The organism is Paenibacillus sp. 1011MAR3C5 (genome assembly GCF_003591485.1).
In the GTDB taxonomy this organism is placed as follows: Bacteria; Bacillota; Bacilli; order Paenibacillales; family Paenibacillaceae; genus Pristimantibacillus.
In genome coordinates this window covers 1-922,746 of sequence record NZ_QZCF01000001.1, presented here as the reverse complement: position 1 = coordinate 922,746, position 922,746 = coordinate 1, and the positions used below count along the sequence as shown (strand labels likewise).

Annotated in this window: 837 protein-coding genes, 11 tRNA genes, 7 pseudogenes, 2 riboswitches and 2 other annotated features (1 of these 859 only partly in view); of the genes and pseudogenes, 647 read left to right on the top strand and 208 right to left on the bottom strand. The window is 50.8% G+C overall.

The genetic code is table 11. From position 1 onward, the window contains the following. The 4 genes in view from D3P07_RS04220 to D3P07_RS04205 are tightly spaced (at most 42 nt apart) and all read left to right on the top strand, a layout consistent with a single transcriptional unit that may run on beyond the window. On the top strand, nucleotides 1-612 hold the end of the coding sequence (locus D3P07_RS04220; protein ID WP_119798808.1) for a hypothetical protein. Its footprint begins 1,608 nt before the window's first position; the window shows 612 of its 2,220 coding nt (coding positions 1,609-2,220); its start codon lies beyond the left edge, outside the window; the stop codon is at nucleotides 610-612. After that, the gene (locus D3P07_RS04215; RefSeq protein WP_147384475.1) at nucleotides 578-1,564 is read left to right on the top strand and encodes a TadE/TadG family type IV pilus assembly protein; all 987 of its coding nucleotides are present in this window, start codon (nucleotides 578-580) and stop codon (nucleotides 1,562-1,564) included. The genes D3P07_RS04220 and D3P07_RS04215 overlap by 35 nt, the downstream gene beginning before the upstream one ends. Before the next feature lie 42 nt (nucleotides 1,565-1,606). Beyond that, nucleotides 1,607-2,113: an A24 family peptidase gene (locus D3P07_RS04210; protein WP_119798806.1), complete on the top strand. Its 507-nt coding sequence runs from the start codon at nucleotides 1,607-1,609 to the stop codon at nucleotides 2,111-2,113. Between the two features lie 27 nt (nucleotides 2,114-2,140). Beyond that, entirely contained in the window at nucleotides 2,141-3,784 is a 1,644-nt protein-coding gene (locus D3P07_RS04205) for a DUF6382 domain-containing protein (RefSeq protein WP_182914170.1), read from the top strand. Here D3P07_RS04205 and D3P07_RS04200 read toward each other — a convergent pair whose 3' ends face one another. The 3 genes from D3P07_RS04200 to D3P07_RS04190 form a co-directional block, all read right to left on the bottom strand. Then, complete coding sequence (locus D3P07_RS04200; RefSeq protein WP_119798804.1) at nucleotides 3,785-4,687, bottom strand: TIGR01777 family oxidoreductase; 903 nt, start codon at nucleotides 4,685-4,687, stop codon at nucleotides 3,785-3,787. 21 nt (nucleotides 4,688-4,708) lie between these two features. Next, the gene (locus tag D3P07_RS04195) at nucleotides 4,709-5,191 is read right to left on the bottom strand and encodes a hypothetical protein (protein WP_119798803.1); all 483 of its coding nucleotides are present in this window, start codon (nucleotides 5,189-5,191) and stop codon (nucleotides 4,709-4,711) included. Nucleotides 5,192-5,279: 88 nt separating this feature from the next. Continuing rightward, nucleotides 5,280-5,717, bottom strand: coding sequence for a DUF2621 domain-containing protein (locus D3P07_RS04190; protein ID WP_119798802.1), 438 nt, complete (start codon nucleotides 5,715-5,717; stop codon nucleotides 5,280-5,282). A 100-nt stretch (nucleotides 5,718-5,817) separates the two neighbouring features. On the opposite strand from D3P07_RS04190, the gene D3P07_RS04185 reads away from it, so the two are divergent. From D3P07_RS04185 to fur, 19 genes are all read left to right on the top strand, one after another. Beyond that, entirely contained in the window at nucleotides 5,818-6,948 is a 1,131-nt protein-coding gene (locus tag D3P07_RS04185) for a deoxyribonuclease IV (RefSeq protein ID WP_119798801.1), read from the top strand. A 48-nt stretch (nucleotides 6,949-6,996) separates the two neighbouring features. Then, nucleotides 6,997-7,899 carry a formyltetrahydrofolate deformylase gene (gene purU, locus D3P07_RS04180; protein ID WP_119798800.1) on the top strand — a complete coding sequence of 301 codons (903 nt, stop codon included), beginning with the start codon at nucleotides 6,997-6,999 and terminating at the stop codon, nucleotides 7,897-7,899. 154 nt (nucleotides 7,900-8,053) lie between these two features. Continuing rightward, the gene (gene tkt / locus D3P07_RS04175) at nucleotides 8,054-10,072 is read left to right on the top strand and encodes a transketolase (RefSeq protein WP_119798799.1); all 2,019 of its coding nucleotides are present in this window, start codon (nucleotides 8,054-8,056) and stop codon (nucleotides 10,070-10,072) included. A 51-nt stretch (nucleotides 10,073-10,123) separates the two neighbouring features. After that, nucleotides 10,124-10,441, top strand: a complete 318-nt coding sequence (gene ppnP / locus D3P07_RS04170; RefSeq protein ID WP_119798798.1) for a pyrimidine/purine nucleoside phosphorylase — start codon at nucleotides 10,124-10,126, stop codon at nucleotides 10,439-10,441. 194 nt (nucleotides 10,442-10,635) lie between these two features. Continuing rightward, nucleotides 10,636-11,157 carry a DUF420 domain-containing protein gene (locus D3P07_RS04165; protein ID WP_119798797.1) on the top strand — a complete coding sequence of 174 codons (522 nt, stop codon included), beginning with the start codon at nucleotides 10,636-10,638 and terminating at the stop codon, nucleotides 11,155-11,157. Between the two features lie 146 nt (nucleotides 11,158-11,303). Next, complete coding sequence (locus D3P07_RS04160; protein ID WP_119798796.1) at nucleotides 11,304-12,653, top strand: glucose-6-phosphate isomerase; 1,350 nt, start codon at nucleotides 11,304-11,306, stop codon at nucleotides 12,651-12,653. A gap of 26 nt (nucleotides 12,654-12,679) precedes the next feature. Then, nucleotides 12,680-13,312 (top strand): YigZ family protein, encoded by a 633-nt coding sequence (locus D3P07_RS04155; RefSeq protein WP_119798795.1) that lies wholly within the window; start codon nucleotides 12,680-12,682, stop codon nucleotides 13,310-13,312. 491 nt (nucleotides 13,313-13,803) lie between these two features. Further along, the gene (locus D3P07_RS04150) at nucleotides 13,804-14,778 is read left to right on the top strand and encodes an MraY family glycosyltransferase (protein ID WP_182914182.1); all 975 of its coding nucleotides are present in this window, start codon (nucleotides 13,804-13,806) and stop codon (nucleotides 14,776-14,778) included. Between the two features lie 159 nt (nucleotides 14,779-14,937). After that, the gene (locus D3P07_RS04145; RefSeq protein ID WP_119798794.1) at nucleotides 14,938-16,707 is read left to right on the top strand and encodes a sensor histidine kinase; all 1,770 of its coding nucleotides are present in this window, start codon (nucleotides 14,938-14,940) and stop codon (nucleotides 16,705-16,707) included. After that, on the top strand, nucleotides 16,688-17,743 hold the full coding sequence (locus D3P07_RS04140) for a response regulator transcription factor (RefSeq protein ID WP_119798793.1): 1,056 nt from the start codon (nucleotides 16,688-16,690) through the stop codon (nucleotides 17,741-17,743). The genes D3P07_RS04145 and D3P07_RS04140 overlap by 20 nt, the downstream gene beginning before the upstream one ends. A gap of 199 nt (nucleotides 17,744-17,942) precedes the next feature. Continuing rightward, entirely contained in the window at nucleotides 17,943-19,340 is a 1,398-nt protein-coding gene (locus tag D3P07_RS04135) for an ABC transporter substrate-binding protein (protein WP_119798792.1), read from the top strand. Nucleotides 19,341-19,408: 68 nt separating this feature from the next. Beyond that, the gene (locus D3P07_RS04130) at nucleotides 19,409-20,293 is read left to right on the top strand and encodes a carbohydrate ABC transporter permease (RefSeq protein WP_119798791.1); all 885 of its coding nucleotides are present in this window, start codon (nucleotides 19,409-19,411) and stop codon (nucleotides 20,291-20,293) included. Then, nucleotides 20,290-21,114 carry a carbohydrate ABC transporter permease gene (locus D3P07_RS04125; RefSeq protein ID WP_119798790.1) on the top strand — a complete coding sequence of 275 codons (825 nt, stop codon included), beginning with the start codon at nucleotides 20,290-20,292 and terminating at the stop codon, nucleotides 21,112-21,114. The genes D3P07_RS04130 and D3P07_RS04125 overlap by 4 nt, the downstream gene beginning before the upstream one ends. A gap of 51 nt (nucleotides 21,115-21,165) precedes the next feature. Then, nucleotides 21,166-22,200 (top strand): Gfo/Idh/MocA family protein, encoded by a 1,035-nt coding sequence (locus D3P07_RS04120; RefSeq protein ID WP_220482010.1) that lies wholly within the window; start codon nucleotides 21,166-21,168, stop codon nucleotides 22,198-22,200. A 234-nt stretch (nucleotides 22,201-22,434) separates the two neighbouring features. Further along, a complete protein-coding gene (cysT, locus tag D3P07_RS04115) occupies nucleotides 22,435-23,241 on the top strand; it encodes a sulfate ABC transporter permease subunit CysT (RefSeq protein ID WP_119798987.1) in 807 nt (268 codons plus the stop codon). A 2-nt stretch (nucleotides 23,242-23,243) separates the two neighbouring features. After that, on the top strand, nucleotides 23,244-24,041 hold the full coding sequence (locus D3P07_RS04110; protein ID WP_119798986.1) for a sulfate ABC transporter permease subunit: 798 nt from the start codon (nucleotides 23,244-23,246) through the stop codon (nucleotides 24,039-24,041). 3 nt (nucleotides 24,042-24,044) lie between these two features. Beyond that, on the top strand, nucleotides 24,045-25,109 hold the full coding sequence (locus D3P07_RS04105) for a sulfate/molybdate ABC transporter ATP-binding protein (protein ID WP_119798788.1): 1,065 nt from the start codon (nucleotides 24,045-24,047) through the stop codon (nucleotides 25,107-25,109). 32 nt (nucleotides 25,110-25,141) lie between these two features. Further along, entirely contained in the window at nucleotides 25,142-26,203 is a 1,062-nt protein-coding gene (locus tag D3P07_RS04100; protein WP_119798787.1) for a sulfate ABC transporter substrate-binding protein, read from the top strand. A gap of 250 nt (nucleotides 26,204-26,453) precedes the next feature. Further along, nucleotides 26,454-26,930: a ferric iron uptake transcriptional regulator gene (gene fur / locus D3P07_RS04095; RefSeq protein WP_119798786.1), complete on the top strand. Its 477-nt coding sequence runs from the start codon at nucleotides 26,454-26,456 to the stop codon at nucleotides 26,928-26,930. Nucleotides 26,931-27,041: 111 nt separating this feature from the next. Here the strand turns inward: fur and D3P07_RS04090 are convergent, their stop codons facing one another. Both D3P07_RS04090 and D3P07_RS04085 read right to left on the bottom strand, forming a co-directional pair. Continuing rightward, the gene (locus tag D3P07_RS04090; protein ID WP_259391331.1) at nucleotides 27,042-27,239 is read right to left on the bottom strand and encodes a cysteine-rich CWC family protein; all 198 of its coding nucleotides are present in this window, start codon (nucleotides 27,237-27,239) and stop codon (nucleotides 27,042-27,044) included. Between the two features lie 62 nt (nucleotides 27,240-27,301). Continuing rightward, nucleotides 27,302-28,099, bottom strand: coding sequence for a Cof-type HAD-IIB family hydrolase (locus D3P07_RS04085; protein ID WP_119798784.1), 798 nt, complete (start codon nucleotides 28,097-28,099; stop codon nucleotides 27,302-27,304). Between the two features lie 91 nt (nucleotides 28,100-28,190). Between D3P07_RS04085 and D3P07_RS04080 the strand changes: the two genes are divergently transcribed. The 6 genes from D3P07_RS04080 (at nucleotide 28,191) to D3P07_RS04050 (ending at nucleotide 35,174) form a co-directional block, all read left to right on the top strand. Beyond that, nucleotides 28,191-29,618, top strand: a complete 1,428-nt coding sequence (locus D3P07_RS04080; protein WP_119798783.1) for a S41 family peptidase — start codon at nucleotides 28,191-28,193, stop codon at nucleotides 29,616-29,618. Nucleotides 29,619-29,917: 299 nt separating this feature from the next. Continuing rightward, nucleotides 29,918-30,139 carry a DUF1450 domain-containing protein gene (locus D3P07_RS04075; protein WP_119798782.1) on the top strand — a complete coding sequence of 74 codons (222 nt, stop codon included), beginning with the start codon at nucleotides 29,918-29,920 and terminating at the stop codon, nucleotides 30,137-30,139. A 94-nt stretch (nucleotides 30,140-30,233) separates the two neighbouring features. Then, complete coding sequence (locus D3P07_RS04070) at nucleotides 30,234-30,737, top strand: ferritin (RefSeq protein WP_119798781.1); 504 nt, start codon at nucleotides 30,234-30,236, stop codon at nucleotides 30,735-30,737. A gap of 229 nt (nucleotides 30,738-30,966) precedes the next feature. Further along, nucleotides 30,967-31,527: a GNAT family N-acetyltransferase gene (locus D3P07_RS04060; RefSeq protein WP_119798779.1), complete on the top strand. Its 561-nt coding sequence runs from the start codon at nucleotides 30,967-30,969 to the stop codon at nucleotides 31,525-31,527. A gap of 127 nt (nucleotides 31,528-31,654) precedes the next feature. Continuing rightward, entirely contained in the window at nucleotides 31,655-33,199 is a 1,545-nt protein-coding gene (locus D3P07_RS04055; protein ID WP_119798778.1) for a trypsin-like peptidase domain-containing protein, read from the top strand. Nucleotides 33,200-33,347: 148 nt separating this feature from the next. Continuing rightward, entirely contained in the window at nucleotides 33,348-35,174 is a 1,827-nt protein-coding gene (locus D3P07_RS04050) for a B12-binding domain-containing radical SAM protein (RefSeq protein ID WP_119798777.1), read from the top strand. 101 nt (nucleotides 35,175-35,275) lie between these two features. Here the strand turns inward: D3P07_RS04050 and D3P07_RS04045 are convergent, their stop codons facing one another. Genes D3P07_RS04045 through mnmL form a run of 4 tightly spaced genes read right to left on the bottom strand, consistent with a single transcriptional unit; the run spans nucleotide 35,276 to nucleotide 38,271 of the window. After that, the gene (locus tag D3P07_RS04045) at nucleotides 35,276-36,253 is read right to left on the bottom strand and encodes a type I phosphomannose isomerase catalytic subunit (protein WP_119798776.1); all 978 of its coding nucleotides are present in this window, start codon (nucleotides 36,251-36,253) and stop codon (nucleotides 35,276-35,278) included. A 37-nt stretch (nucleotides 36,254-36,290) separates the two neighbouring features. Then, nucleotides 36,291-36,686 (bottom strand): VOC family protein, encoded by a 396-nt coding sequence (locus tag D3P07_RS04040; protein ID WP_119798775.1) that lies wholly within the window; start codon nucleotides 36,684-36,686, stop codon nucleotides 36,291-36,293. A 43-nt stretch (nucleotides 36,687-36,729) separates the two neighbouring features. Next, nucleotides 36,730-37,308, bottom strand: coding sequence for a tRNA 5-(aminomethyl)-2-thiouridylate-methyltransferase MnmM (mnmM, locus tag D3P07_RS04035; RefSeq protein WP_119798774.1), 579 nt, complete (start codon nucleotides 37,306-37,308; stop codon nucleotides 36,730-36,732). A gap of 3 nt (nucleotides 37,309-37,311) precedes the next feature. Continuing rightward, nucleotides 37,312-38,271, bottom strand: coding sequence for a tRNA modification radical SAM protein MnmL/YtqA (gene mnmL / locus D3P07_RS04030; protein ID WP_259391330.1), 960 nt, complete (start codon nucleotides 38,269-38,271; stop codon nucleotides 37,312-37,314). 280 nt (nucleotides 38,272-38,551) lie between these two features. On the opposite strand from mnmL, the gene D3P07_RS04025 reads away from it, so the two are divergent. Together D3P07_RS04025 and trmB are read left to right on the top strand one after the other, a co-directional pair. Further along, complete coding sequence (locus D3P07_RS04025; protein WP_119798773.1) at nucleotides 38,552-38,758, top strand: hypothetical protein; 207 nt, start codon at nucleotides 38,552-38,554, stop codon at nucleotides 38,756-38,758. A 214-nt stretch (nucleotides 38,759-38,972) separates the two neighbouring features. Continuing rightward, entirely contained in the window at nucleotides 38,973-39,731 is a 759-nt protein-coding gene (gene trmB, locus D3P07_RS04020; RefSeq protein ID WP_119798772.1) for a tRNA (guanosine(46)-N7)-methyltransferase TrmB, read from the top strand. Nucleotides 39,732-39,740: 9 nt separating this feature from the next. Here trmB and D3P07_RS04015 read toward each other — a convergent pair whose 3' ends face one another. Then, on the bottom strand, nucleotides 39,741-40,310 hold the full coding sequence (locus tag D3P07_RS04015; RefSeq protein ID WP_119798984.1) for a phosphatase PAP2 family protein: 570 nt from the start codon (nucleotides 40,308-40,310) through the stop codon (nucleotides 39,741-39,743). 216 nt (nucleotides 40,311-40,526) lie between these two features. Here D3P07_RS04015 and D3P07_RS27770 point away from each other — a divergent pair, with 216 nt between their 5' ends. The 7 genes from D3P07_RS27770 to D3P07_RS03985 all read left to right on the top strand — a co-directional run bounded on the left by D3P07_RS27770 (nucleotide 40,527) and on the right by D3P07_RS03985 (nucleotide 45,209). Continuing rightward, nucleotides 40,527-41,111 carry a glycosyltransferase gene (locus D3P07_RS27770; RefSeq protein ID WP_310732519.1) on the top strand — a complete coding sequence of 195 codons (585 nt, stop codon included), beginning with the start codon at nucleotides 40,527-40,529 and terminating at the stop codon, nucleotides 41,109-41,111. A gap of 12 nt (nucleotides 41,112-41,123) precedes the next feature. Further along, nucleotides 41,124-41,717 (top strand): glycosyltransferase, encoded by a 594-nt coding sequence (locus D3P07_RS27765; protein WP_310732526.1) that lies wholly within the window; start codon nucleotides 41,124-41,126, stop codon nucleotides 41,715-41,717. A 310-nt stretch (nucleotides 41,718-42,027) separates the two neighbouring features. Then, nucleotides 42,028-43,263: a glycosyltransferase family 2 protein gene (locus D3P07_RS04005; RefSeq protein WP_397334522.1), complete on the top strand. Its 1,236-nt coding sequence runs from the start codon at nucleotides 42,028-42,030 to the stop codon at nucleotides 43,261-43,263. 281 nt (nucleotides 43,264-43,544) lie between these two features. Then, complete coding sequence (gene infC / locus D3P07_RS04000; RefSeq protein ID WP_119798771.1) at nucleotides 43,545-44,042, top strand: translation initiation factor IF-3; 498 nt, start codon at nucleotides 43,545-43,547, stop codon at nucleotides 44,040-44,042. A gap of 33 nt (nucleotides 44,043-44,075) precedes the next feature. Beyond that, entirely contained in the window at nucleotides 44,076-44,276 is a 201-nt protein-coding gene (gene rpmI, locus D3P07_RS03995) for a 50S ribosomal protein L35 (RefSeq protein ID WP_068682086.1), read from the top strand. A gap of 44 nt (nucleotides 44,277-44,320) precedes the next feature. After that, the gene (gene rplT, locus D3P07_RS03990) at nucleotides 44,321-44,680 is read left to right on the top strand and encodes a 50S ribosomal protein L20 (protein ID WP_119798770.1); all 360 of its coding nucleotides are present in this window, start codon (nucleotides 44,321-44,323) and stop codon (nucleotides 44,678-44,680) included. Between the two features lie 145 nt (nucleotides 44,681-44,825). Further along, the gene (locus D3P07_RS03985; protein ID WP_119798769.1) at nucleotides 44,826-45,209 is read left to right on the top strand and encodes a hypothetical protein; all 384 of its coding nucleotides are present in this window, start codon (nucleotides 44,826-44,828) and stop codon (nucleotides 45,207-45,209) included. 10 nt (nucleotides 45,210-45,219) lie between these two features. On the opposite strand, the gene D3P07_RS03980 is transcribed toward D3P07_RS03985, so the two are convergent. Next, nucleotides 45,220-45,678, bottom strand: a complete 459-nt coding sequence (locus D3P07_RS03980) for a GNAT family N-acetyltransferase (RefSeq protein WP_182914169.1) — start codon at nucleotides 45,676-45,678, stop codon at nucleotides 45,220-45,222. Nucleotides 45,679-46,204: 526 nt separating this feature from the next. Between D3P07_RS03980 and ilvB the strand changes: the two genes are divergently transcribed. From ilvB to D3P07_RS03960, 4 genes are all read left to right on the top strand, one after another. After that, a complete protein-coding gene (gene ilvB, locus D3P07_RS03975) occupies nucleotides 46,205-47,950 on the top strand; it encodes a biosynthetic-type acetolactate synthase large subunit (RefSeq protein WP_119798767.1) in 1,746 nt (581 codons plus the stop codon). Further along, nucleotides 47,947-48,435: an acetolactate synthase small subunit gene (gene ilvN / locus D3P07_RS03970; protein ID WP_119798766.1), complete on the top strand. Its 489-nt coding sequence runs from the start codon at nucleotides 47,947-47,949 to the stop codon at nucleotides 48,433-48,435. Before ilvB ends, ilvN begins: the two co-directional genes overlap by 4 nt. 155 nt (nucleotides 48,436-48,590) lie before the next feature. Continuing rightward, nucleotides 48,591-49,583 carry a ketol-acid reductoisomerase gene (gene ilvC, locus D3P07_RS03965; protein WP_119798765.1) on the top strand — a complete coding sequence of 331 codons (993 nt, stop codon included), beginning with the start codon at nucleotides 48,591-48,593 and terminating at the stop codon, nucleotides 49,581-49,583. 144 nt (nucleotides 49,584-49,727) lie between these two features. Further along, complete coding sequence (locus D3P07_RS03960) at nucleotides 49,728-51,272, top strand: 2-isopropylmalate synthase (protein WP_119798982.1); 1,545 nt, start codon at nucleotides 49,728-49,730, stop codon at nucleotides 51,270-51,272. 128 nt (nucleotides 51,273-51,400) lie between these two features. Here the strand turns inward: D3P07_RS03960 and D3P07_RS03955 are convergent, their stop codons facing one another. After that, complete coding sequence (locus tag D3P07_RS03955) at nucleotides 51,401-51,709, bottom strand: hypothetical protein (RefSeq protein WP_119798764.1); 309 nt, start codon at nucleotides 51,707-51,709, stop codon at nucleotides 51,401-51,403. Beyond that, nucleotides 51,702-52,346, bottom strand: a complete 645-nt coding sequence (locus D3P07_RS03950; protein ID WP_259391329.1) for a DUF1361 domain-containing protein — start codon at nucleotides 52,344-52,346, stop codon at nucleotides 51,702-51,704. The genes D3P07_RS03955 and D3P07_RS03950 overlap by 8 nt, the downstream gene beginning before the upstream one ends. A gap of 224 nt (nucleotides 52,347-52,570) precedes the next feature. Here D3P07_RS03950 and leuB point away from each other — a divergent pair, with 224 nt between their 5' ends. The 11 genes from leuB (at nucleotide 52,571) to D3P07_RS03895 (ending at nucleotide 68,170) form a co-directional block, all read left to right on the top strand. After that, nucleotides 52,571-53,650, top strand: a complete 1,080-nt coding sequence (leuB, locus tag D3P07_RS03945) for a 3-isopropylmalate dehydrogenase (RefSeq protein ID WP_119798763.1) — start codon at nucleotides 52,571-52,573, stop codon at nucleotides 53,648-53,650. A 742-nt stretch (nucleotides 53,651-54,392) separates the two neighbouring features. Next, entirely contained in the window at nucleotides 54,393-54,809 is a 417-nt protein-coding gene (locus tag D3P07_RS03940; protein WP_119798762.1) for a hypothetical protein, read from the top strand. Nucleotides 54,810-54,937: 128 nt separating this feature from the next. Further along, nucleotides 54,938-55,762 (top strand): RNA polymerase sigma factor SigI, encoded by an 825-nt coding sequence (gene sigI / locus D3P07_RS03935; protein ID WP_310732518.1) that lies wholly within the window; start codon nucleotides 54,938-54,940, stop codon nucleotides 55,760-55,762. After that, entirely contained in the window at nucleotides 55,759-57,300 is a 1,542-nt protein-coding gene (locus tag D3P07_RS03930) for an anti-sigma factor domain-containing protein (protein WP_119798760.1), read from the top strand. The genes sigI and D3P07_RS03930 overlap by 4 nt, the downstream gene beginning before the upstream one ends. Before the next feature lie 217 nt (nucleotides 57,301-57,517). Next, entirely contained in the window at nucleotides 57,518-58,912 is a 1,395-nt protein-coding gene (locus tag D3P07_RS03925; RefSeq protein ID WP_119798759.1) for an ATP-binding protein, read from the top strand. Nucleotides 58,913-58,981: 69 nt separating this feature from the next. Beyond that, entirely contained in the window at nucleotides 58,982-60,502 is a 1,521-nt protein-coding gene (locus tag D3P07_RS03920) for a leucyl aminopeptidase (RefSeq protein WP_119798758.1), read from the top strand. A gap of 23 nt (nucleotides 60,503-60,525) precedes the next feature. Continuing rightward, nucleotides 60,526-61,233: a DNA alkylation repair protein gene (locus D3P07_RS03915; RefSeq protein WP_119798757.1), complete on the top strand. Its 708-nt coding sequence runs from the start codon at nucleotides 60,526-60,528 to the stop codon at nucleotides 61,231-61,233. A gap of 249 nt (nucleotides 61,234-61,482) precedes the next feature. Further along, complete coding sequence (locus D3P07_RS03910) at nucleotides 61,483-64,395, top strand: 2-oxoglutarate dehydrogenase E1 component (protein WP_119798756.1); 2,913 nt, start codon at nucleotides 61,483-61,485, stop codon at nucleotides 64,393-64,395. Nucleotides 64,396-64,401: 6 nt separating this feature from the next. Continuing rightward, nucleotides 64,402-65,658, top strand: coding sequence for a 2-oxoglutarate dehydrogenase complex dihydrolipoyllysine-residue succinyltransferase (gene odhB / locus D3P07_RS03905; protein ID WP_119798755.1), 1,257 nt, complete (start codon nucleotides 64,402-64,404; stop codon nucleotides 65,656-65,658). Nucleotides 65,659-65,820: 162 nt separating this feature from the next. After that, complete coding sequence (locus tag D3P07_RS03900) at nucleotides 65,821-67,644, top strand: PAS domain S-box protein (protein ID WP_182914168.1); 1,824 nt, start codon at nucleotides 65,821-65,823, stop codon at nucleotides 67,642-67,644. A 61-nt stretch (nucleotides 67,645-67,705) separates the two neighbouring features. Then, nucleotides 67,706-68,170, top strand: coding sequence for a VOC family protein (locus tag D3P07_RS03895; RefSeq protein ID WP_119798753.1), 465 nt, complete (start codon nucleotides 67,706-67,708; stop codon nucleotides 68,168-68,170). 195 nt (nucleotides 68,171-68,365) lie between these two features. Here the strand turns inward: D3P07_RS03895 and D3P07_RS03890 are convergent, their stop codons facing one another. From D3P07_RS03890 to D3P07_RS03875, 5 genes are all read right to left on the bottom strand, one after another. Continuing rightward, nucleotides 68,366-68,584 carry a hypothetical protein gene (locus D3P07_RS03890; RefSeq protein ID WP_119798752.1) on the bottom strand — a complete coding sequence of 73 codons (219 nt, stop codon included), beginning with the start codon at nucleotides 68,582-68,584 and terminating at the stop codon, nucleotides 68,366-68,368. Between the two features lie 77 nt (nucleotides 68,585-68,661). Then, the gene (locus D3P07_RS03885) at nucleotides 68,662-69,891 is read right to left on the bottom strand and encodes an aspartate aminotransferase family protein (protein ID WP_259391328.1); all 1,230 of its coding nucleotides are present in this window, start codon (nucleotides 69,889-69,891) and stop codon (nucleotides 68,662-68,664) included. Nucleotides 69,892-70,108: 217 nt separating this feature from the next. Beyond that, nucleotides 70,109-71,146 (bottom strand): tyrosine-type recombinase/integrase, encoded by a 1,038-nt coding sequence (locus D3P07_RS03880; protein ID WP_259391362.1) that lies wholly within the window; start codon nucleotides 71,144-71,146, stop codon nucleotides 70,109-70,111. A 34-nt stretch (nucleotides 71,147-71,180) separates the two neighbouring features. Then, entirely contained in the window at nucleotides 71,181-71,321 is a 141-nt protein-coding gene (locus tag D3P07_RS27285) for an Arm DNA-binding domain-containing protein (RefSeq protein WP_220482009.1), read from the bottom strand. Nucleotides 71,322-71,440: 119 nt separating this feature from the next. Next, the gene (locus tag D3P07_RS03875; RefSeq protein WP_119798751.1) at nucleotides 71,441-72,022 is read right to left on the bottom strand and encodes a hypothetical protein; all 582 of its coding nucleotides are present in this window, start codon (nucleotides 72,020-72,022) and stop codon (nucleotides 71,441-71,443) included. 487 nt (nucleotides 72,023-72,509) lie between these two features. Between D3P07_RS03875 and D3P07_RS03870 the strand changes: the two genes are divergently transcribed. From D3P07_RS03870 to D3P07_RS03860, 3 genes are read left to right on the top strand one after another with little or no spacing between them, the layout of a single operon-like run. Then, the gene (locus tag D3P07_RS03870; protein WP_119798750.1) at nucleotides 72,510-73,166 is read left to right on the top strand and encodes a hypothetical protein; all 657 of its coding nucleotides are present in this window, start codon (nucleotides 72,510-72,512) and stop codon (nucleotides 73,164-73,166) included. Between the two features lie 36 nt (nucleotides 73,167-73,202). After that, nucleotides 73,203-73,754 (top strand): HNH endonuclease, encoded by a 552-nt coding sequence (locus D3P07_RS03865; protein ID WP_119798749.1) that lies wholly within the window; start codon nucleotides 73,203-73,205, stop codon nucleotides 73,752-73,754. A gap of 54 nt (nucleotides 73,755-73,808) precedes the next feature. Next, entirely contained in the window at nucleotides 73,809-74,684 is an 876-nt protein-coding gene (locus D3P07_RS03860; RefSeq protein ID WP_119798748.1) for a hypothetical protein, read from the top strand. Between the two features lie 131 nt (nucleotides 74,685-74,815). Here the strand turns inward: D3P07_RS03860 and D3P07_RS03855 are convergent, their stop codons facing one another. Both D3P07_RS03855 and D3P07_RS03850 read right to left on the bottom strand, forming a co-directional pair. Next, nucleotides 74,816-75,388: a hypothetical protein gene (locus D3P07_RS03855; protein WP_119798747.1), complete on the bottom strand. Its 573-nt coding sequence runs from the start codon at nucleotides 75,386-75,388 to the stop codon at nucleotides 74,816-74,818. 174 nt (nucleotides 75,389-75,562) lie between these two features. Beyond that, nucleotides 75,563-76,327 carry an OLD family protein gene (locus D3P07_RS03850; protein ID WP_147384473.1) on the bottom strand — a complete coding sequence of 255 codons (765 nt, stop codon included), beginning with the start codon at nucleotides 76,325-76,327 and terminating at the stop codon, nucleotides 75,563-75,565. Between the two features lie 230 nt (nucleotides 76,328-76,557). Here D3P07_RS03850 and D3P07_RS03845 point away from each other — a divergent pair, with 230 nt between their 5' ends. The 4 genes from D3P07_RS03845 (at nucleotide 76,558) to D3P07_RS03830 (ending at nucleotide 79,750) form a co-directional block, all read left to right on the top strand. Beyond that, nucleotides 76,558-77,553 carry an ABC transporter ATP-binding protein gene (locus tag D3P07_RS03845; RefSeq protein ID WP_119798745.1) on the top strand — a complete coding sequence of 332 codons (996 nt, stop codon included), beginning with the start codon at nucleotides 76,558-76,560 and terminating at the stop codon, nucleotides 77,551-77,553. Then, a complete protein-coding gene (locus D3P07_RS03840; protein ID WP_119798744.1) occupies nucleotides 77,550-78,353 on the top strand; it encodes an ABC transporter permease in 804 nt (267 codons plus the stop codon). The genes D3P07_RS03845 and D3P07_RS03840 overlap by 4 nt, the downstream gene beginning before the upstream one ends. Nucleotides 78,354-78,359: 6 nt before the next feature. Continuing rightward, the gene (locus tag D3P07_RS03835; protein WP_119798743.1) at nucleotides 78,360-79,142 is read left to right on the top strand and encodes an ABC transporter permease; all 783 of its coding nucleotides are present in this window, start codon (nucleotides 78,360-78,362) and stop codon (nucleotides 79,140-79,142) included. A 191-nt stretch (nucleotides 79,143-79,333) separates the two neighbouring features. Then, nucleotides 79,334-79,750, top strand: coding sequence for a hypothetical protein (locus D3P07_RS03830; RefSeq protein WP_147384472.1), 417 nt, complete (start codon nucleotides 79,334-79,336; stop codon nucleotides 79,748-79,750). Nucleotides 79,751-79,816: 66 nt separating this feature from the next. Here the strand turns inward: D3P07_RS03830 and D3P07_RS03825 are convergent, their stop codons facing one another. Beyond that, nucleotides 79,817-80,257 carry a 5-formyltetrahydrofolate cyclo-ligase gene (locus tag D3P07_RS03825; RefSeq protein ID WP_119798741.1) on the bottom strand — a complete coding sequence of 147 codons (441 nt, stop codon included), beginning with the start codon at nucleotides 80,255-80,257 and terminating at the stop codon, nucleotides 79,817-79,819. Nucleotides 80,258-80,261: 4 nt separating this feature from the next. Beyond that, nucleotides 80,262-80,442, bottom strand: a riboswitch (cyclic di-AMP (ydaO/yuaA leader). A 167-nt stretch (nucleotides 80,443-80,609) separates the two neighbouring features. On the opposite strand from D3P07_RS03825, the gene D3P07_RS03820 reads away from it, so the two are divergent. Next, entirely contained in the window at nucleotides 80,610-81,566 is a 957-nt protein-coding gene (locus D3P07_RS03820) for an aldolase catalytic domain-containing protein (protein ID WP_119798740.1), read from the top strand. A 126-nt stretch (nucleotides 81,567-81,692) separates the two neighbouring features. Here D3P07_RS03820 and D3P07_RS03815 read toward each other — a convergent pair whose 3' ends face one another. Both D3P07_RS03815 and D3P07_RS03810 read right to left on the bottom strand, forming a co-directional pair. Next, nucleotides 81,693-82,004 (bottom strand): hypothetical protein, encoded by a 312-nt coding sequence (locus D3P07_RS03815; RefSeq protein ID WP_119798739.1) that lies wholly within the window; start codon nucleotides 82,002-82,004, stop codon nucleotides 81,693-81,695. Between the two features lie 120 nt (nucleotides 82,005-82,124). Further along, nucleotides 82,125-83,504, bottom strand: coding sequence for a Glu/Leu/Phe/Val family dehydrogenase (locus tag D3P07_RS03810; protein ID WP_119798738.1), 1,380 nt, complete (start codon nucleotides 83,502-83,504; stop codon nucleotides 82,125-82,127). A 146-nt stretch (nucleotides 83,505-83,650) separates the two neighbouring features. On the opposite strand from D3P07_RS03810, the gene D3P07_RS03805 reads away from it, so the two are divergent. Then, the gene (locus D3P07_RS03805) at nucleotides 83,651-84,067 is read left to right on the top strand and encodes a gamma-glutamylcyclotransferase family protein (protein ID WP_259391327.1); all 417 of its coding nucleotides are present in this window, start codon (nucleotides 83,651-83,653) and stop codon (nucleotides 84,065-84,067) included. A gap of 90 nt (nucleotides 84,068-84,157) precedes the next feature. On the opposite strand, the gene D3P07_RS26855 is transcribed toward D3P07_RS03805, so the two are convergent. Continuing rightward, entirely contained in the window at nucleotides 84,158-84,313 is a 156-nt protein-coding gene (locus D3P07_RS26855) for a hypothetical protein (protein ID WP_182914167.1), read from the bottom strand. 160 nt (nucleotides 84,314-84,473) lie between these two features. On the opposite strand from D3P07_RS26855, the gene D3P07_RS03800 reads away from it, so the two are divergent. From D3P07_RS03800 to zapA, 7 genes are all read left to right on the top strand, one after another. Then, nucleotides 84,474-85,877, top strand: a complete 1,404-nt coding sequence (locus D3P07_RS03800; RefSeq protein WP_119798737.1) for a copper resistance D family protein — start codon at nucleotides 84,474-84,476, stop codon at nucleotides 85,875-85,877. Between the two features lie 20 nt (nucleotides 85,878-85,897). Further along, nucleotides 85,898-86,755 carry a sensor histidine kinase gene (locus D3P07_RS03795; protein WP_119798736.1) on the top strand — a complete coding sequence of 286 codons (858 nt, stop codon included), beginning with the start codon at nucleotides 85,898-85,900 and terminating at the stop codon, nucleotides 86,753-86,755. Beyond that, entirely contained in the window at nucleotides 86,752-87,450 is a 699-nt protein-coding gene (locus D3P07_RS03790; RefSeq protein WP_119798735.1) for a response regulator, read from the top strand. The genes D3P07_RS03795 and D3P07_RS03790 overlap by 4 nt, the downstream gene beginning before the upstream one ends. Before the next feature lie 91 nt (nucleotides 87,451-87,541). Further along, a complete protein-coding gene (locus D3P07_RS26850) occupies nucleotides 87,542-87,703 on the top strand; it encodes a hypothetical protein (RefSeq protein WP_182914166.1) in 162 nt (53 codons plus the stop codon). 73 nt (nucleotides 87,704-87,776) lie between these two features. Then, nucleotides 87,777-88,026: a binding site (T-box leader), on the top strand. Between the two features lie 70 nt (nucleotides 88,027-88,096). Beyond that, complete coding sequence (gene pheS / locus D3P07_RS03785) at nucleotides 88,097-89,131, top strand: phenylalanine--tRNA ligase subunit alpha (protein ID WP_119798978.1); 1,035 nt, start codon at nucleotides 88,097-88,099, stop codon at nucleotides 89,129-89,131. A 26-nt stretch (nucleotides 89,132-89,157) separates the two neighbouring features. Beyond that, on the top strand, nucleotides 89,158-91,599 hold the full coding sequence (gene pheT, locus D3P07_RS03780; RefSeq protein ID WP_119798734.1) for a phenylalanine--tRNA ligase subunit beta: 2,442 nt from the start codon (nucleotides 89,158-89,160) through the stop codon (nucleotides 91,597-91,599). A 145-nt stretch (nucleotides 91,600-91,744) separates the two neighbouring features. Next, complete coding sequence (gene zapA, locus D3P07_RS03775; protein WP_182914165.1) at nucleotides 91,745-94,681, top strand: cell division protein ZapA; 2,937 nt, start codon at nucleotides 91,745-91,747, stop codon at nucleotides 94,679-94,681. A 114-nt stretch (nucleotides 94,682-94,795) separates the two neighbouring features. On the opposite strand, the gene D3P07_RS03770 is transcribed toward zapA, so the two are convergent. From D3P07_RS03770 to D3P07_RS03760, 3 genes are all read right to left on the bottom strand, one after another. Next, on the bottom strand, nucleotides 94,796-95,476 hold the full coding sequence (locus D3P07_RS03770; RefSeq protein ID WP_119798732.1) for an SDR family NAD(P)-dependent oxidoreductase: 681 nt from the start codon (nucleotides 95,474-95,476) through the stop codon (nucleotides 94,796-94,798). 182 nt (nucleotides 95,477-95,658) lie between these two features. After that, the gene (locus D3P07_RS03765; RefSeq protein ID WP_119798731.1) at nucleotides 95,659-96,057 is read right to left on the bottom strand and encodes a cupredoxin domain-containing protein; all 399 of its coding nucleotides are present in this window, start codon (nucleotides 96,055-96,057) and stop codon (nucleotides 95,659-95,661) included. A 211-nt stretch (nucleotides 96,058-96,268) separates the two neighbouring features. Further along, nucleotides 96,269-96,625 (bottom strand): phage holin family protein, encoded by a 357-nt coding sequence (locus D3P07_RS03760; protein WP_119798730.1) that lies wholly within the window; start codon nucleotides 96,623-96,625, stop codon nucleotides 96,269-96,271. A 188-nt stretch (nucleotides 96,626-96,813) separates the two neighbouring features. On the opposite strand from D3P07_RS03760, the gene D3P07_RS03755 reads away from it, so the two are divergent. The 39 genes from D3P07_RS03755 to D3P07_RS03565 all read left to right on the top strand — a co-directional run bounded on the left by D3P07_RS03755 (nucleotide 96,814) and on the right by D3P07_RS03565 (nucleotide 137,459). Beyond that, the gene (locus D3P07_RS03755) at nucleotides 96,814-99,177 is read left to right on the top strand and encodes an endonuclease MutS2 (RefSeq protein ID WP_119798729.1); all 2,364 of its coding nucleotides are present in this window, start codon (nucleotides 96,814-96,816) and stop codon (nucleotides 99,175-99,177) included. A gap of 11 nt (nucleotides 99,178-99,188) precedes the next feature. Next, on the top strand, nucleotides 99,189-99,611 hold the full coding sequence (locus D3P07_RS03750) for a DUF350 domain-containing protein (protein WP_119798728.1): 423 nt from the start codon (nucleotides 99,189-99,191) through the stop codon (nucleotides 99,609-99,611). A 112-nt stretch (nucleotides 99,612-99,723) separates the two neighbouring features. Continuing rightward, a complete protein-coding gene (locus D3P07_RS03745) occupies nucleotides 99,724-100,260 on the top strand; it encodes a hypothetical protein (RefSeq protein ID WP_119798727.1) in 537 nt (178 codons plus the stop codon). A gap of 99 nt (nucleotides 100,261-100,359) precedes the next feature. After that, the gene (locus D3P07_RS03740) at nucleotides 100,360-101,580 is read left to right on the top strand and encodes an MFS transporter (protein WP_397334521.1); all 1,221 of its coding nucleotides are present in this window, start codon (nucleotides 100,360-100,362) and stop codon (nucleotides 101,578-101,580) included. Nucleotides 101,581-101,610: 30 nt separating this feature from the next. Continuing rightward, nucleotides 101,611-102,528: a cysteine synthase A gene (cysK, locus tag D3P07_RS03735; protein ID WP_119798725.1), complete on the top strand. Its 918-nt coding sequence runs from the start codon at nucleotides 101,611-101,613 to the stop codon at nucleotides 102,526-102,528. 99 nt (nucleotides 102,529-102,627) lie between these two features. Further along, nucleotides 102,628-103,713 carry a GerAB/ArcD/ProY family transporter gene (locus tag D3P07_RS03730; RefSeq protein WP_119798724.1) on the top strand — a complete coding sequence of 362 codons (1,086 nt, stop codon included), beginning with the start codon at nucleotides 102,628-102,630 and terminating at the stop codon, nucleotides 103,711-103,713. Beyond that, nucleotides 103,710-105,182 (top strand): spore germination protein, encoded by a 1,473-nt coding sequence (locus D3P07_RS03725; protein ID WP_259391326.1) that lies wholly within the window; start codon nucleotides 103,710-103,712, stop codon nucleotides 105,180-105,182. Before D3P07_RS03730 ends, D3P07_RS03725 begins: the two co-directional genes overlap by 4 nt. Next, nucleotides 105,179-106,357: a Ger(x)C family spore germination protein gene (locus D3P07_RS03720; RefSeq protein WP_119798723.1), complete on the top strand. Its 1,179-nt coding sequence runs from the start codon at nucleotides 105,179-105,181 to the stop codon at nucleotides 106,355-106,357. Before D3P07_RS03725 ends, D3P07_RS03720 begins: the two co-directional genes overlap by 4 nt. Nucleotides 106,358-106,418: 61 nt before the next feature. Next, nucleotides 106,419-106,640, top strand: a complete 222-nt coding sequence (locus tag D3P07_RS03715) for a hypothetical protein (protein ID WP_119798722.1) — start codon at nucleotides 106,419-106,421, stop codon at nucleotides 106,638-106,640. A 36-nt stretch (nucleotides 106,641-106,676) separates the two neighbouring features. Beyond that, nucleotides 106,677-107,063 carry a spore coat protein gene (locus D3P07_RS03710; protein WP_119798721.1) on the top strand — a complete coding sequence of 129 codons (387 nt, stop codon included), beginning with the start codon at nucleotides 106,677-106,679 and terminating at the stop codon, nucleotides 107,061-107,063. Nucleotides 107,064-107,282: 219 nt separating this feature from the next. Next, nucleotides 107,283-107,774: an Lrp/AsnC family transcriptional regulator gene (locus tag D3P07_RS03705; RefSeq protein ID WP_119798720.1), complete on the top strand. Its 492-nt coding sequence runs from the start codon at nucleotides 107,283-107,285 to the stop codon at nucleotides 107,772-107,774. A 17-nt stretch (nucleotides 107,775-107,791) separates the two neighbouring features. Further along, on the top strand, nucleotides 107,792-109,009 hold the full coding sequence (locus D3P07_RS03700) for an aminotransferase class I/II-fold pyridoxal phosphate-dependent enzyme (protein ID WP_119798719.1): 1,218 nt from the start codon (nucleotides 107,792-107,794) through the stop codon (nucleotides 109,007-109,009). A 112-nt stretch (nucleotides 109,010-109,121) separates the two neighbouring features. After that, nucleotides 109,122-109,724, top strand: coding sequence for a cob(I)yrinic acid a,c-diamide adenosyltransferase (locus tag D3P07_RS03695; RefSeq protein WP_119798718.1), 603 nt, complete (start codon nucleotides 109,122-109,124; stop codon nucleotides 109,722-109,724). Nucleotides 109,725-109,731: 7 nt separating this feature from the next. Then, a complete protein-coding gene (locus D3P07_RS03690; RefSeq protein WP_119798717.1) occupies nucleotides 109,732-110,694 on the top strand; it encodes an RluA family pseudouridine synthase in 963 nt (320 codons plus the stop codon). A gap of 42 nt (nucleotides 110,695-110,736) precedes the next feature. Continuing rightward, complete coding sequence (locus tag D3P07_RS03685; RefSeq protein WP_119798716.1) at nucleotides 110,737-111,108, top strand: arsenate reductase family protein; 372 nt, start codon at nucleotides 110,737-110,739, stop codon at nucleotides 111,106-111,108. After that, nucleotides 111,105-112,337: an aminotransferase class I/II-fold pyridoxal phosphate-dependent enzyme gene (locus D3P07_RS03680; protein ID WP_119798976.1), complete on the top strand. Its 1,233-nt coding sequence runs from the start codon at nucleotides 111,105-111,107 to the stop codon at nucleotides 112,335-112,337. Before D3P07_RS03685 ends, D3P07_RS03680 begins: the two co-directional genes overlap by 4 nt. Nucleotides 112,338-112,394: 57 nt before the next feature. Continuing rightward, nucleotides 112,395-113,261 carry a 5'-3' exonuclease gene (locus tag D3P07_RS03675; RefSeq protein ID WP_259391325.1) on the top strand — a complete coding sequence of 289 codons (867 nt, stop codon included), beginning with the start codon at nucleotides 112,395-112,397 and terminating at the stop codon, nucleotides 113,259-113,261. Nucleotides 113,262-113,958: 697 nt separating this feature from the next. Then, nucleotides 113,959-114,927 (top strand): ABC transporter permease, encoded by a 969-nt coding sequence (locus D3P07_RS03670; protein ID WP_119798715.1) that lies wholly within the window; start codon nucleotides 113,959-113,961, stop codon nucleotides 114,925-114,927. A gap of 14 nt (nucleotides 114,928-114,941) precedes the next feature. Beyond that, nucleotides 114,942-115,817, top strand: a complete 876-nt coding sequence (locus D3P07_RS03665) for a carbohydrate ABC transporter permease (RefSeq protein ID WP_119798714.1) — start codon at nucleotides 114,942-114,944, stop codon at nucleotides 115,815-115,817. A gap of 77 nt (nucleotides 115,818-115,894) precedes the next feature. After that, entirely contained in the window at nucleotides 115,895-117,520 is a 1,626-nt protein-coding gene (locus D3P07_RS03660; RefSeq protein ID WP_119798713.1) for an extracellular solute-binding protein, read from the top strand. Nucleotides 117,521-117,668: 148 nt separating this feature from the next. Beyond that, nucleotides 117,669-119,531 carry a sensor histidine kinase gene (locus D3P07_RS03655; RefSeq protein ID WP_182914164.1) on the top strand — a complete coding sequence of 621 codons (1,863 nt, stop codon included), beginning with the start codon at nucleotides 117,669-117,671 and terminating at the stop codon, nucleotides 119,529-119,531. Further along, nucleotides 119,506-121,095 carry a response regulator gene (locus D3P07_RS03650; RefSeq protein ID WP_182914163.1) on the top strand — a complete coding sequence of 530 codons (1,590 nt, stop codon included), beginning with the start codon at nucleotides 119,506-119,508 and terminating at the stop codon, nucleotides 121,093-121,095. Before D3P07_RS03655 ends, D3P07_RS03650 begins: the two co-directional genes overlap by 26 nt. Before the next feature lie 80 nt (nucleotides 121,096-121,175). Beyond that, on the top strand, nucleotides 121,176-121,823 hold the full coding sequence (locus D3P07_RS03645) for a ThuA domain-containing protein (RefSeq protein WP_119798710.1): 648 nt from the start codon (nucleotides 121,176-121,178) through the stop codon (nucleotides 121,821-121,823). A 24-nt stretch (nucleotides 121,824-121,847) separates the two neighbouring features. Then, nucleotides 121,848-122,642, top strand: a complete 795-nt coding sequence (locus D3P07_RS03640) for a sugar phosphate isomerase/epimerase family protein (protein ID WP_119798709.1) — start codon at nucleotides 121,848-121,850, stop codon at nucleotides 122,640-122,642. A 55-nt stretch (nucleotides 122,643-122,697) separates the two neighbouring features. Then, on the top strand, nucleotides 122,698-123,684 hold the full coding sequence (locus tag D3P07_RS03635) for a zinc-binding dehydrogenase (protein ID WP_182914162.1): 987 nt from the start codon (nucleotides 122,698-122,700) through the stop codon (nucleotides 123,682-123,684). Nucleotides 123,685-123,710: 26 nt separating this feature from the next. Next, nucleotides 123,711-124,118, top strand: a complete 408-nt coding sequence (locus D3P07_RS03630; RefSeq protein ID WP_182914161.1) for a VOC family protein — start codon at nucleotides 123,711-123,713, stop codon at nucleotides 124,116-124,118. A 543-nt stretch (nucleotides 124,119-124,661) separates the two neighbouring features. Further along, the gene (locus D3P07_RS03625; protein WP_119798706.1) at nucleotides 124,662-125,075 is read left to right on the top strand and encodes a helix-turn-helix domain-containing protein; all 414 of its coding nucleotides are present in this window, start codon (nucleotides 124,662-124,664) and stop codon (nucleotides 125,073-125,075) included. Nucleotides 125,076-125,179: 104 nt separating this feature from the next. Then, nucleotides 125,180-125,911 (top strand): YveK family protein, encoded by a 732-nt coding sequence (locus D3P07_RS03620; RefSeq protein ID WP_119798705.1) that lies wholly within the window; start codon nucleotides 125,180-125,182, stop codon nucleotides 125,909-125,911. Further along, complete coding sequence (locus D3P07_RS03615) at nucleotides 125,901-126,569, top strand: CpsD/CapB family tyrosine-protein kinase (RefSeq protein ID WP_182914160.1); 669 nt, start codon at nucleotides 125,901-125,903, stop codon at nucleotides 126,567-126,569. The genes D3P07_RS03620 and D3P07_RS03615 overlap by 11 nt, the downstream gene beginning before the upstream one ends. A gap of 95 nt (nucleotides 126,570-126,664) precedes the next feature. Beyond that, nucleotides 126,665-128,491: a polysaccharide biosynthesis protein gene (locus D3P07_RS03610; RefSeq protein WP_119798703.1), complete on the top strand. Its 1,827-nt coding sequence runs from the start codon at nucleotides 126,665-126,667 to the stop codon at nucleotides 128,489-128,491. 50 nt (nucleotides 128,492-128,541) lie between these two features. Continuing rightward, the gene (galU, locus tag D3P07_RS03605; protein WP_119798974.1) at nucleotides 128,542-129,429 is read left to right on the top strand and encodes a UTP--glucose-1-phosphate uridylyltransferase GalU; all 888 of its coding nucleotides are present in this window, start codon (nucleotides 128,542-128,544) and stop codon (nucleotides 129,427-129,429) included. Beyond that, a complete protein-coding gene (locus D3P07_RS03600) occupies nucleotides 129,419-130,582 on the top strand; it encodes a glycosyltransferase family 4 protein (protein WP_119798702.1) in 1,164 nt (387 codons plus the stop codon). Before galU ends, D3P07_RS03600 begins: the two co-directional genes overlap by 11 nt. Continuing rightward, complete coding sequence (locus tag D3P07_RS03595; RefSeq protein ID WP_119798701.1) at nucleotides 130,545-131,714, top strand: glycosyltransferase family 2 protein; 1,170 nt, start codon at nucleotides 130,545-130,547, stop codon at nucleotides 131,712-131,714. The genes D3P07_RS03600 and D3P07_RS03595 overlap by 38 nt, the downstream gene beginning before the upstream one ends. After that, a complete protein-coding gene (locus D3P07_RS03590; protein ID WP_119798700.1) occupies nucleotides 131,623-132,750 on the top strand; it encodes a glycosyltransferase family 1 protein in 1,128 nt (375 codons plus the stop codon). The genes D3P07_RS03595 and D3P07_RS03590 overlap by 92 nt, the downstream gene beginning before the upstream one ends. 18 nt (nucleotides 132,751-132,768) lie before the next feature. Continuing rightward, nucleotides 132,769-133,671 carry a glycosyltransferase family 2 protein gene (locus D3P07_RS03585; protein WP_119798699.1) on the top strand — a complete coding sequence of 301 codons (903 nt, stop codon included), beginning with the start codon at nucleotides 132,769-132,771 and terminating at the stop codon, nucleotides 133,669-133,671. Between the two features lie 34 nt (nucleotides 133,672-133,705). Continuing rightward, nucleotides 133,706-134,779, top strand: coding sequence for an EpsG family protein (locus D3P07_RS03580; RefSeq protein WP_119798698.1), 1,074 nt, complete (start codon nucleotides 133,706-133,708; stop codon nucleotides 134,777-134,779). Nucleotides 134,780-134,880: 101 nt separating this feature from the next. Beyond that, nucleotides 134,881-135,621, top strand: coding sequence for a glycosyltransferase family 32 protein (locus D3P07_RS03575; protein WP_119798697.1), 741 nt, complete (start codon nucleotides 134,881-134,883; stop codon nucleotides 135,619-135,621). A gap of 36 nt (nucleotides 135,622-135,657) precedes the next feature. Next, nucleotides 135,658-136,263, top strand: coding sequence for a sugar transferase (locus D3P07_RS03570; RefSeq protein WP_310732525.1), 606 nt, complete (start codon nucleotides 135,658-135,660; stop codon nucleotides 136,261-136,263). A gap of 53 nt (nucleotides 136,264-136,316) precedes the next feature. Further along, a complete protein-coding gene (locus D3P07_RS03565; protein WP_259391360.1) occupies nucleotides 136,317-137,459 on the top strand; it encodes a DegT/DnrJ/EryC1/StrS family aminotransferase in 1,143 nt (380 codons plus the stop codon). On the opposite strand, the gene D3P07_RS03560 is transcribed toward D3P07_RS03565, so the two are convergent. Beyond that, the gene (locus tag D3P07_RS03560) at nucleotides 137,456-138,115 is read right to left on the bottom strand and encodes an acetyltransferase (RefSeq protein ID WP_119798694.1); all 660 of its coding nucleotides are present in this window, start codon (nucleotides 138,113-138,115) and stop codon (nucleotides 137,456-137,458) included. The genes D3P07_RS03565 and D3P07_RS03560 overlap by 4 nt on opposite strands. Before the next feature lie 381 nt (nucleotides 138,116-138,496). Between D3P07_RS03560 and D3P07_RS03555 the strand changes: the two genes are divergently transcribed. From D3P07_RS03555 to D3P07_RS03515, 9 genes are read left to right on the top strand one after another with little or no spacing between them, the layout of a single operon-like run. After that, entirely contained in the window at nucleotides 138,497-139,696 is a 1,200-nt protein-coding gene (locus D3P07_RS03555; protein ID WP_119798693.1) for a nucleotidyltransferase domain-containing protein, read from the top strand. Between the two features lie 30 nt (nucleotides 139,697-139,726). Further along, on the top strand, nucleotides 139,727-140,365 hold the full coding sequence (locus D3P07_RS03550; RefSeq protein ID WP_259391324.1) for an acyltransferase: 639 nt from the start codon (nucleotides 139,727-139,729) through the stop codon (nucleotides 140,363-140,365). Beyond that, on the top strand, nucleotides 140,362-141,627 hold the full coding sequence (locus D3P07_RS03545) for a glycosyltransferase (RefSeq protein ID WP_119798692.1): 1,266 nt from the start codon (nucleotides 140,362-140,364) through the stop codon (nucleotides 141,625-141,627). Before D3P07_RS03550 ends, D3P07_RS03545 begins: the two co-directional genes overlap by 4 nt. Then, nucleotides 141,587-142,639: a glycosyltransferase family 2 protein gene (locus tag D3P07_RS03540; protein WP_182914159.1), complete on the top strand. Its 1,053-nt coding sequence runs from the start codon at nucleotides 141,587-141,589 to the stop codon at nucleotides 142,637-142,639. The genes D3P07_RS03545 and D3P07_RS03540 overlap by 41 nt, the downstream gene beginning before the upstream one ends. Before the next feature lie 16 nt (nucleotides 142,640-142,655). After that, a complete protein-coding gene (locus tag D3P07_RS03535; protein ID WP_119798690.1) occupies nucleotides 142,656-143,813 on the top strand; it encodes a polysaccharide pyruvyl transferase family protein in 1,158 nt (385 codons plus the stop codon). Between the two features lie 7 nt (nucleotides 143,814-143,820). Beyond that, nucleotides 143,821-145,017: a glycosyltransferase gene (locus tag D3P07_RS03530; protein ID WP_119798689.1), complete on the top strand. Its 1,197-nt coding sequence runs from the start codon at nucleotides 143,821-143,823 to the stop codon at nucleotides 145,015-145,017. 3 nt (nucleotides 145,018-145,020) lie between these two features. Further along, nucleotides 145,021-146,235, top strand: coding sequence for a glycosyltransferase (locus tag D3P07_RS03525; RefSeq protein ID WP_119798688.1), 1,215 nt, complete (start codon nucleotides 145,021-145,023; stop codon nucleotides 146,233-146,235). Between the two features lie 4 nt (nucleotides 146,236-146,239). Next, the gene (locus D3P07_RS03520; protein ID WP_119798687.1) at nucleotides 146,240-147,478 is read left to right on the top strand and encodes a glycoside hydrolase family 88 protein; all 1,239 of its coding nucleotides are present in this window, start codon (nucleotides 146,240-146,242) and stop codon (nucleotides 147,476-147,478) included. After that, on the top strand, nucleotides 147,475-149,037 hold the full coding sequence (locus D3P07_RS03515; RefSeq protein WP_119798972.1) for a lipopolysaccharide biosynthesis protein: 1,563 nt from the start codon (nucleotides 147,475-147,477) through the stop codon (nucleotides 149,035-149,037). Before D3P07_RS03520 ends, D3P07_RS03515 begins: the two co-directional genes overlap by 4 nt. Nucleotides 149,038-149,078: 41 nt before the next feature. On the opposite strand, the gene D3P07_RS27760 is transcribed toward D3P07_RS03515, so the two are convergent. Beyond that, nucleotides 149,079-151,952 (bottom strand): right-handed parallel beta-helix repeat-containing protein, encoded by a 2,874-nt coding sequence (locus D3P07_RS27760; RefSeq protein ID WP_119798686.1) that lies wholly within the window; start codon nucleotides 151,950-151,952, stop codon nucleotides 149,079-149,081. A gap of 233 nt (nucleotides 151,953-152,185) precedes the next feature. On the opposite strand from D3P07_RS27760, the gene galE reads away from it, so the two are divergent. From galE to D3P07_RS26845, 3 genes are all read left to right on the top strand, one after another. Further along, complete coding sequence (gene galE / locus D3P07_RS03505) at nucleotides 152,186-153,223, top strand: UDP-glucose 4-epimerase GalE (RefSeq protein WP_119798685.1); 1,038 nt, start codon at nucleotides 152,186-152,188, stop codon at nucleotides 153,221-153,223. Between the two features lie 64 nt (nucleotides 153,224-153,287). Further along, nucleotides 153,288-154,346, top strand: coding sequence for a glycosyltransferase family 2 protein (locus D3P07_RS03500; RefSeq protein WP_182914158.1), 1,059 nt, complete (start codon nucleotides 153,288-153,290; stop codon nucleotides 154,344-154,346). Between the two features lie 100 nt (nucleotides 154,347-154,446). Next, a riboswitch (cyclic di-GMP riboswitch) is annotated at nucleotides 154,447-154,530 on the top strand. A gap of 15 nt (nucleotides 154,531-154,545) precedes the next feature. Continuing rightward, nucleotides 154,546-154,707: a hypothetical protein gene (locus D3P07_RS26845; RefSeq protein ID WP_182914157.1), complete on the top strand. Its 162-nt coding sequence runs from the start codon at nucleotides 154,546-154,548 to the stop codon at nucleotides 154,705-154,707. Nucleotides 154,708-154,719: 12 nt separating this feature from the next. Here the strand turns inward: D3P07_RS26845 and D3P07_RS03495 are convergent, their stop codons facing one another. Beyond that, nucleotides 154,720-155,046 (bottom strand): helix-turn-helix domain-containing protein, encoded by a 327-nt coding sequence (locus D3P07_RS03495; protein WP_119798683.1) that lies wholly within the window; start codon nucleotides 155,044-155,046, stop codon nucleotides 154,720-154,722. Nucleotides 155,047-155,401: 355 nt separating this feature from the next. Between D3P07_RS03495 and D3P07_RS03490 the strand changes: the two genes are divergently transcribed. The 7 genes from D3P07_RS03490 to D3P07_RS03460 all read left to right on the top strand — a co-directional run bounded on the left by D3P07_RS03490 (nucleotide 155,402) and on the right by D3P07_RS03460 (nucleotide 161,979). Then, nucleotides 155,402-157,342, top strand: coding sequence for an asparagine synthase-related protein (locus D3P07_RS03490; RefSeq protein ID WP_119798682.1), 1,941 nt, complete (start codon nucleotides 155,402-155,404; stop codon nucleotides 157,340-157,342). 13 nt (nucleotides 157,343-157,355) lie between these two features. Beyond that, on the top strand, nucleotides 157,356-157,502 hold the full coding sequence (locus tag D3P07_RS03485; RefSeq protein WP_259391323.1) for a paeninodin family lasso peptide: 147 nt from the start codon (nucleotides 157,356-157,358) through the stop codon (nucleotides 157,500-157,502). 90 nt (nucleotides 157,503-157,592) lie between these two features. Next, nucleotides 157,593-158,525, top strand: coding sequence for an aldolase (locus D3P07_RS03480; protein ID WP_259391358.1), 933 nt, complete (start codon nucleotides 157,593-157,595; stop codon nucleotides 158,523-158,525). After that, entirely contained in the window at nucleotides 158,515-158,835 is a 321-nt protein-coding gene (locus D3P07_RS03475) for a lasso peptide biosynthesis PqqD family chaperone (protein WP_119798680.1), read from the top strand. Before D3P07_RS03480 ends, D3P07_RS03475 begins: the two co-directional genes overlap by 11 nt. A gap of 13 nt (nucleotides 158,836-158,848) precedes the next feature. Next, nucleotides 158,849-159,331 carry a lasso peptide biosynthesis B2 protein gene (locus D3P07_RS03470; protein ID WP_119798679.1) on the top strand — a complete coding sequence of 161 codons (483 nt, stop codon included), beginning with the start codon at nucleotides 158,849-158,851 and terminating at the stop codon, nucleotides 159,329-159,331. Next, the gene (locus D3P07_RS03465) at nucleotides 159,328-161,142 is read left to right on the top strand and encodes an ABC transporter ATP-binding protein (protein ID WP_119798678.1); all 1,815 of its coding nucleotides are present in this window, start codon (nucleotides 159,328-159,330) and stop codon (nucleotides 161,140-161,142) included. Before D3P07_RS03470 ends, D3P07_RS03465 begins: the two co-directional genes overlap by 4 nt. Nucleotides 161,143-161,196: 54 nt before the next feature. Beyond that, nucleotides 161,197-161,979, top strand: coding sequence for a metallophosphoesterase (locus tag D3P07_RS03460; RefSeq protein ID WP_259391322.1), 783 nt, complete (start codon nucleotides 161,197-161,199; stop codon nucleotides 161,977-161,979). A gap of 55 nt (nucleotides 161,980-162,034) precedes the next feature. Here the strand turns inward: D3P07_RS03460 and D3P07_RS03455 are convergent, their stop codons facing one another. Beyond that, the gene (locus D3P07_RS03455) at nucleotides 162,035-162,310 is read right to left on the bottom strand and encodes a hypothetical protein (protein WP_119798677.1); all 276 of its coding nucleotides are present in this window, start codon (nucleotides 162,308-162,310) and stop codon (nucleotides 162,035-162,037) included. Between the two features lie 50 nt (nucleotides 162,311-162,360). Then, nucleotides 162,361-162,657 (bottom strand): DUF3055 domain-containing protein, encoded by a 297-nt coding sequence (locus tag D3P07_RS03450; RefSeq protein WP_182914156.1) that lies wholly within the window; start codon nucleotides 162,655-162,657, stop codon nucleotides 162,361-162,363. Nucleotides 162,658-163,098: 441 nt separating this feature from the next. On the opposite strand from D3P07_RS03450, the gene D3P07_RS03445 reads away from it, so the two are divergent. The 7 genes from D3P07_RS03445 to D3P07_RS03415 all read left to right on the top strand — a co-directional run bounded on the left by D3P07_RS03445 (nucleotide 163,099) and on the right by D3P07_RS03415 (nucleotide 170,705). Next, nucleotides 163,099-163,926 carry an HRDC domain-containing protein gene (locus D3P07_RS03445; protein ID WP_259391321.1) on the top strand — a complete coding sequence of 276 codons (828 nt, stop codon included), beginning with the start codon at nucleotides 163,099-163,101 and terminating at the stop codon, nucleotides 163,924-163,926. 140 nt (nucleotides 163,927-164,066) lie between these two features. Continuing rightward, the gene (locus D3P07_RS03440; RefSeq protein ID WP_119798676.1) at nucleotides 164,067-164,528 is read left to right on the top strand and encodes a chemotaxis protein CheX; all 462 of its coding nucleotides are present in this window, start codon (nucleotides 164,067-164,069) and stop codon (nucleotides 164,526-164,528) included. A gap of 80 nt (nucleotides 164,529-164,608) precedes the next feature. Next, nucleotides 164,609-165,382, top strand: a complete 774-nt coding sequence (locus D3P07_RS03435) for an SDR family NAD(P)-dependent oxidoreductase (protein WP_119798675.1) — start codon at nucleotides 164,609-164,611, stop codon at nucleotides 165,380-165,382. Between the two features lie 39 nt (nucleotides 165,383-165,421). After that, a complete protein-coding gene (locus D3P07_RS03430) occupies nucleotides 165,422-166,918 on the top strand; it encodes a DEAD/DEAH box helicase (RefSeq protein ID WP_119798674.1) in 1,497 nt (498 codons plus the stop codon). Nucleotides 166,919-167,032: 114 nt separating this feature from the next. Further along, entirely contained in the window at nucleotides 167,033-168,298 is a 1,266-nt protein-coding gene (locus D3P07_RS03425; RefSeq protein ID WP_119798673.1) for an S-layer homology domain-containing protein, read from the top strand. 407 nt (nucleotides 168,299-168,705) lie between these two features. Next, nucleotides 168,706-169,455, top strand: a complete 750-nt coding sequence (locus tag D3P07_RS03420; RefSeq protein ID WP_119798672.1) for an ABC transporter ATP-binding protein — start codon at nucleotides 168,706-168,708, stop codon at nucleotides 169,453-169,455. Then, nucleotides 169,455-170,705, top strand: a complete 1,251-nt coding sequence (locus tag D3P07_RS03415) for an ABC transporter permease (RefSeq protein WP_119798671.1) — start codon at nucleotides 169,455-169,457, stop codon at nucleotides 170,703-170,705. The genes D3P07_RS03420 and D3P07_RS03415 overlap by 1 nt, the downstream gene beginning before the upstream one ends. 80 nt (nucleotides 170,706-170,785) lie before the next feature. Here D3P07_RS03415 and D3P07_RS03410 read toward each other — a convergent pair whose 3' ends face one another. Further along, on the bottom strand, nucleotides 170,786-172,084 hold the full coding sequence (locus tag D3P07_RS03410; RefSeq protein ID WP_119798670.1) for an aminotransferase class I/II-fold pyridoxal phosphate-dependent enzyme: 1,299 nt from the start codon (nucleotides 172,082-172,084) through the stop codon (nucleotides 170,786-170,788). A gap of 236 nt (nucleotides 172,085-172,320) precedes the next feature. On the opposite strand from D3P07_RS03410, the gene D3P07_RS03405 reads away from it, so the two are divergent. Beyond that, the gene (locus tag D3P07_RS03405; protein ID WP_119798669.1) at nucleotides 172,321-173,112 is read left to right on the top strand and encodes a helix-turn-helix domain-containing protein; all 792 of its coding nucleotides are present in this window, start codon (nucleotides 172,321-172,323) and stop codon (nucleotides 173,110-173,112) included. A 90-nt stretch (nucleotides 173,113-173,202) separates the two neighbouring features. Here D3P07_RS03405 and asd read toward each other — a convergent pair whose 3' ends face one another. Continuing rightward, nucleotides 173,203-173,988, bottom strand: a complete 786-nt coding sequence (gene asd / locus D3P07_RS03400; RefSeq protein WP_119798968.1) for an archaetidylserine decarboxylase — start codon at nucleotides 173,986-173,988, stop codon at nucleotides 173,203-173,205. A 120-nt stretch (nucleotides 173,989-174,108) separates the two neighbouring features. On the opposite strand from asd, the gene D3P07_RS03395 reads away from it, so the two are divergent. The 3 genes from D3P07_RS03395 to D3P07_RS03385 all read left to right on the top strand — a co-directional run bounded on the left by D3P07_RS03395 (nucleotide 174,109) and on the right by D3P07_RS03385 (nucleotide 176,689). Next, nucleotides 174,109-174,399 carry a hypothetical protein gene (locus D3P07_RS03395; RefSeq protein WP_119798668.1) on the top strand — a complete coding sequence of 97 codons (291 nt, stop codon included), beginning with the start codon at nucleotides 174,109-174,111 and terminating at the stop codon, nucleotides 174,397-174,399. A gap of 70 nt (nucleotides 174,400-174,469) precedes the next feature. Then, nucleotides 174,470-175,153: an HAD family hydrolase gene (locus D3P07_RS03390; RefSeq protein WP_119798667.1), complete on the top strand. Its 684-nt coding sequence runs from the start codon at nucleotides 174,470-174,472 to the stop codon at nucleotides 175,151-175,153. Nucleotides 175,154-175,450: 297 nt separating this feature from the next. Continuing rightward, on the top strand, nucleotides 175,451-176,689 hold the full coding sequence (locus tag D3P07_RS03385) for a chitinase (protein WP_119798666.1): 1,239 nt from the start codon (nucleotides 175,451-175,453) through the stop codon (nucleotides 176,687-176,689). Between the two features lie 371 nt (nucleotides 176,690-177,060). Here the strand turns inward: D3P07_RS03385 and D3P07_RS03380 are convergent, their stop codons facing one another. Genes D3P07_RS03380 through D3P07_RS03355 form a run of 6 tightly spaced genes read right to left on the bottom strand, consistent with a single transcriptional unit; the run spans nucleotide 177,061 to nucleotide 183,793 of the window. Then, nucleotides 177,061-178,188, bottom strand: coding sequence for a YheC/YheD family endospore coat-associated protein (locus D3P07_RS03380; RefSeq protein ID WP_119798665.1), 1,128 nt, complete (start codon nucleotides 178,186-178,188; stop codon nucleotides 177,061-177,063). After that, nucleotides 178,145-178,642, bottom strand: a complete 498-nt coding sequence (locus D3P07_RS03375; protein WP_119798664.1) for a GNAT family protein — start codon at nucleotides 178,640-178,642, stop codon at nucleotides 178,145-178,147. Before D3P07_RS03375 ends, D3P07_RS03380 begins: the two co-directional genes overlap by 44 nt. Nucleotide 178,643: 1 nt before the next feature. Continuing rightward, complete coding sequence (locus D3P07_RS03370; protein ID WP_119798663.1) at nucleotides 178,644-179,804, bottom strand: YheC/YheD family endospore coat-associated protein; 1,161 nt, start codon at nucleotides 179,802-179,804, stop codon at nucleotides 178,644-178,646. Further along, a complete protein-coding gene (locus D3P07_RS03365; protein WP_119798662.1) occupies nucleotides 179,801-181,177 on the bottom strand; it encodes a YheC/YheD family endospore coat-associated protein in 1,377 nt (458 codons plus the stop codon). Before D3P07_RS03365 ends, D3P07_RS03370 begins: the two co-directional genes overlap by 4 nt. A 52-nt stretch (nucleotides 181,178-181,229) precedes the next feature. Continuing rightward, a complete protein-coding gene (locus tag D3P07_RS03360) occupies nucleotides 181,230-182,399 on the bottom strand; it encodes a YheC/YheD family endospore coat-associated protein (RefSeq protein ID WP_119798661.1) in 1,170 nt (389 codons plus the stop codon). 11 nt (nucleotides 182,400-182,410) lie between these two features. After that, nucleotides 182,411-183,793 carry a YheC/YheD family endospore coat-associated protein gene (locus tag D3P07_RS03355; RefSeq protein WP_119798660.1) on the bottom strand — a complete coding sequence of 461 codons (1,383 nt, stop codon included), beginning with the start codon at nucleotides 183,791-183,793 and terminating at the stop codon, nucleotides 182,411-182,413. A gap of 229 nt (nucleotides 183,794-184,022) precedes the next feature. Here D3P07_RS03355 and D3P07_RS03350 point away from each other — a divergent pair, with 229 nt between their 5' ends. After that, nucleotides 184,023-184,340 (top strand): hypothetical protein, encoded by a 318-nt coding sequence (locus D3P07_RS03350; RefSeq protein ID WP_119798659.1) that lies wholly within the window; start codon nucleotides 184,023-184,025, stop codon nucleotides 184,338-184,340. A gap of 81 nt (nucleotides 184,341-184,421) precedes the next feature. Here the strand turns inward: D3P07_RS03350 and D3P07_RS03345 are convergent, their stop codons facing one another. Beyond that, a complete protein-coding gene (locus D3P07_RS03345; protein WP_119798658.1) occupies nucleotides 184,422-184,775 on the bottom strand; it encodes a helix-turn-helix domain-containing protein in 354 nt (117 codons plus the stop codon). 156 nt (nucleotides 184,776-184,931) lie between these two features. On the opposite strand from D3P07_RS03345, the gene D3P07_RS03340 reads away from it, so the two are divergent. Continuing rightward, nucleotides 184,932-185,426: a hypothetical protein gene (locus D3P07_RS03340; RefSeq protein WP_119798657.1), complete on the top strand. Its 495-nt coding sequence runs from the start codon at nucleotides 184,932-184,934 to the stop codon at nucleotides 185,424-185,426. Nucleotides 185,427-185,514: 88 nt separating this feature from the next. After that, on the top strand, nucleotides 185,515-186,870 hold the full coding sequence (locus D3P07_RS03335; protein WP_259391320.1) for a DRTGG domain-containing protein: 1,356 nt from the start codon (nucleotides 185,515-185,517) through the stop codon (nucleotides 186,868-186,870). Here the strand turns inward: D3P07_RS03335 and D3P07_RS03330 are convergent. The 3 genes from D3P07_RS03330 to D3P07_RS03320 all read right to left on the bottom strand — a co-directional run bounded on the left by D3P07_RS03330 (nucleotide 186,867) and on the right by D3P07_RS03320 (nucleotide 188,241). Then, on the bottom strand, nucleotides 186,867-187,181 hold the full coding sequence (locus D3P07_RS03330) for a YtpI family protein (protein WP_119798655.1): 315 nt from the start codon (nucleotides 187,179-187,181) through the stop codon (nucleotides 186,867-186,869). The genes D3P07_RS03335 and D3P07_RS03330 overlap by 4 nt on opposite strands. Nucleotides 187,182-187,401: 220 nt before the next feature. Next, entirely contained in the window at nucleotides 187,402-187,911 is a 510-nt protein-coding gene (locus D3P07_RS03325) for a sporulation membrane protein YtrI (RefSeq protein WP_119798654.1), read from the bottom strand. Nucleotides 187,912-187,914: 3 nt separating this feature from the next. Beyond that, complete coding sequence (locus tag D3P07_RS03320; RefSeq protein WP_119798653.1) at nucleotides 187,915-188,241, bottom strand: YtrH family sporulation protein; 327 nt, start codon at nucleotides 188,239-188,241, stop codon at nucleotides 187,915-187,917. Between the two features lie 127 nt (nucleotides 188,242-188,368). On the opposite strand from D3P07_RS03320, the gene D3P07_RS03315 reads away from it, so the two are divergent. The 9 genes from D3P07_RS03315 to ppk1 all read left to right on the top strand — a co-directional run bounded on the left by D3P07_RS03315 (nucleotide 188,369) and on the right by ppk1 (nucleotide 200,356). Beyond that, nucleotides 188,369-192,139, top strand: coding sequence for a DNA polymerase III subunit alpha (locus D3P07_RS03315; RefSeq protein ID WP_119798652.1), 3,771 nt, complete (start codon nucleotides 188,369-188,371; stop codon nucleotides 192,137-192,139). 97 nt (nucleotides 192,140-192,236) lie between these two features. After that, nucleotides 192,237-192,734 (top strand): phosphatidylglycerophosphatase A family protein, encoded by a 498-nt coding sequence (locus D3P07_RS03310; RefSeq protein ID WP_119798651.1) that lies wholly within the window; start codon nucleotides 192,237-192,239, stop codon nucleotides 192,732-192,734. 129 nt (nucleotides 192,735-192,863) lie between these two features. Beyond that, nucleotides 192,864-193,052, top strand: a complete 189-nt coding sequence (locus tag D3P07_RS03305) for a glutamate decarboxylase (RefSeq protein WP_116042381.1) — start codon at nucleotides 192,864-192,866, stop codon at nucleotides 193,050-193,052. A 39-nt stretch (nucleotides 193,053-193,091) separates the two neighbouring features. Beyond that, entirely contained in the window at nucleotides 193,092-193,961 is an 870-nt protein-coding gene (gene accD, locus D3P07_RS03300) for an acetyl-CoA carboxylase, carboxyltransferase subunit beta (protein ID WP_119798650.1), read from the top strand. Then, nucleotides 193,951-195,024, top strand: a complete 1,074-nt coding sequence (locus tag D3P07_RS03295) for an acetyl-CoA carboxylase carboxyltransferase subunit alpha (protein ID WP_119798649.1) — start codon at nucleotides 193,951-193,953, stop codon at nucleotides 195,022-195,024. The genes accD and D3P07_RS03295 overlap by 11 nt, the downstream gene beginning before the upstream one ends. Before the next feature lie 95 nt (nucleotides 195,025-195,119). Further along, nucleotides 195,120-196,874 (top strand): pyruvate kinase, encoded by a 1,755-nt coding sequence (gene pyk, locus D3P07_RS03290; protein ID WP_119798648.1) that lies wholly within the window; start codon nucleotides 195,120-195,122, stop codon nucleotides 196,872-196,874. A gap of 325 nt (nucleotides 196,875-197,199) precedes the next feature. Beyond that, nucleotides 197,200-197,604, top strand: coding sequence for an acyl-CoA thioesterase (locus D3P07_RS03285; protein WP_119798967.1), 405 nt, complete (start codon nucleotides 197,200-197,202; stop codon nucleotides 197,602-197,604). Nucleotides 197,605-197,771: 167 nt separating this feature from the next. Beyond that, entirely contained in the window at nucleotides 197,772-198,167 is a 396-nt protein-coding gene (locus D3P07_RS03280; RefSeq protein ID WP_310732516.1) for an FxsA family protein, read from the top strand. Nucleotides 198,168-198,253: 86 nt separating this feature from the next. Further along, complete coding sequence (gene ppk1 / locus D3P07_RS03275) at nucleotides 198,254-200,356, top strand: polyphosphate kinase 1 (RefSeq protein WP_259391357.1); 2,103 nt, start codon at nucleotides 198,254-198,256, stop codon at nucleotides 200,354-200,356. On the opposite strand, the gene D3P07_RS03270 is transcribed toward ppk1, so the two are convergent. Beyond that, complete coding sequence (locus D3P07_RS03270) at nucleotides 200,353-201,891, bottom strand: Ppx/GppA phosphatase family protein (RefSeq protein WP_119798645.1); 1,539 nt, start codon at nucleotides 201,889-201,891, stop codon at nucleotides 200,353-200,355. The two genes, ppk1 and D3P07_RS03270, sit on opposite strands and share 4 nt — an antisense overlap. Nucleotides 201,892-202,200: 309 nt before the next feature. Between D3P07_RS03270 and citZ the strand changes: the two genes are divergently transcribed. The 15 genes from citZ (at nucleotide 202,201) to D3P07_RS03200 (ending at nucleotide 218,972) form a co-directional block, all read left to right on the top strand. Then, nucleotides 202,201-203,313: a citrate synthase gene (gene citZ / locus D3P07_RS03265; protein WP_119798644.1), complete on the top strand. Its 1,113-nt coding sequence runs from the start codon at nucleotides 202,201-202,203 to the stop codon at nucleotides 203,311-203,313. A gap of 310 nt (nucleotides 203,314-203,623) precedes the next feature. Beyond that, the gene (icd, locus tag D3P07_RS03260; protein WP_119798643.1) at nucleotides 203,624-204,919 is read left to right on the top strand and encodes an NADP-dependent isocitrate dehydrogenase; all 1,296 of its coding nucleotides are present in this window, start codon (nucleotides 203,624-203,626) and stop codon (nucleotides 204,917-204,919) included. Between the two features lie 451 nt (nucleotides 204,920-205,370). Then, the gene (locus D3P07_RS27405) at nucleotides 205,371-205,499 is read left to right on the top strand and encodes a hypothetical protein (protein ID WP_259391318.1); all 129 of its coding nucleotides are present in this window, start codon (nucleotides 205,371-205,373) and stop codon (nucleotides 205,497-205,499) included. 113 nt (nucleotides 205,500-205,612) lie between these two features. Beyond that, entirely contained in the window at nucleotides 205,613-206,557 is a 945-nt protein-coding gene (gene mdh, locus D3P07_RS03255) for a malate dehydrogenase (RefSeq protein ID WP_119798642.1), read from the top strand. A gap of 176 nt (nucleotides 206,558-206,733) precedes the next feature. Continuing rightward, nucleotides 206,734-208,893, top strand: a complete 2,160-nt coding sequence (recQ, locus tag D3P07_RS03250) for a DNA helicase RecQ (protein WP_119798641.1) — start codon at nucleotides 206,734-206,736, stop codon at nucleotides 208,891-208,893. 192 nt (nucleotides 208,894-209,085) lie between these two features. Continuing rightward, the gene (locus tag D3P07_RS03245) at nucleotides 209,086-209,994 is read left to right on the top strand and encodes a helix-turn-helix transcriptional regulator (RefSeq protein ID WP_119798640.1); all 909 of its coding nucleotides are present in this window, start codon (nucleotides 209,086-209,088) and stop codon (nucleotides 209,992-209,994) included. A gap of 3 nt (nucleotides 209,995-209,997) precedes the next feature. Further along, a complete protein-coding gene (locus tag D3P07_RS03240; RefSeq protein ID WP_119798639.1) occupies nucleotides 209,998-210,819 on the top strand; it encodes an SDR family NAD(P)-dependent oxidoreductase in 822 nt (273 codons plus the stop codon). Nucleotides 210,820-210,911: 92 nt separating this feature from the next. Further along, entirely contained in the window at nucleotides 210,912-211,865 is a 954-nt protein-coding gene (locus tag D3P07_RS03235) for an ATP-binding cassette domain-containing protein (RefSeq protein WP_119798966.1), read from the top strand. Further along, nucleotides 211,862-212,698 carry an ABC transporter permease gene (locus tag D3P07_RS03230; protein WP_119798638.1) on the top strand — a complete coding sequence of 279 codons (837 nt, stop codon included), beginning with the start codon at nucleotides 211,862-211,864 and terminating at the stop codon, nucleotides 212,696-212,698. Before D3P07_RS03235 ends, D3P07_RS03230 begins: the two co-directional genes overlap by 4 nt. A 424-nt stretch (nucleotides 212,699-213,122) precedes the next feature. Beyond that, nucleotides 213,123-214,871: an ABC transporter ATP-binding protein gene (locus tag D3P07_RS03225; protein WP_119798637.1), complete on the top strand. Its 1,749-nt coding sequence runs from the start codon at nucleotides 213,123-213,125 to the stop codon at nucleotides 214,869-214,871. Nucleotides 214,872-214,892: 21 nt separating this feature from the next. Continuing rightward, nucleotides 214,893-215,567: a response regulator transcription factor gene (locus D3P07_RS03220; RefSeq protein WP_119798636.1), complete on the top strand. Its 675-nt coding sequence runs from the start codon at nucleotides 214,893-214,895 to the stop codon at nucleotides 215,565-215,567. Beyond that, complete coding sequence (locus D3P07_RS03215; protein WP_119798635.1) at nucleotides 215,564-216,637, top strand: HAMP domain-containing sensor histidine kinase; 1,074 nt, start codon at nucleotides 215,564-215,566, stop codon at nucleotides 216,635-216,637. The genes D3P07_RS03220 and D3P07_RS03215 overlap by 4 nt, the downstream gene beginning before the upstream one ends. Before the next feature lie 122 nt (nucleotides 216,638-216,759). After that, nucleotides 216,760-217,191, top strand: coding sequence for a hypothetical protein (locus D3P07_RS03210; protein WP_119798634.1), 432 nt, complete (start codon nucleotides 216,760-216,762; stop codon nucleotides 217,189-217,191). A 33-nt stretch (nucleotides 217,192-217,224) separates the two neighbouring features. Beyond that, entirely contained in the window at nucleotides 217,225-218,187 is a 963-nt protein-coding gene (locus tag D3P07_RS03205) for a sugar kinase (protein WP_119798632.1), read from the top strand. Between the two features lie 2 nt (nucleotides 218,188-218,189). Beyond that, a complete protein-coding gene (locus tag D3P07_RS03200; RefSeq protein WP_119798965.1) occupies nucleotides 218,190-218,972 on the top strand; it encodes a DeoR/GlpR family DNA-binding transcription regulator in 783 nt (260 codons plus the stop codon). A 58-nt stretch (nucleotides 218,973-219,030) separates the two neighbouring features. Here D3P07_RS03200 and nagA read toward each other — a convergent pair whose 3' ends face one another. Then, the gene (gene nagA, locus D3P07_RS03195) at nucleotides 219,031-220,215 is read right to left on the bottom strand and encodes an N-acetylglucosamine-6-phosphate deacetylase (RefSeq protein WP_119798630.1); all 1,185 of its coding nucleotides are present in this window, start codon (nucleotides 220,213-220,215) and stop codon (nucleotides 219,031-219,033) included. Next, complete coding sequence (nagB, locus tag D3P07_RS03190; RefSeq protein WP_119798628.1) at nucleotides 220,216-220,941, bottom strand: glucosamine-6-phosphate deaminase; 726 nt, start codon at nucleotides 220,939-220,941, stop codon at nucleotides 220,216-220,218. It lies immediately after the preceding gene. A 359-nt stretch (nucleotides 220,942-221,300) separates the two neighbouring features. Between nagB and fni the strand changes: the two genes are divergently transcribed. Then, a complete protein-coding gene (fni, locus tag D3P07_RS03185; RefSeq protein ID WP_119798627.1) occupies nucleotides 221,301-222,386 on the top strand; it encodes a type 2 isopentenyl-diphosphate Delta-isomerase in 1,086 nt (361 codons plus the stop codon). A 39-nt stretch (nucleotides 222,387-222,425) separates the two neighbouring features. On the opposite strand, the gene D3P07_RS03180 is transcribed toward fni, so the two are convergent. Genes D3P07_RS03180 through D3P07_RS03170 form a run of 3 tightly spaced genes read right to left on the bottom strand, consistent with a single transcriptional unit; the run spans nucleotide 222,426 to nucleotide 225,948 of the window. Then, nucleotides 222,426-223,517 (bottom strand): Ger(x)C family spore germination protein, encoded by a 1,092-nt coding sequence (locus D3P07_RS03180; RefSeq protein WP_119798625.1) that lies wholly within the window; start codon nucleotides 223,515-223,517, stop codon nucleotides 222,426-222,428. Next, on the bottom strand, nucleotides 223,514-224,614 hold the full coding sequence (locus D3P07_RS03175) for a GerAB/ArcD/ProY family transporter (protein WP_119798623.1): 1,101 nt from the start codon (nucleotides 224,612-224,614) through the stop codon (nucleotides 223,514-223,516). Before D3P07_RS03175 ends, D3P07_RS03180 begins: the two co-directional genes overlap by 4 nt. Then, nucleotides 224,611-225,948: a spore germination protein gene (locus D3P07_RS03170; protein WP_119798621.1), complete on the bottom strand. Its 1,338-nt coding sequence runs from the start codon at nucleotides 225,946-225,948 to the stop codon at nucleotides 224,611-224,613. Before D3P07_RS03170 ends, D3P07_RS03175 begins: the two co-directional genes overlap by 4 nt. 309 nt (nucleotides 225,949-226,257) lie before the next feature. On the opposite strand from D3P07_RS03170, the gene D3P07_RS03165 reads away from it, so the two are divergent. Both D3P07_RS03165 and glpX read left to right on the top strand, forming a co-directional pair. After that, on the top strand, nucleotides 226,258-227,244 hold the full coding sequence (locus D3P07_RS03165; RefSeq protein WP_259391315.1) for an MBL fold metallo-hydrolase: 987 nt from the start codon (nucleotides 226,258-226,260) through the stop codon (nucleotides 227,242-227,244). Nucleotides 227,245-227,561: 317 nt separating this feature from the next. Beyond that, nucleotides 227,562-228,530 carry a class II fructose-bisphosphatase gene (glpX, locus tag D3P07_RS03160; RefSeq protein WP_119798618.1) on the top strand — a complete coding sequence of 323 codons (969 nt, stop codon included), beginning with the start codon at nucleotides 227,562-227,564 and terminating at the stop codon, nucleotides 228,528-228,530. 78 nt (nucleotides 228,531-228,608) lie between these two features. Here glpX and D3P07_RS03155 read toward each other — a convergent pair whose 3' ends face one another. After that, the gene (locus tag D3P07_RS03155) at nucleotides 228,609-229,151 is read right to left on the bottom strand and encodes a phosphatidylglycerophosphatase A family protein (RefSeq protein ID WP_119798617.1); all 543 of its coding nucleotides are present in this window, start codon (nucleotides 229,149-229,151) and stop codon (nucleotides 228,609-228,611) included. 129 nt (nucleotides 229,152-229,280) lie between these two features. On the opposite strand from D3P07_RS03155, the gene D3P07_RS03150 reads away from it, so the two are divergent. The 3 genes from D3P07_RS03150 (at nucleotide 229,281) to D3P07_RS03140 (ending at nucleotide 232,224) form a co-directional block, all read left to right on the top strand. Continuing rightward, on the top strand, nucleotides 229,281-230,348 hold the full coding sequence (locus D3P07_RS03150; protein ID WP_119798616.1) for a GerMN domain-containing protein: 1,068 nt from the start codon (nucleotides 229,281-229,283) through the stop codon (nucleotides 230,346-230,348). A gap of 474 nt (nucleotides 230,349-230,822) precedes the next feature. Beyond that, a complete protein-coding gene (gene rph, locus D3P07_RS03145; protein ID WP_119798614.1) occupies nucleotides 230,823-231,560 on the top strand; it encodes a ribonuclease PH in 738 nt (245 codons plus the stop codon). Nucleotides 231,561-231,564: 4 nt separating this feature from the next. Beyond that, nucleotides 231,565-232,224: an XTP/dITP diphosphatase gene (locus tag D3P07_RS03140; protein ID WP_119798612.1), complete on the top strand. Its 660-nt coding sequence runs from the start codon at nucleotides 231,565-231,567 to the stop codon at nucleotides 232,222-232,224. 69 nt (nucleotides 232,225-232,293) lie between these two features. Here the strand turns inward: D3P07_RS03140 and D3P07_RS03135 are convergent, their stop codons facing one another. Together D3P07_RS03135 and asnB are read right to left on the bottom strand one after the other, a co-directional pair. Continuing rightward, a complete protein-coding gene (locus tag D3P07_RS03135; RefSeq protein ID WP_119798610.1) occupies nucleotides 232,294-232,833 on the bottom strand; it encodes a hypothetical protein in 540 nt (179 codons plus the stop codon). A gap of 96 nt (nucleotides 232,834-232,929) precedes the next feature. Beyond that, nucleotides 232,930-234,774 (bottom strand): asparagine synthase (glutamine-hydrolyzing), encoded by a 1,845-nt coding sequence (asnB, locus tag D3P07_RS03130; protein ID WP_119798608.1) that lies wholly within the window; start codon nucleotides 234,772-234,774, stop codon nucleotides 232,930-232,932. 154 nt (nucleotides 234,775-234,928) lie between these two features. On the opposite strand from asnB, the gene D3P07_RS03125 reads away from it, so the two are divergent. Genes D3P07_RS03125 through D3P07_RS03115 form a run of 3 tightly spaced genes read left to right on the top strand, consistent with a single transcriptional unit; the run spans nucleotide 234,929 to nucleotide 236,267 of the window. Further along, nucleotides 234,929-235,267 carry a hypothetical protein gene (locus D3P07_RS03125; RefSeq protein ID WP_119798964.1) on the top strand — a complete coding sequence of 113 codons (339 nt, stop codon included), beginning with the start codon at nucleotides 234,929-234,931 and terminating at the stop codon, nucleotides 235,265-235,267. A gap of 28 nt (nucleotides 235,268-235,295) precedes the next feature. Next, complete coding sequence (locus D3P07_RS03120) at nucleotides 235,296-235,625, top strand: hypothetical protein (protein ID WP_119798606.1); 330 nt, start codon at nucleotides 235,296-235,298, stop codon at nucleotides 235,623-235,625. A 51-nt stretch (nucleotides 235,626-235,676) separates the two neighbouring features. Continuing rightward, a complete protein-coding gene (locus D3P07_RS03115; RefSeq protein WP_119798604.1) occupies nucleotides 235,677-236,267 on the top strand; it encodes a P-loop nucleotide/nucleoside kinase family protein in 591 nt (196 codons plus the stop codon). Between the two features lie 1,169 nt (nucleotides 236,268-237,436). On the opposite strand, the gene D3P07_RS03105 is transcribed toward D3P07_RS03115, so the two are convergent. Then, a tRNA-Arg gene (locus tag D3P07_RS03105) sits at nucleotides 237,437-237,513 on the bottom strand. A 229-nt stretch (nucleotides 237,514-237,742) separates the two neighbouring features. On the opposite strand from D3P07_RS03105, the gene D3P07_RS03100 reads away from it, so the two are divergent. The 5 genes from D3P07_RS03100 (at nucleotide 237,743) to ispG (ending at nucleotide 243,423) form a co-directional block, all read left to right on the top strand. Further along, nucleotides 237,743-238,618, top strand: a complete 876-nt coding sequence (locus D3P07_RS03100; protein ID WP_119798601.1) for a hypothetical protein — start codon at nucleotides 237,743-237,745, stop codon at nucleotides 238,616-238,618. A 94-nt stretch (nucleotides 238,619-238,712) separates the two neighbouring features. Continuing rightward, nucleotides 238,713-240,002, top strand: coding sequence for a trigger factor (gene tig, locus D3P07_RS03095; RefSeq protein ID WP_119798599.1), 1,290 nt, complete (start codon nucleotides 238,713-238,715; stop codon nucleotides 240,000-240,002). 239 nt (nucleotides 240,003-240,241) lie between these two features. Next, nucleotides 240,242-240,832, top strand: a complete 591-nt coding sequence (clpP, locus tag D3P07_RS03090; RefSeq protein ID WP_119798598.1) for an ATP-dependent Clp endopeptidase proteolytic subunit ClpP — start codon at nucleotides 240,242-240,244, stop codon at nucleotides 240,830-240,832. A gap of 31 nt (nucleotides 240,833-240,863) precedes the next feature. Beyond that, nucleotides 240,864-242,120 carry an ATP-dependent protease ATP-binding subunit ClpX gene (gene clpX / locus D3P07_RS03085; protein ID WP_119798596.1) on the top strand — a complete coding sequence of 419 codons (1,257 nt, stop codon included), beginning with the start codon at nucleotides 240,864-240,866 and terminating at the stop codon, nucleotides 242,118-242,120. Nucleotides 242,121-242,313: 193 nt separating this feature from the next. After that, on the top strand, nucleotides 242,314-243,423 hold the full coding sequence (gene ispG, locus D3P07_RS03080; RefSeq protein ID WP_119798595.1) for a flavodoxin-dependent (E)-4-hydroxy-3-methylbut-2-enyl-diphosphate synthase: 1,110 nt from the start codon (nucleotides 242,314-242,316) through the stop codon (nucleotides 243,421-243,423). A gap of 69 nt (nucleotides 243,424-243,492) precedes the next feature. Here ispG and D3P07_RS03075 read toward each other — a convergent pair whose 3' ends face one another. The 4 genes from D3P07_RS03075 to D3P07_RS03065 form a co-directional block, all read right to left on the bottom strand. Beyond that, nucleotides 243,493-243,705, bottom strand: a complete 213-nt coding sequence (locus tag D3P07_RS03075) for a hypothetical protein (RefSeq protein WP_119798594.1) — start codon at nucleotides 243,703-243,705, stop codon at nucleotides 243,493-243,495. 15 nt (nucleotides 243,706-243,720) lie between these two features. Next, complete coding sequence (locus tag D3P07_RS03070; RefSeq protein ID WP_119798593.1) at nucleotides 243,721-244,086, bottom strand: hypothetical protein; 366 nt, start codon at nucleotides 244,084-244,086, stop codon at nucleotides 243,721-243,723. Continuing rightward, nucleotides 244,083-244,220: a hypothetical protein gene (locus tag D3P07_RS26840; RefSeq protein ID WP_182914155.1), complete on the bottom strand. Its 138-nt coding sequence runs from the start codon at nucleotides 244,218-244,220 to the stop codon at nucleotides 244,083-244,085. The genes D3P07_RS03070 and D3P07_RS26840 overlap by 4 nt, the downstream gene beginning before the upstream one ends. 168 nt (nucleotides 244,221-244,388) lie before the next feature. Further along, entirely contained in the window at nucleotides 244,389-244,715 is a 327-nt protein-coding gene (locus tag D3P07_RS03065) for a hypothetical protein (protein ID WP_119798591.1), read from the bottom strand. Nucleotides 244,716-244,988: 273 nt separating this feature from the next. Here D3P07_RS03065 and lonB point away from each other — a divergent pair, with 273 nt between their 5' ends. The 48 genes from lonB to yajC all read left to right on the top strand — a co-directional run bounded on the left by lonB (nucleotide 244,989) and on the right by yajC (nucleotide 298,207). After that, on the top strand, nucleotides 244,989-246,692 hold the full coding sequence (gene lonB / locus D3P07_RS03060) for an ATP-dependent protease LonB (protein WP_119798590.1): 1,704 nt from the start codon (nucleotides 244,989-244,991) through the stop codon (nucleotides 246,690-246,692). 37 nt (nucleotides 246,693-246,729) lie between these two features. Beyond that, nucleotides 246,730-249,099 (top strand): endopeptidase La, encoded by a 2,370-nt coding sequence (gene lon / locus D3P07_RS03055; protein ID WP_119798589.1) that lies wholly within the window; start codon nucleotides 246,730-246,732, stop codon nucleotides 249,097-249,099. Continuing rightward, nucleotides 249,096-249,683 (top strand): ribosome biogenesis GTP-binding protein YihA/YsxC, encoded by a 588-nt coding sequence (gene yihA / locus D3P07_RS03050; protein WP_119798588.1) that lies wholly within the window; start codon nucleotides 249,096-249,098, stop codon nucleotides 249,681-249,683. Before lon ends, yihA begins: the two co-directional genes overlap by 4 nt. 219 nt (nucleotides 249,684-249,902) lie before the next feature. Next, nucleotides 249,903-250,493, top strand: a complete 591-nt coding sequence (locus D3P07_RS03045; protein WP_119798587.1) for a non-ribosomal peptide synthetase module — start codon at nucleotides 249,903-249,905, stop codon at nucleotides 250,491-250,493. Nucleotides 250,494-250,834: 341 nt separating this feature from the next. Then, nucleotides 250,835-251,233 (top strand): adenosylmethionine decarboxylase, encoded by a 399-nt coding sequence (gene speD / locus D3P07_RS03040; RefSeq protein WP_119798586.1) that lies wholly within the window; start codon nucleotides 250,835-250,837, stop codon nucleotides 251,231-251,233. A 195-nt stretch (nucleotides 251,234-251,428) separates the two neighbouring features. Beyond that, nucleotides 251,429-252,805, top strand: a complete 1,377-nt coding sequence (gene hemA, locus D3P07_RS03035) for a glutamyl-tRNA reductase (RefSeq protein WP_119798584.1) — start codon at nucleotides 251,429-251,431, stop codon at nucleotides 252,803-252,805. A 68-nt stretch (nucleotides 252,806-252,873) separates the two neighbouring features. Next, nucleotides 252,874-253,683 carry a cytochrome c biogenesis protein CcsA gene (gene ccsA, locus D3P07_RS03030; protein WP_119798583.1) on the top strand — a complete coding sequence of 270 codons (810 nt, stop codon included), beginning with the start codon at nucleotides 252,874-252,876 and terminating at the stop codon, nucleotides 253,681-253,683. A gap of 27 nt (nucleotides 253,684-253,710) precedes the next feature. Then, nucleotides 253,711-254,373: a precorrin-2 dehydrogenase/sirohydrochlorin ferrochelatase family protein gene (locus D3P07_RS03025; protein ID WP_119798582.1), complete on the top strand. Its 663-nt coding sequence runs from the start codon at nucleotides 253,711-253,713 to the stop codon at nucleotides 254,371-254,373. Next, on the top strand, nucleotides 254,370-255,332 hold the full coding sequence (hemC, locus tag D3P07_RS03020) for a hydroxymethylbilane synthase (RefSeq protein ID WP_397334517.1): 963 nt from the start codon (nucleotides 254,370-254,372) through the stop codon (nucleotides 255,330-255,332). Before D3P07_RS03025 ends, hemC begins: the two co-directional genes overlap by 4 nt. A 4-nt stretch (nucleotides 255,333-255,336) precedes the next feature. After that, a complete protein-coding gene (cobA, locus tag D3P07_RS03015) occupies nucleotides 255,337-256,887 on the top strand; it encodes a uroporphyrinogen-III C-methyltransferase (protein WP_119798580.1) in 1,551 nt (516 codons plus the stop codon). Continuing rightward, entirely contained in the window at nucleotides 256,887-257,882 is a 996-nt protein-coding gene (gene hemB, locus D3P07_RS03010) for a porphobilinogen synthase (protein WP_119798578.1), read from the top strand. Before cobA ends, hemB begins: the two co-directional genes overlap by 1 nt. Nucleotides 257,883-257,887: 5 nt before the next feature. Then, entirely contained in the window at nucleotides 257,888-259,189 is a 1,302-nt protein-coding gene (gene hemL / locus D3P07_RS03005; protein WP_119798577.1) for a glutamate-1-semialdehyde 2,1-aminomutase, read from the top strand. A gap of 23 nt (nucleotides 259,190-259,212) precedes the next feature. After that, entirely contained in the window at nucleotides 259,213-260,196 is a 984-nt protein-coding gene (locus tag D3P07_RS03000) for an RluA family pseudouridine synthase (RefSeq protein ID WP_119798576.1), read from the top strand. A gap of 96 nt (nucleotides 260,197-260,292) precedes the next feature. Beyond that, nucleotides 260,293-261,663 (top strand): LysM peptidoglycan-binding domain-containing protein, encoded by a 1,371-nt coding sequence (locus tag D3P07_RS02995; protein WP_119798575.1) that lies wholly within the window; start codon nucleotides 260,293-260,295, stop codon nucleotides 261,661-261,663. A 748-nt stretch (nucleotides 261,664-262,411) separates the two neighbouring features. Next, the gene (locus tag D3P07_RS02990) at nucleotides 262,412-265,054 is read left to right on the top strand and encodes a valine--tRNA ligase (protein ID WP_119798574.1); all 2,643 of its coding nucleotides are present in this window, start codon (nucleotides 262,412-262,414) and stop codon (nucleotides 265,052-265,054) included. Between the two features lie 25 nt (nucleotides 265,055-265,079). Beyond that, a complete protein-coding gene (locus tag D3P07_RS02985; protein WP_182914154.1) occupies nucleotides 265,080-266,468 on the top strand; it encodes a bifunctional folylpolyglutamate synthase/dihydrofolate synthase in 1,389 nt (462 codons plus the stop codon). A gap of 7 nt (nucleotides 266,469-266,475) precedes the next feature. After that, the gene (gene murC / locus D3P07_RS02980) at nucleotides 266,476-267,876 is read left to right on the top strand and encodes a UDP-N-acetylmuramate--L-alanine ligase (protein ID WP_119798573.1); all 1,401 of its coding nucleotides are present in this window, start codon (nucleotides 266,476-266,478) and stop codon (nucleotides 267,874-267,876) included. Nucleotides 267,877-268,016: 140 nt separating this feature from the next. Beyond that, on the top strand, nucleotides 268,017-269,390 hold the full coding sequence (locus D3P07_RS02975) for a hypothetical protein (protein WP_119798572.1): 1,374 nt from the start codon (nucleotides 268,017-268,019) through the stop codon (nucleotides 269,388-269,390). A 61-nt stretch (nucleotides 269,391-269,451) separates the two neighbouring features. Then, the gene (locus D3P07_RS02970) at nucleotides 269,452-269,694 is read left to right on the top strand and encodes a DUF4321 domain-containing protein (protein WP_119798571.1); all 243 of its coding nucleotides are present in this window, start codon (nucleotides 269,452-269,454) and stop codon (nucleotides 269,692-269,694) included. A gap of 63 nt (nucleotides 269,695-269,757) precedes the next feature. Further along, nucleotides 269,758-270,396 (top strand): Maf family protein, encoded by a 639-nt coding sequence (locus D3P07_RS02965; protein WP_119798570.1) that lies wholly within the window; start codon nucleotides 269,758-269,760, stop codon nucleotides 270,394-270,396. A gap of 69 nt (nucleotides 270,397-270,465) precedes the next feature. After that, nucleotides 270,466-271,155, top strand: a complete 690-nt coding sequence (gene radC, locus D3P07_RS02960; RefSeq protein ID WP_119798569.1) for a RadC family protein — start codon at nucleotides 270,466-270,468, stop codon at nucleotides 271,153-271,155. Between the two features lie 41 nt (nucleotides 271,156-271,196). Continuing rightward, the gene (locus tag D3P07_RS02955; protein ID WP_119798568.1) at nucleotides 271,197-272,228 is read left to right on the top strand and encodes a rod shape-determining protein; all 1,032 of its coding nucleotides are present in this window, start codon (nucleotides 271,197-271,199) and stop codon (nucleotides 272,226-272,228) included. A gap of 61 nt (nucleotides 272,229-272,289) precedes the next feature. After that, complete coding sequence (gene mreC / locus D3P07_RS02950) at nucleotides 272,290-273,153, top strand: rod shape-determining protein MreC (RefSeq protein ID WP_182914153.1); 864 nt, start codon at nucleotides 272,290-272,292, stop codon at nucleotides 273,151-273,153. Further along, entirely contained in the window at nucleotides 273,150-273,674 is a 525-nt protein-coding gene (gene mreD, locus D3P07_RS02945; protein ID WP_119798567.1) for a rod shape-determining protein MreD, read from the top strand. Before mreC ends, mreD begins: the two co-directional genes overlap by 4 nt. A gap of 87 nt (nucleotides 273,675-273,761) precedes the next feature. Then, nucleotides 273,762-274,406, top strand: coding sequence for a septum site-determining protein MinC (locus D3P07_RS02940; protein ID WP_259391356.1), 645 nt, complete (start codon nucleotides 273,762-273,764; stop codon nucleotides 274,404-274,406). A 3-nt stretch (nucleotides 274,407-274,409) separates the two neighbouring features. Continuing rightward, the gene (gene minD / locus D3P07_RS02935) at nucleotides 274,410-275,201 is read left to right on the top strand and encodes a septum site-determining protein MinD (RefSeq protein WP_119798566.1); all 792 of its coding nucleotides are present in this window, start codon (nucleotides 274,410-274,412) and stop codon (nucleotides 275,199-275,201) included. A 7-nt stretch (nucleotides 275,202-275,208) separates the two neighbouring features. Continuing rightward, nucleotides 275,209-276,360, top strand: a complete 1,152-nt coding sequence (locus tag D3P07_RS02930; protein ID WP_119798565.1) for an FtsW/RodA/SpoVE family cell cycle protein — start codon at nucleotides 275,209-275,211, stop codon at nucleotides 276,358-276,360. 164 nt (nucleotides 276,361-276,524) lie between these two features. After that, entirely contained in the window at nucleotides 276,525-277,514 is a 990-nt protein-coding gene (locus D3P07_RS02925) for a M23 family metallopeptidase (protein WP_119798564.1), read from the top strand. Beyond that, entirely contained in the window at nucleotides 277,507-278,385 is an 879-nt protein-coding gene (locus tag D3P07_RS02920) for a M50 family metallopeptidase (RefSeq protein ID WP_119798563.1), read from the top strand. The genes D3P07_RS02925 and D3P07_RS02920 overlap by 8 nt, the downstream gene beginning before the upstream one ends. A 35-nt stretch (nucleotides 278,386-278,420) precedes the next feature. Further along, nucleotides 278,421-279,650, top strand: a complete 1,230-nt coding sequence (locus tag D3P07_RS02915) for an Rne/Rng family ribonuclease (protein WP_259391314.1) — start codon at nucleotides 278,421-278,423, stop codon at nucleotides 279,648-279,650. A gap of 201 nt (nucleotides 279,651-279,851) precedes the next feature. Beyond that, nucleotides 279,852-280,163: a 50S ribosomal protein L21 gene (gene rplU / locus D3P07_RS02910; RefSeq protein WP_119798562.1), complete on the top strand. Its 312-nt coding sequence runs from the start codon at nucleotides 279,852-279,854 to the stop codon at nucleotides 280,161-280,163. Between the two features lie 12 nt (nucleotides 280,164-280,175). Further along, nucleotides 280,176-280,511, top strand: coding sequence for a ribosomal-processing cysteine protease Prp (locus D3P07_RS02905; protein ID WP_119798561.1), 336 nt, complete (start codon nucleotides 280,176-280,178; stop codon nucleotides 280,509-280,511). Between the two features lie 46 nt (nucleotides 280,512-280,557). Then, nucleotides 280,558-280,869, top strand: coding sequence for a 50S ribosomal protein L27 (gene rpmA, locus D3P07_RS02900; RefSeq protein WP_119798560.1), 312 nt, complete (start codon nucleotides 280,558-280,560; stop codon nucleotides 280,867-280,869). Nucleotides 280,870-281,096: 227 nt separating this feature from the next. Then, the gene (locus tag D3P07_RS02895) at nucleotides 281,097-281,834 is read left to right on the top strand and encodes a Spo0B domain-containing protein (RefSeq protein ID WP_119798559.1); all 738 of its coding nucleotides are present in this window, start codon (nucleotides 281,097-281,099) and stop codon (nucleotides 281,832-281,834) included. 13 nt (nucleotides 281,835-281,847) lie between these two features. Next, on the top strand, nucleotides 281,848-283,173 hold the full coding sequence (gene obgE / locus D3P07_RS02890; RefSeq protein ID WP_119798558.1) for a GTPase ObgE: 1,326 nt from the start codon (nucleotides 281,848-281,850) through the stop codon (nucleotides 283,171-283,173). A gap of 113 nt (nucleotides 283,174-283,286) precedes the next feature. Further along, nucleotides 283,287-283,724 (top strand): ACT domain-containing protein, encoded by a 438-nt coding sequence (locus tag D3P07_RS02885; RefSeq protein WP_119798557.1) that lies wholly within the window; start codon nucleotides 283,287-283,289, stop codon nucleotides 283,722-283,724. A gap of 23 nt (nucleotides 283,725-283,747) precedes the next feature. After that, nucleotides 283,748-285,034, top strand: a complete 1,287-nt coding sequence (locus D3P07_RS02880; protein WP_119798556.1) for a homoserine dehydrogenase — start codon at nucleotides 283,748-283,750, stop codon at nucleotides 285,032-285,034. A gap of 4 nt (nucleotides 285,035-285,038) precedes the next feature. Then, nucleotides 285,039-286,040, top strand: a complete 1,002-nt coding sequence (gene thrB, locus D3P07_RS02875; RefSeq protein WP_119798555.1) for a homoserine kinase — start codon at nucleotides 285,039-285,041, stop codon at nucleotides 286,038-286,040. After that, on the top strand, nucleotides 286,037-286,912 hold the full coding sequence (pheA, locus tag D3P07_RS02870) for a prephenate dehydratase (RefSeq protein WP_119798554.1): 876 nt from the start codon (nucleotides 286,037-286,039) through the stop codon (nucleotides 286,910-286,912). The genes thrB and pheA overlap by 4 nt, the downstream gene beginning before the upstream one ends. Before the next feature lie 679 nt (nucleotides 286,913-287,591). Beyond that, entirely contained in the window at nucleotides 287,592-290,252 is a 2,661-nt protein-coding gene (locus D3P07_RS02865; protein ID WP_119798553.1) for a LysM peptidoglycan-binding domain-containing protein, read from the top strand. 172 nt (nucleotides 290,253-290,424) lie between these two features. Next, nucleotides 290,425-291,108 (top strand): BofC C-terminal domain-containing protein, encoded by a 684-nt coding sequence (locus D3P07_RS02860; RefSeq protein WP_119798552.1) that lies wholly within the window; start codon nucleotides 290,425-290,427, stop codon nucleotides 291,106-291,108. 215 nt (nucleotides 291,109-291,323) lie between these two features. Next, nucleotides 291,324-291,827: a crossover junction endodeoxyribonuclease RuvC gene (gene ruvC, locus D3P07_RS02855; RefSeq protein WP_119798551.1), complete on the top strand. Its 504-nt coding sequence runs from the start codon at nucleotides 291,324-291,326 to the stop codon at nucleotides 291,825-291,827. Further along, nucleotides 291,824-292,456, top strand: a complete 633-nt coding sequence (ruvA, locus tag D3P07_RS02850) for a Holliday junction branch migration protein RuvA (RefSeq protein ID WP_119798550.1) — start codon at nucleotides 291,824-291,826, stop codon at nucleotides 292,454-292,456. The genes ruvC and ruvA overlap by 4 nt, the downstream gene beginning before the upstream one ends. 25 nt (nucleotides 292,457-292,481) lie before the next feature. Next, nucleotides 292,482-293,486: a Holliday junction branch migration DNA helicase RuvB gene (gene ruvB / locus D3P07_RS02845; RefSeq protein ID WP_119798549.1), complete on the top strand. Its 1,005-nt coding sequence runs from the start codon at nucleotides 292,482-292,484 to the stop codon at nucleotides 293,484-293,486. 60 nt (nucleotides 293,487-293,546) lie between these two features. Then, nucleotides 293,547-295,664, top strand: coding sequence for a SpoIID/LytB domain-containing protein (locus D3P07_RS02840; protein ID WP_119798548.1), 2,118 nt, complete (start codon nucleotides 293,547-293,549; stop codon nucleotides 295,662-295,664). Between the two features lie 10 nt (nucleotides 295,665-295,674). Next, nucleotides 295,675-296,721: a tRNA preQ1(34) S-adenosylmethionine ribosyltransferase-isomerase QueA gene (gene queA, locus D3P07_RS02835; protein ID WP_119798547.1), complete on the top strand. Its 1,047-nt coding sequence runs from the start codon at nucleotides 295,675-295,677 to the stop codon at nucleotides 296,719-296,721. A gap of 25 nt (nucleotides 296,722-296,746) precedes the next feature. Then, entirely contained in the window at nucleotides 296,747-297,880 is a 1,134-nt protein-coding gene (gene tgt / locus D3P07_RS02830) for a tRNA guanosine(34) transglycosylase Tgt (protein ID WP_259391313.1), read from the top strand. Between the two features lie 15 nt (nucleotides 297,881-297,895). Beyond that, on the top strand, nucleotides 297,896-298,207 hold the full coding sequence (gene yajC, locus D3P07_RS02825; RefSeq protein WP_119798545.1) for a preprotein translocase subunit YajC: 312 nt from the start codon (nucleotides 297,896-297,898) through the stop codon (nucleotides 298,205-298,207). 52 nt (nucleotides 298,208-298,259) lie between these two features. Here the strand turns inward: yajC and D3P07_RS02820 are convergent, their stop codons facing one another. Beyond that, nucleotides 298,260-298,652, bottom strand: a complete 393-nt coding sequence (locus D3P07_RS02820) for a TIGR04086 family membrane protein (protein ID WP_119798544.1) — start codon at nucleotides 298,650-298,652, stop codon at nucleotides 298,260-298,262. 220 nt (nucleotides 298,653-298,872) lie between these two features. Here D3P07_RS02820 and D3P07_RS02815 point away from each other — a divergent pair, with 220 nt between their 5' ends. Continuing rightward, entirely contained in the window at nucleotides 298,873-299,634 is a 762-nt protein-coding gene (locus D3P07_RS02815; protein WP_259391312.1) for a YetF domain-containing protein, read from the top strand. Here the strand turns inward: D3P07_RS02815 and spoVB are convergent. Beyond that, on the bottom strand, nucleotides 299,627-301,186 hold the full coding sequence (gene spoVB, locus D3P07_RS02810) for a stage V sporulation protein B (protein WP_119798542.1): 1,560 nt from the start codon (nucleotides 301,184-301,186) through the stop codon (nucleotides 299,627-299,629). The two genes, D3P07_RS02815 and spoVB, sit on opposite strands and share 8 nt — an antisense overlap. Before the next feature lie 195 nt (nucleotides 301,187-301,381). Here spoVB and D3P07_RS02805 point away from each other — a divergent pair, with 195 nt between their 5' ends. The 15 genes from D3P07_RS02805 to D3P07_RS02740 all read left to right on the top strand — a co-directional run bounded on the left by D3P07_RS02805 (nucleotide 301,382) and on the right by D3P07_RS02740 (nucleotide 316,805). Further along, complete coding sequence (locus D3P07_RS02805; protein ID WP_119798541.1) at nucleotides 301,382-301,621, top strand: post-transcriptional regulator; 240 nt, start codon at nucleotides 301,382-301,384, stop codon at nucleotides 301,619-301,621. An 82-nt stretch (nucleotides 301,622-301,703) separates the two neighbouring features. Next, the gene (gene secD / locus D3P07_RS02800) at nucleotides 301,704-302,942 is read left to right on the top strand and encodes a protein translocase subunit SecD (protein WP_119798540.1); all 1,239 of its coding nucleotides are present in this window, start codon (nucleotides 301,704-301,706) and stop codon (nucleotides 302,940-302,942) included. Further along, a complete protein-coding gene (gene secF, locus D3P07_RS02795; protein WP_119798539.1) occupies nucleotides 302,932-303,852 on the top strand; it encodes a protein translocase subunit SecF in 921 nt (306 codons plus the stop codon). Before secD ends, secF begins: the two co-directional genes overlap by 11 nt. 168 nt (nucleotides 303,853-304,020) lie before the next feature. Further along, nucleotides 304,021-304,437 (top strand): cation transporter dimerization domain-containing protein, encoded by a 417-nt coding sequence (locus D3P07_RS02790; protein ID WP_119798538.1) that lies wholly within the window; start codon nucleotides 304,021-304,023, stop codon nucleotides 304,435-304,437. A 34-nt stretch (nucleotides 304,438-304,471) separates the two neighbouring features. Further along, entirely contained in the window at nucleotides 304,472-306,487 is a 2,016-nt protein-coding gene (gene recJ, locus D3P07_RS02785) for a single-stranded-DNA-specific exonuclease RecJ (RefSeq protein WP_119798537.1), read from the top strand. A gap of 54 nt (nucleotides 306,488-306,541) precedes the next feature. Then, complete coding sequence (locus D3P07_RS02780) at nucleotides 306,542-307,072, top strand: adenine phosphoribosyltransferase (protein WP_119798536.1); 531 nt, start codon at nucleotides 306,542-306,544, stop codon at nucleotides 307,070-307,072. A 269-nt stretch (nucleotides 307,073-307,341) separates the two neighbouring features. After that, the gene (locus D3P07_RS02775) at nucleotides 307,342-309,522 is read left to right on the top strand and encodes a RelA/SpoT family protein (protein WP_119798535.1); all 2,181 of its coding nucleotides are present in this window, start codon (nucleotides 307,342-307,344) and stop codon (nucleotides 309,520-309,522) included. Nucleotides 309,523-309,535: 13 nt separating this feature from the next. After that, a complete protein-coding gene (gene dtd, locus D3P07_RS02770) occupies nucleotides 309,536-309,979 on the top strand; it encodes a D-aminoacyl-tRNA deacylase (protein WP_119798534.1) in 444 nt (147 codons plus the stop codon). A 98-nt stretch (nucleotides 309,980-310,077) separates the two neighbouring features. Beyond that, complete coding sequence (locus D3P07_RS26835) at nucleotides 310,078-310,245, top strand: hypothetical protein (RefSeq protein ID WP_182914152.1); 168 nt, start codon at nucleotides 310,078-310,080, stop codon at nucleotides 310,243-310,245. Nucleotides 310,246-310,831: 586 nt separating this feature from the next. Beyond that, complete coding sequence (gene hisS / locus D3P07_RS02765; RefSeq protein WP_119798959.1) at nucleotides 310,832-312,079, top strand: histidine--tRNA ligase; 1,248 nt, start codon at nucleotides 310,832-310,834, stop codon at nucleotides 312,077-312,079. A gap of 67 nt (nucleotides 312,080-312,146) precedes the next feature. Beyond that, nucleotides 312,147-313,964, top strand: a complete 1,818-nt coding sequence (gene aspS, locus D3P07_RS02760; RefSeq protein WP_119798958.1) for an aspartate--tRNA ligase — start codon at nucleotides 312,147-312,149, stop codon at nucleotides 313,962-313,964. A 26-nt stretch (nucleotides 313,965-313,990) separates the two neighbouring features. After that, nucleotides 313,991-314,746 (top strand): tRNA threonylcarbamoyladenosine dehydratase, encoded by a 756-nt coding sequence (locus D3P07_RS02755; RefSeq protein WP_119798533.1) that lies wholly within the window; start codon nucleotides 313,991-313,993, stop codon nucleotides 314,744-314,746. Next, the gene (locus D3P07_RS02750; RefSeq protein ID WP_119798532.1) at nucleotides 314,743-315,411 is read left to right on the top strand and encodes a YdeI/OmpD-associated family protein; all 669 of its coding nucleotides are present in this window, start codon (nucleotides 314,743-314,745) and stop codon (nucleotides 315,409-315,411) included. The genes D3P07_RS02755 and D3P07_RS02750 overlap by 4 nt, the downstream gene beginning before the upstream one ends. A 225-nt stretch (nucleotides 315,412-315,636) precedes the next feature. Beyond that, a complete protein-coding gene (locus tag D3P07_RS02745; protein WP_119798531.1) occupies nucleotides 315,637-316,023 on the top strand; it encodes a VOC family protein in 387 nt (128 codons plus the stop codon). A 26-nt stretch (nucleotides 316,024-316,049) separates the two neighbouring features. Continuing rightward, a complete protein-coding gene (locus tag D3P07_RS02740; protein WP_119798530.1) occupies nucleotides 316,050-316,805 on the top strand; it encodes a class I SAM-dependent methyltransferase in 756 nt (251 codons plus the stop codon). Nucleotides 316,806-316,958: 153 nt separating this feature from the next. Here the strand turns inward: D3P07_RS02740 and D3P07_RS02735 are convergent, their stop codons facing one another. Next, the gene (locus tag D3P07_RS02735; protein ID WP_119798529.1) at nucleotides 316,959-317,447 is read right to left on the bottom strand and encodes an SRPBCC family protein; all 489 of its coding nucleotides are present in this window, start codon (nucleotides 317,445-317,447) and stop codon (nucleotides 316,959-316,961) included. Nucleotides 317,448-318,157: 710 nt separating this feature from the next. Between D3P07_RS02735 and D3P07_RS02725 the strand changes: the two genes are divergently transcribed. Then, nucleotides 318,158-319,462 carry a replication-associated recombination protein A gene (locus D3P07_RS02725; RefSeq protein ID WP_119798528.1) on the top strand — a complete coding sequence of 435 codons (1,305 nt, stop codon included), beginning with the start codon at nucleotides 318,158-318,160 and terminating at the stop codon, nucleotides 319,460-319,462. 30 nt (nucleotides 319,463-319,492) lie between these two features. Here D3P07_RS02725 and D3P07_RS02720 read toward each other — a convergent pair whose 3' ends face one another. Then, nucleotides 319,493-319,963: a DinB family protein gene (locus D3P07_RS02720; RefSeq protein ID WP_119798527.1), complete on the bottom strand. Its 471-nt coding sequence runs from the start codon at nucleotides 319,961-319,963 to the stop codon at nucleotides 319,493-319,495. A 95-nt stretch (nucleotides 319,964-320,058) separates the two neighbouring features. Here D3P07_RS02720 and D3P07_RS02715 point away from each other — a divergent pair, with 95 nt between their 5' ends. Next, nucleotides 320,059-320,337 carry a hypothetical protein gene (locus D3P07_RS02715; RefSeq protein ID WP_147384471.1) on the top strand — a complete coding sequence of 93 codons (279 nt, stop codon included), beginning with the start codon at nucleotides 320,059-320,061 and terminating at the stop codon, nucleotides 320,335-320,337. 97 nt (nucleotides 320,338-320,434) lie between these two features. Here D3P07_RS02715 and D3P07_RS02710 read toward each other — a convergent pair whose 3' ends face one another. Together D3P07_RS02710 and D3P07_RS02705 are read right to left on the bottom strand one after the other, a co-directional pair. Continuing rightward, nucleotides 320,435-321,523 carry a copper resistance D family protein gene (locus D3P07_RS02710; RefSeq protein ID WP_119798525.1) on the bottom strand — a complete coding sequence of 363 codons (1,089 nt, stop codon included), beginning with the start codon at nucleotides 321,521-321,523 and terminating at the stop codon, nucleotides 320,435-320,437. Then, nucleotides 321,520-322,107, bottom strand: coding sequence for a copper resistance protein CopC (locus D3P07_RS02705; protein WP_119798524.1), 588 nt, complete (start codon nucleotides 322,105-322,107; stop codon nucleotides 321,520-321,522). Before D3P07_RS02705 ends, D3P07_RS02710 begins: the two co-directional genes overlap by 4 nt. Before the next feature lie 231 nt (nucleotides 322,108-322,338). On the opposite strand from D3P07_RS02705, the gene D3P07_RS02700 reads away from it, so the two are divergent. Continuing rightward, complete coding sequence (locus tag D3P07_RS02700) at nucleotides 322,339-322,917, top strand: hypothetical protein (RefSeq protein WP_119798523.1); 579 nt, start codon at nucleotides 322,339-322,341, stop codon at nucleotides 322,915-322,917. 40 nt (nucleotides 322,918-322,957) lie between these two features. Continuing rightward, the gene (locus D3P07_RS02695) at nucleotides 322,958-324,367 is read left to right on the top strand and encodes a hemolysin family protein (RefSeq protein WP_119798522.1); all 1,410 of its coding nucleotides are present in this window, start codon (nucleotides 322,958-322,960) and stop codon (nucleotides 324,365-324,367) included. A 28-nt stretch (nucleotides 324,368-324,395) separates the two neighbouring features. Here D3P07_RS02695 and mnmA read toward each other — a convergent pair whose 3' ends face one another. Continuing rightward, nucleotides 324,396-325,523, bottom strand: a complete 1,128-nt coding sequence (gene mnmA, locus D3P07_RS02690) for a tRNA 2-thiouridine(34) synthase MnmA (RefSeq protein ID WP_119798521.1) — start codon at nucleotides 325,521-325,523, stop codon at nucleotides 324,396-324,398. A gap of 153 nt (nucleotides 325,524-325,676) precedes the next feature. Between mnmA and cymR the strand changes: the two genes are divergently transcribed. Next, nucleotides 325,677-326,096, top strand: coding sequence for a cysteine metabolism transcriptional regulator CymR (gene cymR / locus D3P07_RS02685; RefSeq protein ID WP_119798520.1), 420 nt, complete (start codon nucleotides 325,677-325,679; stop codon nucleotides 326,094-326,096). Between the two features lie 55 nt (nucleotides 326,097-326,151). On the opposite strand, the gene D3P07_RS02680 is transcribed toward cymR, so the two are convergent. Then, nucleotides 326,152-327,213, bottom strand: a complete 1,062-nt coding sequence (locus D3P07_RS02680) for a hypothetical protein (RefSeq protein ID WP_119798519.1) — start codon at nucleotides 327,211-327,213, stop codon at nucleotides 326,152-326,154. A 189-nt stretch (nucleotides 327,214-327,402) separates the two neighbouring features. On the opposite strand from D3P07_RS02680, the gene D3P07_RS02675 reads away from it, so the two are divergent. From D3P07_RS02675 to D3P07_RS02600, 16 genes are all read left to right on the top strand, one after another. Continuing rightward, on the top strand, nucleotides 327,403-328,554 hold the full coding sequence (locus tag D3P07_RS02675) for a cysteine desulfurase family protein (protein WP_119798518.1): 1,152 nt from the start codon (nucleotides 327,403-327,405) through the stop codon (nucleotides 328,552-328,554). Between the two features lie 21 nt (nucleotides 328,555-328,575). Further along, on the top strand, nucleotides 328,576-329,112 hold the full coding sequence (locus D3P07_RS02670) for a PRC-barrel domain-containing protein (protein WP_119798517.1): 537 nt from the start codon (nucleotides 328,576-328,578) through the stop codon (nucleotides 329,110-329,112). Between the two features lie 21 nt (nucleotides 329,113-329,133). Next, entirely contained in the window at nucleotides 329,134-329,337 is a 204-nt protein-coding gene (locus D3P07_RS02665) for a hypothetical protein (RefSeq protein ID WP_119798957.1), read from the top strand. Nucleotides 329,338-329,504: 167 nt separating this feature from the next. Continuing rightward, on the top strand, nucleotides 329,505-330,575 hold the full coding sequence (locus tag D3P07_RS02660; protein ID WP_119798956.1) for an AI-2E family transporter: 1,071 nt from the start codon (nucleotides 329,505-329,507) through the stop codon (nucleotides 330,573-330,575). A gap of 334 nt (nucleotides 330,576-330,909) precedes the next feature. After that, a complete protein-coding gene (gene alaS / locus D3P07_RS02655; RefSeq protein WP_119798516.1) occupies nucleotides 330,910-333,543 on the top strand; it encodes an alanine--tRNA ligase in 2,634 nt (877 codons plus the stop codon). 52 nt (nucleotides 333,544-333,595) lie between these two features. Further along, nucleotides 333,596-333,859, top strand: coding sequence for an IreB family regulatory phosphoprotein (locus tag D3P07_RS02650; RefSeq protein ID WP_116045679.1), 264 nt, complete (start codon nucleotides 333,596-333,598; stop codon nucleotides 333,857-333,859). A gap of 19 nt (nucleotides 333,860-333,878) precedes the next feature. Beyond that, a complete protein-coding gene (gene ruvX / locus D3P07_RS02645) occupies nucleotides 333,879-334,295 on the top strand; it encodes a Holliday junction resolvase RuvX (RefSeq protein WP_119798515.1) in 417 nt (138 codons plus the stop codon). 8 nt (nucleotides 334,296-334,303) lie between these two features. Then, nucleotides 334,304-334,600 carry a DUF1292 domain-containing protein gene (locus tag D3P07_RS02640; protein ID WP_119798514.1) on the top strand — a complete coding sequence of 99 codons (297 nt, stop codon included), beginning with the start codon at nucleotides 334,304-334,306 and terminating at the stop codon, nucleotides 334,598-334,600. Further along, nucleotides 334,600-334,911, top strand: a complete 312-nt coding sequence (locus tag D3P07_RS02635) for a DUF1292 domain-containing protein (RefSeq protein ID WP_119798513.1) — start codon at nucleotides 334,600-334,602, stop codon at nucleotides 334,909-334,911. Before D3P07_RS02640 ends, D3P07_RS02635 begins: the two co-directional genes overlap by 1 nt. Before the next feature lie 117 nt (nucleotides 334,912-335,028). Beyond that, on the top strand, nucleotides 335,029-336,144 hold the full coding sequence (gene mltG, locus D3P07_RS02630) for an endolytic transglycosylase MltG (RefSeq protein ID WP_119798955.1): 1,116 nt from the start codon (nucleotides 335,029-335,031) through the stop codon (nucleotides 336,142-336,144). A 65-nt stretch (nucleotides 336,145-336,209) separates the two neighbouring features. Next, nucleotides 336,210-337,142, top strand: coding sequence for a peptidase U32 family protein (locus tag D3P07_RS02625; protein ID WP_119798512.1), 933 nt, complete (start codon nucleotides 336,210-336,212; stop codon nucleotides 337,140-337,142). Between the two features lie 29 nt (nucleotides 337,143-337,171). After that, nucleotides 337,172-338,431: a peptidase U32 family protein gene (locus D3P07_RS02620; RefSeq protein ID WP_397334531.1), complete on the top strand. Its 1,260-nt coding sequence runs from the start codon at nucleotides 337,172-337,174 to the stop codon at nucleotides 338,429-338,431. Nucleotides 338,432-338,742: 311 nt separating this feature from the next. Next, nucleotides 338,743-340,809 carry a methyl-accepting chemotaxis protein gene (locus D3P07_RS02615; protein ID WP_259391311.1) on the top strand — a complete coding sequence of 689 codons (2,067 nt, stop codon included), beginning with the start codon at nucleotides 338,743-338,745 and terminating at the stop codon, nucleotides 340,807-340,809. 170 nt (nucleotides 340,810-340,979) lie between these two features. Next, on the top strand, nucleotides 340,980-343,163 hold the full coding sequence (locus D3P07_RS02610) for a methyl-accepting chemotaxis protein (protein ID WP_259391310.1): 2,184 nt from the start codon (nucleotides 340,980-340,982) through the stop codon (nucleotides 343,161-343,163). 187 nt (nucleotides 343,164-343,350) lie between these two features. Further along, entirely contained in the window at nucleotides 343,351-345,534 is a 2,184-nt protein-coding gene (locus D3P07_RS02605) for a methyl-accepting chemotaxis protein (RefSeq protein ID WP_259391309.1), read from the top strand. 210 nt (nucleotides 345,535-345,744) lie between these two features. After that, nucleotides 345,745-347,586 carry a peptidoglycan D,D-transpeptidase FtsI family protein gene (locus D3P07_RS02600; protein WP_259391308.1) on the top strand — a complete coding sequence of 614 codons (1,842 nt, stop codon included), beginning with the start codon at nucleotides 345,745-345,747 and terminating at the stop codon, nucleotides 347,584-347,586. A 211-nt stretch (nucleotides 347,587-347,797) separates the two neighbouring features. Here the strand turns inward: D3P07_RS02600 and ytvI are convergent, their stop codons facing one another. Continuing rightward, the gene (gene ytvI / locus D3P07_RS02595; protein WP_119798510.1) at nucleotides 347,798-348,964 is read right to left on the bottom strand and encodes a sporulation integral membrane protein YtvI; all 1,167 of its coding nucleotides are present in this window, start codon (nucleotides 348,962-348,964) and stop codon (nucleotides 347,798-347,800) included. Nucleotides 348,965-349,145: 181 nt separating this feature from the next. On the opposite strand from ytvI, the gene D3P07_RS02590 reads away from it, so the two are divergent. Continuing rightward, nucleotides 349,146-350,558, top strand: a complete 1,413-nt coding sequence (locus D3P07_RS02590; protein ID WP_119798509.1) for a polysaccharide deacetylase family protein — start codon at nucleotides 349,146-349,148, stop codon at nucleotides 350,556-350,558. Between the two features lie 86 nt (nucleotides 350,559-350,644). Here D3P07_RS02590 and D3P07_RS02585 read toward each other — a convergent pair whose 3' ends face one another. Further along, nucleotides 350,645-351,829, bottom strand: coding sequence for an ROK family transcriptional regulator (locus tag D3P07_RS02585; protein ID WP_259391307.1), 1,185 nt, complete (start codon nucleotides 351,827-351,829; stop codon nucleotides 350,645-350,647). A 250-nt stretch (nucleotides 351,830-352,079) separates the two neighbouring features. On the opposite strand from D3P07_RS02585, the gene D3P07_RS02580 reads away from it, so the two are divergent. The 8 genes from D3P07_RS02580 to D3P07_RS02545 all read left to right on the top strand — a co-directional run bounded on the left by D3P07_RS02580 (nucleotide 352,080) and on the right by D3P07_RS02545 (nucleotide 365,265). Next, entirely contained in the window at nucleotides 352,080-352,667 is a 588-nt protein-coding gene (locus D3P07_RS02580; protein WP_119798507.1) for a YdcF family protein, read from the top strand. A gap of 192 nt (nucleotides 352,668-352,859) precedes the next feature. After that, a complete protein-coding gene (locus D3P07_RS02575) occupies nucleotides 352,860-354,326 on the top strand; it encodes an ABC transporter substrate-binding protein (protein WP_119798506.1) in 1,467 nt (488 codons plus the stop codon). 160 nt (nucleotides 354,327-354,486) lie between these two features. Continuing rightward, nucleotides 354,487-355,422, top strand: coding sequence for a carbohydrate ABC transporter permease (locus D3P07_RS02570; protein WP_119798505.1), 936 nt, complete (start codon nucleotides 354,487-354,489; stop codon nucleotides 355,420-355,422). Between the two features lie 29 nt (nucleotides 355,423-355,451). Continuing rightward, nucleotides 355,452-356,288, top strand: coding sequence for a carbohydrate ABC transporter permease (locus D3P07_RS02565; protein ID WP_119798504.1), 837 nt, complete (start codon nucleotides 355,452-355,454; stop codon nucleotides 356,286-356,288). After that, nucleotides 356,285-357,049: a Cof-type HAD-IIB family hydrolase gene (locus D3P07_RS02560; protein WP_119798503.1), complete on the top strand. Its 765-nt coding sequence runs from the start codon at nucleotides 356,285-356,287 to the stop codon at nucleotides 357,047-357,049. Before D3P07_RS02565 ends, D3P07_RS02560 begins: the two co-directional genes overlap by 4 nt. Before the next feature lie 44 nt (nucleotides 357,050-357,093). Further along, nucleotides 357,094-358,200, top strand: a complete 1,107-nt coding sequence (locus D3P07_RS02555) for an SGNH/GDSL hydrolase family protein (RefSeq protein WP_119798502.1) — start codon at nucleotides 357,094-357,096, stop codon at nucleotides 358,198-358,200. A gap of 111 nt (nucleotides 358,201-358,311) precedes the next feature. Then, nucleotides 358,312-364,497: a CehA/McbA family metallohydrolase gene (locus tag D3P07_RS02550; protein ID WP_259391306.1), complete on the top strand. Its 6,186-nt coding sequence runs from the start codon at nucleotides 358,312-358,314 to the stop codon at nucleotides 364,495-364,497. Between the two features lie 36 nt (nucleotides 364,498-364,533). Continuing rightward, entirely contained in the window at nucleotides 364,534-365,265 is a 732-nt protein-coding gene (locus D3P07_RS02545) for a glycerophosphodiester phosphodiesterase (RefSeq protein ID WP_119798501.1), read from the top strand. 63 nt (nucleotides 365,266-365,328) lie between these two features. Here D3P07_RS02545 and ilvD read toward each other — a convergent pair whose 3' ends face one another. Next, a complete protein-coding gene (gene ilvD, locus D3P07_RS02540; protein WP_119798500.1) occupies nucleotides 365,329-367,014 on the bottom strand; it encodes a dihydroxy-acid dehydratase in 1,686 nt (561 codons plus the stop codon). 256 nt (nucleotides 367,015-367,270) lie between these two features. Between ilvD and D3P07_RS02535 the strand changes: the two genes are divergently transcribed. From D3P07_RS02535 to D3P07_RS02485, 11 genes are all read left to right on the top strand, one after another. Continuing rightward, nucleotides 367,271-367,981 carry a response regulator transcription factor gene (locus D3P07_RS02535; protein WP_259391305.1) on the top strand — a complete coding sequence of 237 codons (711 nt, stop codon included), beginning with the start codon at nucleotides 367,271-367,273 and terminating at the stop codon, nucleotides 367,979-367,981. After that, on the top strand, nucleotides 367,959-369,074 hold the full coding sequence (locus tag D3P07_RS02530; RefSeq protein WP_259391304.1) for a sensor histidine kinase: 1,116 nt from the start codon (nucleotides 367,959-367,961) through the stop codon (nucleotides 369,072-369,074). The genes D3P07_RS02535 and D3P07_RS02530 overlap by 23 nt, the downstream gene beginning before the upstream one ends. Nucleotides 369,075-369,270: 196 nt before the next feature. Continuing rightward, nucleotides 369,271-370,212: a D-alanyl-D-alanine carboxypeptidase family protein gene (locus D3P07_RS02525; protein ID WP_259391355.1), complete on the top strand. Its 942-nt coding sequence runs from the start codon at nucleotides 369,271-369,273 to the stop codon at nucleotides 370,210-370,212. A gap of 174 nt (nucleotides 370,213-370,386) precedes the next feature. Then, nucleotides 370,387-370,692, top strand: a complete 306-nt coding sequence (gene ureA, locus D3P07_RS02520; protein WP_119798496.1) for an urease subunit gamma — start codon at nucleotides 370,387-370,389, stop codon at nucleotides 370,690-370,692. Between the two features lie 144 nt (nucleotides 370,693-370,836). Continuing rightward, on the top strand, nucleotides 370,837-371,283 hold the full coding sequence (locus tag D3P07_RS02515; RefSeq protein WP_119798495.1) for a MarR family winged helix-turn-helix transcriptional regulator: 447 nt from the start codon (nucleotides 370,837-370,839) through the stop codon (nucleotides 371,281-371,283). A 176-nt stretch (nucleotides 371,284-371,459) separates the two neighbouring features. Continuing rightward, nucleotides 371,460-372,509: a BMP family lipoprotein gene (locus tag D3P07_RS02510; protein ID WP_119798494.1), complete on the top strand. Its 1,050-nt coding sequence runs from the start codon at nucleotides 371,460-371,462 to the stop codon at nucleotides 372,507-372,509. Nucleotides 372,510-372,581: 72 nt separating this feature from the next. Then, on the top strand, nucleotides 372,582-374,081 hold the full coding sequence (locus tag D3P07_RS02505) for an ABC transporter ATP-binding protein (RefSeq protein ID WP_119798493.1): 1,500 nt from the start codon (nucleotides 372,582-372,584) through the stop codon (nucleotides 374,079-374,081). Further along, entirely contained in the window at nucleotides 374,074-375,141 is a 1,068-nt protein-coding gene (locus tag D3P07_RS02500; RefSeq protein ID WP_119798492.1) for an ABC transporter permease, read from the top strand. The genes D3P07_RS02505 and D3P07_RS02500 overlap by 8 nt, the downstream gene beginning before the upstream one ends. Further along, the gene (locus D3P07_RS02495) at nucleotides 375,125-376,048 is read left to right on the top strand and encodes an ABC transporter permease (protein WP_119798491.1); all 924 of its coding nucleotides are present in this window, start codon (nucleotides 375,125-375,127) and stop codon (nucleotides 376,046-376,048) included. The genes D3P07_RS02500 and D3P07_RS02495 overlap by 17 nt, the downstream gene beginning before the upstream one ends. Nucleotides 376,049-376,331: 283 nt before the next feature. Further along, nucleotides 376,332-377,003, top strand: coding sequence for a sulfite oxidase-like oxidoreductase (locus D3P07_RS02490; protein WP_119798490.1), 672 nt, complete (start codon nucleotides 376,332-376,334; stop codon nucleotides 377,001-377,003). 1 nt (nucleotide 377,004) lies between these two features. Next, nucleotides 377,005-377,730: a nucleoside phosphorylase gene (locus D3P07_RS02485; protein ID WP_119798489.1), complete on the top strand. Its 726-nt coding sequence runs from the start codon at nucleotides 377,005-377,007 to the stop codon at nucleotides 377,728-377,730. A 219-nt stretch (nucleotides 377,731-377,949) separates the two neighbouring features. Here the strand turns inward: D3P07_RS02485 and D3P07_RS02480 are convergent, their stop codons facing one another. The 3 genes from D3P07_RS02480 to D3P07_RS02470 are packed head-to-tail and all read right to left on the bottom strand — an operon-like array spanning nucleotide 377,950 to nucleotide 381,608. After that, nucleotides 377,950-379,131 (bottom strand): MFS transporter, encoded by a 1,182-nt coding sequence (locus D3P07_RS02480; protein WP_119798488.1) that lies wholly within the window; start codon nucleotides 379,129-379,131, stop codon nucleotides 377,950-377,952. A gap of 4 nt (nucleotides 379,132-379,135) precedes the next feature. Continuing rightward, nucleotides 379,136-380,416, bottom strand: a complete 1,281-nt coding sequence (locus D3P07_RS02475) for a glycoside hydrolase family protein (RefSeq protein ID WP_119798487.1) — start codon at nucleotides 380,414-380,416, stop codon at nucleotides 379,136-379,138. A 19-nt stretch (nucleotides 380,417-380,435) separates the two neighbouring features. After that, a complete protein-coding gene (locus D3P07_RS02470; protein WP_119798486.1) occupies nucleotides 380,436-381,608 on the bottom strand; it encodes an ROK family transcriptional regulator in 1,173 nt (390 codons plus the stop codon). 721 nt (nucleotides 381,609-382,329) lie between these two features. On the opposite strand from D3P07_RS02470, the gene D3P07_RS02460 reads away from it, so the two are divergent. The 5 genes from D3P07_RS02460 to D3P07_RS02440 all read left to right on the top strand — a co-directional run bounded on the left by D3P07_RS02460 (nucleotide 382,330) and on the right by D3P07_RS02440 (nucleotide 388,865). Next, nucleotides 382,330-383,361 carry an extracellular solute-binding protein gene (locus D3P07_RS02460; protein WP_119798485.1) on the top strand — a complete coding sequence of 344 codons (1,032 nt, stop codon included), beginning with the start codon at nucleotides 382,330-382,332 and terminating at the stop codon, nucleotides 383,359-383,361. Nucleotides 383,362-383,440: 79 nt separating this feature from the next. Beyond that, entirely contained in the window at nucleotides 383,441-384,550 is a 1,110-nt protein-coding gene (locus tag D3P07_RS02455) for an ABC transporter ATP-binding protein (RefSeq protein ID WP_119798484.1), read from the top strand. Then, a complete protein-coding gene (locus D3P07_RS02450; RefSeq protein WP_119798483.1) occupies nucleotides 384,537-386,198 on the top strand; it encodes an ABC transporter permease in 1,662 nt (553 codons plus the stop codon). The genes D3P07_RS02455 and D3P07_RS02450 overlap by 14 nt, the downstream gene beginning before the upstream one ends. Before the next feature lie 233 nt (nucleotides 386,199-386,431). Next, on the top strand, nucleotides 386,432-388,102 hold the full coding sequence (locus D3P07_RS02445) for a sensor histidine kinase (protein WP_119798482.1): 1,671 nt from the start codon (nucleotides 386,432-386,434) through the stop codon (nucleotides 388,100-388,102). Between the two features lie 4 nt (nucleotides 388,103-388,106). Continuing rightward, nucleotides 388,107-388,865 (top strand): response regulator transcription factor, encoded by a 759-nt coding sequence (locus D3P07_RS02440; RefSeq protein WP_119798481.1) that lies wholly within the window; start codon nucleotides 388,107-388,109, stop codon nucleotides 388,863-388,865. 120 nt (nucleotides 388,866-388,985) lie between these two features. Here D3P07_RS02440 and D3P07_RS02435 read toward each other — a convergent pair whose 3' ends face one another. Further along, nucleotides 388,986-389,618, bottom strand: coding sequence for a 3'-5' exonuclease (locus D3P07_RS02435; protein ID WP_119798480.1), 633 nt, complete (start codon nucleotides 389,616-389,618; stop codon nucleotides 388,986-388,988). A gap of 406 nt (nucleotides 389,619-390,024) precedes the next feature. Between D3P07_RS02435 and D3P07_RS02430 the strand changes: the two genes are divergently transcribed. Next, nucleotides 390,025-391,293: an MFS transporter gene (locus D3P07_RS02430; protein ID WP_119798479.1), complete on the top strand. Its 1,269-nt coding sequence runs from the start codon at nucleotides 390,025-390,027 to the stop codon at nucleotides 391,291-391,293. Between the two features lie 71 nt (nucleotides 391,294-391,364). Here the strand turns inward: D3P07_RS02430 and D3P07_RS02425 are convergent, their stop codons facing one another. The 3 genes from D3P07_RS02425 to D3P07_RS02415 are packed head-to-tail and all read right to left on the bottom strand — an operon-like array spanning nucleotide 391,365 to nucleotide 394,868. Next, nucleotides 391,365-393,437 (bottom strand): CotH kinase family protein, encoded by a 2,073-nt coding sequence (locus tag D3P07_RS02425; protein WP_119798478.1) that lies wholly within the window; start codon nucleotides 393,435-393,437, stop codon nucleotides 391,365-391,367. 20 nt (nucleotides 393,438-393,457) lie between these two features. Beyond that, entirely contained in the window at nucleotides 393,458-394,153 is a 696-nt protein-coding gene (locus D3P07_RS02420; protein ID WP_119798477.1) for a DUF4956 domain-containing protein, read from the bottom strand. A 1-nt stretch (nucleotide 394,154) separates the two neighbouring features. After that, on the bottom strand, nucleotides 394,155-394,868 hold the full coding sequence (locus D3P07_RS02415; RefSeq protein WP_119798476.1) for a polyphosphate polymerase domain-containing protein: 714 nt from the start codon (nucleotides 394,866-394,868) through the stop codon (nucleotides 394,155-394,157). Between the two features lie 126 nt (nucleotides 394,869-394,994). Here D3P07_RS02415 and D3P07_RS02410 point away from each other — a divergent pair, with 126 nt between their 5' ends. Beyond that, complete coding sequence (locus D3P07_RS02410; protein ID WP_259391303.1) at nucleotides 394,995-396,278, top strand: purple acid phosphatase family protein; 1,284 nt, start codon at nucleotides 394,995-394,997, stop codon at nucleotides 396,276-396,278. Nucleotides 396,279-396,291: 13 nt separating this feature from the next. On the opposite strand, the gene D3P07_RS02405 is transcribed toward D3P07_RS02410, so the two are convergent. After that, nucleotides 396,292-397,800 (bottom strand): sensor histidine kinase, encoded by a 1,509-nt coding sequence (locus D3P07_RS02405; RefSeq protein WP_119798475.1) that lies wholly within the window; start codon nucleotides 397,798-397,800, stop codon nucleotides 396,292-396,294. After that, entirely contained in the window at nucleotides 397,797-398,483 is a 687-nt protein-coding gene (locus D3P07_RS02400; protein ID WP_119798474.1) for a response regulator transcription factor, read from the bottom strand. Before D3P07_RS02400 ends, D3P07_RS02405 begins: the two co-directional genes overlap by 4 nt. A 208-nt stretch (nucleotides 398,484-398,691) precedes the next feature. Here D3P07_RS02400 and D3P07_RS02395 point away from each other — a divergent pair, with 208 nt between their 5' ends. The 5 genes from D3P07_RS02395 to D3P07_RS02375 all read left to right on the top strand — a co-directional run bounded on the left by D3P07_RS02395 (nucleotide 398,692) and on the right by D3P07_RS02375 (nucleotide 405,161). Beyond that, a complete protein-coding gene (locus D3P07_RS02395; RefSeq protein ID WP_119798473.1) occupies nucleotides 398,692-399,690 on the top strand; it encodes a peptidoglycan-binding domain-containing protein in 999 nt (332 codons plus the stop codon). Between the two features lie 159 nt (nucleotides 399,691-399,849). After that, a complete protein-coding gene (locus D3P07_RS02390) occupies nucleotides 399,850-401,139 on the top strand; it encodes a DUF445 domain-containing protein (protein ID WP_119798472.1) in 1,290 nt (429 codons plus the stop codon). 1 nt (nucleotide 401,140) lies between these two features. Continuing rightward, the gene (locus tag D3P07_RS02385; RefSeq protein ID WP_119798471.1) at nucleotides 401,141-402,484 is read left to right on the top strand and encodes a DUF445 domain-containing protein; all 1,344 of its coding nucleotides are present in this window, start codon (nucleotides 401,141-401,143) and stop codon (nucleotides 402,482-402,484) included. Nucleotides 402,485-402,623: 139 nt separating this feature from the next. Beyond that, nucleotides 402,624-403,487, top strand: a complete 864-nt coding sequence (locus tag D3P07_RS02380; protein ID WP_259391302.1) for a DegV family protein — start codon at nucleotides 402,624-402,626, stop codon at nucleotides 403,485-403,487. Nucleotides 403,488-404,087: 600 nt separating this feature from the next. Continuing rightward, nucleotides 404,088-405,161, top strand: a complete 1,074-nt coding sequence (locus D3P07_RS02375) for a cysteine peptidase family C39 domain-containing protein (RefSeq protein ID WP_119798470.1) — start codon at nucleotides 404,088-404,090, stop codon at nucleotides 405,159-405,161. 82 nt (nucleotides 405,162-405,243) lie between these two features. On the opposite strand, the gene D3P07_RS02370 is transcribed toward D3P07_RS02375, so the two are convergent. Further along, nucleotides 405,244-408,984, bottom strand: a complete 3,741-nt coding sequence (locus D3P07_RS02370; RefSeq protein WP_119798469.1) for a non-ribosomal peptide synthetase — start codon at nucleotides 408,982-408,984, stop codon at nucleotides 405,244-405,246. Nucleotides 408,985-409,542: 558 nt separating this feature from the next. On the opposite strand from D3P07_RS02370, the gene D3P07_RS02365 reads away from it, so the two are divergent. From D3P07_RS02365 to serA, 3 genes are all read left to right on the top strand, one after another. After that, the gene (locus D3P07_RS02365) at nucleotides 409,543-410,385 is read left to right on the top strand and encodes an alpha/beta fold hydrolase (RefSeq protein WP_119798468.1); all 843 of its coding nucleotides are present in this window, start codon (nucleotides 409,543-409,545) and stop codon (nucleotides 410,383-410,385) included. After that, entirely contained in the window at nucleotides 410,382-410,870 is a 489-nt protein-coding gene (locus D3P07_RS02360; RefSeq protein ID WP_182914151.1) for a GbsR/MarR family transcriptional regulator, read from the top strand. Before D3P07_RS02365 ends, D3P07_RS02360 begins: the two co-directional genes overlap by 4 nt. A gap of 1,188 nt (nucleotides 410,871-412,058) precedes the next feature. Next, nucleotides 412,059-413,651 (top strand): phosphoglycerate dehydrogenase, encoded by a 1,593-nt coding sequence (serA, locus tag D3P07_RS02350; protein ID WP_119798466.1) that lies wholly within the window; start codon nucleotides 412,059-412,061, stop codon nucleotides 413,649-413,651. Nucleotides 413,652-413,777: 126 nt separating this feature from the next. Here serA and D3P07_RS02345 read toward each other — a convergent pair whose 3' ends face one another. The 3 genes from D3P07_RS02345 to D3P07_RS02335 all read right to left on the bottom strand — a co-directional run bounded on the left by D3P07_RS02345 (nucleotide 413,778) and on the right by D3P07_RS02335 (nucleotide 416,552). Beyond that, nucleotides 413,778-414,200, bottom strand: a complete 423-nt coding sequence (locus D3P07_RS02345; protein ID WP_119798465.1) for a hypothetical protein — start codon at nucleotides 414,198-414,200, stop codon at nucleotides 413,778-413,780. Between the two features lie 258 nt (nucleotides 414,201-414,458). Then, on the bottom strand, nucleotides 414,459-415,886 hold the full coding sequence (gene pdxR / locus D3P07_RS02340) for a MocR-like pyridoxine biosynthesis transcription factor PdxR (protein WP_119798464.1): 1,428 nt from the start codon (nucleotides 415,884-415,886) through the stop codon (nucleotides 414,459-414,461). Between the two features lie 111 nt (nucleotides 415,887-415,997). Beyond that, on the bottom strand, nucleotides 415,998-416,552 hold the full coding sequence (locus D3P07_RS02335; protein ID WP_119798463.1) for a pyridoxamine 5'-phosphate oxidase family protein: 555 nt from the start codon (nucleotides 416,550-416,552) through the stop codon (nucleotides 415,998-416,000). 248 nt (nucleotides 416,553-416,800) lie between these two features. On the opposite strand from D3P07_RS02335, the gene D3P07_RS26830 reads away from it, so the two are divergent. From D3P07_RS26830 to D3P07_RS02325, 3 genes are read left to right on the top strand one after another with little or no spacing between them, the layout of a single operon-like run. Continuing rightward, nucleotides 416,801-417,214, top strand: coding sequence for an HAD family hydrolase (locus D3P07_RS26830; protein ID WP_182914150.1), 414 nt, complete (start codon nucleotides 416,801-416,803; stop codon nucleotides 417,212-417,214). Next, on the top strand, nucleotides 417,144-417,536 hold the full coding sequence (locus D3P07_RS26825) for an HAD family hydrolase (RefSeq protein ID WP_182914149.1): 393 nt from the start codon (nucleotides 417,144-417,146) through the stop codon (nucleotides 417,534-417,536). The genes D3P07_RS26830 and D3P07_RS26825 overlap by 71 nt, the downstream gene beginning before the upstream one ends. A 4-nt stretch (nucleotides 417,537-417,540) precedes the next feature. Next, nucleotides 417,541-417,990, top strand: a complete 450-nt coding sequence (locus D3P07_RS02325) for a hypothetical protein (protein WP_119798461.1) — start codon at nucleotides 417,541-417,543, stop codon at nucleotides 417,988-417,990. Nucleotides 417,991-418,089: 99 nt separating this feature from the next. Here the strand turns inward: D3P07_RS02325 and D3P07_RS02320 are convergent, their stop codons facing one another. Both D3P07_RS02320 and D3P07_RS02315 read right to left on the bottom strand, forming a co-directional pair. Then, a complete protein-coding gene (locus D3P07_RS02320) occupies nucleotides 418,090-419,292 on the bottom strand; it encodes an MFS transporter (protein WP_119798460.1) in 1,203 nt (400 codons plus the stop codon). A gap of 25 nt (nucleotides 419,293-419,317) precedes the next feature. Continuing rightward, entirely contained in the window at nucleotides 419,318-419,899 is a 582-nt protein-coding gene (locus D3P07_RS02315; RefSeq protein WP_119798459.1) for a TetR/AcrR family transcriptional regulator, read from the bottom strand. Between the two features lie 242 nt (nucleotides 419,900-420,141). Between D3P07_RS02315 and D3P07_RS02310 the strand changes: the two genes are divergently transcribed. The 8 genes from D3P07_RS02310 (at nucleotide 420,142) to D3P07_RS27395 (ending at nucleotide 426,602) form a co-directional block, all read left to right on the top strand. Beyond that, a complete protein-coding gene (locus tag D3P07_RS02310; protein WP_182914148.1) occupies nucleotides 420,142-420,783 on the top strand; it encodes a DUF3885 domain-containing protein in 642 nt (213 codons plus the stop codon). 17 nt (nucleotides 420,784-420,800) lie between these two features. Then, nucleotides 420,801-421,142, top strand: coding sequence for a hypothetical protein (locus tag D3P07_RS02305; protein ID WP_119798457.1), 342 nt, complete (start codon nucleotides 420,801-420,803; stop codon nucleotides 421,140-421,142). Nucleotides 421,143-421,167: 25 nt separating this feature from the next. Next, the gene (locus tag D3P07_RS02300; RefSeq protein ID WP_119798456.1) at nucleotides 421,168-421,764 is read left to right on the top strand and encodes a hypothetical protein; all 597 of its coding nucleotides are present in this window, start codon (nucleotides 421,168-421,170) and stop codon (nucleotides 421,762-421,764) included. Between the two features lie 365 nt (nucleotides 421,765-422,129). After that, the gene (locus D3P07_RS02290; protein ID WP_119798454.1) at nucleotides 422,130-422,363 is read left to right on the top strand and encodes a hypothetical protein; all 234 of its coding nucleotides are present in this window, start codon (nucleotides 422,130-422,132) and stop codon (nucleotides 422,361-422,363) included. 164 nt (nucleotides 422,364-422,527) lie between these two features. Continuing rightward, nucleotides 422,528-424,816, top strand: coding sequence for a right-handed parallel beta-helix repeat-containing protein (locus D3P07_RS02285; protein WP_119798453.1), 2,289 nt, complete (start codon nucleotides 422,528-422,530; stop codon nucleotides 424,814-424,816). 60 nt (nucleotides 424,817-424,876) lie between these two features. Further along, nucleotides 424,877-425,230: a hypothetical protein gene (locus D3P07_RS02280; RefSeq protein ID WP_119798948.1), complete on the top strand. Its 354-nt coding sequence runs from the start codon at nucleotides 424,877-424,879 to the stop codon at nucleotides 425,228-425,230. Between the two features lie 144 nt (nucleotides 425,231-425,374). Further along, nucleotides 425,375-426,304: a VanW family protein gene (locus tag D3P07_RS02275; protein WP_119798452.1), complete on the top strand. Its 930-nt coding sequence runs from the start codon at nucleotides 425,375-425,377 to the stop codon at nucleotides 426,302-426,304. Nucleotides 426,305-426,467: 163 nt separating this feature from the next. Then, nucleotides 426,468-426,602 (top strand): hypothetical protein, encoded by a 135-nt coding sequence (locus D3P07_RS27395; protein WP_259391301.1) that lies wholly within the window; start codon nucleotides 426,468-426,470, stop codon nucleotides 426,600-426,602. A 123-nt stretch (nucleotides 426,603-426,725) separates the two neighbouring features. Here the strand turns inward: D3P07_RS27395 and D3P07_RS02270 are convergent, their stop codons facing one another. After that, complete coding sequence (locus D3P07_RS02270; RefSeq protein ID WP_182914147.1) at nucleotides 426,726-432,365, bottom strand: glycerophosphodiester phosphodiesterase family protein; 5,640 nt, start codon at nucleotides 432,363-432,365, stop codon at nucleotides 426,726-426,728. 354 nt (nucleotides 432,366-432,719) lie between these two features. Here D3P07_RS02270 and D3P07_RS02265 point away from each other — a divergent pair, with 354 nt between their 5' ends. Beyond that, nucleotides 432,720-433,292 carry a hypothetical protein gene (locus tag D3P07_RS02265; RefSeq protein ID WP_119798450.1) on the top strand — a complete coding sequence of 191 codons (573 nt, stop codon included), beginning with the start codon at nucleotides 432,720-432,722 and terminating at the stop codon, nucleotides 433,290-433,292. A gap of 135 nt (nucleotides 433,293-433,427) precedes the next feature. Here the strand turns inward: D3P07_RS02265 and D3P07_RS02260 are convergent, their stop codons facing one another. The 5 genes from D3P07_RS02260 to garR all read right to left on the bottom strand — a co-directional run bounded on the left by D3P07_RS02260 (nucleotide 433,428) and on the right by garR (nucleotide 438,798). Further along, nucleotides 433,428-433,967 carry a histidine phosphatase family protein gene (locus D3P07_RS02260; RefSeq protein WP_119798449.1) on the bottom strand — a complete coding sequence of 180 codons (540 nt, stop codon included), beginning with the start codon at nucleotides 433,965-433,967 and terminating at the stop codon, nucleotides 433,428-433,430. 148 nt (nucleotides 433,968-434,115) lie between these two features. Further along, nucleotides 434,116-434,967: a class II fructose-bisphosphate aldolase gene (locus D3P07_RS02255; protein WP_119798448.1), complete on the bottom strand. Its 852-nt coding sequence runs from the start codon at nucleotides 434,965-434,967 to the stop codon at nucleotides 434,116-434,118. An 87-nt stretch (nucleotides 434,968-435,054) separates the two neighbouring features. After that, nucleotides 435,055-436,491 carry a four-carbon acid sugar kinase family protein gene (locus D3P07_RS02250; RefSeq protein WP_119798447.1) on the bottom strand — a complete coding sequence of 479 codons (1,437 nt, stop codon included), beginning with the start codon at nucleotides 436,489-436,491 and terminating at the stop codon, nucleotides 435,055-435,057. A gap of 36 nt (nucleotides 436,492-436,527) precedes the next feature. Next, the gene (locus tag D3P07_RS02245; RefSeq protein ID WP_119798446.1) at nucleotides 436,528-437,871 is read right to left on the bottom strand and encodes a GntP family permease; all 1,344 of its coding nucleotides are present in this window, start codon (nucleotides 437,869-437,871) and stop codon (nucleotides 436,528-436,530) included. 33 nt (nucleotides 437,872-437,904) lie between these two features. Continuing rightward, complete coding sequence (garR, locus tag D3P07_RS02240; RefSeq protein WP_119798445.1) at nucleotides 437,905-438,798, bottom strand: 2-hydroxy-3-oxopropionate reductase; 894 nt, start codon at nucleotides 438,796-438,798, stop codon at nucleotides 437,905-437,907. A 200-nt stretch (nucleotides 438,799-438,998) separates the two neighbouring features. Here garR and D3P07_RS02235 point away from each other — a divergent pair, with 200 nt between their 5' ends. Further along, nucleotides 438,999-439,622: a GntR family transcriptional regulator gene (locus D3P07_RS02235; RefSeq protein ID WP_119798444.1), complete on the top strand. Its 624-nt coding sequence runs from the start codon at nucleotides 438,999-439,001 to the stop codon at nucleotides 439,620-439,622. Between the two features lie 115 nt (nucleotides 439,623-439,737). Here the strand turns inward: D3P07_RS02235 and D3P07_RS02230 are convergent, their stop codons facing one another. Next, complete coding sequence (locus D3P07_RS02230) at nucleotides 439,738-439,953, bottom strand: aspartyl-phosphate phosphatase Spo0E family protein (protein WP_182914146.1); 216 nt, start codon at nucleotides 439,951-439,953, stop codon at nucleotides 439,738-439,740. A gap of 278 nt (nucleotides 439,954-440,231) precedes the next feature. Continuing rightward, nucleotides 440,232-441,050 carry a YHYH domain-containing protein gene (locus D3P07_RS27845; RefSeq protein WP_397334508.1) on the bottom strand — a complete coding sequence of 273 codons (819 nt, stop codon included), beginning with the start codon at nucleotides 441,048-441,050 and terminating at the stop codon, nucleotides 440,232-440,234. Nucleotides 441,051-441,368: 318 nt separating this feature from the next. Here D3P07_RS27845 and D3P07_RS02220 point away from each other — a divergent pair, with 318 nt between their 5' ends. The 21 genes from D3P07_RS02220 to D3P07_RS27385 all read left to right on the top strand — a co-directional run bounded on the left by D3P07_RS02220 (nucleotide 441,369) and on the right by D3P07_RS27385 (nucleotide 463,654). Continuing rightward, nucleotides 441,369-442,694, top strand: coding sequence for an ABC transporter substrate-binding protein (locus D3P07_RS02220; RefSeq protein ID WP_119798442.1), 1,326 nt, complete (start codon nucleotides 441,369-441,371; stop codon nucleotides 442,692-442,694). A gap of 78 nt (nucleotides 442,695-442,772) precedes the next feature. Continuing rightward, nucleotides 442,773-443,654 carry a carbohydrate ABC transporter permease gene (locus D3P07_RS02215; protein ID WP_119798441.1) on the top strand — a complete coding sequence of 294 codons (882 nt, stop codon included), beginning with the start codon at nucleotides 442,773-442,775 and terminating at the stop codon, nucleotides 443,652-443,654. Next, nucleotides 443,651-444,469 carry a carbohydrate ABC transporter permease gene (locus tag D3P07_RS02210; RefSeq protein WP_119798440.1) on the top strand — a complete coding sequence of 273 codons (819 nt, stop codon included), beginning with the start codon at nucleotides 443,651-443,653 and terminating at the stop codon, nucleotides 444,467-444,469. The genes D3P07_RS02215 and D3P07_RS02210 overlap by 4 nt, the downstream gene beginning before the upstream one ends. Before the next feature lie 50 nt (nucleotides 444,470-444,519). Beyond that, complete coding sequence (locus tag D3P07_RS02205) at nucleotides 444,520-446,277, top strand: sensor histidine kinase (protein WP_119798439.1); 1,758 nt, start codon at nucleotides 444,520-444,522, stop codon at nucleotides 446,275-446,277. Then, nucleotides 446,252-447,862 (top strand): response regulator, encoded by a 1,611-nt coding sequence (locus D3P07_RS02200; RefSeq protein ID WP_119798438.1) that lies wholly within the window; start codon nucleotides 446,252-446,254, stop codon nucleotides 447,860-447,862. The genes D3P07_RS02205 and D3P07_RS02200 overlap by 26 nt, the downstream gene beginning before the upstream one ends. An 82-nt stretch (nucleotides 447,863-447,944) precedes the next feature. Next, on the top strand, nucleotides 447,945-449,072 hold the full coding sequence (locus D3P07_RS02195) for an alanine racemase (RefSeq protein WP_119798437.1): 1,128 nt from the start codon (nucleotides 447,945-447,947) through the stop codon (nucleotides 449,070-449,072). Between the two features lie 167 nt (nucleotides 449,073-449,239). After that, a complete protein-coding gene (locus tag D3P07_RS02190; RefSeq protein ID WP_119798436.1) occupies nucleotides 449,240-450,406 on the top strand; it encodes a M20 family metallopeptidase in 1,167 nt (388 codons plus the stop codon). Nucleotides 450,407-451,007: 601 nt separating this feature from the next. Further along, nucleotides 451,008-452,009, top strand: coding sequence for a LacI family DNA-binding transcriptional regulator (locus D3P07_RS02185; RefSeq protein WP_259391300.1), 1,002 nt, complete (start codon nucleotides 451,008-451,010; stop codon nucleotides 452,007-452,009). Nucleotides 452,010-452,037: 28 nt separating this feature from the next. Further along, a complete protein-coding gene (locus D3P07_RS02180; protein WP_119798435.1) occupies nucleotides 452,038-453,369 on the top strand; it encodes an extracellular solute-binding protein in 1,332 nt (443 codons plus the stop codon). A 70-nt stretch (nucleotides 453,370-453,439) separates the two neighbouring features. After that, nucleotides 453,440-454,363 carry a carbohydrate ABC transporter permease gene (locus D3P07_RS02175; RefSeq protein WP_119798434.1) on the top strand — a complete coding sequence of 308 codons (924 nt, stop codon included), beginning with the start codon at nucleotides 453,440-453,442 and terminating at the stop codon, nucleotides 454,361-454,363. Beyond that, nucleotides 454,360-455,187, top strand: a complete 828-nt coding sequence (locus D3P07_RS02170; RefSeq protein ID WP_119798433.1) for a carbohydrate ABC transporter permease — start codon at nucleotides 454,360-454,362, stop codon at nucleotides 455,185-455,187. The genes D3P07_RS02175 and D3P07_RS02170 overlap by 4 nt, the downstream gene beginning before the upstream one ends. A 21-nt stretch (nucleotides 455,188-455,208) precedes the next feature. Then, entirely contained in the window at nucleotides 455,209-456,474 is a 1,266-nt protein-coding gene (locus D3P07_RS02165) for an AGE family epimerase/isomerase (protein WP_259391299.1), read from the top strand. A 38-nt stretch (nucleotides 456,475-456,512) separates the two neighbouring features. Continuing rightward, nucleotides 456,513-457,883 carry a neutral/alkaline non-lysosomal ceramidase N-terminal domain-containing protein gene (locus D3P07_RS02160; RefSeq protein WP_119798431.1) on the top strand — a complete coding sequence of 457 codons (1,371 nt, stop codon included), beginning with the start codon at nucleotides 456,513-456,515 and terminating at the stop codon, nucleotides 457,881-457,883. Further along, nucleotides 457,849-458,607: a sugar isomerase domain-containing protein gene (locus tag D3P07_RS02155; protein ID WP_119798430.1), complete on the top strand. Its 759-nt coding sequence runs from the start codon at nucleotides 457,849-457,851 to the stop codon at nucleotides 458,605-458,607. Before D3P07_RS02160 ends, D3P07_RS02155 begins: the two co-directional genes overlap by 35 nt. A gap of 50 nt (nucleotides 458,608-458,657) precedes the next feature. Then, nucleotides 458,658-459,425: an SDR family oxidoreductase gene (locus tag D3P07_RS02150; RefSeq protein WP_119798946.1), complete on the top strand. Its 768-nt coding sequence runs from the start codon at nucleotides 458,658-458,660 to the stop codon at nucleotides 459,423-459,425. Between the two features lie 28 nt (nucleotides 459,426-459,453). After that, nucleotides 459,454-460,512, top strand: coding sequence for a mannonate dehydratase (uxuA, locus tag D3P07_RS02145; RefSeq protein ID WP_119798429.1), 1,059 nt, complete (start codon nucleotides 459,454-459,456; stop codon nucleotides 460,510-460,512). Nucleotides 460,513-460,536: 24 nt separating this feature from the next. After that, on the top strand, nucleotides 460,537-461,313 hold the full coding sequence (locus D3P07_RS02140; protein ID WP_310732513.1) for a glucosamine-6-phosphate deaminase: 777 nt from the start codon (nucleotides 460,537-460,539) through the stop codon (nucleotides 461,311-461,313). Further along, on the top strand, nucleotides 461,310-462,476 hold the full coding sequence (locus D3P07_RS02135) for an N-acetylglucosamine-6-phosphate deacetylase (RefSeq protein WP_259391298.1): 1,167 nt from the start codon (nucleotides 461,310-461,312) through the stop codon (nucleotides 462,474-462,476). Before D3P07_RS02140 ends, D3P07_RS02135 begins: the two co-directional genes overlap by 4 nt. Nucleotides 462,477-462,647: 171 nt before the next feature. Next, nucleotides 462,648-462,932 (top strand): hypothetical protein, encoded by a 285-nt coding sequence (locus tag D3P07_RS28010; RefSeq protein ID WP_220482007.1) that lies wholly within the window; start codon nucleotides 462,648-462,650, stop codon nucleotides 462,930-462,932. Between the two features lie 179 nt (nucleotides 462,933-463,111). Then, entirely contained in the window at nucleotides 463,112-463,228 is a 117-nt protein-coding gene (locus D3P07_RS27390; protein ID WP_310732512.1) for a helix-turn-helix domain-containing protein, read from the top strand. 111 nt (nucleotides 463,229-463,339) lie between these two features. Continuing rightward, nucleotides 463,340-463,654, top strand: a complete 315-nt coding sequence (locus tag D3P07_RS27385) for an acyl-CoA-like ligand-binding transcription factor (RefSeq protein WP_259391353.1) — start codon at nucleotides 463,340-463,342, stop codon at nucleotides 463,652-463,654. 376 nt (nucleotides 463,655-464,030) lie between these two features. On the opposite strand, the gene D3P07_RS02120 is transcribed toward D3P07_RS27385, so the two are convergent. Continuing rightward, nucleotides 464,031-464,471, bottom strand: coding sequence for a hypothetical protein (locus D3P07_RS02120; protein ID WP_119798426.1), 441 nt, complete (start codon nucleotides 464,469-464,471; stop codon nucleotides 464,031-464,033). Nucleotides 464,472-464,955: 484 nt separating this feature from the next. On the opposite strand from D3P07_RS02120, the gene sigK (D3P07_RS02110) reads away from it, so the two are divergent. After that, entirely contained in the window at nucleotides 464,956-465,654 is a 699-nt protein-coding gene (sigK, locus tag D3P07_RS02110) for an RNA polymerase sporulation sigma factor SigK (protein ID WP_119798424.1), read from the top strand. A gap of 149 nt (nucleotides 465,655-465,803) precedes the next feature. Here the strand turns inward: sigK (D3P07_RS02110) and D3P07_RS02105 are convergent, their stop codons facing one another. Continuing rightward, a complete protein-coding gene (locus tag D3P07_RS02105) occupies nucleotides 465,804-466,988 on the bottom strand; it encodes a patatin-like phospholipase family protein (RefSeq protein WP_119798423.1) in 1,185 nt (394 codons plus the stop codon). Between the two features lie 251 nt (nucleotides 466,989-467,239). On the opposite strand from D3P07_RS02105, the pseudogene sigK (D3P07_RS02100) reads away from it, so the two are divergent. The 7 genes and pseudogenes from sigK (D3P07_RS02100) (at nucleotide 467,240) to D3P07_RS02070 (ending at nucleotide 475,508) form a co-directional block, all read left to right on the top strand. After that, nucleotides 467,240-467,772, top strand: a pseudogene (gene sigK, locus D3P07_RS02100) (RNA polymerase sporulation sigma factor SigK). Nucleotides 467,773-468,089: 317 nt separating this feature from the next. Next, nucleotides 468,090-468,890, top strand: a complete 801-nt coding sequence (locus tag D3P07_RS02095) for a hypothetical protein (protein ID WP_119798422.1) — start codon at nucleotides 468,090-468,092, stop codon at nucleotides 468,888-468,890. A gap of 735 nt (nucleotides 468,891-469,625) precedes the next feature. After that, nucleotides 469,626-471,779: an ATP-dependent nuclease gene (locus D3P07_RS02090; RefSeq protein ID WP_119798421.1), complete on the top strand. Its 2,154-nt coding sequence runs from the start codon at nucleotides 469,626-469,628 to the stop codon at nucleotides 471,777-471,779. Next, nucleotides 471,769-473,568, top strand: a complete 1,800-nt coding sequence (locus tag D3P07_RS02085) for a UvrD-helicase domain-containing protein (protein WP_119798420.1) — start codon at nucleotides 471,769-471,771, stop codon at nucleotides 473,566-473,568. The genes D3P07_RS02090 and D3P07_RS02085 overlap by 11 nt, the downstream gene beginning before the upstream one ends. 130 nt (nucleotides 473,569-473,698) lie before the next feature. Further along, nucleotides 473,699-474,104, top strand: a pseudogene (locus D3P07_RS27380) (sigma-70 family RNA polymerase sigma factor); the annotation flags it as partial. 177 nt (nucleotides 474,105-474,281) lie between these two features. After that, nucleotides 474,282-474,605: an ArsR/SmtB family transcription factor gene (locus D3P07_RS02075; RefSeq protein ID WP_119798944.1), complete on the top strand. Its 324-nt coding sequence runs from the start codon at nucleotides 474,282-474,284 to the stop codon at nucleotides 474,603-474,605. Between the two features lie 39 nt (nucleotides 474,606-474,644). Next, entirely contained in the window at nucleotides 474,645-475,508 is an 864-nt protein-coding gene (locus D3P07_RS02070; RefSeq protein ID WP_119798419.1) for an aldo/keto reductase, read from the top strand. A 114-nt stretch (nucleotides 475,509-475,622) separates the two neighbouring features. On the opposite strand, the gene D3P07_RS02065 is transcribed toward D3P07_RS02070, so the two are convergent. Next, on the bottom strand, nucleotides 475,623-476,537 hold the full coding sequence (locus D3P07_RS02065) for an EamA family transporter (protein ID WP_119798418.1): 915 nt from the start codon (nucleotides 476,535-476,537) through the stop codon (nucleotides 475,623-475,625). Between the two features lie 454 nt (nucleotides 476,538-476,991). On the opposite strand from D3P07_RS02065, the gene D3P07_RS02060 reads away from it, so the two are divergent. Then, on the top strand, nucleotides 476,992-477,363 hold the full coding sequence (locus tag D3P07_RS02060; RefSeq protein ID WP_119798943.1) for an iron chaperone: 372 nt from the start codon (nucleotides 476,992-476,994) through the stop codon (nucleotides 477,361-477,363). Between the two features lie 199 nt (nucleotides 477,364-477,562). Here D3P07_RS02060 and D3P07_RS02055 read toward each other — a convergent pair whose 3' ends face one another. Next, on the bottom strand, nucleotides 477,563-478,351 hold the full coding sequence (locus D3P07_RS02055; RefSeq protein WP_119798417.1) for a hypothetical protein: 789 nt from the start codon (nucleotides 478,349-478,351) through the stop codon (nucleotides 477,563-477,565). A gap of 248 nt (nucleotides 478,352-478,599) precedes the next feature. Here D3P07_RS02055 and D3P07_RS02050 point away from each other — a divergent pair, with 248 nt between their 5' ends. The 4 genes from D3P07_RS02050 to D3P07_RS02035 all read left to right on the top strand — a co-directional run bounded on the left by D3P07_RS02050 (nucleotide 478,600) and on the right by D3P07_RS02035 (nucleotide 481,304). Beyond that, nucleotides 478,600-478,992, top strand: a complete 393-nt coding sequence (locus D3P07_RS02050) for a rhodanese-like domain-containing protein (protein ID WP_119798416.1) — start codon at nucleotides 478,600-478,602, stop codon at nucleotides 478,990-478,992. Between the two features lie 196 nt (nucleotides 478,993-479,188). Beyond that, the gene (locus D3P07_RS02045; protein ID WP_119798415.1) at nucleotides 479,189-480,070 is read left to right on the top strand and encodes a hypothetical protein; all 882 of its coding nucleotides are present in this window, start codon (nucleotides 479,189-479,191) and stop codon (nucleotides 480,068-480,070) included. 192 nt (nucleotides 480,071-480,262) lie between these two features. Next, nucleotides 480,263-480,631 (top strand): CidA/LrgA family protein, encoded by a 369-nt coding sequence (locus D3P07_RS02040; protein WP_119798414.1) that lies wholly within the window; start codon nucleotides 480,263-480,265, stop codon nucleotides 480,629-480,631. Beyond that, a complete protein-coding gene (locus D3P07_RS02035; protein ID WP_259391297.1) occupies nucleotides 480,603-481,304 on the top strand; it encodes an LrgB family protein in 702 nt (233 codons plus the stop codon). Before D3P07_RS02040 ends, D3P07_RS02035 begins: the two co-directional genes overlap by 29 nt. 75 nt (nucleotides 481,305-481,379) lie before the next feature. Here the strand turns inward: D3P07_RS02035 and D3P07_RS02030 are convergent, their stop codons facing one another. Continuing rightward, entirely contained in the window at nucleotides 481,380-482,669 is a 1,290-nt protein-coding gene (locus D3P07_RS02030; RefSeq protein ID WP_182914145.1) for an ABC transporter substrate-binding protein, read from the bottom strand. Between the two features lie 156 nt (nucleotides 482,670-482,825). Then, nucleotides 482,826-484,103, bottom strand: coding sequence for an ABC transporter substrate-binding protein (locus tag D3P07_RS02025; RefSeq protein ID WP_119798412.1), 1,278 nt, complete (start codon nucleotides 484,101-484,103; stop codon nucleotides 482,826-482,828). A gap of 414 nt (nucleotides 484,104-484,517) precedes the next feature. Here D3P07_RS02025 and D3P07_RS27375 point away from each other — a divergent pair, with 414 nt between their 5' ends. Beyond that, nucleotides 484,518-484,823, top strand: a complete 306-nt coding sequence (locus tag D3P07_RS27375) for a WGxxGxxG family protein (RefSeq protein ID WP_259391296.1) — start codon at nucleotides 484,518-484,520, stop codon at nucleotides 484,821-484,823. Between the two features lie 102 nt (nucleotides 484,824-484,925). On the opposite strand, the gene D3P07_RS02015 is transcribed toward D3P07_RS27375, so the two are convergent. The 4 genes from D3P07_RS02015 to D3P07_RS02000 form a co-directional block, all read right to left on the bottom strand. After that, nucleotides 484,926-487,295: an FtsX-like permease family protein gene (locus D3P07_RS02015; RefSeq protein ID WP_182914144.1), complete on the bottom strand. Its 2,370-nt coding sequence runs from the start codon at nucleotides 487,293-487,295 to the stop codon at nucleotides 484,926-484,928. Between the two features lie 4 nt (nucleotides 487,296-487,299). Further along, complete coding sequence (locus D3P07_RS02010) at nucleotides 487,300-488,055, bottom strand: ABC transporter ATP-binding protein (protein ID WP_119798410.1); 756 nt, start codon at nucleotides 488,053-488,055, stop codon at nucleotides 487,300-487,302. Nucleotides 488,056-488,135: 80 nt separating this feature from the next. Further along, a complete protein-coding gene (locus tag D3P07_RS02005; protein WP_119798409.1) occupies nucleotides 488,136-489,566 on the bottom strand; it encodes a sensor histidine kinase in 1,431 nt (476 codons plus the stop codon). Nucleotides 489,567-489,580: 14 nt separating this feature from the next. Then, nucleotides 489,581-490,294, bottom strand: a complete 714-nt coding sequence (locus tag D3P07_RS02000) for a response regulator transcription factor (protein WP_119798408.1) — start codon at nucleotides 490,292-490,294, stop codon at nucleotides 489,581-489,583. Nucleotides 490,295-490,556: 262 nt separating this feature from the next. Between D3P07_RS02000 and D3P07_RS01995 the strand changes: the two genes are divergently transcribed. The 6 genes from D3P07_RS01995 to D3P07_RS01970 all read left to right on the top strand — a co-directional run bounded on the left by D3P07_RS01995 (nucleotide 490,557) and on the right by D3P07_RS01970 (nucleotide 495,315). Continuing rightward, complete coding sequence (locus D3P07_RS01995) at nucleotides 490,557-491,519, top strand: ABC transporter ATP-binding protein (protein ID WP_119798407.1); 963 nt, start codon at nucleotides 490,557-490,559, stop codon at nucleotides 491,517-491,519. Further along, nucleotides 491,512-492,273 (top strand): ABC transporter permease, encoded by a 762-nt coding sequence (locus D3P07_RS01990; protein ID WP_119798406.1) that lies wholly within the window; start codon nucleotides 491,512-491,514, stop codon nucleotides 492,271-492,273. Before D3P07_RS01995 ends, D3P07_RS01990 begins: the two co-directional genes overlap by 8 nt. 40 nt (nucleotides 492,274-492,313) lie before the next feature. After that, nucleotides 492,314-492,700, top strand: a complete 387-nt coding sequence (locus D3P07_RS01985; RefSeq protein WP_119798405.1) for a GntR family transcriptional regulator — start codon at nucleotides 492,314-492,316, stop codon at nucleotides 492,698-492,700. A gap of 1 nt (nucleotide 492,701) precedes the next feature. Further along, entirely contained in the window at nucleotides 492,702-493,397 is a 696-nt protein-coding gene (locus D3P07_RS01980) for an ABC transporter ATP-binding protein (protein WP_119798404.1), read from the top strand. Next, the gene (locus D3P07_RS01975) at nucleotides 493,397-494,149 is read left to right on the top strand and encodes a hypothetical protein (protein ID WP_119798403.1); all 753 of its coding nucleotides are present in this window, start codon (nucleotides 493,397-493,399) and stop codon (nucleotides 494,147-494,149) included. Before D3P07_RS01980 ends, D3P07_RS01975 begins: the two co-directional genes overlap by 1 nt. Before the next feature lie 80 nt (nucleotides 494,150-494,229). Beyond that, entirely contained in the window at nucleotides 494,230-495,315 is a 1,086-nt protein-coding gene (locus tag D3P07_RS01970; RefSeq protein ID WP_119798402.1) for a polysaccharide deacetylase family protein, read from the top strand. Between the two features lie 245 nt (nucleotides 495,316-495,560). On the opposite strand, the gene D3P07_RS01965 is transcribed toward D3P07_RS01970, so the two are convergent. After that, on the bottom strand, nucleotides 495,561-496,439 hold the full coding sequence (locus D3P07_RS01965) for an AraC family transcriptional regulator (RefSeq protein ID WP_119798401.1): 879 nt from the start codon (nucleotides 496,437-496,439) through the stop codon (nucleotides 495,561-495,563). 141 nt (nucleotides 496,440-496,580) lie between these two features. On the opposite strand from D3P07_RS01965, the gene D3P07_RS01960 reads away from it, so the two are divergent. From D3P07_RS01960 to D3P07_RS01875, 18 genes are all read left to right on the top strand, one after another. Continuing rightward, on the top strand, nucleotides 496,581-497,663 hold the full coding sequence (locus D3P07_RS01960) for a Gfo/Idh/MocA family protein (protein ID WP_119798400.1): 1,083 nt from the start codon (nucleotides 496,581-496,583) through the stop codon (nucleotides 497,661-497,663). Nucleotides 497,664-497,691: 28 nt separating this feature from the next. After that, nucleotides 497,692-498,534, top strand: coding sequence for a sugar phosphate isomerase/epimerase family protein (locus D3P07_RS01955; RefSeq protein WP_119798399.1), 843 nt, complete (start codon nucleotides 497,692-497,694; stop codon nucleotides 498,532-498,534). 273 nt (nucleotides 498,535-498,807) lie between these two features. Beyond that, the gene (gene spoVAC / locus D3P07_RS01950; protein WP_119798940.1) at nucleotides 498,808-499,260 is read left to right on the top strand and encodes a stage V sporulation protein AC; all 453 of its coding nucleotides are present in this window, start codon (nucleotides 498,808-498,810) and stop codon (nucleotides 499,258-499,260) included. 1 nt (nucleotide 499,261) lies between these two features. Next, a complete protein-coding gene (gene spoVAD / locus D3P07_RS01945) occupies nucleotides 499,262-500,284 on the top strand; it encodes a stage V sporulation protein AD (RefSeq protein WP_119798398.1) in 1,023 nt (340 codons plus the stop codon). After that, nucleotides 500,281-500,631 (top strand): stage V sporulation protein AE, encoded by a 351-nt coding sequence (gene spoVAE / locus D3P07_RS01940; RefSeq protein WP_119798397.1) that lies wholly within the window; start codon nucleotides 500,281-500,283, stop codon nucleotides 500,629-500,631. Before spoVAD ends, spoVAE begins: the two co-directional genes overlap by 4 nt. 145 nt (nucleotides 500,632-500,776) lie before the next feature. After that, on the top strand, nucleotides 500,777-502,072 hold the full coding sequence (locus D3P07_RS01935) for a hypothetical protein (protein ID WP_119798396.1): 1,296 nt from the start codon (nucleotides 500,777-500,779) through the stop codon (nucleotides 502,070-502,072). A gap of 199 nt (nucleotides 502,073-502,271) precedes the next feature. Then, the gene (locus D3P07_RS01930) at nucleotides 502,272-503,228 is read left to right on the top strand and encodes an AAA family ATPase (protein WP_119798395.1); all 957 of its coding nucleotides are present in this window, start codon (nucleotides 502,272-502,274) and stop codon (nucleotides 503,226-503,228) included. A gap of 4 nt (nucleotides 503,229-503,232) precedes the next feature. Then, nucleotides 503,233-504,483: a DUF58 domain-containing protein gene (locus D3P07_RS01925; protein WP_119798394.1), complete on the top strand. Its 1,251-nt coding sequence runs from the start codon at nucleotides 503,233-503,235 to the stop codon at nucleotides 504,481-504,483. Further along, the gene (locus D3P07_RS01920) at nucleotides 504,480-506,711 is read left to right on the top strand and encodes a transglutaminase TgpA family protein (RefSeq protein ID WP_119798393.1); all 2,232 of its coding nucleotides are present in this window, start codon (nucleotides 504,480-504,482) and stop codon (nucleotides 506,709-506,711) included. The genes D3P07_RS01925 and D3P07_RS01920 overlap by 4 nt, the downstream gene beginning before the upstream one ends. Nucleotides 506,712-506,844: 133 nt before the next feature. After that, a complete protein-coding gene (locus D3P07_RS01915; RefSeq protein WP_119798392.1) occupies nucleotides 506,845-507,369 on the top strand; it encodes a YqeG family HAD IIIA-type phosphatase in 525 nt (174 codons plus the stop codon). Beyond that, nucleotides 507,369-508,496, top strand: coding sequence for a ribosome biogenesis GTPase YqeH (gene yqeH, locus D3P07_RS01910; protein WP_119798391.1), 1,128 nt, complete (start codon nucleotides 507,369-507,371; stop codon nucleotides 508,494-508,496). Before D3P07_RS01915 ends, yqeH begins: the two co-directional genes overlap by 1 nt. Nucleotides 508,497-508,523: 27 nt before the next feature. Continuing rightward, nucleotides 508,524-509,393 (top strand): shikimate dehydrogenase, encoded by an 870-nt coding sequence (gene aroE, locus D3P07_RS01905; protein WP_119798390.1) that lies wholly within the window; start codon nucleotides 508,524-508,526, stop codon nucleotides 509,391-509,393. Between the two features lie 75 nt (nucleotides 509,394-509,468). Next, a complete protein-coding gene (yhbY, locus tag D3P07_RS01900; RefSeq protein WP_119798389.1) occupies nucleotides 509,469-509,765 on the top strand; it encodes a ribosome assembly RNA-binding protein YhbY in 297 nt (98 codons plus the stop codon). Nucleotides 509,766-509,833: 68 nt separating this feature from the next. Beyond that, nucleotides 509,834-510,451, top strand: coding sequence for a nicotinate-nucleotide adenylyltransferase (gene nadD, locus D3P07_RS01895; protein WP_119798388.1), 618 nt, complete (start codon nucleotides 509,834-509,836; stop codon nucleotides 510,449-510,451). Beyond that, nucleotides 510,414-510,980 (top strand): bis(5'-nucleosyl)-tetraphosphatase (symmetrical) YqeK, encoded by a 567-nt coding sequence (yqeK, locus tag D3P07_RS01890; RefSeq protein ID WP_119798387.1) that lies wholly within the window; start codon nucleotides 510,414-510,416, stop codon nucleotides 510,978-510,980. The genes nadD and yqeK overlap by 38 nt, the downstream gene beginning before the upstream one ends. A 19-nt stretch (nucleotides 510,981-510,999) precedes the next feature. Then, the gene (gene rsfS, locus D3P07_RS01885) at nucleotides 511,000-511,347 is read left to right on the top strand and encodes a ribosome silencing factor (RefSeq protein WP_119798386.1); all 348 of its coding nucleotides are present in this window, start codon (nucleotides 511,000-511,002) and stop codon (nucleotides 511,345-511,347) included. Next, a complete protein-coding gene (locus D3P07_RS01880) occupies nucleotides 511,344-512,264 on the top strand; it encodes a CvfB family protein (RefSeq protein ID WP_119798385.1) in 921 nt (306 codons plus the stop codon). Before rsfS ends, D3P07_RS01880 begins: the two co-directional genes overlap by 4 nt. 41 nt (nucleotides 512,265-512,305) lie before the next feature. After that, nucleotides 512,306-513,028, top strand: a complete 723-nt coding sequence (locus D3P07_RS01875) for a class I SAM-dependent DNA methyltransferase (protein ID WP_119798939.1) — start codon at nucleotides 512,306-512,308, stop codon at nucleotides 513,026-513,028. 360 nt (nucleotides 513,029-513,388) lie between these two features. Here the strand turns inward: D3P07_RS01875 and D3P07_RS01870 are convergent, their stop codons facing one another. Next, entirely contained in the window at nucleotides 513,389-513,610 is a 222-nt protein-coding gene (locus tag D3P07_RS01870) for a hypothetical protein (RefSeq protein ID WP_119798384.1), read from the bottom strand. Between the two features lie 287 nt (nucleotides 513,611-513,897). On the opposite strand from D3P07_RS01870, the gene nrdI reads away from it, so the two are divergent. The 7 genes from nrdI to D3P07_RS01835 all read left to right on the top strand — a co-directional run bounded on the left by nrdI (nucleotide 513,898) and on the right by D3P07_RS01835 (nucleotide 520,653). Continuing rightward, nucleotides 513,898-514,257 (top strand): class Ib ribonucleoside-diphosphate reductase assembly flavoprotein NrdI, encoded by a 360-nt coding sequence (nrdI, locus tag D3P07_RS01865; protein ID WP_119798383.1) that lies wholly within the window; start codon nucleotides 513,898-513,900, stop codon nucleotides 514,255-514,257. After that, entirely contained in the window at nucleotides 514,244-516,328 is a 2,085-nt protein-coding gene (gene nrdE, locus D3P07_RS01860; protein WP_119798382.1) for a class 1b ribonucleoside-diphosphate reductase subunit alpha, read from the top strand. The genes nrdI and nrdE overlap by 14 nt, the downstream gene beginning before the upstream one ends. A gap of 52 nt (nucleotides 516,329-516,380) precedes the next feature. After that, a complete protein-coding gene (gene nrdF, locus D3P07_RS01855; protein ID WP_119798381.1) occupies nucleotides 516,381-517,337 on the top strand; it encodes a class 1b ribonucleoside-diphosphate reductase subunit beta in 957 nt (318 codons plus the stop codon). Nucleotides 517,338-517,536: 199 nt separating this feature from the next. Continuing rightward, nucleotides 517,537-518,445: an HPr(Ser) kinase/phosphatase gene (gene hprK, locus D3P07_RS01850; RefSeq protein ID WP_119798380.1), complete on the top strand. Its 909-nt coding sequence runs from the start codon at nucleotides 517,537-517,539 to the stop codon at nucleotides 518,443-518,445. 221 nt (nucleotides 518,446-518,666) lie between these two features. Further along, a complete protein-coding gene (locus tag D3P07_RS01845; protein ID WP_119798938.1) occupies nucleotides 518,667-519,119 on the top strand; it encodes a GyrI-like domain-containing protein in 453 nt (150 codons plus the stop codon). Between the two features lie 85 nt (nucleotides 519,120-519,204). Further along, nucleotides 519,205-520,008: a PhzF family phenazine biosynthesis protein gene (locus D3P07_RS01840; protein WP_119798379.1), complete on the top strand. Its 804-nt coding sequence runs from the start codon at nucleotides 519,205-519,207 to the stop codon at nucleotides 520,006-520,008. Between the two features lie 39 nt (nucleotides 520,009-520,047). Continuing rightward, the gene (locus tag D3P07_RS01835; protein ID WP_119798378.1) at nucleotides 520,048-520,653 is read left to right on the top strand and encodes a hypothetical protein; all 606 of its coding nucleotides are present in this window, start codon (nucleotides 520,048-520,050) and stop codon (nucleotides 520,651-520,653) included. Here D3P07_RS01835 and D3P07_RS01830 read toward each other — a convergent pair. Beyond that, nucleotides 520,650-521,981 (bottom strand): ABC transporter substrate-binding protein, encoded by a 1,332-nt coding sequence (locus D3P07_RS01830; RefSeq protein ID WP_119798377.1) that lies wholly within the window; start codon nucleotides 521,979-521,981, stop codon nucleotides 520,650-520,652. The two genes, D3P07_RS01835 and D3P07_RS01830, sit on opposite strands and share 4 nt — an antisense overlap. A 368-nt stretch (nucleotides 521,982-522,349) precedes the next feature. After that, nucleotides 522,350-523,522, bottom strand: coding sequence for a GGDEF domain-containing protein (locus D3P07_RS01825; protein WP_119798376.1), 1,173 nt, complete (start codon nucleotides 523,520-523,522; stop codon nucleotides 522,350-522,352). 146 nt (nucleotides 523,523-523,668) lie between these two features. Here D3P07_RS01825 and D3P07_RS01820 point away from each other — a divergent pair, with 146 nt between their 5' ends. The 3 genes from D3P07_RS01820 to D3P07_RS01810 all read left to right on the top strand — a co-directional run bounded on the left by D3P07_RS01820 (nucleotide 523,669) and on the right by D3P07_RS01810 (nucleotide 529,472). Continuing rightward, nucleotides 523,669-524,808 (top strand): glycosyltransferase family 4 protein, encoded by a 1,140-nt coding sequence (locus tag D3P07_RS01820; protein ID WP_119798375.1) that lies wholly within the window; start codon nucleotides 523,669-523,671, stop codon nucleotides 524,806-524,808. Between the two features lie 83 nt (nucleotides 524,809-524,891). Then, nucleotides 524,892-526,193 carry a metallophosphoesterase family protein gene (locus tag D3P07_RS01815; RefSeq protein ID WP_119798374.1) on the top strand — a complete coding sequence of 434 codons (1,302 nt, stop codon included), beginning with the start codon at nucleotides 524,892-524,894 and terminating at the stop codon, nucleotides 526,191-526,193. 45 nt (nucleotides 526,194-526,238) lie between these two features. Next, nucleotides 526,239-529,472 (top strand): AAA family ATPase, encoded by a 3,234-nt coding sequence (locus D3P07_RS01810; protein WP_119798373.1) that lies wholly within the window; start codon nucleotides 526,239-526,241, stop codon nucleotides 529,470-529,472. A gap of 16 nt (nucleotides 529,473-529,488) precedes the next feature. Here D3P07_RS01810 and D3P07_RS01805 read toward each other — a convergent pair whose 3' ends face one another. Together D3P07_RS01805 and D3P07_RS01800 are read right to left on the bottom strand one after the other, a co-directional pair. After that, nucleotides 529,489-530,535 carry a YkvI family membrane protein gene (locus D3P07_RS01805; protein ID WP_119798372.1) on the bottom strand — a complete coding sequence of 349 codons (1,047 nt, stop codon included), beginning with the start codon at nucleotides 530,533-530,535 and terminating at the stop codon, nucleotides 529,489-529,491. Between the two features lie 113 nt (nucleotides 530,536-530,648). Then, nucleotides 530,649-531,314 carry a hypothetical protein gene (locus tag D3P07_RS01800; protein WP_119798371.1) on the bottom strand — a complete coding sequence of 222 codons (666 nt, stop codon included), beginning with the start codon at nucleotides 531,312-531,314 and terminating at the stop codon, nucleotides 530,649-530,651. A gap of 209 nt (nucleotides 531,315-531,523) precedes the next feature. On the opposite strand from D3P07_RS01800, the gene D3P07_RS01795 reads away from it, so the two are divergent. The 6 genes and pseudogenes from D3P07_RS01795 (at nucleotide 531,524) to D3P07_RS01770 (ending at nucleotide 534,938) form a co-directional block, all read left to right on the top strand. Further along, entirely contained in the window at nucleotides 531,524-532,093 is a 570-nt protein-coding gene (locus D3P07_RS01795; RefSeq protein ID WP_119798370.1) for a xanthine phosphoribosyltransferase, read from the top strand. A gap of 82 nt (nucleotides 532,094-532,175) precedes the next feature. After that, nucleotides 532,176-532,490 (top strand): hypothetical protein, encoded by a 315-nt coding sequence (locus tag D3P07_RS01790; RefSeq protein ID WP_119798369.1) that lies wholly within the window; start codon nucleotides 532,176-532,178, stop codon nucleotides 532,488-532,490. A 131-nt stretch (nucleotides 532,491-532,621) separates the two neighbouring features. Beyond that, nucleotides 532,622-532,840, top strand: a complete 219-nt coding sequence (locus tag D3P07_RS01785) for a hypothetical protein (RefSeq protein WP_119798368.1) — start codon at nucleotides 532,622-532,624, stop codon at nucleotides 532,838-532,840. A 32-nt stretch (nucleotides 532,841-532,872) separates the two neighbouring features. After that, nucleotides 532,873-533,025 (top strand): annotated as a pseudogene (locus D3P07_RS28005) (TFIIB-type zinc ribbon-containing protein); the annotation flags it as partial. 462 nt (nucleotides 533,026-533,487) lie between these two features. Beyond that, entirely contained in the window at nucleotides 533,488-533,976 is a 489-nt protein-coding gene (locus D3P07_RS01775; RefSeq protein WP_119798366.1) for an RNA polymerase sigma factor, read from the top strand. Next, entirely contained in the window at nucleotides 533,973-534,938 is a 966-nt protein-coding gene (locus tag D3P07_RS01770) for a hypothetical protein (RefSeq protein ID WP_259391295.1), read from the top strand. The genes D3P07_RS01775 and D3P07_RS01770 overlap by 4 nt, the downstream gene beginning before the upstream one ends. 56 nt (nucleotides 534,939-534,994) lie before the next feature. On the opposite strand, the gene D3P07_RS01765 is transcribed toward D3P07_RS01770, so the two are convergent. Continuing rightward, nucleotides 534,995-536,485, bottom strand: coding sequence for an MDR family MFS transporter (locus tag D3P07_RS01765; protein ID WP_220482005.1), 1,491 nt, complete (start codon nucleotides 536,483-536,485; stop codon nucleotides 534,995-534,997). A 426-nt stretch (nucleotides 536,486-536,911) separates the two neighbouring features. Then, nucleotides 536,912-536,998 (bottom strand) — tRNA-Leu (locus D3P07_RS01760). 284 nt (nucleotides 536,999-537,282) lie between these two features. Here D3P07_RS01760 and D3P07_RS01755 point away from each other — a divergent pair. From D3P07_RS01755 to D3P07_RS01740, 4 genes are read left to right on the top strand one after another with little or no spacing between them, the layout of a single operon-like run. Next, the gene (locus D3P07_RS01755; RefSeq protein ID WP_119798365.1) at nucleotides 537,283-538,245 is read left to right on the top strand and encodes an ABC transporter substrate-binding protein; all 963 of its coding nucleotides are present in this window, start codon (nucleotides 537,283-537,285) and stop codon (nucleotides 538,243-538,245) included. 26 nt (nucleotides 538,246-538,271) lie between these two features. Further along, the gene (locus D3P07_RS01750) at nucleotides 538,272-538,646 is read left to right on the top strand and encodes an iron chelate uptake ABC transporter family permease subunit (protein ID WP_119798364.1); all 375 of its coding nucleotides are present in this window, start codon (nucleotides 538,272-538,274) and stop codon (nucleotides 538,644-538,646) included. After that, the gene (locus D3P07_RS01745) at nucleotides 538,630-539,301 is read left to right on the top strand and encodes a FecCD family ABC transporter permease (RefSeq protein WP_119798363.1); all 672 of its coding nucleotides are present in this window, start codon (nucleotides 538,630-538,632) and stop codon (nucleotides 539,299-539,301) included. The genes D3P07_RS01750 and D3P07_RS01745 overlap by 17 nt, the downstream gene beginning before the upstream one ends. Then, nucleotides 539,298-540,272 carry a FecCD family ABC transporter permease gene (locus tag D3P07_RS01740; protein ID WP_182914143.1) on the top strand — a complete coding sequence of 325 codons (975 nt, stop codon included), beginning with the start codon at nucleotides 539,298-539,300 and terminating at the stop codon, nucleotides 540,270-540,272. Before D3P07_RS01745 ends, D3P07_RS01740 begins: the two co-directional genes overlap by 4 nt. Before the next feature lie 54 nt (nucleotides 540,273-540,326). On the opposite strand, the gene pdxR (D3P07_RS01735) is transcribed toward D3P07_RS01740, so the two are convergent. Then, entirely contained in the window at nucleotides 540,327-541,760 is a 1,434-nt protein-coding gene (gene pdxR / locus D3P07_RS01735) for a MocR-like pyridoxine biosynthesis transcription factor PdxR (protein ID WP_119798361.1), read from the bottom strand. 262 nt (nucleotides 541,761-542,022) lie between these two features. Here pdxR (D3P07_RS01735) and D3P07_RS01730 point away from each other — a divergent pair, with 262 nt between their 5' ends. The 11 genes from D3P07_RS01730 (at nucleotide 542,023) to D3P07_RS01680 (ending at nucleotide 573,478) form a co-directional block, all read left to right on the top strand. Continuing rightward, nucleotides 542,023-543,084: a glycosyltransferase family 2 protein gene (locus tag D3P07_RS01730; protein ID WP_119798360.1), complete on the top strand. Its 1,062-nt coding sequence runs from the start codon at nucleotides 542,023-542,025 to the stop codon at nucleotides 543,082-543,084. Between the two features lie 559 nt (nucleotides 543,085-543,643). Further along, nucleotides 543,644-544,027 carry an aspartate 1-decarboxylase gene (panD, locus tag D3P07_RS01725; RefSeq protein WP_119798359.1) on the top strand — a complete coding sequence of 128 codons (384 nt, stop codon included), beginning with the start codon at nucleotides 543,644-543,646 and terminating at the stop codon, nucleotides 544,025-544,027. A gap of 28 nt (nucleotides 544,028-544,055) precedes the next feature. Further along, on the top strand, nucleotides 544,056-556,241 hold the full coding sequence (locus D3P07_RS01720) for a non-ribosomal peptide synthetase (RefSeq protein WP_119798358.1): 12,186 nt from the start codon (nucleotides 544,056-544,058) through the stop codon (nucleotides 556,239-556,241). Between the two features lie 71 nt (nucleotides 556,242-556,312). Further along, the gene (locus tag D3P07_RS01715; RefSeq protein WP_119798357.1) at nucleotides 556,313-557,179 is read left to right on the top strand and encodes a CPBP family intramembrane glutamic endopeptidase; all 867 of its coding nucleotides are present in this window, start codon (nucleotides 556,313-556,315) and stop codon (nucleotides 557,177-557,179) included. Nucleotides 557,180-557,183: 4 nt separating this feature from the next. After that, nucleotides 557,184-557,993: a CPBP family intramembrane glutamic endopeptidase gene (locus D3P07_RS01710; protein WP_119798356.1), complete on the top strand. Its 810-nt coding sequence runs from the start codon at nucleotides 557,184-557,186 to the stop codon at nucleotides 557,991-557,993. Beyond that, the gene (locus D3P07_RS01705; RefSeq protein ID WP_119798355.1) at nucleotides 557,990-558,793 is read left to right on the top strand and encodes a CPBP family intramembrane glutamic endopeptidase; all 804 of its coding nucleotides are present in this window, start codon (nucleotides 557,990-557,992) and stop codon (nucleotides 558,791-558,793) included. Before D3P07_RS01710 ends, D3P07_RS01705 begins: the two co-directional genes overlap by 4 nt. Nucleotides 558,794-558,807: 14 nt before the next feature. Beyond that, entirely contained in the window at nucleotides 558,808-569,031 is a 10,224-nt protein-coding gene (locus D3P07_RS01700) for a non-ribosomal peptide synthetase (protein WP_119798354.1), read from the top strand. A gap of 33 nt (nucleotides 569,032-569,064) precedes the next feature. Then, a complete protein-coding gene (locus tag D3P07_RS01695) occupies nucleotides 569,065-570,036 on the top strand; it encodes a hypothetical protein (RefSeq protein WP_119798353.1) in 972 nt (323 codons plus the stop codon). A 39-nt stretch (nucleotides 570,037-570,075) separates the two neighbouring features. Continuing rightward, on the top strand, nucleotides 570,076-570,792 hold the full coding sequence (locus tag D3P07_RS01690) for a thioesterase II family protein (protein ID WP_259391294.1): 717 nt from the start codon (nucleotides 570,076-570,078) through the stop codon (nucleotides 570,790-570,792). Nucleotides 570,793-570,812: 20 nt separating this feature from the next. Beyond that, nucleotides 570,813-572,096, top strand: coding sequence for an ACP S-malonyltransferase (fabD, locus tag D3P07_RS01685; RefSeq protein WP_259391293.1), 1,284 nt, complete (start codon nucleotides 570,813-570,815; stop codon nucleotides 572,094-572,096). Nucleotides 572,097-572,113: 17 nt separating this feature from the next. Then, entirely contained in the window at nucleotides 572,114-573,478 is a 1,365-nt protein-coding gene (locus D3P07_RS01680) for a M20/M25/M40 family metallo-hydrolase (protein ID WP_119798352.1), read from the top strand. Nucleotides 573,479-573,984: 506 nt separating this feature from the next. Here the strand turns inward: D3P07_RS01680 and D3P07_RS01675 are convergent. From D3P07_RS01675 to D3P07_RS01665, 3 genes are all read right to left on the bottom strand, one after another. Continuing rightward, nucleotides 573,985-574,071 (bottom strand) — tRNA-Leu (locus D3P07_RS01675). A 134-nt stretch (nucleotides 574,072-574,205) separates the two neighbouring features. Continuing rightward, the gene (locus D3P07_RS01670; protein WP_119798351.1) at nucleotides 574,206-574,544 is read right to left on the bottom strand and encodes a hypothetical protein; all 339 of its coding nucleotides are present in this window, start codon (nucleotides 574,542-574,544) and stop codon (nucleotides 574,206-574,208) included. 261 nt (nucleotides 574,545-574,805) lie between these two features. Beyond that, nucleotides 574,806-574,892: transfer RNA gene (locus D3P07_RS01665), tRNA-Leu, on the bottom strand. A gap of 195 nt (nucleotides 574,893-575,087) precedes the next feature. On the opposite strand from D3P07_RS01665, the gene D3P07_RS01660 reads away from it, so the two are divergent. Beyond that, on the top strand, nucleotides 575,088-575,954 hold the full coding sequence (locus D3P07_RS01660; RefSeq protein ID WP_397334530.1) for a divergent polysaccharide deacetylase family protein: 867 nt from the start codon (nucleotides 575,088-575,090) through the stop codon (nucleotides 575,952-575,954). On the opposite strand, the gene D3P07_RS01655 is transcribed toward D3P07_RS01660, so the two are convergent. After that, the gene (locus tag D3P07_RS01655; protein ID WP_119798350.1) at nucleotides 575,919-576,626 is read right to left on the bottom strand and encodes an N-acetylmuramoyl-L-alanine amidase family protein; all 708 of its coding nucleotides are present in this window, start codon (nucleotides 576,624-576,626) and stop codon (nucleotides 575,919-575,921) included. The two genes, D3P07_RS01660 and D3P07_RS01655, sit on opposite strands and share 36 nt — an antisense overlap. A 159-nt stretch (nucleotides 576,627-576,785) precedes the next feature. Here D3P07_RS01655 and D3P07_RS01650 point away from each other — a divergent pair, with 159 nt between their 5' ends. Continuing rightward, nucleotides 576,786-576,986 (top strand): YqzE family protein, encoded by a 201-nt coding sequence (locus D3P07_RS01650; protein WP_119798349.1) that lies wholly within the window; start codon nucleotides 576,786-576,788, stop codon nucleotides 576,984-576,986. Here D3P07_RS01650 and D3P07_RS01645 read toward each other — a convergent pair. The 3 genes from D3P07_RS01645 to D3P07_RS01635 form a co-directional block, all read right to left on the bottom strand. Continuing rightward, nucleotides 576,983-577,882, bottom strand: a complete 900-nt coding sequence (locus D3P07_RS01645; protein WP_119798348.1) for a hypothetical protein — start codon at nucleotides 577,880-577,882, stop codon at nucleotides 576,983-576,985. The genes D3P07_RS01650 and D3P07_RS01645 overlap by 4 nt on opposite strands. 124 nt (nucleotides 577,883-578,006) lie before the next feature. Continuing rightward, nucleotides 578,007-578,951: a YqhG family protein gene (locus D3P07_RS01640; RefSeq protein WP_119798347.1), complete on the bottom strand. Its 945-nt coding sequence runs from the start codon at nucleotides 578,949-578,951 to the stop codon at nucleotides 578,007-578,009. Next, on the bottom strand, nucleotides 578,948-580,768 hold the full coding sequence (locus D3P07_RS01635) for a DEAD/DEAH box helicase (protein ID WP_119798346.1): 1,821 nt from the start codon (nucleotides 580,766-580,768) through the stop codon (nucleotides 578,948-578,950). Before D3P07_RS01635 ends, D3P07_RS01640 begins: the two co-directional genes overlap by 4 nt. Before the next feature lie 180 nt (nucleotides 580,769-580,948). Between D3P07_RS01635 and D3P07_RS01630 the strand changes: the two genes are divergently transcribed. The 10 genes from D3P07_RS01630 to D3P07_RS01585 all read left to right on the top strand — a co-directional run bounded on the left by D3P07_RS01630 (nucleotide 580,949) and on the right by D3P07_RS01585 (nucleotide 594,369). Then, nucleotides 580,949-583,633: an adenosylcobalamin-dependent ribonucleoside-diphosphate reductase gene (locus D3P07_RS01630; RefSeq protein ID WP_119798345.1), complete on the top strand. Its 2,685-nt coding sequence runs from the start codon at nucleotides 580,949-580,951 to the stop codon at nucleotides 583,631-583,633. 322 nt (nucleotides 583,634-583,955) lie between these two features. Then, on the top strand, nucleotides 583,956-585,881 hold the full coding sequence (locus D3P07_RS01625; RefSeq protein ID WP_182914142.1) for an AAA family ATPase: 1,926 nt from the start codon (nucleotides 583,956-583,958) through the stop codon (nucleotides 585,879-585,881). Next, the gene (locus D3P07_RS01620) at nucleotides 585,874-586,803 is read left to right on the top strand and encodes a hypothetical protein (protein ID WP_119798343.1); all 930 of its coding nucleotides are present in this window, start codon (nucleotides 585,874-585,876) and stop codon (nucleotides 586,801-586,803) included. Before D3P07_RS01625 ends, D3P07_RS01620 begins: the two co-directional genes overlap by 8 nt. A 219-nt stretch (nucleotides 586,804-587,022) precedes the next feature. Beyond that, the gene (locus tag D3P07_RS01615; protein WP_310732511.1) at nucleotides 587,023-587,415 is read left to right on the top strand and encodes an ArsR/SmtB family transcription factor; all 393 of its coding nucleotides are present in this window, start codon (nucleotides 587,023-587,025) and stop codon (nucleotides 587,413-587,415) included. Nucleotides 587,416-587,427: 12 nt separating this feature from the next. After that, complete coding sequence (locus D3P07_RS01610; protein WP_119798341.1) at nucleotides 587,428-587,928, top strand: SRPBCC family protein; 501 nt, start codon at nucleotides 587,428-587,430, stop codon at nucleotides 587,926-587,928. Between the two features lie 138 nt (nucleotides 587,929-588,066). After that, a complete protein-coding gene (locus tag D3P07_RS01605; protein ID WP_119798340.1) occupies nucleotides 588,067-588,642 on the top strand; it encodes a dihydrofolate reductase family protein in 576 nt (191 codons plus the stop codon). 637 nt (nucleotides 588,643-589,279) lie between these two features. Further along, nucleotides 589,280-590,533, top strand: a complete 1,254-nt coding sequence (locus tag D3P07_RS01600) for an ABC transporter substrate-binding protein (RefSeq protein ID WP_119798339.1) — start codon at nucleotides 589,280-589,282, stop codon at nucleotides 590,531-590,533. Nucleotides 590,534-590,746: 213 nt separating this feature from the next. Then, nucleotides 590,747-592,237 carry an aminotransferase-like domain-containing protein gene (locus tag D3P07_RS01595; protein WP_119798338.1) on the top strand — a complete coding sequence of 497 codons (1,491 nt, stop codon included), beginning with the start codon at nucleotides 590,747-590,749 and terminating at the stop codon, nucleotides 592,235-592,237. A 16-nt stretch (nucleotides 592,238-592,253) separates the two neighbouring features. After that, complete coding sequence (locus D3P07_RS01590) at nucleotides 592,254-593,192, top strand: D-alanine--D-alanine ligase (protein ID WP_119798337.1); 939 nt, start codon at nucleotides 592,254-592,256, stop codon at nucleotides 593,190-593,192. Further along, a complete protein-coding gene (locus tag D3P07_RS01585) occupies nucleotides 593,185-594,369 on the top strand; it encodes an aminotransferase class I/II-fold pyridoxal phosphate-dependent enzyme (RefSeq protein WP_119798336.1) in 1,185 nt (394 codons plus the stop codon). The genes D3P07_RS01590 and D3P07_RS01585 overlap by 8 nt, the downstream gene beginning before the upstream one ends. A gap of 105 nt (nucleotides 594,370-594,474) precedes the next feature. Here the strand turns inward: D3P07_RS01585 and D3P07_RS01580 are convergent, their stop codons facing one another. Further along, nucleotides 594,475-594,744 (bottom strand): DUF3977 family protein, encoded by a 270-nt coding sequence (locus tag D3P07_RS01580; RefSeq protein WP_119798335.1) that lies wholly within the window; start codon nucleotides 594,742-594,744, stop codon nucleotides 594,475-594,477. Nucleotides 594,745-594,946: 202 nt separating this feature from the next. Between D3P07_RS01580 and wecB the strand changes: the two genes are divergently transcribed. From wecB to map, 3 genes and pseudogenes are all read left to right on the top strand, one after another. After that, nucleotides 594,947-596,086: a non-hydrolyzing UDP-N-acetylglucosamine 2-epimerase gene (gene wecB / locus D3P07_RS01575; protein ID WP_182914141.1), complete on the top strand. Its 1,140-nt coding sequence runs from the start codon at nucleotides 594,947-594,949 to the stop codon at nucleotides 596,084-596,086. Nucleotides 596,087-596,423: 337 nt separating this feature from the next. Then, nucleotides 596,424-597,656, top strand: coding sequence for a MerR family transcriptional regulator (locus tag D3P07_RS01570; protein WP_182914140.1), 1,233 nt, complete (start codon nucleotides 596,424-596,426; stop codon nucleotides 597,654-597,656). 266 nt (nucleotides 597,657-597,922) lie between these two features. Further along, nucleotides 597,923-598,669, top strand: a pseudogene (gene map, locus D3P07_RS01565) (type I methionyl aminopeptidase). Nucleotides 598,670-598,813: 144 nt separating this feature from the next. Here the strand turns inward: map and D3P07_RS01560 are convergent. Both D3P07_RS01560 and D3P07_RS26715 read right to left on the bottom strand, forming a co-directional pair. Further along, nucleotides 598,814-599,788, bottom strand: coding sequence for a hypothetical protein (locus D3P07_RS01560; protein ID WP_119798333.1), 975 nt, complete (start codon nucleotides 599,786-599,788; stop codon nucleotides 598,814-598,816). 27 nt (nucleotides 599,789-599,815) lie between these two features. Continuing rightward, entirely contained in the window at nucleotides 599,816-599,959 is a 144-nt protein-coding gene (locus tag D3P07_RS26715) for a hypothetical protein (RefSeq protein ID WP_182914139.1), read from the bottom strand. Between the two features lie 619 nt (nucleotides 599,960-600,578). Between D3P07_RS26715 and D3P07_RS27280 the strand changes: the two genes are divergently transcribed. Continuing rightward, on the top strand, nucleotides 600,579-603,119 hold the full coding sequence (locus tag D3P07_RS27280) for a fibronectin type III domain-containing protein (protein WP_259391291.1): 2,541 nt from the start codon (nucleotides 600,579-600,581) through the stop codon (nucleotides 603,117-603,119). A 15-nt stretch (nucleotides 603,120-603,134) separates the two neighbouring features. Beyond that, nucleotides 603,135-605,432, top strand: a complete 2,298-nt coding sequence (locus D3P07_RS27275; RefSeq protein WP_259391290.1) for a fibronectin type III domain-containing protein — start codon at nucleotides 603,135-603,137, stop codon at nucleotides 605,430-605,432. Nucleotides 605,433-605,538: 106 nt separating this feature from the next. Here D3P07_RS27275 and D3P07_RS01540 read toward each other — a convergent pair whose 3' ends face one another. Further along, nucleotides 605,539-605,748, bottom strand: coding sequence for a DUF2536 family protein (locus D3P07_RS01540; protein ID WP_119798332.1), 210 nt, complete (start codon nucleotides 605,746-605,748; stop codon nucleotides 605,539-605,541). A 152-nt stretch (nucleotides 605,749-605,900) separates the two neighbouring features. Here D3P07_RS01540 and D3P07_RS27365 point away from each other — a divergent pair, with 152 nt between their 5' ends. Then, nucleotides 605,901-606,023 (top strand): hypothetical protein, encoded by a 123-nt coding sequence (locus D3P07_RS27365; RefSeq protein WP_259391289.1) that lies wholly within the window; start codon nucleotides 605,901-605,903, stop codon nucleotides 606,021-606,023. A 160-nt stretch (nucleotides 606,024-606,183) separates the two neighbouring features. Here D3P07_RS27365 and D3P07_RS01535 read toward each other — a convergent pair. The 3 genes from D3P07_RS01535 to pdxR (D3P07_RS01525) form a co-directional block, all read right to left on the bottom strand. Further along, nucleotides 606,184-606,260, bottom strand: a tRNA-Pro gene (locus tag D3P07_RS01535). Nucleotides 606,261-606,266: 6 nt separating this feature from the next. Next, nucleotides 606,267-606,342: transfer RNA gene (locus tag D3P07_RS01530), tRNA-Thr, on the bottom strand. A gap of 79 nt (nucleotides 606,343-606,421) precedes the next feature. Further along, nucleotides 606,422-607,855 carry a MocR-like pyridoxine biosynthesis transcription factor PdxR gene (gene pdxR / locus D3P07_RS01525; RefSeq protein WP_259391288.1) on the bottom strand — a complete coding sequence of 478 codons (1,434 nt, stop codon included), beginning with the start codon at nucleotides 607,853-607,855 and terminating at the stop codon, nucleotides 606,422-606,424. A 112-nt stretch (nucleotides 607,856-607,967) separates the two neighbouring features. On the opposite strand from pdxR (D3P07_RS01525), the gene D3P07_RS01520 reads away from it, so the two are divergent. Continuing rightward, on the top strand, nucleotides 607,968-608,474 hold the full coding sequence (locus D3P07_RS01520) for a pyridoxamine 5'-phosphate oxidase family protein (protein ID WP_119798331.1): 507 nt from the start codon (nucleotides 607,968-607,970) through the stop codon (nucleotides 608,472-608,474). Between the two features lie 83 nt (nucleotides 608,475-608,557). Next, nucleotides 608,558-609,247 (top strand): aspartate/glutamate racemase family protein, encoded by a 690-nt coding sequence (locus tag D3P07_RS01515; RefSeq protein ID WP_119798330.1) that lies wholly within the window; start codon nucleotides 608,558-608,560, stop codon nucleotides 609,245-609,247. Nucleotides 609,248-609,328: 81 nt separating this feature from the next. Here the strand turns inward: D3P07_RS01515 and D3P07_RS01510 are convergent, their stop codons facing one another. Continuing rightward, nucleotides 609,329-610,648 (bottom strand): hemolysin family protein, encoded by a 1,320-nt coding sequence (locus D3P07_RS01510; protein WP_119798329.1) that lies wholly within the window; start codon nucleotides 610,646-610,648, stop codon nucleotides 609,329-609,331. A gap of 238 nt (nucleotides 610,649-610,886) precedes the next feature. Between D3P07_RS01510 and D3P07_RS01505 the strand changes: the two genes are divergently transcribed. From D3P07_RS01505 to thiI, 10 genes are all read left to right on the top strand, one after another. Then, on the top strand, nucleotides 610,887-611,633 hold the full coding sequence (locus D3P07_RS01505; RefSeq protein WP_119798328.1) for a DUF1836 domain-containing protein: 747 nt from the start codon (nucleotides 610,887-610,889) through the stop codon (nucleotides 611,631-611,633). A 46-nt stretch (nucleotides 611,634-611,679) separates the two neighbouring features. Next, the gene (locus D3P07_RS01500; protein WP_119798327.1) at nucleotides 611,680-612,594 is read left to right on the top strand and encodes a prenyltransferase; all 915 of its coding nucleotides are present in this window, start codon (nucleotides 611,680-611,682) and stop codon (nucleotides 612,592-612,594) included. Nucleotides 612,595-612,631: 37 nt separating this feature from the next. After that, nucleotides 612,632-613,363, top strand: coding sequence for a DUF6081 family protein (locus D3P07_RS01495; protein WP_119798326.1), 732 nt, complete (start codon nucleotides 612,632-612,634; stop codon nucleotides 613,361-613,363). A gap of 25 nt (nucleotides 613,364-613,388) precedes the next feature. Beyond that, on the top strand, nucleotides 613,389-614,780 hold the full coding sequence (locus tag D3P07_RS01490) for a sensor histidine kinase (protein ID WP_119798325.1): 1,392 nt from the start codon (nucleotides 613,389-613,391) through the stop codon (nucleotides 614,778-614,780). Next, the gene (locus D3P07_RS01485) at nucleotides 614,777-615,460 is read left to right on the top strand and encodes a response regulator transcription factor (RefSeq protein ID WP_119798324.1); all 684 of its coding nucleotides are present in this window, start codon (nucleotides 614,777-614,779) and stop codon (nucleotides 615,458-615,460) included. Before D3P07_RS01490 ends, D3P07_RS01485 begins: the two co-directional genes overlap by 4 nt. A 101-nt stretch (nucleotides 615,461-615,561) precedes the next feature. Then, nucleotides 615,562-616,257, top strand: a complete 696-nt coding sequence (locus D3P07_RS01480) for a YwaF family protein (protein ID WP_119798323.1) — start codon at nucleotides 615,562-615,564, stop codon at nucleotides 616,255-616,257. Next, nucleotides 616,254-617,849 carry a DUF2339 domain-containing protein gene (locus D3P07_RS01475; protein WP_182914138.1) on the top strand — a complete coding sequence of 532 codons (1,596 nt, stop codon included), beginning with the start codon at nucleotides 616,254-616,256 and terminating at the stop codon, nucleotides 617,847-617,849. The genes D3P07_RS01480 and D3P07_RS01475 overlap by 4 nt, the downstream gene beginning before the upstream one ends. 159 nt (nucleotides 617,850-618,008) lie before the next feature. After that, a complete protein-coding gene (locus D3P07_RS27750) occupies nucleotides 618,009-618,701 on the top strand; it encodes a lytic transglycosylase domain-containing protein (RefSeq protein ID WP_119798321.1) in 693 nt (230 codons plus the stop codon). Nucleotides 618,702-618,784: 83 nt separating this feature from the next. Continuing rightward, nucleotides 618,785-619,936, top strand: a complete 1,152-nt coding sequence (locus D3P07_RS01465) for a cysteine desulfurase family protein (RefSeq protein ID WP_119798320.1) — start codon at nucleotides 618,785-618,787, stop codon at nucleotides 619,934-619,936. Further along, nucleotides 619,933-621,153 (top strand): tRNA uracil 4-sulfurtransferase ThiI, encoded by a 1,221-nt coding sequence (gene thiI / locus D3P07_RS01460; RefSeq protein WP_119798319.1) that lies wholly within the window; start codon nucleotides 619,933-619,935, stop codon nucleotides 621,151-621,153. Before D3P07_RS01465 ends, thiI begins: the two co-directional genes overlap by 4 nt. A 52-nt stretch (nucleotides 621,154-621,205) precedes the next feature. Here the strand turns inward: thiI and D3P07_RS01455 are convergent, their stop codons facing one another. After that, the gene (locus tag D3P07_RS01455) at nucleotides 621,206-621,922 is read right to left on the bottom strand and encodes a TerC family protein (RefSeq protein WP_119798318.1); all 717 of its coding nucleotides are present in this window, start codon (nucleotides 621,920-621,922) and stop codon (nucleotides 621,206-621,208) included. A 134-nt stretch (nucleotides 621,923-622,056) separates the two neighbouring features. Here D3P07_RS01455 and D3P07_RS01450 point away from each other — a divergent pair, with 134 nt between their 5' ends. From D3P07_RS01450 to D3P07_RS26815, 7 genes are all read left to right on the top strand, one after another. After that, a complete protein-coding gene (locus D3P07_RS01450) occupies nucleotides 622,057-622,722 on the top strand; it encodes a TerC family protein (protein WP_119798317.1) in 666 nt (221 codons plus the stop codon). A gap of 187 nt (nucleotides 622,723-622,909) precedes the next feature. Further along, entirely contained in the window at nucleotides 622,910-623,395 is a 486-nt protein-coding gene (locus tag D3P07_RS01445) for a hypothetical protein (protein WP_119798316.1), read from the top strand. 49 nt (nucleotides 623,396-623,444) lie between these two features. Next, the gene (typA, locus tag D3P07_RS01440) at nucleotides 623,445-625,286 is read left to right on the top strand and encodes a translational GTPase TypA (protein WP_119798315.1); all 1,842 of its coding nucleotides are present in this window, start codon (nucleotides 623,445-623,447) and stop codon (nucleotides 625,284-625,286) included. A gap of 58 nt (nucleotides 625,287-625,344) precedes the next feature. Further along, a complete protein-coding gene (locus D3P07_RS01435; RefSeq protein WP_119798314.1) occupies nucleotides 625,345-625,656 on the top strand; it encodes a YlaH-like family protein in 312 nt (103 codons plus the stop codon). Then, the gene (locus D3P07_RS01430; RefSeq protein WP_119798313.1) at nucleotides 625,653-625,931 is read left to right on the top strand and encodes a hypothetical protein; all 279 of its coding nucleotides are present in this window, start codon (nucleotides 625,653-625,655) and stop codon (nucleotides 625,929-625,931) included. The genes D3P07_RS01435 and D3P07_RS01430 overlap by 4 nt, the downstream gene beginning before the upstream one ends. Before the next feature lie 10 nt (nucleotides 625,932-625,941). Beyond that, nucleotides 625,942-626,997, top strand: a complete 1,056-nt coding sequence (locus D3P07_RS01425) for an LCP family protein (RefSeq protein WP_119798312.1) — start codon at nucleotides 625,942-625,944, stop codon at nucleotides 626,995-626,997. An 87-nt stretch (nucleotides 626,998-627,084) separates the two neighbouring features. After that, a complete protein-coding gene (locus D3P07_RS26815; RefSeq protein WP_182914137.1) occupies nucleotides 627,085-627,231 on the top strand; it encodes a hypothetical protein in 147 nt (48 codons plus the stop codon). A gap of 49 nt (nucleotides 627,232-627,280) precedes the next feature. Here D3P07_RS26815 and D3P07_RS01420 read toward each other — a convergent pair whose 3' ends face one another. Beyond that, complete coding sequence (locus D3P07_RS01420) at nucleotides 627,281-627,904, bottom strand: YhcN/YlaJ family sporulation lipoprotein (protein ID WP_119798311.1); 624 nt, start codon at nucleotides 627,902-627,904, stop codon at nucleotides 627,281-627,283. Nucleotides 627,905-628,017: 113 nt separating this feature from the next. On the opposite strand from D3P07_RS01420, the gene D3P07_RS01415 reads away from it, so the two are divergent. Both D3P07_RS01415 and D3P07_RS01410 read left to right on the top strand, forming a co-directional pair. Continuing rightward, nucleotides 628,018-629,349: a PhoH family protein gene (locus D3P07_RS01415; RefSeq protein WP_119798310.1), complete on the top strand. Its 1,332-nt coding sequence runs from the start codon at nucleotides 628,018-628,020 to the stop codon at nucleotides 629,347-629,349. Between the two features lie 220 nt (nucleotides 629,350-629,569). Then, nucleotides 629,570-630,889, top strand: a complete 1,320-nt coding sequence (locus tag D3P07_RS01410; RefSeq protein WP_119798309.1) for an ABC transporter substrate-binding protein — start codon at nucleotides 629,570-629,572, stop codon at nucleotides 630,887-630,889. Nucleotides 630,890-631,571: 682 nt separating this feature from the next. Here the strand turns inward: D3P07_RS01410 and D3P07_RS01405 are convergent. After that, complete coding sequence (locus tag D3P07_RS01405) at nucleotides 631,572-632,672, bottom strand: coiled-coil domain-containing protein (RefSeq protein WP_147384466.1); 1,101 nt, start codon at nucleotides 632,670-632,672, stop codon at nucleotides 631,572-631,574. A 237-nt stretch (nucleotides 632,673-632,909) separates the two neighbouring features. Here D3P07_RS01405 and D3P07_RS01400 point away from each other — a divergent pair, with 237 nt between their 5' ends. Then, on the top strand, nucleotides 632,910-634,079 hold the full coding sequence (locus D3P07_RS01400) for a class I SAM-dependent methyltransferase (RefSeq protein WP_119798307.1): 1,170 nt from the start codon (nucleotides 632,910-632,912) through the stop codon (nucleotides 634,077-634,079). A gap of 62 nt (nucleotides 634,080-634,141) precedes the next feature. Here the strand turns inward: D3P07_RS01400 and D3P07_RS01395 are convergent, their stop codons facing one another. Then, complete coding sequence (locus D3P07_RS01395) at nucleotides 634,142-634,378, bottom strand: DUF2626 domain-containing protein (protein ID WP_119798306.1); 237 nt, start codon at nucleotides 634,376-634,378, stop codon at nucleotides 634,142-634,144. A 265-nt stretch (nucleotides 634,379-634,643) separates the two neighbouring features. Here D3P07_RS01395 and D3P07_RS01390 point away from each other — a divergent pair, with 265 nt between their 5' ends. The 21 genes from D3P07_RS01390 to ftsZ all read left to right on the top strand — a co-directional run bounded on the left by D3P07_RS01390 (nucleotide 634,644) and on the right by ftsZ (nucleotide 660,029). Beyond that, complete coding sequence (locus D3P07_RS01390) at nucleotides 634,644-635,294, top strand: RsfA family transcriptional regulator (RefSeq protein WP_119798305.1); 651 nt, start codon at nucleotides 634,644-634,646, stop codon at nucleotides 635,292-635,294. 111 nt (nucleotides 635,295-635,405) lie between these two features. Further along, nucleotides 635,406-636,371: a ketopantoate reductase family protein gene (locus D3P07_RS01385; RefSeq protein ID WP_182914136.1), complete on the top strand. Its 966-nt coding sequence runs from the start codon at nucleotides 635,406-635,408 to the stop codon at nucleotides 636,369-636,371. Between the two features lie 15 nt (nucleotides 636,372-636,386). Next, nucleotides 636,387-636,785, top strand: a complete 399-nt coding sequence (locus D3P07_RS01380; protein ID WP_119798303.1) for a DUF3397 domain-containing protein — start codon at nucleotides 636,387-636,389, stop codon at nucleotides 636,783-636,785. Nucleotides 636,786-636,949: 164 nt separating this feature from the next. Further along, a complete protein-coding gene (gene bshC, locus D3P07_RS01375) occupies nucleotides 636,950-638,593 on the top strand; it encodes a bacillithiol biosynthesis cysteine-adding enzyme BshC (RefSeq protein ID WP_259391287.1) in 1,644 nt (547 codons plus the stop codon). A gap of 29 nt (nucleotides 638,594-638,622) precedes the next feature. Continuing rightward, entirely contained in the window at nucleotides 638,623-639,885 is a 1,263-nt protein-coding gene (locus D3P07_RS01370; RefSeq protein ID WP_119798302.1) for an adenosylhomocysteinase, read from the top strand. A 226-nt stretch (nucleotides 639,886-640,111) separates the two neighbouring features. Then, complete coding sequence (gene mraZ / locus D3P07_RS01365; RefSeq protein WP_119798301.1) at nucleotides 640,112-640,549, top strand: division/cell wall cluster transcriptional repressor MraZ; 438 nt, start codon at nucleotides 640,112-640,114, stop codon at nucleotides 640,547-640,549. Between the two features lie 48 nt (nucleotides 640,550-640,597). Further along, on the top strand, nucleotides 640,598-641,551 hold the full coding sequence (gene rsmH, locus D3P07_RS01360; protein WP_119798300.1) for a 16S rRNA (cytosine(1402)-N(4))-methyltransferase RsmH: 954 nt from the start codon (nucleotides 640,598-640,600) through the stop codon (nucleotides 641,549-641,551). Nucleotides 641,552-641,570: 19 nt separating this feature from the next. After that, entirely contained in the window at nucleotides 641,571-641,975 is a 405-nt protein-coding gene (ftsL, locus tag D3P07_RS01355) for a cell division protein FtsL (protein WP_119798299.1), read from the top strand. Between the two features lie 13 nt (nucleotides 641,976-641,988). Next, nucleotides 641,989-644,355, top strand: coding sequence for a penicillin-binding transpeptidase domain-containing protein (locus D3P07_RS01350; RefSeq protein WP_119798298.1), 2,367 nt, complete (start codon nucleotides 641,989-641,991; stop codon nucleotides 644,353-644,355). Nucleotides 644,356-644,459: 104 nt separating this feature from the next. Next, nucleotides 644,460-646,400: a stage V sporulation protein D gene (locus D3P07_RS01345; protein WP_119798297.1), complete on the top strand. Its 1,941-nt coding sequence runs from the start codon at nucleotides 644,460-644,462 to the stop codon at nucleotides 646,398-646,400. Between the two features lie 77 nt (nucleotides 646,401-646,477). Next, nucleotides 646,478-647,965, top strand: coding sequence for a UDP-N-acetylmuramoyl-L-alanyl-D-glutamate--2,6-diaminopimelate ligase (locus D3P07_RS01340; RefSeq protein ID WP_119798296.1), 1,488 nt, complete (start codon nucleotides 646,478-646,480; stop codon nucleotides 647,963-647,965). Continuing rightward, nucleotides 647,962-649,377, top strand: a complete 1,416-nt coding sequence (locus tag D3P07_RS01335; protein ID WP_119798295.1) for a UDP-N-acetylmuramoyl-tripeptide--D-alanyl-D-alanine ligase — start codon at nucleotides 647,962-647,964, stop codon at nucleotides 649,375-649,377. The genes D3P07_RS01340 and D3P07_RS01335 overlap by 4 nt, the downstream gene beginning before the upstream one ends. A 4-nt stretch (nucleotides 649,378-649,381) precedes the next feature. Continuing rightward, on the top strand, nucleotides 649,382-650,338 hold the full coding sequence (gene mraY / locus D3P07_RS01330; protein WP_119798294.1) for a phospho-N-acetylmuramoyl-pentapeptide-transferase: 957 nt from the start codon (nucleotides 649,382-649,384) through the stop codon (nucleotides 650,336-650,338). 76 nt (nucleotides 650,339-650,414) lie between these two features. Next, entirely contained in the window at nucleotides 650,415-651,848 is a 1,434-nt protein-coding gene (gene murD / locus D3P07_RS01325; protein ID WP_119798293.1) for a UDP-N-acetylmuramoyl-L-alanine--D-glutamate ligase, read from the top strand. Between the two features lie 44 nt (nucleotides 651,849-651,892). Then, nucleotides 651,893-652,990 (top strand): stage V sporulation protein E, encoded by a 1,098-nt coding sequence (gene spoVE / locus D3P07_RS01320; RefSeq protein WP_119798292.1) that lies wholly within the window; start codon nucleotides 651,893-651,895, stop codon nucleotides 652,988-652,990. Between the two features lie 5 nt (nucleotides 652,991-652,995). Further along, nucleotides 652,996-654,108, top strand: coding sequence for an undecaprenyldiphospho-muramoylpentapeptide beta-N-acetylglucosaminyltransferase (murG, locus tag D3P07_RS01315; RefSeq protein ID WP_119798291.1), 1,113 nt, complete (start codon nucleotides 652,996-652,998; stop codon nucleotides 654,106-654,108). A 156-nt stretch (nucleotides 654,109-654,264) separates the two neighbouring features. Then, nucleotides 654,265-655,170 carry a UDP-N-acetylmuramate dehydrogenase gene (murB, locus tag D3P07_RS01310; protein WP_119798290.1) on the top strand — a complete coding sequence of 302 codons (906 nt, stop codon included), beginning with the start codon at nucleotides 654,265-654,267 and terminating at the stop codon, nucleotides 655,168-655,170. Nucleotides 655,171-655,185: 15 nt separating this feature from the next. After that, entirely contained in the window at nucleotides 655,186-656,463 is a 1,278-nt protein-coding gene (murA, locus tag D3P07_RS01305; RefSeq protein ID WP_119798289.1) for a UDP-N-acetylglucosamine 1-carboxyvinyltransferase, read from the top strand. A gap of 105 nt (nucleotides 656,464-656,568) precedes the next feature. Further along, nucleotides 656,569-657,339, top strand: coding sequence for a cell division protein FtsQ/DivIB (locus tag D3P07_RS01300; RefSeq protein WP_119798288.1), 771 nt, complete (start codon nucleotides 656,569-656,571; stop codon nucleotides 657,337-657,339). Between the two features lie 299 nt (nucleotides 657,340-657,638). Continuing rightward, nucleotides 657,639-658,886, top strand: coding sequence for a cell division protein FtsA (gene ftsA, locus D3P07_RS01295; RefSeq protein WP_119798287.1), 1,248 nt, complete (start codon nucleotides 657,639-657,641; stop codon nucleotides 658,884-658,886). Nucleotides 658,887-658,904: 18 nt separating this feature from the next. Next, nucleotides 658,905-660,029 (top strand): cell division protein FtsZ, encoded by a 1,125-nt coding sequence (ftsZ, locus tag D3P07_RS01290; protein ID WP_119798286.1) that lies wholly within the window; start codon nucleotides 658,905-658,907, stop codon nucleotides 660,027-660,029. A 72-nt stretch (nucleotides 660,030-660,101) separates the two neighbouring features. Here ftsZ and D3P07_RS26810 read toward each other — a convergent pair whose 3' ends face one another. Both D3P07_RS26810 and D3P07_RS01285 read right to left on the bottom strand, forming a co-directional pair. Beyond that, complete coding sequence (locus D3P07_RS26810) at nucleotides 660,102-660,278, bottom strand: hypothetical protein (RefSeq protein WP_182914135.1); 177 nt, start codon at nucleotides 660,276-660,278, stop codon at nucleotides 660,102-660,104. Continuing rightward, the gene (locus D3P07_RS01285; protein WP_119798285.1) at nucleotides 660,268-660,570 is read right to left on the bottom strand and encodes a nucleotidyltransferase domain-containing protein; all 303 of its coding nucleotides are present in this window, start codon (nucleotides 660,568-660,570) and stop codon (nucleotides 660,268-660,270) included. Before D3P07_RS01285 ends, D3P07_RS26810 begins: the two co-directional genes overlap by 11 nt. 524 nt (nucleotides 660,571-661,094) lie before the next feature. On the opposite strand from D3P07_RS01285, the gene spoIIGA reads away from it, so the two are divergent. From spoIIGA to sigG, 3 genes are all read left to right on the top strand, one after another. Next, a complete protein-coding gene (gene spoIIGA / locus D3P07_RS01280) occupies nucleotides 661,095-662,015 on the top strand; it encodes a sigma-E processing peptidase SpoIIGA (protein WP_119798284.1) in 921 nt (306 codons plus the stop codon). Between the two features lie 38 nt (nucleotides 662,016-662,053). Continuing rightward, nucleotides 662,054-662,776 (top strand): RNA polymerase sporulation sigma factor SigE, encoded by a 723-nt coding sequence (sigE, locus tag D3P07_RS01275; RefSeq protein WP_119798283.1) that lies wholly within the window; start codon nucleotides 662,054-662,056, stop codon nucleotides 662,774-662,776. A 114-nt stretch (nucleotides 662,777-662,890) separates the two neighbouring features. Continuing rightward, entirely contained in the window at nucleotides 662,891-663,673 is a 783-nt protein-coding gene (sigG, locus tag D3P07_RS01270) for an RNA polymerase sporulation sigma factor SigG (RefSeq protein WP_116045726.1), read from the top strand. A 51-nt stretch (nucleotides 663,674-663,724) separates the two neighbouring features. Here sigG and D3P07_RS01265 read toward each other — a convergent pair whose 3' ends face one another. Beyond that, nucleotides 663,725-664,150 (bottom strand): DUF3995 domain-containing protein, encoded by a 426-nt coding sequence (locus D3P07_RS01265; protein WP_182914134.1) that lies wholly within the window; start codon nucleotides 664,148-664,150, stop codon nucleotides 663,725-663,727. Continuing rightward, complete coding sequence (locus D3P07_RS01260; protein ID WP_119798281.1) at nucleotides 664,150-664,719, bottom strand: TetR/AcrR family transcriptional regulator; 570 nt, start codon at nucleotides 664,717-664,719, stop codon at nucleotides 664,150-664,152. Before D3P07_RS01260 ends, D3P07_RS01265 begins: the two co-directional genes overlap by 1 nt. 149 nt (nucleotides 664,720-664,868) lie before the next feature. Here D3P07_RS01260 and D3P07_RS01255 point away from each other — a divergent pair, with 149 nt between their 5' ends. The 9 genes from D3P07_RS01255 (at nucleotide 664,869) to D3P07_RS01215 (ending at nucleotide 673,033) form a co-directional block, all read left to right on the top strand. After that, a complete protein-coding gene (locus D3P07_RS01255) occupies nucleotides 664,869-665,150 on the top strand; it encodes a YlmC/YmxH family sporulation protein (protein ID WP_119798280.1) in 282 nt (93 codons plus the stop codon). 72 nt (nucleotides 665,151-665,222) lie between these two features. Further along, entirely contained in the window at nucleotides 665,223-666,083 is an 861-nt protein-coding gene (gene pgeF, locus D3P07_RS01250; RefSeq protein ID WP_119798279.1) for a peptidoglycan editing factor PgeF, read from the top strand. 7 nt (nucleotides 666,084-666,090) lie between these two features. Beyond that, the gene (locus D3P07_RS01245) at nucleotides 666,091-666,804 is read left to right on the top strand and encodes a YggS family pyridoxal phosphate-dependent enzyme (RefSeq protein WP_119798278.1); all 714 of its coding nucleotides are present in this window, start codon (nucleotides 666,091-666,093) and stop codon (nucleotides 666,802-666,804) included. Nucleotides 666,805-666,807: 3 nt separating this feature from the next. Next, entirely contained in the window at nucleotides 666,808-667,293 is a 486-nt protein-coding gene (locus D3P07_RS01240; protein ID WP_119798277.1) for a cell division protein SepF, read from the top strand. A 7-nt stretch (nucleotides 667,294-667,300) separates the two neighbouring features. Beyond that, on the top strand, nucleotides 667,301-667,573 hold the full coding sequence (locus D3P07_RS01235) for a YggT family protein (protein WP_119798276.1): 273 nt from the start codon (nucleotides 667,301-667,303) through the stop codon (nucleotides 667,571-667,573). A gap of 11 nt (nucleotides 667,574-667,584) precedes the next feature. Further along, nucleotides 667,585-668,367 (top strand): YlmH family RNA-binding protein, encoded by a 783-nt coding sequence (locus D3P07_RS01230; protein WP_119798275.1) that lies wholly within the window; start codon nucleotides 667,585-667,587, stop codon nucleotides 668,365-668,367. Nucleotides 668,368-668,489: 122 nt separating this feature from the next. Then, entirely contained in the window at nucleotides 668,490-668,993 is a 504-nt protein-coding gene (locus tag D3P07_RS01225) for a DivIVA domain-containing protein (protein ID WP_119798274.1), read from the top strand. Between the two features lie 69 nt (nucleotides 668,994-669,062). Next, nucleotides 669,063-669,362 (top strand) — a binding site (T-box leader). 53 nt (nucleotides 669,363-669,415) lie between these two features. After that, nucleotides 669,416-672,508, top strand: coding sequence for an isoleucine--tRNA ligase (gene ileS / locus D3P07_RS01220; RefSeq protein ID WP_119798273.1), 3,093 nt, complete (start codon nucleotides 669,416-669,418; stop codon nucleotides 672,506-672,508). A 225-nt stretch (nucleotides 672,509-672,733) separates the two neighbouring features. Further along, entirely contained in the window at nucleotides 672,734-673,033 is a 300-nt protein-coding gene (locus tag D3P07_RS01215) for a DUF5665 domain-containing protein (RefSeq protein WP_119798928.1), read from the top strand. 3 nt (nucleotides 673,034-673,036) lie between these two features. On the opposite strand, the gene D3P07_RS01210 is transcribed toward D3P07_RS01215, so the two are convergent. Further along, nucleotides 673,037-673,765: a TraR/DksA C4-type zinc finger protein gene (locus tag D3P07_RS01210; RefSeq protein ID WP_119798927.1), complete on the bottom strand. Its 729-nt coding sequence runs from the start codon at nucleotides 673,763-673,765 to the stop codon at nucleotides 673,037-673,039. Between the two features lie 222 nt (nucleotides 673,766-673,987). Here D3P07_RS01210 and lspA point away from each other — a divergent pair, with 222 nt between their 5' ends. From lspA to D3P07_RS01130, 16 genes are all read left to right on the top strand, one after another. Continuing rightward, a complete protein-coding gene (lspA, locus tag D3P07_RS01205) occupies nucleotides 673,988-674,515 on the top strand; it encodes a signal peptidase II (RefSeq protein WP_119798272.1) in 528 nt (175 codons plus the stop codon). Then, nucleotides 674,490-675,437, top strand: coding sequence for an RluA family pseudouridine synthase (locus D3P07_RS01200; RefSeq protein ID WP_119798271.1), 948 nt, complete (start codon nucleotides 674,490-674,492; stop codon nucleotides 675,435-675,437). The genes lspA and D3P07_RS01200 overlap by 26 nt, the downstream gene beginning before the upstream one ends. Nucleotides 675,438-675,620: 183 nt before the next feature. Further along, nucleotides 675,621-676,856 (top strand): LL-diaminopimelate aminotransferase, encoded by a 1,236-nt coding sequence (locus tag D3P07_RS01195; protein WP_119798270.1) that lies wholly within the window; start codon nucleotides 675,621-675,623, stop codon nucleotides 676,854-676,856. Between the two features lie 361 nt (nucleotides 676,857-677,217). Continuing rightward, the gene (gene pyrR / locus D3P07_RS01190; RefSeq protein WP_119798269.1) at nucleotides 677,218-677,784 is read left to right on the top strand and encodes a bifunctional pyr operon transcriptional regulator/uracil phosphoribosyltransferase PyrR; all 567 of its coding nucleotides are present in this window, start codon (nucleotides 677,218-677,220) and stop codon (nucleotides 677,782-677,784) included. 5 nt (nucleotides 677,785-677,789) lie between these two features. Next, complete coding sequence (locus D3P07_RS01185) at nucleotides 677,790-678,689, top strand: aspartate carbamoyltransferase catalytic subunit (protein WP_119798268.1); 900 nt, start codon at nucleotides 677,790-677,792, stop codon at nucleotides 678,687-678,689. Between the two features lie 71 nt (nucleotides 678,690-678,760). Continuing rightward, entirely contained in the window at nucleotides 678,761-680,044 is a 1,284-nt protein-coding gene (locus tag D3P07_RS01180; RefSeq protein WP_119798267.1) for a dihydroorotase, read from the top strand. 57 nt (nucleotides 680,045-680,101) lie between these two features. Then, the gene (locus tag D3P07_RS01175; protein ID WP_119798266.1) at nucleotides 680,102-681,247 is read left to right on the top strand and encodes a carbamoyl phosphate synthase small subunit; all 1,146 of its coding nucleotides are present in this window, start codon (nucleotides 680,102-680,104) and stop codon (nucleotides 681,245-681,247) included. Then, nucleotides 681,234-684,452, top strand: coding sequence for a carbamoyl-phosphate synthase large subunit (carB, locus tag D3P07_RS01170; protein WP_119798265.1), 3,219 nt, complete (start codon nucleotides 681,234-681,236; stop codon nucleotides 684,450-684,452). The genes D3P07_RS01175 and carB overlap by 14 nt, the downstream gene beginning before the upstream one ends. 72 nt (nucleotides 684,453-684,524) lie before the next feature. After that, nucleotides 684,525-685,259, top strand: a complete 735-nt coding sequence (gene pyrF, locus D3P07_RS01165; protein ID WP_259391286.1) for an orotidine-5'-phosphate decarboxylase — start codon at nucleotides 684,525-684,527, stop codon at nucleotides 685,257-685,259. Further along, a complete protein-coding gene (gene pyrE / locus D3P07_RS01160; protein ID WP_119798263.1) occupies nucleotides 685,252-685,899 on the top strand; it encodes an orotate phosphoribosyltransferase in 648 nt (215 codons plus the stop codon). Before pyrF ends, pyrE begins: the two co-directional genes overlap by 8 nt. 204 nt (nucleotides 685,900-686,103) lie before the next feature. Continuing rightward, nucleotides 686,104-687,834, top strand: a complete 1,731-nt coding sequence (locus D3P07_RS01155) for a methyl-accepting chemotaxis protein (RefSeq protein WP_119798262.1) — start codon at nucleotides 686,104-686,106, stop codon at nucleotides 687,832-687,834. A gap of 191 nt (nucleotides 687,835-688,025) precedes the next feature. Continuing rightward, nucleotides 688,026-688,799 carry an ABC transporter ATP-binding protein gene (locus D3P07_RS01150; protein WP_119798261.1) on the top strand — a complete coding sequence of 258 codons (774 nt, stop codon included), beginning with the start codon at nucleotides 688,026-688,028 and terminating at the stop codon, nucleotides 688,797-688,799. Then, nucleotides 688,765-689,844 carry an efflux RND transporter periplasmic adaptor subunit gene (locus D3P07_RS01145; protein WP_119798260.1) on the top strand — a complete coding sequence of 360 codons (1,080 nt, stop codon included), beginning with the start codon at nucleotides 688,765-688,767 and terminating at the stop codon, nucleotides 689,842-689,844. The genes D3P07_RS01150 and D3P07_RS01145 overlap by 35 nt, the downstream gene beginning before the upstream one ends. Nucleotides 689,845-689,847: 3 nt before the next feature. After that, a complete protein-coding gene (locus D3P07_RS01140; protein WP_119798259.1) occupies nucleotides 689,848-692,757 on the top strand; it encodes an ABC transporter permease in 2,910 nt (969 codons plus the stop codon). A 6-nt stretch (nucleotides 692,758-692,763) separates the two neighbouring features. After that, nucleotides 692,764-693,660 carry an ABC transporter ATP-binding protein gene (locus D3P07_RS01135; protein ID WP_119798258.1) on the top strand — a complete coding sequence of 299 codons (897 nt, stop codon included), beginning with the start codon at nucleotides 692,764-692,766 and terminating at the stop codon, nucleotides 693,658-693,660. Continuing rightward, entirely contained in the window at nucleotides 693,653-695,254 is a 1,602-nt protein-coding gene (locus D3P07_RS01130) for an ABC transporter substrate-binding protein (RefSeq protein WP_259391285.1), read from the top strand. Before D3P07_RS01135 ends, D3P07_RS01130 begins: the two co-directional genes overlap by 8 nt. A 74-nt stretch (nucleotides 695,255-695,328) precedes the next feature. Here D3P07_RS01130 and D3P07_RS01125 read toward each other — a convergent pair whose 3' ends face one another. Continuing rightward, a complete protein-coding gene (locus tag D3P07_RS01125) occupies nucleotides 695,329-695,841 on the bottom strand; it encodes a 2'-5' RNA ligase family protein (RefSeq protein ID WP_119798257.1) in 513 nt (170 codons plus the stop codon). 403 nt (nucleotides 695,842-696,244) lie between these two features. Here D3P07_RS01125 and D3P07_RS01120 point away from each other — a divergent pair. From D3P07_RS01120 to D3P07_RS01090, 7 genes are all read left to right on the top strand, one after another. Beyond that, nucleotides 696,245-696,321, top strand: a tRNA-Met gene (locus D3P07_RS01120). Nucleotides 696,322-696,360: 39 nt separating this feature from the next. Next, nucleotides 696,361-696,437: transfer RNA gene (locus D3P07_RS01115), tRNA-Ile, on the top strand. Nucleotides 696,438-696,456: 19 nt separating this feature from the next. Beyond that, nucleotides 696,457-696,545 (top strand) — tRNA-Leu (locus D3P07_RS01110). Nucleotides 696,546-696,720: 175 nt separating this feature from the next. Then, entirely contained in the window at nucleotides 696,721-697,671 is a 951-nt protein-coding gene (locus tag D3P07_RS01105) for a site-specific integrase (RefSeq protein WP_220482003.1), read from the top strand. Between the two features lie 119 nt (nucleotides 697,672-697,790). Then, the gene (locus D3P07_RS01100; protein ID WP_259391284.1) at nucleotides 697,791-698,153 is read left to right on the top strand and encodes a hypothetical protein; all 363 of its coding nucleotides are present in this window, start codon (nucleotides 697,791-697,793) and stop codon (nucleotides 698,151-698,153) included. 102 nt (nucleotides 698,154-698,255) lie between these two features. Further along, nucleotides 698,256-698,654 (top strand): YkvA family protein, encoded by a 399-nt coding sequence (locus D3P07_RS01095; RefSeq protein WP_119798255.1) that lies wholly within the window; start codon nucleotides 698,256-698,258, stop codon nucleotides 698,652-698,654. 88 nt (nucleotides 698,655-698,742) lie between these two features. After that, nucleotides 698,743-699,807 (top strand): PD-(D/E)XK nuclease family protein, encoded by a 1,065-nt coding sequence (locus D3P07_RS01090; RefSeq protein ID WP_182914133.1) that lies wholly within the window; start codon nucleotides 698,743-698,745, stop codon nucleotides 699,805-699,807. Nucleotides 699,808-699,902: 95 nt separating this feature from the next. Here the strand turns inward: D3P07_RS01090 and D3P07_RS01085 are convergent, their stop codons facing one another. Then, entirely contained in the window at nucleotides 699,903-700,460 is a 558-nt protein-coding gene (locus D3P07_RS01085; protein ID WP_119798253.1) for a helix-turn-helix domain-containing protein, read from the bottom strand. A gap of 250 nt (nucleotides 700,461-700,710) precedes the next feature. Between D3P07_RS01085 and D3P07_RS01080 the strand changes: the two genes are divergently transcribed. Beyond that, complete coding sequence (locus tag D3P07_RS01080) at nucleotides 700,711-701,826, top strand: hypothetical protein (protein WP_119798252.1); 1,116 nt, start codon at nucleotides 700,711-700,713, stop codon at nucleotides 701,824-701,826. A gap of 28 nt (nucleotides 701,827-701,854) precedes the next feature. Here D3P07_RS01080 and D3P07_RS01075 read toward each other — a convergent pair whose 3' ends face one another. Together D3P07_RS01075 and D3P07_RS01070 are read right to left on the bottom strand one after the other, a co-directional pair. Next, nucleotides 701,855-702,802, bottom strand: coding sequence for a hypothetical protein (locus D3P07_RS01075; protein ID WP_119798251.1), 948 nt, complete (start codon nucleotides 702,800-702,802; stop codon nucleotides 701,855-701,857). Between the two features lie 12 nt (nucleotides 702,803-702,814). Next, nucleotides 702,815-703,444: a hypothetical protein gene (locus D3P07_RS01070; RefSeq protein ID WP_119798250.1), complete on the bottom strand. Its 630-nt coding sequence runs from the start codon at nucleotides 703,442-703,444 to the stop codon at nucleotides 702,815-702,817. Between the two features lie 150 nt (nucleotides 703,445-703,594). On the opposite strand from D3P07_RS01070, the gene D3P07_RS01065 reads away from it, so the two are divergent. From D3P07_RS01065 to D3P07_RS01055, 3 genes are all read left to right on the top strand, one after another. Beyond that, nucleotides 703,595-704,188 (top strand): hypothetical protein, encoded by a 594-nt coding sequence (locus D3P07_RS01065; protein WP_119798249.1) that lies wholly within the window; start codon nucleotides 703,595-703,597, stop codon nucleotides 704,186-704,188. A 136-nt stretch (nucleotides 704,189-704,324) separates the two neighbouring features. Then, nucleotides 704,325-704,891 carry an MORN repeat-containing protein gene (locus D3P07_RS01060; RefSeq protein WP_182914132.1) on the top strand — a complete coding sequence of 189 codons (567 nt, stop codon included), beginning with the start codon at nucleotides 704,325-704,327 and terminating at the stop codon, nucleotides 704,889-704,891. Nucleotides 704,892-704,903: 12 nt separating this feature from the next. Beyond that, nucleotides 704,904-705,614, top strand: a complete 711-nt coding sequence (locus D3P07_RS01055; RefSeq protein ID WP_119798247.1) for an MORN repeat-containing protein — start codon at nucleotides 704,904-704,906, stop codon at nucleotides 705,612-705,614. A gap of 404 nt (nucleotides 705,615-706,018) precedes the next feature. Here D3P07_RS01055 and D3P07_RS01050 read toward each other — a convergent pair whose 3' ends face one another. Continuing rightward, nucleotides 706,019-706,345 carry a hypothetical protein gene (locus D3P07_RS01050; RefSeq protein WP_119798246.1) on the bottom strand — a complete coding sequence of 109 codons (327 nt, stop codon included), beginning with the start codon at nucleotides 706,343-706,345 and terminating at the stop codon, nucleotides 706,019-706,021. Between the two features lie 431 nt (nucleotides 706,346-706,776). Between D3P07_RS01050 and D3P07_RS01045 the strand changes: the two genes are divergently transcribed. After that, complete coding sequence (locus tag D3P07_RS01045; RefSeq protein ID WP_182914131.1) at nucleotides 706,777-707,211, top strand: helix-turn-helix domain-containing protein; 435 nt, start codon at nucleotides 706,777-706,779, stop codon at nucleotides 707,209-707,211. Nucleotides 707,212-707,646: 435 nt separating this feature from the next. Here D3P07_RS01045 and D3P07_RS26805 read toward each other — a convergent pair whose 3' ends face one another. The 8 genes from D3P07_RS26805 to D3P07_RS01010 form a co-directional block, all read right to left on the bottom strand. Next, a complete protein-coding gene (locus tag D3P07_RS26805; RefSeq protein ID WP_182914130.1) occupies nucleotides 707,647-707,823 on the bottom strand; it encodes a hypothetical protein in 177 nt (58 codons plus the stop codon). Between the two features lie 84 nt (nucleotides 707,824-707,907). Further along, the gene (locus D3P07_RS26800; protein WP_182914129.1) at nucleotides 707,908-708,066 is read right to left on the bottom strand and encodes a hypothetical protein; all 159 of its coding nucleotides are present in this window, start codon (nucleotides 708,064-708,066) and stop codon (nucleotides 707,908-707,910) included. 154 nt (nucleotides 708,067-708,220) lie between these two features. Further along, the gene (locus D3P07_RS01035; RefSeq protein WP_119798243.1) at nucleotides 708,221-708,820 is read right to left on the bottom strand and encodes a JAB domain-containing protein; all 600 of its coding nucleotides are present in this window, start codon (nucleotides 708,818-708,820) and stop codon (nucleotides 708,221-708,223) included. A gap of 100 nt (nucleotides 708,821-708,920) precedes the next feature. Next, nucleotides 708,921-709,112, bottom strand: a complete 192-nt coding sequence (locus D3P07_RS01030; RefSeq protein ID WP_119798242.1) for a hypothetical protein — start codon at nucleotides 709,110-709,112, stop codon at nucleotides 708,921-708,923. 212 nt (nucleotides 709,113-709,324) lie between these two features. Further along, on the bottom strand, nucleotides 709,325-709,543 hold the full coding sequence (locus tag D3P07_RS01025) for a hypothetical protein (protein ID WP_119798241.1): 219 nt from the start codon (nucleotides 709,541-709,543) through the stop codon (nucleotides 709,325-709,327). 107 nt (nucleotides 709,544-709,650) lie between these two features. Then, complete coding sequence (locus D3P07_RS01020) at nucleotides 709,651-710,037, bottom strand: hypothetical protein (protein WP_147384465.1); 387 nt, start codon at nucleotides 710,035-710,037, stop codon at nucleotides 709,651-709,653. A 14-nt stretch (nucleotides 710,038-710,051) separates the two neighbouring features. Then, complete coding sequence (gene sda / locus D3P07_RS01015) at nucleotides 710,052-710,192, bottom strand: sporulation histidine kinase inhibitor Sda (RefSeq protein WP_119798239.1); 141 nt, start codon at nucleotides 710,190-710,192, stop codon at nucleotides 710,052-710,054. Between the two features lie 134 nt (nucleotides 710,193-710,326). Continuing rightward, nucleotides 710,327-710,677, bottom strand: coding sequence for a helix-turn-helix domain-containing protein (locus tag D3P07_RS01010; RefSeq protein ID WP_182914128.1), 351 nt, complete (start codon nucleotides 710,675-710,677; stop codon nucleotides 710,327-710,329). 273 nt (nucleotides 710,678-710,950) lie between these two features. On the opposite strand from D3P07_RS01010, the gene D3P07_RS01005 reads away from it, so the two are divergent. From D3P07_RS01005 to D3P07_RS00980, 6 genes are all read left to right on the top strand, one after another. Further along, nucleotides 710,951-711,325 carry a hypothetical protein gene (locus D3P07_RS01005; RefSeq protein ID WP_119798237.1) on the top strand — a complete coding sequence of 125 codons (375 nt, stop codon included), beginning with the start codon at nucleotides 710,951-710,953 and terminating at the stop codon, nucleotides 711,323-711,325. A gap of 19 nt (nucleotides 711,326-711,344) precedes the next feature. Further along, nucleotides 711,345-712,859 (top strand): outer membrane protein assembly factor BamB family protein, encoded by a 1,515-nt coding sequence (locus D3P07_RS01000; RefSeq protein ID WP_182914127.1) that lies wholly within the window; start codon nucleotides 711,345-711,347, stop codon nucleotides 712,857-712,859. A 143-nt stretch (nucleotides 712,860-713,002) separates the two neighbouring features. Beyond that, the gene (locus tag D3P07_RS00995; protein ID WP_119798235.1) at nucleotides 713,003-713,410 is read left to right on the top strand and encodes an AsnC family transcriptional regulator; all 408 of its coding nucleotides are present in this window, start codon (nucleotides 713,003-713,005) and stop codon (nucleotides 713,408-713,410) included. Nucleotides 713,411-713,581: 171 nt separating this feature from the next. After that, nucleotides 713,582-714,883 (top strand): SIR2 family protein, encoded by a 1,302-nt coding sequence (locus D3P07_RS00990; RefSeq protein ID WP_119798234.1) that lies wholly within the window; start codon nucleotides 713,582-713,584, stop codon nucleotides 714,881-714,883. After that, nucleotides 714,880-716,991: an ATP-binding protein gene (locus D3P07_RS00985; protein WP_119798233.1), complete on the top strand. Its 2,112-nt coding sequence runs from the start codon at nucleotides 714,880-714,882 to the stop codon at nucleotides 716,989-716,991. Before D3P07_RS00990 ends, D3P07_RS00985 begins: the two co-directional genes overlap by 4 nt. 33 nt (nucleotides 716,992-717,024) lie before the next feature. Next, nucleotides 717,025-717,222 carry a hypothetical protein gene (locus tag D3P07_RS00980; protein WP_119798232.1) on the top strand — a complete coding sequence of 66 codons (198 nt, stop codon included), beginning with the start codon at nucleotides 717,025-717,027 and terminating at the stop codon, nucleotides 717,220-717,222. 265 nt (nucleotides 717,223-717,487) lie between these two features. Here the strand turns inward: D3P07_RS00980 and D3P07_RS00975 are convergent, their stop codons facing one another. Further along, nucleotides 717,488-718,147 carry a ribbon-helix-helix domain-containing protein gene (locus D3P07_RS00975; protein ID WP_119798924.1) on the bottom strand — a complete coding sequence of 220 codons (660 nt, stop codon included), beginning with the start codon at nucleotides 718,145-718,147 and terminating at the stop codon, nucleotides 717,488-717,490. A gap of 318 nt (nucleotides 718,148-718,465) precedes the next feature. Between D3P07_RS00975 and D3P07_RS00970 the strand changes: the two genes are divergently transcribed. The 5 genes from D3P07_RS00970 to D3P07_RS00945 all read left to right on the top strand — a co-directional run bounded on the left by D3P07_RS00970 (nucleotide 718,466) and on the right by D3P07_RS00945 (nucleotide 729,762). Continuing rightward, a complete protein-coding gene (locus D3P07_RS00970; protein ID WP_119798231.1) occupies nucleotides 718,466-721,990 on the top strand; it encodes a helicase-related protein in 3,525 nt (1,174 codons plus the stop codon). Nucleotides 721,991-721,994: 4 nt separating this feature from the next. Further along, entirely contained in the window at nucleotides 721,995-724,862 is a 2,868-nt protein-coding gene (locus D3P07_RS00965; protein ID WP_119798230.1) for a DUF1156 domain-containing protein, read from the top strand. Nucleotides 724,863-724,892: 30 nt separating this feature from the next. Then, complete coding sequence (locus D3P07_RS00960) at nucleotides 724,893-727,751, top strand: ATP-binding protein (RefSeq protein ID WP_119798229.1); 2,859 nt, start codon at nucleotides 724,893-724,895, stop codon at nucleotides 727,749-727,751. 87 nt (nucleotides 727,752-727,838) lie between these two features. Then, nucleotides 727,839-728,507 (top strand): hypothetical protein, encoded by a 669-nt coding sequence (locus D3P07_RS27270; RefSeq protein WP_220482002.1) that lies wholly within the window; start codon nucleotides 727,839-727,841, stop codon nucleotides 728,505-728,507. Between the two features lie 508 nt (nucleotides 728,508-729,015). Continuing rightward, complete coding sequence (locus tag D3P07_RS00945; RefSeq protein WP_119798228.1) at nucleotides 729,016-729,762, top strand: tyrosine-type recombinase/integrase; 747 nt, start codon at nucleotides 729,016-729,018, stop codon at nucleotides 729,760-729,762. Between the two features lie 102 nt (nucleotides 729,763-729,864). Here the strand turns inward: D3P07_RS00945 and D3P07_RS00940 are convergent, their stop codons facing one another. Continuing rightward, entirely contained in the window at nucleotides 729,865-730,206 is a 342-nt protein-coding gene (locus tag D3P07_RS00940) for a hypothetical protein (protein ID WP_119798227.1), read from the bottom strand. A gap of 920 nt (nucleotides 730,207-731,126) precedes the next feature. Here D3P07_RS00940 and D3P07_RS00935 point away from each other — a divergent pair. From D3P07_RS00935 to D3P07_RS00905, 9 genes are all read left to right on the top strand, one after another. After that, nucleotides 731,127-731,555, top strand: coding sequence for a hypothetical protein (locus tag D3P07_RS00935; RefSeq protein ID WP_119798226.1), 429 nt, complete (start codon nucleotides 731,127-731,129; stop codon nucleotides 731,553-731,555). Further along, a complete protein-coding gene (locus D3P07_RS00930; RefSeq protein ID WP_119798225.1) occupies nucleotides 731,555-731,932 on the top strand; it encodes a hypothetical protein in 378 nt (125 codons plus the stop codon). Before D3P07_RS00935 ends, D3P07_RS00930 begins: the two co-directional genes overlap by 1 nt. After that, nucleotides 731,929-732,255: a hypothetical protein gene (locus tag D3P07_RS00925; RefSeq protein ID WP_119798224.1), complete on the top strand. Its 327-nt coding sequence runs from the start codon at nucleotides 731,929-731,931 to the stop codon at nucleotides 732,253-732,255. The genes D3P07_RS00930 and D3P07_RS00925 overlap by 4 nt, the downstream gene beginning before the upstream one ends. Further along, nucleotides 732,242-732,616 carry a hypothetical protein gene (locus D3P07_RS00920; RefSeq protein WP_119798223.1) on the top strand — a complete coding sequence of 125 codons (375 nt, stop codon included), beginning with the start codon at nucleotides 732,242-732,244 and terminating at the stop codon, nucleotides 732,614-732,616. The genes D3P07_RS00925 and D3P07_RS00920 overlap by 14 nt, the downstream gene beginning before the upstream one ends. Then, complete coding sequence (locus D3P07_RS00915) at nucleotides 732,606-733,154, top strand: hypothetical protein (protein ID WP_119798222.1); 549 nt, start codon at nucleotides 732,606-732,608, stop codon at nucleotides 733,152-733,154. Before D3P07_RS00920 ends, D3P07_RS00915 begins: the two co-directional genes overlap by 11 nt. 513 nt (nucleotides 733,155-733,667) lie before the next feature. After that, nucleotides 733,668-734,297: a phage terminase large subunit family protein gene (locus D3P07_RS00910; RefSeq protein WP_147384464.1), complete on the top strand. Its 630-nt coding sequence runs from the start codon at nucleotides 733,668-733,670 to the stop codon at nucleotides 734,295-734,297. A gap of 59 nt (nucleotides 734,298-734,356) precedes the next feature. Further along, complete coding sequence (locus D3P07_RS26795) at nucleotides 734,357-734,497, top strand: hypothetical protein (RefSeq protein WP_182914126.1); 141 nt, start codon at nucleotides 734,357-734,359, stop codon at nucleotides 734,495-734,497. A gap of 204 nt (nucleotides 734,498-734,701) precedes the next feature. After that, entirely contained in the window at nucleotides 734,702-734,872 is a 171-nt protein-coding gene (locus D3P07_RS26790; protein ID WP_182914125.1) for a hypothetical protein, read from the top strand. 30 nt (nucleotides 734,873-734,902) lie between these two features. Further along, nucleotides 734,903-735,553 carry a polysaccharide deacetylase family protein gene (locus tag D3P07_RS00905; protein WP_119798220.1) on the top strand — a complete coding sequence of 217 codons (651 nt, stop codon included), beginning with the start codon at nucleotides 734,903-734,905 and terminating at the stop codon, nucleotides 735,551-735,553. Between the two features lie 937 nt (nucleotides 735,554-736,490). Here the strand turns inward: D3P07_RS00905 and D3P07_RS00900 are convergent. Next, the gene (locus D3P07_RS00900; RefSeq protein WP_182914124.1) at nucleotides 736,491-737,243 is read right to left on the bottom strand and encodes an O-antigen ligase family protein; all 753 of its coding nucleotides are present in this window, start codon (nucleotides 737,241-737,243) and stop codon (nucleotides 736,491-736,493) included. 543 nt (nucleotides 737,244-737,786) lie between these two features. Here D3P07_RS00900 and D3P07_RS27835 point away from each other — a divergent pair. From D3P07_RS27835 to D3P07_RS00865, 8 genes and pseudogenes are all read left to right on the top strand, one after another. Beyond that, nucleotides 737,787-738,113, top strand: coding sequence for a hypothetical protein (locus tag D3P07_RS27835; RefSeq protein ID WP_220482001.1), 327 nt, complete (start codon nucleotides 737,787-737,789; stop codon nucleotides 738,111-738,113). Continuing rightward, nucleotides 738,097-739,374: a phage tail protein gene (locus D3P07_RS00895; protein WP_182914123.1), complete on the top strand. Its 1,278-nt coding sequence runs from the start codon at nucleotides 738,097-738,099 to the stop codon at nucleotides 739,372-739,374. Before D3P07_RS27835 ends, D3P07_RS00895 begins: the two co-directional genes overlap by 17 nt. A 437-nt stretch (nucleotides 739,375-739,811) precedes the next feature. After that, nucleotides 739,812-740,057: a hypothetical protein gene (locus D3P07_RS00890; protein WP_119798217.1), complete on the top strand. Its 246-nt coding sequence runs from the start codon at nucleotides 739,812-739,814 to the stop codon at nucleotides 740,055-740,057. Between the two features lie 74 nt (nucleotides 740,058-740,131). Beyond that, nucleotides 740,132-741,265: pseudogene (locus D3P07_RS00885) on the top strand (IS3 family transposase). 210 nt (nucleotides 741,266-741,475) lie between these two features. Then, nucleotides 741,476-741,661: a hypothetical protein gene (locus D3P07_RS00880; protein WP_119798216.1), complete on the top strand. Its 186-nt coding sequence runs from the start codon at nucleotides 741,476-741,478 to the stop codon at nucleotides 741,659-741,661. A gap of 22 nt (nucleotides 741,662-741,683) precedes the next feature. Continuing rightward, nucleotides 741,684-742,069: pseudogene (locus tag D3P07_RS27830) on the top strand (phage holin family protein). After that, the gene (locus D3P07_RS00870) at nucleotides 742,069-742,782 is read left to right on the top strand and encodes an N-acetylmuramoyl-L-alanine amidase (protein WP_259391283.1); all 714 of its coding nucleotides are present in this window, start codon (nucleotides 742,069-742,071) and stop codon (nucleotides 742,780-742,782) included. Before D3P07_RS27830 ends, D3P07_RS00870 begins: the two are co-directional and overlap by 1 nt. 13 nt (nucleotides 742,783-742,795) lie before the next feature. After that, a complete protein-coding gene (locus tag D3P07_RS00865) occupies nucleotides 742,796-742,939 on the top strand; it encodes a BC1881 family protein (RefSeq protein WP_259391282.1) in 144 nt (47 codons plus the stop codon). Here D3P07_RS00865 and D3P07_RS00860 read toward each other — a convergent pair. Together D3P07_RS00860 and D3P07_RS00855 are read right to left on the bottom strand one after the other, a co-directional pair. Then, nucleotides 742,901-743,143 (bottom strand): KTSC domain-containing protein, encoded by a 243-nt coding sequence (locus D3P07_RS00860; RefSeq protein WP_259391347.1) that lies wholly within the window; start codon nucleotides 743,141-743,143, stop codon nucleotides 742,901-742,903. The two genes, D3P07_RS00865 and D3P07_RS00860, sit on opposite strands and share 39 nt — an antisense overlap. 143 nt (nucleotides 743,144-743,286) lie before the next feature. Then, complete coding sequence (locus D3P07_RS00855) at nucleotides 743,287-743,757, bottom strand: hypothetical protein (RefSeq protein ID WP_119798213.1); 471 nt, start codon at nucleotides 743,755-743,757, stop codon at nucleotides 743,287-743,289. A gap of 258 nt (nucleotides 743,758-744,015) precedes the next feature. On the opposite strand from D3P07_RS00855, the gene D3P07_RS00850 reads away from it, so the two are divergent. The 4 genes from D3P07_RS00850 (at nucleotide 744,016) to D3P07_RS00840 (ending at nucleotide 746,998) form a co-directional block, all read left to right on the top strand. Next, complete coding sequence (locus tag D3P07_RS00850; protein WP_119798212.1) at nucleotides 744,016-744,291, top strand: hypothetical protein; 276 nt, start codon at nucleotides 744,016-744,018, stop codon at nucleotides 744,289-744,291. Nucleotides 744,292-744,469: 178 nt separating this feature from the next. Beyond that, nucleotides 744,470-744,566, top strand: a tRNA-Leu gene (locus tag D3P07_RS26785). A 399-nt stretch (nucleotides 744,567-744,965) separates the two neighbouring features. Then, entirely contained in the window at nucleotides 744,966-745,460 is a 495-nt protein-coding gene (locus D3P07_RS00845; RefSeq protein WP_119798211.1) for a hypothetical protein, read from the top strand. A gap of 272 nt (nucleotides 745,461-745,732) precedes the next feature. Continuing rightward, complete coding sequence (locus tag D3P07_RS00840; RefSeq protein WP_119798210.1) at nucleotides 745,733-746,998, top strand: IS110 family RNA-guided transposase; 1,266 nt, start codon at nucleotides 745,733-745,735, stop codon at nucleotides 746,996-746,998. A 491-nt stretch (nucleotides 746,999-747,489) separates the two neighbouring features. Here the strand turns inward: D3P07_RS00840 and D3P07_RS00835 are convergent, their stop codons facing one another. Then, nucleotides 747,490-747,687 carry a hypothetical protein gene (locus D3P07_RS00835; RefSeq protein WP_119798209.1) on the bottom strand — a complete coding sequence of 66 codons (198 nt, stop codon included), beginning with the start codon at nucleotides 747,685-747,687 and terminating at the stop codon, nucleotides 747,490-747,492. A gap of 214 nt (nucleotides 747,688-747,901) precedes the next feature. Between D3P07_RS00835 and D3P07_RS00830 the strand changes: the two genes are divergently transcribed. From D3P07_RS00830 to D3P07_RS00745, 16 genes are all read left to right on the top strand, one after another. Then, nucleotides 747,902-754,798 carry an S-layer homology domain-containing protein gene (locus tag D3P07_RS00830; RefSeq protein ID WP_119798208.1) on the top strand — a complete coding sequence of 2,299 codons (6,897 nt, stop codon included), beginning with the start codon at nucleotides 747,902-747,904 and terminating at the stop codon, nucleotides 754,796-754,798. Nucleotides 754,799-755,506: 708 nt separating this feature from the next. Further along, nucleotides 755,507-755,890, top strand: a complete 384-nt coding sequence (locus D3P07_RS00820; protein WP_259391281.1) for a sigma factor-like helix-turn-helix DNA-binding protein — start codon at nucleotides 755,507-755,509, stop codon at nucleotides 755,888-755,890. Next, nucleotides 755,887-756,282: a hypothetical protein gene (locus D3P07_RS00815; RefSeq protein ID WP_119798205.1), complete on the top strand. Its 396-nt coding sequence runs from the start codon at nucleotides 755,887-755,889 to the stop codon at nucleotides 756,280-756,282. The genes D3P07_RS00820 and D3P07_RS00815 overlap by 4 nt, the downstream gene beginning before the upstream one ends. Before the next feature lie 178 nt (nucleotides 756,283-756,460). After that, complete coding sequence (locus tag D3P07_RS00810; protein WP_119798204.1) at nucleotides 756,461-757,777, top strand: portal protein; 1,317 nt, start codon at nucleotides 756,461-756,463, stop codon at nucleotides 757,775-757,777. Nucleotides 757,778-757,853: 76 nt separating this feature from the next. Continuing rightward, nucleotides 757,854-758,351 carry a hypothetical protein gene (locus D3P07_RS00805; RefSeq protein ID WP_119798203.1) on the top strand — a complete coding sequence of 166 codons (498 nt, stop codon included), beginning with the start codon at nucleotides 757,854-757,856 and terminating at the stop codon, nucleotides 758,349-758,351. 27 nt (nucleotides 758,352-758,378) lie between these two features. After that, nucleotides 758,379-758,768 (top strand): hypothetical protein, encoded by a 390-nt coding sequence (locus D3P07_RS00800; RefSeq protein ID WP_119798202.1) that lies wholly within the window; start codon nucleotides 758,379-758,381, stop codon nucleotides 758,766-758,768. Beyond that, on the top strand, nucleotides 758,769-759,089 hold the full coding sequence (locus D3P07_RS00795) for a hypothetical protein (protein ID WP_147384463.1): 321 nt from the start codon (nucleotides 758,769-758,771) through the stop codon (nucleotides 759,087-759,089). Nucleotides 759,090-759,193: 104 nt separating this feature from the next. Beyond that, nucleotides 759,194-759,487: a hypothetical protein gene (locus tag D3P07_RS00790; protein ID WP_147384462.1), complete on the top strand. Its 294-nt coding sequence runs from the start codon at nucleotides 759,194-759,196 to the stop codon at nucleotides 759,485-759,487. A gap of 3 nt (nucleotides 759,488-759,490) precedes the next feature. After that, nucleotides 759,491-759,868: a minor capsid protein gene (locus tag D3P07_RS00785; RefSeq protein WP_119798199.1), complete on the top strand. Its 378-nt coding sequence runs from the start codon at nucleotides 759,491-759,493 to the stop codon at nucleotides 759,866-759,868. Nucleotides 759,869-759,917: 49 nt separating this feature from the next. Continuing rightward, entirely contained in the window at nucleotides 759,918-760,457 is a 540-nt protein-coding gene (locus D3P07_RS00780) for a hypothetical protein (protein ID WP_119798198.1), read from the top strand. A 63-nt stretch (nucleotides 760,458-760,520) separates the two neighbouring features. Further along, entirely contained in the window at nucleotides 760,521-760,931 is a 411-nt protein-coding gene (locus D3P07_RS00775) for a hypothetical protein (RefSeq protein ID WP_119798197.1), read from the top strand. Nucleotides 760,932-761,241: 310 nt separating this feature from the next. Further along, complete coding sequence (locus D3P07_RS00765; RefSeq protein ID WP_119798195.1) at nucleotides 761,242-764,757, top strand: phage tail tape measure protein; 3,516 nt, start codon at nucleotides 761,242-761,244, stop codon at nucleotides 764,755-764,757. Next, a complete protein-coding gene (locus D3P07_RS00760; RefSeq protein ID WP_119798194.1) occupies nucleotides 764,754-765,575 on the top strand; it encodes a distal tail protein Dit in 822 nt (273 codons plus the stop codon). The genes D3P07_RS00765 and D3P07_RS00760 overlap by 4 nt, the downstream gene beginning before the upstream one ends. 20 nt (nucleotides 765,576-765,595) lie before the next feature. Next, complete coding sequence (locus D3P07_RS00755) at nucleotides 765,596-768,124, top strand: hypothetical protein (protein WP_119798193.1); 2,529 nt, start codon at nucleotides 765,596-765,598, stop codon at nucleotides 768,122-768,124. Nucleotide 768,125: 1 nt separating this feature from the next. Next, nucleotides 768,126-768,311, top strand: a complete 186-nt coding sequence (locus D3P07_RS00750; protein ID WP_119798192.1) for a hypothetical protein — start codon at nucleotides 768,126-768,128, stop codon at nucleotides 768,309-768,311. A 138-nt stretch (nucleotides 768,312-768,449) separates the two neighbouring features. After that, nucleotides 768,450-771,083, top strand: coding sequence for a phage tail spike protein (locus D3P07_RS00745; protein WP_119798191.1), 2,634 nt, complete (start codon nucleotides 768,450-768,452; stop codon nucleotides 771,081-771,083). Nucleotides 771,084-771,149: 66 nt separating this feature from the next. Here D3P07_RS00745 and D3P07_RS27345 read toward each other — a convergent pair whose 3' ends face one another. Then, the gene (locus D3P07_RS27345) at nucleotides 771,150-771,278 is read right to left on the bottom strand and encodes an excalibur calcium-binding domain-containing protein (protein WP_259391346.1); all 129 of its coding nucleotides are present in this window, start codon (nucleotides 771,276-771,278) and stop codon (nucleotides 771,150-771,152) included. A gap of 102 nt (nucleotides 771,279-771,380) precedes the next feature. Then, a pseudogene (locus D3P07_RS27340) lies at nucleotides 771,381-771,758 on the bottom strand (excalibur calcium-binding domain-containing protein); the annotation flags it as partial. A gap of 245 nt (nucleotides 771,759-772,003) precedes the next feature. On the opposite strand from D3P07_RS27340, the gene D3P07_RS00735 reads away from it, so the two are divergent. Together D3P07_RS00735 and D3P07_RS00730 are read left to right on the top strand one after the other, a co-directional pair. Continuing rightward, nucleotides 772,004-774,610, top strand: coding sequence for an RCC1 domain-containing protein (locus tag D3P07_RS00735; RefSeq protein ID WP_182914122.1), 2,607 nt, complete (start codon nucleotides 772,004-772,006; stop codon nucleotides 774,608-774,610). Between the two features lie 36 nt (nucleotides 774,611-774,646). Beyond that, nucleotides 774,647-775,324 carry a uracil-DNA glycosylase gene (locus tag D3P07_RS00730; protein WP_397334502.1) on the top strand — a complete coding sequence of 226 codons (678 nt, stop codon included), beginning with the start codon at nucleotides 774,647-774,649 and terminating at the stop codon, nucleotides 775,322-775,324. A gap of 55 nt (nucleotides 775,325-775,379) precedes the next feature. On the opposite strand, the gene D3P07_RS00725 is transcribed toward D3P07_RS00730, so the two are convergent. Both D3P07_RS00725 and D3P07_RS00720 read right to left on the bottom strand, forming a co-directional pair. Next, the gene (locus tag D3P07_RS00725; protein ID WP_119798189.1) at nucleotides 775,380-776,333 is read right to left on the bottom strand and encodes an S-layer homology domain-containing protein; all 954 of its coding nucleotides are present in this window, start codon (nucleotides 776,331-776,333) and stop codon (nucleotides 775,380-775,382) included. A gap of 339 nt (nucleotides 776,334-776,672) precedes the next feature. Next, nucleotides 776,673-776,747, bottom strand: a tRNA-Val gene (locus D3P07_RS00720). Between the two features lie 96 nt (nucleotides 776,748-776,843). Here D3P07_RS00720 and D3P07_RS00715 point away from each other — a divergent pair. Next, complete coding sequence (locus D3P07_RS00715) at nucleotides 776,844-777,221, top strand: recombinase zinc ribbon domain-containing protein (RefSeq protein ID WP_119798188.1); 378 nt, start codon at nucleotides 776,844-776,846, stop codon at nucleotides 777,219-777,221. A gap of 222 nt (nucleotides 777,222-777,443) precedes the next feature. On the opposite strand, the gene D3P07_RS00710 is transcribed toward D3P07_RS00715, so the two are convergent. From D3P07_RS00710 to D3P07_RS00585, 26 genes are all read right to left on the bottom strand, one after another. After that, complete coding sequence (locus tag D3P07_RS00710) at nucleotides 777,444-778,283, bottom strand: peptidoglycan recognition protein family protein (RefSeq protein ID WP_119798187.1); 840 nt, start codon at nucleotides 778,281-778,283, stop codon at nucleotides 777,444-777,446. 42 nt (nucleotides 778,284-778,325) lie between these two features. Beyond that, nucleotides 778,326-778,775, bottom strand: coding sequence for a phage holin family protein (locus D3P07_RS00705; protein WP_182914121.1), 450 nt, complete (start codon nucleotides 778,773-778,775; stop codon nucleotides 778,326-778,328). Nucleotides 778,776-778,859: 84 nt separating this feature from the next. After that, a complete protein-coding gene (locus D3P07_RS00700) occupies nucleotides 778,860-779,201 on the bottom strand; it encodes a hypothetical protein (protein ID WP_119798185.1) in 342 nt (113 codons plus the stop codon). Between the two features lie 127 nt (nucleotides 779,202-779,328). Next, a complete protein-coding gene (locus D3P07_RS00695) occupies nucleotides 779,329-781,044 on the bottom strand; it encodes a DNRLRE domain-containing protein (protein WP_119798184.1) in 1,716 nt (571 codons plus the stop codon). A gap of 32 nt (nucleotides 781,045-781,076) precedes the next feature. Beyond that, entirely contained in the window at nucleotides 781,077-783,200 is a 2,124-nt protein-coding gene (locus tag D3P07_RS00690) for an SPRY domain-containing protein (protein ID WP_119798183.1), read from the bottom strand. A gap of 34 nt (nucleotides 783,201-783,234) precedes the next feature. Continuing rightward, a complete protein-coding gene (locus D3P07_RS00685) occupies nucleotides 783,235-784,347 on the bottom strand; it encodes a hypothetical protein (RefSeq protein ID WP_147384461.1) in 1,113 nt (370 codons plus the stop codon). Nucleotides 784,348-784,385: 38 nt separating this feature from the next. Next, nucleotides 784,386-785,528 carry a discoidin/SUN/FTP domain-containing protein gene (locus D3P07_RS00680; RefSeq protein ID WP_147384460.1) on the bottom strand — a complete coding sequence of 381 codons (1,143 nt, stop codon included), beginning with the start codon at nucleotides 785,526-785,528 and terminating at the stop codon, nucleotides 784,386-784,388. A gap of 51 nt (nucleotides 785,529-785,579) precedes the next feature. Further along, complete coding sequence (locus D3P07_RS00675; RefSeq protein ID WP_119798180.1) at nucleotides 785,580-787,403, bottom strand: hypothetical protein; 1,824 nt, start codon at nucleotides 787,401-787,403, stop codon at nucleotides 785,580-785,582. Between the two features lie 18 nt (nucleotides 787,404-787,421). Next, a complete protein-coding gene (locus D3P07_RS00670) occupies nucleotides 787,422-788,102 on the bottom strand; it encodes a hypothetical protein (RefSeq protein WP_119798179.1) in 681 nt (226 codons plus the stop codon). A gap of 17 nt (nucleotides 788,103-788,119) precedes the next feature. After that, a complete protein-coding gene (locus D3P07_RS00665) occupies nucleotides 788,120-788,698 on the bottom strand; it encodes a hypothetical protein (RefSeq protein WP_119798178.1) in 579 nt (192 codons plus the stop codon). A 12-nt stretch (nucleotides 788,699-788,710) separates the two neighbouring features. After that, a complete protein-coding gene (locus D3P07_RS00660; RefSeq protein WP_119798177.1) occupies nucleotides 788,711-789,328 on the bottom strand; it encodes a hypothetical protein in 618 nt (205 codons plus the stop codon). Between the two features lie 113 nt (nucleotides 789,329-789,441). After that, complete coding sequence (locus D3P07_RS00655) at nucleotides 789,442-790,170, bottom strand: hypothetical protein (protein WP_119798176.1); 729 nt, start codon at nucleotides 790,168-790,170, stop codon at nucleotides 789,442-789,444. A gap of 19 nt (nucleotides 790,171-790,189) precedes the next feature. Beyond that, nucleotides 790,190-791,359: a hypothetical protein gene (locus D3P07_RS00650; RefSeq protein WP_119798175.1), complete on the bottom strand. Its 1,170-nt coding sequence runs from the start codon at nucleotides 791,357-791,359 to the stop codon at nucleotides 790,190-790,192. A gap of 16 nt (nucleotides 791,360-791,375) precedes the next feature. Then, complete coding sequence (locus tag D3P07_RS00645) at nucleotides 791,376-791,879, bottom strand: hypothetical protein (protein WP_119798174.1); 504 nt, start codon at nucleotides 791,877-791,879, stop codon at nucleotides 791,376-791,378. A 35-nt stretch (nucleotides 791,880-791,914) separates the two neighbouring features. Then, nucleotides 791,915-795,838, bottom strand: a complete 3,924-nt coding sequence (locus D3P07_RS00640; RefSeq protein WP_119798173.1) for a phage tail spike protein — start codon at nucleotides 795,836-795,838, stop codon at nucleotides 791,915-791,917. Nucleotides 795,839-795,858: 20 nt separating this feature from the next. Beyond that, nucleotides 795,859-796,497 (bottom strand): phage tail family protein, encoded by a 639-nt coding sequence (locus D3P07_RS00635; protein WP_119798172.1) that lies wholly within the window; start codon nucleotides 796,495-796,497, stop codon nucleotides 795,859-795,861. 8 nt (nucleotides 796,498-796,505) lie between these two features. Further along, nucleotides 796,506-797,141: a hypothetical protein gene (locus tag D3P07_RS00630; protein ID WP_147384459.1), complete on the bottom strand. Its 636-nt coding sequence runs from the start codon at nucleotides 797,139-797,141 to the stop codon at nucleotides 796,506-796,508. 24 nt (nucleotides 797,142-797,165) lie between these two features. Next, nucleotides 797,166-797,765, bottom strand: a complete 600-nt coding sequence (locus D3P07_RS00625) for a distal tail protein Dit (protein WP_119798170.1) — start codon at nucleotides 797,763-797,765, stop codon at nucleotides 797,166-797,168. Nucleotides 797,766-797,806: 41 nt separating this feature from the next. Next, a complete protein-coding gene (locus D3P07_RS00620; protein ID WP_119798169.1) occupies nucleotides 797,807-803,059 on the bottom strand; it encodes a phage tail tape measure protein in 5,253 nt (1,750 codons plus the stop codon). An 84-nt stretch (nucleotides 803,060-803,143) separates the two neighbouring features. Continuing rightward, nucleotides 803,144-803,596, bottom strand: a complete 453-nt coding sequence (locus tag D3P07_RS00615; RefSeq protein WP_119798168.1) for a hypothetical protein — start codon at nucleotides 803,594-803,596, stop codon at nucleotides 803,144-803,146. A gap of 10 nt (nucleotides 803,597-803,606) precedes the next feature. Beyond that, nucleotides 803,607-804,146, bottom strand: a complete 540-nt coding sequence (locus tag D3P07_RS00610; RefSeq protein WP_119798167.1) for a hypothetical protein — start codon at nucleotides 804,144-804,146, stop codon at nucleotides 803,607-803,609. A 91-nt stretch (nucleotides 804,147-804,237) separates the two neighbouring features. Beyond that, a complete protein-coding gene (locus D3P07_RS00605) occupies nucleotides 804,238-804,990 on the bottom strand; it encodes a hypothetical protein (RefSeq protein WP_119798166.1) in 753 nt (250 codons plus the stop codon). A gap of 21 nt (nucleotides 804,991-805,011) precedes the next feature. Next, nucleotides 805,012-805,740 carry a hypothetical protein gene (locus tag D3P07_RS00600; protein ID WP_119798165.1) on the bottom strand — a complete coding sequence of 243 codons (729 nt, stop codon included), beginning with the start codon at nucleotides 805,738-805,740 and terminating at the stop codon, nucleotides 805,012-805,014. A gap of 278 nt (nucleotides 805,741-806,018) precedes the next feature. Then, nucleotides 806,019-808,529 carry a hypothetical protein gene (locus tag D3P07_RS00595; RefSeq protein ID WP_259391280.1) on the bottom strand — a complete coding sequence of 837 codons (2,511 nt, stop codon included), beginning with the start codon at nucleotides 808,527-808,529 and terminating at the stop codon, nucleotides 806,019-806,021. Nucleotides 808,530-808,613: 84 nt separating this feature from the next. Next, nucleotides 808,614-808,808: a hypothetical protein gene (locus D3P07_RS00590; RefSeq protein ID WP_119798163.1), complete on the bottom strand. Its 195-nt coding sequence runs from the start codon at nucleotides 808,806-808,808 to the stop codon at nucleotides 808,614-808,616. A gap of 171 nt (nucleotides 808,809-808,979) precedes the next feature. Then, nucleotides 808,980-809,210, bottom strand: a complete 231-nt coding sequence (locus D3P07_RS00585; protein WP_119798162.1) for a hypothetical protein — start codon at nucleotides 809,208-809,210, stop codon at nucleotides 808,980-808,982. A gap of 203 nt (nucleotides 809,211-809,413) precedes the next feature. Between D3P07_RS00585 and D3P07_RS00580 the strand changes: the two genes are divergently transcribed. The 10 genes from D3P07_RS00580 to D3P07_RS00535 all read left to right on the top strand — a co-directional run bounded on the left by D3P07_RS00580 (nucleotide 809,414) and on the right by D3P07_RS00535 (nucleotide 815,750). Beyond that, nucleotides 809,414-810,742 (top strand): DNA sulfur modification protein DndB, encoded by a 1,329-nt coding sequence (locus D3P07_RS00580; RefSeq protein ID WP_119798161.1) that lies wholly within the window; start codon nucleotides 809,414-809,416, stop codon nucleotides 810,740-810,742. Nucleotides 810,743-810,758: 16 nt separating this feature from the next. Continuing rightward, nucleotides 810,759-811,724: a phage lytic cycle repressor MrpR family protein gene (locus D3P07_RS00575; RefSeq protein WP_147384457.1), complete on the top strand. Its 966-nt coding sequence runs from the start codon at nucleotides 810,759-810,761 to the stop codon at nucleotides 811,722-811,724. A 281-nt stretch (nucleotides 811,725-812,005) separates the two neighbouring features. Further along, on the top strand, nucleotides 812,006-812,485 hold the full coding sequence (locus D3P07_RS00570) for a LytTR family DNA-binding domain-containing protein (protein WP_119798159.1): 480 nt from the start codon (nucleotides 812,006-812,008) through the stop codon (nucleotides 812,483-812,485). 119 nt (nucleotides 812,486-812,604) lie between these two features. Next, nucleotides 812,605-812,838 carry a hypothetical protein gene (locus tag D3P07_RS00565; RefSeq protein ID WP_119798158.1) on the top strand — a complete coding sequence of 78 codons (234 nt, stop codon included), beginning with the start codon at nucleotides 812,605-812,607 and terminating at the stop codon, nucleotides 812,836-812,838. Between the two features lie 76 nt (nucleotides 812,839-812,914). Beyond that, nucleotides 812,915-813,115: a hypothetical protein gene (locus D3P07_RS00560; RefSeq protein ID WP_119798157.1), complete on the top strand. Its 201-nt coding sequence runs from the start codon at nucleotides 812,915-812,917 to the stop codon at nucleotides 813,113-813,115. A 414-nt stretch (nucleotides 813,116-813,529) separates the two neighbouring features. Beyond that, entirely contained in the window at nucleotides 813,530-813,745 is a 216-nt protein-coding gene (locus tag D3P07_RS00555) for a hypothetical protein (protein WP_119798156.1), read from the top strand. Nucleotides 813,746-814,068: 323 nt separating this feature from the next. Beyond that, nucleotides 814,069-814,689, top strand: coding sequence for a hypothetical protein (locus tag D3P07_RS00550; protein WP_119798155.1), 621 nt, complete (start codon nucleotides 814,069-814,071; stop codon nucleotides 814,687-814,689). A 23-nt stretch (nucleotides 814,690-814,712) separates the two neighbouring features. Then, nucleotides 814,713-815,222, top strand: a complete 510-nt coding sequence (locus tag D3P07_RS00545) for an accessory gene regulator B family protein (RefSeq protein ID WP_119798154.1) — start codon at nucleotides 814,713-814,715, stop codon at nucleotides 815,220-815,222. Then, nucleotides 815,215-815,346 (top strand): cyclic lactone autoinducer peptide, encoded by a 132-nt coding sequence (locus D3P07_RS00540; protein WP_119798153.1) that lies wholly within the window; start codon nucleotides 815,215-815,217, stop codon nucleotides 815,344-815,346. The genes D3P07_RS00545 and D3P07_RS00540 overlap by 8 nt, the downstream gene beginning before the upstream one ends. 17 nt (nucleotides 815,347-815,363) lie before the next feature. Next, entirely contained in the window at nucleotides 815,364-815,750 is a 387-nt protein-coding gene (locus D3P07_RS00535) for a LytTR family DNA-binding domain-containing protein (RefSeq protein ID WP_182914120.1), read from the top strand. Nucleotides 815,751-816,030: 280 nt separating this feature from the next. Here the strand turns inward: D3P07_RS00535 and D3P07_RS00530 are convergent, their stop codons facing one another. After that, nucleotides 816,031-816,405 carry a helix-turn-helix domain-containing protein gene (locus D3P07_RS00530; RefSeq protein WP_119798151.1) on the bottom strand — a complete coding sequence of 125 codons (375 nt, stop codon included), beginning with the start codon at nucleotides 816,403-816,405 and terminating at the stop codon, nucleotides 816,031-816,033. Nucleotides 816,406-816,606: 201 nt separating this feature from the next. Here D3P07_RS00530 and D3P07_RS00525 point away from each other — a divergent pair, with 201 nt between their 5' ends. Together D3P07_RS00525 and D3P07_RS00520 are read left to right on the top strand one after the other, a co-directional pair. After that, nucleotides 816,607-817,188, top strand: coding sequence for a histidine phosphatase family protein (locus D3P07_RS00525; RefSeq protein WP_119798150.1), 582 nt, complete (start codon nucleotides 816,607-816,609; stop codon nucleotides 817,186-817,188). Nucleotides 817,189-817,291: 103 nt separating this feature from the next. After that, complete coding sequence (locus D3P07_RS00520; protein ID WP_119798149.1) at nucleotides 817,292-817,480, top strand: hypothetical protein; 189 nt, start codon at nucleotides 817,292-817,294, stop codon at nucleotides 817,478-817,480. Nucleotides 817,481-817,594: 114 nt separating this feature from the next. On the opposite strand, the gene D3P07_RS00515 is transcribed toward D3P07_RS00520, so the two are convergent. Both D3P07_RS00515 and D3P07_RS26780 read right to left on the bottom strand, forming a co-directional pair. Beyond that, nucleotides 817,595-817,753, bottom strand: a complete 159-nt coding sequence (locus tag D3P07_RS00515) for an asparagine synthase (RefSeq protein WP_119798148.1) — start codon at nucleotides 817,751-817,753, stop codon at nucleotides 817,595-817,597. 198 nt (nucleotides 817,754-817,951) lie between these two features. Continuing rightward, nucleotides 817,952-818,104, bottom strand: a complete 153-nt coding sequence (locus D3P07_RS26780; RefSeq protein WP_182914119.1) for a hypothetical protein — start codon at nucleotides 818,102-818,104, stop codon at nucleotides 817,952-817,954. 127 nt (nucleotides 818,105-818,231) lie between these two features. Here D3P07_RS26780 and D3P07_RS00510 point away from each other — a divergent pair, with 127 nt between their 5' ends. Beyond that, nucleotides 818,232-818,951 carry an alpha/beta fold hydrolase gene (locus D3P07_RS00510; RefSeq protein WP_182914118.1) on the top strand — a complete coding sequence of 240 codons (720 nt, stop codon included), beginning with the start codon at nucleotides 818,232-818,234 and terminating at the stop codon, nucleotides 818,949-818,951. A 42-nt stretch (nucleotides 818,952-818,993) separates the two neighbouring features. Here D3P07_RS00510 and D3P07_RS00505 read toward each other — a convergent pair whose 3' ends face one another. Further along, the gene (locus tag D3P07_RS00505; RefSeq protein ID WP_119798146.1) at nucleotides 818,994-819,254 is read right to left on the bottom strand and encodes a hypothetical protein; all 261 of its coding nucleotides are present in this window, start codon (nucleotides 819,252-819,254) and stop codon (nucleotides 818,994-818,996) included. Nucleotides 819,255-819,403: 149 nt separating this feature from the next. On the opposite strand from D3P07_RS00505, the gene D3P07_RS00500 reads away from it, so the two are divergent. From D3P07_RS00500 to D3P07_RS00490, 4 genes are all read left to right on the top strand, one after another. Further along, nucleotides 819,404-819,847: a hypothetical protein gene (locus D3P07_RS00500; protein ID WP_119798145.1), complete on the top strand. Its 444-nt coding sequence runs from the start codon at nucleotides 819,404-819,406 to the stop codon at nucleotides 819,845-819,847. Between the two features lie 228 nt (nucleotides 819,848-820,075). Then, nucleotides 820,076-820,282 (top strand): hypothetical protein, encoded by a 207-nt coding sequence (locus D3P07_RS00495; RefSeq protein ID WP_119798144.1) that lies wholly within the window; start codon nucleotides 820,076-820,078, stop codon nucleotides 820,280-820,282. A 57-nt stretch (nucleotides 820,283-820,339) separates the two neighbouring features. Then, the gene (locus D3P07_RS26775) at nucleotides 820,340-820,489 is read left to right on the top strand and encodes a hypothetical protein (RefSeq protein WP_182914117.1); all 150 of its coding nucleotides are present in this window, start codon (nucleotides 820,340-820,342) and stop codon (nucleotides 820,487-820,489) included. Nucleotides 820,490-820,547: 58 nt separating this feature from the next. Then, nucleotides 820,548-820,802: a DUF3892 domain-containing protein gene (locus tag D3P07_RS00490; protein WP_119798143.1), complete on the top strand. Its 255-nt coding sequence runs from the start codon at nucleotides 820,548-820,550 to the stop codon at nucleotides 820,800-820,802. Between the two features lie 119 nt (nucleotides 820,803-820,921). On the opposite strand, the gene D3P07_RS00485 is transcribed toward D3P07_RS00490, so the two are convergent. Next, entirely contained in the window at nucleotides 820,922-821,647 is a 726-nt protein-coding gene (locus D3P07_RS00485; protein WP_119798142.1) for an MBL fold metallo-hydrolase, read from the bottom strand. A 139-nt stretch (nucleotides 821,648-821,786) separates the two neighbouring features. Between D3P07_RS00485 and D3P07_RS00480 the strand changes: the two genes are divergently transcribed. The 3 genes from D3P07_RS00480 to D3P07_RS00470 all read left to right on the top strand — a co-directional run bounded on the left by D3P07_RS00480 (nucleotide 821,787) and on the right by D3P07_RS00470 (nucleotide 823,150). Beyond that, complete coding sequence (locus tag D3P07_RS00480) at nucleotides 821,787-821,990, top strand: hypothetical protein (RefSeq protein WP_119798141.1); 204 nt, start codon at nucleotides 821,787-821,789, stop codon at nucleotides 821,988-821,990. A 163-nt stretch (nucleotides 821,991-822,153) separates the two neighbouring features. Further along, nucleotides 822,154-822,726, top strand: a complete 573-nt coding sequence (locus D3P07_RS00475; protein ID WP_119798140.1) for a stalk domain-containing protein — start codon at nucleotides 822,154-822,156, stop codon at nucleotides 822,724-822,726. 103 nt (nucleotides 822,727-822,829) lie between these two features. Further along, nucleotides 822,830-823,150 carry a DUF1292 domain-containing protein gene (locus tag D3P07_RS00470; protein WP_119798139.1) on the top strand — a complete coding sequence of 107 codons (321 nt, stop codon included), beginning with the start codon at nucleotides 822,830-822,832 and terminating at the stop codon, nucleotides 823,148-823,150. A 100-nt stretch (nucleotides 823,151-823,250) separates the two neighbouring features. Here the strand turns inward: D3P07_RS00470 and D3P07_RS00465 are convergent, their stop codons facing one another. Together D3P07_RS00465 and D3P07_RS00460 are read right to left on the bottom strand one after the other, a co-directional pair. Beyond that, nucleotides 823,251-823,667, bottom strand: a complete 417-nt coding sequence (locus D3P07_RS00465; RefSeq protein ID WP_119798138.1) for a DUF1885 family protein — start codon at nucleotides 823,665-823,667, stop codon at nucleotides 823,251-823,253. 61 nt (nucleotides 823,668-823,728) lie between these two features. Continuing rightward, on the bottom strand, nucleotides 823,729-825,198 hold the full coding sequence (locus D3P07_RS00460; RefSeq protein WP_119798920.1) for an aminotransferase class I/II-fold pyridoxal phosphate-dependent enzyme: 1,470 nt from the start codon (nucleotides 825,196-825,198) through the stop codon (nucleotides 823,729-823,731). 190 nt (nucleotides 825,199-825,388) lie between these two features. Here D3P07_RS00460 and D3P07_RS00455 point away from each other — a divergent pair, with 190 nt between their 5' ends. Both D3P07_RS00455 and D3P07_RS00450 read left to right on the top strand, forming a co-directional pair. Beyond that, a complete protein-coding gene (locus tag D3P07_RS00455; RefSeq protein WP_119798137.1) occupies nucleotides 825,389-826,576 on the top strand; it encodes an MFS transporter in 1,188 nt (395 codons plus the stop codon). A 289-nt stretch (nucleotides 826,577-826,865) separates the two neighbouring features. Continuing rightward, entirely contained in the window at nucleotides 826,866-829,901 is a 3,036-nt protein-coding gene (locus D3P07_RS00450) for an efflux RND transporter permease subunit (RefSeq protein ID WP_310732506.1), read from the top strand. A gap of 87 nt (nucleotides 829,902-829,988) precedes the next feature. Here D3P07_RS00450 and D3P07_RS00445 read toward each other — a convergent pair whose 3' ends face one another. After that, nucleotides 829,989-830,645 carry a DUF1054 domain-containing protein gene (locus tag D3P07_RS00445; protein WP_119798136.1) on the bottom strand — a complete coding sequence of 219 codons (657 nt, stop codon included), beginning with the start codon at nucleotides 830,643-830,645 and terminating at the stop codon, nucleotides 829,989-829,991. Between the two features lie 261 nt (nucleotides 830,646-830,906). Here D3P07_RS00445 and D3P07_RS00440 point away from each other — a divergent pair, with 261 nt between their 5' ends. Both D3P07_RS00440 and gndA read left to right on the top strand, forming a co-directional pair. Next, nucleotides 830,907-831,503 (top strand): hypothetical protein, encoded by a 597-nt coding sequence (locus D3P07_RS00440; protein ID WP_119798135.1) that lies wholly within the window; start codon nucleotides 830,907-830,909, stop codon nucleotides 831,501-831,503. A gap of 239 nt (nucleotides 831,504-831,742) precedes the next feature. Next, nucleotides 831,743-833,155: an NADP-dependent phosphogluconate dehydrogenase gene (gene gndA, locus D3P07_RS00435; protein WP_119798134.1), complete on the top strand. Its 1,413-nt coding sequence runs from the start codon at nucleotides 831,743-831,745 to the stop codon at nucleotides 833,153-833,155. Here the strand turns inward: gndA and D3P07_RS00430 are convergent. Further along, nucleotides 833,152-833,463 (bottom strand): hypothetical protein, encoded by a 312-nt coding sequence (locus D3P07_RS00430; protein WP_119798133.1) that lies wholly within the window; start codon nucleotides 833,461-833,463, stop codon nucleotides 833,152-833,154. The genes gndA and D3P07_RS00430 overlap by 4 nt on opposite strands. A 149-nt stretch (nucleotides 833,464-833,612) precedes the next feature. Here D3P07_RS00430 and D3P07_RS00425 point away from each other — a divergent pair, with 149 nt between their 5' ends. The 6 genes from D3P07_RS00425 (at nucleotide 833,613) to ptsP (ending at nucleotide 840,454) form a co-directional block, all read left to right on the top strand. After that, nucleotides 833,613-834,146, top strand: a complete 534-nt coding sequence (locus D3P07_RS00425; RefSeq protein WP_310732505.1) for a shikimate kinase — start codon at nucleotides 833,613-833,615, stop codon at nucleotides 834,144-834,146. A 29-nt stretch (nucleotides 834,147-834,175) separates the two neighbouring features. Continuing rightward, entirely contained in the window at nucleotides 834,176-835,477 is a 1,302-nt protein-coding gene (gene aroA / locus D3P07_RS00420) for a 3-phosphoshikimate 1-carboxyvinyltransferase (RefSeq protein WP_119798132.1), read from the top strand. 27 nt (nucleotides 835,478-835,504) lie between these two features. Further along, nucleotides 835,505-835,939: a CoA-binding protein gene (locus tag D3P07_RS00415; RefSeq protein ID WP_119798131.1), complete on the top strand. Its 435-nt coding sequence runs from the start codon at nucleotides 835,505-835,507 to the stop codon at nucleotides 835,937-835,939. Between the two features lie 124 nt (nucleotides 835,940-836,063). Beyond that, complete coding sequence (locus D3P07_RS00410; RefSeq protein WP_119798130.1) at nucleotides 836,064-836,672, top strand: hypothetical protein; 609 nt, start codon at nucleotides 836,064-836,066, stop codon at nucleotides 836,670-836,672. A gap of 156 nt (nucleotides 836,673-836,828) precedes the next feature. Continuing rightward, complete coding sequence (locus tag D3P07_RS00405) at nucleotides 836,829-838,715, top strand: glucose PTS transporter subunit IIA (RefSeq protein WP_119798129.1); 1,887 nt, start codon at nucleotides 836,829-836,831, stop codon at nucleotides 838,713-838,715. Continuing rightward, nucleotides 838,712-840,454, top strand: a complete 1,743-nt coding sequence (ptsP, locus tag D3P07_RS00400; RefSeq protein WP_119798128.1) for a phosphoenolpyruvate--protein phosphotransferase — start codon at nucleotides 838,712-838,714, stop codon at nucleotides 840,452-840,454. Before D3P07_RS00405 ends, ptsP begins: the two co-directional genes overlap by 4 nt. Here the strand turns inward: ptsP and D3P07_RS00395 are convergent. Then, nucleotides 840,451-840,981, bottom strand: a complete 531-nt coding sequence (locus D3P07_RS00395) for a type 1 glutamine amidotransferase domain-containing protein (protein WP_119798127.1) — start codon at nucleotides 840,979-840,981, stop codon at nucleotides 840,451-840,453. The two genes, ptsP and D3P07_RS00395, sit on opposite strands and share 4 nt — an antisense overlap. A 66-nt stretch (nucleotides 840,982-841,047) precedes the next feature. On the opposite strand from D3P07_RS00395, the gene D3P07_RS00390 reads away from it, so the two are divergent. The 4 genes from D3P07_RS00390 to D3P07_RS00375 all read left to right on the top strand — a co-directional run bounded on the left by D3P07_RS00390 (nucleotide 841,048) and on the right by D3P07_RS00375 (nucleotide 843,979). Further along, nucleotides 841,048-841,476, top strand: coding sequence for a VanZ family protein (locus tag D3P07_RS00390; protein ID WP_119798917.1), 429 nt, complete (start codon nucleotides 841,048-841,050; stop codon nucleotides 841,474-841,476). A 148-nt stretch (nucleotides 841,477-841,624) separates the two neighbouring features. Beyond that, entirely contained in the window at nucleotides 841,625-842,038 is a 414-nt protein-coding gene (locus D3P07_RS00385) for a hypothetical protein (RefSeq protein ID WP_119798126.1), read from the top strand. A 231-nt stretch (nucleotides 842,039-842,269) separates the two neighbouring features. Next, a complete protein-coding gene (gene ccpA, locus D3P07_RS00380) occupies nucleotides 842,270-843,274 on the top strand; it encodes a catabolite control protein A (RefSeq protein WP_119798125.1) in 1,005 nt (334 codons plus the stop codon). Between the two features lie 6 nt (nucleotides 843,275-843,280). Further along, nucleotides 843,281-843,979: a 5'-methylthioadenosine/adenosylhomocysteine nucleosidase gene (locus tag D3P07_RS00375; RefSeq protein ID WP_119798124.1), complete on the top strand. Its 699-nt coding sequence runs from the start codon at nucleotides 843,281-843,283 to the stop codon at nucleotides 843,977-843,979. Nucleotides 843,980-844,375: 396 nt separating this feature from the next. On the opposite strand, the gene D3P07_RS00370 is transcribed toward D3P07_RS00375, so the two are convergent. Both D3P07_RS00370 and D3P07_RS00365 read right to left on the bottom strand, forming a co-directional pair. Further along, nucleotides 844,376-845,554 (bottom strand): acetoin utilization protein AcuC, encoded by a 1,179-nt coding sequence (locus D3P07_RS00370; RefSeq protein ID WP_119798123.1) that lies wholly within the window; start codon nucleotides 845,552-845,554, stop codon nucleotides 844,376-844,378. A 36-nt stretch (nucleotides 845,555-845,590) separates the two neighbouring features. Further along, entirely contained in the window at nucleotides 845,591-846,226 is a 636-nt protein-coding gene (locus D3P07_RS00365) for a GNAT family N-acetyltransferase (RefSeq protein WP_119798122.1), read from the bottom strand. 206 nt (nucleotides 846,227-846,432) lie between these two features. Between D3P07_RS00365 and acsA the strand changes: the two genes are divergently transcribed. Next, nucleotides 846,433-848,157 (top strand): acetate--CoA ligase, encoded by a 1,725-nt coding sequence (acsA, locus tag D3P07_RS00360; protein ID WP_119798121.1) that lies wholly within the window; start codon nucleotides 846,433-846,435, stop codon nucleotides 848,155-848,157. A 229-nt stretch (nucleotides 848,158-848,386) separates the two neighbouring features. Here the strand turns inward: acsA and D3P07_RS00355 are convergent, their stop codons facing one another. After that, nucleotides 848,387-851,503 (bottom strand): transglycosylase domain-containing protein, encoded by a 3,117-nt coding sequence (locus D3P07_RS00355; protein ID WP_119798120.1) that lies wholly within the window; start codon nucleotides 851,501-851,503, stop codon nucleotides 848,387-848,389. A gap of 517 nt (nucleotides 851,504-852,020) precedes the next feature. Between D3P07_RS00355 and D3P07_RS00350 the strand changes: the two genes are divergently transcribed. Together D3P07_RS00350 and D3P07_RS00345 are read left to right on the top strand one after the other, a co-directional pair. After that, entirely contained in the window at nucleotides 852,021-852,554 is a 534-nt protein-coding gene (locus tag D3P07_RS00350; protein ID WP_119798119.1) for an NfeD family membrane protein, read from the top strand. 27 nt (nucleotides 852,555-852,581) lie between these two features. Further along, on the top strand, nucleotides 852,582-854,132 hold the full coding sequence (locus tag D3P07_RS00345) for a flotillin lipid rafts scaffold protein FloT (protein WP_119798118.1): 1,551 nt from the start codon (nucleotides 852,582-852,584) through the stop codon (nucleotides 854,130-854,132). A gap of 107 nt (nucleotides 854,133-854,239) precedes the next feature. Here the strand turns inward: D3P07_RS00345 and D3P07_RS00340 are convergent, their stop codons facing one another. Next, nucleotides 854,240-856,579, bottom strand: a complete 2,340-nt coding sequence (locus D3P07_RS00340; protein ID WP_119798117.1) for a helix-turn-helix domain-containing protein — start codon at nucleotides 856,577-856,579, stop codon at nucleotides 854,240-854,242. 378 nt (nucleotides 856,580-856,957) lie between these two features. Between D3P07_RS00340 and D3P07_RS00335 the strand changes: the two genes are divergently transcribed. The 8 genes from D3P07_RS00335 to D3P07_RS00300 all read left to right on the top strand — a co-directional run bounded on the left by D3P07_RS00335 (nucleotide 856,958) and on the right by D3P07_RS00300 (nucleotide 865,835). Next, nucleotides 856,958-857,917 (top strand): ABC transporter permease, encoded by a 960-nt coding sequence (locus D3P07_RS00335; protein WP_119798116.1) that lies wholly within the window; start codon nucleotides 856,958-856,960, stop codon nucleotides 857,915-857,917. 11 nt (nucleotides 857,918-857,928) lie between these two features. After that, nucleotides 857,929-858,810, top strand: coding sequence for a carbohydrate ABC transporter permease (locus D3P07_RS00330; protein ID WP_119798115.1), 882 nt, complete (start codon nucleotides 857,929-857,931; stop codon nucleotides 858,808-858,810). 50 nt (nucleotides 858,811-858,860) lie between these two features. Further along, a complete protein-coding gene (locus D3P07_RS00325; RefSeq protein WP_119798114.1) occupies nucleotides 858,861-860,399 on the top strand; it encodes an extracellular solute-binding protein in 1,539 nt (512 codons plus the stop codon). Nucleotides 860,400-860,485: 86 nt separating this feature from the next. After that, nucleotides 860,486-861,304, top strand: a complete 819-nt coding sequence (locus tag D3P07_RS00320; RefSeq protein ID WP_119798113.1) for a PIG-L deacetylase family protein — start codon at nucleotides 860,486-860,488, stop codon at nucleotides 861,302-861,304. Nucleotides 861,305-861,372: 68 nt separating this feature from the next. Continuing rightward, nucleotides 861,373-862,410, top strand: a complete 1,038-nt coding sequence (locus D3P07_RS00315; RefSeq protein WP_119798112.1) for a sugar phosphate isomerase/epimerase family protein — start codon at nucleotides 861,373-861,375, stop codon at nucleotides 862,408-862,410. Beyond that, complete coding sequence (locus D3P07_RS00310) at nucleotides 862,407-863,882, top strand: chlorohydrolase family protein (RefSeq protein ID WP_182914116.1); 1,476 nt, start codon at nucleotides 862,407-862,409, stop codon at nucleotides 863,880-863,882. Before D3P07_RS00315 ends, D3P07_RS00310 begins: the two co-directional genes overlap by 4 nt. Before the next feature lie 31 nt (nucleotides 863,883-863,913). Next, complete coding sequence (locus tag D3P07_RS00305; protein ID WP_119798110.1) at nucleotides 863,914-864,831, top strand: EamA family transporter; 918 nt, start codon at nucleotides 863,914-863,916, stop codon at nucleotides 864,829-864,831. Between the two features lie 20 nt (nucleotides 864,832-864,851). Next, nucleotides 864,852-865,835 (top strand): Gfo/Idh/MocA family protein, encoded by a 984-nt coding sequence (locus tag D3P07_RS00300; protein WP_119798109.1) that lies wholly within the window; start codon nucleotides 864,852-864,854, stop codon nucleotides 865,833-865,835. A 196-nt stretch (nucleotides 865,836-866,031) separates the two neighbouring features. Here D3P07_RS00300 and rpsD read toward each other — a convergent pair whose 3' ends face one another. Then, nucleotides 866,032-866,631, bottom strand: a complete 600-nt coding sequence (rpsD, locus tag D3P07_RS00295; protein ID WP_119798108.1) for a 30S ribosomal protein S4 — start codon at nucleotides 866,629-866,631, stop codon at nucleotides 866,032-866,034. 359 nt (nucleotides 866,632-866,990) lie between these two features. Between rpsD and D3P07_RS00290 the strand changes: the two genes are divergently transcribed. From D3P07_RS00290 to D3P07_RS00265, 6 genes are all read left to right on the top strand, one after another. Further along, the gene (locus tag D3P07_RS00290) at nucleotides 866,991-868,895 is read left to right on the top strand and encodes a sensor domain-containing diguanylate cyclase (RefSeq protein WP_119798107.1); all 1,905 of its coding nucleotides are present in this window, start codon (nucleotides 866,991-866,993) and stop codon (nucleotides 868,893-868,895) included. A gap of 231 nt (nucleotides 868,896-869,126) precedes the next feature. Continuing rightward, complete coding sequence (locus D3P07_RS00285; RefSeq protein ID WP_119798106.1) at nucleotides 869,127-869,843, top strand: hypothetical protein; 717 nt, start codon at nucleotides 869,127-869,129, stop codon at nucleotides 869,841-869,843. A gap of 94 nt (nucleotides 869,844-869,937) precedes the next feature. Next, complete coding sequence (locus tag D3P07_RS00280) at nucleotides 869,938-871,053, top strand: aminopeptidase (RefSeq protein ID WP_119798105.1); 1,116 nt, start codon at nucleotides 869,938-869,940, stop codon at nucleotides 871,051-871,053. Between the two features lie 102 nt (nucleotides 871,054-871,155). Continuing rightward, complete coding sequence (locus D3P07_RS00275; RefSeq protein WP_119798104.1) at nucleotides 871,156-871,398, top strand: HPr family phosphocarrier protein; 243 nt, start codon at nucleotides 871,156-871,158, stop codon at nucleotides 871,396-871,398. 141 nt (nucleotides 871,399-871,539) lie between these two features. After that, nucleotides 871,540-871,833: an Fpa/YlaN family protein gene (locus D3P07_RS00270; protein ID WP_119798103.1), complete on the top strand. Its 294-nt coding sequence runs from the start codon at nucleotides 871,540-871,542 to the stop codon at nucleotides 871,831-871,833. Nucleotides 871,834-871,966: 133 nt separating this feature from the next. Continuing rightward, complete coding sequence (locus D3P07_RS00265) at nucleotides 871,967-872,347, top strand: Asp23/Gls24 family envelope stress response protein (protein WP_116043270.1); 381 nt, start codon at nucleotides 871,967-871,969, stop codon at nucleotides 872,345-872,347. A 56-nt stretch (nucleotides 872,348-872,403) separates the two neighbouring features. Here D3P07_RS00265 and ftsW read toward each other — a convergent pair whose 3' ends face one another. Continuing rightward, on the bottom strand, nucleotides 872,404-873,564 hold the full coding sequence (ftsW, locus tag D3P07_RS00260; protein WP_119798102.1) for a putative lipid II flippase FtsW: 1,161 nt from the start codon (nucleotides 873,562-873,564) through the stop codon (nucleotides 872,404-872,406). A 10-nt stretch (nucleotides 873,565-873,574) separates the two neighbouring features. Beyond that, on the bottom strand, nucleotides 873,575-873,919 hold the full coding sequence (locus tag D3P07_RS00255) for a YugN family protein (RefSeq protein ID WP_119798101.1): 345 nt from the start codon (nucleotides 873,917-873,919) through the stop codon (nucleotides 873,575-873,577). A 238-nt stretch (nucleotides 873,920-874,157) separates the two neighbouring features. On the opposite strand from D3P07_RS00255, the gene D3P07_RS00250 reads away from it, so the two are divergent. After that, nucleotides 874,158-875,354: an amidohydrolase gene (locus D3P07_RS00250; protein WP_397334500.1), complete on the top strand. Its 1,197-nt coding sequence runs from the start codon at nucleotides 874,158-874,160 to the stop codon at nucleotides 875,352-875,354. Nucleotides 875,355-875,380: 26 nt separating this feature from the next. On the opposite strand, the gene D3P07_RS00245 is transcribed toward D3P07_RS00250, so the two are convergent. Next, entirely contained in the window at nucleotides 875,381-876,232 is an 852-nt protein-coding gene (locus D3P07_RS00245; protein WP_182914115.1) for a thermonuclease family protein, read from the bottom strand. Nucleotides 876,233-876,403: 171 nt separating this feature from the next. Here D3P07_RS00245 and D3P07_RS00240 point away from each other — a divergent pair, with 171 nt between their 5' ends. The 8 genes from D3P07_RS00240 (at nucleotide 876,404) to D3P07_RS00205 (ending at nucleotide 884,019) form a co-directional block, all read left to right on the top strand. After that, nucleotides 876,404-878,104 (top strand): DNA repair helicase XPB, encoded by a 1,701-nt coding sequence (locus D3P07_RS00240; RefSeq protein ID WP_259391279.1) that lies wholly within the window; start codon nucleotides 876,404-876,406, stop codon nucleotides 878,102-878,104. Then, on the top strand, nucleotides 878,101-880,116 hold the full coding sequence (locus tag D3P07_RS00235) for a helicase-associated domain-containing protein (protein WP_119798098.1): 2,016 nt from the start codon (nucleotides 878,101-878,103) through the stop codon (nucleotides 880,114-880,116). Before D3P07_RS00240 ends, D3P07_RS00235 begins: the two co-directional genes overlap by 4 nt. Before the next feature lie 73 nt (nucleotides 880,117-880,189). After that, nucleotides 880,190-880,678: a YlbF/YmcA family competence regulator gene (locus tag D3P07_RS00230; protein ID WP_259391278.1), complete on the top strand. Its 489-nt coding sequence runs from the start codon at nucleotides 880,190-880,192 to the stop codon at nucleotides 880,676-880,678. Between the two features lie 45 nt (nucleotides 880,679-880,723). Then, nucleotides 880,724-880,987, top strand: coding sequence for a YlbG family protein (locus D3P07_RS00225; RefSeq protein ID WP_119798097.1), 264 nt, complete (start codon nucleotides 880,724-880,726; stop codon nucleotides 880,985-880,987). Nucleotides 880,988-881,184: 197 nt separating this feature from the next. After that, nucleotides 881,185-881,622 (top strand): hypothetical protein, encoded by a 438-nt coding sequence (locus D3P07_RS00220; RefSeq protein WP_119798096.1) that lies wholly within the window; start codon nucleotides 881,185-881,187, stop codon nucleotides 881,620-881,622. A 152-nt stretch (nucleotides 881,623-881,774) separates the two neighbouring features. Beyond that, complete coding sequence (locus D3P07_RS00215; RefSeq protein WP_119798095.1) at nucleotides 881,775-882,686, top strand: selenium metabolism-associated LysR family transcriptional regulator; 912 nt, start codon at nucleotides 881,775-881,777, stop codon at nucleotides 882,684-882,686. Then, nucleotides 882,677-883,534: a PHP domain-containing protein gene (locus tag D3P07_RS00210; protein ID WP_119798094.1), complete on the top strand. Its 858-nt coding sequence runs from the start codon at nucleotides 882,677-882,679 to the stop codon at nucleotides 883,532-883,534. Before D3P07_RS00215 ends, D3P07_RS00210 begins: the two co-directional genes overlap by 10 nt. A 161-nt stretch (nucleotides 883,535-883,695) precedes the next feature. Continuing rightward, entirely contained in the window at nucleotides 883,696-884,019 is a 324-nt protein-coding gene (locus D3P07_RS00205; RefSeq protein WP_119798093.1) for a DeoR family transcriptional regulator, read from the top strand. 106 nt (nucleotides 884,020-884,125) lie between these two features. Here D3P07_RS00205 and D3P07_RS00200 read toward each other — a convergent pair whose 3' ends face one another. Beyond that, a complete protein-coding gene (locus tag D3P07_RS00200) occupies nucleotides 884,126-885,877 on the bottom strand; it encodes an Rqc2 family fibronectin-binding protein (protein ID WP_119798092.1) in 1,752 nt (583 codons plus the stop codon). Between the two features lie 155 nt (nucleotides 885,878-886,032). On the opposite strand from D3P07_RS00200, the gene D3P07_RS00195 reads away from it, so the two are divergent. The 22 genes from D3P07_RS00195 to spoVM all read left to right on the top strand — a co-directional run bounded on the left by D3P07_RS00195 (nucleotide 886,033) and on the right by spoVM (nucleotide 907,768). Next, nucleotides 886,033-888,816: a calcium-translocating P-type ATPase, SERCA-type gene (locus D3P07_RS00195; protein ID WP_119798091.1), complete on the top strand. Its 2,784-nt coding sequence runs from the start codon at nucleotides 886,033-886,035 to the stop codon at nucleotides 888,814-888,816. Nucleotides 888,817-888,933: 117 nt separating this feature from the next. Then, entirely contained in the window at nucleotides 888,934-889,764 is an 831-nt protein-coding gene (gene dapF / locus D3P07_RS00190; RefSeq protein ID WP_119798090.1) for a diaminopimelate epimerase, read from the top strand. A 9-nt stretch (nucleotides 889,765-889,773) separates the two neighbouring features. Continuing rightward, nucleotides 889,774-891,654: a bifunctional homocysteine S-methyltransferase/methylenetetrahydrofolate reductase gene (locus D3P07_RS00185; protein ID WP_119798914.1), complete on the top strand. Its 1,881-nt coding sequence runs from the start codon at nucleotides 889,774-889,776 to the stop codon at nucleotides 891,652-891,654. A gap of 212 nt (nucleotides 891,655-891,866) precedes the next feature. Next, nucleotides 891,867-892,127 (top strand): extracellular matrix/biofilm regulator RemA, encoded by a 261-nt coding sequence (gene remA, locus D3P07_RS00180; protein ID WP_005548256.1) that lies wholly within the window; start codon nucleotides 891,867-891,869, stop codon nucleotides 892,125-892,127. 19 nt (nucleotides 892,128-892,146) lie between these two features. Next, a complete protein-coding gene (gmk, locus tag D3P07_RS00175) occupies nucleotides 892,147-892,758 on the top strand; it encodes a guanylate kinase (protein ID WP_397334497.1) in 612 nt (203 codons plus the stop codon). 16 nt (nucleotides 892,759-892,774) lie between these two features. Beyond that, entirely contained in the window at nucleotides 892,775-892,984 is a 210-nt protein-coding gene (gene rpoZ, locus D3P07_RS00170; RefSeq protein WP_119798088.1) for a DNA-directed RNA polymerase subunit omega, read from the top strand. A gap of 129 nt (nucleotides 892,985-893,113) precedes the next feature. Then, nucleotides 893,114-893,299: a hypothetical protein gene (locus D3P07_RS00165; RefSeq protein ID WP_147384455.1), complete on the top strand. Its 186-nt coding sequence runs from the start codon at nucleotides 893,114-893,116 to the stop codon at nucleotides 893,297-893,299. 47 nt (nucleotides 893,300-893,346) lie between these two features. Then, a complete protein-coding gene (locus D3P07_RS00160; RefSeq protein ID WP_119798086.1) occupies nucleotides 893,347-893,784 on the top strand; it encodes a DUF6157 family protein in 438 nt (145 codons plus the stop codon). A 152-nt stretch (nucleotides 893,785-893,936) separates the two neighbouring features. Continuing rightward, on the top strand, nucleotides 893,937-894,122 hold the full coding sequence (locus D3P07_RS00155) for a hypothetical protein (RefSeq protein WP_119798085.1): 186 nt from the start codon (nucleotides 893,937-893,939) through the stop codon (nucleotides 894,120-894,122). A 313-nt stretch (nucleotides 894,123-894,435) separates the two neighbouring features. Then, nucleotides 894,436-894,960, top strand: a complete 525-nt coding sequence (locus D3P07_RS00150) for a YfiT family bacillithiol transferase (protein WP_119798084.1) — start codon at nucleotides 894,436-894,438, stop codon at nucleotides 894,958-894,960. 51 nt (nucleotides 894,961-895,011) lie between these two features. Further along, nucleotides 895,012-896,226 carry a bifunctional phosphopantothenoylcysteine decarboxylase/phosphopantothenate--cysteine ligase CoaBC gene (gene coaBC, locus D3P07_RS00145; protein ID WP_119798083.1) on the top strand — a complete coding sequence of 405 codons (1,215 nt, stop codon included), beginning with the start codon at nucleotides 895,012-895,014 and terminating at the stop codon, nucleotides 896,224-896,226. Further along, entirely contained in the window at nucleotides 896,223-898,709 is a 2,487-nt protein-coding gene (gene priA, locus D3P07_RS00140; RefSeq protein WP_119798082.1) for a primosomal protein N', read from the top strand. Before coaBC ends, priA begins: the two co-directional genes overlap by 4 nt. 36 nt (nucleotides 898,710-898,745) lie before the next feature. Beyond that, entirely contained in the window at nucleotides 898,746-899,231 is a 486-nt protein-coding gene (gene def / locus D3P07_RS00135) for a peptide deformylase (RefSeq protein ID WP_119798081.1), read from the top strand. Between the two features lie 3 nt (nucleotides 899,232-899,234). After that, on the top strand, nucleotides 899,235-900,182 hold the full coding sequence (gene fmt / locus D3P07_RS00130) for a methionyl-tRNA formyltransferase (RefSeq protein WP_119798913.1): 948 nt from the start codon (nucleotides 899,235-899,237) through the stop codon (nucleotides 900,180-900,182). Further along, entirely contained in the window at nucleotides 900,179-901,678 is a 1,500-nt protein-coding gene (gene rsmB / locus D3P07_RS00125) for a 16S rRNA (cytosine(967)-C(5))-methyltransferase RsmB (RefSeq protein WP_119798080.1), read from the top strand. The genes fmt and rsmB overlap by 4 nt, the downstream gene beginning before the upstream one ends. Before the next feature lie 114 nt (nucleotides 901,679-901,792). Further along, nucleotides 901,793-902,839: a dual-specificity RNA methyltransferase RlmN gene (gene rlmN, locus D3P07_RS00120; protein WP_119798079.1), complete on the top strand. Its 1,047-nt coding sequence runs from the start codon at nucleotides 901,793-901,795 to the stop codon at nucleotides 902,837-902,839. A gap of 7 nt (nucleotides 902,840-902,846) precedes the next feature. Then, nucleotides 902,847-903,617 carry a Stp1/IreP family PP2C-type Ser/Thr phosphatase gene (locus tag D3P07_RS00115; protein WP_119798078.1) on the top strand — a complete coding sequence of 257 codons (771 nt, stop codon included), beginning with the start codon at nucleotides 902,847-902,849 and terminating at the stop codon, nucleotides 903,615-903,617. After that, nucleotides 903,614-905,707, top strand: coding sequence for a Stk1 family PASTA domain-containing Ser/Thr kinase (gene pknB / locus D3P07_RS00110; protein ID WP_119798077.1), 2,094 nt, complete (start codon nucleotides 903,614-903,616; stop codon nucleotides 905,705-905,707). The genes D3P07_RS00115 and pknB overlap by 4 nt, the downstream gene beginning before the upstream one ends. Further along, nucleotides 905,682-906,626: a ribosome small subunit-dependent GTPase A gene (rsgA, locus tag D3P07_RS00105; RefSeq protein WP_119798076.1), complete on the top strand. Its 945-nt coding sequence runs from the start codon at nucleotides 905,682-905,684 to the stop codon at nucleotides 906,624-906,626. Before pknB ends, rsgA begins: the two co-directional genes overlap by 26 nt. Nucleotides 906,627-906,631: 5 nt before the next feature. Then, nucleotides 906,632-907,291 carry a ribulose-phosphate 3-epimerase gene (rpe, locus tag D3P07_RS00100; RefSeq protein WP_119798075.1) on the top strand — a complete coding sequence of 220 codons (660 nt, stop codon included), beginning with the start codon at nucleotides 906,632-906,634 and terminating at the stop codon, nucleotides 907,289-907,291. Next, nucleotides 907,288-907,557: a hypothetical protein gene (locus D3P07_RS00095; RefSeq protein WP_119798074.1), complete on the top strand. Its 270-nt coding sequence runs from the start codon at nucleotides 907,288-907,290 to the stop codon at nucleotides 907,555-907,557. Before rpe ends, D3P07_RS00095 begins: the two co-directional genes overlap by 4 nt. Nucleotides 907,558-907,687: 130 nt before the next feature. Continuing rightward, nucleotides 907,688-907,768 carry a stage V sporulation protein SpoVM gene (spoVM, locus tag D3P07_RS00090; protein WP_010345573.1) on the top strand — a complete coding sequence of 27 codons (81 nt, stop codon included), beginning with the start codon at nucleotides 907,688-907,690 and terminating at the stop codon, nucleotides 907,766-907,768. 95 nt (nucleotides 907,769-907,863) lie between these two features. Here the strand turns inward: spoVM and rpmB are convergent, their stop codons facing one another. After that, nucleotides 907,864-908,052: a 50S ribosomal protein L28 gene (gene rpmB, locus D3P07_RS00085; protein WP_068683988.1), complete on the bottom strand. Its 189-nt coding sequence runs from the start codon at nucleotides 908,050-908,052 to the stop codon at nucleotides 907,864-907,866. A gap of 252 nt (nucleotides 908,053-908,304) precedes the next feature. Between rpmB and D3P07_RS00080 the strand changes: the two genes are divergently transcribed. From D3P07_RS00080 to D3P07_RS00050, 7 genes are all read left to right on the top strand, one after another. Next, nucleotides 908,305-908,664, top strand: coding sequence for an Asp23/Gls24 family envelope stress response protein (locus D3P07_RS00080; protein ID WP_116043323.1), 360 nt, complete (start codon nucleotides 908,305-908,307; stop codon nucleotides 908,662-908,664). A gap of 57 nt (nucleotides 908,665-908,721) precedes the next feature. Continuing rightward, nucleotides 908,722-910,452, top strand: coding sequence for a DAK2 domain-containing protein (locus D3P07_RS00075; protein ID WP_119798912.1), 1,731 nt, complete (start codon nucleotides 908,722-908,724; stop codon nucleotides 910,450-910,452). Between the two features lie 33 nt (nucleotides 910,453-910,485). Next, on the top strand, nucleotides 910,486-911,340 hold the full coding sequence (locus D3P07_RS00070; protein WP_119798073.1) for a DegV family protein: 855 nt from the start codon (nucleotides 910,486-910,488) through the stop codon (nucleotides 911,338-911,340). A 7-nt stretch (nucleotides 911,341-911,347) separates the two neighbouring features. Further along, nucleotides 911,348-913,402: an ATP-dependent DNA helicase RecG gene (recG, locus tag D3P07_RS00065; RefSeq protein ID WP_119798072.1), complete on the top strand. Its 2,055-nt coding sequence runs from the start codon at nucleotides 911,348-911,350 to the stop codon at nucleotides 913,400-913,402. A gap of 82 nt (nucleotides 913,403-913,484) precedes the next feature. Next, nucleotides 913,485-913,772, top strand: a complete 288-nt coding sequence (locus D3P07_RS00060; RefSeq protein WP_119798071.1) for a stage VI sporulation protein F — start codon at nucleotides 913,485-913,487, stop codon at nucleotides 913,770-913,772. A gap of 77 nt (nucleotides 913,773-913,849) precedes the next feature. Continuing rightward, nucleotides 913,850-914,632 (top strand): SDR family NAD(P)-dependent oxidoreductase, encoded by a 783-nt coding sequence (locus D3P07_RS00055; protein WP_119798070.1) that lies wholly within the window; start codon nucleotides 913,850-913,852, stop codon nucleotides 914,630-914,632. 37 nt (nucleotides 914,633-914,669) lie between these two features. After that, complete coding sequence (locus D3P07_RS00050; RefSeq protein WP_119798069.1) at nucleotides 914,670-915,101, top strand: DUF3841 domain-containing protein; 432 nt, start codon at nucleotides 914,670-914,672, stop codon at nucleotides 915,099-915,101. A 357-nt stretch (nucleotides 915,102-915,458) separates the two neighbouring features. Here D3P07_RS00050 and D3P07_RS00045 read toward each other — a convergent pair whose 3' ends face one another. Continuing rightward, complete coding sequence (locus D3P07_RS00045) at nucleotides 915,459-916,052, bottom strand: TetR/AcrR family transcriptional regulator (RefSeq protein ID WP_119798068.1); 594 nt, start codon at nucleotides 916,050-916,052, stop codon at nucleotides 915,459-915,461. A 267-nt stretch (nucleotides 916,053-916,319) separates the two neighbouring features. Here D3P07_RS00045 and D3P07_RS00040 point away from each other — a divergent pair, with 267 nt between their 5' ends. The 3 genes from D3P07_RS00040 (at nucleotide 916,320) to D3P07_RS00030 (ending at nucleotide 918,735) form a co-directional block, all read left to right on the top strand. Beyond that, nucleotides 916,320-917,549: an MFS transporter gene (locus tag D3P07_RS00040; protein ID WP_119798067.1), complete on the top strand. Its 1,230-nt coding sequence runs from the start codon at nucleotides 916,320-916,322 to the stop codon at nucleotides 917,547-917,549. Nucleotides 917,550-917,749: 200 nt separating this feature from the next. Further along, nucleotides 917,750-918,154, top strand: a complete 405-nt coding sequence (locus tag D3P07_RS00035) for a CBS domain-containing protein (protein ID WP_119798066.1) — start codon at nucleotides 917,750-917,752, stop codon at nucleotides 918,152-918,154. A 185-nt stretch (nucleotides 918,155-918,339) separates the two neighbouring features. Further along, complete coding sequence (locus D3P07_RS00030) at nucleotides 918,340-918,735, top strand: MerR family DNA-binding protein (protein WP_259391343.1); 396 nt, start codon at nucleotides 918,340-918,342, stop codon at nucleotides 918,733-918,735. 212 nt (nucleotides 918,736-918,947) lie between these two features. Here D3P07_RS00030 and D3P07_RS00025 read toward each other — a convergent pair whose 3' ends face one another. Further along, nucleotides 918,948-919,643 carry an SOS response-associated peptidase gene (locus D3P07_RS00025; RefSeq protein WP_119798064.1) on the bottom strand — a complete coding sequence of 232 codons (696 nt, stop codon included), beginning with the start codon at nucleotides 919,641-919,643 and terminating at the stop codon, nucleotides 918,948-918,950. A gap of 179 nt (nucleotides 919,644-919,822) precedes the next feature. Between D3P07_RS00025 and D3P07_RS00020 the strand changes: the two genes are divergently transcribed. Next, nucleotides 919,823-921,214 (top strand): DUF2515 domain-containing protein, encoded by a 1,392-nt coding sequence (locus D3P07_RS00020; RefSeq protein WP_119798063.1) that lies wholly within the window; start codon nucleotides 919,823-919,825, stop codon nucleotides 921,212-921,214. A gap of 242 nt (nucleotides 921,215-921,456) precedes the next feature. Here the strand turns inward: D3P07_RS00020 and D3P07_RS00015 are convergent, their stop codons facing one another. Both D3P07_RS00015 and D3P07_RS00005 read right to left on the bottom strand, forming a co-directional pair. After that, on the bottom strand, nucleotides 921,457-921,741 hold the full coding sequence (locus D3P07_RS00015) for a DUF4183 domain-containing protein (RefSeq protein ID WP_119798062.1): 285 nt from the start codon (nucleotides 921,739-921,741) through the stop codon (nucleotides 921,457-921,459). 87 nt (nucleotides 921,742-921,828) lie between these two features. Next, a partial coding sequence (locus D3P07_RS00005) for a DUF4183 domain-containing protein (RefSeq protein ID WP_147384454.1) occupies nucleotides 921,829-922,746 on the bottom strand: 918 nt, incomplete at its 5' end.

Below are 922,746 nucleotides of genomic sequence, written 5' to 3'. Positions count from 1 at the left end.
GGCCGCTTTTCCTATTTCGCCCCCCAGCAGCTGCGCAAGCTGCTGGAGAGCGGCGATACAGACGGGCTGTCGCAGATGGCTTCTTTCGACAACCAGGAGCTGGAATATGTGCTGTACGGATTTCATGATCCAATGGGCAATCTGATCGCTGCATACGGGGAGTTGTTTTCTGTACGGCTTGCCATCCGGACGATGGAAGGTCTGGTCGCCAGCCGTTCATTGGGCCATCCGTTGCTCATATTGTCAGCTGCCATCATATACGGGCTGGAGAAAACGATGGAGGATATGATTTCGTTCGCTACGAAAGGGACTGCGCCTATATCCAAATACATAAAGGCAGAGCTTTCTTATCTGGATTACTTGAGGATATTTATGCTGCTTCACGGCGGTGACCAAGAGAAGAGGCTTGGCCGCATGATTGCGGTTATTGAACACAATACCGGGCTTACGCTTGCCCAGGTTCCGTCAGGCGTTACGGGAGAAGCGAGGGTGTCGATGAAGCTCTGGTTTCTTCCCGGCGTGATGGGGATGCTGGGGCGCCTTGATTTGCTTCAGGGAAAGGTTGTGGGCAACCGCTATGAAACGACGCAAACCGTGGGCTGGTCCTATTAATCCAACCGGCAAACGGTTGCCAAAGCGATGGTTACATGGACAGAGAGGTTCGATTATTCTCGAAGCCGCGCTCGTGATGCCGTTTATCTTGTTTCTGCTGGTCATTCTTTCCCTATTTATTTCCATGTGCGCTGCACAGATGGCCTTGCATATGACGGCTTCGCAAAGCGTGCGTCAAATTGCCGCCCACATTTATCCCATTGAACTCGCTAGAGCGCAATGGGATAAAGGGGCAGCCTCCGAAGCACCTTCGGAGCGGCAGCCTTTGCCCGAGTGGAACGAGACTGCCGCAGAGATGGCGGAATGGCTCCCTGACCCGGCTGGCAAGCTGGTGTCGTCCGCCTTGCGGGGAGACTGGCGTCCGATGCAAAATGTAGCCGCGACTGAGCTTGGCCGAGCAGTTATTGAACCATTTGTACGGCAATATGCCCATCCTTATTTGCTTAGAGCAGACAAGATTTCATTGGATTATATAGCCCTGCCGGATCTTAAAGAAAAAGAAGAGCCTTATATCGCCATTGCTCTCAAGTACGAATATCCGGTCAGGCTGCCGTTCTACAGCAAGCCGATCATCTTAAAGGAGCAAGCCTATGAACGGGTGTGGATAAGCGATGCGGCAGCCGCGACGTACGGAATGGAAGATGCTGATGAGGATACGCTTCCATTGCATATTATCTCGATTGAGCCGTCTCCGATTCGGCCCGGCAATAAGGCGACCGTCATCGTGAAGACGGAGCCGGGAGCGGTGGTGTCGCTTAGCGTGAACTACAAGAGCGGAGCGAGCAAGGCGAAGCATTTGGGGGAAGCGACTGCGGATGAAAGCGGCTATGTGGAATGGACCTGGCATGTATCGGGCAATACGACACCGGGCATTTGGGAGCTGGCAGTTGAAGGGGTTAGCAAGCCTGGTAGTGTCGCCAAGCATTTCTCCGTTGAGAAAAAACAGAAGTAACCGAAAGCCGTCAGCACGGCCCGGGGAAGGAGAAGAACTGAAATGACGATTGTTCTTTGGGCTGCGGCCGTACAATTATTAATTGCGTTCATAACAGATATGAGGCATCAAACTATATCAAATTGGCTGACTGGAACATCTTTTGTGCTTGGCATGCTTTATCACGGATTGGCCGCCGGCATGGAGGCACAGGGATGGCTTTATGCAGCAGCCGGAGCGGCAGCGGGTTTTATACCCTTGCTTATTCTGTATGCCTTCGGAGGAATTGGAGCGGGGGATGTTAAGCTGTTCGGCGCTCTGGGGGCTTGGGTCGGCGCTGCCATGATTGCGCAGCTAATGATGTATGCGATTTTATATGCGGGAGCGTTCGGTGTGCTGCTCCTGGCCTTTAATCGCGCGTTTGCCAAACGGATGGCTGCCCTGATGGTCATCGCGTATCCCGGCGCAGCCCGAACGATCAATTGGTTCGATTGGGCCAAGTCAGGCAAGAGCTTTCCGTTTATGTTAGCCGTGGCGCCAGCGGCGGTTACGGTGTGGGTGATGGGTTAAGCGCAGATCATGAAAGGAGGACTTGAAATGCGAAGGCTACGAATGGATTTTGCCATGAACCGGGGACATGAGATGACGATTGACAGGGAGGACGGCATCAGCAGAAGCGAACTGGATGAATTGGAGCTGCAGATGCTTCGCTCGCAGCGCATTCCGTATTTGCTTCCGCTCGACTGGTATGAGATAGACGGAACCATTACGTTTCGTTACGAATTGACGGGCAGCAAAATGATGATTCACCGGCTTCAGCAGGACATGCTGACCATGGAGCAGTATTACTCGCTGATTCTCGCTTTGACAGATGCTCTCTTAGAGTGCAAAGAGTATATGCTCAGACCCGAAGGCTGCCTGCTGAATGAGCAGTTTATGTTTATGGGCGATAGATTCGGCGATTTGAAGCTGATATATGTACCGCTGAAGGACAGGGGCGAGGAACGCCAATACGGGGAGGAGCTGTTGTCGCTTGCCGTTCGGTGGACCTCGTACGTAGAGCCTCTCGACGGAGCGGGATTAAAGCGGATTTTGCAGTTGCTTCAGCATAACCGCGCTTCTCTGACAGAGCTCCGGGATACACTGCTGGATCTGATCGCAAAGGAGTCGCCGGTCATTCATAGACCGGCGGTTGATTATGCCCAGACGCCAAAGTATTCAGCAGAACGGAGTATAGGGTCGAAGCCTTATTCGACTAATGATGATGCGGCACATTCTTCCAAGCTGCAGATGAGGCAGCAATTTGCGGAAGAGTCCACGCCTCAATCAATCCCGCTCTTATCAGCACCACACATTTCGACAATGCAGCAGCAAGAGTCCCATTCCAGACAACATTCGAATCTGGATGATGGTTTACCATCCCGGTATAAGCATCAAGAAGAGCCTTCATGGTCTTATGAGGGGGATGAGGACAATGAAAACGACGATAACAAGGGAAGGGCGAAGTGGATTGCGGGAGCCGCTTTTTTACTCGTGACCGCTTGTATCTGGCGATTCCTGTATATGGATCAGCCAACGCAGCAAAACCTGCTAATCAGCTCCGGGTTGACGTTGTTTGCCTTGGCAGGATTCATCATGATAAGAAAAAGAGGGAGCGCTTTGCTAATGACGAAGAGGGATCAGCCCGATATGGAAGAGGATTTCGAACCGCATTCCAGCGTGCTTCCGCCGCGCTTTGCTTGGAGTAAGCCTCCGGCAGCCGAAGCACTCGAACCGTTGCCGGCTACGACCGAATCCATGGGCAGCTATTCCGTGCCTAATCCCAAGTTGGCCGCTAACACGGAAGCGAGGGTTGCTCTTCCGCCAACGATACAGCTGAGCGCTAATGATGAAGACTCGTCGCATAAGACGGTCATGCTGGGGACGGGCGCACGCAGCGCTTGGCTTGCGCGGACATGGAACGGCAAGGAAGAGCAAATCGCGCTTTCGGAGGATCATTTCAAAATCGGAAGATCTGGCACTGGGGTAGGCTATGCAGATGATGCCGACGGCATCTCTCGCCTTCATCTGGAAATTGAGCGAATTGACGGTACTCATCATGCCAAGGATCTCGGCTCCAGAAACGGAAGCCTGTTAAACGGCAAATTAATGGTCCCTTACAAATCCTACAAGCTGGAGTTCGGAGACCGAATCCATCTTGCGGGCGATAAGGGACCCTTATACGAATTGAAAACAGGTTAATTAGCGGCTTGCCAGCTGACGCATGGCGCTGTCGACCGTCGGATAGCGGAACGAGTAACCGGTTTGGAGTGCCCGTTTGGGCTTGGCGAACTGGCCATCCAATAGCAAGGTTGACATCTCTCCGAATAGAAGCCGCATCATTGGCGCAGGTACGGGAAACCAATGAGGCCGACCGAATGCCCGGGCGACGGCTCTGCCGAACTCGTCGTTTGTAACGGGATCAGGAGCCGATGCATTTACAGGTCCTTGGACTGTATCATTGTCCAGGCAATGCAGGATCAGGCCTACCATATCTTCGATATGTATCCAGGATAAGCCTTGCTTGCCGCTTCCCACCCTTCCTCCAGCGAATAGCCGGTAGGGAAGGACCATAAGCGGAAAAGCGCCGCCTTGGCGATCCAGGACGACGCCGATCCGCAGCTTCACAAGCCGCTTCGCCGGAATGGCATCTGCGGCCACTTCCCATTCGCGTACAACTTCGGAAAGAAAGTCGGTGACGGCTGTCGGACTGTCTTCATCAAAGATTTCTGTAGCAGAAATACCGTATGCGGATATGCCGGAAGCATTAATGACAACCGCGGGCTTGCGTTCAAGTGCATTTACCAGCTCTGTGACCCGAGCCGCTGCCCATTGTCTGGAGCGGAGAACACGAGCCTTGGCGGCAGCATTCCACCTTTGATTGATGCTCTCGCCGGCCAGATTTACGATCGCATCGATCCCCTCCAGCTTGCCCGGCTCTCGTTGTAGCTGGTCCCAGGCTACGGTTGTGACCTGCGGCCCAAGATCAGATGCTCCAGCGCGGTTGCCTCTTGTGATGATCCATACTTCATCTCCCCGCTCCATCAGAGCATTGGTCAGAGCCTTTCCGATAAATCCACTGCCTCCGGCAATCGCTATCCGCATTCCGCACTCTCCTTGTCAGGATTATTGCACAGCTTCAATCTTTGTCAGCCACAGCTGCTTGACGTCTGTATCGCCTTCTATTGCTTTTTCGGTATATTCGAATTTCACCTTGGCATCGGCAGGCAGTTCGTCGACGACGGAGCGAAGCTCCTCCGGAATGCGGTAAGCGCCTGCTCCGCTGTCGGTTGTGATTTCCAGCGAGTTGGAATCAATCAGGCCAGTATAGGTGCCCTCCGCGCTAATTGGCGCAGATTCGCCAATGCCATTATTATCGGTTGAGGAATTATTGTCATTGTCGTCGTCATTGGATGGAGCGCCTGGCTCCTGTACGCCATTGTTGTCCGGGAGCTGGTCGACTGGGGAACCTGATTCGCTGTTGTTGGGGTTCCCGCTGCTGCTCGGGTTGTTGGCATTCGCTCCGCATGCAGACATCGTCAGCATGACAGCCAGCAGCAGCGCTCCGGCAGTTGCCGCTTTCTTGCGTTTCTTGTTTGTTAAGTTCATAGTTGAAGCACCTCCTGTATACTAAACGAAAAAAAGCCTCTCGAGGTTGCATAAATGTCAGACAGAGCTGCCACCTTGGCAGCTCTGTCTATTTGTTCAGCAAGTGCTGATATGGCGCGTAGTCGATGCCTTTTTTGTCCAAAAAGTGCACGAGGCTGCGGTAATCCCGCTTCGGTGTGGCTCTTATGTACCCTTCGATGCAATGCTCTTTTGTAACGGTTTTGGCGCCTTGCTCAATCGCGACTTGACCGATCTTCGCGGCAATGGAATGTTTGGCGATATCCCGGAATGCTTGAGGTACGGGAGATACCAGCTCATCGAGAAACTGCTTGGCTTCCTCGCCCCACATGCTGCGGCTGCGTTCAACCCAATAGTTCTGCCAATCCAGCTTGGACTTCCCGTCTCTCATGGGAAGAACCTTCAGAAATTTGCGGAACATGAAAAAACCGCCTATGGACATGGCAATAACCATGACAACGGCCCAGAAAACGATGAAATAAATGAACCAATTCGGCGTTGTGCCCATTGTAACTGTCACCTCAATAATGAATTATAGCGTATTCCTAGATTTATTTCGACATTCCTTGTAAAATAAGGTTTGATCAACCGAAAGGGGCGAAAGTAACATGTTGAAAATAGGTTCCCACGTATCATTTTCGGACAAGGGTCTTCAGACTGCTGCGAAGGAAGCCATGACTTACGGCTCCAGCACATTCATGATCTATACCGGAGCACCGCAGAATACACGGCGCAAACCGATTGAATCGCTATATATCGAAGAGGGCAAGGCGCTTATGAACAAAGCCGGCATCGAAGAGATCGTTGTCCATGCGCCTTATATCATTAACTTAGGCTCCTACAAGGAAGACACGTTCGAGCTGGCTGTCAATTTCCTGCAAGAGGAGATTCGCCGTACGGATCATATCGGCGTCCGCAACATCGTCTTGCATCCTGGCGCATATACCGATAAGGATGCGGAGTTCGGCATCGCAAGAATTGCGGAAGGCTTGAACGAAGTGCTGGCGGGCACGAGCAACACCAATGTGAACATAGCGCTGGAGACGATGGCAGGCAAAGGTACGGAGATTGGCCGCAGCTTCGACGAAATCGCAGCCATCATGGACAAAGTGACATATAACGAGCGCCTGACGGTCTGCATGGATACTTGCCATATGCATGACGCCGGGTATGACTTGATTAACGATCTGGACGGCGTATTGGAGCAATTCGACCGCACAGTCGGATTGGATCGTGTCGCGGTTGTTCATATCAATGACAGCAAAAACCCAAGAGGAGCGGGCAAAGACCGTCATGCGCCGATCGGTGCGGGCTGGCTTGGACAATCCGCGATTAAGAATATCGTTCATCACGAAGCGCTGAAGGGCAGACCGTTCATCCTGGAGACACCGTGGATCGGCAAAGAGGACAAAACAGTACGTCCGATGTACGAGGTTGAGATTGCGCTTCTGCGCGGTGAAGTGAGAAATCGCTTCGGTGAAGAATTCCTGGAGGATGTGGAACGTCTGCATCATTTCTTCGGGAAGCAAGAGATTGATTCGCGTGAATATATCATTGATGTGTGGACGCTGCTGAAAAATGATGCCAAGGCGAAAAAAGCCGACCCGCGCGAGCCGATGGAACGTCTGTACGATATGATTATTGCCGATGGCGTCTTGTCAAGGGATCTTGCCGAGGAGCAGGTGAACCAGCGTTTGACGGCATGGTTCGCGGGCAAAGCCTTTCTGGCAGAAGCATAGCACATCCAGGCTATTACAAAAATTATTATAGAAAAGGAAGATTATCGTATGTCATCTCCATCCAATCAAGTGCAGCGTACGAACGGAGCGCAAGATAAGAACGGACGCGCACGCATGCTGATTTCTTGTCCGGACCGTCCCGGCATTGTAGCCGCTGTTTCTCATTTTCTCTATGAGCATGGCGCGAATATTGTGCAATCCGACCAATATACCATGGACCCGGAGGGCGGTATGTTCTTCATTCGTTTTGAGTTCGATCTGAACGATTTGGATAAGGAGCTGCCGGTTCTTGTAGAAGATTTTGCGCGTGTTGCTGACCGCTTCGAGATGAAGTGGCACACGTTCCGCGCAAGCCGCAAGAAGCGTCTGGCGATTCTGGTATCCAAGGAAGACCATTGCTTGCTGGAGCTGCTGTGGCAGTGGCAGGCGGGCGATCTGGACGCCGATATCGCCATGGTCATTAGCAACCATCCGGATATGCGCGGTCTTGTCGAATCATTCGGCATTCCGTTCCATCACGTACCGGTTACGCCGGACACGAAAGCGGAAGCGGAGCGCAAGCAGATGGAGCTGGTTGCGGACAAAGCGGACATTATCGTGCTGGCCCGCTATATGCAGATCGTATCGCCGAAATTTATCGAGCATTTCCCGAACCGTATTATCAATATTCATCACTCCTTCCTGCCTGCATTCGTAGGCGGCAAGCCTTATGCCCAAGCTTATAACCGCGGCGTAAAAATCATCGGAGCGACTGCCCACTACGTGACGGAGGAGTTGGACGGCGGTCCGATCATCGAGCAGGACGTACAGCGCGTCAGCCACCGCGACAATGTCGAGGATCTGAAGCGGATCGGCCGCACGATCGAGCGTGTCGTTCTCGCACGCGCCGTCAAGTGGCATATTGAAGACCGTGTTCTGGTTCACCAGAACAAGACGGTTGTATTCAATTAATCGCGAGTGATACAATATTCAAAACTTTTAACCTGATTGACCAATAGATTAGCCAGACTACAGTGTGGCTTACGAAGCAAGTTTTGCTTCACAAAACATAAGCCTATGCTTACGAAGCAAGTTTTGCTTCACAAAACTTTTAGGAGGATTCAATATGACCGTTACTCAGAAATCAATCGACCAACTCTCTATCGATACAATCCGCACGCTTGCAATTGACGCAATCGAAAAGGCTAACTCCGGACATCCGGGCATGCCGATGGGCGCAGCTCCGATGGGCTACCAATTGTTCGCGAAAAATATGAGGCATAACCCATCGAACCCGACTTGGGTGAACCGCGACCGTTTCGTCCTGTCCGCAGGACACGGCTCCATGCTGCTCTACAGCTTGCTTCACCTCTCCGGCTATGACCTGCCAATGGATGAGCTGAAAAACTTCCGTCAATGGGGCTCCCTGACTCCGGGCCACCCTGAATTCGGCCACACTGCAGGCGTAGACGCGACGACTGGCCCGCTGGGACAAGGCGTAGCGATGGCGGTAGGCATGGCGATGGCAGAAGCGCATCTGGCTGCTGTCTACAACAAAGAAGGATTCAATCTTATCAATCACTTTACTTATTCTATCTGCGGCGACGGCGACCTGATGGAAGGCATTTCGCATGAAGCGGCTTCCATGGCGGGCCACTTGCAGCTGGGCAAGCTTGTCGTGATGTATGATTCCAACGATATCTCCCTGGACGGCGCCCTGAACCTGTCTTACTCCGAGTCGGTTCAGAAGCGTTTTGAAGGCTACGGCTGGCAAGTGCTTCGCGTAGAGGACGGCAATGATCTGAATGCACTGTCCGCTGCAGTTGCAGAAGCGCAAGGCGAGCTTTCCAAGCCAACGCTGATCGAAGTGAAGACGATGATCGGATACGGCAGCCCGAACAAAGGCGGCAAAGGCGGTCATGGAGGAACTCACGGCTCGCCGCTTGGTGCGGACGAGACGAAGCTGACGAAGCAGTTCTATGGCTGGTCCGAAGACCATCAGTTCCATGTGCCGGACGAAGTGCGCGCTCACTTCGCAGAAGTGAAGAGCGCAGGCGAGCAAGCCAACTCCGAGTGGAACGCGCTGCTTGCTTCGTACAAAGAAGCTCATCCTGAGCTTGCGAAGCAGTTCGAACTGGCGATCTCCGGTGAGTTGCCAGAAGGCTGGGATGCTGAGCTTCCAACTTACACGACGGAGGACAAGCCTGTGTCCACACGTGTTGCTTCCGGCAATGCGCTGAACGCTCTGGCGAAACGCGTACCGAATCTGGCAGGCGGCTCCGCTGACCTGGAGAGCTCCACCATGACTCATCTGAAGGGCATCGAGCAGTTCAAGCCAGGCAGCTACGACGGCCGCAATATCTACTACGGCGTTCGTGAATTCGGTATGGCTGCGGCAATGAACGGTATCAGCCTGCATAGCGGTATCAAAGTGTTCGGCGGTACGTTCTTCGTGTTCACAGACTACCTGCGTCCTGCTATCCGCCTTGCTGCTCTGATGAACCAGCCGGTTGTGTACGTGCTGACGCATGATAGCATCGCAGTTGGCGAAGACGGTCCGACGCATGAGCCGATCGAGCAATTGGCTTCGATCCGCATCATTCCAGGCCTTACCGTTATCCGCCCAGGAGATGCGAACGAAACATCCGCAGCATGGGCATACGCAATTGAGAACCAATCGAATCCGGTCGCGCTTGTACTGACTCGTCAAAACCTGCCGATCCTGGAAGGAACAGTTAGCGGAGCTCGCGATAACGTGCGTAAAGGCGCTTATGTCGTGTCTGATGCGGCAGGCGGAAAGCCTCAAGCTCAAATTCTGGCGACAGGCTCCGAGGTTCAACTGGCTGTAGCTGCTCAAAAAGCGCTGGCTGAAGAAGGCATTCAAGTTCGCGTCATCAGCATGCCGAGCTGGGATTTGTTCGAGAAGCAGCCGAAGGCGTACCGCGATTCCGTTATTTTGCCGGACGTGAAAGCTCGCCTAGCTATCGAGATGGCGCATCCGTTCGGATGGGAACGTTACACAGGCGATCAAGGCGATATTCTTGCCATCGACCGTTTCGGCGCATCCGCTCCTGGCGACCGCGTAATCAAGGAATACGGTTTTACGGTCGAGAACGTCGTGAGCAAAGTGAAAGCCTTGCTGTAATCTGCGACCTTCTTGGATCTTGATTCTATATCATAAAGGAGCATCTTCATTATGTCGCAATTCGAAAATGTAACAGTCGTCAAGAAAGCCAATGTTTACTTTGACGGCAAAGTCACAAGCCGCGCGGTTCTATTCGCCGACGGCACTAAGAAAACGCTGGGCATTATGCTGCCGGGCGACTATGAGTTCGGTACGGATTGCGTGGAGATCATGGAAATCCTCGCAGGCGATCTGAAAGTGCTGCTGCCAGGCGAGACAGAATGGCGCCATATTCAAGGCGAAGGTGAGTTCACTGTACCGGCCAACACGAAATTTAAGCTTCAAGTTGCCGAAGTATCGGACTACTGCTGCTCGTATATTTACGAATAAGCCGGAATCGGAACAGGGCCGTGTCGCATGAGCGATGCGGCCTTCTCCATTTTATGAGCAGCTGTTGCCGGAAAGAGTCGTTTTTTTGTGACATTCGGGGCTGTAATCGCGTTGTGCCGCATGAGTCAAATGGGCTAAAGTAGTAGCATGCACATTAGTCTCTCGTGTACCCATGAAGGAGGATTACATCCACAATGAAAGAAAGAAACTATACCCCGATTGTCGCTGTGCTTACGGTCGTCATTGTCGCGCTAGTGGCCATTCTGTTCTTCCTGCCAGCGTATCACGGCGAAGTGGGCTTCGACGTGAAGATTCTGCCTCTGCTGAACGCGATATTTAATAGCTTTACGTTCCTGGCGCTGGTAGTTGCTTTGATCGCGATTTTGAAAAAAAACGTACGCATGCACCGCACGTTTATCGGACTGGCCTTCGGGACGACGACACTGTTTCTCGTGTCCTATGTCACGTATCATTACTTGACGGAATCGACATCTTACGGCGGCGAGGGCATTCTGAAGACGATCTATCTGTTCATTCTGCTGACGCATATTGTACTGGCGATTGTTGTAGTGCCGCTTGCGCTGCTCTCGCTGGCGAGAGGAATTTCGGGACAGGTGGAGAAACACCGCAAGATAGCACGTTGGACGATGCCGATCTGGCTCTATGTCAGCTTGACGGGCGTTATCGTTTACTTGATGATATCCCCGTACTATTAAACTCTTGGAAATGCGCGTCTTCATCTAGATTTCACGTACGATAAGCTTGTTTTTGGGATGAATATTCGCTATTCTTAATGAAAAGTTGAACGCTGCGTTCCGTATGGGCGCGGCAGCTTCGTACATTTTGGGAGGTAGTTATAACGATGAGCAATACGGTGAAGTTCGATTACAGCAAAGCGTTGTCCTTCGTTGGACAGCATGAAATCGATTATTTAACGGATCAAGTTCGCGTGGCACATGACCAGCTTCATAACGGTACGGGCGCAGGCTCGGATTACCTGGGCTGGATTGACTTGCCTACGAATTACGATAAAGAAGAGTTCGCGCGCATTAAGAAGGCGTCGGAGAAAATTCAAAGCGATTCCGAAGTGCTGATCGTCATTGGCATTGGCGGCTCATACCTGGGCGCGCGCGCGGCGATCGAGATGCTGTCGCATTCGTTCTACAATGTGCTGCCGAAGGAACAGCGCAAGACGCCACAAGTACTGTTCGCGGGCAACAATATCAGCTCTACATATGTGACGCATTTGCTGCAGCTTCTTAAAGGCAGAGACTGGTCGATTAACGTTATCTCCAAATCCGGCACAACGACGGAGCCTGCGATCGCATTCCGTATTTTCCGCGCTGAGCTGGAGAAGAAATACGGCAAGGAAGAAGCGCGCAAGCGCATCTACGCGACAACGGACAAAGAAAAGGGCGCTTTGAAAAAGCTTTCGAGCGAAGAAGGCTATGAGTCTTTTATTATTCCGGATGACGTTGGCGGACGTTATTCCGTTCTGACGGCTGTTGGCTTGCTGCCAATCGCAGTAGCGGGCATCGATATCGACGCTATGATGAAGGGCGCGGCTGACGCTTCCGAAGTGTATGCCAACCCGAACCTGGCTGAGAATGAGGCTTACCAATACGCAGCTGTACGCAACGCCTTGTACCGCAAGGGCAAAGCGACGGAAATCCTCGTGAACTACGAGCCTGCCCTGCACTTCGTATCGGAGTGGTGGAAGCAGCTCTACGGCGAGAGTGAAGGTAAGGACTACAAGGGCATCTACCCGGCGTCCGTCGACTTCTCGACCGATCTGCATTCCATGGGTCAATTCATTCAAGAGGGCAACCGCAACATCTTCGAAACCGTTATTCAAGTGGGTGAAGTAGCAGAGCACATTGCGATCCAGCATGACGCGGACGATTTGGACGGACTGAACTTCCTGACGGGCAAAACGATGGATTTCGTCAACAAAAAAGCGTTCGAAGGTACGCTTCTTGCACATACAGATGGTCAAGTTCCGAACCTGATCGTGAACATTGCCGACATGACGCCATACACATTCGGCTACCTGGTCTACTTCTTCGAGAAGGCTTGCGGCATCAGCGGCTACCTGCTGGGTGTGAATCCGTTCGATCAGCCGGGCGTTGAAGCTTACAAGAAGAACATGTTCGCTTTGCTTGGCAAGCCTGGCTTCGAGAAGGAAAAAGCCGAGCTTGAAGCGCGCCTGTAATCGGCGCCAGCCGGAGTATTGAGTGTATGCTGAACAAATACAGGACGGTAAGAGCGGAAGCAAATGCGGAGGTCGTCATCAAAAGATCCCGTTTTATCGGCCATGCGAAGCCAGTGGAGACGGAGGAGGAGGCAGTCGCTTTTATCGATGAGATCAAGCGGCTGCACCGCACCGCCACTCATAACTGCTCCGCTTATATGGTCGGCGAGCGCGACCAGCACCAGAAGGCGTCCGATGACGGGGAGCCAAGCGGCACGGCGGGCAAGCCTATTCTTGAGGTGATCAAGAACAAAGGCTTGAAGAACGTCGCAGTTGTCGTCACCCGTTACTTCGGCGGCATTATGCTTGGCGCTGGCGGCCTCGTCCGTGCCTATACGGATGGAGCGGTAGCGGGCATCGAGGCGGCAGGTGAGATCGAGCTTGTCTTGCACCTGGAAGTGTTCGTCGAGGTTGACTATACGTGGTATGGGAAGCTCGAGAACGAGCTTCACGGCCGCGGTACGCGACTTGGCGGGACGGAGTTCACCGACAAGGTCATCGTCCTATGCTTGCCAGTGGTGCCGGAAGCGGACGCCTTTATCGCGTGGATGACCGATCTCACGCAAGGCCAGGCTGTCATTCGCACGGGTGAGGAACGGTATTATATTGACGGCGAGTAAGCAGCGTTCTTTTCTTTTGTTAAAAAGATATGTGCATACAAGAGGTTGTCCGTTCAATCGAACAATTCTCCTATGGTGGCAGTAGTAGCGTTAAGCTATTCTGTTGAAGGGGATTGTTTAAATGGGGGGACAGCCCTTCTTTTATGTGGAGATGGTTGGAGAATCGCCGAAATAACGTTGCCAGAAACGCTTAATCGAGTCTGATCGCCGAAAAATCCAAATTAGTGTTGCCAGAAACGCTTAATCCGCCTCAATCGCCGAATCTCCTAATATAGCGTTGCTAGATTCGCATAATTCGGCCAAGCTTCGCAATTCCTGAAGCAGCGCTTCAAACCCGTATAATCCCTCTATAACTCACCTCAACTCCTGCTATCACCCGAGTTCTCCCCATTGCTTAGAAAATATTAATCTCCCACCCCCTTCATTCGACTCTACCAAAAGTCGACATTTTACTAGAGGGGTTGTATAATTATCGTGATCTATATCGATTAATGGTGGTGACTTGTATTTTTTACGCACTTGCTTTAGTTATGTCGTTTCTTATCGTATATGTGTTGATACCGCCGTTCAGCCGGCTGGCGTTCAAGCTTGATTTTGTGGACAAGCCCCGGAAGAACGTAGAGCGCAAGCTGCACCGTGAGCCTATTCCGCTAACAGCCAGCTATGCCATTTTCATTGGCTTTTTCATTACCTATATCGCGATTGCGAGAGAGATAAATTGGGAGACCGGCGCTTTGTTTCTGGGCGGCGTTCTGCTGCTTACGATCGGAACGATTGATGACTGGTACAAGACGAAGGGCAAGGACTTCCCCGCGCTTCCGAAAATGCTGGTGCAAGTGTCGGCAGCCGTATTGGTCTACCTGTCGGGCAACGTATTTACCGGCTTCTTCAATCCTTTCTCCGGTGAATATGTGGTGCTTCCGGTTATTCTGCAGTTTGTGCTGACGATTCTATGGATCTTCGGCGTAACGACGGTCATCAACTTCTCTGACGGTCTGGACGGTCTCGCCGGCGGCTTGTCCGCAATCTCCGGCATGACACTGTTTGTTGTGGCGCTGGCGATGGGACAGTCGAACTCCGCGATGATGGCGATCATTCTCGTTGGGGTTACGCTCGCGTATCTGCGCTTCAATAAGCCGCCTGCCAAAGTGTTTATGGGCGACGCGGGTGCAACGTTCCTGGGCTTCCTGCTGGCGGTTATCGCGCTGGATGGGGCGTTCAAGCAGGCAACGATATTGTCGCTGTTCATTCCGATTCTGGCGATCGGCGTGCCGATCTTCGACAACATCTTTGTTGTCATTAAGCGGTTCCTGCAGGGCAAAGCAATCTATGAAGCCGACGCTAGCCAGGTTCATTACCGGCTGCTGCGCGCAGGTCTGAACAATAAGCAAGCGCTGATGGTGCTATGCCTGGTAAGTACATGCTTCGGGCTATCCTCGATTATTCTGATGCTGGTGCAAATTTAAGCAAACTCAATCCCTGTAGGGCTGTTCTGAGGTCGATTCGATCGACCTCGGAACAGCCCTTTTTGCATTCAAGCTCGACATTTCCCCCGAGGAACATGCTATAATACTGCATTATCGCTCCGACAGCTTGTCATCTACCTCAGAATTGGAGGGGCTTACATGAAGCGGCTAGTGCAGATGCTTGTGAAAAGACTGATGGACCGCAGGTTTTTTACGAAAATATTCATCTCCATCTCGATCGTTTCGTTTATTGGCGTGTTCAGCCTGGTCTATATTTATCAGCAATATTATCAGGGCATGATTACGGACAACGAGCTGGACCGGACGCAGCGGTCGATTAATCAGGCTGGGTATAACCTCGACAACCAGCTGCGCCGTGTCGTACAGAACGTTCAATATTTCTTTTACTATTCGGAGAATAGCATAGAGATCGATGAAGCGTCAGACCGAGAGCGTCTGCAGCACAAGCTGGAGGCGTTCCGAACGCAATATTCGAGCGAGCTGGAGTCGGTTTTCCTGTTCATTAAGGAGAATGGAGAGGACGGACAAGAGACGATCATCCATGATACAGGCCTTGACCGGGTGCCCGATATTCGTTACCGCAATCAGACATGGTACAGGCATTTTCTCGCCCAAGAGGCGGATATTTGGTCAAAGCCGACGAAGGAGCATCTCTTCTACCAGGACCGATCCTACAACTCGATTTATCTCATGATGGGCAAATACGATATGGACGGGCGCGACGGCATGCTGGTCGTCAGATTGAACGGCAAGATGTTCAGCGATGCCTTCCGGTTGCTGGCAACCAATGACTTGATGCTTGAACTGAAGGATGCGAAGGGCCATATCGTTTATTCGTCCTTCCCCGACGGCTCGGGTGCGGGCGACGCGATGTACCTGAAGACGGAATCAAAGCTGAGCTACAGCGGCTTCGAGGTACAGGCATATACGAACAAGAAGGCGATCCTGGACAAGGTTAGGCAAATCCAGATCGTCCATCCGCTAGTCATTATCGTTATCCTGCTCATTACGCTCGTGATGTCGTTCCTGCTCACCTGGATGCTGACGCAACCGATCAAGAAGCTGCTCCAGCTCATGAAGAAGGTCGAGATTGGCGACCTCGACGTCCGCTTCACCAGCAAATATACGGATGAGATCGGCCTGCTTGGCCGGAACTTCAACAAGATGCTTGCCAATCTGTCCGAGATGATCGACAGAGTGTATGTGGTGGAGATGGAGAAGATCAATGCGGAGATGAAGCAGAAGGATGCCATGCTGCTTGCGATGCAGAATCAGATCAATCCGCATTTTCTGTACAATACGCTAGAGGTGATCAATTGCCAGGCGATTCTTCATGAAGCGCCGCCGATCAGCCGGATGAGCCGGGCGATGGCGGATTTCTTCCGCTACACGATCGATAATCCCAAGGCGGAGGTGGAGCTGCTCACGGAGATTGAGCATGTGAGAACATACCTGGATATCCAGAGGGAGCGCTATCCGGATATCGAGATCGATATGGACGGCTTGGAGCCATTCGGCAGCTATCCGATAGTGAAGCTGACGCTGCAGCCGATTGTAGAGAACGCTTTCCTGTATGCGTTCGCCGGGGAACGGGATTACTATCTGAAAATCTATGCAGAGGACTGCGGCGGCCAGACCTATGCGCTCTACATCGAGGACAACGGACAGGGGATGGACGAGCAGGCGATGGAAGCGATGAACCGTCTTTTCGATAGCGAGGCGGAAGAGGTGCCGGAGCAGGATGACAGCAGGAGACGGGGCATCGGGCTATTGAATGTGCAGCAGAGAATCAGATTGCGTTACGGCAAAGGCTATGGGCTGCTGCTGGAGGAATCCATGACGGGCGGTGTAACCGTGCGCATCAAGCTGCCGAAGGAGGGCAAGGACGATGAAAATCTTAATCGTTGACGATGAGGTCGTCATTCGGAGGGGCATTATCAAGCTGCTGGAGCAGTCCGGCGGCAGCATGATCGAGATTGACGAGGCGCGCAATGGCGAAGAGGCTTTGATGTGTATTGGCCTCAGCAAGCCCGACATGATCTTGACCGATATCCAGATGCCTGTCATGGACGGGCTGCAGTTGATTGCCAGAGTGCGGGAGCGGCATCCGGACATGGCAATCGTGGTGCTGAGCGGATATGCGGAATTTCAATATGTGCAGCAGGCGCTGCGGCATCAAGTGTCCGACTACTTGCTCAAGCCGGTAACGGCGGAGATGCTGCAGGAGGTTATCTCGCGCGTCCTGCTGAATGATCCCTCGAAGTGGATGGCAAGCATGGACGCGGCCAGCATCCGCATGATGAAGGACACAATAGCGATGCTAGTCAAAAGCGTCATGGCCGAAAATAGGGCGGAATGCGACGCGTTGATTGACGCCTGGGGCGTACATCTGCAAGAAGGCGATTATTCGCTGCTGGAGATGAAGCGGATTATGGGACACTTCGGGCTGGCCTTCCGGGCGGAGCTGCTGCTCGTGCATAAGCGTTCGGCCGGAGAAGACAGCAACCCCGCATCCAGACCTGCTGCTGCGATGGAAGACTTGCTGCGGAACTGGAAGGACTACATCTCCGAGATCATCAGCGTCGTAGCGGACAGCCGGGCGCCGCGCAACAAGCGCGTCGTGGAGGACGCGATCGCAATGATCGGCCGCCAGTACGGCGATGCCTCCTTGAATTTGTCCATGCTCGCGGAGCATGGCGGTTTAAGCACGGCCTATTTGAGCAAAATATTCCGTGAGGTCATGAAAAAACCTATTACCCAATATATAAGTGAGTTTCGCTTGGAGAAGGCCAGGGAATTGCTGCTGCGGGAAGAAACGGCCAAAATCAATCTGATCGCGGAGCAATGCGGCTTCAACGACTACCCCTATTTCTCGAAAATCTTCAAAAAATATTATGGCGTATCGCCGCTGGAATATAAAGAAAAAAATAGCAGCCAAGTGTAACGAACCTTCACATGAAGGTTTGTTTTTTGTTTAAAAAGCATAGTTTAGTTTTCTGAAGACAAGAGTAGACGTTCCAATACATTGTTGAAACCGCTTTATCGGTCTATTATTTGTACTATCCCTACCAGGAACAAAGAAAAATACGGTAGGAAAGCGTCAAGTTAGCTTACACAAATCAAAGGCAGAGGAGTGTCAGGTAATGTTGAGAAGATGGACACAAATCGTGGCGGTAGTCTTGTTAGTCGCGATGATCTCCGCATGCGGAGCAGGCAATGGGGGCAATGGAACAAGTAAGGGGAACGGCAATGAAGGCAGCGGGAACGGAGGTGCGCCAAGCGGCGCGACGGATACGCTGGAAGCTTGGGGCGAGACCATCAAGAGCCAATACGGCGGGGACACGTTGAATCTTGCATTTGCGAGCCATCCGTCTACCGACTCCTTCCAGAAGCTGACCAGTGACTTCGAGAAGCTGACCGGCATCAAAGTGAAGTGGGAAGTGATGGAGGAGACCTATCTGAAGAACAAGCAGCTGCTTGACTACACAGGCAAAACCGGCAGCTACGATGTCCTGATGGTCGATGGTTTCTGGATGAGCGAATACGGCGCGAAGAAGGTAGTCGAGCCGCTCGACGCTTACCTATCTGATGAGAACAAGACGCCGGCATGGTTCGACTATGAGGATATCGTACCGGCTTACCGCAATGGCATCAGCAAGTACGACGGCAGCGTATACGGCATCCCGACGGCTGGCGAGACGCGGTTCATCGCGTACCGGAAGGACTTGTTCGAGAAGTACGGCAAGCAGCCGCCGGCAACGATGGATGAGTTCCTGGAGCTCGCACAATTCTTCAACGGCAAGGAAGACGGCCTGTATGGCGTGTCCATGAGAGCGCAGCGCGGCGTTCACGCTGCATCGGGCTTGATGACGGTCATGTACAACTTCGGCGGCGGCTTCCTGAACCAGCAGTCAGGTGATGTGACGATGACCGATCCGAAGACGGTTGAAGCGCTTCAGTTCTACGTGGACCTGCTGAAGAACGCGCCGAAGGACGTTGTATCTTACACACATGAAGAAGCATTATCGGCTTTCATGACAGGCAGAACGGCCATGTGGCTGGATGCAACTGCGCTGGCGAAGCGGATTCTGGACCCGGCAAGCTCGCAAGTGTACGACAAGGTTGGCTTTGCGCCTACGCCGGAAGGTCCTGAAGGCAAGGCAAGCGCGCTTGCTGGCTGGAACATGTCAATCTCGTCGCAATCGAAAAACAAAGATGCGGCTTGGGCATTCATCGTGTATATGAACAGCAAGGAAAATGCAAAAGCCTATGTAGATGGCGGCGGTGTGCCTGTCAGAACGTCGATCTATGAAAACGAAGAGCTTGTAGCGGCTGATCCGTCTTATCCGGTACAGCTGGCAGCATTAAACGATGCGAACGTGCTTGTTGAAAAGGGCATCTCCTGGATTCCGCCGCATGAGAAGCTGGGTCAAATTTTGGACCGTGTCGGCTACTATGTCAGCGCGGCGATGTTCGGCGAGCTGACCGTACAGGATGCGGCGGCGAAAGCACAAACAGAGCTTGAAGATATAACGCAATAACGGAACTGGCGGCCGGGCCGCGCTAGTCAAGCGGTCCGGCCAGTTCATCAGCAAGGAAGGTGGCATCTATGATTCGCTCTTATTTTGAGAAACGGCCTCATTTGATCTACATTATGCCCGCCATCATTATTCTTGGCGCGTTGACGATTATCCCGACCGTATTCCTATACGGGCTAAGCGTGACCAATTACGAGCTTGGCTATCCGACCTTCGATTTCGTCGGTCTTGAAAATTATATCCGGCTGTTCACCGGCAAGGATGCCGAATTCTGGTATTCGGTCGGCATCAGCCTCGGCTTTATGCTTCTGGCAACTGTGATCCAGCTGGCACTCGGATTCTGGCTGGCGGTGCTGCTGGACCGGGAGTTCAAGCTGAAATTTCTTGTTTTCGCCTGCATGATCGTGCCGGTGGCGATGACGCCAAGTATTACCGGACAGGTGTGGAAGCTGATGATGAATGCGGAGTATGGCGTGCTCAACTACTTCCTGCAGTTTTTTGGCGGCAAAGTGATATGGCTCTCGGGGGAAAATGCATTCTGGTCGACGCTGTTTGTCGACATCTGGCAGAATACACCGTTTGTAGCGCTTATCATCTATGCGGGCATGCGTTCGCTGCCCACGGATCCGTACGAGGCTGCCGCGATTGATGGCGCGAGCAAGCTGCAGACGTTCCGCAATATTACGCTGCCGCTTCTATGGCCGATGATTTTGCTGGCGGTTATTTTCCGGGCGATCGACTCGCTCAAGATGTTCGATATCCCGTATTCGCTCACCCAGGGCGGACCGGGCAGCTCTACAGAGTTCCTGAGCCTCCATATCTACAGGCTCGGCTTTGCGGGAACGGGCTGGATCGGACGTTCGGCTGCCGTATCGGTCGTACTGCTTATCTTGACGACTGTGATCAGCATGATTCTGATCAGGCTCTATCGGAAAGGAGTGGAGAATAAAGGATGAATCCGCTAGGGAATAAAAAACTGACGGTGGTGACGGCCGTTCTTCTCCTTATCGTATCCGTTGTCTGCATTTTTCCGTTCATCTGGATGCTCATTATCAGCTTGAAGACGGGGACGCAGACGTATGATCCAAGCATATGGTTTTTTTCGCCGACCTTTGAGAACTACAAAAACATATTTGAAAACCGGCATGCGCTCGATTATTTGAAAAACAGCTCGATCGTGGTGCTGCTGACGACGTTCATCTCGATCTTTATCGGCGGGATGGCGGCATATGGCTTCGCAAGATTTGAATTCAAGAAGAAGGAGAACCGCGCGTTCTGGGTGCTGAGCCTTCGTATGCTGCCTCCTATGGCTTCGGTTATTCCAATCTTCGTCATGGCGAGCCTGCTGGGCATTCTGGATACGCATCTGGTGCTCATCATTTGCTATATGCTGTTCAACATTCCGTTCACGATCTGGATGATGCGAAGCTTCTTCGAGGAAATTCCGGTTGCGCTGGAGGAAGCGGCTTTCGTCGATGGAGCCTCCAGGTTCCAGGTATTCATTCGCATCATTTTGCCGCTGGCAACACCGGGGCTGATTGCAACGTCGATTTTCTGCATCATCAACTCCTGGAATGAGTTTGTATTTGCGCTCTTCCTGACGAGCTCCGATGCAAGCACGCTGCCGACGACAGTGACCTTGTTCCTGTCCGTGAGCGGTGTCGTATGGGGCGAGATGTCCGCCATCGGCATCGTGACGATCTTGCCGGTATTGCTCTTTGCGATGATTGTGCAAAAATATATGATCCGCGGCCTTACCTTCGGCGGCGTGAAATAATAGCTTCTAATTATCTAGCGAAACAACAGACGATGAAAGGCGATGACGTTGATGAAAAAAGTCAAAATGGGTATTGTTGGAGCAGGAACCTGGGGAGAGACGCATGCTTACATTTACAATGATCATCCGGTAGCCGAAGTGGCGGCGATCTGCGATATGAACAGCGAGCGGGCGGCAGCGCTGGCGGCGAAGTTCAACATCCCTGCATCCGGCATCTTCACCGACCACAGAGAGATGCTGGAGCGGGCCGATATCGACGCTGTAGCCATTGTAACGCCGGATTTCGCCCATACCCGCATCGCTGTGGATTGCGCCAATGCCGGCAAGCACTTCATTATCGAGAAGCCGCTGACAACGACGCGTGAGGAAGCGCTGGAGATTGTGGAGGCGGTCGAGCGCAATGGGGTACGCATGATGGTAGACCTTCATAGCCGGTGGAGCCCGCTGTTTGCGATTCCGAAGCAATCGATTGTGGACGGCGAGATCGGCGAACCATACAGCGCTTATTACCGTCTGAACGATATCAAGTGGGTTGCTACCGATTTGCTGCCTTGGGCAGCGAAGTCCTCCATCCTTTGGTTCCTCGGCTATCATAGCGTAGATGTATTGCGCTGGCTGTTCAATGACGAGGTGGAGCGGGTATATGCTGTTTCCAGAGAAGGCGTGCTGAAGCAGGAGGGCGTTGATACAGTCGATATCTACCAGACGATTCTGGAATTCCGCGGCGGCGGCATCGTCACGATGGAGAATGGCTGGATTACACCGAATACGAATCCGAACGTCAACGATATGAAGCTGAACATTACCGGTACAAAAGGCATGTTCAATATTGATCCGACGCACAGCCAGATGCTGGAGCGATTCACCGAGACGAAAGCAGATCGGCCGGATATGCTGGTTCGCCACTTTATTCACGGCAAGCCGAAAGGCTTCGCTTATGAGAGCATTCGCCACTTCATCGATCAGCTGATTACGGACGAGCCGTTCTTCGTTACGATGGAAGATGCGTTCAATACAACGATGGTCATTCTGGCGATTATGGAATCGGCCAAAACAAGAACGCCTGTGAATGTACAATATATGTAAGACAAAATGAGGAGAGAGCCATGACCGCAGCGGTCATGGCTCTCTTTGGCTTGCATATATTGGTATAAAGAAAGGCTATCGAATTTATCATTTTTTCTTAAATAACCATTGACTTCCTTCTTCGGTGAGTGCTACATTAATAATACCTAGTAAGTTAATAGGAATTGTGTAATTAGGCGGTTTAACACCTGCGGCTCGAGCCGATGGTCTGGAGGTTTAGTTATCGTGAATGCCATGTTTCGTGGAAGAGGATGGAGCTTTGGGTTTCGAACGGCCATTATTCTTTATTTCTTCTGTCTCATTGTATTGCCCATCTTCGGCATATATACGCAGTCCTTCTCGCTCGGCTGGACACCGTTTTGGGACAGTGTCTCCGATCCGCTTGCATGGAAGGCCGTTCTGCTCACGGTGAAGCTGGCTGTCATCGCCACATTGATCAATATGGCTCTAGGCACGATGATCGGCTGGGTGCTCATTCGTTATCGTTTTCCTGGAAGAAGCTTTCTGAACAGCCTGGTCGATTTGCCTTTTGCATTGCCTACCGCTGTAGGCGGATTGCTTATCCTGCTGCTTCTTGGACCCAATAGTCTGGTCGGTTCGCTTGCAGCATCGGTTGGCATTGAGATTGTATTCCACGAACCGGCTATCGTCATTGCGATGCTCTTCGTCACGTTTCCATTCGTGATCCGCGCGATTCAGCCACTGCTGGAGGAGCTTGACAAGTCCGAGGAGGAGGCTTCCTATACGCTCGGCGCTTCGAAGGCGAAGACATTCTTCAGCGTCATTCTGCCAACCATGCTGCCCGGCATCCTAAGCGGAGCCATGCTGGCATTCTCCAGAGGATTAGCCGAATTCGGCGCTGTCGTGCTTGTCGCAGGCAACATCCCGGGGAAGACGCTTGTGGCGTCGGTCTATATATTCGGAGAAATTGAAAGCAACAATCCGCAAGGCGCTGCAGCCGTTTCAGTAATGCTGTTGACACTATCGTTCCTCATTCTATGGCTGGTCAACCTTCTGCAAGCTAGGAGGACCGGCGCATGACGATAAGAAGAACCTGGATTTGGCTTACGTATAGCGTATTTGCCTTGCTGCTCATCGCTCCTTTGGTCAAGATTGTGCTCGGCGCATGGGAGAATGGCTTGCAAGGATTGCTCGACGGACTCATGCGACCCGAAGCGCTGCATGCGCTGATGATGACGGGAATTATTGTTGTTGTAGTTACGGTTATCAACACAGGCTTCGGCGTTATGCTCGCCCTGTATCTGGTGCGGGCACAGTGGATCGGACCAAGAATGAAGCGGCTGCTCAACAGCATCGTTGACTTGCCGTTTGCCGTATCGCCGGTTATCGGCGGATTAATGATTGTGTTATTGCTGGGTCCTCAGACCGTCATCGGCGCATTATTCGAGGATGCCGGCTTCAAGATCGTATATGCGCTGCCCGGTATGATTCTGGCTACGTTATTCGTGACGTTCCCGATCATGGTGCGGGAGGTTATGCCGGTGCTGCAGGAGATCGGCGCTCAGCAGGAAGAAGCCGCGTCGACGCTTGGCGCTTATTCCTGGTATACATTCTGGAAAGTAACATGGCCGTCCATTCGCTGGGGCGTTATCTACGGCGTTGTGCTGACAGTGGCAAGGTCGCTGGGCGAGTTCGGAGCCGTGCTCGTCGTCTCGGGCAACATCATGAACAAGACGCAGACCGCTACGACGCTCGTCTATCAGGACGTCGAGAATTTCAACGTAGTGGCCGCCAACGGAATTGCGCTTGTGCTTGCAGCTTTCTCCGTAGGTTTGCTGCTTCTGATGGAATGGGCCAAAAAACGAAAGGAAGTGCATTAGGAGATGCATATCGAGGTTCGCAACTTAAACAAAAGCTTTGGCGATTTCCATGCGGTCAAGGATGTAAGCTTCGATATTGAGAAAGGCAAGCTGATCGGCCTGCTCGGTCCGAGCGGCGGCGGCAAGACGTCGATCTTGCGCATGCTTGCGGGACTTGAGACGCCGACCTCCGGCGATATCGTGTTCCACGGACAGCGGGTCAACGACCTGCCTCCGCAGGAGCGGGGCATCGGCTTCGTCTTTCAGAACTATGCGCTTTTCAAACATATGACGGTTTATGACAACGTCGCCTTCGGACTCAAGGTCAAAAAGCAGACCAAGGAACAAATTCGCGAGCGAGTGATGTATCTGGTAGAGCTGACGGGACTGAAAGGCTTCGAGCACCGTTATCCTCACCAGCTCTCCGGCGGCCAGCGCCAGCGTGTGGCTTTCGCAAGGGCGCTTGCTCCTGAGCCGCAGCTGCTGCTGCTCGATGAGCCGTTTGCGGCGATCGACGCTAAGATCCGTACAGAGCTGCGAACATGGCTGAAGGAGATGATCGAGCGCGTAGGCATTACCTCGATCTTCGTCACACATGACCAGGATGAGGCAATTGAAGTCGCCGACGAGATTATGATTATTAGCAAAGGCCGCCTGGAGCAGAAGGGCAGTCCATGGGATATCTACAAAAATCCGGAGACGCCGTTCGTCGCCAGCTTTATCGGAGAATCGTCCATTGTCGAGGATCTGTCTGAGCTTCGGGGCTTCGAGGACGCCTCGAATGTACCAGGCACGAAGGCGCTGATCCGTCCTGAGTATATCGAGCTTGGCAAGGCAGGGGAAATCAAGCTTGCTTCGGCTTCGATGCCGGCTGTCGTGAAGCATCTTCACTTCCGCGGCAGTGAATGGATGGTCGAGCTTGCGGTTGGCGATACGAAGCTGATTACTTACCGGTCGCTGGAGAAGGAAGTGCTTCATCCCGGCGAAGAGGTGAACGTGCTCGTACACCGCGCCTATCTCTTCCATGATCAAGCGAGCTGGATCCTGGAAAATCCACTCAAAGTCGATCCAATGCCGATTCATATCTAATCAAGCCTAGTTGCGGAAAGAGTGTTGCCCTTATGATACGTAATCCGATTCCCGTGAAGAACCTGTTGCTTGCGCTGCTGGCTTCTATAACCTTGATCGCGGCTGCCGGGTGTGCTGAGAACGATGCACCCGCAGCCGGCCAGCCTGCGCCTGAGAGCGATGTCACACTCGTAATAGGAGCCTATTCGGTCGTGAAGGATGCCTTCGCAGAGCTGCTGCCGGAGTTCCAGAAGCAATGGGAGCAGAAGACGGGCCAGCGTGTGACGTTCCAGGAATCGTATGAGGCGTCCGGCACGCAGGCCAGAGCGATTGCCGGCGGATTTGAAGCCGATATAGCCGTGCTTGCGATGGAGGGCGATCTGGATAAAATATCGGCTGCTGGGCTTCTGACACATGATTGGCGTGAAAATAGCAATGGGGGAATGATAACCCGCTCCATCGTCGTGCTTGGCACGCGTCCGGGCAATCCGCTAGGCATTCGGGATTGGTCGGATCTCGCCCGCGATGGAGTGAAGGTGCTCTACCCGAATCCGAAAACCTCAGGCGGCGCCCAGTGGGATATAAATGCCATCTATGGGGCCGGACTGAAGCGTGCGGAAGCGGAGACGGGCGAGAAATCTGCGGATTACGCCAAGGCGTTCCTGAAGGCGGTTCATCGCAATGTGGAGTCGCTGGACAAGAGCGGAAGAGCCTCCATGGCTGCCTTCGAGTATGGCGTCGGCGATGTCATTGTGACGTACGAGAACGAGCTGATCGCCCGCATTCAAAAGGGCGTCTCCTATGATATCGTAATTCCGAAGGATACGATCCTGATCGAGAATCCTGCAGCGGTCGTAGATCGCAACGTGGATCGCCACGGCACACGCGAGGTAGCGGAGGCGTTCGTCGATTATCTGCATAGCGAGGAGGCGCAGCGCCTGTTCGTCAGACACGGCTTCCGTCCAAGCCATGAAGCTGTAGCCGAGGAAGCGAAGGAGAGGTTCGTGACGCCTGAGGGCTTGTTCGATATTGGTTATTTGGGCGGTTGGAGCGAGGTGCGCGAGCTGCTGTATTCCAAAAAAGGCGTCTGGTATCAAGTGCTGGCTGATATTTGATGCTTAAATCTATAGGGAAGCATGTTGCCATTCAGGCAGCTGCTTCTTTTTTTCTGGCGAAAGAAGGGGATTTGATCGCTAAACTCGAATAATAGGAGAGCGAATGACAAGAGGCTATTAATCGGTTATTGCATTCTTGCACAAAATCGAATACCATTAGATTAGAATAATTCTAAATATCTGACGCCTGCCGTATTGCGGCGGGCCTTCTATAGATCGCTTGCGATACCATCATTGGAGGTGCGAATAGATGAACGTTTCGGCTGAGATAGATAAAATCAAACGAAGCTTAATGGAAAACGGATATAAGCTGACGACCCAGCGTGAAATTATAGTGCGGGTTCTTCTGGAGAATGAGCAGGAGCATCTGAGCGCGGAAGATGTCTATATGCTTGTAAAGGAGAAATTCCCGGAGATCGGACTAGCAACGGTTTATCGTACGCTGGAGTTGCTTGCAGAGCTGCAGATTGTGGCGAAGATGAACTTTGGCGACGGAGTTGCCCGCTTCGACCTGCGCGGCGAAGACCATGAGCATATGCACCATCACCTGATTTGCCAGAAGTGCGGCGCGCTTGAGGAAATCAAGGAAGATTGGCTGACGGATCTGGAGGAACGGCTGGAGCGCGAATACGGCTTCAAAGTATTGGATCACCGGCTTGACTTTACGGGCAATTACAAGGAATGTCAGGGTGGCGAGTGTAAGCGCGATTGCAAGGCTGTATCATAGGAATTATTGATCAGAAGAACGAGAGGACTTCCGGCAGGATTCACCTGCTGATGGAAGTCCTTTTTGTTCGGGCGTACGCCGGCCTTCAAGCGGACAAGAAGAAGCAATAGATCACATCCTTGCTTCTTCAATCCGATAAGCGCGGACACAGCTTTCGCATACGCAAGACCTGCCTCGCGCTTCTTCTGGAATACGGGCAAGCAGCTCCTTCGGGATAGCGGCATGAAAGCACCAGCAATCGCGGGGATTCTCTTCCAGCAGCGCCGCGCAGGAGTTGCCGCCTGCGCAGAGCGGACATATAGCGCTCATCATCATCCCTCCTTGCACAATTAGCCCTGCGGTATCGACCGCAGGGCTAATTGTGATGCTGGTCAGCGGTTTAATATAAATTTCTCGATGACATGCTTGACGCCATCTTCATTGTTGGACAACGTCACATAATCAGCGATTTCCTTCAGCATGGGAACGGCGTTGCCCATCGCGACGCCAAGACCGGCAGCCTGGATCATCTCGCGGTCGTTCCAAGCGTCGCCGATTGCAATGGTCTCCTCCAGCGTGCAGCCGATATGTTCGGCCATGTGCTTCAGCGCATGGCCTTTCGTGCCCTCTTTGTGCATGAACTCCAGATAGTGGGCTTTCGACTTCGTAATATGAACCCGGTCGCCGATCAACGCCTGCAGCTCAATTGCAATTTCATCCAGACGAACGGGATCGTCAATCATCAGCATCTTGTTGGTCGGCTGATCGATCAGTTTGTTAAAGTCAGGCTCGATCAGATAAGGAATATTGGATAGTTTGGAGTAGGCTTTGATACGATCATTGTCCTCCGTACCATACAACTCGTCGTTTACATAGGACTGAAGATGAAGGCCATTTTCCTTGCAGTAGTCATACAGTTCCTTCGCCGCATCCGCAGGCACGGAACGCTCGTACAACACTTGTCCGTCCAGCAGCGTTTTGACGAGAGCACCTTGATACGTAATAATAGGTACATTAAGATTAATGCCTTTCGCAATCTTCTGGGCGGACGCGAACATGCGGCCGGTAGCCAAGGTTACCGTCACGCCCATCTCGATTGCAGAGGCCATCGCCTGGCGAGTGCCTTCCGATACGGTTAAATTATCGCTTAACAGCGTGTCGTCCACATCAATAGCAATCAGCTTATACATCCTAGCGGTAGCTCCTCTCTGTTGCCGTAACATCTTTTACAATAAAGTTGATTGTAGCGAAAATTCAGCTTACATACAAGGAGATAATCGAATGGATCATTACAGCGAAACGCCTGCCAAAAAGAAATCGGGATTCCTATACGTCATCGGCGTATTTGCACTGCTTATTATCGGCTATATCTTTGGGTCGATGTCGGTATCGATGCGTTACCCGATTTTGAAGGAGCCTACATTTAAGCAATTTAATGCTTCCTATACGAAAATATTGAACGATTATTTGGAAGGAGCGGAGCCCGAGAATCTGATCAACGGCGCAGCCCGCGGCATGCTGGCTTCCTTGGAGGACCCGTATTCGCAGTATTTGGTCGGAGAACAAGGAGAGGCGTACACGCAGTCTTATGAAGGCGAGTTCTATGGCATTGGCGCCAACATGAGAAAAGAAGAAGAGCTGTTCGTCATCACTTCCGTTATCAAGGATACGCCTGCAGAGCGCGGAGGCTTGCTGGCCGAAGATGTGATCCTCGCAGTTGATGGCAAAGACATTAACGGCATGTCATTCCAGGAACTGCTCGGAGTCGTGCGCGGCGAAGAAGGAAGCTCCGTAACACTCAAGCTTCAGCGCGCGGGCGAGAAGGAGCCGCTGGAGATCACGCTTAAGCGTGCGCCGATCCCGGTGCATACTGTGTCGGCGGAGCGATTGGAGGACGGCATCGGTCATATAACGATCAGCCGGTTCGCAGAGAACACGGCGAAGGAGTTCAAAGAGGAGATTGCCAAGCTGGAAGCGGAAGGACCGTTGAAGGGGCTAATGTTGGATATGCGCTCCAATCCGGGCGGGCTGCTGACGTCTACAATCGAGATTGCCAGCGTCCTCATCCCGAAGGACAAGAAAATATTGGATGTTGTATACAAAAACGAACGTCAAACGGTCAGCTTCCTGTCTCATCAGGAGGAGGAGTGGAAGGTTCCAACAGTTGTGCTGGTGAACGGCCAATCTGCCAGCGCCAGCGAGGTGATGGCGGCAGCCTTGAAGGAATCTGCCGGGGCGCAGGTTATCGGCGAGACCACATATGGCAAAGGCGTCGTGCAAGGCTTCAGGCAGTTCCCGGACGGCTCGGTACTCAGTCTGACAGAGGCACAATGGAAGACGCCGGGCGGCACATGGATTAACAAGGAGGGCGTAGCGCCGGACTATCAGGTATCGCTTCCGGAGTATGCGAATGTCAGGCCTCTCGCTACAGGCTCGAAGATGCAGCGTGGAAGCTACGGAGACAACGTCATTACGCTCCAAATTATGCTGCGCGAGCTTGGCTACGGTCCTCTGGATAAGGAAGGCGTCTTCGACGAGCAAACCGAAGCAGCGCTGAAGGCGTTCCAAAGTGCCGAGAAGCTGGAGCCTACGGGTGTGTTCAACGACAAGACAGGTTACCGTCTTGTCGAGCTGCTGCGCGAGAAGCTGGCTAAAGAAGACACGCAGCTGGAGAAGGGCATCGAGGTGCTGCAGAACCTTGTCAAGTAATGACTGTCCGAATATAGGGGCAAGAATGCTCGGGAGCATAAGAAGGTCCAAAGTCCGAACTCGGCGCTCAACGCCGGGTTCGGACTTTGCTATTGTTGGGATGAAGAATTGCGGCGATAGCAGGATGAATGAACAGAGGCGAAGGAGAACAACTTAATGACGAAGCGTTCACGTAGAGGCTCTTGCCCGACGATTAGGTGTAGTGCCTCCGGGTCTCGTTTCTTGACAATAAAACTGATAATGATTATCATAACTATGAGAACGATGATCAGTGAGAATGATGCGGTGCGGGGTGACACATGAAGAAGATTAAGTATTGCAGGCGTAATTTGAAAAACGGCTCCAAATCTCTCTATAAAGCGATGAAGGAGAACTACCCTGACATTAAGCGCAAGAAAAGCGATTGTCTTGGCAATTGCAAGACCTGCAAGATGGAATGCTTCGTGGTGGTTAAATCCAAGTGCATAAGCGCGCCATCTCCGGATTTGCTCTATAAACGATTGAAAAAAATGATTGGTTAGACTTATTATTGGTGGATATAGGAAGGGCGGCCATATGCCGCCTGTTTCTTTTATGTTAGAATAAATATAAATAAGACAAGTGAGGTGCACATTCATGAATGATGCTCTAGCCAAAGCGCTTAACGAACAAATGAACTTCGAGTTCTACTCCGCTCATGTGTATCTTGCCATGGCAGCTTATTGCTCCGGCGATAGCCTGGATGGTTTTGCTAATTTCTTTATTGTACAAGCCGAGGAAGAACGATTCCACGCCATGAAAATATATAAGTTCCTGAATGACCGGGGACGCCGCGCCACGCTGGACGCGCTGCCTGAGCCGAACAACGAATACAATTCCGTGCTCCACGCCTTCGAGCAAGGCTACAAGCACGAGCAACAAAATACAGAGCGCTTCTATCACTTGTCCGACCTTGCGATGAACGATCGTGAGCATGCGACGATCAACTTCCTGAAGTGGTTTATCGACGAGCAGGTGGAAGAGGAAGCGTTGTTCGACAGTATCATTAACAAGCTCAAGCGGATCGATAAGGACAGCAACGCGTTTTATATGCTGGATACGGAATTCGCGGGCCGCTCGTTTACGCCGCCAGCTGAATAAGAGGAATAAGCTTGGAGACGGAAGTCGTCTCTGAGCTTTTTTTTACCGCCAATAGCTTTTATAACATTTCGAGAGTAACGGATTTGCAAATTCGATTTGGCGATAAAACGTGGCCTCATGCTTACGAGGTGGATTTGCTATGCAAACCTGTAGGCCGCTTATCTTCGAGAGGCTTCGATAGAGGTTTTCTCATTTTGGGCAACCTATGCCAGATGAAAGGGGTTATAACATGATTGATCAAGCAAAGCCGCAGGATGCGGATACAATTATGCCATTAATGCTGTCTGCCATCGATTCCATTGCGTACACGCTGTCGGGTACGCGTGAGGACGAGGAGACATGGCGCATATTAGCCGATGCGATCCGGCAAGAGGACAATCGGCTGAGCTATCGCAATATAATTGTAGACCGGCGCGACGGTACTATAGCGGGCATGCTGATTTGTTACGCGGGAGATGAGGCTGAGCGGCTGGATTATCCGATTAGGGAGCGTCTTGCGCGCGACCATGGTCCAGAAGCGGCGCGGGCGCTCGTGCCGGAATGCCGTCCGGGCGACTTCTATCTTGATGCTGTCGCTGTAGACGAGTGCTATCAGGGACAGGGCATTGCGAAAGCTTTGATCCGCGCATTCGAACAAAGGGGTGTTGAAGCCGGTTGTGCCCGACTGTCCCTGATTGTCGAGCAATACAATGATCGTGCCCGTTCGTTGTACGAGAAGCTAGGCTATGAAGAGGACGGATTATTGGACGTCGGCGGCAGTTCATATACCCGTATGATCAAAGGTAATTAGTGCCGAGACGCTCTCCGGTTGTTTCTCTATGAACCCTATTATCATTTCATAGACACGTGCCGATCAACATGATAGGATGATCTGGTATATGTTTCTATGGTGAATATGGGAGGACGTGGGGAATTAGATGAAGAAGCTAGGATATAAGGCTGTAGCCAGCTCTCTGCTGGTTGCAGGCTTGCTGTTTGCGCCCGTTTCCGCTGTAACGACGGACATTGCGGCAGCTGCCAGCTCCGCTCAGGAGATGACGGCAACAATCCAACTATGGGTGGATGGGAAACAGCTTAAGCTGTCGGCGCCTATCTATAAGGAAAACGGCGTAGCGCTTGCCCCCGTGACAGATTTGCTGAATGCGCTAGAGGCTTCCTCCGTCTACGAGAAGAAGTCACAAACGGTTATTATCCGCAACAGCACGCTCACCATAACACTGGCGATCGGGCAAAAGGAAGCGATTGTGAACGGCAAGACGGTGAAGATGGATGCCGCTGCGGCAACCCAAAATAATGTCGTCTATGTACCGATCCGCTTTATCGCTGAGAAGCTGGAAGCTAAGGTGGAGTGGGATAAGGCTGCCAACGCGATTAAGGTGAAAAGCTGGTACTATCAGCAATTGGAGAAGTATGAGGAAGAAGAAACGGAAGCGGTCTACCGCGAAGAAGACAAGCTGTCGTCCACAGAGATGGTCGAATATTTCGACGAGAGCGTCGTGATGATTATGACGAACCGAGGGCTAGGCAGCGGCGTAGTGATTGGTGAAGACCTCATCCTTACGAATTATCATGTGATCTTCGATGCAACCTCCGCCATTGCGAATTCGATCTACGATGACGAGTTCAAGGTGAAGGGCGTTGTGGCCTATGACGAAGGTGCTGACCTGGCGATCGTGCGTACGGAGAAGCCTATGGATTTGGTTCCGGTTGGACTGAGCTACGACTATCTTGCTCGCAAAGGCGACCGCGTATATGCAATCGGAAGCCCTCAAGGCCTGATGAATACGGTCTCTACGGGCCTGATCAGCAATTATCATTTCGAGAACGGCATATCGTATCTTCAGACGAACGCTCAGTTGGACCATGGCAGCTCCGGCGGCGCCTTGTTCAATGAATACGGCGAGCTCGTAGGAATTACGTCTGCCGGTATGGACAACTCCCTAGCGGATATCGGCATTGCGGTATCAGCCTTCCATGCCGCTGAGCTGGCAGAGTCGGTGACGGAGGATATGGTGGCCAAGGCCCAATTCCTCACGCCTCCGCTTCCGGACACGCTGAAGGGTGTATCGTATGAAGATATTCAAAAGCTGATGAAAAAGGAATTTTCCGTTGTGCAGACGCTGGAAGGAAATGCTGAGTTTACGAACTGGCAAGTGCACCGCGACGCAGACGGCTGGCTCGTATTTACGGCTAATATCGATCCCGTCTTCTATCTGTATTATGGATCGGCGACAGCAGGCGAGCTGAACCTGTGGTCGGTGAATCTGGCTCATGAGCTTCATCGTATGCTGCCGGACGAGCAGATTCAGGTGACGATTTCGTTCCAGCGCGATTACAGCTTCCAGCCGAGAGGCCTCACTACCGACGAAGTGACACCGCTGGGCGAAGGCAAGTGGCGCGTGCGTTATCCTGTCATCGACATGCAGTTGAAAGACCAGCTTTATATGGAAACCAGATTTTAGTTCAAGAGAGGACGTCCCGGCCGCATGCGGCGAATGGGACGCCTCTTCTTTTTTGGCTTGAAGTTCGGTACAATAGAAGGCAGCTTGCCGCTATCCGCATGGACAGCGAATAAGCACACTGACTAAAGTTAGAGAGGTTTTTCCCCATATGAAAGTCGTGCTATCCACCCTTAACGCCAAGTTTATCCATACCTCGCTCGCTCTGCGCTGCTTGAAGGCATACAGCGAGCATCAATTCGATATTGATATTGCGGAGTATACCATTAAGGACCCAGCGATGAACATCGTGTCCGATCTGTTCTCCAGAAATCCGGATGTGGTCGGCTTCTCCTGCTACATCTGGAATATTGAAGAGACGATTACCGTCGTCAATATGCTGCGCAAGATCAAGCCGGACATCCGCATTATCTTGGGCGGACCGGAAGTAAGCTATGATACCGAGCAATGGATGGAGCGCCTGCAGGACGTCGACTTCATCGTGATGGGCGAAGGAGAAGAGACCTTCCATCACCTGCTGACGGAGATCGAGGGTGACGGGAAGTTCCATATGGTATTTGGTCTTGCTTATCGCAAGAAGAGAGAGGACCGATCCGAAATTGTCATTACACCCGGCCGTCCCAAGCTGAATCTGAATGAACTTCCTTCCCCCCACCGGTTCAAGGAAGACATTCCTCATCTCGCCAGTCGCGTAGTTTATTTCGAGACTAGCAGAGGCTGTCCGTTCAGCTGCCAATTTTGCTTGTCGAGCATTGAGGTGGGCGTGCGGTACTTTGATATGGACCGGACGAAATCCGATATTCTGTATCTGATCGAGAACGGCGCCAAGCTGATCAAGTTCGTAGACCGGACGTTCAATATTAAGCGGGATTATGCGCTTGAGATGTTCAAGTTCCTTATTGAGAACCATCAGGGCTGTGTGTTCCAATTCGAGATAACGGCCGATATCATGCGGCCGGAGGTGCTCGATTATTTGGCCGAGCATGCGCCTCCCGGCATCTTCCGCTTCGAGATCGGCGTTCAGTCGACCAATGATCCAACCAACCTTGCGGTACAGCGCCGTCAGAATTGGTCCAAGCTGGTCCGCACGGTTACGAAGGTGAAGGATTCCGGCAAGATCGACCAGCACTTGGATCTGATTGCCGGATTGCCGCTTGAGAACTACGATACGTTCAGAGGAACGTTCAATGATGTATTTGAGCTGCGTCCCGAGGAGCTGCAGCTCGGCTTCCTGAAGATGCTGCGCGGAACAGGCTTGCGTCTGGATGCCGAGAAGTGGGGCTATATCTATATGGATAGAGCGCCATACGAGATGCTGGGCAACGATCTGATGCCGTTCGGGGACATTGTCCGCATTAAGCGAGTAGAAGATGTGCTGGAGAAATATTGGAACGCGCACCGGATGGATCATACGCTGCTTTATCTGGTCGATCGCGTCTTCCCGTCTCCATTCGATTTCTTCCAGCTGTTCGGCGATTATTGGGAGCAGCGCGGATGGCAGAAGATCGGCCACCAGCTGGAGGATCTGTTCTCGCGGCTATGGTCCTTCCTTACAGCCATCGGCAAGGGGGATGCGGCCGTACTTGCGGATGAGTACAAGGATAAGCTGGACTTGGATGCCGTACTTGGGCTCATGAAATACGATTATTTCCTGAACCATAACTATAAGCCGCGCAAAATCTGGTGGGACTTCACGATGGATAAGCGGGAATGGACCGGCTGGATGAAGAAGCTGGGCGAATCGCCGGAGATCGTCTCGACATCCTTCGCAGCATTGGGGCTTCAGGAAAGGGAGCTTCATAAGCATGCTGTTCTGGAGCAAATCCCATTCGATCTGGCGGCTTTTCTGGAGACAGGCGAGCTGCGAAGGGATCGGCATACGCTTCTCGTAATGATATATGCACTGGGTCAAGAAGGAAGCAAGCCTAAGCCGCGTCCGTTCATGGTGGCGCTGGAACCGGCTGCCGTACAACCGTAACGACAACAACTGGCATAAAAAAGATCAAAATAAGGACCATTCCGGCAGACGGATCTGCCAGGATGGTCCTTTCTCTTCGACAGGTGCTGCTGCAGCTTGGCTTAAGAAGCGGGGACGCTGCTTCGCAGTACCGTCAATGACCCGGACAATTCATAACGTCCCAGTGTTGCCGGAAGCAAGAAGCATTCACCTGCCCGTACAGATAGCTCGCCATCCTCCCAGCGCAGAAGACCCTCGCCTTCCGCGATCATCAGGATGACGAAGCTTTCTTCAGAAGTGCCAGCTGCCTCGCTGTCTTCAATCAAGCCTTTCTCGACGTGAAAATAAGGCGATTCAGCAATCGTCAGCCAATGGCCTGGACGGATACCGCTGGTGTCCATCCGGCTGGCTCCGGCTCCGTGATAAGCAATTACCCGAAGCGAATCTTCGATATGAAGCTCCCGCAGCTTGCCGTCCAGCCCTGGACGGTCGTAATCGTATAGGCGATAGGTGGTGTCGGAGTTTTGTTGAATTTCGGCCACCACGACGCCGGAGCAGAGCGCATGTACTGTACCGGCAGGGATGTAGAAGGCGTCTCCGGCTTTGACGGGTACTTCATGAAGCGTATCCATAATGCGGCCTGCCTCAATAGCTGCGGCCATGGTCTGCGCATCGATGCTTTCTTTCAGCCCGTAGATGATTTTGGCTCCGGGCTTGGCATCGAGGATATACCACATTTCCGTCTTCCCCGATTCGCCCACAGGCAAGCCATTGTAAGCATCGGTCGGGTGAACCTGTATGGATAGATCGTCGTTGCAGTCCAGCAGCTTGATCAATAATGGGAATCTCCCGTTGCTTGCAGATGAGCCGTGTGTACCAAACCATTCGCTGCCATACTTCTCCCGAATCTGATCCAAGCCGAGACCCTTAAGAGGGCCGTTCTCGACGCGGGTAACGCCGTTCGGGTGGTCGCTGATCATCCAGGCTTCGCCAATGGATCCCAGGGGCAGTTCAATTCCGAAGCTCTCCAAGGCGCGGCCGCCCCATATCCGTTCTTTCATTTCCGCTTTGAATTGAAGGGGGTAGGCTTTCATGCTCATAGGGCATAGCCTCCTGTGAGTGTGTAATAACAAGTAGTTATAGCGATTGACCTGGCTGGAACAATTCCAGAATCTCGCCGTCCGGACCGTAGAAGAAGAAGTATCTCGCGCCATTCGGCAGCGTCGTAATCTCGGTGTCGCGCAGCTTCACAGGCAATCCTTTAATGCGCTCGACCTCTGCGTCAAGATCGTCTACGGTCAAGGCAATGTGGTGGACCTTTCCATTAGCGGGCAACGAATCGTTATACCCTTCGATCAACTCGATCTCGGTCTCATCGTGATCTGGGAATGCAAGAAAAGCTAGACGAATCACACCGTTCGTATGCATCATCGTATATTTATGGACGAGACCCAGTACTTCCGTATAAAAGGCCACGGATGCTTCAATATTTTTGACCATAATGCCAATATGCTCGATCTTTTTGACTGCCATTCCGACATTCTCCTCTCTCAAATCCGGACGCTGAATTGCAACATTAGCCGTTTTTCCGTTTTTCTACCGCAATCAGATAGGGCGCGGCGCTTCGCTGCGGCTGGCGGTACAGCACGGCTTGTCCAACAAGCTGCGGCAGGGCGGAGGCCCATGCCTCCACAGCCGCCGCCTCGAGGTCGCCGCCGGGATGGCCGGGATAGAGCACGCACGTCAGAATGCCGCCGGGACGAAGCAGGCCCATCGTGGCCTGCAGCGCCCCAATCGTAGACTCCGGCTGGGTTACGATGCTTTGATCGCTTCCAGGCAGATAGCCTAGGTTGAACATAATGGCGGCTACTTGGCCGCCAAGCTCCGGTGCGATCGCCTCCGCCATACCCGCATGATCCTGCAGCAGAAGCTGCACCTGCGGATGTCCTCCCGCCGCTTCGAGGCGCTCGCGGGTCCGATCAAGAGCGGACTGCTGGATATCGAAGGCATAGACGATCCCTTTGGGGCCGACCAGCTCAGCAAGCGCCAGCGTATCGACGCCGCCGCCTGCTGTCGCGTCGATAACGGCATCTCCGCTGCCTGCGCGCTCCGCTATCCATTTATGGGCCATGCTTAGCACGGACAAGAATCCCACCGCTTACACCTCCGGCTGCCATAGCCGGCCCTGCCACGTATTACGGCGGCGCAGCTCGGCGTCGATGCCGTTCAGCACTTCCCATTTCTTCAGGCTCCACATCGGGCCGATCAGCAGATCTCTTGGCGCGTCGCCCGTCAGGCGATGAACGATCATCTCCGGCGGCAGCAGCTCCAGCGAATCCACAATCAGTTTCGTATATTCGTCCTGCTCCAGAAATTGCAGCAGACCTGCTTCGTATTGCTTCACCATCGGCGTCTTGCGCATCAAGTGGAGCAGGTGGATCTTGATTCCTTGTACGTCCATGCTTGCGACGGCGCGGCAGGTGTTCATCATCATCTCATGGGTTTCCTGCGGCAAGCCGTAAATAATATGCGCGCAAACCCGAATGCCCCGCTCGCGAAGTCGTCGTACGGCGTCGAGGTAGCACGCCGTATCGTGGGCGCGGTTGATGAGCTCGGATGTCGATTCATGTACGGTTTGCAGTCCCATCTCGACCCACAGGTAAGTGCGTTCATTCAGCTCGGCCAAATAATCGACGACATCGTCAGGCAGACAGTCCGGACGCGTCGCAATGGACAATCCGACTACGCCGGGCTGCTGCAGGATGACTTCGTAATACTCGCGAAGCTCCTCTACCGGCGCATAGGTGTTGGTATAAGCCTGGAAGTAGCCGATATAGTTCGCTTCCGGCCACTTCTGATGCTGCCGGTCCCGAATCGTATTGAATTGCGTCACCAGATCGTCGCGCCGTCTGCCCGCGAAGTCTCCGGAGCCGCGAGCGCTGCAGAATGTGCAGCCGCCTTTGGCGATGCTGCCGTCCCGGTTGGGACAAGTGAAACCGGCGTCCAGCATCACCTTGAACACTTTGCCGCCGAATTGTTCCCTCATTTCGTAATTCCACGTATGAAATCTTTTATCATCCCAGAGCATCGGTTGTCCGGGCGTCATTATATCAATCATGAATTTCCCCTTCTTTCACAACGTTCACCCTTCATTTTAACGAAAAACGGACCGAAAAGCCATGCTTGCACTACACCAAAAGAATAATCGTTCGGATATCGGGAAAAATGGAAACGAACGAAAGAAAACCGTAATTTAGGCTTGAAAAACCTAACATGATGTGTTATATTAAAAATGCGACAAATCAATGAAAATACCTGACACAGACAAAATGTAACCGCACACATGAAAAGTCGATTAATTGGAAATGAAATCATATAAATCGATGAGGTGATGTGAGATGAATTTGACAAAAATTCCGAATGGCGATGAGAAAGTAACAGTTGAACTGACGGTGAAGGAACTGATGGCCCTGGCTGGTGTACACTTCCACTCTAACCACGACGTGAAGGTATCGGCGCGACGGAAGCTGAATATGGTATTAGAAGACGCGTGGGAGAAGGACGGCAAGGACAATGCGCCAATCTCTTATCAATTCCTGAACTAATCGCTGGAGATACATGATGTTTGAATCGCAAGAGGCGTTTCTCGCGAGGGACCCATAATGGGTTCCGAGGAGACGCCTTTTTTTGTGCAGCATTTTCCTGTTCGGAGTAATGGGAGAAAAACGCTTTACAAACAGGGGCCGAGTTGGGCACAATAAGGACTGACCGTTATCATGTACGTTACGTGATTAGCCTACAAAAGAGGAGAATAAACATATGCGTTTAAGAGGAAGAAAAGGCATCCGGGAGAGTCTGGAGGGACAGCCGGAGCTGGTAGTGCTGGATGCAACGCCGCATCGCGGCAAGTGGCGTGAGTTTTTTGGCAACGACAATCCGATCTATGTAGAGCTTGGTATGGGCAAGGGACGTTTCATCAGCCAGATGAGCGTGCGCAATCCGCATATCAACTTTGTCGGGGTGGACATGTATGACGAGCTCCTTAGAAGAGCGAGCGAGAAGGCACGTATCGCTTGGGAAGAGAAGGGGGAGGAGACGCCTCCGAATCTTGCGTTGCTGCGCGCCAATATTGAAGGCATTGAGTCGATGTTTGCTCCGGGCGAGCTGGAGCGTGTCTATCTGAATTTCAGCGACCCGTGGCCGAAAAGCAAGCATGCGCGCCGTAGATTGACGCATCAGCGTTTTGTATCCAAGTATATCGAGATTCTTAACGATCGCGGCGAAATTCATTTCAAGACAGATTCTCAGTCGCTGTTCGAATTCTCGCTCAACAGCTTCGCCGACATGGAACTGGTCATGCGGAACATCTCGCTGCATCTTCATAAGGACGAGCCGCGCGAGGATCTCGTATTTACCGAATACGAGATGAAGTTTATGGAGAAGGGCCAGCCGATCCATCGCGTAGAGGTGGTCATCGGTTCGGAGGTGCTTCGCGAGCATCGCGAGAATAAACAAAAGAGCCTGCGGGACGAAGCGGCCGCAAGCTCTGAATCCAATGAAGACGATACGGAAGAATAATAGCTATGGCTATACCATTGCCGCCGGATAGATCCAGAAGTAATGAACGGTGTAAGCCGTGATCGTGCCGATGATCGCACCGGCGGCGACGTCCGAAGGATAGTGCAGGCCCAGATGCATCCGGGACCAGGCGACAGACAGTGCGATAATCATCGCCGCCGGCGTGAACGCCAGCGTCCAGATTCCTCCGGCCAACAGCAGCGGCACAATCCAGGCGAAGATGGCCGTTGTATGTCCGGACGGGAATGAGGAGTCTTGCAGCGGCTTCGGGCAGGTCTGCACCTCAGGCATCGCCTGGTATGGACGAAGCCTCTTGAATTTACGTTTCACAATGGCAACCGGTAGATGGCTGATGGCAACCGCCGCAAGGCATTGCCATCCTGCCGTGTTCCAGGGAGCGGGCGCAAGCAAAGCAAGCAGCAGGGCGGAGACGAGCGTGAACGTAGCGCCGCCCATATGCGTGACCGTGCTCAGCCATCTGTCGACCGCTTGGTACATCCTGCCGCCGGAAGGCCTCCGATTCGCCCACATCAGCATTCTCCGCTCTCTCGCTCTCATCCAACCTATCATTCTCTGCATCGCTGTCATCCTCTCTCCCGTAGGCTGGTTGAACTCCATCACTTGTTTCTATTGTAACAAAAGATTATTGCCGGAGCGTTAACGAAATAATAATTCTGAATTAACTCTGCCTTCATCCCCTCTTAATCCGTTTCATACATACGCGCTCTATCCTTATTATTAAGTACGCCCGCGAGCAGCTGGAGGTTGCGGGACAACAAGGAGGAGAGGCCAAAAATGAAAATCGCGATATTTACGGATACGTATGATCCCGATGTGAATGGCGTTGCCCGTACGCTGAGAAGGTGGACCTGTTACCTGGAGACGAAGGGAGTGCGCACCAAAGTATTTGCCCCGGAGCCCGCAGCGTCCCTTCAGCAGAATGCCCCGACTCATTCCGTCGAACGGTTCGTCAGCTTGCCGTTTTTCCTCTACCCCGAATGCAGGCTTGCCCTCCCTAATCCCGCTCATATCCGAAGAGAGATCGCCCATTTCGAGCCCGACCTGATTCATGTCGCCACCCCGTTTAATCTTGGCCTGTTCGGCATTCATTACGCCCGCAAATACAACATTCCGCTCATCGCTTCCTATCACACCAACTTCGATCAATATTTATCGTTTTACAATTTGCAATGGATGGAAAAGCTGTTATGGAGGTATAAGGAATGGTTTCATCGGGACTGCAAGGCGATTTTTGTCCCTTCCGAGACGACCCGGCTGGACTTGATCGGTCGGGGCTGGGAACCTTCCAAGCTGAAGCTGTGGAGCAGGGGAGTGAATCACGGAACGTTCCATCCTATGGTAAACATGCGCGAGCATTGAGAGAGGAACGGCATCGGGGAGAAGGCCTTCTTAGCCTTCTATGCCGGGAGATTAGCGCCGGAGAAGGCGATCGAGACCGCGATCGACGCCTTTGCCTTGTTCCAGCGAAGGGCGGCTCCGGATGCAGTGTTCGTTATAGCGGGTGACGGTCCTTCCGCCGCAGTCTTGAGGGACAGATGCGTAAGCGCAGGTGTGAATGTTCTCTTCATCGGCTTCGCCGGTGAAAAGGAACTGCAGCGCTGGTACGCATCCGCCGATGTGCTGCTTTTTCCTTCTCCAACCGAAACCTTCGGCAATGTTGTCCTTGAAGCGATGGCTTGCGGCACGCCGGTCATCGCGGCGAATGCAGGCGGTGTCCGCGACACCGTCTGTGACGGGGAAAATGGCCTGCTCAGGCATCCAGGCGAAGCCGAAAGCTTCGCCGAAGCGCTGGAGATTCTGCATGCCAATGTTGAGCTCAGGGAAAAGTTGGGGCGGAATGCTCATATCTACAGCCTGTCGCAATCCTGGGACGCGATATTCGACAGCCTTCTTGCGAGCTGTATGACAATTGCCGCGGCATCCTGGTGCGAGATTCCTCCTGTTCGGGAAAGGCAGATTAATTAATTTTAATAAGATGGAAACAATTAAGGACATTTGTGCTAAAAACGAAGCATTTGGTTGAGAATAAGACGGAAGCGAAGAAAAGCGAGGGGAATAGTCTCCCCCGATTGAATGCAAGCGTTTTTCTGACGGAATTAAGCGTAAATAAGGCAAATTCCCATTTTGACAAAGTGGGAGGTTTCCGTGGAAAATCAGGAAGTCAAAAGAAAGTTAAAAATTCACATCGGCTGACTGAAAACAAAAAGAAAGCCCGACTCGTATAGAGATAAGGAGCGGGCACACACAAAATGGGGTTTTAAGGGGGCAATACCGTATGATTTTTACCGTAGTGTTTATTATCTTTCAGGTTGTACTGGCCTGTATCGCGGTGTACCAATTCTCGCTCTCCCTGTTCGGATTCATGAAGAATAAGAGCAGGAAGCGCCATGCGCCAAGCAAATCGTTCGCCGTGCTCGTAGCCGCGCACAACGAAGAAAAGGTAGTTGGCGCCCTAATCGAAAATTTGAAAAAGCTTGATTATCCGGAAGAATTGTTCGACATCTTCGTCATCTGCGACAACTGCACAGACGGCACAGCCGATATTGCCAGAAGCATGGGCGTGCACGCCTGCGAGCGGACGAACTACCATCTGCGGGGCAAAGGCTACGCGATCGAATGGATGCTCAAGGAGCTATGGGCGATGCCGCGCCAATATGACGCAGTCGTCATGTTTGACGCCGACAACCTGGTCAACCGCGACTTCCTGCAGCTGATGAACGACGATCTGTGCGAGGGCCATCAAGTCATTCAAGGCTACCTCGACACCAAAAATCCGGGCGACTCCTGGATTACGGCAGCTTACGCCATTACTTACTGGTACTGCAACCGCTTGTGGCAGCTGTCGAGAACCAACTTGAAAATGAGCAACTTCCTTGGCGGAACGGGCATGTGCTTCGAATCCAAACTGCTGAAGGAAATGGGATGGGGCGCAACGAGCCTTGTCGAGGATCTGGAGTTCTCCATGCGCTGCGTGAAGCGCAATATCTATCCGGTTCTGAACTACGACGCCAAGGTGTATGACGAGAAGCCGGTATCGTTCCGGGCTTCTGCGAGACAGCGCCTGCGCTGGATGCAAGGTCACTTCAACGTGGCCCGCAATTACTTCTTTCCGCTGCTGTGGGCGAGCATCAAGGAGCGCAACCTGGTTAAGTTCGACGCTGCGATCTATACGGTCTCCGTCTACAATACGCTGCTCGGCTTCCTGCTGACGGCTATCATGTGGATTGACATGGCGCTTCCTGCTCCTAATGTCATCCATTCGCTCTATGGCTACCTGCCATGGTGGCTGATTGGAGTAGTCATTGCTGCTACGGTGCTTCAATTCCCTGCGGCGATGATGATGGAAAAGGTGAGAAGCTGGAAGATGTACGTGCACTTGCTGACGCTGCCGTTCTTCCTGATCTCCTGGTGGCCGATTACGTTCTACGCGTTCTTCACTCAGAACAACAAGACGTGGAGCCATACGCAGCATACGCGCGTTGTCCGTATTGAAGAAGTGCAGAGCAAATAAAGCAGTCGCCGCTGTTGACATGCAATAGGCGATATGCTATAGTAATTCAGTATTGTGTAATGACATATTCGCACAAGCAGAAGCGCCCGCTTCTCACCTTTCAGCCCGGCTGACTGGTTCGCGATAATCGGATGGGTATGCTGACGTTCCTTCGGGGCGGCACTAGCAGAATCAATGAACGGTTATGAGATGCGGGTTCTAGCGAATCCGCATTTTTTTATTTGGATTAACAAGATCGTATACCATTTTGGAGGTGGCACGCTATTAGCAGAGAACATCAAATCAATGATGAAATCCGGGCCAGAGAAGTTCGTTTGGTAGGAGCGGATGGAGAGCAGATCGGCATTAAATCGATTCGCGACGCGTTGCAGCTTGCTGCTGACGCTAGTCTGGATCTGGTGAACGTTGCGCCGACGGCCAAGCCGCCGGTATGCCGCATCATGGACTACGGCAAATTCCGTTACGAGCAGCAGAAGAAAGAAAAAGAAGCGCGCAAGAATCAGAAGATTGTTGACGTGAAGGAAGTATGGTTCCGCGCCAACATCGAGGAACATGACTACCAAGTGAAATTCCGCAACGTTGTCAAGTTCCTGAACGAAGGCGACAAGGTGAAGGCTTCCGTCCGCTTCCGCGGCCGTGAGATCACGCATGCGTCGATCGGCCAGAAGATTCTGGAACGTCTGTCCAAAGAGGTTGCCGAAATATGCAATGTCGAGCGCGCTCCCAAGCTGGAAGGCCGGAGCATGATTATGATTTTGGCACCAAAAACCAACAGCTAACGGCTGGACCAACATTAAGGAGGATAAACTGACATGCCTAAGATGAAAACGCACAGCAGTCTGAAGGACCGCTTCAAAATTACCGGTACTGGTAAAGTGAAACGTTACAAAGCTTACAGAAACCACTTGCTTTCGCACAAATCGGGACGTCAAAAACGCGTTCTTGCGGGTCAACCGCTTATGGCCGCAGGCGACGTTCGCCGTTTGCAGCAAGGTCTTTCCAACTTGAAATAATGATCGTATAAGATACAAATTCAACCTACAGGAGGTTTCCACTCATGGCAAGAGTTAAAGGCGGCTTTGTCCGCGCTCGTCGTCGTAAAAGAATTCTAAAGCTGGCTAAAGGTTACTTCGGTTCGAAACACCGTCTGTTTAAAACAGCGAAGGAGCAAGTAGGCAAGTCCCTTATGTATGCTTACCGCGACCGTCGCAACAAAAAACGCGACATCCGCAGACTGTGGATCGTTCGTATCAACGCAGCTGCACGTGTGAACGGCCTGTCCTACAGCAAGTTCATGCACGGCCTGAAGCTTGCGGGCGTAGAAGTTAACCGCAAGATGCTTGCTGACCTGGCAGTGAACGATATCTCTTCGTTCAACTCCCTGGCTGGCGTTGCCAAACAAAAAATCAACGCTTAGTGAACCTGAGCGTATCAAGAGGCCTCGCTACCTTCACAACCGTGACGGCGGCGGGGCCTCTTTGCGCTTGCCTGCGGACAAACATACAGTCATGCCGCCGCCTCCCCGAATACATTGAAGAATAACGGGAAAGGAGGGATTTGGCATGCGTAATAATGTTTCCAGGGCACAAGTGCGGAAACTGGTCGGCAAATCCATCTATGCAATGCGCAAGGACGGTTCCGTTGTTTCGGGCAAGCTGGTTGCGCTTCGAGGCAACCGATTGATGATGTCTTCGGGCAAAGGAAGAGGCTCGAAGGGAAAGAAAGTGAAAACAAAGGCATTTTTCTTATGGCCGTTGCTTCTGTTTGATTTGCTAGCCATCGGAACACTACCGTTCTGGGGCGGTGGCTTCGGCTATGGCGGCGGTTATGGCGGATACGGCGGCGGGTACGGCGGATGTGGCTGCGGCGTACCGTCTTGCGGCGGCTGCGGTTATGGCGGCGGTGGCGGAGGTTATCCCGGCGGCGGATATTTCAACGGGTACTGATAAGAGTTAGCTACAAGGATGGCGAGGCCAGCGGTTTAAGCAGTTCATAACATTGAAGCTCCGGAACATACCGGACGGTGTGATAGCCGAGCTTGTTGTAGAAGTGATGGGCTCTGCCATTGATCCGGTCGACGAACAGTCGGGCCACATGGCAATGACGCGCTTTGCCGAAGGCCTCGGCATGCGCCATCAAAGCAGTGCCGTAATGCCGTCCGCGATGCTCCGGGTGCGTTACGAGCATGTCGACGATGAGCTGATTTTGATGCACATAGAAATGAACGAAGGCGACCGGGGGGCCGAATTTGGACCTTGTTGCAACATAAGTATTGCCTTTGCGGAAGCGCTTCGGCAGCTCGCGTATCATACGGGCATCAAGCGGTCTCGCAGTATGGGACATCGGAATCAGCTCTGTCCGGATGAGCCGGACAAGCTCGGCATCATCGGTTCTTGCTTTGCGTGCGCGAATCATGGCATCCTTCCATTCTACGCTGCGCCTTTGCATGGCGCAGTTGCATGGGATTGCCTCTCTGGGGCTACACTAGTATATGAGCATTTGTGCAAGGTTGTGTGCAAGCGCGCAGGAACGCGGCAAAATAACGGGAGCCTTGTTCTTGACGAACTGTCAGAATCGGCATATAATAATGAAAAGTCATATCAATCGGCAATGATGAGGACGAAGTGTTAAGGGCTCTTTTGCTCAGAGAGCGATCGGATCAGCTGCAACCGACGCCAAAACCCCTTTTCTACGAGCTCACCTCGGAGCTATCCTCCTGAAAAGCAACCCAGGTTGCGTATTAGGGAGCATCGCAGGGCAAGCGTTACAGTGCCAATGGTAGAACGTCGATATGTGCACAGCGTTCTTACCTATGGAGGTTATATATCGGGAGATATATAACGAATTTGGGTGGTACCACGGAAGATCAACCTTTCGTCCCTTCAGCTTTAAGGCTGAGGACGAAAGGTTTTTTTGTTTTTTCTTGAGAGGAGGAAGACTGATGGCAACGCAAGGTGCAACATTAAAGTCGAAAGAGGAATTAATCGAGAAGCTCTCTAAGCCTGAAGTGATCTCGGGTTCGGAAATTCTGCTTCGGAGTCTTCTGCTGGAAGGCGTGGATTGCGTATTTGGTTATCCGGGCGGAGCGGTTCTCTACATCTATGACGCGATGCACGGAAATCCCGACTTCAATCACTTGCTCACCAGACATGAGCAAGGCGCGATCCACGCTGCGGACGGCTACGCCCGGGCCAGCGGCAAAGTAGGCGTATGTATCGCTACTTCGGGACCGGGGGCGACGAACCTCGTGACCGGTATCGCAACAGCTTACATGGATTCTGTACCGCTTGTCGTCATTACGGGCAACGTCATGTCGACCTTGATCGGCACAGACGCCTTCCAGGAAGCGGACATTACCGGCATTACGATGCCGATTACCAAGCATAGCTACCTTGTTCGCAAGGTTGAAGATCTGCCGCGCACGATCCATGAGGCATTCCATATTGCCAACACAGGACGCAAAGGCCCGGTACTGATCGATATTCCGAAGGATGTATCGGCAGCGAAGACGCTGTTCCAGCCGGTGAATGAAGTCAGCATTCGCGGATACAATCCGACAATCTCACCGAACAAGCTGCAAGTGGACAAAATGATTAAAGCGATTCAGGAAGCGAAAAAACCGCTTATTCTGGCTGGCGGCGGCGTAGTCTACTCCGGAGCGCATGAGGAATTGCTGGAATTCGTAACGAAGACGGACATTCCGATTACTACAACTCTGCTAGGCCTTGGCGGATTCCCGAGCGGCAACGATCTTTGGATCGGGATGCCGGGCATGCACGGCACATATACAGCGAATATGTCGATTCAATCGGCGGATCTGCTCATTAATATCGGAGCTCGCTTCGATGACCGGGTAACTGGGAAGCTTGCCGGCTTCGCGCCAAATGCGAAGATCGTCCACATCGATATCGATCCGGCAGAGATCGGAAAGAACGTTCCGACGGACATTCCGATCGTAGGCGACGTCAAGACGGTACTGGCACAGGCTAACAAGCTGGCCGTTCGCGCTGACCAGGCTGACGCATGGAGAGCGGACATTCAGGCTTCGAAGAAGCAATACCCGTTCCGCTATATCGATTCCGATACGGAATTGAAGCCGCAATGGGTCGTGGAGATGATTCATGAGACGACGAACGGTGATGCGATCGTTACGACGGACGTAGGCCAGCATCAGATGTGGGCCGCGCAATATTATCCGTTCAACAAGCCGCGTTCCTGGGTAACTTCCGGCGGTCTCGGCACGATGGGCTTCGGCTTCCCGTCGGCGATCGGCGCGCAGATGGCCAATCCCGACCGCGTAGTCGTATCCATCAACGGCGACGGCGGCATGCAGATGTGCGCACAGGAGCTTGCGATCTGCGCAATCAACAATATTCCGGTTAAGGTCGTTATTCTGAACAATCAGGTTCTAGGCATGGTTAGACAGTGGCAGGAGCTGATCCATGAGAACCGGTTCAGCCACATTGATCTGGCAGGCAGCCCTGACTTCGTCAAGCTGGCTGAGGCATATGGCGTAAAAGGCTTCCGCGCTTCGAACAAAGAAGAAGCACGCACGGCATGGGAGGAAGCGATGCGTCATCCGGGTCCGGCCGTTGTCGAGTTCGTCGTACGCAGAGACGAGAACGTGTATCCGATGGTAGCCCAAGGAAGCACCATCGATCAAATGATCATGGGGGATTCGGAATGAAGAAGCATACGATTGCAGTCATCGTCAATGACCAGCCCGGCGTCCTGCAGCGCGTATCCGGCTTGTTCGGACGCCGCGGCTTCAATATCGAGAGCATCACGGTAGGCACGAGCGAGGAGCAAGGCCTCTCGCGTATGGTCATCGTTACCTCGGGCGACGATCATACGCTTGAGCAAATTACGAAGCAGCTGTACAAGCTGATTGATGTGATCAAAGTTATTGATCTCAGCGCGAACGCAATGGTAGCGCGCGAGCTGGCGCTGATCAAGGTGCATGCAGAGCCGGCATCCCGCCCGGAAATTCTGGGCGTCGTCGAGACATTCCGCGCCGCAGTCGTCGATATCGGCACGCACTCTCTGATGGTGCAGGTGGTAGGCGATACCGAAAAGATAGATGCCATGATCGAGCTGATGAAGCCTTATGGCATCCGCGAGCTTTCACGCACTGGTGTTACTGCGCTTAACCGCGGTAACGTGAAGCAATAATATTTTCAGGCATGTAATAGCTAGAACTTACTCGATACTGTGAACATCCCGTTTTGAGCGGGAGTTTAAGAGGGGAAGCACGGAGACCTTGGTTTCTCGGCTCTCCGCTTAAACACCCGCTCAAAAGGGTTAAATTAAAGGAGGCAATTATTCTCATGGCAGTTACATTGTATTATGAAAAAGACGCCGATCAAGGCGTACTGCAAGGTAAAACAATCGCAGTTATCGGTTACGGAAGCCAAGGCCACGCACAAGCACAAAACCTTCGCGACAGCGGCTTGAAAGTTGTTATCGGTCTTCGTCCGGGCAAATCCGCAGACGTAGCAAAGAAAGACGGCTTTGAAGTACTGACAGTTGCAGAAGCGACTAAAGTGGCTGACGTTGTTCAAATCTTGCTTCCGGATGAGACGCAAGCGAAAGTATACAAGGAAGAAATCGAACCGAACCTGAAGCAAGGCGCGGCTCTGATGTTCTCCCACGGCTTCAACATCCACTACGGACAAATCGTGCCAAGCGCGGACAAGGACGTATTCCTGGTTGCTCCTAAATCGCCTGGTCACATGGTTCGCCGTACGTACCAAGAAGGCTTCGGCGTTCCAGGTCTGATCGCGATCCATCAAGATGCTACCGGCAATGCAAAGGCAATTGGCTTGGCTTATGCAAAAGGCATCGGCTGTACGCGTGCCGGCGTTATCGAAACTTCGTTCAAAGAAGAGACAGAAACAGATCTGTTCGGCGAGCAAGCTGTACTTTGCGGCGGCGCTTCCGCGCTTGTTAAAGCAGGCTTCGAAACACTGGTTGAAGCAGGCTACGCTCCTGAGATGGCTTACTTCGAGTGCTTGCACGAGCTGAAGCTGATCGTTGACCTGATGTATGAAGGCGGTCTGGCTACTATGCGCGACTCCATCTCCAACACAGCTGAATACGGCGACTACGTTACAGGTCCTCGTATCGTGACGGAAGAGACGAAGAAAGAGATGAAACGCGTTCTGGAAGATATCCAATCCGGCCGTTTCGCTCGCGACTTCATCTTGGAGAACCAATCCGGCCGCGCTATGCTGACGGCTACTCGCCGTAACGAAGCTGCTCATCCAATCGAGCAAACAGGCGCGCAACTTCGCGAACTGATGCACTGGATCAAGAAATAATTAAGCATTAAGTCATATACTTGATGTAATAGGATCAACAAATCCCGGTTCACCGGAGCGCATGCCAGGTCCGTTATTCACTGCCTTGCAATGTCCGCTCCGCGTGCGATCGGGATCATTCTGTTCATGGAGGTAGAAGACATAATGCGGAAAATATATATTTTCGATACAACGCTTCGTGACGGTGAGCAATCTCCTGGCGTCAACCTGAATACGAAGGAGAAGGTGGAGATCGCCCTGCAGCTGGAGAAGCTGGGTGTCGATCGTATGGAAGCTGGATTTCCTGCGGCATCCCCGGGCGACCTGGCAGCCGTTAACGCGGTTGCGCGCGCGGTGAAGAACGCTACCGTTATTGGCTTGTCCCGCTCGCGGGAGCAGGATATTGATGCCGTACGCGAAGCGCTGAAGGGCGCGCAGGATCCGTGCATTCATTTGTTCCTCGCGACAAGCCCGATCCACCGGAAGCATAAGCTGCGGATGGAGAAGGAGCAGGTGCTGGAAGCGGCGGACCGCGCTATTCGGTATGCAAAGCAATACTTTGACAAAGTTGAGTTTTCTCCGGAAGACGCGGGCCGTACGGAGCTTGATTTCCTCTGCCAGGTAACGGATATGGCGATCAAGGCTGGCGCGACTGTCGTCAACATTCCGGATACGGTCGGTTATTTGAATCCTTTGGAATTCGGCAACATCTTCAAGACGCTCAAGGAGCAGGTGCCGAATATCGAGAAGATTCAGCTAAGCGCTCATTGCCATGACGATCTCGGTATGGCGACAGCGAACTCGCTGGCAGCGATTATGAACGGAGCGGACCAAATCGAAGGCACCATTAACGGCATCGGCGAGCGCGCGGGCAACACAGCGCTTGAAGAAGTGGCTATGGCGCTGGCGACTCGTCCAGACTTCTTCGGAGCCCAGACGACGCTGAACCTGAAGGAAATTGCGAAGACCAGCCGTCTTGTCAGCAAGCTGACAGGGATGCCTGTTCCGGGCAACAAGGCGATCGTCGGCGCCAACGCCTTCGCGCATGAGTCCGGCATTCATCAGGACGGCATGCTGAAGGAGAAGACGACGTACGAGATTATCTCCCCGGATGCAATCGGTCTGAAGGAATCCAAGCTCGTGCTTGGCAAGCATTCCGGCCGCCACGCCTTCCGCGAGAAGCTGATCGACCTTGGCTACGAGCTGGAGGATGAAGCAGTGAATGCGGCGTTCGCCAAGTTCAAGGATTTGGCCGACCGCAAGAAGGCTGTTAATGACGAGGATATTCGCGCTCTTCTCGAAGAGAAGCTGACGGATACGCCAGAAGTATTCACGCTGGAGACCATCCAGGTTCACTATGGCAATCAATCTACGCCAAATGCGACTGTACGCGTCCGTACAGCTGAAGGCGAAGTGCGTGAAGAAACTGCTGAAGGCAACGGCTCCGTCGACGCGATCTACAATGCAATTGACGCTGCGACGAAGGAAGCGGTCGAACTGGAGGACTACTCCATCAAGTCCGTATCCCAAGGCAAGGACGCATTAGGCGAAGTGCATGTCGTGCTGAAGCAGGACGATGTGTCGGCGCAAGGACGCGGACTTAGCACGGATATTCTGGAAGCGAGCGCACGGGCGTACCTGGATGCGGTCAATCGTCTGATTGACAAGCGCAAGTCGCCGGGCCGCCGCGACAAGATGAGCCTTATTTAAAAGGAACGGCAGTGGCGGATCGGCCGCCGCATCATTAAAAACACGACGGAAAGCAAGTTGAACGCCTGCATGGGCTCACTTGTGCCGTCGTGTTTTTTGTTCCCAGTAAAGCTTGAATATTGTGAAGGTCAGCTTGGAGACAAAAACCAGCCTACAAAAGCGAACAGCGCCATGTATTGGAGCAGCAGCATCAGATATATTCTGCGCCATAGCTTGCGCTGCCGGGGAATAAGCCGTTCAAAGCGCGGGCCTGCCGTTTGATCCAGCTTCAAGGCTTGATAGAGCAGCACGTTGCAGCCGAAGGGGATGAGCAGTCCGGTGAGAGCCCAGAGCAAGGAACGCTCCAAGCGGTACAGTACGATAGATAGATAGATTTGAAATAGCCCCATGATCACGACCATGCCGAATAGCGCTTCATTTGTGTTCCATTCAATCATTGCGTTTCTCCTTCAACGGATGTGCGAACATCCATAAGATCATAAGCTGCAAAATCGAAATCCAGCCAATAAACAATATCGCGTCTCGGCTTAAAGAATCTATAAACTGGCGCAGCAGCGCAAGCGGTTCGGTGAACAGATGGACGGAGTGAAAGCGCAGAAACCGCCCGATAAAAATACCAACGCTCTCCAATAAGACAAATATGAGCAAAGCAAGCGCGCCCAAGCGTTTTCCGGCAAACAGTCCTCGCACTTGTTCAACCATGATGACGTAGAAAAACAGAGCAAGCAGCACGCCGGCAACCAGCAGAAAGAAATGCCACCATTCCCGGAAGGCAAGCCCGGCCGTATAACGGAACGGGAAAGCGTTCAAATGAATGAGATCGGTCACAATATAGAAGACATTGGGCGACATTAGCAGGAACAGCAAATAAACGAACAACCCTGCCGGCAGCTCCGCTTTGGAGCGAGGGCGAAACAACGGCAGCAAATAGGAAATTTCCAACGCGGCGAAGGCAAGGAACGAATTGAAAATCATAAAGGAAAACGAGTTTTCCGTTACAATCAGTAAGGCCAGATAGGCGAAATAGAGCAATCTTGCTTTGTTTCGTACAGTCATGTGTTCATTCATTAGCATGGAACAACCTCATCTCGCAATTTTGATCCGGGCAAACAACTCTATGAACCCTGACGAAAAGAAGCCGCCCCGGGTTGCACATTCGGGTAAAAGACATAGCAAGACATTCATAGCCTTATAGCTAATGACTATAAAGCTCATAGATTTTATATCTTTGTCTTAAACTCTCTTTTGTGGTACAAATGATAATAGACTGAGAAAGATATAGAGGAGTGTTCGTGAAAATGGCAGACGTTAAAAAAATTGCGGTTCTAGGCGGCGACGGCATCGGCCCTGAGGTCGTTGGCGAAGCGTTGAAAGTATTGAAAAAAACAGAGGAATTGTTCGGCTACCAATTCGAGACGGAGGATGCTTTGTTCGGCGGCATCGCGATCGATGAGAAAGGAACTCCGCTTCCGCAGGAGACGCTTGAGCTTTGCCAGAAGGCAGACGCGGTTCTGCTTGGTGCGGTAGGCGGTCCGAAATGGGACAACAACTCCAAGGAGCTGCGTCCGGAGACTGGTCTGCTTGGTATCCGCAAGGCGCTTGGTCTGTTCTCCAACATTCGTCCTGCGACGGTATTCGATTGCTTGAAGGATGCGTCTACGCTGAAGCCTGAAGTGCTGGAAGGCACAGATCTGATCGTCGTGCGCGAGCTGACGGGCGGCATCTACTTCGGCGAGAAGTTCCGCCGTGAAGGCGCGAACGGTGAAGAAGCAGTCGACACTTGCGTATACAACGTACAAGAGGTTGAGCGTATCGTACGCCAGGCCTTTGATATCGCTATGACTCGCGGCAAGCGTCTGGCTTCTGTCGACAAGGCAAACGTACTTGAGACATCCCGCCTGTGGCGTGAAGTTGTTAACCGGGTTGCGGTTGAATACCCTGAGGTTGAGCTAGAGCATGTACTGGTCGACAACTGTGCAATGCAATTGCTTCGCCGTCCGTCGAGCTTTGACGTTATCGTAACAGAGAACATGTTCGGCGACATCCTGAGCGACGAAGCAGCTATGCTGACGGGTTCCATCGGCATGTTGTCCTCTGCTTCCCTGGGCGAAGGCAGCTTCGGCTTGTACGAGCCGGTACACGGCTCTGCTCCTGACATCGCTGGCCAAGGCATCTCGAACCCGATCGCAACGATTCTGTCCGTTGCGCTCATGTTCCGTCTGACGTTCGGCTACCACGATGCGGCGAAGTCGATCGAGGACGCGGTTAAGAACGTACTTGACGCCGGCCATCGCACAGGCGACATTGCGGTAGACAAGAGCCAAGCGATTGGCACAACGGCAATGGGCGATCTGATCGTTGCTGCAATGGCGAAGTAATAGTTCTCCCGATATAACAAGCTAAAACAGATATGGCGGTGCCAAGGAGGCGACTCCTGGCATCGCTATTTTTGTTTCGTTGTACGCAATTATCCGTAACGATTGCAACAATCCGTTACGTATTCTCGTTCTTAGAAGATATAGCAGCTGGAGCAAACGGAGCAAGAAATATTCTGGAGAAGCGATAGCGTTCGCCTTTGTATCCGGATTCCAGACATTGCGGCCTCGTTCAAGGAATCTGGATACAACAGCGATCGTAAGAAGGTTTCTTGCGCAGTGGCGGTTACGAGCTATGGGTCGCAAGCTTTTATAACGCTGGTCGTGAATGACAGCCAAGAAATATTAATGTTTCAGTAACAGTAATTATGTTTATAGACATATAGCTGAGAGAGCAAACGGAGCAAGAAATATTCTGGAGAAGCGATAGCGTTCGCCTTTGTATCCGGATTCCAGCCATTACGGCATAGTTCAAGGAATCTGGATACAACAGCGATCGTAAGAATGTTTCTTGCGCAGTGGCGGTTACGAGCTACGATTGGGTCATGTAAGGATATCGTGTAGCGTGTGCAAGCCATGATCGGCGGGAGTTTGAAACGTTGCACATGATGAGGAATTCCTAATGAATGCCTCGCGGGCAGGAATTTCGACGCCGTATAGCGAATACATAATATCTTAAGCGACCTAAGCATCGTCGCCTTCTATCATCCATATACGCAGTCCATAAAGTAAGGAGCGTGGCGAGATGAGCTTTTGCTGTGGAGCCAGCATGATTGGAACCAAAGGAACACTAAAGCATTTTCATACGCATATTCATAATGTGCCGATTACGTTTTGTCCAGTATGTCGTCGCGTAGACGTTCATTATTTGGCTCAGCAGGAGTTTGACATATTAGCCGAATATGCGCATGGCGACGGCAGTGCGGAAGTAGACTTCGACGACTATGTCGACCGTGACGAACGCGCATTGCTGGAGAATTGCGTCAACCACGAAAGTGAAGAACCAATTGATATTGTACGAAGCCAGATTGATATGTCGCTTGACTTGCTCAGCTTTGCCAAGGCTATCGACGATAAGACGTGGCAGATGGAGCTCAAGAAGCGTTTGATCGTGCTGAACAGCAGACGCAACCGTCTGCTGAAGCGCCAATCTTCGGTATAGGATACGGGAAATATTCAGATGCCTCCCTTGCGGAGGCATCTCTCTTTTTGAAACGGGAAATAAATTAACTTTTTTTAATGATACCCCCGCAAAGCGCGGTGACTGTCACGAAATGATGTAGTAGCGAGGTGGAGCGGTTGTTGCTGATCCTGTTCAAGCGCTTTTTGCGCAAATCGGTTCCCTCCCAGGCTGTAACATCCGAGCTGAAGCTGGGACCGGAGCAGTACGTAGAGAAAATCCGACAAGGTAATGAAGGGCTTAGAGATCAATTCATTGCTGAGTATTATCCATATATAGCAAAACTAACAAGCAGATTCTGCAAACGGTATGTTGATCCGAATAGAGATGATGAGTTCAGCGTGGCATTGCTTGCATTCAATGAAGCGATCAATCAGTATGATGCTGAAGCGGGAGCCTCGTTCCTCGGATTTGCAAAAACCGTCATACAACGTCGGCTTATTGACCATGCGCGGAAAGAGCAAAGGCATTTGCGAGCTATTCCTTACAGTACATATGATTCGGAAGGCGACGACGGAGCCGTATACAACGTGCTTGACACGAAGCAGGCGCTGGACGAACATGAGAATAATAGAGATATTAAGGAGAGACGCGAGGAAATCGAGGAGCTTAACCAGGAGCTTGAGCTGTTCGGCATTACGTTCCCTGAGCTCGTCGAGATATCGCCCAAGCATGCCGATTCGCGGCAGATGCTCATAGGCATCGCTGCCATGCTGGCTCAAAACGGACCGCTCATGGCGACTCTGAGGCTGACTCAGCGCATGCCGATCAAGGAATTGATGGAACAAAGCGGCGTTTCTCGTAAAACACTGGAGCGCAATCGCAAATATATCATCGCAATCGCGATTATTATGTCAGGATCTTACCCATATATGAATGACTATTTGGACATACGAATCAATCACACAACAGCAGGCAAGGAGGTGAGCAGATGAAGCGCGGGATCGTAATGAGCGTGCATGCTAAACATGCTGTTGTCATGACTGCCGAAGGCCAGTTTCTCCGCGCTCCTCTGCAAGGCTCGCCTCAGATTGGCGAAGAAATTGTTTTCGAGGAAGAGCAATCGGAACCTAGGCGTGTGAAGTGGAACCGGGTATCCATGCGCTACGCAGCGCTGGCGGCGACGCTTGGCATTATGCTGATAGCCGGGCTGGCCTATGCTTTTTCCGCGACGCATCCCGTCGTCGCATATTTGACAATGGATATCAATCCGAGCGTGGAAATCGGAGTTGACGGTGACGAGAAGGTTCGCAGGCTTCGCGCGTTGAACAAAGACGGTGAACAGATTATTGCGGGCATAGCCTACAAGGGCGTAGATGTAGAGACGGTTGCGGCTGCTATTCTGGAGCAGGCCAGCAAAGCGCATTATTTGGACGCGCCGCATAAGGATATCTTGATTACAAGCGTCCTGCTGAATGGAAAGAAGCAGCCGGGCTTGGAGTTCGAGTCCTTGCTTACGAGCAGGCTGGACGAGAAACTGCAGAAGTGGCTGGGCGAGCATACGGCTGCGAATCAAGCGGTGACGATTACAACCTTGTCCGTGCCTGAATCGCTGCGCGTGGAAGCAGATGCCAACGGCATCTCATCCGGCAAGATGGCGGTCTATCTAATGGCGAAATATGAAGGGCATCAGGTAGAGCTCAGCAAGCTGAAGGAAGAGTCGATCGATTCCTGGTCGGAGCCAATTGGCGGCATGAAGAGCATCGTGGATACGAAAGACGATGCCGCGACCAAAGAGAAGCTGGAGAAGCTTCTGGCCAAGGAGAAGAAGGAGCAGAAGGAGCAGAAGGCGCAAAGCGGGTCTGGCAGCGGGAAAGGATTGAAGCCAGCCCCAACTGCCTCTTCTAAGCCTTCGGCCAAGCCGTCCGTCAAGCCGACAGCCAGACCGTCCGTCAAGCCATCTGAAACCGGGAAGCCGAATCGGCATGGCTGGTGGCATGACCGGGACAAGGATGATCGCGATGATGACGACGAGGATGATGATGATGATTCTCGTACATCCTCCAGCAAATGGAACAACAGGGAAAACTACAAAAAATGGGAAAATGAAAATGGGTATAAGGGCCAGTATAACGGCTGGTCCAATTCGAATAATCAGAGTAACAAGAACAACAAAGACAATAAGAATGGCAAGGATAATAAGAGCGATAAAGATCATAAAAACAACAACAATTCCGGAAAAAACGGCAATTACGTGAATGGCTGGACTAAATACGGGAACGAAAATAAGGGAGAAAGCGACAAAAACAGCAATAAAAACGATCAAAAAGGAAATAAAAATAACGACCGTGACAAAGACTCCACTAAAAAAGGCAGCCGGAATGAGAAAGACAGTGATGATGACGAGGATGACCGGAGCGATAGAAACCGCGGCGGTTCCGACCGTGACCGCGACAGCGACAAGAAGCGCAGCGACGGAGATAATCAAAAGAGTTCATCTCGCGACAGCCGCCAGCATAGCGGTCGCGACTAACCGAATGCCCGCAAGCGGACAGCCTGTTGCTTGAGCACTAAGTCACAGCGGAAGGCAGTATCGCCTTGTTTTGCATCTAACAAAAAACGAGTCTTTACGACTATAAACCTTCCTGGTTTCGACAGGATTTCCGATTGACAGCCTTTGTAAAGTAAACCTATGATTAGTGGTAAGTTCATTCGTCCAAATTCATAGCTTTGCCGGGGAGGAGTAGTAGATGCAAGCCATTCGAAAGCGTTATTTCCCGGCGCTTGCCGAGTATATCCGGGGTGGTAAGGAAGCATCGCTTCATCATGCATACGAGCTGGGCAAACAACTTCAGGAGTTCAATCAGGAAGAGATAATAGCCGTACATGAAGAATGCATACAAGAACTCGCAGCCAACGTGGAATCCAAAGATGCCGTTCAGCTTTATCATCGTTCCTTTGTGTTTCTAATGGAGCTGATGGTAGCATGCCGATTTAAGATGGAAGTCAGCGCCGACGGCGAATTGCACGAGCCGTCATCCGCTCAGAAATTTATGGACATGAGGGCGCTCATGCTTCATTCGGACCGTTCGTTCGAGAGGGTTAAAAATAAATACGAAAACGTGCTGCAGCATATGGACAGCGGTATTGCGCTATTTGACAGCGACGGTATCCTGTCTTTTATCAACGTCCAAATGGCCAAGCTGCTGGATATTCCCAGAAAGACGCTGGTCGGCTGCAACATAAGAGAGATTCTGCTGCATCCGAAGCTTGCGATTACCTCCAAACGGACGATCCTTCGGCTATACCGGGAGATGTTCATGAAGCGAAGCCGCTATTATGAGTTCCAGCATAAGGACGGCAAGCATCTGCTTGCAACCGTCACTTACGGAGACCAGTTGGACGGGGATTTCCTGTTCAGCGTAAAGGATGTATCGGAATACAAGCAAATCGAACAAAGCGCGCTGCAGAACGACAAGCTTGCCATGTTAGGCAAGATTGCAGCAGCCATCGCCCATGAAATCCGCAATCCGTTAACGAGCATAAGAGGATTCATCCAGTTGCTTCGGCCTTACTTGCTAGAGGTGGGAAAGGAAGAATACGCGCGTATTATTTTGACGGAAATCGACCGCGCCAATGACATCATCTATGAATTTCTAAATTCCTCCAAGCCCTCCGCTCCTATGAAACAAGCCGCATCGATCGATCATCTCATCCGTGAAGTTGTTATGCTGACTGAAAGCGAATCCTTACTTCGAAATTGTGAAATTACCGTAGAATCCTATCATGTCGAAGCATACGTTTCGATTGATATCAAGCAAGTGAAGCAAGTGATTCTGAACATTGTGAAGAACGCGCTTGATGCAGTGGAAGAAATGCAAGCGGAGCGCAGAGGGAAGATCGACATTTTTCTTAGCAGCGACGGACAGTATGTGAAGATATTAATCAGAGATAACGGCAAAGGAATGGACAAAGCTACAATGAACAGGCTGTTCGATCCTTTTTTTACAACCAAACAAGCGGGGACCGGACTTGGCCTCTCCGTCAGCTATCGGATCATTCGCAATCATGGCGGCACGATCCGGGTAGACAGTCAAGTCGGAAGCGGGACAGAATTTATCGTCTATTTGCCATTGGCGGAATAAAGGTTTAGAATCGAATCGGGGTTTCATACCCCGATTTTTTGCTATATTCGAGAAACGAGGGATGGAATAATGGCGATTTCAATTAGAGCAGGAAACAGACAGGCGGGCGATGCGGCGCCTGATGCTCTCGTGCGTCTTATCATAGAAGAAGAATTAAAAGGAACTTCGGGGCTTGTACATCCTCAAATTGACGGACAGCTTCGCGGCGGTTATGCGAAGGGACTGTTCCAGGCGAAGCCGGAGCAAGTTGAATCTATGCCTTCACTTGGATTAGTAGAGCCGTCATATATTCTATTTATCGGTTATGAGCCAGGCTCCGGAGCAGACGGCTTGCGCCATGCCGGCGCTGCGGCGGCCAAAGCGCTGAAGAAAGTCCGTGCTGCCAGCGCAGAATTTCTTCTCGCGCCGTCTGCCCTGGAACAAGATCTTGGCGCTATCGGCGCGGAAGCGGCAGCACAGGCGTTGACGGAAGGGATTCTGCTGGCTCTGCATGACAGACAGCCGCTGAAGAAAGAAGAGCAAGTCCGCTTTGGTCTAGGAGAGATTGCTTATTGCTTCGAAAACGGCTTTGCCGGGTCTCAGGCTGACAACGGTCTATGGAAGCGGGGAGCAGACAAAGGCCAGATACTGGCAAGCAGCGTAGCATATGCCCGCGATCTTACGAATCTTCCGGGCAATGACTTAACGCCGGAGCGCCTGGCTTTCCACGCTGAGGAGCTTGCTTCGCAGTACGGTCTGGAGATCGAGGTCATCGACGAGTGGACGGCAGCCGAGCAAGGGATGGGCGGCTTGCTGGGAGTCGGTCAAGGCAGTGTCAATCCGCCAAGAATGATCGTCATCCACTACAAAGGAGCGCCGAATTCCTCTGAGGTATGGGGCTTGATCGGCAAAGGCATTACGTTCGATACAGGCGGCATTTCCCTCAAGAAGGCTGCGGGTATGGAGGAGATGATCTCGGATATGGGAGGCGCTGCGGCAGTGCTTGGTGCGCTTCGGGCATTGGCGGAGCAGAAGGCGGAAGTGAATGCGCTCGTGGTTGTTCCGACAGCCGAAAACATGCCTTCCGATCGCGCCTTGAAGCCGGGTGATGTGATTCGGATGATGAGCGGACATACGGTGGAGGTCGTGAATACAGATGCGGAAGGCAGGCTAGTGCTGGCCGACGCTCTCACCACGGCAATTCGCCGAGGCGCTACCAAGCTTGTTGACGTTGCGACGCTTACGGGGGCCGTTATGGTCACATTGGGTTATGAGGCGACAGGGGCTGTAACGAACAACGACGCGTTAATGACGGATGTGCTTCGCGCTTCGGAGCGTGCGGGAGAGCGAGTATGGCAGCTGCCTGCGTATCCGGAATTTTTGAAGGGATTGAAGAGCGACGCGGCCGACTTGAAAAACAGCGGTTCCCAGTATGGCGGAGCAAGCAAAGGCGGCATGTTCATCGGCTACTTTGCGGAAGGGCTGCCTTGGGTTCATCTGGACATTGGCGGCACCGCATGGCTGGAAGCTGCTAGAGGCTGGGAGCCAAAGGGCGGTACCGGAGTGATGGTGCGTACGCTTGTGGAATTGACGGCAGGAAAGCAAGCATAAGGCATACTTGAATCGGAGGCTCTATGACATACGAGGAATTGATGCTGCAACTGGAGAAGCTGGGCAGCGAGCAGACAAAAAGAACCTTTCTCAGGCACGGAGCCATGGAGCCGTTCTTTGGCGTCAAGGTCGGTGATTTGAAGAAGCTGGTTAAGTACGTGAAGAAGGACCAGAAACTTGCGGAGCAATTGTACGCTTCAGGCATTTCGGATGCGATGTATCTCGCAGGGTTATCCATTGATCCTAAGCAGGTATCAAAGGAATTGCTGCAGCAATGGGCGAACGAAGCCTATTGGTCCATGCTGTCGGAATATACAGTTGCCGGAGTTGCCGCGGAAAGCGCATATGCCAGGGAGCTTGCGCTGGAGTGGATGGATTCGCCGGAAGAGATGAAGGCGGCTTGCGGGTGGAACACCTATGCAGGATATGTGTCTATTACGCCTGACAGCGAGCTTCCGATCGGAGAAATCCGTGAACTGCTGGCTAGAGTGCGCAGAGATATTCACAGCGAGAAGAATAGAGCGCGTTATACAATGAACGGCTTCGTGATCGCTGTCGGTACATATGTCAGGGAGCTTCATGAAGAAGCGATCGACATAGGCAAGGCCATTGGGGAGGTTCATGTCGATGTTGGCAATACCGCTTGCAAAGTGCCTTTAGCCGAGGAATATATCGCCAAATCATCCAGTAAGGGCAAGATTGGCGTGAAGAAAAAAACCTGCATTTGCTAATCGTTCGCGCCTTATGATGCAAGGACTTGCCATTGATGCTTTAAATGCATGAAACCGATGCCAATATGGTTATGGAAGGCAAGCGGTTATTGTACTAAAATATGAAGAGGCCACAAAACTGCAAGTGATGCAGCGGGTAGGCTTCTCTTCCTATGTCTCGGCATGGAAGGGGCAGGCGGCCATGTATGGAATGGTACGCCATAGAAAATAATAGGATGGTTATGAATAGAGAGGGTGGAATTTTCTGCAATGAGCATCCATGATGAGCGCAACTCTTCGCCTTGGAAAAGCTACTATGGTCCCAATCTTGGTTATGTTCAGGAGCAATACGAACTGTTCCTGGCCGATCCGAATGCTGTTGAAGCATCGGTTCGCGAAATGTTTCTCGTATGGGGGGCGCCGCCTTCCACAGCAGCTGCGTTTTCGTCGGCTGCGCCGGTTTCCACTACTGGAACCGTACAGTCGGGAGCACCGCTAGCTGGCGGTCCGCTTGACAGCAATATGCTCAAGAAGGTCGTTGCCGCGCATCAGCTAATGCTGAATATTCGCAGGTACGGCCATTTAGGTGCGGATATCAACCCGCTGGGCATTAGCCAATCGGCTGACACGAAGCTGCTAGACCCTGAGACCTTCGGATTGACGAAAGAGGATCTGCTATCCATTCCAGCGTCCCTGATCTGGGACAACGCGCCGGAGTCCATTGGCAATGGTTGGGATGCCATCGTGCGGCTCAGAGAAATTTACACCCGTTCGGCTGCGTATGAATTTACACACATCCACGATGAGACGGAACGTTCCTGGCTTCACAAGCAAGCGGAGTCCGGTTCATTCCCTGCTCCTTTGTCTACAAGGGAGAAGGAAGCGCTGCTTGAGCGCCTCATGCAAGTGGAGCAATTCGAAAGCTTCATCCACAAAACGTTCGTCGGCCAGAAGCGCTTCTCTATCGAGGGCGTCGACATGCTTGTTCCTGTGCTGGACGAAATCGTCCGCGCTACTGCGCATGACGGTGCTCAGCATATCCTAATCGGCATGGCGCATCGCGGCCGTCTGAACGTGCTGACGCATGTGCTTGGGAAGCCGTATGAGAAGATCTTCTCCGAGTTCCATCACTCCCCTAACAAGGAGCTGGTTCCGTCCGAGGGATCGATGGGCATTAACTACGGATGGTCCGGCGACGTGAAATATCATTTGGGTGCAGACCGTGCCTTCACAGAAGGCGAGACGGTTCGCGCCAAAGTGACGCTTGCGAACAACCCGAGCCACTTGGAATTCGTTAACCCTGTTGTAGAGGGCTACACGCGTGCTGCACAGGAAGACCGCAGCAAGCCAGGCTTCCCTGAACAGGATCTGCATAGCGCTGTAACGGTATGCGTACACGGCGACGCAGCGTTCATCGGCGAGGGCATCGTAGCCGAGACACTTAACTTTAACAATCTTCAAGGCTACCGCAATGGCGGTACGCTTCACATTATTGCAAATAACCGTCTGGGCTTTACGACAAACAGCGTGGACTCCCGTTCCACTTATTATGCAAGCGACCTTGCGAAAGGCTTCGATCTGCCGATCATTCACGTGAACGCGGACGATCCTGAGGCATGTCTTGCGGCTGTGCGTCTGGCATGCGAATATCGCCTGCGCTTCCAGAAAGGCTTCGTGATCGACTTGATCGGCTACCGCCGCTTCGGCCATAACGAGATGGACGATCCAGAAGCAACTCAACCGCTGGTTTACTCCAAGGTTCGCAATCATCCGACAGTAGCAACGCTGTATGCAGAATTGCTGAAATCGGAGAAAACCGTTTCCGAAGAGCTGGCGGCTCAGCTTCGCGAGAAGACGCTCAGCGCCCTTCAAGCCGGTTATGACGCCATGAAAGCGAATGAAGGCAAGGCGCATGTTCAAGTCACGCAAGAAAACGGCGTAGTTGTATCTGAGGACGTTCGTACCGCTGTACCGATGGACACGCTTAAGGAAATCAACCTGGAGCTGCTGAACCGTCCGGAAGGCTTCACGGAGTATTCCAAGCTGCAGCGTATTCTGCAACGCCGCGCAAATAGCCTGAATGATGGCGAGAAGCTGGATTGGGCGCATGCCGAAGCATTGGCGTTCGCTACAATTCTGGCTGATGGTACGCCAATCCGTCTGAGCGGTCAGGATTCCGAGCGAGGAACGTTCGCTCATCGTCATATCATGCTGAACGACAATGCAACGGCTCAGAAGTTCACACCGCTGCATATGTTCCCGCAGGCGAAAGCTTCGTTCGCAGTTCATAACAGCCCGCTCTCCGAGACGGCTGTACTGGCATTCGAATATGGCTACAACGTATTTGCACCGGAATCATTCGTTATCTGGGAAGCACAATTCGGCGACTTCGCGAACGTTGCCCAAGTCATATTCGACCAATTCATGTCTGCCGGCCGTGCGAAGTGGTCGCAGAAATCCGGTATTGCTATATTGCTGCCGCATGGTTATGAAGGCCAGGGTCCAGAGCATTCCAGTGCACGTCTGGAGCGCTTCCTGCAATTGTCTGCTGACAATAACTGGACCGTTGCGAACCTGACCACTTCGGCGCAATACTTCCACCTGCTGCGCAGGCAAGCAGCGATGCTGGGCAGCGACAATGTGCGCCCGCTCGTATTGATGGCACCGAAGAGCCTGTTGCGTAACCCGCGTGTTGCGTCGCATGGCGTTGAATTTAGCGAAGGCTCCTTCAAGCCGGTGCTTCCGCAGTTCAGCCTGACGGAAACAAAAGCGGCAAAAGATAAAGTGAAGCGCCTGATTCTCGGAACGGGCAAAGTGATGGTCGATCTGGAGGAAGCAATGTGCTCCGGCAGCGAAGGCGAATATGCTTGGCTGCGCGTAGCTCGCGTCGAACAGCTGTATCCATTGCCGCAAGCCGAGCTTGAGCGCATCTTTGGTCAATTCAGCAAGCTTGAAGAGATCGTATGGGTTCAAGAGGAGCCTAAGAACCAAGGTTCCTGGTCTTACATGGAGCCTCGCCTTCGCGAGCTGGCGCCAGGCAAGGTGCAGGTCCGCTATATCGGACGTCCGGATCGCGCAAGTACAGCAACCGGTCACCAGGAAATTCACGTTGCAGAACAGAATATGATTATTTCTTCCGCTTTGAATGGCCAACCATTCGAATCGAGTTTGGTAAGGGGGTAGCAACAAATGGCAGATATTATTGTACCTGAACTGGGAGAATCGATTTCCGAAGGAACGATTACAAAATGGTTCGTGAAGGAAGGAGACAACGTCAATCAAGGCGATGTCCTTCTGGAACTTGAGACGGATAAAGTCAACATTGAGATTAGTGCGGACAGCAGCGGTGTCGTATCTAGCATTGGGAAAAAAGACGGCGATGTTGTACTGGTAGGCGAGGCGATCGGTTCGATCGGCGCGTCCGCCGGCGCACCGGCTGCTGCACCTGCACCAGAGGCTCCAAAAGCGGCAGAAGCGCCAGCTCCAGCGGCTTCGGCAGCACCAGCAGCCGCACCTGCGGCAACAGCTGTATCGACAGCCGCGTCGGTGAATGCGACGCCTGCAGCTCGCAAGCTGGCTCGCGAACAAGGCGTCGACCTGACGCAAGTGCAAGGCAAAGACAGCATCGGCCGTATCTATCCGGATGATGTTCGCTCGCATAACGGACAAGCTCCTGCACCTGCAGCGGCTCCTGCGCCGGCAGCTCCGGCTCCAGCGCCAGCTGCGGCAGCAACTGCCGGCGGCAAGCCTGTAGAGCGCAAGCGCATGTCCCGCCGCCGCGCGACGATTGCGAATCGTCTCGTGGAAGCACAACGCACTGCAGCTATGCTGACGACATTCAACGAAGTGGATATGACGGCGATCCTGGATCTTCGCAAGCGCCGCAAGCAATCCTTCTTCGATAAGAACGAAGTTAACCTGGGCTTCATGTCCTTCTTCACGAAGGCGGTTGTCGGCGCGCTGAAGCAGTTCCCGCTGCTTAACGCGGAGATTGACGGCGAAGATATCGTCGTGAAGAAATTCTACGATATCGGTATTGCCGTATCGGCCAAAGAAGGTCTTGTCGTTCCTGTCGTACGCGATGCGGATCGTCTGGGCTTCGCTGAAATCGAAAGAAACATCGTTGAACTGGCTAAGAAAGCACGCACAAATACACTATCCATTGGCGATCTGCAAGGCGGAAGCTTTACGATCACGAATGGCGGCGTATTCGGCTCCTTGCTGTCGACGCCAATCTTGAACACGCCTCAGGTGGGTATCCTGGGCATGCACAAAATTCAAATTCGTCCGGTTGCTATCGACAATGAGCGTATGGAAAACCGTCCGATGATGTATATCGCACTTTCCTATGACCACCGTATCGTTGACGGCAGCGAAGCTGTGCGCTTCCTCGTAGCGGTGAAGGAAATGCTGGAAGATCCGGAGCAGCTTCTGCTTCTAGGTTAAGCTATTACGATCTCTATAACGAAGCTATTGGTTGTCGTTCGACGATAACCAATAGCTTTTTTTGTCATTTTATTGACGGTGAAGCAGGAAGGAAGCGGGGGTTCGTGGAACATAAACTACCATGGATGAGATCGGATGATTCCTTCAAGGGGTGTAACGGACATGACGAAGAGAAGCAACGAATATATGCTGCGTGAAAGCAGAGAAAGATATGATGCTCTCGTTCAATATTTGCCGGATGGGATCCTTGTCCATTCCGATTGCCGAATTGTATTCGCGAATGAAGCCGCTATAAGGCTGTTAGGCGCAACCGCTGTTGATGAGCTTTTGGGACAACCGATTTTCCCGTTCATTCATCCCGAATATGCGCATCAGTTAGAGGAGAAGATTGAACAATTTCTGAAGGCAGGACGCCCTCATCGATCTGCATTCAGAAAGTTCGTGCGCTTGGATGGCGGTATCGTTAAGACTGAGGTTCATGCTGTGCCCATTACTTTCGATGGCAAGCCGGCTGTTCAGCTTATTATACGGGATATGTCCGAGTGGATTCGGATGGAGGAGACGCTGCATGAGAAGGATGATCTGTACAAAACGCTGGTGGAGCATGTGGTCGCTGGCGTCTTTGTTGAGCAGAACGGCGAATTTGTTTATCTGAATCCGTATTTGGTTAAGATGCTGGGCTACCAAGCCGAGGAGATGCTCGGCCGCAAGATTGAGGAGATCGTAGACGAGGATGAACTTCATACGCTCAGAGACAGCCATTTTTTTGTCCATGATCACGGGCAGAAGCAATTTCCATTTCGGGTCAAAGGCAAGCATAAGGACGGCAGCACGATCTACTTGGAGGGCAATAGCTCCATTATTACCTTTGACGGTCAGGAGGCTCTGCTTGGCACGGTCCAGGATGTCACGATGAAGTATGAGCGGGAGCAGTTGCTCTTGCAAAACGCTAAGCTGTATCAACGTATTATGATGTGCATGCCGGAACCGATCGTTATTACGCATAACGAGAGAGTGCTCTATGTGAACCGCCATGCCATGGAGCTGGTCGGCGTCACGGATGATTCTTGTATTGTTGGCCGGAATCTATTTGATTATATCCACGAGAATGATCGGGAGCATGTGAGGGGGAAGCTGTCATGGACGATCTCAATGGATGAGCCGACCTCGTTCTCGGAGGCTAGGATTGTGTTGTCCGGCGGACGTGTGCTGGAGGTAGAGGCCTCCAATATCAGCATCGATAATTACATGGGCAAGAGGGTCGTGCTGAGCGTCATCCGCGATTTGACTGAGCGCAAGCGGTCGGAGGAGCGAATGCTTCGCTCCGAGAAGTTGTCTGTCATCGGACAACTCGCGGCAGGCGTAGCCCATGAGATTCGCAATCCGTTAACCGCGCTGAAGGGCTTCACTCAGCTGCTGCGGACCAAATATCGGGATGAAACGACGTACTTTCAGATCATGGAAGGCGAATTGGACCGTATTAATTTGATCGTAAACGAGTTTATGACGCTGGCGAAGCCCCATCTTTCTCCCTTCCAGCCAGGCAATATGGATGCTATTCTCCAGAGCGTCGTCTCGATTCTGGATACACAGGCCATTCTGATGAATGTAGAGATTATCTATCGGCTGCAAGGGGAGCTGCCCCTTACGAACTGCAATGAGAACCAATTAAAGCAAGTATTCGTCAATGTCATCAAAAACGCGGTAGAAGCGATGCCAGATGGCGGCAAGGTGATGATTACGGCCCAGACCATGGAGACGCTTAACGGATCCAGCATACATATTCAAGTGAAAGATGAGGGACAAGGGATACCGCAGGAGCTGATCAGGCGGCTGGGAGAGCCCTTTGTCACGACCAAGGAAAAAGGAACGGGCCTTGGCCTAATGGTGAGCACCCGCATATTAGAAGCGCATCATGGCACGATGCATATCCAGAGCGCTCCGAATGAAGGAACGACCGTGGATATTTCGCTGCCTGTTCTTTGATCCCATATAAAGACCGATTATCATAATAGGGTAAAAAAAGGACAGAGGAGCGTGAAAGAGGATGACGACGCAAAAGGGAAAACTGGGGACAAGCACGATTACGCAGATTGGTCTGCTGGTGCATGATATCGAAGCAACATCACAAGCTTATGCCCATTTCTTCGGCCTGGAGAAACCGGAATGGTTTTGGACGGACACGGTGGATAAAGCGCAGACGGCATACAAGGGAGAGTCAAGCGAGGCGCGGGCTAAGCTGGCCTTTTTCGATATGGGTTCTCTGCAGCTGGAATTGATTGAGCCGGATCGCCATCCCAGCACATGGCGCGAGCATCTTGATGCGCACGGCGAAGGCGTCCATCACATCGCGTTGATCATCGAAGGGATGAAGGAGAAGATTACCGTCATGGAAGGACAGGGAATGAAGCTGGTCCAAAAGGGTGAATATACGGGCGGACGGTATGCGTATATGGATACGTTTCATGAGCTTAAGGTTATGCTGGAGCTGCTGGAAAATGACCCTTCATAACATGAGAATGGTATGACAGGCCGAGGCTGATTGTGTGTGGCTTTATAGCTAAAGTTTTAATATAAGAAAACGCCATTCCAGGATCAATCGGTCATTGTGAATGGCGTTTTTCATATTGAAGGTTGTGCATTGCGCATGTGTAGAGTTTCCGGCATGCGGTGGTGACGGCATGTCAAGGCTCTGGGCGTCCGATCACTATGATATGCGCAACGCCGCATACGTATTTTTCAGCATTTGAGGGCCTGCCATGTTAGCTGCTACGGAGAACCACTCGGAATGCGTCAAGATTTTGCCTATTAGATAAAAAGCAATTCCCCCGATCAATTCAAAGGCAATGAATTCCTTCCACTTCCATGCAGGTACAACATAGACAATAAAAACGTCCTTATTTCCTGTTCCCAAGCGTCCCTTCAACCGTAAGCCCTCCTGCCGCAACCCTACAGAGTTCCATACTCAATAGCGTATGCGCGGCGGCTTTTCCAACATTCGCATTAACTAGCCTGCAGAACGTCCTGCAAGATGTCCAGCATCGTATCGATATGGGATTTTTGGACGATAAGCGCCGGCATCAGGCGAATGGTATGGGCATTCGGCGCATTCACGAGAAGCCCTTTCTCTCTGCACTTCTCTACCAGGGAAGGAGCATCCGGCACATCAAAGGCGAGCAGAAGGCCGAGGCCCCGTACATTCGCAATCGGCAAGGAAGCGGACAAGCGCTTCAGTCCTTCCGTCAAATAGTGGCCCTGCTTCTGTGCTTGATCGGCAAGATCAAGACGGAGCAGCTCGCGCACCACCGCCAGGCCTGCTGCCATTGCAAGAGGCTGGCCGATATAGGTGCCGCCTTGGTCGCCGGGCTGGAACAGGTCGTATTGCTCTTTCGTCAGCATAGCCGACAACGGGAAGCCGCCGCCGATTCCTTTGCCCAGCGTAAGAATATCCGGCCCAATGCCGTAGTGCTGGTAGGCGAACATTTTGCCTGTACGGCCAAGGCCAGTCTGGATTTCATCGAAAATAAGCAGAATGCCATACATGTCGCAAATTTTGCGTAGACCGTACAGATATGCTTCACTGACGGCATGGACGCCGCCTTCTCCTTGCACAAGCTCTACCATAATGGCACAGGTCTGGTTCGAAACCGCGGCGAAGCAAGCGTCGAGGTCATTGATCGGCACATGCACGAATCCGTCCACCTTCGGTGCGAAAAGCGGCTTCCATTGCGGTTTGCCCGTTGCAGACATCATCGCCAGCGTGCGTCCGTGAAAGCTGTTCGTAAGCGTGATGACCTCATAAGCGCCATTGAGGTTCAATGCTCCATGCTTGCGGGCAAGCTTAATCGCGCTTTCGTTCGCTTCCGCCCCTGTGCTGGTGAAAAACACTTTATCCATGCCGCTGACGCTGGTCAGCAGCTCGGCGAACTGGATCTGTGGTTCATTGTAAAAGGCGGGGCTGGCATGGACCAGCTTGGAAGCCTGCTCAGCAAGTGCTTGCTGAAGGACAACAGGCGAGTGGCCAAGGCTATTGACCGCCCAGCCGCCGATAAAGTCCAGATAGCTGTTCCCCTCCGTATCGTATAGCATCATGCCTTCGCCCCGGGCCATGACGATATCCGGTCGAATGGCAGTATGCAGCACATGCTTTTTGGCAAGGTCAATAGGTGTTGGTATATGGGTAACGGTATGTGTGTCTTTTTCCATAGATGAAACTTGCATGAGATTGGACATGAAATCCCTCCGTTCAAAACTTAATACTGTATAAATATACATCATAACGAATTAATATTCAATACGCGAATGAACGATTTGTTATTTCGGCATCGCCCATTGTTTTGAAAAATAAAGCTATACTTTTCTGGGAATATAGGGTATTATCTTTATACCATAAAAGGGCGCTTAAACTCCTTATATATCAAGGGTTCAGCGCTCTTTTTATCTTCAATGGTCACATTTTGATCACGAAATTCTGATTTTCCACAGTTTTTAGCAAATCCCCAAACTTTTTCGAGGTGTCTTTTTTCACTGTTCTGGTCACATGTAAGTAGACCGATTTTGTTGTTGAATCATCAACATGACCTAGACGATCCATAATGTCGTGTAGATTTGCGCCGGCCTCCGCCAGGAGACTTGTATGAGTATGTCTTAGCGAATGAGGGGTTAGGTTTTCATTCAGGCCAGCGATTTTTAACAGTCGTTTCATTCTTGTCTGATAATGCAGGAGTGTCATTGGATAACCTGGATGTTTGTGCTTGTTGGCCATTATGTAACCCTTACTGTAGTAACGGTCACGATGAAGCATCATAAATTCTTTGTTCTTATGAATGTAACTTTTTAATACTGTAGTGATCATAGGATCTACATCAATCACACGAACAGAAGTTTTAGTTTTAGGGGTATGCAGTTCATACTTTAACATGTTGTTATTGGGACTGTAATAAGTCTTGGTAATGCTAATGATGTTTTCGGCGAAATCTATGTCAGATTCTCTTAAAGGAATAAATTCCCCGATTCTCATTCCCGTGTATGCCAAGGTCAAGAATGTCTCATAATCTCCGTCAAGACCATGTTTGAGGGCGGTATTCAGAAATAGAGCTAATTCTTCCTTTTCTAAATATCCCGGAAGTTCAACCTTGTTTTCAAGATCATCTACAGTCAACACCTCTTTAGGGACTGAGGCGAATTCGGTTGGATCAGTTTTAATGACTTCCAATTCAATGGCACGTCTAAATATCATTTGTGCGACACTGTGTGTTGAAATAATCGTATTATCTGCGTTTTCTTCTTGTTCTTTCATATTAATTAAAGCCTCTTGATACATGAATGTCGTGATATTATTAATCTGAATAGCATCAAAGTATTTTTTTAACCTCTTTATCGCCTTTCTCCTCGAATCGACAGTGCTACCCTTTACACCTGATACTTTTGCATAGTGTCCTAGCCAAACGTCACAGAATTCCCCAAAACTGACTTTACTATTAACAATGAATGTTCCTGTGGTTAGCTGATGGTAAAGCGCGTTAGCCGCCGTCTGAGCCTCTTTCTTGTTCTTGTATCCCCCTACGCCTAGCCTGTTTACGTTTGCCCGTTACAGGGTCACGTGGGAGGTCTAGCACGAAGTAATAGGTTCCCGTCTTGTCGTCTTTCTTGATTGATGCCATAGTATACCTCCTACTATGATCTAGTACATCCCATTATGACGGTACAAGGAGAAATAGAAAAGCCCCCATGTGGGGGGCCTGTAAGCAATTATGACCTCATGGACTGTTAGGGCATCTTGTTATTTTACAGTCATTTTCTTAATCTCTTCTATTTCACTATAATAGCTGGTCAGAAATGTTCTTGCCAACGAACTATTTAACCGAAGTACAGACTTCGAATCCATTTTCTCATAGAGACTTTCCATAGATTGTATTAGTAAACTGTGTAATTCACTGATTCCTTTGTTATGCCCATACTGGTTCGACAACAATTTTGCATCATTTATATACTCCTCAAGTTTTCCTTTACCCAGAACAAAATTAACAGGGGGAAGTTTTGTTCTATCGATTTCGTAATCCACAAATTCCTTATATATAACTTCATACTCTGCTAGAAGAATTTTTATATCTTCTTGATATTTCTCAAGTTCTCGAGCAGCCTCAACCTTTTTCAGGCCGTCTTGCGATTGATTTAATAATATTTTTGCATTTTCTTCTTGTGGTGATTCGATTAATGCTATCTCAAACATTCTAACAGCTTCTTCGTAGTTCTTTGCTATTAACGCATCTTTTCCTTTCCGCATACTATTTTCAAATGGGTCTGGTTTACTACATGCCGAAAGTAAGATTGATAATATGATAAGGGTCTTCAGAATTTTCATAATATGGATTCGCTCCGATTTAAAATTATATATTTCGGTGGGGACATAGTTCTCAATTCTCAACAAGGTAGACTATAATGCCAATACAAGTTTTAGATTCAATTAATAATTATTTGAAGTGAGGAAATATTTATCATCCACAAATAGTATAAGACAAGAAAGATCATAGTAAAAGCAGAATCTGATGAATTTCCTCTTTTTTAGTCATTTATAGAATATATTAACCACCAAGTAGTACATGCTTTATTTGCTAATTTCCTGTACAGAGTCGCTTGAGAGGTCTATCACGAAATATTAAGTCCACATTTAATTGTCTTTTTAAACGAAAGTCAAAAGCCCTCTCCGGATTATTTGGTTAGCTCTATTATGATATGGGTGGGAAATAGGGATGTTAGTTCGCAAAGAAAAAGTTGAAAATTGTAAGTTTTGGATGATAGATATGGTAATATAGTCCCATGGAATAAATGAGAATAAACATAAGGAGTGTATGATTCTGGCTTACAAATTGTTAGACATTTATAAAAGAGAGCTAAGCTTAAGGGTAGTATTCTTTAAGCATTTTAATTGGAAACAAGTTGCGTTTCATCTTACCTGTATCTTTATTCTTATTGTGCTATCATTTACTATTTCATGGCTTTCAGGCAACCCAGTTTCCCTATCAATCATGCTATTATCAGTACTAGTTATGCCAAATTTATTTAAAAGAACTGAGGAAGAAAGAACAAGAATTTATAACCAATTTCATTATGGACTTAATTACTATGAGTTACGAATGAGAAGACTAAGGAAATTTCTAAAGGATGAGGGGATTGATTTTTCAAAAGAAAAAATAGCAGCACTGATAACTTTGATTGATAAGCAAGCTGATGAACATAAAATACCGTTTCTAGTAGGTCGAGGGGTTTTAGCTGCCATACTCATTCCTATTTGGGTACAAGGAATCTCATGGGTTTTAAATAAACAAATTACTAGAATTGAAGAGGCTGTAGTTTTTATTGTAATTCTCCTAGCTATAATTTTTTTAATTTGGATGGTTATAACCGCATGGAAGAAGATCATTTACGATGAAATAATTAATAGTGACTATAATAGGCTAAAGTTGATGTCAAGTGATCTACGGGAATTAGTGTTTAAAATGCAGTAAAGAATTAAATCTAAAATAGTAGAGGAGAGATAAACCATGGCTACACCTTCAAAATCTAAGGTGTTTGAGGATTGGATGGAGTGGCTAAATCGTAGGGGATTGGATTGGGGAGAACCCTGTTGTTGGGCATGTGGTCGTCACTGGGGTGAAAAGTACTGTATAGATAACCCCCAGGCCAGCAGGGAGGAAATCATAGATAATTGGAACAATGTTCCCCTTCAAATATGCCACATCATTCCTCGACAGTTTGGCGGTGAAGATGATCCGATTAATTTATTTCTAATGTGTAGTGACTGCCACGATAAAGCTCCGAACACAAGGTCCAGAGAAGCTTTTTTAGAGTGGGTTGAGAAACAGGATTACTATGCTGATTTGGGTGAAAGGCTCGAAAGAGAGTTGAAGAACTTTGGGCTGGATGCACGTCTGGAGGAAGTAAATGCAATCATGGTGGATGAGCAACTCAAGAAAGAACTATTGCGTAGTGTAGGATTGCATATGAATCAGGCTAGGGGCGGTTCACAAATAACTCTATCTAGTATAGTGGCGGTATTAGCAGAGAAACTAAATAGTAAATTGACTGAATACTAAAATTAATGGTATATAAACTGATTAACCTTGATTTTAATAAAAGGGGATGGAAAAGTGGAATACATTTCAGATCTAGATAAAAAATTAAAGAATATACCTAAACCACGCATTATTCCAGCAATATGTAGCTGGTCAGATTTGTTGGGATTTGGAAGTAACTTTACAGATAATAACTGGAATCTCAATCATAAGCAGTGGAAAGATATAATTCAAAGGCTAGTACTTATACAATCAATTTTAGCGCGCAATTTATGGCCTTCTCAAGAATTTGCTCTAGTACTTAATGACGGCATTGCTAGATCATTTCTATTGGATCATGGTGTAGGTCACATTCAATATTTGAGTTTATGGTTACGTAGTTGTATCTATTTTCATAATGAGGTAATTCAGAACGAGAGAAAACGAGGATTGCCTGGTCTTAGAACAGTTATTGCTGCTGGGGAAAGAGCTGTGCATAATTGGGAGGAAGTGAAAGCTAGCGACTTTGTTTTCAACTATACTAAATCAGATCCAAGTGGTTTGTCTTCCTATGAAATTTCGGGCGATAACCCGACAATACTTACTAATCCAGGACCATTACAAATGAATACCGCTTTTTCAAAAGCTTTTATTATTGATGAGGCTGGATCAAGGTTTGGTGTAGGTGGAGCAAATTTTTATATCGATGAATCCTTTCTGGATTTATTGAAGGAGCTATCAGTTACTTCTAGTTTCTGTGAAGGGTATATTTGGGAGGAAAGGGATGACAGTTTCATTTTTGCCATACCAAAACAAAGTGATAGGGACTATTTTCATTTAGGATTTGAATTAGAAGCGCCATTAATAGATTTAAAGACAAAAGCGTTTAGTTCACAGGTTTATAAAGTTAAAGCGTTTTTTCCTCATGATGAAGACCCAAGAGAATTCAGCATTCCTATTGAATCTATTTAAATTCGTTATGTGTTGTTCTCATAATAAGAATGAGAAGTAGCTCAACTCACATGTGCTACTTCGTATTTTCTTGAGCCTTATTTGCCAGCTATAAATCTGATGCTGCGTTATTACCCCTTCGATAGTGTAAATTATAGCGGAATAAATAATTCTATTTTTTCATCGGTTAGTTCAAATGAATCAACTAAAATGCAGTACTTTATTGCAATAGATTGTAAGGAAAGATAGAAAGCTATCTTTTCCTTATAGCTTAGGTCATGAACAATCATGACAATAAAATAGTTGAAGATAGTTTCAAGTTTTCCAAGATTTTTGATAGTGCTGGCCATCTTTCCATCAAATTTGTTTGCATTTATTACTCTGCTCTGATCAAACCAGTCAATAAAGAGATTCTCAATAGATTTATGCAGGTTAATACGGTTAGAATCATTCATGATATTCTCGAATAGCCGAGTAATATGTCCAACAATTTTTTGTTCTTTGTCAAGTTCCTGATTTCTATAATCGGGAACGAAAGACGTTACGAATTTGTAATAGTCTTCATTTAAAGCCCAGGCTACTACAATCAATGTTTCTTTGAAGTGCTTGGGATGAAACTCTTTTGTCATTTTTTCTAAAGTGCTTTTGTCTAACCGAGTCTTATCTGCCATTGCGTTAAGTCCAAACTTCAATATACTATTCTTGTAATACTGGCTATTTTGCACGATTCATTTCCACACTCTCCCATGATTAGATATAAGTATGTAATCGGCAGGTACATGGAAAATGTAAAGAACTAATGAATCATGTCTTATTACTCCAATTACTTTCCCCCACAATTGGGGAAAACCTCAAAAAAAGAATCGGTAGCCAAGAATGATCTGAGCTGCCGATTCCAGTTATTGTTGAGCCTGTAGGATGAACGCTACGAGCTGATTCATTTTCTCATCAAGATCTAGTTCTGAGAAATGAAAATCATTCCATAAGCCAGTAACTTCTCGGGCTACCTTGACCTTATCCACGTCCGATACGCTTCTTACAACTGCATCAGCATATTCGATTGTATCAGTTGGTCTGGTGTAAAGTCCGGCGAAAAATTGGTCGAAGGAGTCATTTGGCCCAAAAGTTTGATCGTTTAAAGAAGCAGGGTCGGGATTTGGGAGTTTGACGCGCTTACCCTCATAATTAATATACTGCCGGACAATAAGTTTTGTGAAAACCTCAACCATCAAGTCATGGGGCACATAGTTCTCTATTTCACGTCCCTCGGATATCCAGAGCGATACATAGCGTGAAAGCTCTGGTATTTGTTCGAGACGTTCCTTAATTCTAAGTACACGTGGTTTCAACGTCACTCGCTTTCCACCAAGGTCGCTGTCACACACTATAACGGAGTAACGACTTGTCCTCAGAATATCAATAAAGCTGTCAATATGGTCATCCTGATTTTCGTCATCTTCCGAGAGCAACCGGTAGTGATCGAGTAAAGCGCCACCATAATACACGAAACTGTAATCTTTGCCTTCTATAAAACGAATGTTGTTTTGAGAGGCTTTTAATTCCAGCCACTTCTTGATATAAATTTTGTCGCTCGGCCCTTCCACCCATATGACTACGTTGGATTGGAGTAGTTGAGATGGCTTCATTCCCAATTCATCCAGCACATAGCTTAGATCACCTAGTGGTCACAAACTTAGTCATACAGATCGGAAGCATTATACAAAATACTAATAATTTTTATTAGTCATGGACGTATTGAAACTATTTGATGCATAAAATTCACAGTTGTGTTATTATCTTTATCCCGCTGTTTGAAGCGGGACAGGAGAGGGAACGGGATTGGCTCTCCGTCCGAAGCGGATTCGGCGCAATACAAACAGGAGGATATGTGAGCATGAATCGGAATGAGGCATGGATTCGGCTGAACGGCATTGAGAAGAGCTTTAAAGTCGCGACAAGGACGGCAGGGTTGAAGGAAGCGACCAAAGCCTTGTTCGCGCGGAAGCACACCGTCGTTGAGGCACTGAAGGACATTACCTTCACCATCGGTGAAGGAGAGATCGTAGGTTATATCGGACCGAACGGAGCGGGCAAGTCAACCACGATCAAAGTGATGAGCGGCATTCTGGTGCCGGATGAAGGGCAATGCTCCATTATGGGCTATACGCCTTGGAAGGACCGGACGGAATACGTTAAGCATATCGGCGTCGTGTTCGGACAACGGTCACAGCTCTGGTGGGACGTTCCGGTTATAGATTCGTTCGAGCTGCTAAGGGACATTTATTCAATAACTGACGGGATGTACCGCGATAATCTGGCGATGCTGACCGAGATGCTTGATCTGGAGGCGATCCTCAAGATGCCGGTCAGACAGCTTAGTCTGGGGCAGCGAATGCGCTGCGAGATCGCGGCATCGTTGCTGCACAGTCCCAAGCTGCTGTTCCTGGACGAGCCTACGATCGGACTGGACGCGGTCAGCAAGCTGGCGGTGCGCAACTTTATTAAACGATTGAATCGGGAGCATGGCGTAACGGTGATTCTGACCACACACGATATGAGCGATATTGAAGCGCTGGCCAATCGGATTCTGATGATCGGCAAAGGAACCCTTCTCTACGATGGCACGCTCGACGAGCTGAAGGAGCGGTTCGGTACGGGGAAGACGGTAACGGTCGATTACAGGGGACGCTCCGGACCGGTTGCCGTTGATGGGGCAACGCTGATCGAATGGACGGCTGAGCGGGCTGTATACGGCTTTGATTCGGAGAAGGTAACGCTAGCGGACATGGTTACCCGCTTGTCGGAGTCGGTCGAGGTGGTCGATCTTTCGGTTTCGGCCAAGGACATTGACGAGATTATCGTCCAGCTCTATGAGGAGCACAAGATATGAAGGCTTATACTTCGATTTGGCGCCTTCGATTTATTAACGGGATGCAATACCGCTCGGCAGCACTTGCCGGTATGGCCACCCAGCTTTTCTTCGGATTCGTCTTCATCATGATCTTCGCCGCATTCTACAGCAACAGCACGGGCACACAGCCTATCTCCCTGGAAGATTTGATTACGTATGTTTGGCTCCAGCAGATCTTTTTGTCATTTATCATGTTATGGTTTCGCGATCAGGAATTATTCGATTTAATTACGAACGGCAACATTGCCTATGAGCTTTGTAGACCGATGGCTCTGTATCCGCATTGGTATTCGAAGCTTCTGGCTCAACGATTTGCCAGCGCCACGCTGCGTTGTTTTCCGCTTCTGGCTATCGTGTTTGTCATCCCTGAGCCTTATCGGATGGGGCTCCCGCCGACTTGGGGATCATTTTTGCTGTTCCTGGTTGCGCTGGCGCTGGGCTTGCTTGTTGTCGTGGCCATCTCAATGCTGATCTACATATCAGTGTTCTGGACGATGTCGCCGGTCGGTTCCATTCTGATGATTGCGGTTGCGGGCGAATTTTTGGCGGGCATGGTTATTCCGGTACCGCTTATGCCTTCTTGGCTTCAGCCGATTGTGTACATCTTGCCGTTCCGCTGGACAACCGACTTTCCGTTTCGCGTCTATTCCGGACATATTCCGATAGCCGAAGCGGCATGGGGACTCCTGATTCAGCTTGCGTGGCTGGCGGTGCTAGTCCTAGCGGGAAAAGCATTAATGAAAAAGGCGCTGCGAGCCGTCGTCGTGCAAGGAGGGTAGAAGAATATGCGACTTTATTTCAAATATTTAAGCATTCAACTCAAATCTCAGATGGAATACCGGACATCCTTTTTACTCATGAGCGTGGGCCAGTTTTTTATCCCCTTTATGGTATTCGGGGGCTTGTACTTTATGTTCCAGCGTTTCGGAGAGCTGCAGGGATGGAGTTTTTTTGAGGTAGCTCTTTGTTTCTCGGTCATTCACTTGGCGTTTTCACTTAGCGAATGTTTTGCGAGGGGATTTGATTCGTTTTCGTCGCTGGTTGGCAGGGGGGACTTCGACCGGCTGCTGGTCAGACCCAGAAGCACGGCCCTGCAGGTGCTGGGTTCGAAGTTTGAATTTACGAGAATCGGACGGCTGCTGCAAAGTGTGATCGTACTGATCTGGTCGGTGTCCAATTTGCCGCAGGTTTGGAGCTTTCCGAAGCTGTTGACCCTTCTGCTGATGATCGCGAATGGCACAATGATTTTTACGGGCATCTTTATCCTGGCTGCGACGTTTTGCTTCTGGACAATCCAGGCGATAGAAGTAGCCAATGTGTTTACAGACGGAGGGCGCGAGATGGCGCAGTATCCGCTCAATATTTATGAGAAGTGGGTGACCCGGTTCTTTACGTTCATCATTCCGTTCGGCTGCGTCAGCTACTTGCCGCTCATGTACGTGCTCGACAAGCGGGAGGGCAGCATGTTCCTGCCTATGCTGATCACATTCGGCGGCGTTCTGTTCCTCATCCCTTGTCTCTTAATCTGGCGCTTTGGCGTGCGGCATTACCGCTCGACGGGGTCGTAGGAGACAGGTACGAGTGTGCACACTCTATGGCATTTTTTGCAGGGCAAGGATGAGATTTAACTGATAAATGATTTGCTGAACAATTCTGGAGGTGTTGAAGTCGAAAGGTTGCGCATATGCAAAAACGAGGTGCCTTTACCATTGAAATCTGATGGTGGAGGCATCTTTTTATTTACCTTTAGATGGAGAGTGTGCTGCAAACCGCGAAACTCGACTTAGAGAGCGGAAAGCCGCCGCCGAACGGGCTGCAAGCCGAGAAACTCGGCTTAGAGAGCGGAAAGCCGCCGCCGAGCGATCTGCAAGCCGCGAAAATCGGCTTAGAGAGCAGAAAGACGCCGTCGAGCGATCTGCAAGCCGAGAAACTCGGCTTAGAGATCGGAAAGCCGCCGCCGAGCGATCTGCAATCCGCGAAACTCGGCTTAGAGAGCGGAAAGCCGCCGCCGAACGGGCTGCAAGCCGAGAAACTCGGCTTAGAGAGCGGAAAGCCGCCGCCGAGCGATCTGCAATCCGCGAAACTCGGCTTGCATGCCCTGCCCGAGCGCCTCCTAGCCGCTCGCCTAAAATGCAAACAAGCCCGGGCATTCCGGGTGGGAAGGCTACGGGCTTGATGCTGGTTGCGGCTTGCCTTGGCAGGCTGGCCGACATAGGATATCCCCATATCCAAGCGTATGCTGCTAATCTACGGATAAATAAGCGACGGCGCGCTGTTGAAGAACGGATTCTTCAGCAGGCTCAGTCGATGAAATCGGGCGTCCGGAGCCCGGATTCTGCAACTGTGAAATGGCGGCGGAAAATAGACGATAAGCCCGGTTATCGGGATTAAGGGTATGCGCGATACGATCGGTGAGCCGTTCGGTCAAGGAAACGATCGAGAAGCGGCCGATGAAGCTGCGGAAGAGCGGGCCCCAACGGTCGAGTTGCAGACTTGGCTCGCTGTCGCTGACGAATTGCTCGTTCCAGCCGTAGCCGAGGTCGCTGCTAATGCGGAGACAAACGCGATACCCTGTCGAGTCGATAGCTAGCGCCGGAATGACGAATACTTCCACGCGGGTAATGCTGAGCTGCAGGGGTTGTTCCGAAGGGAATGGGGAATCTTGCAAAGATAAAGAAAGCATAAGACATCTCTCCTTTGTCCGCTTACGAGGTTAGCTGTCGGATTCGGGCTAGAGAGTAGACCCTACCGGGGGTACAAATCCCCGGACTCACCCCTTGCAAGGCCGCGGCCGGCTTTCGGCCCGCGTCGCGCTTACGTTGGTTCCCCCGCTTTTTCCAGATCGGAAAAATTAAGCGTTGATGTTTACATAATATTTTAACTTTAAAATATCAATTTGTAAATGATATCTTATCGGGACAACCAAACGTCCAAAATATCCAAAAACCGACATAATTACTTTGCGTTCCCGTCAGATTTCAAGTATGATGGTAGATAAAAAGTGAACTCATGTTCAAATCAAAGGAGCAGCAAGCATGCATTCGAAAACTAGTCATTGCAAAATTGTCGATTGTACAATTCGTGACGGCGGACTCGTCAATAACTGGGATTTCAGCGTCGAGTTTGTACAGCACCTTTATAATAGCTTAAACGAAGCTGGCGTCGATTATATGGAGATCGGCTACAAAAACTCGCCGAAGCTGTTGAAGGGTGCAGATAGCGCAGGTCCTTGGCGCTTCCTAAACGACGATTTCCTTCGCAAAGTCATTCCGAACAAAGGGAACACAAAGCTGTCCGCGCTAGTTGATATCGGCCGCGTTGACGAGAATGATATTTTGCCGCGCAGCGAGAGCCTGCTCGATCTGATTCGCGTCGCTTGCTACATCCAAGATGTAGACAAGGCTCTTGAGCTGGTGCAAATTTTCCACGACCGCGGATACGAGACAACGCTAAACATTATGGCGCTCTCCAATGTTATGGAGAACCAGCTGGTTGAAGCGTTCAAGCAAATCAACGACAGCGTTGTTGACGTTGTATACATCGTAGATTCCTATGGCAGCCTGAAGCCGGATGATGTGGGCTACCTGGTGGATAAGTTCCAGCAGCATCTGCCGAACAAGCGTCTGGGCGTTCACGCGCACAACAACCTGCAACTTGCATTCGCCAATACGCTGATCGCGGCGAATAAAGGCGTAGAGCTTCTTGATGCATCCGTATACGGCATGGGACGCGCGGCAGGCAACTGCAACACGGAACTGCTTGTATCGGAATTGCAAAATACGAAATACAATGTTCGCCCAGTTCTCGACATGATCGAGAAATACATGGTTCCGCTTCGTGAGAAGGAAGAGTGGGGCTACATCATCCCTTACATGATCACAGGTATTCTGGATGAGCATCCAAGATCTGCAATGGCGCTTCGCTCATCCGAGAACAAGGATAAGGCTGTTGATTTCTACGATCAACTGACCACTCCGGAAATCTCCAAGTAACGCCGAATCTGATGAACGCTCGATCGTTTTTACCAACAAAGGCGCTTGCCGATTACGCATTCTTATGCGTACGGCAAGCGCCTTTTTATGGTTGGACGAGCCTTATATGCCCTGTTCCTCTAACGTTTAAACCTTCATGCGGCACAGCTCGCCATCACCGCGAATCGCCGCGGCGGAGCTTGGCTCGTTGGGGTGAAAGTAGGCGGTGCCTTGATATTCTTCGCCTGTTATGGCCTTAGCCGTAAGCTGAACACGGATGTCCTCGTTTTGGCCGAACCAGGAGAGGAGTGCCTTGTCGGTTACTCCATCCGCATCAATGTACCATAGCTTGTCTCCGTAATCGGTGACAATAACAAGCATCGCCTTCGAAAAGGCGACTTTGTAGGATGAATGCTGCGCGTAACCGATGGTCAATGCTATCAGTTCGATTGTTTCCATATTCCATGCCTCTTCCTGTTGCTTCATCATGAATTGAACTACTGGGGCGCAGCCTTCAATCAAGCACAGCTACTGGCGAGCAGGCCGGGCAAGCTGACAAGGAAGACGCCTGTGATTGCATTAATACAGTTTGCCTTGCCGGTACAAGACGGAGGAGAGCTTGGTAACGGCATGGACAAAGCAATTTTGCCGCAGCGAGAGCGGGTCGCCGAAGTAAGCAGGCAGTATACTGTTCATCGTCTTCTGCATCTTGGCGAACAGCTGGCTGTACACTTCCGCTTCCGAATAGAATTGCGTCTCCCTGCCTTGCAGCCATTCGAAGTAAGAGACGATAACGCCCCCGGCGTTCGCCAAAATATCCGGCACGATAATTGCGCCCTGCGAGGTAAGGATTTCGTCCGCTTCACCCGTAATCGGAGCATTGGCTCCTTCTACAATAATATGGGCCTTCACATCATTTACGTTGCCTCTGTGGATCTGATCCTCAAGCGCTGCGAGGAACAGGACATCTACATTCAAATACAGCACCGCTTCGCGGTCCAGCAATTCTCCAGCGATGCCGCTTTCCTTCAAAGCGTCTTCAGTCGCCGGGAGATCGCCCCGGTTCGCCGCTGCGTACTCCGCGAGCGCGGGAATATCGAGGCCGTTCTCATTATACAACGTCACGTTGCGATCGCTGACAGCGACGACTTTGCCACGGATATCGGAGCATTTGTAAGCTTCCATCGCCGTCACGGAGCCGACATTGCCGAAGCCCTGTACAGCAATGGACATCGGCTTGTTCGCGTAGGCAAGCGCAGTCTTGGCGAATGGGTTCGAGCTGCCAGCGAGCCAGCCGATATTGTCGCGGATGAAGTCGTGCATCATATAACGGAATGTGAAGTATACGCCTTTGCCCGTCGCTTCTCTGCGGCCGAGCGAGCCGCCGCTGATCAGGCTTTTGCCGGTGAAGCTGCCCAGGTAAGGGGAACCGGGATGAATGCTTTTGTATTCCGCCATCATCCAGTCCATTTCCCGCTCGCCCGTACCCATATCCGGCGCCGGAATATCTTTATCAGGCCCCAGTATATCGCTGAAATACTGGACGTACTTTTTACAGATCTGATACAGCTCCTTCTCGGAGAAGCTGCGCGGATTGATCACAATGCCGCCTTTGCCTCCGCCGAACGGAACTTCATGTAGCGCGTTTTTGAGTGTCATAAGCGCCGCTAGATTCGTTACCTCGTCTTCATTGACGGATTCATGGAACCGAATGCCGCCTTTGTAAGGACCAAGCGCATCATTGTGCTGAATACGGAAGGCAGGAATGCGCACGACATTGCCGTCTTCCAGCGCAATGCGCAGGAACGCCTTATGTACTTTGTTAGGTGTCGACAGAATTGCCGCCAACGATTGAAAGGCTTGCTCCCGTCGTTGTCCTTGCACGAGGGGTAGGAAAGAAGAATCTCCCATTAACGCGTTCAGGGATTGTTGTACAATGGCTCCAGTCTGACTTGCCATAGGGATACGACCTCCTTGTAGTAAGCATATGATGTGTGCTCTGCCTGATTGTACCATATATTGCGCATGTGAATAAAATGCGGCATAATGTTAGAAAATCTGACGTGAAACATCAGTCCATTTTTAACAGAAAGCAGGCGATCTCGGTGTCCGTTATTCGCGTTTTTATTTACGGTTCTTTGCTGCCGGGTCAAAGCAATCATCATGTAGTATCCAATTATGTAAGAAGCTATATGCCGGGCGTCGTTGCGGGGAGGCTCGTAGATGTCGGACCTTATCCAGCCGCCGTTCGCGACCATGCGGCGAAGGATGGACAAGCTTCGATACGGGGGCAGTGGATAACGGTGGACCGGCAAGGTCTGGCGGCCATGGATATGCTGGAGGACTTTTACGGCATCGAGGAGAGCAATGAATACGACCGCATATGGGTATCCGACCTGGAGTCCCGCGGTCTGGCGGGATGGGTATATGTATGGGATACCGATCGGGGCTGCCCAGCCATACCCGATAGGTACTGGCCGGATTATGCGGGCGTAAGAGCGGATAAGCACAGAAACATATAAAAGGCATCCAGGCCAGCGAGAAGCATGCATACGCGGCCGGGATGCCTTTTTGCCGAAAGCAACCGAATGTACGGGCATTGCCTTGCAGGATCAGTCCTTGGTATGTTGATCTTCTTCAGATGCAAACGCAACTAGCGCGATGTCTTCCCCGCTTTGGTCGCTTAGCTGTTCCTCCAATTGTCTGATTGCGTTAAGCGCATCAGGAAGATTGTCCAATTGGGCCACATGGAAGTTTCGATCCATCATCAATGTTCACATCCTTTTCACAGGTCTACTTTTAACAGAATGAGCGAAGAAGCCTGTCCTTATACGCTTTTTCCCGTTTTCTAGCGCGGCGGAGATCAATTGTTCTTTTGTCCCTTGTCTAGTAAACTGGAGTCGAAAGAGGAAAGAAGGATGTGGAAGCATGTCGTTGACGCCAAATTCATCTCATACCCGAAAAGACGTTCATACCTGGATGACAGGAATAGCAGCAAAAACGGGAGCCTGTGCATTGCTCCTGCTTGTATGGCTAGGTTGCTTGGCATTGTACGCGAGTCCTTCCGCACATGCGGAGGGGCCAGGCTTGTTGATCGCCGCGCATGAGCATGCGCAGCAGGGCACTGCCGGATCGGATAGCGCGTTGTTGAAAGAGAACATAGAAGCTGGCGTGATGTACGCGGTAAGAATCGTTTATTATATGGCACTGTTGTTCGCCGCTGGAATGATGCTGCTTAGACTCATGATCCCGCAGGGCGACAGGGGCGCCGTACAGCGGAGATGGCTGGATAAGTGGAGCGGGACGGCGGTGAAGACGCTGCTGGCAGTCTCAATCCTCTACGTCTTTATGCAGGCTGCCCGGGTCGTTCGAGAGCTTGGCGGCGGAGGAGACCTCTGGCTGCGGGTCTTTACAGAGACAGCTTCCGGCCAGTTATGGCTGGCGTTGATCGTGTTATCGCTTCTTGGTACTGCGGCTGTCAAGCTTCCCGATGTCGGCAAGGCGGCATGGGCGCTACTGCTGCTTGCGACTGAGAGCTTCGGCGGACATGCAGCCGCCTCCGAGCAGGCAACGCTCTCTATTCTGTCCGACTTCGTTCATCTTGCATGTGCGGCACTTTGGGCAGGGGGGGTTATACTGCTGCTGCTATTCTGGAGGGTGGATCGGAAAGAAGCGGGAAGATTTGCGGAGCGCTTCTCCTCCGTGGCATGGCTCGCGATCGTCATTCTTACGTTAAGCGGAGTAGTGATGACATGGACACTGATTCCAAGCTGGCTCTACTTGCTCTATACCGATTGGGGCTTATGGCTGCTCGCGAAAACCAGTCTGGTCATTGGCGTCGCCGCTGTGGGAGCGGTACTGAGATACCGCGCCAAGCGGCGCGAGCTGCCGCGCGGGGTATGGCTTAAGCTGGATGGGCTGCTGATGGCCTTGATCATCGGGATTGCAGCTATCTTTACAGCTATCAGCCCCATGCCGGACGGGAAGCCGCTTAATCATCACCAGATGGGCGAGAATCTGCATTATACGCTGAAAGTATCGCCGAATGCACCGGGACCGAACGACGCTTCACTCACCGTATGGCTGCCGGAGGATGCCGGGGAGCCCCAAACGGTGGCTTTGTCCCTTCGTTATGAGAATAAGCCAGCCATTGAGGTGACGCTAGAGCGGTCCGAAACGGAAGGCGGCATCGCTTTCCCGGGGTTCAACGAATACCGCTTCAGAGCGGAAGGGGTTGTCCTGCCGAGACCGGGGAATTGGACGGCTGTCATTACCATTACGCAAGCCTCCGGGGAGACGCTGGAGAGAGAGTTCCCTTTTGCCACCCATTAATGTGAAGAGGAGGAGCAGCGTTGTCCTACAGATGGTTGAAATGGCTCATTCTATGGATCCCTACCGTTGTGATCGGGTTATGGGAATATGTCCGTCACGCTTTTCTCCTGCCGTACGTTTCGATGGAATTAGGAAACTGGCTGGCTCCAATCTTCGTCTTCCTCATTACGCTGACGCTCGTCCGCCGCTTGTTCGCCAAGCTGGAGGCGATGCAGGATTCGCTGAAACGGCAGCAAGTGGTAAAAGCCGCGTTCGAAGAACGGGAGCAGCTCGCCAGGGAACTGCATGACGGCATCTCGCAGTCCCTGTTCATGCTGTCGGTGAAGCTGGACAAGCTTGATCGCGCCCAGTCGGAGGCGGATGCCTCGAAAGCGATGGAGGGCGTGCGTCATACGGTCCGCCATGTGTACGAGGATGTCAGGCAGTCGATATCCAATCTGCAAAATGCGCCGCAGCCGGCGGATTCTACCTGGCTGCAAGGCATTCATCAGCTGGCCTCAGAGCTGGAGCAAGGGCAAGGCATTGCCGTGACGGTGGATTCCAAGCTGTACGACGGGCTGCTTACGAACAGGCAGAAGGTGGAGCTGCTGGCCATTCTTCGGGAAGCGCTGATGAATGTGCAGAAGCACGCGGGGGCTACGGTTGTCAGCATTCAAGCTGAGCATCACGGCGCGCTTAATGTGCCCGTACCGGCATTCAGCTGCGTAATTGAGGATAATGGCAAAGGCGCATCCGATGATGAGCTGCAGGAGTTGGGCAAATACGGCATTAGAATGATGCGGGAGCGGGCAAAGGCAATGGGCTGGAAGCTGGGAATAGGCTCAAGCGGGCTTGGCGGCATACGAATTGAAATAACGGGAGGAGGCGCAAAATCATGAACGGAAGATCGGGAAAAGTCAAGGTGCTGATCGTGGACGACCACCCCCATGGCAGGGAAGGCATTCGCGAAATATTGTTAGGCGATGACTTGTTCGAAGCGGTGGGCGAGGCGTCCAGCGGAGAAGAGGCGATTGCGCTTGCCTCTGATTTGAAGCCTGATCTTGTGCTGATGGATATACGGATGCCGGGCATGGGCGGACTGGAGGCGACCTATAGGCTCAAGCTGCTGCTGCCATCGATCAAGATTATTATGGTTACGGTATCTGACGATATTACACATCTGTTCGAAGCAATTAAGCGAGGGGCGCAAGGCTATTTGCTCAAAAATCTGGATCCGTCGGCATGGCTGCAATATTTGCGCGAGATCGCGGTGGACGAAGCCCCGATGTCGAAGGAGCTGGCGTTTCGTCTTCTTCAGGAGTTCTCGGCGGGAGCTTCCGTCGGAATGGCAGGCAATGAAACTGCCGAATATCAACATAGCAGCGCATTCCCGCTCACCCCGTTATCCGGGCGCGAGCACGAAGTCCTGCAGCGGGTGGCGACAGGCGCTTCTAACAGAGAGATCGCTGCTGCGCTGAGTTTGTCGGAGCATACGGTCAAAAACCATCTGAAAAACATTTTGCAGAAGCTGCATCTGGAGAACCGGGTTCAACTGACGAGATATGCCATGGAGCAAGGCTTGCTGCGGGGGTAGCTCCATCTCCTGAGGATTTACACGTTATGGATTTGGTTATAAAATCTGTATGAAGGGCGACGACGGTCAATTAGGAGAAGGAGAGGATCGCATGGAAACGTTCGGGCGGGGATGCCTGTATATCATTGTCGGGATTATCGTACTCTTCGTGCTTGCGTTTATATTTGGGGGCACGATTCGCATTCCTTGGTTCATTTTGATTCCGCTTGTCATATTCGCCTTTTGGATTGCCTCGAAGAAAAGCAATAAATAATCAAGAACGCTCAAGAACATCGGTTGCATCGGACGCTAACTTTGAATATAATAAACAGTAATGTTTTGCATACGAACAAGCGATGACGGAGAAAAGTAAGCAGTGCCTTCGTACAGGGAGAGAACGCCGAAGATTGAGAGCGTTCTTGCGAAATCCAGGCTGCTGAAGTTCGCTCCTGAGCATGCGTCTGAACCGGACCAGGCCTTTGCCGCATCCCAAGTAGGAACGCACGGGTCCCGCCGTTACAGGGTCTAGAGGAATAGCGCGCCAGTCTGGCTGCGCCGTTCGAATTAGGGTGGTACCACGGTTCTTCCGTCCCTTCGGGGAGGAAGGGCCTTTTTTTATGGGCTCCGGCAGCGAGTGGCCGGGCGACACTATTAGGGGGCGATGAATGTGAAGGCAAGACTGGAGGAGCTGCGCGCCGAGGCGCTGCAGGAGCTGCAGGGCGTTGAGACGCCGGCGGCGCTGAATGACCTGAGGGTCAAATATTTGGGCAAAAAAGGCGCATTGACAGAAATATTGCGCGGCATGGGCGGACTTAGCGCAGAGGAGCGTCCCGTTATCGGACAAGTGGCGAACGACGTGCGCTCGGCAATCGAGAGCGTGATTGAAGAGAAGGCTGCCGCTTTCCAGGAAGCGGAGACGAACAACCGCCTGATGGCGGAGACGATCGATGTGACGCTTCCGGGAAAGCCGCTGCCAACAGGCTCGGTTCATCCGCTGAACAAGGTGGCGCAGGAGATCGAGGACATCTTCATTGGTCTGGGCTACTCCGTAGCAGAGGGACCGGAAGTGGAGATGGACTACTACAACTTCGAGGCGCTTAATCTGCCGAAGAACCATCCAGCCCGCGATATGCAGGACTCCTTCTATATTACGGATGACATTCTGATGCGCACGCAGACATCTCCTGTACAGATCCGGGCGATGGAAGCGAAGGAAGGCATGACACCGGTTAAGGTCATTTGCCCGGGCAAAGTATATCGCAGAGACGATGACGACGCGACGCATTCGTTCCAATTCAATCAAGTGGAAGGCCTTGTCGTCGGCAAAGGCGTGCGCATGAGCGATCTGAAAGGCACGCTGCTGCAATTCGTTCAGCAGATGTTCGGACCTCAGGTCCAGATTCGTCTGCGTCCTAGCTTCTTTCCGTTCACAGAGCCAAGTGCCGAGGTGGACGTGACCTGCGTGCAATGCGGAGGCCATGGCTGCCGGATGTGCAAAGGCACAGGCTGGCTGGAGATATTGGGCTGCGGCATGGTTCACCCTTATGTTCTGGAGAAGGGCGGATATGATCCGGAGGAAGTGACAGGCTTCGCGTTCGGAATGGGCATTGAGCGTATCGCGCTATTGAAATACGGCATTGACGATATTCGCCATTTCTACACGAACGATCTGCGATTCCTTGGCCAGTTCGCCAGAATGTGACGATAGAATAGAAGGGACGAGAGAAGATGAATGTATCCTACCAATGGTTGAATGAATATATCGAGCTTGACGGATTGACAGCGGAGGAGCTTGCGGAGCGCATGACGCGCGGCGGCATTGAGATCGACGTTGTGGAATCACGCAACAAAGGCGTATCCGGCGTCGTAGTCGGCTATGTCAAATCGAAGGAGAAGCATCCCGATGCCGACAAGCTGAACGTCTGCAAGGTGGATGTCGGCACAGGCGAGGAGCTGCAAATCGTATGCGGCGCCAAAAATGTGGATGCGGGACAAAAAGTTCCAGTAGCGGTCATCGGCGCCGTGCTGCCTGGCGACTTCAAGATCAAGCGCGCGAAGCTGCGTGGCGTCGAGTCGCAAGGCATGATCTGCTCCGCCAAGGAGCTGGGTCTGAACGACAAGCTATTGCCGAAGGATCAGCAGGAAGGCATTCTTGTGCTGCCTGCCGCTACGTCGATCGGAACGCCGATCAGCGCTGTGCTTGGCATTGACGATGAGGTGCTTGAGCTGGACCTGACGCCGAACCGCTCCGATTGCCTCAGCATGCTTGGCGTAGCTTACGAAGTAGGCGCACTGACTGGACGTGAGGTGAAGCTGCCTAGCGGGTCGGTGCACGACGCTTCCCTGAAGACGGAAGGTCTTGTGAGCGTTGAAGTGACCGCAACGGAGCAATGCCCTCATTATTCTGCGCGCTATATTAAGGACGTAAAGATTGGTCCGTCTCCGCAATGGCTGCAAAATCGCCTGATGGCGGCAGGCATTCGCCCGATCAGCAACGTCGTTGACGTAACCAACTTTGTGATGCTTGAGTACGGCCAGCCGCTACACGCATTCGACGCTGACCGCGTTTCGGGCGGCCGTATTGTGGTCCGCATGGCGAAAGACGGCGAGACGATGCTTACGCTGGATGATCAGGAGCGCCGCCTGGAGCCGCATATGCTGGTCATTACAGACGGCAACGAGCCGATTGCTCTTGCCGGCGTAATGGGCGGCGCGAACTCCGAAGTAACAGAGAGCACGGTCAATATTATCCTGGAATCCGCACGTTTCGACGGCGGCACAGTGCGCAAGACGTCACGTCAGCTTGGCCTTCGTTCGGAATCAAGCGTCCGCTTTGAGAAGGAAGTGGACCCGTCGCGCGTCATTCCTGCACTTAACCGCGCGGCTGCGCTAATTGCCGAGCTGGCCGACGGTCTGGTGACCGACGGCATTGTAGAGTCCGTCTCCCAGCCTGTCGAGCCGAGCAAAATATCCGTTTCGCTTCAAAAGATCAACGGTTACTTGGGTACGGAGCTGTCGAGCCTTGAGGTTCGCACCATATTCGGACGCCTCCAATTTCCTTATGAGGTGGGCGCACAGGATGAATTCCATGTCGAAGTGCCTACCCGCCGCGCCGAAATTACACGTGATGTGGACTTGATCGAAGAAGTAGCCCGTCTGCACGGCTATGACAATATTCCGACTACGCTTATTCATGGAGACGTCATTCAAGGCTCCTTGACGAAGCCGCAGGCAATCCGCCGCGAGCTGCGCAAGCGCTTGACGGATTCCGGCTTGCATGAAGTGATCAATTATTCCTTCACAAGTCCGGCAAGAACAGAGCTGTTCCCGTCGCTGACGGAGGAAGCAAAGCCAGTGCGCTTGGCTATGCCGATGAGCGAGGAGCGCAGCGTGCTTCGCACAGCGCTGCTAGCCCAACTGGCAGAGACAGCGGTCTATAACCGCAATCGCAAAAACGAGTCTGCTGCCCTGTTCGAGATCGGCAGCGTCTTCCATACGGATGAAGAACACCTTACAAGATTGCCGCAGGAGAAGCACCGCTTTGCGGCGCTGCTGACCGGCAACCGTACGTCTTCCGCCTGGAACAGCAAGGCGCTCGCCTATGACTTCTATGATGCGAAGGGCATCGTCGAGACTATCGCAGGGGTGCTTGGTCTGACGGATAAGATCAGCTATGCTCCCGCGCAGCCTCCTCACTTCCATCCGGGCAGAACGGCTTCCATTACACTGGAGACGCCGGCAGGACCATCCGTGATCGGCTATGTCGGTCAGCTGCATCCCGCGCTGCAAGTCGAGTGGGAGCTGGCGGATACGTATCTGATCGAGCTTGGGCTGGATGTGCTTTATGAAGAAGCGAGCTTCGAGATTGAATACAAGACGCTGCCGAAGTATCCGGCGATCGAGCGGGATATTGCCGTAGTTGTGGATACCGAAGTAGCGGCAGGCAGCTTGACAGCCAAGGCATGGCGTACGGCCGGCGAGCTGCTGGAATCCGTCCGCGTATTCGACGTCTATACGGGCGAGCGGCTCGGAGCAGGCAAGAAGAGCGTTGCGTTGTCGCTGGTTTACCGCCATGCGGAACGTACATTGACAGATGAAGAAGTGACTTCGCTGCATAGTCAGGTCGTCCAGAATTTGGAACAATCTTTTGGAGCAGAATTACGTAAGTAGGCAGGAAACATCCAAAGCCGCATCGAATTAGTTCCTAGTGAACGTCGATGCGGCTTTTTATACCGGCAGAGGTGGAATCCGGAGGTTTTTAATCGGCAATCGACGTGGCAACAACGTGATTTGGATGATAGGGGGATATGACTTCATGGATGGTGAACAAACTGTTGTAACCGTTGACATATATGGTATTCAATACAAAATCAAGGGTCATTCCAATATCGAATATATGAAAAGAGTAGCCAGTTCTATCGATGAGAACATGAAGAAGCTGGCGAAGACGAACCCTCGGCTCGACATGCAAAAGCTCGCGGTATTGGTCGCGATGCAGACAACGGAGGACGTATTCCGGCTCCGTCGCGATAATGCTCGCTTGCAGGAGGAGGAAAACCGTGCGATCGAAACCCGGCAGCAGCTGGAGTGGGAGAAGCATCGCAACGGGGAATTGGAAGCAACGCTCGAGAGAAGCAAGCAGGCGAATGAAGAGCTGATCCGCAAGCTGAAGGCGGATTCAGAGAAGCAGCTCGAAGAGTTGCTGGCTTTGGCCGAAGAGCAGAAGCTGGCGGCACAGGCGTCAGCTGACGAGTTGATTAAAGCTGGCGAAGAGCGGTTGATCCGGTTGATGCGGGAGCATGAGGATGAGATCGAGCGGATCAAGGAAGCGCTCGCGATGGAGAAGAAGACAGAGCTGGTGCTGCTAAAGGGCAAGCTGGAGACAGAGCTAGCCAAGCTTGGTCAAGAGAAGGAGCGCGTAGTCGCAGAGCTGACCGGCGAACGCGACCGTCTGCTGGAAGCCGGCGCGGCGGAGCGGGAAGCGCTGCTTGCGGCGCATAAGTCTGAACAGGAGAAACTGCGTGAGGAACTCCAGTCGGAGAACGCCAAGCTTCTTAATGACTATCGGATCGAGAAGGAGCTGCTGCAAGAAGAGCTGCAGACCTTGAAGGCTAAGCTGGATGAGCTTCAGTCAGAGAGAGCGAAGCTGCAAGCGGAATATGAAGCGTCTAAGAAGCAGCTCCAGGATGGATTCGAGAAGGACAAGCAGCAGCTGGCAGCGGCTCAGCGCACGGAGAAGGAGAAGCTTGCCGCGGGGCATACAGCGGAGAAGGATGGCCTGCTGGCCTTCCATCAGGCGGAGCTCTCGAAGCAGGAGCAAGCTGCGAAGGAAGATCTGGAGCGCCGCAGAACCGGCTGGCTGGAGGAGCGCAGCAGGCTGCAGGCTCAATTGGCGGAATTGCAGCAGGTTCTAGAAGCGGAGAAAGCGGCTTACGAGAACCGGATCGCGATCGCGGACGAACAGCTCTCGCAAGCGATGGAGCAAGAGGAAGCGCTGCGGTCCACGATGGCTCAGTTGGAGCAGGAGCAGCTGGCATACACCGAACAATTGGACGAAGCAGCGGACCAAGCAAGCGAATTCGCGGAAGAACGCAAACGGTGGGCTGCAAGCCAGGAAGAGCTGAAGCAGCAGCTGGCGAATGATTATCAGGCACGCGCAGGAGAGCTTGAGCAGCAGTTGGACGGACTCCGCAAGCGTGTAGCGACCGCCGAGGAAGCGGAGCGGGCTTTACGGGAGCAATTGGATAAACTGGGCTACAGAGAGCTGGAGCTTGCCGAGCAGCTGGAGCAATATCGGACGTCCGAGCAGGAATGGGAAGCGAAGCTGGCTAGCAGCGAGGCGGCTGAGCGCGAATGGCAAGCAAAATGGACACAGTGGCAAGCTGTTGAAGCCGAGCTTCAAAGCGAGTTGGAAGCTAATCGAGGCGAGGCACAGACGCTGGCGTCCAAGCTGGAGCAGCAGCGGAAGGAAACCGAGGAGTTCACCGTTTTGCTGGAGCTGGGGCAGATTGAAGCGCAGGAACTGAAGTCCAGGCTGGATTTGGCGCAGCAGGAGGCGCAGGAACTGGCATCAAAACTGGACGCCTCACATAAGGAAGCAAAGGAGCTAGCATCGAAGCTGAATTCGACGCAGCAGGAATCGCAGGAGCTGGCATCGCAGCTGGATTCGGCGAAGAAGGAAGCGAAAGAACTGGCAGAGCAGTTAAAAGCGGAGCGGGATGAATCGCAACTGCTTGCCGCTATGCTGGAGGAGCGCGAAGCTTCGGAAGGCAAGCTGAAGAGACAGCTTGAGCTTCAGCAGCGGGAACAGGATGAAATGAACGAGAAGCTGGAGACGCAGCATCAAGCTGTTATTCGCGAGATGCAAGAGCAGCTGGAGCTGCTTCAACTGCTCGAGGATGAATTGTCCGCCAAGCTGTCCGAGAAGGAAAGCGCGGCTAAAGAGCTGTCCGCCAAGCTCGTGGAGAAGGAGAAGGCGGAAGCCGAGTTGACCGTTAAGCTTGCTCGGCAGAAGGAGCAAACGGATGAACTGTCCTCACGGGATGAGGAGCAGAAAAAGCGGGCAAGCGAACTGACTGCGAAGCTTGAGGATCGGGAGAACACAGTCAGCGAGCTGTCGGCCAAGCTTCAGGCGCAGGAAGCGGCTGTACATGAGCAAGCTGCTAAGGCCGAGCGGCTGGAGGCTGCGGAGCAAGAGCTGCTGAGACAGCTTGAGCAGCACAGGCAAACCGAGGCATCGCTTAAAGCGAAGCAGGAAGCGGATCAGCTCTCAGCCCTGCAGAAGCTGCAGGAGAAGCTGGACGACCAGCTTGCCACAGAGCAGGAACTGCTTCAGCAGCTGGAGTTTACGGCAGCTCGCGAGCGTATCGCCTCCAGCCAGTTGGAATCGTCGATCGAACGGCAGGAGCAGCTCAGCCGTCAACTGGAGGAGCAGCAGGAGCGAGTGGATGAGCTCGAAAGAGAAGTCAAGCAAGCCCAACGCTTGAAAGAAGAGCTGGAGCTGAAGGAAGAGAGCTTGCGTGAGCAGATGGAGCTGGCTATTCGTGAGGCGGCTTCCGCATCGAGCAGCCAGGATCAGTGGGAGGATCAAATCGCCGATTTGCAGGATGAGCGGGATGAAGCGGCGAGACAGACATCACAGACCGCCAAGGAATATGAGGCGCTCAAGAATGAGCATCATAAGCTGAAGATTGAATACTCCAAGCTTCAGACGGAGTTTAATGAATGGATCGAGCTGATCGAACAGAGCTAGCAAGCGTAACCGGCTTAATCAAATTCCCAATGAACGGGGCTTGCCGCCCTATGCATACAGAAGCCTCCGGTTCCTCAAACAATGAGGGCCCGGAGGCTTGTTGTATCTTGACCACTATCCGTAAGAATGTATCGTACCGGTAGGTCCGCCAAAGGACAGGCTGGCCAGCCGCACGATATCCGGCGTGACAAGAGCCGGATCTTTGCCTGTAGCGTGCATCTCGGTGCGAAGTGTGCCAGGGTTGTATAGATTGACGAGGATGCCATGCTCATGCTCTTCGTCCGCTACCGTGCGGGTCAGCGATTCCAGACCTGCTTTGGCCGCGCTGTAGGCAGCGAAGCCTCCCGCACCATTACGAGACAGGCTGGATGTAATATTAATGATTCGACCATATTGCTGTTTCCTCATGGCAGGCAGCACAGCCTTGGTCAGCAGGAAGGGACCGGTCAAGTTGGTGGCAATTTGGTTTTGCCATTCCTCGGAGGTCAGCTCAAGGACGGAGCCCTGCTCCAGCACTGCGGCATTATTAACCAGCACATCGATGCGCTCCCATCGCTGCAGGACAGCATCTACCGCTTCTTCGAGCTGCTTCTCATCAGTGACGTCGGCGCCAAGGACCAGCGCAGGCGTCCCAGTCCGCTCGGCCAGAACCGAGGAGGTCTCTTCCAGCTTGTCAACTCGCCTGCCCAGAAGAACAACTCTCGCTCCAGCGTCAGCGAAAGCAATCGCGGACGCCCGGCCGAGGCCGCTGCCGGCACCGCTTATAATGGCGACACGTTCTTCCAATACTCCCATTTGCATTCCTCCATTCGCGAGGTGTTGTGCATTTATCTTATCAGAGCAGGCTTGCCATTGGAAGGGCTCCTTCAGGTGCGTTTGATTGGAAAAAGGAGTGAGCCAAAATCGCATTCTGCTATCAAAAAAAGGCCCGCGATCTGTTCGTATGAACAGATCGCGGGCTTCCTGAGGCTTCCATGCTACTCTACAATAAGCTTGGCTTTCATCTGGCCATGTCCGCCACCGCAAGGAACGTTGCAGATCATATCGTAGGTGCCTGGAGCGTCAAATTTAACAGCTACCGTCTTTTTGTTACCGATATTGTAATCGGTTTTTAGGATGCTCACGCCATGTACGCCGCCAGCCGATTTGAGTGTAAGATCAACGGTCTCGCCTGCTTTGATACGGTATTCTTTCTGGTCGAACTCCCAGTCCTTGGCGGTAATGACCACTTCGGAATCGGAGGCCGAAGCTTCATTGCCGGAGTCATTGCTAACTGAGCCTGTTGTTTCTTTGCTATTATCGGAGTTGGCGCCGCAAGCCGCAATAACGAGTGCGAGTGCGAGCATAGATGCGAATACAAGCCATTTTTTCATCATTAAGTTCCCCTTCCAACGTCTTTATCAGGTTTTGTTAGTATCAGATTCTCCTTCATTTTAACCTAAATGTTGGGCGTTTAAAGCCGCTGTAGTGACAACACTATGACAAAGTGATGAACTTGTGTTGAACAAAGTATGATTTCATGAAAAAAAGCCCCTGCCTGCTGACGCAACAGGCGGGGGCTTGCCTATGGAGAAGCGGATTGTTAGATTAATCGTGCCGTTTACCCGCCTCATACGGAGTGCTGACAGGAATGAACAGGTCGATAATCCCGATGACCAGTGCAGCCAGGATGGCTCCAAGCCAAGTTACGGTTACGCCTCCGACAACGAACTGAGCGATCCAGATGACCGCTGCGCTGGCCAGGAAGCCGACGATGCCGCGTCCGAACGGCGTCACTTTTTTGCCGAATATGCCTTCAATGATCCAACCTAGAGCAGCGATAACCAGAGCCAGGAAGAATGCGCTCCAGAATCCGCCGACGCTGAATTGCGGCACGATAAAGCCGACCACCATCAAGACGAGCGCCGAGACGATAAAACGGACCACATGTCCAAGAAAGGTCATATCTAATTCCTCCTAATCAAATGTGTGTGGGAAGCTGGAATAGCCGATAATGGTTCTTGTGGGTTCAATCTATAGTGTTGCCAAGGGTGCAAGGATTATGTATGGTACGAATTAATCTAAACCATCCTCTCCTCGTGCATCGGCAAACAGCTTCGGCTATAATATAAGGGCGAGAGGAGTGTTAAAAGTTGGACGCCAAAATATTGACCACATTGGAATATCCAAAAATTATAAATAGATTGACCGCTCATGCCAGCACCTCGCTGGGGAAAACGGTAACAGCACGTCTTCAGCCCGTGACAGAGCTGGAGGATGTGAAGCTGCTGCTGCAGGCGACTGACGAAGCCTATGCTGCAGACCGTTTGAAGGGCAGCGCTCCGTTCGGCGGTGTAGCCGACATTAGCGCTCCGCTTCACCGTGCGCGTATCGGCGGCACATTGAATCCGCAGGAGCTGCTTGACATTGCCTCCACTTCGCGCGGCGGGCGCAGGGTGAAGAAGCATATTGAGATGATCCATGAGGAGCATCCGATTCCGATGCTGAAGGCGTTGTCAGAGGGCGTCAGCGAGCACAAGTCGCTGGAGGATGCCATATTCGCCTGTATCGACGAGCAAGCGGAAGTGCTGGACAGCGCCAGCTCGGAGCTTGCTTCCATTCGCCGGGAGCTCCGAACGGGAGAATCCCGCATCCGTGAGAAGCTGGAAGGGATGATCCGCTCTTCCTCGGTGCAGAAGATGCTTCAGGATGCCATTATTACCCTGCGCAACGACCGGTATGTTATTCCGGTGAAGCAAGAGTACCGCTCCAGCTTTGGCGGCTTGGTCCATGACCAGTCAGGCTCTGGCGCAACCTTGTTCATCGAGCCGGAAGCGATTGTGGCGATGAACAACCGACTTCGCGAGATGAAGGCTGCGGAGCAGCGCGAGATTGAGAAGATCCTGCAGAAGCTGACGGCGCATGCCGCGGAATATGTGGAGGATCTGCTCGTGAATCTCGATTTGCTTGGACAGCTCGACTTCGCCTTTGCCAAAGCTCGGCTTGCCCATGAGATGAAGGCGTCACAGCCTCGCATGAATGACCGCGGCTTCCTGAAGCTGAAGCGGGGTCGGCATCCGCTGATAGATCGCGGCAAAGTCGTTCCGCTGGATGTGGAGCTGGGCAATCAATTTACCGCTATTATCGTAACGGGGCCGAATACGGGGGGCAAGACCGTCTCGCTGAAGACGATCGGCCTGCTCAGCCTTATGGCGATGTCGGGACTGTTCGTCCCGGCGGAGGAAGGCAGCCAGCTGTGCGTATTCGATGCGATCTATGCCGATATTGGTGACGAGCAGAGCATCGAGCAGAGCCTTAGTACATTCTCCAGCCATCTGACTAATATTATTCGCATTCTGAACGCGATGACGTCCAAGAGCCTGGTGCTGCTTGACGAGCTTGGAGCAGGTACGGACCCTGCAGAAGGTTCTGCGCTTGCAATTGCGATATTGGAGCATGTACACGCACTCGGAAGCCGTATTGTGGCGACGACACATTACAGCGAGCTGAAGGCGTACGCATACAACCGCAAAGGCGTCATTAACGCCAGTATGGAATTCGATATCGCATCGCTCAGCCCGACTTACCGGCTGCTTGTCGGCGTGCCGGGCCGAAGCAACGCCTTTGCGATTGCGGAGCGGCTGGGACTTCAGCGCTCCATAATTGACCATGCGCGGGGTGAGGTGAGCGAGGAGGACCTGCGGGTCGAAAATATGATCGCATCGCTCGAAGAGAACCGCCTTAGCGCTGAATCGGAGCGTCAAACGGCGGAATCGCTGCGCTTGCAGATGGAGAAGCTGCGCTCGAAGCATGAAGAAGATCGCCAGCGGTTTGAGGAACAGAAGGAGAAGCTGCTTCTGAAAGCCAAGGAGGAAGCGCGGGAAGCTGTCGCCAAAGCGAAGCGGGAAGCGGAGGAGATCATTGCCGAGCTTCGCAAGCTGGCGATGGAGGAAGGCGCATCCGTCAAGGAGCATAAGCTCATTGAAGCGCGCCGCAAGCTGGACGAAGCGATGCCGGAGCAGCCTAGCGCGAAGCGCAAGGGCAATGCAGCGGGCAAGCCTCAAAAAATCGAAGCCGGCGACGAGGTTATGGTCTACAGCCTGAATCAGAAAGGGCTTGTGGTCGATATACATGGTACAGACGCTACCGTTCAGCTTGGCATTATGAAGATGAAAGTAGCTTTGGACGATATGGAGCTTGTGAAGACGAAGGCGCCGGAGAAGACGGTGCAGCCGAAAGCTGCAGCGAGCCTGAAGCGCACAAGAGACGATAATGTCCGCATGGAGCTGGACCTCAGAGGCGAGAATTTGGAGGAGGCTATTATGGAAGTGGACCGATTCCTCGATGAGTCCTTCCTTTCGGGCTTCGGACAAGTTTATATTATTCATGGGAAGGGCACAGGCGTGCTTCGAACGGGCATTCAGCAATATTTGCGCAGGCATTCGCATGTGAAGAGCTTCCGCAACGGTAATTACGGCGAAGGCGGCATTGGCGTGACCGTTGCTGAATTGAAATAGGGGGGACGTTCATGGGAACAGAGATCGATAAGCTGCTTGATAACCCGTATGCGGCAACGCTCGCCTTTGTATCGGTTACGGTTCTATCGCTTATTGTGTTTTTATCATGCTTTGAGCTGGTGACCAAATACAAGTGCTGGGGAGAGATCAAGAAGGGGAACATGGCGGTGGCTATGGCAACCGGAGGCAAAATATTTGGTATTTGCAACATCTTCCGCTTCTCAATCGAATCCAATGATTCTATCTATCATTCCTTGCTGTGGGGCGCATTCGGCTTCATCATCTTGCTGGTCGCCTACTTTTTATTTGAATTTTTGACGCCCGTATTCCGTATTGATGAGGAAATTCAGAAAGACAATCGTGCAGTTGGTTTTATCGCTATGATTATTTCCGTATCGCTTTCCTATGTAATCGGGGCGACGATTATCGTGTAGAGCTGGAGGCCTTAAGCATGAAGTATTTGTGGGTAACACTGCTGGTCGTATCCATTCTGTTTTTTATCGTAGGCATTATATATTGGATTAACATTTAGAGAGGATGTACCTTATGCAAGAGAAGCAAAGCCAGGTGTGCCAATGGTGCCTGTCGGAAATTATTTGGGATGAAGAGGTTGGCCCGGAGACGCATTGTCCGCATTGCGAAAATGAACTTAGCGCCTACCGCTCCGTGCAGGTCGGACTTGCGCGCGGCGAAGAGCAAGAGAATAGCCGGGATGACAGCGAGGAAGAGGATTGGCAGGAAGAAGAGGAAGGGCCGGACACAAGCTGGATGAATGATGAGAATGGATTCCGCGGAGGCAATCGCAGCTTGCTGGCAGCCGAAGGTGTCATTCAGCGTATTATCGACAACCAGCTTGAAGTGCCGGAATGCCCGGCATGCCGGGAGTATATGATCGAGACGGGCACGCAGATTGTAGGCGGAGACCGCTATCAGCCGTCTGAGCCTCAGGCTATCGGCATATCGGTATTGCCTAATCCGTATACGATTCATCTATATGTCTGTCCGTCGTGCTACCATACAGCATCCTTCTTAAGCCCTCGCGACCGCGAAGAGATGGTGAGCCGACTGGAAGCCCACTCTTAGATCCATTGCCAATATTGGACGGGCATGGGTGCTCCGGCAACAGGGCATGTTACAAAACGAATATCTAAGCACGGCTTATCGTGTTCTGGAGGTGTCGTTTTGGCGAAAGCATTGGAGAAGCAAGCCATTCTGCTTCTTGTCGTTCAAGCTCTGTACGGATTTTCAAGTGCCCTGTCTGGTACGTTCGTCCCAGTATATCTATGGAAATCAAGCGGCTCCTATATGATTATAGGCTGGTTCACGTTCGCTCAATACGCGCTGGGAGGCTTGACCTTCTGGCTTGCGGGCAAATGGGTGAAGGAGTACAACAAGATGCACAGCCTGCGGACGGGCATTGCCTTGTCCGGCATTTTTTATTGCGTCGTTCTTTTCCTGGGCGATGGGGCCAAGGACTGGGCAGTCCCGCTCGGTGTGCTGAGCGGGATTGCCATGGGACTGTTCTGGCTTGCCTTTAATGTCATCTACTTCGAAGTGACGGATCCAGATACGCGAAACCGCTATAACGGCTGGGCGGGTCTGCTCGGCTCCGCTGCCGGCATAGTAGCCCCTTGGATATCGGGCTTGATCATAACATCCATGCAGGGCGAGAAGGGCTACCGCATTATCTTTATGCTGTCGCTGGCTATATTCGGACTAGGCGTCGTGCTCAGCTTCTGGCTCAAGAAACGGCATGGGGAAGGCCGGTATGAATGGACGCTTGGCCTCAAGCAATTGAAGGAGAAAGGGAATCCGTGGCGCCGGCTGTTCCCGGCGATTGCGGCGCAAGGCGTCAGGGAAGGTGTCTTCATGTTTCTTGTCGGCTTGACCGTCTATATCGCGACGCGTACCGAGAGCAAATTGGGCCTCTATTCACTTATCACCTCGCTGGTTGCGCTGATCAGCTTCGGCATCGCAGGCAAGTGGACGGGCAAGCTGAGGCTGACATGGTCGATGCTCGCCGGCGTTGTGATGATCGCGGTTGTGATTTTGCCGTTGTTCTGGGAAGTATCGTATGGGACTTTGCTGGTGTTCGGCATCGGCACATCCCTGTTCCTTCCCTTCTATATGATCCCAATGACAACCAAAGTTTTCGATGTGATCGGCCGCAATCAAGAGAGCGCCGACCATCGCGAAGAATTGATCGTATTGCGGGAGATGGCGCTTACGGCAGGGCGTTTGCTGGGGCTGACAGCTTATCTTATTGTCATACCGAATTATGATTCGCCAAGGGCGATTACATGGCTTATGCTTGCGGTCGGTCTCGTGCCGATTGCAGGTTGGTGGTGCATGAGGCCTTTTTTGCAACAGGGGGTTACTCGGCGGCAGCCGGCCGCAGATTGAATAGGAAGATGAACGGAGGCAGGATGACTATTGGCTAGAGCAGTAACGGATGTAACCCAATTAATCGGCCTTACGCCGATTGTACAATTAAACCGGATGGCGGAAGAAGGAAGCGCTGATGTGTGCGTGAAGCTGGAGCGCTTTAATCCAAGCGGCAGCGTCAAGGACCGAGCCGCTTTCTCGCTGATTCAGGCTGCGGAGCGAGAGGGGCTGATCAAGCCGGGCGATACCGTGATTGAGCCTACTAGCGGCAATACGGGCATTGGTCTGGCAATGACAGCCGCCGCAAAGGGCTATAACATGATTCTGATCATGCCGGACAATATGTCGGCGGAGCGAATCAAGCTGCTGAAGGCTTATGGCGCGGATGTTGTGTTGACACCGGCAGCCGAACGGATGCCGGGCGCAATTCGCAAGGCGGAAGAGCTTCGGGCGGGCATTCCCGGCAGCTTTATTCCGAATCAATTCGAGAACCGGGCTAATCCGGATATTCACCGATCGACAACTGCGCTGGAGATTATGGATCAATGCGAAGGGCGTCTGGATGCCTTCGTCGCAACCGCCGGCACCGGTGGTACGATCACAGGAACCGGAGAGACGCTAAAATCATTGATTCCGGGACTTCACGTAGCGGTCGTCGAGCCGATGGGCTCACCCGTCCTGTCGGGTGGCCAGCCGGGTCCGCACAAGCTGGTAGGCACAAGCCCAGGCTTCGTGCCAGCTATTCTTAACACATCGGTCTATGATGAAATTATTCAAGCTTCTGACGAGGATGCCTTAAGCACCATGCGCGATCTTGCCCGCAAGGAAGGCATACTGGTAGGTCCGTCCTCCGGCGCTTCCGTATGGGCGGCCATGCAGGTGGCGAAGAGGCTGGGAACGGGCAAACGCGTGATTTGCATTGCGCCTGATACAGGCGAGCGTTATTTGAGCATGGACATATTTTAATCTCTCCGATTGATCCCCTTAGCTATCATTTTTTACCTCTCCATATGCATTTTGGCATTCGCTTCTGGGCAACCTTTTGGTTGTGAGGAAGTGAATGCCATGAAAGTCAAACCCTTCGGAATAATTCCGTCTATCGCTATAATCATTTTAACGGTCGGCCTGGTCAACCATGTGCTAATCGTCCCCATTCTGCTGAGCGATGCCAAGCGCGATGCATGGATGGCTGTTATTTTTGCTTTTATCGTGATTTTGCCCTGGACAGCCATCCCTTTTTTCAACCTGCTCAAAAAACTCAATCATCAAAGGTTCGACAAATGGCTGAAGGATCGTATACATCCTGTCCTTGCCTGGATCATTATCGGTTATTTTCTGCTTGTGCTGTTCCTGGTCGGTTCGGAGACTTTGATCGTTACATCGTCATGGACGGGCACCACCTATCTGCCCAACACGCCTACGTATGTCGTTGCATTCGTTTTTCTTGCTCTTTGTTTATACGCTGCCTGCATGGGGCTGAGAACGATTGCCTTCATGAGCTGTTTGCTTGTGCCTTTGGTCGTCTTGCTTGGCGATTTCGTCATGTCTACGAACATGCCTCATAAGGATTACCGTTATTTGCTGCCGATGCTGGAATTTGGATTCTCGCCTGTTGTAAGGGCTTCTATCAATTGCATGACGGCTTTCAGCGAGCTGTTTATGCTTTTGTTCATGCAGCATCATTTGAAGAAAAGCTTTAAACGGTGGCATTTGATGCTTCTTATCGTATTTTTGGGGGTACTGGCCATCGGTCCGCTGACCGGGGCTATATCCGAATTCGGGCCGCTTGAAGCGGAGAAGATGCGATATCCTGCATTCGCGCAGTGGAGACTGGTGTCGATCGGCCGTTACTTCGAGCATGTCGATTTCTTCGCGATCTTTCAGTGGCTCTCCGGGGCTCTTATTCGGGTGTCGCTGACCATTTATCTCATATTAGAGTTCAATCCTCTGAGCCGATTGAGACATAAATGGATCGTTCCCGCTCTCCTTGCCGTCTTGTTTGGGGGCATGGCGGCTTACTGGACGAACCACATGATCGAGTATCGGCTGATTATCGGTTTTGGATTCCGATATTTTGGGGTTGCTACGATGAGTCTGATCGTCGCGATTTATGCCATCAGCTTTCTGAAGAAAAGGCGGGTGAGATCATGAGCGGAAATATGCATAAGGAAGAACCGACAGGAGATAACCTGCGGCATAAAGAACGGCTTATCTTGGCGAAGTTCCAGGAGCGAATCAAGCCATGCAACGATGTAATGGAGCAGACCGTCCATATCGGAGGGAGCCGGGAGCATCTGGCCTATATTTATTATTGCGACGGACTTATTGACAGCCAAATGTATCATCTGGGCCTGCTGCCAACGCTGGAGAAGTGGAAGCATGATAACGAGGCGCCGCTGTCGCCGGAGAGATCGGAGGAAAGCCGTCCCAGCCGGATCTTCGTTCCGCTTGACCCTGATGATCCGGATCACATCTATGCGCGCTTGTTCGCCGGAAGCGTCATTGTGGTCTTCTCGGACGAGGAAGGCTTCTACGAATACAACATTGCGAATCAGCCTGCGCGGACGCCAGAGGAATCCTCGATGGAGCTGTCGCTAAAAGGGCCAAGGGACGGCTTTGTCGAGCAGCTGTCGGTTAATATCGCGCTTGTGCGCAAGAGACTCCGCACCCCTAATCTGCATATCGAATATCACAAAATCGGTGCCGACACCCAGACGGAGATCGCAATCATGCATATGGCTGATCAGGCGCCTCCCGAACTGTTGGATGAAGTCAGGCGAAGAGTCCGTTCTCTTCATCTTCCATCGCTGAACGGTGCAGGCGAGCTGGAGGAGCGGCTGTCCGACCGTCCGCTTGCGCTCTTCCCGCTGCTGGACTACGTAGGCAGGCCGGATTATGTCGTTCAATCCTTAATGAAGGGCAGATTCGCGATTCTGGTCGACGGCTCTCCGGCTGCATTGATCGGACCGGGCAATCTCCTGCTGTTGATCAAATCGCCTGAAGATACGCATCTGCCGTTTTACTTTGTATCGCTGGAGAGGCTGCTTCGCATTCTGGGTTTGCTGTTGTCTCTCTTCCTGCCCGGCTTCTGGGTTGCATTGTCGTCCTACAATACGGATCAGGTTCCCTTTACGCTGCTGGCGACGGTTACCATCTCCCGCATCGGCTTGCCGCTGTCGGCGACGATGGAGATGTTCCTGATGCTGACGCTGTTCGAGGTGTTCCGGGAAGCCGGTGTCAGGTTGCCAAGGCCGGTCGGCCAGACTGTCTCCGTCGTCGGCGGACTCATTATCGGGGATGCGGCTATCCGGGCTGGCATGACTTCGCCTACGATGCTAGTTGTGGCAGCGGTATCGGCTGTCTCTACGTTCACGCTCGTGAATCAGTCGCTGGCGGGCTCAGTCAGCCTCTTCAGGGTCGTCATCCTGATCTTATCTTCTATACTCGGCATGTTTGGTTTTTTTGTAGGCATGTTCGGGCTGCTTCTATATATGTGCTCGCTGGAATCATTCGGACAGCCCTACATGCAGCCGATTGCGCCGCTCCACATCAAGGATGCCATCTCATCGCTTGTGCAGAAGCCTTGGATGCTGAATTCCAACCGGAGGAAACGCCCATGAGCAGCCGGAGGGTCTGGGGATGTATGGCATGGAGACGAAGGCTGTCCGCAGCCGCTGCCCTCGTGCTGGCTTGTCTTCTGCTAGCCGGCTGTTGGGACGAGGTGAATTTGCAGGATGTAAGCTATATATCCGCTCTTGGGGTCGATTATAAGGATGGTCAATACAACATCTATACTCAGATGATCAATTTTGCGGCCGTAGCCAAGACCGAGTCTCCGCAGCCGCAAGCGCAGAAGATATGGATTGGCCAAGGCAAGGGCGATTCCGTACTGCTCGCCTTCTATAATTTGAGCCGAGGCGGCTATACAACGCTTAATCTGGAGCATCTCAAAACGATTGTTGTGCAAGAGCGGGCGCTTGGCAAAATAGCGGATGTGCTGGACGGGCTGAATCGGCAGCGCGCTTCGCGTTATACGTCGCTGCTTTATGGCACAAACGAGCCGATCGAAAATATTTTTACAACGGAGAATTTCTTTGATCAGTCGCCCTTGAACAGCATTCTGTACATGCCGGGACCGCATGACGTGCAGTACACGTTCACAAGGCCGCTTAAGATGCAGAATGTGGTGCAGCAGCTTAGAGAGCCGTCCATGACGACGTTGTTGCCGGCCCTGAATACGACGAAGACGTATTGGCGCCACGACAGCAAGAAGATGAACACCCAGCTCATCGACGGCGTATTTGTGTTCAAAAATTTCAAGTATCAGGGCTATGTGCTGGAGAAGGAATTGCCTGGAATCCGCTGGCTGGATGAATCATTCGATAAGGTGTTCGCGAAGGCAGGGGGCGACGAGAATGAGGCAACGGTCTCGGTGACAGCCTCAGACCACCGGTTCCGTATCGATTCGTCGATTCCGGATAAGGCGGTTTTTCGCTTGAATGTGCAGTTGAAGGGGCATGTGGTGGAATTGGACGGACAGATGACTGAACGCGAAATTGTCGATTCCATCGAGAAGAGGGTCAAGGAAGAGATCGAGTCTACCTATCGCTTCGGCCTTCAGAAGGGGATGGACGTTTACCATCTGGAGCATTATCTGTACCGCCATCATCACAGTTATTGGAAGCGCTATGTCAAAGGCCGGGACTGGATGCCGCAGCGGGACCAGCTGGCAGAAATCGAAGTGAACCTGAATCTGACGGATACGGGCAAATTCCAATTGATGAGCGGCACATAAAAAAAGGAAACTGGCTCATAATACGGAAGTCAATATATCAAGCGCAAAGGAGGGATTTACGATGCTGCAGCCTATGACAGCCAAGGAGCTGGAGTATATTGCGGATTCCATGTCCAATGAGGACCTTCTTATGAAGCAATGCGCAGCGGTTGTCTCGGTCGCGACTACACCAGCAATCAAGAACTGCTGCTCCCAGATGATCCAGATGCATCAACAGCATTACGATTCGCTTATGCACGCGATTGAGCACCATCAGCAGATGGCGCCTACCCAGCCGCAATAACACTATGAAATTCTATACCGTTTTGGAGGGAATAAGATGAATCAGCAATCGCAATCCATATTGACGGAGGAAGATCTGGCTTCGACCGTCCTGTCGGATCTGAAGCGCGTCGTACGTGAATACGCGACAGCGGCGACGGAATCGACTTGTCCGGATATTCGCCAGTTGTTCACTAAGCTGCTCGACAATACACTAAAGGCGCAGGGACAGCTGTTCCAGGCCTTGCAGCAGAGCAATATGTACAATACAGCATCACCGGCGCTTAGACAAGAGCTGGACAAGCAGGCGCAGCAATACAAGCAGACGGCGCAAAAGACGAAGCAGCAGCTTCAGCAAGCGCTGGGCGGAGCGCAGCAAGGAACATACTTCAATCCGATCCACCAGGAGCAGTCCGGCCAACAGCAGCAGCCGTATTATAGCTAAGACCCTTCGGGGTCTTTTTTTATTAAATAGAATTGATAAGTTATCCGGGGATAGCGGATTTATTCATTCAATTTGGCGATAAACCCTACCTCTCAATGCGGTCGCTCATCTTGAAAGGCCTCGATAGAGGTTTTCTCATTACACTTTTTCTTTGCAGGAAAAGGGGATTAGGTGTAATATATTTTTTATAACCGCAGGCGAGCTGGAAGGAGCTTTGGCATGAACGAATTACAATTAAAAGTATTGGAACTGCTGAAGGAAGACGCCCGCAGGGACGCGGAGCTGATCGCGACCATGCTGGATCATCCGGTAGCGGAAGTGAAGGAAGCCATTGCCGCGATGGAGCAAGAGCATATTATCGTCAAATACGCGACGGTCGTGAACTGGAGCAAGGTAGATGATGAGAAGGTAACAGCCTTGATCGAGGTTCAGATTACGCCTGAACGCGGGCGCGGATTCGAGGGCATTGCCGAGCGAATCTATCTGTATCCGGAAGTGAAATCGGTTTACCTGATGTCAGGAGCCTATGATTTGCTGGTAGAGGTTGAAGGGAAGACGCTGAAGGAAGTTGCTTCGTTCGTGTCCAACAAGCTGTCGCCGATTGATGCGGTGCTTTCGACCAAGACCTTTTTCATATTGAAAAAATATAAACAGGACGGCATCATCTTCGAGGAGAACGAAGGTGACCATCGGTTGATGGTATCGCCGTAACATAAAGGGTGATGGTGATGATTAAAGACCAATCGCAAGGAACCTCCATCCCTGTGCAGCGCCAATCGATGGCTGACTATTTGTCTCCTCTCGTTCGAGACATCAAACCGTCGGGAATCCGCCGGTTTTTTGATTTGGTCAGCACGCGCAAGGATATCATAACGCTTGGCGTCGGCGAACCGGACTTCGTTACGCCATGGCATGTTCGGGAGGCAGCAGTATACTCGCTGGAGTCTGGCAAGACCCAGTATACATCGAATGCGGGAATGCCTGCGCTTCGGGAGGCGATCGGGCATTACTTGAATGACTCGTTCTCGGTCGAATATGATCCAGCGAGCGAGGTTATTGTGACGGTAGGGGGCAGCGAGGCGATCGATCTGGCGCTCCGCGCGCTCATTACGCCGGGCGATGAGATTCTGATTCCTGAGCCTTGCTATATTTCTTATTCACCGATAACGGCTCTGAGCGGCGGCAAGCCGGTGGGCATCGAGACGTTCGCAGCAGATAACTTCAAGCTGCGGGCGGAACAGCTGCAAGCTGTTATTACGCCTCGCTCCAAAGTACTTATCTTATGTTATCCGAGCAATCCGACCGGCGGCATCATGACCTACGAGGACTGGCTGCCGATCGCGAAGGTCGTGGAAGAGAACGACTTGATCGTCATCTCGGACGAAATCTATGCCGAGCTGACGTACGGCTCCAAGCATGTAAGCTTCGCGGCAATGCCGGGGATGAAGGACCGGACCATTCTGGTTAGCGGCTTCTCCAAGGCGTTCGCGATGACGGGCTGGCGGATGGGCTATGCTTGCGGGCACTCCGACATCATTGCCGCAATGCTTAAGATTCATCAATATACCGTTATGTGTGCTCCGATTATGGCGCAATATGCGGCGCTCGAGGCGCTCCAGCATGGCCTGGAGGAAAAGGACCGCATGATCGAATCTTATAACCAGCGGCGCAGGCTTGTCGTAAAGGGATTCCGGGAAATCGGGCTGGAATGCCATGAGCCGCAAGGCGCGTTCTATGCCTTCCCTTCGATCGCTTCTACCGGCTTGTCGAGCGAGACATTCGCTCAGCGGCTATTGGAAGAAGCAGGCGTCGCGGCGGTGCCGGGCGACGTATTCGGCTTAGGCGGCGAGGGGCATCTAAGATGCTCGTATGCGACATCTGTTACACAGTTGACCGAAGCGCTTGACCGCATCGGAAATTTCGTACATCAATTAAAGCAAGGCTAGCCGATCAGCAGGCAGGAGTCCATCCGGCCTGCTGTTGCTATAAGCGGAGCTATAAGGATAACGGGCTGAGCTTTGGCTGTGTGCGCCCGTTGGAAGAACTTGGAGGGATCGAATGAGGTTATATACGAAGACCGGAGACAAGGGCCAGACGTCGCTGATTGGCGGCAGAGTCGGCAAAGACGATATCCGCGTAGAGGCATACGGCACAATTGATGAGCTGAACAGCTTCGTAGGCTTGGCGCAAGCCGAAGCGGCGAAGCATGAGTCGCTTCAGGAGATGGCAGGCTGCTTGCTCGACATTCAGCATGAACTCTTCGATTGCGGCTCGGATTTGGCGTATGCCAAAGTAGGCGTTCCGTATAAGATGAATGGCGAGCCGGCTGTTCGGATGGAGGAGTGGATCGACCGTTACATCGTGGAAGCGCCAGAGCTTACGCGGTTTATTCTGCCTGGCGGCAGCGCGTTGTCATCCATGCTTCATGTGTGCAGAACGGTGTGCCGCAGAGCGGAGCGCCGGGTCGTTACTCTATCAGGCGAGCATGTAATTAATCAAGATGTACTAATCTACTTGAATAGGCTGTCCGATTATTTCTTCGCAGCGGCCCGCGTAGCCAATTACAATCTCGGCGTGCCGGATACGGAATATGTCAGAAGTGCGGAAGTATTCCGCAAAGGTAAAGCCAAGACCAAGGGTACATCCGAGGAGAAAGGCTGAAGCGGCAATGGAACAATGGAACGGGCGCTACTACGCTCCGCTTGTCGTCGAGGTGACGGATTCGGATGACGGCAAACAGGTTCGGACGATATTGGAACGCAGGCTTGGCGTCTCCCGTAAGCTGCTCTCCCAGGTGAAGCTGACCGAGCACGGGCTTACGCTGAACGAGGAGCGGGTCTATACGACAGCGACTGCGAAGTCGGGCGATATCATTCGCCTTCGAATGCAGCAGGAAGAGTCCGAAGACATCTTACCCCAGCCCATCCCGATCGAAGTGGTATATGAAGACGATGACTTGCTTATTGTGAACAAGCCTGCAGGCATGATCGTTCATCCGACTCACGGCCATTATACGAACACGCTTGCCAACGGTGTCGTCCATCATTGGAAGGAGAAGGGCGAGCGGGTTCGTTTCCGCCCCATTCACCGGCTGGACGAGGAGACGTCGGGGCTGGTCGCCATTGCAAAAACAAGCTATGTGCACCAGCAGCTGTCGGAGCAGTTGCAAGCGGGAAGCGTCATGAAGCTGTACCGCGCTTATGTGTATGGCGTGCCCGAGCCGACTGCAGGCACCATCGATGAGCCGATTGACCGGGACGACGAGCAGCCGCATCTGCGTGTGGTGAGGCCGGACGGCTACCCGTCCGTCACGCATTATGAGGTAATCGCTTCCTATCTTGGGTCGGGGGGAACAGTGGCCGCTTCTGTCCGGCTCAAGCTGGAGACGGGGCGGACCCATCAAATTCGGGTGCATATGCGCTATATCGGATGTCCGCTGATTGGGGACAAGTTCTATGGACCGGAGCATGGCCGCGTGGGAGAGTGGGAGCTTGCCGCAGGACGTCATGCCCTCCATGCGGAGATCCTGGGGTTCGTGCATCCGATCAAGAAAGTGCCAATGGAATGGCAAGCGCCTCTGCCTGCGGAGCTGGTGAGGCTGGAGAAGCTGCTAGGAGCGGATGAAAACTAGCAGTCCCACTATTACATATCGGAAGGAGAACATGGAGGAGTCATGTCAGTACGTAAAGTAACGATTATCGAATATCCGAAATGCAGTACATGCAAAGCGGCGATCAAATCGCTGAAAGCCAAAGGAAACGAGGTCACGACCCGCCATATTGTAGAGGATACGCCTACAGCCAAGGAGCTGAAGGAATTGCTCCAGGTAGGCGGTTTGGACATTAAGAAATTGTTCAATACTTCTGGAGAGGTGTATCGCGAGCTTGGGCTGAAGGACAAGCTGGCGGACATGACGGAGGATGAAAAGCTGGAGCTGCTCGCTTCGCATGGCATGCTGATCAAGCGTCCTATCGTGACGGACGGCAAGCAGGTAACCGTAGGCTACAAGGAAGACCAATACGAGCAGGCATGGGGCCGGGCATGAAGAACACAGGGAATGGCGGCAAAACATGGCGCTCGGATCGGCTGTCGGCACTCGGCTCTTCGATCTTTTCGGAAGTAGCGGTATGGAAGGCGGCAGCGGCTAAGGATGGAAGGGATATCATTGACCTTGGCATCGGCAGCCCAGACCAGCCTCCGGCCGAGTCGGTCAGGCGCGCTCTTGCGGAAGCCGCACTTCAGAGCGACAATTACGCGTATCCGGCAACCAAGGACGGCATGCCCTTCAAGGAAGCGGCTGCAGCTTGGATGAAGCATCGTTTCGGCGTTACTGTGGATCCTGCAAGCGAAATGGTCACACTGCTAGGCTCACAGGACGGGCTGGCCCATTTGGCGATGTCGATCTGCGATCCTGGTGATGCGGCCTTGCTGCCCAATCCGGGTTATCCCATCTATGCAGGCTCGCTGGCGCTGGCCGGGGTCGAGACGATCTTGATGCCGCTGCGGGAGGAGAACGGTTATTTGCCCGATCTGGATGCGATCTCTGAGGAAGAGTGGCGGCGTGCCAAATTCATTCTGCTTAACTATCCGAACAACCCGGTTTCGGCCGTAGCCGATCTTTCGTTTTTCGAGAAGGTGCTGGCGAAGGCCAAGATCTATGGGGTGCTGGTCGTTCATGATTTGGCTTATTCCGAGATGGGTTTCGACGGGAATGAGCCTCCGAGTATTCTGCAGCTGCCCGGCGCGGCCGAGCAAGCGGTGGAGTTCCATTCGATGTCGAAGAGCTTCAATATGGCGGGCTGCCGAATCGGCTTCCTGACGGGAAATCGGGAAGCGGTCGGGGCGCTGCGCGAGCTGAAGGCGAATATCGATTATGGCGCCTTCTATCCGGTCCAGCAGGCGGCAGCCGTTGCGCTACATGAAGCGATGGCTTCGCCTGACCAGCCGAAGGCAGGCAAGCTGTACGAGCGCAGGCGGGATCTGTTCCTGGATGCACTGCGTGCGGAAGGATGGGACATGAAGCCGCCTAAAGCGACAATGTTCGTCTGGGCACCGCTGCCGAAGATGGCTTGGGATCGGGGAGAGGCATGGACCTCCAGAACCATTTCCCAGGAAATGCTGAAGGCGACAGGTGTAGTCGTAGTGCCCGGTGAGGCTTTTGGCACAGAGGGAGAGGGTTATGTCCGTATCGCGCTTGTCGAAGACGAAAGCAGGCTGCTGGAAGCTGCGGCACGAATTGGACGATTTATCCGTGGAGAGCTTGTGATAAAATGATCGTAATGAAGTATTTGCAGAAGCGAATGCTTATGACGAAGTTAGGGGTTGAATGGTTTGGGTGAACAAAGACTTCTGCTTGTGGACGGGATGGCGATCCTATTCAGAGCTTATTTTGCAACATCGTTTACGGGCAGCATTAGACGGACAAGCTCCGGCTTGCCTGTTAATGCCGTACACGGTTTCGTCCGTTATTTCATGGATGCGGTGAATAAATTCGATCCTACCCATGTGATCTGCTGCTGGGATATGGGGAGCAAGACGTTCCGCACGGAGCAATATGACGGCTACAAGTCCAATCGGCCCGACGCGCCGGAGGACCTGATTCCGCAATTTGACTTGGTGAAGGAAGTTGTGGCGAGCTTTAATGTGCCGAATGTCGGTATTGTAGGTTACGAGGCGGACGATTGTATCGGTACGCTGGCGAATCGCTTCAAGCATGAAGCTGACGTCTTCGTCGTAACGGGTGACCATGATATGCTTCAGCTTGTGGATGATCGTGTATCCATTGCCATTATGAAGAAGGGCATCGGCAATTACATGGTATATACACCAGCGACATTGCTGGAGGAGAGACAGCTCACACCGCAGCAAATCATCGATATGAAGGGGCTTATGGGCGATACGAGCGATAATTATCCGGGCGTTCGCGGCATTGGCGAGAAGACGGCGCATAAGCTTATTTTGGAGCATGGATCGATCGATGGCTTGCTTGCCAATCTGGATGCGGTGTCGAAGACGGTCCGTGCGAAGATCGAAGCCGATCTCGACATGCTGCATCTGTCGCGCCAGCTTGCGACGATTCATTGCAACGCGCCGCTTGATACCGATATGAGTGTATGCGGCTGGAGCTACGACCGGAATATGGTGCTGAGCAAGTTCGAAGAGCTTGAGTTCAAGAGTCTGGTCGCCTTGATCAGCTAATCGGGTACGATGATGAGATGGAAAGTAGAATAGCTGTCCACTTGTTGAACCGAAACATATAGCATGCACAAAGAAACCGTTCCTTTATGATGGAACGGTTTCTTTTTGTTTTGTCTTTCTCCATGGCCGTAAAAAATGAAGAACTCGGAGAATTATGTGTCCTTTCCGGTCTGTTTTCCTCCCTTAACCCCTCCATGGCTGAGAGCAAGCGGAGCAAGAAAATGTTCTGGAGAAGCGTAAGCGTTCGCCTTTGTATCCGGATATCAACCATACCAAACCGTTCAAGGAAATCCGGATACAACAGCGATCAGAAGAATATTTCTTGCGCAGTGGGCGCTTTCAGCTATAAGTCACACTATCTGAAATTTTGCAGCCGAAAATGATTAGTTACGATTTTTTCGGGTTGTTTTCCTCCCTTACCCCCTCTATGGCTGAGAGCAAACGGAGCAAGAAAATGTTCTGGAGAAGCGGAGCGTTCGCCTTTGTATTCGGATTCCAACCATAACATATTGTTCAAGGAATCTGGATACAACAGCGATCGGAAGAATATTTTCTTGCGTAGTGCGCGCTCAGCCATCCCCCCTCACCTGAAAAATTGCAACCATAAACGAAATCTCCCTCCTTATGAGGCCCCTTACGCCTGTTCTATACTTGGATTACCAAATAGAGATATGAACAGATACGGAGGAATGCCGCGATGGACTCACAGGTTACCATCCCAGAGAAACACGGCAATGAAGCAACCCGCGTACACAAGGCGGCTCTCTTCTTCAAGAAACTGAAAAGGCAAAAGATCCTGCAGCTTATGGCGCTATCCGGTATGGTGTGGCTGGTTATTTTTCACTACATTCCCATATACGGCATCATTATCGCCTTCAAGGAATACAACATCGTTCATTCCATCAGCTCCGCGCCTTGGGTCGGGCTTTATCACTTCAAGGAGTTTTTCGAAGACGACAGCCTCGGCTATGTCATTACAAATACTTTCGGAATGAGCTTGCTGAAGCTGTTAATCGGCTTCCCGATGCCGATCCTGTTCGCGCTAATGCTGAACGAGCTCAGATCGGTCCGTTTCAAGAAGGCGGTTCAGACCATCTCATACCTGCCTCATTTCTTATCCTGGGTCATTCTGGGCGGCATCCTGACCACCTGGCTAGCTGATGTGGGCATCATAAATAAAGTATTGCTGGCGCTAGGCTTCATCCATGAGCCGATCAGCTACTTGGCTGAACCTAGTTACTTCTGGACGATTATCGTCAGCTCGGATATATGGAAGGAGCTAGGCTGGTCCGCCATCATTTACTTGGCAGCGATTACAGGGGTTTCACCGGAGCTGTACGAGGCAGCCACCATTGACGGAGCGGGACGCTTCCAGAAGATGTACTATATTACGCTTCCGATGATTAAAGGTACGATCACGATCCTATTCATCCTGGCAGTCAGCGGCATCTTGAATTCGAACTTCGATCAGATCTTCGTGCTCAAAAATCAGCTGAACGAAGTAGCCAGCAACGTCATCGACACCTATGTCTACCAGATCGGCATCTCGCAAGGCCGTTACTCTTATGCTACAGCCGTAGGGCTCGTCAAGTCAGTCATTGCATTCATACTGCTGCTCACGGCGAACAGCATCACCAAAAGACTCAATAACACATCATTATTTTAAAGGGTGGACGGACTATGCAAACACGCTTACGATCAGAAAAATTTTTCGACTGGTTTAATACGCTGGTCATGTTATTGATCTGCTTCGCAACGCTTTATCCGGTCTGGTATGTGCTTATCAATTCGTTGAATGAAGGAACGGACGCCATGCGCGGCGGCATCTACTGGCTGCCCCGGGTGTTCAGTCTGGAGAGTTATACGACTGTGTTCAAAAACGACGGGTTAATGACCGCATTTGGCATCACGGTAGCGAAGACGGTGCTCGGCACCTTCATCCATGTGTTCTTCACGGCGATGGTCGCATATGCCATTTCGCAGAGAGAGCTGGTAGGCCGGAAGCTGTATCTCATTGTCGGTACGATCACGATGTTTTTCAGCGGCGGCCTTATTCCGCAATATTTGCTGCTTCGCGATCTGGGGTTACTTGATACGTTCTGGGTCTATATTTTCCCTGCGATGTTCAGCTTCTTCGATCTCATTATCTTTATGACCTTCTTCCGAGAGATTCCTTACGGCCTGGAGGAAGCAGCCAAGATGGACGGCGCCAACGACTTCAGCATCTTCGTCCGGGTCATCATTCCGGTCTCCATGCCGGTCGTCGCCACCATCGCGTTATTCCACGGCGTGTATCAATGGAATGATTATTTTGCCGGCGTTATCTATGTGAATGATCCGAATTTGCAGCCGATCCAAACCTTCCTATACCGGATTGTGGCGCTGTCGGGCTCCAATCAGATTGTATCGACCGTAACGGGTGTGACCAAGACAGTCACATCGCAATCGGTTAAGCTCGCTACGATGGTTGTGGCGACGCTGCCTATCGTTTTCGTGTATCCTTTCCTGCAAAAATATTTTGTGAAAGGTTTTATGATTGGCTCCATGAAAGAATAACGTCGGCTTTCACAGCAATGCTATTGGCCAGGCAAAGCTGAGAGCATATATAATCATCATAGAGAGGGGTATCAAGCATGGCAGTTATGCGTAAATTCATTACCGCAGTTACATTAATCAGCTTACTGTTGACCGCGGCGGGCTGCGCCTCGAATGGCGGCGACAAAAGCAGCGAGACGCCTAAGCCGTCTGCGGAGCAAACGGCGGTTAATCCAGATGCGCCGGGCTGGAAAAACAATACCGATCCAATTACGTTCGACTGGTATTTGAATTACTCCTGGTTCCAAAAAAAATGGGGTTCCGATCCGACATCCCAGTATATTACGAAAAAAACAGGCGTTAACCTGAATCTAATCGTTCCGGCGGGCAACGAAAACGAAAAAATCAACACGATGATCGCCTCTGGCAAGATGCCAGACTTTATTACGCTGGATGCTAATGACGACGCGGTGAAGCGATTGATCGAAGGCAAGATGGTATTGCCGCTGAACGAGCTGGCTGACCAGTATGACCCTTACTTCTACAAAGTAATCGACCCGTCCAAGGCTTCCTGGTTCGCTGAGCCGGACGGCAACTTCTACGGCTATCCGAACAACTCGTCATCTCCAAGAGATTATGAGGCGAACGAAACGATGTTTACCTCCACGCAAACCTTTATGGTACGCAAGGATATGTATGAAGCGCTGGGCAAGCCGGATATGAGAACGCCGGAAGGGTTCATCAACGCGTTGAAGCTTGCGAAGGAGAAGTTCCCGGAAGTGGACGGCCAGCCGCTCATTCCGCTTGGTCTGCATGAATTTACCGACACGGGCAACTATGCGCTGGAAAACTACTTGCAGAACTTCCTTGCGATTCCGCAAGAGGTGGACGGCAAGCTGAATGACCGCACGACAGACCCTGAATATATCAGTTGGCTGAAAACGTTCCGTCAAGCCAATAGCGAAGGACTGCTGTCCAAGGACATCTTCATCGACAAGAGACCGCAGATGGAAGAGAAGATTGCACAAGGGCGCTACTTCGCGATGCTGTTTCAATGGAAGGACATGAGCTCGCAGCAAAATATCATATACCAGAAGGATCCTAACCGAATCTATATGTCGATCGACGGACCGTCGAATTCGAAGCTGGAAGATCCTACGCTAAGCGGACCGGAAATCGGCGGCTGGGGCCTCACTCTGATCTCCAAGGATGTGAAGGATAAGAAAAGAGCGATCGAGTTCTTGACTTACATGATCAGCGAGGATGGGCAGAAGGACTTTGCCCTTGGTGAAAAAGGGGTAACGTATGATACGATTGACGGGAAAGACCAGCTGTATCAAAAGGTTATTGACGAGACGGAGTTCGACTACGGCACGCAATACAGCTACTTCATGATGACCGATTACAGCATGTGGCTGAGATGGGCTCCGCCTACGAAGGAGCAATATACAATTCTGGAAGATTGGACAAGAGGCAAGACGCATAACTTCTCTGCGTTCAGTAATCTGAATCCGCAAGGCACCACCGAGGAAGGCATCATCTCGCAGAAGATTCGCCAGCAGTGGGGCAAGGCGCTGCCGAAGATGATTTTGTCCAAGTCGGATGAGGATTTTGATGTAATCTTCAATGATTTCCTGCAGGATCGCGAGAAGCTTGGTTTCGACAAAGTGGTGGCGTATCAGCAGAAGAAATATGAAGAGAACGCGGCTAAACTAACTAAATAATAACAGTGTGTATTAAAGCAGCAAGCAGCAAGGCCCATCTGGATATGGGCTTTGCTGTATTGTTGCTTACTCTACTTTATGGATGTGACGATCTGTGGGACAACGGCTGCGATGGAGCAGGCTAGCACATTATATTGGAAATATGCGATTGCAGACGAAGATGGTTGTCTCATATATCCTGATTATATTGATCCCGATTTTAATCTTTTCAAGCTACATGTCCAACAACTTCTACAACAATACGATCCATGATACGATTCAGTCCAATCAATATTTGCTCGATGTGGAGTATAACAAAATCACCAACAATATCGATCTGATGGAACGCACGGCGCAATTGATGCTGCTGGACAACAAGGTGCTGGATTATCTCGTTCTGAAGCAAGAATTGGATACGCTCTCATTAATGGATTTCTCCCGAAACGTATTGCCGGATCTGGTGCGGCTGCAATTCAATAATCCCAATATTGCGCATATCCGCATGTACTTCAATAATCCCTATACGAAAGAGCTGTGGCCGATCTTCCTGGACGAGAAGCGGATCGCGAATGTTCCCTGGATGCAAGAGCTGAAGGATCGCAACGGGATGGAGCTGTGGGAGTTCGATACGGAGGACCGCAACGTGATGAGTCTGCCGACCAGCGAGTCGTTCCAGAAGGAGAAGTCCAAGGTGTCGCTGCTTCGGCAGATTAGCTACGGGACGGATAAGCATGCGGGAATCGTGCAGATTGACATGTATCTGGACGATTTCTTCTCCAGGGTGGAGCATGACGAGCAGGACCGCCAATCGAAGCTGCTGCTGCTGGATCGGAAGTCGCAATTTTTTTATCATGACAATACTTCCTTTGTGGCCAATATTCCGCTGGATGATCTGGAGCAGCGCATCAAGTCTGCCGCAGCTACGGAAGCGTCTCATTTTGAAGTGACCTATAACGGCGTGCCTTATATTATGATTTTCAAAAAAATCGATCTGCTGGACGCCTATATTATAAGCGCCGTGTCCCTGGAGGAGCCTCTTCAGGCGATTCGCGATACGGTGCAGAATTTGATTATGGTCAGCGTTGTACTGATCCTCATTTTATCGCTGATTACGTATTTGTTGAGCCGAATTATTTTTAAGAGGCTGCGGATGCTGCAGAACTCTATGAATCGAGTGCGCAACGGGGATTTGCAGGTCAACATCGATGTGAGTGGCGGCGGTGAGATTGGCGAGATCGCGCTTCACTTCAAGATGCTGATGAAAAAAATCAACTCGCTGATCGTGGATGCGGTCAATAAGCAAGCGGCTGCCAAGGAAGCGGAGCTGAATGCGATGAAGAATCAGATCGACTCGCATTTTATGTACAATACACTGGAAAATTTGAAGATGCTAGCGGAGGTAGAGGGGCAATATGTACTGTCGGATGCCTTGACCTCTCTTGGCCGCATGATGCGCTACAATCTGCAATGGACGAGCAATTACGTCCGTCTGCGCGACGAGATTCATCATATACAGAATTACATCGCGATTATGAATATCCGGTACGACGATAGAATTTCGCTCCAGTTGTTTGTGCCGCCGGCTTATATGGAGCATGAGATATTGAAGATGTCGCTGCAGCCTGTGGTGGAGAACGCCATCAAGCACGGCTTGTATACCAATGAGCGAGGCGAGGAGCTGCCGCTGGTTCTGTCGATTCGGGTGCATGAAGCAAATGATCATATGCTGATTGAGATGATGGATAACGGCAAAGGGATGGACGCCGAAGGGGTGAACCGGATTAACTATATGATCCGTCTGAACGATGCGGATTTCCGCCAGGTTCAAGGTGCGGTCAAGTCCGGGGAAGAGAAGGGCAACGGCATTGGCCTTCGTAACGTCAATCAGCGGGTGAAGATGAACTATGGCAATGATTACGGGATTCAAGTGCAAAGCGTAGAGGGGCAATATACGACTGTCAGCATCAAGCTGCCGACACTACTTTTCTCCGAGGGAGATGCGGGACATGCGGAAACTTCTGATCGTGGATGATGAAAAAAATATAAGAATCGGCCTGAAAGCGATGATTGAGCGGGAATTGCCGGGTCGCTATGCCATAACGTTCGCCGTGAACGGGGCGGATGCGCTTGAGAGATTGAAGGAGCAGGCTATCGATCTGCTTATTACCGATATTCGCATGCCTGTCATGGACGGCATCGAGCTAATCAATCAGCTGCAGGAGATGGAAGGCAAGCCGGAAGTGATGATCTTAAGCGGGCATGATGACTTCCAATATGCCAGAGAAGCGATGCGTTGCGAGGTACGCATGTATCTGCTTAAACCGATCGTTCGCGAGGAGCTTGTTGAAGCGCTGACGATGCTGGAGGAGACGCTGGTCAAGAAGGAGACGATCTCTCATCAGTTCAAGCAAATATCCGAGCAGATGAAGGAGCATATAGAGACGCAGTTCAATTATGTCTTCCTGCGCTCTGATCTGGAGGCAGGAGAGATCGAGGAGCGGCTTGGCAAGCTGGAGCTGCCGGATCTTGACGGAGGGTACCAGCTTGCCCTGCTCAAATGGCCCGATGCGGATCAGCGCAGCAGAGATCAAGGACAGAAGCTTGCTTTCCTTGACCTTGTCTTGAAGCGTCTGGGGAATCAGGCGGAGGCGCTGACCTTGCGCTTCATGAACCGTCACGGCCATCTTATTGTGCTGACGGGTGATCCTGAGCTGTTCTCGGCCATTGAGGAGCTGATCCAACAGCAGGTAGAGATGCGCGTGAAGATGGGGGCCAGCAAATGGATGGACCGACTGGCACAGGTGAATGAGGCTTACGAACAAGCGGAGAGGGCGCTCAAGTATACGCTGTTCTACAAGCATTCTGTTTCTCTTGGGTACGAGGGACTGGAAGGAAGGGAATCCCATTACGAGCTTCCGATCGCATCGATCAAGAAGATATCGAATATGCTAGGCACCGATAGAGAGGCTGATGTGATGGGGTTGTTCAAGGAAGTGGTCGATTTGCGTATCGTGATGAAATACGATATTTCCTATATGGAAGGCATCAGCCGCGCGTTCAATGACCTTGTCTTCGATCAGGTATTCAATGTATACGGCGAGGAATCGGTCGAAATATTGAAGCTGTACAAGTCTGTCGCCGATCTATATAGCTTCTGGGATTTTCAGGACTATTACCATCATGTCGAGACCCTGATAAAGAAGCTGGATTTATACGTGGGCAATATGAAAAACATTCACAACGATAATCGCGAGATGAATAAAGCGATTCAATATATTCACGAGAATTATTATAACGAGCTGAATATGGCGATGGTGTCCAATTACATCTCGATGAACTACTCCTATTTCAGCCAAGCCTTCAAAGAGTATACGAACGAGAGCTTCGTCAATTATTTGAAAAAAATCCGGATCGGCAAGGCGAAGGAGCTGCTCGCCAGCACGAATCTGAAGGTGCATGAGATCGGGGAGCGGGCCGGCTTCGAGAACGCCAAGCATTTTCACCGCGTATTCCGAGAACTGGAGGGCGTTTCCCCTAATGAGTTCAGGCAAAAGGAGCAATCCGCCGCCGACCTGAAAAATCGGCACCATATATGAAATCTGAAGCCTTATTCATGCGGCAAGGCTCTTCTATAATGTAGGCAAGGCAGCAGAAGCATACAGATGGAGGAGAGCCAATGTCGAAGAAAACGGTATATATTATCCGCGATGACGTGAACCATCCCAAAGAAGTGATAGATCCCGTGATGGAGCGGGTTTTTGATGCGGAACGCTGGAATGTCGTGTTGACGGACCGTGCGCGCGATCTGGTGGAACATGTCGCAGAGGCGGATTTGGCGATGTGGTTTACGAATGGGCGTCCCGAAGGCGAGACGAATCTGAGCGTGGAGGAGCAGGGAATCATTGTGGAGCGGGTGAAGGCCGGCATGGGCATGTTGTTCGTTCATGCGGGCCTTGTTTTGATTGAAGAGGACAGTCCATTCTATGCGGAGCTGAATTCGGGCCGCTTTATCGAGCATTCCCCGCATCATGTGCCTGTAACCAATGTGCCGGTGCGCAGCTTCGACCATCCCATTACCCGGGGCATCGAGCCGTTCACGGCAACCGACGAGCATTATTACTGCCAAGTAGATACATCGAGAACAGATGTCTTGCTGCTGAGCACCTCGAAGCATGTGACAGCGGCTGGCGGCTGGGCTCACAGCGTAGGACAAGGTCGTGTTGTAGCGCTCACGCCGGGCCATACGACAGATGCGCTGGACGATCCGCAAATGGTGCAATTAATGAGGAACGGTTCCGATTGGGCGATTGGCCTGATTTCATAACACGGGGACAGGAGGTGTGTACGCATGAGCAATGTATCGATTGCGCTGGGCCTCTATTCCGTCTATAGAGATTTGCAGCAGGATTTGGAGTCTACGCTGCGCCGCGTGAAGAAGCTGGGCTACGAAGGTGTGGAGTTCTACGGCGAATTTACGCATGAGCCGGAGTTGATCAAAGGGCTGCTGGAGGAGCTTGCGCTTACTAATTGCGGCTGGCATACAGAGTGGAAGCTGCTTCAGCCAGATACAATTGAAGCGACCTTGGACTACCATCGGCGTGCGGGCACAAGGAATATTGTGATCCCGGCCTTGGGCGGTCCTTGGGAAATCGGACATAAACAGCATGAAGACCGTGCAGAGGTTTGGATTCGCCATGCAGTGCGGATGAATGAGATTGCGCAGCAGGTTGCAGCTCAGGGCTTCCGTCTCGGCTATCATACGCATGCCCATGAGTTCGACACGGACTTCGGCGGCGTTACGCCGTGGGATTTGTTATGCCAGCATACCGATTCCAGCATTCTGCTGGAGCTGGATACAGGCAATTGCATTGAAGCGGGAGCGGACCCGGCGGAAGTCATAGCAGCAGTACCGGGCAGACCGCTGCTGGTGCATGGCAAGCCGTATTCGCGTACGGACGGTCATGAAACCTTCATCGGCGACATCAAGGATGAGAACAACTGGAGCCAAATTATAACGCAATGCGAGCGCGCGGGAACCGAATGGCTGATCGTGGAGCATGAATCGGAGGCGGCTTATCCCGGCTTTATCGGTGTCGAGCGTTGTTTGGAAGGATTGCGAGCTGTATTGGCAGAGAGACAGTAAGGGCGGATCGCAAGCGATAGAGACGTTCATAGATAGGAAGGCAGGAGTGATAGCGATGACAGAGAAGCAATATGCCATTCAATTTATAGAGAAGCGGAAAGCGGCGTTGATAGAGGGCGAGATGGATCGATCGCCGCTAAAGCCGGATGAGATAGCAGGCCGTACAATCGTGTCGCTTATCTCGACAGGTTCAGAGCGCGGGGCATATATGGACTACTTCGGTGGTACAGTCTACCCGGTTTCGACCGGTTACGCTGCCGTGATGGAAGTACTGGAGATCGGGAGTGCGGTGAAGAACGTCAATGTCGGTGACCGTGTGCTTGCTCTCGCTCCCCATCAATTGTACAACCGGGTGAAGAGCGATGAGATCAGCCTTGTTCCTGAAGGGATGAACCCGGAGCATGCGGTAATGGGCCGGTTCCCGGCAGTCTCGATGACGTCCATGATTCATACTTCTATCAAGCCGACGGAGCTTGTCCTGGTGACGGGGCTTGGCGTTGTTGGTCTCATGTGCGCCCAGATGATGCGTCACTGCGGCTACGAGGTCTATGCTTTCGATCCGAACGAGAATCGCAGAGAGACAGCCAGAGCCTGCGGGATTCGTCATGTCTACGCTTCGCTGGACGAAGTGCCGGAAGTGAAAGGCGTGGCCGGATTGGCCATGGAGTGCTCGGGCCGCGAGGAAGGCACCTACTCGCTGGCGGCCAACTTGAGAAGAGGCGGGGAGCTGTATCTGATTGGCGTGCCATGGTATCGTTCAACGGATACGTTCGCCCATGAGCTGCTCAAGAATGTCTTCTACGGTTTCATCCAATTGCGCTCGGGCTTCGAATGGTCGTTGCCGCGTCATTCCAGAGATTTTATGCCGAACAGCAATTTCTCGAATATTGCAAAGTCGATGGAGTGGATTCGGGACGGTCATATCAAGGTTGAAGGCATCTACGAGGTGACGGCGCCGGAGCGCTGCGACGACATCTACAGCAGCATGGCAGACGGAACGATGGAGAAGACCTGTGCCATCTTCGATTGGAGCTGCATCTAAACTATAGCTTAAGGAGGCGCTGCCTCGTGTATAGAACGAATAAGAAAGTCGGCATTCATCACGTCTGTTTGAAAACCAATGACATTAAGCAGTCCGTCCAATTCTATATGGAAGGTCTGGGCGCCCGTTTTGTCGTGGAGTGGGGCAAGGATGGTGCGGAGGATCATGCCGTGCTGGTCGACCTCGCTGACGGTGATTTCCTGGAAATTTTCGAGACGAAGCAATTATTCGGAGAGGGCAAGTGGCAGCATCTTGCCGTACGCACCCCGGATGTAGACGATTCGGTCAGACGCGCGGTAGCAGCGGGAGCAAGACAGCTCGGCGAGCCTCGTAATTCTGATATCCCGGCCCGTTCAGGCGAGACGGTCCGATTAAGATTCTGCTATGTGGAAGCACCGGGCGGAGAATTGGTCGAGTTCATTCAAGATCGGTAGGATGCTGCGTTAGTCCGTACCTAAATGATAGAATGGCGATGTTAGGGATAACAATCCTGGCATCGCTTTTTCATGTTTTCATTATGAAATGGTCAAGGCGGGGAACAACCGGAGCAAGAAATATTCTGGAGAAGCGGCAGCGTTCGCCTTTGTATCCGGATTCCAACCGTTAAGGTTTAGTTGAGGGAATCTGGATACAACAGCGATCGGAAGAATACTTCTTGCGCAGGTTGTGTGTTTAGCCATGAAATGTTGTTAGTCAGGAGGCTGTTCATTCTTTTTTATGTTTTTACTGAAAGCCTCTTTTTCTATGTTTTTACATCAGCAATGGTCTCCAAAGTAGACTGGAAATAAATTGGAAAATGAACGACAATGTTCGCTATAGTGAATAAAATGAGTGATTTTTTATGCGGGACAGCGCTGTAAAGGTATTGACCTGTTCTTTTTAAAGAACTAAAATATAGTTATTGTCCGTTATAAGAAACCCGATAAGCTTCGCGTACAAATAAAAGCACGGATCTAATCTGACTGAAGGAGAATATTATGATTGGGGAACGGATCAAATCACTTAGAGAACAAAAAGGCTACTCCATAACGAAACTAGCCGATCTAGCCGGAGTTTCGAAATCTTATCTAAGCTATATTGAACGTAACGTGCAAAATAATCCCTCGCTTCAGGTTTTGGCCAAGATCGCGTTTCATTTGGACACGAACATTGAGTATTTGCTAGGTGAGGAGCTCGCTCCGAAGGTATGGGTGGACGATGTGCTGGATGAAGAGTGGCATGACATCATTCGGGACGCTGTGGACGAAGGCATGAGCAAAGGGGATTTTCGCGCACTGAAGGAGCTGGTTCGCTCGAACAAGTGGCGGGAAGAGCATGGGCAGCGCAGGGATTACAGGGATATCGACAGTAAAAAGAAGTCCAATATTATTATTTTGCATATTGACCATTAGCCGCCTTTACGAAAAATAAACCATTTTACTGTTGACATGTTCTATATAAAGAACTAAACTTGTGTTAGTGTTCATTATAACTAACACAATAAGCGGGTGTATGAATGGAAACGAATCGTGTGAAAGAACGTTTTGTGCCGGCAAGCGGCAAAGAAATCGACTTGCGCAAGCTCTTCAGTACGATCAAGAACAAGCTATTGCTAATCGTGCTGCTGACTGGCGCCATCACAGTCCTTGGAATAATGTATAATTCCCAGTCGGAGCCTAACGTCTACTCTTCGTCCTCGCGGGTCATGATTGCGGCGACCAATGATATGATGTCTACGGTCAGGGCGCTTGTACGCGAACCGATTGTGCTGGATCAGGTCATTGAGGATTTGGGATTGAATGCCACAGCCGGGCAGCTGCGGAGCCAAATCCGGGTAGACAGCGTGGAGCAATCGCTCATTACGGTTATATCCGTAGCGGATACCAATCCGGATCGGGCGGCTGATATCGCGAACGCCGTTGTGACGGTGTATCGAAGCGTAGCCGCGGAGACACTCGGCATTAGCAGCATCCGTCTGCTGACATCGGCGGTGCCGGAGCCGTCCCCTATTAACGAGAAGAGCAACACGATCGTTTATGTGGCGTTTGTCGTCGGACTGATCTTAAGCTTGAGCCTAGCGTTCTTGCTGGAATCGCTGGACGATTCGATCCGGACGGAGCATGATATCGAAAGCACCCTTGGCATCAATATGCTGGGTCAGATATCCAAAATCAAGAGCGGTCATGCGCGTATACATACAAAAAAGACAAAGCAAGCGATAATTAGGAGTGAGACGATTGGTTCGTGAACGGGCAAAAATAGCTAAAAGAGTTGTAAACCGCAGTTTGATCGCTTATTTGAATCCCTCCCACAGAATAGCGGAGCAATACCGGACGATCCGCAACAACATTCAATACGCGGCAGAGGGAGCGCAGATTCGAACGCTGCTTGTAACATCGCCTGAGGAGGGAGACGGCAAGTCGACGGCAGCCATCAACCTGGCGGTCAGCATGGCGCAGCGGGGGGAGCGTGTGCTGCTCATCGACGTGAACTTCCGCAATCCGGTCCTTCATAAAATATTTAATACGCAAATATCGCCGGGCCTCTCAAGCGTGCTGGCTCAGCAGCTCGCATTCGACGAAGCTGTGCAAGAGACGGAAGTCGAAGGCATGGACCTGCTGACAAGCGGATTGTCGCAAGGTAATTCTGCAGATTTGCTGGATTCACACCGCATGAAGGAATTAATGGAGAAAGCCGTCCAGCATTATGACCGCATTGTATTCGATTGTCCGCCGGTATTGTCGGCACCCGATACGAATGCGCTGGTCAACAAGTGCGACGGGGTCGTATTGCTGCTGCATTGCGGCAAGACGACACATGGCAAGGCCCTTGAAGCGAAACAATCTCTATCCTTTGCAGGAGCGAATATTATAGGGGCGATTTTAAACAAAAAGAACGTTAGATGATGACTCATCGGATAACGTCTTTTTTTCGGCCAAAATGTTCTTTATAAAGCACAAAAAACGTTCGTTACCATGCAAGGAGAAAGGATGAGCATGTCATGACTTATCGAAGTAGGCTTTCGCTTCTTGTGCTGCTTGATTCAGGAATCGTAATTACGGCACTGGCCGTTAGCCGCTGGCTTCTGGAGCCGAATTCCGCCGCAGGCACCAGCATCTATTTCCTGACGGGCACTCTTCTCGTGCTGCATCATGGATTTTTCCTGTATTTCAAGCTTTACAAGAAGGCTTGGGAGTATGCCAGTGTGGGCGAACTGGTGATCATGGCCAAGGCGGTGGGCTTATCCTTCCTGTTGACTGCTGTTGCGCAAGCTGTCGTATACGGAACGCTACAGCTGAAGTGGCTCGCCGTAGCCTGGATGATTCATATTCTGCTCATCGGCGGCTCCAGACTCGGATGGCGGATGATTCGGGGTGGCTTCAATAAGCAAAGCGGCAAGCGCAAGCGGACCTTAATCGTCGGCGCGGGCTCCGCCGGGACGATGCTGGCGCGCCAGCTGATGAACAATCCGGATACCGAGCTGCTTCCCGTTGCATTCGTTGACGATGACGCCAAGAAGCAGATGCTCGATATTATGGGCCTTCCGGTAGCCGGCAACATCGCGGATATCGTAAGCGTCGCGAAGAAGCTGGAGATCGACAATATCGTTCTTGCGATTCCTTCAATGCATAAAAAGGAGCTCTATCACATCTATACGGAGTGCGCCAAGACGAGCGCCAAGACGCAAATGATCCCAATGCTGGAGGATCTTGCGACGGGCCGAATCTCCGTGACCCAATTCCGCGACGTGCAGGTGGAGGATTTGCTGGGACGCGAGCCTGTGGAGCTGGATATCGAGAGTATATCGGAATATGTGACTCAGAGGGTTGTGCTCGTCACTGGAGCGGGCGGATCGATCGGCTCGGAGGTATGCCGCCAAATCTCGCGGTTTCTGCCGGAGAAGCTGGTGCTGCTCGGACACGGGGAGAACAGCATCTATGCGATTGAGATGGAGCTGAAGGAAACGTTCAAGGATACGAGCATCAAATTTTATACTGAAATTGCGGATCTTCAGGATGCCGAAAAGATGATGGCGGTCATGATGGCTCATCGGCCTCATGTCGTCTATCATGCGGCAGCCCATAAGCATGTACCGCTAATGGAACGGAACCCCGAGGAAGCGTTCAAAAACAATGTGTTAGGCACGCTGAATACGGCAAAAGCCGCAAGCAAAAGCCGCGTCGAGACATTTGTTATGATCTCGACGGACAAAGCCGTAAACCCGACCAGCGTCATGGGCTCAACGAAACGGGTGGCCGAGATGATTATTCAGCATATGGACCGGATCAGCTATACGAAGTTTGTAGCCGTCCGGTTCGGCAACGTGCTGGGCAGCAGAGGCAGTGTCATTCCGCTCTTCAAGAAGCAGATTGCCAAAGGCGGACCGGTGACCGTTACTCATCCCGATATGGTGCGTTACTTTATGACGATTCCGGAAGCGTCGCGACTGGTTATTCAAGCGGGAGCTCTGGCAAAGGGCGGCGAAATCTTCGTGCTCGACATGGGCGAGCCGGTGAACATTACGCAGCTGGCCGCAAACGTCATCCGTATGTCGGGCTTTTCGGTCGACGAGATTGGCATTGAATATACCGGCATTCGGCCGGGGGAGAAGCTGTTCGAGGAGATGCTGAAGGACGATGAGGTGATGGAGCAGCAGGTGCATCCCAAAATTTACATCGGCAAAGCTTCCGCTATTTTATATGAAGAAATTGAGCAGCTCATTGCGGACTTCCCTGCTATGAATCAGGCAGAGCTGAAGACGCGGCTGCTGGATATGGCCAATCCTGCATTGGTAGACGTCAAGAAGCTGGCGACGGTATCCGGGTAAGGGAAGGAACGAGAGGTTTCATTAATTTGGTAGAGAAGCGGGGAATAGCGATGAAGGTAAGAAAAGCAATTATACCGGCTGCAGGACTGGGCACGAGATTTCTCCCGGCGACCAAAGCGATGCCGAAGGAAATGCTTCCGATCGTCGATAAGCCGACGATTCAATACATCGTGGAAGAAGCGATCGAGTCCGGCATTGAAGACATTATTATCGTGACGGGCAAAGGCAAGAGAGCCATTGAGGACCACTTTGACAATTCCATGGAGCTTGAGCAGATCTTGACCGCCAAAAGCAAATTTGAGCTCTTGCAGGAAGTGCGCAAGTCCTCCGACATGGTCGACATTCACTACATCCGTCAAAAGGAACCGAGGGGTCTCGGCCACGCCATCTGGTGCGCCCGCAAATTCATTGGCGACGAGCCGTTCGCCGTCTTGCTGGGCGATGACATCATATCGGCAGAGAAGCCGTGTTTGAAGCAAATGATCGAAAAATACGAGCAATACGGCTCTTCCGTTATCGGTGTGCAGCGGGTACCTGAGGAAGCGGTATCCCGGTATGGCATAGTAGACGGCATGGTCATGGAGCCATCCTTTCACCGCATTAACCATCTCGTTGAGAAGCCGGCGCGCGATGAGGCGCCTTCCGATATGGCGATTATGGGCAGATATATTCTAACGCCTGAAATCTTCGATATCTTAGGCCGCCAGGAACCTGGCTCAGGCGGCGAGATTCAACTGACGGATGCGATTGGGACGCTTAACCGTTCAAGGGCGGTATTCGCCTATGAATTTGAAGGCAAGCGTTACGATGTCGGCGAGAAGATGGGCTTCATCCAGACGACCATCGAATTTGCCCTGCAGAGAGACGATCTTCGCTATGACTTGCTCGACTATTTGACGCGTACGCTGCAGCGGGAAACGGCGCCGTATGAGTCCTAAAATCCTGTTTTGCGCGACGGTGGACTATCATTTCAAAGCCTTTCATCTGCCGGTTTTGGAATGGTTTCGCAAGATGGGCTGGGAGGTTCATATTGCGGCTCGCGGAGAGCTGGACATTCCGCATGTGGACCGCAAGTTCAATATACCGATCCATCGCGCCCCTATGAAAGCTGAGAACGTGAAGGCGTACCGGGAATTGAAACACATCATCGACACGGAAGGGTATGACATCATTCATTCCCATACGCCGGTCGGAGGGGCTTTGGCCCGGATTGCTGCGCGGGGCGCCCGGAAGCGGGGCGCCAAAATCATCTACACCGCACATGGCTTTCACTTTCATAAGGGAGCTCCGCTATCGAGCTGGCTTCTCTATTATCCGGTCGAGAAGCTGCTTGCGGCTATGACAGACAGTCTTATTACGATTAATCATGAAGATTACCGGCGCGCCATCGACAGCCGCTTCCGCGCGGGACGTGTTCACCATGTGCACGGGGTCGGTGTGCATACGGGGCGATTCGCTCCGCTTCCGCCGGAGGAGAAGCGAGCGATGAGGGACCGCTTTAACTATACGCCGCATCACTTCCTGATGATCTATGCTGCGGAATTCAATACCAACAAAAATCATGAGCTGCTGCTGCGCGCCATGTCGAAGATGAAGGACAGTGTGCCCAGCGCGCGGCTGCTGCTGGCCGGTGAGGGACCCATGCTTGACGAATGCCGTTCGCTTGCCGTTCAGTTGGGCATCGCGCCCCAGGTTGATTTTCTCGGCTATCGGAACGATCTGAGCCAGCTCCTTCCCATGTGCGACGTAGCCGTCGCCTCCAGTCTTCGGGAAGGGCTGCCTGTCAATATTATGGAAGCGATGGCCTGCGGTTTGCCCGTCGTCGCCACACGGAATCGCGGTCATGGGGAATTGGTGATGGAGGGCAAAAGCGGATTTATCGTAGAGCCGAATGAGCCGGACGAATTCGCAAGCCGACTGCTCCTACTGTTCCGATTCCGCGATACGCGTCTTCGCATGGGCGAGCACGGCCGGGCGCGGGTGAAGGCTTATTCGCTTGAGCGTGTGCTGGAGGAGCTGAAGGAGCTCTATAAGCCAATGATGGAGGCCAAAGATGAAGCCCATTATCAGTATCGTCGTTCCTATATATAACATGGAGGCTTACCTCCCCAGATGTCTGGACAGTCTGCTGGCACAGACGTATCCGCTCTTCGAGATTATTACGGTTAACGACGGATCGACGGACGGCAGTCTGGCCGTACTGAAGCGTTACGCTGCGGCCGATACGCGAGTTCAAATTATCGATTCCGTGAATAGAGGAGTGGCTGCCGCCCGCAATCTGGGATTGGCGTCTTGCCGCGGCGAATATATTGGCTTTGTCGATCCGGACGATTGGGTGGATCGCGAGATGTACGGCGAGATGCATGCCGCTGCACTGGAGCATAATGCGGATATCGTCATGTGCGCCTATACGCGGGAATTCGGTACGCACGCCAATCCCAAGCCGTTCCCGCTGCCGGATATGACGTTCCTTCGGGGTGATGAGGTACAGTCGGGCATGACCCGCCGGCTCATTGGGCCGATCGGAGCGGAGACGGCGTCGCCGGAGCATCTGGATGCCTGGGGGACGGTATGGTCGAAGCTGTACCGGTCGGAGCTGCTGAAGGAGAGCGGGATCGCATTCGAGGACTTATCCGTAATCGGGAGCAACGAAGATACGCTGTTCAACGTGGCGGCATTCCGCAAGGCCAGCTCCTTCCTCTTCTTGAACCGGCCTTATTACCATTATTGGCGAGCGAACGAGGACTCCATTACGACCCGCCACAAGCCAGATCACTTGAAGCGGTTTCTCGTGCAATACGAGAAGCTGGAGGAAGCCTTCGGCGACTGCCCAAATGACGCTGAATACCGCAAGGCGTTGAGCAATCGGGTTGCGCTGAATGTAATGGGACTGGGCCTGAATATTATTAGCCACTCCAACCCGGCGTCCTTGAAGGGAAAGCTGGATCAGATTAAGGGGCTGCTGTCGCAGCCGAGGATGAAGGCGGCGCTGGCTGAATTCGATGCGTCGGCCTCACCGCTTGTATGGAAGTTGTTTTTCACTGCAGCGAGGCTGAGGCTAGCTTTGCCGCTGTACTTCATGCTGAACGGCATTGAGCTGTTACGAACGAAAAAGAAAGGGAGGAACATCCGTGGAGCCGATTCGCATCCTGCAGGTCGTGACCATCATGAACCGGGGCGGACTGGAAACGATGCTCATGAACTATTACCGGCAAATGAGTAAAAACGGCATTCAGTTTGATTTCCTCGTACACCGGACGGAGGAAGGCCATTACGACAAGGAAATTATCTCGCTCGGCGGCAGCATTTTCCGCATGCCCCCGATCAAGCCGGGCAATTACCGCCGCTACTTCAAGGAGCTGGACGCCTTCTTCGCTCGGCACAAGGAATATAAGGTTGTCCATGCCCACATGAATGAGAATAGCGGCTTCGCTATACGCGCGGCCAAAAAAGCCGGTGTGCCGTGCCGCATCATTCATAGCCACTTGAGCGACCTGGCGCTGGATTACAAATATCCGTTCCGTCTCTATGCGAGAGCGGCGATCAGAGGCAATCCGAGCCACTATTTTGCTTGTTCGGCCAGAGCAGGCGAATGGCTTTATGGCAAGAAGCCGACCGGCGGGCAAGCGGTAACGGTGTTGAACAACGCCGTTAATACGGAGGACTTCCGCTTCGACGAGGGGACGAGAGCGGAAGTCAGAGCCGAGTTGAATGCGGGTGACTCGCTTGTCATCGGGCATATCGGACGATTCAACGAACAGAAGAATCACAAGTTTCTGCTCGATATATTTGAATCGCTCCATCGGCGCAGAAAGGACGCGCTGCTGGTGCTTGCGGGAGACGGATACCTGCGTCCCGCTATCGAGCGGGAAGCCGAGCGAAGGGGCTTGTCGCAGTCCATCCGGTTTCTGGGCGTACGCGAGGATGTTGCACGGCTGCTGCAAGGGATGGACCTGTTCCTGTTCCCTTCCTTATTCGAAGGACTGCCCGTCGTCCTGGTAGAGGCGCAGGCTGCGGGACTTACCTGCATCGTATCCGACCGCATTACGAAGGAGACGGATGTGACGAACAGGGTAACATTCCTCTCGCTGGACCAGTCTCCTGACGAGTGGAGCAGCGCCATTCTGAGCGCATCGTATGAGCATGCCGATACGAGGGCCATGCTCAGGGAGCGCGGCTATGACGCAGCGGCCATGGCAGAATGGCTGGGTGCCTTCTACCGGCAGCAGCTTGAGACCGCTGCGGCATCATCGCAATAAGAAGGAGCGGAATTACGGATGGAACCTTTAATAACTGTTTTTACACCCACTTTCAATCGCGCCTATACGCTGCATCTTTGCTACGAAAGCCTGCTGCGCCAGACCAGCAAGGATTTTATATGGCTCATCATCGATGACGGGTCGACCGACGGCACCGCCGGGTTGGTGGAGGGCTGGCAGCGGGAAGCGGATTTCCCCATTGCATATATCTACCAAGAGAATCAGGGCATGCATGGCGCCCACAATACGGCATACGAGCATATCCGGACGGAGCTGAACGTCTGCATCGATTCGGACGACTATATGACCGATCATGCGATCGAGGCCATCTTGTCGTTCTGGAAGCGGCACGGGAGCGAACGATACGCCGGCATCGCGGCCCTCGACGCCTCGCCGGACGGAGCGGTTATCGGCACTAGGCTGCCCGCCGGCCTTCAGAGCGCCACCCAGTCGGAGCTGTATGCCAGGCATGGGGTGAAGGGAGACAAGAAGCTCATTTATCGCTCGGCACTGACAAGCGGCTGCCCTCCTTATCCGGTATTCGAAGGCGAGAAGTATTGTCCGCTGTCCTACAAGTATATTTTGATCGATCAGCAGCAGCCCCTTCTCTTGATGAATGAGGTTGTCTGCATCGTCGAATACCGGACAGACGGCTCCAGCATGAACATTCTGAAGCAATATTTGCGCAATCCGCGCGGCTTCTCTTTCTTCCGCAAAACCGCCATGCAATATGCTGTGACGTATAAGGACCGATTTCGGGAAGCCGTTCATTATGTATCCAGCAATCTCATTCTGCGCAACCGTCGGTTTCTGTCCGAATCGCCGCGGCGATGGACGACGCTGCTTGCCGTGCCGCTCGGTGTAGCGCTGTATGTCTATTTGAACCGGACGAAACGAAGCACAGTCATGAAGAACGGATGACGCTTATCGCATAAGCCTGGAGGGAACAAAGCAAATGGAAATGATATGGTTCACGCTTACGGCTGTGTTTTTGTGCGCGTTTATGGGCAGGTTTCTGTCCCTGGAGACTGGGAGGACGCCCGTGACGATACGGCCGAATAGAGGATATATCGTTCTGGCAGCGCTTTGCTTAATTCTGGTAGCGGGCTTGCGCAACAACATAGGCGATACATACCTCTACATGCACGGCTATCAAGTGACTGACTTTACATGGGAATCCGTTTTGCAATCGGAGGATATCGGCTTCAATCTATTTCAAATGCTGCTGCAGCAATTGACACCCGATCCGCAGCTGATGATTTTCCTGACGGCGTTCGTGACGAATCTGTTGATCGTTATCGTCTTCTATCGCTACTCAAGGCTAGTAGAGTTCAGTCTGTTCGCCTATATTACGACCGGCGCATTCATCGTATCAATGAACGGCATTCGCCAATACCTGGCGGCTGCGATCGTATTTGCGGCGATTAAGTCATTGCTGGACGGGAAGTGGAAGATCTACTTTCCGGTGGTTTTGTTCGCTTCGTTCTTTCACCAAAGCGCATTAATTATGGTGCCGATTTATTTCCTGGTGCGAAGAAGAGCCTGGACGCTGACAACGAGCTTGCTGCTCGGGGTAGCGATTCTCATCGTTGTCGGCTTCAACTACTTCTCCACAATGCTCTTCAGCGTAATCGAGAATACAAAATATTCGGAGTACGAGAACTTTCAGGAGGGCGGAGCGAATTTCATCCGGGTTATCATCTACGCGATTCCGCTCATCATCGCATATCTGGGAAGAGATAAGCTGAAGGCGATATTTCCGCAAAGCGACGTGATCGTCAACCTGTCCCTGGTGGGGGCTGTCATTATGCTGATCTCGACCCAAAACTGGATTTTTGCCCGGCTCGGCATTTACTTCACCTTGTATCAGCTCATTCTGATGGGGTGGATGATCAAGCTGTTTCGGGAGAAGGATCAGCGCTTCGTGTACTTGACGTTTATCTGCTTTTATTTCCTGTATTTCTTCTATGAAAATGTCATTATTCTCGATATTCGCTACACCAGCGATTATATCAAGTGGCCGTTTTGAGGAAGCGAATAGCTTACGAAGTAAAGTTTTGCTGCGCAAAACCTAAGTGCATGCTTACGAAGTAAAGTTTTGCTGCGCAAAACTTTTTAGGAGGATCCGTTATGGAAGGTTCAGAACAGATCCCGCGTATCATCCATTACTGCTGGTTCGGGCGCGGGGAGAAATCGAAGAAGATCAAAAAATGCATGAAAAGCTGGGAAAAGCATCTGAGCGGGTACCGCTTCATAGAGTGGAACGAGGATCTGTTCGACATCGGGCAGAGCCGCTACACGAAGGAAGCGTATGACGCCCGCAAGTTCGCGTTCGTCAGCGATTATGTAAGGCTGCATGCGCTCCACCAGTATGGCGGCATCTATCTGGATACCGATGTGGAAGTGGTGAAGCCGCTGGATGACTTGCTGGTCCATGAAGCCTTTACCGGATTCGAGGACGAGACGTATTTGCAGTCAGGCACTATGGGGGCGACCGCAGGACATCCGTGGATCAAGGCGCTGCTGGATGAATATGAGGGAAGAGCGTTCCTGCTGCCGGACGGCACCTACGATATGCTGACGAATACCGCCGTCATCTCCGAGCATTGCAAGCGGGACGGACTGAAGCTGAATGGCCAGCATCAGGTATTGGACAATAGGGTGGTCTTCTATCCGAGAACTTACTTTAGTCCATACGATTACATCAACGGAGGCAGCTATCTGACAGCGGACAGCTACACGATCCACCACTTTGCCCAATCCTGGTTGCCGGCGCATGTTCGGTTGAAGAGCGGGATTAAACGGGTTGCGGGAAGGGTGGTAGGTCCCAAAGTCATCTCCAAGATGAGAAAGTGGCTCGTCCAGTCCTAATGTTATCCATAGAGAAAGAGGAGAAACCATACGATGATAAAACGAAGCTTTGATCTTTTTGTCGCCTCTGTTCTGCTTCTCCTGCTGTCGCCCGTTCTCGCTGTAGTCGCAGTCTTGGTCGGCACGAGGCTGGGAAGGCCGGTCTTGTTCCGGCAGACTAGGCCGGGAATGCATGGTAGGCCGTTCCAGCTGTACAAGTTTCGCACGATGACGGACGGAAGAGATGCGGAGGGGGAGCCGCTGTCGGATCATTTGCGGCTGACGCCGCTTGGCCAGACACTGCGGAAGCTCAGTCTGGATGAGCTGCCCCAGCTGCTGAACGTCGTGAAGGGCGAGCTGAGCCTGGTTGGCCCGCGTCCGCTGCTGATGGAGTATTTGCCCCTCTATACGGCGGAGCAGGCGAAGCGGCATCTCGTCAGGCCGGGCATTACCGGGTGGGCGCAGGTGAACGGGCGCAACGCAGTGACCTGGGAGGAACGTTTCATCAAGGATATCTGGTATGTGGAGAACAGAAGCTTTTGGCTGGATTTGAAAATACTGCTGTTAACGGTAAAACGGGTGGCGAAGTCCGATGGCATCAGCAATGGCAATCATGTGACCATGCCCCTTTTCGAAGGCAATGCAAGCAATCAGAAAGGATGAGATGCCCTTTGTCCGCATCTGCAAATGCCAGAATTTATTTATCGCCGCCGCATATGAGCGGCCAGGAACAAGCCTTTATCGGGGAGGCGTTCATGAATAATTGGATCGCGCCACTTGGTCCCCATATTAATGCATTCGAAAGTGAAATATCGGGCTATGTCGGCTCAGGCGGCGCGGCGGCCGTCAGCTCCGGAACGGCGGCGATCCATCTGGCGCTGCGCCTGCTCGGCGTAGGCGAGGGAGATCGCGTATGCTGCCCGAGCTTCACGTTTATAGCAAGCGCCAATCCAATCCGGTATTTGGGTGCGGAGCCCGTCTTCATTGATTCCGAGCCTGAATCATGGAATATGTCGCCCGCTGCTCTGGAGCGAGCCTTGGCGCTTGGCGCAAGATTCGGACAGCTCCCCAAGGCGGTTATTGTTGTTCACCTTTACGGGGGTATGGCCAATATGAACGCCATCATGAGCATTTGTGAGCGCTATGGGGTACCCATCGTGGAGGATGCGGCGGAGTCTCTTGGCAGCACTTATGAAGGCCGGCAAAGCGGAACGTTCGGACGGTTCGGTATTTTCTCCTTCAACGGCAATAAGATTATTACGACTTCGGGCGGAGGCATGCTTGTATCGGACGACATTCTTGCGCTGGAGAAGGCGCGTTTTCTGGCAACCCAGGCCAGAGATGAAGCGCCGCATTACCAGCATAGCCAGATGGGCTACAACTACCGGATGAGCAATGTGCTTGCTGGAATAGGCAGAGCTCAGCTCGGCGTACTCAATGATCGTGTCGAGGCCAGAAGGAATGTCTACCATATTTATGAGGAAGCGCTGAAGCCTTGGGAAGAGATTCGCTTTATGCCGGAGCTGCCGGGCACGCGCTCCAATCGCTGGCTGACTGCGCTGACGATTGACAGTCCGCATGCTGAATATATCATTCAGCAGATTATGGCAGCTATGATCAGAGCCAACATCGAAGTGCGGCCGCTGTGGAAGCCGCTGCACATGCAGCCACTATTCAGTAACAGTGCCTTCTACTCGCATTCGGCGGCAGGCACGGCCGTCTGCGAGGATTTGTTCCTTAGAGGGCTATGCCTGCCTTCCGGTTCCAGCCTGGCCCTGGAGGATCAGGGAAGGGTGATCGATGTGGTGGAAGATGTGATGCATCAATTGACCGGACTAACCGCAAAAGCGGTCAATTAAAGGTAACGGTCGCCTGCGGCTCTGGATCGAACGGCCCGGGCAGGCGTGCCGTAAGCTACCGTATGCGGCGGCACATCCGAGACAACTGTCGCGCCTGCACCGATGACGCAATGCTCGCCGATGGTACGGCCGTGAATAAGAACGGCGCCGATGGCGACGGCTGTATAATCGCCGACGCAGACATTGCCCCCAGTGGCGCATCTAGGCGCAAAGCTGACAAAGCTCCCGATCCGGGAATCATGATCAATGGATGTATTGGGATAGAGCACGCTATGTTCGCCTATAATCGCGTCGCTGTTCACGACAGCGCCCGCCATGATGACCGAGCCTGCGCCAATGCGGGCTCCTCTTGCTATTTGGGCAGAGGGATGAACGGTTGTTGCGAATGGCAGAGCGGGGAACCTGCGCTTCAGGCTTTGGACGACGAGACCGCGCGTCCAGTTGTCGCCAATGGCGACAATAACGCCGTCGATCGTATCGGCATGCAACTCCAGCCAATCATCATTCCCCAGCACTGTGCATCCGTATACCTGCTCCCCGGCAGGGAGGCGCTGATCCAGCAGGCCGGCAATTTCGTAGACGCCTTCTTTCTCTGCCGTATCCACGACCGTTTTCGCGTGGCCTCCGGCTCCGAATATAATGATACGCTTCGACATCAGACATTCCTCCGAACAGTTTACAATAGAAGACATTTGAAGTTGAACGACAGCAGAACAACCGGATTAACCCGCAGTTGTGGATAACGAAATGTTCGTCTTTGCAGCCGGAAGGTTATCCAGACTCATCGAGTCCGGGCCTTCCGGCTGCAGCAGCGATCGGAAATGCAAGGGGTCTTGCAGCGTTCTGCTGGATCGGATTCAACTCATTCCGACTCCCTATTATTCTAGCATATTGGCATCTTTCCATAAAATTTTGCTGTAATAGCAAGCAATAATTGACAGATTGGAAGCCGAATGATAATCTGTTATTGTGTTCGTTTTATAGAACAAAAGTAGGATTTTGTTCGTTATTTGCGAATGATTGTGAAGGGGAGACTTATGAGAAACGATCATACCGGAGAATTCTCCCAGGAGCTGAAGCTGCTGCTCGCGCTGCTGGAGATGGAGGAAGGGACGGCGCTGACGTTCGAGCATTGGGAGCTGATGCAGGACGCCGATTGGCATGAGTTTATCGCACTTGCCAGACATCATCGGGTGTTCCCGACGATAAACCGCAAGCTCCAGGAGCTAAGGCCGATTCGGGTACCGGCATTCGTCATAGGCATGTTCCAGCGGGATTACTATCGGAATACGATTCAGATGCTGGCGCTAAGCGGAGAGATGGAGCTGCTGGCCAGCCAATTTTTGAATAAAGAGATTCGCGTTCTATTCCTGAAGGGACCCGTCATCGCTGCCGATCTCTATGGCGACGTATCGCTTCGCACTTCCTGCGATCTCGATATTCTGGTGCCGATGGACCGGCTTGAGGCGGCGGAGGCGCATCTGCTTTCTCTCGGTTATGTGAAGGATGAATATATTACAAGCGTGCTGAACGACTGGAAATGGCGGCATCACCATATGACCTTTATGCATCCCCAGAAAGGGATCAAGGTCGAAGTGCATTGGCGGCTGAATCCGGCTCCATCGAAGGAGCCCGGTTTCGAGGATCTCTGGAGCAGAAGGCGGCAGAGCGCGCTGATCAGCCGGCCGATCTATTATTTGGGACGCGAGGACCTGTTCCTGTTTCTCGTATCGCATGGAGCGAGGCATGGTTGGTCCAGGCTGCGCTGGCTGCTCGATATTAAGCAGCTTATGAATCAGAAGCTGGATTGGCCGAAGCTCATCCAACTGCTGCGCAAGCATCAGCTTCTGCATATCGGCGGGCAGGCCATTTGTCTGGCTGCCAAGCTGCTTGCCGCGCCTCTGAGAGAGGAGATGCGGCCGATTCTGGCGTCTCGCAAAGCGGAGTGGCTGGCGGAGGATACGCTGTTCTACGTCCAAAGAACGGTTAATCTGCATAGTCCGCCTGTGCCGAAAGACGTTGAACGTTATCACAGGCAGTATTTGCTGGCGCTGATGACAACCAGACAGAAGCTGCTGTTTTTCGCCAGCATTCTGCATCCGCTGGCCGAGGATGCCAAGACGCTGCCTTTGCCGGCTAAGCTGCATTTTTTATATTTTCCGCTGCGTCCCATTCTGTGGGCATCCAGGAAAATATGGAACCGCTCCTCGGAGAAGAAGCGGGAAGCAAGCGCCTAGAGGCCAGGCGCGCTTGAAAGGAGCACACGTATGGGGACATTAGTCAAAGCGCTGCAAACGATAGGCACGCAATATCGGTCCAGAGGCATAGCCAGCTTCCTGGCGATGAATAAAGTGCAATTTTTCGCATGGCTGAGAGGGCTGCTGGCACGGTTGTTCAGCTTCGGCAAAATCAAAGGCTCGATCTTCTTCATGCAGGCGAACAGCACGATCGAGCTGCTCGGGAAGCGTTCGCGGATGAGCATCGGCAAATATGTGTTCATTCGAAAAAATGCCAGCATCCGCGTCGATCATGAAGGCAGGCTGGAGCTAGGCGATTACGTATTCATTAACGATAATTGCAATATGAATTGCGTCAACCGGGTATCCATCGGCGCTTATACGAAGATCGCTCCCAATGTATGCATCAACGACCATGACCATAATTACAGACACACGGGGGATGAGCATTTGCTGATCGGCCAGGTCTCGATCGGGCAGCATGTGTGGATCGGATCGAATGTGGTCATTCTGCGGGACACCACGATTGGGGATCATGCGGTTATTGCGGCGGGAAGCGTCGTGAAGGGCCATGTGCCCGCACATACTTTATTTGCGAACAAGCGGGAGAAACGATTGATTCCGATCGATTCCGAATCGTCTTCGCTTGCTGCCAAGGAGTCACTATGAAGAAACGAATTCTCATCTCCGTGTACGACATGGAAATCGGCGGTATCGAGCGAAGCCTCATTACGATGTTGGAGCACTTCGATTACGAGCGGTATGAGGTAGACTTGCTTGTGTTCTCCCACCAAGGCGATCTTTTGGGGCAATTGCCCCCCTCGGTCAATCTCCTTCCGGAGAGAGGCAGCTATACCGTGTTCCGCAAGCCCATGAAGCAATGCTTGAAGGAAGGGCGAATTGCCAGCGTAGCCGTTCGCTTGCTGGTGAAGCTGATCGCAGATGCAAAGGCCAGAAGCCTGAAGCTGTCGGAAGGCTCGGGTTACATCCAGCTGCAGCTGGTGTCGAACTATATGTCCTCGCTGCTGCCTTCAATCGACAAGCGCTATGATGCAGTGATCAGCTACGCCTGGCCCCACGACTTTATGCTGAAGCGGGTAAAGGCAGACAAGAGGCTGGCCTGGATTCATACGGACTACACGAAACTCCAGATCGATCATACGGTCGATGAAGCGATGTGGGCCTCGTATGACGGCATAGCCTCGATCTCGGAAGCCTGTACGGAAGCCTTCCTTAGCCGGTATCCGGCTTTGTCCGGCAGGTTGTTTATCGTTGAGAATATTGCCTCGCCAGCCTACATTCGCAGCAAGGCGCTCGAGGATGAGGCGGAGGGCATGGATAACGGCAGCTTCAATCTCGTATCTGTAGGCCGGCTGTCTTATGTAAAAGGCTTTGATATGGCGATTGAAGCAATCCGGCTGCTGGAAGCCAAGGGTCTTCATAAAGTGAAGTGGCATATCGTCGGCTTCGGTGGAACCGAGGGTGAGCTGAGAGCGAAGATTGTGGAGTATGGACTTGAGGAGAGGGTCATTTTGCATGGGAAGAAGCAAAATCCTTATCCCTATATGAAGGCCTGCGACCTGTATGTGCAGCCTTCCCGCTATGAGGGCAAAGCCGTGACGGTGACGGAGGCGCAAATTGTAGGCAAGCCCGTCCTTATTACCAATTACCCGACCTCGGGCAGCCAGGTGCGCGACGGCGTGGATGGTCTCATCTGTGAAACGAATGCGGAGGCGATCGCCGGAGCAATCGAGCGGCTTTATCGGGACGACTCGTTAAGAGAGCGGTTGATCACAGCGGTTAAAGGGATGGATTACGGAAATGCCGGCGAGCTTGCCAAGCTGTACGGCTGGATCGAAGGCGTATCGGCCGAGCGGGAGGAGGAGAATCATGCATACAAGCAGCGTGTCGGCAGGGCGGCCCAAGGTTAGCGTCGTTATTCCCGTCTATAATACGGAAGCCTATCTGCCGGCTTGCATCGATTCGCTTCTGGGACAGACGCTTGCCGATTGCGAATTTATATTTGTCAATGACGGCTCCCGCGACGGATGCGCTGAAGTATTGGAGCGCTATCGCGTGCGGGATCAGCGAATAAGCGTCATTCATCAGGCCAACAGCGGAGTAAGCGCAGCGCGCAACGCGGGACTGGCGGCAGCAAGAGGCGAGTTCGTCGGCTTCGTCGATGCCGATGATTGGGCGGCACCCGAGCTATTCGGCACGCTGTATGCCGCCGCAGCGGATTGCGATATCGTCTATTCCGGCTACATGAGATCGGCGGGCGGCCAGATGGCAGTCATTCACGGCCCGTTCTTGACCGGCGTCCGTATGGACCACGCCTACCTGCGGGAATGGGTATTGCCGGTATTCGTAGAATCGGACAGCTGCAATTCCGTATGCAACAAGCTGTACCGGAAGGAAATCATTGATGCCAACGGCTTGTCGTTCCCGCAGTCTGTGGCGCTGGGCGAAGACGGCCTGTTCAACATGCGGTTTCTCTGCTATGCCCGGGGAGGCATCTGCCTGGATTATGCCGGCTACTATTACCGGGAGACAGAGGGCAGCGCTACGAGGCGAGCGGAGTCGGTCGATTATTTTGCCCGCTCGCTCGAGGTGTATCAATCCCGGCTGCCGGACGAGGTGACGGCTGCGCTCGACAAGGAGAAGCTGGAGCCGCTGAAGCTGAACAAGTTCGTCAGGTCGGCGATCTCCATTATTCATTCTTATTATTCCGCGTCGACGCCGTTCAGCTTTAGCCAAAAATACCGCTATGTCCGCGCGCTGCTGGGTCAATGGCTGCTGCGCGAGGCGTTGGAGCGTTACAAGCAGCTGAACGAGGATCGGATGGGGAGATATGAGCGGGTGCTAATCCGGCTCATGCTGCTCCGGTCGCCGCTTGGCTTATATTGCGTCACCGCTTATAGCAACGCCCGAAATAAAGGATAAAGGAAGGTACGCCAACATGAAGATTATGATGTACGGCCATGGAGGAAGCATGAATCGCGGCTGCGAAGCGATCGTCCGCTCATCGGCTTCGATTATTAAAGAAGGCATTGGCGGAGCGCAGGTGTATCTGCTGTCCGATAATCCGCATACCGATCAATCTATTACGAAGCTGGACGATGTGTACGACGGCTCGCCATCTCCGCTGCGCAAGTACTCCTATGACTGGCTGGTTTCTTCCGTCAGGAACAAGCTGTTCCAGGATGAATCCTATGCGCTAGGGAAGATTCACGACAATATTATCAGGCATATCGACCATATGGATGTCTGTCTATCGATCGGAGGAGACAATTATTGCTACGGCGAGCAGCCGGGCTGGTATGAGGTGAACCGCAGGGTAAAGCGCCAAGGGAAGAAGCTTGTCCTCTGGGGCTGCTCGATCGGCGAGGAGGACATGTCGCCGGCGAAGCTTCAGGATCTCGCCGGTTATGACTTGATTCTCGCCCGGGAGACGCTGACGTACGAGATGCTGAAGGCAAAAGGGCTGACGAATGTCAGACTGGTTGCGGACCCGGCATTCACGATGGAGAAGGAAGAGCTTGCGCTGCCGGAGGGATGGCAGGAAGGCAATACGGTGGGGCTGAACTTCAGTCCGCTTGTCTGGAAGAGGAACGAGCAATCCAAAGCGGCCGTCCATGAGCTGATCCGGCATATGTTGGATACGACAGATATGGCGATCTCCTTGACGCCTCATGTGATGCAGGAGGGCAACAATGACTACGAGGTGCTGCAGACGTATTACGAGGAATACAAGCATACTGGCCGAGTGCTGCTGCTGCCGGATCATTTGAACGCGATTCAGTACAAAGGATATATTGCGAGAATGCGTTTTTTTATCGGAGCGCGGACCCATGCGACCATCGCAGCGTATTCTAACGCCGTTCCAACGCTAGTGTTAGGCTACAGCGTCAAGTCCAAAGGCATCGCCAAGGACTTGTTTGGCGAGGAGAAGCTGGTACTGGGCATTCAGGACATATCGAGCGGCGCTAAGCTGAAAGGCGCATTCGACGAGATGGTGCGGGATGAGGCGGTACTGAGAGAGGCGCTGAGAGGATCCGTTCCCCGGCTTCAACAGCTGTCGCATCGGGCTGTTCAATACTTGGCCGAATTGGCGTGAGGTGACTATGAAGAAGAAGCTGCTGTTTGTAATGCCCAGCCTTGCTGCAGGCGGCGGGGAGAAGAGCCTTGTCACCATGCTTTCGCATATCGATTTTGATCGGTATGAGGTCGACCTGTTTCTATTCAACCGGGAAGGCATCTTTCTCGATGCGCTGCCGAAGGAAGTGAGGCTGCTTGATTCGCAGTCGTTGTTCGACGCGTTTATGCTGCCGCTCTTCCGGTCGGTGAGGACGCTATGGGCATCCGGCCATATTGGGCTGGCCTATAGCCGTCTCCGTTATACGCTGCGGAACAGATACCGCAGCGGCAGCTCCGTTACCGAGCAGCATAGCTGGAAGTACATGTCACGCGCGATGGATACGCTGGAGCAGAAATATGATGTGGCGATCGGTTTCCTTGAGAAGTCTTCGACCTACTTCTGTGTGGATAAGGTGAGGGCCGACAAACGGATCGGCTGGATTCATATCGATTACGACAAGCTGGAGATGGACCCCAAGTTTGATAAGCCGTACTTCGGTAAGCTGGATCACATCATAACGGTGTCCGAGGAGTGCGAAGACATCCTGAAGCGCCGATTCCCGGAGTATGACCGGAAGATCAGCACGATCTACAATATCGTGTCGCCGACAATTATCAATCGATTGGGCGAGCAGCAAGCCGGCGATGTATACGGACGGCAGGCGGGCGAGACCATTCTGCTGACAATCGGGAGACTTCATGCGCAGAAGGGCTTGCCGCTCGCGGTAGAAGCTTGCGCAACGCTCGTGGCGAACGGATATAACATCCGCTGGTTCATCATCGGAGAAGGGGAAGAGCGGGAAGCATTGCAAGAGCTTATTCGGAAGCATGGCATGGAAGAACGGTTCATCCTGCTTGGTCTTCGAGCCAATCCGTATCCTTATACCCGGCAATGCGATATCTACGTCCAGCCGTCCCGGTTCGAAGGCAAGTCCATCGCGATTGATGAGGCCAAAATAATGCATAAGCCGATCGTCGTCACGAATTTCTCGACAGCGAAGGATCAGATTCGCGACGGAGCCAACGGATTGATCGCCTCTATGGACTCCGAAGGCGTCGCTACGGCGATTGCTCGGCTGATCGACGAGCCTGCGCTTGCGGGACGTCTCGCGAAGGAGCTGTCGGAGGAGAAGCTCGGAACAGAAGAAGAGATTCATAAGCTCTATAAGCTGGTAGGAGGCTGATTGATGAAGCCGAGATTGCTGTTTGTCATGAATCACTTGGACTGCGGCGGCGCGGAGAAGGCGCTCGTCTCGCTCCTGCAAGTGATTGACTATGATCAGTATGAGGTGGACCTGCTTTTGTTCAAGCGCGAAGGCATGTTTTTAAAGCATGTCCCGAAGCAGGTGAAGCTTCTGCAGCCGCCAGCGGATTTTCATTATTATGATATGCCGATTCGCTCTGCCATTGCGAAGTGCATTCGGAAGGGCTCCTTCCGTTCGGTGCTGCCCCGCTTATATCTGGGCCTCGTCATGCGTACGGAGGACAATGCGGCCAGAAGAGAACAGCTGGCTTGGCGGCATATCGTCCGGACGTTCAAGCAACTGGACGGGCAATATGACGCCGCGATCGGTTTTTTGGAGAAGACGCCGATCTATTATGTGATCGACAAGGTGAAGGCAAGACGCAAAATCGGCTGGATCCATACCAATTACGCAAATATGGGGATGGACCGGCGGCTGGACGAACCGTACTTCAACCGGCTGGATCATATTGTGACGGTGTCAGAGGAGTGCGGCTATTCGGTAAAGGATACATTCGAGGAGTTTAAGGCCAAGGTCAAGGTCATTCATAACGTCGTGTCTCCTGCGATTATTCGCAGGCTTGCCCAAGACGAGCTTCCCGCTGAACGGAGCAGCGCTGTGCGTCTGCTGACGATTGCCAGGTTGCATCATGTAAAAGGGATTGATCTTGCCATTGAAGCGGCCAGGCTGCTGCGGGAAATGGGCGTGGATGTGGATTGGACGGTTCTCGGCGAGGGGAGCAAGGAAGAGCGTGAATCGCTGACATCGCTGATCGAGCGCTATGGGCTTCAGCAGCATATGCGGCTAATTGGGGCTGTCGACAACCCCTACCCTTACCTGAAGCTGGCTGATATTGTCGTCCAGCCGTCACGGTATGAAGGGAAGTCAATCGCCATCGACGAGGCGAAAATTATGGGCAAGCCGATTGTCGCTACCGCCTTCACGACGGTAGCGGATCAGATTGAGCATGGCAAAAGCGGACTTGTGGTGGAGATTCAGCCTCAAGCGATAGCGGGCGGAATTAAGCTGCTCATTGAGCATCCGGAGCTGCGGGAAGCCTTTGCCGCCAGATTGGCGGAAGAGGCGTTGGGGACGGAGAATGAAGTACGCAAGCTGTATGAGCTCGTACATGATGGAGAATGGTTGGAGGCGAACTGAACGAATGGAGCTTTTATCGGCAGGTTGGATCATTGCACTGGTACTGATTATCATCATAGCGGCCCTGTCGCTTCACGACCTGGTTCCGCTGCTGAACACTTGGCTGAGACGCATTCATATCGGAAGGCATGATCAGCATGAGCTCTGGCATTCGGCTGTTGCAGCCAGAGGGGCCAAATGGCTGAACCGGACGCCTGTTGCGAAGGTGACCGATCAGACAAGACTGACGGTGATCGAGCGGTTCAACGGACGATATTCGGCTTCTGCGCTGCAGGATTGGCAGCGTGCTTCGTTGTTGCTCGGACTCTCGGAGCTGCCGGAGGAAAGCGGAGTGAAGCGAGACATTGAGCGCTTTCTCTCCGCCACCTTCACCAACAAGGGAGATTGGCGGAATGCGCCTCGCCATGTTGACTCCGCGATCCTCGCATATGCCGTCATGAAGGTTCCCGGCATACAGGCGGGGCGTTATCGCCCGGCGCTTGATGCGATAAGGCGTCTCATTGAAGAGCATGTGGGCGAGGATGGAACGGTGCGCTACCGAAATGCGATGCGCGACTACCGTTATGTGGATACGATCGGCTTCATATGCCCGTTTCTTATCGCCTACGGGATGAAGTTCGGGGATACGTCCAGCCTTGAGCTTGCGATGAAGCAATTGCGGGCGTATGTGCAGCACGGCTTTCATGAAGGAGTGGGTATTCCCGCACATGCCTATGATATCGGAAGCCAGGCGCCGCTCGGGCTAATCGGATGGGGACGCGGGCTTGGCTGGTTTGCGATCGGTCTCATCGATATGTGGAGTGAATTGCCGAGCAATCATGTTTATAAGCGCGAGCTGAGACATGTCATGAAGGCATTCGCTGAAGCTGTCATGAAGCTCCAGCAGCCAGGCGGCAGCTGGAGCTGGACCGTCACGCGGAGGGAAAGCCGTCCGGACTCCTCCGCCACAGTGACGCTCGCCTGGTTCCTCATGAAGGCGGCGGAGCTGGAGGAGCTCTCCGCTCCTGCCATGAAATGCGTGGGGAAGGCGATGCATTATTTGCGGAGCGTGACGCGGAGGGACGGAGCCGTAGAGTTCTCCCAGGGCGATACGAAGGATATCGGGGTTTATTCCACATTGTTCGGCATTTTGCCGTTCACGCAAGGCTTTGCGATTCGGCTTGGCCAGCGGTACGGGCAGTCCATAGATGGAGGGTCGGAGCTGCGCATGGCTGTTGGGCAGCGAGAGTGGAGCAAGCCATGAGAGTTAAAAGCAGTTTCTTGAACATTTCGGCAGGCTTGCTCAATCAGCTCATTATTACGATCTTGAGCTTCGTGTCGAGAACAGTCTTTATTAACAGCCTCGGCATCGAATATTTGGGCGTCAATGCACTCTTTACGAGCGTGCTGGCCATGCTTTCTCTTGCGGAAGCGGGCATAGGCTCCAGCATTATCTACAACCTGTACAAACCGGTGGCGGAGCGAAACAGGCTTAAGGTGCTGGCGCTTATGAAGCTCTACCGCAATACGTACCGAGTCATCGCGGTCATCGTGCTGCTGCTGGGACTTAGCATCATGCCTTTCCTGGACGTGATCGTACAGGATGCCGATGTCAAGCATCTGGAATGGGTCTATTTGATCTTCCTGCTGAATACGGCCGTGCCTTATCTGTTCGTATACAAGCATTCGTACTTGAATGTGAATCAGAAAAATTACATTGTCACGATCGTGTTTTCGATATCGGCCATTGTGTCGACCAGCATCCGCATCGCTATATTGTACTACACGGAGAACTATTTGCTGTATCTGGCAGTGGACAGCATCATTACCATTGCAACGTCAATCGTCCTGGCGCGTATCGTGGACAAAAAATATCCGTTCCTCCGCTTCGGCAAAGCCGATATTCTGGACCCGGAGACGCGAGCGAACTTCATGAAAAACATGAAGGCGATTTTCATTCAAAATGTAGGGAATTATTTTATTTTCGGCATCGAAAGCATCCTGATCTCCACCTTTGTCAGCATTATTGCAGTCGGCATCTATGCCAATTACAAAATGCTGATCGACATTAGCCGGACCTTCCTGAATCAAGTGTTCGCCGGCATGAACCACAGCGTCGGCAATATGGTGGCCGTCGAATCCGCCGCCAAAATCTTCGATGTCTACAAAGTGATGCTGCTGCTCAGCTTCTGGCTTTATTCGCTGGTGTCGATAGGCATGTATTTGCTCGTTCAGCCGCTTATCATGATATGGCTTGGCCCGGACTTCGGCATGAGCGGGCTCATCTTGGCGCTGCTCGTCATCATGTTCTATGAACGCGGCATGCGCAATACGATTACCTCGGTGAAGACGACGGCCGGGATCTTCCACGAGGACCGGTTTGCTCCACTCATTCAGGCTGTCATCAATTTGGGGCTGTCCTTGTGGCTCGTTCAACAGATCGGAATCGTCGGCGTATTCGCAGGCGGACTGATCAGCGCGCTGCTCGTGCCCTTCTGGACCACGCCTTACTTGGTATACAAAAAAGTGTTCAAGCGCTCCATCTTTCATTATTACAGAACGTATCTGCTGTATACGCTGCTGGGCATGGTCGCGCTCGGGGCTTCGCACGCTGCAAGCAGTCTGCTTCCGGTACATTCGCTGCTGGCGCTTGTCGCCAAAGGCGTGATCGTGCTCGTAGTGGTCAATGTGATCTACCTGCTTGTGTTTTTCAAAACGCCGGAGTTCGCTTATCTGGCCCGCATCGGGGCATCGTTCGCGACCAAGTTTAATCCGTTCAAGCGCCTCGTTCCATCACGGCTGCTGCGTACGGACGAGAAATAAAGGCCATTCGTTAGGGGGCTCCCGTCGAATGGCCTTTTTGATTATGGGGCAATTAAGCCGTAAGGCTTGAACACGGCAAGCGGACTGACCCTTTGCCAAGTGACGCTTCCATCCGCGACGGTAGCCCCTATAGCGGACGGCCATACCGGCGCCGCTGCGCCGGTTGTACCGGTGGTGAGTGCCTCGTACACATAGCCCCCCGATTGAATGCGGTCGCCTTTGGTCTTAGCTGCAGCCGCGGACCAGGCTGAGCTCGCGGCATAACCCTCTGTGATGCATATCCAGCCGGCGTAACCGCCGGGGACGGGAGCGGCATTGCCATACAGATCGCCGCGGAACCAGTATCCGTGTCCGGGCGGGCTGACCCCTTCGATGTCGGGATCGTAATTTAGATAAATCGCGCCTTCCGGCAGCGGCAGATTGATTTGCGAATAGACGTTGCGGATGTTGCCGAAGGTTCTGACCGCCTTTTTGTTCGCTGGATTGTAATATTGCAGGTTCAGCCGTCCTGCGCCAGTATAGCTAACGGTTGAGCGCTTCAGATAAACGCTTGTGGTGCCGGTCACATTAAAGTTGTTTGTCAGAAAATAAGCGAAGCCGCTGTTGGCGATTCTAATCCGGGAGTCGGTTACTTCGATCCAGCCGTAGCCGGTATTGAATTCGCTTTGGAAGAGATAAGCGGCCGTACGGACGATAAAGTCGCAATGCTCAAGCTGCATAATCGGGGATTCGCCAGGCGTATTAATGTTGCCGATTTTGACGATAGAATCTGTCAGCTTGCAGTACCGGAAACGCACTGTCCGCTGCTTCATGCCGAATAAATGGTTGTTCAGCAGGGTGTTTCTGAATGTGCAATCCCGGAACAGCACATTCTCTGCAATCGTCGTCTGATAACGCGTCTCGATGCGGACATTGACATTGGTCATAATCGTCCCCATGACCTCGTAGGCGCGCAGGTATAATTCCCGCTGGACCGTTACGCCCTCGAAGGAGCAGCTCTCGATCCGGTTCGCGACAACAAACGGCGTGCCGGAGAAGTTTTCGGTCCATATAAAGTGATTCTCGCGGCAGATGAACCGGTCATCGTCCGGCAAGGAAAAGTTGGCGGAATCAATCAGCGTGTTGTTGCGGAAGTTGACGTCGTAGCCCGTGCCCGCCATGCCCGTGTTGGCGATGCTCACCATCGTGTTGTTTTCAATATTGACATGCGCGTTGGGAAGGTGAGCGGTCATCAGGCCGATGCCGGACTGGCAGCGATGCAGGAAGTTCTCCCGAACGTTGGCTACCTGCAGCGAATACAGGTTGATGCCGATGCCGGACAGATTGTACAGATGATTGTTGTGGACCTCAACCGACCAGCATCCGACCAGAATGCCGTGGTACAGGTTGTAGAACACATTATTGCGGATGACGCAATTTTCCCCGTAGGAATCCTCTTGATTAATGCCGTAGCGGGTCGGATCGTTGAAGACGGGCTTGCGGTCGAGCATCCCCGTTCCTTCGCGAATGATATTGTTTTGAATGGTATTGTAATTGCCGCCGAGCGTAATGCCGCCTCGATGCGTATTGTAGACTTCGTTGTATTCGATCAGGTTGTGATGGGGAGTAAGTCCGAACTTCAGCGTAATTTGCATGTTTTTGGATGTGGAAGTCTCGTTGTTGAAGATGAAACGGAAGGTTCGGGCGCCGGGGGGGATGGAGATGGGCGTGTAGATTTTTTTGGCGTCATAGCGTCCAAGGTAGGTATTGTTGGCACCGTAGTAGGCGACATCAACTTCCTTCGTATTCAAGGCGGTCTGGCGGGTATAGCCGGCTCCGGCAACGAGGAAGCTGTCATAGCCAGCCGGAAGATTGATAGGCTGCGATACAAGCGTCTTGCCGTTCGCCTGGATAAGAGCGCCGGTCTGACGATGCACTTCATTGACGGTAAGCCCCAAGGCAAATTCGGCATAATCGTAGAAGGACACGCTGTCGATGGAGATGCCGTCCCCCATATAGCTGCTGATGACGCTGTTGCGGACGGAGCAGAAGGAGGAGCCTTTCGTAATATGAATGCCGTAGGTGCCCTCGTGAGCAGCTTCGGCGGCATTCGCGAAGCTGCGGTCCGCTTTGTCGCCGATGAGAATCAGGTTTTTGATATGGGAATCGGTGACCCCCGGGAGCTGAATGCTCATGCCGCTTTGAATGGGAAATTGATAGTAAGCTGTCGTTCCCGTGCGCGTATCGAACGGCGATTTGCGGTCGGAATCGTAGAGCACCTTGAGGGTCGAGCCTTCGAAGTCGATCGTCATATGGCTCTGGGCAACCGTTATGCTTTTAGGGAAACAAATCGCGTATTCATTTTTGGGGACAAATACGTAACGGTACCCGTTGTCGTACGCCCATGCGATAGCGTTATTGAAGCCGTCGATGTTTTTGTCGGCCATGAGGTAATGCTGGTCGGTATACGGCTTCGACGGCAGGCCGGGCGTTATGCCCCATCTCGCAAGCTCGATCAGATAGGACGCGGCTTCGCCTCCTCCCGCTCCCGAGCCGGGCGGCCCCTGCGGTCCCGCAGGACCAGTATCTCCCTTTGGTCCGGCAGCGCCAGCGGGACCGGCGAGTCCTTGCGGACCGACCGGTCCTTGTGGTCCTGCTTGACCCGCTGGCCCTGCCGGACCTTGCGGCCCGGTTGCGCCTGTAGTTCCTTGCAGTCCCGCTGGCCCTTGAGCGCCCGTCACGCCCTGTATTCCTGCCGGACCTTGCGGTCCCGTAGGTCCGGGCGTCTGTCCGATGCTGTCCGGGATGGCGGACGGCCGGATCTGGCCTGTATTAGAGTCGATAATCGAATCCAGCCTGGATTGGATAGCGGAATCATCGTAAATCAGAAAGGACTGTCCGTTCACATCGATGTAACCGTTATTATTTGAGGCCATACAATCTACTCTCCTCTCTCATAATGAGTAAAGACGGTTCACTGATATTCATATGATAGACTGGTAGGAATGGCGTGTGCGTTTTATAGAATGTGCATCTACCCTGATTCCCGGTTCTGGACAGAAATCACAATCTTTTGTTCGTTATTAGAGACAAAAAAGCAATGTTCTGCTACAATGTTCTTTATAAAGAACGAAATGTTCTCATTAGAATATTGTGGAGGAGATGGAACATGGCTATTCTCGTTACGGGCGGAGCCGGATATATCGGCAGTCATACTTGCGTGGAACTGCTTAACGCCGGTTATGACATCGTGGTTGTCGATAATTTGTCTAACAGTCATCCGGAGGCGCTGAAGAGAGTATCGGAGATAACGAACCAAACATTCCCTTCCTACTTTATCGATCTGCTAGACCGCGATTCGCTGGATCATGTGTTCAAAGAACACGGCATTGAAGCGGTTATTCATTTTGCCGGTCTGAAGGCGGTAGGCGAGTCCGTTCAGCAGCCGCTCAGGTATTACCATTCCAATCTGATGAGCACGACAACGCTGTGCGAGGTCATGGAGTCCAACGGGGTGCAAAAGCTTATATTCAGCTCCTCGGCTACGGTCTACGGCGTCCCAGAGCATGTGCCGATCGACGAGCAAGCTCCTATTGGTGCCATTAACCCGTACGGACGGACAAAGCAGATGATCGAGCAGATGCTTGTCGACCTGGCACAGTCGAATCCGAACTGGAGCGTGGCGATCTTGCGCTACTTCAATCCTGTTGGCGCGCATGAGAGCGGCCGGATCGGGGAGGACCCCAGCGGGATTCCGAACAATCTAATGCCCTATATTGCCCAGGTAGCGGTAGGCAGGCTGTCTGAGGTATCCGTCTATGGAAGCGACTATGAGACGGTAGACGGTACGGGCGTCCGGGATTATATACATGTCGTGGATTTGGCGATTGGCCATCTGAAGGCGCTGGGCAAGATCGAGCGATCCGCAGGCGCTCATACGTACAATCTTGGCACAGGCAGAGGGTATAGTGTGCTGGAGATGATCGCAGCATTCAACCGAGCCTCGGGGCAAGCGATTCCGTATCGGATCTCAGCCAGAAGGCCCGGCGATATCGGGATCTGCTATGCGGAAGCGTCCAAGGCAGGCAGGGAGCTAGGCTGGGAAGCCGCCAGAGGCATCGATGAGATGTGCCGGGACGCCTGGCGCTGGCAATCGATGAACCCGAGAGGCTATCGGGCACCGGAGCCTGTCGCTCAGCGGCTGTAGAGCATCCGGCACTTGATGCCAGTCATCTCAACATTCATAATCTATCTTCGGCGAGGTGCTGCTAGTGAGCAAGGTCGATATTGTGGTGCCCGTCTATAACGCCGGTCTGAAGCTGCATGCCTGCATCCGGTCGATCCGGCAGCAGTCCTATCCGAATTGGAGACTGCTGCTGGTTGATGACGGGTCGAGCGATGGCAGCGATGCCTTATGCAAGCAATATGCGGAAGGCGACAGCCGAATCGTATATAACAGACAGCCGCACTCCGGCAGCGTATCCGCCCGCAGGCGGGGGCTGGAACTGTCCGAAGCTCCATATATTCTGTATATGGATGCGGATGATTGGGCTGACAAGCGGCTGCTGGAGATGCTGATGGGGGCAGCCCTTGCCTATGGCGCGGACATTACGGTATGCAATATGTACAGAGTCATGAATGATACGGCTTGGCCCAGAAGGAGCAACGGCAGCCGGTACTTCAAGCAAAAAAAGCTGTATGAGGCAGATGAGATCCGCAGCGACCTCGTCCCCGCCTTCCTGCACGGCCACCCTTTTCCGCCGCAGCTTCACGGCAAGCTGTACAGACGGGAGCTTCTGCTCTCCAGCGGCCATTATGTGTCGCGTATCCGTTTTTTTGGCGATGACCTTTTTTTGAATTTGGAGCTGTTCTTGAAGGCGCAGACGGTCCAGATTATCCCCGACGTCCTTTATTATTACCGTGCGGGAGGAGCTACCAGCCGCTATATGCCGTATCTGTTCCACGATATGGTGAACGGGTTTCTCATTCAGAAGGAGGTGGTGGAGTCCCATTATCGGCATCAGTCCCATTCCCATTACTTTGGAATCAGAGTGATGCTGCTTAACACGCTTCGCACTTGTCTGCGCAATCTGTCCTCGGGACGCTTGAAGGAGCGGGAGCGGCTGTCCGCGATCAGTGAGTATTGCGCTCATCCAGCCGTTCTGGAGTGCGCCGGGGACGAGAAGGCCGCGGCTTATTTCCCTATCCGTTACATCCGTGCGATCCGAAATGGAGACGCGCAATACTTGTCCAAATTGGGGAAAAGGGACTATCAGAAGAGCCTGCCAAAGAAATTTGTTATGTATGCGATTGCAAAAATATCATTCTAACAAATTCGACAAATTGAGAAACAATCTCTCAAAATATGGAGACATGAACCGACAGCATGTGCAATTGAGGTGGGATAATATACATCTTGTGGAATGAATACGGAATAAGGGCGACGTTGAAATGCGTTTAGTATCTGGGCACCTTAAGCGCATGGAGTCAGTGGTGCAACCGGCCCCGACGAGATGGGGGATATTTAGGATGAGACGAGTAATATCGGACAACCAGCAGGAACTGGATGCGGAGTGGGTAGAGCTCATGTTATGCGCGCGCGCGAAAGGGCTCACGACGGATGAAGTGAGCAAGGTTCTGCGTATCCTTCAGGAGGAAGGGCAATCCAATATACAGGAAAGCGCTGTATGACGATATACAGCGCTATTCACGGCCCGATTTCCATTTATTAAATTCAAGAAACTCTTTAAATTGTTCTTTGCTTACCCCGGAATTCATAGCTTCTCTTACTAAAGCCTCCCAATCCCGATCGAGCCCGGCTGGTCGCTCCGATTGGTCGTTGTTCACAAATTCCTCGACCGGCACGTTTAATACCTCGCCTATTTTTTCAAGAAATTGTATGGAAGGGTTTTGCTGAAGACCACGTTCAATGGAGCTCAAATACGATTTTGCGACCCCTGCGCGCTGTGAGAGCTCTGTTAACGAAAGGCCCTTCCGTTTGCGAAGCATCTGAATGCGTTGTCCGATCATAGCAAACTCCTCCGTTAATGCTTATATGCATTTTTTTTTATTATATCGAAATATAGTGAATTACGAAAGTGATTATGTTCCATTTGCCGTACATAAATGATGTTGCATAACAGAATAAGAGGAGTTCATTCAATATTTTCCATTGAAGTGAAAGCTTTCTATTGTTTTTAATAACGAACAAAAAGAGAGAGAAATCGTCCAAAAAAGGGCGAAAAATACGGTTGACACCCGATTGATTTGAGGATAATATGAAATTGTGTTCTTAATAAAGAACTTTGTTTTGTCGGAAGACAGGGATGAAATTTAGTAAATTTGTTCGTTAAAATGAACGAAACTAGCCGATTCGGGGGCAGACATGAGCGCGATTGCGGGAGTACAGGGAGATATCGGGAGGATTCGGCTGAGAGAGCAGGGCAGCCGCATGCTGCAGGCATGGGCCGATCAGCCTGCGGATGTTGTCTTGGCTTGGGAAGGCCAGCTTACTTATATGGGCGCACACAATCAATGGATTACGCCGGAATCGGTCGGCGTACCTAATCCGTACTATGACCAGGAGCGCGGACTGACGGTGGTTGCCGACGCGATAATCGACAATCGCGAGGAACTGTTCGACAATCTTGGTGTACATCGGCGGGACAGAGCTTCGATAAGCGATCAGGAACTCATCCTTTTGGCTTACGACAGGTGGGGTATTGGGACTGCAGCCCGTCTGATAGGTGACTTTGCATTTGTGATCCGGGATGAACGCAACGGCAGATTGTATGGGGCAAGGGATTTCTCCGGCGGGAGAATGCTCTACTACAGCTGGGACGGCGCTCAGTTCCGCTTTTGTTCCATGATAGAGCCGATGCTGGGACTGCCTGCGGTAACCCGAGCGATTAACGAGCGGTGGCTTGCGCAATACTTGGCCATCTCGACCGTAGTAGATGCCGCCAGTACAGACCAGACGGTATACGAGGACATTCGACAAATCCCGCCGGCCCATTACTTTGTGCTCGAGAATGATAAGCTGGGCTTGTCACGTTACTGCATGCTGGAATCATCCGGTGCGCTGAAGCTGAGTTCCGATAACGAATATGTAGAGGCCTTCCAAGAAGTATTCCAGCAGGCGATAGATGCGAGAGTCCGGACGAAGCATGGAGTAGGCGCTCAGCTCAGCGGCGGACTGGATTCCGGCGCTGTCGTAAGCTTTGCCGCCAGACGGCTACGCGAAGAGAATCGGACGCTCCAGACGTTCAGTTATGTGCCGGTCCACGACTTTATCGACTACACGTCCAAGTGGTATATGCCAAATGAGAGACCCTATATCGAGAAGACGGTCACGCATATAGGAGGTATTCAGTCCCATTGCCTCGACTTTGAGGGTCTGGACCCTTATTCAGATATGGACGACATGTTGAATGTAATGGAAATGCCATATAAATTTTATAGCAATTCGTTTTGGTTAAAGGGCATCTTCAAGGAAGCGAGCGACCGTAACATCGGAGTGCTTCTTAATGGAGGAAGAGGGAACCTGTCCATCTCATGGGGGGATGCGATCCCTTATTATGCCCGGCTGCTTAAGCGAATGAAGTGGATCAAGCTAATGGGCGAGCTGCGGTCTCGGAGCTATGCGATTGGCTCGGGACGGGGGCATCTCTTGTCGCTCGTCAGCAAAGAAGCATTCCCCTTCCTGAGAGGAAAGAACAGAGAGCTTGCTGACAACCCGTATCATGCGCTCATCAATCCCGCATTCGCCGCTAGGACACAGGTGTATAAGCAATTGCGCGAATACGGAATCGGCGACTCCGGATGGCTGGCCTCTGGTGATACATACAAGGACAAGGAGAACCACTTCCGTGAGTTGTTCCACTGGAACGCCAGCAATACGCTTGCAGCCAAGCTCTCTCATCGCTATAAGCTGTGGAAGCGCGATCCCACCAATGATCTGCGGGTCATTCGCTTCTGCCTGTCTTTGCCGGAGGATCAATATGTCAAGCAAGGAATGTCGCGTGCGTTAGTCAGGCGGGCGACGGAGAAGCTGCTGCCCGATTCGATACGGCTGAACGAGACCGTACGCGGTGTACAGGGAGCGGATTGGCTTCACCGCATATTGCCTAATTGGTCATCATTCTATCAGGAGCTTCAGCAGATCGGCCGCAATGACCGTATGCTTGAGATCGTGGATGGACGAGTCGTAGAGGGTGTGCTTGCCCGTCTGAGGAATGGAGTCCAATCCGCAGATGCTTACGGACGGGATGTCAACGCTGCCATGTACTTAATGATACTGTACCGGTTTCTTCAGAAATCGGCTTGAAAGGAGGTGACGAATGATGATGGCAAAAAAAGAATGGAATAAGCCGGAATTGGAAGTTCTTCAAGTTCAAATGACGGAGGCTTCGACGCACAACGGTCCTTTTACTGATGAAGCTTATACGCCTGGCAACAACAGTGAGTTCCCGAGGTTTACAAGCTAACGTCGGCAATGGCGACTGGGCAAGTCCTTATACAGAGATTGTATAAGGACTTGCCGATTCCATTTGTGGGGTGAACAAAACGTGTTGGATATGAAAGTAAAGCTGCAATACAGAGCCTTCGGCTTATCCGTTCACAGCGACATGGTGCTGCCTGAGCTTTCGGAGTTGGATAGCGGCAGCTCTTTCGCGGATGTCGTGGTTAAGGTAGATTCGTTCCTGAAAAACGGGTTTGATGCGAAACCCTATCATTTTGTGGCCGAGGACCATACGGTAACGGTCAAAATGCCTGATGCCGGCGTCTTCCGCGTGCAGGATGGCGACAAGATCATTGTCTCGCCCTATGCGGGTGCGGATGAGGATTTAATTCGCCTATATGTGCTTGGCACTTGCTTCGGTATCGTGCTGCTGCAGCGGGGCATCTATCCGCTTCATGGCAGCGCGCTTGCCATCCATGGAAAGGCGTATGCCATCGTCGGCCAGTCCGGCGCCGGCAAATCGACGCTCGCTTCCGCGCTGATTGCAAAGGGCTGCCGTCTGCTGAGCGATGATGTCATTGCCGTGTCGATCGATCCGCTTACGGGACAGCCGACTGTAGCGCCGTCTTATCCCCAGCAGAAGCTGTGGCAGAACAGTCTGGAGGCGATGGGGCAGAGCTATGAAGCGCTGCGCTCGATTTTCGGCAGGGAAACCAAATATTGCGTTCCGCTGACGGATAGCTTCCAATCCACTTCATTGCCGCTCGGCGGTGTCTTTGAACTGACGAAGAATGCGGAACATAGCGGAATCGCGTTGGAGCCCGTCGGCAAGCTGGAGAGGCTGCCTCTGCTGTTCCAGCATACGTACCGGTATCAGCTAATCGAGCGCATGAATGTGATGAAGTGGCACTTTGAGCAGTCAGCGGCGCTGGCCTCAAGGCTGAATATATACCGGCTGCGCCGTGGCGAATCCGCGTTCACCGCACCCGAATTAGCTGATCTTGTCTTGAATACGATATCGACGGAGGGAACAGTCCATGGTTTATAAAGGGGAATTAATCAGCCAGCCGGAATATCAGACCTTCTCGCTGGATCTGCTCGCTGTGCAGAACAAAAACAACATCGCCAGCGACATGAACGGGGAGAAGGTGCTTTTGAGCATCGACAACGGCAAGTATTACAATTTGGGTGCCATCGGCGGCCGTATCTGGGATATGATGGCGTATCCGGAGACGATCGGCTCCATCGTCAATACACTGATGGATGAATATGAGATTGACCGGACGACCTGCGAGGAGCAAGTATTTTCGTTCCTGACGCATCTTTCTGAGGAACGGCTCGTCCAGTTCGGCATTTAAGGCTGGTGCAACCATGTCAATCTCAAGGAAGCTGAAGCTGCTGTTGTCCTATGATATTCGCACCATTGCGCTGCTTGTCGAAGCGACCTGTTATATGGGCTGGGCCCGTTATCAGCTGCTGTACCGCCCATTCTCGGGTTTGGCCGCCCGGCTGGGAGAGCCTATGAAGGAAACGGGTTATGACGAGACGGAAGCGCATCGCAAGGATCTGGCTCGTGTCCGGCATGCGCTAAGCTTGATGAGCGAGCATACCTTCTGGGAGAGCAAGTGTCTCGTCCGTGCGGTTGCCGGGATGAAAATGCTGGAGAGGCGAGGGATCGAAAGCACCTTGTATCTGGGGACCGCCAAGAACGAAACGGGCGGCATGATTGCGCATGCCTGGCTTCGCAGCGGCCCATGGTATATTACCGGAGCGGAAGAGATGAAGCTATTTACCGTCACAGGCAAGTTTGCCCGAACGATGGCATTCGAGAGCCAGAAAGCGATGAATGTATGAAGCAGCTCATGTACTTTGCAGGCCAGCTCCACAGGTATGCGGGGAAAATCCTTTATTTGAATCTCATTGGGATGTTGTTGATCGGATTGCTGGACGGCGCGGCAGTCCTATTGCTGTTGCCGCTGATCGGCATTATTGGCATTGTCCCGTCAAGTACGGCAACGATTCCGGGCATAGGCTTTCTGTCCTTCCTGCAAGAGATGCCGGTTACCCGGTCGCTGGCGATTATTTTAGGTTTCTATATTGCGTTGGTGGCGGCCCAGAGTCTGCTCCAACGAAATTTATCATTACGGGAAGTACGTATACATACAGGCTTTATCAATCATGTGCGGCTGGAGACATACCGGCTGCTGCTGCAGGCGAATTGGACTTTTTTTGTACGGAAACGAAAATCGGATTTGATCAATGCGCTGACAGGCGAGCTGGGAAGGGTAACGAATGGCGCCTTCTTGTTCCTGCAGATGATCGCCTCTGTTGCGTTCACACTCATACAGATTGGGCTGGCCTTGTGGCTGTCCTGGCCATTAACACTGTTCATATTAAGCTGCGGCCTATTGATCGGATGGCTGTCCCGGCGCTATATTCGCAAATCGAAACAGTTGGGAGCCGTCTCTGTGGACTTGGCTCAAAGCTATCTGGCGGGCATATCCGATCACTTCAACGGCATGAAAGAAATTAAAAGCAACTCGCTCGAGCAATCCCGCTATCGCTGGCTGCAAGACTGGTCGTCGAAGATCGAGCGTGAACGATACGAATTCACCAAGGTGCGAAACAATTCGCAGCTGTTCTATAAATGGGCTTCGGCCGTCTTGATCGCAGTATTCATCTTTGCGGCGGTGACGCTATTCGATACGCAGGGCGGGCAGATGCTGCTGATTACGCTGCTGTTCGCAAGACTATGGCCCAGATTTACCGGCATTCAATCCAATCTGGAGCAGCTGGCTTCCTCGATCCCTGCATTTAGAGCTTTAATGGAGCTTCAACTGGAATGCAAGGCGGAGAGAGAGCGGGGCGGACAATCAGTAGAAGCGTCCGGGGAGAAGCTGCTTCCGCTGCCGATGCACGAAGCGCTGGAGCTGAAGGAGATTTTCTTCCGCTACGACCGCAGCAACCCGGATTATACACTGCATAATGTAAGCCTGCGCATTCCGGTGAACGGAATGACGGCGATTGTCGGCAAGTCCGGTGCAGGCAAAAGCACGATCGTTGATATGCTGCTCGGATTGATCCAGCCGGAGCGGGGAATCGTGGCTGTAGACGGCAAGCCGCTTCAGCCGGAAGGGGTAATGAGGCTTCGTCGCTCGATCAGTTACGTTCCGCAGGATTCCTTCCTCTATCATGCCAGCATACGCGACAATTTGCTGTCGATTGATCCGGAAGCGACAGAGGATGCGATGTGGGAGGCGATGGAATTTTCATCGGCGATCGAATTTGTACGCGGGCTGCCCCAGGGACTGGATACGATTATCGGCGACCGGGGCGTTCTGCTCTCCGGCGGGGAGCGGCAGCGGCTGGTGCTCGCGCGTGCGATTTTGCGCAAGCCTTCCATCCTCATCCTTGATGAAGCGACGAGCGCGCTGGACAGCTTGAACGAATCCAAAATCCAGCAAGCGCTGCAGCGGCTGAGAGGAAAGCTGACGATTATCGTGATCGCCCACCGGTATACGACGATTCAGGATGCCGATCATGTCATCGTGGTCGATGATGGCCGGGTTATACAGGCGGGCGATTTCCAGACGCTGGCGGAGGAGCAAGGCGGGATGTTCCGCAGTCTGCTTGGCAGCAAGCAGCCAGTGGCAATACAGGCTTAATTTCTCTATACTGAATCTTATATTCCTATAAGATGAGGGAGAGGAGCGCCGCCATTGGACCTGCTGCTGGAATTGCTCGTAACTGCTGCGGCTGCGGCCGCTTTGCTCTATTTACTATTGATTGTCCCTACCCGCTGGCTCAAAACGGAGCAGGTGAGGCACCCGCTTGGCATCGGCGCCCGCATCTTGCAAATCAGTGATTTGCATGTGGATATGCTTCGGGTATCGCCCGGGAAGCTGCAGGAGGCGATCCTGAAGGCCAAGCCGGACTATATCTTTTTGACGGGGGACTACACGTATAAGGAAAGCTGCTTGTCCGTGCTGGACCGCTATATCGGAATGATCGCGGAGGCGGGCGTGCCCGTCTATGCGGTGCTTGGCAATCACGATTATAACTTTCCTGGTGTGCAGAGAATCATCGGTGTAATGGAGCGTTATGGCGTAACTGTGCTGCGCAACGAATCGGTGGAGCTTCCGGAATTCACGCTGGTGGGCATCGACAATTACGGAACCGGCCATAGCCGGATACAAGAAGCGTACCGGAATGTAGGCGGCAGCAGCTTGAAGCCTGTCATCGTCCTGACCCATGATCCCAATATCGTGCCCGTCCTGCGAAGACCCTTCGATTACCTGATGTCCGGCCATCTGCACGGGAAGCAGATGAATATTCCGTTTTTCTTTTCTTTTGTACCGAAGGGGCCGCTGCCGGCCAAAGGCATCTACAAGGGACTTCATCAAAGCCCGAGCGGGACCTATTATATTTCCAAAGGAATCGGGCAAGCGGGAATAAACGCGCGGTTTATGGTCAGAAGCGAGATTACGCTTCATGAAATATGAACAACGCCCCTGTCAGCCAATTGGCTGACAGGGGCGTTGTTTGTATCGTTAGAGCTTATGGTTCGTCCTGCGCTTCCGGAATCATAGCGTTGTCGTCTTCTCCTGGGTATTGGCGGGGAAGTCCGTCGTGAAGCTCACGGTTCTCGTATCCGAATCGCGGCGAGGACCGCTGATCCGCGCTCCAAGGCGTGCTTTTGCCCAGTGACTCGCTGATCAGATCCGAGCCGTAAGGCCCCTCTGGAAATTCCTCAAGAGCCAGGTCATTTTGATGGGATTCGACTGTAGCCAGATCCTCGTATGCGTCGCGCTGTTTCGAATCAAATTGATCCAATGGCAAGCCCTCCTGTCCAGCAGTTGTCTGCCATTCTAGGGTTGCCGAGATCAGTCGGTAAAATTCACCGTGCCGACGACGAAGTAGAGAAATTGGGCCAGCTCGCCGGCTTCTTCTTCCGTCAGCTTGAACGTATGCTCCAGATAGCCTTCCTGTTCCAAATCATCCGGTCCGATGATAGCCGTCTTGCCGGACTGCAGATCCGTAATGAGCTTCTTGCCGTAGAAGCGGTTCGTCGTCGTCACAGCCAGATCGAAGCGCTTCATGCCTGGCGTAATAAAGGTTGTAAATCTCGTAGTCGTATCTTCTGTCGTATCGGACATAAAATCGTAATGAGGCAGTTCCATAGCCATAATCCTCCGCATCGGTTTTGAGAACATTATACCTGAATACGGAGCAAAAGATAAGGAAGCGCATATGCGAATATAAAGGATAGGCTTGCCTAATGTACCGTATTATGTTAGCATATTGGCAATCGAATCATGGACGTGTGAGGAAGCACCTCTTCTGCCTTTGCGGAAAGAGGTGCTTTTTTTGTTGGCATGTCTGAAGTCGAGGCGTTCGTTCTTGCATTCGCCAATATCCATGACGAAAGGTGAGAGGCAGCTATGCAAATCGTATTTCTGAACACGTTTGAGAAGCCGGTGGAGGGAGGCCGAATCGAGTCCGCCCAACTGTCTATCGGCGAGGAGTGAGGTCGTTATTCGGTTCTCTGGCTGGAAGCCGGTGCCGATGAGGACGGCGAGAAGGAGCCGCTTCGCTGGTTCGAGGGCACTTCCTGGGAGGAGATGCTGACAGCCTTCCGCTATGGCGTAGCCAGAATGATGGGGGCGGGCTACGAGCCAATTCTGGATGGCATGCTGGACAGCGGGCGTGCCTCTGTCGGCAGCCTGCCATCCATGCTGCAATGCTACGGGGAACTGAACGCCGACGAAGCGCTGTTCCAGGCACTGAGAGAATGGAGGCGCAAGACCGCCGCAGCAGAGAAGCGCTCAGCCTATTTGATAGCTTCGAATCGGATGTTATGGATGATCAGCACATATGTGCCGCAAAGCCTGGAGGAGCTGAAGCAAATACCGGGCTGGGGCAAGAGCAAGCAGGAGGCCTACGGGGAATCGATCATCGGTCTTACTGCAGGGATGGAGCGAGCCACTTCTTTTCCGCTGGATTGGGTGCAGGAGAGGCTGGATGCGGAGCAATACACGGCCTGGTTGTATAAGCAAAAGGAAAACAAATATAAGGGCATCATGGACCGTCAGCAAGAGAAGCGGAGAATACTGGCCGTGCTGCAGCAGTCGGGCGGACTGGACCAATTGCAGACTGAGCTGAAGCTGCCGCGCCGGGAGCTGCTCTTGCGGATCGAGCTGCTGGAGCAGGAAGGATATGATGTGGAAGCATTGATCCAGCGGGAGCTAAGCGCAGTTCCAGAGGAGGAGCAGGAGCAGATTCTGGAGGCAATGTCCTCGATCGGGGATCAGTACCTAAAGCCTGTCCTTCATCAAGTATATGGGGAAGCTGCCGCCTCACAGCCCGGCAAACCGGTCGAGATGCTATACGAAAGGCTTAGGCTGATGAGAATGCATTTCCGGAAAAAGAGTCAAGACAAAGCCGTTTAGACTAGAAAGAGATGCAATTTTTTTGTAGGTCTAAAGATCGATATGCGTTTCAACTAGTATACTTGTCCTATTATTTCAAGTATAATAGTGGCAAAATAGACAAATTGCGAATTTTGTCGAAAAAGGAGCGCATCCTCTTTATGAAGGCAGAATATATAAACCCGTTTCTTGAGTCAGCAAAAATCGTAATTGAGCAGCTTGTTCAGATTAAGCCTGCTACAGGACAGCTTGGAGTCAAGGACATTAAGTTCGTGGAAAACTATATTTGGATTCAAATAGGCCTCAACGGACAAATGAACGGTGATATCGTATTCGGACTAAGTGAACAGGTAGCTCTCAAGATGGTATCGGCTATGATGGGCGGATACGCGATTTCTGAGATCGATGAGATGGGACGCAGCGCCATCTCCGAGCTCGGCAATATGATCAGTGGCAATGCCAGCACCATCTTGTACAATCAGGGCGTAAGAGTGGATATTACGCCGCCGAAGCTGATTCAATCAGCCCAGTCGGCAGGGTTCAATGCTACACAAGCGCTGACGATTCCTCTAATCATGGACGGAATCGGCGAATTGGACATTCAAGTGCTTATCGCATCTTAATGCAAAAGAAGCTCCTTTTTGGAGCTTTTTTTTGCTTAAAGGGCTTGGTATGGAGTACACTGAGGGATGGGTGATGCTGCATGTTGAAAGGGAAGATCGTACTCATCTCGGGCGCTTCCAGCGGGATAGGCGCCATTACCGCTTCGATGCTCGCAGAGCGGGGAGCGATACCGGTATTAACCGGCCGAAATGTCGAGCGGCTGAAGAAACAGACAGCCTCTATTCAAGGCGAATGCTCCTATTACGTCATGGACGTGACGAAGACGGAAGACGTAGAGAGCACGGTCGATGCGGTCATCGCAAAGTACGGTAAAATCGATATTTTGTTGAACAATGCCGGTTACGGCCAATTCGAGACGATCACGAGCATGCCGGTCGAGCAGTTCGAGGCGATGATGGATACCAACTATATGGGGATTGTACGCTGCGTCAAGGCGGTGCTGCCTCATATGCAGGAACGCGGCGAGGGACATATTGTCAACGTGGCTTCGATGGCGGGCAAGATCGGCTCCTCCAAGTCGACCAGCTATTCGGCAACGAAGCACGCCGTTCTTGGCTTTACGAATTCGCTTAGGATGGAGCTCAGGCCGCAAGGCATTCATGTATCGGCCATCAATCCGGGACCGATTGACACGGCGTTTTTTGCACTGGCGGACCCATCAGGCTCCTATGTGAAAAACGTAAGCTGGTTCATGATGAAGCCGGAATACGTCTCCCGCGCCATCGTGCGTGTCATGGAGAAGCGGACTGCCGAGCTGGATCTGCCGCGTACGGCGTCTATTGGCATTAAGCTCTATGGATTGTTCCCGCGGATGGCGGATGTGCTGTTCGGCGGACTGTTCAACAAGAAATAAGATAACGATAGGGTTAAAGAAGATAAGCGAGGTATAACCATGAGCGGAATAACCTGGAATGATCTAGGGATTCAAGAAGTACTGATTGAAGAATTGGTCAAAAACGGCATCAAGGAGCCGACGTCTGTACAAGCGGAGACGATTCCCGCCATGCTGGCTGGCCATGATGTCTCAGCGAGATCGCAGACCGGCACAGGCAAGACGCTTGCCTTTCTGCTGCCGCTGCTGCAGCAGATCAACACGGAGTCTGGAGCGATTCAGGCTGTTATTCTGTCTCCGACGCAGGAGCTTGCCATGCAGATTGTCCGCGTTGCGCAGACTTATGCGGAGCCGCTTGGCGTCCGCGTGCAGCAGCTGATCGGCGGAGCCGCTATGAAGCGACAGGTCGAGAAGCTGAAGCTCCGCCCGCAGCTGGTGATTGGTACGCCGGGACGGATTCATGAATTGCTGAAAAACCGCAAGCTGAAGCTTAGCGATGTGCGTCATGTCGTCATCGATGAGGCAGACCAGGTGTTCCAGCTCGGCTCGACGAAGGAAGTGGAGGCCGTATTGTTCGGCATGGGCAAGGAGCGGCAGACGGCATTTTTCTCCGCGACGTACCCGGACATTATGGCGCGGTTCGAAGGACGCTGGATGAGAGGCACGCAGCGCATTCAGCTGACCCCGGAGCACCGGGTATCGCAGACGATAGACAACTATTACGTCATCAGCGACAAGCGGGACAAGACGGATACGGCAAGAAGGCTTATCCGATTATTGAACCCATCCTCAGCGCTGTTATTCCTGAATGAGACGAATGAAATTGCGAATTGGGAATCCAAGCTGAGCTATGAAGGCTTCACTGTGGAGATGCTCTACGGCGATTCCGACAAGCAGCGCAGAGCAGCGACGCTTGAGCGGTTCAGGGACGGCCGCTGCCAGCTGCTGCTGGCTACTGACGTGGCGGCGCGCGGCCTGGATATCGAAGGACTTCCGCTCGTTCTTCAGCTTGACCCTGCCGTCGATGCGGATCATTATGTCCATCGTGCGGGCCGGACTGGCAGAATGGGACGCAGCGGCACGGTCATTACGATTGTTACGCCGCACGAGCTCTTCATCATGGAGAAATTCCGCAAGCAGCTCGGCGTTGATCTGCAGGAGAGGGCCATGTACCGCGGTGAGCTGCTGTCCGAGGAGGAGCTGCGCGAAGCGACGAGACCGAAGATGGAGCGGCTGGCCAAGGAGAGCGCACGTGCGGGCAATCGTCCCAAACCATCCGCTGAGCGGCCAGGCAAACCAGCGGGCGAGCGAGACGTCAAGCCGGCGCAAGCATCCGTCTCTGCCAAGCAGGCAGATCCGGCAAGAGGCGAGCAATCGGCTCCGCGCACTCGATCGAGCAGCAGCGCAAGCCATGCGCCGAAGAAGCCGTCGCGAGCGAAGGACAAGCCTGAAGTGAAGCCTGCGAAGAGCAAGGCGATCAGGAAACGGGAAGCCAAAGACAAGGGCGCTCCGAAGTGGTTGAAGGAGAAGCGCCAGTCGTCTTCGAAGCCGGAATAAAATATTTTTTAGAAAGCCACCCCCTTTAAACGAACGAGTGCCCCCGAAAGGTATGGGCGAGGGTAAAAAGCGGTATTTCCCGCAATCGTTCAAAAAAAAGGAGAGTGGCTTTTTATGTCTAAAATGAAAATGTTGAAAAAAACTGCGCTGTCAGCTACGGCGCTAGTGATGTTGGCAACAGGAGCAACCACCGCCTTTGCTGACGGGAAACATAGCAACAACGGAAACGGCAAGTGGAAATCGGAATACGAGCAAAACAAGAACAAAGGTAAGGATAAAGACGATAAGCATGACAGAGATGATGACGATAAAAAAGAGAAAAAAATAACATGGCAATTCGAGGACGAGGCTGATCTCCAGTGGGCGCTGGAATACATCATGCGTCTGGCCTCCAAAGGCGTATTCACCGGCTATGAGGACGGTACGTTCAAGCCGAAGCAAAAAATTTCACGCATTGAGACGCTTACAGCTGCCGTGCGACTGATGGGCCTCCGCGACCAAGCGGAATCCTCGACAGAGATGAATACAGAGCTTCACTTCAAGGATGCGGACAAGCTGAAGAAAAAATATCCTTGGGCGGTCGGTTACGTTGCTGTAGCGCTGGAGAACGACTTGTTCTTCGAGACAGATACAGAAATCAAGCCGGAGCAAAATGCGTCAAGACTGTGGTCGACGATTCTGTTGATCAAAGCGCTCAAGCTGGAGAACGAAGCAAAAGCGCTGAACAATACGAAGCTGGACTTCAAGGATGCGCATGAGATTCCAGCTGGCTCCGTCGGTTATGTCGCGCTTGCGCTGCAGAAGGGCATCATTACCGGCTACGAAGACAAGCATGGCAACAAAACGTTCCGTCCGAATCAGCCGGTTACACGCGCCGAGCTTGCTGCGCTGCTTGACCGTACAGACGGCGAGATGCCGGACCACGACGCGCAAGCGATCTCCGGCCAACTGAAGGCAGCGCCGGCCAATGGCAAGCTTACGCTGGTGAAGCCGGACAAGACGGAATTGACGCTGGCGATCGATCCGACGGTCTTTATCTTCCGCGACGACAAGAAGTCGCCGATCAGCGCTCTGCAAGCGGGAGATAAGTTGTTCCTGCGTACTTACCAGAACAAAGTGGTCTTTATCGAAGTGACAGAAAACGGCCAGGCAAGCACAGCCTTCACACAGCTTGGCGTAGTCAGCACACTGGGCTTCAATTCCCAGGCTAAGCTGTCGACGATCGCGATTAACCCGGCTGACAGCACTCAAAATTCCGTTCTTATTTATAATGTCGATCCTAACGTCACCATTGTCGGCGACGCTACCAAGCTGAAGAACGGCCAGCTCGTTCAAGTGAAGGGCGACAAAAACGTCGTTAAAACGATTGAAATAAAGTAATCGGCAATTGAAAAGAAAGTTCAAACACTTGACGGAAGCTCTTCTAGATTAAAATAGGTTACAATATGTGAAAATGGCGGTGTTCAGGAGGTTACTCCTGGCATCGCTATTTTTATGTTAGTCCAATTTTAGAGATTTTGAATCGGATTTTCGTAAGTTGTACTGTATGGCCGAAGCAAACGGAGCAAGATATGTTCTGGAGAAGCGATAGCGTTCGCCTTTGTGTCCGGAATCCAACCTTTAACCATTGTTCAAGGAATCTGGATACAACAGCGATCGTAAGAATATATCTTGCGCAGTTTGTGATCTCAGCCACAGAGTTGAATAGCCTTTTTTTGATATTAGGCTCCGGATTCGGTATGCTAGCTAATAGGAAGGCGATTATTGGAAGGCAGAAGGTGACTGATATGGAATCCATATTAAAGGTCGAGCAATTGACCGGCGGGTATAGCCCGCGCAGACCGGTGCTCCATGACCTGAACTTCGAGTTGAAGGCCGGCGAGATGGTCGGGCTGATCGGCTTGAACGGCGCGGGGAAAAGCACCACGATCAAACATATTTTGGGGCTGATGAGTCCCCATCAGGGCGGGATCAAGGTAGCGGGCGTCACACTGAACGAATCGCCGCAGCAATACCGTTCGGCCTTCGCTTATGTGCCGGAGACGCCTGTACTCTTCGATGAACTGACAGTAGAAGAGCATCTGCGGCTGAGCGGCATGGCATACAACGTTCCGGGTAGTGATTACGAGGAGCAGGCGTCGAAGCTGCTGGAGCAGTATCAGATGGTGCCAAAGCGGAAGGCATTCGCTTCGCACCTGTCCAAGGGCATGAAGCAGAAAGTCATGATTATGAGTGCTCTGCTGGCTTCACCGCCTTTGTACATTATTGACGAGCCATTCCTGGGACTCGACCCGCTTGGCATTCGCTCGCTGCTCGATCAGTTGGTAGAAGTGAAGCGCGGAGGCGCGGCTATATTGATGAGCTCGCATATTTTATCAACAGTAGAAGCGTATTGCGATCGTTATATCGTCATGCATCATGGAAGAATTGCCGCGCAAGGCAATCTGGATGACGTCAGGCGCGCAGCGGGGATGGATGCCGGAAGCGGAACGCTGGAGGATGCTTTCTACAAGCTGGTAGCTGGAGGAGTAGACTGATGCTGCCCGCCAGTCATGATCCGGCAGCGCTGTGGCGCACCAGGGCCAAAGACTTCCGGAATGAGATCAAGCCATATATCCGCTACATGGCGATGAGCGGTTTTCCTTCCTTTTTGTCACTGGTGTTCATTGCGTCGGCTATCGGATATTTTACTCTTGTGCGGGATGTGCCTGCAGACTTTCCCATTGTGCAGGTCGGGGTGCTCGTTATGACGCCCGTATTAAGCTGGAGTCCAATGCGCACTTATCTGGCGGGCGCGGACGTCGTCTATCTCATGCCGCGAGAGCACGAGATGGGGCCTTATCTTCGATCCTCCTTTCAGCGAACCATCGTGAAGAGCGTTTTTCTTGCAGCTGCAGTTATTCTGTTGTACCTGCCGATCTATCGGCAAGTAGGCACTGGTAGCGATCTGGTGTGGATTGTATTCGCCGCGCTTGTTCTGAAAGCCGCCAATGCTGCCGGAGGATGGCAGGAGCGCAAGCTGGCCTGGAACAGCATGAGATTGCTGCTGCGTTCGGCGCGGTGGCTGCTTACGGGTCTTGCGGTTGCGGCTTGGCTTTTAACGTCTCCGTGGCAAGCCTTGTTGTTTACCGCTTTATGTGCGGTGCTGGCTTTCGTGTGCTACCGGCTGCCGCAGCGGCATCGGTTGCCTTGGGAGAGGCTGATTGCGGAGGAAGCGGTGACGCGGAGGCGTTATTATGCGTTCTTTGGTCTGTTCATTGATGTGCCGGTGCTCCCGTCCAGCATCAAGCGCAGAGCGTATCTGTCCTGGATATTGCCGCGTATTCCGTTCGCGCACCGGTATACGTTCAACTATTTGTTCAGCGCCACGCTGTTTCGCTCCGAGATCGGCGGCATACTGATTCGCATCCTGCTGCTTGGCGCGCTCGTGAATTATATGACGGCGGATGCAGCTTCCTTGTCGGGCTGGGTTGCCGCCTTTGTCTATGCCTTGTTCGGCATCGTATTCAGTCTGCAGCTTGGCGGGCTTCGCAGCGTACATCGCTATTCGGTATGGAAGCATGTCTATCCGCTTCCTGATGACAAGCAGACCGATCAGCTGATTCAGGTGGATCGAGTTGCGCTGGCGGCAGGATTGCTGCTGCTTTGGCTGCCCGCAGCGTTGCCGCTGCTGCTAACCGGCATCGTAACACCGCCTGTTGTCATGCTAATTGGCGCCCTGGCGTATCTGGCGGTCAGACCGATGCGGCTGCGTCGCAAGATCAGATCGGATGCCGACGAAGACTAAAAAAACATAAGCAAAGCAAACCGCCCGAGGCAGATGCCCCGGGCGGTTTGCTGTCTATAAACGCATGTATAAAGATCAGTTTATCTCGCGGCCACTTCAGTTACCGCTTTGTGGATCGTGTCGAACAGCTCCTCCAGGTACTCCTCCTCGATGCAGGAGAATGCGACGCGAAGATCGGTTTGACCCAGAGCGATTGTACCGATGCCGTATTCGTTAAGCAGATGCTGGCGGACGTCCTCAGCAGTTACAGTCGTCAGCTTGAGACACATGAAATATCCGGAGTTGAACGGATAGTATTCCCAGGTATCGCCGTAACGGCCGCTGTCCAGCAGTGACTTGACACGATTGGCGCGTCCCTTCATGATGTCGAACTTCTCGGCTTTCTGTGCTTCAAACTCCGGTGATTGCAGCGCGTGAAGGACGAAGGTCTGCGACGGATGCGGACCGCTGGAGATCGTGGAGCGGATAATCCCTAGCGTCTTCTGCTCCAGCGCAGCCAGAGTTGCCTGCGATTCGGAAGCGAATGTGATGAATCCGACGCGGAAGCCCCATACGTATTCTTCCTTTGTAGCGCCGTCAACCTTCACGGCAAGGACGCGCGGGTGCAGCGCAGCCAGCTTCGAGAACAGCGACTCTTGTACGGAGTCCTCGAAGAACAGGCCGAAGTAGGCGTCGTCGGTTACGGCTACGACATGAATACCGGCTTCCGCGGCATCGTGAATGGCAGCTACGATTTCCTCGCATTCCCGAACGCCAGGCGTATAACCGGTCGGATTGTTCGGGAAGTTCAGCAGGACGATTGCTTTGCCTTTGCCCTTCTGAGCGAGCAGCGCATCGCGCAGAGCAGCGCTGTTGAATTGCATGCTTTCGTTATAAAGCGGATATTCCACGATCTCGGCGCCGCGGCGAATGCCGAAGGTGAGCTCGTAGTTTTCCCAGTTTTTATTCGGAATGACGACAGCGTCTCCTTCGTCTGCGAACAGATCCGCTACGATACTCAGTCCGTGGGTGAGCGCGTTCGTTACGATTGGATTGCCGAAGCTCACGCCTTCAAGCGACGGGTTGTCCTTGAACATTTTAGCGCGCCAAGCGCTCCGCAGCTCAGGTTTGCCGGCAGGTGGTGCATATTCATATATATCCTTCGGATTATAGGCGCTTAGCGTATCTTGAATGAGCTTGAGATGCATAGGCTTTCCGCCCTCGGTTGCAATACCGATGGTGGCATTGAACTTGGTTGCCTTCGTCTTCGCTTCAGCGGATTGGCTGAGAATGCCTTCTTTTGGGAAATAGATCGCTTTGCCTAGGTTTGACAACATGGCGTAGACGTTCGGGCTCTCCTTCTGCAACGTCTCATTTAATTGCTGTGCCAGTGGGTTCATGGATTTCATTCCATCCTTCCGAATTCAATCGTTATTGTACTACTAATGTTCGTGATATTATACCATTTTTGTTCGCCGCAAACCATTCAGGATTGTGAATAATTTTGGGCTAATCGTTGCTAGCGCTTGCAGTCCTTCTATTGATTGATAGCGTTAATCCACTATAATAAAAGAAGGAAGCGTTGTGGCATCGCCTTCGCGATAAAAGCAGCGCATGATGCGAGGGAGGATCACTTATGCTTCATATATCGCCCGATTCGCTAGGACTGCAGCCAGCCTTCGCCAAAATCTCCTGTGAGCCCGGATGGAGATGGGCCAGACGCGAGAAGCCGATGGCGAATTATGATTTGTTCTATGTCTGGAGCGGAGAAGGAGAGGTTGAAGTGAACGGCGCCCACTACAAGGTGGGGCCGGGTAGCTGCTTCCTGTTCCGGCCTGGGGACTACACGAGCGCAACGCATAACCCGCAGAGGCCTCTTGTGCTTACATATATTCATTTCTCGGTCAACGGTGCGGTAGAGCAAGTCCCGGAACGGTATCGCGTGCTGGACGAAACGGTCGACTTCGAATATATGCTGTCCAGATACGTCAGGCTGTTCCTGGTACAGACCTATGCCGCGGAGGAAGAAGCTAAGATCGTGCTGAAGGCGCTTCTGATCCAACTGCTCAGGGCCGACAATCATAATCATGTCCCGATCGAGAAAAAGGCGAGCAATCAATTGACCGAAGCTATACATGAAATTGCGAATTATATACGGCAGCATCCGGGTATTCCGCACCGGGTAGAGGATCTGGCTACGAGAGCCCAGCTATCACCCCGTTATTTCTCGATGAAGTTCAAAGAGATGGTCGGCATGTCCGTCCAGACCTATATGATCCGTACCCGAATCGAACGTGCACAGCATCTGCTTATGCATGCAGGCATGAATGTGACGGAGGTGGCCGATGCGCTTGGCTATCGGGATATCTTCTTCTTCAGCCGCCAATTCAAGCAATATACAGGTCGAAGTCCGTCTGAAATTCGTTGAATGAAAAGCTGCGACATAGCTGCCTATAATAAAAGACTGTCAACCTCGTCATTAGATGAGCGCAGACAGTCTTTTTATTATGGCTACAGCTTATAGATTCAATTGGCCTAGTGATTCGCCCATTCGCACTTTCGTGCCAAGCTTCAAGTCCGGACGCGGGGTGAAGGAGTCCTCTTCAAGAAGCAGGACAACGGTCGAGCCAAATTCGAAATAGGCAAGCTCGGCGCCCTTCTCTACCGACTTCGGCAGCGGAGCGGCGTATTTGATGCTGCTTACGTTCATCGCTCCGACCTTGACGACAGCGGCCTCTCCGCCCTGATGGCGAATGTAGGTGATCATACGTTCGTTCCGGCTCAGCACCCGCTTCATGTGCTTCAAGCCGAAATCATTGACGGGATAAACCTTCCCCGGAATATGTACATTCTCTGTGACGGCACCCGATACGGGGACGTGAATGCGGTGATAATCGGTCGGGCTTAGATAGAGAACCATATAGTAACCGTGATAATAGCTCTTCGCTTTTGGTGAACCGTCCAGCAGTTCATCCACGGTATAGTCTTGACCTTTAATATTCATCATCGTACCCGCGTGAATTGGGCCAAGTCCGGTGATGACCGCATCGACCGGGCTTGCCAGCGCAGCGGGTCCGGAATCGATTATTCTCATGCCTGGCTTTAATCTGCGGGTAAAAAATTCGTTCAACGTGCGATATTCACGAAGCTCTTTCTCGGCTTCTTCCACTGCGATACCATACAGCTTGGCGAATCGGGGAATCATAAGACGGCTTGCCGCGGATTGGGCGAATTTGCCGGTCAGGCGAGAAATCCATTTGCGGGAGCTAAGCTCCGTCATGGCGCGAAGCAGCCATTTGGTCATAACGGCACCGTCACGTCCTTTCCTTGCGTAATGCGTTGTTTTGGCCGGAAGCCTTTGGTCCAACACACAGTTTGACATAATCGGTTCATTTTATCAATAGCGAAGGAAGGAGGGGATCAAATGTACATCATGATTGCCGCGGGGCTGGCTATCGTATCGGTTGCGCTTGCGGCAGCCGGGGGGAAATACGAGAAGGCAAAAAGGGGACTTGACGGTTTGGCTTGCCTCGCGGCTTTTGTTTTTTTCGTTGCGGTATCGGGTGCAGTCTTGAAGACGCTGCTTGACGATACGGTATTCATGACGGAGGTTCACAGCGTGCTCTTAAATCCTGCATTCCTGATCAGCGGCGCATACCTGGGTCCATATGGCGTCTCGAGATTAGCGCTGCTCGCAGCATGGCGCGGGAAGTAGAGCGAGGGTTGCGGGAACGGTTGGCATCCGCTATGATAGGTACAATTTGGTTGAAAGGATGACGCATTTCATGACGATTGGGCAACAAGGGCGGCCGGATGCCGTCATTTTTGATATGGACGGAACATTGTTTGAGACGGATAAGCTGCTGATTCCGGTGCATGAGCGCGTATTCCGGACGCTTCGCGAAGAGGGGCTGTATGTGGAGGAGGCGCCGCCCGCCGAGCGCTTGCTGGGATGTCTCGGCATGCTGCTGGATGATATATGGCGCGAAATTATGCCGGGCAGCACGGAAGCGGCCCGCAGCCGGGCGGATGTGCTGCTGCTGCAATATGAGCTGGAGGGACTGGCAGAAGGCGAAGGCGCTTTGTATCCTCATGTTGAGGAGACGCTGCGGCAGTTGAAGGAGAATGGCGCCCAATTGTTTGTCGCGAGCAACGGTCTTGAATGGTATGTAAAAGGTGTTGCGCAGCATAAGGGCATAGCCTCGCTGTTTGATGGCATTTACAGTGCGGGAGAATACGAAACGGCGAGCAAGGTTGATCTGGTGGCAAGGCTGCTTCACGATCATAAGCTGAGCGCACAGCATTCGGTGTGGATGGTGGGTGACCGCTCTTCGGATGTGGAAGCGGGACGAGGCAACGGCTTGAAGACGGTCGGATGCGCGTATGCGCGCTATGGCCGCGCTTCGGAACTTGCGGATGCCGATGTACGGATTTCCGATTTTCGGGAGCTGCTGCAGCTTCAGCTGTAATATCTGGGCAACAATGAACTGTCGAATTCATTTCGACAGTTATTTTTTTTTGCATACAGGCTCGCCCGGATTACGATCCCTCCCTTAGTTCCTTCGCAACATGGGATAATATACCATTTTGTCTAATTCGACAGCGAAGGCAAGAAGTCGTTCCCGTACACCCTCCATGCCAGGGAAGAAACGGATCGGAAATCGGCATATCCGCCTTTCTATGCAGGATTCAGGCTCTATATACAAGTGCGGTCTCCATGCTTATCTTTTAGTAGTAAACTAATTTTTCGTAAAGGAGACTTGTACATGCTACAACGCAATGAATCGCGTTCCCGCAACATGCTCTACCGTACAGCCTGCCTATCTCTTGGCGCCGCCCTGCTGCTGACGCCGCTTTCCGCATCTGCCGCACCGGGGCCTCAGCCAGTCATAAGCACAACCAAGCACGAAGCCGTCTCGGTGTATGAAGGCAGCGTGCTGGCCGTTGGAGAGAACCGCTTCCTGACGCGCCAGGATATTCGCAGGGAATGGGATGGCATTGACCCGGACTACAAGCCGGACCAGGCTGTTCAGGCGGTAAGGGCGCTGCTGACCAAGCAAGATTTCGAGGAGCTGTTCCCGTACCGGCTCGGATCGAAGGCTTGGAAGGAAGTGGCGGAGGGCAAGGAGTATTATAAAGAAAACCAGACCGATTATTTCTCTTACGAAAACCTGATCAGCGCCGTCACAGAGGTAGCAAACATTAAGCTGAAAATCAGCACGCGCAAAGATGCTCCGGGCGTACAGGAAATTTATCGTCTGGATAAGGATGCCCGGATCGAGACGCTTGTCAGCCGCTCGGCCGATTTCAATTCATCGAAAAACAAGAAGAAGGAAATTGAAACCGTTATCATTGATTTCGGCACCTTCCTGAAGGAAGGCTTCAAGAAGGATCGGAAGCGTGAGCTCGCGGCCTTCCTTGCGAACCTGTCCCATGAGACGGGAGGCGGCTGGGCGACGGCTCCTGGCGGCGAGCTGAAGTGGGGCCTCTTCTGGAATGAGAACATTGCGGGAAGGACAGGGGCGAACATGTCCGACTTCGTCGATCCGAACAGCGCCGAGCTGTATCCGGGCGCAGAGGGCAAACGTTATTACGGGCGCGGTCCGATTATGATGAGCTGGAACTTCAACTACGGGTTGTTCAGCTCTATCATTTATGGGGACAAAAACGTGCTGCTGAACAAGCCGGAGATTCTGGCGCAGGATGGCAAGGTCGGCTATATGACCGCTATCCTATACTGGATGACGCCACAAGATCCGAAGCCATCCGCACATGATGTGATCATTAACAAATGGAAGCCGACGCAGGAGCAGATCGACAAAGGGCTCGGCGACCGCGGCTTTGGCGTCACCATCATGGTGTTGAACGGCCTGGAAGCAAATCTCGGCGAGACGGACGGCAGTCCGGTCAAGCGCCGTGCAGGCCACTACCGAGATATTACGAAGCAGATGGGCGTTGATATTACGGGCGAGAAAGTAGATACGCTGGGCATGCAGCCATTCTGACGGATTTGCGTTTGTAGCTGAAGGGGCTGTCCCTGGAAGCAAGTGAACTCGATTGGCGAGAAAGCTCATTTGATCAAAAAACAGCAAAGAAATGGCGATGCTAAGGAGACCCCTGCATCGCCATTTCTTGCTTTTGGCCGATTGCCGCTTTGATGTAATGCGGCTGGTCCGGCTTAACTTTCCTCTACCGAATGACTTTAATTCGGCCTTACCGATTTATTTCCCTCAACCGAGACGAGCAGACGCCTTATAAGTCGGTCTTACCGACTTGTTTCCCGCTGCCGAGGCGAGCAGATGCTATGAAGTCGGTCTTGCCGGCTTATTCGAACTGCTGCGTTGAATACCGCTCTTATTACAGTCTCGTTTCATCGCTATTCGTTATTTTCGTCGCCGCTGTCTCTAGTCTTCATCGTCCGGTACTTCCAGAGGGCGTATTCCAGCGGCCTGACGATGGCGCTGCGATAGACGTCGGATTCACCTGCCCGTATGAACACTTCTCTTGCGGGCTTCGGATTGACCTCGATCATCCAGACACGTCCCTTGCGATCGATGGCAATATCGACGGCGAGCTCGCAGAGCGCATCGTAGCAGAGCTCCAAATATTGAGCGACGGATACGCCGAAACGCTCGACATCCCCTTTGATCTTCGCGATTCTGGCTTCATCCTCGATCCATGACCGAAGCAAAGCATCCATCTTGACGGCCCGGCCTCCGCCATGCAGATTGGCGGTAATACTGCCAGCCGCTCCGACCCGGCCTGCGCAGCCCGTCACTTGCCATTGCCCGCTGCCGTCCTTCTGTACGAGCAGACGGTAATCATGGACGCGTCCGTTCTTCAGCTTTAATTGAAGACCTTGCTGCACGATATACCGGGAGTCCCTCACTTTCCAGCTTGCCAGGAAATCACCCAGTTGACCGGCATCCATCCGCTTCGGCTGGATGATGCGCCTGGAGTGGTTTCGGCCTTGGATAAGCAGCTGTCCGCCGCGCTCCTTCTCGATTCGGAGAATGCCCCGCCCGCCGGTGCCATTAATCGGCTTCAGGTACAGCTGGTCGTAAGTTCTAAGCATGTCTTTTACGTCCTGGACGCTTTCGTAATAGCGTGTAGCCGGTAAGTACGGACTGAATCGAGCGTCCTTGGCCAATAGGGAATGAATCGTCCACTTATTGCGAAGCGGGCGATTGAGGAAGGTTTCGCCATGATAACGCGCTCTGAACTTCAGCAGCTGCTCGAACCTGTGGGAACGCTGAATCCGGCAGCGATCGAAGATCAGATCAGGAAAATCCGTCCATTTTCGGTGCCAGGTGCGCGTATCAGGCTGATAGTATTGGGCTCGTATCCGGTTCCGCTTATAATGCACATCCTCCGGTGTAAAGACGAATACATCAATGCCAAGTCGCCGGCCCTCCTCCGTCATCTTCCGGTAGTAATCCCGCTCCTCCAGGGCGCCAGCGTCATTGAGATATAGCGTCAATATGCCCAGGACGGGCTGCGTCATACTGAATTCCCCCCTCGAAACGGAGCGTCGACTTGCCGGTAGGCCCTTTGTGGATCGAGACGGCTTTCATGCCGAGAGAGAAGCAAAGAGCCATGCTGGGGATGTTATCGGCTGCGACATGACAAGCCAGACGGCCAAGCGCATGCATCATGCACTGCATAACCGCGCTGCCCGTACCGGTCCGGCGGGCGCTTGGATGGACGACGATGAGGCAGCCTCCTTCGCCGCCGTCGGCGGCGAAGCCGAGGCCGGTGATTCGGCCGCCCGACCTCGATATCACCACCGCCGCTTTGCTGTAGCCGCTCTCATCCGTCATGAGCCAAGCAGGCTCCAGGCTTCGAAGCGCGTGAAGCGACGCAACTGTAATGCGTTTTTCCCCGAATCGAATAATAAAGCCAAGCAGCTTTCTCTTTTCTTTTATCCACATTTCAGGTGTCATCAGCAGCAGCTCCACGTTACGCGCCTCCCGCTTGTTTTGATTTTTTCTTCCGTGCCAGATAAGCCCCGTAATGGAATATGCGTTCAAGCGATTTTTGCCTAATATGAGGTTCATCGAATTTCATCGGCTTGGAGTTTGCTTCAAAAAACCACAGGTTGCCGTTGCTGTCGACGCCAAGATCCATCGACATCTCGCCAAGGCGCTGCCCGGATGCGTGCTCGATCTGTTTGGCAATCGTAAGGGCAGCGAGTTTGGCTTTTTGCAATAGCTTATGAGCCTGCTCCGAGTTGAATGAATACGTCAGCAGCTTCTCTGGATCCTCGATCCGCCCGCCTCTCGGCACATGCGTCGTAATGCTGGTCGCACCTGCCAGACGGGCGCCCATGCCTGTCAGCTCCCAGTAGCCTCTGCGATTTTTTTGAACAAGCGCCCTCAGGTCGAACCTGCGGTCGTTGACGGATGCCAGTTGGATGCCCTGCTGCGCAATATAGGCTTCGCCCCCGCTTTGCTTCTGGATTCGCGTCCAGAGCTTCTGCAGGGAAGAGCAGCTGTAGGTGGAGCTGGTTTTGTTCTCCTGAATCTTAAGGCGGTAGGGGAGGCTTTTCTCCCCGTGCACCTTGACGGTCATAATGCCTTTGCCCGCTTTGCCGCTTTCCGGCTTCAGATAGAGATAGCTGTGCTTGCGCATCAGCCTGCCCAGCCCGTTTACGGACATAAGCCGCCTGGTCGTGGGGATGAACGGCCGAGTCGACTTCGATCGGCTCAGCCATTCGAACAAATCCCATTTGTTGAAGAAGGAGGGATTAAACAGAATGACGCGTGAATGCTTGCGGCACGCATTGATTTTTTGGCGGACAGCAGGTTGAACCTCGTTCTCGCGCAGCGGGATGCGGTTATAGATAATGTCGGGGAAGGGGACGAGCTGCTTATGCCAACCTCCTGCTTCTTTGTTATACATGTATCCGCGCAGCATTTTTCGATGCAGATGCAAGTGTTTGACGGTCAGCACATAGACTAAGAAGCCTAATGATTGCCCAGTACGTATCAGATCGGCGAAGTTGGCGCGGTTGCCGCGAAAGTCGCCTGCGGGATCGTCTACCGTCAAGATCGCCAGCACGTGGGCGGAAGGGCGTGAATGCTCCTTCATATACCGTTCATCCTGGATTAAGCTGTTCATAGGCTGGTACCTCCTTTGAAGCGGCTCAAATACAGGCAATGATCAAAGATGTAAGAAATGGACGCTTTTCCTTCCGAGCGCAGCGATGGATGCTTGAAGATGGAGCGTCCCGGCTTGGCATTGGCCTCGAACATCCATACGCTGCCGGATTTGTCGATGCCAATATCGAGGCCGAGCTCGCCCAGCCGGTGCGGATAATTCCGCTCGATTGCCTCGGACAGCTTGACGGCGACTTGCTTTGCCTTCTCCAACACTGCACCGGCTTCACTGCCGAAGGTACGGCTTAGCGCCTGCTCGGGCGTCATGAGCGATCCGCCGCTCTTGACATGAGTCGTGACGCTGCCGCGCCCGGCCTTCTTGGCGCCGATTCCTGCGGCAATCCATTGATTGCTGCCATTTTTGTGCATATGAAAACGGAAGTCCAACTGGCATCTGTCGATCTCGATTAGGCGGATGCCTTGCTGGGCTACATATTGGCTAAGTCGGCTGCCGTGCCGGGACTGAAGCATCTTCATCATGCTTTGGAAGCTGCTGTAGCGGGCCAGCACATTTTGGCTTCCTTTCCGGTAACGGACGAAATAACCCCGCTTTGGATGGTAGGTCAGCCTGTAGATGCCGATTCCGAGGCTGCCGCCTCCCGGCTTGTAATAGATAAATTGGTGCTGGTCCAACATTTCTTTCATTTTGGCCGGGGTCGGATTGGATACGGATTCGGGCAAGTGCGCCAGCCCCTCTGGATCATTGTCCAGCAGTTTGTAGACATCCGCTTTATTGAGGAAGCTCCAGTTGAAGATCGGAATTTGCTTCTTCACGAATCTCTCCCGCACCGAGCTGATATAAGGGGAAATTTCCGCTTTGCGGTTAGGCAGGCGGTTGTATACGACATCGGGCAAGGGCACGATTTTGCGGTACCAATTGCCTTGGCCGTTCAGGAAATAGCCGTTGACCGTCTCCTGCTGCCAATTGATATCGCTGGGCGTAAAGCCGAACATATAAGCCTTGCGGTCGCCCGTGCGAATAATTTGCTTGATAAAGCCGGAGCGCGAGCCGAAGGGATAACTTTCTGCCGGATGAATCGTATCGGTCAAGATGCCGACCAGCGGTCCAAGTTGCAATTCATTCTCCCCGTTGCTCAGCAGGTAGACGTTGCCCGACTTCGGCACCCTGATAGAATTGCGGACCCCGGCGGACAGATAGAGATGGTTGCCGGCGCGCCTCAATTGCTTGACGGCGGCGGTAATGACTTCATTGCCCAGCTTGAGATGGATCGACCTATTGCCGGTTAGATTGAGCTGCCTGTAGAGCGGTCTGGACAAATAGACGATTTTATCGGACTGCTGTGAGAAGTGTACGTTGCAAGTTGTCAAACTCATCGATGAACCTCCTGAACGTGTAAAGACCTCAGCCTGCCAAAAAATGGGCCATCTAACGTTGCGGCTGAAAAAGGTCATATGCAGACTCGGATGCGGTAAAGGTCGGCGATAATCGGTCCTTCAAGTATCTGGCATAACGAATCGGTCGTTCGATGGACATGGCGTAGACGGTATTCGGACCGGTCTGGCGGAAGGCTTCGCGGCCAGGCTTCGAATTGACTTCCAGCAGCCATATGGAGCCGTCCGGCTCAATCCCGAAATCCATGGCAAGCTCGCCAAATCTTCCGAAGCTATGCTCCAGCCGGTTTGCTGTATGCCCACTTATAGTATGGATTTCATGGAGTAAACGTTCGGCCATGGGCTTGCCAAAATTGGCAGACAGCTGGGTGAAGGAGTCCATCACTTCTCCGCCCCCGTGCAGGTTGGATGTCAAGGAGCCGCTGCGGCCGATTCGCGCAGCCGTGCCGGTTATTCTCCACTTGCCATCCCCGTCCTTCTGGATCAGCGCGCGTATATCGTAAGGCCGTCCCTCGCTATCGCGCAGGTGAAGATAGGGCTGGATTAGAAAGGGGGAATCCCCCATAAATCGAGAGAGCCGCGCCGACAGCTCTGTCAAGTTCGGCAATATGCGCTCGAATGGGCGGTTGCCGCGAGTTCTGCCCTTGACGGTCAGCATATCGTCCCACAGTGCTTGCCGAATCAGAATGACGCCTCTTCCTTGCATGCCGGCGGCAGGCTTGATGATGGCGCTCCCGCCATGCGAGGCGAGGAACGGTTCCAGCCTCTCGGGAGCGTAGCGAACAGTTGGCGGGGTGTGGCGCACAAGCCTCGTGTCCTCGGCAAGCCGATCGTAGACGACCGGCTTCGAAGGCAAGCTTCCGTTCATGCGGCGATGCGCTTTGCGGGCATGGATGGCCGATAGCGCCGCTTCACATCGGAGCCGGTCTCGTTTGGCCTGGAAGAAGGTTCTGTCGTACACGATATCCGGCAGCGGCACAGGCCGCCGTATCCATTCGCCATTCTGCCAGCGCCAGCCGTGCAGCGTGCCAGCAGCATGGTCGTAGTCCTCGGCGGTGAAGAGATACGCATGCACGGACAACCGATCGGAGGCCTCGGTCAGATCCCGGCATAGGCGCGGCTCCGGCGGAGTTGTTCGCCCTTCATAATCAGGCGATAGAAACGGCGCAGCCAGTATGCCCAGGTACAATATCGTGTGCTCCATAACAGCCTCCGTCAGAAACCCGCGAGGAAGCGGGCGTATTGGATCATCATGCGAACGGAAGGCCTGATCTTGCCTTCGTTCAGCGGCGTATTGTCGTTCTTGGATGGCTTGGAGTTGACCTCGAGCAGCCACACCTTGCCGCTTGTATCGAGTGCAAGGTCGATGCCAAGCTCCCCGAAGTGGGCGGGAATATGCGTGTCGATGCCCTTAGCGATCTGCAGCGCCGCATTGCGGAGCCGTCCGGTCGCATCCAGCCGGTTAATGCTGCTGTTCATGTTGCACTTGGACACGGCGGCAGTAACGGTGCTCAGCGTCCCTCCGCGCGCCAGATTGGACACAAAATGCTGATTGCTGGCCGTCCGGGCGACAATGGAGGTGATCATCCATTTGCCGGTTGCGTTCTTCTGGACGAGTGCCCGGAAGTCGACCGGCCTCTTCTGGATCTCAATCAGATGCAAGCCCTGCTGGATTTGGTAGCGGACCGATTTCATCTTGGCGGAGATCGAGGCGTACAGCCGTGTCAGATTGGGATATACCTGCTTGCGCGAGCCTGCAGGTGTGGCATGCAGCGCCTGGTAGCTTTCGCCCTCCAAATGGGAGACGCGAATGATGCCTTTGCCCAGGCTGCCTCGTACCGGCTTGAGAAACACATTGCTGTATTTGCCGCACATGCTCCGCAGCGTGGCATAACTGCGCAGCGGATGCGATTCCGGCAAGTAACGGACGAGCGATTCGTCCTTCTGAAGCGCTTCGAACACCTCGGTCTTATCCAGAAACTTTTCGTTGAAGAAGATGGTCGAGTGATAGAGCTTGGTCTCTTTCATAAAACGCTGGACCTCATGGCTGTTCTCCAGCTTTCGCGTCGTCAGGCGATTGTTTACGATATCGGGCGCAGGGAAGCGGCTTTGCTTCCATCCGTCTGAATACGTCCAACCGTCGACTTCATCCGCGCTCTCTCCGATATGGTTGGGCGTGAAGAAGTAGACATACGCGCCTTGTGCCTTGCATGCTTCCACCAGCTCGCGGCAGAACATCGTAATGGTGCCGAACGGCTTATCCGGCGTCTGAGGGCAGTCGCGGCTTACCAGCACGCCGATGAGCGGACCAAGCGACAGCATGCCGGTGGCCGGCTTGTAATGCATACGCAGATGGATACGGGCGGGAGAACCAGGCGGCCAGCCCATTTTGGCTGCGAGCGACTGGCTGATGCGCATGCCGTCGAGTTTCGCAGCCGGTATGACTTTCAGATGCCGGCGGAAAGCGCCGAACTTGAGCTCTACATGCTGTCCTCTAGGGATCTTCCAATGCTTGATGTAGCCTTCGCCAAGCACGATTGTATCTTCGGGCAGCTGATTTGCAGCGATGACTTGTATGGCGACTTTCGTTCTAAGCATTTCTAATCTCCTTCCAAGCCAGAAGGTCATGCGATGATTGGATATGGAGGCCTGTAGGTCTTTTACACGAATTAATTCATCATATGAGTTCGCCTAACGGATGGTGATTGCGTGTTCGGGGCGAAGCGCTTCCCGCAGTCATAGAGTCGGAATCCGGATCATAGAATAGAAGCACAAGGGACAAGGCTGATGTTGTCCGCATCGGGGTGAATAAGGAGGAGAGTTGGATATGGACCGCAAACGGAAATTGCCGGGCAAGGGCCGCCATGTATGTTATCTTATAGCTGCTTCGGGCATGCTTTTTTATGCGTTGACTCAATTGGGGCAAAGCGGGGAAGGCGGTGCTGCTCATTTGTTCTGGTACGTATGGCTCGGCTTTACCGCGGTCATCATAGCGGCTAATGTGAATATGCTGCTCATGAGTGAAGGGAAGCGCAGGGAGATGGCTCGCATCAAGTGCGCAAAGGCGCAGCGGTGGGAGCGTGCTCTGGAGAAGCGGATTGCGAAGCGGTCGGAGGTTGTGCAGCGCACCAGAGGCAGAGGATAAAGGAAGACAAGCCGGAATGAGCTTGTACAATAAAAGGCCTCCTTAGGGGGCCTTTTTGGTGTGCGGCAATAGATGCTGGTATTATTCCAAATCTTTGAACTGGACTAATTGCTTGACTAGTTTATAGACGGCTTCCTGTTCCTTGACGCTTAGACCCGACAGCTGGCTCGCGATCTTGTCTGCGTATCGCACGGCCTCGCTGCTTTCCTCGGGAGGCTGCTCCGCCTGGATGTTCACAACTGTCTCCAGCGACGTATGCAGCGCGGCGGCAATCCTGCTCAGTACGTCGATCGTCGGGTTTTTGTCACCGCGTTCGACTTGTCCCATATAAGAAGCGTTGATGTCCGCGCGCAGCGCCAATTGCTCCTGGCTAAGCCCTTTGGCTTTGCGCAGTGCACGTATGTTCTCGCCGACCAAACGTCCGATATCGCTCATAAAGTCACCTCAGCCTAACGATAAAAGGTTAAACGCAGTGCCTCAACGTTATATAGGATGTATATTAATTCATGACTATAGTCATTGACTTGGTGGTGGATGATTTATTATAATTAACATAAATATGACAAATGTGTTAGAATGGTGGGATAATAGTTGAAGGAGCAGGGTGAAGAAGGGATGATGGTAGAGGAATTTGAATTTTATAGAAAGGTTCGGGCTTTTTATTGCAATGTGTCGTTTTCGTTGTCCTTCATCTACCGCTTCTCGCATCGGGTTAACAAGTCCGCGACAGCAAAGGGAACTTTCAGTTGCGGAGTGAATGCGCACACGCAGACTGTGGAGTACTTGATGCAATTGAAATCGGAATCGATAGAAAGGCCCTATAGCGAAAGCGGGTCATTTCTGTTTTCCAACATCTATGAAGCCATCCCGGAACAGGTTATCGATTATATGAATTATCCGATTCACAAGCTTCGCTACCGTGTGCCGATCGATTATGACTGGCAGCAATTTATCGTAGAAGGTGCAGAGAGCGCGATTAATGTGAACACCATGAACGGATTGTTTAAGAAATGGAAGCTGCTGGGGACGAGCGGCCAGCCGGTCGACGCCCATTTAAAGGTGACAAAGGTAGAGTTGAAATGGTAGATTAGGCCGCCAAGATCCAGACAAGCCTTCCGAATTTCCGATTCTTGTTTCCATGTCCTATAATGGAGCTATCGAGGAGGGAATGAACGTGAGCACGATCCATGAGCCAGGCAATGATACGACGACCAAGCATGAGCAAATTCTTCAACATATACAGGGACTTAAGATCGGCACGAAAATATCGGTTAGAGCCATTGCGAAAGCGCTGAGCGTAAGCGAAGGTACGGTATACAAGGCATTCAAGGAGGCGGAAGCGTCCGGCCTCGTCAGCACGAAGGAGCGGATCGGCACCGTGCGGATCGACCGCAAGCGGCGTGACGCGCTGGACCAATTGACATTCGGCGAGGTTGCGCAAATTGTGGAAGGCCGGTTGTTCGGCGGCGGCGAGGGGCTGGACAAAACGCTGCATAAATTCGTCATTGGCGCGATGGAGCTGGAAGCGATGCTTCGATATATCGACAGAGGCAGCTTGCTTATTGTGGGCAACCGTGTGAACGTCCACCGTCAGGCGCTGGAGCAGGGTGCAGGCGTATTGATTACAGGAGGGTTCGAGCCAAGCGAAGAGGTAATCGCGCTTGCGGACGAGCTCTCTTTGCCGATTCTGTCGTCCAGACACGACACGTATACGGTTGCTTCCATGATTAACAGGGCGATGTATGACAGGCTTATCAAGCGTAAAATCATGCTGATTGAGGATATCGTTACGTTCAGCCGTCCGGCGGACGTGCTTCGCACCGGCGCTACCGTATCCGACTACAGCAGGCTGTCCAAGGAAACGGGATATTCGCGTTTTCCGGTCGTTGATGATCGGGGCAGGGTCATCGGAATGATGACGGCGAAGGATGCGGTGGGCTCCAAGGAAGATATCGCGGTGGACAAGGTCATGACCAGGCAGCCCATTACGGCAGCTCCCAATATTACGGTCACGTCTGCAGCGCATACGATGGCGGCGGAGGGCATCGATCTGCTGCCGATCGTCGATCGGCATCGCAAGCTGCTGGGCGTCGTGACGCGGCAAGAGGTGCTGGATGCAATGCGATTCGCGGGCAAACAGCCGGAATCGGGACAGACCTTTGAGGATTTAATGTGGGCGGGCTTTATCCAGACGGAGGAGAGCAGCCTGGACGACGCGGGCATCAGCTACAAAGGGGCGATTACGCCGCAAATGTCAGGCGCGCTAGGCATGGCCTCAGAGGGTCTTCTGACTACGCTTATGGCGCAAGCCGCCAGAAGAATGATCAGGGATACGGGCAAGCGGGATTTCCTGCTGGAGAGCATGACATCCTATTATGTCAGACCCGTGCAAATCGATAGTGAAATTACGATAAAGCCGCGGCCGCTTGAGCTAAGCCGCAAATTCTCCAAACTGGAGATCGAGGTGCTGGACCGGCAGGGGTTAGCCGCGAAGGCGATGCTGACGGCCCAGATGATCGACCCGTATTAACGGTGTGTCTGCTCGCTTGGAGCCATCGAACGGTAGATGCTCAAGTTGCGGATGCCCGCGAACAGGTTGAACAGTCCGATGACGATAAAGATTGCGCCAATGACGATGCGAAGCGTAGATTCGGCGGACAGGAATAGCTGGACAGCGGCGATAAATAGCAGCATGCCGCCCATGCTTATGTTCATTCTAGCGGCTTGTATGCCCCTCGTTCTGGCATCCGCAGCGCGCCGCGACTTGAAACTGAATACGGTCGAAAGCGCCAGCGTAATAAGGATGCCCGGGAATAGCAGCCATTGCAGCAGTTGATCCATGTTACCTATACAGCTCCTTTAATTCGAAAAATAGAGGCCTGAGCCGATAATTGGCGTTCACGGCCTGCCAATCGTTTTCTATTGTATCAGATTGTGTATGTGTTTGCTTCAAGTGCGAGTTCAAAAAGTCCGGTTTTCAGCACATGAGCTTATGCTTCCGATGATGCGTTTTTTCAAAACGCTGCAGAAGATGGGATGAAGCTAGAAAATGACAAACCTATCAAGAAGCGGGAGCTTTGGCATGAGGCAGCGCAATCATCCAAATTTGAAGTACATTGTCTGCAAGCAGCACCGTTTGCAGCTCAACCACATAATCTTTGCCGTTAATGTCCTCATAGACTTTCCTCTCCAGAATTTTGCGGGCGAATTTGGCGTCGGAGTCGACCTCATAGATGCTTTGCCCAAGGAAGATGGAGAGGTCCTCCTTCACGCGCTTGATCAGCTCGGCTTCGGTCACTTTATCCAGGTGGGTCCGCTTGCCATTATTTTCGGCAAGCCTCAGCTGAATGCTTTTAATGACTGTGTGCTGGTTTTTATATTGGTTTAACCCCCGAATGTCTTGCTCGTATTGCTCCAGCTTGGACTCCAATTCATTCTTCGTATGATATAAAGCTTCAAACTGCGCTACGAACAGGGAATTTAGGAGGACAGCTCCGGCCAGCATGCCCAGAATAAAGACGCCTGCAAGCTGCATGCCCCTTATATATCGTTCGAATGGAGGCAGTCTCATCGACTACAGCGCTCCTTTGCATATTAATCGAACCAGTTCGGTAGCCATATGCGCACCAAGGAAGGCGAACAGAATAAAACAAATCTGTTGCGCGACCGGCGACAGCTGGCCTAGAGAGATATTGCTTTCAATGACTCTGACGGGATCGATCGAGCCTCCTATTGCGGCTACGATAGCCCATATTTTCAGCCGGAGCGCAGTGTCCAGCATAACGGTGGCAGGCGGCATCAGCATAAAGACGGAGCCGACGCCCGCCAGCGTGGCTCCTCCGATCACGACGCCAAAGGCGATGAAAAAATCCATACCCGCTTTTGATAAAAAATAGGTCATGCCCGTTGCCCCCAATCCATGATCCCAACGCTTTATACCATTCTATGGGCGTGTCCAACCCGATTATGATAAAATAGCGATAACTTTAAAATGAGAACAGAGGTTTGCTAGGAAAGGTGGTCATACCATGGGCGAAAGTGCCGGACAAGGAAAGGCATTTGTACATCTTCATGCGCATAGCGAATATAGCCTGCTTGACGGCGCCGCCCGCATACGGGATCTGGCTTCCCGGGCTGCCGAGCTTGGCATGCGAGCGCTTGCCTTGACGGACCACGGCGTCATGTACGGGGCGATTCCGTTCTACCGCGCTTGCCGCGCAAACGGAGTCAAGCCGATTATCGGATGCGAGCTGTATTTGACGGCAGGCTCGCGATTCGAGAAAGGCTCCCGCAAGGATAATCCGACCTATCATCTGATCGTGCTGGCGAAGGATGAGACGGGCTACCGCAATTTAATGAAGCTCAGCTCGATCGCCCATCTGGAGGGCTTCCATTATAAACCCAGAGTGGATATGGAGACGCTGGCGAAGCATGCCGACGGGTTGGTCTGCCTGAGCTCCTGCCTGAAGGGAGAGGTATCCCAGCATCTGCTCTATGACCGCATGGACGAGGCGAGGGAAGCCGCGCTTCGCTACCGGACGATATTCGGAGACGACTTCTACCTGGAGCTTCAGGACCATGGGATGCTAGAGCAGAAGAAAGTGGCGTCGGCCATGATCGAACTTGCCCGGGAGACGGGGATCAAGCTGGTGGCGACTAATGACGTGCATTATTTGCGGCCGGAAGACGCCGGCGTGCAAGATGTGCTCATCTGCATTGGTACGGGCAAGACGGTCGAGGATGAGGACCGCATGCGCATGGCGACGGACCAGCTGTATATGAAGAGCGGAGAAGAGATGGCGGCTTTATTCCGCCATGTGCCGGAAGCCATCGACCATACGGCGGAAATTGCGGACAAATGCAACCTGGAGCTGACGTTCGGCAGAGCGGCATTGCCGGTGTTCCGGCCTGTTCCCGCCGGAGCATCCTCCGCTCACTATTTGGCGGAGCTATGCCAGAACGGTCTCGTGTCGCGATATGCTGGATTGCCGGAGTGGACGGACGGCTCGGATTTCCGCGCGAAGGCGGAAGAGCGGCTGTCTTATGAGCTGTCGGTTATTGAAAATATGGGATTCAGCGATTACTTCCTGATTGTGTGGGACTTCATCCGCTTCGCTCATGAACGCGGCATACGCACCGGCCCTGGCCGGGGCTCCTCCGCAGGCAGTCTCGTCGCCTACGCGCTGCGGATAACCGATGTCGATCCGCTGAAATACAAGCTCCTCTTCGAGCGCTTCCTGAACCCGGAGCGGATATCGATGCCGGATATCGATATCGACTTCAACGACGAGCGCCGTGATGAAGTCATTGCCTATGTGTCCGCCAAGTATGGCGAGGAGCATGTTGCGCAAATCATTACGTTCGGCACCATGGCGGCGAAGGCTGCGGTCCGGGATGTGGGCAGAGCGCTGAACGTGCCTTTCCAGGAGGTGGACCGGGCCGCGAAGCTGATCCCGAACCAGCTCGGCATTACGCTGGAGGAGGCGCTGCGCCAGAGCGAGGAGCTGCGATCCGCCTGCGAGCGGCAGCCAAAGACGGACGCGCTGCTGAAGATGGCGATCAAGGTGGAGGGAATGCCCCGTCATGCCTCGACTCACGCCGCAGGTGTCATTATCTCGAAGGAGCCGCTTACAGACTACGTCCCGCTGCAGGGCGGGAGCGAATCGATACCGCTGACGCAATATTCGATGGAGCATCTCGAAGCGATCGGCCTGCTCAAGATGGACTTTCTCGGCCTTCGGACGTTGTCGATTCTGGAGCGGACTCTCGACTGGGTGCAAGAGCTGTTCAAGAAGGAGATCGATTTCCGTACGATAGACGATTCCGATCCCGATACGTACAAGATGCTCGGTCGAGGCGATACGACGGGCATCTTCCAGCTGGAGTCGACTGGCGTGCGGCGAGTGCTGCGAGAGATGAAGCCCTCGACCTTCGAAGATATTATCTCGGTAGTAGCCTTGTACCGTCCGGGTCCGATGGAGTTTATTCCGAAGTATATCGGGGGCAAGCACGGTGTGCTGGATATTGCCTATCCTCACCCGAACCTTGAGCCTATCCTGAAGGATACGTACGGGATCATCGTCTATCAGGAGCAAATTATGCAGATTGCATCCCTCATGGCGGGATTTTCGCTGGGTGAAGCCGACTTGCTGCGCCGGGCGGTATCCAAGAAGAAGCGCGAGGTGCTTGATGAGGAGCGCGCCCACTTCGTAAAGGGCAGCCTGGGACAAGGCTATAGCGAAGAGGAGGCCAACCGGGTCTACGACATGATCGTCCGTTTCGCCGATTATGGCTTCCCGCGGGCGCATGCGGCCGCATATGGCGTGCTTGCATTCCAGACCGCCTGGCTTAAGGCGCATTATCCTGTACCTTTCATGGCCTCTATGATGGCATCGGTTACGGGCAATATGCGCAAGACCGCGGAATACGCCGATGAATGCCGCCGGATGGATATAGAGGTGCTGCCCCCGGATCTGAACGAAAGCAGCGTGTCATTTACGCCTGTGGAATCCGCGATCAGGTTTGGACTGGCTTCCATTAAGAATGTCGGCACTCAGGCGATCGACGCCATTCTTCGGGAGCGGGAGAACGGCCCGTTCGCCAGTTTTCTCGATCTGTGCAAGCGGGTTGATCTGCGCGTCGTCAACAAGCGCGTCCTGGAATCGCTGATTCAGGCAGGCGCGCTGGACTCCTTGCCGGGCCATCGAGCCCAACTGCTTGCTTCGCTGGAGGAGACGGTGGAGACGGCGGTGAAGTGGCGGAAGGAGAAGGAAGAGCTGCAGATCGAGATGTTCGGCTTCGAGGAAGTACAGAATTGGGATGTGGAGCTGCCGGACATCAGGCCGTTTACGACTTCTCAAATGCTGGACTTTGAACGTGAGCTCCTGGGCATGTATTTGTCGGGCCATCCGCTGGATGCAGTAGCAGAGCGGCTTGATCAGCTGGAGCTTGACCGTCTGGTGGATTTGAACGATGCGGCGGACGGAACGATAGCCGTGGTCGGTGTGATGGTTGCGGGCCTCAAGCCTTTCACCAATAAGAAAGGCAATGCGATGGGATTTATGGAAGTAGAGGACCGCATCATGCGAGTGGAAGCCGTCGTATTCCCCGCTGTATGGAAGCGGGTTGGCGCCAAGCTAGCCAAAGACGGGCTTGTCATCGTACAAGCGAAGGTCCAGCATGAGGACGAGGATTTCAAGCTGCTGGTCGATGATGTTGTACCCATTGAGGGGACCGACGATTATATGGCTGCGCAGGTCAGACGACTGCGCAACGCAGCGCGCAGCCGTTCGGCCAGAATGGACAGTAGTCGTCCTCCGGCAACGGCTGGCAGGCCGCAGCAGCAAGCGGCCGAATCGAAATCGCAGCCATTCCGGCCGGCTGCTGGCGCAGATTCATCTTCCCGGACAGCATCTGGAAGAAGGGACCGTTCCTCGCCAGGGGAGGCAACGCAACGCCGTGCCTCTACTGAGCGACCAACCCGTCCGAATGCAGACGGCGATCGGCAGCAGCCTGCCGTCCCGAACATAACTGTGCGTTCTGCTGCCGGCAGCGAGACAAGAGAAGGCAAGCGGCAGCTCCTCTACATCAAAATTACGGAGAGCAGCGAACGAGCGGATGTGCTGAATGCCTTGAAGGAATTGCTGCTGTCCCATCCGGGTACGATCGATTGCGCATTGTTTTATGAACGGGAAGGCAAAGCCATCGCCCTTAGCGCTAGCCATCGCGTGAAGCCTGGGCCTGAGCTGATGGGGGCAATCGAGCAACTGCTGGGCGCAGGTACAGCCGTGATCAAATAAGAGCAGGGCGCTCTTCTTATCGGATTTTGTATTTCTATGCACATTATGGCTTGTCCACGCATATGCATAGAGATACAAGCAGGCCCCGAGAGGAAGGATGTCCGTGAACGCAATCGAAAAATGGCTGGAGACACGCGGCGTAACTGTTGAGGATGTTGCGGAAATCGTATATACACTGCAATCGCCGTACAATTCGGACCTTCGCATGGAGGAGTGCCGGGATAGCGTGCGAGCGGTGCTGGAGAAGAGAGAAGTGCAATATGTACTATATACCGGGATCGCCCTGGATGAGCTTGCCGAGCGCAAGCTTCTGCCTGAGCCGCTTCAATCCATTATGGAGCGCGACGAATCGCTGTATGGCGTTGATGAGACCCTTGCCCTTGGCATTACGAATGTGTACGGCATGATCGGGCTTACAAGCTTCGGATATTTGGACAAAATGAAGCCAGGCATCATTCGCAAATTGAATGTAAAAGGCGAAAAAATCCATGTCTTTCTGGACGATTTGGTAGCCGGACTGGCGGCTGCGGCATCAGCCCGCATCGCTCACGGCGATCCGAAAGCCATCCAATATCATTTGCCCGATTCGCCATAACTATGTTATCATTATGGCATCATATGGCCTTTTGGCGGGATTAGTTTGGTTTTACTAGACAGGACGGCGACAGTCGTGAACGTTCGACAGGTTAACTTTGCTAACGCGGGGTTATCAGGAGGTACCAAGATGTGGACGGTTATCTATATCGCACCAACAGCAAAAATGGCAGAAAACATCAAGAAGCGGCTCACGGAAGAAGGTTTTTTGATAAAGGTCCGGCCCGTCAATCTGTCTAAACAGCAATATGAGATATTGGTTCCGTCAGGCGAGCTTGAGGAAGTGCAGGAAGTATTCAATTCCTTGTTTCGCTCTTGATGGCTAATTCAACATTATTGCGCCTTGAGAGGTGTAACAGTGCAAATTAAGGACTTATTTTCGAAAAAAAAATATGCGACGATCCCTTCGGAGCGTCCCAAGCGTGATATTCCAGAAGGCTTGATGAATAAGTGCTCCAAGTGCGGCACGATTCAATACAGCAAAGAGCTGGAGAAAAACTTGAAGGTGTGCTCGTCTTGCGGGCATCATTACCGGCTGAATGCTTGGGAGAGGATCGGCATGACGCTGGACGACGGCAAACTGACGGAATACGATGCCGCTATGGAATCGGTCGATCCGTTGTCCTTCCCGGGTTATGCCAATAAGCTTGAGCAGCAGAAAGCCAAGTCGAACCTTCGCGATTCCGTCGTAACGGGCGAAGGCAAGATTGGCGGCTTTCCTGTTGTCGTAGCCGTGATGAGCTTCGACTTCTTTACGGGAAGCATGGGCTCCGTAGCTGGCGAGAAAATCACAAGAGCAATCGAAGCGGCTCATGAGAAGAAGCTTCCTCTTATCATTTTCTCGACATCGAGCGGCGCTCGTATGCAGGAGAGTATCCTGAGCCTGATGCAGATGGCCAAGACAAGCGCTGCGCTGGCGAAGTTCCAAGGGGCGGGCGGATTGTACATTTCCGTCTTCACGGACCCGACGACAGGCGGCGTATCCGCCAGCTTCGCGAGCCTTGGCGACTATAATTTGGCCGAGCCCGGCGCTTTAATTGGTTTTGCCGGACGCATCGTCATCGAGCAGACGATTCGTCAGAAGCTTCCGGACAACTTCCAGACGGCTGAGTTCAATTTGCAGCATGGCCAGCTGGATAAAGTTGTGCACCGCAAGGATATGAAGGCGACGCTTACGAAGCTGCTGGACATGCACTGCGTGAAGGAGGAATCGTTCCATGGCGAATGAACTGCCCTTTGAGAAGCCCATTGTGGAATTGCGTCAAAAAATTAAAGAACTGAAAAGCTTGAGCGTCGGCAAAGGCATTGATTTCTCGGAAGAGATTCTTCGGCTGGAGGAGCGCTGCAAGCAGTTGGAAGAAGAGCTGTACAGCGAGCTGACGGCGGCGCAGAAGATGCATCTGGCGCGTCATCATCAACGCCCGACATCGCTCGATTTCATCGGTGAGGTCTTTACCGATTTCATGGAGCTGCACGGCGATCGGCTATTCGCCGACGATCTGGCGATCGTAGGCGGCCTGGCCAAGCTGAATGGCGTGCCGGTAACGGTTATTGGCCATCAGCGGGGCAAGGATACGCGCGATAATATCGCACGCTTCTTCGGCAGCCCCCATCCGGAAGGCTTCCGCAAAGCGCTGCGGCTCATGCAGCAGGCGAACAAGTTCAATCGCCCGATCATTACCTTTATCGATACGAAGGGCGCCTACCCGGGCAATACGGCAGAGGAACGCGGACAATCGGAAGCGATTGCGCGCAATCTGCGAGAGATGGCCGGCTTCGGTGTGCCTATCATCTGTGTCGTTATCGGCGAGGGAGGCAGCGGCGGTGCGCTGGCGCTTGGCGTTGGCAATCGCGTGCTGATGCTGGAGAATGCCATCTATTCGGCGATTTCGCCTAACGGCGCGGCATCGATTCTCTGGAAGGACGCTTCGAGAGCCGACCAGGCAGCAGAAGCCATGAAGATTACGGCCAAGGATCTGCTGGAATTCGGTATTATTGAGCAGATTATCGAGGAGCCGCAAGGCGGCGCCCATCGTGATTTGGAGTACCAGTCGGAGCGCATTAAGGAAGGGCTTTGGTCTCATCTTCAAGAACTGCTGGCAATGAGTGCCGACGAGCTGATTGAGGATCGTTACAACAAGTTCCGTAAAATCGGATATTTCCAGATGGCCGAGCTTGAAGCGGCTGAGGAAGACCGGGAACCGTCCGCATCTGCAGAGCAAGGGAACGGACTGGGCGGACCAGCAGCCAGCAATTCCGAGGGACAGGAAGCTGCCCCGACCCTTAACTAACGTATACAATCGCTATTACGCGGGGGACAAGCCCGTGAATGCGTGTATTTATATTCAATAATGACATTTCAGGCACTAAACGGAGGAAACATAACATGCGCAAAACTAAAATCGTCTGTACAATCGGACCTTCCAGCGAATCACTGGAAAACACAAAAAAACTGATCCAAGCCGGGATGAACGTAGCTCGCCTCAACTTCTCACACGGTGACTTCGAGGAACATGGCAACCGGATCAAAAATGTAGGATTGGCTAATGCCGAGATGGGCACGTCGGTAGCTATCTTGCTGGATACGAAAGGTCCTGAGATTCGTCTGGGCAAGCTGAAGGAAGAGCCGATTGAGTTGGTGCAAGGCGATGCGATTACGCTGACTACGGAAGAAATTCTGGGTGACCGCACGCGTATCCCGGTAACATACAATAATCTTCCGAATGACCTGTCTATCGGCTCGACTGTCCTGATTGACGACGGCCTGATTGGTTTGACGGTAGAATCCATCGAAGGCACAGAGATTCACTGCCGCATCGTGAACAACGGTCCGATCAAGAGCAAAAAAGGCGTCAACGTTCCTGGCGTAAAAATCTCGTTGCCAGGCATCACGGAAAAAGATGCGAATGATATCATCTTCGGTATCGAGCAAGGCGTCGACTTTATCGCAGCTTCCTTCGTGCGCAAAGCAAGCGACGTTCTTGAAATCCGCGAATTGCTGGAGAAGCACAATGCTAGCCATATCCAGATCATCTCCAAAATCGAGAACCAGGAAGGCGTAGACAACCTGGACGAAATTCTGGAAGTATCCGACGGCCTGATGGTTGCCCGTGGCGACCTTGGCGTTGAGATTCCGGCGGAGGAAGTGCCGCTGGTGCAAAAAATGATGATCAAGAAGTGTAACCGTGCAGGCAAGCCTGTCATTACGGCGACACAAATGCTGGATTCCATGCAGCGCAATCCTCGTCCGACTCGCGCAGAGGCGAGTGACGTAGCGAACGCGATCTTCGACGGCACAGATGCCATCATGCTCTCCGGCGAGACGGCTGCGGGCAAATATCCGGTGGAGTCGGTTCAAACGATGTCCCGCATTGCAGAGCGCGCGGAGAATGCGCTTGAATACCGTGAGATCTTCACGAAGCAAGCGAACGCTCAGCAAACTTCCGTGACGGAAGCAATCAGCCAAGCAGTAGCCAACTCCGCTTTGGATTTGAATGCAAAAGCGATCATCACTTCCACACAAAGCGGCTTTACGGCTCGCATGGTATCCAAATACCGTCCGAAAGCGCCGATCATTGCTGTTACAACGGATGCGAAAGTGATGAAGCGTCTGGCGCTTGGCTGGGGCGTAATCCCGGTTAAAGGTGCTGACGCGGATACGACTGACGAAATGTTCGACAACGCGGTCAAAGGCGCAATGGGCACAGGCCTGCTGTCGCTGGGCGACACGGTTGTCATTACGGCAGGTGTACCGGTAGGATTCGCAGGTACAACAAACCTGATGAAAATCCACCACATCGGCGAGCTTCTGGCAAAAGGCCAAGGCATCGGCAGCCAGACCGTTACGGGCAAGCTGGTTGTAGCCCGTACGCCGCAAGAAGCAAATGAGAAGGTACAGCAAGGCGACATTCTGGTTGCTGTTTCGACCGACAAAGAATATATGCCTGCATTCGAGAAAGCGGGAGCGGTTATTACAGAGCAAGGCGGCATTACGAGCCATGCGGCAGTATGCGGTCTTAACCTGAGCGTTCCGGTTATTCTAGGTGTGACAGGTGCTACGGATACGCTGAAGGATGGCATGGAAGTTACCGTTTATGCGGAAACGGGCTTCATCTACTCCGGCCAATCCAAAGTGCTGTAACTTTAACTTTATAAATCGATAGAAAGCGATGGTGCGATCACCGTCGCTTTTTATTCAACTATTGGACTAACCTCTATTGCGGCCGTTTTCTTAAGACGGGCCACGCTAGAGGTTTTTTCTAACCACAAACCTACCTTATGCTTACGAGGCGGGTTTGCTTTGCAAACCTGTAGCCGCTCATCTTGAAAGGCCTCGATAGAGGATTTCTCACCATAAGCTTATGGCACGCTACAATCGCGAACAATAGAACGGGGGATGAAAGTTGGAGACGGAAGGCGCATGGAGATTATATCCCATTCGGGTTAGATATCAGGAAACGGATCAGATGGGTGTTGTTTTTCACGGCAATTATGTAACCTGGTTCGAAGTTGGACGTACGGAATGGATAAGGTCGGCTGGATACGACTATAAGACGATTGAAAGCAAAGGACTGCTGCTGCCGGTTGTGGATCTGCAGTGCACATATGTTGCGCCTGCCAAATACGACGATCTCGTTGTCGTGTGCACTCGTATTGCCGGCAGTTCGCCGCTGCGAGTGGAGTTCCAATCACAGGTTCGCAGAGTGACGGAGGCGGACTTCAGGGCAGACTTGGTGGCGTATAGCAGCGCGCTCCCGGGAGAATTATTAGTTGAGGGCGGCACCAAGCATGTCTGGGTGAATGAACAGTGGCAGCCGGCACGGCTAAACCGGGTGCTACCAGAGTTGTATGCGCTCATTAGCGGCAGGTAAGTGACTGCCTATGCTGTGTGGGGGCTGGTACGCATGATTTAAGTCGATCCTATCGACTTAATCTTGCTCGCAGGTCCGGTGCGCAACATTTAAGTCGACCACATCGACTTATTACCGCTTGCTGGTCCGGAAATAATGATGTGCATGCTACAAGCGAAAGGTGGAATATGATGTATAGATGGATATTGGCGGCGATAATAGTGGTTCCAATCATCGAAATTTGGGGCATTCTCCGAATGGGCGATTGGATTGGCGGCTGGAACACATTCCTGCTCATTCTCGTATTAAGCGCAGCAGGCGCGTTTGTTGCTCAGTTCGAGGGCAGGAAAGTATGGATTGAGGCTCAAAGACAAATGCAATCCGGGCAAATCCCTGGCCGGGCCATGATAGACGGGATATGTGTGCTGCTTGGCGGGCTATTGTTGTTGATTCCTGGATTTTTCAGTGATTTGGTCGGTATCATCATGCTTCTGCCGTTCACCAGACCCCTCTTCCGCAATATGATATTGCAGTGGCTGGAGAAACGAATGAGGAATGGAGACTTTACGATTAGGCGCTTCTAATCTTTACATGAAGTTAACAAATCGATAATGTGCCAAAAATAGTCATCTATCATAATGGTATCGATAGCATATGCTTTGGTTTGCTTTTGCAAGCCACATCGAAAGCGAGGAAATGGATCACCATGACGAAGCAGTTGTCCCCATACGTCAATCGGGATTTAAGCTGGATCGAATTCAATCGAAGAGTGCTCGAGGAAGCGCAGGACACGCGTAATCCCTTGCTGGAGAGAGCGAAGTTTCTGTCTATCGTGTCCAGTAATCTGGATGAATTCATGAGCGTACGAGTGGCTGGTATTCAGGATCAGATGAGAGCGGGATTGACGAAGACGGATTTTACGGGGTATACGCCTGCAGGCCTATGGAAGCGGCTGATCAAACGCGCTACCAGTATGATGTTCGAACAATACCGCACGTATCGTGAAGTGACACGCTGCCTCGCCAAGGAAGGGATATGTATTCGATCGCTGGATGAGCTGAATGCGAACCAGCAGAAGTCCGTATCCGACTACTTCCATGAAATCGTATTTCCGGTCCTTACGCCGATGGCCGTCGATCAGAGCAGACCGTTTCCTCTCGTACATACGAAGGAACTGTATTTGGCGGTACTGCTGAAGCGCGAAGGGGCAGAGGAAGAAGAAGAACCGTTATTTGCCATAGTACAGGTGCCGTCGATCTTATCGAGATTCGTAACTGTACCGGGAAGAATCAATAGCAAAAAGCAAGAGTTTGTGCTGCTTGAAGATTTGATAGAGCAATTTATTCATACGTTGTTCAACGGCTACGAACCATTTTCCGTCCATCCGTTCCGGTTGACCCGCAATGCAGATCTGACGCTGAATGAAGAAGGGGCGGAGGATTTGCTGGAGGAAATTGAGAAGGAGCTGCGCAGGCGCAGATGGGGCATTCCTGTCCGTCTTGAAGTGGCGAAGGGCATGCATCCGTATGCGCTGCAAACGCTCAGGGATGAACTGGAGATTGAAGACAATCTGTTCGAGATCGAAGGGCCTCTTGATCTCAGCTTCCTGTTGCGGTTCGCCGGCAACTTAGTGGGCTATGATAATTTGCGATATGAGAAGCTGGAGCCGGTCTATCCTCGTGAATTCGATGAGTCGGCTGATATGTTTGATGTGATTCGGCAGCGGGACGTGCTGGTCTATCATCCGTATGAGTCGTTCGAGCCGGTCAATGATTTTGTGCTGCAGGCTGCTTATGATCCAGACGTGCTTGCGCTCAAAATGACGCTTTATCGCGTCAGCGGACAATCGGCGCTTGTGCAGGCGCTTGCGAAGGCGGCGGAATCAGGCAAGCAGGTCACAGTCGTCGTCGAGCTGAAAGCCAGGTTTGACGAGGAGCGCAATATCGCTTGGGCCAGACAGCTGGAGAAGGCAGGCTGCCATGTCGTCTATGGTCTTGTCGGGCTAAAAACCCATGCCAAAATATTACTGGTCGTCAGACGCGAGCAAGGGACGCTTCGGCGCTATGTGCATGTCGGCACTGGGAATTACAATGATAATACGGCAACGCTGTATACGGATATCGGCTTGTTCACTTCGCATCCCGTCATTGGCGGAGACGCATCGGCACTGTTCAATGAGGTTACGGGTTATTCCTCCCCTTATAACTGGAAGGCATTTGGTGTGGCGCCTACCGATTTGAGAGAGAAGCTCTTCCGGCTGATCGACCGCGAGAAGTCCAACGCACTCGCAGGGCGAAAAGCGTATATCATCGCCAAGATGAATTCGTTATCCAATCAGGATATTATTGATAAATTGTATGAAGCGTCTCAGGCTGGTGTGAAAATCGACTTAATTGTACGGGGCGTGTGCTGCTTAAGGCCGGGCGTGGCAGGGCGCAGTGAAAATATTAAAGTAATCAGCATCGTGGACCGTTATTTGGAGCATGCCAGAGTGATGTATTTCTACAATAACGGGGAAGAAGAAGTATATCTCTCCAGCGCAGATTGGATGACGCGCAATCTCATGAAGCGAATCGAGCTGATGTGCCCTGTATTCGATCCTGAGCTGCGCGCCATCTTGATCAATATGCTGAGGCTGAATCTGGACGATAACGTCAAGGCCAGAGAATTAAAGCCAAGCGGACTCTATGAGCCGGTTGTCAGCAAGAGCGACAGGCCGTTCCGCAGCCAATTTGAAGCCAAAGTGATTCCACTGTGGAAAGGTGAGGTCTAGTGCTGCATCCGGTAATGGTCGAGCGCAGGCGTGAGATGCCAGTGCTTCTTGAAATCTGAAGCCAGCTCTTCGACCTCCCGCCGCTCTACCGCCAGCGAACCGCGTGGATGAAGCGGCCGCAGAAGCAGCTGCGACTCGGTTTGGCGGATGGCGATCTGTCCGATCGCTTGTGTCTCGCTTCGATCTAACGCCGCGGCCAACTGAAGGATTAAGCCCAATCTGCATATGTGATCGATATCCTGTTCGTGAATCAGCGTGCGATAAGGCGCGGTTTGGGTTTTGATGCGTCCTTTGCTTTTGAACGATGCGATTGCCGCTGTCATAATAATCTCTCTGTGAGAGAGACCATTCAGATGCGAATGGATAATCAAATAGAAGGAATGCCTCGCATAATCGTAATAGTCGATAGATGCGCCTATTCGGTGAAGCTGCGAGGCGGCATCAAGGAGCAGTCTGGAGCGAGCGTCGCCTCCTGCGGGCATATCGCGATGCAGCTCGTCGTATAGCTCCATGGATAAACGGTTCACTTGCATCACATGCTGTCTTGGCGCTTCAGTGTGCAAGGCGTTCAAGTTCTGCAAACTGTAGGCTAATGGATCCTTCAGCTTAGGCTGTGCGGGGAAGCGTGCCGCATGGAATAATCCGTCTCGAAGGCCTGCTCCGCAAATTTGATAATGCGATGCTCTCACTAATCGGAACAATGTACGCAGCACGGCAATGCCCGGCACGATGACATCTGCCCTGTCCTTGGACAAGCCGGGCAGCTTGCGTCTGCGCTCCAGCGGCTGGTTCCTCATGGTCTGGAACAGCTCATCAACGCCTGCGCCTGATAGTTCATAGTTATGCGTCTGTGCGAATGCGTAATGGTGTACGGCCTGGTGCACCTTTCCCAGCGCACGAACCGTGCCCCCCACGCCAACGAGCGGAAGTCCCGGTGCTTCGCGTATCCATTCATGCTTCATTGCGGCCTCGGTCACTATCGCTTCAATCGCCTTCAGCGACTCATCCGACAGCTCTTCTTTGGCGTCGAAGGACTTGTTCAAGCTGACGCAGCCGAACGGAAAGGACACCGAATGAATCAGCTCCCGGTTACGGAATAACGAAAGCTCTGTGCTGCCGCCTCCGATATCGATCAGATAGCCGTCCCTCACGCTAAGCGAGTTGATCATGCCGAGAAAGCCGAAAGAGGCTTCCATTTCGCCAGTCAGCAACTCGATGGTCAAAGAGGTATCGGCTTTAATCCGCTCAAGGACATAGCTCCGGTTCGTCGCGTTGCGGATAGCCGCTGTCGCAACGGCTCGAATATGCCCGATACCATGATGCGAGCAGATGCGCATGAAATGTCGGAGCGTCTCAACAAGCTCAATGACCGCTTCTTCGGTTAATGCGCCTTCTTCATCTATTTTTCCGCTTAGTCTGGCGGATCGTTTGCTGGCATCTACGACTCGGTGGGCACCGCCTGCCGTTCTCTCGTACACGACGAGCCTGACGGAGTTGGAGCCGATGTCGATGATGCCGATACGTTGTCCAGTCATGGTAAACCTCCGTTCCGGCATAGTAACTTGCCGTCTGTAATGGGGACATTCTATCACATCGACCCGGTTTTTTCGAAGTATATTGGCATTTGGATTGTGGAATAATGAGCTGTCGGGAACCTGTTCAAGCACAGACAGCACGTACCGGACGTACATAGCCGATTCAAATAATCAATGATGCCGATAAAGCATTTTTATGTCTCATTTTGTTGGCTTCATTGGAAAAATCATTTATGATTGAAGATAGTGCATCAATAACGTTACCATTCCTAGAATGAGAACTATATCGAGTATAAAGGAGAGAGAACGATGACAGCAACTAAAGGTCTGGAAGGAATCGTCGCAGCAGCGTCTTCCATCAGTTCGATCATTGATGGAGTCCTCACTTATCGCGGCATCGATATTGACGATCTTGCAGAAAACGCTTCCTTTGAAGAAGTAGCTTATCTGCTCTGGTACGGCAAACTCCCTAATCGTTCCGAGCTTGACGGTCTGCAAAAGCAGCTTGACGAATATTCGGAGGTGCCTGGCGCAGTAATCGATCAGATCAAACTGTATCCGAAAGATACAAACTCCATGGCGGCTCTTCGTACGGCAGTATCCAGCCTTGCGCTGTATGATGCTTCGGCGAACGACATGACTCCTGAGGCTAACCAGCTGAAAGCGATTAAATTGCAGGCGCAGCTGCCTACAGTTATCGCTGCTTTCTCGCGTATTCGCGAAGGCAAGGAACCGGTTGCACCGAAGAAAGGCGTATCGATCGCGTACAACTTCCTCTATATGCTCACTGGCAATGAGCCGGCTGAAGTGGCAGTGAAGGCTTTGGATCAAGCGCTTGTCCTGCATGCCGACCACGAGCTGAATGCTTCCACGTTCGCTGCTCGCGTAACGGTAGCGACGCTTTCCGACATCTACTCCGGCGTAACTTCCGCAATCGGCGCTCTGAAAGGCCCTCTGCATGGCGGCGCGAACGAAGCCGTTATGGTTATGCTTGAAGAGATCGGCACATTTGCGAACGTTGAAGGCTACATCGGCAACGCTCTTGCGAACAAGCAAAAAATTATGGGCTTTGGTCACCGCGTATACAAAAACGGCGACCCGCGCGCCAAGCATTTGCAAAAAATGTCCCGTGAGCTGGGCAAGCTGACTGGCAACATGGAGCTATACGAAATGTCGGTTAAAATCGAAGAGCTCGTAACAGGTCAAAAGGGTCTGAAGCCGAACGTTGACTTCTACTCGGCATCGGTATACACAGCGCTTGAAATTCCGCGCGACTTGTTCACGCCAATCTTCGCAATCAGCCGCGTATCCGGCTGGTGCGCACATATCTTGGAGCAATACCAAGACAACCGTCTAATCCGTCCTCGCGCGGACTATGTCGGTCCTGTCAATGCAAAATACATTCCGATCGAGCAACGCTAATTTCGTTCACAAACATTCCGCATAAAGCGAGGGCAAGCGGCAAGCTTGTTCTCCTTCCCGTGCGGGCTGGTTATCGTGGCTGAAGATCGCTATACTTAAGGTTGATGCTAACGATGTAAGTTTTGCTCCAATCAGCTAATCGTTGATTACCATGACAAAACTTAGGTCTATGCTTACGAAGTAAGTTTTGCTCCAATCAGCTAATCGCTGATTACCATCACAAAACTTAGGTCTATGCTTACGAAGTAAGTTTTGCTCCAATCAGCTAATCGCTGATTACCATCACAAAACTTTTTAGGAGGAATTATTCATGGCTAAGTTCGAAAAATACGCTCTTCCAACTGAAGGCGAGCAAATTTCTATTGACAATGGCGTGCTTCAAGTGCCAAACAACCCGATCATCCCGTTCATCGAGGGCGACGGAACAGGCCGCGACATCTGGCGCGCTTCGAAACGCGTTCTTGACGCTGCTGTAGAAAAAGCTTACAGCGGCTCCAAAAAAATCGCTTGGTACGAAGTTTTTGCCGGCGAAAAAGCATTCAACGAATACGGCGAGTGGCTGCCTGCTGATACACTGACAGCTATCCGTGAATACATCGTAGCAATCAAAGGTCCTCTGACTACGCCTATCGGCGGCGGCATCCGTTCCCTGAACGTTGCGCTTCGCCAAGAGCTTGACCTGTACACTTGCCTGCGTCCAGTTCGCTACTTCGACGGCGTACCTTCCCCGGTTAAACGCCCTGAGCTGGTTAACATGGTTATCTTCCGCGAGAATACTGAAGATATCTACGCTGGTATCGAGTACGCTGAAGGTTCCCCAGAAGTGAAAAAAGTAATCGAGTTCCTGCAAAAAGAAATGGGCGCTAACAAAATCCGTTTCCCTGAAACTTCCGGTATCGGCATCAAGCCAGTATCTGCTGAAGGTTCGAAACGTCTGGCTCGTGCTGCAATCGAATATGCGATCAAGCACGGCAGAAAATCGGTTACGCTGGTACACAAAGGCAACATCATGAAGTTCACAGAAGGCGCGTTCAAAAACTGGGGCTATGAAGTGGCTGAGCAAGAGTTCGCTGAGCAAACCTTCACTTGGGGCCAATACGACCGCATCAAAGACGCTGAAGGCGTTGACGCTGCGAACAAAGCACAAGCAGAAGCTGAAGCTGCTGGCAAACTGATCGTGAAGGACGCTATTGCGGACATCGCGCTTCAACAAGTATTGACTCGTCCAACTGACTTCGACGTAATCGCTACTTTGAACTTGAACGGCGACTACCTGTCCGACGCTCTGGCTGCACAAGTAGGCGGCATCGGTATCGCACCGGGCGCGAACATCAACTACCTGACTGGACATGCTATTTTCGAAGCAACTCACGGTACTGCTCCTAAATACGCGGACAAAGACGTCGTGAACCCAGGTTCCGTCATTCTGTCCGGCGTTATGATGCTTGAGCACCTGGGCTGGCAAGAAGCGGCTGACCTGATCTATAAAGGCATGGAAACTTCCATCAACAACAAAACAGTAACATATGACTTCGCGCGCCTGATGGAAGGCGCAACAGAAGTGAAATGCTCGGCATTTGCTGACGAAATCATCAAAAACATGTAGTTTAGGTTTCCCGTTCGCTGGCGGCTATCAAGCCGCTCGAGGGATCGCCTGATTGAAGCTACTTTAACTCTCCCATAGGGGGAGCCATGGCGATGCGCCTCTGAATTCCCGCTCGAAGCACGAGGGAGTACAGGGGCGCATAGGCATTGTTGGGCTTAAATGATCGTTGTAAGCCGAGAAACTCGGCTTAGAGAGTGCACAGCGAGCTGTTGGAGCACTGCAAGCCGAGAAACTCGGCTTAGAGAGTGCACAGCGAGCTGTTGGAGCGCTGCAAGCCGAGAAACTCGGCTTAGAGAGTGCAGAGCGAGCCGTTGGAGCGCTGCAAGCCGAGAAACTCGGCTTAGAGAGTGTACAGCGAGCTGTTGGAGCACTGCAAGCCGAGAAACTCGGCTTAGAGAGTGCAGAGCGAGCCGTTAGAGCGCTGCAAGCCGAGAAACTCGGCTTAGAGAGCATGAAGCGAGCCGTTGGAGCGCTGCAAGCCGAGAAACTCGGCTTAGAGAGCATGAAGCGAGCCGTTGGAGCACTGCAAGCCGAGAAACTCGGCTACAGTACCGCGCGATCCACCTACATACCCGGTTAGCAGGCAGGCAGTGTGGCGGTAGACGTATCTTTTGATGTAGATATGTGTATAAAAGGGTATAGATGCATGATCATGTGATTGCGTGAGATATGAAAATAGGGAGGTCATTGATTATGGCTATTCAACGTAAGAAAATTACGGTTGTAGGTGCAGGTTTCACGGGCGCAACGACGGCGCTTATGTTGGCGCAAAAGGAACTTGGCGATATCGTGCTGGTCGATATCGCGCCTCTGGAGAACCCTACGAAGGGCAAAGCGCTCGATATGCTGGAGGCTACTCCGGTTATCGGCGTCGATGCGAACATTATCGGTACATCGAACTATGAGGATACCAAGGATTCTGATGTTGTGATCATTACGGCTGGCGTAGCGCGCAAGCCTGGCATGAGCCGCGATGATCTCGTGAACACCAATGCCGGCATCGTCAAATCTGTCTGCGAAAGCGTAAAGGCGACAAGTCCCAACGCTTACGTAATCATCCTGAGCAATCCGGTAGACGCGATGACATACGTTGCCTACCAGTCGCTTGGCTTCCCTAAAAATCGCGTAATCGGCCAGTCCGGTGTCCTGGATACTGCCCGTTATTGCACCTTCATCGCGCAAGAGCTGAATGTGTCGGTTGAAGATGTTCGCGGGTTTGTGCTTGGCGGGCACGGCGATGACATGGTGCCGCTTGTGCGTTACTCCAACGTAGCAGGCATTCCGATCGAGAAGCTTATTCCGGCTGACCGCATCGAAGCCATCGTCAAGCGTGCGCGCGTCGGCGGCGGCGAAATCGTCAATCTGCTTGGCAATGGCAGTGCGTATTATGCACCTGCTGCTTCCCTCGTCCAAATGACGGAAGCTGTGTTGAAAGACAAAAAACGGATCATCCCGGTTATCGCGTACCTTGAAGGTGAATACGGATACGAGAATCTGTTTATGGGCGTGCCTGCTGTCATCGGCGGCGACGGCATTGAGAAAGTAATCGAGCTTGAGCTGACGGCTGAAGAGAAAGCGGCACTTGATCAATCCGCACAATCCGTACGCAATGTGATCCAAATCGTAAATGCTGGTTAATTCATACAATAAACGGGATGAATAGGGATATACAGTCGTTATGCCGCACAGTAATGGCAGTAGCATTGGCTCGTTTGTCTCATCCCCATATATCTTTGACTTAAAGTACGGGAGGACCCTGACAGAACGCTGCCAGGGTTCTTTCCGTTTTGGAAGAGAGGAGGCCGCAGTAAGAGATGGAGAAAGCATTGCAATTGCTTAAGGAAATATACGGTTATGATTCATTCCGAAAAGGCCAGGAAGACATTATTGCGGGCATAGTGGATGGCCACGATACGCTGGCCATACTGCCGACGGGCGGCGGAAAATCGATTTGTTATCAAATTCCGGCCCTGCTGCTGCCGGGTACAACGTTGGTTATATCGCCGTTAATCTCGCTCATGAAGGATCAAGTCGACAGCCTGCATCGTGTAGGCGTAGCGGCTGCTTTCCTTAATAGCTCGCTTGGTGCGGCAGAGTACCGGGAAGTGCTCCGAAAGGCGATGCAAGGGGAATACAAGCTATTGTATGTAGCACCGGAAAGATTGGACGCCCCGATGTTCCAGACACTGTCGGAGCAGCTGCACATTCCGCTAATCGCGATTGACGAGGCGCATTGCGTCTCCCAGTGGGGGCATGACTTCCGTCCAAGCTACCGCCAGCTTGCCGGATGGATCGGCCGAATGCCGAATCGTCCGCTTGTGGCCGCATTTACGGCGACAGCTACAGCAGAGGTAGCTGATGATATTGCACATATGCTCAGGTTGAATGATCCGCGCCGGTATGTGACGGGTTTTGCTCGTCCCAATTTGTCTTTGTCCGTCGTGAGCGGCGTGGATAAGAAACGGTTCCTGAAAGACTTTCTAAAGCAAAGAGAGGATCAATCCGGCATTATCTATACGGCTACGAGAAAAGAAGCAGAGGAGGTAGGCGGTATCGTTCGGCAATTCGGTCTTAAGTCGGGCATTTATCATGGCGGATTGTCAGATACCGAGCGGGCAGCGACGCAAGAGAACTTTCGATTCGATCAGGTCCGCGTCATGGTGGCGACGAACGCGTTCGGCATGGGTATCGACAAGCCCAACGTCCGGTATGTCCTGCATTGGCAGATGCCAGGCGACCTGGAGTCGTATTACCAGGAAGCGGGCAGAGCCGGCAGGGATGGGGAAGAAAGTGACTGTATCCTGCTCTTCGAACCGGCTGATATGCAGGTTCAGCGCTTCCTGATCGAGCAAGGGACGGGGGATGCGGACCGGAAGTCCGTTCAGATGTCCAAGCTTCATTTGATAATGAACTACAGCCGGACGCAGCGCTGCCTGCAGCAGTTTATCGTTGACTACTTTGGAGAAAGCGACGTGCAGCAATGCGGAAAATGCAGCAGCTGTCTGGACAAGAGTGAAGCAGTCGATCGTACGGAGGACGCAAAGATGGCGCTCTCCTGCGTAGGCAGAATGAAGGGACGCTTTGGTGTGACGATGGCGGCGAAAGTGCTGAAGGGCTCCCGCGACAAGCGGCTGCTGGAATTTGGCCTGGACCGGTTAACGACATACGGGCTCATGCGTCATTTGCCGGAGAAGGAAGTTGCGGACTGGCTTTATTGGCTTGTAGCCGAAGGGTATATGCGGCTTAGCGAAGGTCAATATCCGACCGTCTCGCTTACGGCGAATGCGCTGCCTGTTCTGGAAGGCAAGGAGAGGATAACGCAGCGAGTGCGGGCGTCTGTAAGACAGGCAGCAACGGCAACATCGGCCTCTTCTCCGTTATTCGATGCGCTTAAGGAGTGGCGCAGAGACACTGCGGCGAAGGAAGGCGTGCCTCCATTTATGATTTTCTTCGACGCTACCCTTAGAGAGATTGCGAATGCTCGTCCGGCATCGATTGACGAGCTGCTTGATGTGAAAGGGATCGGGTCGGCTAAGGGAAACAAATACGGGGAGAGTATTATCCGTATCGTTGCCGAGTTCCCGCAAACCCCTGGCGATTCCGCATCGGAGTCCTACTCTCGAACAAGCAGGCAAGCACCAGCTGCCAGAAGATCGGATCAGGGAGAGCAGCCTAGTCATCTGCAGTCGCTGGAGCTATTCAACTCGGGCATGTCTCCAGCCGAGATTGCAAAGGAGCGAGGATTCAGCCAAGTGACAGTGGAGGGACATATCATTCGCGGTGCAGACGAAGGCCATGAGGTGGACTGGGATCGGATCATTCCTCCTCACCAAGAAGAGAATATATTAAAGGCAATAGAGCTTGTAGGCTCAGAACGGCTGAAGCCGATTAAGGACGAGCTTCCTTCCGACGTGGCTTATTTCGCGATTCATGGCGTGATGTGCAAGCATGGCATACCTAGCGGCTCGAAGTGAAACCGAATAAATGGAATACATGAAGCGGTATCAGGCCCAAGGCTTGATGCCGTTTTTTCTTTATTAATGGCCGATATAATGACAAATAAAAGAAATACCGGCTTTAAACACTGACATACATGATGTCATATTTACTGCGTTATGATCCTTGTAGCGGATCGGAGTTTAGCATCCTGGAAGAGGGGGAACGGTGTGAAGCTGGAACGTTTGCTCGGTATTACGATAGAGCTGATGACAAAAAAACGGGTTACAGCGGCGGAGCTGGCCGCCCGCTTCGAAGTGTCCATTCGTACGATCTACCGTGACCTGGATTTGATTAATGAAGCCGGAATACCTGTTGTGTCCTTCTCCGGCGTGGTTGGAGGCTTCGAGCTGATGGACGGTTATTACTTGTCCAAGCAGCATTTCTCCATCGATGACTTGTCTGTCATCTTTCATTTGCTGAAAGGGATGGAAGAAGCGGTCGGGAACAAAATCACGTCGATCGTCCATAAGCTGGGCAGTTTGCAGCCCGCCCTGCTGAATGGAGGCAGTCCGAACCCGATTATTATCGACGCAAGCGCTTCGGTATTGGAGAAGGATGCGATCAAGCCGCTGTATGAAGCGATCGGACTGCAGCGTATCGTAACGTTCTGGTACACGGACTCGGCGGGGAACGTGTCGGAGAGAAGCATGGAGCCAGCCCGGTTGTATTGGGACCGGGGCTGGTGGTATGTGGAGGGGCACTGCCTGTTGAAGCAGGCTCAGCGCTGCTTCAAGGTATCCCGCATAAATCATCTGCAGGTGACGGAGGACCAATTCCACCCAAAGCTCGAGATGGCATCATGGATGTCGGAGGAGAGTGTTCAAGCCATTGAGGTTCATCTCCGCTTTCAAGCCACCAACCAGCCGCGTATTTTCGAGCAGTTTCAGGGCCAGTGCACACACCGGGGCACACATATCGATGTGCATACGCTGTTTTTTTCGCCAGCTTATGCGTTATCCGTCATCCTCAGCTTCGGTCCGATTGTCGAGATTATTTCTCCAGAAGACCTAAGGCAGCAATTGTTGAACCAGCTTGAAGCCATTCGCGCAAACTATGAAAACCAAAGGAGGCCATAACAGATGACGATTCTGGTAACTGGCGCAACAGGAACGATTGGAAGACATGTAGTGGAGCAGCTAGTGAATAAAGGGATGCGGGTAAGGGCGGTTACTCGTAATCCGGAGAAGGCGCAATTGCCGGAAGGTGCAGAGGCGGTAGCGGGCGATTTGACAAAGGCGGATACGCTGCGGGAGGCGCTGATTGGCGTTACCGGCATTCATTTGATCGCTTCCAGCTATGATTCGTATATGCCGTGGAATACCGATCCAGCCCTTATCCGGCTTGCGGAGGAGGCGGGCGTACAGCGGGTATCCCTGCTGATGTCTTATGAGGAAGGGCCGCTCGAAGAGGCGCTTAAAGCAAGCTCGCTGGAATGGACCATTCTTATGCCTGTGGAGTTCATGTCCAATGCGCTAATCGACTGGCAGCCGTCTATTCAAGCGGAGGGAGTCGTCCGAGAGCCATTCGGCTCCGTGCGCAGCGCCCGAATACACGAAGGAGATATCGCAGCGGTATCTGTTGCGGCGCTTGTCAATGGCGGTCATCATGGCCAAAGCTATTACTTGACAGGGCCGGAGGCATTGTCGCGGGTCGAGGCGGTCAACGTCATCGCGGAAGCGACAGGCAAGGATATCCGCTTCGAGGAGCTGTCGGAGGAGGAAGCCAGACAAAGATGGAGCGAGCAGGGCTATGACGAGGAATCCATCGCATTTTTTGTCCAGATGGGCAAAAACCCGCCTGAAATCGGGTATACGGTGCTGCCGACGGTGGAGCAGGTTACCAGCAAGCCGGCCAGAACGTTCGCCGAGTGGGTGCTAGAGCATAAGGATCGGTTTACTTAAAATCGTTCTATATTTAAAAGAACCACTACGGTATACAGCTGGAGATTCGGCAAATTCAAGCATTTGCTTTTTCGTAGGAGAGGAGAATGGCGATGTCGTTAGCCATTGAAGTGAATCAGCTTCGAAAGTCATACCGCAATAGGGAAGTCGTGAAAGGAGTTGATCTTGCGATTCGCCAAGGAGAGCTGTTCGCCCTGTTAGGCCCGAATGGCGCGGGCAAAACCACGGTCGTCGAGATGCTGTCCACATTGATCTTGCCGGATGGCGGTACGGCGCAGATCGGGGGGTGCGATGTCGTGAAGGAGGCGGCGGCTGTCCGGGGCAAAATCAGCTTGACAGGACAGTTTGCTGCACTGGATGAAGGCTTGTCCGGCTTTGAGAACTTGGCGATGTTCGCCAAGCTCTACGGTTACTCTTGGAAGGAAGCGAGAGGATTAGCCGACGAGTTGCTGGCCGCTTTTGGACTTGAGGAGGCGAAGTATCGCCTTGTGGAGCAATACTCGGGCGGCATGCGGAGGCGTCTGGATATTGCGGCAAGCGTATTGGCCCAGCCGGAAGTTATCTTCCTGGACGAGCCGACGACGGGGCTAGATCCCCAGAGCCGCCTGCAAGTATGGGAGGTGGTGCGCTCCTTGCTGAAGCAGGGCACGACGGTATTGCTGACGACCCAGTATCTGGAGGAGGCGGATCGGCTGGCGGACCGGATCGCGGTCCTGGATGAGGGGCGTATTATAGCTGAAGGAACACCAAGGGAGCTGAAGGCTGCCGTCGGGGGGAAGACGTTGACGATCCGGTTGAAGGAACAAGTCGCACTTGAACCTTATATCCGGCTGCTCGCTGACGATTACGGACTGCATATTACGCGGGATGAGGAGGATCCGCTATTGATTAGAGTTCCTTCACCGGATGAGCGGCTGGCAAGTCGGGCTATTCAGACACTGATGGACCATCAATGTCCAGTTGTGGAATTCGCTCTCTCCGAGCCAAGCCTTGATGAGGTATTCCTCTCGTTAACCGATGCGCGCAACAAGGAGGCTGTGTCATGAACAAAACTCATGCTGCGGATTCATCGGGCCAACCGGCCTGGATCATCCGGCGTGCCGTTCCGCGGAGACCGGGACGTATTGCTGCAACAGGCGTATTTATGAGAAGAACCTTCCTTGGCGTCAAAAACAACCCGTTTGGCTTTATCGTGGATTGTCTGGCATCGCCCGTACTGATGCTGCTTATCTTCACGTTTTTGTTCGGCGGCGCTATTGCGGGATCGACTTCCGAATACATTCAATTTCTGCTCCCCGGCGCCATGGTTCTCATTGTAGCTCCCATGACCGTCTATAGCGGGACCACCTTTTGCCAGGATATTGCGAAAGGCGTGCACAACCGGTTCCGGACGATGTCAGTCTGGCCGCCGGCGAGCGTGCTGGGACCGATTATGACCGATTCCTTGCGTTATGTTGTTGCATCGATTGTCACGATCGGCATCGGTCTTCTGCTCGGCTTTCGTCCGGAAGGCGGAGCGGGGGGCGTGCTGATGGCTCTTGCATATGCCGTTTTCATTGCCTTCAGCTTTAGCTGGATATTTGCGATGATGGGCATCTTGGTGAAGAAGCCGGAGACCGTCTCCGGTACAAGCATGGTCATGATTTATCCGCTGCTATTTGCAAGCAGCATATTTGTGGACTCGGCTACGATGCCGGGCTGGCTGGGGGAAATAGTGGACTTTAACCCGATCAGCCTTGCGGCATCCGCTCTCAGAGGGCTTATGCATGGAACGGCTACTACAGCCGATCTTGCGTGGGGCATTGGGATGGGAACATTGTTGATCGTCGTATTCGCCCCGCTTACGTTCTACTTTTTCCGAAAGCATAACACACGATAAGCAAACAAAGAGCGGATTAAGATACGAGCTCGCTTTCGCGCTCTAAGCCGAGAAACTCGGCTTAGAGATTGTCTCGCCTGAAAGATAGTTTACTTAGATCTGCCGCTGCTTTCTGTAATTATAAGCTGATACTTTTGAATGACAAAAGAAGCCTCCTTTGAAATGGTTGCTCCACCCTTCCATTTTACAAGGGCGGGCTTCTTTTTTTGAGTGGAGAGGCGGTAGCGTTCACCTTGGTATCGGATCGGAAAATCGTTGTTGTGCAGATGGTTTGTACAGCCATGCACAGGCATCTATAAGTTCGGTCATGTACTCATGCCAAGTTTTTTGGGACGACTCATTTTGTATCGTAGTTGTTTACATTCCGTTTAAACAGGGAAGGTACAGTAAGAATATAGAACAGATAGAGATAGGATGTGGAGAGATGGAAAAAGAGAAAAAGAAGGGCGCGATCAAACGATTTGCGAAGCTTATTATGGAGACAAATCCTCCTAAGCTGCTGCTGGGGCTGGCTGTGCTGTTAAGTGTCGTCACGACGCTGGTCGGGCTTACAATTCCGTTGTTTACAAAAGAACTGGTAAACGGCTTTTCATTCGGATCGCTTGGTCCGGGACAGATTATCGGCATCGCTGTTGCGTTTATCGCTCAGGTTGTGGCAGGAGGGCTGTCAGTCTATTGGCTCCATTACAGCGGCAATAAGATCGTATCTTCCATTCGCGAACGGCTGTGGAGCAAGCTGCTGCGCCTGCCTGTGCCGTATTACGATAACAAGTCGTCGGGGGAGACGATCAGCAGGCTAACAAATGATACGGCTATTCTGAAAAGCTTGATCACCGAGCATATTACAGGCTTCTTCACCGGCATCTTGTCTGTGATCGGTGCACTGGCTATCTTGTTCTACATGAACTGGCAGATGACGTTCGTGATGCTGGTCGTCTTCCCGGTAGCGGCGCTTATTATGGGGCCGATCGGATCGCGCATGTACAAGATATCCAAGGAAACGCAGGAAGAAAACGCAAAGTTTACGTCTGTCATTAACCGCGTCGTATCCGAAATCAGGCTGGTGAAAGCATCAGGCTCCGAGCCAAGGGAGTATGAGCAGGGCCGCGCCGGCATTATGAATTTGTTCCGCTTCGGCCTGAAGGAAGCCAAGATGCAGGCATTGATTGCGCCAGTGATTTCCTTTATTATATTGCTGCTGCTGGTTGGCTTGATCGGCTTTGGCGGCGTTCAAGTATCGTCAGGCGCGATGACAGCCGGCGAGCTGGTTGCTTTTATCATGTATTTGTTTCAAATCATGCTGCCGATTACACAAATCTCGCAGTTTTTCACACAGTTCCAGAAGGCTATGGGAGCGACCGACAGCATTATCGCTATTATGGGCGCGGAGGAAGAGAATCAAGATGGCGGCAGTGAGGTCGTGAATATCCGCAAGTCGGTATCCCTGGAGCGGGTTTCGTTCGCCTATAAGCCGGAAGAGCCGATTCTGCAGGATGTCAGCATGACGATTGAGGCGGGCAAGGTCACAGCGATTGTAGGTCCTAGCGGAAGCGGCAAGACGACCTTGTTCTCGTTGTTGGAGCGCTTCTACTCGCCGACCTCGGGCAAGATCCGCATCGGGGATCAAAACCTGTCGGACGTGATGCTGCGTTCGTGGCGGTCCAAAATCGGTTACGTTTCACAGGAGAGTCCGATTATTGCCGGGTCGATCCGCGATAATTTGAGCTACGGGCTGGACCGGGCGGTCAGCGACGAAGAGATGGAGAACGCTGCACGCATGGCTTATGCCGACGGTTTTATCCGTGAGCTGCCAGCCGGCTATGATACGGAAGTGGGCGAGCGGGGCATTAAGCTGTCCGGCGGACAGCGGCAGCGGATTGCCATTGCGAGAGCGCTGCTTCGCGACCCGGAGCTGCTTATGCTGGATGAAGCGACATCCAATCTGGACAGCAAGTCGGAGGAAGTCGTGCAGGATGCGCTCAAAAACTTGATGGCAGGCCGTACGACGGTTGTCATCGCTCATCGCTTGTCGACTGTAGTGGATGCGGATACGATTGTGTTTTTGGAGAAGGGGCGTATTACAGGCAAAGGAACGCATGAGCAATTGTACCGGTCACATGCCCTGTACCGGGAATTTGCGGACGGACAATTGAAGATGAATATATCCGCCTGATGAAGCGAGGAGGGATAGTATATGAGTTATGTGCTAATTGTGGATGACGATCCTCATATTCGAGAGCTTGTGAGTGTCATATTGGCGAAGGAAGGCTATCAGGTGCAGCAGGCATCAGATGGCGCAGAAGCGATGGACGCCATGGATGCTTCTCCTGCGGATATGGTCATTCTGGATATTATGATGCCGAATATGGATGGCTGGGAATTGTGCCGCAATCTGCGCGAGCAATATGATATACCGATATTGATGGTGACAGCCAAAGGCGAATTGCAGGATAAAGTGAAGGGTTTCCACATCGGTACGGACGACTATATTGTAAAGCCGTTTGATCCGCCGGAATTGGTTGTCCGCGTAAGGGCCTTGATGAAACGCTATCGGATCGCGACTTCTCAGCAAGTATCGGCTGGCGGACTGATAATGGACCGCTCTACCTATCAGATGAGCGTGAATGGAGAGCCCGTGACCCTGCCGCCGAAGGAATTCGAGCTGCTCTTCGTCCTTATAGGCAACAAGGGACGAACGCTTGCGAGGGGCTCGCTGATCGAATCAATATGGGGCTATGATTTCGATGGCAACGAGCGAACGCTCGATGTCCATGTGAACCGGCTGCGCGAACGCTTCGCGGGCTGGGGCGTATCCGCCAGGATAACGACGGTTCGGGGACTCGGCTATCGGATGGAGGCTGCGGAATGAACCGGAAAATCTCCAAAACCGAGATGGCGGTGAAAGGCGCGGGCGCACTGACCCTGATGTTCCTGCTATGCTGCGTCGCGTTTACGGCGGCGTATTTCCTGACCAGATGGTTTTATGAGACGCATCCGGTATCCTTGAGCGATTTTATCGTCCAACTGGTGAACTGGGGCCTGGGCCTGTTCATTCTGATCTTATTGGGATTTATAGTCAGCATCGTGACGCGGCCCAAGCAAATCGTGGTCTGGAACGAGTTGATGGCCGCTCTTCGCCGCATCGCCAAAGGCGACTTCAATGTCGTCATCGATCAGGAAGGGAAGTATCGGGGCCAGATGGGCGAATTTGTCGACTCCATCAATGAGATGACGCAGGAGCTGCGACAAGTGGAGCGGCTGCGCCAGCAGTTCATCTCAGATGTATCGCATGAAATCCAGTCGCCGCTCACCTCGATACGCGGGTTCGCGAACACGCTTCAGCGCGAGGATCTCTCCCGGGAGGAGCAGCGGCGTTATCTCTCTATTATCGAAAAAGAGACCGTCCGTCTGTCGCGGCTAAGCGATAATCTGATGAAGCTGACTTCGCTGGAGTCGGATCATGTGGAATGGGAGAAGCAGCGTTACCGGCTGGATACGCAGCTTGAGCATGTTGTCCTCTCTTGCGAGCCGCAATGGCTGGACAAGGAGCTGGATATTGAGCTGGATACGGAGCCCTGCCCTATTCGTGCCAACGAGGAGCTCCTCAGTCAAATATGGCTGAATCTGCTGCATAACGCGATTAAGTTCACGCCGCATAGCGGCAGCATTCGAATCTCACTGAAGAAGGTGGGGGGCGAGGCGCGAGTAGAAGTGTCCGACACGGGCATCGGTATCTCGCAGGAGGACCAGCAGCGGATCTTCGAGCGCTTCTACAAGGGCGACAAGCAGCGGACCAGGACCGCCGAAGGCAGTGGTCTGGGCCTATCGATCGTCCACAAGATTACAGAGCTTCATGGCGGCGCAGTCCGGGTTAAGAGCACGCCAGGCGAAGGGACGGTCTTTGAGGTCGTATTGCCGCTAGGTGATTCTGTGCAATAAAGGGGCCAACTGCTACGGTAATCGCACTTACCGTGGCAGTTTTTGCTTTTTGTTCATTTGAAAAATGTTCGGTTTCTGATAAACTACTTATTATAGGTAAAACAAAACAGGAGGAATTGAGAATGTCTGGAGCAATGATGTTACTGCACGTTCTGGGCGCTGTCGGTATGGGATTCTATATCGTGCTGCCTATTATGCTGGGAGGAGCTTCGAAGCTTGCGGGATCGGGACAAGGCGGTCTTGCCTCCGGTTTGCTGTCGGCGAACCGTATCGCTCAATATTTCCTTGTGCTGCAATTATTGACAGGCGGATACTTGATGTCGCAAGGCGACTATGCCGTCATCTGGATGGTTATTGTTACCGTTTTATTTTTGGCTATTGCCGCAATCGGAGGCATTATCTCCAAGCCGCTTAAGCTGGTCGTAAGTCAAATTCAAGCCGGTCAAAGCGCTTCTGCGCCAATCAACAAAGCAAAAGTAATGAGTCTAATTATTTTGGTATTGTACGTTGCCATGATTTATTTCATGGTAGAGCCTATCTACAAAGAACTCTAGGACAAGTGATAAAGAACGGATTATTAGGGGGATATGGTTGTGCGTGAAAGTTCACCTCAGATCGTAACGTTCGGAGAGTCCATGGCGCTATTTATGCCGGAAGAGCATAAATCGATCGAGCGCGCGGCAACGCTTGAGCAAAGCTTCGGCGGCGCGGAAAGCAATGTTGCAATCGGCCTTGCCAGACTCGGTGCTTCCGTGGGCTGGTTCGGAGCGCTCGGCGACGATCCGTTCGGAAAGCTGATCATGAAGACATTGCGCGGGGAAGGCGTTGACATCTCCCGCGTGAAATTTAACGGCGATGCGCCGACTGGCATGATGTTTCGCGAGCATGTAGCGGGCAGATTGGCCGTTCACTATTTCCGTAAGGGATCGGCCGCAAGCCGAATGACGCCTGAGGATCTGGACGAGGATTACATTCGCAGCGCCAAGCTGCTGCATGTTACCGGGATTACTTGCGCCTTAAGCGAGGATTGCCGCAGAACGGTCCGCCGGGCGGTCGATATCGCCAAGGAAGCGGGCGTGCTGGTCAGCTTCGATCCTAATTTGCGTCTCAAGCTGTGGTCGATCGAAGAGGCGAGGAAGACGCTGCTGCCGCTTGCTGCGGATGCCGACTACTTCTTGCCTGGCTGGGACGAGCTTAAGCTGCTGTATGACACAGATGATTATGCTGGCATTATGGAGCGTCTGAATGCTCTGAAGGGCATTAGTGTCATTAAAGGCATGGGAGATGCGACAATCGTGCTCGATAAAGGCGTCGAGACCGCTATTCCGTTCTATCCGGCGGAGCAGGTGGTCGATACGGTAGGAGCCGGCGACGGATTCTGCGCAGGCTTCCTTGCAGGCATTATGAAAGGACTGACGCCAATCGAGTCGGTCCGGCTTGCCAGCATTAATGGATCTCTGGTCGTACAGATGCGCGGAGATTGGGAAGCGCTGCCGGAGTGGGAAGTCGTAGAGCAACGCATGTCGGCGAAAGCATGGGTGGAGCGCTAATGATGATCGAAGGGAACGGTTCGAAGGGACAGCGCCGCCGTGAGGCGATTCTGCAGCTGCTTAAGCAGCAGGGCCGCATCACGATCGTTGAGATGGTCGAGCGCTTCGGCTGCTCGGAAGCGACAGCCAGACGGGACTTGGAGCAGATGGAAGGGGTTTATCCCGTAATACGTACGATTGGCGGTGCCATGTACGACGGGATGGGCACCATGAGAGAGCTTCACTTCGCCGAGAAGGAAGGCTTGTCGATCCTGGAGAAGGAGAAGATCGCCCAGACGGCAGCCAAGCATATCGTCGAGGGCGATGTGATCGGCCTGTCCGGCGGAACAACCAACTTCCTGCTGGCGAAGCTGCTCAAGTCCCGCAAAGGGATTACAGTCGTCACCAATGCAGTCAACATCGCCATGGAGCTGGCAGGCAGCCCGATACAAGTTGTCGTGACCGGCGGTATTATGCGGCATAACAGCTTCGAGCTGTGCGGTCCGCTTGGCGAAGGGATGATCGCCCAACTGCATATCGGCAAGATGTTCATCGGTATTGACGGCATCTCCGCGGCGGGAGGAATCTCCAGCTACTCCGAGCAAGAGGCGCAAAGCGCCAAAGCGCTTATCAAGCGTTCACAGGAAACGTATGCGGTATTCGACCATACGAAGACCAATCGGACGTCGCTCTTCTCCGTAGCCGCGATCTCGGAGCTGAAGGCGGTTATTACCGACTCACCGCTTACGGGCGAGCTGGCTGAGGAATTGAAGCGCCATCATGTATCCATTCACCTTACGGATTAATCAAAAAGCCGCGCATTCCGATATACCGGAATGCGCGGCTTTATTGTGCTGCAATGTCTTATTCGGATTTATGAAATATAGTGCGGCCCTGCACCCAGGTGCGTTCTACGTTAAACTCGGCGTCTGCCAGCACGAGATCGGCTTGTTTGCCTTCGGCAATAGAGCCGGTGCGTTCGAAGATGCCAAGCTCTCGTGCAGGGTTGCCGCTAGCCAGCTGGCTCACTTCGAGAATGCCGAGCTTCGTGTTGTTCAACATGTAGCGGAATGCGCGAATCATCGTCAAGCTGCTTCCAGCCAGTGCATTGCCTTCGCGCAGGCGTGCTGTTCCGTTCTTCACGATAACGGCCAGTCCGCCCAGCTCGTACGTGCCGTCAGGCATGCCCGCAGCTTCAATCGCGTCGGTCACGATAATCATTCTGTCGAGCGGCTTGGCAGCCAGCATAAGCGCGATAGCGGCAGGATGCACATGCTCACCGTCGGCGATAATTTCCGCGTAGATGCGGTCATCGGTCAATACGGCGCCAAGCGTGCCCGGCTCGCGGTGATGCAGGCCGCGCATGGCGTTGTACGTATGCACAGCATGCGTTAGTCCGGCATCGGCCGCAGCTTTGATCTCCTCATAGACGGCATCCGTATGGCCGGCTGCCGCGATGATGCCATTCTCTGACATCCAAGCGATCGCTTCTTTGGAGTTTTTTTTCTCCGGAGCGAGGGTCAGCAGCTTCACCATGCCGGGATGCTTCTCGTTCCATTCCTTCAGCCAATCCAGCTGAGGATCGCGAATGTAGGATGGGTTTTGGGCTCCAGGCCACTTCTCGCTAATGAAAGGTCCTTCCAGATGAACGCCCAGCAGCGGGGCGTATTGATTGCCGGATTGCTGATACTCCGCAACGGCATCCAGTACGGCATCAATCGCTTCCTTCGAAGCCGTCATTGTCGTAGCTAGCATGCCCGTCGTTCCTTGCGATGCATGGAACTTCGTAATCCGGTCATAGCTTTCGCTGTTGGCGTACATGAAGTCGCCTCCGAATCCGCCGTGCACGTGGACGTCGATGAAGCCCGGCAGCAGCCAGCCGCCTTTGCCGTCCACACTTTCTGCATCAGCAGGCAGCTCCCCGGAGGATTCCTCCGACACGATCGCGGCAATACGACCGTTCGAGACATGCACGCTACCTCTTACAACACGATCTTCCAACACGATATGAACGTTATGAATGTTCCAAGTCAGGGAGCTCATTGTCATTTACCCCAGCATCCTTCCTGCTTCACGATCAAGCAGAACCGTTACTCGCGGATGTGTCTGCAGCAAGGAAGCAGGCACTTGAGTCGTAATCGGACCGGTCAGCGCTTCCTTCACAATATGCGCCTTGTCGGAACCGCGAACGACCAGCAAGATGGTGTTCGCCTTCAATATGGAGCCGATGCCCATCGTATACGCTTCCTTCGGCACATCGTCAATGGATGCGAAGAAGCGGGCGTTAGCTTCGAGAGTCTCTTCCTTCAGCTTCACGACATGCGTGCCTGCGGACAGTTGCTCGTCAGGCTCGTTGAACGCGATATGGCCATTGTGGCCAAGACCGAGCAATTGGATGTCGGCAGGGCATGCGTTAATCATAGCTTCATAGCGGACGCATTCCTCTTGCGGGTCTTCAGCCATACCGTCTGGCAGATGTGTCTGAATAGCCGGAATGTCGACATGCGAGAAGAGGTTCTTATTCATATAGTAGGCGTAGCTTTGATCGTTATCCGGCGTCAGCCCGACATACTCGTCGAGATTATACGTTGTAACGCCGCTGAAGCTCACTTTTTTGTTTGTATAGTCTTCTACCATTTTGGCATAAATGCCGACAGGTGTCGATCCGGTCGCAAGTCCCAGAACCGCATTCGGTTTTTCGTTAATCAGTTTGCGGAAGATCTCCGCTGCGTACAGATCAAGCTCTTCAGATGTTTCAAAAATACGGATGTCCATGGTAATGCCTCCTGATTGTTTGAATTCAACAACGGCTTAAAAAGCCGCCGCTGTATACCGTTTGTTGTATGTCTTAAGTGTATATGAAAGAGCTGCAATACACAATGATTTTGATCGGCAAATTCAAATAATTGATTGAAATAATCATAGGGTAATGAAGGGTTAGTTGGATTATTAAGGAAACCAATAGTCATTTCCGTTCTACGAGTATGCGTGATCTCAGCCTCTTCCTATTCGATCGTCCCATTCCGTCATTGGGAACCCCCGGCGGGAGCGCGAACATCAAAAATATGCTATGCTAATCGATAAAGCAATCTTGCAGAGCACGTCCCTGACAGATGTAAACCGGAGGTGCGGGCATGCAACCAGGAGGTCAATCTTTGAAGTCAACTAGCGAGGGCCATATCGAAAAGCGCAAAGGCGAGCATATTCGAATCTGTCTGCAGGAGGAAGTAGCCGGTGTCGGCATCCGAACGGGGTTTGACGACTATCATTTCAAGCATAATGCGCTCCCCGAGCTGTCATTCGAGCGTATTCGGCTGGATACAGAGTGGTTCGGATTGTCGCTGCGCGCGCCGCTGCTTGTCAGTTCGATGACGGGCGGCACGAATGAGGCGGGGGCCATTAATAAGCGGCTCGCAATGGCCGCTGAGGAGAGAGGCTGGGCAATCGGGTTAGGCTCCATGCGCGCGGCACTGGAGAAGGAAGAGCTTGCCTCGACCTTCAAGATACGTGCCTTTGCGCCCCGTATTCCGATTATCGCCAACATAGGGGCTGTCCAATTGAATTACGGGATGGGGCCGGAGGCATGCCAACACGCGGTCGATCTGGCCGAAGCGAATGCGCTTGTCCTGCATCTTAATGCCTTGCAGGAGGTATTCCAGCCGGAAGGAGACACGGACTTCAGCGGTCTGCTTTCCCGGATAGAAGAAGTATGCCGCCACGTAGCGGTTCCTGTAGGCGTGAAGGAAGTAGGCTGGGGGATTGACGGACAGACAGCAGCCCGGTTGAGTGATGCAGGCGTCGCCTTTATCGACGCAGCGGGAGCAGGCGGCACATCATGGAGTCAGGTCGAGAAGTTTCGGGTTCATGATCCGGTACGCCGCCAGGCAGCCGAAGCGTTCGCCGGATGGGGAATTCCGACCGCAGAGAGTGTGTCGGAAGTACGAGCCGCGCTGCCCTCGATGCCGATCGTTGCCAGCGGCGGGCTGCATAACGGCGTGGATGCCGCCAAAGCGATTGCGCTTGGAGCGAATATGGCGGGCTTTGGACGTTCCCTTCTCCCGCAAGCGGCAGGAGAGAATAGCGCCTTGTCAGTCGAGAAGCTGATTGATCAGTTCGAACGGATCGAATTTGAGCTTAGAGCGACTATGTTCGGTATCGGAGCGGCAACTCTTTCGGAGCTTGGCGGCACAGACAGGCTCGTAAGAATCTCTTCGACATAGCAACAATACGAACGGCAAGCCTGCTCTTCAGGCTTGCCGTTATCTGATTAACCCTGTACCTTCGATTTTGACCATCGCCTCTATGTTGAACTTGGCATCCGGGTAGAGCTGGGTCCAGTTCTTCCAGGAATCCGCTCCGGGTTGAATCGCCCGGTAACGAAGACCGAATCCGTAGGGATCAATGCCATGGCGCTTAATCTTATTAAGCAGCGCCATTCCTGCCTTCTCATACTCGGATGCCAGAGCATCCTCAATTTTCCGCCACGAGCTATCGAATAGATCGGTCGGCGCTTCCTCGAACACGACATCCATTTTAATTTTCATGCTGATGAGCAGCGGATCGGTATTCCGCTGGATGCGGAAGCTGGAGTTCAGATGATTGATGGCAATGACCAAAGGCGTACCCTTGAACATGCCATGCATGGAAGCTTTCGTGAAGTGATCCGACATTTGATTGAACAGCTGGGTTTCGGCAGGAGTTAAAATCAATTTGATCTTTTCCTTGTCGAATAAAGCGACCTGATTAATGACGTAGCTTTCCATGCCGTCATTCGTAATGATCGCAAGCACCGGATCCATCCCCTTCTCCGTCACTCTCCGTGACAGCCCCGATAACGTCTCGGCATAATTGTACGATGACTCCGTGCCATCAGCACCGAAGGACAGCAGCAGCGCGTTGCCTGGGTATCGTTCGGATGCCGGCTGCACATGCAGTACTTTCTCTGCCGTAGGCCTTCCCACGGCAAGTGTAGCAACGCTTTGAATGTCCCGTCTGCGCAGCATCCAATCGATGGAATGATTAATGTCCCGCTTGGCCAGCTCCTCGCCGATAATCATCATCTTGCAATGGCCGAAGTCCAGCTCCTTGTCTACATAGGCCTTCAGCATGCGCACCCCTTCTGCAATAGTAGGCGCGTCTATCGTCTCATACTGGATTTTGGATGCGCCAGGCTCGATCTTGGGTGATGGAATGGCGAGCTGGAGTGTAATCCGGTACGGCTTGCTTGCGTTGCCAGACCAGTCGATGCCGGTTCCAACCACAAAAAATCGTTTGTCGATATCCTTGAAGCCGCAGCCGCTAAGTGTAAGCAATGCCAGGAATAAAGAGAATACAGCCGCATAGCGTTTCATTCCGGTTTCAGACTCCTTCTGCTAAGGATGAACACCCAGAGAACACCTACCACCTCTGTGAACATTCGAAGCACCAGCCAATAGGAGGTGATGAGATAGTTGATCTTCTCATTTGTGAAGATGAGATACAGCACAGTTGCCGTTGCGAATACTCCAAGAATGATATAGTTGGATTTTGGAGCTTGGGGACTGTCGATCTCCGGCTTGCTGCCTTTGAAGCAGCTCTTGATATATTCCATTCCCAGATGCCAGCCGGACATCGTATAGACGAGCGTCAGGTTCAGAAACACAATCAAGAACAGGAACATGACGCGCTCAATAAAACCGTACTGCATGCTCAGAGAGTCAGAGGTTACCGCCCAAAGATAAATATAGCGATCCACCCCTTCCGTTCCGTGAAAGCCGATCGGAACGAAAAACGTAATGAGCAAAATAATAAATCCCAGAATGGGATAGATATAGAGATGCTTAAACCGGAAATTAGGCGGGAACAGCCTGTTGAACAGCGCCAAGTGAATATAGCCGGTAAAAATAAGCGTGGATGCGGCTAACGTGATAACGGTTGGCATCTCCATGACGTGATTGGCGACAACCCGGATCGAATCGAAATTAAGCTGCGGGCTCCGTACCATTTTGAACAGGACAAACAAGATAATCGGAGCGTTCACAATGATTCCGATTTCAATGATAAAAGCTACCGTCAGCGTGGAACGGGATGCGGCATAAGCGGCAGCTATGACCATCATAATGAGTATGACTGTAGTATTGGCGTCCGGGTTGAAAAAACGGTTAATGAGCACTGCATAAGCGACCACGACGATCGTGGAGGAGAACCACCACATGACCGCGAAATAAATGGACGTTAGCGCTACCAGCCATCTGGGATAATGCAGCTTCATAATTTCCGGAAAGCCGAGTCCGGGGTAACGCGCCATTGCGTTCGTGAACATATAAATGAGGATAGCCCCGATGACAGGCGCAACGAGCAGGGAAGATACGGCGCCTGAATAACGGTTTTTCACCAAAATATGAGGCACGAACAGCATCAGATTCATAAGGCTGACGAGCATGAAGTTGTAGAAGAAATATCGGTTCATTTGGTTCTCACCTGCCCAACGTCGCCCTCTGCCGGATTGATCTTGCCATGCAAACGGAAATAGGGTTTGCCGAAGCTCCTAAGATTGCATAGGTAACATACATAAAGAAACAATCCGACTGCCACACCGGAGATGCCAAAAAAGATAGAGGCGGCAATTAAGGGGTATTTCAGAAACCGTACGGAAAATGACAGCGAGTTGATCGGGATGACGAAGTTGGATATCGCCACTACCGACGTTACAATGATCATAATGCTGCTGACCAGTCCCGCTTGTTGCGCGGCTTGGCCCAGGATCAGACCGCCGACCGTTGTCGCTGTTGAACCGATATACCGGGGCAGGCGGATACTGGCTTCGATCAGCGTCTCAATCATGAACAACATAATAAACACTTCAATATAAGACGGATAGGGCACGGCGGACCGGCTTGCTGCAATCGAGAAGGCAAGCTGCACCCGGAACAGCTCCGGATTGTACGAAACAATGGCGATATAGAGCGCCGGTAGCGTAATCGTCAAGACGATCGACATATACCGAATCAAGATGAGTGCCCTGGTCATCCAATAAGCCTCGTAATTATCTTCGATGGCATGCATGAAGTCGAAGAAGGAGACGGGCATGATCAGGGCGAACATGCTGCCTTTGATCAGCACGATCACTTTTCCTTTGCTCAGTGACTTAGCAATCCGATCCGGGCGCTCCGTAATGAGGACGGTCGGGAAGAGATGGCGACGCTTGCCGATAAGCAGCTTCTCCAGCTCTCCGGCGGCATGCACCATATCCACGCTGATGCTGCTCAGCTTTGAGCGGACATTGTCCAATACGGAGGGATCGACATGCCTCTGATCGAATACAACAAGCAAAGGCGTCTTCGAGATATACCCTACGGAATATTCCTCAATGCCAAGCTCGGGCACGGGATACATTGTCCGGATCAGATTAATCGATTTGTTCAAGTCCTCGCTCAGGGCAATTTGCGGCCCTTGGATGGCGCTCTCAACTTGTGTCTGCGGGCTTTCATTGCAGATGACGTTTCCGGTGAAGAGGGAATAGATTTCCCCGGTCTCTTTATCCTTAATCAAGATATTGCCGCGCAGTAAAAGGTCCTGCCATCGGGCAGGGTCCTCGACCTTCAAGTATTCCGGTATCGTCTGGAGCTGCTTGCGATAAGGGATCTCCTCCTTGGTAAAGGGGACGGTAATAAAGTCGCTTACCATCTTCTCGTCACATAGAGGAGCGATATACGCGATATCGATGCTCATGGCGTTGTTGTTGAGCGTATAGGTTTTCAGATCCGCCGCTTCGGCGAATAATAAGCGGATACGTTCGTTCATGGCGCTCGCCTCCCTGGCATCGATTGGCCGCCCACGTGTGGCGCGGCAAGCTTCCATAGTTTGCGCCGCGTGGCAAAACTTATGCTAAGATAAGGTATGATCATGGCCGTTTCTCATTCGGCAGATGAAAGGAAGCAGACTTTGAGCAATGAAACCGTGGTATGCAAAGCTGTGGCAAGGACTATATCATCCTTTATCGTTACACGATCTCCGAGGATGGGAACAGAAGGAAATAACAATCTGTGATTCGCTTAACTTGAATCCTTATGATAAGGAAGAATCGCCGAGAATGATTAAGGCAGGGAGTGCATGATGAATACGAACATATCCACATTAGAACACGGCTGGCTGCAGGTGAAGGTTCCACTGCCCTTTTCGCTGAGATGGGTCAACAGCTATATCATCCCGGAGCGGGAAGGCGTCACTGTCATTGATCCTGGTCTGGGCACACCCGAAGCCAAGAAGCTATGGTCGGCTGTGATGGCGGAAGCGGGATTTGGATGGAAGGACATTAAGCGGATTGTTCTTACCCATCAGCATCCCGACCATTACGGGTTGGCCGGATATATGCAGGAACGAGCTGAAGCGCCCGTTTATATGACAGAGAGGTCGCATGCTTATGCATTGCGGCTGTGGGGAAAAGAAAGCCGCTTTCCAGAGGCAATTCGCGAGTTGTATATCCGCCACGGCATGCCGCAGGAAATCATGGATCGCATTGAACATAATCTGAATGGATTCATTGAGCTTGTATCTCCACAGCCGCAAGTGCAGTACCTGTCGGCAGGCCAGCGGCTTGCGCTGGGCGAATGGGAGTGGGAGTTGATCGACGCGCCGGGACATGCGTATGGCGCATTATGCTTCTATCAACCGGATATACGCTGGATGATATGCGGGGATCAGGTGCTGCCTCATATTACGCCCAATGTCAGCGTTGTGCCGGGGGAGGAGCAGGACCCGCTGGAAGCTTTTCTCGGCAGTCTAACCGATTTGAAGTCTTACGATGTCGCATTCGCTTTGCCAGGTCATCGCGATCCCTTTACCGACTTTGGAGGCCGAATCGATGAGCTAATCGGGCATCATGGGAGAAGGCTTGACAAGATGGCAGAGCTGCTCACGCAGGAGCCGTGTACGGCCTTTGCGCTATGCGAGACGCTGTTCGGCGCTCGGCTGCGGGATAATCCCCATAACTTGAGATTTGCCATGTCGGAGACACTGGCACATCTCTATTATTTGGAGCGGGAAGGCCGAATTCGGAGCCGGAAAGCCGCTGCTGCACTAATTTATGAGTCGCTTTGACCGTGATACAGAGATACAAGGCCCGGGTTGCCAGAAGCTGCTTGACTGGAAAAGCGCCAAGTGAAAAGAAAACCCTGAAATTATGAAATAGTTATGGAATCCCCAATCCTTTCGAATTTGCTGGGAAGCCGTCGTTGAACGGCTTCATGCCGCAAGTGAGAAGGGATTTTTTTAGGCATGGGATTCTTCCTGCGCGGGGATAACGAAGTTTTATATATTGCGTATTAATGAATTATATGTTACACATTATATATAATTAATACGTCATATATAATTCCGTTCTGTTGGCGTGAATGGGACTAAAGGGGAGAATGGGCATGGAGAGAGAACTGGCACTGGAGATCGTACGCGTAACGGAGCTTGCAGCACTCGCTTCCGCACCATGGATGGGGAGGGGAGACAAGAACAGCGCCGATGATGCTGCTACAACAGCGATGCGGACGATGTTCGATTCCGTATCCATCCGGGGAACCGTCGTGATCGGAGAAGGCGAGATGGATGAAGCCCCGATGCTCTACATTGGCGAGGAAGTAGGGAGTCTGCAAGGCCCCGAATTGGATGTCGCGGTCGATCCGCTCGAAGGTACTGAGATTGTAGCCAAAGGGCTGAATAATGCGCTGTCCGTCATCGCGGTAGCAGACAAGGGCCAACTGCTTCATGCGCCGGACATGTACATGGAGAAGCTGGCATACGGACCTGCTCTTGTTGGCAAGCTGAGCATTAGCGACCCGATGGAGACGACCTTATACAAAGCAGCGGATGCGCTGAACAAAAAGGTATCCGATCTAACGGTCATGATTCTGGATCGGGCGCGTCATGAATCGATCGTCAAGGTGCTTCGAAAGGTAGGTGTCCGCATTAAGTTTCTGTCGGACGGCGATGTCGCGGGCGCAATGGCTCCCGCATTCCCGGAAGCGGGCATAGACCTGTATGTGGGTTCGGGAGGGGCGCCGGAGGGAGTGCTGGCGGCCGCAGCCTTGAAGTGTATGGGAGGCGAGCTGCAGGCCCGTCTCATGCCGGCGGACGCATTCGAATACGAGCGCTGTGTCCAGATGGGCATCGAGGAGCCGTACCGCGTACTGACGATGGAAGACATGGTCGGGACGGAGGATGTGATATTCGCGGCGACGGGGGTTACGCCCGGAGAGTTTTTGGGCGGCGTACGCTATTTTCCCGACGAGCGTGCAGAGACGCACTCCATTGTGATGCGAGCGAAGACGAAGACGGTTCGCTTTATCCGCTCCATTCATTATTTGCCCAATAAGCCGCTGTTGCAGCCATCCTAATGAGGACATAAGAATAGCGTATAAAGAGGCCGTTCCGGCAGGTATGCAACCTTCGGAACGGCCTCTGTTTCATGGAGATTAGTCAAGCGGCGGCGTTGTGACGCCTTCACGCTCGGCTTGCTTGCGGTGGGCAATGCGGCTGGCAGCGGAAGCGGCAATCGCGCCAACGATATCGTCGAGGAAGGTATGTATCTCGCCGTCTGTTTTGCTGTTCAGGCGAACAAGAATGCCCGGCTTTACCTTATCGACATAGCCGAAGTTCGTAAATCCGATGCTTCCGTATACGTTCACGATCGACAGAGCCAATATTTCATCGCAGCCATATAAGCTCTCATCATGCTTGATCATGTCTTGAAGCGGAGGCAGCAGCTTGCCTTCCTCGGCAAGCATGTCGAGCTGAATGCCGGTCAATACGGCGTTCTGCACTTCACGCTTGGACAATACGGCATCCACATGCTCCAGGCAATCCTCCGTGGTCAGGCTTGGAAAATAATCCTTCTGCAAGAAGAGCACAAGCTCGGCGATGTCCTGCTTGGTCACTCCACGCTTGGCGAGCCATTCATCCGTTGCGGCAGCTACTTTCGAGCTGTTCAGGCTGTAGATCTTCGCATTCTCTTTCAATATGGTTCCCCCTCATGATTTTATGGACAAAACTGGTCTAAAACAGGGAAGGGCTCGTATACATATTACTACAAATGAGGAGTTGTACAAAGCCGACAGGCAAAAATCAATTGGGGAGGAATTTTCTACATGATTCAGAAAAAATGGATTCGCCGCACCGCATTCGTTGCCCTTCTGGCACTGCCCGTTCTGACCGCAGGCTGCGGATTGTTCTCACAGCAAACCAGCAAGTCGATTGATCCGCCGCAGCAGCAGGTGGAGCAAACCGACGGCATCGAGGGTGAAAATGAACCTACCGGACAGGCTCCTGCAGAGGGCGTAACGGCCTCCACGCTGACCGTTTATTTGCAGGACGGCAACGGCTATCTGGCTCCGGTGACGGTGCCGGCAGCTTTGACCGCAAAGGAATCGGCACCGCAGAAGGCGCTGGAGATTATGGTGGACAGCGGCGCGTACGCTTCACTTCTGCCGGAGGACTTCCGTGCGCTGATCCCTCAAGGCACGCAGGTGCTATCCTATGAATACGATCAAGAGCACAAAATCGCAAAAATCAATTTGTCTGAGTCATTCACCAATTATCCGGAGCAGGACGAGCGCGCTATCGTCGAAGCGATTACCTGGACATTGACAGCTATGAGCGGTATCGAAGGCGTAGAGCTTCAAGTCGAGGGTGAGCGGCTTGAGGCGATGCCGGTAGCGGGCTTCCCGATTCAAGGCGAGCTGACGCGCACGATCGGGATCAATATCGAGCAGGCCGACGGCGTAAGCGTCGCCAGCTCCTATCCGGTCACGCTGTACTTCTCCTCCGAGACGCTGCATGAGGAGGAATACTATGTTCCAGTCACAAGGCTGATTGAACGCTCCGATTCGACGGCGCACGCTGCGCTTGAGCAATTAATCGCGGGACCGCTGGATAAGAAAAAGCTGACAAGCGTCATTTTGCCTGATGTGGAAGTGACCAACATCGAAGAGAAGGATGGTGTCCTTGTCGTTGACCTGCAAGACGATTCTTATGTAACAGGCCTGCCCATCCCATCCGAGATGCTGCAAGCCGTGGTACTGTCGCTGACGGAGAGCACAGAGGCGAGTCAGGTTCAAATCCGGATTAACGGAGAGACGAACCTGGTGGACGACAGCAACAACTCCTACAGCCAGCCGGTCGGCAGACCGCATCATGTCAATGCGCTGAAATCTTAATAGATTGCTTTCGGATAAGAGGCTGACCCGGCGGGAGCTGTTGCTGCTATGGTCAGTCTTTTATTTTCGTAATGGACTGTGTTTTAGTTGCAGCAATAATTTTCTACTTGCCTTTCTGCAGGGAAGGTGGTCATGATCGGAATTCGTCGAGGGGAGTACGCGTTATTCCTGCGGGCGGCCAAGGCAGATAGGATGCGTCCACTCCCATGTTCGTTGCCGATACAGTTATAAACCGCTACTGCGTTGTGGACCGGGAAGGCAATCGAACGGTCTTTGATCGAGGTAACGCGAACCCCGTGCGGCGAACGTTTCGAGTTGAAAGGTACTGCTCCTTTATGCAACTCATGGATTCGGCAGAAATAAGGTTTGCATAAGGGCGCGAATCGTAATTTGCGCCTTAAGATGCATTCCATCCTTGACTTTGATAAAATAGGAAGGGTTAAAAATGGATGAATGATTCAGGAGGCTTATCAAATGAGAAATGACAACCGGGAGCCGAACCAGCTTCGGCCGGTATCGATTACAACGAATGTAAATAAACACGCGGAAGGGTCGGTCTTGATCGAGGTTGGCGATACGAAGGTCATCTGTACAGCAAGCATCGAGGAGAGGGTGCCTCCTTTTATGAAGGGGCAAGGCAAAGGCTGGATTACGGCCGAGTATTCGATGCTGCCGCGTGCGACCCATTCGCGCAACCAACGCGAGTCGGCCAGAGGCAAGCTCACAGGACGCACCATGGAGATTCAGCGCCTCATTGGCAGAGCGCTAAGGTCTGTCGTCGATCTGAGCGCACTAGGCGAACGCACCATTACGCTGGATTGCGATGTAATCCAGGCCGACGGCGGCACGCGCACTACGTCCATTACGGGCGCATTCGTGGCATTGGCTCTTGCGGTACATCATGTTTCCAAGACGGTCTCCTTCAATAAATATCCGATTCGCGACTTTCTGGCTTCCGTCAGCGTAGGCGTGATTCAGGAAAGAACGCTGCTTGATCTGAATTACGAGGAAGATTCCAAGGCTAAGGTTGACATGAACGTCGTGATGACCGGTCAAGGCAAATTCGTCGAGGTGCAAGGCACGGGCGAGGATGCGCCGTTCTCCCGCGAGGAACTGAACGAGCTGCTGGCCCTTGGCGAGGCGGGCATCGCAGAGCTGATCGAGAAGCAGCGCGAGGTGCTGGGCGAGATTGCCGCTCGCATTGGGGGTTAGCGGAATGACGAGAAACTGGCTGGAAGGTCACGACACGGTTGTCGTCGCTACCAAAAACGCCGGCAAAGTGAAGGAATTCGCCCATGCGCTTCAAAAGCTGGGAAAAGCGGTCGTCAGCCTGCACGACTATCCATCCATTCCCGATATCGTGGAGGATGGCGATACGTTCGCTGCCAACGCAAGGCTGAAGGCGAAGGCAACCGGAGACGCGCTTGGCGTGCCGGCGCTTGCAGACGACTCCGGCTTATGCGTAGAAGCGCTGGATGGAAGACCAGGCGTCTATTCCGCACGATATGCGGGAGAAGGAGCGGCTGATTCCGCTAATAACGCGAAGCTGCTTCAGGAGCTGGGACAGATTGGCGCCGAGCTTCCGGGGGACACGCTGAGCAATGGCTCCAAAGCGCTCAGCCGCGCTCAATTCGTATGTGCGCTTGCGCTGTACGATCCAGCCACGGGCGAGTTCATCGAAGCAGAAGGTACGGTGGATGGCATCATTACGGACCGTCCGCATGGCGACGGCGGCTTTGGCTACGACCCGCTATTCTGGCTGCCGCAGCTTGGCAGAGGGATGGCGGAGCTGTCCAAAGAGGAGAAAGGCGCGATCAGCCATCGGGGCGAGGCGCTGAAGGTTCTGATGAAGAAGCTGGGCATTGCTGCCGGCTAAGCTTATGAGAAGAGCAAGAACCCGGAAGACATTCCTGTTAGGGATGCTGCTTCCGGGTTCTTTGTTTCGTTATTTGGAGAATGAGCTGCTGATGCTTGCGGCAGTTTCAAAGTCATTCGCAGGACCGGCGATATGGTGCATCATTCCTGCTTTCTCGCCCATGTCCAACATCGGATTACGGCTTATGTACAAGTGCTCGAAATTATTGGCTTGCTCTATGTATCCGAACAAGATGAGGTCAGGAGAGCCATCCTTGCTGACTGCCGTGTACACAAGGAGAGTTTGATTATCATTCAGACCTTTGAACTTCATGTCTACGATGTCATGCGTTTTTGTAAAGTCATAATGCTCGATGACCAGCCTGCCGTTGAATTTGTGCTTGCGGAACAACGGTTTGCTTAACGTTCCTTTTATCGTTATGAATGTCTTGGCAGCCGAAGAAGGGTCGCCCTCCAAATATTCAATAGCAGGGAAAGCTTTATCAATGGTTACAGGTAGATGTTGATAAACTGTGTAGATAGCCCAAACGACGACTATTACCGCAACAGTTGCGGCTAATCTTTTCTTAACGGGATGGATGCGAGTCACCTCCTTGTCCAATTTGAACATATACCCAGTTACCTGTCTATCTGGAAATGGATGACTATATCAAATAGGGCTGCCGCAAGTCGCGATGACTTGATGGCAGCCCTGCTCTGTCGTATGCTAACGGACCGAAACGTTGTATTGCTTCAGCCAAACATTGACTTGATAGAGATAAGCGAACAGCTGAGGCCCGGACATCAGCTGACCGAACCATGGGAGGTTCGAGCTGGCCGTATCGGACTCCGCAAGCTCCCTGACCTTTTTCACATTGATTAAGGGAAGCAGGGGGGAGGAAGGATCGTTTAATACATCCAGCAGCAAGCCTTTGACAGCTGTAAGATAATTCGGGTTATGCGTCTTCGGGTACGGGCTTTTCTTTCTCCACAGGACGTCGTCGGGAAGAACGCCTTGCAGCGATTGGCGCAGAATTCCCTTTTCCCGGTCACCCGCCGACTTAATCTCCCACGGAATATTCCACACGTATTCCACCAGGCGATGGTCGCAGAAGGGGACGCGGACTTCGAGCCCGGCAGCCATGCTCATCCGGTCCTTCCGATCCAGCAGAGTGGGCATAAATCGCGTTATGTTCAAATAAGACATGCGCCGCATCCGTCTGCGGGTCTCGTCTTCGCCATCCAGCTGCGGAACCTCCGCTATCGCGTCGGCGTACCGGTCGCCGATGTATTCCTGCGGCCTGATCCAGGCAGCAATGTCGGGCGAGAGCAGGTCTGCGCGCATCGTTGTGGCCAGCGACCACGGGAAGGTATCGGCCTGCAGCGCATCCTCCCGATGGAACCATGGATAGCCGCCGAAGATTTCGTCTGCAGCTTCTCCCGAGATGGCAACCGTAGCCCCCTTCTTAATTTCATGGCAAAAGAGCAGCAAGGAAGCATCCACATCGGCCATGCCCGGCAAGTCGCGGGCGAGCGTCGCATTGTGCAGCGCTGTAACCAGCTCCGGTGTATCGAACTGGATCGAGTGATGGACTGTGCCCAGATGAGAGGTCATCCGCTCAATCCAGGGCGCATCGCTATTGGGCTGGAAGGCATGCGCCTGAAAATGCTTGTCGTTGTCGCGATAATCGACGGAATATGTGTGGACGTTGCCTTGCCCGTTCTTGGCATAATAGTTGACCGCCAGCGTCGTCAGCGCGCTTGAATCCAGTCCGCCTGACAGCAGCGTGCACACGGGCACATCAGAAATAAGCTGGCGGATGACCGTATCCTCCAGCAGCTCTCTGACATGCTCCGCCGTTTGCTGCACGTCATGCTCATGCGGGGTGCTTCGAAGCTGCCAGTAGGTGATTGTCTTCACGCCGACACGGTTCACGACCATGCATTGTCCGGGTCTTAGCTCGCTTAATCCTTTATACACACCGTGACCCGGCGTTCGCGCCGGACCGATGACGAAAATTTCGGCCAGACCTTCTGCTCCGACTTCCGCCTTGACGGATGAGTGCTCTAGAATACTTTTTGGCTCTGAGCCAAAAATAAACAAGCCGTCCCGCTGGCTGAAAAACAGAGGTTTGACACCTAGCCGGTCTCTTGCGAGAAATAGCTCCTGGGCTGTCACATCCCATATGGCAAAGGCGAATATGCCATTGAAACGTTCTACGCAAGCTCTTCCCCACTCCATAAATGCGACAAGCAGCACTTCCGTGTCGCAGGTAGTCGTAAAGGAGCGCCCGCGGCTCTCCAGCTCCCTCTTCAGCTCTGGAGCGTTATATAACTCTCCGTTATAGACGACTACATATTGATCGTCTCCGGTATACCGAATCATGGGCTGGGCGCCATTCTCCGGGTCCATGACGGAGAGACGGCGATGTCCAAGCGCGCAATGGGTCGTAATCCAGGTTCCCGCCGCATCAGGGCCGCGCGGAGCGAGCGTATCCGTCATGCGTTCCAGATTGTCGCTTTCTCTGGTCAAGTCACTGCTCCAATCAATCCAGCCGGTTATTCCGCACATCCTTCTCATTCCTCTCTATGCTGGACTCCAGTTGCGATAATAACAGTTATATGCTGAAAAAAGGGATAAAATGTCTGTCCGACGGGGGAAGCTAAGAGGGGCAGCATGACGCTGAAGAGGCAAAATGAAAACAGAAGGAATGAGGTATGCAATCATGGATGAGCATCGGCATGAAGAGAGATTTGAAGGCAGCAAAACCTTTTATGTATCCGTACAAGCCGGACAACTATTAGAGGAACAAGGGGCAGCGGCTTATGAGCTGGAGATTCATGCGAACGCCGAACAGGTCAATCTGCTCAGGGAGCTGTTTGAAGAGCTGTCATCGATGGATGAAGCGCAAACGTTTCAATTTGCAGGCAGCCCCTTCTCGCCGAACAGCGACGAAGCTTTGAATAGCGCATACGACGATATTATTAGCAGAATCTATCGGCAGCTGCATGAATGCGGCACAAGCGAAACGAAGAGTCACATTGAATCGATGGGACTATTTTAACAGGTGAGAGGAGAGGGAGATACTGAACGTGACAGGCGCTCGAGTAAGAGGTATCGTGAACCGCGGCGGAGAACCATGCGCTGAGGTCGAGGTGGATACGGATTCTGAATCCGCTCCGGTTGTGCTCGCTTATTTTGCTAATGAGGGAGGAAAAGCCGTCTTGCGGACGGTGCTGAGCAATGATGCGGAAAGGGAGACGGACTGGTTCGACAATAATCTGCATCAAGCATTTGAAGACATCACCGCAGAGGCTTCGTATGCAGACAATGAGAAAGGCAGGCATTCATTTCAGGAGAGCGTACTGGCTGCGGCTCATATTCGTCAAGAAGTGGAGGCGACTCTCGCAGATACTCTTTGAACGGCATCCATGGTATAATTTGTCCTAAAATATTTTTTGGGGGCGGACAGGATGCAAAAGCTGGTGTTTTTTGTAGGAGTAGCAGGAACGGGAAAGACGACGGTTGCGCTGAAGCTAAGCCGGTATATGCCGGCGGCGTTTCTAGACCGGGACACGATCGGGGGGCGCTTTGTAGAAGCGATTCTGGAGATGCAGGGACTGGACCCGAAGGATCGTGATTCCGATTTCTATAAAAAGAACTTGCGCGATTTGGAATACAATACCGCCAAGGATGTATGTATCGAGAACTTGGCTGCAGGGCAAAACGTCTTTATGATTTCACCGTTTACAGCGGAGCTGAAAAATCGGGAGTGGATTGAGGACGTCCTTGCTGCTGCAGGGCTTACCAAAGCGCAGGTGGATGTAAAGGTGATTGTTGTTGCTTTGCAGGACATGGAGCTGCAGCACAGTCGAATTGTCGGCAGAGGAACGGAACGGGATACGTGGAAGCTGGAGAATTGGGGCGACTTCCAGAAGCGGGTAGATTTTGTGCCTGCGATTAACTGGGACATCCCTGAGAGCAGCATCCTGATCTTCGACAACAGCGGCGAGCTGACAGAGGAGAAGGTAGAAAAGCTGCGCAAGTTTGCGTTTGGCGAGTAGAGCGAAGAGAAGGCAGCGCAGTTGAATGGATTGTGAGTAAAGTGAAGAGAAGTTAGGGCGACTGCACAGATAGTGAGTAGACCGAAGAGAAAGTACGGCAACTGCATGGATGGCTTGCAGACAAAAGTAATGGTAGAGCAGTTGCTCGTCGGCGAGTAGATGGAACCGAGGAACAACTTTCAGAAGCGGGCGGAATATGTACCGACCATTAACTGGGACATCTTGGAGAACAGCAGCCTGATCTTGGACAACAGCTGCTAGCTGACACAGGGAGAAGGTAGGACTGCCGCACAAGTTTGTGCTTGTCGAGTAGAAGCGGTGTGTATGTTTGTCTCTTCGGTAAGCTATCTTTAATCGTGCGTATGTCCCTGTAACTAGCTTGCAATTAGTTCAGGTGAACTATATGAGTGTGCCGACGGCTGTATAGGCGGTGCTTTGGCATTCGGTAGTATGCAGGCCGATATTGGACAGGAATTTCGTCAATTTGGCTGCAGGGCTACAAACAGCGCAATGCGGATAAGGCTAGTATTTGAATAAATATCCTAACAGCTTTATTCTGGTGACCGGATTTATTCGAGCTCCCCGCAAGATTCGAGCGGGGAGCTTTTCGTTTCTGATTCATTCGAAGGTAAACGGGTATGTAGGATATGGTTTAGGCAAGAGGCAGGAACCTGCAACGCGCCCTAGCCCGGCTGGGAGCAGCTGCAAGCCGCGCTAGCCCAGCAGAAAGCATCCTGCAAGCCGAGAAAATCGGCTTACAGCGTCCTAGCCCAGCTGGAAACATCCTGCAAGCCGAGAAAATCGGCTTACAGATCCCTAGCCCAGCTGGAAGCATCCTGCAAGCCGAGAAAATCGGCTTACAGCATCCTAGCCCGGCTGGAAGCAGCATGCAAGCCGAGAAAATCGGCTTACAGCGTCCTAGCCCAGCTGGAAACAGCCTGCAAGCCGAGAAAATCGGCTTACAGATCCCTAGCCCAGCTGGAAGCATCCTGCAAGCCGAGAAAATCGGCTTACAGGTCCCTGGCCCAGCAGAAAGATTCTGCAAGCCGAGAAAATCGGCTTACAGCGTCCTAGCCCAGCTGGCACAACGAAGCGAATCGTCAAAAAACAAAAAAGCCGCTCCCAAAGCCGGATATCGGCTTCATTGAGCAGCTGTGTGTGCGATGCAATGGCGTCCCAGGAGGGATTCGAACCCCCGACAACTCGCTTAGAAGGCGAGTGCTCTATCCAACTGAGCTACTGGGACGCGTGAGTAATAATATAGCATGTGAGTAAAAGGTTTTGCAAGCCATTTTTTTGATATTCACAAAAAAACTTCGACATTTTTTTCTTGCTACTCTCCGTGTTATAATCGTACCCAAGATTACTGGCTGATTCCTTAAGCAAAACGGGAGTTACTCGAAGGCGGTGTTATCATTACAACTCCTCAAGACCCTCATACAGAGGGTAAAGACAATGTTTATTTATTTCCCAGCATGCTGGATCAATATCAGATTCAATTGACCCGGATGCTGGAGGCGGAGCAATATCGCGAAGCCAAAGAGCTGTTAACTTTTCTTCTGCAGTGCCAAGGCCAGGAGAAACGGCATTACGAGGAATGGGACAGCCTGCTTGGCTGGCTGGAGATGGCATTCCCCGACGATGCGGAGAGAGGCGCTGGCCTCGAAACGGTCGATGCCGAGAATGAAGAAGCCACGCTTCGGGAGCAATTGCTGAAGCCGCCTGTGCAGGATGAAGCTTACATCCATCAAGTGATGTATATTATGCAGCATCATCCCATGATGGATCAGCAAATGCTGGCGCTGGAGAGAGCGGCATACATAGATGACAGTCAAGTAACCGAGACAATATTGGAATGGCTTCGAAGCGATACGATTCATCCGCTCCTGCAATTCAAAGCGCTGCAATGCTTGCGCAAGCGCGGAGCATCGGGCAGGCTGGCGCTTCAACGGCTGGACGAGCACGTGGAGCTGGAAATCGAAGCGACGCCGCTAACATTGGACGAATTCCCGCAGCCGATCGGACGCATTTTGGAGCGAACGGCGACGGTCGCCGAGACGGATGATCCGACGCTTCCTCATTTTGCCAGAGAGCTGTGGAAGGAAAGTCTGGAATATTTGTACGGCACATCCGCTTACCGATGGATGCTGCACGACAATGACGAGACAGTCGATTGCTACGCGGCGGCGCTGCATTTGACGCTTAATCTGACGGTCTACGGATCGGCAAATGACGACGATATACGCGATACATACGGGATTACGGACAGCCTCAGATTCCGCTATGAGCAGGCGTGTAGAACGCTTCGCGGAGTGGCCATGCTGCTCCAAACAGGCGGCGAGGAAGGCTAGCCTTGAAATGCTTGTCTATCTTGATTATAATGGAATGGTTTATGTAACGTGAAAACTTGTGATGCATGCGCATTTTTGGAGGGGAAGGCATAAAATGAAAGCAACTTGGGAAAAAATAGACAAGAACCTCGTCTCGATCGACGTCGAGGTAGACGCTGAGAAAGTAACGGTCGCACTCGACCAAGCCTTTAAGAAAGTGGTAGCAAAGGTAAACGTTCCTGGCTTCCGCAAAGGCAAAGTACCGCGGGGCATTTTTGAATCCCGTTTTGGCGTGGAAAGCTTGTATCAGGATGCAATCGATATCCTGCTGCCTGAAGTGTACACAGCTGTCGTGAAAGAAAACGATCTTCAGCCGGTTGACCGTCCGGAGATTGACGTAACGCAATTCGCGAAGGGCCAATCCTTCAAATTCAACGCAAAAGTAACCGTTAAGCCTGAAGTTCAGCTTGGCGAGTACAAAGGTCTTGAAGTTGAAGCGGTTCAAGCGGAAGTGACGGAAGAAGAAATCGCAGCTGAGCTGGAGCGTCTGCAAGGACGTCATGCCGAGCTGACGGTTGTAGAGGAAGGTCCTGCTCAAAACGGCGACATCTCCGTTATCGACTTCGACGGATACGTTGACGGCGAGCAATTCGAGGGCGGCTTCAGCGAGCGCTACTCCCTTGAGCTGGGTTCCGGATCTTTCATCCCAGGCTTCGAAGAGCAGGTTGTGGGCATGGAGCTTGGCGACTTCAAGGACGTTGAAGTAACGTTCCCTGAGAGCTACCACGCTGAGCACCTGGCAGGCAAGCAAGCGATCTTCAAAGTGAAGCTGCATGAGCTGAAGCGCAAATCTTTGCCGGCACTTGATGATGAGTTCGCCAAAGACGTCAGCGAATTCGACACGCTTGAAGAGTTCAAGCAAGATCTCGTAAGCAAGTTGAAAGAGAACAAGGAAAAAGAAGCCGAGCAAGCTCGCGAAGTAGCTGTCGTGGACAAAGCGACTGCAGCAGCTGAAGTGGAAATTCCTGAAGCGATGATCGATACTGAAACGGACTACATGGTGAAGGATTTCGAAAACCGCCTGCGCATGCAAGGCATGAACCTTGACCTGTACTACCAGTTCTCCGGCCAAAGCGAAGAAGTGCTGCGCGGCCAAATGCGTTCCGACGCGGAGAAGCGCGTTCGCAACAACCTGGTGCTGGAAGCGATCGCGAAGGCTGAAGGCTTCGAAGCGACTGACGCTGATTTGACAGAAGAGCTGGAGAAGCTGTCCAAGCAATATAACCGTCCTGCCGAAGAACTGCGCGACATCTTCGAGAAGAATGGCAACATCAGCAACCTGGAAGAAGATATCCTGCTTCGCAAAACGATTCAGTTCCTTCTTGAGAACAGCAAAACGGCTTAAGACATCCCCGGCTTTGGCTGGTATAGAAGAATAGGAAATACCCCAAGATAAGGCGCGTGTATAATACGTGCCTTATTTTCACCCTACATATTGGTATTTAGCTTTGCATTTGCGGGTAATCCGCGTACATATCGATTGACCGTTGCCGTATACTGTAGTATTGGAAAAATGACATGAAAACAAGTACGTGATACAATGAGGTAGCAACATACACTCCAAAACGAAAAGAGGTTGGTCGCATGAATCTGGTACCGATCGTAGTTGAACAGACGAATCGTGGAGAACGATCCTATGATATCTACTCCCGGTTGCTGAAGGATCGCATTATTTTTCTCGGAAGCGCGATTGATGATGACGTCGCGAACTCTGTTATCGCCCAGCTGCTTTTCCTGGCGGCCGACGATCCGGAGAAAGACATTCATCTATACATTAACTCCCCTGGCGGTTCTGTAACGTCGGGCATGGCGATATTCGATACGATGCAATACATCAAGCCGGATGTATCCACGATCTGTATGGGCATGGCGGCAAGTATGGGTTCGCTCCTGCTGACGGCGGGCGCCAAAGGCAAGCGCTTCGCGCTGCCTAATGCCGAAGTTATGATTCACCAGCCGCTTGGCGGCGTGCGTGGGCAAGCGACTGATATTAAGATTCACGCAGACTGGATTCTGAAAACGAAGCAGAAGCTGAATCAAATCTATGTTGATCGTACCGGACAGCCGTACGAGAAAATTGACCGCGATACCGACCGCGACTATTTCATGAGCGCGGATGAAGCTTTGGCCTATGGTTTGATCGACAAGGTCATTACTTCGCCGGGCCTTGTTTAATTGACGAAGACTTATAAGAAGGGGTGAGTGCATGTTTAAGTTCAATGACGAGAAAGGCCAATTGAAATGCTCGTTCTGCGGAAAATCCCAGGATCAGGTGCGCAAGCTGGTAGCCGGTCCTGGCGTATATATATGCGATGAATGCATCGAGCTGTGTACAGAGATCGTAGAAGAGGAGCTCGGCAACGAAGAAGAGCTCGATCTGAAGGACATTCCGAAACCGAAGGATATCCGGGCCATTCTGGATTCCTATGTAATCGGTCAGGAGTCTGCGAAAAAATCACTGTCTGTAGCGGTATACAACCACTACAAGCGGATTAATTCGGGCAGCAAGATTGAAGATGTCGAGCTTCAGAAGAGCAATATCTTGCTTTTGGGACCAACTGGCTCAGGCAAGACCTTGCTGGCACAGACGATGGCTAAAATTTTGAACGTGCCATTCGCAATCGCGGACGCCACTTCGCTTACAGAAGCAGGTTATGTCGGGGAGGATGTCGAGAACATCCTGCTGAAGCTTATTCAAGCAGCGGATTACGACGTAGAGAAAGCCGAGCGCGGCATTATCTATATCGACGAAATCGATAAGGTAGCTCGCAAGTCGGAGAACCCGTCCATTACGCGCGACGTATCCGGTGAAGGCGTGCAGCAAGCCCTTCTGAAAATCTTGGAAGGCACGGTTGCATCCGTACCGCCGCAAGGCGGACGCAAGCATCCTCATCAAGAATTCATCCAGATCGACACGACGAACATCCTGTTCATCTGCGGCGGCGCATTCGACGGTCTGGAGCAGCTGATCAAGCGCCGTATCGGCAAAAAAGTAATTGGGTTCAATTCTTCCGGCGAAATGCAAAAGGATTTGAAGCCGGGCGAATACCTGTCTATGGTTTTGCCGGAAGACCTGCTTAAATTCGGTCTCATTCCGGAATTCGTAGGACGTCTTCCGGTCATCTCCACCTTGGAGCCGCTTGACGAGGATGCACTCGTTCGGATTCTGTCCGAGCCGAAGAATGCGCTTGTGAAGCAGTACCAGAAGCTGCTGGAGATGGACAATGTGAAGCTCGACTTCGAACCGGCGGCACTTGATGCCATTGCGAAGGAAGCGATCAAGCGCAATACAGGCGCACGCGGACTTCGGGCGATTATCGAGGGCATTATGCTTGAGGTTATGTATGAAGTGCCATCGCGCGACGATGTCAGCACTTGTCTCATTACCGAGAAATCGGTACAGGACAAAATCATGCCTGAGCTCTCCGCCAAAAAAGGCAAAAAGAAAGAAGAAAGTGCTTAACCTTTATACTGCATGACAAGATCCACCCCATGGCATCTGTGCGTTCGCGCCCGCCATGGGGTGGACTTTCGTGTTTTAATGTAAGATAATATAAATGATTCATTATTCCATTCATTTACCAAATCGGTACGAATGTATGGGCATTTATAACCGAGGCTTTTGGGTCTTATACGTTTGATGGGAGAGATCACTTATGTATTTGCGTCAGGACACAGTTGCGGTGAAGGTTGGAGATCTGACGATCGGCGGCAGCAATGAAGTTATCATTCAAAGCATGTGCACAACCAAGACGGCCGACGTGGAAGCAACCGTCGCGGAGATTTTGCGACTGGAGGAAGCGGGCTGCCAGATCGTACGCGTAACCGTAAACAACAAGGAAGCCGCGGATGCTATTAAAGAAATAAAGAAACGCATTCATATTCCGTTAGTTGCGGATATTCATTTCGATTACAGGCTCGCACTTGCCGCCATCGAAAATGGTATTGATAAAGTCAGAATCAATCCGGGCAACATCGGTCGTCGCGAGAAAGTGGAAGCCGTTGTTAAAGCCTGCAAAGAAAAAGGCATTCCGATTCGCATTGGCGTCAATGCGGGTTCGCTTGAGAACCATTTGCTGGAGAAATACGGTTATCCGACACCGGAGGCTATGGTAGAGAGCGCCTTGTTCCATATCGGTATTCTGGAGGAGCTTGATTTCCATGATATAATCGTGTCGCTTAAGGCTTCCGATGTGCCGATGGCGATTGCGGCATATAGCATGGCGGCCGAAAAAATCAAATATCCGCTCCATCTGGGCATCACGGAAGCGGGTACGCTTCATACCGGTACAATCAAGAGCTCTGCAGGCATTGGCGCTCTGCTGGCGATGGGTATCGGCAATACAGTGCGTATCAGCTTAAGCGCAGACCCTGTTGAGGAAGTGAAGGTTGCCAGAGAGCTGCTGAAGACGTTCGGCCTCATTACGAATGCGGCAACGCTTGTCTCTTGTCCGACTTGCGGACGCCTCGATATCGACTTGTTCTCGATTGCCAACGAGGTGGAAGAGTATATTTCCAAGATAAAAGTGCCGATCAAAGTATCTGTGCTCGGCTGTGCGGTGAACGGTCCCGGCGAAGCGCGCGAAGCGGATATCGGCATTGCAGGCGCTCGCGGTGAAGGGATGCTGTTCCGTTACGGAGAAATGATTCGCAAAGTGCCGGAAGCGGAGCTTCTTAACGAATTGAAGAAGGAAATTGATGAGATCGTGCGCGTTTTTGAGGCGACTGGCGAAATTCCGGGCCGCAAGAACCACGCTCACGCTTAACTGCGGAATGACGAAGAGGACTCTACCCTATTGCAGGGCAGAGTCCTCTTGGTTCTTATTCTGCTGCCATCAGGATGAGGTTGGCGGTTGCTGGGAGGATGGCTGCAGTAATTGCTTCAGCTTTTCGATGAGCAGTAGAAAATCTTCTTTGGATAGCTCGGCCTGTCCAATGGCTGCCTCCAGCTTCTCCAAGGTTGCATACTGATCGTTCAAGACGATCTTGACTTGATCGACAGCTGAAATCGTGGCTGATAGAAGCCTTTTGATATCATCGACGCGCATAATTAGACACCGCCTTTACTCGTGACTTGATTTCTTGATGGCTTTAATGGCATCCAGCAAAGCTTTTCGCTGTTCCTTTTGCTGTTCCAGAACGGTTTCGAATACGGATTCGATTGAGCTGAATGTAATCGTCGAATCCATATTGTTCGCATTCAGCATTTGGATCAGCGGATATAGGATCATCAGAAGTGCGAAGTTGTCCACATACGTAATATTGAGTGCTTGTCCCCCAACGCCGCCTTGGCCTCCCAAGCCTCCTTGTCCACCATAAGCGGCAGCTTCCGCTTTTGCCATCGCCAACTCTTCGGCTTGCTGCGGCGTGTGTTCCTCCAGGATGGCGTCGAACCCCGGCACAGCGCCTTCAAGGGGCTGATTGTTCATAGGATGACCTCCTTCCTGCAAAGGCGATTAGACTGCGCCTGCAGCGCCAGCGCCGCCTGAATCGGCACCGGCATTGCGGCTTGCAACACTTGCGCCGCCAGCACCGCCAGTGCCACTTCCTCCAAGGCCATCATTACCACCGTAGACTGGCGCGCCTGTTATGGCTCCCGTCGCTGCTGCACCGCCCCAGTTGCTGTTACCTGCAACAACCAGATCGCCATCGGCAATTAAATCAATGTCTTGCTCGAACTATTGACTCGCCTTATTTCAAGTTTTGCCAAACTCAACTATTACGTTTGCTTTCACGACTTGTTCTTCTTCTTGTTCTTGTACGATGTGATCATTTCGTCAAGCAGCCTTGCCAAACCATTGGGCCAGTCTAGTCCTGCGACATAGAAGGCAAGCGCATCCTGGTCTCCGAATTTTGGTGAATCGTCTTTGCCTTTAGTGCCATCTGCTCCATTCACGCCGTCATCTCCGTGTCCCGGAGCGTCCTGCACCACTTTACCCGTTACAGTCCCTTGGGTGTGAAATGCTTGTCCGTCTGTGCCTGTAGTACTGCTGGCGCCGTCACTGCCCGTCTTCCCGTCTTGACCTGTTACATGCGCCTCATTGCTTGTCTCACTCAATAGATCCCCCCCCCTTCCTGTTGATATTGTTAGGATATGCGGGAAGGACAAGAAAGGTCAGGGGGTGCAGTCCGTAGGCGCTTACCTTTTTCTCTCGGTGGATAGTGAGGAGTCGATTGAAATTGCTATTTTCCGTACGGCATGGCGATTATTCCGAATGGCAAGAGGCAATACTGACTTAATACGGATAATTTTGACGGACGAACATCAGCAATCGGGAAGTGCGCCAGTAACCGCCGTCTTACGTTTGCGCTTGAAAGGAGCGGGTGAGAAATGAATCTAAGTCTTGTATTAATGTTGGTTCAAGTGTTTTTTGCGGTTGTCATTGGTCTGTATTTCTGGAATTTGCTTCGGAATCAGAAGACGAACCGCTCAGCGGTAGATCGCGAATCGAAGAAGGAAATGGATAAGCTCAGGAAGCTGAGATCGGTGTCTCTTACCAAGCCGCTGGCTGAAAAAACGAGACCGCAGACGATGGGTGATATCATTGGTCAAGTAGACGGCCTCAGAGCTCTTAAGGCGGCGCTGTGCAGCGCCAATCCTCAGCATGTCATCATTTATGGACCGCCGGGCGTAGGCAAGACGGCGGCTGCCCGTGTCGTGCTGGAGGAGGCTAAGAAAAATCCCTCGTCTCCGTTTTTGCCGGAAGCGAAGTTTACAGAGATTGATGCGACAACAGCCCGCTTTGACGAGAGAGGCATCGCGGATCCGCTCATCGGCTCGGTCCACGATCCTATCTATCAGGGTGCGGGGGCCATGGGAGTGGCAGGGATTCCCCAGCCGAAGCCGGGCGCTGTTACGAAAGCGCATGGGGGTATTCTGTTCATTGACGAGATTGGCGAATTGCATCCCGTTCAGATGAATAAGCTGTTAAAAGTGCTGGAAGACCGGAAGGTATTTTTGGAGAGTGCTTATTACAATTCGGAAGACGCGAATATTCCGCTCTACATCCATGATATCTTCCAGAACGGCTTGCCTGCAGACTTCCGTCTGGTAGGAGCGACAACACGTTCACCGCAGGAGATTCCGCCAGCTATCCGGTCGCGTTGTATGGAAGTCTACTTCCGCCCGTTGCTTGCCGATGAGATCGCCTTGGTAGCGGAGAACGCCGTGAAAAAAATCGGGTTCGGCCCTTGTCCGGAAGCAATTGATGTCGTCAAACGATACGCGACGAACGGAAGGGAAGCGGTTAATGTCATTCAATTGGCGGCGGGCGTGGCCTTATCGGAGAAGCGGGATCAAATATCGGCATCCGATATTGAATGGGTGGTCAACAGCAGCCAGATTCCTCCGCGTCCGGACCGTAAGGTGCCAAGCGAGCCTCAGATTGGCTTTGTGAACGGTCTTGCTGTATACGGACCGAACATGGGCACACTGCTAGAGATCGAAGTAAGCGCCATAGAAGCGAAGAAAGGTAAAGGACAGTTCACCATTACGGGCGTTGTGGATGAAGAGGAGCTAGGCGGAGGGTCTCGCACGCTGCGCAGGAAGAGCATGGCAAAGGGTTCTGTAGAGAACGTTTTGACCGTGCTCAGACGGATCGGGCTTCGTCCGCAGGACTACGATTTGCACATCAACTTCCCGGGCGGCACACCGATCGACGGCCCTTCAGCTGGCATTGCCATGGCAACCGCAATCGCGTCCGCCATTACAGGCGTGCCTATCGACAATAAGTTGGCGATGACGGGCGAGGTCGGCATACACGGCAACGTGAAGCCTGTTGGCGGCGTGCTGGCCAAAGTCGAAGCCGCATTCCAGGCTGGTGCGTTGCAGGTTGTCATTCCAAAAGAGAACTGGCAGGCCATTTTTGCCGATTTGAAGGGCTTGAAAGTGATACCGGTCGATAAAGTGGAAGAGGTATTCGATCTCGTATTTCCGCAGTCGGTACGAGCGGAAGAGCAGCCCGAGAAACCTTTCGGAACCGATGCTTATATCTCGACAAACGTTCCGTATTTGCAGGCTGATTCAGCTGAATGATAAACTAAGATAGATGTTAATGAATGGAGGTGCTGGAATGGGACCTGGCAAATCGAAAGGTCGTCGTCTGCCCTTGCTTCCGTTAAGAGGGCTGCTCGTGTATCCCAGCATGGTGCTCCACCTGGATGTGGGCAGGGACAAGTCGGTTCGCGCGCTGGAGAGAGCGATGGTGGAGGATCATATGATTCTGCTTTGCTCGCAGTCGGAAGTGAACATTGAAGATCCGACCGAAGAGGATATCTATAAAATCGGCACCATTGCGAAAGTGCGCCAAATGCTGAAGCTACCGAATGGAACGATACGCGTTCTTGTGGAAGGCGTCGTGCGGGCGGAAGTACAGAGTTATGTGCAGAACGACCAGTTCTATGAAGTGCTGGCGAAGGAGCTCCCTGAGCAGGAGACGGATGATCCTGAAGTGGATGCTTTGATGCGGACGGTGCTGAGTCAATTCGAGCATTACATATCCTTGTCGAAGAAAGTGACGCCGGAGACGTATGCCGCAGTATCGGATATCGATGATCCGGGCAGGCTGGCGGATGTGATCACCAGCCATCTGTCGCTCAAGATTAAGGATAAGCAGGACATTCTGGAGACGATCGACGTGGCCGCAAGACTGGAGCGGCTGCTTGATCTGCTGAACAACGAGCGCGAGGTGCTCGAGCTGGAGCGTCAGATCAATCAGCGCGTTAAGAAGCAGATGGAGAAGACGCAGAAGGAATATTATTTGCGTGAGCAGATGAAGGCGATCCAGAAGGAGCTTGGCGACAAGGAAGGGCGCGCCGGAGAGGCGGAGGAGCTTCGCGGGCAGTTGGCGGAAGCGGGCGTGCCGGAGTCTGTGATGGAGAAGGTAGGCAAGGAGATCGACCGACTGGAGAAGATGCCGCCATCTTCTGCAGAGGGAGGCGTCATCCGAAATTATATCGATTGGTTACTTGCTTTGCCATGGAGTAAATTAACGGAAGACGATCTTAGCTTGGCGAAGGCTGAAGACATTTTGAATGAAGACCATTATGGCCTCGAGAAACCGAAGGAGCGCGTGCTGGAATATCTGGCGGTGCAGCAGTTAGTCAAAAAGCTGAAAGGCCCCATTCTGTGCCTGGTGGGTCCGCCCGGCGTCGGCAAAACTTCGCTTGCAAGGTCTGTCGCCAAGTCGCTTGGCCGCAAGTTCGTCCGGATATCGCTGGGCGGCGTCAGAGATGAAGCGGAAATCCGGGGACATCGCCGTACATACGTAGGCGCGATGCCTGGGCGCATCATGCAAGGCATGAAGACCGCGGGCAGTCTTAACCCGGTATTCTTGCTGGATGAGATCGACAAGATGGCTTCCGACTTCCGCGGCGATCCTGCTTCAGCTCTGCTGGAGGTGCTCGACCCGGAGCAGAACGGGACGTTCAGCGATCATTACATCGAGGTGCCGTTCGATCTCTCGAACGTCATGTTCGTAACGACAGCCAATGCGCTCCATAACATTCCGCGTCCGCTGCTGGACCGGATGGAGGTTCTCTACATTCCGGGTTATACCGAGCTTGAGAAGCACCAGATCGCTGTTCGTTATTTGCTGCCCAAGCAGAAGCGGGAGCATGGACTTGGCGAAGAGCAGCTTCATGTAACGGAAGAAGCGCTGCAGCTTCTTATTCGCGAATATACGAGAGAATCGGGCGTGCGTAATCTGGAGCAGCAGATTGCGGCGGTATGCCGGAAGGCGGCCAAGTATTTTGTAGCCGATGAAAACCGGGAAGCTGTCGAAGCGCTTACAGTGGATGAAGCGCGGATTAAGGAATGGATCGGTCCGCCGAAGTTCAGGTACGGCCTTGCCGAGAGCGAGAATCAGATTGGCGCGGTTACGGGACTGGCATGGACCGAGGTGGGCGGCGATACGCTTGTCATCGAAGTAACCGTTATGCCCGGCAGCGGCAAGCTGACGCTGACAGGCAAGCTGGGCGACGTGATGAAGGAATCGGCACAGGCCGCCTTCAGCTTTACGCGTTCCCAAGCGGAGCAGCTCGGAATTGATCCTCAATTTCATGAGAAGAATGACATTCATATTCACATTCCGGAAGGCGCCATTCCGAAGGACGGACCGTCTGCGGGCATAACGATGGCGACAGCGCTTATCTCGGCGTTGACGAACCGGTATGTCGATAAGGAAGTGGCCATGACGGGCGAGATCACGCTGCGGGGCAGAGTGCTTCCGATCGGCGGACTTAAAGAGAAGTCGCTGGCAGCACACCGTGCCGGCATTAAGAAAGTGCTGTTGCCCAAAGACAATGAGCGCGATCTGCGCGATATACCGGACAGCATTCGCAGCGAGCTGGACTTTGTGCCGGTAAGCCATATGGCCGAAGTGCTTAAGCACGCCTTGCTGCCGGCAGCAACTGAGGAGAGGGCAGGGACAACGAATACATGAAGATATTAGACGCACAATTTATTATTAGCGCGGTCAGTCCGCAGCAATATCCGGAGGATGCCTTGCCAGAGATTGCTCTGGCGGGGCGTTCCAATGTCGGGAAATCATCCTTAATTAATAAGCTCATCATGCGTAAAAATCTGGCAAGAACGAGCTCGCAGCCGGGAAAGACACAGCAGTTGAACTATTACCGGGTGAATGATAGCATTTATCTGGTTGACTTTCCGGGTTACGGGTATGCCAAGGTATCCAAGACGCAGCGGGAGAAGTTCGGTGAGATGATCGAGACCTATCTGCAGAGCCGCGAGCCGCTCAAGCTGCAGCTTCTCGTTATCGATATCCGTCACGAGCCGTCCAAGGACGACGTGCTGATGTATCATTGGCTCAAGCATTACGAAATTCCGACCTGCATCGTCGCGACCAAAGCCGACAAGATTCCGCGGTCGAAGTGGGACAAGCATATTAAGATGATCAAGACAACGCTGGAAGCAGACCCTCGCGATTCTGTCGTGCTTTTCTCCTCTGAGACAGGGCTTGGCCGCGAGCAGCTATGGGATGTTATTAACGAAGCGATTGCCACATAAGGCAGATAGTGCGGGAAGTTCTTCTATAATTTAAAGAATACAGTGCAATTGTAGCGATTCCTTCTGGAATCCTCCGATTTTTCTTGAAATTTGCGCAAAAATGAAGGCTGGCCGGCAGGAATAAAAACGATGGATCACGTATAATAAACATAAGCAATGCTGAAAAGGCTGCTACTGGCGCAATAGCCGGTGGGGTCTCAAAGAATTGAGGAGATTTTTATGGCTAAGCGGCTAGCCACAGAGTATGTAAATGCCAAACTGCAGTTAAATCAAGAAGAAATGACAAAGTTCATCGCTTTTATGGAGGATCAGCAGCTGCGCATGCAGGTATTGGTGCTTGATAACGGCAACCAGGAACTCCTTCTTCACGATATCGCAGGGAGGGAAGAAGTCCGATTGACCTTCGAGCGAAGGCAAGGCTATTATGTTTGCGAGCTTTCTTGCCGTCTTGTAGAACCTAAGCTGACCAACGCGCTTCGCAAAGCGGTGACCGCTTTCCGGGGCAACGCGATCGTCAACCGCATTTACAGCCATTATACGATGATCTATCACTATAGGAACGGCGCCGTCCAGAAGATCGTGGAGAGCTCGGAAGCCGGCGAGCGTATCGTGTTCGAACACAAGGATACGCTTGGTCAGCTGGAGCGTGTATTCCGCAGTCGGCTGATTGAACGGGAGATCGGCTTGATTGGGGGCGCAGTGAATGAACTGCTTGATCTGCGCAACCAGACAACCGATCGTGCCGAAATTGCCACCATTGACCAGAGGCTGACGGAGCTTACTCACAAGCTGTTTGTGCTTGAAGCGTAGGAGCTCACGGGAACGCCCGAAGCGAGGAAGAAAGGCCGGTAAGCCGGTCTTTCTTTTTTTGTAGGAACGGTTACGGGACAATCTGCTCGTACATAGATTGATATGTAATGCATTTGTGCTGCTGCCAAATGGAGCCTAAACAAAAAAACTATTGCATTTCTCGCGGATAGATGTTATTTTTATTCTCGTTGAAAACATTGTTGCTCTACAATATTAGGAACCAGGATTCACTCAGGACATAGTTATGTTGCGAGAGATTAGTCCCTCGGGAAGTGAATGACGTAGGTCCTAGCGGATGAAATTTTTTAAACATTTTATTCCTAGGAAGGGGGAACCGGAAGATGGAATACTCAACTTTCGGAAGACACGTTGCTGTTGATGCTTGGGGTGTAGATTTTGAATTGCTGAACAGCGCTGAATTTTTGCAATCTCACATGGTAGAGGCTGCTGAAGCTTGCGGCGCAACTGTATTGTCGGTACAATCCAAACAATTTGATCCTCAAGGCGCGACTGTACTCGTGCTGCTGTCGGAGAGTCACCTCTCGATTCATACGTACCCTGAGAGAGGCTTTGCTGCGCTTGACTGCTATACCTGCGGTGAAACTGTTGATCCTCAGCTCGCGATCGATTACATGCTGACGGTGCTTAAGCCAAAGACGACCCATGCGAAGAAGCTGGTTCGCGGCATGGGCGAGCTGCAAGTCGAAGAACCGAAAATGAAACAAATCGAGCTTGTGTAAGGGCTCATTATTGTACGATACGGGAATAACCATGGAGCCAATCCATGGTTATTTCTTTGTGGATTCAGGGCATACTGTGAATGTATTTTTCAAACATTATTCATAAATGAACCCAATATGAATGTCGAACTATGCTATAATATTCGATAACATCAAGGGATTGGACAAGCATCAGAAGGAGGCAGGAGATCACACATGCACATTATCGTAGTAGGTCTGAACTATAGGACAGCTCCTGTAGAAGTGAGGGAGAAATTCGCATTTGCCGAGCATGAGCTGCCGGCTGCGCTTAAGGGCCTCATGGAAACGAAGAGCATTATGGAATGTGTTATTGTGGCTACGTGCAACCGTACGGAGATCTATGCCGTAGTGGATCGCCATCATCTGTGCGGTCATTATATCCGAAGCTTTATGGAGAAGTGGTTCAATCTGCCGCGAGCGCAGTTTACGAACCATTTATATATGTACGAGGACGGCAAGGCCATCGAGCATCTCTTCCGGGTAACAAGCGGACTGGATTCCATGGTTATTGGCGAGACTCAGATTTTGGGACAAGTAAAGGACGCCTTCTTGCTAGCGCAAGCCGAGAAGAAGACAGGCACGATATTCAACATGCTGTTCAAGCAAGCCGTGACAATGGCCAAGCGCGCCCATTCGGAGACGATGATTGGCGAGACGGCGGTATCGGTCAGCTATGCAGCGGTAGAGCTTGGCAAGCAAATCTTCGGCCAATTTAACAAAAAGACCGTCATGGTGATCGGGGCAGGCGAGACCGGAGAGCTTACAGCGAAGCATCTGTATGCGAACGGGGCGGACCGAGTGCTCGTCGTCAACCGTACGTTTGAGCGCGCCGCAGCGCTGGCTGACAAGTTTAACGGCGTGCCGTGTTCGATGGAAGAGGCGGCCAAGAAGCTTCATGAGGTAGATATCATCATAAGCTCCACTGGAGCCAATGGTTATGTGCTGAACCGTGAACAAGTGCATCAAGCGATGCAGCGCCGCAAGTCGAAGCCGCTCTTTATGATCGATATTGCGGTTCCTCGGGATCTGGACCCGACGATTGCAGCGGTAGAGAACGTCTTCCTGTATGATATCGACGATCTGGAGGGCATTGTGCAAAGCAACCTGGAGCAGCGCCGTCAGGAGGCAGCGAAGATTGAAGTGATGATTGAAGAGGAAATCAAGCTGTTCGAGCATTGGTACAAGACACTTGGCGTTGTGCCGCTTATCCGGGCCCTGCAGACGAAGTCGGCGGAGATCCATGAGGATACGATGAACAGTCTGGCAAACAAGCTGCCTGATCTGGACGAGCATGAGCTGAAGGTCATTCGCAAGCTGACCAAAAGCATCGTAAATCAAATGATGCAGGATCCTATACTTCGTATCAAGGAGATGGCCGGCGAGAAACAGGCTGATGAAGCGATGGACATGTTCGTGAAGCTGTTCGCACTGGAGAACCAGCTGGAACAATCCCGTGAGCAGGAGATGGCTGCGGCCCAGGAGCCAGCCCCTGCTGCCGTACAATCTAAACTCGTGCATTCCCATGCCGCTCCGGCATTTGCCCGTCCATAACCGGCTCATCACTTTGATATCGAAGTACTCGCCTGTCAATCCGTGAAGGGCTGTGAAGTGGAGGAGCTATGGAAACGGCTAACTGGATGTACGACGCGATACTTTATATTTACGCCCTGAGCCTGCTGTTTTACTTTTCCGACTTCATGCATGCAAGTCGGAAAGCGAAGCGGATAGGCACAGGGCTCCTTGTTTTTGTATGGATATTGCAGACTGGCTATCTGATAGCGAAGCTGTATCTGGGATATCCCGATCAGAACACCTTCTTGTATTGGCTTGCTTTCTCTTGGCTGCTGGCCACGGTATCCTTGGTCATCAGTCGTTTTTACCATATTGATTATATTGTCTTTTTTGTAAATGTGATCGGCTTCGCGGTTCTTGCTCTTAATTTGTACAGCGGAATGGGAGGCGGCGGCACATCATATGAACCTTGGCAGGCTGCAAGGGAGCTGCTATACGTCCATATCAGCCTGGTCTTATGCGCCTATGTCGCACTGACAATTGGAGCGCTGCTTGCCGGGATGTATCTGTTCCTGCATCATCGCCTCAAGCGCAAGCGCTGGTCACAGGTTGTGCGCAGGTATCCAAGTCTGGATACGATTGAGCGTTACGCCGACCGCGCCGTCATAATCGGCGTTCCACTGCTGGCTATGTCACTCGCGATCGCAACAGTGTCATTAATCGTTGAGGGCAGGGCGATGCTTCTACTGGACTGGAAGGTGCTGACCTCCTTCGCTTCCCTTGTCATGTACATTGCCTATGTGTATCAAAGAGCGGTGAAGGATCGTCCCGGCCAGCAATTAGCCAAGCTGTATATGCTGGCATTCGGCATGCTTCTCCTGAATTTAATGACGAACTCATTTTCTTCATTCCATTAGCGGCAACAAGAAAGGAAGGGCTCCGGCATGGAAGACTGTACGCCTGGCGGCTACTACCCCATAGCATTAAGGCTATCCGGCAAGCTCTGTATCATCATTGGCGGAGGCAAGGTGGCTGAGCGCAAGCTAAGAGGGCTGCTGGAGTCGGGAGCTGACCGAATCGAATTGATCAGTCCCGATGTGACGAAGGATATCGAGGCTTGGGTCGCTGCCGGCCGATTGATCTGGCGGAGCCGCCTATATGCTACAGGCGATATGGAGAAAGCATGGCTCTTGATTGCGGCGACCGATGATCGCGCGCTTAATGCCAGTCTTGCAGAGGAAGCGGAGAAGCTTGGCATCCTATCGAATATTGCGGATGCATATGAAAGCGGGAGGTTTATTACGCCAGCTGTTACGCGCAGAGGGCCGTTGATCATTACGGTTACGACGACGGGGCTCAGTCCCGCTCTGGCCAAGGAGATCAACAAAGAGCTGGACGAAACATACGGGAAGCGGTATGGTGAAGCGGCAGCGAGGCTTGGCGAGCTGCGCAAGCTGCTGTTGGCTAGAGAAGACCTTCGTGAATGGAAAGATGAGATGCTCGGGCTGGCGGCGAGAGAAGCGCTTGACGGGGAGATTGCGAATTTCACCCCGGAACAATGGCTGGAGAGCTTGATAGAACGGACTAAAGGGAGGGCATTATCGTGAGCAACAACTCGAAGGAACAACGCGTGATCGTCGTAGGAACCCGCCAAAGCGCACTTGCGCTGACGCAGTCAGGCCAGGTGATCGACGAACTGAAACGCATAAGCGAGCAGCAGGGGCTAGGCTATACGTTCGAAGTCCGCAAGATCGTAACGAAAGGCGACCGGATTCTGGATGTCACATTGTCCAAGGTCGGGGGCAAAGGTCTGTTCGTCAAAGAAATCGAGCAGGCGCTCCTTGATGGAGAAATCGATATCGCTGTACATAGCATGAAAGATATGCCGTTCCAGCTGCAAGAGGGCTTAATGAACGGCGCGACGCCAAAACGGGTGAATCCGCTGGATTGCCTCGTGACGCGGGAAGGCCAGGACCTGGATTCACTGCCGCAGGGAGCGCGGGTCGGGACGAGCAGCTTGCGCCGTGCAAGCCAGCTCAAAAACAGAAGGCCGGATTTGCAGCTGGAATCGATTCGTGGCAATATCGACTCCCGCATTCGCAAGCTGGAGACGGAAGGCTTCGATGCAGTCGTGCTCGCTGCTGCGGGTCTGACGCGTATGGGATGGGAGGACCGTATCTCGTCGCTCATTCCGGAAGATATATGTATTCCAGCTGTCGGACAAGGCGCGCTTGGTATCGAATGCCGGGAGAATGACCGGCAAGTCAGGGAGCTCCTTGCTCTTCTTAATGACCGGGAGACGGAAATAACGGTGCGTGCGGAGCGAAGCTTTCTTGGAAGGCTGAACGGCGGCTGCCAGGTTCCGATTGGGGCGTATGCGACGATCGTGTCAGAGGAGGCGGACGGCCCGGTGCTGGAGCTGACCGGCATGGTCGGATCGCCTGACGGGGAGACGCTGCTGAAGGAGATGAAGCGAGGAAAGGATCCGGAGAAGCTGGGCAAGGAAGTGGCCGAGTCGCTAATCGCTGGCGGCGCCGACCGCATTCTGGCGGAGATCGGGGGCTAAAGCCATGAACAAGGGGAAGGTTTATTTGGTGGGCGCCGGTCCCGGAGATCCGAAGCTGATCACGGTACGGGGACTGGAATGCTTAAAGGATAGCGATGTGGTCGTCTATGACCGGCTCGCTAGTCCCAGATTGCTGAGATATGCCAAGCCGGGCGCCGAGATGGTCTATGTTGGCAAGCTGCCGGACCGCCATACGATGAAGCAGGAAGAGATTAACCGTCTGCTCGTCGATTTGGCGTTGGCAGGCAAGACAGTAACGCGCCTCAAGGGCGGCGACCCGACGATCTTCGGCCGGGTTGGCGAAGAAGCGGAGCTGCTGCATGAGAATGGCATTGCATTTGATATCGTGCCTGGCATTACATCGGCCATTGCCGTACCGGCCTATGCGGGCATACCGGTGACGCATCGCGATCTGGCCTCCTCCTTGTCCATTGTGACGGGGCATGAAAGTCCAGATAAGCTTGACCGGTCGATTCATTGGGGCAAAGTGACAAATGCGACAGGCACGCTGCTGTTCCTGATGGGCGTGGCCAAGATCGGATATATTGCGGACCAACTGATCAAGCACGGCAAGCCGCCGCAAACGCCTGTCGCGCTGGTTCGTTGGGGGACTAGAGTCGAGCAGCAAACCATAGTCGGTACGCTTGAGACAATCGAGGCGATTGTGAAGGATGCGAACTTTCAGCCTCCGGCAGTTATTATTGTCGGCGAGGTTGTCCTTCAGCGGGAGAAGCTGAAATGGTACGAGAATAAACCATTGTTCGGGATGAGGGTAATGGTCACTCGTGCCAGGCCGCAGGCAAGCGAGTTTGCGGATGCGATCGAGGCGCTTGGCGGGGAGCCGTGTGAGTATCCCGTCATTGACATCAGGGAGCCGCAGGACGAGCAAGTCATCGAGGTGGTCCGGACGAGCCTGGAGCAGGCTGAAAGCTATCAATGGCTTATGTTCACAAGCGTAAATGGCGTGGATTATTTCTTCCGGTACCTGCGTCGCTTCGGCATCGATATGAGGAGATTTCATGCTGCACGCATCGTGGCTGTTGGGCCTAAGACGGCAGAGGCTCTTGCTGCAAGGGGATTGACCGTCGAGGAGCTGCCCGTACAATTCTATGCAGAGTCTCTGCTAGATCGGGTAAGCGAGTGGCTGAAGCCCGGAGACAGGGCGCTTCTGCCGCGCGGTGATCTGGCTCGAGAGGTGCTTCCGAAGGAGCTTAGGGCAAGAGGCGTTGAGGCTGTCGAGATCGACGTGTACGAGACGACGATAGCGGATACGCAGGATGACCTGGCGCTGGATTGGCTTCGCGAAGGCGGCATTCATATGATCACATTCACCAGTTCGTCCACGGTGACGAACTTGCTTGAAGTATTGCGGCGCAGGGGCATCGAGGAGCCTGTGAAGCTGCTGGGGAACATTCCGATCGCTAGCATCGGTCCTATTACAACCAAGACGATCCAAGAGGCAGGGCTGCATGCAGCCGTCGAGGCGGAAGCTTCGACGCTCGACAGCTTGCTGGAAGCGATCACCGCCTATAATCAGGAAAGGAGAGGTTTATGATGAGTTTCCCAATTGTAAGACATCGCAGACTGCGCAGAACGGCTGGGCTTCGCAGTCTGGTTCGCGAGAACATGCTTAGCGCAGATGATTTTATATATCCGTTGTTTGTCACCCATGGCAAGGAGGTCAAGGAAGAAATTCCGTCCATGCCTGGCGTATATCATCTGTCCATGGATTTGCTGGAGGAGGAGATTCGCGAGATCGTCGCGCTTGGCATCAAGTCCGTTCTGCTGTTCGGTGTACCGGACCATAAGGATGCGCACGGATCGTCTGCCTATGATCCGAACGGCATCGTGCAAGAAGCGATCCGGGCGGTGAAGGGTTGGGCGCCAGAGCTTGTTGTGGTTGCTGACACGTGCCTATGTCAATTCACGGATCACGGACATTGCGGTATCGTTCATCAGGACGAGGCCACGGGTGTGGCGGTTGTCGATAATGACAGATCGCTTGAGCTTCTGGTCCGTACAGCGGTCTCGCAAGCTGAGGCTGGTGCAGACGTCATCGCGCCATCTAATATGATGGACGGATTCGTACATGCGATTCGTGCGGGTCTGGATGAAGCGGGCTACAGCGATATTGCCATTATGTCTTACTCGGTCAAGTATGCGTCGGCCTTCTACGGACCGTTCCGCGATGCAGCGCATTCGGCTCCGCAATTCGGAGACCGCAAGACGTATCAGATGGATCCGTCCAATTCGCGGGAAGCGCTGCGCGAGGCGGAATCCGATGTGGCGGAAGGCGCGGATATGCTAATGGTCAAGCCGGCACTGTCCTATCTGGATATTGTGAAGACGCTCAAAGAGCAATTCGATCTTCCTGTTGTCGCTTATAACGTAAGCGCCGAATATTCGATGGTCAAGGCTGCAGCTGCAAACGGATGGGTCGATGAGCGTGCCATCGTGCTGGAGAAGCTGACGAGTATGAAGAGAGCAGGAGCCGACATCATTATTACGTATCACGCCAAAGACGCTGTCCGCTGGCTGAAGGGGGAATAAGAAGGATGACTGAGAGTAACAGAAGACGTAATGATGCACGTTCCGCCGAGGCGTTCGCCAGGGCGAAGAAAGTGATTCCAGGTGGCGTCAACTCTCCTGTTCGCGCGTTCAAGTCCGTAGGGCTTACGCCTGTCTATATGGAGCGCGGCGAAGGCAGCCGCGTCTACGACATCGACGGGAATGGCTATATTGATTATGTGGCTTCGTGGGGACCGCTTATTATGGGACATGCCCATCCTGAGGTAGTTGAAGCGCTGCGTAAGACGGCAGAGCGAGGTACAAGCTTCGGAGCACCTACTGAGCTGGAGACGCTTATGGCCGAGCTTGTATGCGAGCGCGTGCCCTCCGTTGACGTTGTACGGATGGTGAACTCTGGCACGGAGGCGACGATGAGCGCCTTGCGACTTGCCCGCGGCTATACGAAGCGAAACAAAATTATGAAATTTGAGGGCTCCTATCACGGCCATGCGGACAGCTTGCTGATTAAGGCGGGCTCTGGCGTGGCGACGCTGGGTTTGCCTGACAGTCCTGGCGTTCCCGAGCATGTGGCTTCACATACGATTACCGTGCCTTACAACGATATCGAGTCCGTTAAGCTTGCATTCGAGAAATTCGGAGAAGAGATCGCATGCATCATCGTTGAACCGATAGCGGGCAATATGGGTGTCGTACCGCCGCTTCCGGGCTTTCTCGAAGGATTGCGCGATGTGACAACGCAGTATGGAAGCTTATTGATCTTCGACGAGGTCATGACGGGATTCCGTGTTGGCTATCAGTGCGCGCAAGGGCTGTTCGGCGTTACGCCGGATCTGACTTGCTTCGGCAAGGTTATCGGCGGAGGACTTCCTGTTGGCGCTTATGGCGGCAAACGGGAGATTATGGAGATGATCGCGCCAAGCGGTCCGATCTATCAAGCGGGTACATTGTCGGGCAATCCGCTTGCGATGGCGGCCGGCTATACGACGCTGAAGCTGCTGACGCCGGAGACGTATGAGCTGCTTGAGAGACAAGCTGTCCGTCTGCAGCTTGGTTTCGAAGCGAATGCGAGCAAGCATGGCATTGCATCTACAATTAACCGTGTAGGCTCAATGGTTTGCCCGTTTTTCACAGAGAAGACCGTTATTAACTACGAGACGGCGAAGACAACCGATCTGGAACGGTTCAAGACTTATTTTGCGGCTATGCTAGATCTGGGTGTCAGCATCGCGCCTTCTCAATTTGAAGGCATGTTTGTCTCCGCCGTCCACAGCGATGCTGATATTGACGAGACGATCGCCGTTCACGATCAAGCGCTGAGCCGCCTGTAATAACGATAGAGGAGGCTCGCGGCATGCTGGAGCTGGAACACTATACACGCAGAAGCGGGGAATGGCTGTTGCTGGATGCGACTGCGTTGCAGGACCATGTGTCACATCGATTCCCCGACAAAGCCGAGATGCCAGGGCTACAGGCCGGCAGTCATCCGCATCATGTGCGGCAATGGCTGCTGGCCTCTTCCTTGTTTCCGGCCAAATGGGTCAACCGTTTATTTTCCGTTGGAGGGATCAAGTGGAGCGGCAACCAGATCGGATTGCTGGCCTTTCCCGCAGCGGTTACCGCTACAGACAAGTCATACCGCAATTTGGCTGGTCGCCCGCAATCCCGGTCCGCTGCATCTCCCCCTGTTCTCTATGAGGACGATTATTGCCTTGTGCTGAATAAGCCGGCGGAGATGCCGGTACATGCCGCTTATGAAGGGCATGCCGGCACGTTGGACGAAGCCGCATGCAGGCATATGCTGGCAAAGAACGATCCTCTTCCGGTGCGGCATATTCACCGACTGGATGACGAGACCTCGGGACCTGTCCTCTATGCCAAAAACGATCTTGCGCAATGGAAGCTTGATGAGGCGATGAGGAATAAGGAAATTGATCGCATCTACGTTGCCGTTGTGCAAGGCTTGTTAAGGCAGGAGAAGGGAACGGTGGACGGCCCAATCGGCAAAGACCGCCATCACGCTTCTCGCCGGAGGGTTACCCCGTCCGGTGACACTGCTTTGACAACTTACGAGAAGATCGGGCAGCTGGCTGGCATGACGATTGTCCGTCTCCGGCTGGAGACGGGAAGGACGCATCAAATACGCGTCCATATGAGCCATATCGGCCATCCGCTTGTCGGGGACACTCTCTATGGCGGCTCTAGCAGATTGCTTGGACATCAGGCGCTGCATGGTGAGAGACTGGTCTTTTCCCATCCGCTGACGGGCAAGCTGCTAGACGTGCAGTCGCCTTGGCCGGACTGGCTTAAGCGCTTGTCCGGGGATACTCGTCCCTGAATAAAAAGACAGTCATGCTCCTGCCTTATCTCCCATATAGATAAGTAGTGAATGTACAGTTAGCCCAAGCATTCAGTACGAAGGGAGGAATATGTCATGTCAACAGGGTCGAACGGATTGCGATTTGACGTATATGAGCGGGTTCATCTGCCCGAAGACGTCACAGGAATTGACGAGCTGGAGGAGATCGAGCTTGTTCCCCGCATACAGGTCATTGATCAGGGGGACCAGGCTGTATTGAAAGGCCAGCTGCTGCTAAGCGGCGTCTATCGCGGACAAGATAGCGCGGCGGGACCGCTTGCGCTGGAGCATTGGATACCGGTAGAGATTTCTTTGCCGATGAACCGGGTGTCCCGGCTGGATGACATTTCAATCGAGATCGATAACTTTGATGTAGACCTGCTGTCTGCCCGCACCTTGAACATTACGGGGGTGCTCTCGCTTCGCGGCATTTCCGTGGAGCCGGTAGAGGAGCAGGGAATGCAGTGGGAGGATGAATCCTTTACCGCAATTCATCAGAGAGCGCTCCAGGAGCCGAATGAATTCGAGGACGACTCAGATACAAAGGTATACCAGGGGCTATTATCGAATGAGGCGGAATCGGATCAAGCCAGAGAAAGCGAAGAACAAAGCGCCGACGAAAACTACATAGCGGATGAAAGCGCGCAAGCCGCCGAGTGGCAGGAGGCAGCAGAGGAGCAGGAGAGTACACTGGCATCAAGGGATGAGAACGCCGAGGAAAGCTGGCTTCAATGGAATGCGGAGCAGCAGCAAAATGAACAGAGCCAGTCCTATCAGCAGTCTCCACCTCAACAGCCTTACCAGCAGCAGGGTGTATCGCAGCTGGCATCACTGTACCAGCAATTCCAGCAGCCGACCTATCCGTCGCAGCAAGCACAATCCGCGCAAGTGAGCAGCAGGGAAGAAACGGAGTGGAGCGAAAGTCAGGCCTATCGCCCGGAAGAAGAGGCAGAAGTTGCGGAGGAGCCTGTATTCGCGCAGCAAGAGGAAGAACTGTCCATTCAATCGGAGGAAGAGGCGCCGGTATTCCAGGAATCCGATGCGGAAGCGGAGCCGCGTAAACCGCAGGAGGTACAAATCGCATTTACCGGCAAACCGTCGGCAGGGGCGAATGAGTCGCAAGGAGACCTCGGCTTCCGAACGCTGCTTCAATCTAGCAAACGCGAGCAAGCTGCGCGGGAAGCTGCCGAGCAGACGCTTACGGAGCAAGCGGAGGCTGAACGCGCTTTGGCGACAACTGAGGAAGAGATCGAGTGGAAGAAGCTGTTCCTCAGCAAACAAGCGGAGGAAAATGAATTCCGCAAAATCCGGGTATGCATCGTACAGCGCGAGGAAACGCTGGAGCAGATTGCGCTCAGATACAGTTTGAACCCGCGTGAGCTGCTAGTTCATAACGGGTTGCATGAATCTTCGGTTGCCGAAGGGCAGCTGCTGTATATTCCATAAAGGCAGAGAAGGAGCTGTCTAATAGTGAAGTCTTTCACTGAAGGATAACCACTCCTGATGGAAAAAGTGGATTGCAATTAATGGCGATGCTCAGGAGTGTCATTCCTGGCATAGCCATTTTTTGTGTCCAGATTAAGCTTTTGGGAACAAGCATTTCTGAAAGATAACACTGCATAGCCGGAAAAACGGATCAAGAAACCCTAGAGAGACAAAGCGTTTTACCACACACCACTATTTCGCTCCTATCGCCGAATTAGCACATTTAGTTGTATCACATACCACTATTTCGGTCCAATCGCCGAACAAGTCTATTTAGCCATGAAAAGGTTTTGTTATCGTTGCCCACATGCCTGAAATGAAGATAAGGAACGATCCTTTATAGCTTCTGCCTATATCGTGATAGGATCAGGTTGACTCCGAACCTTAACAAAGGTATGATTATACATATATGTGTGACAACAACGTTGAAGGGGATTAGTACGCAGCGAGCCTTCAGAGAGCGGAACCGTTACGCTGAGAGGTTCTGCAGGATGAGACTGCATACGGGTCGCCCCGGAGTTGCCTATACGAACCGCGAGATCCTCTCGCGCTAATGTAGGCCGGCAGCAGCCGTTATCTGTTCGAGTGCCGTGAGATAGGATTCTCAGCGGAACAAAGGTGGTACCACGGAAGCATGACCTTTCGTCCTTTATTGACAGGACGAGAGGTCTTTTTGCATGTGTAGAAGAATTAGTGGAGGATGAAATCAATGTCAGATGACCAATTCAAACCGGCAATGCCAACGACTTACGATCCCAAATCGGCAGAACAGAAGTGGTATGAATACTGGGTAAAAGGCAATTATTTCGAAGCGGGCAAGCGTCCCGATGCGGAACCGTACACCATCGTTATTCCGCCTCCGAACGTTACGGGCATGCTGCACATCGGCCATGCGCTCGACTTCACGCTGCAGGATATATTGATTCGCACGAAGCGGATGCAAGGCTATGACGCGCTGTGGCTTCCGGGAACGGATCACGCCGGCATCGCAACTCAGACCAAGGTAGAGCAGAAGCTCCGCGAGCAAGGCACTTCCCGCCACGATCTGGGACGCGAGGCGTTTTTGGAGAAGGTATGGGAGTGGAAGGACCAATATGCGAATACGATCCGCGACCAGTGGGCGAAGATGGGTCTTTCTCTGGATTACTCCAGAGAACGCTTTACGCTCGACGAGGGGTTGTCCAAGGCGGTTCGCGAAGTGTTCGTTCGCCTCTATGAGAAAGGCTTGATCTACCGCGGCAAAAAGATTATTAACTGGGACCCTGCCGCTCGCACGGCACTGTCCGATATCGAGGTAGAATACAAGGAGCTGAACGGCCACCTGTATCATTTGCAGTATCCGCTTAAGGACGGCTCCGGACACATTACGGTGGCGACAACTCGACCGGAGACGATGCTGGGCGATACGGCGGTTGCCGTTCATCCGGAGGATGAAAGATACAAGCATTTGATTGGCTCCATGATTGTGCTGCCTGTAGTCGGCAGAGAGATTCCGATCATCGCCGACGAATACGTCGAGAAGGAATTCGGCTCCGGAGCGGTGAAGATTACACCGGCTCATGATCCGAACGACTTCGAGGTAGGCGAGCGCCATAGCCTGCCGCAAATTATCGTAATGGACGAGACAGGCACGATGAATGCTGAAGCGGGCCCTTACCAGGGCATGGACCGTTTCGAATGCCGCAAACAGCTGGTGAAGGACTTGCAGGAGCAAGGGGTCTGCGTGAGCATTGAAGACCATGTGCATCAAGTCGGCCATAGCGAGCGCAGCGGCGCAGTCGTTGAGCCTTACTTGTCCACGCAATGGTTTGTTGCGATGAAGCCGCTGGCGGAAGCGGCAATTGCTGCTCAGAAAGCAGGCAAAGGCGTACAATTTGTTCCAGAGAGATTCGAGAAAATCTATCTGAACTGGATCGAAAACGTCCGCGACTGGTGTATCTCCAGACAGCTGTGGTGGGGCCACCGGATTCCGGCATGGTACGATGATGCGACAGGCGAGATGCATGTATCCCGCGAGGATATGAAAGGCGATCATCTCCGTCAGGACAACGACGTGCTGGACACTTGGTTCAGCTCCGCGTTGTGGCCGTTCTCCACGCTGGGCTGGCCGGATCAGACCGAGGACTTAAAACGGTACTACCCGACGAATGTTCTAGTTACCGGCTACGACATCATCTATTTCTGGGTAGCCCGCATGATCTTCACCGCGCTAGAATTTACCGACGAGATGCCGTTCAAGGATGTGCTGCTGCATGGCCTTGTACGCGACAAAGACGGACAGAAGATGTCCAAGTCGCTTGGCAACGGCGTAGATCCGCTTGACGTAATTGAGCAATACGGCGCGGACGCTATGCGCTTTATGATCTCGACAGGCAGTACGCCAGGCCAGGATCTGCGCTTCCGCTATGAGAAGGTCGAGCAGGCGCGCAACTTTGCCAATAAGATCTGGAACGCATCCCGCTTTGCGCTTATGAACCTGGAAGGCTTCAGCGCAAGCGATATCGATATTAACGTGAAGCTGGGTACAGCGGACCGCTGGATTCTGCATCGCTTGAATGAGACTGTACGCGATGTGACCAGACTGATCGACAGCTATGAGTTCGGCGAGACCGGCCGCGTGCTGTACAACTTTATTTGGGACGATCTGTGCGACTGGTACATTGAATTCTCGAAGCTTAGCTTGAATGGCGGAGACGAAGCGGCGAAACGCGCGACACAATCGGTACTGGCTTATGTGCTCGATCGGACGCAGCGCCTGATCCATCCGTTCATGCCGTTCATCAGCGAAGAGATCTGGCAGCATCTGCCGCATGAAGGCGAGACGATTACGCTGGCTTCTTGGCCGACCTACGAGACTGCGCTGGAAGCGCCTGACGCTGTGAAAGAGATGGAGCTCCTCATGGAGATGATCCGTGCGGTGCGCAATATTCGGGCTGAAGTGAACGTACCGATGAGCAAGAAGGTCGAACTGCTGATTAAGCCGGCTGGTGAGTTCGAAGCGGCAATTCTGTCCCGCAACGAAGAGTTTATCAAGCGCTTCTGCGGCACGTCCTTGCTGGAGAGCGGCATATCCATTGCCGCGCCGGATAAAGCGATGACTGCCATTATTACGGGCGCAGAGCTGTACTTGCCGCTTGCAGGCTTGATCGATATCTCGCAAGAAATCGCCCGGCTGGAGAAAGAACTGAAGACGCTGATCTCAGAGGTAGAGCGAGTGGAGAAGAAGCTTGGCAATGAAGGCTTCGTAGCGAAGGCGCCAGCCAAGGTTATCGAGGAAGAACGCGCCAAGATGGCGGACTACGCCGAGAAGAGAGACAAAGTGCTGGCTCGCATCGCAGAGTTGCGCGGCTAGTCCTAAAGCGGAAGAAGGGATAGACATGACAGATACAACGATGCAACAGCATGGGGAGAGCGAGGCTCTCCCTACCTATCAAGCAGCGACGGATTGGATTACGGGACTTATGCCGTTCGGCATCCGTCCCGGACTTGATCGGATCGAGGCGCTCATGGAGCGTCTTGGCAATCCGCACCGCAGGCTGAAGTTCATACATGTCGCCGGCACGAACGGCAAGGGGTCGGTATGCGCGTATTTGACCAGCGTGCTGTTCCAAAGCGGATATGATGTAGGTACGTTCACTTCGCCTTATATTACGAAGTTCACCAATCGGTTTCAATATAACGGCAAAGACATCAAAGAAGAGGAATTGCTGGCGCTTGCCAATGAACTGAAGCCGCATGTTGAGGCAATTGCGGATACGGAGCTTGGTTCACCGACGATGTTCGAGGTATCAACGGCGCTCGCTATTCTTTATTTCGCCAAGGTAACGTTCCCCGATTATGTGGTATGGGAAACGGGTCTTGGCGGTCGGCTGGATGTAACCAATATTGTCTACTCGGTTATATCTGTCATCACCAATGTCGGACATGATCATATGGACCGTCTTGGCGATACGCTCGCGCAAGTAGCGGAAGAGAAGGCGGGCATCATTAAGCCAGGCGTCCCTGTCGTTAGCGCAGTGACACAGCCGGAAGTGGTCGACGTGATTCGGCGAGTGGCCGGCGAGAAGAGCAGCACGCTGTATATGCTCGGCGAGCAGTTCAGCGAATCGGCTCTGGACGTGAGGGAGGATGAGCAGCAGTTCCGCTTCCAAGGCATGTTCCGGACGATCGAGCCTCTTCGTATCTCCCTTAACGGGGCACATCAGCGGACCAATGCGGCTGTGGCTGTTATGACATTAGAGGTTTTGCGTCAATATCAGGCGCTTGTCGTGGATGACGACGCTCTGGAAGAGGGATTGCTCAAGGCGGCATGGCCGGGCAGACTGGAGATGGTGAAGCGCGATCCTCGCATTTTGCTTGACGGCGCCCATAATCCGGAAGGCGCGGAGATGCTGGCCAAGGCCTTGAAGGAGACTTATAAGTACGAACGTCTCCATGTTGTGATGGGGATGCTGGAGAATAAGAATCATCGGGAGACATTTAAGCATATACTACCAATAGTGGATACGCTTATCTTAACCGAGCCCGATTATCGGATGAAGATGGAAGCGCAGGACTTGGCCGCTATCGTGCAGGAACTGCGCCAAGAGCTGCAAGGCGGGAAGCCGTTCGAGCTTGTCATCGAGAAGGATTGGAAGCAGGCATTGCAAACATTACAACAGGTTACCGGGTCTTCGGATCTTGGGGTCGTGACAGGGACGCTTTATTTGATAGCGGACGCTCGCGCCCGCTTGCTGTACAACTCGGATTCTGAAAAAGGTTGGTGAACCGTCTTTGAATACGGCAGAACACGTTCATTTTATCGGGATCGGCGGTTACGGCATGAGCGCGATTGCACGCGTCATGCTGGAGATGGGCTATAAGGTAACCGGTTCCGATGTCGCGCGGCAGGAGCTTACGGAGAAGCTAGCTGCAAAAGGGGCTGATATTTATATCGGCCATCAGCCAGAGCATGTGCGAGGCGCCGATCTGGTCGTGTACTCGACAGCTCTGACGAGCGACAATGTGGAGCGCAGAGCGGCGGAAGAACTCAATATTCCGGTGCTGCATCGCGCCCAAATGCTGGCAAGGCTGATGAATGCGGGGAAAGGCGTTGCCGTAGCGGGAGCGCATGGCAAGACGACCACATCCTCCATGATCGCACTTGTCATGGAAGCATGCAAAGCCGATCCTACTTACATTATCGGCGGAGAAATCGTTAACGTTGGCACAAACGCCAAGGCTGGAAAAGGCGAATATGTGGTGGCGGAAGCGGATGAGAGCGACGGCTCCTTCCTGCAGTATCATCCCTCCATCGCGATAGTCACGAACATTGAGCCGGATCATCTGGAAAATTACGATGGTGACTTCGAGAAGCTGAAAGCTGCCTACGTGCAGTTTCTTCAGCAGGTGAAGGATGGCGGTAAAGCGATCGTCTGCGTCGACAGTGAGACGGTAAGGGAGCTTCTGCCTCATATCTATAAGGAGGACGCGGATCGTGAAGCGTCCCAGCTCGTCACGTTCGGCATTCATGAGGACGCGATGTACAAGGCGGACGATGTCGTGCTTGGCGACCGCAAGGTATCCTTCAATATGTTAAAGAACGGCGTGCTGCTCGGCAATATCGAGCTGTCTGTTCCGGGACTTCACAATGTGTCGAACGCGATGGCGACCGTCATTACTTGTCTGGAGGCGGGTCTTGATTTCGATGCGATCAAAGCGGCGATCAGCTCCTTCCGCGGAGCCAAGCGCCGGTTCCAGGTACTCGGGGAAGTGAATGATATTCTCGTCATTGACGATTATGCTCATCACCCGACAGAGATTCAGGCGACCATCAGCGCGGCCAAGGCAACAGGCAAACGCATCATTGCCGTATTCCAGCCGCAGCGCTATACGCGTACGTTCTTCCTGTTCGAGCAATTCAGCAGATCATTCTCGGAAGCGGATGAGGTTATCATAACGGATATTTACTCTCCGGCCGGCGAGAAGCAGATCGAAGGCGTTACATCCAGCAAGCTGGTTGAGCTGATTCGCAAGAACAGCCATGCCAAGGCGGAGTATATCGCAACCAAGGAAGAAGTGTTGAGCGTGCTTAAGGAGCGGGTCGCTCCAGGCGATCTGGTGATCACGATGGGTGCCGGCGATATTTGGAAAGCGGCTGACGCTTTGGCCAAATATTTGACTTCCGCATCCTGATCCTTTAAAACGAAGAATGTAAGAAGCGAGGCTGTCTATAGACGGCCTCGCTTCTTTTTTCGAATCTCTCATTATCCGGTCATAACTCTCTTTTTCATTTCATAGACTAATAGCAGACAATGGGACGAGGAGAGATGGACATGAAGCCAAACAACCGGATAACCTATCGTTTTGATCAGCAAGGCCAGCAGATCGGCAGCAAGGAAGTCAAACAGCCGCGAATGGATGAGCTGCGGAGGAAACAATCGCCAACTGGCAATGTAATCCCCTTATATCAGCCTGTGGCTTCGAATGGTATAGATGACACTCATCCATGGGACAGCGCCTTCCAGGAAGATGTCGGTGCACTGGAGAAGTTGATCCGCGATTCTGCCGAAGGTTCAGAGGAGCATGGTCATGCGGCGCAAGCGGGTGCAAGAAATGCAAGAAGGAACGATAGCGCGGATCGGGAGTCTATAGAAGGGCAGGAGCCCGAGCTGGCTGATCCATGGTCTTCCCTGCAGCATGAAATATCCATTCCGGAAGTGAGAGAAAGCGAGACTGAACATGATTGGGGTCGCGAGCCCGGCCATCAGCCGATGCTGGATGAAGAAGGACCTATTGTCCGCAAATCAGGCGGGCCATCCTGGTTCAATGTCTTCCTGTCGGTTGCGGGTGCCCTGGCGACGGGCGCTCTGTTTGGTTACTTTATTCTGACCTTGTTTACGGGCGGCATAATATGGCCCGGAAGCTCACAGAACGGCGAGTCTGCAGATGGAAACGGCGTCACGCTGGACGAGATTGTGAACCTTCCAGTTACCGGAGGCGTTAGTGAAGTGGGCAAGGAGAATGCCGGGACAAAGACGCCGCCATCTCAGCAGCCGGATAATCCTGTGTCCGCTGCAACAGTTAGTCTAGGCGGAGAACAAGCGTATTCGGTACTGCAATACGGCGTGTTCAAGGGGACCGAGGGACGCGATGAAGCGCTTAAGCAGCTTGCGGCAAAAGGGTTGCCGGGCGCCACGATTCATTCGGGAGATTCCTACTATGTGTACGCGGGCCTAGCGTTGAACCAGAAGGAAGCAGGGGTGCTGGCCGCCCAGATGCCCGATATGTTGATCTACAAAAAAGAGCTGAAGCTGGCTTTTCCGGATCGACTTGCCTTCACGGGCAGCGAAGATGACGCAAAGCTGTTCTTTGACCGGACGCATGCGCTGGTTGCTGCGTGGTCGTCTCTGATTGTGACGCAATTGGAGCAGGCCGAGTTGTCCCCCATTGGAGGAGCAGCATCCGAGGCATGGCAAGACAAGCTTGGCGAATGGAAGTCCTCTGCCGAGACGATGAAAAAAGGGGTTGGCGACGGCAAGGAAGGTGATCAGCTGGCCAAGCTGACAGACGCAATCGGGGATGCCGGCAAGGCGATGCTTGCTTATGACAAGGCGACGACCAAAGCAAATCTATGGACTGCTCAGGAAGCCTTGATGCGCGCCGTACTGGCCCAGAAAGAATGGTTTGATTCTATGAGCGCATTGTAAAGAGCGTTCAACCTGCGTATAATAGAGTCAGGTGTCATTTCGTGGCGAAAGGGATGGAACGATGAAGAAAAATGGCTGGATCCTTTTCTTATTTATCGTGCTTGGACTTGTGGCTGGCGCTCTTGTAGCCCGCTGGCTGGAACCTGTTCAAGGCCTGTCTTTTTTGACCAAGCCGATCGTGGCAACCTGGTCGCCTGCGCTTGACTTGTATGTGCTCAGCTTTGATTTCACGTTGAAGCTGCAATTGAGCCTGTTCAGCATCGTTGGGGCAGCACTCGCTATCTGGTTGTATCGCAAGATGTAGTACGCGGTCCGGCAATTGGAGAATCATAGCGATTGGATAGGCAATCTAAGGAGAATACGTAGCATGACAACCAATCAGAATGTAATTGAACCGATAAGCCGGATCGTATTGGCTTCATCGTCACCGCGCCGGAAGGAACTGGTCGCATCTTTGGACCTTTCCTTGCCGGTTTATATTTTGTCCACAGATGCGGACGAGACGGTCCTGGACCATTGGACACCGCAGGCAACCGTAGAGGAGCTGAGTCTGCGCAAAGCGACAGCGGCGCTGGCCATGCTACGCGAACGGGAGCACAAGACCGTCGGAACCTCCGATCTGGTTATTGCTGCAGATACAATCGTGGCGCTGGACGGAGATATTCTGGGCAAGCCGCGGAACGACGATGAAGCGGCAAGCATGCTGGGGAGGCTGTCGGGCAGGCAGCATGACGTCTTTACAGGTATTGTTTGCATCGCTGCAGATTCCGGCAAGACGCTGGTCGCCAGCCGGAGAACTAAAGTGAAAATGAAGGAGCTTGACACCTTGCGAATCAGTCGCTATGTGGCGACTGGCGAGCCTCGGGACAAAGCCGGCTCATACGGCATTCAGGGACTTGGATCTACGTTTGTGGAAGAAATCGAAGGCTGTTACTTCAATGTCGTCGGCCTTCCATTGTCGTTATTGTCCGATATGCTGGAGCAGTACGGCATTCGGGTTGTTTAAACGAATGTATGACTGAGTCGTGTCGTTGAATGAAGAATGATTATCTGAACAAGAAAGCAGGTTAGGGACATGGTTGCGCATACATCAGGTTTGCGGGATGTCCCCCATGAAGAACGTCCAAGAGAGCGCATGATGACATATGGGGCTGAAGCTTTAAGCCATGCAGAATTGCTGGCAATATTATTGCGGACAGGTACCAGGAATCAGTCTGCCGTTCATGTGGCTAGCACGATTCTGAAGCAATGCGGAAGTCTGCGCAATTTGATGGACATGAGCATGGAAGAATTGACGGCTATATCCGGAGTCGGTCCGGCCAAGGCGCTACAGCTACGTGCAGGGATCGAGCTTGGACGGCGTATTACAAAGAGCAGGCTTGGCGATGTCACGACGGTGAGAAGGCCGAAGGATGCTGCCGACTATATTATGGAAGAGCTTCGTTACCTCAAGAAAGAGCATTTTGTATGTATGTTTCTCAACACCAAAAACCACATTATTGCCCGGGAAACATTGTCCGTAGGAACGCTTAACGCATCGCTTGTGCATCCAAGAGAAGTGTTCCGGGCAGCTATCAAATATAACAGCGCGTCTATTATATGCGCGCATAATCATCCAAGCGGCGATCCTGCGCCAAGTCCGGAGGATATCTCCTTGACAGGGAGATTGGCGGAAGCGGGGCAGTTGGTCGGAATTGAACTGCTCGATCACCTGGTTATCGGAGACGGCAGATTCGTCAGTTTGAAGGAGCTAGGCCATCTGTAATATAATATAAGGGATTGTCGTAATGAGAAGGGAGCAAGAACATGTTTGGAAGCTTTTCGAAAGATTTGGGAATTGATTTGGGTACGGCAAACACTCTTGTTTATGTAAAAGGAAAAGGCATTGTCGTAAGAGAACCATCGGTGGTGGCTCTGCGTACTGATACAAAAACAATCGAAGCAGTTGGCGAACAAGCTAAAAAAATGATCGGCAGAACGCCGGGCAACATCCGCGCTATCAGACCGATGAAAGACGGGGTTATCGCAGACTTCGATACAACGGCGACGATGATCAAGTATTTCATCCGTTCCGCGCAGAAGCAGCGGTCGTTGTTCCCGCGTCATCCGAACGTGATGGTCTGCGTGCCTTCCGGGATTACAGCAGTCGAACAGAGAGCGGTAGAGGACGCAGCCAAACAAGCAGGCGCGCGCGAAGCTTTTATTATCGAGGAGCCGTTCGCAGCAGCTATCGGTGCTGATCTTCCCGTATGGGAGCCGACCGGCAGCATGGTTGTCGATATCGGCGGCGGTACGACTGAGGTTGCCGTTATCTCGCTGGGCGGCATTGTAACCAGCCGTTCGATCCGCGTGGCGGGCGATGAGATGGATGAGGCGATTATTCAATATATCAAGCGTCTCTATAATTTGATGATCGGTGAGAGAACATCGGAGCAGCTCAAGATGGAGATCGGATCGGCGCTTCAGCTGGACAAACCGGAGACGCTTGAGATTCGCGGACGCGACTTGGTATCGGGCCTTCCGAAAACACTCGCGATTACATCGGATGAAATTACGGATGCGCTGACCGATACGATTAATGCGATCGTCGATGCGGTCAAGATTACGCTGGAGAAATGCCCGCCGGAGCTGTCCGCGGACATAATGGATAGAGGGATTGTGCTTACAGGCGGCGGAGCTCTTCTACGGAATATCGACAAGCTGCTGCAGCGCGAGACAGGCATGCCGGTTATCGTAGCCGATAACCCGCTGGACTGCGTGGCGATCGGAACGGGCCGTTCGCTTGACAACATCCATTTGTTTAAGAACAGAGGCTCTTCGGGTCGTTCCAAGCGCTAAACCGGTTTTCGAGTAACAGGAATGGATAAGGGATGGGCAGGTGATCGGGCTGTTTAATCTAATGAGGAATAAGCGAGTATTCATGCTTATGATCGGGTTGATATTGTTCATTGCGATCATCGGCTTCTCATTAAGTGATCGCAAGGAGCTGACCTGGCCGGAGAAGTTTCTAAAAGATACGACCGGTTACGTTCAGCAATGGTTCTACAAGCCCGCTGGTTATATAGCGGGCTTCTTTGAGGATATCGGAAATCTTCGCCAAATCTATGAAGAGAATGAGCAGCTTCGCCTGACCGCGGCTGCTTACGCCCGAGACAAGGTGGACTATAATTTTATTCAGAAAGAGAACGAGCGGCTGCAGCAATTGCTTAATTTCACGGAGCAACAGAAGCAGATGTACAACTATAACTATTTGATCGCACAGGTAATATCCGTCAACAACGATGCGAACAACCGCACGATGAACATTAATCTGGGCTCGAAACACGGCATTAAACCGAATATGGCGGTGACGACGGTCGACGGACTGATCGGCTTGGTCAGCTCTGTCACGCCTTATACGGCGGCTATTACACCGATTACTGAGCTGAATGAAGTATCGATTACATTCAATTCCATTGCCGCTACTATTGAGGGGCGGGAGAATGAATCCTTCGGCATATTGAGCAGCTACAACCGCGATACCGGCATGCTGGTCATGACGAAGATTGCGGAGACCGACAAGATGGAGATCGGCGATACGGTCATTACATCTGGTCTTGGCGGCGTATATCCGCGCGGACTTCGCGTCGGTACTGTGGAGACAAAGCAGGTTGGCGATTTCGGCCTGACATATACCGCCTCGGTTAAGTTGGCGGCAAGCTTCGATCACCTGACGGAGGTATTTGTCGTTCAGCCTCCGGAGTCACCGGAGGACCAGGAATGAGCATGAATCGGATTATTGGCCTCATGCTGCTGCTATTTTTAATTGAAGGCGCCATAATGCCTTGGATTATACCGACAGGGTTTGGGGATCGGATCATTCCGCACTTTATTTTCGTCATTGTGCTTTATTCAGCTCTTTACGGCAGTCGCCACCAGGCATTGATGCTGGGTGCGGGTTTTGGCTTGCTGCAGGATTTGATCTATTACGGGCATTTGATCGGCGGACATTTTTTCATGATGGGTCTGATCGGCTATTTCACAGGCGTGCTGCTGGAGCGCAAGCGCGTGACGGTGATGATGGCGCTGACGGTCATCGGCTTCGCCTGTATCGTATACGATACGGCATTGTTCTATATCTACAAAGTATTCCGGATTACCGATGCTGCCTACGCATGGGCGCTGCTGAATCATATATTGCCAAGCTTGTTTCTTCAACTCGCGTTCGCGCTTGCTTGCTATATTCCGGTCAGACGCATATTCGAATCCCGCAGCAAGACTTTGCCTGATAGCGAAGAAGAATAAATCGACGTGCAAATGCAGGAATTCGGCACGGCTAGCAAGAATTCATTAGGTTGGGGAGGGACGGTTGTGACCGAGAAGCAACATATCATGATAAAAGGCGTCAAGGAAGGTCTGTTGTTCCTTCTCGACGATCAATGCGAATTCGAAGCATTGCTAGCCGAACTGCAATATAAGCTCGAGAAAACTCACCAGCAACTGCTGACCGGACCGCTTGTCCATATTCATGTCAAGCTGGGTTCGCGAATGGCAAACGATGAGCAGAAGGAGCAGCTTGCAAGCATTATCCGAGCTCAAGGCAATCTAATCATCGGATCGATGGAATCAGATTTGCCGGAGCCCTTGGACCATACATCGAACACATCCAAACTTCATGTCATCACGTCCATCGTGCGCTCGGGACAAACGCTGGAGCATGACGGCAATCTCTTGCTGATCGGCGACGTGAATCCGGGAGGCACCTTGTTGTGTACAGGGGATATTTATGTGCTGGGCGCGCTACGGGGAATGGCTCATGCCGGTGTAGCGGGGCGGACGGATGTCGTCATTGCGACGTCTCTTATGAGGCCGACGCAGCTGCGTATAGCGGATGTTGTCAGCAGACCGCCTGAGGAATGGCTGACCGGAGACGCTGCGATGGAATTCGCTTATTTGGAAGAAGGTCAGATGCAGATCGACAAGCTATCTCAATTATTCCGAATCAGGCATAATCCTATAATGTTTAAAGGAGTGTAGAGCATGGGAGAAGCGATCGTGGTAACATCGGGCAAAGGCGGAGTAGGCAAAACGACGACCTCGGCCAATATTGGAACAGCGTTGGCGCTGCTCGGCAAAAAAGTATGCATGGTTGATACCGATATCGGGCTTCGCAACCTGGATGTTGTAATGGGCCTTGAGAATCGGATTATATACGATCTGGTGGATGTAGCGGAAGGGCGCTGCCGCCTGAGTCAAGCGCTTGTCAAAGACAAGCGGTTCGATGAGCTGTATATGCTCCCCGCTGCTCAGACAAAGGATAAGGATTCCGTCAAGCCGGATCAGATCCGTAGTATGGTACTGGAGCTGAAGCAGGATCATGATTATGTGATCATCGATTGCCCGGCAGGCATCGAGCATGGTTTCCGGAATGCAATTGCGGGAGCTGACCGCGCGATTGTGGTGACGACGCCGGAGAATGCCGCCGTTCGTGACGCGGATCGTGTTATCGGATTGCTGGAGGGCGAGAAGATTCCATCCAAGCTTGTTATTAACCGTATTCGCCAGTCGATGATGAAGAACGGAGAAATGCTTGATATTGATGAGATATGCCAAGTATTAGCCATTGATTTATTGGGGATTGTGCCGGATGATGAGAAAGTCATATCTGCGGCCAATAGCGGAGAGCCTACCGTCATGAATCCGGCTTCGCGGGCAGCTATTGCTTACCGTAATATTGCGCGCCGCATTCTGGGCGATATGGTACCGCTTATGCTGCTGGACGAAAAGGCGGGTGCCTTCAAGCGATTCCGCAAGTTCCTTGGAATAGGATGATTGCCTTGTGCTTAACAAACTGAAAAAGCTGGATTGGGGCATACTGATCATTCTGATGTGTCTAATGGCCATTAGCTCCTTGGTGATACACAGCGCCACGGCCAACAATCCGATGTATCACAATAACGATATGAAGCAGTTGGTCTTCTTTGGCCTTGGTTTTGTTGTTGCGATTGTATCTGTACTGTTCGACTATCGCATCGTGCTGAAGTTCTGGTATGTGTTTTACGGCATTGGCGTTGCGCTGCTCATCCTGGTCTATTTCGTCGGAGCAGAGATTAACGGCGCCAAAGGATGGTTCAAGCTTGGAGAATCCATTAACTTCCAGCCGGCGGAAATGATGAAAATCATTTTGATCATCGGGATTGCATACATTATGGGCAGACGGCAGGGCGATAAGCTGAATTTTACGAACGATATATTGACGATCGGCGCTTTTGTATTCCTGCCGTTTCTGCTTGTTATGATTCAGCCTGACTTGGGCAATGCGATTATCTATCTGGTTATCGTGATCGGTATGTTGTGGATAGGCAATATCAAATATTCGCATGTCGCGATCGGTCTTGCGATTGTCGTAGGCAGTATTATGCTGTTCGTCTTTCTGTTCAACAGCTTCAACACGGAAATCAAAGATTATTTGGAAGGACATAAGAAGACGCACTGGTATGAACGCATTAATACCTTCATTAATCCAAGCGAAGCCAGCGCGGATGCGCGGCGTCAGTCGCTGAATGCGCAGATCGCTATCGGGTCGGGCGGTCTTAATGGTGACGGCTTCCTGCAAGGCGACATGAAAAATGGGGGGTTCGTTCCATACACGTATTCGGATTCCATCTTCGTTGTGATAGGGGAAGAGTTCGGATTCCAGGGTGCGGCTGTGCTGTTACTTCTCTATTTCCTCTTGATCTATCGAATGATTATGATTGCCTTCAAGTGTTATGACAGGCGAGCCTCATTCATTGTCATCGGGGTTGTCTCCATGTTCGTATTCCAAATCTTCCAGAACATCGGCATGATGATCGGATTAATGCCAATTACGGGGATTACGCTTCCATTCATTAGTTATGGCGGCACATCGCTTCTGCTCAATATGCTGTCAATCGGATTGGTATTCAGCATTAAGGCCCACCAGGAAGTATATGAGCTGGCCGATAATTAACAAAGGACCAACAAAGCATCGCTTGCCGGAGTTCCGCTCTGGCAGACGATGCTTTTTTAGTATCGTGCAGGTGCGTGCGAATACTTGTCTTCTTCCTCTCATAATTATGAGAGGAGAGATATGGGCGGCAAGATGAAGGGCCGCCGATTCGGGGAGGACAAGCCATGGGACTTAGAGATGACGTGAAGCAGCGCAGGCATGAGAAAATTAGAAGTCTGCTCCATCATTATAATGAATCGTCGGACAATGGGCCGAACAGACAAGCCAGTGAATGGAGCTCCGACTCAGGAAGCAACATGAATGCCGTCGCACCGCTGCAAGAGGAGCTGGTGCCGAAGAGCAGCGTTGACAAGTCTATGCGATCACCTGCGGGAGCTTCCGTTTCGGACAAAGGCAAGACGAGATCGCTTGATCCGGAGCTGGCATGGAAGCAAAATCCGAATCCGTGGGCTGCCTGGGACGAAGAGCGGCAGCCGGGTCGAGCTCGAAGCTATGTGAAATCGCAGCATACGGATGATTTTGATCCGCCAGGGACAAGCGGATGGAAAAGATTTCGTAATGAATTGGCATGGAAATTTGCGATATCAGTAGCATTGTTTGGTGGGATTTGGGCAATGTTCGAAGCCGAATATCCCTGGACAGCCAAAGGACAGGCTTTTGTAACGGAATCGATGTCCAGCGAGATTGATTTTGAATCGGTAGCAGCTTGGTACAAAGATGTATTTGCGGGAGCGCCATCCTTTATTCCGATATTCGGAGGCAATGGCGGCCAGGCGACACTTGTTGACGGTCAGCCCAAGCAGCCGGTTGTATCGCCATTAGAGAATGCGACGGTGGTCCGGACATTCGCGGACTTGCTGAACGGCGTAGAATTGGCAGGCGACCCGGAAGCGGCTGTCGCGGCAGTGGAGACGGGCAGGGTCATTCAAGTCTCGCCCCAGGGGGACAGCGTCCTGATCCAGCATGCCAATGAACGGACGACCATATACGGCAAGCTGGCAGCGGTGAATGTAGCCGTCAACGATTGGGTCGAAGCGGGACAGACCATCGGCAAGCTGCAGCCCGCCGGGCATGACGGCCACAGCTTCCTGTACATCGCGGTGAAGCAGAAGGACAGGTACATGGATCCGCTGGACGTGATACCGATTGATTAAATGGGGGGGCATACGCTGGTCGATTCATCCCTTATTCGTGATCGTGATGCTTGCATCCGCCATTACGGGATATTTTGCCGAGCTGCTTACGCTTTTTATTATCGTATTGGTTCATGAACTAGGGCATGTCGTCGTTGCCAAAGGATTCGGCTGGACGATCAGGGAGGTAAAGCTTCTTCCCTTCGGAGGCGTAGCGGAAGTCGAGGAGGCAGGCGGCATCTCGGCCAAGGAGGATGCGATTGTGGCTCTCGCGGGACCTCTGCAAAATGTGTGGATGGGGGCGCTCGCTTGGGGGCTTGGCGCGACTGGCATCTGGGATGAGGCATGGGCTCAATATGTGGGCGGGGCCAACCTTATGATTGCCTTGTTCAATCTGCTGCCGATCTACCCGCTGGACGGGGGAAAGCTGCTGCAGTCGCTTCTCAGCTATATGACGAATTATTACCGGATGCTGGTCTGGTCTGCACGTCTTAGCCTGGTATTCAGTACCTTCATGCTGACAGGCGCTTTTCTTCCTCTCCTTAGTGGGGGAGGCATTCAGCTCAATCTCTTTATTGTCGGCGTGTTTCTCTTTCTCACGAACTGGACATACCAACGCAATATCCCCTATTTGTTCTATCGATTCCTGACGCATCGCAGCAATGCTGCTGATGATGCGGCGGACCAGGGCAAGTCGGTCAGCCCGCTCATTGTGAACGGCACGCAGTCGATTCTGTCTGTCGCCAAGCTCTTCAGCAGGGAGCGCTATCATCTGGTCTATGTGAAGGATCCCACTGAGCCTGGCTTGCTGGTGCTTGCGGAGGGCAAGATCGTAGAAGGCTGCTTGTCGGGACTTAGCCCGCATCGTGCAGTGAGCGAGCTTTTCAGTTAAACTAGAGAAAAGGCTTGCTGGGAGGGACGGTATGGATGAAACAATTGCTGATGCATATTGAAGGGGATGCGCTGCAAACGGCGGTTTTGCGGGACGGCTGTCTGGATGAGTTTTTTATGGAGAGATCCGGCGGCGGGAGCCTCGTCGGCAATGTGTACAAGGGCAGGGTCGTGAATGTGCTGCCGGGCATGGAAGCGGCCTTTGTGGATATCGGGCTGGGCAAAAATGCATTTTTGTACATCGATGATATGCTTCATCCTCATGCAGACAAGCAGCCTAAGCAGAAGCCGGCGATTGCCGATATAGCATGGCCGGGACAGGAGCTCGTCGTGCAGGTTGTGAAGGACCCGCTTGGAGGCAAGGGAGCGCGTGTAACAACCCACTTCAACCTGGCGGGAAGATGGCTGGTTTATATGCCGAGCGCAGACTACGTCGGAGTATCCAAACGAATCGACAGCGAAGCGGAACGGGAGCGCCTGCGGATGCTTGGCGAGCGGCTCCGCCACGATGATGAAGGCATCATCATGAGAACAGCAGCAGAAGGCGAGGGCGAAGAGTCGCTGGATGCGGACGTGGGCAAGCTCCGCGAGCTGTGGCGGTCTGTAGAAGGACGGGCTGCCGAAGCAAAGGCGCCGGCGATGCTCCATAGCGAGGCCGGACTCATGCATCGTGTCGTGCGCGATTCGCTCATGCTGGACATCGATGAAGTCTGGATCGACGGCCCGTCGCGATTCGACGAAGCATCGAGGCTGCTGGCGGACATGGCACCTGCGCTGAAGGATCGGCTTCGCCTGTATGAACCGGATGGCAATCCCGGCGGATTGTTCCAGGCGTTTGGCGTATCCGCGCAGATCGAAGAAGCGTTCGGCAGACGCATTCCGATGAGAAACGGCGGCTATCTGATCTGGGAAGAGACCGAAGCGCTCACCGTCATTGATGTCAACACGGGCAAGTACACGGGAACGGATAATCTGGAGGATACCGTCTTCCGCACCAATCTGGAAGCTGCTGAACTTATATCCAGGCTGCTTCGCGTACGGGATGTCGGAGGCATTGTCGTGATAGATTTTATCGATATGCAGCAGGATGACAGCAAGAGTAAAATTTTATCCAAAATGATGGAGGAAGCAAGGCGTGACGGCACCAAATGCACCATCGTCGGTTGGACAAGGCTTGGGCTGATGGAGCTGACGCGCAAGAAGGCGAGAGACAATGCGATTCGCCAGATGAACGGCGCATGCAAAACCTGCGGACGCGGCAGCTAGGCGACTCTTGAAGCTGTTCCTATCATCCTAATGAAATAGCTTGTAATAGATTGACGGTTGTGATAAACTGTTTGGGTGTATGTTCCGTATCATCTGGTAGGAATGTACAGGTACCGCTCCGATCAGGTACATAAGCGTGCAGGCTTCGGCCTTGCGCCACCTACATCAGGCGAGTCTTCGAAAATAAGGAGGTGCACCACAATGTTCGCAATTATCGAAACTGGCGGCAAGCAATACAAAGTTCAGCAAGGCGATGTAATCTACATCGAGAAACTGGACGGCAACGAAGGCGAAAACGTAACGTTCGATCGCGTACTGGCCGTATCTGGCAAGGACGGATTGGTTACTGGCGCTCCGGTTGTATCCGGCGCAACGGTAACTGGCAAAGTCGAGAAACACGGCAAAGGCCAAAAGATCACCGTTTACAAATACAAAGCCAAAAAGAACTACCGTCGTAAGCAAGGTCATCGTCAGCCTTACACAAAAGTAACAATCGAGAAAATCCAAGCGTAAGAGGATTCTTCTATGATTACCGTTACGATTGTTCGCAATGAGACTGACAAACGCATCGTATCATTTGCGGTCGAAGGACATGCTAAATATGCGAAGCCCGGCAAGGATATTGTCTGCGCCGGCGTGTCGGCGGTATCGGTCGGCACGGTGAATGCGATTGAGACATTGGCGGGGATCGAGCTCCCGTACACGATGAAGAACGGCTGGCTGTCTTCGGATATTCCGGTTCTGCCCGACGCGGAAGCGGATGGACGTATGCAGCTGCTGCTTGAATCGATGGCGGTTATGCTCGAGACGATCGCTACATCATACGGCAAGCACGTCGTTATACAGGAGCGGCTGCAATAAGCTGCTCCAATCGGCAAGGCAACAACTTAAGAAGGAGGGATACACTATGTTGAAACTGAATCTTCAGCTATTCGCTTCGAAGAAAGGTGTAGGTTCCACAAAGAACGGACGCGACTCCCGCTCCAAGCGTCTTGGCGCTAAGCGTGCTGACGGTCAAACCGTTACTGGAGGAAGCATCTTGTTCCGTCAACGCGGAACGAAGATCCACCCAGGCACGAACGTGGGAATCGGCAAAGACGACACACTGTACGCAAAAGTGGACGGCGTCGTGAAATTCGAGCGCCTTGGACGCGATCGCAAAAAAGTGAGCGTATACCCTGTTGCTCAAGCTCCAGTAGCTGCGGCAGTAGAAGCTTAAGACAGAAACGTAAGCGGCTGGCGTCGTCTTCTAAGACGGCGCAGCGTACGTTTTGCGGCGAAATAGAAGCCCGGTATAAGTGCGAAACCTATACGACTTGTATTTCGATAAAGCCCCGGCCGGCATTGCTAGGCCCGGGGCTTTTGTTATTTAGGGAGATGACCAAGCTGGATAGCCATGGTATACTGGATGAGCTAGTACATTAGGGTGAAGGTAGGTTCTTGCGAATGGGACGCTTTAGGACAGCGAAGCATTACGCGGCGGCATCCATCTTGCTGCCGGGAAGCGCCACATTGATCTGGCCGGGCAAGGTCTGGCTGAACGCCTTGCTCCTCATCTGGCTTGTCGCATGTGCGGCGTACTGGATTCGCGAGGAGCGCAAGGAACATCAGGAACGGCTCGCAAGAACGATCGGAGCCATGCAGAATGCTGGTATTCGCACCTTGAATCATCATCGCCACGATTGGATGAACGACTTGCAGGTCCTGTTCGGCTACGCCAGAATGGGCAAGTTGGATAAGACGATCGGGTATGTGGAGAAAATAAGAGATAGAATGGCCGCCGAAAGCGCCATCTCGAAGCTTGGATCTCCATCGTTAATCAGTTTTATCCAATCCTTTAGAACCATCACTAATTCGCTCTCACTGGAAGTGGATATAAAGGGAGACCTTCATTTGAACGAGCTGTCTCTGGATGGAGAGGCTGTTGCGGAGACGATCATACATACGATCAATGCTTATCGGTTCGCAGTCAAGTCAGACAGTGCGGCTTTGTCTGTGTTGAAGCTGGAATTGAGCGCAGATGAGGAAGCGCTGTATGCATCGTTTTATTATGAAGGCGAACTGATGAATGAACATCAATGGAGTCAAAAAATAAAACAGCAGTTGGAGGGTGCGCCGCTGAAGCCTGTCGGCTCCGTGCAGAGCTTCTCCAAAGTGCTGCTAAGGGCGGAAATGCGCGCCTGAACGGAGGCAAGACATGTTTGTCGATAAGGCGAAAATTTTTGTAAAAGGCGGAGACGGCGGAGACGGTATCGTCTCGTTCCGTCGCGAAAAATATGTGGAGAACGGGGGCCCGGCCGGCGGCGACGGCGGCCATGGGGGCGACCTGATTTTCCGTGTAGATGAAGGCTTGCGCACGCTGATGGACTTCCGGTATCAGAAGCACTTCAAAGCGCAGCGGGGAGAACGCGGCAAGGTCAAGGGGATGCACGGAGCGAGTGCGGAGGACACGATTGTCCGCATCCCTCCTGGAACAGTCATCATTGACGATGACACTGGGGAGATTATCGCGGATTTGACTCGCCATGGCCAGCAGGTTGTCGTGGCGAAGGGTGGACGCGGCGGACGCGGCAACATCCGGTTTGCTACAGCAACTAACCCCGCGCCATATATCTCCGAGAACGGAGAGGAGGGCCAGGAGCGCTGGGTCGTGCTGGAGTTGAAGGTGATGGCGGATGTTGGACTGGTCGGCTTCCCAAGTGTTGGCAAGTCCACGCTTCTGTCGGTCGTATCCGGCGCGAAGCCGAAGATTGGCGCGTATCACTTTACGACGATTACGCCGAATTTGGGCGTTGTCGATGTAGGCGACGGCCGCAGCTTCGTTATGGCGGACTTGCCCGGGCTAATTGAAGGCGCACATGAGGGCGTTGGACTTGGCCATGAATTTCTTCGACACGTAGAGCGCACACGCGTTATTATCCATGTCATCGACATGGCTGCCTCGGAAGGACGAGATCCTTACGATGATTGGCAGAAAATCAATGCGGAGCTGTCGCTTTACAATGATAAGCTGGCAGAACGTCCGCAGATTATCGCGGCTAACAAAATGGACATGCCGGAGGCGGCAGAGCAGCTCGAGCTGTTCAAGCAGCAGCTGGAGCAGTCCGGCAGCGAGCGTGTATACGAGATCGTGCCGATCTCTTCGCTGACCAAGCAAGGCATTCAGGAGCTGCTGTACAAAGCGGCTGACGTGCTGGATACAGTTGCTGTGCAAACGGAGATCGAAGAGGTCAAGGAGATCGAAGAGCGCAAGGTATACAGCTACGAGAAGAAGGAAGACATTACCTTCACGATCCACCGCGAAGACGAGGTGTTTGTGGTGGAGAGCGAAGGCATCGCCCGCATGATGAAGCGGATGAATCTGAATTCTTACGATGCGGTCATGCGGTTCGCCCGCATTATGAGGAAGCTCGGCGTAGACGAATCACTTCGTAAAGCGGGAGCCAAGGACGGAGACATGGTACGGGTAGCGGATTTTGCTTTTGAATTTTTTGAAGGAAGCGACTACAATCCATACGATTAAGGGGAAGAGACGACGAAAGTCGTCTTTTTTCTTTCCAGCCTATTGCCGCATGCTCAGGATTTCGATATAATGTCCACTATAGGTGTACAATTGTCTTTTTGAGGAGGACTGGGATGGCTGATCGCTATTTTGTCGTTCGGGAGGATATTTTACCGGAAGCGATACAGAAAACCATACTGGTGAAGACGCTCCTCAGCAACGGGAGCGCGGCAACCGTACATGAGGCCGTAGAGCGGGCAGGGCTTAGCCGCAGCGCCTTCTATAAGTATAAGGATGGCGTATACGAGTTGAATGAAATTGCGCAAGAGCGGATTATTACCGTGTCCATGGATTTGGAGCATCGGGCTGGGGTGCTGTCGAGCGTGCTTGCGCTGGTAGCCAGTCAGGAAGGCAACGTGCTGACGATGAATCAGAGCATCCCCTTGCAGGGATTCGCGAACGTTGTGCTATCCATCGATGTCTCGCAGGTCGCGGGTGACGCAACAGAGCTGATAGAGCTGCTTCGCCGCCAATCGGGCGTACGCAAAGCGTCCATCATCGGACGAGGATAACTAATAGGCAACGGAGGGAATATATGAAGCCGGTTAAAGTAGGTTTGCTAGGGCTCGGTACAGTCGGGACAGGCGTCGTACGCATCGTAGAGGCGCATCAGGAAGATTTGCAAAGCCAAGTGGGATCTCCCATTCTCATCGAGAAGGTGCTTGTGCAAAACAAGAGCAAGTCGCGAAATATTTCGATATCGCAGGATAAGCTGACGGAGGACCCGTGGGAGGTTATCCGCCACCCGGATATCGATGTAATCGTTGAAGTCATGGGCGGCATCGGTCAAACAAAGGAATACATTCTTGAAGCGCTCTCACTGGGCAAGCATGTAGTAACGGCGAATAAGGATTTGATGGCGCTGCATGGTCCGGAAATTTTGGCCAAGGCGAAGGAGCATCGCTGTGATGTACTGTATGAGGCAAGCGTAGCAGGCGGCATTCCAATTCTCCGTACGCTGGTAGAAGGCTTCTCTTCCGATCGGATTACGAAAATCATGGGGATTGTGAACGGGACAACCAACTATATCCTGACGAAAATGAGCCAGGAGGGTGCAGCCTACGCCGACGTGCTGAAGGAAGCGCAAGCGCTTGGTTATGCTGAATCCGATCCGACATCTGACGTGGAAGGGTTGGACGCTGCTCGCAAGATGACGATTCTGGCGACGCTCGGCTTCCGCACGAACGTGAAGCTTGAAGATGTGTCGGCCAAGGGCATCTCCGCGGTCAGCAAAGAAGATATCCTGTACGCGAAGCGTCTTGGCTATGAATTGAAGCTGCTGGGCATCGCGGAGCGTCAGGATGATCTGATCAGCATCAGCGTGCAGCCTACGATGGTGAAGCATTCGCATCCGATCGCGTCCGTCAACGGCGTGTTCAATGCAGTGTATGTGTACGGCGAAGCGGTTGGCGAAACGATGTTCTACGGAGCGGGAGCGGGCGAGCTGCCTACAGCAACGTCCATCGTTGCGGACTTGGTAGCCGTCGTGAAAAGCTTGAAGCTGGGCGTAAACGGCAAGCAAAGCGGTATTGCATACAAGGAGACGAAGCTGAAGACTGACGAGCAGATTTCATCGAAATACTTCATGCTGCTTCATGTAGCTGACCGTGCGGGCGTGCTCGCTCGTATTACGCAAGTGTTTGCGGAATCCGAAGTGAGCCTGGAGTCCGTTCTGCAGCAGCCGAATCCTACGAATCCGGAAGCGGAAATTATCATCATTACGCATGACGCAAGCAAAGCCGCTGTCCAGAAGGTGCTCGCTACATTCGAATCGCTGGATGTCGTTTATAAAGTGAAGAGCGTGTACAGGGTGGAAGGATAAGCAGATGAATGATCGCAAAGTTATTGTAAAAGTACCTGCAAGCACAGCTAATCTTGGCCCCGGCTTCGATACATTAGGCATGGCACTTAGCTTGTATGCCTGGATTGAAATGTCGGAGTCTGTCTCAGGCGAGACGTCGTTCCAGCTGTATGGCGACGGTATGGACGGCTTGCCACAGGACAAATCCAATCTGATCTACAAAGTAGCGCAGCTGGTATTCAAAGAAGCCGGCGTGAAGGTGCCGGAGCTGCGTATCGCTATGTACAGCGATATTCCGCTGGCACGCGGTCTCGGCAGCAGCGCTACGGCAATCGTCGGCGCACTGGTCGCAGCCAACGCGCTGATCGGCAGTCCGCTCAGCGATCAAAAGCTGTTCCAGCTTGCAACGGAGCTGGAGGGGCATCCCGACAATGTCGGCGCCTCGCTGTTCGGCGGCATTGTCGTATCCGCTTGGGACGGCTCGGAGGCGCAGCATGTGCGGATCGAGCCGAATAGCAGACTGGAGACGCTGGTAGCTATCCCAGCGTTCCAGTTGTCGACGGAGAAGGCTCGCCATGCGCTGCCTTCTCAGATTGCCATGGCCGACGCTGTCTTCAATGTCGGCCGCAGCTCGCTGCTCGTCGCGGCTTTGGCTAGCGGCGAGCTCGGCCTGATCCGCCATGCGATGCAGGATCGGCTGCACCAGCCCTATCGTGCAGCGCTTATTCCCGGCATGGCGGAGATCTTGGAGCGCGCCGCCGACTTTGGCGCGCTGGGTGCGGCGCTCAGCGGGGCTGGGCCTACGCTGATTGCATTCGTCGATGCGGACAGCCCGGACAAGACGGAGCTGGAGGGCTTCCTCAAGGGGACGCTTGCAAAGGAAGGTATCGACGCGGAGACATTGTGGCTCTCGCCATGTACAAGCGGTCCTGTCGTGACGGTGGAGGAAAGACCAGTCAGCAGCGGGGCGGGATTTGGAGATTCGGCAACGCTGCTGGATCGGATTAAAGGAGAAATCATAGCATGAAAACCATAGCTTTGCTGCCGGCCGGCTCTGTATCGGATGAAGCGGCTAAACATTTGTTTGCCGGTGAAGACCGGGTCGAGTGGAAGCATCATCGGCTCATAGCGGATGTATTCCAATCAACGGTCAATGGAATTAGCGATTACAGCGTCATTCCTATTGAGAATACAATTGAGGGCTCCGTAAGCCTTCATATGGATTGGCTGGTTCATGAGGTCGATCTGCCTATGCAAGCGGAATGGGTGTATCCATCCATTCAGAATCTGATCAGCAGACGGTCGGAGCTGCTGAATGATGCGGGAGAGCTTGATTTCACCCGCATCAAGAGAGTGATTAGCCATCCTGTCGCTATGGCTCAGTGCCTCCAGTTTCTAAGAGAGCATATGCCGAACGTGGAGACGGAGCATGTCAGCAGCACCGCTGAGGCGGTCCGCATCGTGCGTGACCATCCGGGAGAAGGCATCGCGGCAATCGGTACCCGGATTGCCGCTGCGAATAACGGACTGGATTTGCTCGCGACGGAGATTACCGATCATGACAACAACTATACCCGCTTTATGCTGGTCGGCTCCGAGCCTTATACAGCCCAAAAGTCGGACCGCATTAAAACCAGCATCCTGATCACGCTGCCCGAGGACTATCCGGGCGCGCTGCATCAAGTGTTGTCCGCCTTTGCATGGCGGAGAATCAACTTGTCGCGGATTGAATCTCGCCCGACGAAGAAGAAGCTGGGCAATTATTACTTCTATATCGAGATAGAGATGTCGCTTGATTCGGTTCTGCTGCCTGCGGCGCTGGAAGAGATCGAAGCGATTGGCTGCTCGATTCGGGTACTGGGATGCTACCCAAGCTTTACGTATGAGCAATTGCTTTAATTAACGAATGACTATGATAGCAGGATATATGGCCTGCAAAAACGGGCTTGTCTCCGTCTCTGTGCCGCAACGCTGCAATAGTCCGGAAGCGCTGAATCCGCAGAGTTCCTCAGCATTTTCAATGTAAACGGCCGAAAAGTATACGAATTAGCTGAGATGGCTAGCTGTATTTCAACCATATACAACCCTTTGTACGTGTGTAGATGACCGCGCGAGATGCGCTGAAGTCCTCTACATCAGCAAAGGGTTGTTTTTTATGTGCAGCTTATTGTGTAGAAGGATTATGCAGCTTGTTCTTGCAGCGACTTCTTTTCAACTTTATCCTTTTAGATCAGCCCATACCTGAACTCAATTCATTCATCGCAATCGAACCTGCAGCGCTAGCGACGCAATAGGGAACGTTTGCCTGATTTTCAGTCTCACGCCACCCAGTTGCGCATCTTTGCACTCAACAAGCTTCAATATTTGCTCCGATTGAAATAAGGTCATACGACTCCTCTTCCCAACCAAGCAGTCCTTGCTCCCATTAGCTTGTACCTATGTCAGTTCTTTGAGCGAAATGACTATTTTTTTCAAATAAAGTGGAGACACCTGCCTATAAGCTGCATAGGATGTAGAGATTGATAACGGGCATTAGCCTTGCCAAGTTATTCAGAACGTGACAGGAGGTCATCGGCGAGTGAGAATCCATATGGTCAAAAGTGGCGATACCTTATACTTTATCGGTCAGAAGTATAACGTGCCGCTCGAAGAAATTTTGAAACTCAACCCGGGGATTACGAATCCGGATGTGCTGGAGGTAGGTATGAAGCTGAAGATTCCATCGACCCCTACTGCACAGAATGGAGTGAGTGGAATGGATATCATGCATCAGCATGTCGTCAAACAAGGAGATACGCTTTGGAAGCTTTCCAAAGCTTGGGGTGTTCCGCTGGCCACGATGATTCATGCGAACCCGCATCTCAAAAATCCTAACGTGCTTTTGACAGGAGAGGTTGTAAACATACCTAAAGCCGATGCGCAGATGCCGACGACTATCACACAGCAAAACGTAGGCGGCAAAACCCCAACGCATCCGCTTCACCCGTCTTCGCTTATGCAAGGCGTTCAGGGGATCGTAGGAAAATTGTCCACTGCCCCGTCGGTTGTTGGCAAAACGTTCACAGGTCTTGCAACGGAGAAGAAAAATACGGCTCCTGTAGCGGAGAAAAAACCGACAGCACCGATCGTCTCTCCTGTACCGCCTGCGCCAGCACCAAAGCCGCCTGCTGCCAAAGTAGAGCCAGCCGCTGAGAAAAAAGTAGAGCCGCTGTCTAAGAAAGTAGAACCGCTCGCAACGAAAGTAGAGCCGTTGGCAACGAAAGTAGAACCTCTGGCATCAAAGAAAGTTGAGCCTTTGGCTACGAAAGTAGAGCCGCTGGCATCAAAGAAAGTTGAGCCTTTGGCTACAAAGGCTGAACCGCTTGCAGCCAAAAAGCAAGAGCCGCTGTCAACCGGGAAAACAGCTCCTTTATCGTCTAACATTAGTCCGTTAGCAGGGAACAACATTAGTCCGTTAGCAGGGAACAACGTTGCGCCGCTCGCAAACAGCAATATTGCTCCACTGTCTTCAAATCCGGCCCCTGCGGCTAATAGTAATATTGCGCCATTGGCTACTGGAAAAACAGCTCCTTTGGCATCGAAAGCAGCGCCGCTCGGCACAGGCAAGACAGCTCCGTTATCCTCAAATACGGCGCCGCTGTCTACCGGCAACATAGGCCCGCTGTCATCGAACATGGCACCTATGTCTTCGAACATTGCGCCGCTGTCTATGGGCAACATGAGCCCTATGTCAACGAACATCGCGCCGCAGTCCATGGGCAACATGAGCCCTATGTCATCGAACATTGCGCCGCTGTCCATGGGCAACATGAGCCCTATGTCATCGAACATCGCGCCGCAGTCCACGGGTAACATGGCACCTATGTCATCGAACATTGCGCCGCTGTCCATGGGCAACATGAGCCCTATGTCATCGAACATCGCGCCGCATTCCATGGGTAACATGAGTCCTATGTCATCGAACATCGCGCCGCAGTCCACGGGTAACATGGCACCTATGTCAACGAACATTGCGCCGCTGTCCACGGGTAACATCGCACCTATGTCTTCGAACGTTGCGCCGCTGTCCATGGGTAACATGAGCCCTATGTCATCGAACATCGCGCCGCTGTCTACCGGCAACGTAGGCCCGCTGTCATCGAACATGGCTCCGCTGTCCATGGGTAACATGAGCCCTATGTCAACGAACATCGCGCCGCTGTCTACCGGCAACGTAGGCCCGCTGTCATCGAACATGGCTCCGCAGTCCATGGGCAACATGAGCCCTATGTCAACGAACATCGCGCCGCTTGCAACAGGAAATATGGCGCCCTTCTCGTCTAACGCTGGACCCAACGCCAACCTAGCACCTTTGTCCAATGCACCGGCGACTAAAGTGACGCCATATGCCGGCAAAAAACCATTGCCTATCGAAAAATCAGCAGAGAAGAAACTTAGCGCATCCAACACCGAATATATGGAGAGCATTGACCTGTTCCAACAATATGGCACTCCGTCCTCTGACGTCATGTCGCTCTATGACCTGCCGAACTATCCGGAAGCCAATGCTTCGAATATTCAGCCTTATGGCATGCCGAACAGCGTAATGCCGTATAGTGTCAATGCCGAGCCTAATCTTGCTCCTTATTCGGAGACACAGCCAATGTATCCTTATGATTGTCCGCCTGGAACGTTCATGTCCGGCTATCCGAATTCATCCATTATGCCATACGGCGCAGGTCCTGACTGGGGCCATGGAGGCAATCATTCCTACTATGGAATGGGGGAAAATGCAGCTTTGTCTCCGTCAAGCTTTGGTCCTAATGCGGGCATGGTCTCGCCGATGTCCAATGCACCGAATATGGGCATGGTCTCACCAATGTCCAATGCACCAAACGCGGGTATGGTTTCACCTTATGCAAATGCTCAAGGCTTATCGGCCTATTCGGCCATGTACCCGCCGCCGGGGTATGCAGGTATGCCGAACAGCTATCCCAACGCCTACCTGAACAGCTACCCCAGCGGTTATCCGTATCCTGGATGGCCGAACAATGCGGCTCCCGTGTCACCTGCGGGCAAATCAAAGGATGATTGCGGCTGCGGAGGAAAAAGGGAAGATGAATTGACGAACGCGACAGGAATGGCAAAATCGACAAGTGCAAAACCGCGTAAAAAAGGCAAGAAAGCAGTCATTCGTACCGTCGCTCCCAGTTCCAAAAAGAAAAGAAAAGGCGGCAGCCGTCCTTGGCTGAATCGTTAGCAGCAATAGGAAGCTTATCTTTTAACAAGGGCTGCAAACCGCATACGTAATAAATGGGCAAACCGATCAGGAACCTCAACCGATCGGTTTGTTTTTTCTTTTATCATTAAATTTGAATAATTATACAAGTTTGGAGCAGACTATCGGAAAACGTAATAAAGGGGGCTTCCTCATGATGACATTCAGCCTGTGGAAGCAATTGAAACGAAGGCTGCGCAGAAATCGCAGACCGCTCTGGACCTTAGGCGGGCTCGTATGCTGGCTGCTGATCGCTTCAACTGCCGTAATGCCTGTAGCGGCTCATGCAAAGGACGGCAAATGGGGGATTTCACAAGCAGAGCAAGAGATAGCGAAGAAATCGACACAGATGAATATGGGGCCGTCCATCATACCGTATTTGAAAAAAAAGAAAGAAGCAGTTCCTGTCGTTCTGCAGCGCATCTATGTATGCGGTGAAGAAACGGAGCCAATGGGAAGGTTGAGTACTCATGAGGTCGTAATGCTGCTGTCCAATCATCCGGAATGGAGCGCGGTGCTGCAAAGGGATAATGAAACGGTCATGCTGGTGCATCGCATCGAGGACTTATCCGATTACTGCAGGGAGCATGCGCATTTTGGCGTAGATAAGCGCGGGAACTTCTCCCTGTTCGACGGTACGCCAAAAGAAGAGAAGGTCATGCGGACCTTCTTCCAATTAGATATTCGCTATATGGAAAGCAGCCTGCCGCAGCAGCAGCTGAATCTGTTGAATCAAGGTATCCGCGTCAATGATATTGATGAATACAACAGTGTCCTGTCTACCTTCAGCGATTATGCCGTGCAGCATGATGAAAGAGCGATGAAGCAGGCTTATTAGCGGACAAGCTCCGTAAAAGCGGCATTGCCGCCGAACACAACCTCTCTTGAGTCAGACGAAGAGAGGTTTTTTGTTATGACAATAAGGGGGGGTCAGTCCTTCAATTAGTCATCGCTCATTAGAAACATCAAACGTTCGTTCTCATTCTCGGCAAGTTTTGCTATAATGATAGACAGGCCTAATTTCGTTTGATAGGTTGGTAGGGAGTTGGCGAATTGCGTGTTTTAGGAATTGACCCCGGTATTGCGATTGCGGGTTTCGGATTTATAGACAAAGCAGGACATAAGCTTACACCTGTGCAGTACGGCGCCATTACGACAGAGGCGCATACACCGCAGGAGGAACGGTTAGTCCAAATCTACGAATCGGCCGGAGCGCTGATGGACAGGTATAAGCCGGACTCCGTCGCGGTGGAGAAACTATTCTTCAATCGTAACGTCACGACGGCGTTTGCCGTCGGACAGGCGCGGGGCGTTATTATATTGGCAGCGGCCCAGAGAGGATTGCCGGTTGCAGAATATACGCCGCTGCAAGTGAAGCAGTCGGTCGTCGGATATGGCAAGGCGGAGAAGAGGCAGGTACAGGAAATGGTGAAGATGTTTCTTAAGCTGTCGGCTATTCCGAAGCCTGATGACGTAGCGGATGCGCTTGCCGTGGCAATCTGCCATGCGCACTCTGCTGTCATGACACAGAAAATAAACGAGGTGAAGCGGTCGTGATCGACTATTTGCGCGGGCCGGTTGTACATATGGAAGCAGAATACATTGTAATGGATGTCAGGGATATCGGCTATCGAGTGTTCGTCCCTAATCCTTATGTCTTTGCGGCCAAGGAGGAAGCTGTGACGGTCTATATTCACCATCATGTGCGCGAGGATGCCATTCTGCTGTTCGGATTCGAATCGAGGGAGCAGCAGACGCTGTTCCGCAAGCTGCTGGATGTATCAGGCATCGGACCAAGAGTAGCGCTGGGAGTGTTGTCTGCAGGAAAGCCGGAGTCGGTCGTATCGGCGATCCAACAGGAAAATATCGGATTGCTGACCAAGCTGCCGGGGATCGGGAAGAAAACAGCGCAGCGCATGATACTGGATCTCAAGGATAAGCTGTTTTTCGCTATTCCGGAGGGGGGGCTGCTTACCGCAGCTGGATTCGCAGCCGAGCTTGCGGGAGACGCCGACGGGCAAGGAGCAGGCACGGCATGGAAGGAAGCCCGCGAGGGACTGGCTGCACTTGGTTATACAGCCGCCGAGCTGGACAAGGCCTGGAATGGATTGCAGGAAAGCGTTAAACCGGATGAGACCGTAGATTCGCTTATGAAGCGGGCATTGCAGCAATTGTTTAAAGGGTAACGGAAGAAGGAGGTAACAGCAAGCGATGGATGATCGAATTATTTCCGCCAACCTGATGATGGAAGACCAAGCTGTCGAGCTAAGCTTGCGTCCGCGGTACTTGGCCGAATATATCGGGCAGTCGAAGGTCAAAGAAAATTTGACTATCTATATTGAGGCCGCCAAGATGCGAAAGGAAGCGCTGGATCATGTCTTGCTGTACGGTCCGCCTGGACTAGGCAAGACGACGCTTTCGAATATCATCGCCAATGAACTGGGGGTTAACCTCAGAACGACGTCAGGCCCTGCGATTGAGAGACCGGGCGATCTGGCTGCCCTGCTGACGAATCTACAGGAGGGAGATGTCCTGTTCATCGACGAGATACATCGGCTTCACCGGACCGTAGAGGAAGTGCTATATCCTGCGATGGAGGACTTTGCGCTGGACATCATGATTGGCAAAGGGCCAAGCGCACGCTCTGTGCGGCTTGATCTGCCGCCATTCACCCTGATCGGCGCCACGACAAGAGCGGGATTGTTGTCCGCGCCTTTGCGTGACCGATTCGGGGTCGTGAGCCGGCTGGAGTTTTATACGGTGGATGAACTGGCGTTTATTGTATCACGCGCGTCTGAGATATTGGATGTAACGATCGTAGGGGAAGCCGCGGCAGAAATCGCGATGCGTTCCAGAGGGACACCGCGTATAGCCAATCGGCTGTTGAAGCGTGTTAGAGACTTTGCCCAAGTGAGGGGAGACGGTGTCATCACGCATGACATTGCCCGCTCTGCGCTTGAATTGCTTCAAGTTGATCCAATGGGACTGGACCATATCGATCATAAAATGCTTCATGCCATGATGACGACGTTCTCCGGCCGTCCGGTCGGACTAGATACAATCGCGGCGACGATCGGCGAAGAGAGCCAAACGATCGAGGATGTATACGAGCCGTACTTGATGCAGATCGGATTTTTGCAGCGTACGCCGAGAGGACGGATTGCGACGGATAGTGCCTATACCCATTTGGGCTTGCCTATACCGAAACGTAATTAAGTGAGTACACACTATAGAAGTATAAATGATCAAAAGTGCGGTAAGAGAGAGGAGAACAGAATGACGTTTAAAGCATCATGGAAAAGACTGTCTCTGGCGACTGTGGCGCTGCTTGTGCTGGTGTCGACCTTGTCTGTCCAGCCTACGAGGGCAGCCGTTCCAGCGCTAGATACGATCAGAGTTGCGATGTTCCTTCAATTGCCTGGCAAATATGAGTCGATGACCGCTGCAGCAACCTTTCAATCTGCAGGCGGAATCAGGATTGGCTCGCGTGAGCCTACGGGGTTCCAAGAATGGTTTGCTGTAGAAGCGGGCAGAAGCGTGCGCTTTGCCGTAGATGATTATAAAGTTAAGCTCATCGAGACGGCGAATTTTGCCAACGCTTGGGCTGTCTATCTGCATATCCAATCCGTCAGAGGAATGGGTTATATCACATCGGTTCCCAAAAACGGAGGCACGCAGTATCAAGTGTACGAGGGCACGTACGCCTCGGCTCAGGAATCGGCAGCAGCGCTTGGCCGATGGAATGCGGATGCGAAGCTGAGGGGTCTGCTCGGCGGCTATAAGCCTGTTCAGCATGGACCGCTGCGTCTGGAGTCGCCAGCTTTGGAGAGCAAGGCAGCGGCGCAGTCTTTGGCGGCTTCGTTCGGCGGTGCCGGATTGGATGCATATGTTGCGGCAAGAGCGGGAGCGAAGGGTGCGGTCTATTCGGTACTAGTCGGCGGTGCGTCAACAGCGGACGAGTTGAAGAGCTTGCAAGCAGAGGCTGTGAAAGCGCCGAGTGGCGCCTCTTTGAAGCCAATGGATACAAGCTCGCCTTATATGTTGATTCGCGCCGATCATTCGATTAGCGGCAAGCCGGATTCGGCTCTTGAGCTGTATGCCTTCCCTGCGAGCGATATGAAAGTATGGGCGGCGCCTGCTGGTGCTCAGCCAATCGGACTGACCGAGCGCAGCAATCGAACGTATCGCGGCAGCTTCGAGCTGAGCGCATTCAACGGAAAGCTTGCAGTCATCAATGAACTTCCATTCGAGCAATACTTGTATTCGGTTGTTGCCGCGGAGATGTACACATCCTGGCCGATCGAAGCGTTGAAGGCGCAGGCGGTTGCTGCTAGATCCTATGCATTGAACAAAGGCTTCGGGTTCCAAATCGCCCATGTTGTCGATACGACACAAAGCCAAGCGTATTATGGAACGGGTGTGGAAAAGCCATCGTCTACGGAAGCGGTTGAAGCGACCAAAGGCGAGGTGGCGCTCTATAACGGCAAAGTTATCGAAGCCGTGTTCTCCTCCAATGGCGGCGGGATGACGGCAGATGCGAGAGATGTATGGAAGAACGAAATTCCTTATTTGCAGTCCGTGTCCAGTCCAGACGCTTCAGCGGAAGCGGGCTTGCAAAGCTGGCATCGCGTAGTTCTCCCAAGCGGTAAGGTTGGGTATATCCGTGAGGATCTGGTCAAGGATACTGGTCAGAAGACGGCTGCAGGCAGCCGCATTCTGGAATTGACGACGGACGGCACGAACATTCGCCGCCATCCTGTCATTCAGGATTCGATTCCGGTCGTGGCCCAACTGCAAAGCGGAGCAAAAGTCATTGAGCTGGAGCAAGTGCTGCAATCCAATTCGATGAATTGGATCAGAGGCCCCTTTACGGGTGAAGAACTGCTGACCGTCATCAATTCGCGTATGAATCCAAAGCTAACGGGTTCGGTTACGTCGGTGGAGGTTAGCGCTCGCGGGGTATCCGGCCGTGCAATAGAAATGACAGTGAACGGAACCCCGATTGCGCTCTCCTCGCCTGACTCCATTCGGTCGGCCTTCGGAGTAGGAGAGTCGCTGCCAAGCACGCTGTTCAATGTAGAGGAAACGGGCAAGGTAGTTATTCAAGGCGCGGGCGGCGCACAGTCGACCAAATCCGATAGCTCCAAACAAGTGTATGTGATGGGAGCGGATGGCAAGTCGACTTCTTATAGCCAAGACTATATGTATGTCTTGGATGGAGATGGAGACATTCGCGCGGCCACCAAAAATCCGGCATTTAGTTTTAACGGCACGGGCTTCGGCCATGGCGTAGGCATGTCGCAGTATGGCGCGTTAAGTCTCGCCCAGCAAGGGTATGACTATCAATATATTTTGAAATACTATTATAAGGGCATAACTATAGCCAAGGAATGAAGGTTAAGAGATGAATGTGGATTGGTTTGATTTCGACCTGCCTGAGGAGCTGATCGCACAGACTCCGCTGCAGGATCGCACGGCATCCAGGCTGCTTATGCTGAACAAGGGAACGGGAGCAGCCGAGCACGGCATATTTACGGATCTGGAAGAGAAGCTGCAAGCAGGCGATGTCCTTGTCTTGAATAATACGAGAGTGATTCCGGCCAGACTGCTCGGCGTCAAGAAGGATACCGGAGCAAAAGCGGAGCTTCTGCTACTGAAGCAGCTGGGCGAAGATCGCTGGGAGGCGCTCGTCAAGCCTGGCAAGAAGCTGAAGACCGGGGCTGTAATCGTGTTCGGCGATGACGGCAATGGCGCTCCTTTAATGGAAGCTGAAGTTTTGTCGGAAGGTGAGATGGGAGCGAGGGTTATCCAGTTCCGCTATAAGGGCATCTTCCAAGAGCTGCTCGACCGGCTGGGAGAGATGCCGCTGCCTCCTTACATTAAGGAGCGGTTGGATGAACGTGAACGCTACCAGACGGTTTATTCTCGCCATGAAGGCTCCGCAGCGGCTCCGACAGCTGGCCTGCATTTTACGGAAGCCTTCCTTCGGAAGCTGGAGGAAAAAGGGGTTAAGCTCGTCTATGTAACGCTGCATGTTGGCCTTGGAACCTTCCGGCCGATGTCGGTCGATACGGTGGAAGAGCATGAGATGCATGCAGAGTATTACGAGTTGGATGAAGCTAATGCAGAATTGCTAAATGCGGCGAAGAGAAGCGGAAGGCGGATCGTAGCTGTCGGAACCACTTCGGCTCGGACACTGGAGACGCTTGCGGACAGATTCGGCGACGGAGAGCTGCAGGCATGCAGCGGCTGGACGTCCATATTTATTTATCCGGGATACAGCTTCAAGCTGGTTAATGCCTTGCTAACGAACTTTCATTTGCCAAAATCAACATTGGTCATGCTGGTCAGTGCGTTAGCTGGCAGGGATGCCATCATGAAAGCTTATCATGAAGCAATTGAGCATAAATACCGCTTCTTCAGCTTTGGAGACGCGATGTTCATTTATTAAAATAACAAGAATGGAACGTGAATACGTGGCTGTTAAATACGAATTAATCAAACAATGCAAGCAATCCGGAGCGCGTCTGGGACGCGTGCATACACCTCATGGCATTATTGAGACACCGACCTTTATGCCGGTAGGCACACAGGCGACCGTTAAGACGATGAGTCCGGAAGAATTGAAGTCGATGGACGCTCAAATTATTTTAAGCAATACGTATCATTTATTTCTCAGACCGGGACATGATCTGATCAAACGCGCTGGAGGTCTTCATAAATTCATGAATTGGGACCGCCCAATTCTGACGGATAGCGGCGGATTTCAAGTGTTCAGCTTGAGTGAAATGCGTAAAATCACCGAGGAAGGCGTTCACTTCCGCTCCCATCTGAATGGGGACAAGCTGTTCCTTTCGCCGGAAGTGGTCATGGAGATTGAGAACGCGCTTGGTCCGGATATTATGATGGCTTTCGATGAATGCCCGCCTTATCCAGCGGAGTATGAATATATCAAGCAATCGACGGAAAGAACGACCCGCTGGGCAGAGCGCTGTCTGAAGGCACATGCGAGACCTCACGACCAAGCCCTGTTCGCAATTGTTCAGGGGGGCATGCACAAAGATTTGCGTATTCAGAGCGCTAAAGATTTGACTTCCATGGATTTCCCGGGGTATGCTATTGGTGGACTGAGCGTTGGCGAGCCTAAGCATCTGATGTACGAGGTGCTTGATTATACGGTGCCTGAATTGCCGGCGAACAAGCCGCGTTACTTGATGGGCGTCGGATCTCCGGATGCATTGGTTGAGGGGGCTATCCGCGGAGTCGATATGTTCGATTGCGTGCTGCCAACCCGAATTGCAAGAAACGGGACAACCATGACAAGCGGAGGGCGACTCGTCATACGCAACGCCAAGTTCGCGGAGGATTTCGGGCCGCTGGATCCGAATTGCTCCTGCTACACATGTCAGAACTATTCTCGTGCTTACATTCGGCATTTGCTGAAGGCGGATGAAACGTTCGGCATGCGATTAACGACGTATCATAATTTGCATTTCCTTTTGCAGCTCATGCGGGACGTTCGTCAAGCCATCATGGAGGACAGGCTGCTTGACTTCAGGGATTCCTTCTTCGACGCTTACGGCCTTCATGATAACGACAAAGGATTTTGAAAGGGGTGAATTTTGATGTTTCTGGCAACCGAAACAGGTGGTGCTGGCGGAATTTGGGGGCTGATCTGGCCTTTCATTCTGATGTTCGCCGTATTCTATTTCTTGCTGATCCGTCCGCAACAGAAGAAGCAAAAGCAGCGTACAGCCATGCTAAATCAAATTAAAAAGGGCGACAAGATTACGACGATCGGCGGTTTGCACGGCACTGTTGTAGAATTGATGGATGACACAGTTGTTATTCGCGTCAATGATACGACGAAGATGACGTTCGAGCGCAGCGCGGTTAACACGATTGTTAGCACTGCACCAGCAGCTGCAACGGAATAAATGAGTGCATACATAGAATGGCCGACAGACCTTATGGTTTGTCGGCCATTTCTTATTTGCGGAGATTGACACCGATGATGCCGCCTAGCGCACCTGCCAGCAATGCCGCTCCAAGGATAAGCGCGCTGTTCCATGACGGTGCGGCATTGGCCGCGAGAAAGCTGACTATCATGACGATGACGCCATAGATCAGACCGAGCAAGCCGCCGTTGTACCAGCCTTTCCGCTCCGACCGCTTGCCGGATGTAAGACCGCCTGCCATAGCGGAAATGCTGTGAACGAGCAGGGAATAAGTACCCAGATTGCCTTCTTTCATGCTTGAGAAGTGCAGCAACAGGGAGAGCAGCAGTGCGCCTGCCGCCAGCCAAATAATTGAAAAGACGACGCCAGCCAGCACAGGCGAGCCGATAATCGGCGGTTTGGGAGCTTGCTTGACGGAACTCATCCTATTCCTCCTATCCGATATTCGCGTATTACTTATCCTTATGGCCAAGCATGCTGAAATAGTACAGGTCTCTAGAATCAATATTTGCCTAATGAGTTGCATCATTGCCATTAATTCGTGTGCGAATATTCGTATGATCAGCGATGGGCGGGGTGAGAATAGCTGTACAACGTTACAACTGGTTAGGCAGCCAGTATGGTACTTTCGAGGAGGCGCTTACTTGGAAATCTGGAGCCTGTTAATCCGGACGGCGGTTATTTATTTCGTCGTGTTTTTGATCATGCGTTTTATGGGCAAGCGGGAAATCGGCAAGCTGTCCGTGCTTGATCTGGTCATATCGGTAATGGTGGCGGAGATCGCGGTAATCGTTATTGAGGATACCGAACGATCCATGTGGGACGGCATAGTCCCAATGGTGATGTTATTGCTTATACAAGTCAGCACAGCGATGATTTCGATGAACAATCGCAAGATGCGCCTGCTATTCGATGGCAAGCCTAGCGTCATTATCGCCAAAGGCAAGATCAATCGGGAAGTAATGCGCAAACAGCGTTATAATCTGGATGATCTGATGCTGCAGCTTCGCGAAAACAAAATTACATCCGTTGCGGATGTGGAGTTCGCCATCCTGGAGACAAGCGGCAAGCTGTCTGTTATACCGAAGGATGGGGCAGAGGAAGCGGATTCTGCGCATGGCACAGAGACGCCTGATATTAATGTAGAAACTTCCAGTCATACACCTCTGCCACGAGGAAGGGAGAAAATTATTCCTCCCGGGTTCCGGTATGAAATATTGCCAATTCCGCTCATCATGGACGGGAAAGTGCAGGATGAGAATTTGGGGAAAATTGAGAAAACGCGATTTTGGCTGAAAAATGTGCTGCAGGAGCAGAAAGTGACCGATTTCAAGGACGTTTTCTTATGTACCATCGACCATAAAGGGAAGCTGTTTGTAGATGTGAATCAGAAAAAAATTACTTGAACCATATGCCTAGCCAAGGAATTCTAGCCATGTCATAACGGTCAATGATCCGCATCCATATCATGAGCAGCATATAGATGATGGCGCTCACCAGACAAGCGATGATCATGCTCAGCCATTCGGTGGATAGCACAAAATGGTTCATCGTCCACTGAGCGGCGGCACCCATGATGGTCATGGCGACGCCGACCTTAAGGAAGTCCAAGACGTTCATTCGGAATCCGATGAATCGCATAACGCTGATGCCGTGAAGGATCGTGACCAATACGATATTGACGCTGATGGCAATGATTGCACCATAAATGCCAAGCTCCGGCTTGGATGCCAGCTGTACAATCAATACAAGCTTGACTGCCGCCCCGATGAAGGTATTCATCAGGGCGGTTCCTGGTTTGTTCAGCGCTTGGAGAGCGGCTTGCAAGGGGGCCTGCAGATAGATGAAAATTCCAGCCAGGCATAGCAGCTGCAGCATTGGCGAATATTCGGGATGATCATAGATGAGCCGGCATAGCGGTTCCGCGAACAAGCCCATGACGACTACGAATGGGGCTCCGGATACAAGTGCGATACGCATCGACTGGTGAAGCCTTTTCTGAATAAGCGCTTTGTCTCCCCGTGCCGCAGCTTCAGATAACGACGGCACTAGAGAGACGGCAAGCGAATAGGTTAAGGCTGTAGGAAGCAGCAAGAGCGGAATAATCATACCTTGCAGCGCGCCGTATTGAGCGGTAGCCACGCCTGTTACGATGCCTGCGGCAGCCAAGCTGCGGGCAGTGAAGATGGATTCGAGCAAATAGGACAAGGACCCGACCAGCTTGCTGCCGGTGACGGGAATAGACAGTCCGAGCAGCTTGCGAAGAATGGGAGGTTTCGTGTAGCTGGATGGCAAGGAAGGAGGCTCGTTTGCTGCGGCTGCCTTCTTTTTTTCACGTACATATTTCCATAACAGGACGAACAATCCCCCGATTTCTCCGGCAACGACGCCGAGCATAGCGCCAGCCGCCGCCCATTCCAGTCCCATCGGGAGGAATAAATAAGCTAAGAACAGGGAGCCAATAATGCGGACTATGGTCTCGGCGAGCTGAGACACTGCGCTTGGAATCATATTCTGCTTGCCTTGAAAGTAGCCCCGAAATACAGAAGAAACTCCGACAATGAGCAGCATGGGCGTCATCATAAGGAAGGCTCGATAAACCCTGGTGTCAGGGAGGATATGGCGGATAATGAACGGCGCGAATAGCAGCATCCCGATCGTCAGCACTACCGCAATGGATATGGTCAGGATCATAGCTATTCGAAAAATATGCTTGACGCGCTTCGTATCGCCTAACGACTCTGCTTCGGCAATCCATTTGGCGATGGCCAGAGGAATGCCGCCGGTAATGAGCGTCAGCAATACAATCAGAAAAGGATAGGCCAGTTGATATAGGCCGACCCCCTCAGCTCCGATTATGCGGGGCAAGGCTATTCTTGGAACAAAACCGAGCAAGCGGTTCACGATGCCTGCGGCGAGCAGTATCATCGCACCCTTGATAAAGGATTGCTTTGTCATAGCGGGACCTCTTCTCATTGAAGGTAACGCCTCATAGGCGTTTATGTTCACGGACATGCATGTACTATCACTTTATGCTCGGCATGTCCTCTTCCATGTCAGTCAATTTGGACCATCTTCGAGAGTCGGCAGGAGATTGAGGCGGTTGATCGAATATATACAAGGGACAGCAACGCGAACGAGGAGGTGCAGCATATGGCCAACGAGGAATTGGACGTCATGATCGAGGAACTATGCCATAGCAAAGCGGAGGAATTCCGGTTGATCGGCTACGAGCATGTGGACGGCAAGGAGATTTGGGATTGTGTCAGTGCCAAATATGCGAAGACAGGCCAGCCGGAGCTGCATCAGCTGGTGAATGATATTCTATCGCTCAAGATTACGCAATTCATGAATTTCATGACGCTTAGCGCTTTCAAGGGTAACCCGTTCTAGTGGCGGGGCCTTTCTTTTTTTGACTCGTTTTTGCCGCATCTGTATAATGGGAATATTGAGATCATAAGGGGGATTCAAACGTATGTTCGGGAAGAGAATAATTGCCTTCCTTGCCATTGTGGTTGTCGGGTTTGCGGCAATGGCCGCAACAAGCCCGTGGGTAATCAATGGCGTCAAGCTTGGGCTGGATTTAAAGGGCGGTTACGAGGTATTGTACGAAGCCGTTCCGTTCGAGGGTGGTTCCGCTGTAACGCCGGAGACCTTGAAGAAGACGGCTCAAAGCTTGCAGAAGAGGATCGACGATACGGGATTGGTAGAGCCTGAGATTACGACGGAGGGCAAAAACCGCATTCGTGTCAAGCTCCCTGGCATCGACAGCGAAGATGATGAAGTGCTTCAAATGTTGTCCAAGCCTATTAATCTGACGTTCCGTGCGCCTGATGGCACGATCATGCTGACTGGTACGGACTTCGTAGAAAACGCTGCTGGACTAGCCTTTGATAGTATGAACCAGCCCATGGTCACGATTGAACTGAAGGACGCAAAAAAGTTTGAAGAAGTGACTGGCAAGCTGGTTGGACAGTCTATGGCCATTTATTTGGATGAAGAACTAATCTCTAATCCAGGAGTTAATTCGGTTATCGCAAGTAAAAACGCAGTTATCGAAATGCGCGGATCGACCGCTGACAAAGCGAGAGAATTACGCGATTTGATCAATATGGGCTCTCTGCCCCTCAAGCTTGAAGCCAAGTATACGCAAAGCGTAGGCGCGAAGCTTGGAATGGAATCCCTTAAAGATACGGTTACAGCCGGCATCATCGGCTCTTTGATTGTTCTTGTATTTATGGTTGTTATTTTCCGGGTACCGGGCTTTGTTGCTGCGATTACCATTATTACGTACGCATGGCTGCTTTTGCTCGTGCAAAACCTGATGAACGCAACGCTCACTTTGCCTGGCATCGCGGCATTCGTACTCGGTGTCGGTATGGCGGTCGACGCCAATATTATTACCGCTGAGCGGATCAAAGAAGAGATTCGTACCGGCAAGAGCATGCTATCATCCTTAAAGTCCGGTTCAAAAAACTCGTTCCGTACGATAATGGATGCCAATATTACAAGTATTATCGCCAGTGTTGTTCTGTACTTCATCGGTGATGGCGCGATTAAAGGCTTTGCACTGACGATGATCTTCAGTATTCTGGTTAGTATTCTCACGAATATCTTCCTCGCTCGCTACTTGCTGTCGCTTCTTGTTCGAAGCAACAAGTTTATGAAGCCGGGTTATTATGGCGTGAAGGAGAGTGAAATTCGTGAACTATGAAACAAAAATTCGTTATGATGTCGTAGGGAATCGCAATAAATTTTTGTTTGCTTCCCTTGCGGCAACACTTATTGGCATATTGTCGCTTTTTATTTTTCAATTGAACCTAGGCATCGATTTTAAGGCAGGCTCGAATATGGATGTATCCACGACCAAAGCTGTGACACAGCAGGAAGTGAACGATGTCCTGAAGTCAGTGGGCTACGAAAGCCTAGCGCCTACCGTAGGCGGACAGAACAATGACCGTATTTCAATTCGGTTTAATGATGTTCTTGATCAATCAGAATCTAACGCCGTAACGGCTGCTTTAAAGGCTAAATTCGGTGAAGATATTGACACAGAGGTAAACGTGGTATCTCCTGATATTGCCCGTGAACTAGGGATTAAGACGATTTGGGCAATATTGATTGCGAGCTTGGGGATTATGCTGTATGTCATGATCCGGTTTGAGTGGCGTTTCGCGCTTGCCGCGAATATCTCTATTTTGTATGACAGTTTTATCGTGGTTGCGGTATTCTCCATCTTCCGCTTTGAGGTAGATCTGCCGTTTATCGCAGCCGTCTTGACGACGCTTGGTTACTCTATCAATGATAAAATTGTTATTTTTGACCGTATCCGTGAGAACCTGAGATTTGCATCCGTTAAGAACGAATCACAGCTCGCTGAACTGGTCAATGCTAGTATCTGGCAGACGATGGCACGTAACTTGTATACGGTATTAACGGTTGTTATTGTGACCGTGTGTATCTTCTTGCTGGGCAGCCCGTCGATCAAAATGTTCTCCTTGGCGCTATTGGTTGGTCTTATCAGCGGCGCATACTCCACGATTTTCGTAGCGAGCCCGCTGTGGTACCTGTTCAAGCGCAACCAGAAGCAAAAGCCTAAGGTTGCTGCCAAGCCAACACCTTAATGATCACGCATGTGCGATTCGTATAGATGATTAGTAACATCATAAGAAGGTAAGCGAGTGGAGCCAGCCTGCTTCCGAGAGCCGTTACGAAGCAGGTTTTGCTCCGCAAAACCTAACCGCTGCTTACGAAGTCAGGTTTTGCTTCGCAAAATCTTTCAGGAGGTTCATATGTCAACCAGACCGCGAGATGGGAAGAAGACGACCCGGGGCAGAGCTCGTATATGGGACAACGTGCTGGACGTTCTGTTTCGGGGCACACGAAGATATCACAAGGATTCGGATCAAGATGAAAGTGCGGATGAGCTGATGCAGGTGGTTCAGCGTGTGGAAGGCGTCGTTACGGTGCAATCCATTCGCGCCAGAGAGCATGGGCATTACGTTGTGGCAGAGATCGTTATCAGCGTCAATCCCCGTATTACGGTATTGGAAGGCCAAGAGATTGCAAAACGGGTTCGAACGCTTCTGATGCACCGGTTTCATCATTTGACGGAAGTGTCCATCTATGTAGAGCCTTATGATCCCGGTTATCCGTACAAATCCAATCACGATCCTAATCAGGAGCAGATGCCGACACTGCTGCAATAGCCGTTATCGGACAGCAGGAAGGAGTGAGAACCTGATGATTCATAGAAAGACACGCTGGGCTCTTGCGGAATGGGAAGAGTCGGGGGAAGGTGCAGCCGGGAAGTTGAGCAAGGGGCTGAACCTTCCTCCTCTTGTTGCCCGCTTGCTCGTGCAACGCGGCTACCATGACGAGGAGAGCGCTCGGGCATTCTTGTATGGCGGCGAGAGCGGACTGCATGATCCATACTTGCTAAGCGGGATGGAGGAAGCGGTTCAGCGTATTCGGCAAGCAGGAGCCAATCAAGAGAAGATCCGCATATACGGCGATTATGATGCGGACGGTGTATCCAGCACGTCGCTGCTTTTTCACGTATTTCGTACCATGGAACTAGATTTTGATTATTACATACCCCATCGGGCGTTGGAAGGGTATGGGTTGAACAAAGATGCTATTGCTCTGGCCGCCAATGATGGAGTTAAGCTAATCGTTACAGTTGATACCGGGATTAGCGCATATGATGAGGTTGAATTTGCCGCATCGCTTGGCATTGACGTTGTTGTAACCGATCATCACGAGCCGCCGGAGCAATTGCCGCAGGCTTGCGCCGTGGTGAATCCGAAGCAAACGCATTGCATGTATCCGTTCAAGGGTTTGGCTGGTGTAGGGGTTGCCTTCAAGCTTGCCACCGCTTTACTGGAGAGGCCGCCGCTGGAGTGGGCGGATATTGTTAGTCTCGGCACGATTGCGGATCTGATGCCGCTGGTCGATGAGAACAGAATTTTGGTTCGATATGGACTGGAGCGGATGCGCAAGGAACCTGGTACGGGCTTCCGGGCTTTGGCAGAAGCGACGGGCATCGAGCTTCAGACCATTGTATCGACAGGCATCGCATTCGGAATGGCACCTCGCATCAATGCTGCAGGCAGGCTCGATCATGCGAAGAAGGCCGTCGAGCTGCTTACAACTCCTGCATATGATGAAGCGATTCTATCGGCGATCCAATTGGATACACTGAATAAGGAGCGCCAGCGAATCGTGGAGTCTATCGTGAAGGAAGCGGAGGAGCAGTGGCTGACGAAGCGACTTGCCGCAGAGGAGCAAGGGATCGATCCGCCTTCGGTTATTGTGTTAAGCGGGGAGAGCTGGAATGTCGGCGTCATCGGCATTGTTGCTTCCAAGCTGCTGGAGAGACATTATCGGCCGGTCATTATCTTAGGCATTGATACCGAGAGCGGTATGTGCAAGGGCTCAGCCCGATCCATAGAAGGCTTCGATCTTCATGCGGCCCTTACGGAATGCGAGTCTTTGATGGATCATTATGGGGGACACCAGGCTGCGGCTGGCATGAGCTTGCATCGGGATCATCTGGAGCAGCTGGAGAAGCGAATGTCGGAGCTTGCGATGCAATGGCTGACGCCAGAGCATTGGATACCGAAGACGCTGGTGGATATGGAATGCAGCCTGGAGGATGCAACGCTTGATACCATTAGCCAGCTATCGCTCCTAGAGCCATTTGGCATCGGCAATCCATCTCCGCGAATCATGTTCCGAGACATTCAATTGGCAGATCGCAGAGCGATCGGCAAGGATTCCAAGCACCTCAAGCTGGCGCTAGGCGGCGGTCGTAAGCTGTTGGATGCCATCGGCTTTGGCATGGGGGAGATGGCTTCCGCCATGCCGGCAGGCAGCCGGCTGGACGTTGTGGGCGAGCTGTCGATCAACGAGTGGAACAATCAGCGCAAGCCTCAGCTGCAAGTGCATGATTTGCATTATATGCCTGCTCCGATGGCCAGCTTCCCAAGCCGGGAGCAATTCGGTCAAGTGTATCAATGGCTGCGGAAAGTAAATCGGGTTCAAGAGCAAGGAATTGCTCTTCGAATAGCGGGGCAAGTCGGCTTGACTGTGGAGGCCGTTCAGCTTATGCTTGACGTATTCGAGGAATTGAAGTTTATCGGACGTCATGATGGCGCTTACGTCGCAGCTGCTGCGCCGGAGAAGCGAGAGCTCGCGTCTTCGGAACGTTATCGTGCCGCGAAGGAGCAGCATGACCGTCTTCATGATCTCGCTTGAAACATTTCCAATTTCCAAATTAAACAAGTGTGTACAAGAAAGGGTTGACCATTCGTGTCGAAGGCATCATACAATTTCAAGGATTACATTCGAGTTATTCCGGACTTCCCGCAACCGGGAATCCGCTTTAAAGATATTACGACACTGCTGAAGGACGGAGCGGCTTACCGTGCCGTTATCGAAGAGATGCGCACTGCGGTTGAGCATCTGAAAATTGACGTTATCGCTGGACCTGAAGCACGGGGCTTCGTCGTTGGCGCTCCGCTTGCGCTGGCACTTGGCGTGGGCTTTGCGCCTATCCGCAAGAGCGGCAAGCTGCCGGGCGAGACGATTACAGCGAGCTATGATCTGGAGTATGGCAAGGATCAACTAGCGATGCATAAAGATGCGATCACGCCAGGACAGCGGGTCCTTATTGCGGACGATCTGCTGGCAACCGGCGGCACGATCGCAACGTCGATGAATCTGATTCGCCAGCTTGGCGGAGAAGTGGTTGGCGCTGCCTTCTTGATCGAGCTTGCTTATTTGAATGGCAGATCGAAATTGGACGGCGTTGACGTATTCTCTCTAATGACATACGAATAGGACATCTATCATACAGCCGCAAGAGAAGCTGTTGAATGCGCCCCGGCATGGACTCGTCTTACCGACGATTCACCAAGCCGGGGCTTTTTTCCCTATCGCGCGATATTGGATGAACGGTCTGGCGTCAAAAGACGTCGTTTTTCTTCCGCAGGAAGTTGACGTAACCGCTCACTTAAAGGCATAATATTAGAAAACTCGGATCATGCCGCAGCGGCATAGCATATGAGAATAAGATGGCGTTAACCCGTACGCTTGGAAAGGGACGTTTCATGGGCATAGAGCAGTTACTTGAGAAGGCATCCGTCTATATGAAAGAGCAGGATCTCATACGCATCAAGGAAGCCTATGATTTCGCTGAGCAAGCCCATCATGGTCAAGTGCGGAAATCAGGAGAGCCATATATTTTGCATCCTGTTACGGTTGCTGACATTTTGGTGGATATGGGCATGGACGTGCTGTCAATTATCACAGCGCTTCTTCATGATGTCGTGGAAGATACGACTGTGGATTTGCAGACCGTCCGTGCGAAATTTGGCGAAACCTGTGCCATGCTGGTGGACGGACTGACCAAGCTCGAGAAGATCAGGTTTCAATCCAAGGAAGAACAGCAAAATGAAAATTATCGTAAAATGTTCGTCGCGATGGCGCAGGACATTCGTGTCATTCTGATCAAACTGGCGGACCGCCTTCATAATATGCGCACACTGAAATACCAGTCGGAAGAGTCTCAGCGCAGAATTGCTTATGAGACACTGGAGATTTTTTGCCCCATCGCGCACAGGCTCGGCATCTCTGCTATCAAGTGGGAGATGGAGGACATCGCGCTTCGTTACCTCAACCCGCAGCAATATTACCGCATTGCGAATCTGATGAAGAAGAAGCGGGCGGAGAGGGAGCAATTCATCGATGATGTCATTGGCCGCATTCGCGAGAAGCTGGAGGAAATGGGCATCGAGGGCGATATTTCGGGCAGGCCGAAGCATCTGTACAGTATCTACAAAAAAATGACGAGCCGCAACAAGCAGTTCAATGAGATCTATGATCTGATGGCGATTCGCATTATCGTGGACAATATTAAAGATTGTTATGCGACGCTTGGCATCATCCACACGCTGTGGAAGCCTATGCCGGGCAGGTTCAAGGATTATATCGCCATGCCGAAGGCGAATATGTATCAATCCTTGCATACGACGGTGATTGGACCGAACGGCGAGCCGACCGAGGTACAGATACGGACGTGGGAGATGCACCGTACATCGGAGTACGGCATCGCTGCACACTGGGCGTATAAAGAAGGCATGGTTGTGCCGGACGGCAATTTTGAAGACAAAATGTCATGGTTCCGCGAAATTCTGGAGCTTCAGAATGAAACGCGCGATGCGGCGGAGTTCATGGAATCACTTAAGATGGATTTTTTCGCCGATCTTGTATTCGTCTTCACGCCAAGCGGAGAGGTTATCGAGCTGCCGGCGGGATCGGTGCCGCTCGACTTTGCTTACCGTATTCATACGGAGGTGGGCAACCGGACAATAGGCGCGAAGGTGAACGGACGAATTGTGCCGCTTGACCATAAGCTGAAGACTGGCGATATCGTTGAGATTCTGACGTCGAAGCATTCGTACGGACCAAGTCAGGACTGGGTGAAGATCGCACAATCCTCCCATGCCCGGAGCAAGATCAGGCAATGGTTCAAGAAGGAGAAGCGCGAGGAAAATGTCGCCAAGGGACGCGACCTGCTGGAGCGGGAGCTGAAGCGTCTTGGCCTAGAGCCGTCTGTATGGATGACGGATGACAAGCTGCAGGAAGCAGCAGGCAAATTCACGTTCAACGACATTGAGGATATGATGTCGGCTATAGGATTTGGCGGTATCACGGCAGCTCAGATCTGCACCAAATTGACGGAGAAGATGCGCCGCGAAGCAGAAGAAGCGAACCAGATTGAGCTGACGAACGAGAAGAAGGAAATAAAAGCGGCTTCAGGCAAGAAGGGGCGTCCAAATCATGGCGTCACGGTGAAGGGCGTCGATAATTTGCTCGTTCGGTTCGCCCGCTGCTGCAACCCGGTGCCGGGAGACGCTATAGTCGGCTACATTACACGCGGCCGCGGCGTATCGGTTCACCGTATGGACTGTCTTAACATTCCATTTGGCACGGACGGAGAAGAAGCGGAACGCGTCATTGAGGTGGAATGGGAGGAATCGGTGGAGGCGAACTACAGCGTCGATATCGAGATTACCGGCCATGACCGCAGAGGTCTCTTGAACGAGGTGCTGCATGCGGTATCGGAGAGCAAGACGAATATCTCTGCCGTGACGGGACGATCCGTCAAGAACAAGATGGCGCTTATTCATATGACGGTGCTTATTCGCAACGTCGATCATCTATCCTCCGTTGTGGAGAAGATCAAGCGCGTGCAAGATATCTATTCTGTACAGCGCATTATGCAATAAAGGAGATTATGCATTGAAAGTTGTGGCACAACGAAGCAAAGCGGCAAAAGTAACCGTAGAAGGCGAAGTGATCGGCTCCATCGATTCCGGACTGGTGCTGCTGGTGGGCATTACGCATGAGGATGCGATGGCGGATGTACGCTGGATGGCGGATAAGGTAGCGGGCCTTAGAATTTTCGAAGACGAATCGGAAAAGATGAATCTGTCGGTGACGGATGTTGGAGGCTCTATTCTGTCCGTATCCCAATTCACGCTGTACGGAGATTGCCGCAAGGGCAGGAGGCCCAACTTTATGGCCGCCGCGCGACCGGAGCAGGCAGAGATGCTGTACAATGCGTTCAATGATGCGCTTCGGGAGCTGGGGCTGCGCGTGGAGACGGGACGGTTCGGTGCGATGATGGACGTGCAGTTGACCAATGATGGACCCGTGACGCTAATTTTGGAGAGCGGCGCTTAAGATTGGTCAGACGGGCAACAATAGAGGTAGACAGCATGGCGGGTTGGCGTGAAAGCCGGCCGCTCATGCGAACTACCGATGTTGGAGGTATGCCTGTCATGCATCAGTCGAGGAAAGAGCAGAGTATAGAACGAATTGCCAATGCGTTAATGAATCCGGATCTGCGGGAAGTCAGAATCGCGGCGGAGCTGGATGCGGATATGGAAGCAGCCGAGGAATGGGAAGGCAGACCGCAGCATGCAGGTCGATCGGGGAACCGCAATTAGGCGTGCGTGATAAAAGCGTTTTCTAATTTGTAATATTCCTGTAATCAATCGCTAACGTTCTATTAACATCTAAGGCCTATAATAAATCTCGACCCCCTTTTTTAAAATATACTTTTACTTTGGACCTGCACGATGTTGCGGGTTTTTTTCTGTCTTGCGAACGGGTTTCCGCAGGATTGGCACCAGAGTTGTTGCGCGTTCTTGACTTTCCGCCAAACGGCAAGTAAAATAAACAATCAGTATACGATATATGGATTCTATGACGGGACAAAGTAATTCTTCACGAAGTACACAGAGAGGGACGCCAATTGGCTGCAAGCGTCCTTATGACGGATGAATGAAAGACCTCCCCGAGAACAGACAGCGAACGAGGGCATGATGCATCCATGCAGCATGGCATCGCTTTTAGTAGCTGAACTGCGATTAACGGACGTTACCCGTTGCAAGCGAGCGATCCGTTGACCGGATCCGTTCGGAATGTGGGTGGTACCACGGAAGCACAAGCTTTCGTCCCTTCGGCGATGCCGATTGGACGGGAGCTTTTTTTTGATTGTGATGAGAATCAATGAAGAAGGTAGGGAAAGGCATGAAATTTCAGAAATCGCCCGGAACGCAGGATATATTGCCAGGCGCGGTGGAGAGATGGCAATACGTAGAGGGCAAAGCCCGCGACATCTGCCGCCGTTTTAATTTCCGGGAAATCAGGACGCCGCTCTTTGAGTCCACGGAATTGTTCCAGCGCGGTGTAGGCGAAACAACGGATATTGTCGAGAAGGAGATGTATACCTTTATCGACCGCGGCGAGCGCAGCCTGACGCTGCGTCCGGAAGGAACGGCTGGCGTTGTGCGCTCCTACGTGGAGAACAAGCTGTTCGGCGATCCGGATGTCAGCAAGCTGTACTATATCGGCCCGATGTTCCGCTACGAGCGCGCACAGGCGGGACGCTACCGCCAATTCCACCAATTCGGCATTGAGGCGATCGGCGCTGTCGATCCGGCATTGGATGCGGAGGTTATCGCGCTCGGCTATACCTTCTATACCGAAGTGGGCCTGAAGGGCGTCCGCGTCGAGATCAACTCTGTCGGCACGCCGGCTGTACGAGCGGCATTCCGCGAGCGTCTGCTGGCGTTCCTGAATCCGAAGCGCGAGCTGCTGTGCAAGGACTGTCAGTCCCGCATGGACCGTAATCCGCTCCGCGTACTGGACTGCAAAGTCGATCAGGCGCATTTTGAAGGCGCTCCTTCCATTTTGGACAGTCTGGACGAAGAGTGCAGCGCTCACTTCGAGAAGGTGAAGCAGTGCCTGACGGATATGTCCATTCCTTATGAGATAAATCACAGGTTGGTTCGCGGCCTTGATTATTACACGCATACCGCATTCGAGTACAAGGCGGAAGGGATTGGCGCAATCGATACGATCGGCGGCGGCGGACGCTATAACGGTCTCGTATCCGATATCGGCGGACCGGAGCAGCCGGGCGTCGGACTAGGCCTAGGTCTGGAGCGCACAATTCTTCTGCTGGAGCATCAGCAGACGGAGCTCCCGAATCTGCATGAGATCGATGTGTATATCGTCGCGCTTGGCGATGCAGCGGATCGGGAGGCGACTCGATTGGTATACCAGCTTCGGCAGCAAGGCGTTCACGCGGAGCGCGACTACCAAGGCCGCAAGATGAAAGCCCAATTGAAGTCTGCGGATCGTCTCGGCGCAAGGTTCACCGCTATTCTTGGCGACGATGAGCTGGAGCGCGGCGAGATTGCGCTGAAGGATATGGCGAAGGGCGAGCAGCGTATGGTCGCAATCAGCGCACTTGCTGCTGAGCTTCAACCGTAAGTGAATGTACTTGCAGGATGAATGACAACTATTAACGATAAAGCGAGGAGACATGATTATGACGACGATGTTAAAGACGCATCACTGCGGAACATTAACGAAAGCAGATGTAGGACAAACGGTTACGCTGAACGGCTGGGTGCAGCGCCGCCGCGACTTGGGCGGTGTATTGTTCATCGACCTTCGCGACCGTACTGGAATTGTACAGATCGTATTCAACCCGGATTTCTCCGGCGATGCATTGTCGATCGCTGACCGTGCGCGCAACGAGTTCGTGCTTGCCGTAAAAGGCAAAGTGGTCGAGCGCGATCCTGAGACATTCAACGCGAACCTGGCAACAGGCGAGATTGAAATCCGCGTAACAGAAATTGAAGTGCTGAACGCAGCGAAAACACCTCCATTCCCGATCGAAGATGGTGTGGAAGTGGATGAGTCACTCCGTCTTAAGTACCGTTACCTGGACCTGCGTCGTCCTGAGATGCAGAAGACGCTTTTGCTTCGTGCGAAAGCGGCAAAGATTTTCCGCGACTACCTGGATGGACAAGACTTCATCGAAGTAGAAACGCCAATTCTGACGAAGAGCTCGCCGGAAGGCGCTCGCGATTACCTGGTGCCTAGCCGCGTGCATGAAGGCGAGTTTTTCGCATTGCCGCAATCGCCGCAAATTTTCAAGCAATTGCTGATGGTTGGCGGCGTTGAGCGTTATTATCAAATCGCCCGCTGTTTCCGCGATGAAGATCTTCGTGCAGACCGCCAGCCGGAATTTACGCAAGTCGACATCGAGACTTCGTTCCTGTCGCAGGATCAATTGCTTGGCATGATGGAAGAGCTGTCTGCGAGACTGCTTCGCGAGACTGTAGGCGTAGAGCTGGAGCTTCCGTTCCAACGCATCACATATGCGGATGCTATGAACAAATACGGCTCCGACAAGCCTGATCTGCGCTTTGGCCTGGAGATCGAAGATATTACTGATATTGTCGCATCGAGCGACGTTAAAGTATTTGCAAGCGTAGCGGCAGGCGGCGGCGTAGTCAAAGCGCTGAACGCAAAGGGCTGTGCTAGCTGGAGCCGCAAGGAGCTTGACGACCTGCAGCCGTTCGCTGCTCGCTACGGCGGCAAAGGCCTTGCTTGGATCACGGTGAAGGATGGCGAGTGGAGAGGTCCAATCGTGAAGTTCCTAAAGCCGGAGGAGATTGAAGCGTTGACGGAGCGTCTGGGCGTTGAGGAAGGCGACCTGCTGACCTTCTCTGCCGACAAGCCGAAAGTGGTTGCGGATGTACTGGGCAACCTGCGTCTGAAGCTGGGCCGCGATCTGGGACTTATCGACGACTCGAAGTTCAAATTCGCTTGGGTCGTAGACTTCCCGCTGCTTGGATGGGACGAAGAAGCGAAGCGTTATGTAGCGGAGCATCATCCGTTCACGCGTCCTAACGAAGAAGATATTCACTACTTCGATACCGATCCTGGCAAAATTCGCGCGCAAGCATATGATCTCGTCCTGAACGGCTACGAAGTAGGCGGCGGTTCGATGCGTATCTACAAGCGTGAGGTTCAGGAGAAAATGTTCAACGCGCTTAGCCTGCCGCCGGAAGTGGCGCAAGACAAGTTCGGTTACTTGCTTGACGCCTTCGATTACGGCACGCCTCCGCACGGCGGCATCGCATTCGGCTTCGACCGTCTGGTCATGCTGCTGGCAGGCCGTACGAACCTGAGAGAGACGATTGCCTTCCCGAAAACGGCAAGCGCAACAGATCTGCTCGTCGACGCGCCGTCCGAAGTCGAGCTGTCCCAGCTTGAGCAGCTTCATATCCGCACGGTTCTGAAGCCTAAGCCGGCAGTCGCTGCAGCAGGAGCGCCAGCTTCCGCACAAGGCGAAGATAAATAAGCTTACAGCAAAGGAGGCGGCAGAGCATGCTGCATCAATTCTCGCGCACGGAGCTTGCGATCGGCCCGGAAGGGCTGGAGCGGATGAAAGGGAGCACGGTCGCCGTGCTCGGCATCGGCGGAGTTGGCTCCATCGCGGCGGAGGCACTGGCTAGAACCGGCGTCGGCCGCATCATCCTGATCGACAAGGATGTTGTTGACATTACGAATATTAACCGCCAGATTCATGCGCTTATGACGACAGTCGGCCAGCCGAAGGCGGATCTGATGCGGGACCGCATCAAGCTGATCAATCCGGAGTGCGATGTCATTTCCTTGCGGATGTTTTATACGGAAGAGACGTATGAGCAACTGTTCGCCTATCCGCTGGACTATGTGATTGACGCATCAGATACGATCATCTATAAGGTTCACTTGATCAAGCAATGTCTGGAGCGCGGCATCCCTGTTATCTCCAGCATGGGCGCAGCCAACAAAATGGACCCTTCGCGCTTTAAGGTAGCGGACATCTCGAAGACGCATACCGATCCGATTGCCCGTGTCGTGCGCACGAAGCTGCGCAAGGATGGCATCAAGAAGGGCGTCAAGGTTGTCTTCTCCGATGAGGAGCCGATGAAGCCGCGCGAGGACGTGACGCAGCGCATAGTGCCGGAGAACGCTCCGGAAATCCGCAAAGCGCAGCAGCCGCCGTCCAGCAACGCCTTTGTGCCGCCGGTAGCTGGGCTGATCATGGTTAGCGTTGCGGTGAAGGATTTGCTTGCGTCAGGAGAAGCCGGCGCATGAATGCCGAGCTTTCCCGCAAGCTGAGACTGGAGCCGGATATGCGAGCCGTCATCCTTCATCCTCCCGCCGATTATGATGTCGCCTCTGAGCTGGGACTGCCGGCCCAAGCCGAGAAGTCGACAGAGGACGAGCTAGGCGAAGGGATATATGCGTTCGTTCTGCTATTCGTCACTTCGCTTGCGGAGCTGGAGAAGCGCGCGCCTATCGCGATCCGCACTGCGGAGGCAGATGCGTTGTTATGGATTTGTTATCCAAAAGGTACATCTCGTATTAAGACGGATATCAATCGCGATACGGGCTGGGCGCTCATGAAGACGTTCGGCACGGAAGGCGTCGCGATGATTTCTATGAACGAGACGTGGTCTGCGATGCGCTACAGGCCGGTAGGGGCTGCGAGAGCGAGCCGCTCCCGCAAGAAGGATCCTGTGTCAGGTGCGGCGGCGGTGAAGTCATCCTCAGCCGTGCCTGATATGCCGGATGACCTGGAAGCCGCATTCGCAACGGTTCCGGAAGCCCGGACTTTTTTCGAAGCGTTGACGGATTCCATGAGAAGAGATTATTTGAATTGGATCCTGGAGGCGAAACGGGAGGAGACCAGAGCGAAGCGAGTGGCCGCAACGATCGACAAGCTCGGGAAGGGACTTAAGCGTCCTACTGATAAATAAAGTTTTGCAGCAGCGCTGCGACGGGTTAAGCCCGCCGCAGCGCTGTTTTTATCTGATGAAGCTTTGTAGAGCAATCGAATGGTTTGGCAGGTGCGAGTTAGTGGATTGCGGGAAAGCTAGAGATGGGATATAATAGAAATATAAAATGAAACTGTATTTCACTTAGTGAAACTAGTTGTGATGAGATCTGCTTGACCAATCCGGGTGTGGGATGGAGGAGACGAGATGTCCTACGTTTTTGCAGGAATCGATCATGTGCAGCTGGCTGCTCCCGAGGGCTGCGAGGAGCAGGCTAGAGCGTTTTATGGCGGCGTGCTGGGCTGGACCGAGCTGGAGAAGCCTGAGGCCTTGCGGCATAGAGGCGGTGTATGGTTCCGATGCGGGAGCCATGAGGTTCATATTGGCATACAGCCTGCATTCGTGCCTGCGCTGAAAGCCCATCCTGCCTTTGCCGTACGTGGCCTTCAGCATTTGAAGGAAAGACTGAGCCGTCACAGCGTTGCGGTAATCGATGACGAGCTGAGACTTGAAGAAGGGTACCGCCGTTTCTTTGCATCGGACCCGTTCGGCAACCGGCTGGAGTTTCTGGAGCGAATCGAGAGTGCGGAATAAGGCAATCAAGAGGGAGGACAACAACTATGGACAACAAGGAACGGTTTACGAACCGGGTGGATAACTATGTGAAGTATCGCCCGACCTATCCGGGAGAAGCTATTGATTTCTTATACAAAAAGCTGGGGTTTGGCCCGGACAGCGTCATCGCCGATCTGGGTGCGGGTACGGGCATTTTCTCGAGACTGCTGCTGGAGAGAGGAAGCCGCGTCATCGGCGTAGAGCCCAATGAAGCGATGCGCAAGGCAGCTGTGCAGGCGCTTGGCGGTTCGGAGCGGTACCAAGCTGTTGCGTCATCGGCGGAGGAGACCGGCATGCCAGCGCATTCTGTAGATTTCATTGTCTGCGCGCAGTCGTATCACTGGTTCGATCGAGAGCTGGTGAAGGCGGAGTTCAAGCGTATCTTGAAGCCGGGAGGCAAGGTCGTTCTCATCTGGAATTCCAGGAAAACTTCGGGGTCGCCTTTCCTTGAGCAATTCGAGAAGATGCTTCAGGAATATGGCACGGATTACGAGAAGGTCGCCCATAAGAGTATTACGCTGGAGACGCTGCGTCCCTATTTCGCAGACGGCGGTCCGACACGGAATACGTTCTCGATGAAGCAATTGCTGGACGAAGCTGCGCTGAAAGGAAGATTGTTGTCCTCCTCGTACAGTCCGACGCCGGACCACCCGCGTTATGAAGCCATGATGAAGGAACTGAAGGACATCTATCGGAGCAATGAAGCAGACGGCGTTGTCGCCATGGAATATGTTACGGAACTGTATTGGGGAGAAGTATAGACAGGTTTATGGTCATTAGGCATTATGTTATTGCTTAGAGGCAGAATGGGGCTAATCTAACAGTCATGATAACTTAATAAACGACACCAGCAGCCAATCTTAACGATCGGCTGCTTTTTCGAAACTCAATATTACCCCGCTATAGAAACGGCGTTACATCTTAGTCAGGTATGCGGCTAATTGATCGAAAGTTCCCGTAAATCCACTATGAATCATCTCTTCTGAGGCATCAAAGGTTTTAGACTCTGCCTCAGTTGGGGCTTCGGGAACCACAATCATGGTAAGGGCAGTTTTTCCTTTGTCTTCGAAGAACGTTATTGAATTTAGGGTTTTCAATGGCCAGTTAGCGTCAAAGGGTGCACGTACTATGTTGCCCTCCTTATCAGAAAAGACACTGGTGTAAGTGATTTTCTCCGATTCTACAACTTCACTGTATATAAATTTAACCCACATGATATCGCCGTCAGCTGGTTTCTGGCTGTAGTGAAAGACACCGCCAGAACGAAAGTCTGCTTCGGCCACCTCAAACAGCCATCCTTTTGGCCCCCACCAGCACTGTAGATGTTCTGATTCGGTGAATGCTTTAAACACAAGCTCTCGTGAAGCATTGAAAGTATAGGTAATTTCAATTTGTGTTGACATTGTGATTCCTCCAGTGGTTTTTTGTCATTAATTTTACTCCCACATAATGAAAAATACTCAAGGTAGTTGTATAGAGAGCTGTAGCTTGCCGTTACAGAACGTGCGGAGAACCGTTTCACTAATGATCCTTGTTCCTAATATTAACACATCAGTCTCCTAAAGTTTCTTCTCGATTGCTAAATAGCTTTTCCTCTCTATTCCACAATTGGTCCGTTTGTTAGAAGACTGATAGGATTGAAAAAAGAGTGGATCCGTTGATTGAACTCGAATAGGAGGCGATGTGATGGTAAGCGAAAAAACAGTGATGCGGGTGCAAGAATCGAGAGAGAAACGCATATTACCCCAATAAACTGCGTGATTTCCCTCTCATTTGAAGGGGGTATCCATGGAACAAGAAGAGACCCTATTATCCACAACACATTCCGTCAGTTATATAAACCATGTTATACTGCGGCCGTCTGGAAAGTGATCCTGGAGCATACATGCAGTGCTGAGGCATTTGAATGGTTACCCCGAGAGTCAAGGTCCGCTTTGGGGATTAGCTTGGCGATCCCGCGCTGCGGCTTGGATGCTTAGAAACCGGAGAGTCTTGGAACATGCTCTATCCTAATGGGTCAACTTGATCTTGGCTTAGGCATGCGCGGTCTGGCGAACATCTGTGCCTGTATGCTATCATCTAGTTATACCATCATAAAGGATTGAGTATCGGCATGGACTTATTTAGCTATGAGGAAGCGGAGCGGCCGCGGGCGAGATTGCTCGCCGATCGGATGAGACCGCAGACGCTGGATGAATATATCGGGCAAGAACATATCGTAGGACAAGGCAAGCTGCTGCGCCGGGCGATCGAGGGCGACCAAGTGTCATCAATCCTGCTATACGGCCCTCCAGGCTGCGGCAAGACGACGCTTGCGAACATTATCTCGTTGCGGACGGAAGGCGATTTCGTCAAGCTGAACGCGGTGGACGCTTCCGTCAAGGATGTCAGGGAAGTCATTGACCGGGCCAGGTCGAACAAGACGCTGTACGGCCGCAAAACGATCCTGTTCCTCGATGAGGTGCATCGCTTCAACACGTCGCGTCAGGATGCACTGCTGCCTGCGGTCGAGCAGGGCATCATTATCTTTATTGGCGCGACGACGGAGAATCCGTTCCATCATGTGAACGGAGCTCTTCTCTCCCGGTCGACGCTGTTCCAGCTCGAAGCGCTGGAGGAGAAGCATTCCATGGAAGCGATGCGCCGGGCAATGGCGGATGCGGACCGCGGCCTTGGATTCATGAAGCTGATTGCGGATGAGGAAGCGCTGCAGCATATTGCGGCGATGTCAGGCGGCGACATCAGGCGGTCGCTCAATGCATTGGAGCTGGCAGCGGTGACGACGCCTTCCGAGCCGGACGGCTCCGTTCATATTACGCTGGAGGTTGCGCAGGAGTCGGTGCGCAAACCATCGATCCGGGCGGATATGTCCACGCAATACGACGTCTTGTCGGCCTTTCATAAGAGTGTCAGAGGCTCCAGTGACGCCGCATTGTTCTGGTTCCTGTACGCCGTGGAGAAGCTCGGCATGGACCCGATGACCTTCCTTCGCAGGCTGATCGTAGCCTGCAGCGAGGATATCGGCCTGGCAAATCCGCAAGCGATGGTCCAGGCGGTAACGGCTATGGACGCCTACCACAAGATTGGCTGGCCCGAGGCCAAATATAACATTTCCCAGGCAATTCTGTTCGCGGTCGAAAGTCCGAAATCTAATTCGACAGCGGTCGCGATTGGCAATGTGATGAATGCGATCGAGCGCAACGGCAACCTGGAAGTGCCGCTTCATCTTCGCGATACGCATTACAAGGGCGCGGCCCAGCTTGGTCATGAAGGCTACAAGTATCCGCATGACTTTCCGAATCATTATGTGAAGCAGCAATATTTGCCCGATCCGCTTGCGAAAGCTTCGTTCTACAAGGCGACGGAGCAGGGGATGGAAGAGAAGATCAAACAGAATCAGCAGCGTCGCTTGAGGTGACGCTGCTGATTTTATTTGGCCATTATTGGATTAGTCCCAGATTCGTACGCGAGGAATGTCTGCCGTTCTTAAATAATCCAGTAATTGACCCGTATGGACAGACTCGTGATAGGCAATACGAAGAAGCATATCTCCCAAACCTCTAATATAACCGCAATCGGAGCGGTCGATTTGAATATCTTCCAGATCAGATTCGGTGAAAGCGGCAATCGTCTCTAAGAACTGGTTGCGATAGAGCTCTGCAAACGCAAGCTCATCTTGGACAGTTGTGAAAGGCCGATTCTCAAAAGGGGAATCGAATTGCGGCAGGCTGCCTCTATTATGGATTGCCAAATGATAATAATGCTCGCTTTCGAGTACATGCCTAACCATCTCGATACATGTCAACGCGTTGTCATCCGGCTTCCAGTGGAGCATATCCTCTGGAATTGATGTCCACACCTTTATGCTTCTTCGCCGGACTTCTTTAAAATGCATGAGAATGAGAGAAATTGAGTTCATATTTGCCTCCAAAATGAAATATCCTAATAGTATACACGAATGAACGTTCGGATTTCAATACTGCGGATGGAGCATAAGCAGATGATTAGGAGGCCATGATGAACGTATTAGACCATGAAGAATATAAGAAATGGGCGCTTATCAGGCAAGGAGGCAAGTTCCGCTATGTGTTGAAATGGATTCTCTATTTCTTTCTTTTCATGACGCTGATTCACGGATTTGTGTCCCTGCTGAACGGCAAGGAATTCGGGATACAGGAAGTGTTGACCGTACTCGCAGTTAGTCTGCTTGTAGGAGGCATAGGCTCTCTATTGAGATGGATGATATTTGAGAAGAGATTCCAGCATAGCCATGACCGTAATCCCCCGGGATGAGGGGCAGGAATGAGCGGGAGCATGCCCGCGGGCGTCGTCTATTCTCTCTAATGAATAAGGAGCATCAATCCCGAGAGAGGAAGATGCTCCTTATTCATTACTGCGCTATGGAAAACATGAGGCCGAAATAAGCGAACACGACCATGAGCAACCCCATCAGGAAGGCGACGCTTGGACGGTTCAACCGATACGTCCATACGACGCCGACCGCCATCAGCAGCGCTGCGGCAAACATAAGCACGCTCTCCATGTGCAGCGTGAACGCAAGCTGAATATCCGGACTGAACGCTCCTTTGTACAGCCAAGTGAACAACGGCGACGGGGATACCTGCTGCAGCGTATCCTTCAGATTATGCGGCGGAGCCTGCTGGCCCATGAAGGCTGTAGCGCCAAGCACCAGCATCGCAACGACGCTCTCTGCACGGAGCCACCTGACCGGCTGGAAGCCGCTGTCCTTCGCGGACACAGACTTGTACAGAAAACCGTTCGTATAGGCGAAGAGTAGAAGCGGCAGGATGAGCAAATGCTTGATCAGCAGCGCTTGGCCGTACGGGATAATCCATGAATTGACGTATTGCGGTGTAGTAAAGGTCATAAGCGTCAGTCCGGCCAGCAGCGTGACGACCACGCATATGATCGCGAGTGGAGAGAACCACTTCAGGAATGCGGACCAATTCTCCCTATCCTTGGAGAACCAGCTCACGACGAACAATATGCCGATCCAGACGCTGAAAGCCAGAAAATGCATCGTATGTACAAACAAACCTTTGAAGGAGCTGAGCGACGAAGCATGGCTTGCGTATCCTAGCCATACAACAAGCAATCCGGTAACGAACAGCGCAACCTTAGGCATATGCTTATCGTTCCGGAATGCTTTCATGCCCAGCAAGAGAGCCAGGCCAAGGGAACCGACGGTCGACCAGATCCACGCTTTGCCCGATTTAACGTCCATCAGAATGCTCTTCAGCATCTCGCCGTACGTTAATTCGAATTGGGAGGCATACTGGCTGGCAAGCTGATGAATCGGCGCGAAGGACAAGATCGGAATGGCAAGCGCACATGCCATTAACAGCCCGTTCGGGACTTGAACGGAAGGACGCTTGCGCTCCGGCACAAGCCGAAGCACAAGCGTTCCCATCAGAATAGCAAAGCTAATATAAAGAAGTCCTTCGCTTACGTAAATCATGACGATTTTTTCCTCATCAGTACAACGAAAATGACGACAGCTATTAGGATGATACCGATCATGACCAGCACTGGGGGCGATGCCAGCACTTCGCCGATGTCATCGCCGGAATCGTTATCCGACGGCGTTGCTGTTGGCGTAGCGGACGGTTGCTCGCTTGGTTGTTCGCTCGGCTGCTCGCTAGGCTCGTTCGTTGGCTCTTCGGATGGGGTAGGCGACGGCGTCGCTAGTACAGGCGCATCTACTGTAAAGGCATATTCGCCCTCTACCGCATGGCTGTCCGCCCCGATAATCGTCCACTTCACCGTGTACTTGCCGTTGTCCAGCGCGGCGGGCACGGTACCTGTCATCGTGTCTCCGCTCACTTCGGCTTTGCCGGTCTCCAATTGTTCCCCGGCTTCGTTGAACAGCTTGAATGTGCTTAGCTTCTCGATTTTGGTGTCAAACTTCATCTCAATACGCTCTGGAGATACATCTACCGTGGCGTCAACTGCAGGCAATGCGGTTTGCAGCGTGGAGTGCGCCAGTGCCGCGGAGGGCAGGAGCCAGATGAGGGCCATAAGGATGAGCAAAGCTCGTTTCATAAGGGATCAATCCTCCGTTTCTTTGTTTGCGAATGGCAGCGCTTCAGCATGGCAATCGCTCCTTGCATTATACCATCTTTACCATATGGAATGCTTCAAGGTCGTGATCAATTCGTTGCAGACTTATGAACGTTTGATGAATGCAGCCTTTTAGAAAAAAATAACAACTTTATGAGGGCGCAGCGCGTTTATACCTATAAGAAAGCCTAATGGACAGCGGGGGGATGCTTTTTGAAAAAAAGACTGGCAGTTATGCTGTTCGTCGGGCTGGCGGTTCTGCTACTAGATTCGTATTCGAATGCCTCAGACGATTACAGGATCATCGTAAAGTCCGGTATCGCAGCCTTTGATGGGATTGCCGAGAAGGGAGAGGGCGGAGCGGAGCTTGTCCCGTCCGATGAACGTTTGTTCCAGACCTGGATGAACACTCATTCAGAAATTCCGTACGTGAAGATCGGCGACAAAATCACGATCACCGCACATCGCGATCTATCAGGGAGCTATGCAATAAGGGACGTTCTATTAAAGAAGGACGGATCGTTGAAGTACAGGACCCAGCCATCCATAGAGCCTAGCCTTGTGACCGAGATTCAATTCGACCAGGGCGTCGGCAGCATTGTTCTGACGGAAGATAGGTATGCCTCTCTAAGCTCCCAAAGCACAGATTATGAGCCGGGCGCAACAATCAGAGGGTTTAAGCTCTATCTGGGGGACACGCAGGAAACGATTGTTTTTGTCATTCGCACCGATGCGGAGAGTTCACTGGAGCAGCAAGTTGTATTCCATTGCATATCGGCTAAGCCATCCTGAATACATATGACTACTACGCGCAGATTAGGCTGATACTCGTATGTGCAAAAAGGGAGGTGCGCCCGTCGCCGGGCCCTGCGCTGCGGTTGACGGGAATGGGTTGGGAGAACCTTTGCCGGTTGGCATGTCGCTGACGCTTGTGATGCTTCTGGTTGGCTTGAACGGTTTTTTGGTGGCGGCGCAGCATGCGATGTCCAAAGCAAGAATGAATCGGATAGAACGCTTGACGGCGGGAAAGGGCGCTCATGCAGGACGGGCGCGGCGAATGCTGGAGCGAAACGGGTATGCGACGGCTTGCCAGCTCGGCATTACCGGAGCTTCCATTGGCATCGGTTGGCTTGGCTCGAACCTGGCGGCAGGACGGGCAGCGCCATGGCTGACGGATGCCATGGGAATAAGTCCGGCTCTTGCCATATGGAGTTCTATAGCGCTTGTGTTTGTTCCCCTTGTACTGCTGCATGTCACAATAGGGGCGCTGGTGCCCAGAGCGGCTGCGCACCGCAAAGCGGAGCTTGCTGCAATCCGGGCAGCGAGGCCGCTGCATCTCCTCTATCTCTCCTTATGGCCGTTAGTCTGGCTGGCCCATCATTCAACCTCCGCTATGCTGAAACTAGCAGGACTCGCACCTGCAACCGAGAAGGAGCCTGCGCATACGGAAGAGGATCTGCGCAACTTGCTGAAGGAAAGCCACCGCAGCGGATTTATTGATCAGACCGAGCTTACCCTCGTGGACAATATATTCGATTTCACGGAGACAACCGCACGGGAAATTATGATCCCGCGCACGGAGATGATCTGTTTGCATGCGGGGCTCTCGCTGCAAGCGAATAAAACCATTGCTGTCCAATATATGCGAACGAGATATCCCGTCTGCGAGACGGACAAAGACGACATTATCGGCTTTGTGCACATGAAGGATCTATTCAGCTTCAGCACCGGAATGGTCGAATCGATTAGAGAGGTCATGAGGCCGGTCACATCGGTACCCGACTCTCTTCCAATCAGTGTGCTGCTGAAGCTGATGCAAAGGAATAAGACGCAGCTGGTTATTCTGATTGACGAATACGGCGGAACATCGGGTTTAGTGACGCTGGAAGATATCATGGAGGAGATCGTAGGCGATATTCAGGATGAATTCGATCCCGAGCACGCTGCGATAGTGAGGCAGGAGGATGGCTCCTGTCTGGTCAGCGGATCGATGCTGATCGAGGAGATGAACAGCTTCTTCGGCATGAATCTGGAAAGCGGAGATTACGATACGATTGGAGGCTGGCTGTATTCACAGCTTCCCTTTCCCCCGGCGAAGGGGCATTCTGTAAGCAACGACGACGGGAGATTTCAGCTCATCGTTGAGGAAATGCAGCATCTGCGCATCTTGCGTATACGGATTATCGATATGGCGGGGGATATACAGCGGACGATAAAGAAAGGGCTCAACGGGAGTGTGTGAACCTCCCGATTGAGCCCTTTATTCGACTTTATTGCACCGTCTCGGCTTGAATTTTATTCACAGCATCAATCGTACCGCCGCCGAGGCATACTTCGCCGTCATAGAAGACGACGGCTTGTCCTGGCGTAACGGCCTTCTGCGGCTGATCGAATGTGACAAGCGCCGTTCCGTCTTCCCGCATCGTGACGGTTACGCCTTGATCCGGCTGACGATAACGGAACTTCGCTTTGCAAGTAAACGACTCTTTAATGTCAAGCGGGGCGATCCAGTTGATGCCTGTTGCAAGGAGACTTTCGGAATACAGGCTTGGATGGGTTTCGCCTTGCACGACATACAGCACATTGTCTTGGAGGTTCTTGTCGGCTACGAACCACGGCTCGCCTGAGCCGGTCCCGGAGCCGCCAATGCCAAGCCCCTGGCGCTGCCCTAGCGTATAATACATGAGGCCGTCGTGACGGCCTTTCTTCTCGCCTGTACGAATATCAATCATATCGCCCGGCTTGGCCGGCAGGTAGCCGCTCAGGAATTCCCTGAAGTTGCGCTCGCCGATAAAGCAGACGCCCGTGCTGTCCTTCTTCTTCGCGGTATGCAGTCCAGCTTCTTCCGCGATTCGGCGAACCTCCGGCTTCGGCAGATGTCCGATCGGGAACATGGCTTTCCCGAGCTGGTCCTGATTTAGCGCGCTAAGGAAATACGTTTGGTCCTTGCCGGCATCTACGCCGCGCAGCAGCTTGGTCACGCCGTCTTCGCTTCGCTCGACTCTGGCATAATGCCCGGTCGCCAAATAGTCGGCGTTCAGCTCAAGCGCTTTGTTCAGGAAATCGCCGAACTTGATTTCCCTGTTGCACATGACATCGGGATTCGGCGTGCGGCCCCGCTTATATTCATCGAGGAAATAGGTGAATACTTTATCATGATACTCTCGTTCGAAGTTGACCGTATAATAAGGAATGCCGATCTGATCACATACGCGGCGGACATCCTCGGAGTCCTCTTCCGCAGTGCAATGCCCGAATTCATCGGTATCGTCCCAGTTTTTCATGAATATGCCGATTACGTCATAGCCCTGCTGCTTGAGCAGGAGCGCGGTGACGGAGGAATCGACGCCGCCGGACATGCCGACGACCACTCTCGTTTCGGCGTTTGATTTGCTCATCTATGCCACCACCTTGTCTCTTGAAACTTTCATCATTGTATCATATGCAAAAAAAGTTTTCATGAAGAAGTGGGGCTTTTTTGACACGAGGGGTGTGCGATATGTTACCATATAAGGATAATAGGATTACAGTGATTAAAGAGAGGTGCTACCTTGAAGATATCGACTAAAGGACGTTACGGTCTCACCATTATGATGGAGCTCGCAGCAAAGTTTGGAGAAGGCCCAATCTCGCTGAAGAGCATTGCCGAGCGCAACTCATTGTCGGAGCATTATTTGGAGCAATTGGTTGCCCCGCTTCGCAACGCAGGATTGGTGAAGAGTATTAGAGGCGCATACGGAGGATATATTTTATCCAAGGACCCGGCGCAGATTACATCCGGGGATATAATCCGCATTCTTGAGGGCCCGATCTCTCCGGTAGACTTTACGGAAGAGGATGATCCGGCGAAGCGCCATCTGTGGCTGCGCATTCGCGACAGCATCGCGGAGGTGCTGGACTCGACAACCCTAGAAAACTTAATCGCTTTCAAGGAAGAAGAAGCGAAGGACAGCTACATGTTTTACATTTAATAACAAACTTCGCATAAAAAAGAGCTCGCCGATCATCCAATCGGCGAGCTTTTATTCAATCTGTCACTGGATTTTGTTTGTTTTCCTTCGCCAGCTGCTTCAATTGCTTTTTGAAGGATTTAAACGTGAAGCCATATTCCTCGTTTGCTTGGCTCACCATTTGCTTTTTGCCTTTATAAGTTTCCAAGAGAAAAGCTCCTTGCCCCATGCCGATCACAAAGTAGTCGAATTCATCCTTGTCCGGCCGTTCACCCTTTTGATCCGTGAGGAAGAGGATCACTTCATCGCCGACTTCGTAGGCGCCCAGTCCTTCTTCACGAAGCTTCGCTCTCGTATATTGAGACAAGCCTGGCGTTCGAACGACAATCTCTTCCTTCGGCTTCCCTCTGTATACGTCGAGGACCCCTACAACCGTATCGGTTATTGGATTGACAAAACCGTCATGATCCGGTGTCTGCGATAGGACTTCGCCTCTTAAGATGACGTTGGCTGTACGCTCCAGCTCATGTTTATCTATTTTTATTATTAATATAGTTGTCAGCGTTTTCTCTGGCTGAGTCTCGCCCATGGTTTCATGCAACTGCAAGTTGAAATCATCGTAGATGAAGCCATATTCGTTGTTTGCCGTATTGTTCATCACTTTTTTCGAGTTATGCGTTTCAATCAGGAAAGCACCTTGGTCAACCCCGACTACATAGTAGCCCAGATCGTCCTTGTCGGGCGGATTGGCGGTTCGGTGAGCTAGAAAGAGGATGACTTCATCGCCTGGCAGATAGCCGGACAGCCTGCCGTCAAAATGGGCTTCCCGGTACGGATCTCTACCTTTCGTTCGAACGGCGACTCTATCTTCTGGCTTGCCTTTGAATACCTCCAGCACCTCAATATCGGTATCAGTTACCGGCATGGAGTCGCTGTCGTATTCCGATCGATGTCCGGTGACAACTCCTCTTAAGATGACATCCGCCAACTGAATGAGCTCAGCTTTGTCTACCTTGGCGATCAGTCCTGTATATTCCGACTGAACAATTCTTCGATAAGGCTCGGCAGGAGCGGAGTCGCATGCCGGAAGTACGGCTATCGCTGCGAAAATTGTCAATAACAATATCCATTTTTTCATGATAATTCCTCCTGCCTATAAAACGCTTCCCGTGACGTTATAGTTGCGCAATTCGTACGATAGGTGAGCCTTGACGAATGTGATATACTTTTCTAGATAAAGATGTAGATGAAATGAAATTATACGAGGTTTGAAGAGCTCGTCCCGTGAGGCGGACTTTTTGAGCATCTACTATAAGGGTGACGGTTGATGAGTACATACTATTTTGATCATGCCGCTACAACGCCCATGCACCCGGATGTCGTGAAGACGATGCTCGGGCTGATGCAGGGAGCGGGCGGCAATGCTTCGAGCATGCACGCGTACGGACGAGCAGCCAAGGGAGAGCTCAGTCGTGCGCGTGATCTGATTTCGGCGGCGATTGGCTGCAAGCCGGGGGAGCTGTTGTTCACTTCCGGCGGTACGGAGAGTGACAATCTGGCGTTGATCGGCGCGGCCAAGGCGCAGCGCAAGCGCGGCAGGAACCATATCATTACTTCTTCGGCGGAGCATCATGCCGTGCTGCATACTTGCGAGTGGCTGGAGCGTGAGGAAGGCTTCAGGCTGACGGTGCTGCCAGTCGATCAACAAGGCCGCATTCATGCGGACCAAGTGAAGGAAGCGATGCGTCCCGACACTGCGCTTATAAGCATCATGCACGGCAACAACGAGGTCGGCACGCTTCAACCAATCGAGGCGATTGGCGAAGCTGCACATGCAGGCGGCGCCTTGTTCCATGTGGACGCTGTACAGTCCTTCGGCACGATAAATTATCGGCTTTCTGAGCTTCCTATAGACTTTATGAGCTTCTCCGCTCACAAGATCAATGGCCCGCAAGGTGTCGGTGCTCTGTATGCATCCGCAGGAGCGCCTTTCGAGTCGTTGCAGCAGGGCGGTTCACAGGAGCGGAAACGCCGTGCAGGCACTGAAAATATAGCGGGAATTGCCGGATTCGCAAAAGCTGTTGACATTTGTGTGAACGATATGCAAAAAAAGCAACCTTTTTTGGACAAACTTCGTAAAGAATGGGTAGAGCTGATGATAGGCGAATTGTCAAGCGATGAGGTTGTCGTGAATGGCGATTTGAAGAACAGCCTGCCGCATATCGTCAACCTTAGCTTTATCGGCGCGCATACCGAGTCGATGCTCATGAATCTCGATATGGCGGGCATAGCAGCAGCTAGCGGCTCGGCCTGCACATCCGGTTCACTGGAGAAGTCGCATGTGCTGAGAGCGATGGGCATTCCGCCGGAAAGATTGGATTCAGCTGTAAGATTTAGCTTCGGGTTGGGGAATACTTTGGAGGAACTTCAAGAAGCCGCTCCTATTGTCGCGGGTATTGTGAGACGGATACGGAGCTAGGTTAGGAGGCTTCCGGCCAAAGTGATCAAACTTCAACAGCTGATCGGGCTCCCGGTCATCGTCATACATTCCGGCAAGCAAGTAGGCACCGTGAAGGACTGCTGGTTCGACGAGAACTGGAAGCTGAACGGAGTCGTGCTGGAATACGGCAAGTGGTTTGCGGCGAAGGTTCGCATTGTCGCTTGGAGCGACGTGCTCACCTGCGGTGAGGATGTCGTCATTATCGCAAGCGAGAAAGCCGTCATGGCGATGAAGCCCAAGGAAGTAAGCCGCGCCTTTTACACCGGAGTCGTGAAATTAAAGGGAATGCCGGTTGTAACCGTACACGGCGACCAGTTAGGTTTGTTGTCGGATGTTTATTTTTACCCTTTGCAGGGTACACAGATAGTAGGCTATGAGCTTACTGACGGTTTTGTTTCGGATCTGATGGAAGGGCGTAAGTGGCTAAAGGCGCCGAGCGATCCGGATATGGTGTTGCTCGGGGAAGACGCGATTATCGTTCCTGCTGTCAGTGAAGCGGAATTGGAGCCTGTCGCAGCTTCCAATTTCAGAGAATAGGGAGAAATGTTTATGATGAATATGCTGAGATGTCCGAATTGCAATTCGAAAGATATCGGCAAGATCGGTTCCCACCAATTTTACTGCTGGGGCTGCTTTATTGAATTGACGGTGAACGGCGAGAAGATGTCCGTCTATCAGGTGGAAGAGGATGGCACGCTGAGCTCGCTCGACGATCTGTTCTTCGAGGACGATATCGCCTCGCAAGAAATTCACATCAATTAATACGAGAACTTACATTAAACTGAACAACCAGGGACGGCCAAAGGGCCGTCTTTTTTTGCGTTCCAAGGATGATTGGCAAGACTTGTACATATACTGAACAACATAGGAGTTCCTTTGCCAGTATGCGGCAAGGACAGCTGCGCGTGGGATGTTCGGGGGTGCAAGAGGTGGAACGATTCACAAAAAACCGGTTGTTTGTATGGCTCGTTTATTTGATATTGAGCTTGGTGGCGATCTACTTCTTATTGCAGCTAAAGCCGCTGATCGTCTCAATCTACGATTTTTTGAAAGCCGTGCTCGGTCCGTTTATTATTGCCATGATTATATCCTATGTGCTTAATCCGATTGTGACGCTGCTGCATGAGCGGAAGGTGCCGCGCACGATTGCGGTGCTGTTGATCTATGCGGTGTTTTGCGCTGTGGTGACGGTGCTGCTCGTCAATATGATCCCGATGTTCATGAATCAGATTCAGGAGCTGAACCGCCATATCCCGGAGCTGTCCATGCGGGCGCAGAATCTGGTGACTGATATTAACAATACGTCCTTTCTGCCGGAGAGCTTCCGCGACGGGGTGAACAAGGCGCTGGTCGGAATGGAGAAGCGGGTGTCGGAATCGCTACTGCATTTTATCAACAATATCGGCAATATGCTGAATACGGTGTTTGTTGCGTTCATCATTCCGTTCCTTGCCTTCTATATATTGAAGGACTTCGATGTCTTCGAGCGAACGGTCATAACTTACGTGCCGAAGTCGCATCGGAAAAATACGGTCAGGCTGATGAAGGATATAGATCATGCGCTGGGCAGCTACATCAGAGGCCAGTTTCTCGTCTGCCTGATCGTCGGCATATTGGCTTATACCGGCTATTTGTTCATCGGCATGCCGTATGCGCTTCTGCTGGCCAGCATAGTGGCGATTACAAACGTAATTCCCTATCTGGGACCCTTCTTCGGGGCCGCGCCCGCGTTGTTGATGGCATCGACCGTTTCGCTGAAAATGATGATTCTTGTGGCGATTGTGAATACGGCTTGTCAAATTCTAGAGGGCAATGTCATCTCGCCGCAAGTGGTGGGCAGAACGCTCCATCTGCATCCGCTGCTCATTATCTTCGCCTTGCTGGTAGGCGGGGAGATTGCGGGCATCGTGGGCATGATTCTGGCTGTGCCGATCTTTGCAGCCTGCAAAGTCATTGTACAGCATATGTTCGCCTACTACGTGCGGCGAAAGATTATTTGACAGTCTACAGGGGCAAAGTTATAATTTGTCGTATATAATTGAACACGATGATGAAATGAAGTAAGCCATAGCAAGCCATCCAGAGAGAATGCTTCTTCGCAGTTGCCAAGTGCGGCGATATGCGTCGGTTGAGAGAGCGTTTATGTGCGTAAATGGCCGAAAGCTACTTTCGGAGTGTGAATGAACTTCACCGGCTGGACCCGTTATCGTCCGCTAAGGAGATTGCGCATGCTGCGCGATAACCAGGGTGGTACCGCGATATCGATTCGTCCCTGTCATTTGACAGGGGCTTTTTTATTTTTCAGAATACAGAACCTATAGGAGGCTATCGTCGATGAAAGCAAGTGAAATCAGAGCCAAGTGGCTGCAGTTTTTTGAAGAGAAGGGGCATAAGATCGAGCCGAGCGCTTCGCTCGTGCCGCATAACGATCCCTCCCTGCTATGGATCAATGCGGGCATGGCGCCGCTGAAGCAATACTTTGACGGCCGCGTTATCCCGGAGAATCCGCGGATTGCCAACTCGCAGAAGTGTATCCGTACCAATGATATCGAGAACGTCGGCAAAACCCGCCGCCACCATACGTTCTTCGAGATGCTGGGCAACTTCTCCATCGGCGATTACTTCAAAGAAGAAGTGATCACCTGGGCATGGGAGTTCCTGACAGACAAGAAGTGGATCGGCTTCGATCCGGAGCGTCTGTCCGTAACGGTCTATCCGGAAGACGAAGAAGCATTCCGCTTCTGGAATGAGAAGATCGGCCTGCCGGCTGAGCGTATCTACAAGCTGGAGGAGAACTTCTGGGATATCGGCGAGGGACCTTGCGGTCCTTGTACGGAGATTTTCTACGACCGTGGCGACAAGTACGGCGACCTGTCCGATCCAGAGTGCTGGCCGGGCGGCGAGAACGAGCGATTCCTGGAAGTATGGAACCTCGTATTCTCCCAATTCAACCATAACAAAGACGGCAGCTACACGCCGCTGCCGAGCAAAAATATCGATACAGGCGCAGGTCTTGAACGTTTTGCTTCTATCCTGCAGGACGTGGATTCGAACTTCGACACAGATCTGTTCCGTCCGATCATCGACCGCACTTGCGAAATTGCAGGCGTAACGTACAAGTCGAACGAAGAGCAGGATGTGGCGCTTAAAGTAATTGCCGACCATATTCGTACAGTGGTATTCTCCGTCGGCGACGGGGTTATGCCGTCGAACGAAGGCCGCGGCTACATTATCCGCAGACTGCTTCGCCGTGCGGTTCGCTACGGCAAGAAGCTGGGTGTGGATCGTCCGTTCCTCTATGAGCTGACTTCGGTCGTGGGCGACGTAATGGGCGTGTACTACTCCGAAGTGGTCGAGAAGCGCGAATTCATTGAGCGCGTCATCCGTACGGAGGAGGAGCGCTTCCACGAGACGTTATCCGACGGACTGGCAATGCTGTCCGACATCGTGGCTTCCGCCAAATCGGCTGAGAGCACGATCATCCAAGGTGCTGATGCATTCCGCTTGTATGATACGTACGGCTTCCCGTTCGACCTGACGGAGGACTTTGCAGCTGAGCATGGCATGACTGTGGACCGCGAGGGCTTCGACGCTGAGATGGAGCTTCAGCGCGAGCGCGGACGCGGCGGGCGCCGTGAGACCGAAAGCATGAAGGTGCAGGGCGGACCGCTGTCCGAGTATACGGATAAAAGTGAATTTGTTGGCTATACTGATCTGATAACTGACTCCCAGATTAAGGGTATCGTACTGGGCGACGCATTCGTTCAAGAGGCTGGCGAAGGCAGCCAGGTGCTGGTGCTGCTTGACCGCACACCGTTCTATGCAGAGAGCGGCGGACAGATCGCGGACCGCGGCACAATTACGGGCGACGGCTTCGAGCTTCGCGTAGAGAATGTATCCAAGGCTCCGCACGGTCAGACGGTTCATCATGCGGTTGTGGTATCCGGTACAGCCAAAGCTGGCGCAACCGTGCAATCGGCGATCGACAAGAGTGCGCGCGAAGATATTATTAAAAATCATACGGCGACGCACTTGCTTCACAAAGCGCTTAAGGAAGTGCTGGGCGATCACGTGAATCAGGCCGGCTCCCTGGTCGAGACCGACCGTCTGCGCTTCGACTTCTCTCATTTCGGCAGCGTTACAGCCGAAGAGCTTGCAGAGATCGAACGCAAAGTGAATGAGCAAATCTGGCTGGGCACGGATGTCGACATCTCGAACAAGTCGCTGGCAGAAGCGAAGGCGATGGGCGCAATGGCGCTGTTCGGCGAGAAATACGGCGATGTCGTGCGCGTCGTGCGTGTTGGCGATTACAGCCTTGAGCTATGCGGAGGCTGCCATGTTCGCAACACCTCTCAGATCGGATTGTTCAAGCTGCTCGGAGAGAGCGGCATCGGCTCCGGTGTTCGCCGCATAGAAGCTGTAACCGGAAGACATGCTTATACGTATTACGAGGAGCAGGTGGAATTGCTCAAGCAATCGGCAGCGCTGCTGAAGTCAGGCGTAGCTGACGTGCCGAAGCGTATTGATGGTCTGAATGCGCAGCTGAAGGAGCTGTCCCGCGAGAACGAATCGCTGCAGGCGAAGCTGAGCCGGATCGAGGCGGGGTCTCTTGAATCGCAAGCGGTGAAGGCAGGCGAAGTGACGGTATTGTGCGCGAAGGTGAATGCGCCGTCGATGGATGCGCTGCGGGGCATCGTAGACGAGCTGAAGCCGAAACTCGGCGCAAGCGTTATCGTGCTGGGCGCGGTAGCGGACGACAAGGTCAATCTTGCGGCGGCGGTATCCGCTGATCTCGTGAAGAAGGGCTTCCATGCCGGACAGATCATCAAGCAAGCAGCGATCGTCTGCGGCGGCAACGGCGGCGGTCGCCCAGACATGGCCCAAGCAGGCGGCAAGGATATTACGAAGCTGGACGAAGCGCTGAAAGTTGCGGAAGAACTGGTTGTTAACCGGGCGAATGTGATATGATAGTGCTAGGCAATGTCTTTTTGACGGTTTTTTGGAAAGCGAGGTGCTGTTGATGAGTTCTATGGACCAAACAATGAAGTTTAACGTGAAGGCTGAGGGGGTGGAGACTTCTTCTGGAGATATTCTTCTTAGCGTGCATGAAGCATTGCTGGAGAAGGAATATAATCCAATTAACCAGATCGTTGGGTATTTGCTGTCCGGAGATCCCGCGTATATTCCGCGGCACAACAACGCCAGAAGTTTGATCCGCAAGAAGGAACGCGACGAATTGATCGAAGAGTTGGTCCGGTTTTACTTGCAGCACAAGAAACAATAACAAGGAGCCGGACAATTAGATGAGAGTGATGGGACTGGACTATGGGGACCGCAATATTGGAGTGGCGATCAGTGACGCCTTTCGATGGACGGCTCAAGGCATCACAGTCGTGGAAAAACGACGCGACGGAGGAGAACTGGATCGGTTATCCGAGCTGGCAAAGGAACATGAAGTATCCGAAATCGTGGTCGGTTTACCGAAGAATATGAATGGATCCATCGGCCCGCGTGGCGAAATTTGCATCGCATTTGCCGAGCAGATTAGGCAGAAGTTGGAAATACCAGTTCACCTTTGGGATGAAAGGCTGACAACGGTAGCTGCCGAGCGAACGCTCCTGGAAGCGGACGTCAGCCGGAAGAAGCGAAAGCTAGTCATAGACAAGATGGCCGCAACGATCATCTTGCAAAATTATCTCGATTCTAAAACGAAAAGGTGAGGGTAACGATGACAAAGGACGACATGCAGTACGAAGAGCCGGAAATCATTTATATTCCGGATGAAGAGGGCAATGAAGAGGAATTCGAAGTCATCATGAAGTTCGAGGTAGATGATTCGGATCAGAAATATATGATGGTAGTGCCGCTAATCGGCGCAGACGACGAGGAAGACGAAGTCTATGCGTTCCGTTATGAAGAAGACGGTGACGACCTGAAACTGTATACGATTGAAGACGAAGAAGAATGGAACATGGTCGAGGAAACGTTCAACACGCTGCTCGGCGAGTTGGAGGAGCAGGACTAATGGCAGATGTTTCCCACAACAATCCGGAACGGTTAAGCCGCTTGAAGGAGCTGTTCGGCAGCGAGGTTGAGCTTGTATCCGAAGACGGAACGGCGGAATTTTTCCGTATTAAGGCTGAGTTCCGGCTAGGCGAGGTCCAGTATGTCGCGCTGCAAAGCGAGGCGATGCGCGCCGAAGACGAGGTTGAGCTGTTCCGCATCAATTTGGACTCCAATGAGCCTCATCTGGAGACGATTGAAGATGATGAGGAATGGGAATCAGTCTCGGAAGCCTATGACGACCTGCTGTTTGACGGGGAAGAACGTCCATAGCCTCAGGCAGCTTGTCATTGCGCAATAAATACATTCGTATAGTGGAACCAAAAGGGCGGCTTACCACCGCTCTTTTTTTCGGAAACTTGCAGAAGAGGGTGCGATTGGTTGGATACGATGGAAGAGAAGCAAACGCAGAAAAAAAAGAAAAAACGGAGCAAGAATCAGAAGCCTAGAACATGGCTCATTAATTTATGGGTTTTTGTCAGCCTGGTAGGTATCATGGTTCTGGTCGCCGGCGGTGCGGCTTTTTACTTGTGGAACAATCTTCAACCTACGTCGAAGGGCGAGATGAAGCAGGTGACGATTACGCGGGGCATGTCCGCCAATTCAGTGGCCGATCTGCTTGAAGAGAATGGCATTATAAAAAATGGTTTTGTATTCAGTTATTATTTGAAGCTGAAAGATGAAGGGTCCAAGTTTCAGGCTGGCACATATGAGCTGCAGCCCGGCATGGACAAATCTGCGGTTATCGCCAAGCTGAACGCTGGAGATACGATTGCGGAAGAGACCATCAGGTTCACGATTCCGGAGGGCTTCACGGTTCTGCAGATCGCGGACAAGCTGGCGGCCGAGGGGTTAATTAATAAAGACAAGTTTCTGGAGCTGGCCGAGACGGATCGCGCTTGGGGAGATGCGGAGACGGTTCGCGGCTTGCCGAAGACGGATAAACTGCACAAGCGTCTGGAAGGATACCTATTCCCGGAGACGTATGAGATGAAGAAGGAAAGCACGGAGGAAGATATCATTATCCGGATGCTGACGGAGACCGATCGCAAGCTTAGCGCTTTGCCGGAAGGCTGGCAGGATGCCATGGAGGCTTCGGGCAGAACGCTGCATGACATCCTGACAATCGCGTCGCTGGTTGAACGCGAGGTTGTCGTTGACGAGGAGCGTGCTCTCGTAGCCGGTGTCATCTACAACCGGATTGCCGCCCCTATGCGACTGCAGATCGATGCTACGGTCCAATATGCGCTGGATACGCCGAAGGCTCGCTTGTCGCTTTCGGATCTGGAAATCAACAGTCCTTATAATACGTACAAAATAGACGGCTTGCCGCCGGGACCGATTGCAAGTCCGAGCATTGCTTCAATTGAAGCGGCCTTGTATCCTGCGGACACCAAGTATCTCTTCTATGTGACGAAGAAGGACGGCTCCCAGACGCATCTGTTCGCAGAGACGTTCAAGGAGCATCAGAAAAACATCGCATTGAGTGAAAAAACAACGCAGTAATCAATACGCGGTGGATGCCAGCTATAGGGCTTGACCCCCTAGAAGATAGATGAAGGAGAAACAAAATGACGTACAAACCTGAATTGCTTGCCACCGCATCGTCTCTTGAAGAGCTGTCCCGGCTAATGGCTGCCGGCGCCGACGCGTTCGTTATTGGCGAGTCCCGTTACGGGACTCGGCTTGCCGGTGAATTCTCGAGAGAAATGATGAAGGAAGCCGTTAGCCTGGCAAAAGCGAAAGGTGTTCGAATCTACGCAGCAGTCAACAATATCATCGATAACGCCGCTTTGGCGGAGCTGCCCGATTATGTGGCGTTCCTTCATGAAGCGGGAGTAGACGCCATCGTATTCGGCGATCCTGCCGTGTTAATGGCTGCGAAGTCTTATGCGCCCGGCATGGCGCTGCATTGGAATACGGAGATGACCTCGACGAACTTCGCAACGGCCGAATACTGGGCGCGCAGAGGCGCAACCCGGTATGTGCTTGCGCGGGAGCTCAATATGGAGCAGATAGAAGATACGAAAGCAAAGTCTCCGCTTGAGATTCAAGTTCAAGTGCATGGCATGACGAATATCTATCACTCCAAACGTTCCTTGGTGCACAGCTACCTGGAGCATAAAGGCGAACCGGAACGCATCCCGGATGCCGACCTGGAGCGCGGGCTGTATATGATGGAAGCGGATCGTCCCGACGAGCGTTATCCGATCTTCGAGGATGACAACGGCACGCATGTGATGAGCTCCAGCGACATCTGCATGTTGGAAAATTTGCATGAGCTGCTGGCAGTCTCAGTCGATAGCTTCAAGATCGAAGGCATCATGAAATCGGTCGAATACAATGAGAGAGTCGTTAGCGTCTATCGCAGAGCGATTGATTCGTATTTGGCTGATCCGGAAGGCTATCGCTTCCAAGAGGAGTGGCTCGATTCGATCAAGGAAGTGCAAGATCCGAAGCGCGAGCTAAGCTACGGCTTCTTTTATAAGGAACAAGTGTATTGATCGGATATATGCAGGAGGTGTGAACCATGATGACTACAGGCATAAGAACGGCTTCCCGCCGCTATCAGGGCAAGCGCAACAGACTGGATCGGCCGGAGCTGCTTGCTCCAGCGGGCAATTTGGAAAAACTGAAATTCGCCATTCACTATGGTGCCGATGCCGTCTATATCGGCGGGCAAAAATACGGTCTCCGGTCCAATGCGGACAATTTCAGCTTCGAAGAGATGAGAGAAGGCGTCGAATTCGCCAATCGCTATGGAGCGAAGGTATTCGTCGCAACCAATATCTATGCGCATAACGAAGATATCGAAGGTATTGAGGCGTATTTGCGCAATCTGGAGGATGTCGGCATCGCGGCCATTATCGCGGCTGACCCGGTCATTATCGAGACGGCTCAGCGCGTAGCGCCGAAGCTGGAGGTGCATCTCAGCACGCAGCAGTCGACGATGAACTGGCAGGCGGTTAAATTCTGGAAGGACGAGGGATTGCCGCGCGTCGTGCTTGCCCGTGAGACAAGCTTCGAGGAGATCGAAGAGATCAAGAAGCATGTCGATATCGAGATTGAAGCGTTCATTCATGGCGCGATGTGCTCGTCGTATTCCGGAAGATGCGTATTGTCGAATCACTTCACCGACAGGGACTCCAACCGGGGCGGCTGCTGCCAGTCGTGCAGATGGAAGTATGACCTGTTTGTGGACGATGCGCCAATGTACGAGCAAGGCGAAGACCAGTTTACGATGGGCTCGAAGGATCTGTGCATGATTGGTTATTTGCCAGAGCTGATTGAGGTTGGCGTAGACAGCTTCAAGATAGAAGGCCGGATGAAGAGCATTCATTACGTGGCTACGGTTGTCAATGTCTATCGCCAAGCGATTGACGCTTACTTCGCCGATCCAGAAGGCTACGAATTGAAGCAGGAATGGATCGAGGAGATGAACAAAGCCGCTAACCGTCCGCTTAATACGGGGTTTTTCCTGGATACCCCAGGGGTGGAAGATCATATATACGGCCCTGAGGAAAAAGCCGCTCCGTACGACTTTGCCGGCATTGTGCTGGACTATGATGACCGGACTGGGTTTGCTACCCTGCAGCAGCGCAATCACTTCAAGGTAGGACAGGAAGTTGAATTCGTCGGCCCAGGTGGCACATTCTTCAAGCAGACGGTGACGGAGCTGACGGATGAGTCTGGCGCTGCTCTGGATGTGGCAAGGCATCCGTTGCAAACCGTACGCATACGCACGCTGAAGCCGGTCAAGCCGATGGATATGATGCGCAAGAAAATACGCTAATCATTTTTAGGAGAAATTAGAAAATTCCCAACATAAAGTCATAATAAACCCTTAACTTCATTGGTTAAGGGTTTATTTGTATTTTTACATTGACAACAGGGACTATAACCCTAAATAATAGAACCTAAGAACTAGTGATTGTGTCACTATCATTTTCATCTATAGCTGTTATTACTCTAATGTTCTGTACCACAACAAACAAGGTGGTGTAAAGTATGTTAACAAAGATGAAGCGAGACGGTAGTGATTCCAAACGAACGAGAGATGATTCGAAAAGTTTTAAGGAGAGCGAAAAGGGTATACATAAAGGTATGTCACTTAATATTACGCGAATTTGGTCGTCTGTAGGCTTTAAATTATTTATTATTATTTTTGCAGGAATTCTGGCTTGTGTATTGACTGTGGGTCTTATCTCCTATTCCCAGGCCAAACAAATGGTTGAGGAAAATGTATCGGAAGCCAGTCATCAGACTATTGTGCAAGCGGCGGATAATTTGGATGTTGTCTTTAAAACATATGAGGATTTTACGATGCAGCTGCTGGTGGACAAGGATTTTTTTGCTTTGGCTCGCGATATTGCGGGGCATGAAGACGAATCAGTCCGCTATTCATCGGCCAAGGCATTGTCAGATAAATTCCGGGCATATGCGCTTAGCCAGCAATCGGTGAAGGGAATGATGCTTCTCCCGGTGAAGGAAGGCCTCCATGTAGTCGCTTCAGGCTCCTCGCTTAGTACGAAGGCGGAAGCGATCAAGGATTCGGATTGGTACCGCAAGACCTTGGAGCTTGACGGCAAAACCCAGTGGATCGCACCTCACTCAGGCGGAATATCATACGATTCGAAGACGCCTACGATTGGCCTCAGCCGGCTGTTGAAGGACGGAGTGTCCAGCGACGCGTCGTACATTCTTCTGCTGGAGATGGATGCGGCTACATTCAGCGGCCGCTATGCAAGCGTTGAGCTTGGCGAAGGAAGCGCACTAGCTATCGTCGACCGGGAAGGCAAGTATGTGCTGGCGGAGGATGCCGCATTAATCGGACAAGCAGCCTCCATCCGTTTGCCTTCTGAAGATACTCAGCCGAGCGACGGTTCCTGGAATGGGATAACGACAGACGGCAGTGAAGTGCTGGCTGTGTACAAGACCTTCCAGGCTATGGATTGGAAGCTGGTCGGCACGATTCCGGTGAAGGCGCTTACCAAGGATGCTGAGGCTATTCGTAGCTTGACGTGGATAACGGCGCTGGCTGCTGCATTGATTGCCGTCGCCATTGGAGCACTGGTCATTATGACGATTGCCCGCCCCTTGGTGAGGCTGCGCAATCTGATGCTGCAGGGCGCAGACGGCAATCTGGCGGTACGCTCATCGATCAGGAAGCGGCGGGATGAGATTGGAGGGCTTAGCGATAGCTTCAACCGGATGATGGCGCAGATGACCGAATTGGCGCATGAGGCTACGCGGTCTGCCGAGGCGGTTCACGCTACGGCAACCCAGCTGTCTGACGCTTCGATTAAGACATCTGCCGCAGCGAAGGAAATTGCCGTAGCGACGGAGGAAATTGCCAGCGGCGCCTCCAATCTGGCATCCGAAGCTGAGCGCGGCAGCCAGCTTACGGGGCGAATCGATGCAGGCATGAAGCAGGTCATGTCGGCCAGTGAGATGATGCAGGCTTCCGCTGCACAGGTGGAGCGTGCAAGCGAGCAAGGAACAGCTTATATGGAGCATTTGCTTGAGAAGACAGGCATGACGGAAGCGATGACAAGCTCCATGGTCGAGAAGGTAGAGGCGCTCAAGGAAAGCACAGCATCGATTACGGGGATCCTCGAAGTCATGCATCAATTAACGAAGCAGACGAACATCTTGTCCTTGAATGCCGCAATTGAAGCTGCACGTGCAGGAGCGGCGGGGAAAGGCTTCATGGTAGTGGCGGATGAAATCCGCAAGCTGGCCGAGCAGTCTCGTCAATCCATTGAAATTGTGGCTCGTACGACAGAGTCAATTCGGCACGGAATCGAGGAGACGGTGCAGGTGTTGTCGCAAGCCTACCCGATCTTCCAGGAGCAGATCGGCTCAGTTAAGGAAGCGAATGGCATATTCATTAGCGTTCAGCAGCAGATGGAGCAATTCGTACAGGGGCTCGACAGCGTGACAAGCTCAGTTGCCGAGCTGGAGCAATCGCAAGCAGCATTGTCCGAAGCCATGCTGAGCGTAAGCTCGGTGGCCGATCAATCATCTGCGACGAGCGAGGAAGTAGCGTCTCTAAGCCATGAACAGCTCGGTATTAGCGGCAACCTGGTCAGCCTGTCCGGGGAGCTGAATGAAGTGTCTACAAGGCTCAAGGATTCGCTGGCTCAATTTAATATGGGCGAACGTGCTTGACCGGTCATACCCCTTAGAAGCAACCCTATTCCGCGGCGATGTTGGAGCCGATTAAACGGAATAGGGTTTTTTCTCTACTAATTGACAAGAAACTAACAATATCAAATAATAGGAAATAGACTACATACATCGTTCGGCATAATTCGCTAAAGAAAAAGGATCTTACGCGTTTGACCAAACAAAAGGCGGTGCTTGCCATCATGGCCGGTAAAGAGAAAAAGCTGCTTCAGGTGTCTGTGAAGGAGACAGGGGAGAAGGAAGAGATTATTGAAAACGGTTACAAGAAAGAGGCGTCCGTCTGGCGTTCTTTTTTTACAAATCCTTTGAAATCGGTTGGGTTGAAAATATTCATTGCCATTTTCGGAAGCATATTGGCCTGCGTGTTGACTGTAGGGCTGCTGGCCTACTCTGAGGCCAAGACACTGGTCGAGAAAAAAGTATCGGATGCCAGTATGCAGACGATTAATCAGGTTTCCAGCAATCTGGATGTCATCTTTAAAACCTACGAGGACTTGTCCCTGCAATTAATGATCGACAAAGATTTTCATGAAATCGTCAGCCAGCTTGCCACGAGCAATGATGATTACGAGAGGTTCGAGGCTGCAAGAAGACTGGGTGATAAGATGCAGGGCTTTACGCTGGGCAATAATTCGATCAAAGGCATTATGCTGTTGCCGTTGTCCGATAATCTGCATATTGTAGCTGCAGGCTCATCGCTGTCGACACGCGCCGAACCGCTCATGAAGACGGAGTGGTATCAAAAGACGATCGAGCTGAACGGCAAGGTGAACTGGATCGCCCCGCAGCCGACAGGTATATCAATGATCACGGATAAGCCTACAATTGCGTTGACACGTCTGCTGAAAAATACGGTATCGAGCGAAGCCGGATATATGCTGGTGCTGGAGATCGAAGCGGATACGATCGTGAACCGCTACAAAGACGTTGTCTTGGGGGATGAAAGCGAGCTGGCGATCATAGACGGCAATGGGAATTACGTCGTCGCAAACGATGCTGCGAAGGTGGGGAAAGCAGCAAGTATCAGCTTGCCGATATCGGGAGAGCTGGCACTGGCAGGATCGCCGAAGCTGTATACAACCGATGGCGTTGAGGTGCTCGCCGTATATCAGAAGCTTCAATCGATGGATTGGAGATTGGCGGGAACGATACCCGTCAAGCAATTAGTGAAGGACGCAGAGTCTATCCGCGATATTACGCTAGTGACAGCGCTAGCTGCTATTGTACTTGCGATTGCAATAGGCGTGCTTGTTATCTTTGCGATTGCGAGGCCGCTGGTCAAAATTTGCAGCCTGATGATGGAGGGGGCGAGAGGCAATCTAACCGTACGCTCGTCTATCCGGAAGCGGCAGGACGAGATCGGAACGCTTAGCGAAAGCTTCAATGCGATGATGGATCAAATTACGGGGCTTGCCCAGCAGACGACCCGGTCAGCCGAAGACGTGCTTCATACAGCATCCGAGCTGACGGAGGCTTCGAGGAAGACATCGGCTTCCGCAAGAGAGATTGCCGCGGCTACGGAAGAGATAGCAGGCGGCGCTACCAGTCTCGCAGTTGAAGCAGAGAGAGGAAATGAACTTGCCGCCCATATTAACGAGCAGATGAAGCAGGTCATCTCGGCGAATGAAGAGATGGTGGGTTCCGCTGCAAGCGTGGAGCAGTCAAGCGAGCAAGGAACCGCCTATATGAATGCACTCATTCAGAAGACGGGCATGACCGAAGAGATGACGCGCTCCATGGTGGAGAAGGTCGATGCGCTGAAAGAAAGCACAGGCTCGATTGTGAAAATATTGGATGTGCTTAACAATCTGACGAAGCAGACCAATATCCTTTCGCTGAACGCGACGATAGAAGCCGCTCGGGCGGGTGCGGCGGGCAAAGGCTTTATGGTTGTCGCGGACGAAATCAGGCAGCTGGCCGACCAGTCGCGGCAATCCATTGATGTAGTCGCCCAGATTACGGGCAAAATCAGGTCCGAGATTGATGAGACGGTACAAGTATTGACCGAGGCTTATCCGTTATTCCAGGAGCAGATCGTGTCCGTTAAGGAGGCAAACGGCATCTTCGTCAGCGTGCAGGAGCAAATGGCGCAATTCGCCCAGCGGCTGGATGGCGCTACAAGCTCTATCGGGCAGCTGGAGCAGTCGCAGCAGGTGCTGGCTGAGGCGATGACTAATGTCAGCACGGTAGCGGAAGAGGCCTCCGCGACATCGGAGGAAGTAGCTTCCCTAAGCAGCGAGCAGCTTCATATTAGCGATAATCTGGTACTGCTGTCGGAGAAGCTGGATGCGGTATCGCGCGGATTGAAGGAATCGCTAGCTCAATTCAAGCTTTAGGTATTGATGGATTCGCCTAATATAGGACTGATTGGATACTTCGGTATAATCAGTCCTATTTTTTTGTTTTTAGTATTATGAATGCGATGTTAATTGTCGATAAATCTAGTAGTATCGTTCTATGGATGTAGGCTTTAATACACATTACATATGAGGATTTCATACTACAAAGGCGGTGTCTACCTTCATGCCGGGTACAAAAGGGAAGAAAAAGGAAAAAGAAATGGACAACAAGCAGCAAAACGAAAGCAAGCAGGCGAGCGCGAAAAAAGCAGGCGACAGCATTAAGTCGACAGCAAAGTGGATGAAAAGCGGTCTGAAAGATGCGAACATTTCCAGTCCAATCAAATCAGTTGGGCTTAAGCTTTTCTTTATTATTATCGTCAGTATCGTAGCCTGCGTATTGACTGTCGGGTTGATTGCGTACAGCCAGGCCAAAAATCTCGTTGAGAAAAACGTATCGGAAGCAAGCTTCCAAACCGTTAATCAGGTAACCAACAACCTGGATATCGTATTCCAGACGTACGCGGACCTGACGCTTCAAATGCTGATTGACAAAGAGCTTCAGACGGAATTGAAAGTTCTGTCCACAACCAATGATTCTTATGATGTTCTGCAGTCCAGCAGAACGGTATCCGATCGTATGTCTACTTATATTATGGGCAATACGACTATTACTGGTGCAGCTATTATTTCGACCGACGAAGAAGACGGCGTCGTTACAGCCGGCAACAACAACGGCTACCGTGGCGATACGCTGACGAAGACGGACTGGTTCAAGCAGACGATTGAGCAGGACGGCAGGCTGGTGTGGGTCGAGCCGAGCGGTACAGGCATCATTGCTTCCAAGTCGCCTAACTCAATCGCACTAGCGCGTGTCATCAAAGCGGCAAGCAGACCGTATGTGCTTGTAATGGAAGTCAACCTGGACGCTATCGTGAAGAGATATCAGGATGTGCAGCTTGGCGAGGGCAGCACGCTTGCAGTGGTGAATGGCGCGGGTCAATATGTAGCGAACGAAGATTTGTCCGTGCTGGGCCAGCCTCATATCGTCACTTTGCCTACTGAAGGTGAAAAGGCCAAGTTCGGCCGCGAGAAGATGACAACGGTAGAGGACGCCAGCGTGCTCGCAGCATATCAGACCTCCGAAATTACAGGCTGGAGATTTGTAGCGACGATTCCGGTTGAGAAGCTGGTAGAGCAAGCGTCCGTCATCCGCAACTTGACTTGGTTAATGGTTGGACTGGCCACGCTTATCGCCATCGCGATCGGTGTTCTGGTTGTACGCACGATTGCCAATCCGCTTGTGAAGCTGCGCAATCTGATGGTAGAGGGCGCTAGAGGCAATCTGACGGTCCGCTCTACGATTAAGAAGCGCCAGGATGAGATCGGCCAATTGGCTGACAGCTTCAATGACATGATGACGCAAATTACGAACTTGGCGTTGCAGACGACCCATTCGGCGGCAGAGGTTCTGCAGACGGCATCCGAGCTGACAGATGCATCGAAGAAGACGGCAATCGCGGCCAAGGAAATTGCTGTAGCAACAGATGAGATTGCCAACGGTGCAACAAGTCTTGCTGTTGAAGCGGAGCGCGGCAGCGATCTGACGAATCATATGAATGCGCAGATGAAAGATGTCATCTCTGCGAACGAGCAAATGTCGCAATCCGCGACTGAAGTGGACCAAGCGAGCCAACAAGGTACTTCATATATGGGCCAACTAATTCAGAAAACGGGTCTGACGGAAGAGATGACGCGTTCCATGGTTGAGAAGGTTGATGCGCTGAAGGACAGCACCGGTTCGATTGTGAAGATTTTGGATGTGCTCAACAACTTGACGAAGCAAACGAATATTCTATCGCTTAATGCGACAATTGAAGCGGCGCGTGCGGGCGCAGCAGGCAAAGGCTTTATGGTCGTTGCTGATGAAATCCGCAAGCTGGCTGATCAATCGAAGCAATCGATCGATATTGTTGGTCAGATTACTGCGAAGATTCAAGGAGAGATCGAAGAGACGGTTAAGGTTCTGTCCGAAGCTTATCCGATCTTCCAGGAGCAGATTACGTCAGTCAAGGAAGCGAATCAGATCTTCCTGACGGTGCAGGCGCAAATGGGTCACTTCGTCGAGAAGCTTGAGCTTGCGACCACATCGATTGGCCAATTGGACGAGTCGCAATCCGTCTTGTCGGAAGCGATGACGAATGTCAGCGCGGTAGCAGAGGAATCCTCTGCAACGTCCGAGGAAGTGGCTTCACTAAGCACCGAGCAGCTTAGTATCAGCGATGGATTGGTTAGATTGTCCGAGAAGCTGGATTCCGTATCCCGCGGACTGAAGGAATCGTTGTCGAAGTTCAAGGTACAGGAATAGTCATATCGTTAGGCCAAGCTGTCCCGATACCGGGGGCAGCTTTTTTTTATGTTTGCATTGCGGGATGCGCGCCTGCTGCATGCTGAACATGGCTTGCTCCGAAGAAGCTGAAGTTTGGAAGAACGGCATTCGGCAACACTAGATAAGAGAGACGTTAACGAACGCGCATGGACTGATGCTTGAATAGCGGATAGAAAGGCGGTGAGCCCGGTGATTGCGAAGAGAGCGGGAGCTATCGGCATCTTGATTACCCTCGTACTGCTGCTGTTCGTGATCCGAATGGCATGGCTGCAGCTGCTCCCGTCTCATATCCCGACGGCGTCGCCTGCTGCGGGAGGACGGGACGGCTGGAAGCGTATGGCTGTCGTGCAGCGGCAGAGGAGCCTCGTGCTGGATACGGGCAGGGGAGACTTCCTGGACCGGAACGGATTGCCGATTACAGGTGAGACTTACATGACGGTCGTGTTATTCCCGGTGCGTCCTGATGTCAGGGGGAGCCAGGAGCAATTAAGGAAGCTGTCTGAACTGCTGCGCATCCCCAAGGAAGAGCTTCTCCATCGATGGAACGGGATGACACAGCCGGATTTTTGGCGGGAAGGAACGGGGAAGGAGAATCCAGTCAGGCTGACGGACAACCAAGCGAATGCTATTAAAAGTCTTGGGGTAGAAGGAGTAAGAGTGCTCCCGTACCGCAATCGATATTTGCCGCAGTTCGACGCGAAGCACTTGATCGGATTTACGAGCCAGCACCCGGAGTGGCTGATGACTGCGCATGAGCGGGACATTGCGCAGGGCCGTCGGAAGCTGACGGAGCAGGTGGGCGGTTCAGGACTGGAGCGATCGCTTGACGGTCTGCTGCACGGCATCGGAGAGACATCGGTGTCTTACTTCATCGATGGCCAGAATGCGCCGCTCCATGGTCTTGACCTGCGAGTCGTTCAGCCGAACAACCGATATTACCCGCTTAAGGTGGTCACTACGATTGATCTGGCGATGCAGAATGAAATTGAGGCGTATGCGGATGCGATGGGCCTGCAGGAAGGGGCGATTGTGGTCCTTGATGCGCGCAATGCCGATATCGTAGCGATGGTTTCGAGGCCCAAGCTGAAGCCCGGGCAATTCAATAGCAATGACGGAACGGAGTGGCGCAATTACGCGCTGACAGCTGTTGAGCCAGGCTCCATCTACAAGCTGGTTACGGCTGCATCCGCCTTGGAGTACGGTGTAGTTAACCCGAAGGAGAAGTTCCATTGCGACGGCCATTATGGCCGGTACGGCTTGTCCTGCTGGAAGGAAGGCGGCCATGGCGATCTTACGTTCCAGGAAGGGCTTGCGCAGTCCTGCAACATTGTGTTTGCTACCATCGCGGAGCGGCTGGAAGCGGAGCAGATGGAGCGGACAGCCGAGGCGCTTGGTGTTATGGAGCGTGTAGGCTGGCATAGCAGCCATGGCTTCGGGCCTTTCCCGCAGCCGCTTAGGCTGCTGCAGGAGGAGGAGGCGGGGCGATTGTTCGCGAGCAGGGGGAGCGGGGCGGATGGCGGCGTGCGCGTCCAGAGCGGCATTGGCCAGCGTGATGTCCGCATGACGCCGCTTCAAGCCGCGAACCTGATGGTGACGCTGATCAATGGAGGACGAGTCATGGAGCCGAGAATTGTCAGCGAGGTCCGCTACGCGAGCGGCGAGCGAATGGTGGAGCTTCCGGCCCGCAAGCTGCCTGTAGCTGGCAGGAGTATTCGGACGGATACGGCAATGGCGCTTCTGCGGGGGATGGAGGCGGTTGTTGATCATGGTACAGGGCGTTCCATACGTGCAGGCACTTGGCAATTGGCGGGCAAATCCGGCACGGCGGAGACAAAGAAGGACGGTGCAGCGCTTAACCATCAATGGTTCGCCGGATACGGGCCTGCAGCCAAGCCGCGCTATGCGGTTGCAGTACTAGCGGCTAATCGTCCCATTGGCAGCGCTCACCAAGCAACGAAGCTGTTCCGGGGTGTCATGGACATTGCAGCGAAGCATGTGCATGAGCCGCGCGGTCATGGACATCGCTTCTGAGCTGAGTTAGGGGTCCATAACTCACGATGTCGTTACGGGGCGCAGCTAAATCGCCAGGATAAGCATAATCGAGCAATAATGTTTATAAGCCAACGTTAATTTGGCATCCGTCACAGTAGCAATATGCTTGGTTATAACCGGTGGGGCTGCCACCAAAAAATAAAGCTCCCGTCACTCTAAAGCAGAGGACGGGAGCTCTTTCGTAACGGTATTATTTTTTCAGTGAATCAATAAACGGAGTATCTTGCTTCACAGACTCCGGCGCACCGTCAGCTGCGGCAATAGGCTCATCGAATTCATCAACAGGCGTTCGAATCCAGCGATGGAAGTAGCCTTGGTCATACAGCGACTTGACGAGAATGACGAGAATCGGCGACAGGATGACGCCGGCGATGCCGAACAACGAAAGCGAGATAATCATGAACGACAGCATGGTGAACGCCGATACGCCCAGTGAATCGCCTGTAATCTTAGGCTCCAGAATTTGCCGCGTCAGAATGACGACCAGCAGAAGTGCGGACAACCAAATGGCCAGCGATAATTTCCCGACGATGAACAAATAAATTATCCATGGGATGAATAGCGTGCTGACGCCGAGGAGCGGCAACACGTCGAAAATAGCAGCTACCACCGCAATAATAAAGGCATTATCTACACCAAGCAGGATAAGGGCGATCAGAATAACGATGAACGTAATGCTGATCATCTTGGCTTGTGCCTTGATGTACGAGGCGATGCCTCGGAATACATTGTCTCTAAGGAAGAAAAAAGCATTTTTAAAAGTTTTTGGCGTTTTATCCGTTGCAGCCTGTTTCCAGGTTTTAATTTCAATACTTAAGAAATAAGCTAATATAATCCCGACCACAAAATTGAAAATAAAGGTGGAGAAGGATGATACGTATCCGATCAAGCCGTTCAGGAAGGCGGTAATCCAATTCTGCAGGTTTTCGGTCGCGCCTTTGGTTACGTTTTTGATCTCTTCCGACAGGCTGATGTCGTTAGGCAGCTTGTCCAGCTGCTTCTCCAGCTGTGATGCCAAGTTTCCGATCTGTTCGGCCAGGACGCTTTGATATCTTGGGAAGTTCTCAATCAAGGCGTTTCCTTGCTTCGTAATGAGCACAGCAGCGCCGGAGAAGGCTCCCAGGATCAACAGTGTAAATACAAGCACGGATATGCCGGAGGCAATGGACTTCTTGACACCCCACTTGTTCAATCTTTTTGCGAGCGGCTCAATAATAAGGAAGATCAGGAACGCAAAAAAGATTGGAGTGGCGATCTTGTACACATAACTGAAGGCATACATGATCAAATAGACGGTTAATGCGATGAGAGCAATGTCAAATGCGGTTCTCCAGTATTTTTTGTAGAAAGGCAGCATTCGGTTCCCCTTCTTCCCATTTTCGGGATCTTGATTTAGTTATCTTTCCATTAAGATTGTACTATAGATTTTATGAATTGTGCCTATTTTTTATTTGAGTATGATACAATTAGAGGTATTGTTGTTGTTCTGAACCGCTACTCATTCATCGACTAATTCATCAAACGGTGGGGAAAACAAGATGGAAAATTTGTTCTTATGGGGATTCTACGTCATGACGTTCTACGCCTTCCTCCCTGGCGTGATAAGCCGAACGTTCGGCTTCCGCGTGTTCAAGAAGGGAAAGGTAGAGAAAGAGATCGCCTTGACGTTCGATGACGGGCCAGATCCTGTCTATACGCCACTGCTGCTGGATTTGCTCGCCCGCTACAATGCGAAAGCGACTTTTTTTGTCGTTGGATCGCATGCGGAGGGGCAAAATGAATTGCTGCGCCGGATGCAAGAGGAAGGACATACCATCGGCATTCATAATTATGTGCATAAATCCAATTGGGTTATGCGTCCTCGCACGGTTAGGCGCCAGATAGAGAAGACGAACGATATTATCGAGCAGGCTACGGGAAGCCGCTCTATCTATTATCGGCCGCCATGGGGAATCGTGAATGTATTCGATTATTCCAATCTGGGTTATCTGCGAATTATTTTGTGGTCGGCGATGTTCGGGGATTGGCGCAAATCTGTGGGCGCGAAGCGTCTGCAGAAGAGAATGATGAAGAAGCTTCGTCCAGGCGAGGTATTGCTGCTGCACGACTGTGGCAATACGCTTGGCGCTGACCATGATGCGCCCCGCAATATGCTAAGTGCGCTGGAAGCGTATATGGAAGAAGCAACGAAGAGAGGCTATACATTCGTCGGCATCGAAGAGATGATGAAGCTGACGGATGCGAAGCGGGCGGTGCACCGTTCGCTGGGCAAGCGATTTATAATCTCGTTATGGCTGATGTGGGAGCAGGCATTCCATACGCTGTTCCGGCTGAAGAAAGTCGGCGACAGCGACACGCCGGCCTTCCATTACCGTGTCACAACGTATAATGGCGACGAGCTGGAGTTCGCCGAAGGCGGCGGTATCGCAAAGGGAGATTCCGTGGCGGAGCTGCACTTCGACAACCGCATGTTGTCGAGCATCGCCGCTACGTCCAAGTCCCCGCTTGCTACAGGCATACGCATGCTCAGGGAAGTGGAGCGCGCGCTGCCGCAGCTTGCGGATCAGCTGTCCGCCGATCCCGATGCCAAGCATATTAAGGCGGTATACGGTGTCACGATGATTCACCGCGGGGCAGACCGGTTGGGATTTGAGATCTTCAAGCTGAAGGAAGGGCTGTTCGCTAAGTCGACGCGCATCTATCTGAAGCTGCTGCTTAAGGTATTGACCAATACGAAGCAATACGGCAAGGAGCGGAAGCGGAAGGACAGAAGCGATGCCATCTCGCCGCGTATGCTGCTGATGCCTGTTCAGAAGATTGTCTCGTACGCAACCGTTCAGACAAGAATGATCAAGGAAGAGGTAGAAAGTGTGACTAATTCCGTAGATCGGGTCATTAGCGGAGCTGTTGAAGAGGCCGCTTCGATCAGCTCCAAGACGACCGCCATTTAATGCTCCAGGCAGCTAGAGAAAACTGTCCAGCCCGCATGACGGGCTGGACAGTTTTTTGTAGTTCAGGGAATTATGAAAAACTAAAATTAAAGAGATAACGTATCCAGCGGTATTTCAAAGGCGCGTTTAATAACCAACCCGGCAGCAAGCTTCGTTTCATCCGGTTTGTTATAAAGGTACATCATTTGTACGTTATTCACCGTTACTGGCAGCTGGTGCATGACTCTGGCTTTGATTTCGCTGAACATCTCGGGACTGATGGAATGTATGACACGGCCAGTCATAAGCAGGCTGTCTGGATTTATGAATGTAATTATGTTGGCAAGGGCTATCGAGATGCCATCGACAATTTTTTCATACAAGCTAAGAAACTTGGCATCTCCAGTTTTTAAGCCTTCTGCGAACTCCTCCAGCGTACATTTGATCGACACGCCTAGTCCGCTGCTGGAAGCAAGCGTCGTTAAGCATCCGGATCTGCCGCAATGGCAAGGATAAGCGTCTTCCCCATAAAACCCTTTATAATGTCCGAATTCCCCTGCGACAAAGTTCGATCCCGCTACAATTTGTTTATCATGGACGATAGCGCCGCCTGTACCATAATCGAACTTAATGGTGATATTGTTATTGGATTCTTTCAAGCTGCCGTTCATGTTCTCGTAGACGGAAAGAAGATTAACGTCGTTCTCGATATGCACAGGAATATGATATTTGTCTTCGAGCAGCTGACTGAGCCGCAGACGATGAAAACCTATGCCGGGCGTACGGAGAACGATGCCATGCTGAGAATCCACCAGGCCCTGTATGCTGATTCCAATGCCTTTTATTTTGGAGGTGTTAGGCACTTGACTGATCAGCTCATCAATGACTTCATGAAGCAGCTTCAGAAGCACATCGACGGAGCCGTATTTGTTAATCGTGCGTTCTGCTGATGCGACGGCTTCTTGATGCAGGTTGTACACTTGTCCGCGAATATATTTGCCGGCGAGTTCAAGCCCAATGGCATAAAAGCTGCCGCTGTTGATATGAAGGCCTACTCTTTTTCTTCCGCTCCCTGCTTCCAGATCAATAAGCTCTCCTACTACGATTATTTTTTCCTCCAACAGGCGGTTCACGATATTGGTTACGGTTTGCCTGCTTAGTCCCGTCTTTTCTGAAAGCTCTACGCGAGAGATCGGCCCTTCTGAATAAATGAGAAAAAGAACTTTTTGCTGATTAATTGATTTTAATAACATATGGCTGGATTTTTTGACCGAATCGCTCACGATATGCATCCTCTTTCCGACAACTATTATATAGGAATCGATCTTCAAAACATTTGATAAATGATATACATACTCTGCTTCAAGTTTAGCATTAATACGAAGTGAATAAAAGCTGCTAGTCAGGCCGGCATAAGGAACCTTTAATCCCACAATACCAAAAAAACAAAGGATTGTATTGACATCGCGAAAAAAATGGATATGATTAATTTGTAAACTGATTTGATTAAATAAAACAAACTGACGTCAAGAGGAGCAATTCATGGTAGGAATGGGATGGATCATGGCAGCAGCAGCGATGGCGGTGCTCACTTATGTATGCTGGCTGCATGCAGTTGTGTTAAAACCTGGTAAGGCAGATGCGCTTATTGTGCTTGGCTATGTATCCAAAGACGGCCGAATACATCCTTTGCTTAAGGAAAGACTGGATGAGGCCTGCAAGCTTTTTCGGCAGTATGGGCACAAATATATCATTGTATCGGGGGGAGCAGTTGGATCGCGTCGTTCGGAATCAGAGCTGATGAAAAAGTATCTAGTTGAAAACGGCGTTCCGGAAAAAAGAGTATTGGAAGAAGATAAATCCTATAATACGGTTCAGAATTTAATGTTTAGCAAGCAATTAATGGCGCAGTATCAGCTAGAATCCTTTATAATTATAACAAATTTATTCCATATTCGCCGCACGAAGTATATTATGCATCGTCTTGGGATGGCAGGCGGTTTCAGCGCTAATCGAAGCTTAAGAAGCATTGCGGTATTTCAGCTCAAATTAACCTTTTTGGAGATTCGGGCATTCAGGTTAACGCTCCCGATTATTGAGAGAGCCATTCATGATCAAAATGATGGATAAGAGGGCTGATGATCCAGTAAATAATATTAAAATTGTAAACGCTTACAAGTAATAATGGGAGGTGAGGCTTAAAAGGCCAAATCCATAATTTATTTACAATTTATTCACCCTGATTTGATTGGTAATTAACAAAACATAGTTATCCTTAAATAGTTAATCCAATTTATTTATTAATTAAAAGGGGGAGCTAAAATGTTGAATGGAAAAATGAAACGATTCATGAGTACGGGGGTTGCAGCGATATTATCTCTAACGATGCTGGCTGCATGCGCCGGCAACAACGGAAAGAACGGGCCTAGCCCAAGTACAACTCCTGTTGGCTCGGATGGTGTCTCTGCAGAGACAGAGGTTTATGAGAATGGATTGTCAAAAAGTGAGAAAGTCACGCTAAAGGTAGGTTTCTTTGTAGGAGGTTATGGCCGAGAGTGGTTCGATTATGCAGTTGAATCGTTCACAGCCAAGTATCCAAATGTCAAAGTAGACATCACGGCTTCAGCTGATATGAAGACGATTCTTTCTACCAAGATCTCAGCAGGCAATGATAATGACATGTTTGATCTATTCAATACAGAGCCGTCTGGAGGTATTGTGGGGCTTGCAGAGGCCGGTAAGCTTGAACCAATGGATGACATATGGGAATACCCTCTACCAGACGTGCCGGACAAAAAGGTCAAGGATCTGATGATGACCGGCATGTACGAGTCAACGCCGTTGATTAATGGGAAACGGTATGAATTTACGACAGCGAGCAGCTTTGGCGGATTGTTTTTTAATAAAAAACTATTCGAAGAGCATGGCTGGAACCAAAACCCGAACACTTGGGACGAATTTAAAGCACTACTAGCAGACATTAAAGCGGACGGCATTGCTCCAATTACGTTCCCGGGCATTCATCCAAGCTACCATAACTGGGCTTTCGGAACAGCCAAAAACTTTGAGCTGGCTGATATCAATGGCCATGTCGATGAATTTATCGAAAATTTTAGAACCTATGGTCTGCCGCAATACACAAATCCGGAGACGGTTGAAACCTGGACGCGCTTCTATGAGCTTGGCCAACAAGGATATTTTGCAGAAGGACTTCCGGCATTGAACCATACGCAATCGCAAATGCAGGTTATCCAGGGTCAAGCCGCGATGGTATCGACAGGGACTCATGTTGAGAATGAGATGAAGGAAGCAACGCCTGCGGATTTCGACTGGGGCTACATGGCTGTTCCTTTCAGAGATAATACCAGTCAACAGCTTTGGATTCGCAGCGGGACCTCAAACTTCAACTATATCTGGGCAGCCAAACCGGAGCTGAACAAAAAGTGGGCCAAAGAATTGATTGCATGGCTGGTTACGCTTGAGAATCAACAATTTGCTGCCGAAAAAGCAGGCGCTTTGCCTATGCGCAAGGATTTTACGGAGGATCCCGCCAGAACGGCTACGCTTTCCAGCTCTGCCCAATCTGTTCTGAAGTACATTGCGGATAATGAGGCTCATACTTACAAAGCAAGCCGGTCTGTCAGCATTTCCGATCCGAATCTTGCTCAAGCGGAAAAATTAATGAATGAGAATATTGCGAAATTTGCTATGGGCATGCAGGACCCGAAACCGATTTTGGAGCAAGCTGAAGAGCTGCTGAAGAAGGCTGTAGAGGCTGAAAAGAAATAATAAAACGTGAGGGAGCGGGGATTCATCTCCGCTCTCCCCTGAACGAAACGCTCGGTCGCCATAAGGGCGGCGACAGTTGTTTCACCTTGACCTCTGGAATCATCAGGCTTCGCGCTGAAAATGACTTATAAACGTCTAGTAAGATAGGAGCTGACCTCTCGTGTCTGATTCAACCGCTGTGAAGACTGTGCGCAAGCTGGGGCTGGATAAAGCGAATACGCAGAAGTGGATTTTTCTGTTCATAGCCATCGTGCCTCCCTTTGGCGGTTATTTGCTTTTCACATTGTTTCCGAACATTCTGTCTGTCTATTATGCGATGCTCAATTGGGACGGGTTTACGGATGCCAAGTTTGTCGGGCTGTCCAATTTCATCACCGCATTCCAAGATAAATATGTGTGGCGCGCGCTGATCCACAACTTGATTTTTATGATAACCGTGCCGTTCTTTGTGATTATCATCTCCTTGCTCCTTGCCTATTTAATTACGAATAAAACGTATAGAGAGAATAAATTTTTGAAGGTATTGTTTTTCTTTCCGAATGTGTTGTCTACGGTCGTAGTCGCTCTCCTCTGGGCTTTCATTTATGACGGATCGTACGGTTTGCTGAATGGGCTTCTCAAATTCGTCGGAATAAATATCGGGAATTTCTATTGGCTGGGCAATGAAAGCACAGCGCTTGCAGCCATTATCCCGGCATGGGTGTGGGGCGGTGTCGGCTTGTACGTCATTATCTTTGCCAATGCGATGCTGGGGATTCCAAAGTCATTGTATGAGGCGGCGATTCTTGAAGGAGCCGGACATATGACACGCTTGTTTAAAATAACAATGCCGCTCGTTACGCCCATTATCCGCGTGAGCGCTTTGTTCCTCGTCGTCGGCACAATGAAGGGCTTCGAAATCATCCTCATTATGACGAATGGGGGGCCATTCGGGTCGACGGACGTCATCGGCCTCTACATGTTTAACTTAGCTTTTGGCGTAGAGTATCGAAATTACGGCTACGCTTCGGCAGTCGGTATGATTCTGTTCGCTATATTAGTAACAGCAAAGCTGTTAATCGATAAATTTGTGCCGAACAAAGGCTACGAGTATTAGTTTCCATATGAGGGTTCGGAGGGATCTGTTTGAAGGAAAAACGAACGTTAATGGACATTCTGTGGCGTGTTGTGCTATATGCCTGGGCGCTGACCATATTATTTCCTCTAGTCTGGGTTATTTACGAATCGTTAAAAAGCAATCCTGAGTTTTTTAAAGATATATGGGCGCTGCCTTCGGAACTGCGATGGCAGAATTATTCGAAGGCTTGGAATCAATACGGCTTTGGGCAATCACTTTTAAATACCCTTTATTATGTTGGCGGAAGTCTGGTGCTTGGCCTTTTCTTTACGACCATTAATGCCTATGCGCTTACTCGAATGAAATTCAAAGGAAGAAAACTGATTTGGGGCTTGATTATGTTGTCTCTGTTCCTGCCGGGCATCAATGCGCTTGTACCCCAATACGTCATTATGCGGGAACTGAGCTTGACCAATAGCTTGACCGGGTTAATTCTCCTGTCCAGTCTGGGAGAAAGCGTATTCTACCTTATGCTGCTCGGAGGGTTTATGAGCTCTCTGCCGGTGGAGCTTGAGGAGAGCGCAACGATGGATGGCGCCACCTTATTCCAAAAGTTCTGGCGAGTTATTGTGCCTTTGTCTACACCGGGAATTGTAACCGTTGGCGTATTCAAGTTCCTAGGGTTCTATAACAATTTCTTAGCGCCGTTCATCTACTTGAGCGATCCTAAGAAATATCCCATTGCGGTGCAAATGTATTCTGCGAACAAGCAAATGGAGTTTACGGCGGATTGGGTCACTTTGTTTGCCGGGGTAACGATTGCGATGGTACCGTCCATTATTATTTATATCCTATTCCAAAAACTTCTTATGGAAGGCGCAACAATGGGAGGGGTGAAGGGATGAATGTCATGCATCAGGTAGAAGCGAAGTATAAGCTGATGGCATTGGATCTGGACGGGACTCTCCTGACAGACCGGGAGCAAATTACGGAAGAGAGCAAAAAGTGGATTCAATATGCCGTCGACAATGGAGTTACCGTCATCTTTTCTACCGGAAGAGGCTTGCAAAATGCGAAGGGCTTCTGGGATGAGCTCGGTCTCGATTCCCCAATGGTGCTGCTCAATGGCGCAGAGATATGGGAAGGGCCTGGCAGACTTCATAAACGCGTCTTTATTCCTCGCGATACGATCCGCCGCATTCACGCCATTGCTGCCGAACGGGGCGAATGGTATTGGGGCTACAGTGTAGAAAGCCTGACAGGCGCCACGGACTGGACAGCGGAGATGTTCGAGCGGGATTGGATGAAATTCGGCATCGGCAGCCACGACCAGGATAAGCTTGCGGGCATAAAAGAAGAGCTGCTCAGTTGGGGAACGCTTGAGATTACACACTCTGCTCCTGTCAATATGGAGATTTCCGTGCAAGGCATATCGAAGGAAAGCGGAGTGCGCCAGGTTTGTCAGCTGCTGGGCTTGTCTATGTCCGATGTCATCGCTATAGGGGACAGCCAAAACGACGCGAAGCTGCTGAAGGCGGCAGGACTCGGTGTAGCGATGGCCAACGGAGAAGAGCATATCCAATCCATAGCGGACGTGATCACGGCTGCCAACAACGAGGACGGCGTTGCTCAGGCGATTCGGAAGCATGTATTCCAGATCGAGTAAACGCAGCATATGACGCATGTAGTGATAGAGGGGAGCAGTTATAGATGAACGTTCAATCGAAAGAGATAAATTTAGATCAATTGGGCGAAACGATCTACCGGGAGACCATGAATGGCGAACAGTTGAGTTGGCATTCTCCGCTTGAGGCGCCCTTTCACATCGCGGGCTTCCCTTGGCTTGCGCAGGATGGGCTTTACAGACGCCTGCCGCTCGCTTCCGGGGCTGTCTTGCCGCCTGCGGTTGATACGCTGGCTTATTGTACGGCAGGGGGACAAATTCGCTTTCGCACCAATTCTTCGAGGCTGGTCATCAGGGTGCGTCTTGCCGGACCGGCTAATATGTATCATATGGCGCCTACAGGACAATGCGGGATTGATTGCTATCTTGGAGAGCCGGGCGAGATGAGCTTTATCACCACGGCTAAATTCCAGCCAACGGCAAGTGAATATGAATCACAGCTTTATCAGTGGGATACCAAAAAGGATGTGGCCGTTACCTTAAACCTGCCGCTCTACCAAGGGGTAGAAGAGGTGTGGATCGGTGTAGATCAGGATGCTGTCATAAACGATGCTCCTGCCTATGCTAGCAGCAGACCCGTTGTTCTATATGGCACTTCGATAACGCAAGGGGGATGCGCCTCCCGGCCGGGTATGGCTTATTCGAATATTCTCAGCCGTATGATTCCGGTGGAGTTCGTCAATCTTGGCTTCTCGGGGAATGGAAAAGGCGAGCCGGAGCTCGCGCATATTATGTCGGAAATCGATGATCCGGCGCTATTCATTCTTGATTATGAAGGGAATACGGGCGATGCCGATAACATCGCACGAACGCTCCCTGTATTCATTCAAATATTGAGAGAGCGGCATCCCGAAGTTCCTATAGTAGTAGTCTCCAGGATTATCACGGCCGAAGACCAGTTCTATAGGAAGAGAAGGGAGCTTAATGATCGCCGCAGGCAGATTCAAATCGAGAATGTGGAACAGAGGCGGGTAGAAGGAGACCGCAATATCCATTTCGTTGACGGCTTTAAGCTGCTGGGCGATGATTTCATCCATGATTGCACGGTTGATGGTATACATCCAACTGACCTCGGATTTTTGCGCATGGCACAATCGCTTGCACCTATCATTAAGCCATTGCTGCGACTGTGAGTAACAAGATAGAGGATAGAAACAGCCTTCAGACTGCCTTTTTTAGTTTAGGGGCTGTTTGTCTATCAGGCACCTGTATGACATTTTAAGACGACAAAGGAGAGGATCTTGATGAAATCCAATAGTAGAAACCTGCCTTTAATCGTAATGGTCTGCTTGATTGCTGGAGTTGCTAGTCTATGTTACGGCATTATGGTATCCGCTTCTTCCGAGAAGGAAGAGGTTGTTTCTAATAAAGATAGAGCGGAGTACTTAGGATCTTCGCTGTTCAAAGGTCACATGCATTCCCATACCTCTCTCAGTGATGGGGTATTGTTGCCTAATGACGCTTACAATTTTGTGAAGGCTAACACAGATTTTGATTTTTTTGCAGTGACGGAACACGACGTGACGTATGACATCAGTACGGGCAGTGATTTTATTACGAATGTTCAAGACTCTTATTCAGAAGAATACAAGCTGCTGCATGAGCAATCAGATGCTCACAATCATGATAACGAATTTATTACGCTGCCCGGTACGGAAGTGACTTGGTATGATGAAGCGGGCCATATCAACTTATTTAATGCCCCATGGTTTGCAAGAACACATGGAGTAGGTGCGGATGGCACTTGGGGCTGGAGCGATATCAAATACGATTTGCCCACCTTCTACGCCAGACTTGCCCAAGATCCTGATGCTATTGCTCAATTTAATCATCCGCGCTCGTCAGGAAATTGGAGTTTCAATGAATTTAGACACTACAACCGGGATGTGGACAGAAATCTGAATATGATGGAGTACAAATCCTCCAATGATTTTGCAATCTATACCAAGGCGTTAGATCGAGGCTGGCATGTATCTCCTGTGTTTGGCGGGGACGAGCACAAAGGAAATTGGGGGATGGTTCAACCCCATGTAACCGGGATGTGGGGAGACCATCTAACAAGAGAGGGTCTTTACGAGGCGATGCGAAATCACCGCACCTATGTATCCTTTGATCGTCATTTAGAAATGGCGGTTTCTGCAAACGGTCAGATGATGGGTGCGATCCTTCCAGCCGATACCCATGCAATTGATCTTTATGTGCGGATCATTGACCCTGATCCCAACGATCATTTGGATAAAGTCGTTGTGTACAAAAACAGCGGTGAAATCGTCAAGGAGTACCGGAATATTGCCAGCAATTCATTCGAAATCGAAGAAACCTTTGCAAGCGCAGACGGGGATTACTTTATCGTTAGAGCTTTCCAAGGGGACGGTGAAGAAGCTGTTAGTGCTCCAATATGGATTGGCGAAGAAACGAGGGGCACCGTACATGCACCTGAAATTACGGTTCATGGTCAATATCCGGACACCGTTGAGCTTGGGGATCAAGTAGAAGTGCGGGGCGCATCAGCGACGGATAACAGTGGTCAATCTATACCAGTGGAAGCAATCGTTTTGAATGATAAGGGAGAAGCAGCCGTTCTGGATCAGCATTTCAAGGTAGAGATGTATGGCGAATATTTCATTAAGTATGTCGCAACCGACAATCAAGGAAATACGCGTGTTGAACTTATCCGGCTGCTGGTCGATCAACAAAATCTGGATGCCGACAACATTTTAAATGAATTTCAACCCATTGTAAATGTAGGCGCAAATGAACGTGAAGTGGGAATAAATGTCGTGACCGATAAGGCATTAGAAACAGCCTATATTCAGTATAAACCTGAGTCAGAGGCGTCGTGGGATTATGCTGAAGCCGTGCAAGCGGAAGCCTCTTATTTTCAAGTCGCGTATGGCGATACATTTGCCAAGAGCAACTATCGTGTGCTTGCAGCCCATGAAGCGAATATAACCGATCTCGCCTTAGGGACTAAGTATGACTATCGGTATGGCATGTCACCGGCTGGACCATGGAGCGGCAGTTATAGCTTTAGGACCGCACCAGCTTCAGGGGATGCCGTTATGTATGTAATGGGGGATCTTGAAGTTCCGGATCGAAATCCGGCAAGCTTCCAGCTCTATAAAGATATGCTGGACGTTCTGCGAGAGAAAAATGGGAACGGACAGACTGTGATTCAAGTCGGAGACTTGGCCTGGCTTGGCGGCAATAGGTATGCATGGGATGATGTGTTCAACAACATATACAACAACAGCCTGGATCTGATATCTGCCCATATAGCCGGGGATCGTGAACGCGTGACGGAACGGAAATTCGGGGCATTCTCCGGGTTCTTCAACCTGCCGAAAAACGGTGAAGGCAGCTATCGGGAAACGAATTATTCGTTTGATTACGGCGATATGCACATTGCGGTTCTGAATTCGGTGCTGGACTTCGACAAGCAGCTGTCCTGGCTGGAGAAGGATATGCGGGCAACGGATAAAAAGTGGAAAATCGTCATGGGACATTATCCTTATTATGGCGGACAATCTGGCGATGAGACCGGTATGAACATCATGAGAGTGAAATTGTCTCAGGCATTTGAACGGCTTGGCGTCAGTTTGTACATTGGCGGCCATGATCATGTGTATAAACGGACAACCATACGAAACGGTTTAAAAGATATTTCGGAAGACGCGATGAACCTTGGAACAACTTTTGTGACAGTTGGTTCATCAGGTCCAACGTTCTATGATAACAAAACCTTTGACTGGGATCATATCGTTTATGATGAGAATAAGCAGACGGGTGTTATTTTAGAATCAAACGATCAGTCTCTTACTTTGAAAGCTTACAACAGCGACGGTGTAGAAGTGGATTCATTTACGATCGAACAGCCTGAAAATTATCTGAACTTAACAAGCGCGATTGTAGAAAATAACGTTTTGAAGGGCGTAGGGGTTTTAAATTACCCCAATTCGGTTGAACGAGTTACGGTTATCGCTGAAAAACGTGATCATACGGGTGAACAGGTGTTAGGAACGGTTATTCAAGAAGCGACGCTGGAACATCTCGGACGTGAGCAAATCATCTTACTCGACAGCCCGCTTGCGTTTGGGGATGAACATATGATCCTCGTAAGATTGGTTAATAACCCAGTCGACAGAGAGCCGTTAACGGATGCTTTGATAGCAAAAGAAGGAATGCTAGGTGAGGGATCGGAAGACAACCCGTATCAAATTAAAAGTGTAGAGGGACTTTATAAAATGCATGAGTTCCCGGACAAACACTATGTTTTAGAACGGGACATTGATGGGAGAGGCGTGTTTTTCGAAGCGATTGGCGCTAATGAAACCCCATTTACGGGTACATTTGATGGGCAAGGGCATACGATTACAGGTGTTATTGTCTCCTCAGGCGGCGCGGGACTCTTTGCCATTAATGAAGGGACGATTCGAAATGTAGGGATTATCCATGCTGACATTGATGTTCGCCGGAGTAATGTTGGGATTCTGGTTGATCAGAATGACGGAATCGTGGAATATGTCTACAGTACCGGGTCCATTAAAGGCAATTCTACGGTTGGCGGTCTTGTGGGCTACTTGAACGGCACCGTTAAGAACAGTTATTCAACAGCCCGGGTTCATGCACGAGGCAAGCAAGCCGGCGGCATTATCGGGATTACAAACCGGGGCAGCGTTACCGAACAGGTCTATGCTATGGGAGCTGTTATAGCAGAAGAATCAAATGCGGGCGGCATCAGCGGATACGGATATAACAATACCGTCATTCAAAATAGTATGGCCTTAAATCCTTCCGTTGTTACAGGTACTGCATCTAATCGAATTGTCGGCAGGGTGTTGGCTGGCGATACAGCCACTTTAGTCAATAATTATGCGGATGAAAATATGTTTGTTAGCAGTGAGAATGTGACTGTGAATGATCCGAACAATGAAAAAGGACAGGGTGTTGGTACAGAAGCATTCACGCAGTCATCATTTTTCGCAGAAACCCTCGGTTGGGACTTTGATTCGATCTGGATCTGGAATGAAGATGCCAAACGTCCATTGCTGCAAAGCAATGTGGAGCAAATTAACGAGGATCATATTCCAAAGCCGAAGCTGGATCGTAACGAAGATGGATACTACATCATTCGTTCGATTAGCGAATTAAAGACGATTTCAGAATTTCCAAATGAAAATTATATAGTGGAAAACGATCTGGATTTTGAAGGGAAGCTATTTGAACCCTTATTTATGGGGACGCCTTTCCTTGGCATATTTGATGGAAATCATAAATCTTTAACTCATTTCAACTCTGAAAATGGCGGGCTATTCCATCTGAATGGCGGAACGATTAAGAACATTGCTATGGTAGATGCGAGCGTCACAGGCGGGAGTAATATAGGCATTCTCGTTAACACGAACAACGGAAAGATAGAGAATAGCTATACAACAGGCTCAATCGCAGGCTCCAGCACAGTGGGCGGCCTAGCGGGCTATTCCAATGGCATCGTGAGAAACAGCTATTCGACTGCAGATGTAACGGCTCAGCTGAACCAGGCCGGCGGTTTGATCGGCATTACGAACTCGGGCAGTTTAACAGAAAACGTGTATGCATCGGGAGCCGTCCAGGCGCTTAGAAGCAATGCAGGCGGAGTGACGGGCTACGCCTACAATGATACGGTTGTTAGAAACGTTATTGCTCTTAATCCCTCCGTCGTGACGCCGACTATGGCGAACCGTGTGGTAGGACGGGTTCTTGCCGGGCATACCGCAACGCTTGAGAATAATTATGCATTCGACGGCATGCTTGTGGATAAAGAAGGCGAAAGTGTTGGCGCTGCCGATAACAGAAAAGGCCTGGGACTATCCCAACTACAGGTTGAAGACTCTAATACGTATACCGATAGACTGAAATGGGATTTTGAGTCGGTGTGGATGTGGAGTGTTGCTTTAAAGCGTCCGGTATTGAGCAGCAATCCGGAGGAGGCAGGAGAGCCTGCCGTGCCATTGGAGAGAGATGAAGCAGGTTATTACAAAATCAAATCCATTGCCGATCTGAGCGTGATGGAAGACTTCCCCTCGGAAAAATATAGGTTAGATCAGGATTTGGATTTCGATGGACAAATGGCGGAGTCACTATTTAAAGTGGTTTCATTCACCGGTGTTTTCGATGGAGACGGGAAGAAAATCTATCATTTTAATTCTTCGAGCGGCGGCTTATTCCATCTCAATGGCGGAGTGATTAAAAATATAGCGATGATAGACGCCAGCGCCACTGGCGGGAGCAGAATAGGCATACTCGTGAACACAAACAATGGCGAGCTAGAGAACAGCCTCTCAACTGGCTCCATCACAGGCTCCAGCACAGTTGGAGGTTTAGTAGGCTATTCCAATGGTATCGTAAGAAACAGCTATTCTACTGCGGATGTAACCGCTCAGGTCAGTCAGGCCGGCGGATTAATCGGCATTACGAACGCGGGCAGCTTAACAGAAAACGTGTATGCCTCTGGAACCGTTCGGGCGATCACGAGCAATGCGGGCGGAGTGACTGGCTACGGGTATAATGATACGGCCGTCAGAAATGTTATTGCCCTTGGCCCTTCGGTTACGGCGCCAACGATGGCGAACCGTGTGATGGGACGGGTTCTTGCGGGGCACACTGCAACGCTTGAAAATAATTATGCATTTGACGGTATGATTGTGGATAAGGAAGGTGTGGCTGAAGGTACATTAACAACCCTCAAAGGATTAGGCCTATCAGCTTCTGATGTGGAAGACCCATCAACGTATACGGACCAGTTAGGGTGGGACTTTAACGATATTTGGAGATGGGACATAATGGCTAAACGTCCTGTATTGCAAGCCGTATCAGAGGGCGACGAAGAAGAGCCAGTGAGCCTGATTGCCCTTGAGCTCGAAGGGCTGCTTACACTGGTCGTTGGAGAGAGTGATCAGACAACGACTGCCGCTGTGTACAGCGATGGAAGCCGTGAACTGGTGGAGACAAATGTTGCCTATGCTAGCAGCGATCCGAATATTGCGGAGATCAGCGCTAGCGGAGCAGTAACGGCGAAGTCGGAAGGAACCGTGCTCATCACAGCAGAGTATGAGGGCTTGATTTCATCCTATGAGCTAATTGTTATTAAGAAAGACGAGCCAGATAAGAAGCTGATTCGTTTGGAGCTTAGCGGATCGGATCCGCGAATGCAGGTGCATGCTGCCTTGAATTTAACCCTCATCGCAATCTATGAGGATGGAACAAGGCACACGATAAGTGAGGGTGCAACGTATACAAGCAGCAAGCCGCAGACAGCATCTGTATCTGAATATGGTGTTGTAACTGCTCATCGTCCAGGTGCAGTCACGATTATCGCTTCTTATCAAGGGCAAACAGCCAGCTATAAGGTGAGAATTAACGCAGCGGGCGGGATTCCCTTTACGCCGTAGCTGCACCGTTATTCTATTTATAATGGAGGGAACAGAATGAAAGCGGCAAAGCCACTTGTAATCGCACATCGCGGTGCTTCAGCGGAGGCTCCTGAAAATTCATTGGCAGCATTTATGCTAGGTGTTAAGCAGGAATGCGATATGATCGAGCTGGACGTTCATCTTACCAAGGATAAGCAGGTCGTCGTTATTCATGACCACACATTAGATCGCACGACTAATGGTGTAGGCGAAATCGCTAATCTTCATTACGAAGATATGAAAGGTTATGATTGCGGCAATTGGTTTAGCGATCAATATGCTGGGGAATATGTTCCTCTGCTTGAAGAGGTATTGACGAAGGTGCCTGCTAATGTCCAGTTTAATGTCGAGATAAAGGCCGCGGGAACACCCGGTATGGTAAGCGGCTTAATGGATGTATTAAGCAAAACGGACCGTATTGGAAGTACAGTCGTATCCTCGTTTCATTATGGCTGCTTGGCGGAGCTTAAAAAACAATTGCCTGACATTCGCATTGGTTTGCTCTATCATCAAGAGGTTGCGGACTTCAAAACATTCGAAGAGGAAGCGGGTGTTGAAGTATTTTCATTGCATCCGCATTATCCGTTCGTCACCGAATCCTATATGGAGATCGCCAATGCTGCCGGCAAAGCCGTTTATCCTTGGACGGTGGATAGAGAAGCAGATCTGAGAAATCTTATAGATTTGGGCGTAGCAGGATTGATCACCAATAAGCCGGGTCTTTTAAGAACGATATTGGATAATTAATTAAAACAAAAGAAAGGGCCCTCATCGGGCCCTTTCTTTGCTCTTCCTGATTGGACATCCTAACTACATTTTCATAACGCCGCCTGTGCTGGCGGAAGTAACGAGGTGAGCGTAACGCGCAAGGTAGCCGCGCTTGATCTTTAATTCGAAGCCAGGCCATTCAGCACGGCGCTGCTCGAACTCCTCGTCGCTGATCATCAGGTTCATCGTGCGGTTGTTCATATCGATCTCGACGATATCGCCGTCGCGTACGAATGCGATCGGTCCGCCTTCAGCCGCTTCCGGCGAAGCGTGGCCGATGCTGATGCCGCGGGAAGCGCCGGAGAAGCGACCATCCGTGACGAGAGCGACTTTGGCGCCAAGACCCATGCCGACGATTTGGGAAGTCGGAGCAAGCATCTCAGGCATGCCTGGGCCGCCTTTTGGTCCTTCATAGCGGATAATGACGACATGGCCTTCTTTGATCTTGCCGCCAGCGATGCCAGCGAGCGCTTCATCCTGGGAATCGAAGCAGATCGCAGGACCCTTGTGGTAGCCGCCAACCGACTTGTCGACTGCGCCTGTCTTGATAATGGCGCCATTCGGTGCAAGGTTGCCGAACAGGACAGCTAGTCCGCCGCGCTCGGTATGCGGATTGTCAATGGAGCGAATAACGTCGTTATCCTTCACTTCGCAACCTTCAGCATTCTCGCGCAGCGTCTTGCCCGTTACGGTCATGGTATCGCCGTGAAGCGCGCCTTCTTTCTTGAAGAGCTCGTTCAATACGGCGCTTACGCCGCCCGCATTGTGTACATCTTCAATATGATAATCGGATGCTGGCGCGATCTTCGCCAAATGCGGCACACGCTCTGCCACTTCGTTAATGCGCTCGATCGGGTATTCGATACCAGCTTCATGTGCGATTGCCAATGTATGAAGCACGGTGTTCGTGGAACCGCCCATCGCCATATCGACAGCGAAAGCATTGTCAATCGCTTCCTTCGTTACGATATCGCGCGGCTTCAGGTTAAGATCGATCAGCTTCATCAGCTGGCGAGCAGCTTCCTTAACGAATTCTTTGCGCTCTGGCGCAACCGCCAGAATCGTGCCGTTGCCCGGAAGAGCAAGGCCAAGCGCTTCCGCAAGGCAGTTCATGGAGTTGGCTGTGAACATGCCGGAGCAGGAGCCGCAAGTCGGACAGCCGTATTGCTCAAGCTCAAGCAATTGGTCGTCGCTGATCTTGCCGGCTTGGTGCGCGCCTACGCCCTCGAATACGCTGGAGAGGGAGATCGGACGGCCGTCGGATGTTTTGCCGGCTTTCATCGGTCCGCCGCTGACAAGCATGGTCGGAATGTTAACGCGAAGTGCGCCTAGAATCATGCCCGGCGTAATTTTGTCGCAGTTCGGAATACAGATCATGCCGTCGAACCAGTGCGCGTTCACAACCGTCTCTACGGAGTCCGCAATAATCTCGCGGCTGGCAAGGGAATAACGCATGCCGATATGGCCCATGGCAATGCCGTCGTCTACGCCGATGGTATTAAACTCGAATGGTACGCCGCCCGCCTCGCGGATTGCTTCTTTGACCAGTTTGCCGAATTCCTGCAAGTGAACGTGGCCTGGTACGATGTCGATATAAGAGTTGCATACCGCGATAAACGGTTTGCCGAAGTCTTCATCTTTCACGCCCGCAGCGCGCAGCAAGCTGCGGTGTGGCGCGCGGTCGAAGCCTTTTTTGATCATGTCAGAACGCATTCTTTTGGCCGCCATTAATGTAGAACCTCCTTAAAAATAGCCAGAGCGCTGCATGCGCCCCGGCGCTTATGACCTAAAATAATGAATACTCATAATTTTATCATAACGGACAACCGTTGGCTATATAAAGGGGACTGCTGACAATATCCGGTCGCTTCATTAATTAATCCTTAAGAATGACTTAAGCTTTGTGAAAATACGGCTTTCCCGATTACGTTTCGACGTTCGTTCATGTATAGTAGAAACAACAAAATCAAGGAGGATGAATGGTGTGGAGCGTCGCGTATTGATCGTGGACGACGAGCGGGAGATCGCCGAACTGATCGAAATTTACTTGAGAAACGAAGGATTCCAGACAGAGATAGCATTCGACGGCGAACAGGCGATAGAAGCGTTCGAGCGGGAGGCTGCCGATCTTGTCATTCTCGATATTATGATGCCGAAGCTGGACGGGCTGGAGGTATGCAGGAGAATTCGCAAGGACCACCATGTGCCGATTCTGATGGTCAGCGCTAAAACCGGCGATATGGACAAAATTATGGGACTGATGACAGGGGCGGACGATTATATTACGAAGCCCTTCAACCCGCTTGAGCTGATTGCCCGAATACGCTCATTGCTGCGGCGGTCTTATCAGTACAGCAAGCCTGCAGAATCCTCCAACGGAGGCCGTGATAGCGAAAGCAAGGAGCTGAGGCTAGGCGCGCTCCGCATTGACAAGCTGAGCCATTCCGCCAATGTAGACGGCAGACAGCTGCATCTTACGTCCACGGAGTTCGGCATCCTGCATCTGCTGGCCAGCCAGCCGGGACGGGTGTTCAGCGCAGAGGATATTTTCCAACAGGTGTGGAAGGAGAAGTATTTTGAATCAAACAATACGGTTATGGTGCATATCAGCAAGCTCCGCGACAAGCTGGAGAAGGAGCTGGGCGAGAAGCTGATTGTAACCGTGTGGGGGGTTGGCTACAAAATTGAAGGATAACGTCGTCTTCCGGCTTGTGTTCCGGTCGTTTCTGAATATTTTCTTTGCCGCTATCCTGTCTTTGGTGGGGGTTGCACTGTTATATGTCGTCGCTCTCTTCCTGTCCAGCAACTTCAGATCGTTTTGGTTCCTGCGGGATTTGGGTGTCTTTTTCATCAATGATTTGCCCTATGCGCTGGGGCTGTGGTTCATATGGGTGCTGCTATTCTGTGTCTGCTTCTTCATTCTTCAGTGGGTGCAATTCAGCGCCTTCGGCAAAATCAATGATACGGTACGCCAGATTGCCGACGGCCAGCTGGAGATGAACCATCAGATCACCGTCCGTCAAAGAAGCGGGTTCGGCGTGCTTGCCCGCAACGTCAATCGGCTGTCAGATCGCCTTCAGCATGCGCTGGAGGAAGAACGGCGTGCGGAGCAAGCGAAAAACGAATTGATCACGAATGTATCGCATGATCTGCGTACGCCGCTCACTTCGGTGGTCGGCTATCTGGGTCTTATCGAACAGGACCGGTATCGCGATGAAGTGGAGCTGCGCCATTATATTGCGATCGCGTATAAGAAGTCGCAGCATCTTCACGAGCTGATCGATGACTTGTTCGAGTATACGAGAATGAGGCATGATACGATCGCGCTCAAGCTGGAGCCGATCAATCTGGTCGAGATGCTGGGGCAATTGTTGGTGCAGTACCATATGCCGCTGGAGGAAGTGGGCATGGTGAGTCAGCTGCACAGTGAAGAGAAGCAGATTACTGTGAGAGCGGATGCCGGCAAGCTGGCGCGCGTATTCGAGAATCTAATCTCGAACGCCATGTCGTACGGACGTGAGGGCAAGCGCATCGATGTATGGATCGCCTTAATGGAAGGCAAGGTTTCCGTTGCTATCGTGAACTATGGCGAGCCGATCTCGGCGATTGATCTGCCGCATATCTTCGACCGGTTCTATCGGGCCGACAAGTCAAGAACCAGATGGTCAGGCGGCTCCGGCCTGGGCCTTGCGATAAGCAAGAGCATCGTCGAGAAGCACGGCGGAGCCATCGATGCGGACAGCAACACGGAGCGTACCGTCTTCCGCGTAATCCTGCCCTTGCAGTAATATGTGGATGAATCATAGAAGGTGAACCGTCTGCAAGCGCGCTCGGAACACTAATGGGTACCTGTTAGTGCCTGGTTATAGATAAAACTAAGAAGGTCTTAAGATTTATTTATGAAACAGTTACAGTCTCCTTAAGCTTGGCTGCCTATACTGATCAGTATAGACAACAGAGCGAGAGGGGATTTTTTTGTTGAAAATGATGGTAAAGACAAAACCAAGATACGGCATGCGGTTGACGATGGTAGCGGCAGTAGTCGCGATCGTATATATAGGTGCGGGATGGCTGAAAGACGGCTTTTTAAAAAAGGATGTGCTGCAGTTGGCCTCAGCATCGGCGATCCTGATCGATGCGACGACAGGAGAGGTTATTTTTGAGAAAAATGCGAACGAGCCGCTGCCTCCGGCAAGCATGTCGAAGATGATGACAGAAATTTTGGTGCTGGACGCTGTTGCAAGAGGCGAAGCCCGCTGGAGCGATATTGCGACGGCAAGCAGCTATGCTGCCGCAGTGCCTGGCGCCAGAATGGGGTTGATCGAAGGTCAAGAGGTGAGCGTCAGAGAATTGTTCGACGCGATGACCATCCATTCGGCCAATGATGCTGCCGTAGCGCTCGCTGAGCACTTGGCAGACTCTGAGGAAGCCTTCGTGGCTTTGATGAATAAGAAAGCTGCAAGCATCGGGCTGTCTCATGGGGCAGTATTTGGCAATGCGTCGGGATTAAGCAAATCGGATATTGCGCCGTACAATGGTTCAGCCCATGCACGTGATACACTGCTGACAGCGAAGGATACGGCGGTCATTGCGGGACATCTGATCGGGAAGTATCCTGAGGTGCTTGCGGTTACGAGCCGAGGCAGTGTCAGCGTATCGACCCAGAGACAGACGCTTGCATCTACGAATTTGATGCTGACCGACAAGCCATTCGCCTATCCTGGCAATGATGGCCTTAAGACGGGCTACACGCCGGCTGCGGGTTATTGCTTTACAGGGACCGTAAAGCAGGATGGTACGCGGTTGATCTCTGTCATTATGGGAGCGGACAATATCGATTCCAGATTTTTGGAGACGATAAAGCTGTACGAATACGGTTTTGAAGTGAAAGGGAAGTCGGGACTGAGAACGGCGTTAGGTTTTTGATAGTGTTGGATCCGATTGTGTAATGAGAATGTTATTTTTCCTTCGTGAAATTGTCGAATCCCTCTTCAAACGGGATATTTTATGTTATATTATATAACATGTAATAATGCGTTTTCTTTTGCGGCATGATTGGCTGATTGAAGAGCGAATACATTCCGGAAGGGGAGAGTGGATGTGGCTTTGACCGAACGGGAAAAGGAGCTGCTGCTTAACGCAATAGCAGCCGATCTGGCAAAACGTCGATTAAAGCGCGGTGTTAAGCTGAATTACCTGGAGAGCGTGGCGCTGATCACTTCCCGGATGATGGAGGGTGCCAGCGAAGGCATGAGCGAGGCGCAGATTGCCGACCTGGCGCGAAGCACGCTGCGTAAGGATCAGGTGATGTGCGGCATTGCCGAGATGCTTCGGGAGGTCCAGGTGGAAGCGGATTTTCCGGAGGGGACGCGTCTGGTGATTGTGCCATTCCCGATAACGGGCTGACTGCCCGGCCAATTGAAGAAGCCAGCCGGTCAGAGAATCCGGCTGGCTTCATTATGCTGCCTATCATTGACGTTACACCGAGTCAAGTCTATACTGTGTTCAAGAAATCGGGACTAAAGTCCAGAGGAGAGTGACACGGCCCATATGACTTCCATGGAAGAAAGAATGGAGTTAATGAAGTCGCTAGACGAATCGTTCCGCGAGGTTAGGAAGCTGATTCAAGCGGAGTGGAACAGGGAGAACGAGCACGCTCTTGGCATGACCCACGGCAGAATGCTGATTATATTGTCGGAATCCGGTCCGCAGAAGGCTTCCGCGCTTGCGGAAGGACTCCAAATTACGAGCGGCGGCGTAACAGGTATTGCTGACAGGCTGATTGAGCTTGGTTATGTATCGAGGGAGCGCAGCGAGGAAGACCGACGGGCAGTGATGCTAATGCTGACCAAAAACGGAGAAGCGATGGTCCAGTCGATGCTCCAAGTAAGAGAAAAAGTCATGATTAAGCTGTTCCGCGGAATGGATACGGAAGATATGGAGAAAGCGCTCGATCTGTTCACAACAATGAAGCGCAATATGGAAAGAGAAGAATGAAAACGGAATCAATGTTACAACTTTTTGAACGTTTGTCCGTGCGACATTGCTTCCGCGCTATATTAATGTAGAATAAAGTAGAAAAATGTCGAATATATAGGATTGACAAATTCCTAGAAAACTACTAGGATAAATAGGAATTAGTACATTTCACGGACAAAAAAGGGGAGATCGGCATGAAGAAACATCTGGTATTGCTGCTGACACTGGTTCTTGCGATTGGCGTCCTCGCGGCATGCGGTTCCACAAACAATAATAAAGGTAGCGAAGGCAACGCTCCGGCAAACGGCGGAGATGCGGATAAAGGCAAAAAGCAGCGTATTGCGCTGGTACTGCCGGAGCAAATCGGTGTGAACCCATTCTTCGCACTGATGGATGAAGGCTTCAAGCGTGCGGGCGAAGAGTTCGGCGTTGAAGTTAAGACAATTGAATCGACAGACCCTGCAGGCTTCGAGCAAAACCTGCGCACGACGGTCGCTGAAAACTACGATCTGATCATTACAGCAACTTTCCAAGCGGAAGATGCTCTCAATAAAGTAGCTCCGGAAAATCCGGACAAGTCGTTCGCCATTATCGATACAGTGGTTGATCTGCCGAACGTTCGCAGCGTTGTATTCCGCGAGCATGAAGCAGCGTTCCTGCTGGGCGCAACGGCTGGCCTGTCCACAAAAACGAACACGGTTGGCGCAGTTGTGGCGATCGACGCTCCGCTGCTGAGCAAGTACACGGAAGGCTTCAAGCAAGGTCTGGCTTATACGAATCCGGAAGCAAAATTCCTGGTTAACTACGTTGGCGGCTTCGATGATTCCGCGAAGGGCAAAGAACTTGCAATCCTTCAACATTCCAAAGGCGCTGACTTCGTCGCGGGCATGGCTGCTGTAGGCGACCTTGGCGTATTTGAAGCAGCGAAGGAACTTGGCTTCTATTCTTCCGGTCAGGACGTTGACCGCACTGAACTGGACCCGGAGCATATCGTTTTGTCCCAATTGAAAGGTACAGACGCTGTAGCTTACGAGACGGTAAAAGCTTTTGCAACAGGAACATTTGAATTCGGCTCCGCAGACTACGGTGTGAAGGAAGATGGCGTAGGCGTAACCTTTATAACAAAAGACAGCAAATCTCCGCTGAGCCCGTTCATTGGCCAAGAAACGGTAGATAAAGTAAAAGTTATTGCGGAAGATATCAAATCGGGTAAAATTGAAGTAGTTAATCCTTTGGCTCAATAATACCCTCAGTTGAATAACACATGATACCGGCTGCTACCCGCAGCCGGTTTGCTTGTTGAAAGGAGCGACGATATGCTGCTGCAAATGGACAATATTACGAAGACTTACGGCAACGTGACGGCGAACAGCGATGTGAGCTTCGATCTTCGCAAAGGAGAGATACATGCCATCATTGGAGAGAATGGCGCCGGCAAGACGACGCTCATGCGAATTCTGTATGGTATGGAAACTCCGACAAGCGGCGGTATTCGGCTGAACGGGAAACCGGTTTCCTTCCATTCGCCTACTGACGCGATCAAGAACGGCATTGGCATGGTGCATCAGCATTTCATGCTGTTCTCCTCCTTCACCGTCGCCGAAAATATCGTGATCGGCAGAGAGCCCTCGACACCCATTGGCTTCGATCGTAAGGCGGCCGCCGCGGTAACGAATGAACTGGCCAAGCTGTACGGTATGCCCGTAGATCCTTGGGCGAAAGTCGGCGAGTGTTCTCTGGGCGTCCAGCAGCGTGTCGAGATTCTGAAGGTTCTCTATCAAGGGGCGGAAATCATCATATTGGACGAGCCTACCGGCGTGCTGACACCGCTGGAGGTAAAGGAGCTGCTGGCAGCGATCAAGAGCCTTGCGGCTCAGGGGAAAAGCTTCATCATTATCAGCCATAAGCTTCAGGAAATTATCGAGGTGGCGGACCGGATTACAGTATTGCGCGACGGCAAGGTGACCGGAACCGTTCAAGCTGCAGATACGGATGAGGAGCAGCTGTCGAAGCTGATGGTGGGCAGAGATCTCGTCACCCTGACCCGGGAGAAGAAACAGTCGGGAAAGCCGGTGCTCGAAGTCCATTCACTATGGGTTCGCGGCGATCGGACCAAGCCGCTGCTCAGCGACGTATCGCTGCAAGTCAATGAAGGAGAGATTGTCGGCATTGCAGGCATATCCGGCAATGGACAATCGGAGCTGCTGCAGGCAATCTCAGGTCTGCTGAAGCCGGACACGGGCTCGGTTAAGCTGCTCGGAGAGGATATGACGGGTGCTCCAGTCGGCAAAATCAGGCGAGGCGGTCTTGCCCATATTCCGGAGGACCGGTACCAGTGGGGCGTGTCCAAGGAAGCCGATGTGCTGGAGAATGGCTTAATGGGCCATACAGCACGGCATCAGAAGCTTGGTCTGTTGCGCGGATCTTCCATCAGGGAGATGGTAGCGGAGTGGGTGGAGCGGTTCGGCATCAAGACGGGATCGCTGAATACCAAGGCTCAATTCCTCTCCGGCGGCAACTTGCAGAAGCTGATCGTCGCTCGCGAGCTTGCACAGGGCACGCCGTTTCTCATTGCGGCTGAGCCGACTCGCGGCGTAGATGTCGGCGCGATGGAAATCATTCATAAGGAATTGCTTCAGCGGCGCAGCGAGAAGGGCGCCATTCTGCTTGTTTCCTCAGAGTTGACTGAAGTATTGAAGCTGTCCGATCGAATCCTGGTCATGTTCGAAGGCAAGATCGTTGGCGAGTTGATGGCAGAGACGGCGACAGAAGAGAGAATCAGCTTGCTAATGGCGGGAGGTAAAAACGTTGGATAAGGTTACGACTGCCCTGCGATCGCTCATACAGCCGCTGCTTGCGGTAATCGCAGGTCTTGCCGTCGGCGCGATTGCAATCGTCATTGTCGGCGGATCAATAACAGAGACCTATGCGGAGATGTGGAAGGGCGCCTTTGGCAGCTTCTACTTCCTGACCAATACGCTAACGCGGGCGACCCCGATTATTTTGATCGGACTAGGCGTAGCGCTTGCCTTCCGTGCCGGATTTTTCAATATGGGCTCGGAAGGTCAAATGGTGCTGGGCGCGCTAAGCGCAGCGCTCACCGCAATTTACATGCCGGGTTCTGGCGTAGTGAAGATGATCGCGGCTATATTCGCCGGGATGATCGCAGGCGGCCTCTGGTCGGCGTTCGCCGGATGGCTGGATGCCAAGTTCCGAATGAATTTGCTCATTACAACGCTGCTGCTTAATTATATTGCGACTTATTTTGCTGCCTATATGGTTACGTATCCGTTCAAGGACAAGACGGGTTCCGCTGCGATGTCCCAGACCGTGATGCTGGGCCGGGAGGCTTGGCTGCCCAAGCTGTTCCAGGGCATGACCTTGCATACGGGCTTCTTGATTGCCGTGATCGTTACCATACTGATGTTCTTGTTCATGAAGCATACGGTGAAAGGCTATGAAATCCGCATGCTGGGCGGCAATCCGCTATTCGCCAGCTACGGCGGCGTTCAGCGGGGCAAGCTGATGCTCGCCAGCATGTTCGTCAGCGGTGGACTCGCTGGTCTTGCAGGCTCGGTCGAGGTGCTGGGCACGCAGTACCGATTCATTGATGGAGCTTTGACGTCACCGGGATATGCGTGGTCGGGCATTATGGCCACCTTGCTGGCTGGCTCGCATCCGATCGGCACGGCGCTTGCCGCTATCTTGATCGCTGCGCTGCAGACCGGCGGGATGGGGATGGAGCGGAATACGGATGTTCCGCTTGAGGTATCCAGCATTATTCAGGCGGTACTCATTCTGTTCGTGTCCGCCAAGCTAACGTATTCATTTATTAAACGGAAGAAAGCGGGGGCGAAGAATGGACGGGCTCTTTGATATTTCGTTGTTCGCTTCGGCTTTGCGGACCGTAACCCCAATTTTGCTAGCCGCGCTTGGCGGCGCGATCTGTGCCAGAGTGGGACTGTTTAATGTCGGCCTGGAAGGTATGATGCTGGTCGGCGCATTCACAGCTATTGTAGGTAATTACTTAACGGGCAATATTATAGTTGCTGTACTATTCGCCATGATGTGCACACTGCTGTACTCCTTGTTATTCGGATATATGAGCATCCATCTGAAGGCGAATGTCATCGTCGTCGGGATATCGCTCAACTTTCTGGCTCTCGGGCTGACGACCTTCTCCCTGCGCGCGATCTTTGACGTGAAGGGCGCTTTTTACGACAAAAGCATGAAGGGTCTGCCGAAGTGGGAAATTCCGCTTATTAAAGACATTCCGTACATCGGCGATATTCTGTCGGGTCATTCGGCGCTTGTCTACCTGTCGATTCTGATCGTTCTCGGCTTGCAGTACTTCCTGTTCAAGACGGTGACCGGCTTCCGTCTGCTTGCGGCGGGCGAGAATCCGACGGCGGCGAGAAGCCTTGGCATCAAGGTATCACGCATCCAATACGGCGCTGTGCTTCTAAGCGGTGCGCTGTGCGGCCTTGCAGGAGCGCAGCTGTCTCTCGGCAATGTGACGATGTTCACGGAGGGCATGACCGCCGGACGCGGATTTATCGCGCTGGTTGCGACGATGCTTGGCCAATCCAATCCGTTTGGCGTAGCCGGAGCAAGCTTGCTGTTCGGATTTATGGAGTCGCTCAGCATCAGGCTGCAGGGCTTCGCGCTGCCGACGCATTTTACGATGATGGTGCCTTATGTGGTGACGATTATTGCGATGTTCTTCTTTAAGGACAAGAGCTATATGCAGGAAGCGCGCAAGGCGAATGAGAGCTCGCGTTAACCAGATTGCTAGCTAAGGCGCTGCGGGAACCCATTGTTGCTCCGATCGCTGTTCCAGCCGGAAGATTATGATGATATAAGTTAAGGTTATCTTCCGGCTGCAAAGGCGAACACTTCGTTTCTCCACAACAATGGGTTCCCTCCGCTTATGGCTAGTTGGAAACATTCAGCTGTGTACCGTCTTGAAGATTGAAGATTCAAGCAATCAATAAGGGAAGAAGCTTGCCAGTCGCGGCAAGTGACTCGCCTGACCTTTGAACATCTTTGGAGGAGTGATAACTGACATGCACAACAAGGCCGCACGACTGAAGAAAGTGTCTCCCAAAGTATTCGAAGTACCGCAAGAAATCGCACATCGCGTACCTCCGGGCCAGACGGTAACGGAACGCTTTCCGATCCTGCATGAAGGGGAAGTGCCGGAATACGATTTGGATACGTGGACGCTGCGCGTGTTCGGCGAAGTGGATCAAGAGAGAGTATTTACCTTCCAGCAGCTGCTGGAGCTCCCACAGCATAAGATTAAGCGAGATATTCACTGTGTGACGCGCTGGTCGAAGCTGGATACGGAGTGGGAGGGCTTACGCTTTGCAGATCTTTTGCCATTGCTTGGCGTGAAGCCGGAAGCGCAACATGTCATGATCCATGCCGATCAAGATTATGATACGAATGTGCCTCTGGAGGATCTCTTGAAAGAGGATGTCATCCTGGCGCACAGGTTCGACGGAGAGCCGCTGACCGATAAGCACGGATGGCCAATGCGCCTGATTGTGCCTCATCTTTATTTCTGGAAGAGCGCGAAGTGGATTCGCGGCATCGAGTTCATGAAGGAAGACCGTCCCGGCTTTTGGGAACGCAATGGCTTCCATAACTACGCTGATCCGTTCCAGGAGCAGCGATTCAGCAGTGACGATAACAGCATGCCGGAAGATGAATGGCTGAAGAAGGAGTTTGATTAAGATGTATTTGCCTATTCTGCAAGTGAATGCGGAAGACTTGCCGCCCTATGCGATTGTATGCGGCGACCCAAGACGTGCGGAAGCAATCGCCACTAAGCTGACGAATGCGAAGGAGCTGGCGTTTGCTCGCGAGTATCGGACATTCGTGGGCGAATACAATGGCGTTAAGCTGGCTGTCGTCAGCCATGGTGTAGGTTCGCCTGGCGCGGCAGTATGCTTCGAGGAGCTGATTCGCGGAGGCGTTACGACGCTGATCCGCGTAGGTACGGCCGGCTCATACTCTGCCGACCATCCTGCTGGCAGCCTGATTGTCAGCACGGCAGCTGTACGTGCCGAAGGTCTGACTAAGCAGCTCGTACCAGACGGCTTCCCGGCTGTAGCAGACAGCGCAATCGTCGATGCGCTGTATGAGACGGCGCAAGAGAGTGAAGGGATCGTCAAGAAAGGCATTACCGTTACGCTTGACGTATTCTTCAACGGCGTGGTTGAAGTGCCGCATAAGCAATTCAAGGCGGCAGGCGCGCTGGCGGTGGAGATGGAGATCGCAGCACTGTACATCGTAGCAACACTTCGCGGCGTAAGAGCAGGAGCTATTCTCGCGCTGGACGGCTACGCCGATTCCGATCTGGCAGCGGATTATGATCCGCACACTGATGTTGTCGCAAACGCGGTTGAACGCGAAATCGTCACAGCGCTGGGCGCGATTGTGAAGCTTGCCAAAGCGTAAAATTGGATACATAAAGAGCTGTCCCCATAACAAAAAGCCCCGCTATAAGCAAAGCCGGAGATTCACGTATCGGTATCGCTTATAGGGGAGCCTGTTGGGGGATGGCTCTTTTCTTTATTGGTTGAGCGGCGCCAAGAAATAGCATTGCCAGATCCAGGCGATCCATTCTTATATGAAGGCCCCCATGCTTAGAAGCCTTCTCTTGAAATCATAGTATGATCAACCAACGCTTTCCTTCGGCGTGCGAATCAGCAAAGCCAACACTACGATGACCAAGGTAAGCACAATCAGCAAATTAAATCCGTTCGAAATCCCGAAGACTTGGGATACTTGCCCGATCAGGATACCGATGACTGCACCGCCTAATCCTGAGGCCACATAGATTAAGCCCTGCAAAGATCCGGCCTGCCGGGTCAGCTTGGAGGCAATCCCTTGCGCCGTCGGGAAGAGCACAGACAAGGCCAGACCGAATAGCATCATGAGATAGCTAAAATCAGTCATGAAGATGCGTCCGACAATCAACGAAACGAGCGCGAACAGCGAGAATACGACAAGGGTGCGTCTTTCGCCAAGCTTGTAGATGATAAATCCGCCTACAAAACGGCCGATCGTGAACAGGAACGCAAAGCTGGCAATAATGTAACCGGCCGTAGCCGCTTTTTGCGCAGCATCCATACCTGCAATATCCAGAGCAGTATAGAAGATCGGGAAAAAGTTAAGGAACCCTGCCTCAACGGCGACATAAAAGAGAATGAACAGAATCACGAATAGAATTTGGCGGTCCTGAAAAAGCTTCAATATAGAGCTGATCGTCACAGTGTCTTGCCCTTGCGAGGCGGCTTGCTTTGCCGGTTTAAAGGAAAGCAGGGCGAGCAATATGACCGCAATTACAACCGCAGTACCGATATAAAAGAAGCGCCAGCTCACGTTATGAGCGAAGATAAAATTTAACAAAAGCGGCGTTACGATCATTCCGACTCCAAACAGCGCATTCGCCAGATTAAACACCACACCTGCCCGCTCTTTGAAAAACGTAGGAATCAAAGTGGCAACCGATACCGTCATCGAACCAATACCGAGTCCGACAATCAGATAGAATCCCAGGAAAAATGCTACGGTAAAGGCAGCGCTTGTTCCGATGAGACCGCCGATCATCAATACCGTACCGATGCTCATGACAATCTTGATCCCTTTACGGTCGGCAAAAATCCCTGCGATCAGACTGGCCAGCAAGAAACCAATTTGGAAAATAGATACCATGATGCCAACCTGGCTCACATCCAACGAAATATCGTTCTGCACCTTTTCCAGAATAAGACCTTTCGTATTCTGAACTCCGCCAAGCACGAACATCGTCGCAAAGATGAGGAAATAAATAATCGAGCGTTGTAGTTTTACCATGATGTTAGTTGCTTCCTTTCACTCGGTAAGTTTGTATGGCGTCAAATAAGTCGTCTGTTGCCCAGCCATAGCAATAGTACAGGAGATCGTCCGCAGCGCTGCTCTCTCCGGCTTGAATGGCTTGGATCAGGTTGTGTGGAGTTAAATTCCACATTTGAATCCCGCTGAAAATGCGTGTCCCCGGAGCGGATTGGGCGCGAACGATATTATTCTGATCCGCTACGAATTGAATGGGAAAGCCTTCTTGCTTGAAGGTAGCGTAGGATAAGTCGTAAGGCAGGTTGAAAAATCTTTTGAAAGCTTGAAACGCTTCTTCCTGCTCCTGCTCGGTCGCCGCCAAGTGATGGATCAACCCCTGCACGTCAGCGCCCCCGCCCAGCTTGTGATAGGGGAAGTGCTTCAAGGCAGGCGAAAGCTTGGTCAAGTTGGCATAATCTTGTCCCAGCATCCAACTATAAGCAGGCGGCCATAGATCGAGCCAAATTGTAAAGTCGGGATTTACTTTTCTTACGCGATCAATCAACCGTTCCACAAAACCCGATACGCTTTCCTGGCGAAAAACGATCCAGGCTTGCAGCGTCGGATTATGCTCCGCATACGAAACAGCTTCGTCGAAGCGCTTGTCTTTTAACAGGCTAACCCAGGCTTGCAGCTCATGCTTGATAGCCTCGGCATCCAGGTTCTGATCAGCCATTTTCTTCAGGCAGTGGGAGCAGAAGCAAGTCAGCAATCCTTTTGGATTCACTTCTTGCCCAGCCCAATCAGGGTAACGAATCCGATCAATCATATAGGAAGCAAAACCGTAGCGTTCATATAAGTGAACGAATGTTCTCTCCCAAAAATCGATCACATCCGGTGCATTGGGACATAGCCAATGAGCGATAGCTTGTCCTTGAAAATCGGTGACAAGATTGTTCTCCAGCAGCGGACCTTCAAAGTGGCCGTTCAAAATATTCAACCAGGGGATAACCTCAATCTCCTCATCCTGCATCGCTTCCTTGATGATCATGAGCGGATCGCGCTCAGTGCTTAAACCAGGCTCTCTGCGCTGATCCAGACCGGATTCCTTGTAGGAAGGAAGGATCGCATGCATCGTGCCTGTCCCGTAGACGACCTCATGAACAGGGTTGCGAGGGAGCTTGCCGACCGGATAAGGATTCCTTTCAAAGATCGTATTCACTTCAGGGAAGACGTACTTGATATCCTGCAACTTTCTGATGTACGACATGATTTGCGGCATACCTTCATCGAGAATATCGTGCGGGTGTAATTGAATACCTGACATGTTGCTTCACGCTCCTTGGCTAGTAAAGTTGTTTGTCCTTCATGAATTGCAACGATGGAAAGGCTTGATTCAGTCCTAAAATCGCGATGCCTTGCAGGGCCGATTGATGCTGCAAACTTGAAATTTCGATTGCTACGCTAGTGACCTCCGTAGTATGGAGACTCACTTTCTTCCTGAGGTCCTCGAGCGATAGCGATTGGGTAACGCCTCCCATTAGCAAAATTTTCTCCGGATTTACGAGTGTAATGATGTTTAGGATACCCAATGCCAGATGATCCTCGAATTGATTAACCAAGCGCCCCGCTTGAATATCTCCAAGCTTGGCTTGTTGGAACACTTGCTTGGCCGACATTTTTTGGTGGAATAGCGCCGACGCGGCAGCTTCCAGACCTGATCCGGAACACGCCATTTCGAAGTGCCCCTTCGTTGATGGGGCGTATAATTGATTGGAATTGAAAACCATGTAACCAATCTCACCGGCTGCATTTTTGGCGCCGCGAATGACTTTTCCATCAATGAGCACCGCAGCTCCCAGTCCCGTGCCAATGCCGATCAACACCGCAGAGTTTACATGCTGGAACACCCCTGCATACATCTCGCCAACCAATGCGGCCCGCACATCATTCTCGATTGTGACAGGGATTTGGAACACGTCTTGAAAATACTGCGCTAGGTGAATGTTCCTCCATTCTGGGAGGTTGGGGGAGCCTTCCAGCACGATTCCCGTTACAGGATCAACGATGCCCGGGGTAGCAATACTTATAAACGAAAGTCTCTCCATAGGCTGATTCGCTTGCTCGATAAAGGTCTTCATATCGACCACCATCTGATCCAGGAAAGCTTGGCTCGTCTCTAGATCATAGGTGGATACTGTATGTTTCATAAAGCATTCCCCCGCTAGATCGAACAGGCCCATATGAATCGTCGTGCCGCCTAAATCTACAGCAAGTCCGAACGAGGTATGCTTGGAGAAATGAAGGTTAGTACCGCGCTTGCTTAAATCGGCGTCGTCCTTCTCATCAAAGATCAGCTTTTCCTCAATCAGTTCTTTGACAATATCCGAAATGGTCGCTTTCGTGATCCCGGAATGCTTGGCGATCTCAGACCGGGACAGGGGTCCCAGGTCTTTGATGATGTTAAGAACAATATCTTTGTTCATTTTGCGTATCGTGCTGGGTAAGTTTACATTCATAGGGTCATCACACTACTTTCAATCGATTGTTCGTTCATTTAAGTTTATATCATAAACCTAAACGACTAAAAAATAAGTGTATCTTGCAAATATAATTCATAAACACGTTATTATATGTGAATTAAGTTTATATTACATCCTTAATGTAAGCGTGGTCAACAGGAAATTTAAATAAAATCACAGTCATTTGATCCCGATCAGCCTCTTTAAACACATATTTCCTCTTAGATATTTCGGATGGAGAGCCGATTGATGATCTAGTGTAACCTGATACTGAGTCATGAAAAATACTCTCCTCTTGAATGGTCTAGGCAACTATTCTAAAAAATAACATGGACTTCATCATTTCCCCATTTGTTGGACCGAGAATGTTTCCTCAGAACCCTTACAAATCTCTATGAAGATACTGAAATTCTTGATTTCAATTTGGATTGCTGGAAGGAAGGGATTAATAGGATCGAACAAGATATTTTTGAAGGATATGCTAAGCGGAGGTTTTCTAGTTTACCACTATCGAGCTGCCCTATGCCGTAAGCATAGGAGTAACTCGGTGGTGGTTTTTTATTTGTTCTGTATAAATAGGGAAGACTAGGAAGGAAGAGGCTCCGAACAGCCTCATTTAGTTTTGTTTCTTTGGTATTTGTTAATTATTTTAGGATTTTGCAGCGGAAAATTGAAGCGTATACTTTGGATTAAGAAAAATTTGAGGAGGTCAAAAATCATGAAATTGAAATCGCTTACTTTTACCCTAGTACTAGCAACTGGACTTATTTTATCAGGCTGTTCCCAGGATAACGGTGGTAAAAAGAATGAAAACACGCTAACGATTTACACAGCACGAAGCGAGAGCTTGAACAATGCGGTCATCCCTAATTTTGAGAAGGATACGGGTATTAAAGTCGACATCGTTGTCGCAGGTACAGGCGAGCTGATCAAGCGCGTAGAATCTGAGACGAACAACCCGATGGGAGATATTTTGTGGGCAGCTGACGAGACGATGCTTTCCAGCAAAAAAGAGCATTTCGAAAAATATGTATCAACTGAAGATGAGCATATGATTCCGGCATTCCGCAATAAGACAGGTTATTTTTCGGCAGCTTTTGCTGACCCGACTGTATTTATCGTAAATAAAAATATCGTCGGCGATGTGCAGGTAAAAGGCTTTGAAGATCTTTTGAACCCAGCGCTAAAAGGTAAAATTTCCTTCGGTGATCCATCGGCATCCAGCTCCGCATTCCAATCGCTGGCAGCGATGCTTTATGCAATGGGTGACGGCGACCCAATGTCCGACAAGGCTTGGGACTTCGTAGAGAAGTTTATCGCTAATTTGGACGGTAAAATTGCAGGCAGCTCTGGCCAAGTTCACAAAGGTGTAGCTGACGGCGAGTACCCTGTTGGTCTAACTTGGGAGGACCCAGTTGTTCAATACATGAATAACGGCGCTCCTGTAGATGTTATTTTCCCGGTTGAAGGCGCTATCTTCCCTGGCGAATCCGTTCAAATTATTAAAGGTGCAAAAAATATGGAAAATGCACAAAAGTTTATTGATTACGTGCTTTCCGACAAGGTTCAAACTTTAGTAGGCTCTGAGCTTACGGTTAGACCACTTCGTGACGGCGTTAAATTGGCAGATTACATGGTTCCAACTGACAGCATTGTTCTTGCTAAAAACTATGACGAAGCTTGGATTTCGGAAAACAAAGATAAAATTACGGCTAAATTTACGGATTTGCTAGAAAGATCAATGGATTAATCGTTTTTCGAAAGTAGAGCAGTTTATACGCTACTTATAAGCTGCTCTATCTTTATTAAGGATTGAAAGGATGACGAACATGAGTGTATCTATTATAGTCGACAACGTGGTGAAGAAGTTTGAAGATACAACGGTCATTAATAAGCTCTCTTTGCAAATAAAGCCGGGTGAGCTATTTACGCTGCTAGGACCATCAGGCTGTGGAAAAACGACTCTTTTGCGCATGATTATCGGGTTCAATTCCATCGATGGCGGCAGCATTAGAATTGCAGACAAAGAGATTAACCATATACCAGTGAGCAAGCGTAATATGGGGATGGTGTTCCAAAACTATGCGATCTTCCCGCATATGTCTGTCAAAGACAATATCGCTTTTGGGCTAAAAAATCGCAAGCTAGGCAAGGAAGAAATGGAGAAGCGGATTAACGATATTTTAGGCGTCGTTCATATTGAGAAATATAAGGATCGTATGCCAGATAAGCTTTCCGGCGGACAACAGCAGCGTGTAGCATTGGCAAGAGCGATTGTTATCCACCCGGAAGTATTGCTTATGGATGAACCGTTATCTAATCTTGATGCGAAGCTGCGCGTGGAAATGCGCAATGCGATTAGAAGCATTCAACAGCAGGTTGGCATTACTACCGTCTACGTCACGCATGATCAGGAGGAAGCGCTTGCGATATCTGATCGCATTGCCGTTATGAATGGCGGAGTTATTCAGCAAATTGGAACGCCAAAGAGCATTTATGAGCGTCCAGCCAATATTTTTGTATCCAAATTTATCGGTACATCAAATGTATTGAAAGTAAAGCTAAAAGTAGAGAACGGCGAAAAATATATTCAACTAAGCGATAATTATCAAGAAAAGATGGCGAATCTGAAGGATCAAGCAAAACCCGGCGATACAGTCTTAGTATCGGTCAGACCTCAGGAATTTATGATTAATGAGGAAAAGGTTGGATTGAAGGGAAAAGTGATTAGAAGCATGTTCCTTGGCGTTAATACGCATTACTTTATTGATCTGGAGCAAGGTGAAGAGGTAGAGGTTATCCAGGATGCCGACGCAGTGGAGCTAATTCCGGAAGGGGCTACCGTATATTTGAAGGTAAAGCCAACTAAAATCAACGTTTTCAGCAGCGAGGATGAAACAACACTAATTAAAGTAGGTGGGATCAATGAAAGCAAATAAAAAGCCGTTTCATATTTGGAACACCTCCACCTTGCTTATTTTATGTATATTTTTGCTTTTCATTGCGTTTCCGCTTTTTCTAGTTTTAAAGAAAAGTGTGATTGATCCCGGGACCGGACAATTTACCTTTGAATACTTGAGCAAGTTTTTCGAACGGAAATTTTATTGGATTACGATTTTAAACAGCTTCAAGGTAACAGTGGCTGCTACGCTGCTATCTATGGTTATCGGTTTGCCGCTGGCCTACATGATGCGGAAAGTAAAAATTAAAGGCAGTAAGTTTATTGAAATCTTTGTTATTATTTCGTATATTTCTCCCCCATTTATCGGCGCCTATGCATGGATTCAGCTATTAGGACGCAGAGGTGTAATCACGGAGTTCGTCAATAATTTGTTCGGCACGCAGTTTGATGGGATTTACGGATTTGCAGGCATTGTATTGGTGCTATCTTTGCAATCGTTTCCACTCATCTATCTTTATATCTCGGGCGCGCTGAAAAATCTGGATAACTCGCTCAATGAAGCCGCAGAGAGTCTTGGCTATTCGAATTTCCAGCGTATTTTCAAAATAATTATCCCGCTCATTATCCCAACCATGCTCGCTAGCGCGCTCCTTGTCTTTATGAGAGTCATTGCGGACTTTGGTACGCCGATGCTGATTGGCGAAGGCTACCGCACCATCCCGGTTTTGATCTATACGCAGTTTATGAGTGAAGTAGGCGGCAATGATGGATTCGCTGCCGCGTTATGTATGATCTTTATAGTTGTAACGTTAGTTCTGTTTCTAGTCCAGCGCATCGTAGCCAGCCGCTTCTCCTATTCGATGTCGGCGCTAAAGCCAATGTCTGTTGAAAAGGTAAAAGGCTTTAAAAATATTTTGTCTCATGCATTTGTTTATTTCGTTGTTTTATTAGCGATTCTTCCGCAGCTAGTCGTAACGTTTACTTCTTTTTTGGAAACGAAGGGAGGCCAGGTTTATACCGGGAACTTCTCTTTCGACAATTACAGAAATATTTTGTTTTTGAAAAATACGGCTGTCATTTGGAATACTTATAAAATGGGTATTATCGCGATCATCATTATCGTCGTGCTAGGGGTATTGATTTCTTATTTAACAGTAAGGAAGAAAAATGCCATTACGAATATACTAGATACGGTTTCGATGTTCCCGTTCATTATTCCAGGATCGGTACTAGGAATTTCGTTTATTTTTGCCTTTAGTGATAAGCCGTTTGTGCTGAGCGGTACAGTGTTAATTATGGTTATGTCGTTCGTCATTAGAAGGATGCCGTACACGATTCGTTCAAGTACAGCGATTATTGGCCAAATCAGCCCAAGTCTTGAAGAAGCAGCGATTAGCCTTGGCGCATCAGAGGCGAAGACATTCCGTAAGGTAGTTGTGCCGATGATGATGCCAGGGGTTATGGCAGGAGCAATTATGAGCTGGATTACGGTTATAAGTGAATTGAGCTCCTCGATTATATTGTATACGAGCGGTACGCAAACCCTTACTGTATCGATCTATACGGAGGTAATTCGTGGTAATTACGGTAATGCATCCGCATACTCAGCAATATTGACTGTAACGTCAATTATCTCGTTATTACTATTCTTCAAGCTGACAGGCAAACGCGAGGTAAGTGTATAGTTAGCTGGACGTGGAGAACATCAACGAATTGTGTTCGTTGCTTACATTAGCCATATTTGATAATTTAAGATTATATAAATATGGCGCGGGGCGAAATTCAAGAATGCTGCGGCCGATAACTTCAGAAAATTAAGAGCAGCCTTGCAACGGAGGCTGTTCTTTTTAAAAGATAAGACAGTGTCACATTTTCTAACGAATCTCAAGCATCGTGATTGTTTTAGGGTAAAGGGGAAATGAATATGCAAAAAAGCTTTAGAGACTACATGAAAAAAGTGTTTCTCAAATATTCGATCATTACGATCGCTCTTATTTTCACCTTGTATATTCTATCCCTATACGTCACGTTTATGGTTGTCGTCGTCAAGAAAAACAATCAGGTCAATGACCGGATCCGCGCTACTGTCGCATATGAGTTTTCCAGGTATCGCAATACACTTGATAAGCTCGTCCAGAATGAAGCTTTTCAGCAGGTGACAGAGGGGCGATCGCAATTATTGGAAGTGAATCATATATTGTATCCGTTTATTAAATCCAGACCATTTAAAGGGAACTTTGTTCTTTTCGATAAAAATGGGAATATCGTCACCACTAGTCTTTACAAAGGGAATGTAGAAGCGTTAAAAAGTGACTATTTGATGCAAAGCTTACTAAGAGATACGGATCTAAGAGATGGGATAGAGCGAACCGTTGATTATTCGTTGTTTAAGGAAGGACAAAGCAGCTCCTATTTTTTCGCTAAAGCGATTATGACAGATGAAAATATTCAAGGCTATTTATTCTTTTTTCTTGAAGATCTCGGCCGCTACTTTCAGCATTCAGCAGATTTGGTTGCGATAACAGACCGGTTTGACCAAGCGATTTATGTATCTGATCAAAAGCTGCTGGCTCATGTCGGCAAGGTAAACAAGCACTACCTTGAAGGAAATACAGCTACGATTGATAATAATACTTACTATGTAACGAGCCGCACGATTCATGATCAAGATATTCATATTATAAACATGCTATCGATTAACACGTTCAAACAATCGGTGTGGATCGGGCTGATTTCTTTTATAAGTATCGGCGTAGTTATGATTATTGTTATTTATTTGGTTCTGCCTAAAATTATGAGGCAAAGCCTGCAATCCGTAGATTCGTTAATTCACTTTATTCAAAAGCCCTCCAAGGGGATGAAGTCTCAGGCCTTTGAAGAGTTTCAAATGATTCAGGATGAGTTCCTAATTAAAATGGATCAAATTCAATCCTTAATGCAAAGCAATGTAGAAATAGCAGAGATGAAGAGGAAAATGGAAATAAAGCAGCTGGAGGCGCAATTCAATCCGCATTTTGCTTTTAACGTATTGGAGATGCTGCGTTTTGAAATTTTATTCGATCCTCAGAATGCATCGGAAATTGTCGTTTCATTTGCCAACTTGTTAAGGTACAACATCCATTATGGAAGCACGATGGTTCCTGTTGAAACCGATATCAAATATGTAGAGGATTATTTGAAACTGCAAAAAATGCGCTTTAACCGACGGTTGGATTATTCGATAGATGTGGATGAATCTATAAGGGATATAAAAATTCCAAAGCTTATTATTCAGCCGCTCATCGAGAACAGTATAAAGCACTGCATCGAGGACACGGCTCATTTGGATATTGCGATTAGCATTTTACGTAAAGACGATTATATATATCTGGCTGTAAAGGATAATGGGAAAGGAATTGAGCCGGACAGGCTGGCTTTGCTTCAGCAATCGCTCGAGCGGGGAACGAATGACACGGAGCACTACGGTATTTTTCATTCGCATCGCGTCGTTCAGCTCATTTATGGCGAGCAGTTCGGGATGACGATTGACAGCGTTCATGGAGAAGGAACGAATGTTGAAATCAAGATACCTTTAAATAAAGGGGATTGATAGCATGTATAGAGTGCTTATCGCGGAAGATGAGGACATCATTCGCAAAGGACTTACCTATAAGGTGGATTGGCTGAACAATAACTGTGTAGTCGTTGGCAGTGCGATCGATGGGAATGATGGGCTGGATAAAATAAAAGAGCTAAAGCCTGACATCGTGATCACCGATATAAGGATGCCTTTTAAGGATGGAATTATCATGCTGGAGGAAGCACTGGCTGTACATGATTTTGAAACGATTATTATTTCAGGGTACAGTGAATTTGATTATGCCCAAAAAGCGATTTCGCTGGGAGTCAGTGAATACATTTTAAAGCCGATTGATTTTAGATTGCTTGATATAGCGATTCGGAAAACTAGAAAGAAAATCGATGCAAGGCAGCATGAAGAAAAGAAGCATGAATACCTTCATATGTATCAGGAGGTGCTCGATGTTGAAGCCTTATCGGTTCATTCCACCTATGTATCGGCCATGCTGGACTATATTAAAGGAAATTACCCGCATAGAGTTTCGATAACGGATCTGAGCGAAAAATTGCAGGTATCCACGGTGTATCTGAATGCCAAGTTCAAGGATGAAACGAACTATACGTTTAATGATTTTTTAAACCGGTACAGAATTATTAAAGCGATTGATTTTATGGAAAATAGCGGCAAGCTTATATACGAAATCGCGGAGCTGGTAGGGTTTAAGGAATACAAGTATTTTAGTCAAGTGTTCAAGAAGTATGTCGGGTATTCTCCTACTCATTTTACGAAGTAAAGATGGTGGCGCCAGGCGGGCAGGCAATAGAATAGGACGGCGCTTCGATCAAGATTGGACTACAGCAGTTGTAGTCCAATCTTTTCGATTTTGTAAGACAATAAGAATAATCTGCCATCATCACGCTTCCCGAGGCGCGTACTTCAGATCAATCGGGTTGAGCTTGGCGTTGGGAGGGCTCCACTTCGGCGGGCCGTATTTGCGCATGTAGCCTAGCGTGTTGAGATAATCGTTCACAGGCTGTTCTTCATCCAGCGTGCGGAACAGCTCCCAACATGCGATGACATCATTGAGTGCGCGATGTCCGCCGACCAACGGGATGGCATAGCGATCGCACATATCTTTCAGCGTATGCGGATAGACATGTCTATCCCTGCTGATGGTCAGTGTATCCATGAAATCATTGCGGAAAGAACGGCCCGCGATCCGCATCAAGGAATGATGCAGGAAGCTCAGATCGAATTGTGCATTATGAGCCACTAGCACTTGGTCACCAACGATCATCCGGTTCAAGATACGGAATGCGGTTTCTTCATCCATCCCGCATGCCGTCATATCGTCGGTAATGCCGGTGAGCTCAGTGATTTTTGGCGACAGTTTGCCGTCATATTGGACAAGCGTACTGAACTCGCTGGCGACCTCGCCATTGACGACTCGAATGGCCGCCATCTCGATGACGCGGTCGTTTTTGGGATCGAGTCCGCTCGTCTCGAAGTCAAATACGGTAAAGGAACGTTCATGCAACAGGGTCATGCGTATTCACCACTTTTTTATGTAAATTCGTAGAGCACTATCCTTATAACTTCTACACGCATGCCCGATCCCCTTCTCCAAAACGCGAAAAGCCCCGGGATCGGCTCGCTCGATAGCGGCTTCCCAGGGCAGTGTAGAGCTTGGTTTAGTGATTGTTGCCGGAGGCATTTCCTTTTTTGTCCGAAGATTTGGTTTTGGTGTTTTTGTTGGCATGTCCTTGCTGCTTCGCCATGATATCGACCTCCTTTCTATGTGGCATCTATAGTGTGCGGTTGAGGGGGAGCGGATTATTCAGCATGAATTCATCCGGCTTCGCAATTCTCTCTTTCTATCTTCTATGAATGTGATACACTGTTGGTAGATTATAGACGTACATAAGATGCTTTATTCAACGGAGGAACGTCAAATGCGACTTGGGGAAGTCTTGCAGCGAATTTGGAGTGGGATAAAAGGCGGGGATTTGCAGCCGGAGCGAAGGCTCGGCAAGGAAGCGGTTACGGCACTCATTATTCATAGTTGCTTTCAGTTAGGCGCGTCCATGTCCGGATTGTTCTTGAACTTGTATTTGTGGAGGCTGACTGAGGATCTGGTCATAAATGCCGTCTACAATATAATCAGCTTCATCATTACGCCTATAGCCTTTGCTGTCGGCGGTTGGATATCGAAAAAATACGATCGCATGGTGACTTACCGGTTCGGTATTGTCATGATTGCGTTTTTTTATTTGCTTGTTATTTTGGCGCAGGAGCAAGTGCCGAATTATTATATCTGGTTTGCGATCTTTAATGGTTTTGCATCGGGATTCTATTGGACGGGGTATCTGGTGCTTCAATATGATGTATCGACGGAGGCTAACCGGATTCGTTTTCTGGCAATTAATATGGTCACGTTCAACTCTGCCGGACTTGCTGGTCCTGCACTCGCGGGCTTTGTGATTCAACGGAATGACGGTCTGTCAGGGTATATTATGATATTTACGGTTGCGTTTATCATGTTTGTCATTGCCGCGCTGATCAGCTTCCGGATTCCGACGATCAAGACGCATCACAAAACGTATTATTTAAAGCTGATGGGCGAGGTCATGCGGCGCAACAAACGATGGGTCAAAGGCTTGTACAGCTTTCTGGTACTCGGCTTGTTCCAGGGCATCATGCTGTTCTTGCCTAACATTCTGCTCTTCCAGGCTGTTAATCGGGAGGACTGGGTTGGTTATCTCGGCGTTTTCTTCTCCTCGTTGACGGTCGCGACAGGTTATGTGATCTCACGCAAGGCTCAAAAGGAAAATGTACGCAGATACGTATTGCTGGCGACGACGGGTACAGTACTGGGCGCGGCTTTGCTGCTCATACAAGTGGAGTTATGGTCTGTTGTCCTGTTCATGATTTTGTTCTCTATTTGCAATCCGCTTGCGATCAACACGCTGACCTCTTATTACTACCGAATCATCGGAGAACTGCCGTTAAAAGGCCAGCTTCGCATCGAATCGGTCGTCATGCGAGAGCTGTTCCTGAACATCGGACGGGTGCTGTCGATCACATTGCTTGCGATCTTCGGCTCTGATCTGGAATCGATCTGGATGCCGATTATCCTGTTCGGCGCTGCCTTAATGCAATATGCACTGGCTTGGCTTATATCCGAGGATCAGCCTAAGCCGGCGGCGGAGCGGGCTTCGTAAGCGATAGAGCTTTCATCATAACAAGAAGCAGCGGGCCTAACCCGCTGCTTCTTCTCGTAGTTCGATAACTGCTATAACTTTCTGCGCTTATAAAAGACAATGAAGAGACAAGAGAGCAGCAGGAGGGCAGCGGATATAGCTGCCATTATGGCTTCCTTCTCGCTGCCTTCGTTCAGCGCTGCGGTGTCGCCGGGGAAGCGGCCGCCGCCCAAGCCGCCCATGCCTTCCGGTCTTGCGCCGCCCATAAAGCCGCCTTGTCCGGCTTGGCCTTGGAAGCCGCCTTGCGGATTTCTGCCGGCTTCATTGCCATTCGACTGGGCTGCATTGGGATCCTGCTGCGCATTGCCGTTCTGACTGTCAGGAGCATTCTGCCCCTGCGCATTGCCGTTCGGATCGGCGGGCTGGCCTGCATTTGGAGTGTTCTGTCTTTGAGCGGTGCCGTTCACGCCCCCCTCCGGCTGAGACGCATTTGGCGTGGATTGTTGCGGAGAAGAGCCGTTCTGAGCGTTCGTCTCCGTCGCGAGTATGAATTGTCCGCTTTGCCTGCTTGGCAGATTGGCTGCTTGAACGTTTCCGTTCGAAGAAGAGGCACTGCCTGAGCTGTCATTCTCAGGAAGCGTGCGAGCCTCTGGGGTGGTTCCGCCCGGGAAGCCACCTTCTGGCGGCGTAAAGTCCTCCGGCATTTCGCCACCTGGGAAGCCGCCTTCTGGCGGTGTAAAGCCCTCCGGCATTTCGCCGCCTTGCTGGGCTAGGCCCGCGTTGCCATCAGCATTTGTGTTGGCGTCGGTATTCACGTTGCCGTTGGCACCGGCTTGGCCGCCCGGACGGCCCATGCCGCCGCCGAACCCTCCGCCGCCAAAGCCGCGGCTGCCGCTGCCGGAGCCGTCGCCAGACGAAGGCTCCGTGCCATCGAGCTGCTTGGCAATGCTGGCAGTCTGCGTCTCCGTGAAGCTCAGCAATTGCTGCACGCCTTGCTCATACTGCTCGTATGTCACGAAGGCCGTCGGATCGGCTTTGACATACTCCGAAATCATAGCCTTCAGCTCTGCGACCCTCACCTCGAAGCGGCTGCTCTCCAGATAGCCGTCCAGCATCTCCGAGATGATCTCGTGATACCTCTCCTTGTAGGCATCGACAGCGAGCAGCTTGCTGACGAGCGGGCGATCCGCTACAGCGCCTGTCGTAGGCTCGTCGATCAGGATGCTCGACCCGCCGAAGCCTCCGAAAGCCATATTGTAGTCCCAAGGCAGGACAGAGAACATACCGTTCAGTTCATACAGGTAGTAATTATGCTTCTTCTCGGACAAGTAGCTGTCCATATTGCCGATGACGGCGTTCAGCGCAATATATTTCAGCGCATTGTCAGTATTCAGCACTTGATCATAGCTGCTTCCGTTATTCAGCTCGTCCAGCATGGCGAGTAGAGCCTCATCATTGCGCTTATCGGACTTCACATCGAGTCCGGTGTAGGCTCCCGCAGTCTCCAGCCATGTCAGCTCGCTGCCATTGCCTCCGTTGGCTTTGTACAACGTGCCGTATGCCTTGCCGAAATGACGTTCCAAATAAGCATCGCCGATCTGTTCCACGGCAAGATAGAAGCCCCATAGCTCGCCGTTCACATATACGTTGACGTAGGAGCGTTTTGGCGTGGGCAATCCCATCTCCTCCGCCAATTCGTAGGATAAAAATTCTTGCATATAGCTGTTGTCGCTGTAGTTGTTGTTCAGATTGACCTTGCTGATGCCGCCAAGCGTCTGATTGACGTATTCATCGAACGAGATCTTAAAGCTGTAGCGGTCCGAGTCGGCCATATTCACGACACTGTTCAGGCTAAGATTGCCTTTGGTCCGAATGGCTGCATTCTCGAAGGTCTCGCCGTTGTATTCCACTGTCGCTTGCTTGAATTGCTCCGCTGCGGCATTGTCCAGCATATCCTGAAAGTCGTCAGGATCAACTGTTATCTTTACATCGACAATCTTATCCTGTGGAAAATAACGCTCATCGAGCAGCTGCTCATTCGCAGATACCGTCTGTGCGCCGAACGTTCCCGTTACGCCGGTGTCCATGGCCAGCGCGACGCCGACGAGGGCGACGACGATCAGAAGCGTCATCAGACGGGCCGCGTATTGACGGATTGCTCCCATCGGTTCATCCCCTCCATTTCCTAAGATACATAATCTCCGTTATAGCTGATCAAGACGGCGCTGCGCACGCCTGGCAATGCGCTCAATTGGTTCACGAAGCGGCCCGTATGGTCCTTCAGTCGAAGCTCCAGCGTGAGCTCGATCGAGCCTGCGGATACGTTCTTCTGCTTGACGTTGAAGCGCTTGGCATGCTGGCTCACATGCTTGTGCAGCAGCTCTTCGCCTTCATCGCTTTCAACATGGGCTACGAGCAGGAATGGTGTCTCCGCGGTGCCGCCTTTTACGAAGAAGAAGAGGATCAGACCGACAATCACCGAGCCGATAATGGCGAGATTGTAGAAGCCTGCGCCCGTTACGATGCCCGCTACAGCTGCCCAGAACAGGAAGATGAGGTCAGTCGGGTCTTTGATTGGTGTACGGAATCGGACGATGGACAAGGCGCCGACCATACCGAGCGACAGCACCAGATTGGAGTTGATCGCAATAATGACAACTGCCGTAATCATGGTCATGCCGATTAGCGAGACGTTGAAGCTTTTGGAATAGAGCACGCCGCTGAAGATGCGGCGGTAGAGCAGGTAGATGAACAGTCCAATGATGAAGGCGATGGCCAGCGTCAGCAGGATTTTGCTAAGGCTGATGTCCGACGCGAAATTGTCCATCACCGAATTGCGTATAATATCCGAGAAATTAGTTGATTGCTGAGATGTATCCATTTTAATAATCCTCCCATGAGTTCGATTTCAAATATTTGCGGCAAATGACATACTTGGAAGCGGATTGGCGGTTCAAGCCTTCCAGTTGAATCGCGGTCTGGATCGCCGAAGGCATGTATTCGTCAAACTTGACCTCCAGAATGATCAGGTTCTGGTCAAGCGCTCGGATTGGAGCCAGCTCCGGGTCGAAGATGTCGGTCGCATGCAGTCCGGTGCGGAGTTCCTTGTCGAACGTAATGCGCACGTTGCCGTGCTCGTTCACATAAGGCTCACGCACATAATCGACAATGACTTTGGGCGCCAGAAGGCTGTGCTTCATCCGGTCATGGATTTCAAGCAGCAAGGGCTTGCGGCCTTCTTGGAGGACGCTGTTGTCTCCGGCGAGCAAGGCGTCGTACATCTGACGGGTAAGCGGCTCCTTTACTTTGGCGATGTAGTCCTTGAATTTTATTTTTTTCTCAAAATGAATGATGCCGTCGGAATGGTTGTAGATGCGAATGCGGTATTTGGCCCGGTCGCGGATGCCGCCCAGCTTCTCGTGCAGCGCCGTGTTATGGATATCGTCGAAGTAGAGGCTTCGGATATGATATTCGCCGCCGACTCCGGCATGCTTGTCTCGCTTCATTAGCCCTTTCAGCCGCTGGCGGATTATGAAATGCTGATGATGGTTAATCATAAACTTTAGCTCATTGCGGTATTGGAGATCTCCGTTCATTTTTTTCACACCTCGTTTCGATCGCTTCTCTGTAACCACTGCTATTGTATAAATCTTTACTTATTCTTAACTTAAGGCCCGCTGAAAGATTGCTGAATGCGCGTCAAGAGACGGTTATGTTAAGCTTTGGCTAACGAATGGACGAAGGTGAAGGTGATCGGAATGAAGAAGGAAGGACTCATTATCGCTTTGTGTGCGATTGTCATTATTGCCGTGTTCTTCTGGGTGGAAGGCAGGAAGAATGAGTCGCTGGACAAACCGCATTCTCTCGTCATGAATGTGGGGGAGGATGCGGCGACGGTTCGGTCGTTCACGTGGCAGAGCGGCAGCAAGCTGAACAGAAGCTTGATTCAATATGTGGAGAGCGAGAGCCAAGAGGTGGACTGGGAAAGCGCACATGCGGAGACAGTGGAAGGCACATTCGATCTGATTGATATAGATGGCAACCGGCGCATGGTACATCAGGCAACCATATCCGGTCTGCAAGCAGACAAGATTTATGCTTACCGGGTCGGGGACGGATCAGAGCAGGGATGGAGCGGGACGGAGCTGTTCTATACTATTACGGACTCGAATGCGGATGGCGGATTTGCTTTTATTAATGTAACGGATTCTCAAGGAGAGACAGAAGAGGACTTCAAGCTGTGGGGGGATACACTGAAGCAAGCGATCCGGAGTGTGCCGGATGCCGCCTTTATTGTCCATAATGGTGATCTGACGGAAAATCCGAAGGATATGGGGGCATGGGACGCATTCTTTCGCGAGGCTGCGCCATGGCTGTCCTCGGTTCCGCTGATGCCGGTCACTGGCAATCATGACGAGGTGGACGGAGATGCGGAGCCGTTCGTCTCGTTGTTCCATGTGCCGGACAATGGCGCGACGGACTCGCTGGACGGGACAACCTATTACTTCGACTATGACGATGCCCGGTTCATCATGCTCAATACGGAATCCAATATAAACGGCCAGACGGAGTGGCTGGAGGATGTGCTGGAGAAGAATACGCGGAAGTGGATCATCGTCTCCCTTCATAGGGGGCCGTACGGGGGCAATCTGAACAAGAACATCGGGGAATGGGTGGAGCTGTTCGATCGCTACGAGGTGGATTTGGTGCTGCAGGGACATAACCATGAGTATGCGCGCTCCTATCCGCTAAGAGACGGCAAGATCGCAACCGGAGACGATTCACATGTGCGGGGGCGCGCCGGAACAGTCTATGTTGTTACGAATGCAGCCGGTGAGAAGCTGAATGAGAAGAAGAAGGACCAGTTCTACCACAAGGTGCATATCCAGAATGGCAAAAGGATGTTCGTCGCTATTCGAATCAGCGGGAACATCCTCCGGTATGAGGCGTATGATACAGACGGCAAGCTATGGGATGAATTCGTGCTGGAGCACACGTTGCCATAGCTCTTATGAACACTTATTGATGCGGGCCTAGAGGTTGATCGTCATTCAAGGGAAGTGTGATAAGAAACGAAGTCCCCACGCCAATTCCGCTAACCACCTCAATATGCCCGTGATGGGCCTCAACAATTGATTGCGTAATCGCTAGACCGAGTCCGGTTCCGCCTCGCGCGCGCGAGCGGGACTCATCCCCCCGATAGAAGCGCTCGAAAACATACGGGAGATGACCGGGAGCAATGCCGGAGCCGTTATCCCGAACTTCGAGGCGAGCGGTATCGCCGCTGTCGCTCAGAATGACCTCGATAACTCCGGTCTCGGCATCGGTATGCTGAACGGCATTATGGAAGAGGTTCAGCACAACCTGCTTAAGCTTGTCCCGGTGAATGAGTGCCGTGACTTTGGTAGTGGCTTGTACAACGTAGCGCCGATTACCGGCCAACAGGGCGAGCTGGGGCTCCATCTCTTCCAGCAGCAGATCGAGTCGTGCCGCTTCCAGCTTGAGCGGTGCGGGCTGCTCAAGCCTGACCAGCTGAAGCAAGTCCTCCACCAGCTTGTTGACTCTCACCGATTCCGTCTTCATGCTGGCGAGCGCGCGCATAAGCTGCTCCTTATCCGCAGCCGCCCCTCTTAGCAGCACCTCGATGAATCCGTGGAGGGAAGTTAACGGCGTCTTCAGCTCATGGGACGCGTCTGCGATAAAACGTCTCATTCGTTCATTAGTCGCGCGTTCTTGCGCGAATGCGGCATCGAGGCGCACAAGCATGCTGTTGAACGCTTCGGACAAGGAGTCGATCTCGGATTGTCCTTGCCGCTCCGGCAGCCGCGTGTCCAGGCTTCCTGCATCTGTCAGTTCTGCTGCCCGAACGATCTTGGAGAGCGGATGCAGCGTTCTTCTCAGCAATGGCAAATACAGTAGCAGTCCCGCGATCAGAGCCGCTGCGGCAAGCGCGGCGAAGATAGCGACCTGTGTAAGCAGCTGATTGCGCAGCGATTCCGTCTCAACGGCGGCTTGCAGCATGCTGCCTCTGTCGCCGGGGCGGGCTGCCATACGGAATACGGCCATATATTGTTTTCCATTGTCTGACGTGATGAGCTGATAATCGGAACGTTCTCCGGCTTGAAGCTTCTTACGGATCTCATGGTACCCCTCGATGTCAAGCAGCGGTGTTTCCTTCCGATCGATGCTGCCGTCTTCGGTTACCGGCTGCGCTTCCCCCGATTCCTCAATAAAGATTAAAGAAAATCCAGGCTGAAATAATAAGGGAGAATCCGGCCGCACTCTGCCGGGATGGCGGATGCCCGGCTCCTTGACGCCCGGCCGGTATAGATCGGGCGGCAGCGACATGAGCTGTGCGTTCAGCGCCTCTGCTTTGTTGCGGTATAGGAAATCTCTCATGAACAGGAATTGCAGAGTACCGATTAGCACGAACAAGGCTGCCAGCACTAGCAAGGATCGGACAAGAAGCTGGAGCCGAAGCGAACCGGGCCGAAGTATGCGGCGGAAGATGCCGATATGCTCTCTCATGGCAAGTCCATCCGATATCCAGCGCCGCGTTGCGTGCGGATTAAGCGGTGGTCCTTGTCGCCGAGCTTGTCGCGAAGGGAACGGATGTAGACCTCGACGATATTTTGCTCCCCGCCAAAATCATAGCCCCAAACCTTCTCCAAAATCAGCGATTTGCTCAGCACAACGCCATGATTCATCACAATATATTTTAGAAGCTCATATTCCGTGGGCGACAATTCCACAGCTTCCTCCCGGTAACGAAATTCTTTGCGCTTATCATCGATCCGGAAGGGGCCGTAGGTCACTTCGCCAAGCAGATTGGGAAATTGATTGCGCAATCTGGCGTGAATCCGCGCCAGCAGCTCCTCGAAGCTGAATGGCTTGATCAAGTAGTCGTCCGCCCCCAGCGACAAGCCATAGACGCGATCCTCCACCTCATCCTTGGCGGTTAACATTATGACCGCCACTTGCGATCCCGCTTGCTTGAGTTCCCGGCACACCGCAAATCCATCCATATCCGGCATCATGACATCCAATATGACGACATGCGGCTGGAATTCGCCCGAAGCTTGAAGCGCGCTTCGGCCGTCTTCGGCTGTTGCGATCTGCGCCCCTTCATTCGCCAGTCCCATTTCCAAAAATTGCACGATAGCCGCCTCGTCATCTACAACGAGAATTTTGATTCCATTAAGCGTTCGCATCCGTTGTCCTCCACTTGATCACTTGTCCCTCTATTATGAGCGTAAGCATGTTAATATCCAACACATTGCAGCCAAAATAGGGCGAAATTCAGCAAATTTTCAGCTTGCGGATTTTTTTTCATTTGGATGAAATGAAATGCGATTTTTGGGGATAGTAACGGTGGTAGCAACAATCCAATCCAGGCTGACAAAAGGAAGGTGCAAACGAATGAAGGATAAGCAAGTTGAATCTTATACAAAAAAGAAAGTGGGCGCGGGGTGGCGCTCGGCCAAATACTTAAGCGTGGCAATCATTACGCTTGCGCTGATGTTCAGCTTGCCGAATACCTCTCTTGCTGTAGGCAAACGTGCGAAAGGACCTGATGTCTATGTCATTCAAGGCATGCTCAAGTCGATCGGCAGCTATAGTGGTCCTATCGATGGCTACTATGGCCCTGCAACGGTCCGCGGCGTCAAATATTATCAAAAAACGCATGGTCTGGCTGTAACAGGTTCAGTGGATGTAAAAACGCTGCAATCCATTAGCTATTCATACTCGACGGCTAAAGGCGCAGCAGGCAAAGCGAAAGCTCATGCGAAGAGCAAAGCACAAGGCGGCAAAGCTGGTGCAGGCGCAGGCGGCGGAGCTGGTGGCGGCGCAGGCGGCGGAGCTGGTGGCGGTGCAGGCGGCGGAGCTGGTGGCGGTGCAGGCGGCGGAGCTGGTGGCGGTGCAGGCGGCGGAGCTGGTGGCGGCGCAGGCGGCGGAGCTGGTGGCGGCGCTGGCGGCGGTGCCGGTATCGACGGCGGCAAAGGCGGCATCGGCGGTGGTGAAGGCAAAGGCGGTATTGGCGGCGGAGCAGGCAAAGGCGGCAACGTTGGCGGTGTCGGCGAAGGCAAAGGCGGCAATATCGGCGGTGGTGAAGGCAAAGGCAAAGGCGGCAACATCGGCGGAGGCGGAGCAGGCAAAGCACCAGGCGGCAACGTCGGCGGAGGCGGAGCAGGCAAAGCGCCAGGCGGCAACGTCGGCGGAGGCGGAGCAGGCAAAGCGCCAGGCGGCAATGTTGGCGGTGGCGGAGCAGGCAAAGCGCCAGGCGGCAATGTTGGCGGCGGCGGAGCAGGCAAAGCGCCAGGCGGCAATGTTGGCGGCGGCGGAGCGGGCAAAACGACTCCAGGCGGCAAAGTTCCGCCAAGCGGCAAGATCGACAGCCAGCCGCGCAGCCAGCAATAACAGGTAAACGATATAAGCCGTCTCGTTCGGTTCTCCATATGGAGACTGCCGGCCGGGGCGGCTATTTCCCATGAACGCGACTAGAGGCGAGTGGATGGGCGACCCAAAAAAGGTTAAACTATCATTACCGTATTCTAGCAAGCGAAATGGAGCAACGAGATGAACAATTGGAGCGTGAAAAAACAAGCCAACGCCATTTTGATTTTATCGGGCGTAGGCATCCTGGCGGCGTTCCCCTTCCAGCACACGTTTGCGGGAGGGCTGTTATTCGCCATATTCAGCGCTGGGACGATTGGCGGACTGGCAGATTCTTTTGCAATTAGCGCATTATTCGGTGATCCTCTGCGGATCAAGTGGCCGAAATGGATGGGCACTCATATTATTTCCCGTAATAAAGAGCGGCTGATTGGCGAGCTTGTCGACATGGTGGAAAAGGAGCTGCTGACGGTTGCATCGATTAAGGCTACGCTTGCGGAGCATGATCTTGGCGCCGTGCTTGTCCGCTACTTGTCCGAGAGCGGCGGGAGCGAAGAGGTGCAGCAATTCGCTGGCAAGCTGGCAGGCGATCTGCTGGAGAAGGTCGAGCCGGCCCAGTTGGCCGGAGGTATTGAGCGATTCGCCTATGACCATGCCGGCTCCTTGCAGGTATCCGATGTGCTGGCGGACGTAGGGGAATGGACAATTCGCAATGGCTATGATGATAAAATCATCGCTTTTGTCGTTCAGCCACTGGTGCAGCTCGTGAAGTCTGAGCCGTTCCGGGCGCTGATTGAGCAATTCGCCGAATCTGCGATCCGCTCTTATGAAGGCGAGAAGCTGCGCCGCAGACTGGTCGACTTCACAGCGGGCTTGAATGCACCCGCTATAAGCGTGAAGGTTCAGGATTGGCTGGCCGCATTTATCGAACAGTTCGCTGCAGAGGATCATCCGCAGCGCCAGAGCTTTAAGCTGTTTCTTGCCGAGTTCGTACGCAGGCTTCGTGAGGATGAAGCGCTTCGCCAGAGCATTGAGGCCGGGAAGCTGAACATTCTGGTCAAGATTCAGCAGAATGTCCCGCTGGAGGAGCTGCTGAAGGCCCGTATCGAGAAGGCGCGGGCAGCACTCATGGCCGCTGCTCAAGAAGAGGGAGCGCCTCAGGCATCTCCGCTTGGCTGGTTGCGCCAAGAGATCGACAAGGGGCTGGAGCAATTAAAAACGCGAAACGACCTTCAGCAAGCTCTCGACACGGGCGTCAAGTCGCTGTTGCTCGGCTGGATTGAGGATAAGCATGCACTTATCGGGCGTATAGTGAGAGAGAAGCTGGATTCTTTTTCAGAGGATGAGCTTATTGAATTGATCAAGGAAAAAGCAGGCAAGGATCTGCAATATATTCGGCTGAACGGGATGATTGTAGGCGGGCTGGTCGGCCTCATTCTCTATCTGCTCACGTTCTGGATCAGGGGTCGATGACATGACGATGAGACGCAAAGCTAACCTAAGCTTGCTGCTGCTGGCTGTATTATTCATCGGAGCGGCTGCCCTGACGTACTGGTATCCCGGCAGATGGTGGTCCAAGCTGCTGCTGTATTCCGCGGAAGCGGGATTGGTAGGCGCGCTGGCCGATCTGTTTGCAGTAACCGTGTTGTTCCGTCATCCGCTAGGCATGCGCTGGGTTCCGCATACGGCGATCATTCCGCGCAATCGGACGAAGCTGGTCGAAGGCGTTGCGGCGATGGTGGAGGAACAATTACTCAGCAAAAGCATGATCAAAGATAAGCTGATGGCCTACAGCATCGTGGATGCCATCATCGGCTGGGTGGATCGTAAAGGCAGCGGCGGCATGGGTATTGCCGAGAAAGGCTGGGAGCTGTTGGTTTCCTGGCTGAAGGGAACGGATACCGAGAAGCTGGCGGGTAAGCTGGATGGATATGTTCGGGGATCGCTTCGAGGCATGGATTTGTCCCGTTATGGCGGGAGAGGGCTTCGCTGGCTGCTGGTGAACAGCGATTTTCAGAAGTGGATGGGCCAGGTCGTCGATTATGCGGCGAAGCGGGTGGCTAGTGAGGATACGAAAAAAGCGATTCGCTCCATGCTGGTGAAGGAAAAGGACAACTTCGTCTCCGAAGGCGGCTCCTTCACCAAGTGGCTTAAGCGCAAGCTGGTCGATTTCGCAGAAGCGGCTGATGCCCTTAATCTGGATGATGCTGCAAATACGCTATATAATGATCTGCAATCGTTTATGAACGACTTGAGGGATCCGAAGCATGAGCTTCGCGTGCTGGTAGAGGTCCGGCTGATGGATCTTGCCGAGAAGCTGGAGACAAGCGAGGATATGGCAGCGACGATTGAGACCTGGAAGCTTGAGCTGCTGGATGAGCTGTCGCTTCAACCTTCCATCCATGCGCTGCTGGACAGCATGAGAGGCATGCTGCTTGCGGGCAGCGAGCTGAAGTATCTCGCGGCGGAAGAGCGCCAGCTTCATGTGGACGATGTGAAAAACTGGCTGTCGGAGCTGATCGGCGCGTATTGGGAGGCGTTCAAGGCGGATGAGGAGACCAAAGCTCAGCTCGATCGCTACTTGAAGCAATTCATCAACGGCATCATGGAGCAGGAGCATGCCTTGATCGGGCGTATTGCACGCAAGACGCTGGAGGGTTTTACCGAGGAGCGGCTGGTAGAATTTATCGAAAGCAAGGTCGAAACGGATCTTCAGCGTATTCGGTTGAACGGCGCTTTTATCGGAGCCGGGGTGGGGGCGCTTATCTTCGTGTTCCTGCATGGGATCTATGGACCTTTGCTGGAGTATCTATTTTAGGAAAGTACTGGAGGGAAAGTCTGTACCGCTTGGCGGTATGGGCTTTTTTTTTTCGCGGAATGGACACATTACCCTGAAAAGAATTGGCTCTCCATAAAATTAAATCGTTTATACTATATAGTGATAGATAGACTATCGAATGGAGGAAGCTGGCCTGAACAACATTAGATTATTCGCAGATAGCGTGTCGGATTTGCCGCAAGAATGGATAGAGAGGTATAACATTACAATCGTACCTCTTTATATTATTTTTAACGAGGAAGTCTTTCGTGACGGAATTGATATAACGACTGAGGAGATCTACCGGCGGGTGGAGGAAAACGGGGTATTGCCTCGTACGGCGGCGCCTTCGCCGGATGATTTCACGCAAGCATTTCAAGACGCTATCGACGCGGGAGATTCAGTGTTGTTTATCAGCATGTCTGCCAAAGTGTCTTCCACATACCAGAATGCCAGAATTGCCATGAATGATTTCCCCGAGGGGCGGATCACGCTCGTCGATTCCACCCACTTGTCCGCAAGCACCGCTATGCTGGTCATTATGGCTGCTCGCCTGTTGGAGCAGGGGAAGGATATGGACACGGTGGTCGCACATCTTGAGTCGCACCGCGACCGCGTCGAGATCGACATCCTGATCGACCGACTGGACTACTTGCACAAGGGCGGACGCGTATCCAGCATTCAGAACATGATCGGCAGCCTATTAAATATCCGGCCTGTGCTTGGCATTAAGCAGGGTCTTATTCTATCCACGAGAAAATACCGGGGCAAGACGCAAAAGGCGCTAGAGGGCGTCATGCATAATATAGTAGAGAATATTGAATCTATTGATCAGAATGTAGTCGTTATTGCTCAGACTGTAGCTGAGAAGGCGGCTGAATATATGCGCAATTACTTGCTGGAGCATACGTCGGTTAAAGAGGTTATTATGATCGAGGGCGGATGTACGATTTGTTCGCATACTGGGCCTAAGACGGTGGCGATTAGTTATTTGCGGAAGTAGGTATTTAGAACCGTACTGTTGTACGGTTCTTTTTTTATTTGAATATCAAAGTGAAAGAGTTTGGAAGAGGTGATTCCAGGGTATGCTGGTGATCATTTGTATGTACTTACAGGATAATGATGAAAGTAAAACAGAATCTGATCGAACGATATGGGGAACTCTTCCTGCAGCAAAGCCACCGTCTTCTGCACGAGTGCAATGTCGGCCAAGTTGTCCTATCGAACATACTGTCAGGACAAGACACTACTTTAACGGGTATGTGTCTTTTTGTCGTAAATAATCCATTTGGAATATAAGGTGAAAACAGTTGGAAGACCGTAAAAGGTGTGTCGTGGAAGCAGCGGAAGAATGAGTGTGAAAGGAGGCAGGATGAAAGTCTTACTAGTGGACTGCGATCCCGTCTGGCAACAACGTAAGGGGACGATATTCGATGTTGAGCTGACATGGAAGCATTAGCTGTTATGATTCTTTTCGTTGCATTTTCGTTTAATTTATTACAAAAAGTGCAGAAAATTGATATAATATCAAGGAATCAATTTAAAAAATCATAAACTATATACCACGCTATTATTTATCCTATTGAACAGGGGGTTCTTCACGTTGGCCAAGCATGTGCTTCCGATTGTCCATCCGCCATTGTATGGGCTGTTGAGTTGGGCGTACACCCTTAGCATCACAAGCTCGATGCCGAACTTCAATCCTTGGTTTTACAGCAACTTTATCCAAGTATGCTGTAACAAGTACTATCTGGAGGACAAGCAAGAATTGTTTTTCGATTTTTATCGAGGAGGGAATAACGAGCTTAATCACAATCCCTTCCTATTATCCAGCACGATTGATACACCTATGCTTTATGAGATTTTCAAGGAGAAGCTTCATCCCTTCTTGACCAAGAAGATTCAGGAGGGCGTCTATCCCGTATTATTTCTCGATGAATATCATATCTCCTACACCACCGCGTACCACGCCTACCCGTTTCCCCATCATGTGCTTGTCTACGGCTATGACGAAGATCGCCAAATCTACCACACCTATGGGTTCGGCAAAGACTTGCTGCTAGGCTATCACGAAACCACCTTTGATGAACTGGAGCAGGCTTTCCACTCCATCGACAACTACTTGAAAAACAACGCCATCTACGACCAACATAACTATTTCTTTACGCTGCTGCCTCACTTTGTCTACTCCTTGAATATCCGCTTAATCTACGAGCAGCTAGGGGAATACTTGCGTTCCGAAAGCAGCAACAATGATCAGAATCGCTACTTCTCGCCTGATAAAGAATTTCTGGCCTTCGGGATCGCCTGCTATGACCACTTGATCGAGCATTTCTACATCTTAGACCATCATCCCGAGTCCCTCGTGCGGGCGAACCCGCCCCGGCAGCTTCATCTGCTCTGGGAGCATAAGAAAATGCTAAGAAACCGCGTCGCCTACTTGCAAAAAGAAAACAAATTTCCGCAAGACGAAGGCTTGCTTCTTGAATTCCTTGAGCTGGAGGAGCTGGCCCATCATTCTCGCAACCTCTATGCCGAGCATGTCGTGAAGGGAATCCCGCAGGTGCATGAGCACATCAAGCATAATTTGGAGCGCATGCGGGATATGGAGCTAGAGCTGATCCCCAAGCTGATGGATCAACTAAAGCGGCATACGGAACTGCTCCTGCCAGCATAATGTAACTATCTACTTTAACGTGACGCTTAACACTGAAAGCCGCCTGTATGATTGAACAGGCGGCTTTTGGCCTATCTTCGGCTTACTTATACCAGCTGGCAACGTCCTGCACCAGTCCAAGCACTCTGTCCGCAAGGAGTCTTATTGTAGCCGAATCCTCGCTATTGGCATAGTCGAACGCTACATATAGCTCCGACTCGAACTTACCGAAGGAGCCTTCGATTTCATAAAAGCCTGTGGGCTGACGGTAATGACAAATCATTTCCAACCCTGACATAGAAGCTGCCAGCTTATCCATTCGAACGAGGAGACGTGTAGGGGACGCGATTATGCCGTCTTCCACGGACTGTGTATCATCTGCAATGCCAAATTCCTGGACTGGCCGATCCGGTTCAAATGCATATTGGTTCAGCGCAACCGTCAATGTCTGATCCATTCTGCCGATTGTCCGGCTGTAATTCAGCCCCGGCAGGTTTATAGTTCGGGCATCCAGCCTAATGTGCGCTTGCTCATCACGCCACTCTTCGGCGATGGCTTGAAGCAAGGTATGCGCCAATATATTTTCCACAAACCATTCGTCGTTTTCATCGCTGATGGAGGACAGGAGCAACTCCGACATATTCGCTCCGAGACTGACGGTGTATCTATGCATCGTTGTTTGGTTCATCCTGTCAATCTGAGGCTGTCCGCCACGTTTGGCTTCCTGCTCCTTCATTAATTGGGCATAAAGCTGGAACGAGTTTGTTTTGGCAGGGAGGCGAATATCTGTTGAAGCTACGGCCTGTTGGTAGGCCGATCCTAAATCCTCCAATAGAATGTTCCAGGAAAAGGCATCCATCACAAGCGGATCACCCATGAGGGCCAAATAATCTCCCGCATCTCCCTTGCACCAATGCGCCTCAAGACGCCAATCGGAAAATCTGCTCCTCCGGCGATCAGCTTCTTCCATCATTTGCTCCATATAAGAGATAATCGGCTGATCCTTCGGCAGCTCGCTTTGCTCGAACTTGAATAGTGGCGCGAACATCCCTTGATTATATTGAATGACTTCATCGCCTTTCGGAAAATAACCGATGCGAAGTGCGTCGTGCCTTTCCATCACGCGTCCTAGAGCAAGCGTCAGCATTCTCTCGTCAAAACCTTCAGGACAGTAGACGATGCTATAGTCATATACTCTTCCGCTAGAGCTGGAGCATGCTTTCGCCAGATACGCTTGCTGCCCTCGAATGAACTCCACCTTTCCTTCAATCGTGCCTGAGAACAGACTCCACTCCTGATGCTCCGAAGCCGTTCGTTTCATGAGAGGAGCGATGCTGGCAATCGTCTGATGCCGGAACATGTCTTCGACCTTCAGCTTCCAGCCTTCTTGCTCCAATTGGCTGCATACCCGAATGATCATAATGGAGCTGCCGCCCGAGTCAAAAAAAGGCTGGTTCCGATGGAAGGCACGGTGACCCAAAAGCTTCTCCCATACCGCAAACAATATGCCCTCCTGCTCATTATGCGGTTCGTTGTCATGTTCACCGCCAGCTGTGAAGTCTTGAAGTATGCCTGTGGAATGCTTAGTCGGATCAGGCAGCGACTTGCGATCCACCTTCCCGGTAGGGGTGAGCGGAATAGCTTCCAGACTCATGGTATAGGAAGGAATCAAATAGGCCGGAAGCTGACTGGCCAGATATTGTCGCAGCTTGGCTGCGTCCGGCTGTTCCTCCGCCACGATATAGGCGCAGAGCGCCAGTTCATCCTGTCCGGCAATCGGCACAGTGTGAAGGACGGCTTCGTGAATGCCCGGATAACGAAGCAGCACTTGCTCAATTTCGCCCATTTCAATGCGGAAGCCGCGTATTTTCACTTGAAAATCCCGTCGTCCAATATATAAGAAATCGCCATTCTGAAGCTTGCGTACGATATCCCCGGTACGGTATAGCTTCTCTCCCTTGCGATAACGATGGCGGACAAAGGCAGCCTCCGTCAGGTCAGGACGATTCATATACCCTCGGCCAAGTCCCGGCCCGCCAATGTAAAGCTCACCCGGCACACCGTCCGGTTGCAGTTGTCCATCGGCGTTCATGACGAGGAGTGGCGTTCCCGTTAGGCCGCGGCCAATGGTAATGGGATGCTGCTCCTCTGTAACCTCTTGTGCAGATGCCCATACAGTCGTCTCTGTCGGGCCGTATAGGTTGAATAGGCGGGCGGAAGGGGATAAACAAGCCTTTAGCGATCGCCAGATCGATGGGGTTAGCGGCTCTGCGCCAATCATAAGCAGGGTTAAACGGCTGAAAGCTTCGGTGGCCCCGCTTTGCGCTGACCACCATTTGTAGCGGGACGGGGTCAGCTGCAAGACATCGACTTGTTCCTTTGTCAGCAGAACCGACAGACGGGAAGGGTCGTTCTTCTCCTCTTCGCTAGCCAGCACGATCGTCATGCCGAGCGAGAGGGGCAATAAGGTTTCTACTATAAAGATGTCAAAGGACACTGTCGCAAGTCCCAAGATGCGTTGACCCTTCAGTAGCGGCAGCTCAGCCGCGAACCCGGCAAAAAAATGTACAAGTCCGCGGTGCTCAATCATGATGCCTTTTGGCCGTCCGGTCGAACCGGAGGTGTAGATGATATATGCCAAATTATCCATACCAGAGACAGGCTCAAGATCGCGGTCATCCTCATCATAGTTGGATTCCTCGTCCAGATGCCAGATCTTTTCTGCGTCTATATCCCCTTTAAGCTCCCGCTGCACAAGTAAGAAACGGCAGCCGCTGTCCCCCAGCATGAATTGCTTTCTATCCTCCGGAAAGGTCGGGTCAATCGCCAAATAAGCAGCGCCTGCCTTCAGCACGGCTAATATGCCAATAAGCAAATCGGGAGAACGATGGGCAATGATCACCACGATTCCATCGGGTGTCACCCCGCCAGTCCGAAGCGTACGAGCAAGTCTGTTCGCACGGGCATTCAGCTCCTGGTAGGTCATCGTTTTTTGTTCAAATATCAAGGCTGGAGCCTCAGGGGTAAGAGAAGCTTGCCGCTCGAATTGCTCATGCGCCATGAGACGATCCGTATCGTTGCGCGCTTGTAGAACAGAGGTAGCTAGCAGCGATTCTTCAATTTCTTGTTCAGTGAGCAAAGCGATTGAAGCCAACTCTAACTGAGGTTCGTCCAGCACCTGATCTACAATATGCAAGTAGTAACGCATATAAGCCTCGATCGTCACCGCCCGAAATAAGGAAGGATCATATAAAAGTTGCAGTTCAGCATCATAATCATCCATGCGGCATTGCAATACTAGCGGCAAAGAAGCGTCACCAGCGGTATGTCGGGAGAAGGAAGCATCTATATATCGGAACATGGTCGCATACAGCGCGTTCTCCAGGCCCGATTGCTTGAGATCGAACTTGGATGCAAGCTCCTCATACAGAAACCGGCTGTTTCGAAGTCCAAGTGAGCATTTTTCCTCCACTTGCCGCAGCAAGGCGGAGAAGCTTATTCCCTCATGCAAGCTGATCCGTATGGGAAGCCCGAACCGATTCGGCAGCGATTCGTTCGAATGAGGATCTATCTCAGACTCGATACCAATAATAATGTCACGGTCGCCGGTCAGCTTGTGCAGCAATGCGAATTGGCAGGACAAAAGCAAGGTCTGCTTATCCGTATGTTGCTGCAGCATATACGCTTCTACACGCTCCATTCTCTCGCTTCCCACATTTGTTGCAACTGCACTGCCTTTTTCAGATCGAATCTTTTCCGGCAACTTGTCATATGGCAGCTCCAGTTTTGGCAACGGCTCTTCAAGCTCCTGAAGCCAGTAGCTTTCCATCGTTTGGTTTGGCATGTTCGATTAGCCCCCTGAGTTTATCCATACTTGAAGAAACGTTTGTATGACCATAATGGGAAAAAGGATGTTTGATGTCGAAACGCAGCAAGAGAGGTACGGTGATTGTTCGAATACAAGTCATGAAAGGGGATTACAGTAAGGAAAGATTGTGACTGAGGTGAATTGCGTTGTAATTGGATTAATCAACTAATCATTTCCAGATTACTACTAATGTACAATGTCTAGAAACATTGTTCAATAGAAAAAAGTGAGTTATATATGATGAAGAGAAAAAAACGGCAGAAGAACAACACACTTCATTTTAAGTGAGTAAAATGTTGGTTGATGCGCTCTTTTAGCAAATGGGGACTGTTATCGTGCACGAGGACGGGTTTGGATCTGCTCGGCAGATCATAGAAGCATCCCTGAAGCTCCTTCTGCAGGCGAAGAAGCGATTTGTCAACTTGAAAAGACCTCTACCAACGTTCAGGTGGTCAATGCGGGCACATTGTTATTTCACTAATTTCAGTATATACTGAAATCAGTGAAAGTGGAAGGGTTTAAGGGGGAACGTCAATGACGCTGGAACTTCGAATGATAGAGAAGGATGGCTGCACGATCCATTACTGGATTACTCCTGAACATCGCGGCCCGTGGTTAATATTTATGCATGGCGCGGGAGCGGACCATCGGATGTTCGACGAACAGCTTCAAGCACTCGATGACAGATACGGAGTGCTGTTATGGGATGCCAGAGGGCATGGACAATTCAGACCGATCGGAGCAGACTTTAGCATTCAGCTGCTGGTTGAGGATATGTTGGCTATTATGAACAGGGAAGGCATAGAACGAGCCTCTTTTATCGGTCAATCCATGGGCGGGAATACGGCGCAAGAGATCGCCTTCTATCATCCCGACAGAGTGGAAAGCCTGATTCTGATCGATTGCACCTGCAACACCATGAAACTCTCGTTTATGGAAAAGCAGCTTATCAGTTTGACGCCATTACTCTTGTCCATGTATCCATGGAAAACGATGGTTGAACAAAGTGCTCGTGCCAGTTCAGTTAAGCCGAATGTTCGTGAGTATTTGCGAGAATGCTTTCATCTGGTTGGCGCCGCCGACTTTAAGAGGATATTCCTGGCGACGACGGCCTGTCTGCATGAAGAAGTAGGTTATCGAATCCAGAGACCGTTTCTGTTGGTTTGCGGAGTGCATGACCAGACTGGGAATATTAGGAAAAATTCGCCATTGTGGGCTGAACGCGAGCCTGCATGCGAATTTCACTGGATCGATCATGCAGGGCACTGCGCCAATCAGGATCATCCGGAAGCGTTCAACCAATTGATGATATCGTTTCTTGACCATCATAGTCCCGTTACTGCCAAGCCAATATGGAAGGAGAGGAATTCATTATGACAGAGAAGCAAGATGAGTTGAAGATATCTGCAGGTATCCAAAAGTTTATTGATAAAATGGGATTGTACTATGAAAGTTACGGAATCCCTCGGATTGGCGGGAGAATATTGGGACTGCTCCTGACGGCTTCCGAACCGATCTCGGCGGAAGCCATATCCAAAACATTGCAGGTGAGCAGAAGCAGCGTCTCTACGAATGTTCGCCTGCTGATTACCATCGGCATGTTGGACATCACTCAGAAACCGCAGGATCGAACGGATTATTTTATTTTGTCGGATGAGGCTTGGGTTAACGCGATACGGCTTCGAATTCAAGGGTTCCAGGAGCTTAACAGAATTGTCGAGCAGGGTCGTCAGGCAATGGAGAGCACCGGCCAAACAGGGAACACAAAGCTTCAGGAGCTCGAAAAGTGGTCGGAGATGATGCAAAATCTGCATCAGCATGCGCTCGAAGAGTGGAACGGTCCGAATAATCAGGGGAAATAATCACTAGTTATTAATAGCGTATATTGAACTTTGTTGCGCTCAGATTTAATTAATAGGAACAGGAACAGTGATGAGCTGTTCCTTTTTTAATTGTAAGCCCAGTATGGGCGTCATCGCTAAAGTGAAAGTCCCGAGCGGGGGTGGGCAAGCGCCTACCGGATTGGCCAAGGGCAAGGGTGTTCGCCACGAGGAGTTTGGGAGAAGCGGGAGGCAAAAGCACAGCCTGAGGTACATGAATTCATTTTGAGCCATAGGGTGTAGGGTTATTGTCGGATGGCCTCTGCATAGAGCCATTGCGCGAAGTTCGACGCCTGAATTCGGCGGAGGCTTTGCTTTCTCATATGGACTAATTAGACAGTTTGTCTATACTTATAGCAATTCTATTTTTTTAGAGGAAAATATTTATTTTTTAATTACATTAGTGCAAATAACGATTGGATTGATTTTTTTGACTCCTTGGAGAGATAGAAAGTCTCTCCTTACTGGGGCATTATATGCTGCAGTACTTTATCAGTTGATTTATTTTTCTCAACATTTCATGTGGGGGATAATTTCTAAATATTGGATCCAATAGGCTTGATCATTATTTATCGATTTAGAGGAAAAGAGGTGGCACATGCCCTGCCATATAAGAGTCAGGCCGACCGCTTTAATCATAAAAAATAACTGCATCTTGCTTGTGGAATATAAAGACGACGAGGGAACTCATTATAATTTGCCTGGTGGCGGGGCCGAATAAGGGAAACCATATTTGAGGGTGTGAAGCGGGAGGTCTAGCCAATCGGATATCAGGTGGGTACCCTTGGAAAAGCTCGATAGCATCATTTTATTTCCAAACATAGGAAAATAAATTGTGGAATATGTACATCGCCGAGAAATATTGAAATCATAGAAGACTTTAAGTTAGAGAGCTATTCAAAAAAGGTGTAAACTTGTCTAGCGCAAAACCGAAAAGTTAATCTAATAACAGAGAAGGCACTGGAACAAGTGTCTTCTCTTTTTCTTTATTTTAAGTTGTAGCTGCTTTTTGGATTGCTTCATAACGATGATTTTGGATATCCATTTCCAATCCAACTCTTGATAAACTAGCAAGTAACTCCGATAAGGAGTGACTGGTTGAGTGGGCTATTTGACTTTTGCCTCCGCTCAGCCCCTGGTTACGTGCTCGGAAAATAAGGAGGATGTCCCATGTATAAGGTTTTGGTATCAGATCCGATTAGCGATTATGGTTTGCAGCAGCTGGCTTGTGCGGCGGATGTGGAAGTGACGAAGAAGACGGGATTGAGCGAGGACGAGCTTATAGCCCTCATCGGTGCGTATGACGCGCTGCTCGTCCGTTCTCATACGAAGGTTACTCAGCGCATCTTGGAAGCTGCGGTCCGATTGAAAGTCATAGGCCGGGCGGGGGTAGGCGTTGACAATATTGATCTGCATGCTGCAACGATCCGGGGAATTGTAGTGTTCAATGCACCGAATGGCAATACGGTCACGACATGCGAGCATACCTTTGCGATGATGATGGCATTGGCTCGGCATATCCCGCAAGCTTATTCGACAACCGTTGCCGGAGCATGGGATCGCAAATCCTTTCTTGGCGTTGAACTGAGAGGCAAGATTCTTGGCGTGCTGGGGCTCGGACGTATCGGAATCGAAGTTGCCAAACGCGCCGCGGCATTCAGTATGACCGTCATTGGCTATGATCCCTTTCTAACAGAAGAAAAGGCGGATGAACTGGGGATCAAGCTTATGCCGATAGATGAGATCATGCGAAAGGCAGATTTCATCACGGTACATACGCCGCTAACGAGCGACACGCATCATATGATCGCGAAGCGGCAATTCAGCATAATGAAACGGGGAATGCGTGTGATCAACTGCGCCCGAGGGGGAATTATTGATGAAGTCGCCCTGCTCGAAGCGCTTGATGAAGGGATTGTGGCCGGGGCTGCTTTTGACGTGTTTGAGAAGGAGCCACCGGAGCCGAGCCATCCCTTTTTTACTCATCCAAATATCATTGTTACCCCGCACTTGGGCGCATCTACGATTGAAGCCCAGGAGAACGTAGCTGTAGCTGTGTCGAAGCAGGTTATCCACTGTTTGCGTAACGAGCCGGTTCAGCATGCGGTTAATATGCCTGCGATTCCGGCCGGGCTTCGTAACAGGCTGCAGCCCTACTTTACCTTATGCGATCAACTGGGCAAGTCGCTGGCTCAAATGACGGATGGCACTGTGAGGGAAGTGTCGATAGAATGCGCGGGAGGGCTAGCTGACACAGACATTGCGCCACTTGTACCCTATGCGCTCAAAGGGATATTGTCTCATCATCTCGGACCGGAACAAGTCAACGTGGTCAATGCCTTATATATGGCGAAGGAGCGGGGCGTCCAGATCAAGACACGCAAATCCTTGATTGCCCAAGGCATGGCCGATGAGATTACGATTCGATTAAAGACAACGATGGAAGAAAGATGGGTTACGGGGGCAGCCTTGGCTGGAGTCGGCGAACGTCTCATTCGTATTGGGCCTTATCCGGTAGAACTCAAAGCGGAAGGTTATATCCTGTTAATCTCACAGCTTGACCAGCCAGGGATCATAGGTCATGTCGGAATGTTGCTCGGGGAAAGCGGCATTAATATTGCTACGATGCAAGTTGGCCGGACCGAGATTGGCGGTTCAGCGGTCATGATCTTGAAAGTGGATAAGAAAGTACCCGAGCAAGTGATGAAAGCACTAAGCTCAATACCTGCAATTAAGCGTGTACGAGAGATCAACTTTAATTAGCCTTATTTGGAGGTAAGGCGACAGATACAATTGGCTTGCTTTGTATCAAGGAATGGCATTTTATTGGCCACTTGAAGACGAAAAAGGTTAAAGATGTGATCAAATTTGTAGTCTCCCTTTAATACCTCATTCTACAAGAGAGTTCATATCCTTTAAAACCATTTCAATTCGTTCATCTTCAGGATAGCCTAGACCCTCAGATATATAGAACATCAAGACATTTGCCACTTGATATCTTCTATGTGATATCACACTCGCTGTCGCTGTATTATTCTTAAAATCCTTTATTCCTTCCTTAACTTCTTCACTGGACGCATATACATATATACTGATTTTTTGTTTATCATTGACAATATAAGATTCAGGCTCGACACCATTTAAAATCATTTGAAATACATTATTCTTATTTAAATCTACTTGTTCTGCTAAAGGAACCCCATGCTTCTCAAATAATTCTTTTATCTGTACTAAGTTGATTACTTTCTCGTTATTTGTGCACCCTGTCATAATAGAACACAGTACTAAAAGTATCATTATAATCTTTTTCATGTCTGCCCCCTTTACAACTGTTCTGATTTGAAGAGATTTCATTTTGCTTTTTGCCATAAGGCTTCACTATTTTGGTCGATGCGTTCATTCGCTTCTTTTAAACGATCTTTGATATTAGGGGGCAGAGGCGCATTTTGGGGATTGATGGCAGGCTTGATAGCCCACGCATGGATGCATGGGCAATTTCGGGAAAGTCATAGGATGCGGATGATTCTTATCAGGCTGGCCAGAAATCTTAATCGGACAAGTTTTGCTTACTTAAAGCATCTCCGCGAGGCGATAAATGCCTTCTTCTATGGCGGCCTCATCTACTTTCGCAAAACCCAGCACCCATCCCTTTCGATTGCTTGCCAGGCAATACATGCTAAGCGGATAAACTCGAACCCCATGCTGGAGCGCATGATTCGCGACTGCTTCTTCGTTGAAGCACGCATCGGCTTCAAGCAGCATGTGCAGCCCCGTTTCTACTCCGCTTAGCGTGAAACGTTGACCTAGATCGGTTGCGGCGATTGCTTTGGTCATCGCTTCATGCCGGCGTCGGTATACATTGCGGACTCTGCGCATGTGGCGCATAAAGTGGCCGTGCTCGATAAAATGAGCAAGTGTAACTTGCTCCATAATCGGAAGATGCCGATACACTAGCTGCTGTACTTGAGCAATTTGGCGGATGGCCTCCCGGGGACCAACAATCGCTGATAGTCGCACACCGGGAGCGACCATCTTAGAAAAACTCATCATGTACAACGTATTTTGCGGCAACTGACTGAATAAGGTTGGAAGCGGGTCGCCACGATAGCGGAATTCGCTGTCATAATCATCCTCAATGATCCAAAAAGGGCGTTGAGCGGCCAGATGCAGCAATTGCTGCCTGCGCGGTTCCGGCATAATGACACCCGTCGCACATTGATGCGAAGGGGTAACAAAGACCAGCTTGGAACTCGGGTCAATATGATCGACTTGCAGGCCATGCTCATCGACAGGTACGGGATTGACCTCCATGCCCCGATATTTCATCGCCATCCAGGCAGCAGGAAAGCCGGGATCTTCCACCGATACTGTATCTCCTTCTTGCAAGAGCGCTTGGGCGATCAGATCAAGACTATGCTGGGCCCCTGAAGTTAATAGGATTTGGTCGATCTGTACATGGATGCCACGCGCAAGCGACAAGTAGCTTTGAATTTGCTCGCGCAGCGGCTCATAGCCGTAGGCATTGCCATAAGCCCATTGAGTCAAGTCAGGCACGGACGAGGCTTGTATATAAGATTGCCGCCATTGCTTATGGAATTGGTCGTCCAAATAAGGCTCATGAGGGTTGAAGTCGATGTCAGCATAGGTATTCTCTTTGCCGCGGAGCCAGTTCTGCAAGTGGCTTGCAGTTGCATTCAAGGCTGGCAAATCGGGTTGAAGCGGCCCTTGAGAAGTGATGGATTTGGAGGCATGAGGACGGTACGTCCAATCACTAACTCTTGTACCGCCGCGTCGTGAAGTGATCGTATATCCACGGCTATATAACTCCTCGTATACAATCTGGATCGTCGAACGTGACACCCCCACCAATTGGGCAAGCTCGCGAGAGGGGATCAGCAACTCGCCTGGCGGCCACTTTCCTGTTGTAATGTTATGGATAGCTTGATCCAGCAATTGCTGCCATATGGGACGATTGTCGTCACGGTTGATGGTTAGCATTGGGCTGACCCCTCCAATGGTTCTCGTATAATGATAGATTGTACGAATCCTATCACATAGAGTGCCTCTCCTGCAATTTAGAAGTAGTGCGAACTGATTGCTTGATGGGATTTAGTGAGCCGGGCAATTGGATAACGATCTCGCCGAACCAAACATGTTTTCTTCGTCTGCCGGGTTTTCTTTCGCTGTTATGCTGTGCGGTCGCAGGCGATATACGGATACAGCTTGATGATCAAGTGAGGAGCGGTATTTACCGACATGAGCCTTCGATAATGGACGGTTATAATAACCGGGTACATACTTGTTCAAAAATTGTTGAAGAACACTTGTCGAATCATCCAGTTGATTCACCTTTTCCACGAGTCCGAATAGCATGACGCTCATGTAGGCAGAATCTGTTTTCGCAGGGACGGGATCGGTTATGGTTCCAAACTCTTCGAATACGGTAAAACAAGCATGATTATTTTGCTGGATGACGGATATCTTTCTGCCGCTGCTTAGTCCATGAAAGTAAATACATTTGTTCCACCAAACGTAATTCAACGGCACGACATAGGGTTGAGGCCCGTCTGCCAAGCCTAATAAGCCAGTGCGGGTATTCGTCAAGAAAAGGTCAATCTTTTCCTGATCCTCGCAGTTTCTTTGTGCATGAATCATGGGTCTCATAGGGAGTAGCTTCCTCTCTCTTGCCAAATTAACATATCGTTATGAATTAATCCTAGCTGATTTAGGATGGTTTGCTATATCCAAAATAATCAGTTTGAAGCAATCCATATCGATGTAGAATGAACGGAAGCCTCGCGAATCGATAGCTTATAATTAGCTATGCCTAGTACAAAAGGAATGATATATTGGGTTTGAGTGATTGACAATTATATCCACAATTTAGTATGAAAAAAGATCGGAGTATGTTAATGAGTAACTTCCAACTGGTATTATTTGATCTGGACGATACGCTAGTTTACTTCCGTCATTATTGGGAAGCGAGCGCGAAGGATGCTTTTCGTTATTTTCGGGAAACCAGGGACTTGAATATCGATGAGCTATTTGAAGCATACAGGAAGCACGATTTGGATCTGGAGCAGTTGTATCTGCGGCAGGAAATTACGGTGGAACAATATCGAATCGAGAGAATTACCCGTACATTGCGAGACCATGGCAGGGAGATTGCTCCAGAATTCGCGTTCACTTTTGAAGATCGATACAAGACATTCAGCAGAATTCATATCAAGCCGAACGAGGGAATTACGGAAAACCTTGCAATTATTATGCGGCAGCTATCATCTAGGTATTGTAACCAACGGGACGGCCAGCTGGCAGTACAATAAGATCGAGGCATTAGGATATGATGTGTTTTTCCCAAAAGAGAGCATCTTCATCTCCGAACAAATCGGGGTAGAGAAGCCCCACCCGCTCATCTATCAATCAGCTCTAGATTACTTCTCCGTGGAGCCTCATGAAACCCTATTTGTCGGCGATAATTGGAGGAACGATGTGGCGGGTCCTGCCGAACTAGGCATGAAAGCTATATGGCTAAATGAGACGGAGAGGCCTGTGCCTGCTGATGGCCTCGCATATGGTGTGATCAAAGAACTGCCCGAGCTTCTGAGGTTGCTTGCAACAAATCATCTAGAAAGGAAGGAGTCGTAATAAAGTGACGAGGAAACTTACGTTTGTTTTTGTATGTCTATTGATGTTCGCAGCTTTGATCGGCTGCACGAATTCGGGAGAGAAAGATAAAGTTGTTGAAGATGGCATTGTCGTTAACATGAGTTCCACCTCGCTAGACGGCAATAATCCAGACATTACGCGAGTATCGTATTCTTTTGATGTGTGGAACAGGCTCGGGAAATCGGTAGTCGTCTTATCGGTGACACCCGTTATTTCGAAGGAGATTTTGGAACGGTTAGTCGAGCGTAATATTACATTAGAAGTGAATACCCCTGTGAAAAGTAATGAATCACAAAAGATATCGGGAGCGTTTCAGATCGATACCAAAGGAATGTCCAAAGACGAGGTCACCGACCTGGTTGGTTCCATTACACAATTCAGGATTGTAACGGAGCAGGTTGTTGGGCAGGAGTCTGGCAGTTCTCAAGAATAAGGATATACAAAAAGCCTTCCTTCGAATGCGCTGTATGCATCCAAAGGAAGGCCTCATCTATTCACTAGAAGCTGTCCCAAAAAGCAACCCCCACAAGCTTTACTCCGCAAATCCTGCAGACATCTGTTTTTCCTTCCACCATATAGTTATCGCCAGACCGACGAACATCACGGCAGCGGAGAAGAGATACGGATAGTTGATATTGATATCGAACAGCAATCCGCCCATGGCAGGTCCAACAATGTTGCCGAGGCTCGTATACGTGGAGTTCATGCCTGCGACATAGCCTTGCTCTTTGCCAGCTGCCTTAGACAAGTAGGACGTCAATGCCGGACGCAGCAAGTCAAAAGCGAGGAAGATGAGACAAGTTACACCAAGCACAATCCAGAAACCAGAAACCATCGTGGACAGTATTGCCAGGATAACGCCTGCGATAAGGCAGAGCTGGATCAGCCTTTTTTCACCGATTTTCTCGACCATTTTGCCGAACATAAAGACCTGTACGACAACGCCGAAGATCGCGCTTATCGTAATGATGGCGGCGATGTCCTTAGGAGAGAAGCCGAACTTGTGATCCGAGAACAGGCTGAAGATCGTTTCATAAGCGGACAAGCCGAAGGCGAGTACGAATACGATCAGAAATGCGATAAAGAAAACCGGCTTCAGCGATCTTCTCATATCACGAAGGAAGCTGGATTGATTAGCCTGAGTCGAAAACTCCGCAATCTGCTCTTTGGTGAGTGTCTCCTTCAAGATGAAGAATGACAAGATACAAGCCAGGAACGCTATTCCCGCTGCAAAAAAGAACGGCAGACGAATTCCGTATTCCGCAATGAAGCCGCCAATGCCGGGGCCTATGATGAATCCGGTACTGATGGCTGCGGACAAGTAGCCCATCGCTTGCGGACGGTCTTCGATGGTCGTCACATCCGCAATGTATGCCGTAACGGCTGGCATGATGAAGGCGGCGCTAATACCTCCAAGAACCCTTGAAATGTATAACAAATAGACATGAGTGCCTAATCCAAAAATCAGTTCTGAAACGCCGAATATGAATAAGCCGATGACGATCATTTTTTTGCGGCCGATACGGTCAACCCATCGTCCGGCGATCGGCGACATCAGGAGTTGTGCGACTGCGAATACGGCAACCAAGTAACCCATTGTTTTGCCCGACAAATCCATTGTTGTCATAATGGAAGGCATGACGGGTATGACAAGCCCAATACCTAGAAATGCGATAAAAATGTTGCTGAGCAGTATGATTAAGACTGCCTTTTGTTGATTGATACTCTTCTTCATCTTTCTCTACCTCATTGTGTCAGAATCAGTGTTGTGAAATGCCTCTCCAAAATACAGACCAGCAAGCCTCCAGCTTATCCTTCAGCCGCTGCGCATCATTGCCGTATACAAGCTCGACCAAGATCGTATCCACAACTCCTACAAAAGCTAACGTAAGAGATTTGGCATTGATTCCGACAATGGCTTCAGCTTCAAGCCAGTCCTTGAACTTGTTCTCCAGAATCGCTTGAACCTTGTCTTCAATATCGATAACTTCCTCGCTAACTGCATTCACCAGGTGGGCCGGCGGGAAAAAGGACATACGCAGCCAAAACTTTAAATGCTCATTCTGTTGAAACAGATCGATGGTCAGCTTCAGAAATCCGTACAGATCCTTCTCCGGATGATGCGCTTCAATCTCGCTAAAATAATTAAGCTTCGAAGATAGCTCAGTCTCTTTGGCATCCCGCAACACTTGCATAAATAGATCGTCTTTGCCTTTAAAATGGGCGTAAATCGACTGCTTCTTCAAGCCTACTTCATCGGCAATCTGGGATAAGGATGCCCCTTCATAACCATGGATGGTGAAGTACTTCAGTGCTGCCTCCTTAATTTCATCACTTTTCATGCTTACCGCCCCCAAATAATTAACGAACGTTCGTCAGTTATCTTAACAAATAAAACCAAGTATCGCAACTGGAAAATGCTTGGTCATGACCAAATGATGCCCTAATCGGTGAGTGTTCATAAATGACGCGTATGCCGCTGTCCATATGAGGCAGCATAATACTTTTTTGACGAAAAGTGTGGAGGCTATAGCTTGCTTCGTTTACAATAAATAGGAAGCTGATGCTGAGGAGGAGGCAGGGCATGTCCATAAAAACATTTATCGAACAGCAATTGACGGGAGTTGTGCTGGAACCTCCAGTCTTTTATAACGCTAAGGTTGGCATTCGTTTTGAAGCGGGGCCATCGGATTCCTCGATCGATGATCAGACCTATTTTGCCATTGTGAAAGAAAGGGCAATCACGTTATTCCAAGCGCTGTTTCAGCCGGACCAGACCATCTACATCGTGGTGGGTTCGTATGAATCCATCGAGCCGATGGAATGGGAGGTGGCAGGTATGGTGGACTTCACCTCGACCTTTCTAAGCGACCAATTACAGCAAGCCATTGAAGAAATCTATAAAGAACCATCACTGGATGAAGACACAAACGAGCTAACAGGCTATTCCATCATGTACGGCGTTCGCTGTATGGTATCGGATGTCGATTGTGCTTCGCTGCTGGGAGCAATCGGCGGCTTTTCGGAAAAGAAAGAATCTGTGGTTGACCGGTTATATTTTATTGATCCTGATCGCCGTATTGTGTTCCATATGTATGATAACCGGGGGATCGATATTGTTGCGTCCCGTAAAGAGGATATCACTTTTCTATATAACAGGTTCAATGAATGGATTCTCTACTACGATCGGGAGCAAATTGACGAGATATTCGGACAAGAATCTTAGCATCGGAGGAGATACACTTGCGGATTCATAAAAGGGAAATGCACAGAAAAGTTAAAGTTACAATCGGAATACTTCTAGTAACGGTCATTATTTTATTTATTACAAACCCGGGTTTTCCGGATGACTCGAAGTACGCCGTATGGCTGGAGAAGGAGCATGGGATATTTTGCGCTCATGATCCTGTTCAATTAGTCTCCTGTGTACAAGTTGCAGAGACAAACGAAGAAATCGACTGGAGATCCAGAGGGGTAAAAAACACAGGACTTTACACGATCTACAGAGATCATTATAAGAACCTGGACGGAGAATCCGTCAATATCCACGCTGTCGGGATATTGAATATGTTTTTCAACAAGTGATGGGCATTAAAAGGAGAATGGATAAATGCCATACACAAAACCAGTAGTTATGGACCCTTACTATGATCAACCTGAATGGATCACCAGCGAAGTCATACGAAGAGAGTTTATTTGTTTATCCTCTGAATCCAACGATCATGATGTTGAGTTATTTCTCATCCTTTTATTTGGTTTCAATCATATCCCTGTTAATCAGTCATTCCAGAAGTCGTTCAGTGAATTATTAAAGCAAGAGGAAGTTGCTCTTTCTGGCGGGATTGCTTTTTTTCAAGATGAGCAGAGCCTTATTCTGCCGAGCTGTTGTTGTGGTTTGGAACAGGTCTCGGATATTTTACTTTCAATTACGGATAAACAAAGTCCATGGCTGGGACATGATCCTTTTCCTAGTATTACTTATGAAGGGGATAAAGCATTTATTTGGCCAGATGACCCGGAGGCATGCGTAAGCAAGGGTTATTTGCCAATTGAATATGATCATAAAGAGCTTGTAACAAGTCTTGATAAATCAGTAGAACACCTACATGACTTTATAGATGGACCTCTGCACAGATGGATTGGCAAGAGAGATAATAAAATAGCAGATTCGGTAAGAGAACAAATGAAAAGATGGTTTGAGTATTGATCCGTCTTTACTACCATGGATCGGAGGGAACATGAACAGAAAAGTGAAATTAACCTTTGGCTTCATTTTGTTGACATTGATTATATTAGTGTTCACGAATCCCGGTTTTGATGATGTGAGGTTTGCTAAATGGTTGGAGAGGGAGCACGGCATTTATTGTACATATGACGGTAGTCTGAGAGCATGCAAACAAATCATAGACAGCAAGGAGAAGATCATTACGAAGAACTCTGGCCATACGAGAAACACCGGATTTTACACGGAATTTACTCGCCGAATTACTTTCGAAGATGGCGAGTCCATTGAAATTCGAGCACTCGGCATAGTAACTTCGTTTTTCAATATATAAGAATGGCGGTATTCATATGAGCAACATTGACAAGCGGAATAGATTAAGTGAAGAAGTGTTCACATATAAAGCGAGCAAAGACAATAAAGTGTTCATTTACTGGCAGGGGAAGCAAGTTACCATTCTCTCTGGAAAGGCGAGCGAGAAGTTTCTGAAAGCCATCGAGGGCAAAGAACATAAGGAAGCCCAGCTTATTATGGCTAAGGCTACAGGGAACTTCAAAAGAGGCAATGAGAAGGACAATAAGTGAAAAGCGTAAAGTAAAGCTGTGCGATCACCTGTGATTGATTCATGATGTGGCACTCCTGAAATTAGGTCTATATGTTCTTTATCAAGAACTACAATCCTGCTATAGTTAAAGTGGGCGGTTATGTCTATTCTGATAAAATATACCGCTAAGCTGGGAGGATTACGATGAAATGGATAGTTTGGAGCGTGCTCATTGCGATACAGGTTTCGCTATGGTCACAGGCTGGAGCAGGTGCGTGGTTCACAAGGGCGCTTGCATCTAATGCCCATTTGCTGGAAGCTGCTGCGTCGAGCGATACGAGCAAAGCCAGCCATGCCATTGCGCAAGGCGAACTTCCGGTCGGAGCTCCGCTGGCCGATGTGAAGCTGACGCCGCAAGTGATTGACTTGAAGAAGTGGGGCATCCACAATGATGGGACAAAGCCAATTGAGACGACGAAAGGCATTAACAAGGCGCTGCAATGGGCGAACAAAAATAAAATCCAGTCAGTCACTTTGCCCAAGGGCACTTATCTCATAGACAAAAACAGCTACATTAACATGGTGAGCAACCTGATCTTCGATCTTCCGAACGATGTCGTCATTCAGAAGGAGACGAACGCCAAGGAGTTTTACCATACGTTCTATATCGGAGTCGGCGTTCAGAACGTCGTGCTGAGAGGCGGCAGCTATAAGGGGGACAAGGGAACGCATGATTTTAAAAAGAAAGACAGCGTGCATTCTGCAGGTACACATGAGAGCGGTTATGGGATTGCGATTGAAGGCGCCAACGCCGTTACGATCGATGGAGTGAAGGCAACAGAGTTCACAGGTGACGGCCTTATGATCGGCGGACATGGCAAGCTGATTATGGACTTATATGCCGCCAGCTTCGTATCGGGAGAATTTAATGATAAGGGGAAGGCAGTCGCGAATAAGCAAAAGATCAGAACGAAGAAGCCGATCAGCCTCAACCATTCACTGCTGCTGTCGCAAAAAAAGTTTGAGATTACAAACAATATCAAGCTTCCCGGCACGTTCGACCTTGTTTTCCTGGACAAGTCAGGCAAGTTCGTCGAGCTGATGAAGGGCAAGAAAGTGCGGGAGACGATCGCCATTCCGAATAAAGCCGCGAGCGTACATCTTATTTTCCAAAAGGCCGACAGCAAGGATGCCTATATTGAGCTATGGAGCCGGACGGTCAGCTCCGATATCGTCGTGAGAAATTCGGAGTTCGCCTACAACCGGAGGCAGGGTATCACCGTAGGCGGAGCCGACAGGGTACTTATCCAAAATAACGAGCTGCATCATATGAAGGGTACGCTGCCTCAATCCGGCATCGATGTGGAAGGCGGCTATCATTATAACGGCCATTTCAACAGCAATATCTATATCAAAGACAATGACTTTCACAGCAATGCGTCCTACGATCTTATCCTATACGATGGCGCAGGCGCGTTGGTTGAAGGCAATCGGATGCGCTCCAAGGGCGTTATTGGACTTGCCATATCGGAACCGTTCGAAGGAGCCGTTATTCAAAATAATCATTTCGACGGGGCGCGTATCCTGGCATATCATAATGCTACGTTTATCGGCAACCGGGTGGATCGGGCACTGGCTTCCTTTATCGGCACGAACGTGACGATTGACGGGATGGCACTGACTGATGCAGTCTTGTCGCTGTCGTCCAAAGACGCCTTCGGAATCAAGGTATCGAATGTTACGATTACGAGCAAGGACAAGAAGCTGGAGTCCGGCCTGGCCTTATGGGGCAAGAAACTTCGGCTAGACAATATTACGATTACTGGGGAATCCTCACTGCGAACAGTCACAGGAGGTATTGAGCCGGGAAGTATTATTAACAATCTGAAGGTACGCGGCTTCAACTCGACCTATGGCGTGTCGCTGCCGCCTGCGACGTACAACAACTGCGAATTCTCAGGTGCCGAGGGCGCAAGCCATGGCTCAATCGGTGTCAGCCTAGCCGGGAAGTATGTCTTCAACAATTGTACCTTCAACCTGAGCAAGTCGGCTTGGACCGGTATCTCTGCCGACCATGCGAAGCTGGATCTGACAGTGAAGAACTCCACCTTCAACCTGTTGGGCAATACGCAAGCGGTCAATGTCCAGTCGGCCAAAAATGTCGTGATTGAAAACAATACCATTACAGGAAACGCGCTTACCTCGGACAAGATTGAAATCATAAAGCTGAACGACTACTGGAAGCGGAACGACAAGCATGATATCTTGGCTGCTATCATCCGCGGCAATGAGATCATCACCAATATTCCGGCGATCGGCATCTCCACAGCCTATGCGGGCATAGATGCGCCTGCCTATACGGTAGAGAACAACAAGCTGACCAACGCGAAGCTCGCGCTTAAAGAAAATGATGCCGTTCATCAAAATGAGCTCCTCACCCCAAGCACGAGCGCGATTCCGGCAAGCGGGACGACACAGCCGGAAGCACAATAACGTCACGATGCTAGATCCTTCTCGAAGCGCATATATATGGCGTATAGAGGGAGCGTGATGATGAAGGTGAACCGTCAAGTGGGCCGTTATTTTCAGCTTAAGAGCAAGCAAAAGGAGATTGAGCAGGAGCTTCAGGAGCTGCGCACTGAAATATTGGCGTATTACGAGGAGCAGGGTGTCACCGAGGCGACGGTCGGCAACTTCCAGGTAAAGCTGGTGAAGCAGGAGCGGAAGGAATATAATGATACGCGCCTGTCGGAGGCGCTTCCCGACCCGCAATTGTGGCGGCTATTATCCAAGCCGGACCTGTCCCGTATTGCCAGTCTGCTCAAGCTGAAGGTGATTACAGAGGATCAGCTGAAGGATACATTTGTGACGAAGCATGTGACTTTATTGCAGATCGATAAGAGGTAACGTTATGAACAAAGGGCATCCAAAACCGCTTTGATGCGGACGAGGATGCCTTTAGTTTTGTGCAAAATTTGAGCGGAACGAATGGAGCGGCTGAAACTATCGCATACTATTCCGGTTACCTTAACAATCGGGAGTTGGACTTGTATGGGATGGAATGGGCTGCTGGCCGTTCTGATTGCGCTGCATCAATGGGTTTATCCGAATCTGACCATCGAATCTCGCGGGGAAGTCGTGAAGGACGATGTGCTCATGTCCGACTATTCGTATCCGTTGCCGGTCGGACCGCTTGTGAATGAAGATCGACTGAACAAGCTAATGGATAGCATCGCGGCCAAGGTGGAGCGCGAGCCGGTGAATGCGACGCTGGATGGGGCGGGGCGCATTGTGCCGGAGCAGCCGGGGCTTAAGCTGGAGCGCAACGCATTCAAGCGATTGTTTTACGGCTATATGCTGGAAGGCGAGCCGCTTAGGCTGGAGATTCCGCTGCGCCGTAACTATCCACGTGTTGACAGCGAGGTTCTGTCAGGCATCAAGGTTAGACAGATCGGACAATACGCGACCTATTACAATAGCCGCAACCGCAATCGCTCCTCGAATATCGCGCTGGCGGCGCAGGCGATTAATAATCATGTTGTTTTTCCCGGCGAGCGGTTTTCGTTCAATCAGACTGTCGGCATGCGAACGAAGGAGAAAGGATATCTTCGCGCGCCTGTCATTGTCAGAGGCGAGATGTACGAGGATATCGGGGGCGGCATCTGCCAGATCTCCTCTACGCTGTTCAATGCAGTCGACCGGGCGGGGCTTACGATCGTCGAGCGGTATTCGCATAGCCGAAGTGTGCATTATGTGCCTGCCGGGCGTGATGCGACGGTGAGCTGGTATGGGCCTGATTTTGTCTTTGAGAACCGCTACGATCATCCGATCTTGATCCGTGCCTATGCGGGCTCGGGAACGGCCAGCATCTCGATCCATTCCTCGGAGCTTCTGGAGCTGCAGCCGCGGGAGGTGCCCGGCGCGTCGCGGAAGCTGCCTGAGGAAGTAAGGATGGATGAGAGAAGAGTTATCGTTGAATAAGGGTTTGCCAGCAAAACAGGAAGACATAGGAAAGAGTTGCAGAGCGTCCGCTCTGCAACTCTTTTTTGTTACGTGGACTAATTAGCTGCATAATTAGTACCAAGTCTTAATACCATGTTCAATAATAGGAGTTGAGATCGTTAATGTCATGGGAGGTAATAATGTGGACCTTATCCAGCGTTATGAGCATCATCTGAGTACAGCCAGAGAAGGGTTGATGAATGAAATCTCGACGCTCAATGAAATTAAATTCAACCAGTTAGCACAAGTGGATACATGGAGCATCTCAATGGATTGAGCTGCTCTATATGCATGAGCAGCGGCATACCGGGCAGATTAAGGATTTGAAAGCTCTTCTTACATAAAAAAAGGGGCTGCCCGGATGGTCATTTCGACCTCGCGCAGCCCCTTCGTATTAGATTCAGATGAATACCGCTATCGTCAAGAATCGAACAAGCAGTGCAGCGGATTGCGCTCTCGTCGAGTGGCGGTCAGCTTGAAGGATATCGCCTTGCATGCCCTTCAACAGGCCCAGCTTCACAGCTGCGGCTAGCTCTTCATGCGCCCAAACAATGCCGTCAGCGTCCTTGAATTGCTGTTGCAGAAGCGACTCCGCGTGCTCCATTGCCGGTACAGAAGCGCCAGCGTAGGTAAGTGCGCGAATCAGCATCGCAGCCTGATCTTCTCTAGTAATCAGTTGCTCTGGACGGAAGGTATGATCCCCGTAGCCTTTGATCACGCCAGCCTTCACGGCTGCGGCAACGTCTCGCGCATACCAGCGGTCAGCCGGTACGTCGGAGAAGGTGCGATCGGCCGTACCGTCGGCGAGACCAAGCGCCCGTACAAGCATAGACGCGAACTCGGCGCGTGTAATGCTGCGTTCAGGCAGGAACTGATCGCTGCTGACACCGTTGATCAGTCCTTTGTTCGCCGCGAGCTCGATGTCCTGTTGTGCCCAATGACCGTTCGTATCCGCGAATGATTTGTCGTAAGCCGCGATTAAGTAAATGCTGTTGCCGTTGCGCTTCATGTGGGCGATTGCCTTATCCCCCTCGAATGAAAAGCGAGACGGGACAAATTGCAGCTCGCCTGTATTCGGCATGAATTGCAGAGCGGTCGTATGCTCGGCATCGCCAGACGTCTTGAACGCAATGTCGCGGGTGGCGTATGCCGTGCCGAGCGGTACAGGCCATGCCTTGCCGGCTTCATCCACAAGCTCAATCTCGAAGGCAATGACTTTGCTCAGCAGCTTGCCGCCAGCTTGCTCTACAGCTTTCAGCGCCGATTCATGTTCTTCATTCGTTGCCTTTTTGATGCTGAAGCGAACTTGAAGCGCGCTTGGATCAACGCCGGAGATGGATGTCCACAGCTTCGGATTCCACACGGCAGCCGGAATACGGTAAGTCGCCCATTCGTTGCTTACGGATAATGTGCCGTTTTTCGTCCGGGACGACTCTGTCCATGCGTCTGCAGCTATACGCCAAGTGTCCCCTTTGAATTGCACATGTACGCTTGCAGCGGATTGAAGCGCTTCGCGTACGGCTTGTTCGCAAGCAGCTCCACCTTCAGAGATCGTCAAACTCACGGAAGAGCCTGCTGCGGGCAGAACCTCGCATCCAGCCGTACCTGTCTCTTCGCCTGTTTGTCCGCCGCCACCGCCGCCGTTGCCGGATGATTGAACAACAGTGATATGAATAGGTGCGGTGTAGAGATCATACGCCTCTCCGCTGTCCAGATGCGTCGTATAGCGGAGCAACAGTGAGGCTGTGCCCGATTTTTGAGCCTTTAATGTGTTGCCTGCCGCTTCGAACAGCTCTTCACCTTGCAGCCACACGATGTCAGGCACGACTTCACTGTTTGTACGCTTATATGTTTCTGCGATTGCCGTCAGTGTCAGCCCTTCATTACGTTTCAAGGAATAGCTTTGCTGTTTGGCTTTCAGAGCGACGTTCCAATCTGCGGAATAATAAGCGTAATCCGTTGTGATACCGAAGGCTCCACGCAGGAAGAAGTCCGTGTAATCCGCCAGACCGTTGATCGTCCAAGGCGAAATAATAATGCCTCGATGCTTCGATGCTTCCATATAGGCAGGTCCCATGCCGATAAAGCCTGCATTATAGGTCGAGTTCAGTGATTGGGTCGTGCGAATCGTGTCACGCAAGGCTTTGCCGACGTTGATGTCAGTCTCCGAGCCGCTGCCGACGAGCAAGCCTACAGGCATGCCGGGAAGCTTCTCCGAGAACAGGCGCAGCTGCGAAGAGTGGAAGGCCATTACATTAATCAAGTCTTCGGCATTCTGTTCCTCAATGAGCTCCACGAGGACGTCAACCGCCCTTGGATTAGCTGTCTTGATCTCGGCATACACCATAATGCCTTTGTCTCTAGCCAGCTCGATCTGCTCCTCCAGCGTCGGTACCTTGACGTCCGGGAAGCCGTTCGGGTATGGCTTGTTGGCGTTTAGTTTTTTAATCTCCTCTAATGTAAAGCTCTCTACGTTGCCTGTTCCGTTCGTTGTATTCTGTAAGACAGAATCGTGGATAATGACCAGATGGTCGTCGGATGTGACGTACATATCGTTTTCGATATAATCGGCGCCGTTCTCGTATGCCATCAGATTGCTTTCGATGGTATTCTCCGGCGACCTCGACGGCATGCCGCGATGGCCGATAATATACGGCTTGCGGATGAGGGTTGTCGCATTACTATAGACCGCCAGCGCGTCAAATGCGGCTTCCGGCGCTCCGGTCAGAATGCCGTTCGTGCCGGTTGCGATCAGCTCATGCATCGCAAGCGAGCGATCGGCGCTTGCAGCCTTTTCCTTTGTCCAGACGACGATGGTACGCTGCTGCAAGTATTCGACATGCCCTTTGGTTGCTGCCGCTTGCGGCAAGATGGCGATTTTGGAACCGCTGATGGTCGTCTCACGGCGAATAGCAAGCAGCGAATCCTTCGTTACAGTCGCCGAGCTGAAGTCCAGAATGCCGCGCACCATCGGTACTGCCGCTCTTACGCGAGAGATCCACTCGCCATGATCAGAGATGACGAACGCATCCTCCAAGCCGTTTGCTTCGGCATAGGCGGCTATTGCGTCTGCTGCTTTCTCCGAATGGACATAGAAAGCAGGAATGATCTTGCCCTCGATCAGCTCCATGACCGACGGAACATCCGACAGAACGGTATTCAGATTAGATGGGGCCACGACATTCAGCTTCTCGTCTACATGAAGGATGACGGTTGCCGGAGTGGCGGACCCGGACAAGAGAGAGAGCCCCTCGGCATTGGTCAGCTCGGTTACGATAGTGGGTCCCATCACAATCTTCGTATCAGGCTCATAGACGTCTGCGAACCGGTCAGCCGGCATGGGAGGCAATTCCTCCAGCTGGAGCGTGACCTTCAGATTGTCGACTCTCATGACGCTACCGTTCGACTGGAGTCCGATATGTCCCTTGGCATATGCGGCGGCGGAGTCGGTATCGATGATTAGCGAGTCGTTGATCCATTCCTGCACGCGGTTTCCTTTTGCCACGACGGTATAATGGTACATCTTGCTGGCGTCGATCCGCTCCTTGAACGGGCCTTTGTCCAGAATGGACCAGCCGTTCGCCGGATTGCGCTCAGCGAATTCTATGCCGTTCGCTGCGGTGGCGTCCTGACGGACGGCCATTTGATAATACGGATAATCTCCATTCTGAATGCGGAACATGATGGAGTGCCATCTCGCCGTATCATTCGCGTTCAGATGGGTGACATCGGCTTCGATCTTGTAATCGCCGAACAAACCCAGATAATCCGGGAGCAATACGCGTGAAGGATTGTCGGGCGCTGCGGATGCATGAAGCTCGAATGCGCCGTCTCTCACCGTTGCGCGGGAAGCTGTCGTGCCTTCCTTGCGGGTCCAGCCCTCTGGCATCGACCCGTCCGCAAGCCGATCGAAGTTGTTTTCATAGAGCACGTAGCTTACTTCGTCCTGCTTCTTCGCTACGACCAGCAAGGTAATGGAGACACCGTCAATGGAGCCGGTTACCCGGTGTACGCCGCTGCTCTTCACATGCAGCTTGCCCTCGGCGATCTCGACTCCATCGCCTTCTGCCATCCACTCCAGTTCACCGCCTTGTACAGTGCCTGATGTGAAGTCGCTGCGTTCTGCCTGGAAGGACCAATAGGCCAGCTCTACAGGCGTGCCGACAGTCGCCAGCTCAAAGCCTTGCTCATGCTTCATCGATACTACCTTGGCACCTGTCTGCGATTCGCTTACGCTTACCTCATAGGCAGCTTCCGCATTGGCATATACCGCCGTTACGGTTGCTGTGCCTTCGCGGATCGGATATAGCTGGCCGCCGACAACCTTCAAGATGCTCTCGTCGGAGGAATACAGCTTCAGCTTCGCGGGATCAACCGGCTCGCTTATGCCGTCCGAGTAGTCGATGGTGGCTGTGAACGCTACAGGCCCGCTCAGCGCCTCAAGCTGTGGCGGCAGCGTCAGGTTGATGGTCTCCGCTGTAAGGCGCGTGACGACCAGATTGTCGAAGGAGACATGCGCCTGGTCTACCTGAAAGCCAATCTTGCCACGCTTCAATAGATCTTGGGAGAAGCTTCGGTCTATGAGCTGGACATATTCATCCGAGGCTGCCGGCTTAATATATTCCTTGACGTTGTCGCCGAATACGCGAACCTTCATCGTATAGTTTTCATTCAGAGCAAGCGGCTGCCATGGCCCGGAAGCGATGACGGACCATCCGTTATCCGGCTTGCGGTAAGCAACTTCATAGCTGCCGTTCTGGCGGATTGCCATCTGGTTGTATGGCTGCTTGCCTTCCGTTGTTCCGCGGAAGATGAGCGATGCCCATCTCGCCGCATTCAGCACGCTATGGAATTGCAGGTCAGCTTCGACCGTGTAATTGTCCCACTGTACAGGCGCTGTCACTCGGGATTGTGCGCCGGAAGCGTTGCCCTCCAGCTCAAGCCTGCCGTTGCTGACGCTGAATGGCGGACTGCCGGCATTCACATCGGAGATCCAGTCCGCAGGCAGCTCACCGTCCGGGATGCTGTCAAAGCTTTCTTGCAGCAGGATCGGATCGGATGGGCCCGAGACGATGTCATCGGATAAGGTCAAAGTGCCGTAACCGCTCGTATCGTTCCAGAAGGACGATGATTCATATGCGCTCCAATAAGCGGAACGCTGCATCGCGGTGTCCTCGCCGAATCGGTCAGTGACGCCGATCTCCAGACCTAGCTCTCGGGAGAGCTGCGGGTCGAATTGCAGCAGCTCCCAGCTGATCGCGACCTCCAGCTCCCAGCCGCTGTCCGTCTTGCTCATGGCGCGCATGATGCCCTTGTCGTCCTTGCCCGCATGATTCGAGAGCGCTGCGCCGAAGCTGAATTGAGGCGTCGCGGATTGCTCGCGGAAGATGAAGCCCGCCTGCATATCGTTCGCAGCGAACGGGGAGGAGCGGTGCAGCGACGGATCGACGAACAGGCTGACGCTGTCCTGGTCGAACCAATAGCCGGATTGCTGTGCAAGCGGCGTATCGTCTTCAATGCGTACGCCTACATATAAGTATTGCTGATCCCACAGCGCGCCGAAGCTCGCCAGCGGAGCACCAGGCGCATCCTCAGGCAGCACGCCGCCAGGCAGCCGCTCGATCGGCTGGTCCAGGCTCCAATTCATATCATCGAGCTTGCCGTCAATGACAGGCGCATAATCGGTTTTCGGTACGGATAGCGCCTGGCGTTCCAGAGGCGCTGCTGCCGCAAGCTCAGCTGCTTCCTCTTGATTCCCTTCCTCCGGCTGGCCGGATTCCTCTGAACCGTCGGTTCCTTCTTCATCTGCTGGAGCCTCCGTCTCAACCGGCTCGGTATCACCGCTGTCTTCGGCAAGCTCGTCAGACTCCTGCTGCGCCCCTTCCTCCAGCTCGTCTTCCTGCGGGCTGTTGTCTGCTTCTGTAGCCAGATGGTCAGCCACCGGGAAGTCCTCAGCTCTTATCGACTGCATAGGCGGCAGCAATCCGCACAGCAAGGTCATACAAATGATGGCGGACAGCAGCTTTGAAGCTCGTCTCATGAATTCCTCATCCTCTCCAATTGGGATGGCAGCGATTTGAGCACGGCAAAAAACCCTTTTACGCATCGGTTCAGGAAGCATTCTCGCATCTGCGAAACGCATTCATTGTCGATTCATAAAAGGGTTTTCTCTCCATCTCGTACCCTTGCCTATAGGGGGTGTTCACCCGTAACCAATGTAATCCACTTTTGTTATGGGGGCATTTGCGAGGCGTGAAACATCTGTAAAGGGGATGCCGAAATTCATGAATCCTCCACAAATTGTTGAAAAAGATAGAATAGTTGGCATTTTCCGAGAAAAACCGCTATAATTCTCTATTAAGAACACTTACTAGAATAGCGAGGGTGGGAGATATTGATCATTCGTGTAGAAAATGAGAGAGAACGAAGCCAGTTCGACAATTTGTGGATGGAAGTGTGGGATGAAAAAGGATTTGAGCATGAAAAAACGGTAGGGGACGCGTATTTGCTATATGTAGGCGGCAAGCCGGCGGGGACGGCGGAGTTCGCGCCTTATGATCCGCAGGGTGCGGATGAGCTGCATCGCGTATTTGATTTCAGCGGGATCGATTGCATCCGGCGTCATCACCGGCAAGTATTCGTCATCGACAAGTTCGCAATCGCCAAGGAGTTCAGATCCAGCTCGGCGCTGGATCTGCTTATGTACAATTTGTTCGACTATGCGGAGACGCGCCAGAAGCTGTTCGCTATCGCTTTGCTGGACCCGCTGCTCTATCGGCTGATCCGGTTCCATTATCATTTTCGCGTGGAGAAGGTCGGGGATCGAACGTCATACAAAGGGGCGGAGGTCATTCCCGTCCTGATCGACAGCAATTATTTTTTGAATCGCAAATGGGATTATGCCTGGTATCGCAAGGCTGCGGCGGAGCTTGGCAGGGAGCGGCAGCTGGCTTCCAATACGGTCTAACTCGCAGCACAGCGAACAACCCGTTACTTCTATTGAATAGAAGGAGCGGGTTGTTGGCGTTAATAGGATGAACACATGCCTGCATATCCGACTGAACGCTATGCTTTGGGAGAGCAAGTTAACTTGAGCGGCAAGTCAAGAAGCGGAGGAACGGAAGGCGTAGGTTTTGTACGCGCCATTGTCCGACGAGTATCTCAAAATATTGCGGTCCTCGGGCAAGCCTTCGAAGTATGCGCCGATACAGCCTGTCGTGCAGCGATGGCCCGATAAGAGAATATTTGCGCCGCTCTGACCGTAACGGGCTTCAAGCTCCCCCATGAATGCGAATACCCGCTGCATAAAGCCTTGGATATCTTCCATGCCCTTATAGATGCGGGCATCGGGAATCGGACCCGCCAGAGTCACCTCGCTCCTCCGCAAGCCGTCCGCTTCGCCAAGGTCGAACACATCGAGCCGTCCGTCAATCTGTACGGGAAGACCGGAAGCGATCTCGGCTGTCTGGATCGCCCGTGCCTGCGGAGACGAGATGACATAGTCGAATCGAATGGAGGCCAGCTGTCCCTTCAATTCCTCGGCTTGCCGGATACCGGTTTCATTCAGCGGCAATCCGCTGCGTCCCTGCAATCGTCCTTCCTTATTCCAATCGGTCTGGCCGTGTCTGACCACATAGATCATGTTCCAGTTCCCTCCTGTCCGGTTACGTATTCTTCAGAAAGTGGCTATTTCCTTTTTCCTATCCGTCCAGGGGGGCGATGCTCATATTTGATCCCTATTCCTAAAGTCGCAACAATGATGGTTGGATGTTCCCTCTTCCCATTCAGTCCTAAGTCTGTTCTTGCCGGGCCAGCAGCCTTACGAATTTCTTCATGACCGGCAAGATCGTGCCTTGCATATCTGCCATAATTGTGGATAAGTGGGTGTGCTGCGCCTCTGTTGAGGAGGTGAAGCGAATCAAATGGGACACCGCAGCGAGGGACACCTCGGTATTGACGTTCACCTTACAGATGCCGCGCTCCATCGTCTGGGCAATAATCGCATCAGGCGTGCCAGAGCCGCCATGCAGCACGAGCGGAATCTGTACAGATGATTGAATCTGCCGCAGCAGTTCCAGATCAATCTTGGGCTCGCCCGTATACATGCCGTGCACCGTGCCGATAGCCGCAGCCAGGAAATCGACGCCGGTTTCCTCGACGAAGCGCTTGGCATCAGCGGGATCGGTCAGCCTTCCGTCGCCTTCCTCTTCGTCGGAGAAAGCGCCTCGCGACACGGAACCAATCTCCGCTTCCACCGATACGTCCGCCATATGGGCAAGCTCTACGATTTCTTTGGTGCGTGCTATATTTTCGTCCAGCTCGTATTTGGAGCCGTCGTACATGACGGATGTGAAGCCGCATCGTATAGCTTGGACAATGGATTTCTTTTCGTAGGCATGATCCAGGTGAAGCGCGACGGGAATGGCCGCCTTGCGAGCAATCGCGATAGCCATTGCGGCGAAGCCCTCCAAGTCTACGGCAGGCAAGTAGCGTTCGCCCAGCGCAATGATAACCGGGCGTTCCTCTGCCTCTGCCGCCTGCACAGCAGCTTGTACCGTCTCCAGATTATAAACGTTAAAGGCGGCTACTGCTTTTTTCTCTTGTTGCGCAGCCAGCAAGATGTCTTTGGTTGGTATCAGCATTTCTTTTCTCTCCCTTTCCCAATAAAACGGCGTATGCGGAGCATAACGGACCGCATACGCCTCGATTTGTCTTCAGTCCCAAAAGGATTAGCGCTCCAACAACTCTACTGTATCCTTAAGCGTAGAAGCCGATCCCACATTGCCCGGGAAGATGATGTAATAGAGTCCGGGAAACTTGCTTTCGCCTCCCGTAATCCAGACAGGAACACCAGGCTGGATTTGTCCGGCGACAGTAGCGCGCTGTACGCGCAAGCCTTTCGTGCCGATATCGCTGGACGTAATGCCGCCTTTGGCAATGATATATTTCGGCCGGACGTTCAGCCGCTGCACAATGCTGGTGACCGCATCCGAAATTGTGACCGATTGCTGCAATTCTTCCTCTTGCTTCCCTTCGCCAAGGTCAAGACGCTCGCGGCGCGTATAGACGGTCACGGTCTTGCCGGCAGCAATCGCAGCTTCCGTCTCGGTAATGACGCGGTCAATCTCGGCTTTGAATGCATCCGGCTGCATCACCAGATGGACGTTGAATTCGATAAAGGTTACAAAATCGCATGTTTTCAGCTGTTCGAGCTGTTCGGTCGTTTTCTTCACATGCGAGCCAACGAGTATGAGGCCGCCTGAACCCGGCTGACCGCCTACGACTTCTTCCTTCGTCAGGAGCGGTCTGTCGCCGATGCCGCCGATTACTTTTGTAAAAGCTGCGGCTGTGCGGAACATGAAAGTTTTGCCTCGCTTCATCGCACGAACGAGCGCAATGGTGAAGATCTTCACGTCGATATCGTCGACGGCATTGACGACGACTTTATTAAAGCCGCTTACGTTCATAAGCTGCTCCTCGATATCTTCGAGCTGAAGCGCTCGCAGGCTGTCCAGTGAGATATACGCAGTGTCGGCCGCTTTGAATGCACCGCCCGACTTCTCTTCAACCCATCGGCCGAGATCGGACTCGGTATATCCGAAGGTGCGGTCAAGCGCGAATTCCGTCTCGCCCACAGGCACCAGTTCCTCGTCATATTGGACGTAATGGATATTGTCAATCGTGTAGCGTCCGCCCGCCTTGAAGAAGGGCAGAATGACTTCTCCGTCGAACAGGACGCCGGAAGCCTCTTCCGTCGTAGACCGCAGCGTCTCGGTCTCCAGTGGATAATGTCCGCGAAGCGTAGAATCGCCTCGGCTGACGATCAGATAAGGCTTGTTGCCAAGCTGTTTGGACGCTTCCGCCGCATGACGGGCGATGTCGCGGTGAACCGTTTCCGTCTCGCTTGCGATCAGGCCGCGCGAGTTGGTCAGGATGAAGAACATCGGCCCTTCCTCGTGGAACCCCTTTATCAGCGTCTCCAGCGTCCAATCGGTGTACACGGAGATGCCGTGTACCGTTTGCACGCCGGTCGGATCATCGTCCAGCACAATGATTTTCCGGTCGAAGCTTTGCAGCTCCGCTTCAAGCCATTCATCCGCTTGCCTGCTGTCTATAGCAGGCAAGCGGTCAAATATGTCTCTCGCCAATCGTTTTCCAATATGCATAGGTTTCACACCTTTTTTATATATAGTTGAAGCAGCTTACAGACCCGGCAGAATGCCGCTGAACAGACTTAGCGCGTAGACGGCAGCCAGTGCGGTCAGACCGGCGATGAAGCCGCCGAGCGTCCAGACTCTAAGCGTTTGCGTTACAGTCAGCTTGCCGAACCGGTTTACGACCCAGAAGCCGGAATCATTCGGCAGCGACAATCCGATGCCGCCAGCACAGATCGCCAGACCAAGCAGGATAGGGGATACACCCAAATCGAGGACAAGCGGACCCATGATGCTTGAAGTAGTGACAAGCGCGACGGTTGAAGAACCAAGCGATGCACGCAAAATTTGGGAAAAAATAAAGGCCAGCAGCAAGACAGGAATGCTCCAGCTCTGCATCGTTGTAATCAAGTAGTCGCCGATGCCGCTATGATTAATGACGGCTCCGAATGCTCCGCCAGCTCCGGTAATCAGGACAATCATGCCTGCTGTGGAGATGGACTCGGAATAAAGAGAATTGTAATTTTCTGAAATATATGGACGAAGCACAATGATGGCTACGAGTACGCTGATCAATAAGGCAATGTTTTTGTCGCCTACGAATCCGAAGAACGAGGCAAGGCCGGTTCCCGGGAACAGCATTTTGGAGATCGTGTTCATCAAAATGAGTGCAATCGGCAGTATTAGCATGCCGAAGGACAACCCCGTGCTGATTTCTTTGCGTTTCGATTCGGGCTCCGCTTGCACAGCCTCTAATTCATCTACAGTGGCTTGCACACGCTTTCCGATATATTTGCCGTATAGGAAGCCGCCGACAAGCGTTGCAGGAATCGCGCAAATGATGCCGTACAGAATGAACAGGCCAAGGTCGGAACCCGTATTCTCGGCTACGACCATAGGACCCGGAGTTGGCGCAATCATGTTATGAGAAGTGATTAGGCCGATGCCGAGCGCCGTTACGAAGGTGATGATCGAAATGCCTGTACGTGTAGCCAGACTCTTCAGCAAGCCGCTGAGAATAACGAATGCAGCATCGAAAAAGACCGGTATGGATACGACTGTGCCTGTCAGAGCAAGCCCGGCTGGCGATTTCTTAATGCCGAAGAGCTTAAGGAGGGAGCCGGCAATTTTTTCGACGGCGCCGGATGCGCCAAGGAACGAGCCGAAGATAACGCCAAGACCGATCAGAATGCCTACACCGGTAAGCGTATTGCCGAATCCTGCGGTGACAATGCCCGGCACTTCCTTCAGCGGAATGCCGATGGCGATTGCCGTTCCGAAGGCAATGACGGTCAACGCAAGGAACGGCTCAACTTTCCATTTGATAATAAGAAGAAACAGAAAGGCTAATGCAATAACGAATGCAACTATGAGCATAGGTCCAGTTAACATAGGGCTTCCACCTTTTCGTCGTAGTGTTATTAATTAACGAGTTGTCTTGCCGACTTCAACGTTCGCCAGCTTCTCGTAATATTGAACGATTCCCGCATGGTCAAGCGCTTGCTTGCCGTCATCTCTTAATGTCTCGAACACGTGGCGCACATGCTCGGTCAGCGGAAGAGGGACTTCGAAAGCCTCTGCCGTCTCCATGACATTGGTCAAATCCTTCAGATTAATGTCAACGCGCCCGCCAGCCTTAAAGTTCCGCTCCAGCATCATCGGCACCTTCGCATCGAGCACAGTGCTGCCTGCGAGTCCGCCGCGGATTGCCTGGTACATCTTCTCCAGGTCGATGCCGGCTTTGGCCGCTAGCACAAGCGCTTCGGATACCGCTGCTATGTTAACGTTTACAATGATCTGATTGGCCAGCTTTGCCGTAGAGCCGCTGCCGCTCGGACCGACGCGGACGACATCCTTGCCCATGCAGGAGAGGACTGGCAATACGCGCTGGAAGGCCGCTTCGTCGCCGCCAGCCATAATGGACAGTGTGCCGTCAATCGCTTTGGGCTCGCCGCCGCTTACCGGCGCATCCAGCATGGAGATGCCTTGAACCGCAAGCGCATCGGCTGCTTCTTTCGCCACAACAGGCGAGATGGAGCTCATATCGACTACGATAGTGCCGGCTTTGGCTCCATGGATGATACCGTCTTCACCGAGCATGACGGTCTTCACAATGGCGTTATTCGGGAGCATTGTAATGATGACATCGCTTTCAATTGCAACAGCTTTAGGAGAACTGCCTTGCACTGCGCCTGCTTGTACCACATCGGCTACGGCTTCCGCGTTCAGATCGTAGACGGTGAGGCTGTATCCTTTTTTAATCAAATTTTTGGCCATTGGTTTACCCATGATGCCAAGTCCAACGAAACCAATCTTCATGTTGGAACCTCCTATATCGTGTTGGTAAGTGATTTCGAAAGTTATTGTACACAAATATTTTAAAAATGTATACAAAAAGTTCAAAATGGATACAAAATAAATATTCGAATTGGCTTTCAAAGGCCATCCGATAGCTTTATAATTTAAGGATAGTCTGTACCGAACCGCTTTTTTTATGAGCAGCAAAGGAAGGTAAATGGATGAGCAAGCAGGCGTTTCAAGCGGCATATGTGCATTGTTATGAGCTGATAAGGGATAAAATATTGAATGGAGAATTGCCGGGCGGAACGAAGCTGGTAGAGGAACGTCTAGCGGAAGAGCTGGGCGTAAGCCGTACGCCTGTTAGAGAGTCAATCCGGAAGCTGGAGCAGGAAGGGCTGATTCAGCGGAAGCGCGTCGTACAGCCGACCGTGGAGGATTTGCGCCATATATTCGAGGTGCGAATGCTGCTGGAGGGCTTCTCAGCGCGCTGCGCCGCAGCCTATATGGATGAGGAGACCCAGGAAAAGGTCCAGGAATGCATCACAATTGCGCGCGAAGGCACCGTCGAGGTAACGATGGATGCAAATAAGCAATTCCATGATTTGATCGTTCAGGCAAGCCGGAATCCGGAAATTATTAGTATCATCGATCGGATGCAATCGATCATCTATCTGTTCCGAAGAGCTGTCGTCTATTACAAGCGCCCGTTCCTGATCGACGAGCATCAGCATATACTGGATGCGATTCGCACCCATGACGCAGCAACCGCAGAGAGGCTGATGAAGGAGCATCTGCAGGCGGATTTGGATTTTTATTTGCATCTAGGGAAACATCAGGCATGACAATAGAAGCCTCCGAGCGTCTCGGGGCTTCTTTTCAATAGAGCAGTTAGTAGGGACATCTATGCCATACAACTGCGGTCTATGCGATTATGTATATGGGAGGGTAGAGGCGCGGTTAGCCGGCCATGCGCTTCTTCTTGTCTTCGGTGCAGGTGCGCCCCCATTGGTTGCATTGGTTGAACATAGGGCATTTGCGATATTGGACAAGAGCGTCGTCCAGCGCTTGGCTGGCCAGCAGCACGGAGGGATCGACGAACGATTGGAACTCGTCAAAGGTGTTTTCCATAATGACTCTGAGCTTCTCGATTTGATTTCTACATAGACAGTCCAAAGGGATTATCCTCCTTTGAAAGTATAAATTTTCATGTGAAACTATCATTTCTTATCTATAGTTTACAACAAATAGAGAAGAATGGCGATATGTGGAATAAAAAGTCGAAGAATGTTTTGTGAATTTACCGCTCCAATCGCTGTTGATGTGGGCCGTCTTTTAGAAGAATAGTTTCGATGACCTAACATGTTCCGAAAAAGAAACAAGCTGGAGCCGGCACAGTTCCGGAGCCAGCTTGTTTTCTTATTCGGTTAGCGGGATTGGGATTGGTCGAAGCTTTATTCGTTCATGCGCCGCTCGGTAAGGATGGCGTTTTTCTTTGCGCCCTCTTTCAAATCCGCAGGGGCGTATTCCGCGTTCGCCATTACGTTGTAGCGCTTAAGGGCGTTGGCGTAGTCCTTGTTCACAAATGCGCTGTATGCTTGCTGCGTGAGCTTTAATGAAGCGTCTTTCATAAATTGAACGGCGTGGCTGTTCGCTGCCAGCCCTTCTTTCATCTTTTTGTCGGCGATGAGAACGGCATTGACATAATTTTTCTGATTGAAATACCAGCGCGCATTGGAAAAGGCGTGAAGGAAAGCTTGGCGCTCCTGAATGAGCTGGAGATTTCCGGGCACGTTGTAGGTATGGCTGTATGCTGCATCTTGGCCTATTAGCTCGTAATGCTGCTTGGCTTTATCGAGCTGGTCGGATTCAAAGAATGCTTTTGCCTGCTCGGCTGCTTTTTTGGCTGCCGTCGATTGATTCGAAGCATTAACTTTCCAGCTGTAGCCCGTATCTTTGGTTTTGAAATAATAATACAAAGCATTATAATAGCTGCCCTGCTTCAAGTAATAGTCTCCGTTCCAAATGTAGCCGTCCGCTTGGATTTCCTCCGCACTTCTGGTATCAGCGGCTTTCGTTGAAGTCGATGAAGTAGAAGTGGAGCTTTTGCCGCCCCCGTTATGATAATGATATTCGCCATACTCGAGTCCCCACTTCTCGCAATTTGTGCGGCATGTATGTCCGCCGGAGGAGTCCGTTCTTCCCGGGTGGGCAGAGGCCAAGGTGCTGCAAAGGAAAAATAATAGAGTGATGAACGCAGTTATTTTTGTCATGATGGCATAGGTCTCCTTCAATAGGGTATTTGGTTCAATTTTATAGAAGTTGTTTCGTTCTGAATAGGGGGTTTCTCATATTTTTAGAAAATACTTGAAAATAATCAAATTGTTCATCATGACCATTCAATCTAAACGTTCAGCCCTCATTTCACATTGAAATTACGAATCATTTCTTTAATTGCTCGTTATCGTTGTTGAATGTGCGTTATTTAACCGGTAAGCGGGATGCTTTAGTCTAGATGTAACGGGTGAACCGAAGGATCGACAGACAGCATGCACCCGTTATTCATCCTACTTGTACAGGAGGTCAATCGTATGAAGAGAAAGATGAAGCGCTGGATGCAAGGATCGCTCGCCGCAGTCCTTGCGGTCAGTATGCTGAGCGCATGCGGCGGCGAGAACAAGCCAAGCCCGGGCGCAGAGGGCGACGGGGCGGCTAAGCCGTTCCAAGGCAAGAAGCTGTCCATCGCTACGGCGAACCACCCTTGGGGGGACGCCATTAAAGAACTGATCCCGCAATTCGAAGAAGAGACTGGAATGAAGGTAGATGTGCAGAGCTACTTCGAGGATCAATTGTCCCAGAAACTGACCGTACAGTTCACATCCGGTTCCGCAACGCCTGATGTGTTCATGTACAGCCCGCTGCAGCATGCCAAGCAGTTCTACAACAATGGCTGGCTTCAGCCGCTGGATGAGTATGTGAATAAAAATGCGGATTACGACTTTGAGGATTTCTCGAAGGCATCCGTCAGCACGAATATGATCGATGGCAAAATCGTCGGCATCCCGACGATTACCGAACAGCATATCCTGTATTACCGCAAGGATCTGCTGGAGGAAGCGAACATTGCCGTGCCTAAGACAATGGACGAGCTTCTGGCGGCGGCGGAAGCGCTGCATGACCCGAGCAAGGAGATGTACGGCTTCTCCGCTCGCGGTCAACGCTCCGCGCTCGTGTCGCAAATCTCGTCGTTCATGTACTCCGAGGGCGGAGAATTCATGCGCGACGGCAAGGCGGCTCTGAACGCGCCGGAATCGGTGAAAGGCATGGACACTTATGCGACACTGCTGAGGGACTTCGGTCCTCCGGGGGTGCTGAATATGTCCTGGCCGCAAGCCATTGGCGTATTCGCGCAAGGCAAAGCCGCTTTCTTCGCAGACGTCAATTCGATTTATCTGAATGCGGCCGATCCGGAGAAGTCCACCGTCGCCGATCAAATCGGCTACGCGGTATTCCCGGCCGGCGATGCGGGCTCGCAGCCGTTCAACATTGCGTCGTGGGGCATTGCGATGAATGCGAAAGCCGCTGACAAGGATGCAGCATGGGCGTTCATCGAATGGGCTACAAGCAAGGAAATTATGCTGGAGACCCAGAAGCTGGGCAATCCGGGGTCGCGCTTGTCCGTATGGTCAAGCCCGGAAGGCACGGTAGCCTTCCCGAAAGAGCTGGCGGAAGTGACGATGGAGACGCAGAAGGGCGGCGTTGACCACTCCCTGCCGCAAGTGAATGCCGTAGGCGAAGCTCGTGATATTATTGGCTCGATCGTGCAGCGCGCGATTACGGGCGAAGATATCCAGGCAGCCGCCGACCAGGCTAACAAAGAATTCCAAGCGTTAATTGATAACGAATCCGGTCAATAAGCTGCGGAGTCGGAGGGATGCGTCCGTGCGGACGCGTCCCTTCTTCATCCCGAGGCGCAACGAGAAAGGATGGAGGCAATGCGAACGAACTGGTTTGATCGCAACCAGAAATGGATATACACCATGCCGGCTGTATTATTCGTGCTACTTATGATGGTATTCCCGATTTTATATACCTTTCGAATCAGTTTCTATGAATGGAGCATGTCCTCAACGACGCCTCCCAAGTGGGTAGGGCTCGACAACTATATCGCTTTGCTGACGGATGCCCGTTTCTGGGTGACGGTGAAGCAGACTTTCGTCTTTACATTTGGCGCATTAATTGTGCAGACGGTGCTGGGTGTGGCCATTGCGGTATTGCTGCACCGTGAATTTTTCGGCAAAAATTTGGTCAAAACAATCTTCCTGCTTCCCATGGTTGCGACACCTGTTGCGATGGGCCTTGTCTGGCTGCTGATCTATGAGCCAAGCATCGGCGCCGCCAATACGCTGCTCAAGTTGATCGGACTCAACCCGCAGCTATGGATCGCCTCGCCGTCGCAGGTTATGCCGTCCCTTATTCTGATGGACGTGTGGATGTGGACGCCAATGATCTCGCTCATTGTGATGGCTGGCTTGGCGACGCTGCCGACCGAGCCGTATGAAGCCGCTGATGTGGATGGGGCTTCGACCTGGCAGAAGTTCTGGTATGTGACGCTGCCGCTGCTTCGTCCGACGATTATTGTGGCGGTTATGCTGCGCCTGATCGATGTCCTGAAGACGTTCGATATTATCTATGCGACCACGCAAGGCGGTCCGAACATGAAGTCGGAGACGCTGAACATCTACGGCTATACGCTTGGCTTCCAATACTTTAAGCTGGGCATGGCTTCAACGTTGCTTGTGATCTTTTTTGCCATCGTGATGGCTTTAACGCTGTTCATGATCTATGTGCGCAAACGTCTGGAGGTGGCTTCATGAAGCGCAAAAAACGATTAAAAACGATCATCATGAGCTCGCTCACGGGCTTAGTCGTCATCTGCTTTGCCTTTCCGTTCGTATGGATGCTGCTGGCTTCGTTCAAGACGCAGGCGCAAATCATGTCACCCGATGAGTTTCTGATCTTCAAGCCTACGGGGCAAAACTATGTGAATGTCTTCAGTGAATACGACTTCATGAAATTTATCATCAACAGCTTTATTGTCGCAGCTGGATCGACGCTCGGCTCCTTAATCCTGGGACTGCCTGCAGCGTACGCGATTGCGCGTCACCGGCTGCAAGGCCTTGGCCTGGTCATCCTGGTTGCCCGCATCATTCCGGGCATCACGTTCCTTATTCCTTGGTTCATCATCTTCTCGCAGCTCGGAATGGTCGACTCCTATCTGTCGCTCATTCTCAGCCATATGCTGGTTGGCTTGCCGTTCATCATCTGGGTGATGATCTCCTTCTTCGAGGGCTTGCCGACGGAGATCGAGGAAGCGGGCTTGATTGACGGATGTACGCCGACTCAAGTATTCCTAAGAATTGTATTGCCGATCTCAGGACCGGGAATTGTTACCTCATCGCTATTGTCCTTTATTTTCTCATGGAACAACTTTATGTTCTCGATTATTCTGGCGGGAGACAAGACGAAGACGCTGCCGGTCGCGGTATTCAACTTCATGTCCTATTCCGAAATTAACTGGGGCGCGCTTATGGCTTCAGCCTGTGTCATTACGCTTCCGGTACTGATTATCGCGCTGCTTGCCCAGCGGTTTATCGTAAGCGGTCTTGCGGCGGGCGCAGTGAAGGGCTAAACTACTTGTACAACCAAGAGGTCATGCCTTTCACAAAGGGGCGCGCCGCCATGCCGCGAAAAAGCACGATTTTTTCCAAAATTATGATTATGATCGTCTTGTTTCTGATACCCGTCCTTTTCTTATATGGCTATACGAATAAGGTAAGCGTAGATGTTGTGGAAAATGAAATTGGGGCCAACAGTCTCGGACAGCTGTCGTTCTTGCTTCAGCAGTTCGACGCCACGATCGAGCAGTTGGCTATGTATACGGTTACGCTTAGCGCCGATCCTCATGTGCGCGAGCTGATGGAGCGGGATAAGACGATTCCGTACGACCGGCAGCGCGAGGAATACCGGATTAACAAGAAGCTTAGTCTGCAGAGCGTATCCAGCTCGTGGATGAACGAGATTACGTTGTATTTGCCGAAGCAAGAGATGATGCTGTCTTCGAATCTGCTTAAGGATTATGATCCGTGGGGCGATGTGAAGCGATTCGCCTTGCGCAAGGGCTGGATCTATGACGACGATCCCAAGGGCTATGCCCAGGTGCCGGGCGCACGCTTCATCAGGCAAATTTCGGAGCCGTATAGCGCAACCTCTGTGGAGCAGGTGGAGGCGATGTTTCAGGTTGGCTTCCCCGTATCGAACATCTCCGGCATGCTGGACATGGTCAAGTGGGATGGGCGAAGCGATCCGTTCCTGTACAACAAAGCATACGATCCAATTGGCAACACATCAATGGATGCGGATGCCGCTCGTGAGGTTATGAGGGAGCTTGGCGGCAGAGAGCTCGGAGGCAGCGGTCATGTGGTTGCGGATATCGGCATGGGGCGAGTGGCGATCTTCTATGTGAAGTCGCAGCAGCTCGGCTGGTATCTGGTTGATTATGTGCCAATGGAAAGCATCCTTCAGCCCATTCACAAGACGAATGCGATGTTCTATGCGACAATCGGCTTGCTGCTCGCTATGGGCGTTATCGCATCCTATTTGCTGTACCGCAATGTTCAGCGGCCGATTGGCAAGCTGATGCGCGGGGTGCAGATGCTGAAGAAGGGCAACCTGTCGACACGGATCGAGAACGGCTCCAGCAATGAGTTCGACTTCCTGTTCCTGCGATTCAATGAGATGGCGGAGGAAATTCAGGATCTTGTCGAGCGTGTCTATGCGGAGAAGATTCGGGGGCATGAGGCTACGCTGAAGCAATTGCAGGCGCAGATTAACCCGCATTTCCTGTACAACAGTCTGTTCTTCATTATTAATACGGCAAAAATGCAAGATACGCCATCTGTCGTAGCGATGGCTCAGAATCTTGCTGAATATTACCGCTATACGACCCGGATGGAGGATCGCCCAGCTTCGCTGCGCGAGGAGCTGCAGCTTGTCGAGAACTATCTGGAAATTCACAATCTTCGGTTAGGAAGACTTCGCTATCAGATCGATGTGCCGGAAGAAATGCTGGAGCTGCCGCTTCCGCGGCTGCTGCTGCAGCCGATTGTAGAGAATGCGATTGTCCATGGCATCGAGAGGAAGCCCGGTGCTGGGCTGATACGGATTACCGGACATGCCGGAGAAGGCCGCTACATGCTTGTCGTGGAGGATAACGGAGCGGGCATGCCATACGAACAGTTGCTGAAGCTGGAGCAGAAGCTTCGCCAGTCGCTGGAGGAGCAGACCAGCTGCGGCGTATGGAATGTGCATCAACGCTTGCGATACCTGTTTGGTCCGGGATCAGGCCTTCAGCTAGCGATTAGTCCGCTAGGCGGACTGCAAGTCACCATGATCTGGAGGGAGGAATCGGAGCATGGCGCAATTGCTGATCGTGGATGATGAACGGCATATTACCGACAGGCTGTCGGAGCTCGTTCCATGGAGCGAGTCAGGCATTAAAGGCGTTTATAAAGCTTATTCCGCCGAGGAAGCGCTGGATGTGATGGCGTCATGTACGATCGATATCGTACTGACCGATATCCGCATGCCAGGCATGTCGGGACTGGAGCTGTCAGAGCAGATCCGGCGGCGCTGGCGCAAAACGAAGTGCATTTTGTTATCAGGCCATGCTGAATTTGAATATGCGAAGGAAGCGATTCGACACGGAGCAGTCAGCTATTTGCTGAAGCCGGCCAAGGATGAGGAGCTGCTGGCTGCCGTTGCGCAGGTGCGAACCGAGCTGGAAGAGGAGTGGCGCGAGGTGATCTCGCAAGAGCGGATTGCGCAAGCTCTGCGGGAGAACCTGCCCCAAATGCGCGGCAATCTACTGGGGGAGCTGCTGCTTGGCAAGCGCTATGCGGCTGCGGAGCTTCGCGACAAGATGACGATGCTGTCCGTGCCCGGATTCTATGAACAACCCTTTGCGTTAATGCTGGTCAGGCTGGAGCAGCCCTTTCACAACTATGATCCGCATAGCCTGGCGCTTGTCGAATATGCGGTGAGCAACATGGCGGAGGAGCTGTTCCAGCCGGATTGCGAGCTGTGGCACGGCAAGGATGTGCATCAATACCTGGTCTTCCTGATTACGCACAGGGAAGCCAGCGCAGATTGCGCGGAGCTGTACCGTATGCTGGAGAGTAAGGCGAGCCAGCTGAAGGATGCGATTCATACGTTCTTACGCGGCTCAGCGACGATACTCATCAGCCGGACAGGCGTATTCCCGTCCGATCTGGCAACCATGTATGACGGCACGCTGTCGACGCTGCGCAAGCGCATCGGCGACGTGTCCGATCTCATTCTGACTGTAACGGATGCAGTAATGGGCGAAAACGAGACATGTTCGTTATCATCCCTTTACGAGCTGCCGTCCTTGTCTCATTTGCTGGAAGCGGGCCAATGGCAGCAATCGGAGGAGCGGCTTAGGCGTATTGCTGCAGAGCTTCAGACGGAGGAGCATTTGCTGGAAGCCTATTTCGTTATCGCTTCGGCGGCATCTTCTTATGCGCACAAGAGCGGGCAGCGATTGACCGAGTTGATTGGTCCGGGCTATGAGAAGCTGACGGTTGGCTTGCCGTTCCGCAATGCGCAGCAATTGCTGGATTGGTCGCTGGAGCTGCTGGCCAGGCTCAGCAGCGAGGCGGAATCGGACAAGCAGGACTCGCGAGCGAAGCTGATTGCCGACGTGCGGCAATTCGTCGAGCAGCATCTTGACGAGGACGTATCGCTGACTGCGATTTCCAGACATGTCTACCTGCATCCGGTCTATATCTCGAAGATCTACAAGCTGGAGACCGGGGAGAACATCACCGAATACGTCTATCGGATACGGATGGAGAAGGCTGCCCGGCTGCTGCTGGATACATCGGACAAAATCTATGAGATTGCGTCCCGGCTTGGCTATCAGCGGGCGCATTCCTTTATTCATGTATTCAAGAAACATACTGGACTGACGCCGCAGGAATACCGGGACAAGTATGGGTCCTGAGGTCGTCCGCACAACAAGTCATAGCCAATGGCTTACCTAATAAATGATATAGAGATGCCCTTATGGGAGAGGAGTTACAGAGATGAACGATAATAAAGTGACACCGGGTTTACCGGAGCTTGACCGTAATCCGCCTACGCCTTATGCGTTTGTCGATCTGGATGCGGCAGAGCGCAATATCGCTCGAATGGCGGAGAAACTGGCCGAGCATGGCATCCGCCACCGGCCGCATATTAAGACGCATAAATCCTTGGAAATGGCGCGCAAGCAGCTTGCAGCCGGTGCGGTAGGCATTACGGTTGCCAAGCTGTCCGAAGCTGAAGTATTCGCAGATGGCGGCATAGATGATATCCTCGTTGCTCTTGCGATTGTCGGTGATCGCAATCTGGAGCGTCTGGAGCGGCTGCATCGCCGCATCCGTGTAACGGTTACCGTCGATAGCTGGGAGGCAGCCTGCGGACTATCCGCAGTTGGTGAGCGGGCGGGCATTCCATTGCGTGTATTGATCGAGCTGGATGGCGGCCTGCATCGCGGCGGACGCCAGCCGGGCGAGGATATTGTGGCGTTCGCACGTCGGATTCGGGAGCTGCCGGGTATTGAAATAGTAGGCATTATGGCATATTTCGGCCTTGTCTATCGGAATCAGACTACTGATGCGCTGGAGGCTGCGGTACGAGAAGAAGCTGGGATCATTCGCGGTGTTGTGAGCGATCTTCGCGAAGCGGGAATTTCGGTCGATATCGTTAGCTCCGGCTCGACCCCAACATCGAAGCTGTGCGAGCATGCGGAGGGGATTACAGAAGTGCGTGCGGGCAATTATTTGTACAATGACGTGTCGGCTGTCAGCATGGGCTTGGCAGAGCCAGAGGATTGCGCGCTTCGGGTAATTGCGACGGTCATCAGCATTCCGCTGCCGGGGATGGCGACGATTGACGCTGGCACCAAGACGCTGACCAGCGACCGTTCCCATCATACGGACGGCTTCGGCATGATCGTCGGACAGCCGGATCTTATGATCGCTTCGCTCAATGAAGAGCATGGTATGCTGCGTTACGATTCAGAACATATCAGCCTTTCGATCGGAGATCGTATCGAGATTATTCCGAACCACTCCTGCGTCATCCCGAATTTGAACGATTATGTGTACGCAGTGCGCGGCGGAGAGATCGTCGGGCGGATTAAAACCGATGCGAGAGGCTGCAATTATTAAGCATAGCGCGCTGTCCTGACAATGAATGCTAGGTATCGCTGTCGCTGCATAGCTGAACGAATAGCCATGAACGGATTGTCAATCGAAACGTTGAAGTTATCTGCAGGCTGAACCTTTTAAGACCAATCGCTTCTACCCTACACTCAAATGAAAGGCGGCTCACAGTGATGACAAATAGAATCGACGCTGCACGTACGACGGAAATATTAAGGGACCTCGTGCAAATTCCGAGCGTGAACCCCAACTTTGAAGGGGGCGTGCCGGAGCTTGCGGTAGCGGATTATGTGGAACGGTTTTTCCAGCGGCTAGGCTTGTCTTCCGAGCGCCGCGAGGTGCTGCCGAACCGTCCGAACATCGTCGGGATGCTGCCTGGTGTAAAAAACAATTCGCCGGGCTTGCTGCTGGAGGCCCACATGGATACGGTGCAGACGACGAATATGACCATCGAACCGTTCGCCGCAGGGGTTGTAGACGGCAAACTGTACGGCCGGGGAGCTTGCGACACGAAGGCTTCGCTTGCGGCCATGCTGGCCGCCATCGAGTGGTGTGTGGAAAATGGCCAAGTGCCGGCCGTTCCCGTCTATTTGGCCGCAGCGGTTGATGAGGAAGTTCATTACAAAGGCGTACTTGATCTGCTGCAAATTCATCAGAAATTTGGAGCGGCCATTGTCGGAGAACCAACGGAGCTTCATGCCGTCATTGCCCATAAGGGGGTTGTCCGCTGCGAGATCGAGACGGTTGGCGTATCGGCCCATGCTTCCCGGCCGAGCGAAGGCGTGAATGCTATTGATGCCATGGTGCAGGTGATCTCCCATCTGAGGAATGTCGTCAATCCTCGCTTGCTGGCCCAGCCTCATCCTTTGGTCGGAGCTGGCTCGCTCAGCGTCACAGAGATTGTCGGTGGAGTCGCGCCCAATACGATTCCGGACCGCTCCCGCATCAAGATTGACCGCCGCACGATTCCAGGCGAGGACAGCGAGCAGGTATGGGCGGATCTTCGTGATGAGCTGACCGCGCTGAATCTTGGAGATGACCGGGCGCGCGTCAATGTCTATCCGCCGTTCGTGCTGGATTATACGCTTGATACAAGCGCAGATTCCGATGTCGTGCGTCTTCTTACGCAAGCGGCTTCCAGGCGGATCGGAGAAGTGAAGACACACGGCGTGCCGTACTGCACCGATGCCAGCAAGCTGGCTCTTGTCGGTATCCCGTCTGTCGTGTTCGGCCCGGGCTCCATTGACCAGGCGCATACCGAGGACGAGTGGGTCGAGCTGGAGCAGGTCGCGCTTGCTGCGGATATTTTGATTGATGTGATTATGTCTTACGGGTCCTAATGAAGAATCGGACGGACATCTTCTAACATGAAAAGCTTTAAGTCGTATTCCCGACTTAAAGCTTTTTATTTTCGAGGCTCAAAGGCGCTTTTAGTCGAAACTGCCGGTTTTTCTGTTTTGAGTAGAAAGCAATTCATACTTTAAGCCGCTCTGTACTTTGGTGCCATTAGACGTGGGAGGCCATTATTGCGCATCCGTAACCAAAACCAGCCGGGCAGTTGTCGTTCAGAAAGCACAGCGCACTTCAAGTGCAGCAGCAGGATCATCGCCGAAAAAGTAGTGGTTATTTAGCAGAATGCGACTAGGACGGAATAAATAACGTAACTCGAAAAGCCCCCGACGCTAGCCGTTATCTTCAACGGTCAGCCATCTGAGGGTTTTGCTTTGGTGACAATTTGTAATGCAGATTCAACTTATCCCATCCAGGCGTATATCAAAATAGTTGTTGACAAGTAAAATGAAAACGCTTTATAATTCAGAAAAATAGAATTTGAAACGGTTCAAATTTTAATGTATCAGTTACATATCCCTATTGTATAACTGGTACTATAAGTACGAACAAAATTTGAAACGGTTCAAATTATAAAGGAGGGACGTGATCATGAATATAACGATTGCGGATCTGTCAAGAATAACCGGTTTAGCGAAAAGCACAGTTTCAGGGGTTCTCAACAACAAAGCTGGATTCTCGGAGAAGACCAGAGCGAAGGTATTGGAGGCCGCCGAAAAGCATGGCTATGTACCCAATGAGATTGCCAGGGGGCTGACTTCCAAATTCACGAAAACGATCGGTCTGGTCATTAAAGACATTACTAACCCTTTCTATAATCGGATTACAAAAGGGGTACAAGAAATTGCCAATGAGCATGGATATACCGTCTTTTTATGCAGCAGCGGCGAGAACCATATGGTTGAAGCCACTCAAGTTACGGTTATGGTCGGCAAAAGGGTAGATGGTCTCATTATCGCTCCGCTGCTGGAAGGAGTTACGTTCGATCACATTTATGAATTGAAGAGAAAGAAAATCCCGTTTACTCTACTCGGTTCCATTCCGGGATTGACCTGCGACTACGTACAGTTTGACGATTATCAAGGAAGCGTTCAGGTGACGAACCATTTGATTGAGAACGGGCATAAAAAAATCGGTTTTGTCACAGGTCAGCGAACGTCCAGAGCTTCCAAGCTGCGGTTTCAAGGGTTTAAGGATACGATGTTTGGCAATGGCCTCAGCTTATCGGAGGAGCATGTATTCCATGAAGCCAAGCATTTGGCGGATGGGGTCGATGTGGGAAATCAACTGATCGCCATGAAGGATCGCCCGACTGCGCTGATTTGTTTTGACGATGTCATCGCCATGGGCGTGATTAAAGCCTTCGAAAGCGCAGGTTTGAAAATTCCCGAAGATCTTTCGCTCGTTGGCTTTGACGATATCGAGCTTATGATCTTTCCGCTCACTTCGGTTTCCATTCCGACATACGATGCGGGCAAGCTGCTGGCGAAGATCTTGTTTGAACGTATTTTTGAAGAGAATGTTGCGGAATACAGGCAGGTTACTCTAGACGAGAAATTAGTTATTCGTTCTTCCGTGAAAGCGCTTCACTAACGAAAAAATCCGTTTAGGAGGACATCCGATGAAAACAAAAAAGAGTTTGATCTCGCTGATTTCTCTAGTTTTAATGGTGTCGCTGGCCCTTGCCGGCTGTTCAAGCGCTAACAATGGAACCTCGCAAAAAAATACGAAAGACGGAGAAAAACAGGATAAGCCAGTAGAATTGACCGTCTGGGGCGGATACCCGGAGCTTGACCCTTGGTATAAGAAGATGGCGGAAGATTACAAGAAAGAACATCCGAACGTCACGATCAACATCGCATCCTTTCCCTTAAGGGATTTCGAGAAGAAAGTAGCCGCAGGCTTGCCGTCCAGCAGCGCGGCGGATATTGTGTCGCTCAATCCGGTTATTGCCCTGCGGTTCATTCAAGGCAAAATGCTGAAGCAGGCGCCTGAAGACCTGGCTCAGATTGTGACAGGAGGCAATTATCCGGAATTGATCGCCGATCGCGCTCAAGTAGATAATGTCGTGTACGGCATCCCTCATCAGCTTGGCAAAGGGGTTATCTATTACAACACCAAGATGTTTGAAGAGGCAGGATTGACAGAGCCGCCAACCAGTATGGATCAATTTTTGGAGTATGCGCAGAAGCTGGCTGTCAAAGACGCTTCGGGCAACTTGCAGCGTGCAGGGATGAGCTTGCGCCTGACCGGAGGCGGCAGCGGACTTGGCGAGAAGTTCTGGACGCTGCTCGCACAGCATGGCGGAAGCATTGTGAAAGAAGTATCACCTGGGAAATATGTGGCGAATTACGACAATGAAGCCGGTCTCAAAACGCTGCAGATGTACATCGATATGGTTCATAAATATAAAACGGATGATCCGACGATCAAGCATGACGCGGAAGCGTTCGAAATGGAACTGGCCGCCTTCTTCGTTCGTGAATCCTGGGTAATCGGCGATATAAAAGCGAAGGCGCCAAATCTGGAATATGCAACTGCTCCGCTGCCTGTAGCCAATGTAATCGGCATGTCTGATTTCTATGTGACGAATGCTGCCAAGGATAAAGAAGAGGCGGCTTGGGATTTCATCCGCTTCTTGATGGAGCCGGAGAACCATAAGCAAATGGTTACGATGACCGGTTGGCTGCCGGCTAGGGAAGATTTGGACTTCGAGGATTTCTTCAAAGAAAACCCGGCCTTCAAAGCTTTCTTCACAAAGCAGGAACTGCACGCTTATCCGACCATTCCGGAGTTTGATGAAATTTTGACCAAGTTTGCTGATCGTTTATCGGAGAAAGGCTTCACGGATGCGTCGTTCGTCGATAATCCGGACAAAATGAAAGCATTCCTGGCAGATCTGGCAAAAGATACGAACGCTATTTTAAAGAAGGCAGGACATTTGGCCGAGTAATCGAATCCGGGAACCTGAACCGAGTACGGGAGGGTTCCCCCTTTATTAATGGATGAAAGGGAAATGAACAATGGCAACTTTGGCGAAGAAGAGGTTCCGGCTTAAGCCGCATCATTGGTTTGTGCTGCTGGGACTGACTCCAATCATAGCGGTTTATACGTATCTTAGGTTCATTCCTATTGTAAAGACCTTCTATATCAGCTTGTTTCAATGGGATATGGTCTCTGTCGACAAGCCTTTTGTCGGAATGGAAAATTTCGTTACGTTGTTTCAAAGCGATCCTTTCCTTACTGCGCTCAAGAACACGACGATTATCGCCTTTGGCATCTTAATCTTCAGTGTGCCGATCGCTCTCATTATCGCGTATTTGCTGTCCAAGGGCATTCGGTTCAAATCATGGTACGAGGCGATCTATTTCTTGCCGTATATTACGCCGATGGTACCGGTAGCGGTAACCTGGAAATGGATTTTGGATTCGCAGCAAGGATTGTTTAATTACGCTCTGTCCTTTTTCGGTATCAGTCCCAAGCCGTGGCTATTGGATCCAACGCTGGCTATCGTATCCGTCATCATGCTGACCGTATGGAAGACGATTGGTTACAATATGATCATTTTTACGGTAGGGCTTACCGGGATTTCCAAGGAATATTATGAGGCGGCTTCGATTGACGGAGCAACCGGCCTCAAAGCTTTCCGTTACATTACGATCCCTTTGCTGAAGCCAATCACCGTATTCGTATCTGTTATTACCCTGATTCACGGGTACAACGTGTTCAGCCAGATTTACGTGCTGGCATCGGATATTCAAGGTTCGCCGGGTTATGTGGTGCGCGTGCTTGTATACGACATGATTGAAAACGCTTTCCGCTTCTTCAATATGGGCTATGCTTCGGCTGAAGCTGTCGTCTTGTTCCTGATCGTCCTGATTCTAACCGGCATTCAGATGGGATTGGCGCGCGAGAAAAATAGTTCGGGCAGGAGGATGAAACGATGATCAAGCAAAAACGCCTCTCCAATATCATTCGAATAATCGTTTTGACCATCGGGGCCGTCATCATGATCATTCCTTTTCTCTGGATGATCTCGACGGCATTCAAAACTCCGACCGAGCTGAACGTTTGGCCGCCGTCTTTTATTCCAAAATCATTTAAGCTGGATAATTTCATTGCGGTGTTTGATGCCGTGCCGTTTCATCTATATTTTTGGAACAGCTTGCGGATGGCGACGATTTCGGCAGTAGCGATTGTATTTACCTCGCTGCTTGCCGGGTACATTTTTGCGAAGTTTCGCTTTGTCGGAGGCGCGGTATTATTCGCTATTCTGCTCGCGACTGCGATTGTGCCGTTCGAAATCTATATGATCCCTTTATACTTGCAAATGCAAAAGCTGGATATGCTGAACAATTTTCGCGGATTGATCGCTCCTTATCTGGTGATGAGCTTCGGGATCTTCTTCATGCGGCAAAATATTATGCAGCAAATTCCGGATGAGATGCTGGAGGCGGCGAGGATGGAGGGGGCGTCCGAGTGGCGCATTTTCTTCCGCATCGTGGCCCCGCTCTGCAAAGCGCCGATGAGCGCGCTTGGCATATTCGCCTTTATCGAAGCCTGGAACGCCTTTATTTGGCCGCTGCTCGTCGTTGGCGATACGAAGCTGTATACGATGGAATTGGGACTGGCGATGTTCCAATCGGCCTTCTCTATTGATTTGACCGTCATGTCGGCGGGATCGGTCATGTCGGTATTGCCTATCCTGATTGTGTTTATCTTCTTGAGAAAACACATCATCGAGAGCATCAGCATGACGGGAAGCAAATAATCGATGAACGGGTGAATGCCAATGAATAACCTGCTGTCGTTTTATCGAGATCATCTCCAGCAAAGCTTATGGCCTTTCTGGCAGCGTGCGCTGGATCGGACCCATGGCGGTATATACACTTGCTTTAATAATGAAGGAACAGAATTATTAAGCACCGATAAGTTCACCTGGTCGCAAGGAAGATTTGTTTGGATTTTGTCGCGGATGGCCCGGATGTACCGCCAAGGCTTGCTGGACGAGAAGCAGCTTGGCTGGAAGGCGGACGAAATGCTGGAGCATGCCGGAAAGACGGTCTCTTTTCTTGCAAAGCATGTGTTTCTGGACAACGGGAATTGCGCGTACTTGCTGTCAGAGACGGGGGAGAAAAAGGAATTTATTCCGGGACAGGGGTATGATCTCAGTTTTTATGCGGACGGTTTCGTTGTATTGGGCTTTGCCGAATATGCCCGGGTTCAGAACGATAGCGAAGTACTGGAACAGGCATTGAAGCTGTACCGAAGCATTGAGACCAGGCTGTCGGCGGGAAGCGTTCGCAGCGAGCCTTATCCGGTGCCCGACGGTTTTGTGTCGCAATCGTTTGCGATGATTATGCTGAATGTCGCGCAGGAGCTGGCCGATGCTTTGTTGGCCGCTTCCCATCCGGCCGGGCCGGAAATTCGCGAGCGCAGCAGTCATTATTTGAATGAAATCATGAATACGTTCGTGCATGAGGATGATTTGCTGACCGAGCTGCTGCCGCTTCATGAAGCGGGCCGCGATACGCTGCTGGCCAGGCAGATCGCCCCTGGACATTCAATCGAGTGCATGTGGTTTGTGCTTCAGGAAGCTCGCAAGCTGGGCCGTCCAGAGCTGATCGAGAAGGCGGGACGCGTCGTCAAGAAAGCGTTCGAGATCGGCTGGGATGGGACGTATGGCGGACTCTATCGCTATGTGGACCGGGATGGAGGCGAACCGCGCGGCCGGAAAATCAACGACGGGTATGAGTCGCTGATCTGCGATACATGGGATATGAAAATATGGTGGCCGCATTCCGAGGCGTTGTACACGTTTTTGCTATGCCATGATATGACGCAGGATGAACGGTTTCTACACATGTACGAGCAAATGCATCATTATGTATTCCGCACGTTCCCGCATCCCGACCCGCAGGTTGGCGAATGGATTCAGATTCGCGATCGGCAAGGGAAACCGATGCAGAAGGTGGTTGCGCTTCCGGTGAAAGATCCTTATCACATTATGCGGAACGTGCTGCTGACGATTGAATTGCTGGCTGCGAGGCCGTCATAGTCGTGGCAAAACGTCAACAAGCTGGGGGGAATCGAACGATGACCGTCACACTCCGTCTGGGGGTTGCCAGACGAGACATTACACCCTTGTATCCTTTGCCGCTCGCAGGGTTTGGCCACCGTATCGGAGAGATGGAAGGGGAGGCGCATCCGCTTTATTTGAAGGCGGTGGTTATGCAAACAAGCAACATATCTGGCGCGCGCGCGTTAGCTCTGATCGTGTCGGCGGACATCATCTGGTGGGGTTCGGAGCGAATGGAGCGTATTTACGCTATGATCAGGCAGCGCTGGGGGATTTCCTCCTCGGCTGTCATTCTGAACGCGACCCACACGCATTCGGGCCCGCAGACGAGCGATCGGTTCGGACATGTCATTGGCCGGGTGGATCAGCGATATGTGGAGTTTCTGGAGATGAAGCTGGCTGAGGCCATCGAAGAAGCGTTCGGCAATCTGGAGCCCGTGACGATGGAGCGGGGCATCGGACATTGCGGGATTGGCATCAACCGAAGACGGCTGGAAGACGGACAGATCCTGATGGCTCCCAATGAAGAAGGAATTGTCGACCCCGAATTGAATGTGATCCGGTTTGTTGCGGAGAACAACCGGCAGAAGGCGATCATGGTGCATTTTGCCTGCCATCCGACGACGACGGATCAGAATGTGGTCTCATCCGAGTTTCCGGGCGTAGCGATGGCGCTGGTGGAGCAGCATCTCGGTGCGGATACGATGGCCTTTTATTTGCAGGGCTGCTGCGGGGATGTCAGGCCAAGATTGGTCAAGGACGGCGAGTTTTACCGGGGAGGAAATGAAGAGGTCATTCGCTTCGGCACCGAGCTGGCGGATCAAGTGATGAGCGTATTGCATCGTCCGATGCGCTGTATTCGGCCCGGCATGATCGGCAGCAGGACTGCCACGGTCGAGCTGCCATTGGAAGCTGAGTCGGACACCGGCAGCGGATCAGCCGCCGGCGAGCTGCCATTGGAAGCCGAGCCAGACACCGGCAGCGGGTCAGCCGCCGCAGAGTTGCCACTGGAAGCTAGGCCGGATACCGGCAGCCGTCGATGGTCGGTGCCGTTCCATATCCGCTTAGTATCGATTGCGGATGAATTATCGCTGCTGGCGATGGATGGGGAAGTCGTCACCGAATACGGGAGCTTTGTGAAAGAGCAATTCGCAGGAAAGGTTTTGCCGGTTGGCTACAGCAACGGGATGCTCGGCTATATCCCGACCGCCGAGCAGCTTGCGGAGGGCGGCTACGAGGCGGATGAATCCTATGTTTACTTTCATCTGCCCGCGAGATTTGCTCCTTCCGTTGAGGAAATCATCAAACAAGAGATAAGAGAGATGTTGTCAATCCAGGATGGAGGGAATCAGGATGAGCACGAAGCTAATGAGCCAATATCTAAATAAAGTCATCGCTCATATCCAGTTTTTGCATGATGAAGAGCAGGAGGCGGTCTTTCGGGCCGCTCGAATGGTAGCCGATCAGATCAAGCAGGACAAGCTTGTTTATGCCTATGGACCTGGCGGCCATTCCAATCTGGGATCGCAGGAGATATTTTTCCGGGCAGGCGGATTGATGCATATCAGTGCGATTCTCGATGAAGGCACTTTGCTGAGCGGCGGAGCCTTGCGGTCTATGGCGACCGAGCGGCTGCCAGGCCACGGGAAAATCGTGATCGACGATTATGGGCTGCAAGAAGGCGATCTGCTTATCATTATTAATGCATATGGTATTAATGCCGCTACGATTGATGCGGCGCTGGAAGCGAAGAAGCGCGGGGTGCGAACGATTGGCGTCACTTCGGTTCGCCATGCGACGGAAACGCCAGCCGGCCACGCGGCAAGACATCCTTCCAAGCAAAACCTGCATGATCTCGTTGATGTTGTGCTGGATAGCAAGGTGCCTGTCGGGGACGCGATTCTGCAGATCGGCGATATGGAGCAGCAAGTGGCGGCCATTTCAACCTTTGCCAACGCTTATTTGCTGAATTCGCTAGTTGCCGAAACGATCGGGCTGCTGGAAGAGGAAGGAATTCAACCGCCGATCTGGATGAGCGGCAACGCAACCGGCGGCGATGAAGCCAATGCCCGATTTATCGGGAGATTCAAAGACCGGATCAAGAAACTTTAATCGAAGGCTAAGGGGGTGAAAGCATGGTCGATGCCGGTCATGGAGGTCCTATGAATCTATTTGATTTGTCGGGGAAAACGGCGGTTGTCATTGGCGGAAACAGCACGCTTGGCGGAACGATGGCGATCGCCCTGGCTGCACATGGAGCGCAGCTTGCCATAGTAGGGAGAAATCAGGAGAAGTCCCGCGAGGTGAGCAAGCAGATCGAAGAAAACGGCGGCGCTTCCCGTTGCTTTGGTGCCGATGTCACGCAGGAAGCGGACTTGAAGCGTGTGCTGGCCGAGGTGCTGGAATGGTCGGGCCAAGTCGACATAGTCATGAATTGCCCTGGCATCAACAGCGCCACGCCTTTTTTTGAAATTACGTCCGAGGAATGGGATTCGATTATGGATGTCAATCTGAAGAGCGTGTTTCTTGTCTGTCAACTATTTGGGCAACAGATGGTACGACAGGGCAAAGGCGGAAGCATCATCAACATTTCATCCGTTTCGTCGGATCCTCCCTTATCTCGCGTGTTTACTTATTCCGCATCCAAGGCGGCGGTCAATAATTTGACGAAGTTTTTAGCCCGCGAATTTGCCCCGGCGGGCATTCGGGTGAATGCCATCATTCCGGGATTTTTTCCCGCAGAGCAAAATCGCAGCATTCTGTCCAAGGAGAGGACGGATGCGATTATGGGCCATACGCCCATGGGACGCTTCGGTAGTCCCGAGGAATTGCAAGGAGCCGCAGTCTATCTGGCTGCGGAACGGGCATCAAGCTTTGTCACCGGCACGCTATTGCGCGTCGACGGCGGTTTCGGGGCTATGACGATATAACCAACACCTAGGGCAGGAGGCGCTTGAATTGAAAATGTCATTCCGATGGTTCGGCCATCAGGACCCGGTAACATTGGAGAAGATCCGGCAAATTCCCGGCGTCGGCGGGATTGTGACGGCCATTTACGATATTCCCGTAGGGGAAGTATGGCCGTATGAGCACATTTTGGCTTTGAAGCAGACGATTGAAGCTGCGGGATTGCAATTGGAAGTGATTGAAAGCGTGCCTGTGCACGAAGATATAAAAATCGGCTTGCCGACGCGCGACCGCTATATCGAGAATTATAAGCAAACGCTGCGCAACTTGGCGAGAGCGGGGATTCCAGTTGTTTGCTACAATTTCATGCCGGTCTTTGACTGGACTCGCTCCTCGCTTGATTATGAGCTGGAAGACGGTTCAACCGCACTGATTTATGAGGAAGAAGTTATTGAGCGGATGAATCCACTCTCCGGCGAGCTTAAGCTTCCCGGCTGGGATACCAGCTATGAGGATGGGCAGTTGCAAATTTTATTCAACCATTATCAATCGGTACCAGAGGAAAAGCTGTGGGAAAACCTCGCTTATTTCATCCAAGCGATTATGCCGGTGGCCGATGAAGCCGGGCTTCGCATGGCCATTCATCCGGATGACCCGCCATGGCCGATATTTGGCTTGCCGCGTATTATAACCAATCAGCAGAACCTGGAGCGGCTGATCGGGCTGCATGATAGTCCCAATCATGGCCTCTGCCTGTGCAGCGGCTCCCTGGGAGCGGACCCATCCAATGACGTGCCGGAGATGATTCGTTATTTTGGAGCAAAAGGCAGAGTTAACTTCGTTCATGCCCGCAATGTGAAATGGACGGGGCCTAGATCATTTCAGGAGTCCGCGCATCTCTCGACAGCTGGATCGCTGGATATGGTGGAAATCATCCGAGCATTGCGCGATATTGATTTCGCCGGTCCAATCAGGCCGGATCACGGCCGGATGATCTGGGGGGAGACGGGCAAGCCGGGCTACGGGCTGTACGATCGTGCGTTGGGAGCGGTTTATCTGAATGGCGCATGGGAAGCGGTGACGAAAGAAAGAGAACGATCAAACGACTAGCGATATACTCGGAGGGAAATGAACATGAAGACGAAACCGCTGGAGATCAAACAAGTGGATCTGTTGGAGATTCAGGTATACCATACGAGGAAAGAGATGGGCGAATCCGCAGCGGAACAGGTCATAGAGCGGATGAAGCAGCTCATTTCACAGCAGGGCCAGGTGCGCATGATCTTTGCTTCCGCGCCGTCGCAGAATGAATTCGTCGATCGGCTTGCGCAGGCGGATGGCATAGATTGGTCGAAGGTAACCGCCTTTCATATGGATGAATATATAGGTCTGCCTGCCGATGCCGCGCAAAAATTCAGTACGTATATCTGCGAGCGCTTATTCAATCGTGTTCGGCCCGGACGCATTCATCTCATTGATGGAACCGGCTCGGGCGAAGAGGAATGCCGCCGATATGCCCAGCTGCTTCAGGAGCAGCCGATTGATATCGTCTGCCTGGGCATCGGAGAGAACGGACATCTTGCCTTCAACGATCCGCCGGTGGCTGATTTTCATGATCCGGTCTGGGTGAAGCCGGTTGAGCTGGATGCGGTTTGCCGGCAGCAGCAGGTGAATGACGGATGTTTTCCTCATGTCAACGATGTGCCGACCCATGCGCTTACCTTGACTATTCCGGCGCTAATGTCGGGCAAGCATTTATATTGCATCGTGCCGGGAGCGACCAAGCGCGAGGCGGTGAATAAAGCGCTTTTCGGATCGATTACGACGGATTGCCCGGCTTCGATCCTGCGAACCCATACGAACTGCACGCTGTTTGTCGACACTGATGCTTACGGGGTTGATCAAATATGACGAACGATGCGGCAGGAATCAAGCCTGGTATGCTGAAGGCGATTCATTATGAATCGGGCGAGCTTGTGCAGGTTGAGCTAAGCGGCGGCAAGATCGAACGAATGACCCGCTTGGACGAGGAGGCGGGCAATCAGCCTTGGATTGCTCCAGGGCTGCTCGATTTGCAAATTAACGGGTATCGGGGGATGGATTTCAATACGCTTCCGATTGCATCCGGGATGCCTCAGCAATTTACCCGCGCCTTGTGGGCGGAGGGGGTCACCTCCTATATGCCTACGGTCATCACGAACAGCTCCGAGGCTATCATCGAGGCGGTCGCGGCGATTGCCGCTGCCTGTGCTGCGGATGCATATACGGATCATGCAGTCGCGGGCATTCATCTGGAAGGACCGTTTATTTCCCCGGAGGACGGACCGCGAGGCGCGCATGGCAAGGCGTTCGTGCGGCCGCCGGACTGGGAGTTGTTCCAGCGTTGGCAAGAAGCGGCCCAAGGCAGAATCAAAATCATTACGCTGTCGCCGGAATGGCCAGGATCTATTGAATTTATCGAGAAGGTTACGGCAAGCGGCGTCATTGTCTCCATAGGCCATACAAGCGCAACCGCTGAGCAAATTCGGGAGGCGGCAGCTGCCGGCGCGAGAATGTCGACCCATTTGGGCAACGGCGCGCATCTGATGCTGCCGCGGCATCCGAATTATATATGGGAGCAGCTTGCTCAGGATCGGTTGTGGGCTTGCATGATTGCCGATGGATTTCACCTTCCCGAATCTGTGCTAAAGGTTATATTGAAGGTGAAAGGGGAGCGGGCAATGCTCGTCAGCGATGCGGTTCAACTGGCGGGCATGCCGGCTGGCGAATATGCGCCGCATATCGGCGGCAAGGTCGTTCTGACGCCTGAAGGCCGGCTGCATCTTGCAGATCAGCCGAATTTGCTTGCCGGCTCTGCCCAAATGCTGTTCCGAGGCGTGGAGCAGATGATGCGCCTAAAGCTTTGCACCTTCGCGGAGGCGTGGAATATGGCGTCCATTCGTCCCCGGACGTTCCTGAACGGCAAAGAAATGACGTTCGGTGCAGGGGCGGCTGCGGATTTCGTATTGCTCGACCGCAACGGAGATTCGTTGCGGATTCGCGAAACATATGTTCAGGGCGTAAAGGTGTATTAGACAGCCGAATTTCTTTTCGCAACACCCCGCAGCAGAACGAATATTTATTGGGCCAAATGTGCGGCGCATGTTGTAAAAGTGGTCATTATCGCCAGCTTATCCACTTGTATAGTTCTATTGATCGGCATAGGTCTCGGTGTAATCAATAACGTCGCTGCTGTAGGCGGTGTCATGGCGGCAGGTCTTTTCATTGTTCTTGGTTTTATGGGAATCGGTTACGCGCTAACATCCTGGCTTTCCACCGAACGGGGGGCGTTATCTCTCGGAATCGGAATTGTGTTTCTTATGTTCTTGTTCTATATGCTTTCCGATTTGACCGCTTTGAAATGGCTATTTGATGCGTATGCCATCAGCCAAGGCGGCGGCCTTGCATGGAGCTCTGTGGTTGGATCGGTTGCTGTATTTACTATCGGCGGTTGCGCGGGCTGGAGGAAGCTGGCTCATCGAGATCTATAGACTGCGGGCCGCTATGAAAGCTGACGTATTATGAAATGGAGTGCAAGTTGACATTGGCTCTAATCAAAGTGACAATGTGATGTTGAAGATGTCGATTGAAGTTCCATTTGGTAGGGTTAGGAGAGAAAAAGGATGTCTCAAGGCACGACGCCAAAAGTCGGATTGCGTGAGCGAAAACGATGGCTAATGTGCAGATGCATGCATTAAGGCTTTTTCAAGAAAAAGGTTATCATGCGACGACAGTTGAACAAATAGCCGATGCAGCGGAAATTTCACCAAGCACATTTTTTTGTTAATTTGCGAAAAAAGAGGACGTAGTCTTAACCGATAATTACGATCCTTTGCTCGTCGCTGCGTTTGAAAATCAACCGCCGGATTTAAGTCCTTTGCAAGCTGTTCGAAATGTGATGATTTCAGGAATTAATGAAATAACGGACGAAGAGTGGGAAACAACTCGTCGGCGCAACCGGCTTATTATGGCGGTTCCAGAGCTGCGAGCGTCGGCGATGAACAATGTATCGCAGATGATGCATCTGTTAACGCAGATTGTTGCCAAGCGGATAGGCGGCAATGTCGACGCTCCGGCCATACGGACCTTTTCCGGGGTTATCGTAGGGATTAATTTATCGTTAATGGAGCACTATGCCGATGCTACGAAAGCGGAGTTTGCCCGGCTATTGAATGAAGCGTTTGAAGTCTTGGAGAACGGCCTCACATTATGAGTCTGCAGGCTGTGCCGTCCTTTCTAACGTTGAGAGCATCATGGCGAGACGCGCAAACTGCCGCAATGGACCGAAAGGATCCACATGAACACGTTCTCCCGGCCGACTTTGATGAAGTTGGTCCATGGATAGTGAGTATACAAAGAAACCATTCCTTCGTAAATGGCAGGTCGCACTTCCATTTTACATAGGAATGGTTTCTTTTGTTGGAATCCCACCGTTACACCTTTGTTCAGGAAACTGGATACAATTGCAGGCGGAACAATAGTTTTTGTGCAGGTTGCGCGTTTCACCATGGAATGGTCTATTTAGGAAAGAGGGCCGTCCTTTAGTCATCATAGATGACCGATGGACAGCCCCTGGCAATAGCAATCATTTAATCGTCGTCGTCTACTTCGTCTTTTACAAAATCCTCCATTCGGAAGAACAGCGTAGGATCTGCAAATTCAACAAGCCCGGCATTTGTACTTCCTCCCGTAACGGATACTTCCATTTTCTCCGCATCCAGATCGATATCACCGCGGATAACTACACGATAAGTGTTAGGAAAGGATACGACAACTGGTAATATTGTGCATTGATCGGGTTGGAGCGTAACCGTTGTTTCGGGTAAAGCAGGTGCTCCTTCAACGCTGACAGCAGGAAAAAGTGCAGCAGCGCATTGGTCTACTGTTACTCTCACTGTCCGGGCTTTATCCGAATGATTTTTAAGAATGATGTTCAGGCCGTTATTCACTCTTCCAAAAAAGAAAAAATCGGTTGCACTAGGTGATAAAGGAACGAAAAATGGTCCAGTTGTAATTCTTTTCTTTGACATTGTATCAAACCTCCTAAAATTTTTTACTAGCCGTCATACTCTTTTTCGAGAATAAACGTCATACCTTTGTCCAAATTCAGCTGTTGCTTAATCTGGTATCCCTGAGTGACTAGATTTTTTACCAGTTGCTCAAAAGGGGATGGGAGTGCTGCATTTGTTGTTGAATAATTCAACACGATCATGGCTTTTTGCCTAACTGGAAGTTCGGGCAATATTCTCACCTCTTTTCTATTGTCGCTACTCTATTACATTCGGAAAAATGCATCTTTGAAACGGACAAACTGTATTTGTAAAATGACTCATTTTTCAGGTTGAAGATCAAGAAGAGAACTGACTTATAACGTGAGCGATTGAAGACTTTTCCCGATCATTAAGCCGTACATGCACACATAGGCCCTAGCCCACATACAATGTACAACTGACGAATCTTCGCGCTAGGGCTTATGAATAAGCCTGAGCAATTCAGCTTGGGGGTGTACGGAGCATGGGATTTTTTACGGCTATCGCTTTATTTATCAAACAGCTTACGTTGCTCGTGTCGTATGTGAAGAACAATGCTTTTCCTCAGCCTCTTAAGGAGGATGAAGAGACAAAGCATTTGGCGTTGATGGCTGAAGGCAATGCGCATTCGCGCAATTTGCTCATAGAGCATAACTTAAGGCTGGTTGCTCACATCGTCAAAAAATTCGACAACACCGGTGAGGATCTGGAGGATCTTATCAGCATTGGCACGATCGGCCTCATCAAGGCCATCGAGAGCTTCCAGACGGGCAAAGGCACCAAGCTCGCGACCTTCGCCGCTCGTTGTATCGAGAATGAAATACTTATGCATTTAAGATCACTGAAGAAGACCCGCAAGGACGTCTCGCTGCATGACCCGATAGGGACGGACAAGGAAGGCAACGAAATTACGTTGATCGATATCTTGGGTACGGAAACAGACGATGTTGCGGATAAGGTTCAGCTTAAGATCGAGAAAAGCAAGATTTACAAGAATCTAGACATACTGGATGATCGCGAAAAGGAAGTTGTTATAGGGAGATTCGGGCTGGTACATGGCGGGGATGAGCGGACACAGCGGGAGATCGCGAAGGAGCTGGGCATCTCGCGGAGCTATGTGAGTCGAATTGAGAAGCGGGCTTTGATGAAGCTGTATCATGAGTTTTATAAGGCGAAAAGATGAAGATGCAAATTTGTTGATTAGCCGGCAATGCCGGCTTTTTTAAATTTACAAGGCCATGCTTATCTATTCAATCAAAATGAACGCATTAATCAAATTACTTCTTCTGCCTTAAATGTCGGTGCAGACATACCGCGAAAATTCTAAGCTTATCACAACCGAATTCCTTCTAAAATGCGCTGAGCCGCCATGCAGAGCTCCACTTGTCGGAAACCGAGTCCTTGGACGTTCTTCAGAGGGCCGTTTATTGTGGAGCGCACCCAATCGGGAAAGCGGTAGACGGCGTATTTATTAATTCCCTTGGCCGAGGCTAGTACCTCCGCCAGACGGACGATAAAAGTGATGGAGGAGGCGTCAGCGGGGAGGCGCATGCTGCGTGACAGCCTTGGCACGATGACCCTGCTCCACAGCTCCCGGGCAGGAATACCGCTCGCGCCGAGCATACGGCCAAGCGCAAGCAGCTTGGCATCGGGGAGTGAAGCCAGCATCTCGTCGCAAGCCTCTTCGGTGAAACCGCCTATATCAATGCAGTAAGTGCGGCCTTGCAAGCCCCTCAGCTGTCGGAGCGCGTCGTAATACCCCATGCTCATGCTGCGGCGTATCGTTTCGGGATTAAAGCTCATCATACCGCCCAGCGGCTCGGAGGGCGAGATCGTCGTAATTGTGAGGCCAGGATAACGGATTTTGCGGGTCACGCCGAATCCGAGCGTTCGGACTGCGACGATGCTCGTATATCCTTTGCGAGCGAGCATGTTGATCGGACAATTGTCGTATAGTCCGCCGTCGATAAAAGCTTTATCGTCGATGTACGTCGTCTGAAAGCCGGGAAAAGCGGCGCTGGCCATCAGATAGTCCAATACGCGCCCCTGCGGAATATCCTCCTTGTAAAGCTCGAGCGGCGCCCGATCGCTCAAGGAGACCGTCACCAGGCCGAAGTCCACGGCGGAAGCCCGCAGCCGACTTTCGTCGACGAGGGATTCCATCAACAGGCGCATTTTTTGCGTGTCCATGCCCCTGTCCGCGATTAGCCTCTTGGTGCGCGAAGCCAAATGGCGTAAGGCGGCCGTATCGAGCTTTCGCCGCATCAGCAAGCGGTATTCTTCGTCACTTATATCGAAGATTGATCGGGCGTTCAGCCGCTCCCAGACCTGGTATCCGATCTCAAAATCCCCTTGCGCGATGACGGCTCCGTTCAGGGCGCCGATAGAGGTGCCGGCTATGGCGTCGAAGGTTTGGCCCGTCTCCTGGTAGGCTTTCATCACTCCCATATGGTAAGCGCCCTTGGCGCCGCCCCCTTCAAGCGCAAGCGCCAACTTGCCTGTATTTGTTGATGTCACGACTTCCGAACCTCCTTCATTACTCGCTTGGACATTTAAAAATATTAATGTAGAGCCGCCTATATTCCGTAAAGGAAAGTTATATATATTATAACGCGAGATCTATTCTGATGTGTACAATCTCGCAATGTTAAACAACATGTTATTTTCGTAGCATGAGAAAAATAGAAGCGCCAACTCGGCATGCTGAAGAGGGGAAAACGTGCCTAGTCGCGATGACGCGGATCGGGTGGTGGTCCGCGTAAAAACCATTGGTTACATCCGGTTGTGTCCACAACGTCAAAAACTTCGACAACACCGGTGAAGACCTTGAGGATCTCATCAGCATTGGCACTTTCGGCCTGATCAAGGCCATTGAGAGCTGCCAGACGGGCAAAGGCACCAAGCTCACGACCTTCGCCGCCCGTTGTATCGAGAACGAAATACTTATGCATTTAAGATCTTTGAAGAAAACCCGCAAGGACGTCTCCTGCATGACCCGATAGGGACCGACAAAGAAGGCAGCGAAATTACGTTGATCGATATCTTGGGGACGGAAACGGATGACGTCGCGGATAAGGTTCAGCTTAGGATCGAGAAGAGAAAAATTTACAAGAATCTAGACATACTGGATGATCGTGAGAAGGAAGTTGTGATCGGCAGATTTGGTTTGGTGCATGGCGGGGATAAGCGGACGCAGCGGAAGATCGCGAAGGAGCTGGGCATTTCGCGGAGTTATGTGAGCCGGATTGAGAAGAGGACTCTGATGAAGCTGTATCATGAGTTTTATAAGGCGAAGAGGTAATTAGATTGCAATATAGTTTAGTTTAACAGTAACAAGGGTCAAATTTTTGAAGATAGCATAGTGAAACAAAGGAGCCGAACGGGCCAAATGAACCTGTTCGGCTTTTAAATTTGCAAAAAACTTAAATTATTGTGGGTTTTTAGGTTCGCCGTGAACTTCAATAAGCGTATTCTTCAAATCAATTTATTGGCTTATTTTCTGTAAGAATGATTGTAAAGCAAAATGTTTAAAAATCCACGCGGTAACGACATAATACGACAGTTTTTTTGAATGAAGAGTATTAGAATGTAAAGTACATACAAAAGGGGATAGGTAAAATGAATCAAATTGAAGAGATTGTTACTAGTTTCATAAGAGGTAGCACTGTGACTGCGGGCGTGGTTTCCCTATTATTTATGTTATTTAGAAGCCAACCAATCACGTTATTTACAGCAACAAGCGCAGAAAAAATCTTTTTCTCTAAAGAGAAGAAGTTATCTATTTTAACCATAAGATATTTATTTCAAGTGTTTATAGTTTCTATTTCAATGTTCTCTGTATTTGTACATTCATATGATAATAATATTTCTTATTATAAAGTAATACTTTGGGTGATGATTATATATTTAATTATTGGTTTTATGTTTTTTATATGGAAATTAATCGGATATAAGAGCTTTAAGAATTATATTAAATCAATAGGTTTTAAAACAAAGCTCACTATATTACTATCTGCTTTATTATATTGTTGTGTTCTGATAATTCTTCCTGCTTTTTATTTAGGGAATACAGTCGATCAACAAACATTTGATTTTGAGTTAACTAGTGATAATTTTTTTGTGGAAATTATTGTTGTTTACGTTTCGTTCTTACTATTTTCTTGTGTTGTATTGTTTTACGTTAAATTAATTTTTAAGTTATGCATCGAATACGATTTGTTTTCTGATAAGTCAATTTATATATTGTTAAACGAGAACGGAGTTGAAGAGAAATGGTTTGTATTTTATCCAGTAGATAAGGATACATTTTTACTAGGTAATGAACCTCATCATGATGAATCTTTAGAGTTCCGGTATATAGAGCGTGCAGATCTATTGAAATATAAAATGAATGTCTTTAAAAGAGAAGATGCTACTTGATATTATAGGAAGTTCTCTTAATGAATGTGATTTTTCCAACTAACGAGCAAATAACATTAATATCAGGTAGATCAACGAGCTTAAACGTTAAGCTGCAACCGTAGTCTCAAACTATTCTTCTAAAGAGAGATTTTGATCGTTTATTGTGCCTTAACGATTTTGATATAAATCCCCCTTCGATGGCAATCTGAAGCAACATTGAAAGTGCTGCGAGATTTGCAGTGAAATGCAATATTGGCTGATGAGGTTTGATTACTTAAAACAATTAAAGCAGGATTTTGAATGTCAAGGAACTCCTTACACGAAGTTTAATTAAATCCACGTTAGTTTTGGTCCCTGCTCCTTTAGTGGACAATGGAAGACAGGGTTGGAAGAAAAATACTATACTAACTCTCTGATACAAGAGAAGGAGGGGGAGAATTCTGACTCTATTATCTCCTCCATTCTGGACTTGTTCATTTTGAAGATTGTAAAAGAACAATAAAACGATGTATTTATGATCTCCTTATCGTGGACAAAACACATTGTCTTAAAAATCATAACAGCACTACGAATAAATTTACTTATAGTATCAATAAAAATAAAAGAGGGTGCTACCTTTAAGGGGGATGATATGTTGCAATTTATCTCGGGTAATTGTTTTCAGAAAGTTCAATTTTAATGTTTGTTGGAGACGATATCCAAAATATGTATATAAAGAAAAGATCATGTATTTTAAATGTGGGATGTGAAAATATGTACATTTCAAACCTTTCGATTACTAATTTTAGAAATTTTAAAAGTAGCAATTTTATCTTTAAAAAAGGAATTAATACTTTAATTGGTGAAAATGGATCCGGGAAAACGAATGCGTTTTATGCGCTACGACTTATGCTAGATGGAAATTTATCTATTAATGCTTCCAAGCTAATTGAGACAGACTTTAATAAGGGGCTTAATGATTGGCGAGGGCACTGGATCGCTATTAAATTAGAATTTAAGGATTTAGATTCTAGTGAGGCTACAACTATGCTAGCTCATAAAATGGAAAATGTTCTCGAAGAGGAATCTAGAGGTACATATATTATGTACTTTAGACCGAATAAGAGATTAAGAAAACTACTATATGAATTAACCGAGAGTTCAGATAAAAACGCTGAAGCTCTAAAAATAATATTGTCTAAAATAACTATAAACGACTATGAAACGGTATATTGTTTTAGAGGAAACGCAGACTTAACTAATGAGTTAGTATACAAAAAAATTGTTGGGGATTTTGAAACTATAGAGTTTCCTGATCCTGATAAAGATGATCAGGATGAGCTAGGAAATCCAACTTCGCAAACATTTTTAATTCGAAATGAAATTGCTTGTACCTTTATCAAGGCATTACGAAACGTAGTAGGTGATTTAAAGCAAATAAGACAAAGTCCTTTATTAAACTTATTAAGAGGTACTGCAAATGATATTAAAGTTAAAGATTCACAATTCATCACAGACAAGGTAGTAGAATTGAATGCTACAATAAGTGAATTAGAAGAAATCAAGCAGCTAACCGATAAAGTAAAGTCGTCATTGAATGATACATTAGGTTTTACATATGCCCCAAGTGTAAATATTAAATCAGAATTGCCAGAGGAGATAAATAAACTCCTAACTTCTTTAACATTATGGGTAGGTGATGGCGAAGAAGATCAAGAAGGCAAGTTAGAAGATCTTAGCTTAGGTGGGGCAAATTTAATCTATATAACCTTGAAGTTATTAGAATATGAGTATAAACAACCTAAGGAAGAAAAGGCTGCACATTTTCTTTTAATTGAGGAACCAGAGGCTCACATTCATACTCATATTCAAAAAACTTTGTTTGATAAGTATCAATTTGAAAATACACAGGTTATTGCTTCTACTCATTCGACACACATTTCATCCGCTAGTAAAATTAGTGCTGTAAATGTACTCAGTAAAGATAAGAACCAAACGTACGTTTGTAATCCGAGTAAATCGCTCTTACCAAAAGAATGCATGAGGATTGAGCGCTACCTTGATGCTACTAGGTCTACTCTATTGTTTGCAAAAGGTGTAATTTTAGTAGAAGGGGACGCTGAGCTTATTCTTATTCCAGAGATGTTTAAAAAAGTTTTTGGAATAAGTCTTGATGAAATAGGAGTTAGTATAATTAATATGAGTAGTACTGTTTTTGAGCATATAGCTAAGCTATTCCACGACGAAAGAATTCATAGAAGGTGTTCAGTAATTACAGACAATGATATATCTTTAATCGATCTTCCAGAAGATTCTTCTATAGACAACAAGGAGCAGAAAAAAGCAAGGGATTCTCAAACTAAGGGTATAGAAAGAAGAAGTAAGCTTGATACAGTTTATAAGGACAATCAATGGGTTCAGCCATTTTACGCAAAGCATACTTTTGAGGTTGAATTCATTCTTAGTGGTAATGAAGATGAAACAATCTCTATATTGGATAAAATCTATACAAGAGAGGCAGATAAGACAAACCCACGATTAAAGTTAGCGTCTGTTGATTCACGAACTAAAGGTGTAGAAATTCTACGACTTGCAGAAAAAGAAGGCAAAGGTTGGTTTGCTTTATTAATTGCTGAAGGATTGTCTCCAAAGACACTAATCCCAACGTATATTCTAGAAGCTATTGCTTTTGCTTCTAGTCATATTACCTCAAAGCACATTATAAAAATGGCAAAGCATATCATGGAGAATAGGTTAGATAAGTCTACCTTTGAGGCAATACTTGAAAAAGGAAAAGTAGAGTCTCTGGAACACGATGCAATTCTTGCGGAAATAATAAGTGCTCTTGATAAACTGGATTCGGAAAATCAACTATCCAGATTCTATAAGATGGTTTGTAAGGAAAGGGAGCATCAATATGCTGAGTAAACTAAACCCTCAACAGAAAGAAGCTGTTAAATTTCAAGAGAATGCATTAGTCATAGCTTGTCCTGGTAGTGGGAAAACGCGTGTATTAACATCCAAAATAGCTTATGAATTAGAAAAAATGTCTACAAAAAAGAAGATGGTTGTCGCTCTGACTTATACTAATCGTGCTGCTGAGGAAATAAGCAAAAGAATTGATGAAATGGGTATTTCAACTGAGCAGCTTTGGGCTGGGACTATACATTCTTTTTGTTTTCAGTGGATCCTAAGTCCATATTCAAGTAATTTATCAGAGCTTAAATATGGTTTTAGTATTGCAGATGAATTTATGGTAGACGAGTTAAAGGAACAAATATTTGAAGAGTACAATTTGCCAGGATTCACTGAGATAAATACTAGGATAAATAGGCAGGGAAGTTATGATTTTATAGGTGCTGGTAATAATCCAGCAGAAGAGTTGCATAAGCGATTATTAAACAATCGGATGATTGATTTTGACCTGTTACTATATTTCTCTTATCAACTTTTAATGAAATATCCTAAAATATCGTTACATCTAGGGAGAATTTTCACATATATTTTAATAGATGAGTTTCAAGATACACAGGACTTACAGTATGCAATAGTTGGTCAAATTATAAAAGCCAGTCAAAAAAAATGTAAATTGTTTTTAGTAGGTGATCCCAACCAGGCAATTTATAGTTCGTTAGGCGGAATGGCTAAAGAAGTTTCTGAAATAGCAGAAGAAATAGGATGCGAGATAAAAAAGTTGGAGCTATCTGGTAATTATCGTTCAATTCAAAGGATAATTGATTATTATACATTATATCAATGGCATGTGACAAATGTGGAATCAATGATTGATGATGGAAGAGATAAAGGAATAGTGAAGTTTAATAATACAACACATAAAGATAAATTATATCAAGAATTAGCGACTATTATTCGTGATCATCTTAATAAAGGAACTAATCCAAAGGAAATATGTGTTATTGCTCCTCGGTGGGATCATTTAACTACTATTTCAAGAAGGTTAAAGTCACTTCTGCCAGATGTGCCATTTGACGCACCTGGATTGACCCCTCTTCCTCGTTCTCTAGATAATTTTTGGTATAAGCTTGCTAGACTATTATTAACTAAGCCATCCTCAAAAATGTATATGACTAGAATGAGATGGAGTAAGCAAATACTCGAAGAAATTAATATATTTACAAATACGAATTATGAAACTAATAGTAAACAATCCCGTAAGTTTCTAAGATTAATTAACGGAATAAAAATAGACGAATCAAATGGTATTCTATATTTAAAACAAGCATTTACTTTGTTATTTTCATTATTAAATATTGACTTAGAAGATCATAAAGTTCTATACGAGCATTGGGAGTCATTTTTTAATGGGATTGAGAGAAGGTATTCTAAACCTGACTTTGTAACCTTACCAAAGGATATATCCTACTTCCGTTCGATGTTTCAAATTGCTAAAGGAGTTGTAGTAAATACTTGTCATGGTGTAAAAGGTGAGGAATTTGACACTGTTATTGCATTTGGATTACTAAGAGGTTATGTGCCACACTGGAACAGTATAATAAATCAACACTATATGGTTGAAGAAGAACATTCTAAAAAGCTACTATATGTTATTGGTTCACGTGCTAAGAGGCATCTTTATATGTTTGCAGAAAAAGGTAGGTTAACTCAAAGTGGAAATGAATATGAAGTTAATCGGCAACTTGGCAGAGTGAATTTTGAGTATAATGATTCTGAGGTATCACTAGTTTATGGTATCTAAAATTACATATTTTAATATGAATATATTTATATTATAAATAGCAAGACACCACTGCAAGCTCTTTTTCGAATATCGCAGAGCGAATACGCTAACGGAGCGACTGCAGGAAATCATGAGGAAGTAATCAGGAATCTCTAACAACATCATACAATTGATCAAGGCCATCGAGAGCTTTCAGACGGGCAAAGGCACCAAGCTCGCGACCTTCGCCGCCCGTTGTATCGAGAATGAAATACTTATGCATTTAAGATCCTTGAAGAAAACCCGCAAGGACGTTTCGCTGCATGACCCGATAAGGACGGACAAGGAAGGCAACGAAATTACGTTGATCGATATCTTGGGTACGGAAACGGATGACGTCGCGGATAAGGTTCAGCTTAAGATTGAGAAAAGCAAGATTTACAAGAATCTAGACATACTGGATGATCGTGAGAAGGAAGTTGCAGCGGGAAATTGCGAAGGAGCTGAGCATCTCGCGGAGTTATGTTTCGAGAATCGAGAAGCAGGCTCTGATGAAGCTGATCATGAGTTTATAAGGCGAAGAGGTAACGAGGTATTCATCGTTTTGTGACAGCCGGCTTATGCCGGCTTTTTTGTATTGGGCTAAATTCAATGGTCTTGATTTCCTTTACCGATCGATTATGAATGAAGAACATATGTTAAGCTATTTACTGCCGGACGGTTTAATTGGCTTCGCTAAGGAGAGAGAATGGATGGAACAGGATGTTATGAATCGTACCCTGCGTGATTTTAAAAGTAACCAAGCTGTACTCTTGGCCATAGGCAATGAAACTCGCCAAGCCATATTGATAACTCTAGCTCAAAGAGCGCAAGATTCTGGTATGCGGGTGGGCGAGATTGGACAGTATACGCATCTGTCTCGACCTGCTTTAGCCCACCATCTTAAAGTGTTAAAAGATGCAGGGATCGTTAGCGTTCATAAAGAAGGAACCAAAAACTATTATCGTATCCATGCGATTGAAAAATTGCAGGACATACGGAATATGATTGATATCATTTTGTCGCTTTGCAAGTAATTGCAATATTAATCGTAGTTTTTATAAAGGAGAAAATGTATGGATATGTCCATTGAAGCCGCGAACGGAGTAAAAATTCCACAGCTGGGGTTTGGTGTGTATAATCTCAAACAAGGGAAGAACGGTGTATTTGAAAAAACCATTAATGAAGCCATTAAAGCCGGATATCGCCATTTTGATACAGCACGTATTTACGGCAATGAACAAGCCTTGGGGCGTGGCATAGAGGATAGTGGTCTTCCGCGAGAAGATTTCTTCCTTACATCAAAGGTTTGGACAACCGATCTGGGGTATTGGCAGACACAGCAGGCCTTTGAGCATAGCTGTAAAAAGTTGAATACAACTTATCTTGACATGTACCTTCTTCATTTTGCCGGTCCTCATTATGTCGACGCATGGAAAGCATTAGAGAAATTGTATGTGGAGGGAAGGATTAAAGTTATAGGTGTAGCGAACTTTGAGATCGAGCACCTGGAGCATCTGAAGAAGCATTCGGAGATTACTCCGATGATTAATCAGATTGAGACTCATCCTGAATTTCAACAGCAGCCATTGAGAGAGTATATGTCTCGTCATCAAATATTGCATGAAGCATGGGCACCATTGGGGCAAGGAAATAAGGCTTTGTTTGAGAATACAGAACTAAAGGACATAGCTCGAGGGCATCAAAAAACGGTAGGACAAGTCATTTTACGCTGGCACCTAAACCGGGAAACAATCGTCATACCAAAGTCCTCGAATCCTCAACGCATAAAGGAAAATATGGATGTATTGAATTTCAATTTGAGTGAGGAGGATATGGAGCGAATTGCGAGGTTGGATACCGGTAAGCGATATTCTGTCAATCCAAGAGGATATCAGGTGAATCCCATGTTTGTTAAACTGATGAAGCTCTTCATGTAGTCGTACGGAATACAAAGATCGAGAATGAAAGACATTTAATAGGCAGCCGTTCAAGATGTACTGCGCCCTGTTATCCATAACAAGGAGCAGTTCATCTCGAACGGCTTTTTTGTGTTAGCTGCTGGCAGATTTCTGAATAGCTGCAGCAGATCTACTGCTCGATTTTCTAAACCGCAGATTGCTGCTGGCAATCCCTATTAGAATAACGATCACTCCAATCCACTGAGGCAGGCTAATGACTTCTCCTAGTACGACAGAGGACATGATAATGACGACCGGCAATTCGGATGCAGTCAGTATGGTGCCCAAACCTGAGCCGACATGCGGCATTCCGATGGAAAACAATAGTGGAGGAAGTACGACACCAAATATGCCGAGTGCCAATCCATAGGGAGCTACCCCAATCAATACATCCAAATCAAATAAAAAAGTTGGAGGGAATGCGCAAAACACGACGATAACTCCCCCTGTGGAAAGCAGAGCGCTTTTTAAGATCGGAGGGGTCGCTCTCTCAACGATGCTGCTCAAGAAGATGAAAGTGGTGAAGCTAAATGCAGCAAGCAAGCCCCAGATGCATCCTGCCAAGGACAACGTCATCCCTCCCTGGAACAGAATATTGGCAGCCAGGACAGAGCCGATCAGAAGCAGACCAATGGATAGAAGCTTGCTCCCTGTCGGCTTTTTCTTATGAAACATCCACTCAAAGAGAGCTCCGATCCAAACAAATTGGAATAGAAAAATGATCGCCAATGATGCGTTAAGCGTTTGTAGAGCCTGATAATAAAAAACGCCTGTCAATCCGAATGGAATACCCGATAGAAGCAGCTTGGTGATTTGGATGCGGGTCAGCTTCGTCTTTTTGGTAAATAAAACAGCCAGCCAAGCAAGTACAGCTCCGAATAAGTATTGGCCCCCGGTTACGTCCGATACCGAAAATCCTGCTGCATATGCCAACTTAACAAAGGTGGACAAAATCCCATAACAGCAGCCCCCTAAAAAAACGATCAACGCATAATGCCATAATTTCATTGTAATCCCCCTTTTGAATGCAAAAAAGCCACACAAAAGGCCATTAAGCCTTTGTGTGGCGAAAATAGAGAGTGTTCTCCAGAAAAGTCCACATACATCCCAAACAGGTTTTATTATTCCGTTTCGGTATTCAGTATAAAAACACCTTGTGATTGTTGTCAATCATTAATTGCAAAATATGGGCCCGGCTAATCGAAAATCCATCTAACTGCTCGAATAACCAGACGAGGCACGTATATCAATAACTCAACCAAGAAATCCAAAATAACCGAGCCCGTATCCAGCTTTTTTCGTGATATTCGTTTCATCATAACCTCCGACAATCCAGTTTTTAGGTAATACGTGACTGGAATGAAGTGGTTTCTTCGGCTGGAAGGGTTGAATTATGCAGCATGATTATCTGCTGATATACTTGATTTATGTTTGGTCAATGTTCATTCAAGGAGGGAATAACATGGAAGTGTTTGCTGAATATTTAGCCAATATTGTGAATGAGCAGCATCGGGCCCGGACGGAAGAGGTGCTGACATGGGTGTCCGAGCGATTTCCGAATTTGGAGCCCAAGATAGCTTGGAAGCAGCCGATGTTCACCGATCACGACACATATATTATTGGCTTTAGCGTATCCAAGCAGCATTTGGCTGTTGCGCCTGAGCAAGCGGGTATGGTTCAATTTGCGGATGAAATTGTACAAGCTGGCTATGATCATACCAAGGAACTTGTGCGATTTCGGTGGGATAATCCGGTCGACTTCTCATTGCTTGAGAAAATGATCGAGTTTAATATTGTGGACAAGGCAGACTGTACGACATTTTGGCGGAAATGAAGTTTGAATATACGCGATTAGAACGCGAATTTAAAAGTGTAAAAAACCGATTGAGTCCTATGACTTCAATCGGTTTTTCTATGCGTTGCTTACGTCCTTTGACGCCCCGTTGTATCAAGAACGAAACTCTTATGCAGTTGAGAAATTATAAAAAAATGAGTCATATTTGCATAGTACAAACAAGGACGTTAACGAAAAATCAATGCACTTTTAAATCAATCTTTATATCGGAACGTTCTGTTTCGCTATCATAAACTTTTATTTTTTTGAAGGTATCATCTCTTTGAACCAATAAATAACCTTGAGCATCTTCTTCCATTAAACTTAACTTTGGATAAGGAGGTATAATCACATATTCTTTATTTATTTTCTGAAAGTGAACTTCCGTCAACATTTCGTTGCCCCAATAAGCGTGAACAACGAGATGTTCAGGTTTGAGGGTATACTGATTCATTTCTTTTGGCCACCTGATAAATAGTAATTCTAAATTGTTCATTATGTATCGTGCAAATGAATCGTCGGAGCGCGATTCAGCATTTGTCTTCTCCCATGTTTTCATATCTTGAATAAAGAGCTCTGGTATTAATTTTATATTGATCAGCATCGTTTTATTTTGATTACTATACTCCACGAGAGGATCAGAGAGGTCCAGGACATGGCGTTGTGAAAAATAAATCGACTCAAAATAAGAGCGGATCAAAGTATGGGTAGGCGTTTTATATAAATCGATTTGTTGATTTAATCGGGGTATTACCACCGAAAGCAGAATCGGTAATAATAAGAGAACAGCTAGAAGCCTTTCGACCGAAAGCCACTTTCTCGTCATGAAGAACATAATAATCGCGAATAAGAGACTGGCATACGGAGCGATGGTAAATAAAGGAACTACAAATACAGCAATTAATGAATAGTGGCCAAGTATGTATATGGCTAGCCACCCTATTAACCCTGAGAATAAAGTGATTAAAGTTAAACGCCTGTAGTCCATCCCACATTCCCCTAAAGTATGATGTAATCCAATGGATATCATTGATATCGACATGATGATAATTTTATATAAATAAACAGATATATACAATGAAGAGGTGCAGGTTGAAATTATTAAAGACCATAAAGCCCCGCCTTGACTCCTAACTAGAGGTAGTTTATAGTTGTTTCATACCCATAGGGGTATCTGTTGAATGTATTGCGACAAGGTGATAAAACGAACAACACCATCAAGACGGAGGATACCGAATGGATAGCGCAACAATCATTAATCTTCTCATCGCAGCGGTAATAGGCCTGTTTTTATGGAACCGATTCGGCACGGCAAGGGGACTGAAAAATATGAGTCCAATCCGGTTTGAGCAAGAGCTGAGTGATCATGCAGATGCACTGCTCATTGATGTCCGAGAGCCTCATGAATATCAAGCTAGCCATATTCCGAATGCAGTCAACATTCCGGTGTCCCAGTTGCAGGACAAGCTGACGGAAGTCCCGAAGGACCACAAAGTGCTCCTTTATTGCCAAAGCGGTCTCAGGAGCAGGAAAGCAGCGAGAATTCTGAGCAAGCTGGGCTATCGCAACATGGGGCATCTATCGAGCGGCATTATGGCATGGGGCGGACCTTTGAACACGAAAAAGTAAAAAGTAAAGCCTATCTATCATGAGCTGCCAATCATACACATGATTAAGCCTTCCACATAGGAAGGCTTTTTTAGCGATTGCTACCATCCCATACTGAGGCTGTTTTGATGATTAGCCCTCCATACAGGAATTGGAACTGAAGAGATGCCCTCAATTTGTCCATCTTCTCCGAAGGGTATAAGAGAGGTGAACAGGAATGAAGAAACATTGTTTGTTTTGCAATGAACTGATTGATATGAAACAGGATGAAGAATTCGATCGTTATTCGGGGTGCATGTGCGCGCCCAATACGTATTATCATTTGAGCAAAGATGCTTATTCGTATATCCAGGCTTTCTCCTACGCCAAGAAACGGCAGGTGCTGCCTATCGTATCGGCCTATATTCGCGAGCGGGCCGAGAATGGGGAACGACTATTGCTGACGCCAGGCAAGATGGAGGAGATGATGGTCGATCCCGATATCCCGATGACGACGGAGGAGAAGGAGAAGAGACTTCTACAGTACTTGTACCGGCGGACGGAATCGGCCTTGGAGCCCGTGAATCTCCATCCGTTGTCCAAAAGCTTCAACTTGACGTATTCCACGAATCTGCAGGAGTTCGTCTATATCATGGAGAAGCTGCGGGAGACGGAACTGCTTGTTAGAGAAGGCTCCATCTTGAAGCTGACGGATCAGGGCTGGAGTGAAGCAGCTGCCTTCTCAGGAGGCGGCAAACGCAAGCTGTTCAGTGTTATAGTCGGAGACGAGGAGATCGGGTTGGAGTGGTCCGCTCAATTGCTGCCTGGTCTTGAGCAATGCGGATACGATACCCGTCTGCTGTTGCCATCGAGCCTGCGCAAGCAGGACTCGGAGCTGCTTGAAGCGCTGGCTGAAAGCCACTATATTTTAGCCGACTTAACGGGAGCAGGTCCTGAAGTGTATTTCGCTGCAGGTTATGCGGCAAGGGCGGATATCCCGCTAACCTGGACCGTTAGAGCTGATCAGATCGACAGCTTGCTTTCGCAAAGCGAATGGATACGGCCGATTCCATGGGAAGACACGGAAGAACTGGTTCAGCGGTTTCAATTAAGAAGATAACAGAGATAGGCAGAATAAGACTTAGGAATGAACAACAGCTTCAGGCTCGCCGCCGCGCGGGTCTGAAGTTTTTTCATGTCTAGGAGAACAAGTCAATTCACTGGCATGAAGATGTAAAGCAAAGGGGTGTTGTCGCATGCTTATCCTTGCTACAATAAATAGATCAGACAGACAACGAGAAGGGGAATACGAATGAGGGGCTTTGCAATCTTTATTGCATTTTATTTGATAGGCTTGGCCTTGGAAAAGGGTTTATCTATTCCGCTGCCTGCGAATGTCATCGGGTTGGGTCTGCTCGCATGCGCGTTGTTTCTAGGATGGATCAAGCTGGAATGGGTCGAGGCTAGCTCGAAGATCGCGATCCGGCATATGGGCCTGCTGTTTGCCCCGGCGATCGTGGGTACGATGGTTATCACTAAGCAGATTCAGTCGGAGTGGCTTGCAATTGGCTCAAGCATTGTCATTGGCACGCTGGTGACGATGCTGGCAACGGGATTAGCCATAAAGCTGTGGCCAGACAGGAGGGAACAGCGTGACGCTTCTGGGTCCCATTCTGCATAGTCCGATTTTTGGCATTGTACTAACGGTTGGTTTATATTGGGGGGCAGTCAAGCTGAAGGCAAATCGCCGCTGGGTGCATCCGCTGATCCTCACGGCTGCTGCGATTATTGCGATTCTGATGCTGAGCGGCATTCCGTATGAGGATTACCGCAAAGGCGGCGAATGGCTGAGCTGGGCGCTCGGCCCTGCGACGGTCGCTCTGGCTGTCCCGTTATACAAGCATGCATCACGAATTCGAAGCAGGCTTGCGCCGGTTATGACGGGGATAACGCTGGGCGCGATTGTATCCGCTGGAATGACGGCCGGTTTCTTCCACTTGACTGGCGCATCTATGGAGCTGATGTTCTCCGTTGTAGCCAAGTCGTCATCGGCGCCATTCTCGATGGAAATTGCCAGACGGCTTGGCGGAATACCGGAGCTGGCTGCTGCCATATCTGTCATTACGGGGCTGTTCGGAAGCTTAGCGGGACCAGCTCTTCTTCGTCTGTGTGGCGTGCATTCGGATATTGGCATAGGGGCTGCCATCGGCACATCTTCCCATGGAATTGGAACTGCGCGCCTGATGGAGTCTTCCGAGCTGCAAGGCAGCGTCAGCGGCTTCGCAATGGCAGCCGCAGGCATCATCTCCACCTTGCTGATGCTGCCTGTCTATTGGTGGATGCTATCGACATAATTCATAGAGGAGCCCACCAGAAAGGGCCGTCTAACTGTAAGCCATCACGGCTTGCGGCTAGTCGGCCCTTGATTATTAATTACTTCTCGTAATAAAGTTCGCAGGATCGGCGTTCAACTCGCGCACGATGTTCTCAACTTCTGTCCAGGCTTGTTCGAATGTGATCGAACCGGAAGCCGCATCGCTTAATTGCTTCTGCATGACGTTATTAAATTGCAAGTAAGGAGCATTTTTGAGGGATTCGGTCGATATTGGCGCGGCTCTTCCTTGTGACTGGTAAATCACATCCGTTGAGAAATCGCCTATGTTGACATATTGGGGGTACGTAACGAATCCGCTTGACAGCGAGTTGGAGCTGATTAGCGACGCTCCTTCCTCACTCATCAAATAGATGATCAGCTTCCATGCTTCCTCGATATGCTTGCTCGATTTGTCCAGCGAAAAGGCGGCTGGCAGCAAGTAGGAGGTCGACCCTGTATAGCCGAATCCATTTGGCAATTCCATGATGGACCAACTGTCGGTAGTAGCATTGCTGGACAGCATATTGTGGACATAGCTGGCTTTCTCTACAAACATTCCAGTACGCTGACGTTCACTAAAGTCAGGATTGTATCCGTCATTTTTTGCGATTTGGTTTTGATAATCCTCAACTAACTGCTCCGTCAGCGCTCTCCATTCCGGTCGATCAAGCGTTAGTTGACCATTCTCAATCGAGCGGAACCCCATCATCGTTTCTCCGACGAAGATACTATAATAGGACCACCAGGAATCGCTCATTTCATAACCGGATAAGCTTTGATTTTTTTCTTTCAGGGCCAAAGCTGTCTCCCGGAAGACCTCCCAGCTCATGGGCGAAGACGGCTCAGCTATGCTATGTTCCTGAAGAAGCTTGCGATTAACGAACAGAACGTACCGGTCAATAGAAGGAGATATGCTGGTCAGTACACCTTCCGAGTCGACCGTGGAGGCGACGACTTGCTGCTGGACCTCGTTCAGTTGAACGTGGTCCCGCTCGATCAGAGGGGCAAGATCGACAAGCCTGGACTCTTCTGTATAGTAATTGGGCGAGAAGTTATAGTAGAGATCGGGCTGTTCGGCTTCAATGATTTCAACCGCACGGCTTTCCCGCTCAGTGGCTGGCGTATTCTCTTGCCGCAGCTTGCCGTTCACATCCACTACCTCAAAGGACAAATGCGGGAACTTTTCCTTTAATAATGGTACATACGCATTGAATTGAGTGGAAGATGTCAGTACCTTTAATGTAACCTTAGATTTATCCTTGGATCCAATACCTAAGCTGGAGCAGCCTTGCATAAGGAGTGCAGCGAGCAGCAGGAGCGGTACCCATTTCCAAACCTTCTTCATGTAAAAATTCCTCCTGTCAAAGTTATGTAGTCCGGCAGAAACAAACATCATACGGATGCTGCATGAACACGCGCCTGGTGAATCTTATCGGTTATCTGTCCCGGATAGGGGTCTCCACATATAGAACACATCATCATATGGAATAGTTGCAAAAAATTATTGTTCAAATGAGCCCGGATCGGCGTTAAGCTCCTGAACTTTTTTCTCGGCGTTTGCCCATGCGGTATCAAAGGTTACAAGTCCTATGGCGGCCGCTTCAAAATTCCCGTTGAACGTATCGGTCAAGGAGCGATAAGCTTCTTCGGTTAACGATTCGTCAGAAGGTGACCAAGGTGTGCCGTTGGCGGTGACGATTGGTTCTATTGGAAAATCACCGATGGAAATTAGATTCGGATACGCGACAAATCCATATGCAATTCGCTCTTCCATGATTCGTACTGCTGCTTCTTCGCTCATTAAGTAGGAGACGACTCCCCAAGCATCTTCGGAATAAGAGCTATCGCCATGAATGGCAAAGTTATTGGTTGCTTCGAAAGGTGTCATTTGGGTATGTGACGGGTCTCTCGGCAGTTCCGTAATCGTCCAGTCTTCTGATGTTCTCTGTTCGTAAATCATTTGTTGGACGTAGGAGGCAGGCGCCAGGTACATGCCGGCTTGCTGCGGGTCTCGATCCGGGCTATCTCCGAGGTTTTGGAACGATGCCTTCATCATGTCTTCGTACAGCTGCTCGAATAGTTGGCGCCACTCGGGCTCCGTAATGCGCAGCTGCCGGTTTTCGATTTGTTTCCAGCCCATAATGTTTTCGGCGACCCAATAGAATGGCAGCATCCATGGCATGTTCAAGATATAGCCGTGTACAGTTGCGTCTTTTTCTTGCAGCGCCAAGGCAGACTGACGGAATTGTTCCCAGGTCATGGGACTTCTCGGTTCAGGGACGCCAAGCTCCCGGAATAGCTTTCGGTTAATGAAGAGAACATCCCGGTTGAAAGTAGGAGAGAGCTGCAGCAATCTGCCGTCTGTTCCCTTTGCGGAGTCGACAAGAATCTGCTGGATGTCATTCCGTATGATCCGGTCGCGCGTCAGCAGTGGAGCCATATCCACAAGCGGAAAATCCTCGATGTAGCTTTCGGGATAATAGTTCAGGTAAAGATCCACATCTTCCTCTTCGATGATCGTAGCAATTCGATCATCCCACCCGTCCACAGGTATTTTCTCAGCATTCAGCGTGATCATGGGATCGATAATTTCATAGCTGATATGCGGAAACTTCTCTTCCAGCATCGGCTTGAATCGTGTTATCACATCGGTTTGCCCCATTACTTTGAGCGTGATGTTCTGCTTCTCTTTCTTGCCAACCCCAAGGGTTGAGCAGCCTTGCAGCAGAAGCGCAGCGATTAATATGACAGATAGCCAGCAGTCTGTTCTTTTTCTCATCTCTATGCCCCCTATACTTAAATGATAATAATCCCCCCAGTGGACAATTTGCCTCGAATGAAGCGAAAGGAAAAGTGATCCTATCGCGAGTTTCCAATAATAATGATTAAAAAAGGGCTTTATAGAAAATATTTCATAATATGATCATAAATACTTCATAGAACCGCGTCAATGATTTCAGAGAAATTCGTCTATCCACAATGATAGAGGGCAGCAAGCATGAAAAAGACGACGCACCATGTGAGTCGCCATGTGGTTATTGCTCGAAATGGGCCGGATTTTCGTTCGCCAATACAAATTTCTGAAGATACACAGATGATTCCATATACAGCGATGTCATGTAAGATGGTGCATAGTGCTTGGAAATGGTGGAAAACTAAAAATAGGAATCCCAAATAAAGCAGGAGGTTGCCCATGAAAAGGCTGAAGCTGAATATCATCATTGGTTTATTGCTCATGCTTGCAGTCGCAGCGCCTGTCAATGCAGCAAGTCCAGAGCAGGACAATGGAGGCACAACCAGGGAAGTGAGGCAGATGCAGCTGCAATCAGAGCGGGCGAAGGCGCTGCGCAGTCCCGGATATCTGCAGCGCTCAGATCTGGATTCCTACCACATGACATCCGTTCCGGCTGCGGACAAGAGTCCGAATTGGAACTGGTTAGGTTTGCTCGGCTTGCTCGGGTTGACTGGACTGAGAAGAAGGAACCGCGAAGAATCATAGGGCTCTGGAAACTAAAAAACTAAAAAAAGGAACCATTCAGCTCCTAGCGGGGAGTGGATGGTTCCTTTTCATTAGAAGTGGAACGGGCTGCTTGCTATTCGCTTAATCAACGATTAAATTGCGAGGAGAGGTAGATGCGATTAACGACGATGACAGCCATGAGCCTAGTGCTGCGGGAATGATGCTTAAGCATGCGGCAATGGCAATGCCGGTCCAATCCAGCACAATGGGCAAATATAGAATGCCATAACTATGCAGCAGCGATTCGATGGAGCTTGGCAGGACGAAAATTCCGGTAAGAACTCCGACAAGTGCACCTGCGAAGGCTATACCTGCAATTCCGCTAAGAATAGAAACTCGTATGCGGGATGAAGTCAGGCCAATCGTTTTGTAGATGCCGTATGTTTTGCTTTCTTTACGGATTTGAATTTTGCATGTGCTGTAGATAATAATAGCCGAGACCGCAATGAATAGCAGCGCGATAAAGCCCATCGGCAGGATCAGCAATCCCGTAGCTTCCTTGAATACGGAATCCAGAAGCTGCTTCTGCGTGACAATCGTCATGGAGGAGCGGAATCGCTCATTGAACTCAGCGGCAACGCTGTCTGCTTGCTCCAGATCGAATACGTTGATGAAGGCAGTGTCCGGCTTGAAGCTGGAGACTCCTTTGCCGTCAAGAATCGCTTCCGATGAGATACGCGCCGAATAGGACATATTAGCAATCGCTTGATAGATGCCGGATACGACAAAGGTTCGCTTCACGCCTTGGATATAGACCTCCGCATGCTCGCCAATGCCAACATCCAACTGCCGGGCTACATTAACCCCGAGCGCAATTTCATTGCGCAGCTGCGGATTATGCCCCTGGATTGTAGTCAGTCCTGTTTCTTCGAAGCTGCCTTCCAGTACACTGATATTTATATTGATAGGGCTGTCGGATATGACAACACCGTTAACCGTAGAGAGCCAAGCGGATGACCGTACCCGGCTATCCTGCTCTAGAGCCTTATCGAGCGCGTCCCGCGAGAAGGAGGCGGGATTAATGGCGATGGCGGCAATATGCGATGAATCATATCCCCATTCGCCGGCCCGCTGATCAATCGAAGCGACGCTATTGACCAGCGTATAACCGAAGGATAGAGCAGCGGCCGTTACGCATGAGATGATGAAGATGAGCCAAGAGCCCTTTTGATGACTCCGTATATTTTTCCACGCCAGCACAATAGAAGGTGAGAAGCGGTCGAGGCGGATCCATCCAGCCTGTCTTTTGCTGAAGCGGGCGTTGTCATCTTCCGACATGCCATAGCGAATAGCTTGGGCAGGCATAATACGGCGAGTTTTGTTGGCAACGGCATAGGTACAAGCGCTGACCAGAACCAGCACAAGCAATCCAATGGACAGCATGGCTCCGCCCTGGAATGAAGGGGCATCCGCTTGGCCCAGTCTCAGGTTGGACAAGGTCCCGTCCATAATAAAACCTGATATGAGGCCGCTTAGAGCAAGTCCGGGGATGACAGCAGCTACCGTAAGAAGGATATATTGCATCAGGAATACGGCTAGCGTACGGTTCGACGTCATGCCTAATGATTTGATAATACCAATTGATCGGTATTGGGTAAGGATAGCGTCGGATACCGTAAAGCCGATTGTAAGAAGAGCGATGACCAGCATCGTCGCGCCAAGCGCAATCATCAAGTAGCCGATAAGCTTGTTCAAGATCAGATAGAAGGAAGACATCTCTTCATAAGTCAGCTTGGTTTCAATATAGGGGCTATTCAGCGATGCTTCGAATTGCTCCCATAACGCCGCTCGGTCTACGGAGGCATCATACCGCAATCCCAGCATATAGCTGTCGCTTGCAACGCTTGTGAGTTGGCTCTTGAAATCGGCCGGATTCATCCAGATTCGGGATGAAGTGGAGAAGGGCGCTCCGTAAGGCAGATCAATGACTATCGCGCTGACGGAAAGCTCGAACGCGCGGCCGCCGCTTTCGAACTCCAGCCGGTCGCCGACTTCAATGCCTTGTTTGTTCGCCAGCGAGGACGGCAGCCAAATGGTGCCTGGCGCTGGCTGGATGCTCTCTTCGCCGTGTGCAACCAATAAACGGTCAACCGTCATAGGCGCGTTAGGCGTATCCATGAGGTAGACGAATACGTTGGAGATGACGTTGCCGTTCTTAGACACCTTGCTTATGGTTTGGTAGGGCAGCAGCGGCGTAGTGGAGACGCCAGCTTGCTCCGACCACCAATGCTGCACGTCTGCTGGAGGATGGATGCCTTGGTCGAGCAGGAGCAGCTCATGCGAGCCATTGGTTCTGTCGTGCATATCCAGGAAGACATTATCCGTATTCGCAAGCAGGATCATCGAGGTCGACATCAACAGGGTAGAGAGCATAATAAGCAGGATAGTCAGGATGTTTTGCAGTTTTTTTCGTTTCAGCTGGGCTAGGCAAAGCGTATAAATGGCCATCATCGCGCTAATCCCCCGATACATACGAGAAAATAAGATTCTCGCGGTGGGCCGTATCGGCAGGCTCATACTTGTCGAACTCCAGCATGCCGCCTACTTTGCCGTCCCGGATATAGATGAAGCGATCGGCACGGCATGCGGCCTTGATATCATGGGTGACCATCACGATGGACTGGCCTTGGCGGTTAAGCTCCGTCAGCATATCGAGCACCGCGACGCCTTGCGCATAATTCAGGCTGCCTGTAGGCTCATCGGCGAATAGAAGCTCCGGTTCATTAATGAGCGCGCGAGCGATAGCCGCCCGCTGCTGCTGTCCGCCGGATGTATGGGATGGAAGCCGGTGCTGCTGCTCTTCGATGTCCATGGCTTTCAACAAAGACAGCGCCCGGCTTTTGACGGCGGATTTCGATTTTCCTGCCACATAGCCGGGCAGCGCCACATTATCAATGAACGATAGATCCGGCACCAGATTGATGCTCTGATAGATATAACCGATATGCTCCGCTCTGAACTTGGCAAGCTCTTGTTCATTGTATTGGTCAATACGCTTGCCCTTGAACGTGACTTCTCCCGCCGTTAGCCGGTCGAGGCCGCTGAGCAGATAGAGCAGCGTAGACTTGCCAGATCCGGAGTTGCCCATAATGACGGTGAAGTCTCCCTCGTAAATGTCGATATCCAAATTGCGGATCGCATGATAATTTTCTTTGCCGGTCGTATACGTCTTGCACAGATGGGAAGCTTGTATGATGGCATGCTTGGTCAACGGTTAACCCTCCTAGTTGGTAATAAAGTCAGTATAGAGAGCAAACGTGTATATCCTCTTATCAAATTATGAATAAATCCTTACAGAACCGGTATGGTGAAGGTGAATCGGGTGCCTTCTCCCCGGACGCTGCGGAAGGAAATCATGCCGTGATGTGCTTCCACAATGTACTTGCAGATGGATAGTCCGAGTCCCGAGCCATCGGTTGGAAGAGCTGCTTCCGCTTTGTTCGAGCGGCCTTGATAGTAACGTTCGAAGACGAACGGCATATCCTCCGGAGAGATGCCTGTACCTGTATCCGCGATTGTAACGGCCAGGTCGTCCGCAGTTCGCTCAATATCGATTCGAATCGTATCTTCGGGCCTCGTATGCTTCAGAGCATTCATGACCAGGTTGCCGATGACCTGCTCCAGCCGCTGCGAGTCCGCCGAGATCAGCACATCCGGGATCGACCGGGGCTCATGGATGATTACGCCGGTTGACCGCGCGTAATGCGCGATCGGCTTCACCATATCCTCAAATAATGAACGGCTGTATTGCTCTCGCAGATGAACGGAGATCTGACCCAGATCCTGGAGTGCGTGCAGGAGCAGATCTTCCGTCAAGCGAGACATCTTGTCCGTGTTCGACTTCATCACGTCGACATAAGCCATGACCGAATCCATGTCTGGGCATACGCCTTCGCGAATGGCTTCGATGTAGGCTTTGACGGTGGTCAGCGGCGTTTTCAGGTCATGCGAGATATTCGTAATCAGCTCTTTGCGCGCCCGGTCCTGCTCCACTCTTCTAGTGTCCAAATGTTTAATTTCCGCTCTCATCTGGTCAAACACAGCGTAAAGCTCTCCGATTTCGTCCTGTTTGTCATATTCGGCTATCTCCCCGTAATTGCCATTTAGAATTTGCTCTGAATGGTCTTTAAGCTTCAGAAGCGGCTTCATCATGCGATTGCGCATTTTCCAGACCATAAGAAGGAGCAGCCCTGACATTATGATAGCTAGGACAGCAGGCAGGAGATAGGGGGTGCTGGCGAGCCAGACTGGAGATGGAAGGCTGGAGGATAAGGAGAGCCGAGACATGGAGAAGACCGCGTTCCCGATTTGGGTATCCTCCCGCTCATCTATAATGGGGTATGCGATGTTGTAGCGCCCGGAATCTTCATCGTTTGCGAGACGGTCGTACGTCAGCAGAAGTCGCGGGTTGTAAGCCGTTTTTGCCTCGCCTGTGGAGTCGAATAAGATGCTTCCGTCCAATGCGAGGACAAGCACATCGATTTCACCAGTACGGCTAAGCATCCCCAGCTCTTCGTCATGGTTTCCCGACCGGATCTCATGCAGATGCCTCTCCAGATATAGCAGCAATTCATTGACCTTCACTCTGGCGGTCTGAGCAAGAGCATCCTGTTCTCTATGTGAGGCTGGCTGCCCGGTCTGAAGCAAATATATGGCGCTGCCTGCCAGGGCCGCTAAGCACAAGAGCGCAGCGGCCAGCCATTTTGCAATCCACTGATTCATTCTCCGCAGCTCCTCTATTCCGATTCGAGATCCTCATTGAATTTATACCCTACACCCCATACGGTCTTCAGCATCTTAGGCGAAGACGGGTCTTTTTCGAGCTTTTCTCTTAATCTGCGTATGTACACCGTAACCGTGTTTTCGTCACCATAGACGCCATATCCCCATACGGCATCCAGCAGCTGGTTTTTGGAAAAAACCTGATTGCGATGCTTGATGAGATGGTGGAGCAGCTCGAATTCCTTGGCGGAAAGGGACACTTCCTGCTCATGCAGCGTCACACGGTAAGACTTGCGGTCAATCGTAATAGGACCGGCTTGAAGGGCGCTTCCGACCGGCTGTTTTGGCATTACTACGCTGTCGTATCTCCGGAAGTGTGCCTGAATGCGGGCAACCAGCTCGCTTAGCGAGAAAGGCTTTGTCATATAGTCATCCGCGCCGAATCCGAGTCCAAGCACCTTGTCCGTATTGCTGTCGCGCGCGCTTAAGATCAGGATGGGCACCTGGCTGCTCTCGCGAATGCGGCGGCACAGCTCGATGCCGTCGATATCGGGCAGCATGATGTCGAGAATGACGTAGTCGTAAGCGGATGCCGCAAGCATGCGCATGCCTTCTACGCCGTTGTCTGCGGTATCGGCGGCAAAGCCTTGTTTGACCAGATAGTCTCTCAGCACGCGGGAAATATCTTGTTCATCTTCGATTATAAGAATGGATTTGGTCGTATTCATGGGCAAAAACCCCCATATTCGTCGTCTATTTTCTAATCGAGTATATATCGATCCCTACAGATCGACAAGCAAAAGGAAAGCTTGATCGAGTGAGGAGAGCAGAAATGTAGGGATAGTGGTGCGGGGAAACGCTAATCGCGAATGAGCTATTGATGAGCTGGTGAAAAAATACGCTTTACAATCCTAATGTCTTAGTGTACTATTCAGATATAACACTAATACGCTAATACAAAGAGAACGAAAATAGGAGTGGAGAAAACACATGAACACGGGGAAAAACGGGCAAGGACAGCAAACTTCCGTTCTTCAGTTGAACGGTGTGACGAAGCGGATCGGCAGCAAAACATTGGTTAGCGGCTTGTCGTTCCAGATTGCGAAGGGCGAGATTGTTGGCCTTCTCGGTCCTAACGGAGCGGGCAAGACAACCACGATCCGCATGATTGTAGGCTTGATTGGCATGACGGAGGGCGATGTGCATATTGGAGGCCATAGCGTCCGTACCGACTTTGAACGCGCTATCCGGCATGTTGGCGGCATTATCGAAAATCCAGAGTTTTATCCATACATGACCGGCATGGATAATTTGAAGCAGTATGCCAGAATGTCGGAGGGCGTGACGGAAGCCCGCATTCATGAGGTTACGAAGCTGGTCGGCTTGCAAAATGCTTTGGACAAAAAGGTTAAAGCCTATTCACTGGGTATGAGACAGCGGCTCGGCATCGCGCAGGCGCTTCTGCATCGTCCGTCCGTGCTTATCCTGGATGAGCCGACAAACGGACTTGATCCAGCGGGTATTCGCGAGATGCGCGAATATATGAAGAGCATTGCGGAGAAGGAAGGGATTGCGATACTGGTATCCAGCCATTTGCTCTCCGAGATGGAGCTGATGTGCAGCAGAGTCGTTGTCATACAAGAGGGCAAGCTGATCACGGTCAGATCGATTGGTGGAGAGCGGGAACAAGACAGCAATTTGGTCAGACTTGCGCTGCAGGTGTCCCATACGGAGCAGGCGAGACGTATCCTAACCGGGCTTAAGATTGATAGCCTGCAAGCGATTGAAGAGGCAGGAGTGGACCGCATCACACTTTCGGTCCGCCATGAGGATATTCCTGAGATTGTAGCTGCGCTTGCTGGCGGCGGCGTCGGGCTCTATCGAATCGAAGAGATGAAATCAACGCTGGAAGATGAATTTATGAAGTGGACGGAGGGGAACCGCATTGCGTAATTTTGGAGCTTTGCTGACTAACGAATGGATTAAGCTATATAAGAAGAAATCGTTTTTTGTATACTTTGGCATCATGGCGCTCTTCATTGGGATTAGCGGATATTTCATTCACCGCTACCCGATGGAGGGGATGGACAGCGCGCTTGACTTTGTCGCCTTGTTCGGTTCGATGATGGGCGCTGGACAAATCTTACCGCTCATTGCTATCATTGCAATTGCCAACATTGTGCCATCCGAGTTCCGGATGGGTACGATCAAGCTGCTGCTCATCCGTGCGCAGAGCCGTACGAAGATATTGGCATCCAAATATGCCGTCACGTTGTTGTTCTCCATCGTACTGATCGCTGCTACGCTGGCGATGGCGTTTATTACGGGCTTTATCGTATTCGGCTTCGGCGGAGGAGACGCTAAGACCTTGACTCTTATTGGCGAAAATGTCTTGTACTTGACGATCTACACGTTGACCTTTGTTACACTTACATTCTTGGTCGGCGTATTGACCAAATCAAGCGGAGCAACGGTCGGCATCTCCATGTTCTGCGTGATGGCGGGCGGAATATTGACGTTGCTGCTTAATCGCTACTCCTTCATCAAGTACACGCTGTTCCCTAATGTGGATCTGTCCGTCTACCAGAATGGCGGCACTATGCCGCAAGGCATGACGCTCCCATTCTCGGCATCGGTCATCGCCATCTATCTGATTGTGTTCTTGGTTGCAAGTTTCTTCATCTTCAGAAAACGCGATGTGTCCTAGTTCTATGAGTCAGGGCATCGTAAAAGGAGCATGGCCCATTGTGACTATCGAGTTCGATAATAATGCCCCCATCTACATTCAGATCATGAACTATATCAAGAAACAGATCGTTATCGGCAAGATGGGTCCCGGCGATAAGATTGAATCCGTGCGGGACCTAGCCGCCGAATTGCAGATCAACCCTAATACGATCCAGCGCACCTTTCAGGAGCTTGAGCGGGAAGGCATCGTAGAGACAAAGCGCGGCCTTGGCCGCTACGTAACGGATGAGGAGTCGACAATCATGCAAATGAAAAAAGAGATGGCGTCAGAGCTGCTGGGCCGTTTCGTCAGCGGGATGAAAGAACTTGGCTTTGCGGAGGGCGATATCGTAGCGCTCGTTGAAGGCGCTGTGCAGTCGGATACGAAAGACAAGGAGGAAGCGTAACATGGAGCCCATATTGGAGATGAAGTCAATCGGCAAACGATTCGGCTCCAAATCGGCGCTTGAGGGGATCTCGTTCAAAGCCGGAGCTGGCCGTATCATTGGCCTGTTAGGCAGCAACGGGAGCGGCAAGACGACGATTATGAAGATCGCTGCCGGCATCATCCATCCGACCGCGGGCGAAGCGCGGATATGCGGGGAGCCGATCGGGCTGCAGTCCAAAGCGATGACGTCGTTCATGCCGGATAAGCCGCTGACCGAGCCGTGGATGCGCGTTCGCGACGCCATCTCTTTCTACCAGGATTTCTACGCCGACTTTGATAGGGCCAAGGCGAAGGAAATGCTATCGTTCATGGGACTTGCGGAGCGCGAGAAGATCACGTCGCTGTCGAAAGGGATGAACGAGCGGCTTCAGCTGACACTGGCGCTCTCCCGCAACGCCAAGCTGTATCTGCTCGACGAGCCGATAGGAGGCGTAGATCCCGTCGCTCGGGAGAAGATATTGGATGCTATTGTCCAATACTACAGCGAGAACAGCTGCCTGATGATCTCGACTCATCTAGTAACGGATATAGAGAGAATTTTCGATGAGGTGATATTCATTAAGAACGGACAGCTTGCCTTGCATGAAGAAGTGGATCACATACGGATGACGCATGGCAAGAGCGTCGTTGACTTATTCAAAGAGGTGTATGCTTAATGCTTAAGCTGATGAAATATGATTGGAAGCGGAATGCCACAATGACGCTGGCGGGGTTTATCATTCTGCTCGTGGCGCAAATCGTCAATTTGACTGTAGGTTGGAGGAACGGGTGGAGTGAGCAATTCGTCATTGTCATCGCATGCATGCTCTTTTTCTTTAGCGGCTTTCTCGTTTTTCTCATGGCTTGCCAGACGTTTGTTGCCAATATCAAAGCTTACAGCAGACGGCTGCTTCCGCTCCCGACGATTTATACCATCGTATCGCCTCTTGTGTTGATGTTTGGATTAACCATCGTAATGTTCTTGTTATTTGCAGCATTTGATGCCGTTTTTTCCGCGCTGTACGACAAGACCTCGTTTTTGGTGCTGCTCATTGAACAACTGACAGCCGGTGAAATTGCAGTCTCCATCGCATTAGCTATATGGGGATCTGTATTTACGACTATGGTCATTTTCTTCTCTATGGCTTTCTCGCGAATTGTGGAGGGCAAAGGCGGAACGTTCCTCGGGATCGTCGTGTGTATTCTGATTTTTACGATCATCCCGTGGGTGGAGGATATCCTGTTCTCAACGAGCGAAGTATACGGCTTTATTCGCCTTAGTCCACTCGAGTCCGGCAACGGGAACATGTCGTTGACCTTCGGTTCGATTAACTCTCTTGAGTGGATGACGCTTGCATTCGAGGCTGGCGTATTGATTTGCCTGGTTTATGGTACTATCTACCTGATTGAGCGTAGGATCAAACTATAGTCTTGCAACAGGATAGCATTGTCCACTCCCTTGGGCTATAATCAAGCTGAATTTATTCCATCGCAAGGGAGAGGTACTGCTTGAACGATACCATTATAATGAGCGGAACGGAGCAAGACCGTTATTACGCATTTACCTTTGATGACGGGCCTGGCCGTCTTCCTATTAGTCTATGGCTGGATGCCCTGGAGGCAGAGGGCGCTGTTGGCACGTTTTTCTTTACAGGCGAGTGGATGGATCGCTACCCCGAGAGGGCAAAGGAAATTATTCGTCGCGGGCATGCGCTGGCACCGCATTCTTATCATCATCGGCGCATGGCACAAATTCCGAAACATGTTTTCATGGAGGAATTGAAAGCGGTTGAATTGGCTTATCAAGAAGCGACAGGCTTGCCGTGTCCTGCTTATATGCGTTTTCCCTATGCAAGTTACGACGATGAGCGCTTGCAATGGCTGGATGAAGCAGGGTATGTCGATATCGAAGGCGTAGAATCGTTTGACTGGGCGGGGATTTCTGCTGAAGCGATCGCAAAGGTGATCATTCCCGAATTGAAGAACGGCACGATTGTTGTTATGCACAGCAACGATATCGCGATTGGGTCGCCGGGTTCGCTTAAGCTGATCAGCGATGTTGCGAAGCAGCAAGAGCTGACAGCCGTTAGCATGCCGACCATGATGGAGTCACTGGGCCGCAAGCCATCCTATAGAGGCTGGAAAATAATTGTGGACGTGCCTGAGACGCTGGAATATCCGCCGCAAGACTGGTATCCGGTAGAATCTGTGGCGCCGGAGCTGGCCGCGCAGATTGCGTCATGGGGTGTGGAGCGTCATGTGAACAGCGCTTCTACGGCTGCAGAATGGCAGGAGCAGCTGGAGAAGCCGCTGCCAAGCGGCGGCGCGCAAGAATGGTTCGGCGTTCGTGAGTTTGAAGACTCTTATTGGGGTTATGCCCGTGCATATGAAAGCGGGGATACGCTCATAATTCACGAGCATGGCGCCAAGGAAGCACAGGCGGATACGCTTGTCTATATGATGAGATGGGCAATCGAACAAGCTTGGGCCGCGGGGCTAAAGCAAATCGAAGTCCGTCAAGATATCCGCAGATTGCTGCAGATGTGCAAGCAGCTGGATTGGAAGGCCGAGCTGGTTTCCGAGAGATTGGGCTAATTCTAATGAAACAAGCTCCGCAACTGTCATGGTCCGCATAGGATAGAGATAAGGACCGATGCGAACCTGGGAGGAGCGGGGGTATGAACAGACGGACGATCCGGATCATTTCACTCGTCTTGTATGTGATATTCGTCTTGGTAATGACAGCAAGCATGATCGCCAATTGGGAAAGCTGATTCTCAGTCAAGCGCAAGTAAGCCGCATGATATTCGACCGTCGAGTCGGACGCATGCGGCTTATTTTTAATGTGGCAACGGCAGTTGGGAGCCCTTCAGCTTGCGGTAATCCTTCGGCGCGAGGCCCCGGCTTTCCCGGAAGACGCGCGAGAACGTTTTATAAGACCCGTAGCCGACTTCCATCGCAATCTCGGTCACGCTCATATCCGTTGATGCGAGCAGGCCGCATGCATGCCGGATGCGAAGGTCGCGCAGGAAATGGACGAACGTTTGACCCGTTGTCTCCTTGATCAGCTCGCTGATGCGAGACATGCTCATGGAGAATTGCTTCGCCAGGTCGGACAAAGCAAGGTCGTCTTGGTAATGCTGGTGAATATAGTGAATAATGGGCCATAGGGAGGCTCCCTTTCTGGAAGAAGAGGTCTCAGCTGTGTCAGGCTGGGAGCGAGGGCGCGCCCGATCGAACATCACGAGTATCTCCTTTAGCCGCAGCTGCAGCATGGTTTGTCTCCATGGCTGATTGCCCTGATATTCGCGGTACATATCTTCGATAAGTTCCTTCATGCGCTCATTCTCTGTGCCGCTAAGCTGAACGTAGGGAATATCGCCTCCCAGATCGATCAGCGTATGCAGGCCTTCGCCCGTTCCAGGCTCCATCAGAAGCTCCATGCTGAAATTGCAATTATACAGCTGAAGCTGGCTCCCCTCCGTGGTGAATATTTCATGGACCTGATAGGGAAGCACAAAGGTGAAGGTGCCGGGAGACATCGGGTGCTTCTTCTCATTAATCGCTTCGGAGCCCATTCCGTCAATCACATAGGAGAATTCCAGGAAGTCATGACGATGAGGCCGAAAGCCTCTGGGCAGCGTGTTCAGGCTAATATGGAGGGGGCTTGACGTATTCATGTTGGGATAAGTTTTGAAGTAATCGGGAAAGTACGTCATAGAAACGTCGGAGCCTCCGAAAAAATGAGATATATTTCGAAAAAACAAGCACGCTTTTCTGCTCCATTTATTTTAACATAAAGATCGTAAGCGGTTATAACAATAATTCGTACACCACATTCATTCGGGAGGCTACTTAGAATGGGAATCAATCATAAAATCAGAATCGGCATTATCGGAGCGGGCAACATTGGCGGCGTTCACGCCCAGGAGTTCTCCAAGCTGGCGGATCAATGCGAAATTACGGCTATTACGGATGCATTCTTGCCGTTGGCGGAAGCGAAAGCAGCTCAATACGGAATTGGCGCAGTGGCTGCAACGCCGGAGGAGCTAATTGCCCGTGACGATGTAGATGCCGTTATTATCGGAGTGCCGAATCAGCATCATGCTCCGCTGGCCCTTGCAGCGCTAAAGGCGGGCAAGCATGTGCTGCTTGAGAAGCCGATGGGGATAAATAGCGAAGCGGCTCGTCAAATCTTGAAAGCGAGCAAGGAGTCTGACCGCATCGTGATGGTTGGCCATCAGATGAGATGGGAATCGGTGCCTATGGCGATCAAGGAGCAAGTTGACCGCGGTGAGCTTGGCAAGATCTATACGGCCAAAACAGGCTGGTTCCGCCGCAAGGGCATTCCAGGCTGGGGTACTTGGTTTACGCGCATGGATCAATCCGGCGGCGGCCCGCTGATCGATATCGGCGTTCATATGCTTGATCTTGCTCTGTATCTGATGGGCAATCCGAAGCCGGTATCTGTATATGGGGCGACTTATGCGGAATTCGGGCCGAAGCGCAAAGGCATCGGCAATTGGGGAACGCCGGATTGGAACGGCGTCTACGATGTTGAGGATCTGGCGACTGCTCTGATCAAGATGGAGGACGGCAGCACGCTGTCGCTGGAAGTAAGCTGGGCGGTTCATATGGATACGGACAACACGCCGTTCATCCATCTGATGGGTTCCGAAGGCGGCGCAAGCTACAAAGGCGGAACAGGCAAGCTGCTTACGGAGAAATTCGATCGTCCGCTGGAGACATTGCTGTCGAAGCCCGAGAATGATGAAGGCGAGAGAGCGCGCCTTAGCAAGCACTTCCTGGCCTGCATTCGCGAGGGCAAGCAGCCGATCACTTCGGCGCTTACCGGATTTACGAACAATCTCATTCTGGATGCCATCTACGAATCGTCCCGCACGGGCCATGAGGTAATTCTGAACTGGGACCTCGACAAATAGAGAGCAGGATATAAGGGAGGACAGCATCATGCTGAGAGGACTGTCAAAAGCAGGTTTAGGAGCGCTGGAAAGCCAGCGCGAGCTGATTGAGCTGGCCGGACGTCATGGGTTTCAATCTGTGGAGCTCGATCCGCTTGCATTAGTGGATGAGTGTGGAGAGGAAGAAGCGCAGCGGCTTCTAAGCAACAATGGTGTCGTGCTGGCTTCCTTCGGCTTGCCGGTGGAATGGCGTACGACGGAGGAGAAGTTTCTGGAGGATCTGGAGAAGCTGGTTGCGTATGCTGCAGCAGCTAAGGCTCTTGGCTGTGTGAGCTGCTGTACCTATATCCTTCCATCCACGGATGAGAAGGCCGCTCACTTCATGGCGGTTGCGACACGCCGTTTGCGCGAATGCGCGGTGCTGCTGGCCGACTTCGGCATCTCGATTGGTCTGGAATTTGTAGGGCCTCATCATCTTCGCACCAGATGGAGCAATCCGTTCATCTGGACGCTGGATGAGACACTGGACTGGATTGACGCGATCGGCGAGCCGAATGTCGGATTGCTGCTTGATTCCTATCATTGGTATACAACGGGGCTTGGCGCTGCGGACATCGAGGCGCTGCTTCCTTCCCAGATCGTCCATGTTCACTTGAACGACGCGCCTGCCGTGCCGGTAGAGGAAGCGCTGGACAATGGCCGCCTCTATCCGGGCGAAGGCGTTATCGATCTGCCATCCTTCCTGAAAGCGCTGGAGCATATCGGCTACGACGGCCATGTCGCGCAGGAGATTCTATCCTCAGCGCCGCCAGCGGGCACGCCGGAGGAATTGGCGAAGCGGTCGAAGGAAGGCTTTGACAAAGTGTTCGCCGCAGCAGGACTGCCTGTCTGATCCGGTCCAAGTGCACCGATTTCACATCTATAATTGATTCATGATCGTACAATGCCCCAAGATGGCTGACATCTTGGGGCATTTGCATTTTCGAGTATGAAAGTTGGCATAATGGACCCGCAAATAACAAATAATGAAACGGAAGGAAGCTTAGCGGCCCGATAGCTGGCGTAAGCAGGCAGTTGTCCCATTGTTCAGATCGGGAACCCGCGGGCGGTAAAGGAGGAAGCTCATTTGGCGCCGAAGAAACCAAACGCAGAACGTTACAAAAAAATGGCGATGTCGCCAAAGGAATACCAGGCGTACGCCAAGGATAAGGAACCGCCCAGATCGATTCCGGCCAATTGCCTGAAGGCTTTTCTGATCGGCGGGTTCATATGTGTAATTGGTCAAGTGGTTACGGAACTGTTCGTCCATTTGATGGATATGTCACGGGAGGATGCCAGCAATCCCACCGTTGCCGTCATGATCTTTATCTCCGTTGTCCTGACGAGCCTCGGCGTCTACGACAAGCTGGCCCAATTCGCGGGAGCAGGCTCGGCTGTGCCGGTTACAGGCTTTGCCAATTCCATGTGCTCAGCCGCGCTGGAGCATCGCAGCGAAGGGCTGGTGCTGGGCGTAGGCGGCAATATGTTCAAGCTTGCCGGTTCGGTTATCGTATTCGGCACAGTGGCTGCGTTTTTTGTCGGTATCGTTCATTTGATACTGGGCACCGGGGGGCAATAAGATGCTTCGGGGCAAACAAACCTGGTGGTTTGACAACAAGCCGGTCATTATCGGTACCGCGACGGTCGTAGGACCGGATGAAGGTGACGGTCCGCTGGCTGCGGACTTCGATCTGGTGCATCCGGAGCTGGATATGCAGCAGAAGAGCTGGGAGAAGGCGGAGCGCTTGCTGCTTGAGCAGGCTTCGGAGTTCGCGCTCCAGAATGCCAAGCTGGAGCGAAGCCAGCTCGACTTCTACATTGGCGGCGATCTTATGAATCAGATTATTAGCAACAGCTTTGCCGCGAGATCGCTTGGCGCTCCTTATCTTGGCGTATTCGGGGCATGCTCCACGTCTATGGAGTCGCTTGCGCTTGCATCGCAGCTGGTGGACAGCGGAGCTGCAACACATGTCATGGCGGGCACTTGCAGCCACAATTGTACAGCGGAGAAGCAATTCCGGTATCCGACCGAATACGGCTCCCAGAAACCCCCAACTGCACAATATACGGTGACAGGCGCGGGCGCTGCCGTTATTGCCGCGTCGGGGGAAGGTCCTGTTATCGAATGCGCAACCATCGGCAAGGTCGTCGATCTGGGCATTACAGATCCGTTCAATATGGGAGCGGCGATGGCGCCAGCGGCGGTCGATACGATTCAGGCGCACTTTAATGATACCGGACGATCGCCTGGCGATTACGATCTGATCGTAACGGGCGATCTGGCGGGAGTGGGACATCCGATTGCCAAGGACTTGCTGAAGCAGAATGGCGTTCCGATGGACAATACCCTCTTCATGGATTGCGGGCTCATGGTCTACGATGTTCAGAAGCAGAAGGTTCAGGCAGGGGGCAGCGGCTGCGCCTGCTCCGCTGTCGTCACCTACGGCCATTTGCTGAAGCGTATCCAGAAGGGAGAGCTTAAGCGAATCCTCGTCGTCGCGACAGGCGCGCTGTTGTCTCCCTTATCGTTCCAGCAAGGCGAGAGCATTCCCGGCATTGCCCATGCGGTGGCCATTGCTGCAGGAAAGGAGCAATCACAATGATTTTTCTATGGGCGTTCCTTGTCGGCGGCGCGATCTGCGTGCTCGGACAGCTGATGTTCGATGTAGTGAAGCTGACGCCGGCGCATACCATGGCTACACTTGTCGTAATCGGGGCCATTGTTGACGGACTGGATCTCTACGAGCCGCTCATTAAATTTGCGGGTGCCGGCGCTACCGTTCCCATTACAAGCTTCGGCAACGCGCTCGTGCATGGCGCCTTGACGGAACTGCACAAGTCGGGGTGGATCGGTGTCATCTCCGGCATATTCAAAGTGACGAGCGCGGGCATATCGGCCGCGATTATATTCTCGTTTCTTGCAGCCTTAATTATTCGGCCTAAAGGCTGAATAGGCCCCTCCTATAAACCATTACAACCTGTTGAGCTTGCTCAACAGGTTGTTGTCGTTCCATAGTCCTATTGGAACGAGCGGGTATTTGGAAAATATGGCAACCTTTTTGGGAAGTTTACGTCTAGTGTTTGGAGGTGTTGTCATGCATATCATGTTCAAAAGCAAGCTGATCCTGCTTGCGCTTCTTGCGACTCTCGTCCTTGGTGCATGTGCGGGCGAGGAGAAGACGGTCCAGCCGACAAGCAGCCCGTTGCCGGTTGTGGAGCAGCCGCAGACTGCGCCTGAAGTAGAGCCCACTACAGCCTTAAGCGAAAGAAATCTGGTGCTATCGCCAGCTGTACAGCAGGACGGCACTCTTCTTGTGAAGCTGGACGGGATGGGCGATAGCTTTAGCTTCTACGTGAAGTCTTCGGTTGAGCTTCAAAGCCGCATCTATCAATACCTGCATGTTTTCCATGATGATCACAACTTGACCGATGCTCTCGTCTCCGTTGATCCGGCTGCGGGAACGGCTGAGATTCGGCTGGTCCAGACCATTCCGGGCTCTAACCTTCCAGGCTATAATTTCTTTATTTCCAACTCGGGAATTCTAGGCAAGCTAGGCGACAATCGCGTGCTTCTCCTTGAGCCTGAGGTTACGGATGACGGAGTGAAGGTTCATCTCTCTATACTCCACACGGAGACGGGCGAGCTTGAACGACTGCATTCCGATATATGGCCGGAAATGGATCCTTATGACAAGATCTATCAGAAGCGATGGGATGAAGAGAAGGGCATGCTGTTTCTCCAAAGCTTCGAAGGGACGATATGGCTGTTCGACTTGAAGAGTGGAACCGATCAGCGATTGGACGAGTCATTTAGAGTCATTCCTCATTCTACGACCGGATATCCGTCCTTGTTTGTATCACCGGCAATGGACCGCTTTGCCTTTGACGATGAGAGCGGAGCCGTAACCTTTTATGATATGAGTGGTAAGGCGCAGGGAGCCTATCTATTGCCGGAGGACCACTATGTACCAAGCGATAAGGTGAAGTGGAATGCAGCGGGCTCGATCGCTTGGGTAGAGTCGGCTGATGCGGCCGATAGATGGGTGAAGGCGATCGATATGGATTTCTTGATCATTGCCCCGCAGCAGATCGATTTCCTGGACAAGAACGCCAAGCCAATAAGATCGCTGCAAGCGTCCAAGGGCAGAAGCATCGAAGTAGCCGGATGGGAAAATGAAAGTACGGCAGTAATCAGGGAATATGAGTATCGAGCAGACGATGAAGTAAGAGAATCGAATGTCTTCTATTACACCTATGAAGTGAAGACGGGAAAGAAGTCTGCAACAGCCGCGGAGAGTCCGTTAGATCCAGTTTCCCCTATAAGGAATCAATACGACTATGAAGTGCATGAACATTCGCTTCAATTTCGCCTTAAAGCGAAAGCGGATTGATCGGCAATACGGTCGCATGGATGCAAGATGAGGCTCCTGGCGGGGCTAGCCCGGCATTAGGTACAAGCGCTCGGCACTTGAATTGGAGGATTCTGTGGGATTCTCCAATATTTTTTGTAGCGCTGCGATTTGTGCTCCATCAATGCGTTACTGTAAAATGGTACTATTATCTCAGATTATATTTCCGGGAGGTTATGTCATGGATATCCGCACGGCAGATATGGAATTATGCACATCGATTCTCCGAAACTTAGATACTTGTATCCTGGGAAAACATGAAGAAATTGAAAGACTGCTAATCGCGGTCATGGCTGGCGGCCATGTGCTGCTTGAGGACGTGCCGGGCACCGGCAAAACACAGCTTGTCAAAGCATTGGCAAAGTCCATAGGAGGCCAATTCAGACGAATTCAGTGCAATCCCGATTTGCTTCCTACCGATATAACTGGCGTCTCGATCTATCATCCGAAGCAGGAGAGCTTTCTGTTCCGTCCCGGTCCCGTCATGACGAACATTCTGCTGGCAGACGAGATTAATAGAGCGACGACCAAGACGCAATCCGCGCTGCTTGAAGCGATGGAGGAGGGCCATGTTACCGTGGACGGCGATACGTATGAGCTGCCCCGGCCTTTCATGCTGCTGGCCACGCAAAATCCGATTGAATTTGAAGGCACTTACACGCTGCCGGAGGCCCAGCTTGACCGGTTCATGATGAAGCTGTCGCTTGGCTACCCGAGCGCCGAGGATGAGCGCCGCATGATTACATCGAGCTCCGGCGATCATCCGTCCGACCGGGTACAGCCGGTGCTGGATATGACGGACATGATCAGCATTCAGCGGCAAGTGACTGAAGTACATGTCGATGATGCTGTGGGCAACTATATCATTGAGCTCGTAAGGGGCACCCGCGAGCATACGAGCATCCTGCTGGGCGCAAGCCCAAGGGCCGCGATTGCGCTGACCAAAGCGGCGAAAGCGCATGCCTTCCTACGCCAGCGCGATTATGTGACGCCAGATGATGTGAAGGCGCTTGCATCCTATGTTCTCTCTCACCGGTTATTGCTCCGTACCGAAGCGCGCATGAACGGGCTGCGCGGGGAGGATATCGTCAGCCAGATCGTCCAATCGACGAAAGTGCCGGTTCGGCTAGAGCGTTAATCCGATGAGGATCCATGCGACGAAAGCTAAACAATACCGCTGGCAATTTGTCGCCTTCGTCTATGGCTGCAGCCTGTTTTATTTCCTGTTCCAGGGCGGCAAGACGGCATTGATGCTGTTTATCATTTTGAACATGCTTCTGGTTTATTTGATACTTGGCCGCTGGAGCGGCATTAATAAAGTGGCAGGCGCGAGATCGTATTCCGGACACAGCGCGTCCGGTCATAGCGCGATTACGTCAGGCGAAGCGCTCGATGTTAGTTTGAATGTGAAGATCCCGGGGTTCTTCCCCCTTCCTTACGTTATCGTAAGAGACGGTCTCATCCGTCACAACGGTCAGGCGCTCAGCTTCGAGACCTCCTTCGTACCGAACTGGAAGCGCAGTGGAGAAGTGACGTACCGTACGCCGCCGCTTGCGCGCGGCAACTATCAATTCAAAGATACGGAATGTCTGTCCTACGATGTATTCGGCTTGTTCGAGCATACCGGCCAATTTCGTTCGGATGCGGCATTCAGCGTATTGCCCCAGACGGTTCCGCTTCGCCAATGGAACGGATTCCGGCAAGGGATACGCGGGCCCTACTCGCATGCGACGGCGTCCAGGTCCGCGAAGGAGACGACGCAAATTAACGGCGTGCGCGAATACCATCACGGCGACAGGCTGTCGCGGGTCCATTGGAACGCGACGGCCAAGACCGGCCAATGGAAGTCGAAGGCATTCGAGCGGGAGTCGCTGCCGCGGACGCTGCTCATACTGGACCGCCATCTGACGCCGCAAGATGGAGCGGTGGCGGAGCCCTTCGAGCTTGCCGTCTCCGTAGCGGCTTCCTTCATGGAGCACGGCTTCAGAGACGATACGGCAATGGGGCTGTTGTCGGTCGGGGAAGAGATGGCGATTCTGCCGCCGAAGTCGGGTGCGGACCAACGGAACATGGTATTGAAGCATCTGACGAGTGTCGATGCGGACGCCCCACATCCGTTATATGCCTCCTTGCAGCAAGCCCAATCGGCCGTAGAGCCGGGCTGCTTCGCAATTGTGATCTCCTCGGAGACCGGCGAGCAAGTTATTCAAAGCATGGAATGGCTCTCGCGCAAAGGCGTGACGCCATGCCTCATTCATATCGGATCACCTGCAAATCGAATTAGCGGGAATGTGGCGTGGAAGCGCATTTTGGAGAGCCGGGGTTGGATGGTCTACGATATCAAGCGGCTGCAAGATCTTCCCGCAGCGCTCGAAGGGAGCGGGATCGCATGAAAAAGCTGACATTCTGGATCGCTTCTTATTTAAAGCTGAACTGGTATGATCGCTTCGTTTCCCTGTTCGTAGCTGCTATTCTGATGAGCTCTCTGTCCATCTTCGAAAATTACTGGTGGCCGGAATCGTTCAAGATTGCTTATTATACGCTTGCGATCGCGGCCATTATCGATATTGTTCTTCCTTTAAAAGGATGGATCATTCGTTTGCTGCTTCAATTCGCGGCTGCGGTGTTCATCACCTTCCGGTTCGCGAGGATAGAATGGTCGGCTACGCCTTCGGCGGATTCCGGAGGATGGGGCTGGTGGTTCAGGGAGACGCTGGCTGGGCTGCATCCGTTTCTGTGGATCGGATTGTCGCTGCTCGTTATTCACTGGCTGTTCACGAGATGGACGGTAACCCGGCCAAGGATGTTCGGACTTATCGGAGCGAGCATAGTCCTCTTGACGGTTGCGGATTCCTTTACGCCGATTTGGCTTTGGGATAATGTCGCCGTTGTCGTATTCATAGGCCTGGCATGGCTCGTATTGAACCATCTGGACAGGCTCCAGCGTACGCATCCCGAGAGCTTGAAGGAGCTGTTGGAATATCCGATCCGGGTATTTACTCCCGCTGTTATTGTGCTGTCGGTGCTGCTGGTGATTGCGCTGAACGTGCCCTCCATTTCTCCCTTGCTGCAGGATCCTTATACGATCTGGAAAAAAGCGCGCGGGGAAGAGGTCCAAGTTTTCCTGGGAGACAAGGCTCTGCAACGAGATGATTTTACGGCTGAGGTAGGCAATTCCAGCTCCGGCTATAGCCGGAATGACGATATATTGGGCGGAGGGTTTGATTACGACTTCTCCCCAATGATGACGGTATCGACCTCACAGCGAAGCTATTGGCGCGGGGAGACGCTGGGAGAATATACCGGCCAAGGCTGGAGAAATGCTCTGATGATCGATGGCGACCGGGTCATGGCGGAAGCCTCACTCACTGACGGAGGCGGCAGGGAGAGAGCGCAGCTTACTGAGGTGCACCAGGTCGTAACGCTGGAGCGCGAGGATGCTTATCCCATTCTGTTCGGCGCGGCTCCCGTCTCGAAAGTCAATTGGATCAACGACGAAACGGCAGCCGTCATGTCGAATGCAATGAGATGGTCGCCGGAGCATTGGGAATTGAGATGGAATGAATCATTGCCGTATCCTAAGTCCTATTCGGTCACCTCATTCGTTGTCTCGCTGGATGAAGAGGGACTTCGTACCGCTGAAGCGACTCTGCCGAACGGTCTAGATCCGTATTATCTTAGCTTGCCGTCCAGTCTGCCTGAACGGGTAAGGGAGCTCACTGAGGAGATCACGGCAGAGGGCACTACCGATTATGACCGCGCCAAGCTGATCGAAACGTACTTGAGGCAAAACTATATCTACAATAATAAGCCGGACTTATCCAAGCTTTCGGGCAACAGCGTAGACTTCGTTGACGGGTTTCTGTTCGAGCTCCAGGAAGGGTATTGCGATTACTTCTCGACCGCGATGGCTGTCATGGCCCGAAGCGTAGGCTTGCCCAGCCGATGGGTAAAGGGCTTTACGCCAGGCATCCTGCCGGTTGATCGTTATGGGCCGCCGGGGGACAACATGCTGGATGGCGAGAGATACAATCCTACAGGCGCAGGCACCTATACGGTTCGCAATTCAGATGCGCATTCCTGGGTCGAAATTTACTTCGAGGGATTCGGCTGGATTCCATTCGAGCCGACGTCGGGCTTCCGTTTTCCGTATGTGTCGCCGGAGGGCGAAGAGCTTGAGTTGTCTTTGCCTGAAGAAGAGCTGTCGGAGTCGCCGGATGCCGTAGTGAAAACATCCGGAGGGCCAAGCCGGGTATGGGGATTGGCGAGCCTGGCTGTACTGGTTATCGCTGCAGCCGCTTGGTTGATTGTGAAGCGCCGCCAGATGGCAATGGCCTGGTTCAAAATCAGGCACGGCAATTTGAATACAAACGAACAGATTGTGCTGGAGGCTAACCGTCTCATTCGCTTCTGCAAGAAGAGGGGCATGAAGCGTGAAGAGCATGAGACCTTGCGCGAAGCAGTAGCCCGCTGGTCGCAGAGCCAGCGGCGGCTGCAGGATGACTTCCGAACCGTGCTGGACGGCTTTGAGAAAGCGAAGTACGGAGCTGCGGGCGCAACGAAGGAAGAAGTCGAGCGTTATACGAACAAAGTCCGGTACTTGATTGGTGAATTGAAGTAAATGGGTCTAGGTTCGTGTTCGAATAGACTGCCGCCTGACAGCGATGCTGGCAGGCGGTATTTCTTTGCAACAAATTCCGTTTATATGGTATAGTTTCGTAAGATAGCAGGCAGAAAGCAGAGGGATATCGGTTATGTTCGAGAGATTATTGCCGAATATGCGCGTTCATTCGGTATATGATATTGATTTGAATGTGTTGTACGCTGAGGGCGTACGCGGCATTATTACGGATTTGGATAATACGCTCGTCGGCGCCAAGGAGCCTCTTGCCACGCCGGAGCTTGTCATATGGCTGGACAAGGTGCGGGAGGCCGGCTTCAAGGTCGTCATCGTGTCCAACAATAACGAGACGCGGGTCGGACAATTCGCTGCCCCGCTCGATATTCCGTTCGTGCATGCGGCGAGAAAGCCGACGCAAGGCGCATTCCGCAAGGCGCTAGCCATTCTTGGCCTTAAGGCGGAGCATACGGTTATGATTGGCGACCAGATGATGACCGATGTGCTCGGCGGCAACCGGATGGGGCTATATACGATTCTGGTGGCGCCTATTTCACCGGCTGATGAGGGCGTCATGACAAAGGTAAACAGAGGATTAGAGAGATTTGCGCTGGCACGGTTAAGAAAGCGCGGCTTGTGGTATGAGGAGGGAACGAAGTAATGGAAGGGCAGCTTAGAGAACATACGGAGCAATCATGCGCAGGCTGTGGCGTGCGCCTGCAATCCGGCAATCCGGACGAGGCTGGTTATATCCCGGAAGCAACGATCGCGAAGGAGCCGGTCATCTGTCAGCGATGCTTCCGTATCCGGCACTATAATGAAGCTTCATCGGTCGCCATTGATCAGGATGATTTCCTGCGGCTATTAGGCGGGATTGGTGCGACTGACAGCCTGGTGGTGCATATTGTCGACTTGTACGATTTTGAAGGCAGCCTGATTTCGGGCTTGCAGCGGTTCGTCGGCAACAACCCGGTACTGCTCGTTGTGAACAAAATCGACTTGCTGCCAAAGGGCATGAACTTGAACCGGATTCGCAATTGGGTTCAGAAGCAAGCGAAGGCGCAAGGGCTCAGAACCGTCGATGTTGTATTGTGCAGCGCCAAGCGCAATATGGGGTTCGACCATATTATCGAGTCGCTTGACCGTCACCGCCAGGGACGCGATGTCTATGTCGTCGGCGCAACCAATGTCGGCAAATCAACGCTGATCAACCGCTTGATCCGCGACTACAGCGATATGGAACGCGAGCTTACAACCTCCCGTTATCCGGGCACTACGCTGGACGCAGTCCATATCCCGCTGGAGGACGGCAAGGCGATTATCGATACGCCAGGAATTGTCTATACAAGCCGTATGACCGAGGTCGTACCGCGCAGCTTCCTGGGCACGCTTATGCCGGACAAGCCGATTAAGCCGCTTGTCTATCAATTGAATGAGCAGCAGACGCTATTCATCGGAAGCCTTGTCCGCTTCGACTTTGTCGAAGGCGAGCGGCAGTCGTTTACGCTATATCTGTCGAATGCGCTGAATGTGCATCGTACCAAGCTGGAGCGTGCCGACGATCTGTACGACAATCATAAAGGCGAGCTGCTTGGCGCGCCTACGACGGCGGAGCTGGAGACAATACCGGCGTGGACAAGACATTCGCTCAAGGTCCGGCAGGGGGAACGACAGGACATCTTCATTTCCGGTCTCGGCTGGATTCAAGCCAATGGCTCCCGAGGGGCGCTCGTGGATATATACGCCCCGAAAGGCGTCAAGGTACTGCTTCGCGATTCCATGATTTAAGGCATGCGCCTTGGGAGGGGAACAGCCATGACAGGACATACCGCAAGACAAGGCATCGATAGCCATACCGTGCTGTACGGCGTTATCGGCGATCCCATTCGCCATTCAAAATCGCCGATTATGATGAACCGGGCGTTCCGGGAGACGGCGATCAACGGTGCGTATGCTGCCTTTCACATCACGGATAATAAGCTGGAGGATTTCATTCGCGGCGTAAGAGCGATGGGCATCCGCGGAGTCAATGTGACGATTCCGCATAAGCTGCGGGTGATGGATTTGCTGGATGAGATTCACGAAGGCGCCAGAGCGATCGGCGCTGTGAATACGATCGTGAATGACAATGGCCGGCTTATCGGCTATAATACCGACGGCATTGGCTACGTCCGATCCCTGAAGGAAGAAGCGGCTCCGTCCCTAGAAGGCAAGCATATTGTCGTGATTGGCGCCGGAGGCGCTTCTCGCGGCATTGTCTACGCTCTATTGCAAGAGAAGCCCGCACGAATTACGGTCACGAACCGTACGATTCAGCGTGCGGAAGAATTGGCGGCTTCTCTGGAATCCGGCGGGGTGCAGCTTGCGGCTTCGTCCAGCGATCGGCTGGAGGAGCTGTGCGGGGATGCGGACATTGTCATTAATACGACTTCGGTCGGCATGTTCCCGCAGGTGGATCAATCTCCCGTGACAGGGCACTGGCTGAAGCCGGGCGCTGTAGCGAGCGATCTGATCTACAATCCGCTGAAGACCAAGTTTCTGCGTGACGCGGAGCAGCAAGGCTGCATCGCTCACGGCGGACTGGGCATGTTTATTTATCAAGGGGCCTATGCGTTTGAATATTGGACGGGCCAGCCTGCGCCGGTTGCGGCGATGAAGGAAGAGGTGCTGGCCGCGCTTCAGTGATAGGACGAGCGGGCTTATCGCACAATAAGATCGATAGGATAGCAAGATTGATGCAGACGAAAGAAGGATACCATTATGCTAACTGGCAAACAAAAACGTTATTTGCGCTCGCAAGCGCATCATCTACAACCGATCTTTCAGGTCGGCAAAGGCGGCACCAATGACCATTTGGTTCGCCATATTGAAGAAGCCATCGAGACGAGAGAGCTGATTAAAGTGTCCGTGCTCAACAATTGCCTCGACGATCCGAAGGAAATCGGAGCAGAAGTTGCAGCAGCGGCCGGCGCTGAGCTTGTTCAAGTGATTGGCAAGACTATCGTGCTGTACAAGGAATCCAAGGATCACAAGAAGATCGAGCTTCCGAGAGCCTAAGGAACGGCGGCAGCCGCCAAGGTTCATATGGAGCCCAGGAAGGCTATGAATCGGGGGAGGGAGCGGCCATGAGGAAAATAGGCATCATGGGCGGAACGTTCGATCCGATCCATATCGGTCATTTGCTTGCTGCGGAGACGGCAAGGGAGCAGGGGGATCTGGATGAGGTGTGGTTCATTCCGACCGCAGATCCGCCCTTGAAGGAAGCGGCTCCTTCCACACCGGCTTGGGACCGCTTCGAAATGACGCGATTAGCCGTAGAGGGAGATGACCGCTTCCGGGCGCTTGATATCGAGATCAGGCGCGGCGGCACCAGCTACTCCTACGATACGGTGAAGCAGCTGCAGGAGCAGCATCCAGGCTGCTCTTTCGCGTACATTATCGGTTCCGACCGTATCAACGATCTGCCAAAGTGGCATCGTATTGGGGAGCTTGCGGCCATGGCCGGCTTTATCGGCCTCGAGCGTCCGGGCGAGAACCCGATGCCGGACTCGCTTCCGTCTTATTTGCAGCAATCGTTTCAGATGGCCCGCATGCCGCAAATTGGCATCTCATCAACAGCGATCCGGGAGCGTCTGTTCACGGGGAAGTCGATTCGCTATCTTGTGCCGGAGCCTGTACGCGACTATATAAGGAGGCATGGACTGTATGGATCGACAACTCATCATGGAGCGGGTCCGCGCTGAGATGCCCGAGCGTCGCTGGCGCCATACAGAAGGCGTAATAGAGACGGCCATAGCGCTTGCGATACGGTACGGTGAAGATCCGAAGCGCGCTGAGCTTGCCGCCATTATTCATGACGTGGCGAAATTCTGGTCAATTGAGCGCCAGGGCAATGCGATCCGGGACAACGGACTGGATCAAGAGGTGCTTGGCTATGACAAGGAGCTATGGCATGCAGTCGTCGGGGCATGGGTTGCTGAGCGCGACTTCGGTGTGACCGACGGCGGCGTGCTGGATGCGATCCGCTACCATACCTCCGGGCGCAGAGGCATGAGCAAGCTGGAGAAGGTTGTATGGCTGGCGGATTATATCGAGCCGGGGCGCGATTTCCCGGGAGTCGATGCCATCCGTGCGCTTAGCGAGGAACATCTGGAGAAAGCGGTGCTGGCTGGACTAGATGGAACGATCGGATTTCTGATTGCCAAGGGCAAACGGATCTATCCGCTGACGATTGAAGCCCGCAATGGGCTTATTGAGGAATTACACGCGTAAAAGACAAAGGAGGTATATGATGGCAGTACAATCCAATCAATTAATGAAAATAGCGGTGACAGCCGCTGAAGATAAAAAAGCAATGGACGTTATTGCGCTGGATCTGAAGGATATTTCCCTTGTTGCAGATTATTTCATCATCTGCAGCGGCAACTCGGACACTCAGGTGCAAGCCATTGCGACTGAGGTGCGCAAGCAGGCGGATCTCGCAGGCGTGCGTATTCGCGGCATGGAGGGCATGGACTCCGCAAGATGGGTGCTTATCGATTTGGGCGATGTAGTTGTCCATATCTTCCATCGCGAAGAGCGTGAATATTACAATATCGAGAGATTATGGTCCGACGCTAAGGTTGTGGAATTCGCATGAGCCTTGTTGCCGGTCAGACCTATACGCTCAAAATATCGCGAGAGGTGTCTCCGTACGGGTACTTCCTAAGCGACGGCGAATCGGAAGTGCTTCTCCATTACACGGAGCTGGTCGGCTCGAAGCCTCAGGTTGGCAATTCGGTCGAGGTGTTCATCTATTACGATTCCGAAGACCGGATTGCAGCTACGATGAAGAAGCCGCTTCTCCAATTAGACGAGCTGGCGCGTCTGCGTGTCGTAGACGTGCATCCGAAGCTAGGCTGTTTTCTGGAGATGGGACTAGGCAGACATCTGCTGCTGCCGTTGTCTGAGCTGCCGGAGAGCGTTACGTACCGTCCGTTGCCTGGTGACGAGGTATTCGTGGTGATGAAGCATGATAAGATCGGAAGGCTCGTCGCCAAGATTGCCTTCGAGGAAGAGCTGTCTCCGCTTGTATTCCATGCGCCCGATGCATGGCGCAATACATGGGTAGAGGGCTGGGTAACCAAGACGCTTCAGATGGGCTCGTTCGTCATCGTAGACGGAGGCGTCATCGGATTTGGCGTATATGGTCTTATTCCAAGCCCCGACCGTACGAGAGCCCTTCGCCTCGGCGAACGCGTGCGCGCTCGTGTCACATTCATCCGCGAGGACGGCCGCGTCAATCTGTCCATGACCGAACGCAAGGAAGTGGGACGGGTGGAGGATGCCGACCGCCTGCTCGCATTCCTGAAGGAGCGTCCGGGCGGCGGCATGCCGTACTCTGACCAGACAGAAGCGGAGACGATCAAGCAAAGATTCGGCATTAGCAAATCGGCGTTCAAGCGGGCGCTCGGCAAGCTGATGAAGGATGGGCTTGTCACGCAGAAGGGCAGCTGGACCTATCTGGCTTCCCCTGACGAACCACCCGCAGGCGCAGAGGGAGTGGAGAAGGAGTGAGCCAATCGTACGGGCAATTCGCGCTCGTGTACGATCAGTTGATGGAGGATATGCCCTATGCCGAATGGCTGGGCTTTGCCCGGGCAGGCTGGTCGCGTTACGGCATGCCGGGGACCGTCGTGGATCTGGGCTGCGGCACAGGCAGCTTATCTATTCCGCTGGCTCGCTCCGGCTTCCATGTGTACGGCATCGATCTGTCGGCTGATATGCTGTCTGTTGCCCGCAGCAAGTGGGAGGAGACGCCCCAGCAAGCGATTCGGCCCCGTACAGGCACGATTCGCTGGCTGCAGCAGGATATGCGCCGATGGGAGATGGCGGAGCCCGTAGACTCCGTGATCTCATTCTGCGACTGTCTGAATTACTTGACAGAGGAAGCGGATGTGGAGGCGGCGTTCCGCGCCACCTTCGCCGCGCTGAAGCCAGGCGGGTCGTTCTTGTTCGACATGCATCCGCCCAAGCAATTCATCCGTTATGCGGAGGAGCAGCCGTTCGTCCTGGATGAGCGGGATATTGCGTATATCTGGACTTGCGATTTCGAGGAATCCCGCTGCCAGATCGAGCATCATCTGACGATCTTCGCCCGCGACCGGAACGCTTCCTTCTACCGCTTCGAGGAGACGCACAGGCAGCGTGCCTACGATCCCGACTGGGTGGAAGCGGCATTAAAGCGAGCGGGTTTCGATAAGGTTGATCGTTATGCGGACTTCGAGCTGAAGCCCGCCGACGCAAATTCAGAACGGCTGTTTTTTGCGGCCGTCAAATAAAATCATAAATAAGGCCTCCCTGCGTCTTGACGCGGCGGAGGCTTTTTTCTACGGATAAAGGGAAAGGCTGTGCATGGTCGCCATATCCTTTTGAACGGCTCCAATGCCCCTACAGATGCTTGCAGCGTTTGCCGTTCCTCCTTATAGGGGGAACTTCCCCAAACCTGTCTTAAGCCCTCTCAGCGCGTCGTGAGATTGGACCTATGACAGCCATTCCGTCTATGCCGTAGCCTGTCGAACAAGGAAAATCCAAGCGGGAACGCGCCATGTTCCTTCTATAATAAGTCTAAAGAAAATTCGCCATTATTCGACAATAGAAAAACGCGATGCTCGGCTGGCAAATCCCTTATGTTGTTGCGATTACTCTCTAAGCGCATCCTTGAGACGGCTGTTCATCGACACTGCGGACGACGCTCTTCGCGCGGCAGCATCCCTGAACTTCCGGTTCTCGTCCTCCAGACGCTTGCATTTGGCCTCCAGATCAGCCAGATAGGACAGCAGACCCGATTGCTCGCGGCCGGCTTCACGATGCAACTCAAGCAGCTCTAAGCGGGCCTCTTCCGGTGTTAATTTGTTCTCCATGGATACCTCCAAGATAGCTATAAAATGTCACTATCCCATCATAGCCGTATCTGTTAAAATAGTCGAGTGCGCCTAAAAAGCTTCCAAAAAGGGATTCATAGATTCTCCATAATTTTCATTGACGAGACCTATATCTTGATGTAAAATCAAAAACAGCAACTAGATGTTGATGGATATAGCGCTTTTCAACATCTAGCCTAGTAAATTGTATTGAAGCGCGTCTGCCTGCTAGCGACGGTCAGAAGCGCTTTTTGATTGCTGAAATTCAGTAAGGGAGCGGGTGTGCGGTGCTAGTTGTCTATGATTCCAAAACGGGCAATGTCAAACGTTTCATCAAAAAACTGAATATGCGTGCAGTGCCGATTGACGAGCAGAAACAAGTAGACGAGCCGTTCGTGCTGGTCACTTATACAACCGGGTTTGGACAAGTGCCGGAGAAGGTCAATTCCTTCCTCGAGATGAACCATAATATGCTGCGCGGGGTATCCGCGAGCGGCAATCGCAACTGGGGACCGGGTTTCGCGAAGAGTGCGGATACCATCTCCCAGAAGTATCATGTGCCTGTCATATCGAAGTTTGAGTTATCGGGAACGAGTCAAGATACGTTACATTTTGTCGAAAGGGTGCAGGCAATTGAAGCATATTGAATTAAATAATGAGTTGATGCAGCGCGGAGCGGACGGATTCTACCAACTGGAGAAAGACAAAGAGGCGGTACGGGCGTTCATGGCGGAAGTGGAAGAGAAAAGCGTGAAATTCTCTTCGTTGCGCGAGAAGCTGGACTACCTGATCGAGAACGACTACTATGATAACGTTTTCGAAAAATATACATATGAGCAAGTAGAAGCTGTATTCAATCTGACGGCAAACAGCGGCTTCGAATTCCAATCGTATATGGCGGCGTCCAAGTTCTACAAGGACTATGCGATGAAGACGAACAATAAAGCTCAATATTTGGAGCAGTACTCCGATCGTGTGGCGATCGTAGCACTGAGTCTGGGTGAAGGCGATGCCGAGCGCGCGCTTCGCATTGCGGACGCGATGATCGAGCAGCGTCTGCAGCCGGCGACACCAACATTCCTGAACGCGGGTAAGAGCCGCCGGGGCGAGATGGTCTCGTGCTTCCTGCTGGAGATGGACGATTCCCTCAATTCCATTAACTATGTGCTTGGGACATGCATGCAGCTGTCCAAAATCGGCGGCGGCGTAGCGGTCAACCTGTCCAAGCTGCGTGGACGCGGCGAACCGATCAAAGGCGTAGAAGGCGCGGCGAAAGGCATTATGCCGGTCCTCAAGCTGATGGAGGATGCATTCTCCTATGCGGACCAAATGGGTCAGCGCAAAGGCTCCGGAGCAGGCTACTACAACATTTTCGGCTGGGATATCATTGAATTCCTGGATTGCAAAAAAATCAACGCGGACGAGAAGTCCCGCATCAAGACACTGTCCATCGGCCTGATCATTCCGAACAAATTCTATGAGCTGGCTGCACAGAACCGTCCGCTTGTCGTCTTCGGACCGTACTCGGTACAGAAGGCATACGGCCAGCATCTGGACGATATGGATATGGATGAGATGTATGAGGAATTGCTTGCGAACGACCAAGTGACGAAGAAAACCGTCATGAACGCGCGCGACATGCTGACGAAGATCGCTTCCATTCAGCTGGAATCCGGTTATCCATACATTATGAACAAATCCAATGCCAACAGCGTGCATGCGTTGAAGGATATCGGTTCGATCAAAATGTCCAACCTGTGCACAGAGATCTTCCAATTGCAAGAAACATCGGAAATTAACGACTACGGCTTCGACGACGTCATTCGCCGCGACATCAGCTGCAACCTGGCGTCTCTCAATATAGTAAATGTAATGGAACGCGGAAAAGTCAAAGAATCGGTCCATGTCGGCATCGAAGCGCTGACGACGGTCAGCGACCTGTCGAAGATCGACAACGCGCCGGGCGTCCGCAAAGCGAACGAAGAGCTTCACTCCGTCGGTCTTGGCGCGATGAACCTGAACGGCTATCTGGCGAAGAACAAAATCGCTTATGAGAGCGACGAGGCGAAAGACTTCGCAAGTGCATTCTTCATGATGATGAACTTCTACTCGCTGGAGAAGAGCATGGAGATTGCGAAGGAGCGCAGCGCTACATTCAAAAATTTCGAGCGTTCCGAATATGCGAAGGGTACGTACTTCACGCGTTATATGGAGACGGACTACCGTCCGAAGACGGATCGTGTGAAGGAATTGTTCGAGGGCATCTATGTTCCGTCCCCGCAGGACTGGGCAGAGCTGAAGGAGAAGGTGCAGCAGCATGGCCTGTACCACGCTTACCGTCTGGCGATTGCGCCAACGCAAAGCATCTCCTATATCCAGAACGCAACATCCAGCGTAATGCCAATCGTCGAGCATATCGAGACGCGTACTTACGCGAACTCGACGACGTATTACCCGATGCCGTACCTGTCGCAGGATAATTTCTTCTACTACAAATCGGCGTACAACATCAATCAGTTCAAGCTGATTGACCTGATCGCCGAAATCGGGCAGCATATCGATCAAGGCATCTCTAGCGTCCTGCACGTGAACAGCAACGTAACGACTCGCGAACTGGCGCGTTTCTACGTCTATGCCGCTCAGAAAGGCCTGAAATCCCTGTACTACACACGGACGAAGCGCCTGTCTGTCGAAGAATGCACAAGCTGCGCCGTTTAATCCGGCTTACGAAGGTTTTATGATTACGTAGCAAAGAAGGAGCATGCCTACTATGAAAGCAGTTAACTGGAATCGCCCGGACGATGATTTCACGCTGACGTTCTGGCAGCAGAACGTGATGCAATTTTGGACGGACGAAGAAATTCCGTTATCCGATGATAAAATGGACTGGATGCAAATGACGGACGACGAGCGCACGCTGTACAAAAACGTGCTCGGCGGCCTGACCTTGCTTGATACGATACAAGGCGGCGTCGGCATGCCGAAAATTCTGGAGCATGTAGACGGCTTGCAGCGGAAGGCTGTATTGTCCTTCATGTCCATGATGGAGCAAATCCACGCCAAGTCCTATAGCAGCATCTTTACGACGCTGGCTTCCGGCGAAGAGATCGATGCGATCTTCAAGTGGGTCGAGGACAATCCTCAGCTGCAGAAGAAAGCAAACCTGATTGCTTCCTGGTATTCGAACATTACGGGCCCGAAAGAGCTGTACAAAGCGATGGCGGCTTCCGTATTCCTGGAGAGCTACCTGTTCTACAGCGGCTTCTTCTATCCGCTGTACCTGGCGGGCCAAGGCAAGATGACAAGCAGCGGCGAGATCATCGACTTGATCTTGCGCGACGAGAGCATCCACGGCCTATATGTCGGCGTACTCGCTCAAGAGCTGTTTGCGACGTTCACGCCAGATGAGCAGGCATCGTTGCAAGCTGAGATCTACGCGCTTCTGAACGAGCTGTACGACAACGAAGTGATCTACACGGACGACCTGTACGGCACGCTTGGCCTGGAAGAGGAAGTGAAGGCTTACGTCCGCTACAATGCGAACAAAGCGCTCATGAACCTTGGCATGGAGCCGCATTTCCCGGAGGAGCCGGTCAACCCGATCGTATTCAATGGCATCAGCACGCATACGAAGCAGCATGACTTCTTCTCCAAGAAGGGCAACGGTTATGTGCGCACGATTCACGTCGAGCCGTTGAATGACGACGATTTCGTCTTCAACTTCTAATTCGAGAGCTTGACTCATAGGATCTACTAGGATCGCTCCTGACTATGCCTTTTGGCAAGGCGGGGGCGATTTTTGCAAGGCGGCAGGTTCTCTAGTAAGCTGGTGATAGCAGCAATTAATCATCAGGGGGCGATGCGCTCACGCTGCCGTCTCAGATGGGCGGGGGAATCGCTATAATCGCAGGAGGGGAGACGGAATCATGAAGTCTATTGCCGTAAAGGAGCTGGCCAGCCGCTTTAACCTTGAGGTGCTTGTGGGCACTGAGCATTTGGACCGGAAAATCTTGAAGGCTCGCGCCTATCGGCCGGGTCTGGAGTTTATGGGATACTTTGATTTCTTCCCGCAGGAGCATGTGCAAATTTTGGGCAAAAAAGAAATTACGTATCTCCACCGTCTGACGGAGGACGAACGCAACTTCCATATCGGCAATATCGTCAAGTATCATCCGCCATGCTTCATCGTCACCTCCGGACAGGAGGGGCTGAAATATTTGACGAAGCATTGTGTGGAGGAAGGCATCCCGCTGCTTCGGACGCAAGAGCCTACTGCTGCTTTTGTTGGCATGCTGGACGCTTATCTTCTAAAGGGGCTGGCGCCTGAGATCGCCGTACATGGCGTCTGCCTGAATGTGTCGGGCATTGGCATTCTGCTGCGCGGCAAGTCCGGCGTAGGGAAGAGTGAGACCGCTCATACGCTGATCCGGCGCGGGCACCGGCTTGTCGCCGACGATATCGTGGTGCTCAAGAAGCTGAGCTCGCAGACGCTGCTGGGCAGCCATAACGAGAAATCGAAGGAATTTCTTGCGCTGCGCAGCGTGGGGCTCGTGAATGTGGTCCGTCTGTACGGCCGCAAGGCGTTCCAGGACGAGACGCGCATTACGCTTGATATCGAGCTGACCAGGTGGCGTGAAAACGATCTGAATAACGATCTGGACCTGGAGCCTAGTTTCGTGGAATATATGGGCGTCCAAATTCCCCACTTTGAAATTCAGCTGCAGCCGGGCCGCGATGTGGCGGGCCTGATCGAAGCGGCGGCGAATAACTGGTATTTGAAGCAGCAGGGCTATAGCGCGGTGGAAGATTTCATGAAGCGGCTGGAATGTGATTAGCTATTTTAGCTTTTAGCCGAATTCAGGTTCGTTCACGAAGGTTTCAAATGATTATTTTCGAAAAAACTATCCTTTAAATGGGAACTCATGCTACACTAGCGTTGTGAAAGCTCATCCTACGGTATCGTTTCGGTGATGAAGCCATGCAAGAGAACAGCCTGATGCCAGCCAATGCCTTTGATACCGGTTTTGTTCGACAAAACGTTAAGGAGGAACAAAGCGTGGAAAACTGCTCGATCGTCATCAAGCCTGCTTTGCAACTCGTTGGAATCAGTTATTGCGGTCCGTATTCATCCTTCCCGGATGAAGCGATCCGGCTGCAAACCGAGTTTCTCGCCAGAAAGCATGAATTGAACGATAATGTGAAATCGACTGTGCTGTACAGCCCTAACTTTGGGAATGAAGCTTTTGCAACGTATTGGGCTTGCTATGAGGTTCAACATTTGGACGAAGTGCCGGAAGGCATGGTGCAGCTCACAATTCCTGCCCACCGCTATGCGATGGTCGCAAGCTCCAACAAGCGGATTGGCGAAGGGTATGAGCAATTGCATGCCTGGATGAACGAAAAGGGACTTGAGAAGAACGAGCAAGCCGTCACCTTGGAGCTGTTCTATATCGATGAGCAGCATTGGGAGGAAGAGCCGGTCGAGCTTCTGATCCCGTTGAAAGACTAATGATACGAAGAGCTTGCGAAAAGCAGGTTCTTTTTTTTGTAGAATGATGGTGGATCAATGTGAGGGTGGAAAGGATGTTGACAGGATGGGATTGACGCTTCATATTATTGATGCATTTACAGCAGAAGCCTTTAGAGGAAACCCGGCGGCTGTCTGTGTAATGGAGGGGCCAATGCCGGACTTGCGAATGCAGGAGATTGCGGCGGAGATGAACTTGTCGGAGACGGCATTTGTTTTGCAAGGAAATGAGGGGTTCACGCTGCGCTGGTTTACGCCGAAGGCAGAGGTCGATTTGTGCGGACATGCGACGCTTGCGGCGGCTCATGCTTTATGGGATATCGGCGTGATCACGGAGAGTGAAACAGCTGTCTTCCATACGAAAAGCGGCATTTTGACGGTGGATCGGGACGGAGAGTGGGTGAATATGGACTTTCCTGCCGAACCGGTAGAGTCTGTGAATGCGCCGAAAGAGCTGATTGAGGCGCTTGGACTTATCCCGCGCTATGTCGGCCGCAATCGAATGGATTACTTGGTCGAGGTGGATAGCGAAGCTACGGTAAGATCCCTTCAGCCGGATTTTCAACTGCTGAAGTCGTTGCAGAGTAGAGGGGTGATTGTGACAAGCGCGGCAGAGCAGAGAGGAGAAGGAGCAAGCTACGACTTCGTCTCTCGCGCTTTCTTCCCCGGGATCGGCGTAAATGAGGACCCGGTGACGGGTTCGGCGCACTGCGCGCTGGCTCCTTATTGGGGCAGGAGGCTCCGCAGTGACGAGCTGACTGGGTATCAGGCCTCTGAACGAGGCGGCTATGTCCGCGTACAGATGAGAGGCGACCGTGTGCTGCTGTCTGGACAAGCCGTGACGGTGCTTCGCGGCAAGCTTGCGGAGTAAGCTGGGCGGGGAAGGGCTCTCCAAGCCGAATTTCTCGGCTTGGAGAGCCGGAGCGAGCTCAGGAAGCAGCTGCAAGCCGATTTTCTCGGCTTGGAGAGCCGGAGCGAGCTCGCAAAACAGCTGCAAGCCGATTTTCTCGGCTTGGAGAGCCGGAGCGAGCTCGCAAAACAGCTGCAAGCCGAATTTCTCGGCTTGGAGAGCCGGAGCGAGCTCAGGAAGCAGCTGCAAGCCGATTTTCTCTGCTTGGAGAGCCGGAGAGAGCTCGCAAAGCAGCTGCAAGCTGATTTTCTCAGCTTGGAGAGCCGGAGCGAGCTCAGGAAGCAGCTGCAAGCCGAATTTCTCGGCTTGGGGAGCCGTAACGAGCTCGCAAAGCAGCTGCAAGCCGATTTTCTCGGCTTAGAGAGCCGGACCGAGCTCAGTGAGCAGCTGCAAGCCGATTTTCTCGGCTTGGAGAGCCGGAGCGAGCTCAGGAAGCAGCTGCAAGCCGAATTTCTCGGCTTGGAGAGCCGTAACGAGCTCGCAAAGCAGCTGCAAGCCGATTTTCTCGGCTTGGAGAGCCGGAGCGGGCTCGCAAAACAGCTGCAAGCCGAATTTCTCGGCTTGCAGCGCAGCATTGCGCCCGTCAGGCGCGTAAACGTTGGCTAATCGGCAGCGGTAAAGTTGTTCGGATCGTTGTTGATCTCCTCAACGGTCTTAGCGACGCGCTCCCAGGCTTGGTCGAACGTCAGGTCGCCTTTGGCAACGGCTTTGAATTGCTCCTCGAACGTAAGGTACAGATGACCGTACGCCGCATTGGAAAGAGTAGCTGTGGATAATGGCGTATTCGCGCCGCCAGTCTCGAATATCGCCTGAGTCGAAAACGGATGATAAGAGACCTCATCCGGATAGGTGACGAAGCCGAATGGGTTATGCATGGCCTCCAGTTCTTGGCCTGCAGTGCTTCCAATTACATCGGCATCGATTCGCGCTGCGGCTTCTTTGCTCATGAGATAGGCGACGACTTCCATCAGATCATCGATATATTCGCTCTCCGCATGGATAGCAAATGAATTTGTTGGCGAGATCGAGACGGGGTGCTGGTTCATCGGATCACGCGGCAGCGGGACAATGGACCAGTCCTCAGACGAAAAACCGCCTTTTATTAAAGAACGGATATAATGCGCGCCGGTAATGTACAGCCCCGTGTTGTCAAAGGTGCGCGGATTATACGTTTTACTATCCCTAATGGCTTCTTCCAAGCCATCCTCGAAAAGCTGCTCGTACAATTGACGCCACTCTGGTCGTTCCAGCGTCAGCTGGTTATCCTCGATTATGTTCCAGCCCATAATGATTCGCCCGTACCATTCCAGATTCCATAGCTGGGGTGTGAGGCTCATATAGCTTTTGATTTCCGGAGATTGCTCTTTGACCGCAGCTGCGGTTTGCCTGAATGCTTCCCAAGTCATGGGACTATCCGGCTCGTCCACATTCACCTCTCGCAATAGCTTCGCATTCACAAAAAGCACGTTTTTGTTGAATGTGGGAGACAGCGCCGTCAAGCTGCCGTCTGCCCGCGTTAGTTGATCGGCCATTATTTTTTGATAATCGTTTAATTCAATTCCGTAAACCTGGAGAAGCGGGGCCAAATCCAGCAGCGGATAATGCTTTATGTATAAGTCGGGAGAAAAGTTGAGAAACAAATCGGCGTTCGTATCCTCGACGATTGCAGCTATTGCATCCGAATGATCCTCAGGCGATCTGTTCACATCCGAGTTGCGTAACTCATCATACGGATCCCTCACTTCAAATGTGATATGGGGAAATTGTTCGCGCAGCAAAGGCTCGAAACTGGTGAACCGCTCTAATGGCTGTGCAATCACTTTGACGGTAATGTTCGGCGGATTTTTCTTGCCGATGCCGATTTCTGAGCATCCCTGGGCAAAAACGGCGAGCAACATCAAACAAGCAATTCCTGCCCTGCTATATCGGTTCAATAGCACATCCTCCTTGAATTCTTCAACATTTTATGAAACTCATATCTATAAATCTATTTATAGGAACGACACCTGTCCACATATAGTTGCACAAATATGGAAGATTTCACATAAGGAGGACATGTGAAGCGGGATCGTCGAGCTATTCCTCCTAATGAGGATTTGCATTCTAATCACATTCAGTTGCTGAAGCAGCATAGGCTTTAGCTGTAAGGAATGGACCCGGTCGCTGCAACTGAAAATGTTCTTGGCCCATTTATTAGTCTATTTATTTCTGTGTCCATAATCAGCCCGTCAACCAGATCGCCGAATCAAAAAAAGGGAAGCATCGCGCATGCATCAAGCATGCGGATACTTCCCTTCATTCGTTATAGACTCATTCCCTTTCTGGAAGCGGGAATCGCTTTATAGGCGGTGACGCGGTTTTTGCCGTTTGTTTTGGAATAATACATGGCCTCGTCCGCAAGCTTGACCATCTCCTGGACGGAGGAGGTGTCTTTGGTGGTACTGAATCCGACGCTGATCGTCACGATCGTCTCGGACTCTACGCGCCTGCGTATCGATTCCGCCACGATCTCCGGCTTGACGCGGTCGGTGCTGATGCAAGCCAGCAGCTCTTCACCGCCGTACCGCCCGGCAGCGCCAATGCCGCTGGATTCCTCTTTAATGATTTCGGCGACGCGCTTCAACACCCCGTCCGCTTTGTGATGTCCCTGAGTATCGTTCAGTTTCTTGAAGTTATCGATATCGCAGAAGATGACAGCCACGGATTTGCTGCTTGCAAGCAAGCCCTCCGCTTTGGTGTTAAAGTGCCGCCGGTTGTACAGTCCCGTCAAGCCGTCGACGATAGAGGACTGATAGGTCGACATTAGCCGTTCGATGACCCATTCGAACAACAGCATGAACAGCAGCGAGAAGTATAGAATCGGCATCAGCATCGCGAGCAGAATCAGCCAGGGCTGAGATCCGTGGAATACGTAGCCTTCGGCGGCGCGTGCCAGCTCGTAGATGAAAAAGACGACCAGACCCGTATAATATTTGCCGTTCATGTCGGCACTTCGCGTTGCAAGCAATATAATGAGGGTAACGACGATACTGTACACATCAAGCATAGGGAAGGCGAAGTCCCCCGAAGACCTGTCCATGCCCTCGAACGGCTGGATGGCGACTTGAATGGCAGCCAAGCCTACGGTAGCGAGCGACATGATGGCGAACGGCACAATCCGAAGCTGTGCAGATCGGTAAGTATATAATTTCATGAACACAAAGTTTATAATAATAAATGAAACAATATGCAGCACGTCCGAAAGCAAATAGAGCCACGGCGAGAGATTCCATCCGGGAAACGCCAGGGCAACCAGCGCGCCTTGCCGGACAATGCTGAGCGATATGGCTGTAATGAGCAGCTGGTATGTATGCTTATTGCGGTAGCTTACGTATAATTTTATAGACATGAAGAGCATCAGGATCAAGATTACGATTACCGATGAAGAGGAAAATAATTGCCCGTTCGGGCCTGTCAGCCATTGCATGATTGTCATCGTCCGACCACCAATATTGTAGGATAAGTAGCAAACTTTACAGAAACATACGTTCTATTATATCATATTTCAGTAGAAGTTGAAGCCAGAAGTTAACGAGCATTCGAAGCGATCACCGCTTTAGAAACTATCAGGAGCTGGGACAAATGAATATATTGCAAGCGTTATTTTTTCCTCCGGAACAGCCCGGCGGCGTATCGTCTATGATCCCTTACATTCAGGAACGCTTCCATAAGCTAGGATGGGGGATGGAATTGTTCTCCCTCCCGAAGCGGGTCAGAAACAAAGGCCAGGAAGAGGTCTCGTTCCGAACGTTCGATCTTACCCCTTATATCGGCAATCCGCTCGTCGATAAATATATCCAAACCTATAAAGATTACGTTTGGTGGACGCGTATGCGTATTCAGAAGCCGTACGATATCATTCATGCGCATCACCCTATTGCTGCGATGGTCATGAAGGACCTGTTCCCGGATACTCCGCTTGTTATGACGCTGCACTCCAGTTACGAGCGCGAGCTTACTCTCAATGGCAAGATTAAAGAAGGCAGCATAGAGCATCGCTTCCTGACTTCGATTTACCGTGAGCTGGAATTGAAGGCAGACAAGCTGATGACTGTATCGGAATCCTTCCGCACCTATTTGTCTCCGTACATCGATCATCCCGAACGCATAAAAGTGATTCCGAATGGTTTTGACGAGAAAAGATTCAAGCCGATCGCCCATGAGAACGAAGTCACGCAGTTAATTACGGTATGCCGTCTAGTCCCTGCCAAAGGGATCGATGTGCTGCTTCATGCATGCGCGGAGCTGAAGCGCAGAGGTTATCCGTTCGTGCTTCATATTATCGGCGACGGACCGATACGCGAAGAGCTGGAGGAGCTGGCTCAGAAGCTTGATCTGTATGACGATATCATCTTCTACGGGTACATGCTCCATCCCGAAGAGTTCATGCCGTTTTTCGACGTGTTCGTATTGCCCTCGCGCGCTGAGGCATTCGGCTCGGTATTTGCCGAAGCGGCTCTCTGCTGGCTAGCGCTTGTGGGCACGAATGTCGGAGGCATTGCGGAGCAGATTGAGGATGGCGTGAACGGTCTGCTCGTACCGCCCGAAGACCCTATCGCGCTTGCCGATGCGCTGGAGAAGGTAGTCGTTGATCCGACGTATCGCTATAACTTGGCCCGGTCCGGCTGGGACAAGGCGAAAAAAGCGTATTCGCTCCAGCGTGTTATCTCCCAGTTGAAGAAGGTGTACAACGAAGTGAATGCGGGAGGCAAGCCCGAGTAGCTGCCGGTATTTGCAGCCGGGGCGGCTTCTGATTAGGCAAAACGAATATCATTATATTTGCATCATAAAAGGCTGGTGACGGTATGAGTGTGTCATTTCGGTTCATCCACGCAGCCGATTTGCATCTGGACAGTCCGTTCAAGGGGTTGTCGAAGGCGCCGGAAGCCGTCCGGAAAGGGCTTGCGGAATCGACCTTCGCCGCCCTGAAGAAGCTGACGGATCTTGCGATTGCGGAGGAAGTTGATTTTATCGTCATTGCCGGCGATCTTTTCGATGAGGCCGATCGCTCGCTGCGCGCGCAGCTGGCTTTGCTCCACGAATGGAGGCGCCTTGCAGCGGAGGGGATAGCGGTCTATGCCATTCACGGCAATCATGATCATCTGGGCGGCAAGCGGGCTCAGATGGAGCTTCCGCCGAATGTACATATATTTGGCGCGGCGCGGCCGTCTGGCCTGCCAGCTTACCGGAGGACAGGCGAGCTTGCTGCATACGTGTACGGCATGTCTTATGGGGAGCGTGCCGAGACGCGCAATCTGGCTGCTACCTATCGGACAGCGCCGGAAGCGCCTTATCATATTGCGCTGCTGCACGGCAATGTGGGAAGCATCGCCTCACATGACCCCTATGCGCCTTGTACACTTGAGCAGCTGATTGGCAGCGGCTTTGATTATTGGGCTCTCGGACATATCCATAAGCGTGAGCTTCTGCATGAATATCCACATATCGCTTATGCCGGGAACCTTCAGGGCCGAAACCCGAAGGAAACCGGGGCCAAAGGCTGTTACGTGGTCGATGTGTCGGAAGCAAGGAAAGTAGATATGCGTTTTATCCCGCTGGACCAGGTGCGGTGGCTAGAGGAAGAGGTATCGATCGAAGGGATTACGACGGAGCAAGAGCTGCTGCGAGTGTTGGAGCGGCGAGTAGCGCAATGCGAAGAGAGGCAAGATGGCGGAGAAGGCTGTTCCCTGATGCTTCGGCTGCGGCTGACGGGCAGCGGGGTGCTTCACCGGACGGTTAGCCAGCCGGCATCGCTTGCGGCATGGCTTGATCAGCTGCAAGCGAGCTGGCCGAATGAGTCTGGCGGGCGCTGGATTTATGTCTACGGGTTGTCGTCGTCCACGAATACTCCTATCGATTGGCAGGTCTTGCAGGAAGAAGACAGCTTTGCCGGGGAGCTGTTCCGGTTGAGCACAAGACTCCAGCAGAACGAGGAGCAATGGCGGGAGCTGGCTGGGCTGGCGGTTGCGGAGATGGCCGATCATCCCAAGCTGAATCGGATCGGCCGGGAGAAGTGGGATGCGCTGCAGAAGGAATGGCTTCAGCAGGCGAAGGAACTGACTTTAGGACTGATGGCCGGAGATGGTGACGATAACCGCCGTTCATAAGAGCGAGCGCGATTTCACCGATCCGGGCAGGCAGGAGGTAGCGGAATGAAGCTGCAAGAAGCTTTCATAGAAGGATACGGAAGGTTTCATAACCGGCGCCTGGATTTGGATGCGCCGGTTATCGTTGTATATGGACCGAACGAAGCGGGCAAAAGCACGTTGTTCGGTTTTTTGAGAACGATGCTGTACGGCTTTGCCCGGCGCTCCAATCCCTCTCTACGGTCCGAACCGCTTTATGGAGGACGGCATGGAGGGCGACTATTGTTCCGCGATGCCTTCGGGAAATCCTATTATGTGCTCCGGCACGCAGATGAAGCGGGTGGCAAGCCGAGATTGCGTGAAGCATCTGATTCCTGGGGAACTGCCTATGAGTCCGCAAGCCTTGAGGAACGGATGTTAGAACAGCGGGAATGGGAGGCTCAATATTTGGGCGGCATCCAGGAGCGGCTGTTCCGGGGTTTGTATGCGGTCACGCTGACGGAGCTGCAGGAAGTAGGCATCTTGTCGGGCGCGGAACTTGGCCGTCATCTCTATCAGGCGGGATGGGAGAGCGGGGGAGCGGTGGCGGCTGCCGAGAAAGAAATCAACCAGGAGCTGGAGCAGCTGTTCAAGCCCAGAGGAACCAACCAGCGTATGAATGCCAATCTCCGGAAGCTGGAGCAGCTTGAGGCGGAATGGAGACGTCTTGAAGACAGCATAGAAGGTTACAATCAGTGCAAGCAGCATGAAGAATATGCTGTAAAGTCACTGGAGGCTATTGCTGATCGGCTGCCAAAGGTACAGCTGAAGCTCAGATATACGCAGAAGGCGCTGGCATCCAGGTCGGCTTGGCTGCGCATGTGTCAGGCGGCAGCTGAGGCGGAGAAGTACCGTTATACGGAATCGCTGCCTTTTGGAGCCGAGCAGGCCTGGCAAGACTGGCTGAACAAGCGTCAGGCGTCTGAAGGGAAAAGGGATGTTCTGAAGCAGGAAGCCGGAAGACTGGGTCGACAGCTGGCTGAGATGCATTATAACGACAGCTTGATTGCCAGAACGGTGGATACAGAAGCCGCGTTGCAGTCCGCGGAGCGAATGCATGCGCTGAGGGAACAAGTGTCGGAGTGGGAGAATGAGCTGGGATTGCTGGATGAGGCAATCGGCGGCTTGGTCACGAGCATTTCGCCGGAGTGGACCGAGCGCCAGCTGCGTGAATTGAATGTAACGATTGCGGACCGCGATTACGCGCGCACAATGCAGGAGCGGGCGCACTCGCTGCTTCGTCATGAAGAACGACTGGCATCCGAGCTTGATGCGCTTCGCCTGCAGGAGAAAGAAATGGTTGTTCAGCTCGACGAAGCAAGGAGCCGGATGCAACGGGCGAATGAGGTTCTTCACGTCAGTGAGAGAGGGCGTTTCTCGCTGTACCCGGCTTCAAAGAGCGGCTTGATGGCAGCTTGGAATGAGCTGGACGATGCGTTAAGAGAATGGGAGCTTGAGCTTGGGCCAGATTCTGAAGCAATGCACCGTTCGTCTATTGCTCGCAGGACCTCTTGGAGCAATAGGATGGCAGGGGCGATCATTGCGGCAGGAGCAGCTGTAGTGCTTGGCGGCGCCTCTGCGCTCAATTGGCTGGGCGAAGCGAGGATGCTTGGCGCGGCAGCCGCTGTCGGAGCAGGCGGGGTCTTCATCGGCTTATGGATCAGTCTGAGATTGAGAGACCCGGCTGCGGATTCAAAACCTCGGTCAGTTGGCGGCAGAAGCCGTCGCCGCACGGTCGGACAAGGCGAGCAGCGGGTGCGGGAGGCGCTTGCCGGCATGATGAAGGATGCGGAAAGCCGGACAGAGGAATTTCTGGAGAAATATCGCCAAAGCATATCAAGTAAGTCCGGCAGCATGTTTCGCGGAATGATCCGGCAAGAGGTGCAAGAGCGTATCGAAGCGCTGGGCGAATACGAGATATGGCGTATGAAGCATGACGAGGCGGAGAGCCGTCTGGCGCGATATCGGGAATCGGCCAGTGAGCGGGAAGCGGCGGCGGACGAATTAATGCGGCGCTCGGAAGACTTCTCCCGGCAATGGCGAGAGTGGCTGTCCGCACGGTCGCTGCCCGGCACCATGTCGCCGTCGGCGGCGCTGGAAGTTTTCGAGCTCGCTGAGTCGGCGCTTGAGCAGCTGAAGCGATACGATCGAATGACGATACGCCGGGAAGCGGCGTGCATGGAGCTGTCCCGGCATGAACGGAAAGCGGCGCAGCTATGCGAAGGCGTCGAATCTGCCGAGCGGCTGCTTCAGCAAGATGCTGCAGTTGGCTTGCAAGCGCTGCTGGCCGAGTGCAGGAGGCACGCCGATATTCGAAGGGAAGCTATTGTCTTAGAAGCGCGAATGCAGGAAGTGAATCTGGAGCTGGCTGATGAAGTGAGCAAGCTCGATGCGCTCGGACAGAAGATGAGTGCTGCGATCGGAGAAGCAGGGCTTGCGCTGGAAGCGGAATATGCAGCCGCTCTCGAGCATCTTCGCCTATGGACGGAGCTTGAAGAAGAGAGGCAAAGACTTCAACTAGAGCTTACAGCAGGTCTTGCAGACGAGGAATGGGAAGAGGTGGAACAGCTTCTGATTCATGCCGATGAAGCGATGCTGTCAGGTACTCTGGAGGAGCTGCGGCAGGAAGAAGCTGGGTTGATCAACGATCACCGGGAGCTGCTGGAACGAAAGGGCGCCTTAGGTGCCGCAATGGAGCAGCTTTTGCAGGAAGGAGAGCGCCAGCGCTTGCTTGCCGAACGCGAGATGATTCTGGCAGGGCTTGACACTGATATGGAGCGTTATGCGGTCTTGTCGGTTAGCAAATCGCTGATCGAGCGGACAAAGCGCATCTACGAGCAGGAGAGACAGCCGATCGTATTGCGCAACGCTTCTTATTATATAAACAAGCTGACGGAGGGCCGTTATTTGAGAGTCAGCGCCGATCCAAGCCGTTCAGGCATCCGGGTTGAAGACAGAGACAACACTGTACTGGACAGCAGTTTCCTAAGTCGCGGGACGGCTGAACAGCTTTACCTGTCCATGCGGCTTGCGCTTGCCAAGGAGTCCTCGCAAAGTACCAAGCTGCCTCTTATGCTGGACGATCTTTTTGTCAATTTCGACGGCAACCGGCTAAAGGCTGCTGCAGACTTAGTGGCGGAGCTGTCCGGGGAACGGCAGATTCTATTCTTTACATGCCAGGAGCATACGCGTGACGCCCTGCTGGCCGCTTGTCCGGAAGCCAAGCTCGTGGATCTGGATACGGCCGCAGTAAAAAGTTAGCTGAATGAAAGGTCGCCTACGTTCGTCGGTAGGCGACTTTTTTGCGTATCATGAGCACCAGCCAGCCCAGGCTGATAAGACCGAATAGCGGATACAGCGTAGAGAGCAGAGGGCCGAAGCCGATCTGGCTGGCCAAATAACAAATTACTAGCACGCCAATCGTCAGCATCTCTCGCGACCATTTCATCCGTTCCTGCAGCTGCAGCGTCAAGCCATATATATCGGCGATTAAGGTTGTGAAAATTTCTGCGAAGATTAGGAAAATATAAATGAATTGCACATAATAGCCTAGCTGTCTGGCGATACCGCCCATGGGGATAGCGAACTGCTGAATGCCCGGCATATGCACGGATAGCGCAATATGGCCGGCCAGCAGCATGAAGCCAATGCCGATCCCTCCGACCCAAGAACCGATAACGATCGTTTTTCTGTCGCGAATTTCCGCGCCCAGCGGAACGAGTACAGCTTGTGCAAGCGAGAGATTGAAGGCGGTATACAGGAAAGGGGAGGCCCACGCGGCCCAAGGCGAATAATCGGTGACCAGCGTCATGAACTTGTCCGAGCCTGGCGTCCGGAAGGTATCAATCATGACCAGCACCGTGAATAGAAGCATGACGGGCACAACGACTGCGTTGACAGTTAGGATAGCCTTCATGCCTTTGCGCAGTAGAAAGAAGCTGGCCACAATGGTGATCAAGAGACCGGCTTGGTAGGAGATATTCCAGTGTTCGTAAAAGATTGTTCCTGCGCCTGCCAGCATAACAGCGGTGACGCCAAGCAGGATAACCAGCATGAAGAGGCTGATCAAGCGCCCATAACGATCACCGAACAGCGCTTTGTTCAAATCCTCGTACGATTTTGCGCGAATCTCACTAGATATTAGCATCATCTTGGTGCCTAGCCAAATAAACAGAGCTGTAGACAAAACGATTGTTATCGATCCCCAGTAGCCGAATCTCGTAAAAAACTGCAATATTTCTTGTCCGGTGGCAAAACCTGCACCAACAATGGTTCCCATATAAGTTGAAGCTATCTGCAATACTTGGCCTGTCCGCTTCTGCATTGTACCCTTCCTCCGATCAGACTGCCTTCTCTATTAAGAAGGTATGTCCAAGGAGGGACAGGCATGACATAATTATTGGAAAATCGCTTGTACAACTTGCGATGCTGCAGGGCTTAGCCCTGTGCGAGCAGCTTCATAGAGACAATCTCATCCCGATCGGGGTTGACATCCAGCTTGAGCGTGGCGCCCGCCGCATCATAGATAAAGAGATAGTCTGACCGAGAGTCGGGCTTGCCCAGCTCCTTCAGCGCCTTCTCCGGTTCATCGCCGATTCGCAGTCCGCTAAGGCCAGCAAGGGTATCAGAGCCAAATACTTCGACGAAGTGTACGAAGCCGCCTTGGTCAAGGCCAATGGAGAAGCCGTCGTACTCTAGTACGCGTATGGACTCGGCTTCTTCTTCAAGATGGTAGCTATCCTCCGCTTGACCGAAGTAGCCGTGAATCACTTCGTTGCTATCGCCTATAGCGACGCCTTTCAGCCGGGGGCTCTCCAGATTCCATTGATCGGGCTGGCCGGAGTTTCCGGGTCCAGTCTTGTTCAGCGATGAGGTTTCCGTCGAAGCTTTGGGGTCTGGTTGATGCGAAGTAGGCGGAGCTGTGGCTCCGTTCTTCTGGTCATAGGACTTCTGGGGACTGTCGATGACGTTGCCGCTGTTCTGCTGGGGTTTGTTTTCAATCAGCTTGTCGGGGCTTTGGCAGGCTGCCAGGCTGACGGTCAGCGCAAGGGCTGGCACGAGCAGTAATCTATGGTAGTGATGAGCGTTCCGAAATAGGTTCATATGCGCTCCTCCGAATCTTGTTTCTTATGTATATAAACGTTAGTCACAGTGTGAAAGTTGCTTTTTTTCTCTATTAAATGGTTTTCATCTTTCAAGGAAATTGCAGGCATCAAAATCGTCAAGCCGGCAATCCTGATATGTCAGGTTGCGCATTTTGCCTTGCTTATGGTACGTTATCGAAAAGGAATTTTTGGCGGAGGTCATTACGAATGGAAAAATTAAAGCAACGCATATTGGAAGAGTCGTCGGTCTTGTCGAGCGACGTGCTTCGAATGGATGCCATTATCAATCATCAGGTTGACCCGGCGCTTACGATGGAGATGGGACAGGAATTCGCCAAAAGATTCGCGGAGCACAACATTACAAAAGTGATTACAGTGGAATCATCGGGGATTCCGGCTGCATTCGCTGCAGCTTACGTGCTGGGCGTGCCGCTCGTCTTCGCAAGAAGGAAGAAGACGCTTATCGCGGATCCCGACGTTTATATGGAGCGTGTGCCTTCTTTTACGAAGGGTATCGTTACGGACATTATGGTATCGAAGCAGTTCCTGTCGAGCGACGACCAACTGCTGTTTATTGACGATATTATCGCCAACGGAGACGCTGCACGCGGACTGATCAAAATTATCGAGCGCTCAGGCGCGACGCTGGTCGGCATGGGCATCGTGGTGGAGAAGTCATTCCAGGCAGGCGCCAGAACCTTGCGGGAGCAAGGCATTCAGGTGGAGTCGCTGGTGAAGATCGCTTCCCTCGATAATGGGGAAATCAAATTTGAGTAAGATGTACCAGCGGTATAACTCTTTTCCTGAGCGATAATTTCGCTTATAATAAAAGGCAAGTGATCGAGGGGAGGCACAAGTGATGGGGAATATGTCTGCTGAATTTCTACAGTCGAAACTGACCGATGCCAAAACGCATTTTGAGAGAGCATTGGACTGCAAGCATACGGAATTTGATGATCTGTATCCTTATATGATTGAGCATCCGCAGTTTTTCTGGTATAAACGTTACGTTGCCTGGTCTGAGCTGCTTACAATTGTGAAGCTTTGTGAGGAGCTGTCTGTCGGTTGGCAGGAGCATTTCACTGATAAGCAAGCCGAATACATCGGCAAGCGTGTGATGTCTTCGCGCGTGCTGGACGAATGGTATGAGACCAACCGGGAACACGTCGGATAAGAGCATAGGCCAAAAGCCGTATATTGAAAACCTCGATGATTCGCATTATGTGATCATTGGGGTTTTTTAGTATAATGAAAGCTGTAAGCATGTTTTGGTATTGCAGCATGAGAAGGAGGACAAGTTCGTTTATGGTGTCAGAAGAGGAATTGGACGCATATCGGCAATCTGGCGAGACCGTTCGAGTCATGCGGGACGAGATGGAGATCAATGACGTGCTGGGGATTGTCGTCGCTTGGGACGAGACTTCTGTCCTGGTACGCAAACGAAGCCGCCGTGTCGTAAAGCTGAGCAGGTCTTACCGATATATTCCGATCTCGGAGGAACGTAAGTCTCCGCCGTCCGTATAAAGCTTTGAAGATCAAAAATCAGGAGTGATCGTATGAAGTGTCCAGTATGCGACGATGTACGCATGAGAGAAGTCGTAAAAGATGACGTTGAGATCGATGTTTGCCCGGAATGCAAAGGCGTGTGGCTCGACCGGGGCGAATTGGAGAAGCTGATGCAGGGCGTGCGTGAGGTTCGCCAGGATTATGAGCGGATGGAGCAGCATATGCACGTGGATCCTGCCAGCGGCAACCCTGCGCAGCAGCCCCCTGGCTCCTACAGTCAACAGCCGCCTCAGCCGGGGCCTGGCTACGGGCAGCCGCCGCAAGGCGGGTATGGCACACCGCCGCAAGGCGCTCCAGGCTATGGACAGCCACAGGGCGGTTACGGCTCCGGCCAGCAGCCGTTCAACCAGGGTTATCCGCAAGCCGGCTACGGCAAAAACCAAGGCCAATACGGCTATGACAAATATGGCAGGCCATATAAGAAGAAAAAGACGGTGCTGGACGTATTCGGCGATTTGTTTGACTAAAAGACATGTTTCAACTCAAGCTTTCTGCTGCGATCTAGGTCGCGGGGAAAGCTTTTTTTTTGTATAAACGGGATTTATTCGTATCGAAATGTGACCGATTGGCGTCTATAGTTGTGTTTAGGGAAAGGGGGCTCCACTATGCATAGCAACTCGCTCCGGCCGGGCGCGGATTTTACAGAGAGCTATAAGAAACACGGCATGATGCTGTACAAGCTGGCGATGGTTCATCTGGGCCATCCGCATGATGCGGAGGAAGCCATGCAAGAGGCATTCATCAAGCTGCTGTACCATGCTCCGATATTCCGGGATGATGAGCATGAGAAAGCGTGGCTGATCCGGGTTGTGACGAACCATTGCCGCAATATCCGCCGCAGCTCCTGGTTCAGACGAGTGGTCAAAAAAGCGGAGTTGCCGGACATAAGCGGCAACACCTCGGCACAGCCGTTAATAGAGCTGGTGCTTGCGCTGCCATTCCGCTACAGAGCCGTTATCCATCTTTATTATTATGAAGAATATAGCTTGAAGGAAATTGCCGACATTCTGCATATTAGCGAGTCGGCGGCGAAGATGAGGCTGAACCGCGGCAGGCAGCGGCTAAAGCTGGATTTGGAAGGAGAGGGGCAATGATGAATCGGCAAGACTATCAAGAAGCGATCGATTCGATCGTGCCGGAGCAAGGGATGGAAGAACGTATTAGACGGGCGGCAAGCGCTCCGAAGAAGCGCAAACGCCTCATCACCTATGGTGCCGCTTCCTTGGCAGCGGTATGCCTGATTGTATGGGCAGTAGCACAGGTTGGACCGGAGCGTCTGAATACGCTGGATCTGTTCGTACAGCCAGCTTCGGACGCGGTCGTCATTCCTAAGATAAAGCTGCCGAAGAAAAGCAACGCATCGGCAGATATGATCGGGCTGGTCGTCTATGAAGGCAACATCTATACCCAGACGAGCACCCGAATGGGGGCGGCCGATGCCAAGCAGCTGCGCGGCGAGCGGCTCGGACGGACGAAGGGCGGAATTGATGAATGGAGCAAAAAAACGGATTATGAGGAGCTGGCTTCGAGCATCGGGGTAACGGACATATTTGCGGTGAATGGGTATGACGAGGGCTTTCGCATTATGTCCTACCATGAAGAGAACGGTGAGATCTATGCCGAGCTGTACGAGAAATTGAATGGCCTTACGATTCATACAGGAGAGGATCTAATCGGAAAGCTAAAGCTGAAGGATCGTGTGCAATCCGTAACCTGGCAGCCCTATAATGCTTGGTACAACAGTAAGACAGAATACGGAGAGCTTGCAACGGATGGCGTTATCGATTCATTTGTAGCGGCGCTGTACGAGGCAAAACCGTTTGACCGGGATCGATTGAATGCGGAAGGGATCTATGATCAGGATAAGCGGCTTCAGAAGATGCTGTATCTGACGCTGGAGGACGGTACGGAAGTACAACTGTGGCTGTTCCCGGACAACTATGTGATGTATGTCGGGGCTCCTGTCTTTTTCCAGGTGGAGGAGCAAGCCTACCAGGCTTTGTGGAATGAGATGGAACAAGCCGATGTTACAAAGAATGAACCTGCAGCTTCATAATCAAAATGGCGATGACCGCTGCCCGGATTTGTTCCGAAGAGCGGTCATCGTTTTTTCTATTGCTGAACGGGATCGCTAAAGGGGCCGTCCGTCCTCCCTATTTTCTTCCGTTTTGAGTGAATGGCAAAAACAAATGGCAGTGCCAGTACCACAATAAGCGTGGATAAGAGGTTCAAGTCGTTGATGCCCATCGTTGTGGACATCCGGGCCAAATTCGGTCCAGTGTCACCATCAATCAACCTTGCGGTGTGATCAGCAGTACGGGACGATAGCAGGGTGGTGAACAAAGCCACACCGAACGCTACAAATACATTCCTCAGCCAGTTTTGAATGGAGGAGGCGTGACCGATGAACTCGCGGGAAATCTCCTCCATCCCGGCTGTTGTCGCTGGCATCAGAACCAGAGCCAGCCCTAGACTGCGGACCGTCATCCACAAGAGTGTATAAGCGGGTGAACTGTCAATCTGCAGCCAAGCGAGCGGCAAATTTCCCGCTGCCATCAACAATACGCCAAGAAGCAGCAGCGGCATAGGGCCAACCCTTTTGTACAGCCGTCCGACAACTAAGGACATAATCGCCATAGCAAGTGTAGAGGGAAGCAGAATTACTCCCGTTTCAAGCGGCGAATGTCCCTGAACATTTTGCAGGAAGACGGGAACAAGGAGCATACCCGAAAAAAAGTTGACCATCACGATACACAGCAAGATCAACGTCGACGTGAACCGCCGGTTCAGAAACACCTTGAGCTGTAGAAGCGGCGACTCGATTGACATCTCCCGCCAAAGAAACAGAGCCAGCGCGAGCAGCCCGCCCCCCAGACAAAGCAGGGTGCTGGTCGAACCCCATCCCCAGCTAGCGCCTTGCGACAACGTAATCAGCAGCAGCGAGCTTGCGGCGATGACCGTCAGAAGCCCCCATAAATCGAATCCCTTCGGTACTTTCAGACGATAATAAGGAATGAAGAAAAAAGCAATTACAATCGCTAGCAGCCCGAGCGGGACATTGGTCCAGAAGAGCCACTTCCAGGAGCCGTGCTGGATAAGCCAGCCCGCGAAAGTCGGTCCAATGGCTGGTGCCACGATCGAAGCGGCGATCCAGATGCTCATGGCGACAGATTGCTGGTGTCGCGGTATGATCTGGAATATCATAGTCATCGACGCCGGCACGATAATACCGCAGAATGCGCCTTGCACAATGCGGAAGGCGATGAGCATCGGTGCGTTCCAAGACAAAGCGCATAGCACGGAAGCAACCGTCATGCCGAGCAAAGCGAAAATATATAATCGCTTGTAACTGAAACGTTGGCCGAAATAGCCAGCTGTAGGCGCGAAAGTGCCAAGCGCCAGCATAAAGCCGGTCAATGTCCATTGCACGACATGTAAGTCGGAAGCAAATTCATCCTGCAAGACCGGTAAAGCGATATTAATTGTATTGCTGTTCAGCAGCGACAGAAAAGTTCCCATGAAAATCGCTACAATCATAGGCATAAACTTCATAGGCTTCTGAGTTTGCTGTTCTTCCGTGTTGGTTAATTTCTTATTTTCCATAGCAGCTTCCACCAATCATACACTTAATTTTGTTTATCTATTAATTAAGTACTTTTTTATATTTACAGTTTGTATAAACGATATCGATAAAATTTAGTTTACTAGTAAACAATAATGATTGTAGCCTATGTGGTAATGAAAATCAATATCAATTATATTTTGATGATCTCATGCTTGCAGAATTGCTGATTACTGAAATTGAACTTTTGAGATGGCTTTAACAACCGTGGGAAACATCCGGCCTATAACAGCGAGATTGGAACATGAGGAAGAAGCGGTTACAGAAAAACGAGGAAATTGGGTAATCTTAAACAAAGGGAATTTTGGCTTGGCTTATGGCATTGTCATTGCATGACAGAAGCCAGGAATCAAAAAAAGCACTTGAATTTCCTTGAGAGGAAACTCAGTGCTCGTTCGTTGTTAAGATGGTGCGGTCGAGAGGACTCGAACCTCCACGGCTGTTACACCACTAGAACCTGAATCTAGCGCGTCTGCCAATTCCGCCACGACCGCATATATTGTGTCAACATGAAATAATATATCACAATGAGAAAGTCGGGTCAAGCATTTTTATATTTTTTACATTACGATGAGATTGCATTGCACAGTATGGCATTACGAATGCAAACAGAACAGACCCGTTTAAAGAAGGCGCAGGAGCCGGTTTATCCTATTCCGCGCGCCAACTGGATGGTATCAATTGCTGGAAACTGGATGATGTCAAAGCGCGATCCTTCTATTACAATCGGTAACTGAGAATAATAATCATTAACGGTGAGGCCAAGGGGGAGCAAATTATGCGCAAATTTCAAATGTTCGCGATCTTGATGCTAGCGTTCAGTATAGTGCTATCGGCATGTGGATCGGACAAAAATACGGGAGCGGTAAGCAATGGCGCGAATCAAGGCAAAACGGCAGATAACGGGGCCGTAAAGGGAAGCAGTATCCATCATGAATGGGGAACATGGGAAGGAGAGCAAGTTCCACAGAAGGTTGTGACGCTGGATTTTTCGTTTATTGACACATTGACAAGCCTTGGCGTCGTGCCTGCCGGCAATGCCGGAGTCGGCACAACCAAAATTCCGGAATACTTGCAAGGCTCGATTCAAGCGGACGTAACCGATGTAGGCGAACGCAAAGCGCCTAACCTGGAGGTTATCCAATCGCTCAAGCCTGATCTGATCATCGCGAGTGTGGATCGTCACAGCATGATTCGCGCCGAGCTTGAGGGCATCGCCTCTACCGTAGCATTAGACGATGTGAGCTACACGCAAGTACTGGACAATGTGAAGAGCATTGGGGCCATCTTGAACAAAGAAGCGGAAGCGGACAAGGTGATCGCGGATTTGACAGCCAAGATCGAAGATGTCAAGGGACAAATCGAGGGGCAGCCTTCGATCGTGGTTGCCGGATTTTTTGACGATGAATTTACGGTTTGGATCAAGGACTCTTTTGTCGGGTCGCTGCTGAGCAGCGCCGGAGTCGATTATGCTTTTAACGGAGAAATATCCAAGCTGGAAGGAAAGGGAGAAGGCACCAAGATGACGCTGGAGCGCCTTCATGAAATTAACCCGGACTACATAATGGTCTATGGAGACAGCACGGAGAAACTGACAACCAATCCGCTATACCAGGATTTGAAGTCCGTAAAGGCCGGACACTTTATCGAGGTTGACCGCAATTTGTGGGCACGCGGACGCGGACCAATCGCAGCCAATCATATTTTGGACGAGCTTCTCCTCCATCTGAAAGCAGACTAGGTTATGCAAGTAAGGAGATTGAATGGATGAGCATCATGAACAGAGAGCGGCGGGGACTTCAGTCAGGAGGTTCCCTGCGGCTGCTTTTTGCCATTCTGGCCCTGTTGCTGGTTGGCGTGGCTTGCCTGACTGTTACATTCAAGGTGAACGGCTTTGCCTGGAAACCACTATTTTTTCCTTCCTCGGATACGAAGGATACGCTGCTAACCTATACGGTTTGGCATATTCGGATGCCTAGACTGCTGCTGGCGGTTTCTTTGGGAGCTACGCTGGCGATCGCAGGTTGCCTCTTGCAGGCGGTAACCCGCAATTTTCTTGCCGATCCCGAGATTATGGGACTCAATCAAGGCGCTTCTTGCTTTGCAGTCATTGCGCTGATGGTCCTTGGCGGGGGGGAATAGCGCAGACATCATTCTGGTTGCTGCTTTGTGTGGTGCGGCAGTAAGCGGCATCCTCATTTACTTTTTCTCTCGTTTCAGCGGAAGCGATCCCTCCAGGCTCGTATTGGCTGGGGTTGCGATTAGCGCCTTTATGGGCGCGATGACGACGGGCATTATTTTATTATTTGAAACGCAACTGACCGAAATTCTGTACTGGATGGCCGGGAAGCTGTCCGGCGCGGAATGGAGAGACAATTATCTGGTGTGGCTGCTCGGCGTGCCCGTTATCCTTGCGGCATTCCTGCTGGCGAATACGCTGAATGTGCTGATGCAGGGCGAAGAAATCGCCAGCGGGCTTGGTGTTCATGTACGGCGAATTCGGGGATTACTGGGACTGCTAGTTATCGTATTGACAGGCAGCGCAGTCGCTGTAGCCGGTCCGATTGGATTTATCGGTCTCATTGTTCCACATATGGCGAGACGGCTGGGCGGCATCAGCTATCGTAGTATGATTCCGTTATCCGCACTATTGGGTGCGCTGCTCCTGTCATCGGCCGATTTTGTGGCACAATGGCTGTTCTACCCCGCCGATATCCCGGTCGGCATCATAACGGCTATACTCGGCGTTCCATTCTTCCTCTACCTGCTGCGTCGCCGAGAAGGGGGACGGACATGAGAAAAAGCAGATTTCTGTTCATTATGGCAGGACTGTCATTGATGCTTCTCGTTGTGGCCGTGCTCAGCCTCCGGCTTGGAGCAGTCAGCACACCGGTATCCGATATTATAGAGGAACTGCGCACTGGCGAGTGGCTAGTGTTGAAATACCGGCTGCCAAGGCTCCTCATTGCGGTTTTGGTAGGCATCAATATGGCGGTTTCCGGTTCCATCCTGCAGGGCATAACCCGAAATCCGCTCGCTGCGCCGGATATTATCGGTATTTCGGCGGGAGGCGGATTGTTCGCAGTGATCGTGCTGCTCTTATTCCCGCATCTGGGTGCCCATGTGCTGCCTGCTGCTGCGTTTGCCGGCGCTATACTGGCAGCGGCTTTGGTCTATCTGGTATCTTATCAGCGCGGCGGCATCCGGCCCATGAGGCTGGCTTTGACTGGTGTTGCCCTATCGACTGGCTTCCAGGCGCTCATCACCTTTATGATTGTCAAATTTGCATTATCCTCCTCACAAGCGCTTGTATGGTTGAAGGGAAGCCTGTATGCCCGCTCTTGGCAACATGTGGAGCTCCTCTGGCCCTGGACGGTTGTCGGCGTACTACTAACACTGATGTGCTATCGGCTCTTAAATACGCTTCAACTGGATGAAGATACAGTGAAAGGGCTCGGAATGCGCATTCAGCTTGCGCGGCTCGCTTTGTTAGGCATTGCGGTTGGACTAGCCGCAAGCTCGGTCGCGATTGCGGGTACGATCGGATTTGTCGGACTTGTCGTTCCGCCGCTGGCGAGGCTGCTGGTCGGTTCGGACAGCAGATATGCCGTACCGGTCGCAGCAATGCTCGGAGCTGTGCTTGTCGCGACGGCTGATATGCTGGGAAGAATCATACTTCCGCCGCTTGAGATTCCGGCAGGCATTATTACCGCTCTAATCGGAGCGCCCTATTTCTTATACATCTTGCTTGTTCGAAAAGGGAAGTAGGTATAGGAAAAAGCGCAGCACAAGGTTTCTGTCCTTGTACTGCGCTTTTTTCGGTTATTCTGTTGTTGCCCGGAGGGCCTCAGCCAGCTTCTTGATGCCTTCTTCAATTTCTTCAGTCTGCGGGCGTGCATAGGTTAGCCGCATATAGCCGGGCTCAGCACCGTATACGCTTCCCGGAACAAATGCGACACTGCGCTTCAACGCTTCGTCCAGCAATCGTCCGTCATGGACCTTGGGGACAACTCTGCACCACAGATGCATGCCTCCTTGCGGTACCGAAAATTGTACGAGGCCATCCATGTGGTGGCGCAGCGCCGTTACTAATAGATCCAGCTTCTGCTGCAGTTGGCTGCGAAGCCGTTCCATATGCGGAAGAAACAGCGGCGACTTGATGAAGGCAGCAGCAATCTGCTGCGGAATGACGCTGAATCCCATATCCATCTGTCTTCTGGCGTCGGCCAACCGTGAAATGACGGATTTGGGAGCTACGATCCAGCCGATGCGCAAGCCCGATGCAGCGATTTTGGAAAAGGAGCCGATATATAGGGTGTTGGACGAGGCATCCTCAGCTCTAATCGGCAAAGGATAGTCGTTGCTATAGGCCGTTAAGCTGAGAGGATCGTCCTCCACGATCGGAAGTCCCAGCTCGCTTGCCGTATCCAGAAGCTGCTTCTTCCGATCGGCTTGCAGCAGCGTGCCTGTCGGATTCTGGAAGTTGGGATTGACGAACAGCATCTTGATGCGATGCCGGCTGTACAGCTCGCGGATGCTCTCGGGGCGGACTCCTTGTTCGTCCATCGGGAGCGGATGGATTCGCAGCCCGGCGGACTGGAACATGGACAGCGAACGGGTGAATGACGGCGTCTCGACCGCGATGGCATCACCGTGAGACAGCAGGCATTGTGAAATCAGATACAGCGATTGCTGGGAGCCGCTTGTAATGAGTATGGAAGAAGCGGATGTTTGAATTCCGCGGTTATGCTCCAGAAAGGTAGCTAGCGCCTCCCGAAGCGGAGGAAACCCTTGGCTGACATCAGATCCATTGTCGGGATGGTAGGTGCAGCTGTGCATAATGTCATTAATCTCCCGAATAGGCGACAAATCGGTGGAGAGCTTGCCGCTGGCAAAGTCGATGATCGAGGCGTCTTGCGCCAGCGCATCCCGGATCCGGCGCAAGAAAGGCAGGTTCGGAAGGAAACCGCCATTCTCGGCATAGCGATGCCACTCTGGTGTTCGGTTTGCGGCAGGGCTCCAACTGGAGCTGACCTGCGTCTTGCTGCCAGGGCGGCTCTCAACCAGTCCCAGGGAACGCAGTTCAGCGTAAGCGAGAACGACGGTGCTCCGATTGACTTCGAATTGTTCCGCAAGCTTGCGCTCGGAAGGAAGCGGGCTTCCGGGAGGATATTCGCCGTGAATGACCATCTGATGCAGATGGTCGGCGATTTGGCGATAGAGAGGGATCGCGCTGTCGCGATCGGGCTTCCACATGATGAACACCTGCTTTTTTATGTAACTTAGACGTTTAATGGTTAGGTATTAACTTAATCTTATCATATCGTTAAGTAGTTGTATAAGAAGTCTAGAATTAGAGTAAGGGCATATTCGGATAGAAGTAAATTCCTAAATAACATCAGGTTAAATTGTGCAGTTTAACTAAAATTTATAATAACTGGACTTGACGGGCAGTTGTTTCCACATATACACTGACGATGATTTAGAACGCATATTACGAAGGATTGGAGTGGAGTGAGTGGAGCAGTTAGTTAGCATCGTAATGCCTACCTTTAACCGGGCGAAAGTCATTTCGGGCGCCATCGAGTCCATATTGCGCCAGTCGTATACCAACTGGGAGCTTATCGTCGTAGATGATCGCAGCACGGATGACACGGAAGAGGTTATCCGGGAATGGACGAAAAGCGATTCCAGAATTCGGTACGTGCGCAATGAGCGGGCAAAAGGGCCGGGCGGCGCGCGGAACACGGGCATGCTGGCGGCTGACGGCGAATATTTGGCCTTTCTTGATTCCGACGATGAGTGGTTTCCCTGTCATCTGGGAGACAGCATGGAAGTGCACGACCTTACAAACGCGGACATAAGCTTTGCGCTTTGGGTCGAGCGACATGGGGAGGTTACCTCCTACAATTTTGACAATCAAGTAGAACGATATTTGCTGGATAAAATGAGATCATCGTTCGAAACGCAAAACAACGGAGCTATTATTGTTTGCGAGAAAGGACTGTTTGAGGCATTCCTGTCGCATACCCGCAATTTTTTTCAACTGAACACGATGGTATTCCGCCGGGAACTGCTGGACGAAATCGGATTGATTAACGAGCAATTTTATTTGGGAGAGGATACCACCTATCTGCTCCGTTTCTTCGACAGATACAGGATAGCATTACAGACGAAGCCTCATTCTGTGTATCAGGAGTCTCCTGACAGCCTTTACTTTTTTTGCGATCGCTGGCTGCTTGATCCCGATACCATTCATCTGCACGAGGAAATCTATGCCAAAATCGAAGGGCTTAGCTTCAAGTCGATCAAAGTACGCGAGCATATTCGGGAATTGGTCGTTCAGTCCGACTCGATCAGTCATAAAGCAAAGCAGCTTACCTACATTGACATTGGCATTGCCAGCAAATATTATACGCTCAGTTATTTGAACCGCCACGACCGCAAAAAGGCGCTTCAATACTGCCGCCAGTCTATTCGCAGCAAAGTAACGATCTTTAATTTGTTGTTGTATGGCAAGCTGTTGATTTCTAATAGAAAAGGGAGTGTTTTTTTGCGCAAGGCTCTTAACCTTTGGTAGGATGAATTTGAAAATAATAGAATTTCCCCCCTTTTGATACGATTATCACCCTTACGCAATTGGACAATTACCTCTACTATAGGGGTAAGGATGCAAGAAAATTCGTGGGTATATATCATTTTTCTGATATATGTATCATTTTTTGCATCGGATACCCGCACATTGACAACTTCATGGGAATTGTTTTTTTATTTTGCAACAACGCTTTAACTCATTACCGCTACACACAATCACATTATTTTACCTCTACATGCTTAAACCCTATGAATACGCAGATTTACCCCACGTTGATACGTTCAGATTTTCAATCAACATGACCCCACCGACTATGTACGACCCACTCGCCAGCATGAACTCACCTGCTCAGTATGATTAACATCCCTTTTTCTAGCAACCAGCTATGATTTGAACTTCATCTTTTTTCTTTGATAGAGAGAGATCACGATGTTTTTAAAACGATTGTTCTTTTTAGGGAATATTAGGATGAATTTGTTCGTTATAGGAGGTTTATTTAAGCTTTCGTTCTTTTTAAAGACCACCCGACAAGGAGAGTGTATTCATGTTCAGAGAGATGCATAAGTCCAAAATCCACCGTGCTGTAGTTACGGAGGCTAATTTGAATTACGTAGGAAGCATTACGATTGATCAAGATATTTTGGATGCATCGAACATTCTGGAGAATGAAAAAGTGCAAATCGTGAACATCAACAACGGCGCAAGACTCGAAACCTATGTCATAACAGGGCCGAGAGGCTCGGGTATGATTTGCTTGAACGGCGCCGCTGCGAGACTCGTGCAGCCGGGTGACCGCGTCATTATTATTTCTTACGCTATGATGGAGGAGTCGGTCGCTCGCACATACCGGCCGCATGTCGTGATTATGGACGAGCAAAATCGGATCGTAACGGAGGAATATCAGGAACTGCATTCCACAACGGTGTGACAAAAAGTCGAATCGGGGGATGCCAATTATGAAAACCAGCCGTAATTTGACCGGCGTTTTGCTGGAGCATGAGCAAAGCGATGCGGGAATTCTGTTTTGTGAAAGCGGCCAAGAACGTTTCTTGTCTTATGGTCATTTGCTAGCTTCTGCCGGCAGGGTGTTGCATGTGCTGCATGAGCACGGTCTTCGGGCCGGTGACTTTGCCGTTATGCAGACGGAAGAAAACGAACCGTTTCTCCTCTTATTCTGGGCATGCGTGCTTGGCGGTATTATTCCCGTCCCGGTGACGGCGGCGCGTACGGACGAAGGCCGCAAAAAGTTGATTCAGATATGGGGTCAGCTGGAATCGCCGAGACTGCTTTGCGATGAGGAGCTATGGTCCAGTATTCAAAGCTACGCTTTGAAGCAAGGGGAGGAAGAAATAGCGTCACAGTTGGAATCCGGGAGCATTTCAATTGCAGCTTTGCTGGAAGCGGCTTCGGACATTAACGGACAGCAAGCCGAGCTGCACGAGGCAGCGGAGACGGACATCGCTTTTATTCAATTCACTTCCGGTTCTACGGGAGATCCGAAAGGAGTTGTACTGACGCACGGCAATCTTCTTTCGAATATGCGCGCTATTAGGAGTGGCGCACAATCGACGGAAAAGGATTCATCGCTCAGCTGGCTGCCCTTGACACATGATATGGGGCTAATCGGCTTTCATCTATCCCCGTTGCTTTGCGGGATGAACCAACTGCACTTGCCGACTTCGACATTTGTACTGCACCCGATGAAGTGGCTGGAGCTAACCCATAAGCACCGGGTTACATGCCTTTCTTCGCCGAACTTTGGTTACGTGCATTTTCTTCAGCACTGGAAGCCGGAAGGAGCAGCGGAATGGGACTTGTCTTGCGTCAGGTTGATCTTCAACGGCGCGGAACCGATATCGGCCGTTCATTGCCGCGATTTTCTGGAGGCGATGAAGCCTTACGGGTTAAACGGAAATTGTATCTTCCCGGTATATGGGCTGGCGGAGGCGAGTCTGGCCGTTACGTTTCCAGGTACGGAAGAGATGCTGAATACCGTTAAGCTGGAACGCAAATCGCTTGCGCTTGGAGAACCGGTCCGATTGTCCGAGCCGGATGACCATGCGGCCATCGAGATCGTCGAGTTAGGTTCTCCTGTACAGGAGTGCGAGGTGCGTATTTGCAAGGAGTCCGGAGAACCTTCGGAAGCCGGGAATGTGGGCTTAATTCATATTAGAGGGCGCAACGTAACCCCCGGTTACTACAAGCGACCTGATGTAAACGAACAAATCATCACGCCAGAAGGCTGGCTGAATACGGGTGATTTGGGTTTCATGCTGAATGGACGTTTATATGTGACCGGCCGTATGAAGGACGTCATTTTCGTCAACGGGCAAAATGTGTATCCGCATGACCTGGAGGCGTTGATTAGTGTTCTAAAAGGAGCCGAAATAGGGAAAACGGCGATCACCGCCGTTCAGGATGAAATGACGAAGAGGGACGCGATTGCGGTTTTTATTCAATATCGCGGGAAGATGAGCGGATTTTTGCCGCTTATTACCGGTGTGAAAAAGCTGCTGAACGGTTCGGCCGGATTGGAGGTTGCTTTTGTAGTGCCCATCCGGCGCATTCCAAAAACGACCTCGGGCAAAATTCAGCGCTACGTATTGGCGGAGGCGCTTCGGGAAGGAGCATTCGCAGAGGCGTTAGCTGAAATCTCGGAGTTTGAAGCGGCAGCCGCATTGGAGATGCAGCAAGTGTCGGAGGAAGGTGCGGGAATACGCGGGAATGCCGACATGGAGCTCGTGACGGAAACGCAACAACAGGTAATGTCCATTTGGCGCGAGGTGTTAAAGAAGGAAAGCATTGGCCGGTTGGATCGTTTTCTTGAGCAAGGAGGCAACTCGCTTAAGGCGGCTTATGCCGCTGCTAAGCTTCAAGAACAATTTGGAGTGGAGCTGACGCTAACCGAGCTGTTTTTTCATGATTCAGTAGAGAAGCTGGCAGCTTTGCTAGACCAAAAAACGAGGCAGCATGGAGACGCGAACAGAGCCACGGCTCTGCCGTTGACCAAAGCGAAGGAGCGAGCGTATTATCCGGCGACTTCTGCGCAAAAGCGGCTATTTATTTTGGAAGAGCTGAATCCGGGTCTTCTTAATTATCATTTGCCGTTTGCTATCGGGGTGATGGGGCAGCTCGATATCGAGCGATTCCGCGAAGCGTGGAAAGCCCTGATGCGCCGCCATCCGGCGCTTCGAACGTCCTTCTTTATGGAGGAAGATAATGTGATGCAGCGCATCGATGAAGAAGTCGAGCTTCCACTTGTGATCGTTGACGGTAGTGACTGGTCGGAATCGGAGCTGTCGGTCAGGCAGCGCGACTTCCTGAAGCCGTATCACTTGGAGCAAGCGCCGCTGTTTCGCTTGGAGCTTATACTGCGGGAGCGTGAGTCCGGCGTACTGCTGCTGGATATGCATCATATCATTACCGACGGCACTTCAATGGGCATCTTGATGCGCGATCTTGCGGCGCTATACGACGGGATAGCTCTGGAACATTTGGCCATTCACAGCGGCGATATCGCGTTGTGGGAGGAGGCGGGAAGGACCAGCGTCAGGCTGGAGCGCCAGCAGCAATATTGGCGTGAGGCCTATCGAGACGGTGTGCCGTCTCCTGTCATTCCATCCACCCGCCCTAGACCGCAAGCGCCCAGTTATCGCGGGGCAGTCGAGCGGTTTGAGCTCGATCCCGCGCTAGCTGGAAGGCTCCGTGCCTTGGCGGAACGCGAAGGCGTAACCTTGTACACGGTGTTGCTGTCGGTCTATTACGCGCTGCTTGCCAAGTATACGGGGGAGTCAGACCTTGTGATTGGAACGGCTGCTGCGAGACGAATGAGATCAGAGCAGCAAAACGTGGTCGGGATGTTCATCAATATGGTTCCGATTCGTCTCCGAGGGGAAGACGGTGTCCGCTTCGATCAATGGCTGAAGCAAGCCAACGGGGAGGCGCTTGCAGCAATCGGCAATGGGGACGTGCCGTATGAGGAAGTTGCAGAACTAGCGAATGCCAGACGGGAGTACGGACGGAATCCGCTGTTCGATACCGTCTTTACGCTGCAGAACATGGAGCTGCCTGAATGGCGGAGCCATGATGTAGCTTACGTGCCTAAAGCGATCGATACCGGATCGGTCAAATTCGATCTGACCTGGGAGTGTGCCGATACCGGGGAAGGCATTGCCTTTACGCTGGAGTATGCGCTGGATATGTACGACGAGGAGGCCGCCAAGCAATTGGCACGGCATTATATATCGCTTGCCGCAGCTGTCGCCGCACAGCCGCAAATAACATTGGCCGACCTTGATCCCATCGATGGGCAAGAGAGGGAGCAAATTCTCGAGCTTAGCCGGTCTGCCGCCGCTCCGTTGCAAGAGCTGTCGCTGCACAGGCTGTTCGAGCGGCAAGCGGCAGAAACACCGCAACGCATTGCCGTTGAGATGGGTGTGCAATCCTACACCTACAGCGAACTGAACGATCGGGCTAATCGGTTGGCGCGTGAGCTTGCGCGAAGCGGCATTCAGCAGGGTTCCAAGATTGCGCTTCTGATGAGACGTTCCCTCGATATGATAACGGCGATGCTAGCTGTCTTGAAAGCAGGAGCTGCATATGTGCCGATCGATCCGCAATATCCAGAGGACCGGATCAGCTTTATGCTGCAGGATACGGAGGCCGAGGCTATCGTTGCCGACGCATCGATGATGGAGCTAGGCAACCGGATTGCTGTCGGCAGCATCAAAGTCTTTAACATGGACGAACTGGATATGCGGTTAGCCGGCGATTTCGGTCATAATCTGACTACCGACGGCCATGCGGACGATCTGGCCTATATCATGTACACTTCCGGTTCGACGGGCAGACCGAAAGGGATTATGACCTCGCATCGCAATGTATCCAGAATTGCCGTGAATACCGATTATGTGCGCATCACAGAAAGCGATTCGTTATTGCAGCTTTCGAATTATGCATTTGACGGCTCGACGTTTGATATATACGGGGCGCTCTTGAATGGAGCGAAGCTGACGCTCGTCAGCGAAGATGAAGTTGCTGATATTTTAAGGCTGACCGAGCTAATTGAAACGAAAGGCGTCACGGTCTTTTTTGTTACAACGGCATTATTTAATACATTGGTTGATCATGGATTGGAATCGTTGAACGGCGTACGTCACATTCTATTCGGCGGGGAACGGGCTTCCGTGCGGCATATTCGCAGAGCGCTCGGCGCTTTGGGCTCGGGCGTGCTGCTTCATGTGTACGGACCTACCGAAACGACGGTGTTTGCCACTTGTTATCCGATTGCCGAGAAATGGGATCGGGAATTAGCGGCTACGGTGCCGATTGGCGCTCCGATCGCTCGTTCAGAGACGCTTGTACTGGATGAGAGCGGACGGCTGCTGCCGTCGCTTGTTCCGGGCGAATTATGGATAGCGGGAGACGGAGTGGCCGCCGGCTATGTGAATTTGCCGGAGCAATCCGCGTTGACATTCCAGCCTCACCCCTTCCGAAAAGGAGCATTTGTGTACAAAACCGGCGATTTGGTGCGCCGGATGCCTGACGGGAATTTGGAGTTTCTGGACAGGATCGACAGCCAGGTTAAGCTGAGAGGCTACCGGATCGAGCTGGGGGAAATTGAAAGCCGGTTATTGGATTGCCCGGGAATTAAGGAAGCGGTAGTTGTGCTTGTGGAAGACAAAGGCGCGCCGTATTTGTGCGCTTATGTCGTTGCGGAGCAAGCTGCCGGGCAGGGGGATATTCGGAAGCAATTGACGGGCAAGCTGCCGGTCTTTATGATTCCGTCTGCCATTGTGCTGCTGGAGAAGCTTCCGCTTACCGCCAACGGCAAAGTGGACAAAAAACAACTGCCTGCGCCTGACCCTTTGGTTTCTGGAGCGGTGCGTACCGTTCCTTATGAAGCGCCGGCTACAGAGACGGAAGGAATCGTCGCCAATCTGTGGCAAGAAGTGCTTCATATTCCTCAGGCTGGAGCGCTTGACGATTTCTTTGAGCAAGGCGGGCATTCCTTGAAAGCCGCTGCTCTGGCAGCGGGAATCTACAAGCATTGCCGAGTGCGAATGCCGCTTAGGGAAGTATTTGCCCTGCCAACGATTCGAGAGCAGGCGGCCTGGATTGATGCGGCGACCGTTGAAGCTTATGAGCCGATAGCGGCAACGCCAGAGGCAGTCTCTTATCCGCTCAGTCCGCCGCAGCAACGTATGTTTTTGGCGGAAGGCATGGCGAATATCGGTCTTGCCTATCATATTCCGCTTGCGCTCCGATTATCGGGTTCGGTGGAAGAGGCCAGGATTGAACAGGCAATCAAGGAATTAATTGCCCGGCATGAGCCGCTTCGAACTTCATTCCGATTAATAAACGGCATTCCGAGTCAAATCGTCCATGCGGATGTTCCATTCGCCATGCAAGCGGCTGATCTCGGGCGCCAGCCATGCAGCGATTGCCTTCGCTCGTTTTACCGTCCGCTGGATCTTGCAGCAGCACCGGTCCTGGCTGCCTGTTATTGCCGTCCCGGGTCGGACTCGGCAGATGCCTTTCTGCTGCTGAACGTCCATCACATCGTAGCTGACGGTATTGCGGTCAAGCTGCTGCTGGAGGAATTGACGGCTTTGATTGATGGGGCGGTGCTTGCTCCAGTTTCCTTGCATTACAAAGATTATGCCGCATGGCTAGAGCGGCAGTATGGCTCAGAGCGGGAGAAAGCGGGACTTGCGTATTGGACGGAACGGCTTGCCGGCCCGTTGCCGCTGCTGGATATGCCGCTTGATCAGGCGCGCGGTGAACGCCAGACCTTTGCGGGAGATACGTATACCTTCCATATTCCGGCTTTGTTGACGGGACGGCTAAAGGAGATCGCGTTGAGATCCGGCGCCAGCTTGAACAGCCTGCTGTTTGCGGCCTATGCGCTGCTGCTTAAGGGGACCTCGCAACAGCGGGAATTTGTGATTGGTTCATTGGCGGCGGGGAGGACACACCCCGATACGGCACGGATGATTGGTATGTTTAATCAGTTTTTGCCGATTCGAATATCGATTTCGGATGAGCTGCCGTTTTTGGACTTTGTAGGCGAGACGCATGAACGGCTGCTTGCCGCGTACGAGCATGGAGAAGTCGGATTTGAGCGGATGATGGAGTCGCTCAAGCCTCTGCATGATCCGTCGAGGAACCCGTTGTTCGATACGATGCTGATTGTCCACAACCAGTTTGAGGAAGAGCAGCAGCTGATCCTCCGCGGCGACGGCTGGAGCATGGAGCTTGTGCCAGTCAGTCACGGAACGTCCAAGTTGGACTTTAAGCTGGATGTGTACAGTGATGGCGAAGGCGGCTTGCGCGCGGAGCTGGAATATAATACGGGACTGTTCCAGCGAGGCACGATGGAACGACTGGCGGAGCGTCTGCTCCATCTCCTGGAGCAGACGACCGGCCAGCCTGAGCTAAGCTGCGGCGAGGTGGCGATGGCGACCCCTGCGGATGAAATGGGTTTTGCCGCATGGAATGATACTGCGCATCCGTATCCGCAGGAGCAGACCATTCATGGATGGTTTGCCCGGTCTGCAGAGCAGTGGCCGGACCGGACGGCGGTGAGATCTAGCGAAGGAGCTCTGACATACAAGGAGCTGAATGAACAGGCGGAGCGTATGGCTGCCGTACTCAGAGGCTACGGAGTGACAGTTGAAACCGTTGTGCCGATAGCCGCCCATCGCTCGTTGTCGATGATGGTTGCGATTATGGCGGTGCTAAAGGCGGGAGGAGCTTATTTGCCTATCGACCCGGAGCATCCGCCTGAGAGGATACGCGGCATTGTGGAAGATAGCGGAGCCCATCTCGTTCTCGCAGGGCAAAGATGGATCCATACCCTCCCAGCTTTCCATGGGGAGGTGCTTGATCTTGATGCGCTTGCTGCAGGCGCCGCATGGGAAGCAGCGGAGGAAGAAGAGCTGGCCTTGCCGTTATCACTGTCGGCGGGTCCAGGCCATTTGGCGTACGTGATCTACACATCGGGCTCTACCGGCCAGCCTAAGGGCGTGATGGTGGAGCATCGGGCGGTGATCAACCGGCTCCACTGGATGCAGTCGCAATACCCGCTGGCTGAACGCGACGTCATCCTGCAAAAGACGCCGATTACGTTCGACGTTTCGGTATGGGAGCTGTTTTGGTGGAGCTTTGCCGGTGCTTCTCTTTATTTGCTGGAGCCTCACGGGGAGAAGGAGCCGTCTGTCATGCTGCGCGTGATCGAGGAGCAGGCGGTTACCGTGATGCACTTTGTACCATCCATGCTTGGCGTCTTCTTGCCGTATGTGGCGGATACCGGAAGAAGCAGCGAGCTTCGATCGCTGCGATTCGTCTTTGCAAGCGGGGAGGCGCTGAAGCCCGCGCATGTCGCAGGCTTCTACAGCATGATGGAGCGCGAAGGCCAGAGCGCACGGCTTATCAACCTGTATGGCCCGACGGAAGCGACGGTCGACGTCAGCTATTACGATTGTACCGGCCATTCATTAGGGCCGGTTCCGATCGGCAAGCCGATTCATAACATAAAGCTCCATATCGTGGACGAGAGGATGCGGCCGCAGCCGATCGGCGTGTCCGGCGAGCTTTGCATTGCGGGTGTCGGCTTAGCACGCGGCTACCGCAACAGACCGGATCTGACCGAGCAAAGCTTTGTTCCGAATCCGTTTGCCCCCGGCGAAAGGCTGTACCGTACCGGAGACCGTGCAAGATGGCTGCCGGATGGCAATATCGAATATTTGGGTCGATTTGACCATCAGGTCAAGCTGCGCGGCTTGCGCATCGAATGCGGAGAGATCGAGCATGCGCTGCTGTCGCAGGAAGGAATCCGCGACGCAGTAGTGACGGCTATTACAGACCAGGCAGGTGAGATGGCACTCTGCGGTTATCTTGTAACCGCAGGAGGAGAGATGCCAGAGGAGTCGGAACTGCGGGCCGCACTTAAGGGACGGCTGCCGGACTACATGGTTCCATCCTACTTTGTTGCAATGGATGCTTTCCCGTTAAGCCCGAGCGGCAAAGCGGACCGCAATCGTCTGCCCCAACCGCTATTCCCGGAACCGGCTGCAGCCTCAGGCGAAGCTCCAGCTACCAATACTGAAATAGGACTGGCAGCGCTGTGGATGGAGATCCTTGGCCTTACCAATAGTGATGCCGTTGGTGCTTTCGCAGTCGGCAGAGACGATCATTTCTTCCAGCTGGGCGGTCATTCCTTGCGCGCCGCACAGCTGGCGGGGCTAATCGAGCAACGTTACGGAGTGGCCTATGCGATGAAGGATGTGTTTGAGGCTCCGGTACTGCGGGATATGGCTGCCCGCATTGACGCTTCGGAGAAGAAAACGGCCAACGCGATTGCCCGAGCGGCAAGCCGGTCGCATTATCCATTGTCGCTGGCGCAAAACAGATTGTTTGTGCTGCAGCAGCTGTATCCTGCCAGCACGGCATACAATTTGCCGCTTGTCATAAGCATAAACGGCAAGCTAGATGCGGACAGGCTTCGCGCGGCGATTCAGGGCTTGATTGACCGTCATGAGCCGCTGCGCACCAGCTTTGATTGGGTGGACGGCAAGCCGATGCAGCGTATTCATGATCGGATATCTTTTGAGCTTGCCTTCTCTGACAGGACGGCTGTTGCGGATATTGATGCATGGGCCCGTCAGGTGATCCGGCCGTTTGATCTGCGCGAGGCTCCATTGATACGGGCATTCCTTGTCACGGACGGAGAGAGCCGTCACACCCTGCTGCTGGATATTCACCACATTGCAGCCGACGGTGTGTCTATGAACGTAATGGCGCGCGATTTCGAGCAATTCTATCGCGGTCAGGACTTGCAGCCGCTATCGATTCAATATAAGGATGCCGCTGTTTGGCAGCAAGAATGGATGGCATCGGACGAGAGAAAGCGGCAGGAGCACTTTTGGACAGCTCAGTTAGCAGGCCCGCTGCCCGTTCTTCAACTGCCGGCGGATCATCCGCGCCCGTCTGAGCAAAGCTTCACGGGAGCCAAGCATGCGCTTCCGATCCCGGCGGCGCTTGCAGAGCAAGTGCGCTCCGAAGCAGAGCAATGGGGAGTTACGCCATTCCATATCTGGCTTGCCGGCTATCATACGCTGCTGCATCTGGTGACAGGGCAAGACGATCTGATCGTTGGGACGCCGGTCGCCGGACGGTTCCATCCGCAGACCGAGCCGCTGGTCGGCATGTTTGTCAATACGCTGCCGATTCGAAGCAGACCGTCAGGCGAGCTTCCGTTCAGAGCATTTGCCGGGCAGTTGAAGGAAGCGGCGCTTGCCGCGATGGACAACGGCTTGCTCCCGTTCGAGCATATGGTCACGATGCTGGATGTGCCGCGTGACATGAGCCGGAATCCGCTGTTCGACACGATGTTTGTGATGCAGCATACGGAGGTCGGACAGAAGACGGCCGAATCCTTGCAATTTGAGGCTGCCGTGCCGGACAATCGCGTGTCGAAGCTGGATTTGACGTTTGAGATCGCGGATCAAGGCGCCAAAGGCATGGCTTTAACCATCGAATATGCCACCTCGCTATTTAACGAAGAAAGCATACAGAGAATGGCGGAATGGTACCTTCGTATGTTGACCTTTGCGCTTGCCGAGCCGGAGCGTCCACTGGGAAGAATCGGGCTGCTGGAGCCCAATGAAGCGGCTGGGCAAGCCGCAGCGTTCAACCGGACATCTGTTGCTTATGAAAGTCATCTGACGGTAGAAGCCTATTTGGAGAGACAGGCGGCGGAAACGCCGCAGGCTATCGCGATCCAGGCGGAAGAAGCGCATTTGACTTACGAGGAATTGAACCAGCGAGCGAATCGGCTGGCGAAAGCGTTACGGAAGCAAGGCGTCATGCGCGAGGAGCGCGTGGCTGTCGTGATGGACCGCAGCCTGGATATGATGATTGCGATCTATGGGGTGCTGAAAGCGGGCGGGGCTTACGTGCCTGTCGCTCCGGGCTTGCCGCAGGATCGGATCCGATACATGCTGGAGAACGCCGGCGCCAAGCTTGTCTTGGTTCAAGGAAGAGCGCCGGAAGGGCTGGATGCTTCCGTACCTGTGCTGGAAGTGAATGAAGCCATTGCGCTGGAGCAGGACTCATCTCCTGTGGAGAAGCTGCATGACTCCCGTTCCCTTGCTTATGTGCTCTATACCTCGGGATCAACGGGCCAGCCGAAAGGTGTCATGATTGAGCATCATTCTGTCATCAATCGGATCGCCTGGATGCAAAAGGAATATTCGCTCGACGCAACCGGAGCTATCATGCAGAAAACGCCGATTACCTTCGACGTCTCGGTGTGGGAGCTGTTCTGGTGGAGCTTCGCAGGAGCAAGGCTGGTGCTGCTGCCTACGGGCGGCGAGAAGGACCCGGCGCTCATGGTGGATACGATTATGCGTTACGGCGTCACGACGATGCACTTCGTGCCGTCCATGCTTCATCTGTTCCTGGAGCATCCCGGTGTACTGCGCGGCGAGGCTAAGCTGGAGACGCTAACGCATGTATTCGCAAGCGGCGAAGCACTGTCCGCGGATCAGGTGGAGCGGTTCCGGGATCGCATGGGTGTCCCGTTTGGAGCCAAGCTAGTTAACTTGTATGGTCCGACAGAAGCGACGGTCGACGTTTCCTATTATGACTGCACCAAGGGACCTATTCCGGTTAATGTGCCGATCGGCAAGCCGATTGACAACATCGCCCTCTATATTATCAACGAAGCGATGACGCTTCAGCCCGTCGGCATTGCCGGTGAGCTGTGCATATCCGGAGTTGGTCTGGCAAGAGGGTACATGGGACGGCCGGATTTGACGGAGGAGAAGTTCGTCCGCAATCCGTTTGCGAAGGGCAGTCTCATGTACCGGACAGGAGACCTTGCCAGATGGCTACCAGACGGAACGATCCAGTATTTGGGCCGCATCGACCATCAGGTGAAATTGAGAGGGTTGCGCATTGAGTGCGGAGAAATCGAGCATGTTCTGCTCCGCCATCCGGCGGTTTCAGAGGCCGTCGTGATGAAGCGGACTGCGGCAAGCGGCAGTGAGTACTTATGTGCTTATGTCGTTTGCTCTGAACAAGCGGAGCATCCGGAGCTGCGGGAATTTGCGGCGCTTCATTTGCCGGATTACATGGTTCCTTCGGAACTGGTCGAGCTTTCGTCCATGCCGTTGTCTCTTAACGGCAAAGTCGATCGGAGGGCACTGCCGGAGCCGGAATTTTCACCGGATAGCGGAGTGGAGTTTGCGGAAGCGGCAAGCGATACGGAACAGGCGATTGCCGCTGTATGGCGAGAGCTGCTGCAACGAGACGATTTCGGCATTCATCACCGTTTCTTTGATGTCGGGGGAGAGTCTCTGCTGCTAGTGCGTGCGCATCAACGGCTGGAGGAGCTATATCCCGGAGCGCTCAGCGTGACGGATTTATTCACGTATCCGACGATCGCCTCCCAAGCGGCGTATTTGGATTCAAGGAACAGGGATCTAGCAAGCTGGGAATGGAGCGGCCTGCCGCTATCCGGCGACTTTGCGAATGACGTGTATGCCGCACAGCGATCAGGCAGCATTCAATTTGTATTGGATGAATTTGTGGCGGAAGGGCTGGCAGAGCTCGCAGAATCCAAGTCAGTGTCGGTAGTAACCGCAGCATTTGCCGTCTATCTGTACTTCTGGCGCGGGCAGTCCGGCGTATCCCATCTTGTCCTTCCGACTATGACGGACAAAGGGCTGATCGCGCCGAAGACAATCGACTTCGCAGAGGTGCGCGACTTCGATCTATTGCTGCAGCATGCCGGCAAGCCGGCTTCTGCGGGAGATTCTTATGCCGTGCGGCAAATCAAAAAACGGACGCAGGCTGAGCAAGATTTTGCCCTATTCCCGTTATTTGCAGGGGGAATGCGTCATGGGTTCAAGGAAGAGGAGCAGCTCCTCGACTTATTTGATCTTGTATTGCACGTGCAAGATGAGACCGCTTCAGGCGAAATGGGAGCATTGGAGATCAGCGGAGTATGGTCTTACAACGCCCGGCGTCTGGAGAGGGAGACGGTGATGGATTGGGCCTCCTCTTATATGGAGCTGCTCTCGAGCGTCGTCGAGCAATATCGGGCCGCAGCTAGTAGAGCCGCTTCGGGCGGGTAGGCAGGGCGGCATAGCCGGGTTGCACCGGAGACCGAGAAATTTCAAAACAGAAGGAAGAAAGGAGCTTTCCTGTGAAAAAAGTCTTAACGATGATAGGGAACATTGCGCTGTATATCGGGGTCTTCTATGCGCTGCTCTATCTGCTTCGCTCCACTTACAATTACGAAGTGACACTGTCCTTCGCCAAGTTTCTGGACCGCAACCCGGCCATGTTTATGGCTGTGCTCTTTACGCTCATCACGCTGGTGTACATGCTCATCTTTCGGATCAAGGCCTGGATCTGGCCGAATGCGGAGAGGAATTTGTTCCGCGCCTCAGGCTTCAGGAAGCTAAGCACTTCACGCGTTCTGCTGATGATTGGCTTAGGATTGGCCGGAAGCTTGTTCAGTATCGGCCTCATCGTCATTGACGACATTGCGAATCAATTTCCATCCATTCCTTTTCTGGTCGACGATTTGATCAGAGGCGATTCGATTCTATATGTCATTCTGGGAGCGGGCTTGATTGCGCCGGCATTCGAAGAGATATTGTTCAGGGGCCTTATCTTTGGCGAACTCCGCAGAGTGATGCCGGTCTATGTGGCTCTGGTGCTGCAAGCCGCGGCATATGCCTATTTCCAGCCTAGCGCAGTACTTTCGATCATCAGTATCGGGTCGGGTCTCATTTACGGTGCGTTATACTTGCGCACGGGTTCCTTATGGGCGCCTATTCTGGTTCAGAATACGGCCATGGGCACGATCTTCCTGTTCAAATACATTGGCTTCTATGAATGGTACGACAAGCTGGGCGATGTTGCGCTGTATATCCTGACAGCATTGTTCCTGGTTGCGCTCGTGGGAGGCTCGATCTATGTATGGCGGACCTCCGGCAGCGGCCGGGACGGACTCGCTGGTCACACGCTGACGGCAGATTCGCCGCGGATAAGGAAAGGGGTTTAACCGCATGAAGCCTTGGGGAATTATGCTATCCCGTGTAGTTGTTATTGTCGGTCTGTATTTTGCTTGGTTTTTTACGGTGACGACCCTGTTTTTTGATTATATTTATCCGCTAAGCCCATGGTTTGAGCGGAACACGGTTACTGTCATAATTTTGAACGATATTGTGGGACTGCCGTTAATGGTGCTGGCTTGGCGCTTTTTGTTCAAGGGGAATCTGTTCAAGGCGGCTCAATTTCGTTTAATGGATCGAAGATCGGTCGGCATTGCCTTATGGATCGGTCTTGGTGCGGGGTTGTTTACGGTTGCATTCTCCCAGCTGCCCGCTATTGCTTCGGACAAATTCCAGTTCCGCGAGTTGTTTGATTATCTGAACCGTGCGGAATGGTATGTGTTCCTGACGTTCCTTATTCTCGGCAACATCTATAAGGAAACGTTGTTTAGAGGAGTTCTGATGAATGAGTTCCGGCGTGTCATGCCGGTTTGGCTGGCAATTGGAATTCAAGGCGTTTTGTATGGAGCCCTGTTTTTCTTCGGGGATATCCCGCTGTCTCTGTATGGTTTCCTCGGAGCGGTCATTTTCGCTCTGCTGTACGTATGGTTTAAGTCCATCTGGGCCCCGATTGCCGCGCAAATTGCCTGTCAAGGCAGCCAATACCTGCTGTGGCATTACGGACCCGAGTCGGACAATGCGGCAGTCCTGTCGATCGTCATGGCTGTGGCGGCTGCCATGATTGCAGCGGGTCTGTTCTTCGCGGTGAAGCACCGCGGACGAGTTGCAGCGTCGGTGCCTGACGAGGCGGTGACATCAGCTTGAAGAGTATCCGGATAGCGGCAAAGGCCATCTTGTATTTGGTTATTTATGCGGCGATCGTCATGCTGGTTAATCAAGCCATGTATAACTGGATCAGCGATCCCAAGCTTCACGACTGGATTGTGAACAATTCCGGCATCGTGCTGATTGTCTCCAATATTATCGTGCTGGCCATATATATCCCGTTATTGCGCCTGCAAAAGATTACGCTTAAGGAATTAGGGTTTGTCCGGCCGCGCAGCGGGTCGCTGTGGCTATCCGCCGGAACGGGGATTTGGCTTGGCTTGTTTATTGCAACGTTTACCCGACTGCCTTGGATAAAGGTCAACTTTCCGGCCATTGCGGATTTGGTTGCATTTGTAGCCGGAGGCCGGTTCATCATCTTTCTGCTGGGCAGCTTGCTGCTCGGATCTTTGCTGGAGGAATGGCTGTTCCGGGGGATGATGTTCCATACCTTAAGGCAGCGCTTATCTGTTGCGTGGACGATATTGCTCCAGGCTGTCCTGTTTGGCGCCGTATTTATGAATGTGACGATAGGTGCGTTCGCTGCGTTAGGTGCCATCGTATATGGTATTGTCCGCGCCGGATCAAATTCGCTTTGGGCGTCGCTTGCGGCACATATCCTCAGTACGGGCAGCTTGTATCTACTATTAAAATGGTCGGTAGATTGGCAATCCGGCACGCTTGGCTTATTGGCTCTGATTAGCGGACTCGGCATTGCCGTGCATGCAGGCCTGCTGCTGCGCCAGCCTAATCGAAGCAAGGGCAAGGGACAAACCGTCAGCGGTACCATTACTAGCTAGGAGGGATTGACGCCATGTTTCAACTGGATCTGCTGGATGCAAAAAAAGATCATGACACATCCGGGCGGAAGGGGCGGAGTGGGGGTTCCATTTCCGATATTTCCGTCAAGGATATAGCCATTGTCGGGATATCCGCCAAGCTGCCTCGCGCAGAATCGCATGAAGCCTTTTGGGAGCTTCTGCGAAGCGGGCGAGATCTTGTAGGCGGATTCCCAGAATCCCGCAAGGAGGAACTGAAGCCGTATTTGCGTCGTATGGAGGCGCAATACGGCTCTGTCTCCTTTTTTGACGGTGCGTATTTGGACGATATTTCTGGCTTTGATTACTCCTTTTTTCGGCTTTCTCCCAAGGAGGCCTCCCTTATGAGTCCTGCGCAGCGGTTGTTTTTGCAGACCGCTTGGCAGGCGCTTGAGGACGCGGGGCATGGGGGAGAATCGCTGCATGGCACGCGCACCGGAGTTTTTATCGGACATAATGCGGATGCTCTTCATGATTACAAACGATTGATAGAAACATTGAGCCCGGACGCCCTTTCGATGGCGGCTCCCGGCAATCTAAGCTCGATGATTCCCAGCCGAATCTCATATTTGCTTAATTTGCGGGGACCGGCCATCAGTGTGGATACGGCCTGCTCCTCATCGCTGGTAGCTGTACATCTGGCTTGCCAATCCATTCGCAGCGGCGAATGCGAAGCTGCGATTGCCGGAAGCGTAAAGCTTAATGTGCTGCCGCTTGATCTAGGTATTCGACTCGGCATCGAGTCGAGCGACAACCGGGCCAAAACCTTCGATGAATCATCGGACGGCACGGGGATCGGCGATGGCGTGGTGGCATTGCTGCTTAAGCCGTTGTCCCGTGCTTTGGAGGACGGGGATCACGTCTATGCCGTCATAAAGGGCAGTGCGATGAATCAGGACGGCAGCTCGGTCGGCATTACCGCTCCGAATGCGCTGGCACAGGAAGATGTCATTGTCCGCGCGTGGCAGGATGCGGGCATTGATCCCGAGACCGTAACCTATATGGAGGCTCATGGCACGGGAACTTCGCTGGGCGATCCGATCGAAATCGACGGGCTTACACGGGCTTTCCGGAGATACACCGATAAACGGCAATTCTGTGCAATCGGTTCGCTTAAGAGCAATATCGGCCATCTGGACCATGCGGCAGGCATTGCCGGTCTGCTCAAGGGAATTTTGTCCCTTGTTCACAAGCAAATTCCTCCAACGCTTCATTACCGGTCGCCTAACCGCAAGATTCCCTTTGTGGATTCCCCGGTCTATGTCAATGACGAATTATCGCCATGGGAGACGGAAGCAGGTGCTAGAAGATGCGGCGTCAGCGCGTTTGGCATGAGCGGCACCAACTGCCATGTCATTCTGGAGGAAGCTCCGGCTCAGCGTCAGGCGGGCCGGGGAGGGACTGCGAGAGGAATCGCGTCGCAGTCTGCTGTGGCGGGGGAAGCAACCGGGGCCTTGCGGCCAAATTCGACCGGCACGGAGCTGTTCTGTTTATCCGCTCACAGCAAGACGGCATTGGAGAGGCTCGTGCAGCTGTATCGGGACTGGGTTTCACAGCATGGCGGCGACGAAGGCTGGAGTCTTGCGAATGTCTGCTATACCTTGGCTGTAGGCCGGGGAGCGCATCGGCACCGGCTTGCTATTGTGGCAAGCAGCAGGGACGAGCTTGCTCAAGCTTTGCAGGCTGTAGCCGAAGGCGGTTTGCCGGATGAGCTTGTATTGCCGAACGTCTATTACGGCATGGCGGATTCCCCGGCGGCTGGAGGGCTGCGCCAGCAGCACGAACATGACGAACGGGCGCTGGAAGCTGCTGAGCTTGGCGGACGTTTTGCGGCAGGGCATGAAATCGACTGGAAGAAGGTATATCAAGGAAAACGACGTTTAAGGATCCCGCTTCCAACGTATCCATTTGATCTTCATCATTGCTGGGTGGAGGAGGAGCAGCATGGAGCTGCGCTTCAAACGCCATCGGCCATTTGGAGCAACAGGTGGCTGAATGAGGATATGCCTCAGCAGCTTCGACAAGAGATGGAAGAGTCGTTTGCCCGGTGGCAAGCGGCGCTGGAGTCGATGAAGGGGCAGACCTCGAAGCCTGGCAGAAGCGTTACGTTAACCGGAGCGCGTTCCGGCCTTGCCTGGGAGCAGCGTGTCGCAGACGTCTGGGGAGATCTGCTCGGCTATGCTGAAATGCCTGCGGATGCCGGATTTTACGATCTTGGCGGCGATTCCATTATTGCGCTTAAAATTGTGAACCGGATAAGCGAGCTTGCAGGTGTTCGGGTGCAGGTTGTGGATTTGCTGGCGCATGCCGATTTGCCATCGTTTACGGCCATCGTTGAACAGAGAGCACAGGAGAATGCCGCGGCTGTGGCGGAAGGTGATATTTCCCAGGGAGATCCCGCTGCTGCCTCCAGGCATGTCATGGAAGCTATGCCGAAAGCTCCTGTGCAAGAGCATTATCCGGTTTCATCACCGCAAAAACGCATGTACTTGCAGCAGCAGGCGATGCCGGATGACCGGAGCTACAATTTGCCCGAATTACTGGAGCTGGACGGAGTGCTGGATGCGGACCGGCTGGAGACTGCCCTGCAAATGATCGTGGAGCGACATGAAACGCTTCGCACGACGTTCCATGTGATAGACGGGGAGATCAGGCAGCGCGTTCATGCCAGCATTCCTTTCCAGCTCATCCGCATAGAGGCGGAAGAACGGGAAGCCGAAGCGGTGCTGCAAAGACTATACCAGCCGTTCAAGCTTGATACGGCCCCGCTATTGCGTGCTGCATTACTGACGCTGCAACCGGAGCGGCATTTGCTGTTCCTGGATATGCATCATATTGCTTCGGACGGCATGTCGGCGGGCATTCTTCTGTCGGAGCTCATGAGGTTATACCAGGGGGACACGTTGCCGCCTCTGGCGTTGCAATACAAGGATTATGCGGTATGGCAGGAGACAATACCTCCTTCTGAAGCGGCGGAGAAATATTGGAGGGAGCAATGCCAAGGCGAGTGGCCGGTGCTGGAGCTGCCGACCGACTTCCCACGCCCGCCTGTAAAAGGCAATCGCGGCGAAACATTCGATCTATACGTCGAAGCCGGTCTGATGGCGGAAGTGCGCAGCCTTGCAGTGAAATCGGGTGCAACGCCGTTCATGGTGCTGCTGGCGGCGTATTACACCTTCCTGGCTCATTACACGGGTGCCGAGGATGTGGCCGTTGGAACGCCGATAGCGGGTCGGACCAGGCGCGAGCTGGAAGCAGTGGCAGGCATGTTCACAGGAACGCTTGTCCTGCGGGCGTATCCTGGGGCGAATAAATCGTTCAAAGCCTTCCTGGCTGAAGTGAAAGAGACTGCGGCCGGAGCTTATGCTCATGCAGACTATCCGTTTGAGGAAATGGCCCAATGGATCGACAGAAGGGACGCCAGCCGCAGTCCGTTGTTTGATACCATGTTCATCATGCAAAATCTGGGCATACCGGACTCTTCGACGGAAGGATTGTTATATCGCCACCAGCGGTTCGCGCATGGAACAGCCAAATACGATTTGATGATTCAAGCGGTGGAGAACGGGGATCGAATGCGTCTTGTTGTGGAATTTAATACCGATTTGTTTCTCCGCGCGACAGCCGATCGGTTCATGAGGCATTATGTGCAGCTTCTGCGCAGCTTGACGCTTCGGCCAGAGGCAACATTAGGTGAAGCGGTTATGCTGACGGAGGAAGAGCGCCGGCAATTGCTTGCGATTGGAAGGCGTGAAGCGGAATTCCCGCCAGAGCGTTGCCTGCATGAGGTCTTCAGGGAGCAAGCGGCAGTCGTTCCCGACTTGCCGGCCGTATCCTTCGGCGGCAATTCCTTGACTTATCGGGAGCTGGATGCCCGCACGGACGCGCTGGCACGCACGCTGCAAGCCAAAGGTATCGGTCGCGGCAGCGTGGTCGGCATTATGGCGGAGCGCTCTATTCCGATGCTGGCCGCAATGCTAGGCGTTATGAAGGCGGGAGGCGCTTATCTGCCCATCGATCCTCATTACCCTGAGGAGCGCATCCGCTATATGCTTGCGGACAGCGGCGCGGAGCTGGTGTACAGGGACGACGCGCGTCCTGATGCCGCAGCTTGCATTCCTGCAACGCTGCAAGTATTGGATCTGGCAGACGATGCGTTATTTTTGAAGGAGGAAGGCGCCCTATTCTCGTCGACAAAGCATGAGGCGAGGGCGGATGATCCCATGTATGTTATCTATACTTCCGGGTCGACGGGTCAGCCAAAAGGCGTTATGGTGCCGCATCGCAGCTTCTACAACTTCGGGCATTCGCTCAGGACGTTTTTTGACGGACAATACGGAGCCGGGGACAGAGCTTTGAGCCTGACCAATATTTCGTTCGATGTCAGTGTAGCAGAATTGTTTATGCCGCTTATGTTTGGGGCTTGCGTGGTGCTTTATCCAGAGCCGAAATTGCTTGATCCGCGAAAAATCGCGGCGGTTATAGCGGAAGAACAAACCACATTCGCCTACATTCCTCCGTCTCTATTGAAAGAGGTAGCGCGTTTGCTGGAGCAAGAGAGGTCCGGCATTAAGCTGAATAAAATGCTCGTTGGCGTAGAGCCGATCAAAGACGAGACGCTGGAGCTGTACACGAAGCTTAATCCCGACATTCGAATAATTAACGGATACGGCCCGACTGAAGCGACAGTTTGCTCCAATATGTATGTATATAAGCCGGGGGCCTATCGGGGCGGCTATGTGCCGATTGGCGGGCCCATGCATAACGTCGAAATATTTATTTACGGTTATGGCGGTCAGCTTGCTCCCTTCGGAGCAGCCGGAGAGCTGTATATCGGCGGCAACGGTCTTGCCCTCGGTTATCGGAATAATTCGGAGATGACGGCTAGCCGATTCGTCCCGCATCCGGAGCAACATGGACGATTCATGTACCGCACCGGGGATATTGCGAAGTGGCTGCCGGATGGAAACGCCATGTATGTGGACCGGGCCGACCAGCAAATCAAAATCAGAGGCGTGCGGATTGAGATGGGCGAAATTCGCTCGCAGCTTCTCACGCTTCCCGAAGTTGAAGATGCGGCAGTTGTGGTCCGCGTGCATGAAAACGGGGAAAAAGAGCTGTGCGCGTATGTGGTCTCTTCGGATAAGCACCCGTCGCGAGAGTGGAGAAGGAAGCTGAAGGACAAGCTCCCGGAAGCGATGATTCCTGCTTATGTCGCAGCGATTGATGCGATACCGCTTACGCCCAACGGAAAAGTAGACCGGCGGGCTTTGCCGGAACCTGAGGCTCAGGGGCGGGAGCTTATGGAGCTGGAGCTTCCGCGCAATGAGACGGAAGAGCGGGTAGCCGCTATATGGAGAGAAGTATTGGGCGATGCGACAGGAACGTTTGGTGTATTTGACGACTTCTTCGAGCTTGGCGGCCACTCTCTGAAAGCAGCCGTGCTTGCGGGGAAACTTCAGCAGGCCATGGGCGTTGAGGTGCCTCTCAGCGTGATGTTCGATCAGACGACGATAGCGGACATGGCTGTATGGCTGAAGGAGCAGGATGTCGCCTCAGTGTCGATTCAGCCGATTCCGGTTGCAGAGAGTCAAGCGTGGTATCCGATGTCGCGCGCCCAGCGTCGGCAGTATATGATGCAGCTGCTGGCCGGCGAAGCCACGATGTATCATGTGCCATTTGTTATTCGGCTGCAGGGCAAGCTTGATGCGAACCGGCTTACGGCCGCCTTCTCATCGCTGATTAGCCGGCACGAAAGCTTGCGAACGACATTCCATATGACGAATGACCAGTTCAGGCAAGTGGTGCATGAGCCTTATACTTTCGAGCTGGAGATGCTGCATCTGGCGGCGTGGACCGAGGAGGGCACGCCTGGCGGCAATAAGCCAAGCCAGACATGGGTGACTGAGCTGATGGAAGCGTTCAAGCGTCCATTCCATCTCGATCAGCTGCCGCTGCTGCGGGCGGGTCTTATGCGGCTGGATCAGGATGAAGAGCATCTGCTGCTTCTGGATATCCATCATATCGTGACAGACGGCGTCTCCTCCGGCATATTGGTGAAGGAGCTGACGGAGCTTTACTCCGGTAGCACGCTCCCAGAGCTTCGCGTACAGTACAGCGATTATGCGGTATGGCAGGAAGCCAGGTTTGCGGATTCCGCATATGAGGAGCATCAACGCTATTGGCTGGACATCTTCGGGGGCAAGCTCCCTGTGCTGGAGCTCCCGACGGATCGTCCAAGGCCGGCGATGCAGAGTTATAGAGGCCACCGGTATTCGTTCCGACTGGACGCTAAGACAACTGCGAGTGCCAGAAAGCTGGCGCGGGAATCGGGGACGACGCTGTACACGGTTCTGCTTGGCGCTTTTGCCGCCATGCTCGCAAGATACAGCGGTCAGCCTGAAGTCGTTATCGGCACACCCGCTGCGGGCAGGGAGCATGCCGATACGCACGGGATGATCGGGATGTTTGTCAACACGCTGGCGCTGCGGACACGGCCGGCAAATGAAAAGACGGTGCGCGATTATGTAACCGAGCTGCACAGCCATGTCATACAGGCGCTTCAGCGCCAGGCTTATCCATTTGAGGAACTGGTTGAGCAGTTGAAGCTTGATATGGACAGAAGCCGCAATCCGTTGTTCGATGTCATGTTTATTTTGCAAAATATGGATCAAGCCGTCATGGAAGGGGACGGAGTCGTATTCCGCGAAATGCCTTTCGAGGCGGGGACCAGCAAGTTTGACTTAACCTTGGAAGCGATGGAGAGGGAAGACGAGATCGAGCTCCAGTTGGAATATGCGGCAGATTTGTTCTATGAGGAAACCGCTCGCCGCATGGCGGAATGCTACACCGTTCTGGTGCGGGAAATGTGCGGAAAACGGGATCAAATGATCGGTGAGCTGGAGCTGATGAGCACGGACGAGCGCGAGAAACTATTGGCATCCATAGCCGGAGGGGCCCTGCCGGTGAAGGCCACTGGCAGAGAGAGGAGCAGTGACAGGATGGAAATGAAGGTTCAGGAAGAAATGCCGGACCAGCCAGGGGACGGCAACGCAGCCGCTCGGCTTGCAACGGCGGAATGGGTTGGTATTGTGCAGGAAGTGGAGCGCCAAGCCGCCCGTACGCCCGACGCAGCTGCGATTCAATTTGGCATAGAGACTGTATCCTACGCCGAACTGAACGAACGGGCGAATCGGCTAGCGCACTCCCTTCGGGCAAAAGGCGTAGGACCTGAACGGATTGTTGCGCTTATGGCAGATCGCAGTCCGCTGATGCTGGTAGGCATCTTAGGTGTTCTGAAAGCGGGCGGCGCATACGTTGCCATTGATCCCGCTTATCCGAAGGAACGGATAGACTGGATGCTGGAGGATTGCGGAGAGGCGCTGCTGTTGACGGAAAAAGCGTATGCCGGACGTGTATCCCAGGCGATTGTGGAATGGTATCTGGACGAACCGGAACTATACGCTGCGGACAGGGGAAACCCGGAACCGGTCAATAAACCGGGGGATTTGGCGTATGTGCTGTACACGTCGGGTTCGACCGGACGGCCCAAAGGCGTGATGATCGAGCACCGCGGCTTATCCCATTTCATCAGCGGCTTCAAGAACAGCATGCCGCTTGCGCGGGGTCAAGGCATTCTGGCGATGGCATCGGTCTCCTTTGACATCTTTATTGTAGAGAATGTGCTGCCGCTTACGTTAGGCATGCGGATTGTATTGGCAAGCGAAGAAGAGCGCAATGATGCTATTCTGCTGCAAGGGCTAATTGCTGCTCACGGGGTGGATGTCCTGCAAATTACGCCATCCCGCTTCAAATGGTGGATGAACCAGACTGGCGAATCCGATGCCTTGCAGGCGCTGCGTGTGCTCATGATCGGAGCGGAGCCCCTCACGGCTGATTTGCTGAACAGGCTGCGCGCTGCAACCGGAGCCAGATTGTACAATCTGTATGGTCCTACAGAGACGACGGTATGGACCTCGGTTCGGGAAGTGACCGCAGGCGAGGACATTACGATCGGCACACCGATTGAAGGCTCCGTTATGATGGTGCTTGATGAGGGGTTAAAGCTGCAGCCGACAGGCGTTGTCGGTGAAATATGCATTGGCGGAGCGGGTGTCGGACGAGGGTATCTTAGCCATCCTGAGTGGGATGCCGCTTTTGTGCTGAATCCCTATGCGCAAGGCGAAAGAATGTATCGGACGGGCGACCTTGGACGAAGGCTTGAAAATGGCGAGTTCGTCTACGCGGGCCGTCGTGACTTTCAAGTCAAGATCAGAGGCCACCGAATTGAAATTGGCGAGATCGAGCAGTTGCTGCTGCGCCACGAGCATGTGAAGGAAACAGTGGTCACGGCATTCCAGGAGGAGGATGGAGATTATGCGTTATGCGCCTACATCGTCCTGCGGGAGCCTCAGACAGCGGAATCGGATGCGGCTGATTATACAAGTCGGATGATCGGGAAGCTGCGCGACTATCTCGGTGACAAGCTTCCTGCATACATGGTACCGGCGTTCATGATGTTCCTGGAAGGGATTCCGCTTACGCCAACTGGCAAGATCGACAGAAGGGCGCTGCCACAGCCGGGAATGGCCAATGCAGGCCAGCGTGAGCTTGCTCCGCTAACGACAGATACAGAGCGCAAGCTGGCAGCGATTTGGCGGGAACTGCTGGGGACGGATGCTATTGGCGCCAAAGACAGCTTCTTCGAGATTGGCGGCCATTCCTTGAAGGCGGCAAGCATGGTCAGCCGCATTGCGGAACGATTCGGCCTGCAGGTGACGCTGCGCGACATATTCATGAACCCTACGCTTGAAGTGCTTGCATCTCTGCTCGACAACAGCGGAACGCAAGCCGCCGATCGTATTCCGAAGCAGCCGGAACGCGAGCATTATCTCATGTCCAGAGCGCAGCGCCGCCAATTTATGATGGGGCTTATATCGGGCGAAGCAACGATGTACCATGTGCCGTTTGCCGTCCATATGCAAGGCAAGCTTGATGTGGATCGGCTGGAGGCCTCATTCCTCAAGATTATGAGACGTCATGAATCGTTAAGAACGACGTTCCATCATGAGGAAGACGAGTTCCGCCAGCGCGTGCATGCGGAGCCGGTATTTACGCTGGAGCGCAATGCGAGGCTTAGAATGGCGGCAGGCAAGCTGCTTTCGGAAGGCGGAGACGAAGGGCTGGATAACGGGATCAGCATGCTGATGGAACGTTTTATCCGCCCGTATGACCTGGGAAGCCTCCCGTTGTTCAGGGCTGGATTAATCCAGCTTAGTGAAGAGCGCCATCTTCTGCTCCTGGACATCCATCATATAATTACCGACGGCGTATCCGTCAGCGTGCTGCTGAAGGAGCTGACGACCTTGTATGGCGGCGGTGAACTGCCGGAGCTTAGCATCCAGTACCGGGATTATACGGTATGGCAAGAGGATCGAATCGACAGCGAGGCCTATAAGGGACATGAACGTTATTGGCTGGAGGCGTTCGACGGCGAACTGCCTACGCTTGAGCTCAAGACGGATAGGCCAAGGCCGGAGCTGCAGCGGTTTGAGGGCAGTCTGATTCATTTTGAATTTGATAAGGAACTCTCTGATCAAGTCCAGGCATTTGCCCGTGAGCGCGGTACGACGCTATATACGGTGCTGTTGGGAGCGTATTCGATGCTGCTCAGCAAATGGAGCGGGCAAGAAGATATTGTTGTCGGCACGCCTGTAGCCGGCCGCAATGATGCGCAATTAGAAGGATTGATCGGAATGTTTGTTAATACGGTTGCGATTCGCAGCTTCCCGGAGTCGTACAGGACAGTTGGCGACTACTTGTCCGAGCTGCATGAAGATGTGCTGCGGGCATTGGAGCATCAGGATTATCCGTTCGAGGATTTGGTGCAGAAGCTGGAAATCGAACAGGACCGGAGCCGTAATCCGTTGTTTGACACGATGTTTATTCTGCAAAATATAGATCGCGTCGCTTACCGCTCGGGCGGAATCGAGTTTGAGCCTAAGGAATTTGATCCGGGTGTCAGCAAGTTTGATCTAACGCTCGAAGCGGGAGACCGAAACGGGGTAATGGGATTTGGTCTGGAATACGCGACAAGCCTCTTCGGGGAAGAGACTGCACAGGCGCTGGTTGATGATTATGTGGCGATCGTGCGTGCCATGATTGAAGGAGGCGGAAGCCGGAAGATCAGTGCGATTATTGCGGGGAATGAACAGGGTTAATCCTACAATTTCAATTGAAGGAGGCGGCGAATAATGAAGCTGTCGATGGAAAGAAAACCATTTAACGAGTTTTGGATGAACTGTATGCTGAACCAGGCGTTTTCCATTGCGGTGTCGGAGGAGCCAAGCTACAGGGAGGCGGCATATCTTAATATTTACCGTTATTACCCATGGGAGGCCGCAACGGACAAGGACTTCCGCTATCCGACGATTGATACGCTCTATTATATGGACAATCCGGCTAAGTTTCCGCTTGCGCAAGTGATCCGCTACATTGAGCCGGGCCACTTCCGCAGCAACGATACGGTTTTAGAGGAAATCAAAGCTATGCTCAAAGGCGGGCGCAATATGAGCTTGAACGTCGATTTGTATGATTGGCTGCCGGGCAGTATGGCATGGAAGACGTTCCATTGGTATCATTATTCGCTGTTTAACGGATACGACGAGGAGCGCGGAACCTTTTACGTTATCGACGATACGCTTGCGGGCTACGAAGAGCATGAAGTGCCGGCTGAGAGGCTGCTTAAGGCATATGGCAACGCAGAATATAATGTGAATCCCGACTACTTGGGACCTGCCTATTACGTATACAATTTGCAAGACAACATTCAGCCCTACGAACTGAAGCTGGCTGAAGTGGTAGAAAACGCGGAGCGGCTTGTGAAGGAGCTTGGCGCGTTTTCAATAGAGGGAATGTGGAACGTGGATCCCGATCCGGAGAAAAAGCAAGCTCATCTGACGTATGGCCTGGTCGGGGTCAATATTATATGCAACAGGCATATTGCCAACACATCGCTGCTTCGTTCCTTGCAGGAGAAGAAGCTGATCAGTGAATCGCTGTATCAGTCGCTCTCGGAGCAGCTTGGTACGGTCCGGGACGGATGGGATCTGGTGAAGGACCGGTTTGTGACTGGAGACTTCGAGCGCGATAGAGAACTGGCGTTTGCGAACGGTCTGTTCGCGAAGGAAAAAGCGTTCTGGACAACGCTTGCCGCAGGCGCTTAAGATCATTTGTTCAATCATGCTACCCGAGAGGCGGGCGTTATGATGGTCACTTTAATTTGTGTGCCTTATGCAGGAGGCTCCGCTCAAGTATACAAACGCTGGACGGGAAAGCTTCACCCGTCCTTGCGTCTGGTCCCGGCTGAGCTGGCGGGCAGAGGAAGCCGGATGGGACAGCCGTTTTACAGGAATGCAGCGGAAGCTGTAGAGGATTTATTGCCTTTGGTGCGAGAAGCGGCGCTTGACGCCGCACCGTATGCTATATTCGGTCACAGCATGGGAAGCTTGCTAGTCTACGAGCTGCTTCATGCGCTGGTAGAGGAAAATATGCCTCTGCCGGTTGCGGCTTTCCTCTCCGGCAGAGGTGCGCCGCATTGTGAGCATGAACAGAAACTTTCTCTTCACGAGCTGCCGGATGAAGAGTTTCTGGAAGAGGTGAAGGGGCTTGGCGGCATGCCAGCCGAGTTGTTTCAGCACCGTGAACTGCTGGATCTATTCCTGCCGATCTTACGAGCCGACTTCAAGCTGGTTGGCGAATATGAACCTCAGAAGCGGAAGCCGCTGCCGCTCAAGCTTACAATTCTTAGCGGCAAGGAGGACAGCACCGTCAAAGGCTCATTGAACGATTGGGAGCTCTACGCAGCGGGTGGCTGCGATCTGGCTTTCTTCGAGGGCGGACATTTTTTTGTGCATGAGCAAGAAAAGGAAGTCTTGACACTGCTGAACAATACGTTGACAAAGATTCCTGCTTTAATCTGACCCCTAAAGGAGCGTGACGGATGATGCTGGACAAACATGCGATATGGTTTCCCGGCCAGGGCTCTCAGCGCGCCGGAATGGGGAAAGCGCTGAGCGAGCGCTATAGAGTAGTCCAAGAGACGATGGATGAAGCGAACGAGGCGCTTGGGCTGCGGCTGGACCGCTTGATGTATGAAGGGCCGATGTCTGAACTGACAAGGACGGAGAATGCCCAGCCGGCTATTCTTGCGCTGGGCGTGGCCATGTACCGGGTCTATAGCGGGGAGTGGGGGTATGCTCCGGCGATAGCCGCTGGACACAGCCTGGGAGAGATCACAGCCTTAACTTGCGCGGGAGCTATTGCATTCCCGGATGCGCTTCGGCTTGTGCGCAGACGCGGCGAGCTGATGCAAGGCGCGGCGGCCTCTGGCATCGGCGGGATGGCTGCCGTGAACGGGCTTAGTCCTGAAACGGTTGCGGTTGCTTGCTCGGTAGTGAGCTCAGATGCTGCGGGCGGGAATGGTGTCGTGGTGGTCTCCAATATAAATTCAGCGCAACAAACGGTAATATCCGGACATCAGGAGGCTGTCAGGGAAGCGTCAGAGAGGTTGATTCAGTATGGCGCCTCCGTCATACCTTTACAGGTGAGCGCGCCGTTCCATAGTCCGTTGATGGCGCCTGCGGCAGCGCAATTCGCTGAGGAGCTGGGCCGCATCTCTTACGGGGAACCGGGTTTTCCCGTTGTGTCTTCCTTGACGGGCTTGCCTTACGAGAATGCGGGAGAGATACCAGAGCTGCTGGCGAGAGGATTGACGGACCCTGTTAATTGGATAGCGGTGCTCCAGTTTCTACAGCGTAATGACATTGCTGCCGCCGTTGAGCTTGGCCCGGGCACCGTGTTGAAGCGGTTGTCGCAAGCAGAGCGTCTGAACGTATGGGCTTTCGACGATAAGGAGGATGAAGCGCATCTCGTGGCGTCGCGCCGTCACGCCGGTAATTATTCCATTGAGCTGCTGAATCGCTGCCTTGCGATTGCTACCTGTATCCGCAACCGGAACTGGAATGCGGCACAATATGAGCAAGGCGTTTCGACGCCTTACCGCAGTGTGCAAAAGCTTATCGATAAGCTGCGTGAGACGGGGGAGCAGGTAGTGGCGGAGCATGTGACGGCTGCCATTGAGATGCTGGAGTCGGTGTTCCGCACGAAAGGCGCATCTGCCGAAGAGAGAGAGCGACGGCTTGCAAGCCTGCGGGATGAGTTCGGATTGAGCAGCTTGCCCGGAACAGCCCCATCCAATCGGCAATATGCAAGCAGTCATCAATAGGAAGGAGCTGAGGAACGGTGATCCGACAAGCCCTTGATTGGCATGACCCAGACATAAGCGATGGCATCGCATCGTTGCCTTCACCCGTTGAAATTCTACAAAAGCTGATTCGCTACAATACGACCAATCCGCCGGGAGAGGAAGCTGCATGCATTCTGTATATCCGGCAATTGCTGGAGGATGCGGGTATCGAGACGCGGATCGAAGCGCTTGATCCTGGCAGGCCCAATCTACTGGCAAGGCTGAAGGGCAGCGGAGCAGCTCCTCCACTGCTGCTGTACGGGCATGTGGACGTTGTCGGCGTCGGCAAGCAAGCCTGGAGCCGGGACCCGTTCGGTGGGGAGATCCATGACGGTTTCGTCTGGGGACGCGGCAGTCTGGATATGAAGGGCGGCGTTGCTATGCTGGTATCCGCCTTTCTCCGCGCACATGTCAGCAAGCTGCCGCTGCGCGGCGATCTGATTCTGGCGATTGTCAGCGATGAGGAAGCCGGAGGCGAATACGGCGCCTCCTTCCTGGTTCGGGAGCATGCCGGATATTTCGAGAATGTCCGATATGCGATTGGCGAGTTTGGCGGTTTTTCATTCCATGCACTGGGAAAAACCTTTTATCCTGTTATGGTGGCGGAGAAGCAGCTTTGCTGGCTAAAAGCGACGATCCGGGGAGACGGCGGACATGGATCAATGGGCAAATCCGGTGTTGATTGCATGGCGCAACTCGGCGGGATGCTGCAGTCACTTAGCCAGAACAAGCTGCCGATTCGCCCCCATCCTGCAGCCCGATACATGATAGAAGGCATGGCCGAAGCGCTGCCATTCCTGCCAGCGCTGCTGCTGAAGGGACTGCTGCGACCGCGGCTGGGCAATATGATTCTGAAGCTGCTAGGGGAGAAAGGGAGCACCTTCGCTCCGCTCCTTCGCAATACGGTCAGTGCTACCGTTGTTCGCGGCGGCGAAAAGATCAACGTTCATCCCAGCGAAATAGTCGTCGAGTTGGACGGCAGAACGCTGCCGGGCGTAACGCCAGAGCAATTCATGGAGGAGCTGTATGAGCATATGCTAGACAAAGCTGTCCAGCTTGAAGTGCTTCGCCATGATCCTTGCGCTGCCGCTCCCGACATGGGCATGTTCTCATTATTGTCCGATGTGCTGAAGGCAGCGGACAAGGAGGCTGTTCCGGTGCCGATGCTGCTGCCAGGGGGGACGGACGGAAGATTTTTTGCCCGGCTTGGTATCCAAACTTACGGGTTTCTCCCCATGCCGCTGCCTCAGGAACTGCAGTTTACCAAACTGATTCATGCGGCGGATGAGCGTGTCCCTGTGGAAGCGATCGGCTTCGGAACGGATGCGATCTATCGGGTACTGGAGCGTTACGGAGAGTAGGGGCGTATGAGCAACGTATTACATTTTAGGATAAGCGCAAGCTGCAAGGCGATGTCGGCCTCGAAGCTTGCGCTATTTATTTGGAATGAAGGATTAGGCATATCCTCCACACATGTTGACGGTTCCTCGCTATATGTTTGCTATCTTTCGCTCTCGCCTTGATCGTGAAGACAAGTTCACTTGTATCGCCATTCAGATACCGATTTTAAATGTGGTCAACTTTTTGCATCAATATACGTCTTCAACTTTGCAGCCATTGGTTATTTATTCATAATAATAGCGGATAAAAAAAGGGAGGGACGAACGTATTCTATTACCCTGGGAATTAGTCCATTTCAAGTAGAATGAAAATTATTCAACGGGAGGTGCTAAATGATTAGCACCTTTTTGGTGTTTATCCAATCAAGTGACAGATGGCTTTAAGGAACAGCAGCAACTCAATTCCAGGTAACAAAAAAAGGTTCCCGATCTGGCAGAACCAGAATGGAAACCTGTTAAGTACGATATGGTGCGGTCGAGAGGACTCGAACCTCCACGGCTGTTACACCACTAGAACCTGAATCTAGCGCGTCTGCCAATTCCGCCACGACCGCATGTCATTTGACGTCAACGAAAATGATCTTACCATAAAGGTTGAATGCAGGTCAAGCATTTATTTCCTGATTTTAAAAAAAGTCGGGAAGTAAAAGAACCCCGGAGCAAAGCTCCAGGGCAAGAGGTGCATGTATTAGTTAAACGTAAAGGTAACGTCGGAAATGGACCATGGCTGGCCGGGGAAGAAGAAGTAATACGTCCCTTCCGGCAAATTATGATAGGTATAGCTGAAATGACCGATTCCAAACATACTTGTTTGATTGTACAATGAGCTGCCTTTGTAAAGTCTTACGTCATTATCCCCCGGGTAAGCGCCTCGTGTCGAGTAGCCGGTAATCGTAAGATCGCCTCCGCCTACAAGGGTATAGCCATAAGGGTATTGCAGCGCAGGAGTAGAAGCGGATGCAGGCATTGTAAATATGAACGCCATTATAACTGCCAGCATGGTCAACATAGCTCTCTTCGTTCTCATCGATCATCGTCCTTTCCAATCCGATTTCTGAAGGGGATGTCTAGACAGATGCTGGCCAGCAATGGGGTGAAGAGGCGTTCACCTTCAAAATCAATCTATCAAATAATGTAAAATTAGTAAATGAATATATATAATTTCAAGCGGCTCTTTTGGGTCCGAAATAAAAAAACATGCGGCATGGATGCCTGCCTGAATTAATAAAAAAGCGCAAAAAAACTCACCTGTTGCGTCTCCGCAATGGATGAGTTTATCATGCATGGTTGGTGCGGTCGAGAGGACTCGAACCTCCACGGCTGTTACACCACTAGAACCTGAATCTAGCGCGTCTGCCAATTCCGCCACGACCGCATATGTTATTGACGAAACTTATTGTCGCATGTCATTGGAGGGCAAGTCAACCATTTGCCTGAAGTTTAAATTTTCAGTCTAGTCCCTTTGCTTGATTCAGCAAATCTAGGTTTCATAATTCATTCCTGTTAAGGAAATAATAAACGAGATATTCGCAGAACATACACTGAGAGAACAGGAGTCTTGCTTATGAACATGAACCAGAACAGCGGACAACCGAAGCGGCTAACTCGCGCAGGCTTGCTGCTGAAGCGGACCAGCGGGTTACTGATGCTTGCGGCATTGCTGACAGCACCTGTAATGGCTGACGCTTCCGTTACTCAAGGGTTGGCGGAGGCTGGGAGCAAAGCTGCAGACAGCCACAGTCTGGCTATCGTTATTGATGACTTCGGCAATGGGATGCCCGGCACAGAGGAAATGCTGAAGCTTCCGGTGCATATCACCGTTGCCGTTATGCCGTTCATGCCAACGACCAAAGAAGATGCGGAGGCTGCTCATAAGCTTGGACATGATGTGATTGTACATATGCCGATGGAGCCGAATAAAGGACTCAAAAAATGGCTTGGACCGGGTGCAATCACAGCTGATCTCAGCGACGAAGACGTGCGCAGGCGGATTGAGGAAGCGATCGATAATGTGCCACACGCGATCGGGATGAACAATCATATGGGTTCCAAAATCACTGCGGACGAGCGTATCATGCGCGTCGTGTTGACGGTATGCAAGGAACGAGGATTGTTCTTTCTAGATAGCCGGACTACCTTCAAAACGGTTGTGCCGAAGATAGCCGAGGAAGTCGGCATCACGCTTCTCTCGAATGATGTATTTCTGGATGATGTGTATACGGAGCAGCATATCTCGAAGCAGGTATCCGTTCTTCGGAAGCATCTGGAAACCCATGATAGCGCCGTGACGATTGGACATGTCGGACCACCGGGCAAGAAGACTGCTACGGTGTTAAAGCAGTCCATTCCCGGGATGCAGAATATTGCTACCTTCGTCAAGCTGTCCGATATGATCAATGGCTCAATGAGCGACCCATTTGTATTGCCGAATCCCTGAGGCGATCGCATGCGCGATCTCATTCTGTTTGGCAGGATCGGTCAGCATTGCTCTATCCGCTGCATTGCTGATAAAGCCCATCTCGATAATGACGGAGGGCTGGTCGACGCGACGGAGCAGATAGAACGGCTCTCCGAGACGCGGGAGGCTTACTGTTGCTTGCTGTCTATTCAGCGCGTCTTGCAGGCAGAATGCAAGCAGGGCGCTTTCACCGGCAGTCTGATGAAGGACAAGCGGTCCGCGTTTGGTGCTGTTGCGTGCGGCATTCACATGGAGACTAACCAGCAATTCATTGCCGATCTCTTCAGTTAATTGCCTGCGCTGAGACAGATCCTTGCGATGGCGCGAGCGGGTGTTATGCCATCTGTTCTCTTCGCTGAGCGCATAATCGCCCGTACGATTCATGACGGCAGGAATGCCTTGACTTCTCAGTATAAGATAAAGCTTGCTTGCAACAGCCAGATTGATATCCTTCTCCAAGGTCGAGCCATGCGATGCGCCTCCATCTATACCGCCATGCCCGACATCAATAATGACCGTCGTATGCGGAAGCGTCCAGCTCAGCTCCTTGTCGTAACGTTCCAAACGTTCCTCACCCGATGCCCCCGCTGAGGCATTTCCCCCTACAGCGCATATTAACGAAAGTAAGCTAATGATAAGCAACCGATGCATGATTGCGCCTCCTGCGTATTGTTCATATTCTCCATATCACTAGTCGTCAAGGCTGACCTTTTACGTTATCGTGGCTTTCCGGAGGTAAACTCATGCATGGTTAGGTGCAAAAAGAATAGGGAAAGCTTTAGATAGCACGTATTACGGGAGGTGACGGACATGGCGGGAGGCAATGATCTGGTCAAATACATGACCGAGCAATTGGTGCAATATATGGAGACGCCTGCTGAGGAACGGAAGCAAGCACGAACGACAGCCAAGGCGCAAAGAGAGCCTTGGCTGACGCGATGGTTCGGATGGGGACCTGCGAGCTTGCTTATCTGGTGGCGCAGCAGAAGCCGCACACATCGAAACTCTTAACGATAAAACTTTCCTTGCTTCACCAGCAGTTCAATTGGCATATATCGGCGGTCATCTGATTCTTCCTTGCTTAAGGCAAGATAAAGCTGGCCGCCTTCCCACGTATCATACCCCACAACCGACCACACTTGAAGCAGCTTGCCTTCATAGGATTCCACCGTGAAACGAATTTCTTTCTTTTCCCGAACCCACTTCAGCAATGAAGAATAGGTCTGATCGTTCATAGTAATTGGCGATTTCGTCAGCCATGGCAGTCGGCCATACGGATTGAAGAAAGGGATAACTATAGCCTTCTTAATCTCCGCTTGTGCGCCGGTTAAGCCAGGAGATGCCGCAAGGCTATCCTCGGCAGGATCGTCCCACTCCTCATCCTTGCTAATTGGCAGATGCTCCCCGGACACAGCATCGGCATAATGGACCATGGAACTGGATGTGATCCGCCATGCTGCGTGAAGGGGATGGGTGTATACACGCTCCGCTTTAATTTGATTAGGTATAAGTTCAAGCTGCAGCAGCGAGAGCTGCAGCGATTGTTCATTGAACAACGGATAAGAGCCGGTACCGTATTCACCGAGCTGGAAGCTGCCATCCTCTGCAGCGTGAATAACGAGATAGCCGACAGGCTCCTGGGTTGAATTCTGAATAATGGCAAGCCAGCTGTGCGTGCCCGGACCAAGAGGAGATACGGTAATGCTTGAACCCTTCCAAGTCTTATACCCAGGCTTAGCCGCTAGCTCGTCCGCCCAGAACTGTGCCTGTAACTGTACGTCAGAGAATGTAGAATCGGAAGTTGGCTCGACTGTCGACGCTTCAGCCTGAAAGCTGCCAATCCCTGCGATTAGACACAACAGAACAAGCAGTACAGCCATCCATGATTTGGATACGATTTTTGACATTTGTCATCACCTCCATCTAAGTGTAGCGGACAGGCTCGAAGAAGGCTGTTGCAACCTGTCGCTGCTTCACCATGAATAATAGAGGTTTTTTTGCCGCATAGATGCGGTTTCCGTCTTTTTCTATTCAATCAATTCCCTCCAGGTGAAAAACGCCGCAGTTAATGACGGAAGCCGTCACCCGCGGCTCGTATTGCCACCTTGTCTCTGCCTGCCGCTGCTCGTATTGCTCCTGGATGGCTGGCTTGTTTTCGTCTGTCGCATGCTGCAGAAGCGTTTTGTAATAAGTGTCGATTCGCTCCAGTTCCTCTTGCAGTCTGGCGGAGGCGTCTCCCGCCCACGTATAATCATAGTTTTTCAGCTTGCGTTCCAACGCTTGCTCCACAATCGCCTGCGCTTTGACGAATGATATACCGTTTTTGGTCACATGAATGTTGGCCGGCAGACGGGGGGTAAGCCGCAGCTCCAGCAGCCGATCGTGGAAGTGGTCGGCGCAATAGCCGGTTACAAGCGATACGCCGAAGCTGTGAATTTCTTCGCGCTTCCGGTCGCAGGCGAACTCCACTTTGATGTTGACCCCTAGCCATGCGGTATATGGGGTGGAACTGAACGGGCTCGCTCCCCGCTTGTCCGGCTCTTGGAACAGGTAAACGTAGCTGCCTCGCGACTTGGCAGCGCCGAACAGCTGCTCAAGCCTCTGGGAGCCAAAGTAGACGTCTTGCCTTGGAATTCTTGGTGCGTTAACCGAGCTGTTAATAAAGCCGAAGGAGCGGGCAAGAGCGGCATCCGTTGCAGCTGCCTGGCTATCCGGCACTTCCGGCTTCGCTGTCACAGGGTCGGGTTGCAGTCCAGCTTCATATTTTTCCTTATCCGTAACGAACAGGAAGGTCATCGTCTCGGGTTCGGCGCCTACCCGGTCCACAAAGCTCCAATAGTACGGACGATTGGTCAGTTCGCGGTCTGCATCCGGCGACAGCTTGACTGTGAAGTGTGCAGGAGATTTCTCAATAATGGAGCAATCGGTCGCCTCCAAATACCGGTTGACAAACTTATGAATCTGCTTCGTATTCACGGTTTCACCTCCACAGACTGACCGAGCTTGTCCATCTTCACTAGAAGATTGGGGCCAGGAGAATACGGATTGCTGCCTTTCGACTTCACTTCATTGCGAATTTCGCTGATCGAGCTGCCCAAGGAATGCAATTGACGCTTCAGATCCTGATCATTGCCGGATTCCAGCAATACCTTGGCGAGCCGCTGCTCCAGTGATTCACCGCCTTCCAGCTTCTCCAGAATATGATCCAGCTCCCCGATGACAAGCTCGAACAGATTGATTTTCTCATGCAGCAGATTAACAATATGTTCTTCGATTGTGCCAAGTGTGCACAAGTTGTAGATCTTGACGTCCTCAGTCTGGCCTAGACGATGGACGCGGCCGATTCGCTGCTCTACCCGCATCGGATTCCAGGGAAGGTCGAAGTTGATCATATGGTGGCAAAATTGCAGGTTAATGCCTTCGCCGCCAGCTTCCGTCGCAATCAGAATTTGAGCGCGGCCGCGGAAGAGGTCCATCATCCAATCTTTTTTACCCCGGTTCATGCCACCCCGGTAGGGGACGGCCATCAAATCATGCGCGCGGAAAAACTGCAGCAAATATTCCTGCGTCGCCCGGTATTCCGTAAAGATGATGACCTTCTCATTCATTTCCTTAACAAGCTCCATCGCTTTTTCGGCCTTGGTATTGGCGGTAATGCCTTTGATTTTCTCTACCAGCTCCCAAATCTTTGGACGGAGAGGAGAGTCTTCTGTTGTTTTCTTGAATAGATTAACTAAAGTCAGGAAAACCGCGTCTCTGCTGCTGCATACTTCCCGCTGCAGCGTCACAAGCGACAGCATGCTGGTCAAGTCGCCGCCGCTCTCGTCGTACCGTTCCTTCACGAAGCCGGTGACGGCATCGTAGAGCGCTTTCTCCTCCGGCGAAAGGGAGAGCGGGATGTTTTTGACGAAGCGCTTGGTGAAATGAATGCCGCCGTCTCCTCTCCGGTTGCGGATCATGACGGAGGATAACGCTTCCTGGAGCTGATCCTCATTCTTTGGAAGCCGCTTGTCGACGACGAAATTCGCGGCAAAATCGCTTTGTCCGCCTAATTGACCGGGTTTTAGCAAGGTGATCAGATTGTACAGCTCGTCCAGATCGTTCTGAATCGGCGTGGCTGTCAGGAGCAGGCAATATTTTTTGCGAAGCTGTGTTGCGAATTGATAGTTGGTTGTTTTTTTATTTTTCAGCTTATGAGCCTCGTCAATGATAATCAGGTCATAATCGGTGCCGAGCACACGCTCACGGTGAGGATCGCGCTTGGCTGTATCCATGGAAGCTACGACAACGTCATAGCCCCATGTATGTTCTTTCTTCTGAGCGACGGCGGAAATGCCGAACTTCTGGTTCAGCTCTCTCACCCATTGGAGCACGAGAGAAGCGGGTACGAGAATAAGTACTCGCTTAACGAGACCGCGCACCATATATTCCTTCAGCACCAGACCGGCTTCGATCGTTTTGCCGAGGCCTACCTCATCAGCCAGAATCGCCCGGCCTCCCATTTCGTGCAGAACTTTGCTGGCGGTATCGATTTGATGGGGCATGGGTTCGAAGGATGGCAGAGTGCGCAGGCATTGAAGTTGTTCGAAGCTCTCAACCCGCTTCGCTTGCTCTGCTTCCATGGCTAGCTGATAGAGCGTCCAGTCATCCCAAGGTCCGTTGCGGCTCATCCGATGCTGAAGCTCATCGAACCAGGAGCGGTCAATCTGCAGGTCAACATGCGGATGCAGCTTGCGTCTTGCGAATGCCGAACCGTTGTCCAATGTGTTCTGCGTCTTAGAGTCGAAGGTCATCGTAGTGCTCCTTTCACTAGTTGCAGCGATTAGTTGTCATTAGTATAGCCTTCTGGAGACATATTAATAAGATTCACGGTTCTGTCATAAGAATATCTATATATAGTGTGTTATAATCATAATTACATACAATATGTTGATAATAGTTGTGATTCATAGGAGTGAAGGGAGAGAATCGGAATGCGGAGATTAACGGGTTTGAGCGAAAAAATCTTTTTGGACCGGTATGCGCGCAAGCATGAGGATGCGCGGCGGGTGAAAGCTGGGGACACGGTGCTTGCGCTGCTGAAGGACGATGCGAAGTTTCCTGTGAAGGAGGTCGTTGAAGTTGTCAGCCGCGATGGGGATTCAGTAACCGTCAAGACTAGTGACGGTGAATTGCTGCAGACGACGACCGGTCGGCTGACCCACCCGATCGAGCTGTCGCCGGAGCAGATGTGGGACCGGCTTGCCGAAGCCATGGCTTCTGTTGAGCGTACGCCGGCCAAGCAAGTAGAGTGGGAGCGGAAGTTCCGCGAGATCCTGGACGATTGGAAGCTGGTGCCTGGTGGGCGCATTGCGGCGGGAGCAGGGGCGAGCGATGAGCTGACCTTGTTCAATTGCTATGTCGTCCCGTCTCCGCATGATAGCCGCGGCGGCATTATGAAGACGCTCATGGATATGACCGAGATCATGGCGCGCGGCGGCGGTGTTGGCATGAATCTCTCTTCGCTCCGACCTCGCAGAGCCATCGTCGCCGGAGTCAACGGGAGCTCCAGCGGTTCCGTCTCTTGGGGAGGCTTGTTCAGCTATACGACGGGCTTGATCGAGCAAGGCGGCAGCAGACGCGGTGCATTAATGCTCATGCTGAACGATTGGCATCCTGATCTCCTTGAATTTATAACAGTGAAAGAAAAGATGGGTGAGGTTACAAACGCGAATTTATCAGTCTGTGTTAGTGATTCGTTCATGGACGCGGTCAAGCGCGACCTGGAATGGGAGCTCGTCTTCCCGGATACGAAAGACCCGGATTTTGATGAGCTCTGGACGGGCGATCTGGACGCATGGCGCAGTCTCGGCAAAAATATTTTGACCTACAAGAAGCTTAGAGCCAAAGATATCTGGCATCGGATCATCGGTTCGGCATGGAAGTCGGCAGAGCCTGGCGTTGTCTTCATGGAGCGTTACAACAAGATGTCGAACAGCTGGTACTTTAACCCGATTGTCTCGACGAATCCATGCGGCGAACAGGGCTTGCCGGGCTGGGGCGTATGCAACTTGTCCGCGATTAATCTGTCCAAATTCTACGATGCTGGGAAAAGGGATGTCGATTGGGCAGAGCTTGGCAAAGTCACGCAGTGGTCCGTCCGATTCCTTGACAATGTCATCGACAAGACGCCGTACCATTTTGAGGAAAATGAGCAAAACCAGAAGCGCGAGCGGCGGATCGGCCTGGGAACGATGGGGCTTGCGGAGCTGATGATTAAGCTCGGAATCCGATACGGCAGCGAGGAGTCGCTTGCTTTTCTGGATAAGCTGTACGGCTTTATGGCGAGGGAAGCTTACTTGGCATCGTCGCGCATCGCTTCGGAGAAAGGTTCGTTCCCTGCTTTTGATCGGGAGAAATACGTACAGAGCGGCTTTATGAAAGAGATGATCAAGGCGTATCCCGAGGTAGGCGAGGCGATTGCGAAGAGCGGCATTCGCAACGTGACGATCATTACGCAAGCGCCAACGGGCAGCACAGGTACAATGGTCGGTACGTCTACCGGGATCGAGCCGTATTTTGCATTCGAATACTTCCGCCAGAGCCGGCTCGGCTATGACAAACAGCTTGTCCCGATTGCGCAAGAGTGGAAGGATGCGAATCCCGGCGAGGAATTGCCGGACTACTTCGTGACAGCGATGGAATTATCCGCCGAGAACCACATCCGTACTCAGGCTGCTATCCAGCGTTGGGTAGACAGCTCGATCTCCAAGACGGCCAATTGTCCGGCTGACTTCACCGTGGAAGAAACGGAGCGGCTATATGAGCTGGCATACGAGCTTGGCTGCAAGGGCGTTACGATCTACCGGGACGGCAGCCGGGATGTGCAGGTGCTGTCTACAACTGATAAGAACGGAGAGGACAAGGGTGCTGCTGGAAAAGAGCAGGCAGACACTCCATCTGTGGAACCTGTGGCTGCGGAGAGGGTAGGAGCAATAAAATCTGACAAGGCTGCAGAAGCTGTGTCCTCATCGTCTAGTGAGGCAGTGTGGGCGGCGCTGGAAGCGACGGTGACAGCCGAAGCATCTCCCGTGGCCGCTGCCAATACAGCTCCAGGAGTGGATAGACAATATAAGAAGCGGCCGTCCGTGCTGCGAGGCGCGACGTACAAAATTAACACACCATTTGGCATGGCCTATATTACGATCAACGATCTGGACGGCTCGCCTGCGGAGATTTTCTTGAACGTCGGCAAAGCAGGCTCCGATGTGTTCGCCATGGCGGAGGCGCTAGGGCGCGTGTGTTCTCTGTTCCTGCGTTATGGAGACCACGGCGAGAAGATCCGGCTGCTCATCAAGCATTTGAAGGGAATCGGCGGCTCCGGCGCCATCGGCTTCGGCGTCAATCGTGTGGAGTCGATTGCAGATGCGGTCGCGAAGGCGCTGGAGATGCATGGCGACAACGAAGCGGCTGGAATAGAGGCGGAGGCTTCAGTAAGTGTGGAGGATGACAGTTCTAGGGAGCAAAATTACTCGTCTGAGTTGAAAAGCGTGGAAAAAGATATGGAGGTCGCCTCCTATCAGGAGATTGATTTATGTCCATCCTGCGGCTCTGCGACGTTAATTAATATGGAAGGCTGCAAGCAATGTGCCAGTTGCGGGTTTAGCAAGTGTAATTGAGCGAGATAATTTGTTGGATGAATCATGGATAGCATGTATAGAAGCTTCGGCGTACCCATTCAGCGGGCGGACATGATAATTGTCTGCCATAATTTGACTGTCTTTCCAACCGCGGATGTTGGAATGGCGGTCATTTTTTTTGCCTGAATAGGATAGGAAAGAGAGGTTAAAGAAATAGTCGATTCTATGGTTCATTTGGTCCGATCAAAATAGTTCTGGAGTTTTGTCGGCATTGTAGAGTATAACTGAAATAGGAAATTTGGCCCAAGTATTTGTGTGATAACGGAATGAGGACAGAACCATAATCGGGGAGCTGAACGACTTGGAAATATTATATATTTGGTTTCAAAAGTATCTGCAATTCGAACAAGCCGGTTTTCAATTGAGCGCGCAGCATCGTTTCCATTTCGATCATGATAATGGAATTTTGCACGTTGCAGACAACCCGGATTATCAATCCGATTTCTTCCGTTTAGGCGATCCATCGAAACCAGCCGTTGTGAAACAGATTACGGCGCTCGTGGGAGAGAATGGAACGGGGAAAACAAGCTTTCTGGATTATATTAAAAATGTTGTTCTTAACCGTCAGGAAATTCAGCAGGCGCTGATCGTCATCAAGGACAGCCGCGAGCGGCATCTTATCTGGTACGACGATACCGTCATCGAATTAAAGGACGTACAAGGACGAAAGTTGATTTCGCCATGTTTCGAATCCCCCAAGATATTGTTTCCCGGCGCTTTGTCGGAATCCTCTGCGATCTTTATTTCCAATGTTTTCGATCATTCCTATGAGAATCAGGCTCCCCATTACTATAATTTATCGACCAACTATCTTATTCGTGGCGATCGTTTAAAACGGCTGGAGGAGGAGCGTTTCGCTGAGGATCAGAAGGAAATCGACGTCCATCGGGATGAGGAAATTCATCGGCAGGTGCTCTTTGTGCATAAATATAAAGCCGAATATCATCAGGAGCTGCCGATTCCTCTTCCGGAACGGCTGACCGTAAGCATACGCGATGCAAGGCCTGATGCAGAGATTGAAATCAACAAATTATTAGGTGCTTACGCACCGTTCTATGTACAATTCAACCAATGGATCGAACAAAAAATAGCCGACGAGCAGGCACGGCTTCATAAAAAGGATATCACTAACCGGGAAAAAGCAGCCTTGAAAAAGAGCATTTTTATGTACCGCGCATACAGGGCAAGCGTACGCAGCCTGCTGAAGGAGCTTGCAGCTTTTCAAAATGATCCGTATTTGGATAGCATTGTCGGACTGCTCAATCTGGAAAAAGTACAGTCGCAAAAGGAGACGATTTTCCAATTTACACGGCGGTTTCTGCAAGCTTTGATCAACCGCAGCAATGAGAAGGACCATAACTATTGGTTGGAAAATATCATGAAAGTATTGAATTTCTACGATTCTTTCGCAGGACAAATCGAGGATTGGACGGAGCGGGTATTCTCCATCCCGATTGAATTGGGGGATATAGAGAAAAGCAGATCTCATCAATTTATACAAGCTTACCGGGGATCGTACCGGGCGTATCCGTATCTTGATTTTGGCTGGCATAACCTAAGCTCGGGACAGACGGCGATGCTTAATCTATTTGCCAGATTGTTTACAAGAGTGGACGGACAATATTTCGGAGACAATGAAAAATTGTCCAGAGATGTGTTATTGCTGATCGACGAAGGCGAGCTTTATTTTCATCCGGAATGGCAGCGGAGATTTATTCATGATGTCATTTCTTATTTGACCATTGTATTTCCAAATAACCGTTTTCAAATTATTATGACCTCGCATTCTCCATTTCTGCTTTCGGATTTACCGAGCTCCAGCGTCGTTTATTTGGAGCGAAAAAACCGGAAATTGACGGTTGAAGACGGCTTAACCAGCGGCAAAAAAACGCTCGCCGCCAATATTCACGATATGTTTTCGCTAGGATTCTTTATGGGAACGACTGTTGGCGAGTTCGCGCGAATCAAGCTTAATCAATTGATTCAGGAATTGGGGAACTTTGAAAAAATGAAAAAGGAGGATTTTTACATTCCTGAGGGGACGATTTCGCATTTGCTGTCAACGATACGTTCGGTCGGAGAACCGTTGGTCGCAGACAGACTGCTGGAGCGGTATGAGCAATTGCTGGATGATCATGAACCGGAGCGGTATGCACTGAGACAAATCAAATATTGGCAGCAGGAGCTGGAGAGACTTCGCGATAAAGAGGAAGGTAGAGATGATTAATATTTATGAGGTTTCCCACGATTCTTTGGCACATGAGCATTATACGGAGATCGTTGCGCAACTGAATAAATGCAGAAGCTCCAGTGTAGCTGCCGTGGAGCGATGGCTGCAACGCTCCGATCCCCGTTTTACGCTTGAATACGTGATTAAGGCGAAGCCGGATCAATTGCGGGAAATACGGTCCATTTGCGGAACGGCGTTGTCTCCGGCCGGATTTCCCCGCGAAATAATGTATTTCCAAACGATGTACGACTACTTTTCTGAAGGACAAGGGAAGTCGATCGGAAATTCAGGATACAACGCAATTCAGTTGATGGACAAATTGAAGCTTCGCGTATGCCCTTTATGCAATCGCAATCACATCGGGAATGTGACCCGCCCGCAGCGGGGAACGAAACGGACGAGCCAACTGGATCATTTTCATAACAAATCGGATTATCCGTATCTCGCCATGTCGTTTTACAACCTGATTCCGTCATGTCCATGCTGCAATCATGCCAAAGGCAAAGAAGACATTGATCTGTCGCCTTATGATGCGCAAGATCTGGACCCGCTGCTGCAGTGCCGGTTTAATATTGAGAATATTGATTTTCTGTTCACCGAGGAGATGCTGGAAGTATCGTTGAGAAATCATCCGTCCATGCAAAAAAATATCGACGTGCTCGGCCTGGAGGATTTGTACGCCAAGCATAACGACGTTGCTTACGAGATTGTGCAAAAATTTAAAATGTACACCAGACTGCGGCGCAAGGAAATCCTGGACACCTTCCCCGGATTATATCGGAACGAAGAGGATCTTCGAACATCTCTGTTTGGAAGCTACGCCAATAAAGCAAATATGAAAAAACAGGTGTTGGCCAAATTGAAAAAAGATATATTCGAGCTGCTGGAAGCCGAGGAGCGGCGAAGAGGCTCTGTATAAAGACGCGGCAATTCGCTCGAAACTGGTTCGAAGTGCCTTCGCGGAACGGTGCCGACTCGGCTTTGACAAGGCGCACAAGAGCTGTACATTCATGCGTGAAATTGAAAAGATGTAATGGGGCAGGCAATATCGTCAATTGTCTGCCCTATTTTAATGTTATAAATCATTATCAACCAAATACTTAATTAAGAGTTTGCTTTATAAAAGAAATGGTGTATTATGGGTTTGAGATCGAATGATTTAATTGAACGGAAAGGAGGAGTGAAACGATATATGCCAGCAGATCTATTCTCGGCTATAGCAGATCCCACTAGAAGGAGAATTCTAGAAATGTTGGCGGACCACGACGGTTATCCCGCATCGGATATTCACAACCAATTCCAGTCCAGCCCGCAGGCTATTTCCCAGCATCTGAAAATTCTTCGAGAAGCCAATTTGGTACACGTAGAGAAAAAAGCGCAACAGCGCATATATCGGATTAACACGGAATCCATGGTTGAATTGGAAGAATGGATCTATAACATGAGGCAGCGTTGGAGCAGTCGATTGGATGCGTTGGATGCCGTGTTGAAGGCTGAAATGGAGAAGCTGAAAAACAATCATAAGGAATAGGAGAACTGCCCGATGAACGCAAGTCCCAACAAGCAAGATATTGTCATTACGCGCGAGTATGATTATCCGGTAGAGCTAGTTTGGAAGGCTTGGACAGATCCGACACTGGTTATGAAATGGTGGGGGCCGACGAACTATACCTCGCCTCGATGCGAGATTGATTTTCGCGAAGGCGGGAAATACGTGTTCTGTATGCGCGCTCCGGATGCGCAAGGCGGTATGGAGTCGTACTCGGCAGGCGTCTATAAGAAAATCGTGCCGATGGAGCGGCTTGAATTCTCTTCCTACTTATCTGACCGAGACGGAAGCGCCATCGACCCGGTTGAAGCGGGTGTACCATCGGATTTTCCAAGAAATATCGAGTTCGTTATCGAATTCATTGCCAAAGGCGAACGAACGGAGCTTAAGATTACGGAGTATGGATGGACGGCTGGAGAGATGCTGAAATATGCCATCATGGGCATGAACCAGTCGTTAGATAAGCTTGCTGCAAATTTGATTGCATTCACATAAAAAACCTCCATGGTCCCAGCCGCAAGTCATTGGGAGATGCAGGCGGCCGGAAAGTCCACGAGGTTTAATTGTACAGTGCAAATATATCATATAACAATTGAAAGTCAACCAAACTAATGATGAATCGGGGAGATATAGATGGGTAAAATTATTGCATCGGTAAGCTGTACGTTGGATGGGATCTATACAGGACCGCAAGGTAACGAAAATAACATGGTGGACTGGGCAATGCCTGGAATTATAGATTCCACTGCCGACAATCTCGCAATGTTTCAGGAAGCTGATGCCATCTTAATGGGAAGGGTTAATTACGAGGGGCTTTCTACCTTTTGGCCATTCCAGGAGGGGGAATTTGCTGAAGCTATGAACAAGACTCCCAAGTATGTGGTTACGGGCAACCGCGAGCTTGAAGCGCAATGGGGGGACTTCGGCGACACGATTTCACTCCTCGCCGGCGATTTAGGTGAACGAATAACAGCGCTTAAGAGCAACATCGAAGGAAATATTATCGTTCCGGGGAGTGCCAGCCTTGTGCAAAGTCTATTAAATGCAGGTTTCGTGGACGAAATCAACATGATTACCCACCCTGTCATCCTTGGGAGCGGTAAGAGATACCTGGATGGCATTGCCGCAAGAAACGACCTGAAGCTCATTGGTACACAACTTTATGAAACGAGCGGCTCCATGAGACTTCGTTTTGAAGTTGTACAATAACCGGGAAACGATAGGTTCCACTCGTGGTCATGATTGGCAATCACTATACTGTGAGTTATTATCGAGGATAGAAACAAGCGATCTTCGAGAAGACGGTTAACCGCTCCGAAGGTCGCTTGTTTTATTATGAAGGTCTAAAAAGAATCAATCACAATTTTGTTATTTCACGTATAATTTAATGATTGTATACAGTATATTACAATTATTTATCCCTCGATTTACCGGCAGGCAAAAAAATGCATTCGTAGGATCAAGCGGGGGAGAAAAGTCAACGGTTGCTCAATTATTCGTCTATGAACCTCAGCATGGCGAAATATTAATTAATGGAAAACCGCTTCAAGACATTCGACGTGACGATTGGTCCACGATTATCTACGATACAAAAGGCGGATTGTATTCGTCGTTATTTGAAAAGGAGCACAACGTTGCAGAAGTATCATAGACCACCAGGGATGAAAAATCCAGCGGGGTGGTTCTTCTTTTCATGACGCGGCTATGCCATCACGCCTATATATTCCCAAGAAATTATACCAAAAACATATATATTAATGTATAATTTTACTTAGACATCTAGTCCTGAATTCGTGATACCTAAGCATCTTTTAAAAAATTGACAAATTATGCGGGAGGTAATTTATTGAAAAAAATTTTCGTAATGTGCATATTAATTGTATTGATTATAGCAGGATGCTCCAAAGTGGGTCCCGTACAGAAAGAAAATATAAAATTGTCGATTGGTGCTCCTGGGGAGATTCGAGAAGATCTTCAAACGGCAATTAACAACGCATTTCCAAATTATGAAATGACCTATGAGATCCTTCTTTACAATGAAATCGAATCATTGTACGAAGAAAAGAAGTTACCCGATATTATTCTTGATACTGATTTCGCGGCCGTCCCGCCCCATTTGCGGGATAAATTCTATACGGACTTAAGTCCTTATATAAGCAGTGAGAATGTGGATTTAACCCAATTTCCTCCGGCTCTATTAGAAAGAAACTCCGGTGAGAACGGCGAGTTATATGGGTTGCCAGTCCAAAGGTTATTAACCGCATTATTTTATAATAAAGCCCCTTTCGATGCTTTCGATATTCCCTATCCGACCGATGGAATGACTTGGGACGATGTGATCCTACTTGCAAGTCAGTTCTCTGATTTTCCTAACGGATCGAAATATGTAGGTCTAGACCTTTTAAGTGGCGGCGGATTACAAATGCTATTAGATCAATTCAACGTCACGGTTTTGGATCCGCAAACCGATCAATTCAAATCATCTTCCGAATTATTGGAAGTGGTACAAAAGATTGATAACCTTTATGAAAAGAACGGGAATAGACCGACGAGGAGTTTTTTGATTTACCCAGATGGCTTTTTGAAACACGGGACAACGGCAATGTATCTTGGTGTTCTGGTAGATCCAATCGTACTGGGAGCCGCCAACAATCAAGATATCGATTTGGTGACCTTCCCCCGAGTTGATGCCATTTCCAATATAGGATCTGGAACGAGGACAGTTTCTCTTCACATCAACAGTGAAAGTAAAAATAAAGAAAGCGCGTTTGAGATCATAAAATATCTGGTATCGGATGAACTGCAAAAGTACATGGTGGAAAATGGATCAGGAACTGTACTCAACGAATTTACTCATAATGATAATTTTGGAAAAAATATTCCGGAGCTCCAAAACAAAAACTTAAAAGCATTGTTTGAGATGGATCTACCTGAATTAGATAGACCAAGCATCTACGAAGGGATTGCATATGTAGCGGCAGCCCCCTTATTGGCTGAGCTCATTATGGGCACAAAATCAGTGGACGACGTAATGGATAAAATGGAAAGCGCTGTGAATGATGCGGTTATTGCGGCAAAAGCTAAGGAAGTCGAAGAGTGAAAGGAGGCAGTGATGGACACTATTTCCAAATAGTGTTTCAATCTGGTTAACCTCATTTTCTGTTATAAGGACAAATAGTCCAATAACTGCTCACATGCTATTGTGCAGAAGTATCTTAGATGCATTGGAACCACCCAAGGATGAAAAATCCAATGGGGTGGTTCTTTTTTTCGCAACGCGACTATGCCATCATGTAAGTGGGGGCGATGAATAGTGTTCCAGGATTTCAAGCACGTTGGTGACCGGCCGGTCGTCATACAAGTGAAAGAATACATGCAACGTTTAATTATAAAAGGGGCGCTTCAGTCAGATCAGAAGCTGCCCTCCACACGAGAAATGAGCGCTCTGCTGAAGGTAAGCCGCAATACGGTTATTGCCGCGTACGAAAGCCTGGAGGATGACGGTTTTGCGTATGCGATTCCCGGCAAAGGCAGCTATGTAGCCGTGATGTCAGGCCACTCGGCAGCAGACAGCAGCGAATCAAACGGCTCTTCAAGCCTTCAGATTGATTGGAAGGCAAGAATGAACCGATATGCCCTATCGGCAGTTGAGCTGGATATTATGAAGCCGGGCATTCGCGGTTCGAAGGGCATGATATCGTTCACCAGCATTGCGCCGGATGAGCATTTGTTCGATCTGGGAGATGTCAGGCGAGCCTTCATGGACCGGATGGCGATCGAAGGGCAGGTGCTGCTCAATTACGGATACGCCAAGGGCTATAAGCCTCTTATCGACTACTTGATGCGGTATATGGAGAATAAGGGCGTCGATCTCAGCGGCAAAGATATGCTCATCACAAACGGCTTTACGGAAGGCTTCGACATTGTTTTGTCTGCACTGCGACCTGAATCACGAAGCGGAGCAGCTATTTGTGAAAATCCGACGCATCATACGGCGCTCAAAAATTTGAAGCTGCAAGGCTACCAAATTACCGGGATACCGATGGAGCGCGACGGTATTTCTACTGAGAAGCTCGAGCAGGTGTTGAAGCAGGGAGGCACGTTCGACCTGGCTTATCTGACGCCTTCCTATCACAATCCGACCGGTATTGTCATGTCGCCGGAGAAGCGCAGCGCCGTTATGAAGCTTATGACGCGATACGGTGTACCAGTGATTGAGGATGGATTTAACGAGGAGTTGCGATACTCGGGAGCGCATATTGCACCACTCATTGCGACAGCAGGGCAAGGTAACGGCGTTATCTATATCGGCAGCTTCTCCAAAGTGCTGTTTCCCGGTTTGCGGGTAGGCTGGGTGCTTGGAGATAAGGCGCTGATCGACCATCTGGAAAGCGTCAAGCGGGCTAGATCGATCCATACCTCCACCATCGATCAATCGATTTTGTATCAGTATTTGCTCAACGGCAATTTCGATAAGTATGTGAAAAAAGCGCGAACGGAATATAAGCGCAAGTATGAACTAACCAAAGCATGCTGTGAAGCTTATCTTCCCAACGCGGAGCTGACAGGCGACGGGGGATTGCATTTGTTTCTAACCTTCTCAAAGGGCGTAAATACACGTCAACTGCTGGCTACCTGCAGGGAACAAGGCGTTATCTTTACGCCGGGAGACCGCTTTTTCATTCATGAAGGCGAAGGGACGAACACGCTTCGCATTGGATTTTCAAGAGTGTCGGATGAGAATATCGAGCGGGGAATCAGGATCATCGGCGAGCAGGCAAGCAAGATGAGGAACGCAAAATGATAAATGGGGTGTTAGGATGAAAATCGGCGTCATTATGGGCGGTATTTCCTCTGAGCGTGAGGTATCTTTGCAGACTGGTCAAGAGATCGTCAACCATTTGGACCGGAGCCGCTATGAGGTGGTTCCGATCGTGATTGATCAGCGAGTCGATCTGATTACGAAGGTTCAACAGGCAGGCATTGACCTCGCAATATTGGCGCTGCATGGCCAGTTCGGGGAAGACGGAACGGTGCAGGGCGCGCTGGAGACGCTGGGGATTCCATACACCGGCAGCGGTGTCTTGGCCAGCAGCCTGTGTATGAATAAGCAGCTGTCCAAGATGTTGTTGAATGGGGCGGGCGTGCATACGCCTGTAGGGTTCTGCTGGCAAGGGCTGCAGGATTACGATCCGCAAGCGGTCGAGAGACTGGGCTACCCTGTTATTGTTAAGCCAAATACAGGAGGCTCCAGCATCGGCATCCAGCTTGTTCATAATGAGAAGGAGCTGCAGGCAGCGGTACAAGAAGCCTGCAGCCTGGATCAAACGATCTTGATCGAGCGCTATATGAAGGGGACGGAGATAACGTGCTCCATTGTGGATGGCGAAGTATTGCCGATTATCGGCATTCGCTCCGCGCATTCGGAATGGTTCGATTACAAAGCGAAATATGAAGCTGGCGGCGCAGAAGAGCAGGTGATTCAGCTTCCTCCCGTCATCGAGCAGTCTGTGAGAGAGGCGGCGCTTGCGAGCTATCGTCTGTTGCAGTGCAAGGTCTATGCTAGAGTCGATATGATCTTGTGTCAGGATATCCCTTATGTGCTGGAAGTCAACACGTTGCCGGGAATGACCGCTACCAGCCTCCTTCCCAAGAGCGCAGCAGCGCAGAATATTAGCTTTTCCCAGCTGCTGGACCGTATCATTGCGAGCTCGCTCCATGAGCGGAAACAGGAATGGGGGAAGATGCACTATGTATAGTGAAGCAGGTTCAGGTCAGTTTTTATCTTCTCGCGTAAGGGAAATTCAGCCGTCAGGCATTCGCGCTTTTTTTGGTCTGAAAGCGGCAGGAGACGATACGATTGCTCTTGGCGTTGGAGAGCCGGATTTTGTTACACCGGAAAAGGTGCGCGAGGCCTGCATTCAGGCATTGCGTGAAGGACAGACGAAATACACCTCCAATGCTGGATTGATGGAGCTGCGTGAGGAGCTTTCAAGTTATTTTTTGGGCAGCTTCGCGCTTTCCTACGACCCCGAGCAAGAAATCATTGTGACGGTGGGAAGCAGTCAAGCCGTCGATCTGGCGCTGCGGGCGGTTATTAATCCTGGGGATGAGGTGCTGATTCCGGCGCCGAGCTATATTGCTTATGATCCAATCGCCCAATTGCATGGCGGTAAAATCGTAGAGGTAGCAACTATGGCGGAGCAGCAGTTCAAGCTGACTCCGCAAGCGCTGCAAGCGGCGATTACACCCCAGTCAAAGGTCCTGATGATCAATTATCCGAGCAATCCAACCGGAGCAGTGATGACGGAGCAGGATTGGAAGCCGATTGCTGAGCTTATTATCAAACATAATCTGGTTGTCATATCAGATGAAGTGTATGCCGAGCTGACTTATGAGAGACAGCATATCAGTGTCGCCTCCCTGCCGGGCATGAAGGAGCGCACGATTGTCATTAGCGGCTTCTCCAAAGCATTTGCAATGACAGGCTGGCGGGTTGGCTATGCTTGCGGCCCGCGAGAGCTGATTGGCGGCATGCTGAAAATCCACCAGTACACGACGATGTGCGCACCTACCCTTGCACAGATTGCCGCGCTTGAATCATTGCGTCATGGCTTGGCTGCCAAGGATGAGATGATGGCAAGCTATAACGAACGCCGCAAGCTGTTTGTAGCGGGCTTGAATGCAATCGGGCTGGCATGTCATAAGCCTGAGGGTGCTTTCTATGCGTTTCCTTCCATTGCCTCAACCGGCATGTCTTCTGAGCAATTCGCTCTTCGGCTGATGCAGGAAGCGAAGGTAGCGGTCGTTCCGGGTCATGTGTTCGGGCCAGGGGGCGAGGGTTTTATTCGCTGCTCCTATGCGACCTCGCTGGTCGATTTGGAGAAGGCGCTGGAGCGGATGGAGAAATTTATGCAGGTGATGCAGCCTGTTTGATGAAACTGCAAAAAGAGACTAGAGAGCTTCAACTTTCACTGCGGTGGGTTGAGGCTCTTTTTGGCTATACGCGATGACTTAGACAGTTGATTAAAGCAGTGTGCCTTAGGACTTTTGAGGTTGAGATTCATCATTACTTACATAACTTGTCAGTCCAAAAACGATCTTAAGCGTTCGACGCGACTTTTTCGTTTTTTTGAATCCTTCTTTTGTATCCCAGATGTACACAGTCTTGCCAATCCAAACTCTCAAGTAAGCAGAGTGAAACAGGATCGGCTTTACAACTCCTCGCTGTTCAATTTCCGATCCATCACTGAGTTCAGTCTCAGTTCTAATGAACCAGGTATTGCCTTTGCCTATTTCGATATATTTCAAGCTTTTTACCTCGATTCTTTATTCTCTCTTGCATGTGACGTAACGTCACCGCTTACGCTTATTTTCGAAGCGCTCGATTAGTAGGAAGGGAGCTGGGAAATGGCGATAATCGAGGGGAATTGACGCTGTGGAGCGTTTATCCACACCTAATTGTAAAACTAAAGAGGAGGTTTTCATCATAAAAACAAATCGTAAAAAGATCATGCTTATATTCGGAACACGTCCGGAAGCGACCAAAATGTGTCCGGTCATCCAGGAGCTAAAGCGTCACGCGGAATGGTTTGACACAAAAGTGATCCTGACAGGTCAGCATCGGGAGCAGCTCCATCAAGCGCTCGCTCATTTTGATATCAAGCCGGATGCCGACCTCAATCTGATGAAAGAAAATCAATCCCTGGCCTACATCACATCCGCCGCCATTGCAGGATTAGACGAGCTGATCGCCCAAGAACGCCCGGATCTGATTCTCATTCACGGTGATACGCAAACGGCTGTATGCGGCGGGATGGCCGCCTTTTTTCATAAAATACCTGTCGGGCATATCGAAGCGGGACTGCGCTCGCACAACAAATATTCACCTTGGCCGGAAGAAATCAATCGCAAAATCGTCGATGTCGTGTCCGACTTAATGTTCGCACCCACATCTCTGAGCAAGGACAATCTTCTGCGAGATGGTTACGAGGAACACCATATTTATGTTACCGGCCAAACGGCCGTTGATGCTGCTCTATTGACTTATGACGCTCAATACGACTTTCACGAAGATGGATTAAAACCTATCTTGAATCAACAGGGAAGGATCATAACGGTTACCGCTCATCGAAAAGAAAACGTTGGCGTTCCTATGCAGAATATGTTCCGAGCCATACGGCGAATAGCGGACGAGCATCCGGATGTTGCCGTCGTGTATCCCGTTCATCTTAGCCCAACTGTCCGCGAGACAGCCTACAGCATGCTATCGGACCATGATCGCATCCATTTGCTTGATCCGATCGACTACCCGGACATGATCAATTTATTAGCCCGCTCCTATCTGATTCTGAGCGATTCCGGAGGGCTCCAGGAGGAGGCGCCCGTGTTCAACAAGCCGCTTATCTTAATGCGCGATACGACGGAGCGGCCGGAGGCTGTAGCAGCCAATGCGGTCTATCTGACAGGGACGGAAGAGTCCGCGATCCATGCGGTGGCGACCAGACTGCTGACGGATCAAGCGCTCTATGCCGCCATGTCGAATGCTATTAATCCATTCGGGGACGGACTAGCGTCGCAAAGAATCGTTCACATCATTGCCCGCCACTTCGGCTTTGTCTCCGAGCTGCCTGCACAATTTGGCGTGAAATGACCCAGTTTTGGAGCCTTTCCGATTCAATCGGGGAGGCTTCAGCCGTTTATAATTGACATATACGGATAATCTGAGCAGAGGAAAGCAGCTTCTGCAACGCTGCTCTTTGAGCATAGCGCTTTCTGAATCACTTCGGGTAGATAAGCTGATCCAAGGCGCCACCTCCACACGTACTCTTTTTTATTCGGTGCTGTACTCTCGAACTCCTTGCTTCCAGCTGGATTCAAGCCAACAATTCCGCAACTTTGCAATAAAGCTTGTAGGTGACGTATGGTCATCTATTATACTGGTATTAGATGAGATGGTAAGCGATAACGATAACACGGGGGATACGTGCATGCAGTTGCGAGCTGGAGAATGGATGACCGCAGGACAATTTGCGGATAAAGCGGGAGTCACGATACGTACAGTGCGTTTTTACGATAAGGTAGGGCTGTTAACGCCGAGCCACCGAACGGAATCGGGACACCGGTATTATTCGAAACAGGACCTCGCGCGGCTTCAACAAATCCTGACGCTCAAATATATCGGACTCACCATTGACGAGATCAGCCGGATCATTCATAAAGACGGACTTAATGTGGATCTGAAGGAATCCCTGCGAGTTCAGAGCACCATTATCGGGCAGAAAATGGAGCATCTTCGCCTTGTCCAAAAAACGGTGAAGGAGACGCTGTCACTGCTGGAAAGCTTGGAGAACGAGGAGGAGGATAAGCCCTCGTCTGCCGGGGATCGTGAGAGCAGTCCCGCATGGGAGCTGTTCGCATCCATTATCCGGGTCGTCAATCAGGAGTATGAGAATGCATTTAATCTGCAGACGAGGATTCACCTGCATGATGAATTCAGCATCAACCCGTATAAGTGGCATCAATGGCTGTTCGACCGGATCGTTATACCCGAGCGGAGCAAAATTCTTGAGCTAGGCTGCGGGGACGGAGCGCTGTGGGAACGCAATGCGGACCGGATACCGGCGGATTGGGACGTGATACTAACTGACCTGTCGGAAGGGATGCTTCATGATGCCAAGGACAGGCTCCGGCATAGCGTGCCTGCCGACCGGTTCCGCTTCACTCCAGCCGATGCGCGTTCGATTCCTTTTCCCGACGCAAGCTTCGATGCGGTATTTGCCAATCATATGCTCTATCATGTGAGCGAGCGGCATCAATCGTTAAAGGAAATCCGGCGTGTACTTAAGCCTGGGGGCGTGCTGTTCGCTTCGACGATGGGAATGAACCATATGAAGGAAGTAAAAGGGCTTCTAAGCGCCATTAATCCCGGGTATGATACGGGGCGGCAGGATTTCGCCTGTGAATTCGGGCTGGAGAACGGAGAGGATCAGCTGGATGCTGCCGGTTTTGGGAATATCCGCTTACAGCGATATGAAGATGCTTTGCAAGTGACGGATGCCAAGCCGCTGATCGCCTACATAAGAACGACGCCCGGCGGCCGGGAAAATCTGACCGACACCCGCTTAGCCAAATTAGCATTTATGCTGAATGAAGCGATAAGCGCTGAAGGCGCTGTACACATCACGAAGGAAGTCGGCTTGTTCATCGCAATTCGCAAATAATGGACTAGCATACTCATCCACTCCCCGATAACGGAGGAAATCGCTATGATTGCAACCGGGTCTGATACCAGCCATGGCAAGGGTTTAGCCCGAATGATCAATGTTGGATCACTACCGATTGATCTGAAGAAACTGGCCAGAAAGCGTTGTCCATAGCCTGGATAATAACGGCATCGACGCGCTCTCATCTCATTGCGGGTAGAACCGAAGCGGGGAAACGCGATATAATAGGGGAGGAAAAGCAATAAGATTTGAGGGTGAATGAAATGATTGTGTTGAAAACAAAAGAAGAAATTGCCAAGATGCGTGAGGCTGGCGTGCTTCTGGCACAGTGCCATCAGGAGATAGAAGCTATGCTCAAGCCGGGTGTTACCACCTGGGAGATCGAGCAATTCGTAGAGCGTTTTCTGGCTGAGAACGGCGCAACGCCGGAGCAGAAGGGCTATCACGGCTTTCCATATGCAACATGCGCGTCAATTAATGAAGTGATGTGCCACGGCTTTCCTGCCAAAAATCCGCTTAAGGATGGGGATATCGTAACGATCGATATGGTCGTCAACTTAAACGGCTAGCTAGCCGATTCAGCCTGGTCCTACCGTGTAGGCGAAGTGTCCGAGAAAGCGGACGACCTGCTGAAAACGACAGAGGAGTCGCTCTATCTCGGGATCGAAAAAGCCGTCGTCGGCAATCGGCTCGGCGACGTGTCGAATGTAATCCAAAAGTATGCCGAATCAAAGGGCTACGCGGTCGTGCGAGATTTCACGGGCCATGGCATCGGTCAGAAGATGCATGAGGAGCCGCAAGTGCTCCACTACGGACCTGCGGGCAAAGGCGTCCGGCTTAAGGAAGGCATGGTCTTTACGATCGAGCCGATACTGACGACGGGATCGCACCGCATGAAGATCGACTCGGACGGCTGGACGGCGCGTACCGTTGACGGTTCCCTGTCCGCTCAATATGAGCATACCATCGCGATTACAGAGGACGGTCCAGTTATCTTAACGAAACTATAGACGGCCCTCTCATGGGACGTATTGTAAAGAAGCTCCGTAAGGCATTAGCCTTACGGAGCTTTCGCATGTTGGCTCATATGCAGGTTCCATGGAACAATAGTCACGGTGTGAACCAGTTGCATAGCCAGCGGATGAGCAGAACGCTTAAGACGGATCAATCGGAGAAGGAAGCCGGAAGCTCTGCTCGTTGCTTAGCAGCACGATTTGCCGGTCTGTGTGGAACCGGATGAAGCCTTCCTTCTTGGGTGCGGTCTTATACGTCTGCCATTCGCCAGTTTTCCAAGTTGCTGGGTCCACGGCAGCTAGCATGAGCTGAGAGGAATTGTCCGGTACGAGATGCGTCCATACGGCGATAGCGGAACGATCCTCCGACAAGCGAACATCCAGGAATTGCGTCTCATAGAAAGATTCTTTCAACAAATCATGCAACGCGCCGTCGGATGTCAGCACAGAGATCGTAATCGGATAATCTTTACTCACGGTCGATTCCAATTCCTCAGGCGGATCAAACCGAAGCAGATAGCTGCTCTGGATGTCCGTCCCCTGCAGCCGCTGGAATACTTGACCCGTTCTTGTCCGCTCCCCAGTGCTGCCGCTGTACATGGCGAACACCGGAGCATGCGACTGGCTGGCATTCATGACGAGAACTTGATCACCTACCCAGAGGTGATCGCCAAGCACAGGCAAATGGGAGTATGTATCCAGCACAGTCACCTTGTCAGTATCGATGGCATGAAGGGCTATAGCTAGCGGGCTGCTCAAATTGGTCGTGTCCATAAATTGGTAGGCGATAACGGAGCCGTCCTTCGATAGTTTGGCTCCCCGCTTTGGCACAGCGGGATCGCCGATCTCAACGGCTTGCTGATCGGCTCCGAAGAGATAAAGATGGCCGAAAGCTTCATACACGTCGCCCTGGTCGCTCTTGCCAATATGGATGGCTTGCTCGGTATGGAATGGTTCGAGTTCAGCGGTGACCGTTGTGGGTACAGGCGTTAAGGCTGCTTCCGCATCGGATACAGCAGGGGGTGGAGAGGACTGTTCTGCTTCCTTTTCTCCACCCCATAGGGTACAGCCAGATAATAATAGAGCAAGTATAATAACCCCAGCAATTTTCATCATTAATCACTCATCCATCCGTTCACGTGTTTACGGTTTAGATTTCTCCAGAGCATCCCCGTTTACCTTTATTGAATTTGTGTTTTCTTGCCTGAACGACTCTTCTTCCATTCCTGTCAGGCGGATGCGCTCTTGCATCCACGCTGCCATTTCCGCTTGATCCGTCACTTCCAACACAGCTTTCTGCTCATCTATAAACCGTCTCAATTCCTCTTCAGGGATGGACACCCCTTTTTTCTTGGCGTATAAATAGAGAAGTTCGTCACAAGCGCTTTTTTTCTTTTCAACATAAGCCTCCTCCTTTGTAGAGGTACTTAAGGTAATAAACGTATTTGAAAGTAAGAAAGTTACATTTTTTACTCTGTCACCATTCCTCGATCCTTGTCTTGTCGACGCATTTCATCATCAGACAGCATCTGTCATTTGGGCGCAAATGCTAAGAATGTCGTATCTCTAGCGGACTATCAACTCCCAAAGTACTATGAACCATAGATATTTCCCCTACCACTATAGGATTATCTCCTTTCCAACAAGGCCTGCTCCCCTGCAAAATATAGATATCTTCCCTATCCATTCCAATATTCTTCACGATTTCCGCGTCAGTATCTTCTTCTCTTTCATGTTTTCTGCCATTCCTGCCAGTCGCAAGCCGCAAGCCTGTTGTATGAACTGCAAGGCTATCATTCTAGTTCCGTCGTATAGAAAGGGGGCTCTATTTCGTCAGTTCACGCTATGTAATCGCTTACATTTATGTTTCCATTCTTGTATTCAAAAATCGAAGGGAGATTTGGAAATGATGTATCGTTATTCGCGAACGTTGTCGCCGATTCAACGGGTTTGTCTCATTACGCTAGCTTTGCTTGTCGTATGGTCTGGGTTTCAATGGGGGGCTCCTTCCGTGAAAGCTGCCGCGCCCGGAGGCAAAATTATAGTAGGTTATTGGCACAACTTTGATAATGGCTCCACTAATATCAAACTTCGGGATATATCACCAGACTTCGATGTGGTGCAGGTCGCGTTCGCCGAGCCTTCGGGCGGTTCGCATACGGGCAATATGGTGTTTACGCCGTACAATGCGACGGTCAGCGAGTTCCAAGCCGATGTCGACTTCCTCCAGGCCCGCGGGCAAAAGGTGCTCATCTCCATCGGCGGTGCGAACGGCACGATTGAGCTGAATACGACGCAGGCGAAGCAGACCTTCGTCACGACAATGAAAAACATTATTAACCTGTACGGCTTCGACGGATTTGATATCGATCTGGAGGGAAGCTCGCTTGCGCTGGGCTCGGGAGATACCGATTTCAGAAATCCGACTACTCCGAAAATCACGAATTTGATCGCGGCCTCCAAAGAAATTATTGCTAGCTACGGACCGGGCTTCCTGCTGACAATGGCACCGGAGACGGCATATGTACAAGGCGGGGCCAGTACGTATGGCGGTCCTTGGGGCGCATACCTGCCAGTCATCCATGCGCTGCGCGATGATATTGATTACTTGCATGTGCAGCATTACAATTCCGGCACGATGCTTGGCCCTGACGGAAGAGCTTATGCGCAGGGCACGCCGGACTTCCATGTCGCGATGGCAGAGATGATGCTGGTCGGCTTCCCGATTGGCGGCAATGCGAATAATGTCTTTCCGCCGCTCCGTCCCGATCAGATCCTGATTGGACTTCCTGCTTCTCCGCAAGCCGCAGGCGGAGGCTATACGACACCAGCGAACGTACAGAAGGCGCTTGATTATTTGATCAAAGGACAGTCGTTCGGCGGCTCCTATGTACTGCGTAATCCGGCAGGCTACCCGGAGCTGAAGGGTCTCATGACATGGTCAATCAACTGGGACAAATATAACAACTATCAATTCTCCAGCAGCCACCGTACTTATTTGGATCAATACGGCAGCGGAGGCGGAAGCGATGTAACGCCGCCGACACAGCCGGCGAATCTGCAAGTGACAGCGAAAACTTCGAACAGCGTCAGCTTGTCCTGGAGCGCTTCTACCGATGATCGCGGCGTGACGGGGTATATCGTCTCTTACGGCTCTAATCAGACGACTGTATCTGGTACAACAGCGACGATTAGCGGCTTGTCCGCGAACACTGCGTATACCTTTACAGTCAAGGCGAGAGATGCGGCCGGCAATCAATCCGCAGCAAGCGCTCCGGTGACGGTCACGACGGATGCGCCGGTCGTGGATGTGACGCCGCCGTCGCAGCCTGCGAACCTGCAAGTGACAGCGAAGACTTCCACTAGCGTGAGCTTGTCCTGGAACGCATCGATGGACAATGTAGGCGTGACGGGTTATACCGTCAGCTATGGCACTACGAATGTGAATACAAGCGCAACCAGCGCAACGATTAGCGGTCTTACGCCGAGCACAGCTTATTCCTTTACGGTCAAGGCTTATGATGCGGCGGGCAATGTGTCCGCAGCGAGCGCACCGCTCTCCGTCACGACGGATGCGGCAAATGTCTGCTCCGTTCAAGCGTGGAGCGCAGACACGGCATATTCGGGAGGACAGCGAGTCTCCTACGGCGGCAACGAATATGAATCGAAATGGTGGACGAGAGGCGACCGTCCCGACCTGAGCGGAACTTGGGGCGTATGGAAGCTGATCGGTTCATGCGGCGGCGGAGCGGATACGACTGCACCTACCGCTCCGACCAACCTGATCTCGACAGCCGCAACGGCGACAAGCATCGGATTGTCTTGGGGCGCTTCGACGGACAATGTGGGTGTGACAGGTTATACGGTCTATTATGCTACAACTAGCGTGAATGTGACGGGAACAAGCGCGACGATTACCGGACTGCTGCCGAATTCCGCCTATACCTTCACGGTCAAGGCAAGAGATGCGGCGGGCAATTTGTCGCCAGCAAGTAATGCGCTGACCCGTACAACGCCATCGCAGGATGATACTGTAGCGCCTACTACGCCATCCAATTTGCAAGTGACGGCTGTATCAGGATCCAGCGTATCCCTCTCGTGGAGCGCGTCCAGCGATAATGTCGGCGTCGCCGGCTATACAGTCAGCTATGGATCGACAAGCGTCAATGTGACGGGCACGACAGCTGTCATTAGCGGTCTAGCATCCGGCACGACGTATACGTTTAATGTGAAAGCCTTCGATGCAGCAGGCAACCAATCGGCGAACGCTTCCGTACAAGCGACAACCGATGTGTCGTCAGGGCCGGCGGCATGGGCGCCGAATGTAAGCTATAAGATCGGCGACCAAGTATCTTATGGAGGCCGCACGTACAGCTGCCGCCAGCCGCATACATCGCTTCCGGGCTGGGAACCGGCCAATGTTCCTGCGCTGTGGACTTTGGTATAGGGGAGGGGAGAAGCTATGACAACTCTAATTCGGATGAACAGCCCCGTCTCTCGTGCGCTTCTGCTTGTGCTGATGCTGTCGCTTGTATTCACCGGCATGACTTGGGGCAATGACAAAGCCAGCGCCTCTATACCGGCCGACAAAAAAATAATTGTCGGATACTGGCACAACTTCGATAACGGCTCCGGCAATATCAGACTACGTGATATTTCGCCCGATTTTGATGTCATCAACGTATCCTTCGCGGAGCCGACCAACGGCCCGCAAGGCGGCACGATCGGCTTTGCGCCATATAATGCGACCGATGCGGAGTTCATCTCCGACATTCAATATTTGCAGAGCCAAGGGAAGAAAGTCATTATTTCTATCGGGGGAGCGAACGGTCAGGTGCAGCTTGCTTCCACGGCTGCGAGAAACGCATTCGTCTCCTCGATGAAAGCGATCATTACCAAATACGGCTTTAACGGACTGGACATTGATTTCGAAGGGCATTCGCTCTATCTGAACAGCGGGGACAGCGACTTCCGCAATCCGACAACCCCCGTTATTACGAATCTGATCTCGGCTGTAAGGGAGCTTCATGACTTCTACGGCGACACCTTTATGCTGACCATGGCACCGGAGACGTTCTTCGTACAGGTAGGCTATACGTTCTACGGAGGAAGCTGCATCTCATGCGATAACCGCGCAGGCGCTTATTTGCCGGTCATCCACGCGCTGCGGGACATCCTGGATTGGCTGCAAGTGCAGCATTACAACTCCGGCTCGATCACGGCGCTGGATAATCAATATTATGCGATGGGCAATGCCGACTTCCATGTTGCAATGGCGGACATGGTGCTGACCGGCTTCCCGGTTGCCCGCAATGCCAACTACTTCTTCCCGCCGCTTCGTCCCGATCAAGTCGTCATCGGTCTGCCTGCGAATCCAAATGCGGGCGGAGGCTTTACTCAAGTAGCAGAAGTGCATAAGGCGCTTAATTATTTGATGAAAGGGCAGTCCTACGGCGGCGGTTATCAGCTTCGGGGCGGGTCGCATCCCGGCATGAGGGGGCTGATGACATGGTCGATCAACTGGGATAAATATAACAACTTCCAGTTTTCCACGAACCACCGAGCTTATCTGGACCAATTCGTGGGCGGGGAAGGAAATGATGTCACACCGCCGACCGTGCCTGCCAATCTGATCTCGACAGGCAAAACGCAAAACTCGGTCAGCTTGTCCTGGAGCCCATCCACGGATGACCGGGGCGTTACCGGCTACATCGTGTATTACGGCAATAAACAGACAACTGTAACCGGTACTTCTGCTGCGATTACCGAATTGTTCTCGAATACGCCTTATACCTTTACGGTTAAAGCCAGGGACGCTGCCGGCAATCTATCTGCGGCCAGCGCAACGCTTACCGTTACGACAGATGAGCCGATTCTGGATGTTGCACCGCCGACAGTTCCGGGCAATGTCCAATTGACAGGCAAGACGTCAACTAGCGTATCACTGTCATGGACGCCTTCCACAGATAACGTTGGCGTTATCGGCTATGAGGTAACCTACGGCTCCAATACGGTTAATGTGCCATCGACGAGCGCAACCATTAGCGGACTGACGCCAGGCACAGCTTATACCTTTACGGTAAAGGCTTATGATGCAGCGCTCAATATTTCCGCTGCCAGCTCGCCGATCACAGTCACAACCGACGCGGCAAATGTATGTACCGTTCAGGAGTGGAATGCGGCCACCGCCTATAACGGCAGCCAAAGAGCTTCCTACGGCGGTATCATCTATGAAGCAAAGTGGTGGACGCGAGGCGACCGTCCGGACTTAAGCGGCTCATGGGGAGCCTGGAAGGTCATTGGACCATGCGGCGACGGTCCTGGCACAGGCGGAGATACAGTTGCGCCGTCCGCGCCAAGCGGACTGGCAAGCACCGGTGCAACATCCAGCACGATCAGCTTGAGCTGGAATGCTTCCACCGATAATGTCGGCGTGACCGGCTACACCGTCTATTACGGTACGGCTAGCGTGAACGTCGCCGGCACGACGGCTACGATCAGCGGCCTGTCTTCAAACACTTCGTACACGTTCACTGTCAAGGCTAGGGATGCGGCAGGCAATCTGTCGGCCGTAAGCAATGCTTTGCAGGCTTCGACGACGGAAGGCGCAAGCGGCCCAACGACATGGGTGACGCAAAAGAGTTATGTTGCTGGCGATATCGTTACCTATTCCGGCAAAACCTATGTCTGCTTGCAGCCTCATACATCTCTTGCAGGCTGGGAGCCGGCAAACGTGCCAGCCTTGTGGAGGCTGCAATAAGCAGCTAGCCATTCGAAATTCTCAAACCATACGCAACAGCAAAAAGAACTGTCTCAAGTGGACCAGCAATGGTCCGGAGACAGTTCTTTTTTTGGCATGCTCATTTTTATTTCTTGATGCGGAAATGAACCATCGCGCTGTACAGCATCTTCTCGCTGCGCGGATCAAAGGTTGTCTGATGCGAGACGGCATGTACATCCAGCATAAGCGCCTTATTGATCTCGATAGCCTTCTCCATCTGAGTCTCCAGCGACTTTATATCGTAGGCTTCATAGCATTCTACTTTTGTATCGATTAGATCGATTCTGAATTCCATATGTAATATCCTCCTAAAAGCAGCTGTTGTGCTCATAACTTCTTCATTATACCTAATGCTGGACAAAAAATGTTCCCGAATTTGTTAACTTATTGATGAATGTTCCTCTAGAATTCATGTACAATAAGGGGAATAAGAGAGGAGGTACTGCAATGGGCAATGTTCCGGCATCGGTATGGATATTTTCGGCAATCATTATCGTGCTCGTTACCTGGGTCACGCTCTGGGTGACGAAAAAAGCGTACTCCAGAAAGTGGGACGAAGCGGACGAATAAACATGTGCGCAGGGAGACCTCGCCTGATAAGCGGCGGAATCAGCTATGATGTGGCTGAGACCGCTGTTTTTATTTGCATGAATGCCGTAATCAGAAAAAAACGCCCTCGCTGCTTGCGCTGCGAAGGCGTTTGTCATATGTACTGCAATAAGTTCAATGATGGTCGGGACGACACGATTTGAACATGCGACCCCCTGGTCCCAAACCAGGTGCTCTACCAAGCTGAGCTACGTCCCGAGAAGATGGTGCCGCCGAGAGGACTTGAACCCCCAACCTACTGATTACAAGTCAGTTGCTCTACCAGTTGAGCTACAGCGGCACGTATTATTCTCGAACACAAGATGTATTATTACACAGATTATATGGGATATGCAATACCTTTTTTAAAGTTTAAATTTTCAAACAAATGATGAGGTTAGCCAAGCCCTTCCAAGCTGCTGGATGCCTTCCTGAAGCCGGCGTTCATCCAGTCCTCCGAACCCCAGCATGATGTACGATTCCGGGCAATCCGAGGGAATATTCCAATGCTTGTCCGGGGGATAGACTCTGCAGCCGAATCGCTCAGCCAGCGGGATAAGCTCCGACGCTTGCCGTCCCTTCACATCGAGCAGCAGATGCATGCCCGAGCTGTCGCCGATGATGCCGCATTGGTCGCCGAAGACTTCCTGGATCGCCTCGGTCAGCGCTTTATGCCGCGCTTGGTATACGCGCCGCATCCGTCGCAAATGCCGGGCGAAATGTCCTTTTTTCATAAAAAGCCATACAGCCTCTTGAATGAGCGGGGATACTGAGGGACTGAGGAATGTCAGCTTCTCGCCGCAAGTATTCAGCAGACTGTGCGGCAATATGGCATAGCTCAATCTGGCCGAAGGCAAAAACGATTTGGAGAAGGTCCCCATATAGATCACGCGGTCGTTGCTATCCAATGCTTTTAATGCGGGAATAGGGGCGCTGCTGTAACGATATTCGCTATCGTAATCATCCTCCAGGACATAGCTGCCGCGCTCCGTCGCCCATTGAAGCAAACGATAGCGCTTCTGGATCGGCATCACCATGCCGAGCGGGAATTGATGGGACGGCGTCACATAGACGAGCTTGACGTTCTCCGTATCGCCGAGCTGCGACACATCAATGCCATCGCTCTCCACTTCGATAGAGATTAAGGTGCAGCCCAGATTGCGCAGCACGGACTTGACCCCGCTATAGCCGGGCTCTTCCATCGCTATCGTTTCGTTGCTGAGTTGAAGCAGCTGAACAAGCACGCTCATCAGATGCTGGGTTCCTGCACTAATAATGATTTGATTGGCCTCGCATATCACACCTCTGGATTGGTAGACGTATTCTGCGATTTCCTCGCGCAGGCCCGGATGTCCCATGCGGTTGCCGTAGCCAAGCACATGAACGTAATCGGCAGACAGAGCCTCGGTCACGCAGGATTTCCACAGGCTGTGCGGGAAGCGGTCGAAGGCAATGTCGCCGTAATGAAAGTCATACTGTACGGCAGCGTGAGGCTGTTGGGTAGAGACAGGCTTCTTAACGCCATTTGCGGGCACTTGAGCTGGAGCAATACCGTATGGGAATTGCTCCAGCGGAAGGATCAGATAACCTGCTCGTTCCCGGTTCTCCAGGTAGCCTTCCGCCACTAGCTGACCGTAGGCGGACTCTACCGTATTTTTGCTAATGCCGAGATGCTGGGCGAGCTGACGGATCGAAGGCAGCGCTTCGCCTGCCGGCAGGCTGCCTCCTTCAATGCCGCTTCGAATATAGCTGTATAGCTGGATATACAACGGAGTACCCTGCATTCGCTCCAATAGCGGCGTAATCGATAACATGGTTTATCTGTCCCCTTTGTTTTCTTCGAAACTGTCACTTTTGCAAGTGACAATTTCCCTATAAAGTGACTGTAGCATAATCATGATTTGAATGTGAAGGGGATGGAGAAAGATGTTTACAGTTCGGCTGAGCCAAAGAGAATGCAAGGATGGCGAGAGGATCGAGCAATTCCTGCAGGAGGCGCAAACCGGTTTCCTGGGGCTGACGGATGGACTTGCTCCATACGTGGTGCCGCTCAACTTCGTATGGATGAAGGAGCGTGGCGCGTTTTATTTTCACGGTGCGGAAGAGGGGCGCAAGATGGAGCTGATGGCGCGGAATAAGGAAGCTTGCCTGACGATAAGCGAGTCGCATGGTACGATCCCAAGCCCCATTCCCGCCAAGACAGACACGGCATATATGAGTGTCATGGCTTTCGGCGAGATGGAGCCCGTTCCCGATCTGACCGAGGCGACAGCAGCGATGCAGGCGTTGCTTGACAAGTATGTGCCGGGCTACTATGAGTCGCGACTGGCCGCATCGCATGTGGAACGGTATCGCTCCTCTATGGAGAGCCGCACGTTCATCTTCAAGCTCGTCGTACGCGAGCGCACGGCGAAGGAGAACGTCAAGGATTAATGATGGCATTTGATGCATCCAGCCAAACCTTTTATAATTTGATTAAGTGCATGCAGTTTGCAATATGAGGGAGTGGAGTCTGTGTGAAAACGATTGGACTGATAGGTGGAATGAGCTGGGAGTCAACGGCTGCCTATTATCAACTGATCAATGAAGAGGTTAAACATCGGCTCGGAGGGCTGCATTCAGCAAAATGTCTGCTATACAGCGTTGATTTCGCGGAAATTGAACGTTATCAAGCAGAAGAGCGATGGGACCAGGCTGGCATGTATTTAGGGGACGTTGCCCATTCCTTAGAAAAGGCCGGAGCAGACTTTATCGTTATCTGCACCAATACGATGCACAAGGTTATTGCATGCATGGAGGAAAGAATAAACATTCCTATCTTGCATATCGCTGACGCTACCGCAACACAAATCCAAAAAACAAGCATTCGGACGGTAGGGTTGTTAGGAACAAGATATACAATGGAGCAAGACTTTTATAAGTCGCGCCTAGTGTCCAACGGCCTCACGGTATTAGTTCCAGATCAATCAGAACGGGAAATGGTCCATAAAGTGATCTTTGAAGAGTTATGTGCAGGGAGCATTCAACCATCATCCAGAGACTTCTATAAGCAAGTAATCCAAAACTTGGTTGATCATGGAGCGGAAGGAATCATCCTCGGCTGCACGGAGATTGGCCTATTGATCAAACAAGAGGATTCGGATGTGCCCTTATTCGATACGACGGTCATACACGCAATGGAATCGGTGAACCAAGCATTTGAATAAATGCTGTATTTCAAAATAAATGACGCACCCGCTGATGGCAGCGGGTGCGTCATTCTAATTGCAAGTCATGTAGGATATAAATTAAGCCGTTTCGACTTCCACTTCAGGCTCTTCAATTTGCAATTCAATCTTGCGGATACGGTTTTTGCTCGTTTCGCGGATGATGAATTTCAAATTCCCGATATAATGCTCTTTGCCCGGCTTCGGATCTACCAGCTTGCTGTACAGCCAGCCGCCTACCGTGTCGACATCCTCTTCCTCGAAGCTCATGCCGGTAAGCTGAGCCAGTTCGTCGAGCAGCACCTTGCCGTCCAGCAGATAGCAATTCTCGGCGAGCTGTTCGATTTCCTTGCGCTCATCGGCGTCGAACTCATCACGAATCTCGCCAACGATTTCCTCCAATATATCTTCAATCGTAATTAGGCCGGAGGTTCCGCCGTATTCGTCAACCAGGATAGCGATGTGAACGCGTTCCTGCTGCATCCGTTTCAGGAGCATCTTGACTGGCGTAACTTCAGATACACTAAGTACGGGATGGATCAGCTTTTTTAGATCAAACGCTTTGTTGGCATCATACTCCAGAAACAATTGCTTCGTATTGATCATGCCCACGATATTGTCCTTGCTCTCCAGTGCAACCGGAAAGCGTGTATATTGCTCCTGGCGGATAATGTCCAGGTTTTCCATAAGCGAATAGTTGGTATACAGACAGATCATATCTGTACGCGGAACCATGATTTCCTTCGCAAGCAATTCATCGAATGCGAAGATACGGCTTACATAGCCATACTCTGTATTGTTGATTTTGCCGCTTTGGTAGCTCTCGTTCAGAATCAACTGAATTTCTTCTTCGGAGTGGGCATCCTCATGCTCCTTCATCGGCTTAAGGCCGAACAAGCGCACAAGCGCATTGGCGGAGCCGTTAAGCAGCCAGATGAACGGGTACATTAAGGTATGGAAGAAAATAATCGGTTTTGCCGTCAAAAACGTAATAAACTCCGCTTTCTGAATCGCCCAGGATTTCGGAGCCAGCTCGCCAACGACGACATGGATAAAGGTAATGAAGATAAACGCGATGCCGATGGACAAGGCATGGCTCAATGTCTCGTTCATTTCCATTCCGTGGAATACGGGTAAAAGTATTTTCTCTACTGTCGGTTCTCCCAGAAATCCGAGTCCAAGAGCGGTTATCGTAATACCAAGTTGGCATGCCGACAAGTAGGCATCCAGATTGCTTGTAACCTTCTGAACGGAAACCGCGTTCTTCCGGCCCTCCAGCACCAACTGTTCAATCCGGCTTGGGCGCAGCTTGACGATGGCAAACTCCGTCGCGACGAAAAAAGCAGTCAAAAAAATAAGAAGAGCAATCAAGATTAAATTAAGTTCTATACCACTACCCATTTTCGATTCTCACTACCCTTTATATTTATAGTTTTTTAATTACTTATGCTTTACTATAGCGAAAGATTACAGGTTATGACAACTGCCAAAAGGAACGGTTTGAGGCGTTTAGGTCTCGTTAGGCTCATTTAGATGGAACGTATTCGTCGTTCTCATTGTTTTTCGAGTCTTTACAACGACAATTCGCAGCCTTAAGATGAGTTCATATGAACTTGAAGCGTAGGCAGGAGGTGGGCGAATGGATCGATTTTGGCTGACTCGCCAAGAGCTTGCGAACGTGCTGCGCTCGCTTGAAGAGCGAGGAGGCGAGAAGCCCTCGGATATATTGCGCCATGCATGGACGAGGAATGAGCCCGGAGCCGGACAAAGCGAAATACGCGGTATGCTTCGCGGTAGCCCGCTTCCGCCCATTGCGGAGAAGCTGATGAGATGTACGGAGAGACGGGGATTTTCCTTGCATGAGATTGCAGATCTTGGCCATTTACTGGAATTTTCTACACTATCCGTTACATCTATGCAGAACTGGGTGAAAAGAGATTTCAAGATGTATTTTCACTGCCCGCAAGCGGGCAAAAAATATTCGCTTAATCAAACGGCGCTTCTGCTCATGATAGACGACCTGAAGGCTAATCTGGATTTCGAGTCAATCAGGCGGTTGTTCGCCATGTTATTCTGCGAGAGCGAGGATAACGGCAAGCCGGCGCTGGCGGGGATTACGCCGCTTTCGCTCTTTGACCGGTATACGAGCTTGTATCAAGCCCTGGACAGGCGCAAGCAGTGGGAATCGATGAAAGAAGAGCAGCTGGAGCAGGTTGTGTGGGAAGAGGCGGCCAAGTCGGCCGAGGCGATGCCCGCATTATCAGCCGATCAGAAGGCGGCGCTTCATACGGTGTTGTTCGTCGCGGTCATTTCGATTCAAGCTGCCCGCCTGCAAGCTCTGGCCAGACATTATTGCCAAGCAGCGCTCTATATGAGGAAGCCCTAATAGATCAGTCCTATTTTTCCCAAACTAGAAGAGGGGTCATACAACTATGTTGAAGTCATTCTTAAAAGCCTCCCGGTTCAGGGTCATTCCCGTTATGCTCATTCCGGTGGCGTTAGGCGCGCTAGGCGCTTATGTCTGGAGAGGGGAATTCCATCCCTGGCTCTTCATTCTGACCTTAATTGGAGCGGGCGCCGCCCATCTGTTCTCCAATATGGTCAATGATCTGTGGGATTTCAAAAGCGGTACGGATACGGCTGCCAAAGGAACGGAAGGCGCGATATCGACGAATTCCGGTTTTCTGACGAACGGAACGTGGAGCCTCGGCAAATTCAAGGCGGTAACCTGGCTGATGTTCGCTATTGCGACACTGTCAGGGGTGGCGCTTAGTCTGGTAAGCGGCTGGCCCGTGCTGGTGTTCGGCTTGGCTGGCGCGTTTATCGCGTACTTCTATGTCGCACCGCCGATTCGATTCGGTTACCGGGGGAAAGGATACAGCGAGATTGCGATTCTGCTCTCGTTCGGCGTGCTGCCTGTCGCAGGCGCCTATTATGTACAGGTATCTGAGCTGGATTACAGGGCGCTGCTTCTGTCGCTGCCGATCGGTCTTCTGACCACGCTGATTCTGTTCAATCATCACTTCTTGCATTGGAAAGCGGATCGGCAAGCCGGCAAGAAGACGCTAGTTGTCGTATGGGGCGAGCAGCGGGCGCTTCGCTTCTCCCGCTTACTAATGTTCCTGGCTTACGCCGCGCTTATATTGTGCGTAGTAACTGGCGCGCTGCCGATATACGCCTTGCTTGCCCTGCTCACAGCTATTCCGATATATTTGGTATATGGCCGGTTGGGCTCGCATAATCAATCTGTCGCCTATTTGCCGCTTATGGGCGCTTCCTTGAAGGCTACGATGAGTTGCGGTGCCATATTGATCGTTGCGCTGATCGTCCAAGGATCGCTGCAATAATTCATTCCGACCAACAACTTAGAAAGAAGGGCTATCGATGAGCAATATAAGGACGCTAGGAGATTTCCATACTATACTGGATGAAGGAGCTACCTGGAAGATCGGCGGATTCCAATTGCCTGATGGTACGGTTTGGCAGTACCGCGAGCCGGAGGCAGTCGTCATTGTGCGCAACGGCATCCTGTATGTGCGCGCAACGATCAGCAGGGGCAACGATAAGGTACAGATTCTGGATAATGCCAAGCATATGTATTATTCCAACGAGCCAGTGAAAGTACCGGAAGCAGGCGAGATCAGCTTCGAGATGAAGATTCGCGCCAGAACAGCCAACACAGCTCCAGGCGATCTGTATGACGGATATGTGTCGCTTAACTTGCTGGATTTCACAACGGGAGGCGCGCTGGATTTCTTTGTCAGCAATGATCAATATGCCAGCGTGTATGCAGTGCTACCATTCCCGGGCGTGCAAGTGCCTGACAGCGATCGCACCAAATATTTCTGCGTATTTAAGGAAGAAAAAGAAGGATTCGCGCCTCGCGAGTTCAATACGTATAAGATTACTTACAATCGTCCGAATGACGAGGTTATTTTCTATGTCAATGGGACAGAGGTTCGCAGAGAGCAAAATACGCCTGTGAAATTCAATGCATTTACGGTGGCGCTCGGCATTATGACCGAAAAGGACCTCACGCCGGAGGGCAGCGTATCCGCCCACGGCCAGACCGTCATTGCGGAATGGTCGCCTATTACAATAGAAGTAAAGGAATAAGGGTTATTACTGAAGGAGCCGAAGCATGTTATTTGTGTTCATTGCTTTATGGGCCGTAGCCAGCATTGTATGGCTGTCCGATCCGGGTTCCGCCGTGAACAGGCGGCTTGGCGCGCTCGCATTCAGCGGGGGCGCCGGAGCGCTTGCGGCGCTGCTGGATCTGAGCTGGCTGCCTTATGCGATCAAGCAAGGCGCAGGACAGAGCGTTCAGCTTCTGTTGTATCGGCTGCAAGCGTTCTCATCCGTGTTCTCCTACTACTTTGTGCCGTACTTCTTCCTGCTGTTCGCCCTATCTTATCGAGGCATCCAATTGAAACGAGCCTATGCGTTATCGCTGCCTTGGCTGCTGCTCATCCCGATTGTGCTGTGCACGCTGTTCACGCCGGCGTATAACACGCTGCACCCCATCACCTTTACGATTGTCGTATGGTGGGCAGTGCCTTACATAGCTGCAGGCGCCTATTTGGTGCTCAGCAAGCGGGTTCCGCCTGCGGCGATGGCCCGGACGCACTGGATGGTCTGCTTCGCCGTATTGCCGCCTGTTCTGTTCGCAATGGCGATGAATTACATCCTGCCGAGCCTCGGCATGCTGCGAATGTGGGTCTATAATACGTGGATTGTCGGACTCGGCACGCTCGTATTTGTGCTCGGGTTATTTACATACGGATTTATGGGTATTCGCATACTGATAGATCGCAGGAGATACGATTCCACGCTTCGCGCCGTAACTTCCGGCACGGCGATGCTCAATCATGCCATTAAGAACGATGCGGGCAAGCTGCGGCTGTTCGGCGAGAAGATGAAGCGCTATGCGATTCAGACTTCGCAGGAGGAGCTGCTGGCGGATGTGGAGGCCGTTCTGTCGGCTTCCCGTCATATGGAGGAGATGGTGGCCCGCGTTCACCGGAGAACGGAGGATTTGACCCTTCGCCCCGAGCGGGCGGACCTGACCGAGGTTGTGGAAGAAGCGCTTCGCGCGCTGGAACCCTCGCTTGGCGCGATCCAGCTTCATGTCTCCATGACGAAGGGCTGGATCTGCAGCATCGATCGCGCCCAGACAGCTGAAGCGGTGACGAATATCGCGATGAACGCGATTGAGGCGATGAATGGACAGGGCAAGCTGACCGTCACGCTGACGGAGACGAAGCGCGAGCTGATCATTGAATTGGCCGATACAGGACCGGGCATGGACCGCACGCTGCGGATGAATGCATTTGATCCTTTCTATACAACTAAGAGAACGGGGCATAACTTTGGGCTAGGACTGCCGTATGCGCTGCATGTCATGAGGAAGCATAAAGGCACGCTTCAAATGCGAAGCAAAAAAGGCGAGGGGACATCCTTTTATCTTTCCTTCCCCAAACAAGCGGTGCTGGCGGAATATCATCATACACGGACGGAGGAGCGAATGCGATGAGTAAACCGATTCGTATCGGAATCGTGGAGGACGATCCGGACTGGCGCAGAGGACTTGCCGATTATTTGGCGGGGGAGTCCGACTTTGAGCTGATCTGGACGGTATCCAGTGCTAGTGAGCTGCGAGAGGCGCTGCTTGGCGATGAGCGTTCGCCGGATGTTATTCTGATGGATATTATGCTGGACGGTCGCCCGGAGGGCATCCTGCTGGCGGAGGAAGCTTCTCTAGCGACAGGTGCGCGCATTATTATGCTGACCTCAATGGAGGAGAAGGAGCTCATCCTGCAATCCTTTCATGCAGGGGCAATTGACTATCAGATCAAGAGCAGCTTCGAGAAGCTGCCGGATGCGATCCGGCAAGCGTACCGCAAGCAATCGCCGATCAGTCCGGAGGCGGCGGAGCAGCTGCGTGAGGAATTCAAGCGGCTGAAGGCGCTGGAGCGGGAGTTCGAAGTGAAGAAGATGAGCGATCTCATCACGCCTTCTGAGCTGCAATTGCTAGGTCTTATTCAAGAAGGCTATTCACAGCCCCAGATTGCGGATAAGCTGTTCATCACGCTGCGCACCGTCAAAAACCATGTGAACCATATTCTGAAGAAGCTAGGCGTGAAAGGCTCGAAGGAAGCGGCTGCCAAGGTGAAGGATATGGGGCTCCTGGATCATAAGAATGAACGAAAGTAGTACCATATACAAATGGTACTATTTTTTTTATGAAAATATTGTAAGCTGTATTTGAGGCCAGGTACTAAAGTTTGGAAAAACAAAGATTGGGGTGGCGGAAGATGTTCGAGATGTTTTCGATTCAGCATATGGTTGCATTAGCCTTTGCTTTTATCGTATTTGCGGCAATCGTCTTAAGCCGAAAGCGGCTTAGGGTAGAACGGGGCAATCGGATCTTCCGCCTGGGCATTGCGAGCCTGCTGATTGCATGCGAGATCGCGCTACAAACCTCTTACGTCCTGGAAGGGAGCTGGGGAGCTGGATCGCTGCCATTCCAGCTGTGCAGCTTGACGCTCCTGCTGTCTGCGGCCGCACTGGCCTTCCGGATTCGACAGTTGTACAGCATCATCTATTTCCTCGGGACGCTGGGTGCTCTGCAGGCGCTGGCAACGCCCAATCTGGATGAAGCCTTTCCGCACTTCAGATATTTTCATTTCTTTATCGCGCATATCGGCATTATCGCCTCCGCAGTGTATCTCATGACGGTGGAGCGCTACAAGCCGACGCTGCGATCTGCATTCGGAGCCTGGCTGTGGCTTCATGTGCTGGCTGTTCCCGCCGCCATCGTCAATATGGCGACAGGAACGACGAACTTCATGTTCTTGGCCCGTAAGCCCGCTTCAGCTTCGCTGCTTGACCTTCTTGCCCCATGGCCGTGGTATTTGCTCCAGTTGGAAGCTGTTGCGGTCTTGCTATGCCTGATTCTATACGGGATATCACAATTAGCGTATTGGATGAACGGGAGGAAAACGACATGATCGATTTGTTAAAGAAACATTGGACCTCGCTGCTAGGCGCCATCTTCATCGTCGCCGCATTTGTAACGCTGTTTCAGTATTCGGTGGATCGCGGATGGATATCGGACGCGATGAAGATTGGCTTCGGCTTGCTGGCCGGCGCAGGCCTCGGAGTAGCAGGAGGGAAGCTGGCCCAGCGTCCGAAGCTTGTCATTACGGGTGAAATATTGCTTGGCATCGGCGCTTGCGTCCTCTATGCAACCTTTTCCTTCGCAGGCATCTATTACAACCTGTGGGAGCCGACGCTTGTCCTGCTGGGCATGACGGCTGTAACGATCGGCATATCCGTCTATGCCTACCGGTTCGACTCCCGCATGCTCATGAATATTGCGATGGCGGGCGCCCTGCTTGCGCCGCTGCTGATGAGGCCGGAGACGGATCAAGTGTTTACGCTGTTCCTTTATCTGTTCGTGCTGAATGCGGCTTTCTTCTATCTTAGTATCATTAAGAGCTGGATGGAGCTGCGAATCGTAAGCTTCGCTGGCACTTGGATGATGTATACGGTCTACTTCGTTCACTTCTGGCCTCCAATGGACGGCTTGTGGAGCATGCCGATCCGTTACGCGCTGGCTGCGTTCCTGTTCTATACGATCGCATTTATGGCATCATCTTGGCGAAACAAGCTGAGCTTTGATGGGCTGGATCTGTATTTGAGCGCGGCGAACGGCATTATCTTCGGCATCTGGGCGCTGATTATCTGGCATGGGGATTTGGATTACGGTTTCGTGCTGGCGTTCATTGCGGTTGTGTATCTGATTGCGGGTGTGACGATCTACAAGCTTAAGGGGAATATGTCGGCTTCCTCTGTCACCTTCGGGTTAGGCGGCGTGCTGCTTCTGCTCATGTCGATCAACAGCTTTGGTGAAGGCGTTCTGTTCAATGTGCTGATGTGGACTTCATACGCTTGCATGCTGGCCGCATTAGGTTATGTGAAACGGTGGATTATTCCGACCATCTTGGGAATCGTTATCTGGCTTTATGTCGGCGTCTTCTGGTATGCCGTCACCTGGTGGACTCCGCGCGGCGAATGGTTTGGCGTCTATATTCCATTCCTGAACTGGGGAGCGATTGCTTGGATGCTGCTGGCTGCGCTTGGTTTCTTCTATGCGAGAAAGCTCGCCTTTGAAGGATTCTCGGATACAACCAACCGGGTATTATCCCGGATCTTCGCTCTTGCCTCTCACCTGATTGTAGGCGGACTGATGGCAAGACAAATCCAGAATATTTTTACCGAGTATTATGCTGAGGCGCCTAGTGTCTACATGAATCTGACATTGTCTGTCGTATGGGCCGTATACGCGCTTCTGCTTATGCTATGGGGTACCTATTATAAGGAAAGAACATTCAGATGGTTCGGTACGGTCGTGCTCGTCATCGTGGCGGTCAAAGCAATCTTTATGGATCTGAGCGGCAAGGACGCCCTGTTCAAAGTGCTCGTTCTGCTCGTTCTTGGTGGCTTGTCCTTCTTGATGACTTGGATTAACAACAAGTGGCAATCGCCGGAGCAGCCGTCGGAGCAAGCTGCACCAGAGGGGAATAACGAAAGCGCATAAACGTAAATAGAGGCCTTTCGTACCGCAAGCAGCGGGACGGAAGGCTTCTTGATGTCCACTAAATGGGAAAGACTAGCCGCGGGGGGTAAAAACATGTACAATGAATACCGATATAACACTCATGTGCGATTTTTCTGACTAAGTTAGGGGGCATCATTCATGAGTATCGACCCGCGCTCCATGAAGGCGCTGTTGCAGGCGCAATTGGCGCCGAAGCTAGACTTTGGAGCTAATTCCAAAAAATCGGCGAGCAGCTCATCCGATGAGCTGGTCTCGCCATTCGATACGATCTTAACGTCCCGGCTTGCCGGCTCGCAAGACGAATCCGCCGAATCCGGCAAAACGCCGATCTGGTCGGACACACTATGGGAGCAGCTGTCTTCTTATTCGTTCGCTCCGGTAAGTCCCGTGTCTGCCCTGACGGATTCATCAGACAGCTTCGACTCGTCGTCGCCGTTCGCAGGACTGATCCAGCATGCATCGGCCAAGTATGGTGTCGATCCTTCTCTCATTCAAGCCGTGATCGCTACGGAGTCGGGCTTCAACCCGATTGCCCAGTCCCATGCCGGAGCCAAGGGGCTCATGCAGCTGATGGACGGCACGGCGAGAGGACTTGGCGTGACGGATTCCTTCGATCCTGTACAGAACATCGAGGGGGGCACGCGATATCTGGCGATGCTGCTGCGGAAGTATGGCGGGGACGAAGCGGTTGCGCTTGCGGCATACAATGCCGGGCCTGGCAGAATCGACCGTCTGGGCATATCTTCGCAAGAGGAGCTGCTGGCGAAGTGGAACGAGCTGCCGGGAGAGACACAGCGTTATATTGGCAAAGTGCAACAGGCTAAGCTTTAACGTATCGAGATCACGATTCATGGTTCGCATGATTTGCGACAGAATCGCGATCTCTTCTTTTTTTCAAAGAGAGGATGATCAGGATGTTATATTTCGACCATTGCGCATCTACACCGCCATATGAAGAGGTCGTCACCGCCATGATGGAAGTCATGAGAAAGCATTATGCCAATCCATCGTCCTTGCATGCCGGCGGTGTGGCGGCAGCGAAGCTGATCGAACGGTCGCGAGCGCTGGTCGCCTCGCAGCTCGGCACGTCAAGAGGCAATTGGCTGTTCACCTCCGGCGGCACGGAGTCGAATAATCTGGCGCTGAAGGGTGCTGCCAGACATTATCGCTCGCGCGGCAACCATATTATTGCGTCAAGTATCGAGCATGCTTCCGCGCATGAAGCGCTCAAGCAGTTGGAAGCGGAAGGCTATCGAGTGACGTTACTGCCCGTCAGCGAGACGGGCCATGTGTCGGCAGAGTCCGTACGGGACGCGCTGACGGACGAGACGATTCTGGTCACGGTCATGCATGTGAACAACGAGATCGGAACAATCCAGCCGATTCGCGAGATTGGCGAGCTGCTTCGCGACTATCCACAGATCCTGTTCCATGTCGATGCCGTACAAAGCCTGGGCAAGGTGCCTCTCGATCCGGAAGGATGGGGCATCGATCTGGTCAGCGCGTCTGCCCATAAGCTGCGCGGCCCGAAAGGGATCGGCTGGCTGTATGTGAGAGATGGGGTTAAGCTTCATGCGCTGTCATCAGGCGGTTCGCATGAGGGAGGTTTCCGTGCAGGTACGGAAAACGTGCCGGCTATCGTCGCTTCGTCGAAGGCGATTCGCATGTCGATGGAGAGCATGGAGGAGCGCGCAGAGCGAATGTACGCGCTTGCCCGCCGACTGCGCGCATTCATCGCGACCAGGCCGGAACTGAAGCTTAATGGTGCGGAGCCGCTGGCGCCACATATCGTCCACTTCTCGTATCCGGGGATGAAGCCGGAAGTGATCGTTCATATGCTGGAGCAGCATGATATAATAGCTTCGACGAAATCCGCTTGCTCCTCGAAGGACAACAAGCCGAGCCGTGTGCTGCTGGCGCTTGGGGCCAGCCCGGCGCAAGCTTTGGGCGGCGTGCGTATCAGCTTCGGGGACGAGCATCAGGAAGAGCATGTGGAGCGGCTGATCGCAGCTCTCACGGACGTGATTGTACAATTAAAGCCGCTTGAGAGGGGTAACCAACATTGATATACGACCAGATAGTGCTTCGCTATGGCGATTTGATCATGAAAGGGAGAAACCGCAACCAATTCGAGAAGCGGATGCAGCGACAGGTGAAGAACGCGCTGACGCCATTCAAAGGCGTGACCTACTGGAAGACCTTCGGCCGGCTGTACGTGAAGCTGAACGGCCAGCCCTATGAGCCGATTGCGGACAGGCTGAAGGACTTGTTCGGCATCATATCGCTCAGCCCGGTCATCAGCTCCGAATCGGAGCTGGAGGCAATCAGGGCGGCTGCAATGACCTTAATGAATTCCTTGAAGACACCGCCGAAGACATTCAAGGTTAGCGTAAAGCGCGCATGGAAAGGCTTCCCGCATCAGTCGCAGCAGATGAATCATCTCGTCGGCGCCCATATATTGCGGGCGTTCCCCGAGCTTAGCGTAGATGTGAGAAATCCGGAAGTGGAATTGAAGGTGGATATCCAAGAAGAGGCCACCTACTTATTCTGCGAGGTCATTCCAGCGGCCGGCGGCTTCCCGTTCGCCTCGAACGGCAAGGCTATGCTGCTGCTCTCCGGCGGCATTGACAGTCCCGTAGCTGGCTGGATGGCGCTGCGGAAAGGGCTGGAGATTGAAGCGGTCCACTTCCACAGCTATCCGTTCACAAGCGAGCAGGCGAAGGATAAGGTCGTTGCGCTGGCGAAGCGTCTCTCCTACTTCAGCGGAGCGCCTCTGAAGCTGCATCTCGTGCCGTTCACGGAGATTCAGACAACCCTTGCGCAGAGCGGGCAGGATAATCTCATTATTACGTTAATGCGCAGAGTCATGCTGAGAATTACGGAAGGCCTTGCGGTCAGAAGCGGCGCTCTTGGTATCGTTACGGGGGAGAGTCTGGGGCAGGTAGCAAGCCAAACCCTGCCTAGCATGAATGTCATTGGACGAGCAACCCAATTGCCGATGCTGAAGCCGCTTATCATGATGGACAAGAGCGAAATTATAGCCATGGCCGAGAAGATCGGCACGTATCAGACCTCCATTCTGCCTTATGAGGACTGCTGCACCTTGTTCTTGCCTAAGTCGCCAAGCACGAATCCGAATCTTCATATCGTGGAGAATATCGAGGCGGGAATTGCCAATCTGGATTCGATGATCGAAGATGCGATCAAAGGAACGGAATATATGTACCTGTCACCAGGTGAGATGAAATCCAAAGAAACGGCCGAGGAAGACGAGTGGTTCTAAGGAATGGAGAGTGAATCATTCGGATATCGACAAAAAAAGAAGCAGCCATCCCTTAATGGGATTGGCTGCTTTTCTGTGCTGCTGCCGCCTGTTTCCGTTTGTTGACGAAGTATCCGGAGCCTACTGTCACGATGACCACGACGATGATGAAGGCCCAGTAGATGGCTTTGTTTTCATCCAGCGCACCGTGGAACTGTTTTTCATGCGTAATCATTTTGGATGCGGTATAAGCAAGTACGGCGGAGCCCACATAGACGATCCACTCGTATTTGTTGATAAGCTTGATAAAGAGCGTGCTGCCCCATACGACGACCGGAACGCTGATGATCAAGCCGAGAATGACGAGTATGATTTCATGCTCACCATGAGAGGAGCCCTTTGCCGCGCCAGCGACTGCGATAACGTTGTCGATGCCCATCGCCGCATCCGCGATAATGATCGTGCGGATGGATTGCCATAGCGTATTGCCTGCCTTGATGTTGTCGTGACTGTCTTCCTGCACGAGCAGCTTGAACGCGATCCAGAGAAGCAGCAGACCGCCTACCAGATTGAGCCACGGCACGGAGAGCAATTGAACGACCAGCAGCGTTGCAATGACGCGAATGCCGACGGCTCCGACAGTACCCCAGATAACGGCTTTCTTCTGCTGATGCTGCGGAAGCTTGCGTGCGGCCAATCCTATGACAATGGCATTATCCCCGGCCAGAATAAGGTCGATGAATACGATAGTCAACAGGGCAGTGAAAAATTCGACCGTGAAAAAGTCCATATTATGTTTCCTCCTCTCTATCTCTATGCTTGCTTATTGAAGTCTACAATAAATCAGGAATTTCGGGAAGATGGATTTTTGGACATATTCCCCATAGCTTGTTCATACCCCTGTTATGAGAGGGGAGATCGATCGTGGACAGCGTACTTATTTTTCTTCAAATCGCGTTAATTAATGTATTGCTTAGCGGAGACAATGCGATCGTCATTGCGATGGCGAGCCAGCATCTGCCGCCCAAGCAGCGCCAGAAGGCGATCTGGTGGGGGGCATTCGCCGCAGTGGGACTGCGATGCATCCTGACGGTCGTGGCATTGCAGCTGCTCCAAGTTCCGTATTTGCAAGCTGCAGGTGCCATTCTGCTGCTGTACATTGCCGTCAAGCTGCTTGGAGACGCGGGTTCTGTGCAAGAGTCCCATCATGTGAAACGTGCGGCAACGCTGGGACATGCGGTATGGACAATCGTCACAGCAGACTTTATTATGAGCCTCGATAATGTGCTGGCAATCGCTGCAGTCGCTGACGGAGATCTTGTCCTTATTTTGCTCGGGATCGCGCTAAGCATACCGATGATTATATGGGGCAGCCAATTGCTGGGAAGAATGCTTGCCAAATATCCTTTCCTTGCCTACATAGGAGCGGCATTACTTGCCTTCGCGGCAGGGGAAATGCTGATGAAGGACCCTGGACTCCACGCAGTCCTATTCCATGGCAATCAGATGCTGGAGCAGCTTATTCCGCTATTATGCGTGCCGTTTGTCGTCATTTTGGCTATATTGAAAAAACGGGCGGAATATCGATAAGGGATAAATAACCGAATGCGCGGGAACAGCGAGCAATCGCTGTTTTTTGCATAGTTCTGCTTTTTTTTGTGAATCTCTCGACAGATTACTGGTTTTTTTGCCGCAGTTCCATTAAACTAATAAAGATAAAAAAACTGGCGTCTTTCGTCTGTCTATACGATCGATGTTTGTAAGGAGCGGAATGGATATGCCAACTAACAAATATTCCGCTGGAATTATCCTGCTGTTAGCCGGGGTCATTATCTTGTTGGGCAAAATAGGTGTGTTCGGCTTTTTGGGAGCGATCTTTTGGCCGCTGCTTGTCCTGATACCCGGGGTACTGCTTCACGTACTCTACTTCGGCAGAGTAGTTCCGGCCGTTATGCTGGTTCCTGGCGGAATGCTCGTAGTATACGCACTGCTGTTTATCATTTGCAACATTTTTGGATGGGATAGCTTAAAGTATCTATGGCCGATGTTCATCTTCGGCTTTGCCGCAGGGTTATATGAATACTACATGTTCGGCGGGGCTTCCGTGCCGCGAGTCGTGTTCACGGCGTCTATCGCGCTCGCAATCGCGTCCGTTCTGTTCCTGGTTCTCATTCTGATGTGGAGCTGGGGCATATATCTCATCGCGGCGCTGTTCATTGCGGCCGGTGCCTGGATGATGTTCGGGCCGCGCAAGCGCTGGTAGGTCAGATTTAACAGGTTAATCTAAAAACAATTGGAGTGGATTATTTCTTATGCAAGCAAGAGAGAACTTACGCAACATCGCAATTATTGCACACGTTGACCATGGCAAAACAACACTGGTTGACAAGCTGCTTCAACAATCGGGAACGTTCAGGGAACATGAAGCCGTGCAAGAGCGCGCGATGGACTCAGGCGACCTGGAGCGGGAACGCGGCATTACGATTCTGGCGAAAAACACAGCCATTACGTACATGAACTACTTGATTAACATCGTGGATACACCAGGCCATGCCGACTTTGGCGGCGAAGTTGAACGGATTATGAAGATGGTCGACGGGGTTCTGCTGGTCGTTGACGCCTTCGAGGGCTGTATGCCGCAGACGAAGTTCGTATTGCGCAAGGCGCTTGAGCACCAGCTTACGCCAATCGTAGTTGTGAACAAGATCGATCGTCCGAACGCAAGACCGGTTGAAGTTATTGATGAAGTGCTTGACTTGTTCATTGAGCTGGGCGCGAACGACGATCAGCTGGAATTCCCGGTTGTCTATGCATCGGCGCTCATGGGTACGTCCAGCCTGGATGCCGAGAAGCAGGATGACAATATGATGGCGCTGTATGATACTATCGTCAACCATATCCCATCCCCGACTGAAAATGTGGAAGAGCCGCTCCAATTCCTCGTTACTCTTCTTGACTATAACGAATATTTGGGCCGTATTGCGATCGGTCGCGTCAATCGCGGAACAATCAAGCAAGGCCAGCCGGTAGCCGTCATTGACCGTGAAGGCAAGACGAAGCAGGCGAGAATTGAGAAGCTGTTCGGCTTCCAAGGCTTGAAGCGCGTCGAAATTGAAGAAGCAGGCGCAGGCGATATCGTTGCAATTGCAGGTATTCGTGAAATCAATATCGGTGAGACCATTGCCGACCCTCAACATCCTGAAGCGCTGCCGGTTCTGAAAATCGACGAGCCTACGCTTCAAATGACTTTCCTTGTCAACAACAGTCCGTTCGCAGGCCGCGAAGGCAAATGGGTAACATCCCGCAAGCTGCGTGAACGCTTGTTCAAAGAGCTGGAGACAGACGTTGCGCTTCGCGTGGAAGAGACCGAGAGCCCTGACGCCTTTATCGTATCGGGCCGCGGCGAGCTGCATCTTGGCATCCTTATCGAGAACATGCGTCGTGAAGGCTACGAGCTGCAAGTATCCAAGCCGGAAGTTATCGTGAAAGAGATCGACGGCATTAAGCAGGAGCCATACGAGCGCCTGTTGATCGACGTTCCGGAAGAAAGCACGGGCTCTGTTATGGAGAGCCTTGGCACACGCAAAGCCGAAATGGTCAACATGATCAATAACGGAAACGGCCAAGTGCGTCTGGAATTCATTATTCCGGCACGCGGACTGATCGGATATCGTACGTCGTTCCTGACGCTGACACGCGGATACGGCATTATGAACCACGCGTTCGACAGCTATGGACCGCTTGCTGGCTCGGGTGTTGGCGGCCGTCATCAAGGCGTGCTTGTGGCAAGCGAGAACGGCACATCCACATTCTATGGCATGCTGGGTGTTGAAGACCGCGGCTTGATGTTCCTGGAGCCGGGCGCCGAGATTTATGAAGGCATGATCGTTGGCGAGCATAATCGCGATAACGACATCATCGTCAATATCTGTAAGGAAAAGCAATTGTCCAACGTTCGTTCGGCGGGCAAGGATGATACCGTTAAGCTGAAAACGCCGGTTATCTTCTCCTTGGAGCAAGCTTTGGAATATTTGAACGATGACGAATATTGTGAAATTACGCCGAAGTCGATCCGCCTGCGCAAGAAAATTCTCGTGAAGAGCGAGCGTGAGCGTGCCGAGAAGCATCGCAAAATGTCGCAAGCTGGCGTATAAGCGAACTGCGGAGTGTATCGTTTCGCAAGCTGCCAACTTGCGTTAGGAGGTAAGAAAGATGCAGGAATGGTTGAGCGAGCATAAGCTCGTTTCCTATCTTCTCATATTGGGATTCACGATCTATATCTTCAATTCGGTATTCCGCCCTCAGGCGAAGCTGCCGATCCTGAAGGAAATTATGGTCTATCTCGTGATGGCGATAGGCTCGTTCGTCCTGATGATTATGCAGGTCGACAAGCTTCCGATCATTCAGTGTATGGCGATTGCCGTCATCATGATGCTGATGCTGAGAGGCCGTCAAATGTATGACAAGTGGAAGAAGGGCAAGACAGGCGGTACGGAATCGCGCGAAGCGGAGCAAGGGCAATGACACTGGAGGATGCGCTGTTCAATTGGCTGCAAATCCAGCTCGTTGCCAATGCGAGACCAGAGGATGGGGCTGCGCGCGACACGCTTGCTTTTTTTGAAGAAATTCTGCGGGAAGATCATGGTCTGTCGTCTTATGCGATCGAGCGGACTGACGAGACCATGCTTCACGTTCGTTACGAGAAGGACGGCCGCGCCTTGCTGAAGCTGTATCCCCGGGAAGTCGGGGAGCAGCTTCTTCATGACATTAACGCTACTCCCAAATACAACGAAGCTTGAAGGTGAGAGGATGAGCCAACAATCGAACTCATTGCCGCCGCGTTCAAGCGGGCGAAAAGGTCCTCCTGCCAAAGCTGGCAAGGATAAGAAGAAAAAAAGAAATCCGCTTCTTAAGGCTTTCTTTTTTCTTTTTTTCGGACTGCTGCTTACAGCGGCGGCACTTATCGTCGTGGTGGCGCTGAAGACTTCGGACGCAATTGACACGATTGCACTAGATGAGACAGAAGCTACGCCTGTTCCTGTAAAGGAATCGGTCAAGCAAAAGCCGGTCGCCTTTGTCCTCATGGGCATTGATTCACGTGACCATGGCGGAGGATTGAATACCGATGTGATGATGGTTGCGGCCTTTAATCCGACGACGAAAAAAGCGACGGTCGTTGCGATTCCCCGTGATACATATGTCGAAGTGGAAGGCTACCGCGGGCGGAAGGCCAATCGCTTCTATGCGGACAACTACGTTGTCGCTACACGCGATAAGGGCTTAAGTAAGGAAGCGGCCGATTTGGAAGCGAAGAAGGCAGTCAAGGAAGTCATGGGCAAGCTGTTTGATATCGATATCAAATATGCCTCCATGATCAACTTCCAAGGCTTCTCGGATGTCGTGGATGCCTTAGGTGGCATTACAGTCAATGTAGACATGCGAATGAAGTATGAAGATACGAGAGATGGCACGAATATCGATCTGCAGCCGGGAATCCAGACACTGAAGGGCAAAGAAGCGCTTGATTTCGTCCGCTACCGGAAATCGAATGACGGCAAAAACATGTCCAGCGATTTTGACCGCAACCGCCGTCAGTCGGAGGTGCTTGGAGCAATCGTAGACAAGCTCGTCAGCATTGGCGGCATTCCTAAGATTGGCGGCGTCATCGAAGCTGTGGGGAAAAATATTTCTGCTGATATGCAAAGGCAAGAAATTACCCGTATGCTCGAAACGTACTATTCAATCAGAAGCAGCGACATTGAGTTTCTATCCCTTGAAGGTGTATGGAAAAGTCCGAACGTCTACATCGATGAAGCCAGCCATGCGAAGGTGAAAGCAGCCCTACAGGCAAAAATGGCTGAATGACCGTAGACTGTCAGTCATAATATAGCTATAATAGGAGCTAAGCAAGCTGCTTTTGAATGAAGGCCGATTCAGAAGGAGGTTATGCGGATGAACAATCCAGCAGTAATCGCGGTAGATCCGCATCCTGACGATATGTATGGTTGGAGCAAGCGGCTAGCTGTTGTTTCTGTTGCCAAAGGGAAAGATGGGGACAAGTATAGAGTCATGCAAGTTGTTGCATGTGAAGAAGCCTAGTGATCAGATCACTAGGCTTTTTGCGTCTTTTGGACATCTTTACCGTTTCTTAACGCGAGCGTGATGGCGCAGGCTTGGTGAGACTGTTTTGCTCCAACATTTCACCCTGTACATCATCTTGCGAATCCTGAGCTTGATCGGGGTCAGGATCGGTCATCCCATTGCTGTCATTGAGCTCATCATCGGGAGGCACGATATCGCGCGGCAGTTGGGGAACCAGACGTCCCATAATGTCGGCCAGTTCTTCGGCAAATCCAGAGAACGGATGCCCGCTCTGGATGTCGTTGCCGATCTCCTCCAGCCGATTGGCGATATCGATATCGGCTGTGACAAAGGCGTCTACGCCATATTCGTCGTTGCGGAACGCTTCGGCGACCGAATATTTGATCGTGCCGACACGTGAGCGCTCCAGAGAGCCTTCGACATCGATACCTACAATAGCGGTATTGCCTACAATGACGCAATGAGCATTCTCTACACCTTCCACGCCTTTGGCGAGCTCTTCCAGATGAGCTTCCACTTCGCTGCGATTTTCTATGAGCTTCTTGCCGCTGCCATCCTGTGCAGCCTGATAGCGGCGATCATTTTGCGGGGAGGGTGATGCATCGTTTCGCGCGCCACAGCCTGTAGCCAGTAACGCAATAACGATCGCAGCAGATAACCATTTGTACATGTATGCCACCTCTTTATCAGTGTGTGTCGCGCCAATTTCGCTTGTATACTAGTGTGTCCGCTGCCATCTGACGCTATGTATGCGGAAGTATATCCGACGCCGGGAGGGTTCTCATGAATAAAATATTCGTGCTCGATACAAACGTATTGCTCCATGATCCTCAATCGCTCTTCGCCTTTGACGACAATGAGGTGATCATCCCAGCTATCGTATTGGAAGAAATTGATTCTAAAAAAAGGCTTGCTGACGAGCTTGGCCGCAATGCCAGGTCAGTATCCAGATTGCTTGACAACATGAGGGAACAGGGACATCTGCATGAAGGCATTGCGCTCCCTGGAGGCGGTCTGCTCAAGGTAGAATTGAATCATCGCAGCTTTGTGCGCGTGCATGAGATGTTCGGCGAGATGTCCAATGACAACCGAATCCTGGCTGTTGCGCTTAATTATCATATGGAGCAGGAGAAGGTCGAGGAGAAACGGAGCGTCGTACTTGTCAGCAAAGACGTGCTGGTCCGCATCAAAGCCGATGTGCTTGGGCTGGAAGCGCAAGATTATTTGTCCGACCGGATCGTGGATCATTCCGAGTTCTATACCGGCAATGTAACGCTTCATGTTCATCCTTCTGTGATTGATGAATTTTATTCCTATCGCTTCTTGAGTGTTAGTCATTTGCAATTGAAGGATCGTCTGAGCCCAAATGAATTCGTCATCTTGCGCGATGAGATGGGGACCTCCAAGTCGGCCTTGCTTAAGGTAAGTCAGGATGGCGTACGTCTAGAGCCGCTTTTTTTGAGCAATGATCCGGTATGGGGGATTACGGCTCGCAACGCCCAACAGCGAATGGCGCTGGAGTTGCTGCTTAACGATGACATTCCGCTCGTGACCTTGTCCGGTAAAGCCGGCACAGGCAAGACGCTGCTGGCCTTGGCGGCAGGCTTGCTGAAGGTCGAGGATGAGCATAAGTATAAGAAACTGCTGATTGCAAGGCCGGTCGTACCTATGGGCAAGGATATCGGATATTTGCCCGGCGAGAAGGAGGAGAAGCTGCGGCCGTGGATGCAGCCGATCTACGATAATCTGGAGTTCCTGTTCGATACGAAAAAAGCGGGTGATATCGATAAAATACTGATGGGCATGGGCAGCATTCAGGTTGAAGCCTTGACGTATATTAGAGGCCGCTCGATTCCGGGGCAATTCATTATCATTGATGAAGCTCAAAATCTGACCAAGCATGAGGTGAAGACGATCGTCTCACGGGTTGGGGAAGGCAGCAAAATTGTATTGATGGGCGATCCAGGGCAAATCGATCATCCTTATCTGGATTCCATTAGCAACGGACTCACGCATATCGTTGAAAAGTTCAAGCGTGAGAACATCAGCGGCCATATGACGTTGGAGAAGGGGGAGCGTTCCAAGCTTGCGCAGCATGCTGCCGATTTGCTGTAGCGCTGCCCGGCGGCAAACTTAACAATTAAGGAAGGGTTATCCTGCGAGCTGATGCGGCGGGATAACCCTCTCCATTTTGACCTTAAATTTATTTGTCCATAGAGCAAAGAAATTGTTTTTGGAAAGAATCGTCGTTCTTTTGACTCATAAGGGTTGTACAATTCGGCTGCAAACTGCTATTCTATACCCATAACCAAGGTAGCCGGAAAGGAAGAAAGCTGTGTCTCCTCGCAAGTATGCACCGCTTATTATCGGTGCACTGCTACTCACTGCTTTGTTGCTGCTATATTTCTCACGATCTGTGAGCTGGAACTGGAATAGAGTGAATCATTCCGACGGAGTTGCACCGATAGAGCCTGCTGGAGGCCAGCGAATTGCACAATTGTCGACTGATCTTTATGTAAACGTTTCCTTGCCTTCCGCGGATTACGCTCGGCTGGTAGAGCGTACGGAACGTTTTATGCTAGAGTACCCCCACATCCGGGTTGATATCTCGAATGAAAGGAATAACACCGGCAGATACGAGCATCTGTTGACGATGAGCAATCAAGGGACGGCACCCGATGTGATGCTGGTCGACAACGGGGGGATTATTCCGCTTGCGGTGAAGGGCTTGCTGAAGCCGGTAGACAGTCTGATGACAGGAGAAGTATTAACCGATCAATTGCCGCGATTGATGGAGACGCTGAAGTGGAATGGTTATTTGTGGGCAGTGCCCTATCGCATTAATCCATATGTGGTCGCATGGAACAAGGAGCTGTTGGCTGAGGGGGGGCTCTCGGAGCCGCCGGAACAGTGGGATACCTATCAAGCGCTGGTAGAGCAGGTTGTATCCGCACCGAATCCATCGGAGCCCGGCCAAGAGCGTTATCTGATGAACTTCAGTCCCGATGAGTTCGAGCAGCTGTTGGTCTGGTCAACCAGAATGAGCGGGGGGAAAGAGCGGCTTATAAATTTGCATGCCTTGCCGGAACAGCTCCTGAATCGGCTGACCTGGATGCAATCAGCGGGGAACGTCTCCTCGATTCCGTCGCATCGCGCGTCTGACTTGAATGAGCTCATCGAGAAGCAGCGATTGCTTATGCTGATTATGCCGTGGGAGGAACTGAACGGCTTAAGTCAGTCTGCCCGCAACAAGCTAATTGTAGAACAAAGGGATATTCAATATCCTTGGCTTAATGGCGCCAGCTTTGCCATTAGTACCAACAGTCCCTCGGAGAGCGAGGCTATGTTATGGATCCAGGAGATGACAAGTCCATATAGCAGCTTGAAGGACTTCGAGGAAGGCGGGAAGCTGCCTGTCCGGCCGTCTCTATACGATCAGATGAGGCTGATCACGAAGTCTGGCGAGACACCGCCATACTGGTGGCTTGAGGCGCTTAGCACCAAGGTGCAAGGGACCGACAGCGTGCAGCCTGATCCGGACTGGCCGAAGCGCTGGAGCAACTGGTCAACCGCTTGGAAGGCAGCAGGCGGCAGGGATACCGATTGGATAGATGTGTTCGTGCAAATGATCACACCCGCAGAATCGGAGGAATAAGGCTGCTCTTGGTGGGTTGCAAGCATACGTTGGACCTACCTACCTAGTGGGGAGCTGTAAGCCGAGAAACTCGGCTTGCATACCGTGAATGAGCTGCACGAGGAGTTGTAAGCCGAGAAACTCGGCTTACAGACCGTGAATGAGCCGCACGAGGAGTTGTAAGCCGAGAAACTCGGCTTGCATACCGTGAATGAGCCGCACGAGGAGTTGTAAGCCGCGAAACTCTACTTACAGACCGTGAATGAGCCGCACGAGGAGCTGTAAGCCGAGAAACTCGGCTTGTATACCGTGAATGAGCCGCACGAGGAGTTGTAAGCCGAGAAACTCGGCTTGCAGAGTGTGGGAACGAGCTGATCGAGCAGTTGGGAATTAGTTTCTTGTCTACTGTACTCACGATCGACGGTATCAAGTTAATCGCGATACTGGAGAATTATTTCAAAAAAACAATAAGCGCGGGTTCTACGGCTGACTTAGCCATGGAACCTGCGCTTTCTTATGAGTTTAACAACCTATCCCGCTCACTTTACGAGCCGCAACGAATTAGAACTAACTCCAAACCCGCTCAACTAAACGAGCCGCAACAAAATAAAACTCATAACCTGCTCACAAACGAACCGTAGCAAATAAATCTCCTAACCCGGCCAAACTAACGACTAACGAATAACCCACAAAGTAAACTCACCTACAAAGTGACGCTCAACTTGATGATCAGCTCGCCGTCTTTGATTTCCACTGACTTTGCTTTAAGGAACGAAGTTATCAAACCCGGATAAAAGCCAAGATCGAACTCATCCTCTAACGATTTGCGTGTCGTATCCGGTAACATGAATCCATTGAACAACAGCTCGTCGACATGGAAGAGCAGCCCGTTGCGCGGCTCCTGAACCAGACTATAATGGCCGGAGATGCTGATCTCGATATTGTCACGCTTGCCGTAGGCGGTAATGGTATCATCTTCGAACTGGAAGGAGAAGTCATTGAACCGCTCATCCTGCTCGCGCAAAAACTCGTTCAATTTATCTTCAGGCACACGAATCGTATATTGCAGTCCTTTGATCTCCATCAAATCCTTGTTGTCTTGAATCCATTCCGGAAGCTTGCCCATTGACTTCGATAATGCTCCGAAGTAGTCGCGAACCTCCTTCAAGCCGGCAGATTCCCAGAAACCTGTGAGCTGTTCAATCAACAATCGAATCCGATCGCTGTCCGAGCGCCCAGCCAATTCGCCTTCGAGCTGGGATTCCAGCGCCAATACTCTTTCCCGTTGAAGGTTTAACTTCTCTTCCATGGCAACAAGCTTGGCTTGCTTGCCTTCAAGCGTGGCATAACGGTCCTGCAAATCCCGATATTGCCCGATGTAAGCATTCAAGGTATGCTTGTCTTGCGAGATAATAATATCAATATAGTCCAGCAATGTAAAAAAATTCGTCCAGGAATCCGTCGTCAGCAAGGACAAGTACAACATGTCCCGCTCTCCCATATAATAGGCCCGCAACACATCTCCAGCCTGCTTCCGTTTGCCGTCAATAGCCAGCTCCTGTGCGGCGAGCTGCTTCTCCGTTTCTGTCATGGTCAGGAGCAAGGCGTCCTTCTCTTGCTGGATTCGGGCGATTTCCTTATCAATTTCAACGACAGACAGGCTTTTTTCCAAAAGCGAGTGCAAATCGTCGGGGGGCTTGGCCCGCTCTTCGGCGAGTACGGGCAGCCGGAGTATGATGAAGGCGCAGAGAAGCGAAGCCAATAGGGCGGCCGCGATTCGATGGCGGATGCTAAATTCAGTCAACGTCATCCTCCCTCCTAAAAGGTTTGCGGAGCAAACCTTGCTTCGTAAGCATTGCTAAGGTTTGCGGAGCAAACCTTGCTTCGTAAGCATTGCTAAGGTTTGCGGAGCAAACCTTGCTTCGTAAGCATTGCTAAGGTTTGCGGAGCAAACCTTGCTTCGTAAGCACAAACTCACCAACTAGTTTATGCGGCAGCCCATTCTATTATATCTTACAATTGGAAAAGGGTGAAACGAGCTATGAGAAGTTTCCCGGATACTGCACTGGCATATCGAATCGCCGATCGTATCAACCTCTCCCGCCAGGAAGGGTGGTATGAACTGCCAGGTGTGGAAACACAACTACTGCCATGCATTACCTTTCATGAATATATGGAAGCCTGCCTGTATGATGAAACCTACGGCTATTACCGTACAGGCGAAGCGAGAGTCGGGAAGGAAGGAGACTTCTATACCAGCTCTGCTATTGGCAGCATCATGTCGGAGATCGTGTCCCGGTATGCCTTAACGTTTCAGTCAACGCTGGGTTTGCCAGTTGTCCTTACTGAATGGGGGGCTGGCACGGGGCGATTGTCCGCAGGGATCGCCGCATCGCTGCGCAAGCTGACGCCACAATGGGAGAGCCGATTCAGTCAAAGACTGATAGAGGATCATCCCGGGCATCGGGCGAAAGTAAAAGCCTCGTATGATGAAGCCGGTCTTCCAACAGCACCTCCGGTGTATACGTCCCGCGAGTATGTCATGAAGCGGGAGTCGCGGGAAGAGCAAGGAGCGGTCTTGGTTATAGCCAATGAGCTGCTTGACGCTTTTCCTGTTCACCGGATCATTCGCAAAGGGGAGACTTACAGAGAGCTTGGTGTAGCGGAATCCCCCGGACATGGATTCGTCTATGCGGAGATGCCGCTATCAGATGCGGTTTTTCTTGCCTGGCTGGAGCGCGACGGCATTTGTCTGCGAGACGGTCAAATTACGGAATTGTGCCCGGGGGCACGCGATTGGCTGCTGCAGCTTGGCCGTTTGCTTCATGCGGGTGACCGTGTCATGCTGATTGATTACGGCCATGAGGCCGAAGAATATGCGGCGGAGCATCGCATGCAGGGGACTCTTATGACGTATTCGCGCCATCAGGCCAGCGATTCGCCTTTCCTAAGCGCAGGTGAGAGGGATATTACCGCTCATGTCTCCTTTTCCTTTATTCGGTCATCGGCGGAAGAAGCGGGGTTCCGAGTGGATTATTACGATACGCAAAAGCAGTTTTTGCTCGATAACGACATTTTTGAGCTGCTAGGCAGTCATGACGGCTCCAATCCATTTGGCGAAGAAGCAAAACGCAATAGGGCGGTTAGGCAGCTGTTGCTGAGCGATGGGATGAGCGAGAGTTTCAAGGTCATGATAGTGGAGAAGACATAGAAAAAGGCTGTCTGCATGCGATTGGATCGCAGTACAGACAGCCTTGTTTGTTCTTGTAGTTATTAGAATGGAAGGCTCATCTTGAAGACCGACCAATAGGTGAATCCAATGAAGGAAACCGCCATATAACCCCAGAACATCATTATGTACGTTCTTTCGGAGAAATTCAAGTACCCCAAGAATACGAAAGCGACGGCTTGCGCGAAGAAGAGCAGCGCGAATTCCGTCATATGGCCTGCAAAAGCCATAAGCCCGATGACTAAGCACCAGAAGCCAAGTACCCGATACATGCGTGCCATGTTACATCCCCCTTTTACCCTGCCCCGATTTTCTAAACTTCATTATAACGTTTGACCATGCGAGTGTAAACCTGAAACCGTGACGAATTGGCAAACTTTTTGACTAAACGTGTTCGCGTTATTTACAGTTTGCACATGAATCATCCTAATCATGTATGAGGCAGCGAAAAAATGGTTATACAATTTAGTATCCAATAGATTCTATGAACTCTACCAAGGGCATAGAGATAAGTAAGCGCCTTTTACGTTAGGAGGTTTTGATTGCATGACAGCAGTTAGACAAGACGCGTGGAGTCCGGACGATGATCTCATTCTCGCCGAGGTAACTCTACGCCATATTCGCGAAGGAAGCACTCAGCTCGCAGCATTCGAAGAAGTGGGCGAAAGAATCGGACGCACGTCCGCCGCTTGCGGCTTCCGCTGGAACAGCTGTGTTCGCAAGCGTTACGAGGATGCCATACAGATTGCCAAGCAACAGCGTCAAAAACGCAATTACTTGAAAAAACAGACTGTAACGGCAACTTCTCAAGTCTCATCGCTTGCGGTATATGACACAGAAGAACGAACATTCAAGCATGACGCAGGTACGCTTGACGAAGGATTATCGATTGACGCCGTCATCCGCTTCCTTAGAAGCTGGAAGACGACCTATCAGGATTTGTCGCGGCAAATCAAGTTGTTCGAGAAGGATATGAAAGACAAGGAAGAAGAGCTTTACCGGCTGCGCAGCGAGAATGAGAGACTGGCCAAGGAAGCAAGCAGCGCTCAGACAGACTACCGTGCTGTAAATGATGACTACAAAACCCTCATTCAGATTATGGATCGCGCGCGTCGGTTGACCGTGTTATCCAGTGAAGAGGAAGCGAAGCCCAGGTTCAAGATGGATGCCAATGGCAATCTGGAACGCATTGAATAAGTTATAGCGATACTAGGGAAGCCCGCCGTCTACAAGACGGTGGGCTTTTCATCTGAAAAGAGCTAAGTGTATAATACGGGGGACAAGCGACAGGACAGGAGGGCAGGCATCTTGCAAATCGAGGTTGTAGGCGGAGGAGCCATCGGACTGTGGACTGCGGCCAAGCTCGCCTCGGCTGGAGCACGTGTGAGATTATGGACGCGGACAGAGCGGCAGAGCTTCTTTATTGTAGAAGCCGGTATTCGATTGGTGGATACGGAAGGGAACAGCAGAACGGTCCGGCTGGCATGCGAGCCGATGGAGCGGCACCGATTGGCTCAGGCGCCAAAGGACGAAGACGACTGCTGGATCATACTGGCAGTCAAACAGACGGCGATTAACGATGAGCTTATCGGGCAGCTTCGGGTATTGGCGCAGGTACACAGGCATACAGCCGTATTATGCTTGCAGAATGGCATCGGCCATCTGGGGAAACTGGCAGCGGCGCTTGGCGGCGTACCGGTCTATGCGGCTGTCACGACCATGGGCGCCAAACGCGAGGATGAGCGAACGGTCAGGCTTGCCGGTATGGGTGAGCTATGGATCGGCGAAACAGCCGAGAATTGCCCCAAGATGGACGAAATACGCGCAAAATCTCAAAAAAAGTTTCTATTATCTCTGCAAAAGGCAGGATTTCGGGCCTTCTTGTCGAATCAGATCAATAATCGGATTTTCCATAAATTGCTGATCAACGCGGTCATTAATCCGCTAACTGCAATCTACGATGTGACGAATGGCGAGCTCCCGAAGCAAGAGCGGCGCATACATATAATGCGGGCATTACATAATGAAACTTTAGAAATTTTGAAACGAGCGGGGATGCAAGATTCCGGCGACAGCTGGGAGCAGGTATTGGACGTATGCGAGCGTACAAGCGCCAATGTTTCTTCCATGCTGGCTGACGTCCGCGCAAGCAGGGAGACGGAGATACGGGCTATTAACGGCGCTGTGGCGGAGCTGGCCGCTTCGCTTGGATTGACCGCGCCGCTGAATGAAGCGATGGCGGCAATCGTGGAATCTTTCGAGCAGAAGCAATAAAGAGAGGGGACAAGCATGGGCGCGATATGGAATAGCATACAAATCGTTTATACGGCACTCGCGGTTATACCGATTCTTCCTTTTGCGATCGTTCTGTTCGGTTACGGCGCGATCGTCCAAAACCGGAAAAAGGCGCTCATTATGGCAATGGACGTATCGACTGTTTTTTTTGTTTTATGCGTATCCGCTTTATTTAATATGCTGTTCAAAAGCTCTTTCGGTCTTTACGGGATTCTGCTTGTGATGATATTGGCAGGCGGATTGCTTGGCAATGCCCAATTCCGCAAGCGCGGCAGTGTGGATGTCAAGCGCGTCTTCCGGGCGATCTGGCGGCTCAGTTTTTTTGCAACAAGCGCGCTGTACCTCGTGTTTATGTTGATTTTGTTAAGCAAACTCGTTTTTACCGTTGCATAAGAGACTATACATAGAAGAAATGCCCCTGAGCGAAGGGGCTTTTTTGCTTTGACGGGCTACTCGTTCTTTGTGTACAATGACTTTGGCGTTACTTTTACATGGGGTACCGTATCGGATCGTCTGACCCATTCAACATCATATAGATCATAAGGGAGGATTGGCTGATGATGTCAACAGAATCGTATCGTCTTCCCGTTGCCCAGCCATTGACGGAGGCTTACATTCACCAGTCGGATGCAAGAATCGAGGAATTATACGGCTATTATGCAGGTGCCGTGTCAGATTGGGAGCGGCGTTACCGTTCATTGCGCGACCTGACACCAACAAGAGCAAATGCGGCTGACGTTGCGGAGAGCCTGCGGATTTATCAGGCGAAGTGGGGAGCTTCAGAGGAGACGCTGGCTAATATCGCTGCAATTAGCGAAGGAGCGCCCGTCGTAATCGGCGGACAGCAAGCCGGTCTATGGACAGGCCCGTTGCTTGTCATACATAAAGCCGTCTCCATCATCAATGCGGCCAAGTCGGCAAGCGAGCAATTAGGAACCAAGGTTGTCCCTGTCTTCTGGATCGCGGGAGAAGACCATGATTGGGATGAAGCGAATCACGCATATGTCATTACGGCGGATCAAGAGCTGAAGAAGCTTGCGGCGGCCAGGCCGGAAGGGCCAAGAACATCGGTCAGCCGGACAGGGCTCACCCCTGAAGCATGGGAGCAATTGATTGTCGATCTGGAACAATCGCTGCCTCATTCCGAGTTTAAGCCGCATATGCTGGAGAAGCTGGCAGACCTGTCCGGGCCATCGTCCTCGCTATCGGATATGTTCGCAGGACTGCTTAGCCACTTGTTCGGAGGAGAGGGTCTAGTGCTCCTGGATGCGGATAGTCCGGAGATTCGCAGACTGGAAGCCCCTATGTTCCGCAAGCTGATCGAGCGGAATGACGAGCTGGAGCGGGCTTATCTCTCTGCTGCCGGCAAAGTGAAGTCATTCGGATATACGCTTCAGGCAGATGTTGTTCCAGGCAGTGCGAACCTGTTCTTGTTCCACCCGGAGAAGGGCGGAGAGCGAACTTTGCTTCATAAGAAGGACGGTTCCTTCCAAGATCGGAAGGGTTTATCCGCATGGTCTGCGGAGGAGCTGCTGCACTTTGCGGATAAGCAGCCGGAGCTGCTGAGCAACAATGTGCTGACGCGTCCTTTGATGCAAGATTATTTGTTCCCAGTGCTTGGAACTGTACTTGGTCCTGGGGAAATTGCCTATTGGGCGCTTACGGGAGAAGCCTTCCGCACGCTCGGCATGGAGATGCCGATCATTGTGCCGCGCATGTCCTACACGCTAATTGAAGGCACGATCGCAAAAAATATGACCAAGTACGAGCTGTCATTCGCCGATGTCATGGAACGCTTCGACGCGCGTAAGGAAGCTTGGCTGAAGGAACAGGACGGACTGGCCATCGAAGAGAAGTTCGGCGCCGTCAAAGCGTCATTCGAGGAGATGTATAAGCCTTTGGTTGATATGGCGGCTTCCGTGCAAGCGGGGCTTGCTAAGCTTGGCGAGACCAATATGACCAAGATCCTGGAGCAGATCAGCTATATGGAGTCCAAAACTGTGGATGCGTACAATAAGCAATTCGAGGCATCCATCAGGCAATTTGACCGCATTGCAGCCGCCATCCTGCCGGCAAGCAAGCCGCAGGAGCGCGTGCTGTCGATGGTTGTCTATTGGAATCGTTATGGCGATGCTTGGCTGGGCAAGCTCCTTGATGCGCCGTATGACCGCACGGGCGGACATGAAATTGTATATTTGTAAGATATCGAACTTAATTGGAGGGGACCACAGTGAGCTCATTGGAGAAAAGCATTATCGCTGATCCGGCGCTTGCGCCGGAAGGGCATCTAAAGATTGACTGGGCAAGCGCGCATATGCCAGTCCTGAACAAGATCAAAGAGCAGTTCGAGAAAGAACAGCCGTTCAAAGGGCTGAAAGTGTCCATTTCGCTTCACCTGGAAGCGAAGACGGCTTATCTGGCGAAGGTGGTTCAAGCGGGCGGGGCGGACGTGACGATTACCGGCAGCAATCCGTTGTCCACACAGGACGATGTGTGTGCGGCGCTTGTGGAGGACGGCATTACCGTATTCGCCAAGTACAACCCGGAGCCAGAGGAGTTCAAGGCGCTGAACATTAAAGCGCTGGAATCGAAGCCGGATCTGATCATTGACGATGGCGGCGATCTCGTGACGCTGCTTCACTCCGAGTGCCGTGAGCTTGGGGTTAATCTGCGCGGCGGCGCGGAAGAAACGACGACGGGCATTATCCGTCTGAAAGCACTCGAGAAGGAAGGCTCGCTGAGCTTCCCGATGGTTGCAGTTAATGATGCCTACTGCAAATATTTGTTCGACAACCGCTATGGCACAGGCCAATCGGTATTTGACGGCATTAACCGTACGACGAATCTCGTCGTAGCGGGCAAAACCGTTGTTGTTGTGGGCTACGGCTGGTGCGGCAAAGGCGTAGCGATGCGTGCCAAAGGCCTTGGCGCTACCGTAATCGTGACCGAAATTGACGCGATCAAAGCGGTGGAAGCCTATATGGATGGTTTCGCTGTGATGCCGATGCAAGAAGCGGCTAAGCTTGGCGACATGTTCGTAACCGTCACAGGCAACCGCGATGTTATTCGCGGGGAGCATTACAAAGTAATGAAGGACGGAGCGATTCTCTCGAATGCGGGTCACTTTGACGTAGAAGTGAACAAGGTCGAGCTGGAGGCCATGTCTACGGGCAAGCGTACGGTTCGCCGCAATATCGAGGAATACAAGATGGAGGATGGCCGCAATATCTACTTGCTTGCGGAAGGCCGACTGGTTAATCTGGCTGCCGGCGACGGTCACCCTGCGGAGATCATGGATATGACGTTCGCTCTTCAAGCATTGTCTCTGAAATACGTGAACGATGAATTCCAATCCATTGGAAGCAAAGTCGTTAACGTTCCTTATGAGCTGGATGAGAAGGTGGCGAGATTGAAGCTGGAATCGCTGGGCTTTGGCATCGATAAGCTGTCGCCGGAGCAGATCGCTTACCTGGACAGCTGGACAGAACATTAATTTGCAGTCCAATTACCCAGGACTTTTGCTGGGGTGTGATTGAGGTTTTAGAGCTTAAGAACTAACCCCGATAGAATGGCTAGGAATAGATGATTAATAGGCTAAAATAATTTTCGAAAATCCTGCTCTTGGAGCAGGATTTTTATTTTAGGTGGCGAACTACTGTATCAAGGTGGGGAAAAGTGGGGCAAAGTGGAGCTTTTAGGGGAAGGGGTGGAGCGGCATCATGTTTATGGGTGAATATCAACATAGCATTGATGAGAAGGGGCGCATTATTATCCCTGCGAAATTCCGCGATTCGCTCGGTACTTCCTTTATTGCAACACGCGGCCTGGATAACTGCTTATTCGTCTACCCGATGAGCGAGTGGAGCGTGCTGGAGCAGAAGCTGAAGACGCTGCCGCTTATGAAGTCCGATGCGCGTGCCTTCACCCGGTTTTTTTTCTCCGGGGCGACGGAATGCGAGCTGGACAAACAGGGAAGGGTAAATATACCAAGCCATCTGCGGGAATATGCGAAGCTTGACAAGGACTGCATGGTGCTGGGCGTGTCCAGCCGTGTGGAGATCTGGAGCAAGCAGACTTGGGAAGGCTACTACGAGCAATCGGAGCAGACTTTCAATGAGATTGCTGAGAAACTGGTTGATTTTGACTTTAACTTTTAAGAATGAACCGACAACAGGATGGACTATAGGAATGGGAGGACTACATGCGTGTTTCAGCATAAGACCGTGTTATTGGAGGAAGCGGTTGACGGCCTGGCGATCAAGCCGGACGGCATATACGTCGATTGCACGCTCGGAGGAGCGGGACATAGCGAGCTGATTGCTTCCCGCCTCGGTGCAGGAGGACGATTGATCGCATTCGACCAGGACGACTGGGCGCTGGATAATGCGCGCAAGAGGCTTGCCCCTTATATCGATAAAGTAACGCTTGTACGAAGCAACTTCCGTTACCTGGAGCAAGAGCTTCTGGGATGCGATGTGCCGGTTGCAGACGGGGTGCCTCAGGTAGACGGCATCTTGTTCGATCTCGGCGTATCCAGTCCGCAGCTGGACGAGGCGGAAAGAGGCTTCAGCTACAATCATGATGCGCCGCTTGACATGAGAATGGACAGAGAGAGCGACCTGACGGCCCACGAGATCGTGAATACATGGGATGAGCGGGATATCGCACGCATTCTGGACCGATATGGCGAGGAGAAGTTCGCCCGCAATATTGCCAGGAACATCGTGAAAATCCGGCAGCAAACGCCGATTGAGCAGACTGGAGAACTGGCAGAGCTGATTAAGGTATCGATTCCTGCTGCCACGCGCAGGACAGGCGGCCATCCGGCGAAGCGTTCCTTCCAGGCGCTCCGGATCGCAGTTAACGATGAACTGGGCGCTGAAGAGGAAGCGCTGGAGCAAAGTATCAGATGTCTGGCTCCCGGGGGAAGAGCTTCCGTTATCACCTTTCATTCTCTGGAAGATCGGATCTGCAAGCAGATTTTTGCCAAATATGTGGAGAAGTGTACATGCCCGCCGGACTTTCCGCTATGCGTATGCGGGAATAAAGGAACACTCAAGCTAATTAATCGCAAGCCGATTCTGCCAAGCGAGGCAGAGCTGGAGGAGAATCCGAGAGCCAGATCGGCAAAACTGAGAATAGCCCAGAAATTGGGATAAAAGAGGGGGATATCTACTAGTGGCGTACGTTAATGGTAATCTGGCGCTTCAGCCGAAGCGAAAGCCGGGACAGAAAGAGGTCATTCGCGAAACGAAGAAAGTTGTCATCAAACGCAAGTCATTGCCCGTACAGGAGAAGCTCTTGTATCTGTTCACGGTTATCATCTGCGTTGTTGTAGCCGGCATTATTATTTCTCGTTACGCACACATCTACGATATGAATCTCCACATTAAACAATTGAACACGGAGAACCAGACGTTGAATGTGGAAATGGCGGAGCTAAAACGCCAGGTCGAGATGCTGGGCGATCCGGAGCGTATCCGCAAGCTGGCGGAGTCGCAGGGCATGGTCAGCAGCAGCGTGGATAACGGCATCATGGTGAAAAAAGACAGCGTCAATCCCAGCATAGCTTTGCATGAATAGGGTGTGACATTTTATGAGTAAACGGATTAAACTGCGCACGTTGTTGTTCGGAGGGGTGATGACCCTCCTTTTTCTCGTTCTCATCGGCAGAATCTACTATGTTCAGGTGATAGACAGGGATACTTATTACGCGATGGCGAAAAATCGCTGGGCCGCAGCGGAGACGCTCACAGCGAAGAGGGGGACGATCACAGACCGGAACGGCAATGTTTTGGCTATGGACACGATTGCTTACAATGTATCGGTTAATCCGAGATTAATAGACAAGCTGGGGATAACAGAGGAGGTTATTAAAGGATTAACAGAATCTCTGGGCATTCCTGAGAGTACAGCTCGAGAAGTCGTTACAGCCAAAAACGACGAAGGAGTCCATTTCGCCCACAGAGAGCTTCGGAATGGCGGCTGGCAGATTGAAAAGACGTTGGCGGACAAGCTGGTTGAATTCCGTGAGGGATTGAAAACGGAGCTGCTAGACAAGAAACTAGGCAGCGATACAGGCATTATGATCGCCGAGACGCTGAAACGTTATTATCCGCGCAAGACGCTGGCTTCTCAGCTGATAGGCTATGTCAGTCTGGACCGAGAGAAGATGACGGGCGTTGAGGCCTACTTCAATGACCGATTGACCGGCGTCGACGGATATTTCCGTTATGAGAAGGACGGCGCGCGCGTACAGCTCGCCAAGGGCGAGGTTGAATTTCAGCAAGCGCTGGACGGCAGTAATATTACTTTGACGATCGACAATGAAATTCAGGACTACGTAGAGGAAGCGCTGCGTGAAATCATGAATAAATACCAGCCTAAGAATGCAACGGCAATCGCGGCTGATCCGAATACAGGGGAGATATTGGCGATGGCCAATATGCCGGAGTACGACCCGAATGAATATTGGAAAAGTCCTTATGAAAATATGTACAATCACGCTGTCGGCTCTCTCTACGAGCCGGGCTCCACGTTCAAGATCGCTACGCTTGCCGCGGCGGTGGAGGAAGGCTACTTCGATCCAGAAGAAAAGTATCAATCCGGTCGTTATAAAATACCGGGGGATACGGTTGTCATTCGCGACCATAATCTGGATGGCTGGGGCGAAATTACTTTCTTGCAGGGCTTGAAATTGTCCAGTAACGTAGCATTCATCAAGCTGGGTTTGGAGCGTCTGAAAGCGGAGGGCCTTCGCGACTATTTCACACGCTTCGGCTTTGGCCAGAAGACGGGTATCGAACTGACGAATGAAGCGACAGGATCGATCCGCTTCCAGTACAATAGTGAAATCGCAACGGCTTCATTCGGCCAAGGCGTCGCCGTAACGGCGATTCAGCAGGTGGCGGCTGTTGCGGCGGTGGCGAACGGCGGCAAGCTGATGGAGCCGCATATTATCAAGAACATAACAGATCCGAACACCAAAACGACAACGGTAACGGAGCCAAAGATGGTCAGGAGAGTCATCTCGGAGCAAACCTCTCGTCAAGTAGGCGAATATTTGGAACAGGTTGTTTCTGACCAAGAAATCGGCACAGGCAAAAACGCCTATATCGAAGGTTATCGCGTGGCGGGCAAGACGGGTACTGCCCAGAAGTTCATCAACGGCAAATACTCGAAGGAAAAATTCATGGTGTCCTTTATCGGCTATGCGCCGGTCGACAATCCGAAAATCGTTCTGTATATTGCTGTCGACGAACCGAACAGCCCGAATGTTGGCGGCGGTACGGTAGCAGCGCCAGCCTTCCGCGAGATTGTGCTGAAGAGCTTGCGCAAGATGGGCATAGCTCCTAACTGGGTGCCGGAAGGCGATCCGGAGTCGAAGGAAATTAAAGTGAAAGTGCCGGATATGAAGGATGCCAACATCTCGAAGGCCAAAGCGGAATTAAAAGCGAAGGCAATGCCGTTCGAGATCGTTGGCAATGGCGGCACGGTCGTCGCCCAGATTCCGGCCGCGGGCTCCCTGGTGCACCCGACGCAGCGGCTCTTCCTCATTACGGAGCAGCTGAACAAAATCCCGGTGCCGGACCTGACCGGCGTGTCGTTAAGGGATGCTCTAGAGCTGTCTTCGTTAATTGGAGCGAAGCTTGTAACGGAAGGGACGGGCTTCGTGGTCTCGCAGAAGGTGGAGGAGAAAAACGGAGTGAGGATTATTCGAGTGAAGCTGTCGCCTCCGATTGGCTCGGATGATTATGTCGAGCCTGATCCGAATGACGTTGAAGAAACAAATACAGAAGGTGGCGACGGCGAAGGCAGCGAAGGCAGCGAAGGCAGCGAAGGCAGCGATGGCGGTGCGGATGGAACTGATGCTTCCGGAGGCAGCGGCAATGCCGATCCGCCGGACACGACAGAGGGTGCGCCTCCAGAAACTATTGATATTGAGCATGTCGGAGAAAATTAGGACGCGGCCCAATAGCTTGTCATAACCCCCCCTTGTCCCGAATAGGCTGGGAATGAGCGTTAGCGTACGCTCGTTGCCAAGCGGCGGTACAAGGAGGAATAAGAATGAAAGTATCGAATGTGACGGTTAGACGCCGGCTGTTCATCGTGCTGATCCTTGCGGGCGTTGCGTTTATTGCGCTGGGATTCCGGCTTGCATACGTTCAGTTGTGGAAGGGTGCGGAGCTGGCGGAGAAAGCGGAGAATTCATGGAGGCGGGACATTCCGTACGTCGCCAAGCGGGGCGAGATATGGGATCGCAACGGTGTGCAGCTTGCATACAATATCAGTTCTCCAACGGTATGGGCCATCCCCGTACAGGTGAAGAATCATGAGGAGACCGCCGCGACATTGTCCAGGCTGCTGGATATGCCTCAGGAGAACATCCTGAAGAAGCTCAAGACCAAATCGATGATTGTGAAGCTAGCGCCCGGCGGCAGGAAGATTACGCTGGAGAAGGCGGATGAAATTCAGCAGTTGAATTTGCCTGGAATTGTTGTCGCGGAGGATAATAAGCGGTTTTATCCCTATGGCAGCCTAGCCGCGCATCTGCTGGGCTTCACGGGTATTGATAACCAGGGATTGACGGGTGTGGAATCCAAGTATAATGAGATGCTTAGCGGCATCCAAGGCAATGTATCCTGGCTGTCGGATGCTGCAGGACGCCAGATGCCGAATTCCTCCGATATGTATGTCGAACCGAAGGAAGGTCTGACGCTGCAGCTGACGATCGACCAAGCGGTCCAGACGGTTATGGAGCGCGAGCTCGATCAGGCGATGACGTCGCTCCAGGCTGATAATATTATCGCTATCGCAATGGACCCGAGCAATGGGGAAATCCTCGCGATGGCCAGCCGTCCCACGTACGAGCCTGACAAGTACAAAGAAGTTGCATCAGAGGTGTATAACCGAAATTTGCCGATCTGGATGACGTACGAGCCGGGTTCTACCTTTAAGATCATTACACTGGCCGCTGCGCTCGAAGAGAATAAAGTAGATTTGAAAAACGAACGGTTTTTCGACCCCGGTGCGGTCGAGATCGGGGGAGCGAGGCTGCGCTGCTGGAAGAAGGGCGGCCATGGCAGCCAGTCGTTTCTGGAGGTTGTAGAGAACTCCTGCAACCCCGGCTTTGTTGCATTAGGCAACAGGCTCGGCAAGGAAACGTTGTTTCAATATATTAAGAACTTCGGCTTCGGCACGAAAACGGGCATCGATATTGGCGGTGAGGAGAACGGCATCCTGTTCAAGCTGAGTCAGGTAGGGCCGGTCGAGCTGGCAACGACAGCGTTCGGCCAAGGCGTATCGGTCACACCGATCCAGCAGGTTGCCGCAGTCTCGGCCGCCATTAACGGCGGGACGCTCTACAAGCCTCATGTAGCGAAGGCGTTCATCAACCGGGAAAGCGGAGAAGTCGTACAGACGATGGAGCCTGAAGCGGTGCGTCAAGTAATCTCCGAGGAGACGTCTCGTGAGGTGCGCGAAGCGCTGGAGAGCGTTGTCGCCAAAGGCACAGGGCGCAATGCCTTTATTGACGGCTACCGCGTAGGCGGCAAGACGGGAACAGCCCAAAAGGTTGTGAACGGGCGCTACTCTCCGAATGAGCATATCGTATCGTTCATCGGATTTGCGCCTGCGGATGATCCGAAGATTGTGGTCTACGTCGCTGTCGATAATCCGCAAGGCATTCAGTTCGGCGGTGTCGTCGCAGCTCCAATCGTACGCAATATAATGGAAGACGCTTTGACGATATTGGATATCCCTCCTCGGGAGAAGCAGATCGACCGGCTGTACAAGTACGGCGAGACGCCGATCGTTACCGTTCCCAATCTGATTGGGAAGAGCGTATCCGATCTCTATGAGGATTTGAATATGAATTTAAACTTGACTTCCGCAGGAACCGGCAAAGTGGTCATTCGCCAGGCGCCTGCGGCAGGCACGCGGGTCGATCGAGGCTCAACGATCCGAATCTATCTGGGCGATGAAGAGGATATTCCTCATTCGCACTAAGCTTTTCTCCCGTTAACGCGTTTGCTCTGGGCGGCATATAGTATTCCGTCAGAGTATTCGAGGGAGGATTGAAGGAGATGCGTCTGCGCGATCTTACGGATTTGCTCATTACAGCTCGTTTGGTTGGGGATGGAGAGACGGAGTTTAGGGATATCGAGAAGGATTCGAGGCTGGTGAAGCCCGGGCAGCTGTTCCTATGCGTGCCGGGGCTGACAGTAGACGGCCATGCATATGCGGAAGAAGCCGTCCGCATGGGAGCTGTAGCTGTCGTCACAGAGCGGCTCCTTGCGCTCGATGTGCCGCAGCTTCTCGTTAAGGACAGCAGGCTTGCTACAGCTATTATCGCGGATCATATCTATGCCCATCCAAGCGAGCACATCAAGCTGATCGGCGTGACGGGCACAAACGGCAAGACAACTACGACTTATTTAATAGAAAAAATATTGAATGACCAGCGGATGCCGGCAGGCGTCATCGGCACAATCGAATGGCGCTACGGCAGCAAGTCGTTTCCGATGAAAGGCACGACGCCGGACGCGCATGAGCTGCAGCGCCAGCTCGGCGAGATGCGGGATGCGGGCATGCGCTACTGTGCGATGGAGGTTTCCTCGCATGCGCTGGAGCAAGGAAGGGTGAAGGGCTGCCGGTTCCGAACGGCCATCTTCACCAATCTGACTCAGGACCATCTGGATTATCACGGCACGATGGAGCATTACGCCGATGCGAAGGGGTTATTTTTCTCCAGACTTGGCAATGCTTACTCGCAGCCGGCGCAGGAGCGCTCCTACGCTGTGCTGAATGCCGACGATGTGGCTTCAGAACGATTCAGGATGCTCACTTCCGCTGAAGTGATCACATATGGCACGGAAGAGGAAGCCGATGTGCGTGCCACAGCCATATCCGTATCGGCCAGAGGAACTTTCTTCCATGTCCAAACATTCCGCGGAGAGGCCGATATCCGGCTCCGCCTGCCCGGCAAGTTCAATGTATACAATGCTTTGGCAGCCATCTCTGCGGCGCTGATCGAAGGTGTCCCGCTGTCCGATATTAAGGCATCGCTGGAATCGATTCCCGGTGTTCCAGGACGGGTAGAGAGCGTGGAGGAAGGGCAGCCCTTCTCTGTTGTCGTCGATTATGCCCATACGCCCGACGGCCTGGAGAATGTGCTCCGAGCCATACAGGAGTTCGCGGGCAATCGCGTCATATGCGTATTCGGCTGCGGAGGCGATCGCGACCGGAGCAAGCGGCCGCTTATGGGCAAGATTGCAGCCCGATACGCCGATATGGTCATTGTCACGTCCGATAACCCGAGGACGGAAGACCCTGACCGCATTATGGCGGACATCGCTGCTGGGCTGGCCGAACAGGAGATGGAACCGTCCCGCTGCCTATTCATACCAGATCGCCGCGCCGCAATTCAAAAAGCGGTTGAAATGGCAAGCCAAGGCGATGTAGTATTGATTGCGGGGAAGGGTCACGAAACCTACCAATTGGTCGGAGGGAGAGTCTATCCTTTCGATGATCGAATAGAAGCAAAAGAAGCTATAAGGGGACTATTACATTGATAAAACGGACAGTAGGGCAGCTCGCTTCCATGTGCGGCGGAGCGCGCAAGGGCGGCCGCCCGGAGGAAACGATAAGCGGCATTATGACGGATGGCAGATTGGCGGGGAGCGGCGAGCTGTTCGTGCCGCTGGTCGGCGACCGGTTTGACGGTCACGACTACGTAGAGCAGGCCGTTGCCAGCGGAGCGAAGGCTATTATGTGGCAGCGTGGCAAGGAGATTCCAGCCTCGCTGGCGCATCTTCCTTTCCTGCTCGTTAAGGATACGCTGGAGGGACTGCAGGCACTTGCGGCAGCTTACCGCAATGAGCTGATGGCGCGCGTGGTCGGGATTACCGGCAGCAACGGCAAGACGACGACAAAGGACATGACGGCTGCGCTGCTTGCTACTCAATATCGCGTGCTCAAGACAGAAGGGAACTTAAACAACCATATCGGCTTGCCGCTCACCATTCTGAAAATGGACGAGGAGACGGAAGTCGCCGTACTGGAGATGGGCATGAGCGGGTTCGGCGAAATCGAGCTGCTGACGAAGATCGCGCAGCCTGATGTTGCGATCATTACGAACATCGGCGAAGCTCACATGCTGCAGCTTGGCTCCCGCAGCGGAATTGCAAAGGCGAAGCTCGAAATTACGGCTGGCCTTGGCGATGACGGCATGCTGCTGTTCAATGGCGACGAGCCGCTGCTCCATGAAGGGCTTAAAGCGATGAATCTGCCGGAAGGCATCACGCTTCGCACGTTCGGGCTTGATAGAGGCAACGAGTGGTCGGCAGCGGATATCGCGCTTGCGCCGGATGGCAGCACCTTCAACGCCCGATACAAAGATGAGAATACGGGAATGGAAAAGCTTCATATTTCCACCCCAGGCCGTCATAATATTAGCAATGCGCTTGCTGCAATTGCAGCGGCCCGCATCTTCGGCGTCAAGCCCGAGAACATCGCAAGAGGTTTCCAAGGGCTGCAGCTGACCGGCATGCGGATCGAACCGTCGAAAGCTTATAACGGGGCGACTATACTTAACGATGCTTATAACGCAAATCCCACAGCGGTGCGCGCCGCAATCGACCTGGTGAGCGGACTTGGCGGCTTCGGCCGCAGATGGATCGTGCTGGGCGATATGCTGGACCTCGGTCCGGAGGAAGCGTCCCTGCACCAGGAGATTGGCGAATATATAACGAAGGGCAAAGCGGAAGCCGTTGTTACGTTCGGGCCGTTATCAGCAATCCTATCGGAAGCCGCAGCCAAGAAGCTGTCGGAAGCGGCTGAAGCCGGATATGTACGGCATTTTGAAGACAAAAACGAGCTTGCCGCGTGGGTTCGGGAGCAGCTCCATCCTGAAGATCTTGTTCTTGTAAAAGGTTCAAGAGGAATGCAGATGGAGCAGGTTGTCCAAGCTTTGGAGAAGGGGTGAGGATATGGACATGATGGTCATCTTGTTTTCAATAGGCGTTTCATTCTTGCTAGCAGTATTGCTCGGACCATTGTTCATTCCTTTGCTTCGGCGACTGAAGTTCGGCCAACAGATCCGTACCGAAGGCCCGCAGAGCCACCTGAAGAAGGGTGGAACGCCTACGATGGGCGGCATTCTCATCATGATCGCCCTTATGATTGCGTTCATCCGCTTCGCAGACAAAACACCTGAATTCTGGGTGCTGCTGACGGCATCGCTTGGTTTTGGACTTGTCGGCTTTTTGGACGACTATATCAAAATTGTATTCAAGAGATCGCTTGGCCTTACAGCGAGGCAGAAGCTGTTCGGTCAGCTTCTGTTCTCCATTATCGTCTGTGCCATGTTGTATAATATGAACCATAGCACGGAGATAACGATACCAGGCACAGCATGGGGCTTTGACCTGGGCTGGTTCTATTATCCGCTGGTCGTCATTATCATGTTCGCGGCGAGCAACTCCGTCAACTTTACAGATGGTCTTGACGGCTTGCTGGCGGGGACAAGCGCGATTGCGTTCGGCGCGTTCACGATTGTTGCGCTGCAGACCTCCGCACATGAATCTGCCGTATTCTCAGCAGCGATGATTGGCGCCGTACTAGGTTTCCTGGTATTCAACGCTCATCCGGCTAAGGTGTTCATGGGCGACATGGGTTCACTTGGCATCGGGGGCGGTATTGCCGCGGTTGCGATTCTGACCAAGACAGAGCTTCTGCTCATTGTGATCGGCGGGGTCTTCGTCTTGGAGATGCTATCGGTTATTATCCAAGTCGCTTCGTTCAAAACAAGAGGAAAACGCGTCTTCAAGATGAGTCCGATCCACCACCACTTCGAGCTGGTCGGCTGGTCGGAATGGAAGGTCGTGACGGTGTTCTGGCTGGTCGGGCTGCTGTTCGCCGCGGCTGGCATTATGTTCGTCATCTAAAAAACTAACACAATTACGCTAGAGGCGGTTCTCGCACGGAGAGCCGCTTCCTGCATCCATAGAAAGGGATGTCGTTATGAATCATCCGTCAACCTATCGTGACCAACGTGTCGTTATTCTGGGTCTTGCCAAAAGCGGCGTCAGCGTGGCAAAGCTATTCCACAAACTGGGCGCGGACGTCATCGTCAATGATAAGAAGGAGACATGTCCCGAAGCGGACGAATTGACCGCTTTGGGCATTTCTGTGCTATGCGGCTACCATCCGGACGATCTTGTCGATGACAGAACCGTACTTCTCGTCAAAAACCCCGGTATTCCATATTCGGCTCCGCCAGTGCGTCAAGCGCTCGATCGCGGGGTAGAAGTGATTACAGAAGTAGAAGCGGCGTATTGGCTTTCTCCCGCTCCGATCATCGGCATTACAGGCTCCAATGGTAAAACAACCACTACAACACTTATCGGCAAGCTGCTGGATGCGGCAGGGATGAAGCCGATCGTGGCGGGGAATATCGGCTTGCCTTTATGCGATGCTGTAGAGGAAGCGGAAGAGGACGGATGGATTGTGGCGGAGCTGAGCAGCTTCCAGCTTAAGGGTACCACCGCATTCCGTCCACGAATCGCCTTGCTGCTGAATCTGGCGGAGACCCATTTGGACTATCACGGCGGCATGGAGGATTATGTCGCTTCCAAGCGCAAGATGTTTGCGAATCAAGAGAGCGGGGATACCGCCGTTCTGAACTGGGATGACGAGACTTGCCGCGCCATTGCGGAGGGATTGTCCGCAGATGTGCTGCCGTTTTCCTTATATGAGCGGCTGGAGGCGGGGGTATGTGTTGAGCCTCCTTACAGCCGAGATCATCTTGCTGAAGGTGCCGATGAGCCGAGACGCGTCATTGTGTATCGGCGTCCAGCATCGGCCGGTGGCGGAGAGGCCGTCATTATGCCGGTCGACGCGCTGGGCATTCCGGGGCGGCATAATACGGCCAATGCGCTTGCGGCAATTGCAGCGGCGCTTGCAGCCGGCGCTCCGTCTGAAGGGCTGGCGAAGCCGCTGGAGCTCGTCAGGAGTGTGGAGCATCGCCTGGAATTTGTTCGCGAGCTGAATGGCGTTAAATTCTACAATGACTCCAAAGCGACCAATCCGACGGCGTCTACGATGTCGATCCGCTCGCTCAAAGGGCCTATCGTGCTCGTAGCCGGCGGACTGGACAGAGGCTCCGATTATATGGAGCTATTGCCTGTATTCCGCAATCTGAAAGGTCTGGTAGCGCTGGGAGAGACGAAGGAGAAGCTTCTTCGCGTCGCAGAGCTGGCAGGTTTAGCTAATGCTCATTCGGTGAACGCTGAAGGTGACGCCGAAAGCACGCTTAGGGAAGCAGTGCGCCAAGCGGCAGCGCTGGCAGAGCCGGGCGATACCGTCCTGCTGTCGCCTGCTTGCGCGAGCTGGGACATGTTTGCATCCTATGAGCAGAGAGGGAGCATTTTTAAGCAATCGGCGCATACCTTGTAAGTAGGGGGCCTGTCCCTACTTTCCCATGCTAAGAGGTGTTCGCGATGGCAAAAGCGCGGTCTGCCCCGGATATTTGGCTGCTTGCCGCAATAGGGCTTATTCTTGCGATCGGTATTGTAATGGTGTATAGCGCGAGCGCCGTGCTCGCTTTCCATGAGTTCGGCGACCGGTTTTATTACGTGAAGCGGCAGCTATTGTTTGCCGTACTGGGCGTAGGTGCGTTACTATTTACTATGAACGTCCATTATTCCGCTTGGAAGAAGTGGGCGCCGATGGCCTTGATTGTATGTTTCGGGCTTTTAGTTATAGTCTTGATCCCCGGCGTGGGCGTCGTTCGCGGCGGAGCGCGCAGTTGGCTCGGCATTAGCTCCTTCGGCATTCAGCCATCGGAGTTCATGAAGCTGGCCATGATCTTGTTCCTATCGAAGTGGCTGTCGGAGAAGCAGCAGACCATTACTCATTTCACCAAAGGGCTAATGCCGCCGCTTGGGCTCGTCGGTCTTGCATTCGGCATGATTATGCTGCAGCCGGATCTCGGTACGGGCGCGGTTATGGTAGGCGCATCTCTAATTCTGATCTTTACGGCAGGGGCCAGATTGTCTCATCTGGGAGGTCTGGCGATGATCGGCGTCGTCGGTTTAGTCGGCTTGATTCTTGCCGCTCCATATCGCCTGAAGCGCATTACGTCCTTTTTGGACCCGTGGGCCGATCCGCTCGGCGGCGGTTATCAAATCATTCAATCGTTGTTTGCCATCGGGCCCGGCGGATTGGTCGGACTCGGCCTTGGCATGAGCAGGCAGAAGTTCAGCTATCTGCCTGAACCGCAGACGGATTTTATCTTTTCCATTCTGGCGGAGGAGCTTGGCTTTATCGGAGGCGTCGCTCTTATCTTATTATTCCTGGTGGTCGTCTGGCGCGGAATCCGCGCTGCAATTGCGGCTCCAGACACGTTCGGCAGCCTGCTCGCAGTCGGCATTACCGGTATTATCGGCGTGCAGGTGCTCATCAATATTGGTGTCGTCATCGGCATGATGCCCGTTACCGGCATTACGCTGCCGCTGGTCAGCTATGGGGGCTCATCGCTAACGCTGCTGCTGACGGCGCTCGGCATCCTGCTGAACATATCCCGTTATTCGAGGTGAAGATTATGCGTATCGTGTTGACCGGTGGAGGAACCGGCGGCCATATTTATCCCGCGGTCGCCGTAGGCAAGCATATGCTGCAGAACGATCCGGACACGAAGCTATTATATATCGGCACGGCCAAAGGCATGGAAAGCAGAGTCGTGCCAGAGCAAGGCATTCCGTTCGAGGCGATTGAGATTACAGGCTTCCGCCGGAGGCTGTCATTCGAGAACGTCAAGACTGTGATGCGATTCCTGAAAGGGGCGCAGCGCTCCAAGGCGCTGCTTCGCGAATTCAAGCCGGATGTCGTAATCGGTACTGGCGGTTATGTGTGCGGACCTGTCGTTTATGCGGCAGCCAAGCTCGGTATTCCGACCTTCATTCATGAGCAGAATGCTATTCCAGGCTTAACCAATCAATTCTTATCCCGCTACGCGGATCATGTAGGCGTCAGCTTCCCGGAATCGGCATCGCAATTTCCGAAGGCGAAGGAAACGTCTTTCACGGGCAATCCATGTGCGACCAACGTGCTCCGAGCTGAATCCGGCAAGGGGCTTCAGTCTTTGGGCTTGTCTCCGGCAACGCGCTTGGGTCTTGTCGTAGGGGGCAGCCGAGGGGCTCGCGCGCTGAATGAGGCGATCATCGAGATGGCTCCCGCGTTGGACCGAATTAAGGATGCCCATATCGTCTTCGTGACTGGCGAAATCTATTATGAGTCCACAAAGGAACGCATCCGTAAAGAAGCGCCAGAGGCGCTTAAGAGGCTGACACTGGTGCCGTATCTTCATAACATGGCAGAGGTGCTGAAGGACGCTACGCTTGTCGTCAGCCGGTCGGGAGCGTCTTCCCTGGCAGAGATTACAGCGCTGGGACTGCCATCTATTCTGATCCCGTCTCCTAATGTAACCAACAATCATCAGGAGGCGAATGCCCGCAGTCTGGTATCGGCCGGAGCCGCCGAAATATTGCTGGAGAAGGACTTGTCCGGGACAGCTTTGCTCCGCATGATGGAAGAGCTGCTCGGCGACACGGACCGCATGCTTGCGATGTCGGCGTCCACGGCAAAGCTGGCTGTGCCCGATTCGGCGAACCGCATCGCGGACGCGCTGATGCGAATGGACGGCAAGCGGCGATAAGTTAGGCGAACTGGGCGATTGTCACACAACGTGCCAGGAGGGCATAGGATACCTTATATTCGTGACCGACACCAACGGGAGCGTAAGATCACATTACAGCGGCTTAGAAGCCGCAGCGAACGGCAAAACACGCAGCATCGAAGGAGGTAGTCGCAGATGGAAGCACTTATAGCGGAGCTTGAGCAAGCGAATCTTGGAAAACTATTATATGACGAACCGCTAACGAAACATACAACATGGAAAATCGGCGGTCCCGCCGATCTATTAATCCTTCCCGCAGGAAAAGAACAACTTATTGCCATTGTTAAGCTATTGATTAAACATGGGCAAAGCTGGACCAATCTGGGTCGCGGCTCCAACATGCTTGTCGGCGACAAGGGCATTCGCGGCGTTGTGATCAAACCGGCCAATGGTCTAGATTACGTGCGTTTTGAAGGGGCGACCGCGATTGCGGGCGCATCTTATTCTTTTATCAAACTGTCGGTTATGGCAGGCAAGCAAGGCTTGACGGGGCTGGAATTCGCGGGGGGAATTCCGGGCACGGTCGGCGGAGCCGTCTACATGAACGCTGGGGCGCACGGATCGGATGTGTCACGTATTTTCAAATATGCTGACATTGTACTGGAAACAGGAGAATTGGTTCGTTACGGAGCAGATGAAATGCGCTTTGAATACCGTCATTCCGCTCTTCATGAGATGAAGGGTCTGATCGTGGAAGCAGCGTTTGAGCTAGCGGAGGGAGACCGGATGGAGATTGCATCCGCTATGGCCTCCTACAAGGAGCGCAGGCTGAGGACTCAGCCCCTGCAGCTGGCAGTTGCAGGCAGCGTATTCCGTAATCCGCCGGGCGATTATGCTGCGCGGCTAATCGAGGAAGCAGGGCTTAAAGGATTCCAAATCGGTGAAGCGCAAGTATCCGAAATGCACGCCAATTTTATTGTAAACACCGGGCAAGCGACAGCTAGAGATGTTCTCGCCCTTATGTCCCATATTCAGAGCACTGTAGAGCAGCGTCATGGCGTCAAGCTGGTGCCGGAAGTATTGGTGGTGGGCGAGCGGTAATTCGGAGGTGATACATTGGACAAATTGGTGATTGAAGGCGGGAAACCACTCTCAGGAACCATAGTTATCCAAGGAGCGAAAAATGCCGCCTTGCCGATATTGGCTGCCAGCTTGCTGGCAGAAGGCACGACGACGATCGATTCCGTGCCGCATTTGCTGGATATCGACGTCATGTTGAACATTTTGCGCGAATTAGGATGTCGCGCCGAGCATACGGATGACACGGTGGTGCTGGATACGACATCCGCCCATACGTCCCATGTGCCGGAGAACTTGATGAAGCAGATGCGTTCCTCCATATTCCTTATGGGACCCCTGCTGTCTCGCTTCGGTGAAGCACAGGTCTACCAGCCTGGCGGATGCGCAATCGGCGAGAGAAAGATTGATTTGCATCTGCAAGGGCTGCAAGCGCTTGGCGCGGAGATCGAGGAAGTGGGCAACCGCATTGTATGCCGGGCAAACAAGCTAACCGGCGCCGACATTCATCTGTCCTTCCCAAGCGTCGGGGCTACAGAAAACATTATGATGGCTGCCGTCCTCGCTGAAGGACACACGACGCTCAGCAATGCTGCGCGAGAGCCGGAGATTCAAGATTTGCAGCGATTCTTAAATGCCATGGGCGCCAAAATTATGGGAGCGGGAACCGATACCATTACCATTGAAGGCGTTGACCGGCTTACGCCTTGCCGTTACAAGGTCATTCCGGACCGTATTGTTACGGGAACCGTAATGGTAGCAGCCGCGGCTACACGCGGTCAGGTCACGCTCCAGGAAACACAGCCCGCCCATTTATCCTCGCTTATTCATGTGATGCGCCGCGCAGGTGTTCAAATTGTCGTCGACGGTGATATAATAAAGGTCGGCAGTTCTGCCAGGCCAAAGGCGGTTGAGCGGATCGTCACGTCGCCTTATCCGGCATTTCCGACTGATCTTCAATCTCAGATCATGGTATTGCTGTCGCTGGCCGACGGGGTCAGTATCTTGAAAGAAACGATTTTCGAAGGCAGGCTTAAGCATGTGGATGAGCTGTCGCGCATGGGAGCCGATATTCGCGTTGACATGAATGCGGCATTCATTCGGGGTGTGCCGCGCTTATACGGAGCGACGGTGGAAGCGACCGATCTGAGGGCCGGAGCAGCCCTCGTTATCGCAGGTCTTGCTGCGCAAGGCCGGACGACCGTGGAGCAGGTTCACCATATCGATCGAGGCTATGATCGGATCGAAACGATGCTCACGAGGCTTGGAGCGCGAATATCCCGGTCTTCGCCAGTGCCGCAGGCGCCTAATCTTTAAATCATATGCTAGACTTCGGCCATATAGAAACGAAGGGCTTCCGATGCGGGTTTGCTTACGCAAACCCTTGGGAAGCCTTCGTTTCACAGAAAAGAGGGACAAGTTATGAGCACACAAATGCCTGTGCTGAAGGAACCACCGCGCAAACGCAGAGGCAATAAAAAGCTGCTTGCCGTTCTATTTCTATTGTTTATCGCGCTGCTTGCGGTGCTATTCTTTAACTCATCCATTAGCAAAATATCCGAAATTCAAATTACCGGCACGCATTTCACCTCTACGGAGGAAATTGCCGGAGCCTCGAGAGTCGAAGTAGGAGACGCCTTCTTCCAGATCGCATCAGCCGATATATCCGCAAACGTCAAGACGCTGCCTCAGGTTGAGGATGCAAAGGTAATGAAGGTCTTCCCGGGCATTGTGAAGATTGCGGTACAGGAATATCCGGTTGTTGCGTTTGAATTATCCGCACAAGGGGATTTGACAGCGCTGTTATCAAACGGAACAAGCGTATCAGCCGAGCAGGAGGGCCTGCAGCTGCTGGACAAGCCGGTATTATCCGGTTGGGAGACAACTGATCCGGTGAAGCTGGAACTAACCAAGCAGCTCGCTCTGATACCGGCGAAGCAGCTGTCGGATCTGTCGGAGATATCACCGCTCCCTTCCAAGGCATATCCCGATCGCATTCGCATGTACACGCGCACCAAATTCGAGGTCATCACAGCCGTCTCCGTATTAACGGAGAAGATTGACGCTTTGAATGCCGTTATCGAGACGCAGGAGCCGGGGAAAATTACGATGCTGCTTGCCGATACGTACGTTCCTTTCCATACAGAGGAAGAGGGAGACGAGTCTGATTCAGAAAAAGTGGATTCTGAGTAAAAATAGACTACTAAATTCCTTGAAAGAATGGTAGAATTTTATTTACGATGTTTCTAAGAATAGGCATAACCATGCGCTGCGGGCGGCGGCGCTATGTCCATTCAGTATCCTTTTCGCATTTACCAAAAACATAAAATCGGCATAAAAGCCACACTTCGACAGCGCTTCATGAAAGTTATGAAAAATTTGTTGAAAAAAGAGGGAAAATATTAAGAGCGTTGAATAAGTAGAGAGACTTACTCATAATCACAACATAAAACGCACTTATCATTACTATTTGGGAACGGAGGTGCCGCGAGTTGAGCAGCAATGACATCATCGTCAGTTTGGACATCGGTACATCCAAGGTTCGTGCTATTATTGGCGAGATGAACAATGGAGCCATTAATATTATTGGAGTTGGATCTGCCGACTCAGAGGGTATACGCAAGGGAGCAATCGTCGATATTGATCAGACTGTGCAATCGATCCGCAACGCTGTAGAGCATGCGGAGCGCATGGTCGATATTCAGATATCCGATGTTTATGTCGGTATACAAGGCAATCATATTGGATTGCAGACTAATCATGGCGTTGTTGCCGTATCCAATGAGGACCGGGAAATCGGAGAAGAAGATATAGAACGCGTGCTGCAAGCCGCGAAAGTCGTGGCATTGCCGCCGGAACGGGAAATTATCAACCTGGTGCCGAAGCAATATCTGGTGGATGGTCTTGAAGGAATTTCCGACCCGCGGGGCATGATCGGCGTTAGACTTGAAGTGGAAGCAACTATTGTAACCGGCACGAAGACAGCCATACATAACTTGATGCGCTGTGTGGAGAAGGCTGGTCTGCGCATCTCTGGCGTCATCTTATTGTCCTTAGCTTCTGGCGTCATGTCGCTGACGAAGGACGAGAAGATGATGGGAACCGTGCTCGTTGATATTGGCGCGGCATCGACTACGATCGCCGTATACGAGCAAGGCGGCCTCGCTGCCGTCTCGACTTTGCCAATCGGCGGAGAGTTCGTCACGAACGATATTGCCTACGGCTTGCGTACGCAAAGCGATCAGGCGGAGAAGTTCAAGCTGAAGTACGGATGCGCCAACGTAGCTGACGCTGCGGATGACGTGAAGTTCAAGGTAACCCGCATGGGCAGTAATGTCGAGAAGGAATTTTCGCAAAGGGACTTGGCTAGCATCATCGAGCCGCGGATGCAGGAGATTTTCCAGCTGATCCGGCAAGAGGTGCGCCGTTTAGGTTACGGCGATAAAGTGAATGGGTATGTGCTGACAGGCGGTGCGGTTGCTCTTCCAGGAACGCTCGCTCTAGCCCAGTTAGAGCTGGAGAGCTCAGTCCGTACAGCATTGCCTGATTATATCGGAGTGAAGGATTCTGCCTATAGCAGCGGTGTGGGCATGATTCAATATGTATCGAAGTATATGGGCGTTCGAGGCGCTGGCGCAGTGAAGAAAGCATCGGCGCCAAGCCGCAAAGCGGGTCCTGCACCTTCATCTAAACCCGGTATGTTCGAGCGGATTAAAAATATGTTTAACGAATTTATTTGAACTGGGGGAAAATGAGAGATGTTGGAATTCGATTTGGAGCTTGAACAGCTCGCTCAAATAAAAGTAATAGGCGTAGGCGGCGGCGGCAGCAATGCCGTGAACCGAATGATTGAGAACGGTGTAAAAGGCGTTGAATTCATTACGGTGAACACCGATGCGCAGGCGCTTCATCTGGCGAAATCCGAGCACAAGCTTCAGATCGGCGATAAGCTGACGCGCGGGCTTGGCGCAGGAGCCAATCCTGATGTCGGCAACAAAGCGGCTGAAGAATCCCGCGAGCTGATCATGAATCAGCTTAAGGGCTCCGATATGGTATTCGTTACAGCGGGGATGGGCGGCGGTACAGGTACTGGCGCTGCTCCTGTCATTGCGGAGATCGCTCGTGAATGCGGAGCGTTGACGGTTGGCGTGGTTACACGTCCGTTCACATTCGAGGGACGCAAGCGTGCCGCTCAAGCAGAGCAAGGCATTGAAGCGCTGAAGGAAAAAGTCGACACGCTGATCGTCATTCCGAATGACCGACTGCTTGAGATCGTTGACAAGAAGACGCCTATGCTTGAAGCATTCCGCGAAGCGGACAACGTGCTTAGACAAGCTGTACAAGGTATCTCCGACCTGATCCAAGTACCTGGTCTGATCAACCTTGACTTTGCCGATGTAAAAACAATCATGACAGAGCGCGGTTCTGCGCTGATGGGCATCGGTATCGCAGCTGGCGAGAACCGTGCAGCTGAAGCAGCCCGCAAAGCAATCATGAGCCCGCTTCTGGAGACGTCTATCGATGGAGCACGCGGCGTTATTATGAACATTACAGGCGGCAGCAACCTGTCCCTGTATGAGGTCAACGAAGCGGCAGAAATCGTGATCTCCGCATCCGATCCGGATGTGAACATGATCTTCGGTGCAATCATTGAAGAAGATATGAAGGACGAGATCAAGGTTACCGTTATCGCGACAGGATTTGAGGCCAAAGCGAATACGCAGTCTGCTCGTAGAGGCGTTCAGCAGGAGACAGCTCAAGCACAACAGGAGCCGAAGACGGCTTCCAATTCTTCCGGCGTGAAGCCATTCGGTCTGGGAAGCTCGAGCGATCAACTGGAGATTCCAGCGTTCCTGCGCAAGCAGCCTCGTTCGGATAGATAGGAACACAAAAATGACGGTCAGGAATCTATGTCCTGCACCGTCATTTTTTTATGTTGACTATCATTTTAAAGTTTAAACCATCCGTGCTTCTGTTTCCTGAATCAGTCCGCGCATCATGTATATCGCTTTCTTCAAATTCTCTTCCTCTTCCGTGATCAAAGTAAAAATTTCACTTATTCTCTGAGCGTATTGGCTTGGCACTATGCTGAATGAATCCGCGATGGCAACAGCCCCTTTTTCATTCATCAAAAAGGTTTCGTTCCTTGCAAACAAAACCTGATTCAAGCAGGATACTTCCCTGAAAAGACATCCGGTGATTGACCTTCATCCAGCCTCCGCCATTAATCCATGGTCCCCAGTCACTTATTTCTGTTATTAAGTTTTCTCTATGGCCATCATCAATTTCAGCGGCAACCTGACGAAGAGGGGTAATGTCCAGTCCTTTATCAGAGTCGTAGTAGATACCAATATCAATATCGGAATTGTGGTTTTCAGTTCCTTTGGCTGTACTTTTTTTCAAGGGAGAGTTTTCATTAAACAATTGTATCCACTAGTTCTCTTATTGTAGAGGGCTCATTCTCCCATCAGCTCAGGAAGATGTTCGACAGCATCTTGGGGAGATTAAACAAAATGATCAATTTGCTGCATGCAAGACGGGGGAACGTACAGGAAAGTCGAATTGAAGCGAAAAAATGGGTGATCGACAGCCGAAAGTGGCCATTCATTGCATGGTTTAGCACGATCCACTGAAGGAAAGAGGCTTATTTCAAAGGGGAAGAAATAGAGGATCTCGATAGAAAAATGCGCTTCCTGAGAAGAGGGGATCGTGAGCCCTATTGTGGAATCTTCCCCATGGAAGCCTCTTTCTAGAAGAGTCTAGCGATTGGGAATCTTATTGCGGTTAAAATAGCCTCGTTTTTTGTTTGCGAAGTCGACAAAAAAAGATGGGTGAACCCGTCATGAATAGACAGACTTTGAAATACGATTAACATATACTAGTCTCAATCGTTCTCCTCAGACCGAATCTATGTGACGATTCGGCAGAAAGGGAGGAGGAGGACTTGCATGACGGTATATGTAGATATTTTGTTTTTGCGCGAGCTGCTGGTAGACGGCGCTGTATTACTGACAACGGCCTGGGTGCGCCATACGAAGCCAAGACCGTGGCGCATATTGGGCGCGTCGGCTTTTGGAGCCTGTTATGTTGTACTTATGCTATACCCCCAGCTATCATTCCTGTTTACGCTCGTTGTTAAGGTCCTGTTTTCCTTTGTTATGGTATGGATAGCGTTCGGATTCTCGTCGTTGCAGCATTATATTCGGAACATTGCAGCTTTCTATTCCGTTAATTTCGTCGCGGCTGGAGCAGTGCTCGGGTTGTATTATTTGTTTATGCAAGGGTCAGGCGCGATGTGGAAGACGCTTACGATCGCCGGAGGCAGCATACAGGCTGAGATCAAGCTATCTATTTTTTATTTGGCCGCTGCATTTGCGATTGGGCTATACGTATACCGGGCAGTTATGACCGGCAGACGGGAGCGCGAGCTTGTTCGCAATCATATGGCTGAAGTCAAGGTTACGATAGGGGACAAGACGTATGCATGCACAGGATTAATTGACACGGGCAATCAGCTGTACGATCCGCTCACGCGCATTCCCGTTATGGTCATGGAAGTTTCTCGCTGGGAAGGAGCGCTGCCTGATTCGTGGATTAAGAGCGTAAGGGAAGGCGGGGTAGACCGGCTGATAGCGGACATGGATGCTGATTCATCGTTCGAGTGGCAAGACAGGCTTCGATTAGTGCCGTTTCGGGGAGTGAACAGAGGTTCGCAATTTATGCTTGCCTTAAAACCTGATTCGGTGGAAGTGGCACGTGAAGGACAAGTATTTGAAACAAGCAGGGTATTAATTGGATTCGATGGCGGCAAGCTTGCGGCAGATGGGGCTTATCAAGCGATTATCCATCCGGCTATGGTACAAACGTAAGATTTATACGCACACTACATCGGGGAGGGATGGGCCACATGCTCGTCAAGTATAAACTGATACTGCATCTATATTATTATCGGATTTTATTTTTATTCGGACTAAAAAGCGAAGAACTTTATTATATCGGCGGCAGCGAAGCGTTGCCTCCTCCCCTGACGCGAGAGGAAGAGGAATATCTGCTGGAGAAGCTGCCATCCGGAGATTCGGCGATACGGGCGATGCTGATTGAGCGCAATCTGCGGCTTGTGGTCTATATAGCCAGGAAGTTCGAAAATACGGGTATCCATATTGAGGACCTCGTTTCGATCGGCGCAATCGGGTTGATCAAGGCAGTCAACACCTTCGACCCGGAGAAAAAAATCAAGCTGGCTACCTATGCGTCCCGTTGTATCGAAAATGAAATCTTGATGTACTTGCGCCGCAACAGCAAGACCAGAACGGAGGTGTCGTTCGACGAGCCGCTGAATATCGATTGGGACGGCAACGAGCTGCTCCTCTCGGATGTGCTCGGCACGGAGAACGATACCATCTACCGGAATATCGAGGAGCAGGTGGACCGCAAGCTGCTTCACAAGGCGCTCGACAAGCTGTCGGAGCGGGAACGCATCATTATGGAGCTTCGATTCGGCCTCGCTGACGGGGAAGAGAAGACGCAAAAGGATGTCGCTGATATGCTCGGCATCTCGCAATCCTATATTTCCAGGCTGGAGAAGCGGATTATTAAGCGGCTGCGCAAGGAATTTAATAAGATGGTGTAACAGACGGGGCGCAATGCGCCCCTTTTGCATTTGTCGAAGGATGTCAGAATAGGAATAAAAAGAGGGTCCGGGGAGATAATGAACATTAATGTTTCTCCTTGGGAGGTAATCACGTTGACCCGAAATAAAGTCGAGATCTGTGGTGTGGATACCGCGAAACTGCCTGTATTGACCAACGTCGAAATGAGGGAGCTGTTTACGGCGTTGCAAGCCCGGGGTGAATGGGCAGCAAGAGAGAAATTGGTGAACGGCAATTTGCGGCTCGTTCTGAGCGTCATCCAGCGGTTCAACAATAGGGGAGAGTTTGTAGACGACCTGTTCCAGGTGGGCTGCATCGGACTTATGAAGGCGATCGATAATTTCGACCTTAGTCAAAACGTGAAATTTTCCACCTATGCCGTGCCTATGATTATTGGGGAAATTCGGCGCTATCTGCGCGACAATAACCCAATCAGAGTATCCCGGAGCCTCAGAGATATCGCCTACAAGGCTTTGCAAGTACGCGACAGCCTAACGAACAAAAATTCCAGGGAGCCGACGATTTTCGAAATTTCGGAGGCGCTGAATGTGCCGAAGGAAGATGTCGTATTCGCGCTTGATGCGATTCAGGACCCGGTATCGCTGTTCGAACCGATCTACCATGACGGGGGAGATCCCATCTATGTGATGGATCAAATTAGCGACGACCGCAACAAGGATGTGTCGTGGATTGAAGAGATTGCGCTCCGCGAAGCGATGCACAAGCTGAACGATCGGGAGAAAATGATTCTGTCGATGCGATTCTTCGAAGGCAAGACGCAGATGGAGGTAGCCGACGAGATTGGCATCTCGCAGGCGCAGGTGTCACGGCTGGAGAAGTCGGCGATTCAGCAAATGCAGAAACATGTGAAAACTTGAATGTCAGGTTCCAAAGACGGCAGCGCCAACTCGGCGCTGCCGTCTTTGCTGTTAATGCAAGAGCAGAATCAGGGTTGACGCGCCGAGTGCCAGACAAAGCGGAGAATAATAACGGCTGTCCATTCGCGCGAAAGGACTGCCGCGATAACGCTTGAAGAACCCGATATATCGAAAATCGCCAACGCTGCGAATCAAAAAAATCGCACTTATCAAATATCCTCCAGTATTAACAAGCCATGACGGCAGCATGCCAGGCAGCTCCCGGCCCAGCAAGAGCATCCAGAATGCAGCAATCCAGAGCAGCGCCATTACAGCGGCAGTTTCTAATTTCCCCGGCTGAAACAAGGGCTTGTTGTCGGCTATGGTGGGTATGGCCGCATGAATTCCTCGTGTGCCGCCAAGGAGCCAGTACAAATGAAGCAAGCCGAGCGGGGTGAAGACGGCGGCCAGGGTCCAACTCCATACAGGAATCATCATCAGCATTCGCCTCCATCCAGCGCCAGATAAGGCATTATCAGCGCAATTGCCGACTCTGAATCATCAGCATCCTGATCCCTTCCATGCTGGCGCTCATGCCAGCCCAAGTAATAGCTGTAGAGGAGCTCGGCTTTGCGCTCCGCAGCTTCAGGACTTTGTCCAGTCGCAGCTAGCAGTCTCGACATATGGGATAGTCTGACGGTTTCAATTCGAATAAGCTGCTCGGCATAATATGGCGTTGAACGCCCCAGTCTGCGCAAATGGTATAGAAAATCGCGGCTTTTATTGGGAGCGAACATGCCCTCCATAACCGTCATGACCGCTTCACGGGGAGATAGGCCGTCAAGCGAGGATTGGGCGATAAGGACCGAAGTGCTTCTCTCCTGCCAGTCGTCAATAATTCGGCGCAGGAAGGAAGCGCGGTCTTTGAAATACCAGTAGAAGCTGGTCTTGCTGGTGCCGAGCGACCTTGCGAGACGCTCGATGACAAGCGCTTGTTCTCCTCCTTCTGAAAACCGGGCAAAACCAAGCGCGATCCAATCTTCTTCGGTTGCTATTTTTTTGGGCATACAGCATACATCCCCCTTATTGTACGATATCGTATAATAAAAGTATCATGTTCTGCTTTTTTTGGGAAGGGGACATATTGGGCGAATGAATCATATACTGATACAAGAAGCTGCGTTTGATTAATTCGCAGGAAATGTGGTGATCCAAAATGAAAATTTCCGATTTTCAATCCAAGGATGTTATTAACATTGTTGACGGAAAAAAACTGGGACACATTAGCGATCTTGAGCTGGATTTGCGTCAAGGACGCATTGATTCCATTGTCGTGCCGCAGTATACAAAAGTATTCGGCTTGTTCGGAAGCAATGGAACCGAGATGGTGATTCCGTGGCGGAATATCGTCAAGATCGGAGCGGATGTCGTTCTGGTCCGCATGGATGAAGCAAAGGCGTTGCGAACCGATGAGGATGATTTGCACGTCCGCGCATGAGGGGTTAAACTGGACATAGACGGCTCGCCCTGCACCAGGGCGCTGTTTATGTCCTATTCATGGGGTGAGAGAATGGAACCGTTTGTACAAAGCAAGAGAGAAGATACAGCGAAGGAGCCTTCGCTTTTTTTGTTGCCGGAATGGATAAACGTTGACGAGCGTTTGACTGCAGGCTTTACGGGCAGGAGCGGCGGCGTGAGCGGCGAGCCGTGGACCGGCCTTAATATAGGGCTTCACGTCGGGGATGACGAGGAGGCGGTTATCCTCAATCGGAAGCGTGTGACAGAAGCACTGGGGTGGCCGTTCGAGGCATGGACCTGCGCTGAACAGGTCCATGGCAACCGTGTGGCAAAGGTGACGTTGGCGGAGCGGGGCAAAGGAAAGGAGCGCATGGACGATACGATCACCGGCTGCGATGCGCTGATGACGGATGTGCCTGGCGTGCTGCTGACTTCCTTTTATGCGGACTGCGTACCGCTTTACTTCTATGCACCTGATCAAGGAGCTGTCGCGCTCGCCCATGCCGGATGGCGTGGTACGGTGGGAGAGATTGCGGCAATGACGGTAGAGGCTATGGAGGAAGCGTATGGTGTGCAGCGTGAACGGATTTTTGCAGCTATCGGACCTTCAATCGGGGATTGCTGTTATGAGGTAGACGGGCCTGTGATGACGGAGGTTGACCGGGTGATGAGGGAATTGAACCTGCCGGAAGAGGAACAGGCAAGCTGCATGCAAAGGAAGGAAAATGGAAAAGCTTCTCTAAACTTGAAAGAATTAAACCGACAGATTATGATAAAAGCAGGAATTTTGCCGAGTCGTATCGAATTAACTACTTGGTGCACCGGCTGCCGGACTGATTTGTTCTACTCTTATCGGGTGGAAGGCGGCAAAACGGGACGAATGGCCAGCTGGATTGGCATTCGAGAAAGGTGAAACGAAGATGTCCATGCAAGAGAGAATCCGGTCGGTGGAAGAGAGAATTGCCGCAGCATGCGATCGCTCAGGCCGGAAAGCGGAAGATGTTCATATGATTGCTGTAACGAAATACGTATCGCTGGATACGGCAAGGGAAGCATTCAATTGCGGCTTGTCGAATCTCGGCGAGAATCGCTGGCAGGATGCGCAGGAGAAGTGGCTGGCGCTAAGCGGCGGTGAGCAGGCATCGAACGATGGGAAGCCGGTTTGGCATTTTATCGGTTCCCTGCAGACGAATAAAGTAAAGGACGTCATCGGAAAATTCACATACATTCATTCACTGGACAGGCTGTCGCTGGCGGAAGCGATTCATAAGCGCGCCGCGCAGCTCGGCATTAACGTCCCTTGCTTTATTCAAGTCAATGTGTCGGGCGAGGAATCTAAGCACGGACTCCAGCCGGAGGAGCTGTCCGCTTTTCTGGACAAGCTTGCTGATTTTCCGGGGGTGAGGCCGATCGGGCTGATGACGATGGCGCCTTACGAGTCCAAGCCGGAGGATACAAGACCGGTATTCCGGGCGTTGCGCCAATTAAGGGATGAGATCAGGGCCACATCGGCCCATGCGGAAGATCTGATTCATCTCTCGATGGGCATGTCTAATGATTTTGAGGTTGCTATTGAGGAAGGCGCGACATGGGTTCGGCTTGGCACAACATTAGTCGGGAAAGAGGAGGAATGAGGAATGAGCGTCATGAACCGTTTTATGAACTTTTTTGGACTGCAGGAAGAGGAAGAAGTAGTCGAGCGGGAGCGCGTCACGCAAACAGATGAGCAAGAGTCTGAAACCTCGCCGTTCGAGACACGTAGAAACCTAAGGAACAATAGCGGAATTACGGGCGGTACTTCGGGAAGCGGCAATAATGTCGTCAGCATCCACTCGCAGAAAAACGTTCGGGTCGTGCTCAGCGAGCCTCGTTCCTATGACGAAGCGCAGGAAATCGCCGATCATCTGCGTTCGCGCCGCGCTGTCATCGTCAATCTGCAGCGGGTCAGAAGCGACCTCGCTCTTCGCATTGTTGATTTCTTAAGCGGTACAGTGTACGCTTTAAGCGGCAGCATCTCCAAGCTCGGTCCTAATATATTTCTGTGCACACCGGACACGGTTGAAATTCAAGGTGCCATAACGGAAATGCTGGCAGAGGAGATCGATTACAACAAAATGAGGTGACCTTGGATTGGAACTGTTTATTTATGGATTTATCGGCACGGTAGCCAACGTTTACAGCTATCTGATTATCGGATACGTTCTGTTATCCTGGTTTCCTAATGCTCGCGAGAGCTTTATCGGGCAATTGCTCGGACGGATTGTCGAACCGTATATCGGCATCTTCAGAAGATTCATACCGCCAATCGGCGGCGTGCTAGATTTGTCCCCGATCATCGCGATCTTTGCGCTGCGGTTCATTGTGATCGGCTTGCAGTCTGTGCTTGAATTCCTGCTTTTGTAGAGGACAGCGACATGAAATCAGCTATTTATAATCATTTTCACCCCGAAGAGAAGCCGTTTGTCGATCGGGCACTGGAATGGATAGATCGGTCCGCCATGCAGCATGAGCTGAAGCGGACCGATTTTTTGGACCCGAGACAAGCTCAGATTGTCGAGATGCTGGCCAACCGCAATCCAGATGTGCTGCTACGGCTGGATGGCGGTCACGCGAATGCCGAGCGCAAGCGTGCGCTGATCGCACCGGATTACCGCGACGTAGACAACGAGCCGATGCATATTGCCGTTCTTGAAGCAAGAGCGGCAGGCGCAACTCATCTTGAACTGGATCATGGCGATTTCCTTGGCGCCTTACTAGGTCTTGGCATCAAACGCGACCGGATAGGGGACATTCATGTTCATGAATCCTTCGCGCATATTATGGTTACGGACGAGATTGCCGATTACTTAAATATACACCTCCGTCAAGTGCACCGATTGAGCGTGCTGACGGATATTCTGCCCCTTGAGCAGTTGAAGCCGATCGTATCGAAGCTGGAGGAGATGAGCTTCACGGTCGCTTCTATGCGGCTGGACGGCATCGCCAGCGATGTCTACCGCATTAGCCGCTCGAAGATTGTGGAGCCCATTCGGGCGGGTCGTTGCAGGGTGAACTGGAAGACGGAGGAGAATCCGTCAGAGCCGCTCAAGGAAGGCGATGTGGTGTCTTTGAAGGGTCTTGGTCGATTCAAGGTACTTGAAGTCGACGGCTTGACAAAAAAGGGCAGGATTCGTGTAAAGATCGGCAAATTTATTTGACCGGATGCAGGAAAAAGCGAGGGACTGTCGAATCTCTTCACATCGGAATGTTGACGGTGGTGAACGTGCGAAGGCTACCGCCGGTTGCGTGGGAACCATATCAGGAATAGGGAGGTGCGCCAATGCCGCTAACGCCATTGGACATACATAACAAGGAGTTTTCGCGCCGTCTGCGCGGCTATGACGAGGATGAAGTGAATGAGTTTCTGGACCAGGTCATCAAAGACTATGAATCGCTCATTCGCGAAAACAAAGAAATTCAAAATCAGATGCTGGCGTTACAGGAGAGGCTGAATCACTTCTCCAATATCGAAGAGACGCTGAGCAAGACGATTATCGTTGCGCAAGAAGCAGCAGACGAAGTGCGCAACAACGCCAAGAAGGAAGCACAGCTCATTATCAAGGAAGCGGAGAAGAACGCCGACCGCATCGTGAATGATTCGCTGAACAAGTCCCGCAAAGTGTCGCTTGAGGTTGAAGAGCTGAAGAAGCAAGCTTCGATCTATCGCGCGCGCTTCCGTACGCTTGTCGAGGCACAGCTTGATCTGCTGAAGCAAGACGGGTGGGATACGCTGGATTCGTCGAATACGGCGCGCGATCCGGAGCGTGAGCTTCTGCGCGGGTAGCGGGAATAGGCGAAAGCCCGTTTGACAAGAACCGCCGATTTAAGCTATAACTAAACTATTACAATCAATTGAACTTCCATGACGAGAACAAGTACGTTATGCGTTCATTCCCCAGAGAGCCGGATGATTGCTGCAAGTCCGGCGTATGAGCCATTACGGAATATCATCTCCGAGAAGAGGCGCCTAACCCGTGATTCAGGCGGTAATAAGCGTCGACGGCCGTCCCCCGTTACAGGGACCGCGAATCATGTGATTCGCTTCTAAGTGCCGCAGGTCGCACCGTCTCTATCAGGGACGATGTTCATGCCCTTTCTTTCTAAGGGGACAGGCGGAACAAGGGTGGTAACGCGAGCTAACCTCGTCCCTTTTACAGGGGCGGGGTTTTATTTTTTTTTCTCAAGATATGGAAGGGGTAATGAAACATGCAACGCGTTGACGTAAAGGAACGCGCCCGCAGCCGCGAGCTGCGTGTGCTGCAGCAATGGAAAGACAATGATACGTTCAAGCAATCCATCCAAAATCGGGAGGGCAAGCCGAACTTCGTCTTCTACGAAGGACCGCCAACTGCGAACGGTGCACCTCATATCGGCCACGTATTGGGCCGCGTCATCAAAGACTTCATCTGCCGCTACAAGACGATGGCGGGCTACCGTGTTGTCCGCAAGGCAGGCTGGGATACGCACGGCCTTCCAGTCGAACTCGGCGTAGAGAAGCAGCTTGGCATCTCCGGCAAGCAGGAGATCGAGAACTACGGTGTTGAAGCCTTCGTGAAGAAGTGCAAGGACAGCGTATTCGAATACGAGAAGCAATGGCGCGAGCTGACGGAAGCGATCGCGTACTGGACCGATCTCGACAATCCGTACATCACGCTGAAGAATGAATATATCGAAAGCGTATGGCATATTCTGTCCACGATTCACAAGAAAGGCCTGCTGTATCGCGGTCACCGCGTCAGTCCGTATTGCCCTTGCTGCCAGACTACTCTAAGCTCCCATGAAGTGGCGCAAGGCTACGAGGATGTAAAGGATCTGAGCGCAACAGCCAAGTTCAAGCTGATCGATTCCGGCGATTATGTGCTCGCTTGGACGACGACGCCTTGGACGCTCCCGGCCAACGTGGCGCTTGCGGTTAATCCGGAGTTGACCTACGTTCGCGCATCGAAGGACGGCGAGGTATACATCGTTGCGGAAGCACTTGCGGAGAGCGTGCTGAAGGAAAATTACGAGGTATTGTCCACGCTGAAGGGCGCCGATCTGGCAGGCAAGGCTTATGAGCCGCCATTCCGTTATGTGCCGATCGAAACAGGCCATATCGTCATTACGGGCGACTTCGTCAGCGACACCAGCGGTACGGGTATCGTCCATATCGCGCCAGCACATGGCGAAGACGACTACAAGGTGGCACGCGCGAACGGCATCAGCATGCTGAGCGTCGTGAACAACGCCGGCCGTTATGTCGATGAGGTAACGGATCTTGCAGGGCGCTTCGTGAAGGATTGCGACGTCGATATCGTGAAGATGCTGAGCGAGAGGGGTCTTCTTTATTCCAAAGAACGTTATGAGCACAGCTATCCGTTCTGCTGGCGCTGCAAATCGCCGCTGCTCTATTACGCAACAGAGAGCTGGTTCATCGAGACGACGGCGGTCAAGGATCAGCTGATCGCGAACAACAATGGCGTCGACTGGTATCCAGGCCATATTCGCGAAGGCCGCTTCGGCAAGTTCCTGGAGGATCTGGTCGATTGGAACATTAGCCGCAATCGCTATTGGGGCACGCCGCTTAACGTATGGGTGTGCGAAGCGACGGGCAAGGAATACGCGCCAGAGAGCATTGCGGATCTGCGCGCACGCGCAGTAGGCGATGTACCGGAGGATATCGAGCTTCATAAACCTTATGTTGACGATATTTTATTGCAATCGCCTTATGCTGAAGGTGCCGTCATGAGACGTACGCCGGAAGTCATCGACGTATGGTTCGACAGCGGCTCCATGCCGTTCGCCCAGCAGCATCATCCGTTCGGAGACGAGAAGCAGTTCCAGGATCAGTACCCGGCAGATATTATCTGTGAGGGCATCGACCAGACGCGCGGCTGGTTCTTCAGCTTGCTGGCGGTATCGACGCTTTACAACGGCAAAGCGCCGTACAAAGCCGTTATCTCGACCGGCCACATTCTCGATGAGAACGGACAGAAGATGTCCAAGTCGAAGGGCAATGTAATCGATCCTTGGGAAATCATCAACGAATACGGCACGGACGCCTTCCGCTGGGCTCTCCTCGCAGACAGCGCGCCATGGAACAGCAAGCGCTTCTCCAGAGGCATCGTAGGCGAAGCCAAATCGAAGGTGATCGATACGATTGTCAATACCCATGCTTTCTATGCGCTGTATGCATCCATCGACGGCTACAAGCCGGAGGAGCATGCCGCGAAGGCATCCGGCAACAAGCTGGACCGCTGGATTGTATCCCGCCTGAACAGCTTGATCAAGACGGTTACGAAAGGTCTTGAAGTCAACGACTTCCTGAACCCTGCCAAGTCGATCGAGCAGTTCGTCGACGAGATGAGCAACTGGTATATCCGCCGTTCCCGTGACCGGTTCTGGGGCAGCGGACTGTCGGAAGACAAGGTGGCAGCTTATCAGACGCTTCGCCATGTGCTTCTGACGCTATCTCGTCTGATCGCACCCTACGCGCCGCTCCTTGCGGATGACGTGTACGGCAACCTGGGCGGCGAAGGCAGCGTTCATCTGGCTGACTTCCCGGTCGCAGATGAAGCGGTTATCGACGAAACGCTTGAGCGCGATATGGAGAGCACGAAGGGAATCGTCGAACTGGCGCGCAACGTGCGTAATGAAACATCGATCAAGACGCGACAGCCATTGTCTGAGCTGATCGTATCGCTTGACGGCGAATTCCCGATCTCCGATTACGAAGAGATCATCAAGGATGAAATCAACGTGAAAAGCATTGTCGTGCAGCATTCCGACAGCGGCTTCGTAGATTTCAACCTTAAGCTGAATCTGAAGGTTGCGGGCAAGAAATACGGCAAGCATGTCGGCCCGATCCAAGGTGCGCTGAAAGCTCTGTCTGCGGACGAAGCGCGCGAGGTTGTAACCGGAGGCAGCTTCGGCTTCACGACAGCTGAAGGTGAGGCGCTGTCGATCAGTCTGGATGAGCTTCTTGTCGAGAAGCAAGCGAAGTCCGGCTTCGCATCGGCATCCGGAGGCGGCATGACCGTAGCGCTTAATACGGACATTACGCCGGAATTGGAGCAAGAGGGCTGGGTTCGTGAAGTGATTCGCGCCGTTCAGGATACGCGCAAGAAGCAGGATCTTCCGATCGAGAAGCGCGTGGATCTGGCATTGGACGTAGATGGCGAGCTGAAGGCTGCGCTTGAAGCGTTCTCAGCTGTTCTCCATGACAACGTTCTGCTGCAGTCCGTTTCGTTCGAAGCTTTAGAGGGTATGGAAAGAGTAAAGCTGGGCGAGAAGGAAGTAGGCATTTTCATCAAAGGTTAGGGAAATAGTAAGGGAACAAATGCAAATGCATTAGCCGCTTAGGCGGCCATACTTGTTCCGCAGATAAGGTTAAGACGGCTTAGGAAAACCTTATAGGATGAAGCCCGCTTGCCGCCATGCTGGCGGAGCGGGCTTCTCTGCTTTGAACCGGAGGTGATGGTTATGGTGAAGAGAAGACATCAAGGAAAGCATCCGCTCCCTGAGCAAGAAGCGAACGACTTAAGCATGCTTCAGAAATCGCTGGCTGCTCTCGATAAGCGTATGCAGCATATTGCCTCAGAGATGGAGAGAACCCATATCGCAGAATATGTCGATTTGCTTAACCGCCCTTTCTCGCTGATCTGGCGCAATCTGCTGTCAGGTGTAGCAAGGGGTGTCGGCATCGCGATCGGGTTCACGTTTTTTGCCGCAACGATCCTGTATGTGCTGCAAATTCTCGGAGCGCTCAATCTTCCCATTATCGGGGATTATATTGCGGATATCGTACGAATCGTACAGATCCAGCTGGAAGGCAAGAGCTATTAGGCATTACGCTTCATCGTTCTCGCCCTCCAGCATGTGATCGCCTTCCTCGCTCTGCATATAGTTCTCATATTCGCGATTGCGGATAACCGATACATAGCGGCCTGTAATGTCGGTTGCAAGAAAGCTTTCCAGCGATTCTACGTATCCGTCATTTTCTTCGGACTCAATGCCGATATGCTCATAATCAGTGGCGTTCCGATTCTCCGACATCGCCGGCGAATCGGCATTGCCCCAAGACTCGACAATTTGCCAAGCGTCCTCGCCATCGAACCCGTTATATCCGCCCTCATGTTCGTCCATGCTCGTCCGGCCAAATGGAGGCTGCAGGAACATCTCCTCAACCGGACGGCGGTCGGATACTATATTTCTTGGAGCGTGGCTGACGCAATACAGGGTATCGGGGACTGCGTCAAGCCTTTCATAAGGGATAGGTTCGCCGCAGACAACACAGACACCATAGTTGCCATTGTCCATGGCTGCAAGAGCGGCCTCGATCCGGCGAAGATGAAGCTCTTCCTGCTCCAGCAGGGAGATATCCTTCTCCCGCTCGTACAGCTCGGTCGCAAGATCGCCGGGATGATTATCAATCGGCGACAATTCTCCGGTCTGATCGCGAAGGGAGTCTCCTTTGCCATAATGCTGATTTTGCATCAATCGGGATTCAATTTCCTGATGCTCGTCCTGCAGGCGAAGACGCAGCAGGGCGAGCTGGGAGCTTGATGGATAAGACATAAGGATAGCACCGTCCTTTGTACCATACATAATTGCCTCATTAGCTTTTGCCGAAGCGGACGATTTCAGTATGGGCATGGCTGGATGGCAGCATAGCCCACTCGCCTAGGATATAACTGGTTTCCAGCCGCTCCCCTATGCTACACTAGGTGAAGCGGATATTGCCATGAATGGCCGATGGCGGCAAGCCGAATGCAAGTTACCTTTTTTAGGAGTGATCAGATGCGCTATACCTATTACTACCTCATTACAGTGATCGTACTTATCCTGGATTACGTGACCAAAAAAATCGTGGCGACTAAAATGAACCTGTACGATGAAATTAGCGTGATCGGCAACTTCTTCCTCATTACGTCGCATCGCAATCGCGGGGCTGCCTTCGGTATTCTGGAGGGACAGCGCGTATTCTTCATTATTATTACGGTCGCTATAGTGTCCGGGCTAATCTGGTACACCCATACGATGCGTAAAACGGGCAAGCCGAGATTGTTTATCGGTTTGACATTGGTACTGGGCGGAGCTATCGGGAACTTCATTGATCGTGTGCGCTTCGGTGAAGTGGTCGACTTCTTCAAATTCAACTTTGGCAGCTATACGTTCCCGATCTTCAACATTGCGGATTCCGCAATTGTGATAGGTGTGGGGCTAATTCTGCTGGATGCGCTTCTTAGCGCCCGCGAGGAGAAGCTCGCGCAAGGACAGGACAATAAGGAGCCAAGTGAGCATGAACAGCAACCTACAGCAAGATGATGACGCAACGCTCGTAGAATGGACGATAGAGTCCGAACAAGCAGGCGAGCGAATTGATAAATGGATTGCCGAGACGTTGAATATGCCGGGATTGTCCCGCACTCAGGTGCAGGAATGGATCAAGGCCGGAGCGGCAACCGTGGGTGGCAAGAGTGTAAAAGCAAATTACAAGCTCGCTCTGGGGGATGTTCTGGCTATCGCTGTGCCGGAGACGGAAGACGCGAATATTAAAGCCGAGGATATTCCTCTTGAAGTGGTATACGAGGATTCGGATATCATCGTCATTAACAAGCCGAGAGGCATGGTTGTACACCCTGCACCGGGACATTCGTCAGGTACGGTCGTGAACGCGCTGATGCATCATTGCAAGGACCTCTCCGGCATTAATGGCATGCTGCGTCCCGGCATCGTGCATCGGATCGACAAGGATACGACAGGTCTTCTCATGGCGGCCAAAAACGATCTGGCGCATGTTTCGCTAGCCGAGCAATTGAAGGAGCATACCGTCACGCGAAAATATATTGCGCTGGTTCACGGCAATGTGCCTCATGACCAAGGCACCATCGATGCGCCGATCGGCCGCGACCGCAACGACCGCAAGCTGTTTACGGTAACGGAGCATAACAGCAAGCCTGCTGTTACTCATTTTGTCGTATTGGAGCGTATAGGCGACTACACGCTGCTTGAGCTTCAACTGGAGACGGGCCGCACGCATCAGATTCGCGTTCATATGAAATATATCGGCCATCCGATGGCGGGGGATCCCGTATACGGACGGAACAAGACGGTCGCGCTGGACGGACAGGCTCTTCATGCGGCTGTATTGGGCTTCACACATCCGCGTACTGGGGAGAGGCTGCTGTTCGAAGCGCCGCTGCCTGAGGATTATGAGCATGTGCTTGCCAGCTTGAAGTCGAGATAAGAAGAGTGTTGTCAGCCGGTGCATCGCACCGGCTGCTTTCGTCTAGCCGCATAGTGACGAACGTATGAATGCGATACTGAAATAAGTGCAAACTTTTGACGATATCCTGCATTATGTTCGCCCCTCAAGTGCGTTATCCTAAACGTAGAATTGTTGTATTCTACAAAAGGAAAGGTGAAAGCAATGACAGCCATTAACCACAACTACTTGGAGCTGCAAGGCAGCTATTTATTTTCTGAAATCGCCAAACGCCGTACAAAATTTATGCAGGAGAACCCGAATGCCGAGATTATTAGCCTGGGCATCGGCGACGTTACACGCGGTCTGCCTGAAGCGGTTGTAAAGGCGATGCATGAAGCCGTCGAGGAGCTGGCACAGCCTGGCTCGTTCCGCGGTTACGGTCCGGAGCAAGGCTACGACTTCTTGATTCAAGCGATTATCGAACATGACTACAAAGCACGCGGCATCGATATCGCATTGAACGAGGTATTCCTCAGCGACGGCTCCAAATGCGATGTAGGCAATATCCAGGAAATCTTCAGCCAGGACAGCATCGTAGCCGTACAGGACCCTGTTTACCCTGTATATGTGGATACGAATGTAATGGCGGGCCGCTCCGGCAAGTACAACCAGGAGACCAAGCGTTACGAGAACATCGTCTACCTGGAATGCACGGCGGAGAACAATTTCAAGCCAAGCCTTCCTGACCGCAAAGTGGATCTGATCTACTTGTGCTATCCGAACAATCCGACGGGCATGACGCTTACGAAGGATGAACTTAAAGTGTGGGTAGATTACGCAAGAGAAAACAATTGCATCATCTTGTTCGACTCCGCGTATGAAGCGTTCATTCAGGAAAAGGATGTGCCGCACAGCATCTATGAAGTGGAAGGCGCGCGTGAAGTAGCGATTGAGTTCCGCAGCTTCTCCAAGACCGCCGGCTTCACAGGCGTGCGCTGCGCTTATACCGTTGTACCCCGCGAGCTAAAGGGCCTAGACGCGAACGGAAATTCCGTCCTGATCAATGATCTGTGGAACCGCCGCCACACAACCAAGTTCAATGGCGTATCTTATGTGACGCAGCGCGGCGCTGCTGCGATCTATTCCCCTGAGGGCAAAGAGCAAATTGCTTCGCTGGTGGAGTACTATATGACGAATGCAGCGATTATCCGCGACGGCCTTGCATCGATCGGCCTTGAAGTGTTCGGCGGTGTGAATGCGCCTTACATTTGGTTGAAGACGCCAAAAGGCATGGATTCCTGGAGCTTCTTCGACAAGCTGCTGTCTGAAGCGAATATTGTCGGAACGCCAGGCGTAGGTTTCGGCCAAAGCGGACAAGGCTACTTCCGCTTAACGGCATTCGGCAGCCGCGAGAATACGGAGAAAGCGGTAGATCGGATCCGCAAGCTCAGCCTGTAAGCGGAAATTAATCAGCAACCCATTCGAATTGCCAACGCTATCCTTGTATAGTCGGGAACGGATTCTCCACACTATGGTTAAGCAAAGGGCGTTACGCTCTTGACTTCTTATGCCCAACGTGGGATAATTCCTATGATACAGAGCAGTACCTTTAATTCAGTCCCGTGAGACTGGCAAGGTAGCGTGAATATAGGTCTATAATCGGATAGGAACAGGAGTCCTCTCTCCGCGCGGTTTGTGCCGGCCGAGAGAACGGGACCTGCTCTATTCCTGACTAATCACACCAACTCCTTGCGAACTCCGCAAGGAGTTTTTTTGTCGGAGCAAACGGAGAAAAGTTGTAGCGAAGAGGTGAGCGGTTATGGCGGAAGAAGAGCATCTGGTCATTATGGACGAAACGGCGATTCGTCGGGCATTGACGCGTATCGCGCATGAAATTGTCGAAAAGAACAAAGGCATCGACGACTGCGTCATTGTTGGGATTCGCACAAGAGGCATCTATTTGGCTAACCGCGTCGCGGAACGGATCGGCGAGATTGAAGGAAGGCCGGTACCGGTTCGGGAGCTTGATATTACGCAGTACCGGGACGACCGGCTGGATGCGGCTGTGACCAAGGCGGAAGCCGCGGCTGCGCTCGGCGAACTTGAGGGCATGCCTTTTACAACGAAGGACAAGATTATCATCCTGTTCGACGATGTGCTGTATACGGGCCGGACCATCCGCGCCGCCATGGACGCCCTGATGGATTGCGGACGGCCGAGAAGCATACAGCTGGCTGTGCTGGTCGACCGGGGCCATCGCGAGCTGCCGATCAGGCCAGACTTTATCGGGAAGAACGTTCCTACCTCCAAGCAAGAACAAATACAAGTCGCGCTAAAAGAGATCGACACCATCGATCAAGTGACCTTAATCAACCAAAGGGGGTAGACCTAATGACGCTTGCACAATTGAAAGAGCGCAGCTTGCTCGGTCTGAAAGACCTTGACAAAGAAGAAATCGAATCCATCCTGGAGCGAGCGGCTCATTGGGAGAAGCACCCGGTTAAAGTACATGGAGGCCAGCAAGGCAAATTCGCGGCAAACATGTTTTTCGAGAATAGCACAAGAACGAGATTTTCATTCGAAGTAGCGGAGAAGCGGCTTGGCGCCGAGGTAATCAACTTCTCTGCGGCGGCTTCCAGCGTCGAGAAGGGCGAATCAATCTACGATACGGTGCGGACTCTTGAGTCGATGGGTATCGATGTTGGCGTCATTCGCCTCAAGCCGACAGGACTCCTGGCTGAATTGGCCGAGAAGATCAAAGTCCCGCTTGTCAATGCGGGCGATGGCAACAACGAGCATCCGACGCAGGCGCTGCTGGACCTGTACACGATGCGCAAGCAGTTCGGCTCGCTGAGCGGCCTGAACGTATCGATCGTCGGCGATATTCTGCACAGCCGGGTAGCGCGCTCCAACCTGTGGGCGCTGCGCAAATTCGGCGCTAACGTAAGCTTCTGCGCACCGAGCAACATGCAGGCGAAGGAGCTTGACGCTCCTTACATCTCGATGGACGAAGCGCTGAAGGCCGACGTGGTGATGATGCTGAGAGTACAGCTGGAGCGACATGAGAGCGGCATGCTGAATTCGGCCGAAGCTTATCGCGAGCAATACGGCCTGACGGTTGAACGAGCGCAGCGCATCGCGCCGCATGCAATCATCATGCATCCTGCACCGGTTAACCGGAATGTGGAGATCGACGGGGATTTGGTAGAGCACCCGCAATCCCGCATCTTCCCTCAGATGGAGAACGGCGTGCCGATCCGTATGGCGGTAATCGAACGCGCACTTAGCTAAACGCAGAAGACAGGCTTCCGGACCATCGGCAGCAAGCGACAGAGCGAATACAATCGGAGGGTGATCAGAACATGTCATTGTGGATTATTAACGGCAACGTATGGAACGAAGAAAACGGCAAGCTGGAGCAAAAGCACATACGCGTAAGCGACGGACGGATCGCCGAGGTCGTTGACGCCGGAGTTATCGACACAGGCAGCGCGGAAGTGATTGACGCAGCAGGCAAGCTGGTATCGGCAGGCTTCATCGATATGCACGTCCATCTGCGCGATCCGGGTTTTGAACATAAAGAAGATATCGTGACGGGCTCCCGTTCGGCAGCGAAAGGCGGATTCACAACAATCGCCTGCATGCCGAACACACGCCCGGTCATCGACAAGCCTGAGACCGTAAAATATGTATTGGACAAAGCGGCTGAGGCTGGATTGGTGAAGGTACTGCCTTACGCAGCCATTACGAAAAACGAGCTCGGACGAGAGCTGACGGACTTTGCCGCTCTGAAGGAAGCAGGAGCGATCGGCTTTACGGATGACGGCGTAGGCGTACAGAATGCACAAATGATGAAAAACGCGATGGCGCTGGCCAAATCGCTGGATATGCCGGTCATCGCACACTGCGAGGACGATTCGCTGGTGGAAGGCGCTTGGGCGTCGGAAGGCGAATTTTCCCGCAAGCATGGCATTAAAGGAATCCCGAATGAATCCGAAGCGATTCATGTAGGCAGGGACGTGCTTCTAGCGGAAGCGACAGGCGTGCATTACCATGTCTGCCATGTCAGCACGGAGCAATCGGTACGCCTCATCAGACTGGCGAAGTCGATCGGCGTATCGGTGACGGCGGAAGTATGTCCGCATCACCTGCTTCTGTCGGATGAGGATATCCCGGGTCTGGACGACGCGAACTGGAAGATGAACCCGCCGCTGCGCACTCCTCGCGATGTGCAGGCCGTCATTGAAGGGCTTGAGGACGGCACGCTGGACATGATCGTAACGGACCATGCGCCGCATAGCGCAGAAGAGAAGGCACGCGGCGTCGACCTGGCGCCATTCGGCATCGTCGGCTTCGAGACGGCTTTCCCGCTTCTATATACAAAGTTTGTTGCGACAGGCAAGTGGACGCTTGGCTTCCTCTTGAAGCGCATGACGCAAGATCCTGCCCGTGTGTTCCGCCTGGAGACAGGCCGCCTGGAGCAAGGCGCGCCGGCGGATCTGACGATCGTAGACCTGGAGAGCGAGCGTGCGGTTGACCCGTCGACCTTCTTGTCGAAGAGCAGCAATACGCCATTCGGCGGCTGGGAGCTGAAGGGCTGGCCGGTTACAACGATCGTCGACGGCAAGATCGTCTGGTCGGAATAAGGAATAGATACGGAATCCATTTTAAGCATAAAGAAGAACACCAGAGGAGTGATACGGATGCAAGCAAGACTATTGTTGGAAGACGGAACGTTATTCACCGGCTTGTCCTTCGGCGCAGAAGCGCAGATGATGGGCGAGGTTGTATTTAATACAGGCATCACAGGTTATCAGGAGGTTCTCTCCGATCCTTCTTACTGCGGACAAATCGTTACCATGACGTATCCGCTGATCGGCAACTATGGCATTACACGCGATGACTTCGAGGCGATCCGTCCGTACATTCATGGCTTTGTCGTACGCCGCCATGAGCCGGTGCCAAGCAACTGGCGCGCCCAATATTCGCTGGGCCAACTGCTGAAGGAATACGGCATTCCAGGCATCAGCGACATCGATACACGTATGCTTACCCGCAAATTGCGCCACTTCGGCACCATGAGAGGCCTGATTACAACGGGCAATGAGCGCGTAGAAGAACTGGCAGAGCGCCTGAACCTGTCCACTCTGATGACAGACCAGGTTGCGCGCACATCGACCAAGCATGTGTTTTCAAGCCCAGGCAATCGCGAACGCATCGTATTGGTTGACTTCGGCGCGAAAAGCGGCATCCTGCGCGAGCTGACGCAGCGCGGCTGTGACGTTGTAGTCGTGCCTCACGACACGACGGCAGACGAGATTCGCCGCCTCGCTCCGGACGGCATCCAGCTGTCCAATGGCCCTGGGGATCCGAAAGATGTACCGCATGCGGTGAAAATGATCTCCGAGCTGCTGGGCGAAATTCCGATCTTCGGCATCTGCTTGGGTCACCAGCTGTTCGCTCTGGCTTGCGGAGCGGATACAGGAAAGCTGAAATTCGGCCATCGCGGCGGCAACCATCCGGTTAAGGAACTGGCGACGAACCGTTGCTACATCACTTCCCAAAATCATGGCTACACAGTAGTGGATTCCTCGATTGAAGGAACAGAGCTGGAAGTTACACATATCAACAACAACGATAAAACGATCGAAGGACTTAAACATAGCAAGTTCCCTGCCTTCTCCGTACAGTACCATCCGGAAGCGGCACCGGGACCGTTCGACTCCAGCTATCTGTTCGACGAATTCCTGGAGATGATCCGCACGCACAAAAAAAACAACCCACAAAAACCTCGTCAGGCTGTGTTGTCGGAGACGTTGAAAGGAGAGCTTCAGTATGCCCAAAAATAATGAACTCAAAAAAATTCTCGTAATCGGGTCCGGCCCGATTGTCATCGGACAAGCGGCGGAATTCGATTATGCCGGCACTCAAGCTTGCCAAGCGCTGAAGGAAGAAGGCTATGAGGTTGTTCTGATCAACAGCAATCCGGCTACGATCATGACCGACACGAACATGGCTGACAAAGTATACATCGAACCGATAACGCTTGAATTCGTAAGCCAAATCATTCGTCAAGAGCGTCCAGACGGCTTGCTGCCTACACTCGGCGGACAGACCGGCCTGAACATGGCGGTTGAGCTGGCGCGCGCAGGCGTGCTGGAACGCGAAAATGTGAAGCTGCTCGGCACACAGCTGACAGCGATCGAGAAAGCGGAAGACCGCGACCTGTTCCGTGAGCTGATGCGTGAGCTGGAGCAGCCTGTACCGGACAGCGACATCGTTACCACGGTAGAAGAAGCGGTAGCATTCGCGAACACCATTGGCTACCCGATCATCGTACGTCCTGCTTACACGCTGGGCGGCACGGGCGGCGGCATCTGCGCGAACGAGGAAGAGCTGCGCGAGATCGTAGCTTCCGGCATCCGCTACAGCCCGATCAACCAATGCTTGATCGAGAAATCGATCGCCGGCATGAAGGAAGTTGAATACGAAGTCATGCGTGACGCGAACGACAACTGTATCGTGGTCTGCAACATGGAGAACTTCGATCCGGTTGGCGTACACACAGGCGACAGTATCGTTGTCGCGCCATCCCAAACACTTTCCGACCGTGAATACCAAATGCTGCGTTCCGCATCTCTGAAAATCATCAGAGCGCTGAACATCGAGGGCGGCTGCAACGTTCAGTTCGCGCTTGATCCGCATAGCTACCAATACTATGTTATCGAAGTTAACCCGCGCGTAAGCCGCTCTTCAGCGCTTGCATCCAAAGCGACTGGCTATCCGATTGCGAAGATGGCTGCGAAGATCGCAATCGGCTACACCCTGGATGAGCTGGTAAACCCGGTTACAGGCCAAACTTATGCATGCTTCGAGCCTACGCTCGACTATATCGTATCGAAAATCCCGCGCTGGCCGTTCGACAAGTTCGTCAACGCCAACCGCAAGCTGGGCACGCAAATGAAAGCGACTGGCGAAGTTATGGCTATCGGCCGTACATTCGAAGAGTCGATTCATAAAGCTGTACGTTCCCTGGAGATCGGGGCTCACCGCCTGCATTTGAAAGACGCAACTTCCCTTGAGGAAGACGTGCTGCGCACGCGCCTGGCTAAGCCGGACGATGAGCGCATGTTCCTCGTAGCGGAAGCGTTCCGCCGCGGCTTCTCGCTGCAAGAGCTGCAAGACATTACGAGCATCGACTGGTGGTTCCTGGACAAAATTCAATCCATCGTGGCATTCGAGGATCGTCTGCGCAAGGAAGCGACGCTGTCGGTTCAGTCGCTGTACGAAGCGAAGCGCAAAGGCTTCTCCGACCGCTCTATCGCAGAAATCCGCAAGGAAGGCTTCCCGAATGGCAGCCATACGACAGAAGCGGAAGTACGCGAGTTCCGTCTGCAAAACGATTTGAAGCCTGTATACAAAATGGTTGATACATGCGCAGCGGAATTCGAAGCAACAACGCCTTACTACTACTCGACTTATGAAGTTGAGAATGAAGTAACAGAGACAACGAAGCAGAAGGTGCTGGTGCTGGGCTCCGGACCGATCCGTATCGGCCAAGGCATCGAGTTCGACTACTCCACTGTCCATGCGGTATGGGCGATTCAAAAAGCGGGTTACGAAGCGGTTATTATCAACAACAACCCGGAGACGGTATCGACCGACTTCAGCACATCCGACCGCCTGTACTTCGAGCCGCTCTTCTTCGAGGATGTCATGAACGTCATCGAGCAAGAAAAGCCGATCGGGGTCATCGTTCAATTCGGCGGACAGACAGCGATCAACCTGGCAGCTCCGCTTGCCAAAGCTGGCGTGCGCATTCTGGGCTCCAGCCTGGAGAGCATCGATGCTGCCGAAGACCGCAAGAAGTTCGAAGCGCTGCTTCGCAAGCTGAGCATCGCACAGCCTGACGGCAGCACTGTAACTTCGGTCGACGAAGCGGTTGAAACGGCGCAGAAGCTCGGTTATCCGGTGCTGGTACGTCCATCCTACGTTCTGGGCGGACGCGCTATGGAAATCGTCTACTCCGACGAAGAGCTGCTGAGCTACATGGAAGTGGCTGTGAAGATCAATCCGGAGCATCCGGTTCTGATTGACCGCTACATGCTGGGCAAGGAAGCGGAAGTCGACGCGATCTGCGACGGCGAGACGGTGCTTATCCCGGGTATAATGGAGCATGTCGAGCGCGCAGGCGTTCACTCCGGCGACTCCATCGCGGTCTATCCGCCGCAATCGCTGTCCGACGATATCAAACAGCAAATTGTCGATATTACGATTAAGATTGCTAAAGAGTTTAAAGTCATCGGTCTGGTTAATATCCAGTTCGTCATCCATCAGGAAAAGGCTTATGTCATCGAAGTTAACCCGCGCTCCTCGCGTACGGTTCCGTTCCTGAGCAAGGTAACGAGCCTGCCGATGGCCAACCTGGCGACACAAGCGATTATGGGCACGAAGCTGTCCGAGCTTGGCTATACAGACGGTCTGTGGCCGGAAGACGAATACGTATCGGTCAAAGTACCGGTATTCTCCTTCGCGAAGCTGCGCCGCGTAGACCCGACGCTGACACCGGAGATGAAATCGACGGGTGAGGTTATGGGCCGCGATGTGCAATATGCGAAAGCTCTATACAAAGGACTTATCGGCGCAGGTATGAAGATTCCGACTTCGGGCACCATCGTGGCGACCGTTGCGGATAAGGACAAAGAGGAAGCTACGGAGCTGCTCCGCGGATTCTACAATATCGGTTACAAAATTATCGCAACCGGCGGTACGGCTGACGCGCTTGAAGCGGCAGGTCTGTATGTGACCCGTGTGAACAAGCTGAGCGAAGGCTCGCCGAACATCCTGGATCTGGTACGCGAAGGCAAAGCCCAATTCGTCGTCAACACGCTGACGAAAGGCAAAACGCCGGAACGCGACGGATTCCGTATTCGCCGCGAAGCGGTCGAGAACGGTGTGGTCTGCATGACCTCGCTGGATACGGTCCGCGCATTGCTGAACATGATGGAGACAATCAACTTCTCCTCGCACGCCATGCCGGTTGTACAGAAGTAAGCAATAAGACGAAGCTTCTGGGGCGTGCAAGCGCCTCAGAAGCTTCAACACTATATAGAGGGGGACATGGCTGTGAAACTGACGAGAGAACAAGCGGCGAAGCGCGTAATGGTGGCGCTGGATTACCCGGAAGCTGCTGCGGCCGAGAAGCTGATCGAGGAGCTGAAGGGAATTCCTTGCTATATGAAGGTTGGCATGCAGCTGTTCTATGCGGCGGGTCCCACATTCGTATCTAGTCTGAAGGAACGCGGCTATTATGTCTTCCTGGACGTGAAGATGCACGACATCCCGAATACGGTCAAAGGCGGCTCAAACAGCGTGACGAAGCTTGGCGTTGATATGTTCAACGTGCATGCGGGCGGCGGACAAGCCATGATGGAAGCGGCGCTTGAAGGCGTGGATGCCGCGCTGTCCAGCGGTGCGGCAAAGCCGGCTGTCATCGCGGTAACCCAGTTAACCAGCACGAGCCAGTCGGTTCTGAACGACCAGATCGGTATCGGAGGCACGGTAGAGGAAGCGGTCCTTCGCTACGCTTCCCTAGCGAAGGCAGCGGGCCTTGACGGTGTCGTGGCTTCTCCTTCCGAGGTGGTGGCCATTAAGTCGGCGCTGGGCGCTTCCTTCCAGACGGTCACGCCGGGCATTCGTCCCGCCGGAGCCGCGCTGAACGACCAGTCCCGCATTATGACGCCTGCCGAGGCGCTGCGCCAAGGCACGGATTATATGGTCATTGGCCGTCCGATTACAGCGGCAGCGCAGCCGCGCGAAGCATTGGAAACTATTATCGAGGAGCTGATTTCGGTTGAGTAACGTATCATTGGCGTCTCTGCCTAACGAGATTGCAAAGAGTTTGCTGGAGATCGGAGCGGTAGCACTTCGTCCGAATGAACCCTTTACCTGGACATCGGGGCTGAAATCCCCAATCTACTGCGATAATCGCCTGACAATGGCGTATCCGGATATTCGCGACCTGGTTGCCGAAGGCTTCGCAACGATTATCCGCGAGCGTTATCCGGATGCGGAAGTAATCGCAGGGACATCGACAGCGGGCATTCCGCATGCTGCATGGGTTGCTCAGAAGCTGAACCTGCCGATGGCTTACATTCGCGACAAAGCAAAGGGCCACGGCAAGCAAAATCAAATCGAAGGCCGAATTGTCCCAGGTCAGAAGGTCATCGTCATCGAGGACCTGATCTCGACCGGCGGCAGCTCGCTAAAGGCGGCACAGGCGGTTCGTGAGGCAGGGGCTGAAGTCAGCGCTGTACTGGCGATCTTTACCTACCAGTTTCCTCATGCGGCTCAAGCGTTCGAGAATGACGGATTTACCCTGGATACGCTTTCGAATTATTCGGCTTTGATCGAAACGGCGGTTCAAATGGGCAAGGTTGCAGAAGCAGACGTTGCAGCGCTCCAAGCCTGGCGCAACGATCCTGAGTCGTTCGGCAAGTAACAGCCACTTAGCAAAGATAAGCGTACTGTCTGGATGAGACGGTACGCTTTTTTTGGTGCCATCGCACCCGAGAATGCGCATTCTTTCGGTCTATTTCAAAATTCGACAATATTCTTTAAAAATTTGCAGCCCCTCCTTTTTTCTATAAGGCAATAGACCGATATAAGTATAGATAGTTACAGAACTGTGGAAGGTTGGGGGTTAATGATGAGTTTTTCGTTGCGATGGAAGATTGCGGTCATGGCAGTGCTGCCGCTGCTGTGCTACGCGGTGTCCGTCCTGTATGTCTTGGGCGAGGAAAGAAAGACATTTAATATTATGGCGGAAGAAATCTATGAGAATGCAAATCAGGTCGAATCGTTGATTCTGAATGCGGACCGCGACATGTATCAAGCTTATGTCGCCTATCTCAAAATCGAGTCCGGCAAGCTGGAGCATGAACGGTTTATTTCAGCACAAACGGATATGTCAGAAAACAAGGATCAGGCAACTGAGCGCATAGCGGCCGCCAAGGCGCTGATGGAGAAGGCCGATTTGCTTCATCTGGCTCATGGCGCGTCCGGGAAGACGGCCGGCGAAATCTTCGATGCTTTCGACACCGCGTTCAATAACTGGTTCACGGAAGCGTATTCGGCAACAGAGGACGGCAAGGCCGAGATCAGCGAACAGATCGAAGGCGACTTCCGGCTAAGCCGGAGCGGCATCGACGAAGTGGGCGAAAGCATGGACATTCATGCTGAAGAGACGATTAAACGAATTGAAAAGGATTTGGATAAAAACCAGCTGTCGACTCTGATCTCCATGATTGTAGTTGCGGCATTGCTCATCGGATATTCGGCCATGATGATCAAGTTCATTATGAATACGATCCGTTCTGTAGTGAGGAAGACCAAGCTGGTCGGCGAAGGCGATCTGACTGTGGAGCCCGACCGCAAATACATTAAGGATGAGCTTGGCCAAATCTCGCGTTCGGTTGACGATATGATTGCGAACATGAACGGTCTGATCACCGGAATTATGAGCAACACGCGCAAGGTTAGCGAGTCGTCCTCGCAGCTTGCAAGCGCGGCAAGCGAGTCTGCTTCAGCTTCGGAGAATGTCGCGCAGAACATTCAAGAAGTGGCGACCAGCTCCGAGAGCCAGGCGCGCGGTGCGAAGGAGATGTCGCGAGCGATTGAAGAGATGGCGGTAGGCATCGGCCGAATCGCCGAGAATACATCGGATATTGCAGATCAATCGAATGTCACAACGGCACAGGCGGATCAAGGACAGGATGCGCTCCATCGCCTTGTAGGCCAGATGGACGAGATTAAGACAGTAATTACGAAGCTGTCCGATACAATCGGCACGCTGGAGAATCGGTCGCAGCAGATTGGCGCTATTGCCGAGAACATTACAGCATTCTCCAATCAGACGAATATTTTGTCGCTGAATGCTTCCATCGAGGCAGCCCGTGCAGGCGAGCACGGACGCGGATTCGCGGTTGTTGCCGGCGAGATTCGCAAGCTTGCAGCCAGCTCGTTGGAGTCGGCAGAGCATATTAACGATCTGGTAACGCTAACGCAACAGGAGATATCCGGCGCATCGGGCTATATGAGAGAGACGATGCAGCAAGTGGAGTACGGCGGAGAACGGATGAAGGACGTTAGTCATAACCTGAATCTGATTGCGGCGTCGATTACGCAAATGACGCAGCAGATCCAGGAAAACTCTGCAATTACGCAGCAAATGTCGGCAAGCTCCGAGGAAGTGAGCGCTTCGGTCGAGCAAAGCGCAACAAGCGCGGTCGTCAATCTGGAGAAAACAGAAAGCGTCGCGGCAGCGACGGAGGAGCAGCTTGCGCTTATGGAGAGCATCTCGTCCTCATCGAAGGAACTGGATGCGATCGTCCGGGAGCTTAATAGCTCGGTGGCGCACTTCAAAGTGAAGCAATAGAAGCGGGATATCCGCTCTGGCTATGGATTTTTTGGCCGGGGCGGATTTTTGCGTGATAGCTGAAGGTTAGCTGAAAAAAACTTTTAGAAAAACATGTCACTATTCGTAACTTTTTTATACTTTGCACCGTCTATGTGTGTAGATTAGAATTATGAAGTTTTAGGTAGAGGATTGGGGGAGAGGGGAAGCCTATGGCCATCATGCAAAATGCCGAGATTAACGATGATCAAGAGGCTCAAACAGAGGAAGCCGTGCAGCGGGAGAAAACGAGTGAGAGGCTTTCGCAAGGGATCGGTGAAACATTGCTGTCTGTCAACCAGGTTGAACGAATCTTCCAGGTTGGAGGCAGGTCTTTGCATGTCTTGAAAGGGATTCAGATGGAAGTGAAGCAGCAGCAGCTCGTCATGCTGAAGGGGCGCTCAGGCTCCGGCAAGACGACCTTGCTTAACTGTCTTGGAGGCCTCGATACACCGAGCAAAGGCGAGATCGTGTTCAACGGCCAACCATTCAGCACGAAGAGCGACGACGAGAGAACGCTCGTCAGGCGCAAAGATATGGGATTTATCTTTCAGGCGTTCGCGTTGATGCCGCTGCTGTCTGCCTGGGAGAATGTAGAGCTGTCGCTTCGCATGGCGGGTATGCCGCGAGCGCAATGGAAGGAACGCGTTGAGGAATGCCTGACGCTGGTAGGACTTGAGAAGAGGATGCATCACCGTCCGTTCGAGCTGTCCGGGGGCGAGCAGCAGCGTGTTGCGATTGCCAAGTCCATCGCGCACAAGCCGATTCTGCTGCTTGCCGACGAACCGACGGCCGAGCTGGATACGGGGATGTCTGCGCAAGTCATGGCAGTCTTTCAAAATATTATTCGCACTGAAAATGTCTCTATCTGTATGACTACACACGATCCTACAATTTTGGAGGTTGCCGATCATGTCTATGAAATGGTGGACGGGAAGTTTATTTAAACGTTCATTGATAGTTGCAATGAGCACGACAATTGTATTTACAAGCGGCTGCTCGCTGCTGCCTAAGGAAAAAGAAGAAGAAGTGCTGCCGGAGATTGTGCCGGCGCAAATCTCGAAGAAACCGGAATATGAGGTCACAACTGCCACGCTGGTGCAAGGCGTACCTTTGACGGGAAAGCTCATCTCCATGGAGGAAGAAACGCTGTACTTCACCCTCGGCGAGAAGCATATTCAAGAGGTCTATGTGAAAACAGGCGACAAGGTTCAGGCGGGCGATATTATCGCGGAGCTGGACGTTGAGCAGCTGGAGAAGCAGCTGAGGAACGATCGCTTATCGTTCCGCCGCGACGAGAACGAGATGAAGAAGACGCTTCGGGACCGCGACACGATGGAGCCGCTCGAATTCGAGGAGCAGCAGATCCTGTTCGAAGAGAAGCGCCAGAAGCTCGTTGACCTTGAAGAAGAGATCGCTAAAGCGACGCTGGTTGCGCCGTTCGCCGGTACAATCGTATCGCTTAACGTTCAGAAGGGCGACACGGTGAAGGCATATGACCCTATCGCGATCGTAGCGGACACTTCGCTGATTACGCCGGCTTCGAAGCTGACCAAAACCGAGCTAGAGAAGGTTGCGGTAGGCATGGAAGTGGAAGTCACCATTACAGGCGTAGGCAAGCTAACAGGCAAGGTTAAGCAATTGCCGGTCAAATCGACCGAGCAGAACAACGGCGGAGGCGGCTTCCCTGGCGGCGGCAATGGCGAAAACAAGCCTGAGCGTCCGGAAGACTTTATGCTGCTGGATATTCCGAAACTGCCTAAGGACTTGAACCGCGGCACGCCTGTAGCCATCAATGTCATTATGAAACGTACCGAAAACGCTATTGTGATTCCGCCATCGACGCTCCGCAACATCGGGACGCGTACTTATGTCCAGGTGACTGATGAAAACGGCAAACGCGAGGTGGATGTCCAGGTAGGCCAGCAGACGCATACCCAAGTGGAAATTTTACAAGGGCTTAAGCCGGGACAGAAAGTCGTAGGTAAATAGCCCATGGGTATTCCGCTGTTTCGATTCTTATTCCGCAAAATGTGGAATACGCGATGGTTGACGTTAAGTACGCTGGCGGGCCTGATCTTGGCCGTCGCCTTCGCGACGAGCATACCGATGTATGCGGATGGGGCGCTTAAGCGGGTAGTAGCCGAGTCATTGAATGAGAAGAGCGAAGGCATGCCCGCAGGCTCCCTGCTAATACGTTATCAGTCTACTCCAGGACAAGCGACGGAGCTTGGCGCTTTGTCCACCCTGGATGAATACATCAAATCTGAAGTGCCAAAAGACATCGGCTTTACATACACGACGTATTTGAAAAACTACTCCATTCGCAGTGCCGATGTCGTGCCTGAAGATCCAACAACGGTCGATGCCGGCCGTAACCGCCAGCTGACGATGATGTCGTTGACGGAACTGAAGGACCATGCAGAGATTGTGCAAGGCCGCTGGTTCGAGGACGGCGCGGGCAAGTCGGATCTTATTGAAGCGGTCATGCTGGAAGAAGCGATGTTCCGCAATGACGTACATATCGGTGATATTTTCGAATACCCGGTATATGGCGGTCTGAACCTGACGCTTCGCGTTCAGATTGTCGGCGCAGTCAATCCGCTTGACGCGTCGGATGAATATTGGTATCAAGGCTTCGACAGCTTGTTCAACACCCTGCAAGTCAATGAGGATACCTTCCAGAAGGTGCTGATGGAGCAGAACAAAATTCCGCTTCATAATGCAGGCTGGTACTATTCCTTCGACCTGTCCGAGGTGAAGACGAGCCAATTGTCCCCGCTGGGACGTACGCTTAACCGGTTGGATATCGAGCTGTATCAACGGTTGAAGGATACGCGTGTGGAAATTTCATTCGCTTCCATCCTGACGGAGTTCAAGAAGCAGAGCCTTCAATTGCAGACGCTGCTCTTCACGCTCGCCGCACCGATGATTGCGATGGTATTCTTCTTCATCGCGATGAACGCGCGCCAATCGCTCGACAAACAGCGCAGCGATATCGCCGTTCTTCGAAGCCGGGGTGCCGGCACCAGGCAGATTATATGGATCTATCTGCTTGAGGGATTGTTGCTTGGCGCGGTGGCGCTTGGGCTAGGGCCGTTCATCGGCTGGTTCATGGCCAAGAGCATCGGCTCCGCCAACGGCTTCCTGTCCTTCGTCAACCGGAAGTCTATTCCGGTAGGCTTCTCGACGGAAGCGATGATTGCCGGCGGCAGCGCCGTATTGCTTGCGATTATGGCGACGGTTATCCCGGCCATCATGTATGCCAGAGCTTCCATCGTCAGCTACAAGCAGGACCTGGCACGCTCCGACCGCAAGCCGGTTTGGCAGCGGTGGTTCCTTGATGTGCTCCTGCTGGCGGCAGCCGGTTATGGCTGGTATATGTTCAACGAACGTCAGATGCTGACGTTCAAGACGGGTATGACAACGGATCAGCTGAACGTTCAGCCGTTCTTGTTCTTCGTACCGGCGCTCTCGATCTTCGCGCTGGGCCTATTCTTCCTGCGGCTGTTCCCTTGGCTGCTGAAGCTGTTCAATTGGCTGGGACGGAAGTTCCTTCCGGTTCCGCTCTATTTGACGCTTACTCAGCTATCACGTTCATCAAAGGGCTATTATCCGCTGATGATTCTGCTCGTATTGACACTTGGTCTTGGGGTCTACAATGCTTCGGCGGCGAGAACCATCGACTTGAACTCGACGGAGCGCACCCTATATAAATACGGATCAGATGTCATTATTGAGACCGTATGGCATGGATCGCCGGAAATAACTCAGCAACCGTCTGGCGGCGGGGGTGGAGGAAATGGCGGCGGCGGCGGTGGAGGCGGCAACGGAGGCGGCGGCGGTGGCAACGGCGGCGGCGGAAATGGCGGTGGAGGCGGCAACGGTGGCGGCGTGCCATCCCGCATTTTGTACAATGAACCGCCGTTCGAGATCTACCGTCAGCTGGAAGGTGTCGAAGCGGCTGCCCGTGTCTTGACGACAAAAGGCAACATCGTAGTCTCCGGAAAGTCGATCGGCCAAGGTAATATTGTCGGCATCGACAACAAGGATTTTTCGGAAGTAGCTTGGTTCCGTGACGATCTCTATCCGGTGCATCCGAATTACTATTTGCACAATTTGGGGTTATTCGAGCATGCGGCCATTATTCCAAAAGGCGTCGCAGACAAATATCAATTGAAGCTCGGCGATATCGTCTCCGTTGGCTTCCCGGACGGAATGATTGAGTTTTCGGTTGTCGGCATCTTGCCATATTGGCCTAGCCAGTACCCGGATAAGACGCCGTTCATCATTACGAATCTGGACTATATCTTCGATCAGATTCCGATTATGCCATACAACGTGTGGCTGAAAATGAAGCCTGACGCGCTTGTCGCGCCAATCGTCGATGAGCTGCAAAAGGCTGGTATGGAAATTGCGAGCATTAAAGACGTTCGCAGCGAGCTCCTTACCCAATCGAAGCACCCGACAAGAGGAGGCGTATTCGGCATCCTGAGCCTTGGCTTCCTAGTATCGGTAGTCATTACGCTGGCGGGCTATGTGCTCTATTGGTTCTTCAACCTGTCGGGCCGGGTCGTACAATTCGGTGTCCTGCGTGCGATGGGATTATCTCGCAAGCAGTTGACCGGCATGCTTCTTCTGGAGCAGCTGTTTACAGCAGGCCTAGCGATCGGACTCGGCGTTCTGATCGGCAAAGTGGTCAGCAAGCTCTTCCTGCCTTTCTTGCAGACGACAGAGAATGTCGCAGAGACGGTTCCGCCGTTCCGCGTCATCTTCGAGGCGAGGGATACGAATCAACTCTTCGTAGTCGTAGGCGTCATGATGCTGGTCGGCGCGGGGCTGCTCTTCCTGCATATCCGCAGACTGAAGGTGCATCAAGCAGTGAAAATGGGAGAGGAGCGTTAACGGCCAATGATCCATTGCGAAGGACTAGTCAAAATATACAAAACCGACGATCTCGAGGTCGTTGCGCTTCAAGGTCTGAATCTGACTGTCGAAGACGGCGAGCTGATGGCGATTATCGGCAACAGCGGCAGCGGCAAATCGACGCTTCTTAATACACTTGGAGGACTTGACCGGCCATCAGCCGGTCAAGTCAAAGTCGGTCCATGGGATTTGCTCAAAATTACGGAAGAGGAATTGGTACAGTACAAGCGGGATACGGTCGGCTTTATCTGGCAGAACAATGCCCGCAACCTCTTGCCTTATCTGAGCGCGCTTGAGAATGTGGAGATGCCGATGATGCTTTCCGGCAAGACGGACCGCGCATATGCCAAGCAGCTGCTGGAGTGGGTTGGCTTGAAGGAGCGGATGCACAACAAGCTGCATCAGCTCTCAGGCGGCGAGCAGCAGCGGGTTGCAATTGCCATATCACTGTCGAACCGTCCCAAGCTTCTGCTAGCGGATGAGCCGACAGGCTCTGTCGATACCACTACATCCGACATGATTATGGGCATCTTCCGGAAGCTGAATCGAGAGATCGGCATCACGATTGTCATTGTTACGCATGACATGACCTTGGCAAGCAAGGTTGACCGCGTTGTGGCCATACGTGACGGTCTCACTAGTACGGAATTTATTAAGCGCAATCCCAATATTACGGATGGGGGGGATTTAATTCAGTCTGCGGGCCGAAACCTCAATTCCGTTCATGAAGCATACGTGGTCGTGGACCGGGTCGGACGGCTTCAGGTGCCGAAGGAGTATCTTACGGCATTGGGCATTAAAGATAAGGCATCCATGGAATTCGACGGAGAGCGGATTGTGATCTCTTCGCCAAAATCATTAGGAGGTAGTGGCAATGAATAAAAATGGCCATATTAAATCTCGTTTTTCAAGATGGACGACGATTGCTCTGACGCTCACGCTCCTTACCGGCTTGCTGTCCGCATGCAGCGGAGGCAATGATCCGTCTAAGGCTGAGACATCCGTCATACGTATCGGCGTGCTTTACGGCGGTGCTGATAACGAGCCTTACTTCCGCCAGCAGTATACGGATATGTTCGAGATGCAGAATCCGAACGTACAGTTCGAAATTGTAGGTGCGATCAACCACGAGGATCAGCGTTACGTACAGACCGAGCCTGGCAAGGAACAAGAACAGCCGGATCCTTATGAAAAAATGAAAGAAATGATGACAGGCCAAAACCCTGTTGATGTAGTGGTGCTGGATTACAACATGCTGCGCCGCTTTACGCAAGACAATCTGCTTCAGCCGCTGGATCCGATGATCCAGAAGGATAAATTTGATATTAGCGACTATGTGCCAACAGTCATCGACGGCATCAAGTCGGTAGGCGACAACAACATCTATGCGCTGACGCCTACATTTACGTCTTCGGCACTCTTTTATAACAAAAAGATCTTTGCAGAAATGAATATCGAACCTCCTACGGACAAAATGCAATGGGAGGATGTCTTCAATAAAGCGCGCCAGGTAGCGAGCGGAGAAGGCGAGGATCGCGTATTCGGATTCTCCTTCAATCGCTGGGCCAATGATCCGTTCAGTGATGCAAGCTACTATAGCAATGCTCTGCAGCTTCGTTACTGGGATGAAAAAGGCGAGACGATGCTGGTTAACAACGATCAATGGCTGAAAGTATGGGATTCGGTCTACGGTCTTCACAAAGATAAGATCGTTCCAGATCAGCAATATATGAATCAGCTGTATGAGAAGAGAAGCAGCAGCCCGGATGCGCCATTCGATCCATTCTTCGGCGATCTGTTCCTGAGCGGCAACGTTGCGATGATGATCAGCGAATCGTATTATGTGAACGAGCTTCGCAGAGCAAACGACAATGCGGCGAATATCAAGGATTTTGAAATGGTAGACTGGGATGTTGTGACAGTGCCAGTAAGCGCAGCAAATCCGGATGCGGGCGGCAATATCGGCCTCAGCCAGCTGATGGGCATTAACTCAAAGGCTCAAAACCCGGAAGGCGCTTGGGACTTCATCAAGTTCTCGAACAGCAAGGATTGGGCAAAGCTGAAATCGAGAAGCAATTACGAGCTTGTAGCGCGCAAGGAGTTCCTGAAGCCTGTTGGCGACTTGACGTACAATATCGATGCATTCACATCGCTCAAACCATTGCCGCCTCTCTCCAACAATGACGACAAGCTGCATCGTGAGAAGCCGGGTCTATGGCAAGCACAAAGCTTCGGCTATGAGCTGTTCCAAGAAGTCATAAACGGAACAAAGACGACGAAGGAAGCACTCGCTGAGTGGGAAACGAAAGGCAACGCCGCTCTTCAGCAAACGAACGAAGGTGGAGGCGACGGTTCCATCGGTACTATGCCTATGCCAAGAACGATGACGGAAGAAGAAGCCGTCAAAGCTGCTGCTGGGGAAATTGATGTGGAAGTGGAAGAAGTTCCAGTTGATGAAGTGGCAGTTGAAGAATAAGGAATGATTAAAGCCGCTGTGCAGCCTCTACAGGCCGAACAGCGGCTTTTCTTTGTAAATGAGGGTTCTTTGGGCTACCCCTCCAATTGAAAAGATTGATAAGCCGTCCAGGCTCCCTGGTCGGTCTGGTAGAGCAGGTGGACTCTGTCTACGTGGCTTGTATAGCGGATTTGGCTTATTTTCAGTTTGCCGTGAAGATCGTGCAGCTCGCCTTCGGCCAACTGTTGTCCGATCGTGACATGCGGCGTATACACGTATTTCGGCTGCGTAATGGCTAGCGGTCCGCTGCAGATCTCCTGATGCAGCTTAATGACCGGAGCGGGATCTTCCAGCGCATAATAGAGGACATGGCTTACAGGAAAAAAGGTTGATACGCGATTGAACGTCATCAGGAACGGTGGGGTCTGGACGGCCACAGCTTTTACATGTGAAATGGCTTGCTGCAGCTTCTCATCGCTCCAGTCCTCCGCTTCCCGCAGGGTCATATGGGGAGGAATATGGCAGTAATGCGGATCATGACGGATACGCCAGCTATTGGCGGCGTCCTGAACTTCCTTCTCTGGGAATAGGGCAATACCGAACAGCATTGCATTCATCTCCTTCCAAATTGATTGCTTGTTATGACTAGTATACCCGAAACATGGAATAGCTAAGAACAGGACATGCTTGTATTCGCATATTTTTGGGTATTCTATACGCAACATCGGCGCAACTGGAGGCGTGCTTTTTATGAAATGGGTATATTGGCTTCGTTTGTATGAAACGAAATTTCAAGCGGGATGCTTGGTGAAGCGTATGGAAAATGACTGGTGGATCTATGGCTATGACTGTCCTCGTGAGGTGGAGGTTTTTCGCTCGCGCAAGGGACGATATGGGGTGCGTTTTCTCCCGTAGCATAATTTAGAAAATAATGCTTGACTGTAAGTATTGACCTATAGTATATTAATTCATGTCGCCATTTAAAGAAGCTACTGCTCAAATGGTTAACGTCGCGGGGTGGAGCAGCCCGGTAGCTCGTCGGGCTCATAACCCGAAGGCCGCAGGTTCAAATCCTGCCCCCGCAACCAAACTTATCGATCAAATACGTTTAAATAAACGTTTTTCGAGGGCCCTTAGCTCAGTTGGTTAGAGCGGTCGGCTCATAACCGATTGGTCGGGGGTTCGAGTCCCTCAGGGCCCACCATTTGTCTTAGCATCACCATGCCGGGGTGGCGGAACTGGCAGACGCACAGGACTTAAAATCCTGCGGTAGGTGACTACCGTACGGGTTCGACCCCCGTCCTCGGCACCACTTGATTTCTTAGGGTTTCGGCCCTTTAGTGAACATTCGCTAAATCGTACATAATCGCTTGGTCCTGTGTATCTGAATTGGGCTGTTCAGGTACACAGGATCACAAGTGAAAGCATGAATCCTCCTTCGCAGTGCTTGGGGTAAAACTCAGGTGATGATGAAGGAGGTTTTTGTTATGGCAGGACGTTTAACTAAGGTGAAGAAGGCGGCTCCAGCATCATATGAGTTGGCACTTGAACAGTTCTTGATATGGAAGAAAGCGCAGGGCATTTCCGAACAGACGATGAAGGACTACAGGGAACATGTAAATCGATTCTTCCGTCGATATCCCGAAGCAAGCAAACCATGGGATGCAGAAGCGTTGGAAAAGAGCGCATACGATTATCTGGGCGAGGACGGTATTAAACCAGCTACTTATAATAATCGGCTTGTGTATCTAAGCACGTTCTTTAACTGGTGTGCTGACAAAGAGATGATCGATGATAATCCGCTGCTGAACTTCAAGAAACGGAAAGCCGAAGGCCGCATTGTCAATCTGGATGAGAACGTGATCCGCGAGCTACTGATGTCACCCGATACAAGCACTTATACGGGGTTGCGCGATCAAGCACTTATGTTGTTCTTTTTGGACACTGGCATACGTCCAAAAGAGGCTTTTGCGCTTCTGGAATCGGACTTTAATATCCGTGCATTGGAAGTCGAAGTAAGGCAGGAGACGGCTAAAACGAAAGCTTCACGCACGCTACATTATTCGCCCGAAACGGCTAAGGTAATTTCGGAATTGTTATCTGTTAGACCAGAGGAATGGGGTGAATCAGTTCCCATCTTCTGCACCTATGAAGGTAAGGCGTTAAATCGGCATACATGGGGAGACAGGATTGAATTCTATTGCAAGAAGCTTGGAACGCATATTGTCCCGTACGACCTGCGGCATTCGTTCGCGATCTTGTTCCTGCGTCAAGGCGGGAATGCACTGGCTCTGCAACGGATGCTGGGTCACGTCACACTGGAGATGACGAAGCGATATGTAGCACTGACGAACAATGACTTGAAGAATCAGCATACCATGGCTTCGCCAATTAAGAGACTGCTACCGTCAAAGAAGCGGATGGTAAAGCTGAAATAGGAATGACAATTGCGGGGGTTCGCCTCCGCTTTCTTTATTGAGCCTATACTACTAGGAGAAGGGGATTCATCGATTATTGCCGAAATCTTTATTATCGAACTTTGTGAGGTGACTTAATCATGTATGTGCTTGTAACGGAGCTAGATGAAGTGCTCGATAATGTGAAACAATTCAATGCTGATCTGAAGGCTGGCAGGGATGTAAATGACCAGTTGAGTCAATTTACGCATTGGTACTACATTTCCGAATTGGATCAGTTCGGCCCCAGTAAGTATGTCGGTTATAAGAACATGACCAGTAATGATTATCTACGCGGAGACGGTAAGGACGGCAGGGATACCGAGAAAGTATTGAAGAATTGGTTTGCGACATTGGACGAAGAAGATACGCGGTACACACCGCTCTGGGTTAAACTAAATGATATGTTGTACGAATACAGGAAGAGCCTGCGGAAGAACGCTAAGATTCATGTGCTAAAATAGTTCACAGGGCTTAATATCCATTTTTGCAGGATTTAGTTGATCTATGTCGAATGAACTGAGTTATGGGTTGCAAAAGTCCTATTCGATAGTGACAACAAGGAGATGATAAGCGTGTCGGAGCAAGAGGTATCAAATTCAAACTATACCGATGAATCATTCTGGGAGAAGCTGAAGAAGTTTGCGAAGAAGGCGGGTTGTAAGGTAGTATATGCGGCTCTGTTGCTCTATTTTGCTCTACAGAATCCTAAGACACCAGCCTGGGCCAAGACGGTTATTATCGGAGCGCTAGCGTATTTTATATCTCCAGTTGATGCGATTCCTGATATTACCCCAGTTGTAGGGTTTAGTGATGATCTAGGGGCGTTGGCCGCAGCTTTGGCTATCGTCGCTGTCTATATCGATGACGAGGTAAAGTCTAAAGCAAGGGCGAAACTGTCAGATTGGTTCGGTCCAGACAGCCTTGACGATATTGCCGATATCGATGAGAAGCTAAATAAATAATGATGAGGTTTGGGGCACTGCACACAGGTGTCTCTTTTCTTATACCGCTGAGTAGTTGTAATCGGATATGAAGAGTGGTGTTATATGTATGAGTTCACTATTGATGCGTCTGTATCGATTGCTCGGTAATAAAGATCGCAATCAGCAAGAGGATTATCTAACGGAAATCTTCGCTGAAATCTTAGAGAAAGACGGGCTTCTTCTCGACTTCCTTCGGACGCTTACTGGAATAAGCATAAGCAGCATGGATATTCGAGAGGTAACAACTCAGAAGACATATGCGAAGCAGGTAGACCATATATCGGATAGCCGTCCTGATATGATGATTCGTTTCTCCGATAGGGATAAGCCGCACATCTTGTTTATTGAGAATAAGCTTGGTACTGGAGAGGGCTACCAGCAATTGAAGCGATATGCCGATCACTTACGGAGCTATGAGGCTGACGGCTGCCAAACGCACCTTATATACATAACAAAGACTTATGATCCCAAGAAGAAGAGCGATATTATTCAGAATGGGAATGCGGCAACGTTTGACCAGGTGCGCTGGTATCAAATATACAATTGGCTGCAAGGACATCGAAGTGAATTGATCGATCTATTCTTAGGATACATGGAGGAGATACATTTGAACGACAGCAGAAGATTCGTTCCGCAGGATATCTACGCGATCCAGCATATGGAGCGGCTAATAAGAATGATGGATGCCTGTCTGGACGGTCCTGTTGAAGAAACGGTAACTGCCCTCTTCAATAGATCGACAGGCTGGACAAACCGATTTGCTCAGTTAAGGGATTATGGACGCTACATGAAGCAGAATGACCAGGGCAACTTTACCGTTATTAACTTTGGATTCTATCTAACCAATGATGAATATCCACTCGTGTCGATATTGTTCCAAGTAAATCCGAAATGCCCTAATCGCGCTGGACTGATACAAGCTATGAATGAGTTTGTAGAACAGAATGAAGGCTGGGAATCGCAAGATATGGATGACAACACATCCTGGGCAACCATTTATTACGATAAGAATCTACTTGAATTCTTGTCCGCCGCCGATCATATCCAAGTCGTTCAAGAGCACTTTATTGCTCGGCTAAATGAGCTTTATGTTTTGAAGCAGCAGTATCCTAATTTTGAATGGAAACCATAAGTAGGGGGTATTTGTAGGCGCATAGTATCTCGATTGTAGTGGCTGCCAATATGTGTTACTATCGCCTACATGTCCATCCTCTGGCTTTCCTGTGCTTATGTAGGATTGGTAATATTCATTTGTTCTACAGCAGCCTTCTTCCTCATCCACGTATTGCGGCGCGATCTAACCTTCTGAATTAGATGTTTCACTTCCTCGATAAACTCTTCATATTCCAATACGCTCATTTCTACGATCTCGTCTACTTCTTCATGCATAACTCCCGCTGGTGAATATGCTTTCAGGCTCAGATGCATTCGATGCGTAGGTTCGAGCAAGTCGAAGTTCTTAATGGATGACGTTATTCCGCATATCGTAAATGGCCTAGGGTCATCCATGTAGTATTCCAACTGGAAGACTTCGATGGGAACTGATATCGCTTGGGCGATTTTGGAAAGTAATGCTGCTTTCAGCTCACGCTGTTTCCCCGATTCATATCTGGAAAGCGTAGAAGGGGATGTGCCGATCTTGTCGGCCAAGGCATTAATCGTAAACATGCCAGGATTCCGTGACTCCGCTGTCTCACGGATGTATTTGTGGATTTCGCCTAGGTGTTGAAACCCGCTGAGCGTTTTAAGGTCTTCTTCTGTTATTACATAAGGTATAAATCCCATCTGGATTCACGTTCCTTTCTCTTCTGTAGGAATAGTATATCACATATGTTGCGTAAACGCAATAAAACATGTTGCGTAAATGAAATGTATATGTTATGATCGTTCGTAATAAACCGAAACGGAGATGATTCGCCATGAACAACTTCCTTACGCTTCGCTTAGATCGGATACATGCAGATCAGGTTGAAGCGTTCATGCTCCAATATAATAACCCGATTGTTATACAAATTCTCGTAGGAGGCACACCATTATGTTCGATACACTCACCATAGTAGCGGATTGTAGAATACCAGAAACAGGACTAAAGTGTATGATGGATCAGAGAGCTAGGGTAAAGTATCTTAACCCAGGGGAAGAAGAAGAGGACGAGCTTACCACCTTCTCCTACGAGCTACAGAACGATCCACTAATGCCTAGACTCAAGTTCAACAAGGACAGAGGGAGAGTAACTATAACTATTCCTTGTTGCTCATACTTCATGTTCGGATACCGTATGAAGCGTATGGATGCTACTCATGTATCCGCCTTTATCGATAAGTTACAGCAATCATTCGTTAATGACTTAGCCATTGAGTTTTTGCGGCCCGCCGATCAGTGGAGGGTCAGAAGCGGGGATGCGTACTATGATTTCAAGGTGCCTGATGTTGCGGCTCAAGTGCAGGCTATTGCACAGCTTTCGTTGGCGGGATACAAGACAGTTAATTATCGGTATGAAACTGCGGCCTTCGAGAATGGCTCTAAGGACTGTAAGTTCTACGATAAGAGGGCTCAACTCATCGAGAAAGGGTGCCAAGATAAGCGCGATCTTGAACTTAGCCAAAACGTGATGCGATTTGAAGTTGGTGTGGTTCATTACGATATGAATCGGCATGTTAAGTCACAGCAACTTGGACATGTCATGTCGGAATCATTCGTTAATGACTACCTGGAGAGGTTTTTGCGGCGGCTCAATCTATCCAGTCTTGTTATGACCAATGAGCGGGATATCCATCATCGGCTTAAAGAAATGCATGGGGAGAAGTGGGCAGATACCTTGCTCGGATTTATTGTAAAGCGTACGAACGGTATACATACGGAGAACGAGAGGCAAGAAAGGGAGTATCTTAAGAGGATAGCCCAAGCGGGAATCGCGCCAGTGATTAGTAATGTGCCTCTTCCGCCTTTACTGTTTCCATGGATGGATAAAGTTCCGAACGTGCCTGTTATTCAGCAGCCATTTATACCGTTGGTAGTGGACAGGGAGTTGCAATCCAGCAGTAGGATTGTACTTGGATCGTCCACTATCTCAGCAACAACTGGAGCTATGAGGGCTCCGATCATCGTTCCAAACAAACGTGTTGTTACGGGGTTGAACCTGGCTAATTAACTGTAGAGGGGCGGCGGCAACCGTCCCTTTATCTGTATAGCTTCCTTGTCGGATTGTCGGCAGCGTTCCATGTTTCCTTTACTGATTGGATGTGAGATTTCCGTTGGTCAGGGGAGAGATGGGCACTACCTTCAAAGTTGTCAGCCGTTATGATGGCAATGAATGAGTCCACGAAATCAATCACGTTAAATGCGCGGCAGATATCCTCTACTGATATGGAAACCATACGGCAATATCGCGGATTCCACAGTGCCAGATGATTAATCTCAGGAGTAAATCCAGGTGATAGGCACGACATTATCCAATATGCAATAAGCTGGCGGCTTTGCCCAATCTTCCATCGGAATTCTGATTCCGTCTTAATGTCAATCAATGTATTGTCTATCATTAAGTCACCGTCTGCGCCGTCTACAAGGGCTGTTATGGCTTGTCCAAAGCGCGGATTGCACGTTATTCCTTGCGTTGCTTGGAAACACTGGTGATGCCTTTCCGTGGCTTGTATGAGTCTTTGGAGGTCATGAACATCCTCATCTCTAGATTGAAGAATTGATGGGATATCCCCCGTACCTGAGCGGTAATACTGCTCCAGTTGCCCCAAAATGATTGAATCTCCAACAATAGCTTGAGTGATTGGTGATTCTCCTGTTATGTAGGCATTTCGCCGCTCCACGATTCCAGTATACGCCTCATAGATGTTCTTTCTGTCCAAGATATTAACGGCGACAACAGCGGCTAGATCGCCATTCTCGCGTTCCTCATGGATGCCATTCAACCGTTGCACATAAGCTCTCAAGAGATAGTCGTATGCATGTCCGATCATAGGACTGGCGCGGCCTTCACGCTGTACGATTATCTGAGGCTTAGATGGGAATGGATCGCCGCCATCCATCCCTATGAATGATTCCTTAAGATTGGAGATAGCAGCGAAAAGTGATTTCAATTTGTCATTCGTGGCTATTAAGCTGGTTATGGACATGCGGCGAACCTCCTATGTTTGATTATCTTTGAGCTGCATAAGAGCTTCTCTACGGCTTGTTATAATTTCAACCTGCTTGCCAATCAGTTCTTGGATAGTCGAGATATCGTCCATTGTGAGCTTTGCACGGTGTGCAACAACCTGCTTCTTATGAATGAAAGGATATTGCGGGCCGTACACAACAATATCAAGATCGACTTCTAAAACATCATCGACCTTAGGAATGAATGAAGCAATATCTCTGTGTGAGTTATGCTGTTGTTCATCCATGTCCTTAAGGTACAGGGCTTTATCTTCTGGTTTTCCAATGAAGATCGGTACAGGGTCAAATCTGAACCTGCTTTTTGGCATATCATGACTATCTGCAAGCAACGAGTGGGGGATGTTATACATTTCAGCTAGCCTATTTAATGTCCTTGCCTTGGGTTTTCGCTTACTGTTTACTTCCAAGTGATGTAATCCTTGATGGGAAATAACCCCGCTAACCTTAGCAACACTACTCCTCGAAAACTCTTCTCCATACTCAACCTCTAATATCTCCCTTATGTATCTCAGCTTCTGGCCGACTCCTAATGTGTTGAAGTGGATTAAATCATCACCATCAAGTATTCGTCCTCTATATTCAGCGTTTTTCTTTATCATGAGTACTCCTCCCATGTTAATTATACCACGAATCTAGTATCTATAAAGAGATGCAAGTAATATTCTTGATAACTCTTTAAAAATAATTATGGGCGTGATAGTCTTTATCCGAGCCACAAAGATTCCTCAAATACCAAGGAGGCGGAAACTATGAGTACACTTTATGCAATGGTTCGAGAAAGCGGAGTATTCTTCTGCGAGGCGGCAATTAAGGATTTTAGCCAGGCAAGTATCCGAGATGTTCCTGTTATTCAGGATATCGAGATTATTGCCATGGAGGGGCGTCATATCGCACACGATGGCAGATGGATTCTAATTCATACTGTTGAATCGCTGACATCGGCACCTAAGCCAAGGGCTACGATTGGTTCGGTAGAAAAGGCTTTGGTCATCACCAGGATTCAAGACCATCTTCGGCAACAATTGGATGATGTAAGTGAGATTACGCTTTCCAATACATCATCCCACTGTGAAGTAATCGGTGGAAGGATCGCTAAGCAAGTGGTCAGTACGATCGCGGCGCGAGAATACCTTAATGCGCAATTGGATGAGCTAGGTTGGGAAGTCGATAAAGCGGGGAAGGACTTCATTACCTTGAAGCGAATGGTCGCTGTCGCAGTAGTTGTTGAAGACGAAGGAATGAAGACAATTCAGAAGGTCTTTGAAAATCATGGATCAGAAGCCGTTAGCCAACCGACGGAAGAAGGTAAGAAGGGCTTATGGGACAAGATGATGTCAAGATAGGGGGACGCAGATCATGAATCATCAAATGCCAAGGCGAAAGAGTCAAGTAATTGTATCGGTTCATACGCAGTTTTGGTAGTGGAACTGATTGGTATTTATTACGACTTAAACTATCCGATCAGAGGGGATGAGTTATTTGAAATCAAATGAGTCATATCATATCCATAAAGCAGATTGCGGAAGCGGGAAAACATATTCAGGTGAAGTGAAGAATGGAGCGCGTCATGGCTATGGAGTAATGGAAGGACTAGGCTATGAGATTAAGGGATTCTGGAAAGATGACATGCTCCACGGTAAGTGCTCGGTTAAGATGCCAGATGGATATGTTTTCAAAGGCTCATATGTAAATGACAAGCGACATGGTGTAGGCACCGAGTTTTACCCGAATGGGAGAGCGATTATGGCTACTTGGAGACATGATGTTATGCTTCCAAATTGGCGAATCAAGCAACCAGATGGTTCTGAAATAACTCTGAAAGTAAACGATGTGCTCGATGTCGTAGGAGCAGTTACCATCAAGTATTGTGATGGATCAGTTTATAAGGGGGACGCAATAATTGTGAACGCTGGAACTCCTTCATGGAATGTTGTCCGAAAGGGATATGGTTCACTCAAATATCCCGATAGAACTGTTATAGAAGGTTACTGGCTCCATGATGAATATATCAACGAACTTATTATAGATGGTACATTAATTTCATAGGAGGCAATTTCGATGATAGCGATTAAAGCACGGGTTAATGGTGAACTGCTTAATGGTTTCCACAAGGTAAATCTACAGGGAGCGGTTGCAGAAGGTTATTGGAAAAATGGCTTGATTTACGGACACGGGACCTTCACTAGTCCTATGGACGGTGAGCAGTACACAGGCGAATGGAACAATGGCAAGTATCATGGATTCGGCAGATTGACTCAAATGGATGGAAGTTATTGTGAGACCTATTGGAATCACGGTGAAGAGGGGAAAATAGTTAAACTGGTGTACGGTGAAATGGATGAGTATTACGGAGAATGGAAAAATGGCCAGCCCAATGGTTACGGGATCAGTGTGGCCCCTTGTGGAACTTGGTGCATAGGACATTGGGTAAATGGCATTTCGACAGGGAAATGTCTTTCGATTCCATTTATCGGTGTCGTGAACTTCGGTGATCATAATCAATCACCGATGCTCAATAAAGGCTTCGTTTTCAGTCCGAAATATAACACAAGTATGAAGTATGATTTATTTGAATTACCTGAAAAGTTAAACGACTCAGGGATAGTTAAGAATAGGAAGATAGTAAGGGGCCACTCGGAGGAGCTTGAGAGAATTTATAGTGAGATCAGGAGATTACTATTGCCGATTTCTTGCATTGAAGAAGCATTCCGAAATAACGAACTAAAGCAGCTAATTATGAGAGGGCGTCGCGTCACCAATTATAACTAAATAAATAGGGTTCACGTACCTCAACCGACGGGTTGAGGTTTTTCGTGATATAGTGTACCCTGGGTTCCGAAAGAAGACGGCAACTGAATTTCTTTTATCGGCCTGAGTTTTGCGGCGGGCAATCCACCATGAGAATACACTGACGACAACAGCTGCAGCAGCTAGTATAAACGATATCCATTCAAAGGGTTTCATTTCCATGCATTGTAACTCCTTTCACATCAAAACGATTCTTGATCAAAATTAAGCACGTCAAGGGGCGCACAGCGACCGCGTAAGCGGCTTGCCCTTTACGATGCGACTGGCAAGCACAGAAGCTGTCCTGCGCCTCTCCAACTTGCTTGGAGAGCCTGCTTGCGGCGAGCTGCCTTTAGGTCTTACGGATCGGCGGGGAAGAACCACCATTATCCTTGTTGCTTTAGGAAGTCGAAGTAATGTACCACTGCTTGCTTCAATGATACCGTTCCTTCATATATGGATATGTATCCCTTACTTCCTTTGAATGAAATACCGTGTGCTGGTTCAATTCCCCGATTCGCATCATCTTTACTGTAAGACAAACGATCAAGTAGTGAGCTTCCGCAATCCACATTGTAATGTTTTAATAGATTCCCTTCATGTAGCTCTACACGGCGACTGCGAGATATGCAATCGCGTATTAGCCTCTCACTGCTTAATACCTTGCCAAGATACTTCCTGAATGCATCCTCATGTACCAGTTCCTTTATCATTCCTGTATCCTCCAATTCCCAGTATATAGCGATAATATCACGTATTATTGCAGCCTGCTTTAGCAATTGAATGGCTAACAGTCGGTGTTTAACCAGCCATGATTAAGCGTGATTACTTGATTTTGTGCTTAGCCCCCCATCGAAGGTGCTCCATACCACTGTTTGAGAATTCGACCTTAGAAGCCCGAAAGCCTAGTCATACAAGGGTTTGGTAATTCATATGTACTTCATGGGTGTAAAGGTCGTAGAAAGGAAATGAGGATTATTAATTGAGTAAATAAACCGTTTGACAAATAACGAAATAAAAGGTTACGTTCGAGTTAGAGCGATACGGGTTCCCAACTGTTCCCTGTATCGTGTTCTCCTTCCTAATATAGCCTCCCTTTCTTACACCAGAGGGGAGGCACGAAACTTGCAAAGGAATGATGTTTATGGATTTTGATGATCTAAAGAAATATGGGGAATTCGGTTTCCATAAGGCGTACGTGGAAGACCCCAACGATATCATGAGTATTTTTAATGCAAGAAAGAGCGTATTAATCGATCCTGACCAGTTGCCCCTGCATAAACAAATCAAACTTAAGAGAATTCATGATAATCTCTCCCAGGAAGAGCTAGGGAAGATTGTCCGCTTGCAGGCATCGACGATATCGCTTATTGAAACTGGCCAGCGCCTAATCCCCAAGAGGCGATTAAAAGAGTTCGAATCGTACTTATATGAAGAAATGTACTCAGACGGCATTCTGCAATTCAAAATTGATCAGGATGCACCTGATGAACCGCTTGATATGACTATTGATGAGCAACGAGCACATTGGAAGGCCATTACCGATAATGATCCCGATCTATGGGGTACGATACTGTAGCCTGTCGGTGGCGAGGAATACACTAAAAATTGATACAGGGGGACAACCAGCATGAACAGCACTATTGAAATGAACGAGCAAGACGAAGAGTATTATGCAGATTATGTATTTGGATTTAGCACTGATGAAGACGATGAAGGAGACGATGATGACAATGCATAATTACGATGATCTAATAGAGGCTTTGAAACGTGAGAGTGAGTTGAGTACATGTTCCGAAGCGCAAAAGGCCTCAAACTCCCATATGATCAACCTGTACGAGAACCTAAAGAAGAAACGAAGCTCAGATACCCCTACGTATGACAATGGAAATTTGGCAATGGAGATTATGGCACATCGTTTGGCTGATCCAAACTACACATTCAGTGTAAGGTCGCTAATGAACGAGAAGTAATAGGAAAGAGCCAGCCGTGCTGACTGGCTCCCCCAAATGAATCAATTATTGTTGAGTAGATACGCAAGGTCAGCTAATTTGCTATCCATTGCATCTTTAACCGTTCGGAAAACCTCTATTTCTGACAGACCCTCTGCAATAAGTATTGCCTTTAGTTTTGCGGCTATCTCGTCTTGCTCCTGCTTTGAAAGTTGGGAGATGTATACTGCTTTAGTCATCGAACTCAATCCTCTCATATGCCGAGATTAATGCGGGACTTAAGAAGAGCCAATCATAGTACTGGCTCCTCCGCAATTACATTCCTAGTTCTGACGGTAGAAATCGGCCGCTTCATCCTCCGTGTACTCATCAAGCACCGACCGCATAATAACCTCCAATTGTTCAAGTTCAGCCTTAGAGAAGCCCATTTCACGAGCTGCAAGCAAAGCGTATCCAGTAATTACTGTGTTATTGTTGATCATAGTAGCATTTCTCCACTGATTTTGATTTTGTATGCATAGAACTGCGTATGATGCGAACGTGCGAACACAAATGCGAGCAACGCGAGCGCACCCCCATAGCCGAAGGCGTAATATAGTAGGGAGCCAGCATAGTAAGCCGACTCCCAACGATGAGCTACATTAACCCGTGCTCTTTAATCGAAAAATAGCTGTCGGTCGATACAATGACATGATCAAGTAATTCGATGCCGAGTAACTCTCCAGCTTCTGCTAAACGTTTTGTTAACTGAACGTCTTCGGGTGAACTGTCCGTAATTTGCGAGGGGTGATTATGAACTGCGATATAGCTTGCTGCTGCTCTCTGGATTAGAGAACGATATACTTCACGGCAATGCACAATTGCAGAATTAAGCGTCCCGACACTGATTCTCTCCTTACAAATAACATGATTCTTGGTGTTCAGAGGTAGAATCCAGAACTCTTCATGCATCAGGTGACCAACGGTAAAGCGCATGATGTCGAATACATCTTTTGGTGAACGAATAATGGAAGGATTCTCACGAGGGGTGTTCAATGCTCTGGCCAACTTAAGCGTAGAAACGATCTGACGAGCTTTCGCGGGGCCGACACCCTTAATGCGGGTAAGTTCCAACTCATTAGCATCAAGCAGTTCATATGGCGTTACAAATCGAGTAAATAATTCTTGAATGACAGTACTATCTTCTTTCACGCACAGAGCATCAGCTAAGGCTGTTTTAATAGAGTATATGTTCACTGTGGATTACCTCCAAGAAATTGAAATAGGGAAGCAGCCGAAGCTACTCCCCTTGAAATGTGATAAGTTATTGAGTTATCATTTAATCGAGTAGGAATTACTAGCGGTCGCTTTCGCAGAGCGGCCGTTTTGCTTTGTCTTGCAGTTCTTCGATCTGCATTTCCGTACTAACGAGCATTGCCAGGCAACGTAAGTATTTATGCCCGTCCTCGCTTTTCAGAGATGCCTTGCCGTTCAGACGATTTTTAACGCTCTGTAGAGCCGTTTTACGCTCTTGTAGCTGCTTAATCATCGTGTATCATACCTCCTTAACTGGCTCGATGATTTCGCTTCAAATGCTTCTCTAACTGCTCAGGGTAGTACTTAGCGAAATATCCACACACATACCGATTAGCTAGCATTTCGTCAACTTTCCACACACGCTGGAAGTACACCCCTAAGACGCGAGCTGCCATAACCAACTAATTCTGAGCGACGAGTTGCCTAACCAGAGTGGTCATATCATCAGCTATTTGCCGTTTCTGTTCCACGCTTCATCACATCCAAATTGTTGATTGTTTCCTGCCAGTTCATCATGTCGTGTACAACTTCACGTAGACACACGCTGAATGGATAATCATTGCTAAGCAGATCGGAATGATCCAATTCAAGCTGCTCAAACGATCTACTTAACAGAATCAACGCAGCCGATGCCTCATTCAGCTTCTTACGAAATTCCTCCAAGTTAATCCCTCCCTTTGACCTTATCTCACTCGGCCTGTATTGGGTTCTCTGTTAAACGAAAAAGGGCTCCTACTAATACCCGTTCCCAGGTATCAAGCAGAAGCCCTTTAGTGAAGCAGTTTCCTTATTTGTTTCCGAAGCGTTTGATTAGCAACCTTCCCGAACGGATTGCCGTATTGGTTCCACGTCCAACTCTCATGTTCTCTCCATATCACCTCCCTTATCTCAACAAGATCATTGAATCCCAGCCTGTGAAGATAGTTGAATAGCCAGCTCACCTGATAGCCCTGTGCTGAGAGAGGGCCGCTATCATAATAGATTTCTTCTTGACCGATGAATGTAATTGCTACGATGCCGTATGCAGTGATCCTCACGTTCTGCTCGATGATTGTGCCTCTGTAGTCATTGTAGGTAGCAGGATGAAGCATATCGACACGGTATAACTGATACTGCGTATTCCTTGCGGTCTTAGTGACCAGTAGCTGTTTGCTCACGTGCATCGTTCCTTTCATGGGTTAGTGTTGATGTCGCGGCGCACTAACTCGCTTTCAATCAATCTGATAAATGCCGCATCCAATTCCAGTTCTCTTGCTGCTTTAAGCACGTTCAACAACTGCTGATCGGTCAATTCATTTAGGCAACTTGCCATTCTGCTCACCTCCCTCCAACGTGGGCGTCCTCTCACAGCCCTGGTTATCTCTGTAATGCCGATGATCGCAAAAAAGGCCCTGCTACCTATCCCATTAGGGATAAGCAACAGAGCCCAGTGTTCGTGCTATACGATTAGCTGTATAACGCCTTTAATAATTGCAGTGCCTTACGCTGCTCTTCGAGGCTTCTTCCTTCCAATAACTTTACAATCTGAATCAGCACAGTGTTGTCGATCCTGTGCTTGGATTCATCAATGTTATGGAACAACTCGCTGTACGATACATCTAAAGCATTCAGAATGTTATCCAAGCTTTCAATTGTCCAATTAGACCTGCCCGATTCCAGTTTGGTTATATAGGAAGGATGGACATCGGCTTCATGAGCCACATCCTCTTGAGTTCTGCCTTGATGATTCCTGAAGCCTTGCAGCCGCTGACCCACGGCAGTCTTGATCTTTTGAACATCCCTTGATTTTCTAGCCATGCCCTCACCTCTACCAAAAACAGTAGAGTAATAGTGAATCATCGTCGAAACATTATAATGCAACATATCATATTAACTAACCAATATATTGCATGATATAATCGTAACATGAATGGTAGGTATTTTGTTCTAGTGTGGCAGAACTACAGTGCCACAGGGAGGGGGTGGGCGAGTTAGGAATTTCGACAACATTCTACTATACATAACTTGGGGTTCAATTTTTTGTGAGTCTGGAAATCGTATAAGGAAATTATTTCGCAAAGGAGGGCTTGCATGAGAAAGATGGGATTGGCCGCGGCGATGATACTCGCACTGCTTATGCTTGTTGGATGCGGTGCTGATGCAACAGACAATAATGACGGTGGGGCTAAAGCCAAGGTAACGCAATTGGTTAAGGAAAGTATTGGCGATCAATACGGCCCAGAAGTAGCTAAGACGGTTAAAGTGCATTTTACCTCTGTCAAAGAAGGGGCCACGGATGGCAGGATGTTTCTCGATGGAAGTACGGAATTCACATGGAAACATGACGGCATGAAGAAGACTTGGGACTATACAAAAAGCTTTCAATATGAGTTGCAGCATAACGGAATCGATTGGACTGTACGCAATAAGATGTTCTTCGATGAAGAGCGAACAGAACGCAAATAGATCGCGGGGGGAATACAAGTTGTTTAGAAAGAGATATGGATGGATCGCGGCCATTTCAATCGGCCTAATGATCTCTGGATGCGGCAATAACGCAAGCTCTACGCAATCGTCAGGAGTATACCAAGGCAAGGCAATTGAAGGTATTGCAAGTGTGGATTGGTACAATGAGGAACAGTTTCAAACCCCACCGCTGGAACCTACAGTGACGGAGAAAGCTATGTATGTCGCTGATTTGCGGTATCTCTACGCCATTGATACAAAGACGGGAAACGAGCTATGGACGCATGATGTTGATGGAATGATATCGCGTCCCGCCGTATCCAGTGGTACGGTCAGCTTTATTGATAATGCAGGGGTTCATGCCCTGAATGCTGATTCAGGAGAGCTGCTGTGGGAGCATCTATATAAGAAGGAAGTTCCTTACGAAGCAAGACCAGCAGAAGCCGCCGCGTCATCGAATCACGTATTCATTCCTGAACAGCTTGAGGATGGCCGCATTACCCTCAAGGCATTGGACATAAAGACTGGTAAGGAAAGTTGGAGCTACGGGGATAGCGTTTCACTCAAGATTTCTCCATTTGTAGCGGGAGACAAGCTGTATCTTCCCTTTGAAGGCGGCGTACATACCATCAATGAGAAGTCAGGCAAAGAACTGGATACCATCGAACACGGATCACCTGTAAGTAGCGTGGCTGCCAGTAATAAGCTTCTGATAGTTTCCGATCTTGGCGGCGGGGTAACGGCCTATGATTTGAAAAGTAAGCAAGCCAAATGGAGCTATGAGAACGATGGCTTTGATATGATGAACAGGCCGCTGATTACCCTGCTCGATAATAAGGTTCTTTTAACAGAAGTGAAGAATGGCATAGCGATAATGCTGGATGCCTCGAATGGCAAGGAACTATGGAGTAAGAATATTGGTAATCCCTCGTTCACGAACATGTATGGCGTTGCAGTCACCAATTCCTCCGTAGCCGATAATCAAGTATATTATGCGATGTGGGACGATCAACAAAAGAATGGAACGGCGAGATACTCCACGCTCCTATCCCTGGATGTAGATACAGGCAATGTGTTATGGCAATACCAGGAAAGTGACTTCATCGAATATGCTCCTATCCTCGTGGATGATGGCATGATTGTTGTAACAAAGAGGGGAATCAAGGCGTATAAAGATGGACCAAATGTTGAACTTTACGCTGAAAACGATAAAGTATCAAGTGCGGTTGATGAAATCAAAACTGACAATCCTATGATTGCATATGAAGGTACGTGGAATACGCCTGGATCGGATGAACTGGTCGTTAATCTTTCTTTCACTGATGAATCCAGAGGCATTATTACTTATTTCGTTGATGGAAAGGAAGAAACTACTCCGTTTAAGTACGAGCTCCAAGCAAAACTTGATCGGGTTCTTTTGAAAATAGGTAGTGAAGAAAGGACGACGTATCTCGTGCCGTATGAAACAGGCACACTCGGCTTCACAGATAACCAGCATAGATATGTATTGGAAAGATCGAATAATACGAAGTAGAGAAAACATCATGACCATATGCAAGAGCGTCCACGGCGACGCTTTTTCTTTTGCTCAAAAGCAGGTTATTCGCCCTTCTTTGTCGAATGTTGGAAAAAAGTTCGGGACTTTTGTGAACTATTTTCAAAAGGGTGTGATTTTCAGTGTTGGCAAGCCCAGAAAAGCAAAAGGAAAATGCTCAATATCTATTAGATGCTTATATCTCCGTTATCAACATATTGTCATCTAACAAGGATTCGGATGGTGTAAGCCGAATTTCACAAACCGAAATTGCGAAAATGTTAGGTGTATCACAGACTGCTGTAGCAAAACGGTTCAAGAATCTGATTAAGTTTGAAGCGATAAAGAAAGCTGGGCCAAGAAATGCTTACATCGTGATTAATAAAGACTTACTTAACCATAGTCCAATTGGATTGTTGTATAAGCTAATGACGCTCCTACAGAAGCAACCAGACATTGTGAATGATTACTACCAGCAAGCCGAGATGCTGAATGTTTCCTACAAGGACATTCAGGTGGCGCGGGGATATCTCACATTTCTAAATACATAGCTAGGATCTTTGATGAGATAAGATATAGCTCTTATAGGACTTTTAGCCTCTATGAGGGCTTTTTCTTTTTCCAAAAAGCAGGAGAATAGTCGTGATTAGTCGAAATGTGATAATAACTTTTTTAGTGTTTGATTAACAATGTACGGACCTAATAATGTAGGGGGAATCAATATGGCTGATTGGGCATCGAATATATACCGCACTGGTTCAGAATATATGGAATTCAGTAAGAGTTTGTCCAAGGAAGAGATAAAAGAGGCTCGCTCCCAAATTGAGCCTTGGTTGTCTGCATTATTTCAAAGCGAACATCTCTCGTTACTATTAGGGAGCGGATTTACGTCTTCAATTGGTTATTTAACTAAATCTTCTGCGACGGGTATGGGGAGAATCGATTCGTTCGGTTGTAAGTACGAAGAGCAGTTGAATGCTTATGCAGAAAAGTCGGCAATTGCTTGTGGGCGTGGAGTAGCCAATATTGAAGATCAAATTCGAGCTGCATTAGCATTAACGGAAGGGCTAGAGATAATTCAGGACCCTGAACTGCCTAATTGGAAGCAAGCGTTAGCAAGGATACTCAATGACTTTATTACAAGCTTATTAGAAACGGAACAAGGTATTGACGAAAAAATAAAAGAAGGCTCACCTGACGGGGAAATAGCTCAAAGTGTGCTAATTTCATTTTTGATGAGCTTTGCAAGCAGAACTGCGACAAGGGAACGCTTGAACATCTTTACAACAAACTACGACAGGCTAATAGAGTATGCATGCGATTTAATTGGTTTACGAGTTATAGATCGTTTTGTAGGAACACTTACACCAATATTTCGCTCTTCGCGAATTGACATAGACATGCATTATAATCCACCAGGTATAAGAGGGGAACCTCGATATCTTGAAGGCGTTGTGAAATTGGCCAAATTACACGGTTCGCTCGATTGGCACTATGCTGATAAGGTACTTAGAAAATGGCCTGTACCTTTTGGGGCTCCCTCCAAGTACTTTTATAATGTTGACGATCCTGTTAACAAAGTAATGATATATCCAAACCCAGCTAAAGACGTTGAAACCCTTCAATATCCCTATGCTGAGTTATTCAGGGACTTCTCGGCCGCTCTGTGTCGTCCCAATTCAGCGATTGTTACATATGGGTATGGGTTTGGTGATGATCATATTAATCGGGTTATCGCAGATATGCTCACTATTCCATCTACCCACTTAGTAATTATCTCATTTGATACCGCAGGGGGCAGAATTCCTAAGTTTGTTGAAAGAGTCGGACGAGATGCTCAAATATCTTTGTTGATTGGGAACCATTTTGGAGATATCAGTAACTTGGTAAAGCATTATCTGCCCAAATCTGCAATAGATACGATTACTATAAGAAAATCAGAATTGATTGCAAAAAGAGCACAATCCCAGCAACCCCCAGAACAGAATAGTTTGAAAGTAGATGAAAGGGAGTCAACTGTATGACCACTCCAATAGAAGGGTTATCGTCACTAGTCGTAGGCACAGTCGAATCAGTGTCGCCTCGAGAGTTTAAGGTTATTTTGGATGCTGACGCACCACAATCTACTGCTATGAATGCAGGAATCCCAAGGGGGTTTCCTAGAATAAACGGCTATATTTTAATCCCAAATGAGCAAGGTGCGGTAGTTGGATTGATTTCATGGATTGGAATAGAGCGCTCCTTGTACCCAAAAAGAACAGGATTAAAGGACTTCGGCTTGATTGACTTGCCATTTCCGACTAGAAAGCTTTCAGTAGTGCCTCTTGGAACTCTTTGTAGATCAAATGAAAATATTGAATCCTATGAACTTCGCCGCGGCATCTCAATATTTCCATCTGTTGGCGATAAGGTTTGTATGCCTACAATAAGGCAACTAAGATCAATAGTAGAGGCAAGCGGTAACAACAAACGTGTTGTAATTGGAAAGGCTCCTTTAGCTGAGAATGCTCTGGTTAGTATTGATCCAGATAAGATATTTGGCAGACATTTAGCTATCCTTGGGAACACAGGAAGTGGCAAATCTTGTTCTGTCGCAGGAATTATACGTTGGTCATTGGAAGAAGCAAAGAAGGATAGAAAAGAGTCAATGGAATTGGGTATCCTACCTGTTAGTGGGACGGATCAGCAAAGTGAAGACGTCAATGCGCGTTTTATCATTCTAGATCCTAATGGTGAGTATTCAAATACATTCTCTGATATCGGTTCACGTGTATTTAAAGTTCAACCAGATGTGATTTCTGAACAATTAAAGGTTCCTGCTTGGTTATGGAATAGCCATGAATGGGGAGCATTTTCACGAGCATCTTCACAGGTGCAAAGACCTATCCTCTCACAAGCGTTAAAGGGCATTCGTGAAGGACTGTCAATAAGTGATCCAATTGAAAGAAGGTTGATTCGAGTCTTCAAGGGAAGATTCTTGCAGCTTGGGTCAATTATCGGACAAGGACCAGCTGGCTATTCAGGATTTCCCGCTAGGCAGAATTGTGGTCTACTGCTTGAGAATATTTTTAAAGAAAGTGAACATTACTTTCTTATGGTGAGTACATTAGGGGTCTCGAGTACGTGGGAAACAGGGTTAAACACCTTGAAGGGGAAATGTAGGGAAGTCATTGACAATCATAAAAGGAAAGAGTACTTTAATGATTTTAGTGAACCAGTGTTAACCCATATTCATCAAGAAATTTCAAGCTTTCTATCTGTAGTTCAAACTGAAGCGTCGATTCCAGATAGTGGAGTTGATGCAGATTCACCTGTTTCATTTAACATTGGAGATTTTCCTGAGTACTTAGAGGCCTTGGCTGCGGAAGCGGGGGGCGGCGCTGCAACTAATATTCAGTATCTAATAATGAGGATCAGGACCATGCTTGGCGATAGGCGCTTTAATCAAGTTGTTGCGCCTGAGAATGATCTAACTTTTGAAGAGTGGTTAGAGTCCTATATTGGTAAAGATCAAGCTCAAAACGGTCCAGTAGCAGTTATTGACTTATCACTAGTACCTTCGGACTTGCTCCATGTAATTGCAGCAGTCATTTCAAGAATTGTGTTTGAAGCAGTACAAAGATATAAAAAGCTTAACGAGGGAAAAGAACTTCCAACAGTTCTTGTGCTTGAAGAGGCCCATACATTTATAAAACGGGACATTGCAGACGATCAGTCATCTTCAGCAAGTATTGAGTGCAGAAAGATATTTGAGAAGATCGCCAGAGAAGGTCGTAAATTTGGTCTAGGGCTTGTTCTTTCTTCTCAAAGACCTTCAGACCTGTCCCCAACAGTTTTATCCCAGTGCAATACTTTTCTCTTGCATCGAATAGTTAACGACAGAGATCAGGAACTTGTCAGTAAGCTTGTGCCTGATAATCTCGGAGGTTTACTTTCCGAGCTTCCAAGCTTACCTGCTGGTGAGGCGATTATAATGGGATGGGCTTCCCCAATACCAGTACTTGTTAAGATGAAGGAGCTGCCATTGGAAAAAAGACCAGAGTCTTCTGATCCAGACTATTGGAATGTATGGGTGGGACTTGAGGAACGGAAGCTTGATTGGCCAACTATTGCCGATGATTGGAGACAGTAATTCCTTAAATTCATTTGAAATGGGGTCGTGTAAATGGCGAGAATTAAAATGGAAGAGATTGTAGATCATTTGTCAACTGAAATGCGGAAAGCACTTAGTGAGGCTGTCAAATCAAACATACCAGGGGTACAGTTTGATGAGTATCAGTTGTTTCGTGAATTCAAGAGAGAAGTAAGACGAAAATGCAACACATGGGAACGAGTTCCTGATAACTACGTTGATGCTGAATAATAAGTTAATAACGATTTGGTGCAGTTAAAAAAAGGTAAGGCTGGCTAGAGTTGATTATGCGCAGCCCTGATTAATGTGACTGTTTCAATTTAATTCTACAATATAGGAGAACCAGTTTCTTTTGAGATAGTGGGTAGATACATTCCTATATTTAAAATCATAAGACAGGATGGTAGGCATTTGGACACGTTGGTCAAGGATAACATGTCCCCATTAATAGATCGAAGACTGCTAATCAATTCTTCATACACAGGCATTTGATTTGTTACACGGGCACCACATAAGAATCATTGTTCTCGTTAATGATTCTTACGGTTTGCCCTGTAATACTATAAGCAGGCCAAATCTCGAATAGAATTTGATTTCTTGATAAGATATCGCACACAGCATCTTTTAAGACTATGTTGTCAGATAATGTGGTTTGTAAGCACATAACCTCTGGTAAAAATTCCATGCTCATTTGATTATTATTGAAGACAGCACTAGGGGTTAAATAAACGCGGGAAATACCACTAACATCTTTTAATAACTCTTGCACACGTTCGGCTACAGTGTTACCGAATAATAGTATCTTGATTTTGTATGTCGGTTTTTTGATATTCAGCACTGGAGGTTCACCAGCACTCACAAATGCTGGGAAGTTAGCTTGAACATCTTGTAATTTCAATTTGAAATTGGCTTGTTGAAAATATTCGACACATTGATTCGAATACTTTTCCAAGCGTTGAAGGTTATCTAGAGTGATCATGCTTTCGAAGTCTTTACTTGAGATAACAGGGATTACATTGCGAATAATTTCTGATCGACTTGTTTGCCGCTCTTCTGCCAATTCGTCGAGCTTGTCTAAGGTATCGGAATCAATCCGTAACTTCAATATGTTATCTTTTACTGAATCTGTAGGTCGCCCTGGTTTTTTTGGATTCATAATAATCACCTCAAGAATTAATTTTGTGGCCACTAAAACAATAGTATTATTGTGGACACAAAATGTCAAGAGCCAACCTTTGTCTGATTTCGCTATCATATCTCCGTCTGTGGGATGTGCTGAAGAAGATAATCAGGCATTTCTAAAATTGAGTATTTGATAGTCGAATGTCTATTTCAATTTCGCACCCATTTAGGGTGTTTTTTACTTTTTCTGGTGCAGGGTATCTGACCATGCATGTCGAAGTATATAGGACTAATGGTATAGCCGACAATGAACGATAATGAGCCACCAAACAAGATAAGAAGGTGTTTATATATGCTAAGGCTGGAAGAGGTAAAGAAGGATTCAATAATCAACGGTCTTTTTCCAACTGAGTCTGCAAAGATCATGATGGTTGAGCAAGTAGGTACAGACGCTATATCTGTAGTTTACAAATCCATGAGTGGTGCCATTCAGGAGCGTATGCTTTTTCGGAGTGACGAGACAAACTTATCATTAGCACAAGCTGGTCGCCCATGGTCATTCGATGCAGATGCTGATGCTTTTAAGTTAGCCGCAGAAGCGTATCGGATTAACGTTGCCCACTTATTTGATCCAATGATGGCCGTACATACATCGAACGTTGAACCATTGCCTCATCAGATCACAGCTGTGTACGAATCAATGTTGCCTCGTCAACCATTACGATTCGTTCTTGCAGATGACCCAGGGGCAGGTAAAACAATTATGGCTGGGCTGCTTATGCGTGAGCTCATGATCCGTGCAGATGCCAAACGTATTCTGATTATCGCTCCTGGCAGTCTTGTTGAACAATGGCAGGATGAACTGTATGAGAAGTTCGATTTACAATTTGAATTGTTTACACGAGAGCTTGAGAACGCCAGTCGATCAGGCAATCCATTCGAAGAGCGAGACTTTCTTGTCGTTCGGTTAGATCAGTTAAGCCGAAGCGAAGAACTTCAAGAAAAATTGAAGGCAACGAACTGGGATTTAATTGTAGTGGATGAAGCCCATAAGATGTCAGCTAACTGGTACGGCCAAAAAGTAAATGAAACCAAGCGATTCAAGCTTGGTAAACTTGCTGGCAGCATAACAAGACATTTTCTTTTGATGACGGCAACCCCCCATAATGGGAAAGAAGAGGATTTTCAATTGTTCCTTTCCTTGCTTGATTCAGATCGTTTCTACGGGAAGTTTAGAGACGGAGTACAGCAAGTCGAAGTTAGCGATCTGATGCGTCGTATGGTCAAAGAAGAACTGTACAAGTTCGACGGGACAAAACTCTTTCCAGAGAGAAGAGCAATTACGATTAACTACAAGTTATCTGATAAGGAAGCCGCTCTCTATGGCAAGGTGACGACCTATGTTAAGGAAGAAATGGACAAGGCCGATAAGCTGGAAGATAAGAAACGCAAGGGTACAGTTGGATTTGCGTTGACATCACTACAGCGACGGTTGGCTTCTAGTCCTGAAGCCATCTACCAATCGCTTAAGAAACGTAAGGAGCGTTTGGAACGCCGTATTGAGGAAATGAAGGTACAACAGCGCGGCAAAGTCGCCTGGGATACTACTTATGAAGTTCCAGATGATATCTATGAATCCGATGAAGAGATGGCGGACACGCAATACGAGGAATTCGAAGAAGAAGTTGTTTCTCAAGCGACCGCCGCGCAAACGATTCAGGAATTGGAGAAGGAAATTCAGTCGCTAAAGCATCTGGAGCAGGTTGCGCGTGAGGTTGTTCAATCCAATCAGGATACTAAATGGTCGCAGCTCTCAAGCCTCTTACTGGATGAGCCCATGATGCGTGATTCATCTGGCAATAGACGTAAGCTCATAATCTTTACAGAGCATCGCGACACGCTGAATTATTTGCAAAATAAGATTAGTGGATTGCTTGGTAATGATAAGGCGGTCGTAACGATTCACGGTGGAGTGAAGCGGGATGATCGGAGAAAGGTACAGGAACTATTCAGGCATGACCATGATACGCTTGTCTTGATCGCAACAGACGCTGCTGGTGAAGGTGTCAACTTGCAGAACGCTAACCTGATGGTAAATTACGATCTTCCATGGAACCCTAACCGCCTAGAACAACGATTCGGTCGTATCCATCGGATTGGACAAATGGAAGTATGTCACCTGTGGAATATGGTCGCGGCTGAAACACGTGAAGGCGATGTGTTCCAACGATTACTGAACAAATTGGAAATCGAACGCGAAGCCCTTGGCGGTCGTGTATTTGATATACTGGGTAAGGTGTTTGAACATCGTTCGCTTCGCGAATTACTAATAGATGCAATCAGATACGGTGATCGCCCAGATGTTAAGGCCCAATTGCAACAGCAAGTGGAAGGAGCATTGAGCCCAGAGCATTTGCGTGATATTTTGAACCGAAATGCACTCACTGAAGAAGTAATGACGCTTGAACAAATGTATAAGGTAAAGGATGAGATGGAGAAAGCACAGGCGAGAAGGCTTCAACCTTACTTCATCAGAGCCTTTTTCCGCGAAGCGTTCACACGTCTTGGGGGAGACCTGAAAGAACGTGAGCAAGAGCGCTACGAAATATCTCATGTTCCTGCCGTGATTCGTGAACGGGATCGCCAAATCAGCGGTCGAACACGCAATAGGAAACCAGTTTTAACGAAGTATGAACGTGTTTGCTTTGAAAAGCAGTTAATCAGAGTGAAGGATAAACGTGAGGCAGCATTAATTCATACGGGACATCCGCTTATGCAATCCGTAACGGACTTGATCTTGGAGCGGGAACGTGGGAAGCTTAAACAAGGTACTGTCCTAATTGATGAGAGCGATGACGGTATCACGCCTAAGATGCTCTTTATGGTGGAACATGCGGTAAGAGAAAATGACTTCGAGAATACATCCCGCGAAGTTTCTCGTCGTATTCAGTTTGTTTCGATTGATGAGCAGGGTAATGCTACTTCTGCTGGATATGCACCTCATCTTGATTTACGTAAAGCTGCTATCGAGGAGCGCCACTTGGTTGCTGACGTACTTCAAGGTCAATGGATAACTGGTGATCTAGAAGGCTTTGCATCCCGTTTCGCGGCTGGTCATATTGGAATGCCTCATTACGAGGAAGTCAGACAACGTAGAGAACTGGAAGTCGAACGGACGCTTAAGGCTGTACATGAACGGCTTATCGTGGAGATCAATTACTGGCAAGACAGGTATTTGAAGCTTCAGGAGGATATCAGTGCAGGGAAAAAGCCACGCATGCATCTTGAAAACGTCCGACGTACGATTGATGATTTAACCGCACGGTTAGAACAACGTCATAAAGAGTTGGAAGCCAAGCGTCATGTTGTGTCGGCAACCCCGATTATTATTGGCGGTGCACTTGTTATTCCAGCAGGACTTCTTGCTCAAAGAAGAGGTCAGCAGCCTTCTGTGGATGCAGCCAGCCGTAGGCGAATAGAATTGTTGGCTATGCAGGCAGTTATGGATGCAGAGAGACTGCTTGGACACGAGGTCATCGATGTATCTGCTGACAAGTGCGGATGGGATGTTACTGCCCGTATCCCACTTGGAGATGGCAGGTATGGAGTAGATCGTCATATAGAAGTTAAGGGCCGCGCTAAAGGACAGGATACAATTACAGTTACTCGGAATGAAATGCTGTATGGCCTGAACCAAGGGGATAAGTTCATTCTAGCTATCGTAATTGTAGATGGCAATGAAGTCGATGGACCGTATTATATCCGTCACCCATTCCAGGAGCGACCAGACTGGGCTGAAGTAAGTAAGAACCTGGATATAAGGCTTCTGTTGGAAAGAGCCGAACGAATGACTATTACAGACGAAGTGAGTGAGTAGATACATGGCTAATATTAAATCGCCAAAGAAACTAATTGAAGTGGCATTGCCACTTGATGATATAAATGCTGAGGCTGCCCGTGAGAAGTCTATTCGGCATGGACATCCGTCTACCCTGCACTTATGGTGGGCTAGACGACCACTTGCGGCTGCCCGTGCTGTATTGTTTGCTCAGTTAGTAAACGATCCAGGTTATGAGCGCCATCTTGGCAGAGGTATGAATAAGGAAGCAGCCCAGAAAGAGCGTGAACGTTTATTCGGTATTATTCGAAGACTCGTTAAATGGGAGAACATTAATAATGAAGAAGTGCTGAATGAAGCCCGAGAAGAAATAAGAAAAAGCTGGCGTGAAACCTGTGAATTAAATAAAGGCATTCCTGGATTCGATCCCGACAAGCTTCCAGCATTTCATGATCCATTTGCTGGTGGCGGGGCTATTCCATATGAAGCCCAACGGCTGGGAATGGAAGCATTCGCGTCTGATCTTAACCCCGTAGCAATAACGATTAACAAGGCTATGATTGAAATCCCGCCAAAGTTTGCGGGGTTAAGTCCAGTTAATCCAGAGACGAAAGAATATGTAGTACAGACTACAGATGATTGGAAGGGCGCCAGAGGTCTAGCAGCAGATGTTAGATATTATGGAAATATTGTTAGGAACAGAGCATACAAAAAAATGGGTCATTTATATCCATCTATTGAACTACCTCATAAGTTTGGTGGAGGAAGTACGAATATAGTTTCTTGGGTCTGGGCTAGGACGGTAAAGAGCCCGAATCCTGCATATAGTCATGTAGATGTCCCATTAATGACTACATTTTATTTATCAACAAAACCAGATAAGCAAGTATACTTAAAGCCAGTAGTTCAAGGTGATAAATACTACTTTGATATTGTATATGATAAACCTCAGAGTGAAGACATGACTGAGGTGAAAAACGGAACTAAGCTTGCAAGGGGAGCGAATTTTAGATGTATCATCTCCCAAACTCCAATATCTCAGGACTATATTCGCAAAGAGTTTATTGCAAAACGTTACGGATATAAGCTGATTGCAGTTGTTGCCGATAGTAGTTATGGGAGAGTATTTCTTAAGCCTGAGCAAGACATGGAACGGCAAGCATTGGAAGTGGTGCCTTATTGGAAACCTGATCTAGTAATGAATCAAGAAAGCAAGGATTTGGTTAGCGGCCGTGGGTATGGCATAACACATTGGGATGAATTATTTACTTCTAGACAATTGAATGCTCTATCGATCTACTCCGAGTTAGTCACGGAAATTCAAGATGACATTTATCAAGATGCACTAAAAGCTGGTAGGTCTTCTCTAGATGATATGGGTTTAGAAAACGGTGGGAACGGTGCTAAAGCATACGCCGAGGCTGTGACTGTGTATCTAGGAATGGCAGTGAGCAGAATGAGTGACATCTGTAACGCGTTATGTCGATGGGAAGTTACAAAAACTCAAGTCCGAAACTTATTTGGTCGCCAAGCGATACCAATGGTTTGGGATTTTGCTGAGCCCAACATCTTTTCAGAGTCCGCAGGGGATTATGGCGTCAGCTTAAACAGTCTTGCTAAAGTGATTGATAATTTCCAGCATTCAGGTAGTGGAGTCGTTCTCCAAGCTGATGCACAGACACAAGATATAAGTCGCGATAAAGTTATTTCTACCGATCCGCCATACTATGATAACATTGCTTATGCTGATTTATCCGATTTCTTTTATATTTGGTTAAGACGCTGTTTGAAGGGAATATTCCCTTCAACCTATGCTACGTTATCCGTACCGAAAGCTGAGGAACTAGTTGCAGTTCCATATAGGCATGGCGGGAAAGATAAAGCAGAGCACTTTTTTCTAGATGGAATGACAAAAGTAATGAATAATATTGCTGTAAAAGGTCATCAAGCATTCCCAGTCACTATATATTATGCTTTCAAACAGACAGAAACAGCCGAAGAGGGAACTTCTTCTACAGGTTGGGTGACTTTTCTTGATGCAGTAATTACAGCTGGCTTTTCAATTACTGGAACTTGGCCAATGCGGACTGAATTATCGAATAGAATGGTTGGTGCAGATACCAACGCACTTGCTTCATCAATCGTGCTCGTATGTAGACCGAGATCAAATAAAGCAGAGACAATCTCACGTCGAATATTCATCCGAGAGTTAAACGAAATTATACCAGAGGCGTTAGAGGCTATGGTCGGAGGAAAAACTGAATCTTCACCTGTAGCAGCAGTCGATCTACAACAGGCTTCTATTGGGCCTGGTATGTCTGTATTCTCGCAATACGCGGCAGTATTAGAAGCAGACGGAAGCCCGATGACTGTACGAACTGCACTACAACTCATAAATCGAGTAGTAGATGCTTACTTAAATGCCTCCGATGGCGAACTGGATGCGGACACGCTTTATTGTCTTAACTGGTTCGATCAATATGGCTGGGGACAAGGTGAATACGGTCAAGCAGAAGTATTAGCCACAGCGAAAGGAACAACCGTTGAAGGTATGAAATTAGCGGGTGTTTTAGAATCAGGTCAGGGTAAAGTGCGTTTATTAAGATGGCAGAACTATCCAGTGGGTTGGCTACCTGAACAAGACAATCGAACACCCGTATGGGAAGCCCTTCATCATTTAATTCGAGCTCTCCAACAACAAGGAGAACAAGCAGCAGGAGCTCTTCTTGCAGGCATGCCAGCGCGTTCAGAATCCGTAAGAAGTCTTGCATATCGTTTATATACAGTTTGCGAGCGGAAGGGGTTGGCAGATGATGCACGCCCTTATAATGAGCTTATCGCAAGCTGGGACGCAATAGATGCTGCTGCTCATGAAATAGGACACCATGGTTCACAGTTGGAGTTATTTTAACTGAAGCACAGTTAAAGGAGATCGTTCGATATGAGTATAAAACCATGGCGTGAGATTGCCATACCACATCAAGACGTATTACAGGGGACATTTCAACAATCTGAATTTGCGGCTGATTTGAGCCGTGTACATCAGGGATCGGCATCACCTGAATACGGCGATGCAAAACTATTCTACTCACGTACTTTCATTACCGAAGGTATGAAGTTGTTGCTGGATTCCGTTATCAAGCGCTTGAGTGGACGCGGGGGAGACCCTGTTATTCAGCTTCAAACAGCATTTGGCGGTGGTAAGACGCATACGATGCTTGCTGTATACCACTTGGCAAGCGGTAAGGCACCCATTAGCGAGTTGCAAGGCATGGCATCCATTGTAGATGCCGCTGGTATTATGGATGTGCCTAAAGCCCGAATTGTTGTGTTGGATGGAAATGAGCTATCTCCTAACCAGACCCAAAGCAGAGATGGCGTACTGATTCACACCATGTGGGGAGAACTCGCATGGCAGCTTGGACAGGCTGAAGCATACAGTATAGTAAAAGATGCTGACGTGAGTGGAACTTCTCCTGGGAAGGCTATTCTGGCTGAACTGCTTAGCAAATATTCGCCATGTGTCATTCTTATCGATGAGTTGGTTGCGTATCTTCGACAATTTGAAGAAGGCAGAACCTATGCAGGGGGTACTTTCGATTCCAATCTGTCTTTCATCCAGGCGTTGACCGAAGCTCTTAAGGCTGTTCCTCAAGCTATGATGCTTGCATCCTTGCCTGAGTCGCATGCAGAGCTTGGCGGAATTCGTGGACAACAGGCACTTGATGCGCTAGAGAAGTACTTTGGACGTGTTCAAGCATTATGGAAGCCTGTAGCTACAGAAGAAGCTTTTGAGATTGTACGGCGCAGACTATTCTCTAACATAACGGATATACATGCGGTTGAAGATGTTTGTCGTGCTTATGCCGAACTTTATGTTCAGAACAGTGCGGAGTTCCCCTCCGAGACACAGGAGACTCGGTATCTGGATCGACTAAAGCAATCATACCCAATTCATCCTGAAGTCTTTGATCGTCTGTATGAGGACTGGTCATCGTTGGATAAGTTCCAACGTACTCGTGGTGTACTGAAGCTAATGGCAAAGGTTATTCATAAGCTTTGGACAGAAGGAAACGCATCTCCAATGATTCAATGTAGCGACCTGCCGCTTAACGATCAGGATGTTCGAAACGAGATGGTTTACTATCTGCCACAAGGTTGGGACCCCGTTCTTGAGCGGGATGTCGATGGTCACCGTGCAGAGACGATTACAATTGACCGTGATACACGATTTGGAGCTTATCAAGCTGCGCGGCGGGTAGCAAGAACAATCTTCTTGGGAAGTGCACCTAGTGTAACGCTACAATCTCAACGAGGTGTCGATCAATCGCGGATACTTCTTGGTTGCGTACAGCCTGGCCAAACCATCGGTGTATATAAAGATGTGCTGAGGCGTATGAGTGATGTCCTGCACTATCTTAACAACGTGAACAATCGATTTTACTACGATACTCGTCCGAACCTTCGACGAGAGATGGAAGAGCGGAAGTCGCGATTTACCGATACAGACTCTGAGATTCGTAATCGACTTGCTAAAATGCTCGATACGAGACGAGAATTTACTGGTGTACACATATTTACACCTTCGGCTGATGTACCTGATGACGAGGAACTGAGGTTAGTGGTTCTCCCAACGAATGGAGCATATAGTCGTTCCGAACATAACCAAGCTACAACCATTGCTAACGATATCTTGACTAAAAGGGGAAGTCAGCCGCGCAGCCATCAGAACCGCTTGATTTTCTTAGCGGCAGACTACGAAGCAGTACAGCGTCTCCGAGAGAGCATTCGGACGGTACTATCATGGCAATCTATCGTGAGTGATATCAAAGACGCTAGGCTTAATTTGGACCGTGTACAGCAGAAGCAAGCTGAGGAGCAGTTGGTACGCTCTCAAGATGTAGTTTCACGTACCTTGCGTGAAGCATTCAAATGGCTTTTGGTTCCTTTTCAAGAAGCGAAACAAGGCCAGGGTGTAACAGAAGTAACCTGGGATGCCGTGTCGATTCAGCCGAATGCGAATGATGCTATGGTGGAAATCGCAAACAAGTTAAGGGAAGATGGATTACTTATCACCACGTGGGCTCCAGTTCATCTGAGTTCCATGTTAAAGACTTGGTTCTGGAAGACTGAGTTGAATGATGCACCTGCTCTTGATGTGTGGAAGAAGACTTGTCAATACCTCTACTTGCCTCGTCTTTATAATCAATCCGTCTACCATCAGGCGATTGATGCGGGTGTTCGGAGTATAGACTTCTTCGGTATTGCCTATGGGCGAGACGGTGAACAGTATCAAGGATTTGCTCTGGATCAGAACATAAGCGTCATTTTGGATGGGACTACATTGTTAATTCATCCAATAATTGCTCAAGCTTATGATGCTGTCCAGAAGCAATTGAAGGCGCAAAGGGAGGCTGAGCTTCAGGGGGGAAGCGGGACAACTCCTCCTAGTGGTGGTAATCCACCAGTTAATCCTCCTACTGAAGGAACGTCAGGAGTGCCGATATCCCCTGTTGGTCCTATCAATCCAGTGCCACCTGTAGTCCTTCCACCAGCACAGCAAGTTAAACGTCGATTCTTCGGTAAGGTGCAATTACCAAAAACGACGGCTAAAATGGACTTCGCAAAGATTTATGACGAAGTACTGAGCCATTTTGCTCTTAAGCATGACGGAACGGTTACGATAACCATAGAAGTAGAGGCCACATCGCAAGGCGGCTTCGATGAAGCATTCCAACGTATTATCCGTGAGAACGGAGGACAACTACGGTTCAGTATGACAGAGTTCGAAGAGGAATAATTATCGATCATTTATCCATTCATAGGAAGGGGTTAGGTACTGGCCTAGCCTCTTTCTTATAGAGTAATAGAAAGGAAGAATTCAATAATGGAGTCACGAGACAGAGACGGCAGAACAAGATGGTGGAAAGTAACGCACTCACTACCATACCACGGCGAAGATATTGTTGAAGTACGGTACATACAGGCGGAAACTACAGAAGAGGTAACGGACATCCTCAAGTCCCATATCCATCCTAACCGTGTCCTATTCGATTTATACTCAATTACTATTGAAGTAACTGACGCGCTGACGGACGATCATCCAGTTTGGACCTATGCCAGCGATAAGGGTGATGCTATGCGCAATAAGCTTGTTGCTATGGCGCTACAGTGGCAAGAGGTCTTTGGTATCGCACCTTCCGTTATATCAGCCGTTTCGGAGTTCGATGCTGCTCGCCTTATTGGTTGTCCGTTCGATGGTTACGTGCAATCCGTACATACCAATAGCGCGGTTACTAAGGGCCACGACTTCATTTATGAAGGTATCAGATATCAGGTAAAGGCTTGCCGTCCGAGCGGTAAGAAAGGAAGCAAGATCACGAAAGTTCCAAAGGCTCGCAATTATGAGTGGGATAAACTGATTTGGATTATGTATGATGAATGTTTCGCTATGCGAGAAGCTTGGATTTGGGATGTCGTGGATTATCGTAATGCATTTGGTAATATGACTCGAATAAGTCCTGAAGGTATGAGGGCTGGTATTAGTCTTCTCTAAACGGAAGAGGATTCCGAAGGCTGGGTAATTCGATTAACATCAATAAGGACTAGAGCAAAGTAAGAATAGATGAAACGAGTTTGCGTTCCGCGTCCAGGCCTGCTATAATAAATCCAACAGCACAGGACCAGCCGATTTTTGAATTACTGTGACATTGCAAGTCCTGTAACGTTGGAAATACCCCAAACGCCGCGAAGCCAGTATTCATGCGGGTTTGGCGAATGGCAAGGACGCACAGGACTTAAAATCCTGCGGTGGGTGACCACCGTACGGGTTCGATTCCCGTCCTCGGCACTTCTTACGAAAAAGCCCGTAGCTGCGCGGTTTGCCAACGATAAGCCAATCGGAAGCAGCCGGTAGTGTAACGGTAATATAACAGCATATTACGCATCGTAAAACACGAATCCTGACGCGCTCGACTCGTTTTGACCGCGTAAAAGACACCTTATAACCGCGCTTTATTCGGATTTCACTCCGAAAATCACGCGAACAGTGAGGTGTCTTTTTTATGCGCGACCAACGTTTGACAAGACGATGGAACACGATTGCGGTTAGCGGTTATGATGCGACGATTGATAAATATTTGAGGGGTTGGCGTGCCTTTTTTAACTTTATGACCGCCGAAGGATTCATCCTGGAAAACCCGTACGACAGTGTAGTGAAATATAAGCCAGAGAAGAGAATTATCGAGACTTTCAGTAAGCCACAACTTAAGGCTTTGTTTGCGGCTCCTGACAAATCTAAATTTACTGGTTATCGGGACTATGTTTTGATGATGCTACTTTTAGATACAGGTGTTAGAATATCAGAAGCTGAGGGAATCATTATTCCAAACATTAATTGGCGCGAACGAAGGATTAAGGTATATGGTAAAGGCAGGAAAGAGCGATATGTACCGTTTCAGAAGACATTGGAGAAGCATTTGAAGCAGTATGTTGAAATTCGTGAGTTACTTGATCATGACTTTCTGTTCGTAAACATAGATAATACTTCGATGAAGGTTCGTACAATGCAAGAAAACATTCAAGACTACGGAATTAGTGCGCAAATAAACGGGGTTCGTGTTAGTCCGCATACATTCCGACATACTATGGCGAAAATGTATGTTATGAATGGCGGAGATCCTTTATCCCTTCAAGCTATACTTGGACATGCGTCCCTCGATATGGTTCGTAACTATGTCAACTTATTCTCTAATGATATTTCACGAAAACATGAGCGCTATTCACCGCTTGAATCATTAGCCTTTGACTAAAAAAGCCTCGTATAGAACCGGCATTCTCCGCTGGCTCTATACGAGGCTTTTTCGTTTTACGATACTAGATAGGCTCTATAGTTTTATCACTAAGTAAGTTTTCTAATCGGTATTCCTCATTTTAAAGTCCTTCACGGAGCCGAGTGTCACTCTCGATTTTCCCGTTTCAGGCCGTTCCGTCTGTCTTGCTACGGAGCCAGTCTGTGGCGTGTACATTTGCGCCCGGATCGCCTCCACGTTTTCCAATATGTGCGCCAGCGCTAAAAACACAATCCCTGATAAGGCTCCGCTCACCCACCAAGTAACCGCAGTCGCAATACGGAAGCTATCGTCATAGTCGCGAAGAATCTCCGCGAGCGGATCGTCCTGCACTCCGTAATAGATTCCGAGTCCAATCCCGCATACTATCGATGCCCAGCCGAGGAATTTCAATAAACCGGTCATTTGTATCATCTCCCATAAAAGTATAGTTCAATTTTACCAGTTTGTCCGAATGTTTACGATATTAATTTTCGGAAAAGCGTGCGATATTCGCATTCGTTACGACTATTCAAGTGTAAGCCGTTTTAACCCGTAAATATCCCGTCTATTTCCGCCTCTATCGCCATCAGCTACGAATACTCTCCCGGACTACGACGGCTCTACGGGTATTTTAGACGGAAAATTTACGGTAACGTGAGCCGCAAGTGTGCGAGATGACGTCGAGCTTCGGATTCCGTATGTAAGGCGGAATATACGAAGCAGCTATCGCAATCCCGACGTAATCACTCGTATTTTCACTTTTTGTATACTGGCGGAAGTTTTCGGATATCTGCGTTAATCTTCGAATGTTATATCCGCACCTTTCACGATAATTTACGTGGGACAAAATATGTCCCCTGAAATTCCCGTGAAAATATCGCTTATATTTGCGGTCGGGTATCGTAAGTCCATTTCGGAGCTAGGACGGCAAAAACGCCGTGTTTGGAACGGTGAAAACAAGGATCGGAGGTGACGGCGATATGGCGGCGATCAGAGCCGGGCCGAAATCTGTGGGGGCGAGGCGGTGGTCGTGAGCAATTTGGTCTTATCTTTTAAGGGTTTTTAAGACCAACGTATTCTATATGCCTATATAATCCCGAAATCGATACCGGTTATGGCTCGATTTTGGAAGTATTAAATAGAACGTAGTGATATTTAATACTTAATATCTTTTAAATCTATAAAGTCTTTAAGATATTAAAAGATTTTATAAAATAATGTATCTTCCCTGAAATGTCAAGCGTAAATTTAACGTCATTATAACGTAATCTTAACGAATATCTCCGAAGTTCACCCGAAAAGGTTGCACTATTTTACACTTATGAAAAGGAAGTGACGTAACCATGATGAAACTAAACGAAACTACCCCGCTTGTCCCAACGATTCCGGTAATTCCCCGCGATGTTGCGGATGCGATCGAATGGGCTCGTAAGATGAACGGAAGTGTTGAGTTCATCGCTAGACGCTGGCAGGACGTTGATAGATTCGACGGACCGACATCCGAGTTGCTCTGGTCAATCCCGTTCGACACGCTCATGGCCGCGCTCATCAACGGATATGAAATCGAACTTTCCCCGAAAGAAGCTGCGGCGAAGGAGCGTAAAGAGGCGTGCGAGATTCTGCGCAAAGAGTACGTTGATGTCCGACGTAAGGAACGTGAGTGGGCGAGGTTGCGTTGCGGAAGTACATCAGCGGAATATCGCGGTTTTGCTGAAAGTATTCAATTCGCAGCCCGCACGTTAAAACTCGATATCTCGGAGGTGACCGAATAATGACGGCAACAAAGACGAAACCCACCGCAGCCGATCCGGCTATTATCACGATTAATGCAACATACGGCTTTACCGTCTCCGACCGCGAATACAGCTTGTACAAACGTGTTACCGTCGATCCTACGAAAGCTCCGTCGTATAAGCCGGAGCCCGGTGTAGCTCATCCGGAACCGTACGAAGACTGGCGGACTATTAACCGGTATTATTCGCAAACGACGGACGGGCTCCGGTCGATTCTATTATACGTCACCCACCGATCCGTTAACGATTCATTTTCCGGCAGCAGCGTAACGGAATATATGGCGGCGATCCAGGCGGAGTTGTCGAGGCTTAATGCGATGATTAGTTCGGCGTTGATTCCGGCGGTGTTCGATTGACAGCGGTCGCCGATTTCGACGTCGGTACGAGGATCATTCGCGATGCTATGACGGAGCTGCTCCGCGAAAACGACGCTTCCCATAATGCGCGGCGTGCCGAACTACAAGCGGAGGTTGACCGGCTGCAGGCGAACATAAAGGCGATGAAGACGTACGTGGCCGGTCAGGCGGGGTATTACGAGGACTTAGTGTCACGAGCCCGTTTGATAGCGGATTATTACCGAGGCAAGGCGGACGTGTACGCAGAGATGGCGTATAGAGCGGATATCGCGTATGGAGCCGCAGAACAAACGAAGGAGGCGACGGTAAATGAGAGCGAGTAAATTTCCCGTAACATACAACGGTGAGGAATTCCGCGTAACAGTCAGTATAACGGAAGATGAGAGGACAAGGCAGCCGAGGCATATAGTTAAAGTTTACGTTGTCCGAACGAGTGCCTTTGCGCGAATTAAACGGTACAAGCGGGTTTACACCGCAATCTACCGAAATGATCCAAACGAAGTTGACGAAGTATCAGGTCCGCAAGATCAACAGTTATACGATACGACATTAAACGTAGAGATGCGGCGGGAGAAGCAGACAGCGATGGAAAGGGAGCGTAAAACTGAAGCGGAAGCATGGCGTAGGTTCGCCGAATGGGACGGCAACATTTCCGTAAAGGAGGACGCGGACGATGACGAATAAACTAGCTGAAGGACGCGATTGGGCAGCGGATCTGGCGACATGTGACGCTACGACGGCGGGGCCATGGACATATGAGCAGAGTGGAGAATATGACGAGGGGCTATTTTGCGGAGGCGACGGATATGCCGTTATGAGCTTCGGAAGTTATCCGGACGAATACGATCAATCGTGTGGCGAGGCACCGAACGAAGCAGATGCAAGTTTCATTGCGGAAGCCCGTACTGGCTGGCCTGCGGCGTTAGCGGATATTGAGTGGTTACGAGGCGTACTAGCCCGATTCGATGACAGCACTAACCCGATGCTTCCACGTTCTGAAATGGCGCGTATCGCAAAAGAAGCGCTAGACGCTACGGGTGGGTATGCGATCGAGGACGCAGAGATTCGACGTCTTCGCGTAGAGAATCGGCGCTATAGGCAGGCGCTTGAAACCATCGCTGGGCTTACGATGTCGATATTCGCTAGCCTCGAAGATATGGCGAAGTATGCGAAAAGAACCGCGAGGTTGGCGTTAGAACATGGCGAAAGCGGCGGCAACTGAACGGAAGCAGCCAAAAATCACCGCCGAGCAACGCCGCGAATGGCCGAATCTCCCTACGAATTATTGGAATACATTAATTTTTAAGGAATACTTTAGCGTAATAAATGAATTGCTGTACGGAGCCGAATACGTTCCTCTCCGCAATTGGTGATTTGAGCAGGGTGTAATCAAACGGGAGCTCGACGAATACGGACCGGAAATCCTCCGGGCAACCTTCGACGAGTGTTTCCGCAGCTACCGGTCGACTCGCGATTATCCGATCCTAACGGCCGGATTATATCGTATGCGATGAACTCGAAGACAAGCGTAATACGAATACAGAGCTGCTACGCCAGGAGATGCGCGACTGGTTTAGCCAACTTGTATGCCGCTAGGCGATCCGAAGGGAAAACGGACGGCTATCGTATACATGGTACAACCGTACATCATGACGCGTTACTTATCCGAATTCTCCGGGACCGTACCGACTTTAAGACGCGAGTATACCGAGCGATAATCGACTGGCCGGAACGTATGGATTTGTGGGAAGCTTGCCGTCTCGTTTATCAGAATCCGGACAAGCCAAAGGACGAACGCAAGGCGGAGGCATATGCCTTATATCTCGCAAATAAAAACGAGATGGACCGAGGATCACGCGTATTGTGGCCGGAAGTTAAGCCGTTATGGGATCTACTAGCTACTAGTATGGAAATGGGACAACAGCTCGAAAGCGTTCAATACCGAATATATGTGAATAATCCTATCGATGAAGAATCCGCCGTTTTCCGGCCGGATTCTTTTTCGTATTGGGACGGAAAGGACATTGCGAAGCTCCTTACGCAATACCCACGCCCAGCCGCCGAATTTGACGTTTACATGGGCATTGACTTTGCGATGGGTACGACGCGGGGCGACTATTCCGCCATCGTTACGATTGCCCGACATAAGAAAACGGGAACGATTTACGTAGTCGATGCGTGGGGCGAGCGTGTTCACCCTGACGTATTCCTGCGGACCATTGTCGAAAAGGTAACGCGTTATCAACCGAACTATATTGCGGCTGAAGCGCAGGTGGCGCAGGAGTTTTTCGTTCACAAGTTGAAACAGGCGCTCGCGGCCGCTAGATATCCGGCTCGGACCCGCGTCAAAGAGATATCAACGTAGCCGTCCTAGCGGCACGTCACTCCGGCGATTTTGTCGCGACGCTTATCGCAGGCGCTAACTTGGCGTTGGACGAAGCGGTAGGCATTGTCGCCGTACTTGCGGACATCGACGATGTCTATATTTCGAAACATGCGAACTTGGCTGAGACATCCGCGTTTATCCGGTTGACTCTCGAAAAGAAAATCTACAACGTGCATTAAAAAACTTCTGGGCCGTCCTCGGTCAGTTCGTAGCGAAGCCGAGTCCGGGCGACGGCAAGACCGAAACTTAACGTTTGATGAGTTTATAGCGCAGGCAGCCGTAAAACTCGGCGTAAGTCAACGTGTGTCGGAGACGGAATACTACCTCGTCGACTTGCCGCTCATATTGCGTACAAATCGCAGTCTATATCAGAGGATCGGCTGATGGCGTTAAGTATCGCGACGGTGGGCCAGACGACGGACAAAGAGACGTACGAACGATTTGCGGCCGGACTGCGGTCTGACTTTACGGAAACAAACGAAAAACAGACGAATGATGACGAATTTGACCGATCAGCTTTCGAACGGCTGCGGGGAAGTGTGGGAAGGAGGTAACGACAGTTAAGAGAAGGGGAAGATACTCATTTGAAGAAGTATCCGACCTTTTTTAAAGAGAATGGTTGTTCTTTAGTGTCTAATGCCTTCGAAAAGCAAGTGATCAACTTCTCTATATCTGTAAATGCGGGAGAGAGGCACAGACAACGTTTGCGAATTTTAGAGCTTCCAGGCGGTGTAGAGATTGTGGATGCAAGAAAACCAGAAAACGGAGATGCATATCCTGTACTCGGGGCGCGACTGAATGCAGTAGATGGACAGTTGTCAGCTAAGGCGTACAGACAAGACCTTGAAATGTCCTTTGCTGGATTATACAGCAAAGGAAAGAGAAGAACTCCGCTTATTAGTTTTATTTGCGATAATGCGCCTACAACAGATGTAACTCGCATAAAGCCAATAGCCGAAGAAAAAAACGTACCGTTTGGTATAGGCGTGATTACCGCACTAGTCGGAACTTCCGGATATATGACATACGCACAGATAAAAGAAATGGAACCCGTAGGATGCGAAATTATGGCGCACAGTCATCAGCATCGTGATTCATCGACGCTGACGCCAGAAGAATTAGACGAGGACGTGAAAATAAATTTAAGTTTACTACGTCAAAATGGTTTCAATCCGAGCGGTTTTATCTATCCGTATAACGAATACCGTAACTGGACAAATCGAAATTGTTCGTAAATACTTCAACTGCGCGTTTGCAAAAACGGCAGCACAGAACGTTGGTAAAAACTATCCGACTATCAATAATCAAGCCATAGACCGGGTGGCGTTAGGTAGCTATTTTGATATTCGCCCGTCAGAATTTCCGTTCGCTGGCGACTCCTTAGAGTACTAAAGCGCGTGTCGACGAGGCTCGAGCATAAAAAACTGGTTAGTATTAGTTATACATTCAGGTGCTACTAACGCTACTCAGTTGCAATATTTAAGGGATACCATTGATTATGCACGTGGTCTAAATATCCCGATTGTTTCTCCGAAAGAGGGGGTTGATATCTATGGAACATCATTGATATCAGGAACTCAAAAAATTTCATCGTTGATGCGGATGGGAATTTTACAAACTTGACGGACAATAGAGTTTTGATAGAAACACAAAATGCTAGAAGTGTATCTCAAAATGTAACGTCTTTTATGGCGAACAAAATTATCATTACACCTATAAACAATACATTTGCTGCGGCTAATGGGTTTCCGGAAGGATTGGGGGGATGGTTAGTTACTTATCGGATAGCATCCGATTATTATCACGCCAAACAAGAGTATACCCATACGCATCGACCCCGCCTTCGGGTTTCTTCGCAATTCGAATAACTTCATTTGCCGTAAACTCTAGCGGAGCAACAGGAATGCCGAACAATGCACCGGGTATAGTTACTGTTTATGCGTTAGGAGATCAATACGGTTACAAGAAGCAAGATAATTCAGAGGGGCTATGGATGCGGACGGGGAATAATAACGATACAGGGGGAGCATGGACTAATATAATGCCAGGGTAGAAGTAGTAAATTAGGAATTAGCTATGTAATTTAGATGCGAGAAACGAGCCTTAGAATCAGTTCTAGAGGCTCGTTTTTTAACCTTTATGTTGATCTGATAGAGGACCTCGGCACCATTCTCAGTTTTCCGAAGGGCTTTTCGACCATGCAAATGATAAACCTAATCCTAAAATCATCCATTGGATAACACTAGCTGTCGCATTATGTGTCAATGTAACTTCAAAAAGTTGATAAACAATGATTCCGATGAAATAGCTAGCTGTCAACATTACTCTCTTATCATTTCTGTTTTTCCAGAATTGATTCCATATCAAAAATAAAACTAAAATTAATATCGCTAGACCAACTAATCCAACTTGTAAAGCTATCTGTAAAAATTGATTATGTGAAGACAATTCCCAATTAGTAAAGTCAACAGGTATTGCTCCTGCTCCATGACCGAAAAAGGGTTTATTCATTACAATGTCACCGATTACCCCCCAAATTTGATCGCGTCCAGAATTGATGGATTTACCTGTGTATTTAATCATGTAGTAGTTATACACATCAAAATTTGGAAGTATCTTATATAGATTTGGATATACAACGGTGACTATAAAACCAAAAATCGCTATGGAAACAAAATAAAAGTTAAATAGAAATTTACTCCTTGTTATACGTTTCCAAATGATGACCGTCAAAATAACAAATGCAGCACACAATAATGCCGTTCTTGATCCAGTAAAAAACAACACAGCTAAAGTTATCAACGAGAACAGTTTATACTTTGATTTTGTTTTAAACCCTACAGAATATATCAACGAGAAATATGAGAGTATAAAAACTAATATTGCTAATTGATTAGGGTTTACAACATCTTGATTCCACTGCATGTAGATCATCACAATCGGGTAAATAATGATCGGGATATAGGATAGTGTTTTAATATGTAATTCGTTCCACTTTAAATTCGATACAATAAACATTAATATCCCGTAAAAAACTGAAAAAACAATATTCCCTAAAGTTTCATCTTTTGTGTACTCGCTATATCTCAAGATATATGTTGTTTGAAATATCAGGTATGTGCACAAAATCCAAAATGAGCTTTTATTTATTCCTTTTCCACTTGTTAATAAGGGTAGTGAAATTAAGTAGAGGAAAGTAAACAATGCTCCTCCCACTAAGGTAAGATAAGAACTCCCGATTTGAAGCCTTGCTAAGGAAAATAGCAATAAAAAAAGGAAGAAGATGAGTGAAACACTTTTGGTTGAGTTAATTTGCATTTAATAGCACCTTCCCTAGAGTATAACTTGAATTTTACCACAAGTTAGGATGATAAACACAGAATAAAATAATGAAAAAGGTGTGAAAATTATCTACGCATGGCTACAATATCGTAATCAAAAATCGTGTAGGGCTTTTTTTGAAGGAAGGTGTTTAATATCACGTCTAAATTTCGAAGCCGCCTCGAATTACACACGATAGTAGGCGTATCCGCCCGTCATATCCTACAGTATGCTACGGACGTATGTGTACGCGAGCAGCTTAACGGTTCGTACTACGTCACCTTCACGTCCCCTCGGTTGCCGGACGATACCGAGCGATATAACGCGCTAGTCGAACGTAATGAAGTACGATTCCCCTCGGACGTCGAGCGCGGTCAAGCGTTCGTAATAAAACGTGTCGACGAAGAGCGGCGAGGTCTGCGGATATATAAACGCGTAGAGGCGCATCACGTCGCATTTGAGCTTAACCGATGATTACGTAGACTACAGCGCCAATCAGCCGCCAACGTATCAGCTCGGACTTATAGGGAATAATCCGCCCTTCATTTTCGCGGTGGAGGGTTCTTTTACGCCACAAGACGTATTTGAGTTTGGCGAAAAGCGGAGGCATGAATTGCTGAACGAAGTCCGCACGTTATATAACGGCGATCTCGATTATGACAACACGTTCATAACGCTCACTACTCGTAAAGGTGCGAATAACGGCGTCGTCACCCGCTATCGTAAAAACCTCGCAGGAATCGTCCGTAAGAGCCACGATATGGAACGGATAACTCGGCTGTACGGCTACGGTAAGAACGGACTGACAATCGAAGGGTTACCAGGCTACTCTGTTAAGTACATCGATAGTCAATTTGCCGATCCAGCGCACATCTTCGAAGGTTCCGTCGACTTCCCGGAGATCGAGGATCAGGCGCGGTTGTTGGCGGAAATGCAACGGTACATAACTACCGTTGAGCTGCCGAAAGTATCATACGAAATCGATTTCGTTGAACTCGAAAAGGTTGACGCGGAGTTTCAGTCGGAGGCGATCCGTGAAGTCGGCGATACGATTATCGTTATTGACGAGTCGATGGGCTTTCGTTTTGACGCGAGAATTACGGAGTATGAGCGGTACCCATTCGAGCCGAAACGGGGCTGCGTTGTGCTGGCAAATTTCCGCGAAATGAAAACGTCCGATTACATCTTTCAGGCAACGGTCGGTTCGCGGAAGGCAATGGTTTATACGTCCGAAAACGCCGTACTCGAGTGCATTAAATACGACGATTCCATTACGTTAGTGGACGGCCTTGGCATGGCGGTATCGGACGAACTCAACCGCGTGCGCGTCCGGCTAGGTCAGGTTGAGCCGGGTAATTACGGATTCGCCGCGTATAATAAAGCGGGCAAAAAAACGTTATGGCTCGATGCGGATACGGGGGACGCGCAATTTAGCGGTAATATTATCGCGTCCAACTTCCGGACAAATCCCGACGGGTTTCCGTTCGTAGAGCTGTCGTCGGACTATTACGTGTTTAAGGCCGCGAAGTCGGAGACGAGCTATATCGAGATCGAGGCGATTCAACATCGTATGCGTCCCCGATACTCAAACATATTAGCGGTGGGACGGCGATGTATTCCGGTATGCAAGGCGGTGGATACCTTTTCGCTAGTGTCCGGTCTGAATTACGATATAGCGGCGAATGACGGGATAATCCGGATTAAGGTAGGAGTGTTTTTATTAACGGGGGTCTAATAACAATGGCATCAAATATTCAAGTACCTTCCTCGTATAACCTGTATTTAACCGGAACAAGTAACATGTTTTTCGGTTCTATGTCGTTTAGTAGTATTCTATTAGTAATATATAGTAGACTTAGCGCATTGGAAAATCCGTAACATTCTGTAACTTTATGTTGTAGTCATCGTAAAAGTGATTAAAGCATAAGGGAGGATAATACTATGAAAATTGTAGTGACTCTATGTTTAGTACTACTGATCGTAAGTAGCGCAGCGGTTATTTACGCGGACTCTAAGAGTCTCGTAGGTCGAACGATCAAATCAGAAGTTTCCGTTACTTTAGACGGAAGTGTTATAGGACAGGCGTTGATTATTGACGGGGTATCGTAGGCGTCTGTCAGGGTACGGAAGCCTCTGGGTTAGACGTTGGGTACAATAAAAGGAGAGGTTTTATTGACAACGGTAACTGAGTCCGTAGAAACAGATAAAGCTATTGAAAACCTCGATGCTGAAGGTCTAGCGAAAGAAAAAAAGCGGCTAGAAAATGAAGCAACGACATTATCCAATTACATCAACGATGCAGATCATGTAATTTCATTTTATACAGACGCACTCAGCAAAGTAGATGAGTCGCTTGTTGATTCGTATCAAGAAACCCTAGATAAGTCTAAAGCAGACGGGACTGACCCCATAACGTGAGACAAATCAAAACACCTTCAAGAAAACAGACCCATGTCGTAAGATATGGGGATAACCTTGGAGGTGTTTTTGCGTTGGCAACTAGAGTTAGCTATCCCGTGGAAACGAAGATGAAAGCCATTGAAATGAGATTGGAGGGTGTACCTGTAAAGGAGGTCATGGAACGCCTTAACATCAAGAATAAGACACAAGTAAAAACATGGATGAGATGGTATCGCAATGGCGAGTTGAATCGGCTAAAGCAACCTGTAGGCAAACAATATAGCTATGGAAAAGGGCCAGAGTACCGCACCGAGTTAGAGCAGGTAAAGGCGGAGAATCGTTTCTTGAAACAACAATTAGACGTGCTAAAAAAGTACAAAGAGTTAGAGTGGAGGTATCGGTAAAGATCGTCGAAACGCTTCGAGGGATTGTGAGTGTTACTCAAGTTTGTGCTTGGCTCGGCGTTTCTGGTGCCACGTACTATCGTTGGAGAGCGGCAGAGGAGCATCCATTGGATGGGTTGGTCGAACAAGTTCGGGAGCTCTGTATGCAGCACAAGTTCCGCTATGGATACCGGAAAATTACAGCGTTGCTGCGTAGGGAGGAATATACGGTTAACCATAAACGCATACAACGAATCATGCAGCAGGAGCAGCTGCAATGCCGAGTCAGAGTCAAGAAGCGGAAGACAACAGGTCAGCCAGCGTATGTAGCGGAGCATCTCTTAAAGCGTCAATTTCAAGCGGATGCGCCGATGGAAAAGCTTGTAACGGATATTACATACTTGCCGTTTGGCGGGAAAATGTTGTACCTTTCAAGTATTCTCGATTTGTTCAACGGAGAGATTGTAGCGTGGAGAATGTCGGACAAGCAGGACACGGCTTTTGTACTCGACACACTTGATCAACTGCCTGCTCTGTCAGGAACGGTGCTCCGCAGCGATCAGGGCAGTGTCTACACGTCACAAGCGTACCAGGAAGCTGTCAAAGGAAAAGGCATTACCATGAGCATGTCCCGCAAGGGTACGCCCGCTGATAATGCCCCCACCCTCATCGTTTCATTCCACACTAAAGTCTGAAACGTTCTACCTCGAAGGCTTAACCCATACAACGACGGCAATCGTTGAACAGACCGTTCGAGACTACATCACTTACTATAACTCAATTCGGGTTCAAACGAAACTAAATAACCAGTCGCCTGTTGAATACAGACGACTGGTCGCTTAAATGGAAAGGTGTTTTGATCCCTGTCTCACAAACGGGGGTCAGTCCCGACAAAGCCGGGTTCAAAGTAGACTCGCCGTCGGAGACTTTCCGAAATTGACGCACAAATAGCGAAGCTGAAAAAGTAACTCGAATAAACAACGTAAGCCCTAGCCGTAAATGGCCGGGGCTTTTTTGCGTTCAAATTTAATTATACGGAGGTATCGCGTAAACATGAAGAAAGTCACGCATAAGCTCGAATTTCTCGTTAACGCATCCGAACCGATCCCGGAAATCAATAACGTTATTTTCGAATTCCTACATATCCATCCCGGCAAGGAGACGCAGATATTAACGGAGTTGCAGACGGAAATTACGGCAGCAATAAAACATTATACAACGGAGGTTGATTCGGAATGAATCTCGTAACTATTAACGGAGTATCAGGGTCGCAGCCAGCGCAGCCAGAGCGGTTGTAGCGTATGCGTTCGTACATTGGACGGAAGCAATATCGTTTCTACTTGTCGCATTCGCTATCGATATCATAACCGGTATTTACGCAAGTAGAGCGGAGGGTCGCGGCTTATCGTCCTCAGTTGCGAGTATTGGCGCGGGCAAAAAAGGCTGGCGCTGCTCGTTATCTTCCTAGCGCACCGGATCGATATCCTACTCGGACTCGACGCGATTGTAATGACGGCCGCCGTCTACTTCTACATCGCAAATGAGTTGGTTAGCATATCGGAGAATCTCGGCAGGTCCGGGATGCCGCAGCCGGACAAGCTGCGCGATGTAATCGACGTTTTGAAAACAATGGGAAGCGGAAAGTAATGACGTATATAATCGATCATATTCCGAAGTCTACTCCGTGTAATCGGCGTCCAGGACGCAATGGTTCCGACATATATTACGATCCACAATACCGGAAATCTACCGCACGCAATGAACGTAATTGGCTGACGAACCCAACGAATAAGGTGACGGCATCGTGTCATATCGCAATCGATGAACGTGAGACAATCGAATGTCTACCGCTTAACGAGGTCGGTTGGCACGCGGGGGACGGTAGTAAAGCCGTTAGCGGTAATCGTACATCTATCGGAATCGAGATTTGCGAATCCGGCGATTACGCGAAGACACTCAATCGGGCAGCGGAACTAGTAGCAAACATGTTACGTGAACGCGGCTGGGGCGTTGATTGGCTGCGTCGTCATTACGATTGGAGCCGTAAGAATTGTCCGCGCCTCATGAACAAGGACGGTAAGTGGACGGGATGGACCGAGTTTAAGACGATGGTTTCCGGAAAGCTTACGCCGCTGAAGCCGACAGAGCCGGTTAAGCCAACGCAGCCATCTACGAATACAGCAACGTTATCGTTCGTAAACGTAATCGTTAATGGAACGAAATTGTCCGACGACCACATTACGAATAGCACGACGTACGTTCCCGCACGAGAAATCGCGGCGGCCGTTGGCGAGATGTGCGGCGTAGATGATAAGGTGACGTGGGATGCGGCGACGAGGACCGTATGCATTAATAAATGACGGAGGTGAACGTGTGACACTAGCGGAGTATAGTACGAAGGAACTGACGAAAGAATTAGCGAAACGCGAGGGCGTACAAACAGCGATGGTCGAACCGTACGAAAATGTAAGCATTAACTTAAACGGTCCAGCCATCGTAGTGATTAACGTTGATTAGCGAACTGGTACTGCAGGGGAACCGGTCTTTAATACAGTGAGTTAAGTAGCTATCTTTTGACGTGGCGTTCATCAACCCGGAATGAATAGACGAAGGAACCCCGCTATATCGGTATGTCGTACCCGAATGGAACCGGACATATAGATGATGGGCGGCTGCGTCGTAACCAATTGCAGAAATATTCGAAGACAATACCGATATCATTTGCATAAGTAACGCCTCCTATATTTGGATACGTATTACATTCGACACATTTCGTTGATTTCCTCCGATCAATCTTAACGACTGAAAGCCCAGCCTTAAACTAGAGCTCGATAACCAATTACGGTTAGCGAGCTCTTTTCAATCTATTTAGCGTTTTTCTTCTTCTGAATAGCAAGTTCTGCTTGTTCAATTTTTTTATTTAGTGTAAGAATATATCGTTCATAGTCTCTTAAGTTTTTTATTGTTTTTGATTGGTAAACAAGGTTTAAAAATATCACGTAAAAAACAATGAAAGAAAGTATATCTAAAGTGTAATTTATTTCTTTAAATGCCTCAGTACTAATCTCAGTGAGGATTGAGGCGTAGTACCTAAAAGTATAGAGAACAAAAATCCAGATTAGAATAGTAAAGATTATGTTTAATCCCCAGGTTATTAAGGTTGAGGGATTGTTTCTAAAACTACTGTACCTATTAAGGTTCTTCCTTAGTTGGTAGATTCTTTTTTCAGTGTTTTTTATGCTTTTGTTTGAATAATACTCTTTAATTTTGTCTCCATATATTAGAAGCACAAGTGGAAGTATTAAAGAAAGCGCTATAGAAATAATATTTGTCAATTGTTATCCCCCTATATTACACCCTCAAAGTTACTTGTCTTCTGATGGATATATTACCCTATAACACACATCATTGCTATATATTTCCTAAAATAGATCAAAAAAGTAGGTAAATAGTAGTATTCAGATATTCCAAACTAAGTAGAACTAAAGAAAGAAGTGCATTATCCTTGTTTATTGACTAGAACATATGATCCCATTAAAATGAAGCTCTATAATTCTGATGTGATATACGCTGAATTTCGGAGGTGGCGAAGAATGAGCAAAATGTTAGACGATACAGCTCGTAAATTGCACCGTATATTTTTCAACTTATACCAATCGGCGGCCGCAAGGGTCAACGATAATCGGTTGGCGCGATTGTCCGGCCGGACGTCGGGACAGATATCGGCAGCAATACGGGAGTTGGCGGATGATCGGTACATAACGTGGGATGAGCGGGCCGGGATCGTTAAAGTTATTGCGCCAGAGGAACGTAGAGGTGTCGAAGCCCGTCGGCCGTATACGTGGGCGGACCGGAGTCGGACGGGTTGAAGTTGCGTTGGTATTGCGAGATAAGCAGCGTAATGATAGAATTACCGTAGTGGATATAAGGCGCGTTTTTTTCGAGAACACGATTAGAGCCGCGTCAGGATTTTTAGCCAACGATGAGGCCAGCGGAGGCTATACTGTGAGTAATACTGTTAAATACGAGGGGCAACGTACAGGAAACGCCGTACGGCATCAAATCTTTTAAGCCGACCGCCGTTTGACTTAAAATCCTGCGGTGGGTGACCACCGTACGGGTTCGGTTCCCGTCCTCGGCACCACATAAGAAATGCGAAATCCCTTGATATGAAAGGGATTTTTTATTTTCATTTTTTTCGGGCACCCATGAGGAATGAGTGTCTTTTTGCTTTAGGGACGGAGTGGGGACAGCTTGTAATCATTCTTAAACCGGAACAAGCACTCGAAGTCTATACGCTGACCCATTAAAATGTTCCTTCGTACTGCCAAGCAGGAACTTGGCTTTGAGCTTGCCACCCACATCCGAAGCGCATCAGTATGCACATATGGAATTGCTATTCGCCACAGAGACGATGCTTGCTTATGCTTTGTGGCAGGTAAACAAAGAAAAATTACAACATTGGTCCGCCTGAATTTACAACTAAGCTTCGAATACTATAGAAGGAACGCAACCGAAACCAACAGGAAGGGATTGAGCGGGAATGGAACGCCTTATCATTTCGGAAGATGATATGGTGCAGGAATCGATAGAATTCGCTAATGTGTACCCGATATTGATGAGTGAAATTGATCATATTGAAGCCGTGCGTGGCAAGCTGAACGACTTTCAGCTGATGCTGGCCGTCTCTCGGGCCAAGGATGCGGTAGGGATTCTGGGCTGGGAGCGTCGGTTGACCGTAAACGCAGCATTGGAAAAATACGCAAGCATCTATCGGGAATCCGGCAGGGAAGAAGCGGATGACTGGGTTGCCGGAACGTTCGGTTTTATGCTCAATTGGGACCAGACGACCGAACAGGGGATGCCCGAGGAGCAGCCGCCATCGACGAATGCAGATGACGATACGTCATCGACTGACGGAAACGGCGAGCCTGCCGGACCTCGTTTGGAAGAAATCTCCGAGCTGATCGCGGAGAAAGAATCGGAGCTGCTGCAGCTTTACCGGGAGTATTATCGGCTAGCCAATCAAGACTCATAAGAGGTCATAGGAGAGAGCAGGCACCTTAATGATGCCTGCTCTCTATGTTTGCATGAGTAAAATGCCGATGCTTTCGCCAACATGTAAGCTGACACCGTAAAACTAAGCTTTAATCGATAAAGAAATTCTCGGGTTCTACGATCCGAGTATAACTCGTTAGAATTCCTGTAAAACGAAAAATTTGGCGTTTGAACAAAAACGAGCGCCTCCAGTAAGATGGGGTTACGCACGAGGTCAATGCCTCAAAAAGCCCATCAGGAGGTCGCTCTACTATGAAGTTTAAGGCACAGGACAAGCAAAATCAACTCATTGAAAACATTACCGTTCAACATCTAGTCATTGGCGTCGACATCGCTCAGGAAACCCATGTTGCCCGGGCTGTCAGCTTCCGTGGGATTGCTTTAGGCGCTCCCCTCGAGTTCGGCAACCATCGCGAAGGATTCAAGTTGTTCGAGCGTTGGGTACAGGATCTGCTCAAGACCCACAGTCTGAGCAGCATCATCGTTGGCATGGAGCCGACCGGCCACTACTGGTTCAGTCTAGCACGCTGGCTCATCGAGCAGGGAATTGAGTCTGTTCTAGTTAATCCTCATCTCGTCAAAAAGAACAAGGAAAACCGGGACAATACGCCTTCAAAAAGTGATCGCAAGGACGCGCTGGTCATCGCAGATATGATCAAAAACGGGTACTACTCCCCCGTTCGTTTTCATCCTGAAGCCTACGAGGAGCTACGTATTCTCATGGCAAACCGCGAGACGGTTACTAAGCGCTTGAACAGTGCAGTTAACCAGATTCATCGTTGGGTAGACATTGTTTTCCCTGAACTGTGTCAGGTCTTCAAAATCCTTACCTGCACCAGTGCAATTGCAACACTCAGACTCTTTCCTTTGCCAAGCGACATCCGTCAGTTAAGTACTGAACAGATTTTAACAGGTTGGAAGCAATACGTGAAGCGTCATGCTGGCGTTAAACGTGCTGAACTGCTCATTACACTTGCAAAATCTAGTGTTGGCACCACTCAGGCCCTCCACGCATACAAGCTTCATCTTGGCCATTTGCTAGAAGAATATGACCTGGCCCAGAGTCAGCTTGAACAGATTGAGTATGAGCTGAACAGCATTCTTAAACGCATCCCTTACGCAAAGAAGCTGCTTGAAATACGAGGCGTCAGTGCTACGTGTCTTGCTGGTGTTCTTGGTGAGAGCGGTGATCTAAGCGGCTTTTCGCATGGAAATGCACTGCTTCGGCATGCTGGACTAAATCTAGCGGAGGCTAGTTCTGGGAAATGGCGAGGGAAGATGGTACTCAGCAAACGTGGGCGTCCACGTCTGCGTCATTTTCTGTATCTAATGACCATGTGTATGGTTATGACGAACCCCGAAATTCGGGCTTTACATCGTTACAATGTGGAGGAAAAGAAGCTAAAGAAGATGAAATCCATCATGAAATTATGCAGTAAGGTAGCTCGTCTGTTAGTCGGTCTGGCTAAGAGTAGCGAAGCTTACGATTCAACCAGAGTTTTCCCGCAGGCTGCCTAAGCGCAGTCGACCCTCACCAGCTCAAGCATTCGCAGGATTACAAGAAGTACGGAGTATCGGGAGACGTTACGCAAAAGGGCTCGGACCCGTTCCGTTAGAAAGACCGACCTCCACCCCGTAGTTAGATGTGACGAAGGAATGAAAGGGCTATGACCCGTTGAGACATGGGAGCGAGAATCGCTAGGGCGACGTGGAGACGTGCGCATAATGGAACAATATGGGTGGTACAGCATTCACCTTTATTCCCGCATGCCCATTTTTACGTCTGTTCGCCCCCGACTCCTCCCACATCCTCTTCTTCATTATAACTACAGGATGAAATCCTGGAATTCATGAGTCTGAGTGAGGAAACTGAATCATTTCGAGGGAGCTTAATGAAACTGCGATAGTCTAGGACTTTTTTTTCACGTCCTCTGCTATCGTTGTATCAATTTCTAAGTTGAAGAGTCAAAAACTTATGTCTTAGTGCGTGCAAGGCAGACAATTACCGCCTACAAACGGTAAAACTGGTGGTTCGTCTTGATATAAGTGATATCGTTGTCGCAGGTTACGGAGTGCTCGCTATGGGTGACGATCCGAATATTGCCGTCCAGCAGCTCGTTGTCACGGTACACGGCGATAAGTTGGGAGAAGACGCGCATTCTCTCGAAATCATGATCCGACACGATTTGACGATTTATTTGCTTCATAACACGGCCCCTTTATTGGTAGAAATGGGTTGGAAGAGATGAAAGTTATATTCATTGTACCAGCTCACCCGTCAAATGAGAATAAGATATCCTTTTTTCGCCATTGAGCCCCATTTCCGTAAAAACGCACATATTCCCCTTAATAACGCCAATCATAGCAGCCGGGATCTTATCCTATAATGAGGTTAGCTCACAAAATAGGAGGTCTTGGAAAATGTTGATGCTACACAAGAGAAAACCGATATCGCTATTGCTGGCGATTGTCATGCTGCTGTCTACGTTGGCTGCCGGGCCAATGGTGCCGTTCGGCGGAGATGACACAGTCTGGGCAGCACAGGGCCCGGAGCCGGCAGGCGAGTTCGTGCGCATCAAAAACAAGTGGACAGGCCATTATTTGTACGAGGATGAAAGCGGTATCGTCCGTTACGGCTTCACGTCGGCTACCGATGCCAACTCGCATTGGGCGATTGAGGAGGGGATAAATGGAAGCGGTTCCAAGTCTATTCGCAACCGTGCGTCAGGACAATACATATCTGTCGCGGACATTGCCGGACGCACTAGCGCGCTGACAACGGCGTCAACCGCAGATGGGGGCGAGACGGCTTGGATCGTGGAGCCGGCGGTCAACCGCGCGGGTCAATTCACGATCCGCAGCGAAAAGTTTACGGGCGGCACATATTTTATCCACGAGGAGGATCAGCTTGGTTACGCCCAGGTAAGCGGCGATATCGGCGCGGAATGGGAAAGCCCGCAATGGTCGTTTGAGACGGCGCCGACGGAGCAGGCTGTGCGGATTTACAACAAATCCCAGCAAGCTTATCTCTACGAAGTGACGGAAGAGGGAGAGGACAAGGGGAAAATCGCATACGGCGATATCGCTTACCACGATGCGGCATCCCACTGGTACGTGCATGAGGTAGCGGATAACGGAGACGGGGGTGCGACGGTCGAGCTCCGCAACGCGCTTACGAATCATGTGATCACACAAGGTACGCACTGGGCGGCGATCGCAGGAAAGACCTGGGATGCAAGCTCCAAAAACCAATGGGTGATGTCGCCCGTCTCGAACACGGGTTACGTCACCTTCACGAACGTATATGCGGCCGAAACGGGGGAAGACTCGCCGGAGGAGATTCCGCAAGGGACATACGTGCTGAACACGCAGTTCGATGACATATTTGTCCGATCTAACAACTGGTCGAATGCCGGCAATGACAATGCACAGTGGCGAATCGAAGTCGCTCCCGCCGTCCAGCCGGTCAGGCTCGTCAACTATCGGGACATCGGCGACGAGAACAGTAAGATTTATTTGTTTGAGGATCAGGGACTGGTGAGATACGGGACGCTGGAGGCGGACAGCGCCGCTTACCAATGGATCATAGAGGATTACAACGGAAGCAAAAGAGTTCGCAATTTGCAGTCCGGGCTCTATATTTCGCCCGAAAATATCGGAGCTGCCGAAGATCCGCTGGAGGTGCTGGCGGATGAAGGCGGAGCGGGACAATGGCGGCTGAACGAATCGCCTCTATATGATAATTTTGTAAGCCTGGAAAGCGTGATCCGGTCCGGCCATTACATCCATGTCGGAGACGCAATGGGCTTCGCCCAATCGGGAGAGGTCGATCCCGCGGGCAGCGATGCTCAGTGGTACGTAGAGGACCCGGCCGCAAGCGCGGGTGGAGACCCGCAGATCGTGCAAATCCGCAATGTATGGCAAAACATGTATTTGTACGAAGATGGCAATGGAGTGTTGAAATACGGCAACGCAAGACCTGGCGACCAACGCGCCGAATGGATTGTGACGCGCTACAACGGCCGCAGTCTGATCCAGAACCGCGAGACCGGCCATTATTTGAACGTGCTGAATCAGACGACCGGCCATTTGCCGTTGTCGGCACTGGATATCGAGACGTTGACCGACGAGCAGCTGCTTGGCGTGCTGTGGCGCATTAAGGATAACGGCGGCGGCAAAAACATCTGGAGCGCGCAGGACCTGAACAACGATTCCGGCGAACAGGCGTATATCAATTTGCAAAACTTGACCAAATACGCGGAATACAGCGCCATCAATCCGAACTGGGGCAGCCCAAAATGGCAGTTTGTGGCCGTTGCGGATGATGCCGTGTCTTATGTGCGCATTAAAAACAATACGACGGGCGACTATTGGTATGAGGACCATGGCGTAGTAAAATACGGCGATCCGGCCGACACCGATTTTCTGTCGCATTGGCTGGTGGAGGAATCGGACGGCGGGCGCAAGGTCATCCGCAACCGGGCTACGGGACATTACGTGTCGATGCAGCCGTCGGGTTCGGACGAATCCGAGATTGAGAATGCGGACATGGCTGTTCGCGTCATCGAGGTGGATGCGGCGTGGAGCAGCCACAAATGGATCGTGGAGGAAAACGGAGAGCTCCAAGCGTTCAAGAACGGCTGGACAAACGATCATTATTTGACGAACCAGGATGGTCTTGGCCATCTGCAGCGTATTCGCTCCGCGCAATTGACGTCCCCGGAAGCGGAGGACAGCAAATGGTTTGCGTTCGAAAACGCGCCGAACATGTCCCCGTATGTGCGAATCAAAAGCAAAAGCGCAAGCGGTTACTGGTATGAGCAGGATAAGGAGCTTCGCTACGGCGATCTGGACGCCTCCGATTCCCGTACGCACTGGTTCATGGAGGATGCCGGAGACGGAGCGCAATATGTCCGCAACCGCGCAACCGGCCATTACATTAATATTGAATTTATGGACCGTGACAACCCGGCGTCGGCGATCAGCGTCGAGCATTTTGAGATGGAATGGGGATCGGCGAGTCCCAAATGGATGATCGAAGACGCGGCGACAGCCGGATATGTGCAGTTCAATAACGTATGGAATCCTTGGCGCTTCCTCTCAACCAAGGATGAGCTCGGCCATGTACAGCAGGTCGAGAATCCGCAACCCGGTGATGACGACATTCAATTCGTTATGGAAGGCGTACCGGCGGATCAACTGCTGCTGCCGGCCAATTATATCCGGATCAAAAATGCCGCAAACGGGCAATATTTGCTGCAATCGGACAAAAACGTGGTCGTATATGGCGAACCTGCGGCTGACAATGCTTATTCGCATTGGCTGCTGGAGAGCGGCGACGGCACGCAGCGGATTAAAAACCGCGCGACCGGTATGTACCTATCCCTGACGCCGGACTACAAATATGCCGAAGCGACGGCAAGCGGCGTCATCGCCGGCAATTCGCAATGGATCGTGGAAGGGGCTCCGATTGGAGACGATTTTATGCTCCGGAGCTTGATGCCTGGCTATTCGGATGAATATTTGAATACGGCTTCGTCACTGGGTTATCCAGAGCGCGGCCTTCATCTGATTTCGAGTCCAAGCCTGCATTGGACGTTCGAGACGGCGCCGGCAGAGGCAGTGACGCCGGAATGGCCGGAGGAGCCTCAGCTTAATGCGGCAACGGCGATCTTCGACGATTCGAACTATGTGCGTCTGATCAACAAGGCAACGGGCGAGCTGCTGTTAGAGCGAGGCGGCAAGGCGATTCCGGCAAAGGCTGCGGCATCGGTGGACGACCCGCAGGCCCATTGGCTGATACAGGACTATAACGGCCACAAGCTGTTCAAGAACCGGGCAAGCGGCCGTTTGCTCATGGTGTCATCCGTCGGCTCCGAAGTAACGACAAGCGTCGGCGGATCGTCGCCTATCGGACTTGGTGCGCAATGGAATATTCGCGAGATTCTGGGCTACGAAGAGATCGTCAGCGTATTGCTGAGCGGCCAGCAGCTGCGGCAAAACGGCGAAACGGTGCAATATGGCACTCCTGGCGATGATGCCTCCCGCTGGACGCTTGATCCGGTGGCAGGTACTGTTCGTTACGAAGCGGAAAAAGCATTCGTCTCCGGCGGCGTTGCGGTAACGTCGGGAGCTGCGGGAGCAGCCGGCTACGCGTCAGGCTTCAGCAAGACGGGCGCGCGGACAATAATGGCGGTGAACGGGCAGGAGGACGGTGAGTACAAAGCTGCGATCCGGTACAGCAATCCGTCCGTTACTGCGCAAACGCTGACTTTGAAGGTAAACGGCTTGGACGCAGGACAATTGCAGCTTGCGCCAACCGGAAGCGGCGTATGGCGGGAATTGTCCGTTACCCTGCCGCTGCGTGAGGGCTACAACTCCGTCAGTCTGGAACGGACAGCAGCGGATACCGGGACGGGGCAAGCGCTGGTTGATGCCGTCGTGGTGCAAGACAACGTCAATTTGGACTATCGCGGCGCTACTCTGCCGTATACGACATATGAAGCGGAGCATATGGCGACCAACGGCTCGCTGCTGGGACCGTCCCGCGTCTATCTGGACGTGGCGTCGGAGGCATCCGGGCGGCAAGCAGTCAGGCTGAGCGAGACGGGGCATTACGTGGAGTTCGAAGCGGCCAAGGACGCCGATTCGATCGTCGTCCGTTACTCAATCCCGGATGCGCCGACAGGCGGAGGCATTGAAGCAACGATCGGCGTTTACGTTGACGGACAGTTGCGCGCTGAGCTGGATTTGAACTCGGCTTATGCTTGGGTATACGGCAACTATCCGTGGTCGAACGATCCGAAGCAAGGAAGCGCGCATCGCTTCTATGACGACGCGCGGGCGATCATCGGACAGATTCCGGCGGGATCCATCGTCAGGCTGGAAGTGCGGGAGTCAGACGCAGCAGAGTACTATATTATCGACCTGGTTGATCTGGAGCAGGCGGGACCTGCGCTGGAGATGCCGGAGGGCTTCCTGTCGATTGCTGAGTTCGGCGCTGTAGCGGATGACGGCTTGGATGATACGGAGGCGTTCAAAGCCGCGATGGAAGCCGCGAAGTCTGCGGGAAAAGGCGTCTGGGTGCCGGAAGGCACGTTTGAGGTTGGCGACGGACTGCTGATACTCGACAACGTGACGATCCGCGGAGCGGGCAAATGGCATACGATTCTGAACGGAGCGAAGTTTTTTGGCAACGGCAGCAATATCGGCGTATTCGATCTGTTCATCGATGGAAAAATCAGCGTGCGCGACGACATTGCGCAGACGAACGGGTTTGAAGGGGCGTTTGGTCCCGGTTCGACGGTCCAGAACGTGTGGATTGAGCACACGAAGACCGGGCTGTGGCTCACACGTCCGATCAACAAAGGCGGCTACACGTTCAATACCGACCTGTATACGGATGAATTCTATATCGCTGGCTCGCGTATTCGCAACGTCATGGCGGACGGCATGAATTTCGCCGTAAACACGAAAAACAGCATGGCCGAGCATATGAACATCCGGTATCCCGGCGACGATGGTATGGCAATGTGGTCTTTCGTGGAGAACGTGCCGACCGACTACACAGAAAACAACACGTACCGTTTCAATACAGTGCAGCTGCCGTGGCTGGCCAACAACATCATTGTTTTTGGCGGCAAAAACCATAAGGTTCAGGACAATATTGTGCTGGACACGGTTACCCACGGTTCAGGCATCAGCGTATCGACGAAGTTCACGCCTACGCCGTACGAGGGCACGTTCGTTGTGGAGCGGAATACGCTGATCCGCACAGGCAGCAACGACCCCGGCGCGGGCTACAGCACAGGTGCAATTTGGATATACGCCTATGATCGCGATATTGACAGCGAAGTCATCATTCGCCACAATACGGCGCTCGACAGCACATACCATGGCTTGTCCATCGGCGGCGCCAAGACGCTGGGATCCGTAAGCAGCGAGCGCGCTAAGGTGACAGTAGAGGATATGGTCATCGATGGAGCCGGACTGACCGGCATAGAGGTCGGCTCGACGGTTAAAGGCGCGATTAATTTCAAAAATGTCATCATCCGCCATACGAAGTTCGGGACAATCAACAATGCAGCGGGAGACGCCTTCCGGATCCATCGGCTGTCGGATAGACCGGAGGGACCGGGGCAAGGTTCCGGAACGGGCGGACCGACCGAGCTGCCGGGAAGCTCGGCTGATAATGATAGAAGGCTGAGCGAAGGCGCAGCGGGCAAGCTGCCGGTCATCGAGCTGTCCGTCGATTCGCAAGGCGTCGCGGAGCTGTCGATTGCGGCACTTCGGGCAGCGGCGGTGCAAAATCCGGACGCATCGGTCGTTGCGAAGTCGGGCAGAGCCAGCTACGTGCTGCCAGTCGACTTCATGAGGCTGATTGCTCCGTACGTCAAGGAGGGCGGCACAGAAGCGGATGGCACGCTGATCTTGAAAATGGAAGGCGTCACAGCACAGCTTCGCGATGAAATCGCGTCACAGGCGCGGGCGGCCGGGCTTGAGCTTGCGGGAGAGCCGGTGCAGTTCCGTCTGTATCTGAAGCGTGGCGACAGCCTGCAGGAGCTGAACGGCTTCGGGCGGACATACATGACACGCACGATTACGGTAGACGGAAGGTTGAACCCGGCGACATCTGCGGCCATGATCTATGATCCGGGCACAAGGGAGTTCCGCTACGTACCGGCTCTGTTCTCTTCGGAGGATGAAAGCACGACAGCGACGATCATGAGCCCAGGCAACAGCATCTATGTTGTGGTTCAGGGTGCCAAGACGTTCGCCGACATGGAGGGGCATTGGGCGCGAGCCAGCATTGAGCAGCTCTCCTCGAAGCGGATCGTATTCGGCAAGTCCGAGGATCGCTTCGCACCGCAGGATGCCATCACCCGCGCTGAATTTGCGGCGCTGCTAGTGCGCGCGCTGGGACTCCGGGCCGGCATCGGCGGCAGTGCGGACTTCAGTGATGTGAAGGCGTCGGACTGGTTCTATCGCGAAGTGTCGATTGCGGCGGAGCTCGGCTTAATCTCTGGCTTCGGTGATGGAAGCTTCCGGCCGAACGATACGATCACCCGTGAGCAGATGGCGGTGATGGCGGCGAATGCGCTGGGCGCCGGCGGCGCGGCGGACGGGGCAGCCGACAAGTTCGGCGACCGGGATCGGATCGGCGTATGGGCCAGGAATGCGGTCGAATACGTCGTGAAGCGGGGCATTATGCAAGGCAAAACGGAGGTCGTCTTTGCGCCAAATGACCGGGCGACCCGCGCCGAAGCGGTTGTTGTGCTGAAGCGAGTTCTGCTTGAGATGAAGCTGATGGACGAATAGACGCTTCCGGCCGGCCGAAGCCGGAGTGAAGCGACAAAAAGAAACGGCGTCCGAACCATTAAAGGTCCGGACGCCGTTTTGGTGTGTTTGGATTTCGGCTGGGAGCTGAAACATGATACAACTGTCGCGCGCTCGATGGAGTAAATACAGTTATCCTTCCAGAAATTTATATGATTGAAACTGCTCAAATGACATCGAAGAATATGTATATCTTTCTATGTGGACATGGCCGGATGCCATTCCTAAAGATGTAGGATACTAAATTTTTTAGCCTTTTATTAACCATTCTATAGATTTAGAAGTTCGAATATTTGAAGAAATGAAGTACTCGTATACCCTCGACTAGTATAGACGTTCAAGGAAAAGATGTTTGCAGCAATCGAACATTATTTGAACTATTACCTATTGAAGAATTTCCGAATGGAGAAGGTCGGGAAAAGTAGATTGGAGCCAAGGGATGTTACGATCAAAATTAAAAAGTGTCAGATAAGGATAGCTATCATGATAGCTATCCTTTTTTTGCACTCTGACCTGAACAAATCGATGTGAAGTACAACAATTTTTGTACAAGAAAGTAATACATACTTGGCGATATTCAATAAAAGAGGTTGACTCTTGTACTTTTCATAGATAAAATAAGAACATAAGTTCGTTTTTTATTGTTGGTGGGTTCAATCATTAAAAAAAACGGGGGACAACTAAATGCGGATGAACAACTTGGATATGATGAAAAACGCAAGAAGATATGCTCAAGAATATGCCCTTAATACTTCCACTGGAGTCAAGCAATTGCTTCGTGATCAGCATAGAATCTCAGCTCGTAGAGGAAGAGGCGATATGTCGGCATCAGATATTCTGATCGATTTGAATACAGCAATACAAATAGCTGGACTTACGAACCGCCAGAGAGAAGCAGTCGCCTGGATATATGAAAATGATGCAACGCAACAAGCAGCGGCAGAGATGATGGGGATACGCAAAGATAGCGTAAAGGATCTGGTCGCAGCTGGAGTAGAACGTATTACAGCAATCTTTGTTCAATGGAATTATGCACATGTGATTGTCGAGTATGAGGGGGAGGAACATTCATGATACTAACAGAGTGGGAATCAAAACTGGGCGTTGCCGAGGCGAGCTTTGAAGATGCTGTGACGCAAATAATTGCATACCATACTCCTGAGAGAAAAAAGCGTATTGCCACAATTGCTGCACTCATTGATAGTTTTGTTTCTCTGACCGGAAATACCCCTGACTCTAACCAGCTCAATCGGTTAAGCAATTATATATTAAAAGAAGAATTGTCGGATCCGGATGTGTATAAAATCGCACATAACGAATATCCCTTTCTGAGTGAATGGCAAATGAAACTGCGGCATGACCGTGAAACAGGGCTTAAAGCAGTAGAGGAAACGGGAGCTGACGGACGGAATTATCGGAAGCCTACAAAGAGACGCCGTTCGCATTTCGAGTTAATGCATCAGTAACACTCTGAACGCCATTGTTGGCGTTTTTATTTTCCCTATAACTATATTAATTATAGAAAAAGAGAACATTTGTTCTAATTCATCCCCCTTTTTTGATTGCTCTCAAACCTATACGTTATGAAGGTCATTTATCCCATTCACGAAATAATTCGAATTCCTAACGACAGGAGGCAGAAAGGTGGCAAAAAAATTTCAAGTCGGCGGTTTATTCCCGCCAGCTGAGGATATTGAACGGCTTGCTAAATATGAACGAAGCAAAGCAGTTTATGAAGGCCGACGTCTCATGTACAGCCGTATTTCAGAATTGCTGCGCGATACCCCGTTGGAACCGCAGCTTGCAAAGCTGAACGTAGCCATAAATGTAATGGATACCTTAATCTCAAAGCCAGCGGATATGATTGCGGGAAGCACAATATCATTCAAGGTAGAGGGAGTCAATGAATCAACGGCACAAACTGCTCTAGACCGAATGATACGAAAGAATCATTTGAAGCGGCTTATTCATGAACTGGTAACCGGAAGCGGCATTCGCGGCGACTCCTGGCTCAAGATTAGTTATGGTGTAACTGAGGAACTAGGAGGCCTAGTAGAGGAAGCGTTGGCTCAACCTAACACAAAGGCAGATGCCATTATGGAAATTGCCCAAGCGTCTTCAGTTTATCCTGAAGGGGGACAGCGTAACAAGAACAGGTTCAGAGCTATAAATCTCACATGCATAGAATCAGTAGGTTCCGGTAATGAGCAAGTCAATTACTTGCACGTTGAACGTCATCTACCAGGTTATATTCAGTATGAAAAATTCAAGCTGGAACTAATCGGGAAAGAGGATAGCTATGGTGTAAGCAGGCCTGTTTACTCTATAACTGAGCAAGTGCCGACAGGCAGGGAAGAGGATATCGTTCCTACTGGAGCAGATGGGCTGCTGGTTTTTCACATTCCTTACAAAACAGTAGATGATGATTGGAGAGGCATTGGCGGCATTGAGAAGTCGGAGTCTATATTAGCAGCCATACATGACCGATTATCCCATATCGACTACATCTTATGGAAACATGCAGATCCAATAGCCTACGGACCAAACGATCTGGAGGACGGTATAGGGACCAAAGAGCTTCGGATTTCCAGTAAATATATTCCAGTTGGCAAGGATGATCCCTTGCCAGGGTATATGAAGTGGGAATCACAGCTGAAGGACGCTTTTGAAGAACTGGATACCATGCTCTCACTCCTATTTATGCAATCAGATTTTCCTGAATGGTTGTATAGCAAATTTCTTGGTAATCATGCGGCCACAGATGGCGATGCGCTGAAAACGCTGCTTCTTCCTTGGTACTCTAAGCTTAATCGAATCTGTATGCATCTGGAGCGGGCACTTCAGGAAGCTCTGTATACCGCAATGGTGCTCGATAATACAGCTAATGAAGGAGCGGCAGGCTTTGTATCCTATACTCCCCAGTACCCCGATATTCAATGGGGACACATGCAGATAAAATAATCGACCGGACCTACGGCATGTCCTTAAACTGACGGAGAAAAGCGCGACGGCGCTGCAAATCACGGAGGATAATACGATGAACTTACACAATCAATCTACAGAGGATACCATTAATCTGACGCAGGAAGAGTTTGATGCCATTATTGCAAAACGAATTGCTCGGGAACGTAAAAAATACGGCGAGATAGAGTCATTAAAAACGGCATTGTTGGATCAACTGACTGTTGAATGCGAGCAAGAGAAGGCATCGTTGAGAGAATTGATACGTATTCAAGCCGAGCTAAAAGCCTCGAAAGAAATTGCCACACGTGCGGAGGCGATTGCCTCATCCATGGTTAAATTGGCTGTCGAAAGAGTGAAGAAGGCTGAATATAAGCGAGCGGCAGCCCATGCTAATCTGCGTTTAGAGGCGATTGATGAAGCTTATAGGCTGTTGGATAAATCGGGAATCTCGGTAGATGCAAACGGGCAAGTTGTCGGAATGAGGAAGGCGCTTGAAGCCTTGCTGAAAAAGAAGCACATTTTTGTGTTGACTACCTCCTCGCAAAATAGGCTTAAACAAAACAGCATATAAACGAGGATGCGGAGGGAGGCGATAATTTTGGCAATTGCAGTATTGGATGCGGATGATTATATCCGTATGCAATGTATTGATTCTGAGGACTGGTTTGACTCAGAAGAAGTAAGGAAGCAAAGGCTGCTGCTGACAGCAAAGCAAATGCTTCTCGGATCCTACCGAGGCTTTACGATTCCGGATTCAGCAGTTTACGAATATGCGAACGAATTGGCGATCGCTTTTAATGATGTGAATCGGCTGCGCCAGCATGGGATCCAATCGTACTCATTAACCGGTGTTGCAGAAGTGACGTACAAGGAGTCAACTAAGACAGGACTTGACGGCTTAATAACCGATAAGGTTCTAAGGCTAATTACAGATGCTAATCCAGAAGCATCTTTCTCTCGTCGAGCATTGAAATGGACGGTGCTGTAAATGGGATTGATTCCACTTAAACAAAACATTATGTTATGCCCACCTGGCAGCAATCATCCATGGAATTCACAGTCCTGGGATAATCCTGTTATGCTGAAATGCCGTATTCAAGTGCAGACGGAAGTCATAACAGACCCGCACGGAAAACAAGCTGTGTCGACAGTCCAAATATGGCTGAAGGGATTTGCTGCCATTTCAGCTTCCCATACATTTAAGTATACGGATGAATTAGAAAACGAACGTGTATACCATGTTGTTCAGATCCAACGCAAACGCTGGCTGAATGGAAGTGCGGTCTATACGGTGGTGCACGCAAAATGACACAATCTTTCCAAATAACATATGACGATTCTGCAGTTGAGAATTTTCTGAATTCAATGCTAGGGTCTACGCTAACCGCTGCTGAAAGCGAAATCGGAAGATCTATGGAAAAGCTGCACAAGCAAGCTAAGCAGCTGGCGCCAGTCAACGGAGACCAGCCTCTCCTTGAGTCCTGGATTGATATAAAATCGGAAGGCTCCAATATAGTAGGCGAGGTATATTTTGCCGCTATTCGTAGCGAGGATGCACAGGATGAGAAGAGTGCCATCTACTTGCATGAAGTTGGCGGCGATCCAAACACAACACAACATCTGAAGTTTCTGGAGCGTCCCTTTCAGGAAAACTATCAGGACTTTGTGAACAATCTTGCAAAAGAAATCGGAAAGGAGTGGAGATAGGATGTGTTTGCCATAACTGAACTAGTTGCGTTCGTACAGTCTGTCGTGCCTTATACGTATTATCCGAATGAATTTCCGGTATCGGCTGAAGATAATTCCGGTTATGTACGAATTCATAGCGGTACTGTCCCCAGCCAATGGACAAGCCAGCGTCGACCTTCCATTCAAATTGTAGTGCGCGGAGATAACGGCCCCGCTGCAGAGAAGCTAGCCAACACCATATATGAGGAATTTCATCGCCGCCATGATTGTCAGATCGGTGATGAACATATTTTGGCTATATTTGCTGACCAATCCGCGCCTCTCTATCTTGGACTCGACGATTATCATAGAGTGTTGTATTCCATTAATTTCACAGCTATTATGCTTAGCCGTTTTTAAGATTTTTTATACGATAAAATCACAAACAACATTTAGGAGGAATTTTATTATGGCAACTGATACAACAAAAGTTAAGCTAGGTCCATGCAAGGTAACGTTTGACGTAGGCGGTACGACTCCGGTCGTTTTTGAAACAACGAAAGGCGGCGTGGTACTTACGTACGAGATGACGATGCGTGAAGTCGTCGTCGACCAATTCGGCACTACGCCAGTTCGGGAAATAATTACAGGTAGAAAGGCATCGCTTGCCGTGCCGTTCGCTGAATACGATCTGGTCAAGCTTGCTAAAGTCATTCCGGGTTCGACCCTGGTAACGGATAAGACGGATCCTACTAAGCAACGCGTCGACGTGGATGCTTCCAAAATTGTGGATTTGATCGATTATGCTAAAGAAGTGAGAATTGAGCCGCTGTCTTCCACAGCTACGGCCAACGATACGATCACTTTGTATAAAGCAGCGCCAACAACAACTTTGAACTACACGTATTCCTATGACAATGAGCTCGTTACGAATGTGACGTTCAAAGGCTACCCAGATACAAATGGACTGCTGCTTGGTATCGGTGATCCGAACGCAAAATCGGTTTAATAGGCACGCAGACGGCTCATATGAGCCGTCTATTCTATTTTACAAAAGGAAAGGGAGATTGCTGTGATAGGAAAATTATTTGGTCAATCGCAACAAGATAGTGTCCAGCTAGGGGATAAAACGGTTCAGATTCCAAAATTAACTCCAGAGAAGTACAAGGCTTTGTTTGAACGTATTGAGACGCTTCCGGCCATCGTTATTCGTGTGTTGGCAGATCGGGATACGGATGATTTCGTTGCAACGGTTCTGGCTGGCGCTAATTTGGCATTGGATGAAATGGTCCAGCTGGTTGCTGTGCTGGCGGATATGGATGCAGAGTATATTTCGTCACATGCAGATTTGAACGAAATTACAGATTTCATTCGTTTGACGCTCGAGAAAAATGATTTGCAGCGCACATTAAAAAACTTCCGGGCCGTCCTCGGACAGTTGGGACTCGGCATGAAGGCACCGGGCGACGGCAAAATGGTGTAACGCTTGATGATTTTCTTCTACAAGCTTCAGTCAGCCTGGGGGTAAGCCAGCGATCGCTCGAAACGGAGTATTACCTCATTGATTTGCCTATGATTCTATGGTACATAGCCCAGGCAAAGGCGGAGGACCGGCTTATAGCACTAAATATCGCTATCGTCAGCCAGAGTGCTGATCAACAAGCATATGAACGGCTGGCTAAGAGTCTGCAGGCTGAGTTTATTGCGAACCCGGCAGAAAAAATGCCAGAAGATGAATTTGACCGCAGTGCATTTGAACAGTTGCGTGGTCAAGTAGGAAGGAGGTAACGAAGTTGACGACTGAAATAAAAGCAATTAAAGTTCGTATGGAACTGGAGATGAACCAGTTCAAGGAAGGAATGGAACGGGTACGCGAGCTCCTGGAGAGCGTAAAGAATGAATCAGGCGAGACTAAGGATAAATGGGCTGAGCTTGAAAAGAGCTTTTCAGCTTTGGGAGCAGGAGCAGCGTTTTCTGGTCTTATCAATACTGTAAAATCATTAACGGAAGAAGCCAATCAATTAGCATTCTCGATGAATGGAATGTCAGAAGTAGCCAGGACACTTGGGATAAGCGTTAAGGAAACGACAGGCCTTGCTGAGGAATTGGCAAAAAAAGGATTTATTTCTTTATCGGAGGCTTCGACTGCTATACAAACAGCGTTATCGTCGGGTCTCAACTTGGAGCAAACTCGAGAACTGATCTATGCTACCGCAAATGCCGCTGCTTATAATCGTGATGCCCATCTCGGATGGGGAGAAGCGATAGGGCAGGTTGTATCCGGCATAAAATCAGGTAATTCCGGTATGATCGAATCAGCCGGTATAACAACAAACTTATCCGCAATGCATGAACGATATGCAACAAAAATAGGTATCACAGCTGACCGACTAACAGAAGGCGAGAAGGTACAAGCCGCTTTTACAGGCGTATTGGAGAATGCTGCTCAATTTGCAGGTAATGCAGAAGAGGCGCTTGACAGCTACGCAGGCACGCAGATGATCTTTAACAATACATTAGAAATGGCTCGTATGGAACTTGGCGAAGCTTTTATGCCAGCATTGCAAGAACTTATGGAGCTGGTCATGCCTATCATTGTTCGATTCACGCAGTGGGTTGAATCCAATAAAGAGCTGGTTGCCGGTCTGAGCGCTGCAGGTATTGGTATTGTTGGGTTAATCGCCGGTTTTACGTCTCTGATTACCATATTAGGTGCTGTAAGAGCAGCTGCTACTGCACTGAGTATTAGTTTCGGCCCGATTGGATGGGTTGTTGCGGCGTTATCTTTAGCTGGCATTGGACTTGCTGGTTATATCTCTGCTTCCAATGTTGCGGCTGAATCTGTCAACAAGCTGGCTATTGCGCAAGGTGAATTGAATGATAAGCTATCTCAGTCTCCAACTGATCGAACCGTTGAAGACATTAAGGCGATGCAGGCAGATATTGAAGTATTGAATGAAGTATTGGACCGGCGCAGCAGACTTATGGATGAGTATAATCAACGCATGCTTGATGCCGAAGAGGGCCGTGGTTCAATCGAAAACACGCATGCTCTCATGAATTTGGTAGATGAAGTGAAAGCCGTCGATAAAGAGCTAAAGGCTATGGGATATACAGCTACAGATGCAAAATTTGCTGTACAAGAGATGAACAAAGCTATCGATGAATCCGGACCTGCTATACGTGAGATGCGTATGGAGGGGTTGCAGGAAGCGGCAGCCAAGCAAAACCAGATTACAGAAACTAAAAAGCTGGCGGATCAATATGAATCGCTACGCAATAAAACGGGATTAACTGCTGAAGAAAACGGTCAACTCACTAGCATAGTCAGACAACTGACAAGTACGTACCCTTCTTTGCATGCCGAAATGGATGCTCAAGGGAAACTGTTGATAACGAATGAGGAGCTAATCCGGAATATTATTAAGGCAGAAGAGGACTCGTTGCGGTATACGCTTACTGCCGAAGCTGCAAAACGCCAATCGTTAATTCGCACGACAGAGGCTTCGATTACCACTGCTGAGACACATCTTGCAGCACTTACTGCAGTGATGGATATAGAGCCGCAGAAAGCGCCATGGGCAGAGGAATTAACGGATAACGACCTCTTCATTCATAATGTAAACCAAAATTCCGTAAGTAAATTGGTTGATAAAGCTACTACCCAACTTGATTCGCTAAAAGCAAATCTATCTCAATATAAAATCGAATTATCTGCGATTGAAAACGGTACATGGGTTAAATTGTTTGATCTACCCGATATCTCATCAAATGATGAGAAGGGTACCGACAAGGGAACTGGAAAAGGCGGCAAAAAGCTTAGAGCAGAAGAAATTGCGAAACAACATTACGATGCGGAACTCAACTTATTGGAAAAGAAACGCCTGCTAGGTACACTTACCCTACAACAAGAACATGATAAGCTTGAGAAACTAGCTGAGGTAAATAAAAAGTATGATGATATATGGATGGATGCGGAGTCTCGCCGACAAAGAGTAGCCGAACAAATAGCTGCCAATGCCAAGGAATTGGCAGAAGAACAGGCACGGGAAGAGGAAGCAGCACACAGGCGGTCATTCGATAAGTCATCGGAATGGATTGAGAAGGAAAAGCGGCTTATGACTGAACGCGGTGATTCAGAACGCGATATTGTCATCATGCAGCTTGAGGCTTGGACGAGGATTCGTTCGCGCTATGCATCTGATACGGAATACTACAAGCAAGCCGACAGAGCCTTGTATGAGGCCCGAATGGCGTTGCGCAGACTTGATGAAGCAGCAGCAAAAGATGCAGTGGAAGCTGCTAAAAAAGAGCAGAGCGAGCTAACCAAAAGCTTTCTGGATCAGATTGACAAGAGGCGGAAAGCCGAACTCGATGCCTTGGATGAACAGAGAAGAAAAACCGAAGAACATTACGATAATCTGCTAAGAGGTATTGATGAGTCAGAACGAGGCCGTGAACGCCAATCCATAGAAGAAGAAGCGGAGAAATACAAGTTTGCTTCCTCTGAAAAAGGACAAAAACGGTATAAAGAACTGCAAGAGCAGCTGCGCAAGATGAATATTGAAGACAGTAAACGCGCACTGCAGGAAGAACGAGACAACAAGCTGGCAGAATTCGAGAAGCAGAAGAAGGATATTGAGTCCTGGTATGCAGATCTCAAGATAGCTGCAGAAACATTTAGCGGTGATATTGGCCCAATCTATCAATTGATGGAAGATAATAGACTATCTGCTTTTAGGAACACCAATAAAACGCTTTTGGCTGAAGCTGATCAGTTCCAGAAGGATCTGTCAGCCAAGTATGGGGCAGTAGTACAGGCGCAATCCGGACCTTCGCCAAGTGAATTGGCGGATATTGCTCAGATGGAAGCGAACAGTAAAGCTTGGCATACCGAAGGCAAGGATCAGAAGCAAAAACTGTCGGATTCCAATAAGGAACTCGGCGAAAAACTGGGTGCACATTACAACAGTAAGGAAGGCAAATGGTATAAAGACGGTGTTAAGCTTTTCCATACCGGGGGAATCGCGGGGGTGAGCAACTTCTCAGCGGGCAATATGCTCATGCCGGATGAAATAGCTGCAATTCTGCGTGCTGGCGAAGTCATACTGACGCCGCAACAGATTACCGATCTAGTAATGAAAAGAGAAGCTGGCGAAGAGAGGATCGTTCATCACAATTATTATGGGCCGCTTATTGAAAACAACGGAGATGTTCGCTTAGAAGACCAGGCTGATATCAACAGCTATCATCGCGAGCAGGATCATCTTGTACGGCAAATGATAGCGAGAGGAGAGAGACCCGTATGACCGATAATGGCGGGGCTAGTTATGGCGGCGTCTCTTTTGCGTCTCTTGGATTGCTTGTAACAGGTGTGAATCTTCCATTGCTTCCGGAAACTATTCAAGAGGAAGAGTCTTTGCCAGGACTAGATGGTTCTCTTGATATGGAGATGAGGTATGGCCCACGCATGATTGAAGTAACGGTGGAATTGCTGACAAAGGATGAGTCTGAGTATCAGGCAGCCTTGCAACGATTAGCCAAAGTGTTCAACGCTCGCCTGGGCAGCAAGCCGCTTGTATTGGACCGCATGCCGGGTAAACGGTGGATGGCTAAGTACAATGGCACAATCTCCATCGAAAAAATAGCGTCTCTTGGATCCTTTACTCTGCCCTTTAAGGCTTTCTATCCTTTCTCCGAAAGTGTATTGGAATCCCATCAAATGCTTGAATATGGGCAAAATTATTTGTTTGGAATGGGTTTACGTTACGGCGATACTTATTCCTTCGGAGTTACAACATCGCCTAAGTCTCAACTCATATATCACGCTGGAACACATGAAGCATTTCCTGTCATTCGAATGAGAGGAAGCGGGTCCAACATTAAGATCACCAATACGGCGACATCAGAATCACTAACGATAAACACCGTGATGACAGCTAATGATGTAGTCGAGATCAATTGTGCTCCGCTTGAGCAAACGATCCTCAAGAATGGAATTAGTGCAGTGAGCGGTGCAACGGGCAAGTTTCCTCGACTTATTGAAGGGGAAAATAAAATTACGATTTCAGCGACCGGAGCCAATCTCACGGTCGATTTTATTTTCAGACACACTTATCTTTATTAATTCGAAAGGAGCGTAAGAATATGAGTCGATTTGAAAAAATAGACAAGATGCTTGATCTTGATAACTTAGCTAAACACAATCGAAATTTTGATCGTGCCCATGCCGATTTGAGCTCACTTCAACAGCAAGTGAGCGCGGAGCAACAAGCCCGCATGACCGCAGACAACGCTCACACTTCCAGTACCACAGCTCACCCTGCGGATCGCATTACGTATAGCGGCCCAGTCAGCGGAGCTAGAAATGTTAAGGAAGCGATTGACAGTCAAAACCAGAGGATTAATGGCATTGTTGGACAAGCTGGAAATAGCAATTCCGAAATTGTGGACGCGAGAGCCGGATCAGACGGTACAGTTCATCCAGTGCTGAAGGCGAGATTGGATCGAATGGAAAGGCGCCAGATGGAGGATCGCGATCAGACAACGATGCTTAATCGGGGTATGAATGTTGTTAATACAACACAAGCGAGCGGGGCGACCGTACAGGTTAAGGGTCGGACATTGGTTAATATAACTGGTAGCGATGGAGGGTGTGAGAGGTTAGATTCATTTAGTTCGTACGGATCGCCTGTTGTGTTATCCACAGAACGGTTTAAGACAGGTAGTAAATCATTTAAGTTTGTATCAAACGAGAATAGCTTACTCTACAAGGATTATTCATATAAACTCGAATGGAGTAAACAGTATTTACTTATTGGATGGATTTATATTGACTCCATTACTCAAGGTAATTTTGCCATCCGGATATACGATAAAAATAATGGAGTTAACCAAAGATATAGCGCCGCTGCATCATCGACGATTACAGGGACTTGGCAACTTGTCTATGTGAAAATACCTAAAAATAATGTAATTACAACAGATGGCTTTAGGTTGTATGTAGGAACAAGTGGTGTTACTTCGACGACAGGCACTGCTTTTATTGATTCTTTTCGTATTTATGAAGTGTCAGATGCCGACTTTGCAACCATTGGTACTACTTTAAAAGGCGACGCTCTTGACGCCTACTTGCCGTATATAGACGGAGTAAAACATTTGCAGGGCGTGAATGTACGGAAGAGGGGTAAAAACCTGTTGCTAGGCGTGCCAGATTACATTCATAATAATGCCGTATTAATCAACCAGTATAACGTGTCGCTTAATGCTTCTGCCGCAACAGATTATGGTTGTCTGATAAATCCAAACGTCACACCCCAGACAACATATACATTTGCATGGTTTAGATATTCGACAAGTAATTATGCTTCAGTACTTGAGGAAAGGGCGGATGGAAGCAAGTATACAGAACGAATAATTTTACCTGCTGGAAATTCGTCATACGGGACCTTTGTGACGCAATCCGATGTTGTTAGAATACGAATCACAATGTATGCTGGCACGACTGGGACATTTGAGTTTAAGGATTGGATGCTTGTTCTCGGCGACGCAGATCAACTCCCAGCCTTATTTGAACCTCGGGTCGACCAATATGCTCATTGTCCCGTACCACTCGCGAGTAACGCTGACCGAAGCATTACGGACAATTATGATAGCGCTACGGGGAAAGTGTTTAGACGTTGGCGGACGGGGGTTAAACTGGACCGGACAATGGGGTGGGTGTTCCATTCAAACTTTAGCGGATACAAGAGAATTGTGCGTAATGTAATAGCTGACTATGTTAATGATAGCGCTGTTGCCGTAAAGTACGATGGTTCGATTCTCAGACAAGATATCATAAACAATGCTCAAAATGCCCCAAATGAATTTAGATTAAACACCGCATATGGTGGTGTGGTGTTATCGGTAACAAACGAGGATAGTGGTTGGATAGATAACGTTAATCCCAATAATAACGCAGTTGCAGCGTTAAGCAATGGTTGGCGCGCCAGTGGAAATAACGGTAATTCGTATACAAATTGGGTTTCGATTCTGACAGGAGCAGCGCCAGTCACCAATACCGAGGCTTTTGTCGCAAACAATAAAGCTCCGGGCTGGGAAGCCTGGGCAACACTGGATTATGTGTTATCGACTCCAGTTATTGAACAAATTGCAGATGACCAAGGCGGATTATCATTGGAATCTGGCGGAAATATGATTGAACTACTTGAAGGAATGGTCATTCGTGAGAAGGTCAACCCGGTTAGAGGCGTTGGAGTTAATACGAACAACGAATACTTCATTAATATGCAGAACGTGACGACGCCTAGCTACGAGATTCCCTCTGGCTCTCAGTTAAATCGCAGGGCAGCATTGATTACTGCTGTTTATGATGGTGGCAATCGAAATGAAAAATGGAAGGTTGTAGTATCCAATAATGCTTATGGAACCAGTAGAGCATCAATACCTGTATCTGAGCTGAATGATCTCAACAATGTCTATGTTGACTATATTGTATTAGATAAGCATTTATATACATCAAACGCATTGGAAGCTTCAATATCTTATCAAACTACTCTTAGCAGTGTTGTGGCACAATCTGCTCAAGATATCGCATCAATTAAGACGCATGATGGCGTACAAGATTGGATATTGGCACAGCATACCGCAAGACTATTAGCGCTGGAGGAGGCATAATATGGAACCATCATTGCAAAATGCGGTGGATTATCTCAAGTCAAAGGGGATAGAGGTGGCTCCTCATAAAAGTACATTTCAGCTGAACATGGAGATGGCGACTATGCTACTTACAGTTCTTATGTCAGAAGTCGATTATTTAAGAAATAGAATTGAAATATTGGAGGGAGGAAATGCAGATGAATAATGTAAACGAAATCTACCTTGGAATGTACCGTACAGCAGTCCAATCAGGGCGGCTCCCAATTGATTATGTTCCTGAGCCATATCGAACAATGTTGATGATAGAGACAAGCTCACCTGGAGTTGAAGGCGGCGAGTTGGAATGATTTCCAAATTAGAGTTATGGAGTAACGAGGGGCGGTTGGCCTATTTGCCAGCCGCCTCTTCCGTTCGTGTTCGCGAAGTATTAAACGGCGAATATTATATTACATTTCGTTATCCTAAACTGCCAGGGGACGATGAACGTTACGAAATGATTGAAACGGGTTATGAAATCAGATTTCCAAATGAGATTGAAAAAGACCAGCGTTTTCTGATTTGGAAGTCAGATGAGAAACATGATGTGTCAAATGCATATATGGAGATTGAAGCTCATCATATCTTCTTTGATTTGGGCCGTTACTATCATGAAGACTATATTGATTTTGCAGCTGCGCAAACCATTGAGACAATGCTTACTCGACTTTTTGCGGGAACGCCGTTCATGTTTAATATTAATGGTACTTTCATTGCCCAAGATATATTTGAATGGGGTGAGAAGAGCAAGCTTGCTCTTCTTCATGAGCTGCGTGAAGTGTTTAATGCGGATTTATCATACGACAACTATACGGTTACCTTCACAACTCGAAAGGGAGTTAATTCAGGTAAACAAATTCGTTACCGCAAAAATCTGAAATCCATTCGTCGTACTGTTCAAGATACGGAGCGAATTACGCGGTTATATGGATACGGAAAAGATGGGTTGACGATTGAGGGTTATTTGGGGCATACAAAAAAATATTTAGACTCTCCTTACTACGATTCACAGCGCCCATATGAAGGAAAGATGGAATGGTCCGACATCGATGAACAATCAAAGTTGTTAGCTGTAATGGAGCGATATTTGAAGAATTACGAACTACCGCGTGAAAGCTATGATATTGAATCGATTGAGCTCAGTGAAGTAAACGTTGGAGATGACGTACTGGTTATCAATGAGAAGATGGGGTATCATTTATCAGCCAGAATTTATGAGCATGAACGCAATCCGTTTGAAAAGCGAGTCTCGCCTAGATTTGTATTAGGCAATTATCGCGAGCTGTACGTTTCTGACTATTTGCTCCAATACCGTCGTAAACAAAGGGAGTACCAAATGCTGGTGGAGAAGCGTACTGCTGAGCTGGAGCAGCAGCAATTGGAGCTTGAGCGTGCACAATATGATTTTGAAGACTATATAGAGACTTCGTTTGCTGACGGTCTGATTAGTGAAGCTGAAAAGCAAATCATAGCTGAGCATAAGCTCCAGTTGGCCAAGGAAAAAGCGGATGTGGATGCAGAATACGAACGGATTTATTCCAGTTTATATTTGACTAATGTAACGTTGAAAAGTGCCCTTGGAAACGCTAAACGGCAGTATGATATTTCTTTTAACGATCTGCTAACCGCAATTGAGACAGCAATTGCAGACTCCGGAATTACTCCGGACGAACGAGCAGAGGTCAACTCTAAATTCGCAGCTTTATCCGGGAAACTAGCCTACCTGAGGCAAGCCTTACAAGATGCTTGGAGTTCTATTACACAAAAAGGACTTGACGATATCGCGGGAAAAGGAATTCATAGCGGTGGTATTATTAGAATAGAGAATCGAAAGCAAGAGGTAGTTAAAACGTTGTTGACATCAGCTGTCGCAATCAATGCTTCTACGATTTATGTGGAATCGACGGAGCAATTTCCGGAAAGCGGGACTGCCTATATTAACGATATAACTAACCCTAACTTATTTGGATTTGTTTATGAATTTGAATACACAGGTAAAACTGCAAACTCCTTCACTGGAGTAAATGGGGTAAGTGATAATTACTTGAAATCAGGGTCTGTTTTTTTATGGCCCAAATTGACAGCTGACATCGTAGTTTCAGCTTCTGAGGTTATTATGCCGGATGGGTCGTATAAGCTAATACCTGAGACTAGGTTTAGTAACCGTTCATTAATTGTATCCGAAAGCGATCTAGACGGCTGGGAATATAGATATCTATACATTGATAAGAACAGTACTATACATTACTTGAGTGCTGGTACAGAAGGGGGAAGAATTGCATATCCTCCTAATCCGCCGGACGGTAGTCTTCGAATAGGCTATATATTAATTGGATATGGCGGTGAAGACCCTGGAGGAAATCTAAATATTAATAAACATTTTGATCCTAACGGTTTTCCTTTATTCAAAGAGCGAATATACCACGATCCTCGGTACCGAGATGAGCGATCAATCCGGACGGAGGGAGGAGATGTCGCATTTGGAGGCACTCCATATGGAGCCAGACCCTTAAGCGTCTCTGTTGGACCCAAAGAATATCAAACCTATTATATCCCAATAGGCAAAGGTCGCCGCAGTCTCAATCTATCCATCTCGTTAGAGGGTAATACGGAATACGATAATTTCAACTATGGCGCACAATTAACTGTAGGGCGCAAGGCAGCCAATAATGCTGACGGGCTTGGTCGTTCCCTATGGGCTACATATGTAGATGTAGATAACGTGCGGGGACATGTATCTGGACAAAGGAATACGCCTCCTTACGGTATTCATGTATTATCGCCGAGAGTATGGGCACGAAGCTATACGATGCTCTATGATGCTGACCTCATGCCTGACCCTAACGATGGTAGTGTAATAGCTTTAAAATTGACATTCTATAATTATCATAGCAGCGTGACAGAAAGCTTTAACTTAAAACTAAATTGGCATGCTTTATAACTAATCCTCTTGAAATGTACCTCGATACTAAAAAGAGTGCTGCGAATCCCCTTCGCAGCACTCTTCCTACTCACAAGCAACCCCATCGTCATCCCGATCCAGCTTCCGGCTGTAGCCGGGTTCGCCTTCATGTAGCGGAGCTTTGCCGGCTGCTCTGACAGCGGCACAGTTGGCGTATACAATAACCTCATCCATTATTTCTTCAACTTGAAGCTCCTCTATTATAGGTGTCTCCACTGGAGCATCCGACGGCTTAGCAGTCACGGGATGATTAGGGAACAGCACCTTCGGCTTATCCACGATAAACAACACTTTTGCTCCGTTCGGATAGCTTGACAGCTGGTGTCCAACCCAGCTCCCGGCCCCGCGGTTATCGCTTGAATCTATGTACGCGACACTAGCTCCTTTTCCGCCTTCCTCGCACATGGCCATCGGCCACTCGTCCCTGTCATAGCCATCTCTTGTATCAATCCCGGCAAGCGATAGCTTGCGATTGGCTTCAGCCCCGTCCCGATCAATCGTACAAATGCTGGAGTAGCCTTGCTCGATCGCCCCATGAATATGGAGAGCAGTCTCCGGATATTTGTCGCTAGGGAATACCAACTCGTATTCATACTCCGTTGATAGAAGCGTCTTGGTTTCATACCCTCCGCAAGAAGTAAGCAACAGGACCATGATGAATGAGAATATGATGATTTTTTTCAAAACTTCGACTAGCCCCTTTCAAAGTAATCAGCTTTTAGCTTACCTCATAAATCGCAAATTGGCGATATTTGAAAATAGGTCACTCCGCTTATCATTCTTTTATCCTATGAAAATACGCTTCTCTTCTCCCTGTTCAGACAAAAAGAGACAAATATACCTATTTGCCATATAATAATAGGATGTCCATTTATCCAATTGCTGGAGGAGAGTGTACAATGCGAAGCAAGTCGATGAAGAGTCTAGCGATCATGATCGCATTCCTGGTATTGTTATCTGTTTTGCCGCTAACAGCGGCGGCCGTGCAGCCAGTTTCCGCTGGACAGGCCACAAAACTGACAGCAGCTGAGGTTCTTGCCAATCAAAAAAAGCTGTCTTCAAACCAATATCATTATATGACAATCAAAAATAACGGTTCTGTTGTCGTGTGGGGTGATTCGTTTAATGGTGAGCCAAAGACGCCTGCTAACGTGCGTGAGGCGGTGGCGTTAACCTCATCTGGCAAGATGGCTTTTGCCTTGAAGAAGAACGGCTCGATTGTCCAATGGGGCAGCGGGGATATTCTGCAAAGCATACACGCAGGAATCGATCCAGCGAAGGTGAAGGATGCTGCAGCCATATCTGCAAGTGCCGGCACGCTGCTAATCGTACATAAGAACGGAAAAGTATCCTATCACCGCTACCGCAATGATGGGGGCAGCCCGCTGACGGCAATCCCGAAGGGTTTGGCGGGCGTGGCAGATATTTCTGGCGGCGCTTATCATGCACTGGCGCTGAAGAAGAACGGAACCGTGATCGCCTGGGGCAAGGATTACAGAGGCAATACCAAGGTTCCGAAAGAAGTCTCGAACGCCATTGCTATTGCAGCTGGTTCGCAGGTGTCTGCGGCGCTAACCAAAGACGGAAGGGCAATTGCCTGGGGCAGCGGCTTCGAGAAGACAGAGCTTCAAACAGCGCCTTACCGGGATATCGTTGGTATTGAAGCGGGATTTGACGAGATTTACCTGCTGCGGGCTGATGGCTCTATTGCCGTTTGGAAAGAGGGCAAAGTTTCACTGCTTCCGGATATGCCAAAGCTCGCTGCTATGGTAGCCGACGGGGAAGCGGGTGCCCTTGGCTTGACGAAGGAAGGTCAATTGGTCCAATGGCCTTCTGCTTCTTATGGCGGTTTTGTCCCGGCACAAGCGGCTTCTTCGATCTCATCCGTTGCCATGAATGATACGGAGTATGTAGCGGTTCGTAATGATGGGACGCTAACGCAATGGTCAAAGTTCAGTTCGCCCCAGTTGAAAAAGATCCCTGCTGCTGCAAAGGATATGGTGTCCGTCTCCGTGTCCAGAAGCCAACATGCGCTTGCAATGAAAAAGGATGGAACGGTAATAGCCTGGGGCAACAACAATAATGGGGAAGCGACCGTTCCGTCTGGACTTCGGAATGTAACGGCAGTAGCTGCAGGGTATGAGTATTCCTTAGCGCTCAGCCAGGATGGGAAAGTTACGGGTTGGGGAAGCAATCGTCTAGGCTTTATCGAAGTGCCAGAAGATCTTGATGATGTTGTTGCGATAGCTGCTGGAGTTCCTAATCTGGCCTTGAAGAAGGACGGAACGGTCGTTGCTTGGGGGTATAAAGCTAATATGATGCCTGCCCAAACAGCAAAAGCAACTGCTATTGCGAGCGGTGGATCGTATGCGGCAATTCTAAATGAGGATGTGTCCGTTACGGTTTGGGATGAGTTTGGACATTCTGTACGAATTGATTCATTAAAGAATGAAAAAGTGAAGCCAGCGGCCATCAGCTTCGGCGCTCATTCCGAAGCGTTATGGGTACTGATGGACAATGGAACTGCTATTGCTTTCGACGCATACACAGGCAAGGAATTGAACAGATACGACCAGACGGCATTCCGTCAAGTTTCAGGCGATATCGGGGTGTTAGCGAACGGGGACGTCATCGTACTTGATCCGTATGAACGCAATGACAATACCCAATTGAAGAATGTAAAGAGCGCGACATTCCTGTACAAAAATAATGAGCTAAGCTTTATAGTTAGCAAAGATAAGCGGATTTCCGTTCAAGGAAACAGCTACATCATGGCTGATGCTCCCGAGCGGGCAGAAGGCTTGAAGAAATATGTATTTTCGAGCATGCATGCATTGGTGTTGAAGGATAACGGTACGGTTGAAGCTTGGGGAGGTTATTCTGGCACTGATATGGCAGGCAATCGTATAAAAAATCCTGAAGCAACAGTGCCTAACGGATTAAAAGACGTTATTGATATTGCTGCTGGCCCAGACTTCTCGCTTGCTTTGAAGAAGGACGGTACGCTAAAAGCATGGGGATGGAGCGGATCGTCCGTGCTCAAAGTTCCTGCCACTGTCAAAAATGCCACAGCGATTGCAGCCGGCCAATCCTATGCAGCAGCGCTTCGCAAGGACGGCACGGTTGTTGAATGGGGAGATCTTGCGGGGCGTACAGCAATGCCAAAAGGCCTTAAAAATGTAAAAGCGATTGCCATTGCCGGTCAAAATACGATGGCATTGAAAAAGGACGGGACAGTAGCCTGCTGGGGCGATGATTGCAAAACACCGGCCAATATCAAAAATGCCATGTCGGTTACGGGAGCCGATGGACATTTCGTCATTTATAGCTCAGATGGCGCGATTATCGACTTTGACACGAGAACGGGAGTGGACCGCTTCTACCACCCGGCCAAAATCCAAAATGTCGATCGTATCTTTGCGCTGAAAGGTGCAACCTATGTGCTCAAGAAGGATGGTACATCTGTCGTATGGGGAGATAGGCTTCCATTCCATATCCAGTTATAATAGAAGTGAGAGTTAAGGGATGGAGGCTGGAAGACATTGATTATGCTACCGGACAACGATTGGCAAGGACATTTGAGCGATGAGCTGTCCAAACCCTATATGCAGAAACTGCTAGAGAAGATAGAAGCTCAGTACCAGGAAGAAGCGATTTATCCGCCAAAAGAACATTTATTTGCTGCACTCCAGTTTACACCGCTTGCGAATACGAAGGTTGTCATTCTGGGACAAGATCCTTATCATGGCCCTGGACAGGCCCATGGCTTAAGCTTCTCCGTCCAGAAGGGTGTGAAGCTGCCGCCTTCGCTGCGCAATATTTATAAGGAACTGGCTGAGGATTTGGGCTGCGCCATACCGATCCATGGCAATCTGGAGTCTTGGGCACGCCAAGGCGTGTTGCTGCTGAATACTGTACTAACAGTACAGGACGGGAAGCCGGCTTCCCATAAGAAGCTGGGATGGGAGACGTTCACGGACAAAATCATCGAGTTGCTCAATGAGCGGGAGCAGCCGACCTTATTCGTATTATGGGGCAAGCATGCACAGGATAAGGCAAAATCGATTGATACGAATAAACATGGCATTATTTCTTCCGTACATCCGAGCCCGTTGGCAGCGCGAAATGGTTTCTTTGGAAGCAAGCCGTTTTCTAAAGCAAATGTGTTTCTTGCGGAAAGAGGCATCCAGCCTGTAGATTGGCAAATACCGGATGAATGACAAAAAGTGCCGCTCTCTAAACCAGGTTTAGGGAGCGGCACTTTAATGTGTTAAACTATTTGTTCACAATGGCTTCGCTGCTAGACGAAGAGCTTCCTTCTGATTGTGCGGGAAGGACGGGCTTGAATGCTGCATCAACATAAGTCGATACTTTCACTTCGGTAATCACTTGCGGATACATTTTGTCCGGGTCCGGAAGGATAGGCTCTGTGTGGATAATCGCTTGCTCACCATCGAATTGGATCGAAGCAATACGCAGGCCGTAGCCCGGATGCGGCATTTGAGCCGTGATGGTTACTTTATTAATGGAATCATTGACAGCTTCAACCGAAAGCTTTTGTTCAAATTCAGGAAGCTCAGGCTGTGGCTCGATTGGCTTGGTTTCAGCAACGAATTTCAAGCCGTCATGCAGCCAAGCAGCAGCTTCGCCGCGTGTAATCGGCTGTGTCGGGTAGAAGTTGTTGTCTTTGTCGACGGATGCGATTTTACTGATGAGCAGCTTTTGGATACTGTTCATATAAGCGCCGTTCACATCGGCTTCGTCATTAATGAGCATGAAGATTTCGATGAAGGCGTAGTCGCCTTTCGTCATCATCGCTTGGAACAGGTGATGGGCGAATTGCTCTTTGGTAATCGGATCGTTGGCCTTCACATCTTTTGGTATCTCAAGTCCATGGGCCTGTGCAACAATGAATGCATGGGAGTACCAAGCATCGTCGCTCAAATTCGAGAAAAAGTCGCTTGCTTTTGGTTCCTTAATAAAATCAAAAAGGTCGAGATTGAGATCCAAGCCTTTTACCAGCATGGAAATACCGGATGCGTAAGTAAGCTTGTCGCCGGGTTTGAATTGGTCGTTGGCAACCCCGCTTAAGATTCCTTTCTCCTTTAGCGCCTTGATTTTGTCTCCATAAGGATTATTGGCTACATCGGAGAATGCCATCACGGTTTGTCCTAGCGTAAAGATCAGGATGACTGTAAGGGCCATGATTAACAACGGTTTCTTCTTCATGTGCTCACCTCGTTTTGTATTTGCAGCTGCATATTCTTTGACGGAAGCTTTGACCAATAGGTTGCAAGGTATTCCTCTACAGGTAAATTTTTTTGAAAATCAGATGCCCAAAATGTTGACCTTCGCCCGTATATTTGTTATATAATATCTTTTCGCTAACGTGATTAGCTCAGCGAGAGCACTACATCTGGTTTCACCTGCTAAGTTTATTTTTCAAGAAAAAATTATCCATAATGAATATAAAACCAAAAAAGACATTCGCAAAACGAGTGTCTTTCTTAACTTTTCAATGGAAAATAAAAAAAGAGAAGACCATTGTCTTCTCGCATTGATTGTTTATGGTAGGACGGATGGGGATCGAACCCATGACCCTTACCCTGTCAAGATAATGCTCTCCCTCTGAGCTACCGTCCTTCAACGAAAATTATCATATCATACAACTTAACTTAAAATCAAGTGTTTGTATAACATTTGTTAAGGCTATAAAATAAACTATATGGGAGGTAAGCTATGTATCTTTTTTCAAAGAAAATTAAATGTCTCAACTGCAATCAAAATTTTCGAGGTGTTAACGAAAGAGGGAAGCGCAAGTACATTTGTTCTGGGTATCATAATTACCGTAGCTGCGTTAGATGGAAAGTGGAAGAGGAATGGCTGCTAGAACTTATTCATAATCATTTTATAATTGATATGTATAAGGATATAGGGATTATCGGTGGTAGAGGAAGCAGTAAAGATAACAAAGATACAGTTGTAGCAGAAGAGCTGATAGATAGGATAGAGAGTATTAGGGTTAGTCCCGTATATGAAGAGTTGACCATCTACTTTAAAGACGGTACAAAAACATTTATGTCGAAAAACAGACAAACATATTGGACTGATGAATAAAAAAATCCTCTCTCAAGTAAGATCTGAAAAAATATCAATTTAGGATGACATTATTTTCTCTTGAGGGAGGCTAAGATTAGTTATTTCACTTGTTTAGGATGACATTTTTCAGTGTTTTTCCTTTAAATCCACATGCTTTCCTAGCCATATTAGTATCTCGTTTATAACTATTTATGCTAAGCTGATCATAAAAAACACTAAATTATAAATTGGAACAGAAAACTAAAATATCAATTTATTGCGATGCAGAACAGTAATTAATCGATAAAAATCATATGAGCCACCTTCAGGTGTATCCACCAAGCCAGCTTTAACCGCTGTTTCAACTGCTTCCTTAGCGAACTCAGGGATCTGCGGCATTTTATCTCTTTCTTGAAGGGATTTAATGGTTGAATGTAGTGTAGTAATGATTTTTGTTTGTTTCTCAACAATATCTTTTAGATTATTGAAAGCTGTTTTCTCTTCTATTGTCATCGGTTGACTCTCCTTAATTGTACATTCATCATACTCATTTATTACATCCTCAATAAATTGAGCTTTACTGATATTCATTATCTTTAATGCATTTTTAAATGGATCAGTTTTACGTGATGGATCCAATTCATTGTGACCGCATATATTCTTTTTAGGATCGATATTATATTTAAAACATAAATATGCATGATACCAAACATATCTCTTATACGATTCTTTATTATTTATTGAGCCTTTTGTATATGAATAACAAAGCTCAACACCGGCAGCAATATCATTTGCATTTCCGCCAAATAGCCTGTTATCTTCAGTTATATTATACAAAACATGCCACGCTTTTTCTGGTTGTCCAGTTGTAAGTGGGATGCATTCAATAATATCTTTATCATCAATAAAGGTATGTGCGGATGCTTCTTTTTCATTATTAGACCTTTCATAGTATGTCACGTTCCCTAAGGCCGTACTTCCATCATTACCAGTATCATGCGACACTATGAATTTAACAGAAGGCATACAGATACCAGATCGTCTTTTTGTTTTTTTTGTTAAAAGTTTTTGCTTAACTTCGTACTTCATCAAAAAAGCCATTGGTTCACCTTCATTTCAATTTACTAATTTGTTTTCTCTCTTTTATTCATTGCTTTTCTTTTCGTCGTAAGATGATCTATCTTTTAAGATAGCGATAAACTTCTTTAATTGTGCAGGAAATGGAATTTCCATTCTTGAAAAGTTTTCAGAGATAGAGATAAACTCATTAATTAACCAAAAATAAATTACACCTGTCATTACCCAATTTAGATCGAAAGCCAAATCTATACGATGAGAAAGAAAGACGATCATGATCATAAAGAATTTCTTCACTCCACCAATGAAATTCTTTTTACTATTAATCGCTGTTAGTGTTTTCTTTTCAATGACTGAAGCGGTCACCCCTGTAATCCAGTCAAATGCCATGGCAAGAAATAGAACTTCTAAAATGCCTGTAAATGTTCCAAACATATAAGTTCCAATCCCTCCCACAACGCCGTAAAATGTGATCTCTTTAGTTGTCCAAAAGTTTATATAGGCTCCTAGTTGCAAATTTTCTCCTCCTAGCATTTAGAAAAAAAAGAGTGCCTCTATAGACACTCTTACATTTTCATACAACGCTTGATTTTGATAGAATTACTTGAAAAACTCATCGGTAAATGTACCGGCAACACTTGAAACTTTATAGTTACCTGTTGCCCTGAAAACTAAGCAATCGTATTTCGTATCCTTAGAGACTCCGCCAATGTAACATTCTACTTTGGCATTAGATAATCTTAGCCGAGCATTAATCTCATCCACTAATTCGGATTTTCGTCGCACATCGTCCCACTTGTAGGGTTTAGATGGAAGTGCGATTGTATAAGATGTTGAATCTTCAAGGTTTATTACAATGCCATTATTGGCCGAAGTAACGGTGGCAGTTTTCACATCTTTATTTCCCCAAATCCTCAGATATGTATCGGTGTAGAATGACATAATATCCGCTCCTTTAATTTTTTCAATATAAATAAGCAATATCCCGCATTTCTTATAAATTGCAGGATATTGCTGTAAACACCTATCTTGACTCTCAATAAAATTCAGAAGCTCCTGAAGTTATAGATTACAGTATGAAGTAGTACGCTCCGCTGTCTTCTCCTTTAACTGTAAGGAATATATCTAAGTCACTTGCATCCAATTGTCTAATTTGATATGTCAATTCAAGTTCATCTTCACCGATTGCCCTAGGATAGAAGTAGCCTGACAGTTCTGGTTTGCTAACCACGAACGTTGCATCAATCTCGTTAGCGTATTTAATATCAAAGGACATATCCAAATTGCTATGCTGGTAAACCAAGAATGTAGCATCAAGATATTCTTTCTCTTTGACTACAAATGTTACGTCTTTTAGGTCAATCGTATGGATGTCAAAAGTCATTTCTAAGTCTGGATTCGATACAGTAATTACAGAGTCAAGATAATCGTAGTTAGGAACTTCAATTGTCGAACTCAAATCACCATGGTCAATCGCCCTAACTTTGAATCCAAGCTCAATCTTCCCTCTTGTGACAGTAAGGAATGAAACAAAATCCTCTTTTTCTTCGCCTTTAACTTCAATGGTGATAGGCATTGAAATGTTAGGGTCAACCGCAATCATACCATCAATTTCTGGTCTGCTTACGCTAATATAAGACTTAAACTCTTCATTCTTCTTTGCAATAACTGCAATGGTTATATCTTTATCATCTTCGTCTCGAAGTGCTATCCTAAACGTTACGTTTTGGTCTGGTTTGCTAATCGCAATCAAGGAATCCAAATCTTCTTCCAATGGAACCTCTGCTCTGTGAACATACAACGTTGCCTCACGCTCATCAAATCCATAATCACTATGAACTTCAAACGTTGCGTTTATGTCAGAGTAACCTTTACCAATAATGAACATTGTAGATTCAATTTCACTTCTGCCTGCACTGTAGACTTGATCTGATATATAATTAATGTTTAATACAGGAGGACGACTACTTTCTCTTGTATAGAAGCTAGTAGAATAACCGTTGTTCGACCTTATCAGGAAACCAAAGTTTTTAATATCCCCATTGAACCAATGCATGAAAGTCTCTTTAATGTCAAATTCAATATAACGCTTATCTTTGTTGATTGTAAATTTGTCTGTTATTAGCTCACTTGGAAGTGGTTTATTCGCATGTGTAATGCCACGCTCCTGCCAATTTTGATTTGGCAAACAAAGCTCTATATTAACAGTGTCATAAAAGTCGCCTGTGTAATATAACCTCAGACTCGCTTCTTCAAGTATAGCCAAGTCCATTAGGTTTTTGGAAACATCTCCGAATTTAACAAAGGATTCGAGATAGTCTTCTCCAAGGTCAGCATCAAAAATTCTGCCAATCATCATTTTTTGAGAATCGCCATAGTTCAGTGTTCTCAAGTCTTCTCTGCTACGAGTTGTTGAATCTTCAACGCTCGAAATCAATTGATTTACTCTTGGTGCTGGCAGCAGTTCAAATCTGCCGAACATTCTGTTATTGGGTCTGATTTCCAACGTGGACTCCAAATAAGAAGAGCCAACAACTTCAAATGTAGCTTCAATATCGTCGCTATCTCTGTACTTTACATCGAAGGTGCTATTCAAATCTGCTTCTCTGCGTACCTTTACAGATAACTCCATGTCCAAATCACTGTTGTCTCTTGTTGCAACAACGAATGACGTTTCTATATCTGAATCATCAACCGCATATAGCTTAAAAACACCCTCAATTTTATTTGAGAGTGTCCTGACCGCAAAAATAGCTTCTAAGTCGTACTCATATTCATCGTCCATGGTTGTCCACTTCCAATCTCATTGTATTGAGACTAAATCACCCTGTCTGCATTCAATCTTATTTCAAACTCTCCATTAGCATTTGGTGATGCAGTCAGTTTGGTGCTAATCCTTACGTAAAAAGGAATCTCTTCGTTTATATCCAAAACGTCTGGATATAGCAATTCGGAATGTGATTCAAACGGAGAGTGCTCTTTTGACATTTCAATTGCTACATCACTATCAGCATAACTTGCTGTCAGTTGAACATTTTTTACTGGATAACCAATATTATTTTTTAAGATAACCTTTTGGTCTAATGTTGTCTGTCCAGCAATAATTTCACCAAAATCAAGATATTTCAACACTTCACCAAAAGCTGTGGTAAAGAAGTTGCCCATTTCATCTGTAAACACCAATCCTGAGTGTGTACCTATAAAGGTCGAACTCCATGAATCAACTTCTCCCCAATAGTCTTTAAATTCTACGATTATGGAATTTTGCTCCCCAAATTTGATTCGCTTATCATCAACTACAACATTCAGTTGGAATGGGGAAGGTAGAAGCCTAGTGAACTCACCATTCACAGGGAAATAGGGGTCGCCATTAAGAAGGATTCGATATTGAACTTTACCTTTATCTTCGTCATCAAGAACACCTTGCACTTTATTTCCGGCGAATATAATATTGATTGTTGCTTTTGTGTTTAAGATATAGAAGGCTAAGTCTGAGAATTTCACATCATCAACATAGGCAGTACCTTTGTAACTTACCTCTGTAATCTTCTCATTTTCATCAGTCCATGCTCTTTCTTCGATGTAGTAGCCAATCCTGAATTCGCCATCAACCATACGATTAATTTCGGACTCAGGAATGCTCATCAAGTCATTTGCACTCATGCCATATCTTCTAACTAATGATTTATTGGTCAAGTCAGCATCTTTCCCCTCCTTCCAATAGTTGTTCCTAAATGATTTCCACGACAATCCTCCATCAAATGATAGGAAGAATCTAATCAAACTGGCATCTGCATTAGAAGATTCGATAGTTGCGACAAAAGATTCAATGTCAATATATCTCTCAATAGTATTTTCATTAAATAAAACTTGTCCTATAGGTAACGCGTTGATTCCAACTGTTGGTTTAACCTTGTCATCTTCCACCCACGTTACAATGTCGAAATCGCCAAGTTCATCTAAAGGACTATAGTTAGCTTCAATCTCCAAAGTTGGAGAACTTACCTCAGTATCATCGGTGTAATATAATACATCTAACTTATCAATGCCTGACAGGTAGTCTTCAAGCATAAATGGCTCTGTCTCTAACAAAATACTCGATTCTGTTTTGTTAGCATCATCAGTAAATTCGATAATTTGAATCTGCTTTCCATCCCATTCTTGTGACAATGTAAATGGTTCAGTTTCAACATTAAATAATACCTCTGTTTTATCCTGATTTGATGTGAATGCATTAATTTCAATTTCGCCAATCAATTGACTCCAAGCTGTCTCTGGAATCAAAGACAACTCATAATCAGACATTCCAGAATTAAAGTCAGTTTCAGTGGGGTTGGAAATTGTAACAGTTACCCAACTTAAAAGGTTTGAGTTCCACTTCTTCCAACCATTATTGTAAACAAGTACCCGATATTCATCATATGGACTGAATCCCGCAGGGATAGGATACTGAAAAGAATTAATAGAAAATCTACCTGTAGCAGTTATAGTTCCACTAGTACTACCTCTGCTTATAAATGCATAAAACTGCGAACCTGTTAATAAATGAGTAATTTGACCCTGTGAAACTCCATTTTTGAAGTACTCGATAGTTTTCGCGTCAACATCAAAGGCAACTCCAATTACATCTCCTACTGTAAATGTACTTCCATATGGAGTGCCACTAGTAGAACTGCCAGTGAACCCATAAAGTCGACCTTCATTTCCATAATATACTCCCGACTGTTGAAAAACCCAAGTAGCATTTGTTGGCGCTATCTCGTTAGCGATTCCGATCGATAGAATTCGGGGGCCACTATCATGAATAACTTCAAAGTAATATTTTCCAGTTGTCTTTCCACTAGTTGCAAACACCCCCTCTCTTCCAGATATAGTTGCTGTTATGTTGCCATTGGAAAGTGTAACATTAGCACCTTTTTTATTGGGATTCCAGTTAGCCATTCCCCCAACTCCTTTTCTTATCTAAATGAAACGATCATTCTATACTCATATTTTTTATGGGTATAGGTTCAGTGTTTATAGATTGTTTAAAAACTCGTCCTGCACCTATTTCGATATTCGTTTGAGAAACAAAACTTTTATCTTTAAAAAAACCAATAAAATTAATACTCGTTGCAATGAATCCATGTTTAATAAAGTTATTTTCGGATGCGCTAGAGACATTGATCAGAACATTCTTCCCATTCTCTTCACTTAGGGAGTATATACTACTATTAGAAGAAATCAAGAATTTATTGTATGGTTCTCTCAGTTCTCCTGTAGCATCTATATCTATAGCATCTAAGCCTATCCATTTACTCGCTTCCTTTAGTTCAATAGTTACAGTATGGAATTTATTCGATAGACCTGTCTTCTCATATACAAGTGTTTGGTTTTGTGATGAAGACCGATAGGCACTATAGGTTTCAGTTACGCCATCTATAGTAATAGAGATCACAGATGACCTATTGGTAAATCCCTCATCTATTATACGAATCATAGTTCCTTTAAACGAAAACTCAATCTTATTTCCCACTACATTTGCTCCTGTCAACTCGCCGCTACTGTAACCAACATTGGCATAACTATTCCAAGTTCCAGTGAATTTAATGTTAGAGTCCTTATTGTCATACCTTTTCCATCCTGCTTCTGGCGCAGTTAATTGCTCACCTATTACTCTCGGAGGGGCTAGGAGTTCGCTGCTTTCACTGAAATCAAAAGCATCAATATCCAAAAAAGAACCACTCTTCTTTTGAATTACAACTGTATGTTCGCTTTCAGAAAGGCTTGTATTTTCGTACACTAGTCCTTGATACGTCCCTCCTGTGCCTGCCGCTAAACTATAACCTGAGTAAGTATATCCTACACCATCTATCGTTATAGAAGCATCCCCTCTGTCTTGGTTCATATAGGATAAAATCCTTATACTTGTTCCTCGGAACTTCAAAACTAACTTACTATCATTAGAGCTAGTCCAACTTCTTGTTGAATTGTAAAATGACCCTGTATCGTGCGTCCAAGTTCCTATATACTTAAAATTAGCGTTAGTATTGTCATACCTCTTCCATCCTGTTTCTGGTGAGGTTAATGGTTGTCCTATTGTAGCCACACTCTCACTCCCCTATCTCAATAAAATGTCTCTTCCATTTACAGTTTGATTGAATTGATTCTAAATTTATTTAAGTCAACAGTATGTGTGAATGTTTTTCCAGAACCTAACGTTGTGCTATTTCTCTTTTTCTGTAAAATATCTATAAACATTACATCCGTTTTCTGTGTTTGAAGGTTTAAACCATAGTTTAAAAAATCACTTTCTACTACACTATCCCTGATAGAAATCAGTGTTGCTCCACCTTTAAACATTTCCACTTCATTTATGTTTAAGTAATTTCCACCATTTATAGCAGTTATATTGATTCGATATTTCTTGAACTTTCTTGTGTTTCTAACAGAGAATGTTCTTTTCTCTTTTGGACCCCACGCTATCTCATTCACTCTTGTTTCCAGTACTTTCCAATTAATTCCATCCAAAGAACCTTCAAAAGTCCAATCTCTTGGTGCTAGATTCACCCAGGATGCGCTATAATGTGCGGTAATTGTATATGTGTCAATACATATGGATTCGGGGAATTCATATGCTAACCAACCTGTTTTAACACCTTCGTTCGTAGTCCAGCCATTTCCATCTGTGTCTATCCTGTCAAATGACATGTATGGCTCCCATCCAACCCTAGTAGTGCTTGCGCTTACCACGCCACTTGGAACTGTGTTGCTAGTCATTTTTGGTATTGCATTAACTGTCTGATTAGGATTTGATTCAATTGAAAATGCTGTGTTAGGTTCAGAAAAAAATAGTATATTATGGTCAAATCCGATTCCTAAACCACCATTCACATCTACATCAATCGCGTCTATATAGAGAACACCGCCACTGACATTTGTTATAATTGCTGTATGATTTCCAATTGAAAGCCCTGTTTTCTCATAAACCAAGGCTTGGTATACAAGAGTGGACGCTGTGCTAATTGTTTCAGCTACACCATCAATTTCAATCCTAACATTTGAAGCACAATCATGATTTGTTGCAGATATTAAGCGAAATCCACTTCCATAAAAGGGTATTGTAACCATTCCATTTGCATTTCTAGTATAATAGGACATTGCTTTATAAAAATTTGCACCAGACCAGCTTACCCAAGTGCTGTCGTATACAATATTACCATCATCATCATCAAATCTTTGCCATCCACTCTCAGGAGCAGTTAAAGAAGAACCTAATGTTGCCATCATCCCACATCCAATCTTATTGTCATAAAAAAGAAAAGAAGTAGAGCAGTAGCCCTACTTCACCTTTATGCCTCTAATATCAATCCATTTTTTCAAGTCAATAGTTGATCTGAACATTTTACCAGAACCCAATGCGCTACCACCAGTCATGGTCTGCTCAGTTTTTTTTATCTTTCTAACGAGAGACGATAGGTATGAATCCATTCCGTCACTTATAAAAGTGTCTACGCTAGGCAATGTTCTCGAAACTGTTTTCCAATAAGATGGTGTTGCAGGAACGGCAGGAATCGTGCCAAGCATTTCAAACTCACCAATTGCAGTAAATGTAGAACCATTATTTTCAGTAATATTAATTCTATATTTTAGGTATGACTGCGTGTTGGTTATTGCGAACTCACTTTTCACACCATCTCTCCATACACTAACATTTGTTTGTGTGTCTAAAATGTCCCACATAACACCATCATTGGAGCCTTCGAAAGTCCATGATTTAGGTGCTCTCGCAAACAATTCAGAAACAGTAGAGCCACCACTAAATTTTTGACTTGCTAATGTGTATTTAGTGATAATTTTTGGCGAAATAAATTCATATTCAAGCCATCCAGCCTTTGTAGCATTTGTTATCCAAGCGCTTGCTTCGGTAGTGTTTGAATCGTCAAACGCTAAATATGGGGATACTGATGCATAAGTTGAACTCGCTCTAACTACACCATATGGAGAGTTATTTGATATCATTTTAGGAACTAAATCATCTGTATATGAACTTTTAACCTCTTTATTCCCTTCTATCCACCTCTTATATTCTCCATTATTATAAAATAATGTGTATGATAAGGGAATTTCAATTATCATCATTGGTCGAAATGCACTATATGACAGATAGTTCCCACCACTACTTGGCGCATCTCCTAGCCAAGTGTTTACCGAAGAGTTATACCCTCTTCTGACTCTAAGAGAAGGATTGTTTGCCGGAGTTGTTGTAGTCCAAGATGTAATTCCCACATTCCAGTTCCATACATTATTATCTCCTGCAATGATCGTATTGTTTAATGTGGAGTTGACAATATATTTGTCCCACTCATTATCTTTATCCGTAGCAGTTGTGCCACCTGTTAAAAGACGAATGTTTGGATCAACCCTTGTGCCATCATCTAATGTAATTTCAACCCTATTTCCAGTCGTAAGACCAAACATATTCAATGTGTCCCAAGATATACTGTGTTGAATGTTTCTGTCAGCAATCAATCTCTTCCTTCTATTCCAATCTTCCACCATAATGAAATAAAAATCTCCATCTGGTGTAGCGGAAGAAGCTACAGGTATGAAGTCCTTAGTTTCCACTCCTATTCCACTGAAAGAGCCTACAGCATTAGAGGAAGCCTTATAGTTGCATCTGATACGTTTGCCTACAGTTAAATCATTTAATTTAAATACTTCGTCAGGATGGATTAAACGACCATCTGAATCAATGTCAATAGCATCTATTGAAAAAATACCGCTTGTACTATTTGTTGTTATTACAACTTCATGTGTTGCTAAAGGTAAATTCAATGACTCAAACACAAGCATCTTATATAGATTTATAGAATTATTTGGGTTCCAAGATGAAATTATACCATCAATGCTTATGTTTACATTGATAACCCTATTCGTCCAATACAAGTCAATAATCCTAATCTTGGTTCCATAAAAACTAAATCGAATAGAATTGTTAGTAGCACCAGATAGCGTCGTGTAAGTACCTGTACCAGCGTATGTATTTGGGTCACGCGCCACCGAAGTCCATCCTGTTCCAGCATATTTAATACTAGGATTGATATCGTCAATTCTTTTCCATCCTACTTCTGGTATAGGCAATTGCTGTCCTACTGTAGCCATATACTAATCACTCCTTTCTCATTCTTTATATTCAAAAACTGGACGAAATCCAGTAGTAGACCAACCTTCATTTGTTGTTGCAGTAGAGAAGTCTTTGAAGGTACTGTCCATTCTATTATCATACCCTCTTAATACTCTCAACGAGGTGGTTACAATTTTTGTTTGTCCACCAATACTTACATGCGTACCCGCAACAGGGGTATCCTGAACAACTGTTTGAATGTGTTTATGATGCCATACATTATCGTCATCAGGAGTTATTTTCCCATCTAAATCAGATCGTTTAATATAGGTGTCATATTCATTATTTACAGGAAAAGCACCATATGATAAATCGATTTGTGTCATGGATAAATTACCATTAACACCAACATAACCAACACCGCCAGTCAAAGAACGGATATATCCGTTTAAAGCGGGAATAAATATTCCTTCTATGCATTTATTATTATTGATAACATTCCAAGCGAATGTATGAATCCACACTCTGTCGCTTATAAGTAGCCCCTTGTCAACCTTTATCATGTACCAAAAATAATTGCCAACTGATGCATTGTGGGGAACGCCTATTATTGGGCATTCTGTCTTTCCTCCTGTGCCAAATTCATAATCAGGGTTAATACACATTGCTATGAAATCACCGATTTCCATTTCATGAATATTATCTCTCAATTGCCCTGTAGTAGCTGGAACTGTCATATTAGCATCACCTCAAATTATTTTTTTGCATTTACTCTAATCCTATTAATTTTTTTAAAGTCTGCTTTTACTACTGAATGAGTAAATATCTTTCCGTTTCCCATATGAGAAGTATCTTCCACCATAATATTCTTTTTATCTTTTATTAAGCTTAATCCATTGCTACCATCGACAAAATCAGTGTCATAAACTCCCGCTTGAAGGAAGTCATCGATTAATATTTCAACATCCCCTTCTCCACCAAATATTTCAATCTTAATCATTGCGTATTTTTTAGTGGAGTCATTTGTTACAGTGTTATTTGCACCAACCTCAATGTAGTCGCCCCATACGTACCCATCGTCGGAAATTCTTACATAGTTTTTAAATGAAGCATTACCAGCGATTGAAACGGATTTAACTAATTTACTAAAAGCTTTGATTTTATCTTGTATCACAATAGGTGTGGATTCCCAATATCCTTGCTCGGCATAGATAACCTTGTTATTGGCGTCTAATCCTATTTCGGCTAATTGTAGCTTTCCATCTTTGTTCATGGTGTTTACAAATGTACCCTTTGTCAAATCAATAACAAAACCAATCTCTTGTATACTCACAAAATCACTTCCTTATTTTAAAGTCCAATTCATATTTCCAGACATGTCTTGAAGTAATGGTGCTTCTATAGCGTCAACTATTTTACCATTTCTCCTGAAAATCAATTTACCATTTAGGTCTTTGTCAGAAGAAATTTTGATTTGAAAGAATGCAGTCCCATTGATGGGAAGACTCAAGACACACTGATAGTAGATGTTCACATCTAAGAGTTCCATCTTCTTCTTATAACCAAAATTGTATTGAGTAATGGTGTCGTTGAATCTACCTCTGTTTTTCCTGCTAAATACAGATGCATCTGATACAGCATCCTTATATGTGATTAAATCATTATAAATCAATGATCTGCCTGTCAATGGGTACTCTATATTATTAGCTTCATAGGAGACTGTGAAACGATGATTGTTGACCGTAAATATTCCATTGCCTATATCGAAATAAGCTTGCGAATTGTTCCCGATTAGGCCGAATCGAATCGCTTTTGATTTATCTATCGCATAAAAGTTATTTGGTTTTTTTGATTCAAAGTCAAATTCCGCTAGATGTGTACCATCCGAATATTCAACTATCCACGAAAAGTCTTGAAAATCAACTGGTGAATTCGTCATGCTTCTGTTTCCTAAAATAAACATATTTTCATCTCCATTGTATTGGATATATTTTTATATAAAGAAAAAAAGGGTGAGAGATATATTTCACCCCTCACCCTTAATGTTTTTGTTAGATACTATTTTCCTTTATTAGTTTACACATAACGATAGGAAAGACGTAATTTCATATTTTGTCTTCCCGCCGAAGCAGTAAGTGGTACTTGTGCTTGGATGGTTACAGTGATAAAATTGCCGCCAGAATTTGCGGCAACACCATTGTTTTGCACACCCAAAATTTCGCCTGCCTTTGGTGTGTGATTAATTGCAATTACATCCCAAGCCACAGAACCGTCATTTACAGTTTCACCTGATATCGTACTCCAAGTAGGTGCAAAAGCGTTAGATGTTCCCGCAGTCTTGCAGACGTAAACAAATCCGTTAGCTGTGGCAGGAACAACAGCTTGACCAACAGTATAAGCAGTCGATGCCATCCAAGTAGTTGCGGTTAAGCTCTTTCTATGCTTTGTAGTGCCAGTTGTTCCTACAACCTTGGAATATGATGCACCAATACGAGAAGAGGACTCCGTTAAATCTGTCTCACCAAGGGAATCCACTTGTGCATGGAACCAATTGTCTCGCACAGATTCGACTATGTTGCCATTAATAGAACCTGTCCCACCAGACATATCTCTAGTTGTAATTGTGCAATCTTCCATTTTCGATACGTCAGAGTAATTGTCCTTGGATGCTTCATATCTATTATTCCAAATGTTAAAAGTAAACACATTACTTTCATCTCCTGCGTCAATTACTCCAAAATCAAACGGTTCTTTAATTTGTGCGCTGTGTGCTGAGTCGTACCAATAAATTACTGGTTTAGTCATGTATACCATCCCTCTCTAATCAAATAGTTGTTTCTATCATCACTTCTAAAGTAATATTCTGAACATTAGTTCCCACTTCCAACACATCCAACCTAAACAAAGTGTTTTCAGGCACTTCTACGTTAGATAAGCTTCCTGTTCCATCGTCAAAATACTGGTTATCCAAAATCACAATATTGGAGGCTAATATACTTTGCCAGTTCATCATATCCGATGAAGTTTCAATAGAAATTACTGTGTTGCCTCCACCTCTTGTTCCGCACAATGCTCTCGCACCAATAACCCTTCCTTTGAATGGAAGCCTAGCTATAATGGGTTGTATGCCAACTTCAATTGTGGGTAATACAAACACTAGGACTCTTTTGGAGTATGTTTTCTCATCAATTCTTCTCAATTTGGAGAAATCTTCTTTTGATAACAATCCATCCTGTTGGTCTGTTGCATTAGGAATAGAGCCGCCCAAGAAATTTCCAACTAGCTCCCATAATCCAGACTGGGAATTAAAACGGTAAATATCAGCGGTGGAGTTAAGGGTAACTTGCCATCCGTTTTCAGGAGAAGGATAGGCTTTAATGAGATCATCAAAGGTATCAACAGGTTCTTTTCTGATAACTAGAGTGGATTCAGCTGCTTTTCTCGCGTCATCAGTAGCCTTGATAGCTTCTTCTGTAGCTAAGACGGCATGATCAGCTGCCAAATTAGCATGAGCTGTAGCTTGAATTGCATCTTGAATGGCTTTAATCGTTTCATCCATTTTGAGATCCAGTTGCTGAATATAGATCTTAAGCTCATCTATGTAGTCTTGCAGAGTAATAATGACATCTGGATTTTTTTGAATCATCGTATAAATACGAGAAGCGGGAATGACAATAAGGCCCTTTCCATGATAGGACAAAGTAAATGTTTTACCCTCATTGTTCCGATGGAATTGTACAATTCCCGTAGTATAGTCAACGAAAAATTCTTTTTCCGCAATCGTTTTTTTTCTCCGGAATTGGTCCAGAGAAAGCTCACTGAATCCTGAAATCATCACTTTATGTGATTCAGAGGGCATTTCAAGCAGCGTAATTTTGCTATTGATGACAGGAAGTGAATCAATTCGAGATTTGTATTCATCCCCTGGACGGCCGCTTCTCCATGTACCCACCGTGGGGTCGATATATTCTAAATATGTTTGCAATGTTGGCAATGTATCACCTCCTTAGCTAGAAATTCAATTTGGTGTTGCCGTCTGCAATGGTGGTCGTAACACCTAGGTGTGTCGTGACTTGCGAACCAACCATTGCAATGTTCGATGAAGATAAATAGGCCTTGTTATTGCTGCCAGTGATAGTTCCTTGTCCATTGCCCGGTGGGAATGGCTTAACATTCACATATTTTTTGGAGGAAGTATCTGAGGGAATAGGAGGCTCAGCAACCCAAGTCTCAATCGTGAAGTCACCAACTTTGGCAACATTGTTGCTTTGTATTTTAAGTTTGGATGCAGGGCAAGAAACCGATCCTGTAATTTTGGCGCCAGTAGATCCTGAGCCTGTTTTTACCCATCCATATTCTGCAGGAACCCATTCGAGGCACTTATCGGGTTGCTCTGGATCTTGCTCAGCACAATATCTTGGTCGTGTTTCCTGATATTCCTCAATATCATAAGTCACATGATTAGGTTTAATTACTGGCGTTATTGTTGAGCCATGTATTGCTGCACCAGCCATTCGATCACCCCTTTAAGATAAAACTATCTATTAGACTACTTAAAATTATACTGAGTGCCTGAGAAATTAATCGCGCCATTCGCGTTAATATCGATCGAGCCATTGCTATTGAGCTTGATCATACTTCCGCTGTCATGCTTGATCTCAAGAAATCCCGTTTCGACAGAGATTTCCATTCCATCATTCAGAAACAGCAATCTTCGTTCTCTTGCGTAATTGTTGTTCTGGTAGACAAAGTTCCATTGGCCGTTGGGCTTTCGGATGATACCTTTACCACTGTCGCCATTGACTCCATCGCCTAGTCCCATATGGATGTATGGAATGCCATCGTTGCCGCTGCCTTCAAATCCCAGTATAAACTTATCTTTGTCTTTAACCTCTAACTGCCATATCGGAAAGGGAGTGGGATCTGTGGTGGCTTTTGATTTGCTTGAATCTGTCCAAAACAATAGCTTCTCATTGGAGCTTAGTTGCGTACGACTATCAATTATACCGGTCTTGAGCATTAACTTATTCTTTTCAATATGAATATAATCGGCTACCGTTCCCACGGTATCTGCTTTATCAAATGTAATCAGCTTGTTCACGGATAGGTTCGATATAACCCCCATACCTGCGATAGCCGTATTCACAATAATGGAATCGGCTTCAATTCGGCCCGTGCCAATGACATTGATATTGTTCAGGTTCATAATTCCTGCTTCCGTATCAATAAGAACAGAGCCGCCGTTACCTGCGATCTTGAGCTTTCCTTTCGGGGAAACCCAGAAGGGAGCATCAGCAGCCTGTTCCGCTCCTGCCCATAGACCTTCAGAAGGATAAAGCTTCATAACTCCATTAGAGCCGTCACGTAATATGATATATGAGCCTTCGATACCGCCATCCGTTATAAATGAATCTTTAATTCTAATTCCCTGAGCATGGACAATACCGTTTAAGTCAGCCCAGAAGACATCCGACCATTGAGGTTTATCAGCTGAAGCTGTGTTTCGCTGTATAGCAAATCCTCGGGTGCCGCTCATCACGGATCGATACAAGTTGTCACTGCGGGTTACCGTAATTCCAGTAGCGTAGTCGATCAGCACATTGTTGAACATTGATCCAAATTGAACGGAAGAGTACTTGATGGAGTCATTAATGGCATTGATGATTGCAGTTACTTCATCATAGTACGCTTTGAATTTGGCTATGAATTCATCCCGATCAATCTCAGAGGTCTCATCCATATTCGTGAGCAGGGGAGCCAGGTAGAGCAGCAATGCTTGATAGCTGCTTGTAAAGGCGTCGGTATTGATCCGAATACTGGTGTCGCGAGTGGTTTGCTTATAGGTATTAGCTTGATCGAGCAGCTTCTGATACTCGGAGATGATGCGAGTACGTTCTCCCAGAACCTGCAGCTTTTCAATTGCGGTAAGCTTGCCGTCAAGAATAATCTCGTCAAACTTGCCGATGTTCATATATTTGGTATAGCTATCCAGTATAAGCTCGTCCGACCCAGATACGATTCGTAACCGTTTGGCAGTCATGTCTTCAGCGAAGAGAAGACCATTCAAATCGGCATAGAACTTATCCTTAAACTCTCGGCCGTCCCATTGTTGTATTTTAAACCCTTCCTCAGAATTGGTGATAATTCGGTTGAGCAGGGTGGAGGAGCATGGGGTCACATCGTCATAGCGATGAATGACCATGCCGAATTTGTCCGGGTTTTCTTCATACAATCCCAGCTTCATAGCCACACGGCCGCATCGATCGGTAATGGTAGTCTTAGGGCCTTCTGTCAGCCAGATGCCGTTCTCATCCCCGATCGTCACCCGTTGGCCTAAAATTAATTTCCCTAGTACCATCTCAGCAATAATACCGTCTGGAGTAAGCGCGGTTTCATAACGCAATCCGCCGCTTCGGGTGAGTCCAATGGCTCCATTCGTCATTCGCAGAAATCGTAAAGGATCATGCGTATCATAGACGGTAATGCCGTTGTCGCCAATATGGACCGTTTGATTAACAGCCATATTAATCTGATTCGTAACCTTGTCCCAGAATTGATCGAATATACGGCTGAAATCGCTGTTATCGACAATGGCTTGGTTCCACTTGTCCTTATGATCATTGACAATTGTGGTTGTTTTGTTGGAGTTGTATATATACTTCTCCAACATAGATCGATTGGTAGACAAGTCCTTAAAGTTGGCTATAGTAAGACTGATATTGGAGCTTTCGTAATCGAAGTCGATTTTGACGATTTTTGCTTCGATCAGCATGTTGAAGACGTCGTATTTTACGATTACTTTATCTCCGAGCAGAAGCTTGGACCAGTTCCGCTGTTCCTCCAGATATTCCAGGAAGTTGACGATATCCATTTTCAAGTGAAGCTGTGGCATGCGGAATTCTTCAAATTTCTTTTTTCCTTCTTCTAAAATGTCCTTGGCCTCAATAAGAGATTCGTTGACATACTTTTGCTCAAAAATAAAAGTATCAAGCTCTCGAATCAGTTCAGGGCTGAAATTTTGCTGCAAGGAAAGAGCTTCTTGAATTTGACTTTTTTCCGAATCAATGATGTTTAGCTGGTTTTGAATTTGCTGAATCACAGTTTCTTTATCTGCGATTTCACTTTTCTTATGATCAAAATTATATCTGTTGATGATGGCAGGGCCATTATTGGAAGCACTATATTCGGCATTGGTGATGTTGGCTACCTGGATAAATAATTCAGCTTGTCCTGATCCGGAGAGGGAGACGCTGACATCCCCGGTTCCCAATAGCTTCCGAGTAAGCTCCCACTTGCCTCCCGAAAGAGCGACCGGTATGTTATTCACCGAAACGGTCTTGTTCGAACTGTCGGACAACTTGATCAGTACTGCATAATGATGTTTGGGATCAATCTGGAATTTTACAGTCTTCACACCGCCGTTGAATGTAGACTGATCAAATAACATCTTGTCATTGAATTGCTGCCCAAGCTGAATCTGAGTAATGGCGGCCAGTTCATTTTTGAGCACATTCAATTCCGTTCTTCTTGAGGCTTGCGTCCGGGCATATTCATCTCCCATTTCAATTAGAGCACCGAATTGGCCTTTATAGCTTTCTTGCAACTGCTGATAATCTAACAAAGCATGGCATAGCTCGTCACTCATAAAGTAGCTTGGCTGGACCGTAGTGCCCTTAGAGTCGCGCTCGAATGGATACATCCAGTAGCTGAAATCTTCCAGATAAGGGCTTCCGCTCGGCGTAAGCCGCTCAATGCCCATACCTTCTTTTCCGATTGGCCGCAATCTCGTGACGACGATCTCGGCGTTGGATTCTTTGTCAACGGATTTTAAGTATTTCTGATGGGAGAATACGCCAAGCTTATTGGTTCCATGCAGCTCAGGCTTAATCATATTGATCTTACGCTGCTCGGTATCCCATTCCACAATGGCATTGTATTTCTCCATTATTGTAAAGACGGCATCCAGCAGCGTATTATCCGGGAACTCCCAAGAGCGATAGGACAATTCATAATCCGCATCCATATAACCAATACTCCAGGAGGTGGTGAGTGAAAGCACATCTTCCAGCACTTGTCTAGCGTTTCGAGAATCTTTTTTGTAGCCGCCGATTATTTTGTCATTCAATTCCTGGGGGAGATGGATGCACTGAACGCTTTTAGAATCTCCCCGATCTCCCGTACTCTCATTGACCTTTGTAATGATATACCAATCCGTTGCATGCTCCGTCACAACCTTCAAATGATATCTCTCTCGCAGCAGATCCACATTCCGGTTTCTTACGAGCTCGTTGTTTTGATCGACGTAGTACGGAAGTTGAAAGGAGAGGGTAGAGAGCTCCGTCAAGGAAACCTCTCGCTTGATACCGCTGACTTCGGATAGCTTGGCTATGATTTCACGGTTAGGTTTGGCTAGAAAGAGTCTTGGTCTTGCCGGCTTAAGAGATAAATCCAGCGTTCCTAGCTGGCTTAGCATGTTATCACCTCCTTTCTAATCTAGATGAGCTTAAATTGATAGCGGAATTGAATCTTCGCATTTCCTTTTACACGGAATACATTTTTTCCCTGCGAGAGCGTTAAGTATTGATCGTTAAAATTAGAGTAACGGTAGACCATGGGGAGGTCTGACTCGATATACTCCAGCTCGTTGTTCACATATACGGTTTCTTTATTATTCAGTTGTCTGAATTTAAATTCTTTATTCATATGACTGGTGTTCGTAAGCGCAAAGTCACCAGCACCTGTTTTGGTGATCCAAACCTCTGGTTTGCACTCTGTATCTCCTTTATTGTCCACTACAATAACAGGCTCAAACGTAAAGGTGATATCCCCGAAGACAGGAGTCACTGTAGGATGATCTGTACTTAAAAGTATTCGATATCTGAGCATCAAGCCTCCGATTGGCGAGTGAGGCAGAATACCTGGAATGGAGCTTCCATTAACAGCTTGAAGCCATTCTGTCCACTCATATCCTCCGTCATAGGAAATCGAGGTGAATACAACAACGGATGTATCTGGCGGTGCGCTAGCGTTCCAGTGCATATGATTGATTGCGCCATCACCATCAACAGCAAGCATGATGGGTTCGGATTGGTAATATCCTTTCATACCGAGTAGATCTATCCAGGTTAACATAAGACCACCTACTCAATCTTTCCAAAAGGACGGAAATGGGCGGCAGTACCGGATTCTTTCCATTTTACGATCCGATAGGCCATCCAGATGATGCCGGCATCCCTAGTTGCATTTCCATCTGTGGTAGACCAATTCGGCTCGCTTGCTCCCGAAGTGCCGGCTATCGTACATACATAGAAGCGATCGCTTGGGAAAGTCGGCACGACGATATCATTTTCGCGATAGACCTGCTGCGGCCTCCATACCGCTTTGTTTTTTGTATCTTCTGTCACGGAACCGGCTGCGATCTGCCATGTTGGCTCATAAGGCGCGCTATGCCCGGATTGGGTGCACACATAGTAATGACCGTTATCTTGCGACGGAACAATAGGATCACCTACAACAACACGGCGCAGCGAGGACCATTTTGGCGCGGCTTGACCAGAACGAATATTTACGGCACCTACATATCCGCCAATCTGAGGATTGCTGTAATAGATTTTCTTTTGCTTGTTCCAGTAACCGGATTCCGGAATAGATAGGGAGGATACCTCAGAGGCTTCATCCAGCTTGTCCATGTTGGAGGCAAGATCCAAGATAGTCTGTCGGCCATTATCGCTTAGTTCCGGTTTAATTAATTTTAGATTTTGCGTTAGTGTTGACATCGATTATTTACCTGCCTTTCTAAGTTATTTGAAAATGTCACTCCATACCGCACTAGCTGGGAGGTCACTCCACTTAAATACATCCGGAGTGAGAGAGAGACGTCCGGAAGCATCCTGAACAATCCCCAATAATTCTCCAGCTGAAAAATCTTGATGGCGGATGGTCTGCACATTTTCTGCCCAATCATAGATCGGGGAAGTCATAAGAGGGGAGTAAGCATAGGAATCATTGCATCGAAAGCGTAATGTCACATATCCTTGAGAAGCCGAGTTGTGAAGCAAGTAGGGATCATCAATATATAAAACATAATAGATTTTTTCCGGATCATTAGAGAAGGTGAGCGGAACATAGTAGGTTGGCTCCGTCAGCCATCTTCTAATAGATCGCAATTCTTCTGTAGTCCAGCCATTCTCGAAGGCAAAATGTACGGTTAATTCAAGCGGTTTCTTCTCAATACCTTGAAAGTATGGCTTATGCCTGCCTTTAATTTTGTCCTCCAAGATGGATTGCGAAGCTCCCAAATACTCTTCCTGCATACTTCCGTCAAGTGTAACATTAAGCATGCTCAAGTCTTTTGAACGTACAGAATTAAAGGTGAAGTAAGCTGAATCATAAATCGTCAATTCATCACATCCAACAAACAAATTTGTATTTCATATATTTATTAACGACCAATTCGAATGCCTTTGCGGTTCAGACCATCTACGAATAGGTCGGAGAAGTTCGAGCCGTCCTGGACTGTGCCTTGCAGCACCACGCTTATATTTTCAATGACGGTTCCAGAAGATGCTGCAATGGTTTGCGTTTTTGAAGCTAGCCCTGTTACGGTATTCATTAATCGAATTGGTAAATCTTTAATGAAGGAAAGCGGGTTATGCAGCACAACTTCACCTTTTTTCAAAACAGCGAACTCTTCATTCGATTGCAGCGTGTCTTCCCACCATTTCTGCGTGGTAGTACCTTCAACGCCAACTTCGCCGCCTTGATGATAGGTTTTAACATTTTTAAGCTTTTCATAGCTTCCATCTTCGAATCCCCATTTTTCCCGAAGCGCTGTATTGATCGCCTTAAGTCTCTGGAATTCGGGATCGGATGAATTTTTAATGGCTTCCGCTTTCTTCTTATTGTTTAGATATTCTTCCCAAGCTTTTTCCTTTTCGCTCTTTTGATTGGCGGAAGGGAGGGGCATCTTATCAAGATCTTTGTAATCCGTTTGCGTATTGGAATTGATTGTGCCGAACATTTCTCCTAGAAAACCTGAATTAGAACGTAAGTAAGAGAAGAATTCATCATATTTTCCACGAATGGTAGTTAAGGCGGATTCCACTTGCAATACATCGTTACTCATTAACTGTTGCTTAAGATTATAAAACTCGCTTTCATTTCCCAGCACAGATTTCCAATGGATCTGCCGCAGTTCCTTTTCATCATTAAGCTTATCTTTTGTTTTCTGATAGAGGGTATCCTCGGTTTGCTCTAGGTTACTGATATGCTGTTCCCGGTCTTCCAACAAATCATCCAAAGCTTCCTTTTGGAGCGTTCTGCCTCGTTCGCGTTGCTTACCCTCAATCTGTTCCTGAACGTTGGCTAGTTGTTCCTCTAGATCGTTTCTCTTCGCCTTGTCTTCATAAGAATTATTGTGGCTAATCTCATTTATTTTCTTTTGAATTTGCGATTCTTCTTCAAGAAGCTTATTAATTTCTCTGTCATAATCTTCTGTTGCGTTGGTGCGGTTGAATGCTTTTAATTGCGCATCAATAGTTTCTTTCAGACTATCGCGTTCATTTTTGTAGTTGTCCATCACACGCTTATGACGTTGATCCTCGTCATTCATGCGTGAGTCGATTACGCTTAGCTCAAGATCGCGTTGCTGTTCCAGCATTTTTTTGTAATCGGCAATCACTTTGTCCGCACTTTTCTCCCGATAGTTATCCAGGGACTTAGTAGCGGACGTAATCGCAGTTACTGTTTCGTACCAGGCGTCAGAGTTTGCTTCCAATTGCTTGTTAAGCAGTTCGATTTGCTCTGTGGTTAATTTCTCGGAATTTTTGGCTGAATTATTGGCTTCCTGTCTTGCGCGTATCCAGTTGTTTTCTTCATGAAGCGCTTGTTTCTTTTCATTCAATAACTTAATTTGTTTTTCTTGTTCTTTAATCCAGAGCGGCGAATTCTCCTCATATGTGGACTGAACCTGGCGTGATTTCTTAAGCTTCTGGTTATAGGTATCGACCTCAGCATTGCGTGTGTTCAAATAGTTTTGCGTATAAGCAAGCTTTAGCTCATCCAGAGAGGCTAATAAGTTTGCGTTCTCTTTGGTTAAGTCTCCAATACTGGATTTATTGGATTTAATGGCATCATCAAATTTTTTGTATTTATCGAATAGTTCCTGAAGGCTTTCTTGGGCTTTTCCTGAGGTTAGTTTATTGTATAGTTTAATAAACTCTTCGCTGGCATTGCCATTCTGATCATACCAGGTGGAGATAGGCTTGTTATAGGTGTTCTCCTTTTCAAGCAGCTTCTGCTCATTAAGCAACTCTTTATTGGCATCTTGAAGAAGCTTCATTTCTTCTGTCTTGCCGGATATTAATTTGCTCGTTTTCTGAATTTGATTGGAGTAAGCTTCTTCTTTGGAGATGCTTTGTTCCAGCAGATCATTTACCTTCTGTTGCGTGAGAGCAAGATTGTTAATAGAGTTTATCTTGGCGTCTGTAATATCCTTGCTCTTCGGGTCATCGGAAACCGAAGAAGTTGAAGAGGAGCCGCCTTTGCCGGAGGGACTTTTGAAAACGATTGGTTTTGAAAGTGCCGCAATTTGCCCATTTAATAGATCCACTTTTTTTTGATAATCATCGAATTTTGCCTTTTCTTCAGCAGTAAACATTTTATCTTTGGTAGATTGGAGTACATTTTCAGGCATATGGCCAGCCATGGCTTGATAAAACTGCAAATACATGTCACGCTTGGTTTCCAATTCACTATGGGTACTTTTAAGATCTTCAAGGCGATCTTTAATTTCCTCAAGTCGTGCTTTTCTGCGTTGGTTTGCAATTTCCTCTATTACATTTCCTTCTAATTTTAATGCACCCGTATGTTGGTCGACGTATGACAGAAGTTCAGGGAATTCTTCAAGAAGACTTAATGTAGAGCTTAGTGAGAGTTCTTGTCCGCTTTGTAACGTATTGTAAGCAGATTCCAGTTTAGAAATCGAATTTACGGTTTCCTGAAGCTTTCGGTTATGATCCTCCATTGCTTCCTTGGAATCAACCACTTTCCCTACATACTTGACTGCACCTGTGGCAGAGTCCATCTGAGCATCGAGAATCCTAATTCCTTTGGCTGCGGCATCTGATTTGCTGCTTACATTACCAATATGTCTCTTAAGTTCGTCATAGACAGGAAATAAAGTTTTACTGGTATTGGCAGATTGTTGTATGGATGTTGAGAGCAGACCGAAATGTTCAGATAGTTGTGGGAAGGCATTTACAAGTTCATCCATATTCCCGGTTTGTAGCATTTGCGAAATGTCTATTTTATTATCTTTAATGTAGGCAGCAACGTTGCTTATTGTGGATTGATAGCTATTGGCAAAAGCATTGAGCTCTTCTTCAGTTTTCGTAGCAAAGGATTCATGCTTCGTAAAGGCATCAGCCAATTGGTTGAAAAATAGAGATAAATTTTGGTCGCCATCAATAGTTTCTGCTTGGCCAATAGTTTTAAGAATGTAATTATACTCATGGGTGCTTTTCTTAATGTTTTCTGTTTCTACAGCGATTTCGCCATTGATTTTTGAGAGTCTAGATTGAATACTTTTAAAAGTGTCCTCATCAATTGCTCCATACAAGTTTCTTAAATCAAAATTTTCGCTTAGTGTGCCAGATAAAATGGAGCCTTCTAATCCGTGTTTGCTATAAATGTTTTTTAATTCTTCTTTTAACGTTTTTAAATCTTCTTGGTAATTGGAAGTAAAATCGAATACATTCGTTTCATCGCCAAACTTTTTGAGAAACGTATAAGATTCCTCTCGGGCCAACTGCTCATTGGCTTGTTTGGATAACTTATTTTTATTTTTGTTGCTTTTCTCCATCTCTTCAGTTATGCCAGGGACAGAGTCCTTCATTTTAAAAGCTGCATTTTTCTGTTGAAGCGCATAAAGTTCTCTTTGAGATTTGATTAATTCGTCAATCGCTTCTTTGCTCTTATAGACGATATTGCCATGTTTATCATAATGACTAATCACTTCAGGCATGATGGAACCAAGCTGCTTATAAGTGTTTTGTAGTTCCTCTTGTGAGCTGTTGCTGTCATGCAATTGCCGTTGCAATTCTTTTAAACTGGCTATCTTTTGGCTCGTCTCGTTCATATTCTGCTTCAGTGAATCAAAGTAATCCTCTTGCGATTCCTTTGACTTGCTGAATAGCTTCATAAGGCCCTCAAGAGCAAAGCCAATTGCAACAAATACAGCGCCGACTACCGTTGCAGCTCCTAATGAACGGAGAGCCACCGTTGCACTTTTTGCCGAGACTCCTAATGCTTTTATGCCGTTGCCAAAAGTTATAACTGCAATAGTAGCTGTTCTGAAATTTGGGCTCAATACTGCGAGCGCGGTTGCGACTGTACCTAAAACAGGAGGAAGGAAACCTATATGTCTAACAACCGAGCTAAATATGTTAGCCATTTCAGTTAACGCGGAAGTTATCATAATTAATGAATCACTTAAGATAGCATTGCCCATTGCAAGCGAAAATTCTTGCCAAGCGGCCTTCATTTGGACAATTCGTCCCTCGTAGGACTGCATATATGAGGCTTGTTCATTCATAGCGCTGCCTTCAGAATACATCGCTTTAGCTGCCGCTTCATGTGCAACATTGCGGTTATCCATCAATGCGAGAAATTGTCTATGATAGTCTTGCCCTGCCAGCGTGATAGAAGCATTTAACTTTGCTTCATCATTCAATGTTCCGAATTTACGTGCTACCTCATCCAAGATTTGTGTGGAAGATTTAAACAAGCCATTGGCTTGGGTAATGTTAATACCTAGTTGTTTAAGTGTATCTACAGCGGGCTCAACTGTGGTCAGCCGGGAGTAAATCGTATTCAGAGCGTCGCCTGTGACGTTGCCGGACTCCTTGGTCACTTGCATGATAGCTGTCGCATCCCCAAGCAGGTTTTCAAGAGTTACACCAAAGGCGTCTCCCGTGCTAGATGTAAGCTGCAGTGCTTGTGCAAGTTCATTGGATGCTACGGAAAAGCTGGAGTTAATGGCAACGAGCTTATCAACAATTCCTATGGATTTATCAGCTTCAATATTGAAAGCCGACATTGCGATCGCAATGGTATCAATAGCTTCCTTGGAGTCAAGCTTGCTGACATTCTGGGCAACGGTTACGGAGTTCGCAAGGCTTAACATTTGATCTTCGTTAAAGCCCTGCTGAGCAAGCTCGATCATCACCTGATTAACATCCGTAAGCGAACGGCCAAGCTCCTTTGCCAGTTCGGTGCTTTTGAGAAGCAGGTTGTCGAAGTTTGTTTCTTCATTCATGCTTCGCTTCAGCTCGATGATCTGATTGTCGACTTGAACGATAGTTTGAATGGCTGCTTTCATTCCAGCTACTAATGGATCCAGCAGAAAACGTGCAGTTTCAAACCAGGCAGGAATGTGCTGGATGCCCTTATTAATACTACTCAACGTTTTTTTCTTCGTTTCCGTTGCAGGCGCATCTTTTATAACAGCTTGATTAGCTGTAGGATTCATAAAGTTCATTAATTGATTCAGTTCATCTTGGTTGACATCAATTTTCACTCGAAATTGTTTGAGTAAGGGATTACTTTCAACAGCCTTAATGCTCTTATTAATATTTTGCACGGATACATCGCGATTTAAATCGGCACTTAGCCTAACTTGATCTGATTCTGACATATTTGATTACACCTCTTTCGTGACTCAAAAAAGTGGAGCAGTCAAATATGAACGATTCCTCTCCACTCCGAATTCTAATATTTTTTATTTCGTATAGTTAGAGCCATCATCTTCCGACAACTCTTCAAATTTGCTGCATAACGATTCATATAGGAACTGATCCTGCCCTCCGAAGGATAGGCCGCAATGAAGGATAGACTTCGTAACGCTTTTCATCATGTTTTCATTATGTTCGTTGACATCAATGATAAATTCTTCTTCAAGGAGGGGGATAAGGGCCAATTTAAATTTATCCATATCTTTGATGTCATATCGTGGTTGGGTGCTGTCTTCAATGAGGAGCGGTTCTCCGTCTTCATCCAAATGAGCATGTTCCTTGACCAGCTCAAAATACTCGTCCTTGTATTGCTGGAAACGTTCAGTCAGAAGCTTGATGAATCGGGTTTTCATCCGGGAATGGTAATCGATTAATTTGAGTTCATAGAGAAAAAGAATAGCATACTCTAATTCATGAATATAAAACTTGATTTTCTTCATAATCGAGCTCCTATTTAGATGTTGTGGGTTCAGAATGCGGCTTTAACAGCAAATTCATAATTTCATCTTTGTTTTCTATATCCAAGCTTTGTAGGCTCTCAAGAAATTGGGTGCGAACTTCCGCATTGGATTGGGCCAACTCCTGAAGCGTCTCAAGCTTCTTGAACATACGCTGATAGACTTTTTGAATGTCTTGGGGATCCAAGGCCAGGAAGATCGTTTCCGCATACTTGCTTTTTAGAATGATTTCGAAAAGCTGCACCTTTTCTTCGTATGAATAAGGCTCGGGATCAGCAAGTGTTGTGAACCATAACAGAATATGAAGGTTGATGTAGTCGATCATTTTTCTTTCTTTTATGGGGTGATGCTGGCTGTATTCTGCAATGAATTTGCTATAGTCCTCCAGGGCATCATCCATTCGGACAATCGAAAAATTTGTATAAACTTCCGCATATAAGCCATCTTCAAACGTTACTTTTTTAAGTACATCATAGGTTTTGGCTTCTTGAATCAAATGATCAACCGTCATTTTTTTGGATTTTCGCTTCATGAATTTCAACTCCTCAAATAATAAAGAAGATAGCAGGGGAGGGGATCCTCTGCCATCTTCTTAGGATTAAACTTAAACGAAGAAGGTATGATTAGAGCAGTGTGTAGACGGCAAGATTTTGATCGGCATCAGGGAATAGATCGAATACGATTTCCAAATTCGTCACATTGCCGGAATCCATCGTAATCGTGAAGTTGGATACTGGACGTGCATTCGGATAAAACATTTGTACAAACTCGTCTTCGCCGCCGTCTTTTGGACGAATGAAGGTATCGCCAATAATTTCGAAAGCCTCTGGATGTTTGTTCGCTTTGAACTCCAGTGTTTTCGCTGTTACTTCTGTTTCCGCCTGGTAGTAAACAACAAACACAGCGTTCTCAGGAGCTGTTGCAGCGTTCAAAGTAACCTTTTGGCCTGCCAGCGTATATTCATTTTCATTTTGCGCTGGATCGCCGACCAGCTGCTCCTCGCCATGCGATACCTTATCGTCCAGCAGTTGGAAGACAGAGAGGGAGCCGACTTTCGGTGTCGAAGGCAGGGTAATGCTGTTAGCGGCATCCGCAGTTAGCTCTTTGCGAACGAACATATCCGTCTTGCCTTTGCTCCAGTCGGCGCCTGCCAGCATAGCAAGCCATTTGAGATCAAATACTTCCAACGAGACGGTAAGCTTACCTTGTTTATTATTATCCCAACGGATGGCACGGGAGCCTTTCACATTGGCATATACTTGATCACTAGTCCATTCATTTGTTGTTACATTCGCGTATGGAGTATAGAGGAAAATGCTTTTATCAGCTTTCTTGCGGATCGTTAGATTTGCGGCGTCTTTAATTCCATAGTTCATAGGTTTAAATCTCCTTTAAGGTTATATTTTAATTTTGTTGGCCCAATGAGTGAGATCGATTTTTTTCGAATCTGCTCCCGCTAAGGCTTGATTAAAGTTAATAAAGAATGAATCAATTTCCAGAATAGCCTTGTAGCTGTTAAGCAATTGGTTTAAGGTCATCTTTTTGACTGTCTCGTATGGGATAAAGGATTTGCCTCCATGGATGACAGTATTAATGACTGTAGCCATATTCAGTTCATCTTTTGCTGAGTTTCGAGACCGGCCTTCCATAATTTTTAGATAGATATCTTTATGGCGATCCGATTTGAATTCAGGCAGCGGTTCGATCTTAATCTTTTCCATATTCGTGACTTGAAGTATGGCGGCAGCTACTTCATCAAAGTTGTTGCGGTCAATGCTGCCTGATTTTCCAATTCTGAGACTGGATGATTCCATTAAGCACTTTACTTCTTCCTTGAAGAAAAATTGCAGGGACTCGGTGAGCAGCTCTAGATAGGTAAGCTTGCGAGAGCCAATGGTTACGGTAAGGGTAGGAGTGAAAAATAAATCGAATAGGGAGAGCATTTCCTTATACTCTGAATTGATATCGAACATGTCCAAGGAGAGCCGATATGGATATAAGTATGTATTATATTGTTCTTCCCCTAATTGCACGAAGTCTTCGACAGTTGGGAATGTAAGAGTCCCCACTTGATCCAGACTTATGCTGTCCTCGAATATCTTTACAAGGTTATTGTATTGGATCATAAATCATTAACATCGTTTTCATATACCGTTTAAGCACTCCATTTCACTTGCGGAAGATTCTTGGTCTAGCTATACCAACAACTTATCGATAGCAGTGCCATGTCCTCTTTAATAGCTCGGAACGGCTCAGCTCTTTGCAGGCGCTTTTTCTTTTTCATCTGAGAACCTCCTTCCTTCGTAATAGCTTTGGGCTAGGTTTATTCACCTATCATATGGCGACACTTTTAACAAAAGAAAAACCCATTGTATAAAAGGGTTTTTCGTATTTTTAACTCTTATTAGTGTGGAACTTTTGATTTAAAAGCGGCAATAAACATTTCCTTATGGGTACGATATAGAACATTCATAAGCTTGGTTGCGATTTTTGCTCTTTGCTCATCGCGAGCTATTTTCTCTAGTAAGGAATACATGGTGTTTGGATTGATTTTCAATTTGCCGATATAGAATTGATAATAACGAATGAAGTCATCGATGATTCGATCTCGTTCGTCGGCAGGCAGAGAAGCCGCAAAAGCTTGATTAATACTCATACACATCGTTTCAATATATTCAACTATTTTGGCTAGCTGCTTTCTGTCGGCTTTTCTTAGCTCCTGATGAAGCAGCAGGGAACTGAGCTCTGTACTTTTACGATAGTCAGCCATTTTCAGAGCAGTCATTTCGTTATACAAGTAATCCATAGGACATTGATAGGCAACGGACTGAATGGAATCATTCTGAGATACATATTTCCAGAACAGCGGTTTTTCTTTGATTAATTCTCTAGTTTCACTTATATATCTAATTTCCTGTCCAATATTAATAGTGAACATTTTTTTAGCCAAGTCTATACATATACCGGATAACACGGTCACCACATCGATTTTTTTCAGTAGACTGATTAGTTGTTCGTTGGGAGCCCCAATATTCAAGAGATGCCAATAGGTTGACATGCATAGCTGTCCAATATTAACGGTTCGCCCAATATAACGTTGGCTCTTGGACAATTCATTGTCAATGACAGCCATATCATAGCTTGTAATCTGATATTTTTTCTTATTGCTGGCTACAAGATTAACACAAACCCGATATTTTCCGAATACACGTTGGCTTATTGACAATAAGCGCTCATTATCTATCAATAGTACGGTATCGGAATCGTAATCGCAGCCAGACAAGATATCCTGTAGCGGGAATTGAATCGCATTTACACAGACGATATTCGGACTTAAATTGAAATATTTTTCGATATCCAGATTAGGCGTATTTTGCACGATCAGAACATTGCTGGGACTTGTATGCGGATTGCGGAAGGCGGTTAGTTCTTTATAATCGAACAGCTTTGTATGTACTTCGTTATTCTTTAAGGATAAGCTTTCAGGCTGCTGCTGATCCGTAATCAATCGACCGATACTATGAAACAAAAATTCAATAGGATTGCCTAGCAATACACAATAATCGCCTCGTAAGCGAATCTTGCCATTTTTGATATGATTAACATGGCTGTGAATGACATCTTTTCTAAATCTCCTGAATAGCTTGGTTTTGGCCAGGTCTTTGTTATGTAGAAACAGATCTGCAAACATAGAATGGCTATTCATCTCATTCGCGCTATTTCGGATATGGGAGATGAAATCATCATCATTGTTTTTAAGACGGGTAATAACGTCTTTTTCATATTGGCATAAGTCGCTCATGTCCGTCTGGGAGATGGGGAGAGAGTTAATCATTTGATAGCTGGTTTGCTGCAGAATATGGCCGGATTCATCATACCCTTGTTTGGATTTTTTTTCGTTTTTGCATATCCCAAAGATGCAATCGTCGGCATAAATGACTTTTTTCCAATGCTCCCATAGGGATTGCTCAGTACCGATCAATGAGCTGAACTTTAATGCTTTTAGACTGCTGGGAGTAATGATGAAATGAACGTCTTTTGCAAGCAGCTTTATTCCATCAAACATGCTTGGGATTTCCCATTCCTCATAGTTGATATAAGGAGGGCAATGCTCCTTTAGAAATAATTGAATGTTGCAGTTGAATGCTGCGCTTTTGAACATATGATTGCGAAGGAGCAGCATGCTTTTGCCCTCGTCAAAATAGGAGCTGTCTAACAGCGACTCGCCATCAAAAAGACTGTTGGTGATCCAAGCATCCTCCTCAAAACTATTAAGGAAGCCGTTTTTGCTTGTACGGATTACGTTCGACCGTTGGACAAATCTGCTCTCTACATCATTGACAATTAGAATGTTTTTCGGATCGATTTTAATCGTTTTTTCAATAGCTGAACCTACCAGGCTTTCATAGGCGAGCAGAGAAGGATAATCGATTTGTTTTTGAACATCGAAATTTAATCCCAAACGGCTCCATCTCATCATACGATCGTATAATTTTTCTTTGATAAACAAACATTGGCCTACTCGGGATTTGGAGCTGGATCGCTTATATACTTTATAGTGGGTGCCATTCAAAACAAATCCATCGGTATATAGCTTTATCCTCAATTGCTCGCTGCTGATTTCATCCCACTTTGGTAGAGAAGCTTCAGCTTCAATGGTACTCATAAAATCGTTCAGCTTGTTTTTGTATCCTTCGTCCAGCTCTCCGAGCAGTTTATTTGAAATATGTTTTAATATTGTTTTCCCAGAGGCGACCTTTTGATTGAATTTGACATTGATGATATCTGTAGAGAGACATTTCCCATTTTCCTTTTTTACGGAATATTTTAATCCTGATTTAATGAGTTGATTAAGCTCGAGACTGGGAGGAAGCATCCCGATATATTTCAGATCGATTGCTTTCTCTCTAACCATATGATTATAAATATCGGATCCTTCAATCGAAGGTATGTATACGGAATGTATGAAATGGTCCAAAACGCTCGCTCCAGTCTGCTGTCATTTATTAGTATGAGTGTAGTTATAGGATTCCCGCTGCTGCTGTACGGAATTATAGACAAGAGTCCAGTAATCTTGTATGGGTATAATTTCTGATGTGTCTTCATCGAAACTTTCCCCATATCCAAGAAAACCGTCGTAATAGAGATCCTGATAGCTAAGTTTGGATAGTCCTGTTTTGATATACGTTTTCATCGTTTTTCTCCTTAGAATAGTTGTGCATGGTGATTGGTTCACTCCTTCATGTAGTTAGCTTCATTATTAAGAATGAAGAATATGTTTTTATAATTCCATTGATAATCTATCATTTTGAAAAAATAAAAGTCAATGTATGACCTTTTAGTAAAGACAAAAATGTCAGTACGGCTAAATCATCTCTTCTTTTTTAACTGTTTCATACCAGTCAACATGAATTCTATTGGCGATAATCGGGTATTCTTTGCCATTCCAGGTGTGGATATTGCCATGAAGTACGGAGATTGTATTCGTACTAAGCGCTTTGGAAGCTGCTTGAATTGCATATTTTGTACAAGATTCTTGTACCTCAAGATAAATAGGAACGATAAGCCGGCCAGCTACATAAAAGTTGGAATTCATTGAAATCATCTCCTTACGGTCTATGAAAGTAAACGAGTCTTGTATACGGCAATCATAGCATGATCTATTAGATTAAGCAAACATATGTTCCTATTTATTCGTAGGAATAAACAAATTAGGTTGCAGGAGGATGTATTTTTTTTTACATATTGTTGTGCTATAATCATCAATGGAATGAAAATTTGTATTTAAAGGAGTTGAGAATGATGAAAACAGAAGAGAAAAATATTTATGAGGTGCTTTCAGAAGAACTTTCTTCTATTGCGAAACATAGAAATCAGCAACGAATGATAGAAGAGTATCTAGTCGAGCATCATGAAATGATGAGGGGAACATTTATTGAGTTAGTTGCTAATCCTGAAAAGGTTGGATTTCTTTCTACAGAGGAATTAGCAGTCATTACAAACGGAATACATACGGTTACTCAAAACGAAACTTTATTTGTCAAAAATTATTTTGATCTTAACACGATAAAAGCTATTAAATACTTTGCGTTTTCTAAGCCTGAGGAAATCGCCTTTCCATATACATTTAGTCCTGTTATCAGAGTAACGAATGAGGATTACTTGACTGCTATATCATTTAAGGATTTGGCTGCTCTAGCCAATAGCGGTTTGCTCACTTACAATTTTGACACTCAGCGACTAGCCAAAAAAACCATTTCAAAAACAGGTAAAATCATTAAAAAAAGAAATATAAAAAATGCAAGTGTAAGTAATATCGTAAAGCTCATGAAGGAAGGAAAATATAACCCTTCTACTTTATTGTTTAATGTGCTTGTAGATGGAAATAGCAGTATCAGCTTTAATAGCGGCGAGTTGACCATTCATAAAGAATCAACACTCAATATTATTGATGGAGCTCATCGCTTGGAAGCGGTCATTCGAATTATAGAAGAGGATCCTGAATTCGAAGGATATATGAATATTGATCTTAAGCATTACCCTTTAGAAAAAGCTCAAAAGCTATTAGCCATAACGAATACGGTTAATCCATTTGATAAAACATTAACTAAATATTATGGCGGAGAACAATATGGACAAGAAATCGCGAAATATTTGATGACAATCCCTGTGCTCCACAATCGGATTGAAATTAAAACGGCAGTAGACAAAAAAATATCAATTACTAATTTTGCGATCCTGTCAGAAGCTATTCAAGACATATTCGAGCCTGAAAATACAAAGGATAGGTACGACATACAAGATGTTCTGAAAAAGTTTTATGAATATTTGATTCCTTCTTATGAATCTGAGCTAGTAAAGAATAGAATTAAAAACCTCGAATCATCTTGGATTAGCCATCATAATATGCATGTTGGTTTTATTGCCATTGCCAAGAAACTATACGACAGGTACGGCAAAGACTTTCCAGTCGATAAGATTGTAGCGGTTATAGATCATATTAACTTTAACAAAGTTAGCTCTCCGCTTAATGATATCATGGGAGGACAAGGAAAAACGAATAGCAACAAGGTGAAATCGCAAATTAGAGAATTTATTGAATCCCAAGTGGATAATATCCTGGATTAAGAGGGGATTGATGCGAATGTCTAACATTGTTTATGAAGATAAAATGTATAATGCTGAAGTGAAAAGAGAATATATCAGTTCCCACAAAAAAGGCACTCAAAAAAACTTGGAGCGAATTTTTAAAATTACACAGGTCTTTGAGTCAGATATGGATAAAGAGCTATTTACCTTTACGCGAGAAGAATTGCGAAAGCTGTTTTTTACTTTCATGGCGTCCACCCCAAGTGCATCAAAGTCAACCGTTCAATACGTCTCTGGATATATTGATTGGGCCATTGATGAAGAATATTATAATGGGATTAATCCGCTTGAGACTGTGGATGTTCGCTGGAAAGAGCAGTTTGTGGTCAAGCCTGAAAAAAACTATTGGACAGATTCAGAGATTAAAGAAATGGTGAATGGCATTGTATCTGCACAGGTTGCAATCGTCTTTTATGCACCGTTTATAGGCATTAAGGGGACGGAAAATTCTGAAATCGTAAACCTGAAAAAATCAGATATCGATGATGAAACTATGACAGCCAGATTAGTCGACCTGGACAAAAGTGTAAGAACGGTACAAGTGGATCATGAATTTATTAGATTATGCCATCAGGCTATGAAGGAAGAAGAATTCATTAAAAGCAACGGCAATCCGGAGAAGGGGATAAAATCGGAAACGGCGCATCTGATAAGCAATGAATTTATAGTTCGGTCTGTAGACATTGGTGTGAAAAACACTCAAGAGGCCGATGGAATGGTTGTTTATCGAAGATACTCCACAGTAGCTGAATACTTTAATGAGCCAAAGCTAAACCCTACATCGATCATGTATTCAGGGATGCTGGCGAAGGCAAAGCAATTATTGATGAACGGCAATTTGGATAAAGTGGGCTACAAAGAAATCGCTCTGCAATTTAATTTTAATGAAACGACATTAAGACGCTACAAAGATGATTTTTTGAATGAAAGAACCATACGGGAACTCTATGAAATATCCTAAAGGGAAACTTTTAGGATATTTTTTCGTTGGCTTGATTTTTTAAAATGAAAAATGCTATATTTCATAAAAAAGGAGAATCCATACTATAAATTGATAAGTTAAAGCTGCATCTCTATGATAGCTGTTGATACGTTCCAGAAACTTGCTTCGTAATAACAGCATTTGCTATACTTGTAGTGCTATTGTCCCATTAAATGATAATAGGTTTGTCATATATTATCATATTGAATATATAGAATAGTGACTAATGGACTGTTAACGGAAGGGAGGAGATCCATGTCATGAACAGTGATCGTTTACTGAAGATGTTAAGAAATGAAATCAGTCATTATTCATTTAACTATAAGAATAAAATTATAGAAATCATATCAAATAATGTAAGTGAAACGGGTCTATTATTTTTACCCCTGGAAAACAACACAATGCGGTTGCTGGATCCCAATGAAGTTCTATATGTCAGTACACCACAAAAAGGGAAAGTGTATATACATACCTTAACTTCCGAAATCCCATTTCATAATTCGGCGTACAGCTTATTAGAGTATCTGGTAGAGAAGAATAAAAACTATTGCTATTTGAATAAAGGATTTGTAATTAATAAAGATAAAATTATGAATTTCAATTCTTATTATAGAAGAGTGATTTTTATAAATGGAGAAGAGGTTAGAGTAACAGGAGAAGCTATTAAAATTCTTATAAAGGCATTAGGTAAAGAAAAAGATACACATCATGACTCATTTATTGGAAAATTCGAATACTAAGATGCATAATACGATTTGAATGTAAAGAAAAAAATAAAGATCAAATTTTTATCTTTTTAATTACAAGCTTACGTGCTAATGTGGAAAAGAGGAAAAAATATGATAAGGAGGATAATTAGTTGAATGTTTCATTGCTTTATAATTGGGAGGATTCAGTTGAACATTTTTTTGAGTGGGTGGAGCATTGTTGTGGCGTGAAGCAGGACTCTTTTTTGTATGTGGAATTGATGAAATATATTAAAACCATGGATGATTTAGACCGGTTTATAGATTTATATGATGGGAACATGTACGCGCTGGATATTACACTAAAAAAGATAAAGTTTAGCGCATCCTTATCTATAGCCTATTAGGGGGAGTTACCCTCTACTCATATAAGAGTTAATGATATTGAATGTTTAATATATTTAGGAAAGAAGGAAAGCAATCATGGAGATTACTGAAGCAGGTTCTAGAGAAATCATTATTAATTTATTGTTTAGCTACAGTACAAAAGAAAAAGACAGCCCATCAGCATTTGAAATTATGGCTGTAGAACAGGCTCTTCCATTCATCAAAGCTGAATTAGAGGCAAGTACATATAATAGCTATATGGAATGGATTCAGAGACATAAGGAAATGATGCTTTAGATGTGCTTGATTTAACTATTTTGAGAGTTAATAATTTTTTTATTTAATTTGTTACATTAAAATGAGGCAGGAGTGAATGATTATGCATCAGTGTATGAAATGTGGAACAGAGTATTTAGATCAGTCAGATGCGGCAGCTTGCAGCAGTCGGGAAGTGGATGCGCCTATGATAACAGTAGGTTCCAAATATAATTTAAAACATAACATTTTTACAACTATAATTAGATGCAGCTCCATCCATAGAAGAGGTCATAAGTTAATGTATAGGTTTGAGTGGTTCGACCAAGATTTATTATCGTGGTCACTCGCTTTTTGCACAAACGGAAACAGACATCTAAAAGAATTATTGGATCTTTATTGCGATGAATTATTTTATTTTCGGAATACTAATGTTGTAGAACTAGGGAGGAAATCATGAACCATAGCAAAATTTATACACGTTTTGTACTACCTGATGGGAATGAAGTCCCCTTGATCTTTCGTTCTAAAACAGATTTGCGAAAGTTTGAATCAAAATATTTTACATACAGAAAAACCTATGAAGAATTATTCGGATTTGAGGAAGTAAAAAAAATGATGAGAAGTGCACCTATCTATAGTCGCGCACTAAAAAAGGCAGGCATTAGCTAAAATCATATGATAGAAAAAAGGAGCAGTCTAGTTATTCCTTTCTCTGTAGACCTGGGCAGAACACCTCAATAATTTGAAACCATAACTTCAGATATGGGAGTAAATGTAGAGGTGTTTTTGCGTAAAGCAACAGATGATATCTTCTAATAGCATTACTTCGAGCAAAAGAAACAAAAAAATACAATAAAGTCTTGTATTTATGTGGTTATGCCATATAATTCAATTATCATCACTAAAAATTAACTTGTTGAATCTAGTCTGCCATTTCATAACGGGAGGGGCGATGGTACAGCTTTAATCAAAGCCCGAAGGGATGATTTGCCATGTGGAATGTTCTAGTTTCCATGATTTTTGCTACAATCGAAGGTCTTGCAGTTTACGCATTGATGCTTTACATATTTAGGTTCGATCTTCGAAAATTCATAATACCGGTACTAATCATTATCACACTCACAAATCTGCAAAGCTACTTGATATTGAAATCAACGGATATATCGTATGTCGTTCCAGTTATTAATATTTTGTTTTCGATATTATTTATGAAATACATAGCCGGTCTGCCGATAATTGGTGCCCTAGCATCAGGTGCCATTGGCTTCCTTTCGTTTTCATTGCTGCAGTTCTTGATTGTTTCGACGTTATTCGGATCATTGGATGGTCTTAACGACCAAAATTTTACGCGCTATCAGATACAATTATTAACAGGTGTATTGGGTTTAGTAATTGGAAAGTTGCTTTACAAATTCGGTATCGGATTTACTAATGAATTCGAGAGGCTTGAATTTAAATTTGAGAGACCACTTATATACGGAATATCGTTACTGTTTTTGGGTGCGTTTATTTTCATAATGTACAGTGAAAACCTATTGCTAGCCGGCATGTTTTTCATTGGATCCATGGCTCTATTTTTATATTATGCGATAAAAAAGGAGAGAGAGCACTGAGAATTAAGGGACTGGCTACTAAAATGGCCGAGAGAATTGTGGCAGTTGTTCCTGAGTATTCAGACCGAGTAGGCCGAATCAGGCATACGTTAGCTTTTTTGTTAAATGTCATCCCGATTATTTTAATTACAACTGTTATTGGATTGGTCACAGGGCGGTTATCGGAAATGTGGATCGCATTGGCCGCATTTGGATTGCTAAGACAGACATCAGGCGGCATTCATCTCGGTTCATCTGAAATGTGTATTATAGTGACAACAGTCGGAGCGACCCTTCTTTCATTTTCCGATTTCAGCTTGCCTGTAGTTCATACTATGACAGCGATAAGCGTCCTAATTGTGCTTGTATTCGCGCCATCCAGAATAGAAGGCAGAACGCTATTTCCAAAACGATATTTTCGTTATCTCCGTGTTATTTCAACGGGAATCGTAAGCATTAATTTTATTGTGCAGTCTCCAATCATTGCAGCGGCATTTTTGGCTCAGTCCATTATGTTATTCCATTTGAAAGGAGGTAAGGTTAGACATGCTTAAAACAGCTCTATTCTCCGTATTGGCAAAAGCGCTCTCATCGCTTGCCGTTGTCATCGCGGTCGGTCCGTGCTGGTTATTCGTACATCAAGAAGACTTGCCAGATGAGTTGCTAATAAAGAACTAAAACTGGAGTTGGTGTTAGTGGTCATATCCGTTAATGGAGAGAATGGACTTGTACTTGTGAAAATCAAGGATATTCATTTTATTGAGTGCGATAAGCGTAAGAAAAATGTGCTGTTTCATACTACAAATGAAAGTTATCATTTCAAAGGTACATTAAGCTACTGGATAGAAGTGTTGAATCAGCAGGGTTTTACTTTTAAATTATGCGATCGAACAGCAGCGATAAATATGAACAATATTACGTATCTCGATCCAGTTTTCTCCAGAGCCTGCTTTGATAATGATGTAGGGCCTGATACAAAATGGTGCAATATGTCACGGCCAAAGTACGAGGCGATTATGGAGGAATTGAATTTAAAAAATCGTCAGATACAGCCAGGATATAATTGCATGAATGAGGCTTGACCTAAATGGTCGAGCCTCATTTTTGTAAATGACATAGTATAGCACATGAATTATACGAGAAGTGTCGCTTTGTGTCGATTGGTTCAAAAGATTGGGGCCACGAATAATACTGGTGTATTTAGAAGGAGTGGGTTTAAATGGAAATGATATAGCGATTAATTCAATAGTAGAAATTGGGTGATTATAATAATGGATAAATTGAATACAGTTTCAATAATAGATTTTTTGAATAAAATAGCAGCTCCGACTGATAGGAATCGTAAATTAATTGATTCCTTCCTTACTCATCTTGATCAAGAAGAAGCTGGGCCATCACGTACAACTTCTTTTTTGCTTCGCGGTTTAATGGTTTCCCGTTGTGCACGAATGGCTGCTCAAGAAACGCTGTTAAATCGTACGAACGGATAGCTGCTGCTGCTGCTTTTTCGTTTTCAGAAAGGGTTCTGTCGGGATTATTAATGCTACCGATCAGCCAGTCTGCAGAAACTCCATAGAGGCTTGCCAATGTGCAGAGAATGATTGGTTCAGCATTGTACTCGCCAGTCTCTAATCGATTAATTATGGATACGTCTACCCCCGTTGCTTCACTGACCTGATTAAGAGTCAGTGTGCTCTTCATACGTGCTTCCAAAAGTCTCGTTGGAAATTTTGTCATTCAAACTCACCCCTTCAACATATATTATCATAAAAATCTATTTAATAAATTATTTTCCATCAATAGTAAAGCATTAATGATGCAGTACTGCTATAGTTATTTGATTTAGTCATTAAGACGGTTGAATAGTGATACGCCATTTGTTGTTCACTTATTGTGACTGTTGATCAATATCAATCTAGCATAAAAGTTGGAGGCCCAATGATAACCTATATCTACATGGTCAGGCACGGGGATTCGCCCTTAATGGAAGGTACAGAAAGATTGAGAGGGCTAACTCCAAAGGGGATAGCGGATGCGCGCAGAGTAACGGAACTGCTCGAGGCGGAAGGAATTGAGGTATTCGTATCCAGTCCCTTTCAACGAGCGATCCTGACGATTCAGGATTTGGCGCAGCGTATGGGGAAAGACATCATCCAGATAGAGGATTTAAGGGAGAGAAGTTTTGACGGCAAAGACATTCGACTGCCTGATGAGACGCTAATGCCTCTGCTGGAGCAATCTTATGCCGATCCTTCATTTGCATTAGAAGGTGGCGAATCCAATCAAGCCTGTCAGAATCGAGCCATCGCAGTTATTCGTCATGTATTAACCACCCATCCAGGACAGAGGATCGCGATAGGTACGCATGGAGCCATCATGGCTTTAATCATGGGGTATTACGACAAGCGATATGGTTTGAATTTCTTGCTGCAAGCCTCCAAGCCGGATATTTACAAAATGGAATTTAGTGGTCAGGAACTAACGGGCATCGAAAGATTGTGGGGCGCGCCAACTCTCTAAAACGCATTAAATGGAAGAAGTGTGCCAGTTCAGTTAATGCTTAACGCCATAAGAAGGTTTTAGAGGACGCATGTCGAAGTGTCTCGTATGGAGGTGAGTATAGATGAAAACTCAAATCAAATTGTTCGCCGGAATTATGCATCCCGAGCTCACGTCGAAGGTGAATACCTTTCTGGCTGAGATTCCTTCCGAGAACATTGTAGATATTAAGGGCTGGAGCACAGGCAATCCGGAAGGCTCCAACAACTCGAACAATTACGATACGATCATGATTATTTATAAAACGGATTAGCCGTACAAGAGAGCTCCCGCTGGGTGCTCCTTTTTTATATTGCAATTTTATGGGGGAAGGAACACCTCCATGCAAAAAGGGAGGACATAATGTCCTCCCCCATCTTGCCAGACTTTATCGATGCTCGACCAAGTCGATCGCTCCAAGAATAACATGGGCAAGTCCAAAGCCAAGTACACCGGTTCCCACAAGTTTATACTTGCTTTTCAGCAGTGTTGCACCAGAAGCAGATACCACGGCTCCAAGAACAGTCGGAATCAAACCTTCGCGCATAAGAAACACTCCTTTGGATGAGTTTGGCAAGATAGCATTAGTATGCTACCCTGCTGTAGGCGGCATACATGTTTAGCTGATGAGCGCTTTCCCGATCAGGCCAACTGTTAAGTCAAGGCGACGGTTTCTAGGTCGACTAGGTTCTTCCTCCAAGCCTACATCTGTACTTCCTATAATCTCCAGGTTGCCGTTATCTGTTCAGCTCTCGTTTTGATCTCCAGCACGCGGCGTAACGGAATCGCATGCAAAGCACAGAACCGACGAATCCTCCTGCACAACGCCATCCAAAAAACCGTCTCGGCAATAAACCTCTCTGCCGCATGCTCGGCAATGTCCTACAAGCTCCTTCATAGGGTTCACTCCCTTCAATGAGAATACGAAGCTTAACTGTTCATAAATCTGATTTCCAGTATAATGATCATAACATGGAACCTATTGGGTGAACATTATGGCACGAGAGAAAGGGAAGGTGGAACCGATGACCACAACAGCTCATTTTGCTCCCAACGACGGAGTGGATATTCACTATTTGGATTCGGGAGGACATTCCCCGTTAATGCCTGTATTCATTTGCCCGGGGTTGTCGGAGACGGCAGCGGAGTATGAGGAACTGATCGCTTATTTATCGCCTAGAAGATGCGTTGTATTATCGTTCAGAGGGAGAGGGCAGAGCGGCACGCCTCAGTCAGGTTATGATTTGGAGGATCATGTCTCCGATATCGTATCCGTCGTACATGCCAGCGGACTAAAGCAATTCCATCTGTATGCCTATTCCAGAGGCGTATCCTATGCAATGGGCTACTTGCAGCATTACGCGAATCACGTGCAGTCGGTAATCGTCCAGGACTATCCGGCTCAGCACAAAGCGATGACAGAAGCATGGGCCGAAGACTATATTCACAACTATCTCATTCCATACGAGCGAATGAACCATATTCGGTCTGAGGCGGTATGGGGCATTCAGAAGGAATCCCGTCAACTTCTGTTTGGATACAACATAGAACAAGCTGTACTTGTGCTCAGAGGACTGCAGGATGGAAGCTTGCTGAGTGACGAGGGCGTGCAGCACTACTCACGAATGGCGAAACACATCACCGTCGAAGGCTTCGAGCACTCCGCTCATGATATTCGTTCAGCGGAGCAGGACAAGCTCTTTGATGTGATTCGAACCTTTCTGAACAACCACGATGAACAATAACTCCTTATTTGGTCAAAAAAAGCGGAATGGAGCGGCGTATATCTAATCGCCGCCTCCACCGCCGCCTCCACCGCCGCCTCCATCTCCGCCGCTGCTGTCACTAGCTGAATGATCCGAGCTTCCGCCTTCCGAATACCCGCCTTTGGACTTCCCATGGGCGGATGCGTCTCCGCTGGGGATTATAGGCACGGCACTGTTATCCGTTTGCCGATTCAGATTTGAAGGACTTTGCTTGGTTCGTTTGTAAGCTGAGATGATAATCATGAGGAGAATCAATCCTAATAATAAGTAGATTAATGTCATATTCATAACCTCCTTTGTCTATTTCATCATAAGCTTAATCGAAACGTTAATGCAATAATGGGAGAGAAAACGGTATAGGACCAATCACACAGGGCAACTTTTTCAGCCTCTATTACGTTCTAAAAAGTGTGTAAAGGAGAGAGCTTCACATGCGTACCCGATTGCCGTTTATTCTAATCAGTTTGTTCTTGCTCAGTATCGTCTTGTTGACTGGCTGCTCCAAGGACGACGAGTTTCATAATAAGCTCCGACTGCTTGACCGGGAGATGGTCGAGAGCAAGTTGTTGCAGGAAGGTTTTTCGTTCGAGGAGAAAGACTTGTTTGACATTTATCGTCTGGACGTAGAAGGGTTGCGTACGCAGACGGCCTTCGAACTGGCCGGCAATGAATCAAGTCTTTATATGTACATATTTGAGTCCGAAGAAGAGCAGTTCCAGGGACGGAAGCAACTGGAGAGGCAGACGATCGCGCTAAGCTATAAGCCGACTTTTTATGACGTTAATAATGTGCTGCTTGTCTACATGGCTGGCTACCCGGAAGAGCCGTACAACGAGCAGATCGATGAGCTGGCTCGCAATTTACTGAAAAAGTAGGAGTGGCTATCGCTCTATTAACATTCGTTTTCCAACCGTATAAATCATCACTCATACAAGAAATATGATTTCACAGGCGTCTGCTGCAGACGTCTATTGTTGTTGAAACTGTTAATGATTAACACTATGAAAGAAGGCGACAGCCCGTTTTTCTGCTCATTAGCCCAATCCATCTGCGCCTAACTGAATAGACTGCTATCATCATGGTACGATGGGCGGGGTAAGGCGATGTCTGGATTCGGAGATGATGACAACAAAGGACTATCTGCAGACGACTTGGCCTTAATGGCGGCCATCGTCGTCGTGATCGGAGACATATTAGGCTTATTGGCGGTGCTTGCGGCAAGGAGCGAGAAATCGGATGAAGATACGGCGGAAGCGCAGGTATCCGGTAAGAGGTCCAGAAGTAAGAAACGGAAGCGCAAAACGTCGTAATGGAAGCGCCCACACCTGCATACCTTCATAGAAAGGAATGGGTGGGAGGCGAGCGGGATGGCGGCTGAATATGCGGTTTTGGCAATTAGCTCAATCATTATGTTCGGGATCATTGGCGTCGTAATCGGATCTCTGGCAGCATTCATGAAGACGGATTCCAGAGACTATGACGAGCAGTTTGTCTGGCTTCGGAAAATAAAGGAATAAGAATCGGCTAGCGGGGCATGCTACTTCTTGATTGTCCAATTGAAGGAGGTAGCGAAGTATGGAGTCAACCAACAACCAGCAGGATTCGAGAGAACAGATTGTCGCAGTGCAGAAGAATGGCGACGGAGACTTGACTGCGTTCAAGACATCCGCCGGTCGTGTGCTGGATTATGCAACAGCGCTTCAAGATGTACAGGCTGGGCGGATTGCTGGCGTGAACGCCTTCAAAGGCCGCGATGGCGAGACTTACATCCGGGGCGACGCCGATGGAGATCCGACCAACAACTTGGATCAGCTTCCCTTGTTCGAATAGCACAGCATCAATAGAAAGAATAGAGAGCCGGATGCATCTCCCCATCGAGGGAGAGCATCCGGCTCTTTCGTTATATACACTAGAAATTCGATTGCGGAATACCGGCGTTGCGCATCGCGTTATACCTCGTATGTTTTCCTTTGCTCCACGAAGCGCATAGGGCCTGTCCGGGCTTTGTGCTGCTCCATCGCGTCTCCATAGTGCATTAACCTTACTTTCTGCTGGATGGCTTCAGGCAATTGCAGCAGTTCATCGAGTGTCGCATGCACAACACCTGGCGGCTCAAGCTGGCAGTCATGGTAGATGATTTCTACGCCGTCCTGCACGAGCCTCTCAAGGAGAGGCGCATCGAATATCATGTCTGCCGTATAGAAGAAGCGGTGATTGAAGCGGAAGGAGAAGCTTGCTTTGCCCTCAATATGCTTCGTCTGAAACGGCTCGACGTGTAGGCCTGGGGCGAGTTCTACAGATTTGTCCGGCTTCAGAGCACGGACGTCGAAGAAGTCCGACAGCTTCGTTAGATTCCCCTGTGTCAGCCCGCCTCTCAGCGTGTGATCCCACAGAGGCTCCACTAACGGTTCGGCAATATAGAGCACTGGCTTGCGCTGATGCTTGAACAACATCTGAAAGGCGTACTCTTCCAATCCGCCAACATGATCGGCATGAATGTGACTAATGAGTACGCCATCCAAATCCGAGAAGTCCAGATCGGCCTCATGCAACGCCTTGGGCAGCGTAATGCCGCAATCCAAAAGCAGCTGATAGCCGCCGACTTCAATCAAGGCGTTATTGTTGTAATAGCGTTTGGCAAACGCGCTGCCAGTGCCAAGCATCGTAATCTGCATGATTTCTACCTCTCCCTTATGTAATCGCTCCTCATCAATGTAACAAAATTTGTGGGACAATGCCAACTGCGGAAGCAAACTCGCCCACACCGACATACACTGTCAGAGCAGCAGGAAGAGTGGAGGAGAGTGGCCTGAGATGAGCAAGGGCAAAGGAAAGGCAACGAAGAAGAAGCAAATATCTAACGAGCGGAAGCAAGTCACCTACAAGCTGGTTCTGTCCGATACTTGTGCCGTATGCAAGACGCCTTGCGCGCGCGGCATGAACTACTTGGCGCGTATGCAGCAGCCGGGAGCGGTTGGGAAGGGCATACCATGCATTCTGACGAAAACGTACGTCTGATTTCCTGAATCATTTCCCAGGCAAGCGCAGATTTCAACAGCATTTGACAAATGGCCATTCATTTGATCTCATGGATGAAAAATGTTCCGAACAGCCGCAACTTTGTACAAGAAGATGAGTATAACCTTACATTCAGAATATGCGGATGGAGGTTATGGCAGCCATGAATTTCAAGAAAGTGGCCATCTGGCTGATGCTGCTGTCTCTTTGCGGGGGGACAATCATTTTTGCGAATGCTGCTGCTCAGAAGGTGCGGGTGCTCATTAACGGCTCGGAGCTGGATTCTGGCGGAATTATCGTGGATGGCACGACATATTTGCCGTTAAGACAAGTCGCGGGTTCGATGCAAGCCATTGTGGAATGGGATAATGCGAGCAAGCGGGCGACGGTGTACAAGCCGAATGTCCATATGTTCATGTATCAGGGCAATAGCCCGTTCGGTGTTGTCAACAAAGGCTTCTCGGGCAAGATCAAAGTATTCTCCCAAATCGATAATTTACAGACGGATATTAAATCCGTGAAGGTTACGATTACTGATCCAAGCGGCAGGGAGAAGCTCATTCAGAGTGAGGATGTAACATCGTCGAATAACTTCTGGTTTGTAACGGAGGAGTTCGATTATAAATTCGATGCCGCCGGAACCTATATGGTGCGATTTTATATGAAGGTAACAGATGCCGATGATTGGGCGGTTGTCTCCGAGAAAGAGATTCCATCCATTGTACCCAAAAAGTAATGCAATCTGCCCCGCATCGGACGGGGCAATTTGTTTGACCTCATGTATCCAGACATGGTACGATGTGCAGGTATGACTACTTAATTGAAATGGGGTAACAAACATGAGCGAGCATAAGCACGAGCATGGGGAAGATTGCGGATGCGGACAGGATCATGACCACGAGCACGAAGAGCATGTCTTTATCGTAACGAACGATGAAGGCGAAGAGCGTGAGATGGTCATGGTGTACACGTTCGAATCCGAAGACAAGGTATATGCTGTTCTTCTTGATCGTCAAGATCCTGAGCAAGACGGCGTTATCTTCCGCATCGAAGAAGAGGATGAGGAAGCGTTCCTGGTCGGCATCGAGGATGACGAAGAGTGGGATCGCGTAACCGCTATCTATGAGGAAATCGCTCGCACGGAGAACGAAGACCAATAAGGTCCAGTTTCCAGCTGCGACATGACAGAGGGGCTCTCCCGCAGGATTATTCCTGGCGGGGAGCCCCTCTTTGCGATAGTTAGCAAATGCAGTGCTGCGGTTATTTTCTAGGATTGTAATAGATCGTCCGGCCGTTGAACATAGTTAGTTCAGCTGCAAACGACTTGGCCATATACCGGCAGAGCTCATTCGCCTTCGCCTTGTCGCCATGCGTCGCTTCCTCTGGGAGCACGACCTGGATGCAGGGTACTTGCTCGCCCGCGACTGACTTTGTCATGCCTGGACCAATAATCATATGCTTGTAATGGACGTTGATGCCTTTCAGGTAGAACCATCGCTCATCCCCTGAGGATTCGATCGTGTAGGGGAAGGCAGCCCCGGCATAATCCCAGCCGAGCTGCTCGCCAGTCTTGGCTGTCTGCTCTTGATAGCGGAGCAGCGTACCTTGAATATGCTCAAGCGTCAGTTCCTGGTCTTGAGAGCCTTTCACCAGCTTGATATAAGCGCTCTGACTCATCGCCGATCACCTCAAGCCCATGATAGCATGAGCTTGAGAGAACTGGCAATATGAGGAATCGTTAGGAGATAGCCGTTTCCTCGACGATAACCTTCACGAATTCGATGCTGCGGTCTTCGGGTCCTTTAACAGGTAATCCCACTTCCACATGATCGACGATATAGTCGATATTTTTTTGTGAGATAACCTCGCCCGGCAGCAGGATCGGAATGCCCGGCGGATAAACATAGATAAATTCGGCGATGATCCGTCCTGCCGATTCTTTGAACGGTACAACCTCCGTTTGTGCGTAGAACGCATCGCGCGGCGTCAGCGACAGCTGCGGAATATCCGGAATTTTCACGACAAGCTCGCGCGCTTCGGCGCCTTCATAGAAGGCGGCGGACAGGCCTTTTAGCGCCTCCACCAATTTTGCTACCGATTCGGAGGTATCTCCAGGCGTAACTAGGCAAAGAATGTTATACATATCGCTCATTTCGATTTCGAGATTATAGTTGTCGCGCAGCCAATTTTCTGTCTCGTAGCCCGTAGTGCCAAGATGACGGACATGGATTGTCACCTTCGTCGGGTCGTAATCGAATGTGGCTTCATCGCCAAGAATATCTTCGCCGAAGCAATATAGGCCCGGAATCTCGTTGATCTGCTGGCGCGCGCTCTGAGCGAGTGCAATCGCCCGTTCTGCGATGTCGCGGCCGTTCAGCGCCAGATTGCGGCGCGAGGTGTCCAGCGATGCCAGCAGGATATATGAGGTCGAGGTTGTCGTCAGCATGCTGATGACGGTCTGTACGCGCTGCGGATTGACTCGCCCTTTGCGTATGTTAAGCACGGAGCTTTGCGTCATGGAGCCGCCCAGCTTATGGACGCTTGTCGCAGCCATGTCGGCGCCGGCTTGCATCGCAGACATCGGAAGCTTGTCGTGGAATTGGATCAGCACGCCATGCGCTTCGTCGACGAGAACAGGAATGTCGTAGCTATGAACCAGATCGACGATTTCCTTCAAGTTCGCACAGATGCCGTAATACGTTGGGTTGATCACGAGCACAGCTTTGGCATCCGGGTGCCTCTCGAGCGCCTTGCGGACCGAGCGCGTCGTAATGCCGTGGTCGATGCCAAGATTATTGTCTCTGGCAGGCGAGATGAATACAGGTCTTGCTCCGGCAAAAATAATGGCGGCCATGATGGATTTGTGAATGTTGCGCGGGACGATGATTTTATCGCCAGGCGCGCAGACGGACATAATCATTGTGATGATGGCGCCGCTTGTGCCTTGCACTGAGAAGTACGTATAGTCGGCTCCGAATGCATCGGCTGCCAGCTTCTGCGCTTCCTCGATCACGCCCGTAGGCTGATGCAGGTCATCCAGCGGGGCTATATTAATGAGATCGATCGACAAGGCGTTGTCGCCGATAAATTCGCGAAATTCGGAATCGCTACCGAGGCCTTTCTTGTGGCCCGGAATATGGAACTGAACGGGATTCTGCTCCGCATGTTGGCGAAGCGCAGTGAAGAGCGGGGTTTTTCTATGGTCCAACGCTATCATCCCTGCCTTTCCTGATAAGATGTACAAACAAAATAGAGTATAACAAAAACATAGGGGATTGCAAGCAGCTTTTTTATGCATAAAGTACGGCCAGAAAGGGCAACTTGGCATTTGTTCTTGAATTGTTCATAGATTGCTACTTTTCGGATATGGTACGATAGTTTGGTGGAGGGATAGCAGGATGAAAGACAAGCGATTACTTATAGTGATGTCTATACTTATGATCACCTTTATTGGCTTCGGCATTATCATCCCGGTTATGCCGGAAATTATTCAGGCCGCGGACCCCAAGAGTGCGGAGATGCATACGGGCAGAATGCTGGCGCTCTATTCTCTCGTTTCGTTTATTTTATCTCCGGTATGGGGAACCTGGTCTGATCGGATCGGGAGACGGCCTATCATTTTGACTGGCCTGGTCGGCTTCGCCGCGAGCTTCCTGTTGTTCGGACTTGCAGGAGACAATCTGACGCTTATGTATATCTCCCGCGCACTCGGAGGTTTGTTCTCCGGTGCGGTTGCATCGGTCATCGTCGCTTACGTAGCGGATATTACGCCGCCGGAGCAGCGGACAAAGGGGATGGGACTTGTCGGCATGTCCATTGGCCTCGGATTTACGCTAGGGCCGGGAGTAGGCGGCTTGCTAAGCGTCTTCTCGCTGAACACGCCGTTTTTTGCCGCATCGGCTTTGGCGCTGGTCACGTTCGTTCTTGCCGCGTGGAAGCTGAAGGAGTCGCTTACGCCCGACAAGCGCAAGCTGAAGTCGGAGAAGCGGGTATCCAGATGGACGGCATTCAGAGGTCCGCTCAAATATTTGTACATACTCGCCTTCTTTGTCACCTTTACGCTGGCGGGTATGGAAGCTACCTTACAGTTTTTTGGCATGAAGCGCTTTGATGTCACACCGCTTCAAGTAGGCTTGCTGTTTTTTGTATGCGGCCTAGTGGGAGCGCTTGTACAAGGAGGCGTCGTTCGCCGGATGATCAAGAAGGGCGAGGAGCCGAAGTATATTGCCATCGGCCTGGTGATCTCGGCATTAGGATTTTTCCTGCTGCTGTTCGCTCATTCGCTGTGGTGGGCGATCATGTCGCTGGCCGTATTCGGCATCGGCAACGCGCTCATCCGACCATGTGTGACTTCGTTAATTACGCAGAAGACGACCGTGGGACAAGGTGTCGCATCCGGACTCAGCTCGTCGATGGACAGCCTGGGCCGCATTGCTGGGCCGCTGCTGGGCTCCCTGCTCTTCACTATGCAGATGGGTCTGCCGTATTTGCTAGGAGGCATTCTGTGTCTTGCAGCGCTGCTATTGGTCGTCCGGTTCCGTTTTCTCGACAGCGCGCAGGAGAAGGACACAGCCGTTTCTTCCTAATTTCGGTAGCAATATGAAGTCTGACAAGAGAACACGCAAGACAAGCCCTGCGGCTGGTCTTGCGTGTTTTTTTATTTCTTTAGGAAATCGTCATGGCCGAGGCTTGCCCGCATACGGCTGCATAAAGTCGTTGGAATGGAATATTCTCCCCGACCAAAGTCTAATTCAGACTCCGTCCAGCGAAGAGGTTCAATAACCGTCCCGAGACGTTTTTCCTGTTCTTTTCCAATCCGTATGATTAGAACAGACAAAACAGATCACCAAAGTTGGAGAAGGAGATTGAGCCTGAATGATGCACAAATGGACAGAATGGTCTTTCCGCAACAAGGCGGCTATCGGCTTATTAGTCGTAATGGCGCTGGTTATGGGGGTGATCAGCTACTTCCGGCTGCCGATGGAATTTCTGCCGTCGGCGGATAATCCGCAAGTCGTAATTGCGGCTATGGGCCAAGGGAGCGATGCCGGCAACATGGAGAAGCAGGTCACGAATCCGCTGGAGGAAGCGGTTATGTTCGTGAAAGGAAAGACGACGATCTTCTCTACAACGGGAGACGGCTATTCGCAAATAATCGTAAACTATGATTCCAAGACCGATATGAAGGAAGCGAAGGCGGAGATCGAGGCTGCGATAGCTGCAGTTCCGTTACCTGCCAATGTTATGAAGCCGTTCGTCGTTCAGCAGAACACATCGATGATTCCTATCGGCTGGATGATGCTTTCTTATGATGACGGCCTTAGCCAGACGGATAAGGAGCAGAAGCTCGAATCCGTCCTGGCTTCACTCAAAAATATTGAAGGAGCGGGCCAGATCGTTGTTACTGGACGATCTCACTCGATGGTAACCGTAAAGCCTGATGCCGAGAGTCTGGAGGCTGCCGGCATTCCCGTTCAAGCTTTGATGGGCGTGCTGCAAGGCAGAGGAGTGGCGGTATCCCTCGGCGAGAAAAATATCGACGGATCTCTCGCCAATGTGAATGTCGTCGATACCGTATCCGGCAAGGGAATGCTGGAATCGCTGCCGGTGGGTCCCGGTGTGAAGCTTGCCGATGTCGCAGAAGTGGAGATTGGGACTTCCCAAGAAAGCATCAGCCGTATGAATGGCAAGGAAGCGGTCATGATCACGATCGCGAAGTCGGGAGAAGCCAATGCTGTGAAGGTTGGCGATCGGATCAAGGAGAGGATGGATGAGCTGAATGCGGAGCACGACGGGATTGAATTGACGCTGCCGCTTAGCACATCCGAGTCCATAACACATTCCGTCAACAGTATGATGAGGGAAGTGCTGCTGGGCGCTTTGTTCGCCACCATCGTCATTCTGCTCTTCATGCGCAGCTTCAAGGCGACGATCGTCACGATCGTTTCGATTCCGCTCTCGCTGGGTATCACATTGTACTTGCTTCAAGTATCCGGTGTGTCGCTTAATATCATTACACTAGGCGGCGTGGCCGTAGCGGTCGGGCGGCTTGTGGACGACAGTATCGTCGTCATCGAGAATATCTATAGACGGCTTCAGCGAGAGACATTCTCGATCAAGCTGATAACGGATGCGACAAAGGAAGTGGCGTCGGCGATTACATCGTCCACGATCGTAACTGTGGCGGTCTTCCTGCCGATGGGCTTGCTCCGCGGCTCGCTTCAGGACTTCTTATTGCCCTTTGCCTTGACCGTCACGTATTCCTTGCTTGCCTCGCTGCTTGTTGCCTTGACGGTTGTGCCGCTTCTCAGCGCTGTCTTGCTGCGGGGGACGAAGGAAGCGCCACATGCCGGCTCGCCGCGCTTCTCTGCCTTTATCGCCTGGAACCTGAAGCATAAGTGGCTGCCTCTTATCTTATCGGTCGTGCTTCTCGCAGGTTCGGTCGGCGCATATGTGGCGATGCCCAAGGGGGCGCTGGATTCCTCCAGCGCGGAGAACGTAAGCGTCGAGCTTCATTACGCCAGCGATACGCCGTCAGCCGAGGTTAGGAGCGCCGGAGAGAAGCTGGAGAGCTATATGCTGAACCATGCTTCAGTGGAATGGGTCATGATGTCGCTTGGCAACAGCGCCGACAGCGCGCAATATGGACAAGTCGGGTCGCCTACCCTTGTCTCGTACATCATAGACTTGAAGGGAGGGGCCGATGCCGAGGCGTTTATGGAAGATATTCGCGGGCTGAAGTCAGCGTATGCCAAAGCGGATCTTCAAGCGAATGCCGTGGATTTGATGATGGGCGGAGGCTCATCGACGATCTATGTCGATGTCACAGGGGATAACCTGGACCAATTGGCTGAGACGGCATCCAAGCTTCAGCAAGAGATCACATCCATTCCGGGCGTGCTGAAGGTGGAGAGCAACCAGGAAGAGCGGAAGCCCGTGTATACGTACCATCTGAAGCCGGACAAGGCAAGCGGGGAGCAAGTGGCCATGCAATTGCACAGCCTGCTCAATCCGACACCGATTGGTGCCATACAGGTAGATGGGGAAGAGATGCGGGTGCTGCTGCTTCCTGCTGCGAGTCCGGACAGCCAGAATGACCTGAACGAACTAACCGTAATGACGGGCGAAGGACCACAGCCGATCGGCTCGGTGGCGGAGCTGACGAAGACGGAGCAGCCGTCGCTGTATTATCACAAGGACGGCAAGACTTATCTTCGAGTCACGGCTAGCGTAGATCCGAAGCAGCTATCCGTCATCGGCGCTGATATGACGAAGGCCGTGAACGCGCTGGCGCTTCCGGACGGCGTGAAGGTATCGGTAGGCGGAGCTTCCGCAGATCAAATGGGCGACTTTGCGGACTTGGGCTTCACCGCGCTGATCTCGATCGGCATCGTGTACCTGATTATGGTACTGACGTTCAAGACATTAAGAGCGCCGCTGGCGATTATGATTTCCCTGCCGCTGGCCGCGATAGGAGCGGTGACAGGTCTGCTCGTCTCCGGTATTACACCGGACTTCACGGCGATGTTCGGGGCGCTTATGCTGATCGGCGTCGTTGTGACGAATGCGATTGTCCTGATCGACCGGGTGAAGCAGAACGAGGCGACCATGACGGTACGCGACGCTCTGATCGAAGCGGCAACCACGAGAATGAGGCCGATCATCATGACCGCGCTTGCAACGATCTGCGCCATGCTGCCGCTCGTATTCGGCAATCATGAATCCGGCAGCATCGTGTCCCAGAGCCTGGCTATCGTCGTCATTGGCGGATTGACCGCCGCTACGCTGCTGACGCTCATTATCGTCCCTTGCGTCTATGAGCTGCTGTTCTTCCGGAAGTCCCGCCGACAGAGAAGAGAGGTTCGGCGCGAAGGAGCAGCTGCCGAAGCTGCTGCCGCGTCAGAGGCTTAAGTCCGGCGGAGGCGCTTCATGCGCAAATCCAATAAGGCTGTCCGGTCATTGTGACCGGACAGCCTTATATCTACATAGGGGATCCCCTTATACCGAACAAGCCATCCGGTAGATTGGCATGAGCTGCTCATACGTTGACGACGCATAGGCGAGCAGCGCATCGCCGTCTTGCAACAGCTCCCCGCCAGCCACGACATGGCGCCCGATGAGAAGCTCGGCTTTCTGTACATCGCGGAAACGGATTAACGTGGACTTCCAGTCCTCCTCGGACATGCCGCCGGTAACCGTGCAATCCTTCTTCATATGATCCATCGACAGCACATAGTCGGCAGGCACGGCGGACCTTACCTCATCCAGATGGTTCATCAGATGCGCGGCAATTCCTTTTTTATTCGGCACCTCATAGATTAGGGCAAGCCACATGAAGAGATGGTCGTCGAACAGGCCTAGCTGAAAGTGGGGATGTGCTTTGTAGCCGCGCTTGTTGTCGCAGATCGCAAGCCAGGTGTCCTTTGGCGGGTTCACCTTGCGCCGGGCATGCCGGGCGATATGAAGATGCATCTCCTTCCCGGCTGACGGTGCAAGCTCTGCTGTAAGACGCTCGCCAAGCGCACGGAATTTAGGCTGGATTCTCTCTTGGATTCCGAGCATGCGCTCCTCTAGGCCCTGCAGCTGGAATACATCAAAATCATGGGAAGTGAAACCCTCCAAGGAGGAGGTCGCGGCGGTGGAAGTCGTCGTCATGGTCAGCGCTCCTTTTGTATGAAATGAATGGATATATCAACTATAACGTATCTCAAAAAATAATGATTATCATTATAGGTCAATTCGGAGTTGAGAGCAACCGCAGGGCGTTTTGACAGTCTTTTCGAAACTCGCGTACGGTCACTTCGTAAAATTAGTCAATAATCCAAGTTGCCATAACATATGATGGAGTATAAGATATTAATAAGAACAAATTATCAGAACATTTCGTCAACTATACTAACCAAGGGAGGGATTGCCGTGAACAAGAGCTATGAGGTCGAGTATTGCAATTTGGAGCTACGTTTCGAACGCCGGCAAATCCAAAATCTCATCCGTGATCTTATTCAGGAAGGGTACTCCTTGTATTGGAGCGAGACGGAGGGACAGTTTCTGGTGTCAATACGCACCGGGCGCAAGCTGGTGAAGCTGCATTTCCAACGTATGAACAACCGGTACAAAATTGTGGGCGATTATGTCATCAAGGATGAAAAGCTGTCGGAGCTGCTGGAGAAGCTGATTAATGACACACGTGGACATGCGGTCGTGAAGCGGATCAAGGATCGTCAAATCGTAATCGAGAACATTATGTTCGGAGAGATTATACGACTTGTGGAGGTGTCAGGTATGGAGCACCGGATTATTTATCAGAAGAAGCCTTTTGTCACGATAGAGGAAATGATCAAGGCCTTTCAATCGAAGCGGGCGGAGGAACGCGCTGCCGTGTTGCGGTATGAGCTGGACTATGAGCTGTCTGTCCTGCACGAGGCTTTGGAGGCCAACGACGGGGAAGCGGTTGCATTATCGAAGGAGCGGCTGACTGCGCTGCGGTCAGAGATGCTGCAGTTGGAGTTATAAGGGATGATTGACAGCCGTCATAGCCAGCATTAGAACGATCTTATGCCAGACGCCGGGGGCGAAAAGCATGGGGTCGTTTTTATGTGCAGGGGCGGATATAAGAAAAACTTTGGACTTCGGTTAAGAAAACTAATGGAGGAAAGCGACATTTTTCCAAGCAAACGGTTTTCATATCCGTCTAAAAAGAGTAGAATAAAGCTATTGTGACTAAATATAATGACGAAGGATGGAAGAACCAGATGTCAAAACAACAGATTGGCGTAATTGGAATGGCCGTCATGGGCAAGAATCTTGCTCTTAATATTGAAAGCAGAGGATTTACGGTATCCGTATTCAACCGTTCCCGCGAGAAGACGGATGAACTGATGAAGGAAGCGGCCGGCAAGAACCTGGTACCGACTTTTACGATCGAAGAATTTGTACAATCCCTTGAGACGCCTCGCAAAATCCTGATCATGGTTCAAGCGGGCGCAGGTACGGACGCAACAATAGACTCCCTTGTTCCGCTACTGGATCAAGGCGACATCATCATCGACGGAGGCAATGCGTACTTCCCGGATACGCAGCGCCGCAGCAAAGATCTTGAGGCGAAAGGCTTCCGCTTTATCGGCACTGGCGTATCCGGCGGCGAGGAAGGCGCGTTGAAAGGACCGTCCATCATGCCTGGCGGTCAGAAGTCCGCTTATGAGCTGGTTGAACCGATCCTGACAGCGATCTCCGCGAAAGTCGGCGAAGACGCATGCTGCACATACATCGGTCCGGACGGAGCGGGCCATTATGTGAAGATGGTTCACAACGGCATCGAGTACGGCGACATGCAGCTGATCTGCGAAGCTTACGACCTGCTGAAGAACGTGCTGGGCGTTAGCACGGAAGAACTGCATGAAATTTTCACAGAGTGGAACAAAGGCGAGCTGGACAGCTACTTGATCGAGATCACGCGCGACATCTTCTCCAAGTACGATCCGGAGACGGGCAAACCTATGGTTGACGTTATTCTGGACTCCGCTGGCCAGAAGGGCACAGGCAAGTGGACAAGCCAAAGCTCGCTGGATCTGGGCGTTCCTCTGTCCATCATTACAGAATCCGTATTCACGCGCTTCCTCTCTGCCATGAAAGAAGAGCGCGTCGCAGCAAGCAAGGTGCTGAATGGTCCTGCGAAGGTGCCGTTCCAAGGCGACAAAGCAGCCTTCATCGAAGCGGTACGCAAAGCGTTGTTTGCGAGCAAAATCTGCTCGTACGCGCAAGGCTTCGCACAAATGCGCGCTGCATCCGAAGAATACGGCTGGGATCTGCGCTACGGCGACATCGCAATGATCTTCCGCGGCGGCTGCATTATCCGTGCACGCTTCCTGCAAAATATTAAAGACGCATACGATCGCGATCCAGAGCTCCGCAACCTGCTGCTTGATCCGTACTTCCAAAACATCGTGGAATCGTACCAAGGCGCATGGCGCGAAGTGATCGCGACTGCTGTGACAAGCGGCGTTCCGGTACCGGCGTTCTCAAGCGCGCTGGCTTACTTCGACAGCTATCGTACAGAGCGTCTGCCAGCGAACCTGCTGCAAGCGCAGCGCGACTACTTCGGCGCGCACACGTTCAAGCGTGTGGACAAAGAAGGCTCGTTCCACTTCAATTGGCTGCAATCCTAAGACTCACGGTCTTGGATAAGCCCATGGGCGGCTTGCATTAGCCAAAGTCTTAACCGATCAGCCTCTTGATCGCAGTAATGCCTGCGCTGAATAAGCGCCATGGAGGCTTCGGCAAAGTATAGAAAGTTCTGCATCAGGCGTGGCTGCGACAGACTCATCAAGGATGGGTCTTCGTCAGCCACCTTTTTTTTGATATAGCCCAGCATCCAGACCACATCATCCCGGCATAGCGGATGACCGGGGTCAAGGATAAGATCGATTCTTTTTTGCGTTAAGTATAGGGAATTCGGGCAGGGTTCGCTTGACATAAGCGCAGTCACTCCGATCATGGAATATGCATCAGATATGCATCTTTATCAACCATACGGCTTAATCAACTTTTTTATACCCTCTTCTCGCAAAAAAATGATATGATATGGAAGAATTCACGCCTTTAAAGGGCAAAAGGATGATGATCTTGTCAATATCCCCGAGTGGAAAGGTAGTATTGATAGGCTTCATGGGGACCGGCAAATCCAGCGTAAGCCGGTTGCTTGCGGAGAAGCTGGCGTGGAGCTGTGCGGATTCGGATGCAGAGGTAGAGCGCGCGGAAGGCCGCAGCATTTCCGACATTTTCGCTGAAGACGGCGAGCAGGCGTTTCGGGATATGGAATCCCACGAGCTGAGCAAGCTGCTGAAGCAGCATTCGCATACCGTTATCGCCACAGGAGGCGGGGCTGTGCTGCGCGAGGACAATCGCAGCGCTATGCTGCAGCATGGTTTTGTAGTCGCATTATCCGCTGATCCGGAACAAATCATCGCACGGGTGCTGCTGGATAAATCCAGACCGCTGTTGGAAGGCGCAGTTCGCGAACGCGTCTATGGACTGCTGGAGACGAGGAAGGGCGCATATGATTTTGCCCACTTGACTGTCGATACGACGGAACTGTCGGTCGAAGAGGTCGTTGATTGTATCGTAATGGCGTGGAAGCAACATTCCACTTTCCCATAAATCCTAACATTAAAGGAGAGCTATTGAAGATGGATGTAATCGTAACGCCGACTCCAAGGCTGCAAGGAAAAATCGAGGCCCTGTCCTCCAAAAATTATACGACACGCTACCTGCTTGTCGCCGCACTGGCGGAAGGCACGAGCACGATATATTACCCGGCTCACAGCGAGGACAGCGATGCAATGCGCCGTTGTATTCGTGATTTGGGCGCAACCGTAGAAGAAGACGATGAGAAAATCGTGATAACCGGTTTTGGACGCCATCCGAAAGCAGTTGATCAATTGGATGTCGGCAATGCGGGGGCCGTGCTGCGCTTTCTTATGGCGATCGCAACGTTTTGTCCGGATGTGACCTTTATTAATCGTTACCCGGATTCCCTCGGCAAGCGCCCGCATCATGATTTGATTGAATCGCTAAGCAAGATGGGCGTCACAATTGAGCATAATGAAGGCAAGCTGCCGATTACGATTAAAGGCGGACAGCCGCGCGGCGGACATATTCAAGTCTCCGGCAATATCAGCTCGCAGTTCTTAAGCGCGCTCTTGTTCCTGACACCGCTACTGGAAGAGGACAGCGAGATCGAAGTGTTGCATGATCTGAAGTCCAAGGTTGTCGTGGGACAGACGCTTGAAGTATTGGAGCAAGCCGGCATCGTCATTCATGCCGATGAAGATTACATGCGTTTCCGCGTGCCGGGCCGTCAGAGCTACCAAGCCAAGACGTACTATGTACAAGGCGACTACCCTGGATCAGCTGCAATTCTGGCAGCAGCCGCTGTCACAGAGTCGGATGTGATTGTGAACCGCCTGTTGGAGAACAGCAAGCAAGGCGAGCGCGCTGTTGTCGACGTGCTGAAGATGATGGAAGTGCCGCTTACGCATGAGAACGGCGTTGTGCATGTGAAGGGCAACGGCAAGCTGAAGGCAGTTGAATTTGACGGCGACCACGCGACGGATGCCGTGCTGGCTATGGTGGCGGCGGCTGTATTCGCCGAGGGCACATCACGATTCTATAATGTAGAGAATCTGCGCTACAAGGAATGCGACCGCATTACCGATTACTTGAACGAGCTGCGCAAGGCGGGAGCCAACGTGGAGGAGCGCCAAAGCGAGATTATTGTACATGGACGGCCGGAAGGCGTAGAGGGCGGCGTCGATATCAATGCGCATTACGATCATCGTGTCATCATGGCGTTGTCTATCGTTGGCCTGCGCTCGAAGAAACCGATTCGCATCCATGATGCGCATCATGTAGCCAAGTCTTACCCGATCTACTTCGATCATCTGACGGCGCTTGGCGCTCAGGTGGAATGGGTAGAAGGATCGCACTAACAGACCATAACTTTTGGAGGTGCAGCCATGTCTTTTCAAAACCCGGACAGAGAGCAAATTAAAGAGATATTAAGCGGTAGCGATACAATTGCGGTTGTCGGCTTGTCCGATAATCCGGAGCGCGTATCGTATATGGTGTCAGAGGCGATGCAGGCCAAAGGCTACACCATCATACCAGTTAATCCCAATGCGGACATGATCTTGGGCCAGAAGAGCTACGCCAAGCTAAGCGACATCCCTGTTCCAGTTGATATCGTAAACGTCTTTCGACGCAGCGAGCATACGCCTCCGGTCGCGGAAGAAGCGGTCGCGATCGGCGCGAAGACGTTCTGGCTGCAGCTTGGCATCTTGAATGAGGAAGCGGGAGCGATCGCTGCTTCAGGCGGTCTGAACGTCATTATGGACCGCTGCATCAAAGTGGAGGATTCCATTCTTCTCCCTGGCGGAAAATCCAAAACCTGACTCTCATAATTCAGACGTGTCTACTCCACAATAAGAAAGGCTTCTGAATCGAAGGGATGACGTCGCTTAGGCGCTATCGCTTTGCTTTCGGAAGACTTATGGTGAAACCCAAGGAGGACACAACGTGAATCAATATTCGCAACAGCCGGCACAGTTCCAAGGCGGACAACAACAATTTTCGAATGCAAGCCAAAACTTCCAACCGACTGGCTTTGTTCAGTCCCATTACCAAGGACAGCTTAGCTATCCTACATTTGGCCGGGAATCCGCATCCATTGTAAGCCCGTCTTTCAATAACGCCGGGTCCCAGCATTCGTCTAATGGCTACCAGCAGCATGCTGCTCCAGCTATTCAATCCTATACGCAGCCGGCCGTTTCGAATCACGCTTACCAATCCCATGGACCGGTGCAAAGCCATGCAAGCTCGCCTGCTACTGCATTCGGCGACGTAGGCCCGGTTATCGCGCGTTACGGCTACCAAGCTGGTCCAGACCAACAGCAGCAACAAGGTTTTAGCCAACAATATGGTCAGCAATCGTATTCTCAACCGGCTCAGTATAGCCAACAATCGTTTGGTCAAGCTGGCTACCAATCTCATGGACCTGTCCATTCCAACACGTCCATTAATCCGGTATACCAAGCAACCAATGCTTACGAGCAAGCCGGTCCGGTTATTGCGCGTTATGGTTATCAGTCCTCCAGCGCGCAATCGAATTCCCAATACTCCCGTTAAGATTAATCCGATCCGGGAAAGAATCATCAACGAAGGCGGGCCGAAAGGCCCGTCTTTTTATTTTGACAAATGGGGAGCGAGAGCTTAACATCGTAATAGATATGAATGAGACAAACTAAGCATATACGTGCGATTTGACGTTCTAGGAGGTTCAGAATGACATTCATAGGGAGCTTGCAGCAATTAGGCAGAGCTTTCATGCTGCCAATGATCGTGCTGCCTGGCGCGGCTGTGTTTCTAAGCTTGAGCCAGCTGCCCTGGGATTACATAGGTTTACCCGGGATGCCTGCGCATCTCCAAGCGGCGAGCGAGATCATCTTCATGTATTTGCCGTTTATATTCGCGCTTGGCGTCGCACTCGGGCTTACCGGCAATGCGCTGGCTGCCGGGATGGCTTCTTTAATCGGCATGATTATCTATACCGGAATAACGGGCTCAGCGGACGCGGGCATTGAACCAACCGTTATGATCGGGGCAATTATTGGGATTATATCGGGTATCAGCCATGAACGGTTTAAGGATTTAAGACTGCCTGAATATATTCAGTTTTTTGGCGGGCCGCGATTTGTGCCGCTTTTTGTCAGCTTTATCGCGCTGCTTTTTTCGATCGGCATGATCAATGTGGCGCCTTATCTGGAAGCATTATTGGTGAAGCTAGGCGACATCGTCGCATCAGGAGGCGGATTTGGGGTATTTCTGTACGGATTCATACACCGGATTTTGGTTGTCTTTGGCTTGCATCATTTGGTTAGCCATGTGTTCTGGTTCCAGATTGGCGGATATGAGACAGAAGCCGGGAATATGGTATACGGCGACCTGCCGAGATTTTTTGCTGGCGATCCTACAGCGGGGAGTTTTATGGCCGGCTTGTATCCGACTATGATGTTCGCACTTCCGGCTATTGCATTTGCCATCATCCATGAAGCAAGGGAAGACCTCAAGCCGAAGATCCGGAAAACGTTCCTCTATGCTGCACTCGCATCGTTCCTAACGGGCGTAACGGAGCCGGTGGAATTTGCTTTTCTGTTCGTTGCACCTTATTTGTATGTTGTGCATGCGATCTTATCCGGCATTATTATGTGGGTCACTTACGAATTAGGCATTCTCCATGGCTTCTCCTTTTCGGCTGGAGCGATCGACTTTGTTATCAATGAGCACCTCGCCACACGAGGCTGGCTGCTCATTCCGATCGGCATTGTCGTCGGCATCGTCTATTATGTCTTGTTCCGCTGGGCTATTCGCCGATTCCGTATTCCGACCCCGGGCCGGGAAGAAGGTTCACAGCTGGATGAGTGGGCCGGAGACATCCCATATCGCGCTCCGCTTATTTTGCAAGCAATCGGAGGCAAGCAGAACATCATACAGATGGAATCCTGCATTACACGCCTTCGCTTGAAGGTATCGAATGAGAAGGTGCTCGATATTAACGCGCTGCGCAATCTTGGCGCGGCTGGCGTGATCCGTCTTGGCGGGGGCCATGTCCAGGTTGTGTTCGGCACGTATTCCGAGCTGATTCGCGAGGAAATGATGAAGGCGATTCATCGCGACCAAGCGCAGGTGCTGTTCCATTCGCCGATGCAAGGACGGATGATTCCGCTTGAGGAAGTGCCGGATCCGATCTTTGCCGGCAAGCTTGTGGGGCAAGGCGTAGCCTTCCTGCCGGACAGAGGAGAGCTTGTATCGCCTGTGAAGGGAACGGTCATCCATATTTATCCGACGATGCACGCCATCGGGATCAAGACGGAGGAAGGCTTGGAAGTGCTGCTGCATATCGGGATTGATACGTCCAAGCTTGCTGGCAAATCGTACTTCCAGGCGGTTGTAAAGGAAGGCGACGAAGTTACGCCGGGGATGCTGCTGATCCGCTTCAATCTTCAGAAGGTGCGCAAGGAGAGCAAGTCCCTTGCCACGCCAATGGTCATCACCAATTCCGACCGGGTCCGCTCATGGCGCTTTGCGCCATTCAAAGCAGTGAAGAAAGGACAATCTTCGGTAATGTCAGTTGTGCTTAAAGAGAGCAACGGTGGAGGGGAAACGCAATGATTCAAGGAATAGGCGCCTCATCAGGCATCGCGATCGGAAAGGCGTTCGTGCTGCCGAACTGGGAGTGGGAAGTGCCGGACCAAAAGATCGATGTCGCTGACTTCGCCCGTGAATTCGAGCGGGTTTATGAAGGCATTCGGACATCGAAGCATGAGATCGAGCAGATCAAGGATGAGCTGAGGGAAGTTGTCGGTTCGGCGGAGACGAACATCTTCGATGCGCATCTGGCCATATTGGACGATCCGGTCTTCATGAATGAAATTCAGGGCATTATCCAGCGCCAGTACAAGGCGGCAGAAGTGGCCGTGAAGGAAGCGATCGATCACTTCGTAACCATGTTCGACTTGCTGGACGATGACTACATGAAGGAGAGGGCACTTGATATCAAGGATGTCGGCAACCGTCTCCTTAAGCATCTGCTCGGCGTTCCGGAGATTGCGCTGCCTGTGGATACACAGCCCTTTATACTCATTGCGAAGGAGCTGTCGCCTTCCCAGCTCGCCCATATTAACCCGGATCATGTGCTCGGCATTGTGACACTGGCTGGCAGCACCACCTCGCATTCGTCGATCATGGCCAGAGCGCTTGGTGTTCCGCTGGTCGTAGGTGTTGAACAGGGACTGACGGAACCGATATTGACGGGTCAGACAATCGTTATTGACGGCGGCGACGGAACGGTCTATATCGATCCCGTAGAAGCCGTCATCGAACGCTACAATCAGCTGCATACCAAGCAGACCGAAGAGAAAAAGAAGCTTCAGCATTTCGCATTGCGCCATTCGGTGACGCCTGACGGCAAAGCTCTGCGGCTGGAGGCGAATATCAGCTCCATCAAGGAGCTGGAGATTGCGCTGTCGAGCGGAGCGAACGGAGTCGGCCTATTCCGCACCGAGTTTCTATATATGGACCGCAATCGTTTCCCTAGGGAAGAGGAGCAGTTCGAGGTGTACCGCAGTGTCGCAGAGAAGCTTGGCGGAGATCCGCTTGTCATTCGGACGCTGGATGTAGGCGGAGACAAGCAGCTGGATTACTTCGAGCTGCCGGAGGAGGACAATCCGTTCCTGGGCTACCGCGCCATTCGTATCTCGCTTGACCGCACTGATCTGTTCAAGACGCAGCTGAGGGCCATTCTGCGAGCAAGCGTCTATGGTCAAGTGAAGCTGATGTACCCCTTGATCTCGTCTGTCGACGAAGTGCGCAGCGCCAATCGGATCTTGAACGAAGCCAAGATGGAGCTGGAGCAGGAAGGCATTCCATATGACAAGGGGATGAAGGTCGGCATAATGATCGAAGTGCCGGCGGCGGTCATGATCGCGGACTTGCTGGCGGAGGAAGTCGATTTCTTCAGCATCGGGACCAATGATCTTGTACAATTTACGCTTGCGGTAGACCGTATGAACGAAGAGATATCCCATCTGTACGAGCCGTTTCATCCGGCTCTCTTACGGATGCTGAAGCTGACGGTAGATGCAGCGAAGCGTTCCGGTATTACGGTAGGCGTATGCGGCGAGTTGGCTGGGGATATGAGGGCACTGCCGATATGGTTGAGTCTGGATGTCGACGAGCTAAGCATGTCGGCCCATTCCATCCTCCATGTGAAGGAGCGGCTGCTTGGGACGAAGCAGGAGGAGAGCAGAGGGCTATTGGAGCAGCTGCAGCTATGCCGCACGAGCACTGAAGTCATTGCCAAGCTGGAGGCGTTCAAGAGAGAACCGGAAGAAAAAACAGCGAATGGTTAACCCATTCGCTGTTCCAAGGCATCTACGAACGCTTTCGCATAAGGCGGAAGGTCCGGCGGACGGCGTGCGGAGATCAGATTGCCGTCGACGACCACTGGCTCATCATGCCAGGTTGCGCCTGCATTCTCCATATCGTCACGTATGCCGGGAGTAGACGTCACCTGACGGCCCTCCAGGATTTTGGCGGAGATGAGTACCCATCCGGCATGACAGATTTGCCCGATCGGCTTGTCCGCCGCATTGAGTTCCTGAACGAGCGACAACACTTTAGGATATCGTCTCAGCTTGTCCGGAGCCCAGCCTCCTGGTACGAGAAGGCCGATGATTTCCTCGCTGTTCACTTCGTCGAATGACAGATCGGCAACGGCGGGTACACCGTATTTGCCAATATGGGTTTTTCCCTTCTCCGGACCGGCATATAACACGGTAGCCCCAGCCTCGCGTACACGGTAGACGGGATACCATAGCTCCAAATCCTCAAATTCATCGTCTAGCAGGCAGATAACCGTTTGGTTCTGCAAGGACATGTGATCCCCTCCCTCTCCATGAAATAGTTACATTCATATTGTATCGAAGGAGTATATATGAATCAAATGAGCAGTAAAAAGAAGCTGTTGTCCGGTCGCCGTATGATCCGATTTATTCCCGCCGTATTATGGATGGCTGTCATTTTTGCGCTGTCCTCCAGAACAGGGGATGAGATTAACACGGTTCTTCCTTTTTTTCAAAAGCTGTTCCCTGGCATGACGGATTTCAATTGGGGGCATTTCGTCAGTTATTTTATATTGGCAGCTCTGCTGGACTTTGGCTTTGGCGCCCGTTCGGATAAGCTGTCGATGAAAATTGTCATTGTATTGCTGTGCGGCTTGTACGGTGTAACCGACGAATTCCATCAGTCGTTCGTGGGCGGCCGAATGATGGACATCATCGATGTGCGCAACGATATGATCGGCGCTGCGGTGTGGACGCTGCTAGTGTCGATTCCAGTCATACGCCGAGCCTGGAGACGCCTGGCTGGCTGAACGCGTTTTTCAAAGGCTTAGTAGTAAAAATTACATAGCCGTATAAGCAGGAGTTTTGCCAAAAAAGGTCGAATATTTTACTCACTCTCAGTAGGAATACGATTAGGTAAGATAGCGGTTCTGCCGCTATGAGAAGGAGCTGACCATCTTGCGTAAGACATGCCACTGCGGCGAGACGATGACGATGAAGCTGCGCACCGTCATCTATTCAGGGAAAGTTGAGATCGACAATGTGCCGATCTTCTCATGCACGACCTGCAGCAGAAGTGAAGTCATTCCGGAGGTAAAGCCGGACTTGACCGGATTGATCGCCCAACTTGGAGCTGAGCCCGACAAAGGCACGTTCCTGTTTAACGAATGCAATGAATGGGCAGATTTGTTAGTGGAAGCTAAAGCGAACAAGCAGCAGCCGGAGCTGCATGAAGTTGAAGCGCTGATCGAGCAGCGGGTGAACATGCTTCTTGATTTGCATTTGCTGGCACAGTCGCTGGATGATGAGGCATGGATTGCCGACATCAACAAGAGACTCCAGCAGATTAGCAGAAGAAAGCTTCATACATAACGTCCTGCGCTACTGCGAATCGTTGTGCTTGCACGGCTGATTATTAAAGGCTTCCGTGACGGCATGTCCTTCTGGCGTTGGAAGACAAGAGGGGACATGTATTCAACATTCTCACATTCGGATGGGGCGTCTGCTCTGGCGTACATTGCGAAAAGTAATATTTTGTCGTATCATTACTCTAATATGTGGCGTACGAAAAAATAAAATTCTGAACAAATGGAGAGAGAATCCGTGACGGTAACCATTTATGATGTAGCAAGAGAAGCAGGCGTGTCGATGGCTACGGTATCCAGGGTCGTGAACAACAACCCGAACGTAAAGCCAGCGACGAGGAAGAAAGTGTATGAAGCCATTGAACGTCTGGGCTATCGACCAAATGCAGTAGCTCGCGGTCTAGCGAGCAAAAAAACAACGACGGTAGGCGTAGTTATACCGGATATTTCCAATGCGATTTTTGCTGAGGTCGCACGCGGGATCGAAGATATCGCAAATATGTATCATTATAATATTATTTTGTGCAACGCTGACAAAAAGAAAGATAAAGAAATCCGAGTGATCAATACGCTTCTGGAGAAGCAGGTTGACGGCTTGCTGTTCATGGGCGGCGCTGTTACAGATGATCACCTGCAAGCATTCAAGACGGCCAACGTTCCGATCGTGCTGTGCGCGACCAGTGATGACAATAACCAAATCCCTTCCGTTGACATCAACCATGAAGAGGCGGCTTATGATGCGGTTATGAATTTGGTGTCCCAGGGACATAAGCGCATTGCCATGATTAGCGGCACGCTGCAGGACCCTTCCAATGGTTATGCCAGGTTCCAGGGCTACAAGCGTGCACTTGAGCAATCGGGCATTACATACGATGACACTTTGGTTCGCATCGGCAACTACCGGTATGAGTCCGGCGCCGAAGCGATGAAATATTTTATCGACCTGCAAGAACGCCCGACAGCCGTATTCTCTGCAACAGACGAGATGGCGATCGGCGCAATTCATTGCATTCAAGACTCTGGCCTGCAGGTGCCTGCGGATATTTCCATTATTAGTGTGGATAACAGCCGCATGGCATCCATGGTACGCCCGCAGCTTACCGCTGTCGCTCAGCCGATGTATGATATCGGTGCAGTATCCATGCGTTTGCTTACGAAGCTTATGAAGAAGGAAAATGTAGAACAATCCAAGGTCACGCTGCCTCATGAGATTGTTATTCGCCAATCGGTTGGAGGAATATAATAAACAATGGCTACATCGAAGATCGGCATCATCGGCGCAATGGCGGAGGAGATCGAGCTACTTCACCAGCATGTCGCCGTCGCTTCGGAATTTACGAAAGCGGGCATTACGTATTATGAAGGCACCCTGCACGGAAAGCAGGTTATCTATTGCAAGTCGGGCGTCGGCAAAGTGAATGCTGCGGTTTGTACGCAAATTCTGCTGGATGCGGGCGCGGATTGCGTTCTGTTCACTGGTGTGGCGGGGGCGCTGGATCCCAAGCTGGACATTGGCGATATCGTTGTATCGGAGAGCTGCATTCAGCATGATATGGATTGCACGCCGCTTGGCTTTGCCAAAGGTGTCATCCCGTTTCATCCGCGATCCGAGTTTGCGGCGGACAAGCAGCTTGTCGCGCTTGCGTATGCAGCAAGCGAGAAGCTGTTCCCGGGACACAGCTTGAAGGGCAAAGTACTGTCCGGCGATCAATTCATCGCCAGCCGCGAAGCGGTAGAGGCGCTGCATCAGACGATGCAGGGCGCTTGCGCCGAGATGGAAGGGGCGTCTGTCGCCCAAGTATGCGACATGCATGGCATTCCTTATGTGGTGATTCGCTCCATGTCCGATAAGGCTGATGGCTCCGCTCATGTGAACTTTGCGGAGTTCACGGTGAAAGCCTCGACCCATTCGCATCAGATCATCGACGAGATGGTCAAACATATCTAAGCACTTATCAAGCCGCTCTGCCGTCGCAATCGATGGTAGAGCGGCTTCTTTATGCCGTTATTTGGGCCACGTTGAGGAAAGGCTTCACCAAAAATACTGGCGTATATTCATTTTGCTTTATTGTTGCAAGATTCCGCTGCACTCTCATAAATGCAACAACAGCTGTATATGAGTTGTGTGACACTACTAAATTCAAAGTCGCGACAAATGAATATTTTCCCGATTCGATGCACCGCTATTTCCCTGTCAACTCAACCAGCGCTTCGTTTTTCTCTTAACGCCGCGCGCACCTTTACTGCACAATAGCTATCAGCCGAGCGCAGTGCGCTGACCGATAGCTATTAGGTTGCTTGCTCGTTATGGAGTGAATGACGATCAAATGATAGCTACATCACGTTACAAATCCTGTATCACAATCGATTGCGTATTGCGGTTCTGCTCGTTAATGATGTCACGGCGCGGGATTGGCGGGATGGCTGAGCTGTCGTCCTGCCAATTGTCCGGCAACGGGACGGGGCTTTCGCTCTTCCATCGCAACAGCCAGTCGGCAGGCAGCGCCTTTACTTCATGTGCCCGGATTGCTGCGGCAAGCGGGTGATCCGTCATCTCCAGCCACACCTGCGCCCAGGCCCGCGGAACAACGCGCCATATATCGTAACCGCCACCGCCAAGCGCGATCCAGCGGCCTTCCGTATACGTGTGCGCCAGTTCATGCAGGATAGCGGGAATTTCCTGGTAAATGCGCATGCTGCAGTGAATATGCGACAACGGGTCATACGCATGGGCATCACAGCCATGCTGGCTCAGAATGACATCTGGCTTGAACGCCTCAATCACCTTACGGATCGTCACATTAAAGCTCTCCAGCCACGATTCGTCCTCGGTGAAGGGCTCCAGCGGCACATTGAAGCATGCGCCGAAGCCTTTGTCTACGCCTTTCTCATAAGCGTATCCGGTGCCGGGGAACAGATATTTGCCAGTCTCGTGTATCGAATACGTGCACACATCGGGGTCGTCGTAGAATGACCATTGCACGCCGTCTCCATGATGAACATCCGTATCGATGTAGAGGACGCGGGCGTTATATTTGTTGCGAATATGTGTAATGGCAATTGCAGCGTCATTGTACACGCAGAAGCCCGCAGCGCGGTCTGGGAAGGCGTGATGCAGCCCTCCCGCCAAGTGAAAGGCATGCAGGGCGCGGCCGCTCATAACGGCTTCTGCGGCTTCTACAGAGCCCGTCACAATCGCGCAGGCTGCCTTGTGCAATCCGGGGAAAAACGGCGTGTCCTCCGTTTGCAGCCCGAATTGCTCGGCGAGCACCGCTTTGCTGCGGGGGTCGTCCTCCGTATCCAGCAGCTTGACGGCTTGCACGTAATCATGACGGTGCACAAGCTTCAGCATATCATCATCAATGAGATAATCAGGCCGTATGATCTGTTCGTTCGTAAGCGCTTGCGTTTCCTTCAGCAGATCGATCGTTAACGCTTGGCGAATCGGATCGAAGGGATGGTCATCATGAAATTTATAGCCGGATGAATCGGGATGATGAATGAATACAGCGTTTGATACCATTCTGAGCTCATTTCCTTTCCCTGCAAAATGTACGGCTTAATACATGAATCGATTGCGAAATCGGACCCGATCGAACTTCTCGATGGAGCTCAGCGGCACTTCTTTGCCGATGCGGACCATGAGGCAGTTCGCGGGATGCGAGCATATCTCCGGATCATCGGTGGCATACCAGATCATGTCAGCCGATTTCATTAAGTTTTCCATCATGGTCCGGTAATCCCATACGTTCAGGCCGGTGCCCTCAAGATCCCAATGCCAGTAATATTCCGTAGTGTATACAATCATATTTTCCAGCTGTTCCTCGGCAAAAGCCATGTTGATCAGACGCTTGCCCAGCCCGTAGGACCGGTAATCATTGGCGACTTCAATCGCGCCTAGCTCGACCAGATCTTCCATGCCGCCTTCGGACCAGCGCTCGAGCTCATCCGGGTAGTGGAACGTTACATATCCGACAATCAAGTCGCCCTCGCGGGCAAGAATGATGCGCCCTTCCTCCAATCCGGCTATCTCTACGAGCGCTTCATGCTGATCCTTCGGTCTGCGGAAGGCATCTAGCGATTGATGCATCGTATACGCAGTCAGGCGATCGGGAGGGACAGGCCCCTCAATAATCAGCTCGTGGTTGTCACGGGTCGTAATCATGTCTCTCTGCAGCCGCTTACGGTGCTCCATTCAGTGGTCCCCTTTCGTTTCAACTGTCGCGAGAAAACTGATTATTTCTTCCTCCAAATTGATTATTTCCTACTATTGTTTATAACAAACAATCAAGAAAATGAAAAGCGTAGTCGAAAGGAAAGGTGTTGTGGTATAATGATAGTGGATTTTTGAAAGCGCATACCTATACCAACGTTTTACAGATTTGATGGGAGAGTGATAGAATGATCAACTTGCATCAAGAGCGTGTACCAGCAACAGCGACGAACCCGAATTTAAAAAATTACGAAGAAGCGGCAGCAACCTTCCAATGGGAGCAAATCGAGAAGCAGTTCAGCTGGCATGAGACGGGAAAGGTGAACATGGCTTATGAAGCGATTGATCGCCATCTCGAGCTCGGTAGAGGCCATAAAGTAGCGCTTTACTACAGCGACAGCGAACGCGATGAATCGTATACATTCGAGCAGCTGAGCAAACAATCCAACCGGTTTGCCAATCTCCTGCGCAAGTTTGGAGTCGGCAAAGGCGAGCGTGTCTTCATCTTCATGCCGCGTACACCTGAACTTTACTTCAGCGTCCTCGGAACATTGAAGGTCGGCGCAGTAGTAGGGCCGTTGTTCGAAGCCTTTATGGAGACGGCGGTCAAAGACCGGCTGCAGGACAGCGAAGCGGTAGCAATCGTGACGACGCCTGCGCTGCTTCATCGCATTAAGCGTGATGAGCTGCCTGGTCTGAAGCATATTATCGTCTACGGCGACGATATCCCTGCTGAAGAAGGAATTGTAAACTTCAAAGAAGAGATCAGCCAGATGTCTGACGAAGCCGAGATCGAATGGCTGGATCGTGAAGACGGGCTGATTCTGCATTATACATCCGGATCGACGGGCAAGCCGAAAGGCGTGTTCCATGTACAAAATGCGATGGTCCAGCACAAATACACAGGTCAAGTTGTTCTGGATCTGAAGGACGACGATATTTACTGGTGTACGGCCGACCCGGGTTGGGTAACGGGAACGTCTTACGGTATTTTCGCTCCGTGGCTGAATGGCGCGACGAATGTGATTCGCGGCGGACGCTTCAGCCCAAGCGACTGGTACAACGTGATTCAGAAGTACAAAGTAACAGTATGGTACAGTGCGCCTACGGCATTCCGCATGCTGATGGGTGCTGGCGACGACCTGTCGAAGCAATTCGACTTGTCCAGCCTGCGCCATGTGCTCAGCGTCGGCGAGCCGCTGAACCCGGAGGTTGTGCGTTGGGGCATGAAGGTCTACAATCAGCGTATTCATGATACATGGTGGATGACAGAGACCGGCGGACAGCTGATCTGCAACTATCCGAGCATGGACATTAAGCCGGGCTCCATGGGCAAGCCGCTGCCTGGCGTTCAAGCGGCGATTATCGACGACAGCGGCAATGAAGTTCCGCCGTACCGCATGGGCAATCTGGCTGTGCGCGTGCCTTGGCCGTCCATGATGCGTAAGATTTTTAACAACCCATCGAAGTACGCGGAGTATTTCCGCCTGGAAGGCTGGTACGTATCCGGCGACTCCGCTTATATGGACGAGGATGGCTACTTCTGGTTCCAAGGACGTATCGACGATGTCATTAATACGGCAGGCGAGCGCGTAGGTCCGTTCGAGGTCGAGAGCAAGCTTGTTGAGCATCCGGCTGTTGCGGAAGCTGGCGTTATCGGCAAGCCCGACCCAATGCGCGGCGAGATTATCAAAGCCTTTATCGCGCTTCGCGAAGGTTTCGAGCCGTCCGAAGAGTTGAAGAAGGAGATTTCCCAGTTCGTCAAAGTAGGTCTCTCCGCACATGCTGCGCCAAGAGAGATCGAATTCAAGGATAAGCTGCCGAAGACGCGCAGCGGCAAGATTATGAGAAGGGTGCTGAAGGCATGGGAGCTGAACCTGCCGACAGGCGACCTGTCTACAATTGAAGATTAATAAGCAAATGAATTGAAGCCTTTAGGTCTGTTTGTAGACCTAAAGGCTTCTTCTTTGTTCGTATAAATTCAAAACGATGCGTTCAATCGGTAAACAGCAGGGAAGAGCCAGATAATAAGAGGAGTGTACACAAGCGGGTTCAGCCATGTACGCTCAAACTAAAAGCAGCGCCCCGGAAGGGAGGCGCTGCTTTGTTGACATAGGCCAGTGGTTCAGTAACGCCCATGTATTATTGACCTACTGTAACTCTCGCTGACGGCGATGACACGCCGGAGCCATTCTCAGCCGTGATCTGATAGCTGCCGCTGGATAGCGGCGCCAAATGCTCGAAGCTGGTCTGAGAAGTAGTTCCCAGCTTGACATAATTGCCGTCGCTGCCGGCACTGTAATAGATGTTGTAGAGCGTAACTTGATCGGATACCGGATTGGCTGCCCAGCTCAACAGGATGCTGAGATCGGAGCTCTCCGCCGTTAGTCCGGTAGGCGCGGAAGGCGGTGTGCCTGTTTCGCTGCCGTTATTGCCGTTGTTTCCATTATTGCCGTTATTCTCGCCGTCAGGGAAGCCCGGAATACCCGGTACCCCCGGAATTTCAGGCAATTCCGGCAAGATGGAACCATAATTCATAATGGCGCTTGGTGCGGATTCCTTGCCAACGACATCGACGGCTACGACATAATACGTTGCCGCTTCTTTGTCCGAAGCCTTAAAGGTGAATTTGGTCTCGTCGCCTAGAAGAACGGATGCACCGGACTTCGCATAATCGGCTTGGTTCGTGGAACGGTACAGCCTGTAGCCGACCACGTCAGGCGACTTGCTGGCAGAGAATGTGATCGTAACGTCTCCTGCGCTTGAAGCGCTGAGCTTCGCATCGGCCGGCGTCTGCGGTGCAGCGCCGTCATCTGTGCGCGGATCGGTCTTGGAAGGCGCGTCATTCTGTGCGTCCATAGGGACGTATACCTCCAGCGGCCTTCTGTTTTTGGCAGGCAGCTTGGATTGCGCCTCTTTGATTTCGTCCATCAGCACATCTAGCGGCTTCTTGCGCTTGATGACAACCTTTTCCTTCAGCATATCGTCAGGCGTCAGCTCGTTAGGGACATAGTTAATGCCTTCATACGTAATGTATTTCATATTAACGAGTGCATCGTCTGCTTTCTTCGGCAAATATTCTTTGTTGAACCAGTCGGTTACGAGCAATCCGGCTGACTTGGTCAATTCCGTAGGCAACAGTCCGCTTGCCTTGGATACGGTCGCTTTCACGACACCGTCCGGTTTCGCGAAGCTGTCCGTTACGAATAGCTCTGGCTTCTCTTCTGTGAGCTTATTCATAATAAGCGTCCAGACGGAGCGTGCGCGGGTCTGGCCGTTGTTGGAGAGGGAATTGATCTGCTCCTCATAACCGGCCCATACACCGAGCGTGACGTCAGGCGTAAAGCCCATGAACCATACGTCGCCATAGCTTTGGGTGGAGCCGGTTTTGCCTGCTACCGGAATCTTGCCGTATTGCTTGAATTGCTTGGTTACCTGATGGCCTGAGCCGGAAGGATCGGATATTACCGTCTTCAGCATGTCGGTCATCAGGAAGGCTGTTTGCTCAGAGAAGACGCGTTTCGGCTGTTCCTTGTGCTCATAGATCATTTTGCCGTTGGCATCTGTAATTTTTTCAATCATGTAAGCGTCCTGGAATACGCCCTGATTCGGGATAGAGCCGTATGCGTTCGTTAATTCTTCTACCGAGACACCAAGGCGCAAGCCGCCGATAACGCCTGTCTGGGAATAAGCATCCTCAGGCTGCAGCGTTGTAATGCCAAGCGATCTTACAAATTCCCATGCTTTGTCAATCGTGACTTCTTCGTTGAATATTTTCAGCGCAGGAAGGTTAAGCGAGCGATTAAGCGCATCGCGTGCCGTGACAAGCCCTCTGAACTTATTCGTTACGTTCATCGGGATATGGAAGCCCTTCTGACCGTCCTTCATTACGATTGGCGCATCGTCGATAATGCTTGCCGGCTGAATGATACCGGCGTCGATCGCGGGCAAATAAGCGGCCAGCGTCTTCATCGTGGAGCCTGGCTGACGAATCATTTGCGTTGCGAAGTTCATCTGCTCTTCGTAGAAGTCACGGCCCTCCAGCATGCCGATGATGGCGCCGGACTTGTGATCCAGCATGACGCCTGCGATCTGCTCGATGCCTTTCTTCTCGCTGTATGGCGTGAAGTTGTCTTCATTGCTGGCAATTTCGCGCATAATCGTATAGACATCTTTGTCGATCGTCGTATAGACATGGTAGCCGCCGCGCAGCAGCTGCTCGCGTGCTTCCTCGATCAGACCGGCATTCTCCTTCTTGCGAAGGTCGGCTTTGGTCAGCGTCGGATCGCCTTGCATGAGCAGCACTTCCGCTGCTTGACGCTCTGCTTCAAGCATCAGGTAAGGATAGGTCGTATACGCCTTCTCGCTAGGCGGTGCGATAGAAGAACGAATATCGAATTTAAGGGCTTCTTCATATTGCTGCTGATTCAGCCTACCTGTCTCCATCATACGCTTGAGAACGAGCTGCTGGCGCTTCACCGCGCGTTCGAACCCTGCTTCGTTGAACTTCCCTGAGCCCGTAAAGGCGGTGTAGAGGGAAGGCAGCTGAGGCAGGCCTGCCAGGTAAGCGGATTGGGACGTATTGAGCTTGGACAGGTCGGTTATGCCGAATATGCCCTTGGCTGCGGCTTTGATGCCGAATACTTGATAACCGTTGGAGCCATTGCCGAACGGCATTTTGTTCAAATAAGCCGCTAAGATTTCTTCTTTCGTCAGATAACGCTCCATGCGAAGCGACAGGAAGATCTCCTTGATCTTGCGGCTGTCGGTTTTGTCGAGGCTAAGGAACACCCGGCGCGCAAGCTGTTGTGTCAGCGTACTGCCGCCGGTTTGCGTATCTTCATTAAATAGCTTCTGCTTGACCGCGCGGCCGAGGCCGTTAATATCGACGCCGTCATGCTCGAAGAAGTTGTTGTCTTCCGTAGACAGCAGGGCGTCAATGACGGATTGCGGAATTTCGTCGTATGTAATGACGATCCGGTCCTCGTCGGTCCGCAGCTGTCCGACCAGCGAGTCATCTCTGAAGTACACATAGCCGGTCATGGAATATTCGCCGACCTTGTCCTGAATGACGCTTTGCGGCCTAATTTCTTCATCCTTGACCAGAGCGGCCACGTAGCCTGTCATGACGCCGCCTGCCAGCAAGCCAAAGATTATGCCAAAATAAACAATCCATTTTACAGTAATGAATGATACCAATCCGAATAATCGCCATCTGCTGTAAGGTGCCTTCGGCGATGGTTGACGATCTTCTTGCATGCTTATAACTCCTCCTCCAAAATAGCATTACCATTATAGCACAAAACCCTTTATGGTACATGTCTCGTGCCCTGATATTCCATTTCTGTCCATATGACAACCCTGTGCCACAGCGCTAGTGCAGCTTGGAATACAGCATGCAGCAGAGGTCATAGAAGAAAGTGCTGCATTTATTCTTCATCTATAGACGAAGAGAGAGGGGAAAAAGTTTTGTTAGGCAATGTGTATGAATAGAGCCTTGCCGCATCTATCGTTCAAGTGTACCATGGAGAAGGGTGAACCGCCGTTGCATCATACCGTGTGCAATGGCGCTGTGAACGCGGGTCAAGGGATGCCTGAGTTGTCCAGAGCGAAAAACAAGCCTTTTTCAAGTAAATGGAAGAACGATCGTGTGCATGGCATCATAAATCGATGAAGTGTTGTCGGTTGCCTTTATTTTAGAAACTATTTCACAACTAAAACGTAATAAATAACGGAAACGATAACAGGTTATGCCTTTTGAGAGAGGAGGAGGAAAATGGAGACGATCTATATGGCCTGTCTCATCGGCGGCATTCTGTACGCGCTAGTCAGCGTTATATTCGGGGATTGGCTGAGCCAAGCGATGGACGGAGTGCTTGACTTCCTGTCGCTCGACGGTCCGTCGATTTTCCAGCCGATGACGCTGGTAGGCGGCATTACGATCTTCGGGGGAGCCGGACTGTTGCTGGAGCAATATAGCGGGCTCGGTATCTGGGTTATTGCGCTGATCGCTTTGCTGATCGCCATTGTGGGCGCTATCGCCGTTTTCTTCCTATATGTGAAGCCGATGGAGAACAGCGAGAATTCGATTGCATTCACGATCGGTTCGCTTGCCGGATCTCAAGGCGAAGTGATCGTTCCGATTCCGGAGAAAGGCTATGGCGAAGTATTGGTCAAGGTAGGGGCGGGCAATACCAACCAAATCGCAGCCAGCTACGACAAAAAGCCGATACCGGGCGGAGCGATAGTGGTAGTGGTTGACGTCAGGGAAGGCGTATTGTATGTATCGGAGCTGAACCTGTCGATCTAATAATTTTAATAAGAGAGGAGAAATTGAATGGAACAGTACTTAACAATTCCTATTATTGTAGTTGGGGTTCTGGTCGTCCTTGGCTTGGCTTTCTGGGCGCGCTACAAGACGGTAAGCCCGGATGAGGCGATGCTGGTAACAGGGTCATTCCTCGGCACCAAGAATTCACTTGTAGACGAGTCAGGACGCAAGGTGAAAATTATTCGGGGCGGAGGCGCATTTATCCTTCCGATCTTCCAGAAGGCCGAGTTTCTGTCGTTACTGTCGCATAAGCTGGACGTATCGACGCCGGAGGTGTATACGGAGCAAGGCGTTCCGGTTATGGCTGACGGGGTTGCGATTATCAAGATTGGCGGTGCAATTGAAGACGTAGCGACAGCTGCCGAGCAGTTCCTGGGCAAGCCGACGGAAGCGTTGAAGGGCGAAGCCCAAGAGGTTCTGGAGGGTCACCTGCGGGCGATTCTGGGCTCCATGACCGTAGAGGAAGTATACCGTAACCGCGACAAGTTTGCGCAAGAGGTGCAAGGCGTGGCGGCGAAGGATTTGAAGAAGATGGGTTTGCAGATTGTCTCCTTCACGATCAAGGATCTGCGCGACAAGCACGGCTATCTGGATGCGCTTGGCAAGCCGCGTATCGCAGCGGTCAAGCGTGACGCAGAGATTGCCGAAGCGGAAGCGGTACGGGATGCTCGTATCCAGAAGGCGCTTGCGTCTGAGGCTGGTCAGAAAGCGGAGCTGCTGCGCGATACGAATATCGCGGAAGCCGAGAAGGATAAGGAAATGAAGGTCGCTTCCTTTAAGCGCGACCAAGATACAGCGAAAGCGGAAGCGGATCAGGCGTATTCTATCCAGGAAGCGCGTGCGAAGCAAAGCGTAGTCGAGGAGCAGATGAAGGTCGAGCTCGTCCGGAAGGAAAGAGAGATCGATCTGGAGGGCAAAGAGATTCTTCGCCGCGAGAAGCAATACGACGCGGAAGTGAAGAAGAAGGCGGACGCCGATCGTTATGCCGTCGAGCAAGCGGCAGAAGCGAACAAAGCGAAGCAATTGCGTGAAGCGGATGCCATGCAGTACCGGATCGAAGCGGAAGCGAAAGCGCAAGCTGCTCAGAAGCGTCTGGACGGTTTGGCGGAAGCCGAGGCTGAACGTGCCAAAGGTACGGCGGAAGCCGAAGTTATCCGTCTGCGCGGTTTGGCAGAAGCGGAAGCGAAAGAAAAGCTGGCCGATGCGTTCGCGAAGTTCGGCGAAGCGGCGGTTCTCGATATTATTGTCAAGATGCTGCCAGAGCTGGCAGGCAAAGTGGCGGAGCCGATCAGCTCGATCGACAAGCTGACCGTTGTAGATACGGGCAATGGCGAAGGCGCAGCGCGGCTTAGCAACTATGTAACGTCGCTGATGTCGACGGCGCCAGAGATGCTGAAGAGCGTGTCCGGCATCGACTTGAATCAATTGATCCAAGGATTGACCTCCAAGGCGATTGCGCCGGCAGCGCCGAAAGCTGCACTTCCGGTCCAAGCTCCGGCGGCAGCGAGCAAGCCTGCTGCACAGGCGCCAATCAAGCCGGTTAATCCGACTGAATAACAGTTCGAAGAAGAGCACGGCAAAGGCCGAGTCAGGGAAGGATAACTTCCCTGACTCGGCCTTTTTTTGCTTTGCGCATGTCATATTGGCAACAGTGCAGTGGTGCGCTAATCGCTAGGACGATGACATCTCCGGTAATCGGTTGGCGAGATGCCTTCCTGATTTTTGAAGGTGCGGATAAAGGTATTGCGGTTGTTGAAGCCCACCTGCTCCCATATCTCATGGATCGGAGCGGAAGAGGAAGTAAGCATTTCCTTCGCTCGGACTATCCGCAGCTGCTGCAGGTACTTGTGGAAGGTCGTGCCTAATTCCTTTTTGAGCAGCCGTGACATGTACTTGGGTGTCGTATTGTACTTGTCCGCCAGAATGTCCAGCGTAATCTCCTCGGCGTAATGGTTGTCCAGATAGGTGCGGAACAGCTTGATATTAAAGGCATCCGTAGGCGGCGACTCGCAGAGCTCAAGCACCCGATCGAAAAACTGGTATAGATGCTCTGTCATCTCCTTAGTGGATCCAACATCCGATGAGAGCAGGAATTGCGTCATGTCGAGTTCTTCCTCATGCTCCTCGGCAATGTTTTTGCTCTTCAGCGCTTGAATGCCGATCAAATATAAGTGAACGAACAGCTGCTTCATGTTGGTTCCCGTCATATAACGGTCCGTATTGGTGGCAATGACGACATCCAGCAGCCCTCTGAACTCTTCGCGCTTGCCTGCCGCAAGGAGGTTGGCCAATATCTTCTCGTCAGTCCGGCTAAGCACATAGCGCGGCTCCTCAAGCTCATACTCCGAATACTGCACGATTCGTTTGGAATCGAAGGGAGACACCTGCCATAACGCTTTCATGGCTTCTACATAAGAAGTTTGCATCCCCGTATAATTTTCATGGACCCGTCCCATCCCAATGTGAATACGCAGCTCGGCTTCGTCTTGACGGAACAAGCTGTCAATTTGCCTGAAGTAAGCGGAATAGACCTCAAAGTCATTCTTCGACGCGGGGTTGGTCAGCACAGCGAACATATGGGCATCCAGCTCCAGGATGTAGAGGGGATGCTCTTGCGGCAATAACGCATTCAGTATGCGGAAGATCGTATCTGTCGCTTCGTTCTGGAACTTCTCCGAATACAGATCATAGAACGGCTTTCGGAAGTTGCACTGAATCAGGCTAACCTGAAAATACGGATTCGGAAACTGGAAATCCAGCTTGTTCAAATAGGAATCGATCACGTCATGGTCGTAAGGAAAGTTCGATTGGAGCACCTTGGCCAAAAAATGTTTCGTTGCGATTGGCAGCGAATAGGACAAGGTCCGGTTCAGATCGTCTACATCCGTCAAGATTCGTTTGATTTCCGTATTCAGAAATTCCAGCTCGTTGATAGGCGAGTGCGTTTTATCCTTTCTGGAGCCAGTGCCTTGCAAGGTTTGCACCAGCGAGCGGATAGGCGAATAGAATCTGCGGCTGAACAAGATCGACAGCAGCAGAGAAACAAGGAAGAGTATGCCGGTAATCGTGACATTCCAGCTCTTCATCTTGGTCAAGGCCGATGTAAGATCGGTATGGGGAACCGCCACCACCATCGTCACGTCCCGGAAAAAGAAGTTTGTTGTGTATTTGATAATATGCATGTTCTCGCCTTCATGCACGGCGTCAAATTTCGTCTCCGGGTTCAGCAGCAGCTCGTTCATAAAGGATTGCATAGACACATCGATCATACGAGTCGAAGCCAGCATATTTCCTTCCGTATCGGCGACCATGATTAGGCTGTTCGGTGTCTGCATGTAGCTTTGCAGCAAATTGCGGACAGCCTCTGCCTTCATATTAATGACGTACAAATTGTTGGAGTAATGACCGCCCACCGTCGATTGCACGACCGAGATCGTCGATTCGCCGCGATTGCTATAGCTGCTTGAGACAACGGAAGGAGGCAATATCGTAAACAAATGATGATTCGTTTTGTATCCCTGCCAGAAGGATAGCGGATATTGCTCCATCTTGTATGCGCTTTCATAGAATGACTCCGGTTCATAGGTGCCGTTATCGCTAATGATGACAGATTCATCGCGTTTATAGATATAGGCGTTGTCAATGTAATTGCTGCTAGCCTTAATGCGTGAGAGCGAGCGCACGGCTTGCGAATAATCCGCGTATTTGCCGATATCGTCTTCCGCATATTGGGTCGTAATGACTTTCAGAATGTTCGGATCAAGCGCCAGCAAAAAGTTCGATTGATAAATGCCGTCGAACAGATTGTTCATGGTAGAGGAAAGATTGGATAATGAACGGTCATAGTTCGTTCTGAGCTGTGCTTCAATATAGTTCATGGAAATGCTGGTGCTCAGGAACAGCGCAATTTGAATGAAAGCGGACAGCGATACGAATAAAATGATTAACCGGTAGAAAATACTCCGGAAGCCGAGCCGTGACCCTCTGTGACGGATATTTTGCATGTTCTCACCTCATCGACATTCTGTACTCGTTGCTGGTTGGATGGAACAGGTCGATCCGTTAGACAAGTTTGGTTCAAATTATAGGTAACCTTCGGTGCAAAAGCAATGCGTAGCCGTGCGATATCTGCAACAAAGTGGAATTGTGGGACATGGGGAAATATGCAACATGAGCTAATCGCTTGTCCGCATGGCTGGCGGTGCGAATCATGTGACAAGGGCGAAAAGAGTGACAACGGGCTGCGCCTATGCACGAAACTGCAAAGATGAAAAACGTGACCGGCGGGCGAACTTGGCTATTACGGGCGATCCTTGCGATGTGGTTTGATGGATTCACGGACCTGACGGCCGAAATAACCGCACATGAAGGGGAGTAACGACATGAATAACGCCGCCGCATCGCCGCCGAGATCGAAGGATCACGTACCGAACGTCAAGCGTGCAGGGCGCTCATACTGGAAGCGAAATTATTACTATTATGTATTGCTGGCTTTGCCGCTGCTTTATTTTTCCATTTTCCGTTACGGACCGATATTCGGCAATATTCTGGCCTTCCGAAAGTACATGCCGGGCGGACCGCCTTATGGCACGGAATGGGTAGGCCTGCGTTATTTCCGAATGTTCATGGAGGATCCGAACTTCTGGCTGGCGTTCAAAAATACGATCCTGCTCAGCGTGATGAACCTGAGCATCAGCTTCCCGCTGCCGATCATTTTTGCACTCCTTATTAATGAAATCATGGGGGCGCGGCTGAAACGGTTCATTCAGATTATCTCGTATTTTCCGAACTTCATTTCCATTGTTGTCGTGGTCGGACTAATCAAGGAGCTGCTGTCGCCTACGAACGGCATCGTCAACAAAGTGCTGGGGTCGCTTGGCATCGATCCGATATTTTTCGTAAATCAGCCTGAATGGTTCCGTTTCATCTATATCAGCTCGGATGTCTGGCAGTACATGGGATGGAACGCCGTCATCTTCGTAGCTGCGCTGGCCTCGGTCGATACGCAATTATATGAAGCGTCGGAGCTGGACGGAGCGGGACGATGGAAGCAGACGATCCATGTGACGATTCCGCAAATTCTGCCTACCATATCGGTTGTATTCATTATTTCGCTCGGTTCGCTGCTTTCGCTAGGATTTGAGAAGGTATTGCTTCTTTATACGGCAAGCAACTCCGCAACGAGCGATATTATCGATACCTTCGTATTCCGCATGGGACTTGAGAACAACAACTACAGCTACGCGACAGCAGCAGGCCTGTTCGGCGGGTTGATCGGCTTCGGGCTTGTCTCGGCGGCCAATTATATCTCGCGCAAACTGTCGGGCGTATCGCTTTATTAAGGAGGGGTCGTATGTTATACCGGAAAACCAAAGGTTATCGTGTATTTATGATCTTTAATTATTGCATACTGGGCATGGTTATGCTCGCGATCGCATTTCCGTTCATCCATCTGATTTCCATTTCATTCAGCGAATCGGCGGCTATATTAGGCGGGAAGGTCGTCGTCTGGCCGATTGGGTTCAATATGGACGCCTATCTGAGAATCTTCGATCACCCGACCATCTTGCAGGGTTTCAAAAATTCCATCTTCCAAACGCTGCTCGGCACATCTATCGGATTGTTCATGACGATCATATGCGCATATCCGCTCTCCAAAACGTTCCTGAAAGGGCGCAAGGCTTTTGTCTTGATCGTCATGTTCACGATGTTTTTCAGCGGCGGTTTGATACCGACTTATCTGGTCGTGAAGAGCGTTGGCTTGATCGATACGATCTGGGCTGTTGTCATTCCGTTCTGCATTACGCCGTATTACTTGCTGCTCATGATGACGTTTTTCCAGGGCATACCTGAGAGCTTGGAGGAAGCGGCGATGGTCGACGGCTTGAATCCGATGCAAATTCTGTTTAAAATCGTCATTCCGTTATCCAAGCCGGTTATTGCGGCGATTACGATGTTCTTGATCGTGTATTATTGGAACAACTGGTTCAATTCCATGATCTACTTGAATTCAAGCGATATGCATCCGGTTATGATGATTGTTCGGAATATAGTGGCCGGCGCCGATCTGGCATCCATGGGGTCGGGTATTGGCCAAAATGACATTACGACGCTCTCTTCGGCTTCGCTCAAGGCGGCAGTTATTATGGTCACGACGATTCCTGTCGTATGTGTATTTCCCTTTGCGCAAAAACATTTTGCCAAGGGGGTGATGCTAGGCGCGGTCAAAGGTTGATTGATCTTATATCTCGCTAGTGCTACTACAAAAAAGGGAGGATATCAACAATGAATATGAAATTTCGCAAAGGGGTCATGACGACGCTGGCGGCTCTGCTTGTGGCACTGCCGATCAGCGCCTGCTCGCAATCATCCAAGGAGCCGAGTTCCGATCCCGCTGGCCCGACTGGACTGTCTATGATGTACAGCGATTCTTCCGCGTATCCGTTCAACAAGGAATGGGCGCTCTTCAAGCAATTGCAGACCAAGGGCAATGTGCAGATCGATGTGCAGGCCGTTCCTTCGCCTGACTATAAGAATAAGCTCAAGATTGTGCTAAGCTCGGGCACGATTCCCGATCTGGTGACAGAAGTGACGCAAGAGATCGTCCTGGAATTTGCCCAGAACGGCGTGCTGCTTCCGCTCAGCGACTACATGGATAAGCTTCCGAATCTGGAGAAGAAAATTAAGGAGTATGAGATCGAGGATGAGCTCGACAACTGGCGGACGAAGGACGGCAAGCTCTACGTGGCTCCGGTCATGAACGAGGCGGCCCTCTATAATACAGCGCCAGTCATTCGGATGGATTTGCTGAAGAAGTATGACCTGAGCGTTCCTGAGACGATGGACGATCTGTACAACGTGCTTAAAGTGCTGAAGGAAAAGGATCCTTCATCGTTCCCGATGGCGAACCTTGTCCGCGCGGAGACGATCCGCAACTTATCCGGCGCGGCGTGGGGCATCGATCCTTCCTATAACGGCTTTGTCTACGACGAGCAGCAGCAATCGTACACGTATCTTTATACAAGCGATAATTACAGGCAATATGTGACGTTCCTGAACAAGCTGGTATCCGAGAAGCTGGCCGATCCGGAGCTGTTCACCTCCAGTCTGGATTCATGGAAGCAGAAGCTGGTTACCGGGAAAAGCGTATTCACTTATACGTGGATAAGCGAGCTCGCTCAGCTGAATGCGGACGGCAAGAAGAATGTAAGCCCGGATTTTGATCTGGCTCCGATTCCGCCGATTGCAGGTCCTGGCGGCAAGCTGGCTGCCAGCACGCAGCGCATCCCGCACGGCATTGTCCTTCCGGCTTCGGCTGCCAACAAGCCGTATTTTGAAGAGCTGCTGGCATTTGTGAACTATTTGTACAGCGACGAAGGCAATACGATCGTGACATGGGGCGAGGAGAACGATTCCTTCACCGTAGTGGACGGCAAGAAGCAGTTCACAGACAAAATTACAGGCGCTACCAGCATCCAGCGCGCGCTGTGGGACAGCGGAGCCTCCAACCAGAACTACACGATGCTGTATACCTACGACTGGTTCACCAAGGTTCTGGACAATCCGCTCGTGACATCGCTTACCGAAGAGGCGCGGGCGAACAATTGGTTCCCGCCGATTGTGAAGGTTCCGAAGCTGACCTCGGACGAGAAGGAAGAAGAAAATATGCTGCTTACGACACTTAAGGACAGCTATGCGAAAGCGCATGACGGATTTGTGTTCGGCCGTCTCGGCAATGATGCCGATTGGGAGAACTATGTGAAGGATATGGAAAATAAAGGCGTGAAGAAACTGATCGAGCTGTACAACAATTCCATGAAGTAATCGGGATGCAGGGCTGAACAGGCCCTGTTCTCAACCCAATCATGTTGACACCCCTGTAAGGGGGCGTACGAAAGGAATGAAAACGTATGAACGAAGTATTGAACATTATGGTCATCGGGGCACATCCCGATGAGCCGGATATCTATGCAGGCGGTACAGCGGCTCTGTTCGTCTCGCTAGGGCATCGTGTAAAATTTCTGTCACTGACGGATGGATGCTGCGGGCATCAGACCATGGATCGTGCCGCACTCGTCCAGCGGCGCAAGAGGGAGGCGGAGCTGGCGAAAGAGCGGCTCGGGCTGGTTGAATACGAGGTGCTGGACACGCATGACGGGGAACTGCTTCCTACGATTGAGCTGCGCCAAGAGGTCATTCGCCAGATTCGCCGCTTCCAGGCTGATGTAGTCATCTCGTTCCATCCGGAAGGCGGCCGCCATCCTGACAACCGCTATGCCGGACATATCGTCGGCGATGCTGCGCCGTTCGTCCGTGTGCCGCTTACGGTACAGGATACGCCTATTCCGATGAAGGAGCCAATCTATCTGCTTATGCCGGACTATTCCATGAAGGAACGATATTCTGCCGATCTAGTTGTAGACATCGGGGAAGCGGTAGAGCAGAAGCTGCTTGCTTGCGACGCTCACGCCACCCAGTTCTACGAGTTCAGCTCTTGGGGCCAGGATCATCCCGTACCGGAGGATTGGGAGGGCAAAAAGCAGTTTTTGCTGGCAGGCTGGGCTTCGTTCTTCGATGTAAGCGAAGAGATGCTGCCGGCTCTTGAGCAGGGCTACGGCAAGGAGCGGGCATCGCGCGTAAGGTATGCGGAGCCGTTCGAATTCGCGCCGTACGCCAGCCGCCCGTCTGAGGAGCAGCTACAGCGGTTATTCCCGATGCTTCGTTCCTAGTCTCACTGCACGATGAGTCGTAGACTGCAAGAATTATAGATTAATAGGATTGGGGCAGGTGAACGTATATGAAATTAGGCATTGATATGCATCACGGTTTTTTGCAGGAGGAGCTGCCCGTTGAGAAGGCGCTCCAGAAGGCGAAGCATGAAGGCTTCGACGGCGTATATTACAAGCTGCCGCTTTCCGTATCTCCGACGCTTGATCGTTCCGAACTACAGGCGGCGGCTGATTGCGCAAGAGAGCTGGGCTTGTATGTAGATTTCGGCATCGGCCGCGTCAATCCGTTCAACACAAATGAAACGCCAGAGGCATGGACGATCGGCGGCGGCGATTACAAGCGCGCCGTAGAGAAAATGCTGGAAGCGGCGGCATTCATGGGCGCAAAGGAACTGATCGGGGTGACGGCCGGCTGGAAAGGACAGCATACGGGCTATCACGTCTATGACCGGTTTCGGACGGATGTGACATGGGAAGAGCAGCTGCAGGCGACTGCCCGGTTTTTGAAATCGCTTGCACCGGCGCTCAGAGATACAGGAACCCGGATTAATCTGGAGACGCATGAGGAAATTACCTCCTTTGAAATCTTGCGTCTGATCGAGGAAGTGGGAGAGGATGTGCTTGGTGTGGCATTCGATACCGCGAATGTCGTGTCGCGTGCGGAGGACCCGGTTTGCGTAGCACGGCGAACGGCTCCGTATGTGCATCAGATGCATGCCAAGGACTGCATCCTGTATTTCTCGGATACAGGATTGATTAGGCAAGTGAAGCCGGCGGGCGAGGGCTTCGTCGACTTCCGCGAAATCTTCTCGATCATCTCGGCGCATCAGCCCGACCTGCATATCCAGATCGAAGACCATAAGGGCCTCATGCATCTGGATCTGTATGTGGCGGAGTGGCGCAACAGCCATCCTGATCTGACGGTAGAGGAGACGGCGGAGCTGGTCAGACATGCATGGCGCTGCCAGCAGCGTATATTGGCTGGCGCTCTTCCCGATCCTGCCATCTACGAGGGGCCTTCCTATGCGGAGCAGCGGGATCAGCGGCTGCAGCAGGCGAGCTCTCATCTAAGCGGCCTGCTTCGGGATATGGGGCTGCGGTCATGAAGAAAAAACTGAAAGCTGCTTATGTCATCGGCTATGAGGACGATGACCATGTCATATACCGGAACGGTGAAGTGGTCTACGAAGGGGATACGATTCTGTACGCGGGCAAGCAATACCCGGGAACGGTTGATGAAGAGTTGGATATGGGACTGGCGATTATCAGCCCCGGCTTCATCGATCTCGATGCGCTAGTTGATATAGATCACGGCATTCTCGATGTCGCAGTTCCTAGAACGGCTGCGGACCGGTATCGGCGCAATCCGGACACCTTCCGAAAGTCGGAGCTGTTCAGCCGGGAGGAGCTGCGCACCAAGCATCGCCTGTCGTACGCCCAGCTCATCATGAACGGCATTACGACGGGGATGCCGATTGCGGGAGACGGATTCCGGGCATGGGCAGAGACGTACGAGGAGATGGCCGACGGGGCAGAGATCGCCGCCGAGCTCGGCATGCGCATGTACCTGGGACCGAGCTACCGAATGTCGCCTTCCCCGCATGCCCCGGTTGATTCGGATAGAGGACCGGCAAGCGTTCGCGATGCTTTCCGGTATGTGGAGGATTTCGACGGCTCGTTCGACGGACTAATCCGAGCATTCCTATCGCCTTGCCAGCTGCCGAATCTGACGGAGGATGTTGTCAGAGAAACCAAAGCCTTCAGCGACAGCAAGGGGGTTCCAATTCGCCTGCACTGCGCGGAATCGCCTCAGGAAGCGGCGTATTTGCTGGAACGGTACGGGCTATCGCCGATTGAATATTTGGCTCATCTGGAATTCCTGGGCGCAAGAACACTTATTCCGCATGCCATTCTAACCGGACCGATGCTGAGCAGCGGCAAGCCCAAGAGGGATGAGCTGGCTTTGCTCGTGCATTCCGCGACTTCTGTTGTCCATACGCCGATCGCGGAAGCGCATGGCGGCCAGGCGCTCTATTCGTTCAGCCACTACCTTGCGGCTGGCGTCAATATGACGATGGGAACGGACACTCATCCAGCCGATATGATTCAGAACCTTAACTTCGCCTGGAACCTCACACGAATTATCGAACGCGGTGAGCTGTTCAATCCCTATGGCGGGCCAATCGAGGCCGCTACGCGCAAGACGACGGAAGCGGATCTGTTCCGCGCAGCAACGACGAATGGAGCGAAAGCGCTCGGACGCGACGATCTGGGCAAGCTGGCGCCGGGCGCCAAAGCCGATATCATCGTCGTCGAATTGGATTCGCTTCGCGTCACGCCGATCGAGGACCCGATCCGCACGCTCATTATGAACACGACGGGAGCGAATGTCCGCGACGTCATGATCAACGGGCGGACGGTCATGAGAAACTTTGCGCTGCCGGACTTGGATACGGAAGAGCTGCGGGAGAAAGCCCAGCAATGCTTCAATAAATATAAAGCCTGTTATACCGTGACCGACCAGGAGCGCCGTTCCGGGGACGTGTTGTTCCCGCCTGCTTTTCCGATTATCGATTAATATCCAGGTATAGTTGAAGGAGATTGTTTCTGTGGTGTTATTCATGCCCTTTGCGGCAGCTTCCCTGTTTTTGCTGCAATCGCTTCTGCTTAAGAGGCTAGGCGGCAGAGGACAGGATACGTTAACGGTCCATGCCGCTTATATGCTTCTTGTCGCGGCTGGCTGCCTGATTGCCTGGGCTTCATTCAGCAGCAGCCTGCGAATCAGTCCGTCATCGGTCGGTACAGGCATGCTGTATGGCATCGACTTTGCCCTCACCATGATTTTGTATGCCAAGGCGTTGACTTGCGGGCCGTTATCCTATTCTTCATTTTGCTTCTCTGCCAGCATGCTCATTCCGGTAGCCGCAAGCAGCATGCTTTGGGGGGAGAAGCTTAGCTTGCCTCAAGTTATCGGCATTGTTCTGTTTCTCTTGTCCTTTTATTTCATCCTTGTTGTTGATGCCGGGAGGAAGGGAGAGTCTGCGCGTCCTGAGAAACGCTGGTACGGTTATGCACTTGGCGCATTTGTATTGAACGGGCTGCTATCCGTATTCGGCAAGCTTCAGCAGATCGTGGTTGGCGGAGAGACGGCAGCTTTTCTCGGTATCGGATTTTTGTCGGCTGCTGCTGTGGCGCTGCTGGCGGCGCTTGTCCTTTCAGGACGGAGGAGAAGGCCGGACAGAGCCAAAGGTTCGGCATCTCTAGGGTCTATTCTGCAGCAAGCGCCGTCAAGCGGCTTTCCTTGGCTGGTCATCCTCGCTCTGGCGGCAACGACGGGCATCGGCAACGGATTGGTTGTATGGCTGACGCCGAAGCTTGCCGGGGCGTACTTATTTCCCACAATTAACGGAAGCGTTATCGTCGGATTGCTGTTCGCTTCCAGAGTGGTGTATGGAGAGCGCCTGACTGCAGCTGGCTGGACGGGCGCTTTGATTGGAGTAGCAGCTGTCATTCTGGTCAGCTTATAAAGATAAAAAGGAGTGTAGAGATGATGCAATTAGGAGTATTAGGCAGTTGGAACGGATTTCATGTAAAGGAATATGCAGCTATGCTGGCAAGGAAAGGCGAGGCGAAGCTCGTAGCCATCAGCGATGATGAACATGCTTTGGCATCAGCCGCCGCAGAGGGGCTCAATCTTACGGTCATGTCTCATCAGGAGCTGCTATCCGATCCGGCTATTGCAGGTGTTATCGTGACGGCTGCGCCTAATCGCGCCGCTGCTTTAATCGCGGATGCCGTGTTGGCGGGGAAGGCCGTGCTGGCTGATAAGCTGATCGCGGTTAACGGTGCAGATGCGGTGCGGGTGGCAGAGGCGATCCGTGCTGGTCAAGTGCCTTTTGCGCTAGATCTTCCACTTGCGCAGAAGCCGGTCTGTCTGGCGGCGAAGCAGACGGTCGATTCGGGACGTCTCGGGCGCTTGACAGGCGTGCATATACGCAATGCCCATGGCGGGCTGCTGAAGGGCATGCTGCCGCCGCATTTTATCGAAGATCCTACAGGCTTGCTGACGGATATTGGGCTGCATGGCATCTATATGGCTTGTCTGCTGCTCGGACAGCCGGAAGCGGTGACGGCCATATCTTCTGGCGATGCGGCTTCACGTACGCCGGAGACGGCGGTGTGCGTGCTGGAATTCAAGGAAGGTCTGCTGGTGACGGTGGAGATGGGATATGTGTCGCCGGTCTCTCCTTTCTCGCTGGAGCTCTTCGGGACAGAGGGGATGTTCACCGGAGGCGGTTATGCCGGATCAGCTCGGGTCAAGCAGCTTAACGATGCTGACTGGACGGATCTGCCTCTCCTGCAGGAGGATGAGCGTCCGCTCACGATGCTGGAACAGTGGCTTCAGGATATCGAGACGGCTGGTGGCGAAAGGCAGGCCTGGAACCTCAATCAAGGCATTGTCATTGGGCGGGTGCTAGAAGCGATCACGCGGTCACTGGAGCAGAGCAAGCGCGTATCCGTACAATCTTGATTGCCGATACGCCATAGAACGATTAAGAAGGAGGAGGGCATCGCAGCCTTCCTCCTTTTATCCTGCCCGGACATAAAAGCCCTTCCGTCCTCCGAAATGGAGTCGAAAGGGCTTCTAGTGATGTCTTTCATTGGCATCCGCCAAGCAGGACAATAAGAAAAAGAGAGGCCAATCGGCCTCTCTTTCGTCCTAACTATTAACGGCTGTAGAATTCGACGATTTGTTTCTCATCGATTTCTTGGCTCAGCTCAGCGCGCTCAGGCAGGCGAATGTACTTGCCTTCCATTGCTTGCTCGTTGAATTCCACGTAGTTCGGAAGGTGATGACGGCCTTCCAGAGCTTCCTTGATGGATTTCTGGCCGCGGCTGCGCTCGCGCAGACCGATTACGTCGCCAATAGCAACCGTGTAGGAAGCGATGTCGACTTTCTTGCCGTTTACTGTCACGTGGCCGTGAGCTACCAGCTGACGAGCGCCAGCGCGGGAGTTCGCGAATGCCAGACGGTAAACAAGGTTGTCCAGACGGCTTTCAAGCAAAGCCATGAAGTTTTCACCGGCTTTACCTTTTTGCTTAGCTGCTTTGTCGTACAGGTTGCGGAATTGCTTCTCGTTCAAACCGTACATGTGACGAAGCTTTTGTTTTTCTTGCAATTGAACGCCGTAGCCACTCATCTTTCTGCGTTGGTTAGGGCCGTGCTGTCCTGGTGGGAAAGGGCGTTTCAAGTCTTTGCCAGTTCCGCTCAGGGAGATGCCCAGGCGGCGGCTTAGTTTAAATTTAGGTCCTGTATAACGTGCCATGTGTCGTGTTAACTCCTTCATCAAATGTAATTTTGAGAATGGGGTTGTGTTGCGCGGATAAACGTTCTATAGATGAATGCCATCCCTGCCAAGCACTTCAGCCGCTGGCTTGTCAGTGAACGAATGTCCTGAGGGTGACACAAAACCGTACGCCCATGTTTTCATCAATTAATATTATATGAAATACAGGCGAAAAGTCAAGATTGTTCCTCGTATGGTCATAAAGGCCTGATTCGCGATAAAAGCGTCTAAAGTCCTATAAATTTTGGGAACGATAGTGCAAAATTCTTAAAAATAAAGTATGATATTGTTAATGAGTGAGCTGTCCCTTGCATTCACGGGAAAGGGTTAGGTGCTGCATGATTAATGAAAGAATGGCGAAACTTCCCATTTGGTTTGCCAATGAAGATATTCATGATGCGGACGAGCCTTATCTCCCATCTCTATTAGAAGAGAGTTTTTTTCGATGGAGACAGGAGGCTTCGGGGCTGGTTTCTTTGCGTATGGGGCAGTTCGGGATTTATACGAGAGATGTCCTGTGCCATGCCTTCTCTGATTTCATTGACCCTGCGGATCAATTGGACGCTGCCATATGTGACCGATTGGCAAGAGAAGCTGTGCCGGATGCGTTCAGCGAAGGCGTAACCAGCAAGGCCAGCGCCGAGGGCTGTCATGCGATTGCGATTCCGCTTCGCCGCCGTTCTGACAATGCGGTATTTGCCGTTCTGCTTTACACATTCGCAGGCGAGCCGGATGCCTCCCTTACGGGAGAGCTGGAATCCGCCGCGCTCCATCTGAGAAGCTGCTTCTATCATGCGTTTGAGCAGCTGTATGTAAGGGACTTGATACAGCAGCAGTACCGGAAGGATCGCGAGGCGAATCATAGGGATGCGCTGTTTCTTGCGGCCAAGCGTCTCTACGACCAGATTGACGTCTCCTCCGTACTATCGGAGATGCTGGCGAGCCTGGAGTCGCTATATCCAAATTCCGAAATCCATCTCTATCTTTCACAGGATTATGTGGATGGAGACCCTAGAATAAAGCCTTTGGCCTTCAAGAATACCGCCCATGACATCGTCGCCCAGGCGTTCCTGGAGAGCAAGCCGGCTATGGAGCATGAGCGCGACGGCACGATGCGGCTTGCGGTCCCGATGACGGGCAAGCAGGCGGCTTACGGCGTGCTGTGCATGACGCTGGCGCGAGGCAAGTGGGATGAATCGGATATGCCGGCCTTCCTGCTGCTTGCGGATACAGCGGGCTCGGCGTTCGAGAACGCGAAGCTGTATGAGCAGTCCAATCTGCTCATTAATGAATTGCGTCTGATCAATGAGATGACGAAGAGGCTGAATCAATCTCTTCGCCTGAAGGAAATATTTCAATTTGCGACTAGCGAGCTTCTGACGATATTCGATGCCGACTATTGCTGCGTACTTCAGCTCGATAAGACCAGCAACGAATTTGTCGTGAAGTCCAGTAATATTCCCGCCATGGCGAGCGAGCACTTCTCGCCGGAATATGGGTTTTGCGGAATGATTTACCGGACAAAGGAGCCGCTTATTATATCGGACTACTGGAATACGCGCGTGGTGACATCTAAGCTGATGGACAATACAGGATCGCGATCTCTCATCGCCGCGCCGATCTTCGTCGACGGCGAAGTGGTCGGCGTCATTCTGGTCACGCACAAGATCGCCAATTTCTTTTCTTATGACAACTACAAGCTGCTTCAAGTTATGAGCACGCATATCGGTCTTGCTGTTGCGAATGCTTCCTTGCATGCGGAAGTGCGCAGAATGGTCATTACCGATACGTTGACCGGGCTGCATGCCCGTCATTATTTGAATGAACAAATCCAAAGCAGGCAGCGGAAGGATCCTTTCGGCTCCTTGATTCTGGTCGATATCGATTATTTCAAGCGAATCAACGATACGTATGGCCATCAGGTCGGCGATCGTATCCTGATCCAGGTTAGCAGCATCATCTCATCGTCGATTCGGCAAGGAGATATTGCCGCGAGATGGGGCGGGGAAGAGCTTGCAGTCTATTTGCCGGGCATCCGAACGGAGCAAGCGCTTCGCATAGCCGAGCGGATACGCAATCAGGTAGCCGAAGAGACCGACCCGACCGTGACCGTCTCATGCGGCGTGTCGGAGTGGACGTTCGACAATGAGAAGATTAGCGTAGAGTCGTTGTTCTATCGGGCGGACATGGCGTTGTACGAGGCCAAAAACAAAGGTCGGAACTGTATTATTGTTGGCGAATAAGCACTATGCTATAAATCGGAAAGCGCCTTCTGCGGAGGCGCTTTTTCAGATGTAGCCCGTTCCCATGGAGGACGGGCTATTTGCATGGTTCTTTTTTGACAATGAAGGGGAGTGTCATACGGCAGCAGGCAGCTTGGAATAATCCAGGGGAGAATAAGAGACGCTAGTGGCAGAGAGAACGGCATACTGCGCTAGAAGCGTCTGTGCCTTGGTTAGACAGGAGGAGATTGCATGTATGGTCATAAGCTAAGGGTTCTAATCGCCGCGCTGCTGCTTGCTTTAGGATTAAGCGGCTGTTCTGTCCCTGAGGCGAAGAGAACGCCGGAGCAGTGGCTGAGCTTGTCGTATGCCGGCCTGGCGGCAATGGATCAATATGCATTTAGCGGATCGATGAGCATGGGGCTGGAGGAGGGCGTTATGTTCAAGCCGCAAATGTTCGAGGGCAAGGTGGTGAACCATCATCAGCTTACGATTCAGTCCGACAAGCAAGATCCGCTTTATTGGAATCCGGTCGAAGTACTGGATTCGCTCAATCGTTCCCATGAATCGGTGGAGATCATCGTGAGCGGCGAACGGGATGCCAGCGGTGCGGACACGCTGGTGCTGCGTGCCGTAGAAAAGCGGGATGCGGCCAAAAAACGTTGGACCAGCGTGCTGGTGCAGGAACTGGATCAGGTGACGGGAGAAGTCGTCATCAAGAGCGGGACAGGAAGCGAGAAGCGCAAGGAAATAGTCGAGCAGGCCAAGCAGGAACTGGACGCTATGCTTCGCTCGCTTGAGGTGCGCACGGAGTATGAGATCGTCGTAGACAAGCAAAGGATGCTTCCGCTGAAGATGGAGGAGATAACAACCTTTGCCTATGAGCGGAATGGTCGGCGATTGAAGGAGAACCGGCATACATCCGTCCGTTTCCAGGCATTTGAGAGCTCTGCCGCGCGAACGGACTAAAGTGCGCAAAGGGGTCAATCATGATACGATATGGAGTGACTTAGACTCATTTTTTCGATGAGGCAACTTGACAAAAAGGAGTAGATTGTACAATATGCGCGATCCAAGATTAAAGAAGTTGGCACAAAATTTGGTGCAATATTCGGTAGACGTTCAGCCTGGAGAGAACGTTCTGATTGATATGATCGGAGCAGAGAGTGAGCTTGCCAAATGCCTGATTGAAGAAGTCGCTGCACGCGGCGGCAGGCCGTTCCTGGAGATGAGCGACCGTTCTGTGCTCCGCACCATGCTGATGCATGCGACGAAGGAGCAAATCGAGCTATGGGCGAAGCTGGATCTGGAGCGGATGAAAAATATGCAGGCCTACATCGCGGTGCGCTCCGGCGACAACGTGAATGAGCTTGCGGATGTGCCGGACGACAAGATGCGCCTATACGAAAGGCTGTACCGCAACCCTGTACATATGGAACAACGCGTAAAAAAAACAAGATGGGTCATACTGCGCTACCCGACGCCATCGATGGCTCAACTGGCCAATATGAGCACGGAGGCATTCGAGGACTTCTACTTCGATGTCTGCAATCTGGATTACAGCAAGATGGAGAAAGCGATGGACCCGCTCAAAGCGCTTATGGACCGTACGGACAAGGTGCGCATCGTATCGCCGGGAACGGATATTGCATTCTCGATCAAAGACATTGGGTCGAAGAAGTGCTCCGGTCATCGCAACATTCCCGACGGCGAAGTGTTCTCCGCGCCTGTGCGCGATTCCGTCAACGGGACGATTACGTACAACGCACCTAGCGTATACTCCGGCACGACGTTCCAGAATATCTCCTTAACCTTTGAGAACGGCAAGATCGTGAAGGCAGAGAGCAACGACAATGCGCGATTGAACGAAATTCTGGATATGGACGAAGGCGCTCGTTATATTGGAGAGTTCGCAATCGGCTTCAATCCGTATATTCTTCATCCGATGAACGACATTCTGTTCGACGAGAAGATTGCGGGCAGCCTGCACTTCACGCCTGGTCAGGCGTATGAGGATACCGACAACGGCAACCGCTCTTCGGTGCATTGGGATCTCGTGCTCATTCAGCGTCCGGAATACGGCGGCGGCGACATTTATTTTGACGACGTGCTGATCCGCAAAGACGGCCTCTTTGTGCTCCCTGAGCTGGAAGGTCTTAATCCAGAGCACTTGAAATAATGGAATAGACTGCGTTTTTTTCGCCAAACCTCTTGAAGGATGTAAGGTTTCAGGGTATCATGGTGACAGGAAAGCTTTACTAATCATATGGAGGGATTCCCCATGTCCAATAACGCAGCAATTGTAGAAATTTCTCAAGCGGCTAGCCAATTCACTTCTTCCATCGTACTGCAGGCCGACAGCAAATATATCGATGTAAAAAGCATCCTTGGGCTGTTTACGACATTAGTGGGAGGCCACGCCTATGAATTGCATGTGCATGGTCCCGACGCTGAAGAAGCGAAGAAAGCCATGGCAGAAGTATTCGCCAAGCATAACCTGAACGTATCGGTTATCGGCGGATAATAACGGCAATAATGGATTTGAATCGCGTCTCTTTCATTCGGAAGAGGCGCTTTTCTGTTTTGTCCTTGTGTATTCCCTACTTTTCGTCTAATATAAAGGGTATAGAGTTTGACAGGTTACGCGCACAGGAGGGGAGAAGAAATGTCTGCACCGGAAGTTACGGATGTTATGCATGAACGAGCGCTTCGTCTTCTTCAAGAGGACGCGAGTAAGATAGAGAAGCTGATCGAAGTACAGATGGAGAACTTGACGACACGTCAATGTCCCTTGTATGAAGAGGTCTTGGATACACAAATATACGGTTTTTCCAAAGAGGTTGATTTCGCCATTCGGGCAGGCTTGATCTCCGAGCCGGCGGGCAAGGATATCGTTAACCGACTGGAACGCAATTTGGCTGTATTATATGAAGCTTTGGACCGCAAAACGAAGGGGTAGCCCCATACCAGGGCTGCCTTTTTTTATATCCGCCTAAGTCCATAGCCCTAACGCAGAATATGGGGGCAATCCTTGATTCATGTCGTCTGTTCTATTACAATGAACATATATGGCAAATTGAGGAGTGGATGACATGACCGAGAACCTTCAAACTGGATTAATCCGTATTTCTGACGATGTAGTAGCTACGATAGCGGGACTTGCAGCACTCGAGACGCCAGGCATTGCGGCGATGTCTGGCGGTATATCTGAAGGGCTTGCCAAGAGACTGAGCGGCAAGAACGTGCAAAAGGGCGTGTCGGTCGAGGTAGGTCAATTGGAAGCAGCTATTGATCTGCGTATCATCGTTCATTATGGCATTCCGATTCAAGAGGTTAGCCGCCAGCTGCAGCTGAATGTGCGTGAGTCAGTGGAGAATATGACCGGACTGCAAGTGGTCGAAGTGAACGTGAAGGTGGAAGGCGTTGCGTTCAAGGAAGAAGAGCCGGATGAGCCGCAGCAACGATTGAAATAATTGATATACGACATACGGCACTTTCCGATATCGGAAAGTGCCGTATTTTTGTGCAGTTAGCTTTTCACTTTTTCCGGCCGATTGTACTCTCTGGATATGCTGAGCAGGACGCCCATGCACATGAGACAGACAAGCAGCGAGGATCCGCCGTAGCTGATGAAGGGCAGTGTAACGCCGGTAAGCGGGATCGTAGCCGTGACACCGCCGATATTGATAAAGGCTTGTATCGCAAACAAGCTTACGATGCCGACCCCGACTACCGTACCGTATAAATCCGGGCATCTAAGGGCGACGATCAGTCCCCGCCAGAGAAACAGCAGGTAGAAGAGCAGGAAAAGGGCACTTCCGATAAATCCAAGCTCCTCTGCGATAACCGCAAAGATAAAGTCGTTATAAGGATAAGTCAAATAGTGCAGCTTCTGTACGCTTTCTCCGAAGCCCGCGCCGGTTAGTCCGCCATGGCTCATCGCTTGCAGTGATGAGATGAGCTGGAACGCACCGTCCTGGGAGTTGGATATGGGGTCCATGAAAGAAGTGAAGCGCGCGACCCGGTAATGCCAAGCAGTGGGGTTGATCGCCATGGAGATACTGACCATGACTGTCACAGCCAGTGCCGCGAGTGTTGCAGCAAAAAACACATGCTTCAGATTGGAGCCTCCGGCCAATATCATAATCGATGCGCAAGCAGCCAGAATCATGCAGGAGCCCAGATCGGGCTGGAGCATGATAAGTCCGCAGATCAGGCAGACGACGATAATGACAGGCAAGAGGCCTGTCTTGAAGTCGCGGAACTTCTCGCCCTTCTTTGTAATCAGCGCGCCCAGATACAAAATAATGGCCAGCTTTGCAGGTTCAGTAGGCTGAATGCCCCGTGACCCGACGCCGAACCAGCTCTTCGCGCCGTTGATCTCAACGCCGATGAAAGGAACGAGTATTAGCATGATCAGCACGGGCAGAAAGAGGAGCATATACGCTTTCTTGAACACCTGATACCGTAGATTCATCATGAAGAACATGACGAATATGCCGAATACGGCCCAAGCAAGCTGAAGCTTGGTGAAATAAAAGGCGTCGTTACCGTATCTAGGCGATACGACAGCGACGCCGGAGCTGGCGCTAAACACCATGACGAGCCCGAAGCCAACCATCAGCAGCGTCATGATGAGAAGCAGGAAGTCCGGCCTTCCACGACTGACGTTCTGCGAGGCCTTCTTCATAGGAGCCCCGTTATACGAGCTGTTGCTTTAACTGCCCGAGTCGTTGTGTAGCCGTCTCCATGATATGCTTTGGAATCGGCGATTCGTATTCCATTCCGTGCGGGTACGTAGCGCGTCCGATGTATACGGCTTCAATATTTAGCACGGTATGAGGATTCTCAAGCTTGCCTTCAACCGCGCGTGTATTCACGCGAAGGAAGTAGTCGCTGCCGCTCGTGCGGTCTGTCAATTTCAAATCGTATGTAGCGCGATAATATTCCCATTGCCAACGTACAAAGCCGACTTTCTCAGCGGCTTCGTCCAGATGGACAAGTTCGCTCTGAACGCCATTCAAACCGGAGTTTTCAATAATCATTTCAGTTCCTCCCAAATTCACAAGACATTGTTGTATATTCTTTTCTCATGATAGTATGTTTCCCCAGTCAGCGCAAGCCTTACTCCTAACCGTCAAGGCAAAGTTTCGTGACATTTTCGAGAATGTTGACCTTGCATTGCACCATTATGCCGGCAAGTCTTCCACAAAGCAACGGGCATCTGCTACACTATATCAAACAGGGAACGACGATCTTACAAATAGATAGGAGGTTTGCGATTTGCGGCTAGAATCGATTGCGGAGAAATGGCTAAGCGAACGTTATCCGGACATGGTCCGCTGGCGCAGGCATCTCCATCAGCATCCCGAATTATCATTCAGGGAGAAGGAAACCTCCCTGTGGATCGCCGGCAGATTGGAGGAACTGGGCTGCGAAGTCCGGAAGAACGTAGGCGGACACGGTTTGATCGCCACGATTAGAGGAGAGCTGCCTGGGCCGGTCATCGCCCTGCGTGCGGATATCGACGGCCTGCCGATTCAAGATGAGAAGGAATGCGAATACGCCTCCAAGGTACCGGGCGTCATGCATGCTTGCGGGCATGACGGGCATACGGCGGCTTTGCTGGCTGTTGCGGACTTCTACAGCAGGAATCGAGAGCTCCTGGAAGGCGAGCGGAGGCTCTTGTTTCAGCCGGCAGAGGAAGTGACGCCGGGCGGAGCGATCGATATGATCAAGGACGGCGCGCTTGAAGGGGTCGACGTCATCTATGGCGTACATCTGTGGACACCGCTGCCGTATGGCAGCGCAGCAAGCCGTCCCGGACCATTCATGAGCTCAGCGGACGAGTTTGTAATCGATATCGAAGGCAAGGGCGGCCATGGCGGACTGCCCCATGGAACGATTGATGCGATTGTGGCGGGTTCGGCGCTTGTCCAAGGCGTTCAATCGATCGTCAGCCGCAATGTCAACCCATTGCATCCGGCGGTCGTCACAATCGGCTCCTTCCAGGCAGGGACGACCAACAATGTCATTGCGGAGCGCTGCCAGCTGAAGGGCACCGTGCGCGCCTTCGACGAGGGAACCCGATTCTTGATTCATGACCGGCTGGAGTCGCTTGTCCGGCATACGTGCGAGATGTACGGCGCCAAGCATGCCTATCATATGCGCGTGGGCTATCCGCCAGTCGTGAACGATGAGACAGAGGCGGAGCGGTTCTTCAAGATTGCAAGGCCGATCTTTGGGGACGAGCAGGTCTTTGAGGCAGAAGCCATTACGGTAGCCGAGGACTTCTCCTATTATTTGAATCAAAAACCGGGCTGCTTCATGTTCGTGGGCGCCGGCAATCCGGAGCTCGGCGCAGTTTATTCGCATCATCATCCCAAATTCGATATCGACGAGAGGGCCATGCTGAATTCGGCAAGATTGCTGATTGGGATGGCCGAGGGATACGCCAGCGACTATACGGGCAAAAAATGAGCTTGCCGCTTTGCGGAAGAGGACGATTATTCGTCCTCCCACAAGGCGACAAGCTCATTGTTTTCATTATATAGCTCTGCAGGATCGGATTCGGTATTATTCCATACATTATCGACTTCCCATATGAGAATGAGGGAGTTTTTGTCCGTGGCATGGTTCTCTCCGGATGAGACCAGCAGCTTGCTCTGGGCAGGCAGCTCAATCTCAGGGAACGTATAGGTCTGATTGCCCCGCACACTGACGAGCTTCCAGCCTTCCAGATCGATGGGCTGGCTTGTCGTATTCGTAATGGTAACCAGTTCGCCCCGCTTATCCACATCAATGACAAGTCCCATATGATATGACTTCTCAACCGATATTTCCGCTTGGCTCGTCTCCTTGCCGGAGCTCCAGAGCCCTACTTTGTTCTGCTTTGCGGTTTGTTCCAACTGCTTGTATACATTCTCCATCTTGACATTCGGCTCGACGATAAGCACCTTGGCCAGTCCCTCTTGAAGAAGAAGCTCGTTCAGGATGCGGCCGTCCTTCAACTCCACAACAGCAAGCGTCCGGTCATAGCGGTCCTTGTTTTCCTTGTCGAACGTTAGTCTGACCTCGCCGGATTCCTTCAGCAGCTCTTCTGTGAAAGCGGAAGCTTCGGGACCGTATTCCTGTACCGGGGTATTCGCCTTCTTGGTCTCGGGCGTATCTATATAGAGCATGCGAATCGTATTGTCCGTATCTCCGACTTTGACTTTGAACGTATCGCCGTCCACGTAACCGGATACCGGATACCATGTATCCGATTTCACATTTTGGTCCGCAGATATCGAAATGGCAGAGCAGCCTGCCAGCATGATGGAGAGCATCAGAAGTAGCAATTGCAATGAACGTCTCATAGAAGTATAGCCTCCAGCTCCAATTAAAAGGTTGCATTCAAATAAATCCTTTTCTACTATACCACAGATTGGTCTCAATAATCGATGAAGGAAAAGAAGGTCGAGGGGATAAAATCCAGACAATTCTTTCATACTGTGGAGAGAATGCGCAGAATGGGAGGCAGATACCCGTTGAATACCAAAGGAGCCATCATTGTACAGTCCGACTTGACTGTACTTCTGGATGAAAGATGTCTAACCGCACAAGCTGCTCGCGAGCAGCTTATGCGGTTCGCTGAGGCCCGCAAACGGGCGGGCTCCATCCATACCTATCGCATCACGCCGATGACGTTATGGCATGCCCTTGATGGAGGCTGGACCGGCGAGCAGGCGGTCGGGGCGTTAAAGGCGCACGCGAAATACGATGTGCCTCTTCAAGCGGAAGGATTGATTCGGCTGTGGGCAAGTCGTTACGGGAAGCTAAGGCTGTATGCCGAGGATGAGGTGCTGTTATTGAACGGCGATGCGGCTTTACTGGAGTCGCTAGGGCGATTTCCACACATAATGGCTTGGGTGCAGACGGTCAGAAGCCAGGAAACTTGGCAGATGGCTCCGGATTGCCGGGGGCTGCTGAAGCAGGAACTGGCCAGACAGGGGTATCCCGTCATGGATCAGGCTGGCTATCATGCGGGCGAGTCTTTGTCACTCCGATTGAGAGATCAGACATTAAGGGGAGCTTCCTTCGCCTTGCGTGATTATCAGGAGCGCGCTGTAGGCTCCTTCATCCAGGACGGTGCGGCAAGAGGCGGGAGCGGCGTTGTTGTGCTGCCGTGCGGTACAGGAAAGACGGTCGTCGGGATAGCGGCAATTGCCCGGCTCTGCGCCGCAACGCTTATCCTGACCTCCAGCCGGACATCGGCGGAGCAATGGAAGGAAGAGCTGCTGGACAAGACGACGCTGTCGGCAGACAGTGTGGGGCTGTACAATGGGAAGGTTAAGGAAGTAAAGCCGGTAACCATTGCCACCTATCAGCTTCTGACCCGCCGCAAGTCCAAGGCTGGCGAATTTATTCATATGGGGTTGTTCAATGAAAGGGACTGGGGACTCATTATATACGACGAGGTGCATCTGCTGCCGGCCCCCGTATTCCGTATGACCGCATCCATTCAGGCGACGCGCCGACTGGGACTGACGGCGACGCTTGTGCGCGAGGACGGCTGTGCAGAGGATGTCTACTCCTTGATCGGACCCAAGCAATACGATATGCAATGGAAGGAAGCGGAGAAGGGAGCCTATATCGCATCGGTCAGCTGCGCTGAAATACGGGTGCCGCTGGATGCCTCCCAGTATCTGAGCTATACGGCTGCTGCGCCGCGCAGCAGGCTGCGCATCGCGGCGGAGAATCCCGGCAAGCTGCCCGTCGTAAGAGAGCTGCTGGAGCGGTTCCGGGACAAGCAGACGCTTGTTATCGGGCAATATTTAGGCCAGCTTCGCGAAGTCGCCATTGAGCTTGGCGCGCCGCTTCTGACCGGCGAGACGCCGCATGAGGAACGGCTGCGTCTATATGAGCTGTTCAGGAGAGGAAGTATTAACGTGCTAGTTGTATCGAAGGTGGCCAATTTGGCTATCGACCTGCCGGATGCGTCGGTGGCCATTCAGCTGTCGGGCAGCTTCGGCTCCAGGCAGGAAGAAGCCCAGCGGGTAGGACGGCTGCTGCGGCCGAAGCAGGGTGACAATCAGGCGTGGTTCTATACGCTTGTAACCGAAGGGACGAAGGAAACGGAATTTGCCCTTAAGCGGCAGCTGTTCATGCTGGAGCAAGGGTATGAATATAGGCAACTATCGGCGGCTGACACCAACAGCCGGTGGCGATCGGAGGCGGTTAACGGATGAATCTGGCACAATCCATCGCCAAGCTATCGGATGAACGCATGAAGCAATTTGAAAAATCGGCTGTTTGGAAAGACGCTTCTGCGCAAGAAATGTCCTGGCGAGAAGCTATGCTGGACAGCGATGCGGTGAATGCGGCATTGAACCGTTTGTCTTCATTTGCCAAGGAATCGCTAGCTGCCTTGCTGCTGCGCTTTGGCGCTGAATCGGTCGAGGAAGACCGGCTTTTGGCTGAAGTGCGGGAGCATACGACACTATCGGGAGCGGAGGCCCGCATGGGGCTAAGCCAGCTTCAGGAAGCGGGAATTGTACTCGTCGCCGCCAAAATGTGGGGGGATCGAAGCTGCTTCCTGCCGGCAGACAGCTTCCTGATCTGGCAGCAGCGTCTGTTCCCTTGCCGATGGACTGAATCGACGACAGCCTCCGTCCAGCCGCTGATGGATGCCTCCGGCGGTTTCCTCGGCGTGAAGGAACCGTTTGGCCGCAGAGTGCTTTATATGCTTTCAGCATTAATGAAGTCAGAGACGGCATACACGTCTAAGGGAGTATTGCCCAAAAAAACAATCCAGCGTATGCAGGCAGCGCTAGGGCTGGAGAATGGGCCGCTTGAAGCTTTTTCATGGCGTGTTGCGCGTGGAGAGAGCTACCCTGTCCCGGTCGCTGTTGGCTTGGCTGCTGCCGCCGCGCTCGGATTGCTGCGGCGTGAAGAGCGGGGAGTCAACGTTGATCAGGAGAGGCTCCAGAGCTGGTGCGCTATGAGCGATTGTGAACGGGAGCGAGAATTGTTTCACTGGGTTTGCGGATATTTGCTCAGAGGATCCAGAGAAGATGCGCATATTGGGGCTGTACTGGCAAGCGCGCCATCGGGCGAGTGGCACTCTGCTGGCGAAGTGGCGGAATGGGGTGCGTTATTCATAGAAAATAGCGGGACCGCCTTCGGGGATAGCCCCATGATGAACAAGATTGAGCGCTGGCTGTATTTCTTGCAGGAACTAGGTTGGATGGAGCTTGCCGAGGGGCAGGACCCTTGCAAGGGGATAGAGCTGTTGTTCCGACGGCGAGGCTTCCCGTCTGCTATTGTCGGCCAGCTCATCGTACAGCCGACTGGAGAGATGCTCATTGAGCCGGGAAGCTCCTTCGGCATGAGATGGGAGATGGAACTGATCGCCGAGCGAATGCATAACGAAGAGCCGGTGCTGTATCGTATGACGGCCGCCTCCGTAGCAGCTGCGCTTGAACAGGGACGTACCAAGGACGTCATGGCCGGCTTTCTGATGAAAGCCAGCGGAGAGAAGGGATTGCCCGTTCAGCTAGTATCGATGCTGGAGCAATGGGCGAGCCGATCTTGCCGTTATACATTCGAGCAGGCTACTCTTCTGCGATGTGATACAGCTGAACTGGCGGAGGAAGCGAAGAGGCAGTCCGGGCTTGCTTCGCACTTGCTCATTCAAATCAGCGAAAAGGATTTTATTGTAAATCCTTCTGCAGTTGGCGAGATCAGGCAGTTGCTGAATAAGGCGGGATATCCGCCTCGCAAGAGAATCATTCAATCGTTGGAGGATCAGGATGCCGCTTACCCTGATCTGACTGTTCCCGGCATAGAGCTACAGCATGATTCGGAATTAGCGGCCGACCAGCTATTCGAGTCAAACGAGTGGCTATATGAGCCGATGACATTGCGGCATTACGAGCTGGACCAGGGGTCGCAAGCCACAGTCGTAAAGCTTCTTCCCGGATTAGATCAGGTACCCGCTGCATGGTGGAGACAGCTGCGCAGCTACCACGCGTCTACACGCAAAGAATTGATGCAGAAGGCTGTAGCTATGGAAACGGCCGTACAGCTTAAGCTGGAAGGACAATTGCGGCATTTCATACCGGAGCAGATCGACCTTCGCGGCGAACAATGGTCCGTTACAGGCAAGCTGGTTGACGACAAGCAATCGGAGCGAAGCCGCTTAACTCCCGATATGTGGGATGAGATGAAGCTGGTGCTGCCAAACGGGGTCAACCTTTAACCTCCTCTATCTATTGGCTTAGGGGCTATGATATGATAAATTAATAGCAAGCGAATTGAAAAGAGGTGGATCAATGCCTATTGCCGAATCATGGACAGCTCCGTCGGTGCAAGAAGATGGCGTCAGATCTTCACTCGATATGGCGTCGCTGCTTTTGTCCGCTTACGAGTTGGGGGACTGGATTAATCAATCGGCGGAAGTGACCGATTATTTATATTGGAAGTCGGTAGTGAATGAGAACGAAGAAGTGAAGAGCTTGCAGATCAAATTCGCCAAGGCGAAAGAGCTATTCGAGGAATGCCAGCGCTTCGGACGTTTCCATCCGAACTACCACGAAGCGAAAGACAAGGTAAAGGAAATTGAGAAACAGCTTGCAGACCTGGAATGCGTCAGCAAATTCAAGGCGTCTGAGCAGGTTGTGGACGATATGCTGTATGAAGTATCCCGCATGATTGCGGAGTCGGTATCCGATATGATCAAGGTGCCGGGCAACGAGAGGAACCTGGGAGGCGGTTGCGGCAGCGGCGGATCATGCGGCTGCGGCAGCGGCGGCTGCGGTTAAGACCGCGCCTTGCAGCTTCGGAGGTTATGGAGGAGGAGCAAGCTGATGTTACCGGATCGAACGGGGTTTATCGTATGGGTGAGCGATTTGAAGGCGGCGAGGGCTTTGGAGAGGTTCGGGACCGTTCACTTCATGTCACGCAAGCTTCATTATGTCGTGCTGTATATGAATGCCGACAAGACGGAGGAATCCTTGAAGCAGATGAGCCGTTTGTCCTTCGTGCGGAAGGTAGAGCGTTCCTACCGTACCGAGATTCCAACGGAGTACAGCAAGGAGAACGAAGATAAAACAAGATTTTACAGCCTGTAATTTGGGAATACGGCAGAAGTAACCGCTTCTTGGCGCATTATTAGCGCTGAGAGGCGGTTTTTTTATATGCTAATTTACATATTAAGCCATATATGGCCTGAGTTTATTTTATTGTTGAAAAATCGGACAATCATGGTAGAATGGTAATAAATAAATAGGATAAAAGCCCTGGTTCCTTGGAAGGAGTAGGTTGCGAGATGAAGGATAAAATGACGAGAAGATGGAGTACTTATGAGTCGTTTTATGTCGAACTTGGCGACAAAAAGGTGGTTGACGTCATAATTACCAACCATGCCAAAAGTCGCTGGCTAGATCGGATCGAGAGCGAGAAGACCGGATACGAAGATATTGCCGAGTATTTGTGGGAATGCTTGAAGAAGGGCCGGATCGAACCTTACTATCGCAATGAGCAGGACGTTTATTTAATTGACGAGGATCTCGTGTTTGTCGCGGAATTCGCGGATTCGCTTACGGAGATTGATCTGCTGGGCAATCCGCTGCATAAGATGATCATCGTCACCTTCCTGGGCAGAATGTCGGAGACCATTGAGCTTCGAGACCTAAAGTCTTATTATTCCTGGCTGAGGCATTCCAGAAGAATGACACTGGTGAAAAACAGCCGAAAACGCAAATGACGATTTACTTTTCAAAAAATAATCGGTACATAATACAAATATTGGAATAAGTGCGCGATCCTCAGGGTCGCGTTTCTTCATTTTCCCATATTCATGTCGCTTCCTTCATGGACTGTAGTATATAATAAGGCCAAAGAAAGGACGGATTGCAAATGGCGCTTAACTTTCATCAATTGCATATCTTTTATACGGTTGCAGAGCGCGGAAGCTTCTCCGCCGCAGCGCAAGCCCTTCATATGACTCAGCCGGCAGTTACGATGCAGGTACAATCGCTTGAGGATTATTTTGGGACGAAGCTGCTGCTTCGCTCTACAAAGAAAATAGATCTCACGGAAGCCGGAAGGGCGCTTTTGCCTTACGCCAAAAACAGCATCGATCTGATTCGGGACACGGATCAAGCGATGTCCACCTTTACCAAGCAATTGAAGGGCCGCTTGCAGCTCGGCTCCAGTCTGACGATTGGTGAATACGTGCTGCCTCGTCTGCTAGGGCCCTTCGGACAAGAGTACCCGCATATCTCCATTAGCATGAAAGTGATGAATACGGCTCAGATTATGGACGATATTCTGAACCATCAATTGAACTTCGGGCTAATCGAAGCGCCCGTCAATCATCCCGATATGCATATGGAAGCGGTCATGAGCGATGAGCTGATGCTTGTTGTGCCAAGCGGCCATCCATTGGCCGAGCACAAGTCGGTCACGCTGGATGAAGCGATGCAATATCCCTTTGTTCTTCGTGAGCAAGGCTCAGGCACTCGTCTCGTGATGGAAGAACAATTAAGGAAGAAGAAAATCGATCCAGCCTCTATGAAGCTCGTCATGGAGCTTGGCAGTACGGGAGCGGTGAAATCTGCGGTGGAAGCGGGGCTTGGCATCTCCTTCCTGTCGGCATCCTCGGTGAAGCATGAGGTTGCCTTGGGGCTGATCAAGGTCGTCAAAGTATCGGATACCAAATTCCAGCGGCATTTCTACTCCATCTATCTGAAGTCGGCCTTGCTCCCAATCTCCGCTGTCACGTTCTTGACATTCCTGAGAGAGAGGGATCTTCAACAATGGCTATAATCGGCAAAGCGGATCTGCATGCGCACACGACAGCGTCGGATGGCATGTATCCCCCCGCGGAAGTCGTCAGAAGAGCGAAGCTTGCTGGGTTGTCCGCCATTGCAATTACGGATCATGACACGATTGCCGGGGTACAAGAAGCAATTGCGGAGGGTCAGCGAGCAGGCATGACGGTCGTACCCGGGGTGGAGATCAGCACGGTTACGGGCAGTGCGGATATCCACGTATTGGCCTATTATCCCGATAACGCCGATCCTCTATGGCTGGAACGGCTGGCATGGATCGGAAGCGCACGCGACCGGCGCAATGAAGCGATCCTGCATAAGCTGCAGGAGCTTGGGATCGGTATTGCGATGGAAGATGTTCGCGAAGCTGCTGCCGGCAAAAAAGGAAGCATCGGGCGTCCGCATATCGCGGGGGCGTTAATCCGGAAGGGTGTCGTCCCCGATATGAAGGAGGCCTTTGCGCGTTATCTGGGCTCTGGTGCCGCGGCTTACGTGCAAGTACAGAGTGTCACAACTACCGAAGCGCTGCAATGGATTCGCGAGGCGGGAGGCGTAAGCGTGATTGCCCATCCGGGACTGTACGGGCGGGACGAGCTTCTGGAGCAATGGGTTCGGGAAGGTGCGCAAGGTATTGAAGCGTACCACTCCGACCATAGTGCGGAGGACGCGGACCGATACCGGGCGTTTGCGGCAAGTCATGAGCTTATCATCACGGGCGGCTCTGATTTTCACGGTGAACGGGAAGGCGAGAGCTACCATGGGCTGCTCGGGAGCAGCGGGGTAGAGCTTTTCGTTGTGGAGCAGCTTCGGCGAATGGCGGTGAGCCTGAGTTCTTCCAGTTGATCATCCTTCCTATGCTTAATGAATATTCAACCTTGTAAACCTACCTCAAAATCGCTTTATTTTCATGAATACGATTCCATTTTATAGAATTTGTTACATGATCCCATATATGAGTATGGATGTTAATGTAACAAACTTATATAAAAAATGGAGGGAAATTCATGCCGCGAGAGTTGGTCACAAGTATCAGATCGGAGAAAGCGCCGTTAAGTGGTCAAAAGCATCGTTCCAGCGGAAATTTCAGTACGGAGGTTCTTCCACCCGGAACAAAGCGATTACAATGGGAAGTGGAAGGCGGAGGAGTAGATCAGTATGACATTACCTTTGATGTGATGCGGGATGTATCAGCAGGTACGGACCCCACTGAACTGGATGATGTCATTAGCGGGAATACATCCAAGGTCATCTCGGCAAGATCGCTTTATATTGCCAATCCAAGTGGTGCTCAGGCTTCTTTCCTGGTAAAAGTGTACGCTATCTCTTAAGGAATACTGAGTTCACCATACATCATACACCCCCTGGAACTTCAAGGATTAGGCTTGTCAGCCGATCAATGATGATTCCAGGGGGTGTTCATTATGGGGCCAACATTTATTTCACTACGAATGGTAAAGCTTTGAGACGACTGGTGTCAGGCGTGATGAACAGCGTCTTCTGATGGTCATATATAACAAAGCCTGGCTTCGCTCCGCTTGGCTTCCGAACATGCCGGATGAAGGTATAGTCAACCGGAACCATGCTGGAATCCTTGGCTTGGCTGTAATGAGCGGCAAGCATTGCCGCTTCCTCCAGCGTAGCATCCCCGAAGTCTCCTCCCCGGATGACGACATGGGAGCCCGGTATATCCTTAGTATGCAGCCATGTATCCGTTGGAGAAGCCAGCCGGTTAGTCAAATATTCGTTTTGCATATTGTTTTTCCCGACGTAGATCGGGACGTTCTCCGAGGAAGTGTAGCAGAGCAGGGACGGGTGCTGCGCTTTCTTGCGCTTCGGCCCCCTTGTCTTGCGTTCCCGGAGATAGCCTTGCTGAACCAGTTCTTCTCGAATCTCTTCAATGTCGGCCAGCGCGGCGTCATTCAACTGCTGGATCAGCGTCTCGAAGTAAGCAATCTCGCCTTTCGCCAATTCCATCTGCTGTGCTACGACCGTCAGACTGTTGCGGTACTTCGTATATCGCCGGAAGTAGCGCTGGGCGTTCTCCGATGGCGTCAGCTGTGGGTCCAGCCCGATTTTGACCGTAGCCTGATCCTCATCATAAAAGTTGACCAGCTCGATGGATTCGTCACCGCGATTGAATTGATGCATATAAGCGGTTAGAAGCTCGCCAAGCACTCTGTACTTTTCGGCGTCTTTCGCTTCCTCCAAGGCTTCTTCCAGCTTTTTGATTTTGGTCGTATTTTTGCTCTTTTCGTTCTGGACGAAGCGGATCAGGTCTGCTGCACGCTGCTTCACGGTATCGCGCTCGGCCTTATCGCCATAGAAGGCCTCCAGACATTCGCTGATGGAGCCGAAGGAAACGCTTGTCCCATGGATATGATCAAGCTGTGTCACAGAGAAGCTGGATTTGCCGCTGGCTGTATTCGTGACGATAACTGGCTCATATCTATTCTCGCGGAAGGCGTTCATCAATGCAGCGAAGCTGCTCCAAAGCGCGGGAATCGCGGCAGCCTCTTCGGTGCTTGCTTGGGCTCTATAGACGATTTCCTTTGCCAGCAGCGGGCTGAGTCCGCTGAAGGCACCGACGAGCGACTGGTGGAGCGGGATGGGCGCTTCTTCAACAGGCTTGGTCAGCACTGCTCTGAACTGATCCTCGCCTGTGACGGCTAGCGGATCGCTCTTGCCTTGATCTGGCGGCGAGGTGTAGGCTACGCCCGGCATGACGATCCGATAGGAGCTGATCGCAGGGGTCACATGGTGAATGCCGTCATGGATGGCGCCGGTTGCCGTATCGATCAGGATGATGTTGCTGTGACGGCCCATGATCTCAATCACAATGGTTTTGAAATTCAGATCGCCAAGCTCGTCCCGTTGCCGGACATCGATATGGATGATGCGCTCTCGCCCGATCTGGCGAACAGCTTCAATAACGCCGCCTTCACAATGCTTGCGCATAAGCATGCAGAACATCGGTGCTTCCAGCGGATTGACGTAAGTAGCCGTGGTAAAGTGCGTTCTTGGATACGTAGGGTTCGCGGACAGCAGAAGCTTCGAATTAAGTCCGCCTCCGCGTATAGCCAATACGAGGTCATGCTCGGTTGGCTGATGGATTTTATGAATGCGCGCGCCGACGCAGCGCTGTAGTTCTGCGGCGACCGCTCCGACGACCATGCCGTCTAATGCCATAATTAGTGTACCTCTCTTTTGCAGTATGACTCTATCATGCCATATTCGGGACAAAAACTTAAGCCTCTCTGGGATATTTTATAGGCTGTCCGAATACATTTAGCGTAAGTATGGGCTGTCCGCTGGAACGGCAACCAACGGGAGGGAATCATGGGATGGAACAATTGAAATGGCATCAGATGGGGACAAGCGAGCTTCTTGAGACGCTCGGCAGTTCGCAAGAAAACGGACTTAAGCCGTCCGCAGCTGCGGAGAGGCTCGAAAAGCACGGACACAATGAGCTGTCTGAAGGAGAGCGAATCTCGCCGATTGTGCTTTTCCTGAATCAGTTCAAAGATTTCATGGTGCTCATTCTGATGGGCGCCACCTTAATATCGGGATTGCTTGGCGAATACCTGGACGCGATTACGATTGTGGCTATTATCGTGCTGAATGCAGTCCTTGGCTTTATGCAGGAATTCCGGGCTGAGCGTTCGCTCCGGGCGCTTAAGGAGCTATCGGCCCCTTCGGCCAAGGTAATGCGGGGCGGTGAGCTGGTTACCGTCGCCGCCAAAGATCTGGTGAACGGGGATATCGTTTATCTCGAAAGCGGGGACCGCGTGCCTGCCGACCTCCGATTTATCGAGGCCAACAGCTGCTACATAGAGGAATCGGCCTTAACGGGCGAATCCGTTCCTGTCGGGAAGCATGCCGCGGTCATTGGGGATGAAGAGCTGCCGCTTGGCGACCAGCGGAATATCGGCTTTATGGGAACGATGGTTACGCGCGGGACAGCAAGGGGGGTCGTCATCCGGACGGGCATGGCGACGGAGATGGGCAAGATTGCCGGTCTGATTCAAGAGACGGAGTCGATGGAGACGCCGTTGCAGCATCGGCTGGAACAGCTCGGCAAGCTGCTCATTGTTGTAGCGATCGGCTTGACGGTCATGGTTGTAGTGGCTGGCATCCTGCATGGCCAGCCGGCATATGGCATGTTCCTCGCTGGCGTAAGCCTCGCGGTGGCGGCTATACCAGAAGGCTTGCCTGCGATCGTGACGATTGCGCTGGCGCTCGGCGTCCAGCGGATGATCAAGCGCAAGGCTATCGTCCGCAAGCTTCCTTCCGTAGAGACACTCGGCTGCGCTTCCGTCATCTGCTCGGACAAAACAGGAACACTGACGCAGAATAAGATGACGGTCACCCATGTCTGGGTCGGCGGCCGCAAGCTGGAGGTTAGCGGTGAGGGCTACGATCCGACGGGCGCTATCTATGAAGACGGCAAGGCGCTTGACTTGAAAAACGACCAGTCGATCAAGCGGCTGTTGCAAATTAGCGCGCTCTGCAATAACGCTTTGCTGGTCAGGTCGGAGCCGGAGGAGCCGAAGCGCCGCAAAAGCAAGGAGCCGCAGCAGGAGTGGACGCTGAAAGGCGATCCGACGGAAGGCGCGCTTGCGGTGCTGGCAACCAAGCTGGGCTCATCGGCCAAGTCGCTGGAGGCGCTCTATCAGCGGGTCAAGGAGTTTCCGTTTGATTCGGAGCGGAAGCGGATGTCGGTGCTGCTTTCCCATCAAGGCGGCCGCTTGCTCTGCACAAAAGGTGCGCCGGATATGCTAATGGAGCAATGTGCTTATGTCCTATGGGACGGCAAGGTTGTTCCATTCACCAATACGCTGAAGCGAAAATGCGCGGAGGCGGGAGAAGTGATGGCACAGTCCGCGCTTCGCGTATTAGGCTTTGCTTATCGGGATTTGCGGTCAACGGAGAGATGCGAGACAGAAGAGGAAGCGGAGAACAATCTGATCTTCGTAGGGCTGGCCGGCATGATCGATCCGCCGCGCCGCGAAGTAAAGGATGCCATTGCGACCTGCCGCAGAGCGGGCATCAAGACGGTCATGATTACGGGAGACCACCAGTTGACGGCGGAAGCGATCGCCAGCCAACTGGGCATCATGCCACGCGGCGGCATTGCCATGAGCGGAAGACAGCTGGAGGCGATGGACGACGAGCAGCTCGATCGGCTGGTTGACAATACGTATGTCTTTGCCCGAGTATCCCCGGAGCACAAGCTTCGTATCGTCAAGGCGATGCAGCGCAAAGGGCATGTGGTGGCGATGACGGGCGACGGAGTCAACGACGCGCCTGCGATCAAGGCCGCGGATATCGGCATCTCCATGGGCATTACGGGAACCGACGTATCGAAGGAGGCTTCCGCTCTTATTCTGAGCGACGATAACTTCTCAACCATTGTAGCGGCGATTGAAGAGGGCAGGGGCATCTATGAGAACATTCGCAAGTTCATTCGATATCTGCTTGCATCCAACGTTGGCGAGATATTGGTCATGTTCCTCGCCATGATGGCGGGGCTGCCGCTTCCGCTCGTACCGATTCAAATTTTGTGGGTGAACTTGGTCACAGACGGCCTGCCGGCGATGGCGCTGGGCGTCGATCAGGCGGAGAAGGATCTGATGCAGCAGAAGCCGCGCTCTGCCAAAGAGAATATTTTTGCCCGCAGGCTGGGTTGGAAAATTATTAGCAGGGGCGTCCTGATCGGCATCTGTACGCTTGGCGCCTTCTGGATTACGCTGCGAGAGGGTGCTGGCACGGCCGACGGATTGATGAAGGCCCAGACTGTCGCGTTTGCGACACTCGTCATGGCGCAGCTTATCCACGTATTCGATTGCCGCAGCTCGCGCTCGATCTTCCATCGCAATCCGTTCCAGAACAAATATTTGGTGCTGGCGGTTCTTTCATCGCTGCTGCTTATGATCGGCGTTCTATATATTGAAGCGCTGCAGCCGATCTTCAAGACGGTACCGATCGGATTCCGCGAATGGTGTCTGGTATTTGTCGCGGCGGGAATTCCGACCTTCGTGATGGGCATTGGCAGCGTGCTCGGCAAATCCGGTAAAACCAAAACCAATTCCAAATGGCCGCTAGGTCCTCAGACGGCTGCCAGATAACGCGGAAAAGTACAAATGTTGATGCAAATTATGAATAGCGTTTCTTTCTCCTTTACGGTATGCTAATAGGAATGATGATAGATTAGCATACATTGGCCTACAAGGAGAGATCGATAGATGAACTTCACGAAAATGCACGGTCTTGGCAATGACTTTATCGTCGTATCGGGAGAGCAGGCGCTGCCGGACAACGCAGCGCAGCTTGCGGAATCGCTCTGCAACCGTTTCTTCGGTATCGGCGCTGACGGACTTGTCTATATTCTACCTTCGGAGAAGGCGGACTTCCGCATGCGGATTATCAATTCCGACGGTTCCGAAGCGGAGCAATGCGGCAACGCGATTCGCTGCGTGGCGAAATACGTCTATGACAATGGCCTAACTAATCAGGAAGAGATTACGGTCGAGACGCTTGGAGCTGGCGTGCAAAAGGTACAGCTGACTATCGATGGCGGCAAAGTGCAAACGGTGCGCGTCGATATGGGCGAGCCGATTCTGGGCGGCCTGCAAGTGCCGACTACCGTAGATGCGGAACGCGTTATTGAGCATCCAATCGAAGTGGACGGCCGCGAGTTTGCCTTCACGGCTGTATCGATGGGCAATCCGCACTGCGTGATCTATGTGGATGACGCAGTCGGATTCGATCTGGAAACATGGGGTCCCAAGCTGGAGACACATCCCATGTTCCCGCGCAAGATCAATGTGGAATTCGTAACGGTCAATTCGCGTTCGCAAGCCGATATGCGGGTATGGGAGCGCGGTGCCGGACCGACGCTTGCTTGCGGCACCGGAGCATGCGCGACGCTTGTCGCATCCGTGCTTACAGGAGCAACAGACCGTACAGCGACGATCTCCCTGAAGGGCGGAGATTTGCTGATCGAATGGAATGAGGAAGACAATCACGTCTATATGACAGGGCCTGCTGCGGAAGTATTCCGCGGCGGGTTGTAGGTGACGATTATGGGCGTGGAACAATTGAGAAGACCGGATCTGAGGGAAGCGCTGGCAGAGCGCATCCTGGTAGGCGACGGAGCCATGGGAACCTATCTCTATCAGATGGGGTTCCCTGTCGGCGTTTCATATGAGGAATTCAATACGCTCAAACCTGAAGTCATCGAGAGCGTGCACCGTCATTATTATGAAGCGGGCGCAAGGCTGATCGAGACGAACACATACTCCGCCAACCTGGAGAAGCTGTCAAGGCACGGGCTGGAGGGCGAGATGGAAGCCATTAACCGCGCAGGCGTGCGGATTGCCCGCTCAGCCGTTGGCGCGGATGCCTATGTAGTGGGCTCTGTGGGCTCGATCCGTGACGGCAAGCTGAAGAACTTGCGGACGAAGCGCGTCATCGACGCCTACGAGAAGCAGATGAAGGTATTGGTCGAGGAAGGCGTCGACGGGCTGTTGCTTGAGACGTTTTATGATCTGGAAGAGATGAAGCTGGCGGTTCGGATCGCACGCGAGCTTACGGATATTCCGATCATTTGCCAATTCGCTGTTGAAGATTCAGGACGTACGGCGGACGGCGTTGCGCTGGCGGATGCATTCAGCCAGCTTCAGGCGCTGGGGGCCGATGTAGTCGGCTTCAACTGCCGCAGCGGCCCTAACGGCATTATGCGTTCGATGGATTCTATCAACGCGTCAGTAGCATTGCCGTTCTCCGTATACCCGAATGCCGGTATCCCGGATTATGTAGACGGCAAATATACGTATTCCGCCGGGCCGGATTACTTCGCGGAATGCGCCCGCAAGTTCGCGGATCGCGGCGCCCGCATTATCGGCGGCTGCTGCGGCACGACGCCGGAGCATGTTGCTGCAATGGCAGCTTCTCTTGAAAATTACGTACCTCAGCCGGGAGCGGCAGCCGCGGCCAAGCGCCAAGCGACACTAGTGCGCGAGAGCGCGCCGAAGCAGTCGGAGCAAGGGTCCTACGGGGACATTCACCAGCAGCCTTCTTTGGTAGATTTGGTGAAGGAGCGCCATACGGTGATCGTTGAGCTTGACCCGCCGCGCGATCTGGATATCCGCAAATTTATGGAGGGCGCTGCTGCGCTGAGAGATGCGAAGGCGGACGCCGTGACGATGGCGGACAACTCGCTTGCCGTTACGCGTATGAGCAACATTGCGCTTGCCGCTCTGCTGCAAGAGAAGATAGACATCCGTCCGCTTGTCCATATCGCTGCACGCGATCGCAATCTGATTGGCACGCAGTCGCATATGATGGGGCTGGACGCGCTTGGCATCGATCACGTTCTTGCCGTAACGGGCGACCCTGCTAGATTCGGAGATTTGCCGGATTCGAGCTCGGTCTACGATCTAACGTCCTTCGAGATGATCCGGATGATCAAGCAACTGAACGAAGGCGTAGCCTTCTCCGGCAAACCGCTCAAGCAGAAAGCGAAGTTTGTCGTAGGCGCAGCGTTCAACCCGAATGTCAAACATCTGGACAAGGCAGTTCAGCGGCTGGAGCGGAAGATCGCTTCCGGAGCGGATTACATTATGACGCAGCCAGTTTACGATACAGGGCTGATCGAGCGAATTGCGGAATCGACCAAGCATCTCAGCGTCCCTGTTTTCATCGGCATTATGCCGCTTGCGAACGGACGGAACGCGGAATATCTGCATAACGAGGTTCCAGGCATTCAGCTGTCGGACGACGTCCGTGCCCGCATGACCGGATTGGAAGGTCCAGCAGGCCGAGCGGAAGGCGTACAGATCGCGAAGGAGCTGCTGGATTGCGCGCTTCAGCACTTTAACGGAATCTATCTGATTACGCCATTTATGTTCTATGACATGGCTGTACAGCTGACTCAATACGTGTGGGAAAAAACAAAACGCTAGCTTCTGATCATCCGAAATATGGATGTCACCTAACTTTTGCTTGTTCCAAGGGAAGAAATCAATTAGAATAAGGCATAAGTTGGAGCGGACGGCAGTCGAAGTACGTATGCTCATTCATTTTTTCGTCAACAATAGAGCAATGGTCTGTCGTTTTTTGGGAATCGGCACCTATCATTGCGCATAGAAGGACCGTAGGCGGAGGGGGACCTGGCTTGGCTATTAAGCTCATTAATATCGGATTCGGGAATATTGTATCTGCGAATCGCATTATCTCGATCGTGAGCCCGGAATCGGCTCCGATCAAGCGCATCATTCAAGAAGCACGGGATCGCCACATGCTGATCGACGCGACATACGGCCGCCGGACTCGCGCGGTTATCATTACCGACAGCGATCATGTGATCTTATCTGCGGTTCAACCGGAGACGGTTGCCCATCGATTATCCACCAAGGATGACGATAACGACGAATAGTACGGGGAGTATGGAACAAATGGGATTGTTAATTGTTTTGTCCGGTCCTGCCGGAGTGGGAAAAGGAACCGTATGCACTGCGCTTCGCGCAAGAATGCCGGAGATTGTGTATTCCGTATCGGCCACAACCAGGCAACCGAGACAGGGCGAGGTTGAAGGCGTTAATTACTTTTTTAAAACGAGAGAGCAGTTCCAGGATATGATCGCGCGCGACGCGCTGCTCGAACACGCAGAATACGTGGGCAACTATTACGGGACTCCTCGTGATTTTGTCGACCGTACGCTTGCGGGGGGCAAGGATGTCATTCTCGAGATCGAAGTGCAAGGCGCGCTCAAGGTGAAGAAAAACTTCCCGGAGGCGATCTTTATCTTTCTGCTGCCGCCGTCGCTGGATGAGCTTAAGCAGCGGATTACGGGACGCGGTACGGAAACGCAGGATATCATCGATACCCGCATGAATGTCGCCGTCGAGGAAATGAATCTCCTTAGCCATTATGATTATGCCGTTATTAATGATGAGATAGATGCGGCTTGCGATCGGATTCGCAGTATTGTGATTGCCGAGCATTGCCGCAGGGAACACTTCATGCCTTATGTAATGGGAATGAAGACCACAATTGAGAAAGCCTGAGTGAGGAGAATGTCTAATGTTGTATCCATCCATTGACGAAATGGTGAAGAAGGTAGACAGCAAATACACGCTTGTCGTAGCCGCTTCCAGAAGGGCGCGTATGCTGCGCAACGGAGAGAAGTCCGAACTGGTGAATCCCCGCTCGCATAAGTATGTCGGCGTAGCCCTTGAAGAAATTTACGGCGACGTGATTCAAGTGGAATCGCTTGGAGCGAAAGACGAATAGCACGGCAGATTGATCAAAGCATGAGGTGTGAACTGGAGACAGGGATACACCTCTTTTTTTGTCTGGACAGTCATATAGGTATGGGGATAAGTACTGTGAGAGATGAATAACATGTTGGGGGGATCGGGCGTGGGAGGAATCATATTCGTAGTTATTTTATCTGTTTTGTTTTTACTGATTTTGAGTTTGGTGATTCGCAGTGCAATCGACAATTCTAATGTGTCGCAGAAAATGGATATTCTGATCGCAGAGATCAAGGAACTTCGGAAAGAGGTTCAAGAGGATAAAAAACATATTATGGATAAACGAGTGTAGGAAACGAAACGCCAGGTGCGGAATTTGTTCGATAGGAGTTAATAGCGATGATTAGACATTGGACTAATATGTTTGTGGCCGTTGCGCCGGACTGTCCGGTTGAGACGGGAGTTGTGCCGGTATCGAAGCGGGAGAGCAAGCCGGCGCATGTGATTCAGTATGAGTTATTGTCCGCTCAGCCCTATCAATTTACTTTCGAGGAGCAGTTGTTCGAGGTGTATCTCAAGCATAAGGGCTTTGATCCGGATATGCCTGAGGCTGAACGCTCCCGCTTGCGGGATGAGCTGCTGGCGAAGAGCCATCCTTGCATGAGAGCTTCCCAGCTGCCGAAGAAGTACGGCTGGGGCGTCCATTACAATGATGAAGGCAGGATTGCGATCTACGGGATGGAGACGGAAGCCTACCAGGAGTTGCTGGACGCGGCTAAGAACAATGACAATATGGAGCTTCAGACTGCTGTCAGAAGCAGCAGAAAGACGCAGTAGGTTTATAAAATGCAATCGCGGTGTAAAGATTCTAATCATCTAGGCTAGAGTAATAGACGAATAGCGCTGTGAGATTACGGACGGAACGTACGTACCTATGAAATAACGGAATAGACGGATCATATTATTTCTGTCAGGGAGGCGGCGGTCCAATGTCTGACGAGAAACGCGATATCCAGGAGCTGAAGCAGCAGATCCATACTCTGGAGAAGCAAGTTCAATCCTTGAAGAATATGAACAGGGGACGTTCTTCTGTCCTGAATTTCTTCATAGCTTTTGTTATTGTCTTAGTTGTTGTTTTTTTATCTATCGGGGTCATTCAATACATGATCCAATAGCAAAAAGTGATTGCCGGTTGCCGATGCGCAGTGTCTAGTTTTTGGCACGCATTATGATATGATAAGGGGAGAATGCAGCTCTTGCGCTGTTGCTCGGCCGATCTGAATAATCGCATAATGCAACGCAAAACATCTAGTCCCATACAAGTGCATCCGTTATATTACACCTAACAGAAGCAGCAGATGATGATGCCAGTTTTGTTTCACAAAACGTTTGGTCCTAAGCTTATTTAATCTGTTTTGTCCCGCAAAACGTAAAGTTTGGACTTGCGAAGTCAGTTTTGTTTCACAAAACGTTTAGGAGGAGTTTATCATGGAGCAATTGCGTTATCCCAATGGCAAATTTTTGTTCGAGGGCATGTCGGCGGTACAGATGGAGAAGTGGATTAGCGAGGTGGAGAAGCTGCCCGGCGAGCTGAGAGCAGCAATCGAAGGGTTGGACGATGAGCAGCTCGATACGCATTACCGCACAGGAGGCTGGACAGTCCGGCAAGTTGTGCATCATCTTGCGGATGCCAGCATGAACATGTTCTCCAGGTTCAAGCTCGCATTGACGGAATCCAATCCGACGATTAAGCCGTTTGATGAGGATCGATGGGTGAATACGGCGGATTCCCTGCGTGCAGCACCGGATTCAAGCTTGCTTATTATTGACGGGCTGCATACGAGAACCTCGCAGTTGCTGCGATCGTTGGAGCGAGCTGATTTTGAGAAGCAATTTTATCATCCCGAGAAGGGCAGCCAGATGAAATTATCCTTCTTGCTTGCCTATATGGCTTGGCACGGCAGCCATCATGTCGCTCATATTATGAGCTTAAGAGAACGAATGGAATGGTAAGCGCTATCCGCCTTGCAGAAGGCGGATGTTTGATGAATAGGAGTTGGCAGCATGATAGCAGGAAAACGAATTATATTAGGCATTACCGGAGGCATCGCCGCCTATAAAGGCGCCGCGCTATGCAGCAAGCTGGTTCAGGCCGGGGCGAGTGTGCATGTTATTATGACGAAGTCCGCTGCTGAGTTTGTTACGCCGCTGACGCTGCAAACCTTGTCGCGCAATCCGGTTCATATCGATACATTCGACGAGCGCAATCCGGAGGTTGTCACGCATATACATTTGGCTGATCATGCGGATCTGATCGTGATTGCGCCTGCCACAGCGAATTTCATGGCGAAGCTTGCTAACGGACATGCGGACGATATGCTGGGCACAACGCTGCTTGCGGCGACTTGTCCGATCCTGGTTGCACCAGCTATGAACGTGCATATGTATGAGCATCCTGCAGTCGTAGACAACATGGAGCGGCTGGCTGCGCGCGGCGTCATGTTTGTGGAGCCTGGAACAGGCCAGCTGGCTTGTGGATATGTAGCAAAGGGAAGATTAGCCGAACCGGAAGATATCGTGACGGCTGTCGGCGCTTGGTTCTCGCAGAACCAAAAGCTGAAAGGGAAAAAAGTGGTCGTGACGGCAGGAGGCACAATGGAGCGGCTGGATCCCGTTCGTTACTTGACGAACGATTCCTCGGGCAAGATGGGCTTCGCGATTGCCGAAGCCGCCCGATTGATGGGCGCTGACGTGACGCTAATCGCCGGTCGTACGACAGAGCAGCCGCCACAGGGCGTTAAGGTGGTGCGGACGCAATCTGCAGCGCAAATGCTAGAAGCAGTTACGGCACAATTCCAAGAGGCGGATATCGTAGTGAAGGCGGCAGCTGTTGCGGACTACAGACCCGTCTTGGTTCATGAGCAGAAGCTGAAGAAAACGGGAGAGCGGCTGGTGCTCGAGCTAGAGCGCACAACCGATATTCTGGCGACGATCGGCGAGCAAAAAACGCATCAGTTTCTGGTTGGCTTTGCCGCGGAGACAGAGAATCTGGAACAATACGCCATGGATAAGCTGCGCAGGAAGCATTGCGATTTGATTATAGCGAACGATGTCAGCCGGGAAGGCGTCGGCTTTAACGGCGACACGAACGCAGTTGAAGTATACGGACCGGAGGGGCTGGTTGAGTCTTTGCCTCTTATGTCCAAGCGGGCGACAGCGGTCAGGCTATTGGAGCTGATCAGTGAACGGATCGTTGCAGGCGGTGGAAGCCGGTTATGATCGCCAAAGTCATTGTTGACGTGCCGAGCCGCCAGACGGATCGGCCGTTTGATTATGAGGTGCCTATGGAGATGCAGCCATGGATCGAAGTGGGCAGCCGAGTAGGGGTTCCCTTCGGCGGACGTGTGCTGCAAGGATTTGTCATAGACATAGCGGAATCTGCTTCGGTAGATTGGTCTCGCTTGAAGCCGCTCGCAGAGCTGCTGGATGCCGTTCCGCCTCTGCTGCCGGACATGATTGAGCTATCCCGGTGGATGAGCGACAAATATTGCTGCTCGTGGACACAAGCGCTGCAAGCGATGATTCCGGCCGCATTGAAAGGCAAGGAAGAGAAGAAGATCGGTTTGGCGGAGCCGTCAGATGCCGGCATGCTGCCCGATGAGCTTGTAGAATGGATCGGAAAGAGCGACGGCCTCGTGAAGCTGGACGCTCTTCTTGCTCGTTTCCCGGAGCATACGGCTTCTGTGAAGCAAGCGCTCAGCGACGGGACGCTGCTCCAGCAATCTTCTATTAAAGACAGGCTCTCAGTCAAAAAGGTGCTGACGGTGTTCCTGCCGGAATCCAGACACGGCTTGGAGAAGGCGCTAGAGTTGGTTCCTGCACGCGCGGCCAAGCAGCGCGAGGCGTTAGCCTTCATGTATGAGCATGGCGAGGCGATGCCGCTGCAGGATATGGTTCAAGCGTCCGGCGCGTCGGCGGCAAGCATTAAGGCGCTGGTCGAGAAAGAGTTGCTTGAGCTACGCGAGGTGGAGAGCGGCCGAGACCCGTACGCGGATCGGAACTTCAACCGCACAAAGCCGCTGCCGCTTACTGATGGGCAGCAAGCCGTGTTCACCCGCGTCATAGGCGCGCTGGATGAAGGTGAAGGCCGAACGATGCTGCTGCATGGCGTAACGGGAAGCGGCAAGACCGAGGTCTATCTGCAATCGATCCAATATTGTCTGGAGCAGGGGCGGCAAGCGATTGTGCTAGTGCCGGAAATCTCGCTGACACCCCAGATGGTGGAGCGTTTCAAGGGACGCTTCGGCGATGCCGTCGCCGTATTGCATAGCCGCTTGTCTAGCGGCGAGCGGTTCGACGAGTGGCGCAAAATTCGAAGCAAGCGGGCAGAAGTGGCTATCGGCGCAAGATCGGCGATATTTGCCCCGTTCGACCGTATTGGCCTCATTATTATTGATGAAGAGCATGAGTCATCCTATAAGCAGGAGGAAAGCCCCAAATACCACGCGCGCGATGTGGCCGTAAGGAGAGCGAAGCAGCACGGTGCGACCGTTATTCTGGGTTCGGCTACGCCTTCTATGGAGTCATTCGCGGCAGCAAGCAGGCCCGTAAGTCAGGCGGGAAGCGGTTCATCGGCGCTCTTGCCAATGCCGGAGCGGGTCGGAGGGCGTCCAATGCCTGAGGTCGAGGTCGTCGACATGCGCGAGGAGCTTCGCGGCGGGAACCGCTCCATGTTCAGCCGCAAGCTGCATGCCAAGCTTCAGGATAGGCTGGAGCGCGGCGAGCAGTCGGTGCTGCTGCTTAACCGCAGAGGCTATTCGACGTTCGTGATGTGCCGCTCATGCGGTCATACGGCGTCCTGCCCTCACTGTGACATCTCGCTTACCTATCATCAGAAAACGAGGGTGCTGCGCTGCCATTACTGCGGGCATGCGGAGCAGGCGCCTAAGGAATGCCCTGCCTGCAGCAGTGAGCATATTCGTTACTTCGGTACGGGCACTCAGCGGGTAGAGGAAGAGCTGGCCAAGCTGTTCCCCGGTATCCGGGTTATCCGGATGGATGTGGATACGACGACAGAGAAGCATGCGCATGAGAAATTGCTGAAGCGGTTCGGAGAGCGGCAAGCTGATGTGCTGCTCGGCACGCAAATGGTAGCCAAAGGGCTTGATTTCCCATATGTTACGTTAGTAGGCGTTATTGCGGCGGATACGTCGCTTCATCTTCCCGATTTCCGCGCAGCGGAGAAGACGTTCCAGCTGCTGACACAGGTTGCCGGAAGGGCGGGCAGGCATGAGCTGGAGGGCGAGGTGGTCATTCAGACCTATACGCCTGAGCATTATGCGATTATGACTGCGCAGCAGCATGACTATGCCGCCTTCATCGGCGAGGAGCTGCGGCACCGGTCGGTAATGGGGTATCCGCCGTACTGCCGGCTGGTGCTGGTGACGATGTCGCATGAACAGCTCCCGCTGCTGGTATCGGTAAGCAGCCGGTTTGCAGCCGAGCTGAAGGAGCTGGCCGAGCATGAGGGCTTGCTTGCTCCGCTTGGCAGCGGGCTTCCGAGGGCGCTCGAAGTGCTGGGCCCTGTCGCTTCTCCGATTGCGAGAATGAAAGATCGCTACCGCTTTCAATGTGTGATAAAATATCGTGGAAGCATCGACGTATCCGCGCTCGTCCGCCGCGCACTCCAGCCGTTTACGGAAGGATCGCCGCAGAAGAACGTGACGTTCAGCGTCGATGTAGATCCCCAGGTCATTTTATAAAAAATCGATAGATATTGAGTAAAGGAAGGGAACAACATGAGTATTCGTTTGATCGTGAAGGAACCGGATCCGGTATTGCGCGAAGTGGCCAAGGAGGTTACGAAGTTCAATGACAATCTGAAGAAGCTGTTGAAGGATATGGCGGAGACGATGTACGACGCACAAGGCGTCGGTCTTGCGGCGCCGCAGATTGGCATCTCCAAGCGAGTCATCGTCGTGGATGTAGGAGACGAGAACGGACTGGTCGAGATGGTCAATCCGGTTATCGTCGAGCAAGAAGGCGAGCAGCTGGGTCCGGAAGGCTGCCTGAGCATTCCGAACCTGAACGGCGAAGTGCGCCGGGCGGACCGTATCGTGGTGGAAGGGCAGAACGGCAGCGGCGAGAAGTTCACCGTCAATGCGAGCGGATACTTCGCGCGCGCGTTCCAGCATGAGATTGACCACCTGAACGGCATCCTGTTCACGGATTTGGCCGAGAGCGTCTACGATATTTCGGACCTACCGAGAAAAGGCGGCGAGTAATTGATGCGTATCGTATTTATGGGGACGCCGGATTTCGCCGTCCCTTCCTTGCAATTGCTGATTTCAGGCGGCTATGAAGTGGTCGCTGTCGTAACGCAACCGGATCGGCCGAAGGGCCGAAAAAAAACGTTGACGCCGCCCCCTGTCAAGGAAGCGGCGTTGTCATTTGGTATACCCGTATTGCAGCCTGAACGGATGAGGAATCCGGAGGCTGTTGCCGCATTGGCGGAATATAAGCCGGATTTGATCGTGACGGCCGCATACGGACAGATTCTGCCGAAAGCTGTACTGGAGCTGCCGCGGCTCGGCTGCATCAATGTGCATGGCTCATTGCTGCCGAAGTACCGGGGTGGAGCGCCGATCCAGCGCTCGATTATGAACGGGGAGCCTGAGACGGGCGTGACGATTATGTATATGGCGGAAGGACTGGATACGGGCGATATGATCAGCAGAGTCGCGCTTCCAATTCTGGACGAGGATACGTCGGGCACGATGTTCGAGAAGCTGAGCGCAGCTGGCGCTAAGCTGCTTGGAGAGACGCTGCCGTCTATTATGGACGGTTCGGCGAAGGCTGTGCCGCAAGTAGAAGCAGACGCTACATACGCCCCGAACTTGAGCCGCGAGGATGAGCGGCTTGATTGGAGCAAGCCGGCAAGAGCGCTGTTTAATCAGGTTAGAGGTTTGTCGCCGATGGCGGGAGCCTTTACATACTTGAACGGTGAAGTGTTCAAGGTTCGCGCATGCGAAGCCTTGCAGGAACGGAGCGGGAATGCGGAGCCGGGCGAGATCATAGCTGCCGATGCGGAGGGCATTGTCGTACAGACGGGTGAAGGCAGACTGCGGCTGAAGGAGATTCAGCCTGCAGGCAAACGAGTCATGGCTGTATCGGAGTGGATCAAGGGAGCGCGGATTGAACCGGGCACCAGATTCGGCGAAGGTGAGGAGCTATGAGCGGCGGCGATAATGGACGTCCGGCAGGCAAAGGCGGACAGGCTCCAAGCAGAACGCCACACGGCAGACGCCCACGCAATGGAGGGTGGAATGGAAATCAGCCGAAGACAGACGCACCGAAGCGCAAAGCTGTAACGCCTAGAGAGCTGGCGCTCAACATCTTGGTGAAGGTGGCGGAATCCGGTGCATACAGCAATATTCAGTTGAACCGGTCGCTGCAGGAATCCGGCCTGTCGAGGCAGGACGCGGGCCTTGCGACAGAGCTGGTGTACGGCACGATCAGCCGGCAGGCAACGCTGGATCACTGGCTGTCGAAGTTCGTGTCCAAAGGCCTTCACAAGCTGGACAAGTGGGTGCATCAGCTGTTGAGGATGAGCGCCTACCAATTGCTGTTCCTGGATCGAATTCCGACGCATGCAGCCGTGAATGAAGCGGTGGCTATCGCCAAACGAAGAGGGCATACAGGGATATCCGGCATGGTGAACGGCGTATTGCGCAGCATGGATCGGAGCCGCGGTGAGCTGGTCTTGTCCGCCATTCAGGAGAAGACGCCGGTGGCGACTATCGCGCTTAGACATTCTTATCCGGAATGGCTTGTGGCGAGATGGGTGGCGGCATACGGCGCCGAGACAGCCGAAGCGATATGCGCAGCGGGCAACGAGCAGCCGCATGCCAGCATTCGGGTGAATACGCTGCTTGCTGACCGGGAAGAACGGCTGCGGCAGCTTCAGGACAGCGGCTTACATGCGGAGCCTTCCGCCATCGCACCTTCGGGCATTGTGGTCTCAGGCGGGGGCAACCTGGCCGATACGGATAGTTTCCGGCAAGGCTTATGGTCCTTGCAGGATGAAAGCTCCATGCTCGTCGCAGAGGTCGTCGCCCCTAAGGCGGGAATGAAGGTGCTGGATTGCTGCGCTGCGCCTGGAGGCAAGAGCTCGCATATGGCTGAGCTTATGGATGGCAAAGGCAAGGTGTGGGCGAACGATCTTCATGCACATAAGCGGGAGCTGATCACGACGCAGACCGAGCGGCTGAAGCTGCGCAACGTGGAAGCGGTCGTCGGCGATGCGATGGCGTTGTCCGAGCGGTTCGCCGCAGAGTCGATGGACGCTGTCTTGCTGGATGCGCCTTGTTCTGGCTTCGGCGTTATCCGGAGAAAGCCCGAGATCAAGTGGACAAAGACGGAAGGCGATATCTCGGAGATTGCCGCGCTGCAGCGCCAGCTTCTGCATCGCGTAAGCGGGTTGGTCCGTCCTGGAGGAACGCTGGTTTATAGCACATGCACGATGGAGAAAGAGGAGAACGAGCGCCAGATTGAAGGTTTTCTGAAGGAGCATCCCGAATTCAGATTGGATGCGGACTGGCCGGATGCCATACTGTCCAATCTGCGGGATGCGGGTGTGATCGGAGATGATTTTGACGGTCAGTTGCAGCTGCTTCCACAGCATTTTGGCAGCGATGGGTTCTATATTGCGCGCATGGTGAAGGCACACTGACGCGGCTTCTGGCTGAGGTTGGGCGTTTGTGGTAGAATAAATCGACAACGGCCCTCAAGAAGCTTGAGTAGTCATAGATGAGGCCGTTCTACAATAAAATACAGGTGTGATGAGATGAAACCGATTATTTATGATTATACGCTGGACGGATTGAGAGATTGGATGAAGGAGAACGGCGAGCCTGCTTTCCGCGGGGACCAGCTGTTCGACTGGATCTATGTCAAGCGGGTGAAGAGCTTTGAGGAGATGACCAATCTGCCCAAGCCGCTTCGAGAGAAGCTAGACGAGCATTTCCAATTCGTCACGCTTACGGAAATTACAAAATTCGAATCCAAAGACGGAACCGTAAAATTCCTGTTTGGCTTGCATGACAATCATGCGATCGAGACGGTCATTATGCGGCACAATTACGGCAACAGCGTTTGTGTAACGACACAGGTCGGCTGCCGGATTGGCTGCACGTTCTGCGCTTCTACGCTTGGCGGGTTGAAACGCAATCTGACCGCTGGCGAAATTGTCGCTCAAGTCGTGACTGCCCAGCAGATGCTGGATGCGACCGGCGAGCGGGTATCGAGCATCGTCATCATGGGCTCGGGCGAGCCGTTTGAGAATTACGACGCCACGATGACATTCCTTCGGAACATGATTCACGAGAAGGGGCTGAACATCGGCCAGCGCCATATTACGGTATCGACGAGCGGCATCGTGCCAAGCATGTACAAATTCGCCGATGAGAATACGCAGATCAACCTGGCGTTGTCGATCCATGCGCCGAATGACAAGCTGCGGTCCAAGCTCATGCCGGTCAACAGAAGATTCCCGTTCGAAGATGTCATCGAGGCTTGCCACTACTATATTGCCAAGACGGGCAGAAGAATCACGTTCGAGTACGCGCTGATCGGCGGAGTCAATGATCAAGCCGAGCATGCGCAAGAGCTGGCTGATGTGCTGAAGGACATGTTGTGCCATGTCAACCTGATTCCAGTCAACCATGTGCCGGAGCGCAATTACGTTCGAACGCCGCGCGAGGATATCTTCGAATTCCAGCGTGTACTTGAGCGCAACAAGATCAACGTGACGATTCGCAGGGAGCAAGGCCATGATATCGCTGCCGCTTGCGGCCAATTGAGAGCGAAACATATGGAGTCCACGACGAGGTGATGAACCATTGTTAACGGCAAACCGCAGTAATGTCGGACGAGTCAGGCATGTCAACGAAGACCAGTCATGGGTTGGTCAACTGGATAACGGCGTAACGCTCGCTATCGTCGCTGACGGCATGGGCGGCCATCAGGCCGGCGATGTCGCCAGCGAAATGGCGGTTGGCGCTTTTCGCAGCGTGCTGGAGCAGCATGCCGCGAAGCCTGACTTAACGGAGCAGGAAGGGAAGATGCTGATCCGTCAAGCGATAAGCGAGGCGAACGAGACGATCTATGCCATGGCGGCCAGCAATGAACAATATCATAATATGGGCACGACCATTGTAGCTGCACTGGTGCATGCCAACAACGCCATTATCGGACATGTTGGCGACAGCAGGGCCTACAAGGTGACCAAGGATGCGATTCAGTTGCTTACGATGGATCATTCTTTGGTTAATGAGCTGGTGAAGTCCGGCCAGCTTACGGATGAAGAAGCCGCCAATCACCCGCGTCGCAACGTGCTGACCCGGGCCATCGGGACCGATCCGCAGGTAGAGATCGACGTCCAATCGCTGGCATGGTCTCCGGAGGACGTGCTGCTGTTATGCAGCGACGGGCTGACCAATATGGTTAGCGAACAAGAGATGCATGCTGTTGTTGCCAGCGAGGAGAAAGGGCTCGAAGGCAAGGCGGATCATCTCATAGGGCTGGCGCTCGAAGCAGGTGGGGACGACAATGTGACAGTCGTGCTCCTGCAGGAAGCTGCCGGTGCTAAGCGGGAGGAGGGCTCACTATGATCGGACATGATTTAGGCGGCCGTTATGAGATATTAACGAGAATCGGCGGCGGCGGAATGGCCCTTGTATACAAGGCCCACGATGTCTTGCTTAACCGGAATGTCGCCGTCAAGGTGCTGCGCCAGCAATTCGTGAATGACGAAGAGTTCATTCGCCGATTCCGCAGGGAAGCACAATCTGCAGCTGCCCTGTCCCATCCCAATGTCGTTAGTATCTATGATGTCGGGCAAGAGGAAGATACGCACTACATTGTGATGGAATACGTGGAAGGCAGCAACCTGAACGAAATCATTCAGGAGAGGGCGCCGCTGCAGGCTGAAGAGGCTGTCAGAGTCGCCGTTCAAATCTGCGATGCGCTGGATCATGCGCATCAGAATCATATTATACATCGTGATATTAAGCCTCATAACATACTTATTGGCAACAACGGACGGGTGAAGGTAACCGACTTCGGCATTGCCCGAGCGGTCACCTCTACGACGATTACTCAGACAGGCTCTGTGGTCGGATCTGTTCACTATTTTTCTCCTGAGCACGCGAAAGGCATCAATACGGGAGAGAAGTCCGACCTGTATTCGCTAGGGATCGTCTTGTACCAGATGCTGACGGGCAAGCTGCCGTTTCTGGGCGAAAGTCCGATCAGCGTAGCGCTGAAGCATCTGCAGGAGACGTTCGAGGATCCGCGTGAAGTCAATCCTCATATTCCGCAAAGTGTGGAAAACGTGATTTTGAAGGCCATGCGCAAAAATCCGAGCGAGCGGTACAATTCCGCTCACGAAATGCTGCTTGATCTGGATACCTGTCTGCGGCCGGATCGCCTGAATGAGCCGAAAGCTACGTTCTCTCATTTCAGCGACATGGAGGAGACGCGCGTCATGCCGGCTATTCGAGGGGGCGAGCTGTCTGTGACTAATCATTCTTATAACGATCGCAAGGAACCGAAGCCAAGCGCAACAGATACGAGTGTGAATTGGCAGGAAGAAGGCGAGCGTAAAGGAAAAGGGTGGAAAAAGCCGCTTATTGTCGTCGGCGTCACCTTGGCCCTGCTGGCGCTTATTATCATTGGCTTTATGTGGGTGCTTGATAAATTCGATACGGAAGAAGTCGAAGTGCCTTATGTGGTCGGTGATACGTTGGAGGTTGCTAGAGTCAAGCTTCAGGAAAAGGGCCTGCGCGTGGAAGACCCGGTATCAAGGGAGCCTAGCCGGGATGTGCCGAAGGACGAGGTTATGGAGCAAAGCAAGAGAGCGATGAGGGTCAAGGCGGGTACATCCATCGCATTGACCGTCAGCGACGGTCCGGAGCTGTCGACGTTAAGAAATTACGTCGGCCAGTCGATCAAGATCGTCAAAGAGGAATTAAATGCACTAGGTGTCACGGATGACCGCATCCGAATCAAGGAACAGAACAGCGAGGAAGCTGCCGATACGATCCTGGAGCAGACGCCTGCTAACGGAGAGCAATTCGATCCGGAAAAGGCGGAAATTTCATTCACAGTCAGCATCGGCCCCGAGACGGTCGAGATGATAGATCTGATCGATTACAAGCTTTCGGCCGCACGGCAATGGCTGAAGTCGATGGAGCTGGTGTTGAATGAAGACGATATCTCATATATCCCAAGCTATATTCATGCAAAGGATCATATTATTAGCGTAGACAATGCCGATCCGTCGGATAAAATACCGAAGGGCACCTCGATAAGGTTAACTGTAAGCTCAGGCATTCCGTCGGATTCCAAGAGCGGGTCCTATAATGTCACGATCTCGCCGGCCAGCTTGGATAAGCCGAGCGAAATCAGAATCGACTATTCGGATGCTCGCGGAGATGTGAAGGGCGAGACGCGTTCTATTAACGGAACGGTTACGATTCCGGTATCCTTGGTGCTGTCGCCGGATACGGTCGCTACGGTAACGGTATACCGTGACGGACATTTCGTAGATGCTGTCAATATCAATTACAATCAGCTGGAAGGATCGCCGGGGCTGAATATCCCGGGCGCTACTCCGCCTCCTGTTGAAACCAACAATCCTGAGGAACCGGCAAATGCGGAGGTAGACGAATTCAATGGCGAAAGCGAAGGAGAGCATTAAGACAGAGCAGGCCTCGGGCAGAATCGTCAAGGCGCTTAGCGGCTATTACTACGTCAGGGCTGAAGGGGATTCCCCTGATTCTCAGACTGTGCAATGCCGGGCGCGGGGTGTATTCAAGAAGCGGGGGCTGACGCCGCTTGTAGGCGACGAAGTGCGTTTCAGCTTGACGGAGAACGGGGAAGGAACAGTAGAGGAGCTGCTTCCCCGTTCCTCGGAGCTAATCCGTCCCCCGGTCGCCAATATCGACCTGGCTATTCTTGTTTTCTCTGTAACGGAGCCTGTCTTGAACTTGCAGCTGCTGGACAAGTTTCTTGTGCATATTGAACATGCGGGCATTCCAGCCGTCCTCTGCTTAAGCAAGCAGGATTTGGAGACGGAAGGCGGCTTTGCGGAGGAAGCGGCTTCGGCCGCTTCTGCCGTCAACCGCATCTACCGCAAGCTCGGCTACGAGGTATACGGGACAAGCTCCCGCAAAGGAGCCGGTATTCAGGAGCTGAAGGAACGGCTGAGAGGCCATCTCGCCGTATTCGCTGGACAGTCGGGCGTCGGCAAGTCCTCGCTCCTCAACGCCCTCGTGCCTGGTCTGACGCTGGAGACGAACGAAATCAGCAACCGCTTGGGACGTGGTAAGCATACGACCAGACATGTCGAGCTTATCAACGTGGCAGGCGGATATGTAGCAGATACGCCAGGCTTCAGCCAGTTGGACTTCGGCGAGCTTGGCATTGATGATTTAAGCTATTGCTTCATCGAGATGCGAGAGCTGTCGCCGGATTGCAAGTTCCGAGGCTGCACGCATGTCCATGAGCCGGGCTGCGCCGTGCTCGCTGCTTTGGAGGCGGGCGAAATCGAGCAAAGCCGATACGATCATTACGTTCTGTTCCTGACAGAGATGAAAGAGATGAAACGGAGGTACTGACAACTATGACCATTATCGCCCCTTCTATACTATCAGCGGATTTTTCGCGGCTGGGCGAGGAAATTCAGGCAGTGGAAAAGGCCGGCGCGGACTGGATTCACGTTGACGTGATGGATGGCCACTTCGTACCTAACCTGACCTTCGGCCCGCCTGTTATCGGAGCAGTTCGTTCGGTAACAACATTACCCTTCGACGTTCATCTGATGATTGAGCGTCCGGAGCTGTCTCTGGCCGATTATATCGCAGCTGGTGCTGACCGTATTACGGTTCATGCGGAGGCATGCGTCCATCTTCATCGGACGATCCATGCGATTAAGGAGAAGGGCTTGCCTGCGGGAGTCGCGATCAACCCTGCTACGCCAGTTTCTGTGCTGGAGCCGATTATACATGATCTGGACCTGGTTCTTATTATGACGGTCAATCCAGGCTTCGGAGGGCAATCGTTTATACCTTATTCGCTGGTAAAGCTTCGTCAAGTTCGGGAAATGATTCAGGAACGCGGCTTGCAAGGCGTTCATCTGCAAGTAGACGGCGGCGTCAACCGCCAGACGGCTGGAGCGATTGTTGAAGCAGGCGCCGAGGTGCTGGTAGCGGGCAACGCCGTGTTCGGAGAAGTGGACCGTGCGGCTGCCATAGCAGCGCTGAGGCAAGGGGGACAGGCATGAACGAGACCGTAAAGACCAGTCTTGTCGTTATGTTTTATTCGCTGCTGACAGGCATCTGTATGGCTCTGTTCACGCAGATTGAAGGCTTTGTGAAATTTTTGTTTTCACTGCTTGCTCTTTATATCGGCATTCGATATTTTCGCCGGTTCGAGACAGTTGGCATGCGCGTACTCTATATCGTGCTGGCGCTGGTCTTTACCTTTATTACGATTCTCAGCTTTGTCGTTTATACGTTCCAGCAGCAGAACCCCGAGCTTTTTCAATAGGACTTCATAATCCCCGCCCTTAGAGCGCTTGCAATGGAATAGGACAATGATCCTTCGCATAGGATGGTTACATGAGCGCAGGATGTGTCACGGAACCATTTCATGAGCGTGTCTGAGGAGGGATGAAGGCATGAAATTTTATACGATCAAGCTGCCGAAGTTTCTGGGCGGGTTTGTTAAAGCGATTTTGAACACGTTCCAAAAAAATTGATCCCGACGCCGACGCCCACGGAATAGGCCAGGGTGGCAGGAAAAAAATAAAAGCACCTGAGATTCAGGTGCTTTTGTCTATGGCGCTAGCCATTCTTATACGCGAGTTACTTTACCGGATTTCAGAGCGCGAGCGCTCACGTATACGCGCTTCGGCTTGCCATCAACGAGGATGCGAACCTTTTGCACGTTAACGCCCCAAGAACGACGTGTTTTGTTGTTAGCGTGGGATACGTTATTGCCTTGACGCGGCGATTTGCCAGTCAGATAACATTTGCGGGACATGACTACACCTCCTTCAAAATTTGTGAAGCAAACTTCGCTGCATTAGCGTTAGTTTTAGAAATTGGATTCCAACGTTCGTTTCAGATACACCTGTATCATTGAACACACTCGAATATCGTATCATAAACATAGCGCCTATTCAACCCAATTCTATGGATTGTTCGTCATTTTTCATGTACAGACTTCAATAACGGACATGTTTATAGTACAATGGTACATAGTCCATAATATACAGCAAGGGAGTGTATTGCCATGACATTGCAACTGAATACGGAATTAGGCGCTATTCATGTAACAGACCATTGCATCGCCGTTCTGGCTGGCTCCGCAGCCATGGATTGTTATGGACTTGTCGGCATGGCTTCTCGCAAAGGCTTGAAAGACGGCATTGCAGAGCTGCTAGGCAGGGAGAACATGTCCCGCGGCGTAGAGGTTCGGCGCGAGCATGACAAGCTGCATATTGACCTCCACATCATTGTAAGCTACGGAACGAAGATTTCCGAAGTGGCGCATAACATTCAATCCAAAGTAACCTATGTGCTCAATAGCGTGATTGGCTTGCAGGTGGATGAAGTCCATATATTTGTACAAGACGTAAGGGTATCCAGGTAGCAGGAAGGGGAATTTTCATTGGGTAAGCGCTCGATTAACGGATCGGATTTTGCCGCTATGGCGTTGCTGGGGGCAGAGCTGTTGCAGCACAACGCGGAACGCGTAAATGCACTTAACGTGTTCCCGGTGCCGGACGGCGATACTGGCACGAACATGAATTTGACGATGAGCTCCGGCATCAGAGAGCTTCGCAGCAAGCCGTCCGAGCATGTGGGCAAAGCAGCGGAAGCATTGTCCAAAGGCCTGCTTATGGGCGCGCGAGGCAACTCAGGCGTTATTTTGTCGCAGTTGTTCCGCGGTTTTTCGAAATCGCTTTCGACGCTCGGCGAAGCGTCGGCAGTGGAGGTAGCTGCAGCGTTCCAGCATGGCGTCGATATGGCGTACAAGGCTGTAGTCAAGCCTGTTGAAGGGACGATTCTGACCGTTGCAAGAGAAGCGGCCAAGCATGCCGTTCAATATGCTAGACGGGCAACAGATGTGACCGATCTGATGGTTGAAGTCCATCGGAAGGCGCATGAAGCGCTGCAACGCACGCCGGACCAACTGCCGGTGCTGAAGCAGGTTGGCGTTGTCGATTCCGGGGGACAAGGGCTCGTATACATCTATGAAGGCTTCGTACGCAGTCTGACCGAGAGCGAATCCGGCGGCTACCAGGAGCTGTTCCAATTGCCGTCCGAGGCAGCCTTGCCAGAAGAGGTGGCTGTACCGTCCGCAGCGAAAGCGGAGCGCAGAGGCGAGCCTAGCTCAGCACAAGCCCTGTTGTCTACGGAAGATATCGAGTTCTTATATGACATGGAATTTTTTATTAATCGTACACGCTCTGGATCCACTGCGATGTTTTTTGATGAATCCGCTTACAAAAAGATATTGGAGAGAGACGGAGACTCCATTCTCGTCATTACCGATGACGACATTATCAAGGTGCATGTCCACTCCCGCAAGCCGGGCGATGTGCTTAATGCGTCTTTGCCGTACGGCGAGCTGACGGATATCCACATCCTGAATATGCGCGAGCAGCATCGCGATATCGTGGAGCATGACACCGGCGCTTCGGTCGCCGATCTGTCCTCCGCCGAGCTGCTGGCAGGACAAGCGCTGACAGGAGTGTCGCCGGGCCAAGTATTCGAGCAGGCGCCGTATGGCATCATTGCTGTAGCGATGGGCGACGGCATCGCCGATCTGTTCCTCGGCAGCGATGTGGATACAGTGCTGTCGGGCGGACAGACGATGAACCCAAGCACAGAGGACTTCCTGATGGCAATCGACGCCTTGTCGGCTGAGCATATCTTCCTGCTTCCGAACAACGGCAACATCATTCTGGCGGCTGAGCAAGCGGCAGAGCTGAGCGATCGCAATATTACGGTCATTCCTACACGCACGATTCCGCAAGGCCTTGCAGCTGTGCTGGCGTTCAAGGAGGATGAGACGCCGGAGCGCAACGGCGCATGGATGAAGAGTGCGGCGGAAGGCGTAATCTCGGGACAAGTAACGAAGGCGGTACGTGATACCTCCATCGATGGCGTTACGATTCGCGAAGGCGATTATATCGGTATCAAGGAGAAAGCGATTGTCGTCTCCCATGCGGATTTGCTGGCTTCTTGCCAAGGCTTGCTGGGCAGCATGCTGGCAGACGGCGGGGATCTGCTGACGGTATTGACAGGAGACGAGTCGACAGACGAGCTGACTTCCGCTATATGCGAGTGGGCAGAGGAGCAATACCCGGATCTTGAAATTGAGGTTCAACACGGCGGACAGCCGCTTTATCCTTATTTGTTCGCTGTAGAATAAGTGACCTATCATCGATGTTTGGGAGGGGATTAGATGGGCAAAGTACGCATTGTGGCAGACAGCACGTCGGATATACCGGCAGAGATTCGTGAACGTCTCGGTATTTCCATGGTTCCGCTGAAGGTGCTGTTTGGGGAAGAAACGTATACGGACTCAATCACCATCCAGGCCGACGAGTTCTATGAGAAGCTGAAGGCTTCGCCGATTCTGCCGACGACTTCTCAGCCTTCACCGGCCGAATTCTCGGAGCTGTATGAGCGGTTGCTCGACGAGGACCCGGATTCGCCGATCATCTCGATTCATCTGGCTTCGATCCTAAGCGGCACTTATCAATCCGCGTTTATTGCGGAATCAATGCTGGAACGGAAGGCCGATGTGACGGTCGTCGATTCCAAATCCGCATCGTACGGTATCGGTCTTCAGGTGGTAAGAGCGGCCGAGATGGCGCAAGCCGGAGAGAGCAAGGAACGGATATTGGAAGAGATCGAGCGAATTCAGAAGGATCTTCAAATTTATTTCCTCGTAGACAGTCTTGAATTCCTGCATAAGGGCGGCCGTATCGGCAGAGCTTCGGCGCTGATCGGCTCAATCCTGAATATTAAGCCGATTCTCTCGCTCGACGAGAACGGTGGCGTCTACTCTGTGGATAAGGTGCGCGGCAGCAAGAAAGCGATGGCGCGTATTGCGGAGATGCTGAAGGAGAAGTTCGGCGATGAGCCGGTCGGTCTCATTCTGGCGAAGACGGATAATAAGGAAATAGCGGATGAGCTGGGCAATCGGGTGAAAGAAGCGATCAATGTGAAGCAGGTCGGCTATACGACAGTCGGCTCGGTCATTGGCGTACATACGGGTCCGGGTACATCTGCCGTATTCGTCTACAGGGTGTGAATGAGGCATGGTGAAGCTGGATCAAATTTCAGTTCGACAACTCAAAGGCGTGAGCGCTCTGAAAGAAGGGGAGCTTCACGCCTTTGGCGTTCGCACAATAGCCGACCTGCTGGGGTACTTCCCATTTCGATATGAGGATTACCGTGTTCGTGAATTAACAGAGGTAAAAAACGGGGAGAAAGCAACCGTGCTGGGCATTATTCGCGGCAACGGCATCTTGCAGCGCTACGGCAGAAGCAAGTCCCGCCTCACTTGCAAGATTGAGATAGCCGGAATGCTTGTTACCGCAGTATGGTTTAATCGCCACTTCTTGAAGGAGCAGCTGACGCCGGGCCGTGAAATTATGCTGACCGGCAAGTGGGAGCAGCACCGGCTGCAGATCACGGTATCGGATTCTGAATTCCCCGACAGTGCCAAAAGCTCGAAGTCGGGCTCGCTTCAGCCCGTCTACTCCATTGGGGGTAACATTACACAGCCGTGGATTCGGAAGATGATTGCGGCGGCACTGGAGCAGTATGGGCCGATGGTGGAGGAAGTGCTCCCGTATGAGCTGGTAGAGGAGCACGGGCTGATGACTCGCGCGGAAGCGTTCAAACTGCTGCATATGCCCGGCGACTTCCGGAAGGGACAGGAAGCCCGCAGACGGATGGTCTATGAGGAGCTTTTTCTCTTTCAGCTGAAATTGCAGGCTTATCGCTCGCTGAATCGAGTCCGAAATGACGGCATTGCCTTCCGTATTGAGAGCGAGACCATACGCTCCTTCGCCGCGACGCTGCCGTTCGAGCTGACGGACGCGCAGAAGAAGGTCGTCAACGAAATCTTGACGGATATGCGCCGAGGTTATAGCATGAACCGTCTGCTGCAAGGGGATGTCGGCTCAGGCAAAACGGTCGTGGCGGCGATTGCGCTATATGGCGCGGTAAAGGCAGGGCATCAAGGTGCGCTAATGGTACCGACGGAGATCTTGGCAGAGCAGCATGCGAAGTCGCTCCAGCGTCTGTATGACGGCCTCGGCTTGCAGATAGGCTTGTTAACGGGCAGCTTGACGGAGCGGAAGCGCAGAGACCTGCTGGCAAGCTTGCAGATGGGACTTATCGATGTCGTAGTAGGCACGCATGCGCTCATACAGGAAGGTGTGTTTTTCCGAAGCCTTGGACTTGTCGTGACGGACGAGCAGCACCGTTTTGGCGTGAATCAGCGCAGTATTCTGAGGCAGAAGGGGATGAATCCCGATGTGTTGACGATGACGGCGACGCCGATTCCGCGGACACTCGCCATTACGGCTTACGGCGATATGGATGTCTCGACGCTGAAGGAGATGCCGCGCGGACGCAAGCCGATCAAGACGTATTGGGTGAAGCATGGCTCCATGGACCGGGTGCTCGGGTTTATTCGCAAGGAGGTTGCTGCGGGGCGGCAGGTGTATGTGATCTGTCCGCTTATTGAAGAATCGGAAAAGCTGGATGTGCAAAATGCGATTGATCAGTATGTCCAGCTCCAGCAAGCCTTCCCCGACCTGAAGATCGGTCTGCTGCATGGCCGTCTGACGGCTGCGGAGAAGGATGCGGTCATGTCGGAATTCGGCGCCAACGAGTCGCAGGTGCTTGTCGCGACGACAGTCGTAGAGGTAGGCGTCGACGTGCCGAACGCGACGCTGATGGTTATTATGGATGCAGAGCGATTCGGACTATCTCAGCTTCATCAGCTGCGCGGACGGGTCGGCCGTGGCGAGCGCCAGTCGTATTGCGTGCTTGTCGCCGATCCGAAGTCGGAGAACGGGCGCGAGCGGATGAAGGTCTTGACAGAGACGACCGACGGCTTCGAGGTCGCAAGGCGCGACCTGGAGCTGCGCGGTCCCGGCGACTTCTTCGGTACGAAGCAGAGCGGCCTGCCGGAATTCCGCGTCGCGGATATGGTGGCCGATTATGAGGTGCTGGAGATTGCGCGCGAGGATGCGGGCAGGCTGACGGAACGGGAAGACTTCTGGAGCAATGAGTCCTTCTCGCGACTATGGAGCATCCTCCGGCAGGACCAATTATTTCAGGGCGAGCAGCTGGACTAGGCAATTATTGCGCCCCTTCGGCATATAGTTAGTTCATGTGGAACTATGGAGAAGGAATGCGGAAGCGGAGGTGCGTCAGCCGGTGAGCTACCAGAATTACGGCATTAAGCCGCAGCTAGTCGAGCGTGTGAAGCTGAAGATGAAAAATCCTGTCGTGAAGGACCGAATCAGACAACTGCTTGGGCATGTCACCAAATACGACTTGCAAGACCGCGTCAAAGTACGCAAGCTGGTGAAATCAGCCGCTGTCATATTGCAAGAGAAACTATCGGATACGCAGGAGGATCAGATCATTAATTTTGTGCTTGCGCAGAAGATCGATCCCAATAATACGTTCCATTTGCTGAAGCTATGGGGCATGTTCCGCTGACCTTGAGGGGTCAGCTTTTTTTTATGATATGATTAGGGTGGCATACCTACTTTTGAGTTGGATAAGGAGTTGTGGTTATGGATCTCGGATTAAAGGATAAAGTGGCGATAATAACGGGCGGCAGCAAAGGCATCGGGCTGGAGACGGCGCTGACGCTGGCAGCGGAAGGCGCGAAGGTTGCTATCGTGGCGCGTAATCTGGAGTCGCTGCAAGCTGCGGCTGAGCGGATTAAAGAAGCGACAGGAGCCAAGACGCTGGTTATCTCGGCGGACATCTCCGTAGAGGCGGAAGCGCGGGCAGCTGTGGAGCGTACGGCTGAGCATTTTGGCGCTATCGACATTCTGGTCAATAACGCAGGCACGTCCGCAGCGAAGCCGTTCGAAGAAGTGGACTCGGAGAGCTGGGACACGGATCTAGATCTGAAGCTGCTTGGTCCGGTCAATAGTGCGAAAGCCGCCATACCCTATATGCGCCGCCAGGGAGGCGGGGCGATTCTGAATGTGACGGCGATCAAAGGAAAGGCGCCGTCCGCATCATCTTTGCCGACCTCTGTCAGCCGTGCAGCCGGACTAGCTCTGACGAAAGCGATGAGCAAGGATCTGGCAGCGGACAATATCCGCGTCAACGCCGTATGTATTGGACTGATCCGCAGCGATCAGATCGAGAAGAAGTGGAAGTCTTCGGCGCCGGATCTTACATGGGATGAGTTCGCGGCTGACCCTCGCCATGACATTCCGCTAGGTCGAATTGGGCAGACGCAGGAAGCCGCAAAAGTAATCACGTTCCTCGTCTCGGGAGCGGCGTCCTATGTGACGGGTACGGCTGTTAATATTGACGGCGGTGCGTCGGCGGTATTATAAAAGAGATGTTCGGAAAGATTGAGGGGCATAGGCCATCATGAAATGTTGGACCATTCAAACCGTGGAGGGTTGGAATCAAGCACAAGCTAATGGATTTCTGAAGGGGAATCCTGAATGTGTATGGCCGGATTGCATGCAAAGTTATGGATGGATGATGGGTCAAATGAAAAAGCGGATTCCGCGCTATGAAGGCGGATTTCCGGTATGGTTATGGACGAAGCGCCCTGATCTGCGATGCAATGGAAAATTGCCTAAGGGTGAAAGAGGCGTATTGCTGGAGGTCCAGCTTGATGAGGACGAAGTACTGATTTCTGATTTTCAGGCTTGGCATATCGTATGGGAGAGAATCTTCGATTATGTCGAGCTGCGTCGGTATGAATACTGGAGCGGCAAAGAGGATCTCCAGGCCGTTGCCGGAATGATCCGCATGGAGAAAATAAAGCTGCTGACAGCGTTTACCGCGAGATAACCCGCTTAGCTCTGAGCAGATAATAGGAGTTGCTTTCTTCTGATTATCGAGATTGATGGGTATTATGGCCAAACTTATCTGACAACCGATGGTGACGGTTCGTTAGCGGAACTATCGGGTCTGTACAATCGGTTCCGCAGCGATGCTGCTTCGGTTCATGAGCTGGCTAGACTGTTTTGCGAAGTCTGCAATATGACCGGAATGGAAGACACTGCAGAGCTAAAGCCGGACATCGTCTTGGATATGGATACGGATCGGATCTATAAGCCAAGTTATACTTAATCGCGCTGCCAAACGACCGTTCTTCGATAGCGAGATCGAAGAACGGCTTTTTGGCGTGTGACAAATAACCGCGTTTTACTTTCCTCCATCCAATAAGGATAAGGTCATATCTATGCTTTGCTTAATGAACGCATCATCCGGCTTTGACTTGACCATGACCGTCAGACCGATCATGGATACAACCAGAGATTGCGCCAGTGCCTCGGCATGAAGCTCGCCTGATAGCTCCCCCCTTTGCTGCCCGTATTCGATGGCTTCCTTGAATATGGCGGCCAAATACATTTGATGCTCGCGCGTTAGAACGGCAAATTTGGAATCATGCGGAGCAAGCTCGACCATCGTATTGATGCAAAAGCAGCCCCGATGAATATCGGACTTCCTATTCTCCTCTATTCCAATTTGCTCGAATAACTCCCGGAATGCGGTCTTAACGGAAGTACCGCCATGAAGCCGCGACCTCACCCGGGAGGCATGCCACGTGTTGTACCGGCGCAACGCCGCTTCGAACAGCTCCTGCTTATCCCCAAAAGCACCATATAGGCTAGGCCTCTGAATCCCCATCCCGCTAGTCAAATCACGGAGCGAGGACGCTTCAAATCCCTTTTCCCAGAAAATATGCATCGCTGCATCGAGCGCCTTCTCTGTATCAAATTCACGTTGTCTCACCATTAGAATCACCTTTTTGTATCAATCAGTATGATTATAGCGTAAATCCAGACGACCAAACTGTCAAGTTTGTATGAACGATAGATCGTGTGATCACGGGTGTGAGACCAATAGTATAGGGGTATAGGCAGTATGCTGGTTCAGTTTCATCTTCAAAGCTCACGTTATTCCTATTGACATAGCCTTAAATGATGACGTAATCTACATCATATAATGTACCGATTGGTACAAAAAGAAATGCCTACTCTCCTTTGAAAGGTGTTAGTCCGTATGAATGCTTCTCATCAAGTCCAGGGTGTCCCATCAACTCAGGGTGGATTGGCTCGTCCCGTTATTCTCTTATTGGCCGTATGCAGCGGACTTTCTGTCGCTAATGTTTATTATGCGCATCCGCTGCTTGATTCTATCGCGCATGATTTTCAGATTGCGCCAGCCTCGATCGGCATCGTGGTAACGGTCACCCAAATTTTTTATGCGGCAGGCTTATTATTATTGGTTCCAATGGGGGATCTGCTCAATCGACGCAAGCTCATTGCGATCCAGATGCTATTATCTGTTGTAGCTTTATTGACGGTAGCCGTATCGTCATCCGTTCCCGTTCTGTTCACGGGAATCGCAATCGTCGGTTTGCTGGCTGTAGTCGCTCAGACGATGGTGGCCGCCGCTGCCGCATTCAGCGCTCCATCGGATCGGGGGCGTACCGTCGGGCTAGTCACTAGCGGTATTGTTATCGGTATCTTGCTGGCGCGAACGGTTGCAGGTACGTTGAACGACTGGCTGGGGTGGCGCTCCGTCTATCTGTTTTCGGCTAGTCTTACCTTGCTGGGCAGTATAGCGCTGTATCTGCTATTGCCAAAACAAGAATCAAAACGTACTGGGATCGGTTATGTCCGCATTGTTCTATCCGTATTTCAACTGTACCGCGATCTGCCGATTCTGCGAATTCGCGCTCTATTGGCTATGCTCATTTTTGCGGCCTTCAGTATATTGTGGACGGCTATGGTGCTGCCATTGAGCAGCGCGCCATTGTCTCTGTCTCATACCGCGATTGGCGCTTTTGGGCTGGCCGGTGCAGCGGGGGCGCTCGCAGCCTCCTTCTCTGGCAGATTGGCAGACCTCGGGTATGCCCGACGGGTCAGCGGCATCTCGTTGGCGATCCTGTTAATCGCTTGGGTGCCAATCGGGCTCCTATACCGCTCTATCGGTTTTCTTGTAATAGGGGTCATCCTGCTTGATCTGGCGGTACAAGCGGTACATGTGACGAATCAAAGCTTAATCTACAGGGCTCGTCCCGAGGCGCAAAGCCGATTAACTGCGGCCTATATGATCTTCTATTCCATTGGCAGCGCAGCAGGCTCGATCGCTTCAACCGGGGTATACGCCTGGGCAGGGTGGAGGGGAGTCTGCTGGTTAGGTGCAGCGGTTAGCGGACTTGCTCTGCTGCTATGGGCTTATGATTCCTTTTTGAAAATGAAAGAAACAGATAATGTCTGTGGATAACTTCGCAGGATGAAATTCATCATGCATTCCGTCTCTTTGGTGGCCGGCCAGGTTTAGGGTTTGTAAGTCACTTGTATGATGATTAGCTTATTTCCCGCACAGGGTTTTTATTGACTGCCGGGGTATGCTAAACTAGATACATACACATCTATCTTTCGACACTCAAGATGTTGGGATTCGGCAGAAGGGAGCAGCGTTCGATGCAAATATCCGATTTTTTATTTCCCAAAAACAAAGTGGCCTATATTCATTCTTCCGACCACCTGCAGACGGCCCTTGAAATATTAGAAAAGACGCAGTATACAGCTATTCCTGTGATCGATAGGGATGGGAAGTACGTGTTCACGCTTTCCGAAGGCGACTTGTTGTGGAAAATGAAGTATACGGAAGGTCTCGGATTTCATAATCTCGACAGCATTAAGGTTCATGAGATCAAATGCCGGACGCACAATGAATGTGTGTCGATTGAAGCAGATTTCGAGGACATGCTGGAGCTGGCTGCTGATCAGAACTTTGTTCCTGTGATCGACGAGCAACAGGTTTTTATCGGGATTATTCGCCGGAAAGACATTATTGAATATTATACGAGTACCATTACCGATTGATCAGTATAACAAAGCAGAAGCAGCCCGCATCCTGAAGGATACGAGCTGCATTTTTTTGTTCCAATGATCAAGTCGATTGAGCAATCGGCCTAAAGAGGGCAGATCATTGCCAAGTGCCGCGACTGAAACAAGGCTTGATGCTCTGCCAAATGGTTTGATCACACGTAGCGATCTAGTTTAATAAAATCGTTGTTGACCTTGTATCAAGGTACAGCGTTTATCATAACGAATTCTCGAAGCCGCCGCGCAGCAAGAACGGTTACCGGATGTTTACACATGCAGCAGTGGAGGACATCCAATTTATTGAAAGAGCGCAGGAAATTGGGTTCACGCTTGAAGAGATTAAACAAGTGTTATCCCTTTATAAGAATGACGATTTTATCTCGACAGAGGACATGTATCGCTTTGCATTGTCGAAAATTCAAGAAATTGAAGATCGAATCATTCAATTGCAGCAATTCAAAGCTTTATTGGAATCCGTCACTGATTTTCCTTTGCCAAAGCTGCCTCATTTCAAAGAGCAGTGTCCGGTTATTCAAAAGTGCTTGGGGAAGGATGAATGGGATGGGGGTAAAAATTGAAATATTTGCTAATGACAGTGCCAGTGGCAGGGATTAGACGTCAGCTGGAGGATATATGGGAGTTTATGGAGCAGCTATTATTTGATAATCAAGATCCGCATGAGAGAGTCAAGACTTTAAGCAGCTTGGCAGGGGAGTTACATGATGTTGAAAGTAGCATGAAATAGAGCAAGCCGGGGCGATGATTGGTCATGCGCTCCGGCTTGTATTTATTACCATAGCTCCAGCTGTCTGCCAGGCTCCTGCTGTTCGATCAGCGATGGTTCGTCGTTGCGTACGTTGCCCACAGCGGGGCTGACGGGGTAAGCTTCAAGCTGGTCTGAAGGATAGGGCTTCAGGAGCGAGGAGAGCAGATTGATGTTCTGCTGCTCGCGATCCAGCCAGATTGCTTCCTGCTCAGGAGACAGAATGACGGGCATCCGGTCGTGAATAGGCGCAACAATTTCATTCGGCGTGGTGGTCAGAATGGTACAGGTGCTGATCCGCTCGCCCTCTGGCGATGTCCATGTCTCGTACAAGCCGGCTAGGCTGAATAGGGATCCGGTTTTGAGCCTGATGCGCATGGGCTGCTTGCCGCGTATTGTCGTTTGCCATTCGTAGAAGCTGTCTGCGGGGAGGAGGCATCTTTTTTTCTGAAAAGCGCTCTTGAACGCCGGCTTCGTAGCGGCTGTCTCGGCACGCGCATTGATCATCGTGTAGCCCACTTTCGGATCGTCCGCCCAAGACGGGACGAACCCCCACTTCAGCTCGCCCAGCCGGTTGCGGCTGCCGTCGCTAATGACCGCCAGCACGTGCTGGCCAGGGGCGACATTGTATTGCGGCCGATGGAATGGGACGTTCGTCTCCTCGATCATGTATCTTACCATTAATTCCTCCAGCGTAATGGTTACCGTGTAGCGACCGCACATGCCTGTCTCCTCCTTAAATCGGAACTTGTCCCCTATATTATAACTTTCTCATTCCGGGCTTGCGAGAAGCAAGCCGTCGCTCTCGCGCATACGGTACGGTATATGTATTCCGCTCGGTATGACGAGCCATTCATTCGCGGATAATGGTAAGAGCGGTTTTTTTGGAAGGAGGACAGTGGATGGAGGAGGAGAAGAAGCGCGGAAGCGAGGACCGGGATGAGCGGGCGGGTCTCGGCGGCTGGCTCGGGCATCTGCTGGCGTTGCCCGGCGAAGCGCTGGCATATGCGACGGGGAAGTGGAAGGCGATGAGCGCATCCAGCGACATGCTGGAAGCGGCGGTGCCGCTGACGCTATCGCCCGCTGCCGTCGCCCGGCTGAAGGAAGCATGGACGAAGCAGCTTGCATCGGGGCTTGCCAGTGGGGAGAAAGGGCATGGCGCTGCTGATGGCACTTCTTGGACGGCCGATGAGCAGATGCTCATTGAGCGGATTCGGATGGAGACGGCAGAGGCGAACCGCAACAACGTAACGAGGACGGAGGCCTACCGCAATATGTACTTCCGTACCCCGGAGCTGCACTGGGCGCTGCTGGCCCATCTCGTATCCCGCAACGGCGGATGGAATATGACCGACCTTCAAGGGGAATGGCTGCCTCGACTGCTTACGGAAGAGCAGCGGCGCGACGTCTTTCTCTTTCTGGAGCGCGCGAACGCGCTCATCTTCCAGGATGCATATCCGCAGCTCCTTCTGTATCAGTGGAGCCGGGTCTTGGGACGCAGCCTGTTCCATCTGCTGCCAGCCTTCGGCGTATCGAAATTTATGCTTCCGGTGTGGAAGCTGTTCTGGCGCGAAAAGGATTCTGCTTTGCTGACAACAGCTCTTATTGTGAATGAACAGCATTATATCGAGAGCCGCGTCGTACGGAACGACTATTATGAGAAGCGAGTGCTTCATACGTTGTTCTTCGGCCTTCAGTCGCTGCTGCAGCTGAACGGCGTACTCTTCCCTTACGGGAGTGGCGGCGGGAAGGAGGCTTGCGATGGAGGGGATGGCGACGGACTCCAGCTTGCGGGACTCATTCTGGAGGACTTCCGCGATATTCATGAGCGGATTGAATTCGGGAAGCGCCTCTATGCGATGCTCTTCGGCGTTCCCCGCGTCTTCGACGGGGCGCGATGCTTTGCGGCTGCAGTGAAGCATTCCGGCTCGCGCAGCGACTATGCCGCCTCGTTGTATGAGGATGTGCGGCATGAGCCGCCTCGCCGCGTCTATGAGGAGAAGCTGCTGGGCGGGCGGCTGAAGAAAGGCGCTTCGCGCATCTATAGTCCTTCGCTGCAAGCGGCTTGGAAGGATCATCCCCTCGAGCCGGCGGAGCAGGGGGACTGGTTCCAAAGCATGGAGGAGGTCCTTCCTTACTTCCGCGAGCTTCCGCTGCCCCGCAACTTCGAGCTCACGAATGAATACGGGCTGATGCTGAGCAAGCTGGAGCTTGCTGTTCTGGCGGTTCAGCGGGGCGAGAAGCCCATATCCGATGACGGGAACGGCAAGGATGGGGCATTGCCGACGCCATGAACCATACGCAGCCGCGGTCCAGACGGAACGCGGCTGCGCTTATTAGCTTGCTTCACGCTGCCTCCACTCCAATGGTCAAGGATTTACGTTTCAGTTCCCGGTCACCTAAGTACGCCGCAGTGGTCATATTTCCGGTCTATAGCATTTCGTCACTGCTACCTTCTTATAAACCAGTAACGGCAAGTTCAAGAAGAATACCGACAATCCGGGAACTGAGGATTATCGGTATTTCCATCATTAAATTAGTTTACAACAAATTCAATTACAATTGGAGTCGCAGGATCGAGAGTATCACCATCTGGAATGGTGATTGCAGTAGTGGTGACAGTTGAAGTGTCAGCTGTTTGGATCTGTGCATTAATGAACAGATTGTAATATGCAGGGGCAGTTGGAAAGGCGGTTGCAGCAGTACCGGCGTCATTGGTGGTAGCTGTAGCAAGAATGTTATACGTTGCGCCAGTACCTGTTCCGGCTCCTACTGTGGTAGTAAATCTTCTTGCAGCCATAAATGGTTTAGTAATCGGCATAGTTTTCACCCCCCTTCTCCAGTACATTATTTTATGTCAATAATTGAGAATAGTTAGGGCGAATCTATTGATGGAATCGCATCATTTTTACGAGATTAAAGCAAAGAACTGCACGATTTCTAGAATAATCGGTGAGCCGGCATATATAATGCTGCCTTGCGGGTTAAAATTCAAAGCAATTGGATTTAGACTATATGTGTTGCCTTCTTGCAAAATCCCGTTGATAAAAAGATTATTATAACTATTCATTCCAAGGACCGGAAATAGATTTATTGGATTTCCCGAATCGTCTGTGAACAGATTAGCTGGGATAACTACAGGAGCAGACAAATCAATATCTGAACTAGGAATATAAAAATACCTATTTACCGTAGGTACGATGGTTACTTCGGGGAGGGGGCCCGTCGGTCCAGTTGGTCCAGTTGTACCGTCAGCACCTGTTGCGCCATCAGCTCCCGTGGCACCTGTTGCACCGTCAGCCCCTGTCGGGCCCGTTGGGCCGGTTGCACCGTCAGCCCCTGTCGGACCCGTTGGGCCGGTTGCACCGTCAGCCCCTGTCGGACCCGTTGGGCCTGTTGCACCGTCAGCCCCTGTCGGACCCGTTGGGCCGGTTGCACCATCAGCCCCTGTCGGACCCGTTGGGCCGGTTGCACCGTCAGCCCCTGTCGGTCCCGTTGGGCCGGTTGCACCGTCTGCTCCTGTTGGCCCCGTGGGACCTGTTGCACCGTCTGCGCCTGTTGGACCTGTTGGCCCCGTGGGACCTGTTGCACCGTCAGCCCCTGTCGGACCCGTTGGGCCGGTTGCACCGTCAGCCCCTGTCGGGCCCGTTGGGCCTGTTGCACCGTCTGCTCCTGTTGGCCCCGTGGGACCTGTTGCACCGTCTGCTCCTGTTAGACCTGTTGGCCCCGTGGGACCTGTTGCACCGTCAACACCTGTCGAGCCCGTTGGGCCTGTTGCACCCGTGGGACCTGTTGCACCGTCAGCCCCTGTCGGACCCGTTGGGCC

Excerpts from the sequence above, each read along its gene's own strand:
- D3P07_RS04215 (WP_147384475.1), top strand. The coding sequence starts at position 578 with ATGAAACGACGCAAACCGTGGGCTGGTCCTATTAATCCAACCGGCAAA.
- D3P07_RS04210 (WP_119798806.1), top strand. The coding sequence starts at position 1,607 with ATGACGATTGTTCTTTGGGCTGCGGCCGTACAATTATTAATTGCGTTC.
- D3P07_RS04205 (WP_182914170.1), top strand. The coding sequence starts at position 2,141 with ATGCGAAGGCTACGAATGGATTTTGCCATGAACCGGGGACATGAGATG.
- D3P07_RS04200 (WP_119798804.1), bottom strand. The coding sequence starts at position 4,687 with ATGCGGATAGCGATTGCCGGAGGCAGTGGATTTATCGGAAAGGCTCTG.
- D3P07_RS04195 (WP_119798803.1), bottom strand. The coding sequence starts at position 5,191 with ATGAACTTAACAAACAAGAAACGCAAGAAAGCGGCAACTGCCGGAGCG.
- D3P07_RS04190 (WP_119798802.1), bottom strand. The coding sequence starts at position 5,717 with ATGGGCACAACGCCGAATTGGTTCATTTATTTCATCGTTTTCTGGGCC.
- D3P07_RS04185 (WP_119798801.1), top strand. The coding sequence starts at position 5,818 with ATGTTGAAAATAGGTTCCCACGTATCATTTTCGGACAAGGGTCTTCAG.
- purU (WP_119798800.1), top strand. The coding sequence starts at position 6,997 with ATGTCATCTCCATCCAATCAAGTGCAGCGTACGAACGGAGCGCAAGAT.
- tkt (WP_119798799.1), top strand. The coding sequence starts at position 8,054 with ATGACCGTTACTCAGAAATCAATCGACCAACTCTCTATCGATACAATC.
- ppnP (WP_119798798.1), top strand. The coding sequence starts at position 10,124 with ATGTCGCAATTCGAAAATGTAACAGTCGTCAAGAAAGCCAATGTTTAC.
- D3P07_RS04165 (WP_119798797.1), top strand. The coding sequence starts at position 10,636 with ATGAAAGAAAGAAACTATACCCCGATTGTCGCTGTGCTTACGGTCGTC.
- D3P07_RS04160 (WP_119798796.1), top strand. The coding sequence starts at position 11,304 with ATGAGCAATACGGTGAAGTTCGATTACAGCAAAGCGTTGTCCTTCGTT.
- D3P07_RS04155 (WP_119798795.1), top strand. The coding sequence starts at position 12,680 with ATGCTGAACAAATACAGGACGGTAAGAGCGGAAGCAAATGCGGAGGTC.
- D3P07_RS04150 (WP_182914182.1), top strand. The coding sequence starts at position 13,804 with ATGGTGGTGACTTGTATTTTTTACGCACTTGCTTTAGTTATGTCGTTT.
- D3P07_RS04145 (WP_119798794.1), top strand. The coding sequence starts at position 14,938 with ATGAAGCGGCTAGTGCAGATGCTTGTGAAAAGACTGATGGACCGCAGG.
- D3P07_RS04140 (WP_119798793.1), top strand. The coding sequence starts at position 16,688 with ATGAAAATCTTAATCGTTGACGATGAGGTCGTCATTCGGAGGGGCATT.
- D3P07_RS04135 (WP_119798792.1), top strand. The coding sequence starts at position 17,943 with ATGTTGAGAAGATGGACACAAATCGTGGCGGTAGTCTTGTTAGTCGCG.
- D3P07_RS04130 (WP_119798791.1), top strand. The coding sequence starts at position 19,409 with ATGATTCGCTCTTATTTTGAGAAACGGCCTCATTTGATCTACATTATG.
- D3P07_RS04125 (WP_119798790.1), top strand. The coding sequence starts at position 20,290 with ATGAATCCGCTAGGGAATAAAAAACTGACGGTGGTGACGGCCGTTCTT.
- D3P07_RS04120 (WP_220482010.1), top strand. The coding sequence starts at position 21,166 with ATGAAAAAAGTCAAAATGGGTATTGTTGGAGCAGGAACCTGGGGAGAG.
- cysT (WP_119798987.1), top strand. The coding sequence starts at position 22,435 with ATGTTTCGTGGAAGAGGATGGAGCTTTGGGTTTCGAACGGCCATTATT.
- D3P07_RS04105 (WP_119798788.1), top strand. The coding sequence starts at position 24,045 with ATGCATATCGAGGTTCGCAACTTAAACAAAAGCTTTGGCGATTTCCAT.
- D3P07_RS04100 (WP_119798787.1), top strand. The coding sequence starts at position 25,142 with ATGATACGTAATCCGATTCCCGTGAAGAACCTGTTGCTTGCGCTGCTG.
- fur (WP_119798786.1), top strand. The coding sequence starts at position 26,454 with ATGAACGTTTCGGCTGAGATAGATAAAATCAAACGAAGCTTAATGGAA.
- D3P07_RS04090 (WP_259391331.1), bottom strand. The coding sequence starts at position 27,239 with ATGAGCGCTATATGTCCGCTCTGCGCAGGCGGCAACTCCTGCGCGGCG.
- D3P07_RS04085 (WP_119798784.1), bottom strand. The coding sequence starts at position 28,099 with ATGTATAAGCTGATTGCTATTGATGTGGACGACACGCTGTTAAGCGAT.
- D3P07_RS04080 (WP_119798783.1), top strand. The coding sequence starts at position 28,191 with ATGGATCATTACAGCGAAACGCCTGCCAAAAAGAAATCGGGATTCCTA.
- D3P07_RS04075 (WP_119798782.1), top strand. The coding sequence starts at position 29,918 with ATGAAGAAGATTAAGTATTGCAGGCGTAATTTGAAAAACGGCTCCAAA.
- D3P07_RS04070 (WP_119798781.1), top strand. The coding sequence starts at position 30,234 with ATGAATGATGCTCTAGCCAAAGCGCTTAACGAACAAATGAACTTCGAG.
- D3P07_RS04060 (WP_119798779.1), top strand. The coding sequence starts at position 30,967 with ATGATTGATCAAGCAAAGCCGCAGGATGCGGATACAATTATGCCATTA.
- D3P07_RS04055 (WP_119798778.1), top strand. The coding sequence starts at position 31,655 with ATGAAGAAGCTAGGATATAAGGCTGTAGCCAGCTCTCTGCTGGTTGCA.
- D3P07_RS04050 (WP_119798777.1), top strand. The coding sequence starts at position 33,348 with ATGAAAGTCGTGCTATCCACCCTTAACGCCAAGTTTATCCATACCTCG.
- D3P07_RS04045 (WP_119798776.1), bottom strand. The coding sequence starts at position 36,253 with ATGAGCATGAAAGCCTACCCCCTTCAATTCAAAGCGGAAATGAAAGAA.
- D3P07_RS04040 (WP_119798775.1), bottom strand. The coding sequence starts at position 36,686 with ATGGCAGTCAAAAAGATCGAGCATATTGGCATTATGGTCAAAAATATT.
- mnmL (WP_259391330.1), bottom strand. The coding sequence starts at position 38,271 with ATGATTGATATAATGACGCCCGGACAACCGATGCTCTGGGATGATAAA.
- D3P07_RS04025 (WP_119798773.1), top strand. The coding sequence starts at position 38,552 with ATGAATTTGACAAAAATTCCGAATGGCGATGAGAAAGTAACAGTTGAA.
- trmB (WP_119798772.1), top strand. The coding sequence starts at position 38,973 with ATGCGTTTAAGAGGAAGAAAAGGCATCCGGGAGAGTCTGGAGGGACAG.
- D3P07_RS04015 (WP_119798984.1), bottom strand. The coding sequence starts at position 40,310 with ATGCAGAGAATGATAGGTTGGATGAGAGCGAGAGAGCGGAGAATGCTG.
- D3P07_RS27770 (WP_310732519.1), top strand. The coding sequence starts at position 40,527 with ATGAAAATCGCGATATTTACGGATACGTATGATCCCGATGTGAATGGC.
- D3P07_RS04005 (WP_397334522.1), top strand. The coding sequence starts at position 42,028 with ATGATTTTTACCGTAGTGTTTATTATCTTTCAGGTTGTACTGGCCTGT.
- rpmI (WP_068682086.1), top strand. The coding sequence starts at position 44,076 with ATGCCTAAGATGAAAACGCACAGCAGTCTGAAGGACCGCTTCAAAATT.
- rplT (WP_119798770.1), top strand. The coding sequence starts at position 44,321 with ATGGCAAGAGTTAAAGGCGGCTTTGTCCGCGCTCGTCGTCGTAAAAGA.
- D3P07_RS03985 (WP_119798769.1), top strand. The coding sequence starts at position 44,826 with ATGCGTAATAATGTTTCCAGGGCACAAGTGCGGAAACTGGTCGGCAAA.
- D3P07_RS03980 (WP_182914169.1), bottom strand. The coding sequence starts at position 45,678 with ATGATTCGCGCACGCAAAGCAAGAACCGATGATGCCGAGCTTGTCCGG.
- ilvB (WP_119798767.1), top strand. The coding sequence starts at position 46,205 with ATGGCAACGCAAGGTGCAACATTAAAGTCGAAAGAGGAATTAATCGAG.
- ilvN (WP_119798766.1), top strand. The coding sequence starts at position 47,947 with ATGAAGAAGCATACGATTGCAGTCATCGTCAATGACCAGCCCGGCGTC.
- ilvC (WP_119798765.1), top strand. The coding sequence starts at position 48,591 with ATGGCAGTTACATTGTATTATGAAAAAGACGCCGATCAAGGCGTACTG.
- D3P07_RS03960 (WP_119798982.1), top strand. The coding sequence starts at position 49,728 with ATGCGGAAAATATATATTTTCGATACAACGCTTCGTGACGGTGAGCAA.
- D3P07_RS03955 (WP_119798764.1), bottom strand. The coding sequence starts at position 51,709 with ATGATTGAATGGAACACAAATGAAGCGCTATTCGGCATGGTCGTGATC.
- D3P07_RS03950 (WP_259391329.1), bottom strand. The coding sequence starts at position 52,346 with ATGCTAATGAATGAACACATGACTGTACGAAACAAAGCAAGATTGCTC.
- leuB (WP_119798763.1), top strand. The coding sequence starts at position 52,571 with ATGGCAGACGTTAAAAAAATTGCGGTTCTAGGCGGCGACGGCATCGGC.
- D3P07_RS03940 (WP_119798762.1), top strand. The coding sequence starts at position 54,393 with ATGAGCTTTTGCTGTGGAGCCAGCATGATTGGAACCAAAGGAACACTA.
- D3P07_RS03930 (WP_119798760.1), top strand. The coding sequence starts at position 55,759 with ATGAAGCGCGGGATCGTAATGAGCGTGCATGCTAAACATGCTGTTGTC.
- D3P07_RS03925 (WP_119798759.1), top strand. The coding sequence starts at position 57,518 with ATGCAAGCCATTCGAAAGCGTTATTTCCCGGCGCTTGCCGAGTATATC.
- D3P07_RS03920 (WP_119798758.1), top strand. The coding sequence starts at position 58,982 with ATGGCGATTTCAATTAGAGCAGGAAACAGACAGGCGGGCGATGCGGCG.
- D3P07_RS03915 (WP_119798757.1), top strand. The coding sequence starts at position 60,526 with ATGACATACGAGGAATTGATGCTGCAACTGGAGAAGCTGGGCAGCGAG.
- D3P07_RS03910 (WP_119798756.1), top strand. The coding sequence starts at position 61,483 with ATGAGCATCCATGATGAGCGCAACTCTTCGCCTTGGAAAAGCTACTAT.
- odhB (WP_119798755.1), top strand. The coding sequence starts at position 64,402 with ATGGCAGATATTATTGTACCTGAACTGGGAGAATCGATTTCCGAAGGA.
- D3P07_RS03900 (WP_182914168.1), top strand. The coding sequence starts at position 65,821 with ATGACGAAGAGAAGCAACGAATATATGCTGCGTGAAAGCAGAGAAAGA.
- D3P07_RS03895 (WP_119798753.1), top strand. The coding sequence starts at position 67,706 with ATGACGACGCAAAAGGGAAAACTGGGGACAAGCACGATTACGCAGATT.
- D3P07_RS03885 (WP_259391328.1), bottom strand. The coding sequence starts at position 69,891 with ATGTCCAATCTCATGCAAGTTTCATCTATGGAAAAAGACACACATACC.
- D3P07_RS27285 (WP_220482009.1), bottom strand. The coding sequence starts at position 71,321 with ATGGCATCAATCAAGAAAGACGACAAGACGGGAACCTATTACTTCGTG.
- D3P07_RS03875 (WP_119798751.1), bottom strand. The coding sequence starts at position 72,022 with ATGAAAATTCTGAAGACCCTTATCATATTATCAATCTTACTTTCGGCA.
- D3P07_RS03870 (WP_119798750.1), top strand. The coding sequence starts at position 72,510 with ATGATTCTGGCTTACAAATTGTTAGACATTTATAAAAGAGAGCTAAGC.
- D3P07_RS03865 (WP_119798749.1), top strand. The coding sequence starts at position 73,203 with ATGGCTACACCTTCAAAATCTAAGGTGTTTGAGGATTGGATGGAGTGG.
- D3P07_RS03845 (WP_119798745.1), top strand. The coding sequence starts at position 76,558 with ATGAATCGGAATGAGGCATGGATTCGGCTGAACGGCATTGAGAAGAGC.
- D3P07_RS03840 (WP_119798744.1), top strand. The coding sequence starts at position 77,550 with ATGAAGGCTTATACTTCGATTTGGCGCCTTCGATTTATTAACGGGATG.
- D3P07_RS03835 (WP_119798743.1), top strand. The coding sequence starts at position 78,360 with ATGCGACTTTATTTCAAATATTTAAGCATTCAACTCAAATCTCAGATG.
- D3P07_RS03825 (WP_119798741.1), bottom strand. The coding sequence starts at position 80,257 with ATGCTTTCTTTATCTTTGCAAGATTCCCCATTCCCTTCGGAACAACCC.
- D3P07_RS03820 (WP_119798740.1), top strand. The coding sequence starts at position 80,610 with ATGCATTCGAAAACTAGTCATTGCAAAATTGTCGATTGTACAATTCGT.
- D3P07_RS03815 (WP_119798739.1), bottom strand. The coding sequence starts at position 82,004 with ATGGAAACAATCGAACTGATAGCATTGACCATCGGTTACGCGCAGCAT.
- D3P07_RS03810 (WP_119798738.1), bottom strand. The coding sequence starts at position 83,504 with ATGGCAAGTCAGACTGGAGCCATTGTACAACAATCCCTGAACGCGTTA.
- D3P07_RS26855 (WP_182914167.1), bottom strand. The coding sequence starts at position 84,313 with ATGATGGATCGAAACTTCCATGTGGCCCAATTGGACAATCTTCCTGAT.
- D3P07_RS03800 (WP_119798737.1), top strand. The coding sequence starts at position 84,474 with ATGTCGTTGACGCCAAATTCATCTCATACCCGAAAAGACGTTCATACC.
- D3P07_RS03790 (WP_119798735.1), top strand. The coding sequence starts at position 86,752 with ATGAACGGAAGATCGGGAAAAGTCAAGGTGCTGATCGTGGACGACCAC.
- D3P07_RS26850 (WP_182914166.1), top strand. The coding sequence starts at position 87,542 with ATGGAAACGTTCGGGCGGGGATGCCTGTATATCATTGTCGGGATTATC.
- pheT (WP_119798734.1), top strand. The coding sequence starts at position 89,158 with ATGAATGTATCCTACCAATGGTTGAATGAATATATCGAGCTTGACGGA.
- zapA (WP_182914165.1), top strand. The coding sequence starts at position 91,745 with ATGGATGGTGAACAAACTGTTGTAACCGTTGACATATATGGTATTCAA.
- D3P07_RS03770 (WP_119798732.1), bottom strand. The coding sequence starts at position 95,476 with ATGGGAGTATTGGAAGAACGTGTCGCCATTATAAGCGGTGCCGGCAGC.
- D3P07_RS03765 (WP_119798731.1), bottom strand. The coding sequence starts at position 96,057 with ATGATGAAAAAATGGCTTGTATTCGCATCTATGCTCGCACTCGCACTC.
- D3P07_RS03760 (WP_119798730.1), bottom strand. The coding sequence starts at position 96,625 with ATGACCTTTCTTGGACATGTGGTCCGTTTTATCGTCTCGGCGCTCGTC.
- D3P07_RS03750 (WP_119798728.1), top strand. The coding sequence starts at position 99,189 with ATGGGAACAGAGATCGATAAGCTGCTTGATAACCCGTATGCGGCAACG.
- D3P07_RS03745 (WP_119798727.1), top strand. The coding sequence starts at position 99,724 with ATGCAAGAGAAGCAAAGCCAGGTGTGCCAATGGTGCCTGTCGGAAATT.
- D3P07_RS03730 (WP_119798724.1), top strand. The coding sequence starts at position 102,628 with ATGAAAGTCAAACCCTTCGGAATAATTCCGTCTATCGCTATAATCATT.
- D3P07_RS03725 (WP_259391326.1), top strand. The coding sequence starts at position 103,710 with ATGAGCGGAAATATGCATAAGGAAGAACCGACAGGAGATAACCTGCGG.
- D3P07_RS03720 (WP_119798723.1), top strand. The coding sequence starts at position 105,179 with ATGAGCAGCCGGAGGGTCTGGGGATGTATGGCATGGAGACGAAGGCTG.
- D3P07_RS03715 (WP_119798722.1), top strand. The coding sequence starts at position 106,419 with ATGCTGCAGCCTATGACAGCCAAGGAGCTGGAGTATATTGCGGATTCC.
- D3P07_RS03710 (WP_119798721.1), top strand. The coding sequence starts at position 106,677 with ATGAATCAGCAATCGCAATCCATATTGACGGAGGAAGATCTGGCTTCG.
- D3P07_RS03705 (WP_119798720.1), top strand. The coding sequence starts at position 107,283 with ATGAACGAATTACAATTAAAAGTATTGGAACTGCTGAAGGAAGACGCC.
- D3P07_RS03700 (WP_119798719.1), top strand. The coding sequence starts at position 107,792 with ATGATTAAAGACCAATCGCAAGGAACCTCCATCCCTGTGCAGCGCCAA.
- D3P07_RS03695 (WP_119798718.1), top strand. The coding sequence starts at position 109,122 with ATGAGGTTATATACGAAGACCGGAGACAAGGGCCAGACGTCGCTGATT.
- D3P07_RS03690 (WP_119798717.1), top strand. The coding sequence starts at position 109,732 with ATGGAACAATGGAACGGGCGCTACTACGCTCCGCTTGTCGTCGAGGTG.
- D3P07_RS03685 (WP_119798716.1), top strand. The coding sequence starts at position 110,737 with ATGTCAGTACGTAAAGTAACGATTATCGAATATCCGAAATGCAGTACA.
- D3P07_RS03680 (WP_119798976.1), top strand. The coding sequence starts at position 111,105 with ATGAAGAACACAGGGAATGGCGGCAAAACATGGCGCTCGGATCGGCTG.
- D3P07_RS03670 (WP_119798715.1), top strand. The coding sequence starts at position 113,959 with ATGGACTCACAGGTTACCATCCCAGAGAAACACGGCAATGAAGCAACC.
- D3P07_RS03665 (WP_119798714.1), top strand. The coding sequence starts at position 114,942 with ATGCAAACACGCTTACGATCAGAAAAATTTTTCGACTGGTTTAATACG.
- D3P07_RS03660 (WP_119798713.1), top strand. The coding sequence starts at position 115,895 with ATGGCAGTTATGCGTAAATTCATTACCGCAGTTACATTAATCAGCTTA.
- D3P07_RS03650 (WP_182914163.1), top strand. The coding sequence starts at position 119,506 with ATGCGGAAACTTCTGATCGTGGATGATGAAAAAAATATAAGAATCGGC.
- D3P07_RS03645 (WP_119798710.1), top strand. The coding sequence starts at position 121,176 with ATGTCGAAGAAAACGGTATATATTATCCGCGATGACGTGAACCATCCC.
- D3P07_RS03640 (WP_119798709.1), top strand. The coding sequence starts at position 121,848 with ATGAGCAATGTATCGATTGCGCTGGGCCTCTATTCCGTCTATAGAGAT.
- D3P07_RS03635 (WP_182914162.1), top strand. The coding sequence starts at position 122,698 with ATGACAGAGAAGCAATATGCCATTCAATTTATAGAGAAGCGGAAAGCG.
- D3P07_RS03625 (WP_119798706.1), top strand. The coding sequence starts at position 124,662 with ATGATTGGGGAACGGATCAAATCACTTAGAGAACAAAAAGGCTACTCC.
- D3P07_RS03620 (WP_119798705.1), top strand. The coding sequence starts at position 125,180 with ATGGAAACGAATCGTGTGAAAGAACGTTTTGTGCCGGCAAGCGGCAAA.
- D3P07_RS03610 (WP_119798703.1), top strand. The coding sequence starts at position 126,665 with ATGACTTATCGAAGTAGGCTTTCGCTTCTTGTGCTGCTTGATTCAGGA.
- galU (WP_119798974.1), top strand. The coding sequence starts at position 128,542 with ATGAAGGTAAGAAAAGCAATTATACCGGCTGCAGGACTGGGCACGAGA.
- D3P07_RS03600 (WP_119798702.1), top strand. The coding sequence starts at position 129,419 with ATGAGTCCTAAAATCCTGTTTTGCGCGACGGTGGACTATCATTTCAAA.
- D3P07_RS03595 (WP_119798701.1), top strand. The coding sequence starts at position 130,545 with ATGAAGCCCATTATCAGTATCGTCGTTCCTATATATAACATGGAGGCT.
- D3P07_RS03585 (WP_119798699.1), top strand. The coding sequence starts at position 132,769 with ATGGAACCTTTAATAACTGTTTTTACACCCACTTTCAATCGCGCCTAT.
- D3P07_RS03580 (WP_119798698.1), top strand. The coding sequence starts at position 133,706 with ATGGAAATGATATGGTTCACGCTTACGGCTGTGTTTTTGTGCGCGTTT.
- D3P07_RS03575 (WP_119798697.1), top strand. The coding sequence starts at position 134,881 with ATGGAAGGTTCAGAACAGATCCCGCGTATCATCCATTACTGCTGGTTC.
- D3P07_RS03565 (WP_259391360.1), top strand. The coding sequence starts at position 136,317 with ATGAGCGGCCAGGAACAAGCCTTTATCGGGGAGGCGTTCATGAATAAT.
- D3P07_RS03560 (WP_119798694.1), bottom strand. The coding sequence starts at position 138,115 with ATGTCGAAGCGTATCATTATATTCGGAGCCGGAGGCCACGCGAAAACG.
- D3P07_RS03555 (WP_119798693.1), top strand. The coding sequence starts at position 138,497 with ATGAGAAACGATCATACCGGAGAATTCTCCCAGGAGCTGAAGCTGCTG.
- D3P07_RS03550 (WP_259391324.1), top strand. The coding sequence starts at position 139,727 with ATGGGGACATTAGTCAAAGCGCTGCAAACGATAGGCACGCAATATCGG.
- D3P07_RS03545 (WP_119798692.1), top strand. The coding sequence starts at position 140,362 with ATGAAGAAACGAATTCTCATCTCCGTGTACGACATGGAAATCGGCGGT.
- D3P07_RS03540 (WP_182914159.1), top strand. The coding sequence starts at position 141,587 with ATGCATACAAGCAGCGTGTCGGCAGGGCGGCCCAAGGTTAGCGTCGTT.
- D3P07_RS03535 (WP_119798690.1), top strand. The coding sequence starts at position 142,656 with ATGAAGATTATGATGTACGGCCATGGAGGAAGCATGAATCGCGGCTGC.
- D3P07_RS03530 (WP_119798689.1), top strand. The coding sequence starts at position 143,821 with ATGAAGAAGAAGCTGCTGTTTGTAATGCCCAGCCTTGCTGCAGGCGGC.
- D3P07_RS03525 (WP_119798688.1), top strand. The coding sequence starts at position 145,021 with ATGAAGCCGAGATTGCTGTTTGTCATGAATCACTTGGACTGCGGCGGC.
- D3P07_RS03520 (WP_119798687.1), top strand. The coding sequence starts at position 146,240 with ATGGAGCTTTTATCGGCAGGTTGGATCATTGCACTGGTACTGATTATC.
- D3P07_RS03515 (WP_119798972.1), top strand. The coding sequence starts at position 147,475 with ATGAGAGTTAAAAGCAGTTTCTTGAACATTTCGGCAGGCTTGCTCAAT.
- D3P07_RS27760 (WP_119798686.1), bottom strand. The coding sequence starts at position 151,952 with ATGGCCTCAAATAATAACGGTTACATCGATGTGAACGGACAGTCCTTT.
- galE (WP_119798685.1), top strand. The coding sequence starts at position 152,186 with ATGGCTATTCTCGTTACGGGCGGAGCCGGATATATCGGCAGTCATACT.
- D3P07_RS26845 (WP_182914157.1), top strand. The coding sequence starts at position 154,546 with ATGAGACGAGTAATATCGGACAACCAGCAGGAACTGGATGCGGAGTGG.
- D3P07_RS03495 (WP_119798683.1), bottom strand. The coding sequence starts at position 155,046 with ATGATCGGACAACGCATTCAGATGCTTCGCAAACGGAAGGGCCTTTCG.
- D3P07_RS03490 (WP_119798682.1), top strand. The coding sequence starts at position 155,402 with ATGAGCGCGATTGCGGGAGTACAGGGAGATATCGGGAGGATTCGGCTG.
- D3P07_RS03485 (WP_259391323.1), top strand. The coding sequence starts at position 157,356 with ATGATGATGGCAAAAAAAGAATGGAATAAGCCGGAATTGGAAGTTCTT.
- D3P07_RS03480 (WP_259391358.1), top strand. The coding sequence starts at position 157,593 with ATGAAAGTAAAGCTGCAATACAGAGCCTTCGGCTTATCCGTTCACAGC.
- D3P07_RS03475 (WP_119798680.1), top strand. The coding sequence starts at position 158,515 with ATGGTTTATAAAGGGGAATTAATCAGCCAGCCGGAATATCAGACCTTC.
- D3P07_RS03470 (WP_119798679.1), top strand. The coding sequence starts at position 158,849 with ATGTCAATCTCAAGGAAGCTGAAGCTGCTGTTGTCCTATGATATTCGC.
- D3P07_RS03465 (WP_119798678.1), top strand. The coding sequence starts at position 159,328 with ATGAAGCAGCTCATGTACTTTGCAGGCCAGCTCCACAGGTATGCGGGG.
- D3P07_RS03450 (WP_182914156.1), bottom strand. The coding sequence starts at position 162,657 with ATGGAACTGCCTCATTACGATTTTATGTCCGATACGACAGAAGATACG.
- D3P07_RS03445 (WP_259391321.1), top strand. The coding sequence starts at position 163,099 with ATGCTGACAGCCTTCCGCTATGGCGTAGCCAGAATGATGGGGGCGGGC.
- D3P07_RS03440 (WP_119798676.1), top strand. The coding sequence starts at position 164,067 with ATGAAGGCAGAATATATAAACCCGTTTCTTGAGTCAGCAAAAATCGTA.
- D3P07_RS03435 (WP_119798675.1), top strand. The coding sequence starts at position 164,609 with ATGTTGAAAGGGAAGATCGTACTCATCTCGGGCGCTTCCAGCGGGATA.
- D3P07_RS03430 (WP_119798674.1), top strand. The coding sequence starts at position 165,422 with ATGAGCGGAATAACCTGGAATGATCTAGGGATTCAAGAAGTACTGATT.
- D3P07_RS03425 (WP_119798673.1), top strand. The coding sequence starts at position 167,033 with ATGTCTAAAATGAAAATGTTGAAAAAAACTGCGCTGTCAGCTACGGCG.
- D3P07_RS03420 (WP_119798672.1), top strand. The coding sequence starts at position 168,706 with ATGGAATCCATATTAAAGGTCGAGCAATTGACCGGCGGGTATAGCCCG.
- D3P07_RS03415 (WP_119798671.1), top strand. The coding sequence starts at position 169,455 with ATGCTGCCCGCCAGTCATGATCCGGCAGCGCTGTGGCGCACCAGGGCC.
- D3P07_RS03410 (WP_119798670.1), bottom strand. The coding sequence starts at position 172,084 with ATGAACCCACTGGCACAGCAATTAAATGAGACGTTGCAGAAGGAGAGC.
- D3P07_RS03405 (WP_119798669.1), top strand. The coding sequence starts at position 172,321 with ATGCTTCATATATCGCCCGATTCGCTAGGACTGCAGCCAGCCTTCGCC.
- asd (WP_119798968.1), bottom strand. The coding sequence starts at position 173,988 with ATGACCAAATGGCTGCTTCGCGCCATGACGGAGCTTAGCTCCCGCAAA.
- D3P07_RS03395 (WP_119798668.1), top strand. The coding sequence starts at position 174,109 with ATGTACATCATGATTGCCGCGGGGCTGGCTATCGTATCGGTTGCGCTT.
- D3P07_RS03390 (WP_119798667.1), top strand. The coding sequence starts at position 174,470 with ATGACGATTGGGCAACAAGGGCGGCCGGATGCCGTCATTTTTGATATG.
- D3P07_RS03385 (WP_119798666.1), top strand. The coding sequence starts at position 175,451 with ATGCTACAACGCAATGAATCGCGTTCCCGCAACATGCTCTACCGTACA.
- D3P07_RS03380 (WP_119798665.1), bottom strand. The coding sequence starts at position 178,188 with ATGACGCAGCCCGTCCTGGGCATATTGACGCTATATCTCAATGACGCT.
- D3P07_RS03370 (WP_119798663.1), bottom strand. The coding sequence starts at position 179,804 with ATGAACAGCTTAATCCAGGATGAACGGTATATGAAGGAGCATTCACGC.
- D3P07_RS03365 (WP_119798662.1), bottom strand. The coding sequence starts at position 181,177 with ATGAGTTTGACAACTTGCAACGTACACTTCTCACAGCAGTCCGATAAA.
- D3P07_RS03360 (WP_119798661.1), bottom strand. The coding sequence starts at position 182,399 with ATGGAGCACACGATATTGTACCTGGGCATACTGGCTGCGCCGTTTCTA.
- D3P07_RS03355 (WP_119798660.1), bottom strand. The coding sequence starts at position 183,793 with ATGCTTAGAACGAAAGTCGCCATACAAGTCATCGCTGCAAATCAGCTG.
- D3P07_RS03350 (WP_119798659.1), top strand. The coding sequence starts at position 184,023 with ATGGACCGCAAACGGAAATTGCCGGGCAAGGGCCGCCATGTATGTTAT.
- D3P07_RS03345 (WP_119798658.1), bottom strand. The coding sequence starts at position 184,775 with ATGAGCGATATCGGACGTTTGGTCGGCGAGAACATACGTGCACTGCGC.
- D3P07_RS03330 (WP_119798655.1), bottom strand. The coding sequence starts at position 187,181 with ATGGATCAACTGCTGCAATGGCTGCTATTCCCGGGCATCCTTATTACG.
- D3P07_RS03325 (WP_119798654.1), bottom strand. The coding sequence starts at position 187,911 with ATGAGACTGCCTCCATTCGAACGATATATAAGGGGCATGCAGCTTGCA.
- D3P07_RS03320 (WP_119798653.1), bottom strand. The coding sequence starts at position 188,241 with ATGACCTATTTTTTATCAAAAGCGGGTATGGATTTTTTCATCGCCTTT.
- D3P07_RS03315 (WP_119798652.1), top strand. The coding sequence starts at position 188,369 with ATGGGCGAAAGTGCCGGACAAGGAAAGGCATTTGTACATCTTCATGCG.
- D3P07_RS03310 (WP_119798651.1), top strand. The coding sequence starts at position 192,237 with ATGTCCGTGAACGCAATCGAAAAATGGCTGGAGACACGCGGCGTAACT.
- D3P07_RS03305 (WP_116042381.1), top strand. The coding sequence starts at position 192,864 with ATGTGGACGGTTATCTATATCGCACCAACAGCAAAAATGGCAGAAAAC.
- D3P07_RS03295 (WP_119798649.1), top strand. The coding sequence starts at position 193,951 with ATGGCGAATGAACTGCCCTTTGAGAAGCCCATTGTGGAATTGCGTCAA.
- pyk (WP_119798648.1), top strand. The coding sequence starts at position 195,120 with ATGCGCAAAACTAAAATCGTCTGTACAATCGGACCTTCCAGCGAATCA.
- D3P07_RS03285 (WP_119798967.1), top strand. The coding sequence starts at position 197,200 with ATGGGTGTTGTTTTTCACGGCAATTATGTAACCTGGTTCGAAGTTGGA.
- D3P07_RS03280 (WP_310732516.1), top strand. The coding sequence starts at position 197,772 with ATGATGTATAGATGGATATTGGCGGCGATAATAGTGGTTCCAATCATC.
- D3P07_RS03270 (WP_119798645.1), bottom strand. The coding sequence starts at position 201,891 with ATGACTGGACAACGTATCGGCATCATCGACATCGGCTCCAACTCCGTC.
- citZ (WP_119798644.1), top strand. The coding sequence starts at position 202,201 with ATGACAGCAACTAAAGGTCTGGAAGGAATCGTCGCAGCAGCGTCTTCC.
- icd (WP_119798643.1), top strand. The coding sequence starts at position 203,624 with ATGGCTAAGTTCGAAAAATACGCTCTTCCAACTGAAGGCGAGCAAATT.
- D3P07_RS27405 (WP_259391318.1), top strand. The coding sequence starts at position 205,371 with ATGAAGCGAGCCGTTGGAGCGCTGCAAGCCGAGAAACTCGGCTTAGAG.
- mdh (WP_119798642.1), top strand. The coding sequence starts at position 205,613 with ATGGCTATTCAACGTAAGAAAATTACGGTTGTAGGTGCAGGTTTCACG.
- recQ (WP_119798641.1), top strand. The coding sequence starts at position 206,734 with ATGGAGAAAGCATTGCAATTGCTTAAGGAAATATACGGTTATGATTCA.
- D3P07_RS03240 (WP_119798639.1), top strand. The coding sequence starts at position 209,998 with ATGACGATTCTGGTAACTGGCGCAACAGGAACGATTGGAAGACATGTA.
- D3P07_RS03235 (WP_119798966.1), top strand. The coding sequence starts at position 210,912 with ATGTCGTTAGCCATTGAAGTGAATCAGCTTCGAAAGTCATACCGCAAT.
- D3P07_RS03230 (WP_119798638.1), top strand. The coding sequence starts at position 211,862 with ATGAACAAAACTCATGCTGCGGATTCATCGGGCCAACCGGCCTGGATC.
- D3P07_RS03225 (WP_119798637.1), top strand. The coding sequence starts at position 213,123 with ATGGAAAAAGAGAAAAAGAAGGGCGCGATCAAACGATTTGCGAAGCTT.
- D3P07_RS03220 (WP_119798636.1), top strand. The coding sequence starts at position 214,893 with ATGAGTTATGTGCTAATTGTGGATGACGATCCTCATATTCGAGAGCTT.
- D3P07_RS03215 (WP_119798635.1), top strand. The coding sequence starts at position 215,564 with ATGAACCGGAAAATCTCCAAAACCGAGATGGCGGTGAAAGGCGCGGGC.
- D3P07_RS03210 (WP_119798634.1), top strand. The coding sequence starts at position 216,760 with ATGTCTGGAGCAATGATGTTACTGCACGTTCTGGGCGCTGTCGGTATG.
- D3P07_RS03205 (WP_119798632.1), top strand. The coding sequence starts at position 217,225 with ATGGTTGTGCGTGAAAGTTCACCTCAGATCGTAACGTTCGGAGAGTCC.
- D3P07_RS03200 (WP_119798965.1), top strand. The coding sequence starts at position 218,190 with ATGATCGAAGGGAACGGTTCGAAGGGACAGCGCCGCCGTGAGGCGATT.
- nagA (WP_119798630.1), bottom strand. The coding sequence starts at position 220,215 with ATGACAATGAGCTCCCTGACTTGGAACATTCATAACGTTCATATCGTG.
- nagB (WP_119798628.1), bottom strand. The coding sequence starts at position 220,941 with ATGGACATCCGTATTTTTGAAACATCTGAAGAGCTTGATCTGTACGCA.
- fni (WP_119798627.1), top strand. The coding sequence starts at position 221,301 with ATGCAACCAGGAGGTCAATCTTTGAAGTCAACTAGCGAGGGCCATATC.
- D3P07_RS03180 (WP_119798625.1), bottom strand. The coding sequence starts at position 223,517 with ATGAAACGCTATGCGGCTGTATTCTCTTTATTCCTGGCATTGCTTACA.
- D3P07_RS03175 (WP_119798623.1), bottom strand. The coding sequence starts at position 224,614 with ATGAACCGATATTTCTTCTACAACTTCATGCTCGTCAGCCTTATGAAT.
- D3P07_RS03170 (WP_119798621.1), bottom strand. The coding sequence starts at position 225,948 with ATGAACGAACGTATCCGCTTATTATTCGCCGAAGCGGCGGATCTGAAA.
- D3P07_RS03165 (WP_259391315.1), top strand. The coding sequence starts at position 226,258 with ATGATGAATACGAACATATCCACATTAGAACACGGCTGGCTGCAGGTG.
- glpX (WP_119798618.1), top strand. The coding sequence starts at position 227,562 with ATGGAGAGAGAACTGGCACTGGAGATCGTACGCGTAACGGAGCTTGCA.
- D3P07_RS03150 (WP_119798616.1), top strand. The coding sequence starts at position 229,281 with ATGATTCAGAAAAAATGGATTCGCCGCACCGCATTCGTTGCCCTTCTG.
- rph (WP_119798614.1), top strand. The coding sequence starts at position 230,823 with ATGAGAAATGACAACCGGGAGCCGAACCAGCTTCGGCCGGTATCGATT.
- D3P07_RS03140 (WP_119798612.1), top strand. The coding sequence starts at position 231,565 with ATGACGAGAAACTGGCTGGAAGGTCACGACACGGTTGTCGTCGCTACC.
- D3P07_RS03135 (WP_119798610.1), bottom strand. The coding sequence starts at position 232,833 with ATGTTCAAATTGGACAAGGAGGTGACTCGCATCCATCCCGTTAAGAAA.
- asnB (WP_119798608.1), bottom strand. The coding sequence starts at position 234,774 with ATGTGCGGAATAACCGGCTGGATTGATTGGAGCAGTGACTTGACCAGA.
- D3P07_RS03125 (WP_119798964.1), top strand. The coding sequence starts at position 234,929 with ATGGATGAGCATCGGCATGAAGAGAGATTTGAAGGCAGCAAAACCTTT.
- D3P07_RS03115 (WP_119798604.1), top strand. The coding sequence starts at position 235,677 with ATGCAAAAGCTGGTGTTTTTTGTAGGAGTAGCAGGAACGGGAAAGACG.
- D3P07_RS03100 (WP_119798601.1), top strand. The coding sequence starts at position 237,743 with ATGCTGGATCAATATCAGATTCAATTGACCCGGATGCTGGAGGCGGAG.
- tig (WP_119798599.1), top strand. The coding sequence starts at position 238,713 with ATGAAAGCAACTTGGGAAAAAATAGACAAGAACCTCGTCTCGATCGAC.
- clpP (WP_119798598.1), top strand. The coding sequence starts at position 240,242 with ATGAATCTGGTACCGATCGTAGTTGAACAGACGAATCGTGGAGAACGA.
- clpX (WP_119798596.1), top strand. The coding sequence starts at position 240,864 with ATGTTTAAGTTCAATGACGAGAAAGGCCAATTGAAATGCTCGTTCTGC.
- ispG (WP_119798595.1), top strand. The coding sequence starts at position 242,314 with ATGTATTTGCGTCAGGACACAGTTGCGGTGAAGGTTGGAGATCTGACG.
- D3P07_RS03075 (WP_119798594.1), bottom strand. The coding sequence starts at position 243,705 with ATGCGCGTCGATGATATCAAAAGGCTTCTATCAGCCACGATTTCAGCT.
- D3P07_RS03070 (WP_119798593.1), bottom strand. The coding sequence starts at position 244,086 with ATGAACAATCAGCCCCTTGAAGGCGCTGTGCCGGGGTTCGACGCCATC.
- D3P07_RS26840 (WP_182914155.1), bottom strand. The coding sequence starts at position 244,220 with ATGATGGCCTTGGAGGAAGTGGCACTGGCGGTGCTGGCGGCGCAAGTG.
- lonB (WP_119798590.1), top strand. The coding sequence starts at position 244,989 with ATGAATCTAAGTCTTGTATTAATGTTGGTTCAAGTGTTTTTTGCGGTT.
- lon (WP_119798589.1), top strand. The coding sequence starts at position 246,730 with ATGGGACCTGGCAAATCGAAAGGTCGTCGTCTGCCCTTGCTTCCGTTA.
- yihA (WP_119798588.1), top strand. The coding sequence starts at position 249,096 with ATGAAGATATTAGACGCACAATTTATTATTAGCGCGGTCAGTCCGCAG.
- D3P07_RS03045 (WP_119798587.1), top strand. The coding sequence starts at position 249,903 with ATGGCTAAGCGGCTAGCCACAGAGTATGTAAATGCCAAACTGCAGTTA.
- speD (WP_119798586.1), top strand. The coding sequence starts at position 250,835 with ATGGAATACTCAACTTTCGGAAGACACGTTGCTGTTGATGCTTGGGGT.
- hemA (WP_119798584.1), top strand. The coding sequence starts at position 251,429 with ATGCACATTATCGTAGTAGGTCTGAACTATAGGACAGCTCCTGTAGAA.
- ccsA (WP_119798583.1), top strand. The coding sequence starts at position 252,874 with ATGGAAACGGCTAACTGGATGTACGACGCGATACTTTATATTTACGCC.
- D3P07_RS03025 (WP_119798582.1), top strand. The coding sequence starts at position 253,711 with ATGGAAGACTGTACGCCTGGCGGCTACTACCCCATAGCATTAAGGCTA.
- cobA (WP_119798580.1), top strand. The coding sequence starts at position 255,337 with ATGAACAAGGGGAAGGTTTATTTGGTGGGCGCCGGTCCCGGAGATCCG.
- hemB (WP_119798578.1), top strand. The coding sequence starts at position 256,887 with ATGAGTTTCCCAATTGTAAGACATCGCAGACTGCGCAGAACGGCTGGG.
- hemL (WP_119798577.1), top strand. The coding sequence starts at position 257,888 with ATGACTGAGAGTAACAGAAGACGTAATGATGCACGTTCCGCCGAGGCG.
- D3P07_RS03000 (WP_119798576.1), top strand. The coding sequence starts at position 259,213 with ATGCTGGAGCTGGAACACTATACACGCAGAAGCGGGGAATGGCTGTTG.
- D3P07_RS02995 (WP_119798575.1), top strand. The coding sequence starts at position 260,293 with ATGTCAACAGGGTCGAACGGATTGCGATTTGACGTATATGAGCGGGTT.
- D3P07_RS02990 (WP_119798574.1), top strand. The coding sequence starts at position 262,412 with ATGTCAGATGACCAATTCAAACCGGCAATGCCAACGACTTACGATCCC.
- D3P07_RS02985 (WP_182914154.1), top strand. The coding sequence starts at position 265,080 with ATGACAGATACAACGATGCAACAGCATGGGGAGAGCGAGGCTCTCCCT.
- D3P07_RS02975 (WP_119798572.1), top strand. The coding sequence starts at position 268,017 with ATGAAGCCAAACAACCGGATAACCTATCGTTTTGATCAGCAAGGCCAG.
- D3P07_RS02970 (WP_119798571.1), top strand. The coding sequence starts at position 269,452 with ATGAAGAAAAATGGCTGGATCCTTTTCTTATTTATCGTGCTTGGACTT.
- D3P07_RS02965 (WP_119798570.1), top strand. The coding sequence starts at position 269,758 with ATGACAACCAATCAGAATGTAATTGAACCGATAAGCCGGATCGTATTG.
- radC (WP_119798569.1), top strand. The coding sequence starts at position 270,466 with ATGGTTGCGCATACATCAGGTTTGCGGGATGTCCCCCATGAAGAACGT.
- D3P07_RS02955 (WP_119798568.1), top strand. The coding sequence starts at position 271,197 with ATGTTTGGAAGCTTTTCGAAAGATTTGGGAATTGATTTGGGTACGGCA.
- mreC (WP_182914153.1), top strand. The coding sequence starts at position 272,290 with ATGAGGAATAAGCGAGTATTCATGCTTATGATCGGGTTGATATTGTTC.
- mreD (WP_119798567.1), top strand. The coding sequence starts at position 273,150 with ATGAGCATGAATCGGATTATTGGCCTCATGCTGCTGCTATTTTTAATT.
- D3P07_RS02940 (WP_259391356.1), top strand. The coding sequence starts at position 273,762 with ATGATAAAAGGCGTCAAGGAAGGTCTGTTGTTCCTTCTCGACGATCAA.
- minD (WP_119798566.1), top strand. The coding sequence starts at position 274,410 with ATGGGAGAAGCGATCGTGGTAACATCGGGCAAAGGCGGAGTAGGCAAA.
- D3P07_RS02925 (WP_119798564.1), top strand. The coding sequence starts at position 276,525 with ATGGGACTTAGAGATGACGTGAAGCAGCGCAGGCATGAGAAAATTAGA.
- D3P07_RS02915 (WP_259391314.1), top strand. The coding sequence starts at position 278,421 with ATGAAACAATTGCTGATGCATATTGAAGGGGATGCGCTGCAAACGGCG.
- rplU (WP_119798562.1), top strand. The coding sequence starts at position 279,852 with ATGTTCGCAATTATCGAAACTGGCGGCAAGCAATACAAAGTTCAGCAA.
- D3P07_RS02905 (WP_119798561.1), top strand. The coding sequence starts at position 280,176 with ATGATTACCGTTACGATTGTTCGCAATGAGACTGACAAACGCATCGTA.
- rpmA (WP_119798560.1), top strand. The coding sequence starts at position 280,558 with ATGTTGAAACTGAATCTTCAGCTATTCGCTTCGAAGAAAGGTGTAGGT.
- D3P07_RS02895 (WP_119798559.1), top strand. The coding sequence starts at position 281,097 with ATGGGACGCTTTAGGACAGCGAAGCATTACGCGGCGGCATCCATCTTG.
- obgE (WP_119798558.1), top strand. The coding sequence starts at position 281,848 with ATGTTTGTCGATAAGGCGAAAATTTTTGTAAAAGGCGGAGACGGCGGA.
- D3P07_RS02885 (WP_119798557.1), top strand. The coding sequence starts at position 283,287 with ATGGCTGATCGCTATTTTGTCGTTCGGGAGGATATTTTACCGGAAGCG.
- D3P07_RS02880 (WP_119798556.1), top strand. The coding sequence starts at position 283,748 with ATGAAGCCGGTTAAAGTAGGTTTGCTAGGGCTCGGTACAGTCGGGACA.
- thrB (WP_119798555.1), top strand. The coding sequence starts at position 285,039 with ATGAATGATCGCAAAGTTATTGTAAAAGTACCTGCAAGCACAGCTAAT.
- pheA (WP_119798554.1), top strand. The coding sequence starts at position 286,037 with ATGAAAACCATAGCTTTGCTGCCGGCCGGCTCTGTATCGGATGAAGCG.
- D3P07_RS02860 (WP_119798552.1), top strand. The coding sequence starts at position 290,425 with ATGATGACATTCAGCCTGTGGAAGCAATTGAAACGAAGGCTGCGCAGA.
- ruvB (WP_119798549.1), top strand. The coding sequence starts at position 292,482 with ATGGATGATCGAATTATTTCCGCCAACCTGATGATGGAAGACCAAGCT.
- D3P07_RS02840 (WP_119798548.1), top strand. The coding sequence starts at position 293,547 with ATGACGTTTAAAGCATCATGGAAAAGACTGTCTCTGGCGACTGTGGCG.
- queA (WP_119798547.1), top strand. The coding sequence starts at position 295,675 with ATGAATGTGGATTGGTTTGATTTCGACCTGCCTGAGGAGCTGATCGCA.
- yajC (WP_119798545.1), top strand. The coding sequence starts at position 297,896 with ATGTTTCTGGCAACCGAAACAGGTGGTGCTGGCGGAATTTGGGGGCTG.
- D3P07_RS02820 (WP_119798544.1), bottom strand. The coding sequence starts at position 298,652 with ATGAGTTCCGTCAAGCAAGCTCCCAAACCGCCGATTATCGGCTCGCCT.
- spoVB (WP_119798542.1), bottom strand. The coding sequence starts at position 301,186 with ATGACAAAGCAATCCTTTATCAAGGGTGCGATGATACTGCTCGCCGCA.
- D3P07_RS02805 (WP_119798541.1), top strand. The coding sequence starts at position 301,382 with ATGGCCAACGAGGAATTGGACGTCATGATCGAGGAACTATGCCATAGC.
- secD (WP_119798540.1), top strand. The coding sequence starts at position 301,704 with ATGTTCGGGAAGAGAATAATTGCCTTCCTTGCCATTGTGGTTGTCGGG.
- D3P07_RS02790 (WP_119798538.1), top strand. The coding sequence starts at position 304,021 with ATGTCAACCAGACCGCGAGATGGGAAGAAGACGACCCGGGGCAGAGCT.
- recJ (WP_119798537.1), top strand. The coding sequence starts at position 304,472 with ATGATTCATAGAAAGACACGCTGGGCTCTTGCGGAATGGGAAGAGTCG.
- D3P07_RS02775 (WP_119798535.1), top strand. The coding sequence starts at position 307,342 with ATGGGCATAGAGCAGTTACTTGAGAAGGCATCCGTCTATATGAAAGAG.
- D3P07_RS26835 (WP_182914152.1), top strand. The coding sequence starts at position 310,078 with ATGCATCAGTCGAGGAAAGAGCAGAGTATAGAACGAATTGCCAATGCG.
- hisS (WP_119798959.1), top strand. The coding sequence starts at position 310,832 with ATGAAATTTCAGAAATCGCCCGGAACGCAGGATATATTGCCAGGCGCG.
- aspS (WP_119798958.1), top strand. The coding sequence starts at position 312,147 with ATGTTAAAGACGCATCACTGCGGAACATTAACGAAAGCAGATGTAGGA.
- D3P07_RS02755 (WP_119798533.1), top strand. The coding sequence starts at position 313,991 with ATGCTGCATCAATTCTCGCGCACGGAGCTTGCGATCGGCCCGGAAGGG.
- D3P07_RS02750 (WP_119798532.1), top strand. The coding sequence starts at position 314,743 with ATGAATGCCGAGCTTTCCCGCAAGCTGAGACTGGAGCCGGATATGCGA.
- D3P07_RS02745 (WP_119798531.1), top strand. The coding sequence starts at position 315,637 with ATGTCCTACGTTTTTGCAGGAATCGATCATGTGCAGCTGGCTGCTCCC.
- D3P07_RS02740 (WP_119798530.1), top strand. The coding sequence starts at position 316,050 with ATGGACAACAAGGAACGGTTTACGAACCGGGTGGATAACTATGTGAAG.
- D3P07_RS02735 (WP_119798529.1), bottom strand. The coding sequence starts at position 317,447 with ATGTCAACACAAATTGAAATTACCTATACTTTCAATGCTTCACGAGAG.
- D3P07_RS02725 (WP_119798528.1), top strand. The coding sequence starts at position 318,158 with ATGGACTTATTTAGCTATGAGGAAGCGGAGCGGCCGCGGGCGAGATTG.
- D3P07_RS02720 (WP_119798527.1), bottom strand. The coding sequence starts at position 319,963 with ATGAACTCAATTTCTCTCATTCTCATGCATTTTAAAGAAGTCCGGCGA.
- D3P07_RS02715 (WP_147384471.1), top strand. The coding sequence starts at position 320,059 with ATGATGAACGTATTAGACCATGAAGAATATAAGAAATGGGCGCTTATC.
- D3P07_RS02710 (WP_119798525.1), bottom strand. The coding sequence starts at position 321,523 with ATGATTTACGTAAGCGAAGGACTTCTTTATATTAGCTTTGCTATTCTG.
- D3P07_RS02705 (WP_119798524.1), bottom strand. The coding sequence starts at position 322,107 with ATGAAACGAGCTTTGCTCATCCTTATGGCCCTCATCTGGCTCCTGCCC.
- D3P07_RS02695 (WP_119798522.1), top strand. The coding sequence starts at position 322,958 with ATGTGCAAAAAGGGAGGTGCGCCCGTCGCCGGGCCCTGCGCTGCGGTT.
- mnmA (WP_119798521.1), bottom strand. The coding sequence starts at position 325,523 with ATGAGCAAATCAAACGCCGAAACGAGAGTGGTCGTCGGCATGTCCGGC.
- D3P07_RS02680 (WP_119798519.1), bottom strand. The coding sequence starts at position 327,213 with ATGAAAAAATGGATATTGTTATTGACAATTTTCGCAGCGATAGCCGTA.
- D3P07_RS02675 (WP_119798518.1), top strand. The coding sequence starts at position 327,403 with ATGAGTACATACTATTTTGATCATGCCGCTACAACGCCCATGCACCCG.
- D3P07_RS02665 (WP_119798957.1), top strand. The coding sequence starts at position 329,134 with ATGCTGAGATGTCCGAATTGCAATTCGAAAGATATCGGCAAGATCGGT.
- alaS (WP_119798516.1), top strand. The coding sequence starts at position 330,910 with ATGAAAGCAAGTGAAATCAGAGCCAAGTGGCTGCAGTTTTTTGAAGAG.
- D3P07_RS02650 (WP_116045679.1), top strand. The coding sequence starts at position 333,596 with ATGAGTTCTATGGACCAAACAATGAAGTTTAACGTGAAGGCTGAGGGG.
- ruvX (WP_119798515.1), top strand. The coding sequence starts at position 333,879 with ATGAGAGTGATGGGACTGGACTATGGGGACCGCAATATTGGAGTGGCG.
- D3P07_RS02640 (WP_119798514.1), top strand. The coding sequence starts at position 334,304 with ATGACAAAGGACGACATGCAGTACGAAGAGCCGGAAATCATTTATATT.
- D3P07_RS02635 (WP_119798513.1), top strand. The coding sequence starts at position 334,600 with ATGGCAGATGTTTCCCACAACAATCCGGAACGGTTAAGCCGCTTGAAG.
- mltG (WP_119798955.1), top strand. The coding sequence starts at position 335,029 with ATGGAAGAGAAGCAAACGCAGAAAAAAAAGAAAAAACGGAGCAAGAAT.
- D3P07_RS02625 (WP_119798512.1), top strand. The coding sequence starts at position 336,210 with ATGACGTACAAACCTGAATTGCTTGCCACCGCATCGTCTCTTGAAGAG.
- D3P07_RS02620 (WP_397334531.1), top strand. The coding sequence starts at position 337,172 with ATGACTACAGGCATAAGAACGGCTTCCCGCCGCTATCAGGGCAAGCGC.
- D3P07_RS02615 (WP_259391311.1), top strand. The coding sequence starts at position 338,743 with ATGTCACTTAATATTACGCGAATTTGGTCGTCTGTAGGCTTTAAATTA.
- D3P07_RS02605 (WP_259391309.1), top strand. The coding sequence starts at position 343,351 with ATGCCGGGTACAAAAGGGAAGAAAAAGGAAAAAGAAATGGACAACAAG.
- ytvI (WP_119798510.1), bottom strand. The coding sequence starts at position 348,964 with ATGCTGCCTTTCTACAAAAAATACTGGAGAACCGCATTTGACATTGCT.
- D3P07_RS02590 (WP_119798509.1), top strand. The coding sequence starts at position 349,146 with ATGGAAAATTTGTTCTTATGGGGATTCTACGTCATGACGTTCTACGCC.
- D3P07_RS02585 (WP_259391307.1), bottom strand. The coding sequence starts at position 351,829 with ATGCATATCGTGAGCGATTCGGTCAAAAAATCCAGCCATATGTTATTA.
- D3P07_RS02580 (WP_119798507.1), top strand. The coding sequence starts at position 352,080 with ATGGTAGGAATGGGATGGATCATGGCAGCAGCAGCGATGGCGGTGCTC.
- D3P07_RS02575 (WP_119798506.1), top strand. The coding sequence starts at position 352,860 with ATGTTGAATGGAAAAATGAAACGATTCATGAGTACGGGGGTTGCAGCG.
- D3P07_RS02560 (WP_119798503.1), top strand. The coding sequence starts at position 356,285 with ATGAATGTCATGCATCAGGTAGAAGCGAAGTATAAGCTGATGGCATTG.
- D3P07_RS02555 (WP_119798502.1), top strand. The coding sequence starts at position 357,094 with ATGAACGTTCAATCGAAAGAGATAAATTTAGATCAATTGGGCGAAACG.
- D3P07_RS02550 (WP_259391306.1), top strand. The coding sequence starts at position 358,312 with ATGAAATCCAATAGTAGAAACCTGCCTTTAATCGTAATGGTCTGCTTG.
- D3P07_RS02545 (WP_119798501.1), top strand. The coding sequence starts at position 364,534 with ATGAAAGCGGCAAAGCCACTTGTAATCGCACATCGCGGTGCTTCAGCG.
- ilvD (WP_119798500.1), bottom strand. The coding sequence starts at position 367,014 with ATGGCGGCCAAAAGAATGCGTTCTGACATGATCAAAAAAGGCTTCGAC.
- D3P07_RS02525 (WP_259391355.1), top strand. The coding sequence starts at position 369,271 with ATGATGGTAAAGACAAAACCAAGATACGGCATGCGGTTGACGATGGTA.
- D3P07_RS02515 (WP_119798495.1), top strand. The coding sequence starts at position 370,837 with ATGACTTCCATGGAAGAAAGAATGGAGTTAATGAAGTCGCTAGACGAA.
- D3P07_RS02510 (WP_119798494.1), top strand. The coding sequence starts at position 371,460 with ATGAAGAAACATCTGGTATTGCTGCTGACACTGGTTCTTGCGATTGGC.
- D3P07_RS02505 (WP_119798493.1), top strand. The coding sequence starts at position 372,582 with ATGCTGCTGCAAATGGACAATATTACGAAGACTTACGGCAACGTGACG.
- D3P07_RS02495 (WP_119798491.1), top strand. The coding sequence starts at position 375,125 with ATGGACGGGCTCTTTGATATTTCGTTGTTCGCTTCGGCTTTGCGGACC.
- D3P07_RS02490 (WP_119798490.1), top strand. The coding sequence starts at position 376,332 with ATGCACAACAAGGCCGCACGACTGAAGAAAGTGTCTCCCAAAGTATTC.
- D3P07_RS02485 (WP_119798489.1), top strand. The coding sequence starts at position 377,005 with ATGTATTTGCCTATTCTGCAAGTGAATGCGGAAGACTTGCCGCCCTAT.
- D3P07_RS02480 (WP_119798488.1), bottom strand. The coding sequence starts at position 379,131 with ATGGTAAAACTACAACGCTCGATTATTTATTTCCTCATCTTTGCGACG.
- D3P07_RS02475 (WP_119798487.1), bottom strand. The coding sequence starts at position 380,416 with ATGTCAGGTATTCAATTACACCCGCACGATATTCTCGATGAAGGTATG.
- D3P07_RS02470 (WP_119798486.1), bottom strand. The coding sequence starts at position 381,608 with ATGAATGTAAACTTACCCAGCACGATACGCAAAATGAACAAAGATATT.
- D3P07_RS02460 (WP_119798485.1), top strand. The coding sequence starts at position 382,330 with ATGAAATTGAAATCGCTTACTTTTACCCTAGTACTAGCAACTGGACTT.
- D3P07_RS02455 (WP_119798484.1), top strand. The coding sequence starts at position 383,441 with ATGAGTGTATCTATTATAGTCGACAACGTGGTGAAGAAGTTTGAAGAT.
- D3P07_RS02450 (WP_119798483.1), top strand. The coding sequence starts at position 384,537 with ATGAAAGCAAATAAAAAGCCGTTTCATATTTGGAACACCTCCACCTTG.
- D3P07_RS02445 (WP_119798482.1), top strand. The coding sequence starts at position 386,432 with ATGAATATGCAAAAAAGCTTTAGAGACTACATGAAAAAAGTGTTTCTC.
- D3P07_RS02440 (WP_119798481.1), top strand. The coding sequence starts at position 388,107 with ATGTATAGAGTGCTTATCGCGGAAGATGAGGACATCATTCGCAAAGGA.
- D3P07_RS02435 (WP_119798480.1), bottom strand. The coding sequence starts at position 389,618 with ATGACCCTGTTGCATGAACGTTCCTTTACCGTATTTGACTTCGAGACG.
- D3P07_RS02430 (WP_119798479.1), top strand. The coding sequence starts at position 390,025 with ATGCGACTTGGGGAAGTCTTGCAGCGAATTTGGAGTGGGATAAAAGGC.
- D3P07_RS02425 (WP_119798478.1), bottom strand. The coding sequence starts at position 393,437 with ATGGGAGCAATCCGTCAATACGCGGCCCGTCTGATGACGCTTCTGATC.
- D3P07_RS02420 (WP_119798477.1), bottom strand. The coding sequence starts at position 394,153 with ATGGATACATCTCAGCAATCAACTAATTTCTCGGATATTATACGCAAT.
- D3P07_RS02415 (WP_119798476.1), bottom strand. The coding sequence starts at position 394,868 with ATGAACGGAGATCTCCAATACCGCAATGAGCTAAAGTTTATGATTAAC.
- D3P07_RS02405 (WP_119798475.1), bottom strand. The coding sequence starts at position 397,800 with ATGAGAGAGCATATCGGCATCTTCCGCCGCATACTTCGGCCCGGTTCG.
- D3P07_RS02400 (WP_119798474.1), bottom strand. The coding sequence starts at position 398,483 with ATGCGAACGCTTAATGGAATCAAAATTCTCGTTGTAGATGACGAGGCG.
- D3P07_RS02395 (WP_119798473.1), top strand. The coding sequence starts at position 398,692 with ATGAAGGATAAGCAAGTTGAATCTTATACAAAAAAGAAAGTGGGCGCG.
- D3P07_RS02390 (WP_119798472.1), top strand. The coding sequence starts at position 399,850 with ATGAACAATTGGAGCGTGAAAAAACAAGCCAACGCCATTTTGATTTTA.
- D3P07_RS02385 (WP_119798471.1), top strand. The coding sequence starts at position 401,141 with ATGACGATGAGACGCAAAGCTAACCTAAGCTTGCTGCTGCTGGCTGTA.
- D3P07_RS02380 (WP_259391302.1), top strand. The coding sequence starts at position 402,624 with ATGGAGGAAGCTGGCCTGAACAACATTAGATTATTCGCAGATAGCGTG.
- D3P07_RS02370 (WP_119798469.1), bottom strand. The coding sequence starts at position 408,984 with ATGCCAAACCAAACGATGGAAAGCTACTGGCTTCAGGAGCTTGAAGAG.
- D3P07_RS02365 (WP_119798468.1), top strand. The coding sequence starts at position 409,543 with ATGACGCTGGAACTTCGAATGATAGAGAAGGATGGCTGCACGATCCAT.
- D3P07_RS02360 (WP_182914151.1), top strand. The coding sequence starts at position 410,382 with ATGACAGAGAAGCAAGATGAGTTGAAGATATCTGCAGGTATCCAAAAG.
- serA (WP_119798466.1), top strand. The coding sequence starts at position 412,059 with ATGTATAAGGTTTTGGTATCAGATCCGATTAGCGATTATGGTTTGCAG.
- D3P07_RS02345 (WP_119798465.1), bottom strand. The coding sequence starts at position 414,200 with ATGAAAAAGATTATAATGATACTTTTAGTACTGTGTTCTATTATGACA.
- pdxR (WP_119798464.1), bottom strand. The coding sequence starts at position 415,886 with ATGCTAACCATCAACCGTGACGACAATCGTCCCATATGGCAGCAATTG.
- D3P07_RS02335 (WP_119798463.1), bottom strand. The coding sequence starts at position 416,552 with ATGAGACCCATGATTCATGCACAAAGAAACTGCGAGGATCAGGAAAAG.
- D3P07_RS26830 (WP_182914150.1), top strand. The coding sequence starts at position 416,801 with ATGAGTAACTTCCAACTGGTATTATTTGATCTGGACGATACGCTAGTT.
- D3P07_RS02320 (WP_119798460.1), bottom strand. The coding sequence starts at position 419,292 with ATGAAGAAGAGTATCAATCAACAAAAGGCAGTCTTAATCATACTGCTC.
- D3P07_RS02315 (WP_119798459.1), bottom strand. The coding sequence starts at position 419,899 with ATGAAAAGTGATGAAATTAAGGAGGCAGCACTGAAGTACTTCACCATC.
- D3P07_RS02310 (WP_182914148.1), top strand. The coding sequence starts at position 420,142 with ATGTCCATAAAAACATTTATCGAACAGCAATTGACGGGAGTTGTGCTG.
- D3P07_RS02300 (WP_119798456.1), top strand. The coding sequence starts at position 421,168 with ATGCCATACACAAAACCAGTAGTTATGGACCCTTACTATGATCAACCT.
- D3P07_RS02290 (WP_119798454.1), top strand. The coding sequence starts at position 422,130 with ATGAGCAACATTGACAAGCGGAATAGATTAAGTGAAGAAGTGTTCACA.
- D3P07_RS02285 (WP_119798453.1), top strand. The coding sequence starts at position 422,528 with ATGAAATGGATAGTTTGGAGCGTGCTCATTGCGATACAGGTTTCGCTA.
- D3P07_RS02280 (WP_119798948.1), top strand. The coding sequence starts at position 424,877 with ATGAAGGTGAACCGTCAAGTGGGCCGTTATTTTCAGCTTAAGAGCAAG.
- D3P07_RS02275 (WP_119798452.1), top strand. The coding sequence starts at position 425,375 with ATGGGATGGAATGGGCTGCTGGCCGTTCTGATTGCGCTGCATCAATGG.
- D3P07_RS02270 (WP_182914147.1), bottom strand. The coding sequence starts at position 432,365 with ATGAGACGAGCTTCAAAGCTGCTGTCCGCCATCATTTGTATGACCTTG.
- D3P07_RS02260 (WP_119798449.1), bottom strand. The coding sequence starts at position 433,967 with ATGATCTATGTGGTCAGACACGGCCAGACCGATTGGAATAAGGAAGGA.
- D3P07_RS02255 (WP_119798448.1), bottom strand. The coding sequence starts at position 434,967 with ATGCTGATACCAACCAAAGACATCTTGCTGGCTGCGCAACAAGAGAAA.
- D3P07_RS02250 (WP_119798447.1), bottom strand. The coding sequence starts at position 436,491 with ATGCATATTGGAAAACGATTGGCGAGAGACATATTTGACCGCTTGCCT.
- D3P07_RS02245 (WP_119798446.1), bottom strand. The coding sequence starts at position 437,871 with ATGTTAACTGGACCTATGCTCATAGTTGCATTCGTTATTGCATTAGCC.
- garR (WP_119798445.1), bottom strand. The coding sequence starts at position 438,798 with ATGAAGATTGGTTTCGTTGGACTTGGCATCATGGGTAAACCAATGGCC.
- D3P07_RS02235 (WP_119798444.1), top strand. The coding sequence starts at position 438,999 with ATGAGCAAGCAGGCGTTTCAAGCGGCATATGTGCATTGTTATGAGCTG.
- D3P07_RS27845 (WP_397334508.1), bottom strand. The coding sequence starts at position 441,050 with ATGACAAAAATAACTGCGTTCATCACTCTATTATTTTTCCTTTGCAGC.
- D3P07_RS02220 (WP_119798442.1), top strand. The coding sequence starts at position 441,369 with ATGAAGAGAAAGATGAAGCGCTGGATGCAAGGATCGCTCGCCGCAGTC.
- D3P07_RS02215 (WP_119798441.1), top strand. The coding sequence starts at position 442,773 with ATGCGAACGAACTGGTTTGATCGCAACCAGAAATGGATATACACCATG.
- D3P07_RS02210 (WP_119798440.1), top strand. The coding sequence starts at position 443,651 with ATGAAGCGCAAAAAACGATTAAAAACGATCATCATGAGCTCGCTCACG.
- D3P07_RS02205 (WP_119798439.1), top strand. The coding sequence starts at position 444,520 with ATGCCGCGAAAAAGCACGATTTTTTCCAAAATTATGATTATGATCGTC.
- D3P07_RS02200 (WP_119798438.1), top strand. The coding sequence starts at position 446,252 with ATGGCGCAATTGCTGATCGTGGATGATGAACGGCATATTACCGACAGG.
- D3P07_RS02195 (WP_119798437.1), top strand. The coding sequence starts at position 447,945 with ATGAACGATAATAAAGTGACACCGGGTTTACCGGAGCTTGACCGTAAT.
- D3P07_RS02190 (WP_119798436.1), top strand. The coding sequence starts at position 449,240 with ATGACAAATAGAATCGACGCTGCACGTACGACGGAAATATTAAGGGAC.
- D3P07_RS02185 (WP_259391300.1), top strand. The coding sequence starts at position 451,008 with ATGAATATAACGATTGCGGATCTGTCAAGAATAACCGGTTTAGCGAAA.
- D3P07_RS02180 (WP_119798435.1), top strand. The coding sequence starts at position 452,038 with ATGAAAACAAAAAAGAGTTTGATCTCGCTGATTTCTCTAGTTTTAATG.
- D3P07_RS02175 (WP_119798434.1), top strand. The coding sequence starts at position 453,440 with ATGGCAACTTTGGCGAAGAAGAGGTTCCGGCTTAAGCCGCATCATTGG.
- D3P07_RS02170 (WP_119798433.1), top strand. The coding sequence starts at position 454,360 with ATGATCAAGCAAAAACGCCTCTCCAATATCATTCGAATAATCGTTTTG.
- D3P07_RS02165 (WP_259391299.1), top strand. The coding sequence starts at position 455,209 with ATGAATAACCTGCTGTCGTTTTATCGAGATCATCTCCAGCAAAGCTTA.
- D3P07_RS02160 (WP_119798431.1), top strand. The coding sequence starts at position 456,513 with ATGACCGTCACACTCCGTCTGGGGGTTGCCAGACGAGACATTACACCC.
- D3P07_RS02155 (WP_119798430.1), top strand. The coding sequence starts at position 457,849 with ATGAGCACGAAGCTAATGAGCCAATATCTAAATAAAGTCATCGCTCAT.
- D3P07_RS02150 (WP_119798946.1), top strand. The coding sequence starts at position 458,658 with ATGAATCTATTTGATTTGTCGGGGAAAACGGCGGTTGTCATTGGCGGA.
- D3P07_RS02140 (WP_310732513.1), top strand. The coding sequence starts at position 460,537 with ATGAAGACGAAACCGCTGGAGATCAAACAAGTGGATCTGTTGGAGATT.
- D3P07_RS02135 (WP_259391298.1), top strand. The coding sequence starts at position 461,310 with ATGACGAACGATGCGGCAGGAATCAAGCCTGGTATGCTGAAGGCGATT.
- D3P07_RS28010 (WP_220482007.1), top strand. The coding sequence starts at position 462,648 with ATGGCGGCAGGTCTTTTCATTGTTCTTGGTTTTATGGGAATCGGTTAC.
- D3P07_RS27390 (WP_310732512.1), top strand. The coding sequence starts at position 463,112 with ATGGCTAATGTGCAGATGCATGCATTAAGGCTTTTTCAAGAAAAAGGT.
- D3P07_RS27385 (WP_259391353.1), top strand. The coding sequence starts at position 463,340 with ATGATTTCAGGAATTAATGAAATAACGGACGAAGAGTGGGAAACAACT.
- D3P07_RS02120 (WP_119798426.1), bottom strand. The coding sequence starts at position 464,471 with ATGTCAAAGAAAAGAATTACAACTGGACCATTTTTCGTTCCTTTATCA.
- sigK (WP_119798424.1), top strand. The coding sequence starts at position 464,956 with ATGGGATTTTTTACGGCTATCGCTTTATTTATCAAACAGCTTACGTTG.
- D3P07_RS02095 (WP_119798422.1), top strand. The coding sequence starts at position 468,090 with ATGAATCAAATTGAAGAGATTGTTACTAGTTTCATAAGAGGTAGCACT.
- D3P07_RS02090 (WP_119798421.1), top strand. The coding sequence starts at position 469,626 with ATGTACATTTCAAACCTTTCGATTACTAATTTTAGAAATTTTAAAAGT.
- D3P07_RS02085 (WP_119798420.1), top strand. The coding sequence starts at position 471,769 with ATGCTGAGTAAACTAAACCCTCAACAGAAAGAAGCTGTTAAATTTCAA.
- D3P07_RS02075 (WP_119798944.1), top strand. The coding sequence starts at position 474,282 with ATGGAACAGGATGTTATGAATCGTACCCTGCGTGATTTTAAAAGTAAC.
- D3P07_RS02070 (WP_119798419.1), top strand. The coding sequence starts at position 474,645 with ATGGATATGTCCATTGAAGCCGCGAACGGAGTAAAAATTCCACAGCTG.
- D3P07_RS02065 (WP_119798418.1), bottom strand. The coding sequence starts at position 476,537 with ATGAAATTATGGCATTATGCGTTGATCGTTTTTTTAGGGGGCTGCTGT.
- D3P07_RS02060 (WP_119798943.1), top strand. The coding sequence starts at position 476,992 with ATGGAAGTGTTTGCTGAATATTTAGCCAATATTGTGAATGAGCAGCAT.
- D3P07_RS02055 (WP_119798417.1), bottom strand. The coding sequence starts at position 478,351 with ATGGACTACAGGCGTTTAACTTTAATCACTTTATTCTCAGGGTTAATA.
- D3P07_RS02050 (WP_119798416.1), top strand. The coding sequence starts at position 478,600 with ATGGATAGCGCAACAATCATTAATCTTCTCATCGCAGCGGTAATAGGC.
- D3P07_RS02045 (WP_119798415.1), top strand. The coding sequence starts at position 479,189 with ATGAAGAAACATTGTTTGTTTTGCAATGAACTGATTGATATGAAACAG.
- D3P07_RS02040 (WP_119798414.1), top strand. The coding sequence starts at position 480,263 with ATGAGGGGCTTTGCAATCTTTATTGCATTTTATTTGATAGGCTTGGCC.
- D3P07_RS02030 (WP_182914145.1), bottom strand. The coding sequence starts at position 482,669 with ATGAAGAAGGTTTGGAAATGGGTACCGCTCCTGCTGCTCGCTGCACTC.
- D3P07_RS02025 (WP_119798412.1), bottom strand. The coding sequence starts at position 484,103 with ATGAGAAAAAGAACAGACTGCTGGCTATCTGTCATATTAATCGCTGCG.
- D3P07_RS27375 (WP_259391296.1), top strand. The coding sequence starts at position 484,518 with ATGAAAAGGCTGAAGCTGAATATCATCATTGGTTTATTGCTCATGCTT.
- D3P07_RS02015 (WP_182914144.1), bottom strand. The coding sequence starts at position 487,295 with ATGATGGCCATTTATACGCTTTGCCTAGCCCAGCTGAAACGAAAAAAA.
- D3P07_RS02005 (WP_119798409.1), bottom strand. The coding sequence starts at position 489,566 with ATGAATCAGTGGATTGCAAAATGGCTGGCCGCTGCGCTCTTGTGCTTA.
- D3P07_RS02000 (WP_119798408.1), bottom strand. The coding sequence starts at position 490,294 with ATGAATACGACCAAATCCATTCTTATAATCGAAGATGAACAAGATATT.
- D3P07_RS01995 (WP_119798407.1), top strand. The coding sequence starts at position 490,557 with ATGAACACGGGGAAAAACGGGCAAGGACAGCAAACTTCCGTTCTTCAG.
- D3P07_RS01980 (WP_119798404.1), top strand. The coding sequence starts at position 492,702 with ATGGAGCCCATATTGGAGATGAAGTCAATCGGCAAACGATTCGGCTCC.
- D3P07_RS01975 (WP_119798403.1), top strand. The coding sequence starts at position 493,397 with ATGCTTAAGCTGATGAAATATGATTGGAAGCGGAATGCCACAATGACG.
- D3P07_RS01965 (WP_119798401.1), bottom strand. The coding sequence starts at position 496,439 with ATGACGTACTTTCCCGATTACTTCAAAACTTATCCCAACATGAATACG.
- D3P07_RS01960 (WP_119798400.1), top strand. The coding sequence starts at position 496,581 with ATGGGAATCAATCATAAAATCAGAATCGGCATTATCGGAGCGGGCAAC.
- D3P07_RS01955 (WP_119798399.1), top strand. The coding sequence starts at position 497,692 with ATGCTGAGAGGACTGTCAAAAGCAGGTTTAGGAGCGCTGGAAAGCCAG.
- spoVAC (WP_119798940.1), top strand. The coding sequence starts at position 498,808 with ATGGCGATGTCGCCAAAGGAATACCAGGCGTACGCCAAGGATAAGGAA.
- spoVAD (WP_119798398.1), top strand. The coding sequence starts at position 499,262 with ATGCTTCGGGGCAAACAAACCTGGTGGTTTGACAACAAGCCGGTCATT.
- spoVAE (WP_119798397.1), top strand. The coding sequence starts at position 500,281 with ATGATTTTTCTATGGGCGTTCCTTGTCGGCGGCGCGATCTGCGTGCTC.
- D3P07_RS01935 (WP_119798396.1), top strand. The coding sequence starts at position 500,777 with ATGCATATCATGTTCAAAAGCAAGCTGATCCTGCTTGCGCTTCTTGCG.
- D3P07_RS01930 (WP_119798395.1), top strand. The coding sequence starts at position 502,272 with ATGGATATCCGCACGGCAGATATGGAATTATGCACATCGATTCTCCGA.
- D3P07_RS01925 (WP_119798394.1), top strand. The coding sequence starts at position 503,233 with ATGAGGATCCATGCGACGAAAGCTAAACAATACCGCTGGCAATTTGTC.
- D3P07_RS01920 (WP_119798393.1), top strand. The coding sequence starts at position 504,480 with ATGAAAAAGCTGACATTCTGGATCGCTTCTTATTTAAAGCTGAACTGG.
- D3P07_RS01915 (WP_119798392.1), top strand. The coding sequence starts at position 506,845 with ATGTTCGAGAGATTATTGCCGAATATGCGCGTTCATTCGGTATATGAT.
- yqeH (WP_119798391.1), top strand. The coding sequence starts at position 507,369 with ATGGAAGGGCAGCTTAGAGAACATACGGAGCAATCATGCGCAGGCTGT.
- aroE (WP_119798390.1), top strand. The coding sequence starts at position 508,524 with ATGACAGGACATACCGCAAGACAAGGCATCGATAGCCATACCGTGCTG.
- yhbY (WP_119798389.1), top strand. The coding sequence starts at position 509,469 with ATGCTAACTGGCAAACAAAAACGTTATTTGCGCTCGCAAGCGCATCAT.
- nadD (WP_119798388.1), top strand. The coding sequence starts at position 509,834 with ATGAGGAAAATAGGCATCATGGGCGGAACGTTCGATCCGATCCATATC.
- yqeK (WP_119798387.1), top strand. The coding sequence starts at position 510,414 with ATGGATCGACAACTCATCATGGAGCGGGTCCGCGCTGAGATGCCCGAG.
- rsfS (WP_119798386.1), top strand. The coding sequence starts at position 511,000 with ATGGCAGTACAATCCAATCAATTAATGAAAATAGCGGTGACAGCCGCT.
- D3P07_RS01880 (WP_119798385.1), top strand. The coding sequence starts at position 511,344 with ATGAGCCTTGTTGCCGGTCAGACCTATACGCTCAAAATATCGCGAGAG.
- D3P07_RS01875 (WP_119798939.1), top strand. The coding sequence starts at position 512,306 with ATGGAGGATATGCCCTATGCCGAATGGCTGGGCTTTGCCCGGGCAGGC.
- D3P07_RS01870 (WP_119798384.1), bottom strand. The coding sequence starts at position 513,610 with ATGGAGAACAAATTAACACCGGAAGAGGCCCGCTTAGAGCTGCTTGAG.
- nrdF (WP_119798381.1), top strand. The coding sequence starts at position 516,381 with ATGAAAGCAGTTAACTGGAATCGCCCGGACGATGATTTCACGCTGACG.
- hprK (WP_119798380.1), top strand. The coding sequence starts at position 517,537 with ATGAAGTCTATTGCCGTAAAGGAGCTGGCCAGCCGCTTTAACCTTGAG.
- D3P07_RS01840 (WP_119798379.1), top strand. The coding sequence starts at position 519,205 with ATGGGATTGACGCTTCATATTATTGATGCATTTACAGCAGAAGCCTTT.
- D3P07_RS01825 (WP_119798376.1), bottom strand. The coding sequence starts at position 523,522 with ATGACAATCATGCAATGGCTGACAGGCCCGAACGGGCAATTATTTTCC.
- D3P07_RS01820 (WP_119798375.1), top strand. The coding sequence starts at position 523,669 with ATGAATATATTGCAAGCGTTATTTTTTCCTCCGGAACAGCCCGGCGGC.
- D3P07_RS01815 (WP_119798374.1), top strand. The coding sequence starts at position 524,892 with ATGAGTGTGTCATTTCGGTTCATCCACGCAGCCGATTTGCATCTGGAC.
- D3P07_RS01810 (WP_119798373.1), top strand. The coding sequence starts at position 526,239 with ATGAAGCTGCAAGAAGCTTTCATAGAAGGATACGGAAGGTTTCATAAC.
- D3P07_RS01805 (WP_119798372.1), bottom strand. The coding sequence starts at position 530,535 with ATGCAGAAGCGGACAGGCCAAGTATTGCAGATAGCTTCAACTTATATG.
- D3P07_RS01800 (WP_119798371.1), bottom strand. The coding sequence starts at position 531,314 with ATGAACCTATTTCGGAACGCTCATCACTACCATAGATTACTGCTCGTG.
- D3P07_RS01795 (WP_119798370.1), top strand. The coding sequence starts at position 531,524 with ATGGAAAAATTAAAGCAACGCATATTGGAAGAGTCGTCGGTCTTGTCG.
- D3P07_RS01790 (WP_119798369.1), top strand. The coding sequence starts at position 532,176 with ATGGGGAATATGTCTGCTGAATTTCTACAGTCGAAACTGACCGATGCC.
- D3P07_RS01785 (WP_119798368.1), top strand. The coding sequence starts at position 532,622 with ATGGTGTCAGAAGAGGAATTGGACGCATATCGGCAATCTGGCGAGACC.
- D3P07_RS01775 (WP_119798366.1), top strand. The coding sequence starts at position 533,488 with ATGCATAGCAACTCGCTCCGGCCGGGCGCGGATTTTACAGAGAGCTAT.
- D3P07_RS01770 (WP_259391295.1), top strand. The coding sequence starts at position 533,973 with ATGATGAATCGGCAAGACTATCAAGAAGCGATCGATTCGATCGTGCCG.
- D3P07_RS01765 (WP_220482005.1), bottom strand. The coding sequence starts at position 536,485 with ATGGAAAATAAGAAATTAACCAACACGGAAGAACAGCAAACTCAGAAG.
- D3P07_RS01755 (WP_119798365.1), top strand. The coding sequence starts at position 537,283 with ATGCGCAAATTTCAAATGTTCGCGATCTTGATGCTAGCGTTCAGTATA.
- D3P07_RS01750 (WP_119798364.1), top strand. The coding sequence starts at position 538,272 with ATGAGCATCATGAACAGAGAGCGGCGGGGACTTCAGTCAGGAGGTTCC.
- D3P07_RS01740 (WP_182914143.1), top strand. The coding sequence starts at position 539,298 with ATGAGAAAAAGCAGATTTCTGTTCATTATGGCAGGACTGTCATTGATG.
- pdxR (WP_119798361.1), bottom strand. The coding sequence starts at position 541,760 with ATGTGGAAGCCCGATCGCGACAGCGCGATCCCTCTCTATCGCCAAATC.
- panD (WP_119798359.1), top strand. The coding sequence starts at position 543,644 with ATGTTCAGAGAGATGCATAAGTCCAAAATCCACCGTGCTGTAGTTACG.
- D3P07_RS01720 (WP_119798358.1), top strand. The coding sequence starts at position 544,056 with ATGAAAACCAGCCGTAATTTGACCGGCGTTTTGCTGGAGCATGAGCAA.
- D3P07_RS01710 (WP_119798356.1), top strand. The coding sequence starts at position 557,184 with ATGAAGCCTTGGGGAATTATGCTATCCCGTGTAGTTGTTATTGTCGGT.
- D3P07_RS01700 (WP_119798354.1), top strand. The coding sequence starts at position 558,808 with ATGTTTCAACTGGATCTGCTGGATGCAAAAAAAGATCATGACACATCC.
- D3P07_RS01695 (WP_119798353.1), top strand. The coding sequence starts at position 569,065 with ATGAAGCTGTCGATGGAAAGAAAACCATTTAACGAGTTTTGGATGAAC.
- D3P07_RS01690 (WP_259391294.1), top strand. The coding sequence starts at position 570,076 with ATGATGGTCACTTTAATTTGTGTGCCTTATGCAGGAGGCTCCGCTCAA.
- fabD (WP_259391293.1), top strand. The coding sequence starts at position 570,813 with ATGATGCTGGACAAACATGCGATATGGTTTCCCGGCCAGGGCTCTCAG.
- D3P07_RS01670 (WP_119798351.1), bottom strand. The coding sequence starts at position 574,544 with ATGAGAACGAAGAGAGCTATGTTGACCATGCTGGCAGTTATAATGGCG.
- D3P07_RS01660 (WP_397334530.1), top strand. The coding sequence starts at position 575,088 with ATGAACCAGAACAGCGGACAACCGAAGCGGCTAACTCGCGCAGGCTTG.
- D3P07_RS01655 (WP_119798350.1), bottom strand. The coding sequence starts at position 576,626 with ATGCATCGGTTGCTTATCATTAGCTTACTTTCGTTAATATGCGCTGTA.
- D3P07_RS01650 (WP_119798349.1), top strand. The coding sequence starts at position 576,786 with ATGGCGGGAGGCAATGATCTGGTCAAATACATGACCGAGCAATTGGTG.
- D3P07_RS01645 (WP_119798348.1), bottom strand. The coding sequence starts at position 577,882 with ATGTCAAAAATCGTATCCAAATCATGGATGGCTGTACTGCTTGTTCTG.
- D3P07_RS01635 (WP_119798346.1), bottom strand. The coding sequence starts at position 580,768 with ATGACCTTCGACTCTAAGACGCAGAACACATTGGACAACGGTTCGGCA.
- D3P07_RS01630 (WP_119798345.1), top strand. The coding sequence starts at position 580,949 with ATGCGGAGATTAACGGGTTTGAGCGAAAAAATCTTTTTGGACCGGTAT.
- D3P07_RS01620 (WP_119798343.1), top strand. The coding sequence starts at position 585,874 with ATGATTAATATTTATGAGGTTTCCCACGATTCTTTGGCACATGAGCAT.
- D3P07_RS01615 (WP_310732511.1), top strand. The coding sequence starts at position 587,023 with ATGGGTTTGAGATCGAATGATTTAATTGAACGGAAAGGAGGAGTGAAA.
- D3P07_RS01610 (WP_119798341.1), top strand. The coding sequence starts at position 587,428 with ATGAACGCAAGTCCCAACAAGCAAGATATTGTCATTACGCGCGAGTAT.
- D3P07_RS01605 (WP_119798340.1), top strand. The coding sequence starts at position 588,067 with ATGGGTAAAATTATTGCATCGGTAAGCTGTACGTTGGATGGGATCTAT.
- D3P07_RS01590 (WP_119798337.1), top strand. The coding sequence starts at position 592,254 with ATGAAAATCGGCGTCATTATGGGCGGTATTTCCTCTGAGCGTGAGGTA.
- D3P07_RS01585 (WP_119798336.1), top strand. The coding sequence starts at position 593,185 with ATGTATAGTGAAGCAGGTTCAGGTCAGTTTTTATCTTCTCGCGTAAGG.
- wecB (WP_182914141.1), top strand. The coding sequence starts at position 594,947 with ATGCTTATATTCGGAACACGTCCGGAAGCGACCAAAATGTGTCCGGTC.
- D3P07_RS01570 (WP_182914140.1), top strand. The coding sequence starts at position 596,424 with ATGCAGTTGCGAGCTGGAGAATGGATGACCGCAGGACAATTTGCGGAT.
- D3P07_RS01560 (WP_119798333.1), bottom strand. The coding sequence starts at position 599,788 with ATGATGAAAATTGCTGGGGTTATTATACTTGCTCTATTATTATCTGGC.
- D3P07_RS27280 (WP_259391291.1), top strand. The coding sequence starts at position 600,579 with ATGATGTATCGTTATTCGCGAACGTTGTCGCCGATTCAACGGGTTTGT.
- D3P07_RS27275 (WP_259391290.1), top strand. The coding sequence starts at position 603,135 with ATGACAACTCTAATTCGGATGAACAGCCCCGTCTCTCGTGCGCTTCTG.
- D3P07_RS01540 (WP_119798332.1), bottom strand. The coding sequence starts at position 605,748 with ATGGAATTCAGAATCGATCTAATCGATACAAAAGTAGAATGCTATGAA.
- D3P07_RS27365 (WP_259391289.1), top strand. The coding sequence starts at position 605,901 with ATGGGCAATGTTCCGGCATCGGTATGGATATTTTCGGCAATCATTATC.
- pdxR (WP_259391288.1), bottom strand. The coding sequence starts at position 607,855 with ATGTTATCGATTACGCCGCTATTGGAGCGAATGCAGGGTACTCCGTTG.
- D3P07_RS01520 (WP_119798331.1), top strand. The coding sequence starts at position 607,968 with ATGTTTACAGTTCGGCTGAGCCAAAGAGAATGCAAGGATGGCGAGAGG.
- D3P07_RS01510 (WP_119798329.1), bottom strand. The coding sequence starts at position 610,648 with ATGGGTAGTGGTATAGAACTTAATTTAATCTTGATTGCTCTTCTTATT.
- D3P07_RS01505 (WP_119798328.1), top strand. The coding sequence starts at position 610,887 with ATGGATCGATTTTGGCTGACTCGCCAAGAGCTTGCGAACGTGCTGCGC.
- D3P07_RS01500 (WP_119798327.1), top strand. The coding sequence starts at position 611,680 with ATGTTGAAGTCATTCTTAAAAGCCTCCCGGTTCAGGGTCATTCCCGTT.
- D3P07_RS01495 (WP_119798326.1), top strand. The coding sequence starts at position 612,632 with ATGAGCAATATAAGGACGCTAGGAGATTTCCATACTATACTGGATGAA.
- D3P07_RS01490 (WP_119798325.1), top strand. The coding sequence starts at position 613,389 with ATGTTATTTGTGTTCATTGCTTTATGGGCCGTAGCCAGCATTGTATGG.
- D3P07_RS01485 (WP_119798324.1), top strand. The coding sequence starts at position 614,777 with ATGAGTAAACCGATTCGTATCGGAATCGTGGAGGACGATCCGGACTGG.
- D3P07_RS01480 (WP_119798323.1), top strand. The coding sequence starts at position 615,562 with ATGTTCGAGATGTTTTCGATTCAGCATATGGTTGCATTAGCCTTTGCT.
- D3P07_RS01475 (WP_182914138.1), top strand. The coding sequence starts at position 616,254 with ATGATCGATTTGTTAAAGAAACATTGGACCTCGCTGCTAGGCGCCATC.
- D3P07_RS27750 (WP_119798321.1), top strand. The coding sequence starts at position 618,009 with ATGAGTATCGACCCGCGCTCCATGAAGGCGCTGTTGCAGGCGCAATTG.
- D3P07_RS01465 (WP_119798320.1), top strand. The coding sequence starts at position 618,785 with ATGTTATATTTCGACCATTGCGCATCTACACCGCCATATGAAGAGGTC.
- D3P07_RS01455 (WP_119798318.1), bottom strand. The coding sequence starts at position 621,922 with ATGGACTTTTTCACGGTCGAATTTTTCACTGCCCTGTTGACTATCGTA.
- D3P07_RS01445 (WP_119798316.1), top strand. The coding sequence starts at position 622,910 with ATGCCAACTAACAAATATTCCGCTGGAATTATCCTGCTGTTAGCCGGG.
- typA (WP_119798315.1), top strand. The coding sequence starts at position 623,445 with ATGCAAGCAAGAGAGAACTTACGCAACATCGCAATTATTGCACACGTT.
- D3P07_RS01435 (WP_119798314.1), top strand. The coding sequence starts at position 625,345 with ATGCAGGAATGGTTGAGCGAGCATAAGCTCGTTTCCTATCTTCTCATA.
- D3P07_RS01430 (WP_119798313.1), top strand. The coding sequence starts at position 625,653 with ATGACACTGGAGGATGCGCTGTTCAATTGGCTGCAAATCCAGCTCGTT.
- D3P07_RS01425 (WP_119798312.1), top strand. The coding sequence starts at position 625,942 with ATGAGCCAACAATCGAACTCATTGCCGCCGCGTTCAAGCGGGCGAAAA.
- D3P07_RS26815 (WP_182914137.1), top strand. The coding sequence starts at position 627,085 with ATGAACAATCCAGCAGTAATCGCGGTAGATCCGCATCCTGACGATATG.
- D3P07_RS01420 (WP_119798311.1), bottom strand. The coding sequence starts at position 627,904 with ATGTACAAATGGTTATCTGCTGCGATCGTTATTGCGTTACTGGCTACA.
- D3P07_RS01415 (WP_119798310.1), top strand. The coding sequence starts at position 628,018 with ATGAATAAAATATTCGTGCTCGATACAAACGTATTGCTCCATGATCCT.
- D3P07_RS01400 (WP_119798307.1), top strand. The coding sequence starts at position 632,910 with ATGAGAAGTTTCCCGGATACTGCACTGGCATATCGAATCGCCGATCGT.
- D3P07_RS01395 (WP_119798306.1), bottom strand. The coding sequence starts at position 634,378 with ATGGCACGCATGTATCGGGTACTTGGCTTCTGGTGCTTAGTCATCGGG.
- D3P07_RS01390 (WP_119798305.1), top strand. The coding sequence starts at position 634,644 with ATGACAGCAGTTAGACAAGACGCGTGGAGTCCGGACGATGATCTCATT.
- D3P07_RS01380 (WP_119798303.1), top strand. The coding sequence starts at position 636,387 with ATGGGCGCGATATGGAATAGCATACAAATCGTTTATACGGCACTCGCG.
- bshC (WP_259391287.1), top strand. The coding sequence starts at position 636,950 with ATGATGTCAACAGAATCGTATCGTCTTCCCGTTGCCCAGCCATTGACG.
- mraZ (WP_119798301.1), top strand. The coding sequence starts at position 640,112 with ATGTTTATGGGTGAATATCAACATAGCATTGATGAGAAGGGGCGCATT.
- D3P07_RS01350 (WP_119798298.1), top strand. The coding sequence starts at position 641,989 with ATGAGTAAACGGATTAAACTGCGCACGTTGTTGTTCGGAGGGGTGATG.
- D3P07_RS01345 (WP_119798297.1), top strand. The coding sequence starts at position 644,460 with ATGAAAGTATCGAATGTGACGGTTAGACGCCGGCTGTTCATCGTGCTG.
- D3P07_RS01340 (WP_119798296.1), top strand. The coding sequence starts at position 646,478 with ATGCGTCTGCGCGATCTTACGGATTTGCTCATTACAGCTCGTTTGGTT.
- mraY (WP_119798294.1), top strand. The coding sequence starts at position 649,382 with ATGGACATGATGGTCATCTTGTTTTCAATAGGCGTTTCATTCTTGCTA.
- murD (WP_119798293.1), top strand. The coding sequence starts at position 650,415 with ATGAATCATCCGTCAACCTATCGTGACCAACGTGTCGTTATTCTGGGT.
- spoVE (WP_119798292.1), top strand. The coding sequence starts at position 651,893 with ATGGCAAAAGCGCGGTCTGCCCCGGATATTTGGCTGCTTGCCGCAATA.
- murG (WP_119798291.1), top strand. The coding sequence starts at position 652,996 with ATGCGTATCGTGTTGACCGGTGGAGGAACCGGCGGCCATATTTATCCC.
- murB (WP_119798290.1), top strand. The coding sequence starts at position 654,265 with ATGGAAGCACTTATAGCGGAGCTTGAGCAAGCGAATCTTGGAAAACTA.
- D3P07_RS01300 (WP_119798288.1), top strand. The coding sequence starts at position 656,569 with ATGAGCACACAAATGCCTGTGCTGAAGGAACCACCGCGCAAACGCAGA.
- ftsZ (WP_119798286.1), top strand. The coding sequence starts at position 658,905 with ATGTTGGAATTCGATTTGGAGCTTGAACAGCTCGCTCAAATAAAAGTA.
- spoIIGA (WP_119798284.1), top strand. The coding sequence starts at position 661,095 with ATGACGGTATATGTAGATATTTTGTTTTTGCGCGAGCTGCTGGTAGAC.
- sigE (WP_119798283.1), top strand. The coding sequence starts at position 662,054 with ATGCTCGTCAAGTATAAACTGATACTGCATCTATATTATTATCGGATT.
- D3P07_RS01265 (WP_182914134.1), bottom strand. The coding sequence starts at position 664,150 with ATGATGATTCCTGTATGGAGTTGGACCCTGGCCGCCGTCTTCACCCCG.
- D3P07_RS01260 (WP_119798281.1), bottom strand. The coding sequence starts at position 664,719 with ATGCCCAAAAAAATAGCAACCGAAGAAGATTGGATCGCGCTTGGTTTT.
- D3P07_RS01255 (WP_119798280.1), top strand. The coding sequence starts at position 664,869 with ATGAAAATTTCCGATTTTCAATCCAAGGATGTTATTAACATTGTTGAC.
- pgeF (WP_119798279.1), top strand. The coding sequence starts at position 665,223 with ATGGAACCGTTTGTACAAAGCAAGAGAGAAGATACAGCGAAGGAGCCT.
- D3P07_RS01245 (WP_119798278.1), top strand. The coding sequence starts at position 666,091 with ATGTCCATGCAAGAGAGAATCCGGTCGGTGGAAGAGAGAATTGCCGCA.
- D3P07_RS01240 (WP_119798277.1), top strand. The coding sequence starts at position 666,808 with ATGAGCGTCATGAACCGTTTTATGAACTTTTTTGGACTGCAGGAAGAG.
- D3P07_RS01230 (WP_119798275.1), top strand. The coding sequence starts at position 667,585 with ATGAAATCAGCTATTTATAATCATTTTCACCCCGAAGAGAAGCCGTTT.
- D3P07_RS01225 (WP_119798274.1), top strand. The coding sequence starts at position 668,490 with ATGCCGCTAACGCCATTGGACATACATAACAAGGAGTTTTCGCGCCGT.
- ileS (WP_119798273.1), top strand. The coding sequence starts at position 669,416 with ATGCAACGCGTTGACGTAAAGGAACGCGCCCGCAGCCGCGAGCTGCGT.
- D3P07_RS01215 (WP_119798928.1), top strand. The coding sequence starts at position 672,734 with ATGCTTCAGAAATCGCTGGCTGCTCTCGATAAGCGTATGCAGCATATT.
- D3P07_RS01210 (WP_119798927.1), bottom strand. The coding sequence starts at position 673,765 with ATGTCTTATCCATCAAGCTCCCAGCTCGCCCTGCTGCGTCTTCGCCTG.
- lspA (WP_119798272.1), top strand. The coding sequence starts at position 673,988 with ATGCGCTATACCTATTACTACCTCATTACAGTGATCGTACTTATCCTG.
- D3P07_RS01200 (WP_119798271.1), top strand. The coding sequence starts at position 674,490 with ATGAACAGCAACCTACAGCAAGATGATGACGCAACGCTCGTAGAATGG.
- D3P07_RS01195 (WP_119798270.1), top strand. The coding sequence starts at position 675,621 with ATGACAGCCATTAACCACAACTACTTGGAGCTGCAAGGCAGCTATTTA.
- pyrR (WP_119798269.1), top strand. The coding sequence starts at position 677,218 with ATGGCGGAAGAAGAGCATCTGGTCATTATGGACGAAACGGCGATTCGT.
- D3P07_RS01185 (WP_119798268.1), top strand. The coding sequence starts at position 677,790 with ATGACGCTTGCACAATTGAAAGAGCGCAGCTTGCTCGGTCTGAAAGAC.
- D3P07_RS01180 (WP_119798267.1), top strand. The coding sequence starts at position 678,761 with ATGTCATTGTGGATTATTAACGGCAACGTATGGAACGAAGAAAACGGC.
- D3P07_RS01175 (WP_119798266.1), top strand. The coding sequence starts at position 680,102 with ATGCAAGCAAGACTATTGTTGGAAGACGGAACGTTATTCACCGGCTTG.
- carB (WP_119798265.1), top strand. The coding sequence starts at position 681,234 with ATGCCCAAAAATAATGAACTCAAAAAAATTCTCGTAATCGGGTCCGGC.
- D3P07_RS01155 (WP_119798262.1), top strand. The coding sequence starts at position 686,104 with ATGATGAGTTTTTCGTTGCGATGGAAGATTGCGGTCATGGCAGTGCTG.
- D3P07_RS01150 (WP_119798261.1), top strand. The coding sequence starts at position 688,026 with ATGGCCATCATGCAAAATGCCGAGATTAACGATGATCAAGAGGCTCAA.
- D3P07_RS01145 (WP_119798260.1), top strand. The coding sequence starts at position 688,765 with ATGTCTATGAAATGGTGGACGGGAAGTTTATTTAAACGTTCATTGATA.
- D3P07_RS01140 (WP_119798259.1), top strand. The coding sequence starts at position 689,848 with ATGGGTATTCCGCTGTTTCGATTCTTATTCCGCAAAATGTGGAATACG.
- D3P07_RS01135 (WP_119798258.1), top strand. The coding sequence starts at position 692,764 with ATGATCCATTGCGAAGGACTAGTCAAAATATACAAAACCGACGATCTC.
- D3P07_RS01130 (WP_259391285.1), top strand. The coding sequence starts at position 693,653 with ATGAATAAAAATGGCCATATTAAATCTCGTTTTTCAAGATGGACGACG.
- D3P07_RS01125 (WP_119798257.1), bottom strand. The coding sequence starts at position 695,841 with ATGCTGTTCGGTATTGCCCTATTCCCAGAGAAGGAAGTTCAGGACGCC.
- D3P07_RS01105 (WP_220482003.1), top strand. The coding sequence starts at position 696,721 with ATGGCAGGACGTTTAACTAAGGTGAAGAAGGCGGCTCCAGCATCATAT.
- D3P07_RS01100 (WP_259391284.1), top strand. The coding sequence starts at position 697,791 with ATGTATGTGCTTGTAACGGAGCTAGATGAAGTGCTCGATAATGTGAAA.
- D3P07_RS01095 (WP_119798255.1), top strand. The coding sequence starts at position 698,256 with ATGATAAGCGTGTCGGAGCAAGAGGTATCAAATTCAAACTATACCGAT.
- D3P07_RS01090 (WP_182914133.1), top strand. The coding sequence starts at position 698,743 with ATGAGTTCACTATTGATGCGTCTGTATCGATTGCTCGGTAATAAAGAT.
- D3P07_RS01085 (WP_119798253.1), bottom strand. The coding sequence starts at position 700,460 with ATGGGATTTATACCTTATGTAATAACAGAAGAAGACCTTAAAACGCTC.
- D3P07_RS01080 (WP_119798252.1), top strand. The coding sequence starts at position 700,711 with ATGTTCGATACACTCACCATAGTAGCGGATTGTAGAATACCAGAAACA.
- D3P07_RS01075 (WP_119798251.1), bottom strand. The coding sequence starts at position 702,802 with ATGTCCATAACCAGCTTAATAGCCACGAATGACAAATTGAAATCACTT.
- D3P07_RS01070 (WP_119798250.1), bottom strand. The coding sequence starts at position 703,444 with ATGATAAAGAAAAACGCTGAATATAGAGGACGAATACTTGATGGTGAT.
- D3P07_RS01065 (WP_119798249.1), top strand. The coding sequence starts at position 703,595 with ATGAGTACACTTTATGCAATGGTTCGAGAAAGCGGAGTATTCTTCTGC.
- D3P07_RS01055 (WP_119798247.1), top strand. The coding sequence starts at position 704,904 with ATGATAGCGATTAAAGCACGGGTTAATGGTGAACTGCTTAATGGTTTC.
- D3P07_RS01050 (WP_119798246.1), bottom strand. The coding sequence starts at position 706,345 with ATGATAAAGGAACTGGTACATGAGGATGCATTCAGGAAGTATCTTGGC.
- D3P07_RS01045 (WP_182914131.1), top strand. The coding sequence starts at position 706,777 with ATGGATTTTGATGATCTAAAGAAATATGGGGAATTCGGTTTCCATAAG.
- D3P07_RS26805 (WP_182914130.1), bottom strand. The coding sequence starts at position 707,823 with ATGACTAAAGCAGTATACATCTCCCAACTTTCAAAGCAGGAGCAAGAC.
- D3P07_RS26800 (WP_182914129.1), bottom strand. The coding sequence starts at position 708,066 with ATGATCAACAATAACACAGTAATTACTGGATACGCTTTGCTTGCAGCT.
- D3P07_RS01030 (WP_119798242.1), bottom strand. The coding sequence starts at position 709,112 with ATGATTAAGCAGCTACAAGAGCGTAAAACGGCTCTACAGAGCGTTAAA.
- sda (WP_119798239.1), bottom strand. The coding sequence starts at position 710,192 with ATGGCAAGTTGCCTAAATGAATTGACCGATCAGCAGTTGTTGAACGTG.
- D3P07_RS01010 (WP_182914128.1), bottom strand. The coding sequence starts at position 710,677 with ATGGCTAGAAAATCAAGGGATGTTCAAAAGATCAAGACTGCCGTGGGT.
- D3P07_RS01005 (WP_119798237.1), top strand. The coding sequence starts at position 710,951 with ATGAGAAAGATGGGATTGGCCGCGGCGATGATACTCGCACTGCTTATG.
- D3P07_RS00990 (WP_119798234.1), top strand. The coding sequence starts at position 713,582 with ATGGCTGATTGGGCATCGAATATATACCGCACTGGTTCAGAATATATG.
- D3P07_RS00985 (WP_119798233.1), top strand. The coding sequence starts at position 714,880 with ATGACCACTCCAATAGAAGGGTTATCGTCACTAGTCGTAGGCACAGTC.
- D3P07_RS00980 (WP_119798232.1), top strand. The coding sequence starts at position 717,025 with ATGGCGAGAATTAAAATGGAAGAGATTGTAGATCATTTGTCAACTGAA.
- D3P07_RS00975 (WP_119798924.1), bottom strand. The coding sequence starts at position 718,147 with ATGAATCCAAAAAAACCAGGGCGACCTACAGATTCAGTAAAAGATAAC.
- D3P07_RS00970 (WP_119798231.1), top strand. The coding sequence starts at position 718,466 with ATGCTAAGGCTGGAAGAGGTAAAGAAGGATTCAATAATCAACGGTCTT.
- D3P07_RS00965 (WP_119798230.1), top strand. The coding sequence starts at position 721,995 with ATGGCTAATATTAAATCGCCAAAGAAACTAATTGAAGTGGCATTGCCA.
- D3P07_RS00960 (WP_119798229.1), top strand. The coding sequence starts at position 724,893 with ATGAGTATAAAACCATGGCGTGAGATTGCCATACCACATCAAGACGTA.
- D3P07_RS27270 (WP_220482002.1), top strand. The coding sequence starts at position 727,839 with ATGGAGTCACGAGACAGAGACGGCAGAACAAGATGGTGGAAAGTAACG.
- D3P07_RS00945 (WP_119798228.1), top strand. The coding sequence starts at position 729,016 with ATGCGCGACCAACGTTTGACAAGACGATGGAACACGATTGCGGTTAGC.
- D3P07_RS00940 (WP_119798227.1), bottom strand. The coding sequence starts at position 730,206 with ATGACCGGTTTATTGAAATTCCTCGGCTGGGCATCGATAGTATGCGGG.
- D3P07_RS00935 (WP_119798226.1), top strand. The coding sequence starts at position 731,127 with ATGATGAAACTAAACGAAACTACCCCGCTTGTCCCAACGATTCCGGTA.
- D3P07_RS00930 (WP_119798225.1), top strand. The coding sequence starts at position 731,555 with ATGACGGCAACAAAGACGAAACCCACCGCAGCCGATCCGGCTATTATC.
- D3P07_RS00920 (WP_119798223.1), top strand. The coding sequence starts at position 732,242 with ATGAGAGCGAGTAAATTTCCCGTAACATACAACGGTGAGGAATTCCGC.
- D3P07_RS00915 (WP_119798222.1), top strand. The coding sequence starts at position 732,606 with ATGACGAATAAACTAGCTGAAGGACGCGATTGGGCAGCGGATCTGGCG.
- D3P07_RS00910 (WP_147384464.1), top strand. The coding sequence starts at position 733,668 with ATGGATTTGTGGGAAGCTTGCCGTCTCGTTTATCAGAATCCGGACAAG.
- D3P07_RS26790 (WP_182914125.1), top strand. The coding sequence starts at position 734,702 with ATGGCGTTAAGTATCGCGACGGTGGGCCAGACGACGGACAAAGAGACG.
- D3P07_RS00900 (WP_182914124.1), bottom strand. The coding sequence starts at position 737,243 with ATGCAGTGGAATCAAGATGTTGTAAACCCTAATCAATTAGCAATATTA.
- D3P07_RS00880 (WP_119798216.1), top strand. The coding sequence starts at position 741,476 with ATGAAGAAAGTCACGCATAAGCTCGAATTTCTCGTTAACGCATCCGAA.
- D3P07_RS00870 (WP_259391283.1), top strand. The coding sequence starts at position 742,069 with ATGACGTATATAATCGATCATATTCCGAAGTCTACTCCGTGTAATCGG.
- D3P07_RS00860 (WP_259391347.1), bottom strand. The coding sequence starts at position 743,143 with ATGATATCGGTATTGTCTTCGAATATTTCTGCAATTGGTTACGACGCA.
- D3P07_RS00850 (WP_119798212.1), top strand. The coding sequence starts at position 744,016 with ATGAGCAAAATGTTAGACGATACAGCTCGTAAATTGCACCGTATATTT.
- D3P07_RS00845 (WP_119798211.1), top strand. The coding sequence starts at position 744,966 with ATGGAACGCCTTATCATTTCGGAAGATGATATGGTGCAGGAATCGATA.
- D3P07_RS00840 (WP_119798210.1), top strand. The coding sequence starts at position 745,733 with ATGAAGTTTAAGGCACAGGACAAGCAAAATCAACTCATTGAAAACATT.
- D3P07_RS00835 (WP_119798209.1), bottom strand. The coding sequence starts at position 747,687 with ATGAAGCAAATAAATCGTCAAATCGTGTCGGATCATGATTTCGAGAGA.
- D3P07_RS00830 (WP_119798208.1), top strand. The coding sequence starts at position 747,902 with ATGTTGATGCTACACAAGAGAAAACCGATATCGCTATTGCTGGCGATT.
- D3P07_RS00820 (WP_259391281.1), top strand. The coding sequence starts at position 755,507 with ATGAACAACTTGGATATGATGAAAAACGCAAGAAGATATGCTCAAGAA.
- D3P07_RS00815 (WP_119798205.1), top strand. The coding sequence starts at position 755,887 with ATGATACTAACAGAGTGGGAATCAAAACTGGGCGTTGCCGAGGCGAGC.
- D3P07_RS00805 (WP_119798203.1), top strand. The coding sequence starts at position 757,854 with ATGAACTTACACAATCAATCTACAGAGGATACCATTAATCTGACGCAG.
- D3P07_RS00795 (WP_147384463.1), top strand. The coding sequence starts at position 758,769 with ATGGGATTGATTCCACTTAAACAAAACATTATGTTATGCCCACCTGGC.
- D3P07_RS00790 (WP_147384462.1), top strand. The coding sequence starts at position 759,194 with ATGGAAAAGCTGCACAAGCAAGCTAAGCAGCTGGCGCCAGTCAACGGA.
- D3P07_RS00780 (WP_119798198.1), top strand. The coding sequence starts at position 759,918 with ATGGCAACTGATACAACAAAAGTTAAGCTAGGTCCATGCAAGGTAACG.
- D3P07_RS00760 (WP_119798194.1), top strand. The coding sequence starts at position 764,754 with ATGACCGATAATGGCGGGGCTAGTTATGGCGGCGTCTCTTTTGCGTCT.
- D3P07_RS00755 (WP_119798193.1), top strand. The coding sequence starts at position 765,596 with ATGAGTCGATTTGAAAAAATAGACAAGATGCTTGATCTTGATAACTTA.
- D3P07_RS00750 (WP_119798192.1), top strand. The coding sequence starts at position 768,126 with ATGGAACCATCATTGCAAAATGCGGTGGATTATCTCAAGTCAAAGGGG.
- D3P07_RS00745 (WP_119798191.1), top strand. The coding sequence starts at position 768,450 with ATGATTTCCAAATTAGAGTTATGGAGTAACGAGGGGCGGTTGGCCTAT.
- D3P07_RS27345 (WP_259391346.1), bottom strand. The coding sequence starts at position 771,278 with ATGGATGAGGTTATTGTATACGCCAACTGTGCCGCTGTCAGAGCAGCC.
- D3P07_RS00735 (WP_182914122.1), top strand. The coding sequence starts at position 772,004 with ATGCGAAGCAAGTCGATGAAGAGTCTAGCGATCATGATCGCATTCCTG.
- D3P07_RS00725 (WP_119798189.1), bottom strand. The coding sequence starts at position 776,333 with ATGAAGAAGAAACCGTTGTTAATCATGGCCCTTACAGTCATCCTGATC.
- D3P07_RS00715 (WP_119798188.1), top strand. The coding sequence starts at position 776,844 with ATGTATCTTTTTTCAAAGAAAATTAAATGTCTCAACTGCAATCAAAAT.
- D3P07_RS00710 (WP_119798187.1), bottom strand. The coding sequence starts at position 778,283 with ATGGCTTTTTTGATGAAGTACGAAGTTAAGCAAAAACTTTTAACAAAA.
- D3P07_RS00700 (WP_119798185.1), bottom strand. The coding sequence starts at position 779,201 with ATGTCATTCTACACCGATACATATCTGAGGATTTGGGGAAATAAAGAT.
- D3P07_RS00695 (WP_119798184.1), bottom strand. The coding sequence starts at position 781,044 with ATGGACGATGAATATGAGTACGACTTAGAAGCTATTTTTGCGGTCAGG.
- D3P07_RS00690 (WP_119798183.1), bottom strand. The coding sequence starts at position 783,200 with ATGGCTAACTGGAATCCCAATAAAAAAGGTGCTAATGTTACACTTTCC.
- D3P07_RS00680 (WP_147384460.1), bottom strand. The coding sequence starts at position 785,528 with ATGATGGCAACATTAGGTTCTTCTTTAACTGCTCCTGAGAGTGGATGG.
- D3P07_RS00675 (WP_119798180.1), bottom strand. The coding sequence starts at position 787,403 with ATGGCTACAGTAGGACAGCAATTGCCTATACCAGAAGTAGGATGGAAA.
- D3P07_RS00670 (WP_119798179.1), bottom strand. The coding sequence starts at position 788,102 with ATGACAGTTCCAGCTACTACAGGGCAATTGAGAGATAATATTCATGAA.
- D3P07_RS00660 (WP_119798177.1), bottom strand. The coding sequence starts at position 789,328 with ATGTTTATTTTAGGAAACAGAAGCATGACGAATTCACCAGTTGATTTT.
- D3P07_RS00655 (WP_119798176.1), bottom strand. The coding sequence starts at position 790,170 with ATGACTAAACCAGTAATTTATTGGTACGACTCAGCACACAGCGCACAA.
- D3P07_RS00645 (WP_119798174.1), bottom strand. The coding sequence starts at position 791,879 with ATGGCTGGTGCAGCAATACATGGCTCAACAATAACGCCAGTAATTAAA.
- D3P07_RS00640 (WP_119798173.1), bottom strand. The coding sequence starts at position 795,838 with ATGCTAAGCCAGCTAGGAACGCTGGATTTATCTCTTAAGCCGGCAAGA.
- D3P07_RS00635 (WP_119798172.1), bottom strand. The coding sequence starts at position 796,497 with ATGTTAACCTGGATAGATCTACTCGGTATGAAAGGATATTACCAATCC.
- D3P07_RS00630 (WP_147384459.1), bottom strand. The coding sequence starts at position 797,141 with ATGTCAACACTAACGCAAAATCTAAAATTAATTAAACCGGAACTAAGC.
- D3P07_RS00620 (WP_119798169.1), bottom strand. The coding sequence starts at position 803,059 with ATGTCAGAATCAGATCAAGTTAGGCTAAGTGCCGATTTAAATCGCGAT.
- D3P07_RS00615 (WP_119798168.1), bottom strand. The coding sequence starts at position 803,596 with ATGAAGAAAATCAAGTTTTATATTCATGAATTAGAGTATGCTATTCTT.
- D3P07_RS00610 (WP_119798167.1), bottom strand. The coding sequence starts at position 804,146 with ATGAAGCGAAAATCCAAAAAAATGACGGTTGATCATTTGATTCAAGAA.
- D3P07_RS00605 (WP_119798166.1), bottom strand. The coding sequence starts at position 804,990 with ATGAACTATGGAATTAAAGACGCCGCAAATCTAACGATCCGCAAGAAA.
- D3P07_RS00600 (WP_119798165.1), bottom strand. The coding sequence starts at position 805,740 with ATGATCCAATACAATAACCTTGTAAAGATATTCGAGGACAGCATAAGT.
- D3P07_RS00595 (WP_259391280.1), bottom strand. The coding sequence starts at position 808,529 with ATGGTTAGAGAGAAAGCAATCGATCTGAAATATATCGGGATGCTTCCT.
- D3P07_RS00590 (WP_119798163.1), bottom strand. The coding sequence starts at position 808,808 with ATGAAAACGTATATCAAAACAGGACTATCCAAACTTAGCTATCAGGAT.
- D3P07_RS00585 (WP_119798162.1), bottom strand. The coding sequence starts at position 809,210 with ATGAATTCCAACTTTTATGTAGCTGGCCGGCTTATCGTTCCTATTTAT.
- D3P07_RS00580 (WP_119798161.1), top strand. The coding sequence starts at position 809,414 with ATGATGAAAACAGAAGAGAAAAATATTTATGAGGTGCTTTCAGAAGAA.
- D3P07_RS00575 (WP_147384457.1), top strand. The coding sequence starts at position 810,759 with ATGTCTAACATTGTTTATGAAGATAAAATGTATAATGCTGAAGTGAAA.
- D3P07_RS00570 (WP_119798159.1), top strand. The coding sequence starts at position 812,006 with ATGAACAGTGATCGTTTACTGAAGATGTTAAGAAATGAAATCAGTCAT.
- D3P07_RS00560 (WP_119798157.1), top strand. The coding sequence starts at position 812,915 with ATGGAGATTACTGAAGCAGGTTCTAGAGAAATCATTATTAATTTATTG.
- D3P07_RS00555 (WP_119798156.1), top strand. The coding sequence starts at position 813,530 with ATGAACCATAGCAAAATTTATACACGTTTTGTACTACCTGATGGGAAT.
- D3P07_RS00550 (WP_119798155.1), top strand. The coding sequence starts at position 814,069 with ATGTGGAATGTTCTAGTTTCCATGATTTTTGCTACAATCGAAGGTCTT.
- D3P07_RS00545 (WP_119798154.1), top strand. The coding sequence starts at position 814,713 with ATGGCCGAGAGAATTGTGGCAGTTGTTCCTGAGTATTCAGACCGAGTA.
- D3P07_RS00540 (WP_119798153.1), top strand. The coding sequence starts at position 815,215 with ATGCTTAAAACAGCTCTATTCTCCGTATTGGCAAAAGCGCTCTCATCG.
- D3P07_RS00530 (WP_119798151.1), bottom strand. The coding sequence starts at position 816,405 with ATGACAAAATTTCCAACGAGACTTTTGGAAGCACGTATGAAGAGCACA.
- D3P07_RS00525 (WP_119798150.1), top strand. The coding sequence starts at position 816,607 with ATGATAACCTATATCTACATGGTCAGGCACGGGGATTCGCCCTTAATG.
- D3P07_RS00520 (WP_119798149.1), top strand. The coding sequence starts at position 817,292 with ATGAAAACTCAAATCAAATTGTTCGCCGGAATTATGCATCCCGAGCTC.
- D3P07_RS00515 (WP_119798148.1), bottom strand. The coding sequence starts at position 817,753 with ATGCGCGAAGGTTTGATTCCGACTGTTCTTGGAGCCGTGGTATCTGCT.
- D3P07_RS26780 (WP_182914119.1), bottom strand. The coding sequence starts at position 818,104 with ATGAAGGAGCTTGTAGGACATTGCCGAGCATGCGGCAGAGAGGTTTAT.
- D3P07_RS00510 (WP_182914118.1), top strand. The coding sequence starts at position 818,232 with ATGACCACAACAGCTCATTTTGCTCCCAACGACGGAGTGGATATTCAC.
- D3P07_RS00505 (WP_119798146.1), bottom strand. The coding sequence starts at position 819,254 with ATGACATTAATCTACTTATTATTAGGATTGATTCTCCTCATGATTATC.
- D3P07_RS00500 (WP_119798145.1), top strand. The coding sequence starts at position 819,404 with ATGCGTACCCGATTGCCGTTTATTCTAATCAGTTTGTTCTTGCTCAGT.
- D3P07_RS00495 (WP_119798144.1), top strand. The coding sequence starts at position 820,076 with ATGTCTGGATTCGGAGATGATGACAACAAAGGACTATCTGCAGACGAC.
- D3P07_RS26775 (WP_182914117.1), top strand. The coding sequence starts at position 820,340 with ATGGCGGCTGAATATGCGGTTTTGGCAATTAGCTCAATCATTATGTTC.
- D3P07_RS00490 (WP_119798143.1), top strand. The coding sequence starts at position 820,548 with ATGGAGTCAACCAACAACCAGCAGGATTCGAGAGAACAGATTGTCGCA.
- D3P07_RS00485 (WP_119798142.1), bottom strand. The coding sequence starts at position 821,647 with ATGCAGATTACGATGCTTGGCACTGGCAGCGCGTTTGCCAAACGCTAT.
- D3P07_RS00480 (WP_119798141.1), top strand. The coding sequence starts at position 821,787 with ATGAGCAAGGGCAAAGGAAAGGCAACGAAGAAGAAGCAAATATCTAAC.
- D3P07_RS00475 (WP_119798140.1), top strand. The coding sequence starts at position 822,154 with ATGAATTTCAAGAAAGTGGCCATCTGGCTGATGCTGCTGTCTCTTTGC.
- D3P07_RS00470 (WP_119798139.1), top strand. The coding sequence starts at position 822,830 with ATGAGCGAGCATAAGCACGAGCATGGGGAAGATTGCGGATGCGGACAG.
- D3P07_RS00465 (WP_119798138.1), bottom strand. The coding sequence starts at position 823,667 with ATGAGTCAGAGCGCTTATATCAAGCTGGTGAAAGGCTCTCAAGACCAG.
- D3P07_RS00455 (WP_119798137.1), top strand. The coding sequence starts at position 825,389 with ATGAAAGACAAGCGATTACTTATAGTGATGTCTATACTTATGATCACC.
- D3P07_RS00450 (WP_310732506.1), top strand. The coding sequence starts at position 826,866 with ATGATGCACAAATGGACAGAATGGTCTTTCCGCAACAAGGCGGCTATC.
- D3P07_RS00445 (WP_119798136.1), bottom strand. The coding sequence starts at position 830,645 with ATGACGACGACTTCCACCGCCGCGACCTCCTCCTTGGAGGGTTTCACT.
- gndA (WP_119798134.1), top strand. The coding sequence starts at position 831,743 with ATGTCAAAACAACAGATTGGCGTAATTGGAATGGCCGTCATGGGCAAG.
- D3P07_RS00430 (WP_119798133.1), bottom strand. The coding sequence starts at position 833,463 with ATGTCAAGCGAACCCTGCCCGAATTCCCTATACTTAACGCAAAAAAGA.
- aroA (WP_119798132.1), top strand. The coding sequence starts at position 834,176 with ATGGATGTAATCGTAACGCCGACTCCAAGGCTGCAAGGAAAAATCGAG.
- D3P07_RS00415 (WP_119798131.1), top strand. The coding sequence starts at position 835,505 with ATGTCTTTTCAAAACCCGGACAGAGAGCAAATTAAAGAGATATTAAGC.
- D3P07_RS00405 (WP_119798129.1), top strand. The coding sequence starts at position 836,829 with ATGACATTCATAGGGAGCTTGCAGCAATTAGGCAGAGCTTTCATGCTG.
- ptsP (WP_119798128.1), top strand. The coding sequence starts at position 838,712 with ATGATTCAAGGAATAGGCGCCTCATCAGGCATCGCGATCGGAAAGGCG.
- D3P07_RS00395 (WP_119798127.1), bottom strand. The coding sequence starts at position 840,981 with ATGTCCTTGCAGAACCAAACGGTTATCTGCCTGCTAGACGATGAATTT.
- D3P07_RS00390 (WP_119798917.1), top strand. The coding sequence starts at position 841,048 with ATGAGCAGTAAAAAGAAGCTGTTGTCCGGTCGCCGTATGATCCGATTT.
- D3P07_RS00375 (WP_119798124.1), top strand. The coding sequence starts at position 843,281 with ATGGCTACATCGAAGATCGGCATCATCGGCGCAATGGCGGAGGAGATC.
- D3P07_RS00370 (WP_119798123.1), bottom strand. The coding sequence starts at position 845,554 with ATGGTATCAAACGCTGTATTCATTCATCATCCCGATTCATCCGGCTAT.
- D3P07_RS00365 (WP_119798122.1), bottom strand. The coding sequence starts at position 846,226 with ATGGAGCACCGTAAGCGGCTGCAGAGAGACATGATTACGACCCGTGAC.
- acsA (WP_119798121.1), top strand. The coding sequence starts at position 846,433 with ATGATCAACTTGCATCAAGAGCGTGTACCAGCAACAGCGACGAACCCG.
- D3P07_RS00355 (WP_119798120.1), bottom strand. The coding sequence starts at position 851,503 with ATGCAAGAAGATCGTCAACCATCGCCGAAGGCACCTTACAGCAGATGG.
- D3P07_RS00350 (WP_119798119.1), top strand. The coding sequence starts at position 852,021 with ATGGAGACGATCTATATGGCCTGTCTCATCGGCGGCATTCTGTACGCG.
- D3P07_RS00345 (WP_119798118.1), top strand. The coding sequence starts at position 852,582 with ATGGAACAGTACTTAACAATTCCTATTATTGTAGTTGGGGTTCTGGTC.
- D3P07_RS00340 (WP_119798117.1), bottom strand. The coding sequence starts at position 856,579 with ATGCAAAATATCCGTCACAGAGGGTCACGGCTCGGCTTCCGGAGTATT.
- D3P07_RS00335 (WP_119798116.1), top strand. The coding sequence starts at position 856,958 with ATGAATAACGCCGCCGCATCGCCGCCGAGATCGAAGGATCACGTACCG.
- D3P07_RS00330 (WP_119798115.1), top strand. The coding sequence starts at position 857,929 with ATGTTATACCGGAAAACCAAAGGTTATCGTGTATTTATGATCTTTAAT.
- D3P07_RS00325 (WP_119798114.1), top strand. The coding sequence starts at position 858,861 with ATGAATATGAAATTTCGCAAAGGGGTCATGACGACGCTGGCGGCTCTG.
- D3P07_RS00320 (WP_119798113.1), top strand. The coding sequence starts at position 860,486 with ATGAACGAAGTATTGAACATTATGGTCATCGGGGCACATCCCGATGAG.
- D3P07_RS00315 (WP_119798112.1), top strand. The coding sequence starts at position 861,373 with ATGAAATTAGGCATTGATATGCATCACGGTTTTTTGCAGGAGGAGCTG.
- D3P07_RS00310 (WP_182914116.1), top strand. The coding sequence starts at position 862,407 with ATGAAGAAAAAACTGAAAGCTGCTTATGTCATCGGCTATGAGGACGAT.
- D3P07_RS00300 (WP_119798109.1), top strand. The coding sequence starts at position 864,852 with ATGATGCAATTAGGAGTATTAGGCAGTTGGAACGGATTTCATGTAAAG.
- rpsD (WP_119798108.1), bottom strand. The coding sequence starts at position 866,631 with ATGGCACGTTATACAGGACCTAAATTTAAACTAAGCCGCCGCCTGGGC.
- D3P07_RS00290 (WP_119798107.1), top strand. The coding sequence starts at position 866,991 with ATGATTAATGAAAGAATGGCGAAACTTCCCATTTGGTTTGCCAATGAA.
- D3P07_RS00285 (WP_119798106.1), top strand. The coding sequence starts at position 869,127 with ATGTATGGTCATAAGCTAAGGGTTCTAATCGCCGCGCTGCTGCTTGCT.
- D3P07_RS00280 (WP_119798105.1), top strand. The coding sequence starts at position 869,938 with ATGCGCGATCCAAGATTAAAGAAGTTGGCACAAAATTTGGTGCAATAT.
- D3P07_RS00275 (WP_119798104.1), top strand. The coding sequence starts at position 871,156 with ATGTCCAATAACGCAGCAATTGTAGAAATTTCTCAAGCGGCTAGCCAA.
- D3P07_RS00270 (WP_119798103.1), top strand. The coding sequence starts at position 871,540 with ATGTCTGCACCGGAAGTTACGGATGTTATGCATGAACGAGCGCTTCGT.
- D3P07_RS00265 (WP_116043270.1), top strand. The coding sequence starts at position 871,967 with ATGACCGAGAACCTTCAAACTGGATTAATCCGTATTTCTGACGATGTA.
- ftsW (WP_119798102.1), bottom strand. The coding sequence starts at position 873,564 with ATGAAGAAGGCCTCGCAGAACGTCAGTCGTGGAAGGCCGGACTTCCTG.
- D3P07_RS00255 (WP_119798101.1), bottom strand. The coding sequence starts at position 873,919 with ATGATTATTGAAAACTCCGGTTTGAATGGCGTTCAGAGCGAACTTGTC.
- D3P07_RS00245 (WP_182914115.1), bottom strand. The coding sequence starts at position 876,232 with ATGAGACGTTCATTGCAATTGCTACTTCTGATGCTCTCCATCATGCTG.
- D3P07_RS00235 (WP_119798098.1), top strand. The coding sequence starts at position 878,101 with ATGAATCTGGCACAATCCATCGCCAAGCTATCGGATGAACGCATGAAG.
- D3P07_RS00230 (WP_259391278.1), top strand. The coding sequence starts at position 880,190 with ATGCCTATTGCCGAATCATGGACAGCTCCGTCGGTGCAAGAAGATGGC.
- D3P07_RS00225 (WP_119798097.1), top strand. The coding sequence starts at position 880,724 with ATGTTACCGGATCGAACGGGGTTTATCGTATGGGTGAGCGATTTGAAG.
- D3P07_RS00220 (WP_119798096.1), top strand. The coding sequence starts at position 881,185 with ATGAAGGATAAAATGACGAGAAGATGGAGTACTTATGAGTCGTTTTAT.
- D3P07_RS00215 (WP_119798095.1), top strand. The coding sequence starts at position 881,775 with ATGGCGCTTAACTTTCATCAATTGCATATCTTTTATACGGTTGCAGAG.
- D3P07_RS00210 (WP_119798094.1), top strand. The coding sequence starts at position 882,677 with ATGGCTATAATCGGCAAAGCGGATCTGCATGCGCACACGACAGCGTCG.
- D3P07_RS00205 (WP_119798093.1), top strand. The coding sequence starts at position 883,696 with ATGCCGCGAGAGTTGGTCACAAGTATCAGATCGGAGAAAGCGCCGTTA.
- D3P07_RS00200 (WP_119798092.1), bottom strand. The coding sequence starts at position 885,877 with ATGGCATTAGACGGCATGGTCGTCGGAGCGGTCGCCGCAGAACTACAG.
- D3P07_RS00195 (WP_119798091.1), top strand. The coding sequence starts at position 886,033 with ATGGAACAATTGAAATGGCATCAGATGGGGACAAGCGAGCTTCTTGAG.
- dapF (WP_119798090.1), top strand. The coding sequence starts at position 888,934 with ATGAACTTCACGAAAATGCACGGTCTTGGCAATGACTTTATCGTCGTA.
- D3P07_RS00185 (WP_119798914.1), top strand. The coding sequence starts at position 889,774 with ATGGGCGTGGAACAATTGAGAAGACCGGATCTGAGGGAAGCGCTGGCA.
- gmk (WP_397334497.1), top strand. The coding sequence starts at position 892,147 with ATGGGATTGTTAATTGTTTTGTCCGGTCCTGCCGGAGTGGGAAAAGGA.
- rpoZ (WP_119798088.1), top strand. The coding sequence starts at position 892,775 with ATGTTGTATCCATCCATTGACGAAATGGTGAAGAAGGTAGACAGCAAA.
- D3P07_RS00160 (WP_119798086.1), top strand. The coding sequence starts at position 893,347 with ATGATTAGACATTGGACTAATATGTTTGTGGCCGTTGCGCCGGACTGT.
- D3P07_RS00155 (WP_119798085.1), top strand. The coding sequence starts at position 893,937 with ATGTCTGACGAGAAACGCGATATCCAGGAGCTGAAGCAGCAGATCCAT.
- D3P07_RS00150 (WP_119798084.1), top strand. The coding sequence starts at position 894,436 with ATGGAGCAATTGCGTTATCCCAATGGCAAATTTTTGTTCGAGGGCATG.
- coaBC (WP_119798083.1), top strand. The coding sequence starts at position 895,012 with ATGATAGCAGGAAAACGAATTATATTAGGCATTACCGGAGGCATCGCC.
- priA (WP_119798082.1), top strand. The coding sequence starts at position 896,223 with ATGATCGCCAAAGTCATTGTTGACGTGCCGAGCCGCCAGACGGATCGG.
- def (WP_119798081.1), top strand. The coding sequence starts at position 898,746 with ATGAGTATTCGTTTGATCGTGAAGGAACCGGATCCGGTATTGCGCGAA.
- fmt (WP_119798913.1), top strand. The coding sequence starts at position 899,235 with ATGCGTATCGTATTTATGGGGACGCCGGATTTCGCCGTCCCTTCCTTG.
- rsmB (WP_119798080.1), top strand. The coding sequence starts at position 900,179 with ATGAGCGGCGGCGATAATGGACGTCCGGCAGGCAAAGGCGGACAGGCT.
- rlmN (WP_119798079.1), top strand. The coding sequence starts at position 901,793 with ATGAAACCGATTATTTATGATTATACGCTGGACGGATTGAGAGATTGG.
- pknB (WP_119798077.1), top strand. The coding sequence starts at position 903,614 with ATGATCGGACATGATTTAGGCGGCCGTTATGAGATATTAACGAGAATC.
- rsgA (WP_119798076.1), top strand. The coding sequence starts at position 905,682 with ATGGCGAAAGCGAAGGAGAGCATTAAGACAGAGCAGGCCTCGGGCAGA.
- rpe (WP_119798075.1), top strand. The coding sequence starts at position 906,632 with ATGACCATTATCGCCCCTTCTATACTATCAGCGGATTTTTCGCGGCTG.
- D3P07_RS00095 (WP_119798074.1), top strand. The coding sequence starts at position 907,288 with ATGAACGAGACCGTAAAGACCAGTCTTGTCGTTATGTTTTATTCGCTG.
- spoVM (WP_010345573.1), top strand. The coding sequence starts at position 907,688 with ATGAAATTTTATACGATCAAGCTGCCGAAGTTTCTGGGCGGGTTTGTT.
- rpmB (WP_068683988.1), bottom strand. The coding sequence starts at position 908,052 with ATGTCCCGCAAATGTTATCTGACTGGCAAATCGCCGCGTCAAGGCAAT.
- D3P07_RS00080 (WP_116043323.1), top strand. The coding sequence starts at position 908,305 with ATGACATTGCAACTGAATACGGAATTAGGCGCTATTCATGTAACAGAC.
- D3P07_RS00075 (WP_119798912.1), top strand. The coding sequence starts at position 908,722 with ATGGCGTTGCTGGGGGCAGAGCTGTTGCAGCACAACGCGGAACGCGTA.
- D3P07_RS00070 (WP_119798073.1), top strand. The coding sequence starts at position 910,486 with ATGGGCAAAGTACGCATTGTGGCAGACAGCACGTCGGATATACCGGCA.
- recG (WP_119798072.1), top strand. The coding sequence starts at position 911,348 with ATGGTGAAGCTGGATCAAATTTCAGTTCGACAACTCAAAGGCGTGAGC.
- D3P07_RS00055 (WP_119798070.1), top strand. The coding sequence starts at position 913,850 with ATGGATCTCGGATTAAAGGATAAAGTGGCGATAATAACGGGCGGCAGC.
- D3P07_RS00050 (WP_119798069.1), top strand. The coding sequence starts at position 914,670 with ATGAAATGTTGGACCATTCAAACCGTGGAGGGTTGGAATCAAGCACAA.
- D3P07_RS00045 (WP_119798068.1), bottom strand. The coding sequence starts at position 916,052 with ATGGTGAGACAACGTGAATTTGATACAGAGAAGGCGCTCGATGCAGCG.
- D3P07_RS00040 (WP_119798067.1), top strand. The coding sequence starts at position 916,320 with ATGAATGCTTCTCATCAAGTCCAGGGTGTCCCATCAACTCAGGGTGGA.
- D3P07_RS00035 (WP_119798066.1), top strand. The coding sequence starts at position 917,750 with ATGCAAATATCCGATTTTTTATTTCCCAAAAACAAAGTGGCCTATATT.
- D3P07_RS00025 (WP_119798064.1), bottom strand. The coding sequence starts at position 919,643 with ATGTGCGGTCGCTACACGGTAACCATTACGCTGGAGGAATTAATGGTA.
- D3P07_RS00020 (WP_119798063.1), top strand. The coding sequence starts at position 919,823 with ATGGAGGAGGAGAAGAAGCGCGGAAGCGAGGACCGGGATGAGCGGGCG.
- D3P07_RS00015 (WP_119798062.1), bottom strand. The coding sequence starts at position 921,741 with ATGCCGATTACTAAACCATTTATGGCTGCAAGAAGATTTACTACCACA.